842 protein-coding genes, 21 tRNA genes, 3 rRNA genes, 1 other RNA gene, 8 pseudogenes, 1 riboswitch and 3 other annotated features (2 of these 879 cut by a window edge) are annotated in these 922,746 nt (G+C 37.4%); of the genes and pseudogenes, 370 read left to right on the top strand and 505 right to left on the bottom strand.

The annotated features are described in order from the left end of the window. From arnT (GTH25_RS07555) to thrS, 15 genes are all read right to left on the bottom strand, one after another. A protein-coding gene (gene arnT / locus GTH25_RS07555; protein ID WP_075673203.1) for a lipid IV(A) 4-amino-4-deoxy-L-arabinosyltransferase crosses the window boundary here: on the bottom strand, positions 1-1,279 show its 5' portion. Its footprint begins 386 nt before the window's first position; the window shows 1,279 of its 1,665 coding nt (coding positions 1-1,279); its start codon is at positions 1,277-1,279; its stop codon lies beyond the left edge, outside the window. A gap of 7 nt (positions 1,280-1,286) precedes the next feature. Beyond that, on the bottom strand, positions 1,287-2,180 hold the full coding sequence (arnD, locus tag GTH25_RS07550; protein WP_109418938.1) for a 4-deoxy-4-formamido-L-arabinose-phosphoundecaprenol deformylase: 894 nt from the start codon (positions 2,178-2,180) through the stop codon (positions 1,287-1,289). A 9-nt stretch (positions 2,181-2,189) separates the two neighbouring features. Next, the gene (arnA, locus tag GTH25_RS07545; RefSeq protein ID WP_075673351.1) at positions 2,190-4,172 is read right to left on the bottom strand and encodes a bifunctional UDP-4-amino-4-deoxy-L-arabinose formyltransferase/UDP-glucuronic acid oxidase ArnA; all 1,983 of its coding nucleotides are present in this window, start codon (positions 4,170-4,172) and stop codon (positions 2,190-2,192) included. Beyond that, positions 4,172-5,152 (bottom strand): undecaprenyl-phosphate 4-deoxy-4-formamido-L-arabinose transferase, encoded by a 981-nt coding sequence (arnC, locus tag GTH25_RS07540; protein ID WP_075673352.1) that lies wholly within the window; start codon positions 5,150-5,152, stop codon positions 4,172-4,174. The genes arnA and arnC overlap by 1 nt, the downstream gene beginning before the upstream one ends. Next, positions 5,153-6,298, bottom strand: a complete 1,146-nt coding sequence (gene arnB, locus GTH25_RS07535; RefSeq protein ID WP_164530469.1) for a UDP-4-amino-4-deoxy-L-arabinose aminotransferase — start codon at positions 6,296-6,298, stop codon at positions 5,153-5,155. A gap of 133 nt (positions 6,299-6,431) precedes the next feature. Beyond that, entirely contained in the window at positions 6,432-7,181 is a 750-nt protein-coding gene (locus GTH25_RS07530; protein ID WP_164530468.1) for a vitamin B12 ABC transporter ATP-binding protein BtuD, read from the bottom strand. Between the two features lies 1 nt (position 7,182). After that, on the bottom strand, positions 7,183-8,193 hold the full coding sequence (gene btuC, locus GTH25_RS07525; protein WP_164530467.1) for a vitamin B12 ABC transporter permease BtuC: 1,011 nt from the start codon (positions 8,191-8,193) through the stop codon (positions 7,183-7,185). Between the two features lie 379 nt (positions 8,194-8,572). Further along, positions 8,573-8,869, bottom strand: a complete 297-nt coding sequence (gene ihfA / locus GTH25_RS07520) for an integration host factor subunit alpha (protein WP_023582381.1) — start codon at positions 8,867-8,869, stop codon at positions 8,573-8,575. A gap of 4 nt (positions 8,870-8,873) precedes the next feature. Beyond that, on the bottom strand, positions 8,874-11,261 hold the full coding sequence (pheT, locus tag GTH25_RS07515; protein WP_075673356.1) for a phenylalanine--tRNA ligase subunit beta: 2,388 nt from the start codon (positions 11,259-11,261) through the stop codon (positions 8,874-8,876). Positions 11,262-11,275: 14 nt separating this feature from the next. Beyond that, positions 11,276-12,259 carry a phenylalanine--tRNA ligase subunit alpha gene (gene pheS, locus GTH25_RS07510; protein WP_023582383.1) on the bottom strand — a complete coding sequence of 328 codons (984 nt, stop codon included), beginning with the start codon at positions 12,257-12,259 and terminating at the stop codon, positions 11,276-11,278. Positions 12,260-12,359: 100 nt separating this feature from the next. Then, positions 12,360-12,483, bottom strand: a sequence feature (Phe leader region). Further along, positions 12,435-12,482: a pheST operon leader peptide PheM gene (gene pheM, locus GTH25_RS19355; protein ID WP_120655563.1), complete on the bottom strand. Its 48-nt coding sequence runs from the start codon at positions 12,480-12,482 to the stop codon at positions 12,435-12,437. It overlaps the preceding feature by 48 nt. Before the next feature lie 107 nt (positions 12,484-12,590). Beyond that, positions 12,591-12,947 (bottom strand): 50S ribosomal protein L20, encoded by a 357-nt coding sequence (gene rplT / locus GTH25_RS07500; RefSeq protein ID WP_006537111.1) that lies wholly within the window; start codon positions 12,945-12,947, stop codon positions 12,591-12,593. 42 nt (positions 12,948-12,989) lie between these two features. Beyond that, positions 12,990-13,187, bottom strand: coding sequence for a 50S ribosomal protein L35 (rpmI, locus tag GTH25_RS07495; RefSeq protein WP_004263702.1), 198 nt, complete (start codon positions 13,185-13,187; stop codon positions 12,990-12,992). A gap of 94 nt (positions 13,188-13,281) precedes the next feature. Continuing rightward, complete coding sequence (gene infC, locus GTH25_RS07490; RefSeq protein WP_036937410.1) at positions 13,282-13,821, bottom strand: translation initiation factor IF-3; 540 nt, start codon at positions 13,819-13,821, stop codon at positions 13,282-13,284. Between the two features lie 3 nt (positions 13,822-13,824). Continuing rightward, positions 13,825-15,753 (bottom strand): threonine--tRNA ligase, encoded by a 1,929-nt coding sequence (gene thrS / locus GTH25_RS07485; RefSeq protein WP_075673357.1) that lies wholly within the window; start codon positions 15,751-15,753, stop codon positions 13,825-13,827. 628 nt (positions 15,754-16,381) lie between these two features. On the opposite strand from thrS, the gene GTH25_RS07480 reads away from it, so the two are divergent. Then, on the top strand, positions 16,382-16,822 hold the full coding sequence (locus GTH25_RS07480; RefSeq protein WP_075673358.1) for a PACE efflux transporter: 441 nt from the start codon (positions 16,382-16,384) through the stop codon (positions 16,820-16,822). Between the two features lie 4 nt (positions 16,823-16,826). Here the strand turns inward: GTH25_RS07480 and GTH25_RS07475 are convergent, their stop codons facing one another. Then, a complete protein-coding gene (locus GTH25_RS07475) occupies positions 16,827-17,516 on the bottom strand; it encodes an AraC family transcriptional regulator (RefSeq protein ID WP_075673359.1) in 690 nt (229 codons plus the stop codon). A 96-nt stretch (positions 17,517-17,612) separates the two neighbouring features. Then, complete coding sequence (locus tag GTH25_RS07470) at positions 17,613-17,951, bottom strand: tRNA-binding protein (RefSeq protein ID WP_075673360.1); 339 nt, start codon at positions 17,949-17,951, stop codon at positions 17,613-17,615. Between the two features lie 264 nt (positions 17,952-18,215). Here GTH25_RS07470 and GTH25_RS07465 point away from each other — a divergent pair, with 264 nt between their 5' ends. Beyond that, positions 18,216-18,809: a GNAT family N-acetyltransferase gene (locus GTH25_RS07465; RefSeq protein ID WP_075673361.1), complete on the top strand. Its 594-nt coding sequence runs from the start codon at positions 18,216-18,218 to the stop codon at positions 18,807-18,809. Positions 18,810-18,908: 99 nt separating this feature from the next. Next, on the top strand, positions 18,909-19,622 hold the full coding sequence (locus tag GTH25_RS07460; RefSeq protein ID WP_075673362.1) for a MarC family NAAT transporter: 714 nt from the start codon (positions 18,909-18,911) through the stop codon (positions 19,620-19,622). Here GTH25_RS07460 and GTH25_RS07455 read toward each other — a convergent pair. Further along, complete coding sequence (locus GTH25_RS07455; RefSeq protein WP_075673363.1) at positions 19,619-20,290, bottom strand: transglycosylase SLT domain-containing protein; 672 nt, start codon at positions 20,288-20,290, stop codon at positions 19,619-19,621. The two genes, GTH25_RS07460 and GTH25_RS07455, sit on opposite strands and share 4 nt — an antisense overlap. A gap of 518 nt (positions 20,291-20,808) precedes the next feature. Between GTH25_RS07455 and GTH25_RS07450 the strand changes: the two genes are divergently transcribed. The 5 genes from GTH25_RS07450 (at position 20,809) to GTH25_RS07430 (ending at position 25,345) form a co-directional block, all read left to right on the top strand. Then, the gene (locus GTH25_RS07450) at positions 20,809-21,666 is read left to right on the top strand and encodes a metal ABC transporter substrate-binding protein (protein ID WP_223672508.1); all 858 of its coding nucleotides are present in this window, start codon (positions 20,809-20,811) and stop codon (positions 21,664-21,666) included. Continuing rightward, the gene (locus GTH25_RS07445; RefSeq protein WP_075673365.1) at positions 21,663-22,550 is read left to right on the top strand and encodes a manganese/iron ABC transporter ATP-binding protein; all 888 of its coding nucleotides are present in this window, start codon (positions 21,663-21,665) and stop codon (positions 22,548-22,550) included. Before GTH25_RS07450 ends, GTH25_RS07445 begins: the two co-directional genes overlap by 4 nt. A 2-nt stretch (positions 22,551-22,552) precedes the next feature. Continuing rightward, complete coding sequence (locus GTH25_RS07440) at positions 22,553-23,464, top strand: metal ABC transporter permease (protein ID WP_075673366.1); 912 nt, start codon at positions 22,553-22,555, stop codon at positions 23,462-23,464. Beyond that, positions 23,461-24,318: a metal ABC transporter permease gene (locus GTH25_RS07435; protein ID WP_075673367.1), complete on the top strand. Its 858-nt coding sequence runs from the start codon at positions 23,461-23,463 to the stop codon at positions 24,316-24,318. The genes GTH25_RS07440 and GTH25_RS07435 overlap by 4 nt, the downstream gene beginning before the upstream one ends. Positions 24,319-24,472: 154 nt before the next feature. Beyond that, positions 24,473-25,345: a fructosamine kinase family protein gene (locus GTH25_RS07430; protein WP_075673368.1), complete on the top strand. Its 873-nt coding sequence runs from the start codon at positions 24,473-24,475 to the stop codon at positions 25,343-25,345. Positions 25,346-25,479: 134 nt separating this feature from the next. On the opposite strand, the gene GTH25_RS07425 is transcribed toward GTH25_RS07430, so the two are convergent. After that, positions 25,480-26,019: a YniB family protein gene (locus GTH25_RS07425; protein WP_075673369.1), complete on the bottom strand. Its 540-nt coding sequence runs from the start codon at positions 26,017-26,019 to the stop codon at positions 25,480-25,482. A 200-nt stretch (positions 26,020-26,219) separates the two neighbouring features. On the opposite strand from GTH25_RS07425, the gene hxpB reads away from it, so the two are divergent. The 4 genes from hxpB (at position 26,220) to GTH25_RS07405 (ending at position 30,391) form a co-directional block, all read left to right on the top strand. Further along, positions 26,220-26,888, top strand: coding sequence for a hexitol phosphatase HxpB (gene hxpB / locus GTH25_RS07420; RefSeq protein WP_075673370.1), 669 nt, complete (start codon positions 26,220-26,222; stop codon positions 26,886-26,888). A 309-nt stretch (positions 26,889-27,197) separates the two neighbouring features. Further along, a complete protein-coding gene (locus GTH25_RS07415; RefSeq protein WP_159242168.1) occupies positions 27,198-27,764 on the top strand; it encodes a metal-dependent hydrolase in 567 nt (188 codons plus the stop codon). A 243-nt stretch (positions 27,765-28,007) separates the two neighbouring features. After that, positions 28,008-29,399 (top strand): L-cystine transporter, encoded by a 1,392-nt coding sequence (locus tag GTH25_RS07410; protein WP_164530466.1) that lies wholly within the window; start codon positions 28,008-28,010, stop codon positions 29,397-29,399. A gap of 128 nt (positions 29,400-29,527) precedes the next feature. Continuing rightward, positions 29,528-30,391 carry a hypothetical protein gene (locus GTH25_RS07405; RefSeq protein WP_238795310.1) on the top strand — a complete coding sequence of 288 codons (864 nt, stop codon included), beginning with the start codon at positions 29,528-29,530 and terminating at the stop codon, positions 30,389-30,391. An 85-nt stretch (positions 30,392-30,476) separates the two neighbouring features. On the opposite strand, the gene htpX (GTH25_RS07400) is transcribed toward GTH25_RS07405, so the two are convergent. The 5 genes from htpX (GTH25_RS07400) to GTH25_RS07380 all read right to left on the bottom strand — a co-directional run bounded on the left by htpX (GTH25_RS07400) (position 30,477) and on the right by GTH25_RS07380 (position 37,400). Next, entirely contained in the window at positions 30,477-31,355 is an 879-nt protein-coding gene (gene htpX / locus GTH25_RS07400) for a protease HtpX (RefSeq protein WP_075673372.1), read from the bottom strand. Positions 31,356-31,768: 413 nt separating this feature from the next. Then, positions 31,769-33,121 (bottom strand): OprD family outer membrane porin, encoded by a 1,353-nt coding sequence (locus GTH25_RS07395; protein ID WP_075673373.1) that lies wholly within the window; start codon positions 33,119-33,121, stop codon positions 31,769-31,771. Positions 33,122-34,031: 910 nt separating this feature from the next. Then, the gene (gene prc / locus GTH25_RS07390; RefSeq protein WP_075673374.1) at positions 34,032-36,092 is read right to left on the bottom strand and encodes a carboxy terminal-processing peptidase; all 2,061 of its coding nucleotides are present in this window, start codon (positions 36,090-36,092) and stop codon (positions 34,032-34,034) included. A gap of 19 nt (positions 36,093-36,111) precedes the next feature. After that, on the bottom strand, positions 36,112-36,807 hold the full coding sequence (proQ, locus tag GTH25_RS07385) for an RNA chaperone ProQ (protein WP_075673375.1): 696 nt from the start codon (positions 36,805-36,807) through the stop codon (positions 36,112-36,114). A gap of 95 nt (positions 36,808-36,902) precedes the next feature. Continuing rightward, positions 36,903-37,400 (bottom strand): GAF domain-containing protein, encoded by a 498-nt coding sequence (locus tag GTH25_RS07380; RefSeq protein ID WP_075673376.1) that lies wholly within the window; start codon positions 37,398-37,400, stop codon positions 36,903-36,905. Positions 37,401-37,678: 278 nt separating this feature from the next. Between GTH25_RS07380 and yebS the strand changes: the two genes are divergently transcribed. The 3 genes from yebS (at position 37,679) to GTH25_RS07365 (ending at position 41,648) form a co-directional block, all read left to right on the top strand. Continuing rightward, positions 37,679-38,935 (top strand): membrane integrity lipid transport subunit YebS, encoded by a 1,257-nt coding sequence (gene yebS, locus GTH25_RS07375; protein WP_164530465.1) that lies wholly within the window; start codon positions 37,679-37,681, stop codon positions 38,933-38,935. Further along, a complete protein-coding gene (locus GTH25_RS07370) occupies positions 38,877-41,195 on the top strand; it encodes a PqiB family protein (protein WP_075673378.1) in 2,319 nt (772 codons plus the stop codon). The genes yebS and GTH25_RS07370 overlap by 59 nt, the downstream gene beginning before the upstream one ends. Positions 41,196-41,405: 210 nt before the next feature. Continuing rightward, positions 41,406-41,648: a DUF1480 family protein gene (locus GTH25_RS07365; RefSeq protein ID WP_075673379.1), complete on the top strand. Its 243-nt coding sequence runs from the start codon at positions 41,406-41,408 to the stop codon at positions 41,646-41,648. 303 nt (positions 41,649-41,951) lie between these two features. On the opposite strand, the gene GTH25_RS07360 is transcribed toward GTH25_RS07365, so the two are convergent. From GTH25_RS07360 to ftnA, 4 genes are all read right to left on the bottom strand, one after another. Further along, entirely contained in the window at positions 41,952-42,296 is a 345-nt protein-coding gene (locus GTH25_RS07360; protein ID WP_075673380.1) for a YebY family protein, read from the bottom strand. 47 nt (positions 42,297-42,343) lie between these two features. Beyond that, positions 42,344-43,240, bottom strand: a complete 897-nt coding sequence (gene copD, locus GTH25_RS07355; RefSeq protein ID WP_159363949.1) for a copper homeostasis membrane protein CopD — start codon at positions 43,238-43,240, stop codon at positions 42,344-42,346. Beyond that, positions 43,240-43,632 carry a copper homeostasis periplasmic binding protein CopC gene (gene copC, locus GTH25_RS07350; protein ID WP_023582413.1) on the bottom strand — a complete coding sequence of 131 codons (393 nt, stop codon included), beginning with the start codon at positions 43,630-43,632 and terminating at the stop codon, positions 43,240-43,242. The genes copD and copC overlap by 1 nt, the downstream gene beginning before the upstream one ends. 434 nt (positions 43,633-44,066) lie before the next feature. Continuing rightward, positions 44,067-44,570, bottom strand: coding sequence for a non-heme ferritin (gene ftnA, locus GTH25_RS07345; protein WP_075673382.1), 504 nt, complete (start codon positions 44,568-44,570; stop codon positions 44,067-44,069). Positions 44,571-45,273: 703 nt separating this feature from the next. On the opposite strand from ftnA, the gene GTH25_RS07340 reads away from it, so the two are divergent. The 5 genes from GTH25_RS07340 (at position 45,274) to GTH25_RS07320 (ending at position 50,419) form a co-directional block, all read left to right on the top strand. Then, complete coding sequence (locus GTH25_RS07340) at positions 45,274-45,708, top strand: universal stress protein (protein WP_072062602.1); 435 nt, start codon at positions 45,274-45,276, stop codon at positions 45,706-45,708. A gap of 315 nt (positions 45,709-46,023) precedes the next feature. Continuing rightward, positions 46,024-46,404 (top strand): DUF2628 domain-containing protein, encoded by a 381-nt coding sequence (locus GTH25_RS07335; RefSeq protein ID WP_075673383.1) that lies wholly within the window; start codon positions 46,024-46,026, stop codon positions 46,402-46,404. A 241-nt stretch (positions 46,405-46,645) separates the two neighbouring features. Next, a complete protein-coding gene (locus GTH25_RS07330; RefSeq protein ID WP_075673384.1) occupies positions 46,646-47,197 on the top strand; it encodes a class IV adenylate cyclase in 552 nt (183 codons plus the stop codon). A 336-nt stretch (positions 47,198-47,533) separates the two neighbouring features. Next, positions 47,534-48,133: an NADH:ubiquinone reductase (Na(+)-transporting) subunit E gene (gene nqrE, locus GTH25_RS07325; RefSeq protein WP_099659653.1), complete on the top strand. Its 600-nt coding sequence runs from the start codon at positions 47,534-47,536 to the stop codon at positions 48,131-48,133. A gap of 687 nt (positions 48,134-48,820) precedes the next feature. Beyond that, complete coding sequence (locus GTH25_RS07320; protein ID WP_075672611.1) at positions 48,821-50,419, top strand: methyl-accepting chemotaxis protein; 1,599 nt, start codon at positions 48,821-48,823, stop codon at positions 50,417-50,419. A gap of 74 nt (positions 50,420-50,493) precedes the next feature. Here the strand turns inward: GTH25_RS07320 and GTH25_RS07315 are convergent, their stop codons facing one another. Beyond that, positions 50,494-51,231 (bottom strand): phosphatase, encoded by a 738-nt coding sequence (locus tag GTH25_RS07315; protein ID WP_075672612.1) that lies wholly within the window; start codon positions 51,229-51,231, stop codon positions 50,494-50,496. Between the two features lie 243 nt (positions 51,232-51,474). Between GTH25_RS07315 and GTH25_RS07310 the strand changes: the two genes are divergently transcribed. Next, entirely contained in the window at positions 51,475-51,912 is a 438-nt protein-coding gene (locus GTH25_RS07310; RefSeq protein ID WP_075672613.1) for a type II toxin-antitoxin system HicB family antitoxin, read from the top strand. 70 nt (positions 51,913-51,982) lie between these two features. Here GTH25_RS07310 and GTH25_RS07305 read toward each other — a convergent pair whose 3' ends face one another. From GTH25_RS07305 to GTH25_RS07290, 4 genes are all read right to left on the bottom strand, one after another. Continuing rightward, positions 51,983-52,846 carry a lipase family alpha/beta hydrolase gene (locus tag GTH25_RS07305; protein ID WP_099659650.1) on the bottom strand — a complete coding sequence of 288 codons (864 nt, stop codon included), beginning with the start codon at positions 52,844-52,846 and terminating at the stop codon, positions 51,983-51,985. A 230-nt stretch (positions 52,847-53,076) separates the two neighbouring features. Next, entirely contained in the window at positions 53,077-53,421 is a 345-nt protein-coding gene (locus GTH25_RS07300; protein ID WP_075672615.1) for an antiterminator Q family protein, read from the bottom strand. Between the two features lie 273 nt (positions 53,422-53,694). After that, on the bottom strand, positions 53,695-54,471 hold the full coding sequence (gene map, locus GTH25_RS07295; RefSeq protein ID WP_164530464.1) for a type I methionyl aminopeptidase: 777 nt from the start codon (positions 54,469-54,471) through the stop codon (positions 53,695-53,697). Between the two features lie 12 nt (positions 54,472-54,483). Then, the gene (locus GTH25_RS07290) at positions 54,484-54,681 is read right to left on the bottom strand and encodes a ParD-like family protein (RefSeq protein WP_036913277.1); all 198 of its coding nucleotides are present in this window, start codon (positions 54,679-54,681) and stop codon (positions 54,484-54,486) included. Positions 54,682-55,259: 578 nt separating this feature from the next. Here GTH25_RS07290 and GTH25_RS07285 point away from each other — a divergent pair. After that, on the top strand, positions 55,260-55,799 hold the full coding sequence (locus tag GTH25_RS07285) for an AAA family ATPase (RefSeq protein ID WP_099659649.1): 540 nt from the start codon (positions 55,260-55,262) through the stop codon (positions 55,797-55,799). A gap of 52 nt (positions 55,800-55,851) precedes the next feature. Here GTH25_RS07285 and GTH25_RS07280 read toward each other — a convergent pair whose 3' ends face one another. The 3 genes from GTH25_RS07280 to GTH25_RS07270 form a co-directional block, all read right to left on the bottom strand. Then, positions 55,852-56,097: a hypothetical protein gene (locus tag GTH25_RS07280; protein WP_075672619.1), complete on the bottom strand. Its 246-nt coding sequence runs from the start codon at positions 56,095-56,097 to the stop codon at positions 55,852-55,854. A 43-nt stretch (positions 56,098-56,140) separates the two neighbouring features. Next, positions 56,141-56,530: a hypothetical protein gene (locus GTH25_RS07275; RefSeq protein WP_164530463.1), complete on the bottom strand. Its 390-nt coding sequence runs from the start codon at positions 56,528-56,530 to the stop codon at positions 56,141-56,143. Positions 56,531-56,877: 347 nt separating this feature from the next. Then, positions 56,878-57,159, bottom strand: a complete 282-nt coding sequence (locus GTH25_RS07270; protein WP_075672621.1) for a DUF5339 domain-containing protein — start codon at positions 57,157-57,159, stop codon at positions 56,878-56,880. A gap of 335 nt (positions 57,160-57,494) precedes the next feature. Between GTH25_RS07270 and GTH25_RS19410 the strand changes: the two genes are divergently transcribed. The 4 genes from GTH25_RS19410 to GTH25_RS07255 all read left to right on the top strand — a co-directional run bounded on the left by GTH25_RS19410 (position 57,495) and on the right by GTH25_RS07255 (position 59,482). Continuing rightward, the gene (locus GTH25_RS19410; protein WP_438811288.1) at positions 57,495-57,593 is read left to right on the top strand and encodes a DUF7832 domain-containing protein; all 99 of its coding nucleotides are present in this window, start codon (positions 57,495-57,497) and stop codon (positions 57,591-57,593) included. A gap of 133 nt (positions 57,594-57,726) precedes the next feature. After that, complete coding sequence (locus tag GTH25_RS07265) at positions 57,727-57,924, top strand: hypothetical protein (protein ID WP_223672461.1); 198 nt, start codon at positions 57,727-57,729, stop codon at positions 57,922-57,924. A gap of 231 nt (positions 57,925-58,155) precedes the next feature. Continuing rightward, complete coding sequence (yedE, locus tag GTH25_RS07260) at positions 58,156-59,241, top strand: YedE family putative selenium transporter (protein WP_075672622.1); 1,086 nt, start codon at positions 58,156-58,158, stop codon at positions 59,239-59,241. Beyond that, a complete protein-coding gene (locus GTH25_RS07255; protein WP_164530462.1) occupies positions 59,216-59,482 on the top strand; it encodes a putative Se/S carrier-like protein in 267 nt (88 codons plus the stop codon). The genes yedE and GTH25_RS07255 overlap by 26 nt, the downstream gene beginning before the upstream one ends. Positions 59,483-59,693: 211 nt before the next feature. On the opposite strand, the gene GTH25_RS07250 is transcribed toward GTH25_RS07255, so the two are convergent. The 5 genes from GTH25_RS07250 to GTH25_RS07230 all read right to left on the bottom strand — a co-directional run bounded on the left by GTH25_RS07250 (position 59,694) and on the right by GTH25_RS07230 (position 62,341). Continuing rightward, complete coding sequence (locus tag GTH25_RS07250) at positions 59,694-59,915, bottom strand: DUF465 domain-containing protein (RefSeq protein WP_075672624.1); 222 nt, start codon at positions 59,913-59,915, stop codon at positions 59,694-59,696. A gap of 241 nt (positions 59,916-60,156) precedes the next feature. Beyond that, on the bottom strand, positions 60,157-60,507 hold the full coding sequence (locus GTH25_RS07245; protein WP_159242165.1) for an immunity protein Imm33 domain-containing protein: 351 nt from the start codon (positions 60,505-60,507) through the stop codon (positions 60,157-60,159). A gap of 533 nt (positions 60,508-61,040) precedes the next feature. Beyond that, a complete protein-coding gene (locus GTH25_RS07240) occupies positions 61,041-61,382 on the bottom strand; it encodes a hypothetical protein (protein ID WP_075672626.1) in 342 nt (113 codons plus the stop codon). 126 nt (positions 61,383-61,508) lie between these two features. Further along, positions 61,509-61,664 carry a hypothetical protein gene (locus GTH25_RS07235; protein ID WP_164530190.1) on the bottom strand — a complete coding sequence of 52 codons (156 nt, stop codon included), beginning with the start codon at positions 61,662-61,664 and terminating at the stop codon, positions 61,509-61,511. 536 nt (positions 61,665-62,200) lie between these two features. Further along, a complete protein-coding gene (locus GTH25_RS07230; RefSeq protein WP_157954970.1) occupies positions 62,201-62,341 on the bottom strand; it encodes a hypothetical protein in 141 nt (46 codons plus the stop codon). Positions 62,342-62,467: 126 nt separating this feature from the next. Between GTH25_RS07230 and GTH25_RS07225 the strand changes: the two genes are divergently transcribed. Beyond that, entirely contained in the window at positions 62,468-62,659 is a 192-nt protein-coding gene (locus tag GTH25_RS07225; protein WP_004242485.1) for a YqaE/Pmp3 family membrane protein, read from the top strand. A gap of 214 nt (positions 62,660-62,873) precedes the next feature. Here GTH25_RS07225 and GTH25_RS07220 read toward each other — a convergent pair. From GTH25_RS07220 to GTH25_RS07180, 8 genes and pseudogenes are all read right to left on the bottom strand, one after another. Then, positions 62,874-63,211: pseudogene (locus GTH25_RS07220) on the bottom strand (HNH endonuclease). Between the two features lie 843 nt (positions 63,212-64,054). Next, the gene (locus GTH25_RS07215) at positions 64,055-64,438 is read right to left on the bottom strand and encodes a YgiW/YdeI family stress tolerance OB fold protein (protein ID WP_164530461.1); all 384 of its coding nucleotides are present in this window, start codon (positions 64,436-64,438) and stop codon (positions 64,055-64,057) included. A 299-nt stretch (positions 64,439-64,737) separates the two neighbouring features. After that, positions 64,738-65,183: pseudogene (locus tag GTH25_RS07210) on the bottom strand (lysis protein). 75 nt (positions 65,184-65,258) lie between these two features. Beyond that, a pseudogene (locus GTH25_RS19350) lies at positions 65,259-65,561 on the bottom strand (glycoside hydrolase family protein); the annotation flags it as partial. Then, positions 65,552-65,749: a hypothetical protein gene (locus GTH25_RS07195; protein WP_156733360.1), complete on the bottom strand. Its 198-nt coding sequence runs from the start codon at positions 65,747-65,749 to the stop codon at positions 65,552-65,554. The pseudogene GTH25_RS19350 and the gene GTH25_RS07195, both read right to left, overlap by 10 nt. Before the next feature lie 80 nt (positions 65,750-65,829). After that, a complete protein-coding gene (locus tag GTH25_RS07190; protein WP_075672629.1) occupies positions 65,830-66,165 on the bottom strand; it encodes a c-type lysozyme inhibitor in 336 nt (111 codons plus the stop codon). A gap of 123 nt (positions 66,166-66,288) precedes the next feature. Further along, entirely contained in the window at positions 66,289-66,684 is a 396-nt protein-coding gene (locus tag GTH25_RS07185; RefSeq protein WP_159242163.1) for a subtilase family AB5 toxin binding subunit, read from the bottom strand. A 61-nt stretch (positions 66,685-66,745) separates the two neighbouring features. Beyond that, positions 66,746-67,405, bottom strand: a complete 660-nt coding sequence (locus GTH25_RS07180) for a class I SAM-dependent methyltransferase (protein WP_075672631.1) — start codon at positions 67,403-67,405, stop codon at positions 66,746-66,748. Between the two features lie 301 nt (positions 67,406-67,706). On the opposite strand from GTH25_RS07180, the gene GTH25_RS07175 reads away from it, so the two are divergent. Then, positions 67,707-68,933: a phosphoadenosine phosphosulfate reductase gene (locus GTH25_RS07175; protein ID WP_075672632.1), complete on the top strand. Its 1,227-nt coding sequence runs from the start codon at positions 67,707-67,709 to the stop codon at positions 68,931-68,933. 12 nt (positions 68,934-68,945) lie between these two features. Further along, entirely contained in the window at positions 68,946-69,587 is a 642-nt protein-coding gene (locus tag GTH25_RS07170; RefSeq protein WP_075672633.1) for an IbrB-like domain-containing protein, read from the top strand. Between the two features lie 130 nt (positions 69,588-69,717). Here the strand turns inward: GTH25_RS07170 and GTH25_RS07165 are convergent, their stop codons facing one another. The 6 genes from GTH25_RS07165 to GTH25_RS07145 all read right to left on the bottom strand — a co-directional run bounded on the left by GTH25_RS07165 (position 69,718) and on the right by GTH25_RS07145 (position 72,686). After that, on the bottom strand, positions 69,718-70,176 hold the full coding sequence (locus GTH25_RS07165; protein ID WP_156733358.1) for an Hsp20 family protein: 459 nt from the start codon (positions 70,174-70,176) through the stop codon (positions 69,718-69,720). Between the two features lie 189 nt (positions 70,177-70,365). Then, positions 70,366-70,755, bottom strand: coding sequence for a hypothetical protein (locus GTH25_RS07160; RefSeq protein WP_099659640.1), 390 nt, complete (start codon positions 70,753-70,755; stop codon positions 70,366-70,368). Then, positions 70,746-71,531 (bottom strand): hypothetical protein, encoded by a 786-nt coding sequence (locus GTH25_RS07155; protein WP_164530460.1) that lies wholly within the window; start codon positions 71,529-71,531, stop codon positions 70,746-70,748. Before GTH25_RS07155 ends, GTH25_RS07160 begins: the two co-directional genes overlap by 10 nt. A 157-nt stretch (positions 71,532-71,688) precedes the next feature. Further along, a complete protein-coding gene (ymcF, locus tag GTH25_RS19405; protein ID WP_418312483.1) occupies positions 71,689-71,829 on the bottom strand; it encodes a cold shock small protein YmcF in 141 nt (46 codons plus the stop codon). A gap of 7 nt (positions 71,830-71,836) precedes the next feature. Further along, positions 71,837-72,049: a transcription antiterminator/RNA stability regulator CspE gene (gene cspE / locus GTH25_RS07150; RefSeq protein WP_004244726.1), complete on the bottom strand. Its 213-nt coding sequence runs from the start codon at positions 72,047-72,049 to the stop codon at positions 71,837-71,839. 292 nt (positions 72,050-72,341) lie between these two features. Beyond that, on the bottom strand, positions 72,342-72,686 hold the full coding sequence (locus GTH25_RS07145; protein ID WP_238795316.1) for an antiterminator Q family protein: 345 nt from the start codon (positions 72,684-72,686) through the stop codon (positions 72,342-72,344). On the opposite strand from GTH25_RS07145, the pseudogene GTH25_RS19170 reads away from it, so the two are divergent. After that, positions 72,664-72,780 (top strand): annotated as a pseudogene (locus tag GTH25_RS19170) (integrase); the annotation flags it as partial. The gene GTH25_RS07145 and the pseudogene GTH25_RS19170 sit on opposite strands and share 23 nt — an antisense overlap. Positions 72,781-72,889: 109 nt before the next feature. On the opposite strand, the gene icd reads toward GTH25_RS19170, so the two are convergent. Next, positions 72,890-74,143 (bottom strand): NADP-dependent isocitrate dehydrogenase, encoded by a 1,254-nt coding sequence (gene icd / locus GTH25_RS07135; RefSeq protein WP_109850542.1) that lies wholly within the window; start codon positions 74,141-74,143, stop codon positions 72,890-72,892. A gap of 138 nt (positions 74,144-74,281) precedes the next feature. On the opposite strand from icd, the gene rluE reads away from it, so the two are divergent. The 8 genes from rluE (at position 74,282) to GTH25_RS07095 (ending at position 82,259) form a co-directional block, all read left to right on the top strand. Beyond that, on the top strand, positions 74,282-74,911 hold the full coding sequence (rluE, locus tag GTH25_RS07130; protein WP_075672651.1) for a 23S rRNA pseudouridine(2457) synthase RluE: 630 nt from the start codon (positions 74,282-74,284) through the stop codon (positions 74,909-74,911). Then, positions 74,904-75,353, top strand: coding sequence for an NUDIX hydrolase (locus GTH25_RS07125; protein ID WP_075672652.1), 450 nt, complete (start codon positions 74,904-74,906; stop codon positions 75,351-75,353). Before rluE ends, GTH25_RS07125 begins: the two co-directional genes overlap by 8 nt. 109 nt (positions 75,354-75,462) lie before the next feature. Continuing rightward, complete coding sequence (mnmA, locus tag GTH25_RS07120) at positions 75,463-76,566, top strand: tRNA 2-thiouridine(34) synthase MnmA (RefSeq protein ID WP_075672653.1); 1,104 nt, start codon at positions 75,463-75,465, stop codon at positions 76,564-76,566. Positions 76,567-76,568: 2 nt separating this feature from the next. Then, positions 76,569-77,198, top strand: a complete 630-nt coding sequence (gene hflD, locus GTH25_RS07115) for a high frequency lysogenization protein HflD (RefSeq protein WP_075672654.1) — start codon at positions 76,569-76,571, stop codon at positions 77,196-77,198. A 31-nt stretch (positions 77,199-77,229) separates the two neighbouring features. Beyond that, positions 77,230-78,600: an adenylosuccinate lyase gene (purB, locus tag GTH25_RS07110; RefSeq protein WP_164530459.1), complete on the top strand. Its 1,371-nt coding sequence runs from the start codon at positions 77,230-77,232 to the stop codon at positions 78,598-78,600. A gap of 214 nt (positions 78,601-78,814) precedes the next feature. After that, entirely contained in the window at positions 78,815-79,489 is a 675-nt protein-coding gene (phoP, locus tag GTH25_RS07105) for a two-component system response regulator PhoP (RefSeq protein ID WP_075672656.1), read from the top strand. A 1-nt stretch (position 79,490) separates the two neighbouring features. Further along, on the top strand, positions 79,491-80,954 hold the full coding sequence (gene phoQ / locus GTH25_RS07100) for a two-component system sensor histidine kinase PhoQ (RefSeq protein WP_156733329.1): 1,464 nt from the start codon (positions 79,491-79,493) through the stop codon (positions 80,952-80,954). 183 nt (positions 80,955-81,137) lie between these two features. Continuing rightward, complete coding sequence (locus GTH25_RS07095) at positions 81,138-82,259, top strand: ribosomal protein uL16 3-hydroxylase (protein WP_075672658.1); 1,122 nt, start codon at positions 81,138-81,140, stop codon at positions 82,257-82,259. A 95-nt stretch (positions 82,260-82,354) separates the two neighbouring features. On the opposite strand, the gene GTH25_RS07090 is transcribed toward GTH25_RS07095, so the two are convergent. The 6 genes from GTH25_RS07090 to lolC all read right to left on the bottom strand — a co-directional run bounded on the left by GTH25_RS07090 (position 82,355) and on the right by lolC (position 88,465). Continuing rightward, positions 82,355-82,663, bottom strand: a complete 309-nt coding sequence (locus tag GTH25_RS07090) for a hypothetical protein (RefSeq protein WP_075672659.1) — start codon at positions 82,661-82,663, stop codon at positions 82,355-82,357. A 361-nt stretch (positions 82,664-83,024) separates the two neighbouring features. Continuing rightward, positions 83,025-84,269 carry a peptidase T gene (gene pepT / locus GTH25_RS07085; RefSeq protein WP_075673199.1) on the bottom strand — a complete coding sequence of 415 codons (1,245 nt, stop codon included), beginning with the start codon at positions 84,267-84,269 and terminating at the stop codon, positions 83,025-83,027. Between the two features lie 52 nt (positions 84,270-84,321). Then, positions 84,322-85,179, bottom strand: coding sequence for a Sir2 family NAD+-dependent deacetylase (cobB, locus tag GTH25_RS07080; protein WP_075673198.1), 858 nt, complete (start codon positions 85,177-85,179; stop codon positions 84,322-84,324). Between the two features lie 85 nt (positions 85,180-85,264). Next, positions 85,265-86,512 (bottom strand): lipoprotein-releasing ABC transporter permease subunit LolE, encoded by a 1,248-nt coding sequence (gene lolE / locus GTH25_RS07075; RefSeq protein WP_156733328.1) that lies wholly within the window; start codon positions 86,510-86,512, stop codon positions 85,265-85,267. Next, entirely contained in the window at positions 86,512-87,222 is a 711-nt protein-coding gene (gene lolD, locus GTH25_RS07070) for a lipoprotein-releasing ABC transporter ATP-binding protein LolD (RefSeq protein WP_375546390.1), read from the bottom strand. The genes lolE and lolD overlap by 1 nt, the downstream gene beginning before the upstream one ends. Before the next feature lie 40 nt (positions 87,223-87,262). After that, positions 87,263-88,465 (bottom strand): lipoprotein-releasing ABC transporter permease subunit LolC, encoded by a 1,203-nt coding sequence (gene lolC, locus GTH25_RS07065; protein WP_075673196.1) that lies wholly within the window; start codon positions 88,463-88,465, stop codon positions 87,263-87,265. Positions 88,466-88,658: 193 nt separating this feature from the next. On the opposite strand from lolC, the gene mfd reads away from it, so the two are divergent. Further along, entirely contained in the window at positions 88,659-92,108 is a 3,450-nt protein-coding gene (gene mfd, locus GTH25_RS07060; RefSeq protein WP_164530458.1) for a transcription-repair coupling factor, read from the top strand. A gap of 70 nt (positions 92,109-92,178) precedes the next feature. On the opposite strand, the gene umoD is transcribed toward mfd, so the two are convergent. The 21 genes from umoD to yceD all read right to left on the bottom strand — a co-directional run bounded on the left by umoD (position 92,179) and on the right by yceD (position 109,829). Continuing rightward, a complete protein-coding gene (gene umoD, locus GTH25_RS07055) occupies positions 92,179-92,679 on the bottom strand; it encodes a flagellar biogenesis regulator UmoD (protein WP_075673194.1) in 501 nt (166 codons plus the stop codon). An 854-nt stretch (positions 92,680-93,533) separates the two neighbouring features. Beyond that, positions 93,534-94,841, bottom strand: a complete 1,308-nt coding sequence (locus GTH25_RS07050) for an NAD(P)/FAD-dependent oxidoreductase (protein ID WP_075673193.1) — start codon at positions 94,839-94,841, stop codon at positions 93,534-93,536. 456 nt (positions 94,842-95,297) lie between these two features. After that, positions 95,298-95,837: an alpha/beta hydrolase YcfP gene (gene ycfP, locus GTH25_RS07045; protein WP_075673192.1), complete on the bottom strand. Its 540-nt coding sequence runs from the start codon at positions 95,835-95,837 to the stop codon at positions 95,298-95,300. Then, positions 95,834-96,853 carry a beta-N-acetylhexosaminidase gene (gene nagZ, locus GTH25_RS07040; RefSeq protein ID WP_164530457.1) on the bottom strand — a complete coding sequence of 340 codons (1,020 nt, stop codon included), beginning with the start codon at positions 96,851-96,853 and terminating at the stop codon, positions 95,834-95,836. Before nagZ ends, ycfP begins: the two co-directional genes overlap by 4 nt. A 38-nt stretch (positions 96,854-96,891) precedes the next feature. Then, positions 96,892-97,791, bottom strand: coding sequence for a phosphotransferase (locus GTH25_RS07035; RefSeq protein WP_159242438.1), 900 nt, complete (start codon positions 97,789-97,791; stop codon positions 96,892-96,894). Then, the gene (locus tag GTH25_RS07030; RefSeq protein WP_075673189.1) at positions 97,769-98,350 is read right to left on the bottom strand and encodes a penicillin-binding protein activator LpoB; all 582 of its coding nucleotides are present in this window, start codon (positions 98,348-98,350) and stop codon (positions 97,769-97,771) included. Before GTH25_RS07030 ends, GTH25_RS07035 begins: the two co-directional genes overlap by 23 nt. 17 nt (positions 98,351-98,367) lie before the next feature. Further along, positions 98,368-98,769, bottom strand: coding sequence for a YcfL family putative periplasmic lipoprotein (locus GTH25_RS07025; protein ID WP_099659581.1), 402 nt, complete (start codon positions 98,767-98,769; stop codon positions 98,368-98,370). Between the two features lie 39 nt (positions 98,770-98,808). Next, positions 98,809-99,159 (bottom strand): purine nucleoside phosphoramidase, encoded by a 351-nt coding sequence (gene hinT / locus GTH25_RS07020; RefSeq protein WP_075673187.1) that lies wholly within the window; start codon positions 99,157-99,159, stop codon positions 98,809-98,811. A 42-nt stretch (positions 99,160-99,201) separates the two neighbouring features. Continuing rightward, positions 99,202-99,987 carry a metal-dependent hydrolase gene (locus GTH25_RS07015; protein ID WP_075673186.1) on the bottom strand — a complete coding sequence of 262 codons (786 nt, stop codon included), beginning with the start codon at positions 99,985-99,987 and terminating at the stop codon, positions 99,202-99,204. Positions 99,988-100,062: 75 nt separating this feature from the next. Continuing rightward, positions 100,063-101,046, bottom strand: a complete 984-nt coding sequence (holB, locus tag GTH25_RS07010; RefSeq protein WP_099659580.1) for a DNA polymerase III subunit delta' — start codon at positions 101,044-101,046, stop codon at positions 100,063-100,065. After that, on the bottom strand, positions 101,043-101,690 hold the full coding sequence (gene tmk / locus GTH25_RS07005) for a dTMP kinase (RefSeq protein ID WP_075673184.1): 648 nt from the start codon (positions 101,688-101,690) through the stop codon (positions 101,043-101,045). Before tmk ends, holB begins: the two co-directional genes overlap by 4 nt. A 2-nt stretch (positions 101,691-101,692) precedes the next feature. Further along, entirely contained in the window at positions 101,693-102,715 is a 1,023-nt protein-coding gene (gene mltG, locus GTH25_RS07000) for an endolytic transglycosylase MltG (RefSeq protein ID WP_075673183.1), read from the bottom strand. A gap of 17 nt (positions 102,716-102,732) precedes the next feature. Next, complete coding sequence (pabC, locus tag GTH25_RS06995; RefSeq protein WP_099659577.1) at positions 102,733-103,560, bottom strand: aminodeoxychorismate lyase; 828 nt, start codon at positions 103,558-103,560, stop codon at positions 102,733-102,735. Between the two features lie 134 nt (positions 103,561-103,694). Beyond that, complete coding sequence (fabF, locus tag GTH25_RS06990; RefSeq protein WP_075673182.1) at positions 103,695-104,936, bottom strand: beta-ketoacyl-ACP synthase II; 1,242 nt, start codon at positions 104,934-104,936, stop codon at positions 103,695-103,697. Positions 104,937-105,010: 74 nt separating this feature from the next. Next, positions 105,011-105,247, bottom strand: a complete 237-nt coding sequence (gene acpP, locus GTH25_RS06985) for an acyl carrier protein (protein WP_004247087.1) — start codon at positions 105,245-105,247, stop codon at positions 105,011-105,013. 157 nt (positions 105,248-105,404) lie between these two features. Continuing rightward, on the bottom strand, positions 105,405-106,139 hold the full coding sequence (gene fabG / locus GTH25_RS06980; RefSeq protein WP_075673181.1) for a 3-oxoacyl-ACP reductase FabG: 735 nt from the start codon (positions 106,137-106,139) through the stop codon (positions 105,405-105,407). A gap of 8 nt (positions 106,140-106,147) precedes the next feature. Beyond that, positions 106,148-107,080, bottom strand: a complete 933-nt coding sequence (fabD, locus tag GTH25_RS06975; RefSeq protein WP_099659576.1) for an ACP S-malonyltransferase — start codon at positions 107,078-107,080, stop codon at positions 106,148-106,150. A 19-nt stretch (positions 107,081-107,099) separates the two neighbouring features. Then, positions 107,100-108,053 carry a beta-ketoacyl-ACP synthase III gene (locus GTH25_RS06970; RefSeq protein ID WP_075673179.1) on the bottom strand — a complete coding sequence of 318 codons (954 nt, stop codon included), beginning with the start codon at positions 108,051-108,053 and terminating at the stop codon, positions 107,100-107,102. Positions 108,054-108,057: 4 nt separating this feature from the next. Continuing rightward, a complete protein-coding gene (gene plsX, locus GTH25_RS06965; RefSeq protein WP_164530456.1) occupies positions 108,058-109,095 on the bottom strand; it encodes a phosphate acyltransferase PlsX in 1,038 nt (345 codons plus the stop codon). Positions 109,096-109,119: 24 nt separating this feature from the next. Next, positions 109,120-109,290, bottom strand: coding sequence for a 50S ribosomal protein L32 (rpmF, locus tag GTH25_RS06960; RefSeq protein ID WP_006537252.1), 171 nt, complete (start codon positions 109,288-109,290; stop codon positions 109,120-109,122). Positions 109,291-109,295: 5 nt separating this feature from the next. Further along, a complete protein-coding gene (gene yceD, locus GTH25_RS06955) occupies positions 109,296-109,829 on the bottom strand; it encodes a 23S rRNA accumulation protein YceD (RefSeq protein ID WP_164530455.1) in 534 nt (177 codons plus the stop codon). 141 nt (positions 109,830-109,970) lie between these two features. On the opposite strand from yceD, the gene GTH25_RS06950 reads away from it, so the two are divergent. Together GTH25_RS06950 and GTH25_RS06945 are read left to right on the top strand one after the other, a co-directional pair. Continuing rightward, on the top strand, positions 109,971-110,570 hold the full coding sequence (locus tag GTH25_RS06950; RefSeq protein ID WP_075673177.1) for a Maf family protein: 600 nt from the start codon (positions 109,971-109,973) through the stop codon (positions 110,568-110,570). A 46-nt stretch (positions 110,571-110,616) separates the two neighbouring features. Beyond that, positions 110,617-111,018, top strand: coding sequence for a hypothetical protein (locus GTH25_RS06945; protein WP_164530454.1), 402 nt, complete (start codon positions 110,617-110,619; stop codon positions 111,016-111,018). A 105-nt stretch (positions 111,019-111,123) separates the two neighbouring features. Here the strand turns inward: GTH25_RS06945 and rluC are convergent, their stop codons facing one another. Continuing rightward, positions 111,124-112,077, bottom strand: coding sequence for a 23S rRNA pseudouridine(955/2504/2580) synthase RluC (gene rluC / locus GTH25_RS06940; RefSeq protein ID WP_075673175.1), 954 nt, complete (start codon positions 112,075-112,077; stop codon positions 111,124-111,126). 531 nt (positions 112,078-112,608) lie between these two features. Between rluC and rne the strand changes: the two genes are divergently transcribed. Then, positions 112,609-116,070 carry a ribonuclease E gene (rne, locus tag GTH25_RS06935; RefSeq protein WP_164530453.1) on the top strand — a complete coding sequence of 1,154 codons (3,462 nt, stop codon included), beginning with the start codon at positions 112,609-112,611 and terminating at the stop codon, positions 116,068-116,070. A gap of 172 nt (positions 116,071-116,242) precedes the next feature. Here rne and tmaR read toward each other — a convergent pair whose 3' ends face one another. Next, a complete protein-coding gene (tmaR, locus tag GTH25_RS06930) occupies positions 116,243-116,581 on the bottom strand; it encodes a PTS system regulator TmaR (protein ID WP_006537261.1) in 339 nt (112 codons plus the stop codon). Positions 116,582-116,838: 257 nt separating this feature from the next. Further along, positions 116,839-118,101 (bottom strand): MFS transporter, encoded by a 1,263-nt coding sequence (locus GTH25_RS06925; protein WP_075673172.1) that lies wholly within the window; start codon positions 118,099-118,101, stop codon positions 116,839-116,841. 253 nt (positions 118,102-118,354) lie between these two features. Between GTH25_RS06925 and GTH25_RS06920 the strand changes: the two genes are divergently transcribed. Both GTH25_RS06920 and sbcB read left to right on the top strand, forming a co-directional pair. Then, complete coding sequence (locus GTH25_RS06920; RefSeq protein ID WP_075673171.1) at positions 118,355-118,765, top strand: fosfomycin resistance glutathione transferase FosA12; 411 nt, start codon at positions 118,355-118,357, stop codon at positions 118,763-118,765. 266 nt (positions 118,766-119,031) lie between these two features. Then, positions 119,032-120,462 carry an exodeoxyribonuclease I gene (gene sbcB / locus GTH25_RS06915; protein WP_164530452.1) on the top strand — a complete coding sequence of 477 codons (1,431 nt, stop codon included), beginning with the start codon at positions 119,032-119,034 and terminating at the stop codon, positions 120,460-120,462. Between the two features lie 66 nt (positions 120,463-120,528). On the opposite strand, the gene dld is transcribed toward sbcB, so the two are convergent. Then, entirely contained in the window at positions 120,529-122,289 is a 1,761-nt protein-coding gene (dld, locus tag GTH25_RS06910; protein WP_099659569.1) for a D-lactate dehydrogenase, read from the bottom strand. A 230-nt stretch (positions 122,290-122,519) separates the two neighbouring features. After that, a complete protein-coding gene (locus GTH25_RS06905) occupies positions 122,520-123,407 on the bottom strand; it encodes a LysR family transcriptional regulator (protein WP_075673168.1) in 888 nt (295 codons plus the stop codon). A 148-nt stretch (positions 123,408-123,555) separates the two neighbouring features. Here GTH25_RS06905 and GTH25_RS06900 point away from each other — a divergent pair, with 148 nt between their 5' ends. From GTH25_RS06900 to GTH25_RS06890, 3 genes and pseudogenes are all read left to right on the top strand, one after another. Beyond that, positions 123,556-125,205, top strand: coding sequence for an alpha-keto acid decarboxylase family protein (locus GTH25_RS06900; RefSeq protein ID WP_164530451.1), 1,650 nt, complete (start codon positions 123,556-123,558; stop codon positions 125,203-125,205). Between the two features lie 353 nt (positions 125,206-125,558). Next, complete coding sequence (locus tag GTH25_RS06895) at positions 125,559-128,492, top strand: autotransporter domain-containing protein (protein WP_164530450.1); 2,934 nt, start codon at positions 125,559-125,561, stop codon at positions 128,490-128,492. A gap of 323 nt (positions 128,493-128,815) precedes the next feature. Continuing rightward, a pseudogene (locus tag GTH25_RS06890) lies at positions 128,816-130,037 on the top strand (IS3 family transposase). 36 nt (positions 130,038-130,073) lie between these two features. Here GTH25_RS06890 and GTH25_RS19165 read toward each other — a convergent pair. The 5 genes from GTH25_RS19165 to GTH25_RS06865 form a co-directional block, all read right to left on the bottom strand. Next, positions 130,074-130,355 carry a hypothetical protein gene (locus tag GTH25_RS19165; RefSeq protein WP_231039601.1) on the bottom strand — a complete coding sequence of 94 codons (282 nt, stop codon included), beginning with the start codon at positions 130,353-130,355 and terminating at the stop codon, positions 130,074-130,076. Positions 130,356-130,671: 316 nt separating this feature from the next. Further along, positions 130,672-130,914 carry a hypothetical protein gene (locus GTH25_RS06880; protein ID WP_099660464.1) on the bottom strand — a complete coding sequence of 81 codons (243 nt, stop codon included), beginning with the start codon at positions 130,912-130,914 and terminating at the stop codon, positions 130,672-130,674. Positions 130,915-130,997: 83 nt separating this feature from the next. Further along, complete coding sequence (locus tag GTH25_RS06875; RefSeq protein WP_156733264.1) at positions 130,998-131,270, bottom strand: hypothetical protein; 273 nt, start codon at positions 131,268-131,270, stop codon at positions 130,998-131,000. A 278-nt stretch (positions 131,271-131,548) separates the two neighbouring features. Beyond that, positions 131,549-131,800, bottom strand: coding sequence for a hypothetical protein (locus GTH25_RS06870; protein ID WP_156733263.1), 252 nt, complete (start codon positions 131,798-131,800; stop codon positions 131,549-131,551). Positions 131,801-131,822: 22 nt separating this feature from the next. Further along, positions 131,823-132,797 (bottom strand): VENN motif pre-toxin domain-containing protein, encoded by a 975-nt coding sequence (locus tag GTH25_RS06865; RefSeq protein WP_156733262.1) that lies wholly within the window; start codon positions 132,795-132,797, stop codon positions 131,823-131,825. A 211-nt stretch (positions 132,798-133,008) separates the two neighbouring features. On the opposite strand from GTH25_RS06865, the gene GTH25_RS06860 reads away from it, so the two are divergent. Then, entirely contained in the window at positions 133,009-133,134 is a 126-nt protein-coding gene (locus GTH25_RS06860) for a SymE family type I addiction module toxin (RefSeq protein WP_075674337.1), read from the top strand. 45 nt (positions 133,135-133,179) lie between these two features. On the opposite strand, the gene GTH25_RS06855 is transcribed toward GTH25_RS06860, so the two are convergent. The 8 genes from GTH25_RS06855 to GTH25_RS06825 all read right to left on the bottom strand — a co-directional run bounded on the left by GTH25_RS06855 (position 133,180) and on the right by GTH25_RS06825 (position 136,979). Next, positions 133,180-133,581 (bottom strand): hypothetical protein, encoded by a 402-nt coding sequence (locus tag GTH25_RS06855; protein WP_075674330.1) that lies wholly within the window; start codon positions 133,579-133,581, stop codon positions 133,180-133,182. Positions 133,582-133,595: 14 nt separating this feature from the next. Next, positions 133,596-133,718, bottom strand: coding sequence for a hypothetical protein (locus GTH25_RS19280; protein WP_257882580.1), 123 nt, complete (start codon positions 133,716-133,718; stop codon positions 133,596-133,598). A gap of 59 nt (positions 133,719-133,777) precedes the next feature. Beyond that, complete coding sequence (locus tag GTH25_RS06850) at positions 133,778-134,620, bottom strand: VENN motif pre-toxin domain-containing protein (protein ID WP_164530449.1); 843 nt, start codon at positions 134,618-134,620, stop codon at positions 133,778-133,780. Beyond that, positions 134,562-134,882: a hypothetical protein gene (locus tag GTH25_RS06845; RefSeq protein ID WP_164530448.1), complete on the bottom strand. Its 321-nt coding sequence runs from the start codon at positions 134,880-134,882 to the stop codon at positions 134,562-134,564. Before GTH25_RS06845 ends, GTH25_RS06850 begins: the two co-directional genes overlap by 59 nt. Next, a complete protein-coding gene (locus GTH25_RS06840; RefSeq protein WP_164530447.1) occupies positions 134,869-135,105 on the bottom strand; it encodes a hypothetical protein in 237 nt (78 codons plus the stop codon). Before GTH25_RS06840 ends, GTH25_RS06845 begins: the two co-directional genes overlap by 14 nt. Before the next feature lie 178 nt (positions 135,106-135,283). Further along, entirely contained in the window at positions 135,284-135,541 is a 258-nt protein-coding gene (locus GTH25_RS06835) for a MafI family immunity protein (protein WP_098943413.1), read from the bottom strand. 13 nt (positions 135,542-135,554) lie between these two features. Further along, positions 135,555-136,214: an EndoU domain-containing protein gene (locus tag GTH25_RS19275; RefSeq protein ID WP_164530446.1), complete on the bottom strand. Its 660-nt coding sequence runs from the start codon at positions 136,212-136,214 to the stop codon at positions 135,555-135,557. Between the two features lie 102 nt (positions 136,215-136,316). After that, positions 136,317-136,979 carry a VENN motif pre-toxin domain-containing protein gene (locus tag GTH25_RS06825; protein ID WP_164530445.1) on the bottom strand — a complete coding sequence of 221 codons (663 nt, stop codon included), beginning with the start codon at positions 136,977-136,979 and terminating at the stop codon, positions 136,317-136,319. Positions 136,980-137,191: 212 nt separating this feature from the next. On the opposite strand from GTH25_RS06825, the gene GTH25_RS06820 reads away from it, so the two are divergent. After that, entirely contained in the window at positions 137,192-137,320 is a 129-nt protein-coding gene (locus GTH25_RS06820) for a SymE family type I addiction module toxin (RefSeq protein WP_164530802.1), read from the top strand. Between the two features lie 43 nt (positions 137,321-137,363). Here GTH25_RS06820 and GTH25_RS06815 read toward each other — a convergent pair whose 3' ends face one another. The 5 genes from GTH25_RS06815 to GTH25_RS06795 all read right to left on the bottom strand — a co-directional run bounded on the left by GTH25_RS06815 (position 137,364) and on the right by GTH25_RS06795 (position 140,190). Continuing rightward, positions 137,364-137,885, bottom strand: coding sequence for a hypothetical protein (locus tag GTH25_RS06815; protein ID WP_164530444.1), 522 nt, complete (start codon positions 137,883-137,885; stop codon positions 137,364-137,366). Between the two features lie 65 nt (positions 137,886-137,950). Beyond that, positions 137,951-138,184 carry a hypothetical protein gene (locus tag GTH25_RS06810; RefSeq protein WP_223672478.1) on the bottom strand — a complete coding sequence of 78 codons (234 nt, stop codon included), beginning with the start codon at positions 138,182-138,184 and terminating at the stop codon, positions 137,951-137,953. Continuing rightward, the gene (locus tag GTH25_RS06805) at positions 138,181-138,507 is read right to left on the bottom strand and encodes an adhesin (protein ID WP_099660246.1); all 327 of its coding nucleotides are present in this window, start codon (positions 138,505-138,507) and stop codon (positions 138,181-138,183) included. The genes GTH25_RS06810 and GTH25_RS06805 overlap by 4 nt, the downstream gene beginning before the upstream one ends. A 100-nt stretch (positions 138,508-138,607) precedes the next feature. Beyond that, positions 138,608-138,925, bottom strand: coding sequence for a hypothetical protein (locus tag GTH25_RS06800; protein ID WP_099660247.1), 318 nt, complete (start codon positions 138,923-138,925; stop codon positions 138,608-138,610). After that, a complete protein-coding gene (locus GTH25_RS06795) occupies positions 138,922-140,190 on the bottom strand; it encodes a VENN motif pre-toxin domain-containing protein (RefSeq protein ID WP_202983528.1) in 1,269 nt (422 codons plus the stop codon). The genes GTH25_RS06800 and GTH25_RS06795 overlap by 4 nt, the downstream gene beginning before the upstream one ends. 212 nt (positions 140,191-140,402) lie before the next feature. On the opposite strand from GTH25_RS06795, the gene GTH25_RS06790 reads away from it, so the two are divergent. Beyond that, entirely contained in the window at positions 140,403-140,531 is a 129-nt protein-coding gene (locus GTH25_RS06790) for a SymE family type I addiction module toxin (RefSeq protein ID WP_075674338.1), read from the top strand. Positions 140,532-140,574: 43 nt separating this feature from the next. Here the strand turns inward: GTH25_RS06790 and GTH25_RS06785 are convergent, their stop codons facing one another. From GTH25_RS06785 to yieE, 25 genes and pseudogenes are all read right to left on the bottom strand, one after another. After that, positions 140,575-141,096, bottom strand: a complete 522-nt coding sequence (locus GTH25_RS06785; RefSeq protein ID WP_164530443.1) for a hypothetical protein — start codon at positions 141,094-141,096, stop codon at positions 140,575-140,577. A gap of 168 nt (positions 141,097-141,264) precedes the next feature. Next, on the bottom strand, positions 141,265-141,651 hold the full coding sequence (locus GTH25_RS06780; protein ID WP_164530442.1) for a hypothetical protein: 387 nt from the start codon (positions 141,649-141,651) through the stop codon (positions 141,265-141,267). A gap of 408 nt (positions 141,652-142,059) precedes the next feature. Next, on the bottom strand, positions 142,060-142,347 hold the full coding sequence (locus GTH25_RS06775; RefSeq protein ID WP_164530441.1) for a hypothetical protein: 288 nt from the start codon (positions 142,345-142,347) through the stop codon (positions 142,060-142,062). Between the two features lie 488 nt (positions 142,348-142,835). Beyond that, on the bottom strand, positions 142,836-144,068 hold the full coding sequence (locus GTH25_RS06770; RefSeq protein ID WP_164530440.1) for a VENN motif pre-toxin domain-containing protein: 1,233 nt from the start codon (positions 144,066-144,068) through the stop codon (positions 142,836-142,838). 45 nt (positions 144,069-144,113) lie between these two features. Continuing rightward, positions 144,114-144,446, bottom strand: coding sequence for an immunity protein YezG family protein (locus GTH25_RS06765; RefSeq protein ID WP_159242396.1), 333 nt, complete (start codon positions 144,444-144,446; stop codon positions 144,114-144,116). Then, positions 144,443-144,937: a DNA/RNA non-specific endonuclease gene (locus GTH25_RS06760; protein WP_159363940.1), complete on the bottom strand. Its 495-nt coding sequence runs from the start codon at positions 144,935-144,937 to the stop codon at positions 144,443-144,445. Before GTH25_RS06760 ends, GTH25_RS06765 begins: the two co-directional genes overlap by 4 nt. After that, a pseudogene (locus tag GTH25_RS06755) lies at positions 144,909-146,040 on the bottom strand (IS3 family transposase). The gene GTH25_RS06760 and the pseudogene GTH25_RS06755 overlap by 29 nt, the downstream one beginning before the upstream one ends. Positions 146,041-146,267: 227 nt before the next feature. Then, positions 146,268-146,762, bottom strand: coding sequence for a lytic transglycosylase (locus GTH25_RS06750; RefSeq protein ID WP_159242398.1), 495 nt, complete (start codon positions 146,760-146,762; stop codon positions 146,268-146,270). Further along, entirely contained in the window at positions 146,759-160,027 is a 13,269-nt protein-coding gene (locus GTH25_RS06745) for a hemagglutinin repeat-containing protein (protein WP_164530439.1), read from the bottom strand. Before GTH25_RS06745 ends, GTH25_RS06750 begins: the two co-directional genes overlap by 4 nt. 79 nt (positions 160,028-160,106) lie before the next feature. Next, entirely contained in the window at positions 160,107-161,819 is a 1,713-nt protein-coding gene (locus tag GTH25_RS06740) for a ShlB/FhaC/HecB family hemolysin secretion/activation protein (RefSeq protein WP_164530438.1), read from the bottom strand. 437 nt (positions 161,820-162,256) lie between these two features. Next, positions 162,257-163,423 carry a hypothetical protein gene (locus tag GTH25_RS06735; RefSeq protein ID WP_164530437.1) on the bottom strand — a complete coding sequence of 389 codons (1,167 nt, stop codon included), beginning with the start codon at positions 163,421-163,423 and terminating at the stop codon, positions 162,257-162,259. Positions 163,424-163,458: 35 nt separating this feature from the next. After that, the gene (locus GTH25_RS06730; protein ID WP_223673692.1) at positions 163,459-166,044 is read right to left on the bottom strand and encodes a fimbria/pilus outer membrane usher protein; all 2,586 of its coding nucleotides are present in this window, start codon (positions 166,042-166,044) and stop codon (positions 163,459-163,461) included. Between the two features lie 52 nt (positions 166,045-166,096). Further along, positions 166,097-166,843 carry a fimbrial biogenesis chaperone gene (locus tag GTH25_RS06725; RefSeq protein ID WP_075674301.1) on the bottom strand — a complete coding sequence of 249 codons (747 nt, stop codon included), beginning with the start codon at positions 166,841-166,843 and terminating at the stop codon, positions 166,097-166,099. A 4-nt stretch (positions 166,844-166,847) separates the two neighbouring features. After that, positions 166,848-167,540, bottom strand: coding sequence for a fimbrial biogenesis chaperone (locus GTH25_RS06720; RefSeq protein ID WP_164530436.1), 693 nt, complete (start codon positions 167,538-167,540; stop codon positions 166,848-166,850). Positions 167,541-167,548: 8 nt separating this feature from the next. Next, the gene (locus GTH25_RS06715) at positions 167,549-168,091 is read right to left on the bottom strand and encodes a fimbrial protein (RefSeq protein WP_088493210.1); all 543 of its coding nucleotides are present in this window, start codon (positions 168,089-168,091) and stop codon (positions 167,549-167,551) included. Positions 168,092-168,101: 10 nt separating this feature from the next. Next, positions 168,102-168,656 (bottom strand): fimbrial protein, encoded by a 555-nt coding sequence (locus GTH25_RS06710; RefSeq protein ID WP_075674304.1) that lies wholly within the window; start codon positions 168,654-168,656, stop codon positions 168,102-168,104. Next, positions 168,634-169,332: a fimbrial biogenesis chaperone gene (locus tag GTH25_RS06705; protein WP_099660740.1), complete on the bottom strand. Its 699-nt coding sequence runs from the start codon at positions 169,330-169,332 to the stop codon at positions 168,634-168,636. Before GTH25_RS06705 ends, GTH25_RS06710 begins: the two co-directional genes overlap by 23 nt. A 58-nt stretch (positions 169,333-169,390) precedes the next feature. Next, positions 169,391-169,942: a fimbrial protein gene (locus tag GTH25_RS06700; protein ID WP_075674306.1), complete on the bottom strand. Its 552-nt coding sequence runs from the start codon at positions 169,940-169,942 to the stop codon at positions 169,391-169,393. Between the two features lie 575 nt (positions 169,943-170,517). Next, positions 170,518-171,897, bottom strand: a complete 1,380-nt coding sequence (locus tag GTH25_RS06695; RefSeq protein ID WP_075673567.1) for an APC family permease — start codon at positions 171,895-171,897, stop codon at positions 170,518-170,520. After that, positions 171,887-172,096, bottom strand: a complete 210-nt coding sequence (locus tag GTH25_RS19345) for a hypothetical protein (RefSeq protein ID WP_075673568.1) — start codon at positions 172,094-172,096, stop codon at positions 171,887-171,889. Before GTH25_RS19345 ends, GTH25_RS06695 begins: the two co-directional genes overlap by 11 nt. Before the next feature lie 768 nt (positions 172,097-172,864). Next, the gene (locus GTH25_RS06685) at positions 172,865-174,883 is read right to left on the bottom strand and encodes a ligand-gated channel protein (RefSeq protein ID WP_075673569.1); all 2,019 of its coding nucleotides are present in this window, start codon (positions 174,881-174,883) and stop codon (positions 172,865-172,867) included. Positions 174,884-175,054: 171 nt separating this feature from the next. Beyond that, the gene (locus tag GTH25_RS06680; RefSeq protein ID WP_075673570.1) at positions 175,055-175,837 is read right to left on the bottom strand and encodes an ABC transporter ATP-binding protein; all 783 of its coding nucleotides are present in this window, start codon (positions 175,835-175,837) and stop codon (positions 175,055-175,057) included. Then, the gene (locus tag GTH25_RS06675) at positions 175,837-176,844 is read right to left on the bottom strand and encodes a FecCD family ABC transporter permease (protein WP_408004137.1); all 1,008 of its coding nucleotides are present in this window, start codon (positions 176,842-176,844) and stop codon (positions 175,837-175,839) included. Before GTH25_RS06675 ends, GTH25_RS06680 begins: the two co-directional genes overlap by 1 nt. Positions 176,845-177,413: 569 nt before the next feature. Continuing rightward, on the bottom strand, positions 177,414-178,901 hold the full coding sequence (locus GTH25_RS06670) for an amino acid permease (RefSeq protein ID WP_023581400.1): 1,488 nt from the start codon (positions 178,899-178,901) through the stop codon (positions 177,414-177,416). A gap of 118 nt (positions 178,902-179,019) precedes the next feature. Continuing rightward, a complete protein-coding gene (gene yieE, locus GTH25_RS06665) occupies positions 179,020-179,913 on the bottom strand; it encodes a DNA-binding transcriptional regulator YeiE (protein WP_075673572.1) in 894 nt (297 codons plus the stop codon). Positions 179,914-180,097: 184 nt separating this feature from the next. Between yieE and GTH25_RS06660 the strand changes: the two genes are divergently transcribed. Together GTH25_RS06660 and nfo are read left to right on the top strand one after the other, a co-directional pair. Continuing rightward, a complete protein-coding gene (locus GTH25_RS06660) occupies positions 180,098-181,192 on the top strand; it encodes a YeiH family protein (RefSeq protein ID WP_164530197.1) in 1,095 nt (364 codons plus the stop codon). Positions 181,193-181,359: 167 nt separating this feature from the next. Then, positions 181,360-182,202, top strand: coding sequence for a deoxyribonuclease IV (nfo, locus tag GTH25_RS06655; RefSeq protein WP_109419039.1), 843 nt, complete (start codon positions 181,360-181,362; stop codon positions 182,200-182,202). Between the two features lie 104 nt (positions 182,203-182,306). Here the strand turns inward: nfo and fruK are convergent, their stop codons facing one another. Further along, positions 182,307-183,245: a 1-phosphofructokinase gene (gene fruK / locus GTH25_RS06650; RefSeq protein WP_075673575.1), complete on the bottom strand. Its 939-nt coding sequence runs from the start codon at positions 183,243-183,245 to the stop codon at positions 182,307-182,309. 192 nt (positions 183,246-183,437) lie between these two features. Here fruK and GTH25_RS06645 point away from each other — a divergent pair, with 192 nt between their 5' ends. The 3 genes from GTH25_RS06645 (at position 183,438) to yeiP (ending at position 186,120) form a co-directional block, all read left to right on the top strand. Continuing rightward, on the top strand, positions 183,438-183,854 hold the full coding sequence (locus GTH25_RS06645; protein ID WP_075673576.1) for a nucleotide triphosphate diphosphatase NUDT15: 417 nt from the start codon (positions 183,438-183,440) through the stop codon (positions 183,852-183,854). 290 nt (positions 183,855-184,144) lie between these two features. Continuing rightward, a complete protein-coding gene (gene mtr, locus GTH25_RS06640) occupies positions 184,145-185,386 on the top strand; it encodes a tryptophan permease (protein WP_075673577.1) in 1,242 nt (413 codons plus the stop codon). Positions 185,387-185,547: 161 nt separating this feature from the next. After that, positions 185,548-186,120, top strand: coding sequence for an elongation factor P-like protein YeiP (gene yeiP, locus GTH25_RS06635; protein ID WP_075673578.1), 573 nt, complete (start codon positions 185,548-185,550; stop codon positions 186,118-186,120). A gap of 141 nt (positions 186,121-186,261) precedes the next feature. On the opposite strand, the gene GTH25_RS06630 is transcribed toward yeiP, so the two are convergent. Next, a complete protein-coding gene (locus GTH25_RS06630) occupies positions 186,262-186,516 on the bottom strand; it encodes a YmdA family protein (protein WP_231133572.1) in 255 nt (84 codons plus the stop codon). A gap of 339 nt (positions 186,517-186,855) precedes the next feature. Next, positions 186,856-187,167 carry a YmdA family protein gene (locus GTH25_RS06625; RefSeq protein WP_075673580.1) on the bottom strand — a complete coding sequence of 104 codons (312 nt, stop codon included), beginning with the start codon at positions 187,165-187,167 and terminating at the stop codon, positions 186,856-186,858. A 347-nt stretch (positions 187,168-187,514) separates the two neighbouring features. On the opposite strand from GTH25_RS06625, the gene GTH25_RS06620 reads away from it, so the two are divergent. Both GTH25_RS06620 and mepS read left to right on the top strand, forming a co-directional pair. Beyond that, positions 187,515-188,222 carry a phosphatase PAP2 family protein gene (locus GTH25_RS06620; protein ID WP_075673581.1) on the top strand — a complete coding sequence of 236 codons (708 nt, stop codon included), beginning with the start codon at positions 187,515-187,517 and terminating at the stop codon, positions 188,220-188,222. A gap of 361 nt (positions 188,223-188,583) precedes the next feature. Continuing rightward, positions 188,584-189,198 carry a bifunctional murein DD-endopeptidase/murein LD-carboxypeptidase gene (mepS, locus tag GTH25_RS06615; protein ID WP_075673582.1) on the top strand — a complete coding sequence of 205 codons (615 nt, stop codon included), beginning with the start codon at positions 188,584-188,586 and terminating at the stop codon, positions 189,196-189,198. 121 nt (positions 189,199-189,319) lie between these two features. Here the strand turns inward: mepS and GTH25_RS06610 are convergent, their stop codons facing one another. The 3 genes from GTH25_RS06610 to rsuA all read right to left on the bottom strand — a co-directional run bounded on the left by GTH25_RS06610 (position 189,320) and on the right by rsuA (position 192,114). Continuing rightward, positions 189,320-189,667 (bottom strand): YejG family protein, encoded by a 348-nt coding sequence (locus tag GTH25_RS06610; RefSeq protein ID WP_075673583.1) that lies wholly within the window; start codon positions 189,665-189,667, stop codon positions 189,320-189,322. Between the two features lie 520 nt (positions 189,668-190,187). Next, the gene (locus GTH25_RS06605; RefSeq protein WP_229581648.1) at positions 190,188-191,372 is read right to left on the bottom strand and encodes a Bcr/CflA family multidrug efflux MFS transporter; all 1,185 of its coding nucleotides are present in this window, start codon (positions 191,370-191,372) and stop codon (positions 190,188-190,190) included. 37 nt (positions 191,373-191,409) lie between these two features. Then, positions 191,410-192,114 (bottom strand): 16S rRNA pseudouridine(516) synthase RsuA, encoded by a 705-nt coding sequence (gene rsuA / locus GTH25_RS06600; RefSeq protein WP_075673585.1) that lies wholly within the window; start codon positions 192,112-192,114, stop codon positions 191,410-191,412. A 180-nt stretch (positions 192,115-192,294) separates the two neighbouring features. Here rsuA and GTH25_RS06595 point away from each other — a divergent pair, with 180 nt between their 5' ends. Beyond that, entirely contained in the window at positions 192,295-194,058 is a 1,764-nt protein-coding gene (locus GTH25_RS06595; RefSeq protein WP_164530434.1) for a DNA repair helicase RadD, read from the top strand. A gap of 144 nt (positions 194,059-194,202) precedes the next feature. Beyond that, a complete protein-coding gene (rplY, locus tag GTH25_RS06590; protein WP_023581385.1) occupies positions 194,203-194,487 on the top strand; it encodes a 50S ribosomal protein L25 in 285 nt (94 codons plus the stop codon). Positions 194,488-194,569: 82 nt separating this feature from the next. Here the strand turns inward: rplY and yejK are convergent, their stop codons facing one another. Further along, entirely contained in the window at positions 194,570-195,574 is a 1,005-nt protein-coding gene (gene yejK, locus GTH25_RS06585) for a nucleoid-associated protein YejK (RefSeq protein WP_109420255.1), read from the bottom strand. 155 nt (positions 195,575-195,729) lie between these two features. Between yejK and GTH25_RS06580 the strand changes: the two genes are divergently transcribed. From GTH25_RS06580 to GTH25_RS06565, 4 genes are all read left to right on the top strand, one after another. Beyond that, positions 195,730-195,957, top strand: a complete 228-nt coding sequence (locus tag GTH25_RS06580; RefSeq protein WP_004247042.1) for a YejL family protein — start codon at positions 195,730-195,732, stop codon at positions 195,955-195,957. 26 nt (positions 195,958-195,983) lie between these two features. Then, positions 195,984-197,720: an LPS biosynthesis-modulating metalloenzyme YejM gene (gene yejM, locus GTH25_RS06575; RefSeq protein ID WP_075673588.1), complete on the top strand. Its 1,737-nt coding sequence runs from the start codon at positions 195,984-195,986 to the stop codon at positions 197,718-197,720. 86 nt (positions 197,721-197,806) lie between these two features. After that, positions 197,807-197,883, top strand: a tRNA-Pro gene (locus GTH25_RS06570). A gap of 178 nt (positions 197,884-198,061) precedes the next feature. Continuing rightward, on the top strand, positions 198,062-198,295 hold the full coding sequence (locus GTH25_RS06565; protein WP_156733253.1) for a DNA polymerase III subunit theta: 234 nt from the start codon (positions 198,062-198,064) through the stop codon (positions 198,293-198,295). 160 nt (positions 198,296-198,455) lie between these two features. On the opposite strand, the gene GTH25_RS06560 is transcribed toward GTH25_RS06565, so the two are convergent. After that, positions 198,456-198,929: a hypothetical protein gene (locus tag GTH25_RS06560; RefSeq protein WP_075673590.1), complete on the bottom strand. Its 474-nt coding sequence runs from the start codon at positions 198,927-198,929 to the stop codon at positions 198,456-198,458. 691 nt (positions 198,930-199,620) lie between these two features. Here GTH25_RS06560 and GTH25_RS06555 point away from each other — a divergent pair. Beyond that, positions 199,621-200,139, top strand: a complete 519-nt coding sequence (locus GTH25_RS06555) for a ClbS/DfsB family four-helix bundle protein (RefSeq protein WP_075673592.1) — start codon at positions 199,621-199,623, stop codon at positions 200,137-200,139. A 923-nt stretch (positions 200,140-201,062) separates the two neighbouring features. Here GTH25_RS06555 and GTH25_RS06550 read toward each other — a convergent pair. The 4 genes from GTH25_RS06550 to GTH25_RS06530 all read right to left on the bottom strand — a co-directional run bounded on the left by GTH25_RS06550 (position 201,063) and on the right by GTH25_RS06530 (position 203,736). After that, positions 201,063-201,419 carry an MmcQ/YjbR family DNA-binding protein gene (locus GTH25_RS06550; protein WP_075673594.1) on the bottom strand — a complete coding sequence of 119 codons (357 nt, stop codon included), beginning with the start codon at positions 201,417-201,419 and terminating at the stop codon, positions 201,063-201,065. 283 nt (positions 201,420-201,702) lie between these two features. After that, positions 201,703-201,882 (bottom strand): hypothetical protein, encoded by a 180-nt coding sequence (locus GTH25_RS06545; RefSeq protein ID WP_075673595.1) that lies wholly within the window; start codon positions 201,880-201,882, stop codon positions 201,703-201,705. A 532-nt stretch (positions 201,883-202,414) separates the two neighbouring features. After that, entirely contained in the window at positions 202,415-202,591 is a 177-nt protein-coding gene (locus GTH25_RS06535; protein ID WP_164530198.1) for a hypothetical protein, read from the bottom strand. 221 nt (positions 202,592-202,812) lie between these two features. Beyond that, positions 202,813-203,736 carry a 5'-nucleotidase gene (locus tag GTH25_RS06530; RefSeq protein ID WP_202983527.1) on the bottom strand — a complete coding sequence of 308 codons (924 nt, stop codon included), beginning with the start codon at positions 203,734-203,736 and terminating at the stop codon, positions 202,813-202,815. A 237-nt stretch (positions 203,737-203,973) separates the two neighbouring features. On the opposite strand from GTH25_RS06530, the gene GTH25_RS06525 reads away from it, so the two are divergent. Then, on the top strand, positions 203,974-204,135 hold the full coding sequence (locus tag GTH25_RS06525) for a hypothetical protein (RefSeq protein ID WP_164530199.1): 162 nt from the start codon (positions 203,974-203,976) through the stop codon (positions 204,133-204,135). 385 nt (positions 204,136-204,520) lie between these two features. Beyond that, entirely contained in the window at positions 204,521-205,945 is a 1,425-nt protein-coding gene (locus GTH25_RS06520; RefSeq protein ID WP_164530433.1) for an SMI1/KNR4 family protein, read from the top strand. Between the two features lie 607 nt (positions 205,946-206,552). Here GTH25_RS06520 and GTH25_RS06515 read toward each other — a convergent pair. Beyond that, on the bottom strand, positions 206,553-207,305 hold the full coding sequence (locus GTH25_RS06515) for a class I SAM-dependent methyltransferase (protein WP_075673599.1): 753 nt from the start codon (positions 207,303-207,305) through the stop codon (positions 206,553-206,555). A 525-nt stretch (positions 207,306-207,830) separates the two neighbouring features. On the opposite strand from GTH25_RS06515, the gene GTH25_RS06510 reads away from it, so the two are divergent. Beyond that, complete coding sequence (locus GTH25_RS06510) at positions 207,831-208,142, top strand: YmdA family protein (RefSeq protein ID WP_075673598.1); 312 nt, start codon at positions 207,831-207,833, stop codon at positions 208,140-208,142. A 430-nt stretch (positions 208,143-208,572) separates the two neighbouring features. On the opposite strand, the gene lpxL is transcribed toward GTH25_RS06510, so the two are convergent. The 5 genes from lpxL to GTH25_RS06485 form a co-directional block, all read right to left on the bottom strand. Beyond that, positions 208,573-209,502, bottom strand: coding sequence for an LpxL/LpxP family Kdo(2)-lipid IV(A) lauroyl/palmitoleoyl acyltransferase (lpxL, locus tag GTH25_RS06505; protein WP_075674312.1), 930 nt, complete (start codon positions 209,500-209,502; stop codon positions 208,573-208,575). 462 nt (positions 209,503-209,964) lie between these two features. Further along, on the bottom strand, positions 209,965-210,177 hold the full coding sequence (cspE, locus tag GTH25_RS06500; RefSeq protein WP_006537332.1) for a transcription antiterminator/RNA stability regulator CspE: 213 nt from the start codon (positions 210,175-210,177) through the stop codon (positions 209,965-209,967). A 396-nt stretch (positions 210,178-210,573) separates the two neighbouring features. After that, entirely contained in the window at positions 210,574-211,431 is an 858-nt protein-coding gene (locus tag GTH25_RS06495) for an alpha/beta fold hydrolase (RefSeq protein ID WP_075674313.1), read from the bottom strand. Between the two features lie 261 nt (positions 211,432-211,692). Continuing rightward, positions 211,693-212,229 (bottom strand): GNAT family N-acetyltransferase, encoded by a 537-nt coding sequence (locus GTH25_RS06490; RefSeq protein WP_075674311.1) that lies wholly within the window; start codon positions 212,227-212,229, stop codon positions 211,693-211,695. Positions 212,230-212,432: 203 nt separating this feature from the next. Next, the gene (locus GTH25_RS06485; RefSeq protein ID WP_075674310.1) at positions 212,433-212,765 is read right to left on the bottom strand and encodes an MliC family protein; all 333 of its coding nucleotides are present in this window, start codon (positions 212,763-212,765) and stop codon (positions 212,433-212,435) included. A 378-nt stretch (positions 212,766-213,143) separates the two neighbouring features. On the opposite strand from GTH25_RS06485, the gene GTH25_RS06480 reads away from it, so the two are divergent. After that, positions 213,144-214,040: an AraC family transcriptional regulator gene (locus tag GTH25_RS06480; protein WP_075674309.1), complete on the top strand. Its 897-nt coding sequence runs from the start codon at positions 213,144-213,146 to the stop codon at positions 214,038-214,040. Between the two features lie 70 nt (positions 214,041-214,110). On the opposite strand, the gene GTH25_RS06475 is transcribed toward GTH25_RS06480, so the two are convergent. Next, on the bottom strand, positions 214,111-215,607 hold the full coding sequence (locus GTH25_RS06475; RefSeq protein ID WP_075674308.1) for a C69 family dipeptidase: 1,497 nt from the start codon (positions 215,605-215,607) through the stop codon (positions 214,111-214,113). A gap of 449 nt (positions 215,608-216,056) precedes the next feature. Between GTH25_RS06475 and GTH25_RS06470 the strand changes: the two genes are divergently transcribed. Then, the gene (locus tag GTH25_RS06470) at positions 216,057-216,989 is read left to right on the top strand and encodes a LysR family transcriptional regulator (RefSeq protein ID WP_075673159.1); all 933 of its coding nucleotides are present in this window, start codon (positions 216,057-216,059) and stop codon (positions 216,987-216,989) included. A gap of 51 nt (positions 216,990-217,040) precedes the next feature. On the opposite strand, the gene GTH25_RS06465 is transcribed toward GTH25_RS06470, so the two are convergent. The 3 genes from GTH25_RS06465 to cbpA all read right to left on the bottom strand — a co-directional run bounded on the left by GTH25_RS06465 (position 217,041) and on the right by cbpA (position 219,846). Beyond that, positions 217,041-218,315 (bottom strand): amidohydrolase, encoded by a 1,275-nt coding sequence (locus tag GTH25_RS06465; RefSeq protein ID WP_075673158.1) that lies wholly within the window; start codon positions 218,313-218,315, stop codon positions 217,041-217,043. 281 nt (positions 218,316-218,596) lie between these two features. Beyond that, positions 218,597-218,902 (bottom strand): chaperone modulator CbpM, encoded by a 306-nt coding sequence (gene cbpM, locus GTH25_RS06460; protein WP_075673157.1) that lies wholly within the window; start codon positions 218,900-218,902, stop codon positions 218,597-218,599. Then, the gene (gene cbpA, locus GTH25_RS06455) at positions 218,902-219,846 is read right to left on the bottom strand and encodes a curved DNA-binding protein (protein ID WP_075673156.1); all 945 of its coding nucleotides are present in this window, start codon (positions 219,844-219,846) and stop codon (positions 218,902-218,904) included. The genes cbpM and cbpA overlap by 1 nt, the downstream gene beginning before the upstream one ends. Positions 219,847-220,210: 364 nt before the next feature. Here cbpA and GTH25_RS06450 point away from each other — a divergent pair, with 364 nt between their 5' ends. Further along, a complete protein-coding gene (locus tag GTH25_RS06450; RefSeq protein WP_075673155.1) occupies positions 220,211-220,543 on the top strand; it encodes a TehB family protein in 333 nt (110 codons plus the stop codon). A gap of 7 nt (positions 220,544-220,550) precedes the next feature. Then, positions 220,551-220,889, top strand: a complete 339-nt coding sequence (locus GTH25_RS06445) for a DUF1869 domain-containing protein (protein WP_075673154.1) — start codon at positions 220,551-220,553, stop codon at positions 220,887-220,889. Between the two features lie 68 nt (positions 220,890-220,957). Here the strand turns inward: GTH25_RS06445 and GTH25_RS06440 are convergent, their stop codons facing one another. Beyond that, complete coding sequence (locus GTH25_RS06440; protein WP_075673153.1) at positions 220,958-221,830, bottom strand: LysR family transcriptional regulator; 873 nt, start codon at positions 221,828-221,830, stop codon at positions 220,958-220,960. Positions 221,831-221,930: 100 nt separating this feature from the next. Here GTH25_RS06440 and GTH25_RS06435 point away from each other — a divergent pair, with 100 nt between their 5' ends. Beyond that, positions 221,931-222,383: a multidrug/biocide efflux PACE transporter gene (locus GTH25_RS06435; RefSeq protein ID WP_075673152.1), complete on the top strand. Its 453-nt coding sequence runs from the start codon at positions 221,931-221,933 to the stop codon at positions 222,381-222,383. A 166-nt stretch (positions 222,384-222,549) separates the two neighbouring features. Further along, positions 222,550-223,077, top strand: coding sequence for a DUF4303 domain-containing protein (locus tag GTH25_RS06430; RefSeq protein ID WP_083629102.1), 528 nt, complete (start codon positions 222,550-222,552; stop codon positions 223,075-223,077). A gap of 349 nt (positions 223,078-223,426) precedes the next feature. On the opposite strand, the gene GTH25_RS06425 is transcribed toward GTH25_RS06430, so the two are convergent. Next, on the bottom strand, positions 223,427-224,554 hold the full coding sequence (locus tag GTH25_RS06425; protein WP_099659750.1) for an ABC transporter substrate-binding protein: 1,128 nt from the start codon (positions 224,552-224,554) through the stop codon (positions 223,427-223,429). A gap of 357 nt (positions 224,555-224,911) precedes the next feature. On the opposite strand from GTH25_RS06425, the gene GTH25_RS06420 reads away from it, so the two are divergent. From GTH25_RS06420 to GTH25_RS19335, 6 genes are all read left to right on the top strand, one after another. Then, positions 224,912-226,111, top strand: coding sequence for a ribokinase (locus GTH25_RS06420; protein ID WP_159363928.1), 1,200 nt, complete (start codon positions 224,912-224,914; stop codon positions 226,109-226,111). A gap of 53 nt (positions 226,112-226,164) precedes the next feature. Then, positions 226,165-227,352, top strand: a complete 1,188-nt coding sequence (locus GTH25_RS06415) for a NupC/NupG family nucleoside CNT transporter (RefSeq protein ID WP_075673149.1) — start codon at positions 226,165-226,167, stop codon at positions 227,350-227,352. Between the two features lie 75 nt (positions 227,353-227,427). Next, on the top strand, positions 227,428-228,360 hold the full coding sequence (locus tag GTH25_RS06410) for a nucleoside hydrolase (RefSeq protein ID WP_098943613.1): 933 nt from the start codon (positions 227,428-227,430) through the stop codon (positions 228,358-228,360). A gap of 834 nt (positions 228,361-229,194) precedes the next feature. After that, positions 229,195-229,386 carry a hypothetical protein gene (locus tag GTH25_RS19155; RefSeq protein WP_004247006.1) on the top strand — a complete coding sequence of 64 codons (192 nt, stop codon included), beginning with the start codon at positions 229,195-229,197 and terminating at the stop codon, positions 229,384-229,386. 162 nt (positions 229,387-229,548) lie between these two features. Next, the gene (locus GTH25_RS19340) at positions 229,549-229,710 is read left to right on the top strand and encodes a YnfU family zinc-binding protein (RefSeq protein WP_215534280.1); all 162 of its coding nucleotides are present in this window, start codon (positions 229,549-229,551) and stop codon (positions 229,708-229,710) included. 12 nt (positions 229,711-229,722) lie between these two features. Then, entirely contained in the window at positions 229,723-229,821 is a 99-nt protein-coding gene (locus tag GTH25_RS19335) for a DNA polymerase III subunit theta (RefSeq protein ID WP_226892316.1), read from the top strand. Between the two features lie 161 nt (positions 229,822-229,982). Here the strand turns inward: GTH25_RS19335 and GTH25_RS06395 are convergent, their stop codons facing one another. The 12 genes from GTH25_RS06395 to GTH25_RS06340 form a co-directional block, all read right to left on the bottom strand. Beyond that, positions 229,983-230,624, bottom strand: a complete 642-nt coding sequence (locus GTH25_RS06395; protein ID WP_098943619.1) for a hypothetical protein — start codon at positions 230,622-230,624, stop codon at positions 229,983-229,985. After that, positions 230,621-230,884, bottom strand: a complete 264-nt coding sequence (locus tag GTH25_RS06390) for a hypothetical protein (protein WP_088495928.1) — start codon at positions 230,882-230,884, stop codon at positions 230,621-230,623. Before GTH25_RS06390 ends, GTH25_RS06395 begins: the two co-directional genes overlap by 4 nt. Continuing rightward, positions 230,869-231,120 carry a hypothetical protein gene (locus GTH25_RS06385; RefSeq protein ID WP_089503239.1) on the bottom strand — a complete coding sequence of 84 codons (252 nt, stop codon included), beginning with the start codon at positions 231,118-231,120 and terminating at the stop codon, positions 230,869-230,871. The genes GTH25_RS06390 and GTH25_RS06385 overlap by 16 nt, the downstream gene beginning before the upstream one ends. A gap of 3 nt (positions 231,121-231,123) precedes the next feature. Next, positions 231,124-235,302, bottom strand: coding sequence for a TipJ family phage tail tip protein (gpJ, locus tag GTH25_RS06380; RefSeq protein WP_164530432.1), 4,179 nt, complete (start codon positions 235,300-235,302; stop codon positions 231,124-231,126). Beyond that, positions 235,302-235,868 (bottom strand): tail assembly protein, encoded by a 567-nt coding sequence (locus GTH25_RS06375; protein ID WP_089503237.1) that lies wholly within the window; start codon positions 235,866-235,868, stop codon positions 235,302-235,304. Before GTH25_RS06375 ends, gpJ begins: the two co-directional genes overlap by 1 nt. Continuing rightward, a complete protein-coding gene (locus GTH25_RS06370) occupies positions 235,805-236,524 on the bottom strand; it encodes a C40 family peptidase (protein WP_164530431.1) in 720 nt (239 codons plus the stop codon). The genes GTH25_RS06375 and GTH25_RS06370 overlap by 64 nt, the downstream gene beginning before the upstream one ends. 3 nt (positions 236,525-236,527) lie before the next feature. After that, entirely contained in the window at positions 236,528-237,226 is a 699-nt protein-coding gene (locus GTH25_RS06365; RefSeq protein ID WP_164530430.1) for a phage minor tail protein L, read from the bottom strand. Next, positions 237,223-237,552: a phage tail protein gene (locus GTH25_RS06360; RefSeq protein WP_109850493.1), complete on the bottom strand. Its 330-nt coding sequence runs from the start codon at positions 237,550-237,552 to the stop codon at positions 237,223-237,225. Before GTH25_RS06360 ends, GTH25_RS06365 begins: the two co-directional genes overlap by 4 nt. Before the next feature lie 39 nt (positions 237,553-237,591). Beyond that, entirely contained in the window at positions 237,592-240,948 is a 3,357-nt protein-coding gene (locus GTH25_RS06355; RefSeq protein WP_164530429.1) for a tape measure protein, read from the bottom strand. Between the two features lie 63 nt (positions 240,949-241,011). Beyond that, positions 241,012-241,392 carry an outer membrane protein assembly factor BamE domain-containing protein gene (gene bamE, locus GTH25_RS06350; protein ID WP_164530428.1) on the bottom strand — a complete coding sequence of 127 codons (381 nt, stop codon included), beginning with the start codon at positions 241,390-241,392 and terminating at the stop codon, positions 241,012-241,014. Positions 241,393-241,531: 139 nt separating this feature from the next. Next, complete coding sequence (locus tag GTH25_RS06345; protein ID WP_109850496.1) at positions 241,532-241,849, bottom strand: hypothetical protein; 318 nt, start codon at positions 241,847-241,849, stop codon at positions 241,532-241,534. An 18-nt stretch (positions 241,850-241,867) separates the two neighbouring features. Then, a complete protein-coding gene (locus GTH25_RS06340; protein ID WP_164530427.1) occupies positions 241,868-242,350 on the bottom strand; it encodes a type VI secretion system-associated protein TagO in 483 nt (160 codons plus the stop codon). Positions 242,351-242,665: 315 nt separating this feature from the next. On the opposite strand from GTH25_RS06340, the gene GTH25_RS06335 reads away from it, so the two are divergent. Then, complete coding sequence (locus tag GTH25_RS06335) at positions 242,666-243,016, top strand: Rap1a/Tai family immunity protein (protein WP_164530426.1); 351 nt, start codon at positions 242,666-242,668, stop codon at positions 243,014-243,016. A gap of 73 nt (positions 243,017-243,089) precedes the next feature. Here the strand turns inward: GTH25_RS06335 and GTH25_RS06330 are convergent, their stop codons facing one another. Together GTH25_RS06330 and GTH25_RS06325 are read right to left on the bottom strand one after the other, a co-directional pair. Next, positions 243,090-244,235, bottom strand: coding sequence for an anti-phage protein (locus GTH25_RS06330; RefSeq protein ID WP_164530425.1), 1,146 nt, complete (start codon positions 244,233-244,235; stop codon positions 243,090-243,092). Continuing rightward, positions 244,236-245,438 carry a nucleoid-associated anti-phage protein gene (locus GTH25_RS06325; RefSeq protein ID WP_164530424.1) on the bottom strand — a complete coding sequence of 401 codons (1,203 nt, stop codon included), beginning with the start codon at positions 245,436-245,438 and terminating at the stop codon, positions 244,236-244,238. A gap of 350 nt (positions 245,439-245,788) precedes the next feature. Here GTH25_RS06325 and GTH25_RS06320 point away from each other — a divergent pair, with 350 nt between their 5' ends. Next, a complete protein-coding gene (locus GTH25_RS06320) occupies positions 245,789-246,121 on the top strand; it encodes a hypothetical protein (protein WP_164530423.1) in 333 nt (110 codons plus the stop codon). A 76-nt stretch (positions 246,122-246,197) separates the two neighbouring features. Here GTH25_RS06320 and GTH25_RS06315 read toward each other — a convergent pair whose 3' ends face one another. From GTH25_RS06315 to GTH25_RS06245, 15 genes are all read right to left on the bottom strand, one after another. Further along, positions 246,198-247,127, bottom strand: a complete 930-nt coding sequence (locus tag GTH25_RS06315) for a phage exclusion protein Lit family protein (protein WP_164530422.1) — start codon at positions 247,125-247,127, stop codon at positions 246,198-246,200. Positions 247,128-247,203: 76 nt separating this feature from the next. Continuing rightward, complete coding sequence (locus GTH25_RS06310) at positions 247,204-247,644, bottom strand: hypothetical protein (RefSeq protein WP_164530421.1); 441 nt, start codon at positions 247,642-247,644, stop codon at positions 247,204-247,206. A 105-nt stretch (positions 247,645-247,749) separates the two neighbouring features. Beyond that, complete coding sequence (locus GTH25_RS06305) at positions 247,750-248,442, bottom strand: DUF6246 family protein (protein WP_164530420.1); 693 nt, start codon at positions 248,440-248,442, stop codon at positions 247,750-247,752. A gap of 49 nt (positions 248,443-248,491) precedes the next feature. Beyond that, positions 248,492-249,247, bottom strand: coding sequence for an Ig-like domain-containing protein (locus GTH25_RS06300; RefSeq protein WP_164530419.1), 756 nt, complete (start codon positions 249,245-249,247; stop codon positions 248,492-248,494). A gap of 64 nt (positions 249,248-249,311) precedes the next feature. Next, a complete protein-coding gene (locus GTH25_RS06295) occupies positions 249,312-249,683 on the bottom strand; it encodes a phage tail termination protein (protein WP_164530418.1) in 372 nt (123 codons plus the stop codon). Then, entirely contained in the window at positions 249,680-250,048 is a 369-nt protein-coding gene (locus GTH25_RS06290) for an HK97 gp10 family phage protein (RefSeq protein WP_164530417.1), read from the bottom strand. The genes GTH25_RS06295 and GTH25_RS06290 overlap by 4 nt, the downstream gene beginning before the upstream one ends. A 2-nt stretch (positions 250,049-250,050) precedes the next feature. Continuing rightward, on the bottom strand, positions 250,051-250,392 hold the full coding sequence (locus tag GTH25_RS06285) for a hypothetical protein (RefSeq protein WP_164530416.1): 342 nt from the start codon (positions 250,390-250,392) through the stop codon (positions 250,051-250,053). 1 nt (position 250,393) lies between these two features. After that, the gene (locus GTH25_RS06280) at positions 250,394-250,771 is read right to left on the bottom strand and encodes a DUF7370 family protein (RefSeq protein WP_098943655.1); all 378 of its coding nucleotides are present in this window, start codon (positions 250,769-250,771) and stop codon (positions 250,394-250,396) included. 42 nt (positions 250,772-250,813) lie between these two features. Then, positions 250,814-251,764 carry a major capsid protein gene (locus GTH25_RS06275; protein ID WP_164530415.1) on the bottom strand — a complete coding sequence of 317 codons (951 nt, stop codon included), beginning with the start codon at positions 251,762-251,764 and terminating at the stop codon, positions 250,814-250,816. Positions 251,765-251,769: 5 nt separating this feature from the next. Further along, on the bottom strand, positions 251,770-252,456 hold the full coding sequence (locus GTH25_RS06270) for a hypothetical protein (protein ID WP_089503223.1): 687 nt from the start codon (positions 252,454-252,456) through the stop codon (positions 251,770-251,772). A 66-nt stretch (positions 252,457-252,522) separates the two neighbouring features. Further along, positions 252,523-253,584, bottom strand: a complete 1,062-nt coding sequence (locus tag GTH25_RS06265) for a phage minor head protein (protein WP_109850503.1) — start codon at positions 253,582-253,584, stop codon at positions 252,523-252,525. Positions 253,585-253,586: 2 nt separating this feature from the next. Further along, positions 253,587-254,969: a DUF4055 domain-containing protein gene (locus tag GTH25_RS06260; protein WP_164530414.1), complete on the bottom strand. Its 1,383-nt coding sequence runs from the start codon at positions 254,967-254,969 to the stop codon at positions 253,587-253,589. 1 nt (position 254,970) lies between these two features. Continuing rightward, positions 254,971-256,455 carry a terminase large subunit gene (locus tag GTH25_RS06255; RefSeq protein ID WP_164530413.1) on the bottom strand — a complete coding sequence of 495 codons (1,485 nt, stop codon included), beginning with the start codon at positions 256,453-256,455 and terminating at the stop codon, positions 254,971-254,973. A gap of 2 nt (positions 256,456-256,457) precedes the next feature. Then, entirely contained in the window at positions 256,458-257,060 is a 603-nt protein-coding gene (locus GTH25_RS06250) for a hypothetical protein (RefSeq protein ID WP_202983526.1), read from the bottom strand. A gap of 85 nt (positions 257,061-257,145) precedes the next feature. After that, the gene (locus GTH25_RS06245; RefSeq protein ID WP_164530411.1) at positions 257,146-257,310 is read right to left on the bottom strand and encodes a hypothetical protein; all 165 of its coding nucleotides are present in this window, start codon (positions 257,308-257,310) and stop codon (positions 257,146-257,148) included. 284 nt (positions 257,311-257,594) lie between these two features. On the opposite strand from GTH25_RS06245, the gene GTH25_RS06240 reads away from it, so the two are divergent. Further along, on the top strand, positions 257,595-258,023 hold the full coding sequence (locus tag GTH25_RS06240; RefSeq protein WP_036976683.1) for a hypothetical protein: 429 nt from the start codon (positions 257,595-257,597) through the stop codon (positions 258,021-258,023). 505 nt (positions 258,024-258,528) lie between these two features. Here the strand turns inward: GTH25_RS06240 and GTH25_RS06235 are convergent. The 21 genes from GTH25_RS06235 to GTH25_RS06140 form a co-directional block, all read right to left on the bottom strand. Then, entirely contained in the window at positions 258,529-258,990 is a 462-nt protein-coding gene (locus tag GTH25_RS06235; protein ID WP_164530410.1) for a lysis protein, read from the bottom strand. 2 nt (positions 258,991-258,992) lie between these two features. Beyond that, a complete protein-coding gene (locus tag GTH25_RS06230; RefSeq protein WP_004244729.1) occupies positions 258,993-259,151 on the bottom strand; it encodes a hypothetical protein in 159 nt (52 codons plus the stop codon). Further along, positions 259,133-259,603 carry a lysozyme gene (locus GTH25_RS06225; protein WP_109850508.1) on the bottom strand — a complete coding sequence of 157 codons (471 nt, stop codon included), beginning with the start codon at positions 259,601-259,603 and terminating at the stop codon, positions 259,133-259,135. The genes GTH25_RS06230 and GTH25_RS06225 overlap by 19 nt, the downstream gene beginning before the upstream one ends. Further along, a complete protein-coding gene (locus tag GTH25_RS06220) occupies positions 259,603-259,872 on the bottom strand; it encodes a phage holin family protein (RefSeq protein ID WP_098943665.1) in 270 nt (89 codons plus the stop codon). Before GTH25_RS06220 ends, GTH25_RS06225 begins: the two co-directional genes overlap by 1 nt. A 486-nt stretch (positions 259,873-260,358) precedes the next feature. Further along, positions 260,359-260,868 (bottom strand): lipocalin family protein, encoded by a 510-nt coding sequence (locus tag GTH25_RS06215; RefSeq protein WP_109850509.1) that lies wholly within the window; start codon positions 260,866-260,868, stop codon positions 260,359-260,361. Positions 260,869-260,892: 24 nt separating this feature from the next. Next, positions 260,893-261,888 carry a YbgA family protein gene (locus GTH25_RS06210; protein ID WP_109372766.1) on the bottom strand — a complete coding sequence of 332 codons (996 nt, stop codon included), beginning with the start codon at positions 261,886-261,888 and terminating at the stop codon, positions 260,893-260,895. Between the two features lie 100 nt (positions 261,889-261,988). Next, a complete protein-coding gene (gene psiE, locus GTH25_RS06205; protein ID WP_164530409.1) occupies positions 261,989-262,396 on the bottom strand; it encodes a phosphate-starvation-inducible protein PsiE in 408 nt (135 codons plus the stop codon). Between the two features lie 86 nt (positions 262,397-262,482). Continuing rightward, positions 262,483-262,557: transfer RNA gene (locus GTH25_RS06200), tRNA-OTHER, on the bottom strand. Between the two features lie 339 nt (positions 262,558-262,896). Continuing rightward, positions 262,897-263,037 (bottom strand): cold shock small protein YmcF, encoded by a 141-nt coding sequence (gene ymcF / locus GTH25_RS19400; protein WP_419775829.1) that lies wholly within the window; start codon positions 263,035-263,037, stop codon positions 262,897-262,899. A 7-nt stretch (positions 263,038-263,044) separates the two neighbouring features. After that, the gene (gene cspE, locus GTH25_RS06195) at positions 263,045-263,257 is read right to left on the bottom strand and encodes a transcription antiterminator/RNA stability regulator CspE (protein ID WP_041701226.1); all 213 of its coding nucleotides are present in this window, start codon (positions 263,255-263,257) and stop codon (positions 263,045-263,047) included. A 580-nt stretch (positions 263,258-263,837) separates the two neighbouring features. Then, positions 263,838-264,296 (bottom strand): Hsp20 family protein, encoded by a 459-nt coding sequence (locus GTH25_RS06190; protein ID WP_072062620.1) that lies wholly within the window; start codon positions 264,294-264,296, stop codon positions 263,838-263,840. Between the two features lie 239 nt (positions 264,297-264,535). Beyond that, a complete protein-coding gene (locus GTH25_RS06185) occupies positions 264,536-265,168 on the bottom strand; it encodes a bacteriophage antitermination protein Q (RefSeq protein ID WP_164530800.1) in 633 nt (210 codons plus the stop codon). After that, positions 265,168-265,524: a RusA family crossover junction endodeoxyribonuclease gene (locus GTH25_RS06180; RefSeq protein ID WP_004245983.1), complete on the bottom strand. Its 357-nt coding sequence runs from the start codon at positions 265,522-265,524 to the stop codon at positions 265,168-265,170. Before GTH25_RS06180 ends, GTH25_RS06185 begins: the two co-directional genes overlap by 1 nt. Further along, entirely contained in the window at positions 265,521-265,811 is a 291-nt protein-coding gene (locus tag GTH25_RS06175; RefSeq protein ID WP_004245984.1) for a DUF1364 domain-containing protein, read from the bottom strand. Before GTH25_RS06175 ends, GTH25_RS06180 begins: the two co-directional genes overlap by 4 nt. Before the next feature lie 78 nt (positions 265,812-265,889). After that, positions 265,890-266,339 carry a YbcN family protein gene (locus GTH25_RS06170; protein ID WP_036919942.1) on the bottom strand — a complete coding sequence of 150 codons (450 nt, stop codon included), beginning with the start codon at positions 266,337-266,339 and terminating at the stop codon, positions 265,890-265,892. 67 nt (positions 266,340-266,406) lie between these two features. After that, positions 266,407-266,742, bottom strand: coding sequence for a nucleoside triphosphate pyrophosphohydrolase family protein (locus tag GTH25_RS06165; protein WP_017628812.1), 336 nt, complete (start codon positions 266,740-266,742; stop codon positions 266,407-266,409). A gap of 21 nt (positions 266,743-266,763) precedes the next feature. Continuing rightward, on the bottom strand, positions 266,764-268,149 hold the full coding sequence (locus tag GTH25_RS06160; RefSeq protein ID WP_164530799.1) for a replicative DNA helicase: 1,386 nt from the start codon (positions 268,147-268,149) through the stop codon (positions 266,764-266,766). Beyond that, positions 268,149-268,916: a helix-turn-helix domain-containing protein gene (locus tag GTH25_RS06155; RefSeq protein WP_164530408.1), complete on the bottom strand. Its 768-nt coding sequence runs from the start codon at positions 268,914-268,916 to the stop codon at positions 268,149-268,151. Before GTH25_RS06155 ends, GTH25_RS06160 begins: the two co-directional genes overlap by 1 nt. Further along, positions 268,913-269,086: a hypothetical protein gene (locus tag GTH25_RS06150; protein ID WP_004247479.1), complete on the bottom strand. Its 174-nt coding sequence runs from the start codon at positions 269,084-269,086 to the stop codon at positions 268,913-268,915. The genes GTH25_RS06155 and GTH25_RS06150 overlap by 4 nt, the downstream gene beginning before the upstream one ends. A gap of 94 nt (positions 269,087-269,180) precedes the next feature. Continuing rightward, entirely contained in the window at positions 269,181-269,528 is a 348-nt protein-coding gene (locus GTH25_RS06145) for a hypothetical protein (RefSeq protein WP_004247478.1), read from the bottom strand. A 142-nt stretch (positions 269,529-269,670) separates the two neighbouring features. Continuing rightward, complete coding sequence (locus GTH25_RS06140; protein ID WP_161769463.1) at positions 269,671-269,856, bottom strand: Cro/CI family transcriptional regulator; 186 nt, start codon at positions 269,854-269,856, stop codon at positions 269,671-269,673. Positions 269,857-269,959: 103 nt separating this feature from the next. Here GTH25_RS06140 and GTH25_RS06135 point away from each other — a divergent pair, with 103 nt between their 5' ends. The 4 genes from GTH25_RS06135 to GTH25_RS06120 all read left to right on the top strand — a co-directional run bounded on the left by GTH25_RS06135 (position 269,960) and on the right by GTH25_RS06120 (position 273,304). Next, complete coding sequence (locus GTH25_RS06135; protein ID WP_164530407.1) at positions 269,960-270,685, top strand: LexA family transcriptional regulator; 726 nt, start codon at positions 269,960-269,962, stop codon at positions 270,683-270,685. A 49-nt stretch (positions 270,686-270,734) separates the two neighbouring features. Further along, positions 270,735-272,360 carry an SIR2 family protein gene (locus GTH25_RS06130; RefSeq protein WP_164530406.1) on the top strand — a complete coding sequence of 542 codons (1,626 nt, stop codon included), beginning with the start codon at positions 270,735-270,737 and terminating at the stop codon, positions 272,358-272,360. A gap of 447 nt (positions 272,361-272,807) precedes the next feature. Beyond that, positions 272,808-273,128 (top strand): transcriptional antitermination N peptide, encoded by a 321-nt coding sequence (locus GTH25_RS06125; RefSeq protein ID WP_164530405.1) that lies wholly within the window; start codon positions 272,808-272,810, stop codon positions 273,126-273,128. A 14-nt stretch (positions 273,129-273,142) separates the two neighbouring features. Next, positions 273,143-273,304: a hypothetical protein gene (locus GTH25_RS06120; protein ID WP_164530404.1), complete on the top strand. Its 162-nt coding sequence runs from the start codon at positions 273,143-273,145 to the stop codon at positions 273,302-273,304. Here GTH25_RS06120 and GTH25_RS06115 read toward each other — a convergent pair. Continuing rightward, entirely contained in the window at positions 273,289-273,576 is a 288-nt protein-coding gene (locus GTH25_RS06115) for a DUF2622 domain-containing protein (protein ID WP_164530403.1), read from the bottom strand. The two genes, GTH25_RS06120 and GTH25_RS06115, sit on opposite strands and share 16 nt — an antisense overlap. 168 nt (positions 273,577-273,744) lie before the next feature. On the opposite strand from GTH25_RS06115, the gene GTH25_RS06110 reads away from it, so the two are divergent. The 18 genes and pseudogenes from GTH25_RS06110 (at position 273,745) to GTH25_RS06025 (ending at position 281,238) form a co-directional block, all read left to right on the top strand. Then, positions 273,745-274,365: an Nmad5 family putative nucleotide modification protein gene (locus GTH25_RS06110; RefSeq protein WP_164530402.1), complete on the top strand. Its 621-nt coding sequence runs from the start codon at positions 273,745-273,747 to the stop codon at positions 274,363-274,365. A 33-nt stretch (positions 274,366-274,398) separates the two neighbouring features. Further along, the gene (locus GTH25_RS06105; RefSeq protein ID WP_164530401.1) at positions 274,399-274,617 is read left to right on the top strand and encodes a hypothetical protein; all 219 of its coding nucleotides are present in this window, start codon (positions 274,399-274,401) and stop codon (positions 274,615-274,617) included. Positions 274,618-274,629: 12 nt separating this feature from the next. Further along, complete coding sequence (locus GTH25_RS06100; RefSeq protein WP_162556818.1) at positions 274,630-274,854, top strand: hypothetical protein; 225 nt, start codon at positions 274,630-274,632, stop codon at positions 274,852-274,854. An 88-nt stretch (positions 274,855-274,942) separates the two neighbouring features. Further along, the gene (locus GTH25_RS06095; protein ID WP_164530400.1) at positions 274,943-275,170 is read left to right on the top strand and encodes a hypothetical protein; all 228 of its coding nucleotides are present in this window, start codon (positions 274,943-274,945) and stop codon (positions 275,168-275,170) included. 255 nt (positions 275,171-275,425) lie between these two features. Next, entirely contained in the window at positions 275,426-275,701 is a 276-nt protein-coding gene (locus GTH25_RS06090) for a hypothetical protein (RefSeq protein ID WP_164530399.1), read from the top strand. Continuing rightward, a complete protein-coding gene (locus tag GTH25_RS06085) occupies positions 275,698-275,850 on the top strand; it encodes a hypothetical protein (RefSeq protein ID WP_164530398.1) in 153 nt (50 codons plus the stop codon). The genes GTH25_RS06090 and GTH25_RS06085 overlap by 4 nt, the downstream gene beginning before the upstream one ends. Continuing rightward, positions 275,847-276,167, top strand: coding sequence for a hypothetical protein (locus tag GTH25_RS06080; RefSeq protein ID WP_109373564.1), 321 nt, complete (start codon positions 275,847-275,849; stop codon positions 276,165-276,167). The genes GTH25_RS06085 and GTH25_RS06080 overlap by 4 nt, the downstream gene beginning before the upstream one ends. 1 nt (position 276,168) lies before the next feature. Continuing rightward, on the top strand, positions 276,169-276,780 hold the full coding sequence (locus GTH25_RS06075; RefSeq protein ID WP_109849932.1) for an ERF family protein: 612 nt from the start codon (positions 276,169-276,171) through the stop codon (positions 276,778-276,780). Then, entirely contained in the window at positions 276,780-277,307 is a 528-nt protein-coding gene (gene ssb, locus GTH25_RS06070) for a single-stranded DNA-binding protein (protein ID WP_164530397.1), read from the top strand. The genes GTH25_RS06075 and ssb overlap by 1 nt, the downstream gene beginning before the upstream one ends. A 15-nt stretch (positions 277,308-277,322) precedes the next feature. Beyond that, on the top strand, positions 277,323-277,601 hold the full coding sequence (locus GTH25_RS06065) for a hypothetical protein (RefSeq protein ID WP_164530396.1): 279 nt from the start codon (positions 277,323-277,325) through the stop codon (positions 277,599-277,601). A 45-nt stretch (positions 277,602-277,646) separates the two neighbouring features. Further along, entirely contained in the window at positions 277,647-277,871 is a 225-nt protein-coding gene (locus GTH25_RS06060; protein WP_036935802.1) for a hypothetical protein, read from the top strand. A 2-nt stretch (positions 277,872-277,873) separates the two neighbouring features. Further along, the gene (locus GTH25_RS06055) at positions 277,874-278,458 is read left to right on the top strand and encodes an ASCH domain-containing protein (RefSeq protein ID WP_164530395.1); all 585 of its coding nucleotides are present in this window, start codon (positions 277,874-277,876) and stop codon (positions 278,456-278,458) included. Between the two features lie 765 nt (positions 278,459-279,223). Beyond that, positions 279,224-279,589 (top strand): annotated as a pseudogene (locus GTH25_RS06050) (DUF2528 family protein). Between the two features lie 3 nt (positions 279,590-279,592). Further along, entirely contained in the window at positions 279,593-279,910 is a 318-nt protein-coding gene (locus GTH25_RS06045) for a phage protein NinX family protein (RefSeq protein WP_164530394.1), read from the top strand. Further along, positions 279,907-280,134 carry a hypothetical protein gene (locus GTH25_RS06040; RefSeq protein WP_161747978.1) on the top strand — a complete coding sequence of 76 codons (228 nt, stop codon included), beginning with the start codon at positions 279,907-279,909 and terminating at the stop codon, positions 280,132-280,134. Before GTH25_RS06045 ends, GTH25_RS06040 begins: the two co-directional genes overlap by 4 nt. After that, positions 280,121-280,723 carry an MT-A70 family methyltransferase gene (locus GTH25_RS06035; protein WP_164530393.1) on the top strand — a complete coding sequence of 201 codons (603 nt, stop codon included), beginning with the start codon at positions 280,121-280,123 and terminating at the stop codon, positions 280,721-280,723. The genes GTH25_RS06040 and GTH25_RS06035 overlap by 14 nt, the downstream gene beginning before the upstream one ends. A gap of 84 nt (positions 280,724-280,807) precedes the next feature. After that, a complete protein-coding gene (locus GTH25_RS06030; protein ID WP_161747976.1) occupies positions 280,808-281,002 on the top strand; it encodes a TraR/DksA C4-type zinc finger protein in 195 nt (64 codons plus the stop codon). A gap of 29 nt (positions 281,003-281,031) precedes the next feature. Continuing rightward, entirely contained in the window at positions 281,032-281,238 is a 207-nt protein-coding gene (locus GTH25_RS06025; protein WP_004244695.1) for a helix-turn-helix transcriptional regulator, read from the top strand. Positions 281,239-281,241: 3 nt separating this feature from the next. On the opposite strand, the gene GTH25_RS06020 is transcribed toward GTH25_RS06025, so the two are convergent. Continuing rightward, the gene (locus tag GTH25_RS06020) at positions 281,242-282,426 is read right to left on the bottom strand and encodes a tyrosine-type recombinase/integrase (RefSeq protein WP_161747994.1); all 1,185 of its coding nucleotides are present in this window, start codon (positions 282,424-282,426) and stop codon (positions 281,242-281,244) included. A 165-nt stretch (positions 282,427-282,591) separates the two neighbouring features. Then, positions 282,592-282,679: transfer RNA gene (locus tag GTH25_RS06015), tRNA-Ser, on the bottom strand. A 182-nt stretch (positions 282,680-282,861) separates the two neighbouring features. Here GTH25_RS06015 and tusE point away from each other — a divergent pair. Next, a complete protein-coding gene (tusE, locus tag GTH25_RS06010; protein WP_023581360.1) occupies positions 282,862-283,191 on the top strand; it encodes a sulfurtransferase TusE in 330 nt (109 codons plus the stop codon). Between the two features lie 43 nt (positions 283,192-283,234). Here tusE and GTH25_RS06005 read toward each other — a convergent pair whose 3' ends face one another. Beyond that, entirely contained in the window at positions 283,235-283,516 is a 282-nt protein-coding gene (locus GTH25_RS06005; RefSeq protein WP_075673147.1) for an acylphosphatase, read from the bottom strand. A gap of 197 nt (positions 283,517-283,713) precedes the next feature. Here GTH25_RS06005 and hspQ point away from each other — a divergent pair, with 197 nt between their 5' ends. Next, entirely contained in the window at positions 283,714-284,034 is a 321-nt protein-coding gene (gene hspQ / locus GTH25_RS06000; protein ID WP_006537351.1) for a heat shock protein HspQ, read from the top strand. A gap of 78 nt (positions 284,035-284,112) precedes the next feature. Here the strand turns inward: hspQ and GTH25_RS05995 are convergent, their stop codons facing one another. Then, positions 284,113-284,526: a CoA-binding protein gene (locus tag GTH25_RS05995; protein WP_075673146.1), complete on the bottom strand. Its 414-nt coding sequence runs from the start codon at positions 284,524-284,526 to the stop codon at positions 284,113-284,115. 137 nt (positions 284,527-284,663) lie between these two features. On the opposite strand from GTH25_RS05995, the gene GTH25_RS05990 reads away from it, so the two are divergent. Continuing rightward, positions 284,664-285,122: a methylglyoxal synthase gene (locus GTH25_RS05990; RefSeq protein WP_075673145.1), complete on the top strand. Its 459-nt coding sequence runs from the start codon at positions 284,664-284,666 to the stop codon at positions 285,120-285,122. 1 nt (position 285,123) lies between these two features. On the opposite strand, the gene helD is transcribed toward GTH25_RS05990, so the two are convergent. Continuing rightward, entirely contained in the window at positions 285,124-287,175 is a 2,052-nt protein-coding gene (gene helD, locus GTH25_RS05985) for a DNA helicase IV (protein ID WP_099659754.1), read from the bottom strand. A 114-nt stretch (positions 287,176-287,289) separates the two neighbouring features. Between helD and yccS the strand changes: the two genes are divergently transcribed. Then, on the top strand, positions 287,290-289,458 hold the full coding sequence (yccS, locus tag GTH25_RS05980; protein ID WP_075673143.1) for a YccS family putative transporter: 2,169 nt from the start codon (positions 287,290-287,292) through the stop codon (positions 289,456-289,458). A gap of 70 nt (positions 289,459-289,528) precedes the next feature. Here the strand turns inward: yccS and GTH25_RS05975 are convergent, their stop codons facing one another. Beyond that, complete coding sequence (locus GTH25_RS05975) at positions 289,529-290,137, bottom strand: TfoX/Sxy family DNA transformation protein (RefSeq protein WP_075673142.1); 609 nt, start codon at positions 290,135-290,137, stop codon at positions 289,529-289,531. A 229-nt stretch (positions 290,138-290,366) separates the two neighbouring features. Between GTH25_RS05975 and sulA the strand changes: the two genes are divergently transcribed. Together sulA and ompA are read left to right on the top strand one after the other, a co-directional pair. Next, a complete protein-coding gene (gene sulA / locus GTH25_RS05970; RefSeq protein WP_075673141.1) occupies positions 290,367-290,918 on the top strand; it encodes an SOS-induced cell division inhibitor SulA in 552 nt (183 codons plus the stop codon). Between the two features lie 347 nt (positions 290,919-291,265). Further along, complete coding sequence (gene ompA / locus GTH25_RS05965; RefSeq protein WP_075673140.1) at positions 291,266-292,357, top strand: porin OmpA; 1,092 nt, start codon at positions 291,266-291,268, stop codon at positions 292,355-292,357. Between the two features lie 200 nt (positions 292,358-292,557). On the opposite strand, the gene matP is transcribed toward ompA, so the two are convergent. Continuing rightward, positions 292,558-293,019 carry a macrodomain Ter protein MatP gene (matP, locus tag GTH25_RS05960; RefSeq protein ID WP_075673139.1) on the bottom strand — a complete coding sequence of 154 codons (462 nt, stop codon included), beginning with the start codon at positions 293,017-293,019 and terminating at the stop codon, positions 292,558-292,560. A 361-nt stretch (positions 293,020-293,380) separates the two neighbouring features. On the opposite strand from matP, the gene GTH25_RS05955 reads away from it, so the two are divergent. Further along, entirely contained in the window at positions 293,381-295,123 is a 1,743-nt protein-coding gene (locus tag GTH25_RS05955; protein WP_075673138.1) for an AAA family ATPase, read from the top strand. An 83-nt stretch (positions 295,124-295,206) separates the two neighbouring features. Then, positions 295,207-295,725, top strand: coding sequence for a bifunctional 3-hydroxydecanoyl-ACP dehydratase/trans-2-decenoyl-ACP isomerase (fabA, locus tag GTH25_RS05950; RefSeq protein WP_023581351.1), 519 nt, complete (start codon positions 295,207-295,209; stop codon positions 295,723-295,725). 397 nt (positions 295,726-296,122) lie between these two features. Here fabA and rmf read toward each other — a convergent pair whose 3' ends face one another. From rmf to rlmKL, 7 genes are all read right to left on the bottom strand, one after another. Beyond that, positions 296,123-296,293: a ribosome modulation factor gene (gene rmf, locus GTH25_RS05945; protein WP_023581348.1), complete on the bottom strand. Its 171-nt coding sequence runs from the start codon at positions 296,291-296,293 to the stop codon at positions 296,123-296,125. 474 nt (positions 296,294-296,767) lie between these two features. Continuing rightward, positions 296,768-297,181, bottom strand: coding sequence for an ASCH domain-containing protein (locus GTH25_RS05940; protein ID WP_075673137.1), 414 nt, complete (start codon positions 297,179-297,181; stop codon positions 296,768-296,770). A 112-nt stretch (positions 297,182-297,293) separates the two neighbouring features. Next, entirely contained in the window at positions 297,294-297,866 is a 573-nt protein-coding gene (gene pqiC, locus GTH25_RS05935; protein ID WP_075673160.1) for a membrane integrity-associated transporter subunit PqiC, read from the bottom strand. Beyond that, positions 297,866-299,518: an intermembrane transport protein PqiB gene (pqiB, locus tag GTH25_RS05930; RefSeq protein ID WP_075673136.1), complete on the bottom strand. Its 1,653-nt coding sequence runs from the start codon at positions 299,516-299,518 to the stop codon at positions 297,866-297,868. The genes pqiC and pqiB overlap by 1 nt, the downstream gene beginning before the upstream one ends. Further along, positions 299,511-300,800: a membrane integrity-associated transporter subunit PqiA gene (gene pqiA / locus GTH25_RS05925; RefSeq protein WP_075673135.1), complete on the bottom strand. Its 1,290-nt coding sequence runs from the start codon at positions 300,798-300,800 to the stop codon at positions 299,511-299,513. The genes pqiB and pqiA overlap by 8 nt, the downstream gene beginning before the upstream one ends. Before the next feature lie 85 nt (positions 300,801-300,885). Further along, the gene (locus GTH25_RS05920) at positions 300,886-302,814 is read right to left on the bottom strand and encodes an ABC transporter ATP-binding protein (RefSeq protein ID WP_075673134.1); all 1,929 of its coding nucleotides are present in this window, start codon (positions 302,812-302,814) and stop codon (positions 300,886-300,888) included. A gap of 6 nt (positions 302,815-302,820) precedes the next feature. Then, positions 302,821-304,935, bottom strand: a complete 2,115-nt coding sequence (rlmKL, locus tag GTH25_RS05915) for a bifunctional 23S rRNA (guanine(2069)-N(7))-methyltransferase RlmK/23S rRNA (guanine(2445)-N(2))-methyltransferase RlmL (protein ID WP_164530392.1) — start codon at positions 304,933-304,935, stop codon at positions 302,821-302,823. 107 nt (positions 304,936-305,042) lie between these two features. Between rlmKL and GTH25_RS05910 the strand changes: the two genes are divergently transcribed. After that, positions 305,043-306,167 carry a YcbX family protein gene (locus tag GTH25_RS05910; protein WP_075673132.1) on the top strand — a complete coding sequence of 375 codons (1,125 nt, stop codon included), beginning with the start codon at positions 305,043-305,045 and terminating at the stop codon, positions 306,165-306,167. Between the two features lie 269 nt (positions 306,168-306,436). Here GTH25_RS05910 and GTH25_RS05905 read toward each other — a convergent pair whose 3' ends face one another. From GTH25_RS05905 to pepN, 3 genes are all read right to left on the bottom strand, one after another. Continuing rightward, a complete protein-coding gene (locus GTH25_RS05905; RefSeq protein WP_164530391.1) occupies positions 306,437-306,988 on the bottom strand; it encodes a cell division protein ZapC in 552 nt (183 codons plus the stop codon). 218 nt (positions 306,989-307,206) lie between these two features. Further along, complete coding sequence (pyrD, locus tag GTH25_RS05900; RefSeq protein WP_164530390.1) at positions 307,207-308,217, bottom strand: quinone-dependent dihydroorotate dehydrogenase; 1,011 nt, start codon at positions 308,215-308,217, stop codon at positions 307,207-307,209. Positions 308,218-308,421: 204 nt separating this feature from the next. Next, positions 308,422-311,037, bottom strand: a complete 2,616-nt coding sequence (gene pepN, locus GTH25_RS05895; protein ID WP_164530389.1) for an aminopeptidase N — start codon at positions 311,035-311,037, stop codon at positions 308,422-308,424. Between the two features lie 340 nt (positions 311,038-311,377). On the opposite strand from pepN, the gene pncB reads away from it, so the two are divergent. The 4 genes from pncB to GTH25_RS05875 all read left to right on the top strand — a co-directional run bounded on the left by pncB (position 311,378) and on the right by GTH25_RS05875 (position 317,363). Continuing rightward, positions 311,378-312,592 carry a nicotinate phosphoribosyltransferase gene (gene pncB / locus GTH25_RS05890; RefSeq protein ID WP_075673129.1) on the top strand — a complete coding sequence of 405 codons (1,215 nt, stop codon included), beginning with the start codon at positions 311,378-311,380 and terminating at the stop codon, positions 312,590-312,592. Between the two features lie 268 nt (positions 312,593-312,860). After that, entirely contained in the window at positions 312,861-314,261 is a 1,401-nt protein-coding gene (gene asnS, locus GTH25_RS05885) for an asparagine--tRNA ligase (protein WP_109402632.1), read from the top strand. A 340-nt stretch (positions 314,262-314,601) separates the two neighbouring features. After that, positions 314,602-315,753: a porin gene (locus tag GTH25_RS05880; protein WP_075673127.1), complete on the top strand. Its 1,152-nt coding sequence runs from the start codon at positions 314,602-314,604 to the stop codon at positions 315,751-315,753. A gap of 419 nt (positions 315,754-316,172) precedes the next feature. Continuing rightward, positions 316,173-317,363 carry an amino acid aminotransferase gene (locus GTH25_RS05875; protein ID WP_075673126.1) on the top strand — a complete coding sequence of 397 codons (1,191 nt, stop codon included), beginning with the start codon at positions 316,173-316,175 and terminating at the stop codon, positions 317,361-317,363. A 154-nt stretch (positions 317,364-317,517) separates the two neighbouring features. Here the strand turns inward: GTH25_RS05875 and GTH25_RS05870 are convergent, their stop codons facing one another. The 8 genes from GTH25_RS05870 to cmoM form a co-directional block, all read right to left on the bottom strand. Then, positions 317,518-318,168: an MBL fold metallo-hydrolase gene (locus GTH25_RS05870; protein ID WP_156733155.1), complete on the bottom strand. Its 651-nt coding sequence runs from the start codon at positions 318,166-318,168 to the stop codon at positions 317,518-317,520. A 37-nt stretch (positions 318,169-318,205) separates the two neighbouring features. Beyond that, on the bottom strand, positions 318,206-318,754 hold the full coding sequence (locus tag GTH25_RS05865; protein ID WP_075673124.1) for a peptidoglycan L,D-endopeptidase MepK: 549 nt from the start codon (positions 318,752-318,754) through the stop codon (positions 318,206-318,208). Positions 318,755-319,083: 329 nt separating this feature from the next. Then, positions 319,084-320,811: a L,D-transpeptidase gene (ldtD, locus tag GTH25_RS05860; protein WP_164530388.1), complete on the bottom strand. Its 1,728-nt coding sequence runs from the start codon at positions 320,809-320,811 to the stop codon at positions 319,084-319,086. A gap of 352 nt (positions 320,812-321,163) precedes the next feature. After that, positions 321,164-321,877, bottom strand: coding sequence for an acid phosphatase AphA (gene aphA, locus GTH25_RS05855; protein ID WP_075673564.1), 714 nt, complete (start codon positions 321,875-321,877; stop codon positions 321,164-321,166). Positions 321,878-322,101: 224 nt separating this feature from the next. Then, positions 322,102-326,562 carry a chromosome partition protein MukB gene (mukB, locus tag GTH25_RS05850; RefSeq protein ID WP_099659764.1) on the bottom strand — a complete coding sequence of 1,487 codons (4,461 nt, stop codon included), beginning with the start codon at positions 326,560-326,562 and terminating at the stop codon, positions 322,102-322,104. Next, positions 326,559-327,290 (bottom strand): chromosome partition protein MukE, encoded by a 732-nt coding sequence (mukE, locus tag GTH25_RS05845; protein WP_109419886.1) that lies wholly within the window; start codon positions 327,288-327,290, stop codon positions 326,559-326,561. Before mukE ends, mukB begins: the two co-directional genes overlap by 4 nt. Next, entirely contained in the window at positions 327,271-328,593 is a 1,323-nt protein-coding gene (gene mukF, locus GTH25_RS05840; RefSeq protein ID WP_075673561.1) for a chromosome partition protein MukF, read from the bottom strand. Before mukF ends, mukE begins: the two co-directional genes overlap by 20 nt. Positions 328,594-328,602: 9 nt before the next feature. Further along, positions 328,603-329,376 (bottom strand): tRNA uridine 5-oxyacetic acid(34) methyltransferase CmoM, encoded by a 774-nt coding sequence (cmoM, locus tag GTH25_RS05835; protein WP_075673560.1) that lies wholly within the window; start codon positions 329,374-329,376, stop codon positions 328,603-328,605. Positions 329,377-329,751: 375 nt separating this feature from the next. On the opposite strand from cmoM, the gene elyC reads away from it, so the two are divergent. Continuing rightward, the gene (gene elyC / locus GTH25_RS05830; protein WP_164530387.1) at positions 329,752-330,582 is read left to right on the top strand and encodes an envelope biogenesis factor ElyC; all 831 of its coding nucleotides are present in this window, start codon (positions 329,752-329,754) and stop codon (positions 330,580-330,582) included. Between the two features lie 80 nt (positions 330,583-330,662). On the opposite strand, the gene kdsB is transcribed toward elyC, so the two are convergent. From kdsB to serC, 11 genes are all read right to left on the bottom strand, one after another. Next, on the bottom strand, positions 330,663-331,424 hold the full coding sequence (gene kdsB, locus GTH25_RS05825) for a 3-deoxy-manno-octulosonate cytidylyltransferase (protein WP_164530386.1): 762 nt from the start codon (positions 331,422-331,424) through the stop codon (positions 330,663-330,665). Positions 331,425-331,428: 4 nt separating this feature from the next. Next, positions 331,429-331,608, bottom strand: a complete 180-nt coding sequence (locus GTH25_RS05820; protein WP_004244593.1) for a Trm112 family protein — start codon at positions 331,606-331,608, stop codon at positions 331,429-331,431. A 415-nt stretch (positions 331,609-332,023) separates the two neighbouring features. Continuing rightward, a complete protein-coding gene (locus GTH25_RS05815) occupies positions 332,024-332,239 on the bottom strand; it encodes a cold-shock protein (protein ID WP_023581324.1) in 216 nt (71 codons plus the stop codon). Between the two features lie 515 nt (positions 332,240-332,754). Next, the gene (gene lpxK / locus GTH25_RS05810; RefSeq protein WP_075673556.1) at positions 332,755-333,744 is read right to left on the bottom strand and encodes a tetraacyldisaccharide 4'-kinase; all 990 of its coding nucleotides are present in this window, start codon (positions 333,742-333,744) and stop codon (positions 332,755-332,757) included. Continuing rightward, the gene (msbA, locus tag GTH25_RS05805) at positions 333,741-335,486 is read right to left on the bottom strand and encodes a lipid A ABC transporter ATP-binding protein/permease MsbA (RefSeq protein WP_075673555.1); all 1,746 of its coding nucleotides are present in this window, start codon (positions 335,484-335,486) and stop codon (positions 333,741-333,743) included. The genes lpxK and msbA overlap by 4 nt, the downstream gene beginning before the upstream one ends. A gap of 36 nt (positions 335,487-335,522) precedes the next feature. Next, entirely contained in the window at positions 335,523-337,760 is a 2,238-nt protein-coding gene (locus GTH25_RS05800; RefSeq protein ID WP_238795314.1) for a DNA internalization-related competence protein ComEC/Rec2, read from the bottom strand. A 545-nt stretch (positions 337,761-338,305) separates the two neighbouring features. Further along, positions 338,306-338,593: an integration host factor subunit beta gene (ihfB, locus tag GTH25_RS05795; protein ID WP_004244587.1), complete on the bottom strand. Its 288-nt coding sequence runs from the start codon at positions 338,591-338,593 to the stop codon at positions 338,306-338,308. Positions 338,594-338,657: 64 nt separating this feature from the next. Next, positions 338,658-340,331 (bottom strand): 30S ribosomal protein S1, encoded by a 1,674-nt coding sequence (gene rpsA, locus GTH25_RS05790; protein ID WP_006537421.1) that lies wholly within the window; start codon positions 340,329-340,331, stop codon positions 338,658-338,660. Between the two features lie 173 nt (positions 340,332-340,504). Continuing rightward, positions 340,505-341,191, bottom strand: coding sequence for a (d)CMP kinase (cmk, locus tag GTH25_RS05785; RefSeq protein ID WP_075673553.1), 687 nt, complete (start codon positions 341,189-341,191; stop codon positions 340,505-340,507). Positions 341,192-341,502: 311 nt separating this feature from the next. Continuing rightward, positions 341,503-342,789, bottom strand: a complete 1,287-nt coding sequence (gene aroA / locus GTH25_RS05780) for a 3-phosphoshikimate 1-carboxyvinyltransferase (protein WP_099659769.1) — start codon at positions 342,787-342,789, stop codon at positions 341,503-341,505. Positions 342,790-342,991: 202 nt separating this feature from the next. Then, a complete protein-coding gene (gene serC / locus GTH25_RS05775) occupies positions 342,992-344,080 on the bottom strand; it encodes a 3-phosphoserine/phosphohydroxythreonine transaminase (protein WP_023581318.1) in 1,089 nt (362 codons plus the stop codon). A 136-nt stretch (positions 344,081-344,216) separates the two neighbouring features. On the opposite strand from serC, the gene GTH25_RS05770 reads away from it, so the two are divergent. Next, positions 344,217-345,647 (top strand): MFS transporter, encoded by a 1,431-nt coding sequence (locus tag GTH25_RS05770; protein WP_159363917.1) that lies wholly within the window; start codon positions 344,217-344,219, stop codon positions 345,645-345,647. 68 nt (positions 345,648-345,715) lie between these two features. On the opposite strand, the gene ansB is transcribed toward GTH25_RS05770, so the two are convergent. After that, positions 345,716-346,753, bottom strand: coding sequence for an L-asparaginase 2 (ansB, locus tag GTH25_RS05765; protein ID WP_196563750.1), 1,038 nt, complete (start codon positions 346,751-346,753; stop codon positions 345,716-345,718). Positions 346,754-346,981: 228 nt separating this feature from the next. Between ansB and ycaO the strand changes: the two genes are divergently transcribed. From ycaO to GTH25_RS05740, 5 genes are all read left to right on the top strand, one after another. Beyond that, positions 346,982-348,739, top strand: a complete 1,758-nt coding sequence (gene ycaO, locus GTH25_RS05760; protein WP_164530384.1) for a 30S ribosomal protein S12 methylthiotransferase accessory factor YcaO — start codon at positions 346,982-346,984, stop codon at positions 348,737-348,739. A gap of 672 nt (positions 348,740-349,411) precedes the next feature. Further along, positions 349,412-350,266, top strand: coding sequence for a formate transporter FocA (gene focA / locus GTH25_RS05755; protein ID WP_075673549.1), 855 nt, complete (start codon positions 349,412-349,414; stop codon positions 350,264-350,266). 54 nt (positions 350,267-350,320) lie between these two features. Next, positions 350,321-352,603: a formate C-acetyltransferase gene (gene pflB, locus GTH25_RS05750; RefSeq protein ID WP_075673548.1), complete on the top strand. Its 2,283-nt coding sequence runs from the start codon at positions 350,321-350,323 to the stop codon at positions 352,601-352,603. Positions 352,604-352,711: 108 nt separating this feature from the next. Next, positions 352,712-353,452 (top strand): pyruvate formate lyase 1-activating protein, encoded by a 741-nt coding sequence (gene pflA, locus GTH25_RS05745; protein ID WP_036938126.1) that lies wholly within the window; start codon positions 352,712-352,714, stop codon positions 353,450-353,452. A gap of 355 nt (positions 353,453-353,807) precedes the next feature. Continuing rightward, positions 353,808-354,713 (top strand): BPSS1780 family membrane protein, encoded by a 906-nt coding sequence (locus GTH25_RS05740; protein WP_164530383.1) that lies wholly within the window; start codon positions 353,808-353,810, stop codon positions 354,711-354,713. A gap of 105 nt (positions 354,714-354,818) precedes the next feature. On the opposite strand, the gene GTH25_RS05735 is transcribed toward GTH25_RS05740, so the two are convergent. Then, entirely contained in the window at positions 354,819-356,939 is a 2,121-nt protein-coding gene (locus GTH25_RS05735; protein ID WP_164530382.1) for a pentapeptide repeat-containing protein, read from the bottom strand. A gap of 224 nt (positions 356,940-357,163) precedes the next feature. Continuing rightward, positions 357,164-358,213 (bottom strand): ureidoglycolate dehydrogenase, encoded by a 1,050-nt coding sequence (gene allD, locus GTH25_RS05730; RefSeq protein ID WP_164530381.1) that lies wholly within the window; start codon positions 358,211-358,213, stop codon positions 357,164-357,166. Positions 358,214-358,617: 404 nt separating this feature from the next. Between allD and GTH25_RS05725 the strand changes: the two genes are divergently transcribed. Further along, on the top strand, positions 358,618-358,950 hold the full coding sequence (locus tag GTH25_RS05725; RefSeq protein WP_083629081.1) for a hypothetical protein: 333 nt from the start codon (positions 358,618-358,620) through the stop codon (positions 358,948-358,950). 114 nt (positions 358,951-359,064) lie between these two features. Here the strand turns inward: GTH25_RS05725 and serS are convergent, their stop codons facing one another. The 5 genes from serS to lrp form a co-directional block, all read right to left on the bottom strand. Next, positions 359,065-360,354 (bottom strand): serine--tRNA ligase, encoded by a 1,290-nt coding sequence (gene serS, locus GTH25_RS05720; protein WP_069368177.1) that lies wholly within the window; start codon positions 360,352-360,354, stop codon positions 359,065-359,067. A 117-nt stretch (positions 360,355-360,471) separates the two neighbouring features. Continuing rightward, positions 360,472-361,821, bottom strand: coding sequence for a replication-associated recombination protein A (locus tag GTH25_RS05715; RefSeq protein ID WP_075672551.1), 1,350 nt, complete (start codon positions 361,819-361,821; stop codon positions 360,472-360,474). A 7-nt stretch (positions 361,822-361,828) separates the two neighbouring features. Next, positions 361,829-362,437: an outer membrane lipoprotein periplasmic chaperone LolA gene (gene lolA, locus GTH25_RS05710; RefSeq protein ID WP_075672453.1), complete on the bottom strand. Its 609-nt coding sequence runs from the start codon at positions 362,435-362,437 to the stop codon at positions 361,829-361,831. 113 nt (positions 362,438-362,550) lie between these two features. Then, on the bottom strand, positions 362,551-366,282 hold the full coding sequence (locus GTH25_RS05705; protein WP_164530380.1) for a DNA translocase FtsK 4TM domain-containing protein: 3,732 nt from the start codon (positions 366,280-366,282) through the stop codon (positions 362,551-362,553). 132 nt (positions 366,283-366,414) lie between these two features. Beyond that, the gene (gene lrp / locus GTH25_RS05700) at positions 366,415-366,909 is read right to left on the bottom strand and encodes a leucine-responsive transcriptional regulator Lrp (protein ID WP_004244566.1); all 495 of its coding nucleotides are present in this window, start codon (positions 366,907-366,909) and stop codon (positions 366,415-366,417) included. A gap of 536 nt (positions 366,910-367,445) precedes the next feature. On the opposite strand from lrp, the gene trxB reads away from it, so the two are divergent. From trxB to infA, 5 genes are all read left to right on the top strand, one after another. Beyond that, the gene (gene trxB, locus GTH25_RS05695) at positions 367,446-368,405 is read left to right on the top strand and encodes a thioredoxin-disulfide reductase (protein ID WP_075672457.1); all 960 of its coding nucleotides are present in this window, start codon (positions 367,446-367,448) and stop codon (positions 368,403-368,405) included. A gap of 141 nt (positions 368,406-368,546) precedes the next feature. After that, on the top strand, positions 368,547-370,316 hold the full coding sequence (gene cydD / locus GTH25_RS05690; RefSeq protein ID WP_159241899.1) for a heme ABC transporter permease/ATP-binding protein CydD: 1,770 nt from the start codon (positions 368,547-368,549) through the stop codon (positions 370,314-370,316). A gap of 2 nt (positions 370,317-370,318) precedes the next feature. Beyond that, complete coding sequence (gene cydC / locus GTH25_RS05685; RefSeq protein WP_156733142.1) at positions 370,319-372,070, top strand: heme ABC transporter ATP-binding protein/permease CydC; 1,752 nt, start codon at positions 370,319-370,321, stop codon at positions 372,068-372,070. Between the two features lies 1 nt (position 372,071). After that, positions 372,072-372,764 (top strand): leucyl/phenylalanyl-tRNA--protein transferase, encoded by a 693-nt coding sequence (gene aat / locus GTH25_RS05680; RefSeq protein ID WP_075672463.1) that lies wholly within the window; start codon positions 372,072-372,074, stop codon positions 372,762-372,764. 339 nt (positions 372,765-373,103) lie between these two features. After that, entirely contained in the window at positions 373,104-373,322 is a 219-nt protein-coding gene (gene infA, locus GTH25_RS05675; protein WP_004244560.1) for a translation initiation factor IF-1, read from the top strand. A gap of 122 nt (positions 373,323-373,444) precedes the next feature. Here infA and clpA read toward each other — a convergent pair whose 3' ends face one another. Both clpA and clpS read right to left on the bottom strand, forming a co-directional pair. Further along, a complete protein-coding gene (gene clpA / locus GTH25_RS05670; RefSeq protein WP_075672465.1) occupies positions 373,445-375,736 on the bottom strand; it encodes an ATP-dependent Clp protease ATP-binding subunit ClpA in 2,292 nt (763 codons plus the stop codon). 30 nt (positions 375,737-375,766) lie between these two features. Continuing rightward, on the bottom strand, positions 375,767-376,081 hold the full coding sequence (gene clpS / locus GTH25_RS05665; protein WP_075672467.1) for an ATP-dependent Clp protease adapter ClpS: 315 nt from the start codon (positions 376,079-376,081) through the stop codon (positions 375,767-375,769). 288 nt (positions 376,082-376,369) lie between these two features. On the opposite strand from clpS, the gene cspD reads away from it, so the two are divergent. After that, complete coding sequence (gene cspD, locus GTH25_RS05660) at positions 376,370-376,579, top strand: cold shock domain-containing protein CspD (protein ID WP_023581298.1); 210 nt, start codon at positions 376,370-376,372, stop codon at positions 376,577-376,579. Positions 376,580-376,718: 139 nt separating this feature from the next. Here the strand turns inward: cspD and macB are convergent, their stop codons facing one another. From macB to GTH25_RS05645, 3 genes are all read right to left on the bottom strand, one after another. Next, positions 376,719-378,665, bottom strand: a complete 1,947-nt coding sequence (gene macB / locus GTH25_RS05655) for a macrolide ABC transporter ATP-binding protein/permease MacB (protein WP_164530797.1) — start codon at positions 378,663-378,665, stop codon at positions 376,719-376,721. Then, complete coding sequence (macA, locus tag GTH25_RS05650) at positions 378,665-379,774, bottom strand: macrolide transporter subunit MacA (RefSeq protein WP_075672471.1); 1,110 nt, start codon at positions 379,772-379,774, stop codon at positions 378,665-378,667. The genes macB and macA overlap by 1 nt, the downstream gene beginning before the upstream one ends. A 128-nt stretch (positions 379,775-379,902) precedes the next feature. Next, the gene (locus GTH25_RS05645; RefSeq protein WP_109419905.1) at positions 379,903-381,579 is read right to left on the bottom strand and encodes an ATP-dependent nuclease; all 1,677 of its coding nucleotides are present in this window, start codon (positions 381,577-381,579) and stop codon (positions 379,903-379,905) included. A gap of 342 nt (positions 381,580-381,921) precedes the next feature. Between GTH25_RS05645 and GTH25_RS05640 the strand changes: the two genes are divergently transcribed. The 6 genes from GTH25_RS05640 to artM all read left to right on the top strand — a co-directional run bounded on the left by GTH25_RS05640 (position 381,922) and on the right by artM (position 387,314). Then, complete coding sequence (locus GTH25_RS05640; RefSeq protein WP_075672475.1) at positions 381,922-382,824, top strand: LysO family transporter; 903 nt, start codon at positions 381,922-381,924, stop codon at positions 382,822-382,824. Between the two features lie 52 nt (positions 382,825-382,876). Continuing rightward, positions 382,877-384,334 carry a DUF2867 domain-containing protein gene (locus GTH25_RS05635; protein WP_099659779.1) on the top strand — a complete coding sequence of 486 codons (1,458 nt, stop codon included), beginning with the start codon at positions 382,877-382,879 and terminating at the stop codon, positions 384,332-384,334. Between the two features lie 112 nt (positions 384,335-384,446). Next, positions 384,447-385,175: an arginine ABC transporter ATP-binding protein ArtP gene (gene artP, locus GTH25_RS05630; protein ID WP_075672552.1), complete on the top strand. Its 729-nt coding sequence runs from the start codon at positions 384,447-384,449 to the stop codon at positions 385,173-385,175. A gap of 14 nt (positions 385,176-385,189) precedes the next feature. Beyond that, entirely contained in the window at positions 385,190-385,924 is a 735-nt protein-coding gene (gene artJ, locus GTH25_RS05625; protein ID WP_023581291.1) for an arginine ABC transporter substrate-binding protein, read from the top strand. Between the two features lie 17 nt (positions 385,925-385,941). Then, positions 385,942-386,646 carry an arginine ABC transporter permease ArtQ gene (artQ, locus tag GTH25_RS05620; protein WP_075672479.1) on the top strand — a complete coding sequence of 235 codons (705 nt, stop codon included), beginning with the start codon at positions 385,942-385,944 and terminating at the stop codon, positions 386,644-386,646. Continuing rightward, positions 386,646-387,314, top strand: coding sequence for an arginine ABC transporter permease ArtM (gene artM / locus GTH25_RS05615; protein WP_075672481.1), 669 nt, complete (start codon positions 386,646-386,648; stop codon positions 387,312-387,314). Before artQ ends, artM begins: the two co-directional genes overlap by 1 nt. Positions 387,315-387,408: 94 nt before the next feature. Here artM and GTH25_RS05610 read toward each other — a convergent pair whose 3' ends face one another. The 4 genes from GTH25_RS05610 to GTH25_RS05595 all read right to left on the bottom strand — a co-directional run bounded on the left by GTH25_RS05610 (position 387,409) and on the right by GTH25_RS05595 (position 390,863). Further along, positions 387,409-388,608, bottom strand: a complete 1,200-nt coding sequence (locus tag GTH25_RS05610) for a multidrug effflux MFS transporter (RefSeq protein WP_075672483.1) — start codon at positions 388,606-388,608, stop codon at positions 387,409-387,411. Between the two features lie 105 nt (positions 388,609-388,713). Next, on the bottom strand, positions 388,714-389,847 hold the full coding sequence (rlmC, locus tag GTH25_RS05605; RefSeq protein ID WP_075672485.1) for a 23S rRNA (uracil(747)-C(5))-methyltransferase RlmC: 1,134 nt from the start codon (positions 389,845-389,847) through the stop codon (positions 388,714-388,716). 30 nt (positions 389,848-389,877) lie between these two features. Further along, on the bottom strand, positions 389,878-390,396 hold the full coding sequence (locus GTH25_RS05600; protein ID WP_075672487.1) for a type III secretion system chaperone family protein: 519 nt from the start codon (positions 390,394-390,396) through the stop codon (positions 389,878-389,880). A gap of 167 nt (positions 390,397-390,563) precedes the next feature. Further along, positions 390,564-390,863, bottom strand: coding sequence for a YbjC family protein (locus GTH25_RS05595; RefSeq protein ID WP_164530379.1), 300 nt, complete (start codon positions 390,861-390,863; stop codon positions 390,564-390,566). Positions 390,864-391,034: 171 nt separating this feature from the next. Between GTH25_RS05595 and GTH25_RS05590 the strand changes: the two genes are divergently transcribed. Beyond that, positions 391,035-391,298: a GrxA family glutaredoxin gene (locus GTH25_RS05590; RefSeq protein WP_075672491.1), complete on the top strand. Its 264-nt coding sequence runs from the start codon at positions 391,035-391,037 to the stop codon at positions 391,296-391,298. A gap of 252 nt (positions 391,299-391,550) precedes the next feature. On the opposite strand, the gene GTH25_RS05585 is transcribed toward GTH25_RS05590, so the two are convergent. Beyond that, positions 391,551-391,976, bottom strand: coding sequence for a secondary thiamine-phosphate synthase enzyme YjbQ (locus GTH25_RS05585; RefSeq protein WP_075672493.1), 426 nt, complete (start codon positions 391,974-391,976; stop codon positions 391,551-391,553). Between the two features lie 239 nt (positions 391,977-392,215). Between GTH25_RS05585 and ybjG the strand changes: the two genes are divergently transcribed. From ybjG to GTH25_RS05565, 4 genes are all read left to right on the top strand, one after another. Then, the gene (gene ybjG, locus GTH25_RS05580) at positions 392,216-392,827 is read left to right on the top strand and encodes an undecaprenyl-diphosphate phosphatase (protein WP_159363910.1); all 612 of its coding nucleotides are present in this window, start codon (positions 392,216-392,218) and stop codon (positions 392,825-392,827) included. Positions 392,828-393,739: 912 nt separating this feature from the next. Continuing rightward, on the top strand, positions 393,740-395,056 hold the full coding sequence (locus GTH25_RS05575) for an HAAAP family serine/threonine permease (RefSeq protein ID WP_075672497.1): 1,317 nt from the start codon (positions 393,740-393,742) through the stop codon (positions 395,054-395,056). Between the two features lie 124 nt (positions 395,057-395,180). Next, positions 395,181-396,545 carry an L-serine ammonia-lyase gene (locus tag GTH25_RS05570; RefSeq protein WP_075672499.1) on the top strand — a complete coding sequence of 455 codons (1,365 nt, stop codon included), beginning with the start codon at positions 395,181-395,183 and terminating at the stop codon, positions 396,543-396,545. A gap of 359 nt (positions 396,546-396,904) precedes the next feature. Further along, positions 396,905-398,575, top strand: a complete 1,671-nt coding sequence (locus tag GTH25_RS05565) for a formate--tetrahydrofolate ligase (RefSeq protein ID WP_099659783.1) — start codon at positions 396,905-396,907, stop codon at positions 398,573-398,575. 149 nt (positions 398,576-398,724) lie between these two features. On the opposite strand, the gene GTH25_RS05560 is transcribed toward GTH25_RS05565, so the two are convergent. Then, entirely contained in the window at positions 398,725-399,927 is a 1,203-nt protein-coding gene (locus tag GTH25_RS05560; protein ID WP_075672503.1) for a serine hydrolase, read from the bottom strand. Between the two features lie 157 nt (positions 399,928-400,084). Between GTH25_RS05560 and GTH25_RS05555 the strand changes: the two genes are divergently transcribed. Further along, positions 400,085-400,705: a glutathione S-transferase family protein gene (locus tag GTH25_RS05555; protein ID WP_164530378.1), complete on the top strand. Its 621-nt coding sequence runs from the start codon at positions 400,085-400,087 to the stop codon at positions 400,703-400,705. Between the two features lies 1 nt (position 400,706). Here the strand turns inward: GTH25_RS05555 and GTH25_RS05550 are convergent, their stop codons facing one another. Next, entirely contained in the window at positions 400,707-401,528 is an 822-nt protein-coding gene (locus GTH25_RS05550; protein WP_075672507.1) for an SDR family oxidoreductase, read from the bottom strand. Positions 401,529-401,885: 357 nt separating this feature from the next. Further along, positions 401,886-402,015 (top strand) — a sequence feature (His leader region). A 44-nt stretch (positions 402,016-402,059) separates the two neighbouring features. Between GTH25_RS05550 and hisG the strand changes: the two genes are divergently transcribed. From hisG to hisIE, 8 genes are read left to right on the top strand one after another with little or no spacing between them, the layout of a single operon-like run. Next, a complete protein-coding gene (hisG, locus tag GTH25_RS05545; protein ID WP_075672509.1) occupies positions 402,060-402,959 on the top strand; it encodes an ATP phosphoribosyltransferase in 900 nt (299 codons plus the stop codon). A gap of 6 nt (positions 402,960-402,965) precedes the next feature. Next, the gene (hisD, locus tag GTH25_RS05540) at positions 402,966-404,294 is read left to right on the top strand and encodes a histidinol dehydrogenase (protein ID WP_075672511.1); all 1,329 of its coding nucleotides are present in this window, start codon (positions 402,966-402,968) and stop codon (positions 404,292-404,294) included. Beyond that, entirely contained in the window at positions 404,284-405,366 is a 1,083-nt protein-coding gene (gene hisC / locus GTH25_RS05535; RefSeq protein WP_075672513.1) for a histidinol-phosphate transaminase, read from the top strand. Before hisD ends, hisC begins: the two co-directional genes overlap by 11 nt. Positions 405,367-405,412: 46 nt before the next feature. Then, the gene (gene hisB / locus GTH25_RS05530) at positions 405,413-406,480 is read left to right on the top strand and encodes a bifunctional histidinol-phosphatase/imidazoleglycerol-phosphate dehydratase HisB (RefSeq protein WP_164530377.1); all 1,068 of its coding nucleotides are present in this window, start codon (positions 405,413-405,415) and stop codon (positions 406,478-406,480) included. Then, on the top strand, positions 406,480-407,070 hold the full coding sequence (hisH, locus tag GTH25_RS05525; RefSeq protein ID WP_075672517.1) for an imidazole glycerol phosphate synthase subunit HisH: 591 nt from the start codon (positions 406,480-406,482) through the stop codon (positions 407,068-407,070). Before hisB ends, hisH begins: the two co-directional genes overlap by 1 nt. A gap of 6 nt (positions 407,071-407,076) precedes the next feature. Beyond that, the gene (gene hisA / locus GTH25_RS05520) at positions 407,077-407,814 is read left to right on the top strand and encodes a 1-(5-phosphoribosyl)-5-[(5-phosphoribosylamino)methylideneamino]imidazole-4-carboxamide isomerase (protein ID WP_075672519.1); all 738 of its coding nucleotides are present in this window, start codon (positions 407,077-407,079) and stop codon (positions 407,812-407,814) included. Further along, positions 407,796-408,569 carry an imidazole glycerol phosphate synthase subunit HisF gene (gene hisF / locus GTH25_RS05515; RefSeq protein ID WP_075672521.1) on the top strand — a complete coding sequence of 258 codons (774 nt, stop codon included), beginning with the start codon at positions 407,796-407,798 and terminating at the stop codon, positions 408,567-408,569. The genes hisA and hisF overlap by 19 nt, the downstream gene beginning before the upstream one ends. After that, entirely contained in the window at positions 408,569-409,186 is a 618-nt protein-coding gene (hisIE, locus tag GTH25_RS05510; RefSeq protein WP_075672523.1) for a bifunctional phosphoribosyl-AMP cyclohydrolase/phosphoribosyl-ATP diphosphatase HisIE, read from the top strand. The genes hisF and hisIE overlap by 1 nt, the downstream gene beginning before the upstream one ends. Before the next feature lie 147 nt (positions 409,187-409,333). On the opposite strand, the gene yiaY is transcribed toward hisIE, so the two are convergent. Beyond that, positions 409,334-410,485 carry an L-threonine dehydrogenase gene (gene yiaY, locus GTH25_RS05505; RefSeq protein ID WP_075672525.1) on the bottom strand — a complete coding sequence of 384 codons (1,152 nt, stop codon included), beginning with the start codon at positions 410,483-410,485 and terminating at the stop codon, positions 409,334-409,336. Positions 410,486-410,798: 313 nt separating this feature from the next. Here yiaY and GTH25_RS05500 point away from each other — a divergent pair, with 313 nt between their 5' ends. The 3 genes from GTH25_RS05500 (at position 410,799) to GTH25_RS05490 (ending at position 415,263) form a co-directional block, all read left to right on the top strand. Next, on the top strand, positions 410,799-411,296 hold the full coding sequence (locus tag GTH25_RS05500; protein WP_075672526.1) for a YbaK/prolyl-tRNA synthetase associated domain-containing protein: 498 nt from the start codon (positions 410,799-410,801) through the stop codon (positions 411,294-411,296). 431 nt (positions 411,297-411,727) lie between these two features. Continuing rightward, complete coding sequence (locus GTH25_RS05495) at positions 411,728-413,077, top strand: dicarboxylate/amino acid:cation symporter (RefSeq protein WP_075672527.1); 1,350 nt, start codon at positions 411,728-411,730, stop codon at positions 413,075-413,077. Between the two features lie 833 nt (positions 413,078-413,910). After that, positions 413,911-415,263, top strand: coding sequence for a dicarboxylate/amino acid:cation symporter (locus GTH25_RS05490; RefSeq protein WP_164530376.1), 1,353 nt, complete (start codon positions 413,911-413,913; stop codon positions 415,261-415,263). A gap of 147 nt (positions 415,264-415,410) precedes the next feature. On the opposite strand, the gene nfsB is transcribed toward GTH25_RS05490, so the two are convergent. Further along, positions 415,411-416,064 (bottom strand): oxygen-insensitive NAD(P)H nitroreductase, encoded by a 654-nt coding sequence (gene nfsB / locus GTH25_RS05485; protein WP_075672529.1) that lies wholly within the window; start codon positions 416,062-416,064, stop codon positions 415,411-415,413. A 99-nt stretch (positions 416,065-416,163) separates the two neighbouring features. On the opposite strand from nfsB, the gene GTH25_RS05480 reads away from it, so the two are divergent. After that, positions 416,164-416,532, top strand: coding sequence for a winged helix-turn-helix transcriptional regulator (locus tag GTH25_RS05480; RefSeq protein WP_075672530.1), 369 nt, complete (start codon positions 416,164-416,166; stop codon positions 416,530-416,532). 217 nt (positions 416,533-416,749) lie between these two features. Here GTH25_RS05480 and gndA read toward each other — a convergent pair whose 3' ends face one another. Beyond that, positions 416,750-418,156, bottom strand: a complete 1,407-nt coding sequence (gndA, locus tag GTH25_RS05475; RefSeq protein WP_023581264.1) for an NADP-dependent phosphogluconate dehydrogenase — start codon at positions 418,154-418,156, stop codon at positions 416,750-416,752. 244 nt (positions 418,157-418,400) lie between these two features. Here gndA and GTH25_RS05470 point away from each other — a divergent pair, with 244 nt between their 5' ends. Next, on the top strand, positions 418,401-419,981 hold the full coding sequence (locus GTH25_RS05470) for a TerC family protein (protein WP_075672531.1): 1,581 nt from the start codon (positions 418,401-418,403) through the stop codon (positions 419,979-419,981). Positions 419,982-420,469: 488 nt separating this feature from the next. Here GTH25_RS05470 and dcuC (GTH25_RS05465) read toward each other — a convergent pair whose 3' ends face one another. The 5 genes from dcuC (GTH25_RS05465) to apbC all read right to left on the bottom strand — a co-directional run bounded on the left by dcuC (GTH25_RS05465) (position 420,470) and on the right by apbC (position 426,712). Next, on the bottom strand, positions 420,470-421,831 hold the full coding sequence (gene dcuC / locus GTH25_RS05465) for an anaerobic C4-dicarboxylate transporter DcuC (protein WP_075672533.1): 1,362 nt from the start codon (positions 421,829-421,831) through the stop codon (positions 420,470-420,472). A 275-nt stretch (positions 421,832-422,106) separates the two neighbouring features. Then, positions 422,107-424,041 carry an outer membrane assembly protein AsmA gene (gene asmA, locus GTH25_RS05460; RefSeq protein ID WP_164530375.1) on the bottom strand — a complete coding sequence of 645 codons (1,935 nt, stop codon included), beginning with the start codon at positions 424,039-424,041 and terminating at the stop codon, positions 422,107-422,109. A 47-nt stretch (positions 424,042-424,088) separates the two neighbouring features. Then, a complete protein-coding gene (gene dcd, locus GTH25_RS05455; protein ID WP_075672535.1) occupies positions 424,089-424,670 on the bottom strand; it encodes a dCTP deaminase in 582 nt (193 codons plus the stop codon). 67 nt (positions 424,671-424,737) lie between these two features. Next, positions 424,738-425,379: a uridine kinase gene (udk, locus tag GTH25_RS05450; RefSeq protein WP_075672536.1), complete on the bottom strand. Its 642-nt coding sequence runs from the start codon at positions 425,377-425,379 to the stop codon at positions 424,738-424,740. 220 nt (positions 425,380-425,599) lie between these two features. Continuing rightward, positions 425,600-426,712 (bottom strand): iron-sulfur cluster carrier protein ApbC, encoded by a 1,113-nt coding sequence (gene apbC / locus GTH25_RS05445; protein ID WP_075672537.1) that lies wholly within the window; start codon positions 426,710-426,712, stop codon positions 425,600-425,602. Between the two features lie 204 nt (positions 426,713-426,916). Here apbC and metG point away from each other — a divergent pair, with 204 nt between their 5' ends. The 6 genes from metG to sanA all read left to right on the top strand — a co-directional run bounded on the left by metG (position 426,917) and on the right by sanA (position 434,115). Next, positions 426,917-428,944, top strand: a complete 2,028-nt coding sequence (metG, locus tag GTH25_RS05440) for a methionine--tRNA ligase (RefSeq protein ID WP_164530374.1) — start codon at positions 426,917-426,919, stop codon at positions 428,942-428,944. A 134-nt stretch (positions 428,945-429,078) separates the two neighbouring features. After that, a complete protein-coding gene (locus tag GTH25_RS05435; RefSeq protein WP_075672539.1) occupies positions 429,079-429,552 on the top strand; it encodes a CidA/LrgA family protein in 474 nt (157 codons plus the stop codon). Next, positions 429,546-430,247, top strand: coding sequence for a CidB/LrgB family autolysis modulator (locus GTH25_RS05430; RefSeq protein ID WP_171455281.1), 702 nt, complete (start codon positions 429,546-429,548; stop codon positions 430,245-430,247). Before GTH25_RS05435 ends, GTH25_RS05430 begins: the two co-directional genes overlap by 7 nt. Positions 430,248-430,446: 199 nt before the next feature. Beyond that, positions 430,447-431,331 carry a cytidine deaminase gene (gene cdd, locus GTH25_RS05425; protein ID WP_075672540.1) on the top strand — a complete coding sequence of 295 codons (885 nt, stop codon included), beginning with the start codon at positions 430,447-430,449 and terminating at the stop codon, positions 431,329-431,331. 213 nt (positions 431,332-431,544) lie between these two features. Continuing rightward, positions 431,545-433,242, top strand: a complete 1,698-nt coding sequence (locus GTH25_RS05420; protein ID WP_075672541.1) for an NAD-dependent malic enzyme — start codon at positions 431,545-431,547, stop codon at positions 433,240-433,242. Positions 433,243-433,383: 141 nt separating this feature from the next. Next, the gene (gene sanA, locus GTH25_RS05415) at positions 433,384-434,115 is read left to right on the top strand and encodes an outer membrane permeability protein SanA (RefSeq protein ID WP_075672542.1); all 732 of its coding nucleotides are present in this window, start codon (positions 433,384-433,386) and stop codon (positions 434,113-434,115) included. Here sanA and yeiB read toward each other — a convergent pair. The 3 genes from yeiB to GTH25_RS05400 form a co-directional block, all read right to left on the bottom strand. Continuing rightward, positions 434,112-435,263 (bottom strand): DUF418 domain-containing protein YeiB, encoded by a 1,152-nt coding sequence (gene yeiB / locus GTH25_RS05410; protein ID WP_156733130.1) that lies wholly within the window; start codon positions 435,261-435,263, stop codon positions 434,112-434,114. The genes sanA and yeiB overlap by 4 nt on opposite strands. Before the next feature lie 17 nt (positions 435,264-435,280). After that, complete coding sequence (gene folE / locus GTH25_RS05405; protein WP_023581251.1) at positions 435,281-435,940, bottom strand: GTP cyclohydrolase I FolE; 660 nt, start codon at positions 435,938-435,940, stop codon at positions 435,281-435,283. A gap of 148 nt (positions 435,941-436,088) precedes the next feature. Then, the gene (locus GTH25_RS05400) at positions 436,089-437,258 is read right to left on the bottom strand and encodes a YbfB/YjiJ family MFS transporter (protein WP_075672544.1); all 1,170 of its coding nucleotides are present in this window, start codon (positions 437,256-437,258) and stop codon (positions 436,089-436,091) included. Positions 437,259-437,467: 209 nt separating this feature from the next. Between GTH25_RS05400 and moeA the strand changes: the two genes are divergently transcribed. The 3 genes from moeA to GTH25_RS05385 all read left to right on the top strand — a co-directional run bounded on the left by moeA (position 437,468) and on the right by GTH25_RS05385 (position 441,451). After that, on the top strand, positions 437,468-438,709 hold the full coding sequence (gene moeA / locus GTH25_RS05395) for a molybdopterin molybdotransferase MoeA (RefSeq protein WP_164530373.1): 1,242 nt from the start codon (positions 437,468-437,470) through the stop codon (positions 438,707-438,709). 5 nt (positions 438,710-438,714) lie between these two features. Continuing rightward, entirely contained in the window at positions 438,715-439,482 is a 768-nt protein-coding gene (gene moeB / locus GTH25_RS05390; protein ID WP_109420149.1) for a molybdopterin-synthase adenylyltransferase MoeB, read from the top strand. A gap of 268 nt (positions 439,483-439,750) precedes the next feature. Then, complete coding sequence (locus GTH25_RS05385; RefSeq protein WP_164530372.1) at positions 439,751-441,451, top strand: amidohydrolase; 1,701 nt, start codon at positions 439,751-439,753, stop codon at positions 441,449-441,451. 89 nt (positions 441,452-441,540) lie between these two features. Here the strand turns inward: GTH25_RS05385 and GTH25_RS05380 are convergent, their stop codons facing one another. Together GTH25_RS05380 and GTH25_RS05375 are read right to left on the bottom strand one after the other, a co-directional pair. Further along, positions 441,541-442,005, bottom strand: a complete 465-nt coding sequence (locus tag GTH25_RS05380; RefSeq protein WP_075674377.1) for a GNAT family N-acetyltransferase — start codon at positions 442,003-442,005, stop codon at positions 441,541-441,543. Positions 442,006-442,014: 9 nt separating this feature from the next. Continuing rightward, on the bottom strand, positions 442,015-442,593 hold the full coding sequence (locus GTH25_RS05375; protein ID WP_075674376.1) for an LOG family protein: 579 nt from the start codon (positions 442,591-442,593) through the stop codon (positions 442,015-442,017). Between the two features lie 331 nt (positions 442,594-442,924). Here GTH25_RS05375 and rhtA point away from each other — a divergent pair, with 331 nt between their 5' ends. Further along, positions 442,925-443,815 carry a threonine/homoserine exporter RhtA gene (rhtA, locus tag GTH25_RS05370; protein ID WP_075672772.1) on the top strand — a complete coding sequence of 297 codons (891 nt, stop codon included), beginning with the start codon at positions 442,925-442,927 and terminating at the stop codon, positions 443,813-443,815. A 274-nt stretch (positions 443,816-444,089) separates the two neighbouring features. Continuing rightward, positions 444,090-444,596 (top strand): DNA starvation/stationary phase protection protein Dps, encoded by a 507-nt coding sequence (gene dps, locus GTH25_RS05365; RefSeq protein WP_075672771.1) that lies wholly within the window; start codon positions 444,090-444,092, stop codon positions 444,594-444,596. Positions 444,597-444,660: 64 nt separating this feature from the next. Here the strand turns inward: dps and dinG are convergent, their stop codons facing one another. Beyond that, positions 444,661-446,769, bottom strand: coding sequence for an ATP-dependent DNA helicase DinG (gene dinG, locus GTH25_RS05360; protein ID WP_164530371.1), 2,109 nt, complete (start codon positions 446,767-446,769; stop codon positions 444,661-444,663). A 252-nt stretch (positions 446,770-447,021) separates the two neighbouring features. Between dinG and GTH25_RS05355 the strand changes: the two genes are divergently transcribed. The 3 genes from GTH25_RS05355 to fabZ all read left to right on the top strand — a co-directional run bounded on the left by GTH25_RS05355 (position 447,022) and on the right by fabZ (position 449,498). Beyond that, positions 447,022-447,930 (top strand): LysR family transcriptional regulator, encoded by a 909-nt coding sequence (locus tag GTH25_RS05355; RefSeq protein ID WP_075672769.1) that lies wholly within the window; start codon positions 447,022-447,024, stop codon positions 447,928-447,930. Positions 447,931-448,004: 74 nt separating this feature from the next. Next, a complete protein-coding gene (locus GTH25_RS05350) occupies positions 448,005-448,886 on the top strand; it encodes a dihydrodipicolinate synthase family protein (RefSeq protein ID WP_075672768.1) in 882 nt (293 codons plus the stop codon). Positions 448,887-449,072: 186 nt separating this feature from the next. After that, entirely contained in the window at positions 449,073-449,498 is a 426-nt protein-coding gene (gene fabZ / locus GTH25_RS05345; protein ID WP_075672767.1) for a 3-hydroxyacyl-ACP dehydratase FabZ, read from the top strand. 56 nt (positions 449,499-449,554) lie between these two features. On the opposite strand, the gene GTH25_RS05340 is transcribed toward fabZ, so the two are convergent. Together GTH25_RS05340 and purB (GTH25_RS05335) are read right to left on the bottom strand one after the other, a co-directional pair. Continuing rightward, a complete protein-coding gene (locus tag GTH25_RS05340) occupies positions 449,555-450,943 on the bottom strand; it encodes an MmgE/PrpD family protein (RefSeq protein WP_075672766.1) in 1,389 nt (462 codons plus the stop codon). An 81-nt stretch (positions 450,944-451,024) separates the two neighbouring features. Continuing rightward, positions 451,025-452,392 carry an adenylosuccinate lyase gene (purB, locus tag GTH25_RS05335; RefSeq protein ID WP_075672765.1) on the bottom strand — a complete coding sequence of 456 codons (1,368 nt, stop codon included), beginning with the start codon at positions 452,390-452,392 and terminating at the stop codon, positions 451,025-451,027. Positions 452,393-452,796: 404 nt separating this feature from the next. On the opposite strand from purB (GTH25_RS05335), the gene metC reads away from it, so the two are divergent. The 4 genes from metC (at position 452,797) to sseA (ending at position 456,701) form a co-directional block, all read left to right on the top strand. Then, positions 452,797-453,972 carry a cystathionine beta-lyase gene (gene metC / locus GTH25_RS05330; RefSeq protein WP_075672764.1) on the top strand — a complete coding sequence of 392 codons (1,176 nt, stop codon included), beginning with the start codon at positions 452,797-452,799 and terminating at the stop codon, positions 453,970-453,972. A gap of 34 nt (positions 453,973-454,006) precedes the next feature. Then, complete coding sequence (dcuC, locus tag GTH25_RS05325) at positions 454,007-455,374, top strand: C4-dicarboxylate transporter DcuC (protein ID WP_075672763.1); 1,368 nt, start codon at positions 454,007-454,009, stop codon at positions 455,372-455,374. Positions 455,375-455,656: 282 nt separating this feature from the next. Further along, positions 455,657-455,845 carry a hypothetical protein gene (locus GTH25_RS05320; RefSeq protein ID WP_223672623.1) on the top strand — a complete coding sequence of 63 codons (189 nt, stop codon included), beginning with the start codon at positions 455,657-455,659 and terminating at the stop codon, positions 455,843-455,845. Between the two features lie 13 nt (positions 455,846-455,858). After that, positions 455,859-456,701 carry a 3-mercaptopyruvate sulfurtransferase gene (gene sseA / locus GTH25_RS05315; RefSeq protein WP_075672761.1) on the top strand — a complete coding sequence of 281 codons (843 nt, stop codon included), beginning with the start codon at positions 455,859-455,861 and terminating at the stop codon, positions 456,699-456,701. Positions 456,702-456,777: 76 nt separating this feature from the next. On the opposite strand, the gene GTH25_RS05310 is transcribed toward sseA, so the two are convergent. The 3 genes from GTH25_RS05310 to rhlE form a co-directional block, all read right to left on the bottom strand. Continuing rightward, positions 456,778-457,026, bottom strand: a complete 249-nt coding sequence (locus GTH25_RS05310; RefSeq protein ID WP_075672760.1) for a GlsB/YeaQ/YmgE family stress response membrane protein — start codon at positions 457,024-457,026, stop codon at positions 456,778-456,780. 193 nt (positions 457,027-457,219) lie between these two features. Further along, positions 457,220-458,152, bottom strand: coding sequence for a tRNA dihydrouridine(16) synthase DusC (gene dusC, locus GTH25_RS05305; protein ID WP_099659806.1), 933 nt, complete (start codon positions 458,150-458,152; stop codon positions 457,220-457,222). A gap of 11 nt (positions 458,153-458,163) precedes the next feature. Further along, entirely contained in the window at positions 458,164-459,588 is a 1,425-nt protein-coding gene (rhlE, locus tag GTH25_RS05300) for an ATP-dependent RNA helicase RhlE (RefSeq protein WP_075672758.1), read from the bottom strand. A gap of 372 nt (positions 459,589-459,960) precedes the next feature. On the opposite strand from rhlE, the gene cecR reads away from it, so the two are divergent. The 5 genes from cecR to GTH25_RS05275 are packed head-to-tail and all read left to right on the top strand — an operon-like array spanning position 459,961 to position 465,707. After that, a complete protein-coding gene (cecR, locus tag GTH25_RS05295) occupies positions 459,961-460,659 on the top strand; it encodes a CerR family C-terminal domain-containing protein (RefSeq protein WP_164530370.1) in 699 nt (232 codons plus the stop codon). An 11-nt stretch (positions 460,660-460,670) separates the two neighbouring features. Then, positions 460,671-461,657 carry a secretion protein HlyD gene (gene hlyD / locus GTH25_RS05290; protein ID WP_075672756.1) on the top strand — a complete coding sequence of 329 codons (987 nt, stop codon included), beginning with the start codon at positions 460,671-460,673 and terminating at the stop codon, positions 461,655-461,657. Between the two features lie 13 nt (positions 461,658-461,670). Further along, on the top strand, positions 461,671-463,440 hold the full coding sequence (locus GTH25_RS05285; RefSeq protein ID WP_099659808.1) for an ATP-binding cassette domain-containing protein: 1,770 nt from the start codon (positions 461,671-461,673) through the stop codon (positions 463,438-463,440). Beyond that, a complete protein-coding gene (locus GTH25_RS05280; RefSeq protein WP_075672754.1) occupies positions 463,433-464,584 on the top strand; it encodes an ABC transporter permease in 1,152 nt (383 codons plus the stop codon). Before GTH25_RS05285 ends, GTH25_RS05280 begins: the two co-directional genes overlap by 8 nt. Positions 464,585-464,597: 13 nt before the next feature. Continuing rightward, positions 464,598-465,707 carry an ABC transporter permease gene (locus tag GTH25_RS05275; RefSeq protein ID WP_075672753.1) on the top strand — a complete coding sequence of 370 codons (1,110 nt, stop codon included), beginning with the start codon at positions 464,598-464,600 and terminating at the stop codon, positions 465,705-465,707. A gap of 108 nt (positions 465,708-465,815) precedes the next feature. Here GTH25_RS05275 and GTH25_RS05270 read toward each other — a convergent pair whose 3' ends face one another. From GTH25_RS05270 to moaA, 5 genes are all read right to left on the bottom strand, one after another. Continuing rightward, positions 465,816-466,526 carry a Bax inhibitor-1/YccA family protein gene (locus GTH25_RS05270; RefSeq protein WP_036938325.1) on the bottom strand — a complete coding sequence of 237 codons (711 nt, stop codon included), beginning with the start codon at positions 466,524-466,526 and terminating at the stop codon, positions 465,816-465,818. 194 nt (positions 466,527-466,720) lie between these two features. Further along, positions 466,721-467,182, bottom strand: a complete 462-nt coding sequence (moaE, locus tag GTH25_RS05265) for a molybdopterin synthase catalytic subunit MoaE (RefSeq protein WP_164530369.1) — start codon at positions 467,180-467,182, stop codon at positions 466,721-466,723. 1 nt (position 467,183) lies between these two features. Continuing rightward, entirely contained in the window at positions 467,184-467,429 is a 246-nt protein-coding gene (gene moaD, locus GTH25_RS05260) for a molybdopterin synthase sulfur carrier subunit (RefSeq protein WP_075672751.1), read from the bottom strand. Next, entirely contained in the window at positions 467,426-467,905 is a 480-nt protein-coding gene (gene moaC / locus GTH25_RS05255) for a cyclic pyranopterin monophosphate synthase MoaC (protein WP_072062889.1), read from the bottom strand. The genes moaD and moaC overlap by 4 nt, the downstream gene beginning before the upstream one ends. A 39-nt stretch (positions 467,906-467,944) precedes the next feature. Continuing rightward, on the bottom strand, positions 467,945-468,925 hold the full coding sequence (gene moaA / locus GTH25_RS05250) for a GTP 3',8-cyclase MoaA (protein ID WP_099659810.1): 981 nt from the start codon (positions 468,923-468,925) through the stop codon (positions 467,945-467,947). Further along, a riboswitch (molybdenum cofactor riboswitch) is annotated at positions 468,915-469,057 on the bottom strand. It overlaps the preceding gene by 11 nt. A gap of 279 nt (positions 469,058-469,336) precedes the next feature. On the opposite strand from moaA, the gene yvcK reads away from it, so the two are divergent. Next, positions 469,337-470,275: a uridine diphosphate-N-acetylglucosamine-binding protein YvcK gene (gene yvcK, locus GTH25_RS05245; protein WP_075672749.1), complete on the top strand. Its 939-nt coding sequence runs from the start codon at positions 469,337-469,339 to the stop codon at positions 470,273-470,275. A 103-nt stretch (positions 470,276-470,378) separates the two neighbouring features. Here the strand turns inward: yvcK and GTH25_RS05240 are convergent, their stop codons facing one another. The 6 genes from GTH25_RS05240 to bioB all read right to left on the bottom strand — a co-directional run bounded on the left by GTH25_RS05240 (position 470,379) and on the right by bioB (position 477,613). Further along, positions 470,379-471,329 (bottom strand): DUF1266 domain-containing protein, encoded by a 951-nt coding sequence (locus GTH25_RS05240; protein ID WP_075672748.1) that lies wholly within the window; start codon positions 471,327-471,329, stop codon positions 470,379-470,381. Between the two features lie 188 nt (positions 471,330-471,517). After that, entirely contained in the window at positions 471,518-473,527 is a 2,010-nt protein-coding gene (gene uvrB / locus GTH25_RS05235; protein WP_075672747.1) for an excinuclease ABC subunit UvrB, read from the bottom strand. A gap of 470 nt (positions 473,528-473,997) precedes the next feature. Next, on the bottom strand, positions 473,998-474,681 hold the full coding sequence (bioD, locus tag GTH25_RS05230; protein WP_109402252.1) for a dethiobiotin synthase: 684 nt from the start codon (positions 474,679-474,681) through the stop codon (positions 473,998-474,000). Continuing rightward, entirely contained in the window at positions 474,674-475,438 is a 765-nt protein-coding gene (gene bioC / locus GTH25_RS05225) for a malonyl-ACP O-methyltransferase BioC (protein ID WP_075672745.1), read from the bottom strand. Before bioC ends, bioD begins: the two co-directional genes overlap by 8 nt. Further along, a complete protein-coding gene (gene bioF / locus GTH25_RS05220; protein WP_156733121.1) occupies positions 475,413-476,576 on the bottom strand; it encodes an 8-amino-7-oxononanoate synthase in 1,164 nt (387 codons plus the stop codon). Before bioF ends, bioC begins: the two co-directional genes overlap by 26 nt. After that, on the bottom strand, positions 476,576-477,613 hold the full coding sequence (gene bioB / locus GTH25_RS05215) for a biotin synthase BioB (RefSeq protein ID WP_164530368.1): 1,038 nt from the start codon (positions 477,611-477,613) through the stop codon (positions 476,576-476,578). The genes bioF and bioB overlap by 1 nt, the downstream gene beginning before the upstream one ends. Before the next feature lie 103 nt (positions 477,614-477,716). Between bioB and bioA the strand changes: the two genes are divergently transcribed. After that, positions 477,717-478,991: an adenosylmethionine--8-amino-7-oxononanoate transaminase gene (gene bioA, locus GTH25_RS05210; RefSeq protein WP_164530367.1), complete on the top strand. Its 1,275-nt coding sequence runs from the start codon at positions 477,717-477,719 to the stop codon at positions 478,989-478,991. Positions 478,992-479,067: 76 nt separating this feature from the next. On the opposite strand, the gene pgl is transcribed toward bioA, so the two are convergent. Beyond that, positions 479,068-480,057 (bottom strand): 6-phosphogluconolactonase, encoded by a 990-nt coding sequence (pgl, locus tag GTH25_RS05205; RefSeq protein WP_156733119.1) that lies wholly within the window; start codon positions 480,055-480,057, stop codon positions 479,068-479,070. Positions 480,058-480,206: 149 nt separating this feature from the next. Here pgl and GTH25_RS05200 point away from each other — a divergent pair, with 149 nt between their 5' ends. Next, positions 480,207-481,028 carry a pyridoxal phosphatase gene (locus GTH25_RS05200; protein ID WP_075672740.1) on the top strand — a complete coding sequence of 274 codons (822 nt, stop codon included), beginning with the start codon at positions 480,207-480,209 and terminating at the stop codon, positions 481,026-481,028. 82 nt (positions 481,029-481,110) lie between these two features. Here the strand turns inward: GTH25_RS05200 and modC are convergent, their stop codons facing one another. The 4 genes from modC to GTH25_RS05180 all read right to left on the bottom strand — a co-directional run bounded on the left by modC (position 481,111) and on the right by GTH25_RS05180 (position 484,133). Next, complete coding sequence (gene modC, locus GTH25_RS05195; RefSeq protein ID WP_075672739.1) at positions 481,111-482,175, bottom strand: molybdenum ABC transporter ATP-binding protein ModC; 1,065 nt, start codon at positions 482,173-482,175, stop codon at positions 481,111-481,113. After that, positions 482,169-482,861, bottom strand: a complete 693-nt coding sequence (modB, locus tag GTH25_RS05190; RefSeq protein WP_075672738.1) for a molybdate ABC transporter permease subunit — start codon at positions 482,859-482,861, stop codon at positions 482,169-482,171. Before modB ends, modC begins: the two co-directional genes overlap by 7 nt. 17 nt (positions 482,862-482,878) lie before the next feature. Further along, the gene (modA, locus tag GTH25_RS05185) at positions 482,879-483,649 is read right to left on the bottom strand and encodes a molybdate ABC transporter substrate-binding protein (RefSeq protein WP_075672737.1); all 771 of its coding nucleotides are present in this window, start codon (positions 483,647-483,649) and stop codon (positions 482,879-482,881) included. A gap of 340 nt (positions 483,650-483,989) precedes the next feature. After that, positions 483,990-484,133, bottom strand: coding sequence for an AcrZ family multidrug efflux pump-associated protein (locus GTH25_RS05180; RefSeq protein ID WP_071788544.1), 144 nt, complete (start codon positions 484,131-484,133; stop codon positions 483,990-483,992). 159 nt (positions 484,134-484,292) lie between these two features. On the opposite strand from GTH25_RS05180, the gene modE reads away from it, so the two are divergent. Next, positions 484,293-485,084, top strand: coding sequence for a molybdenum-dependent transcriptional regulator (gene modE, locus GTH25_RS05175; RefSeq protein ID WP_075672736.1), 792 nt, complete (start codon positions 484,293-484,295; stop codon positions 485,082-485,084). Between the two features lie 145 nt (positions 485,085-485,229). Here modE and GTH25_RS05170 read toward each other — a convergent pair whose 3' ends face one another. From GTH25_RS05170 to GTH25_RS05140, 8 genes are all read right to left on the bottom strand, one after another. Continuing rightward, a complete protein-coding gene (locus GTH25_RS05170; protein WP_164530366.1) occupies positions 485,230-485,736 on the bottom strand; it encodes a contact-dependent growth inhibition system immunity protein in 507 nt (168 codons plus the stop codon). Positions 485,737-486,327: 591 nt separating this feature from the next. Then, positions 486,328-486,837, bottom strand: coding sequence for a contact-dependent growth inhibition system immunity protein (locus GTH25_RS05165; protein ID WP_098943841.1), 510 nt, complete (start codon positions 486,835-486,837; stop codon positions 486,328-486,330). Then, positions 486,834-486,995, bottom strand: coding sequence for an endonuclease toxin domain-containing protein (locus GTH25_RS05160; protein ID WP_159241878.1), 162 nt, complete (start codon positions 486,993-486,995; stop codon positions 486,834-486,836). Before GTH25_RS05160 ends, GTH25_RS05165 begins: the two co-directional genes overlap by 4 nt. Beyond that, positions 486,979-487,137, bottom strand: a complete 159-nt coding sequence (locus GTH25_RS05155; RefSeq protein ID WP_159241877.1) for a hypothetical protein — start codon at positions 487,135-487,137, stop codon at positions 486,979-486,981. The genes GTH25_RS05160 and GTH25_RS05155 overlap by 17 nt, the downstream gene beginning before the upstream one ends. Before the next feature lie 3 nt (positions 487,138-487,140). Then, complete coding sequence (locus tag GTH25_RS19330) at positions 487,141-487,209, bottom strand: hypothetical protein (RefSeq protein ID WP_353653501.1); 69 nt, start codon at positions 487,207-487,209, stop codon at positions 487,141-487,143. Positions 487,210-487,602: 393 nt separating this feature from the next. Beyond that, positions 487,603-487,935: a hypothetical protein gene (locus tag GTH25_RS05150; RefSeq protein WP_069369151.1), complete on the bottom strand. Its 333-nt coding sequence runs from the start codon at positions 487,933-487,935 to the stop codon at positions 487,603-487,605. Beyond that, complete coding sequence (locus GTH25_RS05145) at positions 487,932-493,316, bottom strand: DUF637 domain-containing protein (protein ID WP_164530365.1); 5,385 nt, start codon at positions 493,314-493,316, stop codon at positions 487,932-487,934. The genes GTH25_RS05150 and GTH25_RS05145 overlap by 4 nt, the downstream gene beginning before the upstream one ends. A 15-nt stretch (positions 493,317-493,331) precedes the next feature. After that, positions 493,332-494,873: a ShlB/FhaC/HecB family hemolysin secretion/activation protein gene (locus GTH25_RS05140; protein WP_164530364.1), complete on the bottom strand. Its 1,542-nt coding sequence runs from the start codon at positions 494,871-494,873 to the stop codon at positions 493,332-493,334. A gap of 193 nt (positions 494,874-495,066) precedes the next feature. Here GTH25_RS05140 and modF point away from each other — a divergent pair, with 193 nt between their 5' ends. Beyond that, positions 495,067-496,533, top strand: a complete 1,467-nt coding sequence (gene modF / locus GTH25_RS05135; protein ID WP_164530363.1) for a molybdate ABC transporter ATP-binding protein ModF — start codon at positions 495,067-495,069, stop codon at positions 496,531-496,533. Between the two features lie 389 nt (positions 496,534-496,922). Continuing rightward, complete coding sequence (gene gpmA / locus GTH25_RS05130; RefSeq protein ID WP_036938379.1) at positions 496,923-497,675, top strand: 2,3-diphosphoglycerate-dependent phosphoglycerate mutase; 753 nt, start codon at positions 496,923-496,925, stop codon at positions 497,673-497,675. 74 nt (positions 497,676-497,749) lie between these two features. Here the strand turns inward: gpmA and aroG are convergent, their stop codons facing one another. After that, a complete protein-coding gene (gene aroG, locus GTH25_RS05125) occupies positions 497,750-498,808 on the bottom strand; it encodes a 3-deoxy-7-phosphoheptulonate synthase AroG (RefSeq protein ID WP_075672732.1) in 1,059 nt (352 codons plus the stop codon). 243 nt (positions 498,809-499,051) lie between these two features. Continuing rightward, complete coding sequence (pnuC, locus tag GTH25_RS05120; protein ID WP_083629089.1) at positions 499,052-499,780, bottom strand: nicotinamide riboside transporter PnuC; 729 nt, start codon at positions 499,778-499,780, stop codon at positions 499,052-499,054. Positions 499,781-500,032: 252 nt separating this feature from the next. Here pnuC and GTH25_RS05115 point away from each other — a divergent pair, with 252 nt between their 5' ends. Then, entirely contained in the window at positions 500,033-500,920 is an 888-nt protein-coding gene (locus GTH25_RS05115; RefSeq protein ID WP_075672731.1) for an aminoglycoside 6-adenylyltransferase, read from the top strand. Between the two features lie 177 nt (positions 500,921-501,097). Here GTH25_RS05115 and GTH25_RS05110 read toward each other — a convergent pair. The 11 genes from GTH25_RS05110 to GTH25_RS05060 all read right to left on the bottom strand — a co-directional run bounded on the left by GTH25_RS05110 (position 501,098) and on the right by GTH25_RS05060 (position 508,894). Continuing rightward, positions 501,098-501,173 (bottom strand) — tRNA-Lys (locus tag GTH25_RS05110). A 31-nt stretch (positions 501,174-501,204) separates the two neighbouring features. Then, positions 501,205-501,280 (bottom strand) — tRNA-Lys (locus tag GTH25_RS05105). 155 nt (positions 501,281-501,435) lie between these two features. After that, positions 501,436-502,203: a tol-pal system protein YbgF gene (gene ybgF, locus GTH25_RS05100; RefSeq protein ID WP_075672730.1), complete on the bottom strand. Its 768-nt coding sequence runs from the start codon at positions 502,201-502,203 to the stop codon at positions 501,436-501,438. Positions 502,204-502,212: 9 nt separating this feature from the next. Then, entirely contained in the window at positions 502,213-502,707 is a 495-nt protein-coding gene (pal, locus tag GTH25_RS05095) for a peptidoglycan-associated lipoprotein Pal (RefSeq protein ID WP_075672729.1), read from the bottom strand. 45 nt (positions 502,708-502,752) lie between these two features. Next, entirely contained in the window at positions 502,753-504,048 is a 1,296-nt protein-coding gene (gene tolB, locus GTH25_RS05090; protein WP_075672728.1) for a Tol-Pal system beta propeller repeat protein TolB, read from the bottom strand. A gap of 142 nt (positions 504,049-504,190) precedes the next feature. After that, positions 504,191-505,258: a cell envelope integrity protein TolA gene (gene tolA / locus GTH25_RS05085; RefSeq protein ID WP_075672727.1), complete on the bottom strand. Its 1,068-nt coding sequence runs from the start codon at positions 505,256-505,258 to the stop codon at positions 504,191-504,193. 28 nt (positions 505,259-505,286) lie between these two features. After that, positions 505,287-505,712 carry a colicin uptake protein TolR gene (gene tolR / locus GTH25_RS05080; protein ID WP_023581195.1) on the bottom strand — a complete coding sequence of 142 codons (426 nt, stop codon included), beginning with the start codon at positions 505,710-505,712 and terminating at the stop codon, positions 505,287-505,289. 22 nt (positions 505,713-505,734) lie between these two features. Then, entirely contained in the window at positions 505,735-506,421 is a 687-nt protein-coding gene (tolQ, locus tag GTH25_RS05075; RefSeq protein ID WP_075672726.1) for a Tol-Pal system protein TolQ, read from the bottom strand. Further along, on the bottom strand, positions 506,421-506,816 hold the full coding sequence (gene ybgC, locus GTH25_RS05070) for a tol-pal system-associated acyl-CoA thioesterase (protein WP_069370103.1): 396 nt from the start codon (positions 506,814-506,816) through the stop codon (positions 506,421-506,423). Before ybgC ends, tolQ begins: the two co-directional genes overlap by 1 nt. A 310-nt stretch (positions 506,817-507,126) precedes the next feature. Then, a complete protein-coding gene (locus GTH25_RS05065) occupies positions 507,127-507,534 on the bottom strand; it encodes a DUF4440 domain-containing protein (RefSeq protein ID WP_099659818.1) in 408 nt (135 codons plus the stop codon). Then, complete coding sequence (locus tag GTH25_RS05060; protein WP_164530362.1) at positions 507,524-508,894, bottom strand: MFS transporter; 1,371 nt, start codon at positions 508,892-508,894, stop codon at positions 507,524-507,526. The genes GTH25_RS05065 and GTH25_RS05060 overlap by 11 nt, the downstream gene beginning before the upstream one ends. 89 nt (positions 508,895-508,983) lie before the next feature. On the opposite strand from GTH25_RS05060, the gene GTH25_RS05055 reads away from it, so the two are divergent. Continuing rightward, complete coding sequence (locus tag GTH25_RS05055; RefSeq protein WP_156733110.1) at positions 508,984-509,871, top strand: LysR family transcriptional regulator; 888 nt, start codon at positions 508,984-508,986, stop codon at positions 509,869-509,871. A 91-nt stretch (positions 509,872-509,962) separates the two neighbouring features. Here GTH25_RS05055 and ybgE read toward each other — a convergent pair whose 3' ends face one another. The 12 genes from ybgE to sdhC form a co-directional block, all read right to left on the bottom strand. Further along, on the bottom strand, positions 509,963-510,247 hold the full coding sequence (ybgE, locus tag GTH25_RS05050; RefSeq protein ID WP_075672722.1) for a cyd operon protein YbgE: 285 nt from the start codon (positions 510,245-510,247) through the stop codon (positions 509,963-509,965). Beyond that, positions 510,247-510,360, bottom strand: a complete 114-nt coding sequence (gene cydX, locus GTH25_RS05045) for a cytochrome bd-I oxidase subunit CydX (RefSeq protein ID WP_066751769.1) — start codon at positions 510,358-510,360, stop codon at positions 510,247-510,249. The genes ybgE and cydX overlap by 1 nt, the downstream gene beginning before the upstream one ends. Positions 510,361-510,372: 12 nt before the next feature. Beyond that, positions 510,373-511,530, bottom strand: coding sequence for a cytochrome d ubiquinol oxidase subunit II (gene cydB / locus GTH25_RS05040; RefSeq protein WP_075672721.1), 1,158 nt, complete (start codon positions 511,528-511,530; stop codon positions 510,373-510,375). A 14-nt stretch (positions 511,531-511,544) separates the two neighbouring features. Further along, positions 511,545-513,110, bottom strand: coding sequence for a cytochrome ubiquinol oxidase subunit I (gene cydA, locus GTH25_RS05035; protein WP_075672720.1), 1,566 nt, complete (start codon positions 513,108-513,110; stop codon positions 511,545-511,547). Between the two features lie 1,485 nt (positions 513,111-514,595). Then, on the bottom strand, positions 514,596-515,465 hold the full coding sequence (gene sucD / locus GTH25_RS05030) for a succinate--CoA ligase subunit alpha (protein WP_006537657.1): 870 nt from the start codon (positions 515,463-515,465) through the stop codon (positions 514,596-514,598). After that, the gene (gene sucC, locus GTH25_RS05025) at positions 515,465-516,631 is read right to left on the bottom strand and encodes an ADP-forming succinate--CoA ligase subunit beta (protein ID WP_075671649.1); all 1,167 of its coding nucleotides are present in this window, start codon (positions 516,629-516,631) and stop codon (positions 515,465-515,467) included. Before sucC ends, sucD begins: the two co-directional genes overlap by 1 nt. Positions 516,632-516,792: 161 nt before the next feature. Continuing rightward, the gene (gene odhB / locus GTH25_RS05020) at positions 516,793-517,998 is read right to left on the bottom strand and encodes a 2-oxoglutarate dehydrogenase complex dihydrolipoyllysine-residue succinyltransferase (protein WP_075671647.1); all 1,206 of its coding nucleotides are present in this window, start codon (positions 517,996-517,998) and stop codon (positions 516,793-516,795) included. A gap of 13 nt (positions 517,999-518,011) precedes the next feature. Continuing rightward, on the bottom strand, positions 518,012-520,816 hold the full coding sequence (sucA, locus tag GTH25_RS05015) for a 2-oxoglutarate dehydrogenase E1 component (protein WP_075671645.1): 2,805 nt from the start codon (positions 520,814-520,816) through the stop codon (positions 518,012-518,014). Positions 520,817-521,061: 245 nt separating this feature from the next. After that, on the bottom strand, positions 521,062-521,778 hold the full coding sequence (locus GTH25_RS05010) for a succinate dehydrogenase iron-sulfur subunit (protein ID WP_006537662.1): 717 nt from the start codon (positions 521,776-521,778) through the stop codon (positions 521,062-521,064). Between the two features lie 34 nt (positions 521,779-521,812). Beyond that, the gene (sdhA, locus tag GTH25_RS05005; protein ID WP_023581183.1) at positions 521,813-523,579 is read right to left on the bottom strand and encodes a succinate dehydrogenase flavoprotein subunit; all 1,767 of its coding nucleotides are present in this window, start codon (positions 523,577-523,579) and stop codon (positions 521,813-521,815) included. Beyond that, positions 523,579-523,923 (bottom strand): succinate dehydrogenase membrane anchor subunit, encoded by a 345-nt coding sequence (gene sdhD, locus GTH25_RS05000; protein WP_156733107.1) that lies wholly within the window; start codon positions 523,921-523,923, stop codon positions 523,579-523,581. Before sdhD ends, sdhA begins: the two co-directional genes overlap by 1 nt. Continuing rightward, positions 523,917-524,297, bottom strand: a complete 381-nt coding sequence (sdhC, locus tag GTH25_RS04995; RefSeq protein ID WP_164530796.1) for a succinate dehydrogenase cytochrome b556 subunit — start codon at positions 524,295-524,297, stop codon at positions 523,917-523,919. The genes sdhD and sdhC overlap by 7 nt, the downstream gene beginning before the upstream one ends. Positions 524,298-524,920: 623 nt before the next feature. On the opposite strand from sdhC, the gene GTH25_RS04990 reads away from it, so the two are divergent. Further along, positions 524,921-526,204 carry a citrate synthase gene (locus GTH25_RS04990; RefSeq protein ID WP_075671643.1) on the top strand — a complete coding sequence of 428 codons (1,284 nt, stop codon included), beginning with the start codon at positions 524,921-524,923 and terminating at the stop codon, positions 526,202-526,204. Positions 526,205-526,284: 80 nt separating this feature from the next. Here the strand turns inward: GTH25_RS04990 and GTH25_RS04985 are convergent, their stop codons facing one another. Then, a complete protein-coding gene (locus tag GTH25_RS04985) occupies positions 526,285-527,046 on the bottom strand; it encodes an AraC family transcriptional regulator (RefSeq protein ID WP_075671641.1) in 762 nt (253 codons plus the stop codon). 101 nt (positions 527,047-527,147) lie between these two features. On the opposite strand from GTH25_RS04985, the gene GTH25_RS04980 reads away from it, so the two are divergent. The 6 genes from GTH25_RS04980 to GTH25_RS04955 all read left to right on the top strand — a co-directional run bounded on the left by GTH25_RS04980 (position 527,148) and on the right by GTH25_RS04955 (position 539,405). Continuing rightward, on the top strand, positions 527,148-528,278 hold the full coding sequence (locus GTH25_RS04980; RefSeq protein WP_075671639.1) for a multidrug effflux MFS transporter: 1,131 nt from the start codon (positions 527,148-527,150) through the stop codon (positions 528,276-528,278). Positions 528,279-528,649: 371 nt separating this feature from the next. Further along, positions 528,650-532,378 carry a DUF4132 domain-containing protein gene (locus GTH25_RS04975; RefSeq protein WP_156733105.1) on the top strand — a complete coding sequence of 1,243 codons (3,729 nt, stop codon included), beginning with the start codon at positions 528,650-528,652 and terminating at the stop codon, positions 532,376-532,378. A 25-nt stretch (positions 532,379-532,403) separates the two neighbouring features. Further along, positions 532,404-533,513, top strand: coding sequence for an ATP-binding protein (locus GTH25_RS04970; protein WP_164530361.1), 1,110 nt, complete (start codon positions 532,404-532,406; stop codon positions 533,511-533,513). 99 nt (positions 533,514-533,612) lie between these two features. Next, positions 533,613-536,195 (top strand): DUF5682 family protein, encoded by a 2,583-nt coding sequence (locus GTH25_RS04965; protein WP_159241866.1) that lies wholly within the window; start codon positions 533,613-533,615, stop codon positions 536,193-536,195. Beyond that, complete coding sequence (locus GTH25_RS04960; RefSeq protein ID WP_109420389.1) at positions 536,182-537,336, top strand: VWA domain-containing protein; 1,155 nt, start codon at positions 536,182-536,184, stop codon at positions 537,334-537,336. Before GTH25_RS04965 ends, GTH25_RS04960 begins: the two co-directional genes overlap by 14 nt. Then, positions 537,333-539,405 carry an SWIM zinc finger family protein gene (locus GTH25_RS04955; RefSeq protein WP_164530360.1) on the top strand — a complete coding sequence of 691 codons (2,073 nt, stop codon included), beginning with the start codon at positions 537,333-537,335 and terminating at the stop codon, positions 539,403-539,405. Before GTH25_RS04960 ends, GTH25_RS04955 begins: the two co-directional genes overlap by 4 nt. A gap of 96 nt (positions 539,406-539,501) precedes the next feature. On the opposite strand, the gene GTH25_RS04950 is transcribed toward GTH25_RS04955, so the two are convergent. The 7 genes from GTH25_RS04950 to seqA form a co-directional block, all read right to left on the bottom strand. Beyond that, positions 539,502-540,245 (bottom strand): type 2 GTP cyclohydrolase I, encoded by a 744-nt coding sequence (locus GTH25_RS04950; RefSeq protein ID WP_164530359.1) that lies wholly within the window; start codon positions 540,243-540,245, stop codon positions 539,502-539,504. A gap of 222 nt (positions 540,246-540,467) precedes the next feature. Further along, the gene (locus GTH25_RS04945; protein ID WP_036912074.1) at positions 540,468-540,674 is read right to left on the bottom strand and encodes a YbfA family protein; all 207 of its coding nucleotides are present in this window, start codon (positions 540,672-540,674) and stop codon (positions 540,468-540,470) included. Between the two features lie 368 nt (positions 540,675-541,042). Beyond that, complete coding sequence (locus GTH25_RS04940) at positions 541,043-541,336, bottom strand: type II toxin-antitoxin system RelE/ParE family toxin (protein WP_075671625.1); 294 nt, start codon at positions 541,334-541,336, stop codon at positions 541,043-541,045. Continuing rightward, positions 541,329-541,571 carry a type II toxin-antitoxin system ParD family antitoxin gene (locus GTH25_RS04935; RefSeq protein WP_075671623.1) on the bottom strand — a complete coding sequence of 81 codons (243 nt, stop codon included), beginning with the start codon at positions 541,569-541,571 and terminating at the stop codon, positions 541,329-541,331. Before GTH25_RS04935 ends, GTH25_RS04940 begins: the two co-directional genes overlap by 8 nt. Positions 541,572-541,726: 155 nt before the next feature. Beyond that, positions 541,727-542,209, bottom strand: a complete 483-nt coding sequence (locus GTH25_RS04930; protein ID WP_075671621.1) for a YehS family protein — start codon at positions 542,207-542,209, stop codon at positions 541,727-541,729. A 146-nt stretch (positions 542,210-542,355) separates the two neighbouring features. Beyond that, positions 542,356-543,996, bottom strand: coding sequence for a phosphoglucomutase (alpha-D-glucose-1,6-bisphosphate-dependent) (pgm, locus tag GTH25_RS04925; protein WP_075671619.1), 1,641 nt, complete (start codon positions 543,994-543,996; stop codon positions 542,356-542,358). Positions 543,997-544,070: 74 nt separating this feature from the next. After that, positions 544,071-544,622 (bottom strand): replication initiation negative regulator SeqA, encoded by a 552-nt coding sequence (gene seqA / locus GTH25_RS04920; protein ID WP_075671617.1) that lies wholly within the window; start codon positions 544,620-544,622, stop codon positions 544,071-544,073. Between the two features lie 459 nt (positions 544,623-545,081). On the opposite strand from seqA, the gene ybfF reads away from it, so the two are divergent. The 4 genes from ybfF to fur all read left to right on the top strand — a co-directional run bounded on the left by ybfF (position 545,082) and on the right by fur (position 547,821). Continuing rightward, complete coding sequence (gene ybfF / locus GTH25_RS04915; RefSeq protein WP_164530358.1) at positions 545,082-545,864, top strand: esterase; 783 nt, start codon at positions 545,082-545,084, stop codon at positions 545,862-545,864. A 211-nt stretch (positions 545,865-546,075) separates the two neighbouring features. Further along, positions 546,076-546,384, top strand: coding sequence for a LexA regulated protein (gene ybfE, locus GTH25_RS04910; protein WP_075671657.1), 309 nt, complete (start codon positions 546,076-546,078; stop codon positions 546,382-546,384). 273 nt (positions 546,385-546,657) lie between these two features. After that, positions 546,658-547,185: a flavodoxin FldA gene (fldA, locus tag GTH25_RS04905; protein WP_004244384.1), complete on the top strand. Its 528-nt coding sequence runs from the start codon at positions 546,658-546,660 to the stop codon at positions 547,183-547,185. A gap of 189 nt (positions 547,186-547,374) precedes the next feature. Next, the gene (gene fur, locus GTH25_RS04900) at positions 547,375-547,821 is read left to right on the top strand and encodes a ferric iron uptake transcriptional regulator (protein WP_023581171.1); all 447 of its coding nucleotides are present in this window, start codon (positions 547,375-547,377) and stop codon (positions 547,819-547,821) included. Positions 547,822-547,900: 79 nt separating this feature from the next. Here the strand turns inward: fur and GTH25_RS04895 are convergent, their stop codons facing one another. The 4 genes from GTH25_RS04895 to nagE form a co-directional block, all read right to left on the bottom strand. Continuing rightward, the gene (locus tag GTH25_RS04895) at positions 547,901-548,740 is read right to left on the bottom strand and encodes a DUF817 domain-containing protein (RefSeq protein ID WP_075671615.1); all 840 of its coding nucleotides are present in this window, start codon (positions 548,738-548,740) and stop codon (positions 547,901-547,903) included. Positions 548,741-549,289: 549 nt separating this feature from the next. Then, positions 549,290-550,684 carry a chitoporin ChiP gene (gene chiP, locus GTH25_RS04890; protein ID WP_098943876.1) on the bottom strand — a complete coding sequence of 465 codons (1,395 nt, stop codon included), beginning with the start codon at positions 550,682-550,684 and terminating at the stop codon, positions 549,290-549,292. Positions 550,685-551,322: 638 nt separating this feature from the next. Then, on the bottom strand, positions 551,323-552,990 hold the full coding sequence (glnS, locus tag GTH25_RS04885; protein ID WP_099659827.1) for a glutamine--tRNA ligase: 1,668 nt from the start codon (positions 552,988-552,990) through the stop codon (positions 551,323-551,325). Between the two features lie 197 nt (positions 552,991-553,187). Further along, positions 553,188-555,230 carry an N-acetylglucosamine-specific PTS transporter subunit IIBC gene (gene nagE, locus GTH25_RS04880; RefSeq protein ID WP_099660178.1) on the bottom strand — a complete coding sequence of 681 codons (2,043 nt, stop codon included), beginning with the start codon at positions 555,228-555,230 and terminating at the stop codon, positions 553,188-553,190. A gap of 354 nt (positions 555,231-555,584) precedes the next feature. Between nagE and nagB the strand changes: the two genes are divergently transcribed. From nagB to fghA, 13 genes are all read left to right on the top strand, one after another. Continuing rightward, complete coding sequence (gene nagB, locus GTH25_RS04875) at positions 555,585-556,391, top strand: glucosamine-6-phosphate deaminase (protein WP_075671607.1); 807 nt, start codon at positions 555,585-555,587, stop codon at positions 556,389-556,391. Positions 556,392-556,515: 124 nt separating this feature from the next. After that, a complete protein-coding gene (nagA, locus tag GTH25_RS04870; RefSeq protein ID WP_075671605.1) occupies positions 556,516-557,676 on the top strand; it encodes an N-acetylglucosamine-6-phosphate deacetylase in 1,161 nt (386 codons plus the stop codon). Positions 557,677-557,689: 13 nt separating this feature from the next. Next, positions 557,690-558,922 (top strand): DNA-binding transcriptional regulator NagC, encoded by a 1,233-nt coding sequence (gene nagC / locus GTH25_RS04865; protein WP_088493435.1) that lies wholly within the window; start codon positions 557,690-557,692, stop codon positions 558,920-558,922. 411 nt (positions 558,923-559,333) lie between these two features. Beyond that, a tRNA-Met gene (locus tag GTH25_RS04860) sits at positions 559,334-559,410 on the top strand. A gap of 7 nt (positions 559,411-559,417) precedes the next feature. After that, positions 559,418-559,502: transfer RNA gene (locus GTH25_RS04855), tRNA-Leu, on the top strand. 27 nt (positions 559,503-559,529) lie between these two features. Then, positions 559,530-559,604, top strand: a tRNA-Gln gene (locus tag GTH25_RS04850). A 41-nt stretch (positions 559,605-559,645) separates the two neighbouring features. Continuing rightward, positions 559,646-559,720 (top strand) — tRNA-Gln (locus tag GTH25_RS04845). 32 nt (positions 559,721-559,752) lie between these two features. Further along, a tRNA-Met gene (locus tag GTH25_RS04840) sits at positions 559,753-559,829 on the top strand. 5 nt (positions 559,830-559,834) lie between these two features. Then, positions 559,835-559,909: transfer RNA gene (locus tag GTH25_RS04835), tRNA-Gln, on the top strand. 50 nt (positions 559,910-559,959) lie between these two features. Beyond that, positions 559,960-560,044, top strand: a tRNA-Leu gene (locus tag GTH25_RS04830). Between the two features lie 254 nt (positions 560,045-560,298). Then, positions 560,299-560,574 carry a metal-sensing transcriptional repressor gene (locus tag GTH25_RS04825; protein WP_036938507.1) on the top strand — a complete coding sequence of 92 codons (276 nt, stop codon included), beginning with the start codon at positions 560,299-560,301 and terminating at the stop codon, positions 560,572-560,574. Between the two features lie 19 nt (positions 560,575-560,593). Continuing rightward, on the top strand, positions 560,594-561,706 hold the full coding sequence (locus GTH25_RS04820) for an S-(hydroxymethyl)glutathione dehydrogenase/class III alcohol dehydrogenase (protein ID WP_075671603.1): 1,113 nt from the start codon (positions 560,594-560,596) through the stop codon (positions 561,704-561,706). 53 nt (positions 561,707-561,759) lie between these two features. Beyond that, positions 561,760-562,590, top strand: coding sequence for an S-formylglutathione hydrolase (fghA, locus tag GTH25_RS04815; RefSeq protein WP_075671601.1), 831 nt, complete (start codon positions 561,760-561,762; stop codon positions 562,588-562,590). 54 nt (positions 562,591-562,644) lie between these two features. Here the strand turns inward: fghA and ubiF are convergent, their stop codons facing one another. Continuing rightward, a complete protein-coding gene (ubiF, locus tag GTH25_RS04810; protein WP_202983525.1) occupies positions 562,645-563,832 on the bottom strand; it encodes a 3-demethoxyubiquinol 3-hydroxylase in 1,188 nt (395 codons plus the stop codon). A 205-nt stretch (positions 563,833-564,037) separates the two neighbouring features. Between ubiF and miaB the strand changes: the two genes are divergently transcribed. The 6 genes from miaB to GTH25_RS04780 all read left to right on the top strand — a co-directional run bounded on the left by miaB (position 564,038) and on the right by GTH25_RS04780 (position 570,259). Further along, the gene (miaB, locus tag GTH25_RS04805) at positions 564,038-565,468 is read left to right on the top strand and encodes a tRNA (N6-isopentenyl adenosine(37)-C2)-methylthiotransferase MiaB (RefSeq protein WP_075671599.1); all 1,431 of its coding nucleotides are present in this window, start codon (positions 564,038-564,040) and stop codon (positions 565,466-565,468) included. A 28-nt stretch (positions 565,469-565,496) separates the two neighbouring features. After that, entirely contained in the window at positions 565,497-566,558 is a 1,062-nt protein-coding gene (locus GTH25_RS04800) for a PhoH family protein (protein ID WP_036912056.1), read from the top strand. Continuing rightward, positions 566,551-567,018, top strand: coding sequence for an rRNA maturation RNase YbeY (ybeY, locus tag GTH25_RS04795; RefSeq protein ID WP_075671597.1), 468 nt, complete (start codon positions 566,551-566,553; stop codon positions 567,016-567,018). Before GTH25_RS04800 ends, ybeY begins: the two co-directional genes overlap by 8 nt. A 71-nt stretch (positions 567,019-567,089) precedes the next feature. After that, complete coding sequence (gene corC, locus GTH25_RS04790) at positions 567,090-567,971, top strand: CNNM family magnesium/cobalt transport protein CorC (RefSeq protein ID WP_023581153.1); 882 nt, start codon at positions 567,090-567,092, stop codon at positions 567,969-567,971. A 7-nt stretch (positions 567,972-567,978) separates the two neighbouring features. Beyond that, complete coding sequence (gene lnt / locus GTH25_RS04785) at positions 567,979-569,502, top strand: apolipoprotein N-acyltransferase (RefSeq protein WP_156733099.1); 1,524 nt, start codon at positions 567,979-567,981, stop codon at positions 569,500-569,502. Between the two features lie 70 nt (positions 569,503-569,572). After that, the gene (locus GTH25_RS04780; protein ID WP_075671593.1) at positions 569,573-570,259 is read left to right on the top strand and encodes a hypothetical protein; all 687 of its coding nucleotides are present in this window, start codon (positions 569,573-569,575) and stop codon (positions 570,257-570,259) included. 8 nt (positions 570,260-570,267) lie between these two features. Here GTH25_RS04780 and GTH25_RS04775 read toward each other — a convergent pair whose 3' ends face one another. The 4 genes from GTH25_RS04775 to GTH25_RS04760 form a co-directional block, all read right to left on the bottom strand. Further along, positions 570,268-570,771 carry a protein disulfide oxidoreductase gene (locus tag GTH25_RS04775; RefSeq protein ID WP_075671591.1) on the bottom strand — a complete coding sequence of 168 codons (504 nt, stop codon included), beginning with the start codon at positions 570,769-570,771 and terminating at the stop codon, positions 570,268-570,270. Beyond that, positions 570,771-571,502: a DsbA family protein gene (locus GTH25_RS04770; RefSeq protein WP_075671589.1), complete on the bottom strand. Its 732-nt coding sequence runs from the start codon at positions 571,500-571,502 to the stop codon at positions 570,771-570,773. Before GTH25_RS04770 ends, GTH25_RS04775 begins: the two co-directional genes overlap by 1 nt. Then, on the bottom strand, positions 571,502-573,541 hold the full coding sequence (locus tag GTH25_RS04765; RefSeq protein WP_164530357.1) for a protein-disulfide reductase DsbD family protein: 2,040 nt from the start codon (positions 573,539-573,541) through the stop codon (positions 571,502-571,504). The genes GTH25_RS04770 and GTH25_RS04765 overlap by 1 nt, the downstream gene beginning before the upstream one ends. Positions 573,542-573,625: 84 nt before the next feature. Beyond that, on the bottom strand, positions 573,626-574,015 hold the full coding sequence (locus GTH25_RS04760) for a metal resistance protein (RefSeq protein ID WP_098943888.1): 390 nt from the start codon (positions 574,013-574,015) through the stop codon (positions 573,626-573,628). Between the two features lie 365 nt (positions 574,016-574,380). On the opposite strand from GTH25_RS04760, the gene GTH25_RS04755 reads away from it, so the two are divergent. The 8 genes from GTH25_RS04755 (at position 574,381) to nadD (ending at position 582,695) form a co-directional block, all read left to right on the top strand. Further along, entirely contained in the window at positions 574,381-575,274 is an 894-nt protein-coding gene (locus tag GTH25_RS04755) for a glutamate/aspartate ABC transporter substrate-binding protein (protein ID WP_164530356.1), read from the top strand. Between the two features lie 115 nt (positions 575,275-575,389). Continuing rightward, positions 575,390-576,130: an amino acid ABC transporter permease gene (locus GTH25_RS04750; protein ID WP_099660172.1), complete on the top strand. Its 741-nt coding sequence runs from the start codon at positions 575,390-575,392 to the stop codon at positions 576,128-576,130. After that, positions 576,130-576,804, top strand: a complete 675-nt coding sequence (gene gltK, locus GTH25_RS04745; protein ID WP_006537724.1) for a glutamate/aspartate ABC transporter permease GltK — start codon at positions 576,130-576,132, stop codon at positions 576,802-576,804. Before GTH25_RS04750 ends, gltK begins: the two co-directional genes overlap by 1 nt. Then, on the top strand, positions 576,805-577,530 hold the full coding sequence (locus GTH25_RS04740; protein ID WP_075671580.1) for an amino acid ABC transporter ATP-binding protein: 726 nt from the start codon (positions 576,805-576,807) through the stop codon (positions 577,528-577,530). It begins immediately after the preceding gene. Positions 577,531-577,856: 326 nt separating this feature from the next. Then, positions 577,857-580,439 (top strand): leucine--tRNA ligase, encoded by a 2,583-nt coding sequence (leuS, locus tag GTH25_RS04735; RefSeq protein ID WP_075671578.1) that lies wholly within the window; start codon positions 577,857-577,859, stop codon positions 580,437-580,439. A 12-nt stretch (positions 580,440-580,451) separates the two neighbouring features. Then, positions 580,452-581,000: an LPS assembly lipoprotein LptE gene (gene lptE / locus GTH25_RS04730; protein WP_075671576.1), complete on the top strand. Its 549-nt coding sequence runs from the start codon at positions 580,452-580,454 to the stop codon at positions 580,998-581,000. After that, positions 580,997-582,031, top strand: a complete 1,035-nt coding sequence (gene holA, locus GTH25_RS04725; protein WP_075671574.1) for a DNA polymerase III subunit delta — start codon at positions 580,997-580,999, stop codon at positions 582,029-582,031. The genes lptE and holA overlap by 4 nt, the downstream gene beginning before the upstream one ends. Next, positions 582,024-582,695, top strand: a complete 672-nt coding sequence (nadD, locus tag GTH25_RS04720) for a nicotinate-nucleotide adenylyltransferase (protein WP_075671572.1) — start codon at positions 582,024-582,026, stop codon at positions 582,693-582,695. The genes holA and nadD overlap by 8 nt, the downstream gene beginning before the upstream one ends. Positions 582,696-582,701: 6 nt before the next feature. On the opposite strand, the gene GTH25_RS04715 is transcribed toward nadD, so the two are convergent. Beyond that, positions 582,702-583,448 carry a YbgA family protein gene (locus GTH25_RS04715; RefSeq protein ID WP_159241859.1) on the bottom strand — a complete coding sequence of 249 codons (747 nt, stop codon included), beginning with the start codon at positions 583,446-583,448 and terminating at the stop codon, positions 582,702-582,704. 391 nt (positions 583,449-583,839) lie between these two features. Between GTH25_RS04715 and rsfS the strand changes: the two genes are divergently transcribed. The 10 genes from rsfS to crcB all read left to right on the top strand — a co-directional run bounded on the left by rsfS (position 583,840) and on the right by crcB (position 592,749). Then, complete coding sequence (rsfS, locus tag GTH25_RS04710) at positions 583,840-584,166, top strand: ribosome silencing factor (RefSeq protein WP_006537732.1); 327 nt, start codon at positions 583,840-583,842, stop codon at positions 584,164-584,166. Between the two features lie 2 nt (positions 584,167-584,168). Further along, positions 584,169-584,639, top strand: coding sequence for a 23S rRNA (pseudouridine(1915)-N(3))-methyltransferase RlmH (rlmH, locus tag GTH25_RS04705; RefSeq protein ID WP_004246050.1), 471 nt, complete (start codon positions 584,169-584,171; stop codon positions 584,637-584,639). A 38-nt stretch (positions 584,640-584,677) separates the two neighbouring features. Continuing rightward, positions 584,678-586,573: a peptidoglycan DD-transpeptidase MrdA gene (gene mrdA, locus GTH25_RS04700; protein ID WP_075671568.1), complete on the top strand. Its 1,896-nt coding sequence runs from the start codon at positions 584,678-584,680 to the stop codon at positions 586,571-586,573. A 5-nt stretch (positions 586,574-586,578) separates the two neighbouring features. Then, the gene (mrdB, locus tag GTH25_RS04695) at positions 586,579-587,691 is read left to right on the top strand and encodes a peptidoglycan glycosyltransferase MrdB (RefSeq protein ID WP_075671566.1); all 1,113 of its coding nucleotides are present in this window, start codon (positions 586,579-586,581) and stop codon (positions 587,689-587,691) included. 10 nt (positions 587,692-587,701) lie between these two features. Continuing rightward, positions 587,702-588,691, top strand: a complete 990-nt coding sequence (gene rlpA, locus GTH25_RS04690) for an endolytic peptidoglycan transglycosylase RlpA (protein ID WP_159241857.1) — start codon at positions 587,702-587,704, stop codon at positions 588,689-588,691. Positions 588,692-588,813: 122 nt separating this feature from the next. After that, positions 588,814-590,025, top strand: a complete 1,212-nt coding sequence (dacA, locus tag GTH25_RS04685) for a D-alanyl-D-alanine carboxypeptidase DacA (RefSeq protein WP_164530355.1) — start codon at positions 588,814-588,816, stop codon at positions 590,023-590,025. Positions 590,026-590,225: 200 nt separating this feature from the next. After that, positions 590,226-590,489, top strand: a complete 264-nt coding sequence (ybeD, locus tag GTH25_RS04680; RefSeq protein ID WP_036912266.1) for a DUF493 family protein YbeD — start codon at positions 590,226-590,228, stop codon at positions 590,487-590,489. Between the two features lie 160 nt (positions 590,490-590,649). After that, positions 590,650-591,294, top strand: coding sequence for a lipoyl(octanoyl) transferase LipB (gene lipB / locus GTH25_RS04675; protein ID WP_164530354.1), 645 nt, complete (start codon positions 590,650-590,652; stop codon positions 591,292-591,294). A 101-nt stretch (positions 591,295-591,395) separates the two neighbouring features. Continuing rightward, a complete protein-coding gene (lipA, locus tag GTH25_RS04670) occupies positions 591,396-592,361 on the top strand; it encodes a lipoyl synthase (protein WP_075671558.1) in 966 nt (321 codons plus the stop codon). Between the two features lie 13 nt (positions 592,362-592,374). Next, positions 592,375-592,749: a fluoride efflux transporter CrcB gene (gene crcB / locus GTH25_RS04665; RefSeq protein ID WP_023581134.1), complete on the top strand. Its 375-nt coding sequence runs from the start codon at positions 592,375-592,377 to the stop codon at positions 592,747-592,749. 137 nt (positions 592,750-592,886) lie between these two features. Here the strand turns inward: crcB and cspE (GTH25_RS04660) are convergent, their stop codons facing one another. Together cspE (GTH25_RS04660) and GTH25_RS04655 are read right to left on the bottom strand one after the other, a co-directional pair. Continuing rightward, the gene (gene cspE, locus GTH25_RS04660; RefSeq protein WP_023581133.1) at positions 592,887-593,096 is read right to left on the bottom strand and encodes a transcription antiterminator/RNA stability regulator CspE; all 210 of its coding nucleotides are present in this window, start codon (positions 593,094-593,096) and stop codon (positions 592,887-592,889) included. A gap of 197 nt (positions 593,097-593,293) precedes the next feature. Continuing rightward, positions 593,294-593,767: a methylated-DNA--[protein]-cysteine S-methyltransferase gene (locus tag GTH25_RS04655; protein ID WP_075671556.1), complete on the bottom strand. Its 474-nt coding sequence runs from the start codon at positions 593,765-593,767 to the stop codon at positions 593,294-593,296. 283 nt (positions 593,768-594,050) lie between these two features. On the opposite strand from GTH25_RS04655, the gene GTH25_RS04650 reads away from it, so the two are divergent. The 8 genes from GTH25_RS04650 to GTH25_RS04615 all read left to right on the top strand — a co-directional run bounded on the left by GTH25_RS04650 (position 594,051) and on the right by GTH25_RS04615 (position 602,599). Beyond that, positions 594,051-594,275, top strand: a complete 225-nt coding sequence (locus GTH25_RS04650) for a glutaredoxin family protein (RefSeq protein ID WP_075671554.1) — start codon at positions 594,051-594,053, stop codon at positions 594,273-594,275. A gap of 11 nt (positions 594,276-594,286) precedes the next feature. Further along, a complete protein-coding gene (gene nrdI / locus GTH25_RS04645) occupies positions 594,287-594,706 on the top strand; it encodes a class Ib ribonucleoside-diphosphate reductase assembly flavoprotein NrdI (protein WP_075671552.1) in 420 nt (139 codons plus the stop codon). 5 nt (positions 594,707-594,711) lie between these two features. Beyond that, positions 594,712-596,838, top strand: a complete 2,127-nt coding sequence (gene nrdE, locus GTH25_RS04640; RefSeq protein WP_164530353.1) for a class 1b ribonucleoside-diphosphate reductase subunit alpha — start codon at positions 594,712-594,714, stop codon at positions 596,836-596,838. Between the two features lie 24 nt (positions 596,839-596,862). After that, positions 596,863-597,831, top strand: a complete 969-nt coding sequence (gene nrdF, locus GTH25_RS04635) for a class 1b ribonucleoside-diphosphate reductase subunit beta (protein ID WP_075671548.1) — start codon at positions 596,863-596,865, stop codon at positions 597,829-597,831. Positions 597,832-598,454: 623 nt separating this feature from the next. After that, positions 598,455-599,654 (top strand): glycine betaine/L-proline ABC transporter ATP-binding protein ProV, encoded by a 1,200-nt coding sequence (gene proV, locus GTH25_RS04630; RefSeq protein WP_075671546.1) that lies wholly within the window; start codon positions 598,455-598,457, stop codon positions 599,652-599,654. Next, positions 599,647-600,846, top strand: a complete 1,200-nt coding sequence (gene proW / locus GTH25_RS04625) for a glycine betaine/L-proline ABC transporter permease ProW (RefSeq protein WP_075671544.1) — start codon at positions 599,647-599,649, stop codon at positions 600,844-600,846. The genes proV and proW overlap by 8 nt, the downstream gene beginning before the upstream one ends. Positions 600,847-600,967: 121 nt before the next feature. Continuing rightward, a complete protein-coding gene (gene proX / locus GTH25_RS04620) occupies positions 600,968-601,963 on the top strand; it encodes a glycine betaine/L-proline ABC transporter substrate-binding protein ProX (protein WP_075671542.1) in 996 nt (331 codons plus the stop codon). 285 nt (positions 601,964-602,248) lie between these two features. Then, the gene (locus tag GTH25_RS04615) at positions 602,249-602,599 is read left to right on the top strand and encodes a ribonuclease G (protein ID WP_075671540.1); all 351 of its coding nucleotides are present in this window, start codon (positions 602,249-602,251) and stop codon (positions 602,597-602,599) included. 83 nt (positions 602,600-602,682) lie between these two features. On the opposite strand, the gene GTH25_RS04610 is transcribed toward GTH25_RS04615, so the two are convergent. Further along, positions 602,683-605,016: a TonB-dependent hemoglobin/transferrin/lactoferrin family receptor gene (locus GTH25_RS04610; protein ID WP_223672883.1), complete on the bottom strand. Its 2,334-nt coding sequence runs from the start codon at positions 605,014-605,016 to the stop codon at positions 602,683-602,685. Positions 605,017-605,565: 549 nt separating this feature from the next. Between GTH25_RS04610 and GTH25_RS04605 the strand changes: the two genes are divergently transcribed. From GTH25_RS04605 to emrB, 8 genes are all read left to right on the top strand, one after another. Next, positions 605,566-606,201: a CDP-alcohol phosphatidyltransferase family protein gene (locus GTH25_RS04605; protein WP_164530352.1), complete on the top strand. Its 636-nt coding sequence runs from the start codon at positions 605,566-605,568 to the stop codon at positions 606,199-606,201. Then, positions 606,198-607,967 (top strand): bifunctional alpha/beta hydrolase/class I SAM-dependent methyltransferase, encoded by a 1,770-nt coding sequence (locus GTH25_RS04600; protein WP_156733091.1) that lies wholly within the window; start codon positions 606,198-606,200, stop codon positions 607,965-607,967. Before GTH25_RS04605 ends, GTH25_RS04600 begins: the two co-directional genes overlap by 4 nt. A 104-nt stretch (positions 607,968-608,071) precedes the next feature. Then, positions 608,072-609,403, top strand: coding sequence for a phosphatase PAP2/dual specificity phosphatase family protein (locus GTH25_RS04595; RefSeq protein WP_109420347.1), 1,332 nt, complete (start codon positions 608,072-608,074; stop codon positions 609,401-609,403). 10 nt (positions 609,404-609,413) lie between these two features. Continuing rightward, positions 609,414-609,821 (top strand): hypothetical protein, encoded by a 408-nt coding sequence (locus GTH25_RS04590; RefSeq protein ID WP_075671532.1) that lies wholly within the window; start codon positions 609,414-609,416, stop codon positions 609,819-609,821. A 166-nt stretch (positions 609,822-609,987) separates the two neighbouring features. After that, on the top strand, positions 609,988-611,196 hold the full coding sequence (locus GTH25_RS04585; RefSeq protein WP_075671651.1) for an MFS transporter: 1,209 nt from the start codon (positions 609,988-609,990) through the stop codon (positions 611,194-611,196). A 492-nt stretch (positions 611,197-611,688) separates the two neighbouring features. Next, complete coding sequence (gene mprA / locus GTH25_RS04580) at positions 611,689-612,216, top strand: transcriptional repressor MprA (RefSeq protein ID WP_075671530.1); 528 nt, start codon at positions 611,689-611,691, stop codon at positions 612,214-612,216. Between the two features lie 192 nt (positions 612,217-612,408). After that, positions 612,409-613,587 carry a multidrug efflux MFS transporter periplasmic adaptor subunit EmrA gene (gene emrA / locus GTH25_RS04575; RefSeq protein ID WP_075671528.1) on the top strand — a complete coding sequence of 393 codons (1,179 nt, stop codon included), beginning with the start codon at positions 612,409-612,411 and terminating at the stop codon, positions 613,585-613,587. 15 nt (positions 613,588-613,602) lie between these two features. Continuing rightward, positions 613,603-615,120 (top strand): multidrug efflux MFS transporter permease subunit EmrB, encoded by a 1,518-nt coding sequence (gene emrB / locus GTH25_RS04570; RefSeq protein ID WP_075671526.1) that lies wholly within the window; start codon positions 613,603-613,605, stop codon positions 615,118-615,120. A gap of 92 nt (positions 615,121-615,212) precedes the next feature. Here the strand turns inward: emrB and GTH25_RS04565 are convergent, their stop codons facing one another. Continuing rightward, positions 615,213-616,328, bottom strand: a complete 1,116-nt coding sequence (locus GTH25_RS04565) for a tRNA/rRNA methyltransferase (protein WP_075671524.1) — start codon at positions 616,326-616,328, stop codon at positions 615,213-615,215. 231 nt (positions 616,329-616,559) lie between these two features. Here GTH25_RS04565 and GTH25_RS04560 point away from each other — a divergent pair, with 231 nt between their 5' ends. From GTH25_RS04560 to GTH25_RS04545, 4 genes are all read left to right on the top strand, one after another. Next, positions 616,560-617,261, top strand: a complete 702-nt coding sequence (locus GTH25_RS04560; RefSeq protein ID WP_075671522.1) for a tRNA-uridine aminocarboxypropyltransferase — start codon at positions 616,560-616,562, stop codon at positions 617,259-617,261. A 28-nt stretch (positions 617,262-617,289) separates the two neighbouring features. Further along, positions 617,290-619,959 carry a bifunctional acetate--CoA ligase family protein/GNAT family N-acetyltransferase gene (locus GTH25_RS04555; RefSeq protein ID WP_075671520.1) on the top strand — a complete coding sequence of 890 codons (2,670 nt, stop codon included), beginning with the start codon at positions 617,290-617,292 and terminating at the stop codon, positions 619,957-619,959. A 178-nt stretch (positions 619,960-620,137) separates the two neighbouring features. Further along, positions 620,138-621,496 carry a CDP-diacylglycerol--serine O-phosphatidyltransferase gene (gene pssA, locus GTH25_RS04550; protein WP_075671518.1) on the top strand — a complete coding sequence of 453 codons (1,359 nt, stop codon included), beginning with the start codon at positions 620,138-620,140 and terminating at the stop codon, positions 621,494-621,496. Positions 621,497-621,636: 140 nt separating this feature from the next. After that, a complete protein-coding gene (locus GTH25_RS04545; protein WP_075671516.1) occupies positions 621,637-621,984 on the top strand; it encodes a YfiM family lipoprotein in 348 nt (115 codons plus the stop codon). Between the two features lie 77 nt (positions 621,985-622,061). On the opposite strand, the gene rrf is transcribed toward GTH25_RS04545, so the two are convergent. The 8 genes from rrf to rluD form a co-directional block, all read right to left on the bottom strand. Beyond that, a 5S ribosomal RNA gene (rrf, locus tag GTH25_RS04540) occupies positions 622,062-622,177 on the bottom strand. 117 nt (positions 622,178-622,294) lie between these two features. Then, positions 622,295-625,302 (bottom strand): 23S ribosomal RNA (locus GTH25_RS04535). Positions 625,303-625,617: 315 nt separating this feature from the next. Next, a tRNA-Ala gene (locus GTH25_RS04530) sits at positions 625,618-625,693 on the bottom strand. 158 nt (positions 625,694-625,851) lie between these two features. Beyond that, a tRNA-Ile gene (locus GTH25_RS04525) sits at positions 625,852-625,928 on the bottom strand. Positions 625,929-625,999: 71 nt separating this feature from the next. Then, positions 626,000-627,542 (bottom strand): 16S ribosomal RNA (locus tag GTH25_RS04520). Together the 16S, 23S and 5S rRNA genes with 2 tRNA genes alongside form the textbook arrangement of a ribosomal RNA operon. A gap of 579 nt (positions 627,543-628,121) precedes the next feature. Further along, positions 628,122-630,695 (bottom strand): ATP-dependent chaperone ClpB, encoded by a 2,574-nt coding sequence (clpB, locus tag GTH25_RS04515; protein ID WP_075672443.1) that lies wholly within the window; start codon positions 630,693-630,695, stop codon positions 628,122-628,124. Between the two features lie 146 nt (positions 630,696-630,841). Further along, entirely contained in the window at positions 630,842-631,573 is a 732-nt protein-coding gene (gene yfiH, locus GTH25_RS04510) for a purine nucleoside phosphorylase YfiH (RefSeq protein ID WP_075672441.1), read from the bottom strand. Beyond that, on the bottom strand, positions 631,574-632,551 hold the full coding sequence (rluD, locus tag GTH25_RS04505) for a 23S rRNA pseudouridine(1911/1915/1917) synthase RluD (protein WP_164530351.1): 978 nt from the start codon (positions 632,549-632,551) through the stop codon (positions 631,574-631,576). It abuts the gene before it with no gap. 135 nt (positions 632,552-632,686) lie between these two features. Here rluD and bamD point away from each other — a divergent pair, with 135 nt between their 5' ends. The 3 genes from bamD (at position 632,687) to pheA (ending at position 635,491) form a co-directional block, all read left to right on the top strand. Beyond that, positions 632,687-633,421, top strand: coding sequence for an outer membrane protein assembly factor BamD (gene bamD, locus GTH25_RS04500; protein WP_075672429.1), 735 nt, complete (start codon positions 632,687-632,689; stop codon positions 633,419-633,421). Positions 633,422-633,692: 271 nt separating this feature from the next. Further along, positions 633,693-634,028 carry a ribosome-associated translation inhibitor RaiA gene (raiA, locus tag GTH25_RS04495; RefSeq protein ID WP_075672427.1) on the top strand — a complete coding sequence of 112 codons (336 nt, stop codon included), beginning with the start codon at positions 633,693-633,695 and terminating at the stop codon, positions 634,026-634,028. Positions 634,029-634,183: 155 nt separating this feature from the next. Next, positions 634,184-634,298 (top strand) — a sequence feature (Phe leader region). Between the two features lie 35 nt (positions 634,299-634,333). Continuing rightward, positions 634,334-635,491, top strand: a complete 1,158-nt coding sequence (pheA, locus tag GTH25_RS04490; protein ID WP_075672425.1) for a bifunctional chorismate mutase/prephenate dehydratase — start codon at positions 634,334-634,336, stop codon at positions 635,489-635,491. A gap of 72 nt (positions 635,492-635,563) precedes the next feature. On the opposite strand, the gene GTH25_RS04485 is transcribed toward pheA, so the two are convergent. Continuing rightward, positions 635,564-636,904 (bottom strand): anaerobic C4-dicarboxylate transporter, encoded by a 1,341-nt coding sequence (locus GTH25_RS04485; RefSeq protein ID WP_075672423.1) that lies wholly within the window; start codon positions 636,902-636,904, stop codon positions 635,564-635,566. Between the two features lie 414 nt (positions 636,905-637,318). Here GTH25_RS04485 and GTH25_RS04480 point away from each other — a divergent pair, with 414 nt between their 5' ends. Together GTH25_RS04480 and GTH25_RS04475 are read left to right on the top strand one after the other, a co-directional pair. Further along, positions 637,319-637,474, top strand: coding sequence for a hypothetical protein (locus GTH25_RS04480; RefSeq protein ID WP_164530205.1), 156 nt, complete (start codon positions 637,319-637,321; stop codon positions 637,472-637,474). Between the two features lie 31 nt (positions 637,475-637,505). Next, positions 637,506-637,682, top strand: coding sequence for a hypothetical protein (locus tag GTH25_RS04475; RefSeq protein ID WP_156733089.1), 177 nt, complete (start codon positions 637,506-637,508; stop codon positions 637,680-637,682). Positions 637,683-637,763: 81 nt separating this feature from the next. On the opposite strand, the gene tyrA is transcribed toward GTH25_RS04475, so the two are convergent. The 7 genes from tyrA to ffh all read right to left on the bottom strand — a co-directional run bounded on the left by tyrA (position 637,764) and on the right by ffh (position 643,937). Then, positions 637,764-638,888 (bottom strand): bifunctional chorismate mutase/prephenate dehydrogenase, encoded by a 1,125-nt coding sequence (gene tyrA / locus GTH25_RS04470; protein WP_075672421.1) that lies wholly within the window; start codon positions 638,886-638,888, stop codon positions 637,764-637,766. Between the two features lie 36 nt (positions 638,889-638,924). Further along, positions 638,925-640,019: a 3-deoxy-7-phosphoheptulonate synthase gene (locus tag GTH25_RS04465; RefSeq protein ID WP_075672419.1), complete on the bottom strand. Its 1,095-nt coding sequence runs from the start codon at positions 640,017-640,019 to the stop codon at positions 638,925-638,927. A 409-nt stretch (positions 640,020-640,428) separates the two neighbouring features. Beyond that, a complete protein-coding gene (gene rplS / locus GTH25_RS04460) occupies positions 640,429-640,782 on the bottom strand; it encodes a 50S ribosomal protein L19 (protein WP_023580978.1) in 354 nt (117 codons plus the stop codon). Between the two features lie 52 nt (positions 640,783-640,834). After that, positions 640,835-641,587 carry a tRNA (guanosine(37)-N1)-methyltransferase TrmD gene (gene trmD, locus GTH25_RS04455; protein ID WP_006534750.1) on the bottom strand — a complete coding sequence of 251 codons (753 nt, stop codon included), beginning with the start codon at positions 641,585-641,587 and terminating at the stop codon, positions 640,835-640,837. Positions 641,588-641,625: 38 nt separating this feature from the next. Further along, positions 641,626-642,171, bottom strand: coding sequence for a ribosome maturation factor RimM (gene rimM, locus GTH25_RS04450; protein WP_006534751.1), 546 nt, complete (start codon positions 642,169-642,171; stop codon positions 641,626-641,628). 18 nt (positions 642,172-642,189) lie between these two features. After that, positions 642,190-642,438 (bottom strand): 30S ribosomal protein S16, encoded by a 249-nt coding sequence (gene rpsP / locus GTH25_RS04445; RefSeq protein WP_004244772.1) that lies wholly within the window; start codon positions 642,436-642,438, stop codon positions 642,190-642,192. 137 nt (positions 642,439-642,575) lie between these two features. Further along, positions 642,576-643,937, bottom strand: a complete 1,362-nt coding sequence (gene ffh / locus GTH25_RS04440) for a signal recognition particle protein (protein ID WP_023580979.1) — start codon at positions 643,935-643,937, stop codon at positions 642,576-642,578. Positions 643,938-644,110: 173 nt separating this feature from the next. Between ffh and GTH25_RS04435 the strand changes: the two genes are divergently transcribed. Next, positions 644,111-644,911, top strand: coding sequence for a cytochrome C assembly family protein (locus GTH25_RS04435; RefSeq protein WP_069367097.1), 801 nt, complete (start codon positions 644,111-644,113; stop codon positions 644,909-644,911). A gap of 35 nt (positions 644,912-644,946) precedes the next feature. Further along, positions 644,947-646,221, top strand: coding sequence for an HlyC/CorC family transporter (locus tag GTH25_RS04430; protein WP_075672417.1), 1,275 nt, complete (start codon positions 644,947-644,949; stop codon positions 646,219-646,221). 44 nt (positions 646,222-646,265) lie between these two features. Here GTH25_RS04430 and GTH25_RS04425 read toward each other — a convergent pair whose 3' ends face one another. The 20 genes from GTH25_RS04425 to gpt form a co-directional block, all read right to left on the bottom strand. Beyond that, complete coding sequence (locus tag GTH25_RS04425; RefSeq protein ID WP_075672415.1) at positions 646,266-647,015, bottom strand: hypothetical protein; 750 nt, start codon at positions 647,013-647,015, stop codon at positions 646,266-646,268. 193 nt (positions 647,016-647,208) lie between these two features. Further along, on the bottom strand, positions 647,209-647,724 hold the full coding sequence (gene luxS, locus GTH25_RS04420; RefSeq protein ID WP_006534759.1) for an S-ribosylhomocysteine lyase: 516 nt from the start codon (positions 647,722-647,724) through the stop codon (positions 647,209-647,211). 162 nt (positions 647,725-647,886) lie between these two features. Next, entirely contained in the window at positions 647,887-649,467 is a 1,581-nt protein-coding gene (gene gshA, locus GTH25_RS04415) for a glutamate--cysteine ligase (protein WP_075672413.1), read from the bottom strand. 185 nt (positions 649,468-649,652) lie between these two features. Then, a tRNA-Arg gene (locus GTH25_RS04410) sits at positions 649,653-649,729 on the bottom strand. A 51-nt stretch (positions 649,730-649,780) separates the two neighbouring features. Next, positions 649,781-649,857 (bottom strand) — tRNA-Arg (locus GTH25_RS04405). A 55-nt stretch (positions 649,858-649,912) separates the two neighbouring features. Further along, positions 649,913-649,989, bottom strand: a tRNA-Arg gene (locus tag GTH25_RS04400). 89 nt (positions 649,990-650,078) lie between these two features. Next, a tRNA-Arg gene (locus GTH25_RS04395) sits at positions 650,079-650,155 on the bottom strand. Between the two features lie 9 nt (positions 650,156-650,164). Next, positions 650,165-650,257 (bottom strand) — tRNA-Ser (locus tag GTH25_RS04390). 464 nt (positions 650,258-650,721) lie between these two features. Continuing rightward, the gene (csrA, locus tag GTH25_RS04385) at positions 650,722-650,910 is read right to left on the bottom strand and encodes a carbon storage regulator CsrA (protein WP_004244778.1); all 189 of its coding nucleotides are present in this window, start codon (positions 650,908-650,910) and stop codon (positions 650,722-650,724) included. Positions 650,911-651,131: 221 nt separating this feature from the next. Next, on the bottom strand, positions 651,132-653,759 hold the full coding sequence (gene alaS / locus GTH25_RS04380; protein WP_156733087.1) for an alanine--tRNA ligase: 2,628 nt from the start codon (positions 653,757-653,759) through the stop codon (positions 651,132-651,134). 904 nt (positions 653,760-654,663) lie between these two features. After that, the gene (recA, locus tag GTH25_RS04375) at positions 654,664-655,734 is read right to left on the bottom strand and encodes a recombinase RecA (protein ID WP_075672409.1); all 1,071 of its coding nucleotides are present in this window, start codon (positions 655,732-655,734) and stop codon (positions 654,664-654,666) included. A gap of 107 nt (positions 655,735-655,841) precedes the next feature. Next, a complete protein-coding gene (pncC, locus tag GTH25_RS04370; RefSeq protein WP_075672407.1) occupies positions 655,842-656,348 on the bottom strand; it encodes a nicotinamide-nucleotide amidase in 507 nt (168 codons plus the stop codon). A 36-nt stretch (positions 656,349-656,384) separates the two neighbouring features. Next, positions 656,385-657,584, bottom strand: a complete 1,200-nt coding sequence (gene lplT / locus GTH25_RS04365; protein WP_099659854.1) for a lysophospholipid transporter LplT — start codon at positions 657,582-657,584, stop codon at positions 656,385-656,387. After that, on the bottom strand, positions 657,584-659,743 hold the full coding sequence (gene aas, locus GTH25_RS04360) for a bifunctional acyl-ACP--phospholipid O-acyltransferase/long-chain-fatty-acid--ACP ligase (RefSeq protein ID WP_083629080.1): 2,160 nt from the start codon (positions 659,741-659,743) through the stop codon (positions 657,584-657,586). The genes lplT and aas overlap by 1 nt, the downstream gene beginning before the upstream one ends. 103 nt (positions 659,744-659,846) lie before the next feature. Then, complete coding sequence (aroL, locus tag GTH25_RS04355) at positions 659,847-660,359, bottom strand: shikimate kinase AroL (RefSeq protein ID WP_075672403.1); 513 nt, start codon at positions 660,357-660,359, stop codon at positions 659,847-659,849. Positions 660,360-660,505: 146 nt separating this feature from the next. Continuing rightward, positions 660,506-661,759 (bottom strand): glutamate-5-semialdehyde dehydrogenase, encoded by a 1,254-nt coding sequence (locus GTH25_RS04350; RefSeq protein WP_075672401.1) that lies wholly within the window; start codon positions 661,757-661,759, stop codon positions 660,506-660,508. 11 nt (positions 661,760-661,770) lie between these two features. Next, on the bottom strand, positions 661,771-662,874 hold the full coding sequence (gene proB, locus GTH25_RS04345; protein ID WP_036911879.1) for a glutamate 5-kinase: 1,104 nt from the start codon (positions 662,872-662,874) through the stop codon (positions 661,771-661,773). 115 nt (positions 662,875-662,989) lie between these two features. After that, entirely contained in the window at positions 662,990-663,391 is a 402-nt protein-coding gene (gene crl, locus GTH25_RS04340; protein ID WP_075672399.1) for a sigma factor-binding protein Crl, read from the bottom strand. 71 nt (positions 663,392-663,462) lie between these two features. Next, positions 663,463-664,713, bottom strand: a complete 1,251-nt coding sequence (gene frsA, locus GTH25_RS04335) for an esterase FrsA (RefSeq protein WP_156733086.1) — start codon at positions 664,711-664,713, stop codon at positions 663,463-663,465. A 201-nt stretch (positions 664,714-664,914) separates the two neighbouring features. After that, positions 664,915-665,376 carry a xanthine phosphoribosyltransferase gene (gene gpt / locus GTH25_RS04330; protein ID WP_006534780.1) on the bottom strand — a complete coding sequence of 154 codons (462 nt, stop codon included), beginning with the start codon at positions 665,374-665,376 and terminating at the stop codon, positions 664,915-664,917. A 351-nt stretch (positions 665,377-665,727) separates the two neighbouring features. Between gpt and pepD the strand changes: the two genes are divergently transcribed. Together pepD and GTH25_RS04320 are read left to right on the top strand one after the other, a co-directional pair. Next, positions 665,728-667,185: a beta-Ala-His dipeptidase gene (pepD, locus tag GTH25_RS04325; protein WP_075672395.1), complete on the top strand. Its 1,458-nt coding sequence runs from the start codon at positions 665,728-665,730 to the stop codon at positions 667,183-667,185. Positions 667,186-667,481: 296 nt separating this feature from the next. Beyond that, positions 667,482-669,644 carry a TonB-dependent siderophore receptor gene (locus GTH25_RS04320; RefSeq protein WP_156733085.1) on the top strand — a complete coding sequence of 721 codons (2,163 nt, stop codon included), beginning with the start codon at positions 667,482-667,484 and terminating at the stop codon, positions 669,642-669,644. Positions 669,645-669,721: 77 nt separating this feature from the next. Here GTH25_RS04320 and dinB read toward each other — a convergent pair whose 3' ends face one another. After that, positions 669,722-670,777, bottom strand: coding sequence for a DNA polymerase IV (dinB, locus tag GTH25_RS04315; RefSeq protein ID WP_098943944.1), 1,056 nt, complete (start codon positions 670,775-670,777; stop codon positions 669,722-669,724). Positions 670,778-671,011: 234 nt separating this feature from the next. On the opposite strand from dinB, the gene GTH25_RS04310 reads away from it, so the two are divergent. Together GTH25_RS04310 and GTH25_RS04305 are read left to right on the top strand one after the other, a co-directional pair. Next, on the top strand, positions 671,012-671,884 hold the full coding sequence (locus tag GTH25_RS04310; RefSeq protein ID WP_075672389.1) for a glycerophosphodiester phosphodiesterase family protein: 873 nt from the start codon (positions 671,012-671,014) through the stop codon (positions 671,882-671,884). 91 nt (positions 671,885-671,975) lie between these two features. After that, positions 671,976-672,188, top strand: a complete 213-nt coding sequence (locus GTH25_RS04305) for a CsbD family protein (RefSeq protein ID WP_072070896.1) — start codon at positions 671,976-671,978, stop codon at positions 672,186-672,188. A 149-nt stretch (positions 672,189-672,337) separates the two neighbouring features. On the opposite strand, the gene nqrM is transcribed toward GTH25_RS04305, so the two are convergent. From nqrM to GTH25_RS04265, 8 genes are all read right to left on the bottom strand, one after another. Further along, a complete protein-coding gene (nqrM, locus tag GTH25_RS04300) occupies positions 672,338-672,565 on the bottom strand; it encodes a (Na+)-NQR maturation NqrM (protein ID WP_036932601.1) in 228 nt (75 codons plus the stop codon). Positions 672,566-672,584: 19 nt separating this feature from the next. Continuing rightward, on the bottom strand, positions 672,585-673,607 hold the full coding sequence (locus tag GTH25_RS04295; protein ID WP_075672387.1) for an FAD:protein FMN transferase: 1,023 nt from the start codon (positions 673,605-673,607) through the stop codon (positions 672,585-672,587). Positions 673,608-673,687: 80 nt separating this feature from the next. Further along, entirely contained in the window at positions 673,688-674,914 is a 1,227-nt protein-coding gene (gene nqrF / locus GTH25_RS04290; protein WP_075672385.1) for an NADH:ubiquinone reductase (Na(+)-transporting) subunit F, read from the bottom strand. Between the two features lie 16 nt (positions 674,915-674,930). Continuing rightward, a complete protein-coding gene (nqrE, locus tag GTH25_RS04285) occupies positions 674,931-675,527 on the bottom strand; it encodes an NADH:ubiquinone reductase (Na(+)-transporting) subunit E (protein ID WP_075672383.1) in 597 nt (198 codons plus the stop codon). A gap of 5 nt (positions 675,528-675,532) precedes the next feature. Continuing rightward, positions 675,533-676,162 carry an NADH:ubiquinone reductase (Na(+)-transporting) subunit D gene (locus GTH25_RS04280; RefSeq protein ID WP_036932605.1) on the bottom strand — a complete coding sequence of 210 codons (630 nt, stop codon included), beginning with the start codon at positions 676,160-676,162 and terminating at the stop codon, positions 675,533-675,535. Further along, positions 676,155-676,940: a Na(+)-translocating NADH-quinone reductase subunit C gene (locus tag GTH25_RS04275; RefSeq protein ID WP_075672381.1), complete on the bottom strand. Its 786-nt coding sequence runs from the start codon at positions 676,938-676,940 to the stop codon at positions 676,155-676,157. The genes GTH25_RS04280 and GTH25_RS04275 overlap by 8 nt, the downstream gene beginning before the upstream one ends. Next, positions 676,933-678,171 carry an NADH:ubiquinone reductase (Na(+)-transporting) subunit B gene (locus GTH25_RS04270; RefSeq protein WP_075672379.1) on the bottom strand — a complete coding sequence of 413 codons (1,239 nt, stop codon included), beginning with the start codon at positions 678,169-678,171 and terminating at the stop codon, positions 676,933-676,935. Before GTH25_RS04270 ends, GTH25_RS04275 begins: the two co-directional genes overlap by 8 nt. A 3-nt stretch (positions 678,172-678,174) precedes the next feature. After that, positions 678,175-679,515: a Na(+)-translocating NADH-quinone reductase subunit A gene (locus GTH25_RS04265; protein ID WP_075672377.1), complete on the bottom strand. Its 1,341-nt coding sequence runs from the start codon at positions 679,513-679,515 to the stop codon at positions 678,175-678,177. Between the two features lie 415 nt (positions 679,516-679,930). Here GTH25_RS04265 and GTH25_RS04260 point away from each other — a divergent pair, with 415 nt between their 5' ends. Beyond that, positions 679,931-680,698 carry a L,D-transpeptidase family protein gene (locus GTH25_RS04260; protein WP_164530350.1) on the top strand — a complete coding sequence of 256 codons (768 nt, stop codon included), beginning with the start codon at positions 679,931-679,933 and terminating at the stop codon, positions 680,696-680,698. Here the strand turns inward: GTH25_RS04260 and GTH25_RS04255 are convergent. Continuing rightward, positions 680,669-681,436 carry a class II glutamine amidotransferase gene (locus GTH25_RS04255; protein WP_075672373.1) on the bottom strand — a complete coding sequence of 256 codons (768 nt, stop codon included), beginning with the start codon at positions 681,434-681,436 and terminating at the stop codon, positions 680,669-680,671. The genes GTH25_RS04260 and GTH25_RS04255 overlap by 30 nt on opposite strands. A 53-nt stretch (positions 681,437-681,489) precedes the next feature. After that, positions 681,490-682,068 carry a D-sedoheptulose 7-phosphate isomerase gene (gene lpcA, locus GTH25_RS04250; protein ID WP_075672371.1) on the bottom strand — a complete coding sequence of 193 codons (579 nt, stop codon included), beginning with the start codon at positions 682,066-682,068 and terminating at the stop codon, positions 681,490-681,492. Between the two features lie 238 nt (positions 682,069-682,306). On the opposite strand from lpcA, the gene fadE reads away from it, so the two are divergent. After that, the gene (fadE, locus tag GTH25_RS04245; protein WP_075672369.1) at positions 682,307-684,754 is read left to right on the top strand and encodes an acyl-CoA dehydrogenase FadE; all 2,448 of its coding nucleotides are present in this window, start codon (positions 682,307-682,309) and stop codon (positions 684,752-684,754) included. A 110-nt stretch (positions 684,755-684,864) separates the two neighbouring features. On the opposite strand, the gene lysA is transcribed toward fadE, so the two are convergent. After that, entirely contained in the window at positions 684,865-686,106 is a 1,242-nt protein-coding gene (gene lysA, locus GTH25_RS04240; RefSeq protein WP_075672367.1) for a diaminopimelate decarboxylase, read from the bottom strand. A gap of 112 nt (positions 686,107-686,218) precedes the next feature. Here lysA and GTH25_RS04235 point away from each other — a divergent pair, with 112 nt between their 5' ends. Then, the gene (locus GTH25_RS04235) at positions 686,219-687,145 is read left to right on the top strand and encodes a LysR family transcriptional regulator (RefSeq protein ID WP_164530349.1); all 927 of its coding nucleotides are present in this window, start codon (positions 686,219-686,221) and stop codon (positions 687,143-687,145) included. On the opposite strand, the gene GTH25_RS04230 is transcribed toward GTH25_RS04235, so the two are convergent. Beyond that, positions 687,122-688,042 carry a LysR family transcriptional regulator gene (locus GTH25_RS04230; protein WP_164530348.1) on the bottom strand — a complete coding sequence of 307 codons (921 nt, stop codon included), beginning with the start codon at positions 688,040-688,042 and terminating at the stop codon, positions 687,122-687,124. The two genes, GTH25_RS04235 and GTH25_RS04230, sit on opposite strands and share 24 nt — an antisense overlap. Before the next feature lie 105 nt (positions 688,043-688,147). Here GTH25_RS04230 and GTH25_RS04225 point away from each other — a divergent pair, with 105 nt between their 5' ends. Further along, positions 688,148-689,020, top strand: coding sequence for an MBL fold metallo-hydrolase (locus GTH25_RS04225; protein ID WP_099659861.1), 873 nt, complete (start codon positions 688,148-688,150; stop codon positions 689,018-689,020). Further along, positions 689,008-689,676 (top strand): DsbA family protein, encoded by a 669-nt coding sequence (locus GTH25_RS04220; RefSeq protein ID WP_075672359.1) that lies wholly within the window; start codon positions 689,008-689,010, stop codon positions 689,674-689,676. The genes GTH25_RS04225 and GTH25_RS04220 overlap by 13 nt, the downstream gene beginning before the upstream one ends. Before the next feature lie 110 nt (positions 689,677-689,786). Here the strand turns inward: GTH25_RS04220 and GTH25_RS04215 are convergent, their stop codons facing one another. Then, a complete protein-coding gene (locus GTH25_RS04215) occupies positions 689,787-690,440 on the bottom strand; it encodes a prepilin peptidase (RefSeq protein WP_075672357.1) in 654 nt (217 codons plus the stop codon). A gap of 251 nt (positions 690,441-690,691) precedes the next feature. Here GTH25_RS04215 and rsmE point away from each other — a divergent pair, with 251 nt between their 5' ends. From rsmE to ruvX, 4 genes are all read left to right on the top strand, one after another. Beyond that, complete coding sequence (rsmE, locus tag GTH25_RS04210) at positions 690,692-691,423, top strand: 16S rRNA (uracil(1498)-N(3))-methyltransferase (protein ID WP_109420365.1); 732 nt, start codon at positions 690,692-690,694, stop codon at positions 691,421-691,423. A gap of 10 nt (positions 691,424-691,433) precedes the next feature. Further along, on the top strand, positions 691,434-692,390 hold the full coding sequence (gshB, locus tag GTH25_RS04205) for a glutathione synthase (RefSeq protein ID WP_075672353.1): 957 nt from the start codon (positions 691,434-691,436) through the stop codon (positions 692,388-692,390). 142 nt (positions 692,391-692,532) lie between these two features. Next, entirely contained in the window at positions 692,533-693,096 is a 564-nt protein-coding gene (locus tag GTH25_RS04200) for a YqgE/AlgH family protein (protein ID WP_023581015.1), read from the top strand. Beyond that, positions 693,096-693,515 carry a Holliday junction resolvase RuvX gene (gene ruvX / locus GTH25_RS04195; RefSeq protein ID WP_075672351.1) on the top strand — a complete coding sequence of 140 codons (420 nt, stop codon included), beginning with the start codon at positions 693,096-693,098 and terminating at the stop codon, positions 693,513-693,515. The genes GTH25_RS04200 and ruvX overlap by 1 nt, the downstream gene beginning before the upstream one ends. A 48-nt stretch (positions 693,516-693,563) precedes the next feature. Here ruvX and GTH25_RS04190 read toward each other — a convergent pair whose 3' ends face one another. Next, positions 693,564-694,568 carry a type IV pilus twitching motility protein PilT gene (locus GTH25_RS04190; protein WP_075672349.1) on the bottom strand — a complete coding sequence of 335 codons (1,005 nt, stop codon included), beginning with the start codon at positions 694,566-694,568 and terminating at the stop codon, positions 693,564-693,566. Positions 694,569-694,589: 21 nt separating this feature from the next. Here GTH25_RS04190 and GTH25_RS04185 point away from each other — a divergent pair, with 21 nt between their 5' ends. From GTH25_RS04185 to hemW, 5 genes are read left to right on the top strand one after another with little or no spacing between them, the layout of a single operon-like run. Further along, positions 694,590-695,288: a YggS family pyridoxal phosphate-dependent enzyme gene (locus GTH25_RS04185; protein ID WP_075672347.1), complete on the top strand. Its 699-nt coding sequence runs from the start codon at positions 694,590-694,592 to the stop codon at positions 695,286-695,288. A gap of 14 nt (positions 695,289-695,302) precedes the next feature. Further along, positions 695,303-696,121 (top strand): pyrroline-5-carboxylate reductase, encoded by an 819-nt coding sequence (proC, locus tag GTH25_RS04180; protein ID WP_075672345.1) that lies wholly within the window; start codon positions 695,303-695,305, stop codon positions 696,119-696,121. An 18-nt stretch (positions 696,122-696,139) separates the two neighbouring features. Next, positions 696,140-696,697 carry a YggT family protein gene (locus tag GTH25_RS04175; RefSeq protein ID WP_164530347.1) on the top strand — a complete coding sequence of 186 codons (558 nt, stop codon included), beginning with the start codon at positions 696,140-696,142 and terminating at the stop codon, positions 696,695-696,697. Between the two features lie 11 nt (positions 696,698-696,708). Continuing rightward, a complete protein-coding gene (locus GTH25_RS04170) occupies positions 696,709-697,302 on the top strand; it encodes an XTP/dITP diphosphatase (protein WP_075672341.1) in 594 nt (197 codons plus the stop codon). Then, positions 697,295-698,425 (top strand): radical SAM family heme chaperone HemW, encoded by a 1,131-nt coding sequence (hemW, locus tag GTH25_RS04165; protein WP_075672339.1) that lies wholly within the window; start codon positions 697,295-697,297, stop codon positions 698,423-698,425. The genes GTH25_RS04170 and hemW overlap by 8 nt, the downstream gene beginning before the upstream one ends. 95 nt (positions 698,426-698,520) lie before the next feature. Here hemW and GTH25_RS04160 read toward each other — a convergent pair whose 3' ends face one another. The 5 genes from GTH25_RS04160 to trmB form a co-directional block, all read right to left on the bottom strand. Then, positions 698,521-699,471, bottom strand: coding sequence for a siderophore ABC transporter substrate-binding protein (locus GTH25_RS04160; protein WP_109420371.1), 951 nt, complete (start codon positions 699,469-699,471; stop codon positions 698,521-698,523). Positions 699,472-699,617: 146 nt separating this feature from the next. After that, complete coding sequence (locus GTH25_RS04155) at positions 699,618-700,361, bottom strand: DUF2884 family protein (protein WP_075672335.1); 744 nt, start codon at positions 700,359-700,361, stop codon at positions 699,618-699,620. A gap of 21 nt (positions 700,362-700,382) precedes the next feature. Continuing rightward, positions 700,383-701,309: a glutaminase B gene (glsB, locus tag GTH25_RS04150; protein ID WP_075672333.1), complete on the bottom strand. Its 927-nt coding sequence runs from the start codon at positions 701,307-701,309 to the stop codon at positions 700,383-700,385. 74 nt (positions 701,310-701,383) lie between these two features. Beyond that, complete coding sequence (locus tag GTH25_RS04145; protein ID WP_023581025.1) at positions 701,384-701,710, bottom strand: YggL family protein; 327 nt, start codon at positions 701,708-701,710, stop codon at positions 701,384-701,386. Further along, positions 701,710-702,429 (bottom strand): tRNA (guanosine(46)-N7)-methyltransferase TrmB, encoded by a 720-nt coding sequence (gene trmB / locus GTH25_RS04140; RefSeq protein WP_075672331.1) that lies wholly within the window; start codon positions 702,427-702,429, stop codon positions 701,710-701,712. The genes GTH25_RS04145 and trmB overlap by 1 nt, the downstream gene beginning before the upstream one ends. A 216-nt stretch (positions 702,430-702,645) precedes the next feature. Between trmB and mutY the strand changes: the two genes are divergently transcribed. The 6 genes from mutY to GTH25_RS04110 all read left to right on the top strand — a co-directional run bounded on the left by mutY (position 702,646) and on the right by GTH25_RS04110 (position 708,083). Continuing rightward, a complete protein-coding gene (mutY, locus tag GTH25_RS04135; protein WP_075672329.1) occupies positions 702,646-703,686 on the top strand; it encodes an A/G-specific adenine glycosylase in 1,041 nt (346 codons plus the stop codon). A gap of 29 nt (positions 703,687-703,715) precedes the next feature. Further along, positions 703,716-703,988 carry an oxidative damage protection protein gene (locus tag GTH25_RS04130; RefSeq protein WP_006534840.1) on the top strand — a complete coding sequence of 91 codons (273 nt, stop codon included), beginning with the start codon at positions 703,716-703,718 and terminating at the stop codon, positions 703,986-703,988. A gap of 63 nt (positions 703,989-704,051) precedes the next feature. Continuing rightward, positions 704,052-705,122 carry a membrane-bound lytic murein transglycosylase MltC gene (mltC, locus tag GTH25_RS04125; RefSeq protein ID WP_075672445.1) on the top strand — a complete coding sequence of 357 codons (1,071 nt, stop codon included), beginning with the start codon at positions 704,052-704,054 and terminating at the stop codon, positions 705,120-705,122. A gap of 249 nt (positions 705,123-705,371) precedes the next feature. Then, a tRNA-Phe gene (locus GTH25_RS04120) sits at positions 705,372-705,447 on the top strand. Between the two features lie 412 nt (positions 705,448-705,859). Continuing rightward, positions 705,860-706,072, top strand: a complete 213-nt coding sequence (locus GTH25_RS04115; protein ID WP_075672327.1) for a DUF6402 family protein — start codon at positions 705,860-705,862, stop codon at positions 706,070-706,072. A 754-nt stretch (positions 706,073-706,826) separates the two neighbouring features. Beyond that, positions 706,827-708,083, top strand: a complete 1,257-nt coding sequence (locus GTH25_RS04110) for a Zn-dependent hydrolase (protein ID WP_075672325.1) — start codon at positions 706,827-706,829, stop codon at positions 708,081-708,083. On the opposite strand, the gene GTH25_RS04105 is transcribed toward GTH25_RS04110, so the two are convergent. After that, positions 708,077-708,961 (bottom strand): helix-turn-helix domain-containing protein, encoded by an 885-nt coding sequence (locus GTH25_RS04105; RefSeq protein WP_075672323.1) that lies wholly within the window; start codon positions 708,959-708,961, stop codon positions 708,077-708,079. The genes GTH25_RS04110 and GTH25_RS04105 overlap by 7 nt on opposite strands. Positions 708,962-709,492: 531 nt before the next feature. Between GTH25_RS04105 and GTH25_RS04100 the strand changes: the two genes are divergently transcribed. The 6 genes from GTH25_RS04100 (at position 709,493) to GTH25_RS04075 (ending at position 719,389) form a co-directional block, all read left to right on the top strand. Beyond that, positions 709,493-711,292, top strand: coding sequence for a M10 family metallopeptidase C-terminal domain-containing protein (locus tag GTH25_RS04100; RefSeq protein ID WP_075672322.1), 1,800 nt, complete (start codon positions 709,493-709,495; stop codon positions 711,290-711,292). 109 nt (positions 711,293-711,401) lie between these two features. Beyond that, complete coding sequence (locus tag GTH25_RS04095; RefSeq protein WP_164530346.1) at positions 711,402-713,030, top strand: M10 family metallopeptidase C-terminal domain-containing protein; 1,629 nt, start codon at positions 711,402-711,404, stop codon at positions 713,028-713,030. 333 nt (positions 713,031-713,363) lie between these two features. Then, a complete protein-coding gene (locus GTH25_RS04090; protein WP_075674101.1) occupies positions 713,364-714,791 on the top strand; it encodes a ZapA family metalloprotease in 1,428 nt (475 codons plus the stop codon). Positions 714,792-714,955: 164 nt separating this feature from the next. Beyond that, positions 714,956-716,695, top strand: a complete 1,740-nt coding sequence (locus GTH25_RS04085; RefSeq protein ID WP_075674100.1) for a type I secretion system permease/ATPase — start codon at positions 714,956-714,958, stop codon at positions 716,693-716,695. Positions 716,696-716,711: 16 nt separating this feature from the next. After that, on the top strand, positions 716,712-718,037 hold the full coding sequence (locus GTH25_RS04080) for an HlyD family type I secretion periplasmic adaptor subunit (RefSeq protein ID WP_075674099.1): 1,326 nt from the start codon (positions 716,712-716,714) through the stop codon (positions 718,035-718,037). Between the two features lie 2 nt (positions 718,038-718,039). Continuing rightward, positions 718,040-719,389 (top strand): TolC family outer membrane protein, encoded by a 1,350-nt coding sequence (locus GTH25_RS04075; RefSeq protein WP_226891870.1) that lies wholly within the window; start codon positions 718,040-718,042, stop codon positions 719,387-719,389. A gap of 496 nt (positions 719,390-719,885) precedes the next feature. On the opposite strand, the gene arnT (GTH25_RS04070) is transcribed toward GTH25_RS04075, so the two are convergent. Next, positions 719,886-721,532 carry a lipid IV(A) 4-amino-4-deoxy-L-arabinosyltransferase gene (gene arnT, locus GTH25_RS04070; protein ID WP_099659915.1) on the bottom strand — a complete coding sequence of 549 codons (1,647 nt, stop codon included), beginning with the start codon at positions 721,530-721,532 and terminating at the stop codon, positions 719,886-719,888. A 393-nt stretch (positions 721,533-721,925) separates the two neighbouring features. Beyond that, positions 721,926-722,264: a carboxymuconolactone decarboxylase family protein gene (locus GTH25_RS04065; RefSeq protein ID WP_023581047.1), complete on the bottom strand. Its 339-nt coding sequence runs from the start codon at positions 722,262-722,264 to the stop codon at positions 721,926-721,928. Between the two features lie 130 nt (positions 722,265-722,394). Here GTH25_RS04065 and GTH25_RS04060 point away from each other — a divergent pair, with 130 nt between their 5' ends. After that, positions 722,395-722,784, top strand: a complete 390-nt coding sequence (locus GTH25_RS04060) for a DnaJ family domain-containing protein (RefSeq protein WP_075674096.1) — start codon at positions 722,395-722,397, stop codon at positions 722,782-722,784. Positions 722,785-722,845: 61 nt separating this feature from the next. On the opposite strand, the gene GTH25_RS04055 is transcribed toward GTH25_RS04060, so the two are convergent. The 19 genes from GTH25_RS04055 to GTH25_RS03965 form a co-directional block, all read right to left on the bottom strand. Next, complete coding sequence (locus GTH25_RS04055) at positions 722,846-724,420, bottom strand: AbgT family transporter (protein WP_164530345.1); 1,575 nt, start codon at positions 724,418-724,420, stop codon at positions 722,846-722,848. 610 nt (positions 724,421-725,030) lie between these two features. Then, on the bottom strand, positions 725,031-725,348 hold the full coding sequence (locus GTH25_RS04050) for a helix-turn-helix domain-containing protein (RefSeq protein WP_075674094.1): 318 nt from the start codon (positions 725,346-725,348) through the stop codon (positions 725,031-725,033). 20 nt (positions 725,349-725,368) lie between these two features. Continuing rightward, complete coding sequence (locus GTH25_RS04045) at positions 725,369-726,223, bottom strand: MrpH family fimbial adhesin (RefSeq protein ID WP_075674093.1); 855 nt, start codon at positions 726,221-726,223, stop codon at positions 725,369-725,371. A 20-nt stretch (positions 726,224-726,243) separates the two neighbouring features. Continuing rightward, positions 726,244-726,795 (bottom strand): fimbrial protein, encoded by a 552-nt coding sequence (locus GTH25_RS04040; RefSeq protein ID WP_164530344.1) that lies wholly within the window; start codon positions 726,793-726,795, stop codon positions 726,244-726,246. Between the two features lie 10 nt (positions 726,796-726,805). Beyond that, the gene (locus tag GTH25_RS04035) at positions 726,806-727,303 is read right to left on the bottom strand and encodes a fimbrial protein (RefSeq protein WP_238795305.1); all 498 of its coding nucleotides are present in this window, start codon (positions 727,301-727,303) and stop codon (positions 726,806-726,808) included. 12 nt (positions 727,304-727,315) lie between these two features. After that, on the bottom strand, positions 727,316-727,873 hold the full coding sequence (locus tag GTH25_RS04030; protein WP_075674091.1) for a fimbrial protein: 558 nt from the start codon (positions 727,871-727,873) through the stop codon (positions 727,316-727,318). 11 nt (positions 727,874-727,884) lie between these two features. Further along, a complete protein-coding gene (locus GTH25_RS04025) occupies positions 727,885-728,643 on the bottom strand; it encodes a fimbria/pilus periplasmic chaperone (RefSeq protein WP_075674090.1) in 759 nt (252 codons plus the stop codon). Positions 728,644-728,688: 45 nt separating this feature from the next. Further along, complete coding sequence (locus GTH25_RS04020; protein ID WP_164530343.1) at positions 728,689-731,310, bottom strand: outer membrane usher protein; 2,622 nt, start codon at positions 731,308-731,310, stop codon at positions 728,689-728,691. Between the two features lie 20 nt (positions 731,311-731,330). Next, entirely contained in the window at positions 731,331-731,891 is a 561-nt protein-coding gene (locus GTH25_RS04015; RefSeq protein WP_099659918.1) for a fimbrial protein, read from the bottom strand. An 88-nt stretch (positions 731,892-731,979) separates the two neighbouring features. Beyond that, positions 731,980-732,507: a fimbrial protein gene (locus GTH25_RS04010; RefSeq protein ID WP_075674087.1), complete on the bottom strand. Its 528-nt coding sequence runs from the start codon at positions 732,505-732,507 to the stop codon at positions 731,980-731,982. A gap of 1,942 nt (positions 732,508-734,449) precedes the next feature. Then, a complete protein-coding gene (locus tag GTH25_RS04005; protein ID WP_075673424.1) occupies positions 734,450-734,770 on the bottom strand; it encodes a helix-turn-helix domain-containing protein in 321 nt (106 codons plus the stop codon). Between the two features lie 21 nt (positions 734,771-734,791). Further along, positions 734,792-735,619, bottom strand: coding sequence for an MrpH family fimbial adhesin (locus GTH25_RS04000; RefSeq protein ID WP_075673423.1), 828 nt, complete (start codon positions 735,617-735,619; stop codon positions 734,792-734,794). 21 nt (positions 735,620-735,640) lie between these two features. Next, positions 735,641-736,189 (bottom strand): fimbrial protein, encoded by a 549-nt coding sequence (locus GTH25_RS03995; protein WP_075673422.1) that lies wholly within the window; start codon positions 736,187-736,189, stop codon positions 735,641-735,643. Positions 736,190-736,199: 10 nt separating this feature from the next. Then, a complete protein-coding gene (locus tag GTH25_RS03990) occupies positions 736,200-736,685 on the bottom strand; it encodes a fimbrial protein (RefSeq protein WP_075673421.1) in 486 nt (161 codons plus the stop codon). 11 nt (positions 736,686-736,696) lie between these two features. After that, positions 736,697-737,242 carry a fimbrial protein gene (locus GTH25_RS03985; RefSeq protein ID WP_075673420.1) on the bottom strand — a complete coding sequence of 182 codons (546 nt, stop codon included), beginning with the start codon at positions 737,240-737,242 and terminating at the stop codon, positions 736,697-736,699. 13 nt (positions 737,243-737,255) lie between these two features. After that, entirely contained in the window at positions 737,256-738,014 is a 759-nt protein-coding gene (locus GTH25_RS03980; RefSeq protein WP_075673419.1) for a fimbria/pilus periplasmic chaperone, read from the bottom strand. Positions 738,015-738,069: 55 nt separating this feature from the next. After that, a complete protein-coding gene (locus tag GTH25_RS03975; protein ID WP_075673418.1) occupies positions 738,070-740,685 on the bottom strand; it encodes an outer membrane usher protein in 2,616 nt (871 codons plus the stop codon). A 21-nt stretch (positions 740,686-740,706) separates the two neighbouring features. Beyond that, on the bottom strand, positions 740,707-741,255 hold the full coding sequence (locus GTH25_RS03970; RefSeq protein ID WP_143484144.1) for a fimbrial protein: 549 nt from the start codon (positions 741,253-741,255) through the stop codon (positions 740,707-740,709). 94 nt (positions 741,256-741,349) lie between these two features. Further along, on the bottom strand, positions 741,350-741,889 hold the full coding sequence (locus GTH25_RS03965) for a fimbrial protein (RefSeq protein WP_075673416.1): 540 nt from the start codon (positions 741,887-741,889) through the stop codon (positions 741,350-741,352). A gap of 676 nt (positions 741,890-742,565) precedes the next feature. Between GTH25_RS03965 and mrpI the strand changes: the two genes are divergently transcribed. Then, the gene (mrpI, locus tag GTH25_RS03960; protein WP_075673415.1) at positions 742,566-743,126 is read left to right on the top strand and encodes a phase variation DNA invertase MrpI; all 561 of its coding nucleotides are present in this window, start codon (positions 742,566-742,568) and stop codon (positions 743,124-743,126) included. Between the two features lie 435 nt (positions 743,127-743,561). Here mrpI and GTH25_RS03955 read toward each other — a convergent pair whose 3' ends face one another. Further along, complete coding sequence (locus GTH25_RS03955; protein ID WP_156733074.1) at positions 743,562-744,785, bottom strand: RtcB family protein; 1,224 nt, start codon at positions 744,783-744,785, stop codon at positions 743,562-743,564. Beyond that, positions 744,782-745,921 (bottom strand): slipin family protein, encoded by a 1,140-nt coding sequence (locus tag GTH25_RS03950; protein ID WP_164530217.1) that lies wholly within the window; start codon positions 745,919-745,921, stop codon positions 744,782-744,784. The genes GTH25_RS03955 and GTH25_RS03950 overlap by 4 nt, the downstream gene beginning before the upstream one ends. A 560-nt stretch (positions 745,922-746,481) precedes the next feature. Here GTH25_RS03950 and rtcR point away from each other — a divergent pair. Then, on the top strand, positions 746,482-748,074 hold the full coding sequence (gene rtcR / locus GTH25_RS03945; RefSeq protein ID WP_164530342.1) for an RNA repair transcriptional activator RtcR: 1,593 nt from the start codon (positions 746,482-746,484) through the stop codon (positions 748,072-748,074). A gap of 9 nt (positions 748,075-748,083) precedes the next feature. Next, a complete protein-coding gene (rnz, locus tag GTH25_RS03940; protein ID WP_159241693.1) occupies positions 748,084-749,001 on the top strand; it encodes a ribonuclease Z in 918 nt (305 codons plus the stop codon). An 89-nt stretch (positions 749,002-749,090) separates the two neighbouring features. Here rnz and GTH25_RS03935 read toward each other — a convergent pair whose 3' ends face one another. Next, the gene (locus tag GTH25_RS03935) at positions 749,091-749,753 is read right to left on the bottom strand and encodes a DUF421 domain-containing protein (RefSeq protein ID WP_099659922.1); all 663 of its coding nucleotides are present in this window, start codon (positions 749,751-749,753) and stop codon (positions 749,091-749,093) included. 267 nt (positions 749,754-750,020) lie between these two features. Between GTH25_RS03935 and GTH25_RS03930 the strand changes: the two genes are divergently transcribed. Continuing rightward, positions 750,021-750,656, top strand: a complete 636-nt coding sequence (locus GTH25_RS03930; protein ID WP_075673409.1) for a hypothetical protein — start codon at positions 750,021-750,023, stop codon at positions 750,654-750,656. Between the two features lie 365 nt (positions 750,657-751,021). After that, positions 751,022-753,025: a choline BCCT transporter BetT gene (gene betT / locus GTH25_RS03925; RefSeq protein ID WP_075673408.1), complete on the top strand. Its 2,004-nt coding sequence runs from the start codon at positions 751,022-751,024 to the stop codon at positions 753,023-753,025. A 65-nt stretch (positions 753,026-753,090) separates the two neighbouring features. Here betT and hpaR read toward each other — a convergent pair whose 3' ends face one another. Further along, positions 753,091-753,528: a homoprotocatechuate degradation operon regulator HpaR gene (hpaR, locus tag GTH25_RS03920; RefSeq protein ID WP_164530341.1), complete on the bottom strand. Its 438-nt coding sequence runs from the start codon at positions 753,526-753,528 to the stop codon at positions 753,091-753,093. Positions 753,529-754,118: 590 nt separating this feature from the next. Between hpaR and hpaC the strand changes: the two genes are divergently transcribed. Then, on the top strand, positions 754,119-754,637 hold the full coding sequence (hpaC, locus tag GTH25_RS03915; RefSeq protein WP_075673406.1) for a 4-hydroxyphenylacetate 3-monooxygenase, reductase component: 519 nt from the start codon (positions 754,119-754,121) through the stop codon (positions 754,635-754,637). A 597-nt stretch (positions 754,638-755,234) separates the two neighbouring features. After that, positions 755,235-756,722, top strand: a complete 1,488-nt coding sequence (dtpB, locus tag GTH25_RS03910; RefSeq protein WP_075673405.1) for a dipeptide/tripeptide permease DtpB — start codon at positions 755,235-755,237, stop codon at positions 756,720-756,722. 266 nt (positions 756,723-756,988) lie between these two features. On the opposite strand, the gene fbaA is transcribed toward dtpB, so the two are convergent. The 9 genes from fbaA to dnaQ form a co-directional block, all read right to left on the bottom strand. Next, positions 756,989-758,068: a class II fructose-bisphosphate aldolase gene (gene fbaA / locus GTH25_RS03905; protein WP_164530340.1), complete on the bottom strand. Its 1,080-nt coding sequence runs from the start codon at positions 758,066-758,068 to the stop codon at positions 756,989-756,991. Positions 758,069-758,131: 63 nt separating this feature from the next. Then, positions 758,132-759,295, bottom strand: a complete 1,164-nt coding sequence (gene pgk / locus GTH25_RS03900; RefSeq protein WP_075673403.1) for a phosphoglycerate kinase — start codon at positions 759,293-759,295, stop codon at positions 758,132-758,134. Between the two features lie 87 nt (positions 759,296-759,382). Next, positions 759,383-760,402, bottom strand: coding sequence for an erythrose-4-phosphate dehydrogenase (epd, locus tag GTH25_RS03895; protein ID WP_075673402.1), 1,020 nt, complete (start codon positions 760,400-760,402; stop codon positions 759,383-759,385). A 257-nt stretch (positions 760,403-760,659) separates the two neighbouring features. Next, entirely contained in the window at positions 760,660-762,654 is a 1,995-nt protein-coding gene (gene tkt / locus GTH25_RS03890) for a transketolase (protein WP_156733073.1), read from the bottom strand. Between the two features lie 558 nt (positions 762,655-763,212). Beyond that, positions 763,213-763,671 carry a hypothetical protein gene (locus GTH25_RS03885; RefSeq protein ID WP_164530339.1) on the bottom strand — a complete coding sequence of 153 codons (459 nt, stop codon included), beginning with the start codon at positions 763,669-763,671 and terminating at the stop codon, positions 763,213-763,215. Between the two features lie 106 nt (positions 763,672-763,777). Further along, the gene (locus tag GTH25_RS03880) at positions 763,778-764,131 is read right to left on the bottom strand and encodes a hypothetical protein (protein ID WP_075673399.1); all 354 of its coding nucleotides are present in this window, start codon (positions 764,129-764,131) and stop codon (positions 763,778-763,780) included. A 1-nt stretch (position 764,132) separates the two neighbouring features. Continuing rightward, positions 764,133-764,678: a nuclease gene (locus tag GTH25_RS03875; protein WP_075673398.1), complete on the bottom strand. Its 546-nt coding sequence runs from the start codon at positions 764,676-764,678 to the stop codon at positions 764,133-764,135. A 135-nt stretch (positions 764,679-764,813) separates the two neighbouring features. Next, a tRNA-Asp gene (locus GTH25_RS03870) sits at positions 764,814-764,890 on the bottom strand. 123 nt (positions 764,891-765,013) lie between these two features. Continuing rightward, positions 765,014-765,766 (bottom strand): DNA polymerase III subunit epsilon, encoded by a 753-nt coding sequence (dnaQ, locus tag GTH25_RS03865; RefSeq protein WP_075673397.1) that lies wholly within the window; start codon positions 765,764-765,766, stop codon positions 765,014-765,016. 65 nt (positions 765,767-765,831) lie between these two features. On the opposite strand from dnaQ, the gene rnhA reads away from it, so the two are divergent. Continuing rightward, positions 765,832-766,320: a ribonuclease HI gene (gene rnhA / locus GTH25_RS03860; protein ID WP_075673396.1), complete on the top strand. Its 489-nt coding sequence runs from the start codon at positions 765,832-765,834 to the stop codon at positions 766,318-766,320. 4 nt (positions 766,321-766,324) lie between these two features. Here rnhA and GTH25_RS03855 read toward each other — a convergent pair whose 3' ends face one another. Next, the gene (locus GTH25_RS03855) at positions 766,325-767,041 is read right to left on the bottom strand and encodes a methyltransferase domain-containing protein (RefSeq protein WP_164530338.1); all 717 of its coding nucleotides are present in this window, start codon (positions 767,039-767,041) and stop codon (positions 766,325-766,327) included. 38 nt (positions 767,042-767,079) lie between these two features. Between GTH25_RS03855 and gloB the strand changes: the two genes are divergently transcribed. Both gloB and mltD read left to right on the top strand, forming a co-directional pair. After that, entirely contained in the window at positions 767,080-767,835 is a 756-nt protein-coding gene (gene gloB, locus GTH25_RS03850) for a hydroxyacylglutathione hydrolase (protein WP_075673394.1), read from the top strand. A gap of 75 nt (positions 767,836-767,910) precedes the next feature. Then, entirely contained in the window at positions 767,911-769,245 is a 1,335-nt protein-coding gene (mltD, locus tag GTH25_RS03845) for a murein transglycosylase D (RefSeq protein WP_075673393.1), read from the top strand. Positions 769,246-769,492: 247 nt separating this feature from the next. Here the strand turns inward: mltD and GTH25_RS03840 are convergent, their stop codons facing one another. From GTH25_RS03840 to dgt, 7 genes are all read right to left on the bottom strand, one after another. Beyond that, complete coding sequence (locus tag GTH25_RS03840) at positions 769,493-770,875, bottom strand: SLC13 family permease (protein ID WP_004247295.1); 1,383 nt, start codon at positions 770,873-770,875, stop codon at positions 769,493-769,495. Positions 770,876-771,196: 321 nt separating this feature from the next. Continuing rightward, positions 771,197-772,498, bottom strand: coding sequence for a phosphopyruvate hydratase (gene eno / locus GTH25_RS03835; protein ID WP_075673392.1), 1,302 nt, complete (start codon positions 772,496-772,498; stop codon positions 771,197-771,199). A gap of 62 nt (positions 772,499-772,560) precedes the next feature. After that, on the bottom strand, positions 772,561-774,198 hold the full coding sequence (pyrG, locus tag GTH25_RS03830; RefSeq protein ID WP_075673391.1) for a glutamine hydrolyzing CTP synthase: 1,638 nt from the start codon (positions 774,196-774,198) through the stop codon (positions 772,561-772,563). A 511-nt stretch (positions 774,199-774,709) separates the two neighbouring features. Beyond that, positions 774,710-775,507: a nucleoside triphosphate pyrophosphohydrolase gene (gene mazG / locus GTH25_RS03820; RefSeq protein ID WP_075673389.1), complete on the bottom strand. Its 798-nt coding sequence runs from the start codon at positions 775,505-775,507 to the stop codon at positions 774,710-774,712. Positions 775,508-775,609: 102 nt separating this feature from the next. After that, the gene (gene relA / locus GTH25_RS03815; RefSeq protein ID WP_075673388.1) at positions 775,610-777,847 is read right to left on the bottom strand and encodes a GTP diphosphokinase; all 2,238 of its coding nucleotides are present in this window, start codon (positions 777,845-777,847) and stop codon (positions 775,610-775,612) included. Positions 777,848-777,918: 71 nt separating this feature from the next. After that, positions 777,919-779,244 (bottom strand): 23S rRNA (uracil(1939)-C(5))-methyltransferase RlmD, encoded by a 1,326-nt coding sequence (gene rlmD / locus GTH25_RS03810; protein WP_159241697.1) that lies wholly within the window; start codon positions 779,242-779,244, stop codon positions 777,919-777,921. Between the two features lie 389 nt (positions 779,245-779,633). Beyond that, a complete protein-coding gene (gene dgt, locus GTH25_RS03805; RefSeq protein ID WP_075673454.1) occupies positions 779,634-781,142 on the bottom strand; it encodes a dGTPase in 1,509 nt (502 codons plus the stop codon). A 127-nt stretch (positions 781,143-781,269) separates the two neighbouring features. Between dgt and mtnN the strand changes: the two genes are divergently transcribed. Further along, entirely contained in the window at positions 781,270-781,965 is a 696-nt protein-coding gene (gene mtnN, locus GTH25_RS03800) for a 5'-methylthioadenosine/S-adenosylhomocysteine nucleosidase (protein ID WP_164530337.1), read from the top strand. 105 nt (positions 781,966-782,070) lie between these two features. Beyond that, the gene (gene btuF, locus GTH25_RS03795) at positions 782,071-782,898 is read left to right on the top strand and encodes a vitamin B12 ABC transporter substrate-binding protein BtuF (RefSeq protein WP_075673456.1); all 828 of its coding nucleotides are present in this window, start codon (positions 782,071-782,073) and stop codon (positions 782,896-782,898) included. Between the two features lie 221 nt (positions 782,899-783,119). On the opposite strand, the gene erpA is transcribed toward btuF, so the two are convergent. Next, the gene (gene erpA, locus GTH25_RS03790) at positions 783,120-783,464 is read right to left on the bottom strand and encodes an iron-sulfur cluster insertion protein ErpA (RefSeq protein WP_006534944.1); all 345 of its coding nucleotides are present in this window, start codon (positions 783,462-783,464) and stop codon (positions 783,120-783,122) included. A gap of 275 nt (positions 783,465-783,739) precedes the next feature. Between erpA and hemL the strand changes: the two genes are divergently transcribed. Further along, positions 783,740-785,026 (top strand): glutamate-1-semialdehyde 2,1-aminomutase, encoded by a 1,287-nt coding sequence (gene hemL / locus GTH25_RS03785; protein WP_156733068.1) that lies wholly within the window; start codon positions 783,740-783,742, stop codon positions 785,024-785,026. A 91-nt stretch (positions 785,027-785,117) separates the two neighbouring features. On the opposite strand, the gene mrcB is transcribed toward hemL, so the two are convergent. Further along, positions 785,118-787,424, bottom strand: a complete 2,307-nt coding sequence (gene mrcB, locus GTH25_RS03780) for a bifunctional glycosyl transferase/transpeptidase (RefSeq protein WP_075673458.1) — start codon at positions 787,422-787,424, stop codon at positions 785,118-785,120. Positions 787,425-787,552: 128 nt separating this feature from the next. Then, positions 787,553-789,985: an ATP-dependent helicase HrpB gene (hrpB, locus tag GTH25_RS03775; RefSeq protein WP_083629107.1), complete on the bottom strand. Its 2,433-nt coding sequence runs from the start codon at positions 789,983-789,985 to the stop codon at positions 787,553-787,555. Between the two features lie 85 nt (positions 789,986-790,070). Between hrpB and sfsA the strand changes: the two genes are divergently transcribed. The 5 genes from sfsA (at position 790,071) to folK (ending at position 794,530) form a co-directional block, all read left to right on the top strand. Beyond that, positions 790,071-790,781, top strand: coding sequence for a DNA/RNA nuclease SfsA (gene sfsA / locus GTH25_RS03770; protein WP_109419528.1), 711 nt, complete (start codon positions 790,071-790,073; stop codon positions 790,779-790,781). Positions 790,782-790,977: 196 nt separating this feature from the next. Continuing rightward, positions 790,978-791,433 (top strand): RNA polymerase-binding protein DksA, encoded by a 456-nt coding sequence (gene dksA, locus GTH25_RS03765; RefSeq protein ID WP_023580786.1) that lies wholly within the window; start codon positions 790,978-790,980, stop codon positions 791,431-791,433. Positions 791,434-791,486: 53 nt separating this feature from the next. Beyond that, on the top strand, positions 791,487-792,398 hold the full coding sequence (gene gluQRS, locus GTH25_RS03760) for a tRNA glutamyl-Q(34) synthetase GluQRS (protein ID WP_099659934.1): 912 nt from the start codon (positions 791,487-791,489) through the stop codon (positions 792,396-792,398). 91 nt (positions 792,399-792,489) lie between these two features. Further along, on the top strand, positions 792,490-794,043 hold the full coding sequence (gene pcnB / locus GTH25_RS03755) for a polynucleotide adenylyltransferase PcnB (protein WP_371317037.1): 1,554 nt from the start codon (positions 792,490-792,492) through the stop codon (positions 794,041-794,043). Further along, the gene (gene folK, locus GTH25_RS03750) at positions 794,036-794,530 is read left to right on the top strand and encodes a 2-amino-4-hydroxy-6-hydroxymethyldihydropteridine diphosphokinase (protein ID WP_075673463.1); all 495 of its coding nucleotides are present in this window, start codon (positions 794,036-794,038) and stop codon (positions 794,528-794,530) included. The genes pcnB and folK overlap by 8 nt, the downstream gene beginning before the upstream one ends. An 82-nt stretch (positions 794,531-794,612) precedes the next feature. Here the strand turns inward: folK and GTH25_RS03745 are convergent. Beyond that, positions 794,613-795,734: pseudogene (locus GTH25_RS03745) on the bottom strand (RNA-guided endonuclease InsQ/TnpB family protein); the annotation flags it as partial. A gap of 422 nt (positions 795,735-796,156) precedes the next feature. Between GTH25_RS03745 and panB the strand changes: the two are divergent. The 9 genes from panB (at position 796,157) to fbpC (ending at position 806,334) form a co-directional block, all read left to right on the top strand. After that, entirely contained in the window at positions 796,157-796,948 is a 792-nt protein-coding gene (gene panB, locus GTH25_RS03740) for a 3-methyl-2-oxobutanoate hydroxymethyltransferase (protein ID WP_075673464.1), read from the top strand. A gap of 42 nt (positions 796,949-796,990) precedes the next feature. Then, on the top strand, positions 796,991-797,845 hold the full coding sequence (panC, locus tag GTH25_RS03735; RefSeq protein WP_164530336.1) for a pantoate--beta-alanine ligase: 855 nt from the start codon (positions 796,991-796,993) through the stop codon (positions 797,843-797,845). 25 nt (positions 797,846-797,870) lie between these two features. Beyond that, a complete protein-coding gene (gene panD, locus GTH25_RS03730) occupies positions 797,871-798,251 on the top strand; it encodes an aspartate 1-decarboxylase (protein WP_064719124.1) in 381 nt (126 codons plus the stop codon). A gap of 229 nt (positions 798,252-798,480) precedes the next feature. Next, the gene (locus tag GTH25_RS03725) at positions 798,481-799,113 is read left to right on the top strand and encodes a response regulator transcription factor (protein ID WP_075673466.1); all 633 of its coding nucleotides are present in this window, start codon (positions 798,481-798,483) and stop codon (positions 799,111-799,113) included. A 1-nt stretch (position 799,114) separates the two neighbouring features. Further along, positions 799,115-800,671 carry an MASE1 domain-containing sensor histidine kinase gene (locus GTH25_RS03720; protein WP_075673467.1) on the top strand — a complete coding sequence of 519 codons (1,557 nt, stop codon included), beginning with the start codon at positions 799,115-799,117 and terminating at the stop codon, positions 800,669-800,671. Between the two features lie 82 nt (positions 800,672-800,753). Continuing rightward, positions 800,754-802,091: an MFS transporter family glucose-6-phosphate receptor UhpC gene (gene uhpC / locus GTH25_RS03715; RefSeq protein ID WP_075673468.1), complete on the top strand. Its 1,338-nt coding sequence runs from the start codon at positions 800,754-800,756 to the stop codon at positions 802,089-802,091. Between the two features lie 2 nt (positions 802,092-802,093). Further along, complete coding sequence (locus GTH25_RS03710; RefSeq protein ID WP_164530335.1) at positions 802,094-803,125, top strand: ABC transporter substrate-binding protein; 1,032 nt, start codon at positions 802,094-802,096, stop codon at positions 803,123-803,125. Between the two features lie 74 nt (positions 803,126-803,199). Continuing rightward, positions 803,200-805,278, top strand: a complete 2,079-nt coding sequence (locus tag GTH25_RS03705) for an ABC transporter permease (RefSeq protein WP_099659937.1) — start codon at positions 803,200-803,202, stop codon at positions 805,276-805,278. 15 nt (positions 805,279-805,293) lie between these two features. Next, positions 805,294-806,334, top strand: a complete 1,041-nt coding sequence (gene fbpC, locus GTH25_RS03700; protein WP_075673470.1) for a ferric ABC transporter ATP-binding protein — start codon at positions 805,294-805,296, stop codon at positions 806,332-806,334. A gap of 237 nt (positions 806,335-806,571) precedes the next feature. On the opposite strand, the gene GTH25_RS03695 is transcribed toward fbpC, so the two are convergent. After that, on the bottom strand, positions 806,572-807,900 hold the full coding sequence (locus GTH25_RS03695; RefSeq protein ID WP_075673473.1) for a D-serine ammonia-lyase: 1,329 nt from the start codon (positions 807,898-807,900) through the stop codon (positions 806,572-806,574). 12 nt (positions 807,901-807,912) lie between these two features. Then, positions 807,913-809,250: a D-serine transporter DsdX gene (dsdX, locus tag GTH25_RS03690; RefSeq protein WP_075673474.1), complete on the bottom strand. Its 1,338-nt coding sequence runs from the start codon at positions 809,248-809,250 to the stop codon at positions 807,913-807,915. Positions 809,251-809,473: 223 nt separating this feature from the next. Between dsdX and dsdC the strand changes: the two genes are divergently transcribed. After that, on the top strand, positions 809,474-810,418 hold the full coding sequence (gene dsdC / locus GTH25_RS03685) for a DNA-binding transcriptional regulator DsdC (RefSeq protein ID WP_075673475.1): 945 nt from the start codon (positions 809,474-809,476) through the stop codon (positions 810,416-810,418). 266 nt (positions 810,419-810,684) lie between these two features. On the opposite strand, the gene gss is transcribed toward dsdC, so the two are convergent. After that, complete coding sequence (gene gss / locus GTH25_RS03680; RefSeq protein WP_099659940.1) at positions 810,685-812,562, bottom strand: bifunctional glutathionylspermidine amidase/synthase; 1,878 nt, start codon at positions 812,560-812,562, stop codon at positions 810,685-810,687. Positions 812,563-813,164: 602 nt separating this feature from the next. On the opposite strand from gss, the gene GTH25_RS03675 reads away from it, so the two are divergent. The 6 genes from GTH25_RS03675 (at position 813,165) to efeB (ending at position 817,735) form a co-directional block, all read left to right on the top strand. Next, positions 813,165-813,452, top strand: coding sequence for a helix-turn-helix domain-containing protein (locus tag GTH25_RS03675; RefSeq protein ID WP_072063612.1), 288 nt, complete (start codon positions 813,165-813,167; stop codon positions 813,450-813,452). Positions 813,453-813,755: 303 nt separating this feature from the next. Further along, entirely contained in the window at positions 813,756-814,313 is a 558-nt protein-coding gene (locus GTH25_RS03670; RefSeq protein WP_099659941.1) for an iron transporter, read from the top strand. A 67-nt stretch (positions 814,314-814,380) separates the two neighbouring features. After that, positions 814,381-814,728 (top strand): cupredoxin domain-containing protein, encoded by a 348-nt coding sequence (locus GTH25_RS03665; protein ID WP_075673478.1) that lies wholly within the window; start codon positions 814,381-814,383, stop codon positions 814,726-814,728. A gap of 2 nt (positions 814,729-814,730) precedes the next feature. Further along, positions 814,731-815,567: an FTR1 family iron permease gene (locus GTH25_RS03660; protein WP_164530334.1), complete on the top strand. Its 837-nt coding sequence runs from the start codon at positions 814,731-814,733 to the stop codon at positions 815,565-815,567. Next, positions 815,557-816,480, top strand: coding sequence for an EfeM/EfeO family lipoprotein (locus GTH25_RS03655; RefSeq protein WP_099659943.1), 924 nt, complete (start codon positions 815,557-815,559; stop codon positions 816,478-816,480). Before GTH25_RS03660 ends, GTH25_RS03655 begins: the two co-directional genes overlap by 11 nt. Next, entirely contained in the window at positions 816,470-817,735 is a 1,266-nt protein-coding gene (gene efeB, locus GTH25_RS03650) for an iron uptake transporter deferrochelatase/peroxidase subunit (protein WP_156733062.1), read from the top strand. The genes GTH25_RS03655 and efeB overlap by 11 nt, the downstream gene beginning before the upstream one ends. 61 nt (positions 817,736-817,796) lie before the next feature. Here the strand turns inward: efeB and GTH25_RS03645 are convergent, their stop codons facing one another. After that, complete coding sequence (locus GTH25_RS03645; RefSeq protein WP_075674131.1) at positions 817,797-818,486, bottom strand: helix-turn-helix domain-containing protein; 690 nt, start codon at positions 818,484-818,486, stop codon at positions 817,797-817,799. A 231-nt stretch (positions 818,487-818,717) separates the two neighbouring features. On the opposite strand from GTH25_RS03645, the gene GTH25_RS03640 reads away from it, so the two are divergent. From GTH25_RS03640 to htpX (GTH25_RS03620), 5 genes are all read left to right on the top strand, one after another. Continuing rightward, complete coding sequence (locus GTH25_RS03640; RefSeq protein WP_164530333.1) at positions 818,718-821,054, top strand: molybdopterin-containing oxidoreductase family protein; 2,337 nt, start codon at positions 818,718-818,720, stop codon at positions 821,052-821,054. A 2-nt stretch (positions 821,055-821,056) separates the two neighbouring features. Continuing rightward, positions 821,057-821,608 (top strand): 4Fe-4S dicluster domain-containing protein, encoded by a 552-nt coding sequence (locus GTH25_RS03635; protein ID WP_072070981.1) that lies wholly within the window; start codon positions 821,057-821,059, stop codon positions 821,606-821,608. Positions 821,609-821,610: 2 nt separating this feature from the next. After that, positions 821,611-822,429 (top strand): dimethyl sulfoxide reductase anchor subunit family protein, encoded by an 819-nt coding sequence (locus GTH25_RS03630; RefSeq protein WP_109419518.1) that lies wholly within the window; start codon positions 821,611-821,613, stop codon positions 822,427-822,429. Between the two features lie 286 nt (positions 822,430-822,715). Further along, positions 822,716-823,276 (top strand): LemA family protein, encoded by a 561-nt coding sequence (locus GTH25_RS03625; protein ID WP_109419517.1) that lies wholly within the window; start codon positions 822,716-822,718, stop codon positions 823,274-823,276. Positions 823,277-823,352: 76 nt separating this feature from the next. After that, complete coding sequence (gene htpX, locus GTH25_RS03620; protein ID WP_075674127.1) at positions 823,353-824,318, top strand: zinc metalloprotease HtpX; 966 nt, start codon at positions 823,353-823,355, stop codon at positions 824,316-824,318. 100 nt (positions 824,319-824,418) lie between these two features. Here htpX (GTH25_RS03620) and GTH25_RS03615 read toward each other — a convergent pair whose 3' ends face one another. From GTH25_RS03615 to GTH25_RS03600, 4 genes are all read right to left on the bottom strand, one after another. Then, a complete protein-coding gene (locus GTH25_RS03615) occupies positions 824,419-824,601 on the bottom strand; it encodes a DUF2526 family protein (protein WP_075674126.1) in 183 nt (60 codons plus the stop codon). Between the two features lie 87 nt (positions 824,602-824,688). Continuing rightward, the gene (locus GTH25_RS03610; RefSeq protein ID WP_164530332.1) at positions 824,689-825,921 is read right to left on the bottom strand and encodes an MFS transporter; all 1,233 of its coding nucleotides are present in this window, start codon (positions 825,919-825,921) and stop codon (positions 824,689-824,691) included. Positions 825,922-826,107: 186 nt separating this feature from the next. Then, complete coding sequence (locus tag GTH25_RS03605) at positions 826,108-826,878, bottom strand: ABC transporter permease (protein ID WP_075674124.1); 771 nt, start codon at positions 826,876-826,878, stop codon at positions 826,108-826,110. Then, complete coding sequence (locus tag GTH25_RS03600; protein ID WP_075674123.1) at positions 826,875-827,810, bottom strand: ABC transporter ATP-binding protein; 936 nt, start codon at positions 827,808-827,810, stop codon at positions 826,875-826,877. The genes GTH25_RS03605 and GTH25_RS03600 overlap by 4 nt, the downstream gene beginning before the upstream one ends. A 785-nt stretch (positions 827,811-828,595) precedes the next feature. Between GTH25_RS03600 and can the strand changes: the two genes are divergently transcribed. Next, positions 828,596-829,249: a carbonate dehydratase gene (gene can / locus GTH25_RS03595; RefSeq protein ID WP_075674122.1), complete on the top strand. Its 654-nt coding sequence runs from the start codon at positions 828,596-828,598 to the stop codon at positions 829,247-829,249. A gap of 72 nt (positions 829,250-829,321) precedes the next feature. On the opposite strand, the gene hpt is transcribed toward can, so the two are convergent. Next, positions 829,322-829,864 carry a hypoxanthine phosphoribosyltransferase gene (gene hpt / locus GTH25_RS03590; protein ID WP_036932823.1) on the bottom strand — a complete coding sequence of 181 codons (543 nt, stop codon included), beginning with the start codon at positions 829,862-829,864 and terminating at the stop codon, positions 829,322-829,324. A gap of 159 nt (positions 829,865-830,023) precedes the next feature. Continuing rightward, positions 830,024-831,604 carry a multicopper oxidase CueO gene (gene cueO / locus GTH25_RS03585; protein ID WP_156733061.1) on the bottom strand — a complete coding sequence of 527 codons (1,581 nt, stop codon included), beginning with the start codon at positions 831,602-831,604 and terminating at the stop codon, positions 830,024-830,026. A 213-nt stretch (positions 831,605-831,817) separates the two neighbouring features. On the opposite strand from cueO, the gene GTH25_RS03580 reads away from it, so the two are divergent. Then, positions 831,818-832,168 (top strand): YacC family pilotin-like protein, encoded by a 351-nt coding sequence (locus GTH25_RS03580; protein ID WP_075674120.1) that lies wholly within the window; start codon positions 831,818-831,820, stop codon positions 832,166-832,168. A gap of 123 nt (positions 832,169-832,291) precedes the next feature. On the opposite strand, the gene GTH25_RS03575 is transcribed toward GTH25_RS03580, so the two are convergent. After that, entirely contained in the window at positions 832,292-833,347 is a 1,056-nt protein-coding gene (locus GTH25_RS03575; protein ID WP_075674119.1) for an AbrB family transcriptional regulator, read from the bottom strand. Between the two features lie 111 nt (positions 833,348-833,458). On the opposite strand from GTH25_RS03575, the gene GTH25_RS03570 reads away from it, so the two are divergent. Beyond that, the gene (locus GTH25_RS03570) at positions 833,459-833,869 is read left to right on the top strand and encodes a GNAT family N-acetyltransferase (protein WP_075674118.1); all 411 of its coding nucleotides are present in this window, start codon (positions 833,459-833,461) and stop codon (positions 833,867-833,869) included. A gap of 22 nt (positions 833,870-833,891) precedes the next feature. Here the strand turns inward: GTH25_RS03570 and GTH25_RS03565 are convergent, their stop codons facing one another. From GTH25_RS03565 to GTH25_RS03550, 4 genes are all read right to left on the bottom strand, one after another. Next, positions 833,892-836,960 carry a hypothetical protein gene (locus tag GTH25_RS03565; RefSeq protein ID WP_164530331.1) on the bottom strand — a complete coding sequence of 1,023 codons (3,069 nt, stop codon included), beginning with the start codon at positions 836,958-836,960 and terminating at the stop codon, positions 833,892-833,894. A 51-nt stretch (positions 836,961-837,011) separates the two neighbouring features. After that, a complete protein-coding gene (locus GTH25_RS03560; protein WP_075674282.1) occupies positions 837,012-838,574 on the bottom strand; it encodes a hypothetical protein in 1,563 nt (520 codons plus the stop codon). 215 nt (positions 838,575-838,789) lie between these two features. Further along, complete coding sequence (locus GTH25_RS03555; RefSeq protein WP_075674283.1) at positions 838,790-839,422, bottom strand: helix-turn-helix transcriptional regulator; 633 nt, start codon at positions 839,420-839,422, stop codon at positions 838,790-838,792. Positions 839,423-839,486: 64 nt separating this feature from the next. Next, complete coding sequence (locus tag GTH25_RS03550) at positions 839,487-840,119, bottom strand: TetR/AcrR family transcriptional regulator (RefSeq protein WP_099659952.1); 633 nt, start codon at positions 840,117-840,119, stop codon at positions 839,487-839,489. Between the two features lie 232 nt (positions 840,120-840,351). Here GTH25_RS03550 and GTH25_RS03545 point away from each other — a divergent pair, with 232 nt between their 5' ends. Beyond that, positions 840,352-841,563, top strand: coding sequence for a Tm-1-like ATP-binding domain-containing protein (locus GTH25_RS03545; RefSeq protein ID WP_075674285.1), 1,212 nt, complete (start codon positions 840,352-840,354; stop codon positions 841,561-841,563). Positions 841,564-841,579: 16 nt separating this feature from the next. Continuing rightward, positions 841,580-842,407: a phosphoenolpyruvate hydrolase family protein gene (locus tag GTH25_RS03540; RefSeq protein WP_075674286.1), complete on the top strand. Its 828-nt coding sequence runs from the start codon at positions 841,580-841,582 to the stop codon at positions 842,405-842,407. An 86-nt stretch (positions 842,408-842,493) separates the two neighbouring features. Here the strand turns inward: GTH25_RS03540 and GTH25_RS03535 are convergent, their stop codons facing one another. Next, on the bottom strand, positions 842,494-843,393 hold the full coding sequence (locus tag GTH25_RS03535) for a diaminopimelate dehydrogenase (protein WP_156733058.1): 900 nt from the start codon (positions 843,391-843,393) through the stop codon (positions 842,494-842,496). Positions 843,394-843,592: 199 nt separating this feature from the next. On the opposite strand from GTH25_RS03535, the gene GTH25_RS03530 reads away from it, so the two are divergent. Beyond that, entirely contained in the window at positions 843,593-844,933 is a 1,341-nt protein-coding gene (locus GTH25_RS03530) for an MATE family efflux transporter (protein ID WP_099659954.1), read from the top strand. A gap of 39 nt (positions 844,934-844,972) precedes the next feature. Here the strand turns inward: GTH25_RS03530 and GTH25_RS03525 are convergent, their stop codons facing one another. Together GTH25_RS03525 and GTH25_RS03520 are read right to left on the bottom strand one after the other, a co-directional pair. Beyond that, entirely contained in the window at positions 844,973-845,773 is an 801-nt protein-coding gene (locus GTH25_RS03525) for a hypothetical protein (RefSeq protein WP_164530330.1), read from the bottom strand. Positions 845,774-845,934: 161 nt separating this feature from the next. Then, positions 845,935-847,212 (bottom strand): hypothetical protein, encoded by a 1,278-nt coding sequence (locus GTH25_RS03520; protein ID WP_075671931.1) that lies wholly within the window; start codon positions 847,210-847,212, stop codon positions 845,935-845,937. A 436-nt stretch (positions 847,213-847,648) separates the two neighbouring features. Here GTH25_RS03520 and pepT (GTH25_RS03515) point away from each other — a divergent pair, with 436 nt between their 5' ends. The 3 genes from pepT (GTH25_RS03515) to GTH25_RS03505 all read left to right on the top strand — a co-directional run bounded on the left by pepT (GTH25_RS03515) (position 847,649) and on the right by GTH25_RS03505 (position 852,267). After that, on the top strand, positions 847,649-848,902 hold the full coding sequence (pepT, locus tag GTH25_RS03515; RefSeq protein ID WP_075671933.1) for a peptidase T: 1,254 nt from the start codon (positions 847,649-847,651) through the stop codon (positions 848,900-848,902). Beyond that, the gene (dcuC, locus tag GTH25_RS03510) at positions 848,899-850,266 is read left to right on the top strand and encodes a C4-dicarboxylate transporter DcuC (RefSeq protein ID WP_109419507.1); all 1,368 of its coding nucleotides are present in this window, start codon (positions 848,899-848,901) and stop codon (positions 850,264-850,266) included. The genes pepT (GTH25_RS03515) and dcuC (GTH25_RS03510) overlap by 4 nt, the downstream gene beginning before the upstream one ends. Positions 850,267-850,944: 678 nt before the next feature. After that, positions 850,945-852,267 carry an L-cysteine desulfidase family protein gene (locus GTH25_RS03505; RefSeq protein WP_075671937.1) on the top strand — a complete coding sequence of 441 codons (1,323 nt, stop codon included), beginning with the start codon at positions 850,945-850,947 and terminating at the stop codon, positions 852,265-852,267. 193 nt (positions 852,268-852,460) lie between these two features. On the opposite strand, the gene yjiA is transcribed toward GTH25_RS03505, so the two are convergent. From yjiA to apt, 11 genes are all read right to left on the bottom strand, one after another. Beyond that, the gene (gene yjiA / locus GTH25_RS03500) at positions 852,461-853,441 is read right to left on the bottom strand and encodes a GTPase (protein WP_075671939.1); all 981 of its coding nucleotides are present in this window, start codon (positions 853,439-853,441) and stop codon (positions 852,461-852,463) included. 22 nt (positions 853,442-853,463) lie between these two features. After that, complete coding sequence (locus tag GTH25_RS03495) at positions 853,464-853,670, bottom strand: YbdD/YjiX family protein (protein WP_004245057.1); 207 nt, start codon at positions 853,668-853,670, stop codon at positions 853,464-853,466. Positions 853,671-853,731: 61 nt separating this feature from the next. After that, positions 853,732-855,882, bottom strand: a complete 2,151-nt coding sequence (locus GTH25_RS03490) for a carbon starvation CstA family protein (protein ID WP_075671941.1) — start codon at positions 855,880-855,882, stop codon at positions 853,732-853,734. A 336-nt stretch (positions 855,883-856,218) separates the two neighbouring features. Continuing rightward, positions 856,219-858,726: a TonB family protein gene (locus GTH25_RS03485; RefSeq protein ID WP_164530329.1), complete on the bottom strand. Its 2,508-nt coding sequence runs from the start codon at positions 858,724-858,726 to the stop codon at positions 856,219-856,221. A 15-nt stretch (positions 858,727-858,741) separates the two neighbouring features. Beyond that, entirely contained in the window at positions 858,742-860,217 is a 1,476-nt protein-coding gene (locus tag GTH25_RS03480; protein WP_075671945.1) for a hypothetical protein, read from the bottom strand. Beyond that, entirely contained in the window at positions 860,211-860,966 is a 756-nt protein-coding gene (locus GTH25_RS03475; protein WP_159241711.1) for a PP2C family serine/threonine-protein phosphatase, read from the bottom strand. Before GTH25_RS03475 ends, GTH25_RS03480 begins: the two co-directional genes overlap by 7 nt. Continuing rightward, on the bottom strand, positions 860,966-861,634 hold the full coding sequence (locus GTH25_RS03470) for a vWA domain-containing protein (protein WP_223672521.1): 669 nt from the start codon (positions 861,632-861,634) through the stop codon (positions 860,966-860,968). Before GTH25_RS03470 ends, GTH25_RS03475 begins: the two co-directional genes overlap by 1 nt. A gap of 234 nt (positions 861,635-861,868) precedes the next feature. Further along, on the bottom strand, positions 861,869-862,474 hold the full coding sequence (gene recR / locus GTH25_RS03465) for a recombination mediator RecR (RefSeq protein WP_075671949.1): 606 nt from the start codon (positions 862,472-862,474) through the stop codon (positions 861,869-861,871). After that, positions 862,474-862,803 (bottom strand): YbaB/EbfC family nucleoid-associated protein, encoded by a 330-nt coding sequence (locus GTH25_RS03460; protein ID WP_023580840.1) that lies wholly within the window; start codon positions 862,801-862,803, stop codon positions 862,474-862,476. Before GTH25_RS03460 ends, recR begins: the two co-directional genes overlap by 1 nt. Before the next feature lie 54 nt (positions 862,804-862,857). Continuing rightward, positions 862,858-864,831: a DNA polymerase III subunit gamma/tau gene (gene dnaX / locus GTH25_RS03455; RefSeq protein WP_075671951.1), complete on the bottom strand. Its 1,974-nt coding sequence runs from the start codon at positions 864,829-864,831 to the stop codon at positions 862,858-862,860. Positions 864,832-865,084: 253 nt separating this feature from the next. Next, positions 865,085-865,636, bottom strand: a complete 552-nt coding sequence (apt, locus tag GTH25_RS03450) for an adenine phosphoribosyltransferase (protein ID WP_036911661.1) — start codon at positions 865,634-865,636, stop codon at positions 865,085-865,087. 137 nt (positions 865,637-865,773) lie between these two features. On the opposite strand from apt, the gene priC reads away from it, so the two are divergent. Next, entirely contained in the window at positions 865,774-866,316 is a 543-nt protein-coding gene (gene priC / locus GTH25_RS03445) for a primosomal replication protein PriC (protein WP_075671953.1), read from the top strand. An 11-nt stretch (positions 866,317-866,327) separates the two neighbouring features. Beyond that, positions 866,328-866,492, top strand: a complete 165-nt coding sequence (gene rsmS / locus GTH25_RS03440) for a pleiotropic regulatory protein RsmS (RefSeq protein WP_075671955.1) — start codon at positions 866,328-866,330, stop codon at positions 866,490-866,492. Here rsmS and mscK read toward each other — a convergent pair whose 3' ends face one another. The 3 genes from mscK to acrR all read right to left on the bottom strand — a co-directional run bounded on the left by mscK (position 866,493) and on the right by acrR (position 871,068). After that, positions 866,493-869,873, bottom strand: coding sequence for a mechanosensitive channel MscK (gene mscK, locus GTH25_RS03435; RefSeq protein WP_238795303.1), 3,381 nt, complete (start codon positions 869,871-869,873; stop codon positions 866,493-866,495). A gap of 168 nt (positions 869,874-870,041) precedes the next feature. Continuing rightward, on the bottom strand, positions 870,042-870,395 hold the full coding sequence (locus GTH25_RS03430; protein WP_023580846.1) for a DsrE/DsrF/TusD sulfur relay family protein: 354 nt from the start codon (positions 870,393-870,395) through the stop codon (positions 870,042-870,044). A gap of 28 nt (positions 870,396-870,423) precedes the next feature. Beyond that, complete coding sequence (acrR, locus tag GTH25_RS03425; RefSeq protein ID WP_075671959.1) at positions 870,424-871,068, bottom strand: multidrug efflux transporter transcriptional repressor AcrR; 645 nt, start codon at positions 871,066-871,068, stop codon at positions 870,424-870,426. Between the two features lie 124 nt (positions 871,069-871,192). Between acrR and GTH25_RS03420 the strand changes: the two genes are divergently transcribed. The 4 genes from GTH25_RS03420 (at position 871,193) to GTH25_RS03405 (ending at position 876,803) form a co-directional block, all read left to right on the top strand. After that, positions 871,193-872,386 carry an efflux RND transporter periplasmic adaptor subunit gene (locus GTH25_RS03420; protein ID WP_075671961.1) on the top strand — a complete coding sequence of 398 codons (1,194 nt, stop codon included), beginning with the start codon at positions 871,193-871,195 and terminating at the stop codon, positions 872,384-872,386. 14 nt (positions 872,387-872,400) lie between these two features. Beyond that, entirely contained in the window at positions 872,401-875,550 is a 3,150-nt protein-coding gene (locus GTH25_RS03415; protein WP_075671963.1) for an efflux RND transporter permease subunit, read from the top strand. 641 nt (positions 875,551-876,191) lie between these two features. Continuing rightward, the gene (tomB, locus tag GTH25_RS03410) at positions 876,192-876,554 is read left to right on the top strand and encodes an Hha toxicity modulator TomB (protein ID WP_075671965.1); all 363 of its coding nucleotides are present in this window, start codon (positions 876,192-876,194) and stop codon (positions 876,552-876,554) included. A 45-nt stretch (positions 876,555-876,599) separates the two neighbouring features. After that, entirely contained in the window at positions 876,600-876,803 is a 204-nt protein-coding gene (locus GTH25_RS03405; RefSeq protein WP_006535062.1) for a hemolysin expression-modulating protein Hha, read from the top strand. 391 nt (positions 876,804-877,194) lie between these two features. On the opposite strand, the gene ffs is transcribed toward GTH25_RS03405, so the two are convergent. Continuing rightward, an RNA gene (ffs, locus tag GTH25_RS03400) (signal recognition particle sRNA small type) lies at positions 877,195-877,291 on the bottom strand. Between the two features lie 325 nt (positions 877,292-877,616). Between ffs and tesB the strand changes: the two genes are divergently transcribed. Further along, the gene (gene tesB, locus GTH25_RS03395; protein ID WP_075671967.1) at positions 877,617-878,492 is read left to right on the top strand and encodes an acyl-CoA thioesterase II; all 876 of its coding nucleotides are present in this window, start codon (positions 877,617-877,619) and stop codon (positions 878,490-878,492) included. 42 nt (positions 878,493-878,534) lie between these two features. On the opposite strand, the gene amtB is transcribed toward tesB, so the two are convergent. The 5 genes from amtB to GTH25_RS03370 all read right to left on the bottom strand — a co-directional run bounded on the left by amtB (position 878,535) and on the right by GTH25_RS03370 (position 884,459). After that, a complete protein-coding gene (gene amtB / locus GTH25_RS03390; protein WP_075671969.1) occupies positions 878,535-879,827 on the bottom strand; it encodes an ammonium transporter AmtB in 1,293 nt (430 codons plus the stop codon). Between the two features lie 12 nt (positions 879,828-879,839). Beyond that, entirely contained in the window at positions 879,840-880,178 is a 339-nt protein-coding gene (glnK, locus tag GTH25_RS03385) for a P-II family nitrogen regulator (protein ID WP_075671971.1), read from the bottom strand. A 242-nt stretch (positions 880,179-880,420) separates the two neighbouring features. Next, a complete protein-coding gene (locus GTH25_RS03380; protein ID WP_075671973.1) occupies positions 880,421-882,208 on the bottom strand; it encodes a SmdB family multidrug efflux ABC transporter permease/ATP-binding protein in 1,788 nt (595 codons plus the stop codon). Further along, positions 882,195-883,940, bottom strand: a complete 1,746-nt coding sequence (locus GTH25_RS03375) for a SmdA family multidrug ABC transporter permease/ATP-binding protein (RefSeq protein ID WP_164530327.1) — start codon at positions 883,938-883,940, stop codon at positions 882,195-882,197. Before GTH25_RS03375 ends, GTH25_RS03380 begins: the two co-directional genes overlap by 14 nt. Before the next feature lie 57 nt (positions 883,941-883,997). Beyond that, positions 883,998-884,459, bottom strand: coding sequence for an Lrp/AsnC family transcriptional regulator (locus tag GTH25_RS03370; protein WP_036911686.1), 462 nt, complete (start codon positions 884,457-884,459; stop codon positions 883,998-884,000). 158 nt (positions 884,460-884,617) lie between these two features. Between GTH25_RS03370 and queC the strand changes: the two genes are divergently transcribed. After that, a complete protein-coding gene (gene queC, locus GTH25_RS03365) occupies positions 884,618-885,316 on the top strand; it encodes a 7-cyano-7-deazaguanine synthase QueC (RefSeq protein WP_075671977.1) in 699 nt (232 codons plus the stop codon). Between the two features lie 149 nt (positions 885,317-885,465). Here queC and GTH25_RS03360 read toward each other — a convergent pair whose 3' ends face one another. The 9 genes from GTH25_RS03360 to bolA all read right to left on the bottom strand — a co-directional run bounded on the left by GTH25_RS03360 (position 885,466) and on the right by bolA (position 896,480). Next, entirely contained in the window at positions 885,466-885,870 is a 405-nt protein-coding gene (locus GTH25_RS03360; RefSeq protein WP_023580858.1) for an acyl-CoA thioesterase, read from the bottom strand. A 249-nt stretch (positions 885,871-886,119) separates the two neighbouring features. Beyond that, positions 886,120-886,491 (bottom strand): ComEA family DNA-binding protein, encoded by a 372-nt coding sequence (locus GTH25_RS03355; RefSeq protein ID WP_223672525.1) that lies wholly within the window; start codon positions 886,489-886,491, stop codon positions 886,120-886,122. Positions 886,492-886,780: 289 nt separating this feature from the next. After that, positions 886,781-888,658, bottom strand: a complete 1,878-nt coding sequence (ppiD, locus tag GTH25_RS03350; RefSeq protein ID WP_156733048.1) for a peptidylprolyl isomerase — start codon at positions 888,656-888,658, stop codon at positions 886,781-886,783. A 476-nt stretch (positions 888,659-889,134) separates the two neighbouring features. Next, a complete protein-coding gene (gene hupB, locus GTH25_RS03345) occupies positions 889,135-889,410 on the bottom strand; it encodes a nucleoid-associated protein HU-beta (RefSeq protein ID WP_036911695.1) in 276 nt (91 codons plus the stop codon). Positions 889,411-889,624: 214 nt separating this feature from the next. Next, positions 889,625-891,985 carry an endopeptidase La gene (lon, locus tag GTH25_RS03340; protein ID WP_075671981.1) on the bottom strand — a complete coding sequence of 787 codons (2,361 nt, stop codon included), beginning with the start codon at positions 891,983-891,985 and terminating at the stop codon, positions 889,625-889,627. A 259-nt stretch (positions 891,986-892,244) separates the two neighbouring features. Continuing rightward, the gene (clpX, locus tag GTH25_RS03335; protein ID WP_075671983.1) at positions 892,245-893,516 is read right to left on the bottom strand and encodes an ATP-dependent protease ATP-binding subunit ClpX; all 1,272 of its coding nucleotides are present in this window, start codon (positions 893,514-893,516) and stop codon (positions 892,245-892,247) included. A 142-nt stretch (positions 893,517-893,658) separates the two neighbouring features. Continuing rightward, positions 893,659-894,282: an ATP-dependent Clp endopeptidase proteolytic subunit ClpP gene (gene clpP, locus GTH25_RS03330; protein ID WP_004245088.1), complete on the bottom strand. Its 624-nt coding sequence runs from the start codon at positions 894,280-894,282 to the stop codon at positions 893,659-893,661. Positions 894,283-894,539: 257 nt separating this feature from the next. Beyond that, on the bottom strand, positions 894,540-895,844 hold the full coding sequence (gene tig / locus GTH25_RS03325) for a trigger factor (RefSeq protein ID WP_023580863.1): 1,305 nt from the start codon (positions 895,842-895,844) through the stop codon (positions 894,540-894,542). A gap of 321 nt (positions 895,845-896,165) precedes the next feature. Beyond that, complete coding sequence (bolA, locus tag GTH25_RS03320; protein WP_075671985.1) at positions 896,166-896,480, bottom strand: transcriptional regulator BolA; 315 nt, start codon at positions 896,478-896,480, stop codon at positions 896,166-896,168. A gap of 340 nt (positions 896,481-896,820) precedes the next feature. Between bolA and GTH25_RS03315 the strand changes: the two genes are divergently transcribed. Then, positions 896,821-897,399, top strand: coding sequence for a YajG family lipoprotein (locus tag GTH25_RS03315; protein ID WP_156733047.1), 579 nt, complete (start codon positions 896,821-896,823; stop codon positions 897,397-897,399). 56 nt (positions 897,400-897,455) lie between these two features. After that, positions 897,456-898,976, top strand: a complete 1,521-nt coding sequence (gene ampG / locus GTH25_RS03310; RefSeq protein WP_075671989.1) for a muropeptide MFS transporter AmpG — start codon at positions 897,456-897,458, stop codon at positions 898,974-898,976. Positions 898,977-899,052: 76 nt separating this feature from the next. On the opposite strand, the gene dbpA is transcribed toward ampG, so the two are convergent. After that, positions 899,053-900,438 (bottom strand): ATP-dependent RNA helicase DbpA, encoded by a 1,386-nt coding sequence (gene dbpA, locus GTH25_RS03305; RefSeq protein ID WP_164530326.1) that lies wholly within the window; start codon positions 900,436-900,438, stop codon positions 899,053-899,055. A gap of 367 nt (positions 900,439-900,805) precedes the next feature. Between dbpA and GTH25_RS03300 the strand changes: the two genes are divergently transcribed. From GTH25_RS03300 to GTH25_RS03270, 7 genes are all read left to right on the top strand, one after another. Continuing rightward, the gene (locus GTH25_RS03300) at positions 900,806-901,567 is read left to right on the top strand and encodes a nucleoside-specific channel-forming Tsx family protein (RefSeq protein WP_075671993.1); all 762 of its coding nucleotides are present in this window, start codon (positions 900,806-900,808) and stop codon (positions 901,565-901,567) included. 496 nt (positions 901,568-902,063) lie between these two features. Then, complete coding sequence (cyoA, locus tag GTH25_RS03295; RefSeq protein WP_075671995.1) at positions 902,064-903,014, top strand: cytochrome o ubiquinol oxidase subunit II; 951 nt, start codon at positions 902,064-902,066, stop codon at positions 903,012-903,014. 4 nt (positions 903,015-903,018) lie between these two features. Continuing rightward, positions 903,019-905,001, top strand: coding sequence for a cytochrome o ubiquinol oxidase subunit I (gene cyoB, locus GTH25_RS03290; protein ID WP_075671997.1), 1,983 nt, complete (start codon positions 903,019-903,021; stop codon positions 904,999-905,001). Next, positions 905,001-905,612, top strand: coding sequence for a cytochrome o ubiquinol oxidase subunit III (locus GTH25_RS03285; protein WP_036932890.1), 612 nt, complete (start codon positions 905,001-905,003; stop codon positions 905,610-905,612). Before cyoB ends, GTH25_RS03285 begins: the two co-directional genes overlap by 1 nt. Then, positions 905,612-905,944 carry a cytochrome o ubiquinol oxidase subunit IV gene (locus GTH25_RS03280; RefSeq protein ID WP_006535101.1) on the top strand — a complete coding sequence of 111 codons (333 nt, stop codon included), beginning with the start codon at positions 905,612-905,614 and terminating at the stop codon, positions 905,942-905,944. Before GTH25_RS03285 ends, GTH25_RS03280 begins: the two co-directional genes overlap by 1 nt. An 11-nt stretch (positions 905,945-905,955) precedes the next feature. Then, complete coding sequence (gene cyoE, locus GTH25_RS03275; RefSeq protein ID WP_069368580.1) at positions 905,956-906,840, top strand: heme o synthase; 885 nt, start codon at positions 905,956-905,958, stop codon at positions 906,838-906,840. A 173-nt stretch (positions 906,841-907,013) separates the two neighbouring features. Further along, complete coding sequence (locus tag GTH25_RS03270; RefSeq protein ID WP_075671999.1) at positions 907,014-908,384, top strand: MFS transporter; 1,371 nt, start codon at positions 907,014-907,016, stop codon at positions 908,382-908,384. A 78-nt stretch (positions 908,385-908,462) separates the two neighbouring features. Here the strand turns inward: GTH25_RS03270 and GTH25_RS03265 are convergent, their stop codons facing one another. Further along, positions 908,463-908,954, bottom strand: a complete 492-nt coding sequence (locus GTH25_RS03265) for a YajQ family cyclic di-GMP-binding protein (protein ID WP_072063676.1) — start codon at positions 908,952-908,954, stop codon at positions 908,463-908,465. A gap of 263 nt (positions 908,955-909,217) precedes the next feature. On the opposite strand from GTH25_RS03265, the gene panE reads away from it, so the two are divergent. From panE to GTH25_RS03250, 3 genes are all read left to right on the top strand, one after another. Next, positions 909,218-910,138, top strand: a complete 921-nt coding sequence (panE, locus tag GTH25_RS03260) for a 2-dehydropantoate 2-reductase (protein ID WP_075672001.1) — start codon at positions 909,218-909,220, stop codon at positions 910,136-910,138. After that, positions 910,107-910,724: a protein deglycase YajL gene (gene yajL / locus GTH25_RS03255; protein ID WP_099659971.1), complete on the top strand. Its 618-nt coding sequence runs from the start codon at positions 910,107-910,109 to the stop codon at positions 910,722-910,724. Before panE ends, yajL begins: the two co-directional genes overlap by 32 nt. A gap of 558 nt (positions 910,725-911,282) precedes the next feature. Next, positions 911,283-911,609 carry a phosphoribosyltransferase gene (locus tag GTH25_RS03250; protein ID WP_075672005.1) on the top strand — a complete coding sequence of 109 codons (327 nt, stop codon included), beginning with the start codon at positions 911,283-911,285 and terminating at the stop codon, positions 911,607-911,609. Between the two features lie 264 nt (positions 911,610-911,873). Here GTH25_RS03250 and thiI read toward each other — a convergent pair whose 3' ends face one another. Then, positions 911,874-913,325 (bottom strand): tRNA uracil 4-sulfurtransferase ThiI, encoded by a 1,452-nt coding sequence (thiI, locus tag GTH25_RS03245; protein ID WP_075672007.1) that lies wholly within the window; start codon positions 913,323-913,325, stop codon positions 911,874-911,876. 201 nt (positions 913,326-913,526) lie between these two features. On the opposite strand from thiI, the gene xseB reads away from it, so the two are divergent. The 9 genes from xseB to rbsR all read left to right on the top strand — a co-directional run. Continuing rightward, positions 913,527-913,790: an exodeoxyribonuclease VII small subunit gene (xseB, locus tag GTH25_RS03240; protein ID WP_023580876.1), complete on the top strand. Its 264-nt coding sequence runs from the start codon at positions 913,527-913,529 to the stop codon at positions 913,788-913,790. After that, positions 913,791-914,714, top strand: coding sequence for a (2E,6E)-farnesyl diphosphate synthase (ispA, locus tag GTH25_RS03235; protein WP_075672009.1), 924 nt, complete (start codon positions 913,791-913,793; stop codon positions 914,712-914,714). 66 nt (positions 914,715-914,780) lie between these two features. After that, positions 914,781-916,646: a 1-deoxy-D-xylulose-5-phosphate synthase gene (gene dxs, locus GTH25_RS03230; RefSeq protein WP_075672011.1), complete on the top strand. Its 1,866-nt coding sequence runs from the start codon at positions 914,781-914,783 to the stop codon at positions 916,644-916,646. 350 nt (positions 916,647-916,996) lie between these two features. Then, positions 916,997-917,416, top strand: a complete 420-nt coding sequence (rbsD, locus tag GTH25_RS03225; protein WP_075672013.1) for a D-ribose pyranase — start codon at positions 916,997-916,999, stop codon at positions 917,414-917,416. 7 nt (positions 917,417-917,423) lie between these two features. Beyond that, complete coding sequence (gene rbsA / locus GTH25_RS03220) at positions 917,424-918,932, top strand: ribose ABC transporter ATP-binding protein RbsA (RefSeq protein WP_075672015.1); 1,509 nt, start codon at positions 917,424-917,426, stop codon at positions 918,930-918,932. Position 918,933: 1 nt separating this feature from the next. Next, positions 918,934-919,899 carry a ribose ABC transporter permease gene (gene rbsC / locus GTH25_RS03215; RefSeq protein ID WP_075672017.1) on the top strand — a complete coding sequence of 322 codons (966 nt, stop codon included), beginning with the start codon at positions 918,934-918,936 and terminating at the stop codon, positions 919,897-919,899. Positions 919,900-919,941: 42 nt separating this feature from the next. Then, positions 919,942-920,832, top strand: a complete 891-nt coding sequence (gene rbsB, locus GTH25_RS03210) for a ribose ABC transporter substrate-binding protein RbsB (protein WP_075672019.1) — start codon at positions 919,942-919,944, stop codon at positions 920,830-920,832. Between the two features lie 78 nt (positions 920,833-920,910). Continuing rightward, positions 920,911-921,837, top strand: coding sequence for a ribokinase (gene rbsK / locus GTH25_RS03205; protein WP_075672021.1), 927 nt, complete (start codon positions 920,911-920,913; stop codon positions 921,835-921,837). Between the two features lie 4 nt (positions 921,838-921,841). Next, positions 921,842-922,746, top strand: the 5' portion of a protein-coding gene (gene rbsR, locus GTH25_RS03200; RefSeq protein WP_171455263.1) for a ribose operon transcriptional repressor RbsR. The gene runs 106 nt beyond the window's last position; 905 of the gene's 1,011 nt are visible here — the first part of the coding sequence; its start codon is at positions 921,842-921,844; its stop codon lies off the right edge, out of view.

Below are 922,746 nucleotides of genomic sequence, written 5' to 3'. Positions count from 1 at the left end.
GGCCAATACATAAGCTTACGCCTAGCGAACAAGACGCAGCCCATAACCAGTGTTTTCCATTAAGCGTAGAGCAAAGATAACCAATAATGCCCCATAATGAGAATGCCACTATAGCTAATACCCATTTAGACCATTCATATGGCATATAAATGGGTTTTGAGGAGACCAGCTGGATAACTAAAATAGCGATAACAACAGCAACACCAATAAAGATATTAATATAGCCGTTAATACGTAACGCTTTCATTCTAAATTTACGGGCACAATCTACGCCATATTTCGCCATTAGCATTGCTAGTGGAGCCATAAATGGCAGCATATAAGTCGGTAGCTTACCTTTCGCAACACTAAAAAATAAGAACGGAACGACAAACCAGCATAACAAGAAGAATAATTCAGGACGTTTACGTCTTTTCTTCCAAGCCCCCATTAATGCGCCCGGAAGTAATCCAAGCCAAGGGATCACACCTAATAAAACAACTGGGATATAGTACCAAAATGGAGCACTATGCTGAGCATCTTCACCCGAAAAACGCTGAATATGTTCAACCCAAAAGAAGTAATGCCAATAATCAGGCTCTGCTTTTGCAACAGCTAGTGCCCACGGCAAACTAATTAGTGCTGCACTAAATACAGCAAGTAAGCCATAGAGCAACATTTGCGTAAATTGTTTTTGATACAGTGTGATAGGTATCATGACAATAACTGGTATAGCTAACGCTAAAAATCCTTTGGTCATAAAGGCCATACCACAAGCAAGCCCTAATGTTATCCACGCTAATATCCTTGTTTTGACTGTGGTGGCTTTAAGCGCCCAAAAACAGCAAACCATACTCGCGGTAACCCAAAGTGCCAACATAGGATCTAATACACTATAAGTACCTACGCTAAACACTAAGAACATGGATAAATAGATTAAACTAGAAACAAAAGCGACTTGGCGGTTACGCCACATCATTCTTGCCAATAAATAGACAAGTAATGTGCTTAAGAGAATAGAAATAACAGAGCCAAAACGCACAGCAAAGTTGGTGTGACCAAAAATTAATTGGCTAACATTATTAATCCAATAACCTGCTACTGGCTTCTCAAAATAGCGAATATCGAGCATATGAGGAACAATCCAGTTCCCGCTCACCACCATTTCACGGCTAATTTCCGCATAACGGGTTTCATCTGGTTGCCATAATAACCGGCTGTTCAATGGAAATAAGTAGGTAAGAACAAAAAAAAGAGCCAAGAGGATGGCCCCGATTTTACTCGCCCGGTTATTCAACATAGTTTCGTTAGACCTCTTGTTGGCACCCTAACCAGCCTTCTCGACCTGGAAAGTCAGATCGAACAACTTTACCCATCGGAAGCGTTTCTTTATCTTGTGGTAATAAATCGCTTAACGGACAGAATTCGATGCCTTCATTTGCAATCATTGCCAGTAACTGCTCAAATTGAGCGGCTTTTGACATTCCTTCAACTTCGGTGTGGATAGTATAAACAGGTATTCCACTGTCTTTTTTGATTTCATCAATAATAAATTGATTAAAATCTTCATCCTTTACCTTTGTACCGACCACTTCATCATAAGTTGGTAATGTTACTGGAATTTGCACCGTACCGATAGAACCATTTTCTAAAATAGGCCTAAAAGGATGCGTTCCTCGACAATCGCTATTGTAATCGAATTGAAAAGTTTCTTTAACTGTTAATACGCGTTCATCTGCTCGCCATCCAGCAACTGCCGAACATTTTACAGGGTTTTCAAGTGCTTTTTCCAGTGCTTCAACACCTAAACGAACTTGTTGCATTAATTCTTCTGTTGACCAGCGTCCGACTTTTGCCTGCCAACCTTGATGATCCCATGAATGCAAGCCAACTTCATGCCCCGCATCTTGGGTTTCTTTCATCAAATAACCTAAATTCTTAGCAATTCTTTTGCCCGGCCATGCTGTCCCAGCTAATAAAATATCTAAACCATATAGTGACGCAGCATTTGATCGCAACATTTTCCATAAAAATTTGGGCTTTAAAAGGCGCCATAAATGGCGCCCCATATTATCTGGCCCGACACTAAAGAAGAAGCTGGCATGAATGTTATGTCTGGCAAATACATCCAGCAGTTGTGGAATACCTTGTTTCGTTCCTTGATAAGTATCCACATCAACTCTCAAACCAACTTTCTTCATTATTTTTTCCTATTTAGTGCCTAATTCTTCAACTGCACCACGTAAGAAGAAATCTAATGTTTCTTCTACTGTTTGGCGAGTTTCAATACTTGGTTTCCAATCCAATAAACGCTCTGCGTTTTTAATACTTGGCTTACGGTGTTCAACATCTTGGTAGCCTTTACCATAGTAACTGCTACTTTCAATCTTCTTAAAGCCTGCAAATGGAGGGAAATGTCCACGTAACTCATGTTTTTCGAAGCAATCTAACAGCATTTCTGCTAATTCGCGAATACTAGCTTCGTTAGTTGGGTTACCAATATTGATAATTTGACCATCACATTTATTATCACGATTTTCAATAATACGGAATAAAGCTTCAATACCGTCATTGATATCAGTGAAACAACGTTTTTGCTCACCACCATCAACCAATTTAATTGGTGAACCTTCAACTAAGTTCAGAATTAATTGTGTAATTGCACGAGAGCTACCGATACGCGCTGAATTTAAGTTATCTAAACGAGGCCCCATCCAGTTAAATGGACGGAACAACGTAAATTTCAGGCCTTCTTTGGCACCATAAGCCCAAATAACTCGGTCTAATAACTGTTTAGATACAGAGTAAATCCAACGTTGTTTATTGATTGGACCAACAATCAGACGTGAATTATCTTCGTCAAATTCTTTATCATCACACATACCATAAACTTCTGATGTGGATGGGAAAATAATACGTTTATTATATTTAACACAATAACGTACAATTTTTAAGTTTTCTTCAAAGTCTAATTCAAATACACGTAATGGATTACGGGTATATTCAATTGGTGTTGCAATAGCAACTAATGGCAGAATAACGTCACATTTTTTAATATGGTATTCAATCCATTCTGTATGAATACTCACGTCACCTTCAATAAAGTGGAAACGTGGATTTCCAATAAAGCGCTCAATTGCAGAAGAACCGATATCCATACCATAGATATCATAGTTATCATCTTTTAATAGACGCTCTGTTAGATGGTTACCAATAAAGCCATTCACACCTAAAATCAGAACACGTTTACGACGTTTAACTTGTGCAGTTGCTTTTGGTCCAACACGAACATCCGTCACAATACCCATTTCAGCCGCTAAACGACTTCCTTGAACATAAAGACCATTTTCACTTTGACCAGTAACAACTTCAATTGCACCTTCTGCGCATGCAATCACTAAAGGCTCTGTTGAAATAACAGTACCAGGGCGTTTGCCTTGATTATCGGCAATAGTGCGTGAACGCCAGATAATCATTTTACGTTCACCTAAGAAAGTAAAAGCACCTGGGTATGGTTCTGTAACAGCACGCACTAAGTTGTGAACTGTTTTTGCATTTGCATTCCAGTCAATTAAACCATCATCCGCACAACGACGGCCAAAATAAGTTGCTTGGCTTTCATCTTGTGCCGTTGTTGAATAATCACCCGATACAATATGAGGTAATGCGCTAGAGAGTAACTTATCAGCAGCTTCTCTTACTTTTTCATGTAAAATCAAAGAAGTATCATTATCTGCGATAGTGACTTTTTCTTGAGCGACGATATCACCCGCGTCAGCTTTCGCTGTCATTTTGTGTAAAGTAACACCCGTTTCTGTTTCACCATTCACGATCGCCCAGTTAATTGGTGCACGACCACGATATTTTGGTAATAAAGAACCGTGTAAATTAAATGCGCCTTTAGGTGCCAAATTCAGGATCTCATCACTTAACATGTGACGATAATAGAAAGAAAAAATGACATCAGGTTTCATTTCACGAATACGTTCAATCCACAATGGGTGATTGACATTTTCAGGTGCAAATACTGTCAACCCCATTTCTGCACTCACTCGAGCAACAGATGAGAAGAAATGATTTTCATTAGGATCGTCAGTGTGGGTAAATACAGCCTGAATATCATAACCTGCTTTTTCAAGTGCTTTTAATCCAACACAGCCAATATCGTGATAGGCAAATACTATTGCTTTCATTAGTCTTTTTCCTGATCTTCGTTGGGTTTATTAACGCCAACCACTTTTTGGATAAAATACCGAGGACGCGCTCTTACATCATTATAAATTCGGCCTATATACTCACCTAATAAGCCCATTGCAACGAACTGCGCTCCGATAAACATAAATAAGATTGCAAAGAGTGTGAATACACCCTCAGCGGCCCACATCGCACCAAAAATAATACGCAAAATAATCAGCAGTAAGGCTAAAAGAAAGCCAGATACAGCAATCACACTGCCGACAATGCTTAATAAACGTAATGGTGCCGTGGTAAGACAAGTTAATAGGTCGTACATTAAATTAATAAGCTTTAAAAAACTGTATTTTGAATCGCCATACTCACGCTCAGCGTGAGCAACATCGATTTCAATAGTACGACGAGCGAATGTGTTCGCAAGAATGGGAATAAACGTACTTCTTTCGTGACACTGTAACATCGCTTCAACAATGTGGCGACGATAAGCACGAAGCATACAACCGTAGTCTCCCATAGAACGACCGGTTGCTTTAGTGATCATTGAGTTGATCATTTTTGAAGCAGTTTTACGAAACCATGAATCTTGACGGTTACGACGGCGAGTTCCGACAACGTCATACCCTTCTTCAGCCGTCGCGACAAGTCTTGGGATCTCTTCAGGTGGATTTTGTAAATCCGCATCCAATGTGATCACTAAATCACCATCAGCCTGATTGAAACCGGCCATAATTGCAGAATGTTGACCATAATTACGGTTCAAAATAATTGCAATAACGTGATTTTCTTCAATTGCAGCCGCTTCTTCTAACATCTTAGCTGAATGGTCACTGCTACCATCATCAACAAGGATCAGTTCATACTCTTGCTTTAACTGTTTACAGCTCTTAATTGTACGTTCTAAAAGCTGAGGAAGGCTCTCTTCCTCGTTATAAACGGGGATTACAACCGATACTTTCTTGATTTCATCAAATGTTGACACTTAAATATGCTCCGAAAGAATTTCATTGATCGCATCTACAACGCGAATAACATCTTCATTACTCATATCAGGAAACAGCGGCAGCGAGCATAACGTTGCAGAGTTCCATTCTGATTGAGGAAGGGATAAAGCAGGATAGCGTTCACGATAATACTTTTGTGTGTGCGCCGCACGGAAATGAAGCCCTGTACCAATATCTTTTTGCTTTAATTTTTCCATAAAGGTATCGCGATCGATACCACACACATTTTTATCGACTCTCACCATAAACAAGTGATTAGCATGTAAATGTGAATATTCAGGGACACTCAACATCTCTAATGGTGAGTCTTTGAGTTTTTCACGATACAGTGCAACTAACTCAGCACGTTTAGCATTCATTTCCTCTAAACGCCCTAATTGCACCACAGCAATGGCTGCATGAATATCAGATAAGTTATATTTATAACCTGGCTCAACAACTTCTGCTTGAGGTTTACGTCCTTGAACTTGTCTATCAAAGGCGTCAACACCTAAACCATGGAATTTTAAGCAACGTACTCTATTCGCTAATTCGTCATTATCAGTAACAACCAATCCGCCCTCTGCACAAGTAACGTTCTTAATTGCATGGAAAGAGAAAATAGAGGTTCCTTTTTCACCAATCCATTCATTTTTATAGCGAGTACCAATAGCATGCGCAGCATCTTCAATCAGAGGAATTCCTGCATCTTGTGCAACTTTTCGTAAAGCATCAAGATCGCAAGGTGCACCAGCATAATGAACTGGAATAATTGCTTTCGTTCTAGGTGTAATGGCTTTTTTGACATCTTCTGCACTTACCATCAAGGTATCGCGGTCAACATCAATCATTACTGGCTCTGCACCGAGTAACGTAATGATGTTCATTGTTGAAACCCAAGTTTGTGATGGTGTGATAACTTCATCACCAGCGCCAATTCCCATCGCCATTAAAACAACATGCATACCCGCAGTGGCAGAGCAAATTGCGATAGCGTGTTTGCTACCAAATTTTTCACAAAAATCTTGCTCTAATTGATGATTTTGAGGGCCTGTTGTAATCCAACCTGAACGCAGTACATCCTCAACGGCTTTGATTTCTTCATCGCCAATCGCAGGGCGAGAGAAAGGAAGGAAGTGACTCATAAAAATGTAGCCTAATTAATGAATGAATAAAAAACAATTATATACAAACTATTGCTCACCGACATCCGTCTTATTAAGAAAACATTAAAAAAACCTTAATAATTACTTGGAGATAAGCTTAACAATAGCCATATTATTGCAAAACCTGCCAATCAATATGATCAACATCATTGATGCACTTGATATTTGTATTAAATGTAGTTGATAATAATTTTTCGTCCAATAAGAGTGCAGATGCGCCAGAATTAACCAAACATCCATTTTTTATGAGCCAAACTCTGTCTGCTTTTTGATAGGAATGATTCAAATTATGTGTACTCATAATAACGGCGCCACCTTGTTGGCAAAACTTATCAACCCACTTGTCCAAAATCGCCAACTGTACGACATCTAAATTATTAGTTGGTTCATCAAGTAACATTAATTTCCCTTTTAAATCATAATTTGACCATAATTGGATAAATGCACCAACAATTCTGACCTTCTGCCATTCGCCTCCCGATAAATGATGAATATTTTTTAACAATAATTTGTCAATTTTAAAATCATTTAACAGCATATTTAATTGCTGAACATCCATTTTCGACAATTTATGATATAGCGAGAGGTAATGAAAAACAGGCATAAATGACAAAGCTTCCAATTGTTGTATAACAATGCTCTGCATTCTAGAAAGATCATCATATTTATAATGTCTTATTGAAGTTTCGTTTAGAATAATTTTGCCACTAAAAGAAAACTCTCCTGCGATAGCCATTAAAAGCGTACTTTTTCCTGCGCCATTAGCACCAATTAAGTGGACTCGCTCGCCATAACTTACTTGCTCTGTAAATGCGTTAAGTCGATCATCAACACTTACATTATTAAGTTTAAGTAACGCCATATTACAAACGCCCCATCTCTTTGGTTGCCAATAACCAGATAAATAAAGGTGCACCAAGCGTTGCTGTAATCACGCCTATCGGAACTTCTGCACCATTTAAAACCAAGCGAGATAGCAAATCAGCAAGTAATAACAACCCACCACCAGCAAGCGCACACGCGGGTAATAATGTTTTATAATGGGTTAAGCCACATAATCTTAATAAATGCGGTACAACAAGCCCTATAAAGCTTATAGCGCCCGCTAAAGCAACACTCAGCCCTATCAATAATCCAACGGCTAAAATAAACCAATTTCGCCATTGATTAACGGATATGCCTAATTGTTTTGCTCTAAATGAACCTAGTGATAAATAATTAAGAACATCAGCTTGTAGAATAAGGAGCAAGAGAATAGGCGTAAGAGCCCAAAATAAGACTTGATGGCGCCAATCAATACCGCTAAAACTCCCCATCAGCCAATACATTAATTGCCTTAAATCCAAAGCTGAACTGAAGTAAACCAACCAAGTCATTATCGCACTTGCCATAACACCCAATGCCACACCAATTAATAATAACTGAGCATTAGATAGTTTTCTTATTCGAGTAAAAAACATTAATAAAAGAGTGATCCCTAATGCGCCAAATATCGCCGCACTACTTATTAGCCAAGGGCTTAAACCAATTTGTAGAACAATAAGTAATACAACACATACTCCCGCACCACTACTTACTCCTAATAATCCTGGCTCTGCGAGTGGATTTTGGAATAGAGCCTGCATAATAGCACCAGCAATTGCCAAACTTGCACCAACAGTCACAACGGCAAGCATTCTTGGTAAACGAATTTGCCAAACAAATAAATTGGCTTCATCTGTTAACCATTGATGTGGAAATAACACAATCTCACCAACAGAGAGGGAAAAAATAAATAAGAAACATAATGCTAGTGCCATTAGAAACAGCTTTTTTCTGTCGCCAATGCGTTGTCTTTTAGTAAATTTAATCAGAGGATTAACTTCTTTATTCATTTCGTTCCCTATTCATGCAACAACGGTTCTTGCTATTCTTATTTATAAAGTTATTTTTTAGCAACATAACATGTTCGCATTCAATGATGAAAAACTAAATTGAGAACATACAAGCCTGTCTCTAATAATAAAGAAAAACTAGGATTAACTATCACAGTATTGATGTAAATAAGAGATAAAAAGGAAGGGTCAAAATAAGAAGTGAAAATAAAAAAGAAAGATAATTAGAAAATAAAAACACGCTATCTAAATAAAAATATCCATTCAGACCATATTGATAAATATAAACCCCCAATACGGCTATCATCAAAATTAGATACAGCTAGAAATGATAAAAAAACGGCTTTCAAAGAAAGCCGTTTTGGATGTTTTTTAAATCTTATTCTTTTGGTGTTGCGCTTTCAACCCGGCTTTTTAACTTTTGTCCTGGGCGGAAAGTAACAACACGGCGAGCTGTAATAGGAATGTCTTCCCCAGTTTTCGGATTACGACCTGGGCGCTGATTTTTATCACGCAGGTCAAAGTTTCCGAATCCAGACAGCTTCACCTGTTCTCCATTTTCAAGAGAACGACGCACTTCCTCAAAAAAGGATTCTACAAGGTCTTTTGCATCGCGTTTGCTAACACCAAGTTTTTCAAACAGATTTTCTGCCATTTCAGCTTTTGTAAGCGCCATAGGTCTAGTCCCTCAAGGATGCTTGGAATCGCTGTTTCAATGCTGCTACACAGTTACTCACTGTTGCAGCAATCTCATCTTCTTCCAGTGTATGCTCGATATCCTGCAAGATTATGCTAATAGCGAGGCTTTTATAGCCCTCTGCTACTCCCTTACCACAATACACGTCAAATAAGTTTATGCCAACTATTTGATTTCCGCCAACTTTCTTACATTCGGCTAAAATATCTTCTGCAGCAACATCATTCGGAACAACTACAGCGATATCTCTACGATTCGAAGGGTAACGAGAAACTGCTTTTGCTTGTGGTAAACTGCGATTTGCAATTGCATTCCAACGTATTTCGAATACTACCGTACGACCGTTTAAGTCAAGTTTACGTTCAAGCTCTGGATGAACAACGCCAATACAGCCAATATATTCATTTCTCAGATAAATCCCAGCACTTTGTCCCGGATGAAGTGCTGAATGACTAGCTGGTTTAAATGTAATTTCATCTAGCTGGCCTGTCAATTCCAGAATTGATTCAATATTACCTTTCAAATCAAAGAAATCAACAGTTTGCTTATCTAAATTCCAATGTTCTTCATAACGGTTGCCCGCGATCACACCAGCTAACATAAGTTCCTGACGTATTCCATATTCTGCTTGATTATCAGGAACAAAACGCAGACCTGCTTCAAATAACCTAACTCTAGATTGTTGACGGTTCTGATTATATACAGTTGTAGTCAATAATCCGGTTAGTAGAGACAGTCTCATTGCTGACATATCCGCTGAAATTGGATTAGGCAGAATTAATGCTTCTTCATTTGGATGTAATAAAGATTGGATCTTAGGATCAACAAAGCTATAAGTAATTGCTTCTTGGAAGCCATTGTCTACTAGCATTGTTTTAACGCGTTTTAATGATAAGTTTGCTTCACGGTGATTGGTCATCACCAAGTCAGCGCGTAATGGCACATCTGGAATATTGTTGTAGCCATAAATACGAGCAACTTCTTCAATTAGATCTTCTTCAATTTGAACATCAAAACGCCATGAAGGAACTGTTGCTAACCAGCCGTCATTTTCAACAGAAACTTTGAAACCTAAGCGAGTTAATGAGTCCAGAACTTGTGCATCATCAATCACGTGACCTAATAAACGGTCTAATTTTTTACGTGTTAATTTGACTGGTGCAATATTTGGTAAATGTGCTTTATTGGTTACATCAATCACTTCACCGACTTCACCACCGCAAATTTCTAGCAGTAATTTCGTTGCACGCTCAATTGCGTTGTATTGTAGCTCAGAATCAACGCCACGCTCAAAACGATGAGAGGCATCAGTATGCAAGCCATAACGACGTGCACGGCCTGTGATAGATAATGGAGAGAAGAATGCACACTCTAAGAAGACATTTTTCGTTTCTTCATTAACACCTGATGATTCACCACCGAAAATACCTGCCATACCCAATGCTTGTTTTTCGTCAGCAATAACTAATACATCATCTTTTAATGTAATTTCATTACCATCAAGTAAAGTCAGTTTTTCACCATCTTTACCCATACGAACAACTACAGCACCTTCAACGCGATCAAGATCGAACGCATGCAACGGTTGACCCATTTCAAGTAAAATTAAGTTGGTAATATCAACAATTGGGTCAATAGAACGAATGCCACCACGACGTAACTTTTCTTGCATCCATAAAGGTGTTTTTGCTTTCACATTCATATTGGTGAAAACACGACCTAAATAACGTGGACACGCCTCTGGTGCTTCAACACGTACAGGGAATGTTGCTGATGATGTAGCCGCAACAGGCGACATATCAGGTACTTGGCATTCCATTTTGTTGATTACAGCGATATCACGAGCAACACCTAAAATACCTAAGCAATCAGCACGGTTTGGTGTAATGCTAATTTCAATCGCATTATCATTTAATTTTAAATATTCACGAATATCCATGCCAATAGGCGCATCAGCAGGTAATTCAATAATACCTTCATGATTTTCTGAAATTGCTAATTCAGAAAATGAGCACAGCATGCCTTCAGAAGGTTCGCCACGCAGTTTTGCTGCTTTAATTTTAAAATCGCCAGGTAATACAGCACCAACTGTTGCTACCGCAACTTTTAGCCCTTGGCGGCAGTTAGGTGCACCACAAACGATATCGAGTAATCTATCACCGCCTACGTTAACTTTCGTTACACGTAATTTATCGGCATTAGGATGTTGTCCACATTCAACAACTTCACCTACAAACACACCGTGAAAATCACCAGCAACAGCTTCAACGCCGTCAACTTCAAGGCCTGCCATTGTCAGTTGTTCAGAAAGCGCTTCGCTACTAATCGCTGGGTTTACCCACTCACGTAACCAAAGTTCACTGAATTTCATGAGATAATCCCACCTTATTTAAACTGTTTGAGGAAACGAAGATCGTTTTCGAAGAATGAACGCAAGTCAGTGACACCGTAACGTAACATGGTCAGACGTTCCATACCCATACCGAACGCAAAGCCTGAATAAACTTCAGGATCAATCCCTACATTACGTAATACATTTGGGTGAACCATACCGCAACCCAACACTTCTAACCATTTACCATTCTTACCCATTACATCGACTTCTGCAGAAGGCTCTGTGAATGGAAAATAAGAAGGACGGAAACGAATTTCCATATCTTCTTCAAAAAAGTTTTTCAGGAAATCGTGTAGTGTTCCTTTTAAATTGGTAAAGCTAATGTCTTTATCAACAATTAAACCTTCAATTTGATGGAACATTGGTGTGTGAGTCTGATCGTAGTCATTACGATATACGCGACCTGGTGCGATGATGCGAATAGGTGGCTGTTTATCTTGCATGGTACGAATTTGTACACCTGATGTTTGTGTACGTAGTAAACGTTTTGCATCAAACCAAAAAGTATCGTGGTCGGCTCTTGCTGGGTGATGAGCAGGAATATTCAACGCATCAAAGTTATGATAATCATCTTCAATTTCAGGGCCAGATTCTACAGAAAACCCTAATTCGCCAAAGAAAGTTTCAATACGTTCAATTGTACGAGTTACTGGGTGTAGACCACCGTTTTCAATACGGCGACCAGGCAAAGACACATCGATTTTCTCAGCAGATAAACGTTCGTTTAATAATGCTGATTCAAGATAATCTTTACGAGTATTCAGCGCTTGCTGAACCTCTTGTTTAGCCTGATTAATGACAGCCCCTGCAGCTGGACGATCTTCCGCGGGTAAGTCGCGCAGCGTGGACATCTGAAGCGTTAAATGACCTTTTTTCCCCAAGTATTCAACACGAACCGAATCCAGCGCAGCAACATCCTGTGCCTCTTCGATAGCTGCTTTAGCTTGAGCAACGAGTTCAGCGAGATGTGGCATCGTTTCCTCTTCCTTTGACCTGATGAGGTCTATTAGTTGTTATCAATGATGACGAATAAAATTGCCCTTTTTGGTTTCTAACCCAGTATTGGGATCTGAAAACAAAAAAGCCTCCATATTGGAGGCTCAGGCGCTACTTTTCGTTTCTTTTCTTACGCGCAAAAGCCCCCTTGAATTAGGCGCTAAAGTAAAAAAAGAAACGGAAAAAAGCGATATTTAACATTGATAATGTCTCTTAAAATATTAACTTATTGAATTTATATCATTAAGCCACAAATTTAGACAAAATAAAAGAGGGAGAAAACTCCCTCTTCCATTGCTTAATAAATAATTAAGCCAGAGCACCTTTCGCTTTTTCAACTAAAGCAGCGAATGCTACTTTGTCGAATACAGCGATGTCAGCCAGAATCTTACGGTCGATTTCAATGGATGCTTTTTTCAGACCATTGATGAAACGGCTATAAGACATACCGTTCTGACGAGCTGCTGCGTTGATACGCGCGATCCACAGCTGACGGAACTGACGTTTTTTCTGACGACGGTCACGGTACGCATATTGACCAGCTTTGATTACAGCCTGGAAAGCTACACGATATACACGTGAACGTGCACCGTAATAACCTTTAGCTTGCTTTAAAATTTTCTTGTGACGAGCACGGGCGATAACACCACGTTTAGCACGAGCCATATTAAACTCCTAGATGTCTATATTCTGTTAAAAAAGTGATACTTATGCGTATGGTAAGCAAGCTACGACCAGACCTAAATCTCCTTTAGAGACCATGCCTTTTGGACGTAAATGACGTTTACGCTTAGTTGATTTTTTAGTCAGAATGTGACGGAGGTTAGCATGCTTGCGCTTGAAGCCACCACCAGCTGTTTTTTTAAAGCGCTTAGCTGCGCCGCGTACTGTTTTAATCTTTGGCATTTCTATAATCCACTTCGCATTGTTAATAACATAAAATAATAAGGCGAATAGCAATCAGCCTCTAAAGGCTGACGCTATTACTTGAATTGCCCGACTATTTCTTCTTCGGCGCTAACACCATGATCATCTGACGCCCTTCAATCTTATTAGGGAAAGATTCAACAGCAGCCAGTTCATCCAAATCTTCACGGATACGGTTAAGCATTTCCATACCGATTTGTTGGTGTGCCATTTCACGACCACGGAAACGCAGTGTGACTTTGGCTTTATCGCCATCTTCAAGAAAACGAATCAGGTTGCGTAGTTTGACCTGATAGTCGCCTTCATCTGTACCAGGACGGAATTTAACTTCCTTAACCTGAATAACTTTTTGTTTCTTTTTCTGTTCTTTGAGAGTCTTACTTTTCTCATAGAGGAATTTGCCGTAGTCCATAATACGACAAACCGGCGGCTCGGCATTAGGACTAATTTCAACTAAATCAGCTCCTGCTTCCTCGGCTTTCTCAAGAGCCTCTTTCAGACTAACAACTCCAATCTGTTCGCCATCTAAACCTGTTAAACGAACTTCATGAGCGCGAATCTCACCATTGATGCGATTCTGACGCGTTGATTGAATTCTTTTTCCGCCTTTAATACCTTATTCCTCCAACTGATGAAGACTTCTGCTTCTAATTTCTTGCAGAAGCTTTTCTTTAAATTCGTTAACGTCGATACTGCCAAGGTCTTTTCCTCGACGAGTACGAACCGCCACTTTGCCTGATTCAACTTCTTTATCGCCACAGACAAGCATGTACGGAACACGACGTAAAGTATGTTCACGAATTTTAAAGCCAATCTTCTCATTTCTCAAGTCTGCTTTTGCACGAATTCCGGCATCTTGCAATTCTTTGACGAGTTTTTGTACATAATCAGCCTGTCCATCCGTGATATTCATCACGACAACCTGCTGTGGTGCTAACCAAGTTGGGAAGAATCCTGCGTATTCTTCTGTCAGAATACCAATAAAACGTTCTAAGGATCCTAGCACTGCTCGGTGTAACATAACAGGTACTTTACGCTCGTTGTTTTCGGCAACATAAGATGCGCCTAAACGACCTGGTAGTGAGAAGTCTAATTGTACTGTACCACACTGCCATGCACGATCTAAACAATCGTAAAGTGTAAATTCAATTTTAGGGCCGTAAAACGCCCCTTCACCTGGCTGATATTCAAATTCAATATTGTTATCAGTTAAGGCTTTTGCTAAGTCTGCTTCAGCAACATCCCATAATGCATCTTCACCAATACGTTTTTCTGGGCGAGTTGACAACTTAACAACGATTTTTTCAAATCCGAAAGTAGAATATACATCATAAATCAATTTGATGCAGTCATTTACTTCACTTAAAATTTGTTCTTCAGTACAGAAGATATGCGCATCGTCTTGTGTAAAGCCACGAACACGCATTAAACCATGCAATGCACCAGATGGTTCATTACGATGGCAACTACCGAATTCAGCCATACGTAATGGCAAATCACGGTAAGAACGTAAACCTTGTTTGAAGATTTGTACGTGACCAGGACAGTTCATTGGTTTAATACAATATTCACGGTTCTCTGAAGATGTTGTGAACATGTTTTCTTTGTAGTTTTCCCAGTGACCTGTTTTTTCCCAAAGAACACGATCCATCATAAATGGACCTTTTACTTCTTGGTAATCATATTCTTTTAATTTACAACGTACAAATGTTTCTAACTCTCGGAAAATAGTCCAGCCATCATTATGCCAGAAAGCCATACCTGGCGCTTCTTCTTGCATATGATATAAATCAAGCTGTTTACCAATTTTACGGTGGTCACGTTTAGCTGCTTCTTCTAAGCGATCTAGGTAAGCTTTTAACTGTTTCTTATCAGCCCAAGCTGTACCATAAATGCGTTGTAGCATTTTATTGTCGCTGTTACCACGCCAATACGCACCTGCGATTTTCTGCAATTTGAAGTTATGACAGAAACGCATGTTTGGAACGTGTGGTCCACGGCACATATCAACATATTCTTGGTGATGATAAAGACCTGGTTGAGAATCTTGGCTAATATTTTCGTCAAGAATAGCAACTTTATAGTCTTCACCACGAGAAACAAATGTTTCACGAGCTTCAGCCCAGCTTACGCGTTTTTTAATAACGTCATAATCTGTTTTAGCCAACTCTAGCATGCGTTTTTCTAGAGCGTCTAAATCTTCCTGTGTTAGAGAATGGTCTAAATCCACATCATAGTAGAATCCATTTTCAATAACAGGACCAATCGCCATTTTGGTGTGTGGCCATAATTGTTTGATTGCATGTCCCAATAAGTGGGCACAAGAGTGACGAATAATCTCAAGACCTTCATCATCTTTTGCGGTGATAATCGCCAGATTTGAATCCTGCTCGATTAATTCACAAGCATCCACCAGCTCACCATTAACACGGCCTGCAATACATGCTTTCGCAAGTCCAGGGCCGATATCTGCAGCGACATCCATGACAGAAACTGCATTTTCAAATTGACGTTGGCTTCCGTCAGGAAGAGTAATAATTGGCATTTAAAATCCTTATTTACAGTGGTGACCCATACGCAAGATCACTTGTAAGCTTTTTATTTCATATATATTCAGTACGTTACGACAAGTTCTCACTTTACCTCGCGAGGTTTGCACACAGTTATGTACACATATTTATTTTATAAATACCCATAGCATCACTGAGCCTTATCGCAACTCAGGGAGGGATATTATCACAGACAGTAAAGATTTATACATTTATCTGCCTATATTTCCCCAAGAAGACACGAAATAAAAATAACAAAAAATCTCACTCATCACATTGTATTAATTGACTCGATACTCTTTTCTCTATCTCTTTTTTATCATCTATATTTTTGATGACATGATTATATTCAAGGTGTCAAAGTAAATAGCTAAAGCAGTTTTTTTCTTTGCCACGTTCATCAGCCAAATAATGATACCCGCTGCATTTATAATTATTTGTATTTACTAGATTATTATCTAATCACCATCCGAATCCACTAAGCATATTCTTGTTATAGGCAAACTTTGCCTTTTTTATAGGATTTCATTACCATCAGTACCCATTAAGCGGAAACCGTGGCTTTAAAAATAACATTCTCTGGGGCGGGCCAGAACTTTCATTGTTAACATAAAGGTGTATAACGTGTTTTATCTAAAGCCCCGACCTCGTAAGTTGGTCTATGCTATTACCTTTGAGACTCTCGCGATTTTATTAAGCACTGTTTTACTGGCAATATTAAGCCAAAGCCAATCACATAATTCACTGCCCGTTGCAATTGCTGTTTCTGTTATTGCTCTGATTTGGAATTATATTTTTAATTCTTTCTTTGAATTAATTGAGTCGAAATTAAGGATCAAAAAACGCACAGTCATGGTACGACTTACCCATGCAATAAGTTTTGAATTAGGTCTGTTCTTCTTTACCATTCCACTTTATATGTGGTGGTATAATGTAGGCTTTATCAAAGCAATAAGTATGGAAGTCACTATATTAGTGTTCTTCTTTATCTATACCTATTTATTCACACTCGTTTTCGATAAATTATGTCCTCGTGTTTATTCGACAGAAAACAAAGTGGTGTAATCGCTTAATCCTGCCGATATTCAGTAGGACTTTTATTAAAGTATTGGCGAAATGCCTGACTAAATGCAGAGTGTGAATCATACCCTACTGCTAGGGCAATATTTTCAATATTTACTGATGTGTATTTTAATAATTCAGCGGCTTTGCTAAGTCGCTGTTGAGTGACATATTGCATCACAGACACTCCCACCTCTGCTTTCATTTTTCTCTGTAACGTACTCGCTGATGTATTAAAAGCAGAAGCAATATCATGTGTTGTTAATGGTGTATGTAATTTATTCGCTAGCCAAGCATCCAAACTATCGCGCCAACCTTTTTGTATTTCCATTTGAGCAAGTAATAAGCGCGTGATCGTTGAATATTGATCTGGGGGTTGAGGATATTGATGTAGCCATTCCAATAACCCAATTGCTGCCGGTGATAATGCAAATTGCCCACCTTTCTCACTTAATTGCCATTGCGAGGTTGCTGGAAGTTCAAGAATAAGATTTTTATTATCTATATTGCCTGAAAAGGCATGATGAATAGTTGGAGGGATAATCAAGCAGTTTTGATTAGAAATCAGAAAGTCTTCTCGATTGAAATTAACTTCCATCGAACCCGAAAGCCCAAAAATAATCTGCCATAAATTATCATGCTGATGAGATACAGTCTCTTGTGTATAACATCGCAAATGCAATTGAGGTAATAACAAAAGACACTCCTTTATATCCATCCTGCTATTGAATAATTACTATATCAAAACTCAGCAGAACATCACTATTTAAGAGTGTCTTATCAAGATACTTATTTAAGCCAAACGAGAGCCATTTGGTAAAGGTAAGTTAAACTCAGCCAATACTATTGCCCCTGTTTCGTCAGGTGCCCCTGTAATTAAAACTTCAGATTTTATACCTGCAATACGTTTAACTGGAAAATTACATACACATAAAATACGACGACCAACAAGCTCTTCGGGTGTATAGTTTACCGTAATTTGAGCACTTGAACGCTTTATGCCTAATTCGCCCAAATCGACTTCCATAACATAAGCCGGCTTATTAGCTTTCTTATTTATTTCTGCGCTAATAATCGTTCCTACTCGCATATCTACACGTAGAAAATCACCCCATTCAATTAAATCTGTCATCTTTTTACCAATCTATTGTGTTTACGGTTATATCTCTATTACTGGATTATAGATTAACACGCATTATGCTAGCTCACCTGTGGTGAGGCAGTCATTCTCTGTTGAGAAAGAATCACTCACACTCTTTTTCTCTATTTTCATCATTCTGAATTTTGCTTATTTTCTAATAGCCTTTTAAATAACCATATCAATTCATAAATTTGTTATGTATAAAAAGTATTCTTAAGAAATGCAGTATTATTAACAACCCCAGAGAATATTATTATGAAAAAGATAACAGAGTGGACAACACTGGAAGGAAAACTTGTACGTTTAGTGCCTCTTAGCATAGAACACTATTCAGAACTCCATGAGCTAATTGAAAAAGATAGACCCGATGAGCTTTGGTATACCACCGTTCCTTCAGTAACAGATTTACAACGCGATATTGAGCATAAACTTCAATTGCAACAAAAAGGGTTAATGTTACCTTTTACCATAATTTCGAAAGCGAATAACCGTGTAGTTGGCATAACAACCTTTATGAATATTGATAGTCAAACACCAAGATTAGAAATTGGTTCAACATGGTATGCCAAAGAAGTACAAAGAACAGGAATAAACACAGAAGCTAAATACCTCTTACTTAAATATGCCTTAGAAGATTTACAGTGTATTGCTGTTGAATTTCGTACTCATATATTAAATCAAACTAGCCGTAGAGCGATTGAACGACTTGGCGCAAAACTGGATGGTATTTTGCGTAATCATAGATTAACAACAGGTGGTCAAAAAAGAGATACTTGCGTTTATAGCATTACTGATTACGACTGGGGATCGGTAAAAGTGCATTTAGAATGGCTTATGAAAAAATACTAATACACATTAAGAATATTACGAGGAAAATAACTTTTATCTCATTTAATTTGTTATCATAATTACTCCTTAATTATCTGTTATGGGGAGCTTTTATATTCCATGCACTCTGTTTACCAGTTTTTTCAGGCTATCGGTCTTGGTCTTATTTTGCTTTTGCCTTTAACTAATCCATTAACGACTGTCGCTCTTTGGCTTGGCCTTTCAGGCAATATGACAAAGGAACAACGTAATCAACAATCGTTAATGGCGTGTGTATATATTTTCCTCATTATGACCATCGCGTTCTATGCGGGGCGGATCATAATGACAACTTTTGGTATTTCTATCCCCGGTCTTCGTATTGCAGGCGGAATGATAGTTGCCTTTATTGGCTTTAGTATGTTGTTTCCAAACACACCTAATGTCGATGATCCTATTTCAGACGATAATAACCCACATCGTAATCCTAAAGAGACTAATATTGCCTTTGTTCCTTTAGCAATGCCAAGTACAGCAGGCCCCGGAACGATTGCAATGATAATCAGTACAGCAGCTTCAATCCCATCACGTACTGATATTGCACAATGGGTATTATATATTGCTCCTGTGACAAGCTTCTTTTTAATTAGCGTTATCGTTTGGGTATCACTTCGTGGCTCTACCCGCATTATGAAATATTTAGGCCACAGTGGTATTGACGCTATTTCTCGCGTAATGGGATTTTTATTAATCTGTATGGGCGTTCAGTTTATGATCAATGGTGTCCTTGAAATTATTGCTGATTTGCCTGCTTTATTAAAACAAGCTCAAGCTGCCGCTAATTTGCCAGATTAATTATCCCCTGCATGGTACGCCGCTCTCACTTTAGCTAAATAACGTGGTGCTTGAGATGCTGGATGATTTTTTTCAACATAACGATAAAAATCATCCGCGCTCATTGAATTAATTTTAGCGATAGCATTATCCCTATTCTTATCAAATGTTCTTAACAACGCACCAGCGCCATTCACATAAGCAAGGATAGTCGCATAATAAAGCGTTTCAGGATCAGCAATTCCGGCAAGATGACGTTCTCTTAATAATTGAATATAAGCTGTACCTAAATCGATATTAATGGCTGGATCTTTTAATTGAGCTGTTGTTGGCTGCCCTGCCTTGCCTCTATTTTGGTAAACATCTCTTCCCGCAGTTGATGCTTTAATTTGCATTAATCCAACTGCATTTGATTTGCTAATCACTTCAGGTCTAAAGTTTGATTCAACTTGGATAATCGCCTTAATTAATGTTTCATCAACATCGTAACGGCTTGATGCTTGCTGTATATGGTTATCAAAAGGTGTTGATTTCCATTGAGCCGTTGAGATTGAAGCATTATTAACGCGGTTCTCTACTGTTTTTTGGCTTAAAAATCGTGATGTTTCTTTTTGAATAGGTTGACGAGCATGATCCGCACAACCAGCAAGAAGCAAAATTACCAAAGAAAAGATGATTTTTACTTTCACGTTTTATCCTTTTGCATAACGTGTTGTACAAGATATATTTATATATCAAAGGGTTGTTAATATATTATTCTATTTCTACATAAAAATGCATGCTAAAATATGGCAAAGCGCAAGAAATAAATCAATCTATTACTACTTCTAGTGTGTGCGTTTTATCTCAAATCTATCCTATTTCCTGTTTTCTTCACGAAATCTCTCAATCAGAATATCTGTAATAAAAACAATTCACTGAGGGATAGCTATAATCATAAAAATAATCTCTCGCACAAATAGTTACGAACCATTGTTAATTTTTGTGACAAAAATCGACAATCTACTTAACATTTATTGGAATACATGTTGTTATCTTATTTCCAGTCGTTATCAAATGAAGCTTTTTACACAGAGATAACTTGACTTTTTTGAAATGATATTGATAATCATTATCAATTAAGAAAATAACTCTGCAACTATAAGGCAATAATAATATGGATATATTTCGCTCTATAAACAAACTTTCACTTACGGCTTTATGCCTTATGGCATCCGTATTTTTAACAGCACCAACACAAGCAAAAGATAAACTAAAAGTCGTCACCACTTTTACTATTATTCAAGATATCGCTCAAAACGTGGCTGGAGATGCAGCGATTGTTGAATCAATCACAAAACCTGGCGCTGAAATTCACGATTATCAACCCACTCCTAAAGATATTGTAAAAGCGCAAAAAGCGGATCTTATTTTATGGAATGGCTTAAACCTTGAACGTTGGTTTGAACGCTTTTTTAATGAATTACGTAACGTACCCGCTGTTGTTGTCACTGAAGGCATTACACCAATGGCAATCAGTGAAGGTGCTTACAAAAATAATCCTAATCCACACGCATGGATGTCACCAAATAATGCATTAATCTATATTGAAAATATTCGCAAAGCGCTTGTTGAACATGATCCAGATAATGCAGCTATTTATAATCAAAATGCAGCAAATTACGCAGAAAAAATTAAACAACTTGATGCACCATTAAGAGAAAGATTATCTCGTATTCCACAAGAAGAACGTTGGTTAGTAACGAGTGAAGGTGCATTCAGCTATTTAACCAATGACTACGGTTTTAAAGAAGTTTATTTATGGCCAATCAATGCAGAAGAACAAGGCACACCACAACAAGTTAAATATGTGATTGATACTGTTAGAGAACACAAGATCCCTGTTGTCTTTAGCGAAAGTACAATTTCAGATAAACCTGCTAAACAAGTCAGCAAAGAAACTGGCGCAAAATATGGTGGTGTTCTTTATGTTGACTCACTTTCCGCTGAAGGTGGTGAAGTTCCTACTTATATTGATTTAATTACTATTACAGTAGATACAATTGCGAAAGGATTTGGGCAATGAGCAATATAAAAGCTAATCCTACTTTGACTGTTGATAATGCCACTGTTACTTACAACAACGGTCATACGGCCATTTTTGATGCAAGCTTCTCTATCACTGGCGGCACTATTTGTGCCCTAGTGGGCATCAATGGCAGTGGTAAATCCACACTATTTAAAACCATTATGGGGCTGGTAAAGCCCTCTAAAGGTAAAGTGACATTAAACGATAATCCAATCCAACAGGCATTAAAACAAAATATGATCGCCTATGTTCCGCAAACAGAAGAAGTTGACTGGAATTTCCCTGTCCTCGTTTCTGATGTTGTGATGATGGGGCGTTATGGAAAAATGGGCTTTTTTCGTATTCCTTCAAAGCGCGACCATGAGGTTGTTGAAGCATCATTAGAACGCGTTGGCTTGTCAGGTTTAGGACATCGCCAAATTGGTGAGCTTTCAGGTGGTCAGAAAAAACGTGTTTTCTTAGCACGAGCAATGGCTCAAGAAGGTACTGTTTTATTACTTGATGAACCATTTACTGGTGTCGATGTTAAAACAGAGAATGCCATTATTGAGCTATTACGCAATTTGCGTGAAGAAGGCCACTTAGTTTTAGTTTCAACACATAACTTGGGAAGTGTTCCTGAATTTTGTGACCACGTTATTTTGATCAATAGAACAGTGTTAGACAGTGGTCCAACTGAAACGACATTTACACAAAAAAACTTAGAACACGCATTTGGTGGTGTATTACGCCACATTAGCCTATCAGGTTCTGATCTTCATGATGATGACGATCCTCGCTCACTCACTGTCATTACCGATGATGAACGTGCTGCCGTATTCTATGGTCATCAAGAAGAACACACTCCAGCGCATCAAAGCCAGCGCAAACAAGGAGATTAGCCATGCTAGATTTACTCCTACAACCTTTTGAATATAACTATATGGTGAAAGCGATTTGGGTAAGCGCCTTAGTTGGTGCCGTCTGCGCTTTTCTTTCATCCTATCTTATTTTGAAAGGTTGGTCGTTAATGGGAGATGCCCTTTCCCACTCAGTTGTTCCCGGTGTTGCAGGGGCTTATATATTAGGTTTGCCTTACGCAGTCGGTGCTTTTTTTACGGGTTTACTCGCTGCATTATCAATGACATTTATTCGTCATATCACACGCCTTCGTGAAGATGCTGTTATCGGTTTTATCTTCTCCACTTTTTTTGCCTTTGGTCTGTTGCTGGTTTCTCTTAAACCGACAGCCGTCAACGTTCAGACCATTATTCTCGGAAATATTTTAGGTATTGCTGATGAAGATGTATGGCAAGTTGTGATTATTACAGGTATCTCTTTCTTAGTCTTATTTTGCATCTGGAAAGACTTGCTTGTAGTTTTCTTTGATGAAGTTCATGCAAAGTCAATCGGCTTATCACCACTAAAATTAAAAATTATCTTTTTTACTCTTTTGAGCGCGTGTACTGTTGCAGCGCTTCAAACTGTTGGCGCCATTCTTGTCATTGCTATGGTAGTGACGCCCGGTGCAACGGCTTATTTACTCACAGACCAATTTAAACGACTTGCAATTATTGCTATCTGTATCGGTACAATCACAAGTGCTGTAGGCGCTTATCTTAGCTACTTCTTTAATGGTGCAACAGGTGGCGTGATTGTTACAATGCAAACATCACTCTTTTTGTTGGCTTTCTTATTTGCGCCTAAACACGGTATGTTGGCAGCTCGTCGCCGTGCTCGTCAGAGTTCACAACAGTTGATCACACAATCTCATCAACATAAAGGATCAACAAAACAAGAAGAGGTGAAACTATGAATGAGTTGATGGAGTTTTTCATTGAGCCTTTTCAATATCCCTTTATGCAACGCGCTATTATTGCAGCCATTATTATAGGTATCGCCTGCGCTATTTTATCTTGTTATATGGTATTAAAAGGCTGGTCTTTAATGGGAGATGCTATCTCTCACGCCGTTTTGCCTGGAGTTGTTCTTGCTTATGTCACCGCCATTCCATTAACAGTAGGAGCCTTTCTTTCTGGGCTGTTTTGCTCGTTTGCAACCGGTTATTTAAAAGAGCACAGTCGTATTAAAGAAGATACTGTGATGGGAATTGTATTCTCGGGTATGTTTGCTGTCGGTTTAGTCATTTTCGCCAGTGTCGATACAGACCAACATTTAATGCATATTTTATTTGGTAATATTTTAGGCATTACGCCGGATGTATTAACTCAAATTAGTATTATCTGTGTAATCACCATCACTATTATGCTTATTAAGCAAAAAGATTTTATGCTTTATTGCTTCGATCCTAACCAAGCAAGAATTGTTGGTTTACCTGTCACGTTATTACACTATGGATTACTGTCTATTTTGGCATTAACCATCGTTGCCTCAATGCAAGCTGTTGGGATTATTTTGGTTGTCGCTATGCTTATTTCACCGGGGATCACCGCGTATTTATTAACACGTAGTTTTTCACGCATGATTATGTTAGCAATTGTATTTTCTGTCGCATCTAGCGTTATAGGAACATTTATTAGTTTCCATATTGATGGAGCAACAGGTCCATGTATTGTGCTAACGCAAGCTGTATTCTTTATTATTGCGCTACTCTGTAATCAGATTAAATTAGCAAAAATAAAGCGACAAACAAAACCCGCTAGCGCCTGATAATATTCTTTATCTTAGCAAAAACGGGATAATCATCCCGTTTTTTAGCTTTATACTTTATTGATTTAATTAAAGTGTTATTGTCATAGTATAAACATCGCTCGTTATTATTTTATTTGGGTCTACTAAGTAAACAACTTTGCGAGGTGTAAGTATGTGGCAGAATATAGGTCGTTTACTGGAATCAAACTTAGGATTTTCAGCAAAGATAAACGAAAAAATTCACCTTTCTAGTGGCGATATTCATCATACATGGAAAATTTATTATGGTGATACGCCTATTTTTGTGAAATCCAACTTGCGTGAATTTCTGCCTAATTTTAAAAATGAGGCAGAACAACTCGAAATGTTGGCAAAAAGCCAAACAATTCGAACTCCTCGGGTTCTTGGTATCGGTAATAGTAAAGATGCCAGCTTCCTACTTCTTGAGTTTTTGCCTGTTCAACCATTTACACCTCATAGTGCCTACTGCTTCGGACAACAACTAGCAAAGCTACATCAGTGGGAAGATCAACCTAGCTATGGCTTTGATTTCGATACTCAAATCGATACCACTCCTCAACTCAATAGCTGGGAAAAACGCTGGAATCACTTTTATTCGGAAAAACGTATTGGCTTTCAGCTACAACTGGCTTCCGAGAAAGGCATGATTTTTGGGGATATCGACGAGATCACTCAACTTATCAATCATCGCCTTGCTGACCATACCCCTCAACCCTCTCTGCTTCATGGTAACTTATGGCCTAAAAACTGTGCTGCAATTGGTCAATCAGAAGGTACGGTGTTTGATCCTGCTTGTTATTGGGGTGATCGAGAGTGTGATATCGCAATGTTACCGCTTTGCACAGCAGTACCTGCAAATATTTTCGATGGCTATCAAAGTGTTTGGCCGCTATCAGATAAGTTTTTATCACGTCAGCCTATTTACCAACTCTATTTCTTCCTTAACCGTTGTAACTTATTTGGAGGAGAAGAAAATTATTTAGAAGTTAGAAAAATAATTGACGACCTATTAGCAACACCTTAATAGGGAACGAGCGAAGTAGTGCTGAGATAAAATATATAAGCTAAAAATATAACCTCGCCAGATTCAGTTATGCGAGGTTTATTTTTCCCTTTAGTTAATATAAATGAACCGTCCTTGTTCACTTTAAAGCCGGGTTACCATCCTAAGAATTTCATCAAGAAATAGCCTATTGCAATGACAACTAGAGGTGAAAGATAAAGCACCATAATTTGCGTAAAGATAGTATGTCGAGGCAATTTGATATTCTGTTGTAATTCCTCAGCCGTCACACCACTTTTCATTGCACGTTCTATAATCAGCTGATCTTGTATATTTTCCTTCAGATATTTCACTTGGCGATAAATTCGTAATCCTGATGCACTAAATGCTAAACCAATAAACATAAAAAGAAAGATAACAAAAAAAGTAATATTTTCTTGGCTAAATCCCATTTGTGTATTGGGAATAGGTGAATTTCGCCAGAAAAAACCTAAGAAAGGTGTATTAAATTGCACCATTTCCGCTAATACACGAAAAAAATCATTAATTACGGCATTTACACCATCACCACTTGGGCGTTGTATTGCAGCCAATCCTATCAATGATACAGCTGTCGAAATAAAGGCAGGAATAAAAATAAGCCAACCAAGTACACGCTTTAAAATGGCATACAATCCTGCATATTGATAACTCATCACATCCTCACTAAATAGAATTCGTCAATATTTATCTGTTTATCGTAGTCTAATTAACGGCTAATACGACAATAAATTAATAGTAGCTATTCTCTCTATTTATTTTACACAATAAATAAGAAACTGATTAAAAAGATTTTCCTTGCAACTCTTGCTACAATCGCCACTCGACAACATAGACCTTATTTATGGAGAGTAACATGTCTTTTAAATTCCCTATTGAAGCTGCAATATTTGATATGGATGGTTTATTAATCGACTCTGAACCATTTTGGCAGCAAGCAGAACATGAGGTCTTTGCTGAATTAGGCGTCGATTTATCTCTTGCCTCATCAATGCCCGACACGGTTGGATTAAGAATAAACGAAGTTATTGATTTATGGTATAGAGTATCACCTTGGCAAGGCGTTTCAAAACAAGAAGCAAAACAAAAAATGGTTTCTCGTGTTGTCAAATCAGTTGAAGAAACAAAGCCATTATTACCAGGTGTTGAACATGCTTTAGAACTTTGCAAATCATCAGGGTTAAAAATTGCACTGGCATCAGCCTCTCCTGACTTTATGCTTGAGCGTGTACTTGAGTTGTTTAATATTCGCCATTACTTCTCTGCCGTAGTATCTGCCGATGAATTGCCACACAGCAAGCCTCACCCAGAAGTTTATCTAAACGCAGCTAAAGCTCTTAATCTTGATCCTATCCACTGTGTTTCATTAGAAGATTCTCGCAATGGTATGATTGCTTGTAAAGGCGCAAGAATGCGTTCTATCGTTGTACCTGCAACAGAACAATTTAATGATAAACAATGGGGATTGGCTGATGTGAAAATTGCGTCACTCAATGAACTAACGCAACTGCATTTATTAGGCTAATTTCCATAAATAAAAAGGATATCCTGCCTTGTAAGGTATCCTTTTTATTCTATTTTTAATGTTCACAACTCTCCTCACTCTTTTTGTCTTTAAAGCCTACAATTGTGTATTTCGTTTAATGCCCACTTACCTTTATCTGACTTTTTAGTTTTTTATCCTAAATTCGATCATTTTTAAATCAATCGAATAAAATTTTCCTGTTATTCCTTAATATTTAAGACAATTTTTGTCTTTTTTGACTGTTAGTTATCGTCAAAACCTTTTATACTTTATTACTGTATAAATGAACAGCAAACGAACAGACATGGAATGACAGCTGAAGGACATCTACTTTTTTCTGTCGCAACACTTGTGTTAGCGCAGAAGCTTGAAATAACGCCAGCAATTGCTCATGGTGATTGGTTTCACATGATCCCTGCTGTCTTATTGGGCTCACTTCTTCCTGACTTAGATCATCCAGGTTCTATTCTTGGGCGATTATTCCGTATTATATCTCTACCTCTATCGAAACTCTGTGGCCACCGAGGTTTTACACATAGCTTGCTTGCATTTTGTGGTTTGGCTATTTTGTGGGAAACTCAAGTTTCACCGTATTGGGATATTTCTGCTGATATCTTTCATTCTCTTTTATTGGGCTATCTTAGCCATCTCATTGCCGATATGTTAACTCCCGCTGGTGTTCCTTTCTTATGGCCTTTAAAAATGCGTTTTGCATTACCTATTTTAGGCAAAAAGAATAATAAAAAAGGAGAGAGATTTATCTCTGTTTTGATCCTTGTTGGCGCCCTTTTTTTACCACCTCACCTTACTATTACCCTGCCTTCGCAAGTCAACAACTGGTTACAGATGTACCACGATAAGCGCACTAACTTTTAACACCCCCTGACAAAACACTACGTTTCTCTATCTATTTATAAATTATTACATCTTTTTATGCCTAATTTCCTTGTTTTTATAACCAAACGATTATATAAAATAATAATTAATTATAAAAAGTTATTAACAATCCTGTTACCATATAACGAATTGGTGCTGTTATATCCTTTCTTATTACCTAAGAACTCATATCGCATACAATCGTCGAAATTATATAAATAAAGATCTCGTTGGAGAGTTAAGATGAATTTTCCGTTAATCATTAACGTACTCGTCTTTGTTGTGCTATTACTCATCTTGGCTAAATTAAGTCAACATCAGTGGAGCCTTTCAAAGAAAGTTCTTGTTGGTTTAGTTTTTGGTGTTGCTTTTGGACTAGCACTACACGCATTCTATGACTCACACGATCCTATTATTAAAGAATCTATTCTTTGGTTTAATATCGTGGGTAATGGCTATGTACAGCTGTTACAAATGATCATTATGCCATTAGTCTTTGCCTCTATTCTTAGTGCCGTAGCTCGTTTGCATCAAGCATCATCGCTAGGAAAAATTAGTGGCCTCACTATTGGTACACTATTATTTACCACTGCTATTTCTGCCTTAATCGGTATTGTTATTGCTAATTTATTTGGCTTAACAGCAGAAGGCTTAGTGCAAGGTGAACAAGAAGCACAGCGCCTGATTGCGCTTGAACAAAATTATATGGGCAAAGTTTCTGACTTAACGATGCCACAGCTTATTTTGTCATTTATTCCTAAAAACCCATTTGCTGATTTAACAGGTGCAAGCTCAACATCGATTATTAGCGTTGTTATCTTTGCTACTTTCTTAGGTATGGCTGCACTGAAATTACTCAAAGAAGATCAGCCTCGTGGTGAGAAAGTTTTAGTCGCGATTGATTGCTTACAATCATGGATCATGAAGCTAGTTCGTATCGTTATGATGCTGACACCTTACGGTGTAATGGCCCTGATGACTAAGGTTGTTGCAAGCTCAAATATGCACGACATCATTCAATTGGGAAGTTTTGTTGTTGCCTCTTACGTTGCTATTGGCTTAATGTTTGTTGTTCATGGTTTACTGGTGAGCTTTACAGGTTTAAACCCGATTAAATTCTTCAAAAAAGCGGGACCTTTATTAGCATTTGCATTCACAAGCCGTTCAAGTGCTGCAAGTATTCCGCTAAATATTGAAACACAAATTAAGCGTGTTGGTGTGCCAGAATCTATCGCAAGTTTCTCATCATCTTTTGGTACAACGATTGGTCAAAATGGTTGTGCAGGCATTTACCCTGCGATGTTAGCTGTGATGGTTGCACCTACTGTGGGTATTAACCCATTAGATCCAATGTGGATCGCAACTTTAGTTGCTATTGTGACTGTTAGCTCTGCAGGTGTTGCTGGTGTAGGTGGCGGTGCAACATTTGCGGCCCTTATCGTTTTACCTGCAATGGGCTTACCTGTAACATTAGTTGCTCTGCTAATCTCTGTAGAGCCGTTAATCGACATGGGACGTACAGCATTAAACGTTAGTGGCTCAATGACAGCGGGTACAATCACCAGCCAGATTATGGGACAAACGGACAAAACAGTCTTCAACCAAGATGAAGAAACTGAACTTACAGTAAAATAAACTTTATCTGCATCTATTGATAAAGCCAGTTCATTTGAGCTGGCTTTTTTTTATATCTATATTAAGTTATATATCTTCTATTTATGCCATTCATCAATATCAATAAAAAACGATAACAAGGAAAGATCGTGCAAAAAATTATGCGAGTTTTGCGTAAGCTCTATAAATATGAAAATAGTCAATATGATCCTGAACGCCAAGTCTCACTGTATCAGCTTGATATTCTTTCAGACAAAGAACGAACCTTGTTATCTGAGGCCAATTGGCAACCTAATATCATAGAAATATTTGTTGATCACTCTGATGTTATTTCAAAATTAAATAGCTTAAAAAACAATCCATTACTCACCCAGAAGCGTTGCTTAGATGCTTTTATTGCTGGTGTCGGAGGCAGTTATCTTAGAGGTCGCTCTGTTCTAGGTGCTTTTCATAAGTTACAAAATTTGCCATTACATGATTATGAAGAGAAACCTCAATATGCCTGCTGTTGGATTTGTAGTGATGGTGATCAACAAAAATATATTAATGACAGTTATTTTCAATATTGCCTCTATTACGGTAATTCTTATACAGGCAATCCCTCTTACGCTTACTTGAATTTAAAACATCTACTCACCGTCACGCCTGTTAGCCCAACACAAGCAGATAAAGAGACCTTCAAGCAATTACTCCAGTTATTACGCCATGCGCCTGAAGATGAAACACCGGGTAAATTTGAAAAGCGACTAAATGAGGCTAAATTAATTTCTGGTGATAGATATACCAAACGAGGTGTTCTGCACTCACTTGCCTTAATTGGTGTTATTCCTAATGCCTATATTCCATTATCTTTGGATCATTGGGCTAATTTCGGCGATATTACCATTGCAGAAAATCAACTTAATAACACCAAAGGTCGCTCTGATATGGAAATGCCGTGGGCGGGCTGGAAAGGCAATCTGAAAATTGACGAAGAAAAAGTGGCGATATACTTTGGCGAATATTTAGATTAAAGCTCCTGTTTTTTATAAATAGAAAGCGCCCAATACTTTCATATAGAGCGCTTTCATTTGAGAGTTCGCGATTAAACTTTCAACTTTATTTCAAATACTCACCGTTACGTAGTGCTTCAATACGCTTATCTAATGGTGGGTGAGATAAAAATAGCTCGCTGAATGACTTATTACGACCATTAATACAGAAGGCCATCATGCTGCTTTCTTCTTGTGGCTCGTAACTTGTTTTCAAGCGTTGTAATGCAGCTATCATTTTCTCACGACCAACAAGCTTTGCAGAGCCTGCATCTGCATGGAATTCACGATAACGTGAAAACCACATTGTAATAATACTGGCAAGAATACCGAACACAATTTCCAGAACCATTGAAACACCCATATATACCCACGGGTTTCCATTGCTACTTTCGCTCTCTTCATCATTAGAGATAAAGTTAGCAACGAATTGGGCAATGATACGAGAAATAAAGATAACGAAAGTATTCACAACACCTTGTAGTAAGGTCATGGTTATCATATCACCATTAGCAACGTGGCTAATTTCGTGAGCAATAACTGCTTCTGCTTCGTCACGGCTCATACTGGCTAACAAACCGGTACTCACAGCCACCAGCGATGCATCACGACGAGCACCTGTCGCAAACGCATTAATATCAGGCGCATCATAAATAGCCACTTGTGGCATTTTAATACCGACTTGTTCAGATTGGCGTCTTACTGTATCTAATAACCAGCGCTCAACTTCTGAAGTTGGGTTTTCGATGACTTGACCACCCACTGAACGTAATGCCATCCATTTTGACATTAATAGTGAAATAAAGGCACCACCAAAGCCAAATAAGCCCGCCATGATCATCAAGCCTTGAACACTACGACCTTGTATACCTGTTAAAGATAAGATGATCCCAAAAACAAACATAACGGCTAAGTTTGTTAACAGGAATAACGCAATTCTCATCATATTGATACTGTTCCTATTTTATCTAATTATCACATTGCAAAAACTGTCTTATAAATAAGGCTTTTTTAGATTTTATCAAGCCCTTTAACTTATTTAATATTAAAAACGATATAACTTTACATTTTGATAAAAAAAATAGCCAGTGAACACCTAATATTAGGCATTATTAAAAAGTTAAGTATAAAGAGAGATTGATAATAGATGACGTGACTTTTCTGTGTTGTCGAACGGAAAGATTAACTTAGAAACGGTTTGTATCGTTTAATATAGTACTAATGGGTTTACCATAAAAAACCATAACTCTCGTGACACAAACAAAGGTAAAACAACTGTCTCTGCATTTTTATGCACGACTTACAATGTATGCAAGTCGTGCATTTGATATAAGTAATAAGCTCAATTAACGCTATAAATTACATTTTGAAACGATATGTTGTTGTCATAGAGCCTGATAATGAGTGAGCTCGTTGTGAGTGACCATCATAAAGTTTTGGTGTGGTATAGTCGTTTTCTTGCTGGTGGTGCCAGCCAATACCACCGCTTAAGGAAACAGAAAGATTTTTGGTTGGCTTCCAATAACTAAATAAACCAAACTGTCCTTGTTTTAATCTTTCACCTGAATAACTAAACTCACTATAGTTAGTACGCGCACCAACAGACAATTCCTCGTTAACTTTATATGCTGCTTCTAATGCCCCCATTACTTCACCATCACGCACATAGTCAATATCTGCGTAAGCAGGTGAGTTAAAGCGTCCACGAGTATTACCAATTGGGTTACGAGCAAATTGACCAACTCCATTCGCTTTGCTCGCATCGGTATAAGTCACACCTGTACGAATTGTCCATGGAGACTCAGGAATACGCCACTCCATAGTTCCAGCGAAGTGCCATGCATCATTATCAAAATTACGCTTACCTTTATTGGGATCGCTTAATGTGCGTTTTCCATCACTACCGTAATCGTGATAATAAACAACCCCACCAATAGTCACATCTGAGGTTAATTTATATTTTGCTTCTAAACCGTGCTGACGGAATACATCATCTGCTTGACCATAGAAATAAAATACTTTTAATGGTTTAGAGTTGTAGTTAATACCACCAGTCAACACATGATCGATATTATGTCTAACGCCATTACCATCGCTGAAATACATTCTGTCGATATTTGGGCTATCACGACGCATTACTTTACCGTCAAGGAACAGTAAATCTAAGTTCCAGTCGCCCATTGCGGTGTTAGTTGCATAGCCATTATAGCTGTTTAATGATAAGCGTTGTGAGTTCGTAAATACACCCGTATTTTTCAGTGTAAACCAACCTGCTTTACCATTAATTAACACGGGATCTAAATCAAACTTAACTTTTGCGAAGCGTTGACCAATTTTGTTATAACCTTTTGCTTCACCGTCATCATTATATAAGATTGCACGAGAGGCGAAGTCTTTACTTGCGCCTAATTTGATACCACCATAATAAGAGACATCAAATCCGAGAATACCACCTAAATAACCTGATCTGAAATCAGCTTGGAAGTTTTGACCCCAAGCGTTAGCAACTTGCTTTCTATAACGTTGTTCTGTTTTATCAAAACGGTTTTCAGTTTTTAGGTATTTCCACATATTAATTGTAGAAAGTTCAAGTTCAGAATCTGAAATAAATGCGCTTTCTTTAATTGAGTTTTCCCAATTCGCAGCATTAGCAGCGCTCACCGCGAAAAAACAAGGAGACAGCATAAACAATACTAATTTTTTTACTTTCATCTTAATGCAACCTGGTTAATAAATATTTGAATTAAGTTATGCTGACTTATATTCAGCAAGTTTAATAAAGCACCATTTCTTTATTTAGCTAAAAAATAACCTTTGATTAAATTTATAGTTGCACTAATTTCAAGCAATAGAGTCATTTTTTGGCATAAAAAATCCAATATGGATATCTCACCATATTTATATTTACTTATTTTTTTGTAATAAAATTCCACAAGCAAATTGTAGATTATTTGCCTTTAGTCATTATCCCTTACGTAGAGAACCTTACTCTGAAAATATATATTTCAGTTATAACATTTTGCTCTAAAAATACATTTTGAACTCATAGAATAAAGATAACTCATCATTTAGGTAAGATTTTAGCTAATGCGTCAACATCCCAAAATGACGCAAATATTTCATAATCTGTATACTATAGTAATCTTATGTCAATTTAAGAGATCATTGTCACAACATGTTACATTTATTGCAATAGACACGCTATCAAATGAGATCTTAATCACAATAAATAACCACTTTATATTTTTATTCCACTTATAAGAAAAGAAACTCACTTCTTATCTAAAAATTAATCTAGTTTTCTCTCTTATAGCTTACAAAGTTATTCAAGATATATTTCGAATTAAAAATTAAGTTACATAAAGTTAAATTTAAATATCTATTTATTAATAATATTTCATATTACTGGTAACTTAATATACTAAATAACTAAAAATATGAATGATCCCTCCCCAAAAAGATATTACAGCTCTCTTAAAAAGGTTTTTGATGGAATACCTGATAAACATTGATTAGCAATGATAATTTCATATCTCGATTAATATAAATATAAAAACCCCCCAGCAATTGGTTATCCAACTATTGGGGGGTTGCTTTAAGTATCGTTGTTATAACTGATAACTTAATTTAATAATTTTTTAGGTTTAAGCACTTTTGAGAGATCAACTGCAATTTTAGCAGTTTCATCTAAATAAGGATCTGGCCCCTCATAATCTTTAGGCAAATCATCGAGTGATTTCAACGCAGGCTTACCTTCTAATTTAAAACGCTCATTTATGCGGTTTAATTTAATAGCTTCTAGCTCTTTGTTTTCTTTCTCTCTTTCAGCGAAGTTTAAAATAACAAATTTATCTTCACCTTTTGCTTTCGCATCGTTATAACGCTGAATATCAGCAAAGATGTATGAAAACTCTCGGTCATTTGCAATGCGCTTAGTATGTTGTTCAGTTAATGGTGTTAACGCTGCTTTCAGTTTATCTGAATACTCAGATAGCTGATAACTTGCTGGAGAGATACTATCCCAAGGCAATGCGTTATCTTCAAAACTTTCACCCATTTCAGCACTATCAAAGCTTGGCAACAATAAATCAGGTGTTACCCCTTTGAGTTGAGTACTACCACCATTAATTCGATAGAATTTTTGAATGGTGTATTGCACTGAACCTAAACCTGGCCAATCAGGGCTTAGCATTTGATCGTAAACACGGGTTAATGGACGATATTGCTGAACCGTTCCTTTACCGAACGTTTGCTCACCCACAATTAATGCTCGTCCGTAATCTTGCATTGCAGCAGCAAAAATTTCAGAGGCAGAAGCACTAAAGCGATTTACGATAACAACTAGTGGCCCTTTATAATAAACCACATCATCTTTATCGAAATCTTGTCGTACACGACCATTGTTATCTCTGACTTGTACAACAGGACCACTTGGAATAAATAATCCTGACAGTGAAATTGCCTCTGTTAATGCTCCACCGCCGTTACCACGCAAATCAATAACCAAAGATGAAACATTGTCTTTCGCCACTTTTTGTAACTGTGTTTTCACATCATTGGTTAAACCAACATAGAAGCTTGGAATATCCAAAATTGCAACTTTATCACCATTAATAACTTTTTCAGTTAACTTAACAGCTCTGTCTTCTAAACGGATTTGCTCTCTGACTAAAGTGATTGTTCTTGGTTTAGCGCCTTTCTCATCAGAGATAACCTCTAATTTTACTTGGCTACCTTTCGGCCCTTTAATCAAAGCAACAATATCATCAAGTCGCCAGCCAACAACATCGACCATTGACTTGTTTTGTTGCCCTACTGCAATAATTTTATCGCCAACTTTCAACTCTTTGCTTTTTGCAGCCGGACCACCCGTTACCATAGAGTTGATCATTGGGTAATCATCATCCATCTGCAATACAGCGCCAATACCTTCTAAAGAAAGACTCATTTCAGAGTCAAAGGCTTCTGTATTTCTTGGTGATAGATAACTTGTATGAGGGTCAATTTCGCGTGCGAATGCCGACATAATGACTTGGAAAACGTCTTCGCTTTGGCTTTGTGTTTGACGACGTAACGCAGCTTTATAACGCTTAGTTAGTGTCTCTTTAACCTCGCTATCTGTTTTTTCAGATAGTTTCAGCGTTAGCCAATCATATTTTACTTTTTCATCCCAAAGTTTATCTAGCTCAGCTTGAGTTTGTGGCCATGGTGCTTTTGTTCTATCTAACTCAAACTTATCTTGACCAGTCAAATCCATGGGTTTATCTAGGCGGTTTAAAGCATATTGAAAACGTTCAAAACGTCTTTTTTGCGCTAAATTAAAGAGATCATAAAGGGGCTGAAGCTCACCTTTCTTCAGATATTCACCTACTTTGGTTTTTTCTTTATCAAATTGGGCAATATCTGATGCTAGCAACACATTGTGGCTATAATCTAATAAATTAAGATAGCGATTAAAAATCTTTTCAGAAAAGCTCGCGTCTAGCGAGAACTGACGGTAATGAGAGCGTTCAAAACGAGAAGTTACTCGCTCGCTCACAGTAGAATGTTGTGGCTCTTGCTTTAATTCGGGTAACTGATCAATAGTTACCATTGCTGGAGTGGCTGGTTTCTCAGCCATCACAACAGAAGTACCTGTTAACGTTAATCCGATTGCAAAAGCCACATTTAAAAGTTTGTTCATGCTCTGGTTGGCCTCCGTATCAGAACTTTAAATGTTCCGTGCGTACATTCATTGCCAAACCGTTAGGCAACTGTACACGTACACCCTCTTTCGCTATCTCTAGCACCGTCGCGTCCATCACGCTGCTACCAACGTTAACTTTCAGCGATTGACCAACAGTAAGAACTGAGGTGTCTTTCACTGGAATTAACTTTTCGGTATTTTGGCGTGGTGATGTTTTACGAGGTGTTTGAGTCGCTTTTTGAGGACGAGGCTGTCGCTTTTCACCCTCTTTAGGTGGCTGACGACGTGTATTATTTGGCTTTTTCGCTGCCGGACGTTTGCTGGTCTCCTTATCACCTTCAGCTTCGCGCTTCTTAGCACGTTGTTCTGCTCTCTGAGCTTGAACACGCGCCTTAGCTTCTGCTAATTGTGTACGAGCATGTTCGATATGCTCAGCTTCCAGTTCGCCGCAGTCATTACCATTCAAATCGACACGTTTTGCCCCTTCTTTAACTCCATAAAGGTAGCGCCAACTTGAGGTATACAAGCGTAATGCCGAACGTAACTGTGTTTTACTCAGTTGAGTTTCATCTTTTAGATCTTCAACAAGATCTTGAAAAATGCCAACTTTCAAAGGGCGAGCTTCGCCCTCAGCGATAAAACACTTAGGGAAACGTTCAGCTAAAAAAGCGATGATTTCTTTACTACTATTCAACTTAGGTTGATTTTCCATGAAATTTCCTGATTACAACGGTTTTGCCAACCAGCGCAGGCATGAACAAGCGACATTATAATAGTGTTGCCAACAATTTCTATGGCAAACGCCTGTTAACTTACACAAAATTCACAATATTTTGCTGTATGACAAGTTTTCAAATGCTCGCAGAGCACGTCACACAACGCTTTAAGCCCATTTTCATCTTTTTTATCAAAACGATCAAAAATAGGACTATCAATATCGAGAACGCCGATAATTTGTCCATTTACTTCTAAAGGTAGAACAATTTCAGACTGACTTGCACTGTCACAAGCAATATGACCACTAAATTGGTGAACGTCACTTACTCTTAAAATTTTGTTTTCAGAGTATGCAGTTCCACAAACTCCTTTCCCAAAACCTATTCTGACACAAGCAATTTTGCCTTGAAATGGGCCAAGGACTAATGAATCACCATCATTAAGATAAAACCCAACCCAATTTATCGTATCTAACTTCTCGTAAAGAAGAGCGCTGGCATTAGCAAGTGATGCGATAAGATCATTTTCACCAGACAACAAGGCTGACAAATTATCAGTGAGTTCCTGATAAAAAAGCGATTTTGGCATCATTTAACCCTATTTGCGTAACTAAAATAGATAACATACTCGTAATTTAGCCTATTTTATCTTGAGGTTGAATACTCCATTTTCAAGAATTGGGTAAAAAAACGATCATATTCCCTTAACACCCACAAAAAAAATCAGACACTTAGTATTGTAAAATGAAAGGCATAAATATAATAAAAATGATAACTTGTGAACCATTGAGTATAGGTGCTTTTTTTTAACTTAATCAAACGATAACTCTTAAGAAAACCAACTTAGGCGAATTAACGAGCAATATAGTGAACAATATCGTAACAAAGGAAAAGAAATCAATACGCTGTCAGGAGTGTGATCACCTCGTGACACTCCCTCTCACATTAAAACGTGGAGAGGATGCTTATTGCCCTCGTTGCCAAGCAAAACTTGCATCTTATCGATATTGGTCATTAACTCGTCTACTTATTCTCTCTATTACAATGCTTATTTTGGCATCAATAGCATTTACTCAGCCACTGATTAAAATCCATCTATTAGGCACAATGATAACGGCGAATGTACTTGACGGTATTCGCATGATGTCAGAGCAAGGTTCTCCTCTTACGGCAACGATGGTAGCCTTTTGTGCTATTGCTGCACCGCTTAGCCTCCCCATCGCTATTTTATATCTCCATTTAGGATCTCGCTTGCGCCTTAATCTTCGCCCGATCTTATTGATGTTAGGGAAACTGAAAGAGTGGGTAATGTTAGATGTTTATTTAATTGGACTTGGTGTTGCAACAATAAAATTAGGCGATTATGCAACTGTCTATATTGGCAATGGCTTAATTGCTTTTGTTTCTTTAATGATACTCAGCTTATTAATGCTAATTAACATTAATATGGACCAACTTTGGCAACGCTTTTACCCACAAAAAGAGATAGAAAAAAGCCCTGCAACTTGCCATGCTTGTCACTATCATTTTAAAAAAACACCATCAACGCACTGCCCACGCTGCAAATCTTGTTATACCCCAAGACAGCCAATGAGTTTACAAAAAACATGGGCAGCATTAATTTCAGCAATAATTTTACTAATACCTGCAAATTTCTTGCCTATCTCTATCTTCTATTTAAATGGTCAACGTAGTGAAGACACTATTTTTTCAGGTGTACTTTCCTTAGTGAATTCAGGCAATACACCAATTGCGATTATTGTTTTTATTGCCAGTGTTTTTGTGCCTTTTTTCAAAATTATTATTATGTTGGGCTTATTATTAAGCATTCATTTTAATTCTCGTATTGACCCTCTACTACGAATGAAACTATACCGTTTTGTCTCTTGGATAGGACGATGGTCAATGCTTGATCTCTTTGTGATTGGACTGATGATGTCATTGATTAATCGAGATCAGCTGATGACTTTCACAATGGGGCCAGCGGCTTTTTATTTTGCTACTGCGGTTATTCTTACTATCCTTGCCGTTGAATGGTTGGATAGTCGTTTACTATGGGATACTTATGCAACAAGAAGAAAACGACGTTCAGGACTCACAAGCCCAAATACGCCGCAAGCGTAAAATTTCGACATTTTGGCTACTCCCTGTTATCGCCATTTTTATTGCTAGTTGGTTGCTTTTCCAACATTGGCAAGATAAGGGCGTACAAATCACGATTGATTTTCAATCAGCATCAGGAATTGTCTCTGGCAGAACACCTATTCGCTATCAAGGTGTTGATGTGGGTCTTGTTAAAGATGTCACTTTAAGCGATGACTTACGTCGAGTTATTGTTACGGCTGATATCCGCAAAGATCTCGCGACCGCATTGCGCAAAAACACTCAGTTTTGGTTAGTTACACCTAAAGCCAGCCTTTCTGGTGTATCTGGACTAGATGCTTTAGTTGGTGGTAATTATATCAGTATGTTACCGGGTGACGGTGAAAAACAATTTAAATTTATTGCTCAAGAAGTTCGCCCTCAAGCTAATATCGATAAAAACCAGCAATTAATCACTTTGACAGCAGATAAACTGGGATCGCTCAATGTTGACTCTCAAGTTTATTATCGCCAAGTTCCTGTTGGTAAAGTGTATAGCTATGCAATTCGCCCTGATAATCAGGGTATTTTTATTGAACTTAGTATCGATAAACAATATGCCCACTTAATACGCCAAGATAGCCATTTCTGGAACGTCTCTGGCTTTCAAGGTAATTTCAATTTAAAAAGCGGTGTGTCTGTAAAAATGGAAAGTGTTTCTGCTTTAATCAATGGCGCAATTGCTTTTGATTCACCGGAAAACAGCCCTCCAGCACAAGAAAACCAGCAATTCGTTTTACAATCAGCTACCTCTGTAGATGCAGGCAAAGCAATATATGGTGAAGATGGATTAATTATTTCTCTAACCAGTGAAGAAAGCTGGGGAGTCGATGCAGGGCAACCTATTCTTTTCAGAGGAATTTCTATTGGGCAAATCATTCAGCGTAATATGAGCGATGATGGAGTTATTTTTGATGCAATTATTGCCCCTGAATATAAGCATTATATTTATGAAAATAGTAAATTTGTTGCCAATAGCCGAATCAACGTCAATATGGGTTTAAATGGTATTGAAGTTCAAGGTGCAACACCTCAAGAATGGCTTGAAGGAGGTATTCACCTCATTCAAGGTACTAAAGGGGCACCTAAAGAACAGTATCGCCTTTATCGTAATGACTTCTTTGCGAAAGCCAGTGTTAATGGTAATGAATTACCCGTGACACTCACTTTAAAAGCATCAAGCCTTCCCGGGATCCAAAAAGGTTCAGTGGTTCTTTATCATCAATTCCAAGTCGGTGAAATTACCGATGTTCGGCCTTTAATGGATGAATTTGATATTGATGTTTATATTTCTAAACAATATCGCCATCTACTCACGGAAAAGAGTGTCTTCTGGACTGAAGGGGCTGCTAAAGTATCCGTTAATGGCTCCGGGTTAACTGTTGAAGCAACACCATTAAATCGTGCATTAAAAGGCGCGATCAGTTTTGATAACTTCGAAAATATCAATAATAACGTTTCACGTTACAAACTCTACCCATCAGAAACTAGTGCACGAGCTATCGGTGCACAAATTACGTTAAAAACGTACGATGCAAGTAAACTCTCTGAAGGGATGCCTATTCGTTATTTAGGAATTGATATTGGTCAGGTCGAATCATTAATCCTTTCGCCAGATAGAAAAGCGGTAACTGTATCAGCAGTTCTCTACCCTGATTATGTCAAAACCTTTGCGAGATCTGGCAGTCGTTTTGCTGTTGTTACTCCTGAATTAACAGCATCAGGATTAGATAACTTAGATTCACTTATTCAACCTTATATTAAAGCAGAGCCTGGTAATGGTGGCGTATATCGTCAATTTGAATTGCAAACATCCAACATTACAGACTCACGCTATCTCGATGGATTAAATCTTGTATTAAATGCCACAGAGGCAGGTTCAGTACAAATTGGTACGCCAATTTACTATCGCGGTCTTGAGGTCGGCGCCGTGACAGGTCTTGAACTAGGAAACATGTCTGACAGAGTATTAATTCACATCCGTATTAGTAAAAAATACCAATACCTTGTTCGAAATAATACAGAGTTTTGGCTTTCATCAGGATATAACTTCTCGTTTGGTTTAACTGGTGGTGTTATTCGTAGTGGTACATTCAAGCAATTTATACGTGGAGGGATCACTTTTGCAACACCACCTTCCACACCATTACAAGTGAAAGCAAAACAGGAACAGAATTTCATTTTAAATGATAAAGAACCAAAAGATTGGAATGAATGGGGAACGGCAATACCTAAACCTTAAAAATTAGATAATTCTGCCCTATTTCAGATAATTTATTTAAAGCGGATCACAAAAAATGATCCGCTTTTTTTATTTCGAAAAAACATTTTGGAAATAGGTTCCATTTATACTATGCTTAATTTTGTTTGGTCAAAAGCATTCTTTAAAATAAATGCCACCAATAAAACACAACGGAACACAACACGACATCGCTTAAACCGGAGCTTTATTATGAAAAAAACAACGTTGAAAATTGCTTGCTATGAAATTGAAGATATTACTTTGAAACACTCTTCCGATAACCAATTAACTTATATTCATATTCCATGCGATTATGATAAAGAGTTTTGTATGCAATTAGATGGATGGGATGAAAACACAAGTATTCCAGCCCAATTAAAAGATAAAAATATTCTGCTTTATCGCCATGCTTATGATAAAGATAGCCACCACTGGATCTTAAAAGTAGCGTAACAAGATGCTAAAGCGAAATAAAAAAAGCCAGATAAATCATTTATCTGGCTTAGGGAAATGGCTCATTGCGAGCCGTGCGCTAAAAAGTAATTGCTGATTACTGCATAAACAAAAATCGAGGACTAACTCAGACTTTTCTATCTCACAACCTACTGTTAAATATTAGCTAACAATATGTAAAGATCCAGTAAACAACCTACCAGCACACTATTTTCTATTCGAAAAAATTATCACTCTTAATTTTTGTCATTTAAATCATCGCGATAAAATAAAAAATTCTTAGCCATATTATTAATCACTTGATTAATTATTCTCGCAGAGCGACTTAATCGCATTTTGTATCACTTCTACTGATTTTTTCTTTTCAGGTGTATTCGGATCCGGCAGTAAAATAACATCAATTAATTGTGCTTTTACTTTTCCACTTTCCATTTGTTCCATTGCAATTTCATTAAGTGGATATTGCATCAGTGTTGCTGGGTTAATCACAAACCAAGCACCATCAGAACGACAATTAAGCATCACCTCTTCTCGTGTAAATGGCCAGTCGTCACCAAATTGAAGCTTACTGACCGTTGAAATAGGTGCTGCCGAGAATGCTTGAAAAGAAAACAGCATTAACATTCCCACTAATAAAAAACGTTTCATGTGGATATCTCACTTAAGAAATTAGGTTTTTTCGATTATATAACAATCTATACAGGTGAGTTAATCGCAAAGATGGCGACAGTAAAAATAACCATTGTTCCAAGTAACAGTTCAAGCCAACTATTCACTAGTAACCATTGAAAATTATTTTTCTTACGGATATGAGGAACTAAGACATAACGATTGATTACGGCTAGACCAAGCATTAACACCACTAAACTAATTTTAAGCCATAACATACTTTGATATTCAGATGATAATTGTACTGCCGGCCATCCTGGAATTAACATTACGGCACTGATAATACCAGTAATTGTAACCAATAAAACGGCAATATGACCCAAAAGTGAAAATCGCTTCATTGTACCAATAATCGGTTTGATCATCCCATCTGCAAGCTCATCTTTATTCCGCAAAAACTGTAAACAAGCAACAAATGGCCATAAACCACCAAACCAATACGCGGCACTAAGAAGATGAACACTTTGATTCAGCTTATAAAATATCGCTTCTGAACCTGTAAACATTGCACCATGACCTATAGATGCATGTAAGATCAACATAATCGAAGCAACAATTAAAATAGAGAAGTTACGAACATAACGTTGGTGTATAAATAAAACAGCTAATGCAATAGTTGCCAAAACTAATTGCCATTGCCAAACTTGACCAAATGAAGTACCTAATACCGCTTTCCATATTTCAAATGACCAAGCATCTTCCCATCCATCGCCCATAATACCGGATTGTACAGCCATCCATAGATAAGTCGTAATAAAGACCGTGACAGAACTAATGGCTAATGCAGGACGCAAGCGAACTTGAATAAGAGGAATGAACTTATCTTTTGCAAGAATGGCAGCAGAGAAGCTCAGTCCGAACATAAACATGACTGCCACTAAATGGAAAAAACGGCATAAAATATAAACGTCTTCAGGTGTCATTATTTTACACTAAATTGATAAGAACCTTTTGTCTTGTGCCCATCAACAGAAACAACGTTCCAATTAACTAAATAGTTACCTTCTGCTAAATCACTTTCTAAAGGCAATAATAATTTAGTATTATTAACAGGGTCTAAACTCAATTTTCCTACGGTAATTTCTTTACCATCGCTATTAGTGACTTTGATTTTGCTAAAGGCTAATTCAATACCCTCAGAGAAGTCTAGCGTAATAACTTTAGGTGCTTGTGCTTGTTCAATAGCAGCACCTTCAGCAGGTAACTGTGATTTTAAGTGTGCGTGTGCTAATGCTTGTTGGTATGACATACCAAGGAATAAAACAGCAATAGCCGATAATTTACCCCAAGATGTCTTAAGTGTATTTAATGACATAATAACCTCATAAATTACAGGTGATTTTTTTATTTATGAAAATATTTTATAGCAAATTTACGTCAAGATCTTCGCTTCTTGATATTAGAAATAAAAGGTTGTGAACTAGCACTCAAAATATATGTTATTTAGACCAGTTTCTGTTTCAAATATCACCCATTTTTACACTTCGAAAAAATATAATACCCATATTGACAGTCTAAACAGTTCAATACATAACCGAATACAACTAAAAGTAAAATAAACACCCTGTATAAATAATAATCAAAAAGAATTTTTAGGATAAAAATACGCAAACGAAAGTAAGGGAAAGATAAAAAATAGGAATAAGAATAGAGCTAATGCAGAAGAATAAAAAAACGCCCTGCTATTCATTCACAGCAGAGCGTAATAATTCATTTATTAACTTAAGCTATCTAAAGCTTTATTAATAATTAAACATGTGCAGATGTTGATAAAGTGTTCAGATCTTTATCTAACAAGAATAAAGCCTTACCACTGTCACCAACCATTGCTAATTTATCTAGGATTGATTTGAATAATTTCTCTTCTTCATGCTGTTCTGCAACATACCATTGTAAGAAATTAAATGTTGAATAATCCTGAGTCGTCATTGCAACATGAGCTAATTTATTAATCTCAGATGTAATATGTTTTTCATGTTCGTAAGTTTTATCGAACAATTCAGATAATGATGAGAACTCAGCTGGTGGAGCTTCGATAGCACCAAGTAAAGGCATTGCACCTGTATCACTTAAGTAATCAAATAAACGGTGCATATGTTCCATTTCTTCACGAGAATGAGCTTTTAAAAATTTAGCTGCACCATCAAATCCTTTGTCATCGCACCAAGCACTCATTTGCAAATAAAGATTTGCTGAATAAAACTCTAAATTTAGCTGTTCATTCAATTTATTGATCATATCTTGATGTAACATATTTTACGTCCCTTGCGATAAAAATTAACATTATGGATATTATGCACACTTAAAAATAAAAATATAGCTATTTAAATATAGTTTTTGTTTATTTTTTCAATCTATTAACTGTAATAAAAATAAAAACCAATCTCATTTGTAATATACCTTTTCTCTATTTTAATGTTAAATAGTACTTATTATCATTAAGAGTGAACCCATATTTAATTATTATCATTAAAACAATGTAACGCATTGAAATACAATGACATAATATTCACTCTTAAATTTTAGCCTTAACTTTCATATTTATTAATTTTTTCTTTAGGCTCCGAAGTTCCTGTATTAAAGCTAAATAAAAATTATATTTCATCCATTAAAGAAGATCCAAAAACAAGCTTTACCATATATCAGAAAATATATGCAAAGTGATATCTATAATAATTATTATTAGAAAAATAAAGTATCCGTTCTATTGCTTTTTATCACTTCCCTTTTGCTATAATTTCTATTTGATATTGCTACATATTTATTGGTTCAGACCGCAGTTTTTTTCACTTTTTTTCATATAAAAAAACACATAACTCTCAAAAAATAAAAATAATTTCAATTTTTGTGCAGTTTTTCATTTTGACTGATAAGATTAGTAGGTAACTCATATTTGTATGCACAAAAAATTAATATTAAAGCCCTAATCATAATAAAAGGTTAATTAGGAGCCACTATGACAAAAACAGTGTTAGTACCCGTTGATTTTACAGAGCTTGGTTTATTGGACAAGGTTGTGTCTCATCTAAAAGCATTGTCTGTCGCTGACAAATTGAATATTCATTTTTTATCAGTCATTCCAAGTTATGAGTCTTTTGTCGGATTTGCATTCGCAGGCCAAGATAGACTAGCTAGTGACAAACAACGTATTGAAATTGCATTATCCACGCTAAAAGAAAATTTATCGCATATTGATATTCCCAATAGTACAACTCAATTTTATGTGTCAATAGGTAATCCTCGCGATAAAATTTTAGAAACCGCAAAAAAAATTCAAGCAGAGCTGATTGTCATTGGTTCTCGTAATCCTGGAATGAAAACTTATCTTCTAGGTTCTACCGCATCTTCCGTGGTCAGTTACGCAGAATCATCTGTATTAGTCGTGCGTTAATCACCTACTCCCTGCTTTTATAAGAAATCTGGTATTCGTCATAAGCCAGATTTCTTATTCTTTTCACCATAAAATCCATTCAAAATAATATTTTATTTTATTACTCTTATTTTTAAGAGTAGCAATTAAAAATATATTCTGAAGCAATAAGATAATTATTAAAAATTGATTAAAAATACATTTGCTTTAATTCTTTTTATATAATTCTCTATATTAATCATCTCTTAATAAATTTATATTGTTCATAATGTTAAATTATGTAAAGATACTTTTCCATTAAGACTAAATTTAATCAACCGGGTAAAAGGAATTAAAATGAATAAAGAAATTTCCGAAAAATGGCAAGAGCGTTTTTCATTTTTTGATCAATATGGCTCACCTAAAACATCAGAATATAAAGCCGCTTATAAAGCACTTCCTTTTGGTAAGCGTATTCTTATCGGAATGAATATTTGGGCATTTTTCTTTGGTTTTATTTACTTTCTTATTTTAGGGTTATGGCGCAAGGCATTAACATTATTTGCTATTAACATTGCTATTTTTACTATTATTGGCTTTTTACCTGTAAATAACGGTGTTATCAATGCTGTAGGTATCGCAGTTAACGTTTTATGGGCTATAACAGCCAACTATGCGTATTACTTGAAAGAAACCAAAAATGATCAAAGCTGGAACCCGTTTGAAGGTGTTCTGTAATAATAAAGGGGCAATGGCCCCTTTTATTTTCTCTTATTCTTTTCTTTACTAATAACAAGCTCCCTCCTTCTCCTTATTTCATAGACATTCTATCCATTACTCTATTTAAATATTTCCATATAATTCTCCATAATAATTTTTTTAAATAGAAAATAATGAAATAACACCAAAATTTCGTTTTTACCTCAGAAGGATACTTTGCTAATGCTATAATGCATTAACACTAAATTAGGGAAAACGTATGTCTAATCACTTTCAAGGTAAATTTGAAGCCGAACTAAAATACCACCTTCAAAATCCAAAAGAATTTATTAACGAATTAAAAAAATCAGGGGCCACATTATTTACGCCTGAGAATCAAGAAACCGATTGGTACATGGAGCATGATAATACTGAATTTTCAGCTCCTACTATCAGTTTATGTGTAAGAAGAATGCTCCCTGCAGGAATAAACCTTCTTATCGTTAAAGGCCCTGATTTAGCACAATGTGAAGCTGTTCGTATTGAAGATGCAGAAAAAACAGTCTCTATGTTCACGACACTTGGTTACCATTGTATTCTCAATTATACAAAATCAAGAGAAATCTATTTTCTAGATGAGTTTCATATCACTATCGATAAACTAGATAAACTAGGCTCATTTGCTGAATTTGCTATCATGACGGACGACCAAAACAAACTCTCACTGTACGCTGACCAGCTAAAGCACTTAGCCATAAAATTTGGTTTTACAGAAAAAGATCTTGAGAAAAATAACTATAAAACACTAATGTTAAATAACCTCAAGTCATAAACAATTTTATTCAGTAGATATCTTCATAAAAACTATCAAAATTCTCTAATCGGAGCACCGATATTCTATCAATAGATATTGGTGCTTTATCATTTCTAACATTGTTTTATCTTATCCATTAAAAAGTAAAAAATGACGAGTCGAATAAAAAATTTATTTGAGTGCCATATTTATTATATTTATCTTAGAATTTTATTTTTCTTATCTCAAATAAAGCATATTCTTAGTCAAAAAATGTCATTTAGGTCTAATTTTAAAGATATTTTTGTAATACCCCTTATATTAATGCACTGTTTTTACTAGAATTAGTAAAAAAATATACTAATAGGAGGGTTTATGCTTGAAAATTACCTTAATATCTTTATTAAGGCGACTTTTGTTGAGAATATGGCATTAAGTTTCTTTTTAGGAATGTGTACTTTTCTTGCTGTTTCTAAAGAAGTAAAAACCTCATTAAAACTGGGTCTTACTGTTACTGCCTTACTTATTATTGCTACACCTATCAATAACTTAATCTATCATTTCATTCTAAAGAAAGACGCGGTAGTTGAAGGTATTGATCTTAGCTTTCTTAGATATATCACTTTTATTGGCGTTTTAGCAGCATTAGTCCAAATTTTAGAAATGTTTTTAGATAAATTTATCCCTTCGCTTTATCATTCATTAGGGATCTTTTTGCCTTTATTGACTATTCATTGTGCTATCTTTGGTGCCACCATTTTTATGGTTGAACGTGACTACACATTTACTGAATCAGTGATATATGGTGCTGGGTGTGGCATAGGTTGGCTACTTGCAATTATCGCGCTCTCTGGTTTACGTGAAAAAATGAAATATTCAGATATCCCCAAAGGATTGAGAGGGCTAGGGATCACATTTATCACGGTAGGATTAATGTCTCTTGGTTTTATGTCGTTCTCAGGGATTTCGCTTTAAACGCTTATTTTGCATCCAATTTTTATACATCATTAAGACCATCATTAATGTAAGCTTTATATATAAACGGGAGGGTAATATACTTTCCGTTTATAGTGATTTCATCTGTTTTCTTACTTTTTATATATTGTGATCTTTTTACCTCCCTCCCCTTTTTAACGTTAGACTCTCTTATTTATTCTTTTAAACCAACAAAAAATAATTTAATTTATTGCTGTTTTAATCATTATTACTTTTTTATTTTATAAATAAAAATACTTACACTATTTAAATCTAATTGTTTAAAAACAAACTAACCAGTCACATAAAATTAATAACAAATCAACAGGTTAAAACTTATTTATTGAGATAACTCTTTTATCTCATTTTTATCGTTTATCGTTAACTTTTAATATTTAAGATAAATTAATTAAAAATCAAAGTGTTGCAAGACCAATTGATATATTTAATAAATTTATTAATCAGAGCAATAAATAAGCATAAAGAATATTTATAAAATGCCGATACTATTTTTTAGTATTTGAAAAAATCAAAAGGATATATGGCATTAAATCAAAGAGTGACCTAGAAAAATATTTTTATTTTTTTCTTAATTCTTTGTCTATACCAGTTACAGGAAGTAAAAATAAAACTTAAAAATCAATAAACTACACAGTTATATTTTTATGAAAAAGGAAATAACATTACATGTTTAAGAACTTCAAACAACGTTATTTGCCAAACGTCTCTTTTACTCTATCGAGTTTAAAAACAACCACTTTAGTTTGGCTGATTACAGGCTCTTTAATCTTACTTCTTGGTCTAGCTTGTGTTTTATTCCTCTCTTCAGTCAATGATTACAAGAGAAACTTAAACACACTAAACAATATCTACCACGAACAATCACTATTAAATAACACTTGGGAAAACCTCTTACAAACGCGTAATACCCTAAATAGAGCCAGTTCCCGCCACTTATTAATTATTAATAAAATGGCTACTGCGAATACAGATATCTCTTCATTATTACAGCAAGCTAAAGAAAAACTTCAACTCGTTGAAAATGGGTGGGAAAGTTTCAAGAGTTTTCCTCATAATGTTGAAAATCAAACTTATATACAACAACTAGAGCAGAAATACACTGAGCTTAATGCCGCATTAATTGAATTTTTAGCCTTTCTAGAACAAGGCAAAACATACGAATACTTAAATCAACCAACACAAACCTATCAAGATAATTTTGAACAAGCTTATACTACCTATCATCAACAACTAGAAAATTATTACACGGCTTCATTGAGTGAAGGCGAGTTACTGTACGATAAAATTATTTATAGCTTAATTGTCATTTCAATATTAATTGTTATTTTTTCTTTCTTAGTTCAGGTTGTACTGCGAAAAAACTTTATTTCACCTTTAAATGCGATAATGAAAAATATCGAAGATATTAGTAATGGAGAATTAGCGACTGATGTCACCACAAAAGGTCTATTTGAAATAAATATTCTCACAACTAATATTCAAAAAATGCGAGACCAGATAAAGCGGATCGTCAATAACATCAATAACAGCTCCGGTCTTATTAATTCCGAACTAAGTGATATTGCTGTTATGAACAATAATCTTGCCATTCGAGTTGAACAACAATCAGCTGCTGTACTCGAAACCTCAGCAGGAATACGACAATTAAGTGTGACATCAAAACAACATGCAGAAAATACACAAACATCATGTGAGCTGGTAACAAAAGCAGATACGATGATCCATCAAAGTAATGAAATGCTCGCTAACGTTGTTGAAAATATGCATGAGGTTGTCACGTTCTCTGAACAAATTAACGATATTACCTCTACGATTGACAATATCGCCTTCCAAACAAACTTATTGGCTTTAAATGCTGCCGTAGAAGCGGCAAGAGTGGGTGAGCACGGAAAAGGTTTTGCTGTTGTTGCTAAAGAAGTAAGAGAACTATCCATTAGCTGTAACTTAGCATCAAAAGAGATAAAAATACTTGTCGCTAATTCAAGTAAAAAAATAAATCAGTGTTTTCAGTTAGCCGCTGACGCAAACGATAATATGATAGATATTTCTAAACATACTGAAAATATTAATGAAATGATCCACGATATTTCTATTTCTACAAATGAACAAAGTAATGGTATTGCCCAAATTGAAGATGCAATAAATCAATTAGATCAAACAACACAAGCTAACTCAACAATGACACGGGAATTAGTCAGTTCATTAGATTCTTTGCAAACACAATCAGATAGATTAAAACAAGAATTAACTGTTTTTCATCAGTAAGTATTAAATCTACCTACAGCATAAAAGCTATCTTAATCTTAGGATAGCTTTCTTATTACTGATTTAGATTAATATTAAAAATGGCTAAATTCAGGGATCTCTTTTTTACCATGTGATTTTAGAAAATCTAACACTCTTCTTGGAGTTACATTCAGTATACGCTCATGTGGAAAGTCTATTTGGGCTAATACTTCTAATACTCGATCAAAATTTCCTAGTGAAGAAGCTATATGTGAGTCAGAACCCAATGCAATTAATCCTCCTGCATCACGTACTGCTTTCGCTATTTCTATGCAGTTTTTCTCACTTCCTACTCTAGAATGAATAAATGATGAATTATTCATTTCTAAAGCAACGTTGTAAGTAGCAGCTGCCTTTGCGACTTCAGCAATATCTATTGGATATTTGGGATTGCCCGGATGCGTTACCATTTGAATACAGCCACTTGCTATTGTTGCAATTAGCGCTTTTGTATTATCAACAAGGCCTAATGAACTCATTACCGGATCATGAAAACCAGCAAGCACAATATCTAATTTCTTACTCATTTTCTCACTGCAATCTGTTTCACCTTTGATATTTTTAATATTCGCTTCTATACCATAAAGAATACCAACGCCATCAATAATACGAGGGATCACAGGTAAGTTAGAAAAATGCCATTCATGAGGTGCATCATCCATATCTGGGCCATGGTCAGTAATTGCAAATAATTGAATTCCCTGCTTTTTAGCTTGTTGGAAATATTCACTAACTGTACTATAAGCATGTGTACTAGCAATAGTATGAGCATGTAAATCAACGGGATACATAAACAACTCCTTCCTAAAAATACCTAACAACTAACAAGCGATATACTATCAACTTCACTTTTTCTCACATTAGCAAGAAATGAAGATAATTTTTGATAAATATGTTTTAATCTTTAACATACTATTTAATATCAAGTAGATAAATAAAGTTTCACTTTAGTACTATACACAAGAATTTTGAAAACACATTATATTGTGTAATTTCATTTTAAATATGACTTTCAACTTTATAAAAGGTTATTTATGTTCAGCTATCCAGCAGTCGCTCATTTTGATGAAGAAAGTGAAACTTACGAAATCACTTACCGTGATTTCGATAATATACACGCTGTTGCTTATACAGAAGATGATATTGAACTAGAAGCCTCTGATATTTTGCATGTAGGTCTTGAAGAGTTTGTAGCGAGTAAACTGCCTATTCCTACACCATCCAAAGCACAGACAGGCGATTTCATTGTCTACTTACCTCTTATTAGCTGTTTAAAAATTGCGTTACATAATGCAATGTTAGAAACAAAGACAAAAAAATCTGATCTTGCAAGAAAGATGAATTTAACGAGTGCTCAAATAGAGCGTCTACTTGAAATTAATCAAACCTCAAAAGTAGATAATCTAGAGCAGGCACTTTATTTATTAGGCTATGGCATTTCTGTCAGCGTTAATAAAGATATCAATCAATAATAATAAAAATGGCTCTAAATTAATTAGAGCCATTCGTATTAGATTATTTCACAACCAGTATACAAGATAATTAAAGCTTTTTACTTGCTAAGAAATTCGCATGGTTTGTATAAATAGCAATAATATCTTCACCACGTCCGACTAATCCAGCAACCTGATTTACCATATCCAGATGATCTTCAGCATAATCATCTTTAATCAGTTTACCTAATCGCATACTTGTACGACCTACCAAGCCATCATTTTCACGCTCAGAAAAGAATGCACTTAATACACGCATTGCTGCATGAGTAGGATCTAATAAATTGCCTTTTTCACCAGCGATCAAACCTTGGATATAACTACCAAATGAATAGTAATGAACGCCATTTACGACTTCTTTGCCTTCACCACCGCGAATGGCTGGCAGCCCTTGTGGATACTTTTTATTAAATTCCATCACATTTTCAGTTGTTAATGCTTCTAATGCAGCAATAGCATCTTGTGGATTACCTCGATTACCTGAAAATGTAGAAATAATAGTACCAATAGCTTTCATTACTGCATCAGCAATATATTCTGGCACACTATCCTTACGCATAATGCGTCGTACTAAATCTGCAATCTCTGAACCATGGTTTACACCATTAACAGAGGTAACAGAAGCAATACTTTTAGCATGCTTCGCAGCAACATAACGGCAAGCTAATGGACCTTGGCTATGACCGATTAAATTTACTTTTTTTGCTTTCGTTTCTTTGAGAATTTTTTGCACAAATTCCCAAAGTTGTTCGCCACGAACTTCGTTCGAGTTAAATGCAGAAAGAGATGCAGTGAAAACTTTATGGCCATCCTTTTCTAATGCATCAGCGATACCATAAAAATAAGGATAGCCGACGATATCATCAAAACCAGATAAACCATGAACTAAAACAATTGGATATGTAGTTGACATATTTTTCCACTCCTTGGGTTTAAATTAATTTATTTAATTTGCTAAACATCCTATTAGCAATACTTAAAATAATAGTTAGAATACAACATTTAAAATACAATCTTTGAAGTAAAAAATTATAGTAAACATCGTATTTTAATAACTTATTTTTTCTAAGTGTTATTAGATTAAACTCTATTTTACGATCGTAAAGCATTATTTTAATCAGTTTCGATTTTTTACTGATAGTCTCAATTAACTCTAGAGAAAATTAGCATACCCTCAATCATTCCTTCCACTTTTTTTAGCTTTTTACCAATATATGTATCAGAACATTGATCATATTTTGCAAGCTGTATAAACGTTTTACCAAAAACATAATAATTAATAATTAACTGATAATCTTCTTTGTTGTACGCCATCAGTCTTTTCATTAAATCATTGATAACATTTGCATTATGATGAGTGCATTTTTTTCTTAATTTTATACGGTCTGGAATAACTTCTTTTTTATCATTATTCAATATATTAACAGCATCTTGATCATTGGCTACCCATGATCCCCACTCTTCTAAAGTTTTCGAAATATTCTCCATATTAACTTCCTTATTTTTTTCATAGAGTAACAATCGCATCCTGCAATCATTTAATAATGTTCCATTAATACTTAATAAGTATTGATATTAATATAGTGGCCAAAGTGTAATTTACAACTCGGATTTATAAAAATATGAGTTATAAACTTAATTTATTGATAGAAATGAAAAGTTAAGGAGATGCAACTAGCCACTTTAATTAAAAACTAAATTATTTTGAAAATATAAAGAATATTTTTTCTTAAAATGGCTATAAATATAAGAGATTTGCAATTATGGTAATACTTCTTCTGGACGTAAAGTGAGTACTTCATACCCTGTTGCTGTTACTAAAATAGTATGTTCTGATTGAGCGGATAATTTTTTATCTCTTGTCACAACAGTCCAACCATCTTTTTTGGTTTTTATTTTAGCGCCGCCTTGATTTATCATTGGTTCAATCGTAAAAGTCATACCATCTTTTAATTCAATACCTTGCCCTTTAATACCATAATGTAATACTTGTGGCGCTTCATGCATTTCTCTTCCTATTCCATGCCCACAGTATTCTCTTACTACACTATATCCATGACTTTGTGCAAAGCTTTGAATAGCATGACCAATATCACCTAATGTCGCACCTGGTTTTACTTCCTTAATACCTTCCCACATTGCTTGATATGTTGTTTTTGCTAATTTCCGCGCAATAGGAGATGCCTCAGGCATAATATACATTTTACTAGAGTCAGCAATAAATCCATTTTTTTCTAGTGTGATATCAACATTAATAATATCTTTACTTTTTAAGCGCTCATCTGATTTTGGCACACCATGACAAACAACTTCATTTATAGATGTATTTAGCACATATTCATAGCCATATTGACCTTTACTTGCAGGTCTCGATTGAAGTTCATTGACAATAAAGTCATCAACCTTATCGTTAATTTCTAGTGTAGAAACACCTGGTACAATAAAATCATCAAGCATTGTAAAAACTTTCGCTAATAAGCGTCCTGATTCACGCATTAACTCAATTTCATCGGCCGTCTTAATCGTTATTTTATCCATTCTTCTTTCCTCTTATTCTACTTCTTGCTTGATGGCTTCTTTTTCCAACATTTCATTGATAATCATTGGAAACGTTTTATCTGGGTTTAACTCTGCCTGAATGCCAATTTTTATCCAAAACTCTGCCTGAGCATTAACAGAGCGAGACATCACATTGCTTGCTTTTCGCAAGTATTCATGTAATTCATCAGAAATTTTTACAATACCCACAACAATCCTTATATACAGATCATAATAAAACATATACGTTCTATAATAGAATCAAACTCTTCTTCTTTCAATTGCTATTAGATAGTTATCGTAGGCATAAAATGCCTAAATAAGAAAATAAGGGAAAATAGTACTCAAAATAAAGAGTTGCCGCTTTTCGCTTTGGTGCACCTGAGGAAGGATATGTAAACTACAATGCTCAAGGTGATAAAAGAAATACAGGTGTAATTGGTGTTGCTCTTTTTGAATCAAAAGAAGGGACACAAGAAATAATCAGAAAATGTAGTTATTTACCAAACGCTTTCCCAAATAATAACTATGCACCAGAGCCTTGTATACCTTAATATTTATCAATGAAGTTTTTTCTTCTAAAAATAGCGTAAATTATTACGCTATTTTTTTGAGCTTCCATAAAATAAAACAGCTTGAGATTTATATTAACATTTAATGCTAATGCACTTTTTCTAGTTCTATTTTTTAGGTATATTTAATGTCTAACAGCTCCCGTATTAACTCTCCCTACATACCATCCTTATTCTCTTTTTCTTTCTAAATTATATAAACTTATTGGAGTTATTATGCCTGAGAAATCACATCGCATTATACTAACTGGTGGCCCCGGCTCCGGAAAAACCACACTAATAAACGAACTTAAAAATAAAGGCTATCCCTGTTCTTTAGAAGCAGGAAGAGCCATTATTCAAGACCAAAGTGTTATTGAAGGAAATGCATTACCATGGACAGATCCTAACGCTTTTGCCCAAGCAATGCTAATTTGGGAATTACGCTCATGGCATGAAGCAAGCAATAATAAAATTCCCTATTTCTATGATAGAGGCATTCCTGATATTGCAGGATATCTACTCCTATGTGGTTTAGCTATTCCCAAACATCTTGATAAGGCAATTACCTTATTTCGTTATGCTACAAATGTGTTTATAGCACCACCATGGCCTGAAATATACACTCAAGATCAAGAACGAAAACAAACAGAGAAAGAAGCAGAAGAAACCTATTTAGCAATGATAGCTGTTTATAGAAAATATAATTATAATTTGATAGAGATACCTAAAATAGAAATAAATGATAGAGCTAATTTTATTATTAATAAAGTTTAGAGAATGATTATCAGCCAGTAGTAATTACTGGCATAGATAATAGTATTAAATTTTAATAAGAAGCCATGATCTGTAAATCAGGTTTTTCTCCTCGCATAATAGCTCGCTGTTGTTCATGAACAGCTTCATTAATTGCTTTTTGCTCTCCTGGTGTTCGAGTATTCTTACCACAAACTAATGCAGAACACACTGGACTACCTATTCTATGACTTCCTGAATTACCCGTACTGAAAGTAACGTTATCAGTAGCACAACCTAGTAATAGAAATGATAATAATAAAGTGATTGCTATGCGCATAATTTTCCCATATGAAATTAAATTTTAAATTTATATTAAAGTATTAATAGGCATCAAAAGTATAATGTGGTTTTTGTTTCCATTTGAATTCAACTGTTTGTTTTTCTTCATTCCAAATAGGTTCAGGAACTGGCATGGTAAAACTTATTTTTTGAATAGGCTTTAATGTTGAATTATTATTGTTTAAATACTGATTATTTATTGATGGTATTTTCTCATTTAAACCGACTTTAAAAACTTGTCCAAGTCTTTGTTTTTCTTCTTGTACTTCTATTTCAAAACGAGATTGCTTTCCCAACATAAAAACTAAGTTACTATTTACCTCGTGACTATTAGGAGTGCGATTATCAGTATGTATCCCAATTAATTTGGCTTGAGTTTCCTTATTAGTGGTACAACCAGAAGTTATAAATACAGAAAGTAATAAAAACAAAAAGTAATACATAGATTAAATATCAATAAGAAATAGGAATAAATAATTATTCCACAAAATCAATTCATCAACAAAATAAATTTCACCATTTATATAAAAATAGAAAAACTCGCTCATAAAATGATGATATATAATAATTTTAGCTATAATCTAGTTGAAAACATAGAACAAAGAAAACACTTAACCAAAATAACAAGAGTTATAAAAAATAAACATATTCATGAATAATATGAATAAACAAAAATAATGCCTAAAGAAAATATATAGTAACTGGCTATATTAAATTGCTGTCATATTGAAATAAAAAGGACACCAACAAGGTGTCCGCTTAATACAATAAATAAAATTTATTGAGCTGCTGACATTTTTTTCATTTGCTCTAAAGAATCTAAAGCTTGCTTACAAGTACTTTCTTGAACATCTTTAGGCAATGCTGCAAATTGTTCTTTAGCTTGAGCATATTGCGCTTTCATCGCTTCTGCTTGAGCCTTAGTTGCATCATTTTTTGCCATTAACTCAACATAAGAGTCAGTTTCTTTAAAATAGTCTTCACATGCTTTAGATAAATCAGCAGAAACAGCGATAGAAGAAATTGATAATAAACCCAATGCTAGAATAAGCTTTTTCATAAATATCCTTTAAGTATCATTTGCAGTTAGAAAGTAACTTCAATTATTTTTCTTAAGTCAGCATTATCTCAAAGAAGAATAAAATAGGGATAAGTATTATCTTAATTTAAAAAATATAATCATATCTAATAATGATTGAAATAAAAAAAGTCAAAATATGATAATTGAAATTAGCCCGTTATTCTCAGTTTTATTTTAACGTATTGATTTATTATTTTTAAACTAATATGTGATTGTTATCTACTAGTAATTTGATTTTTATAGCAATACTATTGTTTGTATATTGATAATACACACTATAATCAAATCATCTCCACTAACTAATAGGTAGAAAAGTGGAAATTGATAGAATCGGCTGGCACGCATATGGTGATTTTCCTGATGACCTACCACCTGAAAATGGAGGTATACATATAGGATTCTATTTGACTTAGATTATTAAAAATAGCTAGAAAGTGAAGACCAACAAGAAGATGCAATTGATGAGTTAGAAATGGTACGTAAAAGAGAAATGGATGGTCTGGCATTTCTTATCCAGTTTACGACAAAAAATTTATTAGTGATGACTTGAGTGATAAAGGATATGCTTTCACACAACATTATTACGGTTCAGAAAATAATAACTATTTCGAAGATTTCGAGCATGTTTTAGCCCAAGGACTCTCTTCTTCATGTTACGTTGAAAACTCATGGGATAATTATGACAAAATTGCACCTGTAATTACAGATGCATATACAAAATGGAAAAAAGAAATAAATAATTAAATTCACTGCGTTATAAAAGCCAATTTTCATTATTAGCAATAAGTTATTTAAATAATAATTAACTTATTGCGCATTTAATTAACATTTTTAAATTTTAAAACCTACCTTATTTAATTTATTAATTTTGACGTGATCTACATACAAGAATCGTGCGTTATTCTTATATATAGTTGCTCCGTACTTAATAGGTTCTATTAGTCAGGGGAACTCCCCCATCAACGGAGGCATTTAATGTCTATAAAATGGGTTTTAATTCTATCTGGATTGGTTATTGGTGCTATTGCGTTACTTCTTGGTATTAACGGAAATCCACCTAATATGGGTGTTTGTGTAGCTTGCTTTATTCGTGATAGCGCAGGAAGTATGGGCTTGCATCATACCGAAACAGTTCAATATCTTCGCCCTGAAATATTCGGTTTTATTCTTGGCTCTTTTGTTGCCGCACTTATCTTCAGAGAATTTCAATCAAAGGCAGGCTCTGCACCTATTATTCGTTTTACATTAGGCTTTCTAATGATGGTTGGCTGCTTAGTTTTTTTAGGGTGCCCATTAAGAATGGTGCTTCGTATCGGTGCCGGTGATTTAAACGCTGTAATAGGATTAGTTGGATTAATAATAGGAATTGGCATAGGTAGCTTATTTATTAAAAAAGGATTTTCTCTCCCAAGAAATTATCGTCAATCCCCTATAGAAGGTTTTATTTTACCTATTATATGTATATTCCTATTTGCTTTATTCTTATGGAACAGTGATATATTCAATGCCAGTGTAAAAGGCCCTGGAGCAAGTCATGCACCAGTGTGGATGTCTATTATCGCAGGACTTATTATTGGTTTTATTATTCAGCGCACAAGATTCTGCTTTATTGGAATGGCCAAGCATGTATTTTTATCGCGTAACTATAATATGGCGTTTGGTGTAATCGCATTAACACTTGTTGTTTTTTTAGGTAATCTTTATTTAGGCAAATTTAACCTTGGTTTTGAAAATCAACCCATAGCCCACAGCGATGGACTATGGAATTTTCTCTCTATGACGCTTGTCGGTCTATGTGGTGTATTAATTACAGGTTGTCCATTACGACAACTCGCTAATGCAGGTCAAGGTAACTCAGACGCAGCTGTAAGCGTCATGGGTATGTTGATGGGAGCTGCATTTGCTCATAACTTCTCTTATGCCTCAAGTCCTGCTGGTGTTACGGATAATGGTAAACTAGTTATTATTATTGGTTTATTGTTTGCTGTCATTGTTGCTGCTATTTATACCTATGCTGTAAATAAAGCAAAAGATAATGGAATTAGCAAAAATGACGCATAACCACTTATTTCTTTTTCATGAGCAATACGCTGTAAAAAAACTTCAGCAACAACTCCAACAAGATAATTTTTCCTCAAAAATTATTGATGCTCCACGAAAAATATCATCAGAATGTGAATTGGCCGTATCTATTTATTTTTCTAACGATGATATTTATAAACAGTATATTAATAATAATGTTAGGGCTGTTTATAAAATAAGTTCACATCATTTTGATGTACTTTGGAAAGACGAATTTTGACATAGTACATAATCAAATTATCATTATTATTTTTAGAACCTAGACAGTTAAAAGGCTACAAATGTAGCCTTTTCTTTATAAATAAAACCATCTGTTTTATATAACTTTTTATTCAAAAATAGATTGTCTTTCTAAAAACGAAAAACCATCCCTTTTTAGTTGGATGGTTTCTGCATCTTCATGTATTTATAGAGTAATTATTTTTTATTACTCACTCTTCTTCCGGCGGATTTTTGAGGATTTGATGAATTTCCTCTTTCAGTTTTAATTTTTGTTTTTTTAGCTCAACAACCTCTTCACCATATCCTCTTCTATCTTTATGCTCTAATCTAACAATTTTATGGTCAAGTTCGTTATGTTGTTCAAAAAGAGCACGAAAATGAGGATCAGTCTGACGAAGTTTTGAAATTAAATCACGATATTCTGGAAACATAAATAGCTACCTTCCTTATCAATTGTGAATTAAATACTCTTATAATATTTACCCAAACTGATTAACCTGTCATTGTCTTTATGTTAAAAATAAGACCAACATCAATTAATATTTTTAATTTTCAAAATAACTTAATATTTTTATATTATACACTCTCAGCATAGTTATGAATTTCAATACGAAAGAGCATATAAAACTGTAAATCTACTTAATCCCAAAATTATAAAATAATGATAAATACTTATTCACTTATCTCTTCAAACCAAACATCTTCATATCCGTCTCTATCGATAATGAAATTATACCCTTCTGGTAAATAAAGATAATTTATTACTTCAGGTAGCACTTCTTTCAAATGTTCTGTATGCAATGATTGATAAAAATCGTCCTTTGCACAATATTCCTCGCAATAAAAAAACCAGCTTACAGTGTTGCCTTCTGATCGCTTTATGCGTGTTCCGTAAATGGGATTACCATTTAGGGTATCTAAAGCAATTGCTACCATATCTTCTGGTTTTTGAGGCAAAACGCCATATCTTTCGCATATAATTTTCTGTTGTTCAGTAATAAATAATTTATTGTTTTTATTCATGTCACATCTTCAACTTTACAAGAAACACTCGAGAAAATAGTTTATTAGTTATTGATTATAATCAACTTATCGTTATCTACCAAGTATTGATAAAGGAGAACATGGCCCATCTATCACATAGCAAAAAGTAAAAAAATAGGTTGCTAAAGAGAATGAAAAAACGTCAATTTGTCTTAAAACTGGACGACATAAGGCACAAAAGCACTTTTTACTAAAAAAAAAGCATTTATTGTTAATTTATAAAATGAAAATTCACTACATTTATACCGATCTCTAATAGTTTTTTTATACCCATCTATTCGAGTCACTAAGCCCAATGCCGCCACATTGGGCTTTTTTATTAACAATAGTTATTGATATCATTTTTCATTACAACATAATCAAGTTTATTTAGCTCTATTCAACTGTTTTTTAAGACTAAAATTATTTAATTTCATGTCACTTAATCAGTTTCAACTGGTACATATATCAGACTGTTATTAACCAATAATTTTTTGTTCACATCTATCTCAGCTTATTTCATTAAGTTAATATCATTTAAATAATAATGGTGAAGCAAGTAGCCCTACAACTATAGAAACTAAGCCATGCAATATTAAGGCTATTTTAATTCTTACTATGTTAACGTACTCTTTTTTACGATTATCTAACCATTCATGTAATGCAATAAAAAAACAGATAAAACAATAAATTCCCGCACCAAAAAGAATAAAAGCCGCTGTTATAGCTCTGGATAAACTTGACCAACCACCTGAATTAGAATGTGAGCTTAATTCATTGTAAATAAGCAATCCTACAACAACTAACGCCCCCACCCAAAATGCCATTAATATCCCCTTCCCCATCACCTTATTTTCATTTTTATAAATATCCATTCTTATTATTACCTTAAAAATTAACATGCATAAACTATAATCTATTATTACTGTTGCTACTCTATTTTAGAGTATAAATAATAAAATAATGATGCCGACTAAATTCCTTCTTGTCGGCATTAGTAACTATTTATTAGGTGAAATATCTTGCTCTTTTAATTTAGAAAGTGCTAATTCTTTCATCCAATCTGCAAGTAGTGGTGCTGTTTTTATTGAATCTAATAATGCACGCTCTTTTTTCGTTAAACGAATAACAATAACTTCTGTTTTCATTGTAGACATAATAATTCCCCATTTGTAAAAGAGAAAATATTGTCATAAAACAGTAACAGAACGGTCTGACTTACATGCTTTTACAAAACCATCATTTAAAGATGAGTAGCAATACGCTCTTGATAGGATATTTGCGATAGAGTTCATTGCTTATTTTTAGGAAAAACATTAGTTTATCCACAATAAATAAAAAAAACAAATCATACGTATACTATCTTTCATTGGTGTAGCTTTGATAATGAAGATCTAAGTGATTGTTGGAATATTACACCAATGATGCGAGAAATAGTTTTATCAAGAAATGCACTTAAAAAAACATTATTAGTTTTAATTTTTAGCTATATGCTAACGATAAAATTTCATAATAAAAGATATTGACGTAGATATCACAATCAATATGTTAATCACAGTTAACTGATGGCTTATTTGTATTAGATCTATCAACATCACTCGTTAGATTTCATCTTCAGTGAAATGCCGAAGAAACTCATCGTGAACATAGGCCACAAAGCTAATACGCTACCCTAAATAACCTATTTTTGCCGCTATACGGTGATAGTTTGAAGACTGACGCGAATACTTTGTCTAAATTGTTCTGTTTGGCGCTGGCTACAGTTGATCGCATTTGTGAAATTCGCCGTATTCAGCGTCAAATCAATATTTAATCTACCTAATGCTCCCGCCATAAATTCAATCCTTGGTATGAACACTACAAAAACAAACTTTCACTCTAAATAAATGCAATACTCCTTGTTATTTGCTATTGATTTAATTATTGATAAACTTAAATTTCGAATAATAGAGGGGGTTTTATGAGACTTATTCTGGCGTTATTACTACCTTGGTTACAATTTTTCACGATTGGTCGCCCATTCGCTGGCATCTTTTGCCTTATCCTACAAATCACCTTAATTGGGTGGATCCCTGCGGCTATCTGGTCGGTTTATGCCCTTTCTCAATACAATACGGATAAAAAAATTGAGAAAATGTCTCGCGGTGGTTAACGATTAAGCCCCACAAATGTGGGGCTATCGATTAGCTAATACACTCTCAGTGACGCTATCCCACACTTATTCTTCCGTGATTTTCTTCTTCCACATCGACATAAAATCCATCAATTCAAACGGAGACGTTTTCGGAACACTGGTGACCACCTTCAAGTGGACCAGGGTGAAAGTATTTGAACTTTTACCCATCCCTACTCTGTATTTCATGGTGTTATTGATACCAATGATAATTGGGATTGAGTGGAATGCCATCCGCATTACAGCCAATGAATTTGCCACTCTTTTCAATACTTTTTTTGTTGAGTTATGATGTAGTTTGCAGAAGCTTTGGAAGTTCTTTGCGTCCCAGAATAAGGCTTGGGCTTTTACGATATGTTCTTTATCACCTGATTCAAGTGCTTCTTTAAGACGATGTGGAGTAATGTGGTCAACTACTGTGGCAGCAGTAATACGTCCTTGCTCTTGGCACATAACACAAAGTGGATGTTCATTAAGAAACGCTAATCGCGCTTTAGCCCATCGACCACCATAGACATTACGTTTTTTCATGGTTTATTTCTGACAACATCAGTTTCTATTGATGATTGCTTTCTAGTATAGCCACCGACAATAAATTACTTATTCTAGCAAGAATACCCATGCCTATGGCCTCAGCAATTAAATTTTTACAGAGTATCCTTCAAGTTATACAACTGCCATAAGTAATATTCCTAGAAAAAGAACTATCAAGAAAATCTCTGTTATTCAATTTTCCATATCATTCTCTTGAGGTTATGACTCTGTTTTCGCTCTCTATTCTAATATCATTTAATCCTTGTTTAATTATTTATTCCATTTATAAATAATTATCTAACACCTATCGATGCCATCTGGTAAATATACTTACATATAACATTAGCATCCACATTATAAAACTTTCATTTATATTAAGACAAGAAATTAAGCGCATGAAAGCATTAATGACATTTAACTTCACCAACAAGCCAATTGCGAACACATTGATAGTTTTAAATCTATTTTAAGTTATCAAAAGCCCTGTAATTATAAATCACAGAGATATTTTATTAATCAACAAAGATACCATTTTCATATATATACATTGTTTTTATTACAATGAATAAAAGAAAATTCGACACCTATATTTTCATTTACTGAAATAGCGTCATAACTTTATTAACACTATCTAAAATTTGAGAAATTGAATCTTGTTGAGATATAACATAATTATAGAGTAATAAAATTGAGTCACGATAAATAAAGGATATTGCAATTAAGATTATTATAAATAAATAACTAATCGGGCCTTTTAATAGTCTCATTATTACACTCCCTTTTATTTTTATAATTTCTTTTAAAATCAAGGCCATGTTTTGCACGACCTTGATTGAGTTGTTATTGCCCTACTAGAGATATTCTACCTATGTTTATTTCATCTTGAACTAGGTGGTTATCAATTCTTCCTTCTATCCGAATTTTTGTATCAGATGAAACATTAAGGCCATTCCACTTATCATTATCAATTTTTACACGGATACTTCCAGAATCATCTTTAAATTCATATACGTTATGGGTAATATTTCTAACAATAAATCCTTCGATAATTATTGTGCTATTATTTGGGAGATTATCTACATTTGATACACTAGTAACAGATGTTGATTGTGAAACAAACCCACCACTATTTACTTGATGATTACCATTATAATTAGCCATTGCGTTAAAGGATAAACTTAATACTGCCGCACTTAACATCCCAACCACTAATAACTTTTTCATAAATCCTCCTAGGGATTAATAACTATTTATTAAGGTTATTTGTTAGTCCTTATTTTTGTATCTGATTAGAGTATAAGTATGGAGTCAACTCCAGAGTCAATTAAAAAAAACACTATTTACAAAAAATAACAATTAAAAAATAAAATCTGACAATTAGATAAATTAATGAAGATTAAAATTTATAACCATATAATTAACAAGTATTAATACGGATTGAAAGCAATATTATTTTTAATAACCTAAAATTTAATTGTATTATTTATTTATCAAAACAATCACAAGCATTTAATTAATGATTTTTATTTCAAACACTCAGTTTTAATGTAATGTTGTAACCCTTTAATCATTTGCTCTGATTCTGTACTTCGCTCTCTGAGTAACCAATAATTTCTGATAGCGGTGTCAGTAGATCGGGCGGTGGTTGCGCGGGAGTGGTTTTGCTTTTTGGGCACTCGGCTTTGATATACACCCGCTCAGGATGGCGCTCACTAATATCACGCAAGTGGCTAATTTCATTCTTGGCATTCGCTAACTCCTGCGTATATTGAATATCCAACTGATTTAATCGCATTATGCGTGCTTGATAATCAGTATTAATAGACTTCTGTTCTTCGAGCGCCACAGTCAGTTTTTTGTTGGTATCTGTCAGTAAATTAATCCTGTTAGCTTGCCAGTTAATCACCCAATAGCTACCCACAATAATGCCTACCATCGCGATGATGGCATAGAGTTTCCCGTATCTCATGATTAATACCGATGATGTGAGAGTGCAATCTGACAGCGCTTTTCTAAACTAACGTGATCTTTAGTACATGAGTTATCAATCGAGAGATAAATGCCACCAGCGACTGTAATGAGTAATGCAAGGATAAAGCCGATAATGACGATTAAAGGTTTCCATAACATAGGCTGACTCCGCCTCTCGACAACTGACAAGCCCTCACCAAACCTTTCCACCCGCATATACCCAGCGTTTAATTTCTTCACAGGCACCCGTTCTATCACCTGCATTTAGTTTCTTGAGTAATGTTGAGCGAGCAAATGCGGTAGCACCCACATTAAAAGCAAAGGAATATAAAGCGGCTTTAGTGTAGTCATCGAGTGGTACTTTGATTAATGCATCGGCTTAGCTTTTTTTATTTCAATGAGATTATTAGAAATAACCATTAATGTGGCATTATTAATAGCCTCTAACTCACAGCTCGTTAATTGCATGTCAGCGGGCTGTTTTTGTAACTCTGCAATTTGTTGCTCTTGTTGTTTTACTCGTGCCGATAGTATACAAATTTTTATTTCTTGCTGAATGTCCATGCTTACCTCTTTTATACGAAAAAAGGTCACCGAAGTGACCTCTATAAGAACAATAAATAATTTTCAATAGAAGGCAACAATTAGCCAGCTTTGCAACCACTCAATACTGGTTTATCTTTTCCTTCAACTAAATCGGCATTGTCACCTTTAGTATAAAGTTTATAGGTGTAATTTTTATTCATTGCCTCATAGTTTGCACCAGAAGCCGTTTTCATAATCTTCATTGGTATCATTTCATCCATTTGATTAATGATTGCATAGCTATCTTTTGCTGTATTTATATAAATAACTTCCATTATTTGATTGTTTTCACACGTATAAGAAATTTTGGTTATCTCATCAGCATTATCTGCCATAACAAAACTAGAAGACAAAATACCTACTGCAAAAAAAACACTTTTAAATAAAAATTTCATATAGTCTCCTAAATATCATTAAGTTAGCGTTTATAGAGTATTCTTTTACTCTCACTAATTTAAAAAAGTCTATCTGATACTCTAATGGGATTTATCTAATTTATAAAATTCAATATTAATCAATTAGTTATCTTTTACTGGTCCCATGCAACGACTATTATGACAACTAGCGAACCCTGCTATCGCTTTATTTGAATATACTCGAGTAAATTTGGGATGAGTCCAAACATTAGGTTGAACATATAACCTAAAGCTTTTACCTGTTGTGTAGTAATAATGTGCTTGCTGAAAAAAGTGCTCATAAGAAGAAGCCCAATCTGACTTGTTAGATACTGCACAAGCGATAAATTCACCACCATGATTCATGGCCTTAACACAAAAATACCGACCATCTTCAATTTTTCCCGAATTAAAATCCGTTAACGTAACATTAGAATAATATTCAATATTATGACTTAATGTATCTGTAGCAAATGCCGTTGGTGTTAATAATAAAAAGGTAAAAAACAGGCTACGCATTAACATACCATTCCTTAAAAAATAAAGATAAAAGTCCTCTAACCCAGAATAATATTTCTTATTATTTTTTATTCTTCGCCGTGAACAAAGCTACAGTACCTTGTACATGTATAGAGATGTCATGAAATAAAGAGGAAAGCATTTCTTCCAAAGAGTCCACCGAATCAGAATAATTGCAAAAAATACCTTTTTTGTTGTAAATAGACATTAATTTTTTACCAAAAAAATTATGTTTGACTCCCTGCCCTAAAATCGTTGTACCATATAAAACCCCTTTTTCAGTCAGTAAATAACTTATATTTTCTATCGCTTTTTTCTTGTCACCCATCGTTCCTGGCAAACAATGTAGTAAATAAAACAATGAGATAGAATCATAAGATGCATTTAATTTATTAGAGAAAGGCTGAAAAACATCATGCTGGAGGCAATTTATTAATTTGTCATCAGGTATATACTTTTTAGTATGTTCCAGACTGTGCAAATTAAGATCAGTCAATGAGATTTCTTTTATATAACTTAATGATTTTTTTAAATAAAACCCCGTTCCAACGCCAATATCCATATGGCGATCACCGAGATGATTTTTAAAATGTGGAATTAAATATTTATTCGTATCACACTGCCATGCATAGCTATTAGAAATATTAAGCACCCACCAATCATATAGCTTCAATGACACTGGTGTATATACTTTAACTCCATCATGTGTACTTAATGTCATACAATACCTATCATAAAATGACTATTTTATTTTTTATTTATTGTATGAATAGTTGAAAATACCGAATAATAAATCAGGTAATATTTTTAAAATATTATCTACTCACTAAATCACTTTCTTTATTTATCTTAATTATAAAAAATCTTTCATTATTAGAGACTATCAATAATAACAATGACATATGATTTATTATTCTATTTTTCAAGTAAATCTCAGTGATAATCATCAACCATCACTTACCTTTATAATCTAAATATGATTAAGTATTAATACTATTAACTAACTTATTCTGGTGATAGTTATGTCTTGCAAACACAAAATTCCTCTTGGAATAAATGTGCTAGATGCTACTCAAACGCGAATTGAATGGTTGTTTGATACTTTTGAACAAATCTCTCTCTCCTTTTCTGGAGGTAAAGATTCTACTGTTTTGTTTCATCTTGTTGCTACAGAAGCAAGAAAGCGGCATCGAAAATTCAATGTCATGTTTCTTGACTGGGAAGTGCAATACTCCGCTACCATTAGCCATGTTGCAAAAATGAAATTTTTGTATGAAGACTGTACGGAGCGATTTTACTGGATAGCATTACCTATCACGACGGAAAGTGGGATCTCACAATATGAACCGACTTGGACAGCTTGGGAACCAGGAAAAAAATGGGTAAGGCAACCGCCAGAAGACGCAATCACTGATCCAGACTTTTTCCCTTTTTATCATCCGAATATGATTTTTGAAGACTTCACACCTGCATTTAATCAGTGGATCACAGGAAATCATCGTAGTTCAGTTATTTTATTAGGGATCAGAACCGATGAATCATTAAATCGCTTTATTGCTATCAATAACAACCAAAAACTACGTTATGCCGATGACATCCCATGGACAACGGCATCACCCGAAGGTTTTTATTATATGGCCTATCCTATTTATGACTGGCATGTAAAAGATATTTGGACATACATTTCACGTTTTAACCTACCCTATAATTCTATTTATGATCTAATGCACCAAGCTGGGGTTAGTTTAAGTCAAATGCGCATTTGTGAGCCATTTGGCCCTGAACAACGTAAAGGGCTATGGTTATACCATGTTTTAGAACCTGAGACGTGGAGTCTCGCTTGTGAACGAGTGAGTGGCGCTGATGCAGGTATGTTATACACCCATCCTCTTAATAAATCAGGCTTTTTTGGGCAACGTAAAATTAGTAAACCCGCCCATCATACATGGAAATCTTACGCCCACTTTTTACTAGCGAGCTTACCAGAACAAACAGCCGAACATTACCGAAATAAAATCGCAGTTTACCTTCATTGGTATGCTGAGCGAGATTACCCAAATGGAATACCAGATGAACAAGACGGTGATACTAGCAGTAAACAAATCCCGTCTTGGCGACGGATCTGTAAAACTATTTTACGTAATGATTTTTGGTGTAGAACATTAGCATTTAGTCCTACCAAATCACACTGTTATGACCGATATTGCAAACGGATACAGGAAAAACGTAAAAATTGGCAGTTGATTTAACAAGAGGTGAATATGACTATTGAAACAGTGTTTTCTTCGCTAAAAGATTATCTGCTAAAACTAAATGATGAGCAAAAAATTGAAGCTATCAACAAAATCAAATTATTTCTTCATCAAATTAGTCCATTCAAAAATGAACCTATAGATTGTGTTCTTTGGATAAAGCAAAATCAAGTCATAGCAAATGACTACAACCCTAATGTTATGTCTCCTACAGAAAAGAGATTACTCAAAACCTCATTGATAAAAGACGGTTATACTCAACCCATTGTAGTATTATCTGCACAACAAAATAAAACTAAACAATTGCAATGGCAAATCATTGATGGCTATCATCGTTATTTATTAAGTAAAGAAAATACATTAAAAAAACGAATTAATAATTATTTACCCGTCACTATCCTTGATGTTAAAAACCACACAATGTCAGATCAAATAGCCACAACTATTCGTCATAATCGAGCAAGAGGACAACATCAAGTCGCAGCTATGTCAGATATAGTTAGAGATCTATCCCGATTAGGATGGAGCGATAAACGGATTGGTGATGAACTAGGTATGTCACAAGATGAAGTATTACGCTTAAAACAAATCTGTGGATTAGCTGAATTATTTTCAAAGCGCCATTTTTCAGAAGCTTGGACAGTAAAATAAGAAATAATTATTTTCTATCGATAAAACTAATCAACCCAAGCTTGAATTAATCTAATTTAAAGCTCTTACAAAAACAATCAAGGCTACACATTATGCGTAGCCCTAATCTTATTCACGTTATCTAATCCAATTATTTTTTATCTTTATTTTCTATCGCTATTGTTTGCCGTTTTTCTTCTTCAGGCAACTCATACTCAATAGCAATAGTCAGAAGCCCACTTGATAAATCCGCTTTATCTATTTTAACATTTCTACCGAGGTCAAACTGCAATGTAAATTGCCCTTGAGATATGCCTCGGTGGAGCCATTTATCATTGTCTTCTTCTGATTTTTCTTCTTTTTTCCCTTCAATCAATAAACGGCTTCCTTTTAATGAAACCGATAAGTCATTTTCTTGATATCCAGGCACACTCACTGTCAGTTCATAATGGTTATCATCAATCTGTTTCAGGTTATAAGTCTGTATAGGTGATGCTATTGGCTTACTGCCTGTTAACTGACTAAACAGGCGATCTATCTGATCAAAACGATTTGAAAGTAAGTTGTCAGATAATGTTGGGAATAATGAAAAAGGTTTAATGTTAGGCATATAACTCCTCCTTCAGTATTTAGTGAATTATGGGCGGTATCTTATTTACCCAAAATATAAATATGAACGAGCAAGTATTTTTCAAGCCCTAAAATCTAAATTTTTTATCTTTGACCAACATGGGATTATAGATAGCAAAAAACCCCGCCGAAGCGAGGTTTGGGATCTGGTTAACTTAACTCATTTGCATTAAATTTGAGTTTTATTAGACTTCATTTCAAGCATTTTATTGATCGTTTTTTCACTTGTAGCTATATTTGCCTTTGCATTAATCTTGTTCATTCCGTCACAAGTTAAATGATAATCAGCTATTACTCTCATTCCTTTCATATTTTTCAAAGCATAATGTAGAGCAAGCAAGTCTTTTTTATTATACTTTTCTCTTTCAGCACTGTCTGACCGAGCTAAGTAATCTATCAATCCTTGATGGCTATCTTGTGGGCCATGCATCATCATTGGATAAATACAATGATATGCTGCATAGTAGGATCTAGATATTGCATTTCGATATCCAACTTCATTTTCTATTTCTATGCAACCTTTCGAAAATTCAAGTATGTCTAGACATGTTATAGCCACTTTAGTCGTTCCTTTAACTTAGATACATCATCAACACCACCAATAAATACACTAAAATTCTTACCTATAAATTCATCGTACTCAGTCAATCTATACGCTAACTCGATATTCATATCAGATAATACTTCTACATCATCACATTCAGCCGTCATCATAAATAAATTAGATTGTTCATCATAAGCTGATGTATTGGTATAATTTATAGCTACTATTTGGATATTCCACTCATCCAGAATGGCAATAATCAAGTTTGCCAAAGTCATTAAGTTTTTTTCTTCTAGACCTGACAACTTGAGATATTTCATTAATGCATGCCTAGCATTCTTAAATTCATTTAAATATCCATTTCTTTTATCTTCATCTGATAGTTTAATAACTTTAGCCATAAATTTTTCGGCTTTACTCAGTTCAGCAATATAAAGACATGATTGGTATGCTAAATAAGAGAATGTAGGTGACTCATACTCATCTGCAAAACGATGAAGTAAATGCATATATTTGATATTAGAAGCTCGTTGATTAATAACAGCCAAATAATTTCTAGCGTAATCTATATTGCTGACTTGTAAAGATAATTCGAAATAATGAGACGCTTTATCAATGTCGTTATTCAGACTATATGCCAACGCTTTTAAATGATTTTTTTCTAACCCACTACTATATTTCTCTATTTCCTTAAGAATTTGCATTAATTCAAAGTCATTAGATACCTCTTCATTTGAAATTCTCTCTTGAAGTGATTTCATTAATTCTTCTGATTTATGAATTGACTGCATATATTTATCTTTTAGCTAAAGTTCAAATTAGAAAATCTTTAGCCATATTATGATTTTTATGTTGAATTCTCAACTTAGAAATGAGCAATTTTGGCTTAGTAATAGATAGCAAAAAACCGCGCCGAAGCGAGGTTTTGTATATTCAACTATTTAATGCTCAACTCATTTGAGCTGTCATCACACTTTTGCAAAAGATACATTTTGCGCCGTGTGGATTGTTCACTGTGACATCAAATTGTGATGTTCTATATTGTGAACCACTACAACAAGGGCATTTAAAATAGAGGCGAATAGTAATAGCGCCTTTAGAGAGCCACCACGTTGCCTGCTGCTGGGCCTTTCATACCATTTTCCATGGTGAATGAAACTTGTTGGCCTTCCGCTAATGTTTTGAAGCTATCACTTTGGATTGCAGAGAAATGTACGAAGACATCTTTGCTGCCATCAGCTGGAGTAATAAAACCAAAACCTTTACCTTCATCGAACCATTTTACTGTACCAGTCATTGTATTAGACATAGAATTTCCTTTAATTTATTTAATTTGCCATAAGGCATAGGCGGTTTGTTTTGTATTTTTACTTATGGGAATTAATTAGAAGGAATTCACAATGAAGAGGTATCGAGGATAACGCTAAACGGGAACAACTTTAAACTTACTAACATAAATAGGTCTGTACTTCCAAACCAGTGACGCTATTAAGCCATAGAAAAATTCAGATAGCAAACTTTATTTTTTAACGATAAATCAGCTTAAGTAGACCTATAAAAAATACAACCCCGTTATACTCACGAGGTTTTCAATAGATAGGTCATGTAACATCAAAACCATCATTAACACAATATATTGTGTTTTGTAATTGAGCAAAACTATAAATGTGGTGTCTTCTAATTATTTTATCCATATCTAATTTTACGTTATCAACCGATAGACATCCCTCAATAAATCCTTCCGCTGTCTGCAATCGCTTAGCCACTTCATTATGAGAAATACCAAGTTTTGAAGCCATTGAACGCAAAGGATAATTCTTCACATAGTACATAATAACCAACTGAAACAAGTAACTATTATTTACCTTTAAATGTAATACCGCTTTATTTATTTTTAAGCCATCATCATCTGAACATTGCTCTCGGCTTCGTCTTGAGCTTCGAATTAATACACAAAAATTATTGGGTCATAAAACACAAAATATGACCGATAAGTACCACGACGATAGAGGCAAAGAATGGCAAATTATTGCTGTTTAATTGAACAGTTTTGGGGAAGAGTTTTGGGGATATTTTGGGGAAGAATTTTATAGTACAAAAAATAAACGGGAACTAATAAGCTCCCGTTAACTATTTATCAAATCAACAATTACATGTGTTTGATAATCGCGTCACCAAACTCGCTACATTTCAGCAGTTTAGCGCCTTCTAACTGACGTTCGAAATCATAAGTTACGGTCTTAGCGGCAATCGCGCCTTCCATACCTTTAATGATTAAGTCAGCGGCTTCTGTCCAACCCATGTGGCGTAACATCATTTCTGCCGAAAGAATGATAGAGCCTGGGTTAACTTTATCTTGGCCTGCATATTTTGGTGCCGTACCGTGTGTTGCTTCAAATAAAGCACACTCATCACCTATATTTGCGCCCGGAGCAATACCGATACCGCCTACTTGAGCCGCTAATGCATCGGAAATATAGTCACCATTAAGGTTCATACATGCGATTACATCATACTCTGCTGGACGTAGCAGGATTTGTTGTAAGAATGCATCGGCGATAACATCTTTAACGATGATCTCTTTACCTGATTTTGGATTCTTGATTTTAACCCAAGGACCACCATCTAATAATTCACCACCGAATTCTTCACGTGCTAACTCATAACCCCAGTCTTTAAAGGCACCTTCGGTAAATTTCATAATATTACCTTTGTGTACCAATGTAACTGAATCACGATCGTTATCGATAGCGTATTCAATCGCTGCACGAACTAAGCGCTTAGTTCCTTCTTCTGAGCAAGGTTTGATACCAATACCGCAATCTTGTGGGAAGCGAATTTTGGTTACACCCATTTCATTTTGTAGGAATTTAATAACTTTATCTGCTTCTGCTGAGCCCGCTTTCCACTCAATACCTGCATAGATATCTTCTGAGTTCTCACGGAAGATAACCATATCAGTTAGTTCAGGTTGTTTAACTGGGCTTGGAGTGCCTTTGTAATAACGTACTGGACGTAGGCAAATATAGAGGTCTAGTTGTTGACGTAATGCAACGTTTAATGAACGGATACCACCGCCAACAGGGGTAGTAAGAGGACCTTTAATAGAAACACGATATTCACGGATAAGATCTAAGGTTTCTTCTGGTAGCCAAACATCTTTACCATAAACCTGCGTTGATTTCTCGCCGGTGTAGACTTCCATCCACTCAATCTTACGTTCTTTGCCGTAAGCTTTCTCAACTGCTGCATCAACAACTTTTAACATTGCTGGCGTAACATCGATACCGATACCGTCCCCTTCGATATAAGGGATAATCGGGTTATTTGGAACAACAAGCTTACCTTTAGCATCTAGTGTAATTTTAGCGCCATTAGCCGGAACAACTACTTTGCTTTCCATTTACCTCTCCTTTCATGTAAGCGCACGCTTTGTTAATTTTTTGTAAGAGACCTGTCAATACTACTTGATTATTCAGCTAACGCCAATCGCTTCTCTTTTAAGGTATAATCAATCTCCCATTTTTTACAAAAATTAACTATGGCAAATCAACTTAAAAATAGCGCTAAATCGAGAAAACACTACACTCCATCAGCACAAAGAAAACCAGTACGCCCAAGAGGTGAGCGTAAAGTTGTTATCTTCAACAAGCCCTTCGATGTTCTTGTGCAATTTACGGATGAAAATGGCAGAAAAACACTAAAAGATTTTATTCCTATTCATGATATTTATGCAGCTGGACGTTTAGATAGAGATAGTGAAGGACTTTTAGTCTTAACAAATGATGGGAAGTTACAAGCAAAATTAACACAACCGGGTAAAAAAACAGGAAAAATCTACTATGCTCAGGTTGAAGGCATTCCAAGTACGGACTCATTACAACAATTTAGAGATGGGTTAGAACTTAAAGACGGCAAAACATTACCAGCACAAATCGAAATAGTTGAACAGCCCGAATGGCTATGGGAGAGAAATCCTCCAATTAGAAAACGTCAAACTATCCCGACGAGTTGGTTAAAAATAACGTTATTTGAAGGTAAAAACCGTCAAGTGAGACGAATGACGGCTCATATTGGTTATCCAACATTGCGTTTGATCCGATTTAGTATGGGAAATATTACATTGGATAACTTATTACCTGGTGAATGGAAGGAGATTGATTTTGTTTAAACCTCATGTGACTGTCGCTTGTATCGTTCATGCAAAAAATAAGTTTCTTGTTGTTGAAGAAACGGTCAATGGAAAAGCAACGTGGAATCAACCTGCTGGGCATCTTGAAGCCAATGAAACGCTTATTCAGGCTGTTCAGCGTGAATTATGGGAAGAAACAGGGTTAACACTTCCGGTTCAATATTTTCTTAAATTACATCAATGGATTGCGCCGGATAAAACCCCTTTTTTACGTTTTCTTTTTCTTATTGAGGCGCAAGAACAATTTGAAACGCAACCTCAAGATAGCGATATTAATTGTTGTCACTGGGTTAGTACTGATGAAATTATTCATAGCCAGCAACTACGTTCACCATTGGTGAGGGAAAGCCTGTTATGTTATCAACAAGGTGAACGTTATCCCCTCTCTATCTTGAGTAGCTTTGGAACTCCCTTTAACTAAATAATAGAAAAGGAAAAAACAAAGCATCAAAAACAGAGTAAGACTTGATGCACCTGTGTCAGTGATATGGTAAAGTATGGCGCTTATTTTTCCGCAGTGAGATCCAGTCATGTCAGATAACAGCCAAAAAAAAGTCATCGTAGGAATGTCCGGTGGCGTAGATTCATCCGTCTCAGCCTATCTTCTTAAGGAACAGGGATATCAGGTCGTTGGTCTGTTTATGAAGAACTGGGAAGAAGACGACGATACAGAATATTGCTCAGCGTCTACCGATCTTGCCGATGCGCAAGCCGTGTGTGATAAACTTGGCATTGAGCTTTATACCATCAATTTTGCTGCTGAATATTGGGATAATGTTTTTGAACATTTTTTATCTGAATATAAAGCTGGTCGTACCCCAAACCCAGATATTCTGTGCAATAAAGAAATAAAATTTAAAGCATTTTTAGAATATGCTGCTGAAGATTTGGGTGCTGATTACATAGCAACAGGTCACTACGTTCGTCGTCGCGATATTGATGGTAAAAGTCAATTACTTCGCGGTGTTGATAATAACAAAGACCAAAGCTATTTCTTATACACATTAAGTCATGAGCAAATTGCACAAAGCCTTTTCCCTGTTGGTGAAATGGAAAAACCTGAAGTCAGAAAAATTGCTGAAAAGCTTGATTTAGCAACAGCAAAGAAAAAAGATTCAACAGGTATTTGTTTTATCGGCGAACGTAAATTTACCGATTTCCTATCGCGCTATTTGCCTGCAAAACCCGGTGCTATCGTGACTGTTGATGGTGAAACTATTGGTGAACACCAAGGTTTGATGTATCACACATTAGGTCAGCGTAAAGGTTTAGGTATTGGTGGTACTAAAGATGGTGGAGAAGATCCTTGGTATGTGGTTGATAAAGATGTTGAGAAAAACATTCTTGTTGTCGCTCAAGGTCATGAACATCCAAGATTAATGTCTGTTGGTCTAATTGCTCAGCAGTTACATTGGGTATCAAGAGAACCTATAACTGAAGCTTTCCGCTGTACTGTTAAAACACGATATCGCCAACCTGATATTGAGTGTACAGTAACACCATTAGGTGAAGATAAAATTGAAGTCCGCTTTGATTATCCTGTTGCCGCTGTAACTCCAGGACAATCAGCCGTCTTTTATCAAGACGAAGTCTGTTTAGGTGGCGGGATCATTGAAACACGTATTCAGGAGTAGATGTGGCTAAAGATTTTCGTGATATAACACTTGCATTGGCAGGCATCTGCCAAGCAAGTCGTCTCGTTCAGCAAATTGCTTACCAAGGTAGTGCGAACGAGAACGATGTTGAAGTAATGGTTAACAGTGTTTTTAATCTCAACCCAACTTCAACACTAGATGTTTATGGCAATCAAATCAGCCACTTAAAATTAGGTTTTCAAACACTGAAAGCCATTCATCAGGCGGTAAGAAGAGAAAAGCTAACGCTTGAATTGATGACTTATCAGCAAGGTTTAATCAATCTAGAGCGTCTTATCAATAGAAATGATGATTACAGCTCACACTTATCGCAAAAAATTTCTCAACTAGAGCGCCAAAAAAGTTATTTTGAACCTATGTCTGAAGGTGTATTTAATGCACTTGCAGGCGTTTATGTTGATGCCGTTAGCCCTGTTGGCCCTCGCATTCAGGTTCATGGCTCTATTGATCTTTTAAAGAACCCTATTATTCAAGCTAAAGTTAGAGCGTTGTTATTAACTGGCATTCGTAGTGCTGTGCTCTGGCGTCAAGTCGGTGGTCGTCGTTTTGATTTTTTACTGCATCAAAAGACTATTCTGCGACAAGCTGATGATTTTCTCGCTCAATGTTAATACTTTAAATTCAACCTGGGAGTTGCCAACAATGGAATTATCTTCGCTGACAGCGATTTCACCGATTGACGGTCGTTACGGTAGTAAAACTTCGTCGTTACGTTCTATTTTTAGTGAATTCGGTCTTCTGAAATTCCGTGTACAGGTAGAAGTTCGCTGGCTACAAAAGCTGGCATCTTGCGCCGACATAAAAGAAGTTCCAGCCTTTGAAAAAAACGCAAACGATTACCTTGATGCAATTGTTGCTAACTTCAATGAAGAAGATGCAGCGCGTATTAAAACTATCGAACGCACCACTAACCATGATGTAAAAGCCGTAGAATATTTCTTAAAAGAAAAAGTGGCGACCATCCCTGCTTTACATCAGGTTTCTGAATTTATTCACTTTGCTTGTACTTCTGAAGATATTAATAATCTGTCTCATGCCATTATGTTAGAAACAGCACGCCAAGAGATCTTATTACCTGCATGGCGCGAAATTATTGATACCATTAGTAAAATGGCTCAAGAATACCGTGACTTACCATTACTTTCTCGTACTCATGGTCAACCTGCAACGCCGTCTACAATTGGTAAAGAATTTGCTAACGTTGCCTACCGTATGGAACGCCAATATCGTCAAGTAACACAAGTTGAGATCTTAGGCAAAATCAACGGTGCAGTGGGTAACTACAATGCTCACTTAGCTGCGTATCCGGAAGTAAACTGGCATCAATTTAGTGAAGAATTTGTCACTTCACTTGGTATTACATGGAACCCGTACACAACTCAAATTGAACCACACGATTATATTGCGGAGCTTTTTGATTGTATTGGTCGCTTCAACACTATCTTAATCGATTTCGACCGTGATATTTGGGGTTACGTAGCACTAAATCACTTTAAACAAAAAACGATTGCGGGGGAAATTGGCTCATCAACCATGCCTCACAAAGTAAACCCAATTGATTTTGAAAACTCTGAAGGAAACTTAGGGTTAGCAAATGCAGTTATGGGACATCTTTCTAGTAAATTACCTGTTTCTCGCTGGCAACGTGACTTAACAGACTCAACAGTACTACGTAATTTAGGTGTTGGTATTGGTTATGCGCTGATTGCTTATCAGTCAACCATGAAAGGTCTTAATAAACTCGAAGTGAATGAAAGCCATCTTCGTGAAGAATTAGACTGCAACTGGGAAGTGTTAGCAGAGCCAATCCAAACTGTAATGCGTCGTTATGGCATTGAAAAACCTTACGAAAAGCTGAAAGAGCTTACTCGTGGTAAACGCATTACAGAACAAGATATGGCCGTTTTCATTGATGGTTTAGAACTACCGGAAGATGAAAAAGTACGCTTAAAAGCAATGAAACCTGAAAGCTATATTGGTTTTGCAACTCAACTTGTTGATAAGTTAAACTAATTTTCCTCTCTAAAAAGGCAGATAATTTCTGCCTTTTTTTATAACCAAAACACAGAGAAAACTATCTATAACTTAAACACTTTGCTGGATACAGTGTTTTTTAAGCGCTAGATTGTCTATGATGAGCCCATATTTTTATATAATAGTTTAACTATCATTTCCTGTATTTATTTTACAACAGTGAATTTTTGCTGATTGTACTCAAGGTGGAATAATGCGGATCTTAATTATTGAAGATAATATCTTACTTCGCCATCACTTATCTGTGCAATTTCGTGATGCTGGACATCAAGTTGATGCAGCAGAAGATGCCAAAGAAGCAGATAGTTTTATAGCAGAAGGTACACCTGATGTTGCCATTGTAGATTTAGGATTGCCGGATGAAGATGGCATTAGCCTTATTCGTAGATGGCGAGAGAATAATATCACCCTACCAATAATGGTTTTAACGGCCCGTGAAAGTTGGCAAGAAAAAGTCTCAGCATTAAATGCAGGTGCTGATGACTATGTGACAAAGCCCTTTCATTTTGAGGAAATTGTTGCACGTATTCAGGCTTTAATGCGAAGAAACATGGGAATTGCATCGCAAACTCTCGCCATTGAACCGTTTGAATTGGATTTATCACGTAAAGAGTTCATGATTTCAGGAGAGCAAATTAAGTTAACCGCATTTGAATATACAATTTTAGAAACATTAATGCGCAATCAAAATAAAGTTGTTAGTAAAGATGCATTAATGCGTCAGTTATATCCAGATGCTGAATTAAAAGAGAGTCACACTATTGATGTACTGATGGGCCGACTACGTAAAAAAATCTTAGAAAAATACCCTGATGACGTGGTGGTTACAGTACGCGGGCAAGGCTACCGTTTTGATATGAAACCTTAATATGCAAAAAAAACAGCGCTCTCCGCTCTCATTACGAACTCGCTTTTTACTTGCAACTAGTGCCATTATTTTGGCACTTACACTCTCTTATGGGTTAGTTGCCATTGTCGGTTCGATTGTCAGTGTGGATAAAACCACTTTTATGTTGATGCGTAGTCAAAGTAATCTTTACTACAGCTTAGCGCAGTGGGATAGGAGCAAGCTGAATATTGAATTTCCAACAAATCTTAATAATAACAATACCTCGCTGGTGGTTATTTTTGATGATAAAGGTAATGTATTATGGATACCGCCCGATTTACCGAAAGCTATACCTGATAGCATTAAACATAAATGGCGCCATGAAGAAGGCCTATTTGAAATCTCTGTTGATGTCAAAACAACACGTTTAATGTTACAGCAGTTACCGCAATATCGTGTTTATCTCAAACGCCTTGACGAATATTCCAGTAATGAGTTTTTAACTCACTCTGTTGTGATTAATCATTATCCTGCGGCTGATAATATGCCTTATATGGCAATCGCGGTTATCGATCCTATTCCTCAACGTATGCAAAAAGTCAGTCAAGTTTGGGACTGGTTCTTATATATCATTCTTGCAAATCTATTTTTAGTTGTCCCCTTAATTTGGTTGGCTGCACATTGGAGTTTAAGACCCATAAAGCAAGTTATTGAACAAATCAGTGCATTAGAAAAAGGGACTCGCAATGATTTGGATGAAAACCCGCCAACCGAACTAAAAGGCTTAGTGCGAAATTTAAATGTGTTATTGCGTAATGAACGCAGTCGTTACAGTAAATATCGTACAAGTTTATCTGATCTCACCCACAGCTTAAAAACGCCACTAGCTGTGTTGCAATCAACATTACGCTCTTTGCGATCAGGCAAGCAAATGACGATAGAGCAAGCTGAACCTATTATGCTCGACCAAATTGAACGAATTTCACAACAAATGGGTTATTACCTACACCGCGCATCCATTCATGGTGATCATGATATCACCACGCGAAAACTCCATTCATTGTCAGGATTGCTCGATAATCTTTGTAGTGCATTAAGTAAAGTTTATCAGTCAAAAGGGGTTGATTTAACACTCAATGTTTCACCTGAAATTATGTGGTTAGGTGAGAAAAATGACTTTATGGAAGTGATGGGCAATATTCTGGATAACGCCTGTAAATATTGCTTAGAATTCGTTGAAATCAACGTTAGCAATAATGAAAACAGCGTAATAATTATTGTTGATGATGATGGTCCAGGAGTCGGCCCTGAAAAAAGAGAGGCTATTTTCCAGCGAGGAACTAGAGCAGACACACTGCGTCCGGGACAAGGTTTAGGCTTATCGATCGCAGTAGATATTATTGAACAATACAGTGGCGAAATTATTATTACTGATAGTCCTTTAGGTGGTGCTCGTATCACCGTAACTTTTGCTGAGCAGCGACTTACCACTGATCGCGAATAATCCTTATTGATAAGAAACTTCTTTCTTTTTTCTTTACCGCCAAATATACGGCGTTATGTATGATATCTGTTCAGCTATTATCGTGTTACTCGCTATTACTCACATTGCTCAAAGGAATGTTTAGCAGGAAGTTAGAATTCATTATACTATGGCTTCAGGCTTCCCGAATTCAGGATATACACAATGGACTATAAACTTAATTTAGATTGGCAATCATTCCTCGAAAGCCATTGGCAAAAACGCCCTTTATTAATTAAAAACGGCTTCTCTCGTTTTGTTGATCCTTTATCTCCTGACGAACTTGCTGGTCTTGCAATGGAAGATGAAGTGGATAGCCGTCTTGTAAGCTGTCAAGACGGACAATGGGGAGTCAAACACGGGCCTTTTGAGCACTTCGAAGGACTTGGTGATAAAGACTGGTCTTTACTTGTACAAGCCGTCGATCACTGGCATTTTCCTAGTGCGGCATTAATGAAGCCATTTCGCGTGTTACCCGATTGGCGTATTGATGATTTAATGATCTCTTACTCTGTTCCCGGTGGTGGTGTAGGCCCACACCTTGATCAATATGATGTCTTTATTATTCAGGGGCAAGGTCGTCGTCGCTGGCGTGTGGGTGAAAAAATCCCAATGAAACAACACTGCCCTCACCCTGATCTGCTGCAAGTTGATCCTTTTGAAGCAATTATTGATGAAGAATTAGAACCGGGTGATATTCTTTATATCCCACCTGGATTCCCACATGAAGGTTATGCGATTGAAGAATCGCTAAACTACTCTGTCGGATTCAGGGCACCTAATGCTCGTGAACTTTTCAGTGGTTTCGCTGACTATGTGCTAGCAAATGATTTAGGTAGCTATCGTTATAGTGACCCAGATCTAACACCGCGTGAAAATCCAGCATTAGTGCAACATCAAGAGTTAAATAAACTCCATGACATGATGGAGGATTTACTTGCTCAACCAGAAGTATTCCGTCATTGGTTTGGTGAATTTATTTCTCAATCTCGTCATGAACTTGATCTCGCAGTTCCAGAACCTTTATATGAAAATGCAGAAATTCACGATTTACTGCAACAAGGTGAGCAACTTCATCGTTTAAATGGTATTCGTGCATTACGTGTTGGCGATAACTGTTTTGTAAATGGTCAATTGATGGACACTGACCATATAGAAGCCGTGGATGCGCTTTGCCAATATGATTATATTGATAAACAACACTTGGGCGATGCATTAGCTGATCCAAAATTTGTGCGTTTATTAACTCAGTTAGTTAACCAAGGTTATTGGTATTTTGAAGATTAATTATTACTAATTTCCAATAATAAGCTATAAAGCCCTGTCATATTAATGGCAGGGCTTCTTTATTATTAGATATACTATATATCTTATCTTAAAACTTAACGAATTAAATAATTTATCGATTCTTTTAAAAGTACTCTTGTATTACAAAAGAAAAAAGGGATAACAACGAAAAATGTACTCTGTAAGAAAAAAAGCAATAACGTATGCTTACTATTTGTTGCATAAAGAGAAAATGAGATTAAATAAGTTATCAGAAAATAGCTAGAGATAATAATAAATGATTGTTTTTCATGTGTCTTTATTAATACTTTATTTTCATTATTAATATTGATTTCTTTTTTATTATTTAAATCAATTTGTTTTTCAATTACAGGATTAACTAATTTCCCTGATGCCGTATCCATTCTACCATCCTTATATTATCATTTTACAATAATTATAGATGACATTAACTTGTTCTAATTTATCAATCTATTGCGGTAAAATAGCGTATATTTTAAGTTTGAAAAACTCATAATTAACATTCGTATTATTATGAAGTGATTTTATTTTAACTTAAGAGACTCTATATAATTTATTTTATATTTCTTTTTAGTAATTTATTCTATTTTGTTTTATCAATATCACTTAAGATAAAACTGAAGGTAGCATGTTACATGAAGATTAAAAAGAACATAAATAAATAATCTTAGCTAACACTGCAAATAAAAAATGTAACCAAAAAAATAGCCGAAATATCGGCTATTTTTTTAGCTCAATAAGTAATTAATTAATCACTTTGGCTTTTTCTCTTTCCGCTGTAATTTCAGCGATACGCATAATCACACTCACCGCCGCTTCCATACCTTCTAAAGAGATAAATTCATGCTTACCATGGAAATTATAACCGCCGGTAAAAATATTAGGGCAAGGTAATCCACGGTAAGAAAGTTGAGCACCGTCTGTACCACCACGGATAGGCTTGATATTTGGTTCAATATCACAATCAATCATTGCTTGTTTGGCTATTTCAATGATGTGTGGGAATTGAACAACTTTATCATGCATATTGTAATAGCTATCATCAATAGTTAGCTCAATATAGCAATCAGGATGTAGACCTTTACCGACTCTCTCTGCAATCGCAATCATATTTTGTTTGCGTTTTTCAAATAAGTTACGGTTAAAATCACGGATAATATAATGCATTTCTGCTCTTTCTACCGAACCTTTGATACTTTGCAGATGGTAAAAACCTTCATAACCGTCGGTATTTTCTGGTGTTTCCTCGACAGGTAATTCTTGATGAATTCGCGTTGCTAATCCTAATGCGTTAACCATCACCCCTTTTGCACTGCCAGGGTGAACATTGTTACCTACAATTTTAATACTTACGGATGCGGCGTTGAAATTTTCATATTCCAGTTCGCCAACACCACCACCATCTACGGTATAAGCCCAGCTTGCGCCAAATGCTTTTAAATCTACATAATGCGCGCCACGCCCAATTTCTTCATCAGGAGTGAAAGCAATACGAATATCCCCATGAGGTCGATTCGTTTCTTTTAAGCGCACCATCGCAGTAATAATTTCAGCAATACCCGCTTTATCGTCTGCACCCAGTAATGTTTTACCATCCGTAGTAATTAATGTCTTACCAATCATTGAATGTAAGATTGGGAACATTACTGGTGATAACACTTCATCACCAATACCCAAAGCAATATCACCACCACGATAATCTTCAAGAACTTGTGGTTTCACATGTTTTCCTGAAAAGTCAGGAGATGTATCAAGATGCGAAATAAAGCCAATAACTGGCACTGGCCAAGATACATTGGATGGTAAACTTGCCATTACACATCCTTTGTCACTGAGCATCACATCAGAAAAACCCAGTTTTTTTAATTCTTGAGCCAATGCCTTGGCTAGCTTTAATTGTCCATCACTGCTTGGTGACATTTTTGAAGATGGTTTTGATTGTGTATCAAAATTAATATATTCAAAAAAACGTTCTAATAATTTATCCATTTTGCCCCCTAAGATCTCTCTAAGAACAATAATAGGGAACTCTATAAAATAATTATTGCGTCAAATCAGCTTTAGGATCATTAATTAATTCAAACAATTTATGAACATATTCATCAACTACCTGACTCGCAGGGCCATAATGTTTCTCTTCAAACTGGCTTTCAACCAAACTTGGCTCAAGATTTAACTCAACGGTATGAGCACCTGTTAAGCGAGCTTCATGGACAAAACCGGCTGCTGGATAAACATTTCCAGATGTACCGATAGAGATAAAAATATCAGCCTCAGCCAAAGCTCGATAAATCTCTTCCATGCCAATTGGCATTTCACCAAACCAGACAATATGAGGGCGTAATGGTGATGGAAATTGGCAACAATGGCAACGATCTGTTATTTCTAAGTCCCCTTTCCATTCAAATACTTGGCGAGATTGAGGACAACGCACTTTTAGCAATTCACCATGCATATGCAAAATATGTTTACTACCTGCTTTTTCATGCAGATTATCAATATTTTGAGTTACCAGTAAAAAATTCTCTTTACCTAAACGTTGCTCTAGTTTTGCTAATGCATAATGCGCTTCATTTGGTTGAATAGAGGGGTGTTGCAATTGGCGACGACGTTCATTGTAAAACTGCTGAACCAATTGGGGATTGCGTTGATAACCTTCAGGTGTTGCAACATCTTCAACGCGATGTTCTTCCCACAATCCATCTTCTGATCGGAATGTTTTAATTCCTGATTCAGCCGAAATGCCAGCCCCTGTTAATACGACAACTTTGGGTAAATTCATTTCATGTTCCGTTTTATGGGTTAGATGAAAATAGCGACAACGTGAATGTTGTCTACGTAAATTCTTAATTTTACGAAACTTCCTAAGCCGACGATGACGAAGTTTAAGTTTCATCATTACAATCCTTGGTTTTCAAATTTAAATATCGCGTTTCTTATCTTCACTAGTTTAAGCGTTTTTTCTTCTTTGTATGTCAATAAACTTATTGTCCACTTAAAATTCTTGCAGGATCTAGTTTAGTGGCTCGACGTGCAGGATACCAACTTGCAATCAGGCTTAAGATCACAGTGGTAATAAATACAGAGAAAACGTCAATTAAATGAACTTCTGAAGGTAGAAAATCAACGAAATAAACATCGCCAGACAACACACTATGTCCTGTTAATGATTCAATAACAGACACCAATGGCGTTAAATTATAAGCAACCAACACACCAAATATCACACCAGCGATACAGCCAATCATGCCTGATAATAAGCCATACCATAAAAAGATATTACGAATATGGCTATCTCGTGCGCCTAATGTTCGTAAAATAGCGATATCACTACTTTTATCTCTTACCGCCATAATCAGCGTTGAGACAATATTAAAACAAGCGACGCCAATCACTAAGATCATCGACAAATACATAATGCTACGGATCATCTGAATGTCGCTATACATATAACCATAATCACTTATCCAGCTTTTTGCATAAACATATTCTTTGCTATTTAAACCTGCATTATGAATAATTTCATTGGCGAAAAAAGGATCTACCGTTTTCACTTCAATCCCAGTAATGCCTTGCCCATAATCCATATATTTCTGGGCATCTGCTAAAGGAATTAACGCTAATTGATGATCGAGCATACCACTAAGTTTAAATATGCCACTGACTTGTAAGCGAATACGTTTAGGCTGTAAAAGTTTAGTTGGATCATCATTATTAGGAATTAATACGGTGAGCCAATCATCCTGTTTGATCTTTAGTGCATCAGCAACGCCTTGCCCGATAATAATTTGTTGCTTACCGGCTTTAAAATCTTGCCATGCATTGTTTTGAACATATCGAGGTAACAGGCTGATATCACCTTGCTTCTCAGGTGAAACGCCCATAACTTGTACTGCCTTTAACTCTGTTCCTTTCTCTAACAGCCCTGTGAGTAAAACATAAGGAGCAGCAGCGACAACACCTTGAGTATTCTCGATACGAGGTAATGCTGATTGCCATTGCATAAATGGCTGCTCTACTGAATAAATTTGCCCGTGAGGCACCACCGATAAAATGCGATTTTTTAATTCACGTTCAAATCCATTCATGGCACTTAAGCCAATAATTAAGACAGCAACACCAAGCATAATGCCCAGTGTTGAAATAACTGAAATTAAAGAAACCATTCCCGCACGTTTTCGTCCCCTTGAAAAACGTAATGCGGTCACTAATGCAAGTGGCAATTGCGCCATTATTTCACTCCTGAAATTGCGTTTTGTGACTGTAGTTGACCATCTTTCATTTCAAGTTGGCGCTGAAAACGAGCAGCCAATGACAAATCATGCGTGACGACCAGAAATGCAGTTTGTTTTTCTCTGTTTAACTTAATCAACAATTCGAAAATCCCTTCTGCATTTTTCTGGTCAAGATTACCCGTCGGTTCATCAGCAAGAACTAATGCAGGATCGTTTACTAATGCTCTTGCAATCGCAACACGTTGTCTCTCACCACCAGAAAGCTCTGAAGGACGATGATGAGCACGATCTTTTAATCCAACCGATTCAAGTAAAGACATCGCTTTTTCTTTCGCCATTGAAGCGCTCGTGCCACCAATCATTAGTGGCATAGCAACATTTTCAAGTGCTGTAAAATCAGGTAATAGATGATGAAATTGATAAATAAAACCTAATTGGCTATTACGCAGATCTGCTTTTTCAGAAGAGGATAATTTATTAAGTGACTGCCCTTTAAAAAAGACTTCACCTGATGTTGGAGAATCGAGCCCACCCAATAAATGTAATAGGGTGCTTTTTCCTGAGCCTGAGCTTCCCACTATGGCAAGAAAATCGCCCTTATCCATTTTAAAAGAGACTGATTTCAACACTTTTGTGGAAATAGAGCCATCTTGGTATTGTTTACATAGGGCGTGGCAATCCAATAAACCATCTTTGTTAATTTGCATTTGTTTTTCTGATGCCATTGGCTGTTTATTCAAAGAAGAATTACTCATAACGTAGCGCCTCTGCTGGCTGAATAGCCGCGGCCCGCCAAGACGGGTATAAAGTGGATAAAAGGGAAATGATAATAGCGGAGAAACCAATCATAAAGACTCGTCCCCACTCAAGTGTTGCGGGTAACTCCACACCTTGGGGAATAAGTCCTACTGCTGGCATAATAACATTTAGTTGGCTCGAGAGTAATGCGCCTAACAAGCCACCAGCTACCGCCCCTAAAATACCTGCTCCTGCACCTTGTAGCATAAAGATAGACATAATCTGAGAACGTTTTAAACCCATAGTTTGCAAAATAGCAACTTCACCTTGTTTTTCCATCACCAACAAAGAAAGTGAGGTAATAATATTAAAAGCCGCCACTGCGATAATTAAGCTTAATAATAATCCCATCATATTTTTTTCCATTTTAACAGCTTGGAAAAATTCACCTTTACGTTCGCGCCAATCTCTCCAACTTAGATTTTTATCTAAAGGTTGCGCACTGTATTTTTCAATATTAAGAGGATCAGAGAAGAAAAGACGCCATCCGGTAATATTCCCCGGCTGATAACGCATTAAACGTGCTGCATCTTGCTGATTCACTAAGATTTGTGAGGCATCTGCATCACCACTACTTTGGAAAATACCTTTAACAGTAAATAAGCGTTGGCTAGGTAATCTTCCCATTGGCGTTAATTGGCTTACACTTGGCACAATAAGGCGGATGTTATCCCCCTCTTTTGCTTTTAACTGTTTAGCGAGGCCACTACCTAAAATCACACCATAATCGCCCGCTTTCAGCATTGAAAAATCCCCAAACCGAATATGCTGCGTTAAAGGTTCATCTTGCTCTTTTTCTATACCCAGCATGACACCAACGCTGATATTGTCTTTACTTTGCAAAACAACATCACCTTCTACTAAAGGGGTCACGTTTATGATACCTTCACGCGTCAGTAATCTTTCAGCTATATTTGAATCTCGGGGTAATTGCCCGTTAGGTGATGTCACGATTGCTTGTGGAATATAAGCAAGAATACTTTCTTGCAATGAACGTTCAAAGCCATTCATGACAGAAGTCACTGTGATCAGTGCCGCTACACCTAACATAATCCCTAAAGCGGATAGCCATGAGACGAAGCGACCGAACTTATCGACCGCACGACCCCGCATATAACGGAGCCCTATATAAAATGAGACAGAATTGTACATGAAATCTGTGCTGTTCCTGTTGCTAATGCGAAGTGTTCAGGGATAATAAAGGGTAGTCTTACTGAATGGAACCACTCTATTCCCAAACTGTGGTTTTTCTTTTATCTTAACCTGCCCGCCAGTTTAAGCTTTAGCCATTAAGCTAAAGATGTGTTGGGAGTTAACTACAACAAAGAGTTCACATTACACGCTTATGTCCTCAGAATATCGTTATCAACTTCCTATAAAACAAGGGGATACTCGTCAGCTAGGTCAACTGACTGGCGCCGCTTGTGCTCTAGAATGTGCAGAGATCATCAAACGTCACTCTGGATTAGTCGTTCTTGTTACTCGTGATATGCAAAATGCATTACGTTTACAAGATGAAATCCGTCAGTTTTGTGATTATCCAGTAGAGACATTATCGGATTGGGAAACACTGCCATACGACAGTTTTTCACCTCACCAAGAAATAATCTCAAACCGCCTTTCTACGCTATACCGTATTCCATCACTTCTCAAGGGAATTTTAATCTTACCTGTCAATACGTTAATGCAGAAAGTCTGCCCTACTGATTATCTCGCAAGTCATGCGTTGGTAATGCAAAAAGGAGAGATACTTTCTCGTGATAATTTACGTAAAACATTAGATGAAGCGGGATATCGCCATGTCGAACAAGTATTAGAGCATGGGGAATACGCAACGCGTGGTGCATTATTAGACTTATTTCCGATGGGAAGTGAATTTCCTTATCGTATTGATTTTTTCGATGATGAAATAGATAGCCTGCGTACTTTTGATGTCGACACACAACGGACATTAACAGAAGTTGATCAAATTAATTTACTGCCTGCCCATGAATTCCCAACAGATACAAATGCGATAGAGATTTTCCGTAGCCAATGGCGCGCGCGGTTTGATGTAAGACGTGATCCTGAACATATTTATCAGCAAGTAAGTAAACACATATTGCCAACGGGAATTGAATATTGGCAATCCCTATTTTTTGAACAGCCTTTATCTAACTTATTTGCTTATTTCCCTAAAAATACATTGATAGTGACGCAAGATCTGCAAGATTTTGCAGAAAAATTTTGGCAGGACATCAATCAACGTTTTGAAAGTCGTCGTGTTGATCCTATGCGACCACTGTTACCACCGGATGATATTTGGCTAAATGTTGATAAGTTTAATAAAGAATTAAAACAGTGGCCTCGTATTCAACTTAAAACAGAAACGTTGCCAGAAAAAGCAGGACAGACCAATTTAGGCTATCAACCTCTTCCTGATTTATCGATTAACGCGCAAAGCAAATCACCTTTAGATAACTTACGCCGATTCCAAGAACAATTTTCAGGTAGTGTGATTTTCTCTGTTGAAAGTGAAGGTCGACGCGAAACTGTACAAGAGCTTTTATCACGGATAAAAATAGTACCCAAGCAGATCATTGAATTATCTGACGCCCAAGAGAAAGGCTTTTACTTTATCATTGGTGCTGCAGAGCATGGTTTTATTGATAACCATCGCCAGTTAGCCATGATCTGTGAAAGCGATATGTTAGGTGAACGCATTAATCGCCGCCGCCAAGACAATCGCCGCGCCATCAATACAGATACCTTAATTCGTAACCTTGCTGAATTAAGCATAGGGCAACCTGTTGTTCATCTTCAGCATGGTGTTGGTCGTTATCAAGGTATGACAACCCTAGAAGCGGGTGGCGTTAAAGCTGAATATTTGATGTTAAGCTACGCAGGTAATGACAAGCTTTATGTTCCTGTTTCATCACTGCATTTGATCAGCCGTTATTCTGGTGGTGCAGATGAAAATGCCCCATTACATAAATTGGGCGGCGATGCATGGGTAAGAGCTCGTCAAAAAGCCGCTGAAAAGGTACGTGATGTCGCAGCCGAGTTATTAGATGTGTATGCTCAACGTGAAGTAAAAACAGGCTTTGCCTTTAAAATGGACAAAGAGCAGTACCAATCTTTCCGTCAAAGTTTTCCTTTTGAAACAACGCCTGATCAAGAAATGGCTATCAATGCAGTACTTAGCGATATGTGCCAAGCTATTTCAATGGATAGACTCGTCTGTGGTGATGTCGGATTTGGTAAAACAGAAGTTGCGATGCGTGCCGCTTTTCTTGCAGTTAACAACAATAAGCAAGTCGCCATTTTAGTACCAACTACCCTATTAGCTCAGCAACATTTTGATAATTTCCGTGATCGTTTTGCTAATTGGCCCGTTAATATTGAGATGATCTCGCGTTTTCGTAGTGCAAAAGAGCAACAACAAACCACAGAAAAACTGGCTGAAGGAACAATTGATATTGTGATTGGTACACACAAACTCCTTCAACCGAATATTCAATGGAAAGATTTAGGGTTATTAATTGTCGATGAAGAGCACCGCTTTGGAGTTCGTCACAAAGAGCGTATCAAAGCTATGCGCGCAAATGTCGATATTTTAACGCTAACCGCAACACCTATTCCTCGTACACTGAATATGGCAATGAGTGGCATGCGTGATCTTTCTATTATTGCAACACCTCCAGCACGTCGCTTATCCGTGAAAACATTCGTTCGTGAGTATGATGATTTAGTGGTGCGTGAAGCTATCTTGCGTGAAACCTTGCGTGGCGGACAAGTTTATTATTTGTATAACGATGTTGAAAATATCGAAAAAGCCCGCGAGAGACTGGCTACACTCGTTCCTGAAGCGCGTATAGGTATTGGTCACGGGCAAATGCGGGAACGTGAACTTGAGCGTGTGATGAATGATTTCCATCATCAGCGTTTTAATGTATTACTTTGCACCACAATTATTGAAACAGGTATAGATATACCCACTGCAAATACCATTATTATTGAACGGGCAGACCATTTTGGCTTAGCACAATTACACCAATTACGTGGTCGTGTAGGTCGTTCTCATCATCAAGCTTATGCTTATTTGTTGACGCCACATCCGAAAGCAATGACAAAGGATGCTCATAAACGTTTAGAAGCAATTGCTTCGCTGGAAGATCTGGGTGCAGGTTTTGCATTAGCAACTCATGACTTAGAAATTCGAGGTGCAGGTGAATTACTAGGTGAAGAACAAAGCGGTCAAATGAATACCGTTGGTTTCTCACTTTATATGGAATTACTAGAAAGCGCCGTAGAAGCACTTAAAGAAGGTAGAGAGCCATCACTTGAAGATCTCACCAATCAACAAACTGAAATTGAATTAAGAATGCCAGCCTTGTTGCCTGATGATTATATTCCTGATGTAAATGTCAGACTTTCATTCTATAAGCGAATCGCTAGTGCTATCGACTTAACAGAGCTTAATGATCTAAGAGCAGAGTTAATTGATAGATTTGGTAAATTGCCTGATGCTGGACGTTATCTATTGCGTAATGCCGCTATTCGCTTAAATGCGATGAGCTTAGGTATCACCCGAATTGAAGCACATGATAAAGGCGGCTTTATTGAGTTTGGAGAGAAAAACAAAGTTGATCCAGGCTATTTAATCAGCTTACTTCAGGAGCAACCAGCCATTTTCCGCTTAGATGGTCCATCAAAACTGAAATTTATTACAGATTTAACTGAGCGTGAAAAACGACTTACTTTTATTGATAATATGTTAAGTGCATTTGATGAACATAAAATAACCACTCTCTAATGGTTATTAGATCAACAAAAAGGCGTAATGGAAGTAACTTCATTACGCCTTTCTTTTTATATCATTAGGTTTATTCTTTGCGACAAGGCACTTTTTCATTCATAGAGCAATAAGGTTCTTGTTCTAAAATCAGCCTACCATCAGAATCTAACGCGATAACTTCACCTGGTTTAAATGTAGTTCGTACTTTGCCTGGTGTTCCATCAATAGTATAAAGCACATCATAACCCACAATTCTGCGCTCTTGACGATAAATTGGAATGCACTCTTTAAATTGAGGATAAGGGAAATTAGCAATATTGCTGTTATTAAGTGCTTCAATCATATAAAACACTCGACACTCTTGCTCTGCAGGATGAAATCGTGACAATTTTTCTGGTGTAAAAGGTGTAGGTAAGCCAATTCGATGACAATACTCTTCTGTCACAAAAACGGTCGATTTAATAGGTGTTGCTGAAACGACATGAGCGTATTGAGGCTGAGGAAATACCCACCTCCATGCAATAAATGAAAGAATAGCTAATACAATGATTAGTCCTATTAGTGTGTACTTTCTGACATTAACACCCACTTTTACCCCTTTTTATTTGTCTTATCCTTAATTGCCACAGATACGTAATAAAAGCCACTATTTCACCCTAACTGGCTAATATATTTAGTATTCAATAAATGAATTCTCTTATCTGATAGCTTAATTCAACATCCATGCTGATTAACATAATAAGTAAACTACGTATTTATGACATGTTAAATACACCACTTATTTCTGTTTTAATTACTTAATTAAATAAATACTGACTACATTCTTAAGACTTACACATTATATTAAGATAGCTCTTAATTTATTAAGCTGAAAAAATAGAAATCGTTATACTATTTATAATATAGCATTATGATAACACCAAGTTAACAAATGTCGCCTAAAAATAGGAGATATTTCATATTTAACTCATATCATAAAATTTACTTTTAAGATTTGTAAAATTATTTTACTCACTTAAATACGAGTAAAAATAACAAGTTAAGCTTATCTCTAATAATTTTCACTTATTATCTTTCTAATACAAGTCTACGAAATACCATAACATTTTATTTGATGAATTAATGAATTAAACACCATTTTTTATTTAAGAAAAGTCTTAAATAATTTAGCGTAATAAATAAAAACAAATACTATCTTTAATATTACAAGTTTAACCTTAATAATAAAATTATATTTATCATTGTTCTATTGAGCTTTAGAGTTATTGGTTATTTTCGATATAAACAGATAAATCATCTAGTGCTTTATGCTAAGATTATTTACCTTATTTAGATATTCTCATTTAATTATTTAATTTAAAAGAAAAAATAGATAAAAAACCCTCATATTATATGAGGGTTTAAAAAGGTAACTTTTGTCTTATCTACAAAGCAAAAGATAAATTAATGAAGTTTCAACTTAGGTCTAATCACTCGATTGATTGATCCTACTAGCATCATAAGCCCTGTTTTGATGTAACCATGCAAAGCAATCTGATGCATTCGATATAAAGAGATATAAACAATCCGCGCAATGCGCCCTTCGATCATCATATCGCCCTTCATCAAATTTCCCATTAAACTCCCTACAGTACTGAACTTAGAAAGTGAAACAAGTGAACCATGATCGGTAAACACATAATCTTTTAGCGGTTTATCTTTTAACATTGCTAAAATATTGCTGTAACAACGACTTGCCATTTGATGAGCGGATTGTGCTCTTGGAGGAACAAACCCCCCTTCTTTTCGTGGACAAGATGCACAGTCACCAATCGCAAAGATAGAGTCATCTAAAGTTGTTTGTAAGGTGGGTTTAACAACTAACTGATTAATACGGTTGGTTTCTAGACCTGCAATCTCTTTCATAAAATCAGGTGCTTTAATACCTGCTGCCCACACCATTAAGTCAGCATCAATATGCTCACCTTCTTTGGTGTTTAATCCACCATCATCTGCGCTTGTGACCATAGTTTTGGTCATCACTCGTACGCCTAATTTTGTTAATTCTTGATGTGCAGCACTAGAAATACGCACAGGTAATGCAGGTAAAATACGTTCTCCTGCTTCAACTAACGTAATATTTAATGCTGAAGGCGCTAATTTTTTTAATCCATAGCTATTAAGTTGGCGTACTGCATTATGCAATTCAGCCGAAAGCTCAACACCCGTAGCACCACCACCCACAATCGCAATATTTACCTTACGATTTTCTTCTTGTGCATTGGTATCTGCTGAGTATTTTAAGAACAAATTCAACATTTCGTTATGGAAACGATGTGCTTGTTGCGGACTATCCAAGAAAATGCAGTTTTCTTTAATACCAGGTGTACCAAAATCGTTTGATTTACTGCCTAATGCCATCACTAAAATATCGTAGTCTAACGTGCGTTCAGGTACGAGTAGCTCTTGCTCTTCGTTATAAATAGCAGCCAGTGTGATGTTTTTCTGTTCACGATCAAGCCCCGTTAATGAGCCTAATTGGAAATTGAAATGATGGTTATAACCGTGTGCTAGGTAGCTTAAAGCATCAACACCATCATCTAAAGAGCCCGTTGCCACTTCATGTAGCAGGGGTTTCCATAAATGGCTATTGTTGCGATCCACTAAGGTAATTTCTGCTTTTTTGCTGCGTCCTAATTTATTGCCTAATTTGGTCGCCAGTTCTAAACCACCCGCGCCACCACCGACAATAACAATTTTTTTTAATGACATTTAACGTCACTCCATAAAGATATTTACTGTTGTTATTTAAATAGCCTTAGTGAAATCTACTTAAATAACGACAGTTAAATCGTTTCGGCTGTTATTTTTGTTCTTAAACAAGTTAATTGGAAAGATGGTCATACCAAAATTGATTTATATCAAAAATATTTGAATATTCATATCTATTTTTTGAAAAATAGAGTCGTTTTTTGCCTTTGAGTGATGAATAAATCACCATTAAAAACACAGGGGTATTCATTTTTATTAATAAATACAATGAATTAAAACAACAAGGATAAAGAGACCTGTTCAAATCAGTCGTGATAATTGAAATGATAAAAATAAAGGATCAAAACAAATGTTGAAAAAAGATAGATAGAAAGGAAAGTATGAGCATTTTTAGCTACATTAGACAAAAAAATGGATGGAACAAACACCATCCATTTTAAACATATGACTTTAGCCTTAGTTTTTGCTATTAAACGCTTTAATTTTAAATAGATGCTCAGAGAGGCTCTTAAATTTATGCGTTTGCACTTCATCCCAAATGACAGAGTAATAAGGCGATAATTCATCAGCGGAACGCTGATTATCTAAAATCTCATCATTACGAGATAAAATCACTAAAGCGTTATCTTTGTTTTTAGAACGAAAATCTTTAATACATTTCGTTGCAATATCTAAATATTCTTCAGGTCTGTCGATTTTGTCTGTCATGTTTTCGTAAGGAAAAAGATTAGGGTTAATCATTACCTGACGAATATTACATAAGAAACCAATACGCTCTGCCCAATATCCACCTAATCCTACGCCACAAATTAATACAGGCTCTTTCGTGGATTTAATCACTTTATCCGTTTCTTTCAGTAAGTGTTGCATGTCATGACGAGGATGCAACGTACTGTAGCTTAAAAAACGGACATCAGGATCAATAAACTGTAGCTGTAAAACTTTCTCATGATTTCCAGGACTTGTGGAATCAAAACCATGTAAATATATAATCATGCTCGCTCCTGCCATTGCTCCTGTAATTGGGTCAGCAACTGATTCGCTTTTTTCCAACGATCAGAGGTTTGTAGCTCACTCAATGTGTAACGACCTCGGTGATGGTACAATGTGGAAACGCGTTCTGCTTTGACTGAGGGCAGGTTATCTAACACACTCACCGCCCCTTTTCGGTTATTACACACTAAAAGCATATCACAACCAGCATCTAGTGAACGTTGTGCCCTTTCTGCGTAACTTCCCATAATAGCAGCACCTTCCATCGATAAATCATCAGAGAAGATAACGCCTTGGAAGCCCAATTGTTCACGTAAAATGGATTTCAGCCAGTACGATGAACCACTAGCTGGACGCTCATCAACCTGAGAATAAATAACGTGAGCTGGCATAATGGCATCTAATAACTGGCGTTGAATAAAATCTTTAAAAATAGACATATCACGCTGGCGAATATCATTTAAAGAGCGATCATCGCGAGGAGTTTCTTTATGAGAATCTGCTCTGACCGCACCATGACCAGGGAAATGTTTACCTGTTGATTTCATGCCAGCAGAGCGCATACCTTTAATAAAGCTCTCTGCCATTGTCATTGCAACTTCCGGTGAATCATGGAAAGAACGCTCACCAATGGCAATACAGCTATGACCTAAGTCGAGTACAGGCGCAAAACTGATATCAATATCCATAGCTATCATTTCTGATGCCATTAACCATCCAGCTTCTTGTGCTAAATGGCTCGCTTGATAACCTTCATTTAATGCCGCATAAGATTGAGCGGCCGGTATACGTGTAAAACCATCACGGAAACGCTGTACTCGTCCCCCTTCTTGGTCTACTGCAATCACAAGGCGCTCATGAGATGCATCACGAATTTGTCGAACTAATTCATTTAATTGTTCAGCATCGTGGAAGTTGCGGGTAAAAAGGATTAATCCACCGACAAGAGGATGCTTTAAAATTTCACGCTCTTCACTATCGAGTTCATATCCTTCAACATCAAGCATTACCGGACCCATAACATTCCTCTCTTTGTAATTGTGACAAGATAATGTCTTTAACTCGTCAGACTAAAATAGCGACGTAAAGGTTCAGACATTATTAAAAATGATCCATCTTTTGTTTGTTGCCAACGAACTTCATACCACATTAGCATCATATAAAAAATGAATGGCTCTCTTGAAAGAATACGCTCTCTCAACTCCTTCACAGATGAAACATTCGTCTCTTTGAGTTGAGCATAATGACAATGATACGAACAATAATAATCTAAAAACAGATTTTGCTGCGATTCATTGAGTTGATTTGTTGCGAAGAACGTCATCAACGAATCCGCTGTATCAATATCGGCAGCATATTCCCAATCAATAAATTTTATACCGGAATCACTAAGAAGAATATTCTCAACGTGCAAATCCATGTGAGCAGGCGCGTATTTTATGAGATTGCATCGCGGTTGGCGTAAAAAATGTTGTTGTAAATGTAGCCATTTAGCAGACAAACGTTTCCTATCAATATTCTGCCAATAAACTAATAGCTCATGATTTAAGTTGAGGGGGAAACCTAACGGCGAGTGTTGATGAAGTATGGCTATTTTTTCAGCCAGTGGTTTTAAATAAGTGCTAAAAAGTGATTGATGGGTTAAATGTTCGCCCTGTAACCAATAAAGAAAAAACCATTCTTTATAACGAGTGGCAACTTTAGGTGATATGTCAGATCCTGAAAGCTGTTTTAAAATGGCGTATTCTTTTCTTCCATGTACATAAAGTGCTTTTTTTTCATCACCATAATAGCGAGCAACCCAATCTATATCTGCACATTGCACGCGAAAAGCGCCACCTCCTGATCCTTCTAATGCCGTAATTTTCCATTTACTTAATGCCGTTGCAGGAAAAAGCGCTTGCAAGGCATTAAGCAAACTTGAGTAATGCGGATCACTCAACCTGATGGCGTCCATTCCAAAGAATTTCACCAGAAGAAACTGACATTAATTGCATACTGATCACACGGTTATCTTTTCTACCATCAACGGTTGAGAATAAAATATAATCAGCTTTCAAATAACGGGCTAAACCAATCGCTGCACTACGAAGACCTAAACTATCTTCACCGGATAAACCAAGTGCTTTTCGTGCTGACATCATTTGTGTATAAGGCACGGTTTGTAATGCGCTAATACTATTAACTGATTCAATAATGGTATTGGTTGCATTTACCGCTTGAATATTCCCGCCTGAATTATTTTTAACATTATCAACAACGATAAGCTTACCCACTTCTAAATCACCAGTAACAGCCATTTCTCTAATTAAAGGAGTGACAGCTGCATTCCAATTAATACTCGTGATTTTAGGTGGTGTTGGCACAACTTCAATCGGTGGCTCTATGGGTTTAGGTGGCTCTACTGGCTCTGTAGGCGTAACAGGCTCAACAGGTACTGGCGGTTGTTGTGGCAACATGGATGGACAACCTGCTAATAAAAACACAGAGATCGCCACAAATAGAACTCTTTTCATGCTCGCGTTACCTTATCCTAAGTAAAGAGATAAACTCTGACATAACTAATGGTCTTATCTGGTATATCACCACTAATTTCGGTATCACCATCACCAAGAATAGTCACATCATTTACATTCCCAGCAGGGGAAACTTCAAGCCCTTGTTCGTTATACCAATAAAAACGATAGCGAATAGAGACAGGGTAAGATTGTGTATTTGATAACATGACTGTCGCTTTTGTGCCATTAGCATGGTGTTCAATAGTTGGCTGACCGGCAACAATGCCTACAACTAATACCGAAGGCTCCATAATAATAGCCTGCTGACGATTGAAATAGAGTTTATTATCTGAATGAGATGATAAACATCCTGAGAGCAATGTCATCATAAACACAGCGATAAGTAATGAACAAATGGTCTTACCTTGTCTTATCATGTATTACTTCCTGTTATCCTGCTGTTAGCATTATATCCATTATTGGTTTAATAGTGGCCCTAATGGTTTTCCGCCAAGCAAATGCATATGAATATGGAAAACTTCTTGTCCACCATGTTTGTTACAGTTCATCACCAAGCGATAACCATCTTCAGCAATACCTTCTTGTTGTGCAATTTTTGCAGCAACAACAAAAAGGTGTCCTAATACTTGTTCATCTTCCGCAGTAACATCATTTACAGTAGGAATAAGTTTATTGGGAATAATTAAAATATGAGTCGGTGCTTGAGGTGAAATATCACGAAATGCCGTCACTGTATCATCTTGAAAAACGATATTAGCTGGGATTTCACCACGAATAATTTTACTGAAAATTGTTTCTTCTGCCATTTCCATCACCTTATTATTTATTTTAATTCCTGATTAATTCTATTAAGCAGGTAAGTTTTGAATATGAAAGAGCTTAGCAAAGTTACGCGTTGTTTGTTGCGCCAACTCTTCAACACTCACCCCTTTTAAGACTGCCATATACTCTGCAACATCACGGACATAAGCCGGTTGATTTTCTTTTCCTCGATGAGGAACTGGCGCTAAATAAGGAGAGTCTGTTTCGACTAAAATTCTATCAAGAGGAACAATACGAGCGGCCTCTCTGATTTGTTCAGCATTTCTAAATGTCACAATGCCGGAAAAAGAGATATACATTCCAAGATCAAGTAATGCGGTTGCAGTCTCTTTATCTTCTGTAAAGCAATGCAGAACACCGCCACAATCTTGAACTTTTTCTTCTTTTAAAATGGATAATGTATCTTCACGAGCACTGCGTGTATGCACAATAACGGGTTTATTAACTTGGCGCCCAATACGAATATGTTCACGGAAAATGTCACGTTGTAGTGCCGCATTTTCTTGTTGGTAATAGTAATCTAGCCCTGTTTCACCTAAAGCTACAACATCAGGTGCGGTTGCTAAACGAGCTAATTCTTCAACATCATGACCTTCGTCTAAATTTAAAGGATGGATCCCACAAGAAAAGGCAATATTGTCACGTTTGCCGATTAGCTCACGCATACTTTTAAAACCTGGTAATGTGGTTGCTACTGCTAACATATATTGAACATCACGCTGCTGTGCTTTTTCGACAACATCATCAATATTTTCATGTAATTTTTCATAATCTAAGCAGTCGAGATGGCAGTGTGAATCAACTAAAAACATAACTTACTCTCATTTATCTGGTACAACTTATAGGTGTTTTTTATTACAGCTAAATCATAATTAATATATAGCTAATTAATTTTTTGTGGCTAGCTGATTTTCCCAATCTAGCAGTTGTTCTACTAGTAACAATTCTCTATTTAATGCAGGAATGGTCATTAACTGATAACGACACTGTTTCCATCCATCAATAGTGGATAATAAAATATCCGAAGGCCATTGTGATAACGCCATAATCAATGCTTGCTGATCTTGGTTCATACAATAGGTTTGTGCATTGGTTTGATATTTTAATGCATCAAGCAGCAGTGATAACAACCAATACAGGCGATGCTCAGCATTATCTTGATTTAATTGTGGCAGAAATGCATATAAATTACGTTGTTGTATGCTGGTATATAACGCTTGGCAAAAAGTCTCTCTTTCTTTCCACTCATCTTTCAATAATGAAAGCGCCAAAATTGGAGCATTCTGCGATAAATTCAATGCTGTCACACTATTCGCATAAGGTATGTTTGGTAATTGTTGCTGTAACCAGTGCGTTGCGTGTTGAAGATCCGGCGTTGCTAAATGGTAATAAAAACAACGGCTACGCAATGTCGCTAATAAAACCTCTGGTTGCTGACAATTCAGTAAAAAATAGGTATTTTTAGGTGGCTCTTCTAACGTTTTGAGTAATGCATTTGCAGCAGCTTCTGTTAACGCTTCAACGTCTTTTATCCAAACTATTCTAGAACCACTTTGCTGAGCATGATGTTCCAGCTTTTCAGTGACTTTTCTTATTGCTTCAATACCAATCGAGGACTTACCCTTTTCACTTTGTAAAACATGCCAATCAGGGTGTGTTTCAGCAAGCATCAATCGACAGCTATGGCATTCATTACAACTTTTTAATCCCTGTTTATTCTGGCACATTAACCAACGACTTAACCCATAAGAGAGTGCTTCTCCTCCCATGCCTTCTATCGCATGTAAAAGCAAAGCATGATGACCTCGCCCTTCTTGATACATGCTAATAAGTTGTCGATATGCCTGATTTAGCCAAGGATACCAATTCATAGTGATTTATTTTCCTGCTGAACTAGCCACGCTGTTAATGTTTGACGAATATCTGCTTGTACTTTTTCAATCGCTTGAGAGGCATCTATCGTAATAATGGAATCATCATCATTAGCCAATGCTTGATAACGTTCGCGAGTACGATAAAAGAAATCCATTGACTCTTTTTCAATTCGGTCTAGCTCACCTCTAGCACGCGCTCTGGCAAGGCCAATAGCAGGATCTAAATCAAGATATAAGGTTAAGTCAGGACGAAAATCACCAAGGACAGTATTACGAAGTGACAACATAAGATCTTTATCTAAGCCACGTCCGCCACCTTGATAAGCTTGTGAAGAGAGATCATGTCTATCACCAATAACCCATTGGCCATCCGCAAGCGCAGGTTTTATCACATTTTCTATAAGCTGAACACGCGCTGCGTATAGCATCAATAATTCTGCTTTATCCGTGACTTTTTCACCCTCAATACCTTGTTTAATAAGTTCACGTAATTTTTCGGCAAGCGGTGTGCCACCCGGTTCACGAGTAAATGCTAAGTTAGTAATACCTTTATCTTTTAGGGTATCAACAACCGTTTGGATCGCACTGGTTTTTCCAGCGCCTTCAAGTCCTTCAATTACAATAAATTTACTGTTGTTCATAATTATCTTTGTTGTAAGCGTCGATATTGTGCGACGGCTTTATTATGTTCATTTAGTGTGGTTGAAAATTTATGACCACCCGTTCCATCTGCAACAAAATAGAGATAACGAGTATCCGCTGGATGTGCAGCAGCTCTAATTGAAGCGACACCTGGCATTGCTATTGGTGTTGGTGGTAAGCCATCAATTTGATACGTGTTATAAGGTGTATAACCATTTAAATCACTACGATAAATCGTGCCTCTATATTTATCACCTAAACCATAGATAACCGTTGGGTCGGTCTGTAATCGCATATTAGTTTTTAATCGATTAACAAAAACAGACGCGACTTTTGTTCTTTCTGCATCAATACCCGTCTCTTTTTCAATAATTGATGCCATGATAAGCATTTCATAAGCCGATTTATACGGTAAATCACTATCGCGTTTAATCCACTCTTCTTCTAATGTTTTTTCCATTTGCTGGTAGGCGCGTTTTAAAATTGCGACATCGGTCGTACCCGCAGTGTAATGGTATGTATCAGGTGCAAACCAACCTTCTAGATTAGAAATTTCTGGCTTTATTCCTATTTCTTCACGTAACTTATCACTATCCATTGTGTGTGCGACAGCAGCAAGCTGAGGCGCTTGCTCAAAAATAGATTGCCAATCCTTTAAGCGACTTCCTTCAATAAAACGGATTGAGAACTGGGCTTCTTTACCACTTTTGATAAGCAGTAAGACATCATGCAATGTCATTCCTTTTGTTAAACGATAAGTACCTGCTTTAAATTGGCTTAATTCAGGTTTCACTTTTAATAAAACCTGAAAATAATCTCCTTCATTAAGCAGATTGTTTTTTATTAATAGTTGCTCCATAGCAACACGCCCTGTTCCTGCTGGTACAGTCAGTAGCATTTCATCTTGTTTTACAACAATATTTTCTTCTAGACCCCGAATATGTTGCATCATATACAATGCAGCTGCACCAAGGCTAATCAATAAGGCAAAAAAAACTATCCATACTATTTTTTTTATCTTCATTTATAACTCATTAAATTCTATTTAAGTGACAAAGTGTGTTGTAAAACAACATGATAATAATCCCTACTAGGGTATTTATAGCACTTATCATCTGAAAAAGTGATTTGTGAAACGGGGATCACTGGCATCAACGCATTTGTTAACCATATTTCATCAGCCTGATAAAGCGTTTCAGGTTTTTCTCTCACAATATCAATTTTCCAATGATTTTTTTGAGCTAATTGAAAAATAGATTGGCGCATAATGCCATTTACCCCTGAATTAATCAGATTTGGTGTAAAAAGACTATCTCCTTTGCGCCAAAAAAGATTCGCCGCATTAGCTTCAACTAAATATCCTTCATTATCACACACTAAAACATCATCAAATTCTGTTTTTTCTAAATGATATTTGATAAGGACTTGTTCTAGACGATTAAGATGCTTGATCCCAGCCAGCAAAGGATTTTGCCCTAAAGTAACAGGGCTAATACCAAGCGATACACCTTCGTTTTGCTGGCGGAGATAATGGGTAGGATAAGAGGACAGTGAGATTATTACCGTCGGTGTTATAAATCCATTGGAGGAATATCCTCGTCCACCATAACCACGACTAATAATAATTTTAATAACACTTTTTGTTTGAGCCAGAGAAGCCACATCGATGATCTGTTTTTCAAGTTCAGACCAATTAGGATGAGGTAAAAAGAGAGCGTTACAGCCTTGTTTTAAGCGGTTTATGTGTGCAGATAATAAAACGGGATCACCCAGTTCAACAGCCAGTGTTGTAAAACAGCCATCACCAAACTGTACTGCTCGATCACTGGCATCTACATTTTGTTGCTGTTGTCCATTTACCCAATACATCTAACACACCTTACATCTATGTTATTGATATCAATCCGCACATAATAAAACAACTGGCAGTAAAAGGACAAAATAAAAGACCCAGAATAATCCTGGGCCTTTAGGTATTTTTTCAACTTTCTACAAAAAACGGCTTATACGCGTTTAAAGAGAATTGAACCATTAGTACCACCAAAGCCGAATGAGTTACACAGAGCATATTCCATGTTCTCAACTTTACGTGCTTTATGTGGAACAAAATCAAGATGACAATTTTCGTCTTGATTATCTAGGTTAATTGTTGGAGGTACGATTTGATCACGCAGTGAAAGGATAGTAAAGATAGACTCAATTGCACCCGCAGCACCTAATAAGTGACCTGTCATAGATTTTGTTGAGCTAACTAATACATCAGTGCCTTTACCAAATACGTTTTCTACCGCTTGTGCTTCAGCAACGTCACCTGCATTTGTTGATGTGCCGTGTGCGTTGATATAACCCACTTTTGATGAGGCAATACCTGCATCTTTCAGTGCATTTGTCATCGCCAGCGCACCGCCTTCGCCATTTTCTGCTGGTGAAGTCATGTGATAAGCATCGCTACTCATACCAAAACCAACTACTTCAGCATAAATTTTAGCGCCACGGTTTTTAGCGTGTTCGTATTCTTCAAGAACAAGAACACCTGCACCATCACCTAATACAAAACCATCACGATCTTTATCCCATGGACGGCTAGCCGCTTGAGGATTATCGTTACGTGTTGATAATGCACGAACAGCACCAAAGCCCCCCAAACCTAATGGTGTGGTTGCTTTTTCGGCACCGCCTGCCAGCATTGCATCTGCATCACCATAAGCGATAATACGTGCAGCATGTCCAATATTATGAACACCTGAAGTACACGCTGTTGCGATAGAGATTGTAGGGCCACGAAGACCATACATAATGCTTAAATGCCCTGCAACCATGTTAATGATGGTTGAAGGCACAAAGAATGGGCTAATTTTACGAGGGCCACCATTCATCATAGAAGTATGGTTTTCTTCGATAAGGCCTAAGCCACCAATACCAGAACCAATAGCAGCTCCGATACGACTTGCATTGGCTTCTGTTACTTCAAGACCTGAATCCGCAATGGCCTGCACACCTGCTGCAATACCATATTGAATGAAAAGATCCATCTTACGCGCGTCTTTACGCGAAAGATTATAATCTTCGTGATTGAAATCTTTTACCAATCCAGCGAATTTAGTCGCATGATGACTGGTGTCAAAATCTTCGATAAGGCCGATACCACTCTGTCCGGCACACACTGCTTCCCAAGAAGCTTCTGCGTTATTACCGACAGGAGATAACATGCCTAGTCCGGTCACAACTACACGACGCTTAGACACGCTTATCCTCCAAGGAGGGAAAATGTTTAGGATTAAAAATATAGGCGGTCGAGTGACCGCCTAGATTAGCAAGCTTATTTACCTGCGTTTTCAACGTAATCAATAGCAGCTTGAACTGTAGTAATTTTTTCTGCTTCTTCGTCTGGGATTTCGATATCGAATTCTTCTTCCAGAGCCATTACCAGCTCAACTGTGTCAAGAGAATCAGCGCCTAAGTCATCAACAAATGAAGCTGAATTTACAACTTCTTCCTCTTTAACACCCAGTTGTTCAACAATGATTTTCTTAACGCGTTCGTCGATAGTGCTCATACTATTAAATTTCCTATCAAAACTCGCTTGCGCGATGATTTTCTTAGTTTATAAATACAGGAAAAGATCTAACCAATCCCGACTGTGTGGACTACTTTATTCGCTATATTTTGCATTATATTGTACGCAAAAAGCAAATATAAAGACGTCCCCATAATTAGATCATGTACATGCCACCATTGACATGCAATGTTTCACCCGTGATATAGCTTGCTTCATCAGACGCTAAGAAAGCTACAGCACTGGCAATCTCTTTGGCATCACCTAAACGGTTAGCAGGGACTTGAGATAAAATACCTGCTCTTTGGTCATCTGTTAATGCTCTAGTCATATCAGTTTCGATAAAGCCCGGAGCAACAACATTCACCGTAATGCCACGGGAAGCAACTTCGCGTGCTAATGATTTACTAAAACCAATTACACCCGCTTTTGCCGCCGCGTAGTTTGCCTGTCCTGCGTTACCCATGGTTCCAACAACAGAACCAATGGTAATTATACGACCATGACGTTTTTTCATCATAGCACGCATAACTGCTTTAGACAGACGGAAGACTGATGAAAGATTAGTGTCAATGATATCTTGCCACTCATCATCTTTCATGCGCATCAACAGGTTATCACGAGTAATACCTGCATTATTGACCAAAATATCAATTTCGCCAAATTCAGCACGCACATCTGCTAAAAATTTTTCGATAGAGTCGTTTTCTGTGACATTTAACACAAAACCCTTACCTTTACCGTTTAAATATTCGCTGATAGCTTGCGCACCGTTTTCACTCGTTGCCGTACCAATTACTGTCGCACCGCGTGCAACTAAATCTTCTGCAATCGCACGGCCAATACCACGGCTTGCACCAGTAACTAGCGCTATTTTTCCGTCAAATCCCATGAGATCCCTCAGTCATTTCCTAATGCAACATCTAATGACGCAATATCATTAACTGCTGCAGCGTTCATCTCTTTAGAAATACGTTTTGTTAAGCCAGTTAATACTTTTCCTGGCCCGATTTCTAATAGTTGTGTGATACCTTTTTCGGCAATAAGTTCAACCGTTTCAGTCCAGCGAACCGGATTATAAAGCTGGCGAACTAACGCTTCACGGATTGCATTTGCATCAGTTTGCGCTATCACATCAACGTTATTAACGACCTGAATTTCAGGTTGTTTAAATTCAATTTCTTGTAATGCAACCGCAAGCTTATCAGCAGCCGGTTTCATTAAAGCACAATGAGAAGGCACGCTTACCGCTAATGGTAAAGCACGTTTAGCACCCGCTTCTTTACATAACACACCAGCACGTTCTACGGCTTCTTTGTTGCCCGCAATAACAACTTGGCCCGGTGAGTTAAAGTTTACAGGCGAGACAACTTGTCCTTGCGCTGCTTCTTCACAGGCTTTTGCAATAGCGTCATTATCTAAACCGATAATCGCATACATTGCACCAGTACCCGCAGGCACGGCTTCTTGCATCAGTTGACCGCGTAATTCTACTAGTTTAATTGCAGCTACGAAATCAATAACACCCGCACACACTAAAGCAGAATACTCGCCAAGACTGTGACCTGCCATCATTTGTGGCATTTTACCTTGTTTTTCTTGCCATACACGCCAAATAGCAACAGAAGCTGCTAATAATGCTGGCTGTGTTTTCCAGGTTTTGTTTAGCTCTTCTTCTGGGCCATTTTGAACTAAGTCCCAAAGAGAATAACCCAATACATCAGATGCTTGAGCAAATGTTTCAATCACGATTGGATATTGCTCTGCAAGTTCTGCAAGCATTCCAACAGATTGTGATCCCTGACCGGGAAAAACCATTGCAAAATCAGTCATGTTTATTTTCCTGATAATATTAAAAACGGATAAGTGCAGAACCCCAAGTAAAACCGCCACCAAATGCTTCCAGTAAAATTAACTGACCACGTTGAATGCGATTATCTCTTACAGCTTCATCTAATGCTGTTGGGACTGATGCTGCTGACGTATTGCCATGGCGATCTAATGTCACCACTACTTTATCCATTGTCATATCCAGCTTTTTCGCTGTCGCTGAAATAATTCTTAAATTTGCCTGATGAGGCACAAGCCAGTCCAGTTCAGATTTATCAATTTTGTTAGCTTCAAGTGTCTCATCCACAATGTGGGCAAGTTCACGAACTGCGACTTTAAATACTTCGTTTCCTGCCATAGTAACGTAAGCAGGTAAATCGTCACTTTCTCTACTCTGATAAGGTAATGCTAATAGTTCACCAAAACGTCCATCAGAATGTAAATGGGTAGAGATAATGCCTTCTTCTTCTGATGCCCCAACAACCACAGCACCGGCTGCATCACCAAATAGGATAATCGTGCCACGATCTTCTGGATCTAAAGCGTGAGATAATCTGTCAGCACCGATAACCAATGCTTTTTTAACAGAGCCTGCTTTAATAAATTGATCCGCAATACTTAATGCATAAACAAAACCTGAACATGCAGCCGCAACATCAAAAGCAATACAGTCATTAATCCCTAATGCATTTTGAATTTGGCAAGCCGCGCTTGGAAATGCGTGTGAGCCCGATGTAGTTGCAACAATAATCAATCCAATGTCTTGCTTATCAATACCTGACATCTCTAATGCTTTTTCGCCAGCACCCGCCCCCATTACAGCAACCGTTTCTTCTTCTGCTGCAATTCGACGTTCATGAATACCCGTTCTGGTAACAATCCACTCGTCAGATGTTTCAACCATTTTTTCTAAATCGGCATTAGTTCGCACTTGTACAGGCAAGTAACTACCAGTACCTAAGATTTTTGTATACATTCTATCAATCGCTCTTGGGTAATACTGTTGTCAGCCGTGAAGCAATTCGCTCTGGAATTTTTCGCTCAACGGCATGAACAGCCTGTTCTATTGCTGCTGTAAACGCGCTTTCATTTGCGCCACCATGGCTTTTAATGACGATACCGCGTAATCCTAACAGAGAAGCACCGTTATACTGGTCGGGGTTCATATGTCCAAAACGCTTAATTAGTCGCTTTTGTAACCATTTCTTCAATATTTTCATCCACCACGACGTTTTTTTATTTTCGGTAGTAGAAGATTTAATCAATGAAAGGAAAACTCTGATAACTCCTTCCATCGTTTTAAGGGAGACATTACCTGCGAAGCCGTCACACACCAAAACATCAGTTTTGCCTGTCAGTAATTCATTACCTTCAACATAACCAATATAATTGATATTCGGTGTCGATTTTAATACCGTAGCAGCTTCGCGGATATTATCTAATCCTTTACTCTCTTCTTCACCAATATTTAAAAGCGCCACTTTCGGTGAATCAATCTCTGCTATCTCTTCGGCCATAACTGCGCCCATTACCGCAAACTGTACCAGCATTTTGCTATCACAATTAACGTTAGCGCCTAAATCCAGAACAACTGTCTTACCTTTTTTCTGGTTAGGTAATACCGAAACCAGTGCAGGACGATCAATTCCATCAATAGCATTAAGTCGAAGTTTTGCTAATCCCATCAATACGCCAGTATTACCTGCACTTACACAAGCCTGTGCTTCCCCTGTTTTCACGAGATCAAGTGCCACTCGCATTGATGTGCCTTTACTTGCTCTAATAGCCTGTGAAGGTTTAGCATCATTGGCGACAACATGTTCTGCGGGTATAACTTGTAAACGGGAGATTAGCTCAGCATTTTGATTTGCAAGCAGAGGGGAGATAGAGTCTGGTTGACCTACCAGCAATATTTTTAAATGAGGATTAGATGCCAGCGCCCGCAAACAAGCAGGCACTGTGATGCGAGGACCGAAGTCCCCGCCCATCGCATCTAACGCTATGGTTAGATTTGTCAAGGTATCAACGAGCTATAAAGCTAATTACTTGTTGATAACCTTGCGGCCACGGTAGTAACCGTCAGCAGTTACATGGTGACGCAGGTGAGTTTCACCAGAAGTTTTGTCAACAGAAACCTGAGTTACTGTCAGCGCGTCATGAGAGCGACGCATACCACGTTTAGAACGAGTTGGTTTGTTTTGTTGTACGGCCATTGACCTTACTCCTTAGTACTTTTCTTTAAACTGGCTAATACGGCAAATGGATTTGGTTTCTCTGATAATTCTTCAGGGAGTTCACCAAACACCATATCCGCGTCGGACACTTCACAGTGTTCAAAATCATGTACCGGAACTACTGGCAAGTTGAGGATTATTTCATCTTCAATCATCGCCAGCAAATCTATTTCACCAAATTCGTTTACATCGACTGATTCATATTCTTCCGGTAATGCCTCGGCCCGTTCATCACTGACAACAGGGCTAAAACAATATGTTGCGTGAACATGATACGGAAAATGGCCACCACAACGCTGACATTCTAAAGTCACATCCACATCGGAATGTCCTTTAATCACGGCAAGACGTTGATGGTCAATATCAAATGATAAAGCCACATCAATATTACTGTCCACACTGACCACCGATTCAGCTAAGCGGCTTACTTGCTCTGGAGAATAATGACCGTCATAGTCTAAATTCTTTTGAGCTGCTCGCAGCGCATCAATGGTCAGGGGTAATTTTACCTTTTGCATAAGGCGCGCATATTATCTTTGTAATGGAATATAGTCAAAGAAAAAGGCGGGTTATCTACACCTTTCCACCAAAATTCGCTTTATCAGCGGCGCATAGTTTAGAATGTCAGGCATCATTTTGCTACGGATTTTAAAAAAAATATGTTGCCACTCGTTCTTGCATCTACTTCACCCTTTCGAGCTCAGTTGCTGAAAAAGCTTGGAATGCCCTTTATACAGGCATCTCCAGAGATTGACGAAACCCCGAAACCCACAGAGTGTGCTCAAGATCTTGTCAGCCGCTTATCCTATGAAAAAGCCAGCGCTTTACAAGCAAAATTTCCACATCACCTTATAATTGGTTCTGATCAAGTTTGTGTGCTGAATAAAAAGATCACGGGGAAACCCCATAATTTTGATAATGCCTTTGCACAATTAAAACAAGCTTCAGGGCAATGTGTTTCGTTTTACACCGGATTAACTGTATATAATAGCCTAACTTTAGAACATCAAACGCATTGTGAATTATTTCAAGTTTACTTTCGTCATTTAACTGATGAAGAAATTATCAGTTATTTAAATAAAGAAATGCCTTTCAATTGTGCAGGAAGTTTTAAATCTGAAGGGTTAGGCATTACTCTATTTGATAAACTTGTTGGCGATGATCCAAATTCTTTAATTGGTTTACCACTTATCCGATTGAATAAAATGTTACTCTCGCAAAGAATAAACCCATTATTTTTCTCTGATGACCAAAAATAAATCTGATCATCTTATTTTTTAATCTTATGTAGCGATAAAGCGTATTATGAATAAATTAGCATCAGTCTTAACAGCTTTAGTGATGGCAACAGCATTAGTGGGTTGTTCTGATGAAAAAGATACTGAAATTTCAACAACGAAAGCAACTACCACCGAAAATACTATCCAAGACAGCGTGATTTCAGACAAAAAAGAGGACAACACATCCTTATTTAAAAAGAACTTTGTCAGTAGTTGCATATTAGGTTCGGGTATTACTGATGATGCACTAATTCCTCAAATTGCCGAAGTGTGTGAATGCACTTATGACAATATTATTAAAAATTACGGAATAACAGAATTTATCCGAGTAGATATGGAAATGCGCAAAAATGGCTCAAAATCACTGCCTAAAGAGTGGGATATTGATAAAATTGTTGAGCAATGCATGACAAAAGTCGAAGGTTAGTCCTATTTTTTATTCACTTTCTTAGTGAATTAAGAAAAACAATACGCCCAGTTAACTGGGCGTATTGGGTATTCGGATTTTCTGCTGAAACAAAATATTTCAGGCTTAAGATTTTTGACTACGTAATACTTGTAAACAATGGCGTAACTGATTATCCATTGGCGCTTCAATTCGTATTTGTTCACCCGTTGAAGGATGAGTAAATGTCAAAGAACTTGCATGTAAGAATAAGCGCTTAAGCTTTGTTCCTACCAATTGTGAATCAAAATCACGATCACCATAGCGATCATCAAATGCGATAGGATGACCTGCATGTAATGTATGCACACGAATTTGGTGCGTTCTTCCGGTCACAGGGCTGGCTTTCACCAGTGTGGCAAATTCAAAACGCTCTTCAACCTTAAAACGAGTCTCTGAAGGTTTTCCTTCATTACTCACTTTAACCACTCGTTCACCACTTTGAAGAATATTTTTCAATAACGGTGCTTGAACAACTTTAGTATGAGATTGCCACTGCCCACGAACTAAGGCTAAATAATCTTTTTGCATCTGTTTTAAACGTAATTGCTCATGCAATGCACGCAACGCTGAACGTTTCTTTGCAATTAATAAAACACCCGATGTATCTCTATCAAGACGATGAACAAGCTCTAAAAAACGGGCTTCTGGACGTAATGCGCGTAGGCCTTCAATCACACCAAAACTTAACCCACTTCCTCCATGCACTGCGGTTCCTGAGGGTTTATTGATGAGCATTAAGTGGTCATCTTCATATAAAATACAATCTGCCAATGCCGAAACTTTATCAAGTTTTGGTGATACAGCGATCTCTTCTTTTTCTGATACCCGTACAGGAGGAATACGAATGCTGTCGCCTGCATTAATTTTGTATTCAGGTTTAATTCGCCCTTTGTTAACTCGAACTTCTCCTTTTCGGATAATTCGGTAAATCATACTTTTTGGTACACCTTTCAAGCGTGCCAGTAAAAAATTATCGATACGCTGGCCTGCTTCATCGCCATCAATGGTGACGAACTGAACTTGATTAAATGATTTCATAGTGGCGATTCTTTGGCTCTCTTAAAATAAAAATTACAAACAACTTTATGGTGCACAAAATAACATCAATTCTGTCGTCTATTTTAACCTGAATAATGGGAAAAAGACGAAACATTAGCTAATCTCTCATATTTATACAGAAAAAGTCACCAAAGCAGAAAAGTCATCTTGCTATAACCCTAACACCAATGGAATAATGCAGACTCTCCTGATTATGTTTATCAGGTATATTTATGAAAATTTTGTTTGTTTGATTTTCAAAATGCAGCAATGGCGTAAGACATAGTCGAAAATCAAACAATTTAGTATGCCATAAATACATCGCTTATTGAGTTGAAACATTGTGTTCAATTAAAGAGTGCTGAATTTTTGAACTAAAAATCAGACTCACCGACATATTGCACCTCTATACAATCGACAACCGTGAGGTTGACGCATTTGTAAAAGACACGAGGTCATCGGTTATCAATAGTGTAATTACGTATGTTAGTGGCACATTATAAAACGTGAAAATAACGAGTAAGTCACAATATGAAAAGAATGTTAATTAACGCGACTCAGCAGGAAGAGTTGCGTGTTGCCCTTGTCGATGGGCAACGTTTGTACGATCTGGATATCGAAAGCCCCGGTCATGAACAGAAAAAAGCGAATATCTATAAAGGTAAAATCACTCGAATTGAACCCAGCTTAGAAGCCGCTTTTGTTGATTATGGTGCGGAACGCCACGGTTTCCTTCCTATCAAAGAAATAGCCCGCGAATACTTTCCTAGTAATTATCACTCCCATGGTCGTCCTAACATCAAAGATGTCTTAAAAGAAGGCCAGGAAGTTATCGTTCAAGTTGATAAAGAAGAGCGTGGTAATAAAGGTGCAGCGTTAACCACTTTTATCAGCCTTGCAGGAAGTTATTTGGTATTAATGCCAAATAATCCTCGTGCAGGTGGTATTTCTCGCCGTATTGAAGGTGAAGATCGTACTGAACTTAAAGAAGCTTTATCTAGCCTTGAAATCCCAGATGGCATGGGTCTGATTGTACGTACAGCTGGTGTTGGTAAATCAGCTGAAGCACTACAACAAGACTTAAGCTATCGTCTAAGACACTGGGATGCTATTAAGAAAGCGGCTGAGAATCGCCCTGCACCATTTTTAATCCACCAGGAAAGTAATGTAATTGTTCGCGCATTCCGCGACTACTTACGTCCTGATATTGGTGAAATCTTAATTGATAACGCAAAAGTCGTTGAAATGGCGCGTAGTCATATTGAAGCGATTGGCCGTGGTGATTTTGCTAGCAAAATTCGCCATTACACTGGCGCCGTTCCTCTATTTAGTCATTACCAAATTGAATCACAGATTGAATCTGCGTTTCAGCGTGAAGTTCGCCTTCCTTCTGGTGGCGCTTTAGTTATTGATACAACTGAAGCATTAACAGCGATTGATATCAACTCCTCACGCTCAACCCGTGGTGGTGATATCGAAGAAACTGCATTTAATACTAACTTAGAAGCAGCTGACGAAATTGCACGTCAATTACGTTTACGCGACTTGGGTGGTTTAATTGTTATCGACTTTATTGATATGACGCCAGTGCGCCATCAGCGTGAAGTTGAAAACAGAATGCGTGAAGCTGTTCGTCAAGATCGTGCTCGCATTCAAATTGGACGCATCTCTCGCTTTGGTTTATTAGAGATGTCTCGCCAACGTTTAAGCCCTTCATTAGGTGAATCTAGCCATCACGTTTGCCCACGTTGCTTAGGTACTGGTACTATTCGTGATAATGAATCACTGTCACTTTCTGTGTTACGTCTTATTGAAGAAGAAGCACTTAAAGAAAATACCCATGAAGTGCATGCAATTGTACCTGTTCAAATCGCCTCTTATTTACTGAACGAAAAACGTAAAGCTGTTACCGACATCGAGTTACGTCAATCTAATGTCAAAGTGGTTATTGTTCCTAATGACCAAATGCAAACCCCTCATTTCTCTGTTATTCGTGTACGTAAAGGCGAAGAAATTACTTCCCTTAGCTACAACTTAGCGCAATTCCATGAAAGTCAGTTAAATGAAGCTGAAGACGATGTTGTTACAGAGCGTAAAGCACCTGAACAACCTGCTATTTCAGCCTTTGGATTACAAGAAGAACCTGTTGCTGAAACAGCAAAAAATAAAAAGGCGCCTCAACCGCAAGCTAAACCTGCTAAAACAGAAGAAGCTCAAAGTACTGGTTTCTTTGCTTCTATTGCAAAATTCTTCTCAAACTTATTTGGTAGCGAACCAGAGCCTGCGGTAACACAAGAAAAACCACAGGAAAACAAGAAAGAGAATAACGACAACCGTCGTGATCGTCGTAATAACAATAATCGACGTAACAATAATAATCGCCGTGACCGTGATAACGATCGTAATCGTGATAACGCGAATAACGAGGACAATCGCAAGAATCGCAATCAGAAACCACAAACAACTCCAACAACTGAAGTTAGTAGTGAACAAGAGATTGCAGAACGCGAAGCTCGTCGCCAGCAGCGTCGTGAACAACGTGCTGAACAGCGTCGTCGTCAAGAAGAGAAACGTCAACAGCAACAAGAAGCAGCTAAAGCTCAGGCAGCTCTTTCTGAAAATGATACGGTTGCAAAAAATAGTGCTGATGAGAAGAAAGAAGAACCTCGTCGCCCTGCTATGCAACGCCGTAATCGTCGTCAATTAACACAATCTGTACGTGTGACTGACAATGATAATACATTAGCCGTTGTACCTGTTGCGACCGAAAAAGCGGTTTCTGAACCACCAGTTGCAACTACACAAACTAAAGTTGCCCCAACTGAAAAACCAGCACCTAAAGCAGTTGCTGTTGTGAAAGTTGAAGCAAATGAAGCACAAGTTGTAAAAGCACTACCTGACGCAACTAAATCACAAGATGACAATAAAAACGAAGATAATAACGGGCAAGATAATGTTATGCCACGTCGTTCTCGCCGTTCACCTCGTCATCTACGTGTAAGTGGTCAACGTCGTCGTCGCTATCGTGATGAGCGCACCTTAACAGTATCACCAATGCCTCTGGCAATGGCAGTTGCTTCTCCTGAGCTGGCTTCAGGTAAAGTCTTCATTCGCTACCCCGTCACTCCTGTTAGTGATGCACCATTTATTGAGAATAATGTTGAAAACAACAATGACGTTTCTGTTGGAAACCACATTATTACTCATAAAGATCCACAAATGGTAGCTATCGCACCAGCGGCTTCAGAAGCCATTGTTGCTGATATCGCACAGACAGAAACCACGGAGTCAACTTACTCTGTTACAGTTAGCACAGAATCAACCGCTGATGCTGTCGCTGAAATTGTTGCAGTAGAACCACAAGCTGTGCCTGTTGAAACTAACGTGATCAATGATGCAATCAATGACGTGAATACAGAAGAGCATGTTACTCGTAAAGAGAATATTTCAGCAGTATTGAATACCACTGAAGCTTACATGCATGAAACTTCACAACAAACCGAAACAAATATCGTGCCGGAAGAAGTTGCACAAGATACGGTTGCACCAGTAAAAAATGAAACATCAATATCTGAACCTCAACCTGTTGAAACAGTGATAGCCACTGAAGAAACTGTTGAACAACACAAAGAAGTTGCTGTTGAAAGTGTTGCTACCCCTGTTGTTGAAGCTGTTGTTGAAGCTGTCGTTGAAACTGTCGTTGAAGGTCAGCCAGTAGAAAGTGCAACACCGGTTGTAGAAGTTGAAGCAGTAACAGAGCGCAAACCAGCTGAAGTTGTTATTCGTCAAGAGCCTGTTGTAGCTGCACGCCAATTACATGCAAGCTCACCAATGACAAAAGCACCAGCCGCTGATGAAGCGCCTGTGGCAATTCAAATCAAAGCATGGGAAGCTCGCCCTGCTTTTGATAAAAAAGGCCGCTCAGGTGCAGGTGGACATTGTTCTACTAACCACGCTTCTTCAGAAATGACGAAAGCTGAAAGCAAAAACTGATAATAAAGTGTTATTAAGAATATCTTGATAATACTTCTAAATTGAGAACCCACTTTTTAGTGGGTTCTTTTTTTGGCAAATATTCAGTTAATTTATTTATTGTTGCCAAAAATAAAAAAGCCCCTGAATATTCAATTCAGAGGCCTTCAATTTCTTATTTTGAGTAAAGCAATCAATCTTTTAGATCAGGAATATTTTTAATTTCACCCATTGCTTTTAACTGTTTAGACAATTCACGGCGCTCTTTAGACAGATCGGCATTTTTAATAATGTAATCATCAACACGATCGTCATAATCACTACGCATATTAGCAATGATCCCCAGTACATCTTCAATCGACATACCTGGCTTAATGTATTCACTTAAGTTGTCTAATAAAAGAACACGTTTTTGGTTATCACGGATCTTTTTCTCATTGTCAGTGATCTCACGACGGATTTTGTTCTTACGACGATACATACGCACAAACTCCAGTACGTTTTGGAAAGACGGCTTGTTTGCGTTATCCATTTCCTACACCTTTACAATTGATATTTAAGATAAATAGTTCTGTTTAAGATTATCGCTTAATCGTGTCAATAAACAAGCAAAGTTTACAAATTTAATTGATTTTACTTAATTAACAATTAATTAGGATTATATACATTAATAAATATAGTCAACATTCTTTAACCCGTAAATGTTCACTTAATTAATGATAAAAAAAATGGCTACACATTTTTACAGGTAGCCCAAATCGATACTACAAAGGATAAACTTATGAGCGATTAAATAGGTTGTGCTTTATTTTTATCTTCATATTGTAAGCCATCAAGTGGCAATAGTGCTTTCGCATCTGAACGTAAAAGCACAGCTGAGAGAAGTGTTGTTCCTATCACAATGCATCCCATCACCATGTAAGTTGGTGCAAAACCATAATGATCGTAACCATAACCCGCTAATGGTGATAATAATGTCGCTACAATAGAACTCACACATTGAAAACCGACTAAATAGAGTGTTGAAGATAAACGCTTATCAAAGTGTTGGCTGTTATATTTAAAAATTGAAATTAATAAAATCGGTAATTCAACCGCATGTAATAACTTCATACAAGAGATCAAGACAGGTCCTTCAACTAATCCAGAACCAATAATACGCGCTGCCATAACACTACTTGCTAGTAATAAGCCATTTTTAGCACCAATTCTATTTACAAGAAAAGGTGCGATAAACATACCACCAGCTTCTAAGAATACCTGCAATGAATTCAGATATCCGTACATCTCATTCCCCTGTTGTAAGGTCGCAAATTGCGATGAGAAAAAGACGGGAAATTGTTGGTCATAAACCCCATAAACACAAGTACCAATGACAAACAATATAAGTGCCCAAAAACGAGGTAATGAAAGTAAATTCAGAGCATCTTTGAGGGTAATCGCTGATGTTTTCCCATGCTCTAATTGATTAAATGCATCTGATTTATCGGTTTTTAATAGTGCTAAAAGAATTAAGAACACAATGCCAGAAATAGAAGCCATCACAAAATTGTAATTAGGATCGATATTTATATTGTGCCCGGCAATAAAAGTTGCTGATGCCCAACCTAACGATCCCCACATTCTCGCCCTGCCATATTCAAAACCACGAATACGACTAACACGCTCTGTATATGACTCTAATACGCCAATACCCGCATTAAATGTCATTCCAACATATAAGCCCCCTAAAATGGAGCCAACAAAAATATTCCAACGTAGTATTGATGCGAAACCTAGAAAAAAAGGCCCAGAAAGAATAAGCAATACTGCAATTACTAATAACAAATTCTTTCTTAACCCCAATTTATCCTGAATAAAGCCATATAAAGGTTGAGCACATAACGCAATCAGAGAAATTGCAGAAAATATTAATCCAGTATCAGTCGCTTTTAATCCTACATACTGATTTAACCAAATAGAAACTAATGAAAATGATGATGACCAGGTAAAAAAGAAGAAAAATAACAGTGCACTTAAGATCGCATAGTATTTTTTTGAGTCTTTATTCATTGTTTTAGTGCCTTATAAAGTCATTCCACCTCAGAATGTTAACGTTAACTTTTAAGTTAACAAACAATTATATCTCCTTAATGTGATATAAAGCACATAAGTTAACATTAACAAATTAAACTATGTGTTCTAGATCCACTTTATCTTTTATTACCGTTATTCACAGTAAAACGCACAAATAGGTATCATATAATCCATTTTCTTTAGTTTCCTTTGCTAAAATAGCTGTATCTTTCATAACACTCTTAAAGACATGCTAACTGACTTAAACCACTTAACCCTCGCCGTCAATAATGTGAATAAAAGCTTTGCCTTTTATACTGAAATATTAGGTTTTAAGCCCCTTGCTTTATGGGATAACGGCGCTTACCTACAACTGGGTTCTTTATGGCTATGTTTATCTCACGATAAACGCCATATTACTGAAGACAGTGATTACACCCATTATGCTTTCAGTTTATCTGCAAATAATTTTGAAACCTTTAAACAGCATCTTTTATCCCATGGCATTACTGCATGGAAAGAAAATAAAAGTGAAGGTGATTCATTCTATTTTTACGATCCTGACCATCATAAACTTGAAGTCCATGTGGGTGATTTAAAAAGTCGCTTAGAAGCTTGTCGCCAGCATCCTTATTCAGGTATGCAATTTTTCAACAAATAAAAAGACGATAAAGATGAATAGCTAAAATAATACGATAGATATGCATGTTGCAGTTTTATTCTATTGTCATCCAAAAGATCAATATTGGTGGTGGTACGCTCCTACTTATCCTTACTGTGACACCCTATATTAAACACTACATAAGTGTGATTTGATCCGACATTTCACGTTTACCGCATTATGGTTTACCATGGTCTTAATTAAGCCCAATACAACTCATTGAGTAATGATTTAAAAAATCATCAATAAATTTACGGTAGGAAACCTTGTCTAATTCAGCGAAAACGCCCACATTTTACATCCATGACTACGAAACCTTCGGCACTAATCCTGCCCTAGATCGCCCAGCTCAATTTGCAGGTATAAGAACTGATATGGATTTCAATATTATTGAAGATCCTCTCGTTATTTATTGCAAACCTAATGATGATTATCTACCTCATCCAGAAGCCGTGATGATCACGGGAATAACACCACAAGTTGCGGCAAAAAATGGGTTGGTTGAAGCAGAGTTTACTCGCCAGATCCATCAAGCGTTTAGCCAACCTAATAGTTGTATTATGGGTTATAACAACCTTCGTTTTGATGATGAAGTTACTCGTAATATTCTTTATCGCAATTTTTATGATCCTTATGCTTATAGCTGGCAAAAAGGAAATTCGCGTTGGGATTTACTTGATGTTTTACGTGCCTGTTATGCATTGCGCCCTGAAGGTATTATTTGGTCTGAAAATGAAGACGGTTTTCCAAGTTTTCGTTTAGAGTTATTAACTAAAGCCAATGGTATTTCTCATGAAAATGCCCATGATGCAATGTCTGATGTTTATGCCACCATTGCGATGGCAAAAAAATTAAAACAAGCGCAACCGCGTATGTTTGATTATTTTTTTAATTTACGTGATAAACGTAAAGTTCAGGCACTCATTGATATTCCAGCAATGACACCGATTGTGCATGTTTCAGGTATGTTTGGTGCCGCACGTTCTAATTTAAGTCTTGTTGCCCCATTAGCGTGGCATCCTGATAATCGTAATGCAGTTATTGTGTGTGACTTAGCCGCAGATATATCTCCTCTATTAACCCTCGACTCAGACCAATTACGTGAGCGCTTATATACACCACGTAGTGAATTATCAGCTGATGAGCCACCTGTTCCAATTAAATTGTTACATATTAATAAATGCCCAATTGTCGCACCGCAAAATACATTAAGACAGCAAGATGCAGATAGAATTGGTTTAGATATTGATGCCTGTTTAAAAAACCAAGCGATCTTGTTTTCTCATCCTGATATACGCAATAAAGTCGTGGAAATATTTGCACAACAAACACCTTTTGCTGTATCCGATAATGTTGACTCACAGATTTATAATGGTTTTTTCAGTGAAAATGATCGTAGTGCAATGGAGATTATTCGCTCAACACAACCACAGAATTTACCAGCTTTAGATTTAACGTTTGAAGATGCGAGAATGGAACCTCTATTTTTCCGTTATCGTGCAAGAAATTATCCTTCAACACTTGATTATGATGAACAACAACGTTGGTTGGCTCATAGAAAAGAGATGTTAACGCCAGAAAAACTAACCGAATATATTAATACTATTCAGTTATTAGCTGAAGAACACGCTGATAACGAGGAAAAATTAAAACAGCTACAAGAGCTTTATTTATATGCTCAAGAGATTGCGAGTTAATTGATAAAATAAAGGCAGGTTTTATCCTGCCTTTCTTGTTGCTTAAATAAGCTCAATATAAAACTATTATTCTTTATTCTCTGTATTAGCCTCACTATGAGCGTGTCCACAACCACACTCATCTCCCCAATATTTTAATTTTGAGGTTTTACCAATACCCGGGTTCATGCTATTGGTTGGGTCGTTATGTTTATAGAATGCTTTTAATTGAGGCTTAGCATAATACATATGACCCACGTTATGCTCTGCGGGATATTCTGCTCCACGTTGATCTAATAACGCCAACATTTCTGCTTTTAATGCCTTCGCATCAACACCTTTTTTAATAATGTAATCTTGGTGCATAACGTGACACATAAAATGCCCACAATAGAGTTTATAAAGTAATTTACTCTCTATTTCGGGTGGTAATTTTTCAAACCAATCTCTGTCATTACGACGCAATGCAATATCTAATGGCAACACATCTTCTACGTCATTAACATGAACGGCATGATAACGGACAGCAGCACCTGCGGCGGCAAAACGATGCAAGAAGGCTTTATTTCCCTCTTCTTCAGTACATTCAAAATAATCGCCTGATGCTGATTTAAAGTATTCTTTTAAATAAGTCGCAGCTTCATCAATCCCATCATCAGCCATTCTTAACATAAGATGATGTTCATATTTGTCACGAAAATCTGTCATACGCTCTGGTAAATGAGCAGGCCATAGTTTGCTCATAAATTGCATGGTTCTATCTACCAAGTTTTTAGGTAAGAAAGGCACTTTATTTAATACCGCATCTACTCGCCCTTTTACGGCAAATAATATTGGCATTTTATCTGTGCCTAATTTATCAATCACCAAAAACGTATCTTTTCCATACACTTCAGCCATTTTATAATAGCTTCTGTGCATATATTCCCCAGCAACAGGTAGCTTTTTAAAATGACTTAAAATATGACGACGAATATCTTCAAGCTCGTCCGGATTATTCGTACCAATATAAAAAACCTGAGTGCGATGATCTGCTGGGAAAGTATCTAATCTCACGGCAAATACAGATAATTTTCCTGCGCTCCCGGCGGCTTCAAATAAACGACGTTCGTCATTATTAAAACGAGATGGTGTATTAGCATCGATATCGCGTATACGCTCATGATATTCATGGTCAGAAGCTAATTTTTCTGTCGTTTGTATCTGTTTCTCATGATAATGACGATTATCTAAATTAGTTAATATTTCTTCTGGCGTTTCACCTAAATCAATACCTAAATGGTTAACTAATTCAGCTTCCCCTTTTTCATTGACACGAGCATAAAGTGATAATTCGGTATATGCAGGTCCGCGGCGAACTAAAGCACCACCCGAGTTATTACAAATTCCCCCTATTACCGACGCACCAATACAAGATGATCCAATAACAGAATGAGGCTCACGCCCTAATGGCTTTAACACCTTCTCTAAATGCCATAACGTACTGCCAGGAAAAGCGATAACTTGGTTATGCTCTGAGAGAACCTGTATTTTATCTTGACGTAATGTACTAATAATTACGATATCTCTATCATAATCATCACCATTAGGTGTCGAGCCTTCTGTTAATCCAGTATTCGCCGCTTGCATAATAATAATTTTATCGGCTTCAACACAGGTTTTAAAAACTCGCCATTGTTCTAATAAATTAGCGGGAAAGACAACAGCTAATGCCTTACCTTGTCCTGAACGAAAACCTTTACGATAACGTTCTGTTTTATGTGCTTGTGTTAATACCTGTTTTTTACCAACAATACCTTCAAGTTTGCGAATAAAATGTTGATTTACAGAACTATTATTCTCATTCATTTTCCCTATCCTATTCCTGTCTTGTCTGATTACTCTTTTATTTGCCCGTTTTATTATTACTCGTAGGACTACGTGCAAAATATAAACTTATCATTTATGTAACTGCTTTTATACATCTATCCGCGTTTCTTAAAAAATAACATTTATTTATTTTTAATCATTTTATTATTTAAAGATAATTTTGATATTTATTTCTTAAATAGAATATAAATAAGCTCCATTTTAATGTTTTATTCTATTATTAGCTTTTTTCTTGCTAACTGTTCCCATGCTTGGCAACTGCGGCTTTTATAGTTATTTTTATTATTCGCTAGTGCTATTTGATATGACAATATTGGCTCGACCACTGGAACAACAACCAAATCATCAATAGGGTTTTTATTACACATGCTGTTAGGTAAAAGCGTTATTCCCACACCCGCTTTTACCATTGCAATAATTAAATCTAAATGATTGCTACGCCCCGCAATAATAGGCATTGTATTGTAAATACCACAAGCACTATAAATTAAATCATTAATACGAAAATCTTCAGAAAAGAAAATAAAAGGCTCATTAATCAACTCTTTAAAATGAACTTCCTTTTTTATAGCCAAAGGATGGGATGGCGACATTAATAACATTAAGTGGTCTTCTGAAAAAGGTATTAATTCAAAAGTATCTTCATTAAAAGGCAATACGACCGCGGCTGTTTCAACTCTTCCTTCTCTCATGGCATCGGCCATTTGCTTGGTGCCTAGTTCAAATATTTTTAGTTCAACCTGAGGATGAAGAGAACTAAATGCCATAATAATATCAGCAAAATAAGTCGAGGCTATTACAGGAGGTAATCCAACATTTAATACCCCTGTTAATGGCCCAGACTTATCCTGTAATGCTTTATTCATATTATTAAATTGCGCAAGTATCTGTTTTGCATGTTCAAATAGTATTGCACCATCATCCGTTAGCCTGACACCATCAACTTCTCTCAGTAATAAAGTTACACCTAACTCATCTTCTAATTTTTTAATACTACGACTAATCGCAGGTTGAGTGATAAATAGTGCATCAGCGGCTCGGCTAAAACCATTTAATTGAACAACCTCAACAAAATAGCGCAATGTGCGAATATCCATTAGCAACGCTCACCTTATTACATTTAGTTATACCCTCAATGATAATAAACCATTTCATATCAAATGATATCCGCGATAAAACATTAAGCATAATGTAAAAGCATTCTTCTGTTTTTACAGACTATTATTCTGATTTTCTGGAGGTAATATGAATAAGACTGTCGTTGAATATATGTTAAACCGCTTATATGACTTAGGAATAAGTGATGTTTTTGGTGTTGCCGGCGATTATGCCTTTCCTATAGAAGACACTATTTGCAATAGCAGCCATATGCGTTGGATTGGTAACTGCAACGAATTAAATGCAGCTTACGCTGCTGATGGTTATGCCCGTATTAAAGGTATGGCTGCATTATCAACAACCTTTGGTGTTGGTGAATTAAGTGCGATTAATGCTATTGCTGGCTCTTATGCAGAAAACTTACCTATTTTTCATTTAGTTGGTATGCCAGCAAGTGGTGTACAAAAAAGTAAGCGTCTGGTTCATCACACATTAGGTAATGGTGATTTTGATATTTTTTATCAATTAGGCCAACGTCTTGCTTGTGCTCACACAATATTAACACCTAAAAATTGTATTACAGAAATGGAACGCTTAATTGCGACTGCATTAAAAGAGCGTCGTCCCGTTTATATTGGCTTACCTTCTGATTATGCCACTATGCAAGTGATAGAACATTCACCTGTTACCACACCGAAAAAACCAATAAGTGATCAAGAAATACTAGAAAAAGTGGTATCACTCATTACTGAAAAGCTTACACACAGCAATAATATCTGCGTATTACCAGGTATTTTATCCTCGCGTTTAGGGTTATCAGATAATGTTCAGTCTTTTATTAATAAAACCGGCTTACCTTATGCCACTATGTTTATGGATAAAAGTATTTTAAGTGAATCTCATCCCCAATATATTGGTATGTATGATGGCAAATTAATGACACCTGAAGTCAGAGAATTTGTAGAAAATAGTGATTACGTATTAGGAATTGGTGCAATGATGACTGATTTTAATACAGGAAGTTTTACTGCCAATATTAAATCAGAACAATTTATCAGCATCATGCCAGAATATGTTGAAATCGATTCCGTTATCTACTCATCGATTTATATGGAAGACGTACTCTCAGCACTGACTGAAAGGTTACCGAATAAAATCTATCATCAGATAAAAGCCAAAGGATTAGGTAAAGCGGTGTTATCTGATAATGGTAAAATTACTGCTCAGTATCTCTATCCTCATTTAGAAAAGTTCTTTAAGCCTAACGATATTATTATTGCTGAAACAGGTACATCATCAATGGGATTAGGTTTTGCCCTGTTACCAGATGGTGCACAGTTCCATAATCAAACATTATGGGGCTCTATTGGTTGGGCAACACCGGCATCATTTGGTGCTGCACTTGCAGCACCTAACAAACGAGTTATTTTAATTACAGGTGAAGGCTCACATCAATTAACCGTACAAGAGATTAGCCAATTTATTCGTTTTGGATTAAAACCAATCATCCTTGTTTTAAATAACGATGGTTACTTAATTGAACGATTATTATGTGATTACCCCGAAGCTTATTATAACGACCTTACTCAATGGAATTATCATCAGTTACCTAAAGCTTTTGGTGCAAGAGATTGGCATTGTGAAAAAGTCACAACAATAGATGAATTAAATAAAGCACTTGAATTCGCTGGAACCGCAGAGAATGCCTCTTATATCGAAATAGTAACAGAACGATATGAAGCTTCTGAATTAGCACAAAAATTAAAAGAGTCTAAAAGTTCGTTATATTCATTCTAAAATAAATGAATAAATGAATAAATGAATAAATGAATAAATGAATAAATGAATAAATGAAGTATTTTAAAAGATAACTGGATAAAAGACTAGCTAATCTTCTTTTATTGAGTTAGGTATAAATTAAATGATTGGCATGGTCTAATTTTTATTTTAAATATATAGAACATGCCAACATTTCATCCCTAAATTAATCTAATCATATTAAGATAGTCGTATGTTGCTAGTAGAAAACCATCAAGATATTCTTATTGAATAAATTAAAACCCACTTTAAATCCACCTCTTAATATAATAACTCCTGTCATAAAAACTAAACATAAATAATATAAATTAACTCCAAATTTTTTGGAGGATATGGCTTATTTTATGAAAAACATTGTAATACCTACCTCGTTAAGCTTCTTTTTTTTACTTTTTTCGAATTCATCATGGTCTGAAACAGATATTTTACAAACCAAACAACGTATTATAGACCAACGTAATAATTGGCTAGAAGAGATCAAAACTGGTGTTATCACAGCTCCCCCTGAAAAAGAGTCAAAAACAGCCGAACTAGATAGAATAATAAGCAATAATTATCAAGCTATCACTGGTGAACGGAGGGAACTCGCCGAAGCTGATAAGTCACAGGATCATTCTTATGTTTTTAATACCTATGCCAATATTTTATTTGGCAACAACGCCAAGTCGATCAATTTTAACGATATTCAAGCTTACCAAGATCTGAACATATTACATAACACAGGTACATATGCTTATGATCCAAACAAAAAAAGAGCACGCTCGATAGATTTTATCTTAAAAGAACTTTTTTCACGTGGTCGGCCTTATCAGGTTATTGATAAAGAAGGTAATTATCTTGATAACTACACCAGTATAACAGGCTCTTCTTATCCAAGTGGCCATACGTGGAACGGGTACAAACAAGCTGCAGTGCTATCCATTTTATTCCCTGAAAAAGGTAGCGAAATATTTGCCCGAGCAATCGAATATGGTGAAAGTAGAGTCATCGTAGGAGCACATTTTGCAACAGATACCATCGCATCGAGAATAGGAAATTATTATCTATTATCACAGATGCTTGCCAATGATGACACAACCCGTACCTTTGTTAAGCTTGCCAAAGAAGTCCGCCAAAATGTCGCTAACCAATGTAAAAATCAAAATTGCTTATCACCGTCAAAAGAAATTACTAACGATGAAGCGGGTTATTATGGAACAAAAGATCCTGAAACTTCATCCCTAATTTCTCCCAATAAAATTCCCGGATCAGCCAGCAATTTACTGCGTTTACGTTTTGCATATTTAACCAAAGAGCAGAGGCGATCTATTTTAGCGAGTACAGCCTACCCAAGTAATTCTTTGGCTGGCTGGGCTTCAAACGGAAATGATCCAGATTCTAGCTGGGGATTAATTAATCTTCCTAAAGCCTATAATGGACCTTCATATTTCTATAATCATTTTATTGTTAATCAAACAACTAATGAATTTGACTTCGCTGAGTTTGGTAAACTTGATGAATGGAAAAATGATATTAGTGGGCCTGGTAAATTAATCAAACAAGGCGATGGCACATTGATCTTATCTGGCAATAACCATTTTGCTGGCGTCGAGGTTAATCAAGGCAATTTACTACTCACCGGTGAAAATAATTATTCAAAAAATTCTGCCATTAATGGGGGAACATTGTTACTTGAAGGGAAATTAAATTCTTTGCTGGATGTTAACAAAGGTACGTTGCTATTAAATGATGGAAGTGTAAATTCTCAAGTTAGTATCAATGACAAGGGTATACTTTCTGGTAAAGGAAAAATTAATCAGTTGAAGGTTAATTCAGGAGGCATGGTATCACCAGGCCATTCAATTGGTACGATAAATATAAACGATACTGTAATTTTTAATTCTGGTAGTCACTATCATGTTGAAATAAACACACAAGGTGATAGCGACAAAATAACCAGTCTCGGTACCGCAGTACTTAACGGAGGAACGGTTAATGTATCTCTTGAAGATAACCAAAATCTCCTCACAAAAAATGATGTTCAAAGTTTATATAACACAAAATATACCATTTTAACGGCAAATAAAGGTATTAATGGTAAATTTACTGATGTAAACCCAAACTACCTTTTTATAGGAACAACGTTATCTTATGATCAAAATGCAGTAATATTAAATATTGGAAGAAATAATACTGCATTTTCAAGTTTGGCAAAAACAAACAATCAAACATCAATAGCCAATGCAATAGAGGTATTACCTTCAGGGCATCCAGTCTATGAAAGCATTGTAAGAATGGATATAAAGCATGATGTCCGCTCTGCCTATAATGAATTAACAGGTCAAATTCATGCCGATGTTTTATCTCATCAACTCAACAGTAGTCGGCAAATAAAAGAAACACTCCTCACTCAGGTTAAAAATGCAGAAGACCTTAAAGGTGAAAAAGAAAGTACAGACAATAAAGGCAATGTCTGGGCTAAAGTTCTATATAATTGGGAAGATAGTTCAAGTGATGGTAATGCGAATAGTTATGATACTTCAACCTATGGCATACTATTAGGAGCAGACCAACGTTTTAATAACGATAAAATGTTACTTGGCATCGCAACGGGGTTCACCAAAACCTCTCTCTCGGGTTATAACAGTCACGCCAATAGCGAAAATTATCATTTATCACTTTATGGTGGTTATGATTTGGCCCCCTTCACCTTGCGTACAGGCGCATCTAATACGTTTCATCGTGTCCATACGTCAAAAACGGTCAACTATGCCTCACAATCAGATAAAAATAACGCGCACTACGATGGAAATACCAGCCAGATCTTTATCGAAGCAGCTTATCCGATAACTCTCTCCGATGCACAATTAGAGCCTTTTGTTAATTTAGAATACGCCAAAACAAAAAACGCTACCATTAACGAGCAAGGAGGCCGTGCAGCCTTGCAAGCCCATTCACAAAGTCTAGATTCAACCACATCTACTACAGGATTACGTTTAAATAACCAGTGGAAACTTAACAGTAAATCTAATATTTCTCTGTATGGTGAACTAGGTTGGTTACACCAATACAACGATGTGGAACGAGGTATCAATTTACGCTTCACTAATACCCAACCAACATTTACTGCTAATAGCGTTGATACGGCACAGGATGCTCTTGTAGTTAAAGCAGGAACAACCATTAAAATCAATGAAATATCAAGAGTATCAATTGGATATAGTGGATTAACAGCAAAAAATCAGCAAAATAATAGCGTTGATATGAAAGTATCTATCTCTTTCTGATTAAGATTTTTTGACACTCTCCTCATAATAAAGTGAAGTATTCAACGCGGATAGATGATAGGAATGAGGATCTTATTGAGGAATTCTTAACTCTGACTATAGCTCATCCACAATGATAAGTTGCTCTACATATTATGAGAGTTTAAAATTATCCTCTTATTCGTTATGTGGAGAGCGAATAAAGCAATTTAGGTAGAAGATTAAAATTTGTTGGCATAATGGCTATTTAAATAGCCACTATGCCATTATTTTTATAGATCTTTATATCTGTGACTCGTCCTGAATAAGGTTGACACTTTTCCAATCTGAAATTGGAGAGTGTAATGAAACCAATCACTAAACGAACTCAACGCGATTATTCTCTTGCTTTTAAATTACAACGTGTACAGCTTGTTAACCAAGTTGAAAAAGGCGAAATAACCTATAAACAAGCCCAAGATCACTACAGTAATACAAGGATGCTCTACTGTTTTAGTTTAGCTTCGTAAGCATGGTAGGTTAGATTGGTCAAACGGTACCCCTGATACTTTTTATAGAGGTTCCGCTATGACCCAATCTTCTGAACAACAAACGCCGGAACAACGCATTAAGATCCTTGAAAAGGAACTTGAAGAAGCTCGGCTTAAATCCGATTTTTTCGAAGCAGTGGTTAAAGTCATGGATAGAGACTTTGGAGTTCGTTTGTCAAAAAAGCGCAAAACCGAGTTATTAAAGAAAAAACGGTTAAAAATCTCACCGTAACAATTTCTTGCCGTTTTATGCAGATCAGCCGACAGGCTTATTACAAGAGACTGGATAGAACTGAGGAACGAAAGAAAGTCGATTCGGCCATTATTGACGTTGTTAAATCTGAACGAGTCTTACAACCTCGACTAGGTGGACGTAAATTACATTTTATTTTTAAAGCAAAAACAGATGGTTATTGGTCGTGATCGGCTATTTTCTTTATTGAAAGAACATCAGTTACTGGTGCCTAATAAACGGGCTTATCATCGAACAACATTAAGCCATCATCGTTTTCATCGGCATCCAAATTTGATTAAGTCAGGGTTTATCCCCACACAACCAGAACCGCTTTGGGTGGCAGATATTACTTATTTATCGACACATGAAGGTGATACTTATTTGAACTTAATTACGGATGCGTATTCACGAAAAATCGTGGGATATCATTTAGATGACAATATGAAAACAAGTTCAGTGAAGAAATCGTTGGTTCAGGCGTTAAAAAAACGGACTTCGACAACTTCGTTAATCCATCATTCAGATCGAGGGATACAGTATTGTTCTTCGGAATATCAGGAAATACATAAAGAGCATAATATTCAATGTCCTATGACTGATGGGTATGATTGTTATCAAAATGACTTAGCAGAACGAATTAATGGAATATTAAAAATGGAGTATCTACTGATAAAACCCAGTAATATGGAACAAGCAAGAAAATTAGTAGAAGAATCAATTCAACTCTATAATGAAAAACGGCCACAATTATCATTAAACTATAAAACGTCCGATGAAGTACATCGAGCGTTTTATGCCTGAAAAGTTGTCAATCTATATCAGGACTAGTCATACTATTTAAATAATAATTAGTTCACCATGTTGATCGAAAGATGTCTTTACGTCGTAATTTCGAGTATAAACATTAACTATATATCTCAAATAATTTTTTAGATCCCAATCAGTAGCTTCCACTATTTCTTCATTCTCATCATATTGATAAATGATATTAGGTGTAACTGATGCTGTTAAAACAAAAAAGTATTGAGTATAACTTTCCACTGCAATAAAAAATGGTTTTTTATCTAATAAATCATATTGTTGAATAGCAGAGAGTTCCTCTCTCATTCCTGATTGCATCAATATACTTCCTCTTATTGTTTTTTGATTTCTATAAAAAAGAAGAGGATCATCGCCAAAAAGACCACCACTACAACGCCTATACTCGTTAAAAAATCATATAACTGATCTTTCACTTCGATATCATATAAACGTTCGATTTTTTTATTTCATCATCAGAATAACCTCGCATATAGCTAACATCAATAGGTAATTCTGGATAAACTGAGTGTAAAAATTCGATTAATTTTATATTCATAGTATTATTAATTTCGTCTAAAGCTAAACTCAAGGTGATATATTAAAAATAAAACTTTTACCAAATAGTGTAAAATCATTATATTTTATTTTCCTTTATATAGAGAATTCCAAAGCCAATCCCTGCGGGTATACCTCCGCCTATGCTAATTCTTAACGCTCGTTTAAATTCAATTAAACTAAATAAAATAGGTCTTTCTGCATAAAAATAAAAGAATAAATCTATGCTAATATAAGTAACTATTGCAACAATCAATAATGATAAAGTAAATAAAATCATTAATGCTATAATAAGTACAATAATATGAAATATTCTTTTCATTGTTATTCTCCAGTTTCATTAATTATGTCTTACATATAACTTGCACTAACTTCCGCAGCCCCGCTATCACCAATATTACCTACTCAAGAAGGAATTCTAATTTCGGATACTTCCTGCATAATATAAGACTTTCCCTTAACCTCTGACTCTGAATATTTTCTCAACACTTCATTAAATCCGGGATTATTGCCTTTTGTTATTATTTTACCAACCCAATTAGTTACAGGTTTTACTATAAAATTACCTAATCTGCCCACTTTCCCTGTTATATTGGTTTTTCCATAATATCCTTCAATTTTAATTTCAGGAGTTAAGGATTGATGTACTCTGTGGGGCTTAATAGTTATATCTATCAATACCCCCTGTAATTTAAGAATTAATTTTATTAGCCATTCTGTAAAATCACATTAGTGCCTTTTATATTCTAAATAGTTAACTAAACAAATTACGGCTCCTAAAAACAATCCCATTACTCCTCCTATTTTTAATGCATCAATAAAATCATTTAACTCCCAAACAAACGAGTTTTTTTCAAAATATAACATTAGTTTAACTAGAAGTTTAATTAATATTATTGTCAAAAAAACAGTTACACACATACTCAAAGACCAAAGTAAAAAGTATATAAATATTTTCATTTCTCATCCTTTGATTTTAACTCTTCTGTAATTATTTTATTCGCACCTTCGGAACCAATAGCTCCAATTGTACTTCCAACAATACTTGGTACTACTGATACTCTCGGCGGAGCTGTAATTGATGGCATTACAACTAATGGGCGATCTTTAAGCCCGCTAGACCAAGGATTAAATTTATTATCAAAATGATGAGTTAACCATTTTGTACTTCCATAGCCGAATGTTGAACCAACTAATGCGCCTCCCATTGAGACCCAAGGTGATTCTCCATCAATTAAACTTGAAATACCCGCACCCAGTAGTATTGGTTGTGAGCGTTCTCCAATACCCCATTCCTGATGTTATTCTTCCTGTTAACAAAGAAAAACCAAAGCTTGCATAACTAAAGCTCGCTTTTGGGTCTGTGTTAATATTATGCACCTGCATGGCTAAATTTGCTGTGCCCGTAGTTGTTACACCTACCACACGGCTAGCAACAGTAGTGCTACCTAACCAACTCGCTACATAAGGGCTAATAGCCTTACTCATTATAGGTAAACCTAATGCTGTCGTTGCAACAACGGCTCGTGGAATATTATTACCACGCTGTAATTCACTATAATTTTCAATGATAGGATCCAGTTTTCTGATACTATATTCAGCAATTGATTTGCAATGAACATTACAATCTGCTGATTGAATAAGTAAAATTAATTCATCTTGTTGTTGAACCAAATGCTCTTTAGTGATCCTAGTTTCTATCGCTTTTTGCTGTTGTTCTGCATCGACATTATTTCCTAATTCAACTAAATGTTTTTTTTCCTCATCTGTAGAAGCAAGATAATACTTTTCAAGCCATGAAGTTATTTGTTTGGCTGTTAAATAATTATTCTCAACCACCACTTTCCCAGCTTGGGCGGCATTGGCAACGCCTGTGCTATTATCACTGATTAAACCACCGACAATCCCAGAAGTTAACGTTGCCCATGCATTTATATTCTGCTTTTCAGTCTCGGTGAGTTCTTCGGGGGTTTTGCCATAAAGTGAGTGCGATAAAATACCCACTGTTTCCCCTGTCATTGCGCCAGAAGCTTGTACTACTGCATTCTCACCTTTTGCCAACGCAAGGCCTGCATTGAGTAATCCGTGCGCTATCGTGCGCTGAATATCACTTTCAACACTGTTACCTTGAATTTGGTTTTTCACTTCATTAGCAAGATAAGGGGCGGAACCATTAGCAATCGCGGTAACAATATTGTTGCCCATTACACCTTGCGTAAATGCGGTAATGGCTTGGATAGCACGGGTATATTTACCGCCCGTACCAAAGTCGGATTGGTTAGTATAATCCTGTAAGGCTTGCTGGAAGAGGTGATTCTGAATATCACGTTCAGTAACGTTATCGTTAGTTTCTGAAAGGGCTTGATAGAGATTGTCGTAATTTAGATTAGAAAAACTAGCACCAGAGAATTAGTCCATAATTGCGAGTCCAAAACTGACTATCAGAGGTAATTGGCTGAGTGAGTTAGGGTTTACGATGGGTAGCAACATCACTCTCACCCGCCAAGCCGGACAGTGGATTATCCGGCTAGCTGAGGAATAAGGTAGATAAGCCCCCCAGAACTTGCTAGATTCTAAATCGCAGACATTAATCTATAGTAGAAATATTAAATCTATATTGCTCCGGTATCTTGGTTGGGTAACTATCAAGACTAACTCCCCAAGGAGAAAATTCCAAATAAAATAAACTTTCATTCCATAAACATAATTTGCATAAAACTGCTATTTCTTTCAAATGGTTGAGTATCTCATGATCATTATTCTTGCATGCTTCTTGCACCAGAATTTCAAGATCTTCTAGAAGTGACACTAAATCATCAGAGTTCATAAAAACAGATGGTGATGCGTCATCAATATTCCAAATTATCTTAAATTTATCCGATTGATTTTCCCTTTCTAGGTAACGAGCATTGCGTTCATGAAAGGTTCGGTATAATACTTCATTCTCATTATCACCATTAGATGATTTTATTAAGCTAATTAATGGCATAAAAATCCTATCATTTATAATGAGCCAGGGAATACATTGATTAAGTTACCTTTTTTATCGGTAATAATGGTAATAACAGACGTACCTTTTCCACTTTGATCAACACCAATAGACTTACCTGTATCAACCTGCCTCACAAATTTATCAGTTTCAACTTTTCCGCCTATTTGAATTGGATTATAAACAGTTTTATTAACTATATCAGGTCGTTGTAATACTCTTTAACCTCATTATTTGTAACAGTAAAACGGCTTTTATTAGGCACACTAGCATCAATACCATGTTTACCCATCGCATAGTCAAACCCTCTTATTTTACCATTATCAAATGTTACATTTGCGACATTCACTCTCGATTGTGTAATTCCCGGATTTTCTGGAGAAATAAATTTATCTTTACTTACATTCAGTTGTTTTACAACAGGAATACTCGTTTGCTTATTAGTTGTTCCTTTACCACTTCCACTATTAATCATTCCGGGAAGTGCCATCGCTATCAAACCGGCTGTTTCTGGTTCAAGCCCCATTGCCTCTAATCGTTTAGCCCACTGATGTTCGACTGTAATCCCTGTCGCATCCATACTCAACATATACACTGCAGGCAAATAATCACGAAAATCATCAGGCAACGATTTATCTGCTGCAAGATGTTTTATTGCTGTATCGAAAGCATTCCATTGTTCAACTAAATATCCATACTGCTGTTTACACTGCTCTGGTGAGGTTGAACAGATTTGCTTTATCTCTTCCTGTTGCCGAATATTGGCATCAACCATATCACGAATAACTTGCTGACATTCTTCACCGACACAAGTTCTTGCTTTATGCGCAAAATTTTCTAGTTGATTGGTGCTCAACCAATTATTCTCAACCACCACTTTCCCAGCTTGGGCGGCATTGGCAACGCCTGTGCTATTATCGCTGATTAAACCGCCGACAATACCGGAAGTTAACGTTGCCCATGCACTTATATTCTGCTTTTCAGTTTCGGTGAGTTCTTCGGGGGTTTTGCCATAAAGTGAGTGCGATAAAATACCCACTGTTTCCCCTGTCATTGCGCCAGAAGCTTGCACTAAGGCATTCTCGCCTTTTGCCAATGCAAGGCCTGCATTCAGTAATGCCGTGCGCTATCATGCGCTGAATATCACTTTCAACACTGTTACCTTGAATTTGGTTTTTCACTTCGTTGGCAAGATAAGGCGCGGAACCATTAGCAATCGCGGTAACAATATTGTTGCCCATGACACCTTGCGTAAATGCGGTGATGGCTTGGATTGCGTGGGTGTATTTACCCCGTGCCAAAATCGGATTGGTTAGTATAATCCTGTAAGGCTTGCTGGAAGAGGTGATTTTGAATATCACGCTCAGTAACGTTATCGTTAGTTTCTGAAAGGGCTTGATAGAGATTGTCGTAAGCGGTATCAGAAAGATTATCGAGTTTTGAATCAGCTTTCGCTTGGTTCGTACCACGAATAGTGTCCACCGTGGTTGCTAAGTCGATAACCTGCGCCCCAATTTCGCCCACTAATTCAAATATCTCGTCAGCTTAAAGCGAATATAGATATTGAAATTAGCCCCAAGTTTGAAATGGGTGTTCATACCTTATTAGTCAAGTTGAATAGTTGATTATTCGGTTGGCTGAATGAAAGTAAAGTCACAAGATGGATCCCAACTGAACCTTGGGATCCACGATAGCGTTCAACTTAACTACTTTTTTCTGGTTTTATATATAAATATCTTTCATCTAATTCAAGATTGAGTTCATTCACTATCTCTATGACTTGGTTATACTCATCTTTTGTTATTTCTACACCATAATCTGCTATATGATCACATAATGTTTCAAATGCTAAAATATTTTCTGAATGATTTATGTACTCTAAATCAAAGTCAACTAATGATGCATCTAAACGCCCTTTTAATTTGTTACCAAAAGATTGTATTTTCTGATTAACACCCATACTTGTTACCTAATCATTTTATTGGTTTCAGAGAACCTGGTTGCGATGTTTTATCAGGAAAAGCAGTAACTACTTTACCATTTGCTGGCTCGTAAATTACCCTCATACGTACTCCATCACGAGTTTCCCATGCCACCCATCTAGCTGGTCTTCCCGCTTTTGTATATAAACCGCCAGTTCCTGATTGTGCATACCACTGAGTCGTTGGTGATGTCGCTATATCACCAATTTCATGTATTACTTTTTCTGCTGGCCAATTAGATGGAAAAGTTGTTTTCCCTGGATTACCAGGGAACAAGTGGCCACCTTGAGTTGGGCTTTCTCCATATAGTATATGCAGCTTCGCCTCTGGAGAGAGAATATCAATATAATTTGTATTAGGATCAACTTTTCCAACAATATCTTTATAAGGTAACAAATCCGCATTGTATTTAGTATCACCTTTCTCTACCTTTGTAATACTTTCAATTTCTTTGGGACTATATACCCCGTTTTTATCTACAGCCCATTTACTACCAGCGCCTAATTCAGCACTATTATTTGAGCCTTTTGGTGGTATCAGCTCTAGCTTAACTCTAGGTTTTGCAATATCTTTCCCAAATTGCTTAACCAATATGCCTGAATTTACAACCGCTGATACTCCGCCAAAGGCATAAATAGAACCAACATACATCCCGGCTCGAACACGCGCTTCGTTATCGGGATAACCAAAGTTTTTAAACGCTTCCGTATAAGACTCTAACAGATTAAACGCTTGCTGTGCTTCCGATGATGTCTAGTTCAACAAACGCTCGATTTCTTGATAACCTGCTTGCGCTGTTTTTGGGTTTTGATACGTTAGATTTACATAGGTGTCTATCGCCTTAAATGCATCTTTTCTGGCTGCGGTACATTCTGGTGAGGTACCGCCAACACAAGCATCAAGCACAGCTTGTGTTGTATTTATATCTTTAATCCGTAACTCAGCCAGTTTCAGTTGTTCAACTTCAGTTATATTTCCTTGACGCTCTTTAAGCTCCAACGATGTTTTTTGGCGATGGTCTGAGTTATTTAAATAATTATTCTCAACCACCACTTTCCCTGCTTGGGCAGCATTGGCAACGCCTGTGCTATTATCACTGATTAAACCGCCGACAATCCCAGAAGTTAACGTTGCCCATGCACTTATATCCTGCTTTTCAGTCTCAGTCAGCTCTTCGGGGGTTTTGCCATAAAGTGAGTGCGATAAAATACCCACCGTTTCGCCTGTCATTGCGCCAGAAGCTTGCACTACTGCATTCTCACCTTTTGCCAACGCAAGACCTGCATTGAGTAATCCGTGCGCTATCGTGCGCTGAATATCACTTTCAACACTGTTGCCTTGAATTTGGTTTTTCACTTCATTGGCAAGATAAGGCGCGGAACCATTAGCAATCGCAGTAACAATATTGTTGCCCATGACACCTTGCGTAAATGCGGTGATGGCTTGGATTGCGCGGGTGTATTTACCCCCCGTACCAAAGTCGGATTGGTTGGTATAATCCTGTAAGGCTTGCTGGAAGAGGTGATTTTGAATATCACGCTCAGTAACGTTATCGTTGGTTTCTAAAAAGGGCTTGATAAAGATTGTCGTAATTTAGATTAGAAAAACTAGCACCAGAAAATTAGTCCATAATTGCGAGTCCAAAACTGACTATCAGAGGTAATTGGCTGAGTGAGTTAGGGTTTACGATGGGTAGCAACATCACTCTCACTCGCCAAACCGGACGGTTGATTATCCGAATGGCTAAGAGGAAGTGATAACATTAACGAAGATCCCATTATAAGTTGGGATCTTTAGCAATTAAATAATGATAAGCTCACCATGTCGATCAAAAGGCACATTCAGATCATAGTGACGAGTATAAGCATTAACTATATGCCTTAAATAACTATTTAGCTCCCATTCTGTAGCTTCTATAATTTCTTCATTTTCATCATAGTGATAAATTCTATTAGGATCATCAGTTGCTGTAAGTAAAAAATAGTACTGAGTATAACTTTCCAATGAGATAAAAAATGATTTTTGTTTTATTAAATCATATCGTTGGTCTGTAGGTAGCTCATATCTCAGTGCATCTTGATATAACATAGCTCCTCTAACTGTTTGTCTACTTCTATAAAAAACTAAAGGATCATCACCAAACAGCCCCCCACTACAACGACCAATACTCGTTAAAAAATCATATAACTGATCTTTTACTTCAATATCATATAAACGCTCAATTTTCTGAATTTCATCTACTGAGTAACCTCGCATATAGCTAACATCAATAGGTAACTCTGGATAAACCGAGTGTAGAAATTCGATTAATCTTATATTCATAGCATTATTAATTTACGTTAAAATATCTAAAATAGTTCAAAGCTTGAAATTTCATTCTAAAAAAATCATTTTAGTTTATTTTCTTTTATGTATAACATTCCAATACCTAACCCCATAATTGCACCTCCACCAATACTTACTTTTAATGCTTTTTTTATTTCATTAACTTTAAATGAAATTGAGATATCTGAATAAAAATAAAAAAACACCTCCACTAAAAAATAAAAAATCATTACACTTATAAATGAAACAAATATAAACATAATCATTAACACTATAAGAAGAAAAATTATTTTCACTCTTTTTTCTCCTCTTCACCTTTTTTTTGTATATAAAAAACACCTAATTCAGATATACCACTACTACTTAAGTTACCTGCTCCAGAAGAAATTTTACTTTCGGATACTTCCTGCATAATATAAGACCTTCCCTTAACCTCTAACTCTGAATATTTTCTCAACACTTCATTAAATCCGGGATTATTGCCTTTTGTTATTATTTTACCAACCCAATTAGTTACAGGTTTTACTATAAAATTACCTAATCCATGCCCCATTAATGCTCCACCTCCTGTCGTGATTGCCCCCATTGTTGCACTTTCATCATTTATTGTATTCGTCAATGCTCCTGCTGCTGCATTAAAGAAAACCGGACAGTTGATTATCCGATTGGCAAAGAAGTGAGGGGGTAAGGGAGACTCCTGTGAATGCAGGGATCTATTATCAATAAAAATTATCGTCTAACTGACCTTCAGATTTTAATATCTCTAAAAATCTTTTATAGGCGGTGTCATCTAATTCAAGCAAGTCATCTAATAATGATTCTTCGATTAAAGCCCAATGATGGACGCTCTTTGCATCATCATTTGAAAAAAAGACTGTTTTAAAATCTAATTGATTATCAATGATTTTTACTTCATCAGCTTTATATGTTTGCAATCCGCCATAATTAATAGGCATTCCATAAAAATATGTTTCATCATCAAACCAATAAATAGCAAAAATATCAACAATAGAGCCATCTGATTCTTGTATCTTCATTTAACATTATCCTTTATTGTATCCACCACTTGTTTTGGATCTTGTTGCATCCTCTGAGGTGACGTGATTTTCATATCATAAGCCTTACCAGTCGTTGAATTAAACTGATAATGTATAGTTATTGTTTGTCCATCTGGGAGTTTATGTTTTGCTTCCATTTTTTGAAAACCGGCGCTAGTAGGGAAACGAGGATCTTTATTCATATTTAGTAATTTACTTCCCAGAATTGGATTAGCTTGAACCTCTTTCCAAAATGTTTGCTCATTAAGATCCCTTGGTACTGCTGTTTGTTGTCCAGGCTTCGCCGTTGATATTTTTTCTGCATTTATAATCAGCTGTTTATTATAAACTGAGTTAGCTTCTTTCTGACCAAAATTTTTAGTATTGTTTGAATTCTCGCCAATTCTATTTAGAGCATTTTTTTCTGATTCTAACTTGCTGTTATTGATTCGTTTATCTGTTGTTCCACGATTACCTTTACCACTTCCACCATTAATCATTCCGGGAAGTGCCATCGCTATCAAACCGGCTGTTTCTGGTTCAAGCCCTATTGCCTCAAATCGTTTAGCCCACTGATGTTCGACTGTAATCCCTGTCGCATCCATACTCAACATATACACTGCAGGCAAATAATCACGAAAATCATCAGGCAACGATTTATCTGCTGCAAGATGTTTTATTGCTGTATCGAAAGCATTCCATTGTTCAACTAAATATCCATACTGCTGTTTACACTGCTCTGGTGAGGTTGAACAAATTTGCTTTATCTCTTCCTGTTGCCGAATATTAGCATCAACCATATCACGAATAACTTGCTGACATTCTTCACCAACACAAGTTCTTGCTTTATGTGCAAAATTTTCTAGTTGACTGGTGCTCAACCAATTATTCTCAACCACCACTTTCCCAGCTTGGGCAGCATTGGCAACTCCGGTGCTATTATCACTGATTAAACCGCCGACAATCCCTGAAGTTAACGTTGCCCATGCACTTATATTCTGCTTTTCAGTTTCGGTGAGCTCTTCGGGGGTTTTGCCATAAAGTGAGTGCGATAAAATACCCACCGTTTCGCCTGTCATTGCGCCAGAAGCTTGCACTACTGCATTCTCACCTTTTGCCAACGCAAGACCTGCATTGAGTAATCCGTGCGCTATCGTGCGCTGAATATCACTTTCAACACTGTTACCTTGAATTTGGTTTTTCACTTCATTAGCAAGATAAGGCGCGGAACCATTAGCAATCGCGGTAACAATGTTGTTACCCATCACACCTTGCGTAAATGCGGTGATGGCTTGGATTGCGCGGGTGTATTTACCCCCCGTGCCAAAATCGGATTGGTTAGTATAACCCTGTAAGGCTTGCTGGAAGAGGTGATTTTGAATATCACGCTCAGTAACGTTATCGTTGGTTTCTAAAAAGGGCTTGATAAAGATTGTCGTAATTTAGATTAGAAAAACTAGCACCAGAAAATTAGTCCATAATTGCAAGTCCAAAACTGACTATCAGAGGTAAGTGGCTGAGTAAGTTAGGGTTTACGATGGGTAGCAACATCACTCTCACTCGCCAAACCGGACGGTTGATTATCCGAATGGCTAAGAGGAAGTGATAACATTAACGAAGATCCCATTATAAGTTGGGATCTTTAGCAATTAAATAATGATAAGCTCACCATGTCGATCAAAAGGCACATTCAGATCATAGTGACGAGTATAAGCATTAACTATATGCCTTAAATAACTATTTAGATCCCATTCAGTAGCTTCTATAATTTCTTCATTCTCATCATATTGATAAATGATATTAGGTGTAACTGATGCTGTTAAAACAAAAAAGTATTGAGTATAACTTTCCACTGCAATAAAAAATGGTTTTTTATCTAATAAATCATATTGTTGAATAGCAGAGAGTTCCTCTCTCATTCCTGATTGCATCAATATACTTCCTCTTATTGTTTTTTGATTTCTATAAAAAAGAAGAGGATCATCGCCAAAAAGACCACCACTACAACGCCCTATACTCGTTAAAAAATCATATAACTGATCTTTTACTTCAATATCATATAAACGCTCAATTTTCTGAATTTCATCTACTGAGTAACCTCGCATATAGCTAACATCAATAGGTAACTCTGGATAAACCGAGTGTAGAAATTCGATTAATCTTATATTCATAGCATTATTAATTTACGTTAAAATATCTAAAATAGTTCAAAGCTTGAAATTTCATTCTAAAAAAATCATTTTAGTTTATTTTCTTTTATGTATAACATTCCAATACCTAACCCCATACTTGCACCTCCACCAATACTTACTTTTAATGCTTTTTTTATTTCATTAACTTTAAATGAAATTGAGATATCTGAATAAAAATAAAAAAACACCTCCACTAAAAAATAAAAAATCATTACACTTATAAATGAAACAAATATAAACATAATCATTAACACTATAAGAAGAAAAATTATTTTCACTCTTTTTTCTCCTCTTCACCTTTTTTTGTATATAAAAAACACCTAATTCAGATATACCACTACTACTTAAGTTACCTGCTCCAGAAGAAATTTTACTTTCGGATACTTCCTGCATAATATAAGACCTTCCCTTAACCTCTGACTCTGAATATTTTCTCAACACTTCATTAAATCTGGGATTATTGCCTTTTGTTATTATTTTACCAGCCCAATTAGTTACAGGTTTTACTATAAAATTACCTAATCCATACCCCATTAATGCTCCACCTCCTGTCGTGATTGCCCCCATTGCTGGAAGAGGTGATTTTGAATATCACGCTCAGCAACGTTATCGTTGGTTTCTGAAAGAATTGATGAGTACCACAGGCTAACAAGCTAAGGTTATTGAGACGGAGTGATAGCCAAAAGAAAGATCCCAACATTTTGAGCTGGGATCTTAACATCATCTACGTAACTTATATTCTATAAACCACATCCCTATTCCAACTATTGGGCCTGTGATCAAACCTACTCTGAAAGCCTTTTCTACATACTCAAGTGAAAAAGTAAATTCTCCACTTACAAACCATCAAATTAGGCATTTACCAATAAAAAAGATATTATAATTATCAGAAACATGGCAAGCCCACATACAATGCTCATTATAACCACGAATATTAATTAATTATTTTTTATTCTCATCCATTTTTTCCTTAAATTCTTTAATTTCCTCTTGTATCAGAGTATTTGTTGTTTCAGTTATACCAGCAGCTCCCATATTTCCCAAAATACCAGGCAAAGGATAGGGTTTCATATCTTTCGAAAGTCCATATAATCCTTTTATAGCTCCACCTTGCAATTTAGAGTTATATTTAGGATCCCAACCTCCTGTTTTCCACAATTTATATTGATTCCATCCATAACTTATAGGCTTATTGTTATTTTCTGAAAGGGTTTGATAGAGATTGCTCATAATTTAAATTAGAAAAATATACTAATAAAATAATGCCAAAGAATTAGTACTAAATCATTAGTCCAAAACAAAATATTATAGATAATTAAATGAATTTACTAAAATTTATGCCACCTATACACCTACAACCTTCATCACCACAGGGCAATTGCCTTCGGCAATTCAACATAACACTCGATAATTATGTCTTGCGCCCTTTGGTGATAATAATTACAGACTGATGTTTGGCTGAACACAACAAAATTAATATCTATTTAATGATTGATTTAGCTGCTCAATGTTTATTTTCCCAATAATTCACAAATAGATGAATACCACTAAAACTCAAACCAAACACTCCCCCAAAAATAATCGGTTTTTTTAAAAAAAATATATCAATGTAAAAAATACCTAATTTCATATAATGAATAAATTCAACAATAAAACCAAGCAATAAGAATGTAATAAAAACCAGTACAAAATAACAAAAAAATAATATTAAAAAATAATTAATTACTTTCATTTTCGTTCTCTATTGTGATTTTCTTCAATACTTCGCTAGTCTCTTTATTTAAATATTCTGAACCCGCGGATCCAAGAAGGCTACCTATAATTCCAGGCATTGGCGATACACTCGGCGGAGCTGTAATTGATGGCATTACAACTAATGGGCGATCTTTAAGCCCGCTAGACCAAGGATTAAATTTATTATCAAAATGATGAGTTAACCATTTTGTGCCTCCATAGCCGAATGTTGAACCAACTAATGCGCCTCCCATTGAGACCCAAGGTGATTCTCCATCAATTAAACTTGAAACACCCGCACCAGTTGTATTGGTTGTGAGCGTTCCCCAATACCCCATTCCTGATGTTATTCCTCCTGTTAACAAAGAAGAACCAAAGCTTGCATAACTAAAGCTCGCTTTTGGGTCTGTGTTAATATTATGCACCTGCATGGCTAAATTTGCTGTGCCCGTAGTTGTTACACCTACTACACGGCTAGCAACAGTAGTGCTACCTAACCAACTCGCTACATAAGGGCTAATAGCCTTACTCATTATAGGTAAACCTAATGCTGTCGTTGCAACAACGGCTCGTGGAATATTATTACCACGCTGTAATTCACTATAATTTTCAATGATAGGATCCAGTTTTCTGATACTATATTCAGCAATTGATTTGCAATGAGCATTACAATCTGCTGATTGAATAAGTAAAATTAATTCATCTTGTTGTTGAACCAAATGTTCTTTAGTGATCCTAGTTTCTATCGCTTTTTGCTGTTGTTCTGCATCGACATTATTTCCTAATTCAACTAAATGTTTCTTTTCCTCATCTGTAGAAGCAAGATAATACTTTTCAAGCCATGAAGTTATTTGTTTGGCTGTTAAATAATTATTCTCAACCACCACTTTCCCAGCTTGGGCGGCATTGGCAACACCTGCACTATTATCGCTGATTAAACCGCCGACAATCCCTGAAGTTAACGTTGCCCATGCACTTATATTCTGCTTTTCAGTTTCGGTGAGCTCTTCGGGGGTTTTGCCATAAAATGAGTGCGATAAAATACCCACTGTTTCCCCTGTCATTGCGCCAGAAGCTTGCACTACTGCATTCTCACCTTTTGCCAACGCAAGGCCTGCATTGAGTAATCCGTGCGCTATCGTGCGCTGAATATCACTTTCAACTGTCCACTCCCAACTGACTATTCTTGGTAAGAAGCTGAAGGAGAGTAAAGTCACAAGGTGGATCCCTTTGGGATCCACAATAGCGTTCGAGATTGTAATTTAATTTTCGTACTTAAAATCTATATTAATTTTCATTGTTTCTAAATCTAAAGTTACTTCACAGCCTTTCCAAATAGGTAGATCATTAGTTAAATTATGTTCTATATAATAATTTCTCAGTTCAACCAAATTGTGGAGCATATGTGTATTTGCAACACCACCAGCTGTAAACCATTTCAATGAATTTTCATTGTCAAGATAATCATATTCATATTCACATGTATTACCTTCAACTGATAAATTAGCCCTCATATTTATCTTTTTAGCCTCATTAGGAGCTATGTTATACAATAACGTACCTATATTATTATATATTTCCTGATCTGTTTTCATTTTTCACCTTTAGAGTCATTAATAAACGTCCTTTCTATAGGGGGCTCATTTCCTATTTTGTATGTAACGTTAATACTACTTGGCCTATCACTATTCCTTATATATACAGGCTCTATCTTAACGCTTGTCTCTTTATTATCTTTTAACGATCTTGCCCATATATTCTCCATTTTTTTCCATTCACTACGATTTAAATTAGAATTCATTGGCACCATGTTTATTTTTTCACCTAGTCCTGAAAATCTTGTCGCGATTAAATGTCCACCATCATCCCCAGTTTCACCACATTTACCAACTTTACATTGCTGGTAACCATTTCTATCACTTTTATTTAATTCTTTATTCCAATTTCCTTTACTACCAGAGACTTGTTTTCCTGGTTCTATGTTATTCAGAGACTCTTTATTATCTCGTTCTGGTGTCTGCTTTTTATTATTCTCATTACTGTTCTGCACAATAAATTTAAGACACTTTTTTGAAGGAGTTTTCATACTCCACTGGCGATAATTTGCGATTCGCCGTGTGTAAGCGCATTACGTTATAATAATGCAGGTAATCCAACACATCCTGCTTCATTTCCTCTCGTGTTGAATACGTTTTTTTAAATAACCAATCATGCTTTAAACTCCCAAAAAAACGTTCAACAACCGCATTATCCCAACAGGCTCCGACATCTCCTTGGCTTGGGCGCATATCATAGCTTTTCAATAAAGCTTGATAATGGCTTCCCGTATATTGACTCCCTCTATCACTGTGAAAAGCACAGCCTTTTGAGGGATAACGTAGGTTATAAGCTTTCATTAAGCCCTTATTTATCAATGTATTATCAATACATGTCGACAGATGCCAGCCCACGATACACAAGAATATAAATCCATCACTATCGCCAGATACAACCAACCTTCTGGGGTTTTTAAGTAGGTGATATCCCCCGCCCAGACTTCGTTCGGTGCCAATGGATTAAAGTTCTGATTGAGCAAGTTATCCGCTGTGGCTATCACTTTATTTTTAGGGGGATTCCTATGCCGTTTTCGTTGCTTAACAACCAGTCCTAACAGGCACATCAACTTTCGCGTTCGATAATCACTGATGGCATACCCTTCTTTGCGTAATTGAGCGCCTAACATACGGTAACCTAAGCTGTTTCGGCTCGCGCTTTAGCCGTTTGATGCAACGCGTGAGTCTGCTCATCCAACGCCCTTCTTGGTCGTTTGAGCCAAGCATAAAACGTTGAACGCCCGAGCTTCATCACGCGACATAAATGCTTAACCGGATATTGCGTTAGGTGCTCTTGAACAAACCAGTACCTTAGAGCAGTTCCTTCGCAAAGAAGGCGCTCGCCTTTTTAGGATTTCTTCTCCATTTTCAATAACTTATTTTCTTTACGAAGAGCAAGTAACTCTTGACGCTCAGTAAGGGTGAGCGCTCCAGGCTGACCGTCCTTCTCGTATCGTTTACGCCATGAATAAAGGAGTTTAGTGGGAATATCGAGTGCTTTGGCGGCTTGAGGAACGGTGTGCCCTTGCTCGAGGATTAAATTAACGGCTTCTTTTCGAAAGCTTTCAGTGTACTGCTTTGAGGTTTTTCGTTTCATATCGACATCTTATTTTAAAGGTGAATATATTCCTTTATCAAAGTGTCCACATTTATTAAAGCACAACAGTTTTATATTTTTATTAAGAAAGGAATCAAAAGGTTATCATCACCGCAGGGTAAATAGCCTCCGGCAACTTAACATAATACAGAGGGATTATGCGCAGTTGATACTACCCAACCAGGCACAATCAGCATTATGTCTTGCGCCCTTTGGTGATGATAATATTACCTTTCTTTTCGTATCAGAAGATCGTATTTACCAAACTCAGGGAATTTATCGTAATTACCTGATATATCAACCATCGTCTGACTTTCTTCCAGTTTATAAGGGTTAAACTGTTCTTCTCTGACAATAGTATTGCCGTCTTCATTAAAAATATAAGTTGTGCCACTTGATACGTTCAATATTCCCGCTCCTTCACCTTCATTTTCAGCAAACTCACGGTGAACTGCCATAGACAAAAATAATCTACCATCATCAAGCAACCTGAAGTTATACAATAAATACTCTCTTAACTCCTGATCTAAAAAACTAACACCAACCCATCCTTTATTTTTCATTACCTCAACAAAACATGAGGGTTTTACATCAGAACCAATAAGTGCCGTGTATGACTCACCAGCTATATGTTTTTTTTGGGCTTTATTTTCAGACCATACATCAATAGGTTTATTCTTCGCTCTAAACCATGATTTACAATAAAATATTTTTTGCTTCATGGGTAAATTTTCCCGTTAGTATCCCTGATTATTACTCCTGCTTTATCTGCAGCATCTAAAACTGATTGAGGGATTGGTTTTATTTGGGGAGGTATTTCTAAAATATTAGATCCACGCAATGTATCACCAGCCAAGGACCCACTGGATGGAACCTTAGATATCGTTGCCCCTGCCGGATATTTATTCACCGCCTCGCGAATATAGTTTTTCGCGGTTGTTTCAGTGATCTCAGAAAACTGAGTGAACTTACGGGATACAATTTCACCTGTAGCTGGGTTATATGAATCAACACGGTAATAGCCACTTCCGTCCGGTTTATTCACATACAGTTCATTATACGGGTAGTTTTTAGACTGCTCAGCATTAAATTTATTACCCGCCTGAATATCCTGCAACCATTTAGGCTTACCACTGGCAACCGCTGAACCTTTCTCGGCCAAAACAGAGCCTTTTTCAACCGTTGTCAACGCTTTCGCCGGCGTTAAAATAGTTGTCAGCATTCCGGCCAGATTTTCCAGCGCTTTCTGATCACCCTCGGCGGCTTTATTAACCGTATCTTTTACCGCCTCCCAACTTTCTCCGCTGGTGAGTGCATTCACCGCATTTGAAACAGCCTGATCTTTTTTATTTAAGTCACTTATTGCCTGCTGACAATAACTGTCCCCCAGACCACAGGTAACAACCGCCGCAGTGGCATCAAAGGCTGAGTCCCCCGCAAATAAGGCGACATCACCGGTTTCAGCAACCGCATTCAGTATACCGTTAGTCACCTGTGATGCCAAATTTTCACCCAGAGTCTCCCTGACCTGCTGCTTCCACCACTCATTACTCTGTTTCAGGGATTCGCGGGTTTTATCTCCGGTCAGTGAGTTATTCTCAACCACCACTTTCCCAGCTTGGGCAGCATTGGCAACTCCGGTGCTATTATCGCTGATTAAACCGCCGACAATCCCTGAAGTTAACGTTGCCCATGCACTTATATTCTGCTTTTCAGTCTCAGTCAGCTCTTCGGGGGTTTTGCCATAAAGTGAGTGCGATAAAATACCCACTGTTTCCCCTGTCATTGCGCCAGAGGCTTGTACTACTGCATTCTCACCTTTTGCCAACGCAAGACCTGCATTGAGTAATCCGTGCGCTATCGTACGCTGAATATCACTTTCAACACTGTTGCCTTGAATTTGGTTTTTCACTTCATTGGCAAGATAAGGCGCGGAACCATTAGCAATCGCAGTAACAATATTGTTGCCCATTACACCTTGCGTAAATGCGGTAATGGCTTGGATAGCACGGGTATATTTACCCCCCGTACCAAAGTCGGATTGGTTAGTATAATCCTGTAAGGCTTGCTGGAAGAGGTGATTTTGAATATCACGCTCAGTAACGTTATCGTTAGTTTCTGAAAGGGCTTGATAGAGATTGTCGTAAGCCGTATCAGAAAGATTATCGAGTTTTGAATCAGCTTTCGCTTGGTTCGTACCACGAATAGTGTCCACCGTGGTTGCTAAGTCGATAACCTGCGCCCCAATTTCGCCCACCAACTGTTGTTTTTGTTGGCGATTTTGCTCTTTTTCTTTGTCAAAGATTTTATTTAACGTGCTGTGAGCATTATCGGTATCTTGGCTTAATTGCGCGATATCTTGCTGTTGATTGTCGCTATCACGCACTGTCCATGTCCCTTGTGATACCGCAGATTGAGTGGTGTTTTCAGCGCTATCACTATGGTTGCCTGCCATAGCTAATGCATGGCCCATATTCGCCAGCATATTCCCTTCAACGCCACCTGAAGTACTTACACCACCAGATTGATGCTCAACTTTATATTCTGCGTAATTATGGATATCACTAAAGCCTAATGTACCTGTATCTAACTGATTATTTTTTGCATCAGCTTTACTGCTGATCACCGCACCATCAAGCTGGGTATGTTTACCCACGGTAAGATCAAATCCTTGATTGCCTGCAAATAAGCCGGTTTGTTCTTCCACTGAACGGTATTTACTGTCCATTTTATCGCGACTAAACGAGATATTGGCTGAACCTCCCGGTGTGCCCATCACATTGACACTACCACCCACACTTTCGCTCGATTGCTTCGACTTGTAGTCATCTATGGATTGCTGGCTTTCAAGATGTAAATCCCCACCCACTTTCGCAATAACTTTATCACCTTGAGCTTGTGCGCCTTTTAGGGTTGTATCTTGACCACTTTGTAAGGTGAGAGTTTGCCCTGCATTTAGCGTCGTATTGGTGTAATAGGTGTGATCGCCCTCTTCAAATCCCTTACCTCGGCTACCATTGGCATTAATGTTAACGCCAACACCGCCAGAGCCCACTGTCACACCAACGCCAACAGAAGCGCTTTTACTTTCGTTTTTGCTGTCTGTTGTTTCTTGGTTTTGTGCTGACTGTAAAGTGATATCACGGGTAGCAATCAACGAGAGATCGTTGCCAGCTTGCAGTTCACTGCCCGTAACAGTGATATCGCCTGTTTCTTTACCTGTTGCGGTGATAGAGAGGTTTTCACCTGCACTTAAACTACTGCCTTGAGCAATATTTCGTTGGTGTATGGTTTCTGATTCAGACGAGCTTTTACCATAAGAAACATTAGCGCCAATTAATGTTGTGCTTTCATTATCTGTACCTGATTGGGCATTATCTAACGCTACAGCACCCACTGCTTGAGCCCCCGAAAGCCCAGCTTTGATACTTTGTAAGGTACTAATTTGGCTATCGTCAGTTTCTTTGGCGGCTTTGTATCCTGCAATAGCGCCATTAATGGCACTTCCTGCCGTACCGCTTAGGGCAACCGTCACACCACTTTGTTTACTTTTGGTTCGACTTAATTCGGTATAGCTATTTTCAGAAGAAGAAATATCAACAGAATCCCCAGTAAGAGATATCTCCTTTTTGGCAATCATTTCGCTGCCATCTATAGTGAGATTATCACCCGAATTTATGCGAATATTGCCCTCGGTACTGCCGATTACACTGCCTTTATAAGTAATCGCATCACTGTTATTCAGTTGTTCAAAAGTTGATTTTCCGACGGTAAAACCAATACCGCCAGTACCACCAATCCCTGATTTTTTGATCTTTTCTTCATAAGATTGGAACTCTAATTCTTGTGCCGTTGTTAGTGATAATTGATTACCTGCATCAAGATTAATATCTTGTGTTGCTATAATTTCACTGCCTTGTGCCGTTAAATTATTGCCTGCAGAAACCGAAATTTCATTCCCTTTTAATAGAGAGCCTGTTGCTTGTTTATTATGAATTTCAGCATGCGTAGTGCGTGTTTCCGATGAACCAAACGATTTGTCTTTTGTGACACTATGGGCAATTTGATCAATTGAGGAGTAACCACTATTTAGCGAAATATCATTACCTGCATGTAATCCTAACAGTCCTGTTGCTTGAATATCTGTTGCTGTAAGATGAATATCCTCACCTGATTGCAATGTAATATCACCCGCATAAAGGCGAGAGCCTATCTCTTCTTGCGTCGTTTTATGCAGATAGTTTTTACTATCCCAATCTATATTTTCTTGGCGAACCGTATTGATAGTTCCTAACTCAATATTTTCACCTGCATTTAATAAAACTCGACTATTACCACCGGCTAAAATATCTGTTGCCGTCAGTTCTAAGTTACGTGTTGCCTTTAATGCAATTTCGCCATCAGGCTCAGTTAAATAAATGGCAGCACCACGATTTATCCATTGATTAGTCTCGTCACCCTTTGTTGTTGCAGTACTAATAAGAGAATCACCGGCTTGCAAATTAACGCGACTCTGCCCTGCAATTTGGCCACCCTCATTTTTAATATCATGCAACGCTGTTAAATCAACCGTCTTTCCTTTTATAAGACCTTGGTTTATTAAATTATCTGTTGATGCTTGTAATCCATTTTTACTTAAAATAGTACCTTGGTTTTTCAGCTCTGGAATATTATTTAAAATAACTTCACTACCCGAAAGTAATGCGCCACTATTTTGCAAATCACCAGGTAATACTCTGGCATAAACTTGTGGCACCAACACTTTTTCAACGGAACCATTAGGTAAAGTGATTTCCCTGCTGGTTAATAGCACCATATCAGCCGTGATCATTGCCATTTGTTCTGGTGTTAGTGTTACACCCGGTTTAATACCAAACTCTTCACTAAAACGAATACCTGCATCCATCAATGCATGATATTGCTGCTCATTATCATTATGCCCATCTAAATATTGATTACCCGTTAATTGGATAATTTGATCGCGTACTATGCGTTGTTCATAGAAACCATCACCAATACGTTTATGTGTATTATTGTGATCAACAGATAATGCATTCTGCATATAATCTGAGCTTAACCACTCTCTTTTATTGGTAAAACGAGAGTCTGTTTCAACAATATATTGGCTATCTGTTCCTTTATTTAAGTTAAATAAACGATTCTCAGGTAATTTCAATATTGGTGCTACTGTTTGAATATTAACCTCAATAGTTTTATTTTCTGTTGGTTTATCTAATTGAGGTACTGTAATAATTTTACCAATAGGCTGTTGCACTAAAGGCTGTTTATCTACATGTTTTATTTCAGGTAGGATTAATTTTGGCTGATTAATTTCAGTTTGTTTAATTTCAGTAATAGAGACTTCATTACCTACTTTTAAAGCTTTATTTTCAGCTGTTTTTTGCTCAATAGTTCCATCAAGTTTTTTTGTCTCTATCTTCCCTGATAAGATAAAATCATTTTGTTCAGTCAATAAATTATCTTGATGTTGTGTTAACGACAATTCATTAGCTAATTTTTCGGTACTTTTATCTAAGGTAATAGAAGCAATATTTTCAGTATGAACATCAATATTCTTTTCTTTAATAGTTAGAAGACCAAATCTTGGCTTAGCCGATATAATAACTTCATCAGTTTTACTTGCTTCTGGACGTTTATCTGACGTTTGATTACTGTTTTCTTTATATTCTAATAAGCCCAATGGCAAATCAGTAACCACTTCAAACGGCCCATATTGAGAATGTGAAGTAGAGCTACTTTTTTTCTTACCTCCTCTACGCTTACCTGGGCGTTTATGCTTTATTGCTGTACCTTCATGGTATTCAATATGTTGCCCAGCAGTTTCCTGATTATTAATATGCATTTCATCAATAATCAGTTTTCCGCCAGCAATAATATGGCTATCTATATTATTTAAATTATCACCTTTTAGAGTGATATCTTTGCCCGCTAATATTAATGCGGGATCACGGTGTAATAATTTAGATTCTTCTGTAACGATATTATATTTAAATTCATAAAAATCTTTATATTGTCTACCATTAACATGTAATAAATGTTCACGCGTATTGATGTTGTACCAAATTTTTTCATCATCAGCGTCAAATTTATCACTACTGTAATCAACACCAAATTGATACATTGGAATTTCAGACACTTTTTCAGGATCACTTATTTTTAAATAGAGATCACGATTATTAATTTCTGAAATATGGGCAAACAAATTCCCATTTGCTTCAATTGATGCACTTTCATTATTAAGGACATCAGCAGCGATACTTTCTGGCAGATTTTCGGTATCAAAACCAGCAATTGCCATATCATCGCCACTATAAATCAGGGCATGATTACGATTATTTATCGTATTACTGAAAAGTTGTAAATTTTCACGAGATGCTAATACTGGCGCAATCTCATCAAGTTTCGCACTATTATCAAATTGCTGACTTTTTATATAAATATTATCGCCATATATACGACCACCAACTTGGTTATAGATTGTCGTTGCAATTAAGGAAAGTTTTCCCCCAAAGGCATCAATCAATCCTGTATTGTGCAGATTATCTGATACTGTAATCGCTAGATTTTTAGCACTCACTTCACCATTACGTTTTTCATACTCATCAGCACTTCTTGCAATACGTGCTGTAATGATCTCATTATTTTTTACAGGTTCATAATTAGTAAAGCTTGTTGCTTTCAGTGAAAGTTGCTCACCTGCATAAATAAATCCACGATTATCAATTCTTTGTTCTGAAGAAAATATTAATGAATCTTGAGCTTTAATTGTGGCATTTTCATCTAATACAAGAGCATTCTTGAGCTGAATTTCACTGTTACCTCCCGAGATAACGTCACCATCGCCGGTTAAATTTTCAGCCCATAAGCGAAGCTGTGACGTTGTAGCTAACAGCCCTTTTTTATTATCAATGGCTAAGTTATTTTTTGGTGATCCACCTATAGTTAATTCATTTGCAGAAATCAAACCACTTTGATTATTTAGTTTTTCTGCTGGTATTAATTTTAATAATTCACTCGCCTGAATAACACCTTGATGGTTAAGGAGTTCATTAGTTGAAATATGAATATTACTTGCCTTTAGTCCTAATTCATCATTTTGAGTTTGTTGGTTATCTAGTTTCTGAGCATTGAGGACTAACAAACCTTGAGATTGAACTTGCCCTAATTGGTTATTAAAACCTTGCTCCAACGTAATATTGGTATTATTTCCGCTAACAATACTTCCGTCTTTATTATTTACACTATTTCCTTGAATAAAAAGATCTTTTTTAGATAACAACGTTCCTTGTTGATTATCTAATACTTGTTTATTTAATTGAATATTAAGCTTTTCAATTGCTTGAATATGGCCTTTTTGATTATTTAAGCTACCAATATTTAATTGTGTTTCCGTACCACTAATTACGTTACCTTTAGTATTAATTAGTATTTTTTTATTTGTATTTACTGATAGCTGATCATCGGACTGTAATAATCCTTCTGTATTATCTAATTTTTGAGCACTAATTTTTAAAGTCGATTTTGCATATAATGTACCTTGATTATTCTGTAAATTAGCACTATTAATCGTTACCGCATTATTTGCAGTAATGCTACCGTATTGATTATCTAATATGCCGCTTTTTAGCCAAATATTATTAGAAGAAACTAAATTACCTTCACGATTATTGAATAGAGAATCACCATGATTTATTTTTAATAAACCCAAAGATGAGACTTTTCCTTGAAAATTATTTAGTTGGGAAGTTGTTAAATCTGTTTTTCCCCCAATAGTGACTAATCCCTGTTGGTTATTTATTTTTTCAAAGCTAGTTAGATCTAAATTTCCTACTACTGAAATTAATCCTTCCTGATTATTAAGTTGTTTAACTTTCAGGTTAAGATCATCTTTAGCAACAATACCTGAAGTTGCTTTATTATCAGTATTCTTTAATTCGCCATCAGCATAAATTGTTAATACTTTTTCCGCATAAATCAGACCTTGATTATTATTAACATCTTTTGTTTGTAATTTCAGCTTATCACTATTACTTGCAATAGTGCCTTTTGTGTTATCGAGTTGTTTTGCTGTAATATCAGCATATTGATCAGATGCAATCTTTCCAAAGTGATTAATCAAATCACCACTATTTATAACCAGTTTAGCTAAGGTACTTATTGTTCCATTTTGGTTATTAATTTTTTGTTGTTGTGCTTTAATGATTAAGTCATTTTTCGCAGTAATTACACCTTTCTTGTTTTCAATTTCTGCTGTGGTCAGATTTAACTTACCATATTGACTACCAAGCTGTGCTTGGTTATTAATCAATTTACCACTTGTGATATTAACGTTATCGTCCGAAACTAATCGTCCTTGAGTATTAATTATATCACCCGTTTTTAGTATCAACGGACCTTTACTAATAATACCTTTAGTCAAGGTTTGACTATTATCTAATTGATTACTTTGAGTATCTAACGAGAAATAGCCTGTCGAATAAAGTGTCCCTTTTTGATTATTTAGTGCTTGTGTTACTAATTTAAGGCCATTAGATTGACTGGCAATTTCGCCATTTTGATTATTTAATCCAAAACTATTAAGTAATAGTGATTTTGCAGAAAATAGATATCCAGACTGGTTATTTAATTTTCCCGTATATAAATTAAGTGTACCTTGGCTAATCACACCTGCATTAGATAAAGAGTTACTATTATCAAATTCATTATCATGAGTGGTAATAGTTAGATTATTATTAGCACTAATTAATCCATTTTGATTATTAATAGCCAGACTTTCAATAGAAACACTCTCTTGCAAGCTCCCTATTTTTCCTTTTTTATTATTAATATCTTGAGTAAAAAGGGATTGCTTTGCTGTCGATATTATTTTTCCATCTTCATTAATAAGATCACCTACATGGATCGTTAACTCTCCTTTGCTAACAATACCGCCATTCTCTTTTGTGTGACTATTATCAAAATGTTGATCATGGGTGTTAATTTCTACATTTTTTATTCCCGTGATTAAGCCTGAATTATTGATTATTTCACCACTATTGATAGTGATATTGTCAGACTGGCTAACTATTACACCCTGCTGATTATCTATTTTCTGTTTGTGGGTATTAATATCCAATAAGGAAAAAGCACTTATTAATCCTGAAGAATTAAATAATGATTGACTGTTTACTATTAATTTTTCAGCTTGGCTTGCTATTGTGCCTTGCTGATTATTAATTTCATTCAAAGATAGCTGATTATCTTTTTTGGCAATCAAACGACCCTGTTGATTATCAAAATTTTTCGCTGTAATTTCAATATTACCATGGCTAATAATACCTAGCTCATCAACTGTTTCATTATTACTGAGTGACTCTTTTAGTATTATTTTGAGTTCTTCTGATGCGTAAACTAATCCTTTGTTATTATTAAGCTGATTTCCTGTTAAGGTTAGATTATTTTGTAAACTAGCAAGTTTTCCTTGTTCACTATTTAATATATAAAAAGTTATCTTTGCTAAGCCTTCAGCACTTAAGTTACCTTGCACATTAAAAATATTACCTGCATTTAATAATAAATTTCCTTTGGTCAAGATCCCCTTATTATTCTTAGTATCGCTGTTATCAATATCATGATCTTGAGTATTAACAAGCATGTTTTTAAGAGAATAAATCAACCCAGATATATTATTTATAGCCGTTGAGTCTACCGTTAACATGCCATTATCAGCAGATATAATTCCATTATTATTAATTATTTTTTGCTGATGAGTATCAATATTCAGGTCAGTTTTAGCAATTAAATGACCTTTTTCATTATTTAATTCACCACTTTTTAAGATAATATTTTTTTGACTAACAATACCACCACTTTGGCTAGTATCAGTATTATTAATAGTATATTTATTGGAATCTAACTCTAAAGTACTTTGTGCTGATATAACACCATAACGGTTATCAATTTTATAGGTATTTAGTGTTACTGATGATTTTTCACTCCCTAAACGCCCTTTGTAGTTAATTAAATCACCCTGAGATAAAATACTGACACTATTTTTCCCAATAATTTCGCCTAATGTATTATTAAATTGGCCATTATTTTCAATCCTAATACTATCACGTCCTTCTATTTTTCCTTCTGTATTATCTATATTATTATCGGAGGTTACCGTGATAGCTTTATTTGAGGAAATCTGCCCCTGAGCATTATTTAAGCTGTTTGTCGTTATATCTAAAGAATGAGTGCTGGATATTTGACCTTGTTGGTTATTTAAATCTCCATCACTCGTAATATTAATTGTATTTTTACCAACTAATTTACCTTTAGTATTATCTATTGTACCGCTTTCAATCGTAAGGTTATGCTTACTAAAAATTTGGCTACTATTTTGTTGGCTTTGATTACTTAAATGTTCACCTTGTGTATTAATAGTAATATCATAAGCACTGATTGAGCCATCATCATTATTTATTGCTTTACTAGTAATAGATAAATTATTATTCAGACTACCTAAAATTCCTTGTTTATTAATAAGATCACTACTTTCTAATATTAATTTTTCACCAGAAACAATACGCCCTTTGGTGCTATCAATATTTCCACTAGTAATAGTTAATAACCCTTGTGCTTCAATACCTTGGTCGTTCTCTTTCGTAAAGTGATTGGCCAATTTATCACTTAACGTTAATAGCAAATTTTTAGAAGAAAAGAGATGGCCTTGAGTATTATCTAACGATAATCCTTTAAATGTTAAACTCGATAATTCACTAACAATTTTACCTGTATTGTTTTTTACAGTTTGGGTTGTTAAATTTATAGCTTGCTTAGCAAGTATTTGTCCTTGTTGATTATCAAGCTCTCCACTCTCTAGTGTTAATTTTCCTTGACTAACAATACCACCACTCTTTTTTGTCTCACGATTATTGATTATTTGCTGATGGCTATTAATTGTTAAATCTTTACCTGTAATAATTAACCCTTGTTGATTATTAATTTCACCCGTTTTTAAATCTACACCTTCAGTTAAACTTATTTTTCCTAATTGGTTAATCAAGGTAAATTTACCTGTGTTCAGATCTAACGTTTTTCCATCAATAATACCTTGCCCGTTATCTAGCCCTTCTGTTGTTAACAATACGGTTTTTCCGCCAATATCACCTTTATAGTTATCTAAAACACCCGTATTTAATTTTATTTTTTGACTGGCCTGAATACCTTGATTATCTTGTGTATCCCGATTAATAAGCTTTTGTTTATTAGTATTTATTGTAATATTTAATGCGTGTATTAATCCTGAAGTATTATTCCAGCCTTGAGTCTCAGCAGTAAAATTCGCCTCAGTTGCTATTTGACCTTTTAGGTTATTGACTGTTTTTCCTTGTAAGTCAATTGTTTTTCTGGCATTAATAACGCCTTGAATATTATTAATATTTCCTGTTAGTAAATTTAATGCAATACGGCTAATTATGCCGCCTGAATGCTGGGTATTTTGATTATTTAATGTATATCCTTTGGTATCAATCCACATGTTACTTTCAGATTGGATACTACCTTCACTATTATCGATACCTTTTGCTGTAAAATGGAGCGTATCTTGAGCAAGAATAATGCCTTTTTTATTATTCGCCTCGTTACTCAACATTATATTTAATGTATTCGCACCAATTTCACCTTGCTGATTGTTCAATCGACCTGCTTGGATTTGACTATCTTCAGACGTAATAATTTTACCTGAATGATTATTCAGCTCATTCATTAAGGTAAGTGAAATATTTTTTTCAGCCTGTACAAAACCTTTTGAATTATCTAATTGACCTGCATCGATTTTATTCTGAGCAGTTGCAATTAATTTACCTTCAGTATTGATCAAGTCTTGTTGCGTTGTTATAGCAAGATCATTATTTAATGTTCTGATTTCGCCTTGATTATTATTAATTATACTTGCTTTAAGCGTTAACTGATCTTGAGTCTGGATTTTACCTTGTTGATTACTGAGTGTTTGTTTAACTGTAATAAATGTTGTCTTATCTCCTGTTTGCTTTAAGGTCGCATTATCATGATTCAGATTAGTTGCAGTAATAGTTATATTATCAGCCTGCGTTGTTGCTTTTTCTAAATCAAGCAGTTGACCTTGTAAAGATAAGTCTCCTGCTGATAATAATGTTCCCTCTCTTCCAGAAAGATGCTGGGTTTCTATAGCTAATAACCCTTGTTTGGGTAAAGAAATAATACCTTGCTGGTTATTCAGTTCGGTTGTTTTTACTATTAATTGATTACCTAAACTTTGAATATTTCCTTTTTGGTTTTTTAATATTTGGTTGTTAAAAGTCAGCACACCTCGTGCGTTAATTTCACCTTGTTGATTATTTAACTCATTTGCATTGAAAGATAATTCACGAGAGCCTGTTTGTGTAACTTTCCCCTTGGTATTATCAATCAATTGAGGTGCCATAAGTGAAACCGTCTCACCTTTAATTTCACCGTGACGATTTGAGATATAAGTACCCGCATCAAGCACTATATTTTCAGCATTAACCTGAGCTGAGTCAGAAGTTACGTGGCCTTCTGCCGCTTTTACTTGCAGTGATTTACCCTGAGTATGACTATTTGAAAGATCAATACTCTTAGCATTAAAAGCAATATTACTACTACTTAAATGTTGGCCCGCAGAATTTAATTCGTCCTTTATATTTAATGTCAACGTTGCAGGTTTTGAGATATTACCTTTATTATCAACGCCAGCACCTAACTGGCTTTTTTTCTCTGCCAAATAGTTTTTAGCATCAATCTGAATATTTTCTTGTGCAAGAAATTTACCTGCTTCCGCTTGAGAAACAGTTCCTTTTGCATCAACTTGAATATTATTTTTAGCTTGTAACGTACCACTATTTGCTAAATGGTTTTCAACAGTAACATTTAGGTTTTGCTTACCAACGATAGATCCCTGATTGTTAAGGCTCGTTGTTTTTATATCTAATTCTGAATAAGATTGGATTTTACCACTATTAACTAACTGCCCATTTTCATTAAGAGTTAAACCACCAATATCAGCACCAATTTCTCCAGCATTATGTACACCTACACCATGCTCAGTACCAACAAGCTTTATTTTATTGGCATACATACCCCCAACCAGTGCAACATCAATTGCATAGTCAGTTTGTTTTTCAGCTTTATCATCTTGATTTACAATATTACCTTCGTTATCTAATATATTTTTCCCTGTCGTAATTTCTAATTTATTAGCTTGAAGACGTGAGTTTACTTCTACCGCTCGCGCTAAAATACGCGTGTAATCACTCGCTGTATCATTTAATCCATTTCCTGAAATAACAATTTTACCATTGTTAATTTCATATCCAGTGATTGCACCATCTTGCGTTAGTGCATTACCTGCAACTAATGTGGTATTTACTGCATTAATAAAGCCACAACCTTGGCAACTGATCCCTGCTGGGTTTGCAATAATAATTTCAGCACGTTGGCCTGCAACCTCAATAAAACCATTTAATTGGCTCGGATTTTGGCTATTAATTTCATTTAAAATAACTTTAGCTTCACCATTAACGAGCCAAGGATTGCCTGTTATCATTCCTGCTAACTGAGTTTGCGTATCTTGCAAACTGTTATTTAAAATTGCGCCCTTATTATCGACATCAAATTGTGTAAATTGGTTACGAGAAACACCATGTTGATTCGGTTGCTGAATGTTAACTTGAGCAAGCCCATTACTTGTTTGTAATACCGTTGCTTGTTGATTTTGGGGCGCATGTTGATCAGCAATAATTTGACTTGCTTGTGCTGAAAAACTCACTAATCCCTGCATTAACAGTAAAATAAAGGCCACACTATTAAGTGATGTACGAATAGGCGATGAAATAATATTATTTCGTTTATTATTTTCACCACTTGATTTAGTTAATTCAGAAACGACAACCATTAACTGTCGTGTACGATTATAAATAACGCGATAACATAATTTATTCATGTGTTAGACCCTTGCCATCAAGACAACAAAATTTTATTTGATTATTATTTTTTATTTAATATTTGAGTTAATTTTGTATTTAATAATTAAAATTAATACTAAATCCCAAATTAACATGATCCGTTTTAAAGCCATCAGGTTTAGATAATGGCGTGCCAATAAATGAATCATATTTTATTGTGGATGAAAATAACGAACCTTTTATACCCACAACACCACCAGCAAGATGTTTACCTAATAATCGAGGATTATCCGTATTTGTTTTTAACTCACCATAGTCCGCACCAAGGTAAATAAACTGTTCTGTTGCAGGATATCGCCAACTCAATGTATTTTGTAAAAACCAACCTTCATTTGCACTTAGCGTTCTTTCACCATCAAATCCACGAATAGACCAACGATTACCAATTGCAAATTGATCAATGGGGGTTAATGCATCGTGAGTCATTTGTTTGCGATAGCTTGCTTGGTATTTAAATTGCTGTTGGGCAATAGAGATTGGAATATCTAATTCAGCTCGCCACGTTAAAATATTCGCTTTATCTGTTGCATAGTAATTATCAAGATACTTTTCTTCGTAAGCCGCCATTGAACCAAACCAGCGAGTTCCTTTTTGGTAATTTATACTACCGTCCAAAGTCCCAAAGCTAAAATATTGACGATGAGAGAGATTCACTAGCCAATGGCTCACTCGTCGGCGTTGTATTTCAATTTCGGTATTATCAATATAATTTCGTAATACTTTGGCTTGAACACCATAACGTAATGTTGTTTTACTATTTTGATTACGAAAGAGAATGTATGACACACCTGCATTAACGCTATCACTTTCTCCTGAATAGAGGATATCTTTAATATGGCCTGCTACTGTCTGAGAGTAATCATATTTAGAGACGTTAATATCGAATAACCAATAGCCAAAAGGCACTGAATAATGCGCCATAATATTTTGATTATTCTTACTACCAACAAAGTCTAAATCACGTTCTGTTGATAAATAGAACAAATCACTCAGCGCTAAAGGATTATCTAGTGCGAACATTAAACCACCTTGATAACGCCCTGTTGCAGGTGATCCGGCATCATTTATCCACAATGAAGTATGCCAGAAACGAGATTGTGTTCGCTTTATCACAATGTCGCTTTCGCCTGCATTTTCACCTGGCTTAATTTCCATTTCTGCACTAACAACCGGTAATCGTTGCAGATTTTCTAACCCTTGTTCAATATCTCGTAAATCGAGTAGTTGTTTTTTATGTGCAGGCATACTGGTATACAGCAAGGCGTATTTATCAGAGTCATTTGTAAACTTAACATTGCGAATAATGCCGGGAACTATTGTTAGATATAAAGTTCCGCGGCTAATATCTTGTTCAGGTACAACAATACGCGTGGTGATCCACCCATGCATTAATAGCCGATTTTGCATACGAGTCACTAAAGCGTTTATTCCTTTTACCCCCAAACATTGTCCTATAAATTCAGTTTTTAAAAGGGATAAATTAACCCAATGGGGAATAACTTCGGCATTTGTTATTTCAATGTGCTCTATTTGGAAGCAAAGCTTTTCTTCTGTCTTATTCTCTGTTTCTTCATATTTGCCAATATCAAAATATATACTAGGTATTTCAGGTGTTAATTGTTGGTAAAGCGCTTCTTGTTGGCTTTGATTATGCTGTTGTTGCTGATTAAAGATTTCAGTCGCTTTTTCAGAAGCATCTGCTGAAGATATGGGAATATTAAATAGCGTAAAAAACACCCATAAATTTAAAAAGAGTATAATTTTTTTCATATTGTGCAATAAATAGAGTGTGTGATTTTAATTGTATTTAAGATACATCTAATCTTTAACATTATTAATATTAAAATATATAAAGTAAATATCAAAAAATGAATAACAAATAAAATACCGCAACTTTGACAATATAAAGATTAAAAAAAATCAACTTATGTTAAAAAATTAGCCTTATATAATCAAAAAAATTACTTAATAAATTAATTAATATTAATCTTAATTAATTATAAAAATTAAAATAAATTGCACTTTAAATTAAATTATAGCCTTTTATTTAGTTTAAATAACTTAAATTGAAATAATTTATTCATTATTGAAATTCTTATTCGAGTTAAAATAAATTCTTAGCTTAAATCAATAGAAATAAAAATATCTTCCATAAAAAAGTGGACCTTAAGGTCCACTTTTATTTTTCTTTTCTAACTTTGTGATTTTTATCCACGGACAAAAATATTCACATCTACTTTTCCGCGGTATTCACCTGCTTTTGTCCCATCTGGTTTGCAAAGAGCCCATTTGATACCAAATATATCAGGTTGATTATTCCCCATATTGGTTCCACTTAGCTCAATATCAGTATTATTGAACTTTAATAAGTTGTTATTATTTTCATCAGCACATTTTAAATTTGGTATTGAAGTTTGCTTATAAGGCAATCCTATAACCCAAGGCTTTTTGTTAGATACAGTACCATTAATAGGAGCTAAGACTAATTTATTTACATTACTTGGGTCTAAACTTCCCTCTTTAATCACCGCTGACATATTTACAGGGTTACCTGTCCCCCCACAGGATAATGTAAATACAGAGTCTTTAATGACTTCATTTGTAAATGTCATATTTTCATTAATTTGTTGATTAGATACACCTGTAACAGCACAAGAACGTTTTACTGTTACATCAGCAATTACGTTAACTTGTGAAAAAAAGTCACCACTAGCACTCCGACCAAAACTACCTACATAAAAAGGAGTGCCTTTATACGTTAACTTACCTGGCGTTAAATTAGCATCAATATAAACAGGAAATGAACTTGGTGTTGTGACACTAACAACTTTTGAGCCACCACCAGGAACTGTTGTCGTTGCATAATTATGTGGCACAAAACATACATTAATACTAGATGATTCTTTATCAACGAGACTACTATTCACCTGAAAAAATTGCCCCGAATAAGCACTTTGATAATTAGAACTAAAATTAGATAAACTGACATTGAAGTTAAATTGTGGTGTTACATAAACTGCCGTACTTGTATTATTGGAATGCGTTAATTTTAGACCGTATTTATTAGTTTGCCCTGGAATTTTAGAAACAAATGTAGAATCACATCTCGTTTTTGACTGACTTAAAGAAATAATCGCATACTTAGTATCCCAAGAAGAGTTACTGCTATTATCATAAACAGGACTCCCAGGAAAACTACTATTCCCAGTCAATGTACCATTTATATATTGAACTTGTGTAGGGCTAATATTCATATCAATCACCCCAGTTAAGCTTAATGTCATAGTCCCCCTATCTGTTCCAGCTAAAACATTAAATGACGAGGTCATTAATACTGAAGTTAGTGATGCCATCATTAAATTACGCATTTTCATTGTTATGCATCCACCTATAAAATAAGGATTATTTTTTATTGGCAAGAAAGAGATAAAATTCTTATTGGTTGCTTGCTATTGACTTCAATATTACTTAAGCCACTATATGAAACGTTGCAACTTTGCTGATTTTTATTACCCCATTTCACTAACAACTTGCCATTATCAGGAAGCCCACTCATATAAAGCTGGCCATTTTCACCAACAATACCTGTATTCAAATCATTAGGATTATCAGCATCAATTAACGTAGCAATAGCGCCAAATGGGATAACACTTTTATTCTGAGAAAGATTTAAAATAGCCTGGAAACCAATCTTTGTTTTAAAGGTAACCTTAACAATAGCGCCTTTTGTCGGAACTACATTTTGAGATGTGGATTGTAGAGTCGTATTATCAGGCAATGTATTTACATTTAATGCAATTGTGTTTTGGCGATATTCTGTAAGATACGGTGATAACGCATATCCCTGTCCATTAATCGCACCATTTCCTGAACTTAATTCAGTACCTTTTGCTCCAGGCGCTTCAACAATGGCCATACTATTGCCCATACTTCTACCTAGCAATAAACCACCTGAATGTAAAAGCAAACCACCATTCATGCTACCATTAACATTATAGTAGTCACTTGAATAATTATAATTTAGAGAGGATGTACCGTAGTTACCTGAATAATTAGCATATACTGAGCCATTATTAGATTGGCCTTGGTTAGCCCAAGATTGAGAAATACCATAAGATAAGGAGTTATCAAATGCACTACCAGATAATCCGACTTGCTGGTTAGTTCTTCCATTATTATCATGGTTTATCATGTAAGTACTATTAAAATTGCTGAGCGCAGGCGAATTACTAAACACACTAAATGGAACGCTCACATTAAAACTAATTTGCCTATTTTCAGGCCAGCTATCATCTGATTTTATTCTATCAATACTGTAATTAACGCCAAAGTTAATACCACGAATATTGCCATTATATCCTGTCGTAAGTTGAGTAACATTCTTATCTTGTTCCCAATAATTATAACGGCTACCAGATAAATAAATACTACCGTACTGACCTAATGATTGTGATAATGACGTTGTAAAACGACTTTTTTCTCGTTCACCTAACCACGGTGAAGTACCATCTTTTAACCGATAATCTTCAGTATTAAATTGATTAAAATCGTAATAATCTTTAGTTGAAAAACGTAATGCAGTTAAGTCAACAGAGGTTCCTGTCGTGGTCATATTCTTAGAATAGCGGAATCGATAAGATTGCCCATTTTGGGAGCCTATTGTATTAAAGTCAGCATGAGCATGTGTGATATCTGTAGACAGAGCCCCCCAATTACCTAATGAAATTCCTATCCCAGAAGAAATAGCATAATAATCTTTCGCACCTAATAACCCACCATAAAGAGTGACATCATGAGGTAAACCATAAATACCACTAGCAAGCAGAAAATCTGCTTTTTTAGAACCAACCGTTGTGCCACCATCAAATCGCCCAGTACTAATTTCATATTTCCAACCACCCGGTCTTAACATGACGGGTAATGATGAAAAAGCAACTGTAAATGTCCTTTCTGAACCATCTTCTTCTTTCACTGTGACATCCAAGTTCCCTCCTGAACCACTCGCGTAAAGATCGGTTATTTTAAATGCGCCGGGTGCAACATAAGTTTGATAAATGACATTCCCATTTTGTCGGATAGTAATTTGCGCATTAGATTGAGCAATCCCACTCACATCTGGAGCAAAACCTTGTTGACTCGCTGGCAACATCTGTTCGTTAGAAACTAAACGCATACCTTTCATTGGTATACTATCAAAGACATCATTTCCGGTTGTAGTTTCACCAATAATAAATTCCGATCGTAAAGAATAAAGATTACGAGAAAGATATGTATTAGAAAATTTATTACTATTATTACTTTGAGTCTCTACATTATTTGAATTTCGGGTATACGTCTGTGTCATTGTCGAACGTAAACGCCAATCATAAAGATTAAAACCAGCTCTTAGTTGAGCAAAGAAATTATCATTTTTTTGTTTCCCATTATTATTAACTTTATCAAAATGGCTATCGTTAGAAGAATGCCCTCCACTAAACATATAATTGATAAACATGGCAGAAACACCACTATCAAAAGAGGCGGGATCAATATAGCCAACAGCATCATTGGACATAACAATTTGAGGAAAACTAGTGATTAGTTTTAATTCTGCTAAATTTACTTTTATTAATGCATCAGGAATATATTCATTAATATCATAAATAACCTGATCACTCTTTAACATATTTAACTTAGGTATCACTTTAGTATTAACACCTAATTCATCTAATAACTCTCGGGTTATTTCAGGCACCACTTTATTATTAGGCCCTTTTACCAAATTAATAATGAACTCACCATTATTATTACTATTGACATAAACTAATAAAGATATTTTACCTTCAGGTAACGCATCTTTTTGTGAAAATTGGCTTAAATCAATTTCATTTGCAGATGCACCTAATTGCCCATCAAGTAATGCGGGATCAAAATAATCCTCTGCAAAAGAATTAAATGAGAACAAAATAAGTGATGTAAAAAAACTGTATCTAAACATTGCCATTGATTTATTCATTTTTACACTCTTAACCTTTAGCTTTATAAAAACATATATTTTTATAAATTTATTAATTTACTGTTTTCATTTTTTCATCTAATGGGAACATAAACTCATCTAATACTTGCCAATGAATAGATGTAACATTTTTTTTATTAAAAAATAAGTATTCTTGTGTACCAAATGGAGGTACATTTTTCGATAACTCTTGCAGCTCTATCTCTTTTCCATTTATTTTTATTGTGTTAAAAGCCAAATAAATAGGTGAATCATTTTTAGCAATTATCTTATTACCATCAATTGATAATGATAATTTTTTTTCTGCATCTTTTATTTTTATACCTTCAAGAGATTTTGGCCGGTAATATACTTTAAAGTTTAATGCTCTAATAAAATTCATCTGCACATTTGGAGTTTCTTCAGATGTAGATGGTATTAATCGAAATTGAGAAATATAAACACTCTCTCTATCTGTTGGTAATGCACTTTCTGAGCCAGTAAACTTAATTACCCACTCATAGTATTCTTCAGGCTCTATTTTTTGTAATAATGGAGTTAAAATAAAAGGAGGGTTCTCTTTTTTATCAATTAATTGTAACCCCGTAGATTCATCTAACCATCTCATACTCGCTTGAACGAGATACGCTTTTTTTTCATTATTTCTTAAACCGATAGAAATGCTTTTACTACCTTCATTATATGTCATTCTTTGTAATGAAAATTCAAATGCATTATTAGCAGACCATGCTAATTGGCAATAAAAAAAACCTAATATCAAAGCAGCAATAGAAAAAATACGACTATTTAAAACGTTCATTTCATTAGTCCTTATATTTTAATTCTTTTGATAATTCACCATAGTCGTTAATTACATGCCAACTAGCTTCTTTTATTGATACTTCTACCAACTCAGCTTTGCTATAAGGTGCTAACAAGAGAGTTTTATTATATTTTTCATTATTAACTTTAATTGATGTTAATGTCATATAATACGGTGTTGGGTTATCTAAAAACCACTTTCCTTCGTTTTTTTTAATAAAGATTTTTTTGTAATCTTGTTCTGAAGGTCTTGCTATATTTTCAGGTCGATAAATTACTTTAATCACAAAATTAGTTATTAATACTAGTTTTGATTCCTGTGATTCACTTTCATCAGGTCGTTTAGTAGAGGGGATAATTTTTGTATTCAAATAAAAGAGTGACTCTTTGTCATTGGGTAAATCTTGAGTATCTTTTAATAAAATACGTAAAGATGATACGCTCCTATTCTCTAAACGAAACACAGGAGGAGTAACAATAAAATTAGATGACAAATTTCCATCAATTTTTTCAGTAACGCCAGCTTGTATTAAATAAGGTTGATTATCATCATTAGAAATATATACACTTTCACTTGAACTACCTTCAGAAAAAATAACACGTGTTTTTCCTAAACTAACCCCTTGAGCGTTAGCATTAAAATAACTAAAAGCTAATATTAAAAACATGGAAATTTTTATAATAAAATTATTCATATAATATCTTAATCAACGATATACGAAAAAGTTAACGTTGCCGAAAACTCTCCAGTTTCAGGATCACAAACTGTAGGGTCTTTGCATTTGACATAGGTATAAAGTGTTTTTTCTAATTTATCTATACTTATGTTATTCCAAACCGTATCTTCAGATTTAAAAAAATCCGTATTAGTATTAGATTGAGCAACATTATTTTTGCTTGATACTCTGATACCAAAACTTTTATTGAGATCATCATTAAAAGTAATCGTATTTAAAGTGCTTTTTGCCTTCATCGTCACATAGGTATCAAAAAAGTCATTCGTTTTACAGTCACTCAGTAATACCTTTATCGGGATAGGTTCTATAAGATTATTTTTAATTTTATTCGATTGAATACTACCAAAATTAACTTCATTGTTACTTGTTCCTGAAACTGAGAGCTTGCAGGTCTGTTTATCAATGGTTACTTTAAAGTCAAATTCAATACTTTGAGCACTAAAACTAATAAAGAGTGCTGGTGTAATAAATAAACTTAACAAACTCCTTTTCAATAGAAATATGTTCATATTTACTTTCTCAAGGTTGTATAAGTGTTAATGCTAATATTGCTTTTAGCGTACCGGGATTAACCGCTGAACTATCTTTCTTAACGAGCTCCACTTCAAAATCTTTATTTTTATTACCATTTCCCGTTGTAATATAAACAGAACTTGTTCCAGAATTAAAATTAACTAAAGAACAATGATCACCTTGACAGTCATATAGAGCAAAACTCGCATTAGTTGGATTATTCACCGGTGATATTTTGTTATTTGCAATTTGTGTTCCTGAACCCGCTTTTATAACAACTTCCATATCAGGTGTTTCATCAACATAATCTTGACAAAGATAGTTAACAGAAAAAGGTATTTTGTTTTCTTCTTTTACACCTATTTCATCAACATTTTGCATTAATGTTGATTGAGAAAATTTCACCGTTTGGTCTGATAAAGTAAAAGCACATGTACCTTTTGTTACTGAACCTTTTACGATGACAACCGCAGAGTCATCAACAGCGCTATACCCATAAAATGAGATACAACTTAATAATGCTCCCAATACAATTAGTTTAAAATGTGGCTTTATGTTCATTAAATCCACCTAAATCATCTATTGTACGCCATTGAACACTTCCTTTATTTACACCTGTAGGTAAGGCATATTTTATCGAACTATAAGGTGCGATCATGGCATTGTTATTAGCCAAACTAACATCTAGCTTTATATTATTGACAGAGAACCCAGCAAAATTGATGTAATAAGGGGAATTATTGACTACCTTTAATTGTTTCCCTTCCACACTGAATTTTAATTTCTTTTGCGCATCCTCTGATGTCATCGGTAAGTTTTTAGGTCGGTAGAAAAGCTTTATGACATTATCAAATCCTACACTTAGACCCGCTGTGTCAGAATTATTGTTTTGTCCAGGGATCATCTTTGCATGAAAGTAAAAAATACTTTCTCTATCTTTCGGTAAAGAATTGCTCATGGCATAAATTTTTACTTCATGCCTTGATAAACTATTAATTCTGAAAAGAGGTGGAGTGACTTGAAATACAACTGGATTTTCATCAGAGGAAATATAGGCTTGTACCAAATAATTTACTTTTGGTTCTTCATTACGAACGATAACACCTACACTATTCTCACCTTCAGGATAAATAATACGTGTAGCGTTTAAACCCACACCTTTGGAATAAGCGAGTGGAGATATAATCATTAGTAAAATAACAAAAATTTTTCTTATTCTGTTTGTAATTTTAATCATTATATTTCTTCTTTAATGAGAGGCTATATTTAATAGAGCCTCTAAAAATTAAGTAATATTAGTTATAAGCAACAGTAAAAGTAACTGGTACTTTTAATTCATCACTAGTTACTGCACCATTTGTTAAATACAAACCAGCTGTCATCGGAATACGACCAGTGCCGTCTTTAATGATCTCTTGTCCTAATGTCAGACCTGTTTCAACATTTGGTTTAACTAAAGTATTACTTGCTGTTGCTAGCAATTTTACAGCTAAAGAAGCTGCTGTTGCGTTAGCAAACATTTCAGAATCAAAGTTTGATTTATTACCACGAGCATAAAGATTGATTGTTCCATCAGCTGCTAATGCTGCTGTACAATTAGAAAGCTCTAAATTAAACGTCTTGTTATCTCCTAATTGATCACCGACGTTTTTGCCAGTCACTTCATCACTTGTGAAGGTTCCCCAATCAATTCTAGAACCTTCTGTTGTTGAAGAAACATCACAACTTGCGGCACGAATTAATGCTTCGAATGACACCGTTGTACCCTGTGTCGCAGCAAAAGCATTACCTGCAACCATAAATCCAGACAACACGATAAACGGAGCAACTTTCTTAATTAAAGACATATTGTTACCTTTCGTTTTTAAATAAATCGCCTATTGGAATTAGTATTATTCCCTTAATCATCTTAATTAGATGTGAATTAAGAAAATATATTTTCTAATCCTAATTAAAGAGTAGCACAACAATCAAAATTTACTCATAGAGTAAGTTTAAATTGCATAATGATAATTATTTAAAACACTTTATTTATAAAGTATTTTCTTTATTTTTAGGATATTTGACTAATCTTTAATTGAGCATCAATATAATACTTAAAAAGTAAAAAAATATATTTTGAATATATAAAGTTTGTTTTTCATATATATAGATATATTCAAACTAATATAAAAAATTATTTAATTTAACTTAAACAAGTAAATTAACCTAATTATAAATACTTAAGAAAAACCCCAGGCCCCATATAAAATTATTTTTAACTTTTTTATTTGAATGAGTAAATACCCTTAATTTTATTGTATATAAATCAATCAGCTGGTTATTTATTATCCTGTTTGATTCTAATACTGTTTATTCAATACAAAAAAATGGCCTCATTGCTGAGGCCATTTTATTTATCATAATGACAATTCTTAGAATATTACTTTTCTGGCATCTGTGGCATTGGTCGACGGAACCGACGCGTGATCCACACCATATAAAGTATACCAATTGCACCCCAGATAAGACCTAATTCCATAGAACCTGGTTCAAGGTTTATCCACAAGACACCCATTGTAGCGGCACCAATGATAGGTAATATCAGGTAATTAATATGATCCATTAATCCTTTATTACGACGCTCGCGAATATAGAACTGTGAAATAACAGACAGATTCACGAAAGTAAACGCAACTAACGCACCAAAGTTAATTAATGCCGTAGCAGTCACTAAGTCAAAGAACACAGCACCTAAGGCTAAGAAACCCACTAATAGCACGTTAAATGCAGGAGTGCGCCATTTAGGATGTACGTAACCAAATGTCTTCTCCGGGAATACACCATCGCGACCCATAACATAAAGTAAACGCGCAACACCTGCGTGAGCCGCCATACCTGATGCTAATACAGTCACACATGAGAACACTAAAATAATAGACTGGAATAAAGCACCAGCAACATACAGCATTATTTCAGGTTGTGACTCTTCTGGATTCTTGAATCGTGAAATATCTGGGAAATACAATTGTAAAAAGTAAGAAACAGCAATAAAGATAATCCCACCAATCAGCGCAGTTAAGAAAATCGCTTTAGGGATAACTTTACCTGCATTTGGTGTCTCTTCTGATAATGTACTGATACCGTCAAAACCTAAGAATGAGAAACAGAGTATTGTCGCTCCGGTTATCATAGGTATAACTTCAGCATCAACAGACGCAAACGGTCTAAAGGTCCATAACTCCCCTGCACCTTCTCCGTTATATACACCGTGAATAAGTAATCCAACAAACACAACCATTACTGCAACTTGTACAATAACAATTGCTGTATTTAAGTTAGCAACAACGTTAATACCACGTAGGTTAAAGAACGTCATTAAAGCCACTAAACCAAATACAAAAATCCACGGTTCAACGCCCGGGAATATTGCTTGCAAATAGATTTTCGCCAATAAGATATTGATCATTGGCATAAATAAATAGTCGAGTAAAGATGACCAACCCACCATAAAGCCAACATAAGGACTCATGGATTTTTGAGCATAAGTATACGCAGAGCCAGCTGAAGGAAAACGCTTAACTAATTTTCCATAGCTTACAGCTGTAAATAAAATTGCAATCAATGCAATCGCATACGATGTTGCTACGTGACCATTGGTAATGCCAGAAACGATACCAAATGTATCGAAAATAGTCATAGGCTGTAAAAAAGCAAGCCCCATCATGACTACCTGCATTAGCGTCAAGGTTTTACGTAGTTGAACTCGATTGTTAGCACCAGTTTGGTTAGTGCCGATAGAGGAGATGACGTTATCTGACATTAGCGAACCCTCCCATAACCTCGGTTTGAGTATTAGATAAACTCAACCGACAGTTACTGGGAAGACTTCGCATCTGCCTATAAACAGAATAGAATGAAGTTTTTAAGGATGTGTATGTGTTTAGGAGACGCCGTGCTCCGTAGTCATCATTGCCCGCAGTGCCGTTAGGCCCAACTGCGAAAGAGAATAAATGTACCATATTAGCATTCCTCTATCATGACAACCCTTTCTCTAAGGGGCTGGCTGCTAATCAAATTATGTTATCTATTCAGACTCAAATGAATCTGACCTCTTGGTGTAGTAATAAGTAAAAATGCAAAAAAAAACCGATGCACTTTAAACGCATCAGTCATATTTTTAGTGGGCGCATTTTGCACGTCTCAGACTTAAATAGCAATACATTTTCATCAAAAAGCCCTCTTTTTTTACGATCTTTTCAATTCGCAAACTAAGTCAACATATGACGCCACATTTAATTAACAATAATTGTGCTTTTATCACAATCATTAAGCTTTAAATATTTCGAAAGTCTTTACTACTTCGAAGGGGATAAAAACGTAATACATTGATAAATAAGAATTAAACCTTACAACAAAATTTACATCATCAATAGATCATCAAAATAAAGCATTTAAAATGCATTAATAAGATTAATGCTAAAGAATTGTTAACTCACACTTCTTTTTACCCTCAAAAGTAGACTTTTAATAAAAAATGTCTATTTTTTAACAGCCTATTTTATATAAATAAAAAGTAAGAGAATAAATTAAGAAAAAAACGGTAGATACTAAGTAGAAATAACAATCTAATACTCAGAATAAAACGATGAATAAGATGAATTATTGAGCTAAATATAAACCTCAATATTTAAATTTTCCAGTACTAATTTTGAACAAATAAAAAGAAATGAATGATAAAAAAAGACTCCACAAGTGGAGTCTTAGTGACACAAACTGAGGGTGAAAAATTAGAAGTTATAGTTCAAACCAATATTGTAACGACGACCTTCTAAAGTAGTATTAAAATGTTCTTGGTCAATACGGCGATCTAACACGTTATAAACACCACCAATAACATTTAGTTGCTTGGTTAAACTGTAGCTGGTACCAATATCAACAAACGCATAAGAAGGCGTGCCATGTGACATAGAAGTACGTGATAAGTAATCAGAGGTTTTACCACGGAAGTTAATACGTGCCCACGTTTCCATTTCTGGCGTTGTTTCCCAGTTTAAGGTTGCATTAGCCATATGACGAGGCTGTTTATTCAGTGGTTTACCTTTGAAATCACCGCTTTTTTGTTCAGTATCCGTAAAGGTATAGTTAGCCGCTAAATTCCACTCTGGTGATATTGTCCAGTTAAAGGTCGCCTCAATACCACGCATATTCGCTTTATCTACGTTAGTTCTATCACTAACAAAGTCATAAGGTTTCCCATTATTGCCAACACCGTCTGCTAATGTACAGTCACGAAGATCCGTCATTTTAGAACCGTCTTTATTTGTACGGCTGTCACAACGGCGTTCTTCCATAATCTTATCTTTAAAGTCGGTATTAAAAAGACCTAAACTTGCCGTCAGATTTTCACGGTTATCCCAGATAATTGAAATTTCTTCAGTGACTGATTTTTCAGGTTTCAAACTTGGGTTACCGTAAATAACAGCATCATAATTACCGCCACCCGTACCTTGACCCCATGATGCCGTTGCTTGGCGTAGATCCGGTGAACGATAACCAGTAGATACGCCACCTTTTAATGTCCACTCATCAGCAAGATGCCATACACCGTATACTCTAGGAGTCCAGTGAGTACCAAAGTTCTCATCTTTATCCATACGTAAGCCACCCGTTAAGGCGAAATCGTTAGTCATTGCCCACTCATCTTCAGCAAATAACGCCCAACTATAACGATCTAGCTTGTTACCACCTTTAATTTTATTACCTTCGTCTTTTAGCTCTTCATAACGATATTGTGCTCCCACACTTAATGTATGGTCACCTAACATAAAGACGGTTTGATTACGCACTGTTGTGTCGTCATAATCCATCTTACGAGATGGGTTACGGCTCTCATCACGCTGAACATACGTATTCATCGTACCAAAATCATAAACACCATCATGAGTTAACGCATAATGGGTTAGCTCATAATCAGTAAAGCTGCTTTCCGGTGCTTTTCCTCGACTAGGTAACCCTGATTTTGAATGCCAAACGCGAGAATCACGATGTTGGTTATCTTTTTTAAATTCAAAATCAATCGTGTTTTGTTCATCTGGTGTCCAACTTAAAGTACCACCACCCGTTGCTGTGATTTGACGGTTATAGCCATTCACAATTTTGTCTTCACTACGATGAGAATATTGCCCTTGAATTTTTAAACCAAGTACATTATCAATTAATGGACCACCAGCATAAAAACTCCCTTGATTAGTATTACCTGAATCTTTACGCTCTGTAATAGTACTGTCTGCACGTAGACTAAAGTTCCACTCTTTTTGCGCTTTACGGGTAATAATATTGATAACCCCACCCATTGCATCTGAACCATATAAAGAAGACATTGGGCCACGTACAACTTCAATACGCTCAATCGCAGGTAAAGGTGGTAACCAACCTTGTTCAATACCAGAGTTATCACTATTAGGGCGCGTTTCACGCGAGGCAATACGCTTACCATCAACAAGGATCATGGTATATTTTGCATCCATACCACGAATACTGATATCAGAGCTACTACCTCCCCCCGTCACTAATACACCTGGTACATCTTTTAGTGCATCGGTGACATCACGGTAAGATTTAGTTTCTAGTTGTTCACGTGTAACAACAGAAACCGATGCTGGGGCATCTTCAACCGTTTGTTTAAACCCAGCCGCTGTTGTAACAAGCAGTTTTTCTACATTTTCTGCGGATGCAGTCATAACAAAACTTGATGCAATAGCTGCAATAACGCCAAGCGCGATTTTATTTTTATTTAACACTACCATTCCCGATTCTCCAAGAATATATATTCTCTCAGTTTTATATAGATGGACAGATCGACAATTGCTCAGAAATTAGGGTAATAAATAAATTTAATTACCCTTGGTTATTTTAATATTATTTTTATATCCCTATTTACTGCATCCCTATATTTACTTCTTTTCTCTTTTACTTCTCTATATTTTATCCACTAAACCATCAATAATAATTTGAGGTATTCCTTGTGAACAATATTCCAATCTACCTTGAACACCATAAACATCAGCAAGGCTTTGTGCTGTGATAACCTTATCTGGCGCGCCTTGTGCAATTAATTGCCCTTGTTTTAACATTAATATATGTTCGCCATGTCGTAAGGCGATATTAATATCGTGAACAACAACAACAGTAATAATATTTCTACGATGCGTTTCTTTAGCGACTAAATCCATTACATGGTATTGGTAATTAAGATCTAATGCGCTTAATGGCTCATCCAATAATAATAAAGAAGGTTGTCTAATTAATGATTGAGCAAGCCCAACTAATTGTTTTTGACCACCCGATAATTCATCTAAATAACGTAATGCTAAATGCTCGATACCTAATTGACGTAATAAGTGCATTACCTGAGCTTCACTATGTTCATTATGTAATCCACCTGAAGCTCGCTGCGCCACTATAATGGATTCTAAAACATGTAAATGAACACCCGCCGGCAATGTTTGTGGCAAATAGACTACATTTTGCGCACGTTGTGCAAAATTCATCGACGCAAGATCGTTGCCATCTAAACTGACAATACCTGATGATTTATTTAATCCCGCCAACGCCCTTAGTAAGGTTGATTTTCCGCTACCATTTGGCCCCAATAATACAGTGACCTTTCCTTTTGGTAATGGCTCTACATCCAGCGTCTTAATGATAAGATGTTTAGCATATCCAGTACTAAAATCTTGGATCTTTAATCCTTCCATCATTAGATATTCCCCCTATGACGTAAAATCATACTGAGGAAAAATGGCACGCCCACCAGCGATGTCACGATACCCACAGGAATAATGACACCCGGTATTAAATTTTTAGAAGCAATTGATGCCAATGATAAAACTAAAGCACCTATTAATGCACTTGCTGGTAAATAGAATCGATGATCTTCACCAAACATCATGCGAGCAATATGAGGTGCAACCAAACCAATAAAGGCAATGGGCCCAACAAAGGCAACTGCAAGCGCGGTTAAAATACTAATACGCAATAATGAACCTAATCTTAAACGCTTTACATCAATACCAAAGCTAATCGCTCTATCTTCACCTAATCGCAATGCAGTCAATTTCCATGAGCTCATCCATGAAATCACCATAATGACCGCAAATGCGCCAGCCATAATACCGAGTTTTACCCATGTTGCCCGCGCTAAACTTCCCATAGTCCAGAATACTAGACCTTGGAGAGTATCTTCTGTTGCAATAAATTGCATCATGGAGACTAATGCATTGAAGGTAAACACCATAGCTATACCAAACAGCACAACACCCGATGTTGGAACACGTGTCCAGCGAGTTATTCCGTCTAATAATAAGGCTGATAATAATGCAAAGAAAAACGCATTCGCCGAAATAAACCATTGGTCAGGAATACCGGAAATACCAATACCTAAAACAATCGCCAATGCAGCACCAAATGAAGCTGCATTTGATAAACCCAATGTAAATGGGCTTGCTAACGGATTATTTAGGATCGTTTGCATTTCTGCACCCGCTAATCCTAGCGACATCCCTACCACAACCGCCATTAAGGCATAAGGTAAGCGGATATCCCATACAATCACTCGAGAACCCGCATCAACAAGCTCAGGTTGAAAAAGGGTTGTTAATAATTTATCAAGTGATAAACCAGAAGGCCCCATAGTGAAATCTAACACCACTGAACCACAAATAATTAAAATGATAACTCCCAACCATAGCATGCGTTTATTCATCATTTTTCGATAATGGGCTTTCACATTATCTGATGTATTTTTTTCATGCTCTTGTGTGGTGAGTCTCTCTGACATAATGCTCATATCAATTGTTGTACCTAGTTTTTTTTCTACGTTGTTCTGTTCTTACCAACCCATTAAGTAAGCAAAAACATACCGTACAACCCATCAACTGTTTTTTATGTACAAAAAGCCAATTATTAATTTGAGACAATTTATTCAACAAAGAAGTGAGTCGCCAAATTATTATACGGTGAATTATATTCGCTATGTAATTTATTATATGGCGATGAGCTGTTGGTTGGCTGTATTGAGCACTAGAAGGACTAATTATTATCAGACTCATTACATTAAGCATATTATTTACAACTAATAGCGCCATTATTTTATTTTTCAGCAAATAAATTGTACGCCAACAATAAAGCAAATAATAATAATTATCAATGCGATTGCCGATATAATTAAAGTTTTTGTATGTTTTTTTATAATTGACAGGTCAAAAAATAGAAAAACGCCCGTTTTATAGTGATCACAATCACAAAAACGGACGTTTTAATAGCTTGATTTATAGGTTATTTTTTATTCGCAATATGTGTTGGAAATTCCATTTCGTTATAACGAATAAAGCGGGTTTTCTTCACAATCTTATAAGTAAACCAAATTAATAAGAATAATGGGATACCAATATAGGTTGCAATTGCACCATACCAATCAATCGTATCTTCTAAGAAAGCTTGGTAATTTTGACCTAATGTAATAATTAAACACAATATAAAGGCAAAAATAGGACCAATTGGGAAGAAGCCGGAGCGATAAGGTAAGTCATTTAAATCACGACCTTGTGCAACATAACCTTTACGGAAACGATAGTGGCTAATCGCAATACCTAACCATGCAATAAAACCAGTCATTCCTGAGGTATTCAATAACCACAAGTAAACAGTTTGGTTTCCGTACATTGAACTTAGGAAACATAGGCCAGCAACAACCGTTGTCGCATAAAGCGCATTGCGTGGCACACCATTTTTAGACAATTTACCAAAGCATTTTGGTGCTTTGCCTTCTCTTGCTAATGTAAACAGCATACGCGTTGATGCATACATGCCTGAGTTACCAGCAGAAAGTACTGCCGTTAAGATAACTGCATTCATGATAGCTGCTGCAGATAATAATCCCGCATTTTTAAAGACTAGTGTAAATGGACTAACGCTAATATCACCTACATCATTACGCAGTAAATTAGGATCAGTGTAAGGGATAATTAAGCTAATAATTAAAATCGCGAAGATATAAAACAGTAAGATGCGCCAGAACACTTTACGTACAGCTTTGGGAATATTTTTAGCCGGATCTTTAGATTCACCCGCCGCAATACCAATCAATTCTGTACCTTGGAATGAGAAACCAACAATCATGGCAACACCAATCATGGCTGCAAATCCACCTGCAAAAGGTGCATCACCAATTTCCCAATTGTGCCAACCTGCGTTTTCGGCACCTTTCATAATGCCAGTGATCATCGCAATACCCACAATAATAAAGATAATTACTGTGGAAACTTTGATCAAAGAGAACCAATATTCTGCCTCACCAAACCCTTTTACAGAGATATAGTTGAGTAAGAAAATAACACCAAGGAATAGAGCACTCCAGATCCAACCATCAACATCAGGGAACCAATAGAGCATCACTAATTGTGCAGCAACAAGGTCAACAGCAATTGTAACTGCCCAGTTATACCAATAGTTCCAGCCTAATGCGAAACCAAAACCTTCTTCTACATACTTAGAGCCGTATGTTGAGAATGAGCCGGAAACAGGCATAAATGCGGCTAATTCCCCAAGGCTTGTCATTAGAAAATAGACCATTAGTCCAATTAATGCATAAGAGAGTAATGCCCCACCCGGCCCTGCTTGAGCAACAGTTGCGCCAGATGCGACAAAAAGTCCTGTACCAATTGAACCACCAATAGCAATCATCGCTAAATGTCGCGCTTTTAACTCTCGGCGCAAAGTGCGTACTGCGCCCGAACCAGCAGTACTATTTTGTTGTTCTGACATAACATTCCACTTTTATATTCACTTTTCTAACGAGGATTGTAGCAAATCTGTCGTTCGTGAATAGCAAGGATCTAGGATTATAAGATACCTTCATGATCGGGCGTCAATTATTAGCAATTTATGAAAAATTGCCGATTAAGTGTTCAGCATTACAATATGTCAGAAGTTTTTTCAGTGCATCAGAGACATGTTTTTGGCGATGATAAACCAGATATAGGGTACGTTGTAATGCCAACCCTTCTACTTTTATCTCTTTTAATGAACCATTATTAATCTGCTCTTCAATCACTCGGCGAGATAAACAGCTGATCCCCATTTCATACATAACGGCATGTTTTATTGCTTCTGAGTTACCTAATTCCATTTCAATGCGATAACCTGGTAAAGAAGCAAATAGAAGATGGTTAAGCACATCTCGAGTTCCTGAACCATTTTCTCGTAAAATCCAAGGAGCTGACTGTAAATCAGTTAAAGTCACTTTTGATGCTTTAGCTAACGGATGATCGGGAGAGCAAAAAATAACCATTTCATCTAAAAGCCATTTCTGGCTAATCAGTTCAGAACTTTGACAAGCGCCTTCAATTAGCCCTAAATCAACACGGAATTCGCTCACTAACTTAACGACTTCTTCGGTATTTCCAATACTCATTTCTAACGGAATATCAGGATAATTACGATGAAAATTCCCCAGCATTTGAGGAAGAATATAATTACCTATTGTTGTACTTGCAGCGATGCGCAAAGCACCATTCCCAGCTTGGAATAATTGCTCAACTTCCGTTGCTCGTTCGAGTAAAGATAGTGCTCTAGGATAAAGTAATCGTCCATGTTCGTTTGTGACAAGCCGTTTTCCCACTCTATCAAAAAGCTGCACACCGAGTTGGCTTTCGAGATCAGTTAAAGAAGCACTGACAGCAGATTGAGATAAAGCAAGCTGTTGTGATGCTTGCGTTGTAGAACCACTCTTGAGAACTTCAGTAAAGACTTCCAGTTGCCGCAACGTAATTCGCATATCCATTCCACCTTTGAGCTGTCATTGTAATAACATACTATCCACAAACCAGTAACATACCAAGTACATTTAAGAAAATACACCTATATTAATTTTACTGGTTATTATTATAAAAATAATGAGTTTAATAAATAAGATTGATTGTTATATGCTTATGCAAAATTCATATAAGCAAGGTTTTTCTATGTCAGAGCAAAGTCAACCTATTACATTGGCGAAAAAATGTTTCACTCCAGTCTATCGCTGGCTTCCTGGTTTATTACTAACAGGCGTATTAACTGCGCTTGCTATTTATATTGGTGATATTCCTTGGTTTTCGAGTATGGGTTTAGGCGCATTAACGCTGGCGATCCTATTCGGTATTATTGTAGGTAATACCTTTTATCCTGTCGCAAAACCGTATAGTGACGAAGGTGTCAAATTCGCTAAACACTATTTATTACGTACAGGTATTATTTTGTATGGTTTTAGATTGACTTTTCAGCAAATTGCAGATGTAGGTGCAACAGGCTTAATTATAGATGCCATTATGCTGACATCGACTTTTCTTATCGCTATGTGGATTGGCCGCAAATATTTCGGCTTAGATGAACAAACTGTCATCTTGATTGGTGCGGGTAGTAGTATTTGTGGTGCGGCGGCTGTTATGGCGACAGAGCCTGTTGTTAAAGCACAAGCAAGCCAAGTTGCCGTTGCGGTTTCTACTGTTGTAATTTTCGGAACTATCGGTATTTTCCTTTACCCTTGGTTCTATCATTTAAATGCATTTGCAGGCTGGTTACCCTTTACAGAAGAAACCTTTGGTATTTTCTCCGGCTCAACTATTCACGAAGTCGCTCAAGTCGTCGCTGTGGGACACTCAATTAGCCCTGATGCTGAAAATGCTGCGGTTATTAGTAAAATGATCCGCGTAATGATGTTAGCACCGTTCTTAATTATTCTTTCAACTTATTTAAGTAAGAAAAAAAGTAAGGCAAACAATGGCGTACAAGCGACGGAGAAAAGCCCAATTACTATTCCTTGGTTTGCCGTATTCTTTATTTTAATGGCAGGTTTTAACTCTTTAAATTTAATTCCAGCGTCTATTGTTAGTTACATTGTGATTATTGATACCATTCTCTTAGCAATGGCGATGGTAGCATTAGGTTTAACAACGCATATTAGCGCTATCCGACAAGCTGGCGTCAAACCATTATTATTAGCCTTATTCTTATTTTTCTGGTTAACCCTTGGTGGTGCGATAATTAATATCTTTATTCAAACAGTGTTGATGTCTTAATAAGAATATCGATATAAATAATCCCCCTTAAAATTTCGCCTTGAGAAGTACTTTTCATTATTGCGCAACTATTTTTAGTTGCGCTTTTTTGCTTTTATCACCTCAATATGATGTTATACGCTGTATGTTTGTTATCATGGTGTGAAATAAATCTAAGGAGAGAAATGATGAAATTTGTTGGCGCACATGTCAGTGCTGCTGGTGGCGTCGATCAGGCGGTATTACGCGCACATGAAATAAAAGCTACTGCGTTTGCCCTTTTTACTAAGAATCAGCGCCAGTGGAAAGCGGCACCATTATCCGCAGAAGTCATTGATAAATTTAAAAAGAACTGTGAACTTTATGGTTATACCCCTTCTCAAATTTTACCCCATGACAGTTATCTCATTAATTTAGGTCACCCTGAAGAAGATGCTCTTGAAAAATCAAGAGACGCATTTCTGGATGAAATGCAGCGTTGTGAACAACTGGGTATTGAGTTACTTAATTTCCATCCAGGAAGCCATTTAAATAAGATTGATGTTGATAAGTGCCTACAAAAAATAGCCCAATCAATTAACATCACTTTAGAAAAAACTAAAAATGTCACTGCCGTGATTGAAAATACAGCAGGGCAAGGTACAAATTTAGGTTATCGTTTCGAACATCTAGCCGCCATTATTGATGGTGTAGAAGACAAATCTCGTGTAGGCGTTTGTATTGATACTTGCCACACTTTTGCCGCTGGTTATGATCTAAGAACAATTGAAGATTGCGAAAAAACATTTGCTGAATTTGAAAAGATAGTTGGTTTTCAATACCTAAAAGCAATGCATCTTAATGATGCAAAAAGCGAATTAGCCAGTCGAGTAGACCGTCACCACAGTTTAGGTGAAGGGAATATTGGTAAAGTCCCTTTTAGCTATATTATGCAAGATAAGCGTTTTGATGGTATTCCGCTGATTTTAGAAACCATTAATCCAGATATTTGGCCTGACGAAATTGCTTGGCTAAAGTCACAACAGCACTAGAAACAGTAGCAGCATTAATAAAATTTGCGGTTTATACAATTTTCGTTTTTTATAGTTTTCGTTTTATACTGTTTTTGTATTATAGTAATAAACCGCAAATTATCTTATTTAATCGGTGTTAGCTCTATCTTAGCCATCATTTCAGCGAGTTGACTTCTGTCTTTTATTCCAACATCAGGCTGACTGACTGATAACGCAGAAATCGCAGTTGCAAGACGCAAAGTATGCTCACTCGTTTGACTCATTAATAAACCATACACTAATCCAGCAACCATCGAATCCCCTGCACCAACGGTACTTATCACATCACAATGTGGTGGATTTGCCAGCCATGCACCAGATGCATTTACCCATAAAGCCCCTCTTTCACCCAGTGAAATAACGACATGTGCTATGCCTTTATCGCGTAGTTGATGAGCGGCTTTAATAATATCTGCCATTTCAGTTAGTGAATGCCCTACCCACGCTTCTAATTCACGATGATTAGGTTTTATTAGCCAAGGTGCTGCTTTTAGCCCTGCAACTAAAGCATCACGACTACTGTCGAAAATGATGCACGGACATAATCTTCTTAGTTTAATCATCCATTGAGTAAAGGCTTCAGGATCAACGCCATTCGGTAAACTTCCACTGACAACAACCATATCGAAATGCCCAAGCCAATTAAGTGAATCCGTTGCAAAACGCTGCCAATCTTGCTCTGATACGGTGAATCCTGAAAAATTAAAGTCAGTGACCTGCCCTTTTCCTTCGGTTAACTTCACATTAATGCGTGTTCGTCCTGACACAAGATAAAAACGGTTAGCCATCCCATTTTCACTAAAGAAGTGCTGAAATTCTTCTTGATTTTCACGTCCCATAAACCCGCTAACAGTAATATCAATGCCCAAATCACGTAAGACTTTTGCGACATTATTGCCTTTACCCGCAGGATTAAGCCCAGCAGTTTGGACTAAATTAACACCACCTACATCAATAGCTGGACAAGCACCAACAAGATCATAAGCAGGGTTTAAGGTGATCGTAGCGACACGGCGACTCATGCCTTCACTCCCCAATCATTTTTATTATGAATATTAAGGGTGCTATATATAGCATCAATTAACCTTTTATTCAGTGAATTTGGTTTTTTATCCTTGCACTCGCTCCCTCCACAAAGGAGAATATTTCCCGTAAAAAACGACTTATTTCATACATTAACTATAACTATATAAAAAAGAAAAAAGGAGTCTTAAATGTCAGTCGTAGTCGGTGTTGGCGTAATTATCACTAATAAAAATGGTGACGTGTTATTAGGAAAACGTTGTGGAAAACATGCCCCTTATTGGTCAATTTTTGGTGGACATGTTGATGAAGGGGAAACTTTTGAGCAATGTGCTATTCGCGAAATAGAAGAAGAAATTGGGATTGTGATCACTGCGCCACAAGTGATTGGTATCAGCAATAATCTAGAAACTTACCAGTTAGAAGGTAAACACACAGTCTCTATTTGTATGATCGCACAACACCAAGGTGATGAGCCTAAATTGATGGAACCAGATAAATGCTCTGAAATCCGCTGGTGTTCTCCAGATGATTTACCTGAACCACACTTCGAAGCTAGTCGCAATTCTATTGCATTATGGAAAAGTAAGCAGTTTTATCAAGGTTAATTAAAAACACCCTATCACGTTCATTATTCTGGATCTTTTTTGTTCAGAATAATGTTCGAATTATCTATTTCTGCGTAAATTTTCACTTATTTATCGCTGTGTTTCTTTATTATTTCTGATAATCCTCATAATAATCTATTGATTTATATAACCACCTTTTCCTACTGTATTATTTTTACTCACTTTTTTCTTTTATAAAGCACAATAACCTCTATTTACACCTTTATAGCAAACGTGTATTCTTTACACCATCAAGCTAGTACATTGAGTCAATTTTATAAGGACATCTTATGTCAGAAGTCACATCAATAACAAAGCGCCCATCTGTACTTGGTGGCGCAATGATCATTGCAGGTACCGCTGTGGGTGCAGGCATGTTTTCCATTCCTATTGTGACTTCCGGTGTCTGGTTTACCGGTTCTATTTTTCTTCTGATCTATACCTGGTTTTGTTTATTTATGTCTGGGTTAATGATCTTAGAAGTAAACCTTCATTATCCTTTAGGATCAAGCTTTCATACCATTACCAAAGACTTATTAGGAAAAGGCTGGAGTACAATTAATGGACTATCGATTGCTTTTGTTCTTTATATTTTAACTTACGCTTATATTTCTGCTGGCAGTTCCATTATCGTGCAAAACTTTGCAGGTATGATCAGCGTACCACAAGCTATTGCCGGCTTAGTCTTTGCCTTAATTGTTGCTTTTTTTGTTTGGTTATCAACACGTGCTGTGGATAGGCTTAGCACTATTTTAATTGGCGGTATGGTAATTGCCTTTGTGTTAGCCATTGGTGGCTTATTTACGGAAGTAAAAATGCCTGTGTTATTTAATACCAATGAAAGCAATGCGAGTTACTTACCTTATGCTTTAGCAGCATTACCTTATTTACTAACCTCGTTTGGTTATCACGGTAATATTCCGGGCTTAGTAACGTATTACCGTAAAGATGGCAAAGCCGTCATGAAAAGCTTGCTTATTGGCACATTGATTTCACTGGCGATTTATATTTTATGGCAGTTTGTTGTACAAGGTAATATTCCTCGCGAAGGTTTCAAGCAGGTAATTGCTGATGGTGGGAATATTGGTAACTTATTAGCACAGATGCGCTCAACAACCGCCAATGCCACTGTATCAATGTTATTAGACTTGTTTTCTTATATGGCATTAGCAAGTTCATTCTTAGGCGTGTCATTAGGATTATTCGATTATTTAGCGGACTTCTTTAAGTTTTCAAATACAGGAAGTGGTCGATTTAAATCTGCATTAGTCACATTTATACCACCGACTATTTTAGCAATTATTTTTCCTGATGGTTTCTTATATGCCATTGGTTTTGCAGGACTTGCAGCAACGATTTGGGCTGCGATTATCCCTGCATTAATGGCAAAAGCAAGCCGCGAGCGTAATCAAAGTCAAAGCTTTAAAGCTCCCGGTGGTATGTTTATGATTGGTTTCGTTATTTTATTTGGTGTTATCAATGCCAGTGCACATATTTTAGCGAACTTTAATCTTCTTCCTATCTACCGTTAATTTCTTTTCTAAAAGTTAATATCTAAAGCCAGCCCATACTTGAGCTGGCTTTATTTTTTTATCAAATCTTATAAAAAAATGTGCGAATAACTTGCCAAGTTTCTGCACTGCGAGTAATTTTGTCGCCATTATCGTCAATGTTATTTAATGGAAGGTTTTATATGGCAAAAGCCAATGAAATTAAACGTGGTATGGCTGTTAGTTATAACAACAAATTATTACTGGTAAAAGATATCGACATTCAAGCACCAAGTGCTCGTGGCGCAAGTACGCTGTACAAAATGCGTTTTACGGATATCCGTACAGGCCAGAAAGTAGAAGAGCGTTTTAAAGGCGATGATATGATTGATACCATCAGCTTAACACGTCGCGCTGTTAGCTTTTCTTACATTGATGGTGATGAGTATATCTTTATGGATAATGAAGATTACACACCGTATACCTTCAAAAAAGATCAAATTGAAGATGAATTACTGTTTATTCCTGAAGAAGGCTTAGCAGGAATGCAAGTATTAACAATGGAAGGTCAAGTTTTAGCATTAGAACTGCCACAAACTGTTGATATGGAAATTGTTGAAACTGTTCCAGGTATTAAAGGCGCATCTGCAAGTGCTCGTACTAAACCTGCGACATTACCAACAGGGTTAGTTATTCAGGTTCCTGAATATCTTTCTACTGGCGATAAAATTCGCATTCATATTGCTGAACGTCGCTATATGGGCCGTGCTGACTAATCAACAGTCAAAAGCCCTACTCATTAGCGCATAGCTAATGTTGCTTTAAATAGGTCAGATAATCGTAAAGAAACCCAATGTGACAAACGATTATTTGACTTGTTTATCTTTACTACCTACTTCTATTTCCCCACAGATGCCTTAAAAATACTGAACGTCAATAACACCATTCTTTTGGGTATTATCCATCCAACGGATCTCAGCCTTGCCCATATCTTGAGGCAAAATAATAGTTTGTTGGGATTTATCAAAAGACGCTGGAATGATGGGTTGAGTAGATGTAAACACTTTGTTGTGTTTGTAACATTGATATTCAGCTTTATCAAATGTGTAATTCATTTCACATGCAGGATCCACAATCGCACCCCGCAGATAAATCTGCCCTGTTGTTTGCATGGGATCAGACGCCCAAGCCAATGATATCGAACTGGAAACGAGAAGACTGCATACTACGGTCAGATATTTTCTCATAACGACCTCACTTCTTGTTTGCGCTAGCAGGTATGGGGATCACACCTACCCGACATATTTTCATCATAGCAATAAAATATGACATTCATATAGACATAAGAAGAATATTTGATGTCTATCAAATATAAACGCTCGATATTTATAAATAAGAAATCAACGTTGATAAAACTTAAGCCAAATATTTAAAATAATAAATAACACTATAGAGAAGCATTAAAAAAAATTTAATTAACTCTATAATTTTTATTATTTAACAATGAAAATTTAGTTATAAACAACATTCATTATAGCTAAATGATCATTTATCCATCTAATATTCATAGAACCTTTATTGTTAATCAGTTTAGAGCTAAAGTGCTTATTCTTTTCTAACTGATATTGAGATTCTTGCATTTCACTACCATTCCAACAGCTTGTTTTAAAAGTATTTTTATCCGCATCCATTAAACAATTGCCTTCAACAATTGCACCAACAAAAGTGATAGTTCCAGAGCCGATGACTTTATTTTCTTTACTAAAAGATGGAATGCTAAATAATAAAGATAAGCATATAGCTGTAATATATATCTTTTTCATTTTGAATCTCCTTTGTTATTGGAGTGTAAGGAGTCACAAGCCAATATGTTATTAAAGACATAACTAATATCGGCCTGTAACTTTTTTTATTTAACTTTTATCTTTAATTAAAGAATAGAAAACAATTATAAATTACTCAAATTACGACTATCGAAAAAAAATACCTAAAATTTAGGTTAAGTAGAGATTAACGAGGAGCAACAAAAAAGAAACAAAAAAATAACATCCACTTAAGCGATAAATTGCAAAGATATATTTTTTTATTTTGACTATAGTCCTATCATTAAATTTTGAACCTTTGTGACAAGTGTCACAAAAAAACACTTAAAGCTTGCCATTTGATTACTATGAAACTTTCTAATTTTCGCCAAAAAGCACTTGTTATTTTTTTACTTAATCTCACAGGATTAATTATTTTTCTCTCTTGGTATCTTCCAGCACAACATGGATTCTGGCTATCAATAGATACTCGTATTTTTTATTTTTTTAATCAGCACATTTTACCAGATACTTTTTTCGCCTCTTTTGTGGCTTATATTAATAATAGAAAGTTTGACTTGGTTATTTTGTTGGCAATGGGCGCGTTGTATTACAATACATTCCGTAAAAAAGATTATATGGGCAAACGCCATCTTATAATTGTGGGATTAGTGATGGTAATAAGTGCAGTGCTCATCAATCAAATTGGACAAAATATTCCAATTGAAAGACCAAGCCCGACACTTCATTTTCAAGATGTACATAGAGTGGGTGTTGTGACAGGTATTCCAACAAAAGATGCCTCTGGCGATAGCTTCCCAGGTGATCATGGTTTAATGCTACTTATCTTCTGTAGCTTTATATTACGTTATCTCTCGTTTCGTTCTTTCTTATGTGCTCTTCTTATTACAGTCGTATTTTCATTACCACGAGTTATGGCTGGCGCACACTGGGCATCAGATATCTTAGTGGGTTCTATTTCTTTAACTTTAATTACGACGAGTTGGTTATTAATCACACCATTATCGGATATAATTATCAGACAATTAGAAAAATATCTTCCTTTTAAAAAATAAAAGAGAAAACACATCTAATTAATAAAAAAAGAATGAGTGTAATATTGCACTTATTCTTTTGGTCATTTTTTGACAGTTAAATGATATTATTATGACAAAATGAGATCTATTTTAAGTATTAGCACTTTATTATCTAATGTTTTGTAAATTAAGCTTCTTTTCTCTCGCCATTTAGTCCCTATTTCTGTACACTTTTCTGGTTTCCTCATTATTTATTGTTTAATGTGGATATTTACGTGCTTTAGAGCACGTTTTTCGCGAAATAAGGTTGCCAGAGTTAAATTACACTATATTCTCTGGTTATTTGGTGAATAATTCATGTGCACTTCTGCACGTAAGGATGTAAGGGAAATCTGTCACAATGAGAACAAAACCGTATATGAGAATGCTTAAGCTCATACCGGCGTTCATTGTTGTAGCTACGCTATCGGCATGTAGCTCACAGAACGCAAATCCACGCTTAGCGAATTCAAGCACCACCCCACTTAATACATCATCAAGCACATCTATTTCCCAAGCATCACAAGATGAATTTGAATCATTGGTGAAGAATCTCGATATAAAATCTAAGATACTTGACCAATATGCAGACTGGAAAGGCGTCGCTTATCGTTTAGGCGGAAACACTAAAAAAGGTATCGATTGTTCTGCCTTTGTTCAAAGAACCTTTATTGACCAATTCGGTGTAGAACTCCCTCGCTCAACTTCAGACCAACAGTTCTCTGGTACTCAGGTTAATAAATCAAAATTACAAGCAGGCGATCTCGTTCTATTCAAAACAGGCCGAACTATGCGCCATGTTGGGATTTACATCGGTAATGATAAATTTGTACATGCATCCACCAGCAATGGTGTAACAGTGTCAGAAATGTCTAATACCTACTGGAATAAACGTTTTTATGCAGCAAGACGTGTTATAGAAAACAATGATGCCACACTTGTTGAAAACAACCTTTCGCAAAATGTATTAAGATAATTAATTCCCTTATATCTTATTGCAATAAAAAAGCCTCATTAATTAATGAGGCTTTTTTTATATTCTTTATCATGCTTAAACCACACTGTGGCTTTATTGGTTTTATAACATTAAGTAAGTGTTATAAATAAGAATATGCCGTTGGGAATGGCTCAGCAATAGCGACACCAGCATTTTTTAAGCAACATAAAGCAGCACATTCATCGTCACTATGAAGGAAAAGGCAAGGAGCTCCATCCCATTCAATCACAACGCTATCAATATGAAGATTACTCAGATACTGACGCAAATTCTGTATTGCTTCATCCAGTGTCATACCATCATGACTTAACAATTTTAAGCCAATCAGCGTAGTTTGCTTTCCAGCATCATTTTCAGGCAGTATTTCTACTCTTGTGCCTGCAAAGCCTGCTAGCCACCGATAACTCAGCGGCAGCTTATGAACTACCGAAAGTTGTACATTATCCACAAATCAATCCTGTTTCATCAACACGTTAATTTAATACATCATCAATACGAGTTTGAACTGACTTGCTCACACGCATATTAGAACTTTGTTAATTATAGAATACGATTGTTACAATTGTTTTACAAAAAAAGCGAAGAGACGTATCAAACCATTCATTTAGTTTAGTATTTACAGGCATTCATACCTGTGATGCTTAATCCCTTCAATTATTCTTTCATTTATTTAACATTTTATCAACCATATAAAATAATTGTATAAAATATTACGTATTCAAGTAAAACAATCCATCAATTTTTATCACGATACTTCATATCAACAAAACAATAATAGATGATTATTAAAATAAATTTTACTTAATTTAACAAAATAACAACATGGAGTATTGATTCAAATCAAAAAATTACACTAATTTGAAACGATTCATGAAATATCGCAGAGGAAAATGTGGTGTTTTTAGAGGAAACAGAGGCAGAAAAAGAGGAGCACGCTATAAATTTCTGTTATTTATAGCGTGATATTCTTATTTATAACGACGTGCAAGTAAGATGAAACCCATTGCAAACAGTACACAAAATGCCATAGAGCTTACCATTGGCCATTCTGATTTTGCTGGTAACATAGCAATAGCTGTTCCCACTAAAGCACCAACACCAAAACGCACTGTTCCTGCAAGAGAAGAAACCGTCCCCGCCATATGAGGATAGTCGTCAAGAATAACAGCCATCGCATTCGATGTGATCATCGCAATCCCACCCACATACATTGCTACACCCACAACAAGGAAATAGAAATGTAAATGAAGAGCGACCACCAGTAATAAAAAGATCCCCATAACACATTGAATCGTTAAGCCTAGGCGCAACATCTTCAATGCACCAAATCGGCGAACATATCGCCCATTGATACTTGTCATTACAATTAAGAAGATGATATTAAAACCAAAATATAATCCAAACTGATCAAATGGAATGCCATGTAATTCGATATAGACAAAAGGCCCAGCACTAAGGAATGAAAACATGCCAGCAAAAGAAAAACCTGAAGCCAAAATATAACAAAGGACACGACGTGTTCTAAACAGACTAATAAATTGGCTAAATGTTACTCTTAAGCTAAAGCGTTGGCGGCGCTCTTTTGGTAATGTTTCTGGAATATAAAAAGCAATTAATGCAGATGCAATTACAGCAGCTATCGCAATACTCCAAAAAATAGCATGCCATGAAAACCAATTCATCACCCAAGCACCTAATAGTGGTGCTAATAAAGGTGCGATGGTCATAACAAGTGCAACAAAAGACATACTTCTAGAGAAATCATCTCTAGAGAACATATCTCTCATCAATGCATTAATCACAACACTTGCCGCGGCTGCCGCAAAGCCATGTAAAAAACGCATACCAATTAGCATATCGATTGATTCAGATAATGCACATGCACTAGAGGCAAAAGCAAAAACAATTACGCCACCCAAAATGACAGGCTTACGCCCCAAGCTATCAGCCATAGGTCCATAGACTAATTGCCCAATAGCAAAGCCAAAAATATAGATACTTAATGTCATTTGCACTTTGCCACTAGGCACACCAAAATCTTGCGCGATAGTGGGTAAACTTGGCAAATACATATCTATAGCCAATGGCATAAGCATGGAAATAAGTCCCAGTATTAAAATGAGACTAAGGTACGACGAACGTTGCTGTTGCACGCAGATAAACTCCCAAAAACGACAGGATAAATAATAATTATTGAGGTAGGTGAATACTGTTGATCTCTTCTTCTGTTAATGGACGATATTCGCCCTCAGCTAAAGTCTCATCTAATGTGATATCCCCAATACGCTCACGATGTAAAGCACTTACATGATTACCCACTGCTGCAAACATACGTTTTACTTGGTGGTATTTGCCTTCACTAATAGTGAGTTTGACTTCTGTTGGTGTAATAATTTCTAACGTGGCTGGTTTTGTTAGATCTTTTTCACCGTTAAGTTGAACACCTTTTTGGAATCGTTCAGCGACACCTTCTGCAATTGGCTCTTCTAGCGTAACCAGATAGGTTTTCTCACAGTGATGTTTTGGTGCCGTAATACGGTGTGACCATTGACCATTATCTGTTAATAAAACAAGCCCGGTTGTATCAATATCTAAACGCCCAGCAGCATGTAATTTATGGGCCAAAGGTTCATCAATAAAATAAAGGATAGTTGGATTAACAGGATCGTCTGTTGAACACACATAGCCGATTGGCTTATTCAACATAAAGTAACGAGGCCCTAAAATTTGAGTTAAGACATTACCGTCGTAAGCTACTTCTTGCTCTGGCGCAATTTTGGTTGAACCGCTTTTCACCATTTCGCCATCAATTGTTACAAGCCCTGCTCTTAATTCACGAAGGATCAAGCTACGGCTAATACCCAATTGCTGGGACAAAAATTTATCTAATCGCATGAATTTCTCTGAAAAATGGAAGAATACCATCTGATATGAGGTATCTATTAAAAATGAATATTAACAATAAAACAACTAATTAATTTATAAATAAACTATCACGTCCTTTACTCCCCCTTATTCGCGCTACTTATAAAAAAATGTTACGCTGACGCCCTGTTTGATTTCTTATGTAGAGTTATGGCTTTTACACTCAGACCTTATCAACTTGACGCTGTTAACGCGACAATCTCTTATTTTCGTCAACACAATACACCTGCGGTAATTGTATTACCTACTGGCGCAGGAAAAAGTTTAGTGATTGCAGAACTGGCTAAAAGAGCGCGCGGGCGTGTCTTGGTTTTAGCACACGTAAAAGAATTAGTAGAACAGAACCATAGCAAATATGAGGCTTATGGTCTATCTGCGGATATTTTTGCTGCGGGTTTACAACAAAAAGAGAGTAGCGGAAAAGTGGTTTTCGGCAGTATTCAATCTGTTGCCCGTAATTTATCGCAATTTAGTGATACTTTTTCCCTTCTTATTATTGATGAATGTCATCGCATTAGTTTGTCTGAAGATAGCCAATATCAGCAAGTCATTAAACAATTACAATCCATTAATCCACAATTACGGATCTTAGGATTAACTGCAACACCTTATCGCTTACCTACAGGCTGGATTTATCAATATCATTATCACGGTATGATCAGAGGCAATGAAGATTGCTTTTTCCGTGATTGCATTTATGAATTGCCTTTGCGCTATATGATAAGCAATCATTTTTTAGTTCCGCCAACTCGCCTAGATATGCCTATTTTGCAATACGATTTTAGCCAAGTAAGAACAAGTCAAAATGGGATATTTAATGAAGAAGATCTAAACCGTGAAATAAAGAGACAAAAACGCATCACACCTCATATTGTTGCTCAAATTATTGAATATGCACAAAATTGCCGAGGTGTAATGATATTTGCGGCAACGGTTGAACATGCAAAAGAGATCCTTTCTTTTTTACCACAGGATGAAGCAGCGCTAGTCAGTGCTGATACCCCCTCTTCTGAACGTGACCATCTTATTTCTCGTTTTAAACAGCAACAATTACGCTATATGGTTAATGTTGCCGTATTAACAACAGGTTTTGATGCTCCACATGTTGATTTAATCGCTATCTTACGTCCCACTGAGTCTGTGAGTTTATACCAACAAATTGTAGGGCGAGGATTAAGATTATTTGCAGGAAAAACCGAATGCCTAATTTTAGATTATGCAGGTAATCCTCATGATCTCTATCTACCCGAAGTCGGTACTAAAAAACCCAATCCGAATAGTAAGCCGGTACAAGTTTTCTGTCCTATTTGCCAATTTGCCAACACCTTTTGGGGCATTGTAGATGCTGATGGCGATATCATTGAACATTATGGTCGACGTTGCCAAGGCTGGGAGCTCAATGAACAAGGGCAAAAACAGCAGTGTGAATTTCGTTTCCGCTTTAAATTGTGCCCACATTGCAATGAGGAAAATGATATTGCAGCACGTCGCTGCATTCATTGCGACGAAATCTTGGTTGATCCTGATGATATGCTTAAAGCAGCATTAAAACTCAAAGGAGCATTAGTCTTACGCTGTGGTGGAATGCAATTTAAATCGGGAAATGATGTTAAAGGTGAATGGTTAGAAATTAATTATTACGATGAAGAAGGCACCTCCGTCTCTGAACGTTTTCGACTAACAACTCCTGCTCAACGAAAAGTATTTGAATTAAAATTTTTACGTGAACATCAACGCGCACCAGGCGTTCCTTTTATTTGGCATAATGCCAACGACATTATTAAGCAATTTGATTTGTTGCGTCACCCTGACTTTATTGTCGCTCATAAAGGTAAAAAAGAGAGCTTCTGGAAGATAAGAAATAAGATTTTTGACTATGCTGGTCGCTACCGAAAAGCAGATACCTTGTATTAATCTGGATTTATATTTGCTGTTAGGGGACTTTTTCGTTAAAATGCGCCCCGCTTTATCTATTTTTAGATAAACCAAATCTCGAGCTTGTTGCTGGGTCGCCTGTAACAAGTATGTATTTTCTTTCTTTTTTATAAGAGAAAAAAGATGTTAACTATCAAAGCAACTGTACGTAAAGAGCAGGGTAAGGGTGCGAGCCGCCGCCTGCGTGTGGCTAACCGTTTTCCTGCTATCGTTTATGGCGGAAATGAAGAGCCAATCGCTATCGATTTAGATCACAACGAAGTTATCAACCAAGAACACAAATCAGAATTCTATTCAGATTTCGTTAACCTGGTAATCGATGGTAAAGAAACTAAAGTTAAAGTTAAAGCAGTGCAACGTCACGAGTATAAGCCAAAAATTACTCATATCGACTTCCTGCGCGCTTAATAAGCCACCCTTCGAGCTTTATTTTTCGGGACGCCGAGCATATAACGCCACTTATGTGGCGTTATTTGTTTCTACTACTTAATTATTTTTCTGATGCTCTACGTTGTAGCTGATCACGTAAATTAGGTGGTGTGCCTTTAATGGTGAGTGTATCTGTTGCTGGATCCCAAAATATTCTCTCCCCTAATAATTTCGCATCAAAATTCACAGTTAATCCACCACCGCTTCCTGAATACTTCATCAGTTGACGTAACGTACTGCGATCTGCTGGAAATGTTTCAGCTAATTCATAGCCTTTCTCTTCAGTAAATTGAGCGAAGTTTTGGTCGCCTAGAGACGGTAATTCTTCAGCAAGCTCCGTTAAGGCAATTTCTTCGCCAGATTGTAATTGCTCATTACAGTAACTATATACTTGCTCACGACAAGTTTGACGCTCTTGTTTGCCCATTTCTGAAGCTTCGCAGAAATCATCAACTGCTTGTAATAAGCCTTTATTTTGAACTTTGGCGTTTAAACCTTCTTGCGCACCTAAAAAGTCCATAAAGAAATCAGAGACTTTACGTCCAACTCGACCTTTTAAAAACGTTAAATAACGTAAAGAGTCGGGTGCGGTTTCCCACTCAGTTAAATCGATACGAGCAATAATATCTGCATGAGGAATATCTAAATAACGTGTTGATGACACATCTAGGCTGTCGTTTACCCACATACTGTTACAACTGCTCAGTACAGCGATTAAAAGGTAATCTACCGCTAAATAGCGATAATGACAAAATAGAACGGTACCACCTTCTGCAAAAGGATATTTTGCTAATTCGTCTTTCAGTCTCACCGTTGCTGCTCGTGAAAAACCTAAAAAATTCTCTTCACCTTTACGTTGTAAACGCAACGCTTCTGCTAATTCACTTTCTTCATTAAACAGACCATAAGCTTTATTTTTTGCACTGTATACACGATGTAACTCTTCAATCATTTCCTGAACAACAGGTTCAATTTCTAAGAGTGAATCACGTAGCACAACTTCTAATGTCTGCTCATCTCGCTTAATAAGTTGATGCAAAACTAATTGGTTAATATCTAGACTCATGGTCGTCCTCTTTTATTGCGTCTCTTTCTCGTGCGCGTATTCAAACACTCCCTACTTTCAGTATCAAGGGAAAATTAATTAATTTAATAGCGGAAAAAGCCCTAGTAATACGGTAATATATAGCGTTTTATCCATTTAGTAGGAATTCAGATTTTATGCCACAAAAATCCCGTTATAGTGATGAACAAGTTGAGCAATTACTTGCAGAACTTGTCAGCGTTCTTGAAAAACATCATACTCCTACAGATCTTTCTTTGATGGTGTTGGGGAACATGGTGACAAACTTAATTAATACAAGTATTGCCCCTGCTCAACGAATGCTGATTGCTGACTCCTTTGTTCACGCATTGCGTGCTTCAATTGATGAAGGCAATATTCACTAATAAACACAGAAAAATTATTTATAGACATGGTAACGAGACCTCAGTCCTATCGTGAAAAAGTATCCCAAATGATCAGTTGGGGTCACTGGTTTGCGCTATTTAATATTATTCTAAGCTTACTGCTTGGAAGCCGTTACCTGTTTATTTCTGATTGGCCTGCAACCTTTGCTGGTCGTTTTTACGCTATTGTGAGTTGGATGGGACATTTTAGTTTTATTGTCTTTGCTATCTATATACTCATCCTTTTCCCCCTCACCTTTGTCGCTGTTTCTCAACGGCTACTTAGAGTTATTTCCTGTGCCCTTGCCAGCGCAGGATTAACTATCCTTATTTTTGATATCGCCGTTTACCAGCAATTTCAACTCCATTTGACTCAACTTGTTTGGGATCTCGTGATTAACCCAGATGAAGGTGAAATGGCGCGAGAATGGCAACTTATTTTCATTGGCATTCCCATCATCTTTCTGATTGAAATGCTTTTTGCAACATGGAGTTGGCAAAAATTACGCAGTTTAAATCGCCAACGCTGGGGTAAACCATTAGCGGGTGTCTTTATTACTTGCTTTATAGTATCTCATTCTATGTCAATTTGGGCTGACGCTAACTTTTATCGCCCAATCACCATGCAACGTGCTAATTTGCCGTTATCCTACCCAATGACAGCGCGTAAATTCCTTGAGCGCCACGGTTTTATTAATCAATCAGAATATGAGCAACGTGTTATCAGTGAAGGTAATCCAGCTGCACAAGGTATCACCTACCCTCTTGCTCCATTAATCTATGCCAAGGATACCTATTCTTATAACTTGCTGGTGGTGGTGGTTGATGGCTTAGGGACTGAAGAGGTGCCTGAATTGCCAAGCTTGCAACAATTTGCACAAAATAACCTTTATTTTTCGCGTCATTATTCATCAGGTATAAATAATGACACTGCATTATTTGGACTATTTTATGGTATTTCACCTTCTTATTTAGACAGTGTATTAAGTAGCAGAAAGAACTCTGCGCTTTTCGATGCGTTAAGTTATCGAAACTATCAATTAGCCATGTTTTCAACGAATGGTTTCCAAACGCCACTGTTTAAACAAGCTGTGCTATCAGATTTCTCCCTCCCAACATCACGTAGTGGTAATAATAATGCCACTATTGATAGTTGGAGTAATTGGTTAGTCAAAAACAACCAAACAATTCCTTGGTTCTCTTTCTTACAAATTAATGGTCATACCAATAATGCGTCTCAACGAGCCACATTAAATGATCAACTAGAGACAATATTTAAGACATTACAAGAAACCAAAGTACTAGATAATACTGTTGTGGTTGTCACTTCTAGCTATCATCAAGACAACGATAAGAAGCAAACTAATCAATGGCTGTCAGATAAAACCACCTTTAATTTAAGCCAGTCACAGGTGCCATTAATGATACATTGGCCAAATATGACGCCACAGGTTATTGATCGAATGACAAGCCATCAAGATGTAATGACGACCTTGATGCAGCATGTGTTACATGTCATTAGTCCAGCAGACAACTATTCACAAGGTGAAGATTTATTTGCAAGCACTCGTAATCATCCATGGATTTTCACAGGCGATGAAGAGGCATTTGTGGTCTTTTTACAAGATAATACCTTGTTGATAGATAAGCATGGTCGATACGCTTTATTTGATAAATCAGGACAAGAGATCAGTTCTGCAAAACCTGATTTAAAATTGTTACTGCAAGTTCTGGCTGAACAGAAGCGTTTTATTGAACGCTAACGCTATTAAGTGACGCACAAAATTACGTCACTTAATTAGCAAAGGGTTGCTTTAGCACTCAAAAACAGTAATATACAGGGCACAAACGGCATGTAGCGCAGCCTGGTAGCGCACCGTCATGGGGTGTCGGGGGTCGTAGGTTCAAATCCTATCATGCCGACCAACAATATTTAAGAAAACCAACCACTTACGGTTGGTTTTTTTATACCTGAAATTTGAGAGGGGTAAAATAGGGGTAAAACTGGGGTAAAACCCCCATCAGATTTACCCGAGTTACAGCTCAATTCTCGCCCTGTTTCTATGCTATAATTCACCTCAAACTCATTAACAGAGCTTATCAAATGAAAAATCTAGCTGAGCTAACTCAGGAAGAAAAAGACAAAATTAACGTCGATCTATCTGCGAGTGGTATTGCATATAAAGAACGTTTAAATATGCCAGTTGTAGCCTCGGAAATAGAACGACAGCAACCAGCACATTTGCGTGAGTATTTTAATGAACGGCTAGCTTTTTATCGTGAGAGAAGTAAGAAATTGCCGGACGGGAATTCAGTACAGTATTTGAAAGCGAAGTAGTATTAATAAGATTATAAAACTTATTCTTGCTCATCAATAAATAATTCAATCTTGGTAACGCCAGACTCCCTTTACCACTTACGTTGTTTCACTTTACGTTCTACTACTGTTTTTGCCATTGGTCTTGCCTCTCTTAGCAGTACAACTGCTCACAAATAATTTAATCACTAAAGTTAAATTCAAATAAAAGAGAACCATGCTTGGAATGAATCACAAAATTATCCCAGCGTATTGCGTACCAAATTGGCGGGATCATATTCACCCTATATATTGAAGAACCTATAGTGTATGGCTGAATTAAATCTCTAAAACCAACGACTAAATTCTTTAGTAACTCCGAATGCCTTGCAGCAATACCAAGCTGAAAAAACCATTCTTCCACTATTTTAATCATATCGTTTTCACTGAGTTGCTCTAACGAAACGTTCCAATGCTCAATGGAATGTTTATCGCTATGAGGAATAATCACTGACTGAACCGAACTAAGTAACGTCGTTTTTTCTTCCACATAAGTGCATTCATAGTCAGGAGCAACATTTGGCTCTCTGTTCAGTGACTCAACAGCACATAAGTAGCCATTGATTTTCTCAACATCCAACAAAACAAGTTCTTTCGGCATCGGTTTATATTTCATTTTTCATCACTTTCATTTGGTTTAGATATCAATTATATACAATGAATTCAGCTAATTTAGGAACTGTATTCAACTACATAAAATGTATTATTTAAATTTATAATCAAAGTGTTAGATACCTTAAAGTCAGTTTTATGGGGTATCAAGAGTTGTAGGTTCAAATCCTATCATGCCGACCAAAATTCTTTAGAAAAACCAACCTCTTAAGGTTGGTTTTTCTATGCCTGAAATTTGGAACCAACGGTGAATGGACAGATAATTAAATTTAAAAGCACAAATGAACATATTGAAGCTGATATTTTACTCTGTTTTGATCCCATTTTTTATATATAAAATCAGACGGTATTCCTCCTTCAACAAGGTGGAACTCATAGCTGATAGATACCTTATATAAAATATTAAAAAATAGCATAAAGTCTAAATTTCAAGATATTCCTATCTCTTTTATATTAAACAAGTGAGTTAATTAACAAAAACAGCTCCACAATCGCGGAGCTCTGATAAAATTAAGTGTGGTAAAGAATAAATCGCTCACTATTTAAAAATAGAGATCCAATTATATTCAAAAATTAACGGTTACACTGTTTATAAAAGAGTCTTTCCCATATTGTGGTGGATAGTACATAATTAATTTGTTTTCAAACACTACACCCCCTTATAATTTCTCTATTTTAATGAGATGGAATTCCTTATGAGCGTACCACAAACAAAAGTTGAATTACTCTTAGCTATTGATAAAAATTTCAATAAATTAATTAGTTATCTTAATGTGATACCGGCAGAAATCACCTCAGAATATTCAATGGATGGGCACGCCAAAGGAACAGAGATGAGTGTTCGTGATCTTGTTTCATATTTACTCGGATGGAATTCTCTTGTTGTAAAATGGATCACATCTGATGCTAAAGGTCTACCTGTCGATTTTCCAGACACGGGTTATAAGTGGAACCAACTTGGTCTTCTTGCTCAAAAATTTTACTCAGATTACAGTGAATTAAATTATGACTCATTGGTAGCTGAACTTCAGACTACAAAAAATGAAATTGTGAAGCTTATTAATGAGAGAACTGATGATATTTTATATGGCAAACCATGGTACACAAAATGGACGATGGGTAGGATGATATCATTTAACACATCTTCACCGTATGCTAACGCTAATGGGAGATTAAGGAAGTGGGCAAAAAATAATAATATCAAATTAAAATAAGTATCAGCGTCAAAATTATACGTGGTATTTAAAAACAGAATAGTGCCGATGATCGATAGGACTGACCGACTTATATAATCACTCTGTTATCAATTTCTAATATCTAATTGGTATCTTGTTGTTTTTATAATGGATAGTAATATGAACGACAAACAAAAAAAGAAAAAGTTGCTAACATTTATATCCCCAGTATTATCTTTAGTGATATCGCTCTATCTCAGTATATCTACATTTGGTTATGATAATATTATTTAGTTAGCTACTTCTTCTGCCATTTTCTTTATCAGTATTATCGTGTTGGTGTCTTCTTTAGAAATTTCAATAAAAGTTATTTATTTTAAGCAACTATCATTTTTATATACTAATAAATTTGTCACTTTAATCTTTACTTTAATGAGTTTTATAGCAACCGCCATCGTGCTGATAATGATATTCCACGAAGAAGAAATACCTGCTAATTTTTTTAACAGCCTAGAGTTTGTTGCTTTACTTATCGCCTATTTTACTTTCCTTTTAGTGTCTATTTTTGTTTCTTACGTGTATTGCATGATCAATAGTGATAAGAAATTCTTTTTATTTTTTCTATTTATTTTATTAGTAATGATGATCTTTAAAGAGAGTGATGCTAATTTTATAATATTTTATTTGCTTATTTCCTTCATTATATTTTTTGGAGGAATAACTATTATTACGATAAGAAAGGCTTTTTCTCATTATGATTAAGTCGTTTTTTAACAAGCTATCATTTATATACTCACCGATTTTTACATTCTCATAGGCTTACTCAAAAAGAAGATGTAAGCACATTTAAAATGACTAATATTAGATAAAATTCAATAAAGGCGTATATGAAAATGCTATATAATAAATTAACTTATATAATTAGAAAGTGTTTAAAAATTGAGTAAGCTATATTAATAAAATTATTGTGTCAAATTATAGCTTTCAGAAATTAAAGATTTTAATTCGTTATCATCAAATTCAGATGAGAGGCTAATAGAAATCCAATGCTCTTTATTCATATGGTAAGCTGGGTATACTCCTTTTTTCAATCGTAATGATCCCGTTAAATTTGGCATAACTTTTAAATTTATAACATCGACCATATTCCTACTACCATTATCAGATAATTTACTTTCTAGAACATCCATTATAGCTGCGAACCACTTCGAATTACTATTATGCCTAAAAACTATATAATTTGGATATTTAATCCATAAACACTCAGGCTCTGCATTATAGTTTTCTTTAATATAATTAATTAATTCTTTTCTATTCATCACAGCCTCATCTCATAAATTATCTGAATATAAATATAGCTCCGTATACCTTAAGATTCCATTACTTTTTTTCTCTTTTTTATTTGTTATCTACCCGATGCACCCTTTTATTCTTACTATTTTTTATGAAGTTATTATTTAATACCCTCAATTACAATAATAATGCGTACCTTATTCTTATACTGGAAATTTAAAAAATTTCTATTAATATGCCATGTTTTATATTTCTGCATATAAAAAGGCCACTTAGGTGGCCCCAAAAGCAATCATTTATTTTAACAACTTAAAAATTTCCTTTACTACGTTGCTGCTCAATATAAATATTCTGATTAGTCTTAATACTATTTAATGTGCTATCAGAATATGGATCCTCTTTATGGCTTTTACTTTCTTGAGATTCTATTGCTCCAGTTGATGAGCAAGCAGAAATCAAAAAAACACTCAAAAGCATAAGTAATCTCATATCTACTCCAAATAATATTTAAAATTAATAACTAATATTTAGATTAAAAATAAATAATTTAGTTCATAAAAAATTAATCATCTTAATTTTTACACTTGCTCTCAATATGGTTATTTAATTAATAACACATTGATAAAAAAAGAAAAAATACAGATGCTTGGCCTGCGTTAAAAGAAGCATGGTTTGGAGATAAAGAGAGAGCTATTGCAACACTTTTAGTAGATAGTCAGCAACAACATAAAGACAATCTGAAAGATGTTGATGATTGCGTTTTATTGAGCAAAATCGGTGATTTTCACATTCATCTAATGCCAAATAATTCAGGTGAACATTTCAAACCGTTATGCTAAGGTTATCAACCTATTGGTATTGAAAAGATTTAATAATAAATTTTGCTACGCTGTTATTTTTCAGTATAGTAAATTGTATTAGTTACGCAATCATCAATTTATTTTAAATATATATCAGTTTAAATCACATGGATATCTCTATTAAGAATAGACTCTATCATATTTGCTTGTTATTTTTATTATTAAAAATTCATTAATTTTTTAAAATAAAAACCTTTCTTAGTTTTTGGGAATTTATTCCCATAATATATTTTCCGTTCGTAATCTCGGCCAGCATAGTGATTATCACCATAAAATTGACCATATAATGCAGTTTTAGGGCACACATCGTCAGAAAAAAATTTATGATTATTATCCACTTCAATTTTCCTTATTTAAATTAAATTTTCAGCCTCTTTAAATTAATTATAAACATTTTAAATTTATAATTTTCAGTAATTATTTAATACCATACCACTCTTATAAAATAGATCCAGTATTGAGCGATTTTATTATTTAAACTGAATTAAAAACATAATTAGACAAAAGAAAAATTGAGTGTATGCTATATATACCAGACACTCAATTCATTAAAAGTATCTTATTTATTATCAACACTCTTATTAGCTATTCCAAAAGGAATATGCACCGAAGGTAATTCAGATGATGATTTTAAATGCAGTTTTTGGTCATCAAAGAATATATGTGGTTTTAAAATTCTCAGAACATTAGCTTTCTCTACCCCACCCATAAAAAAAGCTTCATTGACAGAAATTCCCCATGCTCTCATCGTGTTAATAACTCGTTTATGAGATGGTGCATTGCGCGCAGTAACAATAGAGATCTTAAGTAATGGAATATAAGTAGGATCTTGTTTTACTTTCTCTAATTCCAATTTTTGAATATCAGAAATACGCAGTAAGAATTTTTTTAATGGTCCTGGGTTATGAGGTACATCAACCATTTTGGCTTCATGATTATGAAATTGAGACAATTCGCCTGAAGTTTTATAAATAACCTCTGCTTCATCATCAGCAATCACACCATCAAAGTCAAAAGCAATTCTTAATTCATCAGCATCATCATCATTAACATGACCGGCTAATATCTGCCCTGCTGGATAATTTGCATTAATCGCTTGTAAAACATCATCATGATCAGCAGATAAAAATAACTCTATATCAAATGCTGGAATATAAATATGAGGCGATTTTCCTTGAAGAAATACAGCTCGAGTGATCCCTAAGTTATAATGTTCAATAGAATTCATCACTCTTAATCCAGTGTCGGGATCATTTCTGGATAATAAAATAACTTCAACTAGAGGATCGTCAGGTCTAATGTTATTTAATTTCAAAAGGCGACTAATAAAAGGAAATGCAACACCTTTATCCAAAGGCATATCCTGCATTTTATGTTGATACTTTCGATAAGCTTCCTCCCCTTGTGTACGAAAAATATTATCTGATTCTTGCAAATCAAATAATGCACTAGAAGAAAGCCCTATGACTAATCTCTTCGTCAAATCATACGCCATCGCAAAAATTCCCTATTAGTTCCTTTTATTCTTCATAATATCACTCTTTCAAAAGACTGAAGATAAGAAAACTTGTACACAAAAGTGCAGACAAAATAATACTGTTTACCTACTTATGAGCATCTATCATCAAATTATATACCACACCAAATGGTAGTGATTATCATTTGCATTTAGTGGGTATCCTTATTATTGTTATGACTATCATCAATAAGGAGAAAACTCATGGTTAAGAAAACGATACATTTACGCTCGAAACACTTTAAAGATTTAGTCAATAAAATGAAAAAAATGCATGCTGTTAAAAATACAATAAGCCCTCAATCAGAAAATAGTGATCTTATTGTTATTAATAATAAAATTCCCACTTTGGTTTCTATAAAGTAAGAGAATTTATTGACTTTTAGTGTGAATAAATAGTGACCATAATCTTCATAGGGTTGACATATCAAATGATAATGATTATCTTTTACCTTGTGAATGGTTGAGTATTTTACTTGGTTTTTCACAACGACATTGCTCACATTGCTTCTAGTATTTATTGACCAACTCTCCTAGCGTTGGTCTTTTTTTATCTGCATAAAACCATACGCCACTTAACACTAAATGATGGATAAGCTTTCATACAAAATGCTATTATCTTATTGAAGCTAAAATAGTTTATAGTAAAAATTAAGTAAAATAATAATATTGTATTTGGTTATCACTGTCTAAAAGGATTATGAAATAACCACTTTATAATTAAACCATACATCGATAGGGATTTTAAATTATGGGTTTTATTTCCTCGATCATTAGAAAAAACAAAGAGCTAACACCAGAGCAGCAATGGGAGCAACTTAATAAAAAATATGCAGATAATCCTATTGAACGTATCCGTGAGAAATTAGCACTAGTTACTAGTATTGATCATGAATATAAAGAGTTTGGTGCTGATAATCATAAATATCAGCTAAATTCTCCGCTATCAAAAGAGAAAGTTAATCAGCTACAAGCAAAAATAGGATGTGAATTTCCTGAAGATTATATCGCTTTTATAACTCAAATTGGCAACGGCGGCACCGGCTCTTATGGTGGCGCTGGCCCTTACTATGGCCTATATGCTTTTGATGATGCAATCGATAGGAATGGCATACAAAATTGTGCCCTACCTTGCTTACTTAGCCCTAAAATGGATATCGATGAATGGAAAGCATTATGTCATGTACCCGAAGACTGTAGTGATGAAGACTTTGATACTATTTGCGATAGAGTTCATCAAGGTACGCTTTATTTAGGTACTTGTGGTTGCGAATACGATCTATTATTAGTAGTTAATGGAGATTATAAAGGGCATATTTTATATACCTCCGATTGGGTTAATTCAGATACTCCTTACACATTTTCCTATGAAACTTCATTTTCACAATGGTATGAACGTTGGTTAGATGAAGTAATTTTAGGCTATGACACAAGCTGGTTTGGTCATCGAATGGGAGGTAATGAAGAAATGTTACTTCAATTTGCACAAAATAATGAAGATATTACGAAAAAAATTAGTGCAATTAACTCACTAACTAAACTACCTGAATTATCCAACAATAGTTTGGATTTTTTAGGGCAACAACTACAAACTGAAGATATTGAATTATATAAAGTTTCATTAAATGTTTTAGCCACCTATTTTAAAGAACAAGCACTGCCTTATATTCAGCAAGCTTTAGTTGCTCCATTTGATGAAAAAACAGATATCGTTATTCCTATTATTTACTTTAAATATAAAGATCAATATGCTCTTTTCAAAGAGAGTCTTCTCCCTATACTTAAAGTAACTAATAACGAAGATACACTGCGTTTTATCGGTTATTCTTTGACCGAATTAAACGCTATTTTAGTTGAAGATTTTCAACCATTCTTTACTCACCCAAATGTAGAAATAATAAGAAGTGCAATTTATGCGGCTTCACATGATATTAATTTAAAAGATAAAATATCAGCGTTTTATGAACTTGCAATCTCTGAGAATGAAGAGATCAGCTTAGGTGCAATTCAGGCATTATCGAGATCAAATTATATCAATAATGAGCTATTGGATTATTTAAAAAAAGCTTGGAAAATGTATCCTGAAGAAAAAAATCCTTATATTCGTAATAATATCTCTTCTTATATCGCAAAAGTATCCCCATCAAACAATATGATTGATGTAAAACAATGGTAGTTGATGGATAGACACCCTATCATCTTCTTGCATCTATTCTAATCAGGCAATAACCAATCATTATCATTGCCTGCCTTTCACCTAAAATAGTTATAAATACGTATTTTTGTTGTTTTAAAAACTAAGGTATTTATCAATACTCTCAGCTAAATGTATATAAATTTTATTGTTAAATTAACATGATTATTAATTACATACTCCAACCCAACATCCCCAACAAATTAAAAATCAATTAAAAACAATTAATTACATTATAAAAAAATCAAGTAACTATGATTTTTTTCAAAAAATACTTTTAACTTCACACTTATTTTTTTTTAAAGTTTGTTACAGATTGATATCTTTTTTTCCCTTACTATTGGTTTTAGTATTTCATCACTGATAGATATTTAATTTTCCCCCGCCTTGTGCGGGGATTTTTTTATCTTAAGAACTCACTTTAATACTAGCAAATAAAATCACTATTTCTTTAAAACTAAACGTTCTCTTGTTTTCTTTTTTCATAGCAAAGACAACATTTGATCTTTTCAAAAAAGTAGAAAAAATACTAATGACATTAAAAATGGCCATTATTTTATGGCCTTATTGTCAATATCCTGTTTGATTTCTATTTATAAGCTTCAAAAGTAATAATTTCTGTTTCGTTATTTGGTTCGCGTAAATATTGATAATCTCCAGAAATTGTTATTTTCTCAAAGCCAATAGATTCAAGGAGTCGTTTAAATTCATACACACCAAACCATTTCAATTTAAACACTTCCCATTCACTTTCAATTATTTTCCCATTTCTCCATTTATCATAACGGTGATGAGATACTGTTAATTGATTAATATAATCTATTTCAGCATTTACTATCTGTAAGGTAATTAAATCTCCTTCCGACGTTTCGAATTGTCGACTAGAACACTGGCCTTTAGTAAAGGTATGCGCCAAACTAATGTCAATTAATAAACGTCCATCTGGATTTAATGCGTTATAACATTGTTGAAGTGACTGTAATGCTTTTGTTTCGCTATCTAACAATAAAAAAGTCCCAGTCGGAATAATTATTGCATCAACAAGAGTCTCAACTTGGAATGTCAACAAATTATCTTTAGTCACTTTATCTTGAGAACATCCATTTCTTCTTAGATTTTCCATACAGAAATAAAGCATCTCATCTGAAAGATCAAATCCTTCTACATTAAATCCAGACTTTAATAAAGGGATCAAAATACGCCCTGTTCCCACGGCGGGTTCTAAGATTTTGCCATTAACATCCTTAAGACGTTCTTGATAATATTCTACGTCACCAAAACTACACCCTATAGGTTTATCTATTTGGTAAACTTGGGCTGATAGCGAATGATAACTCTGCATAAATAGTCTATTCTCTTTTTGTTGTTTATTTTTAATGATAATAAAGTGATAAATTAATATATCAATACTCAACCAGATAAAAACCATCAAATAAAGATATAATTTTTACTTTTATAGTCACTTCGTAGAAATATTTTGACAAATTTTTTTGAACTCTGAAATTACTCATTTTATAAGTTTTCTATTTTAACGACAAAATGTATCACTAAAAAATTAAGCAATTTAACTAATATCAAAAAAAGTTAACTTATTAATAAAAATAATAAAAAACAAGTTTATTTACTGTATTTCAAATAGTTAGACAACCTTAAATTAATTTATGCTAATAATAAAGTACTGAAAAAATCACAAAATCATTCATAAATCTTTATCTAGCTGTCATTAACCATCAAGATTTTTTACAGATTGATATATTTTTTTCCTCTAATATTCCTTCCATCAACTCGGTACGAATAGATATTTATTTATCGAACACAATAAATAAATCAAAAGCTAACCAAATAAAGAATATTTGAGGAATATAGAATGAAAAAGAATTTTATTATCGGAACTTGTTTAGCACTTTTATTATCAGCTCCAACTATGGCAAATAATAATAAAGTCATCGGCTCAGGAACAATCACATTTATAGGCTCTATTGTAGAGGGAAATTGTATAACTGAATCAGTAGGAAATACTTTTAAAGCAAATTGCTGGAATGGAATTGAAATGGAAGAAACTTTACATAAAATCGAACCTAATAAAATATTTAATGCTCAATTAGGTGAAAATAAAGGTTCAATGAGTATGAATTGGGTCAAAGAAAATGTAGGGATAATGGATATCGTATATAATTAATATAGCACCTTTAAAATCCTATATTTTTAATAAAAATTAATCTCTATTAAATAGAAATAATATTTATTATTAAATAACGAGTATATATTTTCCAAGAATTAGAATTCATTACTATATAAATGGTATTTTCTATTATGGTTATAATATATTAGGCAGATATAGTTTATTTCTATATCTGCTAACTCTGTTTTAACTTATTTATAAAAATTCTTATCTTCTTATCTTCTTATCTTTACTTTATCACCCTTATTCTTATCTTCTAAATCCATACAAATCCTAGGGTTGACAAGCCGGATGATAATGATTATCTTTTACCTTGTGAATAGTTGAGTATTTTACTTGGTTTTTCACAACGACATTGCTCACATTGCTTCCAGTATTTACTGTGACCAACACATAATGTGTTGGTCTTTTTTTTATATATTAATCATTAATTATAAAAACTGGCTTCACCTGCCGGCCGAGTTTTAAAACGACGGTGAGCCCATAAATATTGTTCTGGCGCCCGCATAATTTCAGTTTCTATCAGCTTATTCATTCTATCCGTGTCATTTTGAATATCCTCAGAAGGATAATTAACTAATTCTTTACCAATGATTAAGCTGTACTTTTTACCTTTCTGATTTTCATTTCTAACTAAAGTGACAGTTAAAGAAGGTGCTCCTGATAGTTTCGCTAGTATTGCAACCCCTTTTGAGGTTGATGTTTTTTCAACAGAAAAGAAAGGAGAGAATGTTGTTCCTTTTAAACCAAAGTCTTGGTCTGGAGCAAACCAAATTGCTTTTCCTTTTTTTAACTCCATAACCATAAACTTTAGATTACGTCTATCTATCATGCCTTTATCTGAACGGCATCTTGCTTTAGTTTGGATAAACTCCATCGCTTTATTATTATGTGGCCTATACATCGCATTTACAGGGAAACAAAGCCCCATAATACGCCCACCTAATTCTAGTGACATAGAATGTATACCAATGAGTAAAATTCCAGCTTTTTTATCACTTGCATCAGTAAAATTGGAGATCCCCTGTACTTCAAAGAGGTTTTTTAATCGACGATCACTCCAGAACCACGCCATTCCTGTTTCAAATAATGCGACACCTAGTGACGATAAATTATCCATAACAAGCTTGTTAATTTCATTTTCATCTTTATTAGGGAAACATAATTCTAAATTTTTCTTTATGATAGAAACTCTTCTTTTGACAAAGAAACGAGATAACAATCCGAGATGTTTACCTAAAAAAAGCAACCACGAATAAGGTAGCTGTACTAATAAAAAAAGGATAAAAACACCAAACCAAGTTAAGAAATATTTGGGATGTAATAAATGCAATGAAAAAATATTTTTAGCGTACACAAGTTTGTCCTTTAGGAACTAAAAAGCATTTAAGCCACATTGAATTAGACAATAATTATTTAAGATAAGTCATTAAATATTACTTTTATTTTTTATCTTAAATTATTTTTTTATGATTTATCTGATATCTTTTATTCTAATAAAAAATTTTTCTTTCTTTTGATTGAGAAGGTAATAACTTAATGCCTTTATTTCACCATTATAAGGATTTCTTTATTAATTAATGTATTTATCTGTAAATTTTAGTGGTAATTAAGGTAAATACACTTCTAATAATTAAATTAACTCACATCAAATATTTACATAACTTTAATAAAATTATTTTTTACACTTTACTAAATAAACTTTAAAGTTAAATAGACTGGAAATTGATATAAAAAAACCCCACCGAAGTGAGGTTCTTTAAGTCTTACTTGTATTGATATTGCATCAGCAATATACACAGTAATAAAACTCAATATATTACAGAGCGATTACGTTCGCTGCTGCTGGACCTTTAGCGCCATTTTCGATAGAAAATGAAACTTCTTGGCCTTCTTTCAGAGATTTAAAGCTGTCGCTTTGGATCGCTGAAAAGTGTACGAATACGTCTTTGCTACCATCTTTAGGAGTGATAAAGCCAAAACCTTTATCATCGTTAAACCATTTTACTGTACCAGTCATTGTATTAGACATAAGATTTCCTTTAATTAATTAGTTTGCCATAAGGCACTGTTTTCGGTTTGATTTCGGATTTTTACTTATGGTCACTATTTGAAGGAATTCGCAACGAAGAGGTATCAGGGATAACGCTAAACGGTGAACTACTTAAAACTGCACTAACATAAATAGGTCTGTACTTCCAAACCAGTGGCGCTATTAAGTCATATAATTCATTTTATAGCAAATTATTTTCATCTTTATTTTAAAAATAACTTTTTACACATTAAATTAGAAAATAATTATAAGATAAAAACAATTATCTATTTCAGCTATCTCTTTATTTTAATTTAAAAATATGAATAAAAAAGTAGATACTGTTATTTTTTAAGATAACTTGTATCTACTTTATCATTAACGTACTACATCATCTTAATCAGCAAGTTCTAATAAAATTTCTTCTGTTTTTGTCCATAGAAGTGCTCCTCCTTCTTCTGGCCATAAATGACGCTCTGCATTAGGAAAACGTTCAAATAATAATTCGCCAAAATCAGGAGAATGAACTGTGCTGGTATCCTTCATTCCATACCATAAAGTTGTTGGTGTCTTTATTTCTTCAGGTGAGAATCCCCAAGGTTGCATCACAATCAGCAAATCCTGAGTGTATCCATCATTACCTTGTTTAAAGGCTTCCGCCATACATTCTTGATAAACAGAGAGAAAATCAGCTGAGTTATAAATAGCCAAATCGACATCAGCACTGTAATTTAGAATAAAATCCATTAACCATTTAGCTGTTATATTTTGCTTAATCCAACTGGTTAACAGATCTGGTGTTCCAACAGCTTGACGTTGCATATTGATAACATCTTCTGTTAGCTTTTTTTGTGTATCAGGATAATCAAATTGATCTTGTCCTGCGACAATCAGTAATTTATCAACATGACAATAAACACAAAGCGCCATCGCAAAAACAGCACCTTGTGAAAACCCCATAACATTAATATTTTTGATACTAAGATGATCTAATAAAAATAAAATATCTTCAGAAAAAGATTTTAACGATTTTTTAGGATCAAAAGTAGAATCACCTAATCCAGGACGAGTTGGCGCAATCAGTCGAATATTAAGTCTATTTAAGAGGTCAATGTCTACACCTAATAAACCGCTCATACCTGCACCAGTGCAAAATAATACTGGCTTACCTTGCTCTGGACCAGATTCATACCACGTTAAAATTCTATTATCTGGTAATGACACATTACATTTTCTTGAGTTTTTAATTTTCATTAGATTTTGTCTTTTATTAATTTTTGATAACACATTACCTGCCATATTGGATAGCAATGCCTATTTTAAATTTCTACTTTTAAAAATTAATGTTGAGACTAGCTAAGGGTAAGACTTCATATAAACTCGCAATAAATTTTGTTTCGTTGCAGATAAATGGATAAACCGAAATTTATTTTTTGTTTTTTGAAAAACAAAAAATAGTAGATTTTATACTACTCTCTATGAGTATAATCAAATTAGCTGTAATAAGTAAGGGCTCTACCATTGATCGCCACTACGATAATCACAATATAACGATGAAGTTAAATCAATTTCATTTATGGTACTCAATGCCATAATTCCTTCATCATCACCCTCTGTTTGTTTGTAAACACCCTGGTTTAATTCAAAGAGCTTACCTTCCCATTTATGCCATCCTAACAGAGAATATAACTGCACACCTTTCTCAGAAGCAGAGAGTAGTCCAAGTTGATAACAAGACTTGATAATATCATTTGTTTGAGTCATTAATTCTTTACCTATTCCCTGTCGGCGATAGTCCTTTAAAACAGCCATTGCCTCAACATATCCTACCGATATGGGGTTATTATCAATCGCCATATTTCTTTGAACAATAGCAACATGTCCTACCATTTTTTCTTGATAATAAGCAAAAACATGCATACCACCTAATGCATGTTGAAAGTCATCTAATGAAAAACCATCACCAAAACTTTCTATTAACAAGGAATATAGTATTTCTTTCTCTATTTTGGATAAGTGACAAGTATGTTTGGATGCATATTCAATAATCATAAAAAAACCATTTAGCAATCACAATAAGACTATCTTTATAACTGATTTGTTTTTTTATAACCAACTTATTTGTGTGATAAAAAATGCGTTATCATTTTTCTATACTTATTGTTTTTTATTTTTAACTATTATATTTACTTAATCTTTTTCTTAATAAAAAAGGACAATAAATTGTCCTTTTTTATTTATAACTGGTTTCTACGTTATTTTACTAATTTGCAGGTACGACCTTTATCTTCAGCAACTCGCCCATTAACTGCATCATCTTCTGAAATGGTTGCTAAATTAAATTCATTTTTTCCTTTACCCCAAATTTGGAAGTTTTCACCAACATAACGAGCACCACTGGCCGCAACAGCTTCTTTTAAAACAATAATTTCATCGCTGTAATACATAACAGCTAGCTGTTCATTGGGGAAAGAAACTCTGATTTTTTGGCCTTCACAGTTATAAGTATCCGTTTTAGCTGCCAAAGCAGGAGCTGTTATTAATGAAGAAACTAAAGCAATAGCAGAAATAGAAAGTAACTTATTCATTTACATCTCCTAAAATAACCAAGTAAGGTTTTACTAATAAATTTAGACTAGACTTTATCTTTTAAAGATAAAATAGGATATCTCCGCATTTATTAAAATTAAAAAATATATGAATATTTTAATTTAAGATTAATTTTAATAAAAAATAATCAATCATTGATGATTGAGTTAAAATACAATTTTTGAATTAATGTTAATTTTAATTCAAATAAATTAAAATACATAACTTTACATTACTTCCCGCCTATTTTACTTTATTCAATGCAACTATCGCTATACGATATGCTATTATCCTAACACCTATAAATTTATTGTAGTTCAATAAATTAAGTCGATCTTGTTGAAAAATATCGATAGAAAAAAATAATAGGAATATTCATGCTTCAAGAGAATGTCGTCAAAGATATCATTGTATGGATCGAGCAAAATCTTGATTCACGTTTATCATTAGATATCGTTGCTGAAAAATCTGGCTATACAAAATGGCATTTTCAGCGCTTATTTAAAGCATATACAGGAATATCTTTAGGAAAATACATACTCGCCCGCCGTTTATCTTGTGGTGCTTATGCCTTACGTATAACACGCTGCAGTCTGCTAGATATTTCATTGAAATACCGATTTGACTCTCAACAAACATTTTGTCGCGCATTCAAAAAACAATTTAATATCACCCCTTCCGAGTATAGAAAAAAACCTGGTTGGGATATTAGCGAACTTATTTTCCCAGCACTAGAAACTGTTGAGCTAAAAGCTAAATATGAAGTCGTTACCTTTCCGCCTCTAAAATTAGTTGGCATGTCACACCATTATAACAAACCTATTTCAACGTGGAATTCAGACAAAAAAAGGTTCAGAAGAGAATTTTGGCTTAAATTCCTGAAAGATGTAAATACTATACCGACCGAGTTATATGCAATGCACAGAGCATCTGCAAGTACATTAGATGACACAATGTATATTTATAGCACTGCTGTTGATAAGAAAAAGCTATCAACAATATCTAATACCTCAGCAATGTCACAATTAGAATTACCTAGTGGTAATTACTTGAAAATTACTTTTTTCATTGATGAAATTTTAGACTCAATAACAGGTTATGATGACATTATTTATACTGTGTATACCAAAGTTTTACCAAAAATGAATTTATTACGTAGGCCTGGCCCTGATATTGAACGATATACACTAAAAGAGTCAGTGAGTTACGATAAACTACTTGATAAAAGTGGACCTTATTTGAAAGAAATTAGCTATTACATTCCTGTCATTTAATCGTTTATTATTGAAAAGATCCCAAATCGGGATCTTTTATTTAATCTGTATTTAGAACGATATTTCTCTATCAGTCTTTTTTAGACTTGTTAGCAAAGAAAATATCGTCTTGGATATCTTTTGTTCTTATTGTAAACAATTCATTCATTAAACTTTCAGTTAATCTTTCAGCATCAGCCATGACTCGTAGATTAAATTCATTAAGCATTTTATCTGCGCCAGTTTTATCTGTTTCCACCATAGTGAGATATTTAGCTTCCATTTCTTTTTGCTCTAATGCAGTTTTTGCTTCCCACTCTTGATAAGCTTTTTTCACTATTGGTGCGAGTTTTGGATAATCTGTCATTACTAATGTTTGTAACTTACGATATTTCCAGTAAATAGAATCACTATCCGCTTGATTGTTTCCTATTCCATAATGTTGCGGATAAGCTTTCAACCCACTGTAATACGGAACAAATGCAGTTAAATCCGCCATGCCTAAACCAACATAGGTCACTTCACCTATTTCCTGAGGAAGCTCAGGGCGAACTTGCATAACATGCGCTTCATAAGTTCTGAATACACTGATTGGACGCCAAGATTCTTCACCATTTAATCCATTAGTATATGGGTCGTGCTCTGTTCCTTCAAAGTGATTACGTAACATCGCTTTAGCTTCTTCAACAGATACTTTTTTTTCTGGTGTTAATAAAGGCGCGAAATTACGACCATCATCCACAGCTTGTTTTAATGATGGATTAAATTGTTGCTGAATAACCCACACACGCGGATCATTATAAGTACGATCTCGTTCATCATCTCGTGTGTAAGCTTTTGAGAAATTAAACGCCCCTTCTTTTTCAGGATTATATAGCCCTTTCTCAACAGCAAATTCCACTAGATTTTTAGAGCCTAAAACATCATCACTGTTAATATCGTAGTGTTGTAATCGGCCTTGGTTTCCTGTCGCAAAGTACTTATCTTTAGGTAATTTTTGTGCAATCCAATGATGCCCTGTTCCTGTTTCTAAATACCAAAGCTCATTTTTATCAACAACAGCAACACCAAATCCCTCACCTGCACCTTGTTTTTCAATAATACTTCCTAATAATTCCACCGCTTCACGAGCTGTTTTTGCTCTTGAAAGTAAGACATCTGGAATATCATCTTCAGTTATTCCAGTCTCTTCAACATAGGGATCAAAAGAGAGCGCTTTAGGTGAAGCAAAAATAGATTCTGTACCACTAACCCCCACACCCAGTTCATTAAATCCTGTTGCACCATGGAGTTGTGTTTTCCAATTCGGTACAGTGGTATAACGTAATGAATTCTTAGGTAATGGATAAGTGAAATTATTAGCACCATTATGCTCTTTGGTGCTGTAAATACCCATTTGATTCGTTTTAGCCGGATGAATAACAAAATGTTGTGCTTTTAATGCATCGCTATCTGCGCTACGAGCAATAATCAACGAACCATCATTTGTCGCTTCGCTTCCCGCTAACAACGTTGTACAGGCTAAAGCAGAAGAAACTAATGCAATATTAACGGATAAAGCAATAATACCTTTTTTGAATAAAAACATAAAACTCCCCCATTTGCTTGTTATTTATAATTTATATATCAATTAAGTATCTTTTTAGAATCAAAATAAAAAACTAGATAGCTAATTTTATGCGAAATATTAACAATGAAAATGTGTAGGTTTCCGTGATTTACATCTCAATGATTATTATATTTTGAAATAAAAAATTAATTAAACACATCATATTAATATCAATAAGATTTATAAAAAGATCTATTAAAATAAAAATAAAAACAAAATATTTGTTATTATTTTTTTAGAGATGTAATTTAACTAACGCTTATTTATAACAAAGCTCTTTATTATTAAATTTAATGACAACACATTAACTCTGATGATAATTTGTGTTAATAAAGAAATTAACTTTTCTTTCATAACTATTGTTTAACAATCAATTCATTAACGGTATAATCGTACATAAGATAAACTGACTAAAACAAAAAAATACAATGGCAATTAATATAAAAAGAACTTCTTGGTCAGGAGGATGGGCAACTTTACGTGACCTTGAAATTATACAAACCGTTATCGATCAGGGAAGTGTTACTAATGCAGCAGAACAGCTGGGTATTTCTCAACCAGCAGTAAGCCAGACATTAAACCAGATCGAAAAACGTTGTGGTAAAAAGTTATTCACTCGTGAAAATAATAAACTAATCCCAAACTCTGATGCCTTATTGCTTTATGAAGAAATCGCCAATATCGCTGAATCTTTCAGTCGATTGAGCCATTTTCACCATCAAGAAAAAAAACGAAGTCTGCGAATTCTAGTTCCACCGACATTAGCCTATGGTTTTATCAATCAAGCCACTGCTCTGTTTATCAAAAAATATCAAATTAATGTCCATTTAGAAATATCTAGAAGTGAGCAGCTACTTTCTTTAATAGCAAAAGAGCAAGCGGATATTGTCATTACTGATAATATGACCATTAATAGCAATTATAATTTGACTCAAACTCCGATAAGAGAAACTCGAATTATTTGTGCAATCCCTAAAACACATGAATTATCTACAAAAAATACCATCACACCCGATGACTTACATGAACAGTCTTTTATTGCTTTAGTTAAAAGTAATATTGGGCGCACAGTTATTGATCGAGCACTCAATAAATCAAAATCTAAGCCTAACATTATTGCTGAAGTTTCTGATCAAGATACAGCTATGACATTTGTAAAAAATGGCTTAGGGATCAGTTTAATTAATTCATTTCCTACTATTGAAACAGAAGATATTGTTTATAGAGAATTTACACCGACGATTATGAGTAATATTTGTTTTTTTACATCGAAAAAAACAGAACATGAAGCACAACTTTATATTGAATTTATTAAAGAACATCAACCTGATGCATCTTTATTTTCGATCCCAATTAAATAATTATTAAGGTCTCATTCTATACAATATCGACAAATAGAAGAGACCTTTCTCTTATTTATGCATCTCAAGAAGAGAGAGAATACCTTCAGTAAAAAGTGTTAACCCGATGGAAAGCGCCTCTTCATCGATATCAAATTTTTCTTTATGATGTCCATCACTCTGATCTGCGCCTACTAAGAAGAATATCGCTTTTCCTTTTTTCTCTTGTACCCTTCTTACCATTAATGAGACATCCTCACTTCCTCCTAAAGGTAATACGATATTTAATAAATTTGGATGCGTATCAACAACGCCTTGCATGATATCTATCATTTCTCGATCATTTCTGAAATTTGTCGCTTCGCCCGTAATATCTATTTTTGTTTCTAATTGGTAAGTAGTTGCAATACCATCAACAGATTTTTTTATACTATTAAATAAGTATTGTGTTATTTCAGCATTTTGCCCACGAACTTCTAGTTGCATTTTCGCAGAGCTAGGAATAAGGCTACGATTTTCACCTGCAATTAAGGTTCCAATATTTACTCTCGTCATACCTTTGCCATGCCTTGGTATTGCTAATATCTCATTAGCTAAGAAGCATGCTCCTGCTAATGCATTATTTCCTTTTTCTGGTTCATCAATAGCATTGGTAGATCTTCCTTTTAAAAAAATATCTAATTTAGTGGTACAAAGAAAATCAAAAGGATCGAGTGCGATTTCACCTTTTTTCAAATTACATCCAATATGCATCCCCATAAAATAATCAGTATCATCTAATACTCCACTGTCGCTTATTGCTCTTGCACCTCTCACTCCTTCTTCTGCGGGTTGGAATATCAATTTATATTTCCCACGTAAAGCGCGAATGTTTTGTTTTAACCAATGAGCAAGACCAAGCCCTATTGCAGTGTGCCCATCATGACCACAAGCATGCATTAATCCAGAACGGCACGAAGCAAATCCTTGTTTATTAGGCAGATGAGTATCGTCATTTGACTCTTGAACATAAACACAATCAATATCGAAACGAAACGTAAATGTCGGGCCAGGAATTTCTGTATCAATAATAGCCATACACCCTGTTAAACCATCCATTTCAGCCAATAACTCAGTACTGATCCCTTTTTCTTCGGCTATTTTTATGGCCTCTCTAACTAATTTTTCATCTCGACCTAAAATACTTTCTCGGCAAATAATATGAGGTCCCGCTTTGACATCAATATTCATCTCTCGCAATACGCTGATTATCGTGCCTGTCGTCACAAATTCAGTCCAGCCAATTTCTGGAAACTGGTGAAACATTCTACGCCATTCTATTAATTTATTGATTTGGATAGATTTCATTATTTTTCCCTTACAAAAATAAACCTATTATAAAAAATAAAGACAATAAGATAAGTATTTTGTTATGAGAATCATAATTCATGGGTTATTTTATGGATATGATCTAGGTACCATTTTTCTTAGTTTTAAAGAAAATTGTCTAATCGTAGAAATCAAAAGGAATAATAAGAAATAACGTTTATAATCAATCAATAAGGAATTAAAAAATAAGTAAAAATAAAATTTAAACAAAAAAATAGCCACTAAAGTGTTTACTCTTTTAGTAGCTATTTGATTAATGATTATTCATTTATAAATCGCATTAACTGCTGACGTAATTGCTTATTCTCTTGTTTTAGCTGTTCATTTTCATCTAATAAAGTCAGTGCTATAGCGATGCCGTGCCAATCTAATGCGAGCTCTTTATGAAGTTTTAATGCACGATGTGTCACCACGATAGCATTATCATCGAAAAACCACTCTTGAGTTTCAATTTCTAACGGCTCAATAACGCCAAGAGCGACAAATTCTTTGAGTTCATCATTTGATATTCCAGTATGATGACAAAACTCAGTAACAGTAAATACGGTTGTTGTTAAGTGACCCATTATTTATTCTCCCAGTCTTTACGTGGATTATAATCGGTCTGACTATCTGCAATTTGTTGCCATAATTCGCGTGTCTTTTCATCGGATTTAGGTGGCATAACAATTTTTAAAATTGCATATAAATCACCGCTAGCCTGTTTACTAACTAACCCTTTTCCTTTAATACGTAGTTTTTGTCCTGCCTGACTTCCCGCCGGAATAGTTAACAAGATTTTTTCTTTTATTGTAGGTATAGGAATTTTTGCACCTAATGCAGCTTCCCAAGGTGCAACTGGAACAACTATTTCTAAATCATGACCCTTAATATCAAATAGAGGATGAGGCGCAATACGAATTGTTAGCCATAAATCACCATTCTCTCCACCATTTTCACCTAGTGTTCCTTGACCTTTTAAACGAATACGTTGCCCATCAATAACTCCGGCTGGAATTTTAACATTCAAAGTTTTAGGGATCTCTTTTTCCAAAATTCCAAAAACATTATAAACAGGTAAGTGATAACTAATCGTACGCTTATGTTCTTCCTGCGATTCTTCTAGAAAAACGGCTAATTCTATCTCTAAATCATGTCCACGCTGTTTAGGTGCTTGTTGAGTTCGACGACCTTCAAATGGAGAGTGTTGACCAAAAAATGAAGCATAAAAATCATCAAAATCTTCTTGGCTAAAGCTTTGTTGATTTTTTGTATTCGAATGTTGTTGTGTAAATTGCTTAAACTTAGGATCGTTACGATGAGCCCAAAGCTCATCATACTCAGCTCTTCGTTGTTCATCGCCTAATATTTCCCAGGCTTGAGCAATTTCTTTAAAACGCTCTTCAGCATTTGGCTCTTTACTTACATCGGGATGATATTTTTTCGCTAAACGGCGATAAGCTGTTTTAATCGTTTTAGTATCATCAGTGGGTTTGACACCCATTATGGTGTAGTAATCCTTTAATTCCATAGTGACATCTCAATTATGTTAAATAATGAATTAAATATTAATACCCTAGACTTGGTTAATTATAGAACAAACAAATTATGTTGATGAGTAAAAACTCTATAGTAACACCAACCAAACGCCTAAAAAACGACCGCAATTAAAAAATAATTTAATTTTTAAAAAATAATTTAATCAAAGAAAACATGATATTAGTTAATCTAGCACTATATTATTATTTTTTTCTTTAAAATTGCATTTGAAATACCTTATTGAAAGAGGTAGATTTTATTCAACAGCACAATAGTTTATTGCATTATTAACGATAAATTTTCTTCTTAAATAATAAGAAAATAAAAAATGAGACACTCATTTTTAGAGAGGTAAAATGGAACGAATTATAATTCCCACTCACTATATTCATGTGCGATCAACGCCACTTTGGACTAAAGACACTGCGCCTAAATCTATTTGGGAAAGACATTTAGATAAAGGAACTCGCCAAGGGGTTTACCCAAAGCTATCTGTGATGCAAGGAGTAATTGTTTATTACGCATATACAGATGAATTTAGCCCAGAGCCTACAGAAACGTTAGTGATCCATGCCGGTGAGTTTGGTGTATTTCCACCAGAGACATGGCACAAGATAGAAGCTCGAACTGAAGATACTGTTTTTAATGTCGATTTTTATGTCGATCCTAAAATACTTGCCGAAGGTTAATAATAATATGGAAAATGAAAATAAAGGCTATTTATTAGAATTAATTAATGCCAATGGCCAAGAAAAATCTCAAAAAATATTTCTAAATCCTAAAATTTTATATATTCCAGAAATTGCTAATAAAGAAGTTTTACTTCTAGTTAATGAGCTAAAAAATAAGGTAAATATTGACTCACAAGAACTTACCTTAGTATTAACAAACAAAAATAACGGTGTTTCTGTTGATAAAAATAGCTTTTTAGCTGATTTATTAGATGCTGATATGTCCAGTTTAATGGTGAAAGATCTTATCAATATTGTACGTGGTTATGATATGGATGAAGAAACCAATGTTTGTGGTTGGTGATCTGGCGTAGTGAAAGGAATATATCACCTTTACTATATCTATTGATAATGAAGGTGATTGATTAATACTTAGAGAGTAAATTGAAGATCATTTTTTAATAGCCTATCTATCATCCAATACCCTGCTTTTCCTGGTGGCTTGCTTCTTGACCACACTAAATCAATGTCTATTTTCTTGGGAAATTGGTCATAATCGAGGCTGACTAACAAATCATGTCCAAATTGCTCAACTAACCATGTGGGTAATATTGCCCATCCCATTTCTTGCTCTGCCATTTCAAGTAATAATAAATAGTTAGGTGCTAGCCAGTTTTTCTCACTATTAATGGTAAATTGGGCACTACTGCTTAGTTTTAATTGACGATGCATTGTTAAATGTTGATAGTTGATTTTCTTTTCTCTTACAAGTGGGTGCGTTTTATGTGCATATAGTCCCAACTTACCACTTACAGGCAAACGAGCGAAAGCAATATCAGCAGGATATTCTACTCGTGATTCCATCATACCAATATGCGCCTGATTATTTTGTAGCATATTAATCACATCATCATTCTCTGCAACAAGAAACTCAAATTCAAGATGTGGGAATTCTTTATCTAGAATTTTCAAAAGTTGCTCTGAATAAGGTGGTTGATACATATCAGAGAATACACAACTTAAACGAGGCTCCATTTCAGGCGATAGTTCTATTCTTAATGCCTGTAATCGTTCATCAGCCGATAATATATCTTCAACCAAGCTTAACACTTTTTGTCCTGCAAAAGTCAGTGTTGACTCTCGCCCTTTACGCTCAAATAGTTCAAATCCCATGTCATCTTCGAATCCGGCGATCGTACTACTGACCGTAGATTGGCTTTTATTTAATTTTCGTGCTGCTGCAGAAAATGATTTTAACGAAGCTGCTTCAATGAATGTACGCAAAGTTTCTATAGAGTAGTTCATTATGGTATCGGTTTTTTCGATGGCTCTTATTTTGTATATATACAAAATATCACCAATAATTGCACTCGTTTTTTGCTAAATAATTAATTTGAGGTGGGATATGAGCCAATATCAAAAAACATTTACTGAGCGCGTTTTTCACGCTGTTTCATTTGAAGTGATAGCCATCGCAATAACAGCGCCACTTAGTGCATGGGTTTTGGGTCGCTCAATTTTTCAAATGGGAACTGTTGCTATTGTTTTATCAACATTAGCTATGTTATTGAACTTATTTTATAACATGATTTTTGACCGCTATTGGCCTTTAATCAAAGGCCTAAGGCCAACGAAAATACGAGTCATGCACGCCATTGGCTTTGAATTAAGTTTTGTGATCATTGGGTTACCAATATTGGCATTTTTATTAAATATGTCACTGTGGAATGCATTCTTATTAGAAGTTGGCTTCTTTGCCTTTTTCCTTTTCTATACCTATGCATTTAATCTTAGTTACGATAAATTACGTGAAAATTGGTTTAATCGTAAAGAAAAACGGGTAATTGCACGTCAATAATTACACAAAAACACCTTTTGAACTATCATTAGGTGTTTTATCACTAATCAAAAGTAGGAACTCATTATTTTATATCATTAAGTTATAATATTAATATACTATTCTAATTATCTTCATGCAGAGCAATTATTATGATTGTCGCTGTATCTAACTGGATTATGATTCAATGATGATATTAAATGATGAAATAATTAAAAATATAAAAAATGATATTGTCTCTTTTGCAATAACAGAAACAGAGAAATTTTTAACAGAAAAAAGTGGCGAAGTCTTTTACGCCTTTGCGTTCGATTTAAATGCCGCATATGGAGAAGTAAATCTTTGCTTTAACACTGAAGAATATTTTCAAAAAACATTAAAACACTATCAAAATCAATCAGATAGTTACATTTATCATTCAAATGAAGAGATAAAAAGCTTAAAATACAATACAGGTGATTGGGAATACCAATGCTTTAGTACTATTTATCCTATCGATGAAACATACTTAGAACAACTTTATCATACGTCTTATGAAGACGGCTCTTACTCTCACGTTTTAACAAAAATTATTTACATATTTTCAGAATGTCTAACCCTGTTTAAGCAAACAGAGACTTACAAAAAAATCCCAAAAACTGAGGATTTTATTGCTTTTACAATTGATCATGATGAAGATGTTGAAGATGCTTTAATGCGTATTGGAAAATATTAATAAAACTGTATAGAACGATAAATATCGTAGATGTTCAAAAATAAAGCGATAACCGAACGGTTATTTATTATTGACACAAGAAGAGTATCAATAAATGATCTTTTTTATTAGTTCTATACTTTTTGCAATTTTTTTGACCACTATATTAGCCTATTGGTGTTTCTCTGCACTTTTTCCTAAAGCGCCACCCACAACACTTTCTTGCCTTTTAATAAGAACGATTCTAGGTGTATTGCTCATTATTATAGTGATCAGCCTTATTTTAACTTTATTAAGTCAGATACTCTGATTAGCCAAAGTGTAAATGAATATAGAAAGCCCTTAAAAACAAGGGCTATAATTAAAATTTTTATTTATCTGCTTTTGCTGCCCAAAGAAATTGAGCATTAGGTAATGTGGTATATTTTTCTATTATCTCTTTATAGGTGTTTTCTGGCTTTAATTCTGCAAATTGTTCAGGGTAAATGAAGGTTGCTAAATATTCTAAACCAACGATGTTATATGGATGATTATAGAAATTGTGGTATATACCATATAATCGCTCATTTTCAACTGCTGCGATCTGATTAAATCCAACTCTGCTCTTCAATCGTTTGAAACCTTCCTGAGTCTCTTTATTAGATACCCCATAGCCAAATGGTGCAGCAATATTATTCTTATTGATCCAGCGAGATCCCGTTACAATATATACATCAGGTTTAGTGCTAATAACCTGCTCTAAAGAAATAACACCCGAAGCGCCTGGTAAGAAATGACTGCCTATATTGTCCCCACCAACAGCTTGGATCAACCCCCCCCACCCTGCATTATTATGTGTAAAACAGCACCCATCACCGTTAGCTCCAGCCTTTGCTTCTACAAATACACTTGGTTTATTTTTAATTTCTTGAGTTTTATTTTTAATACTATCTAAGTGCTGTTGATAAAAGTCTGTATATTCTTTAGCTTCACTTTCTTTATTTAAAATAATACCAAGAAGCTCAACACTTTCTTTCGTGTTTTTGACTGGATCTAAAAAAGTATCAACATAAATAATAGGAATATTGGCCTCTTTTAAAATGCTGACAACGCCCGATCCTTCTAATGCGGGTTTGGCTCTTAATTGAGCGATCAGAACATCAGGTTGTTGTGCAATAACTCGCTCTGCATTAACTTCACCTTTGTCATTAAATCCCATATCAGGGATCGCATTTATATTAGATTTCCATTTCTGTTCTAATAAAGAAACTGTCTGTGGATCCGATTTTTTTAGATTATTATTCCATGCTACAACTCTTTCAAACGGGTTATTTCTATCAAGCAAAGCCAGCGTTAAAATATCTCTACCATCTTGTAATACAATACGTTTAGGTTCATGTTTTAACGTTATTTTTTGCCCATCTGTATCGGTAATTGTAACTGGATATGTTGTAGCCAATGCGGTAAAAGGAAGTAATGCAGAAAGGGATATTGCTAACAGGTGATATTTATTTTTCATAGTATACTCTCCATAATAGAGAGTTAATGCTAACAATTATCATTAGCATCATCAATAAAAATCATCTTTATCTGACTACCAAATAAATTCGTTTTAATAGAACGGCATCCAACAATAAATATTCGGGTCTGATATGGTTTCGCTAACCACTTTGACGTTAAATGGACGATTTTAACTAACCCGTCCATTTAACATAAGCAAACTGCGTTATCCAAATATTCTCCTTAAAATTTATCTAAACGGACAGATAATTGTCCAATTACGAGCAAAAAACGTGACTACTCATGCAGAATAAACTTAATTAATCTCTATCATCTTAACAAATGGTAAAACATTTTTTAACAAATGAGGGGTGATATGAAAAAAAAGAGTAGTATTGCATTTATCAGAAAAAAATTAGTGAAAGATAATTCTATCTACGTAAAAGAACTCAGTGCTCTACTTCATGTATCGGAAAGAACCGTAAGAAGATACATAGATGAATTACAGTTATTAGGTATAGCAACTAAATTTCATGGTGGAGTGAGATTACAAAAAATTGAATTAGAACCAATAATAAATAGAACTATTGATGAAACCAGAATGCTTCAAATTGATTGCGAAGAACAAAGTAGAGATAAAAAAACTGCAAATAAATGCTCATTATATATTTTAGGATCTTTCAATTTAGATGTTGTCACAGAAGTTGAAAGATTTCCTTTTGTTGGAGAGACAATCAAAGCAATTTCGACAAACTTTTTCCCTGGAGGGAAAGGTGCAAATCAAGCGGTTGCGGCTGCTGAATTAAATGATCATGTACATTTTTTTGTTAAAGTAGGCGACGATTCATTTGGTGCTACTGCAGAGAAATATTTCGGTACTACAAAAATAAGTTCATATACATTAATTAAGGATGCCAATGCAAAAACAGGAAATGCATTAGTTATGGTTGAGAACGCTACTGGTAACAATAGCATTGTTATTGATCTAGGGGCTAATGCAACAATCACTAAAGCTGAAATTCTTTCAGATATTAATAATCTACAATCGGCAAGTGTTTTTCTTACTCAATTAGAAAATAATATAGAAGCGACCAAGTTTGCGATTGAAATAGCAAAAAAATCGGGATGTTATGTCATTCTTAACCCAGCGCCCTATTCAGATCAAATTGTCTCACATTTGCCATCTATTGATTTATTAATACCAAATGGAACAGAAGCAGAACTAATATCAAACATTAAAATTGATAGCGTTATTTCAGCACAGGAAGCCATAAAAGCAATACACAACTTAGGTGTTAAAGAAATAGTAATGACACTTGGTGACAGTGGTGCTCTTTATTTCAATGGTAGCACGATGAAATATTACAAAGCGATGAATGCATCTGTCGTTGATACAAGTGGTGCTGGTGATGCATTTACAGGTGCTTTAGCTGCAAAATTAATAGAAGGTAAAAATATGGATGAAGCAATTAAGTTTTCTATTGCTTATGCATCATTGGCCGTTGAAAAAAAAGGTGCATCATCAATGCCATCTAGAACAAGTGTTGATGCCAGATTAAAAAAAGAGCGTATGTAAGGGAAGTGCACAAATAACCCACCCCGTTAATAAATTATATAATCGAGGTCGTTATGAAATATTTAATTTTCATTATTAGCCTTCTCTTAATTTTTATAGTGGCATCTTCTATTAGTTTTAATGCTAATAAAATAAAAAGAAAATTTATTCCTATTATTATTCTTTTATTAATAGAGGCCTTCGTTGCTTTTATTCTTCTACATACATCTATTGGGATCTCAATACTTAATACGACGAATATAGGTATAGAGTATTTAGTACATCATGCAAATAAAGGAATTGATTTTGTATTTGGAGATATAAGCACAAAAACACCTATTGTGTTCGTTATTGTTGCTCTAATGCCTTTAGTATTTATTTGTTCAATTATTGGGATATTAAAATATTTTGGTATTCTACGTTTGATTATTCTTACTATCGGATACCTTATTAATAAAATAGCCAAAGTAGGTAAACTTGAATCGTTTTCAGCAGTTAGTGCTGTCATTGTAGGTATGATGGCCGTATATGTTTCGATTAAAGAATACATACCCAATTTAACAAAACCACAGATGTATACAATAGCTGCATGTTCGTTGTCTACTGTCGATATCGCAATATTGGGCGCTTATACTCAAATGTTATCACCTCAGTTTGTATTTATTGGTGTTTGCCTAAACTTTTTTAGTACTTTCGTTATTGTTTCCATTATTAACCCTAATGATCCTATTGAGATATCGAACCATTTTTCTGGCCCTAAAAATGAACATCATAGTTTTTTTGAAGTACTAACAGAGCATATGCTCGATGGTTTTAAATTAATTCTAGCGATAGTTCCAATGCTTCTTGGCTTTATTGCTCTAATTAGCATGTTGAATGATATTTTTTTACGCCTCATAGGAATAAGTTTCCAAGGCCTTCTTGGTTATATTTTCTCTCCTATTGCATTTTTGCTTGGTGTCCCTTGGCAGGACAGTATTGAGTTCGGGCAAATTATTGCCACAAAAATTTTAACGAATGAATTTGTTGCAATGGTTGACTATATCAAATTGGATGATCTGAGCCCAAGAGCAGATGCCATTATCTCTGTATTCCTAATTTCGTTCGCAAATTTTGGTTCAGTCGGAATGATTATTGCTTGTGTCGCCAGTATCAGTAAAGAACATGGAAAAATGGTAGCGGCGAATAGTTTTAGACTGATTGTAGGTTCAACGTTAGTGAGTTGCTTATCTGCAACTATGGTCGGTATTTTTATTAATTAATATTTAGTTTATGAGTCATATTTTTAATTCTAGTTGTTATTCAATATGTTACGTAAGTTATCAAAGGAGAAGTATATGACTAAAATTATTATAGATTGTGATCCAGGTGTAGATGACGCTATTGCTATTTTACTGGCGTTGGCATCACCAGAAATAAAAGTATTGGGGATCACAACAGTCGCTGGAAATGTTGAGTTAGATAAAGTTCATGAGAATGCTCGTAATATTCTTTCATTTGTGTCTCGACCTGATATTCCTTTAGCCAGAGGGTGTGAACGACCTTTGATAGCACGTCGGGGAAGTAAGACACAAGTACACGGTAATAACGGCCTTGCTGGTGTGATGTTACCAAAATCTAATTACACTTATCCCGATATACATGCCGTCGATTTTATTATTGATACTGTGATGTCTAATCCTAAAGAAGTCACTCTTTGCCCGACAGCACCACTTACTAATATCGCCATGGCAATGCTAAAAGAACCAAGACTTAAGGATAATGTGAAAGATATTGTTCTAATGGGAGGGGCTGCGTTTTGTAATGGGAATATAACACCAGCAGCCGAATTCAATTTTTATGTCGATCCACACGCGGCACATATTGTCTTTGATACAGCAGAACACATTACTATGTTGGGATTAGATGTCACACATAAAGCTGATATTCGAGCAGGTTTATGTCAGTCGTTAGAGCAAGGTAATGTCATTGCTAGAACAGCAGCAAAAATGTCTCGTGGATATGCTGCATTTGATCCCTTCTTACATGATCCTTGTGTAATAGGTTATCTAATCCGCCCGGATATTTTCACTGGTATAAATGGACATATTGATATTGAATATGAATCACGCAAACTTTTTGGTTTAAGTTTTGCAACAGTCCATGATGATCTAAGACCACCTAAAAATAATAGTAATTTAAATGAATGTCGTATGAATACGATGATAATCACCGATGTTCAATCGGAGAAATTAATGTCACTAATATCTGAACGAATTTTATCTTTGTAATCTGAATCAAATAGAAAAATACAGAGAAGTGTAGCTTCTCTGTATCAATTTTTATTATATTATTTAAAAGTTAAGGTTACTTTCTCTCAATAATAATTGATTAATATTTTATTGAAAATTAAACAAGAAATATCCTAAAATACCAACAGGCCTAATTAAACTAAAGGCAAAGACTATCAACGCTATCTCAGCTATACCAGCAGTAATTGAAGTGGCTTTAACAAAAAATTCGTATCCATACTTTCAATTGTTAAATATACCTTGAGTATATTAGAGTTTCTAAAATAACTTAACAACCACTCTAGCTATACAAAAAACTATACAAAAAATGGTAGAGCTTTCAAGAGACATCAGAAAACAATGATTTTGTTGTAATGCTTGATTTTACTGGGATTAGGAGACTTCAGGAGACACTAGGAGATGATGAGATGGCGGAGGAGGAGAGAACAAAATAAATAGGTTAACACACTGATTTATATAAAAATAAACATACAAATAAATTTTCATACCCCCATAAATACCCCTTTTGGATTTTTAGAGGTTATTTTTAGATAAGACATGAATGCAAAAAAAAGAAAGGTGATACTTTTATACCACCTCCTCATTTTTAATTCCACCTATCCAAAAACTAGCTGGAGCTGTTATGAACCTCATGAAGCTAATCCAGAAAGAAAAAAAGATAATGGAATTATTTAAGCCTGATAATTTTGCATGAGTAGCTGGCGAAATAGGCGCCCCTCCTTTTGAGGTTTCTGGTGTAGCTTAATGCTTAAAGGATAGGATTCTTTTAACAAGAAAAGTATTCTCGAATCTACTCGCAGAACATTAGATAGCATGGTTAAAGATGGCTTGTTAGAAAAAATATCTAGCTATGAGAGACGACAAAACAAACACCAAGGCTCAAGTAGCTCTCCTGGTGTTCGTTGTGTCGTTAGTCGATATGGCTTATGTGGAAAGTGTCGTCTTGTGAAATGCGAAGATGACGGAGAGGATTTTATTGAAGGTGAGTGTGTGGTAGTTGGCTAACCAACAGGCAGTTTCTGGCACCTTAAATACTCAAACGTACTTGCTGTGCTTTATCATGTGGTGTAATAAAAATTGTCACCACAAATAAAAGAACAAAAATTGAGCAATTAAATACAAAGTAGCGTACACTGAATCACGATATCCCTATAATGGGTGAAAGATATGAAAGCTTTTAATGTGATAAGAATGTTTCAAGACGCACTAGTAGAAGTTACCTGCCCAAGCTGTTCTTACGTAGCTAAACAAAACAAACACAAACTTAAGAAAAACCTAATCTTATTATGCCCTAATTGTGGCTACATGTTTTATTTCAATAAAATATAAACACCACGCAATATGCCCGTTGTTGCCGTGGAAGTTGAACGACAACAACCAGCACATCTGCGCGAGTATTTTAACGAACGATTGGCATTTTATCGTGAGAGAGGCAAGTAGTTGCCTGATGGGAGTTCGGTGCAGTATTTGAAAACAGAGTAGAGCCGATGCTCGATAGAACCGACTGATTTATATAATCAATTAGTTATAAATTTCTGGGGTCTTATTGGTGTCCTGATTTTTTCTCTTACACTTATTGATAAAACATCATACAGACAATTTCACCCACCATACTCACTTACATCAATATAAAAATACTGCTTTCCTAGTGAGGTTGTTGACATCTGTCCGGCTACTATCATGGAATGAGGAATAATACGATTACCTCGTCCACAAAGAGTTACCCTAATTGTTTTTCCTCCCATCGAATCCATCATCCCAATATGCCCAATTGTTGTAATTAATACTGCACAGGGAAAACCGACATCCACGCCACTCCAATTATTTCCTGTGAGTACAAAATTATTTCCCTCTAATAAATTAAGCGGTCTTTGGCTTGAAGCGTGTGTAATAGCACCTTTATGATAGATTTGAATCCCCCATTTTTGAGGATGAAGTGAAATATGATAAGAAGACTTCACAAATACATAGAGCTCATATTCTGCTGAATTGCCTTGAATAGTATCGATTAAATTCACACACCACGCATTATTCTCATAAATTACTTCAGATAATCCACCTAATGATGGATTAGAGGAATTAAGAACTCGAATAAAAATAAGTGGCACTGCGTTATTATTACCCTCGATAATTTTAATTAGTCCCGGCTTAGTTTTTATCTTCTTTAAAAATACGGCTGATTCATAGGGTGTTAATTCTTCGGTAATGCCCTGATTAAAAAATAATGCACCATATTTACTCATTTAATTAGTACCATAATAATTCCATTAATCGATTGACTACCGCGTAGAGAATTCCACGAAATTTTATTATTCTCGACTCTAACAGTGAAATAAGATCCTCGATTTCTAGCTACAATATAGGCGGCCAATGACCGCCCTTTAGGAATATTATTATAAGTTTTACTGCCATTCTGATTGACCGCTATTTGGTCAAAAATAAACGAACGCCCAGTAATTTTTATTGGCTTTCCTTTTTCATATATTTCTATTCCCCACGACATGAGAAATCCTCTACGGCATCAGGAGATACCCATCCTCCTAAGAATTTAAATCCTAATTGAGGTACAGCATGATAAAGAGGCCCATTAATAGTTTCTCTCTTTTTATCAAACTTTACTAATACAGGTTGTTGATAGTGAAAAGTTTTTATTTGGTAAACACCTTGGCAATCGACTTTCTTATATCCAGAGGTACACCCTGACAATAATAATGCTGTAATTAAAACAATAAACTTCATACGCTACCCTAAATAACCTATTTTTGCCGCTAACTGATTGTTTTCATCGTAAACATAAATAGTATTATTCGTGATCACTAACCGCCCTTTTGTTCCTCCTGAGTTAATATCTAATCGTCCACGAAATACCGCATCATTTAATTCCACATTCCCTGTTGTGGCATCAATATTAAATCCTTTCTTGCCGGCTAAATAATTGGTGGATTTGATTTTTTTACCTACTGATAATTTATCAATGGTTGCCTTGCTAAATAACGCATCATTGAAAAAAGCTTGTCCATTTTGGATCACAAACGGTGTCACCACTTTGCCATTTAATGACGATATCACTGCAAAGTTTTGGGCATTAACCAGAAATTGACTATTTCCTTGCGCATTGAATCCTAAGCCAATGCCAGTAATGACTTTATTCCCTTTGCTATCTTGTTGGACTTTCATTGTCCATGATGCCGAAATTTTGCCATTTATGTCTGTGACCACTTTCGAAGTTTGTTCGATTTTGGCTGAACTTGTACCCACTTGGCTTTCTAAACGAGTGACTTGCTGAGCGGTAGAGGTCACTTTACCTGAAACCTCAGTCACTTTGGTTTCAAGTTGATTTACCGCATTCGCCATTGCATTGGCTTTCTGTTCGCTGGACTTAGGTACTTCATTCGCCACAAACCCTTTCGGTGCCACAGATTGTTTGTTATTGGTATAAGTGCTGGTGATAATTTGATGGTTAACACTTTTGTGTTTAGTTAACTGATATTTTGCCCCTCCCCGCAAATAAATATATTCCACAGAACCATTTATTAATTGAGCGGGTCCCATCACAGGAGATTGATTTGTCCATCGCCAATCAAAATTATCAATGATGCGGTTTTCAGACTGTGTTCCCCATCCAGAACCACTGACTTGCCATTCCACAATCATGGCAAAGCCTTTGGTGCTGTGAGTCGCATAGCTAGGTTTATTATCTGAATATTGCCCTAAGGTTCTAAAAACCTTAAACGCGTAACGTCGAGAGGTCACTAAAGGAAAAATAACCGGATAATAGGTGTTTTCATTGAGTTTCGATAAATCTAAATCCACCACCACAGACTCCGTTAAATCGGCTTTCACTTTATCTAATTTGCTGGATAACGTTTGTACCTGAGAGGTTGCGGACGTCACTTTGCCATCAATATTCGATACTCGCGTATTTAACGCATTAACCGCACTGCTATCGGCTTTCCCTTTCAAATTTGAATTGAGCGTTGAAATCTCTTGCGTTTGTGCTTGCTGTTTCGAGGTGAGGGTTTCTAGTGATTTATTAATCGCGGAAACATTCCCATTCATCCGTGTTTCCAATGATTGTCTTGCTTTGGCTTCCACTTGGTCACCTGCAACTCGCGCTTGCTTCTCGGCGGAAATAAGTCCTGCGGTGACTTTCGATAAATCATTGCCGGTATAATCACCACGAAGTTGTGTCGCTAAAGATTGGCGTTGTTGCGCTTCGGTTTGATCAGATTCAATACGCGCTTGTTGCTCTTGTTTAATCGCTGCTGCCTGTGCTTCTGTTGCCGTTGAAACTTTATTCATCCGCTCAGCCAGTAATTTTTCTGCCTCCTCCCGTTTTTTTTCACTTTCTTCAATCGTCGCGCCTTGCCTCATTGACTCTTCTAAAAGCTTATCGTGATTTATCCTCATTAACTCATGTAATTCAGTAATATCGATTTGGTTAGCTTTACTGTTAATTTCACCCAATAGGTCTTGCGCGAGTTGATCTCGACTAATTTGCCCCGCTAATTCATCAAGGATAGCTTCGGTATTGTCATCAGCCTGACCTTTCACCTCCACAAAATGAGACTTTCCATATTCATTGATACTTCTCACATAAAACCAGTAATCATGACCTGCCTTTAGCTGTCCTTTAGTCCAGAATTTAGCTCTACCTAAAAAATCAGCCTTTGACTCTATTTCATTGATATTATCTATTCTGTTTTCACCAGAAAACCAGAACTCAAACTCAGTATTTAGAGTGTGTGGTACAGAGATATGTGGGATCAGCTTTATTTCAAAAAAGCCAGACTCAACCGTGATTGAACTCGGTGCGCTTGGTGCGCCAATGAGCATTTGAACTTTTGTTTCGTTACCAAGCATTCCATTAGCGTCTTTACCTCTCACCCCAACAAGATAATCCCCCGCGTCAAGACCGTTGAAGTAGTATTCTAGATCAGTGGTATTTCCAGTAGATACAACCTTGCTGTTTTTATAAAGAGTGACATTAAATGAAATATTTCTATTAATGGTTGTTGTTACCCACATAGCCCTAGCCTGAACTTGAGGGCTATCATTAACATAAGCGATAGAAAGGCGCTCTATGTTAGGAATGCGAACAACATTCTGTGTTGGAGGATTTCCAGTAAAATCAACGCCGCTATCAACAATGCGTTCCTTTTGTGGCGCATGCTGAACACAGTTGTATAAGTAATTTCCATCATTATCTTCCGAAATAGAAATTACCCTAAATAATCTGGTCGTTAACGTGCTCTTTGAAATGGAAAATACACCATACTGCTTCAATCCATGTGGTTTTTCACGCAAAGTAACAATATCACCATCAATAGATTGAATTTCTATTTTTACGAATTTACCTGCTACTCCTAAAAATGAGAAAGTGCCTTTATCATCATATTTCCACTCAATAGGCGCATCGATAATAATAGTACGAGCATTGACTGATAGAACTCGTCCTCCTACCTTCACCCCTGCAAAACTGTCATCTGCAACTTCAATAATATCGCCAGAGATACAGTTGATCCCCTCACGTCCGGTTGTAAAGGTAACGCTATCTTTCTCCAGCTTTTCTGTTTGTAATATCCATTTACCCACTCTGTGAGCCTGCCCGCGACTAGTACAGCCAAAAGCAGTGACTTTCTTGACATTTACACCGCCAAATCGCTGAATAAGGTCATCATCTTGGATAAATTCTCTTTCTTCACTCCATCCATTACTCGGATTTACCCATGACACTTCAATAGCATTGTGTCGTGCTGATTTCGCTGTTGATGTATATTTAAATTTGCCATCAATAACGTTTGAATTTGTATACGTCCATACTGGATCGGATGGTCTGTCTTGAAAACACGTTAATTGTTGTCCATCCCATAAAGGCATACCGCGAAATACAGACGCCAAGTCATCAAGCACTTCTTTGGCTTTTCGTTGAGAGATTATATAGGCATTGAAAGTAAAACGCGGCTCTTTGTTGCCAAATCCATCATCAACCAATTCATCACAGTAACGAGCAATGGCATATAGCGCGAATTTATCAACGTCAAACGAACCGATCATCTCTCCTATACCGTATCGTTCATTGGTGACTAAATCGTAAAAAATCCATGCGGGATTATTAGTCCATGCAGGCTTGAAGCGGCCCGTCCAAATCCCTGTGTAAGTGCGCGTTTCTGGATCATAGTTATCAGGAACTTGGATAATCATTCCTTTTATATGATAGGTGCGATTGGGCGTATCACCGTATTGGGATTTATCAATTTTCATCCCGACAACAGCAGAATTAGGATAAGAAAATTTAGCGTCAGTTATTTCTGTGTAACTCGCCCATACTGTGCCATTCTTCAGCAAATCACTCTTACTGTCTTCAGTTGTACGAGAAACCCTGATTTGAAATGGTTTTTTCTTAGGCGCATCGATGATATATGATTCTAAATATTGACCGCTAATTTTACCGGTTATTCTTGCTGTTTCTGCATGTACCCAACCAGATCCCTCATTAACTTCAATAAGCATTTCCACCGTAGCATCGTACTGATTTCCCTTATCATCTTGACCAACAAGGGCAGAGACACCCAAAGTAAATCTAACGCGGTCAGTTTCCTGATCGGAAATAGTGCGCAAGATTGGCGTATTTTTTTTCACCTCAACATTAACGGGTATTTCTTTCTCTACAAAAGGAAAACCATCTAAAGGCGCTTGTGTCGGTGTTCCCGCACGCCATTGAACCTCAACCCCATGAATATTCGGATTGCCATCTTCATCTACAACAGGCGTACCATTCAATAAAAAGCCTGACATACCACCAACAGGGCCTTCTATTGGCCCTTCGGAAACCAAATCAATGACATTAAGAAATTGTTTATTTTTTAAGTTGTCATCAAGCAATCTCGGAGTACTTCCTCCGCCACCACCTTTCCCCATTAAACAGTCTCCAAACCTTGTGATATTACATTTGAACCCACGACCATCTCGCCATAACAGATAGGAACGGGATAGCCTTGTCCGACTCTATTTGATAATGAGCTGAAATACTGGTTACTTTCAGAGTTTCGCCCCTCTATGCTCGGTGCCGGAGGTGTTTTGGTTAACATCGTTGCCAATCCCGCTGCGGCCACTCCCACACCAGCAGCAAATAATGCCGTCGATGTCATTGTTGCCAGAAATCCGCCCGGTATTAAAAACGATGCACCAATTAAAGCTGCTCCACCAATAATGCCTAGCCATCCACCGGATTTAGCGCCACCAATGACAGGAACAATCGTAATAACATCACCTTCACTTAATGGTGTATTTAATCCCGCAGAAATGCTCTCCTTGGTCATATCATTACCTGCGATACGAACACGAAACTGCCCTTGATTAATCTCTTTTTTCAATCCATCAATTTGATAGCAAAGACAGCGTAAGGCCTCACCAGCATTGCTTACCTCAAGCTCGAACCTGCGTCCAAATCGGCGTAAATAGCCTGCAAACTGTAATTTGACCATTGCTTATGCCTCCAAATGCTGTGAGTGTATTTGAACCAGTAGCCACCGTAAGTATCTCGCTTACTCAATCTGTCTGGTCTGTGATGCAATATCTCTTGATTTCCTAAGTACAAAGCGGCATGGCAAGGTTTTGAAGTGCCTAAGCAAATCAATATCATGTCGCCTTCTTGAGCTTCATCAACTTGATAGAAACCCTGTTTAACTGTGTTATCTAAATAGAGATTTTGCTCTGTGTACCACCATTCATCAGGGCGAATAAAATCATCTAACTGAATGCCTGAAAGGTGATAGGCGTCGCGTATAATGGAGTAACAATCCTGCTCACCATGCTTAAACTCTCTACCTAATAGTGGTGCTATTGGTCTGAACTTGTGGATCACACCATCACATACCAACCACCACGGTAGATTTGTTTTCCTTTGCATTGCTCTATCGCCAGAACTCAAGAAAGGTTTTCCGTCAGGATGACTATGAACAATAACTTTGACGTCTGAATAACACTCTGCCGTCATCCAATCGTTTGGGTTTATTTCAAAATAGTTTAGTGGATCGGGGTGTATATTCCCGCAAGGAAAATACTTGTCGCCAGAAATTAAACCACACGACTCCCTCACTCCTTCCGCTTTCGCGTGAGCGATAATGTCTTTCTCAATCATGGATTAACCTAATTTGTTTGAGCCTAAATACCCGCCAAATGGCATGACTGATTTAAATCTGAGTTTGCACCCACTGTATTTATGAGAGCACTTATCTTTAAGGGGATCTGTTGTTAGTTGGTCTTTTTCATCTGCAACAGGAGGGCCATCATAACCACAGTCGCCACCTCGGTATCGCCATGAGCAAATGTCAGCTTGAATAACTCGCCTAGGTATCAGCGCGTTATCCGTTTCTGTTGGAAGCGCTAATATGTACGTCACAAAGTCTGAATCTGAGCTTTCCCGTTGCTCGATAACATACTTCTGAACAACTTCTCTTGTTGGATCTGCTTGTGGGTTTCCGTTGGGAAAATTAACAGCATCAAGATATTGCTCTAAAACCTGCCGGCGAGTAACGATAGCACCTAGGGCGTCATCATAGTCGTTGTTAATGGCTGTCAACATTCCGTCAAAGTTAGCAAATGTCATTTTAGGTCTATCTGACGCCCCCTGCGCAGTTACACTAAATCCTGTAACTTGAACAGGATAAGGCTCATAGCGTAAACCTTGCCAGATGATAGGTTTTAATAACCCATTCATGCCATCATGAAACCGGTAAACATCCCCCCCAAAACGGCTTAAATCGACCTCATATAGATCTAACATTGCATTTTGCTGTAAGTCTGCAACGTCTATGCGCATCGCTTGAGGTATCTCTCTCATGCGATAACCTCCTCAAATGTACAGTCTATCTGCCATGATGATTTACGTGGTGTTACCTGCCAGCCTCGGCAAACAAACTTACGCTTAGAATTATCATCACTGGTTAGCCACAAGAATGACTCAACCGCACCACGAGCCTTAAGAAATTCATCAATCTGCTTACCTATGTCAGCATGTTTAATAAATGAAAGTTGATAGGTCTTTAATTGGTTGTTGATCCCGTCTTTAACTCGTTGTTCGTAACCGTTACCAAACTTGGCTACTTTCACTTTAGGCTCATTACCTACCTGATAAGCCGTTTCTGGCCGCCATTTAAACTCTTCCATTGGTTACTCCAATAAAAAAGCCACCTATTTGGGTGGCCGTTACCAACTTCTTGATTTTTCCAAAGCACCACCGCTACGCATTTCGGTGCCAAGTACATCATAAACCGTACCTCTCACCATTTGCTGTATCTGCTGCGCTTCCTTTTGAGTGATACCATTCGGTGCCTGAACTTGGAATGTAAAGTACATATCCCCCATGCTGACACCGTTACCACCTTTACCCATTTGTCGATTGCTGATAACCCGCCCACTATCGCCTGGTATCATGTATTGATTACCATTCGATGCCTTGAATATCTCTGGCTTGCCACCTTCTCCAACCCGATACATTTTACCTGCACCGACCTGTCCTCCATTTTTACGAGCGCCAGCAAGCGCAATCATGGCCGGTATTGCTGCCGCCATTGCAGCCATTCCCCAAGTTGCAGCAGAACCCATTGTGGCAATACTGGTTGTTGCTGCGGCTGGAGCCATTGCAGTTGCGATTGCACCTCCAGTCGCCGTTGCGTCTGCAACCGCTTGAGCATTTGACGCTTTACGCATAGCATTTTCAGTAATCATATTCTTAACTTGCTGCATACCCATTTGAACCAGAGCACCAACGGCTTGGTCTACAATGGTTAATGCGACATTGCGGAAAGCATCGTTAAGGGATTGAGTGCCTGTTAATAGCCCTGTAATTACGTTAGCGGAACGTTGCCCTAATGCGTCCAACCCATCAGCTAAGAATTGATTAGCTTGACTCTGATTACGCCATATCTCCCATTGAGCATTCATGCGGTCTTGCTCATATTGAGTATTAGCGGCATTCATTAACTCCAAGCTTTGCTGCTCAGTTAAAACCTTTTGGTTTTCATACTCTTTTATGAGTGCAAGTTTACGATCGTGCTCATTCTTTAGTTGCTGAACAGGGTCTACTTGTGCTTTTAAATTATCTTGAGGAGATACAGCGTTATTAGCCCGTATTTCGGCTATTTTGTGCTGATATTCTGCTTCAATTTCAGCTTTACGCCTTGCCGCTTGCTCAGTAAGAGATACATCATCTTTTGTTATCCGCTCTAAATCTGCCAACTGTTTATCGTGAGATTCTTTAGCCTTAGCGACTAAATCAAGCTCAAGTGCGGCTTTCTTATCAGCTAGATTGCGCTCAATGTTGTATTTATCTTCTGCAAGTTTCTCAGCTAGTTTAATCTGTTCAGGAGATGCCTTGTCACCCAACGCCTTAACCGCATCATACTTAGCCATTTCAAGAGAGCCGCCTTTGTAACCTTTGTTTAAAAGCTCAATTTCTTCTCTCTGGCGTTTTAATGCTTCGTATGCTGCATCTGTGGCTTTGGTTGATTCCTTGGTTGTTTTGTTACGCTCAGCGGCTGCATCTTGAGCTTTTTGAGTTGCTATTGCTATTTGCTTTAGTTGATATATTTCCCTTTCGTCTGTTATCCCTTTATCTTCAATGTAAAAATCAACTTGCAATAATCTCTTATCAACTTCACTTTTGGCGTTAGCTAGCTTCATTTCACGCTCTAGTGATTTTCTTAAATCCATCCCCTCCTTAGACCATTCGAAAGATATTTTTTCACCATTAAACTCTTTCTTTTTTTGCAGCGCCCTATCAATAGAAAAACCATAAGAATCCCATCCCTTTGCGCCACTTGGTAGAACAGATATTTCCCTTTTTAGTAAATCAATTCCCTCTTTTAACTCACCATTAAGATCAGCTTGAATAAAAGATATGGTATTTTTTGTGCGACTGTAGTTATTTGACGCCTTTGTTGCGTTGTCAGTTGCAATTGCTAACTTATCTTGAGCATCGGCTAGCTGTTTTGTTATGGATTCATATTTACTTGTTCCAACTTTAGCTAAAGCCAAATCAGCCTCTAATTCTCTTACTTTTTCCGCAGCTTGCTTCATAGCGACAGTGGTGTTTAGAACTTCATTTTTTAACTCAGGGAGCGCTTCTTTTAACTTGGCAGATTCAGCCCTCTTTTGTTCCCTTGTCATGTTTTTCATTTCAGCAGTTAATTGATTTACTCCCTCTGCAAGTTTTACTGCTTCTTCTCTTGCTTCTTTTGCCTGCTGGTAGAAATACATGATCGCAGCACCCGCGGCCATTGCTATACCTGCTGGGCCACCAACAAAACCTAGAGCTTTATTAGCTAAACCGATAGATACAGAAGCGGCTCTTGCTGCTGCGGCTGAGTTAGCCATTGCTGCTGTCTGCGCTTGCGTTGCTTGCTTATGATTTATCGCCGCGGTTGTTGCGGCAGATCTAACGGCAATTAAATTTGCCAGCGCGGTTGCTTCTGCGTTTGTTCCTCTTGCGGCCGCAAATTCGGTTTTCGCTTTCTCAACTAACGCTCTGGCTGCTGCTAAATCTAAAGCGCTCTTTCTTGCCGTCATTATTGCATTGTGTTCAGCTACTCTAGCAGCTTGAAGGTTTGCTATCGCTTCTTGCCTTGCTGCAACTGCTGATTGCATTTTAGCTTTGATAGCCAACCCCATTGCGGCAATGTATCTACCGCCAACAACGGAGGCAACTAGACTAACCGCTAAAACCATTTCATCGAGACTCTTACTTGCAGTAATTACAGCATCGCTGAATACGTTAATAGATGCCTTTATTGTTGTATTCTCACCAAGGAACTTAGTTAAGTTATTCCCTGCTTCTTGAAATGCCTGCGACATTGTTCGAGTGGTTTTAGCGAACTCTTTACCAATAGCATCCCCCTGAGACAATAGCCCTTTTACAACAACATCAGTGGTCAACTTGCCTTCTGCTGCCATTTTACGAAGCTGACCTATACTTACTCCTAGTGAATCAGCCAATGCAACCATTAAGCGACTACCCTGTTCTGCTACTGAATTAAATTCTTCACCACGGAGAACACCAGAAGCGATACCCTGTGATAACTGAATAATGGCGTTTTCTGCTTCCTGCGCAGTAGCACCAGAGACAATAAATCCCTGATTAATAATCGTTGTTAATTTTGCCAAATCCGCCGCTGATGTATTGTATTCTCTCGTTCCTCGCTCTAATCGTGCATAGAGTGTTGCTGTGGCATCAAGACTAGATCGTGTTGCTTGAGAGATATCAAATACTCGTTGAGTTACATCAATAAGCGACTCGCTAGCACGAACTGAGTTAGATAGCTTATTGTTTAATTCAGTCCATGCCTCAGAATAACTAGCAACCATTGAAGCCGATAAATAACCAGTCAGAGCCGCTGCAACTTTAGATAGAGATTGCATTGAACGTTCAGTATTATTTACTGATTGAGACGTTCGGTTAAAACTACTATCCATACGATTAAGGCGTTGCTCTAGCTGACGTTGAGATGTTAGTAATTGTTGAACATCCATTTGAACTTGATAAACAATTTCGCCTACATTTGCCATTTACCGGCTCCTTAAAATGAAAAACCCCGCCGATTGGCAGGGTTGTGTAATCTTTAAAGTATTTTATTGTGATGATTTTATTGCGTTAGTGGTAGCTTCAATTGTTTTTTGTGATATCTCCAATGCATCATCAGAAAATGTTTGTTGCCCCCATTTAGTTACTTTACCTTCCTGAAAGGTCACAACTAGTCTATCCTGAGATAGCTGTTCGTTATCTACTGGAGTAAATCCATAATAAACTTTCCCCCAATACACCCATCTTTCTCTTTCGGTATTAACTTCTGTTCTTCTAGGATCACCAAGAACCGTTCTTACTTGCTCTTTATCCATCCCCAATGAAAGCATAGATGACTTCTGGTTATAGTCGATTTGCTTTTCTTGAGCACAACCAGAAATAACCAAGGCAGATAAAACCAAAAAAGAAGATAATAATAACCTTTTCACAACACCATCCTCGTTAGTTAATTTGTTATTAGTTTAGCTGCTTATAGTGCAAATTAAAGCAAACAAAAAAGCCTCATTGAGAGGCTTCGGAATATTTTACTTACTAGAAATAAAACCCAAAATAACGAACGCCCATTCATTACCTATCAAAAGTTTTTCCGTTGGTTGATTTTAAGTATGCGTATTCGCTATACGGTAATCTAATAATGATGTCGTCTTTATCAATTGAGTTTCCTAACATTCTCATTCTGCACAACAGACTTACTCCCCCAGTTTTCTGTATGCATAAACTATCTGGACTCTCAAAAAACCTCATATCACCCTTTTTCCAAATAACAACTGTTACACCATCTGGTATCGCACCTATTGGCTGTACTGTAAATATGGTTAATTTATTATAAGCAAAAATAGACAAGGAAATAGCTAGAATGGCAAGTATTACTAGTAGCTTTTTCATTACAAATTTTCTTCCTTTTTATTGTAACTTCCAGTTACAAGCGGATGATATTTCTTTTGCTATCGTATCTATATTTTCCAGATTAAATTCAGCTATTACTTGAGTTTTACCATACGGGCTATATCCAGAAACTAAACTCTTTTTACCTACTAAACTTTTAATTAATGATACAGGTTTTGGTGCAAATAATGATGTACCACCCTCTCCAACTCCCCATGACTGAGTTAAGGGTTTTTCTTTATCTATTCGCAGAGTCACCTTGGAATTATAACCACTACCAATATAGTCTCTCATTGATAAATAAGCCTCAGTCCTATCATTTTGGCAACGTAACACAAGTGATACATCTTGATCTGTTGCAGAAAGAATTGCGTAATAATCTATCTTATCTGTTAATTTATTTTCTTCCTTACTGACCAACCAATCGCCAACCTTTTGATGGTCAGCAGCAAAAACAGAACTAGAAAGTGATATTACAGAAATAAGTAAGATTTTTTTCATTATAAATATTCCTTGCGAGTAATAAATTAATCTTATGTTATGTATTATCTTTACCTTACTAAAGGTAAATTTACTTTTTATACCTATTTCCGTGATCCGTATCCCTAGTTATCACTAGTAGCGTCAATATCATCCTAGAAAATATACAAACAAAAAACCTCAATTAAGAAGCATAGTGAAACTATGGCAATAAAAAACATTTATGAGAGCTTATTGAGATAAATTAACTCTGCCTAATTGGTGTCGAAAAATAAAATAATATATTTTGTTTTTCTGTTAAAATATTAAAATATTACTTACTTTCCGAGATATTTAATGAAAAAATTTTTATTTCTTTTACTGTTTCCTATGCCACTTACTGCTCAAGTTTATCTTTGGGATGGAAATTCTGTGCACGAATATAACCAAGCAAGAGAGCGACTAATTAATGATACTATGCTAGATGCTAACGATATTGTTAAGTCAGGCATGTACTCAGGCTATATAGCAGGAACGCTTGACTTGGGTTCGGGTATTCTTTTCTGCCCTCCACGCAATGTTACGCTAAACCAAGCTATGGACGTTGCGGCTAAACACCTAAAGAATTCACCTGAGGCTCGTGACAAGCAAGCAAGTCATCTGGTAGTAGATTCTTTTATTAACGCATGGCCCTGCCAAAAAAAATAAGTTAATCGGATGAAAATCAGCCATGCTTGAGCAATAAAAACCCACCGGAGTGGGTTTAAAAGGAATAGGTATATTAAGGTGTAAACAACTTTATAATTAAGTAAACAGCACCTACACACAACATAATTACACCCATATCATTAATCTTTTCGATTCTTTTTTTAGCATTACCTATTTTTATTTTTATGTCTGAATCTATTCTAGATGCGGCATCTCGCACCTCAATACCTTCATCGAACTTAGAATACCTTTTAATTAGGTCATTTAAGCTATTTTTCAATGACTCATAAGAATCAAGCAGTATCTCATTTGAGATATAAGTGACCCTATATATCAAATATAGACCAATGAATATGAGAACTGAGTCGAAAAAACCACCTGATTTCGCCAACCCGCCGACTGCAATCAAAGCACCTGGAATAGCAAATGCTTTATTTTGACTAGATGAAACAAAATCATTAATTTTAGTTGTGTACTCAAGTTGTTTTTGCTCTAACTCTGACAGTATTTTGTTTACTGAAAATCTTTTTGTATATAATTCAAGTAGATTTTGATAACGAACATATATCTTATCCCCTGCTTCTATAACTGAAATTAAATTTTTGTTTTCATTATCTTTTATTAGTTCAAATATCGCAGTTCTCATTATTGACTCACGCTCAGTAGATTGAGCGTCATTTATATCTAAAACTTTAAGAATGTTATCAGCAGAAAGATTTGAGTCAATTTTATAGTTTATTTTTTTTACAAAATCTAAGCTCTCATTTATGGTTACAACCAGCTCTTTTCCGCCATCATCATTTGGCATATATAGAATACACTTATCATTAATAGTATGGTTTGAAACCTTTGTTACTATCGATTTCCATTTTAAAAACAAAGATATTGACAATGTTTCTTTTGACTCTTCTAATGATGATTGATTCCCTTTTAGAACATAAAAAAACTCCGGCACGCTACCTATTGAGCAAGATTTATAAAATAGCTTATCCATAGAAAGGAACAGGATAGATTCATCTGAAAACTCAGTACTAATGACAAATTCATTCTGGCTTTTTTCTGAAATTGAAGTGACACCATACTTATTTAACAAGAGCTCAAAATACTCAACGTTATCAAGAGGAGATTCAAAATTAATTATACAATGCCCCTTAACAACTGATGTAGATGAGCCTTTCATTATTTTTACAAAACTTTCAAACTCATCAACACTGAGCATTTATGCCCCCTTAATAATTTTCTCTATTTCTGTTATACCCGAATCTGTTAAACGAATAATCAAGCGAGAATTGGCTTTATCGTAAATTATTTTTTTATCTGATTTATTGCTGGAGCCGATAGTATTCACACTACAAGTCACTTCATACTCATCATCGTCATCTGAAATTTTTATTTCTCCAAATGGCTTTGATGATGTGTAGTGAGGTTCAAAATACTGATCAATGGTGTACTCGTTTATATCAACATACTGTTCAAATCTACCTGTTACATTCTGCATTTCAGGTATGCACTTCTCTATGATTCTCCCTACATCACTAACGGTCATTTTCTTGTCAAGGCTCTTAGCCTTAACATCAATAAAAGATTTTACTGATTCCCTTACCTTGATCCTTTGCTCTGTTGTGAGTAATAAATTGTTTGAGAATCCATCTACAGCTTTCAATAACTGATCTATACTTCGCTTGTTATCAATTTTAGGGTTACAACCAAGTGCTCTTTTAAAAAATTCACTTTTTGACATGCCCGTAATAAAGTGTAAATAAGGATCGCCATCATTATCTGGGTAACTTGACTTAAACAAAGTTAAATCAATTAATACAGCCTGTCTTAAAGCATCTAAATTTACAGATGGTATTTTTTTAGGCACAAGGTTCTCATTAAAATCAAAAACACCTTTCTTGTTTACCATTATAATCAATAGTCTACCATCACTACTATCATCTAAATCAACTTGATAATGGATAAAAACTAAAGCCCCTCCTGAAAGGGTAGATCTATCTTCATAAGCCTCCCTTTTCATCAACTTCATAATCCCTGTAACGAAATCAACAAATGAAAGGTCTTTATCTAAATATCGTGAAAATGTTTTTGGAGTGTTATGAGGCATCGCATCTTCTTTCATAACCCCATGGCTCTTTCTTTTAGCCATGAATCTTTTATCTGCACTGGATATAAACTGAACTACATCATCAGAATCCAAGCCCCATTCCTTACCTACCTCTACATTAATATCCCGCCCCTTATCCCCGGCAACAAAATCAAGAGTAGCTGTAACGGCATGAATAGCTTGATAATTGGACTTATTTTTTTCTTTTAATTTGGGGTCATAACCACAAGCGCAAAGTTCATTAGCATCATGCTGGTTTCCACATAATGGACACTCGATTAAATCATTTCCTTCACCATCAGCAACAACCGTCATTTTTCATTTTCCTAAAAATAAAAATTGCACTGATTTTATGACATAAATAAAATTTATACATCTGTGAATAAAAACACTGGTTTTATAAACACAAGCTATAAAAGTAACCACACAAGAATAACTGTATACAAATACAGTATATCTTGTTTTTTTAGTGGTTCAAGATAAGTCTTGTAAAGATTTTTTAGTTATTCGGATAACTTCGGACAAGGCTGGGATTGGCGCTTTCAGAAAACGAACAAAGAGAACCACATGAGTTTGTTATAACTATAAATATGCTCTGTATCTAAATATAAAAAATAAGTCTTGTTATCATAAGAAAACAATTAAATATCTATCAAGGTGGTAATATGTTGCAACTTATAACGTTTTCAGAAATGAATGGTACATATGCGTACAGAGTTGAGTTAGAAAAGGTTAGTAATGGTTTTGAATGGACGCTTTCTTATGTTCAGCATGGCCAAGGTACAATAATTGGTCAACCTTACTCAGCTTCATCTTTAAACGTTGCATTTGATGATGCAGTTAAGGCTCTTTTTTCTTATGTTCAAAGTAATAATCAGTCTTCAGCTATTCCTAATAAAATTCAGTATATGGTATCCAAAGGAATGATGAATGAAAACGACATAACATCCGTTCTGTTCGCCAACAACTTCAATCCTAAGGTTATTAGCTGTTACTAACATCACTTCACTCCGCTGACTATGAAATAATACTTGTCAGTTAAAATAAAAGGGCACGGATGCCCTTGTTTTATAACTATTTAGCATTTATAGCAAATTCATCAAGTTTATCTAATAAGTTAAACGATAGTGATTTGAGTGTTATTACATTTAATTCATTTACTTTAATGTTGAATACAAACAACACCATCAATAAAGATGTAGACAGATAGCAAGACGCATAATCATTATCAGCAATATCAAAAGAATTAAATAACGCCTTAACCCTTCTCGAAATTGATGGATGAGTTTCAGAACCAAGCCAATGACTTGGCGGAGTAATCATATATAATAATGAACATGATAACGCGATCGCCATCAGCCGTTTATTCTTAACTAAACTGTAATCATCACCTGATGAATTTGAATAATCCTTAATATTATCTATTATAAAATGCTTTGCAAAATCATCACACGCTAATTCCTCATCGTGATCAGTTAAATTTTCATTATCCTTTTTTATAGATAAATGCTTTAGCTCGTGCAAAATATTAAATGCCATACTCATACATGAAATATCAAAAAACATTTCTCCATTTACATCATTAGGTTTCTGCATATCTGGATGAGGTATATCAGAAACCCATTTCACATTATCAAATTTCTCAGCATCTAAAAGCTGTTTAACCAAATTGGCTCCATTAATAATTTTTTGTTTTATTGAATCACTATATAAATTAACTATATTCAATGGATGCCCCGTATTTTTGCAAGAAAATATCTTTTCATGCAAAACACTGAAAGATGTTTGCGCACAAAAACCAACAACCCAACACACTGTCATTGTTTTATGGTTGTACACTATTGAATCGAAAACTCCTGACTTAAGATCAAATCCATAATAATCATCAGACAGGATGACATTGACATTATTTTCTGACCATAGTAATTCAAACTCATCCTTTCTTTCTGGTACCGTTCCAATTACTGCATTCTTGAAAGCATCATTTGCGGTTATTTTATTCATAAAATCAATCCATTGTAAGTTAAGACATTCAGACAACAAAAAACCCGCCAGAGCGGGTATTCTATATTTTCTGCAATTAATAAATTAATATCAACTTCCTACCGTATGCAACAGCCATTGAAACAGATGACGCGACAACAGCAACCACATACCACGTGGTTGAATAACCGATAAAACCAACAATGAAAAAAAGTGGAGTAAGCATATCTAAGATGTATTGAATGAACAAAAGACCGATTTTCATATTTTTATGCTTTAATTCCACAAATGAAATAAACACATCAATACATTTTGATAAAATAAAAGATAAAATACTTACAATTAGAGATATAGCGGTATATTCACCAGCTCCATTGCCAATAACTTGAGTAATTATAAATGAACCCAATGGTACCGCCAACGTAATAATAAAAAACGCAATAAATATCAATTTTTTACTTGTGATTCCCTTACCTTCCGCAGTTGCCTTTCTTTTGCCGCTAGTCGGTCTCATTGCATCACTATTTAAATTACACATACCACACCAAAAATAGTTTAATTTTATTTATTAAACCACCATCTATCACATATTCAAATATTCAATTTAACTATAAAAGCTATATTTTGATGCTTATCACAATAGTTATACTTTCTTTCTACTCACCAATCGACGTTTACCGCTAATCAGCTCATTATTACGCTTATCATCTTGCTTCATGATGTTGTCATATTCTTCTTTGGTGAAGCCTTTCTCATCGGGATATTTAGCTTTGAGCATCATCTGAAATTCAGTCATGGTTAACTGCTCTGCTTCATCACGATTCATTCCAAAATGAGCACGAGCAGAACTAATGTAGTCAATTGCCATGAACTCATCTGAGAATTCATTTTTGCCTTCATTGCGTTGAAGTTTGCGTATCTTCGCTTTGCCGATAATTCCATGAGTGAATAACTCTCTGGCAATAACAATAATGTCAGCGATTGGCATCTTGCCGTTTTTATAGACGATACCGCGCTTACCTGATTTCCATTCGCCAATTATTTCAGAACAATCATCATCACAGCACGCCTGCATAACCATCATTGCAGACTGTAGAATATTTCGGCCATATGTTGGCTTGCCAATGGTCTTTATTAACCACTCAGGAATAACCCTGTAATTCATTACGGCACGAGTAATTAAATCTTGTACCTCTGTGCCATTTAATTGACCGTATGCGATCACAATCTGTTTAGGCTCACCAACTCTTGTCATATTGATGAACGATGGTCTAAATAAGTAATCCTTTTTATCAGTAGAGATAACCATCTCACCGATTTCTAAAATAGGCGTCATAATCCCTCCTGAATATTATCAAGGGCACTCGAAAGCACCCTTTGTAATATTAAGCAACGGTAACAGTGACCACGCATTTGGCTGTTTTACTACCATCTTCGGATGTGACAGTAACGTTTGCAGTACCTTCGGCAACGCCACGCGCAGTGACCACATTCACAAGCTGAGTAACTGTTGCAAAGTTCGGCTTATCGCTTACGGCAGTGTAGTTTTTGTTCGTCGCATCGGTTGGTGTAAATTTGACAGTAAATGTTTTGGTTTCACCCACTTTTACGGACAGGGAGGATGGCTCAACAGCAATGCTTTCAACAACGATTTCTTCTTGTAACCATTCAACCGTTTCTGCATCAGCAACTTTCAACTCACCAGAGTAAGTGGAGATTTCTTTTGTTGGAAACTCCATTGACCAAGATGTGAAAGCCATATAGCCCTGAATAACATCAGAACCATCGCCTTTCATATCAAGTTGAACCCAATATGTTGGCTGGCGACTTGCTTTGATTTCATCAAGGATTTCTTTAGCAATATCAAATGCGGAAGTAGAACCGGTTACACCAGCTTTCTTTAACTCACCATCAAAACTAATGGTAAAGTCAGCGCCAGTAACAATTGATTCAGTTAAGCCTTTAGTGTCATCAGCATTAGATGTCACTGTCTCCATACCGAAATCGAATGACTTGCTTGTTAGTGCGCCTAAGCGCAGGAATTGATCTTGTGCTGGTACCTGGTCAGGACAGCCTTTTGCAATGCGCAGAATACCTGCGTTACCCATCACTAGACCTTTATCATCAGGGCATTGTGCCATGTTATAACCTCTTTATTTGCAAATAAAAAAGGCCGCATGAGCGACCTGTTGAGATGTGTTTAATTTAAGATGTACAACGGAAAGAAAGCGGAATGATAAACCTACCTTCTGTCGTTTGAATTGGATTAACAAAACCAGATGTATTGATAATAAAGCCAATGTTATGGCTTCTAGAGTGACACCTTACATACTCTAGTATTTCGTTAGCTCTCTGAACAATAAACTCAATCCACGCCTTGCCAGATATGAGTGAAACGGTAAAGAAATCATTACCACTTAGATCATCAATACGTCCAGTTCCATTGGGTTGCTGAAATACGATGTATGAATCTGAATCATTACCTTCTTTTTCATTCCAAATATAATCCTGCTGAATGAAGCCATCTGATAATCCTGATTCAGAAAAATAGTTTTTCAGTCTCTCAAAGGTCGTCATATTTTAAACTCCTCAGCGACAGCCTTATCAATCATTTGTTTCGTTTCCTCAAATCCTTTCAGGAGGAATTCTTTCTTAGCGGTAGGTCTACGGAAACTTTGATTAACATTAGGATCATGAACGAAAACAGCATATGAAGCAGAATAACCAACGCGACCAGTAAATAGTGTGCCTTTTACTTTTACATCTCTAAATTGTGAGTTAATGAGCATTTTAGTGTCAATGGGTGTGTATATAGCAGCTTGCCTACCACCAATATCTAGCGCTCTATGCATGGCTCGAGCTATCTTTTTTGATGCTATACTTCCAACCAGAGAGTTTAAGTTAGATATCGCATTACCTATTCCTTTTACTTTTGCCCCCATAGTTACACCGCCGTTGTTAGTGTGTAATCATCTAGGCCGCCATTAATATCTCGGTCTCTATCGATAGACTTAATCCTACTAGCACCATGCAAAAATGGATCTCTATCTTCATATTTGCCAATGGCGATATAGTCTTCTTGAGTTGCTTCGCTATACTCAGTCCAAATAACATTCTTAATAATTATTTCAGTGCCAATGGTTTTTCTACCATCTTTAAAACTACTTCCGTAATCACATCGGATGTGAATTGGCTCTGAAAATATGGGTTTACCGTAACCATCTTTACCTGTAATTTTCCAAATGGTTGCCCACCCCTTGCAAAATCGTCGCAGGATTTTCCCCATATCACCCTCGAACCACATCAAACTGAACAATGCCAACAGGTCGTTCAATAGGTAAGCTATCGGTACATCCAGAGGGGTCCAGAGAAGACAGCGTTTTTAACAATGTTTTTCTACCATCAGCAAAATACTGATATGAAACAGAAGCGCCAGAAGGTGCGTGTTCTGAGGATATTTTTCTAACATCAGCAGATGATAATATGAGGATAACCGAATACAGCTTAATTAAAGTAACAACTGCATCTGAATATCCTGCGTTATCAAGGCAAGTATCAATAGTATCCACAATAGATATGGCAGAGCTTATAACAAGGCTTGTTGCCTCAAACCCCATCACCTCTAATTGCTCATTAACTTGCTCAACCGTAATCACAATAGACATGATCACTCCTCATGGATAAATAAGGGGCTACTGCCCCTCGCATTACCCACCAATACTAGTATTCTTGCCAAATGAAACCATAACGCCAGCGGTATCTTTAATATCAGTAGCAATCTGCTTCCAATTAGCTACCGTTTCAATCTGTGTGTTAGTGGGTGATTTGATACTATCTTTACCCCACTGATAACCACGCAGACCAATAGTAAAGTCATACTCACCTTGCATTAGTGCCTTAATATTTTCTTGGCCTAACACATCCTGAGCCTTCATGATCAATGGCGATGTTTGAATCGCTGCGGCGCCAGTAACCAAACCTAACGAATGCTGTTTGTCTGCATCTGACAAAGCGGGAATATCAGAGATAACAAAACGACGACCAAGGTTATCTTGTTTAATGGCGACGTTACCAATTTGGAACAGGTTATTCGCGTTGGTTAGTGTCTCATCCATAAAGTCGTTGAACGTTGCACCATCCATTAACCAAGCGACAATGCGTGAATAAGCATCGCCGAATGGACGTGTGGCCTTATTCAAACCTCTTAATGATGGCGTTTCTCCGCCAACAGTAACTGCCGTTGTATTACCAGAAATAGCTGCTTTCAATGCTGCACCAGCAGTATTAAGATAATCTTGCAACATGGCTTCTGCTGATTGAGCAGCAACTACCGCGGCCGCTTCTGACACATCTTTACCTAGTCGCTTCATCATCGTTGGGGTAACAGATACAGGACCAATACGACCATCAACCTTAATCATACGGTCAAGGATTTGACCCAATTCTTGCGGCGTTAGATTGCCTGAACCATAAGCGTTACGTCGCTGAGCCAGCCCGCCAAGTAACTGCCATGATGTTTGCTCAATGTAGTCACCGATATGATCACCATCACCGATAACTAAAGCGCCGCCAGATGCTTCGTTAAACTGACGGACAGCTTGAGCAACTAATTCTGTTGCTGCTAGCGATACTTGTTTTTGAAAAATATGTAAAGACATATAAATTAATCCTCTGGGATATTAGCAATGATTTCACGTGCGCTATCAACTAATGGATTTGCGCTTTTGGGTTTATCACTGCCTCCGGCTGGTGATTTCCCTTTGCCGCCTTCCCCTCCGGTTCCGGTGGCTTTGCTACCGATAATTACCGGAGCAAATAACTGGTTATTACGAAATTCTTTTTCTAAATCATCAATAGTGAATGCTGAAGGATGCCCATTAGCGTCAACTACTCGCGTTTTACCGTCCTCTACTGATAATCGAGATTTAATGTGCGGGATAATTAACGGCGCAGCATCACCCGCAAGCTTTGTAGCCAACGTTTGTGCGACGTTATCAACCAATAGTGTGTGTAGGCTCGCGTCTTTTTCCTGTAGCTGTGCTAATAGCTCACTTTCACGCGCCTTTAACTTTTCAGCCCAACTTTTTTCTAGTGATTCAATATCACCATTTTTACGAGCCTGCTCTTCAGCCGCTTTCTTCGCTGCATCTTCGGCTTGTCGGCGCTTTTCTTGCTCTGCTTTTTTCTCAGAAAGTAATTCATCAACCTTCTTTTGAAGCCCTGACACATCTGGAATTTCTGGCATACCTTCGATTTGAAGTTGGTAATTTCCACCGACTTCTTTATACAAAACCTTTTTATCATCAGTTAATGCATCAAATTCTTCTTTTGTTAATAGGTATTTAAACATCGTAAAACCTCTGGTTTAGATGGTGCAGTCTCAAACTGCGAATAATAAAAAACCCACCGAAGTGGGTCATTTGAGGTCGATACCTGCTTTATTAAAAGCTTCAGGTATGATCCGTTGAAGTTCCTTAAGCGTTATTGGCTTAAAGTATTTATCGAGCTGTAACTTTGCGAATTTATCAGGCGGTAATCCACCATCACGAAACAACTGAGCCCTAGTCTTACCTAATACAATGTCCTGCCTGTTCGCTGGCTGGCGATAAAGCCACTCGTAATAAGACTCTTCACCCCATTCAGAATTACCAACATAATCTGTTGTAATTAAGTTTATGTATTTCTCATCTAAAACTGGAAGTAATCGACTACGGCAATTAGGATGAAGAGGAGGTTTGGGGCCTTCTCCTAGTGGATAGCGATTACCGGATAATGATCTACATACTGATGATGTTTTATTGTCCAGTATTGCGCTGAACTCTTCATACTTAATCAGATCAGGATTCTCTTTGTAGAAATCCATTGCCCCTATACTGTGTGCATGCTGTAAAGAGGTTCTGGATATCATCTGAAAGCCCCTAGCAATCCTACCGACTACCGACGATGCGATGATTAGAGGTTCAACTGACGTCCCGTTAATCGTTGATTGCAGATCAGACACATCACCACCAGATGATAGTGATATCAGTGCCTGATTTTCTACCTGTTGAATGGATGTATCAGCCCAAGATTCAATAAACTTTTCTAGGAATAACGAACCACTCCATCCCGTCAGGTTCATGGGGATGTTTTGTACATCTTTACGCACTTTCTCATAATTGGCAGGTTTAATACCTTCTAGAAGTGAGTTAAAACCTCGATATTCGGCATCTGCCATAACAATGGCAACACTGATGGCTTCATCAAGCAATTTTCCAGAATGACTAGAGAGAACTGGCTTTAGTGATTTTTTTAATGCAAGCGCGATTGATTTTGCTTTACTTATAGAGGAAATATCACCTGAGAAGGTAGACAGCGCAGATGCCACAGTGGCACGAATATCCAACACTAAATCACGAGTATCTGCTGTTGATGACTTCAACCTTTCCAGCATGACCTGTATCATTAATGCGTTGTCAAGGATGATGCTCGGTTGCATAGTCACACTCCCAACATATTTGCCCCTCTCGTTAATTCCAATTCATCAACAACATCCTCAGCCCTCTCGTCTTGAGAAATGATATTGATACTTTGCAAGTACTTAACAAAATCAATCAATCGCATAGTTCCTGATTGCAACGCAGCCAATAACGCTGTAATCGTTGGTGAATCTAACTTAGCGATATCATAAACTTTATTCAGTTGTATTGACGCTTCGCCACCACCCGCAAACTGGATACAAAAATCAAGTGCTCGGTTAAATGCTTGCTCAACATTACCCGCACACAATGACAGCACTGAATTATCTGTTTGTGCCTCATCCTGTGCCTGTGTAGCTGTTCTTGCTGACGTTCCTCGTTCAACTAACTTAGCGCCTAGCATTGCCATTTGCTTCTCTCTACGTTCAGCTAAGGTGATTTGAATATTTCTATCTTCAGGCTGTGCAAACTTCATATCACCACCTTGTGGTAGCAATACCCCTTTACGGGAGCCAACAGTAAATCCATCAGACATATGTTTCTCAACCCAGTCATCTGTAAGACCTGTTAATGCAACCATTGGTTGACCGACAGTATGTGCCGATTCTGCTATATCAGCCTCAGCCTGATAATGTTTGATATTCACGTATGCTATATCAGCAAGAGGTGGAGAATCAGGAGTGTGATCATTATTCATTGAGCCAATCCATGACCATGGCAACTCATTTAATGGACTGCCAATCGCATCACTCAATACAACCCAATCTGTAACCTTTATGTCTCCATCTTCATACCAACGACGAGAATGAGCTACATCATTAATAAGCCTTAATTCAATCCAGCTATTCTGCATTTGCAGTTCAAAATCATCTGTATCTACTGGCTCTTGATATTTGAGGACAACGAGGGATGTTTTCCCATTCGTTACACGCCAGTTGATGATTTCTTTTGCTGTGAACAATCGAACATAAGGGCGTCCCTTATTAGCTTCTGACTGAATCCCTGCTCCGCTAAAATCACTTAATAGACCAGCTCGACCACGCTGTAAGTTTTGCGATAACGCATCCCTTATCATTTGGGTTAGTGGCTGGCCTTGACCGTCTATGTCAGTTTCTAAATACTCGACACCACAGCTAACACTAATCTTTACTGGCTTACTGAAAGCAATACCAAGTAAACCACTAAGTGTCCTACCCGTGGCATTCAGAAAGGATGCTCTAGCTAAATAGCGCTTATAACGCTCATTACCCTTATCATCTTCATCTTTGTTATCTGCCGGATGAGGGAGGTATTTCTCTTTCTTGCTTTTAACAACTCGTTCGCCATCAACACAATCGCCAATCATGTCCCATTCAGGCAAAAACTCATTGTAAGCTGGATGCTTATAATCAACGTTTGTATTCATGTTAGTTCCAGTTAAATTCTATTTTCTTAGTCAACCGTTTAGTATTTCTTCGGCTCACTGCAAAATATCTAAATCCATCAGCATCATGAGATGTGTAATCATGAAGCAGTTTATCTTTCCAACATCCGCGTTTGTCATCCCACTCTTTGCGATATCCCTCAAGATGCGTGATGCCTTCACTACATTTGTGCTCATCGAACATGCAAAGTGGTAGGATTTCACGCACAGCCTCAATGCCTTCATCAATGGAAAGCTTCGGCACTACGTCAAATCGAATTGAGTAAATTTGTCCATCGATTTCGTACCCTTCACGCGCTAATTCACGCCGAGATTTCGCATCAGAACCAAACTCACGGTTATCGATATCATGAGGGCCATTGTGACTTGCATATGTGTAGCCTTTGTCTTTCAGCACTTTCATGTAGTGTCGCAGGCCTTCACCACTATTTGAGTAATGGTCTATGATGTGGAACTCTTCGCCCACTTCACGGATAAACCAGATTGATGTTGAGTCACCCACACCGATATCCCAGTACGTATGAACCGGTAGATGCGAGTTATCAGGAAGTGTACCAATGCGTTTATTTTCGTACAGAAAGCGGAATTGCTTGGCGTAGTAAGCACCTTCAACAGATTGCTGAAATGCTTCAGACGGTATTGACGGATATTCCCGCTTCATATCGTCGCCAAGTGTTTTCTCTTTGGCGTAATACCATGCTTTCTGGCGCTCGTTTAATTGAACGCCGTGCTTACTTGATATCTCATCGAAGTAATCAACTAACCGCTGTGGTAATTGATCAACAGGGTCAATCGCATACTCTGGATTCTTCCACCATGAGAAGAAAAAGAATTTCCAGTCTAGGTTAGAAAGAGTCTTGCCCTGAATTTGTGCTTTCTCAGCAGACTGGCAGTAATCATAAAAATAACCTGCTCTACCTTCCGCTGTGCTTTCAATCGTCGTAAAACAATTGCTTGATACCGCTTCAAATGCACCAGTGACAATTTCACGAGCCTTCTCTGGATACTTAGCGCATATCTTGCCGAACTCAGAAACGTGCAAATATCGGAGTGTGCCGCCACGAAATGATGTACTGATATAAAGTGACCCGCCTTTGCTAAACACCAATTCACCAGACGCATCATTACTCGCGGGATTTGCAGCCTTAATTTCATCAGGTAGTTTTTCGTAAGCGTATTTTATCTTTTCCCTGAATAGTCGCTTAGCATCGTTTAGCGTGTGGGCTATCAATGCACATTTGGCTGCCTCAAATAGAGCCGCGTCTAGTTGGATAATGCAGACCTCAGTCGTGAAGCCAAGCTGACGTGCTTTAAGGATAATGTTTCGCGTGTGCATTCCTTCGAAGTATTCAAGCTGCTCAGGCGTCATTTTAAATCGAACTGGTTTACCTTCTTTATTGGTTATCCAGTAGAGATGGTTCAATCGCCAGAGCTTATCTCTTAATAATGCAAGATGTTCTGGCTTCATGATTATTCCTTAGATAGGTCGTCCATTAAATCTGATAGTTGGCTAGCCGTCTTATTCGGCTGAACGTCATCAAGGCCATATGCCTGACGCTCAAGTCCAATTAAGTTCTTAAGTGTTTCACTAAGTGCTTTTGCTGATTTAACACGCTCAGGCAGGGAGATAATTGAGTGATAAATTTCATTGAGTTTGTCGCGACCGTTATCGTCAGGATTAAACATCAGGTCGCCCAACTTACTCAAGGCAGGCACATCTGCGCACTCTGTACTCAGCTCATCAAACAAGACGTTAGCCAGTTCTCGCGCTCGCCGTATATCGCCCCTGTGTTCCATACGAACATTAGCAATAACCTCAGCCGTAGCCTCAATAAGTACGCGCTCAGATAATGTTGTTTCTGTGCGTACCTGCTTGCGTACTTCTTCTTTGCGTACCAAATCATCAGCACGAGATTTTATCTTTGCGTTAAGATCTCTCGACCAATCATCTTTCTTAGCTCTCTTGCGTATAGCCCCTTCAGATATGCCATGCTGTGAAGCTATTTCTCGGAGTGACATCACGCCAGCTCGGTAAACCGACTCGATGGCCTCCCAATCTGGTCTTTTAGCCATATTCATATCCTCAATAACAAATTAAAAAACTCACCGTAGTGAGCTTTGTGATTTGCAATAAAAAACCCGCCGGAGCGGGCTATTGTTAGATAGCAACTCCTCGTCGCCTTAACTCATCAATGATTGCATCAATAGCATCATGGATTACGTCAGTATTGTAGTAAATTGACAAGCCTGATTGATAAATGGTTTCCAGTAACTTGAAGTTATGCTTAAGATTGTTGATCAGCTGATCGGTTGTTTTAGACATTAGAATTCTCCTGTGTCTTTTATAGAGCTTAATTGCTCACCTTTATTTATCCTCACAGGCCTGAAGAATGCCCAAAACACGCTATTTTTGGTCTAATTTATTTTGTATTCTATTTTTGCGCTACCGATTATCCTATTGGTCACATGAGGCTCTTTAGTGGTCATTATGCCTTTGTATGTTGAGCCATCTTTCTTAGTTGCTATTACGTGATATTTTTCAGTCATAGTTAGCTCTTCTTGTGATAGTCTTGTCGTAAGACGATATTGCATTGACATAGAGGGATCATGAGACAGTATCTTTTTGCTTTACTTATACCGTTCACTGTGTGCGCTAATGCAACAGATGAAACCCTGATATTTGAAATGGAGTGCTCTTGGATTAATTACTCCCAAGACGGCACCACCAAAAAAAGTGAGGATAGCCAGATATTTTCTGTTTATAAATCAAATGCAACACAAATCCTCAAGATAGCGCCAGCTAAAAAGAGTAGTCATATGCCATCTCCGACCTATGCTATGAAGGTAAAAGGAGCATACTCATCTCAATTCGGAGTACCTTATTACAAAGAATTCTATTGGATGAGCCACGATACAAGGCTTACATTACTTCGTGGAAATGACACAAAAGTAATAATTGAATCCATATCATCCCCAGGGATGCCTGTGATGGAAGCCACCTGCACCAAGCCTATATATACAGACGACAAAAAGTAACCATTCGCAACCATCATCACGTGTCACTACGTTACTTTGGTCACTTCTAGTCTATTCCTAGCAGTCAAGATAGGGATCGACCTCCTTAATGGATAAACGATTTATCTAACCTTGTCGGGGTTATTCTTTTGGAATGCTTTTATCCAATTCTTCACGGAATTTAACTGGATTCTCTGAACCTTCTACTGCCATGATATTTCTCCATTAAAAAGCCCCGCTATTGCGAGGCGATTGTTTTCTAAAAACTTACGTTGATTATTAACAGATTGGCTTACTGAATATTGGTAATCTATTGTTTTCACACATACTAGTGAAAGCCCTGTGGGAGCCCAAACTCACAGGGTTATTTTTATCTTGCGTTTTTATTTGGGTAAGAAATAAGTTAATCAGAATTATCAATCTGGTATATATACTTACTTAAGCTATACTAACTAAAATCAACCTCGCTATACTCTTACTGATTGGTGTTTAGTTAGTTTGCCCATGCACCCATGCTGGGCTTTTTTTAGTTCACACACTCCACTCTAATGTAATCCTGCAACCCTTTAATCATCTGTTCTGACTCTGCAATTCGCTCTCTGAGTAACCAATAATTTCTGATAGCGGTGTCAGTAGGTCGGGCGGTGGTTGCATAAGCCAAGCGGGTGGCGGGAGTGGTTTTGTTTTTTGGGCACTCGGCTTTGATATACACCCGCTCAGGATGATGCTCACTAATATCACGCAAGCGACTAATTTCATTCTTGGCATTCGCTAACTCCTGTATATATTGAATATCCAACTGATTTAATCGCATTATGCGTGCTTGATAATCAGTATTAATAGACCTCTGTTCTTCGAGAGCAATCTTTAGTTCTTTGTTTGTTTCTACTAATAGATTAATTCTGTTAGCTTGCCAGTTAATCACCCAATAACTACCCACAATGATGCCTAGCATCGCAATGACGGCATAGAGTTTCCCGTATTTCATGATTAGTACCGATGATGTGAGAGAGCTATCTGACAGCGCTTTTCTAAACTAACTTGGTCTTTAGTACATGAGTTATCAATCAAGAGATAAATGCCACCAGCGACTGTAATGAGTAATGCAAGGATAAAGCTGATAATGATGATTAAAGGTTTCCATGACATAGTGCTGACTCCGCTTCTCGACGACTGACAAGCCCTCGCCAAACCTTTCCACCCGCATATACCCAACGTTTTATTTCTTCACAGGCACCCGCTCTATCATCCGCATTTAATTTCTTGAGTAATGTTGAGCGAGCAAATGCTGTCATTCCTACATTAAAAGCAAAGGAATATAAAGCGGCTTTGGTGTAGTCATCGAGTGGTACTTTGATTAATGCATCGACTTTCTGTTGTGTCTTAATAAAATCGTTTTGTAATAACGCATCACATTCTTGTTGTGTATATGTCTTACCTTGAATAATGTCTTTGCCTGTATGCCCATAACAAACCGTCAAAACGCCTGCCACATCACGATAAGGTTCATAACGCACACCTTCAAAATGGGCTATCACTACTAATGCGATTGCTGTGGCTCCTGCTGTTGTTAGCGCCGCTATTTTCTGTTTGAGAGACATTAAATATCCTTTGGTGCTTTCACCATTAATTCAGCAAGTCTTTTTAACGTTTCGGTCGGGTTTTGTGGGTCAACATGACGAACAAGCTCTTCAAATAATTGAGTACGTTTTCGCTGTTCTCTTCGAGTCATAAAATAAGTGGCTAAACCTAGAACCATGCTGAACGCCATCCCGATAACAAATCCCCATTCATATAAAGAGAGACTGGCAAAAAAGGCCGTTAGGCCTGCTGTTCCATAGGTTACATTGGTTAATTTATCCATACACATATACACCCCTACGGAGTGCCCATTAATGATTAATATAAAGAGAAATTATTAAGAGATTTTCGAGATGATTTATAAAAATATAGTAATTCTTATTTATTACTGTACATATTTATAAATTTATTCATAAAATAATAAATAATATTTATGAAACGGAGTAATCAAGTGCGATATATTATTTTATTTCTTATTTCTTTATTTTTTATAATTACTTTCATTTTAATAACTAATAATGATAAAAATCAGTCAGTTAAACAAACAACTCAAATCGAGAACGATATAAATAAAAAATCAGAAAAGTGCACATTTTATTCACCAATAAAAACAAAACGACTAGCCTGGATAACACTAACTCATAAATCCCCATGCTCTTAGGTGTAAATAATCATTACCAGTGTTATTATAATGGATAATATGAATAGGCATTTTCAAATTATAATTAAATACCATCAAATTAGATAGTATTTAAATTCAGCTATATACCTTTTGTTAAAATATTATGATCCTGTTACTATCAAATCCATATGATGTTGCAAAATGAATATATTCATTCAACAAATTTGATGGCATGGTCGGTGTACGTGATAATATCCATAAATAATCTTTATCTGGTCCTACAACCAAAGAATATTGATAATTCTTATCCAATTTGATGATATTATATCCACCATAGAATGGACCAAAAAATGATACTTTTAATGCACCTTTATTAGATAAATCAACAAAATAAGCCTTACCGATACTTTCTTTCCAGCGATGTTTATTTTGACTCCAACCTCGATTAATAACCTTAACACCACCATCATCTCGTAATGAATAATTTGCGGTAACTTTCGTTAAGCCTTTTTCAAAACGATTATCTATTCTAGCGACCTCATACCACTGCCCAAGATAACGTGATAGATCAAAATTATTAACAGGCTTAATGTCACTCGGAGGAATAACATTGCATCCAGTAAGAATAAATGAACTTAAAAAAGTGACAAAAGAACGTATCATATTTTCCTCCTATCAATAAGTTTATTATAATCCATAACGTAATCTTAAGGATTGAGGATAAGGATGAAAATATCTCTGTTTACTCAAATAATTATCAGGATGCTCTGATAGATAATGATTAATTAATGTTAAAGGTGCTAATAAAGGCTGTATTCCTTGACGGTATTCTAAAATCAATTGACTTAATGCTTGTCGCTGATTTGATGTTAAATAGCGCTTAAAATACCCCTGCACATGCATAAGAACATTGGTATGATTACGTCGTGTTGCTTGGTGCTGTAATAATGTCATAAATCTATTTCGATATTCATCAAAAAAAGCTTCCAATGAATGCCATTCTTTATTATTAGCAACAAAGCGACCTAACTCTCTATAAAGAGGTTGTGAATGAGCCAATAAGAGCAGTTTATATCTTGTATGGAAATCGATTAAAGACTGACGAGTAAATGCGTTCATTCTCAATTCATTCAACTCATCCAGTGCAAATACACGTATAACAAAATTTTCTCTTATATGAGGATCATTCAATCGTCCATCTTCCTCTATTGGTAACCAAGGCATCATTTTTTTCAGATTTTCTGTAAAAATACCCGTCCCAGCCTTCCTATTACCATTACCAATAGGATCATATACACGAACACGCTCTAATCCACAACTTGGTGATTTTGCACAAACAATATACCCACTAAACTGATTAAATTTCTCTAAATACTCAACAGAATACCGATTCATCTTTTCAGTTAAATCACCTTCACTCCCGTTACTAAATTTTAATGCAATTTCTCCTGAATTTGATTTAACTAATCTTAGTGCGGGCCTTGGTGTAGGTAAACCAATAGCCATCTCAGGACAAGCCGATTGATATTCAAAATAATCAGATAGTTCATCTACGGCAAGATGAAAGCGCTTATGACCACCATCAAACCTAACATTATTCCCTAATAAACAAGTGCTAATCCCTACAATAATTTTTTTACCAACAAAATTATTTTTGTGAATATCTGTAACAGAGTTAAACATTCTTACTACCTCATATGAAACATTCATATAATCTGATTATAGTAGATCATAACTGTATTCATATTAGTAAGATTATGCTTTTTTTACTACTTTTATAATTTTAATTAGGTTTCAATCTTTCAGCACTAGAAATATATAATGCAATAACAAGTAGCAGTATCGTTCCTGAGTAAACAATAAGTAACTGAGGATTTTTATGTTCAACAACAATTAACCTAATTACCGCAGTTATTGCAATATAAATAAAATATTGCAATGGGAAGTGATAATTCGACTGAAAATATTTAATAATTAATGCAATAAATTCAAAACAAAGAAAGTAAATGATAAGTCCATCAACTAATAAATAAATTGAAACTGGATCACTAACTGTAAACAATAAATTAGCAAGGATAATAGTTTCTTTAACTAAAAAAATTATTAAAATAATTGCAAGCAATATCAGGCCAACACTACTAATCCATTGTAAAACTCGACTAATTACTTTTGTTTGATTTAGTCCTGTCATAATAACTCCTAAGAGTTTATGCTCCTAATATCAAGTTTTCTATAGATTAAAATAAAAAATAGATGAGAAGCTTTATATTTAATTAGGCCGCCATCAAGGTATCGAACCTCGACTTTTAGTTTAAATAAAACTAAATACTCTCCCAGTTAAGCTAATGGCGGAATGAATTTACCTGAACCAACGAACTATCACAAATGCAACTAAGAGCAATAAAGCAATGATAATTACATTCCGTAAAAAAGCGGGGATTCGGTGTAATAGCGCAGACCAATTCATAGGCATCTCCTTAGGAAATTATTCCTTTAGATACCGCATCTATTTTCGATAAAAACTTGCAAATGCAAGGTTTGCTGTTGATAGCAATGAGGTATGTTTACTTTCCTAAGTTTACCACACACTAATGAATATGTACGTTTTAAAATATAAAGGGATCATCTTTAAATTTAAGCAACAAAAAAACCCCGCCAAAGCGAGGTTCTATATATTCAACTATTTAACGCTTAACTCATTTGAGCAGCCATTACAGTCTTACAAAAAATACATTTTGCGCCGTGTGGATTGTTCACTGTAACATCAAATTGTGATGTTCTATATTGTGAACCGCTACAACAAGGGCATTTAAAATAGAGGCGAATAGTAATAGCGCCTTTAGAGAGCCACCACGTTGCCTGCTGCTGGGCCTTTCATACCATTTTCAATGGTAAATGAAACTTCTTGGCCTTCCATCAGAGATTTGAAGTCATCACTCTGAATTGCAGAGTAATGTACAAATACATCTTTACTTCCATCTTTAGGAGTGATGAAACCAAAACCTTTATCATCGTTAAACCATTTTACTGAACCAGTCATTGTATTAGACATAGAATTTCCTTTAATTTATTTAATTTGCCATAAGGCATATGAGGGTTTGTTTTTTATTTTTACTTATGGGAATTAATTAGAAGGAATTCGCAATGAAGTGGTATCGAGGATAACGCTAAACGGTGAACAACTTTAAACTGACTAACATAAATAGGCCTGTACTTCCAAACCAGTGACGTTATTAAGCCATATAAAAATTCAGATAGCAAACTTTATTTTTGCAATAAAAGCACTTGTGTGTGCTATCAAGAATGAAACCCTATTAAAAGGTGCCGACTCACAGCTCTTGTGTGAACGGTATAAGTGGGTATTGATTCTGTGGTCGGCATAGACGGAAAGGCTACAAAGTAACCTTATTTAATTTAGGGTTGAATATCTTAGTGAGAATAATTATCATTACATTCGTATCAAATTGACAGGTTTGATACGAATTAGTACGACATGACTTACATTGCTTCTTGCGTTTATTTTATATGCCGATATGACTCCTAGCGTATCGGCATTTTTTTATTGTGTATTGAAAACAATTAAGGCTACACATCATGCGTAGCCTTAATCTTATTCACGTTATCTAACTCAATTAACTTTTATCTTTATTTTCTATCGCTATTGTTTGTCGTTTTTCTTCTTCAGGTAATTCATACTCAATAGCAATGGTCAGAAGTCCACTTGATAAATCGGCTTTTTCTATTTTAACATTTTTACCGAGGTCAAATTGCAACGTAAATTGCCCTTGAGATATGCCTCGGTGGATCCATTTATCATTGTCTTCTTCTGATTTTTCTTCTTTTTTCCCCTCAATCAATAAACGACTTCCTTTCAATGAAACCGATAAGTCATTTTCTTGATATCCAGGCACACTCACTGTCAGTTCATAGTGGTTATCATCAATCTGTTTCAGGTTATAGGTCTGAATTGGTGATGCAATGGGCTTACTGCCTGTTAACTGACTAAACAGGCGATCTATCTGATCAAAACGATTTGAAAGTAGGTTGTCAGATAATGTTGGGAATAATGAAAAAGGTTTAATGTTAGGCATATAACTCCTCCTTCAGTATTTAGTGAATTATGGGCGGTATCTTATTTGCCCAAAATATAAATATGAACGAGCAAGCATTTTTCAAGCCCTAAATCCTAAATTTTTTATCTTTGACCTACATGGGATTGTAGATAACAAAAAACCCCGCCGAAGCGGGGTTTGAAATACTTACATTTATACTATTATATAAATATTGCATTTAATTTATAGAAAAAAACGGAGTTTTGCAACTTTTTTAATCAGCTTAAAGCGCTAATTTTGAATAGCGAATCTCTATCTAATTGATAGCAACAATCTAATAAACAAATCCAATACAGTTTATAGCTCTTTCGCCAAGCATCAGCACTGACGCCCAACAATTCAGCGAGCTTAACATCCGTATATTTTTTTGCTGTTTGATTAATTTCTGCTTTTACCGCCTGAATGGCTAGTAAGGTAAGAGATTGAAGTCGTTGCTTAACTTTTTTCGTTATCCTTTTTTTACTATTTAATCGCTGAAACTCATGCCAAATATAGGGAATAATGAGTATTTGCTCACGATAATATTGATAATCACCATAGCAATAGAGTAACCATAAGCGCATTTCGTTAGGCAATTGATGAATACCTCTGCGCCATGATGAAGTGCGATAAGTAACTTCATTAATTAATGGTTTTGATTTTCCTTTGGCATGTTTTTGCTTAATTTTGAGTGGATGTGAGGGGAGTCTGTATCGAGGCTTTCTTTCACCCGCATAGCGTATTGGGTTTCTTTTAAACCTATCGGTTACAAGTATTGCTTGTTCCTCCATGGCACTTAACGGCCCATTTTCTATAATACAAACATTCATCAACGCTGTACTTACTCGCTCGCGTATCCACTCAATATTCACTATCGCACCTCTTGGATAATTATCTGCCCCCTTTTTCCCCACACTTTTGTTACCCGCCCATCCCATACACGTGAATCATCGTCAAAAATAGCATCAAGTAATGCTTTTTCGAGATTATCTTTATCCGGTTTTTGTTGATGGGGTTTACCGTTCATTTCGGAGCGTTTAGTTTTACTCCAACTCTTCGGCATGGGTAGAATGAATGTAATGTGGTAATGTGATTCAGGTAGGGTGATTTTGTTTAACTTTACTTCGTCCTTAAACGCAAAATACTTTAAAACTGGGGGACGTTTTTTCCATTTATCAGCCTGAGTCATCCTTGGTTTAGGTACTGGTTCGATATTAAAGACCTTCACACGTTCAACTTCCCTTCTTGGATCAATATGGCTTGCGTTCTCAAAACACCTTCTAGGTGACATTGTTTTGCATACTCCATATCCGTAAATCGTGTTCGTCTATCAACTTCATCGTGACATGCACTACAAGCCCAAGCGCCAAATAAGTCATGCGATTTTATTCCGACGCCACAAAGACCTGACATTCTGTAATGGGCTAAAACAACCGTTTCAGAGTTACCATTACAAACTGAAGGTATTCTAATCTGACATTCACGCCCTTTTGCCTCATTGCGTAAATTCATCATGAGCCTCCTGATTACTATTTTTTATCACTCTAAAATAAAAACGATCATGTTATTAACTGAAATAATCATCACTATTTCCTATTCTTCTTGCTTTCTTTTCAAACTCATATATTCAGAGTTACGAGGAATGATGATCGGAATTCCCTTCTCAATGCACCATTGTTCATGTTTCTCCATCATGTAAAGCATCCTTGCTTTATCCATCTTGCTGGTTTTTTCACGCTCACCGTTTTCATTGCGTCCTAGCCAATGTCCAACGAAATATTCATGAGTTTCCTCATTAGTGATGGGCTTTGATAAAACAACTTCACCGACACCATTTTTAATATCGATAACAACGCCACGTGCACGTAACCACTCGCCTGTGGTTTCCATCCACATACGCCATGTTTTATTCATGGGTATGGTTCTTAAATCACGCCACTCGGTGATTTTGATGCGATAGCGTTTACCTGTTGTCACGATTTCGGAGAGCACTTTGAAAATACTGTTGAGATTGGATTTATGGAGACAGATATCATCTGTCACTAAACAACCTCTCCATCATTATTTTTTAAATATACAAACACCTAGTTTCATCTCGGAAATTGCTAAATTAAAATCGTTTACCTCCTTTTTTAACTCTATTTTCTCGCTGATGATCTACTCGATGTTTGTTGTATTCGAGTTTCTCTGTAATAGCGCTTTCGATGTCGTAACCGAACTCTTCCGCATAATCCAAAATACGAATAACAGCATCAGCAAGTTCAACTTCTGCCATTTTTCTATGTGGTAAATGGTAATCCATTAGATCTTTACGCTCTCCCTCCATTGCTTCACTAATTTCAGAATGGATCAAGCAAAGTAAGGTTCCTTTTTCCCTTGGGATATCCCACCATCCAGCCTCAATGTTTTGTTGATGAATTTTTTTCTGTAGTTGTTTTATTGTCATATCTAAAATCCCTCTATCGAATTAAAACGATTTTTCACAATATTTTTTGGGTTCTCGTTTCGGTTGAGCGCGATAAGCAGCCATATATTGATCAACCGGTGTAATACTCAATCCTTGTTGATCAACATACACGGTGCCTGTTTTACCGTGTCGATTGAGCCTTAAAATCATCTCGGTCAGCGTTTCATCCGCATTATCGTGGTACACCGCATCACGATAAATGCCTAACCAATAATCACAATCTTGCTCGATTTGTCCTGTGTCTCTTGAATCACTTGGTACGGGACGTTTGTCAGCCCTGTTTTCTAATCCCCGATTCAGTTGTACAAGCAACACAACCACCGTATTGAGCTCTTTTGCCAATATTTTTAGCCCCTTAGTGATTTCACCATAGGCAATATCATTACGGTCAGCTTTTCCCGCTTGCATCAGAGTGAGGTAATCGACACCAATAAACCCAATATCACCGACTTTGCGTTTGATTTTCCGACTTTCAGAACGAATGTGTTGTAAGGACATGCCAGGTGTATCATCCACCCAAATATTGGGCTCATCTTTAAGGCGACCGATGGCACTGCAAAGCCTATCCCATTCATGCTCCTCTAACTTTTGGTAAAATTTATCTGAATTAATCTGGGTTTGTTGGGCTAGTGTCCGCTCAACAAGCTGTTTATCCGTCATTTCCATGCTGAACAGCAATACAGGCTTACCTTGTTGTGAGACATTTTTTGCCATTTCAGTGAGAACGGTTGTTTTCCCCATCTTAGGGCGAGCACCAATCACGAACAGTGAACCGATAACAATCTGTTTCGGGCTTAATAGGCGGTCAAAATCTTTAAATCCCGTTTTTAATCCTCGATGTTTCTCTGGGTTATCTTGTCGGTCACAAATGTCGGTAAAAACATCATCCAACACATCATCAATTCGGCGCAACCCTGTTTTTTTTCCCATTTTTCCAAACGAAGTGGCTTCATCAAGCAAGCGTTGTGCTTGTTCAATTTTATCCGTAAAACTTAACTCACTTGGCACCATCATGAGTTTTTGAATTTCAACCGTCTTTTCGATAACAAAACGCTGTGCGGAACACTCTCGGATTTTTTTCGCATAAGCCATAATGTTAGCAACACTCGGTGTTTCTCTTGCCATCTCAGCAAGATAGGCAAAACCACCTGATTGATTAATTCGCCCTTTTGACTCCAGATAATCCGTCACCGTCATGATGTCTATTGGCATACGTTGGGTATACATTTCTCGCAGAGTGAGATAGATAATTTGATGGTGTCGGGTATAAAAATCTTCAGGTTTTAGCAGTGAAAAAATTGATTGCGCATTATCACTTTGCGGGTCGAGCAGGAGTCCTCCAATAACATTTTGTTCCGCCATTAAATTATTCGGAACTTGGTTCATCACAGTGCTCCCTCCCTTGTTTTGAGTACCGTTTCTGGTCTGAGTAAATAATCAAAATTCGCTCGCCAACCCCGATTATTTTCTCCAAAGTACCAAGCACTCGCTGTTTCCATAAAATAATCAAAATAATTTTTAGCTGATTCGACTGTGGGCTCTTTGAGCTCTTTCAGGAATTTGGATATTGCTCGTTTGCGTTTGTCATTCAGTGATTCGGCATTGGGTAATCTATCCCCTGCCGATTCGTTGAAGGCTTGCATAATTTCCTGATAAGGAATGTTAGTTTGTCGATTAACCGAAATCTGCTTTGCAGGTTTCGAGTCGTCAGACGATAGTTTTTTAAGATTAATTGACTGGTTAAAAGACTGACTGGTTCTGGGTAAAAATTTTTGACTACCCCCTAGTCCAACCGTTTGACTACCGTGGTCAAATTCTTTGACTACCTCTGGTACAGAATTTTGACTAGGTGGTACTGTATTTTGACTACCGTCATCAAGAGATTTAGCCTCCAAATCCAGAATATATAAATTGGAAGTATGCCCCTTATCTGTTTTTCGCGTAACTTTACGAACAAACCCTTTTTTACATAAACTTTTAATGTGGTTTATCGCACTTTGACGGCTAATTTCGCAATGACGTGCAATAGTTTCATAAGAAGGAAAACACTCGCCTTTATCATTGGCATTATCAGCAAGTTTCAGTAGCACCATTTTTTGTGCTGTACTCCCTACCTGTAATTGCATGGCTTTTGCCATTAGAAGCATACTCATTTTCGCTCTCCTAATAACTTATCCCGATGTGCTTTCCTTAATTTTGCGTCTTTCAATGCTTCCTTTAAACGCTGACAACCCAGTGGGGTTATTTCTTGTAATAACCTATTTTCCATGATGTTTTTATGCTCATCACAGCCATTAAATTCATGATTTATTCTTTGTCTCATGGTATAATTTCTCCATTCCAAAGCTGTATCAAAAAAGGGAAACCGAAATTTCCCTTGTGATAAAAACTGGATATTGATACAGTATATTTGTACGTTAAATGGTGAATTCCATTGAACAACACGCCTCGTTTGTTGCCGCAATCGAGGCGTTTTCTTTTATTTTCATTTGAGAAAGTTCACCCATTTGTTTCCACAAAAATCGGTACTCTTCTTCTGAGATTTTTCGTTCTCCTTCCATCACAAAATCAATAATTCCCGATGCGACAAGTGTTTCGCATATTTCAGGATATTTTTCAGTTCGACGTAGGATTGTTGAATCATGAACACCTAACGTTCTAGCCACGGCAGACTGAGTTTTATTTCTCAATGCTTGCAATGCTGAAGCTATTAGGTGATTAGAGATAAATTGATTGAATTGTTTGCGTGTATTTGCGCATTCCATTGTTTAAAGTCCTTATGAGTTAACTAAGGGACAATAATGATCCGTGACTCATTCCGTATGAGTTGATATTGGGGAAGAGTTGTCGCTTTATCAGCGACTCCGTAGCAGTCAAAAACTGCGATTGTTAAAGAGCGGGTAGTGTTTACTTTTTAGTTCTTGGGAATGGTTTTATTTCGATTGCTTTAATACCATTCTCTGTGTGCGATAAAATAATGTTTCTTCCATCTCTTAACGCTTTACTTATCGCGCCTTGAGTAACCCCTATCGCTTTGGCCGTCTTATCTTGACCATACTCTTTTACATAATCTCTTAGAGCTAATTCGTTCATATTCTTCTCCTTTGAATGAATCAATCAATTATTATGTTCGGTAATAAAAAAGTCAATACTTGCGGTATTTTCAAAATATAACTATTGGTAATAAAATATCGACATGAGCAAAAAAAAACCATTATCAGAAGAGCAGTTAGCTGACGCTAGCAGGCTAAAATCAATTTATTCCGCTAAGCGTAAAGAGCTAGGAATAAACCAAGAGGACATAGCTGAAAAGCTAGGTGTCAATCAAAGTGCTGTAAGCCATTATCTAAATGGGATAAATCCACTAAATCCTAAAGCAGTGGCTACATTTGCAAAAATACTACAAGTATCAGTAAATGAAATAAGCCCATCCATATCAAAACAAATAATGTCATTAGCCAAATCAATGGATGATGATATTGAATATATTGGTGAAATGCCTTCAGGATTGGTACAAGTACGCGGTGAGGCTTTTTTAGGCGTCGATGGTGCTGTTGATATGATTGAAGCCCATAGTGGATGGTTAAAAATATACAGCGATGATGTGGATGCATACGGGCTTAAAGTTAAAGGCGATAGTATGTGGCCTCGCATTCAGTCAGGTGAATATGTTGTTGTTGAACCTAACACCACCGTAAAAACAGGTGATGAAGTGTTTGTGCGCACTATTGATGGACATAACATGATCAAAATATTTAATAAAACTAGAGATGGTGACTATCAATTCACCAGCATCAACAACTCACATAAACCAATAACGCTATCACCAACTCAAGTGGATACAATTCATTATGTCGCAGCTATAGTTAAACCTATCAAGTTTATCGATATCTGTGAAAAAACAGGCAGAGCATTGTTTTAATGATCTGACGAAACATCTTAGGGCGGATAAATAAATTAAGGAGTATTTTATGCCAGAACCTATATTTAACTTTAAAAACTATCCTATTGTTTTCATTGGCTCTGGCATATCAAAACGGTACCTTGATAATTTTCCTAAATGGGATGGGTTATTAGAGGAATATTGGAATAAGGTAACTGATAATTCAGATAATTTTTATAATTATTTAAATAAATTAAAAAAAGAGTATCAGGATAAATTCCCCAACGAGACTGATTTAAATCACAAAATATACACTGAAGCGGCATCTTTTATTGAAGAAAAGTTTAATGATTTATTTAATGATGGAGTAATAACGCTTGAGGGTTTGACAGCAAAAAGAGTATTTAGCGAAAAGATATCGCCTTTTAAATATTCTTTATGTCAAAGATTTTCATCCTTAAATTTAAGAGATGATATAGATAAAGAAGAATTCGAATCATTTAAAAAATTCCTAAAAAAAGCAAAAATGATTATTACAACAAACTATGACCCTTTCATTGAATTTTTACTTGAAGAACAGTCTGTTATACCCAAAATATACATTGGTAATGAAGGTTTTTTTGATGACACGGTAGGATGGAGTGAATTATATAAAATACATGGTGATGTAAATAACCCTCATTCAATCATTATAACAAAACAAGACTACGACCTTTATGATAGTAAATCTATATTGATAAGCGCTAAGATTTTATCCAATATGATTAAAAATCCTATAATGTTTATGGGTTACTCCCTTTCAGATAGAAATGTACGGAAACTATTATCCGATTTCTCATCACAATTACCAAGCGAAGACGGCAGGGTATCAGCTGAAAGGATAATTTTGATTGAATTTAAAAAGGATGAACAGGAAGTTATAAAAAAATACACCACAGATCAGCAATTAAAAATCAGTTATACATCAGTAGAAACTGACAATTATAAAAAAATATATGATGATATTTTGTTAGTTGATGAAGGACTTTCACCTTATGAGGTACTAAGATACCAAAGAGCAATAAAAAATCTTATTTTAAATGAAGGTGAAAAAGGAAATCTAGATACCATTTTAGTTACACCAGCAGATCTGGATCAACTAGAAGAAGCTGTAAAACAAGGGAAAAACCTAGTTGTTGCGCTTGGAGATAAAAAATACGTATCTACATACATAGACGAAAATCATTACGTGAACGACTACATTTTAGAGAAAAACGAAATATCGAATAAAACGGCAATCAAATATCTTCTTGATGTAAATTCTACCACTAGAGTCCCATTTTCAAGATTAATAAAATCATGCAATTTCAATAAGATTGAACTAAAATCCAAAGAAATAAGAAAATTAAATAATCGCATTATAAGACATGGCAAGCTTGATAGTGTCATAAATGCAATAAATTTAGATAAGGTAAACTCACAAAAAAAATTCTCATCAATTACCGAGATAAATTCCGAGAAATTCAATAAATTCAAAGAACTAACAGTAATAATTAAAAATATAAAAAATATCGGAAGAGATGAATTAACTCAATATATCAAAAATAAAGCAATACCTTTATTTAATGATGTCAATACAGATGACAATATAAAAACAGAGCTAAGAAAACTATTTTTATGTTTTGACCTATTACTTAATGGAGATGTATCGCAAATCATTCATAATAAAAAATGATAAAGCCCAGAAAATTCTGAGCTTTATCATTGACCCCATATGGTGGTGGGGTACTTCCCTACCAGAGCGAAGCGTGAATAAATACTACTTTTAGCCTCCAAATTTGTCAAGAGCCCTCTCTACTAGGGCTTTTGGGTGCCCTTTGCCCTTTCCAAAAGTGACTTACATCACAATCTAAAATTTTTTAGAAAAAATTTGATTTTAAAATCAATAATATTACCGCAAACATCATTTTTATTACCGCAGGTATTGACTTTAAAAATTACCGTTTGTAATATAAATACATCAACGAAACACAGCACGTTGATGTTCTTTAACAACGATGGTAGCAAGCTGTGTATTAGCTATCAGAACGGAGACGCTGATAAAGCGTCAACCTTCTCAGAAGGTTTTCGGATTGGTGTTTCAATTTTCACCAATCACTAAAGCCAACTGTTTGGAGGATTTATGGCAACTATAAAAGTGAAGAAATCACGCAAACCAGACTTTTTACGTGGTAACTCTGCAAATAGACGTCATGCCAGACGGAAAGTCGAAGCCATTGCAATTAAAGATATTGAGATGCAACTAGACTCAATATTTCAACTAGAAACTAAAAAACTAAACCGCGTTGAAAAGACACTATCACTAAGCCACATTCCTGTGACTAGAAGTATTGAACCTAAATTCAAACCATCAGTAGATAACTGTTGCTTACCTAATGTAGCAATATTTTCAGGAGTTAAAACAAAACAGCCGAGCAGTGAGTTCGGCGTGACGGCGAGATAAAGAGGAGATGCACAATGGAAGAGTTAGAAAAATTAATAAAAGAAATAGCAAAAGAAGAAGGCATCCAAATCAAAGATGCCATTAAATTAACCATTAATTTACTACGTATCAATCAAGCTAACCAACCAGACAAACATTCAGCACCCATTAATGGAAGTGGTTACTTAGAAGGATAAAGACTTGAAGCCCAATCACCAAATGCACCAATAAATATTGATGGACCTTTAAGTTTTGAGAGTGGTTTGGATATCCTTGTTATTGATTCCAGTAATTGAGATGCTGTCTGTGAGCTTACCCCAAAATAAGTACCATTTGGTAAATCATACTCTTTGCCATTTGGGTATTTGATTTTTCGGTAAAAACGTATCCCCTCCATTTTTTGGTGTAGAGATTCATAATCATCATAATCCGCATTATATAGCTCAATACGAACAATAAAATTTGCCATTTAAATCATTCCTTATATTGACTGTAGAATAACCAATATATCAATTTTCCTTGACTGTGGAAAGTTAGGAACCACCTCGCCTGAAGTGGTTAAAAGCAGGCACAGTTAACTAATTACAGTCCATTCTGTGGGCTGTGGTGAGTTGATTAATAGATAGGAGATAGAGATATGCCTCGTTTAACAAATAGCTTGAAAGAAATTATCACTCAAAATGCGTTAGAGAAATCTGGCGTTATTCAGCAACAAAAAGAATTAGACCTAGAATATAACAAGCTGGCTTTAGAGGTTCGCATTGAAGCGCTTGGTGGTGAAAGTAAAGCCAAAGACATGGATGACTTATACCGTAACGCTAAGGAAATAACAGAAAAATTACGCGAGCAAGTAGATGAGTCTATTGGTATTTGGTATGCATCGGATTATCAAATTCTCGCCTCATTTGGGGGAATGCGTCTCTGGTTAGAATATGGCAGAAAAGAAAATAATGATAGAGTTCGTCTACTCACCCCATGTAATTCTAAATGCCTATTTGCAGCCGATCATCCTCTAAGCGTTAAATTCTCAGAACTTGAAGATAAAAAACACAATATCACTAACAAGGTTATTAACGTTAAAGTTAACGTAGCTGCGGCTTTAAACACAGTAACCACCGTAAAACGCTTATTAACTATCTGGCCAGAAGCTAAAGAGCTATTACCGAAAGATCTTGAAAAAGCATCAGTTCAATTGCCCGCACTTAAAGTTGAAAAGCTAAATGAAATTATCGGGTTGCCTGCTGAAGAAGCAGCTTAAGCAGTATCGTGTTTAGTTAATAACGGAGGGAGTATGACAGATAAAAACTACGACCCACATTACGCGAGTGATGGGTCTAATACCTCGGCATCATTACGCGACAAGTTCGCAATGGCTGCTATGCAGGGTGATTTAGCTTCACAGAGCGAAGATCTTGGTTATTTTCCAAATGATTTTCCAGATGAAGGCTTAGTTAATAGAGCTAATTTCTACTACCGCATGGCAGATGCAATGTTAAAGGTTAGGAGGTGATACGTGGGAGAGATGACATTCGTAATTGAGTATGAAGATGGTAAGGAGCCGTCTGTTAATTCAGGAACGGAGATATTAGGCGGTAAATTGTTATCAGTTGGATTTAATGACTACCGAGATGAACAACTAACTCAGGATGAAGTTAGCGCCTTAAATCACGCAATTAACTTTAACGACTTGAAAGAAACCTGCGAAGACTTTGAAGTCAATTATGACGAAGTTGTAGCAAAACTCTAAAGCTCTCGCTCAACAATAACCCACCATATATTTAGATATATAAACAAAACATTTAGTAGTTAATTATATTCATTAAAAGGAAATAAAAATGATGAAACAAGAAACCAGTGTCGTTATTAATGTAAAATTAACTTTAGATCATAAAATTAAATCACCACATGTTGAAGTAAAAACACAAGTATACGCTCATGAAGAAGCACCTGAATTAGCTATATTACTAAGTAACTTCTCAGATAATTTAGTTGGAGAAAATTCAATTAAATCATCATTTAAAAAAGCTGTAATAAACACATTACTCAATAAAATAACACACTAATAAAATTCAAATCATTAAAAATAAATTAATACACCTTCACTTCGCCAACACCAGATAACCTCCTTATTGCTCATCTAGCGAGTTCACCATGAAAACTAACTATTACAGCGCTATGCGTGACGGCATGGCGGTGAGTATCTCTACACCTTTTTTACAACTTGCTCGTCAAGCTGCAAGGATAGCCGTCTCGACAAATAACAAAAATATTTGGCGATTAGCCAGTCAATTACAAATGAAAGCTTATGGGAGGAAAGTATGTCACTGACCATACGTTACACCTATGCCGATATGACGAGCAGAAACCGAAATAATGGCACGGAAATAACCTTTCAGAATCTCAACGATGTCCACATTGAAACCGAATCATTCGGAGAGCTTACCCAATATTACCAACCTGAACCCTCAGAAATCGTTGATTACATAATCAGTCAATATGATGAAAAGTCACTTGCTACGGCTATTCATCTCTCAGGACGAGGGGAAGTGGTCGCAAAGATACTCAATGAGTTGTATTTCAGGAGGGTTGCGTGACAGACCATCAACAATGGTTAGAAGAATTGCGCAGGAGGTGCAAAGAATCGCAGGAACGCGAGCTCGATGAATTTATGTATCAAACGGAAGTGTTAGGACGGCAAGGATTGTCATTGCCAATGAAGGACTTTCAGGGAGATTTTCAATGAACAATATCTCTCATTTCTGCCCAACAAAAAAATACCCTCGATTAACATCACAGTTAGAAAAAAATAGAGAAGAGGCTCTCGCTAAGGCAATTGCAATGATTGACGGTCAATTGCCGAATACAAGTGTGCCAGATAGGGAAAAACGATTAGCAATGGAATTGCTACACATGAACTTGAACACATCGAAAAATCACCCTCCTCTTCCTGAGCATATTCAAGCCCAACGAGATTCAAAAAGGACATATACGCCTAGTAATAAATTTGAAGTCGATTACTACGGAAGTGATCGCCGTCAAGGTCAATATTTAGGGGATTAATATGACAGCTGTATACAAAGCTATTAGTAATGTTGCTAGAGAAATGGCTGAAACGGGCATTAAAAAAGGAAGTGTAAATCAACAACAAGGATTTATGTTCAGAGGAATTGACGCGGTATATAACGCTCTCGCTCCTGCTCTAGTTAAGCATGGGTTGCTTATTCTTCCACGGATCATTGAACGTACCGTCACGGAAAGACAAACACAAAGAGGTGGCTTGTTATTTTATGTCGTAGTGAAAGCTGAGTTTGAATTTGTTTCTGTTGAAGATGGAAGCAAACACACGGTTGTGACTTATGGTGAAGCAATGGATAGCGGAGACAAAGCCACAAATAAAGCCATGTCTATTGCATATAAATACGCAGCTTTCCAAACATTTTGTATACCAACTGAAGAAACGGCAATCGATGCGGATGCAGAAGTCCACAATGTAGCACCGAGAACACCAGATCAAATATTGAAAGATTTTACTAATTCAGCAATGGCTATTACAGATCTCAATATTTTGAAAAAAGAATTTGGTGAAACATGGAAGTTACTCAGAAAAACGCCTGAACAATCAAAAGCAAAGGAAGTATATAACATCAGAAAATCAGAATTGGAGAAGATGTAATGGCAAGTAAAGGTGTAAACAAAGTCTTATTGATAGGACATCTAGGTCAAGATCCTGAAATGCGTTACCTCCCAAATGGCGATGCGGTCACTAATATTACATTAGCCACCAGCGATTCATGGAAAGATAAACAATCAGGTGAAACCAAGGAACGTGTTGAATGGCATAGAATTGTGATATTTGGAAAGCTCGCCGAAATTGCTGGCGAATATCTGCGTAAAGGATCACAAGTCTATATCGAAGGTCAATTACAAACACGTAAATGGCAAGATCAAAATGGACAAGATAGATACAGCACGGAAGTTGTAGTGAATATTAATGGTTCAATGCAAATGTTAGGTAACAACAATCAGGCAGGTAGGCAGAGTCCACAACAAAATCAAGGATGGGGTCAACCACAGCAACCACAGAAGCCAGCACAACATCAAGCACCACAGAGTCAACCACCAATGGATTTTCAAGAAGACGACATTCCATTCGCGCCAATTGGACTCCCCTACCCACGCCACGCTATTTATGTAATTTAACCAAAGGATATAACCATGAGTATTGACTATGTACCAAAGGTAATTATCGGAACAGATATAGATAACGTAACAATCGATGATGAAGAAATAGATGATTTGCTAGATGATGAATATACGCAACACGGCTCATATTTAAGCGGTGAATTTAGTTTTATTGGGAAGGAACTTTTTATTCATGAGCTACTTCAACCCGACTTCCAATTAAGATTTCGCACCCTGAAAGATGAAATTTCAGAAGAGCTAGGTGTAAGCCCTGATGATATACACATAAGAAATGGCTTATTAATTATGTAATTTAATTACATGGAATATTTGCAAGGATGCAAACAGGAGATAGATATGAAAACTTTTAAAAATGTACCTTGGATTAACTGTTGTACTAAATGCGATGCCGAACGAGCAACAGTACAGACAGAAAAAGGTAATGAAGACTGGTTCTACGATGGTGACAAAGTCACTTGCGAAAACTGCGGTCACACTGGCGTTATTGAGGCGGACGGCGAATGCGCTTGGTGTGTTTGGGATGAAGTTGACGACTCGCAGGGATGCAATGAAGAGGAATGAATATGAAAGAGCGTGGAATTATTTTTAATGCAGAAATGGTGCGCGCTATTTTAGATGGGCGTAAAACTCAAACTCGTCGCATCGTTAAAAATGTAATGCCTGATAATGGAATATGGCTAAAGAAACCGACCAAAACAAGAAGTGGCACAACTACACATATATTGGATGCTACAAAACATAATTTGTGCCCCCTAGGTAAAATTGGTGATCGCCTTTATGTTCGTGAGGCATTTAAAGCTGGAGTATGCACTGAATCAACAATTGCATATAAAGCTACACATAAACCATCTGATTTAGAAGAAGGATGGTATGAAGAAATTAAGTGGACGCCATCTATACACATGCCTCGTAGATATTCGCGCATTACGTTAGAAATCACCAACATTCGTGTTGAGCGACTGAATGATATCAGTAACGATGATGCTAAATCTGAAGGTTATTGGTATGGGCGTGGAGGTGGAGTTCCCGATAAGGCTATTACACCTAGCGATCAATTTCCTACTTTATGGGAAGAAATATATGGAGATGGAAGTTGGTCATCTAACCCGTGGGTATGGGTGATTGAGTTTAAATACATAAAGAAGTAAAGTCTTGAACACGGCAAATAAAAATATCAATTGGATTATGAAAAACAGACAAAAAAGAGCTTATCGTAAACTATTCTCACACACATCATATGGTAAGTATGACATACATATGCTATCAGATGAATTACATAGAAGGAATAAGTATAATTTTTACTTCATATCATCAGCATCTCTCTCGCTAATTTCTGCTACTTTTTTTATAGGATTACTTAGTGTTAATACAGCTTCTGTTAGTTTGGTATCACATGTAGAAATAATTATATCTATGTTTTTTTTTGCAATTTCTCTTTCAGTAAACTCATTTTCACTATTCCAGTTATTTATATCGGCTAGCGATGAGATCGATAAGACTGAAATTCTAATAATATTTCAATACAGATTTTTTGCTATTATTAAATTAATATCATTTCTATCTCCTTTTTTCGGAATGATTTTTCTTATAGCGTATTTCAATGAGTACATATCTATAGTTTCTTTTATAATTTTCATTTTGTTATTTCATTACAATGGAAAAGTATCAAAAAGGGCAAAAAGAAAATCAAATAATATATTAAATAAATAATTCCCTGCACTAGCCAGGGTTTTTTATACCTAAAATTCAAAGTAACAATTAATACAAATAATCGGATATGTATTACTCATGCTAATACAGGGTTCTGCTGTGCCTGTAACGGAAGATATATACACGCAATCGGAATGCAATAAACGTGCTGAATATTTAATGTCAGTGAGGAATATTGAGGTTGCTTGTGGAGAAATATACAGATGAGGCAAATTAAAATAAATTCTGGTTTGTGGCAAAAAGATTTAGAAATGGTAATCACTGTTATCGATGAAGATAAATTTAAAAAATCATGTGAACAAATTAATAAATTCTATTCTGGTGATGAATATAGAGCTGGTATACATGGTAGCCATGAGAAAGCAGGTTTTGCAATGTTCTGTGCTGAGTGCTTCCAGCAAATAGCATTCAATAACTTCAAGGATGAAGAATGACTTACCGAGCAATTCGATTGGTCTAAAGATAAAGGAATTGATGGCTATCCTTCGCTAGATGATATGGGGATTCGGATTGACGAAATAGAACCTTGGTTTATTGACTCTGACGATATAGAAATTACAAGATGGTAATCAATGAGTAGCTATAATAAATACACCGACCTTCAAATTAATGAATTGGTTGCGACAAGGTTAAAGAAGAAATGCTTATTAACAGAAGAATCTGTATTAGCTTATATGGATAGCGGCTATCGGACTTTCGATCCATGCAATAACCCTACTGACGCAATGCCGATTATTATTGAGAATAAAATAGGGTTATCACCAATGTACCATTCTAATAAATGGACAGCTGATTGCCTTGATTATGACTTCATCTCAGTAAATAAAAACCCATATCGTGGCGCTATGGAAGTATTCTTAATGATGAAAGAGGCGGAGGACAACAAATGAAACAAGTTCAGGCAATGACGACGTTAGTATTAATTGATGGCGTTACATATCAAATAGCTCTACCTAAGCAATATGTCTCTCTTCAGGCAAAACAGGCGTTAATGTTTGCTCAGGAGTTCGGTGGAATAATTCTTCCTTGCGCGTTTGCTGATATAAAGCCAATGGAAGCAGATGGACTGCCGTTTAATATAGGTGATAGTGGAGCGGAGAATGAAAAAATATGACTTGATATTGTGCGATCCACCTTGGTCTTACAATAACAAAGTTTCAAATGGCGCAGCAGATAATCATTACAACACCACAGATTTATATTCCCTCTCCCGATTACCAATAGAAAAACACTCCTCTAAAAATGCCGTACTATTTATATGGTACACAGGCAACTTTGCACTCGAAGCTATTAAACTAGCCGAAGCATGGGATTTTAAAGTTAAAAACATGTTCGGGTTCGCATGGGTGAAATTAAATAAAAATGCAGAAAATAGAATAAATAAAAAACCACCAGAAGATTTCTTTGACTTTATGGAAATATTAAACAATGAGACGAAGATTAATTGCGGTAATTACACCCGTCAAAATATTGAAATGTGTTTAATAGCCACAAGAGGTAATGGATTACCTCGTAAGTCTGCAAGTGTTAGGCAAGTTATTTATTCATGTCTTGGTGAGCATAGCGAAAAGCCAAAAGAAATACATTATAGGTTAGAAGAATTATACGGAGATGTTCCTCGACTCGAATTATTTGCACGAGAGAAATATGGTGATTGGGATGTATATGGCAACCAAGTAGAAGGAAGCATTAAATTAATATAGATGAATTATGACATTTACTGAACTTGCAGAGCTAATAGCATTATGTGTACTTATTTATTTAATTGAAACAGGACAAGCGTAATTATGGATATTATTGACTCAGCAAATGAAATAAACGAATTACATATTCAAACATCATTATCAAATCGTAAACCAGCAATTAAATCTCATAACGGAATGTGTATTTGGTGTCACGAAGAAACGGTTGCACCTAATAGTGCATATTGCAGTAAAGATTGTGGTGATGATCATGAGCAATATAAACGGAAGAATGGATAGTATTACGAAATTACAAAAGGAATAGAAAGATGGAATATAAACTATTACGCTTGGATGAAGTTTTAGATAGAACAGGATATAGCAAGTCATGGACTTACAAATTAATAGATAAAGGAGAGTTTCCAAAGCAGGTAAAAATAGGATCTCGCTCAGTTCGTTTTATTGAAAGTGAAGTAGATGAATGGATAGAGCAACGAATCAATAATGCTCGTTGCCCTGATAATACCATCAATTGAGTTTTATTTCTTTTTACTTCTCAGCTCGTCTATATAATCAGCATACCACTGCATCATTTCCCTTCTCCCCTCAAAATACAGTGCATGGTTATAAGTACCACGGATAGAGTTTTTATCAACATGAGCAAGTTGTAACTCTATCCACGCTGTATTAAATCCTTTCTCATGCAATATTGTACTCATGGTGTGTCTAAAGCCGTGACCAGTAGCCCTTCCTCTATAACCCATTCTGCCAATCATTGTATTTATCGCCATTTCAGACAGATGTTTCTTATGATTCGTTCGGCTAGGGAAAATATACTGATAATCGCCACTTATTGGCTGTATTTGACGCAGTAAAGAAATCACCTGATCTGACATTGGCACCACATGCACTCTCCCCATCTTCATGATTCTTTCTGGCAGTTTCCATGTTCTGCTTTCAAAGTCGATAAATGACCATTCTGATTTTCTTAGCTCCCCTGGTCTTAAACCGGTGAGCATTAAGATGTTTAATGCAGTTCTTACGATCTGACTTCCTTGATACTTGTCTACCGAAGATAAAAACTCAGGCAATTCATCAGCTAATAAGTACGGATAGTTTTCTCGTTGATGTGGAATAAACGCACTAGCTAAATCTGGGGCGGGATTATATTCAGCTCGTCCAGTTATGATGGCATATTTCCAAACCTCACCACAGCGCTGACGAACTTTTTTTAATTTCTCTGTAACGCCACGCTTTTCCATTATCGAAAGCACCTCAAGCAATTCGAGAGGTTTAATCTCTGCTATTGGGCGATCTCCAATATATGGGAAAACATCATTTTCAAATGCTTCCATCATGTCATTGCGGTAACCTTCAGACCATCGGTCTTTTCTTCCCTCATACCACTCTAGAGCAATGCTTTTAAACGTATTGCTTCCATCAAACTTTGAATCCCTTTTCTTATCCTTCTTTATCTTGTTAGGATCAACACCATCAGATAACTGCCGTTTTGCGTCATCCCTTTTCTTTCTGGCTTCCGCGAGAGTTATCGTTGGGTAGACACCGATAGCTAAAACTTTTTCTTTGCCATCTATACGGTATTTTAATCTCCAATATTTACTTCCTGATTTTGTAACTAATAGATATAAACCTCCTCCATCGAATAGTTTGTAGTCCTTTTCTTTTGGCTTACTGCTATCAACTTGCTTAACTGTTAGTTTCATATTGGGGGTATTAAATATTAAGGAGGTATAATGTCCCCCCATTTGTACCCCAAAAAAATGGAGCTTTCAAGAGACATAAAGAGACTTCAAGAGACAATAATTTGATTGGATTGCTTGATTTTACTGGGATAAGGAGACTTCAAGAGACGCTAGGAGATGTTGAGATGGCGGAGGAGGAGAGATTCGAACTCTCGGATGGTTTCCCATCGGCGGTTTTCAAGACCGCTGCCTTCAGCCGCTCGGCCACCCCTCCGCAATGGGGAGCAATATAAACACCTAAGCTTATGTTGTAAAGCCCTTATTGTACTGTTTGCCGTAAAATTAAACGCATTACAAGTCAATGGCTTAATTTATCAACGATTTATGGGTTCTACTTGGGTATTTTCCTTCTTTTTGCTAAATTAGCGGTATTATTTTTGATTGGTTGCTACTCACATGTTTGTATTTAACGGAAAAGAAATCGAGACAGATAGTCACGGTTATTTAAAAAATAGCAATGAGTGGAATGAAGATATGGTTCCAACATTAGCTGAACTAGAAGAAATTGAGCTTACAGAACAACATTGGGAGATTATCCGTTTTGTTCGCCAATTTTATTTAGAATTTAATACCTCTCCTGCTATTCGTATGCTAGTAAAAGCACTTGCACAAAAATATGGCGATGAAAAAGGGAATAGCCGTTATCTTTATCGTTTATTTCCTAAAGGCCCTGCAAAACAAGCTACAAAACTTGCCGGTTTACCAAAACCCGTTAAATGTATTTAAGATTATCTTTCGATAAAGATAATTAGAAATCATTAAAACAATATTACTCATAATGGTGGATTGAAAAGTCTGCCATTTTTTCATATTCACAAGATGTTGCTGACCAAAATGTAATTTTTGCACTTCTTGGGCCACCAGCTTCTAACCAATCCTCAAATTCTTTTAACGCATTTTCTTCCGCGAAAGCCTTTACTCCCACGCTACCATCATCACGATTCCAAACATATCCTGTTATTGGTTGTTTTTTCATCCATTGATAAGTAAAAAAACGAAAACCAACACCTTGAACTCGCCCTTGAATAATATATTCTCTACCGATTTTCATATGCCCTTCTAATAGTATTTTTCAAATAAAAATTCTGTCTAGGTTATTGTCTTTTCTTTATACAATAGATAATCTGATTTTGTGAGGTTCTTTATTCATAATGAAAGCAAAGGATTATATTTTTTTCAAATCCTTGAAATTTCACTTTGTGCCCTCATATATATAACCAATAAGCAAGGCTATATGGAGGTGATACTATGATGACCGCCAGCAAATTTGGGATAGGACAGCAAGTTAGACATAAATTACTCGGCTACTTAGGCGTTGTTGTCGATGTGGATGCTGAATATTCCCTTGATCAACCTAATGAGGATGATATTGCATCTAATGTGACCTTGCGAGCAGCACCTTGGTACCATGTTGTGATGGAAGATGATGAAGGACAACCCGTTCATACTTATCTTGCTGAAGCGCAGATAACTTATGAAGTTTCAGATGAACACTTAGATAATGACTCATTGGATGAGTTATCACAGTCAATTCGTAGCCAATTACAGGCACCACGATTAAGAAATTAACTCAATTAATCTACATAAGTAGTGATCTGAATGAAATGACAATCGCCGATTTGTTTTCGGCGATTTTATTTTGGTGTATTACCAAGGAAGGCCATGCGCTTCAATTTCTTTTTTAGGGCAGCGATCCATTACCACACGTAAACCTGCATCTTCAGCTAAATCTTTAGCCTCTTCATTAATAACACCAATTTGCAACCATAATACTTTGGCTTTAATTTCAATTGCTTCTTTTGCAATTTCTAATGCAACATCAGATTGACGAAAAACATCAACCATATCAACAGCAACAGGGATATCTTTTAATGAAGCATAACATTGTTGCCCCAATAAGGTTTGCCCTGACATACCTGGATTAACAGGAATAACATCATAGCCTTGTTCTAATAGGAATTTCATGACTTTATAGCTTGGGCGATCTTCTTTATTACTCGCACCAACAAGCGCAATGGTCTTAACGCTTCTTAAAATGTCATAAATGTCTGAATCCACCATTTATCTACTCCGTTCATCATGAAGATTGAAAATATTATGATACATCATAGTATCTTGATCTGTTCATAGCTTATAAGATAAAAAAAAGGTATTTTGAAAACTGGAACAATAACTATATTTATTTTTAAAGGTATCAAATGGAACAAATTGACCGCACGCTCTTAAAAGAAAAGAATATCGCGCTTGTTGCCCATGACCACTGTAAAAGCTCATTACTGGAATGGGTTGAAAATAATCGTGAACAACTGTCTCTACACAAGTTATTTGCAACAGGAACTACTGGTAATTTAATTAATCACCACACTGGCCTTACTGTTACTCAAATGCTAAGTGGCCCAATGGGCGGCGACCAACAAATAGGTGCAATGATCGCCGAAAAGAAAATTGATATTATGATTTTCTTTTGGGATCCATTAAATGCCGTTCCACACGATCCAGATGTTAAAGCTCTTCTACGCTTAGCTACAGTCTGGAACATCCCAGTCGCAACAAATCGTGCAACTGCGAACTTTTTAATTTCATCACCTCTCTTTTCACAAGAATCTACAATTAAAATTCCAGATTACGAAGGTTATTTAAAAGAGAGATTAAAATAATCTAAGGTTTTCGCTGTATAGGAACACCTTGAGATTTTAGCTCTGAAACAAAACAAGATGGCTGTTGTTTATTAAATAATAGCCATACTTGTTTTTTTGCTCTTGTTAAAGCGACATACATTAAACGTCGTTCTTCTGCATTAGGATAATCTTCAACACTAGGCAGTAATGCCAATTCAATAATCGATTCTCTTGCCGGTGCTGGAAAACCATCTTTACCTTCTTGTAAACCTAAAATAATAACGTAATCCGCTTGTTGCCCTTTTGAAGCATGAAAAGTCATAAATTGTAGGTCTAATTTAGGCCAACGTGTTTTTGCTTTTTTTAATAATTCTGGTTTTAAATAGTGATAACGAGCGAGTAAAAGAATAGTTTCATTTTCTTCTACATAACCACTCATTTTATTTAGTAAATTTTCAAGTTGATCGTCAGATAACAGTGCAACTGACTTTTTATTACCTTTCACTAAGCTATTTAAAGGCTTAGATAATTGAGTTGGGTTTTGTTGAATAAACGTATTGGCAATATTTCCTATCGTGTCATTAAAACGATAAGTCGTATCTAGTGCGCATTCAGCACCTTCGCCAAAAGAGCGATGAAAAGAAGTCGTTAATAATAATTCTGCGCCACTAAAACGATAAATGGCTTGCCAATCATCGCCCACGGCAAATAGAGATGTTTGTTTATTTTGCTGTTTTAATGCCGTTAATAATGAAGCTCTTAAGGGTGAAATATCTTGGAATTCATCAACAAGAATATGTTTCCATGGGCTAATAAAACGCCCTTTTTCAATCAGATTAATAGCTTGATGTAATAAGCCCGAAAAGTCGATCGCTTCTTCTTCTTTTAATGCCGTTTTCCAAGCTTTTAATAATGGTGATAATAATTTTAAATATTTTTTAAAGGCTTCTGTATATTCAGGCTGTACACTTTCGATCAGAGATTTTTGGCTACCACCGTGCATTCTTAATAAACCAACCCAACGCTCTAATCTTACAACAACTTGGTTTTCTAATTTTTTATCATGCCAAAACTCACCGTCGGGGATATCCCATTCAAATTCTTGAGATAACCACTCTCGCCACCCTTTTGCTTGTGCTTTTTTCTGTTGGCACTGCTCTCGCCATTCACCTAATAATAGAGATCTTCTTTTTTCACTATTTGTTTCAAGCTCACTAATTTTAGGTTGCTTTTTTGTCGCTTGTTGAATAATGGATAATGCTAGTGCATGAAATGTTTTTGCCATAATATCGGCATTTAAACGACTAGAAAGTCTTTCATTCATTTCTTGTGCAGCTTTACGCCCAAAAGCAAGCAATAAAATTTGAGCAGGTTGCGCTAACTGACGACGTAATAACCAACCTGCTCTCGCGACTAATACTGATGTTTTACCACTTCCCGCACCCGCTAGAACAAGGATATTTTCTTCACCATTAATTACGGCTCGACATTGTGATTCATTTAATGGTGATGATTCAATCGTATTAAAAAATTCCGCATGTTCACTTAATATTTGAGTTACCCATGCAGAGTTTTCTTTATTAATAAGTGTTTCACCTTGCTTTAGCCATTCCAAACATTGCTGGTAAAGTGTTTGGCAATTATCAAATTGAGTAAGGCGTTCAAGAGGAAGAGGAATAGCAGAAAAGCTTTCTTTGATAGATTGTTGAATTTCACTCAATTTAGACTGTTTTATCCATCTATTTGATTGAGTGATTTCATTAATATTATGGAGCTGTTTCTCAAGAACCTGAGCACTTATTTCGCTCATTTCTTTGCTCCAATTTTGCCATGTTTGATAAAGATAACGATAAAACTGCTGAGTTTCTTCCCAGTCTGTTCCATGTAATCGAACAACTTTATCTTCAGGCAATAAGAATTCTAATTCCCCCCACACAATCCCTTTTTTACAAAAAATATTAATCAATTCGTTAAAAGGAATTAAATACTGATGTTTTTCACCACTGACTTCAATACCTGCATTTAACAATTTGACTCTATTATAAGGATGTTGTGCTAAACGTTGTCCCATCGGGGTGGATTTCAGTTCCATACGTAATTCCTGCAATAAATAACAAATAGTCTGTTGTTAAGCTCTTTTTAATCGGTGATAAACCCTATATTCTAAGAGGTAATTATCTTCATCTTGTTTATTTAAGGGCTTTTTGTGTTCACTTTGCTAAATGGCGCCCGCCGATTTATCTATAATAGCCACTTTTTATATTATATTCGCATAATAATCGCGCTTACAGGAACGACTTTGTTTCCTTGGATTTTAGGGCAAGAGCCTAAATATACAATTCCTCTAACTTTAGGCGTGGTAGCGGCTGCATTAACTGACTTAGATGATAGGCTCGTTGGCCGTTTAAAAAACCTCGTTATCACCTTATGCTGTTTTCTTCTTGCTTCAGCATCAATAGGGCTGCTTTACCCATATCCTATTTTATTCTTTTGTGGTTTAGCCATTTCTACTTGGGGATTCATTTTATTAGGTGCTTTAGGGCAACGTTACGCGACTATTGCTTTTGGTGCTTTATTAATCGCAATTTATACTATGTTGGGTATGCCTATTTTCCCTGAATGGTATGAACAACCCGTTTTATTACTGTTAGGGGCTATCTGGTATAACTCTTTAACATTAGTTGGTCACTTATTATTCCCAATTCGTCCAGTTCAGGACAATTTAACACGCTGCTACCAACAACTTGCAACTTACCTCGAAGCTAAAGCAACATTATTTGATCCTGATATTGAAGATGACTATCAACATTCGCTTTATAATTTAGCAATGGCAAATAGCCAACTAATTGACACTATGAACCAAACTAAAGTTACATTATTAAGTCGATTAAAAGGTGACAGGGGCCAACGTAGTAGTCGTTTCACACTTCATTACTATTTTGTTGCTCAAGATATTCATGAACGAGCAAGTTCGTCACATGTTCAATACCAACTATTAAGTAATGAATTGCGACATAGCGATGTGTTATTTCGTTTTCAACGTCTACTTTCTATGCAGGCACGAGCTTGTGAACAAGTTGCACAATCTATTCTTTGGCATAAAAAATATCAGCATAATCCTTCATTAGAACGCGCTATAAATTATTTAGAAAATGCATTAAATCATTTAAAAAACACGACTTCAGAGCCTCAATTAATAACACCTTTAAATAACTTACTGCAAAATCTTCAAGGTATTGATGCGCTTTTACGAAGTATTAGTACAGAGCAATACCAAATATCTCATGACCAAAAGGAAGAGACGCAACTATCTGATGATGGTTTAACTGGGTGGCGCGATATTGCACTAAGAATAAAAGAGCACCTCACGCCTAAATCGGCACTTTTTAGACATGCCGTTAGGATGTCACTCGTGTTATGTATTGGTTATGCCATTATTCAATTTTTCCAATTGGATAGAGGCTATTGGATATTATTGACCAGCCTGTTTGTTTGCCAACCCAACTACAATGCTACTCGTCGACGTCTTACCTTACGTGTGAGTGGTACTATTATTGGTATTTTAATCGGTTTCCCTATTTTATATTTTGTTCCTTCAATCGAAGGTCAGTTAGTTTTAATTGTGATAACTGGTACGCTCTTTTTCGCATTTAGAACCATACAATATGCACATGCAACACTATTTATTACTTTATTGGTTTTATTAAGCTTCAATTTACTGGGTGAAGGCTATGACGTTGCCCTCCCTCGTATTATCGATACCTTGATAGGCTGTGCTATAGCATGGTTTGCCGTCAGCTTTATTTGGCCTGATTGGAAATTCCGCCAATTGCCTGTTGTTATTCAAAAAACAATGACAAATAACTGCTATTATCTTGATGCCATCCTTATTCAGTATTACCAAGGAAAAGATAATAGCTTGAGTTATCGAATTGCTCGTCGAAATGCCCATAGCAGTGATGGTGAGTTAGCATCACTGATCTCCAATATGTCATCAGAGCCAAAAAGTTATCAAGCTTTCCAAGAAGTCGCTTTCCAGTTGCTTTGCTTAAATCATACTTTACTCAGTTATATTTCTGCACTTGGCGTTCATCGTTCAAAAATAGAAGATGAGAATGTACTCACTTTGCTTAATGATACTGTTTGTTATATCGATTCGGCTTTACGTCGAAAAAAACTTCAAAATGAAGAGGTTAAGCAATCTCATGTAGAATTAATTGAAAGGATCAATCTATTACCTAATTCAGATAATCCTCGTATTCAATTAGTACTCACTCAAATCCGATTACTATTAGATTTACTGCCACAAATTATTAGTTGTATCCAAATTATTGAGCAAAGCGAATCAAATAGCCTACATCAACCTCAAGTCTAATCTCTAATTGACGTTATTTTCTCTAATTCCCATAAGCACATTAGAGAAAATAACGGTCATTACTTTTATCTTATTGAAAAGACAATTCGTTATACCAATTTAATAACTCCATTTTAAGTTGACTAGGCAATACTGAACGATGGCACCCAACAATTGCTCCTGCCAATGAAAGTAAAAGTTCACTATTTCTCAAATTTTGGCTATGCATTAGTTTTAGATAACACGCTTTAGCACCGATTAAGCGCAGTTCTTCAACTTGATTAATACCAATTTGATTCAATCTTTTTTCTAATATCACACCTAGATTAGGTAAGTCTTTTATTCTGCAAGGCTTCTTTCGTTGCCCTAAATATTCTTGAATACTGTAGTGATATGACATATCAATATATTGATCTAATTTTTGCTGATTTTCCCATAACGAATCCGTTATGTGGTAATAACGCAATATGATAGGAATTCCTTTTTTCAAATAGGTATAGGAACTCATTTTTGTTGCCTTATAGAGAGTTTCTAAAAAACCACTTCCTTTTAAATAAAACTCATTACCAGACGTGATAGCAAACATAACCTCATCAATCATTAAGCTAACACCACCAAATTGAGACTTTGTCGTTAACTCTCCATATTGCGCAATACGCGATAACAAATGAGCCTTCCTTTGCTCAGGTAAAAATAACATTGAAACTCCAACACAAATTTTAAGATTAAATTTTATCTTTGAATTCAAAAACATGCATAAGACATAGCAAGAAAGACAATAAAGAATTTCCTTTTTATTGCCAATAGTTAACGACTTAAAAATAGAGATTTACATGAAATTTGAGAGGAACTTTCAAAAAAATGAGCTTGATTTAAGCGAAATATAGAGATACTGTATATTCATACAGTGCATATGGAACGAGGTAAATATGAAACTCTCAACATCATCTCCGACAAGACAGAACGCCATTCTCCAAGAGATCTCAAATGAGGTATTACCTCTATCTATCCCTTCAACAGTGGCGACTTACGATAGTAATAATAAACAAGGCATGGTGAGTGAACTCCTCTACCAAAATCCGCTCGTCATTAATCACATACTTTTACCACTATTGAAACAGTATAGTCATGAATCACGCTGGTTATTGTGGTTAAACCCACAACAAAAGCTAAATCGTACTTGGTTAAAAAATGCAGGATTACCACTTAACAAAATAATCCAATTAAATCATATAAATATGATAACCACTGTTGATTTAATGGAAAAAGCACTGATGAGTGGTAATTACAGTGTAGTACTCGGTTGGTTACCAGAAATATCGTCAGAAGAGATGAAACGGTTAGAATCTGCTGCCAGTAAAGGAAAAACCCTCGGGTTTATTATGCGACAGCAAATTAATACGAATATCCATTTAGAAAGTAGTAATGCATCTAAACGACATTTGAATTCCGTAAAAATTCATTCAATTCACTACCATTAGTGAAATTTAAGAGTTTTCCTAATACTCAAGATGCCCTGATATCATTTAAGATAAGTCAAATGTATTTATAACCTAAATCATATAGTTACAATAAATTTAACAAAAATACAGAATCTTTCCCATTGTGGAATAAGGCGGATCTTTTTAAAATTTTAAGTCGAATTTTAAAGGATTACTTGTAACTTTTTAAGTTCATTGTAGACTTTATGTCGTTAAGGTTATGCTTTAAATCCCATTTTTGGGATCATCATTTGATGAAAGCATTGGATTCCTAACAATAATTTAACCAAGGGCAAATAATAAGGCTTAAAGCCAAATGCCTAACTTGGATGATAACGAGGCGTAAAATGAAAAAGACAGCTATCGCATTAGCAGTGGCAGTGGCAGCTTTCGCAACTGCAGCGCAAGCAGCTCCAAAAGACAATACCTGGTATACTGGTGGTAAATTAGGTTGGTCTCAATACCAAGGTACTAGTAACCATTTCGGTGAAACTTCTATCGGTAACGGTAACACTCACCGTGATCAGTTAGGTGCAGGTGCATTTGCTGGTTATCAGTACAACCAATACTTAGGTTTTGAACTGGGTTATGACTGGTTAGGTCGTATGACTTATAAAGGTTCATATGACAACGGTGCATTCCGTGCTCAAGGTATCCAATTAACCACTAAATTAAGCTATCCAGTAATGGATGACTTAGACGTTTATACACGTTTAGGTGGTATGGTATGGCGTGCAGATTCTTCTGCAACTAAAAACGCTACTTCTTTATCTCCAAAACAAGAACGTTTCTCTAATAACGACACTGGTGTTTCTCCAGTATTCGCATTAGGTACTGAATACGCGATCACTCCAAACATCGCAACCCGTGTTGAATATCAGTGGATCAACAACATCGGTGATAAAGGTACTCTGAATGCACGTCCAGATAATGGCATGCTGAGTGTTGGTGTTGCTTACCGCTTCAACCAAGAAACTCCAGCTCCGGTTGTAGCTCCAGCTCCAGTTGTAGCTCCAGCTCCAGTTGTTGAGAACAAAACCTTTACTCTGCGTTCAGACGTTCTGTTTAACTTCAACAAATCTACTCTGAAAGCTGAAGGTCAAGAAGCTCTGAATGGTCTGTACAATGAACTGGCTAACATCGACCCAACTCAAGGTCGTGTAGTAGTTATTGGTTACACTGACCGTATCGGTTCACAAAACTACAACCTGCCTCTGTCAGAAAAACGTGCTCAATCTGTAGTTGATTACCTGGTATCTAAAGGTATCCCTGCAAACAGCATCTCTGCAGAAGGTCGTGGTAAAGAAAATCCAGTTACTGGCAACACATGTGACAACGTTAAAGCTCGTTCAGCTCTGATCGATTGCTTAGCGCCAGACCGTCGTGTTGAAATTGAAATCCAAGGTACAACTGAAGTTGTTGTTCAACCTGGTCAATAATTCATATAGTAGAATAATCTACTGTTGATGAATTCAAAACCCTGCCAATGGCAGGGTTTTTCTTTATAGAGATAAAATTAAGGTAGGAACATAAAGACAAAAATGTTTTCGAACAGGTATGAAATATCACAATAAAAACAGAGAACAAAAACAACTATAAAAATAAATTATCAAAGTCGGTTAACCAAAATTAATGCAACTCATTTTTCTTTATCGCGTTCTAATAACTCAATAAGCCCATCTTTTAAACTATGCACTTTCAATGCATATTGTTCTTTTCGCTCTGCATCTTCAATTAATTGCACTATCGTTTCTGATAATGTGATCCCTCTTCGTTGTGACAATGCAGATAAACGTTGCCAAACTTTAAACGTTAAGTCGATTGATTTTTTGCGTGTATGTTGATGCTCAGCATTAAAATAACGCTTTCTACGAGCACGAATAGTTTGCTTCATCCGATTAGATAAATCAGGATTCATATGCAGATCAATCCACTCTAAAACTTTTAATGGTTGCGATTCAAGAAGCAACAGTTGCTCAATAACTTCATCAGCGGCACTTTTTTCTATATAACGGGTAATTAATTCACCTTCACGGTGTTTTTTTACTAGATAAGCCCACTTCCAGCCACATTCTAGATTCTCTAATTGTTGATATTTCATACAAAATCCCGTGACAACGTAACTATATAGTAGCATATCAGCAATTTTACAAAAATACTGCCACTGAACCGAAATTTTTTGACTATTTTATAAGCGAAGTTATTTTAGATAATCTTGCTTATCAATTAATAACAAGCCTTGATAAGGGATAGTTTTCTGAGCACGTTATGATAGAATCGAGCGTCGCTATCATAAAACCTTAATGACCACTTATTAGCTCGTGTTTATAAGGTCGTAGCGATACATATTCCCTGCCTATGCAGTTGATGACAGTTAAAGAACCGTCTTATTGCAGGATAGATATCAACTTATACGATATCTAATTATCTCTTTTCACTAATCAATAATAAAAACGGTAACCTTGAAAAACAACGAATTAGAATGGCAGGCGTTACGTCCTGATTACGCCTCCTACCAAACTTTCTTTCAAACAGCATCTCAATTACCTGCATCTCTACTTCGTGAGGTTCAACCTCGCTTGTATGAAAGCCTGCAATGGTTAAACAATGCAGATTCAGGGCAGTTTATGCTGTTAAAAGTGGATGATTCTGCTGCTTACTTTGATATGTTGACAGACACATTAACGCAATCAGGGATCAAAGCTGATCCTATCATTGGCAGTTATCAAGCAGAAACCAATAAAATCAATTGGCAAGAAAATGTACTCGGCGCATTTTCATCATCAGAATCTATTACTTGTTGCCAATGGATAGAACCAGAACAACTCTTTGGTTCATTCTATTGCCATAAAGACGAAGTTACTCTTAGCCCAGGCTTATTGCATAAAGTAAATGGAGGCATTTTAGTCCTCTCTATAAAGTCTTTACTCGCACAACCACTAATGTGGTTTCGCCTTAAAAAAATGGTTGAAGAGCAGCGTTTTGAATGGCTTGTCTGGAATGACAATCAGTCTCTACCTTTACCTATTGAAAGTATGCCACTCAATCTTCGTGTGATTTTAGTTGGTGATAGGCTAAGCCTTGAAGAGCTTGAATTTATGGAGCCTGAGCTAAGTAGCACTGCTTTATATGGTGAATATGAATACGACATGTATTTAGAAGACGAAACAGCACTTGCCCAATGGTGTGGCTTTGTAAATTCACTGTGCCAAAAATATCGACTCCCTTCTCTATCTGCGGATGCTTGGGAAGTCTTGCTAACACAAGCCGCAAGACAACATGAAGATCAGCTAATACTGAGCTTAGATTTAGAGTGGCTTTTACGCCAGCTCCGTTATGCAATACGTTTTAATCATGAGGCTTATCTAACTGCTGATGCATTAAAAAAAGCAGAAGAAAATCGCCTATGGCGACACAGTTATTTGTTAGAGCGTAGTCGTGATGAGATTTTACAAGACCAAGTCATGATACAAACAGAAGGTGAAGCTGTAGGCCAAATCAATGGACTTTCTGTCTTAGATTACCCGGGATATCCTGATTTAATCGGAGAACCAACTCGCATTACCTGCGTTGCACATATAGGTGATGGTGAATTTACGGATGTTGAGCGAAAAGCTGAGCTTGGTGGCAATCTTCATGCTAAAGGAATGATGATTATGCAAGCTTACTTGAACTCAGAATTACGTTTAGACCAACCACAACCATTTAGTACCTCGATTGTTTTTGAACAATCATATGGCGAAGTTGATGGTGATAGCGCCTCTTTGGCTGAATTATGTGCATTTATTAGCACGCTGGCACAACAACCTATCGATCAGCAAATTGCCGTTACAGGTGCAGTCGATCAATTTGGTCAAGTTCAACCGATTGGTGGCGTAAACCAGAAAATCGAAGGCTTCTTTGATATCTGCCAACAAAGAGGGTTAACCGGTGCGCAAGGCGTGATTATTCCTCTTGCTAATATTCGTCATCTTGTACTTAGCGAAAATGTGCAGCAAGCAGTAAAAGAAGAGAAATTTCATATTTGGCCTGTCACTCATGTAGCAGAAGCAATAACGCTACTGACTCGTCAGCCATATTATGAAGAGCAATGTGAACCAGAACAATCAGACTCACACTTGTTAGCTGTTATTCATGATCGTATAACACTCGCAAATAATCAGGATAGACCTAAATTACCTTGGTTCTTACGTCTATTCAGATAATTCTGTTTCAAGTGATCGGAGTTGTTCAGCGTACAAGTGTAAGCTATTCTGTTGTCTTACACTTGATAAAGGCTATATAGACAATGGTTGATAAACGCGAATCTTATTCTAAAGAAGACCTCATTGCTTCAGGCCGTGGTGAATTATTTGGCCAAGATGGCCCACCACTGCCATCTGGTAATATGCTAATGATGGATCGCATCATTAAAATGACAGAAGATGGCGGCACCCATAATAAAGGCTTTATCGAAGCAGAATTCGATATCAAGCCAGATTTATGGTTCTTTGATTGCCACTTCGTCAATGATCCTGTTATGCCAGGTTGCTTAGGCCTAGATGCCATGTGGCAACTTGTTGGCTTCTATCTTGGCTGGCTTGGTGGTGAAGGTAAAGGCCGTGCGCTTGGTGTTGGTGAAGTTAAATTCACCGGACAAATATTACCAACAGCAAAAAAAGTTACCTATAAAATTGATTTCAAACGTGTTATCAATCGTAAACTGATTATGGGTATCGCCGATGGTGAAGTGTATGTTGATGGTAAGCTAATTTATGAAGCAAAAGATTTGAAAGTTGGCTTATTTAAAGATACTACAGCATTCTAAGATCGATAATTTCAAAAGTTCATTATAAAAATACCGTGTAATATAAAGTACACGGTATTTTTTATCTATTCCAATAGTCTATTTTCCCTTTATAACAAATCAATTGGTTATAAAACATAAGTATAGAATTCTTACTATTTATGGTTTTCGCTTACGCAAAAGTTTTCATGAAACAAAATTCAAAAAGTAATAATATAACGTAAAAAGGCTTACAAAATATGTAAGCCTTTTTATATCCAAATTGATTGTTTGTTATTTATACTCAAATTGTCCTATGCTCAATGTGTACATAGGAATGTATATAAATAACCCTCGTTTTGATTGTCGGTAAAATCTTAGTGATAATATTTAATAGAACTAAAAATAAGCTATTATCTATTTCACTACGACGGGTTATTTATTTTACCAGACTCGGGCGATCTTCCATGGCCTGTCGCCAGCCTCCAAGCCAATGTGAACGCGCATCAATGGCGAAATAAGGGCAAAGTTCTTTTGAACGACCTTGCATACCAGCTTGATAACCTTTCGATAATGCTCTTGCTAAACGATCTCGTTTCTGTCTTTTCATATCTAGACAACCCTCACGTTCTAAGTTTAAGCGGAAAGATAATGATTGTTTTTTCAACAATCACTATAAATTGATACGCTTTATTGAGCATTTAAGCAAGTAAAGAAGTTAATACAAATGTCATATTTGTGATGTTGAGCCAACAGTAAGTTTGATAACTATTGTTATCATTTATTTTGTTTAATGTTTCAATTGAAGTATTAGCTAGTTCTTTTAATGAGCTATATTATGTGTGAACATAGCTAATTGATATTTAACAAAAAAAATCAAATGAAAAATAACCTTTTTAGGTTTATCTTACGAAACCAATAAATTAAATAAGAAAAAATGATATTTTTATTTAAATTTATGTCAATATGAGACTTATTTTATAAATATAACTTTTTGCTCTATTTTTATTTTCTTGTAGAAAACTCTTTTTAATTACCTTTGTTTTATTAAGGAATTAGCTATTGTTGAAAATAAAAGAGGCTATTAACACCTCTTACATACTTCTATTAATTCAAACTCTTCAAATACCAACTCCATATCTTCAGAAAAAGTCCCCTCCCGACTAAAAAATTCTTTGTGCCCTTCCTGCCAATGCGCCAAACTTAAATCCCCTTCACCTTCTCTCTTAGCCAATTCTTCGGTGACTTCGTCAAAACGGATTAACTGTAAAGAACGTGTGCGAATAACGCAAACAGGTTCATTTTGACTGTTTAGAATAATGTTAAAGCCCCCAATAACAGGAATAACGCTGTCACTAAAAAAGCCATTTAATGAACTACACGTTGCCGTTTTTTTTCCTTCTACCACCAGCATAGCCAGCTCATCCGCTAACTGCGCATTATCACCAAATGACCAACTGATCGCCGTAGGATATTTCTTTTTGAGGATTTTTAACATGTTCTTCCCTTTGTTTTTTTAATAAACAAAACCCAATATTCAATTTAAATACTATTTAAGAGAATATTGGGTTTCAATAAACGAAAACTTAAACCAATAGATACTAAGCTGATTAATATTGAGCTTGAATTGCTTTCGCTATATCAGAAACAACTTGCTCCCATCCCTGTCCTAATGTACGCACTAAAGCTGGATAACCATCTTCTGTTTGCGTTAAAACTAAAGAGAATGGCTGATTAATCACTTTATTGTTCTCAGTATAAATCCAGTCACCAGAAATAATTACCTGTCCATCATAACGGCCTTGGAAATAATTAACGGTAACCGTTAGCTTCGCCAAATTATCTTCAACAGGTTGGTTAGCAACAACGGTATCTGGCAATGCTTTTGTTAAACCTGAAATAAGGTTCTGTTGTAATTGCTGATCAAGTGGATTGATCCATAGGTGCTGATTAGCCACGGTATAGTTAATATCCGTCGTTTGATAAACAATTCCAGCATTGACTAGCATATTAGATAAACGGATCGGCTGAACCCAAATTTGAGGCTTCTTAGCTGACTGTGTTACCGAGACATGTTCTGATACGCCACCTTGATAAACATCTGGCAACTGATAATACGTTTTATTAGTCTGACTTGAACATGCCGTTAACATCAACACAAATATACCAATGATGTATTTCATCATTTTTCAGCCCTCTTTGGTTCTGGATCTTTACCTTCCTTCGCTTCGAAAATCAATGCGTTGCTCTTATTGTTCAATGTTTTCAATAAAGGCTGCATCTCTCTTAACACTTGATCAAGCTGTTGCATATTATCAATCATTTTTCCATAAGCAGGAGAACCCGGCTGGAAGCCTTGCATACTACGATTAATCTCTTTCAATGACTGCTGAATATCATTAGGAAGATTTCTAAATTCATCACTACCAATCATGGCATTCAATGACTTCAGTGTTTCCTTAGCTTCACTGACGGCTTTTTGGCTTTCAGATAATGTTGCTGTCATCTCTTTAAGCATTGGTTCAACAGGAAGATTGTTGATCTTGTCCAGTGATGTCATCACTTTTTGCTGAATTTGCGCTAAACCAGAACTGACAGTCGGAATTTGTTGGTAGCCAGCAACGTCTTGAGGGCCTTTCCATTGCATTTCATCAGGGTAGAAATCAAGGTCAATATAGAGTGCCCCTGTTAAAAGGTTACCTGATTTTAATGATGCTCTTAATCCATTGTTAGAAGCATTGGCTATTTCTTTGACAAAATCAAAACTTTCACCGACATCATTAGCAAAACGCTCTGGTTCAACATGAATAAGTACGGGAATGCGGAAATCTTTATCAAGCGATTGTTGCATACCTTTAGTGTAATAAGGCACTTGAACAACCGTTCCCATACGAATTCCTCGGAATTCTACTGGAGCTCCAGCTTGTAATCCTCTTACAGAATCAGAGAAGAACATAATGTAACTACGATAATCTGTATATAACGAATTTTGAATACTCTTTTCATTATCGTAAAGCTTAAATTCTGTTTTAGGTGCGATAGGATCACCTGGTCCCCATCCTGCGGGAACATCAAAACTCACGCCACCACTAAAAAGTGTAGAAAGAGATGCCATCTCAACACGAACACCCGATGAAGACATATCAAAAGCGATGCCAGAGTCTTTCCAGAACCGAACATTTGATGTCACCATTTTGTCATAAGGTGCTTTGATAAAGAGTTGATAATGCATGTCTCGTTTATCAATATTGAATTCGCTCGTTTCAACAGAGCCAACTTGATAACCTCTAAATAAAACCGGATCACCCGCATTTAATTGGCCGGCTCTTTCACTAACTAAATTAATGCGAATACCTTTTGCATCTGGAGAAGCTAACGGTGGCGAGTCGAGAAGATTAAATTCATTTTCTTCTTTACCTTTTAACCCTGGTTGTAACTCTATATATGCACCGGAAAGTAAAGTGCCTAATCCCGTTACTCCCTCTTTACCGACTTGAGGTTTTACAACCCAAAATGCTGTATCTGCGCGTAATAATTCTTTCATCTCATTATCAAGACGAGCCTTAATAATAACGCGACTAAAATTACTATCGAGCGTGACACTTTCAACTAGACCAATATCTACACTGCGACTTTTAATTTTGGTTTTACCCGCTTCAATGCCATCTGCATTATAGGTAATTAATGTAACTTCTGGACCTTGATGGCTGAAATGATAATAAAGTATCCACGCACCAATCAGTAAGGTGACAAGTGGTATGATCCAAACTGGAGACCAGCTTTTTAGCTTGTTAATTTTTGCTTCAGTTAAAGCAGTTTTATTCTTTTCAGTCACCCTTAGGCTCCTTAATCGTGGGTTTATCATCATCGGTTGTACACTTATCCCACGTCAACCGAGGATCAAACATCATTGCAGAGAACATAGTTAACACTACTACCAATGCAAATAGCACCACTCCAAAATCAGGATAGATGCTCATCAGACGTCCCATTCTGACTAATGAAGCTAAAACAGCAATTACGAAGACGTCAATCATCGACCAACGCCCTACATATTCAACAACTTCATAGAGAAAATGCATTCTAGCAGGATCTCTTTTCCCATTAGATTTATGTGCATCCCAACATAACCAAGCAATAGCGACCATTTTTAAACTGGGTACCATAATACTGGCAATAAATATCACCATTGCGACAGGATAAGAGCCATCTTCCCATAACAAAATAACCCCAGCCATAATGGTTGAATAAATGTTATTACCTAAAGATTCAGTGACCATAATGGGTAATAAATTAGCGGGGATATAAAGAATTAATGACGTAATCAACAAAGAGACCGTCCATTGTAAACTTTTAGGTCTTCTTGCATGTCCTTTCACTTCACAACGGCTACATTCGTATTGATCTGCAGGTAAAATTGCCGTACATGAACGGCATAATCTAACCCCTTGTTTTAACCCAGATTTACCTGATTCAATATCAGGATAACTTGGACGAGGTTCTAATTTTTCCCATAAAGTATGTCTATCAAGACACTGGAATGCTCGAATTTGAAATAAGCAATAAAGCACATAAGGCAGGAAACTAAGTCCTAGCCCAATATCACCATAAGCCATTAATTTCACAAAGCTAACTAAAATTCCTGCAAGAAAAATCTCTGCCATACACCACGATTTTAATTGGAATAAAATACGTGATAACCAAATTTGTAGCTTTCTAGGTAATTGAATAGGTGTACAAAGAAGTAAGATTGCTACCATACAAAAAGCAGGCACAATTTGGACAAATAGTAGGAAAAATGCACCTAATTCGACGTAATTTTCACTGAACATAACTGTTGGGATTTGCATCAATGTAACATTGTTAGCGATACCAGCAACTTCCATGCTCACGAAGGTAAACTGACTTGCCATTAACAGCATAAATAATGCACTGATAGCTAATGCAACAGGTTGATAAAAAGGCTGACGCCAACGTGCAGTTAATACGGTATGGCAACGAGGGCATGTTGCTTTTGTTCCTTGCACCAATTGAGGAACACTGACCACCAGATCGCACTGAGGACATAATATTTGCTCATGTTTATGTTCATGACGATGTTGTTGACCAGAGCACACTGCGACACCTCTTATTTAGAATAATCAATAAAAGAATATTTGTTCCACAAAATAAAACGGGGCGTGATGCCCCGTTTTCGGTTGGCTATTCGCCGTTTTGCATCAATTCTAGCTCTTGCCATCTATCAAAAGCAGTTTCAAGCTCTTGTTCTTTATCTGCAAGCGCCTTTAAAACTTTTTCTGTCTCTTCATGAGGACGCGTAAAGAAATCCGCCCCACTCACTTCTTCTTGTAACGCACTTAACTCCGTTTCCAAGCTTTCTAATTTTGCAGGAAGTTGCTCCAGTTCTCGCGTCAAATGATAACTTAACTTGTTAGTGCGAGTGTTCTTTTTAGAGCTATCTTTCGCTTTTGCTTCTTTTTCAGCTTTTTCTGGTGCGTTACGTGATTTTTTTGCCTCACTCTTTAGTGAAACCGACTGTGCTCTTTGTTGCTGAGCATCAAAATATCCACCAACATAGCTGTTAATAACACCATCACCTTCAAAGATCCAACACTCAGTAACACTATTATCAACAAATTCACGGTCATGGCTAACCAGTAAAACAGTGCCTTGGTAAGCATCAACGAGTTCTTCTAGCAATTCCAATGTTTCAACATCGAGATCATTAGTTGGCTCATCGAGAATAAGTAAGTTACTTGGTTTTAAGAATAAACGCGCTAGCAATAGACGGTTTCTTTCACCTCCTGAAAGTGCGCGAACAGGTGTCATTGCACGTTTAGGTGGGAATAAAAAGTCTTGCAAATAACCAAGTACATGACGAGGACGACCATTTACCATTACTTCTTGCTTACCTTCAGCAAGATTGTCCATCACAGTTTTATCTGGATCAAGTGCTGCACGGTGCTGATCAAAGTAAGCGACTTCAAGCTTAGTACCACAATGAACTCGCCCGCTGTCTGCTTTTAAATCACCTAGCATAAGTTTCAATAAAGTGGTTTTACCGCAACCATTCGGCCCCACCAGCGCAATTTTATCGCCACGTTGTACTTTGGCAGAAAAATCACGAACTAACTTGCGGGTTCCAATACTATAATTAACATCTTCTAACTCGAATACGATTTTACCAGAACGCGTAGCTTCTTCGACTTGCATACGTGCACTGCCTAACACTTCACGGCGTTCACTACGTTCAACACGTAATGCTTTTAGAGCACGTACACGGCCTTCGTTACGAGTACGCCGTGCTTTGATACCTTGGCGTATCCACGCTTCTTCTTGCGCTAATTTACGATCAAACTCTGCATTTTGTTGCTCTTCAACACGCAATGCTTCTTCTTTGCTTTCAAGATACTTATCGTAATTTCCTGGCCATGAAGAAAGTTTTCCTCGATCAAGATCGATAATACGCGTTGCCATATTACGGATAAATGAACGGTCATGGGAAATAAATACGATACTTCCTTGGAAATCTTTTAAAAATTTCTCAAGCCAAAGGATCGTTTCAATATCAAGGTGGTTTGTTGGTTCATCTAAAAACAGCACTCTTGGTGCGCTGACTAACGCACGCCCTAAGGCTGCTTTTCTTAGCCAACCACCTGATAAAGAAGAAAGCTCAGCTTCACCATCTAAACCAAGTTTTTCTAGCACTTCTGCAATTCGGCTATCAAGCAACCACAAATTACGGCTATCAAGTACTTCTTGTAGCTCCGCCATTTTATTGAGGTTTTTATCAGAAGGATCTGTCTCAATCAGCTTAGAAATATGGTGATAAGCCGTTAGATATTTAGCATCTTCTTCAACACCTTCTGCAACAAAATCAAAGATTGTACCTTCAATATCTCTTGGGGGATCTTGCTGTAAGCGAGCGGTCACAAGATCTTGCTCGTAAACAACTTGACCATCATCTAAAGGTTGCTCTTTAGATAACACCCTTAATAACGTTGATTTACCTGCACCATTACGCCCAACTAAACAAACGCGCTCATTTTCTTCAATAAATAAATCAGTGTTATCTAATAGAGGGGCATCACTGAAAGATAAATACGCCCCAGTCAAACTAATTAACGGCATTGTAAATTATTCCTCACCAGCATGAGTTAACAGCCAGCAATTGTGAATTTGGCGGTTACGCGCAAAATCTTGTGATAATGTTTTCTGTGTTATCTCTTTTGCACATAACCCAATTTTTGCTAACTCGTCATGTTCCATTTTGAATCCACGTTTGTTATTTGAGAACATAATTGTTCCGCCTTTTCTCAACAAACGTTTTAGATGTTTCATCAATTCAATATGATCACGTTGAACATCAAAGGTATTTTCCATACGCTTTGAGTTAGAAAATGTAGGCGGATCAATAAAGATCACATCAAATTGTTCATTGCTTTGCATTAACCATTGTAAACAATCAGCCTGCATTAAACGATGTTGTCTACCAGATAAGCCATTTGCTTGGAAGTTTTTCTCAGCCCATTCAAGGTAGGTACGTGACATATCAACTGTCGTCGTACTTTTTGCACCACCAATCCCAGCGTGTACAGATGCAGTACCGGTATAAGCAAAGAGGTTTAAGAAATCTTTTCCATTGCTCATTTCACCTAGCATTTTTCGTGCAATACGGTGATCTAAGAACAACCCTGTATCAAGATAATCTGTTAAGTTCACCCAGAATTTTGCACCAAATTCGTCAACTAAGAAGAAATCCCCCTTTTCGGCCATTTTTTCATACTGCTGTTTGCCTTTTTGACGTTGACGGGTTTTTAAAATCAGTTGATCAGAACGTAATGCCAGTGCTTCCATTGTTGCGCTAATTACATCGAATAAACGCTGACGAGCTTTGTGTTCATTAACTGTTTTAGGTGGCGCATACTCTTGGATAACTACTTTATCTCCATAGCGATCCACAGCAACATTATATTCAGGCAAATCAGCATCGTATAAACGATAACATTCAATTTGCTGTTGTTTTGCCCATTTCGCGAATTTTTTCTCGTTTTTACGTAAACGGTTTGCAAAATCTTCCGCAAGTCCAGTGTTAATCGTTGATGGTGTATCAGAAAGTAAATAGTTCTTTTGTACACAATCAAGAGGACCATTTTTTGCTTTGAACTCTCGTTCAGCACGTAATTGAATGCAGCTTAGCAACTCTGGTGATGCACTAAATAGTGACAATCTCCAACCTGGGAAGTGTGCTTTTACTGCTCTTCCTAATTGGCTATGTAATGCAATTAATGCTGGTTCACTTTCTAAGCGCTCACCATAAGGTGGGTTACTGATAATTGTCCCTTTGATTTCTGCTGAAACAGGGTTTGTCAGTTTAGCTGCATCACCGTGAGCAAATGTGATCAGTTCGGCAACATCGGCTCTGCGTGCGTTGGCTCTTGCCATATCCAATACGCGCTTATCAACATCAAAACCATAGAAACGCGCTGTGGTATTCTTTTTACCTTCACGGAAACGGGCAAAAGCTTCATGGGTCACTTCTTTCCATAACGCTTCATCATGACCCAACCAATGACGGAATCCCCAATGCACACGATTTAATGCTGGAGCACAATCAGTCGCCATCATTGCGGCTTCAATTAATAATGTGCCGGAGCCACACATTGGATCGATCAGTGGTGTGTCCAGTTTCCAGCCTGAACGCATAATAATTGCGGCAGCTAAATTCTCTTTTAAAGGTGCTTGCCCTGTTAAGTCACGGTAGCCGCGCTGATGTAAACCATCACCACTTAAATCTAAAGATAGCGAGGCTTTTTCTTTATGAAGATGAATGGTTAAACGGATATCAGGAGATTGTTTAGCGACATCCGGACGTTGCCCTATTTTACGTTGGAATGAGTCAACAATGGCATCTTTCGCTTTTAATGCACCATATTGGCTATTACGAATAATGTCATTCGTACCATTAAAATGGATAGCAAAAGTCTGATCAACAGTAAAAATCTCACTCCAATCAATTGCCTGCACACCAAGGTATAAGTCTAGATCACTATAAACATTGAACTCATTTAACGGCAACATAATGCGCGATGCTAAACGACTCCAGAGTAAAGACTGATACATGGTTTTATCATCAGCACGAAAATAAACACCGCCTTGAGTTATCTGGCAAGCCTGAGCACCAAGGTGTTCAAGTTCAGATTTTAATAGTTCTTCCAGACCTCGGCCTGTGCTGGCAAACAGAGAGCGCATAATATTGTTACCACCTAAAATAAAATTGTTGGGCATTATAGCTAATTGTATTACGTTGTCATAAAGTTACTGGCTATAAAAAATAATAATGTCTTTTGGGAGCACCGATGATCAACGTTTCACGCCTTTATATACACCCAGTTAAATCAATGAAGGGAATTCGACTTTCTCATGCATTTGCTCGTGAGAGCGGATTCACGTTTGATCGCGATTTTATGATAACCACCCCAGAAGGGACGTTTATCACGGCACGAAAATTTCCCGTTTTGCTGTGTTTTATTCCCACTGTCATGGCAAATGGTATTTATATTCAAGCACCTGATGGTGAAGGTATTGCTATCACCTATCAAGATTTTGAGACCACATTGCAACCGACAGAAGTTTGGGGCAACCATTTTACCGCGTATGTGGCACCAGATGAAATAAATCAGTGGTTCAGTCGCTATTTAAAAATGGATGTTCAACTTCGTTGGACTGGCGAAAAATCGACACGCCGAGTGAAAAAAAATCCAGAAACCGCTGTTTCTTTCGCTGATGGCTACCCTTACTTATTAATTAATGAAGCCTCATTTCAATACTTACAACAGCGCTGTCCTGCTTCAATTAATATTGAGCAATTTCGAGGCAATATCCTCGTAACTGGTGCAAAGCCTTTTGAAGAAGATACTTGGCAGACTATTCGTGTTGGCTCTGTTGTGATGGATCTGATGAAACCTTGTAGCCGTTGCATCATGACTACAATTAGTATTGATAAAGGCATTAAGCATCCTAACACAGAACCACTCGCAACACTGCAAACATTCCGTAGTGATGAAACTGGTGATGTCGATTTTGGTCAAAATATCATTATTCGTCAAACGGGTATTATTCGTGTAGGAGATACTGTTGAGGTATTAGCTTATAAAGAAGCGAAACAATATCTTGTAACAGCACCTGTGGAAACACAATCAGCGCCTGTCATTGAAAACACACAAGAACAGACTGTCAGCATTGAATTTAACGGCGAGGTTTTTGAAGGTAATAACCAAGAAGTTCTGTTAGAACAGCTTGAAAATAATGGTTATGCCATTCCTTATAGTTGCCGAGCTGGCCTTTGTGGCTCTTGTGTTATCCAATTAGATGAAGGTGATGTTAATGCATTAAAAGCTGGCGCAATTAAACGCTCAGGTAAAATCTTAGCCTGTAGCTGTGTTCCTAACGGTAATGTCAAACTTTCGCTTAATAAAAAATAACACTTATCTTTATCGCAAATTAAAAGAAGGTAATTTGCCTTTACCTTCTTTTTTATTTTAAATAAAACAGTTTGTTTAATAAGAATTATCTTATTAAAAACTCAATAATGAATTATCAATAAACTTATTTATTTGTTTCTAGAAAATAGATACAGAAAGAGAATAATGAGGATTTGATTTTGGGGAGTTTTGTTTGAGATGAATTTGTTTTTAGAATGTTATAAATAATGAGTAACGATAAAAAGAGTAAGTCCTTTTTACTCTTTTTGTTAAATAACTTTCTCGTACAAAAATGATCCTGACTCTGACTCTTTATGGTAATTGCTTAACCTATCATTCATAATTTTTATTGGGTCACAAAAATTAAGTGTTCTATCAAATAATGTTAACTGCGGTTGAGCTAATAAACATAAACAAGCTTGAGCCCCCACTTCAATCACTAAAAAAAGAGCTATTTCGTCTTTTTCCTTTAATGAAGCTTCTACCACTTGAGATAAATAAGGGTTGATTTGATTATTGTTAACTTCAAAATACCAACTCTTAGGCATCAGTGGCTTTAAAAAGCGATGGGCTATTAATGCATTTAAAGCTAATTCAGCTCTTGATTCTGATGGCATATCTATTTGTCGAATTTGCTCATCGTATCCATAATAAAGAGCTGCATCATCGACGGTAAAAGATGCTGATTGCCGAGCACTTTCACTCAACATTTTGCTTGGAAAGCGGGAACGAAAAACCATACCATTTGCTAAATCAAGCATTAATTTTTGTTGCTCAACATCAAAATACCAACGCCAGCGATCATCGGGTTTTATTATCACTAATTAATCCCCCTTCGATTCATTCCCTGTTTTATACTCTGATAAACAATCAAAATTAAATGACCTAAATAAAATATTTAATATCACCTAACAAAAACAGGATTCATTTTACTATTAATTAAGCACAATCAGTGCAATTTAATAAAAAATAACCAACTAGGGGCAATATAAACGAGTTAGAGGCAGAAGAAAAGCCCCTAACTCATTATAAAATGTATTTAGATATGATTAATTATAGATTTGATAAGTGCAGGACCTTGATAAATGAATCCTGAATAGACTTGAATAAGAGAAGCACCTGCATCCATTTTTTCTCTGGCTGCTGTTAATGAATCAATTCCACCAACGCCAATAATAGGTAATGCACCTTTTAATTCTTCATTTAATTGGCGAATTATTTGTGTACTTTTTGATTGTACCGGGCGACCACTTAATCCCCCTGCTTCATTACAGTGATCTAATCCACTGACTAATGATTTATCTAATGTGGTATTTGTCGCAATAACACCATCAATATGGTGACGGACTAAGCTATCTGCAATTTGAATTAATTCTTCATGTGTTAAATCAGGTGCAATTTTAACAGCAACAGGAACATATTTTTGGTATTTTCCCTGCAACTCTAATTGTTTATTTTTAATTGCTGATAGCAGATCGTCTAATGCTTCACCGTATTGTAGAGTACGCAAACCGGGGGTATTTGGTGATGAGATATTGATTGCGATATAACCGGCATGAGCATAGACTTTTTCCATACAAATCAGATAATCATCTTTACCTTGCTCTACTGGGGTATCTTTATTTTTACCGATATTAATCCCCAGTACGCCACCATAACGAGATTGTTTTACATTTTCAATTAAGTTATCGACGCCAAGGTTATTAAAGCCCATTCGGTTAATTAAGCCTTCAGCTTCCACTAAGCGAAATAAACGAGGTTTGTCATTTCCTACTTGAGGACGAGGTGTCACCGTACCAACTTCAATAAAACCAAATCCCATTGCACCCAATGCATCTATACAATCACCGTTTTTATCAAGACCGGCAGCAAGACCAAGTGGATTTTTAAATGAGAGTCCCATACAGGAAACGGGTTTTGAAGGAAGTGACTGCTGAATAAGAAATTGAAATGGGGAATGAGATAAACGTTTTAACTGACGGAAGGTAAAATCATGGGCTCGTTCAGGATCTAGCCGGAACAATGCCTTCCTTACTAAGGAATAATACATACGATCTCCATTGAGAATATCGGGTATTAGGAATGATATGTCTACGACAATTTAAGCGTCGTGCATCATATAGATAAAAGCACGAAAAGTAAACGTTTCAATTTCACAATTCGCCATAAAAAATCCCCAGACTATGCTGGGGATCTAATTATCATGCTGATTTTATACTATTCACTCACTCATAAAGTGATATAAAACGTAATATTAATCAGCTAAAGCTTTGGTGATTTTCTCATATAAATCACCTGATAAATTCTCAAGTTCTTTCAGTTTTAATAACTCTGTACGCATTTTTTCTTGGCGTGTTGCATCATAACGTTTGAGACGGATAAACGGCTCAATAAGACGTGATGCAACTTGTGGATTACGGCTATTTAAGTCAGTCAGAATTTCTGTCAATAATAAGTAACCAGAACCATCTTCAGCGTGGAAAGCGACTGGGTTATTATTTACAAATGCGCCAATTAACGCACGAGTACGGTTAGGGTTTGCAAGTGTAAATGAGCGATGAGATAACAGACTACGTACTGTCTGTAACACATCTGTTGCTGGACTCATGGCTTGTAAACTAAACCATTTATCCATCACTAAACCGTCTTGATGCCATTTATCATCGAATTCTTGTAATAACGCATCTTTGCAAGGTAACTGAGCCATTACAGCAGCGCTAAGTGCGGCTAGCGCGTCGGTCATGTTATCGCTGTTGTGATATTGCGCATCAACAAGTTTGTTGCCTGTTTGCTCATTTTCAACTGCTAAATAACCTAAGCAAACATTACGTAAATCACGTTTTGCAATATCATCATGATCAACACGATAAGCACCAATATGCATTGAATGATAAACAGCAGAAAATTCATCGGCCATTTCAGTTGCCAGTGTTTTACGGATAAAACCAAGCGCTTTATGGATAGCGACAGGATCAATAATACTAAATGATTCGCCCGCTTCAACATCTGTTGGTAATGTCAGAATAAGTGCAGCTAATGCCGGATCAATATCTTTATCAAGTAATACTGCACGGAAAGCATCAACCACCATTTCAGGCAAAATGCAGGTTTCACCCTTTTGAACTCGAGCAACATTTTCTTTTATATAGCGGCCTAATAATGCTTGGGCTGCATCCCAACGTGAAAATGCATTACGTGCATATTTCATTAAGAATGAGAGTTGCTCATCCGTAAATGGATAGTCTAGTTTTACAGGCGCAGAGAATTCACGTAATAAAGATGGGATCGGTTGTTCTGGCACATCGTCAAAGATAAAGTGTTGCTCTTCACGTACCACATTTAATACATTAGAAATAGTTTGACCTTGTGAACGCAGTGGGATCACATTGCCTTTGCTATCATACAATTCAATATCTAATGGAATATGTAACGGCTGTTTTTCAGTTTGATCTGCTGTCGATGGCGTCATTTGACTAACAGTTAAAGTGTATTGCTTTTTATTAGCATCATAACTATCACGAACTGTCAGTTGTGGCGTACCTGATTGGCTATACCAACGACGGAATAAAGTCAGATCAACATTAGAGGCATCTTCCATTGCTTGAATAAAATCGTCACAAGTTGCAGCACTACCATCATGACGATGAATATACATTTGAATGCCAGCTTGGAATTGCTCTTCGCCTAATAAGGTGTGGATCATTCGGATCACTTCCGAACCTTTTTCATATACCGTTAAAGTATAGAAGTTGTTCATTTCGATCACACTGTCAGGACGAATTGGATGCGCCATAGGGCTTGCATCTTCGGCGAACTGAGCAGTACGCATCACCCGTACATTATTGATACGATTAACAGAACGAGAGCCTAAATCAGAGCTAAATTCTTGATCACGGAAAACCGTTAAACCTTCTTTTAGGCTTAACTGGAACCAATCACGACAAGTGATACGGTTACCTGTCCAGTTATGGAAATATTCATGACCAATAACAGACTCAATTCCTAAATAATCTTTGTCCGTTGCCGTTTCACTTTTGGCTAGTACATATTTAGAGTTAAAGACATTCAGTCCTTTATTCTCCATCGCACCCATATTAAAGAAGTCAACAGCGACTATCATATAGATATCGAGATCGTATTCTAAATTAAAGCGAGATTGATCCCATGCCATCGCATTTTTCAATGATGTCATTGCCCAATCGGCACGATCTAAATTACCTTTATCAACAAAAAGCTCTAAAGCGACTTCACGACCGCTTTTGGTGATAAAAGTATCTCGTAATACATCAAAGTCACCCGCCACTACCGCAAATAAATAACTTGGTTTTGGATGTGGATCTTCCCATGTTACCCAATGACGGCCATCATCAAGTTCACCTTGTGCAATACGGTTACCATTTGACAATAAATAAGGATACTGTTTTTTGTCTGCGGTAATTGTTGTGGTGTAACGAGCTAACACATCCGGTCTATCTAAATAGTAGGTAATATGGCGGAAGCCTTCAGCTTCGCACTGTGTACATAATGCATCACCAGAAACATACAGCCCTTCTAATGCTGTATTAGCCGATGGATTAATCTCGTTAACAATTTTTAATGTAAATTGCTCTGGCAATTGTTCAATGATGAGTTTGCCGTTTTCTTCTTTATAGTGTGTCCAAGCAACATCATTTACTGCAATTGACTTTAATGTTAAGTCTTCACCATCTAATACCAATGCTGTTGCATTTGAGTTTAGACGTTTACATTGACTGATCGCTGTAACCTGAGTGTTTTCTTTATCTAAGATAAAATCAAGATGTAAATCGGTGATTGTGTAGTCAGGGGCACGATAATCTTTGCGAAATTTCGCGATTCTTTGTTGTGTCATAGAAAAAACCTTTTAGTTAACACGACTATTTAACGGTTATATTACCAAAGCTTACTCGTCAAAAATCTGTTTAGCCAGTCGAATATTCAATTGAAAACATCAAAAGTCAACAGAATGTTAACAGTTTATTAATACATGTAATCAATTTATTTGGTAAATGATGCTAATATACTCCCAAATTATGTTTAACGTGGTAAACTCATCTAAGTTTTACAGCTTGTTTTTATGTCGCAGAGAAATATTGTTGAATAGTGACGCTTTGTCGTCATATTCGGGTATACTCTCCAACCTTAACGATTTAGCAGACATAAAAACGCTCCGTGAGGATGCTTGACGCGCTATGATTTTAGACGCTACACCGATTATTACATCACTGTTGGATACCGATGCATATAAGCTCCACATGCAACAAGCGGTTTACCACCATTATAGTGATATTCCTGTCGTTGCTGAGTTCCGTTGCCGGAGTGATGAACGTCTAGGTGAATATGCAACAACCTTACGCCATCAAGTTAATATGATGGCAGACCTGTCATTAACGAATGAAGAATTTGACTATCTTCAGAGTCTCCCCTTTTTCAAAGATGACTATCTGCAATGGTTTAAGCATTTCCGTTTTAAACCAGAACAAGTCGAAATTTCAACAACACCTGAAAACCAACTAACGATCAGAATAACAGGCCCTTGGCGTGAAGTTATTCTATGGGAAGTTCCTTTGTTGGCTTTAGTGAGTGAAATTGTACATCGTGCTCGCTCGCCTCAAGTCACTCCTGACGATGCAGTTAATCAACTACGTAAATTAATTGATATCTTCTACCGTGATGCTGCTGAGCAACAGATTGACTTAGCTGATTTCAAATTGATGGATTTTGGCACTCGTCGCCGTTTTTCTTATGATGTTCAGTGTGCCATTGTGGATGAGCTGAAAAATCATTTTCCCTATCTTATTGGTACAAGTAACTATCATTTAGCTGAACGGATGCAATTAGCCCCAGTGGGTACACAGGCTCACGAGTGGTTTCAAGCTCATCAACAGATTAGCCCTGAACTAGCAAACAGCCAGCGCGCCGCCTTGCAGTCTTGGTTAGATGAATATCCAGATCAATTAGGTATTGCATTAACAGATTGCATTACAATGGATGCGTTTTTGCGTGATTTTGATAAAACCTTTGCAGAGAGCTACCAAGGTTTACGTCACGACTCAGGAGATCCAATTGAATGGGGTGAAAAAGCGATCGCGCATTACGAAAAATTGGGCATTGACCCAATGAGTAAAGTATTAGTCTTTTCTGATAGTCTCGATTTTCAAAAAGCACTGGTACTTTATAAACATTTCCATAAGCGTATTCGTTTGATCTTTGGTATTGGTACTCGACTTACTTGCAACATTCCTGAAATCACACCGCTTAATATTGTGATTAAGCTGGTGGAGTGTAATGGTAAGCCAGTTGCTAAATTATCAGATAGTCCAGGCAAAACCATTTGTGAAGACAATGACTTTGTTGACAAGCTACGCAAAGCCTTTGATGTTCCTTTGGTTAAACAAGCCTGTTAATTAACGAAAATTCTTTATAAATAAAAGAAAGGGTAATAATTGCCCTTTCTTTTATTATACCTCTGCCATAACCACTACTTTCATCAATATTTCATCTATTTTTATCAATTTATTTTATACAAAAGCTTTTCTCTTCTTTATTGACTCTTTAAACTAAAATTTCCTACTTGTTTCCTGCGCTATTGCAAGTAACATAGAAAAACTGTCCGACAGGGGCAGAATGAATTAACCAAACAATTATTTTAATTAAACGAAGAGAGATTTATTTATGATCGTTGCGCCTGTAGTCGACGTACTGCAAGGCCGTATCGCGGTTGGCGAAGACGTCACCGTTCGCGGTTGGGTACGTACAAGAAGAGATTCAAAAGCTGGTATCTCATTTCTTACCGTCTATGACGGTTCCTGCTTTAATCCAGTACAGGCCATCATTAATAATAATTTACCGAATTATCAAGATGAAGTGCTGCACTTAACCACAGGCTGTTCTGTGGAAGTCACCGGTAAAATTGTTGAATCTCCGGGCCAGGGACAGAACTTTGAAATTCATGCCACCAATGTTGTTGTGGTAGGAATGGTCGATGATCCGGAAACTTATCCGATGGCCGCCAAACGTCATAGTATTGAGTACCTACGTGAAGTTGCTCACCTACGTCCTCGTACTAACTTAATTGGTGCAGTTGCTCGTGTTCGTCACACATTAGCACAAGCACTACATCGTTTCTTCGATGAACAAGGCTTCTTCTGGGTTTCTACGCCACTGATCACAGCAGCTGATACAGAAGGTGCAGGTGAGATGTTCCGTGTCTCTACATTAGATATGAACAATCTGCCACGCACAGATAAAGGCGAAGTCGATTTCAGTGAAGACTTTTTTGGCCGTGAAGCGTTTTTAACTGTTTCTGGTCAGCTAAATGGTGAAACTTACGCTTCTGCATTAAGCAAAGTGTATACTTTCGGTCCAACATTCCGTGCTGAAAACTCAAATACCAGTCGCCACCTTGCTGAATTCTGGATGGTTGAGCCTGAAGTGGCATTTGCTGATCTTAACGATATCGCAGCACTTGCCGAAAAAATGCTGAAATACACCTTTGCGGCAGTGTTAGCAGAGCGTAAAGATGATATGGAATTCTTTGCACAACGTGTCGATAAAGACGCTATCACACGCTTAGAGAACTTTATCACTTCTGATTTTGCTCAAATCGATTATACCGATGCGGTCACTGTGCTTGAAAACTGTGGTGAGAAATTTGAAAACCCAGTTTATTGGGGTGTTGACCTCTCTTCTGAGCATGAGCGTTATCTTGCAGAGAAACACTTTAAAGCACCTGTTGTTGTGAAAAACTACCCGAAAGATATCAAAGCATTCTATATGCGTATGAATGAAGACGGTAAAACAGTTGCAGCAATGGACGTATTAGCGCCGGGAATTGGTGAAATCATCGGTGGTTCTCAACGTGAAGAGCGTTTAGATATGTTTGATAAACGTTTAGACGAAATGGGAATGAGCAAAGAAGACTACTGGTGGTATCGCGACCTGCGTCGTTATGGCACTGTACCTCATTCAGGATTTGGTTTAGGTTTTGAACGTTTAGTTGCTTATGTGACCGGTGTCGCAAACGTTCGTGAAGTTATTCCATTCCCACGCACACCAAGAAATGCAGATTTTTAATTTAGTGATTAATTAGTATTCAACTGGAAATTTGCATTGCTGTTTTATTGTACTAGTTTTACTTAAGCGAAGAAGCCAACCTCAAGGTTGGCTTTTTTTATGCATGGCTGTTATTTGATTCAAAAGTTCCCCAAAATACACACTTTGAAATACATAGTTACAATTTGTTACACTTTTTTCGTTTTTGTAGCAAATTGGGGGTAGATAAAATTTTTTACCAATGGAACACTGTCACCCGACACAGACGACACTTAACTCTCATAAATAGTTCCATAAAAATTAAGAAACTATTTCTGGCAGTGGCAAAGGTGTCTGAATAACACCAATGAGGGTAATAATAATGATGAAGCGCAATCTTCTTGCAGTGGTAATCCCAGCTTTAATGTTTGCTGGTGCAGCAAATGCAGCTGAAATGTATAACAAAGACGGCAACAAAGTAGACATCTACGGTAAAGTTGACGTTCGTCATTACTTCGCTAATAAAGACTCAGGTGAAGACGGTGATGCATCTCGTGCACGTATCGGCTTCAAAGGCGAAACTCAAATCAATAAAGATTTAGTTGGTTTCGGTCGTTTTGAATACGAAGTTAAAACTAACACAACTGAAAGCGAAAACTCTTCAAAAACTCGTTTCGCTTATGCTGGTTTTAAATTTGCTGACTTCGGTTCATTAGACTACGGTCGTAACTACGGTGTAATTTACGACACCAACGCATGGACAGACGTTCTGCCTTTATGGGGTGGCGACTCAATGGCACAAACTGATGTGTTCATGACTAGCCGTACTACTGGCGTTCTGACTTACCGTAACAACAACATGTTTGGTTATGTTGATGGCCTGAGCTTTGCTCTGCAATACCAAGGCAAAAACAACGAAAATACCAACAATACTCGTGGTTCTTATAACCCACAAAATCCAGATTCAAGCACCGCTGATGTAAAAGCCAATGGCGACGGTTTCGGTTTCTCTACAGCTTATAACTTAGGCTGGGGCGTAACACTGGGTGGTGGTTACTCTAGCTCTGCTCGTACAGCTCCACAACAACACGCTAGCTTAGCTGGTGGAGAGCGTGCTGAAGCATGGAACTTCGGTGGTAAATTCGAAGCTAACAATGTTTATTTAGCAGCAATGTACGGTGAAACCCGTAACATGACTTACTTTGGTAAAGCTAAAGATGGTTTAGTTGCTAATAAAACTCAAAATATCGAGTTAACAGCACAGTATGACTTTAAAGATTTAGGTATCAAACCTTCTTTAGCATATGTCCAATCTAAAGGTAAAGATTTAGGTCGTGATATTGGTGCTACTGGATATGATAACAATCAAGATTTAGTTAAATATATCTCTGTAGGTTCTTTCTACAAATTTAACAAAAACATGACTGCTGTGATTGATTATAAAATCAACCTGTTAGACAAAAATGATTTCACTAAAGATGCTAACATTGCAACTGACAACGTAGTTGGTTTAGGTCTGACTTATCAGTTCTAATTACCGCTTAGGTAATTAAACAGTCAAGTTAATTGATTTGAAAAGCAACACTTCGGTGTTGCTTTTTTATTTGCATAATTTGGCACACCTGCTCTCTCCTTTCCCTTATCTTTTTATTTTATCCCTATATTAATCACGCTTGATTAGCGTCTCTCTTGTGATAGCACTCTATGTAGTTTCCATTTTTGAAATATTCAAAAGTTTATCATACTAAACAATCCTGCCTTTTTAGTGATTATTTTTACATGTTAATGTAATCACAGGATATTCACTTATTTACATCTTGATTTGCTATTTATTCTCACTTAGTTCACAACTTCTTGTTAATTTATCTACAAACAGTTGGCAAAAAGGCCTCATAGCGTTACTCTTGATACTCATATTTCGGCTTCGTTTTGAGCTTAGGGAACAATTACACTATGTTTGAGAAAATCATTGCTGCACCAGCCGATCCTATTCTGGGTTTAGCTGATAGTTTCCGTTCTGATCCTCGTGAAAACAAAATTAACTTAGGGATTGGTGTTTACAAGGATGAAACAGGCAAAACCCCTGTTTTGACCACAGTTAAGAAAGCAGAAAAATACCTGTTAGAAAACGAAACCACTAAAAACTACCTTCCTATTAGCGGTATCCCTGAATTTGGCAATGTGACCCAAGCACTTTTGTTTGGTGAACAACATCCTATTATCTCTGAAAAACGCGCACGCACAGCTCAAGCCCCAGGTGGTACAGGTGCATTACGTATTGCTGCTGATTTTATTGCTCAACAAACCACTGCAAAACGTGTTTGGATAAGTAATCCAACTTGGCCTAACCATAATAATATTTTCCAAACTGCGGGTCTTGAGATCTGCAATTATGATTATTACGATGCAGAAAATCATGGGTTAGATTTTGAAGGCATGTTAGCAAGCCTTGCTAAAGCTCAAGCAGGTGATGTTGTTCTGTTCCACGGTTGCTGTCATAACCCAAGCGGTATTGATCCAACTGAAGAACAATGGCGCCAATTAGCTGAACTATCAGCAGAAAAAGGCTGGTTACCTGTTTTTGACTTTGCATATCAAGGTTTTGCTCGTGGTCTAGAAGAAGATGCACAAGGCTTACGCCTCTTTGCAGAAAAAAATCCTGAGCTTATTGTTGCAAGTTCATATTCTAAAAACTTCGGTCTTTACAATGAGCGTGTAGGTGCATGTACCATTGTCACCAAAGACAGTGATACTGCTGAAAAAGCCTTTAGCCAAGCAAAAGCAATTATTCGTGCAAACTACTCAAATCCACCAGCACACGGTGCTTCTGTAGTAACAACTATTCTTTCCAACCCAGAGTTAAAAGAAGAATGGGTTGAAGAGCTAACAACCATGCGTGAACGTATTCAGCGTATGCGTCAACTGTTAGTAACCACGCTACAAGAAAAAGGTGCTAAGCAAGACTTTAGCTTTATTATCGACCAAAATGGTATGTTCTCATTTAGTGGTTTAAATAAAGAGCAAGTTGAGCGTTTACGTGCTGAATACGGTATTTATATCGTGGGATCTGGTCGTATTAACGTTGCTGGTTTAACTCTTGAGAATATGGTTCCACTATGTGAAGCCATTGTTGCAGTACTCTAATTACCTTCTACAGTGTAATTAAGATAAATGCCACGTTATTAACAACGTGGCATTTTTATTTAAAGTAATAGAAATACAAATTATATTTTTTACTGATAAAAAAGCTCTTTATAATAAAGAGCTTTCATATTTATTCGCTTATATCAGCGTACTATTACCAGATTGGCATTTCATCTTGTAAGAAAGGGTTAAATTGACGCTCATGCCCTAAATTAGACATAGAGCCATGTCCCGGAATAAACAGATAATCATCGCCTAAAGGTAAGACTTTATTTTTGATTGAAGCAATAAGATCAGCATGGTTTCCACGTGGGAAATCGGTACGACCAATACTTTCTTTGAATAATACATCTCCCATAGAGATAATCTTATTCTGATGATTTACAAAAATAATATGCCCCGGTGTATGCCCAGGACAATGTAAAACAGCTAACGAAATTGTTTTACCGATTGTTACGGTATCACCCTCATTTAACCAACTATCTGGTGTAAATGATTTTCCACAAGGAAAATTAAACATACGACACTGCTGTTCTAATTCCTCTAATAAGAAATTATCATCTTTATGAGGACCATAAACAGGAACATTGAAGTGCTCGACAATTTGAGAGGTGCCTGCAATATGATCAAAGTGTCCGTGTGTTAATAATACTTTGGTTAATGTTAATTGGCGTGCCTCGATTTCCGCAATTAGCGTTTCGACATCTCCACCGGGATCAACAATTGCCGCTTCCTTCGTTTCATCGCACCAAATAAGGGTGCAATTTTGCATATAATTTGTCACAGGTACAATGTGATACATCATGAATCACTCCACTCTCTATTAACTAATTCTCAATAGATTACCATGAGCGAACAGGTCCTGTATCAATATGCACAAAATTACTTCTTGGATAATAGCCTACACCACCCGCTTTCATTCTTAATGCGACTTGACGAACTTTAGAAAGATCTGTGCCCACTAAACGAAAATCCATTGCTTGTCCGCGTGTATGATAACTTTTCTTTGCTACACCACTACTACTTTGGCGCAAATTATTATTAGTGACTAATGAACGATAACCTGAAATAAGCTCAACCGGCTTATTGTTATTAAGCATGACTTGCAGTAAATAGATTTGGTCAAACAATGCGGGATCGATGGTTTTGATTTTGTTTTGACGATAATCTCTAAAAAGGTGGTTTAATTTAGCAAGCTCATGTTTATTATAGCGTTTTCCATCAAAAAACTCGGCTTTAATAGTTTCACCGGTATTTAAATTATTAAAGCGAAGAATTTTTGGACGAGGTGTTGCTAATGAAGCAAATGCATGAGAAGGCAATAACCCTAACCCCACTGCGGCCATACCAAGCCCCAGCCACTTACGGCGATGCGAATCAATAATATCCATAGTATATGCACTCAACAAATTATTTCAGGAGGAAGAACCTTTATTATGACAATATTTTTCTCGAATTGTTTCTTATCGTTTGTATAGTATTGTAAATAACACTTCATTTCAATTTAACGCCATTAGTAATTTTATAAATTTAGTTATTTATACTAATCTCTATTTTTATCATTCTATTTTTAATGGAAATTTTAAAAATATTTTATAATTTATTATATTTCTAGTTATCTTATTGAAGACCATAAAAAAACATTTTTATCTTATTGATTTATATAAAAATAAAGGACAGCTGAATTAGCTATCCTTTATTCAATTTATATTTATTTATATTAAAAGTATTTCTTAATATTCTCTAAATAAGGTTGTGCATTAGTAATGACTTTGTCATAACCATAAATATCTGCACGATATTGAGGTGCATTTTCCTGAGCCACCCATGCTGTTTGATAATATAAATAAACCGGAATACGTTCAGGAATTGGCGCATATTGTGTTGAACCACGTTTTAATGCTGCATCAATTCTATCTTGTTTCCATCCTGCATCACCCAATAAAATTGAAGCAAGTTCAGACGCTTTATTAACACGAATACAGCCTGAACTTATTGCTCTCATATTTTTTGAGAACAGTGAATGGTTTGGTGTGTCATGCAGATATATCGCATCTGAATTTGGCATATTAAATTTATAACGCCCTAATGAGTTTGTTGGCCCCGGAGCCTGCCAAATTCGGTAAGGGAAGTTATTTGCGCTCATATTTAGCCAATCAATGTCATAAGGGTTAATAGGATAAGCATCATTCCCCCACCCTGAATAAATGGTATATCCCTTACGACTAAAGTAACTAGGATCTGCTTTACCTCTAGGTACAATATCTTTACGAGTCATACTTGTTGGCACATTCCAAGGTGGATTAACCACAACGTTATTTAATGCGCTACTCATAATCGGTGTTTTTCTATCAGGACGACCGACAATAACTTTTGAATCAAGAATAAGCTCGTTATTGGCATAAAAATAGAGTGAAAAATCAGGAATGTTAACCCAAATTCCTGTATCTCCAATGGCAGGTGTCAGGCGAAGACGTTGAATATTTAATGCCATAATACTCGCACGTTGTGCCGGTGTCATATTTAACCACACTCGAGTTTGTCGCCCAATAATCCCATCAGGCTCTAACCCATGCGCAGTTTGAAATAATTTAACAGCCGCAACTAAAGGTGCATCATAAAGAGTTGTTGCTATTTCCTGCTCATTCGCATCTAGTTCAGGAATTAATTTTAAATTACGTAAAATCTGTCTTAGAGGGATAACTTCTTGTGATGATTGATTTGGCTTTAATGATGTTGTTCCTTGCATTTCTGGCCAAACAACTGAGCTATGTAACTGCTTACGCACTTCTTCTTTCATTAAGTTGTAATAAGGATGAGATGGTGCATAAGAAATAACAAAACTACCTAAGGTGTTATTTTGGATATTTTGCTGTAATTCTACGACTGATTTATCAGTGGGTGATGGTAATGTTTGCATCACATTACGATACAGTAAAGATATGCCTGATTTATTCACTTGCTCAACAAAACTGATATAGCCTAAAAAAGCATCTGATAAAATAAGATCACGCGCTTCTTTTGTTAATTCAGGCGTTCCTAATTGTGTTAACCATTGCCCAAATTGGGGCTGAATACCTGAAATAGCGACTTCAGCAATTTGTTGCTGTAATTGCTGTACTATTTTTTCATCTTGCCAGATTAATGCTAAGTTATTCGCTTGGTAAACTTTCACTAGCTGGGCTAAATATAACGGTTCATATCCTGTTGGGATCCACGATTGCAATTTTGTTCTTGCTTCTAACTCGGTCACTTGTGGAATATTCATTGCTACAATTGCAGGTTCTGGCATAGCTTCATTAGCTACAGGAACTAATGTCGTGTTTTCTGTTTCGGGTGCAGATAAAGTCACTGACTCTGTTTCTGTGGCCATTGCATAATGCCCAGAAAGGAGTGTACCTATAACAACTGAATATGCGATTGCTCTTTTAATTGGTTGATACGCCATAAATCCTCTACCCTCATTCCTTATTATTATTTTGGTATCCTAGAATATTAGATGAGCTTGGAGAAGAGTTTTATAGGAATAAACTAATATTTTTAAAGTTTTGTAAGCCCCTGATAGAAATTTGATTTTATCTCATCAAAAAAAGACTATTTAGTCTTTTTTATATTCAAAATATATAATTTAATTAAAGACACAATAAAAGAACAAAAAACAGACAAATTAAAAATAGACTATTAATGAATAATAAAGAATTGTGAATGGATAATAAGATTATTTAAATGGAAGGTATTTTAAAATAGAAAAAGGCGCAGTTTCCTACGCCTTACAAATAAAGGTAAACAAAGGGTAAAGATTAGTACTCTGAATTGATAACTACTTCTTCACCAAATTGACCTGCTTTTGGCAGTGGTTGGTAAGAAGAGTTAGCTGCACGCAGAATACGGATACCACGGATGTTCAGCTCATCTGCTGCTGCGATATCTGCATCAGCATCACCGTAGTAAATTTTCAGTTTATGATCACGCATCCAGCTTACTTTATTATTTGCGCCAGGTTGGTCACCAGCAAAAATAACAGGCTGCATTTTATCAGCAGGAATGTTTAAGCCTTCTTGTACATACTTGGTCACAGTCTCAGTTTTAGTCTGAGTACGACCAGTAATGAAATAAACAGTATCACCACGTTTTAAGTGCATTTGAACAAGATCGATACCGACTTGTTTAGGCATACTGAATTTATCCCACTCGTTATTCATTTTTTCCCAGAATTCTGGGTTTTTCAGGTAGCTGAAATCGTTTGGAGAATATTCCAGTTTACCGCGGTAAAAACCTGGACTTGAGAACAGAACGGTGTCATCAATATCAAAACCCACAGCCATTGGTGCTTGGCCTGCTAAGCTTTTCTCGATATCTGCAACAGAAACCCAGTTAATTGGTTGCTGTTGTGCAAGTTGTGCAACCGTAACACCAGGGCTTACCACTTCTGGCATATGAACTTTTGCCATTGCTGCGCCATTTAAGCTTAACGCCAAAGCAATTGCACTAAAAGCTAACGTGACTTTACGCATTCTCTTTCCTTTAAATTTTTATATTAATCACATACGGGAACAATCATAAACATCATGATTACATTTAAATGAGATATAGCGCACGTTATGCTATTTATAATTTCATTTTTTTGTTAATTTACTTTCATTTTTTGATCTATGTAACACTTTAAAAAAGAAGGCGCTATAAGCATAAGCCCGTAGCGCCCTTGTTCTTGCCCTTTGAGGCGAATAATGAAATAAAATTATTCTGTTATTTCAGCAACATTTGATGATGCAATTTTATCTTTTTCAGCCTGTTGACCAAAACCTTTTAATCCAACAACGTGTACATGCTCAGTACCATTGAACACTTTACGTACTAATTTATAGGTTGTTCCTTTTTCTGGGCTGATATTTTCTGGTGCTGCAATAATTAATTGCATATCAAGACGATCACAAAGCTCAAATAACGTTGCGATAGACTTCGCATCTAGACGTGCTGCTTCGTCGAGGAAGAGCAAACGACAAGGAGAAATATCTTTTCCTCTTAAACGTCGTGATTCTTCTTCCCAGCTCTGTACAACCATCACCAGAATTGACATCCCTGTACCAATTGCTTCACCAGTTGATAAAGCACCACTTTCTGCTTTTAACCAACCTTCTGGTCCACGATTAACCTCAACATCCATTTCAAGGTAATTACGGTAATCTAACAGCTCTTCACCCACAGTTTGTGGCATACGTTGACCAATATCCACTTGAGGGTTTAAACGCTGATAAAGTTTCGCCATTGCTTCGGAGAAAGTCAGGTTTTGGTTTTTAAATAGATCTTGATACTGGTTATCTTCTTCAGATAACACATCCAATAACACTTGGTGACTTTCACGGATATTGACATTGAGTCGGACACCACGCACCTGACCAAATGAAACCGCTTGCAAACCTTGGTTTAGCATACGAATACGGTTTTGCTCACGCTGAATAGTTTTACGAATAATATTCGCGACGCTTCGTGAACTAATCGCTAACTTTTGCTCACGGCTAGTTAACTCTTCAGTTAAGCGAGCAAGCTCGATTTCCATCTGTTCAATTGCATCAACCGGATCATCCGTTTTAATGATGTCTTGGCGAATACGTTCTCTTAAATGCTGGTATACCGCAATAAAGAACTGAACTTTACGATCGGGATATTTCGCATCTTCTGAGCGACGTAGCGCATCACGTAAATATTCATTATCAGCAACCGCTTGGCGTAATGCACCTAACGCTTTATCCGACATTGAACGTAATTCATCAGCAGAAAGATAAGCAAAGTCTCGACGATGTAAACGACGCTCCATTCCATTTTCTTTTACTAATCGCATAACCGCGCACCAACCCGCTTTTGCACTCACAACATGCTCACGAATTTGAACGTAGTCACGTTCCAGTTTACGAATTTTCTTGGTGAGATTATCTCGCTCAGCTTCACTTAGTGCGATATCTCGCTCAAGTTGGCTAATACGTGTACGGTTTGCACTTACTGCAGAATAGCGTTGATCGCGCAGTTCTTTGGCTCTGGCTTCTGCACCTATATCAATATGGATCCCTGTATCACGCATCTCTTGCTCAAGCTCTCTGAGTAATTCAGATTTAGTATCAAAGGAGCTTTTTAATGATGCGAGTACTTGATTAAATTGAGCACATTGCGCTTGTTGCTGACGATAAAGTTCTCTTGCTGTAGCGCGTTCTGTTTCAGCCATTTCTAAGCGGTGACGTAGCTTCTCGTTAAGATCACTATTTTCACTGACAATTTCAACGGCATCGCTATAACTAAAGTGAGGACGGCGCTGTACCACTTCCACCAGCAAGAAAGCTTGTTGCTGATAACGTTGCTGTTCTGCTTTTGCTTGTTCGTAATCTTGGGCTAATTGTTCATGCGCTTGTGGATCACTTTGCAAGATTGAAGCGATAGGCTCTAACGTTGCTAATGCTTTTTCATGACGTTGCAAGTGACGCATTGACTCTTCAGCGGCATACAGCTCTTCACGTAACTCTTCAACACGATCAATCAGTGTTTCATCCATCAAGATATTAACTTGAGGAATAAGTTTATTAAGAAGATTTAGAGATTCTTTAGCGCGCGCATAATGTTGACGCTGTTGCTGAGTACTCTCTTCGTATTGTGTTAATGCTCTTTCTAGCTCGTTACGTCTTTGGTTGAGTTGACGAATATCCTCTTCAGGATCCGCCTCAAATGCTACAGAAATATGTTGTCCCACAAACTGACTAAAGGCATGGTGAGCACGTTGGATCTTCTGTACATCAAAAGCTTGTGTCGCGTAAAGTTCAGAAAGCTCATCGCGCTGGCGAGATAAAATTTCTAACTGATTTTCACGCGCAGCTCGACCAAACAGTGGAATTTCAGGGTAGCGAGAATAACGCCATTGTCTATCAGAACTTTTAATAAGAACAGCTTTATCCATCTCTTGCGCATTAAATACACTGTCATCGAAAGATTGTGGATCACCTTCGATAAAATAGAGATCTTCAGGGCAATCATCTAGCGTTTCTAATTGCGCCTGAACTTGTGATAGATCTTGTACAACAATCGCATGACGTGCTGGACCATATAATGCAGAGAAATAAGGCGCATCATCTAACGTAATATCATCATAAATTTCTGATAATAAAACACCATTAAAGCGTTCAGCTAACGTAATTAATCGCCCATCTTCAGCACCACTTGGCTGACTTAAACGTTCAATTTGCGCTTCAGTCTGTTGTTTACGAGTTGCAGTTTCATCACGTAATACAGTGGCTTCACGCTCTTTTTCAAGTAACTGTTGCATATATTCTGTTACTTGATGACCGGTTTCAAAAGATTGACGAGTTTGCTCACATAATTGTGTTAACGCATCTTGTGCCGCAAGCCATGCAGGTGCTTGTTTTTTCAGTTTTTCAATTTGTTGTTTAAGTTGATCTAACTCTTGGCGCATTTGCATGCGCTGCTCGCCAGATTCATTAACGTAATCGCTAAGCTCTTCAATTTTTGCTTCTAATTCATCTTGAAGAATTAACAGATCATCAGGCTCCATCGATTTACCATGATGTTTGTTAAATTCTTCAAGTTGACGTTCTGCATTGTTTCGCTGATGTAAACGCTGTTCTAATTCAGCTAATTGCATACGAATAGGATGAACCCTATCCGCTTGATGTCGATGAGAAGACCACTCACGTAATGCCGTTTTTGCAGCATCCCATGCATTTTGACGTTCAACTTCACCAACAATTGAACTCACCAGTTTATAGGCTTGATCGAATTGTGTTTTCGCTGCTTCAGAAACATTAAGTTTCTGCTCCATAGAAAGTAATGAATGCGTAATGGTTTGAATTTTTGCTTGGATCCGTTCAGCCCATTGCTCTGCATTAGTTTCATCTAAATCCGTAATATCACATTGTGCTTTAGCACGTTCTAAAGCCTGCACAGCTTGGCGATATTGAATAGCTCGTGTTTGTTGTACGTCTAATGCTTGCTGATAGTCTGCTAACTGATTTTTCAGTTCATCGACTTCTTCTTCTGCCGCTTCTACACGTGCTTCAAGCTCTTCTTTCTTAGATGCGGCTTCTTCAACCACTTCGCTTTGTTCTTCTAAGCGAAAAGTTATCTCTTCAACATCAGCAACATAGCGGTCAATTTTCTCTTGTTGGCGAACTGCATTTTGTACTAAATTTAATCGGTCACTTGCCGCTTGATAATCCGCTTCAAGATCAGAAGATAATGCTTGTTGCTCTTCTAATTCTTTACCCATTTCAACAAAACGATACGCTTCACTATTAATGGATTTACGCTGGCTCCATAACTCACGGCGCACGGTTAAAGCTTCATCTAAATGAATTCGTCGTTCATTGGCATGACGCATATAGTCAGCAGCAACATAAGATGTCGCTTCTGTAATTAAGTGCTTAAATAAGTCACGATCAGATTGAGTGACACGAATGGCTTCAAGCGTCATTCGATTTTCACGCAATGCACCTTCCATATCTTGGAAAGCTTTTCTTACACCGCTATTCTCAGGCAGTAAATAATCACGTAAAGAGCGTGTAATCGCACTTGAAATACCGCCATACAATGAGGCTTCAATTAAACGATAGAATTTGGCGCGATCACTCGCTGAACGTAAACGTTTAGGAATAACCCCTAAATCAAACATCACCGCATGGAAATCAGTGATAGAGTTAAATTGTCTGAAAACAACCCCATCAATAGCTTCAACTTTTTCTTTTAATTCATTCAGCGGTAAAACACGAGCTTGGCGATCCGCAACAGCTTGAGTCAAAATTTCTGTTGGATTTTCTGCCATTGGCAGCCCTTGGATCATAAAGGGTTTGATATCAACTTTCTTATCACGCCCTGCAATTTGCTGTAAACGGACACCAACCACAGCACGTAAGTGACGCGAGTTAATCACATCCAATACGGCATAACACACACCAGGACGCAGTTTCCCGTATAGCCCTTTATCACGTGACCCGCTTGTCGATCCTGCTTCTGTGGTATTACGGAAATGAAGCAAAGTAAGATCAGGGATCATGGCTGTGATAAATGCAGCCATCGTGGTTGATTTACCCGCACCATTACCACCTGATAACGTAGTCACCAACTCATCTAAATCAAAAGTACGAGCAAAAAACCCATTCCAGTTGATAAGTGTTAATGAGCGAAATTTTCCCCGTTCAATCATTTATTTTCTCCCTCCGCATCATTTTCACTGGATTGTAATTGCTCATCTTCATTTTCTTCATCATCGTTGAGAGTTTCTGAGCTATCTTCAAGCGCCATTGCTTCACCATCACGGATCATTCGCATTTGAGCCTCAAGTGGAGAATCGCCACTACGCACATCGGCACCAAAGCGGAAAACAGATTCGGTAATAGAAAAACGTTGCATATCATTTAATAAGAATGAAATCATGCCTAAACGACGTAAACGATTTAGCGAAGTTCTCATCTTTTCTTGTAATTTTTGCAAATCAAGATCAGAACCTGTTGAGCGCTGATTCACTAAACGTAAAAGCTTGGTTTCATCTGCTAATGTTCTTAATTCATCGAACAGCTCTTGAACGGTGAATATTCCCTGATTCGCTAATCGTTCAGGACTAAGATAGAGATAGCAAAGAATTTTCCCCACCAACATATCCATTTCAGAGAGAACAGAGCGTGGAATAAGTGTGGTTGAGCGAGGCCGCAAATAGAAGAAACCTTCTGGTGCACGAATTAATTCGACGTTATAACGCGCATAAAAGTCTGATAACTCATCTTGGAAATCCATCAAGAAAGCATGATTATCCAGAGAGTCTATACCGATATGTCGACCTGCACGTAACTGGCTATCCAGTTCAGGAAAAAGTGAGTTCGCTAATGCCTGCGCCAGTTTTGCTGGCATAAATTGTTCAGTATGTATCGATGACATGCGCTTGTACCTTAGCTCCATATTCGTTAATTTCTGACCATTTTGCAGGTAATCCTGCGAGCTCAGCTTTCGCCACACCTAATCGTACTGCTTGATCAATAACAATACGTGCAACATCGAAATGTTTCTGTTGCGGATAACGATTAAGGTATTCAACTAACACTGAACTGAGATCTAATGCTCGTTGTTCCAATTTGTAAGAAGCAAGCTCTTGCTCTACCCATTGCGCTATTTGTTCATTCACTTCACTGAACATTTGATATTCAAGCTCTTCAGGTAACTCACCCGTGACTTCTTCATCACGTAGAACCAGTTCTTCATCACGCATATCAAACAACCGATCAGCATTAGCGTAAGTTAATGCCCATGGGCTGTCGAAATAGTTTTGTACGGATTGACGTAAACGACGAGAGAAAATACGGTTTTTATCCATATCAATCGCTGTACGAATAAATTTATGGACATGTCTATCGTATCCAATCCATAAATCAATAGATTGCTGACCCCAACTAATAATGCGGTCTAACTTACTTTGAAGTTCAAATACTAATGTATCAATTTGCTCAACATGACCAGAATTCATGTTTGCTTCTTGAATACGTAAGAGATTCGCTTGAAGTTTATCACCAGCAGCTTCAAGGGTATCTTGTAGTTCTCTTAATGTACCCGAGGTTTCAGATAACAATTGTTCACAACTTGAAATGGCGGCTTGCCAGTCTTGGTTTAATAGCGCAGCAATATCTTCTTTTACTGTATTTTGTTGCTCATCCATGATCCGCTGAGACAAATCAATGCTATCGAAAATTTCTGCCACTGAATATTTTAAAGGCGCAAAAACGTTACGATGCCAATGATATTCATCACCACCATCTTCAGCGGAACTGGCTGCTGAATCCAACTCACCCGCCACAATGGAAAGTTGCATAGATAAGCGCAATGATGAAAATTCACGTTGGCGAATATAGTAATCACTAATTCCAATACCCAACGGGGTTAAACGGTATATTGCATTACCTTCTACCAATTCACTGGTAAAACGGTTAAAAAGTCGCTGCTTTACCATGTCATTAATGGCATTATTTGCACGAACTTGGATTGATTCTGCGGGTTGTTCGAAGCCTTTACATACTTCTCGAAAGGCATCAATTAACTCCCCTTCACTGATTTCGCCATCAAGGCGCTCGCTGTTTAATACAGCGACAGCCATCAAAAAAGCTAATCTTTCTGGTGGCAGTGAGATTGAGAAATCATTTTTTCTCGCCCAAGACACTAACTCAGGAACTGTCTGGGTAAAATCACTCATAGTACATCCTTAATTTACACGCTTTTGTGCCATGACATGAATGTAACGCCCCAGACTGATATAGGGCTCTTGCCGACAATATCGTTGCTCTAATGCAAGCAACGATGGAAAATCTTTATTTTGTAACTGACGACTTTGCAAATAATCATGGAAAACACGGACACCCGTTTTTCCTAATATTGTCATTGAAAACTCATCTAGCCATTGATAAACATCTTCGGGTTGCAATGGATTTTGAGGTGATAGCGATTTTTTTCTTCTACGCGGGATCTCAGGATTTGCCAGATGAAAATTCCCTAAAATCGCATTTCTCATGACAATGCCATTCGCATTGTAAAACATCAGCGATAAGATACCATTAGGTAACAACATATCGGTAAGAACATTTACGGCGTTTTTCTGATCCGTGATCCATTCCAATACTGCATGAAATAGAATTAAATCAACCCCTTCATCTATATGCTCTTTAATCTCTTGAGCAGCACAACAAATAAACGCCATGTTCTCGACAACACCCTCTTCAATCGCAGCCTCTTGTGCACGATTAAGCATCTCTTGTGATAAATCACATAAGATAATTTGGTGTCCTAATTTAGCAAGCTGACGAGAGAAATAACCTTCACCTCCACCTGCATCTAAAATACGCAAACTTCGACTAGGTAAGAGGGCCAATAATTGTTGTAAATCTTCCCAAATCACCGCTTGACGTATTTTACCCTTTGTTGTGCCATAGATATTGCGGGAGAATTTATCTGCAATATCGTCAAAATTACGATCTGACATTAAAACGCCTCATGATAACAACTTACTACTTGCGCTCTTTGCGTTCTGATAAATTCAAAAATATGAGACACTGTACATAAATAAAGACGGCAATTTTACCAGTGTTCTATGATACTGACTGTTTTCTCTCAAGAAATAAGTCATGAATCAGATTATTCGCAAAGCGCAGTATAAATATAACGCTTATTAATGAAAAAATTAACGTTCAAACGTTTATCGTTTTATAAATAATTAAACGGTTCTTTATTTCTATTGATGAAAACTTAGTGAAACGTTGTTGTGTTAGCTATTTTGACACAACGTCTTGGAATTCCCCTAGTTTTCACTAAGCTTTCACTATCAATTGCATGTATTTCACTCAATCTAGGATGATTTATGCTGTTTTTGCTCAAAAAATATGTTGCAGGCTTTCTGATGCCCTTGCCTTTGCTCTTATTAATCGCCTTTTTTGCATTAGCACTACTTTGGTTTACTCGTTGGCAAAAAACTGGAAAAAGCCTACTCACTGTTGTGCTTGTTCTGTTAACTATTTTAGGCATACAACCTGTTGCCGATACACTATTAATGCCTAGTGAAAAAGAGTATCAAGCTCGTTATGAATTACGAGAAAATTCGCAACAAGATGTGAACTACATTGTTGTTTTAGGTGGTGGATTTACTTATAACCCAGATTGGGCCCCCAGTTCTAATCTTCTTAATAATAGTTTATTTCGTGTTGCTGAAGGTGTAAGACTTTATTATCACAATCCTAATGCGATAATGATTTTTACAGGTGGTGCTGGTGTTAATCAAATAAGTAGTGCAGAAGTAGCAGCTCAGGTAGCACAATCTTTAGGTGTACCTGCTGAGAGAACTATCGCATTATCAACACCGAAAGATACTGAAGAAGAAGCCTATGAAGTTGATAAATTAATTGGTAAGAAACCATTTTTACTTGTGACGTCTGCCAATCATTTAGCACGCGCGGAACGTTTCTTTTTAGCCCGAGGCATGAAACCTATTGTTGCACCAGCTAACCAACTGGCTATCTCTTCACCATTACATCCTTGGGAAAAATATTTTCCTTCTGCGACTTATTTTCAACACAGTGAACGTGCATGGTATGAGTTTCTAGGGTCGGTGTGGCAATCAGTAAAACCAGCTGGCCAACCCGCAATTATTCCTGAAAATGAAAGTCATCAATCTGATAAAGAAGAAAACCAATAATTAGAAATATTTTTGCTAACTGATGCAAAAACGGCACTTAATTTAAGTGCCGTTGAAATTTATTTGTTACTGTTAAAAAATCAGAACTCTTGGTTAAGTGCTCGATATGCAGCTCTGGCGGCAACAAGATCATCTTGAGTATCTACACCCACACCCGGAACTTCTAATGCTTTTGCAACATGGATTTTTTCGCCATACCACAGCACTCGCAGTTGCTCTAACATTTCAATAGATTCTAATGGGCTTGGCTCCCAAGTAATATATCGACGAATAAAGCCTGCACGATAAGCATAAATCCCAATATGACGAAGATAATGCTCACCAATTTCATCATGTGATAAATTAAAACGGTCTCTTTCCCAAGGAATGGTTGCACGAGAAAAATAAAGTGCGAAACCTTTTGCATCCATCACGACTTTCACCGCATTAGGGTTAAAAGCTTCTTTTGAGTCAACAATAGGCACTGCTAATGTTGCCATTCCTGCACCACAACTCGCCAAATTTTCGGCTACTTGAGTAATAATCACAGGGGGAATAAGAGGCTCATCACCTTGTACGTTAACGATTATCTCATCATCCACAAATTTATATTTTTCAATGACTTCCGCTAAACGTTCTGTGCCCGAATGGTGATCTTCGCGAGTCATGCAGGCTTCTCCACCCGCATTTTCAACTGCTGCAACAACATCTAAATTATCGGTTGCAACAATGACACGGTTTGCACCAGAGCGCATAGCCTGTTCCATTACACGAACAATCATAGGTTTGCCATGAATATCCGCGAGGGGTTTACCCGGTAAACGGGTCGATGCATATCGACCAGGGATAATGACCGTGAACATGAAGTTACTTTTCCTCTTCTAGTGATAATTCTCTTGCTTCATTCTCTAGAAGAACGGGGATATTGTCACGAACAGGATAAGCTAAATGATCAATTTTGCAGATAAGCTCTGAATTTTCTTTATCAAAGATAAGTTTGCCGTGGCAAACTGGGCAAGCAATAATTTCGAGTAAGCGGTGATCCATTTTGTCCCTCTCAAGGGTTAATCATTTTATATGGCAAAAGGATATCATAAGGAATGATCAGCGTTAATACTCAAAACCTCTCGTTTAGTGATAATTCGAAAATTATTTTAGTTATTAATAAATTTATTATTTTCTCTTTTACTATAAGCAACAAAAAAGCCACATTAATGTGGCTTTTTATCGTTGAGTCTGCAACATCATTAATAAAGAATTACATTCAGCTTTTATTGATAATAATTTAACCTTTTCATTATCTTTATTGCATTCTAATTAACGAAACGACTCTTTTATATTACTTATCCGGCTTGGTGATAAACTATTGTCGCTTATCTACCTCAAATTAGGTATAAACGATAATTTAATCTTAATGCTAAACTATCGTTTTATCTACATATTTAACAAGGCTAAACCTTATTTAAAACCCGATAACATCAGCGGCTTCTAAACCTGCTGCTGTTCTGATAACAGAAAACTCAACATCTTGACCTTCTGTTAGTGCTTTATTTTTTGTATTGGCAATCGCTTTTTTATTGACATAAACTTCTTGTTCAATATCTCTTGCAACAATAAGACCATAACCTTTGTTATTGTCGAACCATTTTACGCGACCCATTCTTAATTGTAATGTCATGATAGATAAACTCCTTTTGTTCTTTGTATAGTTTTATTTTCCTATACAAATGCATCCTACTTTTTATTAAGTCTTCTTATATAAAAACCCCAATTAAATTCTGAACACATTAATTTAAGTAGTGCATTTTATTATTCGATATAAATGTTCAAAACCGTGATAGCTAAGCTTAATAAATATTATAAAGCTCAATAAATACTTACAGTATCAATATGACAAAAAGATGACATAATGATATTGGTTGCACACTGATAAAAAAGATAACCAAATATAGAGATAATTAGTCACCATCAGAAATTATTTTTATCATCCGTTGTGCACAAAAGCTGATGCTATTCACTGCACAAAATATTAACCCTACATTCAAGATCCACAAACTCTCCACACAAGGCTTTTGAGTAGATAGGGTAGTGGCGAATTAAATTGAACTACGACAAAAGCGATATGCGACTGTAGGTAGGTAATCTTCTATGTAACGCTATCCTGATTTCCACTATAAATATCATTGTTTCAGATCAGATACAAGTTTTTTTCGAGCCGTAAATTAAATTGCTAACTTGTTTTAGCACAGATTGACTATTTAATTCAGCGCTAACGGGTAAATACCACCAATTATCTTGAGCAAAATGCTGACATTTAACAGCATCCTTTTCTGTCATAATAAGAGGTTCTAAGTCAGGTGTTAAATCCTGTAATTCTTGAACACTGTAATCACTATGATCACTAAATGCTTTTGTTGTAATTAACTCTATCCCTTTTTCATGTAACGAGTTAAAAAACCTAGGAGGATGACCAATTCCAGCGATAGCAACAGCCTTTTTAATTTGCTGAACTGGTTTTTTTTCTCCTGTTTTAAGATTAACTGCAGTATCACCTTCCAGCACCATGCCAATCTCATTATTCTGGCTTATTCCACCATTCACGATAATTGCATCCACAGAATCTAATCGCCCTGCACGCTCTCGCATAGGACCTGCAGGTAGCCACCAACCATTGCCGAATCGACGTTGCCCATCAATGACAACAATTTCATAATCACGTTGTAATGCGTAATGCTGCAAACCATCATCAGTGATGATCACATCAAGCTCATGTTGAGCTAATAACGCTTTTACTGCATCTCGTCGATTAGGTGCAACTGCAACGGGAGCACCTGTTCGATGATAAATCAATACAGGCTCATCACCTGCCATGGCAGGTGTCGTATCTGATGACAAAAGTAATGGATAATGGTCTGATTTTCCGCCGTAACCACGAGAGACAACTCCTGGTTTAAACCCTTGTTGTATTAATTGCTCAACAAGCCATATCACAACAGGTGTTTTGCCATTCCCGCCTGCAGTTAAATTGCCAACAATCACAACTGGAATTGGGGCTTTCCATGATGCTAGCCATCCTTTCTGATATGCAAAACGCCTTAATAATGTAAGCGCGCCATACAACCATGAAAATGGAAGCAGTAGGATATAAAACCAAGATTTACCAGACCAAATCCGTTCAATCATTTGCCAAATTGCATCCTGTGAAGTTGTGCATAAATACCTTGTTTCTCAATCAAATCAAGGTGTGCGCCACGTTCAACAATTTCACCATCTTCAATAACTAATATTTCATCCGCTTTTTCAATAGTTGATAAACGGTGAGCAATCACTAAAGAGGTTCTGTTTTTCTGTAATTCATCAAGTGCTGACTGGATAGCACGCTCTGATTCTGTATCTAGCGCTGATGTAGCCTCATCAAGAATGAGGATTGGCGAATCTCGTAATAACGCTCTTGCAATTGCAATACGCTGACGTTGTCCACCTGAAAGTAATACACCATTTTCACCAATTTCAGTATCTAAGCCTTTATCCATTTTTTGGATAAAATCCATTGCATGTGCCATCTTCGCCGCTTTTTCAATATCTTCACGGGTATACTGATCTTCACATGCGTAGACAATATTATTTGCTACGGTTTCATTAAAAAGATGCACATTTTGAGAGACCAACGCGACTTGATTACGCAAAGATTTCAATGTGTATTCACGAATATCATGACCATTAATTAATATTTCACCTTCATTAATGTCATAAAAACGCGTGATCAGATTTGCAATCGTAGACTTACCAGAGCCTGAGCGTCCAACTAATGCAACAGTTTTACCTGCTGGAATGGTAAATGACATATTTTTCAGTGCTGGCGTATCTTTCGTGACATATTGGAAAGTCACATTACGGAATTCAATATCACCAGTTGGTTTTTTTAGTTCAAGCTTACCTGTGTCTTTTTCTTGCTCCATATCGAGGATAGTAAATAGCGTCTGACAAGCAGCCATACCACGCTGGAATTGAGCATTCACATTAGTCAGTGATTTCAATGGACGCATTAATGCAACCATTGAGGAGAATACAACAGTAATTGTACCTGCTGTTAATGTATCCATTATCTCAGGGAAACTCGCTGCATACAGAACAAATGCTAATGCAAGAGAAGCGATTATCTGAATAATAGGATCTGAAATTGATGATGCGACAACCATACGCATACCTTGACGGCGAATATGATTGCTTACATGGTTAAAGCGTTTATTTTCAACTTCTTGACCATTAAAAATCAGAACTTCTTTATGCCCTTTTAGCATTTGTTCTGCGCTAGTTGTCACTTGTCCCATGCTATTTTGGATACGCTTACTGATCGTTCTAAAACGAGTCGATACTATACGAATAACAACAGCAACAATAGGTGCGATAACGATAAGGATCAGGGATAATTGCCAGCTATAATAAAACATCAAACAAAATAGTCCGATGATATAGGCACCTTCACGTACAACGGTAATTAATGCGCCTGATGATGAAGAGGCAACTTGTTCTGAATCATATGTGATACGAGAGAGTAAAGTCCCTGTTGATTGCTGATCAAAAAAGCTCACCGGCATTCCCATAATATGAGAAAACAGTCGGCGACGCATATTCATTACAACTTTTCCAGAAACCCAAGAAAGACAGTAACTTGAAATAAAGTTAGATATACCACGCAGAGCTATCAGACCAATAACGGCAAAAGGCATCCATTTTAATACGTCATTACTGGCTTTACCAAAACCTTCATCAAGAAGTGGTTTTAATAAAGAAATCATAAATGCATCCACACCCGCATTGATGATTAATGCAATTGCAGCAGTGATTAAACCCGCTTTGAAAAGCCGGATCATTGGCCATAAGCGGCGGAATGTTTGCCACGTTGATAGATCTATATCATTCATATATATTACCAAACTTTTAATAATTAGCCGGTCATTCTACTCGGGAAACGTCAAAACACCAAACCACTGATGATACCAACGAGGCAAAATATCTCGCCTATAGGTAAATACATCAATATTATCTTGATTAAACTCGATAGAAACTTGCCCACTAATAGAGGTTGTTAGCCAATTAATAGCTTCTTTTTTATAACGATGATGTACTTTATCAGAAGGCAAACGCCAAGGGCTATAACGAGCGGCAGAAACAACTGAAAATTTTGGTGATACTGCTTGAATAAACATCAATGTGGATGATGTTTGACTACCATGATGAGGAACTTGTAAGACATCTGCTTTTAGTTGATCTTTTTTTACTCTTACCAATTGAGCTTCAGCTTCTTTTTCTATATCTCCAGTTAGTAGAATATTGTATTTCCCATCACTAACATTGATCACACAGGATTGATTATTTTTCGGGGAGAGTAATTTATCCAGTGGCCACAATGCATCAAATTGAAGCCCTTTCCACTGCCATGATTTATCACTTAAGCAAGGTAAATGCGAAGGTTCGTCAAAACTACTACGAATGCTTAAATTAGGATAAGTTTTTATTAAATCTTCCATTCCTCCTGTATGATCAAGATGATCATGACTAATGATCAATGCAACTGGCGTAAGTCGATGATGTCTTAAATAAGGAATGATGACACTCTTCGCAATCGAACCTCCATTTTTCCAACGCATTCCCGTGTCATAAATAACCGCTTCCCCTTCTTTTTCAAGAATAACTGCTAAGCCATGTCCAACATCTAACATAGATATTCGCCATTGGTAACGTGAAGAGGCAATGAATTCACCGTATAAAATAGTACCAATAGCCACAATGCAAATAAAATGATAACGCCACCATGACATTTTTATGATTAAAATAGTACCAATCCCAAAAAATCCTAATAATAAAGGAATGGCACCACTATTTTGCCAATATGGTAAAAATAAAGGAGCACGCCAAAAAGCAAGGTTAATAGAAAGATCAACCCAGTGCCAGATTATTGGTTGTAAAAATGAGAGAAAGAATGTCAATAATCCGAGCATTATTAATGGCACAGTAATAAAAGAAACAATAGGAACAGCCCATAAGTTAACGATAAAACTAAAAAAATTAGCGCCATTAAATAAATATAATTGGAATGGTAATAAAATAATTAATAAACCAAATTGTAAATGTACCAACCTTAAAATAAACCACCGTTTTTGATGGTTATATTTAGCTTTTAATGGGTACATCCAATACCAAAAGATAATGGCAAATACAGCAGAAAATGAAAGCCAAAAACTAGCTGAAAGTATAGAAAGAGGCTCAATAATAAGAATAAGTGCCGCACTCCAAAGTGCCCATTGCCAAGGTAAAAATAATCGACTCCCCCAATGTAAAATCACCCAAACAGTTAATCCAATAACAGCTCTTGTTGCTGGTATTCCCCAACCTGATAACGCAGTATAAAAAACACCACATAGCCAAGCTATAACTAATGGAAACCTTGGATTAATCCATCTGATAGGGAAAAAAAATTGAATACCTCTTGCAATAATCCAACCAAAAAAGGCTGCTAACCCTATATGTAAACCCGATATCACAATTAAATGGGCAATCCCTGTTTTCATATAGAGATCTTTTTTCTCAGGTTCAATATATCGCTTATCACCTAAGACTAAAGCAATAATTTCACCTTTATTTTTTGCTGTTTGCCAATGAGCGGTGATTTTCTGAATAAGTTGAGTACGTAGTGATATATCATCCCGGATAAACTTGGCTGTCATCACTTTACCCGTTAATGTTTCCTTCACAGAAACGGCATATTTTTGGCTATCAAACCCACCTTCATTTAAATAACTATGTACAGCTCTAAATTGAATCTTAAACTTCCAATATTGTCCTACAGCTATGTTTTTAGGCGGGCTTCGCCAATATACGTTTGCATACACAGATGATGAAAAGAGCGTCGTCTTCGTAATGGGTATTTTGATAATAATATTGCCATCTGTTAATTGACGATACTCCATAACCTTGGTTTCAAATGTTGCCATATTATCAGCAAACTGTTCTGTTCTCGTCATTAACGATGACGCAACCATATTTGAATAAACCCAGAAAAATAGAAATATCGCTGAAAAGCGACATAAGCAAAAAGGAATAAATAATAAAAATAGTGCAACAAGAATAATAATAGAATAAATAGTCTGACTAAAAAGCGTATATTGAACTAATAAAGGTAAGCAACCTAATATCATTGCCAAAGCTATATTGTCTAAAGTTAACTTCGTGAAATAGAGTCTTCGAAAATAGGCTGAATGAAAGCACCTCCGTTTTATTGATACCATCTTTAATTCAAAAAACTTTATCATTCGATTCAATAAAATCATTTCTAGCATCCTTGCCTACAATCATTCTTTAAATATCATGATGTTATTATTTAATTAAAGATAGGCTTTTAGGTCGTTTTTTAGTGATGCTTTATAAAAAGAAAAAGATCTCTTGTTACATACAATAATTTTTGAGAAGAAACTCGTAAAAAGCAAAACAACTAAGTGATATAGGTAATTAGATAGAGAAATTAAAATGAAAGCAGAATAAAGTAATAAAAAAGAAAGGTGCTAGTGAGACAAAATCAATAAAACGAATCGTTCAATCTAAGGTTGGGATTGAAGATGGAAGATGAAAAAAATTAGGGAGCAGAAAAATAAACTAAAAGTGATAATAATGGGTAATAAAAAACGGCACCTAAGTACCGTTTTTGAGAAAGTTAACTAACATCGTGCCATTTCGACAGGAGTTATTATTCCGTATAAATATTTACACGGTCACGTAACTCTTTACCTGGCTTAAAGTGTGGAACGTATTTACCTTCCAGCTCTACTTTATCACCAGTTTTCGGGTTACGACCCGTACGCGGCGCACGGTAGTGTAGAGAAAAACTGCCGAATCCGCGGACTTCGATACGCTCACCATCAGCTAAAGTATCAGCCATATGATCAAGCATTTCTTTTACAGCTTCTTCAACCGTCTTAGCCGAAAGATGAGATTGTAGGCCTGCAAGTCTCTCGATTAACTCAGACTTGGTCATATTACCTCCCTAAACTACCGATAAATAGGCAACGATTAACGTTGCCTTCCGTTAATAACTTAAATTATTCGCCTTTAGCTGCTTTGAAAGCTTCAGCCATAGCGTTATTTGAAAAACCAACTTCTTCTTTGTTGTTTACAGAAGCGATAGCGTCTTTCTCGTCTGCTTCGTCCTTAGCACGAACAGATAAGTTGATAACGCGGTTTTTACGGTCAACGCCAGTGTATTTAGCTTCTACAGCTTCGCCAACATTCAGAACCAGAGTTGCATCTTCAACGCGGTCACGTGAAGCTTCTGAAGCACGCAGGTAACCTTCAACACCGTCAGCTAATTCTACAGTTGCGCCTTTAGCGTCAACAGCAGTTACTTTACCAGAAACAATAGCACCTTTTTTGTGAGCAGACAGGTAATTATTGAATGGATCTTCTGATAATTGTTTAACGCCCAGTGAGATACGTTCACGTTCAGCATCAACTTGCAGAACTACAGCAGCGATTTCGTCGCCTTTTTTGTATTCACGAACTGCTTCTTCACCTGCAACATTCCAAGAAATGTCAGATAAATGAACCAGACCGTCGATACCGCCGTCTAAACCGATGAAGATACCGAAGTCAGTGATAGACTTGATTTTACCTTCAACACGGTCGTTCTTGTTGTGAGTTTCTGCAAACTGCTGCCATGGGTTAGATTTGCACTGTTTCAGACCCAGTGAAATACGACGACGTTCTTCATCGATGTCAAGAACCATAACTTCAACAACATCACCAACGTTAACAACTTTAGATGGGTGAATGTTTTTGTTAGTCCAATCCATTTCAGAAACGTGTACCAGACCTTCAACACCTTCTTCGATTTCTACGAAGCAACCGTAATCAGTCAGGTTAGTTACACGACCAGTCAGTTTAGTACCTTCTGGATAACGTTTAGCGATAGCTACCCATGGATCTTCGCCCAGTTGTTTCAGACCTAGTGATACGCGAGTACGTTCACGGTCGAATTTCAGGACTTTAACAGTGATTTCGTCGCCAACATTGACAATTTCGCTTGGGTGTTTAACACGTTTCCAAGCCATATCAGTGATGTGCAGTAAGCCGTCAACACCGCCCAGATCAACGAATGCACCGTAGTCAGTAAGGTTCTTAACGATACCTTTAACTTCCATGCCTTCTTGCAGGTTTTCTAATAACTGATCGCGTTCTGCGCTGTTTTCAGATTCGATAACCGCACGACGAGACACAACAACGTTGTTACGTTTTTGGTCTAATTTGATGACTTTGAACTCAAGCTCTTTGTTTTCCAGATGAGTTGTATCGCGAACTGGGCGAACGTCTACCAGTGAACCTGGTAAGAACGCACGAATGCCGTTCAGTTCAACAGTGAAACCACCTTTAACTTTACCGTTGATGATACCAACAACAGTTTCGTTTTCTTCGTAAGCTTTTTCCAGCATCAGCCACGCTTCGTGACGTTTAGCTTTCTCACGAGACAGAACGGTTTCACCGAAGCCATCTTCAACCGCGTCCAGAGCAACATCAATTTCGTCGCCCACTTGGATTTCTAATTCGCCTTGAGCGTTTTTGAATTGTTCTACAGGAATAGCAGATTCTGATTTCAGACCTGCATCAACCAGAACAACGTCTTTATCGATAGCAACTACAACGCCGCGAACGATAGCGCCAGGACGAGTTTCGATTGTTTTTAGGGATTCTTCAAAGAGTTGAGCAAAAGATTCTGTCATGTTAATGATCTTCAAGTAAATTTAATTAACGTCCATTTAGCATCCGGCCGAATGGGGTTGTTTCACATACCTCGTTACATCCTTTGTGACAAGGTCATCGGGCATTGTTGTGTTTTCATTAACACGTCAACCCGATTTTGATAATTACCTAGTATAAACGAAATAAAAATTAATTACGCTGATAATTGCAGATTTTTTTTAGCATAAGTCAACGATTTTTCAATGACTTCGTCGATAGACAAGCTTGTAGAATCGAGAATTAATGCATCTTTCGCCGCAACAAGTGGCGCAACAGCACGATTCCGGTCACGGTAATCGCGTTCTTTTATCTCGGATAAAAGGCGCTCAAAGTTAACATTAAAGCCCTTTTCCTGCAACTGTAACATGCGACGACGCGCGCGCTCTTCTGCACTCGCTTCTAAAAATATTTTCACTTGAGCATCAGGAAAAACGATTGTGCCCATATCTCGACCATCGGCAATTAAGCCCGGCGCTGTACGAAATGCACGCTGGCGACGCAATAATGCTTCTCTTACTCGAGGAAAAGTTGCAGCTTGTGATGCCGTATTCCCAACTGTTTCTGTTCGAATTTCTGTTGAAACATCTTCACCTTCTAGAATGACACTTAAGCCATTCTCATTAGGAATAAAACGCACATCCAAATTTGCCGCCAAAGGTACTAATGCATCTTCGGAAGTAATATCAACGTGATGATGTAAAGCTGCTAATGCCAATACACGATAAATAGCGCCAGAATCGAGTAAATGCCAGCCAAATGCTTGCGCTAATGCTTGGCATAATGTTCCTTTACCTGCTCCGCTAGGCCCATCAACAGTTATAACAGGGACGATAACCGCCATGAGTTTCTCCTTTTCGTGGGTACTGCATTTCTGTGTTTGTTGCTCTTATTACATTGATATAATAGGCATAGTATTCAAACAGAGAAAAACAGTATTAATATATGCGCGACATTATACGCATACAATGTATAGGAAGAAACAAGCAGATAAGCACTAAAGAGTCTTATTTAATATTATTTTTTGAGGTGGCGTATTTTTTAGAAAAATTAATCTAATTATAATAAAAAATCGGCAGTATTGTTCTCCCAAAGATTCAATACTGCCGATTTAACTGATTTAATTTTGACTCATTTTAATTAATGATTTTTACATTAATTATTACGTTGAGAAAGTGTTTCTAATTTCTCAAAATAATCAGGGAAGGTTTTTGCGGTACATCCCGGATCAAGAATAGTAATTGGTGTATCAGAAAGCGCTACCAGCGAAAAACACATCGCAATACGATGGTCGTTATAAGTTTCAATATCCGCAGTGGTTAACTGTTTTGGTGGTGTTACTTTTAAGTAGTCGTGCCCTTCTTCAACAATCGCCCCCACTTTTTGTAACTCTGCCGCCATTGCTGCTAATCGGTCAGTTTCTTTTACACGCCAGTTATAAATATTGCGGATAACCGTTTCGCCTTCAGCAAAAAGTGCCGTAGTAGCAATGGTCATTGCTGCATCAGGGATAGTATTCATATCCATATCAATGCCTTTTAACGTTCCACGCTCACACTCAATATAGTCCTCACCCCAGCGTACTTTTGCACCCATTTTTTCAAGTACAGAAGCAAAGTGAATATCTCCTTGTAAGCTATTTTTACCAATACCTGTAACACGTACCGTACCGCCTTTAATAGCAGCAGCAGCTAAAAAGTAAGATGCCGATGAAGCATCACCTTCTACAAGGTACTTTCCTGGTGATTGATATTGTTGGCCACCTTTTATAATAAAGCGCTGGTAGTCTTGGTTTTCAATTTTTCCACCAAAGGTATTAATTAATGCTAAGGTAATATCAATGTAAGGTTTTGATACTAATTCGCCTTTAATGGCGATAGTCGTATCTTGCTCTGCCAAAGGTGCCATCATTAATAAAGCAGTCAAAAACTGGCTAGAAACACTACCATCAACCTCAACATTGCCACCTAAAAAACCACCACTTAAGCGAATTGGTGGATAATCAGTCTGTTCAAGGTAGTCAATTTTTGCACCACCTTGGCGTAAAGCGTCAACTAAATGCCCAATTGGACGCTCTTTCATACGAGGTTCACCAGTAAGAACAATATCATGCTGACCGAGATTTAATGCAGCCGCTAATGGGCGCATTGCTGTACCAGCGTTACCTAAGAAGAGTTCTAATGGCGAATTTGTTTTAAATTCACTGCCTAGTCCTTCAATATCACATACCGTATTGTTATTTGATAATTGATATTGCACACCTAATGCTTTTAGTGCATTAAGCATATGACGAATATCATCACTATCTAATAAGTTAGTTAAACGAGTTTTACCTTTAGCTAAAGCCGCTAATAACAACGCACGGTTAGAGACACTTTTTGATCCTGGTAAATTAATAACACCTTCGATATGAGCGATAGGTTGTAATGTTAACGATTCCATAAACAGGTAAAAACTCCAATAAACAAGTAAATTAAGCGGGGGATGCTGTTTAATTAAATATAAAATTATTTAGGCACTTATATTTTTATTTATTATTCTGTACTTGGTAACTCAATTTTAATTATTAACATCTTAAAGATTGAATAATAAGAAAACCTGTATTTTAAGCAGGCTTTCTTATTCTAGTTCTAGATTTTATTTATTACGCATGGCGTCGTTCAAAATCAGCCATAAAGTCGACTAATGCTTGAACACCTTCCAATGGCATTGCGTTATAAATTGAAGCGCGCATACCACCTGATACACGGTGACCTTTTAATGCGACTAAACCTTGAGCTTCTGCCTCTTTTAAAAATACGGAATCCAGTTCAGGAGAAGACATTTGGAAAGGCACATTCATTAGTGAACGATTTTCTGTGGCAATACGGTTGATATAAAAATCACTATTATCAATTGCACTATAAAGAAGCGCTGCTTTTTCATAGTTACGTTTTGCCATCTCTTGTAAACCACCTTGCTCTTTCAGCCATTTAAAGACCATACCTGATAAATACCAAGCAAAGGTAGGTGGTGTATTAAACATGGAGTCATTTTCAGCAAGCACTGTGTAATCAAACACAGAAGGTGTTTCTTTGCGCGCTTTACCTAATAGATCTTCACGAATAATGACAATAGTTAACCCCGCAGGACCAATATTCTTTTGTGCACCCGCATAGATAACACCAAAACGGCTAACATCTATCGGTTGAGATAAAATCGAAGATGAGTAGTCAGCAATAACAATTTTGCTATCATCAAAATCTGGCTCTTCATGAATGGCAATACCATCAATGGTTTCATTTGGGCAATAATGCACATAAGCTGCATCAGCGCTTAATTGCCACTCTTTCATTGGTTTAACACCAATTTTGCCATCAACTTCTGTTTTAATTTTAATTATATTTGGCGAACAATATTTTTCAGCTTCTTCGGCTGCACTTTTTGCCCAATAACCACCATCAATATAATCAGCGCTTACTTTATCGCCTAATAAATTGAGAGGTAAAGCAGCAAAATGACCTCGAGCACCACCGTGACAAAAAAGAATTTTGTAGTTTTCTGGCACATTGAGAAGATCACGAAGATCTTGTTCTGCCTGATGAGCAACTTCAAGAAACTCTTTACTGCGGTGGCTAATTTCCATAACCGAACGCCCTAGTTCATGCCAGTTGCATAATTCTAATTCTGCACGACGAAGGACTTCTGCCGGTAACATAGCCGGACCTGCACTAAAGTTATATACCTGACTCATTCAAATTCACCCTATCTGAATATGTTTTTACAAAATGACCTTTATCGGTTGTATCATTCCCGTTAAATTGGCGCAATGATTATTGTGAACTAACGCATAATATGCAGAGCATAAAAATAATGGCTAGGAGTGTTTTATGTCGGGGAGTGTAAATAAAAAAGAAGAAGCAAGCTGGGGAATGCTTCTTCATGGAAAAAATAGTCTAAAATCGCTCGCTTTAGCAGGAGGTGTCGCATTACACGCAATTAATGTCTATATTACGATCACAACGCTACCTTCAATTGTACGTGATATCGGTGGGCTTAATTTATATGCATGGAACACCACTGTTTTTATTCTGGCGTCAATTCTCTCTTCTGCATTAACTTCACGATTACTGAGTGCATTCGCACCTCGCAATAGTTATCTTTTTGCCACTATTTGCTTTTTAGCAGGCTCTGTTATTTGTGCAACAGCACCTTCAATGCAGATATTACTTTTAGGGCGATTTATTCAAGGGGCTGGCGGAGGAATGTTGCTGGCACTTGCTTACTCTTTAGTCAGAGTCATGTTCCCTCAACCACTTTGGTCCAGAGCTATGGCGTTAATGTCTAGTATGTGGGGAATATCGACACTATTAGGCCCCGCATTAGGTGGAATATTTGCTGAATATGATGTTTGGCGTGGTGCATTTTGGTCTATTTTATTTGTAGGCATTCCTTACGCTATTTTATTATTTACTATTCTTCCTACCGAGAATAATACTGATAATATTGTCGCCAAAACGCCATTACCTTATCAACAGCTTATTTTATTAATGCTCGCTGTGTTATCTATTTCTATTGGTAGTCTTTATAACGTTATTTTATATAACACCTTATCCATTATATTTGCTGTGATCTTTATTTTACTGTTAGTCAATATTGATAAAAAATCAAATGATGGCTTATTTCCTAAAGGGACATTTTCTTTTTCTGCACCATTAGCACCAATATATCTCACTATGGCTTTATTAGGGATAAGTGTACAAACAGAAGTCTTTGTGCCCTACTTCTTGCAAATTATCCATAATATTACCCCTCTGCTTTCGGGTTATTTAGCTGCATTGGTGGGTGCGGGTTGGTCTTTCTCTGCCATTGTGTCTTCATCAAGAAAACAACATACTGCTCAAAAATTAATGCGTTTGGGTCCAATGATTAACTTTTCAGCCATTGTGATCCTTGGCTTATTTATCTCTAATGTTCTAACCATACCTTATGGGCAAATTATCATTATTTGTATAGCCTTATTTTTTACAGGTGCCGGTATTGGTATGGCGTGGCCTCATTATTTAACTCGTGTATTGCATGTTTCTCAAGGGCAAGAAGCTCAAAAAGCAGCAACATCTATTACCACAATCCAATTGTTTTCAACGGCTGTTGGTGCCTCTATTTCAGGAACGGTGGTTAATATGGCTGGGTTAACAGATCCGGGTGGCATGATAGGCGCTCAAAATGCGGCACATTGGCTCTTTATTGTTTTTGCAATAACGCCATTAATTGCTTTTTTTACCGCAAGAGTTGTTGTCTCTCGAGCCCAAACCAATTAGCCATTTCACTCTTTAAAAATAACAAAGCCTCATAAATGAGGCCTTGTTATTATTCAAACTCTTTTAAATTAATACTTTTCGAAATTCTCTTGGATCTTCGCAGGCTCTTGCGTTTGTGTTAAAGATAATTGTAACAACACTCTCGCTTTTTGTGGGTTTAAGCGCTCTGATGCAACAAAGCCATATTTTGCATCATCAACTTCACCATTTTGTGTAGTAAAGCCTACTGGTACACGGCTTGCACGCACAACAACCACACCTTTTTTAGCGCCATCAGCTAAAGTATCAAAAATATCAGTATATAAGTTACCATTACCAACACCTGCGCTGACAATACCTTTATAGCCATTATCAATAAAGGCTTTTGCTGGTAAATTAGAGGCATTGGAGTAATTATAAACAATACCAACTTTTGGTAATTCAGTCAGTTTACTGACATCAAATACGGGTTTATCTGCTCGAGGTAATGCTGCAGTGTAGTAATGAACCTTACCATTATGCACATAACCTTGAGCACCAGCGTTAACGGGTTGGAATGCTTGAACTTCAGTCGTGTTCATTTTCACAACATCTTTACCACTGATAACCGCATTATTCATGGTTACTAATACACCACGATCTTCAGAGGCTTTATCACTCGCAATCACAACAGCATTAAATAAATTTAAAGGGCCTTCAGCACCTAATGCTGTTGCAGGACGCATTGCACCCACCATAACGACAGGTTTTTTACACGCAGTGGTTAAATCAAGAAAATAGGCTGTTTCTTCCATGGTATCTGTACCATGAGTAATCACAAAGCCGTCTGTTTTATCGCAGTCTGCATTAATTTTATTAGCCAGCTTAAGCCATACTTGGTCATTCATATCTTGAGAGCCGATATTCACGACTTGCTCGCCTTTTAAATTGGCAACTTTTTTAGCCTCAGGTACTGCATTAATCAATGTATCAATGCCTAATTTACCTGCTGTATAGCTTGATGTTGTTGCGGAATCGCCACCACCAGCAATTGTGCCACCTGTTGCTAAAATAGTGATATTAGGTAAGGCAAAAGCAGAACCACTGATTACAGCTAACAGGCTGGCGAGCAATGTTTTTTTCATCATCGAACTTATCCCTTATGAGTTTATAAATAAATCTAATTATGATGATTTAAAATTATTAATTCCGTGATAAATCGAACGAATTTATTAAAAAAACTCATATATAAAACAAATTATGAGTTATAAATATAGTTAGCCTTGGGTAAATGAGAGAAATTATTAGTGCATCACAGGGGATTTCAGTATCATGTGCCCCTAACTATCACCAGCAAAATATTGATGAAACCTGCCATGTCACAAACATTTATTCCTGGCAAAGATGCCGCACTGGAAGATTCTATCGCTAGCTTTCAGCAAAAATTAACCGACTTAGGATTTAACATTGAAGAAGCTTCATGGTTAAACCCTGTTCCTAACGTTTGGTCTGTTCATATTCGCGATAAAGATTGCCCTTTATGTTTTACCAACGGTAAAGGTGCCAGTAAAAAAGCAGCATTAGCTTCTGCATTAGGCGAATACTTTGAACGTCTCTCAACCAATTATTTCTTCTCTGATTTCTGGCTAGGTGCTGATATTGCAGAAGGTGAATTTGTTCATTATCCAAGTGAAAAGTGGTTCCCTCTAACAGAAGATGATTCTGTTCCTGCGGGCTTATTAGATGCACGTTTACGTGAATTTTATGATCCTGAAAGTGAGTTATGCGGTAGTGAGTTAGTTGATTTACAATCAAGTAATCATAATCGCGGAATTTGCGCACTACCATTTATACGTCAATCTGATGAAAAACCTGTTTATATTCCTGTAAACATTATTGCTAACTTATATGCATCTAATGGTATGTCAGCAGGAAATACAAAGAATGAAGCGCGTGTTCAAGGATTGTCTGAAGTTTTTGAACGCTATGTAAAAAATCGCATTATCACCGAAAGAATTAGCTTACCTGAAATTCCTAAAGAAGTTTTAGCTCGCTACCCTGCTGTTATTGAAGCGATTGATACATTAGAGCAAGAAGGTTTCCCAATCTTTAGCTTTGACGCATCTTTAGGGGGACAATTCCCTGTTATTTGTGTTGTGTTATTCAATCCACAAAATGGCACATGCTTTGCCTCTTTTGGTGCTCACCCTGATTTTGGTGTAGCTTTAGAGCGTACTGTCACAGAACTATTACAAGGCCGTAGTCTTAAAGATCTCGATGTCTTTAATCCGCCAAGTTTTGATGATGAAGAAGTCGGTGATCACACTAATCTTGAAACGCACTTTATTGATTCAAGTGGTTTAATTAGTTGGGATCTCTTTAAGAAAGATGCCGATTACACATTTGTTGATTGGAACTTTAGTGGTACGACAGAAGAAGAATTCCACACCTTAATGTCACTTTGCCAACAATGTGATGCAGAAGTCTACATCATGGACTACTCACACTTGAGTGTTTACGCTTGTCGTATTTTAGTACCTGGCTTATCAGATATTTATCCCGCTGAAGATCTACAGTTAGCCAATAACATTATGGGTGTACATTGGCGTGATACTATTCTTTCGTTACCAACAAGCGAAGGCACTAAAGAAGAGTACCTTTCTCTTATTGGTCAGTTTGATGAAGATGGCTTAGACGACTTTACACGTATCAGAGAGATGATTGGTATTGCTCCGGGTAAAGATAATGGTTGGAGCCATTTACGAGTAGGCGAATTAAAATCAATGTTAGCGCTTGCAGGTGGCGATCTTGATCAAGCGCTTGTTTGGGTTGAATGGACTCAAGATTTTAATGCTTCTTTATTTACACCTGAGCGTCAGAACTATTATCGCTGTTTACACAATCTCTTATTATTACAACAAGAGACTGAACGTGAACCAGCACAATATATGCACGCATTTTCTCGTATGTATGGCGAAAAAACATTACAAGCAGCCTTAAACGCAATGCAAGGTAAACAAGCATTTTACGGATTACAAACTATTGATCCTGATTTAGCTAATTTACCTATTCATCAGTCGCTACTTGCAGCCTATGAGAAATTACAGAAAGCAAAACGTCAATCGGCTAAATAAGCCTATTTTGTTTAAGGTTATTTATTAAATAATAACTAAATTTAACTGAATAATAAGCACGTATTTAAATTGAAACACTCTATTGAAAAGTAGAGTGTTTTATTTTGTTGAAAATAAATTTTTGACAATTTTGTCAACTTGACAAATATGCCATCCGACAAAATTGTCAAAATATGGCAAAATTGACGATTTTAGATATTTAATGCGACACTATAAATATATATTGAACTTTTGCACTAAGAATATAGCTTAAATACAGTTTAAATTGCTATTTGTTTAACCAGATCTCAAAAATTTAAAAACCTTATTTTTATAATGGATATATGTCTGGAGTAATCAATAAAGATTAACCACAAATAAAGTAATGTTTATATTTATGACAAAAGTAAATAAGGCGTTAAATTTGATTTTTAATTCTTAACATACGGGGTTTAAATAATACTTTATATTTACTTTTTACTTTATTTATCCAGCTAGTCTAAAATTTTTTGATAATTTTTAAAAAATTTTTTTATTTTATTAATCAAATAGTTATAGCTAAAATAGCGGGTTTTTACGCACTAAAAACAGGATTCTAATGAGCGACCATGATCCATATCAATTTTAGAAGTAAGCCCCTTTGCTACTATTATTGCGTGCTATAATTATTCCAACATATAAGAGAGTGTTAGTATGAAAGCTGACAGCCCTTTTAATTTATTATCACCTGCTGATATGGCAAAAGTTGCCGATGACGCATGTTGTTATAAAGCAAATAAACAGATCCCAATGACTTACTTATCTGCATTTACTGCGGGAATGTTTATATCAATTGCTTTTGTTTTTTATATTACTGCTACTACAGGTACCGCATCTGTTCCTTTTGGGCTGGCTAAATTAGTCGGTGGGATCTGCTTCTCTCTGGGGTTAATGCTCGTTGTCGTTTGTGGCGCGGACTTATTCACCTCAACTGTTCTTACTATTATACCTAAAGCAACCGGACGTATATCTTGGGGCAAAATGTTTGCTAACTGGATAAATGTCTATCTTGGCAACTTTGTTGGCGCACTCTTTTTTGTCGCCTTAATGTGGTTTGCTGGTCAACATATGGCAGCAAATGGGCTTTGGGGGTTGAATGTTTTACAAACTGCGCAACATAAACTAGAGCACACGTTTATTGAAGCAGTTTGTTTAGGTATTCTAGCTAACTTAATGGTTTGTCTTGCAGTATGGATGAGCTATGCAGGCCGTACGCTGATTGATAAGCTTTTTGCACTGATTTTACCTATCGGTATGTTCGTTGCTAGTGGTTTTGAGCACAGTATCGCTAACATGTTTCTTATTCCTTTAGGTATTGTTATTAAGAATTTTGCACCAGCAGAATTCTGGACTAAAGTAGGTGCATCATCCGAACAATTTTCAAATTTAACTGTATCAAATTTTCTCTCTAATAATTTATTACCTGTCACTATCGGTAACATTATTGGCGGAGCAGTCCTAGTCGGTCTGGTATACTGGTTAATGCATCTGCGCGGTGACAAACATTAATCCGTGCAGGTATGACTGATTTCTTAAGTTCCATTGTAAAAAGGTAGAAGTATCATGTCTGATTTAAATGAAAAATTTGCTGAAGCATGGAAAGGTTTTTCTGAAGGTGAATGGCAGAACGGTGTTAACGTTCGTGACTTTATTCAAAAAAACTACACTCCATATGAAGGCGACGAATCTTTCCTAGCAGGTTCCACTAAAGCAACTGATACACTTTGGGAACAAGTTATGGAAGGCATCAAAATCGAAAACCGCACGCATGCGCCGGTTGATTTTGATACTTCTGTTGCTTCAACTATCACATCTCACGATGCGGGTTACATCACTAAAGATTTAGAACAAATCGTAGGTTTACAGACTGATGCACCTCTGAAACGTGCGATCATCCCATTCGGTGGTATCCGTATGGTTGAAAGTTCTTGCCATGCTTACAACCGTGAGCTGGATCCAGAACTGAAAAAAATCTTTACTGATTACCGTAAAACTCACAACCAAGGCGTTTTCGATGTTTATACTCCAGACATCTTAAAATGCCGTAAATCTGGTATTTTAACAGGTTTACCAGATGCATATGGTCGTGGCCGTATCATCGGTGATTACCGTCGTGTAGCACTGTACGGTATTGAGTTCCTGCGTAAAGATAAATTTGCCCAATTCACCTCTTTACAAGAAAGAATGGAAAAAGGCGAAGATCTGGAAATGACTATCCAACTGCGTGAAGAAATCGCAGAGCAGCACGCTGCTTTAGGTCAAATCCAAGAAATGGCTGCGAAATACGGTTACGATATTTCTCGTCCAGCTCAAAACGCTAAAGAAGCAGTACAATGGACTTACTTCGGTTACTTAGCCGCCGTTAAATCTCAAAACGGTGCTGCAATGTCATTTGGTCGTGTATCTACTTTCTTAGATATCTACATCCAACGTGATATTGATGCAGGTTTACTGACAGAAGAACAAGCTCAGGAATTAATTGACCACTTAGTCATGAAATTACGTATGGTTCGTTTCTTACGTACTCCTGAATATGATGAGCTGTTCTCTGGTGACCCAATCTGGGCAACAGAATCTTTAGCAGGTATGGGTTTAGATGGCCGTACTCTGGTAACTAAGAATACTTTCCGTTTCTTAAATACCCTGTACACAATGGGTCCATCACCAGAACCAAACATGACCATCCTGTGGTCAGAACAACTGCCTATCAACTTTAAAAAATACGCAGCGAAAGTCTCAATCGATACTTCTTCAATCCAGTACGAAAATGATGACTTAATGCGTCCTGACTTCGACAGCGATGACTATGCAATCGCATGTTGTGTTAGCCCAATGGTTGTTGGTAAACAAATGCAGTTCTTCGGTGCTCGTGCAAACTTAGCGAAAACCTTACTGTATACCATCAATGGTGGTGTTGACGAAAAACTGAAAATCCAAGTAGGTCCAAAACATGCGCCAATCATGGATGAAGTATTAAACTTCGATACCGTGATGAACCAAATGGATCACTTTATGGATTGGTTAGCAACTCAGTACGTCACTGCGCTGAACGTTATCCACTATATGCACGATAAATACAGCTATGAAGCAGCTCTGATGGCACTTCATGACCGTGATGTATATCGTACAATGGCATGTGGTATCGCAGGTCTGTCTGTTGCTGCTGACTCACTGTCTGCAATCAAATATGCAAAAGTTTCTCCAATCCGTGATGAAAACGGCTTAGCGATTGACTTCAAAATTGACGGCGAATACCCACAATTCGGTAACAACGATTCTCGTGTAGATGACATCGCTTGTGACTTAGTTGAACGTTTCATGAAGAAAATTCAGAAACTGCGTACATACCGTAATGCGGTACCTACACAGTCAATCCTGACTATTACTTCAAACGTTGTTTACGGTAAGAAAACAGGTAACACTCCAGACGGTCGTCGTGCAGGCGCACCATTCGGACCAGGTGCTAACCCAATGCACGGTCGTGACCAAAAAGGTGCAGTAGCTTCTCTGACTTCTGTTGCGAAACTGCCATTTGCTTATGCAAAAGATGGTATTTCTTACACCTTCTCAATCGTACCTAATGCATTAGGTAAAGATGATGATGTTCGTAAAGCGAATCTTGCTGGTCTGATGGATGGTTACTTCCACCATGAAGCAGGCATCGAAGGTGGTCAACACCTGAACGTCAACGTGATGAACCGTGAAATGCTGTTAGAAGCAATGGAAGATCCTGAGAAATATCCTCAGTTAACTATCCGTGTTTCTGGTTATGCAGTTCGCTTTAACTCACTGACTAAAGAGCAACAGCAAGACGTTATCACCCGTACATTTACACAAACAATGTAATTAAGATAACTATATGCATTTATTTACTGAGAAAGTAGATAAAATCGCTTAGAATAAAGGCCCCTACTTCGGGGCCTTTTTATTAGACAGTTTTGGAGTAACCCTGTTATGTCCGTACTTGGTCGTATCCACTCATTTGAATCCTGCGGTACTGTTGACGGTCCCGGAATACGTTTCATTGTTTTCTTTCAAGGATGCCTAATGAGATGCCTCTATTGTCACAACCGTGACACATGGGATACTCATGGTGGGCAAATCGTCACAGTTGATGAACTAATGAAAGAGGCGGTTACCTATCGTCATTTTATGAATGCTTCTGGCGGCGGTGTTACTGCTTCAGGCGGCGAAGCAATTTTGCAAGCAGAGTTTGTACGTGATTGGTTCCGTGCTTGCCAGAAAGAAAATATCCATACCTGTTTAGATACTAACGGCTTTGTTCGTCGTTATGACCCTGTTATTGATGAATTAATGGATGCCACCGACTTAGTGATGCTCGACCTAAAACAAGTCAATGATGAGATCCATCAGAAACTGGTTGGTGTATCAAACCAGCGTACACTTGAATTCGCACGTTATTTAGCAAAACGAGGCCAAAAAACATGGGTTCGTTATGTGGTTGTGCCTGGTTGGTCTGATGATGATGATTCTGCTCATCGTTTAGGCGAGTTTATTAAAGATATGAAAAATATCGAGAAAGTAGAACTTCTTCCTTACCACGAACTCGGCAAACATAAATGGGTAGCTTTAGGAGAAGAATACAAACTCGATGGTATTCATCCACCGTCAAAAGAGACGATGGAAAATGTAAAATCAATTCTTGAGTCTTACGGCCATAAAGTCATGTATTAAGTTTTTCTATTTGAAATTAATTTAAGAAGCAGTGTTTTTAAGCACTGCTTTTTTATTTATAGAGTAAAACTATATTGATACAAGAAAGTTCTATTTTCATTTCACTTTGTTCTTTTCATTTTATGTATCTTATTCTTAAAAAGAATTTCTAAAAATAATGTACCTTTCATGAGATTAATGATTTTTGCGCTATTTTTTATTGTTAAAGATGAAATATATCAACAAACCTAAATCGCCTTTATAAGATTATCCTTAACCTATATTAGCTTTAATACAGTTGATTAATAACAAAACAAAAAGATATTATAGAGGGCTTATATTTATAAACAAAGATATCGGGATTAAGGTACAGGAAATGGAACAAGACAACAATTCATCGCTAACAGAGCCACAAGAGGTATTCACGCCTATTCCTCAAGCTCGAGGTGCCTCAGGTGGTGTTCGCTGGCTAGGACTGGGATGGGATTTAATAAAAGAACGTTTTTGGATGTGGATAGGCGTTATTATTATCTACTTTATTGTTAGCCTTATTATATCGACCATTCTTGGATTTATTCCGCTAATTGGTCCAATTATCTCACCTTTTGTTACTACTGTATTAGCTGCTGGTGTCGTCGCAATTGCTCACCAACAGTATGAAACTCAACGTATTGATGTTGATTCCTTATTTGTTGGTTTCTATAACAAACGTTATCTTAGTTTGATGGGGGCTTACGGTATTAGTTTTCTCATTTTACTTGTAGGCTTTATTCTTGCATTTATCGTCAGCAGTGCCGCCATGATGGATGTTTTTTATGCTATCAATAGCGATTATCCTGAAGAGATTATTGTTGAAATGTTGATGGATAACTCATCTGGATTTATATTATTTTTTGTTATTATTGCTATTTTTGGCACATTGAGTACAGCCGCCTATTGGTTTGTCCCGGCTCTTGTATTAGTCAACGGCTATAAAGCATTCCCTGCGGTTAAAGCAAGCCTTTCAGCCGTAAAAATAAATTTAGCGGGTGGGTTCTTCTTCTTTATTTTACTGTTCTTTATTATCGCTATTAGTGTTATTCCATTTGGTTTAGGGCTATTAATCACTGTTCCTCTTTCTTACACTGCAATGTATGGTTCTTATCGTGATATTTTTTATCACCATAATGTAAGTAGCCAAGGAAATAATGGTGGAATTGGTGGAAATGGTGGAAATGGTGGAAATGGAACAATTTCTCTTAATAAAACCGCTGAATCAAATATTGGTAAATTAGTAAGTTAATCTTCGATTTAATTCATTAAAACGAAGATTAACGTTTTTTAGCCTGCACTCCAACAGTTGATAAATAACTTTGGAGTGCATTATTTCCTTTATTTTAAAGAATCATTATCTCCAATGTAACGGTAAGATTTTATAAAATATATTTTTGAAGTGTTCTTTTCCATAATCACTCATCACTGAAAAAAGCATATCAGTACATTGAAACGCTTTATTTATTCCTAATAGTTTATTACCCCATTTATCAAAATTCCCTCCCATTAACTTTGGGTTTAACTCGTTGGCCTTATTCATTAAAGCATAAGCATACCTTCTTAATATTTCAGGTGAATTTAATTCCATGCCAAATACAGATTCTGATGAGTACTTAATAATTAAAATAGAAAGGCTTAATAAATACTGAGACTTCAGTTTATTATCTGCCGAAGTAATATTAAAAACTTCACAAAGCTTTTGATAATGTTCAATATTTAGAGAGTTTTTTTTAATCTCATTATCTGAAATGCTTAAAAATGGCATAAATATTTCAGCTAGATCTTTTTGTCTTTCGAAATCAATGAGCTTTGCATTAGATGAAGGGGGTATACCTATTAATGCGTAATGAAATTGATAATAAAATTTACTTGATTTAATTAATGATAACCATTTGTTAGATTCGATTTGATTGATTATTTTTTTATAACTATCTTCAAAAATAAGAAAATTAGGTACACTTTGGATCCCATATCTAGGGAACAACTCTAGATAGCTAAACAGCTCTTTATAATTAATTTTACTATATATCTGTAATTTATCTTCTATATAAAGATAAAACTTATTCCAACTCGAATTATTCTCCAGATTATTATTGAATAACATATTAACTATATTCTCGTGATCAATAATGATCTTTTTATTACTACCTATTAAGATATAATTGTAATTACTTTTATCACCCCAATCAACCGCTTTATCACCACAACCAAAAAAAATTGTTTTTGTAAAAGGTTGGATCTCTTCAAGATTAAGATATTTTATATACAATTCTCTTGCTCTATCTTTAATACTTGTATTTTCATGATAAAGTGATAATACCATTAACTTAATGAAGTGATGATTTTTATTTAACATAAAGCTTATTAGTTCATTATTATCAATTATATCTAAATAAAAAGATAAGAAATCTGGGGATAGTTTATCAATATAATTGCTATACTCATTGTTAAAATAAGAGGTATATAAAATTTCAGTAATAAATTTTTTAATAACATCATCTTTGCAAAAGTATTTATTAGAAAAAATATTATCTAATATTAAGCTTAGTGAGATCCCTACATTATTATAATTATTTGAAATAATATGATTAATTTTTAAAAGTAAATCTTTCATTAATGATGTTTTTATTTCAGTATATTTTTCATCTATAGAGCTAATAGTTTTAAATAGAGAACTAATGGTTTCAAATAGAGAATTTTTATTTTTTATTGAATTTAAAAAACTCATATCAAATTCTATGCTTGCATTATCAAGTTTTGCATTTTCAAAGTTAGCAGTTTTCACCTTAATTTTAGCACCACTTAAATTACTATCTATAAAACTCACATTCTCTATATTTTCACATTCTAAATTAGCGTTAGTTAAATCACAATGATTAAACGTTGAATTATTTATTGTTGAAGAATAAAAATCAGATTTAATTAAATTACAATCTTTGAATGTAAATTTACTTATATTACAGTTATAAAATTTTGAATTATATACATCTAGACCACTAATAATACCATCATTAATATCACACTTATGAAAATAACCATTATGAACCTTGTTATTTACAAATAAAAAATCCACTAAATTTTCATTTATAAAATTATTGATATCTTTATTCATAAAATTATAACTTACTCCTCTATTTTTATAATCCTCTATGATCTTTTCTTTTTGTTTTTTTTCTATTTGATTCATTACCAATGATTTCTTTAATTCAATTATACATTTATCTTTATAGGCATATCTTCTCTTAACTTCATTTAATTTTAAAAATAATGACTCATAGTTTTCAATTTTTTCTTGAATAAAAGAGATATCTTTAGAATTCTTCTGTAATTTTAATTCCTCATTTGTTAATTTTATGGTTAATATTTTATCAGCAAGACTAAAATTACGGATAGATGGACTCTTTTCTGCGAGTTCAACAGATAAAACGGCATTTTGTGTGATTTTAACTTTGAGATACGTAAATAAATCATTCATAATTACCACCAATTTAAACCATGAATCAATAAAGATATATACTTCTTTTAATTACTATATAATTAAAAAACTATAATTCATTATTTTTATAATTAACTAAATTTAATTTACTTACTATAATAAAATAACCAACTAAAATAATGGCTGATGAATTATAAATTTAAAAAAAGAACAGTTGATATCACCCTCTCCTGTTCTTTTTTATCGTGAATAGAGGCGTTATATTAACCCGCAAATGGGTCTTTATTGTTATAGGATTTGTTATAAAGCATATCAGATATTAAATAATTATAAATTTCATCAACAATTTCAATGCCTTCTTTCTCGCTTCTTTGCTCTTCTATTTGACTATTCTCACCAGGATAGAGAACTTTATCTACATTCGGTGCAGGTTTAATTGCATTTAATTCGCCCATAACCTGTGAGATATGTTCTCTAAATAGAGTAGCATCAGTAAAGAAAGCGGGATTAATCACAATATGCAATTGACCCAATTCTCGCCCTTGTGTTAAATCGTGATACATCGAACTGACATGTTTACCAAAAGGAAGCCCAAGTAAAACACCAGACAACACATCAACCATCATCATTAAGCCATAGCCTTTAGGGCCTGCAATAGGCAATAACCCTTTTACTGCAAAGGGATCGGTTGTAGATTTACCACTTTCATCAACAGCCCAAGTATCGGGAATATCGATATGGCGTGAACGCGCATCTAACACTTTACCCCATGCCTGCACGGTTGTTGCCATATCAAATGTAATATGTTTATCGCCTACTCCAGGAGCCGAAAAAGCGATAGGATTAGTGCCGTAATAAACTTCTGAGCCACCAAAAGGAACAACCATTGGATCAGATTGGCACAACGAAATACCTACCATACCCGCTTTTGATGCTTGTTCAACAAAGTAAGACAGTGCTCCACTATGACCAATTCGTCTTACACCAACAACAGCAACGCCCTTGTCTTGTGCCATTTTGATAGCACGTTCCATTGCATCTTTCGCTGCAACATGCCCTGCACCATTATCACCATCAAATACAGCGCTACAAGGTCCCGTTTCAGTATAAGTAAAATCAGGACGCTTATTCGTACCCCCCTTACTTATCCGCTCTGCATAATACTCTACACGTACTGCACCATGAGAATGAATACCTTTGGCATCAGCATGGACTAAGACATCAGCCACCGTATCCGCATGAGACTCACTTAATCCTGCATGATGTAATTTATTTTTTATTAATTGATGTAACTGCTGTTTAGAAACTATCATAGAATATGCTCTTTTGTAGGGTTCTAATGAAATAGAAACGTCATAACGTAACTGAGGTAAATTCGAGCGATAGGTATAATTTAGCAACATAAATTAGATATGCCGTGATCAGTTTAACCAACGTAGGATTGCGTTATATTTTTATTTAATCCTACTTTATTTAGTAAGAATTTTTTTATAATCATCTTTTTCTACATTTTATAACTATATTTAGATGACATTAAGAAGGCTAGAAAATCTTTTATTAAGAATAAATGGTGAAAACCTAGCTATCACTTTTTATTTAATTACAATATTATGCTCCCTTTTTATGTTAAAACATCCAAGTTCTTGTACATTCTTTTTGAAAAGTTAAATCTATTTCAGTAGTCTGTAGAAGAATTAAAGTTTTTGGAATAAATAAAATGATAAATAAAGAAATATTAAAAAACTTAAAGTACTTTGAAAAAACACCATTAATTCATTATATTAATTATTCTCTAACTGAAGAGGCAGAAAAGAATATATTAAATGGTTGGTTACCTTCATGTATGGAAGATAAATGGCTCTCTTATAGTATAGAAAATTGTATCTATGTTCACCGTAGTTGGAGTGGACATTTAATGTATAAATTTACTATTCATAATAAAACCATTGATTATATAGAAATTGCAATGGACGATTTTGTTAATATGGAAAACGAAAGAAAAATAGAGATATTTTTTTCTCTATTACCTTATTTATCTAAACCTCATTGAGATATTGTGCATTAAATAAAGATATACCTTTTAATTTCTTTCTATATCATTAAACAAAAACCCCCTGCCTAAGCAGAGGGTTAAATTATTAATACTCAATTAATTAGAGAATTATTAACCGATATATTCTAAACCGTTCATGTATGGACGTAACACTTCTGGAATTTCAATACGGCCATCAGCCATTTGATAGTTTTCCATAATTGCAACTAAAGTACGACCTACAGCTAAGCCAGAACCGTTTAATGTGTGAACTAATTGCGTTTTCTTGTCACCTTTAGCACGGAAACGCGCTTGCATACGACGAGCTTGGAAATCCCAGCAGTTAGAGCATGAAGAAATTTCACGGTAAGTATTTTGAGCCGGAACCCATACTTCTAAGTCATATGTTTTACGAGCGCCAAAACCGATATCACCAGTGCAAAGCACAACTTTACGATATGGCAGATTCAGTAGTTGCAGCACTTTCTCAGCATGGCCCGTTAGCTCTTCTAATGCTTCCATTGATTTTTCAGGATGAACGATTTGAACCAGCTCAACTTTATCAAATTGGTGCATACGAATAAGGCCACGAGTATCACGACCATAAGAGCCTGCTTCTGAACGGAAGCAAGGCGTATGCGCAGTCATTCGCAATGGTAGATCGTCTTCTTCAAGAATAACGTCTCTTACCATATTTGTCACAGGTACTTCCGCTGTTGGAATAAGCGCGTATTGGCTTTCTGCTTCTTCTTCTAACGGTTTAGTGTGAAATAAGTCTTCACTAAATTTAGGTAACTGACCTGTACCGTACAGCGTTGCGTGGTTAACCAAGTAAGGAACATACATTTCTTGGTAGCCGTGCTCTTCTGTATGCAGATTCAGCATAAATTGTGTGATAGCACGATGTAGACGTGCAATTTGACCTTTCATCACAACAAAACGTGAGCCGGTGATTTTCACCGCTGAAGCAAAATCTAAACCATCTGTTAGTTCACCTAAAGTCACATGATCTTTTAATTCAAAATCATAAGTCTTTGGTGTGCCCCAACGAGAAACTTCAACGTTTTCGCTGTCATCTTTGCCATTTGGAACAGCATCGTCTGGCATGTTTGGAATAGTTAAAACGTAATCACGAATTTCCGCTTGAAGCACTTCAAGTTCGGCTTTTGCAGCTTCAAGTTTTTCACCTAACAGGTTAACTTCTTGACGAAGTGGCTCAATATCTTCACCACGCGCTTTTGCCGCACCAATGGACTTCGATCGAGAATTACGTTCTGCTTGCAGGGATTCAGTTTCAACCTGTAACACCTTACGGCGTTCTTCTTGTTGACGGATTTTTTCCACATCGAGGGTGAACCCCCTGCGAGCCAGTTTTTCGGCGACCGCGTCTAGCTCATTACGCAGTAGATTTGGATCGAGCATGCTTATCCTGTGCTTATTGATAGATTAATAAAAACCTTCTCTCCTATCTTATAAAAAGATACCTGAGACAAGGCATAGTTAAGAAATTAATGATAATTTAATAACCTTACCGCATCTTTACATTTTGCGATAGCGTTTTGTAACACTATTTTGATCTTGTTGAGATAGCCAGTCTAATTTCTCTGCAACCTTGATCTCTAACCCTCTTTTTACTGGGTAATAGTACTGCGTATTTGCCATTTCTTTAGGGAAATAGACCTCTCCAGCAGCATAACCATTAGGCTCATCATGAGCATAACGATATTCAGCACCAAGCCCCATTTCTTTCATTAATTTTGTTGGTGCATTACGTAAATGCTCAGGTACATCATAATCTGGCTTACTTTTTGCATCGACAATAGCTGCTTTAAATGCGGTATAAACGGCATTACTTTTTGGTGCGCAAGCCAGATATACAATTGCTTGAGCAATAGCGCGCTCACCTTCTGCGGGACCCACTCGAGTAAAGCAATCCCATGCAGCAATTGCCACTTGCATAGCGCGAGGATCAGCATTTCCCACATCTTCTGACGCAATCGCCAATAACCGACGAGCCACATAAAGCGGATCGCCACCCGCTGTTATGATCCTTGCATACCAATAAAGAGCAGCATCAGGTGCAGATCCCCTGACTGACTTATGTAATGCAGAAATAAGATCGTAAAAGCGATCACCTTTATTATCAAAACGAGCACTACGTTCACCACTGATTTCTGTCAGTAATGCCGGCGTTAATACTCGTATTCCTTGATTATCAACCTCAGCAATATCCGCCATCATTTCAAGTAAATTTAATGAACGACGTGCATCACCATTAACCAGTTGTGCAATCATTTTGCGCGTATCATCTGGCAAGATAATATTACGCCCGCCTAAACCTCGTTCTGGATCGTCTAGCGCTTGTTGTAGCACTTGCTCAATATCAGCTTCGGTTAATGAACGTAATAGATAAACTCTTGCTCTGGATAGCAACGCGGAATTTAATTCAAAAGAGGGATTTTCTGTTGTTGCACCAATAAAAGTGATCGTACCGTCTTCAATATGAGGCAAAAAAGCATCTTGTTGACTCTTATTGAAACGGTGAACCTCATCAACAAACAAGATCGTTCTGCGCCCTGCATTGCGGTTTTGACGTGCAATTTCAATAGATTCTCTGATTTCTTTAATACCCGATGTCACCGCAGATAATCGTTCTATATCAGCTTGCGCGTACCGACCAATGATCTCAGCAAGGGTTGTTTTACCCGTGCCAGGAGGCCCCCATAAGATCATGGAATGCAATTGACCCGCTTTAATTGCTCGAGGTAATGGCTTACCTTCGGCAAGTAAATGAGTTTGTCCGATATATTGTTCCAACGTTTCAGGTCGCATTCTTGCGGCTAAAGGTTGAAACTCATTGCGTGAAAAATCGAGTGATAAATTACTCAAAATATCCTCACTGACGTTGGTCATCCACAGTCACACCCGCAGGAGGTGTAAAGCGAAACGCGGAAGCATCGATTGGCGCAGCAGTCTGTGCAGTCAATTGGTAATTACTGACTTGACCGTCTTGTTCTGTGGCAGCGAATTGCTGAATTTGTCCATTAGGTAATACAGTTATCGTAAAGTGTTTTAAGTTATTTTCTACTTTAGGAGTTAACTCAAAACGATCACCAGACTGTTTTACATCATAGTTTTGCCACTCTTTACTGTCATTACGGGCGATCAGCATAAAAGGCGTATTGGTTGTAGCACTTTCAAGCCAAGTTGCTGTGACTTGCTCGACAAAAGGGTTATAAAACCACAATGTTTTACCATCGGAGATTAGCGTACTCTCATCCGGAGCAGTCATTTGCCAATTAAACAAATCAGGGCGTTGTACTTTTAAACTTCCTTCCCCCTTTTGGATAAGTGAGCCTTCATTGCTGGTCACAGTTTGACTAAAGTTTGCTTGAAAACTATTTACTTTATTTAATCGTTGTTGCAAATCCTGGCGTGCATCAGCCCAAGCGGCTTGGCTACTTATTAATGTCATCGCACACACTGCAAATAATACTTTTTTCATTCTACAAGCCTCGGCATGAGATAACGCCGACATAATGTCGGCGTATAAATTATTGATGATGTTGTGCAGATTACCATGCTATCTCATTAGCTGATAACTGTGTTTTCAAGATATTACATATCTGAAGGTGGTGGTGAAAGTACATCACGAGTATTGTTGTGGTTTGGCGCACTCACAATACCTTGCATTTCCATCTGTTCCACAATTCTTGCCGCGCGGTTATAACCAATTCTAAATTGGCGTTGTACACCAGAAATAGAAACACGTTGTTTTTCAACTACAAATTCTACGGCTTGGTCAAACAAAGGATCAAGCTCTTCACCATCATCATATCCACCGCCACTATTGCCTTCACCTTCTTCGCTACATTTTGTAATGGCTTCAATATATTGAGGACGACCTCGAGCTTTCCAATCAGTTGCTACGGCATGGACTTCATCATCACTAACAAAAGCACCATGAACACGTTCAGGCACAAAGCCATTAGGTGCATAAAGCATATCACCCATGCCTAGTAATGACTCTGCACCACCTTGGTCTAAAATAGTTCGAGAGTCGATTTTACTCGATACAGTAAATGCGATACGGCTCGGAATATTAGCTTTAATTAAGCCTGTAATAATATCAACAGAAGGCCTTTGTGTCGCAAGCACAAGGTGAATACCCGCAGCACGTGCTTTTTGCGCTAAGCGAGCAATCAACTCTTCAACTTTTTTACCTGCTGTCATCATCAAATCAGCAAATTCATCAACGACAACAACAATATAAGGTTCTTTTTCTAACGTTGGTATTTCTGTTGCCATACTGTCGCTTGGTTTCCAGAATGGATCAGGAATAGGACGTGCCATTGCTTCAGCTTCTTTAATTTTTTCGTTATAACCTGCAAGATTACGCACACCTAATGCTGACATTAGTTTATAACGACGTTCCATTTCAGCCACACTCCAACGCAGAGCACTTGCGGCATCTTTCATATCAGTAACAACTTCAGTTAAAAGATGTGGAATACCTTCATAAACTGAAAGCTCAAGCATTTTAGGATCAATCATAATAAAGCGAACATCCTCTGGTTTCGCTTTATAGAGAATGCTGATGATCATCGCATTCACACCGACAGATTTACCTGACCCCGTTGTACCAGCAACAAGTAAGTGAGGCATTTTAGCTAGATTGGCAACAACTGGCTGACCGCCAATATCTTTACCTAAAACAACGGTTAATGGAGAACGGCTATCTCTGAATGCCTCGCTATCTAACAATTCACGCATATATACGGTTTGACGTTTTTTGTTAGGTAATTCCAGTCCTACATAAGGTTTCCCCGGAATAACTTCAACAATACGTACCGCAATAGCAGACAATGAACGCGCTAAGTCGCGCGATAAATTTGATATACGTGCGGCTTTTACACCCGGAGCAAGTTCAAGTTCAAAACGAGTGATAACAGGCCCCGGTGAAATACCAACAACCTTGGCTTTAACTCGGTAATCATTAAGACGTGCTTCAATAAGTTTACCAATACGCTCAAGCTCAAACATATCAACAGGTTCATCTTCTACTGGCGGTGTTGTTAGTAAATCCAGAGAAGGCATTGGTGTTGTTGGCTTTTGCAACGGCCTATCATTACGCATCAACAATGGATGAATTAAAGATTGTTGCTGTTGCTGTTGCTGTTGCTGTTGCTGTTGCTGTTGCTGTTGCTGTTGCTGTTGCTGTTGCTGTTGCTGTTGCTGTGCAAAATGCTGCGCCATATTAGACTGTGGCTCAATACGTGATTGAGGTGCAGCTTGTGGTGTAACAGGTTCAGAAACAATTGGTGTAAATACTGGCTCTATCGGATCTTCATCCAATAGATCATCAATTGGTGAGAATGCCTCTAATGCAGTGAGCTCTCTTTCTAGCTCAATTTTAGGGCTGTACTCTTCCTCTTCTTCATCTCGAGGTGAAATTTGTAAAAATGCATTGCTGGCTGGGTATTCAACTTTTTTCTCAATAGTTTGTGTCGGTTGCGCTGATTGTGAGGCAAACGAATGTTGAATATGAGGCTGATAACCCGTTGTTGCTTGCAATGAAGGCGCTGATGTTAATATTTGAGGTAAAACCTCATCTTCGTCATCATCTAACGAAACATCATCGCCATAACGATCCTGCAATTGTTGCTTAAATTGTGCTGCCAACTGTTGCTGATATTGCTCATCTTCATCAATATCGTTGTTATTTTCTTCTGTGGAAGAGAATGTATTCGCGGTAACTGTTGGCTCATCACGATATTCATCTTGTTGATGACCAAATGAAGATATTGGTGTTGTGATACTTGGCTGATGAGGCTCAATAATATCTTCAGGATCAGTACTATCGTTTTCACCATAACGTTCACGTTGCTGTTCGAGGAATTGCTGGCGCAACTCTTGTTCGAAATTTGCTTGTTCTTGAATATCAGCTAACTCATCTTCAGGTTCAGACTGAATAGCCTCTTCACGACGACGTAATTCAGCTTCGCGTTGTGAAGGAATATGAATGCCATAAAGCTCACGACGTGTAGGCAACCGCACTGGATTTGGGCGAGGTAATTCAGGGCCTAATCCTTGTTTAACTTGAGAACCATGGCTAACAAGAGCACTAGTCGTCACACCAGCTACCACCGTAGCTGCTTGTGTTAAAGAGTCTGTATCAGGTGCTAGCGAGAATGTAGGTTCAACTTCTTTGCCTGCTGGCATAAAACTATCTGTTGATACAGATGATGGCTGTGCCATAGGTTCATTTTCAACATATGGCATTACAGAAGGTGTACTTTCTTCTGGTATCGAGGAGAAAGCAGAACCCTGAGGAGCATTCACTTCTGATTGAGCTTCTTTTTTTAAAAATGCTTCTGGAATATCAAAACGATAATGTTCTGGTTCTTCTGTATGAGTTGGTTGCGAAACGGGTGCTGACACAAGAGGAGCTGGTTGCGGTTGCGTCAATGTTTGTACATGTTCATCTGCTATATCATTAGTTGCAGAGAAAGATGGCAAATCATCTTCTTGTTCTGCTTTAGGTTGTAATGCGTCTGTCTCTTGCTGACGAGCTAGTTCAAGTGCTGAAGGTGCAGAAAATAAAATATCATCACTCTCTTCTGTTCCTAATTCAGATTGCTGATTTTCTTTTTGATTTGAATTTTCAGCTATTTCTGTAGCAACATCTTGAGTGCCATCTTCCTCTTCTTCATCTGCGTAATCAGCTTCATTTTGGCCTCTATTGGTAATAAAACCAACACTTCCCAAAATAACGGCACCAATTTTTTCTGTGATTGTTAACCAAGACCAACCAGTAAACAGAGTAAAACCAATAGCCCAAACAGATAACAGGGCAAGAGTAGCGCCTAAAACATTAAACCACGGCAATAGAGCTTTGCTAAACAAGCTTCCAATTACACCACCAGAGCTGAAATTATAGATATCATCAAAATTAAGATCAGCTAATGCACAAGAGGTAAAGATCAGAGCCAAGGCACCAATCGTGCGAAGTGCAAGGGAAAAGAAGTCGGTGTATTCACGGTTTTGTTGGTAGCGTAGAGAATTCCAGCACCCAAAAACCACGACGACAGGAATTGCATAGGCAAGTAAACCAAATGCAGAAAATAGAATATCAGCTAACCATGCTCCGATACTGCCGCCTAAATTCTGGATAGGCTCATTCCAAGTGGTTTGTGACCAGCTAGGATCAGAGGGATGAAAGCTAAGTAATGAAACCATTAAAAAGACAGCGCCAATGCCGATAAGGATGAGAATAGCCTCCCAAATACGGCGACGGTTGCTTATCTTTGTTAAACGAATATTTTTATCTTCTGTATATTCCTGGCTCAAAGAGGGCTCTCCAGGTTTAACTTAGGGTGAATTAAAACGGAACAACGCTGAGATGTCCCAGCGTTGAAACTGTATGCATAAACAGGAGTGTACCTAAATTTTTCCTGTTTTGCACCAACCTATTAAGTTGGCTTAGCGAGTTTTAATTACAAGGCGGTTACTTTGTTTAACTTCTTCCATAACCACGTATGTACGTGTGTCATTAACACCCGGAAGACGTAACAGTGTTTCACCTAGTAATTTACGGTAAGCGGACATATCAGGTACACGAGTTTTCAACAGATAGTCAAAATCACCAGAAACTAAATGACATTCTTGGATTTCTTCAAGTTTCTGAACAGCCATATTGAATTGTTCAAAAACATCTGGTGCACCACGGTTTAGTGTGATTTCCACAAATACTAATAATGATGCATCTAAGTAATGTGGGTTTAACAGTGCTGTATAACCAGAAATAAATCCTTGGCGCTCTAAACGACGTACACGCTCTAAACAAGGCGTTGGTGATAAGCCTACACGTTTAGATAGCTCAACGTTTGAAATACGACCATCTTTTTGAAGCTCATTTAGAATATTCCGGTCTATTCTATCAAGATCTTTACCCGGACGTTTTTTATTATCAATCATCTCTATACTCTCTTTCTCTTACTTTATTTTCCTATACCCATACCTGTACACCATCAGCATCACTGTCGAAACTTCGGTATCAAACGGTCAGAGCAAACTACCAATCTATTTTCTTTTAATGCCAGATAAAAGTTCTATTTTATCTAAATACTCATTAGCAAATATCGTAAAGTAACTATCCTATACCCTGTCTGTCTAAAAAATATTACGTATAACATCCGAGGATAATTATCTTTAACAATCATGTTTTCGCAAATGTACAGCGGATTGTCAAAGCAAATGAGTAAAAATCAGAACAAGGCGCTATGTTATTCTCTATATACGCAAGATAAACATCAATTGTAAAGCAAAATGTTTCAGGTTAATTCGATGATGTTAGCCCAATATAACTCTATAATTATTAAACTATATTAGTATTAACTATTGCTAAAATAGCTAAAATATTATGTCTATTTCTCGTCATTGGCTTTTTTTAACGTCTTATTTCTCCTACAATCCCTCAATTCGCATCACGCCTAATCAGAGATGAGGTACACATGAGCACCATCAAACATAGCAAACTTATTATTTTAGGTTCAGGCCCTGCGGGTTATACCGCCGCCGTTTATGCTGCAAGAGCAAACTTAGAACCAGTACTGATTACGGGTGTTGAAAAAGGCGGTCAGCTGACAACAACAACAGAAGTCGAAAACTGGCCCGGAGACCCTGAGGGGCTAACAGGTCCTGGCTTAATGGACCGCATGTTTCAGCACGCTGAGAAATTTAATACAGAGATTATCTCTGACCATATTAATAAAGTCGATCTGAAAAACCGCCCATTCCGCCTATTTGGTGATGAACAAGAATACACTTGTGACGCATTAATTATCGCAACGGGTGCTTCTGCACGCTATATCGGTTTACCTTCAGAAGAATCTTTTAAAGGCCGAGGCGTTTCTGCTTGTGCAACCTGTGATGGTTTTTTCTATCGTAACCAAAAAGTTGCCGTTGTCGGTGGCGGAAATACGGCTGTAGAAGAAGCTCTTTATTTATCTAATATTGCATCAGAAGTTCATCTGATCCACCGTCGTGATTCTTTCCGTTCTGAAAAGATCTTAATTAACCGTTTAATGGATAAAGTAAACAGTGGCAATATTATTTTGCATACTGATCGTACCTTAGACGAAGTTCTTGGCGATGATATGGGTGTAACGAAAGTTCGCTTAAAAGACACTAAGAGTGATAAAACCGAAGAATTAGATGTTATGGGCGTCTTTATTGCGATTGGACATAGCCCTAACACCGCTATTTTTGACGGTCAATTAGAATTAGACAACGGTTACATCAAAGTACAATCAGGTACTCAAGGTAATGCAACACAAACCTCTATCGAGGGTGTTTTTGCAGCTGGTGACGTAATGGATCACATTTATCGTCAAGCAATTACCTCTGCTGGCACAGGCTGTATGGCTGCTTTAGATGCAGAACGTTACTTAGACGCACTAAAATCCAACTAAAATCATCACTTCCTTTCAAGGCGCTATTTCAGTAGCGCCTTTTACCATGTAACATACTAGCCTGGTTGCCAAAGCGTATAACTACTTACCCTTGGCCTTTCTGATACTTTGTATCTCACCTGCAGATTTGAATCTTTTCTTATGGATAAAACTAAACAAAGTGAATTGGTTCGATGGCTGAAACAGCAAAGTGCTCCAGCCCGTAGATGGCTACGGCTATCAATGATCCTAGGTGTTGTAAGCGGTTTATTAATTATTGCGCAAGCATGGTTATTAGCTGTTTTACTTCAAGCATTTATCATGGACAGTCTAAGTCGTGATACGCATATACCTACCTTTCTCACCCTTATTGGTATTTTTATCTTACGAGCTGTGGTGATGGCAATACGAGAGCGTGTAGGTTATCGCTGTGGTATGGCGGTCAGGCAACAAATTCGTAAAATTGTTCTTGATAGACTTGAAGAGCTAGGACCTGTTTGGGTTAAAGGTAAACCTGCGGGGAATTGGGCAACAATTATTCTAGAACAAATAGAAGATATGCAAGATTACTATGCGCGTTATATTCCGCAAATGTATCTTGCCACTATTGTGCCTATTCTTATCCTTATCACCATCTTCCCTGTTAACTGGGCTGCTGGCTTGATCCTATTTTTCACCGCCCCACTGATCCCGTTATTTATGGCATTAGTTGGATTAGGTGCAGCAGATGCTAACCGTAGAAATTTTCTCGCATTAGGTCGTTTAAGTGGTAATTTCCTCGATAGATTAAGAGGATTAGATACATTACGGTTATTTAACCGTGGTAATGCAGAAGTTAAACAGATTACTGAAGCAACAGAAGATTTCCGTAAACGAACAATGGAAGTGCTAAGAATGGCCTTCCTTTCATCAGGTGTATTGGAATTCTTTACCGCTGTTTCCATCGCAGTTGTGGCGGTTTACTTTGGTTTTTCTTACTTAGGTGAGCTTAATTTCGGTAGTTATGGTTTAGGTGTTACCCTTTTCTCAGGCTTTTTGGCGTTGATCTTAGCCCCTGAATTTTTCCAACCGTTGCGTGATTTAGGAACGTACTATCATGCAAAAGCACAAGCGATTGGTGCGGCTGAATCTTTGGTTGAATTTTTAGAAGCCGAAGGTGAAAAGCCACAATTCATAGGCAATGAGCGTATCAATGCAACAGACAGTATCGAGATAACAGCCCATGAGCTAGAAATTCTATCTCATCAAGGTGTCAAACTGGCGGGCCCATTAAACTTTACCATTAATCCTAATCAGCGAATTGCGATTGTGGGTCTTAGTGGTGCAGGTAAAAGCTCGTTGTTAAATGCACTACTCGGTTTTTTACCTTATCGTGGCTCATTAAAAGTTAATGGTATTGAATTAACACAGCTCTCCCCTGAAGCTTGGCGTCAATGTTTAAGCTGGGTTGGTCAAAATCCTAATTTACCAGAACAAACCTTGCTGGATAATATTCGCTTAAGCAATCCTAATGCCAGCGATGAACAAATCAATCTTGCCATTGAAAAAGCCTATGTCAGCGATTTTATTAATGAATTACCTGACGGCTTAAATACGATTATTGGCGATAGTGCTGCACGCCTTTCTGTTGGTCAGGCTCAGCGTATTGCTGTTGCTCGTGCTTTATTGTCACCTTGTCAATTTTTGTTATTAGATGAGCCTGCAGCAAGCCTTGATTCTCATAGCGAACAACGTGTGATGCATGCGCTTAATAATGCCTCATTAAATCAAACGACCTTGCTTATTACTCATCTACTTGAAGAGACTTTAGGTTATGACCAAATTTGGGTGATGGAAAAAGGCCAAATTATTGAAACTGGTACTTATGCATCGTTAAGCCAACAGAATGGCGCTTTTGCTCGCCTTCTTGCTCATCGTAAAGAGGAACTTTAATCATGAGAGTATTGCTTCCTTTTCTCGCACTCTATCGCCGTCACTGGTTTATGTTATTGCTAGGGATTATTCTTGCTATTCTGACTTTACTGGCGAGTATTGGTCTTTTAACACTATCAGGCTGGTTTTTAGCGGGTACATCTCTTGCTGGTTTTGCCGGCATTTATAGCTTTAACTATATGCTACCTGCGGCAGGTGTTCGAGGTGCGGCAATTTTTCGTACTGCGGGTCGTTATTTTGAAAGGCTTGTCAGTCATGACGCCACGTTTCGCGTATTATCACACTTGCGCGTATTCACCTTTAAAAAGATCCTCCCTCTTTCACCGGGTGGAATAGCTCGTTTTCGTCAAGGTGAGTTGCTTAACCGCTTAGTTGCTGATGTTGAAACGCTAGATCACCTTTATATTCGCGTTATCTCCCCTATCATTGCCGCTTTTGTTGTCATTATGACAATTATGTTTGGCCTTGGTTTAATTGATGCTCGTTTGGCCAATACGCTAGGTGGCATTATGCTTACCTTGCTGATTGTTTTACCTTTCGTATTCTATTATGCAGGTAAACCTATTGGACGAGATCTTACTGATTTACGAGGCCAATACCGCACAGTGTTAACCAGCATGTTGCAAGGACAAGCTGAGCTAACTGTTTTTGGCGCATTACCTCGTTTTAGACAAAATTTAGCGCAACTTGAAGCTAAATGGCTACGCAGACAAGCACAACAGGCAAACTTAACAGGTTTATCACAATCATTGATGATCCTCGCATCAGGACTAACAGCGACATTAATTTTATGGCTAGCAGCTGACGGTATCGACAATAGCTTTATGCCTGAAGCGTTAATTGCCTTATTTACATTTTGTGCATTGGCAGCATTTGAGTCATTAGCCCCTGTTACTGTTGCTTTCCAGCATTTAGGACAAGTAATGACATCAGCAACACGTATTTCTCATTTAATTGAGCAAAAACTTGATGTCACTTTTCCTGAAAAAGGGGGAGAAACAAACAATAGCGCTACACTGATAATGCACAATATTTGCTTTACTTATCCAAACCAGCCAATGCAAGTCATCAATCACGTTGATTTAACGATTGAAGCAGGACAACACATTGCCCTATTAGGGAAAACAGGTTGTGGTAAATCGACACTATTGCAGTTGATCAATCGCGCTTTTGATCCAACTCACGGCACAATCAGCTTAAATAATTTACCTATTGCTGATTATGATGAAGAGACATTACGCTCAATGATGTCCGTTGTTCCTCAACGCGTTCATGTCTTTAGCCATACATTAAGAGAAAATTTATTGATGGCAAAAGAACAGGCAACAGATGAAGAGCTTAAACATGTTCTTCAGCAAGTCGGTCTTGGGCAACTACTTGAAAATGATGAAGGCTTAAATGCATGGATGGGTGATGGTGGTAGACAGCTCTCTGGTGGCGAGCAGCGACGTTTAGGACTTGCAAGAGCCCTACTCCACAATGCACCTCTTGTATTGCTTGATGAGCCAACAGAAGGCCTTGATGCCGATACAGAACAGCAGATCCTCGCACTCTTGCATCAGCATTGCCAAGGTAAAGCTGTATTAATGATCACTCACAGACTTCACGGTTTAGATAAAATGGATAAAATCTGCGTTATGGATGGCGGAAAAATCGTTGAAACAGGCACTCATGCTTCGTTGTTACAACAACAGGGGCATTATGCTAAATTTCATCAAAGACAGGCTCTATTAACACCAGCTCACGAGGCATAATATGCCGTTGTTTCAATTAGATGATTGTGATTTGGATTTTCCAGAGCCTCATTTAGCTTTAAAAGAGCCCAACGGCTTATTAGCGATAGGGGGAGAAATCTCCCTTTCGCGATTACGTGTTGCGTATCAATCGGGTATTTTTCCTTGGTACTTCCCTAATGAAGAACCATTATGGTGGTCACCCGATCCAAGAGCCATTTTACCCGCTGGTGATTTGCATATTGGGCGTAGTTTACGTAAATTTATTCGTCACCAGCCTTATAAAATTACACTTAATCATGCCTTTGCTTCAGTGATTGAGGCGTGTTCTGTACGTGAAGAAGGAACATGGATAGGCCCTGATATAAAAGCAGGTTATGAAGCTCTCCATCAACAAGGTGAAGCCCACTCTGTTGAGGTTTGGGAAGATGATGAGCTCGTTGGAGGGTTATATGGAGTAAATATGGGTGCTGTTTTTTGTGGCGAGTCTATGTTTAGCCGTAGGGATAACGCCTCTAAATGTGCCTTTATTGCTTTTTATAACCATTTTCTTCGTTATGGGGGTCAACTATTTGATTGTCAGGTGCTAAACTCTCATACTGCCTCGTTAGGTGCCTCTGAGATTTCACGTGAACATTATTTAATTGCGTTATCTCGTTGGAAAAAAGTGATTATTGATAAAAAGTGTTGGTATCAGCAATCGTTGGAATTATAATCACTGCTTGTTTTTGTAAAGCCCTTCTTATTTAAGACAGAATTAAGAATGTCATTCTGTTATTTATGCAAAAAGGTTTATACAAAAATTTTATCTTACACACCCATTATGTGGTTAGGGTGCTGTTATTTTATTGCTACAAATACCACAAAATAAAGAATTACAACTTCTGTTATTACTTTTACTTTAGCAAAGTAAAACGCAAGTTGCGGTAAGGATGTTAAATACAATAGCAAGGTGTACACCATTGCTATCCAATAACATTCCTTTACATAGGACAATATTTTCGGCATTATCTTGCCGTTTAAAAAATATGGTTATTAAAACTTAGAGGATTAGATGGCCAAAGAAGACAACATTGAAATGCAAGGCACAGTACTGGATACTCTGCCAAACACGATGTTCCGCGTAGAATTAGAAAACGGACACGTCGTTACCGCTCATATCTCAGGAAAAATGCGTAAAAACTATATTCGTATCCTGACAGGCGACAAGGTTACCGTTGAGCTGACCCCATATGACCTGAGCAAAGGCCGTATCATCTTCCGTAGCCGTTGATCCCAATCTGTTCTCTCCCGTTATTGTCATATAACGGGTGAAAAAAACACCACAGGCAAGGCATTTATTGATGCTCACCTGTGGTGTATGCTTTTATAGCTTAGTGAAATTAACCGCTATCCTTAGATAACGGCATCTTCATTCTTGGCCAATTTTTCTTGGCTAACAAACTCATAATTCAATTTGCCTGCCAGTTTATCTAGTGTCACAGAAACCGATCCACCATTAACAAGAGAACCGAATAAAATCTCATTAGCTAATGGTTTTTTCAAGTTTTCTTGAATAACACGCGCCATTGGTCTTGCACCCATCGCTCTATCATAGCCTTTATCACACAACCATTGGCGTGCTTCTTGGCTCACTTCTAGCGATACCCCTTTATCATCTAACTGCACTTGTAGTTCGACAATAAATTTATCCACCACCATAGAGATAATTTCTGGCGATAATGCATTAAACCAAATAATACTATCTAAACGATTACGGAATTCAGGTGAGAAGGCTTTTTTGATTTCAACCATCGCATCAGTGCTGTTATCTTGCTCTGTAAACCCTATTGATTTACGTTGTGTTTCACGCACACCTGCATTGGTTGTCATCACTAAAATGACATTACGGAAATCTGCTTTACGACCATTGTTATCCGTTAATGTACCGTTATCCATTACCTGTAACAGGATATTGAACACATCCGGATGTGCTTTCTCAATTTCATCAAGTAACACTACGGAATATGGATTTTTAATGACAGCGTCTGTTAATAATCCCCCTTGATCAAAACCAACATAACCAGGAGGAGCACCAATTAAACGGCTGACCGTATGTCTTTCCATATATTCAGACATATCAAAGCGTAGCAACTTCACATTTAATGCTTTAGCTAGCTGTACAGTGACTTCCGTTTTACCTACCCCAGTAGGGCCTGCAAATAAGAATGAACCCACCGGTTTATTATCTTGGCTTAATCCTGCTCGACTCATCTTTATCGATTCAGACAAGGCATGGATCGCTTGATCCTGACCGAATACCAACATTTTTAATTGGTTGTCGAGATTTTTTAGCATTGATTTATCACTGCTAGAAACTGTTTTTTCAGGAATACGTGCAATTTTAGCTACGACTGATTCAATATCTGAGACATTAATAGTTTTTTTACGTTTGCTTGGTGCAACTAAACGTGTTTTTGCGCCTGCTTCATCAATAACATCGATAGCTTTATCAGGTAGATGTCTATCTGTGATGTATTTAACCGATAGGTCCACCGCTGCCTGAATGGCTTTATTGGTATAACGTACATCATGGTGTGCTTCGTATTTTTGGCGCAATCCTTTAATGATCAAGACGGTCTCATCTGGGGATGGTTCAGTCACATCAATTTTTTGGAAGCGACGCGCAAGCGCTCTGTCTTTTTCAAAGATATTACTAAATTCTTGATAAGTCGTAGAGCCTATAACACGAATTCGACCACCAGATAACAATGGTTTAATTAAGTTTGCCGCATCAACTTGCCCACCCGATGCAGCTCCCGCACCGATAATGGTGTGGATCTCATCAATAAATAAGATGCTTTTTTCATCTTTTTCGAGGGTTTTCAGTAATGCTTTAAAACGTTTTTCGAAATCGCCACGGTATTTAGTTCCCGCTAAAAGCGAACCAATATCGAGTGAATAAATAGTGTAACCTTTCATCACATCAGGAACATCATTTTGCTCAATACGCCATGCAAGCCCTTCTGCAATAGCTGTTTTACCGACACCTGATTCGCCCACTAATAATGGATTATTTTTGCGACGACGACATAACACTTGGATTGTTCTTTCTAATTCAGCTTGACGCCCAATTAGGGGATCAATTTTACCTTGGCGCGCTAACTGATTAAGGTTAGTGGTAAAATTATCCATATGATCGTCGCCTTGCGGCATCTCTTGTTGAGATTGCGCATTCATATCATTCATGTCAGAAAGATCTTCGTTTTGTTGATCTTCTTTCGAAATGCCATGAGAAATAAAGTTAACGACATCAAGGCGACTAACGTCGTGTTTACGTAATAAGTAAGCTGCGTGAGATTCTTGTTCACTAAAAATAGCCACCAGCACGTTAGCACCAGAGACTTCGTTTTTGCCTGATGATTGAACGTGAAAAACAGCGCGCTGTAATACACGCTGAAAACTCAGCGTTGGCTGTGTTTCTCTGTCCACATTTTCAGGCAAAATTGGGGTTGTTTTACGAATAAAAACTTCAAGTTCTTCGCGTAAGACTGCCAGATCGACTTTACAAGCTTCCAATGCTTCGCGTGCCGATTTATTACTTAATAGCGCCAACAACAGGTGCTCTACAGTCATAAATTCGTGTCTGTTATCACGGGCTTTCGCGAATGCAACATTAAGACTCAGCTCTAATTCGTGATTAAGCATAAGCACCTCCTCCTTAAAAGACTAACCGGATCATGCCTGTTCAAGAGTACACAAAAGTGGGTATTCATTTTCTCTCGCATACAGATTAACTTGAGCCACTTTTGTTTCGGCAATATCCGCACTATAAACCCCACAAACTCCTTTTCCTTTATGATGAACGTCCAACATAATTTGTGTTGCTTTTTCCTCGCTAAGGAAAAAATACATCGTAAGCACTTCTACAACAAAATCCATGGGGGTGTAATCATCATTATTCAAGATCACCTTATACATTGCTGGTGGCTCATTTTTCTGATGAACATCTTCCCTTAACGTGGTTTCTGTTAAAAAATCAAACTGACCCATTGTTTTGCATTACTCATAGTTTTATTAAACGTCACTTTCAATTATGACATTTAGTTTACCATCTCACAGGAAAGTCTGCCTATCAACGCTTTTTTATTCCTACTTTTTACATTCAAAAAATTACAAAGCGTTAGCTACATCAAAATTTCACCTACTCGAAACACTTTCTATCCCCCTCACCTCTTGACGATTGAAACAATAAAATAGAGTATGTTTTATGAACAGCTCAGTAAATATACTGAAAGTGATGTTAAACAAATAAATACAAGTATATGAGAGAAGCTAAGTATGGAGACAGGTACAGTAAAGTGGTTCAATAATGCTAAGGGCTTTGGTTTTATTACCCCTGCAAAAGGTGGCGATGATATTTTTGCCCACTATTCAACAATCAGAATGGAAGGTTACCGCACACTTAAAGCGGGGCAGAAAGTTAATTATAGCACGATAAAAGGGCCTAAAGGTGATCACGCTGACCTTATCATTCCTATTATTGAATAGAAGATAATTTACAGTATAAATACACCCGATAAAAATACCTTTTACTCTCAATAGTTGGGTATTTTTAGCTAAATAGAATACCTAATTCATTCAAATAAAAGCCCTTTATATTTTAAGGGCTTTTATCTTATAGTTTGGATTATTCTCTCGCTAGGGCATCTATTGGGTTCATTTTTGCTGCACTTCTTGCTGGTAAAAATCCAAAAATAACCCCAATGGCCGTTGAACAGACAAAAGCACTCACTAATGCAATAGGCTGGAATACAAAATGCCAATCAGGCAACATAATACTTGCCACCATAGCGATACCAAATGAAAGGCCAATTCCTAGTGATCCTCCGACTAAACAAACTAATACAGACTCGATAAGGAATTGTTGCATCACATCACTCGCTCTAGCACCAACAGCCATTCTAATACCAATTTCTCGCGTTCTTTCTGTTACTGAAACCAGCATAATATTCATTACACCAATTCCACCTACCACTAATGAAATAACGGCTACTAAAGTGAGAAATAGTTGCATTGTTTGAGTAGTACTTTCGGCAGCCTTAATAAAGCTATCAAGGTTATAAGTAAAAATATCTTTTTTACCGTGCCTAATCGTTAATAAACGAATAATTTGTTGTTCTGCAACACTGGCGTCATAACCTTCAGTTGCTCTTACTGTAATACTATCAAGATAGCTTCGATTTAAAATACGACTATTTAATGTGCTGTAAGGCACCCATACTTTGAGGGATTGACCATTACCAAATGCCGATTTTTTCTCAGCAATGACGCCAACAATTGTAGAGGGAATATTGCGAATAATGATTTGTTCACCAATAACCTCTTTTTTGGTAGGAAAGAATCGTTGACGCGTATTTTCATCAATAACAACAACTTGAGCTTGTCGTTGGATCATATCAGGTGTAAACGAGCGGCCTTGCGAAAACTTCATGGCATATACAGTGAAATAGTCGTCACTCACTCCCGCAACAGATGCCGGTGAATCTTGGTTTCCACGGCGTAATCGAGTACTAAATTGAACTTGTGGTGTAACAGCTTGTACATAAGATTGTTGCTTTAAAGCGAAAACATCTTGCAGTGTTAATGATTGTCTATCTTCCGGTGAATCACTCCCAAAATCTTTTCCGGGATAGATATCAATAGTATTAGAGCCAATCGCTTTTATATCTGCCAGCACCATGCTTTTAGCTGCATCACCAATCACAATAATCGTAACGACAGAGGCAATACCAATAATAATACCAAGCATCGTTAGCAGAGTGCGTACTTTGTTCACCACCATTGCACGCCAAGCCATATCTAATGCTTGTGTAAAACGCCCAAATATTTGCCCCAAATAAGAAGACGTTAAAACAGGTGTTGTCTCTTTTTTAACTTTACTTGCCGTTGTTTGATGGAAATTATCATTAATAATTTTACCGTCTTTTATCTCTATAATGCGCTCAGCCTGTGCCGCAATCACAGGATCATGGGTTACGATAATCACCGTATGCCCTTGCTCATTGAGTTGCTTAAGAATAGACATAACTTCTTTACCAGAATGGCTATCCAATGCACCTGTTGGCTCATCAGCAAGAATGACCTCGCCACCATTCATCAACGCTCTCGCAATACTTACACGCTGTTGCTGACCACCAGAAAGTTGATTAGGGCGATAATCAACGCGATCACCTAATCCTAAGCGCGTTAATAATTCGCGAGCTCTTTCTTTTCTTTGGGTAGCATTTTTATCTGCGTAAATCGCAGGAATTTCGACATTTTGCTCTGCAGTTAAATGGGACATCAAATGGTAGCGCTGGAAGATAAAACCAAAATGCTCACGGCGTAATGCAGCAAGTTGGTCACCTTCCATTTTCGCAACACTTTGACCTGCAACTTTATATTCACCGCTACTTGGTTTATCTAAGCAGCCTAAAATATTCATCAACGTCGATTTACCAGAGCCAGAAGCGCCAATAATCGCTACCATTTCCCCTGCATTAATCGTTAATGAGACTTTATTGAGAACAATGGTTTTCTCTTCACCATTGGTATATAAACGACTAACCTCATTGAGCTCTAATAATGCAGGCATCATGCTTCTCCTGAAGTTTCACCCAGAATAACCTCATCGTTTTCTTTTAATCCGCTGAGAACTTCTGCATAAACATCAGTACGCATGCCTATTTTTACTGTGCGTTTTTCTGGCTGACCATTAACTAATACATCAACATAATATTCATTAATTCCTGCATCATCACCTAATACAGAAAGCGGAACAAGAAGCACATCTTTCTTATTTTCGATAAGAATTTTAACTTGCGCTGTCATTTGTAAACGTAATAAATGCTGTTCATTAGGTACTTCAAAACGGGCATAGTAAAAAATAGCGTCATTAATTTTTTCGGGTGTAGGTAGGATATCTTTCAACTTACCGCTGAACGCTTTATCGGGCGCACCTAAAACCGTAAAAGAAGCACTAAGCTCAGGCTTTAAATAAATGACATCAGCTTCTGATACTTCTGCTTTTACCAGCATCGTGTCTAAATCAGCTAGTGTTAAAATAGTCGGTGCTTCTTGCGCAGCAATCACCGTCTGGCCTTCAAGGGTTTTAATAAAAGTGACAACTCCATCCATAGGCGCGGTTATCCGTGTATATTGCAGGTTAGTTCTCGCCGTATCTAGTGTAGCTTGGTTCTTTTTAATTTGTGCTTGATAAGTGATGATGCGTGCTTTTTTAACTTCAACATCCGTTTTAGTACGATCAAGTTCATCTTGTGCAATTGCATGAGTGCCAATGAGCTTTAATTGGCGTTGATAAGTTAATTGAGCTAAACGCAATTCTGCCTGTGCTTGTTGAAGGTTTGCTCTAAGCTCATTGTTGGTTTCCTGCGATTCAGTGACTTCGTTTTGCGCTTTCTTAGGATCAATAATCGCTAACAAATCACCCTTTTTAACCACATCGCCCTCTTTCACAAACAAAGTTTGTAACTGGCCACTGACCTGCGCACCCACATCAACTTTACGCACTGCATCAAGCTTACCCGTTGCAGTGACTTCTTTAGACAGATCACCTCTTGTGATCTGTTGTGTTTGATATATTGGTGCCTTCTCTTTTGGCCAAACAAAATACGTAGCGATTGCGGCAACAACTAAAATAAGGGTAAACATTCCCCCTCGCTTTTTTAAAGATAAAAAAGCCATAAAATTTCCTTCTAAACATAAAGATGCGATAAATCATACAAAGCATTAGCTATGAGACTTTATTCTCATAGCTAAATAAAATAAGTGTAGATCTCGTGAATTTATCTTGCTTATACAAGTGTTGCGAATTAATTCGCCTTACCTCTTGCAAGCCATGCCACACGAGAAAACATACTTTTCAGTATGGATGGGATGGAATCTACTCCACGTTGAGCTGCATTGTTAGCCACCGTTAGTGCTAGATCAGGCTTGGATGAACGTTGAATAGCTTTAATGATCACGCGTCGAGTTGGCCATTTTTCATTATCTGGCACACCTGCAACATCATGATATACATTACGAAAACCTTCTTTGTATAAAAAATGTTCCATATCTAATGCAGGAAGCTTCGTTAATCTATCACGCTCTGCGTCATTGCTTTTTAACGCAAAATCCTTAACGGTAGCGGCATATTTCTTACCTGCTTCATCACCATCCACTAAGGTATGCCATTCTATACCCATATAGGTTGCGTACTTTAATAATGGCTTAAGTCCACATTGAGCAAACTCAATGACTTTTATTCCTTCCGCTTCAAAGAAATAATTACATTGTCTTGCCAATTCGTTCATTAACCAAATCTCTGTTTCACCTTCGACCAATAACCAACAACGTGCAAATAACGCAGAAGGTCGGTTATAACGAATATGAAAAGAGATACGTCGCTCTTCATCAGAATGAAGTTGCTGATCCCCTACGCGGTAAGCAGCGACTTTATCGGTATCACGTACTAAACGGCAAACGCTCTCTAATGGAGCAAGTGACAGCAACTCACCTGAGTTTGTGGTTGTGATCCGTTGTAATGAAAAAAGATTGAGTAATCCCCAAGCCACCGAAAGCATAATAGGATGCAAACGTGTTTCTGGGTTTTCAACAATCACGATAGGTCTTGCATAAGGATCGAGCGCGACACTACCACGAGACTGCAAGATAGAAGAAAACATCCCCAAGATTATTAATCGAATACTTCTCTGATTAGGTTTTGCCAACACTTTATTAATATTTTCTAAAGCATGCCAGCCACGAACATGAGGCTCATTGACTTTTCGATGCCGAGTTCGTGATTTAAACAATAACGAGCCATGATCTGCAAAGTAGTGCCCTAATAACTGTTGCATTGCATCCAGCCCTTCACGTAAATCCTCATCTGATAATTCATCAGGATTTTTGACTAAGGCTTTGGTTAACTCGCTCATTTTATTATTAAACGCTTCTCGATGAGGATTATTATGAGAATCGATAACATCGGAAGCAAGATCACGAACAAAACGCGCATCTTGTAAGCGAAGTACAGGATAAAGTCTAACAATCTCTGCAATAATCTCTTGAGTTTGTCCATTAGGCAAACGAATTTGCTTTCCTTCTTTATCAAGAAAATAGCGGAATGTTTTTACATTCTTCTGCTCATCTAATTCAGCACTGATCCGGTAATAGATATGTTTAAGATCATCACCATTTTCGACCCACACAGGCGCTATTTTATGGAAACGGTAAGATCGATGACGTCCAGGGCGAGATTCGGTAAATGTTAAAATAATTTGTAGGCTTTTTTTGCCATTTTCTTCCGGCTCATTCGGCAAACGATGGAAATCATCAGGGGTAAATGCATATTGATAGGTTTCAATACCCAAACTGAGTGTTAACGCATCAAGTAATGAACTTTTACCCCACGCATTTTCACCCACTAAGACTGTATTCATATCAAGAGGTAATGAAAGACGATTAAGTCCACGGAATCCAACTATTTCCACTCTTTCTAAATACATAAATTCCCTCGTTAGTTACGACTAAGCTATGGTTTTATTTTATTCTTCCTATCTGCATTTTATGCTTAATCAGCTAATAATTTCACTTAATGGATATTTTCATTAAATCACAGTTCAAGATAGCCGTAATAAAATTTACTCAACTATTCGATATATACCCATTTTGTTCGCTTTTCAATCAATTAAAGTCACTTACACCTAAACGTGGTAGGCTCGTTACCTTTAATAAATATTTTAGGCTTATCTTAATTTCTGTATCCACAACATCATAAGTAAATGTTATAATACTAATCACGTTATTAGTTTATTTTATAATTTGAGCACACTCAGTAAGGAATAGAAATGCTATCAGGGTTATTGATTATCCTACTTCCGCTTTTTGTAGGGTATTTGATTAAGTTAAACAATCGCCCATTACTTCATTTGGCAAACCGCCTACTTAGCGCGATGGTTTACGTTATCCTATTTCTAATGGGCGTAAGTTTAGCCATGCTAGATAATATTGGCGAAAACTTAGTCTCAATTCTTTCTTATGCCAGTGTTTTCTTTTTATGTACCTTTGGCGCCAATTTACTATTTTTATGGCTACTGGATAAAAAAGATCCTTGGCATGTCCCTGCCCATAAACAGTCCAAACCTCCTTCTCGCATAAAAATGGTACTTGAATCACTGCAGTTATGCGGTGTCGTTGTTGTAGGTTTCTTTGTCGGTTTAACAGGCTGGTCAATTTTTCATTATGCCTCTCATGCCAGCCAAGGCGCACTTATCTTCTTACTTTGGTTGGTCGGTTTACAATTACGCAATAGTGGAATGAGCCCAAAGCAAATTCTTATCAACCGTCGTGGAACAACTGTTGCCGTCGTTATGGGGGTTAGCGCACTTGCTGGGGGAGCTTTAGCGGCTTACTTACTAGGATTACCGATGAAAATGGGATTAGCCATTGCATCCGGTTATGGGTGGTATTCATTATCAGGTATTGTGCTTACCGATGCATTTGGCCCCGTTATTGGTAGTACTGCATTTTTCAATGACTTAATGCGTGAGTTAGCGGCAATCATGCTTATTCCTATTATTGTTAATCGTTATAGAAATACAGCATTAGGGATTTGTGGTTCAACATCTATGGACTTTACCTTGCCTGTTTTACAAAGAAGTGGTGGTGTATCCATCGTTCCTGCGGCTATTGTGCATGGATTCGTTTTAAGTTTAATCACACCAATCTTGATGGCGTTCTTTACTTCATAGAAAAATCAGTAACAATAGAACGATAACGTTCTCTTTTTACAATGGATTAACAATGAATCAACAGCGTGTATTAGTACTTGGTGCAAGTGGACATATTGGTCAAAATCTTATTCCAGCTCTGATAAAACAAGGTCATCAGGTCACCGCTGGTGCCCGTAGAGTTGACTGGATGATGTCTCAAGGTTGGGAAAATACGCGCTGTATCTTTGTTGATTTACATGATCCAGAAACCTTAAACAAAGTAATGCATGATACTGATATCGTTTATTACCTTGTTCATAGTATGGGTGATGCACATAATTTAGTTGAACAAGAGCGTAAAGCAGCAATTAACGTTGTAGAAGCGTTAGAAGGCACCGATGTTAAACAAATTATCTTTTTAAGTGCCTTACAACATGAAGATCAACAATATTCCCCTCATCTTATTGCCCGAAAACTTACAGGTGAAGTGTTAAGAACCAGCACCATTCCTGTGACTGAAATTCGTACCTCAATGATTGTTGGTCCCGGCTCGGCTGCCTTTGAGATTATGCGTGATATGGTTTATAACCTTCCCATTCTTACACCACCACGTTGGGTTCGTTCTAAATCCTCCCCTATTGCTCTCAAAAACTTAATTCACTATTTAACTGAAATTATTCATCATCCCACTCATCAACATCGTATTTTTGATGCAGGTGGTCCTGAATACATTAGTTATCAAACCCTTTTTGAGCGCTTTATTAAGATCTCAGGTAAAAAGCGAGTGCTGATCCCGCTACCTATGCCGGGTAGTCTTATTTCTGCGGGTTTTATCAGTATGATAACCTCTGTACCAACCTCTATTGCTAAAGAGCTTATTCAAGGGCTTAAATACGATCTCCCAGCCAACGATGAGCCATTACGTAAACTTATTCCTCAAACTCTCATTAAATTTGATGAAGCAGTACAAGAAACACTCGCAGATGAAGAAGCCGCTTTAGACAACCAAGACTGGGGTTACTCTCCGGCTGTTCGTAGTCGCTGGAAACCCGGTTATGGTTATTACCCCAAAAATGCAGGTTGTACAGTATCTACACCAGCAAGCGCAGCATCTCTTTGGCGTACAGTACAACAAATCGGCGGAGAACAGGGCTATTTTTATGGTAATGCGCTATGGAAAACTCGCGCCATTATGGACGATATTGTTGGAAATAAAGTCACATACGGACGCCCTTCTAGAGAAACGTTAGAGCTTGGCGACATGATTGATGGTTGGCGAGTAATCAAACTAGAGCCAGAAAAACAGCTCACACTATTATTTGGAATGAAAGCTCCCGGTTTAGGCAGACTTTCTTTCACGATCCACGACAGTGGTAATCTTCGCTCAATAGATGTTCGCGCTTGGTGGCACCCAGCAGGTTTTAGTGGATTGCTTTATTGGTTTGCCATGATGCCTGCGCACTTATTTATTTTCAAAGGTATGGCTAAAACAATAAGTACTAACGCTTACAAATTGGATAAAAATTCACCTAGCAGTGAAAAAAAATAGCCGAATTACCCATTTTTACGTAAAAAAACCACTTTATTATGCAGTTTTAGTTGCATAATTATTCTTACCGTTTTATTATTTGAACCAGTTAATGACTATTCAGAAAAAACGCATGAGTATTCAATTAAAAAACATAAATTGTTTCTACGGTTCGCACCAAGCACTCTATGATATTAATCTAGAATGCTCAGCTGGTGAAACGATGGTTCTATTAGGACCAAGTGGTGCAGGTAAGAGCTCATTAATGAGAGTTCTTAATTTATTAGAAATGCCACGTTCAGGCGAATTAGAAATTGCGGGTCTGCATTTTGACTTTAGCCAACAGCCTAACGCAAAGGCAATTCGTTCATTACGCCAAAATGTGGGTATGGTATTTCAACAATACAATTTATGGCCACATTTAACGGTTCTTGATAATTTAATTGAAGCACCTTGTCGTGTATTAGGTTTATCAAAACCGCAAGCCAAAGAAAAAGCGATGAAATTGCTTGAGCGTTTACGTTTGAGTGATTACGCAGGACGTTTTCCTCTGCATTTATCTGGAGGACAACAACAACGTGTTGCTATTGCAAGAGCATTAATGATGGAGCCTCAAGTTCTCTTATTTGATGAACCTACGGCAGCATTAGATCCTGAAATTACAGCTCAAGTTGTTGATATTATTAAAGAGCTATCTGAAACGGGTATTACACAAGTCATTGTGACCCATGAAGTTGAAATTGCACGCAAAGCCGCGAGCAAAGTTGTATATATGGAAAACGGCCGTATTATAGAGCAAGGTGATAACCATCATTTCACTGCTCCACAAACGGAAGCTTTTGCTAATTACTTGTCACACTAAATCAGGATCAGACAATGAAAAAAATATTATTTGCAGCACTTCTGACCAGTATTACACTTTCTGCAACTGCGGCTGAGAAAGAGACAATTCGTTTTGCAACTGAAGCAACATATCCTCCATTTGAAATGATTGATGCGAATAATCAAATTGTGGGATTTGATGTTGATTTAGCAAATGCAATGTGTGCAAAAATTAATGCTGATTGTACCTTTACCAATCAGTCATTTGATAGTTTAATTCCTAGTCTGAAATTCCGTCGTTTTGAAGCGTTAATGGCGGGTATTGATATTACGCCAGAGCGTCAAAAACAAGTTGATTTCACCGATTCTTACTATGATAACTCAGCAGTATTTATCACTGTAACCGGTAAGATTTCTGATGTAGCTAGCCTAAAAGGCAAACAAATTGGTGTGCAAAATGGGACAACCCATCAGAAATTCATCAATGAACAACACAAAGAGATGAAAACTGTTCCTTATGACAGTTATCAAAATGCGGTATTAGACCTTAAAAATGGTCGTATCGAAGCTATCTTTGGTGACACTGCGGTTGTTAATGAATGGCTGAAAAAGAATCCTGAATTAGGTATTGTAGGCGACAAAGTTGCAGATCCTAACTACTTTGGTACAGGCCTTGCGATCGCAGTAAGAAAAGGTAATGCTGATTTACAAGATAAATTAAACAAAGCATTAGCTGAAGTAAAAGCTGATGGCACCTATGATGTCATTTATAAAAAATGGTTTGAATAACAATAATAGCTTAATAGATGAATGAAATAACAACTCTAGCAGGTGCGGCCGTCACAACGGTCTCACTTGCTATTTCTGCTCTTATCCTCGGATTAATTCTAGCCATGCTGTTTACAGCTTGGGAATCCGCGAGATGGAAAGCCTTTGCTTTCTTAGGAACATGCTGGGTAACACTAATTAGAGGACTACCAGAAATGCTGGTGGTTCTTTTTGTCTATTATGGCACCCTACAAGGTGTCATGATGCTAATGGATGGAATTGATCTCGGAGCTTTCACCTTACAAGTTGATTTTGGTGATACTGAATCATTACCTTTCTATTGCGGTGTTATCGCCCTTTCACTTCTTTATGCTTCTTATGCTTCGCAAACTTTACGTGGTGCATTAAAAGCAGTACCAACAGGACAATGGGAAGCCGGCCAAGCATTAGGTATGGGCCGTATTACTATTTTCTTCCGCTTCATCATGCCTCAAATGTGGCGTCATGCTTTACCGGGTTTAGGTAATCAGTGGTTAGTTTTATTAAAAGATACCGCTTTAGTCTCATTAATCAGTGTTAATGATTTAATGTTACAAACACAAAGTATTGCTAACCGAACTCAAGAGCCTTTTACTTGGTATAGCATTGTTGCATTGATTTATTTGGCAATTACTTTGGTCAGTCAATATATCCTGAAATGGTTAGAAATGAGAACGACTCGATTTGAACGGAGTGCCTCATAATGTGGGATTATATTGTTGATATTTTACCGGGATTACCAACAAGCCTGTCTTTAACAGTCGTGGCTCTATTGGTTGCATTTACACTTTCAGTTTTAATGACTTTTGTTTTGGCACTCAAAACACCTGTCATTAGCCAAATAGTCAAAGCCTACATTACCTTATTTACGGGTACGCCTTTATTGGTGCAGTTCTTCTTAATCTATTATGGTCCAGGGCAATTTCCTGTGTTGAAAAACTTCCCAACAATGTGGGAGTTATTATCAACGCCGTGGTTCTGTGCGATGGTTACATTAGCATTAAATAGTGCAGCTTATTCAACCTTGCTTTTTTATGGTGCTGTAAGAGCTATTCCTTCTGGACAATGGCAATCTTGCCAAGCATTAGGAATGTCACCAGTACAAACAGCAAGAGTGATATTACCTTACGCATTTAAACGTGCGCTTTCATCATATTCAAACGAAGTAGTTTTGATATTCAAAAGTACCTCACTTGCCAGTACTATCACCTTACTTGAATTAACAGGTTATAGCCGACAAGTCTTTGGTCAAAGCTATGATGTGATGGTTTTTGTAGCAGCAGGTATTATTTATCTGTGTATCAACGGAATACTGACACTCTTAATGCGATTAATTGAGAAGAAAGCGTTAGAGTTTGAGCATCGTAATTAAAAACGAGTGAGCCAAACTGTCAATGTAAAAACACCCCAGTATTTTTCACTCTGGGGTGTTTTTTTTATGTTTGAATAAACAATAAATATATGTTCTATTCTTGCGTAGCCTGTTTTTCTATTAGCGCTTCTTTGTGGCTTACTCGATAAGCATTCAATGCTAATAAACTGCCCAATAACATCACAATTGCTAACGCTAATTTAGGTTGCACTGGTGAAGCCAGTGCTGTTAAACCAAAGGCTGCACCACCCGCCATTTGAATAAAACCCACTAATGCAGAGGCAATACCTGCCGTTTGTGAATAAGGCTCAAGAGCATAACTTGTCGCAGGCCCCATAATAAAAGCAAGACCAGCGCAAGCACTTGCGACAGGCAGCATATAAATCAACCAATGATTTTGTAATTCAGCAGGGAAAAATATCAAGCTACCTAACAAACTCACACAGCCTAATGCCATTAACCCGCTCCCTAAAATCAAACAAATAGGTCTACCAACACGGTGAATAACGCGGTTTGCATAAAAACTGACAAACATTATCCAAAAGCCATTTACACCAAAAACAATAGAAAAAATCAGTGCTGATAGTTTCGCATCATTCATTAATACAATTGGAGCAAATGATACATAAGTTAATGCCATTCCCATTGTGCCCGCATTCACTAAAGCAAAAGTCAAAAAGCGTTTACTGCATAAAATCTCAAAGTATGTTTTACCTAATTTTTGCTTTGATTGAGTTGTATTTTCAGGCTTTGTTTCTGGTAAAAAACGGGTGATCAAGATTAATACAAACACTGAATAGAAAATTAAGAACCCGAAAGGTGCTCTCCATCCCCAATACTCTGCCAATAATCCACCTAATAGTGGCGCCAATGCAGGAATGATATTGAGTGTACCATTTAGAAAACCGAAAACACGAGCAGCTTCATTACCATTAAAACAGTCACGAACGCAGGTAAACGCCACAACGGAAGTACAACACACCGCTGAAGCTTGTAATAATCGTGAAATAATAAAAAGCGCTGAGTCTGTCGAAATCGTTGCTATGATAGAACCCACAATATAGATAAAGATCCCAGCGATAGCGATAGGTTTACGACCAAACTTATCCACCAAAGGCCCCGATATAAGTTGCCCTACACCTAAGACTAAAATAAATAAAGCAATAGTAGATTGAATAAGGGATATACTGCTCCCTAAATCTTGGGCAATCGCAGGTATCGTCGGTAAATAGAGATCGATCCCCAAAGGCCCCAATAACACCATCACTAATAACAACGCTTTTAAATTCTGCATAAAATAGAATGCCCATCTAATAAAAAAGAAAACGCCCGATGTTATCCATCGAGCGTTAAATGCTGATTTATACTAACACTCAATCACTATTTTGTAATAAATATCTTAGCTGTCTTGTAATACCAATAACGTAAGGACTTCATAATGAGAAGTATGAGGAAACATATCAAACAACTGCACTCTATCTATTCGATAGTGAGAAAGTTGCTGAATATCTTTTGCCATCGTTTGAGCATTACAACTTGAGTAAAGGATAAAGCGAGGTTTCATTTTATTGAGATAATCGCACAATGCCTCACCAATACCTCGCCTTGGTGGATTAACAAGCACTAACTCAGGAACAGACTCTTTAGCTAAGGCATAACCTGTTGAATCTAATGCTTGAAACTCGACATGCTCTAACCCTAATTCCTGAGCTGATAAACGTGCACATTCAATAGCTTCAGGACTAATTTCAATACCTGTTAATTGGGTTGATTTATCCGCGCAATGCAACCCAAAGCCCCCTGAGCCACAAAACATATCCCACAAATGCGTGATATTTAATTCTCTTACCCAACGACCGGCTGTAGCATAAAGTGATGAAGCTACCGCTGGATTGGTTTGAAAAAAACCTCTAGGCCGAATATGCAATGGAATTTGGTTAAATGATTCATCCAAGAACGTTTTTTCTGTCAGAATAATTTCTTGTTCACCTTCCAAAATAGCCATATGCACAGGTTGAATATTAACAGAGATAACCGCTAATTGAGGCAATTGCTCTTGTAACCAAGGAAGTGCTTTACGAAGTTGTTCTAGTTTTTTTTCTGAACGCAAAACAAAGCGCAACATCATGGTGTTATTACTTCGGCTTTCAGTTAATAAAATAAACTTGAGTTCACCACGGCGGCGTTCAATGTCGTAAGGTACTAGCCCTGCTTTTGCAATAAATATTTTCAAAATAGAAAACACGGGTACAAAAGAAACTGGATATAGTGGACATTCGCATAAATCAACAGCGATACCGTCTTTAGTTTTTAAGCCCAAGACGGGTCTTTCAACACTCCCACTGACTACCATCTTTGCTTTATTACGAAACTGCGCTTGTTGGCTTGCAACAGGCGCTAATTTATCAAAAGCATAATCTTCTGGAAGTAATGCTAATAGACTGTGCTGTTTTTTCTTGATTTGTTCAGGATAAGCAAGAGAAAGCCATTCGCAAGAATGACATTCACCCGCACTAAATCGTGCGCATTGCATAAGATTTTATGACCGTTATGGAGATTAGTATTAATGTACAGTATAGGAGGAGTCGGTTGATGTGCTATTTATCTCAACATCTTCGTCTTCATCATCTTCTTCGTTTTCACTTTCTTGTTTTTCACCATACAAGAAACCGTTATTAAAAATTTCGCTAACGACTTCAGCAGATTGCTCTTCTGCTTTTTGTAAGAACAGGTCGAATTGATTCAGTGAAATACCTGCGGCAACCGGAAATGATTGGCAGAAAACTAATTTTGGTAAGTTCTCATCACTAATTTCTAGAAATGTTTTAATAAATAAAGAGCTTGCATTAATTTGGCTAAGATTAGCCATTAAAGGCACTATTGCTGAGGGTTTTAATTCAGCGATAGCGGTAAATACAAGTACATCCTCAAGAATATCAATTTTGGCATCAAAAATACCACTGATATATTGAAGATGTGGTAAATGTAACGCCTGACAAGAGTCACATTCATAGTAAGCAATCTGTAGTTCATCAAGCCAAGACTTTAGCTGATCCAGATCGGTAGTCACAACAGCGTTCATTCAAATAACCTTTACGCGCAAAAAAAAGAGTGCCTGTTGGCATTGATGCTATTTTGCCACTTTTTCTATCTTGAAGGCACTAATAAATAGAAAAACTAAGAAAATTAAGCCAATTTACATATTGGATTTTCTTAGTTTCTAATGCATTTTTGAGAAAAAACAGTTAACTATTCTTCGTTATTCTCTTTTTTCTTACTCTTTGTGGATTTATGATCAATCCCTAAAAAAGTTAATCGATAAATAGCACGCCATACAATATGGATAGCAGGCGGGATCATGCAGATAATGCCCAAAACAACTAGCGTTAATTGTCCTGTATACGTTCCTAACCACTGCGGAGAAGTCATATATTGGTTGATATAAAGATAAGCAACCACTAATAAAATAATACCGATTATCTCAATGATGATAATGGGTTTTGGCATATCTGACAGTGATTTCATATCTCGATTTGAAGGCTTTTCCATTTTTTCTCCGCTAAATGCTGTATCGCAGTCCTATCTCATTATTCGGCAAATTGGTATAATTTATCACACTAAAAGGCAATAACTGTTTTTGTTTAGCCTAATAAAAGGGCATAGTAACAACCAATAGAAACTATTATGCCTGAATTTTATTTCTTCAATAAGGAGTGTCGTATGTTTGTTGTTATTTTTGGTCGTCCGGGTTGCCCATATTGTGTACGTGCTAAACAACTGGCTGAAAAACTATCTAAACAACTTGATGATTTCGATTTCCGCTATGTAGATATTCATGCTGAAGGAATTACAAAAGCTGATTTATCTAAAACTGTCGGAAAAGAAGTTGAAACTGTGCCACAAATTTTTATTGATGAAAAACATATTGGTGGTTGCACAGATTTTGAAGCTTATTCAAAAGAAAACTTTGGTATTTCAATTTAGTTCAAAAGCGCTAAAACAACTTATTTATCAATATGTTTTAGCGCTTTCTCTTTTTTTAACTCCCTATTTTTTCTTTATTTTTCCTCTTTTCTAAAAAAAATTCTATTTTTTTTCATTAGTCTGCGAACTTTCTTTCTAACTCGGAGTCTGAATTAGTGCCACTGCTTTTCTTTGATGTCCCCAAATATTGAGGAGCCCGATAGTTTCAACCCTTTTGGTGAAATAGCTGTCGGGTTTTTTATTGCCTGAAATTTAGTAACACTCACCTTGCAAGGTTACGATAATACGACGACTACCGCCATGATTTCGATGTTCACCAAGATAAATCCCCTGCCAAGTTCCTAAATTCAACTCACCTTGACTAATAGGAACCGTAACACTTTGTCCAAGTAAACTACTTTTAATATGCGCTGGCATATCATCACTGCCTTCATAGCTGTGAAGATAGTAATCTTCATCCTCTTTTACGCTTTGATTAAAGAAGCTTTCAAAGTCACTTCGCACTGTTGGATCCGCATTTTCATTAATCGTTAATGAAGCCGATGTATGTTGAATAAAAAAATGAGCAATTCCGATTTTATATTGTCTTAGCTCTGGTAATTCTTGAATCAATGCTTGTGTAATTAAGTGAAATCCTCTTGGCCTTGAATTAAGGACAATATTTTTCTGGAACCACATAAAGTTATACCTCGTTGAAGATAAGAAAAAGAATGATGTGAGAGCAATAATATAAGCGCAATACTCTTTTTAAGAGTGCTTTAGCTCGGTTTGATATAAAACTGACAAATCTTTTAAAAAAAGCACAATTAAATAAGAAAAAAACACTTTACCCCTATTACTCCCTCATTTACCCTTAAAAACTTGCGTATTATGTATCATAAACATCGCTTATCAGTACGACATGTATGGAGCCTACTTTGCTGGAACAATTCAATTTAGCCGTATTTTCAATGATGAATGCAACACCTGCGGCATCTCCTTTAGAAATCGGTACGGCGATAGTTATTGCTAAGTACCTTGTCTATCTTTTTCCGTTATCTTTAGTGTTCTATTGGTTATGGGGTAGTGAAAGCCATCTTAGTCAACAAAGAACATTAGCATGCAAAGCAGCTGTCTCTTTAGGGATCGCACTTTCTATCTCTTGGATGATTGGTGCTATTGCTCCTCATGAACGTCCTTTTGCCGCCAACATTGGTTACAATTTTCTTGCCCACGATGCGACACCATCATTCCCAAGTAACCATGGTACATTTGTTTTCACCATTGCTTTAGCTTATCTCTTTTGGCATAACAGCAAACGTATTGGATATATTATGCTCGGTTTAGGTATTGCTATTGCTTGGGCGCGTATCTATCTTGGCGTGCATTGGCCAATCGATATGATTGGTGCTTTTATCGTTGCTCTACTTTCTTGTGGCCTTTGCCAGATCTTCTGGTCTAAAGGTGGCGATATACTCCAAAAATGGGTACAAAGGCTCTATCAGCTCTGTTTTGCCTATCCTATTCGTAAAGGTTGGACAAAGGCCTAACCTTTCTAATACTGAAAAAGACCACATTTATTGTGGTCTTTTTTATATTCAGCTTAAGTAATACCGCCTTTCAATATATTAATATATAAATAAAAATATTCTCTATTATTATATTATTTGTCTAAAAAACAAATTTGTTGTTATTTTAATCAAAATAAAACTTTTATATTCGTTATATAACAACCTACCAAACTCATTTATTAACAAATTCGCTGTCGTATTTATAAACAATATTCTACTTATAAACGAAATATAGTTATATTCATTTCATAAAATAAAAGAAATTCATTAATAAATAATCATATCACATCGTTTCTATATTCTTTTGTCTACTTTTAAACATTAATTAAAGAAAATTATTTATTGTTATATTTCAATAAGATAAATGGTTAACGTAATGTTTTAATTGTAAATAAAAATAACCTAATTGATTTTAATCATTTATTTCCCAAATAATAAAAACACCTAAAAATAATCATTAACATATGAATATTTAAGTATTTAGCTTTATTTTATACTTACTTTAAAATTGGAAAATTATTTCAAAATGTTTTAAAAACCCCCCTCTAAAACACAAAATATAAAAAATGTTACATTTTCAGGTTTTTCAGTTATATTTAGCATTTGAGATGGTGATCACGGTAGTTTATCCTGAAAAACACTATATTCTGCACCTCTTAAGTCTGGATATAAACTTATTGAATATTTTTTCAAATTTTGAAAGAGCTTAATTCTTTTGAAATTTAAAGATTTTTATCTGTGATAATTGAAGATATTGAGATAACACCAGGTACTCAATGCACTCATTTATTCATAATTAAATTTATGCCGTGATTTTTTCTAAAAAGAAATACAATCGCGCTCTTATTTTTTATTCATTATTTTTTTTACCGCGTTATTTCGGAGAGTATTATGGATACAACCAAAGTTGGTTCTATCGCGTCGGGTAACACCCAAGGTGATTACAAAGCATGGCGTAAGTCAGATACAGTATGGATGTTAGGTTTATACGGTACGGCTATCGGTGCTGGTGTTCTATTTTTACCTATCAACGCAGGGATTGGTGGTTTAATTCCTCTGTTGATCATGTTAGTACTTGCATTCCCAATGACCTTCTTTGCACACCGTGGTATGTGCCGCTTTGTGTTATCAGGTAAAAATCCAGGTGAAGATATCACTGAAGTTGTTGAAGAACACTTTGGTAAAACAGCAGGTAAATTAATCACTCTGCTCTATTTCTTCGCAATTTATCCTATTCTATTGGTTTATAGTGTTGCTATCACCAATACAGTAGAAAGCTTTATTGTGAACCAAATGCACATGGCTGCACCACCTCGCGCAATTTTATCACTGGTACTTATTGTTGGTATCATGTCGATTATTCGCTTTGGTGAACAAGCTATCGTTAAAGCAATGAGCGTATTAGTATTCCCATTTGTTGCAGTTCTAATGATCTTAGCACTGTATCTGATCCCTGAGTGGAATGGTGCGGTTCTTGAGACTCTCTCTTTTGATCACGCAACAACATCAGGTATGGGTCAAGGACTATTAGTAACCTTATGGTTAGCTATCCCTGTAATGGTGTTCTCTTTTAACCACTCTCCAATCATCTCTGCGTTTGCTGTGGCGAAACGTGAAGAATACGGCGAAAATGCTGAGAAAAAATGTTCACGCATTTTAGCTTATGCGCACATCATGATGGTTATCACTGTAATGTTCTTCGTGTTTAGCTGTGTATTTAGCTTAACACCAGAAAACTTAGCAGAAGCTAAAGCACAAAACATCAGTATCCTGTCTTACCTTGCTAACCATTTTGAAGCACCAGTTATCGCTTATATTGCTCCATTTATTGCTTTCGTTGCGATTACTAAATCTTTCTTAGGCCACTACTTAGGTGCTCGTGAAGGTTTCAACGGTTTAATCATCAAATCACTGCGTGAAAAAGGTAAAACAATCGAGAAAGATCGTTTAAACAAAATCACTGCACTGTTTATGCTGGTTACAACTTGGATTGTTGCAACATTAAATCCAAGCATTTTAGGTATGATTGAAACTTTAGGTGGCCCAATCATTGCAATGTTACTGTTCCTGATGCCTATGTATGCAATCCGTAAAGTACCAGCGATGAAAAAATATGCAGGCCATATTAGCAACGTATTCGTTGTAATCATGGGGCTTATCGCAATCTCAGCAGTTTTCTATAGCTTAATTAACTCTTTCATGGGCTAATAAGGCATCTGATGGCTACTTTCCGAAAGGAAGTAGCCATCACAGCTTTAGATTTCAAAACTGACACTTAACACTCTAATAATCACACAGTTGCGCCTTTAAATTAATTAGGGAGGCGAATATTATGGTTAGCGTCTTTGATATTTTTAAAATTGGTATCGGTCCTTCAAGCTCACACACTGTAGGCCCAATGAAAGCAGGTAAGGAATTCGTTGATTTACTTGCTGAAAAAAATCTCCTCTCTTCTGTTTCCCGCGTTATCGTTGATGTTTATGGCTCTTTATCTTTAACAGGTAAAGGTCACGCAACTGATATTGCTATTATTATGGGACTCGCAGGAAATTTACCTGATACTGTCGATATTGATTCTATCGCCCCATTTATTAAACAAGTAGAAACAACTGGTCGTTTAATGCTGGCAAATGGCATTAAAGAAGTCGATTTTCCGGTTGAGGGCGGTATGAACTTCCATACAACCAACCTACCCCTCCATGAAAATGGCATGACCATCACCGCGTATAACGGTGAACAGGTTTTATTGAAGAAAACCTACTATTCAATTGGTGGCGGTTTTATTGTTGATGAAGAGCATTTTGGTCAACCTGAAGAAAATTCGGTTCAAGTTCCTTATCCTTATCAATATGCGGCTGATTTACGTCGTCATTGCAAAGAAACTGGGCTTTCTTTATCTGCATTAGTGATGCAAAACGAATTAGCATTACGCAGTAAAGAAGAGATTTCGGCTCATTTCGCAGCTGTTTGGGAAGTGATGAAATCTGGAATTGAGCGCGGTGTAAATACCGAAGGCTTATTACCAGGGCCTTTACGCGTACCTCGCCGTGCTTCTGCATTACGCCGTATGTTAGTAACCGAAGATAAAACCACAACCGATCCAATGACAGTTGTTGATTGGATTAACATGTTTGCCCTTGCCGTGAATGAAGAAAATGCGGCGGGAGGACGTGTTGTAACAGCACCAACAAACGGTGCTTGTGGCATTATTCCAGCAGTCTTATCTTACTATGATAAATTTATTCGCCCTGTGAATGAAAACTCTTACACCCGCTTTTTCTTAGTTGCTGGTGTTATTGGTTCACTTTACAAAATGAATGCATCTATCTCAGGTGCGGAAGTGGGTTGCCAAGGCGAAGTTGGTGTTGCTTGCTCAATGGCAGCAGGCGCATTAACTGAACTTTTAGGCGGTAGTCCAGAACAAGTTTGTATCGCAGCAGAAATTGCGATGGAGCATAACTTAGGACTTACCTGCGACCCAGTGGCAGGACAAGTACAAGTTCCTTGCATTGAACGTAATGCTATCGCGGCCGTACAAGCCGTAAACTCATCTCGTATGGCTTTACGTCGTGTCAGTGATCCTCGTATTTGTTTAGATAAAGTTATCGAAACAATGTACGAAACAGGCAAAGACATTAACGCTAAATATCGTGAAACGTCTCAAGGTGGATTAGCCATTAAAATTTCTTGTGACTAAACCTGAGAGTCTCAATACAGATATTTATAATATATAAGGCGCTGATATCAGTGCCTTTTTTGTTTATTAATATCAATCTCAATACTTTTTTTTATATCATCTTTTTTGTATGAGATTAAATTGTCATCCTTAGTTAAAATACGTTTTTTCAAAAACGCAAAGCACCACTCAATAGTGATAATTTAAAGTAAAAGTAGGAGCTAACAATAAATATTATTTAAATGGCGTGACAATGAACGCGTTATCTAAAGTAAATAACTACAAATTAATCAATCTATTGGTGATATTTAGATTATTGTCTAAAGTTGATAAGTAAAGATCACTAGAGACATCAATAAGCGGGATAAACGAGAACTAAAATGAAATCAGATATTCAAATCTCCCAAGAAGCACACCTCTTACCTATTCAGGACATTGCTAAAAATTTAAATATTAATCAAGACGATATCGAGTTTTATGGCAAATACAAAGCTAAATTTAGCCACAGTATTTGGTCAAAAGTTGCGACAAAAAAAACCGGAAAGTTAGTTTTAGTTACAGCCATTAACCCAACGCCTGCTGGTGAAGGTAAAACAACGGTCACTGTGGGACTAGGACAAGCACTTAACCATCTTGGAAAGAATGCCATTATTGCGCTACGTGAGCCCTCTTTAGGTCCTTGCTTTGGCATTAAAGGCGGGGCAACGGGAGGTGGTTATTCGCAAGTCGTTCCAATGGAAGATCTCAATCTTCACTTTACTGGCGATTTTCATGCTATAACCTCTGCCAATAACTTACTTGCAGCCATGCTTGATAATTCAATTTATCAGGGAAATCCTTTAAATATCGATCCTAAAAAAATCGTGTTTAAACGTTGTATGGATATGAACGATCGCGCTTTACGTAATATTGTTGTGGGATTAGGTGGCGAAAAAGACGGTATCACAAGAGAAGATAATTTTGTTATTACTGTTGCTTCTGAAATTATGTCTATCCTCTGTTTAGCAGAAGATATTGGCGATTTAAAACAGAGGCTTTCTCGTATTATTGTTGCCTATTCTTATAATGGTGATCCTATTACAGCAAACGATTTGCAAGCTGTCGGAGCAATGGCAAGTTTATTAAAAGATGCAATTAATCCTAATTTAGTACAAACACTCGAAAATACGCCAGCCATTATTCATGGAGGCCCCTTCGCTAATATTGCACATGGATGCAATAGCGTAAGAGCAACAAAATTGGCACTTCAACTTGCAGATATTACCGTAACAGAAGCCGGTTTTGGTGCCGACTTAGGTGCTGAAAAATTCTTTGATATAAAATGTCGGATCAGTGGATTACGCCCTGATTGTGCCGTCATTGTTGTAACCACTAAAGCGCTAAAATATAACGGTGGTTTAAGTAAAGGTGAATGGAATAATGAAGATTTAGTTGCCCTTGAAAAAGGGATTGTGAATCTTGAAAAGCACATTGAAAACCTTAAAAAATATGGCTTACCGGTGATTGTCTCTCTTAATGCTTATGTCACTGATAGTATTGCAGAGCATCAGTTTATCGAACAATTTTGCCAAGATAGAGGTTGTCGATTCGCAATTACCAAAGTGTGGGAAAAGGGAGGCGAAGGTGGCATTGAATTAGCTAACCAAGTTATTGATACTCTTGAAAATGAGCATAGCCAATTTCAATTAATCTACCCTAATAACGTACCTCTGAGTAAAAAAATCAATACCGTTGCAAAAGAAATTTATGGTGCAAATGGTGTGACTTATAGCCAACATGCTCGCAAAATGTTGGATAAAATAGAAAGTATGGGCTTTTCTCATTTTCCTGTTTGTATGGCAAAAACTCAATATTCACTTTCAGATAACCCCGCCTTATTGGGTCGCCCGACTGATTTTACAATCAACGTTCGTGAAGTATATGTTTCTGCTGGTGCTGGTTTTGTTGTCGCTTTAACAGGTTCTATCACAACAATGCCTGGATTACCGAAAACCCCTGCTGCTATCACTGTGAATGTTGATAATCAAGGTAAAATCGATGGGCTTATTTAAGTTCTAGACTAGAGATATTCCCTTATTTTATTGAATATAAAAAATCCGTAATCATTAAATAATTACGGATTTTTCTATAAAAATAACAACTAGTCTTTCTTTTTGGGTGAGAAACTCAGTAACGCTTTGTTAAAGCTATTATTGGGGAATTAACCAAAAATAGCATTAAACCAACCAGATACTGTTTTAACAACAAAATCCCAAATACGACTAAAGAAACCACCTTCTTTAACAGTTTCTTTTACCACTAATGGGCGCTGTTCAATGATCTCGTCATTTAATAAAAAGTTAACCGTACCTACAACCTGATTTTGCGTTAATGGTGCTTCTAGTACTGGATCCGTTAGAGTAAAAGAGGCTTTTAGATTTTTCAATTCACCTTTAGGAATAGTGATTGAAGCATCATTAGCAACACCTAACGAAACTTCGCCTTTATCGCCGTACCATACTTTTTGTGTAGTCAGTGGTGTATCTGCTTTTACTGGTGTTACCGTTTCAAAAAAGCGGAAACCCCAACCTAATAATTTTTCACTTTCAGCAAAACGCACTTTATCTGATGGTGTTCCTAAAACAACAGCAATTAAGCGCATATTACCTTCCGTTGCCGAAGAGACAAGATTGTACCCTGCCCCATTAGTGTGACCTGTTTTCACACCATCGACATTCATATTCTTATTCCACAATAAACGGTTACGATTTGGCTGACGAATATTGTTGAATGTAAATTCTTTTTCTTTATGAATTTCATACTCTGAAGGTACATCGCGGATCATAGCTACTGTAAGTAATGCCATATCTTGTGCAGTGGTATATTGTCCTTCAGAATCTAACCCATGAACGGTTTTAAAGTGTGTATTTTTTAAACCAAGATTGTTAGCGTAGGAATTCATTAAATCAACAAAGGTTTCCTGACTACCTGCAACATGTTCTGCTAAAGCAATGCTGGCATCATTACCTGATTGAATAACCATGCCCCGGTTTAAATCAATTACTTTGACCTGATCACCCGGTTTTAAGAACATCAATGATGATCCCTTTAATACCGGATTTCCTGTTGCCCATGCATTACGCCCTACAATCACCGTATCGTCAGGTGACATACGGCCTTCTTTAATAGCTTGTCCAACAACATAGCTACTCATAATTTTTGTAAGACTGGCAGGATCTAAACGCTCATCAGGTTTTTCTGATGCCAGAATTTTTCCGCTGTTGTAATCCATTAATACATAAGATTTTGCCTCTATTTGAGGAGGCACCGGATTATTTACCGCAAATGAAGGACTAGAAATAATTAGCAGTAAACCCATTCCCGCGGTAACCTTACCCAGAACAGATGGAATATTTTTTTTCATTACCGATCACCCTTTTATATCAATTTGTTAAAGCTTTCCTACTATATGGCTTTCTGGAATAAGACGCCAACATTGATATATAGAGATTTATCTTATATTCATATTTAGCGCCCTATAGAGGGAAATTTTATTACTTATCGTGGTTTAGGAGACCTTTATGTTAAAAGTCTGGGGTAGAAAAAACTCATCTAACGTTAAAAAAGTTCTTTGGTGCTTAAAGGAACTAAATGTTCCTTATGAACAAATCGATGTTGGAGGCCCTTTTGGTGGACTCAATGAAGCCAATTATTTAGCTATGAATCCCAACGCTTCAATTCCAACCTTACAAGATGATGACTTTGCTTTATGGGAGTCTAACACCATTATTCGTTATTTATGTGCAAAATATGAAAATAACACACTCTATCCCATTGATCCTAAACAACGAGCAAATGTAGAAAAATGGATGGATTGGTCAAATGGCAGCTTATTTGCTCCCATTCAACAAATGATGATCACGATTGTTCGTACACCTAAAGAGCAACAAAACCCTGAGATTGTTAACACATTGAAAGAGAAGCTTAATAAATTAATTAAAATTGCTGATGACCAACTTGCAAAAACAGATTACTTTGCAGGAGATGCATTCTCCCTTGCTGATATGGCGATCGCACCATTGGTCTATCCATGGTTAGAAGTTTGCAAAGATAGACCTCACTTCCCTCACATTGAGCGTTGGTTTGCACAATTAAGTGAAAGACCTATTTTCCGTGATATCGTGTTACTACCTGTCAATTAAGTTAATTCATCGGCATTTTGTCGGGATCTGGATAATGGTAATGGAATCCAAGATCTCGACAGATCTCCTGACCATCAATTTCTCGTATTAAAGGCTTCTCTTCGTCAGCAAATTCTGGCGGAATAAGGTCGAGTTGATTTGACACTCTTGAATAGAAATCTTTCTTTTTAGGGTGAATGGGGGCACATAAATTATATAAATGACCACCTTCATTCTGTGCAAGAAGTTGTTCAACAGCAAAAATCACATCATCCAAGTGGACTAAATTAACGCATTGATGAGCGCCTTTGACCTGTTTTTTACCTGATAAAAAACGTCCTGCATGACGCCCCGGCCCGACTAATCCAGCTAATCGAAGAATATCAACTGTGGTCAACGGTAAACGATGTAGCCAATTCTCAACTTCCGCTAACATTTTTGCTGATTGTGTTTCTGGTCGAATATCCATTTCTTCCGTGATGTTACCTGTTTGATTGCCATATACAGAAGTAGAGCTAATGTAAATGACTCTCGTAACATGTCGAGACATTGCGCTATCTACCAGCGTTTGAATGGCTTCAACATAATCATAACCACCACCAGCTGCACTTGGCGGTAACGTGATAATCAGGACGTCCGTTTCCATTAAGTAATCAAAATCATCTCTATCACATTCAATTGCGGGTGTTAAATTCACTAAACAGCAGTCAACGCCACTCATTCTTGCTGCTTCTACGCCATCTTCGGTGGTTTTAGTCCCTTTAACTTGATAGCCTGCATCACGCAACGCAACGGCAAGTGGTAAACCTAACCAACCTAATCCTACGATGGTTATTCGTTTCATTTTGCTCCCCTACTTAAATGGCTTAGTCAAAGTATGCTATAAAATTTTCGTTTCGCCATTACTTATAAATACTACTTATATTTCGTGAACGTTTAGTATCTCCCTATATACTCGCCTACTTGTTCTATTAAGTAAATAAGAGAAATATTAAAATTACATTAAAAACAAAAGGTTACAAAATAATTAAATTATTATTAAAAAATAGGTTGCTTTCTGCTTTGCAAATCATGTAGGTTGAAAGGCAGACAAATTCTAAATGCAGGTTACTAAATACAGATTAACAGTAACGGGCATTATTAAATAACAAATAGTGTTATTAGCTAGGAAAATAATTATGTATAGCATTCAACTAAACCACCATCATCACCATCACCCTGACTAGTCTTTCAGGCGATGAGTGCTGGAAGACGTTTAAGAAACGCTTCCGGTGGTCTGAATGCAGATAACAACTAAAACCCCGGAAGGCAACTTCCGGGGTTTTTTTATAGCTAATTTTCACCACAAAAATACGGATAATGATAGGGTAATATTATGTTAGATAAAGCAAGATTAAGAATCGCAATGCAAAAATCAGGACGTTTAAGCGATGATTCCCGTGCTCTTTTAGCGCGTTGTGGCATCAAAATTAACTTAAATCAACAACGTCTGATTGCTTACGCTGAAAATATGCCAATCGATATTTTACGTGTTAGAGATGATGATATCCCAGGGTTGGTAATGGATGGCGTTGTTGATTTAGGGATCATCGGTGAAAACGTTTTAGAAGAAGAATTATTAAAACGTCGCTCTCAAGGTGAAAACCCAAGTTACCTGACGCTACGCCGTCTCGATTTCGGTGGCTGTCGTTTATCTCTGGCAACTCCTGTCGATTTCGATTATCAAGGTGCGGAATGCTTAAATAATACTCGTATCGCAACCTCCTATCCAAATCTGCTCAAACGTTATTTAGATCAAAAAGGCATCAAGTTTAAATCGTGTTTATTAAATGGCTCTGTTGAAGTCGCGCCTCGTGCGGGCCTTGCTGACTCTATCTGCGACTTAGTTTCTACTGGTGCAACATTAGAAGCGAATGGATTAAAAGAAGTTGAAGTGATTTATCGCTCAAAAGCATGCTTGATCCAACGCGATGGTGAAATGGAAGCTGATAAGCAAGCACTTATCGACCGCTTACTGACACGTATCCAAGGTGTTATTCAAGCAAGAGAATCAAAATATATAATGTTACACGCACCAAGTGATTGCCTTGAAGAGGTGATTGCATTACTTCCGGGAGCTGAAAGGCCGACTATTTTACCTCTGGCGGGTGACCAAAATCGTGTTGCAATGCACATGGTAAGTAGCGAAACCCTATTCTGGGAAACAATGGAAAAGCTTAAAGCATTAGGTGCAAGTTCAATTCTTGTTTTACCAATTGAAAAAATGATGGAATAAGGTGAAATGATGAAAACGGGTTTTAATACATTAACTTACTGGAATAAATGCACTAAAGAACAGCAACAAGTGCTATTAACTCGCCCTGCTATTTCTGCATCAGGTTCAATTACAGAACAAGTTGCTAGCATCATTTCACAGGTACGCAATGATGGGGATAAAGCGCTTAAAGCACTTAGCCAAAAATTCGATAAGGCAGCGCCGGAAAGTGTTTTGGTGTCAAAATCGCAAATCGATGAAGCTTCATCAAAACTTGATAGCAAAATAAAACAGGCGATAGCACAAGCGATGAATAATATTCGTCGCTTTCATGAGGCGCAAATTCCTAACACTATCAACGTGGAAACGCAGCCTGGCGTATTTTGTCAGCAAGTCAGCAGACCCATTGATGCAGTAGGACTTTATATTCCCGGAGGTTCGGCGCCATTACTGTCAACGGTAATGATGTTAGGTATTCCAGCCCGTATTGCTGGTTGTCGCAAAGTGATTCTTTGCTCACCGCCCCCTATTGCTGATGAAATTTTATATATTGCTCAACAAATTGGTATTGATGAAATCTTCCAAGTCGGTGGCGCGCAGGCGATTGCAGCCATGGCGTTTGGTACTGAATCTATTCCTAAAGTTGATAAAATTTTTGGCCCCGGTAATGCTTATGTAACTGAAGCAAAGCGTCAAGCAAGTCAATCGCTACAAGGTGCTGCAATCGATATGCCAGCAGGGCCTTCTGAAGTGCTAGTGATTGCTGATGCGAACGCAAATCCTGCATTTATTGCTGCTGACTTACTTTCGCAAGCTGAACATGGCCCTGATTCACAGGTTGTATTATTAACACCTGATGAAACACTCGCCAAAGCCGTTATAGCTGAAACTGAAACACAACTGGCACTATTAAGCCGTGCCGAAATCGCGAAACAAGCACTTGCAGAAAGCCGGGTCATTATTACTCGTGATCTTGACCAGTGTATTGAAATCAGTAACAGCTATGGCCCAGAACACTTAATTATTCAAACCAATGATGCTGATGCTCGTGTTGATAGCATTACCAGTGCTGGCTCTGTTTTCCTTGGTGCTTGGTCACCTGAATCAGCAGGAGATTATGCTTCTGGTACTAATCACGTTCTGCCGACTTATGGCTATACAGCAACCTACTCAAGCTTAGGCTTAGCTGATTTTATGAAACGCATGACAGTACAGAAACTCACCGCCCAGGGTTTATCTGATTTAGCACAAACCATTGAAATATTAGCGCAAGCGGAACAACTCACTGCACACAAAAATGCTGTCACACTTCGTGTTAACGCTTTAGCTCAGGGGAAAAAGAGTGATGAAAACTAAATTTGATATCAATACACTTGCAAGAAAAAATGTACGTGAATTAACACCTTATCAATCTGCTCGACGCTTAGGGGGAAATGGTTCTGTTTGGTTAAATGCAAATGAATACCCTATCGCGCCTGACTTTACTTTTAATGAAAAAAACTTAAACCGTTACCCTGAATGTCAGCCTGTTAACGTCATTAATCGCTACGCAAAATATGCAGGTGTAGAGACTAACCAAGTCTTAGTTAGCCGTGGTGCAGATGAAGCTATTGAGCTTCTTATTCGTGCTTTTTGCGAGCCGGGTAAAGATGCCGTACTTTATTGCCCACCAACATATGGAATGTATAGCGTTAGTGCTGAAACTTTCGGTATAGAACAGCGTGTTGTCCCTACACTTGCTAATTGGAGTCCAGATGTCAAAGCCATCGCATCACAGCTTGATAATGTAAAACTTATCTATCTGTGCAGCCCTAACAACCCGACAGGAAATATTGTTGAACCTTCACTGATCCGCGATGTATTGGAGCTTGCTAAAGGTAAAGCTATCGTTGCAGTTGATGAAGCTTATATTGAGTTTTGTCCACAAGCATCAATTGTTTCGTGGCTAGAGGATTATCCAAATTTAGTTATTTTACGAACCTTATCGAAAGCATTTGCATTAGCAGGGCTTCGTTGTGGATTTACACTGGCCAACCCACCTGTCATTGAATTATTACTGAAAGTGATCGCACCGTACCCACTTTCAACACCTGTTGCAGATATTGCTGCACAAGCATTAACAGCAGCAGGCATTGAGATAATGAAAAAGCGAGTGGCAGAAATTTCACGCAACAGAGCCATTTTATCTGATTCGTTAAAAAAATTGCCTAATGTTGAACAGGTTTATAACAGCGAAACCAACTATATTTTAGTGAAATTCACTGATGCGACTCTGGTTTTCCGTACTTTATGGGAACAAGGGATTATTTTACGCGATCAACAGCGTCAATATGGGCTTAATGGCTGTTTGCGTATTTCTATCGGTACAGCTGAAGAATGTGATAGCGTGATTAATGCTATAAAAAATATTCAAACTACAAACGCATAAAACATTAAAAACGATAACAACAAATCGCAACTGAGGGATCTCAACCATGAGCCAAAAAATTCTTTTTATTGACCGTGATGGCACTTTAATCACTGAGCCACCAACAGATTACCAAGTTGATAGACTTGATAAACTTGCCTTTGAAAATGGCGTGATCCCCGCACTGACTGCGCTGCAAAAAGAGGGTTATAAACTCATTATGATCACCAATCAGGATGGATTAGGCACTGAAAGCTTTCCTCAAGCAGATTTCGATCCGCCTCATAATTTAATGATGCAAGTTTTTTCATCTCAAGGGATCACTTTTGATGATGTGTTAATTTGTCCTCATAAACCTGAAGACAACTGCCCTTGTCGCAAGCCAGAAACAGGGCTTGTCACCCAGTATTTAGTTGATGGCGCACTCGATAAAGATAACAGCTATGTCATTGGCGATAGACAAACTGATATTCAGTTAGCTGAAAAAATGGGTATCAAAGGCCTGCTTTATAATGCCAATGAACTCAACTGGGCTGTTCTCACAGAGCAACTAACGAAAAAAGATCGCTATGCCCACGTTGAGAGAAAAACTAAAGAAACACAAATTGCGATCGATGTTTGGCTTGATCGTGAAGGCAATAGCCAGATCAGCACCGGTGTCGGTTTCTTTGATCATATGCTTGATCAAATTGCCACACACGGCGGCTTTCGTATGAACATCAATGTTAAAGGTGACTTAGTTATTGATGATCACCATACGGTGGAAGATACCGGTCTTGCTTTGGGTGAAGCATTACGTGAAGCATTAGGTGATAAACGAGGTATTGCTCGTTTCGGCTTTACATTACCAATGGATGAATGCCTTGCAAGTTGTGCGTTAGATATCTCTGGTCGTCCACACCTTGAATACAAAGCCGAATTTAAATATCAGCGTGTCGGTGATTTAAGTACAGAGATGATTGAACACTTTTTCCGTTCACTCTCTTACACCATGGGATGCACATTACACCTGAAATCGAAAGGCAAAAACGATCACCACAAAGCTGAAAGCTTATTTAAAGTCTTTGGCCGTACATTACGCCAAGCCATTCGTGTCGAAGGCAATACTTTACCAAGTTCAAAAGGTGTTCTGTGATGAAAGTGGTTATTCTTGATACGGGTTGTGCCAATTTAGCCTCTGTCGCTTACGCCGTGAAGCGACTTGGTTATGATCCAATTATTTCCTATGAAAAAAATGTTGTGTTATCTGCGGATAAACTCTTTTTACCCGGTGTTGGAACTGCTAGGGCCGCGATGGAACAACTCAAAGTACGCGAGCTAATTCCGCTAATTAAAGCGTTAACACAACCTGTTTTAGGTATTTGTTTAGGAATGCAAATATTGGCTTCACTAAGCGAAGAAGGTAAAGATATTCCTTTATTAGGTTTAGTTGATGGCACCATTGATAAGCTTGATACGGCAGGATTACCACTACCTCATATGGGTTGGAACCAAGTATTAGCAAAACCAGGACATCCTCTTTTTCGTGATCTTGGTGATGATGCTTGGTTCTATTTTGTTCATAGCTACGCTTTAGCGCTCAATGAATCGACGATTGCTGAAACTGAATATGGTTCGCGTTTTAGTAGTGCAATTCAAAAAGATAATTTTTATGGAGTGCAATTTCACCCAGAGCGTTCAGGAAAAGCCGGTGCTCAACTTATCAAGAACTTTTTGGAGATGTAATCCGTTATGATTATTCCAGCATTAGATTTAATTGATGGAAAAGTAGTTCGTTTACATCAGGGTGATTATGCAAAACAGCGTGATTATGATGATAATCCACTGACTCGCTACCAACAATATGAGAAAGATGGTGCAAAATTACTTCACTTAGTGGATTTAACAGGTGCAAAAGATCCTTCAGCTCGCCAAATTCCGCTGTTAAAAGAACTTGTTGCTTGTGTCACTGTACCTGTACAAGTAGGTGGTGGCATTCGCACAGAAGATGATGTGAAATCGCTACTTGATGCAGGGGCAAGTCGAGTTGTTATTGGCTCAACTGCAGTCAGCCAACCTGAAATGGTAAAAACATGGTTTGAACGCTATGGTGCAGAAGCCATTGTGTTAGCCCTCGATGTTCGTATTGATAAACAAGGTAAAAAATGGGTAGCTGTCAGCGGTTGGCAAGAAAACTCATCCTATACACTTGAAGATATCATCGAGCTTTATCAAAGTGTGGGTTTAAAGCATGTATTGTGTACTGATATTTCTCGTGACGGCACATTAGCGGGTTCTAACGTCGAACTGTATAAAGAAATTAGCCAGCGTTTTCCCGATATTTTATTCCAAGCGTCGGGCGGTATTGGTGATTTACAAGATATCGCAGATCTTCCAGCATCAGGTGTTGCCGGTATTATTGTTGGTAGAGCATTATTAGAAGGCAAGTTTACATTAAAAGAGGCGATATCATGTTGGCAAAACGCATAATTCCTTGTCTTGATGTCCGAGATGGACAAGTTGTTAAAGGTGTTCAATTTCGTAATCATGAAATCATTGGTGATATTGTTCCTCTCGCTGAACGCTATGCCAAAGAAGGTGCGGATGAACTGGTATTTTATGATATTACAGCATCTTCTGATGGCCGTGTTGTTGATAAAAGCTGGGTATCGCGTGTCGCTGAAGTGATTGATATTCCTTTTTGTGTTGCTGGTGGTATTCGCTCTGTTGAAGATGCAGGGAAAATTCTCTCATTTGGAGCAGATAAAATTTCGATTAACTCCCCTGCACTTTCTGATCCTTCACTAATATCTCGTTTAGCGGATCGCTACGGTGTGCAGTGTGTTGTTGTGGGTATTGACACTTGGTTTGATGAAAAAACCGGTGAATATTTAGTTTATCAATTCACAGGCGATGAAAAACGAACACAACAAACGCACTGGAAAACCCTCGATTGGGTACGTGAAGTTCAGAAGCTAGGCGCGGGTGAAATTGTTTTAAATATGATGAACCAAGACGGCGTGAGACAAGGCTATGACCTAAAACAACTTGCTCTAGTACGCCAAGTTGCAGATGTTCCTATTATTGCATCAGGGGGAGCTGGCGAAATGTCACACTTTCTTGATGCATTTAAATTAGCCAATGTTGATGGCGCTCTTGCAGCCTCTGTTTTTCATAAACAAATAATTAATATCAACGAACTAAAACAGTATCTTGCAAAGAATGACGTTAAGGTAAGAATATAATGAATAATGAAACATTAGCGCAATTAAATTGGGAAAAAGTCGATAATCTCATGCCTGCGGTTATCCAAAATGCCATTTCAGGCGATGTATTAATGCTAGGTTATATGAACAAAGAAGCATTAAATGTCACTCTAAAAAGTGGAAATGTTACCTTCTATTCACGCACTAAACAGCGTTTATGGACAAAAGGTGAAACCTCAGGCAACTTCCTAAAATTAGTCAATATTTATCCTGACTGTGATAACGATACTTTACTTATTTTAGCTAATCCTATCGGTCCTACTTGCCATAACGGCACTGAAAGTTGTTTTGCCCCAGCACAAAGCCAATGGGGATTTCTCTATGAACTTGAGAATTTATTACGTGACCGCAAAAATGCCTCACCAGATAGCTCTTATACTGCCCGCCTTTATGCCAGCGGTACAAAACGTATAGCCCAAAAAGTGGGAGAAGAAGGCGTAGAAACCGCGTTAGCTGCCACTGTTAATGACCGAGAAGAGCTAAAGAATGAAGCCTCAGACTTGCTCTATCACTTAATGGTGCTATTACAAGATCAATCATTATCACTCTCTGATGTAATAGGTTGCCTTCAAGAGCGCCATAAAAAAGCTGAATAATTTCCAGTTAATCAACATCCTCTAGAGCTAGCAGACTAGAAAGCGATACATAAACAAAAAAGCACCTCATGAAAAATTCTGAGGTGCTTTTATTACGCGGTTAAGAGATAAAATAACAAACATTAGTTGTTATTTATTTCTTACACATTACATTGCTTTGCGGAATAACTCGATAACATCACTTTCAGAACCCTGCACTGGGTTAGTGATTGCACAAGCATCTTTCAACGCATTTTCAGCTAATGTCTTGAAGTCTTCTTCTTTCACGCCTAATTCTTTCAGGCCTGCTGGAATACCAACATCTTTAGCCATTTTACGAATTTCTTCGATACATGCTTTAGCGCCTTGCTCATCGCTCATAGCAGAAACATCAACGCCCATTGCTTGCGCAATATCTTTTAAACGACCTGCGGCTGCTTGAATGTTATAAGCTTGAACATGAGGTAATAAAACCGCATTACATACACCATGAGGCAAGTTATAGAAACCACCTAATTGGTGAGCCATAGCATGCACATAACCTAAAGAAGCATTATTAAATGCCATACCTGCTAAGAACTGAGCGTAAGCCATGTTTTCACGAGCTTGTGCATCACCACCATTATCAACCACTTTACGTAAAGATTCGCTGATCATAGTGACTGCTTTTAATGCACATGCATCAGTAATTGGGTTTGCAGCAATTGAAACATACGCTTCAACAGCATGAGTTAATGCATCCATACCTGTTGCAGCGGTTAAACCTTTTGGCATACCAATCATTAATTCTGAATCATTTACAGATAAGAGTGGTGTAACGTTTTTATCAACGATAGCCATTTTAATATGACGCGCAGTATCTGTGATGATACAAAAACGTGTCATTTCTGAAGCTGTACCTGCTGTGGTATTAATAGCAATAAGTGGTAATTGAGGTTTTTCAGAGCGGTCAACACCTTCATAATCTGCAATTTTTCCACCATTAGAAGCGACTAACGCAATACCTTTCGCGCAGTCATGTGGAGAACCACCACCTAAAGAAATGACACAGTCACATTGATTTTCTTTCAGCAGAGCTAAACCCGCTTCTACGTTTTCAACAGTAGGGTTTGGTGCAGTTCCGTCATAAGTTACGCTAGAAATACCAGCTTCTGTCAGTAACTTACTGACTTTATCAACAACACCCAGTTGATTTAAAATGCTATCAGTGACGATCAACGCTTTATGAAAACCGAAGTCTTTCATTGAACTCACAGCTTCAGCAAGACAGCCAGCACCAATTTTATTTACAGAAGGGATATAGAATGTTGAAACTGCCATTATTGACTTCCTTTTTAGTAATTAAATCTACGTTTTAATATGTTCTATTCTTTTTGTTCTTAAATTGATCATCATCAAAATAATGAATAAATATCAATTTATTTATAATATTAGTACACGAATATAATATTGGTAATCTAATTACCCTATTAATTCAATAGGATAATACTATTAACATGTTATTATTTGTAATAAAATAATTTGAAAAGCTTATCAAAATAATCAAAACCAGCCGTGAACATCACAGCAGAAAATTTTTTTTAAAGTCGTATAATGCCTCTAAAGAAATAACTTATTAAATCAGGAGTCATTGATGTCTTTGACTATTTTTGAGCAACTTACTGCTTTATTAGATAAAAACCACGCTACTTATCGTGTTATGGAACACCCTACCGCAGGTCGTTCTGAAGAAGTTGCAAAAATCAGAGGAACACAATTAGGACAGGGAGCAAAAGGACTAGTTTGCCATATAAAAGGTAACGGTATTAAACAACATGTTCTTGCGATATTGCCTGCTGATAAACAAGCCGATCTATCAAAACTCGCTCACCAAATTGGTGGAACAAGGGCATCTCTAGCCAGCCCTAAAGAAGTGGACGATCTTACCCAATGTGTATTTGGTGCTATCCCTCCTTTTAGTTTCCACCCTTCATTAAAACTTGTAGCGGACCCTCTGCTCTTTGAACGGTTTGATGAATTAGCTTTTAATGCAGGTACATTAGAGCGTTCAATTATTCTTAATACGCAAGATTACAAACGTATTGCACAACCTGAATTAATCTCTTTTATTCGAGATGAAGAAAGTGAGTAATAAAAATAACTGATTTATTTTTAACAATTACCCTAATCATAATTCAGTTAAGGGTAATTGTTATCATGATATCTATTCTTATTGTATATATAGATTTACACACCAGAAAGTAATATTAGATAATCTAACCTAAAAAAACGCCAACATTTAACACCAAAAATAATCAATAAATCAGAATAAATTCCATTAATTTCATATTACCTTGGCTATAACGCTACAGAATGTACAAAACAGAAATTTTTAACTATTTTTTTCGATTCAGCACTCAATAATTAACTAAATAGATTTTATGTTATTGACCTGATTTACTCGTACATTTAAGTTAGCTCCAATAAAAATACAATAATGTAAAATCTTATTTACATGTCGGTTATTTTCTAACATACAAATAAATATATAAACAATGTACCAATAGGTGCAGGGAAATCTTCATGCAAACTTCAACTAAAAAACAACCACTTTATAAAGTGCTATACGTGCAAGTTATCGTCGCCATCTTACTCGGTATCTTGCTTGGGCATTTTTACCCTGACGTGGGTGAATCCTTTAAACCGCTTGGTGATGGATTTATCAAAATTGTAAAAATGATCATCGCACCTGTTATCTTCTTAACTGTGGTAACAGGTATTGCAGGTATGAATAATATGAAAGCGGTAGGTACTGTCGCGGGTAAATCCATGGCTTACTTCCTGACTTTCTCTACCATTGCATTAATTATTGGTTTGATTGTCGCGAATATTATTCGTCCTGGTGATGGATTGAATATTTCCCCTGCCTCATTAGATGCAAGCAAAGTAGAAAGTTATGTAGCAAAAGCACATGACTCTTCGATTGTTGGTTTCTTGATGAATATCATCCCTGATACTGTTGTCAGCCCATTAGTTAACGGTAATATCTTACAAGTTCTGTTTGTTTCTGTGGTCTTTGGTATTGCCTTAGCGTCTATTGGTACTCGAGGAGAGCCGGTTCTTAAGTTTTTACAAAACTTTTCTGAACCTGTATTCAAAATGGTCGGTATGCTAATGAAATTAGCCCCTATCGGTGCTTTTGGTGCAATGGCCTTTACTATTGGTAAGTATGGTATTTCATCAATCAGTAACTTGGTATTACTTGTTCTAACTTTCTATATAACTTCATTATTATTCGTTCTTGTCGTGTTAGGTGCTGTTGCAAAATATAACGGCTTCTCTATTCTCTCGTTAATTAAATATATTAAAGATGAACTTTGGTTAGTATTAGGTACCTCTTCTTCAGAAGCAGCATTACCTAGCTTAATGCGTAAAATGGAAAATGTAGGTTGTAAAAAATCAGTTGTCGGTTTAGTTATTCCAACAGGTTATTCCTTTAACTTAGACGGTACTAACATCTACATGACCATGGCGGCTCTATTTATTGCACAAGCGACAGGTATTGATCTTTCATTGACAGAGCAGATCACACTACTCTTAGTTGCCATGATAAGTTCAAAAGGTGCAGCGGGTGTGACTGGTGCTGGTTTTATTACTTTAGCTGCCACCTTATCTGTTGTACCTAGTGTTCCTGTCGCGGGTATGGCATTAATTCTAGGAATTGACCGCTTTATGTCAGAGTGTCGTGCATTAACTAATCTTGTGGGTAATGCTTGCGCCTGCATAGTTGTTGCTCGTTGGGAAAATGCTTTAGATAAAGAAAGAATGAATGATGTCTTTAGTGGCAGAGCATCAAGTGAATTTATTGAAGATGCTCCATTAGCGCCTATTGAAATTGAATCTGACAATGCAATTAAAATCCCAGTAAAATAAAGACCATTTTCTATGATCTATAAAAGAGCGCTGATGTGCTCTTTTATTTTTTATATTCCTTACCACTACGAACAAACACTTGTCTTTTTTATAATTTATTTATTATTGTCTCTTTTTCTCATAGATTATTCTTTGCTTATTTTTATGATTTTTTAAATATTGGTTGGGTGGTTCTGCCATAATAATTGTTAGTAGTATTGTTCTTTTTTATATCGTTGTTGTGTCACCGTATTTTTTCTCTATATATCGCTATTTATTTTGTTGCATTTGCTTTAGCAATAAAAACTCTGTTTTCTGCAATCATGCTACTTCGTTTTTTTATCTTGGTAAGAGATACTTCAGAGTTTCCTTCAATACTCGCCTTTATTATTATTCTTTCTGAATGCTTATTTGTTTGTTGCTAGAGTTTGTTTATATTGAAGGGTTTATCAGTGATTTATTTTCACGTGGAAAAAATATAATAAAAACAAATAATTGTAACTAAAACCTCTCCCTACTTCGCCTTATCCATATTTTTACATTTAAATTATTTTATTTACCAAAAAATAAAACAAAATATACATAATTTTAAAGAAATACGACAAGTTAAAACAAAATAGAATTTCATTAACCTATTGATTTAAGAAAAATAAATTCTACAAATAGCAATAAATTGAAATTAAATCTAATTTTTTAGATGAAGAGCACAATATTTGATAAAATCAACTTTATTTTATTGACCTGATTTACGCATACCTTTAAGTTACCTGTCACAACAAAATAAATGTAAATAATAATTTACATCATAATTTCTTTTTTATTTAGTCAATATCTTTCAGTTACAGGGAATTTTTATGCAGACTTCATCCCGCAAGCTCCCCTTTTATCGTGTGTTATATATCCAAGTTATTATTGCTATCATTTTCGGTATTCTATTAGGACATTTTTACCCTGATATTGGTGAGTCATTCAAACCTTTGGGTGATGGATTTATCAAAATAGTAAAAATGATCATCGCACCTGTTATCTTTCTAACCGTAGTGACAGGCATTGCTGGTATGAATAATATGAAAGCCGTCGGAAAAGTAGCAGGTAAGTCAATGATTTACTTTCTTACATTTTCTACGATTGCACTCATCATTGGATTAATCACTGCCAATGTTATTCGTCCTGGTGATGGTTTAAATATCTCTCCTGAGTCATTAGATAGTAGCCGAGTAGAAATGTATGTCACACAGGCACATAACTCTTCTCTTGTTGATTTTTTCATGAATATCATCCCTGATACTATCGTTAGCCCACTAGTAAACGGTAATATCTTACAAGTACTGTTTGTTTCTGTGATTTTTGGTTTGGCGTTGGCGTCAATAGGCTCACGAGGCGAACCTGTATTAAAATTCTTACAACACCTTTGTGAGCCTGTCTTTAAGATGGTTGGTATGCTAATGAAGTTAGCGCCGATTGGTGCTTTTGGCGCAATGGCTTTTACAATAGGTAAATATGGTATTTCTTCCATTGGCAATTTAATGTTGTTGGTAATTACTTTTTATTTAACAGCATTACTTTTTGTGTTAGTGGTTTTGGGTGCGGTTGCTAAATATAATGGCTTTTCTATCCTCTCTTTAATTAAGTACATAAAAGATGAGCTCTGGCTTGTATTAGGTACTTCTTCATCTGAAGCCGCACTACCTACATTAATGAATAAAATGGAAAAACTGGGTTGTAAAAAATCAGTCGTCGGCTTAGTTATTCCTACGGGTTATTCCTTTAATTTAGACGGTACTAATATTTATATGACTATGGCAGCCCTGTTTATTGCGCAAGCAACAGGCGTAGACTTGTCATTAACCGAACAAATTACATTACTCTTTGTTGCCATGATTAGCTCAAAAGGCGCGGCTGGTGTGACTGGAGCTGGTTTTATTACTTTAGCTGCAACATTATCAGTAGTGCCTAGTGTTCCTGTCGCTGGTATGGCATTAATTCTAGGTATCGACCGTTTTATGTCAGAGTGCCGAGCATTGACCAATCTTGTGGGTAATGCTTGCGCCTGTATTGTTGTTGCTCGCTGGGAAAAAGCCTTAGATAAAGAGAGAATGAATGATGTTTTTAGTGGGAAAATATCCAAAGAGACCCTTTTAGATACTGCTCTTACATCAGATAAAATAAATGAAAAAACACATTATATAAAAGCATCTGAACAATAATTTTTATATTTCTTAATAAAGAACAAATAAAAAGAGAGTATTTAAGTACTCTCTTCTTAAGCAAGAACGATAATCATTAACTAAAATAAAAGCTATAATGAAAAAACCTCTCTTAATAAAGTGAGGTTTAAATCAAAAACTTAAAATCTAAATATCTGTGATAATTTCACTTTGTGGCAATCTTGATTTTGGCAAATTGTAGTTGAAATCATCTTCTTCCCTATAACCTAATGCAACAATTGCCACAGCATGAAGACCTTTATCATTTAAAGAAAATGTTGAATCTATTTTTGATAAATCAAAGCCTTCCATTGGAAGAGCATCTATTCCTAACGTTGCAGCACCTAGTAATAGTGATCCCATATTTAAATAAACCTGTTTCTCTATCCAATGAGATAAATCACCAAGTTGTTTTTCATGTAGATTAACAAAAAATGATCTTGCGAGATTATTTTGCTCTTTAAATTCAGCTTCTGGATATCGTCCTGCTTGATCTTCTAATTCAAGCAAATGAGAGAGATATTCTTCAGATAACGTATTTCTTGCACACATAACCACAACATGTGAAGCACTTAATATTTTCTCTTTATTGAACTCATACCCCCCTTCTGTTGAGCCAGCAATTTTCTGCTTAGCATCATCAGTTTTCGCGATGATAAAATGCCATGGTTGAGTGTTCACACTTGATGGGCTTAGTTGTAATAATGCTTTAATTTGTTCTAATTCTTGCTCAGGGATCACTTTGTTTTTATCAAAATGTTTTGTCGCATAACGTGTTTTCAATATCTTTAATAAATTCATTTATTACACCTATTCCAAAGTAAGACACTTGTATCGGGCACATTTTAATTATAATTTACTATCTGGCAAGTACGTACAATTTATGTATATAGGATACAAATGGATACTGTCAAAAAGAATAGATATAACGACTACACCTATGATGGATGCCCTGTTGAAGCGTCTTTAGAGCTAATGGGAGGTAAAGGAAAAGGTATGATCCTTTACCATTTACAGGGAAAAATACTGCGATTTAATGAGCTAAAAAGAAAACTTATTTCAATAACGCCTCGAATGCTGACTAAACAGTTACGTGAACTTGAATCTGATGGACTTATTGAGCGCAAAGTGTACGCTGAGATTCCGCCCAAAGTTGAATATAAACTCAGTGAAGATGGAGAATCACTCTCTCACGTTTTAGCGGCACTACAAAGCTGGGGAGAAGAAAGAGCAATACCTCTATTAGAAAGATCTGCCAATAGAAAATGATATGTGAAGATTGAGGTCGACACTTTTTAGTCACCTTACCTTATACCATTCAATATTATGCACAAGCACAACAACTGCTGGTAAAGTTAATAGTAGTGTTGTTTATACCCTGCAATATAAATAATTGGATATTTATTTTCATTAAATAAAAAAGGTACTCAATTTGAGCACCTTTTCTTTGTTATATTTTAATTATATAACCTAATATTAAATCTATTTATTCCATCCACTCTGTGTGGAATACGCCATCTTTATCAGTACGTTTATAAGTATGCGCACCAAAGTAGTCACGTTGAGCTTGGATTAAGTTTGCTGGCAACACTTCTGCGCGATAGCTATCGTAGTAAGAAATAGCCGCAGAGAATGTTGGAGTAGGAATACCTGCTTGTACACCATAACAAACAACATCACGTAGAGCTTGTTGGTAATCATCAGCGATTTGTTTAAAGTATGGTGCTAACAGCAGATTTGCAATACTTGCATCTTCGTTATAAGCATCTGTAATTTTTTGCAGGAATTGAGCACGAATGATACAACCCGCACGGAAAATCTTCGCGATTTCACCGTAGTTTAAATCCCAGTTATATTCGTCTGATGCAGCTTTCAGTTGTTGGAAACCTTGGGCATAAGAGACAATTTTACCTAAATACAGTGCGCGACGTACATTTTCAATAAAGGCTTTTTTATCGCCAGAGAATGCTTTAGGTGTTGGGCCTGATAATACTTTAGATGCAGCAACACGTTGATCTTTTAATGAAGAGATATAACGAGCAAATACAGACTCAGTGATAAGAGTAACTGGTACACCTAAGTCTAAAGAGCTTTGGCTAGTCCATTTACCTGTACCTTTATTTGCCGCTTCATCAAGAATAACGTCAACAAGATATTTACCTTCGTCATCTTTTTTACGGAAAATATCAGCAGTAATTTCGATCAGGTAGCTACTTAATTCACCTTTATTCCACTCGGTAAAGGTTTCTGCTAATTCTTCATTAGTTAGACCTAAAGAGTGTTTTAATACTGAATACGCTTCTGCAATCAGTTGCATATCGCCATATTCGATACCGTTGTGAACCATTTTCACATAGTGACCCGCACCATCAGCACCGATATAAGTCACACAAGGTTCACCTTCAGCAACAGCCGCAATTTTTTCAAGGATTGGCGCAACTAATTCGTAAGCTTCTTTTTGTCCACCCGGCATGATTGAAGGACCTTTTAATGCGCCTTCTTCACCACCAGAAACACCAGTACCAATGAAGTTAAAACCTTGTGCTGATAATTCACGGTTACGACGAATGGTATCTTTAAAGAAAGTATTTCCGCCATCGATAAGGATATCGCCTTTATCTAAATGCGGCGTCAAAGCAGCAATTGTTTTATCCGTTGCTTCACCCGCTTTTACCATTAATAAAATACGACGCGGTTTTTCTAACGAATCAACAAACTCTTCAATAGAATAATTCGGAACCAGTTTTTTACCTGGATTTTCAGCGATAACTTCGTTGGTTTTATCGCTTGAGCGGTTGTAAATGGATACAGAATAACCACGGCTTTCAATATTTAGCGCAAGGTTACGTCCCATTACTGCCATACCAACCACGCCGATTTGCTGTTTTGACATGAAAATAACTCCCGTCTGAAAATAAACCTGCCAGTATCACTGTACTGACAATGTGTTAACCTGATCACATAGTAACGCACTCTCATCATTGGTGGTAGTTATTGATGCAATCGATATCGCACTCTTTCACGCAAAATGAAATTATTACCTTTATATTAATAATAAATTATTGAAAAATTCCTGCAAATTGCTCATTATTCCCTTGTCGGCATATGCCGTCTTTATAGAAGGTAAAACAAACTGTATGGAATGGATCTTGGATCCGACGATCTGGGTAGGACTCTCCACCCTAATTGTTCTCGAAATCGTACTTGGTATTGATAACCTTGTTTTTATTGCTATTCTGGCAGATAAACTCCCAGCAAAACTAAGAGATAAAGCACGTATAACAGGCTTATTGTGTGCCCTTGTTATGCGGGTTGTGTTGTTATTTAGCCTTTCTTGGCTTATCACTCTGACAAAACCTCTTGTTACACTGTTTGATCATCCTTTCAGTGCAAGAGACTTAATTATGCTTCTCGGAGGGATATTCTTGCTGTTCAAGGCCACCATGGAGCTTAATGAACGGCTAGAAGGTAAAGATCACAACGAGGGAAAACAACGTAAAACAACTAGCTTTTGGTCTGTTGTTGCCCAAATTATCGTGCTGGATGCAGTATTCTCGCTTGACTCAGTAATAACTGCTGTGGGTATGGTTGATCATTTAGGCGTTATGATTGCAGCTGTTACTATCGCAATGCTCTTGATGATCCTGGCAAGTAAACCTTTAACAAACTTCGTCAATAACCACCCAACCATTGTTATCTTGTGTTTAAGCTTCTTGCTGATGATTGGTTTTGCATTAGTTGCCGAAGGCTTTGGTTACGCCATTCCAAAAGGTTACCTGTATGCAGCGATTGGCTTCTCTATCATGATAGAAGTCTTTAATCAGTTAGCACAATTTAACCGTCGCCGTTTCTTATCAGCTTCTCGTTCTTTACGTGAACGAACAGCAGAAGCGGTGTTACGTATTATTAATGGTAAGCCTGAATCATCCGAATTAGATCATCACACATCTGATTTAGTCTCTGATGCTGAAGAGGTGTTTGATCCTCAAGAACGTCAAATGATTGTACGTGTGCTTGGTTTAAGTCAACGTAATGTGAACAGTATCATGACTTCTCGCCATGATGTTGAATATGTAGACTTGAACGCAACACAAGATGATATCCGCCAATTATTGGAAAAGGATCCTCACTCTCGCCTAGTGATTACTGATGAACAACACAGTGATGAACCTGTTGGGGTTGTTAATGTGATCCAACTGTTAAACCAACAGTTACGTAATGAACCACTAGACTTACGTTTACTGGTCACACAACCGCTGATTTTCCCTGAAGGTTTATCCTTGCTGCAAGCGTTAGAGCAATTCCGAAGTGCGCATACTCACTTTGCCTTTGTCGTAGATGAATTTGGTTCAGTAGAAGGGATCGTGACGCTAACTGACGTTATGGAGACCATCGCGGGTAACTTACCAGTCAGTTCTGAAGAAAACGATTCACGTCACGACTTGGTTCAAAATGAAGATGGTTCATGGACAGTTAACGGCTTTACACCACTTGAAGACTTAGTGCTTTATATTCCAATCAAATTGGATGAAAAACGTGAGTATGAAACCTTAGCCGGCTTATTAATGGAACATTTACAACGTGTTCCAACTGTTGGTGAAAAGATCCTTATTGATGGCATTGAATTTGAGCCGTTAGAAGTGAACAACCATCGGATTAATAAAGTTCGGATCGTTGAGCCCACACCAGAAGATGAAGAAAACGTTGACGAAGCGTAATTCTTATCAAATAGCAAAATATCCGCCTTTAAGGCGGATATTTTTTATCTGAAGATAGTACCTACTGGAAAATAATATACGTACCAATGTCTGCGTTAAAATAGTCTGGTTAACCTCTATTGAAGGAGGAAGGCTATTACCACCTCCTTCAGCTGGTTTTTATTATCCAACGACTCAACTGCCCTATGAGCCAAATAGCTGGAGTCTTGCGATTGAAATCACTCATACACAACAAGAGTCTGAACATTGGATAAGTGAGGGCAATATGCAGTTTTTAGTTGAATATGCCCCTCATCACTTATTAGAAAAATTAGAAAAACTTGAAATTTATGAAGGTGCTAAAAAAGTCGCAGATGCCTTTATTCAGTTTAAATAATTATTTTTTATACGACTTTTCTTAAGCCAATAAAAAACGGGCTTTGTTCAATTACAAAGCCCGCCAATAAAATTTAAAACAATAAATTTAGATTAATTTAATCAGTTAATAATCAACCTAATGTACTTGGTACAAGAATTTCAGTCGCAACAATAACAATCACCAGCCCTACTAATACTGGGACAGAAACTCGTTTCATCACTTCAAACGGTGAAATTTTTGCCATACCTGATACCGCAACCACAACACCAGAAACCGGTGATAATGTACGGCCTAAGTTTGAGGCTTGTAACATTGGAATAGTTAAATAAGCTGGGTTAACACCCATATTGCTTGCTAGACGAGGAATTAATTCAACGAATGCATAGAATGGTGCGTTACCAGAGCCTGTGGTCATTGCCGCTAACATGGTAATTAATACCAATGCAATCATCATCACAATCGCACCTGAACCTAATGACTGAGCACCTTCAATTAATGCATTAATAAAGCCAACCGTCGTTAAACCTTGAGCAAATACCCCAGCAGCGACTAATAACATAACAACTTGAGCAAATGCATCTGCCATACCGCGGTAAGCAACTTCTAAACCTTCGAAAACTTGTTTTGCGCTAAAGCTACGAATAAATTCGATAACAGCCGCTAAAATCATACAGATAATAATAATGGCAACAATATGAAGTTCTGGTAACCATTTACCATCAAAAACGAGAACACCGATAATTGGTGTGAAAGGTAAAATCGCATAGAAACTTGGTGCGTGAGTTTTGATTTCATTCACGTCTAACATTTCAGTTTCGATATGCTCTTTACGGTCAAGATAACGTTGCCAGAAGAAATGAGCGATACACATACCAATAATTGCAGCAATAGAGATAGGTAATGTGGTTTTAAATGCGAAATCAATCAGCGGCATTTTAGACGCTTCAGCGGCTAAAATAACATCTCCTGATGTTGGCGCTAAAATAATAGAAGCTGGAGACGCACAAATTGCAGCAGCAGCTCCGCGACTAATTCCCATATTCACCATAACAGGGAATAGAGTTGCCATTAACAACACCCCTAAACCTGTTGCTGATGAAACAGCCAGTGACATCAAACATGCAACAATGTAAGCAGCAACCATCAGAAGATATGGTGAGTTAATCATTTTTAGTGGGCGTGATGCTAATTTAACAACAACATCATTAGCACCAATGTGTGTCATATAAGAAGCAAAACCACAAAGTATCATGATCATCATACCTAAATCGCCACCACGGCTCATTAGTAGATTTTTCACATACTCAACAATATCGATTAAACCGTAGCCTGTTGCAGTTGCACTTGCAGGTAAAACAGCCCTTCCCATAATAACGCTGATGATCAGTAATAACAGACCACCCGTCATTAAAACACCGGTTGGTGAATAGCCTTTTACAATATAACGTCCAACACCTACAGCAACGAAGGCGCCGATAAGAATTTCAATCATTTATTTATCCTGTCTAAAGTAGTCATTTATAAAATGAAGTTTTTTATTTTTATCATCATTTTTGCGTTTAGTGCGATTGACACACTCTGCCCAAAGGCAACGTTGCAGTGTATGACATATATCAAAAAAAACGACTATTTTTTTACATATACATAGCACGAATGCTTACTTTTCATTCAAAATATAAATTAAATGATAGATATAAAGCAAAAAGCACACAATTATCAAAATAGTGTGCTTTTATTAAGAGTGTGATGAAGTTAAAATTCGTGAAATTAGATTTTCTTCAATAACTGATTAAGTGCTTTTACTTCTGGGCTTTCAGCATCTTGCTTATTGAGCCAATTATCGATGGCTTGTTTTGCTTTTTGCTGTAATTGATCGCGCAGTAATTTTTCAACATTGAGCTCATATTGCACCGCATTCCAATCCCCATAAAGCCTTAAAGGAATATCAATTTTAGCCAGTTGGCGAATAAATTCATTTTCTTTACCCCACCCTTTTTTAATATTAACCAATAGTGTTACATCAAGATCATGGCGTTGAAGGTTAACTTTACCCTGCCCATTAATTTGATAAGTATCAGCTTGAGCATCAAGGGAATTAATCGTCAATTGTCCTTTTGGGGTTAATTTAAATTGGGCAATCACATTATCTGCTTGGGTGTAACTCTCGATATCTTCAGGATAAATTACTTTATCTGTCGCTTGAGCGACTGATTGCTGAATAACCTGCGGAACATTTAATCCTTGCATTTTAAATTGGCTAACAGATGTATTGAGCGTACCTTGCCAATAATTATAAAAGGCTTTCCGGTTATATCCCGCACCTTCTAAATTCCCTTTTGCCGAAATTAATCCACTGAAATTTTCAGGTTGATTAAACACACGCAATAGCGGTTGTAATGGAATATTGTTCATTGTGACATCCATGCTGATATGTGCTGGCACAATGCTTGTAGAGATAACTGTTGGAAGTGAGAAGTCACCTTGAAGGACATGTCCTGTTAAGGTTTGAATATTCAGCGACTTAGGATTATTTAAAGCATCAATTTTAAAATTATTAATCTCTAAATCTTTATAAAGAAGCTTATTCAGTGCTAATTTCAGCGTAAACTCAATATCGCCCCAATGCGTTAAATCATATTCTTTATTTTCAATAGTAACTGAAGTAATAACCGGCTTTGCCATAATTGTGGCATTTGGTGCTGGCGCTGCATGTGCAGTATTAAATAATGAAAATGATGATGGTGTCTTATTATCTTTAGGGGACAATAATGCGGTTTCCGTTGTTTTAGCCACTGCTAACTCTGGTAACAACGTATTTAAATTTAATTGTTGACCTTTTAAATCAACCTGATAACGAGTTTTACCTGAAAACTCCGCACTGATATTACCTTGCAGTTGGCTATCATTAGCAGTGAGATTTAAGTTATCAAGTGAAACCTTTCTCACCCCCTCATTTTGGATCGTAAAATCTGAAGTTAAACTTCCTGTTATGCCATTTTCAGGGATCCCTATTCCTGATAAAGCATAATCTAACTGTGTGATATTACCTGCAATTTGGTAAGGATAACTGTTCATATCCGCATTAGCGGCAACATTTAGGGTGATCTCACGACGGTCACGATTCACTTTCGTGCTCATCTCAAGACTAATTTGTTTTTTCTCGTCTGTTTTCAACGATAAATTAATATCGCGTAAATTAAGCTGCTCACCGTCTTTCATTTGCCAAATAATTAAGCTGTCTGAAATTTTTACTTTGGCGATATTCAATTGCCAATTATTGGCTCTAGGTTCGATTACTGGGTGAGAAATATCTCGAGGAGTAGAAGGCGGTGATATTTTAGGAATAGCTTTGCTTTCCGGTGTTTGGCGAACAACGGCACCTTTAAGCATGACTTCTTTTACTTCAAGTTGATGAGAAAGTAGCGGTAATAACTCAACATCAAGACGCATATTATCGGCTGTAACTAAAGGCATTTCAGCACCAGGTGCTGTCAATGACATTTTACCACTAATAATGCTTAACTTTGGCCATACATGCCAACGCATATCATCTTGTAATGTGAGTTTATAACCGCTTTGTTTTTCGACCCTTTCAACAAGGTATCCGCGGAAATCATTGGGGTTAATGAGTAAAACTAACGCTGTTAAGCCTGCCAAAATAACCACAAGCAAAATAGCCAGTGTTGTCAGAAACCTTTTCATACAATTACCCGCTTAGTGAAATATGATAATAATGATTATAAAGATAGTTAATCTTCACTAATCCGACTACCAACTGCACCTTGTTGATTTTTATATTTTGCATCTTGACGACGATTATAAGGTCTATCAGCAGAACCAGACATAGGCTCAAAGCTTAATGCACCAATAACCATACCCGGTCTTAATGCGAGAGGGAGTTTACCTGAATTGAAAAACTCTAATACGATTTGTCCATGCCAGCCAGGATCAATACGATGAGCGGTAACATGCACCATTAAACCTAAACGAGCTAATGATGAGCGTCCATCTAACCACCCCACCACATTATCAGGTAATGTGACTGATTCAAGTGTCACAGCTAACGCTAATTCACCAGGATGTAAGAAGAATGCCTCACCTTCAGGTAAAACAATTTCATCACTCATTACACGCTCTAGCGCTGCATTTACTTCTGCCTTAGGACCACTTAAATCAATATAAGCTGCAGTATGACCTTGGAAAACACGAAATTGATTTCCTAAGCAAACATCTGCTGTTGCGCCGTTAATTCGCTCGATGGGCGGGCGGGGTTCAATGACTAATTTACCTTCATCCAGCCACTGAATAATATCACGGTCGCATAATCGCATTTTATTTCCTTCTTCAAATTAAACAGGCAGTTTCATCATGCATGAAAGCTGCCCACAAATGAATCTATTATTCGCAGAACTGACCAATTTTTGCTTTCAGAATATCAATCGCAACACGGTTTTTACCCCCTCTAGGGACAATAATATCGGCATATTGTTTAGAAGGTTCAATAAACTGGAAGAACATAGGACGAACGGTTTTATTATATTGTTCAATGACTGAGTCTAAGCTACGTCCACGTTCATTCACATCACGTTTAATTCTACGCATTAAGCAAATATCTAATGGCGTATCAACAAAGATAGAGAAATCCATCTCTTCACGTAGGCGTTTATCTGTTAATAACAAGATGCCTTCAATAATAATAACTTTTTTGGGTTGAAAAGAAATGGATTCTGCTTTGCGAGTGTGAGCAACGTAGTCATATTGAGGGAGTTCGATGGTTTTTCCTGCTTTGAGTTCACACAAATGCTGATATAAAAGTGCGTGATCCATCGAATTTGGGTGGTCATAATTGACCTTATATCGTTCTTCCATCGTTAAATCACTTTGGTCACGATAATAACAATCTTCTGGTATCACACCGATATTATGATCACCTACTTGTGCTCTTAATTCGCGGTAAAGTGTACTTGCAATAAGACTTTTACCCGAAGCAGAAGCTCCAGCGATACCTACAATTGTGCACTGATGTGCTGTGTCAGCCATAATCAAAAACCTGGTTTGAAATAAAAAGAGGGATAACGTAATAATATGTAAATATTACGCTAGCGCAGATTATAGTTTTGAAATCACTCTGGTTCCAGCGTAAAACCAGAAATCTATTTGTTTTTTATCAAAAACAGTCGGAAATCACATGTAAAAAATGGAAAGCCTAATGACTCTCCATTTTAATCAGTAAATAATTCAATGTATTATTTTACTGTAATTACACTGCGCGGAAAGAAATTTCCGTTGGAATAGCATCACCATCCCAATACATTTGAGCAGAAACAGTCGATGCGATTTCGCGATAAATATCAGCAAACTCGCCTTCAGGATCACGCATCACTGTTGGTTGTCCGCGGTCTAAGTCTTCACGTAAAGAGATATGAAGAGGAACTTGACCTAATAATTCACAATGATACTTCTCAGCCAATTTCGCCGCACCACCAGTACCAAAGATAGGTTCAAGGTGACCACAGTTGCTACAAATATGTGCACTCATGTTTTCAATAATACCTAATACAGGTACATTGACTTTCTTAAACATGACGATCCCTTTCATCGCATCCACCAGCGCAATATCTTGTGGTGTTGTTACTACAACAGCAGCGGTTACTGGGATATTTTGAGATAAGGTTAATTGAATATCACCTGTTCCCGGTGGCATATCGATAACCAGATAATCCAAGTCAGGCCACAGCGTATCTTGGAGCATTTGCATTAATGCTTTACTCGCCATAGGACCACGCCATACCATCGCATTATCATCAGTGACTAAATAACCGATAGAGTTAGACGCTAAACCATAAGCCATAATCGGCGCCATATGTTGTCCATCAGGAGACGTTGGACGCTCCATTGTGGTACCCAACATATTAGGAATAGACGGGCCGTAAATATCAGCATCAAGAATACCTACTTTAGCGCCTTCTTGTGCAAGTGCTAATGCAAGGTTCACTGCTGTACTTGATTTACCTACGCCACCTTTACCAGAGCTCACTGCAAGAATATTACGAACACCATTAACACCAGGCAGATCATTTGCGCGACGTAAGGTTGAAATATTGTGCTTGAGTTTCCATTCAATGGCTTTTGCGCCAGTGATGTTGCGAAGTTCAGCTGTTTTTTCTTCGATTAGGACTTGGAAAGGTTTTTTCCAAACAAACGGCATCACTAATTCGATATGAAGAACATCGTCAATCATCGCACATTGATGTAGTGCTTTTAGAGAAAGCAGATTACGTTTCAATGTCGGGTGTTCAAAAGTAGACAAGACACCTGAAACTTTTTCATTCAGAATCTCAGGGGTGGTCTGCTCGGGGGATTTATCACTCATCCCGGCTCCTCTCGTTTTCATTATTTATTAAATATATGAGTGTATCTATCATATCAGATAGTAGATGACTACGATAATGCCTTACCTCAATTTGCCAACTGAAATTTCTCTTGCAAAAACTCGATTATTGCCCTAGCGACATCATGATGGATCGGTTACCATCAAAGTCCCTTTTATTAATTTTATGGAAGTAAGATCCTTACTATGTCTCACGTCGCGAATAAATTATTGGTAACCTGCGCGTTACCTTATGCTAACGGTTCAATTCATCTCGGTCATATCCTTGAGCACATTCAGGCAGATATCTGGGTCCGTTATCAACGAATGCGCGGCAAAGAAGTTCATTTCATCTGCGCTGACGATGCCCACGGCACCCCAATTATGCTGAAAGCTCAACAATTGGGCATAACTCCAGAAACCATGATTGAAGAAATGAGCAAAGAGCATCAGCAGGATTTTGCAGGCTTCAATATCAGTTATGACAATTATCACTCTACACACAGTGAAGAGAGTCGCCAATTATCGACTAAAATTTATCTTGCACTGAAAAAGAATGGTCACATCAAAAGCAAAACAATTTCTCAGCTTTATGATGAAGAAAAAGGCATGTTCTTGCCTGACCGTTTTGTAAAAGGCACTTGCCCTAAATGTAAAGCGCAAGACCAATATGGTGATAACTGTGAAGTTTGTGGCTCAACTTACAGCCCAACAGAATTAATTAATCCACGCTCTGTCGTATCAGGTTCAACGCCTGTAATGCGCGAAACAGAACACTATTTCTTCGACTTACCTGCATTTAGCAACATGTTACAAGCGTGGATACGCTCTGGTGCACTGCAAGAACAAGTTGCGAATAAGATGCAAGAATGGTTCGACAGTGGTTTACAACAGTGGGATATCACTCGTGACGCGCCTTATTTCGGTTTCGAAATTCCAGATGCACCGGGTAAATATTTCTATGTATGGCTAGATGCACCGATTGGCTACATGAGTTCATTCTTAAACTTATGTGAAAAACGTGGTGATTTAAGTTTTGATGAATTTTGGAATAAAGACAGCAAAGCTGACCTTTATCACTTTATTGGTAAAGATATCGTCTATTTCCACAGCTTATTCTGGCCTGCAATGTTAGAAGGTAGCGAATATCGCAAACCAACAAACTTGTTTGTTCATGGTTATGTCACAGTAAATGGTGCGAAGATGTCAAAATCTCGTGGCACCTTTATTACTGCTCGCGCTTATCTTGATCATTTTGATGCGGATTGCCTACGTTATTACTATGCTGCAAAACTTTCATCACGCATTGACGATATTGACCTAAACTTAGAAGACTTTGTTCAACGTGTAAACAGCGACATTGTTAATAAAGTGGTGAACCTTGCATCGCGTACAGCAGGTTTTATCAGCAAGCGTTTTGATGGCAAATTAGCTGATTCTTTAGATGATGCTAAACTTTATCAACACTTTGTTGATATGAAAGAAACTATCGCACAATCATTTGAAAATCGTGAGTTTGGTAAAGCCATTCGTGAAATTATGGCATTAGCTGATGAAGCTAACCGTTATATCGATGAAAAAGCCCCTTGGGTAGTGGCAAAACAAGAAGGTCAAGATACTCAGTTACAAGCAATCTGTACTATGGGAATTAACTTATTCCGTGTATTGATGACGTATCTGAAACCTGTATTACCTTCACTGACAGAACGTTCAGAAGCCTTTTTACAAACCCAATTAACATGGGATGCACTTGATCAACCACTGTTAGGCCAAGAAATCACTAAATTCAAAGCGTTGTTTAACCGTATTGAAATGGATAAAGCTAACGCAATGGTTGAAGCATCAAAAAGTACCATTGCTCCAGTAAAAGAAGTAACGGGGCCATTGGCTGATGCACCTATTCAAGAAACCATCAAATTTGATGATTTTGCGAAAATCGATATGCGTATCGCTGAAATTAAACAAGCAGACTTTGTTGAAGGCTCAGACAAACTACTGAAATTAATTTTGGACTTAGGTGGCGAAACTCGCCAAGTATTCTCAGGTATTCGTACTGCATACCCAGATCCTAAAGTGTTAGAAGGTCGCTTAACGGTAATGGTAGCAAACTTAGCACCTCGTAAAATGCGTTTTGGTATTTCAGAAGGCATGGTAATGGCAGCAGGCCCTGGCGATAAAGATATTTTCTTACTCAGCCCAGATTCTGGTGCAAAACCGGGTCAACAAGTGAAATAACAACCAAGATTCATTTGCCAAATAAATATATGGCGGGGTTCTATTAGAGCCCCGCTCTTTTTTTATTGTGATCCATAGCACACTTTCAAAATCGGTGTATGATAATTCTGTTAGTTGATTTGGGACACTTACTTATGAAATCTAAACGGGCACGATTGCAGATTACACTTTGGCATTATCTACGATCTTTTTTGGTACTTTATCTTTGTCTTTTTGCTGGTAATCTTATTTCAGCTCTTCTACCCTTCGCGGTTCCAGGTAGTATTATTGGGTTACTGATCCTTTTTGGTTTACTTGCTTTCCAGCTTATTCCTTTGCGTTGGGTTAAACCTGGCGCCAATATCCTGCTGAAAAATATGTCATTGCTCTTTATCCCTATCGGGGTAGCCGTAATGAATTATTATGATTTACTTAGTCAGCAACTTTTCCCTATCGTTTTAGCCTGTATAGTCAGTACGTTTGGGGTTATGGCACTGGTTGCTTACTGTTCACATTATGTTCATCGTGAGCGTATTATCGTAGGTTCAAAACCAGATCTAGTTGAAGATATTATTGAAACAAAAGAAAAAGATGATGATAAAGCATTAAGTGAGAAGAAAAAATGTTAGTGTTAACGAATATATGGTGGTCACTTCCTTTAACCATAATTATCTTTTATTTATCACGTAAACTTGCTGCTCGTTATAAATTACCTATATTGAACCCTTTACTTATTGGTATTGCGGTTATTATTCCTATCTTATTAATTACACATACTCCTTACGAACACTATTTTGCAGGTAGTCGTATTTTAAATGATTTATTACAACCTGCCGTTGTTGCTTTAGCTATTCCGCTTTATCAGCAATTACACCAAATTCGCGCACAATGGAAATCACTGATAAGTATTTGCTTTATTGGTAGTGTTGCAGCCATGGTCAGTGGTACTGCGATTGCCTTATGGGCAGGAGCAACTCCCGAAATTGCCGCATCAGTCTTACCTAAATCAGTCACAACACCTATCGCAATGGCAGTTGCAGACTCCATAGGTGGTATTCCTGCAATCAGTGCTGCATGTGTTATTGCAGTAGGTATTTTAGGTGCCATTTTTGGTCACACTCTATTCAAGATATTGCGAATTCCAACTCACGCCTCTCGGGGATTAGCGATGGGAACCGTTTCGCATGCAGTAGGAACAGCAAGAGCGGCAGAAGTGGATTATATCGAAGGTGCTTATAGTTCATTGGCATTAATGACATGTGGGATTATTACCTCTTTACTTGCTCCGTTTATCTTCCCTATTATTTTGCATCTTTATAGTTAATATTTTTTATACTCTACCTTTCAAATCCCCGATTTAATTAATTTTACTTCGGGGATTTTTGCTATAAATTTGAGATACATCTCTCAATTAATGAATTTGTTGCAATTGTTTCATTGAAAATATGATTTTCATCACATATAAGAATGAGTAAAGATGCCTAGAATCTTATAATACAGAAAGATTAATGGGAGACTCATGTATGCATACTCGTTTTCAGGCAGTTTGGTCAGATTTATCCCCTCAGTTACAACAAGCACTTGCTCCTTATCTTGAGCAGGATGAATTCCCTGCAATGTTTACAGCAGAGCAGGTCAATGCCATAAAAACACAGTTACAATGTAATGATGATGCCTTAGCCCTCGCACTTTTACCAGTCGCGGCTGCTTGTGCAGTGACACCGATATCTCATTTTAATGTTGGTGCTATTGCTCGTGGTGAAAGTGGTAATCTCTACTTTGGTGCCAACATGGAATTTGCAGGTGCCCCACTACAACAAACTGTTCACGCAGAACAAAGTGCTGTGACTCATGCGTGGTTACAAGGTGAATCTCGCTTGATCTCCGTTACCGTTAACTATACACCTTGTGGTCACTGTCGCCAGTTTATGAACGAATTGAACAGTGGCACCCATATTCAAATTCAGTTACCGGGAAGAAAAATGGCAACATTAGGTGATTATTTACCTGATAGCTTTGGCCCGAAAGATCTCAATATCACCTCTTTATTAATGGACAAAGTTAATCACGGTTACAAAATTGATAACCCTAGTGAATTAGCACAACAAGCGCTACAAGCCACGAATCGTAGCCATGCTCCTTATAGTGAGTCGCACAGTGGTATTGCTGTTCAAATGAAAAATGGCAAAATATTCCAAGGTAGTTACGCAGAAAATGCCGCATTCAACCCAAGTTTACCGCCACTACAAGCCGCATTAATTTTGTTAAATATGGCGGGTGAGAGTGTTATGGATATTGAATCTGCTGTCTTAATCGAAAAAACAGAGACAGTTTTAACGCAATGGGATGCAACACAAGCAACATTAACTGCTTTAGGTTGTCGCCAAATGCAACGTATCACTTTGTAAAAAGTTTTAACTTATTCCTCTAAAAATCTCTCCTAAAAAAGCATCAGCATGTAAATTTTGCTGATGCTTACCAGAAAAAGTTGTAACAACCGTATCTATCTCTCATTTCTAAGCATAAAAATCATAAAAAAATAACATAAGCTGTACATATTTTTATTATTTTGTAGGATCTACAATTGTCATGTGACTAACTGCCTTACAAGAGTATTTTTCATGGAACTGGAACACGAAAGTAAACGCCCTCTCTACATCCCGTATGCAGGTCCAATCCTGCTTGAATTTCCCCTGTTAAATAAAGGTAGTGCTTTCAGCGAAGAAGAACGCAGCACCTTTAACTTACATGGTTTACTGCCTGAAGCAGTTGAAACCATCGAAGAACAGGTTGAACGCGCTTATCGCCAATATCTTGATTTCAAAAACGATAACGATAAACATATTTACCTACGAAATATCCAAGATACCAATGAAACCCTATTTTATCGTCTATTGGAATCTCACCTAACTGAAATGATGCCTATCATTTACACACCAACAGTAGGTGAAGCTTGTGAACATTTCTCTGATATTTATCGTCGTGCTCGTGGTTTATTTATCTCTTACCCTAACCGTGCCAATATCGACGATATGCTACAAAACGCCACGAAACAGAACGTAAAAGTCATTGTTGTAACAGATGGCGAACGCATTCTTGGTCTAGGTGACCAAGGTATCGGTGGTATGGGTATTCCTATCGGTAAACTCTCTTTATATACCGCGTGTGGTGGTATTAGCCCGGCGTACACACTGCCTGTTGTACTTGATGTGGGTACTAACAACCCACAACGTTTAAACGATCCTCTGTATATGGGATGGCGTCATCCTCGCATTACAGGTGATGAATATAACGAGTTTGTTGATGAGTTTATTCAAGCTGTTAAACGTCGCTGGCCAAATGTTTTACTGCAATTCGAAGATTTCGCACAAAAAAATGCGATGCCTTTATTAAACCGTTATCGTGATGAGCTATGTTGCTTTAACGATGATATTCAAGGTACAGCGTCTGTTACTTTAGGTAGCTTAATTGCAGCAAGTCGTGCTGCTGGCCGCCAATTAAAAGACCAAACTGTCACTTTCTTAGGTGCAGGCTCAGCAGGTTGCGGTATTGCTGAGCAAATCATTGCCCAAATGAAGTCCGAAGGTTTAAGTGATGAACAAGCGCGTCAACGTATCTTTATGGTCGACCGTTTTGGCTTATTAACAGATAAACTGCCAAATCTACTTGATTTCCAAAGCAAACTTATCCAAAAAAGTGAAACTATTGCTGATTGGGAAACCGGAAGCGATGCGATTTCACTGTTAGAAGTGGTTAAGAATGCAAAACCGACTATTTTGATTGGTGTTTCAGGACAAGCAGGTTTATTCACTGAAGAAATTATTCGTGAAATGCACAAACACTGTGAACGCCCTATCGTAATGCCATTATCTAACCCGACTTCTCGTGTAGAAGCGCGTCCTGAAGATATTATCAATTGGACTAATGGACAAGCTTTAGTCGCAACGGGTAGCCCATTTGCACCGGTTAAATACAAAGATAAAGAGTATCCAATTGCACAATGCAACAACTCTTATATCTTCCCAGGTATTGGGCTAGGTGTTATCGCATGTGGTGCAAAACGTGTTACTGATGCCATGTTAATGGTTGCAAGCCGTGCATTAGCTGATTGCTCACCAATGGCAAAAGATGGTGATGGTTCTCTGTTACCTTTACTGGCTGATATTCAGCAAGTTTCGCGTTATATCGCAAAACAAGTTGCAAAAGAAGCTCAAGTACAAGGTGTTGCTACCGTAACTTCTGATTCAGCATTAGAAGAAGCTATTGAACGTAACTATTGGTCACCAGAGTACCGTATTTACAAAAGAACCTCGTTCTAAGTAGCTTGAAACACTAAGTACCATTCTGAAAAGCGCATCATTACTTAATATGAAGCGCTTTTTTCTTGCTTCCCTATCTCCGCTCAAGTAGCCTTAAGCATTATGAAAGTCATTCATTATTTGCGTCATTAAGGCAAGGAAATGCTAAAACGCCTCATTTATCTCTTTCTCACACTTTTTATTCTGCTTGCTGTCATCTTGATTGCCTGCGATCGCTGGATCGGTTGGAAAACCAATCCTTATATCTTTGAAGATGTGGATACGCTACCTGCTAAAAAGGTAGGCATGGTATTAGGCACATCGAAGTACTACACCAGCGGTTATATAAATCAGTTTTATCAATATCGCATCCAAGGCGCTGTTAATGCTTATAATAGTGGCAAAATTCAGTATTTATTGCTCAGTGGTGATAATGCCAAGCACAGCTATAATGAACCGAATACGATGCGTAAAGATCTCATTAAAGCAGGCATTCCGGCCTCTCGTATTGTGATGGATTTTGCGGGCTTCAGAACACTTGATTCAGTAGTACGAACAAAAGAGGTATTTGGTACAGATGGATTTACCATTATCACTCAGCGTTTTCACTGTGAACGTGCCGTTTTTATCGCATTAGAAAAAGGAATTGACGCACAATGCTTTGCTGTTGCATCCCCTAAAAGCATGTTTAAAGTACGTGTACGCGAAGTATTTGCCAGAGCTGGTGCAATGATTGATGTGTATATTCTAAACCGTGAACCACGCTTTTTAGGGCCACCAGAAACTATTCCTGCAATACAATCTATTCCAGAAGGCATTAAAGGTTATCCTGCGGTTTCACCAGAGGAAGTCGAATCACTTCCTCTAAACAAAAATAATCATGAAAAAACCTAAAAGAATTGCGCTAATTTTGAGGCTGATTTACGCCAGATCCACTCTATTGGCCCTTGTGGGAAAAAACGTAACCAAATCACAGCAAAAGTGATATTGATTGCCCAAATGGCAACAACAAAAGGCATCAATTCCGGCAGAGTAAATTGATTAAATAGCCCCATACGCTGAAATAAATAAATCCCGATAAGGCTTTGCATTAGATAGGTTGTTAACGCCATTTTGCCAACACAACGTAAAGCATAGGCAAGATAAGAGTGTTGAATAATATCCCAACTCCAATAAAACAGCGCAATATACCCCAAACTTTGCATCACTTGGATCAGCATGGTTAAAGGTTGTGCCAAAATAGCAGCCCAGCGGTAATCCCAATCAAGGTAATAATCCACCAGCACAATAGTTGTTTGTAAGCTTAAACTGATTGTGAGGAAATAAAGTGCCACATGACCATAATGAGCACGACTAAATTTCTGCTGTAACCAACCAGACGCCATTAGTGCAGAGCCCATCAACATCGCACCAAACAAAAACCAACTGTATTGACGTACTAGATTAAAAATAAAAAGACTTAGCTCATTCAAACGATAATAAACACTATTTAAATAAGGCCCTGTTTTCCAATCTGATTCAGCCAATTGAGAATATGGCGTGCTGTACCAAACGGTATCAATAAAGTCGCGATAATAGTAAAACAACGCACCTAAAATAAGTGCGCCACAAAAATAGAGTATTACTCCCAATATAAACTGGTGTTTTGTCGCTATTGATTTAATAAACACAAAAACAAATAAACCACATATACTATATGGAAATAAAATATCACCTTCCCAAATAAATAGTGTGTGAATAAGGCCAATCAATGCCAACACAACTAACCGCGATATATTAAAACGCGCTCCTTTATGCAAAAGGAGATAAAGCGTACCACCAAATAGCAACGCAAAAGTAAAGAGGAATTTTCCTTGAGCAAACAGATTTAATGCCATCCATGTTATGCGATCACCAAAAGAGGCCTCACCCGAATGTAATGGGTTAAATGAAGCCACTCTTAATAATGCAAAACCTGAAATATTGAGCAATAAAATGCCAAGGATCGCCATTCCTCTCAACGCATCGAGAGCTTCAATACGTTGATGAGACGATTCATTCATTTTTTTATTTAAAAATCTCAAAGATGACGAACAGCGCGCAAAAACTCCTGACGCGTATTTTGACTAGATTTAAATAATCCACCCAACGAGGTAGTTGTTGTTGCACTCGTTGCATCACGAATACCACGAGCCTTAACACAGTAGTGAACCGCATCAATAGAAACAGCCACATTTTTTGTGCCTAGTAGCGTTTGTAATGCGATAAGGATTTGCTGTGTTAAACGTTCTTGAACTTGAGGACGTTGAGCAAAGAATTGCACAATACGATTGATTTTAGATAACCCAATCACTTTATCTTTCGGGATATAAGCCACAATCGCTTTACCATCAATGGTAACAAAGTGATGTTCGCAAGTACTTGTTAATGTGATATCTCGTACTGTCACCATTTCATCAACTTGCATTTTATTTTCAATTAGCGTGATTTTTGGGAAGTTGTGGTAATCCAGCCCTGAGAAAATTTCATCAACATACATTTTAGCGATACGACGAGGTGTTTCAGCTAAACTATCGTCGCTTAAATCCAGATTTAACAGCTTCATCACTTCTGTCATATGATGTTCAATTTGCTGTTTACTCTCACTTGGAGAGAGTTTTGGTTCACGAAGAGGCGTTTCCAAACCGCGTTCAACTAACGCAGCATGCACCCATTGCGCCTCTTTACTTAATGATGACATTGGACTCTCCGATAAACACATTAATTAAGTAGCAGTTATCACACTTAGCAACAACAGCCTACACTTTAGATGACCTCAATCACATTATCCAGCGATACCGCATTTTTCGTTATGAAATTATTGCATTTTTGTATGAGCTATTTTTAGTTTACTGATGCTCTTTTTCTTTTACACACACCAGAAAACCACCGATTATCAACACAATAAAAGCAACATAAAGTGCAGGTTCTAATTTTCCTGTTAATGCGGTTGAAAGTGAAGAAATTACGGGGCCAACTAATTGTCCGATAGCATAAAAAGTGGTGAGTAATCCCGCCATATAACGCCCATGATCAGGTGCTAATTCTCTGCCTCGTAAAAAAGCAAGTTGTACAGCGCACATAAGACCGCCACCAATTAAGAAAGCGCCAATCGCAAGCCCTGTTATCGTCGGCATCCACTCTGCAATCAAAATGCCTAATGCTTGTAACCAAAGCGTAATAGCTAAGCGTAACTGCGTATTTAGTATGTTACGCGTTAAAATGGCGATCCCAATACACAATGCAGCTGAAGCACCAAAAACAGGCCAAACAAATTGTGCGATCAAGCTACCCGGAAAACGTTCTGCCGCCATTTGAGAAAGAAATGTGGCAGGTAAAATATAGCCAAATCCGGCAAAGGTATAACCCCAAATCAGCTTTTTCATCGCTGGAGTGAGCGTTAAAGGGGCAACTTTTACTTCTTCTCTGCTCATTTTCCAAGGTTTGGGAAGATGATAGCTCACATATATGGCACAAATAAAAGCAAGAGAACCATAAATTAACCACCCCGCCATAGCACTCATTTGCCATTTCATAATTAGCACGGCGAGAATACCGCTAATAAATATACCTGCACCCGTTCCTGCATAAACTGCCACACTTAATGCAGGCCGATTAAGACGAGCCAGTAACTCATTAGCCCATGAAGCCACCAACACTAACGTCCAACCACTTGCCCAGCCAATAAAAAAGCGCGCAATACTATGTGTAAAAGCATCATTTAAAAAAGCAGACAACAGAGTGATTATCACCGCGCCCCAAAGACCTGCCCACAAACGATATCCCACACCTTTAACGGCTTTCATCGCATCATAAGAGCCCGCGAGATAGCCAAGATAATTAAATGCGGCGACAATACCCGCACTTGTTAGCGTCAATTGATATTCTGCAATCATCAATGGCACTTGAGGTGTAAATGTAAAGCGCCCTATCCCCATTGCAACCACTAAAGCAAGAAACCCACTAAAAGCGATATGAAAAGCTTGTGCTGAATGACTTTGGTGATTTGAAGTATTCATGGATATCCATTATTTTGTTTTATCATTTTAATGTGCCGCCCATTAATAACAGAACAAGTAACACATTAACCCCAAACAGTTAACATTTTTACAATAAGACGTTTCATTTCTTTCTATTCACAAGATGATCTCTGACATGATGATGTTCATCGTGATAGATTAGTATCATGAAATAAAACAGAACATTTCGATAGACCTTGGAGTATATGATGAGTCAATGTCACGTTAGCGGTTTATTATCTCTTGATGAAGCGCTAGAAAAACTACTTGAAAAACCGCTGGCAATTACCAATACCCTTAACATTCCATTAAATAACACCGCAGATTATATTCTAAGTGAAGATATTACATCCCCACTGAATGTTCCGCCTTTTGATAATTCGGCAATGGATGGTTATGGACTTCGTTACGCTGACTTAGAAGCTCAAACTCCACTTCCTGTTGCAGGTAAATCGTTCGCAGGTATTCCTTTTGAGGGAGAACTCCCTGCTGGGCAATGTGTACGCATTATGACAGGGGCAATGGTTCCTGCGGGTGTTGATACTGTCATAATGCAAGAAGAAGCTGAAGTGACTGAAAATGGTGTCCGTTTTCCACATCCTGCTAAAAAAGGCCAAAATATTCGCCGTATTGGTGAAGATATTAAAGAAAACGACATTGTATTACCGGCTGGCACTAAGCTTTCAACAGCGCAATTACCTTTAATCGCCTCTTTAGGTGTAGCAACAGTACAAGTTTATCGTCGTTTAAAAGTGGCTGTTTTCTCAACGGGCGATGAATTACAAACCATTGGCCAGCCATTAAAAGCAGGTCAAATTTATGATACAAACCGCTTTGCGGTACGTTTAATGCTTGAAAAATTAGGATGTGAAGTCTTAGATTTAGGGGTTATTCCTGATTCACCAGAAAAACTGCGTGAAACCTTTAAAAAAGCTGATCAAGAAGCAGATTTAGTGATCAGCAGTGGGGGGGTTTCTGTAGGTGAAGCCGATTACACCAAACAAATTCTTGATGAAATTGGTGAAATTGGTTTTTGGAAACTTGCCATTAAACCGGGAAAACCTTTTGCCTTTGGTCGATTACATAATGCATGGTTCTGCGGTTTACCAGGTAATCCAGTATCAGCGACCGTAACATTCTATCAATTGGTTCAGCCTCTGATCGCGCGGTTGTCAGGCTTTAGCCATTGGAAAGCACCGCAACGTTTCCAAGCCATTGCTCAATCATCATTGAAAAAATCAGCAGGTCGCCTTGATTTTCAACGTGGTATTGCAAGTATTAATGCCGAAGGTGTATGGCAAGTCGATACCTCTGGTCATCAAGGCTCACACGTTTATAGCTCCTTTAGTGTCGCTAATTGCTTTATCGTTTTAGAGCGTGAACGCGGTAAAGTTGCAGCTGGCGAAACGGTTACTATTGAGCTATTTAATTCTCTATTAAAAAGTGAATAGCCTTTATGAGTATTGAATTAACCGATAAAGAAACGCTGCGCTACAATCGCCAGATTGTATTAAGAGGTTTTGATTTTGACGGGCAAGAGGCGCTGAAAAGTGCCTCTGTATTGGTTGTTGGTGCGGGTGGCTTAGGGTGTAGTGCCTCGCAATATCTTACCGCCGCAGGTGTAGGAAAACTCACATTATTAGATTTTGATACGGTTTCCCTTTCTAATCTTCAGCGCCAAATTCTTCATCGCGACGCCACGATTGGTCAACCAAAAGTGCTATCTGCAAAAGCGACATTAGAAGCAATTAATCCTCATGTCACGATAGAAACCGTCGATGCATTACTTGAAGACGAGGCTTTAGCAGAGCTTATTAGCCAACATAATATTGTTATGGATTGTACTGATAATGTGACAGTACGTGAGCAACTTAATCGTCTCTGCTTTCATCAGAAAAAGCCTCTCGTTTCTGGTGCCGCTATTCGGATGGAAGGTCAAATCAGTGTATTCACCTACCAAGATGATGAGCCTTGCTATCGCTGTTTAAGCCATCTTTTTGGTGATAATGCGTTAAGTTGTGTTGAAGCGGGTATAATGGCACCTGTAGTCGGTACAATTGGCACATTACAAGCAGTTGAAGCCATTAAATTACTCACCGGCTATGGTGAAAATTTACATGGTAAGGTATTAATGTTTGATGCAATGCGTATGCAATTTCGCGAATTCAAATTACCTAAAAATCCACATTGTGAAGTGTGTTCTGCCAATTTACCCGATAACTAACCCCTTTCTATCCTAGATAAGGTAAGTCTAACTTCTTTAAACTTACCTTATCACCTTTCAAAGAGAGAGGTATTAATCTGTTTTTTAAGCATTTTAATTGTCCTCTAAGTCATATTTTTCGTTAAGTCGATGTAACAAGCTTGTAGTATTCACTCTAATTTAATTCTACTATAACCGCCCGCGTCAAAACGCAACAGGATGCCCTATAAGCAGAATAATCATTTAAGCACGCGTTTTATGTACTTAAAAAGCAATACAAGGTAGAAGAATGACATTTCAAATTGCAGACACTCTCTATTACAACGGGCTTATTTATACCGCTGATCATAATAACAATATTGTTGATGCTATCGCGATCAGCCAAGGTGTAATTATTGCTTCTGGTAAAAAAGAGGGGTTACTTTCTTACTGTAATGAAAATACTGAACAGATTGATTTACAGGGAAGAATGGTCATGCCGGGCATTATTGATGCACATATGCACCCATTCTGGGGAGGTGCAACGTTAGCGGGTTGCCATCTTGATTATCAATCGCTCTCTATCGATGACATTTTATTGCGTATTCAGAAATACCTTGATGAAAACTTTATTGATGGTGATACCGAATGGTTAAAAGTCTCCGCATGGTATCGTGAAGGTATGCAACCTGAAGGCGTGCAAATGACACGTTATCACCTTGATACCTTAAATACGAATCGCCCTATTTTGCTCTTTTCTAGCGATTGTCATAGTGTTCTTGCTAATTCTCGTGCTTTAGAGTTGTTAAATATCACCGCTGAAACGCCCGATCCACCCGATGGAAATATTGAACGTGATGGTGACAGAACACCTATTGGTATTCTTGAAGATGCGCCAGCAATGCAAGCCATTGACAAGTTACCGCCACTGACTGAAGCACAAAATCTGCAAATAGCCCGTCATGTTCAAAAATTATTAAATGAACAAGGCGTGACCACTATAATGGATGCACGTGTAGGCGAGCCTCAATTACGCGCCTTTAATACATTAAGAAAAGCAGGTGAACTGACTCTTCGCGTAGAGAATGCCGTTGAAATCACGCCGGATGATGTACCTTGTATTGAAGATATTCCAAACGCTGTACACCATGCTACCACTCGTTTTTCACAATGGCATCAAATCAGCGAAAATGCTCAACCTAGTGTTGCAATCCGCCATATCAAGCTTTTCCTTGATGGTGTATTACAAGCGCCGATTATGACAGCCCGTTTACACTCACCTTATCGTATCAATGTTGGCACTGATGAAACGCCACACTGGCAAGATTCTGAACATATTGGCGATCTCTATTTTCCACCTGAAATCTTAACGCCGCTAGTCACCGAAATTGCCCGTGCTGGTTATCACCCTCATATTCATACTGTTGCTGAAGGTGCAATTAGTACGGCTCTTGATGCCATTAGTGCAATGCGTGAAGCCTTACCTGAGAAAGACATTAGACCGGGGCTTGCGCATAATGAATTGATGTGTGAAAAAGATTACGCTCGTTTTACACAATTAAAAACCTACCCTTTTATCTCCTTCCAATGGGCGGCGGCAGAACAGAGCAATATCGAAAAAGATATTGAAATGCTGGGTAAATCTCGCTGTGACTATCTAGAGACTGCTGGCAAGTTTATTGATGCTGGCGTTACTGTTGCTTTTGGTAGCGATTGGCCAATTGATCCACTTAATGAATGGTACGATTTTAAAGTCGCAATGACTCGTCAAAAAGAGGCAACAAGTCCTCGTCTTGATAATGATCGTAACCTAACATTAATTGAAGTCCTACGCGCAGCCACTATTAATGCGGCAAAAGCTTTGGATATGGATACTCAAATTGGCTCATTAGAAGTCGGAAAATTTGCCGATTTTATTGTATTAGATAGAAACCTGTTTGAAATATCGGCAGAAGATGTTGAAAATGTCAGGGTATTGTGTACGATCATTGCGGGGAAACCCACAATTTAGCTGAATAATATAAGTAATAAACCCGCGTAAAGCGGGTTTATTTTTATCTATGCGCTTAATCCTATGAAAATTAACGTAAATTGGATCTGCTATAAAGCAATCCCCATCACTGTGCTCACTTCTTTTAATCCTTCACGTTCGTAAAAACGTTTTGCTGCACCATTTTCAGCTAATACCGATAACTCGAGATGCGTCATTTTTTCTGATTTAGCCCACTCTTTCATCGCTGTTAATAATAAACTGCCTGCGCCTTGGCTACGTAAAGAAGGGTCGACAACAATATCATAAATATAAGCATATTTACGCTGAACCAAGCAGTTAAACATTGGTGTTTCTTGAATTTGCGCCATGCTAAATCCAACGACTTTACCGTCTAAATCTGCCACTAAAAGATGAAACTTATCATTTTTTACTCCATTAATAATAAAAGCTTCATCTTGCTTACCCGGTTTTAATCGATCAGGTTGTAAATTCGCCATTTCATTAAATAAATAAGTGTAAAGCGTATTAATTTCTTCTACATCAGACAAAATTGCTTTTCTTATTATTATCATTTTTTACCTTTATTTGTTGTAGGTTTTTACAGGGGGTGCAATATATGTTTCAAATTTATCTAATAATTGAATAGGACATTGTTCTACAATCGCCATATTCCGATATTTTTCATGTAAGAATTGTTCGTCCGCCATTTTATCAATCATCATTAATAATGGAGAATAGAACTGATTGATATTAAGTAAGCCTAATGGTTTCTGATGCAATCCAATTTGGCTCCATGTAAAGACTTCACTAAACTCCTCTAATGTACCAAAGCCACCAGGTAAAGCGACAAAACCGTCAGCTAGTTCAATCATTTTACTTTTACGCTGATGCATTGTTTCAACAACATGTAATTCGGTCAGATTTTTATGTGAAATTTCACGCCCTTCTAGCAACGTAGGAATAACACCAATTACCTTTCCGCCTTCGACTAATACTGTATCGGCGAGTGTGCCCATAATTCCTACACTTGCACCACCATAAATTAAGGTAATATTACGTTTAACCAGCTCTTTGGCAAAAATAATTGCTTGTTCTTTATAAATAGGTGAAGCCCCTAAACTAGAACCACAATACACTGCGATAGATTTTATTTTACTCATTTTTTTATTCTCTTTTAGCTAGTTAAAACGAGTTTGGAATTATACTGAAGGTACTTTTAATAAAAAAGGTTAAAAAAAGTGTTTTTACACTTTTTATCGCACATATATATTTAATGATTATCAACCCTTATATTTATAAGAGGCTGTTTTTTATTTTATTAAAAATAAATTAATTTATATTTAAGATAATTTAACTAAACTGAATTAAAACAAAAAATATTTATTAAGGAATAACTGTATTAAAGCTGGTGATTTTATTTTATATTATGCGATCCTTTGTTATCAGCTAACAGAGAACACATACGATTGATTATTGACGAGGTTTTATAGGATGTTGTCAGCCAGACACTCAGCTAAATTACAGGTATTTTACCCTGTGCTTCTTTTGCTTCTCTCCATGCTTTCAATTCAAAGCGGCGCATCCCTTGCTAAAAGCCTATTTCCTGTTATTGGTGCCCCCGCTGTAACGGCGTTACGCCTGTTATTGGGCACTTTGATCCTCTTTTTTATTTTTAAACCGTGGCGACTTAAGTTTACTCGAGAATCGATTATACCACTGTTTTTATATGGTTTATCTTTAGGGATGATGAATTACCTTTTCTACCTCGCCCTTGAAACCATTCCTTTAGGTATTGCGGTCGCCCTTGAATTTACAGGCCCTCTAGCTGTTGCTATGTTTTCATCGCGCAGAGCCATCGACTTTTTATGGATAATTTTAGTCATTGCTGGTTTAGGATTATTGTTGCCTATTGGCGATAATATTCATGGATTAGATCCTCTAGGTATCCTTTATGCACTGGGTGCTGGTGTAGGTTGGGCGTTATATATTGTATTCGGACAACGTGCAGGCAAAGGTTACGGCGCAGCAACGGTTTCTATTGGCTCGTTAGTTGCGGCCTTTATTTTCGTTCCTATTGGTATGTTACAAAGTAGCCCAGATATTATGTTTAGCTGGTCAATTTTACCTGTTGCATTAGCTATTGCGATTCTATCAACTGCTTTCCCCTATACTTTAGAAATGATTGCGCTTACACGCTTACCCGCTAAAACATTCGGGACTTTAATGAGCTTAGAACCTTGTATGGGTGCCTTTATTGGTATTATTTTCTTACACGAACATTTGACGTTAATACAATGGGTTGCCCTCGCCTTTATTGTGTTAGCTTCAATTGGTTCAACGGCAACCATAAAAAGTAAAACCAAAATTGAAGAGGTTAAATAATTATTTAACCGTATTTTTTTCTTATAAATAAATATTTATTTAAAAAGGATCTTATGATCCTTTTTACTTATTAAATAATAACTTTACTGACCTATCATTGCTATTTTTCACACATTGTCTTACCCTAAATAGACTATTTCGATAGATTAGATTTTTTTAATAGATGACCTATCAATTTAATAGTATCAATCGATAAGACTAACCATTAATAATTTACTATCATAATTAACAGAAATTAAGATATTGAGTTATTAATTATTTAGGGAGAACGATTATGAGTACTGCTAAATTAGTCAAATCCACACCTTCAACCCTGCTTTATACCCGTAATAATCTCGATGACAGTGTAAAATTACATGCTATCGAATTACTGCAACAGATGGTGACGCAGTTTATCGACCTATCTCTCATCACAAAACAAGCTCATTGGAATATGCGCGGTAGAAACTTTATTTCCGTTCATGAAATGGTCGATGGTTTCCGTGACACGATTAATGAACACACCGATGAGTTTGCAGAGCGTATTGTTCAATTAGGTGGCACTGTTTTAGGCACTCCACAAGTGGTGAGTAAAAAAACACCATTAAAAGCATACCCATTGGATATTCATGATGTGCAGGATCACTTAAAAGCACTGGCTGATCGTTACGCTATCGTTGCAAATGATATTCGTAAAGCCATTGACGAAGTTGAAGACGAAGATACCGCTGATATGTTTACTGCAGCATCGCGTGATCTTGATAAATTCTTATGGTTTATTGAAGCCAATATTGAGAATTAATTCGTAATAACAAATTGAAATTATGACGTTAAAAGGCTACCTCTCTTTCTCTAGGTAGTCTTTTTTATTTATCTTTAGGCATCTCTGGTTGATAAATAGGGAAAATAGGTAACGCGGTTAATAAACGCGAACCATAGTTTTTTGTTAGCAAGCGTCTGTCATAAATCACTATTTCACCGTGACAATGATGACTACGAATAAGGCGTCCAACTTGCTGAATTAAATTAAACGATGCACTCGGTAAACTCTGCACTTCAAAAGGATAACGTTTTAGCGATTTAAGCCACTCCCCTTCTGTCACAATTACGGGATCTGTCACAGGCGGAAAAGCAATTTTATGAATATGCACCTGCGTTAAATAATCCCCTTTTAAATCGAGCCCTTCTGCAAAAGATTGCAAACCTATCAACACGCTATTATCACCAGCATCGATACGCTTACAATGTGTTTCGACTAATCGATAGCGTGGCTGATCACCTTGCACTAATAAGCACAAACGTAAATCTTTCACTTCTTCTAAAAAGCCTTCCATTGCCCGCTGGCTACTAAATAAAACCAATTGGCCTCTGTGGTTATTCTCTTCCATGCAGTGTCGAAAATAACTCGCCATCTCTTTTAAATGTTCACGTTCATGGATCATGGTCGGTTCATAACGCATTTTAGGAATAACTAATCTACCTTGCTCTTTATGTTCAAAAGGCGAAGACAACGTAATAAAGCGATCATCAAAATGCTCACTTAAGCCTGTTAATTCTTGAATACGAGAATAGCTATTTAATGAGCGTAATGTCGCAGAAGTAATAACCACATGTGGGATATTTTTCCACAACAATTGCGTCAGTTGTTCGCTAACACGAATGCCAGCACAATGAAAATAGAGATGAGACTGCTTTTTATCGTAACGGCGCGTTAGCCATTTGGATACTGGCGCTTTTGAGGTTTGCTCTAATGTAGCTAAGCGCCATAGCTTTGCCATGTTTTCTAAATATCCCACCATCCTACTGGTAGTTAAAATAGCACGATGTAAACGTACAACATCTTCTTTCGCTGTGCGCTCTGTTAAATCATTTAAAATAGCTTCGCCCAACATTTTTAAACCATCTGTTAGCTTAAATAATGTCTGGCAACTTAACAGAAGTTGTTCAGGCAATTCACCTAACGGGAAAAGGTATTCATCTTGCTCACTACGTTCTGGCAATAATGCGCGTGTAAATGTATCAACCTCTTGATAAGCTTCACGCAACTTAGCGATATGGGCATCGAAACGAATAGGATCAGCCAATTTAGGCGGTCTTACCGGAATAAATTGCGCTAAATACTGGCTAACATGGCGAGTGATATTATCAAGCTGATTATTAAGAGCAACTAAGGTTATTTCCCCTTCGACTTCAAGGGCATCTCGCGCAACATCAGGAATATGGTGCCCTTCATCAAGTACCAAAAGTAGATTTTTAGCATCAGGCAACACAGATTCACTTTCCATTGCCGCCATCACTAAAGCGTGATTGGTAATAACCACATCCACTTCATCAATTTCACGGCGAGCAATAAAGAAAGGACAACGATGATAATATTGGCAATTACGCCCTAAACAGTTCATCTTATCCGTGCTGATTTTGCGCCATAAACTATCTGTTAATGCGCGTTTATGGTGATCACGCAAACCATCCCAACCAAAACTAGTAAAATCATTTTTCAGTTCTAGGCAAATTTCTCTTTCTGCACTTGTCGCCACATCAACTTTATCTTCAAGCAAAAACATAAGGTCAATTTGCTCACCTTCTGTTGCACAAATCGCATCTAAATTGCGAGGGCATAGGTAACGCCCACGACCAAAAGCGCCAGTAAACGTAAGATCAGGAATGATTTTTTTAAGTAATGGTAGATCTTTGCTATAAATTTGATCTTGCAGTGCCACATTGGCTGTACTGATTATAAGTGGTTTTTTCTCATCACGGCTAATAGCAATACCTGGAATAAGGTAAGAGAGTGTTTTACCCACGCCAGTTGGGGCTTCTATCACTAAATGACGTCCCATTTCATCAGAAAAAGTCTTAGCCACCTCAGCTATCATTTCACGCTGTGGCGCACGCGGAATAAACCCTTCGATATGCTCAGGTAGGGCTTTATACCACTGACTTATTTGATTTTTAACTGATTGAGAAAGGGACATAACCACTCTGTAACTGATTTTAATAAAGGCGCCATTGTCTCATAACACTGTATAAAAATCAGTAGTTACCTTCATTTGCTCTCCTTTTTCATCAAAGAATGGATAACATCTCGAAATTATTGAGCTTTGTTATAGATTATTAATTCAACTCTTCATAGTATGAGTATTCATTACGTAACATCTAAAATAGTCTTATAAAAAATGTGATTTCTTGGTTTTATTAAACACAACACCAGTTAAGAGATATCTATAATGACCTCTGCAAAGCGCCCTATTTTTAACTTAGAACTTGATTTGCTCCGAACCTTTGTTGCTGTTGTCGATGGAAATACCTTTGCAGCGGCTGCTGAGTCTGTTTGTCGTACACAATCTGCTGTAAGCCAGCAAATGCAACGACTTGAATCGCTGATAGGCAAAGAGCTGTTTGCTCGCCAAGGGCGAAACAAAACACTGACAGAAGCAGGTACGCAACTGCTTAATTATGCTCGCCGTATTTTGCGTTTGAATGATGAAGCCTGTCTTTCATTGATGCATGAAGAAATTGATGGGATCTTAAAAATTGGCTCTCCAGATGATACGGCAAACACGATTTTACCTGATCTTCTCGCGCGTTTTTCTGGAGCCTATCCTCGCCTCATCATGGAAATTATTGTTAAACGTAGCCCATTTTTAATGTCTATGTTAGAAAACAACGAGCTGGATTTAGCCATTTCCACTGAAGAACATGTGGGTTATCCCAAAATTGTATTACGTGTTTCCCCCTCTTTATGGTATTGCGGAAAGCACTTCAGATTTGATCTTGATGAACCCTTACCGTTAGTTGTATTAGATGAACCCAGTACATACCGCGATATGATGATAAATCACCTTGATCAACAAGGTATTCGTTGGCGAATCGCTTATATTGCTACCACGCTTTCGGGTGCTAGAGCCGCCGTACGTGCAGGCTTAGGCATTATGGCACGTTCAATTGAGCTTTCAGGTGATGACTTACGTATTTTAGGTGAAAAAGAAGGCCTACCTCCTTTACCCGCAATTAGCTATAACCTGTATCTGAATGCCAATAGCCCAGGAAAAGCAGCTCAAATACTGTTTGATTCATTAAAAAATGAACAAAATGAAGTGATTAATCATGCCGACATAACACTTCAAAAAGAGTAGAGATCCTAGAGCCCTTAAGTCGTGTTGATAACCAAAGTAATAAAAGATTAAAACCATAAAACAGGACACCGATTATGACCCAATTTCATGGCATTTTTCCTTACCTTGTTTCACCTGTTGATCAAACAAAAGGCACCATTCTCGAAGCTTCATTACGCCGATTAGTCGAACATCTGATTTCGTGTGGCGTTCATGGTTTAAGTCCATTAGGTAGCACTGGTGAATACGCTTATCTCTCTCAAACACAACGCAATGAAATTGTGCGTATTACAGTTGATCAAACCGCAGGTCGAATTCCCGTTATTGCGGGTGTTGCAGGTTTTTCAACTGCTGATGCTTGTCATCAAGCTGAACAATACGCTCAATTAGGCGTTGATGGCATGGTTTTAATTTCACAAAAAATGTACCCGTTAAGCGAAACTGCACAAGCTAGTTATTTCCGAACTATCGCTGAAGCTTTTCCTGAAAAATCCATGACAATTTATACCAACCCGGGACTTTTGGGCGATGTTCTTCCTATCTCTTTATTCAATGAGCTTAGCTATATCCCGAATATTGAATATATTAAAGATGCATCCAGCAATACCGGTCGCCTGCTCACCATGATCAATACGTTTGGTGAGCGCGTTAAAATCTTTAGTGCTTCAGCTCATATTCCATTGTTAGTGTTAAAACTTGGTGGTGTAGGTTGGATGGCAGGCCCTGCTTGTGTATTGCCAAAGCAATGTGTTGAACTGTATGAGCTAGCAACAAAAGGCGATTTTGATGTCGCTTTAGCAAAACAAAAAGAGATGTGGCAAATCAATGAAGCGTTTACAAAGTACTCGCTCGCATCATGTATTAAAGCATCCCTAAATATTCAAGGTTTTGAAGTGGGCTCTCCTATTTTACCGCAAGAGCCTTTAAATGAAGCCGCAATGAACGACCTACGCCAAATCATTGCTCGCCTTGATTGATAAATTATTCTTATTCAGAAATAACAAAGGCTAGATTTTTCCTATTCTGGTCTTTGTTATCTGTTTAACTCAATTTTCTCATCAAAAATACAGCTCAATACTGTACCATATTGAATAAGAATGAAATAATAACCGCCGTTGTTGTAAAACTGAGTTTACCCTATCACCATAACGAGGAGAAAATATATGCCCATTTCCGTCAGTGAAATAATGGAAATATTGCCTCATCGTTATCCATTCTTATTAATTGATCGCGTTATTTCTGAGCCAGCTGAACTTGCCAGTGGCAAATTAACCGCCATTAAAAATATCACAACCAATGATACGGTTGTTTTTGGTGAGTTTTATCCACCTTTATTACTACTTGAAAGTATGGCTCAAGCTTCTGGCGTTCTTGCCCATTACTACCTTTCACCAATGGGTAAAGATCAACAATGTTATTTTGCCAGTATAAAAAATGCGCGTTTTTATGACGTGGTAAAAGCAGGTGATCAACTTTATATCGAGATCCAATTTCGCCGACAACGACGCACAATTGTTAGCTTTTCAGGTACGGTGAAAATTGGTGAGAAGATAGTTTGTACATCTGAATTTATGTGTGCAAGACAATAAAAAAGGATTGGTAGATAGAACCAATCCCTCACTTCATCATCTTATTTACTTTATTTTTAATCAATCACTTCTTTAATACGTAATAACTGTGTTATTTCTGCAATAGTAATATTTTCGAAATGCAGTACTTTTTCAACTAACTGTGCTGATTGTTCTGCTTCTATCGCCAAAGATGCATTATCGTAAAACTTACTAATCACATCTTTATCTGTCATTGGATTTTTCGGATTACCGTATTGAATGTCTAATCTCTCCGTGATCTTCTCACCATTTTTTAATGTCACGAAAATTAATCCAGGGAAATAGGTAGGAAATGGGATTTCCCCTTTTTCGGGATAACGATAACTTACACGCTTCGCTAGTGACTGAATATCTTCCCGTTGTAGGTTTTCAGGTAATAATGAAGAGAGCGTCAAAGCATTATCTAGAAAAACCGCAGCAAATAACCATGGCAAACTAAATTTAGCACCATACGCGGTTTGAGGTGCCCATTTTGTTTCAGGTGGCTCACAAATCAAAGCAGCCGCTACTGGATCGACAACACACTCAACACTATCAATATCATCAGCCGCGATCCCTTTTTTCAGCAAATTACGCCCACAGTCCACAGTCGCATGAGCGAAATGGCATACCGGATAAGGCTTAATAGAAACATTTAAAAATTCCCACACATCACCTAATCCTAATGCCACTTGTTCTGGTTGTGCTTGCTCTTTAATACCATGTGTTTGATAAAGGCTATAACGACCTTCAAATATTGTGTCTGGGCCTGTCATTCCTCCTTTTGCTAATGATGCTGCGATAATACCTGATTGTGCAGCCCATCCCGCATGAAAGCATTTAGAAGATGAACTGTTAGTTAGATACTCTGCTACTCCTCCTGCTTGGCTTCCTGTTAACCCTAATGCATTCACAGTTTGTTCTGGCGTTAACTTTAATAGTGAAGCGGCACAAGCTGTTGCACCAAAAATACCCGCAATTGCTGTAGCGTGAAAACCTCGCTGATGAAATCCACTATGGCTTGCTAAGCCAACTCTTGCAGCCACTTCCCAGCCAATCACCCATGCCGTTAAAATATCTTTTGATGACGCACCAATAGACTCACCCAATGCAAAAGCAATCGGTGTTAATACCGCGCTACCATGTGCAATTGAATCTGTGTGTGTATCATCAAAATCTAAGGCATGTGATGCAATACCATTTGTCAGTGCCGCCACCGTAGTGCTTGCTGTTAGCGAACTTCCCCAAATCGGAATGTTACCTTGGCTATCAGGTAAAAAAGCCACACCTTGACGACTTTGAATAGCACTTTGTTGCACACTTCCTGCAAGTGCGACACCTAATGTATCTAATAAATGAATTTTGGCTCGGCTAACAACTTGATCAGGTAAATCAGAGAAAGTGGTTGTAGTAATAAATTGGGCTAACTGCTGACTCAATGTCATAAACACCTCGGGATAGATAAGAAAAAGCCAGCAATATCACCGGCTTTTAGATAATAAGAAGGTTGGATGTAATTAAGTCACTTAGTCATTTAACCAGCCAGAGGCTTTGGTTTGTGCGACTACTCGATCAACTTGGGCTGGTGCATTACCGACATATGTCGTTGGATCTAAAAGTGCATCAAGCTCTTCTTGAGTAATGTGATCACGAATACGAGTATCGCGATTAATCGCTTCAACGAAAGTTATGCCTTCTTCTTGCCCAGACATTGATGCTTCATACACAATTTCATGTGCGGTTTGTTTACCTGCTTTATCAGATAATGCAAACATCACACGCTCTGCCAGCATAAAACCCCCCAGAATATCCATATTTTCGCGCATTTTCTCAACATGCACATTCAGTCCACCAATTACTGTTTTCATATTATCGAAAATAACAGACAGCATCAGGCACATTTCTGGCATGATCTTCCATTCCATTTTCCAGATAGCACCATCACGCTCATGTTGGTGTTTCATCATATCCGTTAAAACAGAAAGATTCGCTTTTAGGGTATTACTCACACAGGCCGCATTTTCAACAATAGCTGGGTTACGCTTATGTGGCATGGTCGAAGAGCCCACTTGTCCTTTACTGAAAGGCTCGGATAACTCATCAATTTCGTTATGCGCTAATAGTAGGATTTCATTAGCAATTTTACCTAGAGTTCCGCTAATTAAACCCATTAACATGCCATATTCGCTGAATCTATCACGCGCAGGTTGCCATGAAATTTCAGGTACACCTAAACCTAATCGTTTTAATACACGAGCTTCTAATTCATCAGCTTTATCGCTTAAAGAGGCCTTTGTACCCACCGCGCCAACAACACTACCGACAAATAAGCGAGGTTCGATCTCTTTAAGACGTTGATAATGACGCGCTAACTCAGTTAGCCAAATTGCGGTTTTATGGCCAAATGTAATTGGCAGAGCTTGTAAGGCTAATGTACGCCCAACCATTGGTGTGTTGCGATGTTGTTCACTTAATGAAAGTAAGGCACGACCTAATACTTTGATATCACGTAAGAAAGTATGATGAGCATCTTTTAGTTGTAGAACAAGGCCAGTATCAATAACGTCTTGTGTTGTTGGACCAAAGTGAACGTATTCTCCATAGTGTTCTGGGCAAGCATGTTCTAAACCACGAATTGTTGGCACTAATGGATGGCGAGTAAGACGCACTTGTTCTAATACATAGTCCATATCGAGCTTTTCAAGTTTCGCGGTGTCTGCAATCACTTTTGCAGCCTCTTTTGGGATCAAACCTAATTCAGCTTGTTCAATCGCTAATGCGGCTTCGTAATCAAGCCAGTTTTGCATTCTAGTTTTATCCGAAAAAATAGTTCTCATCTCTTCTGTTGACCATAAATTCTTTAATAAAACCGAATCGAAAACGCTGGTTCCCATAATTATTTCCCCTATTAAAAGAATAATAAAAAAGATCGTTTTTTTAATCAAACGACTTGTTAGATTGTTATTTTATTTATGCAATATAATCTCAATAAAAACACTTTGATAATTTTAATCTAATTTTAAATATTTCTAATCAATTAAAAAATAACATTAATTCAACTAGTTACAAATAACTCTTTATTTATTACTTATAACTTTTGAATCTTAAATAACATTTAAGATTTAATTAGAATAATTAATGCTAAAAAGTTAGAGGAAGATCATCATTTTTAGAAAATAGCTATTTTAAAAATAAATAAGTTTGTTATAAATAATAGAAACAAAATAAGCGCAAACAGTAATTAATCCTTTTATTTAATTACCGGGGAACTCTATTTCTATATTTGGAGATATTAATAATGAAACAAAATAAACAAACAAAACTGATACACAGTGGACGCCAAGAAATAAAAACTTCAGGCCCCATCAATCCACCCGTAATGAGAGCCAGCACCATCGTTTTTGACTCGATTAAGAGTTGGCGTGATGTTCGTGATCGTCGTGCAACAGAGCGTGTTTTAAGTTACGGCGCGCGTGGTACAGAAACCGCATTTGCCCTTGAAGCTTTAGTAACCGAATTAGAAGGCGGCTATCGTGCTCAGTTATTCCCTACCGGATTAGCTGCTATTGCCGTCACAATTATGGGATATGCCCGCAGTGGTGGACATGTTTTATTTGCTGATTCTGTTTATGAGCCTGTTCGTAAAATTGCATCGGCTTTTCTTGAGCCTAATAATATCGCTTATAGTTTCTTTAAAACCGATGGCTCTGATTTTGAACAAAAAATTCAACAAAATACACAGCTTATTTTTGTCGAATCACCGGGCTCACTCCTTTATGAAATGCTCGACCTGCCTGAAATTTGCCGTATTGCTCATGAGAGAGATATTCCTGTCGGTGTTGATAATACTTGGGGCTCTGCATGGCTCTATAACCCGCTGGAATTAGGCGCAGATGTCTCTGTTATCGCGGCAACCAAATATTTATGCGGTCACTCTGATGTGATGATGGGCATTATGGTTGCGAATGAAAAAGCATGGAAAAAAATTGGTGCATTACCTGAAGCATTAGGTCAAGCCAGTAGCCCAGATGATGCAGCATTAGTTCTTCGTGGTATGAGGACATTAGGTCAACGCATCGCGGCGCATGGTAAATCAGCACTAGCCATTGCACAGTGGTTAGAGACTCGCCCTGAAGTTGAAAAAGTCTGGTTCCCTGAATTACCTAATCACCCTCGTCATGATTTATGGAAACGTGATTGCAAAGGTAGTAACGGTCTATTAACCATTGAATTTAAACAAGAATATACCACTAAACAATCAGAACAATTTATTGATGCGCTTGAGCTTTTTGGTATTGGTGCTTCTTGGGGTGGATTTGAAAGCCTCGCTTTACCTGCCAATGTTGTCGGTGCGAGAACAGCGTCTGATTGGCGAGAAGGTCATGGCCCTTTTGTCCGTTTACATATTGGCCTTGAAGCAACAGATGATCTTATTGCAGATATTACACAAGCTTTTTTAGCATTAAACCAATAACAAAAAATATTGCATCATTACCGGGGAATTCACTATGACAGGTTTAATCATTGCCGCGCTGGTAACAGCGTTGGTGGTTTATTTACTGGCGCGAGGTTATAAACCTCAGCCAGTATTATTACTCGGCGGATTATTGCTATTACTCTTAACTGCATCTCTCGACCTTAATCCGTTATTGCCAGAAAATAAATCCACCCAATTTAAATACTTTGATATTTTCCAAATCTTTACGAATATAATGAGTTCTCGCCTAGCGGGTCTTGGTTTAACATTAATGGCAATTGCGGGTTTCTCTCGTTATATGGAACACGTTGGCGCAAGCCGTGCTTTATTCGCTATTTTTGAAAGACCATTAAAAGCGATAAAATCGCCTTACTTATTATTAGTGATTTCATTTTTAGTCACCCAAATCTTGGTTATCTTTATTCCTAGCCATGCAGGTTTAGGTATGCTGTTAATGGTCACCATGTATCCGATATTAATTCGTTCTGGTATTAGTCCACTTTCCGCTTTAGCCGTAATTGGATGCTGCCAATTTATCGACCATGGCCCTGGCTCTGGTAACGTGATTATGGCGGCGAAAACAGCGGATATTGAACCTGCCGTCTACTTTGTTCAACACCAGTTACCGATCACAATTCCTATTATTATTGCTGTTGCGATCACTCATTTCTTTATTCAACGCTGGTGGGATAAACGTGAAGGATTTGTTTTTGACCCAACAACTATTGATGCAGTAAAAGAAGAAGGCAATAAAATTCCACTGTCTTATGCCTTATTACCTGTGATCCCTTTAGTTCTGATTATCGGCTTCAGTCCATTGCTACACCCTTATATTAAATTAGAAGTCACCACCGCGATGATTATTAGTACTGTGATTGCACTTCTTTTTGAATATGTTCGCTTACGCGATGCAAAAGCAGTAATGAATAGCTTTATGTTATTCTTTGAAGGAATGGGTAAGCAGTTTGTTTTAGTGGTATCGTTAATTGTATCTGGTGAGTTCTTTGCCAATGGTTTACTAAAAAGTGGTGCCGTCGATACGTTAATTAGCTCAGCTCAAGATGCAGGTTTTGGTATTGCAGCCATGATCATTGTAATGAGTGCCATTCTTGCATTAGCAGCCTTTTTAATGGGTTCAGGTAATGCAGCATTCTTCTCATTTGCCGCCTTAACACCCAAAATTGCCGCCTTCTTAAAAGTCGATGTCATTACCTTAATTTTACCAATGCAAATAATGACCAGTTTTGGCCGTACCGTTTCACCAATTACCGCAGCTATTGTCGCCATTGCAGGTATTGCGAATGTCTCGCCTTTCCAAATAGTTAAACGTACCGCCATTCCTATGGCTGTCGCGGCTATCGTGAACTTAGCAATGACATTCTGGTTTTTATATTCCTAATTAAGTTGCGTTACCCTTCCCCTTAAACTCATTTACTCCTGAGTTTAAGGGATTTTTTCTTATCATTGACTGTAACCTTTGATTGAAATAATTAACGTCAACATTAACTCTACTCAGGCTATTTATAAAAAATAAATAGCCTGTTTATTTATCTATTTAATCCTTTTTTTGCCTAAAAATAAGACGTTTTAACCATTATCATTTGCTGATTAAACCGACTTAGTACTTGTTTCAACTTCATATCTCGATATACTTTTGCGCAACATTCATCTGCAAATGAACATTATGAAAAAAATAATTATTGTGATTATCGCGCTACTTGCTTTTGGTTCTATCGGTGGTGTTTTCCTTGCCGGCTTAAATATCTATACGCGCTCCACAACACCAATAGAAACAGAGCAGGCTCAACCTGAAACATCACCTACACAGCAATTTCCAGCTATCCCAGACAGCTCACCTTCTGCTAAATAAATGAGGTCGCACCGTGGAATACGATTACTTTGTTACTCCCCAATGGTTATTTGAACATCAAAATGATGCTGATCTTGTGATCCTTGATGTAAGCGCACCAATGCCAACTCAACAGATTGACTATCAAGCACTTTACCTTGAGCGTCATATTCCACATGCCCATTTTTTTGATCTTGATGAAGTCGCAGATAAAACCACATCACTGCCACATATGTTGCCTTCTGATACCCTATTTTCAGAAACATTGACACAATTAGGTATCTCTAATACCACTACCGTGATTATTTACGATCAAGGTAACTTATTTTCTGCACCTAGAGGTTGGTGGACATTAACAACACTAGGTTGTCGTAATGTACGTATTCTTGCTGGTGGTTTACAAGCATGGATTGAGGCTGAATTTGCAACAGAACAAGGTGAGGCAATAAAAGTACCAGCACAGTCTCCTTTTATGGTTGAACGTCATGCACAGCGTTATGCCAATAAACAACAACTTCTTGATAATTTAGAGACCAAGCAAAAACAGATGATCGATGCTCGCTCTGCTGATCGTTTTTATGGTAAAGCACCAGAGCCTCGCCCGGGCTTGCGCAGTGGACATATTCCCGGCAGTAAAAACGTTCCGTGGAATGAGTTAGTTATTAATGGGCAATTAAAACAGAAAGCTGAGTTAAAGCAGATATTTGAACAAGCAGGTGTTGATTTATCACAGCCTATTATTGTTACCTGTGGCTCAGGTATGACTGCGGCAATTTTATTTTTAGCATTAACCGTATTGGGTTGCCAATCTATTGCGCTCTATGACGGCTCTTGGGCGCAATGGGGTGCTGAAAGTACCCTTCCTTGTGAATGTTAATTAATCCGTTGATGCTTTAAAAAAGTAAACCCGCATTATGCGGGTTTATTATCAATATCTATTGGGTGTGAAGGTATTAACTTGCGAAGATTTTTGCAAGATAGAGCACAACAATGGCACCGATGACAGCAACGACGAAACTACCAAAGTTAAACCCATCAACTTTACCTTTACCAAAGAAGCTACTAATTGCACCACCAACAACAGCCCCCACAATACCCAGAATACAAGTCCATATCAGACCAATATCATAAGAGCCAGGCATTAAGAATTTCGCCAAAATACCTGCGATCAGACCAAAGATGATCCAAGCAATAATTCCCATATTTCCCCCTAAAAATAGTCATGATATAAACAATACATCCCAAAATGTCACTTATTGAGTGTAAGTCTAAAGAGTGATTTTTTCCAATAATGAGTGATAAATGGTGTGATATTTAAGATAGGAGTTAGTTTATTTATAAAAAATAGCGCTGATTGATTAGCACTATTTTTTATTGGATAAGATGATTTTTAAACTATAACGCCTCTATTGCCACTGCAATTTCTGGTGACGTTTTTAATGTTCTAATTTGCCTAAATAACTCATCAGCTTCTGGATACTCTTTACGTAAATAGCTAAACCACTGCTTAATACGTGATGCATGATAAATTGTCGTATCACCACGCTTTTCTAATCGAACATAACGCTTTAATAATTCAATCACCTCTTGCCAAGGCATTCTAGCTTCGATGCCTTTTACAACACGGCTTAAGTTAGGGGTATTCATTGCACCGCGGCCAATCATTATCGCATCGCAACCAGTTGTGGCTAAGCAAGCTAATGCATCTTCACGGTTCCAAATTTCGCCATTAGCAATCACAGGTATTGAAAGTCTTTGGCGAATATCTCCAATGGCCTGCCAGTTAATTTTTTCGGCATTATAACCATCTTCCTTTGTTCTGCCATGTATGGTGATTTCCGTAGCACCACCTTGCACCACAGCATCTGCAATTTCATGGCTATACACAGAAGAATCCCAGCCAAGTCTCACTTTAACAGATACAGGTAACTCTAAAGGCACTGCATCACGCATTGCTTTCGTTGCTTGATAAATCGTTTCTGGCTGTTTTAGAAGTGAAGCACCACCACCGCTACCATTGACTGTTTTTGAAGGGCAACCGCAGTTTAAATCAACTCCCCAAGAGCCTAAAGAAACGGCTCTAAAGGCATTTTCAGCTAACCATTGTGGATGTTGTCCTAATAATTGCACCCGTACTAGCGTGCCACTTTTTGTGCGACTTTCGGTATGTAATTCAGGACATAAGCGGTAAAATGCTTTCGTTGGCAATAATGAATCTACAACTCGTACAAACTCTGTAATACAGAGATCGTAATCGTTAATCGAGGTGAGTAACTCTCTCACAAGGGGGTCTAAAACCCCCTCCATTGGCGCTAATAGAACTCGCACTTTTTATAACCTCAAAACTCTTTTCTAGCTTTTGACCAAGGGCTTTGATTATCACTACCTTCATCACTTTTACGTGAACGACGGGGCCCTAATTTTCCAGTACGAGAGCCATCTTTATTTCGGTAGTTTTCTTTGCTTTTATTACGTCCAGACTCTTTGCCTTCACTATCGCCATCTTTACGACTATTGTTGCGATTGTCTTTACCACGAATATCTGCACGCCCATGACCACCGCCACTTCTACGTGGTGCATTATTCTTTGGTTTTTTATGCAAAGGCGCTGCTTTAATTGAAGGGTCAGGATCGTAACCTTCTAACGCTAAACGTGGAATTTCACGTTTTAATAAACGCTCAATATCAGCTAATAAACCATGTTCATCAACACAGACAAGTGAAATAGCCTTACCCGTTGCAGCAGCGCGGCCTGTTCTACCAATACGGTGAACATAATCTTCTGCGACTTGTGGTAATTCAAAATTGACAACATACGGCAGTTGGTCGATATCAAGACCACGAGCGGCAATATCTGTTGCAACTAATGCTTTTAATTTACCCTCTTTAAAATCAGCTAATGCGCGAGTTCTCGCACCTTGGCTTTTATTGCCATGAATAGCAGCTGATTTAATACCATCTGCATTTAAATGTTCAGCAAGTTTATTCGCACCATGTTTAGTTCGGGTGAAAATCAGCACTTGAGACCAATTTTCTAAACCAATTAAATGTGATAACAGCTCGGTTTTACGCTTTTTATCAACTAAATGCACATGTTGATCAACAGATTCCGCTGCTGAGTTTCTTGGTGCAACGGAAATACTCACCGGATCATTTAATAGAGAATTGGCAAGACCAGTGATCTCTTTAGAGAATGTCGCTGAAAATAGTAAATTTTGACGTTTTTTCGGTAATTTATTAATTACACGGCGAATATCGTGGATAAAACCCATATCTAACATACGGTCAGCTTCATCAAGCACTAAAACTTCAACGCGAGAAAGATCAACTGCATTTTGATGTTCAAGATCGAGTAAACGTCCCGGTGTTGCAATCAGTACATCAACACCACCACGTAATTTCATCATTTGTGGATTAATGCTTACTCCACCAAAAACGACTAACGAACGAATTGGAATATAACGGCTATACGCTTTTACATTTTCAGCAATTTGAGCTGCCAGCTCACGCGTTGGTGTCAAAATCAGCGCTTTAACGGGTTGACGACCTTTTGTTTTGGTTGCTGATTGAGACAGCTTTTCCAATATTGGTAATGTAAAAGCTGCTGTTTTACCTGTGCCCGTTTGCGCACTCGCTAATACGTCTTTACCCGCCAAAATCGGCTCAATCGCCTGCTGTTGAATAGGGGTTGGGGTTTTATACCCTTGTTCATCAATAGCGCGGAGAAGCGCCTCACTTAAACCAAGCGATGTAAAATCGGTCAAAACAGTAGTCTCCTACAACCAGAACGTATAACACGGTGATTGAAATTAAAATGACGGGCTTTCATACTGTCAATCTATAGGTAATATTACTCTATAGGAGCTATCATTTTTCAATATAGACAGTGATGAAAGAGAATGAACCTTGTTAGGTTAACCTAATAACCCCTATTCTAACAGTTTTTGCTGTATTCAGAATACAAAAATAATTTTCAATAATAGATTGCACTTTTTTTATTACACATCACCTTTATTTGATTATTTATCACAAATTTTCCCTATTGTTCAATATCATCTAATATAATACGCCTTGTTATCGCTGTTTTTAATATCATTGGTTTTGTTACATTTTACTTAAGTAAGGTATCTTCTATTATGTCAGACACCCAACAGAAGACGACGCGCGGTGAACTAGCAAAACGACAATTATTGGAAGCGGCATGTGAGATCTTTGGTAAAAATGGGCCAGATGCCGCCACAACACGCCAAATTGCACAAGCTGCTCAACAAAATATTGCCGCTATCGCTTATTATTTTGGTTCCAAAGAAGGGTTATATCTCGCCGTTGCACAGCATATTGCTGATCTTATTCGCCTTGATTTTGAACCTACCGTTGCCATTCTTGACGAATTTCTTGAGCGACCCAATCCCACAGAGCATCTACCATTGCTACAAACGCTTATTACAGATAGCTTTTTACAATATGCTCAACTGGTACTTGATAAAGCCAATATTCATCTTAGCCGCATTATGGCAAGAGAACAGCTCGTTCCAACCGAAGCCTATTCTTTGATCCACCAGCAAGCGTTATCGCCTCTTTTAACGCGCGTAAACAAACTATTAGCTATCTATATTGGTTTAGATCCTGCACTACCTACAACGATGTTACACACTCACGCTATTTTAGGAGAAGTGCTATCATTTCGTTTAGTAAGGGAAACCATTCTAAGACAAACAGGATGGGATAGAATTGGTAAGAATGAGTATCAAGTTATCTCCAATACTTTAAAAACACATATTACGTTATTACTCAATGGATTAAGAGAGATTTACACTCACTCACATCATGCATAAATAGAGTTATTATGAAAACTAAAAAAATCAGCTTCTTTATCATCTTAATGATTATTATCGGTATTGTTGCAGGTATCTATTATTACGAAGAAAACAAAGAGTCTGAATTAGTGCTCTATGGCAATGTCGATATACGTACAGTCAACCTTAGTTTTCGTGTTACTGGAAGATTAGACACATTACAAGTTGATGAAGGTGCTCCTGTCCAAAAAGGGCAATTATTAGGCAAGCTTGATGATGCGCCCTATCGCAATGCACTTAATAAAGCTTATGGTGAGCGTGATAGTGCAATTGCTTCGCTCGCTTTAATGGAAGCGGGATATCGCACTGAGGAAATCGCGCAAGCTCAATCTGATGTATCATTAAAGCAAGCAGCTTGGCAATACGCTGATAACTTTTATAAACGCCAACAAGATCTTGCTAACCGAAAGGTCATTTCAGCCAATGATTTAGATAGCGCAAGAAATAATCGAAATCAAGCAGCAGCTGCATTGAAGGCGGCACAAGATAAACTAAATCAGTATCAAAATGGTTATCGAAAAGAAGACATTGATGCGGCGAAAGGACAAGTTATGCAAGCTAAAGCCGCCGTTGCTCAAGCTGAATTAAACCTCCAAGACACGCAATTAATCTCTCCATCACAAGGTACGGTGCTAACTCGTGCTGTAGAGCCTGGCACTATGTTATCTGCTGGAAGCCCTGTATTTACGGTGTCATTAACCAATCCAGTTTGGGTCAGAGCTTATATCAGTGAAACCCACTTAAGCGAAGCCGTTCCTAATCGAGAGGTTTATCTATACACCGATGGGCGTAAAGATAAGCCTTATCACGGTACAATTGGATTTGTTTCGCCAACCGCCGAATTTACCCCAAAAAGTGTGGAAACACCGGAGTTAAGAACCGATTTAGTTTATCGTCTCAGAGTGGTTGTAACGGATGCTGATGACGCATTGCGCCAAGGTATGCCTGTCACCTTAAAATTTGCCTCCTCTCATTAAGTGTGGGGGAAAAATGGAACACACTGATTACACAATCCAACTTCAAGGTGTTGAGAAATGCTTTACAGGGCTAGAAAGCCCTGCTGTTTCGTCATTAACAGCCACCATTACAGGTGGCTCTGTGACAGGTTTAGTTGGCCCTGATGGTGCGGGCAAAACAACCTTAATCCGTATGCTTGCAGGTTTATTAAAACCTGATGCGGGTGATATTCATATTTTAGGAATGGATCCGCAAAAGCAGAGTGTTGATGTCAGAGCTATTCTTGGCTATATGCCACAAAAATTTGGTCTTTATGAAGATTTAACGGTATTAGAAAACCTCAATCTTTATGCTGACTTAAAAAATGTTGTCGGTGATGAGCGCAAAAAAGTTTATCACCAACTGCTCACTTTTACCGATCTCACTCGCTTTACATCTCGCCTAGCAGGCAATCTTTCAGGAGGGATGAAACAAAAGCTGGGTCTTGCTTGTACTTTGTTAGGTAGCCCTAAAGTTCTGCTTCTTGACGAACCAGGCGTGGGAGTCGATCCCATTGCACGCCGTGAACTTTGGCAAATGGTACATGCTTTGGCCAGCGATGGTATGTTGATACTATGGAGTACCTCTTATCTTGATGAAGCTGAGCAATGTAAAAACATTCTCTTACTTAACAAAGGAGAGCTACTTTACAGTGGCATTCCTCAAGATCTAACAGCAAAAATGGCAGGTCGCTCTTTTCTGCTCAATGTTGAAGGCCATCAGCGTAGAAAAGTATTGCAACAAGCAATTATTCAACCTCAAGTCACTGATGGCGTTATTCAAGGACAATCCGTTCGTTTGATCTTGAAAAAACAGAGTGATCAAACTGAATTACTGAACGCTTTGGGTAAGTCTGATACGAAGCTTATTCCCGCGACACCACGTTTTGAGGATGCTTTTATAGATTTATTAGGAGGTGGCCCTTCTCATAAATCTGAATTAGCTGAAATTATGCCGCAGATCCCTCCAGCACCTAATGAAACGGTAATTGAAGCACAGCAGTTAACCAAAATGTTTGGTCAATTTGCAGCGACCGATCATGTTGATTTCCAAGTTAAACGAGGTGAAATTTTCGGTTTGTTGGGCCCTAATGGTGCTGGTAAGTCGACAACTTTCAAAATGATGTGTGGTTTATTAGTCCCCACTAGCGGCAAAGCGCTTGTGTTAGGTATGGACTTAAAAGAGAGCTCAGGTAAAGCACGTCAGCATTTAGGTTATATGGCACAAAAATTCTCACTTTATGGCAATTTAAAAGTGGGACAAAACTTGAAATTCTTCTCTGGTGTCTATGGCTTACATGGCAAACAACAGCGCAATAAAATCAACGATATGATAACCGCCTTTGGCTTAGGGCCTATGGTAAATCAAATCACTGAAACCTTGCCTTTAGGTTATAAACAGCGCCTTGCTCTTGCGTGCTCATTAATGCACGAACCTGATATTCTCTTTTTAGATGAGCCCACATCAGGCGTTGATCCACTAACACGACGGGAATTTTGGCTACATATTAATGGCATGGTTGATAAAGGAGTGACCGTGATGGTTACCACTCACTTTATGGATGAAGCAGAATATTGTGATCGTATTGGTTTGGTTTATCGCGGAAAAATCATTGCCGCTGGCGAGCCTGATTCTCTCAAAAAAATGGTTGCTAGTGACGATAATCCAACCCCTTCAATGGAAGATGCTTTTATTGGATTAGTGCTGGATTACGATAAAAAACTTCAAAGTGAAAATGATAAAGGGAGCGAAAAACATGCGTAATTTAGCTCAATCCTCTCATGCCCGCTTTTCTTGGCGACGTCTATACGCTCTGTGTTTAAAAGAAACCAAGCAAATTACTCGTGATCCCAGTAGTGCTTTAATTGCTATTGTTATCCCACTTACTTTGCTGTTTATCTTTGGTTATGGCATCAATTTAGACTCAAGCAAATTAAATATTGGTATTTTAACTAATCAACAAAGCCAACCAGCGCAAGAGTTAGTTTATACCTTCACAAATTCGCCATATATCAATGCAACTATTAGCGATAATCGACAATTATTAATTGATAAAATGCAGGCGGGACAAATTCGAGGTATTGTGGTTATTCCCGTTAATTTTGCCGAATTACTCGCTCGACAAGATACTAAAGCCCCTATTCAAGTGATCACCGATGGCAGTGAGCCCAATACCGCAAACTTTGTTCAAGCTTATACCAAAGGGGTTTGGCAAATTTGGTTGCAGCAACAAGCCATCAGTAAGGGAATAGACACTACACCATTAATTGAAATAGAGCCTCGTTATTGGTTTAACCCTGCCGCAATTAGTCAACATTATATTATTCCGGGCGCTGTCACTATTATTATTACCGTAGTTGGCGCTATTCTTACCTCGTTAGTGATTGCCCGTGAATGGGAAAGAGGTACGATGGAAGCCCTACTTTCCACCCAAATAACACGCACAGAACTCTTACTTTCAAAGCTTATTCCTTACCAAGTGTTAGGCAGTTTTGTCATGGTGTTATGTATGGTAGTCACCGTGTTTGTGCTTGGCGTACCTTATCGAGGATCGTTGTGGATTTTAGGTGGGATCACCTCACTATTTTTAGCTACCGCTTTAGGCATGGGATTGCTTATTTCCACGTTAACGCGTAATCAATTTAATGCCGCGATGATTTCGCTAAATGCCGCATTTTTACCCGCAATTATGTTATCAGGCTTTGTTTTTGAAATTGATAGTATGCCCATCTTTATTCAAGTGGTGACCTATTTTATTCCTGCACGTTATTTTGTGAGTAGTTTGCAAACGCTATTTTTAGCTGGCGATATTCCGTTGATATTGATGCTAGATATGTGGCTATTAATTGTATCGGCGATATTTTTTATTGGATTAACGGCGTTAGCAACACGTCGTCGATTAGATTAAAGGGAGAGCTTTTATGTTTTATCGCCTTCTCACCCTGATAATGAAAGAGTTACAGTCATTATTACAAGAGCCTCAAACACGTATTATTTTAATAATGCCGGTTATCTTTCAGATGATCTTATTTCCTTTTGCCGCGACGTTAGATGTTACCAATGCCTCTATTGCCATTTTTGATGAGGATAATGGTAAACAATCTATCGAGTTAACCCAACGTATCGCCAAAGCGAGTGCATTCTCTCAAACTCTTTTGCTTAAAAATGAACATGAAATAAAAGAAACTATTGATAATCGCAAAGCGCTTTTATTAGTTCGTTTTCCGCAGAATTTCAGTGCTGATCTAGAAAGCCATGTTCCTGTTAAATTGCAAATAATCCTAGATGGTCGAAATTCTAATAGTGCGCAAATTGCCGCTAATTATGTGCAACAAATCGTACAAAACTATCAAACTGAATTAGCAGGCAATACACCTTCTTTACTGAATAAAACAGAGCTTGTTGTTCGCAATTGGTATAACCCGAATTTAAATTATAAATGGTTTATTGTGCCTTCTTTAGTAGCGTTGATTATCACTATTGGCGTGATGATAGTTACTTCACTTTCTGTTGCTAGAGAGCGTGAACAAGGCACATTAGATCAACTATTAGTTTCGCCACTATCAACATGGCAAATCTTTGTTGGCAAAGCGGTTCCAGCAATGGTTGTAGCGGCTGTTCAAGGCACAATCGTATTAATTATTGGGATATTCGGTTATCAAATTCCATTTTCAGGTTCATTAATCCTATTTTATTTTACCATGCTTATTTATGGCTTATCGCTGGTGGGTTTTGGCTTATTAATATCCGCATTAAGTTCGACCCAACAGCAGGCTTTTATTGGTGTATTTGTGTTTATGATGCCTGCGGTTTTATTATCTGGATATATTTCACCGGTAGAAAATATGCCTGTTTGGCTACAACATGCCACTTGGATAAACCCAATTCGCCATTTCACTGATATCACAAAACAGATTTACCTTAAAAATGCCGATATTACTGTTATATGGCACAGCTTATGGCCTTTATTAGTAATTGCAGCAGGCACAGGTACTTTTGCGTATTATCTTTTTCAAAGAAAAATAGCTTAAAACGATAGCCATTAATTTATTAAATAAAAAAATCCCACAACTTATTAAGTTATGGGATTTATTTTTTATGCTGTTTTTAAACTACGTTATCCGCAGATATCGTTAAAATTAACGACGGTCGCCTAAAATACGCAGTAACATTAAGAACAGGTTGATGAAATCTAAATAAAGCGTTAATGCACCCATAATGGAGTAACGGCGCATATTTTCTTTATCTTCTTGATTAATCTCATTACCCATATCTTTTAATTTTTGTGTGTCGTAAGCAGTTAAGCCAGCGAAAATTAACACACCCGCGTAAGAGATAACCATGCTCATCATTGAGCTTTGCATAAAGATATTAACGATAGAAGCAATAATGATACCGATAAGCCCCATAAACAGGAAGCTACCCATACCCGTTAAGCTACGCTTAGTGGTGTAACCATAAACACTTAATGCACCGAACATTGCCGCACAAATAAAGAATGTACTCGCAACTGATGATGCAGTGTAAATAATTAATACACTAGAGATAGTTACCCCTGTTAATGCGGAATATAGCATAAATAATGAGGTTGCAACTGCACCACTCATTTTATGAACCATACCTGATAACACGAAAACTAACCCTAACTGAGCAATGATCAGACCAAAGAAGACGACCTTGCTAGAAAAAATCATTGATAATAATGCTTCGCTTGATGCAACGTAGAGTGCTACAAACGCAGTTAATAACAGACCAACAGTCATCCAACCATAAACCTGAGCCATAAAGGTTTGTAGGCCAGAACCTGTGCGCTGTACGATTGAATCATTAGAACGTGAAAATCGATCCATGATGATTACCCTTTAATCATAGTGATAACGTTAGGTTTAACGATAACGTTTATTTCAGTAAAGAGCCCATTATGGGCTCATTAGAATTTAATTTTATCACACTGATTTTACATTTCCATGAAATAAACTGTATGAAATGTCACCATAAAATAAATTTAGGTAAAGTAATGTAGTGTTTAATTGAGTGTAATGATTTATTCCCAGCGCTCAGCTGAGTCAGAATCACTTTGGCGTGCATCAACCCATCTATCATTATTTTCAGAAAGCCCTTCTTTTTTCCAAAATGGCGCACGTGTTTTTAAGAAATCCATAATAAATTCAGCAGATTCAAAGGCGCTATTACGATGAGAACTAGTGACACCCACAAACACTATTTCTTCGCCAATATTTAATGTGCCCACTCGATGAATAACACTGACACGTTGCAAAGGCCAACGACCTCTCGCTTCATTCACAATATCTGTCAGTGCTTTTTCAGTCATTCCCGGATAGTGTTCAAGCGTGAGCGTACTCACTTCATCACCGAGATTATGATTGCGAACCTTACCAGTAAATGTCACAACAGCACCATCGCTGTCACACTCTGAAAGCCATTGGTATTCATCACCAACACTAAAATTTTCAGTTTGTACTGAAATACGAGTTGATGCGCTCATCTTATCCTCCTGTAACAGGTGGGAAAAAAGCGATTTCATCACCATTACTAATAACGTGAGAGCCTTGGACAAAGGATTGGTTTACCGCAGAGAGTAACTTGCCATCTTCTAACGCGAGTGACCAACGTTCACCTTTAGAGATTAATGCCTTACGTAAATCATCTACCGTGTGATACTCACAATCTAATTCAAGAGAATCAACACCGACTAATTCACGGACTTGAGCAAAAAAGAGAACTTTAATCATGCTTCCACCTTAAAGTGACCAGATTTTCCACCTGTTTTTTCTAATAAACGTACAGGCCCAATCACCATATCTTTTTGAACCGCTTTACACATATCATAAATAGTCAATGCTGCTACTGATGCCGCAGTTAATGCTTCCATTTCAACCCCTGTTTTACCGGTTAAACGGCAAACAGATTCAATGCGTACACGGTTAGATTCAGTGAGTGCTTCTAAACGTACTTCAACTTTAGTTAATAACAGCGGATGGCATAACGGGATTAATTCCCATGTTCTTTTCGCTGCTTGAATACCTGCAATTCTTGCAGTCGCAAATACATCGCCTTTATGATGTTTACCTTCGGTGATCATACTTAATGTTTCTGCTGACATTTCAACAAAGGCTTCAGCACGTGCTTCTCGCACTGTTTCAGCTTTAGCGCTAACATCCACCATATGAGCTTCACCGGCAGCATTAATATGAGTTAGTTGAGACATGCACAACTCCTGAAATTAACGAAATAACAGAGCGAAAAACTACCCACCAATAACAGATAAGTTCGGTGTAATACCGCTATCACCTTGATGAAGAAAATGGGTTTCTCGTTTATGAAGAAGGCCACCCTGAATACGCTGTTGTAATGCTTCTTGTTGACTATCATCAGCAAGTAAGTCGCGTAGAGGAATACCATTTTCACCAAATAGGCAAAGATGGAGATTACCAATAGCGGAAACACGTAAACGGTTACACGTTAAACAAAAGTCTTTCTCATAAGGCATGATAAGACCAATTTCACCTTGATAATCAGGATGGGTAAATACTTGAGCAGGCCCGTCACTACGCGCGCGAGGAATTTGTAACCAACCTTCATTGAGTAAGCGTTGGCGAATAACTTCACCAGATAAATGAAAACGGTTGAAAATATCACTACCGTCACCAGTTTCCATTAATTCGATAAAGCGCAGTTGGATAGGTCTGTCTTTGATCCAATTAAGAAAATCAGGGAGGTTTTTATCATTCACATTGCGCATTAGCACAACGTTAACTTTTACTTTTTCGAAACCTGCAGTGAATGCGGCATCGATGCCTTCCATCACTTGGTTGAATTTATCTTGCCCAGTAATAGCATGGAATTGACGAGGATCGAGGCTATCAACACTCACATTAATTGCACTTAAACCCGCATCACGCCATTGGGCAACATCTCTGGATAAACGATAGCCATTGGTTGTTACTGCGATTTTTTTAATTGCGGCATTATCTTTGATTGTCGCGATAATATCAGTAAAATCGCGGCGCATTGTCGGTTCACCACCAGTTAAGCGGATTTTTTCTGTTCCTAATGCGGCAAAAGATTGTGTCAGTCTGCTGATTTCATCTAACGAAAGAAATGATTTATGACCGTTAGGCTTATAGCCATTAGGTAGGCAATAAGTACAACGGAAATTACAAACGTCTGTAATTGAAAGACGTAAATAGAAAAACTTGCGGGAAAACGCATCAACGAGTTGTTGCATAATAACACCTTTCCAAATCGGGAGATGCAGACATTTCTACCTTGCACCCTGGTGACTTGCTTCGTCACGGCCAGAACATCATATCTTGTCAATACACGACTTAGACGTTAAGGCTAGGAGTTTATCTTTACCTGTTTTTCACAGGTTTCTAATACCTATATATTTATTGTGGATTCTACCTGCTAATTATGTAAAAAGCGAATAATGTTTTCGCTATATAATTTATAATACAACGACTTACAACACTTTAGTTCCCCTAATAACATAAGTAAAAACACTTTCATTGATTAAATATCAAGCTATCAAAAATAAAATTCAACTAGGAATGTGATGAAATCACGTCGTGATCATAGGCTTAAAATTTAATTGTGATAAATTAGCGGCAAATTTTTAAAGATGAGTAGAACAAATATGCGAAATCGCACGCTAAGTGATTTAGATCGTGTTGTTGCCCTTGGTGGTGGTCATGGCCTTGGACGTGTGCTTTCAGCACTCTCCTACTTAGGCTCTCGTCTTACTGGTATTGTTACAACAACAGATAATGGCGGTTCTACTGGCCGTATTCGCCAAGAGGAAGGCGGTATTGCGTGGGGAGATATGCGCAACTGTATTAATCAGTTAATTACAGAACCTTCCGTTGCTTCTGCAATGTTTGAATACCGTTTTTCTGGTACTGGTGAACTGGCTGGGCATAATTTAGGTAATCTAATGCTTAAAGCACTCGATAACTTAAGCGTTCGCCCTTTAGAAGCCATTAATCTAATTCGTGGATTATTAAGAGTGAATGCTCACCTTATCCCTATGTCTGAACAAGCCGTTGATCTTATGGCGATAGACGACCAAGGAAATGAGATTTATGGTGAAGTCAATGTTGATATTTTACCTAAGATCCCCCAAAAGCTTGATCTCTACCCTAAAGTCCCAACAACACGAGAAGCCATTGAAGCGATTGAACAAGCAGATTTGATCTTAATTGGTCCGGGTAGCTTTTTTACCAGTTTAATGCCTTTATTATTATTACCAGAGCTTGCTCAAGCATTACGCCGTAGCAGTGCAACAACGATTTATATTGGTAATTTAGGCAAAGAACTAAGCCCTGCGGCTGCCAGTATGACGATGTCTGATAAAATCGCCATGATGGAGAATTATATTGGTTTACAAACAATAGATGCGGTGATTATTAGCCCTGAAACTCAATATGAATCGATGAAAGGTCGATTAATTGTACAAGCGCAATTAGAAGCCAAAGACATTCCTTATCGTCACGACCGCCATCTATTAGGCAAAGCTATTGAGTTAACGTTGCAGCAATTAGGACAACGTAATGCATCACCTCAAACTATTAAATAGGATTTAATTACCTACTTTTATAAAAAAACCGCATCTGCAAGAAACAGCAAGTGCGGTTTTTTGTTGGTAAAAAACAATATCATTATTGGTTTTCAGCGCGTTATTAGCTATTAAGTTGTTTTAATGTAATACGCTGGCTGATGGTTTCTTCAATTTCAGATAATGTCATTGGGATATCATTTTTCATTAAACCCAGACCTGCCACTGTACGAGAGAAAGAGGTTAAATCTAATGGTGGTAAATCCATGATCCAATTTTCTTCTGTTGCTAGTGTATCTTCAGCATTTAGAATATTTTGTATAACATCCGTAAAAGCTTGATGAGAAGATACCCAATCTTGATCACCACTTGCCCAAAACCAACGAGCAGCAATAAAGTTTCTCCACATATCTTCCCAACCATCATAAATGCGACGCAACATTGATGCGCTCATTAATGACCATGTTTGGGCTTCTTGTTGAGTAATATAACCTTGTTGACAACCTTCTAAGCAGAGCTTGTTAAAACGGCAGAGATCCCAAATAAGATATTTCACATTTTGGATATTCATGCGATTTGTGCTCATCATATCGATTTGCCATAAACGCTCATTTTTATCGTGTTCAGTTAACTCAGAAAGTAAAATATCATTTTTTAATGACTGAACATCGTCTTCTTTGCCATCCAAAATTTGGTCGCGTAGCTGATAAAAATCATTAGTGTGACCTTGAGTAAGCAACCAAAATAGTTGATAGACTAAATCCCAACGGTCGTTTATTCCCCAACCTGCTGATAATCCACCGTCATCTTTACCTTGCCCATATTCGTTATATGCCCACTCATTCATTGCGGCATAAGGCGCTGCAACATATAATCCCCATTCATTGGGTAACAATTGATCTGACGTATTTTCTGCTTCAGATAAAATAGGCTCCTGCTCTGCTGTTGATGGTTTTTGCAACTCACTATCTTGTACAGCAAATCTGCGTAGCCATTTAAAAAGCATAATAAGAAGAATAACACCAAGAATTACCCCTGCAGAGCTGGGAAACCCTGCATAAACATAACCACTCATTCACTGTCCTTAATGTCTTTTTTATCTTTGTAAATAATTGACGCTTTGTTTGTTGTGGTATTTAAACAGTTGAACGCCATTAAGGGAATATCAAACAAGGTAAAAATGGGAAGATAGAAGATAAAAAGGGATAATCCCCGTAAAAATACGGATATCCCTTTATCAATTTGTGAGCTTAATTTCTCTGATCAAGAGTTAGCAATAAATTGAGCCCGTAATGCTTGCAATTTATCACGAGTACTCGCCGCTTTCTCAAACTCAAGATCTTTTGCATATTGATACATTTCGGCTTCTAAGCGTTGGATCTCTTTCTCCAATTCAGCCGTTGATAACAACGGATAATTTTCCTGAATATCCGCTGCCTTATGTCCTTTCTTATTACGTCCTTGAGAAGGCTGACCAATCTTAAGGATATCGCCCACTTTCTTGTTTAACCCTTTAGGCACAATGCCATGCTCAAGGTTAAACTGTTGTTGTTTCTCACGACGGCGTTCGGTTTCACTTATGGCTCTCGCCATTGAATCAGTAATTTTATCGCCATATAAAATCGCTTTACCTTCAAGGTTACGAGCGGCACGACCAATGGTCTGAATTAATGAGCGCTCTGAACGTAAGAAGCCCTCTTTATCAGCGTCCAAAATCGCCACCAAAGAGACTTCTGGCATATCCAAACCTTCCCGAAGTAAGTTGATACCCACTAAGACATCAAACTCGCCTAGGCGCAAATCACGAATAATTTCGACACGTTCAACAGTATCAATATCAGAGTGTAAATAACGAACACGTTCGCCATGCTCTTCAAGATATTCCGTTAAATCTTCAGCCATTCGTTTTGTCAGTGTTGTCACCAGCACACGTTCATTTTTTGCCGCACGAACACGAATTTCAGAAAGTAAGTCATCAACTTGCGTGCTAACTGGTCGCACTTCGACAATGGGATCAAGTAAGCCTGTTGGCCTTACAACTTGCTCAACAATTTCATCACCCGATTTTTCAAGCTCATATTTACCCGGCGTTGCTGAAACATAAATTGTTTGTGGTGCTAATGCCTCAAACTCTTCAAAACGTAATGGGCGATTATCAAGTGCAGAAGGTAAACGGAAGCCATATTCAACGAGGGTTTCTTTACGAGAGCGGTCGCCTTTATACATTCCACCAATTTGAGGAATAGTAACGTGTGATTCATCAATCACTAATAAACCGTTAGCAGGAAGGTAATCAAACAAAGTTGGTGGTGGCTCGCCAGGGCCTCTACCAGATAGATACCGTGAATAGTTTTCGATGCCTGAGCAATATCCCAACTCATTCATCATTTCGAGATCAAACTGGGTACGCTGTGTCACGCGTTGCTCTTCTACCAGTTTATCGTTAGCTAAAAGCACTTTGCGTCTCTCTGCAAGTTCTTTTTTGATTTCTTCCATCGCTTCAAGAATACGTTCACGCGGGGTGACATAGTGCGTTTTAGGATAAACAGTAAAACGAGGCACATTGTAGTGAATTTGCCCCGTTAAAGGATCAAACAGTGAAAGACGTTCGACTTCTTCATCAAAAAGCTCAACACGTAATGCATAATCATCAGATTCAGCAGGAAAGATATCTATCACTTCACCACGGACACGAAATGTACCGCGCTGAAAAGCTTGATCATTGCGAGTATATTGTAAATCAGCAAGACGACGTAAAATGGCACGTTGGTCGATTATCATGCCGTTAGTCAGATGAAGCATCATTTTTAAATAGCTATCAGGATCACCCAAACCGTAGATAGCAGAAACCGATGACACAACAATAACGTCTTTACGTTCTAGCAAGGCTTTAGTGGCTGATAGACGCATTTGTTCGATATGTTCGTTAACAGAAGCATCTTTTTCAATAAAAGTATCAGAGCTTGGAACATACGCTTCAGGCTGATAATAATCATAATAAGAAACAAAGTATTCCACTGCATTTTCAGGGAAGAATTCTTTCATTTCACTATAAAGCTGTGCTGCCAATGTTTTATTTGGCGCCAACACCATAGTCGGACGATTTAGATTGGCAATCACATTGGCAATCGTAAAAGTTTTACCAGAACCTGTTACCCCCAAAAGAGTTTGATGAGCAAGACCATCATCTAATCCTTCACAAAGTGAGGCAATAGCGGCAGGTTGATCACCACCCGGTTTAAATTCAGAATGCAGTTTAAAATCTTTGCTCATATTTTCTTCTCCTCGCTGACACTCCTTATGATACTGGATAAAAATCCAGCTTCAATCTCTATCTAATAAAATTTGTCTGAATAATTAGCATAAGTTATCCCCAGTTTTGGAACTGGAATTTTTTCAAAAAGCAACCCCCTTTTTTGTGAATTATTCAAAGAGACACACTGACACCATTCGCTCTATTGATTTTATTTAATTAATTGATATATAAGAATTAAAAATAAAAGTTGAGAATAACACCAATCTTTAGCAATGCCTTGTATTCTCTCTATTCAGAGTATTTTTATAATGGTAATACACAAGGTTATCCACAGGAATAGTGGATAACTACACAAAGTTGTTATCTCTCGGTAGGTTACGTCTTTTTTTCTACCTTAAAATATCCCTCAAAATTGGCGAAATTTATTTTTTTTATTTTTTTATTGGTATAAAAAATGGACTTTTATAACTTACTTAATAATGGCCTATCAACTTAGTTTTAAACAGGAAAGATCAAGATAAGGAGTGAAATTATGCTCTTTTACTTCGTTTAAATAGGGTATTTTGCCTAAAAAAGGAGCCTTTATATGCTGTTTTAATGTTGCTAGATACTCTTTCTGATATCGCCCTGCTGGCTCAACTTCGTTCGCAATCCAACCCGCCAATGTTAAACCAGATTGAATAATTGCTTGTTGCGTTAATAACGCATGATTAATACAACCCAATTTAACACCCACAGTCAAAATAACAGGTAGCTTTTCATTGATAACCCAATCAGAGAAAAATTGTTTTTCTGATAGTGGTGTAAACCACCCCCCTGCTCCTTCAACTAAAACCCAATCAACTCGTTGTTTTAAGTAAGACAACCCTTCTGACATCACATCAAAATCAATAGGCTGGTTCATTTCTTGACTAACAATATGTGGCGATGTAGGCGTTTCAAAACAGTAAGGGTTAACACGCTGATAATCTAATTTTACCGTACTGAATTTTTGCAGTATAAGTGCATCTGAATTACGTAAACCTTCATTTAGCCACTCACTTCCTGATGCAACAGGTTTATAGCCCGCAGTTTGATATCCTTGATACGCTGCACATTGTAACAGAGCACTGCTTACCACAGTTTTACCTACTTCTGTATCTGTACCTGTTAAAAACCATGTCTTAGCCATGTGATATTTTTCCTATAACAATTTGATAGGTAAGTAAATATTTACCTGATTCTGTTTTCCACACATTTTCTAGTGCACGGAATTTTTGTCGTGTCATTAACCCCTTTTGTCGATCACCCTGCACAAAATTGGCGCCAACCCCCTTCAAAGAAGCAAAGAGCGCATGTAATGAGTCGTATTGTTCAGTGACAGTTTCAGTAGAAAATTGGCAATGAAAACCACGACACGCTTTCTCAATATCTTGAAGCGATAAAAAGGGATTTACATGAGGGTGTTTATCAAGAGATTGCCAAGCATCTCTAACTTCTTGCAGTGTCAACGTAGTGAGTGTTGAGAAATAAAGTGCACCTTTTACATTGACTGTATTCATTAATGTTTTAATAGCACCAGATAAATCCTCACACCATTGCATCGCTAAATTACTAAACACAATGTCCACACTTTGTGGTGCAATCGCGCAGTGTTCGATATCACTTTGTAAGTAACCATCAGCTCGCTGTTGTTGTTTTGCTACTTGTAGCATGCTGTGTGACAGGTCAAGTGCGATGACAAACTTGCCTTGTTGCTTCCATTTTTGGCTGAAATATCCTGTTCCACATCCTGCATCTAACACAATATTGCCACTATCATGATGCGCTAAATCCATTAATTTATTGCCACTATAGCGCTGAATATTAGCGTGATTATCGTAATGAATAGCTGCTTTACCAAAAGTTTGAGCTATACGTTGTTTATCTGTTTTGACTGAAGAAAGCATGAAGCGTCTCGATTAACAGCTTAATATCTGAAAGGTGATGGCGAGTAGTTAACGTTATTCGTAAACGTGCACTTTGAGGGGGTACGGTGGGGGGGAAAATTGCTTTTACCCAAAGTCCTTTAGATTGCAGATAATCTGAAAGTGTTTGGCATAATTGTTCATCACCAATAATTAATGGCTGAATAGCCGTTTTTGAAGGTAATAATTTAATCGGAAGTGAAATTACACCTTGGCGAAAGGTATCAATTAATTGTTGAAGATATTCCCGTTCATTATCCGCTTGCTTAATAACATTCAAAGCAGAGTTTAAGGCTATAGCTTGTGCCGGTGGCATTGATGTACTGTAAATAAGATGCCGAGCATATTGTTCAAAAAACTCTGCGGTTGGCTTATTACAAAGCACTGCCGCCCCGCTGACACCAAACGCTTTACCAAAAGTGACTACCAATATTTCAGGTTTAATCCCTGCATCATCGCAACTGCCTCGACCTTCTTTACCTAAAACGCCAATACCATGCGCATCATCGACCATTAACCATGCATGATATTTTTGGCTTATTGTTGCTATTTCTCTTAATGGTGCTTTATCTCCATCCATACTAAATACCCCTTCTGTTACCACTAAGGTTTTATTAGCTGACGTTTTATTAAGACGTTGAGATAAAGACTCAGGAGAATTGTGTAAAAATCGCCATAATGTAGCAGGTGATAATACTGCAGCTTCCATTAAAGAAGCATGACAAAGTTTATCTGCAATAATTGCATCGTCTTTTTCAAGTAATGCCGAAATGACACCTTGATTAGCACTGTAACCGGATGAAAATAATAGCGCATTATCGTAACCTAACCAATCTGCAAGATGTTGTTCTAACTGCGCATGAGCTTGTGTAAATCCTGTAATATGCCCTGATCCACCGCTACCTACACCGTATTCATCAGCACCTTGTTGCCATGCTTTAATGACGTCCGTATGCTGACTAATGCCTAAATAATCATTGCCTGAAAAATTAAGGTATTTTTCACCGGATGTGGTGATCAAGAAACGCCCATCCGCTTGTTTGATCACTTTGCGTTTTCGCCATAATGGCGTATTTCTACGCACATTAAGTTGTTCATTTAAATAGGTTTGCCAGCTCATTACAGTGCCGCGTTATAAAATTGTTCAGTGTCTTTATTGGCAACAGCTTGTATCAAAGCTTCTTCTTGCTGATTGTCACCCATAGATACTGCTAATCGTTCAGGATTTAAGCCTAATTTGCGGAATAATTGGTGATCTTTATCTTCGGTTGGATTGGTTGTCGTTAATAATTTGCAACCATAGAAAATAGAGTTAGCGCCAGCCATAAAACAGAATGCTTGTGTTTGTTCACTCATTTGCTCACGCCCAGCAGAAAGACGCACATAAGAGCGAGGCATCATGATACGAGCAACGGCAATAGTACGAATAAAATCAAAAGGATCGACATCTTCATTATCTGCAAGTGGTGTCCCTTTTATTTTGGCAAGCATATTGATAGGCACACTTTCAGGAGGCTGTGGCAAATTAGCTAACTGCACCAACATTGCTGCCCTGTCTTTAACTTCCTCGCCTAACCCTAAAATCCCGCCAGAACAGACTTTGATGCCAGCATTGCGTACTTTATCAAGCGTATCTAAGCGATCTTGATAGGTACGCGTTGTCACTATACTGCCGTAAAATTCGGGTGAGGTATCAAGGTTGTGGTTATAAAAATCCAGCCCGGCATCTGCTAAGCGGTTAGCTTGTGAATCATCTAATTTGCCGAGTGTCATGCAGGTTTCCATACCCAACGCTTTAACTTCTTTCACCATTTGCTCAAGGTAAGGCATATCGCGCTCATGCGGATTTTTCCATGCAGCTCCCATACAAAAACGCGTTGAACCAGCTGCTTTAGCTTTTTTAGCTGATTCAATTACTTGTTGCACTTCCATTAAGCGCTCTTTTTCTAATCCTGTTTTATACCGCGCGCTTTGGGCACAATATTTACAATCTTCAGGACAAGCCCCTGTTTTAATGGAAAGCAAAGTACTCACTTGGATTTGTGAAGAGTCAAAATGTTGACGGTGAACTTGTTGTGCCTGAAAAACCAAATCTAAAAATGGCATATCAAACAGTGCTCTGGCTTCTTTTAGTGTCCAACGTTTTAGTACGCTCACAATGCAATCTCCTTTTTAAAAGTGATTGCCAGTTTAAATAATAGGGTTATCATGTCAACCAAAATTGATCACCACTGGTTTACATGATTAAGTGAAAAATAGAATGACACCTGAAGATATCGCTTTCGATTTACGCCACATTTGGCATCCATACACCTCGATGAGTAATCCTTTACCTGCTTACCCTATCGTCAATGCAAAAGGCGTTGAATTAGTCTTGGCTGATGGTAGAAAACTGATTGATGGAATGTCTTCATGGTGGGCAGCAATTCATGGATATAATCATCCTGAGCTTAATAATGCAGTTACCACACAACTAAACAATATGTCTCATGTGATGTTTGGTGGTATTACTCATCCACCAGCAGTCTCGCTTTGTCGTAAATTATTGGCGATAACACCAGATCCTCTTGAGTGTATATTTCTAGCAGATTCGGGTTCAGTTGCTGTTGAAGTCGCACTGAAAATGGCCTTGCAATATTGGCAGGCAAAAGGTGAAAAACGTCAACGTATTGTGGCGTTAAAACAGGGTTATCATGGCGATACCTTTGGTGCCATGTCAGTGTGTGATCCCGATAATTCGATGCACAGTCTCTACAAAGGTTACTTACCTAATCATCTCTTTGTGGATGCACCAAAAACCGGTTTTTATGAAGAGTGGAACCCTACTGATATCCACTCATTACGCTCAACGTTAGAACAACATCATCAAGAAATTGCTGCGGTTATGCTTGAACCCATTGTTCAAGGTGCAGGTGGAATGCGAATTTATCATCCTGAATATTTAAAGCACGCAAGAGCTTTGTGTGACGAGTTTGATGTACTACTCATTGCCGATGAAATAGCCACTGGTTTTGGTCGAACAGGTAAGCTATTTGCCTGTGAACATGCTGAAATATCGCCAGATATCATGTGTGTAGGTAAAGCATTAACAGGTGGGTATATGACTTTATCTGCCACCTTAACTACGCGTCATATTGCAGAAACCATCAGTCAAGGTGATGCAGGGTGCTTTATGCATGGCCCTACTTATATGGGAAATCCTTTGGCTTGTGCTGTTGCTGATGCCAGTTTATCTCTATTAGCAAAAGGCGATTGGATAAACCAAGTTGCAGAAATTGAAAAACAACTAAAACGCGAGTTATTACCGTTAAAACAGGCTAAAAGTGTCAAAGATGTGCGCGTTTTAGGTGCGATTGGTGTGGTCGAAATGAACGAGCCAGTCAATATGGCAAAATTACAAAAAATCTTTGTTGATGAAGGGGTTTGGATCAGACCTTTTGGCAAGCTTATTTATATTATGCCACCGTTTATTATGCCACCAGTAAGCCTCACTAAACTCACTCAAGCTATTGAAAAAGTGGTTAGTCTCTCATAAATCTTTCATAAAAAAATAAACCTCTAGCAAGGCAATATTCTGCTAGAGGTTCACAGTGATTTTTATACTGTGACAGTTATTTCGTCACGACGGTAACCCACATTGCACCTTTACCTACTGGGTAACAGGCTAATTCAGTTAATGCGCCAGTGTGTTTATCAATACGAGAGACAGAGGCAAAATCTGATTTTTGACCACAAGAAATCAGGTAATTTCCTGTATTATCAAGATTAAAACCACGAGGCTGTGTTTGAGTTGGGTAATAACCCACAGGTTGCAGATAATCGCCCGACTCTGAAATTGCCATCGCACAAATAAAGCTTTCTGAGCGCTCGCTGGCATAAAGAAAACGGCCATCTGGTGTAATATGAATATCTGACGCCCAACGGGTACTGTTAAAGGTTTCAGGAACGATATCGACCGTTTGCATTAAACGATATAAATCCCCCATACGACGGTATACATTAATTGTCGCATCTAATTCATTCAGGCAATAAAACACATCCCCATTAGGATGGAACGCCATATGACGAGGACCTGCATTTTGTGCTGTTGTCAGCTCTTCAGTGCCCGCCTCTGTTAAATAACCCTTTTCTGATAAATTAAATAAACGAATATGATCTTCACCTAAGCAAGGAACAATCAGTTGTTTATTATTCCAATCGATATTGGATGAATGAGGTTTATTTAATCCTTCAATAATTTGAATAGCTGATTGAGGGATCCCCTTCTCATTAATAGGCAAAACTGCCAAATTGCCTTGGTGATAAGAAGGAACAAATAAGAAACGCTCTGTTTTATCTAAACATAAATGGACAGGCGTACTTGGAATGGAAGTGATAGCCTTTTGCTCTAACTGGCCGTCGTCCGCAATCGCAAATGTCACCACACTAAAATGAGGACGAATACCCACATAAAGGTATTTCCCATCTGCACTTGCAATCATTGGTTGTACTTGCCCTGCAACCTCAACAACCTGCAATAAATCCATTTCACCTTCAGTGTTTAATGCATAAACATGGATTTGTTGACTCTCTGGACTTGCTACGTAAACTACCTGTTTCATCCCTTCTCCTCAAAGCCGATTACCCATTGATTTATAAAGAATAATAGAACAACTAACGATAACCTGTCACGATTAAGCTAGTTTATCTTTTATTGGTTAACGTGTACCATCAACGACATTGCATCTCAATACTATCAAGGGGCTTATTTATGTCATATCGCGTTATTGCTTTGGATCTTGATGGCACTCTGCTTGATGACCAAAAACGTATCCTGCCAGAATCTTTAGAAGCACTCAATCTTGCAAGAAAAGCAGGTGTTAAAGTTTTAATTGTAACAGGTCGTCATCACGTTGCTATTCATCCATTCTATCAAGCACTCGATCTTGATACCCCTGCAATCTGCTGTAATGGAACTTACCTTTATGATTATATTGGTAAAAAAGTATTAGAGTCGGACCCTCTAACTACACAAGAAACCAGAGCAGTATTAGATCTCGTTAAACAAACTGATGTACACCATTTAGTGTATGCTGACGATGCAATGATGTATGACCAACTTACCTCAGCAGTACAACGCACACTTAATTGGTCTGATACTCTTCCTCTGACACAGCGCCCTAATCTCGTTAAAGTCGACGATTTTTATAAAGCAATGCATGATGTTAATGCTATTTGGAAAATTGCGACAACAACGCCTGATCACGATGAGTTACGCACTTTAGTTGAAAAAATTGAGCAACAAGTCGGTTTAGAGTGCGAATGGTCTTGGGTTGATCAAGTTGATATAGCTAAAAAAGGCAACAGTAAAGGTCGTCGTTTACAACGTTGGGTTGAAGCAAATGGCATGAATATGAGTGATGTTATTGCTTTTGGTGATAATTTTAATGACCTTAGCATGTTAGAACATGTGGGATTAGGTGTTGCAATGGGTAATGCTTCAGATGAAGTAAAAGCTCGCGCTAAAATGGTCACCAAAGTAAACTCACAACCGGGTATTGCAGAGACTATTCATAAATATATTTTGTCTTAGTCTTATTTTTACCATTCCCCCAAAAGTAAAAGACCTCATTTAATATGAGGTCTTTTGTTTATCGACAAATACAATTGATAAATCAAAGATGACGGCTTAGTGAAATACTCTTTATTTGCGCATAAAGCCATTGTCCTTCTTGAATATTCAATTCATCTTTTGCCCAAGGCGTGATCCTCGCCCATAAATAATTACCATCATTGACTAGTTTCACATCAACTTGGCCATCATTTTTAATGGTTTCAACCACTTTCATATGCAATATATTACGAATACTGCTATTTGATGGACGAGTGGTAGTCAGTGATACGTCAGAAGCATCGATACGAACACGCACATCACGACCAATTTTAGCCTCAATTTGAGGCAACCACAGCACTTGGTTACCGAAAGCCGTTGCTGTCATATCGTAATGGCTATGGTGTTCTACTACCATCACATTCGCGATACTGCTGAGTGTCTCTTTTTGTAACCACGGACGTAATGCACTACTTGCCCATACATCTTCCAGCTTGCCTGTCGCCTTAATTTTTCCTGCATCCATCACAATGACGTTATCTGCAAGTCGGATAATTTCATCAAGGCTATGACTCACATACAAAATAGGAATTTGTACATCTTGTGAGAGTTTCTCTAAATACGGCAGTAACTCACGTTTACGCGGCAAATCAAGCGATGCTAAAGGCTCATCCATTAGCATAATATCGGGTGCTGTTAACAACGCTCGCCCTATGGCAACACGCTGCTTTTCGCCACCTGATAATGTTATCGGAAAACGCGGAAGTAAATGTTCGATACCTAACAAATGAATAATGCGATCAAACTGCACTTTCATTGTTGGAGACATACCGTAAAGCAGATTTCCTTTTACTGTGTAATGAGGAAACAGTCGTGCATCTTGGAATACATAACCCACTTTGCGTTTTTCAGGTGGCAGATAAATTTTCTTTTCTGTATCCACCAGTGTGTGATTATTTAATACAATCCGTCCTGAATCTGGCTTGGTTAAACCGCCAATCACATTAATCAATGAGGTTTTACCGGCTCCGGATAAACCAAAGACTGCGGTAATACTTTCTGTTGGTAGTTCAGTATTGACTTCCAGACGCAGTGATCCTAGCGTCTGTTTAAAATTCATCTCTAGCATACGCCCCCCAATCTTTTACGACCCCAACGAGTTAGCCACTCTGAAGCCATTAAAGAGACGAGCGCCAAAATAATTGCAATAACACATAAACGGGCGGCATCCATTTCCGCACCCGGTGTTTCAATTAAGGTATACATTGCCAGAGGGATCGTTCTTGTTTCCCCCGGAATATTGGAGACGAAAGTGATTGTTGCGCCAAACTCTCCCAACGAGCGCGCAAATGCCAACACAATCCCTGCGATGATCCCTGGCATAGACAAAGGTAACGTTATGGTAAAAAAGACGCGTATCGGTGATGCCCCTAAGGTTCTTGCCGCTTGTTCCATACGTTGATCGACAGCTTCTAATGCTAATCTGATCGCTCTAACCATCAGTGGAAATGCAACAACTGCGGATGCAAGTGCTGCGCCTCGCCAACTAAAGGTAAAGCTAAAACCAAACCAGTCATACAACCATTCACCAATAAATCCACGTCTCCCCATACTGATCAGTAAAAGATAACCGACCACAACAGGAGGTAGAACTAAAGGTAAATGAATAATGCTATCAAGCAATGATTTACCAGGAAAACGTACCCTAACTAAAAGCCAAGCCATAAAAATACCAAAAGGTAGACTAATAATAACTGCAATAGTCGATACCTTAAGGCTTAGTATGATGGCTTGCCATTCGTATTCACTTAACATCTCCAAAAGTATAATTCCTACAGTGGGCTAAAGCCGTATTTCTTAAAGATTTCTGCGGCTTGAGGTGTTTTCAGATAGTCATAAAAATCACGAACTGCTTTATTGTCCTGACCTTTTACAACTGCCATTGGATACTCAACAGGTTTGTGGCTATCAGCTGGGAATACGCCGACCACTTTCACTTTATCACTCGCAACCGCGTCAGAACCGTATACGATACCTAATGGTGCTTCATCACGTTCAACCAGCGCCATACCGCTACGCACGTTATTAGTACGCGCCATATCTGGGCTTACTGTATCCCATGCGCCTAAATATTCTAATGATTCTTTTGCATAGATACCAACAGGCACATGGTCCGGATCGCCAACAGCTAGTTTTCCGCCATTAAGTAAGGATTTCCATTTGGTTTCCTTATTAATAACAACGTCATTTAATTTACTATCTTTAGGGGCAATGAGTACTAAATCATTACCTAATAGTGTATGACGTGAATCTGCAACCATTAAATTTTTATCGATTGCGTAATCCATCCACTGCTGATCTGCTGAAATAAACAGATTTGCAGGTGCACCTTGTTCAATTTGGCGAGCCAGCGTTGAAGAAGATGCATAAGATGCAACAACTTCAGTTTGCTTTTCTTGCTTATATTGTGCCGAAATTTCATTAAGAGCATTGGTAAGAGAAGCGGCAGCAAATACCGTTACTTTTTCCGATGCAAAACTTTGGCTTACTAAAGCAAAAGAGATAACTGCGCCAGCAAGTAACTTGCCTGATAATTTTTTCATGTTCTAATTCCACTTAAATTAAAGGATGACACGCTGTATATATCAAGATACAGCGTAAAATGAAAGAATTAGATGTTAGAAACTGGTTATATATCAATAAATATAGCCATTAAAAAGAAACAGAAAATGAAGATGAAGATAGATAAACTTATATACTCTAAATAATTCAAGTCACAGCTAGGCGACAAGTGAATGAGTCGCTAGGAGCATACACAAGTATGTGACTAGTGCGAATGAACACAGTCAACAACGCTGTGGCTTGAAGTATGACGAGTATCATGAGTATAAAAAAACAGCCCTTTACAAAATAAAGGGCTGTTCTAAATCAGGGAGGGAGAAATTATGATTTTTTGTCTGCTTTTGGCTGACTTGGTGAAATCAAGTTAAACACTTCACCTAAACCATAAATGATGCCCATAATCAGTACCATTACAACAGGTACCATCAAGAGAGCAAACCCTAAACTTTTCAACAATTCAAGCATGATAACCTCTTTATCATGGTATATTCGGAAAGCCAGAGTTGGCATTTCTTCACGAATGACGAATAATAACGCTATAGATGTATATATTCTAGAGAATTATCGCTTTGTGTCGGCACAAAAAATGCGATAAACACACAAAAAAAGAAGAAGCCTATCATTATGCAAGCAGAAATATTATTAACTCTTAAACTTCAAGATAAGCTCTTTGCCGATCCTCGTCGCGTTGCATTGTTAAAACAGATCAAGGCGACGGGTTCAATTAGCCAAGGGGCAAAAATGGCGGGCATTAGTTATAAAAGTGCTTGGGATGCCATTAATGAAATGAATCAACTCGCAGACGAACTTCTTGTTGATAGAGCAACAGGCGGTAAAGGTGGCGGTGGTGCAACTCTCACACATTATTGTGAGCGCTTACTTCAACTTTACGATCTGCTCGGTCAAATTCAGCAAAAAGCCTTTGATGTATTGAAAGATGATTCACTCCCTCTGGATAGTCTTTTAGCGGCTATTTCTCGTTTTTCACTACAAACCAGCGCTAGAAACCAATTTTTTGGTACGATTATTGAGCGTGATAACCTACAAGTTCAACAACATGTTAATGTGCAACTTGCAGATAGAAAAACAACTATTCGTGCTGCTTTGACAGAGAAAAGCGCTGATCGCCTAGGGCTTAAAAAAGGTAAAGAAGTACTGATTTTAATTAAGGCACCTTGGGTCAATATTGAAAAAGGAACTTCTTTAACACAGCAATATGATAATGCGCTTTCAGGCACACTCACTCAAATTGAGACCGGAAGTGAAAACAGCGAATTAGTGGTGACATTAGAAGGTGGACAAGAAGTTTGTGCCACATGTTCTAATCAGCACGTTAAAGAGCAAAAACTGCATATTAATGATAGCGTAACCGCTTTATTTAATGCTGATCAGGTGATTGTCGCAACACTGTGTTAATCATTAATATGATTACTTTTAAATAAAAGATAAAACCATCACTTAGTTATTATTTTAACAATAATATTAAGTGATGGTTTTTAATTGATAAAATTATAAAAAGTTACCTTACACTTGGTTGATATAAGATGATTTTAATATCCATTTAAACTTTCCGACTAATACAACGCGTAAACGCCTCTTTTATTGAGGCACCTAAAACCTCATCACTACAATTGCTTTTTAACGTAATAATTGCACTATCAGGTATTCCCTCGCCGACCCAATGATCCATACGTAAATGGTTTTGAGGACTAATAGTAATTTCATCATCTGTAAGCTCTAAGCTACATCGATTCATATTATTAAAAAGTGCTGTTTTATTTTTATAATCATACTCTTTAATTATTTTTTTTATCCAGTCTTGATAAGGTTTTTTATCATTATACATCTCATTAAATTCTTGTGAGTTACTTTCTATTTTTCTACTATTACTTAAAGAAATTTTTGAATAATGACCTAACTTATCATCAGTGATATTCTTAGATAAAACGTTATATCCATTTTTTAAATCCATAAAATGGATATAGCATCCCGAGATAGTTACTATAATATAGTAATCATAATTAAAGTAAATATCTGTATATAAATTATAGCCCTTCGATATAATCATTAACTACTCCTCAATTACAGTAATATTAAACCTAATATTCTTTGAAGATGCATTTTTAATTGAATAGCTAATTATTTTCCATTGATTAATTCCTGTCATTCAGTAGTTTATAATCATCTTTACTTCCCTTTTTATAAACAACTTAGATAATTATCGTTAAATAAAAAACCATCACCTAATTGTCATATTAAGCAATAGTTTTTGGATTAAATAATTTTCTAATTAAAATTTAGTAACTAAAATTATTTTGAGTACATACGAGTAAAATAATCATTAATCTTATTATTATCGAGTAATCTATCTTTAGTAAAATCAATATTATCAGAGACTACAACATATTTTCTTAAATCTTCAGGAATATCTTCAATCGAAGCATAAATACTAGGGACAATAAAACGAAAATAATCACCAATTTTATTTTCTCCTTCATACCCTACTGGGCGGTACTCATATAATTCATTAAAAACTCAAAAAAGAAAAATCCCTATCAATTCAATTAAAAATCAAATTAAAAACATTTAATTATTTATTGCCTAATAATTCACATATATATTATATTTCAATTATACAAAAATACTCACTTTCATTAAGTTAAAATCTCTTCGTAGTACACCGACTAAATGCAAGCCGAATACCCAAACCTATCTCATCAGATGAGCTATCTAGCGATAAAATAACCTTATGGGATGCCCCTATTCCTTCCCATCCTTCAAGACTTGAATGGTGAGAAGGTGAAATTAATATTTTGTTATTAGAAAGATAAACAGAACAATTTAGCATATTAGCTAAAAGTTGACGTTTTGAGCGATAGTTATATTTATACTGTAATAATTCTAGCCATGAATCCCAGTTTTTTTTTATATTTTCCTTTTTAAAGAGTTTGTCATATTCCTCATCTTTGAGCTGAGTTCGACTATTCTCTAAAACTTTAATTAAACTTTCGCCAAGCTCCTTATTTGAACATGTTAAAGAAAGTATAATTGATGAAAATTTAGGATCGAGTGTCATTAGCCCATAGCCAGATTCCGTATTTAAGCAAAAAAATTTATCTGTCATTACTATCAAAGCACAATACTCATTATCGTTAATAAACGTCATCATTTTACCTGCGTTATTTTTACTTCAATATTCATACTTTCTCCATAAGCTACTGCACGATTAATTTCAATCCATTGGGCCTTTGTTGTCGATTGTGGTACAGCAAGCCAAATTTCTCGTTTTGCTATCATTTCTGAATGTAAATTAACCCAAATCAGCATCAAGTGGATCTTTGGATAAAACCTTATAACCTTTTTTAAAATCCATCAAATAAATACCACTTTTTGAAAGGGTTATTATAATATAATAATCATTGTTAAAATAGACATTTGCTCTTGAATTATTTTTTTTTGATATAGACACTATTTACTCCTCAACTATTGTAATATTAATCTTAATATTTTTTGAAGATGCATTTTTGATAGAATTATTTATTGCATCCCATTGTTCTTTGGTTGTTCTTGCAGGAACACCTAGTTATAGAGTTTTTGATTTAACATAACTTGGTAAAATCTCAGCACTTTCCTTTCTTTCTCCAGAATATTTATCAATTTAAGTATTTTTAAATAAAAACCACCACCTAATTATTATTTTTAAAATAATATTAAGTAATGGTTTTGGATTGATTAATATTTCTATTAAAGATTATTATCTAATTTATTTATTTTGAATACATGCGAGTAAAATAATCACTAATTTTATTGTTATCGAGCAATCTATCTTTGGTAAAATCAATACTATCAGAGACTACAATATATTTTCTTAACTCTTCAGGAATATCTTCTATCGTTGCATAAATAGTTGGAACAATAAAACGAAAACAGTTACCTATTTTGGTAAATTTACCGCAACAAGTAGTTTTAACCTTAATTTTTTATCCTTTATTTTTTTTGAATATAAATCTAATGATGATATATTGATATCTTTAAATTCACCATTAAATCTAGATAATTCAAACTCAACAATAGAATCTTTATTAACTAATAATGTATACAGATCATAATCTTCTTCTAAAACATGCTCCAAACAATATACACTTATTATATTAGAGAACCTATTTTTTAAAAGACAATTAATTTTTTCATTTTTTAGAATAGAACCTTCATTTTTAATTAACCTATCCTTAATAATCATTTCTTTTCTAGAACCAATTAATTTCATTTTAGTCTTCCTGGCGTTACCGTTACTAAATTACCTAAATTATCCGTTAAAATTGTTATGATATTCGTTGAGTTTTTAGTAAATTTATCAATACCAATATATTTATCTAATATAATAACTCTTTCATACAATTTTTCATCTTTACTATTGATGATTCTACTAATTTTTATTTTTGAAATATCATTACTTTGAAGTATTAGCTTTAAATCTACTTGACTTATAGTGAATTGGCTAGCATTTTTATCTGAAAAATGCCGATGAATCACATGTACCCAACCACGCTTTAAGTTACCATTATCAATATTAATCCTAGATTGAACAATAGGATATTCTAATTCATTTTTAGAAACTACTGTTTTGGCTCCATTAGATACTTTATATCCATTCGTAGTTACTCCTGAATATGTTATAAGTTCCCCGTTGTTGATTATTTCAATAACTTTTTTATTTGCTGCTATTAATAATTTTTCTTGTTCTACTATCGGTTTTATAGCAGTAATATTTAATTTGCCTGACGTTATTAAAGACTTTGAGCTATTAGCTAACATGCTCGAAAAAGCTTTAGCACTTTCTTCTGAACTTGCTAACACCTTATAACCACTGCCAAAAGTGACGCCTGCTATTGCTGCTTCTGGAGCCGATATCCCTGCAATATTAATACCTAGCTGATTAGTACAATAAACCCAGTTAGCTTTACAGGTATTAAATGCAACTTGAGCAATAGTGATAAGTTCAGGTGTTGCTGCAATGACAGTATGACCAGCAATAAAACTTGCACTTCCTCCTAAGCCAAAAGCGATTGCAACCATTCCTGCATTTTGTCGATTTACAACTCTTTCTGCCGCTGCAACATCTCCCTTCGAAGCTGCGATCATATCTTTATTATTTTCTAAGGCTAAATTAGAAAACATATGCTCACTGTAATTATGCCGATAAACCAACTCAGCAGAATTAGCCGCAGAAAATACGCCCTCAGGCTTACGAGTCACAATAGCGCCTGTCAGTGCACCAATTAATTTAGTGAGCTGTGTTTTTCCTTCATTGCCCTGTAGTGCCTCTTGAATTAATGCAACTTGTCTGTCAGTTTCATTTAAATAACTAGGCTCAAATAATTTACTTTGTAGTGATATCGCCGCTATTTCTGCCGCTAAGGCACCCGCGACAGCTCCTGTAACACTATCTCCTGCAATTTCTGCACTAATACCTGCCACGATGGAATGACTTAACACCTTTCCCGCATGTCCTAATACAGCACCGTTATCACCAATTAGGTTGGCACCTTCGGCATGGAGTTGACTACCGATATTGCTTAATAGCGCGGTTTTAAAATTATCAATAAAACTGCCACCTTGAATGGCAGTGCCCAATGTTGAACTGACGACTGAATGAGAGGCTACGCGTTGTGCAACTTGATTCCATGTTGCGCTATCGGTCGCAAGTAACTTGCCTGTTGAAGGTAATGTTCCACCTTGGATTGCCTGATCCCAACCCATAAATTGGTCAAGACCCTGAAGTGCTCCCGCAACCACCATACTCGTCACCACAGACTTGACCGTGTCGCTACGCCCCAGTGATTCAAGTGTTTTAGAGATGTTGCCTTGGTTTTCAGCTAAAGAGACCGTCGCTTGCGAAACTAAAGAGGCAAAACCTGCTTGTGCTGCAACCGATGCCGTTGAAGCCACGCTTGCTGAAGCACCCGCCGCAATGGTTGCTTTACTTGCCATTCCACCAATAGTTGCCGCGGTTGCTGTACCGTAAGTGGCAACTCCCACTGCAATAGCGATAACCGCACCAACAACAGGATTTAATTGTTTTGTTTTATCATCCCAATCAGAATAGGTATCTTTAACTAAATTCCAATTAACGTTTTGATGATGTTGAAGCTCTTTAAGCCATGCATATTCTGGAGTGTTACTTAAAACTGTTAATGCTTGTTCTAGTGATTGTCCTTTTTGAGCTTTAATATCAGCAGATATACCTTTAGGCGCATCAATAGTCAGTTTTCCACCAATATAAAGTGTCGGTAATGCCCAACTCTCTTTGATATATCCCTGATTGCGCTGAGTAATATAAATATCTTTTGAATTAGTAATAACTTGCTTAAATGCTGTATTTTTAACTGCTTTAAAATTAACTTTTCCTATTTTACTGGTTAATTTTGCATTCTTCGCTGTTTCTAGTTTGCTCGCTTCTAAGGTAATATCATCTTTAGCAAATAAATTAATATCGCCATTAGCGATAAACTCGGTAACTTTATTATTTGTATTATGACGTTTTTTCGTATATTTCTTTTTGGTAGTACATAAAGTCCATCGATTACATTTTTTCTTCTCTTCTTCGTAATAACTCGATTCTTCCATCGCTTGTGCGTAAAGAAATCCATCTTTAGCAGCAATATCTATCTCTTTATTGGCAGTAAATTTTGATGCTTGAAATAAAATACTGCCTTCAGATAATAGAGTTAAATTATTGCCACTATTAATTTCAGTACTAACTTGTTTGTGAATTTCTTCTAACTTAGAGCCCGACTCTTTACGAAAATGTGTTTTTACCGATCCCAATTGAATATTTCCACCACAGGATATCGTAATGTCACCATCTGATTTGAATGAGCTTCCTTCTGTTATTAACGCACCTGATGACGCAATAGAAATACCTTTATTTCCTATAATAGCCGCTGTGCTATACTGAATGTCTTGAGCATCTTCGTGGGGGTCTTTGATGGCAGAATAAGCATTTGCACCCAGTTTTATATTCCTACCAGCTAATACAATGACTTTATCTTTTGAATTTAATACTGTTGAACTTAAATCAACATCACGCGCTGCATTTAAGATAAGGTTATCATCTGAAAATAACTTAGATTGTAATTGAAGATAATAAATATCACTAAAGAAAGGATCGGCTTCTTTTATTGATTTTGAGGCAAGGAAAATATCCTGCCCTGCATTAAAGGTTATTTCTTTATCACTATGATATTTTATTCCTTGACTAATAATATCTTTACCTGAAGTAAAAGTTATATTATTACTTTCCAAAACCCCCATGTTAATTAAAAATGCTGGAATATACCCACTATCTCTAATAAAAGGTACTAAATTAAAAAGAAAAGATTCATCACGATTTATTTTAATATCTTCTAGCGCAGATAAATTTAATTCATTGGATTTATTAATTATTACATTTGAAATATCAATATTTTTCCCAGAATTAAAATATATTTTTTCAGGAATATCAACATATGGTGATTTAATACCTTTTAGAGTATAAAATGTGGTAGGATTAAATAAATGACTAATATTTCCCTTTTTAGTTATAGCAGAAAAATATTTTGCTGTTACATCTATATTCTCAAATTTTATAGTATCTATCGCTGTCAAACTTATATTTTCATCAGCTAGCAATTTTGAATTATTTATGTTTATACTTTTATCAGCAATAATAGATAAAGAATCGTTTGCTGTTAAATTTAAAGAAATATTCACATTATTAGCATTTAATAATATATTTTTAGCTAATATAGTATTTTCAAAATCTGATAACCCTCTGAATTTTTTTATTTCTTTTTCTGTAAATGGAAGTTTACGATCTAAATCTATACTATTTTTAAAATCTAATACTAAATTATTACCTGCTTTTATTATATAATCAGAGACATCATTTACAGAAAATTCATAATGACTACCCGTTTTCACAAAAGGAACAAAATGACTTACCTTATTAAATTTAGCTTCATCAAGCTTATATTTTATTATATCATCCCGATAATAAAGATGAGCATTATCATTAGAATAATGTTCCCATTTATTAAGATATGCAGAACGATAATAATATAATCTTGCACTGCTTCCTGTTGCAATTAAATTATTATCTGCAATAATTCTAGATTGGTTATTAATAAAATCATTAGATTGTATATATAAATTATTTCCTGAAGAAATAATACTAGGAACATATTTATTACTTTTTTCAAAATATGAACGTTCTACATTAACTCCTCCATTATTTTTTAAATCTAAAATATCAAACCATTTTTTATAAGAGAAATTTTTTAACTCAGGAAATGCAATAACTAAAAGAAAATCATCAGTAGGGCTTCTAGATGGAAGGAGAAGGTGATTACCGATATTTATAGAGAGTTTAGAATCAGGCTCTTGTTTTATCTCTTTAAATAAAGGTGTTATAGATTCATTAACCAATTTCTTAGTTCGAATAATCAAATCACCCTTTTCTGTTTTTATCGTAGCTGATTGATTCTCAATTAAAGTGTTTGGATCACCCTGCGCATTTCTCTGTATCCATAAATTATCTTTCGCTTGAATAAGTGCCTTTTCATTTTTATTAGTGAGTTTATCTGCAAATAAACGCATATCTTTCTCTGTGATAACTTCACTATGATTAATCAGCGTATTAGTTGCTAAAGTAATATCTCTTTTTGCTTTTAACTTTGTATTACTATTAATTTGTAGTTCTTTACTACTAACATTAATATCTTGATCAGATTGAATATTGCCATTAAAGGTAATTTTTCCATCAACGGTTAAATTCACACTGTTTTGATTTGTCTGAATATTACTTAAATTAACACCAACACCTTTTTCTGTACTGACTAGACGTATTTGATTGGCATACATTCCACCTAGCATTTTCGTATCAATAGATAGCGTAGGTTTAACGCCTTCACCATTAATGCTATTTACTGTACCTTTATCAAAATCGATACGGTTATTTCCTTGCATTAAAGAAAGGGTTTTAGCGTTAATTTTTCCATTTAATTCAATACTACGGCTGATAATGTCGGCATAATCCTGAGTTTGGAGATCTATACCTTGCGTACCAATAACAACACCACCTTTTTTCACTTCTATTGCCGAATAAGCACCTTGAGGGTTAAAAAGAGGTTTTCCTGTTGTGAGCGTAATTGCTGGGGTATTTATAAACGAACAGCCATCACACGTAATGCCATTTGGATTAGCAATAACAACTTTCGCTTGTTCTCCTGCAACTTCCAGTTTTCCTTGTAATTGTGAGCGTCCATTTCCCACTACTTCATTAATAATTAAATGAGCAGCACTACCTTTTAAATGGGTATTTGCATTCACTTGTTTGGCTAATTGTGTGTTAACAGAAGTTGTCGCATTATTAAGTACAACACCTTGCTTGCTAACATTGAACGAATGAAACTTATTATGAGAAATACCAAGATTATTAGGTGTTGAAATATTAATAATAGGAACAGTATTTTGTTGATTAACTTTAATCGTTTTATCGGATGGCGTAATTGCTAAACTCCAAGCTGGATGTAATGGATAAATAGCAATGACATAAGCGATGATATAACTTATTAAACGTTGTTTCCAAGAAATATCCTTTTCACACATAAAAACTCCTAACATTTAAATAGCAAGAGAAATGGACCAATAAAAAGACCAGCAATCTGGCTTTAATGATCTGGGATAAAACATAGGTTTATTAATTAATATCTGAGAAGAAAAAGTGGAATGATAGAAAGAAGCACCTATTGCACTTCCAATTATTTTATTCTTTTCTGTTTCATATTGATCTGAATGGGCGACACCATAATCAAGTGCAAAAATAAAATTCCACTTACTTAAAAATGAAGTTATTGGTGATATATTTATTTCATTGCGCCAATAAAACCCACTATTAGCATTAAAATTTATTTCTTTATATCCACGAACAGCTTTTATTCCATCTATTACTATTTTTTCCGAACCATAAAGATTATCAGGCGTATATTGACTATGAAATGAAGTGAGATAGGAAAACTGATCAGTCAATAAATATTGATAGCTTAAATTTAAACTTAATTTTCGATATTGACTACGAGGTGAATTATCAGCAATATAATCAGGTGTCGCACCAAAAAGAGAGATCCCAAACTCAGCAGTTGGATTAATGATTAAATATCCATTATGTAAACTTAAAGTATATTCAGGGCTGAATGATAAAGAAGTCAATGTGGGACTATTTATTAATAATTTTTGTTGTGCTAACTGTGTTTTTGCTTTCTTATGCTTTAACGTTCCCTTTAGTGTTATTCGTTGTTTATTATCTCGATAAACTAGACGACTAATATCAAATTGCTGATCTCTATTTTTGTTTTTATAAATATATTTGTGATTATTTTGGAAGGAATAAGATGAACTACTATCAGATAACTGGTATTGATAAAACCAATAGCCATAAGGGATATTCACACTTGCAGTATAAGCACGAGAATAGTGAGCATGAGGGAAATCTGTATTTGTTTTTAGTGAAAAAATCCACTGTTCACCCAAGCCAAATAAAGAATCTATTGTTGTCGTGTTAGTAAGTAAGATCTTTCCTGTTATTTCTGTTCCTGAATTATCAATTGTTAATCGATTCTTTAAAGGGAGTTTTTTAGCTTTTCGATTAATAGTTACAGATGAATATCCCACACTATCGCTTGGTTGAATATCCAAGGCATATTGCGCTGTTGTTAACCGATTAAGCTGTTCTAATCCATGTTCTAAATCTCGTAGATTTAAAACTTTCCCCTTTGAGGAAGGAAAAATAATATCAATTAATCTAGATGAAATACCATTGATAGAAATATTTTTTATTCTGCCTTCAATAATCCTTATTACTAACTTATTATTAGAGAGATCTTGCTCTGGAATAATAGCTTGTGAAGTAACATAACCTTTTTCAATATAATTATTAGTAATTGATTTAGCGACCTCTTGCATATCATTTAATGTTAGACATTGTTGTAGATACGGTGAAATCACTTTAGATATATTTCTATAATCTAATGGAGTACTTCCTGTAAGATCAACTTTATCAATAAGAAAGCAATTACTGTTTACATTTTCATTATTCAAAGAAAAACTATTCTTACTAATGAGTAAAAATATAAAACAAAATAAGTTTATGTTTTTAAATTTATGCATATATAAATCATCCTTAAAGAGATATTTATATATTTACATAAGAAACGCATTTTAAAGGTTATCATTAAATAGTAGGTGTATAAGGCTTTTAGAAAAAGTTCTTTCAGCAAATATTGACAAGTTTCTATTAACCCTATATTGCTAGATACTTAACTTGCACTTAGCTTACATTAAAAAAATAAGGCTAATAATAATGAAATACTTACAACTCAACAAAACACAATTCCGCTTAAGCGATAAACTCTGTTTACAAATTGGCAATTTAGCCATAAATGAAGGTGAAAGTTGGGCATTTGTAGGCAGTAATGGAAGTGGCAAAACCGCCTTAGCAAATGCATTATGCCAAGAAGGTATTTTGCTCTCTGGTGAGTTTATCAATACATTTTCTCGCCCGATTAGTCTCTCTTTTGAAAAACTACAAAAAATGATTGAAGAAGAGTGGCGTCGTAATAACACAGATTTATTAAGTGAAGGTGAAGAAGACACTGGCTTAACCGTAGCTCAAGTTATCCAAATGCAGGTAAAAGATGATGACAGATGCTTTTTATTAGCCAAACAATTTGGTGTTGAATACTTGCTATCAAGACGATTTAAATATCTTTCTACTGGTGAATCTCGAAAAATATTGCTTATTCAACTCTTAATGAATAAACCTGATTTAATTATTTTAGATGAGCCTTTTGATGGGTTAGATGTGGATTCTCGCCATGCTTTAAATGAATTGTTAACACTATTACATCAACAAAATCTAACTATCGTACTAATTCTAAATCGTTTTAACGATATTCCTGATTTTATTCAGTATGCAGGTCTACTGATTAATTGTGAATTGGTAGCCAACGGCAAGAAAGAACAAGTTTTATCTGACTCAGTAATAGGCCAATTATCTCACAGTGAAACGCTAGAAAATCTCACATTACCTGAACAAGATTCGCCTGATGCCATTCCTCAACTATCGCCGACTCTTTCTCCTATTGTGCTAAACGATGGTGTAGTGAGCTATAACGACAAACCTGTTCTTCACCATTTAAACTGGGAGGTAAAACCTCAGCAACATTGGCAGATTTTAGGCCCTAATGGTGCAGGGAAATCGACATTATTAAGTTTAATTACGGGTGATCACCCTCAAGGCTATAGCAATGACTTAACGCTATTTGGTCGTAAAAGAGGAAGTGGTGAAACAATATGGGAAATTAAACGCCATATTGGTTATGTCAGTAATGCCTTACATCAGAGTTACCGTGTTTCTTCAACGGTAAAAAATGTCATTATTTCAGGTTTTCATGACTCTATAGGCATTTATCAAGCAATTACAGATAAACAGTTTAAACTCGCTGATGAATGGTTAGCGTTAATTGGTTTAACCGCACATGCTAATCATCCATTCCATTCCTTGTCGTGGGGTCAACAACGCTTAGTTTTAATTGTTAGAGCATTAGTTAAGCACCCTACTTTGCTCATTCTCGATGAACCACTGCAAGGATTAGACACAACAAACCGACTCTTAGTACAGCGTTTTATTGATATCATGATAAGCCACAGTAATACGCAACTTTTGTTTGTAAGCCACCATCAAGAAGATGCGCCATTATGTATTACTCATCGATTGACTTTTATTAAAGAAGGCGAAGTTTATCGTTACCAGCAAGAAATTTGTTAAATGTTGATTTTTACTGCCATAATCAGGGCAATGATTTTATAAATTAACGCTAAACTTAGGTCTGAATTTTTATTTAAATCGACATTTTCTTGCTTGTTATTTAAACAATAATAAATAAAGGAACTGTCGTTTTTATGGACGTCATTTTCGTCTATTTTTTATACAAAACGGATATTTTGTTTTTTTACACCGATCCAGCTAGATTAATAGCTTGAACGATTAAGCAAAAGGTGTGACAACTGCGCAATAATTCATCGAACAAACGACATTTTTGACTTAATCCCCCTTGTTTTGTCACTTATGTTTGGCGTTCTTGTCGATGATCCATATAATGATTGAAGTGCTAATTTTAAACTTATATTAAGAAAGTAATTATAGGAGTCTAAACTATGGCAGTAACTAAGCTTGTGCTAGTTCGACACGGTGAAAGTGTATGGAACAAAGAAAACCGTTTTACAGGCTGGACTGACGTTGAGCTGTCCGAAAAAGGCCGTAATGAAGCGCAAGAAGCAGGTAAACTGCTGAAAGCTGAAGGTTTCGTTTTTGACTATGCATATACTTCTGTTCTGAAACGCGCAATTCACACCCTGTGGAACATTCTTGATCAAGTTGATCAACAATGGCTGCCAGTTGAAAAATGCTGGAAATTAAACGAACGTCATTACGGTGCTCTGCAAGGCTTAAACAAAGCTGAAACTGCTGAAAAATACGGTGATGAGCAAGTTAAACAATGGCGTCGTGGTTTTGCTATCACTCCACCAGAATTAACTAAAGACGATGAACGTTTCCCAGGTAAAGATCCTCGTTATGCATCTTTAACCGCGGCAGAACTGCCATTAACAGAAAGCCTAGCATTAACTATCGACCGTGTAACACCATACTGGGAAGAAGTTATCAAACCACGTGTTGCTTCTGGTGAGAAAGTAATTATTGCAGCTCACGGTAACTCACTGCGTGCTCTGGTTAAATACCTAGACAACATGAGCGAAGATGAAATTCTTGAGCTGAATATCCCAACAGCTGTACCTTTAGTTTACGAATTTGATGAAAACATGAAACCAATCAAACGTTACTACTTAGGTAATGCTGACGAAATCGCAGCAAAAGCAGCCGCTGTTGCTAACCAAGGTAAAGCGAAGTAATTTTACTGTTATTTTGAGTTACATAAAAAAATGCCACTTTTTAAAGTGGCATTTTTATACTTTTAATTTAATTATTACGCTTTATTACGACGAGCGACAACTGCGTCTGCTAATTGGCGTAACAGAGTTTCTGTATCATCCCAGCCAATACAAGCATCAGTGATGCTTTTGCCGTAAACCAGAGGTTCACCACTTTCTAATGATTGATTACCTTCTTCTAAATGACTTTCAACCATAACACCAATTAATGCTTTTTCGCCTGCGCTAATTTGTTGGCAAATATCGGCACCAACTTCCATTTGTTTCTCAAATTTCTTGCAACTATTGGCGTGGCTGAAGTCAACCATCACATTTTGTGGTAAACCTGCTTTTTTAAGCCCTTCTTTTACCGCTGCAACATGTTCAGCGCTGTAATTTGGCTCTTTACCACCACGTAAAATAATATGGCAATCGCCATTACCCGCTGTGCGCACAATGGCTGAATGACCCCATTTGGTTACAGAAAGAAAACAGTGTGGCGATCCTGCGGCATTAATTGCATCAATAGCAACTTTAATAGTTCCATCTGTACCATTTTTAAAACCAACAGGACAAGATAAACCTGAAGATAACTCACGGTGTACCTGAGATTCAGTAGTACGAGCTCCAATAGCACCCCAACTCATTAAATCAGCAACGTATTGAGGTGTTATCATATCTAAAAACTCGCCAGCAGTTGGCAAGCCACTATCGTTGATAGTTAATAAAAGATTACGAGCGATACGCAAGCCTTCATTAATATCAAAGGTATGATCCATATGAGGATCATTAATTAAGCCTTTCCAGCCTACTGTTGTGCGTGGTTTTTCAAAATAAACACGCATAACAATTTCAAGTTTATCTTTAAGCTCTTCTCTAATGAGGCTTAAACGTTGCGCATACTCCAATGCAGCTTTCGGATCATGAATAGAACAAGGTCCAATTACCACTAATAGACGATCATCTTTTCCTGCTAGGATTTGATGAATAGCTTCACGGGCATGACGAACTGTAAAAGCCGCGTTATCAGTTGCTGGAAACTTTTCCAATAAAGCAACTGGCGGTAAGAGTTCATTAATTTGTGTTATTTTAAGGTCATCATTTTGATAATTCATTCCCGTGTATCCACTCTATGTTATCTAGTCAATGTTATTATTGCTTTTCCAATCTAACCATTCATTTTCTATCTGTAAACACCCTTTCAACCTAAAGCATCTATAGTCACCTTTCTAAAAATTTCAATATAAAGGGAAATAGCGCATTTAAGCGAAATAATGATTCAAAATTGCGGTAAAGATAAGAATAAAAACAACGAATAGTAAGGCTGGAGAGAAAGATAACTCTACCAGCCTTTTTTATTAGGAGAGATAATTATTTTTGCTAGAGCGTTTTGCTGTTTTGATCCACAAACGAGAACCATTGATAGCGATAGCCAGTAAAATGATATATTCAACAGACATTGCATAAACGCCCTGTTTGTAGAATATAACAATACTAATCACGTTAATAACTGACCAAACTAGCCAGTTTTCAACTAATTTCCGCGTCATTAAGATCATCGCCACAATGGAAAGAACCGTCATTGTAGAGTCCCAGAATGGGTAAGCATCAGGTTCAAGAACTGGTGTAGCTAAACTCGCACCAAAGACGTTTAATATATCAACAGCAACAACAGCTAAATAACCAAATACGGTATCAATATTAAAAGTAAGCGCAACGATAGCCACTATCGAAACAACGATTAAGAAGAGACGATGACTCGATTTTAACCAACGTATTCTCAGCGTAGCTTGCTCAAAGTCATTCACTCTGCTCCATGCATACCATCCATAAATATTAGCGGCAAAGAAAAATATTTGAAGGAGTAAGCTTGCATATAGCTGAATTTGGAAAAAAATAATGGCAAACAAGGTGACATTAATAAGTCCAAATAAATAGTTGATAATTTTTTCCTGGCTTGCAAGCCAAATACACAATAGACCAGCGATGGTGCCAACAGCTTCAATCCATGAGAGTGGATATCCACCATCTCCGAGTGGGATATTGACTAAAATATTATTGATACTAAACCAACTCATCACATCCATTTTACAACCCCGACTTAATCATAGAAAAAACAAAGAAAATATGGGTTATTGCGACATCTTTGCAAAGTAGTAAAGATATATTATAAATTCATATTTATAATGGTACTTAGTTTCTAATATTAAACATTGTGCTTCTTATTTAGAAAAACAACAAACAAATGTTTTATATACTAAACAAAATATTCTAATTTTACTTTTTAAACAATAAAAACGACAAATAACTTTATTACATTTTACTTATTAGAGAGAAATATGGAGCCAACAACACGTTTAATCGATCGCATGCTATCTTTTGCACTCCTTGATCCTAGAATTGAAGCGGTAGTACTAACAGGATCGTTAGGACGCAATAGAAAGATAGACAGTTATTCTGATATTGATATAGAGCTTATCGGTTATGGTGCGACAGAGCTCGCAAAAAACCAACATTGGTTATCACAATTCGGTGATGCTCTTGTCAGCTTACAGTTGGAGTGTGAAGATCCCAAAAGTAAGTTTTGGCCTATTTATTTACATGTTTTAGCTCAAGGTCGCAAAATAGACATTATGATGGCAGAGCCTGAGCGTATTTTTAACATGAAAACTGAAGGACTTAGCCCAGTTTACCAGCGTGGATATCAAATCTTACTTGATAAAACGAGTTTATGTGACGGGCTTCCTGAAATTGGCACTATAACGCCCCCTACGCTTTCAAAAGAGCAAGCATGTAATAATGCTCAAGAATTCTGGTTTGAGGCGACACAAGTCGCTATAGCCATTCTACGCCATGAATTTTGGTCTGCAAATTATCGTATACATGATATGCGTGAATGGCTGATGGAGTTACTTGAACAAGTTGCGTTACACAATGCGCCAACACAAGATGTGTGGTATCAAGGGAAAAACTTAAAAGAATGGCTACCTAAATTTTATTCATTACGATCATTGGAAAGCACTCTTGCAATGAGTACCCCCTATGAATCAGCAGCAACACTTTCGATTATGATGGCATTTTTTCTTGATGCATCGAAACGCCTCAATCACCCTATTGATACAGCAATAAAAACGCAAGAATTGGTCAGTGATTGGTTAATCGATAATGAATTTTTGACTGAAAATGAATACACCCAAATCACGTCATCAATTATTTGTCATTACTGATTTGAATGTCATTTTAGATTAAGGCTAGGTAGTTTTTTCCATTTTGAGAAAACTATCTTCACTACTTAATAAAGCGATAAATTGCACTATCAAGAAACGAAAAGGTAACTAAGTGTTTGTTTAGTATTTATGAAATAATAGTCTAGGGAATGATAGATATACAGGAGAGGTTTGAAATGGTGGGTCGTGGGCGATTCGAACGCCCGACCAATTGATTAAAAGTCAACTGCTCTACCGACTGAGCTAACGACCCATTTCAATAAAAACGGATTGGTATTCGAAAATGGTGGGTCGTGGGCGATTCGAACGCCCGACCAATTGATTAAAAGTCAACTGCTCTACCGACTGAGCTAACGACCCTTTTTCGAACTCGGCCACATTCTCTGTGGCAACGGCGGGTAATAATACTGATTTAATGTTTTTGTGCAACGTTTTTTTTCAAAAAAAAGTTCAACCGTTGAAAAAACAATCATTTAACCCCGAAAATGCAACATTTTACATTACGGGGTCAATAATTAGAGTGTTCCTAGCTGCTTTTGCGCTAACTTAGCGCCAGCGCTATTTGGATATTGCTTAATCACTTGTTGGTAAACAGCTTTAGCATTATCCTTTTGCCCTTTCTCTTGCATGATCAAACCTATTTTATAAAAAGCTTCACTTGCTTTTTGAGATTTTGGATAGTTTTTAACAACGATAGCAAACGTGCTTGCCGCCTGATCCTTATTACCTTTTAGATAATACATCTGACCCAACCAAAATTGTGCATTTGATTGATAGCTAGACTTTGGATAGTTATTGATAAAGTTGTTTAATTCAACAATTGCCTTATCGTAATCTTTAGAATTCAATACGATATCAATTGCTGCATTATAATCGGCCTTCTCATCACCTTTTCCTGAGTTAGTTGCAGCAGGAGATGTTGAAGAAGCAGTATTATCAGGTTGAGTGGCTTCTGTTGATGTTGAAGCTCCGCCACCAAGGCTATCTAATTGTTGATAGATATTGCGTTGGCGTTCAACAACTTGATTTAACTGGTATTGATTTTCCTGAATTTGACCACGTAACATATCAATATCACGCTGAGAATCAGCGAGTTGTTGCTGTAATTGAGTCAAAAGCTGGCTGTGAGCATTTGAAAAACGCTCAAGTTGGGCGAGTCGTTCATCGGTCGAACCCGAACCGATATTACTGATTGGCGCTTGGGCAATAGCGGCTACAGGAGCCGCTACGCCAACCAGTAACAACAGACTCATCAAGAAAGGTCTGAAGTTACTGTTGTTCATGCCGTTCTCTTAGTAATCCAGTACTGCACGACGGTTTTTCGCGTAAGCGGCTTCGTCATGACCCAGTACAGCTGGTTTTTCTTTACCGTAAGAAACGATTGACAGTTGATCAGCTGATACGCCTTTACCTTGCAGGTACATTTTCACAGCGTTAGCACGACGTTCGCCCAGAGCGATGTTGTATTCTGGAGTACCGCGTTCGTCAGCATGACCTTCTACAGTGATACGTACTGATGGATTTGCACGCAGGAATGCAGCGTGTGCGTCTAACAGGTTAGCGTAGTCTGAGCTAATGTCATATTTGTCGAAACCGAAGTAAACGATGTTTTGTTGTTTCAGTTGTTCTAATTGCTGACGTGCTAATTCTTCAGCAGTAGGACCTTGTTCAACAACTGGTACATTGTTTGTATCAGCTTGATCGTCGTTTTTGTTTGAGCTACATGCTGCAACAGCAACGAGTGGTAATGCTAACATCAACCCTTTAAACACTTTGTTTAATTGCATCTCTATTTGTTCCTTTATTTGTTTGCCATACATAATTTTTATGCATCACATAAACGGTGACCAGGCAGGTGCTTTAACCTGACCATCAGTCGCCGGAAGACGCGCTTTGAAACGTCCATCAGTCGATACTAGCTGCAAAATGGTGCCTAAGCCTTGTGTAGAGCTATAAATAACCATTGTGCCGTTAGGCGCGATGCTTGGCGTTTCATCCAGAAACGTATCTGTTAGATATTGTACGGAATTCGTTTCCAGATCCTGCTTAGCGATATGTTGCCTACCGCTTTCAGAACTCACCATAACTAAGAAACTACCATCTGGGCTTACTGCTGGGTTCTGGTTTTGTTTACCTTCCCAAGTAATACGCTCTGGTGTTCCACCGTTAATATTAACCTTATAAATCTGAGGATTTCCACCTTGATCTGAAGTATAGACCAAAGTTTGTCCATCTGGCATCCAAGTTGGCTCGGTATTATTACTTCTGCCATTGGTTACCTGAGTCATATTCCCACTCGCTAAATCCATAACATACAGATTTAAGCTACCGCTCTTAGAAAGAGCAAATGCAAGTTTAGAACCATCAGGTGAAAACGAAGGTGCACCATTATGTCTTGGGAATGATGCAATTTGGCGAATTTCACCTGTTGCTAATGTTTGTACTACTAAAGCAGATTGACCGCTTTCAAAGGTCACATATGCAAGTTTAGCACCATCTGGCGACCATGCTGGTGACATTAATGGCTGTGATGAACGATAAACACGATCTTGGTTAAATCCATCATAATCTGAAACGCGCAATTCATAAGGATATGCGCCACCATTTGTCACAACAACATAAGCAATACGTGTACGGAATGCACCACGAATACCAGTCAGTTTTTCAAACACTTCATCACTAGCAGTATGTGCAGAGTAACGTAACCATTTAGATGGCACTTTAAACTCACTTTGAGATAAAACTGCACCCGGTGAGCCAGCAACATCCACTAACTGATAGCTAACTAAATATTGACCATCCGCTGATGGTTGCACACGTCCCACAACAACAGAATCAATGCCTAATGCCGTCCAAAGTGCAGGCTGGACTTCAGAAGCAGTAACCGGTTGTTGAGGTATACGAGATACATCAATCGGATTGAATTTTCCGCTATTTCGTAAATCAGCTGCAATGATACCAGCAACATCTTCTGGCATTTGACCAGTACCTTCCCATTTAAAAGGAACGACACCGATAGGGCGAGCAGTATTCACCCCTTGTGTAATTTCAATTCGAACCTCAGCGTTGGCCAGAGTGGTTACGCATAAAATTAAAAGTCCGAAAATAACATTTAATGCCTGCTTCATCATGTCTCCCTTTTATTATTGCGGTTATTACGCAATAACGCACAGAATAGTAACAAACGCTTTTCAACAACACCATACAACGCATCAATAACATTCTAAAATAGCTATAAATTAGTGTATGTTTTCCTACTATCAGACAGTTTTATGGCTTAAACTCAATTGTCGGTGATTTTACTTTCTCGTAAATATCCTTTGGTGGCTTAGGTAATGTTGCCATTTTAGCCGCTTGTAATGCGACTTGGCATAAAGCCGGATCTCCACCTACCGCTTTCGCGCTTACCAACATTCCGTCTGGTGCAATACTTATTTTAAGATCACACTTACGACCTTTGTATAAATCAGAATCAAAAAACTTCTGCTCAATAGCAATTTTCACTTGCCCTGTATAGCGATCAATACCAGCATCATTTGCACCAGTGCGATTTCCACCACCTTGCCCTGCAGCTGATGCTCCGCTTTGTTTATTGCCATCAGCCATTAAACCATCAAGCAAACTATCGACGGCTTTACTCTGTTGCTGGGCTGCTGCTTTGGCTTTAGCTTCCGCAGCAGCTTTAGCTTTTGCCTCTGCTGCGGCTTTTGCTTTAGCATCCGCTTCAGCTTTCGCTTTTGCATCGGCCTCTGCTTTAGCTTTAGCATCTGCCTCGGCTTTAGCTTTCGCCTCTTCCGCTTTTTGTTTTGCTGCTAACTCAGCTTGTTTTTTTGCTTCGGCTTCAGCTTGTTGTTTAGCATCCGCTTGTTCTTTTAAGATGCGATCACGCTCTGCTTTCGCTTGCGCAGCCGCTTCTTCTGCAACTTTTTGTTCTTCTTTTGCTTTTGCAGCGGCTAATGCAGCTTCACGTTTTTGAGCTTCTGCCGCCTCTTTAGCTTGTAAACGTTCAACTTCTAACGTTTTCAAACGCTCTTGTTCTTTTATTTGCTGCTGGCGCAACTCTTCTTCTTGTTGCTCTGCACGCTCTTTACGCTCTTGCTCGGCTTTTTGGACGTTAGCTTGTTGTGCTTTCTGCTGATTATACTGTTGTACCACAGCATTAGGATCGACCATAATAGCATCAATAACTTGCCCGTCTTCTCCACCGCCACCACCTAAATCCCATTTCTGAGTTAATGACCCCCAGATAAGCAATGCGATAACGAGTAAATGCAAGGCGGTAGACAAGATAACTGAACCGCTCAATTTACTTCGGATTGGTTTCGTCTTCTTTCCCACGCTATCATCCAAACTTATTTCAACCTAATTACATAGGCTGAGTCATTAAACCTACAGATTTAACACCTGCTTGACGTAACATGTTGAGTGCTTTAATTATCTCATCATAAGGAACATCTTTAGCACCGCCAATAAGAAATACAACTTTCGGATTTTTTTCCAATTGTCGTTTGGCTTCAGCCATAATCTGTTCTTGTGGTAATAATTCTAATACTTCCTGATCAACACGAATGTTGTATTGCCCAACACCTGCAACTTCGACAATTACAGGAGGGTTATCGCTACTTGAAACAGTTTGTGTCTCTGTTGCTTCAGGAAGATCAACTTCAACACTTTGCGAGATAATAGGTGCTGTTGCCATAAAAATAAGTAACAGCACTAATAATACGTCTAGCAAAGGAACAATGTTAATCTCTGATTTTACGCCTCGGCGGCTACTGCGACCCCGTGCCATCAGCTCTCTCCTTCTGCGTTAACTATTTCTTTTCTGCGGAGGCAAAAGCTTGGCGATGTAAAATCGTCAGGAACTCTTCCATAAAGTTATCGTAACTTTGTTCCAGTTTATTTACACGCTGCGTAAACCGGTTATAAGCCATAACTGCGGGGATTGCCGCAAATAAACCGATAGCTGTTGCAATTAGAGCTTCAGCAATGCCGGGGGCGACCATTTGTAATGTTGCTTGTTTAACGCTACCTAATGCAATAAATGCGTGCATGATCCCCCAAACTGTACCGAACAGACCAATATATGGACTGATAGAACCAACAGTACCAAGGAAAGGAATATGATTTTCTAAAGATTCTAATTCACGATTGAAAGAGACACGCATTGCCCTTGATGCACCATTAACAACCGCATCAGGTGCATGAACGCTTGCTTGATGCAAACGCGCAAACTCTTTAAAGCCAGAATGAAAAATTTGCTCTGAGCCAGATAACTCATCACGACGAGCTTGGCTATCTTTATATAAACGAGCCAAATCAGTACCTGACCAGAATTTATCTTCAAAATCTGCAGCTTCACGATCGGCGGCATTCAGAACTTTAGTTCGCTGAATAATAATCGCCCAAGATGCAATAGAAAATCCGATTAAAAGCAACATGATCAACTTGACTAAAAGCCCTGCTTTTAGAAAGAGATCGATAACATTCATGTCAGCCACTACTTAAACTCCGCGATAATGGACTTAGGAAGCGCTACTGGCTTCATTTTTGATGAATCTACGCAGACAACAAGCACTTCTGCGCTACACAATACACAACCATCTTCATTAATAATCTTTTGAGAAAATGTCATTGAAGCACCACGCAATGTGGTAATTTCACTTTCTATTTGCAAAAGATTATCAAGTCGAGCTGGCGCAATATATTCTATTGATAATTTACGTACAACAAATACAACATGATCATACTCCCGTAAATCATGCTGATGAAAACCTTTTTCTCTGAGTAGTTCAGTTCTAGCACGTTCAAAATACTTCAGATAACTGGCGTGATAAACAACACCACCGGCATCAGTATCTTCATAATAAACACGAACAGGCCAAAGAAACTGCATATTACCTCCTTTACATTTCCCGAGTTAAGTCCATAAATAATGTAGTTATAAGTTACCTAACTATACTTAAGAGGTCGCTCTAAGGGAATCATAGTAACGTAAAGAATAGAAAACACAGTTTTCAGGCGCCAATCATAAACTCTTCTTTGCAACACGCAATATGCTTTGTGCTCTGAATAGAAAAAATATTTTTATTAAGACAGCATAAAAATGCTTGCTAATTAGAAATTCATAGATTGTCTTATTTAGTAGTATTATTTTTAATGGCAGAAAAAAACCAGTTAAAAAACTGGTTTTTCATATAAATCAATCAATTATTTGAGATTGGTGTTTCATGAAGATAGTGCCACTGCCAACACTCATCATGAGAATTGCGTCTCAATAATGCCACAGATTCGCGTATAAGAATTTTCTTATTTTCACTGTGTGTTTCTTGATATCTGACAAGCGCCAAACAATCGGACTGGTAAATTATTTTATAATTGTCTGTTTTTATTTTCAGGCCACTTCTTTTTCCTGCATTTTGTCTGAACATTGCGATAACATCATCATAACTCACTACTTTTCCACTGATCCCTACCATTGAAAACTCTTGAGATAAAAGATTTTCTATTTTTGTAATAGCATCGACTGATAGGGGATATTGCGTAAAAACCATTTCAATCTCGTCATGCAAAGATTTAATGCTTTCTATAATTGAGTCAATATTAATATTCATCTTGTATTTCCTGCGTAATAACTTTTTTCTTTAATGTAAATAATAAAATAAGAGGTAATATGCCTATTAATGCGCATATTAAAAAAGTCATGCTATAAGCTGTTTGTGGTAAATAAAAAAGAGAAAGAATATTAAATAACATAGCAACCATAGTTGCCCCGACACTAAAAACAACCTGTCTATTAATATTCCAAATAACACTTGCTTGAACTAATTTTTGTGCACCAAAATCATACAACGCCGTGGTTTGTGCGGTGTTAGCGCCAATCCCGCCCCCCATACCAATAATTAGATAAGCAATAATAAGTAATAGTATATCGCTACTACTATTTATAAATATTAATAAAGAAATACCAATGCTATGTAATAGCAATGCAATAATAAATAAGCGTTTCATTCCTAATTTATTATAAAGCGCACCACTTATTGTCATTGAAATAAAAGCACCCAGTGCATACAACAACATAAAAACACCCGTACCTTGACCTGTAAATTTTAAATATTGTTGTAAATAAAAAATAGCGAGAATATTTACTCCAGTAAAAACACCGGGAATACAGTAATAAATAAAAATAGAGAGTGATAGATTTCTATTTTTTAATAATGCTAAATTAATAACCGGTGATGAATGGTGTCGATAATGGTAATAATAAAGTACAGCAAAAATTATTGAGAATACGGCAATCACTAAAGCAAATAATGTTGAGTGGTATTCACCATAAGCAGATAACGCGAACAATCCAGATACAATGATCAGACTAATAAGAATGATACCTTTAATATCAGGCATAGAATTTTCTTTAGGTAAAGGCTCTTTTACCCAGATAAAAGCTAGAAATGCGGTTAACAATGAGAATGGAATATTGCTATAAAAAACCCAACGCCACGAAACAACATCAACAATAAATCCGCCTAATGTTGGCGATATTGCAGGTGCAATTAAAGCTATTGCCATAATTAGCGTAGAGATTTTACTTCTCTCATATCCTTGAAAATATTGAAAGGTTAATGCTTGCCCTATTGGGATTAACAATCCACCACTCACGCCTTGAATAAAACGCCAAAAAATAAGTTCACTAAAAGAGTGGGAGTATCCCACTAATGCAACGGATAGACTAAACATCAACATTGACGTTACCATCAATGCTTTAATTCCAAAACGTTGGGATAACCAGTGGCTCAATGGAATAATTAACGTTAATCCCAAAATATAACTATTTGAAACCCATGTAACAGAAACGATAGAGATCTGCATATCATCGGCAATTGCAGGTAATGCAATGGCTGACATAAAAATATTAATACAATCTATAAAGAAGCCCAGCAGAAATATAGATGCAATTCGATAGCGGTAAGTCATAAAAATCCTCCGCGCATAGAGTACGGAAGATTGACGAATTTCGTCTATCTGACAAAATAGAATTTATTGTTTAATCAGAGTAAACAATCATGCAAAACCAAATTGATCGAATTCGCTCTTTTATTGCGGTTGTTGACACCGGATCATTTACTCAAGCAGCAAAATATTTACGCCTAAGTAAATCGATGGTAAGTATTCATATCAAAGCATTAGAAACAGAATTGGATTCGTCATTACTCAATCGTAATACGCGACGATTCTCACTCACTGAAACAGGTGAAATGCTTTATCAAGATTTCCGCCTCGTGTTAAGTCAGTTAGAACAAACATTGGATAAGGCACGATTAGGACATCAAGAATTACAGGGATCGTTGCGGCTAAGTTCGACTGCGGAATTTGGTGAACACTATATTTTGCCGTTACTTAATCAATTTATGCAATTACATCCAAAGCTAAAAGTGCAGTATGCGTTTAATTCTTCCATTGAGGACTTAATAAATCATAAACTTGATCTCGTGATCCGCCTTGGCACATTAAAAGACAGCAATTACCGATCTACAAAACTGGCTGATTATGAGATAAATTTGGTTATCTCTCCTGATTTATTGCAGAAGTTCTCAATAAAAACTATCGACGACTTGAGCGCTATTCCTTATTTAGCAAATAGTAATTTACGTCAAAGTAAGCTTTCATCATCTTCCGAATTTAATACCCTACTCTCTCAGTTAGCTCAAGATGCTTATTTTGAGACCAATACCATTGTGGCATTAAAAAAAATGGTACTCGCACACTCTGGGATGACTATTTTGCCACATTGGTACATTCAACAAGAGTTATTAGAAAAAAAATTAGTTGTACTATTTCCTGATGTTTCCCTGTTAACACAATCCGTTAATATTATTTTCCCTTATAGCGAATATATTCCAAGAAAAACACGTCTCTTTATTGATTACTTAAAAGAAAATATCCAGCTATAACGCTAGATGTGAGAGAGAATTTAGAAGAAATAGTTAGGAGATAAAATACCTTATTTCTTTCTCATACACTGAGCAGAAATAAGGTATTTTCTTAGAAGAAAAAGTAACTTAGCCCAACAACTAAAATAATAATTGCAGGGATTGGATGTAATAAACATTTTGCGACAACATGTTTAGGGCGAAATGCTAAACCAAAAGTTGCACCAGCACACACAGACCAAATAAGAAGGATCCCTTGCCAAATTGCTAGTGAACTGGTGTTCGCTGCAAATCGGCTAGGATCCCACATGACACAAAATGCCATTACCAACGCCATGATTAAAACAAGAGCCCTAATAGGGCCCTTGTCTAGTAGTTGGTAGCTTTTATCCAACATTATTCTTCACTTTCTGAAGTTTTTTTCGCTTCAGCGTGCTCGAAAGCCAGTCCTGCGATCACCGCAATACTACAAGCGAAGAGCGTTCCGAGAAGCCATGCAAAATACCACATTCTCTATGCTCCTTAGTACAGAGTATGATTATTGCCTTCGATAAATTTCTTATCGAGGCGACCATGCATTTTCCAGTAACACCAGATGGTGTAAAGGAGAACGATAGGTACGAAGATAATCGCAACAACTGTCATTACCTGAAGAGTAAACAGGCTAGAAGTTGCATCCCACATTGTTAAGCTCACATCTGGGAAAGTGCTTGAAGGCATCACAAATGGGAACATAGTCACACCACAAGTCAGGATAACACAAGCAATTGTCAGTGAAGTGAACAGGAATGCCCAACCACCTTTATTTGCTTTAGTTGCAACAATCGCCAGTAAAGGACATAACAGACCTAATGCAGGCAGAGCCCATAATACTGGATAGTTGTTGTAGTTATTCATCCAAGCACCAGCTTCGTGAGAAACTGTTTTCAGCAGTGGAGATGAAGGACCTGCGGTATCAATAGCACTTGTAATAACGAAACCATCAATACCATAAATTAACCACACGCCTGCTAATGCAAAAGCAACGAAAGTGATTAAAGAGGTAATGTAAGTTGCTTTACGAGTACGCTCATGTAACTCACCAGTAGTACGCATTTGAAGATAGCTTGCACCATGTGCAACGATCATCATTAAACTAATAACACCTGCGAGTAAGCCGTATGGGTTTAATAGACTTAACAGATTAATCAGCGCATTAGTCGTACCGTTATAAGATACACGTTGCATACTATCGACTTCTAATGGAACACCTTGTAACAGGTTACCAAAAGCAACACCGATAACTAATGGTGGAACGAAGCTACCAATAAAGATACCCCAATCCCACATGCCACGCCATTTTGGTGATTCTAATTTAGAACGGTAGTCAAAGCCTACTGGACGGAAGAATAATGCCGCCAGTACGAAGATCATACCGAAATAGAAACCTGAGAATGCCGCAGCATAAACCATTGGCCATGCAGCGAATAATGCACCACCTGCTGTGATTAACCATACTTGGTTACCATCCCAGTGAGGTGCAACAGAGTTAATTAAAATACGGCGTTCAGTGTCATCTTTCGCGATAACGCGTAGTAACACACCGACACCCATATCAAAACCATCGGTGACCGCAAATCCGATCAGTAAGATACCAACCAGTAGCCACCAAACAAACCGCAATACTTCATAATCAAACATAGTGGACTCCTGTGTTACTTACTTTGAGAAGAAGCTGTCTTCTGTTCAAAGTGATAGCGACCCGTCTTCAGGCTACTCGGCCCAAGGCGACCAAATTTGAACATCAGGAACATTTCAGCAACTAGGAACAGTGTGTACAGACCACAGATAAGACCCATAGATACTAGGATATCAGCCTGTGTCAGTGAAGAAGTTGCTACAGCCGTAGGCAGGATTTCACCAATCGCCCATGGTTGACGTCCATATTCTGCAACAAACCAACCTGCTTCAACTGCAATCCACGGTAATGGAATACTAAACAGAGCAGCACGTAGTAACCATTTATAGTTACCAATACGGTTAGACAGAACTGTCCAGAAGGAAATCGCAACAACCAGTAACATCAGGAAGCCTGCGGCAACCATGATACGGAATGACCAGAATAGTGGTGCGACATTAGGAATAGTGTCTTTTGCAGCAGATTTGATTTGTTCTTCTGTTGCATCGACAACATTTTCAGTATAACGCTTCAGTAGTAAGCCGTAGCCTAAATCTTGTTTAGCGTCATTAAATGCAGCACGAATAGCAGGATCAGTATTACCTGCGCGTAATTCGCTTAATAATTCGTAAGCTTTCATACCGTTACGAATACGAACTTCATGCTGACCCATCAGATCATTAAGACCTAATACAGGCGTATCGAAAGAACGTGTTGCAATAATACCCATGACATAAGGGATTTGTAATGCAAACGAGTTTTCCATTTTTTCTTGGTTAGGGAATGCAATCAGATTAAATGCAGCTGGAGCTGCTTCTGTATGCCATTCACCTTCAATTGCAGCCAGTTTGGTTTTCTGTACGTCACCCATTTCGTAACCAGATTCATCACCCAGTACGATAACAGATAATACAGCAGCGATACCAAAAGTAGCAGCAACTGCGAAAGAACGTTTTGCAAAACCGATATCACGACCTTTGAGCAGGTAGTAAGAGCTGATACCCAGAACAAAGAATGCACCAGTACAGTAACCAGCAGCAACGGTGTGAACAAATTTAACTTGAGCGACAGGGTTTAAAACCAGATCAGCAAAACTCAACATTTCCATTCGCATGGTTTCAAAGTTAAAGTCTGCAGCGACAGGGTTTTGCATCCAACCATTCGCAACAAGGATCCACAGAGCAGAGAAGTTAGAACCGAAAGCAACTAACCAAGTTACCATCAAGTGCTGCTTCTTACCTAAGCGATCCCAGCCAAAGAAGAACAATCCAACGAAAGTTGATTCTAAGAAGAACGCCATCAGACCTTCGATTGCTAAAGGCGCACCGAAGATATCACCGACGTAATGAGAGAAATATGACCAGTTAGTACCAAATTGGAACTCCATGGTCAACCCAGTTGCGACACCCAGAGCAAAGTTAATACCAAATAACTTACCCCAGAACTTTGTCATATCTTTGTAAACTTGTTTACCCGACAGAACATATATCGTTTCCATGATTGCCAGCATAAACGCCATACCCAGCGTTAATGGGACAAACAGGAAGTGATACATTGCTGTTAAGGCAAACTGTAACCGTGACAGTTCGACAATATCAAACATCTTGACTCCTTGCTCCTAGCAGGAAGACACCGACTTGCGGCAACCCGACTTTATTAAATTATAAAGCCTCATAACTACCAGCAATAAATGCCTCTAAAAACAACAACGAATATTAAAGACCAAAAACACAATACCTTACAAATAGTACGCTTATATTTACATATAATAAATATATTTTGCGTGACCCAGATTTGAATTCTGAGCTTAGGTCAACAATACGACTTTTAGGTTTGTAACAGCATATTTGATCGTGTGCCAATTTAAGCATATTCAGAAATTTTTGCCACAATTAATAACTTGACCCACATCAAAAAAACACTTTAATGTTAACTAGTTGCGAATAAATTACCCAATAGTTACCATTGTGTTAATGCGATGTTGTTTTTATTTTTAAGTGTAATTTACCTCCTTATATTTTCCATAATAAAATTAACTTTTTATTTTCATAAAAGACTTAAAAATAAACACTTTTAATTGTGTTTTATTAATTTTAATATCAATTCCATTTTTTTGCAGGTAAATAATAAATATTTTAAAAAAATAATCTATTAATTAATAAGTTGAAATTTACAAAAATGTAAATATAAAAAAAATCACTCTATTATTTTATCTAATAAATATATATAAAAAGTCCAATCTTGATTGTCAATTTTTAATATTATTTATTTTTTAGTTTCTCTTTTATTCTAGATAAATGAAATGCAATAAATCTGTACTTAACAAATAGAACGTAAAATTGCTATTAATGTGAAAAATAAAATATCATTATAATCAATAAGATAATAAAAAAAGCAAGTCATTCATTGAAAGATAGCAAGAAAAAATAAAAAAATCTTTCATTGTGTTTTCGTATTCAAACAAAGTGATTTTCAAGGTACTAACCAACTTCTTATTATCGATTCTTATAGTAATAAGGAGATCATAATTCCCCTTTAATCGTCATTTTGATGTTCTAACATAATAAAAAGATATTTTTTGCCATTAAAGACCCTATCTCCCCTATTCCTCATACATTCATTAACATGTTTAAAAGTCTATTTTCTTAGTAAAAATCAGTGTTACAGCGTGATCCTAGTACAGGTTTAAAGCTAATTATTACGATATTTATAGAAGTACCTATATTGCGAACAGCATAAAATAAGTGATCATTTTTTCTGTTAATGCTCTTTTTTACTAAAAACATGCATTTAAAATATTATTTTTAACAATTTAGGGTATCTATTCATAGCTTATATCATTACTTTTAGGCGTCACAAGAACGTTAATAAATAGAGAAATAATATTTCGCATACAGATCAATTTTCAAAAAAAACAATATAAAACAGTTTATTAGAATAAATTCAGGTAGGATATTGATGTGTTAATTACAATATTAACTATTGATATAGCTTTTTAAATGAAACTAAAAATAAAAAATGCCAGCTCCTTTTTTAGAAACTGACATTCGAGATAGTATCAATCTGAAATTATTAACAGAATTGTTACTTATTTGATCAGTGATTTAATCGCTTCACCGATATCGGCTAAGCTACGAACTGTTTTAACACCTGCAGCTTCAAGGGCAGCGAATTTCTCATCTGCAGTACCTTTACCACCAGCAATAATTGCACCCGCATGTCCCATACGTTTGCCTTTAGGCGCTGTTACACCAGCAATATAACCGACTACAGGCTTAGTGACATGATCTTTGATATAAGCAGCCGCTTCTTCTTCCGCTGTACCACCGATTTCACCAATCATCACAATCGCTTCTGTTTGTGGATCTTCTTGGAATAGCTTCAGAATATCAATAAAGTTAGAACCCGGAATTGGGTCTCCACCAATACCAACACAGGTTGATTGACCTAAACCAACATCCGTTGTTTGCTTAACAGCTTCATAAGTTAATGTACCTGAACGAGATACAATACCTACTTTACCTGGTAAGTGAATATGACCTGGCATAATGCCAATCTTACATTCACCCGGAGTGATAACACCCGGACAGTTAGGGCCAATCATACGTACGCCAGCTTCATCTAACTTAACTTTAACAGTCAGCATATCCAGTGTAGGAATACCTTCTGTAATAGTAATAATTAGTTTAATGCCTGCATCAATCGCTTCTAAGATTGAATCTTTACAAAATGGTGCAGGTACATAGATAACTGTCGCCGTTGCACCTGTTGCTTCAACGGCTTCACGTACTGTATTGAATACAGGTAAACCTAAGTGCGTAGTACCGCCTTTACCCGGCGTAACACCACCGACCATTTGCGTACCATAAGCAATAGCTTGCTCAGAGTGGAATGTTCCTTGGCTACCAGTGAAGCCTTGGCAAATTACTTTGGTATTCTTATCAATTAAAATAGACATTATTTTGCCTCCGCTGCTGCAACAACTTGTTTCGCGGCATCCGTTAAGCTTTTAGCAGCGATAATATTTAATCCACTATCTGCTAATTTTTTTGTGCCTAACTCTGCATTGTTTCCTTCAAGACGAACAACCACAGGAACATTAACGCCAACTTCTTCAACTGCGCCAATAATACCGTCTGCGATTAAGTCACAACGAACAATACCGCCGAAAATGTTGACTAATACAGCGCTGACATTTTCATCTGATAAAATAATCTTAAATGCTTCAGTTACGCGCTCTTTTGTTGCACCACCACCTACATCGAGGAAGTTTGCAGGCTCGCCACCGTGAAGTTTAACGATATCCATTGTACCCATCGCTAAACCCGCACCATTAACCATACAGCCAATGTTGCCATCTAATGCAACGTAGTTCAGTTCCCATTGTGCCGCTTGTGCTTCACGAGGATCTTCTTGTGAAGGATCGTGCATTTCACGCATTTCTGGCTGACGATATAACGCGTTGCTATCTACGCCTAATTTGCCATCAAGACAAATCAGATCGTCTTCTTTAGTAATAACCAGTGGGTTAATTTCGATTAAAGCGAGATCACGCTCTAAGAAAATAGAGGCTAATCCCATAAAGATTTTAGCAAATTGGCTAACTTGCTTGCCTTTTAAACCCAGTTTAAATGCTAATTCTCTTCCCTGATAAGGCATTGGGCCAGTCAGTGGATCAATAATTGCGCGATGAATAAGTTCTGGCGTTTCTTCAGCAACTTTCTCAATTTCAACGCCACCTTCTGTTGATGCCATAAAGACAACACGACGGGTACCACGGTCAACAACCGCACCAAGATAAAGCTCTTTAGCGATATCGGTTGCTGCTTCAACCAAAATCTGTGTAACAGGCTGACCGTTAGCGTCTGTTTGATAAGTGACTAAACGTTTGCCTAACCATTGTTCAGCAAATGCGCGGATCTCTTCTTTAGATTTAACGACTTTTACGCCGCCCGCTTTACCACGTCCACCCGCGTGAACCTGACATTTCACGACCCAAGGGCCTTGACCGATTTTTGATGCAGCTTCTTCTGCCTCGCGCGGCGTGGAGCAGGCGAAACCAGCAGGTGCTGGTAATCCATACCGTGTGAAAAGCTGTTTTGCCTGATACTCGTGTAAATTCATGATGTTCTATCCATAATCTTGTTGAAAGTCGGGCTTTCTTATTTTTTTGACTATAAGCCAGAGAAATCTGGCTTCACGAACACACTGTACTTCTTTGATGCTTGTGTCTGTTGCTAAGTAGGCAGGAGGAGCATCTCCTGCCTAAAAGCGATATTTATTACCTATACATCCAGTAATAAACGAGCTGGATCTTCTAGCATCTCTTTAACGGTTACTAAGAAACCGACAGACTCACGACCATCAATTAAACGGTGGTCATAAGACAGAGCCAGATACATCATTGGTAGAATAACAACCTGACCGTCTACTGCCATTGGGCGATCTTTAATTGCATGCATCCCTAAAATGGCACTTTGTGGTGGGTTGATAATCGGAGTTGACATTAATGAACCGAAAACACCGCCATTTGTGATAGTGAAGTTACCGCCTGTTAAATCTTCAACAGTTAACTTACCGTCACGACCTTTTACAGCTAATGCTTTGATGTTTTTCTCAATATCCGCCATGCTCATAGCATCTGCATCACGTAATACTGGCGTTACCAGACCACGAGGTGTTGATACTGCAATACTAATATCGAAGTAGTTATGATAAACCACATCAGTGCCATCAATAGAAGCATTCACTTCTGGATAGCGTTTCAGCGCTTCAACAACTGCTTTAATATAGAAAGACATAAAGCCTAAACGTACACCGTGGCGTTTTTCGAATGCTTCACCATACTGAGCACGTAAATCTTTGATTGGCTGCATGTTGATTTCATTAAACGTTGTCAACATTGCAGTGGTGTTTTTCGCTTCTAGTAAACGCTCTGCTACACGTTTACGTAAACGTGTCATTGGTACACGTTTTTCGCTACGGTGAGATAACAGTGCCTGAGGAGCTTCTGCTACTGGTTGTGTAGTTGATTTATTCGCAACATGACCTTCGATATCTTGACGAGTTAAACGTCCGCCTACACCACTGCCTTTCACATCCGCAGGGTTAATATCGTGTTCAGCCACTAAACGACGCGCAGTTGGACTTAATGCATCGTTATTGCCTTTTTCAGCAATATCAGCACTTTGACGCTGTGCTGGAGTGCTATCTTGAGCAGGTTTCACATCAGCAGGAATGCCTGTGCTATCACCTAAACGAATGCGACCTAGTAATTGGCGTGAACCAACAGTAGCGCCTTCTTCTTCAAGAATACTTTCTAAAACACCTGCTTCACTTGCAGGTACTTCTAAAACAACTTTATCTGTTTCGATTTCAACCAGCACTTCATCGCGTTGAATGCTATCACCAGGTTTTTTATGCCAAGTTGCGACCGATGCGTCAGCAACTGATTCAGGGAGATCCGGTACTAGAATATCTACACTACTCATTTTCTATCCTTATTTATTCAACTTTCAGTGCGTCTTCAACCAGAGCTTTTTGTTGCTCCTGATGAACAGAGGTATAACCAACTGCTGGAGAGGCTGATGCAGGACGTCCTGCATAACGTAATGTTGCGCCTGCTGGAATAGCATCACGGAAGTTATGCTGACTACAGTACCAAGCACCTTGATTCAGGGGCTCTTCTTGACACCAAATAAACTCTTTTACATGAGCATAAGGTGCGAGAATTTGCGCAATATCTTCGTGTGGGAATGGATACAGTTGTTCAATACGAATAATGGCAACGTTGTTTTGCTCATTAGCACGACGCTGTTCTAATAAATCGTAGTAAACCTTACCGGAACACATCACAACACGTTTCACATCAGCAGGTTTTAAATCATCTATTTCACCAATGACAGGTAAGAATTTACCATTTGCTAATTCATCCAATTCAGAAACCGCTAATGGATGACGTAACAGTGATTTTGGTGACATTACGATAAGTGGACGACGCATACCACGTAACGCTTGACGGCGTAACATATGGTAAACCTGAGCCGGAGTTGATGGCACACAAACCTGCATATTTTGTTCTGCACACAGTTGCAGATAACGTTCTAAACGTGCAGAGGAGTGCTCTGGGCCTTGGCCTTCATAACCGTGCGGTAACAGCATGACTAAACCACACATACGACCCCATTTTTGCTCACCAGAGCTAATAAATTGGTCGATAACGACTTGAGCAACGTTTGCAAAATCACCAAATTGTGCTTCCCAAATTGTTAAACCGCGAGGTTCTGTTGTGGCATAACCATATTCAAACGCAAGTACAGCTTCTTCTGTTAATACAGAGTCCCAGACATTAAATTGTCCTTGAGCATTATGAACATTGGCTAATGGTACATAAACAGAACCATTTGTTTGGTTATGAATGACCGCATGACGATGGAAGAATGTACCACGTCCCGCATCTTCGCCAGAAAGACGAATGGTGATACCTTGGTCAACTAAAGTGGCATACGCTAATGTTTCTGCTGCACCCCAATCGAGTAGTTTTTCACCTTCTGCCATAACAGCGCGGTCGGCATAAATTTTCTCAACACGAGATTGCATCACAATTTCTGATGGAACAGTGCTTACTTTGCGTGCAAGATCTTGTAAGCGTGCTTTTTCTACTTTGTGAGGATACTCTTCATTCCATTCATGGTTTAGATACGGTTCCCATGTGTAAGAATGCAGACCCATTGGGCGGTATTCTTCAACAACACAGTCACCACGATCCAACGCATCACGATAAAGATTAACCAATTCAGTCACATCATTGGCATCAAGAAGTGATTGGGCAACCAGTTTATCCGCATAAATTTTACGTGGTGTTGGATGCTTTTTGATTTTTTGATACATCAGAGGCTGAGTCGCATTTGGCTCATCCGCTTCGTTGTGACCATGGCGACGGTAACAAACGAGATCAATCATAACATCGCGTTTAAAGGTATTGCGGAAATCCAATGCTAAGCGAGTCACAAAAGCTACTGCTTCAGGATCATCTGCATTAACGTGGAAAATTGGCGCCTGAACCATTTTCACAATATCAGTACAATATTGTGTTGAACGGGCATCTTTTGGATTTGAAGTCGTAAAACCAACTTGGTTATTGATAACAATACGAACCGTACCGCCTACTTCATAACCGCGTGCTTGAGACATGTTCAGGGTTTCTTGAACAACACCTTGACCAGTCACGGCCGCATCACCATGAATAGTAATAGGAAGAACCATATTGCTACGAGCTTCATCTAAGCGATCACGACGAGCACGAACAGAACCAATTACAACTGGGCTAACAATCTCTAGGTGAGATGGGTTAAAAGCTAATGCTAGGTGGACTTGAGCCCCTTCAGTCGCAAAGTCAGATGAGAAACCTTGGTGATATTTAACGTCACCCGTTCCCAAATGTTCTTTATGAATACCCGCAAATTCATCAAACAAATCAGCTGGTTTTTTACCTAGGATATTTACCAGAACGTTTAAACGTCCGCGGTGCGCCATACCAAGAACCACTTCACGAGTGTCTTGTTTACCTGCATGGCGAATTAAATCTTTTAACATCGGAACTAATGCATCACCACCTTCTAAAGAGAAGCGTTTTGCACCCGGGAATTTCGCGCCTAAATAGCGCTCTAAACCTTCAGCTGCCGTTAGCTCTGTCAGGAAGCGTAACTTTTCTTCTTTAGTGAATTGGTCTGCAACATTTACTGATTCTAAACGTTGTTGTAGCCAGCGTTTTTCTTCAGTATTAGTGATATGCATATATTCAGCACCAATTGAACCGCAGTAAATGCGCTTCAGTGCTTCATATAAATCACCTAATTTCATCGTTTCTTTGCCGATAGCAAAAGAACCGACGTTGAAGGTTTCTTCAAAGTCTTCTTTAGTTAGATTATGGAAAGCAGGATCTAAATCTGGAACAGATTCTTGTTTCCATAAACCAAGCGGGTCGAGATTAGCGTTTTGATGACCACGAAAACGGAAGGCATTGATGAGCTGCAAAACTTTAACTTGTTTTGAGTCCATTGCCGGATCGCTTACCGAGGTATGATATCGAGTGGATTCTTTTGCGAGGCGTCTGAAGTAGTCGCGGGTTTGAGAATGCGACTGTTCTATGCCTTGACTTGCGGGCAGTTGTTGAAAAATCTCTCTCCAACTTTCGTCAACAGAGTTTGGGTCAGTTAGGTAATCTTCATAGATATCTTCTATGTAAGACTGATTCTCTCCTGCTAGAAAAGTTGATTCTAGCCAGTCCTTCATTGCGCCGTTCTGCATTATGATCCCTTAAGCTATACAGCTTTAGTTCGCCGTGGATAACTAATACCGTGATTAAACGGTGTCGATTGCAAGGTTCTCTTATGACCCGCTATCTCGCAGGTTCTTTAAATATGGAGCTTTAGCTCTCAAGGAACCTTTAAGCACTGTCTTACAGTGTTTAAAGGTGCCTTACTATTTTTACCGCAAACGTCTAACTTAGTTTTTCCATTAACCGCCCTAACTATTTTAGGGCGGTTATTATTTTATGCACTACGTTTTAACAACATTGACTTAATATGACCAATCGCTTTTGTTGGATTGAGTCCTTTAGGACATACGCTGACACAGTTCATGATGCCATGACAACGGAACACACTGAACGCATCGTTAAGATCATCAAGACGAGATTCAGTTTCTGTATCGCGACTATCAATCAAGAAACGATAAGCCGCTAGCAATCCAGCAGGCCCGATAAACTTATCTGGATTCCACCAGAATGACGGGCAAGAGGTTGAACAACAAGCACAAAGGATACAATCGTAAAGTCCATCAAGCTTTTCACGCTGTTCTGGTGACTGTAAGTTCTCACGAGCAGGAGGATTTTTGCCATTATTAATTAAATACGGACGAATTTTCTCATACTGTGTATAGAACTGGGTCATATCCACTATTAAATCACGAATTACTGGTAAACCGGGTAACGGTCTGATCACAATTTTCTTACTTCCTTTCTGTAAAGATGAAATAGGTGTGATACAAGCCAAACCATTTTTACCATTCATGTTCACACCATCAGAGCCGCAAACACCTTCACGACAAGAACGACGGAACGATAAGGTAGGATCTTTTTCCTTTAGCTGAATTAATGCATCCAACAGCATCATGTCACGCCCTTCAGGAACTTCGAGGGTGTAATCTTGCATATGCGGCGCATTATCAACGTCGGGATTGTAACGATAAATCGAAAATTCAAGTTTCATATTTAAGTCTCCGCAACTTCAATAACACCGCTAATTAATATGTACGCACTTTAGGTGGGAAGGCTTCACGCAGTTTTGGCTGCATATTGACTTCACGTCGTGTCATTGTTTCGGTTTGCGGTTGATATAATGTATGGCATAACCAGTTCGCATCATCACGCTCTGGGAAATCGAAACGGCTATGAGCTCCACGACTTTCTGTACGGAAGTTTGCAGACACCGCAGTGGCGTAAGCAGTTTCCATCAGGTTGTCTAATTCTAAGCACTCAATACGCTGTGTATTAAACTCACTTGAATTATCATCCAGTCGTGCATTTTGTAAGCGCTCACGAATAACTTTCAGTTCTTCTAAGCCTTTAGCCATTGCATCACCTTCACGGAATACCGAGAAGTTATGTTGCATACAAGATTGCAGTGCTTTACGGATCTCAACTGGGTCTTCACCAGAGCGGTTGTTTTCCCAACGATTTAAGCGCGTTAATGCCGCTTCAACATCAGAATCGCTCGCATCACGCATAGTACCTTGTTCCATTAGTGACTCTTTTAAGTGAACCCCTGCTGAACGACCAAATACCACGAGGTCTAACAGTGAGTTACCCCCTAAGCGGTTTGCACCATGAACAGATACACAAGCAATTTCACCGACTGCGAACAATCCAGGAATAACAACGTCCTCGCCCTTTTCGTTCACACGAATAGCTTGACCCGTTACTTTTGTTGGAATACCCCCCATCATATAGTGACAAGTAGGTATAACAGGGATTGGCTCTTTAACTGGGTCAACGTGTGCGAAAGTACGAGAAAGATCAAGAATACCCGGTAAACGAGACTCAAGAACTTCTTTACCCAAATGGTCGAGTTTCAATTTCGCATGAGGCCCCCAAGGGCCATCACAACCACGACCTTCACGAATTTCAATCATGATTGAACGTGCAACCACATCACGACCAGCAAGGTCTTTGGCGTTTGGTGCATAACGTTCCATAAAGCGTTCACCGTCTTTATTCAACAGATATCCGCCTTCACCACGACAACCTTCAGTCACTAACACACCAGCACCCGCAATACCGGTTGGGTGGAATTGCCACATTTCCATATCTTGCAGAGGAACACCTGCGCGAACTGCCATGCCAACACCATCACCTGTGTTGATATGCGCATTTGTAGTTGACTGGTAAATACGACCCGCACCGCCAGTAGCTAAAATCGTGGCGTTTGCTTTGAAATAAACGACTTCGCCCGTTTCGATGCAAATTGCAGTACAACCGACAATATCGCCATCTTGGTTTTTCACTAGATCTAGTGAATACCACTCTGAAAAGATGGTTGTGTGATTTTTTAAATTTTGCTGATAAAGGGTATGCAACAATGCGTGCCCAGTACGGTCAGCGGCAGCGGCTGTACGAGCAGCTTGTTCACCACCAAAGTTTTTTGACTGACCACCAAATGGACGTTGATAAATACGGCCATCATCTAGGCGAGAAAATGGGAGTCCCATATGTTCCAACTCTAAAATTGCTTCAGGGCCGGTTTTACACATATATTCGATAGCGTCTTGGTCACCAATATAGTCGGAACCTTTTACCGTATCGTACATGTGCCATTCCCAGTTATCCTCATGGGTATTACCGAGTGCAACAGTGATACCACCTTGAGCGGAAACAGTATGAGAACGAGTAGGAAAAACTTTAGAAATCAGTGCACAAGACAGACCCATTTGAGAAATCTGTAAAGCGGCACGCATACCTGCGCCACCCGCACCAATAACAACAGCATCAAACTCTCTTACTGGCAGATTCATTACACACCCCACACCACAATTGTTCCATAAATAAGATAAACCAACAGCGCAACAACAATAATCAGTTGTAAACTCAGGCGTAATGCCAGCGGTTTAATATAGTCCGTTAACACTTGCCACATTCCGATCCACGCGTGAATAAGAATAGAAAGCAGAGTCAAGATGGTGAACACTTTGGTTAAGGATGAGCTAAAGAATCCGCGCCATACCTCATAGGTTATTTCTGTTGTAGCAATAAATCCCACAAGATAAAGAACATATAAAACGATAATAATGGCTGAGGCACGAAGGAATAACCAATCCTGTATGCCAGTACGGCCTAAAGTAGAAGAATTACTTACCATACTAATACCCCCGCCAATATTGATAAAATCACTGTAATAACCATTGATGCTGCCGCTGAATTACGGCCTACAATCAAGGTTTCATCAATAAAGCCGAAGTCCATTAACATATGACGAATACCACCACAAATGTGATATGCCAATGCCGTTAGGATGCCCCACAAAATAAATTTCGTGAAGAAGCCAGTCATAATTTCAGCTGCTTGCTGAAATCCTTCAGGAGAGGAGAGAGAGGTGCCAAGTAACCACAGCAAGATGCCAACTGCGACTAACATGATAACCCCAGAGACACGATGCAAGATCGATGCGATAGCAGGGAGTGGAAACTGTATCGTCTGTAAATCCAGATTGACAGGTCTTTGTTTTTTCACAATTTATGCCCACACAGCTTTTATAATTTTTCCTTCCTCCGGACCTGGATGGAAATCAAACAGCGAATGGGGTACAAAGGCACATTTTAAGTAAAATGTTAAATCCGTCTATTTTACAGAAAGTGTGGATTCGTTACGCTGGTTCTCCATACAACAACGGTTCCGGAGACCTGCGCGCAGTATAAGTGCTTCACAAACTTATTACAATTACCACACAACTTGTGTGCCCGACATTTGCCTCGAACAGTGAGAAGGATCACTATTTAATACATCCGATGCAAAACTGATTATCATTTTTGACACATACACAACATTTTTCTTACATTTACTGCATTATTTTAATGTTTATGTTTTTTTTGTGCGCAAACACGCTTCCAGAAACCTCAAACTTATGTAAAAGTGATAGCAGTACTAATTCTAAGTGCATTGCATAAAAAAGCACCTAAAAAAACATAACATCAAAAGCTCCTTAACATAAGTGACACACTATAGACCTAGACATTACGGGCATTAAATAAAACTCGGCTGGGTACCTTACATCAACTATAGTTTCACTATCGAAGTGCATCTTTATGAAGATACCCTCGACTTTGTTAGGAGACATATAAGCGCTAAGGAGATTATAAATGGCTGATAACAAAGCTAAGCTAACGATTGCTGAAACATCTGTAGACTTGGACGTTCTATCCCCTACACTCGGTTCCAAAGTTATTGATATTCGTACTCTCGGCTCCAAAGGTTATTACACCTATGATCCCGGCTTTACCTCAACCGCCTCTTGTGAGTCAAAAATCACCTTTATTGATGGTGAGAACGGTATCTTACTTCACCGTGGTTTCCCTATCGGGCAATTAGCGACGGAATCAACATACTTGGAAGTCTGTTATATCCTTCTGTATGGTGAAGCACCAACACAGGAGCAATATGATACATTTAAAACCACAGTAACGCGTCACACCATGATCCATGAGCAAATTACCCGACTGTTCAATGGTTTCCGTCGTGACTCACACCCAATGGCTGTATTATGTGGTGTTACAGGTGCTTTAGCTGCGTTCTATCACGATGCATTAGATGTCAGTAATCCAGTTCACCGCGATATCACGGCTTATCGCCTACTATCAAAAATGCCAACAGTGGCAGCAATGTGTTACAAATACTCGATTGGTCAACCTTTCGTTTATCCAAGAAATGACCTCTCCTACGCAGGTAACTTCTTGCATATGATGTTTGCAACACCATGCGAAGAGTATGTCGTTAACCCAGTACTTGAACGCGCAATGGATAGAATTTTCATCCTTCATGCCGATCATGAGCAAAATGCGTCAACCTCAACTGTACGTACTGCGGGCTCTTCCGGTGCAAACCCATTTGCCTGTATCGCAGCGGGTATCGCGTCACTTTGGGGACCAGCTCACGGGGGTGCTAACGAAGCTTGTCTACGTATGCTGGAAGAGATCAAAACGGTTGAACACATTCCTGAATTTATTAAACGTGCAAAAGATAAAAATGATTCCTTCCGTTTAATGGGCTTTGGTCACCGTGTTTACAAAAACTACGACCCTCGTGCAACGGTAATGCGTGAAACCTGTCATGAAGTGTTAAAAGAATTAAACCTCAATGACAGCTTGCTTGAAGTGGCAATGGAATTAGAACGTATTGCTCTAAACGACCCGTACTTTATTGAGAAAAAACTGTACCCTAACGTTGACTTCTACTCTGGTATTATTCTGAAAGCGTTAGGTATTCCATCCAATATGTTTACTGTTATTTTTGCGATTGCACGTACAATTGGCTGGATTGCTCACTGGAATGAAATGCACGAAGATGGTCTGAAAATTGCGCGTCCTCGTCAGCTTTATACTGGCTATGATGAGCGTGATTTCAAAAGTGAAATTAAAAAGAAATAATTGAATTTTATTAATTATTTATCTTACTAAGCCCCGTTTAAATCGGGGCTTTATGTTTTAAAGTTATCGATAAAATTCAATCAGCTTTTCAAATATTCTTGTGGTGTTTGCCCTGTCATTTTTTTGAAAAAGGTAATAAAGGCACTGTCACTGGCAAATCCTAATATCTGGCTAATATCAATATAGCGATGATGAGTAGCTAATAATTCAATGGCTTTCATTAACCGCCATTGTTGGCGCCATTGTTGATAGCTCAGCCCCGTCTCTTTGTAAAACAACCGTGTGATCGTTTTTTCACTCGCCCCTACATACTTTGCCATTTCTTGTAATGCTGGCGGTAAATCATCAAAGGATAAACGACTTAGGCGTCTATCTTTAGGCATAAATAAATGATTGGGTTGCCGCGGTGCTTGAGTGATTTCATCAAAAAAAACGGCCAATAAATTTGCGTAGCGCCCTTCTTCCCATTGAGTATCAAAATCAGCAATAGAAATTCGTTCTAATATTTCTCGTAAAAGAGGTGAAATCGTTAAGATCTCGCTCTCGCTTGGAAAAATATTATGGAATTCATCACTAATATAAACAGAACGATATCCAACAGAGGCATACATTTCGACTCGATGTTCAAGTCTTGGAGGGATCCACGCAATCCTCATGGGAGGTAATACAGAAACACGAGAAGCTAAAGTAATCCGCATACACCCTGACTGCGTAAATAATAACTGCCCTCTATCATGAGAATGAAACCCTGAGTCGTGTTTTCCCATTTCTGCCGCAATACCAACGACTGATGCAAGATGCTCTTCTGGCACAAAGTGGTCGTATTGATTAAGCCAAGCCATCACTTGTCCTATTTGAAAAATAATATGTCTTTATATTTATAACAAGACATTCATTATCTCTGTATTCTGCTCATCAAGATTTAAGGATGTAGGATAAAAAGATGAACAAAAAACTCTCTTTATGGTTAGCAATTGCGTTAATGATGTTTCCACAAATTGCAGAAACCATTTATAGCCCAGCACTTACTGATATTGCAAACGGCTTTCATGTCAGTGCAAACAAAGCTGGGCAAACACTTTCGCTCTATTTCTTTGCGTTTGCATTGGGCGTCATTATATGGGGTCGATTATGTGATGTCATTGGTCGTCGTCCGACAATGTTAGCTGGATTGCTTATTTATGCTGTTGCTTGTCTTGGCGTTTTTATGACACAAGATTTTTCAGTATTACTTGGATTGCGAATGCTTTCCGCTTTTGGTGCTGCGGTAGGCTCAGTAGGCACACAAACCATTATGCGTGACGTATATAGTGGCGATGAGCTGGCTAAAGTTTTCTCAGTGATGGGAGCAGTCATCGCCCTAAGCCCAGCAATAGGTATGTTAAGTGGTTCATTGTTAGTCAGCTATGCTGGTTACCAAGGTGTGTTTAGTGGTCTTGCCCTCCTTGCTGTTATTTTACTGTTATGGAGTACTTTTGCTTTACCTGAAAGTCGCCCTGAAACAATAAAAACAGCACCATTAGGAGAAACTGCAATAAAAATGCTCAAGGATAAGCAGATTGCTAAAACAGTATTATTAATTGCCTTTTTTAATATTAGCCTTTTTGCCTATTATCAGTTAGCACCTTTTATGTTTGATAAACAAGGTTATAGTGCAAATACCTTTGGTTATAGCGGCATTGTATTAGCAATAGGTGTCGGTGTTGGCTCTTATATTAATAAAGCTCTATTAAACCATCATTGGCAATGTGGAAAACTAGTTTTACTTGCGAGTTTTATTGCATTAGTTAGTGCCGTGAGTGTTTATTTATTACGTAACCACATTAGCTTTATTATTCCAATGATGACGAGTGTTGTTGCTTATGGCATTGCTATTCCAAATATCTTAGCCACAGCATTAGCACAATATAAAGATCGTTTAGGTACTGCGGGTGCATTATTAGGCTTGTTCTACTATTTGTTAATTGGTGGTGGGCTTGCACTTGCAGGATGGGGACAAAGCTTAGCAATCACTTTACTGATTTGTAGTCTAGGATCATTGCTACTCTCTTTTTCTCGTCAAACGACAAAATAATAAATATAAAAGAGCTCATTATATTTAATGTGAGCTCTTTTTATTTTGCCCTTTTTTCTGCTAATTTTTAATCTATTTACCTAGGTGTTAATACTTGTTTCATTCAACAGACAATTCTTAATCTTTTTAAAATCCACAAAAAATGCCTTTATTATCATTTCTTCATTTTCAGCACTTTTTCCTGATATAGCGTTTTATATATTGCAGAATTGAATATTAATAAAGCGAGGTTAGCTTTTTTAGCTTTTACATCTATAAATTTAACAAATGGTACATATTGATTTTATTTTACCTAGTGATAATCAAATTGTTCGTTTCGCTATTTCATGGTAAAAAAAACTGTTTATCCATACATAGCTTAAGGAACTGGCGTGATAAAAAAAATCTTAGATATTTTCCCTATTTTTGGGAAAAAAGACGTCGATATTACTGAGAAATATCTTCAAGAATCACTGGTATTACTTGCAATATTTGATGAGAGTTTGCCTAAACGTGCATTAGATTATGTACTTACAGGCAAAAATCCTGAAATTCTTTTTGAATTAAATAAACTGGATGCTGCAAAAGCAGCTGTTTATTTTCATCGTGCAGGAACATTAGAATGGTGGTATGCCAGTAATATTGATACAGGAAAGTATAGTAAAGTTATCACCCAAGGCCTTAATGCCCGTCATAAGCTCTACTCAAAGGTTGGCGAAAGCTTTTCTTTAGAACAAGTAGCCCGTTATGCAAAAGTCATTGCAGCTGCATGTCAGGATATCAATATCAAAGTGACAACAACTGAAGTGCCAACTTGGGTTATTTACCTATTAGTTGATGCGTTTTACACCACTTATGATAATGCACGTAATCTTAATTTAGAACATCGTAAACATTGGAGTATGGAATTTATCGCTAATATGGTCGAAGCAGAGGCCAATATTCCAGGCGAAAATGCATTATTCGCAGTATTCGATAGAAAAGATATCTCTGAATATTATGCTTCTAATCTTAAGCGTATTTATGAACTTCATGATTTAAAAGATTATCTACTTTCACATCAAGAATTTATTAGAACGGAATTGATTGACAAACTGTCAGCAAATGGTTTAGTTGAGCTAATTAACCATCTAAATAAAAATACGATATTACGCGATACTTTTGCAGATATTATTGTTTTACTTGCCACCAGCAGTTTAAAAACAGTGAAAAAAGCCGCAGAACCTATTTTGAATACCTTACCGGCTGAAATTGTAAAAGAAAATTTAACCCATGTTTTAATGAATGGTACACCAAAACAACGTACACAAGCGGCTGATTTATTTGCTCGCCAAGGTGAAAACCGTGATGTACTTGAAGAAGCGTTAAAACATGAAACCTCAAAAGCGGTCATCAAGAGCATTGAAAGTGCTCTACAACGTTTTAGCGTTGCTGATAACGCAAACACCGTTGATGCCATCGAAGCACCTGATTTTACACCATTAGAAGATACACCATTACCCGATAGTACCCGCGATATTATGGTCAATAACTTCAATGAGATGTTAGCTAAAGCGAAAGAAAATGCTGAACGCGAAATTGAAGAAAATAAAACTTCGAAACACTCTTATAATTGGGCACAGCGTCATTATAAAGATTTATCTAAGATTGATGAAAAACAATGTCGTGCATTAGTTGATAAGCTCAACAGTGGGCAAGGTACTATTCAGTCGAATGAAATCCAAATTATTAAACACAAAAATCGTATTCCTAATTTGCCAGAATACACATTCTTCCATGCTGTGCGTGTGATAACCAACAACCGCCAACATGCTGATCACTTTTCCTCTCACTACTTTAATGGTGATATTCCAGAGCGTTTATTTAGTGATATTGAATTACGACAAGTTGAAAATGTATTAGAAAGATGTAGCTTCAAACGCGCAGCCCGTGTCACAGCGGCACTATGCTTAGAATCTTATCAAGATGGCTTACGCCGTTTTCGTAAACCAGAACAAGTTTGGCCTTTCTTCTCTCAACATACTGATTATATCGCAGAAGCGCTAAACTTAATGCCAAACCAAAGCGAACATCGCTATCGCCAATTTGAGATTTCACAAGGTATTGAAGTATTAGGACGTTTCCCAACAATTCCTGCACAATTTGTTCCTCGCATCATGGAATTGGCATTAGGTGAAAATAAAACACACCGAGTTTCTGCACAAAAATTATTAGAAACACTGCCTAATATTCATTTAAGTGCACAAGAAGGATTAACCTCTAGTAAACAAGAGATCCGTGTTACAGCCATTGAATGGTTAGCTCGCTTAAATAATCCGGACTCCTTACCTGCGCTTAATGCCTTATTGAAAAAAGAGAAACGTGAAGTAGTACGAGCTTCTTTACTCACTGCATTAGAGCAATTAGGTGAAGATATTTCGAGCTACTTATCGCCAAAAACGTTATTAGCAGAAGCTGAAAAAGGCCTTAAAGCCAAAGCACCTGCAAGCCTTGCTTGGTTTAATTTTGAGGCAATTCCTGCATTAACATGGGAAAACAAGAAAGCAGTTGATCCGGCGATTATTCGTTGGTGGATTATTCTGGCAGTGAAATTAAAAATGCCAGGAGGAAACGCGTTATTACAACGTTATATCGGTCTGCTCTCTACTGATAGCCAACATAAACTTTCAAGCTTTATTCTGCATACCTTTGTTGCTCAGGATATTAAAGGTCCGTCACTTGAAGAAGCGATGGTCGAAGCACAACGTGAAGCGCCAGGGCGTTTAAGCAATTATCAAAACTGGGCTAAACGTTATCCTGAATATTACGCTAAATATGAAAACTACACGTTAGAACAAGTGATTGAAGAGATTAAAAACGAGGTGTTACGTCGTTATTTAGGCTCTGCAATCAGCGATAAAGGTATGTTAGCGCTTATCTGCGGTATTGAAGGTCATGTTGCAGTATCTGTATTACGTAACTATATGCGTGATCACTATCAGCGCCGAGCTCAAATTGAAGCCATGATTGACGCTGTAGCATCAAGCAATGATCCAATTATTATTCAGCTTCTTCTTTCATTATCACGCCGTTATCGCACGGCATCTGTTCAGGAAAAAGCCCGGAATTTAGTCACGCAAATCGCGGAGCGTAATGGCTGGAGTGCAGATGAATTAGCAGACAGAACCATTCCGACTGCTGGCTTTGATGATACGGGGACATTAGTGCTGGAATATGGTGAGCGTATCTTTACGGCGAAGATGGATGCAAAACAAAAGCTGGTATTGTTTAATCCGGAAGGTAAAGAAGTTAAAGCCTTACCTGCAGCGCGCAAAAATGATGATGCAGAGCTGATTAAAGAAGCTAAAAAACTTTTCACTTCAAGTAAAAAAGAACTCAAACAAGTTATTGAATTACAAAGTGTGCGTTTATATGAAGCCATGTGTGCTCAACGTCAGTGGTTAAGCGCCGATTGGCAAGAATATATCTTAGCTCACCCAATCATGCATAAACTGATTGAACAACTGGTTTGGCAAGAAGTGAAAGATGGCAAGGTTATCAATACATTCCGCCCTTCTGATGACGGTGCATTGCTTGATCTTGAAGATGATGAAGTGACTTTACAAAACGATTCGTTGATCCAACTTGCTCACGCAGCATTGGTCAATGAAGATGAGCGTAAGGCATGGATCGCTCACTTTAAAGATTACAAAATAAAATTCTTATTCTCTCAAATGGAACATAAGATCCCAGAATTAGATCTGAAACAAACTGAAGTGGAAGATAGAAAAGGTTGGATCACAGACACCTTCACTTTACGCGGTATTTTAACCAAAATGGGTTATCAACGAGGCCCAGCAGAAGATGGGGGCTCCTTCTCTCACTATTACAAATTCTTCTCTAGTTTAAACTATTACGTCAATATCGGTTTCAGTGGTAGTTATGTTCCAGAAGAAAATATTCCAGCTGTCTTATTTGATTTAAGTTTTGAGAAAAATCAGCAAGATTACTGGGGTCGCAATAATGTTGAGCTAAAAAATGTACCACCGATTCTATTAGCAGAAAGCTATGCGGATTATCTAAAAGTCGCTGAAGCTTGCGCAGGATTTGATCCTGAATGGGAAAAGAAAACACCTTGGTAAAAGATAGGGATAATTAGGAAAGAATATGGCTAAAAAAGCACCCGCAGATCAACAAGCAATTAGGAAAAGTGCTGAAGTTCGATTTGCTCAAGAGTTAGAGCGTTTAACAAAAGCTGATGCTAATAATCCTAAACCACAAGGATGGCTTCGCTCTCCCCGTGCTGTACGCCAATTTATTTTAGGTGATGATGCATTAAGCATCACACCTAAGTTTTTCGGCGATGATGCGTTGGTTGATCGTGCAATTGTCACATTATTGGGTAAACAAGGTTTAATGCTGGTTGGTGAACCGGGTACAGCAAAATCGATGCTCTCAGAGCTTTTTGCTGCTGCTATCAGTGGTGATTCAGGATTAACTATCCAAGGAACTGCCGGCACAACAGAAGATCACATTAAATATTCTTGGAACTATGCATTGCTATTAGCAGAAGGCCCAACAGAACGCGCTTTAGTGGGATCACCGCTTTATCAAGGTATGTTACAAGGCAAAATTGTTCGCTTTGAAGAGATAACTCGTTGTCCTCCTGAAATCCAGGATGTGTTAGTTTCCTTGATGTCAGAGAAACAATTGATGATCCCTGAAATGGGGGATGGTGCACGTATTAGTGCAAAACCGGGATTTAACCTCATCGGTACAGCAAACTTACGTGATCGCGGTGTTCATGAAATGTCGGCCGCATTAAAGCGTCGTTTTAACTTTGAAACGGTGAAACCTATACGTGATCCTGCATTTGAAATCAGCCTGATCCAATCACAGCTTGAGAATGAATTAGGCTCTTTAGCCAATGAAATCACTGTACCAGTAGATGTTGTGGAATTACTGGTCACAACATTCCAAGAGTTGCGCTCAGGTAACACGAAAGATGGCGGTAATATCAAAACACCAGATGCAGTTATGTCAACCGCAGAAGCTGTGAATATTGCTTACGCTTGTGCCTTAGAAGCGCATTATTTAGGTGATGGTGTGATGAATGCAGGCGCAATTGCCCGCCAGTTAATCGGTGTTGTATTAAAAGATAATGCTGATGATATCAAACGTATTCGTTATTACATGGACAACGTAGCTAGAGAGAGAGCAAGAAACAGTAAAGAGTGGAAAGCTTTCTTTGAAGCATCAAAAGAGTTCTGGCAATAAAACGCTAAGACTCATGGCTACACATTAAAATACGTTATTTATCTATTAAAGGCAGGGTTAATTCACTCTGCCTTTTCACCCAGAAAAGGGATCGACACGGTGACGCTACCTTCAATACCTTTGCCAGAAAGAATTGACCAAGCACGACTGAAATGGACGTCGTTACAGCAACAATATCTCTATTTTGCCCCTGTACGCCACCATAGCCCTGCTTGTGCTTATGCGGTTTTATCATTAATTGATTCTGTAAAACCTGACTATATTTTAATTGAAGGCCCAGATACCTTTAATTCACTTATTCCTAGCCTAACCGATAAAGATACCCTGCCTCCCGTTGCGATTATGGGTCAAGCTGAGTATTTGCATAATGATGGAAACCAAGAAGAGCGAGAAAAATCACTGCACTCTGCCTATTTTCCATTTTGTGAATATTCGCCTGAATGGCAAGCTTTGCGAGGTGGTTTGCGCATCAATGCTAAAACACGTTTTATTGATTTACCTTGGGCTGCACAAGTTAATAACGAAGAGTATAGCGACTCGCAAAGTCGAAGCTTACAAAAAGAACGTTATTTAGCACATAGCCAGTTTATCGCGCAATTAGCTAAAAAATGCCACTGTCGTGATCATGATGATGTTTGGGAGCATCTTTTTGAATTACGTAGTATTGAAGCCTTAGCTGATTGGCAAACACTTTTTAATGACACCTTTATTTGGTGTGCACTTGCACGTCTTGACTATGAGCCTGAAGTGCTTGAATCTGAAGGCTCTTCACAACGTGAAGCGCATATGCTCGCCCATATTCAAACCATCAAACAGCAAGAACCCAATGCCAAAATTGTAATCGTCACTGGGGGATTCCATACCCTTGCACTAATTGAAGGCCTAGCTAACTCACAATCTCAATCTTTCGCCATTTCTAGCACAAAACAAAAGCAATTCACTAAAATGCAAAAAATGGGTGAAAATGAGCAAGCTTGGCTTATTCGCTACAGTTTTGACAGACTAGATGCACTTAATGGTTATGCTTCTGGTATGCCTTCTCCTGCATTTTATCAACAAGCTTGGCAAAGTTTGATGCAACAACATCATGATAAGTTAGAAAATAATAATGTCGCCAAACAGCCAACCCAAGTTTATCGCAATAAAATGGGGATTGCTTTTCTGAGCTCAGTGGCTCAGGCAATTAGAGAAAAACAATTTGATAATCCACCGAGTTATTTAGCTGTAAAACTCGCAGCCGAACAGAGTTTACGTCTCGCTTTATTAAGAGATCACGCTGGTACAGGTCGCTATGACTTGCTCGATGGTTTACAAAGTGCCTTTATTAAAGGCAGCTTAGATGATAGCCAAAGTGAATTATGGGCTGAAATCAAAACCTGTTTCTCAGGTTATCTCTTAGGTAAAATCCCATTAGGTACGGCAACGCCTCCTTTAGTTAATGAAACCTATGAACGAGCTAGAGCTTTTCGTTTCAAACTTGATGATACTTTAGCAAAAACAACTAAATGCGATGTTTATCGTAACCCGCAGCATCGCTTAAGAAGTCGTTTTTTACATTTATTGGCTTTCTTGGAGATCCATTTTGCACACCGTGTAAATGGTCCTGATTTTCTTTCTGGCCATCAATTAGATCTGTTATTTGAAGAGTGGCAATACGCTTGGACACCTAATGTAGAAGGTGAACTGATTTCATTATCAGAGAAAGGCTCTCAACTTGAAGCTATCGCTCTAAATAAGCTGTTATCAATGGAGAAACAGCTTGAAGAACAAGGGCAAAGTCGTTCGAGCCAGAGTGCAGTTACGTTATTAATCCAAGCAGCACTAATTGGACTCCACCAGCGCATTCCATCACTCTTTAAACTGTTAGATAGCTATATTCAGCAAGATTTTCGTCTTGAGTCACTGACTCAGTGTGGACATAAACTGATCCATTTATGGCGAGGTCGCCAATATCTTGATATTACGGATGAACTTTCACTTGAAAATCGCCTACATCAAGTTATTCCACAAGCTTTCTTTTGTTTAGAACAACTGGCTCAAGGGGATGAGCAACAACAAGAAAACAATTTACAAGCTCTGCTCTCTTTACGTGAATTGATTGAATTTATGCCATCGCTCAATAATCAGCATGATTATAAAAGTGATTTCTATCAGCAACTCAATCGCCTTGATGGTCAATTAGATACAGTGCCTTTATTAAAAGGTGCAGTAGATGCCTTACGTTATTTAGGTTCATATATTGATGAAAATACGTTAGTTACCACGCTAAATACGACCTTTAGCACCGGCAGCTCTCCTGAACATGCCATTGGTTATTTCGTTGGTATGATGCGAACAGCGCCAGAACTAGTTATTCGCCTTCCGTTATTGGTCGATCACTTAAATACTTTGCTACAGCAATGGGATGAAGAACGATTTATTCAGATCTTGCCTGATCTGCGTTTTGCCTTTAGTCAACTTAATCCCAAACAAAATGCAGAGCTTGCACAATATATTGCCAACGATATTGGTTTAGATACGCAAGCGCTATCTTTATGGCAGTCAGAATTTAGTGCTAAACAGATGCTTGAAGCCACTAAACTCAACCAAAAATTACAACAGCGAATAATGGAACAAGGCATGATTTCTTGGTTTGATGCTAAGAAAATAGAGAAAGGAGATACAAATCATGAGTCAGCATAATGACGATGTGCCTGAAGATAAAATAAAGCAAGCAAAACGCTGGCGCCTGATTTTAGGTCAATATGCTGATGATGCTCTTGGGCAAGCGACTTTTAATGCTGATGATTTAAAAGTTGAGCGCACACTCGACTTTCTCTATCGTCGTGAATATCAGCGCCGAGGTCTTCGCCAAGAACGGGGGCGTCATGGATCACTCGATGCATCGCAACTTACTGCGGTAAACTGGCTAAATCAAGCGCGTAAGCTATTCCCTAATAGCACCTTTGAACGTATGCAATCACAAGCTATTGAACGTTATCAAATCAGTAGTTTTCTTAAAGATCCCAATACGTTAAAAGCAATGGAGCCAACAAAAGCGTTAGCGAAAACATTATTAAGTTTACGTGGACGCATGAGTGAAGAAACGCGAGATGCGGTTAAAACGATTATTCGCAAAGTAGTCGATGATATTTTGCGTCAAATTCGCAATAACTTTCGCCAATCATTAACAGGTCGCCGTAATCGTTTTAGACGCTCTTTAGTGCCTAATAGTCGCAACTTTGATTGGCGTGCAACCATCGCTGCAAACTTAAAACATTACGATACTCAAAATCGCCGTTTAGTGATTGAAACTCCTTACTTCAACTCACGAATGCAACAACATTTTCCGTGGGATGTCATACTTTGTGTTGACCAAAGTGCGTCAATGTCTAGCTCAATTATGTATGCGGCTGTTTGTGCCAGCATTTTAGCCTCTTTACCCGCTGTTAATGTCTCTTTAGTGGTTTTTGACACCCAAGTTGTTGATTTATCGCATTTAGCAGACGATCCCGTTGAAGTTTTAATGACCGTACAATTGGGCGGCGGTACTGATATTGCAGGTGCAATGCAATACTGTGAAAGTTTAGTCAAAAACCCTAAACGCACGGTTATTTCACTTATTAGTGACTTTGAAGAAGGTGGCTCATTAAATCGCTTATTAGATTGCACGCAACGCCTTAATAGCCAACAAGTTAAATTATTGGGTCTTGCAGCACTTGATGATGAGGCTCAACCTGTTTATGACTCTGCAATTGCACAAAAGCTTGCAGATAGAGGCATGCAAGTTGCAGCGTTAACACCTGAACATTTCGCACAATGGTTGGCAGAGGTAATGCAATGAGTTGGCAAACTGTTTACTTTCATTACGATGAAGATGCGCTCACTGTATTTGCTAATGCAGGATTATTAAGACGCGCCAAAAAAGATGTTGATAACGAAAAAGTTTCTCTCACTGACGCCAATACAGGGCAGTTTAGTAGCGATGGGCAAAATGTTATTTTACACGAAGCAGGGATCCAACAAGCCAGTTGCGATTGCTCTGCATCAGGTTGTTGCAAACATATTTTAGCTGCTGTTTTATGGCTACAAATAAATAATAGTGCTGATAATTCAAACGACGATAATAGTAATGAAACATCACCAGAAACTGTTGCGGAGCCCATTGAAATAACACCTCTGTTACCTACGCTATTTACGCTTGAGCCGGAAGCTCTAATCAAAAAAGCAGGAAAACCAGCCTGTCGTGTGGCGATTAAATTAGTTGAGCAGTGGGAAACAATAACATTGAATTTAGAAGACACAGGGACACAATTAAAAATTCAACTCCCTGATGTTGATGAGCCTGTTATTTTCTTACAAGGTAGTGGCTACGACGGCATGTTATCACCTTTTTCTGACTCACAGAAAAAAGCATTCCACCTTGCTATTGTGGCTAAAATATTTGAACAACATGCTCAACTATGGAGTTGGCCTGAAGATTTAATCATTTCGCAATCTTCAACGCGCCCTCTCAATAAAGAAGAAACGGCGTTAATCACGACGGTTGAACAATTTATTTATGATTTATTACGCCAAGGGCTATCACATATCAGCTTAAGCAGCGCCACTCAATTGCACTTATTGAATATGTCCGCTCGAGCAGAAGGCTTACCTCGTTTAGCGTCTTATTTACGATCATTAAGCTCTCAAGTCAAACTGTTGGCAGAAAGACATTTCACTATGGATGAAAGTAATGTCTTGCGCTTGCTGGCTCATATTTCAGCCTATCTATTTCAATTATCCAATGCGACGCCAGAACAGTTAAAAACGTTACGAGGGCAACTTCGTCGTCAATATGACGATAAAAAAACCAGCCTCTCTCTTATCCCTGTTGGTGCAAATTGGTGGACAGCACAAAGTGGTGCGTTAGGAGCAACCTTTACCTTTTGGGATAAAGAAGAGAAACAACTCTTACAAGCGACTCAAGCACGCCCAAATCAACTTGATACTCTGTTTAATTGTTATAGTGTTTGGAATAGTTTGTCGTTATGGAAACAAACATCCGATAAATTAATGCGCCGCCCTTTTTTATTACAAGAGCCGCGTATTTCTGATGAAGGAAAACTGGCAACTATTGGCGAAAGCTTTGCACAAAACCAAACGGATTTTCTTGATATTACCGATTATCACAATCTACAAACTGAATTAGGGATCAACAATTGGCAAGAGCTACCAGACTATTTTGCTAATCAACCTGAAGGATTTCTTTCCCCTCTCGTCTTACATATCAAAAGCTATAAGCCATTAATTTGGTATGAAATAGAGCAATGCGTTATTTGGGATGTTTCAGACAATCATGATAATTCAGCCTTCTTACGTCTTTATTGGGAAGGAACAATGCAAAATAATCTAGAAGAATTACGTTATCTCACTAAACGAGAACTAGAGATAGTAGCTGTCACTGTTCAGCCTGTTCGACGTGATTTAAATATGGATTTATTACCAACGACTCTTTGGCTCAAAACGGAAAAAGGCATTGAAATGTTTTATCTCGATTTTGACCAATTTCCACGAAAGAAAAAACAATCAGGATTTATTAGTCGTATTCAAGAATATATGGCTAAGCGTAAGCAACAAACGGCAATGCATCACAGTGAACCAACATTAGCACAAAAGTTCTGTCGCCCTATTTTGTCTGTATTAGAAGCCCAAGCATGTACTGGACGGGAATTACTTTCTGAAATGCAAAAAGAGCAGTTAGAAATAAGCAAGCATACTGCTGACGATTTAGGAATGACATTAATTGCCAACCAATTAGCTCGTTATCTGACATTAACCACACGTGACTCTCAGGCTTTATTACAGTTAATTTGGCTATGCGATAATCTGCAACAATTACAAAGTCCATTACCTATTCAGCTTAATGAGTAATAAATATCCCCCTGCATAGCAGAGGGATTTATATATACAAAAAAAGCTATCTCTCTTTAATTAGAGAGATAGCTTATAAAATAAGAATGAATAGGCTTATGCTGGATTATCAATATCAACAAATGTCACATCGAAGTGATGTGTTTGAGCAAGCCATTCACCTAATGCTTTAATACCATAACGCTCTGTCGCATGGTGTCCAGCTGCAAAAAAATGAACACCCATTTCTCTTGCGATATGAATAGTCTGTTCCGATATTTCACCTGTTACAAAAGCATCTACACCCTGCTCAGCTGCATCTTGAATAAAGCCCTGTCCGCCCCCCGTACACCAAGCAATATTACGAATAGTTTCAGGAGCATTATCACCACAATGCAATACATTGCGTTGTAACGCTTTTTCTAAACGTTCTTTTAATTCAGTAGGCGTTAAAGGTAAATCAAACACACCTTTAGGTACTAACGGTAATATTTCACCTTCAACTTTAACGCCCATTTTTAACGCTAATTGAGCATTGTTGCCTAAAATTGGGTGAGCATCTAACGGCAGGTGATAACCAAAAAGATTAATGTCATTACAAAGTAATGTCTTTAAGCGGTTGCGCTTCATTGAACGAATAACAACGGGCTCATTTTTCCAAAAGTAACCGTGGTGTACTAAAATTGCATCAGCGTTTAATCGCACAGCTTCATCAAGTAATGCTTGGCTTGCAGTCACACCCGTTACTATTTTTTGAATATGAGGGCGTCCTTCGACTTGAAGTCCATTAGGCGCATAATCTTGAAAGTTCTCAATACTTAACTTCTCATTAATCACTAATTCCAGATCAGTATTCTTCATTTCATTTATTTCCCTGTTATCACGAATGCCACTATTTATATAACAATAAAATAAATAGCAATAGATTAATGGCATTCGTTTATATGACTCATTATTGTTTATTGTAACGTAAAAATTGAAGATTATTTGAGGATAAGAAAAAACAAGAAGGTCGCATCAGAAAAGTGCTTAAAAAGGGATAAAAATAACGCCTACTTTTGCAGGCGTTATCTTAATATTCTGTTATTTGTGACTATTTAGCGCCACTTCCGATTTTGCCAGCCAAACTGGTTTATCACTTGTTTTAGACCATACACGGTGTATATAGCTATAAAATTGTGCGCGTTTAGGATGGAAAATCATAACAGGAAATGCCACAACACCTAGCGCAACAGCACCAGTACGACGGGCTAAAACATGTTTTTTTGTATATTCGTTATAAGCTGGCATAGTGCTCTCCTGTATAGAGATTAATTTGATAACTGAAATTTTACCTCATTTGATGAAATTTTACTACTGATCAGACCACTCAATTCGTGCGAAAAATCACCTTTATTTTGCTTGATATGTAATTAAATTTCAGAATAGAAACAAAAGCGAAACACAAATAACACAATCGTTAACAAAATTAGATCAGTATTTTTACCTAATGAAAGTTGTAGTAAATAATTTCGAAGATAAATTATCAAAAAAGAAAAAAATCAAATAAGTGAAGAGAGGTAGGATATTCAAGATGCGGGTTTTAGTATTAATAACATACATCTACTGCGAAATAATATACAACCGAATAATACATTTAGCAGTGAGTAATGAAAGACTTATTCAGGGAAATCAAGAAAATCAACGTCCATTGAATGATGGATAAGGCGAGCGATAAATAAGGTATCATTTTTTGGTAGATAATAAATTGAGTGTTTTTTAAACTCAAATCGTCTCATACCATCACACACCCAATTGCACTCTCGCCCAATCCAAAGTGCTCGAGCAAGTAGCTCAAATGCCTGTTTTAACTCATTATGATATTTTTTTGCCTGAGTTACACCAAATTGCTGAATGGTATAACGTGCAATTTGATAAATATCTTCTTCTGCTAATTTAGAGAGTTTATACATTTAAGTCCTTTTCAGCTTTTGCAAAAATATCATCCATGTTGTTTTCACTTTCTGGTGAATTCACACCATCTAGTACCATTTTTCGAACTATTTGGATCCGTTCTTCTCTGATTTCCATCATACGTAAAGCATCTCTGATTACCTCGGAGGTATTTCCATAACGTCCTGAATTAATCATTTCACCAACAAAACCATTAAAATGTTCACCCAAAGTTACGCTAGTTACTCGTGCCATAAATCCTTCCTATATTGTATTACTTAGTAATACAACGGTAGCAATAAATTTATTAATTTGCCAGCTAATACCATAAAAAAACACCCCAATATTGAAAACCAATTTTGGGGTGTCATCGGCAAATAGAGAATTTTATAGCTTAAAATACTCTGAACTTATTTCTTAACTGCTTTACCTTTACCACGTAGGGTTTCGGTTAATCCTTTCAGGAAGTATCTTACAAGCTGATCGCCACAGTTACGGTAGTTTTTATGTCCTGGTTTACGAAATACAGCGCTTAATTCAGGCTTAGAAACACGGAAATCCGCCAGCTCATAAATCTTTAGAATATCCACATCTTTTAATTCAAAAGCGACACGCAGTTTTTTTAGAATAATGTTATTTGTAATACGCTTTTCAACTTCAGGTGCTGGGAAGTTTTCATCTTTTCCACGACGATAAAAAATTAGACCATTTAAAAAATGTCCCATTGCATTGTCGTCACATTCGACAAACTCAGGTTCATCATCTTTTTTCAGCCAGCTATTTACTAACTCTTTTGTAACTGTGAAATCAGCCAATTTCATGATTTCAACAACATGTGCATCACTTAGGTCCAGCATGTAACGTACACTTCGTAAAACAAAATTATTTTGCATTGTATTGATTATCCACTCTATTTTTAATTCTAAATCAACCTCAATGATGGATATCAATGCTGTGATCTAAAAATATTCAATAATTAAAAAAATACACTCTACCTTTGGGGAGAGTGTATTCTATATAAATAGTTTATAGCACTAACTTATTTGTTAGCAAAAACATTATTTACTATTTCAATCGCTTCTTTTTCAATTAACTCACGATGCTCAGGGCCTCGGAAGCTTTCACAGTAAATCTTATATGCTTCTTCAGTACCAGAAGGACGAGCAGCAAACCAACCGTAATCAGTCATCACTTTTAAGCCACCAATAGATGCGCCATTACCTGATGCATGTGTTAAACGTGCAGTAATCGGATCGCCTGCTAATGTGCTTGCAGTCACCATTTCAGGTGATAAGCGTGACAACAGCGCTTTTTGTTCATGAGTTGCTGATGCTTGAATACGGTTATAGCTAGGTGAACCAAAGCGTTGTGCTAATTCATTATAATGCTCTTGCGGATCTTTACCTGTTACCGCTTTCATTTCAGCAGCTAACAGACATAAAATGATGCCGTCTTTATCGGTTGACCATGGTTTGCCATTAAAGCGTAAGAAAGATGCACCTGCACTTTCCTCACCACCAAAGCCAAACTCACCACTAAATAAACCTTGAACAAACCATTTAAAGCCAACTGGTACTTCTACTAGTTCACGACCTAAATCAGCCACAACACGGTCAATCATTGCACTTGAAACCAGTGTTTTACCCACTTTTACATCTTTAGCCCATTGTGGACGATGACGGAAAAGATAGTTAATTGCAGCCGCTAAGTAGTGATTAGGATTCATTAAACCAGAAGGAGTCACAATACCATGACGATCGTAATCAGGATCGTTAGCAAAAGCTAAATCGAATTTATCACGCAATTGTAATAGACCTTCCATTGCCCAAGGTGATGAACAGTCCATACGAATAACGCCATCATGATCCAAGGTCATAAAACGGAAGGTCTGATCAACTTGATCATTAACTAATTCAAGATCAAGGCCATAATACTCACCGATGCATTTCCAGTATTCGATACCAGAGCCACCTAATGGATCAACACCCAATTTTAAACCTGCTTTCTTAATTGCTTCCATATCAACAACGTCACCTAACGCTTTGACATAAGGCATAATTAAGTCTTGAGCTTGAATATAACCACTTGCTAATGCTTCATCATAAGAAAGATGTTTGATGCCCGCTAAATTATTCTCAAGTAGTTCATTGGCACGTTTCTCAATAACTGAAGTTAAATCTGTATCAGCAGGTCCACCATTTGATGGATTATATTTAATACCACCATCTTCAGGTGGATTATGAGATGGAGTGATCACGATACCATCAGCAATATCTTGATGTGCTTCGTTATATGTCAAAATAGAAAAAGAGACCGCAGGTGTTGGTGTATAGCCATTATTTTCTTGAATAATCACTTTAACTTTATTGGCAGCAAGCACTTCTAAAACAGAAATAAATGCAGGCTCTGACAGTCCATGGGTATCTTTACCCACGTAACATGGCCCTGTTACTCCATTTTTAGCACGTACTTCAGCAATAGCTTGTGCAATCGCCAAAATATGTGCTTCATTGAAGCTATGGCGATTTGCACTTCCGCGATGACCAGATGTACCAAATTTCACACGATGAGCGTTATTGCTAGCTTGTGGTTTAAGTGAATAATATTGAGACGTTAATTGCGCCACATTAATCAGATCACTTTGACGAGTATGCTGCCCTGCTCTTGGATGAATTGCCACAAATCTTCTCCTATTTGACATCACAATCACGCTTTAAACAAAAGCCTTTGCAATGCATCAATTAACAATAGTGGTTAGATAGTTCCACACACCTTATCAATCTCATTTGCAGGAAATTGCATATCCTGCATGATGCTTTGTACCATCGTTCTTTTACGCTCTGTGTTCGAGTTAGTGATAACCCAAAACGGCGTGCCTGAAATATGGCGCGGTTTTGTATGACGTCCACTATCGAGTAGTGTTTGTTCATCACCAGCAAAATAGATACGTGTTCGTCCATGTACTGTTTCAGCAGATTGAGTAAAAGTAGCGCTATCTAGGCTATATAACGTAGAAAGGATCTGTAAAAAGCGATCAACTGATTTTGTTTTTTCTGCATAACTGTCAGATAACAGCAGTTCTCGCATTTCACGGATCGGATTTTTTGCTGGTGTAATCGATTTAGGTTCAGCTTCCTGTTTAATCACAGGAGTTTGTACTGACTCAGTGACAACGACTGGTTGTGCGGGCTGTTTGGCATCGAGCTTCAGTAGACGCCTTAAAATATCTGAAGCGCTTTCACCGATATGTCTAGTTTCGCTAGCAATATAGCGGTAAAGTTCGTCATCAATTTCTATCTTTTTCATTGCTACCCAGTACTGTTTTCAAAAAAAAGTAATTAGGATTATAAGATATAATCTTTAAAAACAAAATAGGTAAAATTTCAATAACTTAAAGAGGATTTATTCAAGATCCTACCGTTTTAAAGGCTAAGCTCGGTATTTATCCTATTGTTTATCTCGGTATCATCTTCTATTCTTTGAACTTATTCGCACAAAGTCAGCTTTAAATTCCGCTATATCACACCACCCAGCCCCCAAATAATATAAAATTCTAATTATTTATTTTTGAGCAATGTCAAGATTTCAACTTTTTAAACAAATTTGGAATATATATCTAGATAATGGTGTTTTTATGGTTTTTTATAAATTTCCCTTATCAATTATTTCTGAACTTCATCACTCTTTCATATTATTACGATAAGTTGGCTTAGCACCTTGTGCATGTCATCATATAAGAAAATCGCAATTATTTTGGTCATTAATATGAAACTCAATACATTATTAAATTATCAATTACACCAACCTGAAACGACACCTGCATCCAATTTACCTATCGTCTTGATCCACGGCCTTTTTGGTGATCTGAATAATTTAGGCGTTTTAGGTCGCGCACTTCGCCAAGATAATACCGTGATACAAATCGATGTGCGTAATCATGGGCATTCTCCTCACTGTGAAAGTATGAATTATCAAGATATGGCGCAAGATGTGCTCACATTACTTGATAGTTTAAATGTCTCAAAAGCCATTATTATTGGTCACTCAATGGGAGGCAAAATTGCGATGGCGATGACAGCATTAGCCCCAGAGCGAATCGCCAATATTGTTGTGATTGATATGTCACCTATTGCTTATAACGTTCGTCGCCATGATAAAATTTTTGCTGCACTTGAAGCCGTAACAAAAGCTCAAGTTACACGCCGTCAAGATGCGGTGGAAATCATGCGTCCTTTTATTGAAGAAGAAGGTGTGATCCAATTTTTACTAAAATCATTCAAAAATGGTGAGTGGTTATTTAATTTACCTGCAATAAAAAATGCCTATTCAGACATTATTGGCTGGCAAGAAGTGCCTGCTTGGCATCATCCTGTATTATTTATTCGAGGCGGTTTATCACCTTATATCTTAGATGAATATCGTGAAAATATAGCTCGCCAATTTCCTCTCGCGACCGCTTTTGTTGTTGCAAACACTGGGCATTGGGTTCATTCAGAAAAACCAGATACCGTTATTAAGGCAATTCGTCGTTTTTTAGAGAAAGCTTAGTTAAGAAACTTAACGACTTAAAATAATGCCACTGAAAAAATGATAATTTAGTAGAATGTATAATTATTGTACTTAAAAACAGTGTCTGTTGATAAAAAGACCAAATCACAATAGGTTAAAGTCAGGAAGCAGTGGCGAGACATCACTATGTGGGGTATTATTGGGCGTTTCGCAATTAGTCATTGGTATACGCCCTTTCACAGCAAAATTTATGGCAAAAGAACAAACTGATCGCACCACACTGGATTTGTTCGCAAATGAACGCAGACCTGGGCGACCTAAAACAAACCCGCTTTCTCGGGATGAACAGCTTAGAATTAATAAACGCAATCAATTAAGACGTGACAGAGTTAATGGTTTACGTCGAGTTGAGTTAAAATTAAATGAAGATGCTGTAAATGCTCTCAATGAGTTGGCGACAGAAAGAAACGTCAGTCGTAGTGAGCTTATTGAAGAAATATTACTAGAGCAATTGGCGCAAAATCACGCCTTAAAAATGCATCAAAACAAGAATAGCTAGCAGATAAACCACACAAATTCGACAGAATTAGCCTGCTATTTTCGTCAAAATACATTTTTAGTTTTCTATTATGAAAACACAATGCTTATCTTTCACTAGTAATTGTTCAAACACAGACAAATATACTCTAAATATTTTGAAGTGTAGCTAGGTGGCAAGTGAATGAGTCATTAGAAACATACAAGCAGTATGTGACTTGTGAAAATATACGTAGTCAATAACGCTACAATTTGAAATATAACGAATTTAGAATAAAAGAGGTTATCTCACTTTATGGCAATCATAGGAATATTCTTCGGCAGTGATACTGGCAACACTGAAAATATTGCCAAAATGCTTCAAGAAAGACTGGGCGCTGATAATGCTGAAGTTCATGATATTGCAAAATCCAGTCAAGAAGACATCGAAGCGTTCGATATTCTGTTACTAGGTATTCCTACTTGGTATTATGGTGAAGCACAATGTGATTGGGATGATTTTTTCCCAACACTAGAAGATATTGATTTCAATGGTAAGCTTGTTGCACTCTTTGGTTGTGGTGACCAAGAAGATTACGCAGAATATTTCTGTGATGCAATGGGTACTATCCGCGATATTATTGAGCCTCGTGGTGCTGTTATCGTAGGTCATTGGCCAACAGAAGGTTATCATTTCGAAGCCTCTAAAGGGCTCGCAGATGATAATCACTTTATCGGTCTTGCGATTGATGAAGATCGTCAACCAGAATTAACCGAAGAGCGTGTTGATGCTTGGGTTGCTCAAATCAAAGAAGAAATGAGCCTAGACGAAATTCTGGGATAAAAGAAATACTCAATATTGAGAATGATAATTATTCAATGGTGTGCTAAGATAGTGTGATAGGTGGGGTGTTTATTTTTAAATATCATGCCTATAATCAATGAGGTTATTTATTCACCCGAGTATTAACGAATAAAACCTATTTGTGAGCACAAAAATTAAATTCACCATTAGCAACAGGATTAAATCCGCATGACCGACAATAATAAAGCGTTAAAAAATGCTGGGTTAAAAGTTACACTTCCTCGCTTAAAGATCTTGGAAGTGCTCCAGGATCCTGAGTGCCATCATGTCAGTGCTGAAGATCTCTACAAAAAACTCATCGATATCGGTGAAGAGATTGGTCTGGCAACAGTGTATCGCGTCTTAAACCAATTTGATGATGCTGGTATTGTTACCCGACATAATTTTGAAGGTGGTAAATCAGTATTTGAATTAACTCAGCAACACCATCATGACCATTTAATTTGTCTTGATTGTGGCAAAGTTATCGAGTTTACAGACGATGCTATTGAATTACGCCAAAGAAACATCGCTGAACGTCATGGTATCAAGCTTTCCAATCATAGCCTTTATTTATATGGCCACTGCGCTGAAGGCAATTGTAAAGAAGATAGCCACGCACATGATGAGAAATAATTCATTCTGGATAATCTCTCAGTAAAAAAAAGGAACTGTCTACAGTTCCTTTTTTATTGCCTAAAATCCGAGGATAACTCTACTTAGTCACACTGATACTGTGTTTAATATGTTTTAAATGAACCACAATAGTAAATGTAACAATAACTAATAGTGACCAAGAGCCCCATTTGCCTGCATGTACAGCAGACCAAGCACCAATTTGGTTAGGATATTGCCAAACACCAAAAAATGTTCCGAAATTCTCAGCAAGCCAAATAAAGAAACCTATCAGAACAAAAGCAAGTAATAAGGGCATTTTTCGCTCTGTATCATAAGGTGTAAAATAAACCACACTACGAGCATAAAGACCTAAAATAAAGGCGGTTAAGTACCAACGATAATCACCAATAAAATGGTGAGAAAAGAAATTGATATAAATTGCAAGAGCAACTAATGTTGCCAGCCAATAAGGCGGATAATGTTCAATTCGCACTTTTAAAAAACGCCATGCTTGAATTAAATAGCTTCCTACCGCGGAATACATAAATCCAGTAAATAAAGGAACTTCCCACAATTTCGTGTAAGCAAAATCAGGGTATTTCCATGAACCAATCGCTGCTGATGTTTTAAATAATTCCATCACAAAACCAACAATATGGAAAAAACAGATCGCTTTTAATTCATCCCATGTCTCTAACTTTCCCCACACCATCCATAATTGAAAAGCGATAGCAAGAATAAGAAGCACATCATAACGGGGTATACCAAAGACACCTTTACTTGGTGTAGCAAATAAAATAAAAAAGAAAAAACCGGCAAATAAACAAGAACGCGCCTCTTTGACACCAAAAAAAAGAAATTCAACAATAAATCGTTTTATACCTTTAAAGGGCTTCAATGGTGGTTCTAATAAAAAATCGTCCAATCGCTTTAACATGCTTCTTCCTGAAAATTTGCATTATTAAACAGCATGCAATGCAGAATAATAAATAAGGTGAGGTAAGATAAAATGAATGGCAAGAAATTTGCCATAGAATAAAAAAACCTACAAGGATGAAAAGGACGAAAAAGAAAGGAATGAAAAAATAAAGGTATTTACCCCCCACTACGATACCCACTCTGACTGCCTTTACTTAGGGTAAATACCTTACGCAACTTCTGCGAAATAACTAAAACACAGGAGATAAACATAACCCACTCACATTTATCTCAGACGACATGACATGACGACTTTACTTCATTACTTTTACTACATACTGCGATTTTAAAACGACTCTTTACTGCTTTTACTCTTTTACTTCTACTTTTCTACTTCTTACTGCTGCTGATAATTTCACTTTATTAACAAGGCTTATTTATAAAGCTCTTTTTAATTACTACATCCCTACCTTTCTACTACTTATTTTTACTTATCGTAATCGTATTTAGCTTTTTTAGTTTTATTCAGGATAAAGTGCAATTAATACACTTTATCCTTATGATGATATTAGAAAATAGTGAATGGCATAATCACGTTAAACTTAACGTCTTTTTCATCTTGGAAAATATTACCAAAACCACCTTCATAACTTGGAATATCAGAGTGGTTATCATAACGGGTATAGTGAAGTTTAAAGAGAGTGCCTTTAGCGCGCCCTTCTTGAACTGTATACATAATATCCGCATTCCATGCACTTTCTCTGATACGCTGACCTTGGTCATAAATGGCTTTACCACTTGGCTTAGCATCCCATGCGTAAACATAAGAAGTACCTACCGCCCAGCCTGACAGATCCCAGTTTTTCAGATCATACATAACGCCAGCATAAAGTGCTTTTTCACCATTGGCGTTAAAGTCAGAACGGCCATCCCACCAGACATCAAGACGACCATTAGAGGTTGCCCAGCCCGGGGTCATGCGTTGTAAGAAATAACCTTGATTACCTTCAGCTTTAACCCATGTTCCTTCTACTTTGAAGTCAAATACATTGTAGGTATAACCAAAAGTCAGTGCTTGTAACCATGCCAGCCCATCATAAACGTCATTAACACCTCCACCGGTAACTTTATCTTTAGCACCGTAGAATTGGTAAGACGTTCTTAATGCATTGTCAGCAATTGGAAAATCATAAGAAACTTTACCAAAATACTGATCGATATAACCATCGGCCTGACCAAATGCAGCTTCTAATACTAGGCTGTTTTTAAAATCATATTTGGCGCCGAAAGAGTGAAGATAGCTGATATTCGTTTCTAGATCAGCTTTACGGAAATTGTACATATTCCGATACCATGGTGCTTTGTATTCATCGGTCCACATATAGGAGAAAGACAATTCACCACTTTTATCGAAATCAAAGACAGCACCCGCTTCAGCTCCACGGTAAGTTCCCGGTAAGAAGCTCCAATGTGGACGCAATAAGCTTTGGCCTTTAGGTTGAATATATCCACCTTGAGCCCAGAAGTTGCCTAATTTGAATTTCGCAGCCGCTTTATAAACGCTCATGCCGCTGCGATCGCCAGTCCATTTTTCATCCCAGCGACTTTTTGCATCACTAAAACCGATTTCGTTAGGTGCCGCTGGGCCACTGTTATTCAATTCAGCCGCACCAAAGGCAGCTAAATCAATACCAATAAAATTACCGAGGTAACCTGATGAGAAATCTAGATTAGCGTTGAAAGTAGAATGGTGTAAGTTAGCTTTGTATTTGCCGTAATCAGGGCTATTTGGTGTTAACTCTTTTCTATCACGGTCACGTTGCCAATAAAAAAGACCGCCTGTTAAGGTTGAGTCATCAATAAACCCTTCAGCATGAGACATTTTTGCAGGTAGTGCAGTTACAAGCAATGCGCCCATAACGGCAAGTGCCACCCTGCCTGGTTTAGCATGTTGCATAACCATAGCATTGTTTCCTCTTTGACTTTGACTAAAAAAGAAATAAGCACAATGCCTATTTCCAAATATAAAACCCCAAATGGGGAAAAAACCTAAATTAGGTTAAAAACAGCATATTTTTCGCGACGCGAATTATCAACCTAAAAAAAAGAATTTTTATCAAAATATGACAAAGGACACATAACTAAATGATCGTTTCATTTTCTTGCTTTTATAAGGATTAATTAAAAATAAATATAATACTTTGATTTTATTGCATTTTACAAACCAATCTTTAAACGATATAAGATTTCGTTTTTATAAAAAGGAATAATAAGTAGTATTTATAAATAATCTTTTTTAACGATGTAAAATATGAGGTGTGAATCACACTTTTCTTATTACAGCTTTATTTAGCGTGATGATCTGAAAAAACAAAAGAATAAAGCGATAGTGAATAAACTATTTCAAACGAAACAAATAGAAATTTATCACCTAAAAAAAGAAAAAATAAGAGATTAATTAAATTATGAATAGTAAATATTTAATATCAATAGATGAAAAATGAAGAGAAATAAGCTGTAAAACTGATAAAAAAATGCTCGATAAGCAATTACCGAGCATTTTATTCATTAAGATACTAATGTGACTTAAAGTACGTCAGATTAACCTTGTTGAGAAATCTTCGCCCAAGTGTCACGTAAGCCCACAGTACGGTTAAACACAAGTTTATCCGCTGTTGAAAGCTTATCAGCACAGAAGTAGCCTTCACGCTCAAATTGATACGCTTTCTCGATAGCTGCATCTTTTAAGCTACGTTCAACAAAACCTTCACGAATAACTAATGATTCAGGGTTAATTGTTGATAAGAAATCATCTTCTGCCGCTGGGTTTGGTACGCTAAACAGGCGGTCATAAAGACGGATTTCAGCAGGAATAGCATGTGGAATACTTACCCAGTGAATAACGCCTTTTACTTTACGTCCATCAGCAGGATCTTTATTTAGAGTCTCTGCATCATAGGTACAATAAATGGTCGTAATTTCGCCTTTTTCGTCTTTTTCAACACGTTCCGCTTTAATAACATAAGCATTACGTAAACGTACTTCTTTACCTAGCACCAGGCGTTTATATTGACGGTTTGCTTCTTCTTTGAAGTCAGCGCGATCAATATAGATCTCACGGCTAAATGGCACTTCACGCGTTCCCATTTCTGGTTTATTCGGGTGATTTGGCGCAATAAGAATTTCTTCACCTTCTGGCATATTTTCAATCACTAAACGAACAGGATCGATAACTGCCATTGCGCGTGGTGCATTTTCGTTTAAGTCATCACGAATACAAGATTCCAGGGCTGCCATTTCGACGTTATTTTCTTGTTTCGTCACACCAATACGTAGACAAAATTCACGGATAGATTCTGCGGTATAACCACGGCGACGTAAGCCTGAAATTGTTGGCATACGAGGATCATCCCAACCATTCACAATATTTTCTGTCACAAGCTGATTCAGCTTACGTTTTGACATCACAGTGTATTCAAGATTAAGACGTGAGAATTCATATTGACGAGGATGACAAGGGATAGTGATATTATCCAGAACCCAATCATATAAACGGCGGTTATCTTGGAATTCTAAAGTACATAAAGAATGTGTGATATTTTCCAGTGCATCAGAGATACAGTGGGTAAAATCATACATTGGATAAATGCACCATTTATTTCCAGTTTGGTGGTGTTCAGCAAATTTAATACGATAAAGCACAGGATCACGCATAACAATAAATGGTGATGCCATATCAATTTTCGCACGTAAACACGCTTTACCTTCTTCAAAGCCACCAGCACGCATTTTTTCAAACAGTGCTAAGTTCTCTTCTACGCTACGTGAGCGATAAGGGCTGTTTTTACCTGGCTCCTTTAATGTACCGCGGTATTCACGAATTTCTTCAGCACTTAACTCATCAACGTAAGCTAAGCCTTTATTAATCAGCTCAATCGCATATTGATAAAGTTGATCAAAATAATCTGAGGAGTAATGAATGCTACCTTCCCATTGGAAACCTAACCACTGAACATCTTTTTGAATTGAGTTGATGTACTCAATATCTTCTTTTACTGGATTGGTATCATCAAAACGTAGATTACATTTTCCCTGATAATCTTTAGCAATACCAAAATTCAGGCAAATTGATTTCGCATGGCCGATATGAAGATAGCCATTAGGTTCAGGTGGGAAACGCGTGTGAACGCTATTATGTTTTCCAGTAGCCAGATCTTCGTCAATAATTTGACGAATAAAGTTCGTTGGGCGGGCATCTGCCTCATTCATGGTCATTTTTTCCTCAAAGCAAAACGCATAATTAACCCACTATAATCCAATAAGCAGGTTTCATAAATACCTTAGCTAAATACACCCCTGAGATATTTATCAAAATAGAGATAAAAAAACGGGAAGTTCGAAAGACTCCCCGTTTTATCGTCTTATTTAACCATCTCTTTATAGAGGATTAAATATCTAGATAGAATTTATTTTAACACGTTGTAGATAACCGTTTTATTTCCAACGACAACACCGGCAACTTGTTCAGCAATCTTATCAAAATCATCGATATTGCTAACAATGACAGGGCTTATCATCGATTTGGCATTAGCGTTCAAATATTCAAGATCTAATTCTAAAATAGGTTGACCGACTTTAACGTCTGCACCTTCTTCAACTAAACGCTTAAAGCCTTTGCCACCTAATGCAACGGTATCAATTCCCATATGCACAATGATTTCGACACCATTGTCAGTCTCGATACAAAATGCATGGTTTGTATCAAAAATCTTAACAACAGTACCTGTCGCAGGCGCCATCACGATATTAGAGGTTGGTTTGATTGCTATACCATCCCCAACAACACCACTAGAGAACGCTTCATCTGGTACATCTTTCAATGCCACAACTTCACCATCAAAAGGCGCAATCATTTCAAGTAACACTTTTGCATTAGCATTAGCTTGTTTTACCGGTGTTTTTTCAGTAGACACAGTTGAAGCAGATGTACCTTCATAAGCGGCAACTGGGCCTTGTGTTAATACATCACGCATAGCGTTAGCGACTAATTCAGCTCGTGTACCCACAATCACTTGAACACTTTGTTTGTTTAAGCGAATAACACCTGATGCGCCTAAACGTTTTGCATAGGCATCATTAACAACTGTGGCATCTTTTACATTTAAGCGTAAACGGGTAATACAAGCATCAATGCCCGTTAAGTTATCTGAGCCACCGATAGCCGCAATATATTGACGAGCTTCTTGTTGAATACCTTCTTTACTATTTGCTGGCGCTGTTTTGATATCTTCATCATAACCATCAGCAGTTTCATCACCAACCACGTCATCCTCACGACCCGGAGTTTTCAAGTTGAATTTGGTGATAGTGAAACGGAAAATACCGTAATAGATAAAGAAGAAAACAATACCTTGAACAATCAGCATATACCAATGAACAGCCAGTGGGTTACGTGAAGATAAGAACATATCCACTAAGCCTGCACTAAAGCCGAACCCTGAAATCCACTCCATACTTGCAGCGATATAAACAGAAATCGCCATTAAGAATGCGTGAATAACATAGAGCACAGGTGCTACGAACATAAAGGAGAATTCAAGCGGTTCAGTAATACCTGTGAAGAAGGCAGCAAATGCACCTGCAATCATGATACCAGCAACTTTTGCTTTGTTCTCTTTACGTGCACAGTGATAGATCGCAAGAGCCGCACCCGGTAAACCAAACATCATTACTGGGAAGAAACCAGCTTGATAACGACCGGTTACACCCACAGTTGCTAAGCCAGAATCGATAGCTTGCTGACCTGCTAGGAAGTTAGGAATATCGTTAATACCTGCAACGTCAAACCAGAATACAGAGTTCAACGCATGATGTAGACCGACCGGAATTAATAAACGGTTAAAGAATGCGTAGATACCCGCACCTAATGCTCCCATATCTTTAATGCTTTCACCGAAGCTGACTAATCCGCCATAAATCACAGGCCAGATATACATCAGAATAAAGGCGACGATGATCATTAAAAATGAGGTTAGAATAGGAACTAAACGACGGCCACTAAAGAATGACAGTGCGCGAGGCAGTTCAACGCTACTAAAGCGATTATAAAGCTCGGCAGAAAGTACACCAACCAAGATCCCAACAAACTGGTTATTTATTTTACCAAAAGCAACTGGAACCTCTTCTAAAGGCAGGCCTTTGATCATTGACACTGCTGCTGGAGAGCAAAGCGTTGTCACGACTAAAAACCCTACAAATCCTGTTAAAGCGGCAGCACCGTCTTTGTCTTTCGACATACCATAAGCAACACCAATAGCAAACAAGACTGACATATTGTCGATGATAGCAGCACCAGATTTGATAAGTAAGGCAGCAAGCGCGTTATCGCCACCCCAGCCTACTGGGTCAATCCAGTAGCCAATCCCCATCAGAATTGCTGCTGCAGGTAATGTAGCAACAGGCACCATCAGTGCCCGTCCTATCTTCTGCAGATAACTTAAAATATTCACAAACTCCCCCTTGGATAGCCCCTATGCGGGATCTTATTCATACTCATTCATATTTTATAATAAAATTGATGAGCTAATTATTTAATTCCATTTTTAGTCTAAAAAAATTATTTCGTATCGCAAATTAATTAGTCATAATTTGTGATTAAAGTCACTAATGTCGTATAATTTTTAGCTGAAATGCTGGCTAAGTCAGAAAGCTTATTTTATGATTAAAAATATCTTTTGGCGGGACATTTCGATCATCAGCTAAAAATGAAAAGAAATTCGTGTTATAGATGAGCCACTGATAATCACACGATGAAATAACACGTTACTGAGTTATCAGATTTGTCTTTTTTCTATGAGGTTACTATGAGGTTAATCCCCCTATCCACGGCAAAACAAGTTGGTAAGTGGTCTGCAAATTATATCGTTGAGAAAATCAACGCGTTTAATCCAACAGCAGAGCGCCCTTTCGTACTTGGTTTACCGACTGGTGGCACGCCATTGGCGACATATAAAGAGTTAATTGAATTACATCGTGCAGGAAAAGTCAGCTTCCAACACGTTGTGACATTCAATATGGATGAATATGTTGGTATTCCATCAGATCATTCACAAAGTTATCGTACATTTATGTATGAAAACTTCTTTAATCATATTGATATTAAAGATGAAAATATCAATTTATTAAATGGTAATGCTGAAGATCCACAAGCAGAATGCGAACGCTATGAAGCTAAAATCAAGTCTTATGGCAAAATCAATCTGTTTATGGGCGGTGTAGGTAACGACGGTCACATTGCGTTTAATGAACCTGCGTCATCACTCTCTTCACGCACTCGAATGAAAACGCTAACTGAAGATACACGCTTAGCAAATTCACGTTTCTTCGACAATAATGTTAATCATGTTCCTAAATATGCACTGACAGTTGGTGTAGGCACATTATTAGACGCTGAAGAATTAATGATTTTGGCAACTGGTTTTAATAAAGCGCAAGCAGTACATGCTGCAACAGAAGGCGCTGTTAACCATTTATGGACGATTTCCTGTGTTCAACTTCACCCTAAAGCAATTTTAGTGTGTGATGATCCTGCAACAATGGAATTACGTGTAAAAACATTGCGTTACTTCCAACAGATTGAAGCGCAAGAGTGTCAGAAATACCAAGACTAAGTTTAGTAAAATAAGTACCTACTGATTAAGTAGCGGAAAAGGCTAAGCTCTCTTACTTATCAGCCAGAATTTGCTGGCTGATATCGGCTTTTTAGATTGACTTCCCTTATCAGGAGACAAAGGTATGTTTGCCTTAACAAATGCTGTTATTTATACAGGTTACGACCGTTTAGAAAACCACGCCATTATTATTAACGGCTCCCGTATTGAGCAGGTTTGCCCACAGGATCAACTGCCAAAAGATATCGCTGTTCGTGATATGAAAGGTGCAATTGTCTCTCCTGGTTTTATTGATTTACAGGTAAATGGTTGTGGTGGTGTGCAATTTAATGATACGCCTGAAAATGTCACCGTTGAAACATTAGAAATTATGCAAAAAGCGAATGAACGCTTAGGTTGCACTAGCTATTTACCAACGTTAATTACCTGTTCTGATGAATTGATGAAAATAGGCATTGAAGCAACGCGTGCTTATATGAAGAAACATGAAAATAAAGTGTTGGGATTACATTTAGAAGGCCCATATATCAATGTGATTAAAAAAGGGACTCATGATCCACAATTTATTCGTCAACCGAGTGCTCAGATGATTAGCTATTTGTGCGATAACGCTGATGTCATCGCCAAAATCACCCTTGCACCAGAAATGGTTGATGAAAAGTATGTTCGTCAATTAATCAAAGCAGGTATCATTGTTTCTGCCGGTCACTCTAATTCAACTTATGAAGAAGCACGTAAAGGATTTCGTAATGGTATCTCATTATCGACTCACCTTTACAACGCAATGCCTTATATTACAGGCAGAGGCCCAGGACTTGTAGGTGCCATTTATGATACACCTGAAGTTTATGCTGGTATCATTGCTGATGGTTTACATGTTTCATGGGCAAATATTCGTAACAGTAAGCGTTTGAAAGGCGAAAAACTACTTTTAGTCACAGACGCAACTGCGCCTGCAGGGCTTGATCCTAGCAAAAATGAGATGGATAGCTTCGTTTTTGCTGGTAAAACCATATATTATCGTAATGGCCTTTGTGTCGATGCAGATGGCACATTAAGCGGATCATCACTAACCATGATTGGTGCAATTAAAAATAGCGTGATCCATGTAGGCATTCCATTAGATGAAACATTGCGGATGGCAACACTGTATCCTGCTCGTGCAATTGGAATGGAAAAAGAATTGGGAACAATTGAAGCTGGAAAAATTGCTAACCTTGCTTCTTTTGATAAGGACTTCAACCTTTGTACAACGTTTGTCAATGGTATCGAAATAACTGAATAACTAATGGATGTATATGCTGATGAGTCATAACAACACTGAAACGCAAATTGGCAATATCGATCTTGTTAAACAACTTAACAGTGCGATTGTGTATCGACTGATTGATCAACACGGGCCAATTTCCCGTATCCAAATAGCCGAACAAAGCCAACTAGCGCCAGCCAGTGTGACTAAAATTACTCGTCAGTTGCTTGAACGAGGCTTAATTAAAGAAGTTGATCAACAAGCATCAACTGGTGGACGTCGCGCAATTTCTATTATTGTTGAACACCGTAATTTTAATACCGTCAGTGTGCGATTAGGGCGTAATGATGCCACTGTTGCTCTTTATGATTTAAGTGGAAAAGTCATCATTGAGCAACACTACCCTTTAGAGCAAAGTACTCAAAATGAAGTTGAGGCTCTGCTTATCAATGCAATTGATGATTTTATTAAACAAAATCAGCGTCGTATTCGTGAGCTTATTTCAATTTCTGTGATCTTACCCGGTCTTGTTGATCCAAATAAAGGCATTGTTCGTTATATGCCTCATATGAAAGTGGATAATTGGGCTCTTGTAAATAGCTTAGAAAAACGTTTTAGCCTGCCTTGCTATGCTGGGCATGATATTCGCAGTCTTGCACTAGCTGAAAACTATTTTGGTGCTACAAGAGATTGTGAAGACTCATTACTAGTCCGGATCCATCGTGGTGCAGGTGCTGGTGTTATTATTAATAATAAAATTCTGCTCAATCAACGTGGTAACTTAGGCGAGATTGGTCATATTCAAATCGATCCTCTAGGTGAGCGTTGCCATTGTGGTAACTTTGGTTGTTTAGAAACGATCGCATCCAATACAGCTATCGAAGCCAAAGTGCGCTATCAATTAGAGCAAGGCTATCCAAGCCAGTATTTATCGCCAACACAGTGCCAAATCCAAGATATTTGTCGAGCCGCGGTTAAAAATGACCCACTAGCAGTCGAAACCATCAAACAAGTGGGTTTACACTTAGGTAAAGCTATTGCAATTGCCATTAACCTATTTAACCCACAAAAAGTAGTTTTAGCGGGTGAATTGACTGAAGCAGCTGAAGTTTTACTTCCCTCAATTCAAAGTTGCATTAATACACAAGTATTAAAAGAATTCAGAGAAGAGCTTCCTGTCGTCACATCAGAGCTTGATCATCGTTCTGCCATAGGGGCTTTTGCCTTGACTAAACGCGCGATGCTTAACGGAGAATTACTTCAACAGCTGTTAGAAAAGTAATTTATCGTTGATAAATTATACTTTTTGCGTTGAATCTGTACTTTTCTGATTTTTATTGTGAAATAAGTCTAAAATTCAATCAGTAATATTCAAAGAAAAAGAAATGTAGCGTGAGTTTTTCACCTCATTTCTTTTTTTATACCCATTGTTCTCCATCTTTCCCCTCTTTGACTTAATATCATTTCTCTTACTGCTTTGTTTTTTCTTTTTATTCACACACTATTGCGCCTTATTCTTTGAGATATTTTTCATCAACAAGGTTGTTTTTTGGATCTTTTTTCGACAAAATGATTAACCATCGAGCAAACGGACACGTTTCTCGAAAATTAATGCAAAAAGCAGTTGACGGATTTGTCTGTAATACGCATAATGCGCCCCGCAACGCCGACGAAGGTTATGCAAAAAAAAGATGGCTATGTAGCTCAGCTGGTTAGAGCACAACACTCATAATGTTGGGGTCACAGGTTCGAATCCCGTCATAGCCACCATCTTTTTGCGGGAGTGGCGAAATTGGTAGACGCACCAGATTTAGGTTCTGGCGCCGCAAGGTGTGCGAGTTCAAGTCTCGCCTCCCGCACCATTTTAACCTCGTCAAGAATTTATCAGTTGGGATATCGCCAAGCGGTAAGGCACCAGGTTTTGATCCTGGCATTCCCAGGTTCGAATCCTGGTATCCCAGCCATATTTCTGATAAATAAGTGTGTTGACAATTGAATTAGCGGATGGGGTATCGCCAAGCGGTAAGGCACCAGGTTTTGATCCTGGCATTCCCAGGTTCGAATCCTGGTACCCCAGCCATCTTTCAACAGAAAGACAGCTAGATTCAATACGGCTATGTAGCTCAGCTGGTTAGAGCACAACACTCATAATGTTGGGGTCACAGGTTCGAATCCCGTCATAGCCACCATTTTTTGGGATATCGCCAAGCGGTAAGGCACCAGGTTTTGATCCTGGCATTCCCAGGTTCGAATCCTGGTATCCCAGCCATATTTTGAAAGAGAGACTCGCTGAGCGAGTCTTTTTTTCTCCAAGTTGTTGCGGGAGTGGCGAAATTGGTAGACGCACCAGATTTAGGTTCTGGCGCCGCAAGGTGTGCGAGTTCAAGTCTCGCCTCCCGCACCATTGATTACTAACGTGTTTATCACGAATCAACAGATAAGACTCGCATAGCGGGTCTTTTTTGTTTTTGTCTCTTACGTTTTTCCTATCTGTTATCTAAATATCATTTCTTCTCCATTTTTTTATTCCCCTTCTCTCAAAGAGCAATAAGCTCCACACCAGCATTTTTATTCTCATCATTCCACATATTATTGCTCTCTCTGTACATACCCCCCTCTAAATACTATACTCCCCTATAGTATATTTAAGGATTATGTATGCCACACTCACCAGCAGAAAAAAAAGCCGCGTTAACTCGTGTAAGAAAAATTAAAGGGCAACTTCTTGCATTAGAAACTGCCCTTGAAAATGAAAACGAATGCGGTCAGGTATTACAACAAATTGCCGCCATCAGAGGTGCTATCAACGGCCTGATGGCCGGTGTGCTCGAAAGTCATTTACGTGAAGGTCTTATGGATGCCGTCGCTTCTCCTGAAGATCAAAAAAATTCCGTTGATGATGCTATTTCACTTATCCGCACTTACCTGCGTTAATAACAAAAAAGGATACACCATGAAATCTCGTGCTGCGGTCGCATTTGGACCAGGAGAACCTTTAAAAATCGTTGAAGTTGATGTGATGCCACCAAAAGCAGGTGAAGTACTCATAAAAATCAGCCACACGGGCGTTTGCCATACAGACGCTTTTACGCTTTCTGGTGATGATCCTGAAGGTGTATTCCCTGCTATTCTTGGTCATGAAGGCGCAGGTGTGGTTGTCGAAGTCGGTGAAGGTGTCACCAGTGTTAAACCGGGCGATCACGTTATTCCGCTGTACACCGCTGAATGTGGCGAATGCTTATTTTGTAAATCAGGAAAAACAAACTTATGTGTTGCAGTCAGAGCAACGCAAGGTAAAGGTTTAATGCCAGATGGGACAACACGTTTTTCTTACAACGGACAGCCTATTTATCACTATATGGGATGCTCTACTTTTAGCGAATACACTGTGGTGGCCGAAGTTTCTCTGGCAAAAATCAATCCAGAAGCCAATCACGAAGAAGTTTGCTTATTAGGTTGTGGCGTAACCACAGGTATTGGCGCGGTTCACAATACAGCAAAAGTGCAAGAAGGTGACTCTGTAGCTGTGTTTGGTTTAGGCGGTATTGGTCTTGCCGTTCTTCAAGGTGCAAGACAAGCCAAAGCTGGTCGTATTTTTGCTATCGATACAAATCCTGAAAAATTTGCATTAGCGCGCCAATTTGGTGCAACTGACTGCTTAAATCCTAACGACTACGACAAGCCTATTCAACAAGTACTCGTTGAAATGACACAATGGGGTGTTGACCATACTTTTGAATGTATTGGTAACGTTAATGTCATGAGAGCCGCGTTAGAAAGTGCACACCGCGGTTGGGGTCAATCCATTATTATTGGTGTAGCCGGTGCAGGACAAGAGATCTCAACCCGTCCATTCCAATTAGTTACAGGGCGCTCATGGAAAGGTACTGCTTTTGGCGGTGTTAAAGGACGTAGTCAATTACCCGGAATGGTTGAGGATGCAATGAAAGGTAATATCGAACTTAAACCTTTTGTTACTCATAAACTGTCATTAGAAAAAATTAATGAAGCTTTTGATTTAATGCACGAAGGTAAATCAATCCGAACTGTTATTCATTTCGATTAATCATTCTCAAACCTATGTCTCATAGGTTTGTCTTTGTTTTTAAAGGAGTCAAAATGGAAAGGATTGAACGTCACGCCTGTTTTGAGGGTTGGCAAGAAGTTTATCAACATACTTCAAAGACGTTAAATTGTGAGATGAAATTTGCCATCTATCTTCCTCCTATGGAAGAAGCGCAAAAATACCCTGTTTTATATTGGTTATCAGGCTTAACCTGCAACGAGCAAAATTTTATTACTAAATCAGGTGCTCAACAATTTGCGGCACAACACGGCATTGTTTTAGTGGTACCTGATACTAGCCCTCGCGGTGAAAATGTCGCTGATGATAGTGCTTATGATTTAGGACAAGGTGCTGGTTTTTACCTTAATGCCACACAATCGCCGTGGAATGCTCATTACAATATGTATAACTACATTGTTGATGAACTTCCTGCGCTAATAGAAACGCATTTTCCAGTGACTCATCAACGAGCTATTAGTGGACATTCAATGGGTGGACATGGTGCATTAACGATTGCATTGCGAAATTCGGCACGCTACAGCAGTGTGTCAGCGTTTTCTCCAATTGTGGCACCATCAGTTGTTCCTTGGGGTAAAAAAGCGTTTAGCGCTTATTTAGGCGATGATATGACACAGTGGCAACAATATGATGCGGTTGAATTAATTAACCAAGCAGAAAGTGTGTTACCTATGCGTGTTGATGTCGGACTTGATGATCCTTTCTATCAAGAACAACTGAAGCCTGAATTATTTGCACAAGCTTGCGATACAAAACAGTTCCCTTATCAATTGAATTTACATCAAGGGTACGATCACAGTTACTATTTTGTGGCGAGTTTTATTGGCGAGCATATTGCTTTTCATGCCAAGCATTTAAAAGCGTAACAATTATGCGATGATCTTATTGTTGATATCCAACTCAGATCATCGCATTTCTAATTATTTAATACCTAACGCATAACGCAATGCCGCTTCTTTCGCTTTTCCTGCATGTTGAGCGGCTAAAAGGCCGATATTTCTAACGACTTTTAAACCCGGTAGTTGGTGACTAAAGGCGTGATAAAATACGTCCATACCCGCTTGCATAACTAAATTATCAGGCATACGACGACGCTGGTATTTTTTCAATAACGCCATTGAATCCCAAGGCTCAAAATGTTTTTTAGCCTCAGCCACTAAGTCCAAGAAACAGTCCACATCACGATAACCTAAGTTAACGCCCTGTCCTGCTAATGGATTAATGGTGTGAGCAGCATCTCCCAACAAAACAATTCCTTTATCAACATAACGACTTGCATGCTGACGTGTTAATGGGAATGAACCTGCCGCAATAGGTGTCGCTTTACCTAATCGCGCAGGGAAAGCGTGTTGAATTTCTTTTTCTAACTGCACCATCGACATGTTTTGCAGTTTTCTAATTCTGTCAGGCGAATCATACCAAACCAAACAAGCCCAATTATCAAAAAGCGGTAAATAAGCACGAGGTCCTGAAGGGTAAAAGCGTTGCCATGTGCCCTTTTCAGGGGGTAATTCTGTTTTCACCGTGATCAGCATACAAGATTGGCGATATTGCCAGCCATTGCTACCAATACCCGCAAATTGGCGCACTTGAGAATTTGCACCATCCGCACCTACCACTAAATTTGTAGTGACTTCACTGCCATCAGAAAGCGTCACTTTCCATTTATCATCTAAATAAGTCATTTTACTTAGACTATTTGGACATAATAAGGTGATATTGCTATAACGTTCAGCCTCTTGCCAAAGAGCTAATTGCAAAATTCGGTTTTCAACCATATATCCTAATTCAGGTAAACCTAAGCTTTTAGCATCAAAGATTACATGGGCATTTTCTTCTTCCCATGTTTCTAAGGTAAGATAAGGCGCAGAACGCATAGCTAAAACATGTTGCCATGCACCTAATTGTTTTAATAGACTAACGGACGCGCAACTAATCGCAGAAATACGGATATCAGGATGAGATGACGCATCAAAAGGTGCTGGAGACTGTCGTTCAATCATTGCAACACGCAATCCTTCTTGCGCCAGCCCAATTGCAACAGCAGCGCCAATCATCCCGCCACCAGCGATGATTGCATCAAAATCGTTTTTTACATTACTCATCATTGTTATGCCATAACTCATTACTTTAAATAATAGGTAAGCGCTGTTTCAGTTTATTTCTATTAAACTAAACGCCATAGAGAATTAGCGCCGACTTGCTCTAGTCACTGACCACACAAATGACTACAATAACCGCCTTATTGGCTTATTACACGCAACGTTTTCCAATGATTAGCTATTGTCTCACTGAAAATACCGGATTTACACAATGTCGACGATAAAAAAACTGTACATTAAAACTTGGGGCTGTCAGATGAATGAGTACGATTCATCCAAAATGGCAGACCTACTCGAAAGCACCCACGGTTATCAGTTAACCGATGTCGCCGAAGATGCGGACATTCTACTGCTAAATACCTGTTCTATCCGTGAGAAAGCACAAGAAAAAGTCTTTCATCAGTTAGGACGTTGGAAATATTTTAAAGATAATAAACCCGATATTATCATTGGCGTCGGCGGTTGTGTTGCTTCTCAAGAAGGTGAATACATCCGTCAACGTGCGCAGTGTGTCGATATTATCTTCGGACCACAGACTTTACACCGTTTGCCTGAAATGATTAATCAGGTTAAAGGGACTAAAAGCCCAGTTGTCGATATCAGCTTCCCTGAAATCGAAAAATTTGACCGTTTACCAGAACCTCGCGCTGAAGGCCCTTCTGCTTTCGTTTCCATTATGGAAGGCTGTAACAAATACTGCTCTTTCTGCGTAGTTCCTTACACTCGCGGTGAAGAAGTTAGCCGTCCTTGTGATGATGTGCTATTTGAAATTGCTCAATTAGCGGCACAAGGTGTGCGCGAAGTAAACTTGCTAGGTCAAAACGTTAACGCCTATCGTGGTGCAACTTTTGATGGTCAAATTTGTAGTTTTGCTGAATTAATACGCTTAGTCGCCGCAATTGACGGTATTGACCGCGTTCGCTTTACTACCAGCCACCCTATCGAATTTACTGACGATATTGTTGCCGTTTATGAAGATACACCAGAATTAGTCAGCTATTTACACTTACCAGTACAAAGTGGTTCTGACCGTATTCTAACATTAATGAAGCGTAACCATACTGCGCTTGAATATAAGAGCATCATTCGCAAACTACGCAAAGCACGTCCTGGTATTCTGATAAGTTCAGACTTTATCATTGGTTTCCCGGGTGAAACTCAAGACGACTTTGAAAAAACCATGCAATTAATTGCGGATGTTAATTTCGATATGAGCTTTAGTTTCATCTATTCAGCACGTCCAGGCACACCAGCTGCAGATTTACCTGATGATGTCAGTGAAGATGAGAAGAAACAGCGTTTATATCTGCTACAACAACGCATCAATCAGCAAGCGATGAACTTTAGCCGTGCAATGTTAAATACTGTACAGCGTATTCTGGTCGAAGGACCTTCACGTAAAAATGTGATGGAGCTTTCTGGTCGTACTGAGAATAACCGTGTGGTTAACTTTGAAGGTACACCGGATATGATTGGTAAATTCGTTGATGTTGAGATTGTTGACGTTTATGCCAACTCACTACGTGGTAAAGTCGTTAGAACGGAAGATCAAATGGATTTACGTATTCACGAATCTCCAGAATCCGTTATTGCACGTACACGTAAAGAAGATGAATTAGGGGTAGGTGTTTACCAACCTTAATTGATCAGATTTAACAAAAGGATAATCAGTGACAGTAATAGCACATGCACAGGTAGCGACCCAAGAAATCTTCTTAGAGCCAGCTGACAATGCCCGTTTAATGAGCCTATGTGGCCCATTTGACGATAATATTAAGCAACTTGAGCGCCGTTTAGGTATCGAGATTAATCATCGTGATAACCGTTTTAAACTCACGGGAAAATCATTGTGTGTCAATGCAGCCGCAGGTATTTTACGTCGCCTGTATGTGGAAACTTCGCCAATTAAAGGCGTGATCCCCGATATCGACCCTGAACAAATTCACCTAGCAATCAAAGAAAGCCGTGTGCTTGAGCAAAGTGATGAGCATGTTCCTGAATTTGGGAAGTCGACCAATATTCGAACTAAGCGAGGGGTGATAAAACCTCGCACACCAAATCAGGCACAATATATTGCCAACATCCAGACCCATGATATTACTTTTGGTATTGGGCCTGCGGGTACAGGGAAAACTTATCTGGCTGTTGCTGCTGCTGTTGATGCTCTAGAACGTCAAGAAGTGCGTCGTATTTTATTAACGCGTCCTGCGGTTGAGGCTGGTGAAAAACTGGGCTTTTTACCGGGCGATTTAAGTCAAAAAGTCGATCCCTATTTACGACCACTTTATGATGCGTTATTTGAGATGTTAGGTTTTGAAAAAGTTGAGAAACTAATAGAGCGTAATGTCATTGAAGTCGCGCCCCTCGCCTATATGCGTGGACGCACATTAAATGACGCCTTTATCATTCTTGATGAAAGCCAAAACACCACTATCGAACAGATGAAAATGTTCTTAACGCGTATTGGCTTTAACTCTAAAGCGGTTGTCACTGGGGATATTACCCAAATTGACCTGCCAAGAGGCAATAAATCAGGCTTACGTCATGCCATTGAAGTTTTATCTGATGTCAATGACTTAAGTTTTAACTTTTTCCACAGTGAAGACGTTGTTCGCCATCCTGTGGTTGCCAAAATCGTTATCGCCTATGAAGCTTGGGAAACGGAAGATCAAAAACGCCGCCAAGCTATCAAAGCAGAAAAAGAGAAGCTTCAGAGAGAAAATCATGAGTGAAGTTATCCTTGATTTACAAGTAGCTAGTGAAAATACGCAAGGGCTTCCTACTGAAGCCCAATTTATGACATGGTTGGAAGCGGTGTTACCGCAATTTCAACCTGTAAGTGAAGTGACTATTCGCATTGTTGATGAAGCAGAAAGTCACGAACTGAACCTCACTTATCGCGGAAAAGACAGACCGACTAACGTACTTTCTTTTCCTTTTGAGGCTCCGCCTGAAATTGAATTGCCTCTATTAGGTGATTTGATTATTTGCCGTCAAGTAGTAGAAAAAGAGGCGGTTGAACAGAGTAAGACTGTTGAAGAACATTGGGCACACATGGTTATTCATGGATGTCTACATCTTTTGGGCTATGATCATATTGAAGATGATGAAGCCGAAGAAATGGAAGGTTTAGAGACAGAAATCTTACAAAATTTAGGTTATGCAGATCCCTATTTAATTGAAAAAGAGTAACAGTTCTCTTATTTTTATGATAAATACTATATCTAATTAACCATTCAATGAGGAAAAATAGTTAAAACGCCATGAGCGACGACCAATCTTCGAGTAACGATAACCCTGGTCCTAAGAAAGGGTTTCTCACACTGCTTAATCAGTGGTTCCACGGTGAACCTAAAAACCGTGATGATCTGATGGAGCTTATCCGCGATTCTGAACAGAAAGAATTAATTGATCCTGACACCCGCGACATGCTTGAAGGGGTAATGGATATTGCTGAACAACGCGTTCGGGACATAATGATCCCTCGCTCTCAAATCGTCACACTAAAACGCAATCAAACCCTTGATGAATGTTTAGATGTGATTATTGATTCAGCACATTCCCGTTTCCCTGTCATTAGCGAAGACAAAGATCATATTGAAGGCTTATTAATGGCAAAAGATTTATTGCCATTTATGCGTACTGACGCAGAGCCATTTAGTATGGATAAAGTCTTACGCTCTGCTGTTGTTGTGCCTGAAAGTAAACGGGTTGATCGCCTATTAAAAGAGTTCCGCTCCCAACGCTATCATATGGCGATTGTGATCGATGAATTCGGAGGCGTATCTGGGCTCGTCACAATTGAAGATATTCTTGAACTTATCGTAGGCGAAATTGAAGATGAGTATGATGATGAGGATGATATTGATATTCGTCCATTGAGTCGTCACGCTTACTCAGTTCGAGCTTTAACCCAGATAGAAGATTTCAATGAAGCGTTCGGTACACATTTCAGCGATGAAGAAGTTGATACAATTGGCGGTTTAGTTATGCAAGCCTTTGGTCACCTTCCTGCTCGTGGTGAAACTATTACCATTGATAATTACCAATTTAAAGTTGTTATGGCAGATAGCCGTAAGATCATTCAGGTTTATGTGCATATCCCCGATGATGCACCAATCCCTGAACTAGGTAATGATGCATAGGATATCAATGAATAAGATCTCTTTATTAAACCGCCAGTGGGTTCGCGCCCTTCTGGCGGTTTTTTTCGGTGCCATTGGCACATTAGCATTTTCGCCATTTGATTTTTGGCCTGCAGCGTTAATTTCACTACTTGGCTTATTACTGATAATCACTCACCGCACAGCTCGTCAAGGTGCATTCCTTGGTTTTGCTTGGGGATTTGGATTATTTGGTAGCGGTGTAAATTGGGTTTACGTCAGTATCGCTGATTTTGGTGGTATGCCGTTTGCAATAAATATCTTTTTAGTGATTTTATTAGCTCTCTATTTATCACTCTACACGCTATTATTTGCAGGAGCACTGAATAAGTTTTTCCCCAAACCAACACTCTGGCGGTTTGTATTTGCCGCTCCTGCGCTATGGCAAATCACAGAATTTTTAAGAGGTTGGGTATTATCAGGCTTTCCTTGGTTGCAGTTTGGTTATAGCCAGATTGATGGCCCCTTAAAAGGTATTGCACCTATTTTTGGTGTCACCATGATAACGCTACTTTTAACCGTTATTAGTGGATTAATTGCATTTACAATCTATCGTAAATCAATTTACGGCCTTGTGGTTGCACTGCTTTTATTAGTATTACCTATCAGCTTTAAATCCTATCAGTGGTATCAACCTTTGCCTGATGAAACACAAGAAATTGCATTAGTCCAAGGTAATATCGCACAATCTTTAAAATGGGAACCAGGTACATTAGAGAGCACATTAAAGACCTATCTCACCTTAAGCCACCCTTTTATTGGTAATGCAAATCTCATTATTTGGCCCGAATCTGCGATCCCTGATGTTGAAATTCAACAACAAAACTTTTTAGCAGAATTAGATAAGCAATTAAGAGAGCAAGATACCCATTTAATGACGGGAATTATTGATGCTCGGCCGACATTAGAAGGCTATCGTTTTTACAATAGTGTCATCACATTAGGTGAACACTATGCTTATCAATACCCGGCAACAGATCGCTATAACAAACATCACCTTGTTCCTTTTGGTGAATATGTACCATTAGAATCACTATTACGCCCACTTGCGCCTTTCTTTAATTTACCGATGTCATCATTAAGCCAAGGTGAATATGTACAACCTCAGCTTACTGTTAATGATGCTAAAATAACTGCAGCTATTTGCTACGAAATTATCTTAGGTGAGCAAGTTCGCGCTAATTTCAAACCTGATACACGGTTCTTATTAACGATTTCTAATGATGCATGGTTTGGTAATTCAATTGGTCCTTGGCAACATTTTCAAATGGCGAGAATGCGTTCTCTTGAGTTAGGAAGACCATTATTACGCTCGACAAATAACGGCATTACCGCCTTCATCGCTGCCAATGGTGATGTAATCTCTCAACTTCCTCAATTTGAAGAAGGAGCTTTAGCGGAAAAAGTCACACCAACAACAGGTTTAACCCCTTATTACAAATGGGGTAATACACCTTTGTGGATACTAGTTGGATTATTCTTTATCATCGCTTTTATTAAACGCCGTAATTAAGATGAATAAAGCTCAACTTAACTAGATTAATATTAGTTAAGTTGAGCTTTTTCTAATAAAGGGGCTTTATATGGGGCATTATCCTGAACATATTCTCGATATTATTTGGCAAAGAGCCAAAAAAATATCAACAGATAATGAAACAAAGGGCTTTCGTACGGATAAAGAAAATAAATGGCTCCAACGCCAGATGTTCAATCAACAAGAACATGAATTTGGCTGGGTATTATCAAAACAACCAGAGTCAATTAACCAACTTATTGAAGACAAAACCATTGTACCTGTACATTGGAAAACAGCGATTGCCGATCAACAAAAACAAGAAACTGAGTCTAAACGCGTTAATGTCACCTTACTTGAGCCACCAGCATTATCTCAATTAATTCATTCATCAGCAGATATTCAATCTTATTGGCAATATGCTCATAAGATTTCCAGCGATAACGAAGAAAAAGGTTTTCGTAAAGATTATTATGGTTATGTTATTCAGCAAAATGCGTTTGGAGATAAACAGCATCAATATGGTTGGACATTAGCTCAATTAACTCCTGCTAATAAAAATAATCAAACCGTTATTCCTATTAATATTGTGCCAATACATATTAATACAGCAAAATGCATTACCAATGAAAAAGCATTAATTGCCCAAAATACCGAAGATGCAAAAATTGAACGCAGACGTAAAAATATTATTTATGAAATAATCTATTTTATTGTCAGCTTACCCGGTACCATTTTTTCTTTACTAAAATTCTGATAACTGATTTAGATAGAAGCCCACCATAAACGTAGTTTTAATCCCCACGAAGATGACCAACCACTCGTAAAGCCTACCATTTCACCTTTATAAACAATAACAAATGAAGGTGTTGCACTAATTTCCCACTGTTGAGAAATATCCCCTCGACTATCATTTATTACAGGAAAAACTAGCCCTTTAGATTGAATACCACGCGCTAACTTTGCGTTATCACCAGAACGGATCGCAACAGATGTCACGTTATAACCATCTTGTGCTAACGAATTTACTGCAGGTGTTGTTAGTTTACAAACTCCACACCACGTTGCCCAAAAATAGATTAACAAGGGCTTTTCAGCACTCAATTCAGCCAACGAAACAACTTTATTATCAACAGTATAAAGTTCAGGTAAATTCGTTAAGGATGGTGGCGTCGGTTGTCGCCACCAATCCATTGCAAAAGAAGCTATAACGAAAATGACAACCAGAACAATCAGTTCTTTACTCCACTTTCGTAAACGACTACGCATTATTTTTTCACTTTAGCCAGTTGCTCTTTTACAATCACTTCTAGCTGAGCATAATCAACGGCACCTGGAATAACCATATCGCCAACGACAGTTGCAGGTGTACCTTGAATACCTAATTTACGAGAAAGATCCAAGTTGTTTTGTAACGCTTTTAAGCTTTCATCCGTCAATTTCACTTTGCTTGTATTGGTTGTTTTCATTGCATCATCAATACTTGCATTATCTAGCATTGTTTTCTTCTGCATTAAACGTTGGTGTAATGCTAAGAATGCTTTTGGATCTTCTTTCCAAACTGAAAGTACAGCTTGAGAAGCTTTTGCAGAACTTTCACCTTTAAACGGCAATGGCTTAATCACCACGGCAACTTCAGGATAATCTTTTGTGATTTGTTCTAATAATGGATCGAAGCGTTTGCAGTAAGGGCAGTTATAATCAGTAAAAGAAACCAACACTAACTTAGCGTCTTTTGCACCAATACGAGGACTTGCAGCATCATTATATAACGCGTCGTGCTCTGCCTTTAAAGCAGTACGGAACTGAGCTTGTTGCTCATCTGCTTTCTGTGCTTGTAATGCAGTGATAGCTTCTTCCAGAATTTCTGGGTTTTTGATCAACGTATCACGAACCAGCGCGCGAACTTCTTTTTCCTGATCAGCACTTAATGCCGCAGCTTGCACATTTGCACCAAAAAGTAACGAAGAGATAACCAGTGCAGAAAGTGTTTTTTTCATTATTGGGCTCCTTTAGCCTCTGAAAGAACTGTCAATGTTGAATCTTTATTTAAAATAGGAGGTAAAACCACGCCATCTTTATGGCAAGGTCCATAAACTTGGTTAAAGGGTACTGCAACTTGACCACGTTGTTTTAAAAACTGAGTAATTTTATCAGAGGGTTTAGTCCAATCCCCTCTTAATGCGACAACATCTGGCGCTGAAAGTGCGGCCTGAACCTCTTCTCGCAATAACACATTGTATTTATTGGCTTTGCAGGTTACACACCAATCTGCTGTTACATCAATAAACACTCGTTTATTATCAGCCAATGCTTGATGTATCGCTTCTTCAGATAAAGGTTGCCAATCTACCATATCTTTACCTGTCAGTGTCTGACTTTCAGGTTGAGCGACAAATAGATAAGTACTCCCACCTAAAAAAAGCGCAATAACGGTGGAAATAAGAACCACTTTTTTACCGTAGTGCCGTGCAATTGCGAGTAACAAAAACAAAGCAATTGCAATAAAAATCCCTACAACAATAGGCATACCAAAGTGAGGGATTAAGAGCGTAATTAACCAAATACTGGACAATAACATCATAAAGCCTAATACCATTCTTAGGCGATTCATCCATTTACCCGGTTTTGGTAGCGCTTTGGCGATAGATGGGAATATAGCCACTAAGATCCAAGGCAAACTCATTCCAATCCCTAGAGCGGTAAAAATAAGCCATAGTTCATTTAGAGGCGCAATAAGTGCATAAGCGACAGCGGTTCCTAAAAATGGTGCCGAACAAGGCGTTGCAAGTAAAGTTGCAAATGCACCTTCCCAAAAGTGTCGGCTATATCCTTGTCCACCAGCTGTTGCCATTTTAGTATTTATATTGCTACTTAAACGCAGTTCAAATAATCCAAATAGATTTGCAGTAAAAATAGCAGTAACTAATACCATAAAACCAATAAACCAAGGACTTTGGAATTGGATCCCCCAGCCTAAGGCTTCTTGGCTATAACGTAAACCTGTCATAAACAGAGCTAGCGCCCAAAATGATACTAAGATGCCTAGAACAGAAACAGAAAATTGCTTGCGAATAACCCCTTTATCACGATTTTCAAGATGCAGAATTGATCCCATTTTCATCGCAAGTACAGGTAATACACAAGGCATCAAATTCAAAATTAAGCCGCCCAATAGCGCAAAAGCAAGAATACTCCAAAACCCAACACCTGAATTGGCAACGGGAGCAATCTCCGACCCTCCATGTCCTATGGTGTCATTAACTTGGCGAGAAAAACCTTGGTCAGTAATAACAAAAGAAAGCGCCTTACCAGAAATATCACCGGCAGCATCGCCCCAATCATCAGTCACATCAACGGTGACTAATAGGTTTTTATCTTGATGATCTAATTTGGGAATGCCATAAAGCATACCTTCAGGGGGATCGAGATAAATATTAGGCTTAACCCAAGCACCTTGCTCTTTTTGTAAAGAGATAGTGAGTTGGCTATTGTTATAATCAGAAGAAACTGATGATACTAATCCTGTTCCAACAGGAATTTTTGCCATTGCCTGATTATATTGCCATTCAAAATCAGCTGGCACCGGTTCTGTAAAATCCAAGTCTAAAGTGTAATCAGTCAAAATACAGACATTACTGCATGTTGATAAAGTTAAAACTCCCATTAAACGATCAATCTGAACAGAGGATAGCTCAATAGGAAAAACGACTTGTTTGTCATAGCCTTGAGTATAAATACCCGCCACATCAAAAGCTGAAGGTGAAGGCCAATGCCAAGTTATTGCGCTTACATCTTGCGACCAATTAATTTCAGGGGCAACGCCACCTTCTCCTGGAGAACGCCAATACGTTTTCCATCCAGACTCAAGCTGTACCTCAAGTAAAAGTTTCACGTCACCTGCTGGGGACTTTTGTGCTGTCGCCCTAACTTGTGCATGAGAATTATCAGGCATGGTTAGCCAGCCTGTATCTGCTGCTTGAGAGGTAGATAAAGTAAATAGCGTTAGTATCAACGCCATAACAAAAGAACGAAACATAACAACTCCCTAAAAATTCCTACAACGCTACACATAGAGCCACGCCCAAATTAGACGCGCAATCTTTTAGCTAAAAGGGAATTTCTAATCCCTCAAAATACAATAATGAAGGTGAAGTCTGATTGGAGGAGGTGGATGATGGTGTTTTTTCTGATTACGCTGACGCGATACATAGATGGCAGACATGCTTAATAATAGCAATACAGCCCATGAATGGAAGAATGGCTCAATTGTTAATGGAGGAACAGATAACAACGATTTGGCGCTTAATTCACAGGTAGACAATGAATAACTGTGCCCTGTAACGCTATTCTCATCAGCAATCGGTGTTGATAGTGGGTATTGTGTTTGAGAGACAGCCGTTGCTAAGCGCTCACTAATGATGTGGGCACCTAATGAACGCTGAACAATACAACACAAGATCAGCAAAACTGTTATCACCACTAGCCAGCGACCTGACCGCCAATTACTCATAGATGTTCCTCATCAATATGACCCGCTATCTTAACGGTAATCCACAGACAAACAACTCCTTAAGACAAACTTTACAAATCCCTACTTAGTTTATTTTTCTTATTACCTAAATTTTTCATCTTTAACCTTTATTTCTATAAGGTTTCTACTACAATAATTTTAAATATTGAAAACAACTTCCAAAAAAATAATCAACTACATTTGATTTCATTCTTTTATTGGGAGATACCTCTCGTATTTCACAAATTACACTTCCCAACAGTATGTTATTTGTTCTATCTATTAACATTATCAAAACAAATTAAAACAAAAAAGAAACAAGAAGCAAAACACAAATATCACTTATCACCACGACAGGAGTTATTATGCGCATGCGTAAACTAGCATTATCATTAATGATTTTAGGGGCTGCAGTAACTGTGCAAGCAGAAGAACTCACTGGAACCTTAAAGAAAATCAATGACAACGATATTATCATCGTTGGACACAGAGAATCCTCTGTTCCTTTCTCTTACTATGATAATCAACAAAAAGTAGTTGGTTATTCTCAAAACTATTCCAACCTCATTGTACAGGCAGTGAAAGACAAAATAGGAAAACCAAACTTACAAGTTCGCCTCATTCCTATTACTTCTCAGAATCGTATTCCATTATTACAAAATGGCACATTTGATTTTGAGTGTGGTTCAACAACTAACAATGAAGCTCGTCAACAACAAGCTAGCTTCTCTAATACTATTTTCATCGTAGGCACACGTTTACTGGCAAAAAAAGACAGTGGAATTAAAGATTTTGCTGATCTATCAGGTAAAAACGTTGTTGTAACATCAGGAACAACGTCTGAAATGTTACTCAACAAATTAAATGATGAGAAAAAAATGAATATGCGCATTATCAGCGCAAAAGATCATGGAGACTCATTCCGTACACTTGAATCAGGTCGTGCAGTTGCCTTTATGATGGATGACGCATTACTGGCTGGTGAACGAGCTAAAGCGAAAAAACCGGGTGAGTGGGAAATTGTAGGAACCCCACAATCAGAAGAAGCCTATGGCTGTATGTTGCGTAAAGATGACGCTCAATTCAAAGCGTTAATTGATGAAACTATCGCTAAAGCACAAAAATCAGGTGAAGCAGAAAAATCATTTAATCGCTGGTTTAATGCACCTATCCCACCTAAAAATCTTAACTTAGAATTCACCATCTCGGATGAAATGAAAGCCTTATTTGCATCACCAAATGATAAAGCATTGAACTAAAAACACATAATTAGTTGATGCAAAATAAATAATTATAAAGTATCTGTTGGACAGACAGATCAGTGAAGTTTGGGGCAGCCGTTCCCTGCCCCTCTTTTTCACCGGAGGTGAAATCATGTCGATTGATTGGGATTGGGGGATATTCTTCCAAGAAGCCCCATTCGGAAACACCACATACTTAGGATGGCTGATTTCTGGCTTCCAAGTCACTATTGCCTTATCTCTATGCGCTTGGGTTATCGCCTTTCTTGTCGGTTCTTTATTTGGAATTTTACGCACCGTACCTAATCGTTGGCTTTCAAGCTTAGGCACTGTTTATGTTGAGTTATTCCGTAACGTACCACTTATTGTTCAATTCTTTACGTGGTATCTCGTCATTCCTGAATTATTGCCTCAATCTATTGGCGACTGGTTTAAAATGGACTTAGCGCCCAATGTGCAATTTTTTGTCTCATCAGCACTCTGCTTAGGTTTATTTACCGCAGCACGTATGTGTGAACAAGTTAGAGCCGCAATAAACTCATTACCTCGAGGTCAAAAAGCTGCAGGCTTAGCATTGGGCTTAACTTTACCCCAAACCTATCGTTATGTTTTATTACCCAATGCATACCGCGTCATTATTCCACCAATGACATCCGAAATGCTCAATCTCGTAAAAAACTCAGCGATTGCTTCTACTATCGGACTTATTGATATGGCGGCACAAGCGAATAAACTTCTCGACTATTCAGCAAAAGCGTATGAGTCATTCACTGCTATCACACTCGCCTATGTATTTATCAATGTCATCATTATGCTAATCATGAGTTGGCTTGAAAAACGTGTACGTTTACCCGGCACAGCAGGAGGTCAATAATGTACGAATTTGACTGGAGTTCTGTTGTTCCGAGCCTACCATTTTTAGTCGATGGAATGGCTATCACACTAAAAATCACTATCACCGCTATTGTGGTCGGTATTTTATGGGGAACGGTGCTTGCGGTTATGCGCCTATCAACCTTTAAACCTATTAGCTGGTTTGCCGCCGCTTATGTTAATACCTTTCGTTCTATCCCATTAGTCATGGTATTGCTGTGGTTTTATTTAATTGTGCCTAACATATTACAAAATGTTCTAGGCCTTTCTCCGAAAAGTGATATCCGTTTAATTTCAGCAATGATAGCGTTCTCTTTATTTGAAGCGGCTTATTACTCTGAAATTATAAGAGCAGGTATCCAAAGTGTTAGCAAAGGACAATTTTCAGCCTCACTCGCGTTAGGTATGACCAAATCACAAACAATGCGTTTAGTGATCTTACCTCAAGCCTTTCGAGCCATGATCCCGCTATTACTGACTCAAGGAATTGTATTATTCCAAGATACATCCTTAGTTTACGTTTTAAGTCTTACTGACTTTTTCAGAACAGCGGCAAATATTGGAGAACGAGATGGAACACAAGTTGAGATGATCCTCTTTGCTGGTTTTGTTTATTTTGTCATTAGTTTCGCCGCTTCGATGTTAGTGAACTTTCTTAAAAAAAGGACTACCTAGATGATTTCCCTAAAAGACGTATCCAAATGGTATGGTCAGTTTCAAGTACTGACTGAATGTTCCACTGAAGTTAAAAAGGGGGAAGTTGTTGTTGTCTGTGGGCCTTCTGGATCAGGTAAATCAACACTGATCAAAACAGTGAATGGCTTAGAGCCTATACAACAAGGCGAGATCCTTGTTAATGAAATAAAAGTAAATGATAAACATACAGACCTTGCTAAATTACGAGCAAAAGTGGGTATGGTATTCCAACATTTTGAACTCTTCCCTCACCTCTCTATTATTGAAAATCTTACACTGGCACAAGTTAAAGTGCTTAATAGAGAGAAAACTGCCGCAAAAGAGAAAGGGTTAAAACTATTAGAACGTGTAGGATTATCAAACCATGCTAATAAATACCCAGCCCAGCTTTCAGGTGGTCAGCAACAACGCGTCGCCATTGCTCGCGCATTATGCATGGATCCGATTGCAATGTTGTTTGATGAACCCACATCAGCACTTGATCCTGAAATGATTAATGAAGTGCTTGATGTAATGGTAGAACTGGCAAATGAAGGTATGACGATGATGGTAGTAACCCATGAAATGGGGTTCGCTAAAAAAGTTGCCGACCGTATTATTTTTATGGATGAAGGTAGAATTGTGGAAGATAGACCTAAAAATGACTTTTTTGATAATCCAAAATCAGATAGAGCAAAAGATTTCCTCGCTAAAATTCTGCACTAATCTCCACATCCCCTCTGCTGGCGTGCTTTTTTAGCACGTCAGCCCCAAATAATAATTTAGATTAACCTCGCAATTAAATATCAAGTAATCTTCTTTTCTCGCAACATCACTATTATTTTTTCACAAAATACGCATTTATTGTCTTTTGGCTTTAACTATTTCCAAGATATCTCGCAATTGTCTTGAAAAAGTTATGCAAACAGTGGCTTTCATTGAGATCAATAGTTGTGGCTATTAGACAAAATCAGCTATGCTATGCAAGTCTTAATTTCATAATAGCGGTTACCCTCCGGTAGCCATTAATTCACCATAGGATTATCGGTGCCATGCAAGAACAATATCGTCCCGAAGATATAGAGCAAACTATCCAGGAACACTGGGAAAAGAACAATACATTTAAAGTGACAGAAGATAATAACAAAGAAAAATATTACTGCCTGTCAATGCTACCTTATCCTTCTGGCCGACTTCACATGGGACACGTCCGCAACTATACCATTGGTGACGTGATTTCCCGTTATCAACGTATGCTAGGTAAAAACGTCTTACAACCTATCGGTTGGGATGCGTTCGGTTTACCTGCAGAAGGTGCCGCAGTAAAAAATAACACCGCTCCAGCGCCATGGACTTACGAAAATATCAATTATATGAAAAACCAGTTAAAAAAACTGGGTTTTGGTTATGATTGGGATCGTGAAGTCACTACTTGTACTCCAGAATATTATCGCTGGGAACAGTGGTTCTTTACTAAGTTATATGAAAAAGGCTTAGTTTATAAAAAGACCTCTGCTGTTAACTGGTGCCCACACGACTTAACCGTTTTAGCCAACGAACAAGTTATTGATGGCTGTTGCTGGCGTTGTGATACCCCTGTTGAACGTAAAGAAATTCCACAGTGGTTTATCAAAATTACCGAGTATGCTGAAGAGCTGTTAAACGATTTAGATACGTTAGATGAATGGCCTGAACAAGTTAAAACCATGCAACGTAACTGGATTGGTCGCTCTGAAGGTGTCGAAATTAAATTTGATGTTGCTGATAGCGACGACACAATGACCGTTTATACAACGCGTCCAGACACATTTATGGGTGTCACTTATGTTGCAGTTGCAGCAGGTCACCCATTAGCGCAAAAAGCCGCTCAAAATAACCCTGAAGTTCAACACTTCATTGATGAATGCCGTAACATGAAAATGGCAGAAGCCGATATGGCAACAATGGAGAAAAAAGGAATTGCAACAGGCCTTTATGCTATTCATCCATTAACTAAAGAGAAAGTCGCCATTTGGGTTGCTAACTTTGTATTAATGGAATACGGCACAGGTGCTGTAATGGCGGTTCCAGGTCATGATGAACGTGACTGGGAATTTGCAACTAAATACAATTTACCAATTAAAGCTGTTATTGCAGATGCTGAAGGTAATCAACCTGACTTATCTGAAGGTGCATTAACCGAGAAAAATAGCCTAATTAACTCTGGTGAGTTCTCTGGATTAGACAACCAATCTGGCTTTAACGCAATTGCAGATAAACTGGCACAAATGGGTGTTGGTGAGCGTAAAGTTAACTACCGTTTACGTGACTGGGGTGTTTCTCGTCAACGTTACTGGGGTGCGCCAATTCCAATGGCTACTTTAGAAGATGGCACTGTTGTTCCTGTCCCTGAAGATCAACTGCCTGTGATCCTGCCAGAAGATGTAAAAATGGACGGGATCACCAGTCCAATCAAAGCAGATCCTGAGTGGGCAAAAACCACAATCAATGGTCAACCAGCACTACGTGAAACTGATACTTTCGACACCTTTATGGAATCTTCTTGGTATTATGCTCGTTATACCTGCCCAGATTACGATAAAGGTATGTTAGATCCAAAAGCAGCTAATTATTGGTTACCTGTTGACTGGTATATTGGCGGTATTGAACACGCCATCATGCACTTAATGTATTTCCGCTTCTTCCATAAACTGATGCGTGATGCAGGTTTAGTGAACTCTGATGAACCAGCAAAACGCTTACTGTGTCAAGGCATGGTATTAGCTGATGCCTTCTACCACACTGGTGAAGATGGTGCTCGTCATTGGGTATCTCCAGCTGAAGCTATCGTTGAACGCGATGAGAAAAACCGCATCATTAAAGCAACTGACAGTGAAGGTCATGAACTGACTTATGCTGGCATGAGCAAAATGTCTAAATCTAAAAATAACGGTATCGACCCACAAACGATGGTTGAACGTTATGGTGCAGATACCGTTCGTTTATTTATGATGTTTGCTGCTCCACCAGAATTAACTCTGGAATGGCAGGAATCTAGCGTTGAAGGTGCAAACCGTTTCTTACGTCGTTTATGGCGTTTAGTTCACGAGCACACTCAAAAAGGAGCGACACAGTCTCTTGATCTTTCTGCACTAACAGAAGAACAAAAAGATTTGCGTCGTGACTTACATAAAACGATTGCGAAAGTATCTGATGACGTAGGTCGTCGTTTAGCCTTTAATACCGCAATTGCCGCCATTATGGAGTTAATGAATAAATTAACTCGTGCAACACAAGAAACAGAACAAGATCGTGCTTTAATGCAAGAAGCATTAGAAGCCATTGTTCGTATGCTTTCTCCAATCATCCCTCATGCTTGTTTTGTTATGTGGCAGGCATTAGGTGGAAAAGAGGACGTTGATGTTGCACCATGGCCTGTTGCTGATGAAGAAGCAATGATTGATGACACCAAGCTGATCATCGTTCAAGTGAATGGTAAAGTACGCGGTCGAGTCACTGTTCCGGCTAATTCAGAAAAAGAATATGTTCAGGAAATGGCGACAAAAGAGTACAGTGTTGCTAAATACTTGGAAGATGTGACTATTCGTAAAGTCATCTATGTTCCAGGAAAATTACTGAACATCGTTATTGGCTGATAAGGAGGCCTAGTGCGATATCTACTTTCGCTATTTTTCGGTTTAGCGGTGTTAATCACCGCTGGCTGTGGTTTTCACCTTCAAGGTAAAACTCAGGTTCCAGCAGAATTAAAAACGCTTTATCTTAGCTCTGGTGACCCTTATGGCCCATTATCTCGTGTAATGCGTCAACAACTTAGACTGAGTGGTGTTCAGCTTGTTGAAAATCCAACGGCAAATATCCCTATTTTAAAAATTGTCGGTTCATCAGAAAGTAAAGAGACCGTTTCTGTGTATCAAGACGGTAAATCAGCAGAACGTCAATTAACATTTGTGCTTGATGCACAAGTGATTATGCCTGATGGTACGATTTACCCAATTTCATCACAGGTTTCACGTCCATTCTTTGATAACCCATTAGAAGCATTAGCGAAAGATGCTGAAAATGACATTATCAAGCAAGAGATGCGTGAACAAGCGACAGCAATATTAGTGCGTAAATTATTAGTTGTTCACAATGCTGAACGGCAAAAGAGTGCACAAGCTGAGCAGGCAAAACAGATAATCTCACCCGCCAAATGATCCGCTTATATCCAGAACAACTGAATGCGCAGCTCCAAGAGGGGCTGCGCCAAAGTTACCTACTCTGGGGTAATGAACCTCTGTTACTCCAAGAGTCTCAAGATGCTATTCAATCCGTTGCTAAATCCCAAGGATTTGTCGAACATTATCAATTTACCCTTGATAATAATACGGACTGGAATGAAATTTACTCGCTTTGTCAATCGCTAAGCCTTTTTTCTCAAAGACAATCTCTTCTACTGCATTTGCCTGAAAATGGCCCCAATGCAGCGATGTCAGAGAAACTTACTCGCCTATCTCAAGAATTACATCAAGACTTATTGTTGATTTTACGTGGCAATAAACTCACAAAAGCACAAGAAAACAGTGAATGGTTTAAAACATTAAGCCAACATGGAACCTATGTTTCTTGTCTGACACCTGAGCTTGATAAATTACCTAATTGGGTTGCGCGGCGAGCAAAACAAAAAGGGTTAGCGCTGGATGAACAAGGTAATCAATTACTTTGCTATTGTTATGAAGGAAATTTATTGGCACTAGCACAAGCCATTGAGCGTCTTTCTCTGTTATATCCTGACGGTAAGCTAACGCTCCCAAGAGTAGAAGCTGCAGTCAATGACGCGTCACATTTTACCCCTTATCACTGGGTTGATGCTTTACTGGCCGGGAAAACACAACGTGCATGGCATATTTTGCAACAACTCAAAAGAGAAGACTCTGAACCTGTTATTTTACTCAGAACTTTACAACGTGAGTTAATGCAGTTGATTACGCTACATCGAGAATCTAAAACGGCTTCGTTAAAAACGATTTTTGATAAACATCGAATTTGGCAAAACCGACGCCCAATATTCACAGCAGCACTACAACGTTTATCTGAACATCAATTGCTGACAGCAATACGATTACTTGCAACAATTGAAATTACTATTAAACAAGATTATGGACAGACAGTTTGGCCTTCTCTTAGTGCTCTGGGTTTATTACTTTGTGGAAAAGCATTGCCGGAAGGATTTGTAAGTCATGCCTAAAATCAATCCCTCAACACCTTTAATTAACCAAGCCATTGCTTTATATGGTGGTACATTTGATCCTATTCATTATGGGCATTTGCGTCCTGTTGAAGCTCTTTCCGGATTAATTGGTTTAAAAGAAGTGATTTGGTTACCTAACAATATTCCTCCTCATCGTCCTCAACCAGAGGCCTCTTCTCAACAACGTCTTGAGATGGTACGTCTGGCTCTTGAGCCATATTCTTCATTTACAGTCGATACTCGTGAACTTGAGAAGCCAACACCTTCTTATACTATTGAGACATTAAGAGACTTCAGAAAAGAAATCGGCGATAAACAACCCTTGGCTTTTATTATTGGTCAAGATTCATTACTTTCGATTAACACATGGCACCAATGGGAAGATCTGCTCGAAGTATGCCATTTACTAGTTTGCGCCCGCCCTGGTTATCAAACACATTTCGACTCAGCGCAAATGCAAAAATGGCTGACCAAACATCAAACTCATCAGCAAGAAGATATTCACTGTTTACCTGCGGGTAAAATATTTCTGGCTGATACGCCTCTTTATAATATATCAGCAACAGATATTCGTGCTCGTCACAAAGCAGGTTTAGATTGTCACGATTTACTACCTAACTCTGTTGAAGACTATATTCGCCAGCAACAACTCTATAAATAATTAAGACTAAAGTTGCTCTCTTAAATAATTAAAAGCGAAGGGATAAGGTGAAAAATAGCGTTGATGGTTCAAATACTCATCAGGATAAACAGTTAACCAATATTTGAGTAAATCATAAGGTTTAGATAAAGGCACGATACCTTGACGATATTGTAAAATTGTCTGTGTCATTTCTTGTTTTTGTTGTGAGTTTAGATCCCGCTTAAAATACCCAGCCATATGCATTAACGCATTAGTTTGCCCTTCTCTATTTGCTGCAACACTCAATGCCTTCATTAGCTTTCCCTGATATTTCGATGCAACTTCTTCAAGGGGAATGGAATCAGAAAAATTAGCAATATCATGCCCCAACTCTCGATAAGCCACTTGTGAATAAGCCATAATTAAATATTTATATCGGCTATGAAATTTAACCAAAGCCCCTTTAGTTAATGATTGATTAACCTGTTGTTGGTAATCAAATAGTGTGAAAAATTGGGTAAGAAAATGGTCTAGAACAATAGGTTGTAAAAATTGATCAATATTTAATTGAGGTAAAGTAAAATTTGGGGGTGAGGAAAGGCTGTCTCCTTTTTTTCCGATATAACCATAAAGTGGCAATAGATTATCTCTATTTTGAGCCTCTATCTGCATAATACCTATCTTTTCCGCCTGAACAGTATCGCAAAGCAATGCTAACTTTTCTTGTAATTGGTGATTAGTGTTACTCATAATTTCTGAAGATATCCCGAGATAATTCACTTTTCTTTCCATTCTTTTTCTCTCCAATTAAAAAGTCTGAGCATTACACAGTATAATCTGACGCTAACAAAGTAAAAACACACCTAATTAGGTGTTTCATGAGCATTGACAGACGAGGTTTAGCTGTTATTCTCACCCTCTGTTCCCTCAAGGGAACTGTAAGGTAAAACTGTCGTCTAAACGGAAAAGTTCTTATCTGCCTTCTTTTTGTTATCTATTATGGCGCAGTTAATGGGCATATATGAATTTTTCTAAATCAAACGTCGAAAAACAAGAAAATAAGGTTTATGTTCTTGTTATTGCTAACTAGAATTAATCATCCAGTAAAATAGATTTATTGGTATAAATTCCTTTAAAATAGCGTTTATTATTTTTTCGACTAAATCAACCCATTAGATTAAAGGTGATCCTTTTGCAAGGTTCTGAATTACAGCAATTTATTATTGATAAACTTGAAGATTCTAAAGCTCAAGACATTATTGCATTAGATGTCCGCGGAAAATCAAGTGTAACTGATTACATGATTATTTGTACAGGTACCTCAAGCAGACACCTCATGTCAGTTGCAGATAATCTCGTTGATGATTGCCGCGAAGCGGGATTACAACCTTTAGGTGTTGAAGGACAAGGCGTTTCTGACTGGATTGTCGTTGACCTTGGTGAAGCCATGGTACACGTTATGCAAGAAGATAGTCGCCGTATGTACGAACTTGAAAAACTCTGGAGCTGAGTTTGAAATTACAGCTCATTGCCGTTGGTACAAAAATGCCGGACTGGATACAGACCGGCTTTATGGATTATCTTAATCGATTCCCCAAAGATATGCCTTTAGAACTTATCGAGATCCCTGCAGGCAAGCGAGGAAAGAATGCGGATATTAAACGTATTCTCGAAAAAGAAGGTGAACAGATGTTAGCTGCAGTAGGTAAAGGAAATCGTATCGTCACTCTCGATATTCCTGGCGCTCGCTGGGATACGCCAAAACTTGCAGAACAACTTGATCGATGGAAGCTTGATGGTAGAAATGTCAGTTTACTCATTGGTGGCCCGGAAGGATTAGCACCCGCTTGTAAAGCAGCAGCTGAACAAAGCTGGTCTTTATCTCCTTTAACAATGCCACATCCCCTTGTTCGTGTTGTGGTTGCAGAAAGCCTTTATCGAGCATGGAGCATTACCACAAACCATCCTTATCATCGTGAATAATCAATAAATTGGCGGGTCAGTAAGTGAAGTCAAATGGGATGAAAAGAAAAAAACGTACCCCGTTTCGAGATTATACTGCGGAATCAAAGCTATTTATCCGACGTGTAATTGTCGCATTTTCAGTAATTATTATATTGAGTGGTGTTTTGGTTTTTAACCTCAATCACTTACAGATCGCTCGCCATGATGATTATCAGACACGTTCAAATGATAACAGAATTAAATTAGTACCGATCGCTCCCAGCAGAGGCATTATTTACGATCGCAAAGGTATCCCTCTTGCGCTCAATCGTACTATCTACCAATTAGAAATTGTGCCTGAAAAGGTAGTAAACTTACAAGAAACTCTGGAAAGCTTAAGGGATGTTGTTGACTTAACTGACGAAGATATTGCTGCATTTGAGAAAGAGCGCAAGCGCTCACGTCGATTTAGCTCTATCGCCTTAAAAACAACATTAAGCCAAGTACAAGTTGCTCGTTTCGCTATCAACCAATATCGCTATCCCGGTTTAGAAATCAAAGGCTATCAACGTCGTTATTATCCTTATGGTTCAGCATTGACGCATGTAATTGGTTACGTCGCAAAAATTAATGATAAAGATGTTGAACGTCTTGATAAAGAAGGTTTATCACCTAACTATGCTGCAACTCATGATATTGGTAAGTTAGGCATCGAACGTTATTATGAGTCTACTTTGCACGGCACAACAGGCTATGAAGAGGTTGAAGTTAATAGCCGTGGTCGAGTTATTCGCCAATTGCACGAACAACCGCCACAAGCAGGTAAAGATATTTATCTTACCATCGACCTTGAACTGCAAACCTATATTGAAACATTACTCACTACAAGCCGAGCTGCGGTTGTAGTAACCGATCCTCGCAATGGTGAAATTTTAGCACTGGTATCAAACCCAAGTTACGATCCAAACTTATTTGTTGGTGGGATTTCAAATACTGAGTATCAAGGATTACTAAACAACCCGGATAGACCACTGATCAACCGAACAACTCAGGGGCTTTATCCACCTGCATCAACCGTGAAACCCTTTATGTCTGTTGCAGCATTGAGTGAAGGTGTAATTACAGCCAATACAACAATTCATGATCCCGGCTGGTGGCAACTCCCTGGCTCCGAAAAACGTTATCGAGATTGGAAACGTTGGGGACATGGAAAACTTAATGTCACAAAATCTATCGTAGAATCTGCGGATACCTTCTTCTACCAAGTTGCTTATGATATGGGAATTGATCGTATATCAACTTGGATGGGCCGCTTTGGCTATGGCGAATATACAGGTATTGATCTCTCTGAAGAGCGTAATGGCATCATGCCAACACGAGAGTGGAAACAGCAACGTTATAAAAAGCCTTGGTATCAAGGTGACACGATCCCAGTAGGTATTGGGCAAGGTTATTGGACAGCAACGCCAATTCAAATGGCGAAAGCTTTAATGACATTGATTAATGACGGTCAAGTTAAAACCCCTCACCTACTTTACGGTACCAAACTAGGCAATGAAATGTTGCCTTATGTTGATACTGAAACCCGCCAAATTGGCGATATCAACTCAGGTTATTGGGAACTAGCAAAACACGGTATGTATGGTGTGGCTAACTTCCCGAATGGCACAGGTCGCCGAAGTTTTGCTGATGCACCTTATAAAATAGCAGCAAAATCGGGAACTGCGCAGGTGTTTAGTTACGAAACCTACAATGCTAGCCAATTGGCAGAACATCTTCGTGACCACAAATTGATGATTGCCTTTGCGCCTTATGATAAGCCAACTGTAGCCATCTCTATTATCCTAGAAAATGGTGGTGCAGGCCCTTCTGTCGGTGATATTACAAGACAAATTCTTGACCACATTCTCCTTGGTGATAACAACACTGTATTGCCAGTATCTCCACCAGCACCACGTGGTTCAGAGGAATAATACTCATGACTGAAAATAATAAGAAAAAATCCTTCTGGACACGGATCCATATCGACCCGTTATTCTTACTTTGTATTCTTGCGTTATTAGGATACAGCGCGTTTATTATGTGGAGTGCCAGCGGGCAAGATCCAGAAATGATGCAACGTAAGTTAGGACAGATTGCTATGGGGTTCATGATCATGATAGTCATGGCACAAATCCCACCAAGAGTCTATGAAAGCTGGGCTCCTCATCTCTATTTCTTTTGTGTTATTTTACTTATTCTTGTTGATGTCTTTGGGCAAATCAGTAAAGGAGCACAACGTTGGCTAGATTTAGGTATTGTTCGTTTTCAGCCTTCAGAAATCGCTAAAATAGCGGTGCCTTTAATGGTCGCTCGATTTATGAATCGCGATGTGTGCCCTCCTACATTACGTAATACGGCTATTGCTCTGGTACTTATTTTTGTACCAACTTTATTAGTCGCCGCACAGCCCGATTTAGGAACATCCATTCTTGTTGCCGCATCGGGTTTATTTGTTCTTTTTCTTGCGGGAATGAGTTGGCGCCTTATCACCGTGGCTATTATTCTTGTTGCCGCTTTTATCCCCATACTCTGGTTTTTCCTCATGCATGATTACCAGCAAGCACGGGTAATGATGCTTCTCGACCCTGAATCAGACCCGCTTGGGGCAGGATATCATATCATCCAATCTAAAATTGCCATTGGTTCTGGTGGATTACATGGAAAAGGATGGTTACAAGGCACTCAATCTCAATTAGAATTCTTACCTGAGCGCCATACAGACTTTATTTTTGCTGTATTGGCGGAAGAACTCGGATTAATTGGTGTTTTGATACTACTGACTCTTTATATACTCTTAATCGCGCGAGGCCTTTACCTTGCAACGAAAGCACAAAATACATTTGGTAGAGTAATGATTGGCGGGTTAATGCTAATTTTCTTTGTCTATGTCTTTGTCAATATAGGGATGGTGAGTGGCATTCTTCCTGTTGTAGGTGTTCCGTTGCCGCTAATGAGTTATGGAGGCTCGGCCCTTATTGTATTAATGGCCGGGTTTGGTATCGTGATGTCGATTCATACACACCGAAAACTACTATCGAAAAGTTTATAATGAGGTCTTTATGCGTCTGCAATGGGTTTTGATTAGTATCAGTGCATTGCTACTGTCAGGGTGTGTTATTGATAAACCGAATACCAATAAACAGCCAGCACCATTACCCAATGTGCCAGCTCAACGTGTTCTCGGTGCAGAGCCACGTTACGAGCCTTATCACCCTACGGCGAATCAAGATTACCGAAAAAATGGGGTGGTTTACCGTATTGTGTCTGATCCTGCAAACTTTAGTGAGCGAGGAGAAGCTGTTGTCTATGATAGTTTAGCGATGAGTCGTTTAACTACCATTGGTGAACGCATTAATCCCTATGAGTTTGCAGTCGCTCATCCTACATTACCGATCCCAAGCTATGCGAAAATTACAAACTTGCTTAATGGGCGCACAATGGTTGTACGTATTAACGACCGTGGCCCTTACGTCAATGGAAAACAGATCCAAGTCACTCCAGCGGTTTCTGATAGTTTACGTTTAATGCCGACAACACCATTGCTTATTGAAGGAATTGTTGTTGACCAAAATGGTCATATGAGCGGTATTGGTACACATGGTGCGCAGATAGAGAAGAAAACAACCGCATTGCCTGAGCGCCCTAACTTTAATGCTCAGCCAGCAACAGTAACATCGGCGCCATTAGCAACATCAACGCCAGTCAACAACACTACACCTGTTGAGCCATCGGCTCCAGTGCAAGTAAAAGCGCCTACTCCACTTCCAACGCCAGCTCCTGCAAAGGCGGAAGCACCAAAACCAGTATTACCTTCAAATTCCATAGCACAAGGCTTTTATGTCCAAGTTGGTGCTCTCAGTAACGAAAATAATGCACAGTTTTGGCTCAATGATTTATCGTCACTATTTAATACCCAAGGTGTGATCAACAAAATAGATGGATTATATAAAGTGCAACTAGGCCCTTATTCATCTAAAGATCAAGCTGAAATGATAAAAAACAAGCTAAAACAAGTTAAAGATATCACTGGGTTTATTATTACCCAATAAAGGATAATTTTACGTAAAATCCTTTTTATATCAGCAAATTCAAGCGTAAAATCGTCTGGGTTTGCTGATATTTTATTTATCAGTCCCTATTTTTCCCTGAATTTTTGGATTAAACAAACAGAATGAAACAGATACTCCCAGCAAAATTACTAAGAAAAAGCCTATTAAGTGCCACTTTTGCTTTACTCACAGTAAGCCATCAAGGTATTGCGGAAGATTCCCTAAAAACAATGATACCAGCTGTTCCTAGTATCGAAGCCGAATCTTATATTCTTATTGATTATAATTCTGGGAAAGTATTGGCTGAAATGAACGCTGACGTTCGCCGTGATCCTGCAAGTTTAACCAAAATGATGACCAGTTATGTTATCGGTCAATCCATTCGTGCTGGTAAAATCTCTAATAGCGATATCGTACCCATTGGTGAAGAAGCATGGGCAACAGGTAATCCTGTTTTTCGTGGCTCTTCTTTAATGTTCTTAAAACCTGGCGACCAAGTTACTGTCGCACAATTAACCCGTGGCATTAATTTACAATCAGGTAATGATGCTTGTGTCGCAATGGCCTCTTATATTGCCGGAAGCCAAGATACATTTGTAACCATGATGAACGATTACGTTAAACGCCTCGGTTTACAAAATACACAATTCCAAACCGTTCATGGTCTTGATGCTCCGGGGCAATATAGCTCGGCTCGCGATATGGCACTAATTGGTGCTGCATTAATTCGCGATGTACCTGATGAATATGCCATCTATAAAGAAAAAGAATACACCTACAACAATATCCGCCAAACTAACCGAAATGGTTTGTTGTGGGATACCAGTTTAAATGTTGACGGTATTAAAACAGGTCATACAGCATCAGCAGGTTATAACCTCGTCGCTTCTGCAACTGAAGGTGATATGCGTTTAATTTCTGCAGTTATGGGTGGTCATTCATCTAAAGGCCGTGATGCTGAAAGTAAAAAATTACTTACTTGGGGTTTTCGTTTCTTTGAAACTGTAAAACCATTGCAAGTGGGTAAAGAATTCGCAGCTGAACCTATCTGGTATGGTGAAACAGATAAAGTACAATTAGGGGTAGATAAAGATGTTTATTTAACTATTCCTCGTGGTCGTTTAAAAGATTTAAAAGCAAGCTATATTCTTGATAATGTAGAATTACATGCGCCAGTAGCTAAAAATCAAGTTGTGGGAACCATTAATTTCCAACTTGATGGTCAAGTTATCGAACAGCGCCCGCTAGTTGTGATGAATGAAGTAAAAGAAGGTGGTTTCTTTAGCCGTATTATCGACTATATCAAATTATTATTCTCACACTGGTTTGGCTAAGGCTTGAAAAAGATAAATGTGACCACATATAACTTTTATACAGATATTGGCAGAAACACATTTACCATTCCCATATTTACCCTAATTACCAGTATCGCATTCCTTATTATGTAAGGAATGCGCTTTTTATTTGCTAAGATTAGGTGTAGAAATAAATTATTAAAACAACAACGCCTGTTGTCTTAAGGAATTACATTATGATGAAAACAAAATTAAATGAACTATTAGAGTTCCCATGTTCTTTCACTTATAAAGTGATGGGTCATGCAAAACCAGAACTAGTAGATCAAGTCGTTGAAGTCATTCAACGCCATGCGCCTGGTGATTACACTCCTTCAGTAAAGCCAAGTAGTAAAGGTAATTACCACTCTGTTTCTATTACCATCAACGCAACTCATATTGATCAAGTAGAAACATTATATAAAGAATTAGGTGAACTTGAACTGGTGCGTATGGTTCTGTAACCTCTTCTTTTAGCAAATGACTTTTTAAAAGCGCCTTTCATTAAGGCGCTTTTTCTTATTCGGCATTTCCTCATTTTTCACTCTATCTCGGAAAAAAAACATCTCAATCTGGTAGTTCATTTACTGGAGCGTTATACTGCTCTTCACAATTACGCTACAAATGAAGATTTTCACGGTGCAAGACAAGACAATCATTATTCGCCAATTAGGTGTGAAACCCTATTTACCGGTTTCTGATTCTATGCATCAGTTTACGGAAAAACGGGAAAGTCACACACCTGATGAAATATGGCTAGTTCAACATGAACAGGTTTTTACCCAAGGCCAAGCAGGTAAAGCTGAACACTTATTAAATACGGGAGCTATCCCTGTTATTCAATCTGATCGTGGTGGCCAAGTAACTTATCATGGCCCTGGTCAACAAGTGATGTATGTTTTAATTGATTTAAAACGCAATCATATAGGTGTTCGTCAATTAGTCACCGCTCTTGAAAACACCGTTATAGATACGCTAGCAGAGTTTAATGTAGAAGCTTATGCTCGCGCTGATGCACCTGGCGTTTATGTGAAGGGTGATAAAATTTGCTCTTTAGGATTGCGTATCCGTAAAGGTTGTTCCTTTCATGGACTTGCGCTCAATATCGATATGGATTTATCTCCTTTTGCTCGAATAAATCCTTGTGGTTATTCTGATCTAAAAATGACGCAATTAATTGATTTTGCACCGAATACGACAACGACACAGGTAGCACCGTTATTAGTTAAGCATTTTTGTACACAACTAGGATTTCAACCACAGCAATAAAAATGCTATAATTTTTTTAACATTTGTCATATTTTTTTAAAACCCTGATTACCTCAGTCACATCGTGTTAATCACTCTAGATAACTGGAACTGGCACAATTATGAGTAAACCTATTCAGATGGAACGCGGAGTTAAATATCGCGACGCCGATAAAATGGCACTTATTCCTGTTAAAACAGTCGCTACAGAACGTGAACAACTGCTACGCAAACCTGATTGGATGAAAATAAAGCTACCCGCTGACTCAAGTAAAATTCAGGGTATCAAAGCAGCAATGCGTAAAAATGGCCTTCATTCCGTCTGTGAAGAAGCTTCTTGTCCTAACCTTGCTGAGTGTTTTAACCACGGAACGGCAACCTTTATGATCTTGGGCGCAATTTGTACACGCCGTTGCCCATTCTGCGATGTCGCTCATGGCCGCCCTAATGCTCCTGATCCTCAAGAGCCAGAAAAACTTGCTCAAACCATTAAAGATATGGGGTTACGCTACGTCGTAATTACGTCCGTAGACCGTGATGATTTACGTGATGGCGGAGCTCAACATTTTGCTGATTGTATTGCTGCAATTCGTGCAAAAAACCCAACAATCCGTATTGAAACATTAGTTCCTGATTTCCGTGGTCGTATGGATAAAGCACTTGAGATCCTCACTGACACTCCACCAGATGTCTTTAACCATAACTTAGAGAATGTTCCTCGCGTTTATCGCCAAGTACGTCCAGGTGCTAACTATCAATGGTCGCTGACATTGTTAGAGCGTTTTAAGCAAGCTCACCCAGATATTCCAACAAAATCAGGTTTGATGGTCGGTCTTGGGGAAACCAACGAAGAAATTATTGACGTTATGCGTGATCTGCGTAAACATGGGGTAACGATGCTGACATTAGGGCAATATTTACAGCCAAGCCGTCACCATCTTCCTGTTCAACGCTACGTCAGTCCTGACGAGTTTGAATATATGAAAGAGCAAGCACTTGCGATGGGCTTTACCCATGCAGCTTGTGGGCCGTTTGTTCGCTCGTCTTATCATGCTGATCTTCAAGCTCAGGGGATTGAGGTTAAATAACAATTTATCTCTCATGCTTAATATTGCAATTGCTGTATTTATAGGTGGTGGTTTAGGTAGTGTATTACGCTGGCTGATTAGCTACCGCCTAAATTCTATTTTTCCTCATTTTGCCACAGGTACCTTTATTGCTAACTGCATTGGTGCTTTTATTATTGCCTTTGGTATCGCTTGGTTTAGCAAAGCACCACATATTGATCCTATTTGGAAAATTATGCTAACTACTGGCTTTTGTGGTGGCCTGACAACATTTTCAACCTTTTCTGTCGAAGTTGTCGCACTCTTAACTGAAGGGAAGATAGGATGGGCATTAAGTACGATGGGCGCTAATTTGGCAGGCTCATTTTTAATGACCGCATTTGCATTTTGGTTACTACGCGAGATGTAATGTTTGGAATATAAAAACCTGTTATAAAATGGGCTTTGCTCTAGATACTTAAAAACCCGTTAAATAACGGGCTTTGCTCTAGATACATAAAAACCCGTTAAATAACGGGTTTTTACTTGTCTCAAAGAAGTCGTTAATTAGATAGCGACAACGTTTGCAGCAGATGGCCCTTTCGCGCCGTCAGTAACTTCAAACTCTACTTTTTGACCTTCAGCAAGGGTTTTAAAGCCTTCTGATGTAATAGCGGAAAAGTGTACAAATACATCTTTGCTGCCATCTTCTGGAGTGATAAAACCAAAACCTTTAGTTTCGTTAAACCACTTAACGTTACCTTTTAATTTAGACATCAAGTTTACCTTTAAAATAGAAAATAAACGCAAGCGTTTTGCGTTAGCTATAGTAAAACAAAAATGATGATTCCCTGTCCACAGTCTAGATCACGAAACTCACATTTTTTTTCTGCCAAATGATTAATATTCAGACAAATCCCATGCCTTAACGCATAGTTCACTTAAGAAACAATACTTAATACTTACAATCTGAACTATTCATCGACTTCTACTTTTTCATATTGAAGTAGCCAACGCTTAATATCTAATCCACCAGTATAGCCGACTAGCTTACCGTTATGACCAATAACTCGATGACAAGGAATAATTAAAGAAATTGGGTTGCGTGAGTTTGCCATTCCTACCGCTCGGCAATAATTGACCGAACCTAATGTAAGCGCCAATTTTTTATAACTCCAAATTTCACCATAAGGGATGGTTTGTAATGTCTTCCAAACACGGTTTTGAAATTCCGTTCCTTCTGGCGCTAATGGCACCGAAAATGTCGTGCGTTTACCTGCAAAATACTCTTTTAATTGTTTTATACATTGGTTAATAACAGGACTTGAATTTACAGCAACCTCTTTGTCATTCACAAAATAGAGACTCGTGATCCCTTTTTCATTTGCAGTAATAGAGATATAGGGTTTTGGAAAGCCTTTAGGTGCATCGAGATAGTCTTGGTACATAATGTTTTCTCTGCTGATTTGTCTTTAGCAACCAGATTAAATCATGCTTGATTGATAAAGCAATCATCTAATTACTCGTATATCTAATAAAAATTGATCAATCTAGCGATCTAAAAATAAAATTAGTGCACTAACTGTTTAATTTTAATGATAATCATTATCAAAAATGAAAAACACCATATATTGTATGGTTGAAAATAAATAACTCTATATATAGTATTTAAGTACTTCTCATTATGGATGTGAAAACAGACGCATCCATATTTTTATAAGGGTTATTTTTATGTCTGTTATCCTCTATACCAAACCGAATTGTGTTCAATGCAGTGCCACAGAACGTGCTTTAAAACAGAAAAACATTCCGTTTGTTGCAGTTGATCTTACCAAAGATACACAAGCTCTCGCCCGTATCGTTTCTATGGGATATCGCCAAGTACCTGTTGTAGTTCACGGTGAACAACATTGGTCGGGTTTCTGCCCTGATAAAATCAGACAGATCACGCTCTAAAGGAGCTCCTCATGCAAACTGCACCTTTGATCTATTTTTCAAGTCGTTCTGAAAACTGCCATCGCTTTGTACAAAAACTCAATTTAAATGCGACCAGAATTATTGAAGCTGAAACATTGCTTGCAACGCAACCCTTTGTGTTGCTTTGCCCAACTTATGGTGGCGGTGGTACTAAAGGTGCAGTTCCTAAGGCGGTTATTCAATTTTTAAATATTCCTGGAAACCGTCAATTAATACGTGGAGTCATTGCTTCTGGAAATACTAATTTCGGTGCAGCTTACGGATTAGCTGGCGATATTATTGCACAAAAATGCCAAGTCCCTTTTTTGTATCGATTTGAATTATTAGGCACACCAGAAGATGTATATCGCGTAAAAATAGGTTTAAGTACATTTTGGTCAAGTCTTACTGACCAATGCATTACGAGATAATTAACATGACACAATCAACAGAACAACTGGATTACCATGCATTGAATGCCATGCTAAATCTCTATGATGAGCAAGGTAATATTCAGTTTGATAAAGATAAATTAGCGACACACCATTTTTTTCGTCAACATGTAAATCAAAACACTGTATTTTTTCATGATCTAAAAGAAAAACTCGAGTTCTTAGTACAACAACACTATTACGAAGAACAAGTGTTAGAACAGTATGAGTTTACCTTTATTAAACAGCTATTTAAACATGCTTATAGTAAAAAATTTCGCTTTCAATCATTCCTTGGTGCTTTTAAGTACTACACCAGTTACACCTTAAAAACGTTTGATGGAGAGCGCTATCTAGAGCGCTATGAAGATCGAGTTTGTATGGTGGCTCTCACGCTAGCACAAGGCAATACTGACCTTGCTATTCATCTTGTAGATGAAATTATTAGTGGTCGTTTTCAACCCGCTACGCCGACTTTTTTAAATTGTGGAAAACAACAACGTGGTGAATTGGTTTCCTGCTTTCTATTGCGTATAGAAGATAATATGGAGTCTATCGGTCGCTCGGTAAATTCCGCGTTACAGCTTTCTAAACGAGGCGGTGGCGTTGCATTTTTGCTCACCAATTTACGTGAAGCAGGCGCTCCGATTAAACGTATAGAAAATCAATCTTCTGGTGTGGTTCCTGTCATGAAAATGCTTGAAGATGCTTTTTCTTATGCAAACCAATTAGGTGCAAGACAAGGTGCCGGTGCTGTTTATCTTCATGCTCACCATCCTGATATTTATCATTTTCTTGATACTAAAAGAGAGAATGCAGATGAAAAAGTTCGAATAAAAACCCTCTCTTTAGGCGTTGTTATCCCTGATATCACGTTTGAATTAGCAAAACGCAATGAAGATATGTATCTCTTCTCACCTTATGATGTAGAACGAGTTTATGGCGTACCTATGTCCGAAATAAGTGTTAGCGAAAAATACAGTGAAATGGTGAATAACGCGCAAATTCGTAAGAAGAAAATTAAAGCGAGGGAGTTTTTTCAAACACTTGCCGAAATTCAATTTGAGTCTGGCTACCCTTATATCATGTTTGAAGATGCTGTAAATCGAGCTAATCCTATCGCGGGTAGAATTAATATGAGCAATCTTTGCTCTGAAATTTTACAAGTCAACAGTGCCAGTGAGTATCACCCAGACTTAAGCTATCGCCATATCGGTCATGATATCAGTTGTAATTTAGGCTCTATGAATATTGCTATGGCAATGGATTCACCTAATTTTGCACATACCGTCAGCACGGCAATTAGAGCATTAAGCAATGTTTCTGAAATGACAAAAATTGAGTCCGTTCCTTCTATTGAAAAAGGCAATCTCGCGTCTCATGCCATTGGTTTAGGACAAATGAATTTACATGGCTACTTAGCGCGTGAAGGGATTTATTACGGCTCTGAGGAAGCGTTAGATTTCACTAATATCTATTTTTATACCGTCACTTACTATGCGTTGTTAGCTTCAAACCAATTAGCGATTGAGAAAAAACAGCACTTTAAAGGCTTTGAAAATTCGAAATATGCAACGGGTGAATATTTTAATAAATATGTATCACAACAATGGTTGCCTAAAACACAAAAAATCCACCAGCTATTTAGCCAATCTAATGTTCATATTCCAACACAAGAAGATTGGCAGACTCTCAAGCAATCTATTATGACGCATGGGATCTATAACCAAAACTTACAAGCGATACCACCAACGGGATCTATTTCCTATATTAACCACTCTACATCGAGTATTCATCCTATTGCCGCACCAATAGAAATTAGAAAAGAAGGTAAAATTGGGCGAGTTTATTACCCAGCCCCCTTTATGACCAATGAAAACCGTCAGTATTATCAAGATGCATATGAAATTGGGGCTGAAAAAATTATTGATACTTATGCTGAGGCTTCTCAACATATCGACCAAGGTTTATCGCTCACATTATTCTTTTCTGATGAAGCAACAACCCGAGATATTAACAAAGCGCAAATATATGCATGGCGTAAAGGTATTAAAACCTTGTATTACATTCGTATCCGACAATCTGCATTAGCAGGTACTGAAATCAAAGGCTGTGTTTCGTGCGCACTTTAATAATAACAATAAGGAGAACATAGCATGTCATTACCTTTATTAAGCCATGTTAATGCAATTAATTGGAATCGCATTGAAGATGAAAAAGATTTAGAAGTTTGGAATCGTTTAACCATGAATTTTTGGTTACCTGAAAAAATTCCACTCTCTAATGATATTCCTTCATGGAACACCCTAACTCAAGCTGAAAAACAACTTACAATCCGTGTTTTTACAGGGCTAACTTTACTTGATACGATCCAGAATACCATAGGTGCACCGACTTTGATGCCTGATGCACTCACGCCTCATGAAGAAGCCGTATTATCTAATATCTGTTTTATGGAAGCGGTGCATGCTCGTTCTTACAGTTCGATATTTTCCACACTCTGCTTAACATCCGATGTCGATGAAGCATACCGTTGGAGTGAGGAAAATCCTTACTTACAAAAGAAAGCAGAAATTATTTTGCGTTATTATCAAGATGAAGATCCTTTAAAGAAAAAAATTGCCAGCGTCTTTTTAGAATCTTTTTTGTTTTATTCAGGATTCTATTTACCAATGTATTGGTCAAGCCGAGGAAAATTAACTAATACAGCCGATTTAATTCGCCTTATTATTAGAGATGAAGCCGTTCATGGTTATTATATTGGCTATAAATTTCAAAATCAGTTATTAAATAAATCTGAATTAGAGAAACAAGATATTAAAGATTTTGCTTTCTCATTATTATTAGATTTATATGACAATGAAGTGAAATATACTGAAGATCTTTACGACACTGTAGGCTGGACAGAAGATGTCAAAAAATTTCTTCATTATAATGCAAATAAAGCATTAATGAATTTAGGGTATGAAGCTTTATTTCCTGATGAAATAACCAATGTAAGTCCTGCTATTCTTTCTTCATTATCACCAGATGCAAATGAAAACCACGATTTCTTCTCTGGCTCAGGATCATCCTATGTTATTGGTAAAACCATTAACACTGAAGATGATGATTGGGATTTTTAAGATTTATTGGATTAATTGAAGGTAAAAGAAACAATACAATACATTCAATTTAATTATGTATCACACATAAAACATAATACACTGAAAAATATAGACTATTTTTTTGTGTATTTTAATTTGTTCACTAAACAATCTAATTGATGGATTTTTGCCGTTCAATATTGTCAAAAAATCAATTTTTTTCGAATTATCCCAGCCTATTTCTAGTATATAAACCTTATCACAAGGCATTAAATATTAATTTATCTAATATGTATTGATTTTTTTTCATTTAATTTTCATCTCTATTTCTCTTCTATTTTGATATTAAGTTTTCGTTTTTATTGAGATCCTAATTAAATTTGCAATACCTCTAAAAATAAAGTTATTTCAGTCAGTTAGAGGTAAATACATCTTTTAATAAATTTTATTTATTTCACTTTATTTAATTATTAATTATATTAAAAACAACGAAAATACAGCCAAATTATTTAATTAATTATAATGAACATAGGGTTGTCAGACTCAATCATTGTGGTAGGGTAATTCCCTTATTAAAAATCTTATTTAGGAAAAATAACAACACTTATTAATTAATATTTAATTTATTCCTTTCAATATTTAAATAGGAAACTATATATTGCATGGCAATTAAACTCGAAGTAAAAAATCTCTACAAAGTATTTGGCGAACACCCTAAACGCGCGTTTGAATTATTAAAATCTGGTATGAATAAAGATCAGATTTTTGATAAAACAGGGCTTACGGTGGGCGTTCAAAATGCAAATCTGGCAATTGAAGAAGGCGAAATATTTGTCATCATGGGATTATCTGGTTCAGGTAAATCCACACTAGTCCGCCTTCTCAATCGTCTGATCTCTCCAACAAAGGGAGAGGTGCTTATTGATGGTGAAAATATTGCCACCATGTCGGATAAGGAGTTACGACAAGTACGCCGTAAAAAAATCAGTATGGTGTTTCAGTCATTTGCATTAATGCCCCATATGAACGTACTTGATAACACTGCATTTGGAATGGATCTCGCGGGATTAAGCAAAGATGAGCGTTATAAAAAAGCGATGGATGCTTTAGAGCAAGTCAACTTGGGCAGTTACGCAAACTCTTGGCCTGATGAGCTTTCTGGTGGGATGCGTCAACGTATCGGCCTTGCGCGTGCACTTGCTAACGATCCTGATATTTTATTGATGGATGAAGCCTTTTCAGCACTCGATCCATTAATTCGTACAGAAATGCAAGATGAGTTATTAAGCTTACAAGGAGATAAACAACGCACGATTGTGTTTATCTCCCATGACCTGGATGAAGCTATGCGTATTGGCGACCGAATTGCCATTATGCAAGGTGGTGTTGTTGTTCAAACGGGCACACCAGATGAAATACTCAATAATCCAGCAAATGATTATGTGCGTACGTTTTTCCGTGGTGTTGATATTAGCCACGTATTTAGTGCAAAAGATATAGCTAAACGTCGTCCTGAAACCTTACTGCATGTTGCGCCCGGTTTTGGTCCTCGCTCCGCCTTGAAAGTACTCGAAGATGAAGATAGAAATTTTGGCTATCTCATTGAGCGAGGAAGAAAATTTGTTGGCGTTGTTTCCGTCACATCTCTTGAAGAGGCACTGAAAAATAAACAACCTATTGAGTCAGCTATTTTATCTGAGCCTTGTGCTATTAATGGTGATACACCGTTAAACGAGCTGATTTCAACTGTTGCACAATCTCCCTGTGCAATTCCTGTTATTGATGAAAAAAACCGTTATATCGGCTTAATTTCTAAAGGAATGTTACTACAAGCACTGGATAAGGAGACGCCAAATGAGTAATACAACAGATAAAGATGTGGCTTTGGATACAAATATCCAAGAAACCGCGACAAGCGATACTACGCCAGAGACAACCAATAACGTAAATGATGATCCTTGGGCAACAACTGATACCACTACAACAGAAAGTGATCCTTGGAGTAGTACTGACAGTTCATCAACAGATGCCGATCCATGGGGTGCTGGCAGTGGTACTGAAAATATTGATACCTCATCCGCTGGCAGTGATTGGTTAGATGCAACACCAACGGATGTAGCACCTGATTCATTCAATCTAATGGATCCGTTTCATAATACGCTGATCCCCTTAGATTCATGGGTTACTGATGCGATTGACTGGATTGTATTGCATTTTCGCCCTGTTTTCCAAGGTATCCGTGTACCGGTCGATTTGGTCTTAAGTGGTTTTGAAAATTTCTTAACCTCAATGCCAGCACCTATCGCCATTATTCTGTTTTCTCTGATTGCATGGCAGCTTTCAGGCAAAGTTATGGGTATCGCTTCTTTTATCTCATTAATATTAATTGGTGCAATTGGTGCTTGGTCTGAAGCTATGGTTACCCTTGCACTGGTACTCACCTCGTTACTGTTTTGTCTTATTATTGGGCTTCCATTAGGAATATGGCTGGCTAACAGTGATAGAGCATCCAAAATTGTTCGGCCTTTACTCGATGCGATGCAGACAACGCCTGCATTTGTCTACTTAGTTCCTATCGTCATGTTATTTGGTATAGGTAACGTACCCGGCGTTGTGGTCACTATTATTTTTGCCTTACCTCCAATTGTGAGATTGACCATTTTAGGGATCAAACAAGTTCCTGAAGATTTAATAGAAGCAGCACAATCATTTGGTGCAAATCCTCGTCAAATGCTGTTTAAAGTGCAATTACCACTCGCCATGCCAACAATTATGGCAGGTGTAAACCAAACACTAATGTTAGCACTTTCAATGGTTGTTATTGCATCAATGATTGCCGTTGGTGGGTTAGGTCAAATGGTATTACGCGGTATAGGTCGTCTTGATATGGGACTAGCTGCCGTAGGGGGTGCCGGTATTGTTATCCTCGCCATTATCCTTGACCGATTAACACAATCTTTAGGTCAAAACAGCCGTCATAAAGGCAATAGATGCTGGTATATGACAGGGCCTATCGGCTTAATTTGTCGACTCTTTGGCAAAAAAGCATCGTAATAAATATTTTTACTATTAATTAAAAATCAATAAAGAACACCACGTTCAATCAATATAAGAAATAGAGGCGACAGTTCGCTGTCGCTATTTATCTCTTACCATAACAACAGAAGGAAAAACTATGCGTAATCCAGTTATCTGGGCAACAGTATTGTCCGCCACACTGATAAGCACCCAGTTATCCGCTGCTGATTTACCTGGAAAAGGAATTTCGGTTCAACCCGTGCAAAGTACGATTTCTGAAGAAACCTTTCAAACTTTAATCGTTAATAAAGCACTAGAACAATTAGGTTACACCGTTCAGCCAATTAAAGAAGTTGACTATAACGTTGCTTATTCCTCTATCGCTAATGGTGATGCCACCTTTATGGCTGTTAGTTGGGTTCCCCTTCATAATTCACAATATGCAGCAGCAGGAGGTGATAATACCTTTTATCGTAAAGGGGATTATGTCGTTAATGCCGCTCAAGGTTACTTGATTGATAAGAAAACGGCAGAGAAATATAACATTACGAATATTGAGCAACTTAAAGATCCTAAAATTGCTAAATTGTTTGATGCCAATGGTGATGGTAAAGCCGATTTAACCGGTTGTAATCCGGGATGGGGTTGTGAAGAAGCGATCAATAATCACTTAAAAGCCTATGGATTAGAAAAATCTGTTACACATAACCAAGGTAACTACGCAGCCATGATGGCAGATACCATTACTCGTTATAAAGAAGGCAAGCCCATTTTTTATTACACATGGACGCCTTACTGGATAAGTGATGTATTAAAACCGGGTAAAGATGTTGTTTGGTTACAAGTGCCTTTCTCTTCATTACCGGGTGATGATAAAACCGATACCACATTAGCAAATGGTAAAAACTATGGCTTTCCGCCAAGTACCATGCATATTGCAGCAAATAAAAAATGGGCTGAAGAAAATCCCGCTGCGGCAAAACTCTTTGAAGTTATGAAAGTGTCTGTTGCCGATATTAATGCGCAAAACTTACGTATGCATAATGGTCAAAAATCACAGGCAGATATTGAACGTCATGCTAATGCGTGGATCAAAGCACATCAAAAAACCTTTGATGGTTGGATTGAACAAGCTCAAGCAGCTGCAAAATAATCAATAAACAATCTTCATTTAAGATTGTCACAAAACAGGTCGCATTATTGTGGCCTGTTTTTATTCATAAAAAACTAAATTTACATGCAGTTAGATAAAATAAGTTTATATAAAAATTAAAAATAATCTTAATACTACTTTATTATTAAGATTATTCTTTTTATTCAAAGCCATGTTCTCCCTTTCTTTCATTCTCTCATTTCTTCAATTATGATTATCCTTTTCTCCAGTAGCCATTTTGGCATTCTCATTTTTATATTTATTATTTTAGATAAGGAATAAACTGTGTCTTACACTAATAAACCAGTACCTGAAGAAATTAAACGTTGGAACTGGGGTGCTTTCATGTTTAATATTATTTGGGGTTTTGGTAATAAATCCTATCTTCCATTATTAGCGCTTGTTCCTTTACTTAATCTTGTTTGGATTTTTGTCTGTGGTATTAAAGGGAATGAATGGGCTTGGAAAAGTGGTGATTACGATTCTGTTGAAACCTTTATGAAAGTACAAGAAACATGGAACAGAGCGGGCTTTGTTTACTTTATTATTAGTATTGTTATGGCTGTTCTTTTCTTTATTTTCTTCTTCACAACCATGATGGCAATGATTGCAACTTCTACATCACATGGTTATTAATTTAATATATCGAATATTGAATTCTTAATGTCAATAAACCCCATAATATTTATGGGGTTTATCTGTTTTTATTTTCAGTAATATTAGAAACGTTTTACCACAGTAAATCGATAATCACGTCCTACCCCTGAAACTGATTCACCTAAATAAGGGTAATAATCTCGGTTAAATAAATTCGCGACCGTAAAACGAACTTCCGTATTATCTATAAAAGAAGGTTCCCAATTCGCAAATAGACCATGTATTGCATAACCTTTACTTTTTGGTAGTGACCAATAGCCAGCATCAGGATCGGCATCCATTGGAGAACGACGCTGAGCACCAATAAAATCCCCCGTCCATCCCATATTAACGTTAATACTTGGTACTTTTACGCCAAGGGTGGCATGTAAAGCATCAGGTTGTATTTCAGCAATCCATGTTTTTTGACCAAACCACGGGTCGCGCGGTGATTGGTCACGTTTTCCTTTCATTGTTGAATATGCTAAACGGCCAAATACATTAGGGCTATTATAAAAGGCTTCGATTTCCAACCCTTGGATGTGGTAGCCCGGTAAATTACGGTAATTACCAATCGAAGGTGGGCAATTTCCATTATGTCCATCCACCTTTTGACTTTCACAATAGACACCGCGACGTCGGAAAATTTCGTCTTTACCACGAGTATCAAATAGTGTCGTTCTTAACTGCAGTTGATCTTCTTGCTGAATAACACTTTCAAAATCCGCAATTACACCAATTCGTGCAGCTCTTACTGTTTCTTTGTCTAGATGACGACTCGTTCCTGTTAAGCTAGAAACTCTTCCTTGAACTTCATACTGCTCATCAATCAATGGAGCTCGCCATGTATAGGTTAAATCACCAAAGAATCTGAAATTCTGATTCATTTTCCATAATAAACCTAAATGAGGTGTTGCCCCGCTATAAGTCACATCAGAGTAATCATGCCCATAATAGGGATCAGGATCTTGATAGGTAATCGCTCGGCTTCCTTTACCTTGATTTTTAACGATATCGTAGCGAACACCAGGAGTTATCGTCAGATTTCTATAGCTCATCGAATCTTGAATATAGAAACTGGTTGTCGTTTGCGTACCTTCTGGCATATAAGGTGGCGCATAATATCCATAGTTATAATTTGGATTTTTAGCTTTATCGCGAGTAAACATTAAAACATCACGATCATTACGATGCCAACGTGTTCCTACTAATACCTTATGCTCTAAAGCACCTTGCATAACTGTGCTTTCATTTTTAATTTCAATTTGATGATTTCGATAATCTACCCAACTTTGATTGCCCATACTGCCACTAAAATAGGAGCTCGCGGTCTCTGGGCGACTATCATTTTGTTTGGTTTTTGAGTAACCGTAGGTAAGTGTTAAATTAATTAAATCGGAATCAATCGGCTGAATATTCCATTTCACACTAAAGGTGTCATCTTTTTGATCACGATAAACTAATTTACGTTTCATCGCCGCATCAAAACCATATTTATCCACTTCAGCTTGGCTAGGTTTAGCTAGTTCATCACGTTTAGCCGCCCAAGGCGTCCAACCATCACTTTCTGATCGTGATGCTGATAACGTTAATGTTTGTGCTTCCGTTAAATAGATATTGGTCTTAATTAAAAAAGAATCCTGATCTGACTGTGAATAGCCAAATTTAGTCCCATCAGGACGTCGCAGATCGTCACTTTCACGACGGTTAAAATAGAATAATCCATCTGCTTGCCCATCCAGTAATTTACCGTATACCGCACCACTATAACGATTTTGTCTATCATTAGTATGGTGGCCATATTTTAAAAACATCCCAATATTCTGATCGGGTAGTAATAAGTCATCGGGATCTTTGGTTTCAATTCTCACCGAACCCCCAAAACCGCCATTTCCTTGAGTAATATTATGAGGCCCTTTATCAACATCTATACGACGGATTAATTCAGGATCAATAAAAATTGAACCTTGGCGATATTTCTCAAAGGTTTTAGGCGTACCATCAAGGGTAATTTTAATATCTTCAGGATTACCCATCCCCCAGATATTTAATGTTTGACCGCCCGGCCTTGGTGAACCCGATGATGAAATTCCGGGTAATTTATCCACCAGCTCTGCAATATTATTAGGCTGAATTCTATCGATATCTTTTAATGTTAGAACGGTACTTCCCGCATCAACACTTGAGTTGAGTTCACCTGATACATAGATAGGTTCAATAATAATCTTTTCACGCGATTTTGGTTGTGCAGGACTTTCCAACTTTGTGGATGTCGTTATTTCTGGTTTTACACTTTCAGTTGCATAGCTATTTAACGAAGTGAGTGAAGTCAATAATAATGCTATCGCTGATGACGAAAATGAAAATATCCCAATTCCCTGACGATAAGCATCATTTTTTGCTAAGAAATGGATCATAATAGTAGTATCTTTTTGTATGGTTATTAGTTTGATAGATGATTATAGATGTAACTAACAGCGCTAATTATGATAATGATAATAATTATCATTATCTAGTTTTTTTGCACTTATCACTCAATACAGATAACTACACTATCGATACACTCTTATTAGATTTAAATTTCATCTAAAATAATATTTATAATAAATTGAACTAATTTCATTAGTTATTATAAGGTATTTAATATCTCTTTTTTCATTTTCCTCACTTAATTCCCTAATTATAATTACGTACATATCACTAAAGAAAAATTAATCATTTTTAAAATAAAGAGAATAAAACAGACACGGAACAGTCTGATAATTACAATTTTGCGGATCTTATTTTCTCTTTATTTTGAGAGCTAAATAATTATTAACTCAAGTGAATTTTAAGCCTTAGTTTTATGTTTAAATCGTAAATAAATTAAAGTATTGAAATAAAGATATTCAATGAGATAAAAATCAGCTAATAATAAAATTATAATTATGAGGTAATATACGCACTTTTGAACACAAGGATGCGTCATGACAATTTATGACCTAAAGCCCAAATTTCAAGCTCTACTACGCCCTTATGTAGAACAGCTATTCACAAAAGGGATCACAGCAAATCAGGTCACACTTTTTGCCTTACTGTTATCCATTGCTATTGGTGGATTACTTTTGCTTTATCCTTATCCCCATTTATTTTTATTGCTCCCTTTCGTCCTCTTTTTTCGTATGGCGCTTAATGCCATAGATGGCATGCTTGCACGAGAACATAATCAAAAAAGTGCACTTGGGGCGATATTAAATGAAACCAGCGATGTTATTTCAGACATTGCACTCTATCTACCTTTTGCTTTTATTTTTCCACAAGCCTATTGGTGGATCATGCTGGCACTCTTTTTAATGATAATGACTGAGTTTTTAGGCGTGCTTGCCCAAACTATTCATGCTTCTCGTCGTTATGATGGCCCGATGGGAAAAAGTGATAGAGCCTTTATTTTCGGTGCTATCGCTTTTTTTATCGGATTATTCCCCTCCCTGACATTATCAGAAAACACGCATTATCTTTTTATTATTATTAATTTATTACTTTTGTTGACTTGTTATCACCGAATTCATCGCGCACTAAAAGAAGCAATGATGACAGATAAAGATAAGGATACATCGTTATGAATCAACAACCGCAATATCAAACTCAAAGGAATATGATTGAGTCTGAATTTACCACCAGCGATAAAACACCTCTGTATTATCGCCATTGGCCTGCTCAAATTACCACTGAATCAAAAGCAATCATTTTATTTCACCGAGGTCATGAACACTCAGGTCGTGTTTCTCATCTAGTGGATGAGTTAGATCTTCCTGATTTTTCAATGTTTGCTTGGGATGCTCGAGGTCATGGTAAAAATCAAGGCGCTCGCGGTTATAGCCCATCAATGGGAACTTCAATAAAAGATATAGACGAATTCGTTCATTACATTTCATCCAACTATAATATTCCAATGGAGAATATTCTGGTTGTTGGCCAAAGTGTAGGCGCCGTTTTAGTTACTGGTTGGGTACACGATTATGCCCCTAAGATCCGCGGTATGGTGTTAGCTTCCCCTGCATTTAAAGTGAAATTATATGTTCCTTTTGCACGCACAGGTCTTGCCTTGATGCAAAAAGTTCGCGGGCTTTTTTATGTTAATTCATACGTGAAAGCTAAATACTTAACCCATGATCAAAATCGCATCGACTCTTTTAACCAAGACTCGCTGATCACTCGCCCTATTGCCGTCAATATTTTATTAGAGCTTTATAAAACGGCTGATCGTGTTGTTGAAGATGCAAGTGCAATTACTTTACCAACACAGTTGTTTATTTCAGGCAATGACCATGTGGTCCACGCCAAGCCTCAACATCTTTTCTATGAACGTTTAAACACATCTATCAAAGAAAAGCATGTCTTACCTGGCTTTTACCACGATACTTTAGGTGAGAAAGACAGAATTATTCCTATCAATAAAATGCGTAGCTTTATTGAAACCTTATTTGCACAACCACTTTATCAACATGATTACCAACATGAAGATACTTGGAGTCATAGTGCAGATGTTTATCGTGCATTACAGACGCCACTCCCTAAATATTGCCCAAAAAGACTTTATTACAAAGTACTTAGCCGTTCTATGAGTACTTTAGGTAAAGCATCAGAAGGTGTTGCTCTGGGTTACGATAAAGGTTTTGATTCCGGATCGACGCTGGATTATGTCTACCGTAATCAACCTCAAGGGAAAGGCTTATTTGGTCGGGTTGTTGATAGACAATATTTAAATAGTATTGGTTGGCAAGGAATTCGCCAACGTAAAATCAATATTGAAAATACAATCCGCTACGCAATTCGCCAATTAATACAAAATAATATGCCGGTGCACATTATGGATATCGCAGCAGGACAAGGGCGCTATCTTTTTGATGCAGTTAATGATTATGGTAAGGTCGATTCGATTTTAATGCGTGATTATAGCGCCATTAACGTTGAACAAGGCAATATTGCGATTAAAGAACGCCACTTAGAAGACAAAGTGCGTTTTGAAGAAGGTAACGCCTTTGATGCAGAAAGCTTGAGTGCGGTTTCTCCGTCACCAACTTTAGGTATTGTCAGTGGTCTCTATGAATTATTCCCTGAAAATCATCTGCTAAAAGAGTCTTTAAAAGGATTATCGCAGGCGATCCCTAGTGGCGGCTTATTAATTTATACCTGCCAACCTTGGCACCCTCAGCTTGAAATGATTGCGCGTGTATTACCTAGTCACCAAAACGGACAACCTTGGATCATGCGTTGCCGTAGTCAGGGTGAAATGGATGCTTTAGTTAATGAAGCTGGTTTTGAAAAGTTAGATCAACAAATTGATCATTGGGGTATTTTCAGTGTATCGATAGCAAAACGTCGCTAACAGAATGCACCATCAATAACCGAGCTATCGCTATATGGCAACATATAGCGATAATTTTAATTCATGGTAAAAATAGAAACATAAGCAAAGAAAGGAATTTTAATATGGGTGGAACCCAACACACTCAAATAACATCATCTAGAAAAAGTATCTGGCTTGCTGGTATTGTATGGCTATTGTTTCTTGCTCCATTTTTCTATTTAACTTATATGCAAGTTAACACTTATACTTCCACTTTATCTGATGTTCCTTCTTTTGTTTATTCATGGGAAAAAGCGATCCCCTTTTTACCTTGGACAATCATTCCTTATTGGAGTGTGAATATTGCCTATGGTATTTCACTGATTATTTGTACAACATTAAGAGAACAATTTATACATGGGTTACGTTTAATTGTTGCCTCTCTTATTGCTTGTGCTGGTTTTTTATTATTCCCTTTAAAATTTAGTTTTATTCGCCCAACAACGGAAGGGATTTCTGGTTGGTTATTTACCCAATTAGAAGGTTTCGATTTACCTTATAACCAAGCTCCTTCTTTGCACATAATCTTGTTGTGGATACTTTGGTTACGTTTTCGCGCACATACTCCAAAATCATGGCAATGGTTTTTAAATTTATGGTCATTGCTTATTGCTGTTTCTGTACTGACAACCTGGCAACATCACTTTATCGATATTATTACGGGCTTTGGTGTCGGCGTGTTTATCTGTTATTTATTACCAATAAACTCTCGTTGGAAATGGCATTTTACAGGCAGTAAACGCAGTTTACGTATTGGTAAAAACTATGCGTTATCAGCAATGGTGTTTTATCTGTTATCTTTTGGCTTACAAGGTTTCTTTTGGATTTTTCTCTGGCCTGCAATCGCATTAACGTTTGTGACTTTAGGTTATTTAGGGGCAGGCGCTTCTATTTTTCAAAAAAACTCCCAAGGTGAAATTCCCCTTTCTGCACAGATAATCCTATTGCCTTATCGCTTTTTTGCTTGGTGTACTTATCGCTATTATTTAACTCGTTGCCAAACACCTAGTTTAGTGACTGAAGGTATTTTATTAGGTGGACGCCCCCTTTATAAATTAGAAGCGAACGCCGTCTTTGATTTAACCTGTGAGTGGCCAAGAAACAAGTTTAGCCAAAACCAGCTTTATTTAGCGCAACCTCAAATCGATTTATTACCATTATCTCCTGATGATATCAGCAAAGCCATGTTGTCTCTGGAACAGCTTAGCCAAGTAGGAACAGTTTATATTCATTGCAAATTAGGCTATTCGCGCAGTGCAACTATTGTCGTTGCATGGTTAGTTAACAGTGGCACAGTAGATACTTTGGAAGAAGCGATAAAACAGGTTTATCAAATACGCCCTCAGGTGATTTTAAATCCAGAAACACAAGAGGCATTACAAATTTGGTATTCGCGTTTCCAACAAAATAAATAACGAGATAACGATGCTGACAACAAAAACCAGCGGTAAAGTGATTGTGTCTTTAACACAAAGTTGGCGCTATTTACTGCTTTTATCACTATTACCTTATATAAGCACATGGCCTGTATTTAGCCTTCATTTTCATAATAAACTGACTTTCTTTGTTGCTTCTCTTTTATTTTTATTTACGCAATATCACCTTTTTCGTTTATGGCTTGATAGTCATTTTTTTCAAGTACTTTATCGCTATCAAGATGATGTTAGTTTTGATGAAAGCCTCTCTACGTTATTTCCTAAACGACCCAAAAAACAGACAATGGAAGATCGCTGGCTAGGTACTAAACGTCTATTTTCTTTTGCCTTGCTTGGCGTTTCAGTTCAATGGATATGGTGTTTGGTTATGCTCTTTTTTACGCTTTTTAGTTATTAATAAGCTAAAATTAATGTTTATTTATTATATAAAACAATATGCTATAAGAATAAAGTCTAAGGTTTTGTATCAAATTAATTGAACATCTCTATCACAGTAATTCTTTTCTCAAAAAAATAACTCATGTTACTATCATTTACCTTATAAATGATTTGTTATGAGTATTATGGAAAACACCGCACCACAAACATCGCTAAGCAAAGGTCTTATTTTACTTATGGCGGTTGCTACAGGTATGGTTGTTGCCAGTAACTACTACGCACAACCGCTACTGGATTCAATCGCAAACTATTTCCACATATCTGCAACTTTGGCTGGATTTATTGTTACCACCGCGCAATTAAGTTATGCCATAGGATTAATGTTATTAGTGCCTCTTGGCGATATTTTTGAACGTCGCTCACTGATTATTACCATGACATTAATTTCAGCAAGTGGCCTATTAATTACTGCTATGGCATCTAATATTTGGGTGATGTTAATAGGAACTGCGCTCTCAGGTATGTTCTCAGTGGTAGCTCAAATTCTTGTTCCTTTTGCTGCAACCCTTGCAGCACCTCATCAACGAGGAAAAGCTGTCGGCACGATTATGAGTGGTCTCTTACTCGGGATCTTACTGGCGAGAACTGCATCTGGGTTAATGGCGTCATTTACTAATTGGCAAGGTATTTTCTGGGTAGCAAGTATTTTTCTGGCGATTTTAGCTATCACTTTATGGCGTTGCTTGCCGACTTATAAAAGTGAAACAAACTTAAATTATTTTCAGTTGCTAGGCTCTATTTTCAAATTATTTGCAACAACGCCTGTATTAAGAACTCGTTCATTAGTTGGCGCACTTATTTTTGCTCACTTTGGTTTATTGTGGACCTCAATGGCCTTTTTATTGGCATCTGAACCTTTTAATTACTCAGATGCCGTGATTGGTTTATTTGGTCTTGTGGGTGCTGCAGGTGCATTAATGGCAGGAAAAGCAGGCGTATTAGTGGATAAAGGAAAAGGCAAGAAAACCACCACTGTAGGGCTGGTTCTCCTATTTCTTTCTTGGGGCTTTATCATTATTGCACCTTATTATCACTGGATTGGGCTCATCAGCTTTATTATTGGCGTTGTCCTGCTAGACTTAGCTGTTCAAGGTGTTCATGTCACAAATCAGAGCACCATATACCGTATTTTACCTGATGCTAGAAACCGCCTAACTGCCGCTTATATGACAAGCTATTTTATTGGTGGTGCATTAGGATCTTTACTATCAGGCTATGCTTATCATCAATATGGATGGACAGGTGTATCCATCGCCGGATTAATCATCGGCGTTATCGGTCTTATTGTTTGGTTTTTAGGTTATAAAAATGATCCAATAATCCACGTCGAATAATTTTCAGACCCAAGGATGGGTTATATTATTTCTTCAATCCCACTCTAATCAGAATAAAATGTGAATGTTTTAACCGCGTGATTACTATTAATGTATATCATCATCCCATTCTTTATTAAGAAAATTATATCAATCCTACCAATAAAGCACTATATAAATAATCTCACATCAATATTATCCACATAGCAACCATTGGTAGTGATAATAAATTTATTACGTGTTTTATCGTAAAAAATGATCCCTTTTTTCGCAAATAGACTACTATTCATTGTCAGATAAGTGATAAATTGATTTTATTAACTTATTGTAAAGAGATAAGTACCTATTCTTTTTTTTGTGTTATCATTCAGAAAATTTATGAATCAGGTAACATAATCAAAAAAACATAGTGACTATAAATAATAAAAATTGCTAAATTGTGTGTTTAATATACCATTTAACATGTTGATAACAGCGTTATCCTAATTTTCGAAACTAACAAGGTGTCTAAAAATGGAAAGCTCATTTACGCCAACAGAAGAATTACTAAACACTCGCGCTACACAACAGAAATCGCTTAACAAAGATATTCCTTATCAAGAAATTTTGTTAACTCGCCTTTCTATGCATGTTCAAAGCAAACTTCTTGAAAGTCGTAATAATATGTTGAAGTCTCAGGGTATTAACGAGACATTATTTATGGCACTAATGATTTTAGATACGACAGAAAATCGTAGTATTCAACCATCAGAATTAAGTGCAGCTTTAGGCTCTTCAAGAACAAATGCAACACGCATTGCTGATGAGCTTGAAAAGCAAGGTTGGATTGAACGTCGTGAAAGCCATAATGACCGCCGTTGTTTACATCTCCATTTGACTGATGCTGGTGAAGAGTTTTTAAATAGCTTATTGCCACCGCAACATCAGTGCTTAAAACAAATCTGGTCTGTATTAGATCAATCTGAACAAAGACAGCTTGAAACGCTAATGCGTAAGTTATTATTACAATTAGATACTTTGGCTGAAAAAGATTGTGAATAAGCAGCATAATAAATAGTTTTATTGATCTAATCCTATTTAAGCCATAAATCGGCAAACATACTTACCCATTAGCATTTATAATTTACCTTCACGCTAATAATTATTCTAAGATTGACTTTATAATTATGTTTCCAGTTTTAATACTGGAAACATATCTAATGATGTTTTTCTGGTTTTATGGAGATCTTCTAAATGAGTGTTAATGAGGAAACTACCCCCCCTCAGGCTCCCATTCGCAATAAAAAACGAACTCGCCGAAATGTTCTACTATTGCTAACCATCCTATTTATTGTTGCTGGTGCGGCTTACTCCGCTTATTGGTTTATGGTGTTAAGGCATCATGAAACGACAGATAATGCTTATGTGACTGGCAATCAAATCATGGTGATGCCACAGATTTCTGGTTCTGTTACCACTGTTTATGTGGATAACACCGATTTTGTAAAAGCCGGTGAACCCTTAGTTTTATTAGATTCAAGTGATGAAAAACTGGCATTAGAAAAAGCAAAAACAGCATTAGCTAATAGTGTTCGCCAAATGCATCAGCAAATCATCAATGGTCGTCAATTAAAAGCAAATATCGTTTTACGTGAAACAGAGCTCACTAAATTACAAAACGATCTTCGTCGCCGTGAAGTTTTAGGTGAACGCAACGTCATTGGTAAAGAAGAACTTCAACATGCTAGAGAAGCTGTTTCTACCGCAAGAGCGGCTTTAGAAGTTGCAAGAGAGCAATATAATGCTAATCAAGCAATTATCTTAAATACACCAATTGCAAAACAACCTTCTGTTTTACAAGCATCAACTGATGTTCGTAATGCATGGCTGGCTTTAGAACGTACTAAAATTTTAAGCCCAACAGATGGCTATGTTTCACGTCGTAGCGTTCAAGTTGGTGCACAAGTCTCACCGGGTAAACCTTTAATGGCCGTTGTTCCTGTAACGGGTATGTGGATTGATGCCAACTTTAAAGAAACTCAACTCGCGAATATGCGAATTGGTCAACCTGCAAAGATAACAACTGACTTTTACGGTAAAAAAGTCATTTATCACGGCACTGTATTAGGTTTAGATATGGGAACAGGTAGTGCTTTCTCATTATTACCTGCGCAAAATGCCAGTGGTAACTGGATAAAAGTCGTTCAACGCTTACCTGTTCGCATTTCACTCGATGAAAAAGAATTAGCGGAAAAGCCTCTGCGTATTGGCCTTTCTTCTGAAGTGACAGTCGATACGATTAACCTTGATGGAAAAGTATTATCACACAGTGAACGCCAAGCACCTGCTTATCATACTGATGCTTTAAACATTGATATGTCAGAGATTAATAAACTGATCAATGAAATCATTGAACAAAATGCAGGACAATAAAGGCGAGGTGTAAAGGTGATCAAAGAGCCATTACAAGGAGGAAAACTTGCTTTAATGACCATCGCCCTTGCGTTGGCCACCTTTATGCAAGTTCTCGATTCTACAATCGCTAACGTAGCCATTCCAACTATTGCAGGAAACTTAGGTGCCTCTAACTCTCAGGGGACTTGGGTTATTACCTCTTTTGGGGTGGCAAACGCTATTTCTATCCCTATCACAGGTTGGTTAGCAAAACGTATTGGTGAAGTTCGACTTTTTATGTGGTCAACGGCACTTTTTGCGTTAACATCTTGGCTTTGTGGTATTTCACAAAGTCTTGAAATGCTTATTTTCTTTCGTGTGCTTCAAGGTTTAGTTGCTGGGCCACTAATTCCTTTATCGCAAAGTTTGTTATTGAATAACTATCCACCAGCCAAACGAAACATGGCGCTTGCACTATGGTCAGTGACCATTGTTGTGGCACCTATTTTAGGACCAATTTTAGGTGGCTACATCAGTGATAACTACCATTGGGGATGGATATTTTTTATTAACGTTCCATTTGGTGTGTTGATTATTATGTGTATATCAAACACCTTAGCTGGACGAGAAACAAAAACTGAAATTAAACCAATAGATACCATTGGCCTTGTTTTACTTATCGTAGGTATTGGTGCGTTACAAATCATGCTCGATCAGGGTAAAGAGCTCGATTGGTTTAATTCGACAGAAATTATAGTCCTCACTATTGTGGCTGTTGTTGCACTTAGCTTCTTAATTGTTTGGGAGTTAACAGACGATCATCCAGTGATAGATCTTTCTCTCTTTAAGAGTCGAAACTTTACCATTGGCTGTGTCACGCTCAGCCTCGCCTATATGATCTATTTTGGCACCATTGTTTTACTACCACTGCTTTTACAAGAGGTCTTTGGTTATACAGCAACATGGGCAGGATTAGCATCAGCATCGGTAGGTTTATTACCTTTAATTATCACACCGATTATAGGTAAATTTGGTGGTAAAGTAGATTTACGCTATATCATCAGCTTTAGCTTTATTATGTTTTCTGTGTGTTTTTATTGGCGAGCTTATACCTTCGAGCCAGGAATGGATTTTGCCACTGTGGCATGGCCTCAATTCTGGCAAGGTTTAGCGGTTGCGTGTTTCTTTATGCCATTAACGACAATGACATTATCTGGACTACCTCCAGAAAAAATGGCATCAGCATCAAGTCTTTCGAACTTCTTAAGAACATTGGCTGGGGCTATTGGCGCATCGTTAACTACAACGATTTGGACACAAAGAGAATCACTTCACCATGAAACCTTTGTAGAAAAAATTAATCCACTCGATCCTGATTCGCAAATGGCATACCAACAAATGAATGATCTTGGTCTTTCAAATGAACAAGCATCTGCATATTTAGCCAAGACGATTACAGAACAGGGATTAATTATTTCAGCCAATGAGATTTTTTGGTTAGCTGCTGGTATTTTCCTTATTATGATGATCGTGGTTTGGTTTGCTAAACCCCCATTCTCACCGGGAAAATAACGCAATTCACGTAGATCTTATGCATAAAAAACCGCTTAAATCACAATGACTAAGCGGTTTTTTATCATTCTTTATTTAAAACTATAAAGCAATTAGCCTTGGTGCTGACGCCACCATTCTGCTAATAACACACCAGAAGCCACAGAGACATTTAAGCTTTCAACGTGACCAGTACCACCGATGTAAATGCTCATATCACCTTGATTTAAAGTGCTTTCACTTAAGCCATCTTTCTCTTGACCTAAGATCAGAACCATTTTCGCTGGTAATTGTGCTTTTGATAATGGCACACTGCCTTTATGGCTTGATGTTGCCACCAGCGTATAACCCGCTTTTTTAAATTTATCTAACGTTTGAGCAAAGTTATCAGCATCAATACCTTGGATATATTCTGCACCACCTTCTGCGGTACGAACAGCAGCACCAGATTCTAATACAGCAGAATCAGGAGAGATAACCCCTTTCACACCAAAGTGCGCACAGCTACGCATAATTGCACCTACGTTATGTGGATTACCCACATCTTCAAGTGCTAATACGCAATCATGTTCAGGTGCATCTTTCAGATAGGTTTCTGCATCATGACCAACACGTTTTTTAATTAAGAAGCACACGCCACCGTGGTGATCAGTACGAGCGGCTTTTACCATCTCTTCTTCTTCAACAACGTGATAGGCTTTACGGTTTGCAGCCATCCATTTTAGCGCATCACGAAAACGTGGTGTCACATCTTGTAAAAACCAAGCACGAACAATCGCATCAGGACGATTTTTAAACATTGCTTGGCAAGCATTTTCACCATAAATACGCGTCTCTTCTAAACGCTGACGACGCAACTGTTCAGGATCGATCTGGCTCTTACCAGTAATGCCATCGTGCTCTTTGATTGCTTCTTCACCAGCAGGGCGAGAAACCGTTTTCCATGGAGAAAAACTTCCGCCTTCACTATCACGAGAAGGTTTTGATTCATTACGTGATGTACCACGCCCTGAAGGCTTACCTGCACCGCGGTCATCACGACGAGAAAATTTGTTATCACCGCGTTTATTGTCACGACTTCTATCGTCACGTTTATCACCACGGTTTTTATCACCACGACCATTTTCAGGACGGCGGGATGGTTTTTTAGGTTTATTATCGGCATTGTCCTCACTACGGACATACATTACTTTTACTTTGCCGTTTTTACCTTCATAAGAATCGTTCATTTGTCTCTCCAACTGCAATAGGGGCGCAGATTACATGATAGTTTAGCAACTGTCACCGAGAGAATCACGCACAGGAATCGATAAACTAATCAGGATCAATTGATAATTAACTTCATCTCATAGATAACTAATATATCAGTATGATTTTTATGATAAAAATACACTGAATAGTTTGTTTGTTTTGAACATGATAATATTCGATTCTTTTTTATAAGTATTGGTCAATCTGTTATGCATGACAATGCAGTCTCTCGACTTCGTCAATATCGACTTTCGATTTCAACCCGCCCTTTTAAAGCGCGAGGTTTTCGTACAAAACGTTGTACTTTTTGCTTATTACCTGAAAAACAGTGTCTTTGTGACACGATCATCAATCAACCAGCAAAAAGCCAATTTTGTTTATTGATGTATGATACTGAAGTGATGAAGCCAAGTAATACGGGGAAATTAATTGCCGATGTATTACCAGACACACAGGCATTTTTATGGTCCCGAACTGAGCCAGAACAGGCCTTGCTTGATCTAATCAATACACCTGACAGACAAGCTTATGTTGTATTCCCTGAAAGCTATGCATCAAGTGAACGTGTTGTATACAACCAACTCCCAGCCAATAGCAAACCGCCTTTATTTATCCTCCTTGATGGCACTTGGAGTGAAGCCCGCAAAATGTTTCGCAAAAGCCCTTATCTCGATTCATTGCCTCTTTTTTCTTTAAATGAGGCAATTAAATGTGAGTACGTACTTCGCCAAGCAGCAAAAGAAGATCAACATTGTACAGCAGAAGTTGCTGCTTCTATTTTAGAGAATGTCGGCGATATTCAAGCCTCACAACAGCTTTTTTCTCATTTTAGTTACTTTCGTCAACAATATTTACTTGGAAAACCAGACCGGAGTCAGGCAAAAGAAGATCAAATCAGCTACATTGAATAGCAGTTGATAATGAAACTCTGGAGTGGATATGAGCCAACGAGGTCTTGAAGCACTATTACGTCCTAAATCTATTGCAGTGATTGGCGCCTCTGAAAAATTAGGTCGAGCAGGAACCACCATGATGAAAAATTTGCTCAGTGGTGGATTTAATGGCCCAGTGTTTCCAATTAATCCTGCTCGCGGCTCTGTCTCTGGTGTTTTCACTTATCCTTCTATTGATAAATTACCTCAAGTACCTGATCTCGCGATTATTTGTACACATCATCGTCGCAACCTTGAATTACTGAAACAATTAGGTGAGTCTGGTTGCAAAGCTGTAATTGTACTTTCTGCACAACCTGAACAATTTCAGCCAATAAAATTACTTTGCCAGCAATATCACATCCGTTTACTTGGCCCAAATAGTTTGGGGCTTTTAGCTCCATGGCAAGGTTTAAATGCCAGCTTTTCGCCTCTTCCAGTTAAAAAAGGAAAACTCGCTTTTATTTCGCAATCAGCTGCTGTCGCCAACACAATTTTAGATTGGGCTTATTATCGCAATATTGGCTTTTCTTATTTTATTGCATTAGGTGACAACCAAGATATCCAAGTTGATGATTTACTGGATTTTCTGGCAAGAGACAGTAAAACTAGTGCAATTTTATTGCATCTCGAACATATAAAAGATGCACGGCGTTTTATGTCAGCATCGCGTAGTGCTTCGCGCAACAAGCCTATTCTGGTGATAAAAAGTGGTCGAACCCAAAAAGCTCAACTGCTATTAGGTGATACACCAAGTTATGACGTGGCTTATGATGCGGCTTTTCAACGTGCTGGATTATTGCGAGTACAAGATACTCATGAGATGTTTTCTGCCGTTGAAACACTTAGCTATATGACGCCTTTAAAAGGCGAAAGATTGATGATTATGAGTAATGGCTCTGCACCTGCTGCAATGGCCGTTGATGAGCTATTTTTACATTCAGGAAAGCTTGCACAACTTACAGATGATACAAAACAAAAGCTACAAAGTGTTATTCAAGAAGAAAATGCTATTCGTAACCCACTAAACTTAGGTGATGATACAACCGTTGATCGTTATATTTTGGCATTGAATTGTTTGTTAGATAGCCATGATCATGATGCATTACTCCTTATTCACACACCTAGTGCCATAGCCCCTAGCATTGAAACAGCACAACGAGTCATAGAAGCCATCAATAAACACCCTAGACGTAAATGGCTTACCGTTTTCACTAACTGGGGCGGAGAATATTCATCTCAACAATCACGTAAATTATTTAGTGAAGCTGGAATTCCAACCTATCGAACACCTGAAGGTGCCGTCACCGCATTTATGCATATGGTGGAATATCGTCGAAATCAAAAACAGCTAAAAGAAACACCAGCACTGCCTCTAGATATCAAAATGAATACACAGCAAGCACATCGTTGCATTGAAGAGGCATTAAAAAATAAGCAATATCGATTAGATACACACCAAGTTCAGCCAATTATGGAAGCTTATGGTTTTAATACACTTCCTACTTGGATTGCTCATAATGCACAAGAAGCTGTCAATATCGCTGAAAAAATTGGTTATCCTGTTGCTCTGAAATTACGTTCTCCTGATATCCCGCATAAGTCCGAAGTACAAGGTGTTATGCTTTATCTCCGAGACAGTACAGAAGTATCATCAGCAGCACATGCCATTATAGGGCGTGTTACAGAACTTTACCCCCAAGCACAAATTCAGGGTTTATTGGTGCAAAGTATGGCAAATCGCGCTGGCTCTCAGGAACTGCGCGTCGCAATAGAGCAAGATCCTATTTTTGGCCCATTAATTGTCTTAGGTGAAGGGGGGGTTGAGTGGCAAATAGAAACTAAAGCTGCTGTTGCTTTACCACCTCTTAATATGGCACTTGCCCGTTATCTGGTTATTAATGCAATAAAAAGCGGAAAGATACAACCTAGAAGTGCTTTACAGCCTCTAAATATATTAAGTCTAAGTCATTTTTTGGTACAGGTTTCTCACTTACTTTTAGATTGTCCACAAATTATCAGATTAGATATTCACCCTCTACTGGCTTCAGGTAATGATTTTACATTGCTCGATGTTGCGATGGAGTTATCACCACTACAAGGTGATCCTCATCAAAGACTCTCTATTCGCCCTTATCCCAATGAATTAGAAGAAACATTCTTCCTAAGAGATAACAATCCTTGCTTTATCCGCCCTATTTTGCCGGAAGATGAACCGTTACTGAAAACGTTTATAAACCAAGTGACAAAAGAAGATCTTTATTATCGCTATTTTAGTGAGATCAGTGAGTTTACACATGACGATCTCGCAAATATGACTCAAATTGACTACGATCGAGAAATGGCTTTTGTTGCGATCCGAAATCCAAAAGATCATCCTGAAATCATTGGGGTTGCTCGTGCAATGGCAGATCCAGATAATCAGCATGCAGAATTTGCTATTCTTGTGCGTTCTGATTTAAAAGGAAATACTTTAGGTCATCAACTTATGACTAAACTTATCAACTATACTAGAGAACATGGTATTAAACGTTTAACCGCGATAACAATGCCTGAAAATCGCAACATGATAAGTTTAGCGAAAAAATTGGGATTTTCTGTTGAAGTACAATTTGATGAAGGAATAGTCAATCTTGATTTACAGCTTGGATCTTCAAACGATAGCCCAATGCTATAATCATTAGAGAAAGTATCTTTATGTGATTGTTCGCGCATCCTTTGATAAATTAGCTATATATGATGATTTTATGCGTACATCCCATATAACTAATGTTATGATCAGAAGATCGGTTAAAGAAAATCTACATGGACGATGGCTCCATCTGCCATCATAAACAAGAGAATTAAGCACTGTGATGTTGTCTAAACTAAAACTTGCTAAGCATCAACAACACCTTGCACAACTGCCTAAATTAGCTCAGTCAGTTGCTGATGTTGAAACGCTTTATCAGACGTCCGCGTTTCGCAGCACCTTATTGAAATACATTGCTCAAGCAAAGAAAGAGATCTTTATTACAGCTCTTTACCTAGAGCACGATGAGGCTGGTGAAGAGATCCTTGATGCGCTTTACACCGCAAAACAACAACGTCCTGAATTATCCATTACCGTTATTGTTGACTGGCACCGTGCTCAACGTGGGCGTATTGGTGTCTCTGCTGATGCTACAAATGCAGATTGGTACTATCATACTGCACAGCAACACCCTGATATTGAGATCCCTATTTACGGCATTCCCGTAAACACTCGTGAAGCATTAGGTGTATTACATCTTAAAGGTTTTATCTTTGATGATACAATTATCTATAGTGGCGCAAGTATTAATAATGTTTACTTGCATAAACTAGATAAATATCGTTATGACAGATACCACATTATCCAAAATAGCGAATTAGCTTCCACAATGAAACAATTTATTGTGTCTGATCTTTTGCAATCAGAAGCGATTCAACGACTGGATATCAAAGATAGAGTTCGTTGTGCCGAAATTAAAAATTGTATTCGTCAATTTCGTTTCAATTTACGTACTCGTGATGGCTATGATATTAAAGCCAATGCTTCTAACAACGAGCTGGCAGTAACACCTTTAATGGGTTTAGGTAAGAAAAATATCTTAAATAAGACAATTTCTCACCTTATGGCTTCTACTGAAGAAAAACTTGTTATTTGTACACCTTATTTTAATTTACCTGCGATCCTTGTACGCCAAATCAGCCATTTATTAAGAAATGGCAAGCAAGTCGAAATTATTATTGGTGATAAAACAGCAAATGACTTCTATATTCCGCCAGAAGAACCATTTAAAATTATTGGCGCATTGCCTTATCTCTATGAAATGAACTTGCGTAAATTTACCCAACGTTTCCAGCGGTTTATTGATAGCGACCAATTAACAGTAAGACTTTGGAAAGATAGCGATAATACATATCACTTAAAAGGTATGTGGGTAGATGATAACTGGCAATTAATTACTGGTAATAATCTTAATCCGCGTGCATGGGGATTAGATTTAGAGAATGCCATATTAATTCATGATCCTAAACATGAATTACATGAGCAACGACACAAAGAGTTAGAATGTATTCGCCAACATACTATTGTCGTGAAACATTACCAAGATCTAGAAAGTATTAAGCTTTATCCTCTAAAAGTGAAAAAATTAATTAAACGCTTACGACGTATTCGTGTTGATAGATTAATCAGCCGCATACTTTAATTGATGCTTCATTTGATAAGCCTTGCTAAATTACAGCAAGGCTTTTTTGTTTAATAAAATTCTTTTCTCAAATCATCCCTTATCTTTAATAATCTTCTATATTAAAAACATTGTTATCAGTGAAAAGGCTTTTATTTTTTATGAAACTAAAGCTCAAATGCTGTTCTCTGATTATTTTATTATCAATAATGACTTTAAATGGTTGCCAATCATTTCATTTTGCCAATGATAATTGGAAAGGCAAAGATAAAGCTCAGCATTTCTTATTTTCAATGGCAGCATCCGCGGGTGCGAATGCGTATGCAGATCATCAAAATTATGGTCATAGAGAGGGATTATTAATAGGGCTCTCATTTTCGATTAGTTTAGGTGTAGCGAAAGAGCTTTATGATAGCCGTCCAGGAGGTACTGGCTGGAGTTGGCATGATTTTGCTTACGATGTTGCAGGAGCAGTTGCAGGTTCATTACTTTATCAGCAATTAAAATAATTTTTTTATTCAGAGTAGCTAAACCTTCAAACGCAAAAAAGCCAACCCATTGGGTTGGCTTTCTCGTCTTATTTAATGCCTGGCAGTTCCCTACTCTCACATGGGGAGGCCCCACACTACCATCGGCGCTACAACGTTTCACTTCTGAGTTCGGCATGGATTCAGGTGGGTCCGCTGCGCTATGGCCGCCAAGCAAATTCTGTTTAATTACCCGTTATTTTGTATCTCTACGCTATAACCAGCAATTTCAATCTTAAACAAGCCTACTTCATCTACTGTCGTCTCTCAGACAAAACACCTTCGGTGTTGTCAGGTTAAGCCTCACGGTTCATTAGTACTGGTTAGCTCAACGTATCGCTACGCTTACACACCCAGCCTATCAACGTCTTAGTCTTAAACGTTCCTTTAGGTCACTCTAGGTGACAGGGAAGACTCATCTCGAGGCAAGTTTCCCGCTTAGATGCTTTCAGCGGTTATCTCTTCCGCACTTAGCTACCGGGCAATGCCATTGGCATGACAACCCGAACACCAGTGGTGCGTTCACTCCGGTCCTCTCGTACTAGGAGCAACCCCTCTCAATCTTCCAACGCCCACGGCAGATAGGGACCGAACTGTCTCACGACGTTCTAAACCCAGCTCGCGTACCACTTTAAATGGCGAACAGCCATACCCTTGGGACCTACTTCAGCCCCAGGATGTGATGAGCCGACATCGAGGTGCCAAACACCGCCGTCGATATGAACTCTTGGGCGGTATCAGCCTGTTATCCCCGGAGTACCTTTTATCCGTTGAGCGATGGCCCTTCCATTCAGAACCACCGGATCACTAAGACCTACTTTCGTACCTGCTCGAGCCGTCACTCTCACAGTCAAGCTGGCTTATGCCTTTGCACTAACCGCATGATGTCCGACCATGCTTAGCCAACCTTCGTGCTCCTCCGTTACTCTTTAGGAGGAGACCGCCCCAGTCAAACTACCCACCAGACACGGTCCCCGATCCAGATTATGGACCTAGGTTAGAACATCAAACGTTAAAGGGTGGTATTTCAAGGTTGACTCCATGCAGACTGGCGTCCACACTTCATAGTCTCCCACCTATCCTACACATCAAGGCTCAATGTTCAGTGTCAAGCTATAGTAAAGGTTCACGGGGTCTTTCCGTCTTGCCGCGGGTACACTGCATCTTCACAGCGAGTTCAATTTCACTGAGTCTCGGGTGGAGACAGCCTGGCCATCATTACGCCATTCGTGCAGGTCGGAACTTACCCGACAAGGAATTTCGCTACCTTAGGACCGTTATAGTTACGGCCGCCGTTTACTGGGGCTTCGATCAAGAGCTTCTCCCTAAGGATAACCCCATCAATTAACCTTCCAGCACCGGGCAGGCGTCACACCGTATACGTCCACTTTCGTGTTTGCACAGTGCTGTGTTTTTAATAAACAGTTGCAGCCAGCTGGTATCTTCGACTGGCTTCGGCTCCGTCCGCAAGGGACTTCACTTACCGCCAGCGTGCCTTCTCCCGAAGTTACGGCACCATTTTGCCTAGTTCCTTCACCCGAGTTCTCTCAAGCGCCTGAGTATTCTCTACCTGACCACCTGTGTCGGTTTGGGGTACGATTGTTGGTAACCTGAAGCTTAGAGGCTTTTCCTGGAAGCAGGGCATCAATTGCTTCACCACCTTAGTGGTTCGTCATCACACCTCAGCATTAAGTGACCGGATTTGCCTAATCACTCTGCCTACATGCTTGAACCGGGACGACCGTCGCCCGGACAACCTAGCCTTCTCCGTTCCCCCATCGCAGTTACCACCAGTACGGGAATATTAACCCGTTTCCCATCGACTACGCTTTTCAGCCTCGCCTTAGGGGTCGACTCACCCTGCCCCGATTAACGTTGGACAGGAACCCTTGGTCTTCCGGCGTGCGGGTTTTTCACCCGCATTATCGTTACTTATGTCAGCATTCGCACTTCTGATACCTCCAGCATACCTCACAGTACACCTTCGCAGGCTTACAGAACGCTCCCCTACCCAACAACACTTAGTGTTGCTGCCGCAGCTTCGGTGCATGGTTTAGCCCCGTTACATCTTCCGCGCGGGCCGACTCGACCAGTGAGCTATTACGCTTTCTTTAAATGATGGCTGCTTCTAAGCCAACATCCTGGCTGTCTGAGCCTTCCCACTTCGTTTCCCACTTAACCATGACTTTGGGACCTTAGCTGGCGGTCTGGGTTGTTTCCCTCTTCACGACGGACGTTAGCACCCGCCGTGTGTCTCCCGTGATAACATTCTTCGGTATTCGCAGTTTGCATCGAGTTGGTAAGTCGGGATGACCCCCTAGTCGAAACAGTGCTCTACCCCCGAAGATGAATTCACGAGGCGCTACCTAAATAGCTTTCGGGGAGAACCAGCTATCTCCCGGTTTGATTGGCCTTTCACCCCCATCCACAAGTCATCCGCTAATTTTTCAACATTAGTCGGTTCGGTCCTCCAGTTAGTGTTACCCAACCTTCAACCTGCCCATGGATAGATCACCGGGTTTCGGGTCTATACCCTGCAACTCATTCGCCCAGTTAAGACTCGGTTTCCCTACGGCTCCCCTATACGGTTAACCTTGCTACAGAATATAAGTCGCTGACCCATTATACAAAAGGTACGCAGTCACCCCACCACTAAGCCTCCTCTGCTTGATTTTGTTGGTTGGACGTCGCATTCGCTCCGTCTACCGCACATTATCATGCAAAAGAATCGCTGTGAGTTCACCACTAGCTTAGTGGTGGGGCTCCTACTGCTTGTACGTACACGGTTTCAGGTTCTTTTTCACTCCCCTCGCCGGGGTTCTTTTCGCCTTTCCCTCACGGTACTGGTTCACTATCGGTCAATCAGGAGTATTTAGCCTTGGAGGATGGTCCCCCCATATTCAGACAGGATAACACGTGTCCCGCCCTACTCGTCGAGTTCACAATAACAGCATCTTCGGATACGGGGCTATCACCCTTTACTGCCGGACTTTCCAGACCGTTCTCCTGATGCTGCTATTGATTAAGACTCTGGGCTGTTCCCCGTTCGCTCGCCGCTACTAGGGGAATCTCGGTTGATTTCTTTTCCTCGGGGTACTGAGATGTTTCAGTTCTCCCGGTTCGCTTCATTAACCTATGTATTCAGTTAATGATAATATCCATTGGATATTGGGTTTCCCCATTCGGAAATCGTCGGGTATAACGGTTCATATCACCTTACCGACGCTTATCGCAGATTAGCACGTCCTTCATCGCCTCTGATTGCCTAGGCATCCACCGTGTACGCTTATTCGCTTAACCTCACAACCCGAAGATGTCTTCTAAAACGGATTGCTACGCTTCATGATTTCGACGTTGGGCAGTGCTCGCAATGCTCACATACTTTAAGTATGCTCCGCTTGCTGTGCGCTGTCCGCCTTGAAATCATTTTGCTCGCATATCCTTTCTGAAGAGTATTTTCAGATTTGAGATTTTGAGAGACTCATCAATATACCTCGGTGATATATTGATTTGTTTTCAATTTTTCAGCTTGTTCCAGATTGTTAAAGAGCAAAATAATTCGCAGTATACTATTGCTAATATACTCTGAATTATTGTTTTATATTCAAGAGATTATGGTGGAGCTAAGCGGGATCGAACCGCTGACCTCCTGCGTGCAAGGCAGGCGCTCTCCCAGCTGAGCTATAGCCCCATAATGCATTCTTTAATACCGTTTTGTTTCTCAGGTTTCTTTCTTATTGGAAGTGTTCCTTTAAGTAAGAATTGAGCCAATCGCAGTGAGACAAGGCGTGAAGTCACGAAGTTTACATCAGTAAACGAGTGATTTCACAACGCAGTATCAATACGATTTGGTAGGCCTGAGTGGACTTGAACCACCGACCTCACCCTTATCAGGGGTGCGCTCTAACCACCTGAGCTACAAGCCTATACCGGTATTTCTGCTCGTTCTTCATCAGACAATCTGTGTGAGCACTGCACATAACACGTATCTCTTAGGTAAGGAGGTGATCCAACCGCAGGTTCCCCTACGGTTACCTTGTTACGACTTCACCCCAGTCATGAATCACAAAGTGGTAAGCGCCCTCCCGAAGGTTAAGCTACCTACTTCTTTTGCAACCCACTCCCATGGTGTGACGGGCGGTGTGTACAAGGCCCGGGAACGTATTCACCGTAGCATTCTGATCTACGATTACTAGCGATTCCGACTTCATGGAGTCGAGTTGCAGACTCCAATCCGGACTACGACAGACTTTATGAGTTCCGCTTGCTCTCGCGAGGTCGCTTCTCTTTGTATCTGCCATTGTAGCACGTGTGTAGCCCTACTCGTAAGGGCCATGATGACTTGACGTCATCCCCACCTTCCTCCGGTTTATCACCGGCAGTCTCCTTTGAGTTCCCGCCATCACGCGCTGGCAACAAAGGATAAGGGTTGCGCTCGTTGCGGGACTTAACCCAACATTTCACAACACGAGCTGACGACAGCCATGCAGCACCTGTCTCAGCGTTCCCGAAGGCACTCCTCTATCTCTAAAGGATTCGCTGGATGTCAAGAGTAGGTAAGGTTCTTCGCGTTGCATCGAATTAAACCACATGCTCCACCGCTTGTGCGGGCCCCCGTCAATTCATTTGAGTTTTAACCTTGCGGCCGTACTCCCCAGGCGGTCGATTTAACGCGTTAGCTCCAGAAGCCACGGTTCAAGACCACAACCTCTAAATCGACATCGTTTACAGCGTGGACTACCAGGGTATCTAATCCTGTTTGCTCCCCACGCTTTCGCACCTGAGCGTCAGTCTTTGTCCAGGGGGCCGCCTTCGCCACCGGTATTCCTCCACATCTCTACGCATTTCACCGCTACACGTGGAATTCTACCCCCCTCTACAAGACTCTAGCCAACCAGTTTCAGATGCAATTCCCAAGTTAAGCTCGGGGCTTTCACATCTGACTTAATTGACCGCCTGCGTGCGCTTTACGCCCAGTAATTCCGATTAACGCTTGCACCCTCCGTATTACCGCGGCTGCTGGCACGGAGTTAGCCGGTGCTTCTTCTGCGGGTAACGTCAATTGCTAAGAGTATTAATCTTAACACCTTCCTCCCCGCTGAAAGTACTTTACAACCCTAAGGCCTTCTTCATACACGCGGCATGGCTGCATCAGGCTTGCGCCCATTGTGCAATATTCCCCACTGCTGCCTCCCGTAGGAGTCTGGGCCGTGTCTCAGTCCCAGTGTGGCTGATCATCCTCTCAGACCAGCTAGAGATCGTCGCCTAGGTGAGCCTTTACCCCACCTACTAGCTAATCCCATATGGGTTCATCCGATAGCGCAAGGTCCGAAGAGCCCCTGCTTTGGTCCGTAGACGTCATGCGGTATTAGCCACCGTTTCCAGTAGTTATCCCCCTCTATCGGGCAGATCCCCATACATTACTCACCCGTCCGCCGCTCGTCAGCAAGAAAGCAAGCTTTCTCCTGTTACCGCTCGACTTGCATGTGTTAGGCCTGCCGCCAGCGTTCAATCTGAGCCATGATCAAACTCTTCAATTAAAAGTGTTTGATGCTCAAAGAAATCGAAAACTTAGCTATTCATAAATGAATTTACTTTTGTTGTTCACTCTTCAAGACTTGATACATCTAATATTTTAGAAGATATCGTCTCTGCGAGTGCCCACACAGATTGTCTGATAATTTGTTAAAGAGCAGTGCAACATTCGCTGCCGTTTCCGGTCTTCTGCGTTGTTGCGAGGAGGTGCATTCTACATCTTCCTCATTCAGTGTCAAGCGTTTATTTACAAGGCTTTCCACTTTTTTCTTCGTTCTCTCGGCTAACTCACTTAGCGTGGTTTGCCGTGACAACGAGGGCGCATTATAGGGAGTTTTCTGAATGTGACAAGTATTATTTTGAAAAAACCTTTCAATAGCACATTTTGTAATCAAACCGGTCTTGTTGGTGCAAATAATAGACAGTATTTGCCTAAAAAAGTTTCAAATATAAAAACACTATTTGTAGATTATCTTTATTCTCTCTAATTAAGACATAAAACATAAAAAAAGAGGCTTATATAAGCCTCTTTTTCAATTTAATAGTGTCTCTTCTTTATCAGAAGCAATAGAGAATAGCCTCTATTACTGTTTTGCAATTATCTTATTGTCATCTAAATCTAAGATAATCTCTTTACCCGGTAATAATTTGCCAGACAAGATATCTTGAGCTAATGGGTTTTCAACCTCTTGCTGGATAGCCCGTTTCAATGGACGCGCACCATAAATTGGATCGAATCCAACTTCGCTCAATTTCTCTAATGCAGCGCCTGTAATTGTAACGTGATAACCACGTTCTTCTAAACGCTGGTATAAACGACGCAACTGAATTTGTGCAATCGCAGCAATGTTTTCTTTACCTAATGGGTGGAATACCACAACTTCATCAATACGGTTAATAAACTCTGGTCTGAAATGATGGCCAACAACATCCATCACAATAGTTTTCATTTCAGGGTAATCAATTGTCCCGAAACGTTCTTGAATTAAATCAGACCCTAAGTTCGATGTCATAATCACAACTGTATTACGAAAATCGACAGTTCTACCTTGTCCATCCGTTAAACGACCATCATCCAATACTTGTAATAAGATATTGAATACATCTGGATGCGCTTTTTCAACTTCATCTAATAAGATGACTGAATAAGGGCGACGGCGAACGGCTTCTGTTAAATATCCACCTTCTTCGTAACCAACATATCCTGGAGGCGCACCCACTAAACGAGAAACGGAGTGTTTTTCCATAAACTCAGACATATCGATACGAACCATTGCATCATCACTATCAAACAAGAAGTTCGCTAATGCTTTACACAACTCAGTCTTACCAACCCCTGTTGGTCCTAAGAATAAGAACGAACCTATTGGACGATTAGGATCTGATAATCCAGCACGACTACGACGGATAGCATTAGATACTGCACTTACAGCCTCAGCCTGGCCAATAACACGTCTATGTAATTCTTGTTCCATTCTTAGCAGTTTTTCACGTTCCCCTTCTAGCATTCTAGATACAGGAATACCTGTCCAACGCGCTAAGATCTCAGCAATTTCAGCATCAGTGACTTTATTACGTAACAGCTTCATATGCTTATCTTCAGCTTTATTAGCTTCAGCAAGCTGTTTTTCTAATGTCGGAATTTGCCCATATTGGATCTCTGACATTTTAGCTAAATCACCACTACGACGAGCTTGCTCTAATGCAATACGTGCTTGCTCTAATTCAGACTTAATATGCTGAGTACCCGTAAGCTCTGCTTTTTCTGCTTTCCACTCTTCTTCTAAAACAGAATATTCTTTCTCTTTTTCAGCAAGTTCTTCATTTAGCATTTCTAAACGTTTTTTACTTGCGTCATCAGACTCTTTTTGCAGTGCTTGTTGCTCAAGTTTAAGCTGAATAATACGTCTATCAAGTCTATCTAATGCTTCTGGTTTTGAATCCATTTGCATACGTAGGCTCGCACCCGCTTCATCAATCAAGTCAATCGCTTTATCTGGCAACATACGGTCAGAAATATAGCGATGAGATAAAGTCGCTGCGGCAACAATCGCAGGATCAGTAATTTGAACATGATGATGAAGTTCATAACGTTCTTTCAGACCACGCAAAATAGCAATTGTGTCTTCTACTGTTGGCTCTGCCACATACACTTTTTGGAAACGACGTTCTAATGCCGCATCTTTTTCAATGTATTGACGATATTCATCTAGTGTTGTTGCCCCCACACAATGCAACTCACCACGAGCTAATGCAGGCTTTAACATATTTCCCGCATCCATAGCGCCGTCGGCTTTACCTGCGCCAACCATTGTGTGTAATTCATCAATAAACAGAATAACGCTACCTTCCTGTTTAGATAAATCATTTAAAACGGCTTTTAAACGCTCTTCAAATTCACCACGATATTTAGCACCCGCTAATAACGACCCCATATCTAAAGAAAGTACACGTTTATTTTTTAAACCTTCAGGGACTTCGCCATTAACAATACGTTGCGCTAAACCTTCAACTATTGCCGTTTTACCTACCCCCGGTTCACCAATAAGTACAGGGTTATTTTTAGTACGGCGTTGTAGAACTTGAATAGTTCTTCTTATTTCTTCATCACGACCAATGACAGGATCGAGTTTGCCTTGTTCTGCTCTTTCCGTTAAATCCACAGTATATTTTTTCAATGCCTGACGTTGGTCTTCTGCATTTTGATCGTTCACTGTTTCTCCACCACGTATTTTTTCAATCGCTATCTCAAGACTTGCTTTATTCGCTCCGGCTGCTTTTAGCATGTCAGCAACTTGACCACCGGTTTCCATAGCAGCTAAAAGAAAGAGCTCTGATGAAATAAATTCATCACCTTTTTTCTGTGCCAATTTATCGCACAAATTAAGATGCTTAATTAAATCATTTGAGGGATGAACCTCTCCACCAGCACCTTCGACTTTAGGTAATCGAGACAAAGCATCATTAATTCGCTCGTTAAATTGCGATGCATTAACACCTACAGATGTTAATAGAGGGCGAATTGAGCCACCTTGTTGATTAAATAACGCACTCAGTAAATGTATGGGTTCTATAAATTGATTATCGTTCCCAAGTGCCAATGACTGGGCGTCTGCGAGAGCTTGCTGGAATTTATTGGTTAATTTATCCAGACGCATAACACCTCCAAGTAAAATTTAAAGTAAAATTCGTAACTGGAGAATAGATGAGGTCATTTTGACAATATTCAAGCTCAAAATAAAAATTTTGAGCAAAAATATTTATCAATATTTGAGATAAGTGAGAAAAATCGTTGAGAAGAAGTTTATTTAATCCAGATTAATGATGCCATTCGTCCTGTTATATGCTCTCGTCTATAAGAGAAAAAGCGCGATGGATCAGTGACAGTACAAAAATCACCACCATAAATCTGAGTTACCCCACTTTCCTGTAAGATTATTCTCGCTAACATATAAATATTAGCTAAGTATTTACCGTTGTGGGGAATAAAAGCAGGCTCAAAGGCAATATTTTTTTCGATAAATGCCAACCGAACTTCTGCACCGACCTCAAAAGCGGTTGGCCCAATTGCAGGACCTAACCATGCCATAATTTGATCTTTAGGTGCTTTAAAATGCGCAAGTGTATTTTGTAATACACCGTGGCAAAGCCCTCGCCACCCACCATGAGCTGCGCCAACTTCTGTTCCATCAACAGTTGTAAAAAGGACAGGCAAACAATCTGCCGTCATAATTGCACAAACTTTTTTTTCAGTAGAGGTGTAAAGGGCATCACCTTGTACTTCATTATTTTTCTCAGTATTTAGTGTAACAACATGAGTACCATGAACTTGTTCAAGCCATAGTGGCATTTCAGGTAATTGAGCTTGTTGACAAATTCTGCGTCTATTTTCTTCGACATCAGATAATTTATCACCAACATGAGTACCTAAGTTGAGGCTATTATAAGGTGGCAGACTAATCCCCCCTTCTCTCAAGGTACTACAAGATCCAATATTTTCAGGTTGTGGCCAATCTGGAAAAATCAATGAAGTCATTTACCAATCCATTTCATCTTTAAACTGTTCAACGTCAGCTTTTAGCACATCGATAAGCTTAACCATATCATCAGGTAATGGTGCATGCCATTCCATTTCAATACCCGTTATTGGATGATAAAGACGTAGCATCGTTGCGTGTAGAGCTTGTCTATCAAATAAACGTAACGTTTCACGTAACTCATCTGAAGCCCCTTTTAAAGGACGAGGTCTTCCTGCATAAAGCTGATCACCAATTAACGCATGGTGAATATGAGCCATATGAACACGAATTTGGTGAGTACGGCCAGTTTCTAAACGTAAACGCAAACGTGTATGAGCACGGAAATGCTCCATGACACGATAATGTGTTACTGCTGGTTTACCCATTGGATGCACAGCCATATGAGTACGTTTAGTTGGATGTCGAGAAATAGGTTCATTCACTAATCCACCTGCCGTCATTCTTCCTGTTGCAACCGCCTCATACTCACGGGTGATTTCACGACGTTGTAAAGCTTCTACTAAATGCGTTTGAGCAGGAACTGTTTTTGCTACAACCATTAAACCTGTTGTATCTTTATCCAATCGGTGGACAATACCTGCACGAGGTACATTAGCAATCTCTGGATAGCGATAAAGTAATGCGTTTAATACAGTGCCATCTGGGTTACCAGCACCAGGATGTACAACGAGATCTCTTGGCTTATTGATAACAAAAATATCATCATCTTCATAGACGATATTTAACGGAATATTCTGAGGCTCCCAGCGAACTTCCTCTTCAATTAAGGCATCGACTTCAATTTTTTCACCGCCAAGCATTTTTTCTTTTGGCTTATTGATGATTTTATCGTTAACCTGCACTCTATTGTCTAAGATCCACTCTTTTATACGGGATCTTGAATAATCAGGGAACATTTCGGCCAAAGCTTGATCTAAGCGTTGACCCAGCTGTGAATCTGCGACTGTAGCATTAAGTCGTATTTGTTGAGACATAAATAATTTTCTATTAATTAAGTTAGTGTTTTGACGGCACAGCCGTTTCATTTAAAATGAGTTATAGTGTAACCGATTTCAGGGGAGCTTCACGGAGAGACTCCCCAAACCTATTCAGAGGATAATCAATACGTGATGAGACGCATTAAATACCTGGTGGCAGCGGCCACTGTAAGCCTGTTACTTGCTGGCTGTTCGAGTTCAGACAAAGACGCTACTGCCGATATGTCGCCTTCTGAGCTTTACTCAACCAGTCAGGAAAAATTGCTAGATGGCAATTATGGAGCGGCTATCAAACAATTAGAGTCTCTCGATAATCGCTATCCTTTTGGCCCTTACTCGCAACAAGTTCAACTCGATCTGATTTATGCTTATTATAAATCAGCGGAACTACCAATGGCGATTTCTGCAATCGACCGTTTTATGCGATTAAACCCAACCCATCCTAATATCGACTATGTTCTTTATATGCGTGGCTTAACAGCTCAAGCATTAGATGATAGTGCATTACAAGGATTCTTTGGTATTGATCGTTCAGACCGTGATCCTCAACATGCAATCGTAGCATTTAAAGATTTTAGTCAATTAGTTCGTTACTATCCAGACAGCCTTTATGTCGCCGATGCAACCAAACGCCTAGTCTTTCTTAAAAACCGTTTAGCGAAGTATGAGCTTTCTGTTGCGAAATTCTATACTAAACGAGGGGCTTATGTCGCGGTTATTAATAGAGTAGAGCAAATGATGCGTGATTATCCTGATACACAAGCCACTCGTGATGCGCTTGTCTACATGGAAAACGCTTATAAAGAATTAGGTCTGACACAAGAAGCTGAAAAAGTAGCTTCATTGATTGCAGCAAATCCAGCCTAACTAAAACATCACCATCAAAAACAGCAGCTTATCGCTGCTGTTTTTTTATTCTTTTCTAACTAAATTGTCTTTACTTTTCATCAGCCCAACCTTCCTAATATGACTGAATAAATGCAACTTAACAAGCGGTCTTTTTCAGCTATTTATCATTTGTCACGTTTCTATTACTAGTTACACATACATCTAACAAAAAGTGATTTTGATCATGTTTTAAATTGTGTATCACGATATTCTGAAGTTATCGAAGACGGAGTAATAAAGAGGTAACTATATGATTATAAATATTACTAGCAAACAAATGGAAATTACCCCAGCACTACGTGAACACATTGAAAGCCGTCTAACTAAACTCAATAAATGGCAGGTGAATTTAATCAATCCTCATATTATTCTTACGAAAGATCCTAAAGGTTTTAGTGTTGATGCCAGCATTCATACACCAAATGGGCAACTGGTCGCTAATGCACAACACGCCGATATGTATGTTGCAATTAATGACTTACTCGCAAAACTTGAACGTCAATTAAACAAAGTTCAGCATAAAAACGAATCTCGTCGGGCTGATAACAGCCTAAAAGAAGAGAATTTACTTGTCGATGAAATGTAAATAGTAAAGCAAGATTAAAAATTAGAATAAATCACTGACTCAAAACGCCTCTGCGCATCCTCGTGATGCGCTTTTTATTGTATTTATCTTGACTCCTTTCACATCATCATGTTTGATAGCTATATGTTAAATAATTTACCAATCAATATAATGAACAGACATTCACATTTGCCTTTCTTCTTTTTCTTTTTACTCTTTCATTAAGAGGCTTTGTCATTTCAGAAAGAAAAGTAAGAACGACAATAGCCTCCAACTGGAGGCTTTTTTATTTATGATGGTATGACATAACGGTATAGGGCTTAAACATGGAAAAACTCGATTTATTAGCAATCAGAGATAAAATCACGACGTTAGATTCAGAATTACTAACGTTGTTAGCAAACAGACGCCAATTATCTGCTGATGTCGCTCAATTTAAATTGAATACACATCGCCCTATTAGAGATAAAAATCGTGAGCGTGAATTACTTGATTTATTAATTGAGAAAGGAAAAAACGTTGGGCTAGATGGTTTTTATATTAGTCGTATTTTTCAAATGATCATTGAAGACTCTGTCTTAACGCAACAAGCCATCCTACAACAACATCTTAATGCAACACCTAATGAGTCAGCTAGAATTGCTTATTTAGGGCCTAAAGGCTCTTATTCACATATTGCCACTCGTCAATATGCAGCTCGCCATTTTGATACCTTCGTTGATTGTACTTGTCAGAAATTTGACGACATTTTTACACTTGTCGATACCGGTCAAGCTGATTACGGTTTACTGCCAATTGAAAATACCAGCTCTGGTGCAATTAATGATGTTTACGATTTACTGCAAACAACATCAATCTCTATTGTTGGGGAAATTCGCATCCCTATTAATCATGCACTTTTAACGAGTGTTGATAGTAATCCAGAAGAATTGCAAACTATTTATAGTCACCCTCAACCATTCCAACAATGTAGTCATTATTTAAATCAGTATCCAAACTGGAAGATTGAATATTGCGAAAGCACAGCAGCTGCAATGGAAAAAGTGGCTCTTGCGCAATCTCCACACGTTGCTGCTATTGGTAGTGAAGCCGGTGGCTCTCTTTATGGTTTAAAACCTTTAGCTAATAATTTAGCAAACCAGCAAATAAACGTAACTCGCTTTATTGTTATTGCTCGAAAAGCAATTGATGTTTCAGACCAAGTTCCTGCTAAAACAACCTTCTTAATGGCAACAGGGCAACAAGCGGGTGCATTAGTTGATGCATTAATGATTTTAAAAAAATACGACATTATTATGACAAAACTCGAGTCGCGTCCTATTAATGGTACTCCTTGGGAAGAAATGTTTTATATTGATGTTCAAGCAAATTTACGTGATATCAATATGCAAAAAGCCTTACACGATTTATCACAAACAACACGCTCATTAAAAATATTAGGCTGTTACCCTTCAGAAAATGTTGTTCCTGTTGAAGTGAAATAACCTCATACAAAGATAAAAGCCAGATAGGATATAACTATCTGGCTTTTCTTTTACGTTCTTATTTAACGTTAATTATAAGAAACCATACATCGCAGCAAATACCCAACCAAAGACACAGGAAACTGTTACACCAATTAATCCTGGTAAAATAAAGCTGTGGTTAATAACAAAACGCCCTATTCGAGTTGTACCAGAACGGTCAAATTGAATTGCCGCTAAGTCACTAGGATAAGTTGGTAGAATATAATAACCATAACAAGCTGGTGCCGATGCAATGATATATGCAGGATCAACACCAATACCCAATGCTAAAGGAACAATCGCAGCCAAAGCCGCCGCTTGAGAGTTAACAAACTTAGATACTAATAATAAGACAACTGCATAAGCCCAAGGGTATTCTCGTACTAATTGCCCCAATGCTGCTTCTATTTCTTTCATATGCGCAGAGAACATTGTCTCTGCCATCCAAGCAATACCATACACAGCAACAATTGCTATCATCCCTGAACGGAATACTTCATTTTTAGAAATAAGAGAAGGGTTGGTTTTACAAATAATAATAATTGATGCACCAGCTAATAACATAAACATCTGAATAACGAGTACCATAGATAATGGTTTACCATTAAATACAGGACGTATTTCAGAGAAGGCACCTAATATTGCAACAACAGCAATTGCACCTAAAAATATCCACATTGCTACCCAGTTTTTCATTGGGAGTTTTTTATCTAGAAGTGTTGCTGTATCACCATAAACATAATCATGGTTTTCAGGCACTGAAACAAATTCTTGGAAACGTTGGTCTTTATCTAAGTCTTTTCCTCTAAACCAACTAAAGATACCAATAGCTAAAATACCAATAAAAGTTGAAGGAATAGTAATTGCTAATAAATCTAAAAACTCAAGATGTTTACCATTAAAAGTTACATCACCAAGCATTGCGACTAATGTAACAACAGCAACGGAAACTGGGCTGGCAATAATCCCCATTTGAGAGCCAATTGTACTTGCCGCCATTGGCCTTTCAGGGCGAATATTATTTTTAATCGACACGTCATAAATAATTGGCAATATGGTATAAACAACGTGTCCAGTACCACATAATATTGTAAGAGTACAAGTTACGAGTGGTGCAACAATAGAAATATATTTTGGATTTTTACGTAATAACTTTTCTGCTATTTGCAACATAACATCTAACCCACCAGATGCTTGTAATGTTGCTGATGCAGAGACAACGGCAATAATAACTAGCATTACATCAACAGGTGGTTTTCCCGGAGGGAGTTTAAAAATGAAAACTAAAATAACCAGACCTACACCACCTAATAGACCTAATGCAATTCCCCCTTTCCTGGCCCCATAAAATAGACACACTAATATAATGGCTAGTTGTATTAAAAAATCCATAAATTACCCCTTAAAAAACACGTCGGAATATAAATAAAAAATAATACAATTAAATTTTTAGCACTTATTGCAACAAAAAGAGTTTATAAAATATAATTTACGATAATTGTTATAGTCATTTTTTTGATCATTGTTATAGTTTTTATAATACCTTTTAATTTCATTCAGTTTTAAGATCTCATCAACAAATAACTTTTAATAAAAAGACAATATCGAACATTAATTATTCTTTAATTAAACTCGCTAATAACAATTAAATAACAATAAATATAATATAGATTAGTTTCTTGATAAATTTAGATATTTATCCCATTGTTTTTAAATGTATATTTATATTTATCTACTTTTATTTTCTGAATAAAAATAGATGGTTTTTATCTATTATTAATTTTTTTGAAATGACAGGGAGATAATATGAATACTTTTATCATACTGATTTTAAGTCTATTTTTTACTAATAACGTAGATGAAGTTCAATCAAAAAAGAGCTATTACGCTTATTCATTAACGTCTCAATCAGATTTGAGTCGTTGCACAGTAAGCCCTTGTCCTGATCCCAAAGACTATTGACTTATAGCATATTGTTTAAAAAGGAATTTTTATGAATAAAAAATATATATTAATACTCTCATTTTTATTCACTAATTATGCAAGTGCTCATTTTTATGAAGAAGCAAAAGAAAATAGAGCATCAATAAATGAATATTCTCAAAGTAATAGCAATGCTTCTGATCCTAGTGGTTGCGTTTGGCCGCTTTGTGATGATGAGTGGCGATAAGCTAAACACGAAATAATTAATAAAATAAAAAGGCCGAACAATTTATTTATTGCTCGGCCTTTTATATAACAAATAATTTAACTAGATTCGGCTATCATTCGCTTTTTGTAATAATACACCACTCTCTTTCATAAACTGAGAAGCATAATCACCAAACCAATCACTCACGTTATTAAATGAATGGATAAACTCACTCTTTGCATTTATATCTAATAGATCGATAGCTTGACCTAATGAGTGATGATATCTACGAATTAATTCAATATTCTCTTTCGATGACAAAATAATATCAGCATAAAGTTGTGGATCTTGAGCAAATAAGCGCCCTATCATTGCCAATTCTAAGCGATAAATAGGTGATGAGAGTCTCAGTAAACTAGCTAAATCAACTTTTTCTTTTGCTAAATGCTGGCCATAAGCAAAAGTAGTAAAATGTCGAAGAGCTTGAATAAAACTCATATTTTTATCATGCTCTTCTGGGGCAATAGCCTCAATTCTTGCTCCCCATACCATTAACTGCTCTAACAACCATTCAAATGAAGTATGGTTTCGTCCTTCACAGTACGCCACAACCTGTTTTGCTAAGCTAGGTACATCAGGCCCAAACATTGGATGAAGACCTAAAACAGGCCCACTATGTGCTTTTAACATCGCCTCTAGAGGGGCTTTTTTAATAGAAGCGAGATCTACAAGTAAACAGTTTTCAGGTAATACAGGAAGTTTTTCAATAACCTCAACAGTTAAATGAATAGGTACACTGATAATCACCATTCCTGCATCATCAAAAATAGCAGGTGACTTAGTTTGCCATTCATCCGCTTCTAAGCTTTCAATTTGATAACCAGAAAGTGTAAACAAACGAGAAAATAGTTTACCCATTTTCCCATTTCCTCCCACAATAACGATTTTACCAAGTTGAGGATTGAGAGTTTTAAATCCTTTATCATTCTCTTTAGTATAGGATTCTCGCATCACTCGACGTAATACATCTTCAATTAAATCTGGGGAAATTCCCATCTTTTGTGCATCATTACGACGAGAAGCAAGCATGGAGGCTTCTCTATCAGGTGCATAAATCGGTAAGCCGTGGCGGTTTTTAACTTCACCCACTTCAGCTACCAGTTGCATTCTTTTTGCGAGTAAAGAAAGCAGTGATTTATCTACCTGATCAATTTGCTCACGCAAACCTTGTAATTCTTCAGCCATCTATGCTTGCCTCTTTTTTCTTTATGATTATCTAACTTAACTAACTTTTTTTAACTGTGCTTCACGCTGAGCCAAAATCGGAGAAAGTTGAGCATGTAAATTTCTTAACACTGACTCTGTTGTTTCCCAACTAATACATGCATCTGTCACTGAAACACCATATTTCATTTCACTACGCGATTGCTCTGATGATTGATTGCCTTCATTAATATGGCTTTCTAACATAATACCAGTGATAGATTCATTACCTTTAGTAATTTGCTCAATCACTGAATCAACCACTGCCGTTTGACGGCGGAAATCTTTGTTAGAGTTACCGTGGCTACAATCAATCATTAATGATGGTTTTAATCCTGCTTTTACCATTTGAGCTTCGCATTGAGCAACATCTTCTTCATGGTAGTTTGGTGTTTTACCACCACGTAAAATCACATGACCATCAGGATTACCTTGTGTTTGTAATAAACAAACTTGTCCTGATTGATTAATTCCCATAAAACGGTGTGGCATAGAAGCCGCTTTCATCGCGTTAATTGCGGTATCTAAATTACCATCTGTTCCGTTTTTAAATCCAACTGGCATTGAAAGCCCTGATGCCATTTCACGGTGAGTTTGAGATTCAGTAGTTCTAGCACCAATTGCAGACCAACTAAATAAATCACCTAAGTATTGTGGATTGTTTGGATCTAACGCTTCAGTTGCCAGAGGCAGGCCTAATTGTACTAGTTCGGTCAGCAGCTTACGGGCAATATGTAGCCCTTTTTCCATTTCAAAACTACCATCCATAAATGGATCGCTAATTAAGCCTTTCCAGCCAACAGTTGTACGAGGTTTTTCAAAGTAGACACGCATCACAATATACAGACTATCACTTAATTCAGACGCTAAGACTTTCAGGCGTTTTGCGTAATCTAACGCAACATCGACATCATGAATGGAACAAGGCCCACATACCACGAGTAAGCGAGGATCACGACGTTGAACAATTTCAGAAATTGTTTGACGTGACTGAGCAATGGCATGCAGATCATTGCGACTCAATGGGTATTTTTGTTTTAACTCTTCTGGAGTAATTAAAACCAGCTCTTCGCTGATATTCACATTATTGAGTGCGTCTTTTTGCATGATCATAATCTTTACCTTTTTTATATCTGTCATTGTGATTTTTTGTGTGTCTGAAGGATAAGATAACATGCAATGTAAAGAAATCAATCCATATTTTTAATAAATTTGACATTATTGTAATCCAATCTTTACACTAATGGCTTTTGTTATAAATAAACAATAAATAACAACCAGTTAAAAACATTAAACGAGATAAAAACAACGTGACGAAGATTAAATTAAAACGCAGAAACGTAAATAAATATTTACATATTATCTTTTAATGAGTCTCAACATAAGAAGAATAAATAAGATGGGGATATAAAAAGCAAAAGGGAGAAAAAACTAACAAACAATATTTTCAATATAAGGGATATAAAAAAAGGTCAGCAAATGCTGACCTTTTAACAATAACTTTCGGATGTGCGAAAGCGTATTATTTAGCGTTAAGACGCTCTTTGATACGAGCAGCCTTACCTGAACGCTCACGCAGGTAGTACAGTTTAGCTTGACGAACCGCACCACGACGTTTAACAGTGATGCTATCTACGACTGGAGAGTGAGTTTGGAATACACGCTCAACACCTTCGCCATTAGAAATTTTACGAACAGTGAATGCAGAGTGCAGACCGCGGTTACGAATAGCGATAACCACGCCCTCGAATGCCTGCAGACGTTTTTTAGAACCTTCAACAACCCATACTTTAACTTCTAAAGTGTCACCAGGACGGAATGAAGGAACATCTTGCTTCATCTGTTCTTGTTCGATTTGTTTAATAATATTGCTCATAATAACTCTCTTACCCTAGGTAAACTGATATTAATGACATCTTGTGTCAGACTTACTCTGCTGTTCCTGACAGATGTTCCCGTTGGAACTCTGTTAACAGCACTCTTTGCTCGTCAGTCAGAGCTAGGCTTTCCAGAAGCTCAGGTCTTCTTAGCCAGGTTCGACCCAGTGATTGTTTCATACGCCAGCGATTAATATGAGCATGGTTGCCTGACAGTAAAACTGCCGGAACTTCCATACCATCTAAAACCTCTGGGCGAGTATAGTGAGGATGATCCAGTAAACCTTCAGCAAAAGAATCTTCTTTCGCAGAGGCTGCGTGTCCGAGAACACCCGGTACAAAGCGCGCTACTGCATCTATCATTATCATGGCTGGTAATTCCCCACCACTTAATACGTAATCACCTACAGACCACTCTTCATCGATTTCAGTCTGAATGACACGCTCATCTATACCTTCATACCGACCACAAACTAGAATTAGTTTCTCATTTGTTGCCAGTTCACAAACTCCTTGTTGATCGAGTTTGCGTCCCTGAGGTGATAAATAAATCACCTTTGCTCCATCACCTGCCGCAGCTTTCGCTTGATGAATGGCTTCCCTTAAAGGTTGAACCATCATCAACATACCGGGACCACCGCCATAAGGACGATCATCAACGGTATTGTGTCTGTCGTATGTAAAATCTCGGGGATTCCAACATTCTACATTGAGCAGACCATGCTTCACTGCCCGACCAGTCACCCCGTACTCGGTTATAGAGCGGAACATTTCTGGAAATAGGCTAATTACCCCAATCCACATTTTTGTGTCCCACTATTGAGAACCGTTAACCGGATAATCTAAAAACCAGGATCCCAATCAACGATAATTTTTTTCGCTGAGAGATCGACTTTCTTGATAACCTGCCCATCAAGAAACGGAACTAACCGTTCCCCGATACCGAACGCATCTTTCAGATTCGCTTTAATTACCATGACATCATTTGAGCCCGTTTCCATCATGTCTGTAACGACACCCAGATCATAGCCTTTATCAGTTTCTACATGACAACCCATCAGATCTTTCCAGTAATATTCACCTTCAAGTTCTGGAAGTTGCGAAGCATTCACGACAATTTCAAAATTAGTCAGGAAATTGGCCGCATCTCTGTCATCAATACCTTTTAGCTTGACGATAATATCTTGGTTGTGATGTTTCCAGCTTTCAATTTCAATGGTTTCCCACTGTCCATGACGCTGAATAAACCACGGTTGATATTCAAAAATGTTTTCGGCGTGTTCGGTGGAGGAAAAAACTCTGAGCCAACCACGGATCCCGTAAGGTGAGCCCAACTTACCCATAACAATAGGTTCTACAGGCTCTTTTAAGGTTTTTTGTTCGCTCATTGTTACCACCGCGACAGATTAAGCGCTTTTCTTCGCTGATTTGATCAGGCCAGCAACACGTTCTGAAACTGTTGCGCCTTGAGCAACCCAGTGTTCAACACGGTCTACGTCTAAACGTAATTCTTCTGCATTACCGGTTGCCAGTGGGTTATAAAAGCCTACACGCTCAATGAAACGACCATCACGCGCATTACGGCTATCGGTTACTACTACTTGATAAAACGGACGCTTTTTTGCGCCGCCACGAGCTAAACGAATTGTTACCATAACATCCTCATTAGTTAATAAAACAACCAGACGCCATCGAGGAACGGAGTCCGGTTGTCATATAAAAAGCCCGAAAAGTTTACTCACTTTGGCGAAAAAAGCAATCCAAAGCACGTTTTTTTTCAGGCTTTTTGATTTTATCGGCCTGGGAATCCAGGTGGCATCATACCTTTCATGCTACGCATCATCTTAGCCATGCCACCTTTTTTCATTTTTTTCATCATACGTTGCATATCATCAAACTGTTTTAACAAACGGTTGACGTCTTGCACTTGTGTTCCTGAACCCGCTGCAATACGGCGTTTTCTGGAACCTTTGATGATTTCCGGTTTTTGACGTTCTTTTTTAGTCATGGAATTAATAATCGCTTCCATTTTCACTAAAATTGAATCATCCATTTGTGATTTTACTGCATCTGGCACCTGAGACATACCCGGCATTTTGCTTAACATACTCGCCATGCCACCCATGTTCTTCATTTGCTTTAATTGATCTAAGAAATCATTTAGATCAAAGCCATCACCTTTTTTAAGTTTTGTCGCTAACTTTTCAGCTTGGGCTCTATCAACTTTGCTTTCAATGTCTTCAATCAAAGACAGAACATCACCCATACCTAAAATACGAGAGGCGATACGATCTGGGTGGAAAGGTTCTAAGGCTTCTGTTTTTTCTCCAACACCGAGGAATTTAATTGGCTTACCGGTGATATGGCGAATTGATAATGCCGCACCACCGCGCGCATCGCCATCAACTTTGGTTAACACAACCCCTGTCAGTGGCAATGCTTCATTAAATGCTTTTGCTGTATTTGCCGCATCCTGCCCCGTCATGGCATCAACAACAAACAGGGTTTCAACTGGATTAATGGCTTTATGGAGAAGTTGGATCTCTTCCATCATGCCTTCATCTACGTGTAAACGACCGGCTGTATCCACCAGCAATACATCATAGAATTGAAGTTGTGCATGTTTTAATGCATTACTTGCAATTGTGACTGGATTTTCTTGAACAGTCGAAGGGAAGAAATCAATGCCAACCGTTTCGGCTAACGTTTCAAGCTGTTTAATCGCTGCTGGGCGATAAACGTCAGCAGAAACAACAAGAACTTTTTTCTTCTTTTTCTCTTTTAAGAACTTACCTAATTTTGCGACACTGGTCGTTTTACCGGCACCTTGTAAACCTGCCATTAACACTACAGCTGGCGGTTGTGCTGATAGATCAAGGTCAGTATTCACTTCCCCCATCGCATTGACGAGTTCATTTTGAACAATCTTCACAAACTCCTGACCTGGTGTCAGGCTTTTGTTAACTTCATGCCCTACTGCGCTCTCTTTAACGCGCGCAATAAAATCACGAACCACAGGCAAGGCGACGTCGGCTTCTAATAAAGCCATACGCACTTCACGCAGTGTCTCTTTAATGTTTTCTTCGGTCAGTCTTCCTCGACCACTTATATTGCGCAATGTGCGCGATAGTCTGTCACTTAAATTCTCAAACATTATCTTAGCTCAGTGTTAAAGTTGGGCTTATCGGTCATGTATGCCACCGATTATATCACGATGACTCGCGGATCTCTGCATAGAGATTTAAGCTTAATGACTTCAATAGTTGGAGCCGTATGCTCCTAGCGCTATACTAGGAAGTTATTCAAACAATATATGTAAGCGAAACTATGCCCGTTATATCAATCTCTATCGTCGCTGTCTGCGCTTATTTACTCAGTCTGGTGCTGTTTTTGCCCGGTCTGTTACGAAAAGAGCAGAATGGATACCGCGGATTAGCTCTACTATTTGCGGTAATTGCACTTATTGCACATGCCATTTCATTAAAATTTTTAATTTTCCGCCCTCACAGCGGACAGAATCTTTCACTCACCAATCTAGGTGCAATTGTTAGCCTAATGGTCTGCGTTATTATGACGATTGTGGCTTCTCGTGGCCGAGCATGGTTCTTACTGCCTATTGTTTATTGTTTCGCAATAGTCAATCTTGTTATTGCAGCATTAATGCCAGGTGAATTTGTTACACATCTTGAAAGTAGCACCTCACTCTTTATTCATATTGGGCTGGCTTTATTAAGCTATGCCACACTGTTAATTGCCGCTTTATATGCCTTACAACTTAGTTGGCTTGACTATCAACTAAAAAATAAGAAACTAAAATTCTCACCTCAAATGCCACCATTAATGTCAATTGAGCGTAAAATGTTTCATATCACACAAGTGGGTGTGGTATTACTGACACTGACCTTATGTACTGGTTTGGTGTATATGGATAATATTTTTGGTAAAGAAAATATCCATAAATCTATTTTCTCTATCATTGCTTGGTTTGTTTACATCATTTTATTATGGGGGCATTTCCGAGAAGGATGGAGAGGAAAGAAAGTCATTATCTTTAATTTGATTGGCGCTATTATTTTAACATTAGCTTTTTTTGGTAATCGTTTATTACAAGAGCTAGTGCTTAATTAATTTTCTATTTTTAGGGTAGCAAAAGGATCTCAATTTTGGAGCATGTGTCGACAACTACGCTCATTATCATACTTGTATGTATGATTATTGCCTCAGCTTATTTTTCCGGGACTGAAACCAGTATGATGACGATTAATCGCTATCGTCTTCGTCATGCTGCAAAACAAGGAAACCGCTCTGCAAAACGTGTGGAAAAATTATTACAACGTCCTGACAGATTGATTAGTTTAGTATTGATTGGCAATAATCTGATTAATATTGTTGCATCTGCACTAGCTACCATTGTTGGTATGCGTTTATACGGTGATGCAGGTGTAGCAATAGCCACCGGTGTGCTGACCTTTGTTATTCTTATTTTTGCTGAGGTGCTTCCAAAATCAATTGCGGCACTTTATCCAGAGCGCGTTGCTTATCCAAGTAGCGTAATTCTCTCTCCTTTGCAAAAACTGATGCTGCCTATTGTTTGGTTTTTTAATAAAATCACATTAATACTGATGCGTATTTTTGGTATAAAATCCCCAGTAATACAGGGAAATGCGGTATCAAAAGAAGAGTTAAGAACTATCGTTAATGAATCTAAATCAAAGCTTTCGCAAAGAAATCAGAATATGTTGCTATCGATTTTAGATTTAGAAAAAGTGACGATTGGCGATATTATGGTGCCAAGAAATGAAATTTTTGGTATCGATGTCAATGACGAGTGGAAATCTATCGTAAGACAGTTAACTCATTCTCCTCACGGTCGAATTGTGCTTTATCGTGATACTCTTGACGATGCGATTGGTATGTTGCGAGTACGAGAAGCTTATCGCTTAATGACTGAGAAAAAAGAGTTTACCAAACAAATTCTGATGAAAGCTGCCGATAAAATCTATTTTATTCCAGAAAGTACACCGTTAAACCTGCAACTCGTCAACTTCCAACGTAATAATGAAAAAGCGGGTGTAGTGGTTGATGAATATGGTGAAATTCAAGGTTTAGTAACCGTTGAAGATATTCTTGAAGAGATCGTAGGTGACTTTACTACCTCGATGTCCCCTTCTTTAGCAGAAGAAGTTATCCCTCAAAAAGATGGTTCATTATTAGTTGATGGTACAACAAATATTCGAGATATCAATAAAGCTTTTGGTTGGCATTTACCTGAAGATGAAGCTCGAACAATCAATGGTGTCATTATTGAAGAGCTAGGTGACTTACCTATTGTCGGTAATAAAATAAAAGTTAGTGACTACGAATTTGAGATACTTGAAGTTCAGGATAACGTCATCAAAAAGGCGTTAATTCGCCACCTTTCAATCCCACATCATTAGTGAATACAAAATAAGCGCCTTCTAAGGCGCTTATTTTTTACTGTTTATCCTAGTTCAAATCGTAACTTGCTATTACGAAAATCAAACTCTCTGGCGGGTTTCATATAGAAAGGCTCTATTGCTTGCTCTTGCATTAGTTTTGTTGGCTTTAATTGTTGATAATCAGAATAGAAACCATGATTCTTAATCCACATAACTAAGTTTAATGCAGGCTGATAAGAATAATCAGCGCCATACTCTTCACGCCTACAAATAAAACATGCTGTCTCTCCTTTATTCAAAGTAAGAGAAAGGGACTTGCGCGGAAAATTAGTAATAAGTGCCCCCTCATCGTTTATCGCTTCAATATTAAAATGATGAGGGGCTAAGCTACGAATATTTTCATATTTTAACTGTGAGTTCTCACCGCTATAACTGTTTGTTTTAATTTCATCTTGTTGAAAATACCAACGATATTGCTCTTCATCTTTTTCTTTATAAAGATAATCACCACTTATTTTCATTATGGTGTTTGTTTGTGGTTTAGTGATCTTAGCAAATAATTCAGCATTGAATTCGGACGAGAATAGTAACGAATCAGGCTTAATAATAAGCTCTGGTTCGCACTGAGTGCGTTTAACATACTTTTTGTGAGCTCGTTCTAAGTAACGATATTCAAGTGCTTTAGAACGCCCCTGATAGAAAAAGGCATCTTTAGGAAATTGAGTACGTAATGTGCCTTTACCTACAAAATAAAATTCTCGAACAAAAAACTCTAACACTAATTTAGGTGATGAGAATTTGTGATTTTCCATAACAGAAGTGTACTCCGTGTATTAAGCATAAATTTAATCCATTACTGTGCTAACAATATAAGAAGATAAGAAAATAAAACAATGGAGTAGAGAAAAGAAAAATAATAAAGGAGGTAGAAATAAAAAAGAGACAATAAATCAGAATGCGAATTTTCTGATCTATTATCCCCTAACGTCATAAATTGACTATCGCTTAGATATGCAGCTCTTTTAAAGTCTCTTCAGGCAGTGCTAATTCATCATTATGATTAATGCCAATGCTATGAGATAAAATATCGCGTGCAATATCTTGAGCTTCTGTCAGTGAATGCATTTCATAAGTACCACATTGGTACACGTTCAGCTCTGGGATATGGTTTTGATCTTTTACTTTCAGAACATCTTCCATTGCTGCTTTCCATGCATTAGCTACACGTTGCTCTTCAGGTTGTCCAATTAAGCTCATGTAGAAGCCTGTACGGCATCCCATTGGAGAAATATCAATTATCTCAACACCATTACCATTAAGATGGTTACGCATAAATCCAGCGAACAGATGCTCTAATGTATGAATTCCTTTCTCAGGCATGGCTTTTTTATTAGGCACAGTAAAACGTAAATCAAATACCGTGATGGTATCACCTGATGGCGTTTTCATTGTTTTAGCAACGCGTACAGCAGGTGCTGACATACGAGTATGGTCAACAGTAAAGCTATCCAATAAAGGCATAAAAAACCTCCTAAGAAAAATTTAAATATTTTTAAGAAAAAATGAAACTTTCTGCAAGTAGCCCGGTCATAGTAATGAATACGCGCAAATTGTTATCATCCCTATTTCTCTATAGAATTTTTTAGCCACACAAATCTTAGTGTGGCTTTTTTCTATCTAAGTTTAGGAAGCCACGTTATCGGTGTTTGTCCCCGCATGGATCTTCAAATACTCATCAAAAGAAATGGTATCACTCTTTTCTAACTCTTCTTGACGTTTTATGGATGAAATTCTCTCATGATCAAAAGCTTCATCAGTTAACGTTTCATAAGGTGTTTTAATTAATTCTTGGTAATATTCTTCAGCTAAAGACAAGCCAAAACCACCAATGCCTTGTGTTTTAATTTTGTCTAAAAGTCTGCCAGAGAAAGTTAATTCAGGATTATCAAACATTTCTTCTAACTTAACGCAAACTTCCATATATTTAGTGCCTGAACAGCAATCAAGAACATTAGCAACACGTTCTAAATCTGCAAATAAGGCTTTACCAACTTGCGCTAGTGGCTCTTTTCTTTCGCCACAACCCATTCCAATAACTTGACCCGGCTTACGCCCTTCTAGAATAACGTTATTCCAATTTGAACGGCAACACGCTAATTCAGAGGCGCTCATCTCTGGAGCATCAGCTAATACACACCAGATAAGGAATAAATCAAGAAAGCGAATTTGAGTTTCATCAACACCAATTGGTGTAAATGGATTGATATCAAGTGAGCGAACCTCGATATACTCAATACCACCACGTAATAATGCATCAGAAGGTGATTCATCACCTTTAACTACACGCTTAGGACGAATAGGTGCATAGAGTTCATTTTCAATTTGTAACACATTGGTGTTTAACTGAATATACTCACCGTCTTTCTTAACACCTAATTTAGCAAACTCTTCAGAAGGCTTATGAATCGCTTTTTTCAGCCCTTTAACGTAAGTTTCAAGATGATTAAAGGTAATATCTAAATCGCTTTGAGATTTATTGGTATACCCTAAATCACTTAAACGTAATGAAGTTGCATAAGGTAAATACTTCGCCCCTTTAGGCGTGTCTTCAAATGGTAGATTTGTTTCTCTTCCTTTCAAGAAAGATCCACAAATTGCCGGTGATGCACCAAAGAAGAATGGAATGATCCAGCCAAAGCGATAGTAGTTACGAATTAGACGCAAGTAACCGTCTGAAATCGCCTCTTTCCCACTCTCTTCATCTTTTACATTTGCCCAGGCTTGCCAAAACTCGATAGGCAGTGAGAAGTTGTAATGCACACCTGAAATAGTTTGCATTAACGCGCCATAACGATTTTTAAGCCCTTCACGGTAGAGTGTTTTAAAACGCCCAACATTAGATGTGCCAAATTGAGCCAGCGTAATCTTATCTTCCGCTTCAATAAAGCAAGGCATACTCATAGGCCACATACGTTCATTATCTAAGTGACGTGCTGTATAGCGATGTAAATCACCTAAAAAATGCAAGGTATGTGCAATGTTGTCATCAACAGGTGTAATAAACTCTAATAGAGACTCAGCAAAATCAGTTGTGATCCATTTATGAGTTAATGATTTACCTAATGAAATAGGATGCTCTGTTGATGCTAAATTACCTTCTGGCGTAACTCTTAAGGTTTCACGCTCTATACCACGGTGGATTCCACATAAAACTTTAGGGTGTGCTTCCAACCAAGAAAGCGCTTTTGATACGTCCGGGATCAAAGGTGACCTCCCGCGTTGATTGATGTTAGTAAATAGATAGGAGTTACTTTATCGCAAAGTCACTAAATTGTCGCTGATTAGATGATGTTAGCATTGTTAGTTGGTGCTACACAAAGACGTAATATGATGAAAAATAAGAGAACGCTAGAAAGCAAAAAGCCCCGCAATTAGCGAGGCTTTTAAGATGGTGCATCCTGGAGGATTCGAACCTCCGACCGCTCGGTTCGTAGCCGAGTACTCTATCCAGCTGAGCTAAGGATGCAGGTCTGACGTTTTTGCTAGAAATAATTAAACTAAGATATCTAATAAAAGATGGTGCATCCTGGAGGATTCGAACCTCCGACCGCTCGGTTCGTAGCCGAGTACTCTATCCAGCTGAGCTAAGGATGCGTCGTAGTTATCTTTCTAGCTGCTCATATTGCAACTGGCAATCTGAGTAATGAGATGGTGCATCCTGGAGGATTCGAACCTCCGACCGCTCGGTTCGTAGCCGAGTACTCTATCCAGCTGAGCTAAGGATGCGCCGTTGTAATACTTTACGCTTTTAATGCAAATTATTCACCATTTGCACCAAAATAAAAACCCCATACATTAATCATGGGGTTGGAATATGGTGCATCCTGGAGGATTCGAACCTCCGACCGCTCGGTTCGTAGCCGAGTACTCTATCCAGCTGAGCTAAGGATGCAAATCTAAATGGCGGTGAGAGAGGGATTCGAACCCTCGATGCAGCTTTTGACCGCATACTCCCTTAGCAGGGGAGCGCCTTCAGCCTCTCGGCCATCTCACCATATTTAGAACCACTCGAAGAAGTTCTTACTGAACATCTCGTCTCTGTGTGGCGCACATATTACTTTCTCAGCCTAAGAAGTCAAACAATTTTTCTCAACTTTTTACGAATATACGTTTGTTTGAACACTTCACAAACAAACTGATGCGTTTATCATCAAGATTGGCTAAAAAAGTCCTAAACACAATGATATCGCTGATGAAAAATCATTCAAGTATTTTATTCTCTTAGTAAATAAATTTATTCACAGAGCAAATAATTGTGAAGCGAATGATTAGAGGTAAAAAGACTTTCAATTCTGTCAATCAGAATAAACGGATAGTGCAATAATAAATACAGCTCAAGGAGAGCAAAGATAGGAACAAAGAAGGGAATCAAAAGTCTTATAAAGAGAAAAGCGCCCAAACCCGGCAAAAGTGTGGACGCTTACGAATGAATGTAACTAACTAAAAATAGGAATTGGTTTAGTAGTTATCAGTAGGCTGAGTTTTCTCGGCCTGAATTCGTTGATAGATCTCTTCACGATGGACAGATACTTCTTTGGGTGCATTTACGCCAATCCGTACCTGATTACCTTTAACCCCTAAAACGGTTACGGTCACATCATCGCCTATCATAAGCGTTTCACCAACTCGACGAGTTAGAATAAGCATTCTTTGCTCCTTGAAAATTTACAAGAGTCGGGTCTCTAGAATTTCCCGGCCATTATCCATCATACATTGTCAATTCGTATAATCATTATTTATCACAAGTAACTCATACTTCATAACAAAATATAAATTTAGTGATTGATTATTTAACGAATTACCAATATCTCTATAAGGCGTTATCCCTACACAAACAGGGATAGCGCCTTTTTTCAGGTTGCTACCGCTTACAGATGCGATTCAACCCACTCGTCAACACTTGCCAAAGCTGCTGGTAAAGCTTCAACGTCAGTACCACCAGCTTGAGCCATATCAGGGCGACCGCCACCTTTACCGCCAATTTGCTGTGCAACAAAACTAATTAGCTCACCAGCTTTAACTTTAGCAGTTAAATCTTTAGTGACCCCAACAATTAAGCTCACTTTACCATCAGAAATAGTAGAAAGCACAATAATTGCAGAACCTAATTGATTTTTTAAATCATCAACCATTGTTCTTAACATTTTTGGCTCAACACCATTAAGCTCACGAACTAAAAGTTTGATACCTTTCACGTTTTTAGCTTGGCTACCTAAAGAGGAACTCTCCTGAGCAGCTTGCTGATCTTTTAGTTGTTGAAGTTCTTTTTCTAATAAACGATGTTTTTCTTGAACTGTTTTGATTCTTTCGACCAAATTTGTTCCATCGCTTTTTAGAACTTGTGCAACAAGAGAGATAAGATCTGATTGTTCATGAATACTCTCAATTGCTGCAATACCAGTAATCGCCTCAATACGACGAATACCAGCTGCCGTACCTGACTCACTGACAATGCGGAATAAACCAATATCACCCGTTCTAGAAGCGTGAGTACCGCCGCAAAGCTCAGTAGAGAAGTCACCCATTGTTAAAACACGAACTCGTTCGTCGTATTTTTCACCAAAGAGTGCCATTGCACCTTTTTCTTTTGCATCTTCGAGATCCATTAACTCAGTGACAACTGGTGAGTTAAGACGGATTTGCGCATTTACAATATCTTCAATTTGTCGTAATTGTTCTGGTTTAACCGCTTCAAAATGAGAAAAGTCAAAACGCAGATATTTATCGTTAACTAAAGAACCTTTCTGAGTAACATGCGTACCCAGAACTTGGCGCAATGCTGCGTGCAATAAGTGCGTCGCAGAGTGATTTAAACGAATAGCGTCACGACGAGCAATATCGATAGTGGCATTGATTTTATGGTTAACAATAAATGACCCTACGTTAACTTTACCAATATGACCAATAGCTTTACCGTATTTTTGCGTATCTGTGACTTCAAACAAGCTATCTTTGCCTGTTAGAACACCTTTATCACCAACCTGGCCACCAGACTCTGCATAAAATGCGGTTTTATTTAAGAAGATAATGCCTTCTTCACCTGCTTTTAATTCAGTGACTGATTGTCCGTTATGGAAAATAGCGGTAATTGTGCCCTGTTGTTCATCATGATCATAACCAGAGAACTCACTGCGACTATCCACTTTAATTAAACTATTATAGTCAGTACCGAAACCGCTAGATTCACGAGCACGTTTACGTTGCTCTTCCATCGCGACTTCAAAGCCTTTTTCATCAACTTTGATATTTCTTTCGCGACAAACATCGGCAGTTAAATCAAGAGGGAAACCATAGGTATCATAAAGACGGAAAGCCGTTTCACCTGGAAGAACGTCATCTGCTAATTGAGCAAGCTCTTCATCTAATAATTGCAGACCACGTTCTAGCGTACGAGCAAACTGCTCTTCTTCTGTTTTTAATACTTTTTCAACGATAGCTTGTTGGCGTTTTAATTCTTCACCAGCTTCTGCCATAACTTCAATTAATGGAGCCACTAGCTTATAGAAGAAGGTATCTTTTGCGCCAAGCATATAACCATGACGTACTGCACGACGAATAATACGACGCAGAACATAGCCACGGCCTTCATTAGAAGGGATAACGCCATCGCAAATAAGGAATGAGCAAGAACGAATATGATCGGCAATAACGCGTAATGATTTATTTTCTAAATCCGTTGCATTAGTCACTTGAGCAACAGATTTAATTAAAGAACGGAATAAATCAATGTCATAGTTAGAGTTTACATGCTGTAAAACAGCGGTAATACGCTCTAATCCCATACCAGTATCAACAGAAGGTTTTGGTAATGGGTCCATTGTACCGTCTGACTTACGGTTAAATTGCATGAAGACGATGTTCCAGATCTCAATATAGCGATCACCATCTTCTTCTGCTGATCCTGGAGGCCCACCCCAAATGTGGTCACCATGATCATAAAATATTTCAGTACAAGGTCCACAAGGGCCTGTATCCCCCATTTGCCAGAAGTTATCTGATGCAAATGGTGCACCTTTGTTATCACCAATACGGATTATTCTTTCTGCCGGAATACCAATTTCTTTATTCCAAATATCATAAGCTTCATCATCGGTGGCATATACCGTTACCCAAAGTCTTTCTTTAGGTAAGTTGAACCACTCTTTGCTTGTTAATAATTCCCAAGCAAAATTGATCGCATCATGTTTGAAGTAGTCACCAAAACTGAAATTACCTAGCATTTCAAAGAAGGTATGGTGACGAGCGGTATAACCCACATTTTCTAAATCGTTATGTTTACCACCTGCGCGCACACAGCGTTGCGCGGTTGTCGCTCGGGAATAAGGTCTATTATCCAATCCAAGAAACACATCTTTGAATTGGTTCATCCCTGCGTTTGTAAACAGCAATGTTGGATCGTTATTTGGAACCAAAGAACTGCTAGGTACTATTTGATGTCCTTTAGTATGAAAAAAGTCGAGAAACGCCTGACGGATCTCAGCGGTGCTTTTGCTCATAATTATCCCGAAATCAAGCTGGAAAAACAGAAATTAGAAATCTAGTTAGAGGAGGTTTATTGTTACCTCTACTTAGCCAACGAATACATAAGTAGGGATAAGATAGAATTTCTTCTGTCAGAAGTAAAACCCCCGATAAACTTATTCGTGTTGACATTGTAAATCGTCTAGTTTTTTTCTGAAAGTGGGATTGTTATCTGAGAATGGGAGTTTTCTCTATTTAAGAGCAATTATTTTGAGAAATGTTAACAATTGAAAGTATTTTCATTTTGTAATTATTAAAAAGTATTTGTTATTACTGATTTTTTATGGGGCTACTCTCTATACGTTTCCTTTCTCCAAATAATCTCTTTTTCTCATGGTAATTAGTCACAAACACATAAACACTATTACTTAAATAAGATATTAAGAGTACGATAACTTACTAAAATAAAAGCACTTGTCAGTATAAAATTCACCTTACATCTCAACAAACCGTTGAATACAATTTAAATTAGATCCAAATATCTTGAAGATATTTATCTTTATATGTCAATTATTTACTATCTGGTGCAACCAGATTATCGTAATAATTCTTATTTAGATTAATTATCTATAAGGATATATCACCAAAATTTCACTATATAAAATTTCATACAACTACAAAAATCAGGTTAGTAAAAAATATCGTTATATTAAATAAAGTAGTGTTAAAGGCTATTTTTCATAGGGAGAAAACAAAGTAAGACTAATTTGAGCCCTATTTTGAATAAAAAATACGATATATAGCAAAAAGGAAGCCTTTTTAGAGCTTCCTTTTTTAAGTGAGTTAAATCACATTAATTGACTAGTGTTTTACAACTACAATAATCGTAATATGTTTTAATACGTATTCAATTTAGCAATTTGAGTATTGGCAAAAGAATTATTCTTCTTTTTCTTCAATATCTGCTGCATCATCGCTATTGTTAGTAAAATCAGCTGCACTAGTAAATTCGCCAGCATGATTTAATAACATTTCACGTAATTTGGTGTTTAACTCATCGTACATTTCTGGGTGTTCTTTTAGGTAAGTTGTTGCATTGGCTTTACCTTGACCAATTTTCTCACCATTGTAGCTGTACCATGCACCCGCTTTCTCTACCAATTTATGTTTAACACCTAAATCAATCAGTTCACCAAAGGTGTTGATACCTTCGCCATACATAATTTGGAATTCAGCTTGTTTAAATGGTGCTGCAATTTTATTTTTCACCACTTTAACACGAGTTTCACTACCAACAACTTCATCACCGTTTTTAACAGAACCGATACGACGAATATCTAAACGAACAGAAGCGTAGAATTTAAGTGCATTACCGCCTGTTGTGGTTTCAGGGTTACCAAACATAACACCGATTTTCATACGAATTTGGTTGATGAAAATAAGCAATGTGTTGGAATTTTTCAGGTTACCCGCTAATTTACGCATAGCTTGGCTCATCATACGAGCCGCTAGACCAACGTGTGAATCACCAATTTCACCTTCAATTTCTGCTTTTGGTGTTAAAGCGGCAACGGAGTCAACAACGATAACATCAACAGCACCAGAACGAGATAATGCATCACAAATTTCTAAGGCTTGCTCACCAGTATCAGGCTGAGAACATAGAAGGTTATCAATATCTACGCCCAGTTTTTTAGCATAGATAGGGTCTAAAGCGTGCTCAGCATCGATAAATGCACAAATTTTACCTTCGCGTTGAGCTGCTGCAATAACTTGTAGTGTTAGCGTAGTTTTACCAGAAGATTCAGGGCCATAGATTTCAACAATACGACCGCGTGGTAAACCACCAGCACCCAAAGCAACGTCTAATGATAAAGAACCCGTAGAGATGGTTTCAACATTCATGGAACGATCTTCACCCAGACGCATGATAGACCCTTTACCAAATTGCTTTTCAATTTGACCAAGTGCTGCGGCCAATGCTTTTTGTTTGTTTTCATCAATAGCCATGTTATCTCCCTCTGGGCAGTGAAACATAAATATGGGTCACTACCATTAAAACGTATATGATTTTGCTTGTTGAAATTTATTATACTGTATAATCATACAGTATCAAGTTAATTATTAATAATTTCTTTAATTATTGATTTTAAAGAAAAAATAACAGAATCAGCTCTTACTTGCTCTCGTGAACCACTGAATATACAGTGTTTTGCCGTAGCTTGAATACCTTTTGGTGTTTTCATTGCAAAGCCGAACCAAACTAAACCAACAGGTTTTTCTTCACTCCCGCCACCAGGGCCTGCAATACCACTAACTGATACTGCAAAATCTGCATTAGCTGTTATCAGAGCCCCTTTAGCCATTTGAAGAACTACTTCTTCACTCACCGCGCCGTATTTAAGCAAAGTTTGCTCATCAACGCCTATCATTTCATGCTTTGCTTCATTGCTATATGTTACAAAGCCACGATGATAATATTCAGAACTTCCTGCAATATCCGTGATAACTTTCGCAATCCATCCGCCAGTGCAAGATTCAGCAGTTGTTATCGTACTCTTCTTTTCAATTAACACTTTACCCACCTCAATACTTAAGCGGGTCATTTCATCGTAATTTATCATTAAGGTTCATCTAACCTCTATTCTAAATCTCATTATTTAAGATTTCTTTCTGGTGCAATCCCATAACCATAAACCACCAATTGCTAAGGCAAAAATAGCACCAAAGCCAATCCCAATAGCAACGACAGATACGCCAATGCTCGTAACCAGTGAGAATAATCCAAGCATTAATAGCATTGCTGTATTTTCACCAAGATTCTGTACAGCGATGGCATTACCAGCACCCACACTGTGCTTTCCTTTGTCTTGTAATAGCGCATTCAGAGGAACGACAAAGAAACCACCAAAAATACCGATGATGATAAGGATTAGATAGGATGGAATAATTGAAGTTTGCAATGAGAAGTAAACAACACCAAGACCAATTAAAATACCAGCAGGCATGCAACGACGCACTGTTTTCAGTGTCACAAATTTAGCAGCTAATCCAGCACCGACCACAATCCCGATAGCAACCATCGCATTTAATACAGTAGGGGTCGTATTGTCAGTCATACCTAAAGCAATAGGTACCCATTGAACAAGTAAAAAGCGCAATGTAACTCCTGCGCCCCAAAACATACTAGTTCCCACTAAAGAAAAACGACTTTCTTTGTCAGCCCATAAAGTACGTGTAGCCTCAAGAAACTGAATGAACATTTTTTTAATGTTCCAACCACGGCCAATTTGAGCTGCTGATAATTTAGGTATACCAAAGTTAACAAATACAGCTAAGCCATACATTGCTGCACAAACACCTAATGCAAAAACAATACTCCAGTCTGAGAGTAAACCACCAATAACTGATCCCAGTAAAATAGCGGCAATGGTAGATGCTTCCATTAAGCCATTTGCTTTAACTAAACGCTCGCCATCTGTTAATTCACCCAAAATGCCATATTTAGCAGGAGAATAAACAGCGGCACCAATTCCAACTAAGGCATAACCAAGGAAAGGATCTGAGCCTACACAGATAAGAAATGCGCCTACGAATTTTAGAAGGTTGCCACTGAGCATAACCCTACCTTTAGGATTACGATCAGCAAACTGTCCTACAAAAGGTGCTAAGAGAATAAAAGCCAGCACAAAGACCATTTGTAAAACAGGCTGGCTCCAGTCTGGGTAAAGTGCCGATTTAAACTGAGCGAGGATCGCAAACAATAATGCATTGTCAGCAAAAGCAGAAAGAAATTGCGATACCAATACCGCTTTCATTCCCCTACTCATTAAAGGAGGCTGGCTAATATTCTCTGACATTAGTTATTTTCCTGTTCAGCAAGTTTTTTCAATGAGACAAAATCCGTTTTCCCACTTCCTAAAACAGGAATTTCTTTGATAAAACGAATATCCTTTGGTACAGCAATTTCAGCAACACCTTCCGATTTTGCCAATGTTGACAGCGTACTACGATCTAATTGCTTATCAGTTGTGAACAGTACTAATGATTCACCTCTGCGTTTATCACTTATTGTCACAACGGCGTGCTCACCTTTAGATGCTTTACGAGCAAGCTGCTCAACACCCTCAAGAGAAACCATTTCACCCGCAATTTTTGCAAAGCGTTTTACACGCCCTTTAATAGTACAAAAACCTTCACTATCAATAGAAACGATATCACCGGTGTCGTACCAACCTTCTTCGTCAATACCTTCAGCATTGGTTGCTACAGGGACTTCCAATTTTTCAGGTGATTCTACACGTAAGTATCCCATCATTACGTTAGGGCCACGTAGTTGTAGCCTACCGCCTTCAGTAATACCATTCATAGGAATTAAGCGCCCTTCCATACCAGGTAATAAACGCCCCACTGTATGAGCTTTGGCACTCATAGGTACGTTGATTGAAACAACAGGTGCGCATTCTGTTACGCCATAACCTTCTAAAATACGAATACCGAATTTCTCTTGCCATAAAACACGGGTTGATTCAGAGAGCTTTTCAGCCCCAGCAACCACATATCTGACTCTGGCAAAATCATAAGGATGAGCAAATTTTCCGTAGTTTCCTAAAAAGGTTGATGTGCCGAATAATACCGTACAGTTTTGGTCATAGACCAATTCAGGCACGACTCGATAGTGTAGCGGACTTGGATAAAGAAAAACGCGTGCACCCAAGCAAATTGGAGTCAGCAAGCAAGCAGTTAAACCAAATGCATGGAATAACGGCAATGCTGACATAAATTTGTCTTTCGGTGAAAAGTCAGCAATTGCACGAATTTGATCAACGTTAGCCAATAAACTTGAATGACTGTGAACAACACCTTTAGGTGTTCCCTCTGAGCCTGATGTAAATAAAATAACGGCAGCATCATTTGCGTCTTGCGGTAACATCGCTTTTTTAGGCGTAATGAGATGTTTAAAGATCCAGCGTTTATCTTCACTGGTAACCGTGTCTTTTAGATCCTCAAGATAAATCCAATTTGCTTCAGGGGTTTGCTCAGGAATATGTAACAAATTCCCTTTTTCTAAAAATTGGCGTGATGTAAAGATAGTTTTGATTGATGCGGCTTTCATCGCATTTTGTACACCTAAACTACCCGCCGTGTAGTTAAGCATTGCCACAACACGTTGACGCATTGTTGCACCTAATAGTGCAGCCGCTGTGACGGTTGTATTTGGAAGCAGTAAACCGATACGCTCTTTGGGCTCTGTGTAACGCTCAATCAATCGGCTGATCCCTAGCGTTTTTTTCAATAACCCTTGATAAGAATCTTCTTTTAGGCTGATATCAGAAATTAGTGGACTGAATCGACCATATTGAGACATTGCCTGTAAAAACGCTTCATACAGCGTGATATTAGGTCGTGTTTGCATGATGGCTTCCATCATGATGTCACGCATGGCTTCACCTGCTAATCGGCGACGTTCAGAAGATTTTTCAGCTTTTGGCATCGGTAAATCAACAGCAGGGAGTACCTTGATGGTAATTCTAGGAAAGAATTGAGACTTTACTCGTAAGCTTTTACGTACTCGTGAAAAATAGCTGAATTCAGCACCTTCAATTCTGACAGGAACAACTTTAGCGCCTGATTTTGCGGCAATAAAAGCAGCACCCTCATAAATTTTCATCAAACCATTTGTTACTGTGATCCTTCCTTCAGGGAAAATCACAACAGGACGACCTTTATCCACTTCTTTAACTAACTGACGAACAGCCATTGGGTTGGCGGGATCTAAAGGTACGATATCAGCATAACGACCTAACCATCTTGTCGTTTTTGCAGAAGCAACAGAGGTATAAACAGCAAACACAGGATTAATAGGCAGGAATAAACGTAATAATATACCGTCAATAAAAGAAGTATGATTGGGTGTAATTATACATTTTTCATATTGTGAAAACTGATTAACAAGTCCTTCAATTCTTACTCTAAATAAGAATTTAAATAGTGTTTTAAAAAACGCTATCAACATCATATCCATATCTCATTTTGCTATAATTAGCCTTACTATAAATAGGATGTGATGAAAATAAAATAGATGTTCCCTGTTTTACCCTTTATATCAGACGACTTCTTAATTATTTCGTGAGTTTTGCGAGAATTACCTCAATAATCTCATTAATAGGTAATCCAGCATCGACAATAATATCAGCACATTGCAAATATAAAGGTTCACGTTTAGCCAAAACGTCATTCATTTCTGAAACTAACGTTTTACCCGTTAAACTTGGTCTTTGTGCTTCATTCGGATCTTGAGATAAACGCTCAACTAAAGTTTCAAGAGATGCCTGTAAATAAATAATAACACCTAAAGATTTCATATAAGCACGATTTTGATCTGCCAAAATCATACCGCCACCTGTTGAGATAACTTGATTAGGTTGGCTAACTTGGATGAGCGCTTCTGATTCAGTTTGTCGAAAAAACTCCCAACCTTTATCTTGAACCATAGAAGATATAGTTTGTTGATATTTTTGAGTTATCCAATCATCCGTATCAATGAATCTATAATTTAACGAGAGGGAAAGTGCTTTACCTACTGTTGTTTTTCCTGCACCTCTAGGTCCGATAAGGTAAATTGTACTATCCATAAAATGCACTATCTCCATAGTGTGTTCCCTTTTAAGGGTGTAATTAAAAATTTACATACTGTAAAGTATAAAATATCATACCTGATGTAACAAAAAAATAAAGCCACACTTTAGAAAAAGTATGGCTTATTTATTCATATTAACAATTAGCTACGAATTGTATTATCGCCGTAACCAATCCATTTGTAGGTTGTTAGGGCATCTAATCCCATCGGGCCTCTAGCATGTAATTTCTGTGTACTAACAGCAACTTCGGCACCTAAACCGAATTGCCCGCCATCAGTAAAACGCGTACTTGCATTAACATACACAGCGGCCGAATCAACTTGACGAACAAAGCGATCAGCATTAGCGATAGATTGCGTTAAAATAGCATCAGAGTGTGCAGTTCCATAACGGCGAATATGGCTAATTGCCTCAGTTAAACTACTCACCACTTCCACGTTTAAATCAAGTGATAACCATTCATCGCAATAATCCGCATCTTTCACATCAACAACAGTAGCTCCGCCTTTTTTCAGCCCTGCCAATGCTTTTTCACTTGAATGCAAAGTCACTTTTTGAGCTGCCATAGCATCACTTAACTGCGGTAAAAATAACGCTGCGATATTCTCATGTACTAAAAGCGTTTCTAAAGAGTTACACGCACTTGGACGTTGTACTTTTGCATTTACGATAACCGTTAATGCTTTTTCTAAATCTGCGCTTTCATCCACAAAAGTATGGCAAACACCGATGCCACCAGTAATAACTGGAATGGTTGATTGCTCACGGCAAAGTTTATGCAATCCTGCCCCACCTCGTGGAATAAGCATATCAATATACTCATCCATTTTTAGCATTTTAGCGACTAACTCACGATCAGGCTTATCAATTGCCTGAATAGCGCCAGCTGGAATACCACATTTTTCTAATGCTTGTTGAATTACCCCAACAACCGCTTGGTTAGTATGATGGGTTTCTTTTCCACCACGAAGAATAGCCGCGTTACCTGTTTTCAAACATAAAGAAGCGACATCAATGGTGACATTAGGGCGGGCTTCATAAATAACACCCACAACACCCAACGGTACACGGCGACGCTCTAAACGTAAACCGCTATCTAGCATACGACCATCGATAACTTGCCCCACTGGATCTTCTAAGCGACACACTTGTCGTACATCATCAGCAATTGCTTTTAAACGTGCAGAATTAAGCAATAAACGATCAAGCATAGCGGTATTGATATTGGCTTCACGAGCCGCTTGCATATCTTTTTCATTTGCTGCAAGAATTGAAGCTTCTTGTTGTTCTAATAAATCAGCCATAACTAATAATGCCTGATTTTTTTGCTCCGTTGATAGTTGAGCTAAATGCCAAGATGCCTCTCTTGCAGATTTACCCATTTGTTCTAACATCAGAAGGCTCCTTAGCTAACAATCATATCATCACGATGCACAGCAACACTGCCATACTCGTAGCCTAAAATTTGACTAATTTCTTGTGAATGGTGTCCTGCTATTAAACGCAATGCATCACTATTATAGTGTGCAACACCATGAGCGAGATCTTTACCTTGTAAACTTTGAATGCGGATAACACATCCACGAGAGAAATCGCCTTTAATTTCTTTGATACCTTTTGGTAAAAGGGAACTACCTTTTTCTTTAATTGCGTTTTCAGCCCCTTCATCAACCACTATCACACCAGCAATTGGCGCACCAAAGATCCACCGCTTACGCGCTTCTAATGGGCTTTGTAAGCCATGAAATAATGTTCCAACAGGCTCATCATTAATGACTTTGGCAATAACTTCCGGTTGTACGCCTGCGGCGATAACAACATCAATACCTGCTCGCCCTGCAACAGTTGCGGCTTGCAATTTTGTTGCCATGCCGCCCGTACCTAACCCTGATACGCTATCACCCGCCATTTGACGTAACTCATCATTGATATCAAAAACTTCAGGGATCAGTTTAGCATCTGGATTACTACGGGGATCAGCCGTGTAAAGCCCTTCAATATCCGTTAGTAATAACAGTTTATCAGCACCACCTAAAATAGCGGCTAATGCTGACAAATTATCGTTATCGCCCACTTTAATTTCCGCGGTGGCAACAGCATCATTTTCATTGATAACGGGAATAATATGGTTATCTAACAGCGCATGTAATGTATCACGCGCATTCAGGAAACGTTCTCTATCTTCAATATCGGCACGCGTTAATAGCATTTGACCAATATGAATACCATAGATAGCAAATAACTGTTTCCATACTTGAATTAAGGCACTTTGCCCCACAGCGGCAAGCAACTGTTTTGACGCAATAGTTGCGGGCAAATCAGGATAATTTAAATATTCACGTCCTGCTGCAATTGCACCAGAAGTGACAATAATAATCCGGTGCCCTTTTTCGTGTTGTTTAGCACATTGGCGAACCAGCTCAACAATATGAGACTGATCCAGACGTCGTGAACCACCAGTAAGTACACTTGTCCCTAATTTAACAACCAGCGTTTGGCTGCTACTCATAACATTTACCATTCTTGTTGATTATTTAAAAAGATAATACACAGTTTTATCAGGAGAGAAGCGTTATGCCAACTGACATAACGCAAAATCTATGAAAAGTTGCCCTAACACAAAATTAGGGCTGAATGGGAAGAGGAAATTTGTTCATTTTTTCATCTGGGATGAGTGTCATTTCTAATTCACTCACCGCGAGTTGAAGAAATTCATGAAAACGAATAAGTGTTTCATTGATTGACTCAACAACATCATTCTTACTTATGTTCTGATGGAGCCAATCACCATTTTTATCGAATAGCCCAATTTGATAATGATAAATAAGCTGTTCATTATTACGTTCTAATTCCATCCACCAGCCCCAAAACTCTCGTTTTTCCGGCGCGACTTTTTTATTTACACACACAGCTAAACAGTCAAAAAAGAACTGGCTCTCTTGGCATTGTTGCTCTCGGATATATGGGCCGATTTGAGCAAAACGCTTTAATAACTTACCTCGGGTAGGGTTCAAAGATGAAGTCATAAATTCAGTCTCCTTAGAAACTCTACTGTTATATAATCTAATATAATTAGCAAGTTATTGTTCAAAATTAATTATATTAATTTATCATAGATCCAATCTGCGCTTTTTTGTAACGCAAGCTCTAAACCTTCATAAAGCGGTTTATCGTTAATAGCAAGAATGTCACCATCCATCGAGGAGCGTGCAATTAATTGCGAATCCTCTTTAGGGCTCATTTCATCACCTTTCCAATAAACCCCCATCATAGGAACAGGCATGCGTCGTCCAATCAAACCTTGGTTTTTCAGGGAATAACTGCTCAACGATAATCGAAGATTATTCTCGTCAATATTCCATAACCCTAAGCGGCTTGCTAATACATCAAGATACATCACAGGAATTTTTTTCTGTAATTCAGCTTGGGTAAAGAAAGTGTGGATCAACGGACCTAAAGCAACAACACCTTTAATTAATTTGGGGTAGATATAAGCTAAACGCACAGCAATATTACCGCCAAAGCGAAAGCCCATCACACCAATACGAGTATGATCAATCCAAGGTACTTCAGAAAGTTGCTTTAGAACTTCACCTTGTAAATGGCATGTATCTTCCGTTAGTTTTTGCTTTACTGAATAACCAATTGCGGGCATATCCAGTGTTAACATTGCAATACCTTTAGGGGAAAGATAATCACGGAAGAATCTAACATAATCGCTCTGTAAGCCGTCTAATCCACCGCAAAATAACACAGTAGGATAAGGGCCTCTGCAATCTTTTGGTAAATGCAGAAAACCTGTTGTCGTCCCTTTTCCTTCTAATTTAAATGTCAATTTTTTGACTTCAAAAGAAGAAAATTTCGTCGCATTCTCAAAGGCTTTCATCGACAAAATAACGGCTTGCTCCGCTAAAAAATCACCATTAATAAAGGGATATGCGGCAATACTATAAAGATGTGCGGCTTGTAACCAACAATCTGCAGCTGCATCACCGGACTCTTCACGTAATGCTTTTTGTTGCCAGATCATCGCTTGGTGCGACCACTCAAATGACCAACCACCTTTACGATACCCGACAACGGTATCAATAAATTTATCATCACTACGAGGGGCATCCTGTACCGCAATTCGGCTTAACACCTCTTCTATCTCAATAGGAGAAATTCCACGCCAGATCCAAAGTAAACGTTGAATAGTTCGATACCAATTTTGCTGGCTCGTACCATTAAGCACGGTATAAGTATTAATATTCGATTTTGGATGGGTGTACTGAATTAGCGTTGAGGTTTCAGCGTGTTTTGCTCTTGGCTTAAATAAAGTTTCAGAAAGATTCGTATTGTTTGCCATATCACTCTTCAAATCAGTGGATATCGTATAAAAGGGGCTAAAAAGTCTGGCTTTATCATAGCATGAAATCGACTGGAACAATGTGTATCACAACAAGCAACCGCACGAAGACACCATTAAGAGGAAGAGAAAAAGCTTAAAAACAAAAATCCCCGCCTAAGCGAGGATCTCAATCAAAACAGCAAAACGAATGCTATCAACTTATTTTTGATCGCAAACTGGTGGAATAAAGGCAACACCCATATCCCAAGGCTGTTCAATCCATGTATTTTGCGGAATATCAACCACAAAATCATCCACTAAAGGACGCCCTTCTGGTTTTGCAAAGATAGTGACGAAATGGGCTTTTGGATACATTTCACGAATAACTTTAGCAGTACCACCAGTATCAACTAAATCGTCAACAACGATAAAGCCTTCACCATCACCTTCTGCTTTTTTTAAGATTTTGAGGTCACGCTGATGGTCGTGGTCATAGCTAGAAATGCAGACTGTATCCACATGACGGATACCTAATTCACGAGCAAGTAATGCAGCAGGGACTAATCCCCCACGGCTGACAGCAATAATGCCTGTCCACTGTTCGACTGGTAATAAACGTTGCGCCAATTGACGGGCATGTATTTGCAACATATCCCACGTTACAACATATTTTTCGCTCATAATATTGTGATCCTAGCTACTTGAATTTCGAGAGAAGCTTTTTTGCGGAAAAAAAGGTTGCGCGAGATTATAGTGATTTGAGCGCCTAAAAACCAGAGAAAACGTGAAAACAGGTGAGATTAACCTCATTTTTTTCTGTAATGTCTTTTTGTGATTAAAAAACGAACTATATAAAAAATGAATACAAAATAGAGATCTAATTTCTTAGATAGAGATGTGAATACAATGACGCATTCATCAGAAGAAAGTGATATTCTCAACTATATTGGCGTATAACGCTCAGAATAATAAAGCTAGCCCTTAAAAGCGGTAGGCTATCAATAACACAGATGCTGTTAGAGGAGATCCATCGTGTCTGAACTATCTACTCTATCCCCACAACCACTATGGGATATTTTTGCAAAAATTTGTTCGATTCCACATCCATCACATCATGAAGAAGCCTTAGCTTCCCATATTCTTTCTTGGGCAAGTGAAAAAGGTCTTTTTGCACAGCGCGATGCAGTTGGCAATATTTTAATTCGTAAACCAGCAACTAAAGGCATGGAAGATCGTAAAGCCGTTGTTTTACAAGCACACTTAGATATGGTGCCACAAAAAAACAACGACACCGTTCACGACTTCACTAAAGATCCGATTCAACCTTATATTGACGGTGAGTGGATCAAAGCTAAAGGCACTACATTAGGTGCTGATAATGGTGTAGGCATGGCATCTGCATTAGCTGTTTTAGCTGACGATACTGTTAAACACGGCCCATTAGAAGTTCTGTTAACCATGACTGAAGAAACAGGCATGGACGGAGCATTTGGTTTACAACCAGGTTGGTTACAAGCTGATATTCTTATCAACACAGACTCTGAAGAAGAAGGTGAAATCTACATGGGTTGTGCGGGTGGTATTGATGTTAAAACCACAGTAAGCCTTTCTTACGATGCAATTCCAGCAGGCCACGTTGTTAAACAACTGGTTCTGAAAGGATTAAATGGTGGTCACTCAGGTGGCGATATCCATTTAGGTTTAGGTAACGCAAATAAATTATTAGCGCGTTTCTTAGCAGGTCATGCAGAAGAATTATCACTGAAATTAATTGATTTTCATGGTGGTACACTGCGTAATGCTATTCCTCGTGAAGCAAACATTGTTTTTGCAATTCCAGCGGATAAAGCAAGCCAACTAGACGCAGTAAAAGCGAAATTTGAAGCTCTGTTAAAAACAGAATTAGCTATTGCAGAAAAAAATCTAAAAGTTGAATTAATTGATACAACAACAGATAAAAAAGTTTTCACAGCAGATTGCCAAGAACGCTTAATTAACCTACTTAATGCTATGCCAAATGGCGTTATTCGTATGAGTGACGACGTTGAAGGTGTTGTTGAAACTTCATTAAACGTAGGTGTTGTTAGCATTGTTGACGATAAAGTAGAAATCTTATGCTTAATTCGTTCTCTGATTGATAGCGGTAAAACCTATGTTGTTAGTATGCTGACAGCATTAGCAAAACTGGCTAAAGCGGATATCGAAACCAAAGGCGGTTACCCAGGTTGGAAACCAGATGCAGACTCTCCTGTTATGCATTTAGTTCGTGACACTTACCAACAACTGTTTGATAAAGTGCCAAACATCATGGTTATCCACGCAGGTCTTGAGTGTGGTCTGTTCAAAAAACCTTACCCAGATATGGATATGGTTTCTATTGGGCCAACAATCCGTGGTGCTCACTCACCAGACGAACGTGTTCACGTTAAAAGCGTCGGTCAATACTGGCAATTATTAACTGCGATTTTAAAAGCGATCCCTGCTAAATAATTTCGCTTTAATATTAATAATGGAACCCGCTTAATTGGCGGGTTTTTTGTGCCTAAAACTATCACCAAGAAATAAATTATCCCCTCAAATTACACGCTATTTCCCTTAAAGATCATAATTTATTCCTTATATAGCCAATTACATAATCACTTATTCCATTATCGAATAAAAAATAAATCTTAATGAATTAAATATATAGAATGCTAATCATTATCATTAGCATTAATATTTTCGGAGTGATATTTTCATGGCTTCCATATTTAAAGTTAAAAAATAAAAAACTAAAGGGTTCTATTGTGTCTAATAAAAATTACGTTGCTAGCGTCTTTCTCGCCTTACCTCTAAGTTTACTCTCTGTTCAAATTCATGCAGCCATCAATCAAAACATACCTGAAAAGATAATTGTTACGGCATCTCCATCGCAAGATCCTCAAGCGCCTGTTTCCGGTTTTGTGGCAACAAAAACGTTATCAACAAATAAAACACCGAGTGAAATTGAAAAAACACCACAATCCATTAGTGTGATCACGCGTGATCAAATGGATGCTCAAGATGTCAGTTCAGTTTCTCAAGCATTACGTTATACGCCCGGAGTTTTCACAGAATATCGTGGAAGTTCTAATCGTAATGATGAGGTTTTTATTCGTGGATACAGTTATGCCCCCCGTTTTCTTGACGGCCTAAGTTATGGAATGGGCGCTTCATCATCAACGGGTGCAATTGATCCCTGGTTATTAGAGCGCGTTGAAGTGGTCAGAGGGCCTGCATCCGTTCTTTATGGCCAAGTCAATCCGGGTGGCCTTGTGGCAATGACAAGCAAAAGACCAACTGCATCCCCTATTCGCCATATTCAAGTACGAGCAGGCAATGATAAATTAGCAGAAACCGCTTTTGATTTTTCAGGTGCATTAAGTGATGACAATCGAGTGCTTTATCGCCTAAACGGTGTTGCAAAAACACAACACACCCAAATAAAAAACTATAAAGAAGAACGTTTTGCACTTGCTCCAGCTATTACTTTCTTACCTAATGAACAAACTCGCTTAACGCTACTAAGCTTTATTCAGCAAGAGCCTGAAGCTGGATATCGTAATTTTTTACCTGCTTATGGTACGGTTAAAAGCACTCCGGCAGGTACTATTCCCTTTGATTTTGATGTTAACAATCCCGATTACCATAAATCATGGCGTCAACAATATGGTATAGGCTATGAATTTGAACACGAATTTAGTGATTCACTAAAAATTGTACAAAATGCTCGATATAGCCATATTAATCAGAAATATAAATATCTTGTATTTGGCTCTTTAAGAAAAGATAACCCTTATGTTCTTGAACGCCGAGCACAACAAGAGCAACGTGAAACAGATACTTTAGGAATAGATACTCGTTTACAAGCCGACTTTACCACTGCAAAACTTAATCATACTGTGATTGCTGGTATTGATTATCAATGGAGCAAAGATCAAGATAATTTGCTTCGAGCAATAGGGCCAGAATACGATCTTGACTGGCGTAATCCTAACTATCATTATCCTATCGATATGAGTTTACAAAAACCTGCGACCGATCAGCTACAAAAACGTGATCAAATTGGGTTATATCTACAAGATCAGATCCAATGGAAAAATTGGATCTTACTTGCAGGATTACGCCAAGATTGGGCTCAAGTTCGTACTCATGATTTCTTAGCGAAAAGCTATGATCAGCAAGATGATCATAAACTAACGGGTCGTGCTGGGCTTTTATATGCTTTTGATAATGGTATTTCACCATATATAAGCTATAGCACTTCGTTCGAACCTAATTTACAAACTCGCCGAGCACCAGGAAGTGCCCCTTTTGAGCCTAGCGAAGGTCGTCAATTAGAGGCCGGAATAAAATACCTCACACCAAATGAGCAAACATTGGCAACACTCTCTGTTTATCAATTACAACAACGTAATGTTACCAACTACAATGCTGAAAAAGCGTATTTTGAACCAGTGGGTGAAATTAGAAGCCGTGGTGTTGAAGCACAAATTAATAGCCAATTAACTGAAAACATTTCATTTATCAGCAGTTATTCTTATACCGATACTGAAGTAAGAAAAACCATTATTGCGGGAACACAAGGAAAAGAACTCCCTAGAGTTCCTAAACATATAGCATCACTCTGGGGTCAATATGATGAAACCTCTGGGCTATTTAATGGCGCTAAAGCGGGTGTTGGTGTCAGATATGTGGGTGTATCTCAAGGCGATACCAAAAATACAGTTAGTGTACCTGCAGTGACTCTTTACGATGCGATGATTGGTTATTCATTAGGTGAATTATCACCTTCTTTAAAAGGTGCTGAAATTCAGCTTAATATGAATAATATTGCGAATAAACATTATGTTGCATCTTGTGCTGGTGATACGGCTTGTTTTTATGGCATTGGAAGAACGATGACAGCAACAATGAATTATCGTTGGTAATGCTACATAGATTAACTACATAAATTAACTGTGTTAACCATAGTCTATCTATTGATTGACTATGGTTTTTTTAATTTTTATAACGCTAAAAGAAGTTGTCGCTCTATTTGTGGATCTTGCAAGGTGACATGAAATCCGATTAACCGGACGCCTCTACCATTTCGACGCTCATGCCATGCTTGATAGGCAATATTGATTAAATCGGCTTTTTCTAAAATAGGATGAGCATGCTCTTGTGTTGTTAATTGAAAATCATCAAATTTTAATTTAACGCCTTGCCTTGCTATTCTTAGATCCGGTTTAACTTTTGTTAATCGCCTTTCTAATTCGCTATACAATCCATCAAGTAATGCCAAGCAATCATCCCAAGAATTAATATCTGAGGCAAAAGTACGTTCAACTCCGACTGATTTCCTGAGTCTATCTGGATTAATTTCACGTTCATCAATACCATGACTGCGTTCCCATAAATTTTGACCAAATTTTCCAAACGCTTTTACTAAAGAAATGACATCGGTGCGACGAATATCAGCACAAGTTTCTAACCCCATTTCTTGCAAACGAGCAAATGTCACCTTCCCTACACCCGGTATTTTATTAAGTGGTAATTTTAAAATAAAATCATCGACTTGTTCTGGTGTAATAACAAATTGCCCATTTGGTTTATTCATATCAGAGGCAATTTTTGCAAGAAATTTAATCGGTGCAATACCTGCGGATGCCGTGAGATTTAACTCATCAAAAATTTGCTGGCGAATTTCTTGAGCCATCAGCGTTGCTGAGCCATGACAATGCTTACTGTCAGAAACATCAAGGTAAGCTTCATCGAGTGAAAGAGGTTCAATAAGATGAGTATAACGAGAAAAGATTTGGCGTATTTTTGCTGATGTTTCTTTATAGAGAGCCATCCTACCGGATAGCACTTTTAAGTGAGGACATAACTTCAACGCTGTTGCCGTTGACATAGCACTACGGACACCAAAACGACGGGCGGGATAATTCGCCGTACAGATCACACCTCGACTAGAAGCATTGCCTCCAACCGCAATAGGGATCTCTTTTAGTGCTGGATTATCTCGCATTTCAATCGCAGCATAAAAACAATCCATATCAACATGAATAATTTTACGCATACAATCACCTCACCTTATCTACTGTTTAAATATACAGTAAATAAATGTTAACTACAATTTTTATTCGCTATCATCTCACCCTATTGAGGTGTATTTCTCATAAAAATCTGAATTAGTCTGTTTATTTATAGAATTGTCACAAAGTGATGATAGATTGTTTTTGCTCTTTGATTAATTACATTAATTTTAAATATTGTTTTGTAACCATATATAAAACAAGGAAATAATTTTTTCATGATCAAATTATTCATCGCTATTTCTCTCTTTTTTTATTCTGTAATCCTTATGGCATCTCCTAAAATTATCGCACATCGTGGTGGCACAGCTGATGCCCCTGAAAATACTGAAATTGCTATAAAAACAGCGCTCTCGAATCAAGCTGATGCAATTTGGATCACTATTCAATTATCAAAAGATAATATTCCAGTCCTTTATCGCCCTAGCGATTTAAAAAGCTTAACGAATGGACAAGGTAGTATTTCTGAATTTACTGCACAGCAGCTGAAGCAATGGGATGCTGGCTATAAATTTGGTGAAGCCCAGCAATTTCCTTATCGAAATAAAGGTGTCACTATTCCGACATTGGATGAGATCTTAACTCAATTCCCCACAACACAGTTTTATCTTGATTTAAAATCACCAGATGCTGATCCTGCAATCCAAAGTGAAGCGTTAACCACCGTACTTCGTAATCATAACGCACTGGATAGAACTCGCGTTTATTCTACAAATTCTGCATTTCTTGATGCTTTACCGACTAATGTACAACGTTTTGAAAGCCGTGATATCACTCGTGATATTCTAGCCAATATCACTATGAGCCATGTTTGCCTGTTACCTGAAAATTTAGATATTACTCGTTGGTATGGACTTGAACTGCACCGCAAAGTCGAAGTTGTTGAGAAGTACACATTAGGTGAAGCGCGTTCCGCTTCCGTTCTGAGTTGGGATAAAGACGCGATGTCTTGTTTTCGTGCTGGTGGCAATGCTCATATTGTTCTTTTTGGGGTCAACACAGAGAAAGACTATATTCAAGCCACTGAATTAGGTGCAGACGCAGTTATGGTTGACTCTCCAACTAAAATGAAAACATTCAAGAAAGAGTAAATAAATCTATTTCAGCTTTCATTTTTATATTCATTTTATTCTCTTCTACACTTAATAATGCATCTGATAGAAATAAGTAAGGAGGAATAAAGTGTTAAACAATAAAATTTCTGGTGATTGGAATTTATTCAAAGGAAAAGTAAAAGAAAAATGGGGAAAGATCACCCATGATGAACTAGATATTATCGAAGGTACGCGAGAGCAACTAATTGGTAAGCTTCAAGAACATTATGACTATTCCTACGAAGAAGCCAAAAAAGAAGTTTTAGAGTGGGAGGGACAAAACCCTTATCCATGGAAGTGAATCTTTAACACAAAGGTTCACTTTTTATTATCCTACTTTTATTCTATTAAAAAACTTTTTTAGAATATGTATATTTTAGAGTGAAATAAAAAAGAGTGATGGTCATTAAAATCCATCACTCTTTTTTTATCTAAATATATTTTTATTATTTAAAGAATTCGATTCTTTTTCAGTAACTCTTCTCGTGCAGACTCTTTTGCCATACGTTTTTTACGTGCATCACAAGGTTCGGGGCAATCACATTCCTTCTCTATCCCCATAGCACCTAAACCGCCACAGCTACCTTGAAGGCTTTTACGTTTTACTATATATCCTAACGCCATTCCAAAGAAGGCAATCAAGAATAAGATGAAGGCAAAAAGAAATATTTTTAACATAACCTTCTCTCCTTAAATTCTACTTTTTCAAGAATGGGGCGAACGCTTTACTATAACGCTCTTCAAACCCATTTTCTGTTTTCACTATCATAAAGACAGGAATATTTAGCTCATTTGCTACTGCTAACCCTTTTTCAGGCCCTAAAACATTCAATCCTGTCGAAAGACCATCAGCACTCATGCAAGTTGGCACAATCACAGTGATAGAAACGAGGTTATGTTTAATAGGATGGCCTGTGGTTGGGTCAATAGTATGAGAAAAACGGACACCATTTTCTTCAAAATAGTTACGATAATCACCAGAAGTGGCTATTGAATTATCACCGGGTTCAATAATCAACTGTACACTCTGTTTTGTGCCGTCATTTGCCGGTTTTTCAATCGCTATACGCCAAAGCTTGTCATTACCATTCACACCTTGGGTTCTTACTTCACCGCCAATATCAACCATATAGTTAGTGATATTCTGTGAAATTAAATATTCAGCCACAGCATCAACACCATAGCCTTTAGCAATTGAAGATAAATCAACATAAAGTTCAGGGATCTTCTTAATTAACGTATTACCTTCAACAGCAAGGTAATCAATACCAATCCACTGTTTGCGTTTTGCTAATTCATCTTCAGAAGGTTGGTGCGTAAATCGGCCTTCTGGGCCAAATCCCCATAAATTAACTAACGGTCCCACAGTCACATCCAAAGCACCATCAGTTATTTTATTAATGCGAATAGCCTCACTGACGACTTTAGCTGTCGCAGGTGAAACAAGAAATGGGGTATTAATTTCACGGCTTTGATTGAAACGACTGAGTTCAGAATGAGGACGATATGTTGACATTTGATCGTTAACTTCTTCAAGAATACGATCAATCTCTGTTTGTAAGACGTTTTGTGGAGGTGAATTACTATCAGGAACATATTTAATTGAGTAATAAGTTCCCATGGTTTCGCCTTCTAACACCTGCTGCTTTTCACCACATGCAGATAATAGAACTAATGCAGACAGCATCACTATCCAATTTATCATCTTTCTTTTTAACATAACTCTCTCTTCTGATCATGAGCGCCCACATAAGTGGGCGCTTGTCATTTCATTCATTTATGCTTTATCGGAAGTTAGGATCAACCTCCAAAGTCATCCAGCATAATGTTTTCATCTTCAACGCCTAAATCTTTGAGCATTTTAATAACTGCTGCATTCATCACTGGTGGTCCACACATATAGAATTCACAATCTTCTGGTGCAGGATGATTTTTGAGGTAATTCTCAAACAACACGTTGTGAATAAATCCAGTATAGCCAGTCCAATTATCTTCAGGCAATGCATCTGAAAGTGCGACATTCCATGTGAAGTTTTCGTTTTCTTTTGCAAGCATATCGAAATCTTCAGTGTAGAACATTTCTCGAACAGAACGTGCACCATACCAGAAGCTGATTTTACGTTTAGAATGTAAGCGTTTTAATTGGTCAAAGATATGTGAACGCATTGGCGCCATACCTGCACCACCACCAATAAAGATCATTTCAGCATCGGTTTCCTTAGCAAAGAATTCACCAAATGGTCCTGAAATTGTCACTTTATCGCCCGGTTTTAATGACCAAATATACGATGACATAATTCCTGGTGGCACATCAGGATTACGTGGCGGAGGTGTTGCAATACGCACGTTTAACATGATGATGCCATGCTCTTCAGGATAGTTCGCCATTGAATAAGCACGTACAGTGGTTTCTTTAACCTCAGAAACATAACGGAACAAATTAAATTTATCCCAATCTTCACGATACTCCTCAGGTACATCAAAATCTTCATAGCGTACCGTATGAGGAGGACATTCAATTTGAATAAATCCACCAGCACGGAAAGGCACAACTTCACCTTCAGGAATTTTTAACACTAATTCTTTAATGAAAGTTGCTTTGTTATCGTTTGAGATAACTTCACATTCCCACTTTTTAACACCGAAAATTTCTTCAGGTAATTCTAATTTCAGGTTATTTTTTACGTTTACCTGACAGGCTAAACGACAACCTTCTTTAGCTTCACGCTTGTTAATATGTGAAAGTTCGGTTGGTAAAATATCACCACCACCTTCAAGCACTTTAACGCGACACTGGCCACAAGAGCCACCGCCACCGCAAGCTGATGAAATAAAAATACCTTCATTTGATAATACGTTAAGTAATTTATCACCTGCTGGTGCATCAAAACTTTTTTCTGGGTCTCCATTGACCTCAACTGAAATATCCCCTGTATTGACCAGTTTTGATTTTGCGAACAAAATCAATGCTGTTAACACCAATACAATCAGGGTAAACATCACGACACCTAGAATAATTATATCCATGAGTTCTTCTCACCCTTTATAGCTGAACACCAGAGAAGGACATGAAACCTAATGCCATCAACCCTGTGGTGACAAAAGTAACGCCTAATCCTTTCATACCTGCCGGTACATCCGCGTACTTCATTTTCTCACGGATAGAAGCCAGTAACACGATGGCTAACATCCAACCAATCCCAGAGCCGAAACCATAAACAATAGATTCACTAAAGTTATAGTCACGTTGTGCCATAAATGACACACCACCGAAAATGGCGCAGTTAACGGTAATAAGTGGCAAGAAGATCCCTAGTGCGTTATACAGCGCAGGGAAATAACGGTCTAAAATCATCTCTAGGATTTGTACCAGTGCCGCGATCACACCAATGAAAGTGATAAAGTTTAAGAAACTTAAATCAACCCCTTCTATCAATGCATTATCACGCAACACATAGTTGTAAACCAAGTTATTCAAAGGTACAGAAAGACCCAGAACAACGGTAACAGCGATACCTAATCCAAAAGCTGTTTTTACATTTTTAGAAACGGCGAGGAATGTACACATCCCTAAGAAGAATGCGAGCGCCATATTCTCAATAAAAACAGCACGAACAAACAGGCTTATATAATGTTCCATGGCGATTAGTCCTCTTCAACCTGAGCAGGTTTTAATGTACGTAATCCCCAAATTAGCAAGCCAATAATAAAGAATGCGCTTGGTGCTAACAGGAATAAACCATTTGGCTGATACCAGCCACCATTTTGGATAGATTCCATGACGGTAATACCAAATAATTTACCAGATCCGAAAAGCTCACGTAAAAATCCGACAAGGATCAAGATAACGCCATACCCTAAACCATTACCAATACCATCCATAAAGCTTTCAATAGGCGGTGATTTCATCGCATACGCTTCAGCACGTCCCATTACAATACAGTTAGTAATGATAAGACCGACGAAAACAGAAAGTTGTTTAGAGATTTCATATGCATAAGCTTGCAGTATTTGGTCAACAACGATAACTAATGAAGCAATAATCGCCATTTGAACAATAATACGAACACTACTTGGTATGTAATTGCGAATGAGTGAAATAAAAAAGTTTGAGAACGCAGTAACCAGCGTTACAGCAATTGTCATCACTAATGCAGTTTCAAGTTTTGTTGTCACCGCCAATGCAGAACACACACCTAATACCTGTAAGGCAATTGGGTTGTTATCTAACAATGGTCCAAGTAAAACTCGTTTAATTTCTTTTGTATCAGCCATTGATTTCTCCTTCACGAACTTTTTTCAGGAATGGGCCGAAACCTTTTTCACCTAACCAGAAATCGAACATATGCTGGATACCATTCGAAGTCAGTGTCGCACCTGAAAGTCCATCAATACCATAAGGGCTGCCAGATGCACCACCACGTACTATTTTTATGGCTGGCACACCTTGTTCATTGATTAAGTGCTTACCTTTCCATTGTGCTTTCCATTGTGGATTATCGACTTCACCACCAAGTCCCGGCGTTTCACCATGAGAATAATAGGTAATGCCTTTTGAAGTGACTCCATCAATATCTACGGCGACAAAAGCATACATTACAGACCATAAACCAGAGCCATAAACAGGTAATACAACTTCCGTCGTTTTACCTTGTTCATCGAGTACAAAATAAACCTCTGCTGTGTTAGCACGACGGCGAATTTTAGCAATATCTTCCTCTGGGGATAAAGCGATTGACGTCTCATCACTGCGTAGCTCTGTGTTTAAATCAAAATTGCCTTTACTATCAGTCAGTTCACCTGTCTGAAAATTAACAATTTTTGCTTTAATACGCGTGTCATACACTTTCAGTACATCTGTCGCACTCATTTTAGGTACGAGTAGCCCCGCAACATCAAGAATATTACGTTGTTTATCAAGAAGTTTTTGTTCTTCTTGTTTAGACTTCAGTCCAACAGCTGCTCCTGCTACTACCACAGAACACACAAGACATAGAATAAATACAACAAGGAACGTTCTTGCGACGCTATCTTTGTTTTTCTCTTTAGCCACGAGCTTTTCTCCGCTTAATATTCGCCTGAACAACCACGTAATCGAACAGTGGTGCAAATAGGTTTGCGAATAAGATTGCCAGCATCATACCTTCTGGGTAAGCCGGATTGACGACACGAATAAGCACAGCCATTACGCCAATCAAAATACCGTAAGCCCATTTACCTTTATCAGTAAACGATGCGGATACTGGATCTGTTGCCATAAACATCATACCGAAAGCAAAACCACCTAATACTAAGTGCCAGTGCCAAGGCATTGAGAAGAGAGGATTGGTATCTGAGCCGATGAAATTAAACAGGTATGACATTGCAATCATGCCTACCATTACCCCAGCAACAATACGCCATGAAGCAATACGAGCAAAAAGAATGACTGCACCACCGATTAAAATCATCAGTGTTGATACTTCACCGATCGACCCTGGAATATATCCAAGGAAAGCATCCATCCAAGAGATAGGCTGTTGAGTAACTGTATTTACTAATGCACTTTCACCCGATACAGACCATTGTGATAATGGTGTCGCACCAGAGAAGCCGTCAGCTGCAGTCCAAACCAAATCACCTGAAATTTGAGCAGGATAAGCAAAGAACAGAAATGCACGACCAGCTAATGCTGGGTTTAAGAAGTTACGCCCTGTCCCACCAAAGATTTCTTTCGCGATAACAACACCAAACGTAATACCTAATGCAGCCTGCCAAAGTGGTAATGTAGGCGGTACTATTAAGGCAAATAAGATTGATGTAACAAAGAAGCCTTCGTTAATTTCATGGCCACGAATAAAGGCAAAAAGAACTTCCCAAAATCCGCCAACCGCAAAAACAACTAGATAAATAGGTAGGAAGTAAGTTGCACCAAGTAGCATCTTACTTGCCCAACCCGCATCTGTTGTTAATGATGCGCCGAGGTATTCAGCAAGGCGATAGTGCCAATCTGAAGCAATGATTTGCTGTAATTCAGCACCACTATATAACTGATTAAGTGCAGGGATCGCTTGATGACCAACGTTATACATTCCCCAAAACATTGCTGGGAAAACGGATAACCAAACTAAAATCATCATGCGTTTTAGGTCAATGGTGTCACGAACATGACCACCATTACGTGTAACAGTACCTGGCGTATAAAATACCGTGGTCACTGCCTCATAAAGTACGTACCATTTTGCTAATTTGCCACCGGGCTCAAAATGGTGCTCTACTTTTTCAAATAAATTTTTCAAACCCATGAGTTACCCTTCCTGCTCAATTTTGGTCAATACTTGGCGCAGTGCTGGGCCATACTCATATTTGCTTGGGCAAACATAAGTACATAATCCCAAATCTTCTTCATCCAATTCCAAACAACCTAACGCTTGAGAACTGTCAGTATCACCTACAACTAAATCACGTAATAAATGCGTTGCCATAATGTCTAAAGGCATCACACGCTCATAGTTACCAATTGGTACCATTGAACGTTCGCCACCATTCATTGTGGTTGTAAATGCAAAGCGTTTATTTTTTAAGAAGTGACCGATGGTTGTACGAGTGATAGAAAATTTATCGCTACCCGGCATACCCCAACCAAATAACTCTTTATCACGGCCTTCGCGTAATACAGAAACTTGGTTATGGAAACGACCTAAATAGTGATGAGCCTCATCAGATTTCCATCCCCATAATACAGAGCCAGAAATAATGCGGTTTTCACCATCAACTAATTGATCTTTAGTCAACTCATAGAGATCAGCCCCTAAACGAGTACGCACTAAACGAGGTGCTTTTACTTGGGGGCCTGCTAATGCAACAACACGCTCTGTATATAAAGAACCTGTTGTAAACAAATAACCAATAGCAATGACATCTTGATAATTTAAATGCCAAACCATTTTCTTAGCACTAACAGGTTCTAAGAAATGGATATGCGTACCCACTAATCCTGCTGGATGTGGACCTGCAAATTGGTTATAGCTAATCTGTCCGTCATTTAATTTTGTCGGTGATTTTTCACCATGACAAACATAGACTTTGCCTTCGGTTAAACGAGTTAAAATAACAAGACCATCATTAAATGCCTTCTCATTTTGCTCAATAATAACCATAGGATCTGCTGCAAGTGGATTTGTATCCATTGCAGAGACAAAAATGGCAACAGGTGTTGTGCCTAAATGTGGAGTACGGCTATAAGGACGAGTCCTTAGCGCAGTCCACATTCCCGAATTAACAAGGTTAGTTTCAACTTGTTCGCGGGTCAGGTCTGAGAGCGTTGAGCTATCATAACGGTTAAAGGTAATTTCTTCGTCACCATCAATTTCGATAACGATAGATTGGAACACACGACGTTCGCCGCGGTTAATTGCAACGACTTTACCACAAGCTGGGCTGGTGAAAACAACACCGGCATTCTTTTTATCTTCAAAAAGAATTTGCCCTTTCTTTACATGCTCACCTTCCGAAACCATCATAGAAGGACGCATACCGACATATTCTTCACCTAGCAAAGCTATGCGTCGAATAGCGGGTCCGTCTTCTATCACTTGGGCAGGCGCTCCTGCAATTGGGAGGTCGAGTCCTTTTTTAATTTTAATCATAAGATTTGCACAAGTTTATCAGTTAAACCCTAAGCTACAAATTCACCCCGAAAATGTAGCGACTCTGTAATAAAAACATCTTAAGGTGTTTTTGAACCCTAAGTTATTTATCTCCGATAATTGTTACTATTTTCTCTTATTCTGCCGAACTGAATTTTATCATCTCAGCCTAAACCTGTCTGACTATTCGAGTGATTTAGCTCAAGCAAATGGGAATATTATTTTGACTGAAACGTTAACAACTCGTATAAACCGAATTAAAATATCATTTTTTTCGACGGGCGATTAAATTTCATACAGAATATTTTGTAAAAGAAAAGAAACTATATCAGATTTTAATTTACAAATTTATTGCTTCATAGCAATCTACGATCTACTTTATCAACAAATTTTAAGCTAATTTCCTGATAAAACCATGACCAGTCACGCAAAACAACTAATCAGTTTTTTAACATTAATGTTAATTTCTTTATTAGTTAACTCCGAGAATAGTTCAAATTTTCTAATGAAACCTGTTAAAAAAAGTACAGGGCAACCTATCTATATTCAAATTTTCAAAGAAGAAAGCTTACTTGAACTTTATACGGAAAAATTAGATGGGCAATTAGAAAAAGTACGTACTTACCCTATTTGTAGCTATTCTGGAGGTCTTGGACCTAAAAAATTTCAAGGTGATTTAAAAAGCCCTGAAGGTTTTTATCAGGTCAATTTCTCGCAATTAAATCCGAACAGTCGATTTTACCGAGCTATTAACCTAGGATTTCCTAATCAATATGATAAATCAAAAGGATACACAGGTGACTTTTTAATGATCCACGGGGCATGTAAATCAGTTGGTTGTTATGCAATGACAGATTCCGTCATGGATGAAATTTATCAGTATGCTGAATTAGCACTAAAAGGAGGTCAATCTACGATTAATATTCATATTTTTCCATTTAAGATGACCGCTGAAAATATGAAAAAACACCAGTATTCAAAAGATATAGATTTCTGGCAACAGCTTATGCCTGCCTACCAATATGTTGAAGAACGCAAAAAAATCCCATCTGTTACTGTTCAGGATGGACGTTATTACGTTAATAGCACTTTAACTTCATCTAATAGTGTAAATTCTGTCCTTAACTTATCGCAAAATAGTGAAAGCAAATGGTTACAGAATACGCACACCACGATCAAATAAGACAAACTCGCCAGCAGGAATACGCTGCCAAGATTCATTTCCTGTCAATGGTAATGTTGAAATAACAGAAACCACATCATCTGATTGGGTATGTTGCTGAAAATCAATTTCTACATCTTGATCAAGCAATTTTGCTTTGCCGAAAGGCGCCTTACGCGTGATCCAGTGTAAGTTAGTTGAACAATATGCCATGACAAATCGACCATCTGACAACAGCATATTAAAGACCCCTTTTTGCTTTAATTGAGAGGCTAAAATAGCGATAAAACGAAATACAGCAGGCCAATTCACAGGGGTTCGTTTATAACGGTTTTCAAGTTGATTTAAGATCCAGCAAAACGCTTTCTCACTATCCGTCTGCCCTATCGCCCGAAAACGTCCTGTTTCAAGAGATTGATAGCCTTTTAGTTGACCATTATGCGCATAAGTCCAGTTTTTTCCCCATAACTCACGGGTAAAAGGATGGGTGTTTTCTAAAGAGACATTACCTCGATTCGCTTGACGAATATGAGCAATTACAGCCTCTGATTTAATTGGGTACTCTTGAACAAAGCGAGCGACTGGCGATATTGCGCTGGCTTGAGGATCTTTAAATGTACGACATCCCAATCCTTCGTAGAAAGTAATTCCCCAACCATCTTTATGAGGCCCTGTCTTACCACCTCTTGGAATTAGTCCACTTAGACTGAAATTAATATCTGTCGGTACATTTGCACTCATGCCTAACAACTCACACATCGCTCACTCCTTCTTGCCGATGTTTATTGCTAACTTATAGCAATATCAACAAATTATTTTTCCATTTCTTTTTCAATTAATTGGATCAGAATATGGATAACTTTGATATGAATTTCTTGAATACGATCAGCGTAACCGAAATGAGGTACACGAATTTCAATATCTGCTGTACCATCCATTTTTCCGCCATCTTTGCCCGTTAATGTAATGACTTTCATGCCTTTCTCACGCGCAGCACTAATTGCTTTGATGATATTGCCTGAATTGCCTGAGGTTGAAATACCCAGCAGAACGTCACCTTCTTTACCCACAGCTTCTACATAACGAGAGAAGATATATTCATAGCCAAAATCATTACTCACACATGAGATATGGCTTACATCTGAAATAGCAATGGCAGGATAACCAGGGCGATTCTCACGATAGCGCCCAGTGAGTTCTTCTGCAAAATGCATTGCATCACAATGAGAGCCACCATTACCGCAAGATAATACTTTACCGCCTGCTTTAAAAGAATCTGCTAATAACACAGCAGCTTTTTGGATAGCTTCAATATTTACATCATCTTGAAGAAAGCGAGAGAGTGTATCTGCCGCTTCTGTTAATTCACCACGGATAAGATCTTGGTACATAGGATTTTTACTCCAGAAAGGGTAATCGAAATTTTCTGTTTCTCAGTGTAACGGATTAAATGTCATGAAAGAAGATACCTATTATCGACAAATGCTAACTTCTCTCATTTACGAATAATTTGTGAGCTATATTGTAATTAGAATGTAAATATATTGATAAAAGTTAGTGACTGGATTAGATCTAAATAACAAACAACAGGTCTGACCTCTGATCTCTTGCTAAATACAGGAGTTTATTATGACACTACTCAGTATCGTGCTTTTTATTATTCTTATTGGCGTGCTTAGCTATCGCAAATTCGGTATTGCGGTAAGTAGCCTCGCACTTATTGCTTATACATTAGTAATGGGTATCGCCAATATTTGGAGTTACTGGTTACTTCTCCCCGTTGCGTTGGTTTTATTACCCGTTACTATTCCTTCTATTCGTAGAGCCTATATCTCAGTACCTGCACTTAAAGCATTTCAAAAAGTCATGCCCTCTATGTCTAAAACAGAACAAGAAGCCATTGATGCAGGTACAACATGGTGGGAAGGCGAGCTTTTCCGTGGTGCTCCTGATTGGAAACAACTTCATAATTACCCTAAACCACAGTTAACAGCTGAGGAGCAAGCTTTCCTTGATGGGCCTGTCGAAGAAGTTTGCCGTATGACAAATGACTTTGAGGTCACTCATGAATTAGCTGATCTACCTCCTGAAATCTGGCAATACCTTAAAGATAATCGCTTCTTTGCGATGATCATTAAAAAAGAGTACGGCGGGTTAGAGTTTTCAGCCTACGCTCAATCACGCGTATTGCAAAAACTGTCGGGAGTGTCTGGTATTTTAGCCATCACCGTGGGTGTACCTAACTCTTTAGGCCCCGGCGAACTACTGCAACACTATGGTACTGATGAACAGAAAAAGCGCTATTTACCCGGTTTAGCCAAAGGAGATGAAATTCCTTGTTTCGCATTAACAAGCCCAGAAGCGGGCTCCGATGCAGGTGCTATTCCTGACAGTGGCGTAGTCTGTATGGGTGAATGGCAAGGCGAGCAAGTACTTGGTCTTCGTTTAACATGGAATAAACGCTATATCACTCTTGCCCCTATCGCAACCGTATTAGGATTAGCATTTAAATTACGCGATCCTGACCATCTATTAAGTGATGACGAAAATCCGGGTATTACCTGTGCGTTAATTCCAACTGATGTCAAAGGTGTTGAAATCGGTCATCGTCATTTCCCACTGAACGTGCCATTTATGAATGGACCGACTCGTGGTAAAGATGTTTTTGTTCCTATCGATTACATCATTGGCGGACCAAAAATGGCAGGTCAGGGTTGGAGAATGCTGGTGGAATGTCTCTCAGTTGGTCGAGGGATCACTCTACCTTCAAACTCTACCGGCGGTTTAAAAAGTGTGGCTATGGCAACAGGCGCTTATTCTCGTGTCCGTCGTCAGTTCAAAATTCCAATTGGTAAAATGGAAGGTATTGAAGAGCCATTAGCTCGTCTGGCTGGTAACGCCTATCTTTTAGATTCTGCGGCAACCTTAATTACTACGGGTATTATGCTAGGTGAAAAACCTGCCGTATTATCCGCTATCGTAAAATACCATTGTACTCACCGAGCACAGCGTGGCGTTATTGATGCAATGGATATCGTTGGTGGTAAAGGGATCAGCCTTGGGCCATCGAACTTTGTCGCACGTTCTTATCAAGGCTCTCCAATTGCCATCACGGTTGAAGGTGCCAATATTTTAACTCGTAGCATGATCATTTATGGTCAGGGTGCTATCCGCTGCCATCCTTATGTATTAGATGAAATTGCAGCCGCTCGAGATAACAACCTACATGATTTTGACCGTGCTTTATTTGGTCATATTGGTCACGTAGCGAGTAATACCTTACGCAGTCTGTGGTTAGGTATCACAAATGGTCGATTAAGTAATTCGCCAACTAATGATGAAACACGTCGTTATTATCAACAAATTAACCGTTTGAGTGCCAATATGGCGCTGTTGTCTGATGTTTCAATGGGAGTTTTAGGCGGAAGCTTAAAACGTCGTGAGCGTATTTCAGCACGTTTAGGTGATATATTAAGTCATATCTTCCTAGCTTCTGCTGCACTTAAGCGTTATGAAGATGAAGGCCGTCATACTGCAGATTTACCTCTCGTACATTGGAGCGTAAAAGAGTGTTTATACCAAGCAGAAAATGCAATTGATGAACTGCTACGCAATTTCCCAAGCCGTGTTGTTGCAGGCACTATGCGAGCAATTATTTTCCCACTGGGTAAAGCTCAAAAATTACCATCAGATAAATTAGATAGCAAAGTGGCGCAACTTATCCAACAACCTTCTGAAACCCGTGATCGCATTGGTAGAGGTCAATACTTAACACCGAGCGAGCATAATCCACATGGTTTAATGGAAGAAGCGTTGCTTGATATTTTGGCTGCAGAACCTATTTTCGACCGTATTTGTCGCCTCTATGAGAAGAAATTTAACTTTACACAATTAGATAAATTAGCGGACAAAGCACTGGCTGATAAACGAGTAACTCAAGAAGAAGCCGATATCTTACGTAAAGCAGAACAGAGTCGCTTACGGAGTATCAATGTTGATGAGTTTGACTTTGATGCATTGGCGGTGCCTGCAAAAAAGCCGAAAGCTGACAAAGTCAAAACAGACAAAGCAGCCTAACAATCGAGATCAAGGGAAATATTTCCCTTGATAAAACAAAAACACCTCATCACTTTTAGTGATGAGGTGTTTTTTTATTAAGAGCCAATTATTAAGCTCCCAAAAATTAATTAGAGAGCTAACTCCAATGCCAATAACTCTTCTATTGTTTGGCGACGACGAATTAATTGAGGAACACCCTCTGTTATCAACACTTCAGGAATAAGTGGTCGGCTATTATAATTTGATGACATTGACGCACCATATGCCCCTGTATCATGGATCACTAAATAATCGCCTACCTGTGCTTGAGGCAATAAACGAGGAACAACTGTGCCTCCCTCTTGCTGAGTAAAAACATCACCCGATTCACACAGCGGGCCTGCCACGATCGTCTCTTGTAATTCTGTCATTGGTTTTATTTGACCATCACTATCTAAAACTGAAATATGATGATAACTGCCATACATTGCAGGACGCATTAAATCACTAAATCCAGCATCCACCAGCACATAGTGACGACTTCCCATTGATTTAACAGCTCTCACTTGTGAAATCAATACACCGGATTCAGCCACTAAAAAGCGTCCCGGTTCAATCTCTAACTCAACAGAATGCCCTAAGTGTTGTGCAATACGCTGACGTGCTTTATCCCATAAAGAAAAATAGTGATCCAAATCGACGGTTGCATCCCCTTCTTGATAAGGCGTTGATAATCCGCCTCCTGCCGAAATAGCTTGAATATCAACTTGAGAGGTAAGCACTTGCTCTACCATTGCATCGCAGACACAAGCAAGATGTTGATAGTCAACACCTGAGCCAATATGCATATGAAAACCAACTAGAGTTAGATTGTATTGCTGGATCACGGCTAACGCTTCTGGCACATCTTCGTACCAAATACCATGCTTACTGTTTTCACCACCTGTATTGGTTTTTTGGCTATGTCCATGACCAAATCCGGGGTTAACTCTTATCCAAACAGCATGACCTTGATTGCGCTCACCCAATTGACGAAGCATATCAATAGAGCCTGCATTAACAGGTATATCTAATTCAACAACACGTTCAATAGTTCTTTCATCAAGTAAATCAGCCGTAAAGACAATCTCACTTTTTTCTCTACCACCTTGATAACCAGCAACTAAAGCGCGCTCAATTTCCCCCAACGAAACAGAGTCAACTTTAACACCCTGTGCTTTCATTAAACGTAAAATATGAATATTGGAGCACGCTTTTTGAGCAAATCGAACGACATCAAAAGATTTAAGCTGGGCAATACGCTGAGAAATAGTATCGCCTTGATAAATCCATAATGGCGTTCCATAGGTTTGTGCTAATTGGTATTGAGCCATAGTTATTGATGTTGTCATGTTATCTACTCATAAAAATCACAGGTGAATAGAATCATTATTTATGAACTTAAAAGGGAATAAAAATATCAAATAAGCTACACTCTATTCATCTGTGATATAGGAATATAAGATGAAAACTCCTTTTAATTGGCGACATATTGAAATTTTTCATGCGGTGATGACGACACAAAATCTTACTGAAGCCGCAGAGCTACTGAAAACGTCACAACCCACAGTCAGTAGAGAATTATCTCGTCTTGAGCATCTATTAGCATTTAAATTATTTGATAGAATAAAAGGCCGTTTACAGCCCACAACCGAAGGGTTGCGCTTTTTTGAGGAAGTACAACGTTCTTATTATGGTTTAGATAGAATAATTAACGCTGCTGAAAATATTCGCCATTTTAACCAAGCAGAATTGAACATCACCTGCTTGCCCGCATTTGCTCAGTCATTATTACCTTCAATTTGCCGACAATTTCTAGATAAATATCCTGATGTCAATTTAACCATTGTTCCTCAAGAATCCCCTTTATTAGAAGAGTGGTTATCCGCGCAACATTACGATTTAGGATTGGTAGAACACACACAAACACCAGCAGGAACTCAACAAGAAACCGTGCTTACACTCAATGAAGTCGCAGTTTTACCCAAGTCACATCCATTGTGTAAAAAAACATTATTACATCCTATGGATTTTCAAAATGAACGTTTTATTAGCCTGTCAGCCAATGATAGCTACCGGCAATTAATTGATACTGTATTTATTAAAAATGGAACTGCACGACAATTAGTGATGGAAACGCAAAGTGCCGCCTCTATTTGTGCAATGGTGAGTGAGAATATCGGCATTTCAATTGTTAACCCTATTACCGCACTTGATTACTTAGATAAGTCTATTTGCCTTCGTCCTTTAAGCTTTACTATCCCTTTTACTATCAGCTTAATTACTCCATCACATCGCCCTTCATCACAACTTGTTGCCTATTTTATTGGTGTGATGAAAGAGACATTATCAGATTACCCTAAACGGCTAACCCAAGCTTTTACCCGATAAAGCAAGCCAATAAGGTGATGATGAAAACCACTCCACTAAGAAATCCAGCAATACTCTAACGGCAGCAGGCATATTTTGTCGGCTCGCTAGAACCGCATAAATTCCCATCGGCTGAGCTTGATAGTCAGACAAAATTTGTTCTAACTCACCACTTTCGATATAAGGTTTGGCTGAATAATAAGGTTGTAGCGATATACCAGCTCCTTTTAACGTAGCTTGTAATAAAACAACCGATTCATTTGCGCTTAAATTCCCCCCAACAGGTACTGAATAACGTTCATCACCTAAATTAAACTCCCACAAACTACGACCAAAAAACCGGTAAGTTAAACATTGATGCTGAGTAAGTTCATCTGGGTTTTGAGGTATACCTTTTTTTGCTAAGTAATCTTTATGGGCACACACCACAGAAAGACATGTCGCAAGCGAGCGTGCGATTAAGTTAGGCTCGAGGTGATTCGTAATACGCAATGCAATATCAATACGTTCTTCCACCAAATTCACGGTTTGATTAGTGATTTGTAAATCAACCGCAATTAAAGGATAACGCAGCATAAACTCACATATTGCCATTGACAAAATACTATTTGCTAATGATTGTGAACTGGTAATACGAACAAGCCCACTGATTTGATGACGTTCTTTCGGAACATTAGCTGGTATACGTTCAGCCATTTCTAATAACTGTAAACTCTGTTCGTATACCATTTCACCTACTGATGTTAGGCTTTGTTTGCGTGTCGTTCTATGCAATAAACGCACTCCTGCCCACTCTTCCATCTCATTTAAATAGCGCGTCACCATGGCTCTAGACATACCTAGATAATCAGCAGCTTTTATCATACTTCCCTGCTTCACAATGGTTATAAACACTTCTGATGCTTTTATTTTATCCATTTTATTTACTCGATTTACGCAACAATTAATTGCCTAAAATAGGGTTTTTCTCTTGTTTTATGCAACATATTATAGTCAGCAACAACATTATGGAGAAAACAAAAGATGAAAAAATTACTTCCTTTAACACTTGCAACTACCGCATTCTTTGCAACATCAGCGTTAGCAACTGATTTAACATTAGATATTTATAACCCAGGAGAGGCGAGTGTTTTCCCTGTTTCTTCCGAAATTATTTATGGCGATAAAGATGCCGTTTTAATTGATGCACAATTTCAAAAAAATGATGCACAAGCGCTAGTTGATAAAATAAAAGCCTCTGGAAAAAACCTGACTTATATCTATATCAGCCATTCTGATCCTGACTTTTATTTTGGGTTAGATGTCATTACTGATGCATTTCCAAATGCTAAAGTGATTGCAACAGCACCCACAATTAAAGCCATTAATGAAACTCAAGCAGGAAAGCTTGCCTACTGGGGGCCTGTACTTAAAGAGAATGCCCCTCAGAAAATCATCATTCCTGAAGTACTAAAAGGTGATAGCTTTTCTCTAGAAGGTGAAACCATTTCAGTCAAAGGCTTAGATGGGCAATCTCCAGAGAGAACATATCTTTATGTTCCAAAACTTAATGCAGTAATGGGTGGTGTTTTGGTCTCTGAAAATATTCATGTTTGGTTGGCCGACACTCAAACCGTAGAAGAGCGCCAACATTGGGTTAGTGCATTACAGCAAATAAAATCACTATCCCCAAAAACCGTTATTCCTGGTCACTATTTACCAAAAGCAACGTACGATCTACAAGCCGTTGACTTCACAATGAATTACCTAATTGAAGCTGAGAAAAATCTTGAAAAAACGAAAAATTCAGATGAATTTATTGCAGCAATGGAAAAAAATCATCAGAATTTAGCAGATAAATCAAGCCTAGAACTTAGTGCAAAAGTACTAAAAGGAGAGATGCAGTGGCCTCAGTAGTAAGCAATACAGGTAATACCCAAAGTACTAAAATATTGCACTATGTTTATGATCCTCTTTGTGGTTGGTGCTACGGCATTGCGCCCTTGATTGAAGAAGTAAGCAATACGTTTCCAAATTCCATTAAGTTACATGGTGGTGGATTGTTTACACCAGCAAGAGCCGTCACAGGTGGTCAATCATGGAAAGAGCATGTTACACCCATTGATGAACGTATTAGTCAATTATCGGGCCAAGTTTTTAGTCATGCATATCATGATGCTCTTGGTAACACTGAAATGGTATTAAACTCATTGCTACCTATTTCAGCCGTTCTTGTTGCTGAAGTAATGGGAAAGCGAGATGCTTATTTACTAAAAGCATTACAAGAGGCCTATTACCTTGATGGCTTAAATATCAGTGATAAAGACACTCTGCTATTTATTGTGAAAAAACTTGGTTTTGATGTTGAGCAGTTTGCATCTTTACTGGCTGAAATTAACGAAACACAAATTCAGCAACATTTAAGCCAGACGCAACAATTAATGTCTCAAATTAATGGTCGCGGTTTTCCTACTTTATTTATTGAAGATAACCAAGGTTACCACCTGATACCAGTTGAAAAATATTTAGGTGATACAAAACGTTGGCAGCAATTTATAAAAGAAAATCTATAATCTTCTTTTCAGTGTGCTGATTAATTTCCGCACACTGCCTTCTTTATTTCGATTATTATTATTTTCTTTTTATACATATCTAAAAAATGATTTAGTTTCTTTAAAATCAATTAATTGAAATAATTGTAAGATGAAAAATTGAAACCTAATACCATTAATGTTGAAAATGAAAGGCAAGAGCCAAATGCTACTTTTTTGATATGATCTTTTGTTGTGATTAATACTGCACAATACACACTTAATCCTAGAAAAGAACCAAGCAAAAGAATATACGGCAATTTCTCAAACCCACACCATGCCCCAATAGCACCAAATAATTTTACATCACCAAAACCTAAAACACATTTTTTACAGATAAAATATCCCCATAAATAGATGCCATAAAAAAGCCCAACACCACCTAAAAAGCCATAAAAAGCATGATTGAAAGGTACTAATCCATATACTGAGTAATTACATAATAACCCTAAAAATATTAGCCAATAAGTCAACGTATTAGGCAGAAGAAAATAATCAGCATCAAAGAAAGAGAGCATCAACAAATAAAAACTTAATACCGAAAGTATTATCAATAAAGAAAATGAATTAATTGAAAAAAGCCAATATAAACAAACGATAATGTAACTCAGTGTAAGTTGTTTACATCGAGTTTTAGATAACAAAAATAATAATGAAAAAGGCAGACAAAACTTAATAAAAACAAGAAAATCATTCAAAAAAGAAAACAAAGGTGTTTTTATAAAACAACAGCGGCTTAATGGCATAAATATCTACTCCCTAGATACATCGTTATCCTTACTAAACGACTGTATAAGAGGATCCATTTGATACCGAGAAGTTTCTTTATAATGACAATGAAAACATGAAATTTTGCGACAAAACACGCAATAAGATCCACGCTATAATAGCGACAAAAGTAAAGTGATAACTTGCATGCCATAATGTCATGCGTATGATGCATATCACATATTTTATTTATCACAGTTAACTATCTTTTACGTAAGGGTTTCACGTTATGCGTATTCCTCGCATTTATCATTCAGAACCACTATCAGCAGGCACAAAAACTGCTTTAGATGAAGAAGCATCTAATCATGTTGGACGTGTATTAAGAATGTCTACTGGGCAAAAATTGGCACTGTTTGATGGTTCAAATCAGGTATTTGATGCTGAAATCATAGAAAGCACAAAAAAGTCAGTCACTGTGCAAATAAATGAAGGCATTGTTGATGATAAAGAATCCCCTCTCGATCTCCATTTAGGGCAAGTCCTTTCAAGAGGAGAAAAAATGGAGTTTACTATTCAAAAATCAGTTGAGTTAGGGGTTAATACGATCACTCCACTGATCTCAGAACGCTGTGGTGTTAAACTTGACCCTAGTCGTTTAGAGAAAAAACATCAGCAATGGCAAAAAATTATTATCTCGGCATGTGAGCAATGTGGCAGAAATAGCATTCCACAATTAATGCCAGTAATGTCATTAGAAGAATGGTGTGCTCAAGATGATGGTAGTTTAAAACTCAATTTACATCCTAGGGCTAACCAAAGTATTAATACCTTACCCTTACCTGTTAAAAAAGTGCGCTTATTGATTGGCCCTGAAGGTGGACTTTCTCCTGAAGAAATCGCCATGACAGCAGAGCACCATTTTACTGATATTTTATTAGGTCCTCGTGTATTAAGAACTGAAACAACAGCGCTCACCGCAATCACCGCTTTGCAGGTTCGGTTCGGCGATCTGGGATAAAGGAGAAGTAATGATTAAATTAGGTATTGTGATGGACCCTATTTCATCCATCAAAATCAAAAAAGACACCAGCTTTGCCATGTTATTAGAAGCACAACGTCGTGGCTGGGAAATTCATTATATGGAGATGAACGACCTTTACCTACATCAAGGTGAAGCACGCGCTCACACTCGTTTACTCAGCGTAGAAGAAAACCCAGAAAAATGGTTTGAGTTTGGCAAAGAGCAGGATATTGCTTTAGGTGAACTCGATACCATCTTAATGCGTAAAGATCCGCCTTTTGATACCGAATTTATCTACGCAACCTATATTTTAGAACGCGCTGAAGATATGGGAACACTGATAGTTAATAAGCCACAAAGTTTACGTGACTGTAATGAAAAACTCTTTACTGCCTGGTTTCCAACATTAACACCAGACACCTTAGTGACTCGTGAAGCTAAACATTTACGAGCTTTTCATGAAAAACACGGTGATGTCATTTTCAAGCCACTAGATGGTATGGGTGGCGCATCAATCTTCCGCTTGAAAAAAGACGATCCAAACGTAGGTGTTATTATTGAAACATTGACAGAACATGGTCATCGTTTCTGTATGGCACAAAACTTCCTACCAGAAATTGTTGATGGTGATAAGCGTATTCTGGTTGTCGATGGCGAACCGGTGCCTTATTGCTTAGCGCGTATTCCAGCAAAAGGTGAAACACGAGGCAACTTAGCTGCTGGTGGCCGTGGCGAAGCTCGTCCATTAACAGAAAGTGATTGGGCTATTGCGCGTCAAGTTGCACCTATCCTTAAACAAAAAGGCCTTATTTTTGTTGGATTAGATGTTATTGGCGATCGCTTGACTGAAATTAATGTCACAAGTCCAACATGTGCGCGTGAAATAGAAGCAGCTTATCCTGATGTTTCTATTACAGGTATGTTAATGGATGCAATTGAAGTACGCTTAAACAAGAAAAACTAACTTTTAGACACTGAGATTAACGGGTTTAAAAGTATGAACCTAGCCCCCACATATTAATCAATAAGCGGTATACATTAAGAAATACAATGTATAAAAGGGCTAGGTTTTTTAATAAAAATGATCAGGGAACAGTACGACTATTATGAATTTACTTAACCATTTTCTTATTGCTATGCCTTCATTAAGCGATCCGTTATTTGAACGCTCGGTCGTCTATGTTTGCGAACATAATGAAAACGGTGCGATGGGTTTAATTATTAATAAACCTATCGAAGATATCTCTGTGGAAGGTGTATTAGATCAACTGGAAATTTTTTCGACTGATAGAGATGAAGCGATTAGCTTACAAAAACCCGTGATGTCAGGAGGCCCTGTTGCAGAAGAGCATGGTTTTATCTTGCACACTCCGGTTTCAGGTTTTAGTTCTAGTATCAAAATTAGTGATAGCACGATGATCACAACTTCCAAAGATGTGTTAGAAACCTTAGGTACAGCAAGACAACCAGAAAAAACATTAGTCTCTTTAGGTTATTCTAGTTGGGAACAAGGCCAATTAGAGAAAGAAATTTTAGAAAATAGCTGGCTAACAGTTGAAGCTTCACCTCAAATTATTTTTGATACCCCTATTGCTGAACGTTGGCATAAAGCCGCTGAATTAATTGGGATTAATATCCACACCATTTCACCGATAGCGGGTCACGCATAATGTCAAACAGAACGGTAATGGGTTTTGATTTCGGCACAAAAAGCATTGGTGCAGCTATCGGTCAAGAAGTTACAGGAACAGCAAGACCTTTAGCTTCATTTAAAGCAAAAGATGGTATTCCTGATTGGACTCAAATCGAAAAAATCATAAAAGAGTGGCAGCCTGATCTCGTGGTTGTCGGTTTACCTCTTAATATGGATGGCACCGAACAGTTAGTCACAACTCAAGCTAAAAAATTTGCTAATCGCCTTCATGGTCGATTTGGTGTACAAATTGCGTTGCATGATGAACGCCTTAGCACCGTAGAAGCTCGCGCTCATCTTTTTGAACGTGGTGGTTATCGTTCCTTAGATAAAGGCAGTGTAGATGCAGCGTCTGCCGTTATTATTCTTGAAAGCTGGTTTGAACAACAATTCTAAAAAATAGGTTCCAACTAGTAATAATTACCTATTCTTACTTATAGGTTATCACTCAGCTTGAATTAAACCTTCATGTTGGCGTTGTTGCCGACTTAACATGAAGGTTTGCATACCGTATTCACTACCTGTTTGCATTAATGTTGTCACTTGGTGGTATTTTCCTTCTCGAATAAGATGTGAAATACCCTGTGTGACCTGCATTATTTCAAATAACGCCACTCGTCCACCTTCAGTTGAAGAGACTAACTCTTGTGAAATTATCGCCCTTAAACTGCACGCTAGCTGTGATGAAATCCATTGTCGCTCATTGCCTGTAAATACATTAGTCACGCGCTCAAGCGTTTGTACCGCCCCTTGAGTATGCAATGTTGCCAGCACCAAATGTCCCGTTTCTGCTGCAGTTAATGCCAACTGAATACTTTGTGCATCTCTTAATTCACCTAACATAATGACATCTGGATCTTGGCGTAGAGCACTCTTTATCGCATTTGCAGTATGCTGAACATCTCGCCCTATTTCCCTTTGCTGCACAATACTTTGCTTATTGCTATGTATAAACTCAATGGGATCTTCTAATGTCAAAATATGCTGACGTTGATATTGGTTTAAATGATTGATCATTGCCGCTAATGTCGATGATTTCCCACTACCTGTTGCTCCCGTCACTAAAATAAGCCCATGAGAATAGTTGTCTAAAAGTGTTGAAACCGACTTAGGTACTCGAAGTTTATCTAAAGAAGGAATTTGTGTTTCAATTATTCTTAATACAGCTGAAACCCCCTTTTGTTGGCGAAATAAATTGACACGAAGTCGTTGCCCACATGATAGCGTGAGTGCTGTATCAACCTGCCCCTCATTCTCAAAAGTTTGCTTTTGGGTGTTGCTCAAAAAAGGCAAAAACCACGCTAATAGACTATCAGAAGTGATAGGTTTACATTGATTTTGTTGATAAAGTATTCCATTGATCCGCAATCGTGGTACATCACCACAACAAAGGTGCAGATCCGAGGCGTTATGCTTTACACTATATGCAATTAAATTTTCCATTTTCATCTTATTATCTCCTGAGTTGCCATGAATACTATTAAACAGAATCTCGTCAATGTCAGGTCTCACATTGACACAGCAGCGCAGAAATGCGGCCGTTCTTCAGAAGAAATAACATTACTTGCAGTAAGTAAAACAAAACCTGCGAGTGATATCGAAAAAGCAATAGCGTGTGGACAAACTGAGTTTGGTGAAAACTATGTCCAAGAAGGCGTTGATAAAATCCATTATTTTGCTGATAACCACACCCTAGTTTGGCACTTTATCGGTCCTTTACAGTCAAATAAAACACGCCTTGTTGCTGAGAATTTCGATTGGTGCCATACCATTGATAGATTGAAAATCGCTCAAAGATTAAGTGACCAACGTCCTGACTCATTGCCACCATTAAATGTCCTTATTCAAATCAATATTAGCGATGAAAACAGTAAATCAGGTATTAATCTGACTGAACTTGATGGACTAGCGGCACAAATTTCTATTCTTTCAGGCATTAAATTACGCGGATTAATGGCAATCCCTGCACCTGAAAGCAATTATGACAAACAAGTTGAAGTGTTAGAAAAAATGCATCTCGCATTTAAACAATTACAATCTCAATATCCCCATATAGATACGTTATCTATGGGAATGACGAGTGATATGGAAGCTGCTATTGCTTGTGGTTCAACACTCGTTCGTATTGGAACGGCAATTTTTGGCGCAAGAGATTACGCGACTAAATAAAAATAGAGGTTTATATGGAACATCGTAACATCGCATTTATTGGCGCTGGAAATATGGCTCAAGCCATTATTGCAGGATTGGTTCAAGGTGGATATCCAGCAAATAAAATTACAGTCAGCTCACCTTCTGCCATTCGCCGTGAACCATTAGAAAAAGAGTTCGGTATTCATAGTACTAATGACAATATTGATGCGGTTGAGAAAGCGGATGTTATTGTGCTGGCAGTAAAGCCACAAATGATGGAAGAAGTTTGTAAGCCCTTACAAAATATCGATATGAGTAAAAAGTTAGTCCTCACTATCGCTGCTGGTATTCCTGCTACACGTTATAACGACTATTTTGCGACTCAATTACAGCTCGTACGCATTATGCCAAATACCCCAGCCCTTGTAGGTAAAGGTTTAAGTGGTATGTTCGCGCACAATTCACTTTCATCTCAAGATAAACAGTTTGCCGATGAATTAATGAAAAGTGTTGGAACAACCGTTTGGGTAGAGCAAGAATCTGCCATCAATGATATTATCGCCGTTGCTGGTAGTGCACCCGCTTATTTCTTCTTGTTTATGGAATCAATGCAACAAGAAGCAGAACGTTTAGGTTTTTCACCTGAAGTAGCAAGAGCTATTGTGCAACAAGCAGCAAGTGGTTCTACCGCTTTAGCAGAGAAACAACACATGTTGCCTTTCTCAACTTTACGTGAACAAGTAACATCAAAAGGTGGAACGACTGCAGCTGCACTTATGCAGTTTTATGAAGGTAAATTACCTGAAAACGTCTCTTCTGCCATGCAAGCTGCGATTAAACGTGCGCAAGAAATGGAAAAACAATTTTAATTTCATCAGGGCCAACTAATGAATTTTTTAAATTTCGTCATTCTGACTCTTCTTCAACTCTACACATCCGTACTGTTATTACGTGTTTGGATGCAATGTGTCAGAGCTGATTTTTATAATCCTTTTTCACAATTTATCGTCAAGATCACACAGCCAATTGTTCGCCCATTAAGAAGTATTATTCCTTCTATTGGCCCTATTGATACAGCCTCCATATTACTAGCATATGTATTAATCCTACTAGGTATTATTATTCCATCTTACTTATCAGGAACATCAATTCCTTTCTCTTTGATGTTCCCATTTGCTTTTATTGAACTGCTTACAGCAGCAGGTAAGATGATTTTCTGGTTAATCATTATTCGTGCAATTCTTAGCTGGGTAAGCCAAGGTCGTAATCCAATTGATCATCTTTTATTTCAATTAACAGAACCTTTAATGGCACCGATTCGTCGTGTCATTCCTGCGATGGGTGGCTTAGATTTCTCAGCAATGATTGTTATTCTTGTGCTTTACGCCCTGAATTATCTGCGTGTAGACGTTTTACAATGGCTACTTAGTGTAACGCTTTACTAAGGATAACACTCATGCAAAAAGTAGTCCTTGCAACAGGAAATCCGGGAAAAGTCAAAGAGCTAGCCTCTTTGCTTTCTGATTTCGGTTTAGATATTGTTGCTCAAACAGAGCTTAGTGTTGATTCTGTTGAAGAAACGGGCCTAACCTTTGTTGAAAATGCGCTGATTAAAGCGCGTCATGCAGCAAAAGTAACTGGTCTACCCGCAATTGCCGATGACTCAGGTATTTCGGTTGATGCTTTAGGTGGTGCTCCAGGAATTTACTCAGCACGCTATGCGGGTGTTGATGCGAGTGATCAGCAAAATCTGGATAAATTGCTTGATGCAATGAAAGATGTGCCTGCTGAAAAACGCCAAGCACAATTTAACTGTGTATTAGTTTATATGCGCCATGAGAACGATCCAACTCCATTAATTTTCCACGGTATTTGGCACGGTGTATTGAGCACAGAAATGCATGGTGAAGGTGGATTTGGCTACGATCCTATTTTCTTTGTTCCTGAATTAAATTGTACTGCGGCACAATTAACTAAAGAGCAAAAAAATCAGCATTCGCATCGTGGTAAAGCACTTAAATTAATGTTGGATACTCTTAAGAATGCTTAAGTTGCCTCCATTAAGTTTGTATATTCATATTCCTTGGTGTGTACAAAAATGTCCTTATTGTGATTTCAATTCACACACACTAAAAGGCGAAGTCCCACATCAGGAATATGTGCAACATTTACTCAATGACTTAGATGCCGATCTTATTCACGTGGGTTCCCGTGAAATCCAAACCATATTTATTGGTGGCGGTACTCCTAGCTTATTAAGCGCTGAGTCAATGGCTGATTTACTCTATGGCGTTAAAGAGCGCATTGCTGTTAGCCCTAATGCAGAAATTACTATGGAAGCTAACCCGGGAACCGTAGAAGCTGAACGCTTTGCTGGATTCCAACGTGCGGGTGTAAATCGTATTTCTATTGGTGTGCAAAGTTTTGGCAACGATAAACTTATTCGCTTAGGGCGCATACATGACGCTGATGAAGCTAAAAATGCCGCTCGTTTAGCCAAAGAATTAGGCCTACGTAGCTTTAATTTAGATTTAATGCATGGATTACCAGACCAATCATTATCTCAAGCACTTTCTGATTTACAGCAAGCAATAGAGTTATCGCCACCACATTTGTCTTGGTATCAATTAACCATTGAACCTAATACACAATTTGGCTCTCGTCCACCGAAATTGCCTGATGACGATATGCTGTGGGATATTTTCTCAGAAGGTGACAAATTACTGACAGCAGCAGGTTATCAACAATATGAAACATCAGCATATTGTAAGCCGGGCTTTCAATGTGAGCATAACTTAAATTATTGGCGTTTCGGGGATTATTTAGGTATCGGTTGTGGTGCTCATGGAAAAATAAGCTTTGAAGATGGTCGCATAATGCGAACAGTAAAAACCAAGCATCCTAAAGGTTTTATGGAAGGTCGTTATCTCCACCAGCAAAATTTTGTTGATAATGATGACCGTCCATTTGAATTTTTTATGAACCGTTTTCGTCTATTAGAAGCATTCCCAAGACAAGATTTCAGTGATTACACAGGGCTTTCTGAAGAAGTTATTCGCCATCAAATAGATGAAGCTTTGTCTTTAGGTTATATCAGTGAATCAGACACTCACTGGCAAATTACACCTCATGGCAAGCTGTTCCTCAATTCATTGCTTGAGTTATTTCTTTAATATTACTGATTTCAAATAGCTAACTTAAAAATGCCCATACTGAATATTCACAGTTGGGCATTTTTCTTTAATAACAAACCTTAAAGATTAATCAATTAAAGCGCACTCTCTACCGCTTCAATTTGTTTAGTTAAACTATCTAAGCCACCGCCAGAAAGATACCAAAGATCAGCTTGTAGATAAACAATACCGCCATTTTTATAGGCTGAAGTTGTTTTTATTATCTCATTCTCAAATGTTGCTTTGTCTAATTTATCAGCACCAATAGCTTCGCTACGATCCACAATTAAAATAACATCAGGGTTGGCTTTTGCGATCATTTCAGGCGTTACAACACGACGCTTGCCTTTCTCTTCTTCAGCAACAGGCGGTAATTCAGCTCTTTTTGCTTTAACAACATCATAAACAACACTTTGATTGTTAGGCATTAAATTGCCAGCGTTATGTAATAATACTAAAACTTTTTTATCCGACCCTGCTGCTTTTTTCTGGGCTTGCTCAATAACAGTATTTAATTTGGCAATTTGCTCTTGAGTCGCTTGCTGTTTATCAAATAATTCACCTAATAATTTGATATTTGACTCAACTGAATTGAGATAATTTGCACTGTTAGTGCCTAAATTAACGGTTGGTGCAATTTTCGCTAAAGCCTCATATGAGGCACCTTGGCGACCCGTAATAATAATTAAATCAGGTTTAATTTCGGCTAATTTTTCTAAGTCAGGCGCTTTCATGCCACCAACATTAGCAACGTTACTTGCAATACTTCCTTTAATATAGGCAGGTGCATTACCTAACGGTAACCCAACCACTTTATCGGCTAAACCTAACTCAACTAAAGAATCATAGAGACCAAAATCAAATAGAACCACTTTTGAAGGGTTCTTAGTAACCGATGTTTCACCCAACTGGTGTTTTATCACCATCTTGTCATTATTTTGGCTAATAACTTGGTTAGGTTGGTATTCGATTGGCGTTTTGCTTAACGCAGAGAAACTGGTTACAGAAAGGATAGATGCGATAACTAAAGGAAGGATCTTCTTCATTAATTTTGCCCTGTTTAAGTGGAATACTCAAACAGGGCATTCTAAACAGCTCCCCTCACAAGTCAATTGAATAAGAATGATTTTCATTGTTATTTTCAATTATTGTGAGCCAACTATTTATATATTAGATGTAATGTAGGGAGAGGCTAATGCGACTCCTTTAAAGAATTGACAAGCTCAACTCGTTGACTCTCCATCTGGGTTATTTTGCTGCAAGCTTGCTGACCAAATTGAGTAAATGCAGCTTCTTGCTGTTTCCACTCCTGATCTATAATTTTTTGAAAACCATCTAAGTTTCCTAACAATCCACCTAAGGCTTTTTTACTATCCCCCCCCGCGGCGGCTAATAACTGTTTTTTCCCCAACTCATTAATGCTGTCTTGCAACATACCACCAAGGCTACTTTCTACGATTTCCCTGCCTTTGGCTTCAACGTCTTTAATGGCTTGAGAATGGAATGTAATGTTATTCGGTTCTATACTGACCACTCTATCCATTTGCTGATTAAGATCTTTCTCTAATCGACTTAATCTATTGAGGATATTGCTATCTTTACCAAAAGCTTCAATCACCACTTTATCAAGCACTTTGCGCGAATCTTGCAGTTTTACCCCAGTTTCCGTTCTTAACCAAGGTACATCTCGTCTGACAGTGGCTTGATATTTTTTTGCCAGTTCTTGTTGTTGTGGTGTCAATGTGGCACTTTTTTCGTTTTGAATTAATGTACCGTCAGGATAAATCACCATTAGACCATGTGAACCCGCAACTTCAACAAATTCAGAGGTGATGCGTAAATCATCTTTTGGCATTACAGCGCAATCAAAACTTGGTGATGCATTTGCTGTACCAGCAACAAAAAACAGGGTGACAGCAATATTTTTTAAACTCATAACAACCTCCTGAAAACACACCTAAAAAATGGAACGCCCTACTTTGTTTGCTAATAATTCAAGTGCTGCACAACCTGCTAATGAGTTACCTGATTTATCCAACTCGGGTGACCAAACTGCAACCGTAAAAGCATCGGGAACAACGGCAATAATGCCACCACCGACGCCTGATTTTCCGGGAATACCGATACGAAATGCAAATTCACCGGCACCATCATACATGCCACAAGTTAACATTAACGCATTTATTTGGCGGGTTTGTCTTGGCGTAATAATCTGATTTTTATTACCCACACATGTACCTTGATTAGCCAAATAGCTAAAACATCGCACTAACTCGGTGCAACTCATCTCTATTGAACAGTAGTGAAAATAGGTTTCCAGTACCGTAATAACATCGTTCTCAAAATTACCGAAAGATTTCATTAGATAAGCGATAGAGGCATTTCGACTAAGATGCTCCATCTCTGATTTTGCAACCACTGAGTTATAACAAATATCAGGAGTATCAGTGAGAAAACGGATCACTTCTAACATTCTTTGCTTAGGCGCACTTAAGCGAGACTGCAACATATCAGTGATAACAATGGCACCCGCATTAATAAAAGGATTACGTGGTATTCCTTTTTCCATTTCTAGCTGTATCAAGGAATTAAAAGGTAGCCCTGATGGCTCTTTTCCTACACGTTGCCAAATTTCATTTTCTTCATAACGAGTTAAAGCAAGCGTTAAGCTGAGTACTTTAGAAATAGATTGGATTGAAAAACGCTTATCTGCCATGCCTGATTGATAGAGTTCACCATCAACCGTATAAACAGCCATAGCAAGCTGTTCTGGAGGTACTTGAGCCAATGCGGGAATATAATCCGCGACTTTTCCTTGCCCGATTAATGGGCGAATTTGTTGCAAAATATCTGACAGTAATGCGTTAGATAACGTTGTAGTCACAGTCCCTTCCCCAGACAGACAAGGGCATCCTTTTGGATGCCCTTGTTATTATTTGCTAAATGTATAACTTTCTATCAATCCCACCAAACATCAAATAGTTCAGAGGTTTGTACATCTTGCATTTTGCTTTCTTTTAGGAAGTTTTCGACTAATTGGCGATGTTCTTCTGTACATTTACCAATTTGTTGTAAGCAGATTAAGCCTTCCCAACTCAGGTAACCACTTGCATCAAATGCCAGCCCGTTTGGCTCAATAACTTTGAGGATCAGTTCATCAACAAAGCGATCTACTTCCTCAATTGGGGTATTTTCTGGGAAAGTCCATTTAACTGAGAAACCTAATTCCTGAAATTCATCGATACGCATTTTTTTGCGTAAGCGGCGACTACGTTGTTTAGCCATTATTTTACCCTCTTAAACATAAGATCCCAGACACCATGCCCTAAACGATGACCACGTTTTTCAAACTTAGTCACAGGTCGTGTTTCTGGTCGTGGTACATAATCCTGAGTTTCTGACAAATTTTGATAACCTTCAACACTTGTCATTACTTCAAGCATATGTTCTGCATATGGCTCCCAATCTGTCGCCATATGAAAAACACCATCTAACGTTAATTTATTTAAAATTAATTCTGCAAAAGGCACTTGAACAATTCGGCGTTTATTATGACGCGCTTTGTGCCATGGATCAGGAAAGAATAGCTGAACCATTTTTAAGCTATTATCTGGGATCATATGATTGAGCACTTCAATCGCATCGTGACACATGACTCTCAGATTGCTTAATTGTTCTTCTTCAGCACTTGCAAGACAAGCACCAACACCCGGCGCATGTACTTCAATACCGAAATAATTATTTTCTGGTGTATTTTTTGCCATAGTCACGAGCGATGCACCCATGCCGAAGCCAATTTCTAAAATTACAGGCGCTTCGCGTCCAAAAACCTGACTGAAGTCGATGGGTTCCGGTTGATATTCAATGCCAAAGGCGGGCCACTGTGTTTCTAATGCTTGCTCTTGACGAGGCGTTAAACGGCCTTGTCTACGAACAAAACTACGAACGCGTCGTAACGCACGCCCCTCTTCATTGAATTCCGGAGAAATTACATTCTTGATCATGTCTAATACTGTCAGTCGTTAGGCCAATTATTTACTTAAAATCGTTATAATGTCGCAAGAGTGCAACTTAACCGACATTATCCAAAGATCACTAAGTTTAGCAAGAGTCACACATAGAAGCATCACTCTATAAGATAAATATTAAGAGTGTTTACAGTTTATTCTCTCTGTGGTGCAATCTTACCTTAATCAGAACATGAGTTAATAAAATAAAACATGATGGAAGCTCTGCAATTTTCGCAAGTCGTACTCAATTGGTATCACAAATATGGGCGTAAAACGCTCCCTTGGCAGCAAGAAAAAACGCCTTATCACGTATGGTTATCAGAGGTAATGTTGCAACAAACTCAAGTTGCAACGGTTATTCCTTATTTTGAGCGTTTTATTGCACGTTTTCCTGATGTCAACGCATTAGCTAAAGCCCCTCTAGATGAAGTACTTCATCTCTGGACTGGCCTTGGTTATTACGCAAGAGCAAGAAACTTACATAAAGCGGCACAACACATTGTAGATAAACATCAAGGGCAGTTTCCTGATACCTTTGAGGACGTTTGTGCCTTACCCGGTGTTGGACGTTCAACCGCTGGTGCTATTTTATCGTTATCACTGAAAAAACCTTATCCAATTCTTGATGGTAATGTGAAACGTGTTTTAGCACGTTGTTATGCAGTTGAAGGATGGCCGGGTAAAAAAGAAGTTGAAAATAAATTGTGGGAGATCAGCGAAAACGTCACCCCAACCGAAGGTATAGAGTATTTTAATCAGGCAATGATGGATTTAGGTGCCATGGTTTGTACAAGAAGTAAGCCTAAATGTGAATTATGCCCATTAAATACTGGCTGTATCGCTTATGCTCAAAATAATTGGGCGGATTATCCTGGGAAAAAACCGAAAAAAGTCATCCCAGAAAAAACAACTTATTTTCTTATTTTACAATATGATAATCTTGTTTGGTTGGATAAAAGACCACCAGCAGGAATATGGGGTGGGTTATTTGCCTTTCCTCAATTTGAAACACAAGCGCTTTTAGAACAATGGTTAACTGAGCATGGACTTGATAATAATGAATCCGAGCAACTGATTTCATTTAGACATACTTTTAGCCACTTTCATTTAGATATTGTGCCAATTTGCGTAAAACTCTCAGCGTTTACCTCTATGATGGAGGAGCAAAAAGGACTTTGGTATAACTTACAGACACCTGCAACCGTAGGGCTAGCAGCACCTGTAGAGAATTTACTTAGACAATTAGCCTAAGCTAATACCTGCGATATTGAGGATTTATTATGAGCAGAACTATTTTTTGTACTTTCCTTAACAAAGAAGCTGATGGACTTGATTTTCAGTTGTACCCAGGAGAAATTGGAAAGCGCATTTTCAATGAAATCTCAAAAGAAGCATGGGCTCAATGGATGGCAAAACAAACCATGCTTATCAATGAGAAAAAACTTAACACCATGAATCCTGACGATCGCAAACTATTAGAACAAGAAATGGTGAGATTTTTATTTGAAGGCCATGATGTTCATATTGACGGCTATACACCACCTGAAAAATAATATTCACTTTTCCAGAGCCTTTAAGGCTCTGGTATTTTATTCACCATAGCGATGCAATTGACCATGAAAAAAATCCTTCTCTTGCTGATTATCGCCCCTCTACTCATTTCATGTAGTAGTCAACCACCAAAAACATTTGAACCCGATTATGCAAAGGATACCAATGCGTTCGATATTCTTATGGGGCAATTCGCCAATAATATCGAAATGATTTGGGGTATGAAGGAAGTATTAATCGCAGGCCCTAAAGACTACGTAAAATACACTGACGCTTATAAAACCCGTAGCCATATTAACTTTGAAGCAGGTACGATCACGATCGAAACATTAGGTAATGATGCACCTCAATTCCAATTACATAAAGCGATTGTCACTACATTATTAATGGGTGAAGATCCGGGCTCTATCGACCTTTATTCTGATATCAATAATATCCCTCACAGTACAGAACCCTTTTTATTAGGACAAGTACTCGATAACACAGGGCAACCTATACGTTGGGAATGGCGCGCCAATAAATTTGCAGATTATCTGATTGCCAATAAATTACAAAAACGTCAATCCGGTATGAACACAATTTGGTATGTCACTCTTAATCTTGTTCCTAATCACCTTGATCAACGTGCTCATAAATATTTACCACTAGTACAACAAGCAGCAGCTAAATATGGTGTTGAGCCATCATTGATCTTGGCAATTATGCAGATTGAATCCAGTTTCAATCCATATGCGGTGAGCAGTTCTGATGCACTCGGCTTAATGCAGATTATGCCAGCAACCGCAGGTCGAGATGTATTCCGGATGCAAGGAAAATCAGGACAACCAAGTCGTAGTTACTTATTTGATCCTGCTAATAATATCGATGCAGGTGCGGCTTATATTTCGATATTGCAAAATAGTTACCTTGGAGATATCAAAGATCCTGTTTCACGTCGCTACGCCGTTATACAGGCTTACAACGGTGGTGCAGGTAGCGTGTTGCGGATATTCCATAACGATAAGAAACAAGCGGCGGCTATGATTAACAACTTAGCGCCAACACAGGTGTATACCACATTACGTAATAAACACCCTGCCGATCAATCTCGTCGTTATCTTGAGAAGGTCAGTACGGCTCAACGTAACTATCGTTAGTTGATGATTAGTCTAAAAATAAAGCTTCCTCAATAAGTTTGGGGAAGCTTTTTTGTTACTGAGGCTCAATAAATGGCTTATCGTCATGTGTTTTTTAAGTATCACAAAACACTTTCAGCTTTATTTTTATTCATTTCCCACGTCAAATAGCGTTTTATTAATCAATAAGTTTAAAAAAACAGCAATCAAACGGTTTTGTGATAAATAACGTTGACGAGCAAGGCGATATCGGGTTTAATACGCCCCGTTGCCCGAATAGCTCAGTCGGTAGAGCAGGGGATTGAAAATCCCCGTGTCCTTGGTTCGATTCCGAGTTCGGGCACCATCTTTAGAAAAACCAGCCTTAGGGCTGGTTTTTTGCTTTCTGCACTTTATAAATTTTTGAGGTCTTCTTTCTTAGTTCTAGATAGTGTACCATTCGACGGTAATATCATCCCATTGTGATTTAGTCAGAGCCTTTTTCTTTTTGCCTCCTGCTCATTTTGCTTATTAAATGTCAACCATCTATTTGAATTAACCCCTTTTTCAATCGCTCTCATTCATAACAGCATGACATTAATATCGTTATAATATCGCCCGTTGCTGCATTAACAGATAGCCCTTCATTTTCAGTACCCCAAGGTTCTGTTCCTTTTTTCATAGGCAATTCCTGTTAAAAAAGGGAATTACCATCAAATGGGGGGCAATTCCCATTTGGATTGAAATAAAAAATGGGATAGAATGCAGCAACTAACTTAATGGATCATTGGTTTTCTACCACTCCTGCCTTTGAAATGGGTGATGAATTAAGGGCTGCCATCGGTGCAGGAAATTTAGAGCTTTGTATTCGTGGATATTACGATTTATCAGAAATTCGAAAAGCGATTATTATTGATAATATAAGTTTTTATATTAAAGACGCTTATAATTTTTCAGGTAATTTTGAACCATTAGGTATTTGGAGATTATGATAATTTTTATCTAAGTGGTGGTTCTTTTAGCGATGATTATCTAATTTCAACAAAACATAAAAAATGGTGGAGCTCTATTTTGCAATATTTTCACTAAAACATGTACTTACATAATGGTATTATTTAATTACATTCATCTTCAATGAATAATTCTCATTTTTTAAAACTATTTTTACACCAATATTTTTAACCATATTCAACATTTCAGAGCTACCTTGAGCACCAGCTGTTACTTCCTTTTCCTATTCACCTGAAGATAAAAGCTTATATTACTAAAATAAAGAATTGATTTTAACTTCAACTATATAAATAGGATGCTTATCATTTTAACAATATTACTTTAATATCATTAAAGTTTATTTATTCTATTTTATAAAAAGATTGAAATTTATCATAAATAATATTTCACTCTAATAAAAACCACTACCAATACTAATTCTTATTTTCATTTAAAACTTTAAATATATACTCTTTTATATATTTAAAATAAAAGCGATCTATTTTATAACATTTATCATACAAATTAAGTTCATTTAAGAAATACTCTAGATATATATCTCCTTTTAATTAATACCTACCTCACAGAATATGAAATTCACCTTAATTATCATTGACGAAATATAACTACAGCAGTAAATATAATAGGCAATGATCATAAAAACAGTGACCATCTTTTAAGATGGCTTTTTTAATCCTTAAATTGTCTCATTTTTTAGACAAAGGGATATTACAAAAACCACGGGAGAATTCTCTTATGACTCAACAAGATACAGCAATTCACTATTCAATTGACGATATGAAAGCGTTAATTGAAACAATGCAAATCTATAAAAAAGATAACAGTGGCAAAGGGATCACTCGTATTGCCTATGGCGAAGAAGATGAAGCCGCACATCTGTATCTTGCTGGTTTAATGAAAGAAGCTGGGCTTGAAGTTTATCGTGATGGTATTGGTACACTTTACGCTCGTTTGCCAGGCAAGGATCGCTCACTACCCGCAATAGGTACTGGTTCTCACCTTGATACCGTACCTCAAGGTGGTGCTTATGACGGAGCTTTGGGTGTTATCGCTGGGTTTTATGCCTTAATGCAATACAAACCACAACAACTTAAACGAGACCTTGAGCTTGTTGTTTTCCGTGCAGAAGAATCTAGCCGTTTTGGCTTTTCATGCATTGGCAGTAAAGTTTTAACAGGCAAAATAGATAGAGCTCGCTGGGAGCAGAATAGAGATGACGACGGCAATAACTTTTTTGAAGTTCTAAAATCTTTAGGCTATCAACATGATAATTTTGATGATTGTTTAATCACAAAAGATCGTTTTAGTGCCTTTGTTGAGCTTCATATAGAGCAAGGTAAACGCCTTGAGAATGACAAAAAAACTATCGGTATTGTCAACGGAATAGCTGCGCCAACTCGTTTCTCGGTTACGGTTAATGGCCATGCGGATCACTCTGGAGCTACACCAATGTACCAGCGCCAAGATGCTCTAGTGGCGAGTGCGGGTATTATTACAGATATCAATCGTGCGGCATGTACTGAAGCTGTTTATGGCACTGTTGGTACAGTTGGTAAGCTCAATGTTGTACCAAACTCCATGAATGTTATTCCTGGGCAAGTAAAATTTTCAGTGGATATTCGTGGTATTGATACTGAAAGTATTCAACGTGTTGTACAGCGCTTGAATAATAGTGTTGAAAAAGCAGAAAAAGATTTTGGTGTCGCTATTGATGTTCAACCGATTTCTGCTGAATCGCCAGTAAAACTAGATGATTCAATTTGCCAAGTTATTGAAAGTTTATGCCAAAAACATGATATCAACTACATGACCATGCTAAGTGGTGCAGGTCATGACTCTATGAATATGGCGCCACTTTGTCCAACTGCAATGATCTTTACACCATCTGTTGCTGGTATTAGTCATCATCCTGATGAATTTACCGAATTTAGTGATATTGCTGTTGCAGCGGATTTATTAGCTGAAACATTAGGTACATTAGCCAATCAATAATCGCTAACTATTCGTTTTAAAAGATTAATTGCATCAACATCTTTAGTGGCTTTTAACCATAACTTATCAAAGAGGGACTGATACTGAAATATTGCCTCAGTTGAAGAAGTCACAGTCGCTATGCCCGTACTGACATTAGGAAACTCACCTAAACGGAACGGGCTAACGGCTAAAGAAAGAGGTACTTTATCTTGATAAAATAATTGGAAAGTCAAAGACGGCATAGTATCTGAAATGATTGCAATATTAAGATAACTATTTTTTTGTTCTAACTTTTCAATTAAATGAAGAATCTCATTTTTTGCTCGTTGTTTTCTTTCTTGTTGCACTGTTTTAGTTAAATTGACCGAACCTAGCATGCCAACGTAAAGAAATTTTTCAATTTGCTGTTGGCTAATAAGGTTATAAATATGGGGTGAATGCAAGGACTGATGTTTCTTACGCTCTTTTAAGATAGACAAAACTTCTTGTTGTTTTTCAGACAAAAGATTTAAGGGGGAAGCCTCTGTTAGCATTTCCACCAATGTTTTGTCATAACAATCTGAAGTTAATAAGTAAGAGAAAGGTTCGAAGTGGGTGTAAATATGTGAGGATTGAGTTTCAAGCTGGCGCATTCGTTCAAAAAAGCCATTTGCACTTGAATAATATTCAGTATTAATGCCCAACAAACTGGTTAACGAGGTATTTAATAATCTAGCAAGATTATCAAGTGTCTCAATTTTAACAATTTCACCTTTTTCTAACCGATATACAGCAGCTCGAGAAATACCCAAGTTTTCTGCTACATCTTCAGCTTTTAATGAAGAGGCTATGCGATAAGCACGTAAGCGATAACCAATGGATTGGTAATCTATTTTTTCTCTAGGTATATAAGGCATATTTATAATTGGCTCCCAAATGCACAAAGTACTAGGGTAAAGTAACAGCACAACAATAAGACATTAGTGCAGATAGTTTAAATTAAACCCAAAATAAAAAGAATCACCTTCCTCACAATGAGGTAAATAAAAGAAGTTTGCAGTAAAAATTTAGTCTATTGCGATCAACCTGTCTCCTAGCAGGTAACCTCACCAGGGTTAAAGCAGTAAAATTAACAATAAAAAAACAAAAAGTGCTGTTAATGGATATAACAGCACTTTTTTATTCACTATATCTAGCGATTAACAATCATTAACTCAACAAAATACAAATAAAAAATATATAAATTACGCATCCCCTATCCCCCTCTTCAATTACAAGTCTAAATACATAAACAAAAAATATTATACAACAATAAATTTTATCACCTTTTATTCAAATATTAATTCATAAGATTAATTAGCCTTAAAATTATTTAAAATATCTCTTTTTTGAAAGGCATTTAGCGGGTTATCGATAAACTACTCGCTTCTTAAAGATGAGGATTAATCATGAATAGATATTTAAAACATATTTCACCCAATTTTCATTATATTTACAACATAATGAAAATAAATGAATCAAATAACAAATGGGAAAATTATAATATTGAAAAAGGTTATACTGAAATAACCTATAGTTTTCCTAATTGGTCAATATTAAGAGGTGATAAATATAAAACACTCACAACATTCAATGATAAAGGAAAAGATTTAATTAGAGCAAAACTTCAGCAATGGGAAGATGTTGCAAATATTAAATTTATTGAAGTAAAAAGCGAAAAAGACACAGATATTAAGTTTGGTATTTATAATAATATCAATGAGATTACCGGTTATACAAACTATTCAATAAAAGGATTTGCCTATAGACCCAATAATATAGAAAAAAAGAATAAGATAGAAAAAGATAAAATAGAGAAAGTAGGAGATTATAGTTTAAGCGGGCAAGTTTGGATAAACATCTCTGATATGAATATTATTGAACACATTAGGAAATCAACAATAACGCCAGAGCAACAAAAAAGAGTAAACGATTTTAAATCTAAAGCAAATATTATTAATTATGCTATTGAAGAAAATAATGACTATTATTTACTACTAAAAAACAACAATGCTCAAGCTCATATTGATAATACAGAAAATGTATTCAAAAACAGCTCCGACATACAACGAGTTATTAGTCATGAAATAGGCCATGCTCTTGGCCTAAATCATACATTTACTAGACAAAAAACAACTGATTGTGAAGAAAATACCACTAAATACTCAATAATGGCATATAACACGCCTGAATTTAAACATGCTGATTTTCAAGGTATGTCTCCTTTAACACCACAATTAATGGATACTTACGCTATTCAATCAGCATATGGACAAAATAAATTCACACATATTGGTAATACCACTTATGGTTTTAATTCTAATACAAAAAAAGAACATTATTCATTAAATACCGCTGAAGATAAAATTATTACATGTATTTGGGATGCTGAGGGAATAGATACATTAGATTTTTCAGAATATTCAGTTGACCAAAAAATAGATCTTAGTGAAGGGAGTTTTTCTGATGTAGGAGGATTACGAGCTAATATTTCTATTGCCTATAATACTGTTATTGAAAACGCAATAGGAGGCAGCAACGCAGATATTATATCTGGAAATGATGCTAATAACAGCCTATTTGGTAATCTTGGTGACGACACTTTATACGCTAAAGGAGGTAATGATTTCTTATATGGTGGAGAAGGAAATGATTCTCTTTATGGAGAACAAGGAAATGATTACTTATATGGAGAACAAGGAAATGATTCTCTCATGGGTTCTGATGGTGACGATTATCTATCTGGTGGACAAGGAAATGATTATCTTTGGGACTCTGAAGGAAATAACACTCTTGATGGCGGGTTAGGTGATGATATTTTATTTAGTGATAAAGGTGATGATGTACTTAATGGAGGTGAAGGTAATGATTATTTAGATGCAGGAATGGGGAATAACCAATTAACGGGTGGTACAGGTTATGATACCTTTAGTTTTAATAGTAAAGATAATGATTCTTCAAATTTAATTACTGATTTTGAATCTGGTATTGATAAAGTATTTTTTTATAAGAAAACAGACCTTGGCAATATTATAAATAATATTAATATTGTAAATTCAAATCATCTAAATAATAATGAAGGTAACCTTTATTATGATAACATTAACAATATTACAAAATTAAAAATAAACACAGCAGAAATATCATCACCTAAATATTTGAATATTAACATCATCGGTGAATACGAATATGAAGATTTATTCTGTTAATTAACATACAAGCATTTTTTCATATATTACTTGATGAGAAATCATCAAGTAATATCTCAAGCGAATTTAGTTTAAAGGAATATCTCATAAAAAAGGAAATTAATACATTATGAGTACGACTCGTCAAGATATCTCTTTAGAAAATTTAGAAAATAATGATATTATCAAGCTAATAAAGAGCTTTAAGCCACTACGTAGATGGAAAAAACAAGATCTTAATAGTGATTTTACTGAAGTAACATATAGCTTTCCCGATTGGAGTAATTTAAGAGAAAACGAATATAAAACAATTACAACATTAAATGAATATCAACAAGAATTTGCCGAAAAAATATTACAACTATGGTCTGATGTTGCAAACATTAAGTTTATTAAGAAAGGTAATAAATATGACACCAATATTAAATTTGGTATTTATAATAATGTAAATGAGATAACGAAAGACACATCTCACTTAGTAAAAGGTGTTGCAACATTCCCATTAAATAATATAGATCCCAGTAAAAAAATAGAAAAAATCACTGATTACAGTAATGGAGGACATGTTTGGATTAATATATCCACAACTATACGTATAAAAAAACTCAATAAAAATAAAATAACACCAGAGCAAAAACTTGAAATAGACTCATTTAAAGAAAAATCAGATAATATAAAATACTATTATACAGAAACAGATTCACATATTACTCTATATAAAAACAACAATAAAGATGGTCATATAAATAATCAACCCATAATATTACAAAAAGGAAATAAAGACACTCAAACTTATATACATGAGATTGGACATGCTATTGGTTTACCTCATACCTTTAGAGGAAATGATTGTAATAATCCTGATATTGAAGAAAACAGTTTCAAATATTCAGTGATGACATATCGTTATCCAAAAATAGAAGAAGCAGATTTGGGGGGGCTTTTCCCTATGTCTCCATTGTTAATAGATATATATGTAATTCAAAAATTCTATGGAATAAATTTAATGACTCGAACAGGTGATACTGTTTATGGTTTTAATTCTAATACACAAAGAGACTGTTATAGCTTAACTACACCAGACGATGTCATTATTAGTTGTATTTGGGATGCCGGAGGTATTGATACTCTTAACTTTTATAAATATAACGCACAACAAAAAATAGATCTCAATGAAGGTGCTTTTTCTGACATTGGAGGATTACGAAGTAATCTCTCTATCGCATATGGTGCTGTCATTGAGAATGCTATTGGTGGCATTAATGATGATATTATTATTGGTAATCGCACTAATAATCATCTTTATGGTAATAACGGTAACGATACTATTTATGGAAATAAAGGTAATGATGTCCTTTATGGTGGGAAAGGCGATGATTGGCTTTATGGTGGCGAAGATGATGACATCCTATATGGCTCTGATGGAAATGATATTCTTTGGGATGATAAAGGGTGTAATCAATTCAGTGGTGGAAAAGGGAAAGATATCTTTATATTAGGCCTTAATAATCACAATAACCATAATAAAATTATGGATTTCAATATAAATGATGATCGCTTGTTATTTTCTGATAGGAATAAAGATACATTCAGCATTAAAGATTTAGTTGAAGATAAAAAAATTATTATTTCAATAAATTATCATAATATAGAAAACACTACTCGGCTCTCTATTTCAAAAGAAATACAATCTATAAAGTATATTCATACAATCGATCTTGTGGGAAATTTTAGTTTTGATGATATATTTAACATTTAAAAATAAATTTAATAAAATTAAAAACAACCTAAAAATATAACTTAGATTAATAAAGTATAAGATTTAAGTTATATTCATCTAAATAAAATAACAAAATAAAACAATAACAATAAAAAAAATACCTCTAGGGAAGATGACGATAATTTTATTTACTTAATTAAATTATTCCGACTTAAAACACACCCCACTTCACAATTATTTAAAAACATATTTTCCCCCTCTGGATTAATATCAATAATTAGCTATCTTTATTATCTCTGGCGCTCGCCAGATAATTAAACTATTTTCAACATGAAAATAAACTTAACCTAAACTTGATATCCGGAGGATATTATGGGTTCTTCTTTATTAAAAAAAGCAGTAGGACTATCTAATGTTTCTGATTTATTAGATAAGAGTGGAATTTTTTATAATTTCTCAGCTAAAACTCTACCTTCTTTTGATTATGATACCGCAGGAAAACATATCGCACGTGAAAATTCCACATGGAATGGGAAATATGTTATCGGTCAGGCCGCAGAAGTAACATATTCATTCCCAACTTGGGCTGGTAAAAAGTTTAATGACTTTGGTGATAAAAATCCCTATGGATTTAATTCAACACAGAAAGAACATGCAAGACAATCTTTAGATGCATGGTCTGATATCGCAAATATTAAATTTACAGAAGTAGGACCAAATGTAAAATCAGATATTACCTTTGGGAATATTACTGATCCATATGGTAAATTCCAAGCTTATGCAACATTACCAAACACCCATGATTATTACGGGCGTGATGTTTCAGGCCAAGCTTGGTTTAGTGATTATTATTATGCAGGTAATACAACACCTGAATTAGGTAATTATGGTCGCTTAACTATTATCCATGAAATTGGTCATGCGCTCGGTTTAATGCATCCCGGAGATTATAACGCAGGAGAAAATGTACCAGGTTATTTAAAATCTGACTACGCTGAAGACAGTCGCCAATATACTGTTATGAGTTATTGGGATGAATATGAAACAGGCGCACACTTCCAAGGTGCTTATGCAGGCGCACCATTACTTCATGATATTTCAGCAATGCAATACCTCTATGGTGCAAATACAACAACCAGAACAGGTGATGATGTTTATGGTTTCAATTCAAACACAGGTATTGATTATTACACAGCAACAAGCAGTAACGATAAATTAATATTCTCCGTTTGGGATAGCGGTGGTAACGATACTTTTGACTTCTCAGGATATTATCAAGATCAAGTTATTGATTTACGTGAGGGGCATTTCTCTGATGTTGGCGGACTACAGAAAAACGTTTCTATTGCACAAGGCGTTACAATAGAAAATGCAATCGGTGGATCAGGTAATGATATTATCTATGGAAATGATGCTGATAATATTCTCATCGGTGGTGGCGGTAACGACATACTATATGGTGGCGGTGGTCAAGATACATTATGGGGTGGTACAGGTAGCAATACCTTTGTTTATAAAGAGATCTCTGACTCTTTAGTCTCTGCTGCTGACAAGATAATGGACTTCAAATCAGGCATTGATAAGATTGATTTATCAGAATTAATCGAAAATACCTTTAGCCAAAAATTCCTTAACTTTGTTGATAATTTTACAGGTCGCTCAGGTGAAGCAACCATTAAATATGATCAAGCAACAAACTCAAGTGAACTTGCTATTAATGCTTATGGTTATGGATATAACCCTGATTTCAAAATTGACATTGTAGGATTTGTTAATTACGAAACTGACTTTATTGTTTAATTTGGCATTGAGTAGGAGAGATACATTTCTCCTACTTTTTTTATCAATACGGAGCTATTTTTATATTCTTTTATTAAAAAAAAGATAGATTTATTACTCCGTATTGATAGAAAAAATGCAGTAAATAGCAATAGACAGATAGGAATAAAATCAGGAATAACATTATGCCAGCAAACAAATACAATAATGAAATAAAAAACATTATAAAAGAGCGAAAGAAAGTATTTCTTTCCATTGGAATATTTACAGCCTTAATAAATATTTTAATGTTAGTTCCTTCCATTTATATGTTGCAAGTTTATGATCGAGTCTTACCTTCAGGTAATGAAATGACTTTATTAATGCTAACACTCATTATGTTAGCATTATTTATTTTTATGGGAGGATTAGAGTATTTAAGAAGCATTATTGTCATTAGAATGAGTAATAAACTTGATTTATCTTTAAATTCAAGAATTTACACCGCAGCATATCAAGCAAAATTGAACAAAACTCCCGGTATTAATTCCTCTTTAGCATTTAATGATTTAGTGACTATTAGGCAATTTATTACAAGTCATGCTATTTTTGCTTTTTTTGATTTACCTTGGTTCCCTATTTATCTTCTTGTTATCGCATTATTTAATCCATGGTTAGGATTATTTGCATTATGTGGTGCACTCATTTTATTTTCATTGGCAATTCTTAATGAATATTTATCTCGATCATCATTAAAAAAGGCCAATGAGTTTGCTAATCAAGCACAAGTAATACAAGGCCATCATTTTGAACATCCACAACCTATTGAAGCAATGGGAATGTTAGGTTATTTACGAAACCAATGGCAAATTGCTCATTTTAAATATCTACAAGCACAAACTCATGCAAGTGATAATGCAGCCAGTGTCAATGCAATAACAAAGGTCACCCGAATGGCACTGCAGTCTTTAATGTTAGGATTAGGCGGATGGCTAGCAATAGATAATTCGATTAGCCCAGGAATGATGATCGCAGGATCAATACTATTAGGTCGTGCTTTAGCTCCAATTGAACAAGTTATTGGTGTATGGAAAAACTGGGATAGTAGTAAAGAAGCTTATAAAAGATTAACCACATTACTAAATGCGTATCCTGAAGAAAATAAAAAAATGGCGCTACCTGCTCCTAAAGGTGAATTAACAGTCAATATTAATCAAGCTCAATATCCTCAAACGGAACGTACTCTATTAAATAATATTCATTTTTCACTAAGCCCGGGTGATGTACTTGGTATTATTGGCCCTAGTGCTTCAGGGAAATCCTCTTTAGCTAAATTTATTGTTGGCATATGGGAAGTTAAAACCGGTGCCATACGCCTTGATAATGCAGATATATATCAATGGAATAAAAGTGAAGTTGGTCAATATATTGGATACCTTCCACAAGAAATCGCCCTTTTCCCCGGTACAATTGCTGAAAATATTGCACGTTTTTCTGAGATAGATCCTCAAAAGGTCACTCAAGCTGCAATGATGGCAAATGTTCATGAGATGATTTTACGTTTTCCTGATGGGTATGAAACCGTTATTGGTGCTCATGGGGAAGGGTTATCAGGAGGACAACGACAACGTATAGCGTTAGCTCGCGCATTGTATGGAAATCCTGCTTTAGTTGTTTTAGATGAGCCGAATTCTAATTTAGATGATTTGGGTATTAAAGCTTTAATACAAGCAATTCAAACGCTTAAAAAAAATAAGAAAACCGTTATATTAATTACGCATCAAAAACAATTACTCTCAGTGACCAATAAACTCTTAGTTCTTTTCGATGGTCACACTAAATTATTTGGCTCTACAACTGCAGTTATTGCTGAGTTAAATAACTCATCAGCAATAAAGAGTACGCCAACGCCAGCAACCACACCTATTACTCAAAGTAATATTTAATATTAAGAAGATTATTATGATCACAAAAAAAAATGAAATCGATATTGTTCATGGAATTTCAGATGATCCTAGGAAATTCTTAATAATAGGATGGTCAGTTATTCTTTTAGGTCTTGCTATTTTTATTTTTTGGGCAGCTTTTGCTCCTTTAGATAAAGGCGTATCTGCTAAAGGAAATGTTTCAATTTCAGGTAATAAAAAAAGTGTTCAAGCATCTGTAGAAGGCATTATTACTGATATTCTAGTAAAGAATGGAGATAGAGTAACCGAAGGCCAAACACTTATTCAATTAAGTCCTATTCAATCAAAAGCCTTAGTAAAATCCTTATCAGAACAATATGATAATTTACTTATTACTCAACAGCGTTTATATGCTCAATTGAATGAAAAAACAGAATTCACCTTAGATCTTAATGAAGAATATTACTCTCCTTCAGAAAATTTAAATAATTTAGTACTACTTCAAAACAAATTACTTAATGAAAAGTATATTGAATTGCATAGTGAAATAAATGGCTATAAGGCTATTATTGATGGAGTTTCTAATCGTTTAATTCATTTAAAAAGATCTACACAAAATAAGCAGCATCAAATTAATAGCTTACAAAATCAAATCAAAGATTTATACACACTTGCTAATGAGGGCTATATTCCTCGTCATCGTTATCAAGAAATTGAGCGTGAACTCGCTGAAAATAATAACCATCTCAATGATACATTTGGGCAAATAAGTACATTAGAAAAACAGAAGTTGGAATATGAGCAAAAAATATTGCAACGCAATGCCAATTTTTACCAATCAGCACGTACTGAACTTAATCAAGTTCAATTACAAATAAGTGAAACAGAAAAACAACTTATCATTGAAATAGATAAACTGAAAAAAATGCAAATTACTGCCCCAATTTCAGGAATAGTAATGGATTTATCTGTTTTTACCCAAGGTGGGGTTGTAAGAACCGGTCAAACATTAATGGAAGTTGTTCCTCTAGATCACCAATTAATTATTGAGGCTCGTTTAGCCCCTCATCTTATTGATAAAGTTACCCTTGGTCTTCCTGTTGATTTAATGTTTAGTGCATTCAATCAAAATACAACACCTAAAATCCCCGGAGAGGTGACGTTAATTTCAGCGGATAGACTTCTCGATGAAAGAACGACAGAACCTTATTACCAAGTATTTATTAATGTTAAAGATTATACGCTTCTTGAAGACAAGAAAAATAAATTAAAGGCAGGAATGCCAGTTGATGTGTTTATTAATACGGGTGACCGCTCATTACTAAATTATTTATTCAAACCTGTTTTAGATAGGCTCCATACTTCATTGACGGAAGAATAATAATGCAAATAAAAAAACTCTCTGCCATTTTATTTATATGGATGCTAAGTTTTCACGCTTTTGCCATCAGTTTATCTGATCTCTATTTCTTAGCAATAAAAAATGATCCTACGTTTAATGCTGCGATTAAAGAACAGGTTGCGGGGAAAGAGTATGAAAACATTGGATTATCTCAATTACTTCCAAGTGTACATGTAAACTATCAAAACAACCCACGAAATTGGCAACGAAAAGTTTATCCTATTAACACGAATCAAGGTGAAATGGAACGAACCGAATATCAGAATTATCAAAGTCATTCTGTCAGTGCCATTATTAGCCAACCTCTCTTTGATTACACGGCATTTAGCGATTACAAATCATCAGTAATTAAAACATTATTATCTGACAGTCGTTATCAAGTTAAATTTTCTGAGCTTGTGATAAGGTTAGTAGATAATTATATAGAATTAGCTTATGCGCAGGATAAATTATTATTAAATCTTTCACAGCAAGAGATTTATAAAAAACAGCTAATATCAAGTCAGCGTTTATTCGAATTAGGTGAAGGAACAAAAACAGATATTTCAGAGATCCAAACACGATTATATTTAACTCAATCTCAATATACAGATATCCAGCTTGAGTTAGATAATGCTAAAAATAAACTAAGTTCAATGATTGGTACATCACTTCCTTATGCAGAGCATATAGCAAAATTAAGTAATAATAGTTTTACATTACAACCTATCACACCTAATAATTACGAGTCATGGGAAAAAGAGGCTATGCAAAGCAACCTCAATATTCAAACAGCTCGTTATGAAATGGCAATAGCAAAACAAGAAGTAGAAAAAAATAGAGGTGAATTTTTCCCAACAGTGCAACTCTATGCTTCTTATTCTAATAGCGATTCCGATAGTAATAATACCGTAAATCAGAAATATCAATCAGCGAACGTTGGTTTTTATGTCAGTTTACCTTTATTTAATGGTGGAAAAACAACAGCTTCAATGCGTCAATCTACTGCACTATATCAAATGAGTGCTTTTGAAAGAGATGCCATTATCCAGCAAATTAAACAAGAATTACGTCATCAATACCAAATATGCACAACGAGTAATATTAAATTGGATGCCTATGAGCAATCAGTTTCTTCTGCTAAATTGCAACTAGATGCAACTCAGAAAAGTTATATTGGTGGGCAAAGAACAATGGTCGATGTTCTTAATGCTGAAGAATTATTATATCGCGCTCAACAGGATTTAATTAAAGCTAAATATGATTATATTCAGGCTTGGACATTATTACATCAATATACTAATACATTGGATACTGAAAAAATAAAATTGATTGAAGGTTATTTTCAATAGAATTATTAAATTTTTTAATAAGAGATATTAATATAATTATAAAAGTCCTAGATCGCGATAGATATAGGACTTTTAATTATAAGCAACTGTTGATTACTTATTTTAGCTAGCGGGTATCATCACTTCTTTTTAGTACCGTACAACGTTAATACACGGTGAGTAAGAGCAATTGATGCTAGACCGATAAAACATTCAGCTAGGAAAATCAGCATAAATTACCCCCATTCATAAGTACATTTTGTTTGGGCGGGGGTTCTGATAAAGTAAAGTGACTTGTCATATAGTGCTTAGCTAACTCCGATTTAATGGACACATTTTAAACCTACCATTAAAACTAAAAAGAGCAAAATATATTTCTCAACAAAATCCATTTTTTGGCTTTGATCACATAAAAACAACACAAAAAATCAAATTGATGTCATTTTAAAGCTGAAACTAAATTTATTTTCTCTTTTATAACCGTCTTTTGAAAAATAGAAATAGAGTGTCAAATCAATTAATTAAAGAAAACGAATGTTAAATCACCCTGTTTTTCTACAATAGGTTTTACCTTTAACTGACTTATAACAGATAATATTTCTTTTCGCTCTGGTCGGACTAAAACAATCGCAAGCCCTTGATAGTTATTCTCTTCAATTAAGTTAACTAACTGCTTAAGATCATAATATTTATTTTGCACATCAGGATATGCCAGACCATAGGCAAGCTCTCCTTTCGTCTCTGTTAAACGAATATCAGTGCGTTTTAAACTCCATGCTAAGGACGTTCCAATCCCCACTTCATCAGTTAAAATATAAGGCTTATCTGCTAGCTCACTGTAATAGTGATTAATTGCTTTTTCAGGGGTGCTTTTGCTTTCAACTTTATGAGGAATGGCATACCCAATTACTAGACTTAATCCTATCGAGCAGAATAAAGTCAGTAAACGTGTGGGTTTAAAGAGTGAAGCAATTCCCATCACACTCCAAAATAAAAAGCCCACAATACCCAGCAGCGCTTTATATTGCTCATGTGTTTCATATAACGTAAATCGTGTAGAGAACAGCGAATAAGCAATAATAGAAACGCCTATAAGCCCAAAAATAGTATTTATGATCGCATTGATATTATGAATTTTTTCATTTTGTTTATCTTTTAGCTCTTCCATATAATGTGCAATCAATATAGAGAGTGGCACAAAACAAGGTAACATATAGGTTAATAACTTACCGCTGGAGGCAGAAAAGAATGCAAAAAACAGGAATAACCAAAACGAAAAATAAAGCGTTCCCTTTTTCAAAAAAATAGCAGATTTAAGAGCGCCAAATAAGAACCCTAACCACGGCAAAATACCCAAAACAATAATAGGTAAATAAAACCACATAGGTTGCGATCTTGCTGAATCCTTTTCAACAAAACGTTGAACGTGTTCAATCCAAAAGAAGTAGTGCCAATAATCAGGGGCTTGAAGTGCAACAGAAATCACCCAAGGGCCTGCAATAACAAGCATTGAGATAAGCGCTATTGGCGCATAACAAAGGACTTCTTTAAAACGAGATGAGCTAATTGCGGTTACAACAAAAACTAACGCAGGTAATACAACAGCAATAAAACCTTTAGTTAAAAAACCTAATCCACAGAAAATACCGACTAAAATATAAGCATTGATTTTTGACTTTCTATTTTGTGCAGATAATCCACTTAAAAAGTAATACATCGCAATAGTGACAAACATTGTCACGATAGGATCAAGAATATTGTAGGTACCAATTGCTAACACAAGAAACGAGGATAAAAAGACCACTAGTGCATTAAACGCCAAAGTACGGTTATGCCAAACTAGCATAGTGGCACGATAAACAAATAAGCCGGTTAATAAGGTTGAAGTTACAACAACAATGCGAACAGAAAAATTACCTCCGCCAAATAACCATTGTGCAATACTGTTTAGCCAATACCCCAATACTGGCTTTTCAAAATAGCGAATATCCAGCATGTAAGGTACTGACCAATTACCTGATACCAGCATTTCTCGGCTAATTTCAGCATAGCGGATCTCATCTGGTTGCCAGAGTAGTCGCGTTTCGAGAGGAATTAAATAAGTTAGAAATACAAAAATAAAAAGTAGAAACCATTTATATTTTTCTACAAAGTCAACACGCATATATTCCCCGTTAAAATAAAACAATATCACGTTATACAAACTATTCACTTAGAATAGCTATCCTATAAAAGATTCAATATTATTTATTAAATTATAATTAATTATTGTTTTTATTTATTCCCAACCAACCCAAATAACGTTTAATGGAAATTTTACCAATAAAAATCAATACGATAAACCATCTCGTTAGAAATCAAAATAATAAAAGATTAATTTTTTATTAAATAATGAACGTCTTTTTATTAAAAGATTATCTAGATAGTATTAAAACAAAACATAGAGGATAACTGTTAAATATAAACAGAAGGTAAACAAAGTATATAAATAAAAAAAACCAGAAGGAACTTATTCTGGTTTCTGATTACTTTATTTAATCATATGATGATAAAAATCTTATTTACTAAACTCTTTAAAAGCGCCCATGGTGTTGGATGCATACATAACTGAAGGACCACCGCCCATATAAATAGCAACACCTAATGCTTCTGCAAGTTCTTGTTCTGTTGTGCCAAGCTCTACAAGTGTTTTTGTATGAAATCCAATACAGCCATCACAACGATTCGCAACAGCAATTGCAATAGCGATCAATTCTTTTGTTTTTGCATCTAAAGCACCTTCTTTACCACCCGCTTTTGTCGTGCTCATAAAAGCTTTCATCACTTCTGGAATATTTTGAGACAATGCCCCCATGTTACCTGCAATGTCTGTTACTATTTCTTTGTACTTGCTCATTTTTGATCCCCTATCGATATACTTATTTATATAATATAAAAATATAATATCAAATTATATAATCTAAGCAAGTCAATTTAATTTGTGGTGATCTTTTCTATTGCGATAGTTACTAAAAAAGAGGTTTAAAGTGTCTATTTTAGATGAGTGGGCTGAACGCCATATCGAAAAAGCGTTACAAAAAGGAGAACTTTCATCACTAAAAGGTGAAGGAAAACCACTGATACTTGATGATAATAGCCATGTTCCTGAGTCACTCAGAGCAAGCTATCACTTATTAAAGAATGCTGGTTTTTTACCACCTGAAATGCAAGACAGAAAAGAAGCCTTATCTCTAGCGGAAATCCTAAGTACGTTAAATGAAACGGGAATAGAAGATGAAACACTGCAAAAGCGTTTGGCATTACTTGAGCTAAAATTGCAACAAGCAGGTTTAGATACCCAATTTTTACATGCAGACTATGCCACACAATTAACAGAAAAATTGGTAAATCATAAAAAAGAAACCGAACAAAAATAATGAAATATCAAAATAGAAAAAGCCTATACATCCCTGTATAAGCTTCAATCATCGCAGAGAATTAACCTGCTGTTGGAGAGTAGTATGTTGGTGAGCCAGGCCCTACTGGTAAATTGAATACAAACACCCATAAGTAGAACAATAATGACCAACCAATTAAGAAAATAACGGAATATGGCAACATCATAGAGATCATCGTACCAATACCTGTGTCTTTCTTATATTTTGTTGCGACTGCTAATATCAAACCAAAGTAACTCATCATAGGTGTAATGATATTAGTGACAGAATCTCCTATTCGATATGCTGCTTGGATTGTCTCTGGCGCATAACCTGCAAGCATTAACATTGGTACAAAGATAGGTGCTGTCACAGCCCATTGTGCCGATGCTGAACCAATCATTAAGTTAATAAAAGCACAGATTAAAATAAAGCCTAAGAACAGTAATCCACTTGGCATATCAATACTATTAAGTAGCGCAGCACCCTTAACAGCAATGACCTGACCGATGTTTGTCCAACCAAAGAACGCAACAAACTGAGCCGCAAAGAAAATAATCACTAAATAGAGGCCAAGCGTACTCATCGAATTCGCCATAGCATCAACGATGTCTTTATCTGTACGCATTGTCTTAGCAATCCATCCGTAAACAATACCCGGTATTGCAAAGAATAAGAAAATAAAGACAACAATAGATTTTAAGAAAGGAGAATTACCAATTAACCCTGTTTCTTGGTTTCTCAATATGCCATTTTCAGGAACAACCGTTAGCGCCAAAATCACGGCCATCACAATAAATGTCCCTGTTGAAGCCCATAGTGCTTTCTTTTCTAGTGGCGTAACTTCAGCAGCATTCCTTAAATCATTTTCTTCATCATCAAGTTCGTTACCGTTATAAGGCCCTAGTTGAGGCTCAACGATTTTTTCCGTAATGAAGTAACCTAAGAAAGTAATAAGGAATGTACTGACAAACATAAAGTACCAGTTTGCTTCAGCACCAACGATATAGGTTGGATCTATAATACGCGCTGCTTGCTGTGTAATACCCGATAATAACGGATCTATCGTTCCTAAGAGCAAGTTAGCAGAATAACCGCCAGAAACACCCGCAAATGCAGCAGCAAGACCCGCTAGAGGATGCCGCCCTAATGAATGGAAGATAATTGCTGATAACGGTATCAGTACCACATAACCTAATTCAGCCGCGGTATTAGACATAATACCGGCAAATACAATTGCCAATGTAGTCATCTTGCGAGGTGCTTTCATTACCACTAAACGCATCACCGCAGATAATAAACCTGCGCGTTCAGCAATACCGACACCTAATAACGCCACCAGCACCGTACCTAAAGGCGCAAATCCAGTAAAGTTTGTGACGATATTTGCCAATATACGACGAATGCCATCCGCATCTAACAAACTAATAATATGGATATAGCCATCATCTGCGCGTCCTTTGGCGCCTTCTGGTCGGGGATCTTGTACCGTAACACCGAAATATTCACCAACCGCCGAAGAGACAAGTAAAATAGCAATTAAAATAATAAATAAAATAACGGGATGGGGTAGCGCATTTCCTAGCCATTCCACTGTGCGTAGAAAGCGACTGCCTCCCTGTTTTTTTGTTTGCATCATTTATCCTTTTTATAAAAAAACAGAAAATGCACAGTACACAACCCTTTTTATTATGACTATCCGTTAATCCTATTTATAAATGCCTTATTTAAGATAAAACCCTGAATAAAATTGCTAAATAAAATATTTTTTACTTTAATAAACAATAAATTAAAAATAAATCATACAATTACAAATAACTTACATTAAAATTAATTTATAATATCTAAAATTAAAAAATGTGCATAAGGTAACATTTTTTAACATTATCATGATTATTTATTAACCTTTTCTGATTAAAAATGCCTTCAATTAATAGTCAGAAACGATTAAACACTCAGATAAACCTGATAGTAACGGTTGTAATTACTATAAAAGAGAAAGTAATGACGAATAAATGGTCAGAATAGGTTAAAACTTTAGATTATTTGTAACGTGAGCAACTAATTTTATAGTAGATATTGAACGTTCGAGTATACGCAGAATGAAGAGTTGATGGTCTGAGAGAAGAAAGAGAAAAATGACAAAAAAATCTTTAAAAGGACAATATCGTTGATATTTTAAAGATAAAAAGGGCAATTTATTATTGCCCTTTTTATCTATCACTTAATGAGAAAATATTTACTGATTAGAAGATAATATCTGGCGTAGTTTCCGCCATAAAATATATACACTTACTTGCATGTCTATCTTCAATTTCTTCTTCAACATGAAAACAATCTTCAAAAAACCAGTGAATGGGGGTTTTTAAATAGACCGCCAATGTCACAAGGTAACTCAAGTCTATTTTATTTAACCCGCGTTCATAACGTGAGAATTGTTGTTGGCTAATTCCCAATTTATCAGCAATGTGGCCGCCAGTATAACCAAGCTCTTTACGTTTTCTTTGTATTCTCTTGCCAACTAGCTCATTCACATTGATGTCTATAAGATCATAATCCATCATGCTTTAACCTATTCTCTCTATTATGGCAATGTTAAGATAAGTGCACCAGAACCTGAGAAGAATCCCGCCTCGACACGACCATTTGTACGCAATACAGAACTGACTGATACTGATGTTGCTCTACCTTTGGGAACAAAAATAATTGCGCCGTCTTCCCCAGGATATTCGCCCCCATTAAGGGTTCCTAAATATAAGTTTGCATATAAGCTATTATCTGAACGTAAAGGAATACGATCACTTACCATACCTGTCGCAATCACTTTTACACTCATATCCTTATTGCATGTGATATTGATATTTTTTGAACGGCGTGCATTATTTAATTCGTTCTCATTAATTTCACCATAGTCTAAATTCACAGAGCCATCAATAATTTGACAAGCTCCCACAGGAGGAGGTGCTATACCACAAGAAGAACCGGGTAATAAACGACCACTTTTAGCAATACCACTTGACTCTTCTTGGTAAAATAGCCCCACACATTCTTGAAGAAGAGAAGGATCAACACCTCTGTGTACGGCTTTGTTAGGCCCATAAGGTAACGCTAATTTAGCCAAAACGGCTTGGCGCAATTCTTCCATCGTGCGATAATTTTGTGCATTGCTTAATATCCTTTTTGTTGCTGTCCCCCCAGAACCATCAGCTTCATGCCGGTGGTTAATTGTGATATAACATCTTTTCCATCCATAACATGGATTTAATGTACCAGGAGGCTCAGGATCCCAACGTTGAATAATAAAGGTATAGTCAGCACCTTTTGAGCCTACAAGCTTAGATTCTGTGATATAAGAAAAAATTGCCGCCATTGATGATGTTGAAAATAACATCATCACACTAAATATAAATAATGCTGATAATCGTTTTGGGGTAGACATATTAACCTCAATCTTAAGGATTAATCATAATTCAGGTGAAATGTGGCTATTGCACTAAAACGACCTCGTTTTATTGATTCATTGGCAATAGCATTAGGTTCTGCTTGTATAAAGGCTCGAAACCTTAAAATCGAATCCCCTGAATTTAAGGCAATATTACTGGTTTCTTGATTAATCCGTAGTGGTGTACCATCTGAATTTTCTAATCCAATAGCAATACCTTCTGCTTGGCTTCCTGCACTTAAAGCAAGAAAACCTTGCCCGACCATTGCCTGATTTTCAGTACCACTAAATGTCACTCTCACTTTTTTATTAATCGAAAGATCACACTCTGATAAATGAATTTGAAATGCTTGGCTATTTGTTCTTCCAGAACCAATATAAAATGTTTTATCAGGCACATTACCGAATTCCAGAGAAATAGTTTCATCACCCGGCTTAATCACACAAGGCTCATCCACTAACGTACCATAAAGCCGCATATTATTCGGTGCTGCATTGGCTGTTGCCATACTTCCTATCAATACCGTTAGCCCGTAAATAACAGGAAGCGATAATGTCTTGATTTTCATTTTCACTCTCCTATTGATATTCAGCGAGCAATGTTGCAGTGACTTCAAATGGGCCTTTTGCCAACGTGCTTCCTGGTTTTTTGACAGGTACAGCTTGAATAATCGGTAGTTTACTTGGCGATATAATGACACGTTCATTTAAAATAAAAGGTTGACCATCACGTATCATATGAATAGCTAGATTTGCCATATTGGTTTGTAGTCCCGCATCATCAAATTGGCTTTTAGGGCCAATTATTGACAAGGTAAGATCCCAACCTTTTATATTTTGATCGCACTTTAATGTGTAATTCACCGGTTTTGTGTAATTAATTCCATCAATCCGATTAATCCCCACATTGTCGCCAAAAAAAACTTCGATTAAGTTATTATTTTCGATCACACAAGGTGGCGGAATTAATAATGTTCCAAATAATTTTAGATTAGGTTGTTCGTCTGCTGCATTGATTGATAATGGAGCCATTACAAGTAGAGTCATCAAACAAACATGTTTCAATTTGCTATACACAGTCTCGGCTCCTTACTGATATTCAATGCGAAGTGTCGCGATTGCCGAAAAATCACCACCGCTTAATGTTGCTGAATAATCGCGAACGGGGATTGCCTCAAGAACCGGTATATTCGGATAAGTAAAGTTTACAGTTTGTCCTAATCGCAACAATTTATTTTGATAGAGTATACGGACGCCCAACCCAGTAATATTTGTTTTTAGCGCATTACTATCAAATCCAGCACCACCACCAACAACCGAGATTTTCATCGCATTAGTCGGCATTTTTTTACATTCAACTTTATAATTAATGGGACGTTTATAGTTAGCACCATCAATACGCGTGCTCATTACTTCGCCAAAATCGACCTCAACCATCTGCCCATTATTAATAACACAAGGTGGAGGAGCGATAACATAACCGGTAATATTAACAGGAACCATACCCGGTGAAACTGTCGTCGCTTTAGGTGCGAACATACTTGATGATGTATTTGCAACAGCAGCTGAACTCAGGACACCAGTAAATGCTGTCATTAATAAAATCAACACTGCTTTGCTTGTGTTTAACCGCTGTTCCATATCCATAAATAAACCTATTAATTTCCTACTGCAGTTTCTACAACCTTACAGTCGTTACCACTACAGCTAAATTTTAAACGAGGGCGTCCACCGTAATCGTTGATGTAACTTAATACTGGTGAGGCACCAAATGCAGAAGCTTTTAAATTAAGATCCGCACTACTTTTTGGATCTATCATTAATGGCGTAAATCCGGCTAAGCTCTCACCTTTCAATCCTGTTAATCCATCAACAATGGTCACAAAATAAGGTGTTGGATTATTTACCTGATAGGTATCACCTTTTTTTGTTAAGGTAATTTTTTCCTGCCAAGGATTTGTTAAATCTGTCTGCGTTGCATAAATAGCTGCTGGACGATAAAAGAGTTTAATACGCGTTTGTAAAGCAATTTGTAAAACATTCGGTTTATCGCTACGTGGTGGAATTTCACGTAAGTTAAAATAGAACACACTTTCTCTATCTTGAGGTAATTTAGCGACATCAGGTAATCCCTGTATTTTTATTTGGCTTTTATCACCTGGTTCAATTCGCTGAATAGGTGGCAGAACGATTAATGGACTTTCCACTTTTTGCCCATTGATATCTTCCATCCAACCTTGTGCTAAATAAGGGAGATCTTTATTTTGATTACTAACATTCAGGCTGACAGATTTATCAGCTCCATTAAAAATGACACGAGTTCTATCCAATGCAATCGCAGCAATGGCTTGTTGAGTGAATACCATGCCAGTTAATAATGTGGTTGCTACAATGAATGAGCGCTTTAATAACATCATCTTTAATTACTCTTTTGTTTATAAAATCGTTTAATTTTTCCCTTCTCAACCTTCTGTTTTAACAAGCTGTGGTTGAGATGGTGATTCGGTTCTCTCTTCTGCTGGAGAAGATGTTGATGGAGTGGCTCCACAAGTTAATAATAGTGAAGAAATAAAATAACCTTCATCTAATTTAGGGACTTGTACTGTGCACTGTTTTTTACCACTCCAACGTACGTCTAAAATATCACCTGAATTTATTCCACTAAGATAAACATTACCGCTATCATTCACGATCCCCAATTCACGCCCTTTTGTAGTGGTAATGCTTGCTCCAAATGGTGGATAAGTACCGTCTTTCAAACGTACAATTGCCATCGCTTTTTGCCCTGCAATAACGTCAAATTCACGGTAACCAATAGCCCCTTCAGTTAGGGTTAATTGTTGTATTGAACGTACCGCATCGACATCATCAGGTAATTTATCTAAATCGATTGTTGCACTGTTACGATAATAGTTATTAATATCTGGAAGCACCGCTTTACCAAAGGCATTGGTGTAGCTTACCGCTCCTAAACTTCTCACTGGTACTCCAGAAACACCATTAGTATCAACTAATAGGCGCGCCGCGCCTGGCATTGCCGTACGGTGGAATGCGCCACCTTTTGGTGTCAACGTTGCGCCACCTTGGAATGAAAGTGATGCTGATGTATTTTCACCTTGAATATGGCTTGCACTTGCAGTGACTAATGCAGTATCACCATAACGGGTATAATAGGCGTCAGCTGAAGGACGACCACGGCTACTTAAACCGGCACCTAAACGATAGTTATTATTGTCATCAAGGCGGTCGAAATAACTTACGTTATGTGAATTACCGTGTTTATTAATCACAGTGTTATAGCTAATTGTCGCTTTATCACTCCACGGCATACTGGCATTCAGATAAACACCATCATCATTAGTGCCGTTAAATTTGTTGCGATACGCTGATAAGTTAAAGTTAATATTTTTGAACCTACCAATATCCATAAATTTAGATAATGATAAGTTGTAATAATCGTTATTAGGCTTATTCCAATAAGTTTGGTGGTTATAGTTAAGATAGGCACTCATTCCCCAATCAGGGAATTGCTTACTTAATGTGACGGTATAAAGCTCTTTATTATTATCACGATTGTTATCGCGATAACGACGATCTAAATACTGCTCCATACTCATAAAGTCACGTTCAGAGAAGCGATAACCGGCGAAAGTTACCTGACCATTAATTGCTTCAAAACGTTTAGAGTAGCTGACCCGATAAGAACCACCATGATAGTTCTTACCATCATTAGGAATTTTTGCCCATGAATGGGTGGCATCAAAAGAAATTGCACCTAATGCCATCAAATCTCGACCAATACCTAAAGAAACAGAATTATAGTCGCCTGCAACTAATGAACCACCATAGAGAGACCAACCATTTGTTATCCCCCATGAAAACTCACCCATTGCAAAAACAGGTCCTTCCGTTTTATGGTCCATATCAGAAGGTTTACCCGCTGATAATTTATATTGCACTCGACCAGGTCGTGTTAAGTAAGGAATACTTGCGGTATCCATTTGATATTCTTGTACTGAGCCATCTTGCTCTTCTACTCGAATATCAAGCTTACCACTCACTGCATCATTAAGATTTTGAATACGGAATGGACCTGGCGCGACCTGAGTTTCATAGATCACTCTGCCTTGCTGACTAATTGTTACTTTTGCATTAGATTTCGCCACCCCCGTTACTTCAGGAGCATAACCGCGTAAGTTGGGTGGTAACATCTGGTCATCAGTCAGTAAACTGATACCTGTAAAACGGAAATTATCAAAAACATCAGAGCGTGAGTAAGTTTCACCCATAACAAGGCGAGCGCCCAATTGAGTGATTGCTCTATAAAGATAATATTGGCTCCAATCCCAATCATTTTCTGAACTACTGTTAACGCCTGTTGTATGTTGATAGCTTGCTTGCCAATCAGCACGAAAACGCCAAACACCTAAGTTTGCACCCGCAGTACCGCTCCCCGTTACTTGTTGTGTTTGCTTACCGTTTGCAGGATCATTGACGTTAGCATTGACGTTATAGTCAAAAATAAGACCTGAAATACCCTCATCCCAACGAGAAGGTGGATCCCAGTCTTCAGTTGAATACTCAACATAAGCTTGAGGAATGGTGACAATAAAGCTACCCGCACCTAAGTTAGTGCTTGTTGTCATACCTGGTAATGAAGACTCATCAAGACACGCGTCGCCATCCTTCCAAGTCACCGCTTTAATCCACTCAGGTTTCAGCGTAAATTGATTGACCAAATCACGAGGAATACAAGGAATACTCGCTTTAGGATCATTTTCGGGAACAATATAATTAATAGTATAGAGATCAGGTAATTCATTATTATTAACTTTAACAATGAACTCATATCTTCCTGGCATAATATAGCCAGCACGAGAGAAGTCAGATAAATCAATATTTTGTTTATCTTTAAGATCAAGAATATCAGAGTTAAACTCGATATCACTAGTAGCAAACACCACATTAGAAGCACTTGCCATACCAGCAATAATTAAATAGATCAGTGCCGCAACAGGTCGAATAGTATGCTGATTACTCTTTTTTTCTGCTTTTCGTGAAGCAGTTTTGAATGATTTAGCCATAAATAATCCAACCAATCCATTTAATAATATTCGAGTTTAAAACGCAGGGTTGCTTGGTAATTACCTGCTCGTGGAATTTCGTTATTTTTGACGAGCCTTGCTTGATATAGCAAAGACAACGATTTTGTATCAATATCCACAGGAGGTAGAGGTTTCCCTGGTATTGCCAATCTTCCATAACGGTCAGCAATAGCTAACGAAACACCTTTCGCGTCACCAAAAAGTTGGAATAATCCGTTCTGTGCGGGGCCTTCAAAAGTAGCAATAAAACGAGGACGCTCAGCTTGCATACCTTTTTGGTCAACAAGAGAACATTCTGTTAATCGAATAGAGAAATATTCAATAGGTCCTTGGCCTTCGACAGCTAAGGTTGGAATAGACACGGTACTTAAAGAAATAACTTGCTCTCGGCTTCCTGCTGAGATAGTACATGTTGGTTCTAAAATAGAACCTTGTAAACTAACCACGCCGAATCGCTGATGTGATTTTACATCTTGTTTTATGTCGGTCACTGCCATTACAGGTTTAACTAATAATCCTGTCGCAACAAGTAATAATAGTGGCACCATTTTGCGATTCATTGCGCTCTACTCCATAAAATAAACCATAAAAAAATAATGCTGGAATGAAGCCCTATACATCCTTATACAGGGCTTAAAAGAACATCTATTATTGGTAAGTTAATGCGAAAGTAGCGATCGCAGTAAAGTCACCTGGTACAGCTGCATCTGTTGCAGAACCTTTTAAGTAAGCAGCAAAGTTCAGATCATTTGAACCATCACGAATAGTTTGAGCTTTTGTTGGTTCACCTAATTTAATTTGTGTACCACCTGCATCAGTAATAACAACTGCTGCATTTTTCGCTAAACCTTCAATACCTAAAGAGCCAGGCAGGATAGCTGCTGCTTCAGCACCAGTGAAAGTAGTTTGAACTGTTTTATAAGTTTCAGTAGAGCATTGCAGTAATTTGATTTTGAAAGTGTTAGAAACGCTACGACCACCATCTTTCAGAGCATTTGCTGAAACTTGTCCTAATGGAACACGTTGGTCACCAGAGTTAGGATCAATTGAACATGGAGCATCAATGATTGAACCCCAAAATTCTACAGTACCATGACCTTGATCAGCCGCGAATGCAGAACCAGCAGCAACAGTTAAGCCTAAACCTAAAACTAAACCTAATTTATTTAATTTCATCTTTATGTTTCCTGAAAATATAAGAACGAAGATATTTAAAATAATAAAATTCAATATAAGCAAACTGCTTAAATGAATGTCATACTAAATAGAGTTTCTATATTTTGATAAATTTCGCCTAATCAATTTCATATTTAATAATGAAATTAGATAAAGGAAACATATCAAGTTGGATATATTATTCTCTTCGATTTTTATTAAGTCAAACCACCCCAACTTTATTAAATTCATTTTTATTAATTTACTGATATTAAGTGTATTTTTTACATTTTCATACAAAATATTACTTTTCGAAAACGCCCCGAATGGAATTTAAAACCAATAAATTACTCTTAAAAAGAGATATATGAGATTTAAATACTGACATTTCAAAATTTAAAGTTAAAAGATCTGATTATCTTTTTATGAATAAGAGTATTTGTCAATTAAATAACATTTTATTATTTACTTACTTTAACCTTACATAACCTAAATTTTACATATTGAAACAAATCAAGCCTAATGCATTGATTTACCAGAAGATCAAAATAATGAATTTGTTAATTGATTTATTATCATTATTTACTCTCGGGCAGAAATCACACTAATAATAATCTTATAATGATAATCTTAAATTGAATTAAATATTGAACTATCAGTCTCAATAATAGATAAGACATTGTATTTTATATATAAATTAATAATTACATCCTTTTATAATTACGGATATTTATAATAAACAATACAAAAAGAGTAAAAACATTATAAAGCATTGATTTATAATTAATTATACAAATAATATAATCGAGAATAGAGTGTTTTGATAATAATTTAACACTTGGATGTGAGTATTTACACTTAGGAAATTAAGGTCAGAAAGTGAGTTTTTTGTACAATTTGCATTTTTTGATTAAGAACACTTCCATATGTTAACTAACTGATAATTCAAAAAAGAAATTCGTGTAATGCCTATTTTTTCTTCAAAAAAAACCAGAAATTTAATCATTTGATTGAGAATGGTTACTCCTTTTTTGGGTAAAAATTTTAATGTATTTATTAAGAGCTAGCTCAAACATTTAAATTATTTATTTATTAGATTATTGACTATTTTACGTATTGCTACTAATTTCATTATTAGCTTATTCATATTATTGCCTTCCCATAGAATCCACATGTTTTTATCCAAAAAGAAACACCATTAAATACATTTTATTTACATTTAATATATATATATTTAACACTACTCATTTAGTGCGTATATATATTAGTCGTTATTACTTGTTTTTTAATCATCAAATCTTTTTCAATAAGAATATTGGAGTTTTTTATCTTTACGATAAATCAGGAATAGTTTTATATTATCTGAATAAATTTAACTCATTTTTGAATGAGTTAATTAATCAAAATAAGTAAGTTTTAAGGTATATATTAGAAATAATCTTTTATCGATTAAATAATAACAAGTTAAGAATTTAAATAAAAATAGAGAATTTCATTAATATTATTTAATTATTCGACCAACCACCTCTTAATAAGAATATCATTATTAGAAGGTCTTTATTTAATAAATTAAGTTAGCTTTATTTATCTTTTTCATGATGTAATAAAAAAAGACATGTTTAACCTAATAGAAATGCACTTTTTTTAAAACACTCTCTTTAAGAGTATTCTTAACATACATTTTTAGCAAAATGCGTGTCTTAGATAATTATTATCGTCATAAAATGACAGTTTTACTTTTATGGCTAATTTTCATCTCTTATAAAAGAGTAAAAATTGATTATCAATACCTTCCTTTTTTTACAGATAGCACGATCAATAACTCAAATTTGACTAACCGTATTTAGTACTTTTTAGCATAAAAAAAGGGCAGGGTTTCCCCTGCCTTACCAATTTGGTAATCAATCAAAGAAAAAGCATACGCTCTAAAACACCAAGTTAAAGTATCCTTTCGCGATATGCATTAATACAAAAAAACGTCAGGCATGGTTTCAGCCATGATGTTACTTCGTTTATCGATACGCAGACTTTCAGATGAAGATTTCGTGGTAAAGCAGTCTTCAAAAAACCAATAAATAGGCGTATTTAAAAAATTAGCCAACAAAACGAGATAACTGAGATCTATTTTATTCATTCCTCGCTCATAACGAGAAAATTGCTGTTGGCTAACACCAATTTTTTCAGCAATTTGCATACCGGTGTAACCTAATTCTTTACGTTTTTTCTGAATTCTTTTGCCAACTAACGCATTAACATCAATATCTGTAAAATCGTAATTCATCATAATATTCACCCATTATCATGATTAAGGCATCGTTAAAATAATTGAACCTGAACCAGAGAAATAGCCCGGTGCAACGCGACCATTGGTATGTAAAACTGATTTAACCTCTACAGGTATGGTTCCATTTGCAGGAACATCAATTACAGTACCTTTTTCACCAGGATAATTATCAAGAAACAAATCGGCATAAAGACTATTATCAGGTCGCAGTGGTACTCGGCCACTGTCTGAGCCTGATGCGATAACTAGAACTTTCATTGCCAAGTTACAAGTGACATTAATATTTTGAGCACGTGTTGCATTTTCTAAACTCACTTCATCAATATCGCCATAATTTAGGTTTACAGCACCTTCTGTTATTTTGCAGGCACCTACTGGTGGTGGCGCAATACCACATAGTGATCCTGGTAATAAACGCCCATTTGGAGACCAACCTCCTTCCTTAGATTCATAAAATAACCCGACACATTCTTGGTTTGAGGTAAGTGGATCACCAACATGTCGAGCAGTGCCTTGTATTGGAAAACTTTCCATTCGCATTACCGCATCACGAACGCCAGCTAAATAACGCTCTTTTTCAACACGGACAATACTTCTTACCGCAGATCCTGGAGAACCATTAGCATCATGTTTATGGTTAATGGTTATCCAGCATTTACTCCAACCATAACAAGGATTTGGGGTGTAAGGATCTTCAGGATCCCAGCGTTGAATAACATAGGTATAGGTTGCATTTGCTGGTGTTCCAGTTGATTCGGTTATATAAGAAAAGATGGATGCCATCGCAGGTGCCGAAAACAGCAAACCGATTGCAATACATAAAGCCGGAAATCGCTTTAATATGGACATAAAAAACCTCAACCCTAATAATTAGTCATAATTCAAATGAAATGTGGCTATTGCACTAAATGGGCCGCGTTTAATGGACTGGTTAGCAATCGCATCCGGCTCCCCTTGAATAAAGGCATAAAAATTTAAAATTGTGTCATCCGCACTTAATGACATTTTGTCTGTTTCTTTATTAACAGGTAGCGCATTTCCATTTTCAGATTCCAGTCCAACAGCAATACCCGCGGCTTGACTGCTTGGGCTTATTGCTAAAAAACCTTGTCCTGCCATGGCTTGATTTTCATCACCTTTAAAGGTGATTTTGACGCTTTTACCAATCGTTAAGTCACATTCAGACAAGCGTATTTGAAACAACTTGCTTGGTGTTCTTTGATACGCATAAAGGTTTTTGTCCGGAATATTGCCAAAATCTAACTCAACAGTTTCGTCTCCGGGCTTTATGGTGCAAGGCTCGTCAACTAATATGCCGTGAAAACGCATATTGTCTGGTGCAGAGAGAGCGGTTGATGTTAATCCCATAAATGTGGCCAGACTCAATACGAACGGGATCGATAATCTTGCTATATTCATCAATACGCTCCTATTGGTATTCAGCAAGCAATGTTGCTGAAACTTCAAATGCACCTTCAGGCAAAGTGCTACCCGGTCTTTTAACAGGTACTGCTTGGATCACAGGTGGATTATCGGGTGATATCGCAATACGCTCGTTCAATTTAAAAGGCTTACCATCTTGCGTGAGATGAATACCTAAATCTGGAATATTGGTTTGTAGCGCAGCTTCATCAAACTGAGTTTTAGGACCAATAATAGAAAGCCCTAAATCCCAACCTTTTAAATTTGGATCACAGACCAATCGATAATTCACGGATTCGGTGTAGTTAATGCCATCTACTTTATGAATACCTACGTTGTGCCCAAAATAGACATCAATCAGTTCGTTGTTACTGATGACACAAGGTGGTGGCACTAATAAAGTGCCAAACAATTTCATATTAGGTGCGTCTGCACTTATGGCAGAATAAGAATTCAGTAATGCAATCAGACATATGTACTTTAATTTATTCATCTTCTGACCCCTTACTGATAATCCACATGCAGTGTGCCACTTGCGACAAAATCACCACCCACTAAGGCTTCATTCTGATCACGAACAGGAATGGCTTCTAATTCAGGTAAGTTGGGATAGGTAAAATTTACCGCCTTACCTAAATCTAATAAGCTCCCCTTATACAGAATACGTACCCCTAATCCTGTAATATTTGTTTGTAACGCATTTGAATCGAATCCTGTTGCGCTACCCGTAACATAGACTTTCATGGCATTAGTTGGCATTTTTTGGCAAGTCGCGGTGTAGTGGATAGGCTCTTTATAGCGAACGCCATCAATACGCGTACTCATCACCTCACCAAAATTAACTTCGATCATTTTGCCGTCATTAATGAGGCAAGGTGGTGGTGCAATAACATTTCCTGAAATATTGATATAAACAATTCCAGGAATAACGGCTTTCACCGCTCTCGCGGATGAATTCGCAACAGCAGTAAAACTTAGGCCTCCAGTAAACGTTGCCAAAATAAGAATCAACACTGCTTTGCTTGGGCTAAACCGCTGTTCCATTTTCATAAAATAGACCTATTTATTTTCCTGCTGATGTTTCTGCGACTTTGCATTCATTGCCATTACAGGTGAACTTCATCTGAGGACGTCCGCCGTAATCATTGATATAGCTAAGTACAGGTGATGCGCCAAACGCCGAAGTAGGCAGATTTATCGTTCCTGTACTTTTAGGCGCTATCATCAGTGGCTCAAAGCCATCAAGACTTTTTCCTTGTAACCCTGTTAGGCCATCCACTAATGTCACGTAATAAGGTGTTGGATTATTCACTTCATAACGATCACCTTTCTTTATTAAGGTAATTTTTTCCTGCCAAGGATGAGTGAGATCCGTTTGTGTGGCATAGATTGATGCTGGGCGATAAAACAACTTAATTCGTGTTTGTAATGCAATTTGCAACACGTTAGGTTTATCACTACGAGGTGGAATTTCACGCAAGTTAAAATAGAAAACACTTTCTCTATCTTGTGGTAACTTGGCAATATCTGGTAATGACTGTACTTTTACTTGGCTTTTATCACCCGGCTCAATACGCTGAATTGGAGGTAAAACTAATAATGGGCTGTCAATACGTTCTCCATTTTCATTTTCCATCCAGCCCTGAGCCAAGTAAGGGAGCTCTTTGTTTTGATTGCTGACATTTAAGCTAATAGATTTATCTGCACCATTAAAAATGACACGCGTTCTATCTAAAGCAATCGCAGCAAGGGCTTGACTAGTAAAGACCATTCCAGTCAATAAAGTGGTTGTTACAATGAATAAGCGCTTTGATAACATCATTTTGAATTACTCTTTTTGTCTGAAATTATTTTTATCTTTCCCTTCTTTCCTAACCTTATTGTGTAATCAGTTGAGGTTTAGGTAAGGGCTCTGTTCTTTGATTGATTGTCGAAGGTGTTGCGTCTCCATCACTACAAGTCAGTAATAAAGAAGACATAAATAATCCTTCAACTAATGTTGGAATACGAACTTTACACTGCTCTTGACCATTCCAACGCACACTCAATACATCATCACTATTAATCCCCGTCAGATAGACATTCCCACCATCATTGACAATACCGAGTTCACGCCCTTTCTCAGTTGTGACACTGGCACCAAATGGGGGATAAGTTCCGTCTTGTAAGCGAATGACAGCCATGGCTTTTTGTCCCGAAACCACATCAAAGTGACGGTAGCCAATTGCACCTTCTGTTAGTGTTAATTGTTGAATTGAGCGTAATGCTTCAGCATTATCTGGCATCTTATCAAGGTCGATACTGGCACTACTGCGATAATAATCGTTGATATCAGGTAGTACTGCTTTACCAAAAGCATTGGTGTGCGTAATCGCGCCAATGCTTTTTACTGGTATATTAGAAACACCATCTGTATCAATTAGTAAACGAGTACTACCAGTACGACTTGTGCGGTGTAATGCACCACCTTTTGGTGTTAATGTAGCCCCACCTTGTAGAGATAATGTAGCTGATGTGTATTCGTCATTAATATGACTCGCACTGGCAGTGATCAATGCTGCATCAGCATAATGCATGAGGTAAGCATCTGCAGATGGCTTACCGTTACTACTTAAACCTGCCCCAACACGATAACTACTATTGTTATCAATACGATCGTAATAACTGACATTATGTGAATTACCGTGTTTATTAATCACAGTGTTGTAGCTAATGGTCGCGCGATCGCTCCAAGGCATACTGACATTCATATAAATGCCATTATCATTGTTACCATTAAATTTATTGCGAAACGCCGACAGACTGAGATTGATATTTTTAAAGCTACCAATATCCATCGTTTTAGCTAACGACAGGTTGTAGTTATCGTTATTAGGTTTATTCCAATAGGTTTGATGACTGTAGTTTAAGTAAGCGCTTAATCCCCATTCAGGGAACTGCTTACTAAACATAATGGTATAAAGCTCTTTATTGTTATCTTCTTCACCACCATGATAACGACGATCTAAATATTGATTCATACTCATAAAGTCACGTTCGGAGAATCGATAACCTGCGAATGTCACTTGGCTATTGATTTGTTCAAATCGTTTTGAGTAACTTAGGCGATAGGAACCACCGTGATAACGCTTATTATCACTTGGAATTTTGGCCCAAGAATGCGTCGCATCGAAAGAGATAGCACCTAGCACCATCAGATCACGACCAATACCAGCAGAAACAGAGTTATAATCTCCCGATATTAATGAACCACCATAAAGTGACCAACCGTTACTGATCCCCCATGAGAATTCACCCATACCAAAAATAGGGCCTTCCGTATTACGGTTCATATCTGACGGTTTACCCGCAGATAATTTATATTGCACTCGACCCGGACGTGTTAAATAAGGAATACTTGCCGTATCCATTTGGAATTCTTGAACAGATCCATCTTGCTCTTCAACACGTACATCTAATTTACCACTCACTGCATCATTGATGTCTTGAATACGAAACGGCCCGGGAGCAACCTGAGTTTCATAGATCACACGACCTTGCTGGCTAATCGTTACTTTCGCATTCGTTTTTGCTACTCCCGTTACTTCAGGGGCATATCCTCTTAAGTTAGGTGGTAGCATATTGTCATCCGTAGACAAATTAACCCCGGTAAAACGGAAGTTATCGAAAATGTCAGAGCGTGAGTAAGTCTCCCCCATTACAAGGCGAGCCCCTAATTGCGTGATCGCTCTATAAAGATAAAGCTGGTTCCATTTCCAACTATTTTCAGTGCTATCAGGAATACCCGTTGTATGCTGATAACTTGCTTGCCAATCGGCACGGAAACGCCAAACACCAAGGTTTGCTCCCACAGTTCCTAAGCCCGTAACTTGTTGCCGCTGTTTTCCTTTAGCGGGATCTGTTACGTTAGCATTGACGTTATAGTCGAAAAGTACTCCTGAAATACCATGATCCCAACGAGAGGGTGGATCCCAGTTTGGTGCTGAGTATTCAAGATAGGCTTGAGGAATAGTAAGAATAAGATTGCCATTTCCCAGGCTTGCACTTACCGTCATACCTGGAATAGAAGAGATATCAAGACAACTTCCATTATCTTGATATTTAACTTTTTCAACCCATTCAGGTTTGAGCCCTATTTGATTGACCAATTCTTGCGGTAAACAAGCCTCACTACCTTTAGGATCATTTGCTGGCACAACATAGTTAATGTTGTAGAGTTCTGGGAGTTCATTATTATTCACACGAACAACAAATTCATATCGGCCAGGCATAATATACCCAGCGCGAGAAAAATCTGATAAGTCGATATTTTGCTTATCTTTTAAATCTAAAATATCGGCATTAAATTCAATATCACTATTTGCTAAAGCTGAACTTGAAATACTAGAAGCGCCAGTAAGAATTAAATAGATCAGTACAGCAACAGGCCGAATAGTATGTTGTTTTTTCTTTTTTTCCGTCCCTAAACAAACGGTTTTGAATGTTCTAACCATAAGTTATCCAACCCGATCCATTTAATAGTATTCCAGCTTAAATCGCAGCGTTGTTCGGTAATTTCCAGCTTTTGGTATATCGTTATTTTTGACTATTCGCGCTTGGTAAAGTAACGCCATCGATTTGGAGTCAATACCAACCGGGGGTAATGGCTTCCCAGGGATTGCTCGTCTGCCATAACGATCGGCAATGGCTAATGACGCACCTCTCGCCTCACCAGAAAGTGCAAAATTCCCATTCCCGTTAGAGGGACCTTCAAACGTCGCAATAAAACGAGGGTTGTCCGCTTCCTGACCTTTTTGTTCAATTAGCGTACATTCCGTTAATCTGATAGAAAAATACTCAATAGGTCCTTGCCCTTCAGTCACCAGCATCGGAATAGAAACCATTGTCAGTGGAATAACTTGTTCACCACTCCCAGCTGCAATCGTGCATGATGGTTCTAAAATCGAGCCTGAAAGATTAAGTGCCCCAAATCGCTGATGCATGTTTTTATCTTGTTTTACATCACTTGCTACTGCTGTTGTTGTCAGTAAGCTGGCAATAAGGCATAGCCATAGTGGTGTCATCTTGCGATTCATATTTTTCTCCGTAAGAAAAAAATCGTTAAAAATAGACACAAGAAAAAAGCCCTGTACATCCCTGTACAGAACTTATTTTTTCTTACTGATAAGTCAGTGCGAAAGTTGCGATTGCAGTGAAGTCACCAGGAACAGCAGCTTCTGCAGAAGAACCTTGTAAGTAAGCAGCAAAGTTCAGATCGTTATTACCATCACGTAATGTTTGAGCAGCGCTTGGTGTACCTAATTTGATTTGTTTACCACCCGCATCAGTGATAACAACAGCAGCATTTTTAGCGATACCTTCAATACCTAAAGAACCAGCTAAGATGTCTGCATCTTCTGAACCAGTGAAGGTTGTTTGAACAGTTTTATAAGTTTCTGTTGTGCAATTCTCTAAAGAAATTTTAAAATCGCGAGAATTACTACGGCCACCATCTTTTAATGCAGCAGTAGAAATTTGACCTAATGGAACAGTTTGATTTTCTGTATCTGGAGTAATTGAACAAGGAGCATCAATAATTGAACCAACAAATTTAACTGTACCATGACCTTGATCTTTTACTGGATCAGCAGCAAATGTAGAACCCGCAGCAACAGATAAACCTAAGCCAAGAACTAACGCTAATTTATTTAATTTCATCTTTTTGTTTCCTAAAATATAAAGGACGAAGACATTAAAAATAATAAATTCATTAGGATTAAATTATTCCTAATTGAATGACTCATTATTGAGTTTTTGAATTTTGGTATACTGATGCCTGTCCAAAACGAAATTAAATCTCGTTAGAAACAAAACAAAATACACCAAATTGTTTTGTTAAAAATTTTCATCTCGAAATCAAACACATTTAGATAATCTAACTTTAAATATCAGAAAAAGAGTTTATAATTCTAAGTGCAATTACTATAATTTGTGAAAAAAGTAAAAAAATTTATTTCTAGATTTTAAACAAAGTAACTAATCATATTTGATTTTTGAAATAATGATAAATATCAATATGTTAAATAAATGATGATATGTGATGAACATTAAATTTGACTTAAGTGAGAAGCCAGAGAATAATAGTAAACAATTTGGTGTATTCTGTTTATTTCTCTAAAGATGGCCGAATTCCTATCTATATTCATTTTTCGCTTTGTCAATCAATCACTTTCATTTTCTAAAAATAAATAAACTTTCAATAAACTTGTTTAAAATTAACAAGTAAAAGTGCAAGCATAAAAAAAACACAACTCTTTATTGATATATATTACTTGTTATAGTTATGTATCAATTGACTTTTGTTCCTTGTTATCTCATTGAAAAGGTTATGAAAATGAAGCAACGTAAGTTTCTTACACGTTTTGAGATCAACTCTATTTTGAAGCAAGCAAAAGAAGGACGGTACCCAGAAAGAGATTACTGTATGTTTTTAATGTGTTTTTTACATGGATTTCGTGTTAGTGAGCTATGCAGACTAACCTTAAGCGATATTGATTTGGAAAGTAGGATACTCTATGTCAGGCGCTTAAAAGGAGGTTTATCAACAACACAACCTATTATAGAAGAGGAATATGATGCGTTAGTTAACTGGTTGAAAAAACGGGAAACATGGAGAGAATCGGATTCTGAATGGGTCTTTTTATCTCAAAAAACAGGCCCAATTTCACGTCAACAAGTTTATGGATTACTTCGTCGTTTAGGTAAGGAAGCTAATGTATCCATTGCCCCTCATCCGCATATGCTTCGCCATGCCTGCGGCTATGCTTTGGCCGATTTAGGTAGAGATACGCGCTTAATTCAGGATTACTTGGGACATCGTAATATTTCACATACTGTTATCTATACTGCAAGTAATTCAAAACGCTTTGTTCACATTTGGGATATAAGAAATTAACATCTGGTTTTTAATTAATATACTTACTGAGAATTAATACACTAAATAGAGTAGGCTATACTTTTTCAATAAGAATAAAGTTAATTTCAATCTAATTAAGAAAATTAGGAAATGTTTTATATTAAATAAATAATCGCTATTACTGGTATTAATAATTTATTAATAATCGTTTTCTAATTAAAGAATAATTTAATAAAGATATTCTTTTTTTGATTATCTTTATTGGAAAACTGTAAGTTTAATATCAATCTTTATTTATAAAAAATATTAAACATTCTTTGTTTGATTTTTAATCAGAAAATAAGGACCTTATTCAAAGAAAATTTCTATTCTTAAAAATTTTATTCATTTGCATTCCATGCACACGCTGTAATATCTCACTATCCCCTACGTTACTGTTAGGGGATAGTTATGAATTATCTTAAAAAAACACCATTATCCTTTTACACAAACAACCTGTCGTAGTGTATGAACAACCTCAACAAGCGATAACTGAGCCTTCATAACAGCATCAATATCCTTATAAGCCATTGGAATTTCATCAATCACATCTTCATCTTTTCGACATTCCACATGCGCTGTAGCTCGAATTTGGTCTTCAACACTAAAGGCTTTTTTCGCTGCGGTTCGGCTCATTACGCGTCCTGCACCATGGCTACATGAACAGAAACTTTCGGCATTTCCCTTACCTCTAACAATAAAGCTCTTCGCTCCCATTGAACCCGGAATGATCCCCATTTCACCTTTTTGAGCAGAAACAGCCCCTTTTCGAGTCACCAGAACCTCTTCACCAAAGTGCATTTCTTTTTGCACATAGTTATGGTGGCAGTTCACTGCCTGTTGTTGAGTCGTAAAAGGTTTAGTTATTTCTGTTGATAATGCCGCCAACACACGTTCCATCATAATTTCACGGTTATGTCGAGCAAAATCCTGTGCCCATTCTACGGCTTCTATATAGTCATCATAGAAAAGCGTTCCTTCTTTTAAGTACGCTAAATTTTTGTCTGGCAAGTTAGCGATATGTTCTCTCATGTCTTCTTGTGCCATTTGTATAAATAATGTACCGATAGCATTACCCACACCACGAGATCCACTATGTAGCATTACCCAAACATTATCTGCTTCATCAAGGCACAACTCGATAAAGTGGTTTCCTGTTCCTAATGTACCTAGGTGACGATAGTTATTCGTATTTCGTAAACGCGGATACTTATCAGTTAAAACCTTAAAACGCCCTTCAAGTTGTTGCCAATGTTGATCAACAAGTTTAGGTGGGTTCTTCCATGAACCCCGATCGTTCCCTGACTGATAACTTGTTCGTCCATGAGGTACTGCTCTTTCTATTGCCGTTCTTATGGCAAATAAGTTATCTGGCAGATCATTTGCGTGTAATGATGTTTTTACCGCAATCATTCCACATCCAATATCCACACCAACAGCAGCCGGAATAATCGCACCTTTTGTTGGGATAACACTTCCTATTGTTGAACCTTTCCCTAAGTGAACATCGGGCATTACTGCCATATGTTTAAAAATAAAAGGCATCTTGGCGGTATTGATAAGTTGCTTTAGAGCATCTGCTTCAACAGGTACACCATTTGTCCACATTTTGATTTCAGCAGTCCCTGCTTCTTTTACTATTTGATGATCCAATATCATGCCTGTGCTCCTTTAATTTGTACTAGCCCGTTTAATACTTGGTCTAAACCACCATAAACGGAAATCTTATCAATACGTTCTGCAATACGTTCTACGGTTTCTAGCTCTTTTAATCGTAGAGCTACTGGATTGTTTTCCATCACTTTTGCCGTATTTAATAAAGAACGTGTCGCGGATGTCTCTTCTCTTCGACGTATAACATTAGCCTGAGCTGATTTTTCAGCCTCAACCACCTGCGCTAAAATCGTTTTCATTTCACCCGGTAAAACAATGTCTTTTACCCCTAATGAAGCTACTTCAATGCCATATCCTTTAGTCACTTCCCTGATTTTTTCACTCACTAAACTGTCAATCAGTGTTTTATTTTCTAATAATTCATCCAATGTTCTTGTTCCTACGGCTTCACGTAACGCAAACTGCAACTCTTTATATAAGAACTCAAGAGGTGAACTCAGTAGTTGGTACGCTGAAAGCACGTCGCGATAACGCCAACTCGCTGACAGATTAATGCGTAAGGTCACTTTATCTTTTGTTAAGATCTCTTGACCACTTACATCGAGTGTTTGCAAGCGCATATCAACGACTTCAACATCAACTTTGTGCTGATAACGCCAATAGCCTTTTAATCCAGGTGGTAATAGTGATTGAGTTTCACCATTAACACGGATAATGCCAGCATGCCATGTCGGAATATCCACACTTAATACACCTTCACTGCCTTTTATCGTCTGGTTACGTAATTTTGGATACTGTAATTTTTTAACCAAAGCTGGCGAAACTTCCAATTCATTTGCTGACAACACTTCCATTGAGCGCTGTGCATAATTCCAATAGAGGCGGCGAGTACTCGGCGATAAGATCTCTTTGAGAGAGCCATTTTCATAAAGTAAGCCAATCTCTTCATCAGATAGCACAATATCAAAACAATATTCACTCACCCATTCTGGATGATATTGGCGTAAAAATTCAGCTTTTTCCCTTTCAATTGCAGGGCCGTTTAATTCCACCAGCTCAACACTTAATTGACGGCGAAGATCGAAAAATTTATGTTCACCCACAGCAAGGACATCAATATATTCATCGTCCTTCTTTAATAAACCCAGTTGTCCCTGTTTCACTTTTATTGTTGTTCTTATCATCATTGCTTCCTTTTTCTCTTCTTTATTATTGGCTTTCTTTTATTACCATTTTTATCGTGACTTGCTTCCCACGAACAAACTTGGCGAAATCGAAGGGAAAACAAGAGAGGAACGATACTTTGTTTGTCTCTTCTTCTGCCTTCAATCCAGCGTAGTTGCTGGTGGATAAGCAAGGTGACGATACTGCTGTCACAACGATTTTTTATATTTAATTTTACATTTGGATTTGTAATGGTTTTGGTGTCAGGAATCGAACCTGAAAATAACCCTCTTCACCTACAGAGTCCCGATGTGGAGGAACACATTTAGATAACACCACAGAGTGTTCTTTATGTGCCTACCAGATTTAAAATCTGCTCAAGACATTAATAATATTGCGAGTATCGTGCCAAGTTTTTAAATATCACCAAAAATATTTATAACTATATGTTTTAATTAATAAAAGGATTTTCAGTGTAATTTTTAAATATTTAGCTATTGAATTAAAATCGATAAAAACTTATCTTTTTATCTATACATTTATAAATATAGATAAAAAGATAAGTAGGGATAACTTAATGAAACGCAAAGTGGTGATTGGTGTTTTAGGCACAACATTAGATAAACGGGGAAAAAGCCATAAAAGATGGAACTCATGGCGTCCAACAATTTCTATTTGCCATCAAAAAGATTTCCCCGTTAGTCGATTGGTCATGATCCATCAACCCAATGATTCAATATTAGCATCAAAAATCATTGAAGATATTCATACTGTCTCTCCTGATACAGAAGTATTACCTTACGAAATTGATATTTGTGATCCTTGGGATCTGGAAGAGGTTTACAGTCACTTTCTTGATTTTGCAGTGAATTATCCATTTGATACTGAAAATGAAGAATATTATATCCATATCACAACGGGTACTCACATCGCTCAGATTTGCTGGTTTTTACTGACTGAAGCGCACTACTTACCTGCAAAACTATTACAAACTTCCCCTTCTTCTAAAATCGAAAATGAAGATGGTATCAAAACAGTACAATCAGCCACGGGGAGTTATTCTGTTATTGATCTTGATTTAAGCCGTTATACAAAACTAACCAGCCGATTCGAGCACTACCATAATGAGTCACTCTCTTTCTTAAAATCAGGAATAGCCACACGCAACGAACGTTTTAATACTTTAATTGCTCAGATTGAGCGAGTGGCATTACGCTCTGTTGCACCCATTTTATTAACAGGCCCTACAGGAGCCGGGAAATCATTTCTTGCTCAGCGTATTTATGAATTACGGCAGTCTCGTCATTTTGTAAAAGGACGTTTTATTGCTGTTAACTGCGCCACTTTGCGCGGTGATAACGCCATGTCTACTTTATTTGGCCACGTAAAAGGGGCATTTACAGGCGCATTACAAGCCAGACAAGGTTTATTAAGGGAGGCCGATAAAGGAATTTTATTTCTTGATGAAATTGCGGAACTAGGACTTGATGAACAAGCAATGTTGCTGAAAGCAATAGAAGAGAAATCTTTTTATCCTTATGGCTCCGATACTGAAGTTCAAAGCGATTTTCAGCTAATTGCGGGAACGCATCGAGATATGGACAAACAAATCGCAAAAGGGCTTTTTCGTGAAGATCTCTATGCGAGGATCAATTTATGGTCTTTTTCACTGCCGGGTTTAGCCGATCGTAAAGAGGATATTGAGCCTAACGTCGATTATGAATTGCATCACTTTGCAAAGCTTTATCAAAAGGCAATTCGCTTTAATTCTGATGCGAAATCACACTATATTCGATTTGCAACATCTGAACAGGCATTATGGCGTGGTAATTTCCGTGAACTTAGTGCTAGTATAACGCGAATGGCAACACTTGCCGAAAATGGTCGTATTACCCTTCCTCTTGTTGATGAAGAAATTAATCGTTTAAAACAAAATTGGGGAGTTACTTCCTCTTCTTTATTTAATAGTACTGATATTGATCTTTTCGATCTTAGCCAACTCAATACAGTTATCAAAACGTGCCAGCAATCATCAACGCTCTCAGAAGCCGGTAGAAAACTTTTCGCAGTATCAAGACAAAATAAAAAACAACCCAACGATGCCGATCGCCTACGTAAATATCTTGCGAAATTCGATTTAAGTTGGGAACAAATTCGACATGGAGAATAATATTTCATTATGGAGCTCACTTTTTTAGGCACTAACGCAGGCGTCCCTTCTAAAGATCGCAATGTCACCAGCATGGTGCTTGATTTACAAAATAAACAAAAAAGTATGTGGATGTTTGATTGTGGTGAAGCGACACAACATCAAATATTGCATACCCGCGTAAAACTACCGCGTTTAAATAAAATTTTTATTACCCACTTACATGGCGATCATATTTTTGGTTTACCGGGATTACTTTGTAGTCGCTCAATGGGAGGAACCGAAACACTTTTAACCGTGTATGGCCCTACGGGTATAAAAACCTTTATAGAAACGGCGTTGACATTAAGCCAATCCTATTTAACGTACCCTATTAATATTGTTGAAATTGACGAAGCGGGCTTTCTGTTTGAAGAGGAAGGCATGAAAGTCAGCTGTGAAGCTCTTTCTCATCCTGTACCTTGTTTTGGTTATCGCTTAGAAGAAGAAAACAGACCGGGTAAATTAGATGCCATAAAATTGAAAGCTGACAATATTCCTGCTGGCCCTTGGCTACAAGAGTTAAAACAAGGTAAAACCATTACATTGCCAGATGGAAGGGTCGTTGACGGCAAAGAGTATATTGGCCCTGAAACAGAAGGCCGTCGTATTGCTATTTTTGGTGATACACAACCCACACCAAATGCATTAAAACTGGCTAATAATGCAGATGTTATTGTTCATGAAGCGACGTTTAAACATGAAATGGCAGAGCAAGCGAATAGCCGTGGACACTCAACAACGGTACAAGCGGCACAATTAGCCAAAGACGCTAATGCCAAAAAGCTGATTATCACACATATTAGTAGTCGCTATTCCCCCGAAGACTGTGTTGGATTACTCAAAGAAAGTCAGCAGATCTTTAGTCATACTGAAATGGCTTCTGATTTTGAGGTATTTAAATTGTAATCGCATTTTCACTAAATAACAGTGGCGATATTATGCCGCCACCGTTATCAATCATATTCCACTCATCAACGTATATTTTAGTGAGTTATCTATACCGTAGTTCGCTTTATCTTCCCATCTAGCAAAATAAAATTAACTTTTCCATCCCAAAATTCAGCTAAGAAAATAGTTTCTGGTTTATCAATATGCTGATTTTTCATCTCTTCTTGAAGCCATGCTTCATCTTTTTCTATTTGCGCTAATTCTGATGTTCGAATAACACCGTCTTTCATAACAATAATCGAAGGCATTTTTGCACCATCACATACCACGGTGATTTGTCCATCAGGTTCAATTTGCGCGTAATTGACCTCTTGAAATGAGTGAATGCCTTGAGCATGAAGACGAGATGTTATATTTAAAATGTCTATTTTGTTCTTTTTCTCCATAATGTTTTCCATTATAAACTCGCCCTTTTTTATAATGGGAATAGGATCACCAATAGTTACTGCACGAAAAAAATTGAATCGCTTACTGATATAATTAAGCAAAGAGATAAAACAAACACCAATTAGGAAGACGATAATATATTGATAAAGAGGGATCGCATCAGTATAAATTACCCCTCCCATAATGCCACCGAGTACAAAATTACCAATAAAATCAATAGGAGTTAATTGAGAGAGTTGTGTTTTACCCGATAAATTCATATGGGCTAATATGATAGTAAAACCAATAATAAATTTGATAATAACCAAAAAGTAATATTCCATTTCCGTCTCACATTTCCAATAATCTCTACGCTTATTATTATAAAGCAGAAAATCTCATCCAGATAAAAATCTAAATTATTTTTGATGATATTTGACTAAGAAAAAACACTTAATATACTTAGATTTGTTGATTTTAAGACTCACACTATACTTATTACGATAGTTTATCCGTAAACTCTTACTATCAACTCAATAGCTTCTCGCCTTTTCTAGTTCTTACGCGGGATATCACTGAATTGTTTTTGAACACACATTTTGGAGAAAAAAATGAATAAAAAACTACTTACTTCATTGGTTCTAGCGGGTCTTGTTACAATTACAGCAGGTTGTGATGATTCATCTAAAAAAGTTGATGAAGGTATTGATAAGGCAAAAGAAACAGCGACTCAAGTAACTGAAACAGCACAAGAGAAAGCAGATGAATTAACACAACAAGCAAAAGACAAAGCGGCCGACTTGAAAGAAGATGCATCGGCAAAAGCAGATGAATTAACACAACAGGCTCAAGAGCTAAAAGATAAAGCTGAACAAAAAGCCGCTGAGTTAAAAACACAAGCTGATGAAAAAACAGATGCTCTAAAAGAGAGCATTTCACAGAAAACTGATGAGCTAAAAGATGCAAGTGTTGCAAAATCTGAAGAAATTAAACAAAGCCTAGAAGCCGAAAGCAATAAGTTATCTGAAAAAGCTGCAGAGCTAAAACAAGATGCGAGCAAAACAGCAGATAACCTGATGCAAGAAGCAGACAACAAGGTTGATCAGTTAAAAGATGATGCATCAAAAACCAGTAATGATGTAAAACAACAAGCTCAAGAGACTGAAAATAAAGCACTTGATAAAGCTGATCAATTAACGGATCAAGCCAAACAAAAAATTGATGATTTAAAAACTGAGAACAAATAATCTGATTTCAGTTTTTTTGATGAATCAAAAGCCAGTAAATTTTCACTGGCTTTTTTTGTACAAAAAAAAGACAAGGGTTGATCGATTAAGCAAAAAATGTAACCATGTTCTCCTTTTTTCAACAGGAGAAACCTATTAAAGAGCGAAATCATTTAATATATAAAGTTATTAATAAATTGATTTAATTGTATTTTTCTTCATATTGCGGAAAAAATAATTTATTTCCGTTCTTTTATAAAACATCTTTCCAGCTTGGTGTTTTATTCAAATTTTCTTATGAACTTTTCTTTTCTGATAACATAAATAATCAGAAAGTAGGTAGCGAAAAGTCTCTTTCTAGGAAAATAACAAAAAATAGGTTAGCTATGAGTCAACAAAATGATATAACCCCTCAAAAAGTTAGGATGAAAATTAATCCTCCCGTTTTTTATACATCAGCGTTGTTAATTTTATTGGTCGTTGGCTTCTCTGCATTATTTCCAGAGCTGGCTAATGATAAATTAGGTCATCTTCAGGAAAACCTCTTCACAAATGCGAGTTGGTTCTACATTCTAGCCGTAGCATTGGTTTTGCTGAGTGTGACTTATTTAGGTCTTTCCCGTTTTGGTCAAATAAAACTGGGACCCGACCATGCACGCCCTCATTTTAGCTATTTTGCCTGGTTTGCCATGCTCTTTTCTGCGGGAATGGGAATTGGGTTAATGTTCTTTGGCGTTGCTGAACCTGTCATGCATTATTTAATGCCCCCGACCGGTGATGCTCAAACCATAGAAGCAGCCAAAGAAGCTATGCGATTAACTTTTTTCCACTGGGGATTACATGCGTGGGCTATTTATGCCATTGTCGCTTTAATCTTGGCTTTTTTCTCTTATCGCCATGGTTTGCCATTAACATTACGTTCTGCACTTTATCCTATTATTGGTGATCGCATACATGGACCTATTGGTCATGCCGTCGATATTTTTGCTGTTATGGGAACAGTTTTTGGTGTCGCAACTTCTCTTGGTTTCGGTGTTCTGCAAGTTAACGCTGGTTTAAATCACCTTTTTGATGTACCCATTAATCCAACCGTGCAAGTTGTATTGATTGTTGTAATAACAGGACTTGCGACTATTTCAGTTGTTTCTGGATTAGAAAAAGGGATCCGCTTTTTATCTGAACTTAACTTAGGATTAGCGGTAATTCTTCTTTTATTAGTCATTATCCTCGGCCCAACCGTATTGATATTAAAATCATTTGTTGAGAATACGGGGGGATATCTATCCGAAATTGTGAGTAAAACCTTTAATCTTTACGCATACGAACCAAAATCGAGTGACTGGTTAGGGGGATGGACTCTGCTTTATTGGGGCTGGTGGCTTTCATGGTCTCCATTTGTAGGGATGTTTATTGCCCGCATTTCTCGTGGTCGTACTATCCGCGAATTTGTTGTCGGTGTTCTGTTTGTTCCTGCTGGCTTTACTTTACTTTGGATGACAGTGTTTGGTAACACTGCAATCCATTTAATCAAAGATAAAGGTGCCGAGGCACTCGCCAATATTGTGCAACAAGATGTTTCCTTAGCTTTATTTGAGTTCTTAAACTATTTTCCATTCTCAACCGTATTATCCTTTGTTGCGATGCTAATGGTCATTGTGTTTTTTGTCACATCTGCGGACTCTGGAGCTATGGTAGTGGACACCTTAGCATCAGGGGGAGATAGTGAAACACCTGTATGGCAACGTATTTTCTGGGCCGCCTTAATGGGTATTTCAGCCATCACTTTATTATTAGCGGGTGGATTAACCGCGCTACAAACAGTCACCATTGCGAGCGCACTTCCCTTCTCAATGGTATTGCTTGCTTCTATATATGGACTAATAAAGGCATTGCGAGTAGATGTATATAAACGTGATAGCCAACAGCTAACGACAATTGCACCACCAGCAAGCCGTAATCCGATCCCTTGGCAACGCCGTTTAAGAAATATTGCCTATTTCCCTAAGCGTTCTCATGTAAAACGTTTTATGGATGAAGTCATTCAGCCATCAATGGAAATGGTTTCTGCGGAACTAAGTAAGCAAGCGATACAATGCTATATTCATAATGAAGAAGAAGATCGTATTGGTTTTGAGGTCGATTTAGGTGATGACTTAAATTTCTTCTATGAAGTTCGTTTGCGTTTTTATACTCAACCGGCCTTTGCTTTAGCGGGATTAAGCGATGAAGAAAAAGACGAAGAACATAAATATTATCGCGCTGAAATTCACTTAAAAGAAGGCGGACAAGATTACGATGTAATGGGTTGGACGAAAGAACAAATCATTCACGATATTCTTGATCAGTATGAAAAACACATTCACTTCTTACATGTGTTAGGTAAGCAATAATTTTACCTGAGTGAAAACAACAAAAAGGAGATGCCATAGCATCTCCTTTTTTCTTATCAAATAACTTATTTCTCTGATTGTTCAACATCATCTGGATTAAGCGCAATCAGCTCTTTTAATAATCCAGCTAGTCGTTGTAGTTTTTCAGTGGAAAATTTTTGCTCAAGTAATTGATAGCCTTCTTCAATTTTAGGATGAATTTTATCGTATAAACTTTGCCCATTGGCAGACAGTGAAACGAAAAGTTTACGTTGGTCACTCACAGGTTTTAAACGACAAATTAGCTCGTCTCTTTCCATTCTAATAAGAATACCCGTTAGACTTGGTCGAAGAATACACGATTTTTGTGCTAATTCGTGGAAATCAATAGAGCGTTTATCCGCAAGTACGCGAATGATCCGCCACTGCTGTTCTGTCAGATTATGCTCTTTGAGAACAGGTCGAAAAAAACCCATCGCAGATTCCCGTGCTTGTAATAGCGCGATAGTTAATGATTCATGCATAATCAAGAAGCTCTTTATATGGTGTTATAGGTGAAATGACAAAATATCACTCAATAGAGATAGTGAAAAAGTACCGCTACTTATGGTTTATAAAATGACTATATTCTAAGAATAGACTAATTGTTACAATTATTCATATTAACAAATAAATAAAGTTGACTCAATTTTTGCAATTTTATTCCCTTTGTGCAATTTATCACCCATGCTTCTTTTCGTGTTTATTTCATATTCTGCAACATCTTGACCTATACGCAATTTTCATCAATTGGCAATTTGTGTTATCCCTCAGCCAATCCCCCAAAGTAGCCTGATTTGCCTATTATCCTACCTTTAAATTAGGAATAATGGCGCTTAGCGATAAGGTTGTCTCACTATTTTTTGAGATAAAGTTAACAGGTTGTAACAAAGAAAGATTGCTATCTTTGTTTATGCGCGGTAGCGTTACGGCTTTAAAACAACGCAACAAAGAAACCGGCAATAACATTACAACTTTGTTAGCGGAGTAGTTAGGTGATTCTTTAGTTATCTAACTAATAATTATTTTAAGTGAAGACGCCCACAGACGAGAAGTCTGGCAGTAGGAGTAAATAATGTCTGAGGAAAAACAGGCTAACCCACTTTTTCGGGATGCAATGGCAAGCTTAGGCGCTGCGGTCAATATTGTGGCAACAAATGGCGATGCGGGATGTTGTGGCTTAACGGCAACAGCAGTATGTTCCGTTACTGATAACCCACCTACCGTGATGGTTTGCATCAACAGTAAAAGTCAGATGAACTCAATTTTTCAAGAGAATGGAAAATTGAGTATCAATATATTGAATCATGAGCAAGAAGAAATGGCATGCCATTTCGCCGGCATGACAGGGCTCGCGATGGCAGATCGCTTTACCCAACCAGGATGGCAAAACGGACAATTACAACAACCCGTATTAACTAATGCGCTTGCCTGCCTTGAAGGTGATATTTATGATGTGCGCCAAGTCGGTACACATTTTGTTTATATGACCGAAATTAGGAATATTTCAGTACGTGAAGATGGTGATGGACTTATTTATTTCAAACGTCGTTTCCATTCTGTTAAAAATGAACAAGTACCAATCTCCGTTTAACTTTCACTTATTTTACCTCAAAATAAAAACGCACTTTTAATAAGGGCGTTTTTTATTGATTATAATCACAAAGTAAAATTAAATATTTATTTATATTAAGTGAATATTTATTTAATTAAATAACATTGGCTGACTTTTAGGTATTTATTAAATATTTATTAACATCTGTTTGTTATAAAAGAATAATTTTTAATTATAGTGAAAAAATTCTTTCTAGAATCAATCAGTCACATAATCAAGAATATTTCCCCTCCACTTTTTCCCTTTATCTTTATTTAATTTAATCAGATTAAAATATAAACAAACAATAATCTTACTGGTTATATTTCATACCAAACATCAATTAAATGACTTTATTTGAAAATAAACTAATGAATATTTTTTTCAATCTGGTATTAATCTTACCTACAGTGTGATCAACCTTTGAGAAGTCATTCTATCAATATATTAGTCTACTCGACTTGCTGATTACCTTCTTAAATTTGCAAACATCACTCTAAATGCGACAGATAATGTTACCGTTGTGTAACATTCCTCGTGAATGTGAGTAAATAACATCGTTGTTGAAAATAAATAATAATTAGGGGCATTACAGATATGGATAAACCCGCTCAAGTCGGTTTATTACAACAGCCTAAACCATTCTTTATGATTTTCTTTGTAGAATTATGGGAACGTTTTGGTTACTACGGCGTACAAGGTATTCTTGCCGTTTATTTTGTTAGTAAACTCGGTTTCTCTCAAGAACAGGCTTTCATTACTTTTGGTGCATTCTCTGCACTCGTTTATGGGCTTATTTCTATTGGTGGTTATGTTGGTGACCACTTATTAGGAACAAAACGAACAATTGTTTTAGGTGCTATTGTCTTGGCTATCGGTTATTTCATGACTGGTATGTCAATTATGTATCCTAATTTAATTTTCTATGCATTAGGAACTATCGCAGTTGGTAATGGTTTATTTAAAGCCAACCCTGCCAGCCTATTAGCAAAATGTTATCCACCTAAAGATCCACGTCTTGATGGCGCATTTACGCTATTTTATATGTCGATTAATATCGGCTCATTAATTTCTTTATCTATCGCCCCTGTACTTGCTGAACGCTACGGATATGCACTGACTTATAATATCTGTGGTATTGGCTTGATCATGGCGTTATTAGTCTATTTCTTCTGTCGTAAAATGGTTGCCAATATTGGTTCTGAACCTGACCATTTACCAATGAGCTTTAGCAAACTACTATTAGTTATTGCGGGTTCTGTTGCGATGGTATTTATTTGTGCATGGCTACTGCACAACGTGATGATTGCAAATATCGTTTTAGTCAGCCTGTCTATTATTGTTGTCTTCATTTATTTCCGTGAAGCTTTTAAACAAAAAGATAGAGTTGCACGTAATAAAATGTATGTTGCATTTGTTCTGATGTTAGAAGCTGTTGTTTTCTACATTCTGTATGCACAGATGCCAACTTCACTGAACTTCTTTGCTATTCATAACGTTCACCACACACTTTTAGGCTTTGATATTAACCCTGTAAGTTTCCAAGCACTAAATCCATTCTGGATCATTATTGCTAGCCCAATCCTTGCAATCGCTTATAGCCATTTTGGCGCGAAAGGTAAAGACTTATCAATGCCAGCGAAGTTTACCGCAGGTATGCTTCTGTGCTCGTTAGGATTCCTTACAGCGGCAGCATCAGGCATGTGGTTTGCCGATGCTCAAGGCTTGACTTCACCTTGGTTTATCGTTCTGGTTTATTTATTCCAGAGCTTAGGTGAATTGATGATCAGTGCGTTAGGTTTAGCAATGGTTGCAGCGTTCGTACCGCAATACATGATGGGCTTTATTTTAGGTATGTGGTTCTTAACGCAAGCTACGGCTTATTTGCTAGGCGGTTATGTAGCAACCTTCACCGCAGCACCAGAAGGTATTACTGATCCACTACAAACATTACCTATTTACACTGATGTGTTTGGTAAAATTGGTATTGTGACCTTAATTGTAGGTATCGTTATGTGGGCGACAGTACCTTTATTAAATCGTATGATGAAAGAAGAAAGCAAAGGCGCTAAAATCACTGGCTGATCTTCCAAATAATATATTGCTCGATTTAAGCGTCTATTTATTAATAGGCGCTTTTTTATATCTGCTTTATCTCAACGTTAGATTTTATTTCGTATTGGCTAGATATTGCTAATAGATATTGCTAATAGAGACTAACCTACATCCCCCCTTCGCGCCCAACCTTAATAATAAATATCATCATAACCAAACTCCCTAATCGCTTTTTATCAGGTATAAAAAAACCCGCCAAATAAGCGGGTTTAGTTTAATCATTAAGAGTAACTCAATTACAGAACGTCAACTGAATTCAGTTCTTTAAATGCTTGTTCTAAACGAACAACCATAGATTCTTGTGCTTGACGTAACCAGTTACGTGGATCGTAGTATTTCTTGTTAGGTTTATCAGCACCTTCTGGGTTACCTAATTGGCCTTGCAGATAGCCTTCGTTCTTTTTATAGAACTGTAAGATACCATCCCAAGTTGCCCACTGAGTATCGGTATCGATATTCATTTTGATAACACCATAGTCAACGGCTTCTTTGATTTCTTCTGCAGAAGAACCAGAACCGCCATGGAAAACAAAATCTAAACTATTATGTGGCAGATTAAATTTCTCTGATACGTAGTCTTGTGAGTTACGTAGAATTTTTGGCGTTAACTGAACGTTACCTGGTTTATAAACACCATGAACGTTACCGAAAGATGCCGCGATAGTGAAACGAGGGCTTACCGCACTCAGTTTTTCGTATGCGTAAGCAACATCTTCTGGTTGAGTATAAAGCGCAGAGCTGTCCATACCAGTGTTATCAACACCGTCTTCTTCACCACCAGTACAGCCTAATTCGATTTCTAAAGTCATATCGATTTTAGCCATACGCGCTAAATATTTAGCACAGATTTCGATGTTTTCTTCTAATGACTCTTCAGATAAGTCAATCATGTGAGAAGAGAACAGTGGTTTACCTGTTTTAGCATAGTGTTTTTCACCTGCATCTAACAGACCATCAATCCATGGTAATAATTTTTTCGCACAGTGGTCTGTATGCAGAATAACAGGAACACCGTAGTATTCGGCCATTTGATGCACATGATGAGCACCAGAAATTGCGCCTAAAATAGCAGCTTGCTGTGGTACATCAGATTTAAGACCTTTACCTGCGATAAATGTAGCACCACCGTTAGAGAACTGTACAATAACAGGAGAACGAACTTTCGCAGCAGCTTCTAACACAGCATTGATTGAGTCAGTACCTACACAGTTAACCGCAGGCAGAGCAAATTTATTTTCTTTTGCTACTGCAAATACTTTTTGTACATCATCACCAGTGATGACACCCGGTTTCACGAAATCAAAAACTTTAGACATGTAATAAGATCCTATATTTGGAACAGGTAGAAAATAACTTTCTACCTGTATGAGCTGACTTAATTACTGTTTAGCGCGTTCTTCTAACATTGCAACAGCAGGAAGTTTTTTGCCTTCAACGAATTCTAAGAAAGCACCACCACCGGTTGAAATGTAAGAGATTTTGTCTGCGATATCAAATAAATCAATAGCAGCCAGCGTATCACCACCACCTGCGATAGAGAACGCTTCGCTTTCTGCGATTGCATTAGCGATGATTTCTGTACCTTTACGGAAGTTAGGGAATTCAAACACACCTACTGGGCCATTCCACAGGATAGTTTTCGCATTTTTCAGGATTTCAGCTAAACGCTCCGCAGTCACATCACCGATATCCAGTACTTGTTCATCATCTTTGATGTCGTTTGCTGATTTTAAAACAGCTTCTGCTGTTTCAGAGAATTCAGTCGCAACGCGAACATCACTTGGTACTGGAATATCACATTTTTCCATCAGCTTTTTAGCATCATCAACAAGGTCTGCTTCATATAAAGAGCGACCTACTGGATGACCTTCTGCTGCGATAAAGGTATTTGCGATACCACCACCAACGATTAATTGGTCAGCAATTTTTGATAAAGAATCTAATACAGTCAGTTTAGTTGAAACTTTAGAACCACCAACAATCGCAACCATTGGGCGAGCTGGTTTATCTAATGCTTTACCTAATGCTTCAAGTTCTGCTGATAACAGTGGACCTGCACAAGCAACTTGTGCAAATTTAGCAACGCCATGAGTTGACGCTTGAGCTCGGTGAGCAGTACCGAATGCATCCATTACGAATACATCACATAATGCAGCATATTGTTTAGACAGAGTTTCGTCGTCTTTCTTTTCGCCTTTGTTAAAACGAACGTTTTCAAGAACAACTAATTCGCCTGCATTGACTTCAACACCATTTAAATAGTCTTTAGCAAGACTAACTGGTGCAGTTAATTTGTCTTTCAGATAGTCAACAACTGGTTTTAAAGAGAACTCTTCGTTGTACTCACCTTCGGTAGGACGACCTAAGTGAGAAGTTACCATCACTTTAGCGCCTTGTTTTAACGCGGCTTCAATTGTTGGTAAAGAAGCACGGATACGCGCATCTGAAGTCACTTTACCATCTTTAACTGGAACGTTCAGGTCAGCACGGATAAGAACTCGTTTACCCGCTAGGTCTAAATCGGTCATCTTAATTACAGACATGATGAATCCTCTCATTGATTCTCTAAAATTTAGTAATCTTCTGTTCAGTGCGTCGTATTATTACGCGACACCGTCATTAAAACATGATTATTTAAAACCAGTTGCAGCCATTGCTAACGTTGTATCAAGCATTCTGTTAGCAAAGCCCCATTCATTATCACACCAGACTAAAGTCTTGATCAGGTGTTGCCCACTGACTCTTGTTTGTGTGCCATCAACGATTGCACTATGAGGGTCGTGGTTAAAATCAGTTGAGACTAATGGCAATTCTGTGTAATCCACTATACCACGAAATGCGCCAGTTGCTGATTTTTGAATTAACCGATTGACATCTAACACATTTACAGCAGTTTTTACAGTGACACTTAAATCAATTGCCGTCACATTAATTGTAGGAACTCGTACAGAAATTGCCTCAAAATGATCCTTAAATTTCGGGAAAATTCGAGTAATTCCCGCAGCCAACTTCGTATCAACTGGAATAATAGATTGTCCAGCTGCACGAGTACGACGTAAATCTTTATGGTATGCATCAATCACGGGTTGATCGTTCATGGCTGCATGGATTGTTGTTACAGTTCCTGATTCTATATTAAATGCGTCATCCATCATTTTAATAATGGGAATAATGCAATTTGTTGTACAAGATGCGTTTGAAACAATTCGGTGCTCTTTTTTTAGTTCGTGTTGATTGACACCAAAAACGACTGTTGCATCTAAATCGGTTGTACCGGGATGAGAAAAAAGCACTTTCTTCGCACCTTGTGCAATATGCGCTTCGCCATCAGCACGGGAGCCATAAGCACCACTACAATCAAGTACAACATCGATACCAAGTTCACCCCAAGGTAAATCAGTGATATCAGCGTGGTGAAAAAGTCGAATAGTATCATCACCTACTTGCAATAAATCGTTATTAATTCGTACATCCCAAGCAAAACGTCCGTGACTAGAGTCATACTTGAGAAGATGCCCAATACCTTGCGCATCAGCCAATTCATTTATTGCAACAACCGTTATTTCAGCTCGTTTACCTGATTCATAAAGCGCTCTTAACACATTACGCCCTATACGGCCAAAACCGTTAATAGCGACTCTGATTGTCATGTGACTCCCTTGATAACTTGTGATTTGCAACCGCTTAGAATAATAGAGCAAGATACTAATCAACAACGATAAATCAAGTAAATCTAGAAATTGTGCAGTCACCGACATTTTAGGATTAACTGAAACGGTTCAGCTTACTGATAATCAGATTACGAGAAATGAGAGAAGATCGCAATAGTAAACAAAGATGGAAGGATAAAAAAAGAGCACATCTGAGAAATTCTTCCCAAAAATGTGCTCTTGTTAACACTTATTGATTATTTAAGTAAAGATTTTGCCTGTGTAACCACATTTTCAACAGTAAAACCAAACTCTTCAAATAGTTCGTTTGCAGGCGCAGATTCACCGAAGCTACGCATACCTACAATCGCACCATCTAAACCAACATACTTGAACCAGTAGTCAGCAATACCTGCTTCGATAGCAACACGAGCTTTCACTGATTCTGGTAATACTGCTTCACGGTAATCTGCATCTTGTTTATCAAATGCATCAGTTGCTGGCATAGAAACAACACGTACTTTACGGCCTTCAGCTGTCAGTTGTTCATAAGCGCTAACCGCTAATTCAACTTCAGAGCCTGTTGCGATAAAGATTAATTCTGGAGTACCTGCGCAATCTTTCAGGATGTAACCACCCTTCTCGATATTTGCCAGTTGCTCTGGAGTACGAGGTTGTTGTGCAAGATTTTGACGAGAGAATATCAGAGCTGTTGGGCCATCTTTACGATCTATTGCATATTTCCATGCAACAGCTGATTCAACTTGGTCACATGGACGCCATGTGCTCACGTTTGGTGTTACACGCAGGCTAGCCATTTGCTCAACAGGTTGGTGAGTTGGGCCATCTTCACCCAGACCGATAGAGTCATGAGTATAAACAAAGATACTACGGATCTTCATCAGTGCAGCCATACGTACAGCATTACGTGCATATTCCATAAACATCAGGAAGGTAGCGCCATAAGGAACAAAACCGCCGTGTAATGCAATACCGTTCATGATTGCAGACATACCGAATTCACGTACACCGTAATGGATGTAGTTACCCGCTTTGTCTTCATTCAGCGCTTTAGAACCAGACCACATAGTCAGGTTACTTGGTGCTAAGTCCGCAGAACCACCCATAAATTCTGGTAATACTTTACCGAATGCTTCTAATGCATTTTGAGATGCTTTACGGCTTGCAATGCTTGAAGGGTTTTGTTGCAGATTTTCAATAAATGCTTTGGAATCTTTTTCCCAGTTTGCTGGTAATTCACCAGAAATACGACGTTTAAATTCAGCCGCTAATTCAGGGAACTGTGCTGCGTATGCGGCAAATTTAGCATCCCATGCAGCTTCTTTTGCTTTACCCGCTTCTTTTGCATCCCACTCTTTATAGATTTCTTGTGGAATTTCGAATGCACCGTATTCCCAACCTAACGCTTTACGTGTTTCAGCAATTTCTGCATCACCTAATGGAGAACCGTGGGAATCAGCAGTACCTGCTTTATGAGGAGAACCAAAACCGATAGTGGTTTTACAAATCAACAGTGAAGGTTTGTCAGTGATTTGTTTTGCTGCTTCAACAGCGGCTTTAATGCTTGCTGCATCGTGACCATCAATGCCACTAATTACATGCCAGCCATAAGCGTCGAAACGTTCTGCTGTGTTATCAGTAAACCAACCATGCACTTGACCATCAATAGAGATACCATTGTCATCGTAAAATGCAATCAGTTTACCTAACTGTAATGTTCCCGCTAAAGAACATGCTTCATGAGAGATACCTTCCATCATACAACCATCACCCATAAAGGCGTAGGTGTAGTGGTCAACGATATCATGACCAGGACGGTTAAATTGAGCCGCTAATGTACGTTCTGCAATTGCAAAACCCACTGCGTTTGCAATACCTTGACCTAAAGGACCTGTTGTTGTTTCAACACCCGCGGTGTAACCATATTCTGGGTGACCTGGTGTTTTAGAATGCAATTGACGGAAATTTTTCAGATCATCTAAAGAAAGATCATAACCAGACAGGTGCAGTAAGCTGTAAATCAGCATTGAAGCATGACCATTAGATAAAACGAAACGGTCACGATCAGCCCAGTTAGGGTTAGTTGGATTATGATTTAAAAAATCACGCCATAATACTTCTGCAATATCAGCCATACCCATAGGGGCGCCAGGGTGTCCTGATTTAGCTTTTTGCACAGCATCCATACTTAAAAAACGGATCGCATTAGCAAGGGTTTTACGAGTGGTCATTTTCTACTCCAAGTCGGATAAAAAGCATCTAGATAGCTGATTCTCTCAATGCGGGCAAAAAACCGCAATATAAAAAATCCACAAAGGTGGCTATCGTAATTAGCATAAAGCAATAATTCTTTGATTTGCACAGCATTTTTTACGATTAAAGCGGAAAATAACATTACACCACCGCATTGTTGCGCAACAAAAAGCAAAAAAGACAATAATTTGCGCAATTGAGAAGCGTGCTATTAAACCTTAGCTTGATATGACTAATCAAGATAAAATTTTATTGCTGAATTATCCATCAAATCAAACAAATACTGTATTTGTTTTAATTATAACCTAATAACTAACTAAACTTGTTGCAAGGACGTAGAATTATAAGAGCTTAAAAAAGATAAAAAGCAGATAATTCACTGATTCAGTAATAAAAATCTTATTTACATCATATATAGCTAAAAGGAAAAATCAGCGTAACGTAAATGTTACTTTTTAATATTAATAAAAAAGGATAAAAACAAATTTAATTCTAGTTGTCACTCTAACTGAAAACTCTTTTTAAATAACTAGCAGTTAAATCACCACTAATTTCTTTTTATAAAAACCTATCGGAAAATGACCTTGGTAGTAAATCTGAATGATCCTTTCCCAGTTGTCACCATAATTGAAGTATTTTTCAGTAAGATACTGCCTAAATGCGTAACATATCGCATTTCTTGCTGCAATTTTAAAGTTATGTACATCGTATTGAAATTGACTATCTGGTACAGAAAACGCTTTTAGACTCTCTATCACGGCTTTACTGACAACTAATCGCATCTCGGCCAAATCTTTGGGGTATTCTTGTTTTATATAGAAAGGATCATCTTGCGTAGGAGAAGTTGGCAACCATTCAACATTTAAAGACGATTCAAAACAAGCTTGGATACTTTGAAAATAGATAATTTTCTTATCATCAATGCTTCCCTTTCCCATATTAGAAAAGAAAGGTGTAATGCTGACTTTTTGTTGGATTTCGTTAAAAAAGTTCATGGCTAATAGACTCAATTATTTCTACGTTAATTCTGTCTGATTTCAACATAACATAATGATTATGTTTTTTTAGATAGCATACTTAAACGTAAATAAAATTCCGTGTTCATAAATTAATCCTAAATATCCCTAAGACTATTATTTGATACCGCGCAGGCTGTCTTTCACCAATAGCAAATAAACCAAGCAACTGCATATTTTCTTTTTTTGATTTTTGAATATCACACATTACCGATAAACCATCATAGCTATAGCGCGTTCCTAGATTTAAAGTAAGTCCTTTAATCTTATTTATTACCTGCTGTGTTACCTCTTCATCTAAGCTGTCTAAGTCTCTTAATTGCGTTACGCTAACTGACATATCTTCATCATAATAAGGACATTGAATAAGGTGATTTAACTGATAAAAATCATCTTCAAAACCATCATAAACTAGCTCTTTTTTCTTTATATTTTTCATCTTATTCAGGTCTTAATTGATACCAAAATGAAGTTGTTTGAGATGAGGTTAGCTCAATAATTCTCTCTGGCGAAATATCTGTTAAAAACAGTGTGGCAACTGCGCGAAAAAAAACACAAAAATTCACTGCAATATGTTCGAAACTATCCATAGATGATTCACTCGTCATTGCAAAAACATTCCCTGTTTGAGTATTTAATAAGATGGTATAAGGATCTGACAATGCAATAACAATGATGTTTTCAGGTCGTTTATCACCAATCCACCATTGAGCAAACTCATTAGGACTATTTAGCATGAAAAGTCTTTCAAGATAATCTTCACCACAGCCAAAACTGATATTAAATAATGAGAAATTATCTAAATTATAGAGAGAAATAAAAGAAGTAAAATCATCAGGAAGGGAGAGTGTTAGCGTCTGTTCTAGCAAACCTAAACCAGTAAGAGGTGTTGTTCTTTTAAAAAGAATTAAATCATTAAAATCCTCACCTAAAGGAGAAAATTTATCTTCTAACTCTTTTGTGATTTGGTCGAGAGTTAATAACATAAGAACTGCCTCAAGAATAGTGTTAACTATTAAGATAAGATAGCGTATTAACTGAGGATTGGAATAATTAAAATTTGAAGTTTTTTAGGCTAATAAAGCAAAAAACCCCAGCATAAATGCTGGGGTTTGGAATGTTGGCGGAACGGACGGGACTCGAACCCGCGACCCCCTGCGTGACAGGCAGGTATTCTAACCAACTGAACTACCGCTCCGCGTATCCTTTCGGACGAGGTGAATATTACGAATCTCTTGCCTTGTCGTCAACTGTTTTTCTAACAAAAAGATGCATTTGGATAGTTTTTAATCTCAACTAAACAATTCTGCTTTTTTTATATTCAAACCGCCTCATCATTTGATGCAGGACGCCATAAACAATGCCCACCTTTCTTCTCAACTAAGTCTAATCGAGACTCATGCTCAGCAAGTTCTTCTGCGGTGGCTCTTATTACTCTTAAACCTGAAACTGGGCGCTCGATACGCTGAATATCATTTTGCTCTTGTTCGTTACTTGATTCACCATCCATTGAAAATGCTAGTGCTGTTTGTCCACCAGTCATCGCCAAGTAAACATCAGAAAGTATTTCAGCATCCAATAACGCGCCGTGAAGAGTACGTTTAGAATTATCTATAAAGTATCTATCACATAAGGCATCAAGGTTATTTCGTTTGCCGGGGAATAATGCCCTTGCCATTGCAAGGCTATCAGTAATTTGGCAGAACGTTTCAGTAGGCGGAATATCACGATTAAGCTTTCTAAACTCATAGTCCATAAAGCCGATATCGAACGATGCGTTATGAATGATCAGCTCTGCGCCACGAATATATTCTAAAAATTCGTCAGCAATATCGGCAAAAGAAGGACAATCCTCTAAAAACTCATCACTAATACCGTGAACTTCAAATGCTTCAGGATCAACTAATCTTTCAGGCTTAATATAAACATGGAAATTTCGCCCTGTTAATCGACGATTGATAACCTCTACGGCACCAATTTCAATGATATTATGACCTTCATAATGAACGCCCAGCTTATTCATACCGGTGGTTTCGGTATCAAGTACAATTTGTCGTGTGATTGGAGTGCTCATAATCCGTTTTTATGTCAGACTTAGGGTTAGTTTTTCGTATTAATCAAAAAGGATAAGTCGCCTTTATGCACAAGCAGGTAGAAATATTCACCGATGGTTCATGCTTAGGCAACCCAGGCCCCGGTGGTTATGGCGCTATTTTACGCTATCAACAACATGAAAAAACCCTAAGTGAAGGATTTTTTATGACCACCAATAACCGAATGGAACTTCTTGCCGCTATCGTAGCATTAGAAACATTAAAATTCCCTTGTAAAATTACACTGACAACAGATAGCCAATATGTCAGACAGGGTATTACACAGTGGATCCATAGCTGGAAAAAGCGTCAATGGCGTAAAGCAGACAAAAGCCCTGTACTTAATGTTGATTTATGGAAACGCTTAGATAGTGCTATTACTCGTCATGAAATTGAATGGCATTGGGTAAAAGGCCATGCAGGTCATGATGAAAATGAACGTTGTGATGAATTAGCAAAAACGGCGGCTCAATCACCTACACAAGAAGACACGGGCTATATTGAAAGCCAGAAAGATAAGACAGCCAACGAGTAATGTTTTATGGCTCTGAGTGATTGCGTGTAACCCCTAAAACTCGACCTTTTACACTCATGCGTGGCAATGCAAATTTCAACGCGGTGGGTGTTAAAGGGAGCGTTCTTTTGCGAGCGATAATTAAATTTAAACAGCCTCCGGTGTGATAGCTGCTACCATCACGTTTTATTGGTCTTGAAAATGGCATAATCTGAAAATTCTGTTGTGTCATCACTTCGTAATTTAGCACACTAAGCCAATCAATTTGCCGACGAAGTGAAAACATACGACTTGAATAAGGCTGTTTTTGTCGCAAAAGAGGCGTGCATTTACCCAGTCCTAATAAACTAATAGGGTTGAAGCTCGTTAATACTATCCAGCCATCATCAATTAAAACACGATCAGCTTCTCTTAATAGCCAATGGGGATCTGCACTATAATCAAGCACATGAGCCATAAGGCAAACATCAACCGATTTATTTTCAAAGGGTAGATAATCCAAAGACGCTATAACATCCGCATTTATTGCATTTGATGTCACATTGACTTGATGTGAAACGATACTTAATTTGGTATCCAGTTCGGCACTGAGTTGACCGAGTTTCAGCAAATGAAAGCCATACATTTTCGGCCACCAGTTTTGTAAACGCAATTCAATCGCCATGCGATAATATTCTCCCCAAGGAATATCACGCCAAGAGTCCGGCATTGTAATTGGTTTTACTGAACGCGCTGCTTTCATCGTTTAACCCTTTATATTTTATAAGTAAGGTAACTTATATGGAGCTTATCAGAATTCCTGCTTTATCCGATAACTACATTTGGCTATTAAGTAATGAAAATAGTGAATGTGTGATTGTTGATCCGTCACAGGCCAAACCTGTTATTGAAATGCTCTCACAACGTTCACTAACGCCTATCGCGATTTTATTAACCCATCATCATGATGATCATGTTGGTGGTGTTGCTGAACTTGCCAAAAAATATCCTAACATCGACATTTTTGGCCCACAAGAAACACAAAGTAAAGGGGCTGAAAATATTATTCATAATCAAGAGCGTATTATTGTTGGCTCTTTTACTTTTAATGTGATTGGTACGCCGGGCCATACATTGGGTCATGTTGCTTATTATTGCGAGCCCTATTTATTTTGTGGCGATACACTTTTTTCTGGTGGTTGTGGCCGTTTATTCGAAGGAACCGCACAACAAATGTTCAGTTCATTACAAAGATTGAGTGCTTTACCTGATGACACATTAATTTGTTGTGCTCATGAATACACCCTATCAAATATGACCTTTGCACATCATATCATGCCAGAAAATGCACTTATTACCGATTATTTAGCCCAAGTTAGTGAAATGCGTAAAAATTTGCAACCTACTGTGCCAATGACACTGAAAAACGAAAAGAATATTAATCTTTTTTTGAAATCTGACGATATTGATTTGCAAAGGATTTTAGGTATAACCACTAATACTTATGCTCCAATTAAGACATTTACAAAATTAAGAGAATTAAAAGACAACTTTTAATTCCTATTGGTTGTTTTATTTTGGCACACTAAGTATCATTTGGTTCAAAAAACACACAGGATGAATTTTTCTATTATGAAGACAAAAGCGATTTTGTTCTCCATATTGCTACTGGCGGGTTGCCAGCAATCTGAGAACATTAAACCTAATTTGTCTGCGAATGCACCAATATCAACGAAAGGGACTTCAACTTCTCACCAACCTCAATATGATGTAAAAACCAATTTATGGGGTTATGTAGTAAGTGAATTAAAAATGGACCTCCCCGAAAATGAAAGGATCTCGCAGCAAGAATTATATTTTTTAAATAATCCCAAACATATACAGAGCGTTGCTACTCGCGCTGAGCCTTATATGTATTCGATTATTGATGAAATTGAAAAACGTGAATTACCGATGGAACTTGCTCTTGTTCCTGTCGTTGAAAGTGCGTTTAATCCTCATGTTACCTCTTCTGCAAATGCAGCGGGTTTATGGCAATTTGTACCAATAACGGGTAATTACTATGGTTTGGCACAAAATCAATGGTATGACGGTCGTCGTGATGTTATGGCATCAACTAAAGCGGCTCTTGATTTACTAGAGCGTTTGTATGTGATGTTTGATAGTGATTGGGCACTTGCCCTTGCTGCTTATAACGCTGGTGAAGGCCGTGTTATGCAAGCAATAAAGGCAAATGAAAGTAAAAACCTACCAACAGACTATTGGTCGCTTTCTTTACCTAAAGAAACGATGAATTACGTGCCGAAAATTCTCGCTTTAAGTAAGGTTATTCGTGAAAACGAACAAGATATTACTTTCCCAAAAAGTAACTATCGCGATAAAGCATTAGCCTCATTTGATGTCGGTGAGCAAATCACGTTAAGTAAAGTCGCTGAATTAAGTCAGTTACCTATTAATACCGTGAAAGACTATAACCCCGGCTATAAACGTGGAATAACTGCACCTAATGGCCCTCATGTCATTATGTTGCCTCGCAATAAGCTTGACCAATTCCGTAACGCTTTTGAAGATGAAGCTATATTAGAAACTATTCGCTTGGCCGTCGCCAAAACGAATCAATCTATTAAGCAAGAAGGCGTTTATAAGGTTCGTTCAGGGGATTCCTTTTACGCTATTGCTCGTCGCTATAATATGAGTATCAAAGACTTACAGCGTATTAATGGGTTAAATGCAAAGAGCACATTGCTGGTTGGTCAGACATTAAAAATTCATAATGCAGGTAGTGTCAGTAGCACCACGACAACGAAACCAACAAAACCTTCACCAAGCTACTATAAAGTACGCCAAGGTGATTCTTATTACAGTATTGCCCGTCGCCACGGCATTAACCTTAAATTATTAATGAGTTGGAACTCAGATATTAAAATGTTAAAGCCCGGTACACAACTTACGCTTTATACAAAATAGTTAGCTCATTTTCTATTCTGATTAAAAGCCATCAATGTTATGACATCTTTAGTCTTAATCTTGATGGCTTTTTTACAAGTGATAAAAAAGCCATTTATCCAATTCATGCCACATACTGTGTTTGCTCTATTTCTTTTCTAATCTTATCTCAATGATATCAATTCAAATAATAGACAAACGATAGCAATAAAAAAGCGCCTGATATAACTATCAAGCGCTCTATTTAGGTTAATTTAGTGTATTAACTTTATAGCCAGAAGAACCAAGCAAACAGAGAGATAACTAAGATACACACTAAGTTCAGTACACCACCGACACGTACCATCTCTGTCTGTTTGATATAACCAGAACCAAAGACAATCGCATTTGGTGGGGTTGCAACAGGTAGCATGAACGCACAAGATGCACCGATACCGATAATCATAGTTAACGCCATTACTGGCATGCCTAATGCTTGTGCAACCGTTGCAAAGATTGGTACTAATAACGCCGCACTCGCTGTATTACTGGTAAATTCAGTTAATACGATGATGAAGGTTGTTACTGCAAGGATAATCACGAACCAGTGGCTATTACCAAAGGTATCTTTCATAAAGTCAGCCATAACTAAACTTGCACCAGATGATTGTAAAATTGCGCTTAGTGTTAAACCACCACCAAACAGCATTAATACTCCCCACTCTGTGTTCTCTTGGATTTGGCTCCAACTAGCGACCCCAGTCACCCCGATAACAATTGCAGCACTGACCGCAATAACGGTATCCAGATCTTTTACACCACCAAAAGCGCTGCTAATAAAAGAGCTGAAGATCCAGCAAAATACAGTAACCAAGAAGATGATCATGGTAATAACACGTTTGTTATTCCACTCTAACACTTCTAATTTCAGATCAAACTTATGTTTTAAGTTAGGACGTAGCATCAGATACATGACAATAAACATGATAGGTAATAATACCAGCATGATTGGGACACCATACTTCATCCACGTAATAAAATCTAAGTTCAGCTGAGCTGCTGCAATCGCATTTGGCGGGCTTCCCACTAACGTACCTAAGCCACCAATACTCGCACTATAAGCAACACCTAATAATACGAATACAAAGGTATTACGCTCTGAACGAATATCTAGGTTGGAGAGGATACCTAACACTAAAGGTAACATCATCGCGGCTGTTGCTGTGTTACTGATCCACATTGAGAGTAATGCAGTAACACCAAATAACAGCAATACAGCAATTGAAAGTTTACCTTTTGCAATCATCAGCAAGCGGTTAGCAATTAAGCGATCTAGCCCTTGAATATGAAGCGCTGTCGCTAATGCAAAGCCACCGAAGAATAAGAAAATGATAGGATTCGCAAATGATTTTAATGACTCATTGGTATTCATTAGCCCAAGCACAACGGCTAAAATAGGTATAAATAATGCTGTTATCGTAACGTGAATGGCTTCTGTCAGCCATAACACTCCCACAAACACCATTAATGCTAAACCTGCATTGGCCTTTGGATCATAAGGTAAAAATTCTAGCAGAAGTAGTAATAACACCACATCAATAGCCAGAATGATTAACCCTCGTTTGTTTATCGGGCTCGACTTCGCCGATGGGGCTAAATTGGACGCGTCCATGATAATACTCCACATTAGCTGATATGAATATTGGATTCACTAAGCTTAAATTGTTAACGAAATAGGTTATATGTGAAATATAAAAACATTTCGCACCATTGAAAATGTGCAAAACGTATAATTGGGATCTCATCCACGAGAATTAACCAATTTATTAATAAAAGAGTAATAATTGAACACTATTTTCTCTTACACATCACACTTTTTTCAATGATGTTAAGAATAAATATTCTGTTTTTTCTGAAAAAAAATTAAAAAAAGGGGAGAACTTAAGGCTCTCCCCTTTTCAATCAATAAGATTTTTTAATCAAAGGTGCAAGATTATGCTTGGCCTTTAACTTCTTTCAAACCGTTGAAAGGTGCTTTGTTACCTAATGCTTCTTCGATACGGATCAGTTGGTTATATTTAGCAACACGGTCAGAACGGCTCATAGAACCTGTTTTGATTTGGCCAGCTGCTGTACCAACTGCTAAGTCAGCGATAGTTGCATCTTCTGTTTCACCAGAACGGTGAGAGATAACAGCTGTGTAGCCTGCATCTTTCGCCATTTTGATTGCTGCTAAAGTTTCTGTCAGTGAACCGATTTGGTTAAATTTGATCAGAATTGAGTTAGCGATGCCTTTGTCGATACCTTCTTTCAGGATCTTAGTGTTAGTTACAAACAGGTCGTCACCAACCAGTTGGATTTTGTCACCAAGAACTTTAGTTTGGTATGCAAAACCATCCCAGTCAGATTCGTTTAAACCATCTTCGATAGAAACGATTGGGTATTGTTTAGTCAGTTCTTCTAAGTAATGAGTGAACTCTTGTGAAGTGAAGGTTTTGCCTTCGCCTTTCAGTTCGTAGTTACCAGTTTCGTTGTTGTAGAACTCAGAAGCTGCACAGTCCATAGCCAGAGTAACGTCTTTACCTAAAACGTAACCAGCTTTCTCAACGGCTTCTTTGATAGCAGCTAATGCAGCAGCGTTAGATTCTAAGTTTGGCGCATAACCACCTTCGTCACCAACAGCTGTGTTCATACCTTTTGCTTTCAGCACTTTTGCTAAGTGATGGAAGATTTCTGAACCCATACGCACTGCTTCTTTCAGAGTAGGTGCGCCAACTGGTTGGATCATAAATTCTTGGATATCAACGTTGTTATCTGCGTGCTCACCACCATTGATGATGTTCATCATTGGCAGAGGCATAGAATATTGACCGTGAGTACCGTTCAGATCAGAAATGTGCTCATACAAAGGCATACCTTTCGCAGCAGCTGCTGCTTTTGCGTTTGCTAAAGAAACCGCTAGGATTGCGTTTGCACCAAAGTTTGATTTGTTTTCAGTACCGTCTAAATCGATCATGATTTTATCGATGTTAGCTTGGTCTTTTGCATCCTGGCCAAGGATCGCTTTAGCGATTGGACCATTAACAGCTGAAACCGCTTTCAGAACACCTTTACCTAAGAAACGTGATTTATCACCATCACGTAATTCTAAAGCTTCGCGAGAACCTGTTGATGCACCTGATGGAGCAGCTGCCATACCAACAAAACCACCTTCTAAGTGAACTTCTGCTTCAACTGTTGGGTTGCCACGAGAATCAATAATTTCACGACCAAGTACTTTAACGATTTTGGACATTCGGTTTTCCTCTGTACAAGTTAAATTTCCGAGAAGAGATACCCTATCTCTTCTCATATATCCTATTTCAGCAGGCCTTTTTGGTTATCAAAGGCTGCTTTCACAAAGCCTGCAAATAACGGATGGCCGTCACGCGGCGTTGAGGTAAACTCTGGGTGGAACTGACAAGCAACAAACCAAGGATGGTTTGGATTTTCAATAATTTCCACCAGTTTGTTATCTACTGAACGACCTGCAATACGTAAACCCGCATCTTCGATACGTTTTAATAGCAGATTATTTACTTCATAACGGTGACGATGGCGCTCTGTAATGGTGTTTTTGCCATACAGTGTACGAACTAAGCTATCACCACTTAAATGGCAAGGCTGAGCACCAAGGCGCATCGTGCCACCTAAATCACTTTCATCTGAACGCACTTCAATGTTGCCATTTTCATCGCGCCATTCAGTAATTAATGCGATAACTGGATATTTGCAATCTGGTGCAAATTCAGTAGAGTTTGCGCCTTCCATACCAACAACATTACGTGCAAACTCAATCATAGCAACCTGCATACCTAAGCAAATGCCTAAGTAAGGGATTTTATTTTCACGCGCATATTGAGCAGCCATAATCTTGCCCTCAACACCACGTTCACCAAAACCACCAGGTACTAAGATTGCATCTAACCCTTTAAGCATTTCTACGCCACGGGTTTCAACGTCTTGTGAATCAATTAATTTGATATTTACAGTAACACGGCTTTTGAAACCACCATGTTTTAATGCTTCAATCACTGATTTATAGGCATCTGGTAATTCAACATATTTACCAACCATACCAATGGTTACTTCGCCTTCAGGATTAGCTTCTTCGTAAATAACTTGTTCCCACTCTGCAAGATTTGCAACTGGGCAATCTAAGCTGAATCGTTTACAGATATAATCATCTAATCCCTGTGATTTCAATAGTGCAGGGATTTTATAAATGGAATCGACGTCTTTTAATGAAATAACCGCTTTCTCTGGCACATTACAGAACAGTGCAATTTTGGCACGTTCGTTTGCAGGAATAACGCGGTCTGAACGGCAAATCAACGCATCTGGCTGAATACCGATCGACAGTAATTCTTTTACAGAATGCTGAGTTGGTTTGGTTTTCACTTCACCAGAAGCGGCTAAATAAGGCACTAATGTTAAATGTAGGTAGAATGTGTGCTCACGGCCCACTTCTGCTGCCATTTGGCGAATCGCTTCTAAGAATGGTAAAGATTCGATATCACCAACAGTCCCGCCGACTTCAACTAAAACGACATCATGGCCTTCACCGCCACGGATGATGCGTTCTTTGATTTCATTAGTGATATGAGGAATAACTTGAATTGTAGCCCCAAGATAGTCACCACGGCGCTCTTTACGTAATACTTCAGAGTATACGCGACCTGTCGTGAAGTTATTACGACGAGTCATTTTCGTGCGAATAAAGCGCTCATAGTGTCCTAAGTCGAGATCAGTCTCAGCACCATCGTCAGTGACGAAGACTTCCCCGTGCTGAATTGGGCTCATAGTACCTGGATCGACGTTGATATACGGATCCAACTTCATCATGGTGACATTGAGTCCACGGGCTTCGAGTATAGCCGCCAGAGAGGCTGCGGCAATGCCTTTACCCAGAGAGGATACGACCCCGCCGGTCACAAAAATATAATTCGTTTTCATGCTGAACCTGAAAGTTTAGGTGTATTAGGATGATGGATATAACTGGACGGGAACACAGTATACCCGAACCTTATTTTCGCTACAAATATTCTTAGTAGTATAAAGTTCTTTTTCATCACGCCACTTATCCGTTTAAACACGAAAAAACAGTAAAAATTCAATAAACTAAACCCGTGAAAATATTTCTCAAGCATTTTAGCTTAATCCTTTCAGCTAAGATACCACTTTTAGAAAAGAGATGCTTTATTTTTTTCACGATATTAAGTGTAGCAGGTTTATAGCGAGATCTTTTGCTTATGATCATGCTTTTAATTTTTTTGAGGTTAATCACATTTTTAATGCAATTAAATGTAACTGCAATATTTAAAATCATCTAAAAACAAAAAAACGAAATTACCTTTTATAATTTCGATTTTTAACAAGTTTTATAAAAACAGCTGAAAAAACGAGATGTTACAAGCTATTTTTATCGCATTTTATGTCACACTGGCGTTAATTTGCGTGTCACAATTCACTCAATCTGTTGTTTCTTTGCTTTCTGCCAACAGATCTCCATCTCTTCCAATGAAGCATTTTCTATGTCTATGCCATCTTCCGAGAGCGTTTTTTCAACAAAGCGAAAGCGTTGTTCAAATTTACGACATGCTCGATTTAATGCTTGTTCTGGTTTTTGTTTTAAATGCCGAGATAAATTTACAACTGAAAATAGTAAATCACCCAATTCATCTTCAATTTTAGACGCATCTTGAGGTGTTTTTTTCACTTCAGCCATCACTTCATTAATTTCCTCAAACACTTTACCTAAAACAGGTTCAAGTTCATTCCAATCAAATCCGACAGAAGCACATCGTTTCTGAATTTTTTCTGCTTTCATCAAAGCGGGTAATGTAGCGGGAATATCATCTAATAATGAAAATTGTGCTTTTGCTTCACGCTCTTGTGCTTTCAGCTTTTCCCAGCGATGTTTTTCCGTTGATAAATTGTTTTCGCTTTCAGAGGCAAAGATATGAGGATGACGACGTTCTAGCTTATTACTAATCGCTTCACAAACATCATTAAAATCAAATAATTTTTGCTCTTGCGCCATTCGTGAATAAAAAACAACTTGATAAAGCAAATCGCCTAACTCTTCTTTTAAATCAGCAAAATCTTTACGAGTAATAGCATCTAACACCTCATACGTTTCTTCTAATGTATAAGGCGCGATAGTGTCAAAAGTCTGCACTTTATCCCATTCGCATCCAGTATCTGGATCACGTAACTGCGCCATAATTTCTAATAAACGAAAGATTTCACGATTTTCTGACATCATATTGCCTTTTAAATAAGAGTGAGCTTTATCCTGTTTAATACATTTTTAGATAAAAAAATGCCGAGAACAGTTGTCTCGGCATCTTATCATTTTAATGTTTTAGTGAGAAAAGCGTTTCGCCTCTATCACATCAGGCAACTGATTAAGTTTTGCCAAAATACGACCTAATACTTGGAGATTATAAATCTCAATATTCATATCGATTGTCGCAATTTGTTGCTTCACATCACTACGGCTACTGACACCTAGCACATTGACTTTTTCATTCGCTAAAATAGTGGTGATATCACGCAATAATCCACTACGATCATTAGCAACAACACGAACAACTAATGAATAACCACTAGAGTAATTCTCTCCCCATACCGCATCAACGATACGTTCTGGTGCATGAGAAAGCAGTTCAGCAAGTTGCTCACAGTCAGCGCGGTGAATCGAAATACCACGACCTTTAGTGATAAAGCCGACAATATTGTCACCCGGAATAGGTTGGCAACAACGTGCGATATGATGCATTAAGTTACCCACACCTTCGACAACAATGCTTCCACCTGATCCTGTGGCTCTAGGTGCTGGCGTTTTGTTTTCAAGTGTCCGCAGAGCTTCTTTATCTTCATCTTCCGCAGTGGCTTTATTTAATTTACTTTGAATAAAGTTCACTAACTGGTTAATTCTGATATCACCGACACCAATACCAGCTAATACTTCATCAACACTATGCACGTTATAACGCGCAATCAGCAGTTTTTCTGCTTCTTTCATGTTGATATCCATATGCGCCAATTCGTTATCTAAAATCTGGCGTCCAGCAAGAATATTTTTATCGCGATCTTGCTTACGGAACCAATTATGAATTTTCGCACGCCCACGACTTGTGGTGACATAACCTAAGTTAGGATTTAACCAATCACGACTTGGATTAGGATGTTTTTGCGTGATAATTTCAATTTGGTCACCCATCTGTAATTGATAGCTAAACGGCACAATACGCCCGCCAATTTTCGCTCCAATACAGCGATGTCCCACATCACTATGAATATGATAAGCAAAATCAAGTGGTGTTGATCCCGCTGGTAAATCAACTACATCACCTTTTGGTGTAAAGACGTAAACTCTATCATCAAAGACTTGGCTCCGGACTTCATCCAACATTTCGCCAGAATCCGCCATCTCTTCTTGCCATGCAATCAGTTTACGTAACCATGCAATGCGGTTTTCATAACTGCCTGTACCGCCTTTCGTTGCAGCGCCAGTTGCACCTTCTTTATATTTCCAGTGCGCAGCCACACCCAATTCAGCATCTTCATGCATTTGGCGAGTACGAATTTGGATCTCAACCGTTTTGCCTTCAGGCCCTAACACAACCGTATGAATAGATTGATAGCCATTCGGTTTTGGATTTGCAACATAATCATCGAATTCATCAGGCAAATGACGGAAATGCGTATGTACAATCCCTAATGCTGCATAGCAGTCTTGAAGACGTTCAACAACAATACGTACCGCTCTCACATCAAATAACTCATCGAATGCGAGGTTCTTTTTCTTCATTTTGCGCCAAATACTATAGATGTGTTTGGGACGTCCATAGATATCTACATCGACATTTTCTTCTTTCATATAACCACGTACTGTACTGACAAAATTATCAATGTACTGTTCGCGATCGATACGGCGCTCATGAAGCAAGCTTGCTATTTTTTTATATTCATCAGGATGAAGATAGCGGAAACAAAAATCTTCTAACTCCCATTTTAATTGACCAATACCCAATCGGTTGGCTAATGGTGCATAAATATTAAAACACTCTTTAGCAGCCAGTACGCGCTCATCTTCTGTGGCATCTTTCACTTCACGTAAATGGGCAATACGTTCTGAAAGTTTAATGACCACACAACGGAAATCTTCCACCATAGATAACAGCATGCGACGCACGTTATCTACCTGAACTGAACTTGTTTCATTAGTGTGTGTCGCTTTTAATTGGCGTATGGCATCCATCTCCATAACACCACGCACTAAGCTCCAAATGGCATCACCAAAGTGTTCAGTAACAATTTCCTGATCAATAAGATTTTCTTCAGCAAGAGGGAAAAGAAGCGCTGCCCTCATGCTGTCTTTATCCATGCTTAGTGTCGAAAGAAGCTCAACCATTTCAACACCACGCCACAATAACAGTTCGGCATCTTCACGCCCTTGAACAGTACGATGGCAGTATTCCCAGGTTTGCATGATTTCACTACCCGCATTGACATGGGTTAAGTTCAAGCTATTGACCCATTTATCAACAGCAAACTCTCCTGCAGGTGTTAAGTGAGCACTTCTTACTGCAACCATATTCTCTCCCTACACGGTATAAATCTTATTTGCGACTTATTTACTGGCTAACTGTTTATTTTCAAATAAATTTACTTTCGACTAAACAGTGCCATTGATTCCAGATGACCCGTTTGTGGAAACATATCCAACATTTTTAAACCGGCTAGCTGATATCCAGAATCTAATAATATCTTACTATCTCTGGCTAACGTGGTCGGATTACAGGAGACATACACAATTTTTTCTGCGGATAACTTCACAATATGTGACATTACCTCCAAAGCGCCTGCTCTTGCGGGATCTAACAACACTTTGTTAAAACCTTCTTTCGACCACGACATCGCAGAGAAATCAGCTGATAAATCTGCATGCCAAAAATGCGCATTACCTAGTTGGTTTAGTTCTGCATTCTTTTTCGCCATTTCAACCAGCGCAGGTACACCTTCGATGCCCACCACTTCACTGACACGTTTTGCGATAGGTAAAGTAAAGTTTCCCATACCACAAAACAGATCTAACACGCGATCTTCTGGCGATAAATCAAGCCATTCAATAGCTTGTGCAACCATCTTAGGATTTATTTCATCGTTTACTTGAATAAAATCAGTAGGTGCAAAACGTAAATTTAGACCTTCTATTTGATAGAAGGGTTCCTTCTCAATTGAAGTTAATCGTGCTATCTCGCTATTATCACCTGCAAGATACATCGTAACTTGATGAGTTTGAGAGAAATCACGCAAACTCTGTTTATCACTCTCAGGTAATGGTGATAGATGACGTAAAATCACCAACGGCCCATTATCAGCGAGCACCATTTCAACATGCCCTAAATCACGTACTGATGTTAATTGTTTAAGACATTCCCAAAGAGGAGACAATAAATCATTTAACTGTGATTTTAATACTGGGCATTTTTTTATCATGACCAAATCATTAGAGCGCTCTTGGCGAAAGCCCATCACCAACCCTTTTTCAGGTTGATAACGCAATCCCAATCTTGCTCTACGACGATAACCATATTCAGCGCCGGAAATAACAGGTTCCGCCGAAATCACCACACCCGTTTCACGTTTAATAAGATGTGATAACACACCCGCTTTTGTTGTACGTTGTAACGCAATCGGCACATGTTGCTGCTGACAACCACCACAACGCTCATAATATTCACAATGAGGCGTTATACGCTGCTCACTAGTAGTTAAACGCTTAATAACCTCGCCTTTAGCAAACTGGCGCTTTTCTTCTGTTAAACGAATACGAGCAGTTTCTTGTGGGAGTAATCCTTTTACAAAAATCGTTTTGCCCTCAGCATGAGCAATACCTTGACCATTTGCATCCAATGCACTGGCGGTCACTTCCAGAGTTGTCGCCTGTTTTTTCACAGGGCGTTTTTTAGGAGAATAAAACTGCACCATAGTATTAAATTAAGTATCAATGACGGATTAACAGTGAAATGGCATCGTTTTAGAATACGCTGTATGTTTTTCAGCGTTACATGAATGACTATGCATTTCAGAAGAAAACATGGGAAGAGTATAACATCGAACAAGTTATTTACTTAACTGATATAAGCAATATTTTTGTTAAATTGAGAAAACTTTTAATGATAACAACCTAAGGCACTCGCTTTATGAATTTTATATTGTTCTATAACTAACAAATATTATATATAACTTTTATATTGAATATATTTACAATTAATAACATCTATTTTCTGTTATTTTAATAAACATTTATTATCACTAAGAAAAGTCTAAAAATTATCACCAATCAATTAGATAGCATTTCTCTTAATGATTACAAATTAATCACAAACCATTAATTTTCTATATTCTTCATAAGCATAATGATCAGTCATTCCACTGATATAATCTTGAATTAATCTGGTACGATAATAAAACTCTAAAATTTTTCCTTTTTCAGTATTTATATCATTTAGCTTTTCTAACATTTCGTTATAAGCCAGTTTATGTTTAACAGAAAGCTTATGATATAAACGCGTCTCAATTACATATTTAGGATGTTCGTTATATTTATGCAATCTTAAAAAATCTTCAGTTGATAATAAAAGCAAGGGCTTATAAATATCAAGTAATCCACTGATCACGCGATATCCTTTCATTTCAAGCTCTTCAACTTCAGGATGGCTAAACACCCATTTTTTAGCGACACTTTTTAATGTTGTTAATAAACGATGCTCTGCACTATCTCCCTCCAATAAGGCGTGATTAAAACTCCCGTCATAAACTTGAGGGAGATTTTTTATAAAACGGTACGCCGTATAAGGGACTAATTTTCCTGTAATATAAACTCGTAAATACATAAAAAACTGATCTTGCATGCTACGTTTAGCTTCATTTTGATCGACTTTTTTATAGGCACGATTTACTGTAATATCGAATAAATCACCTTCGGTCACATCACCATTTTCACGCCATGCATCTCGTAAAAGTTGAACAAGACGGTTGATATCAAAAATCCCCTTTTCTACCGCATCATCTAAATCCGCAATGCAATACGAGATATCGTCGGCAGCTTCCATAATATATGTGAGAGGAAAGCGACAAAATTCGCCCATATCTAATTTTTCTTGTACTTCTTTTACGAATGCTAATTCAGACCAGTAATACCCCGGTTTCTTCATTAAATAGCTATATTCTTTGGGGATTTCACCTTGCCAATAAGCAGGACGAGTATATTTTAATACACAACCTATTTGAGCATAGGTTAAATTCAATTTAAGAAGATGATGCGCCATTCGAATAGCTTGAGCATTGCCTTCAAATTGGCATAAATCTTGGCGTAAAGTTTGTCGCAATTCATTTAATTGCACTTTAGCTGAATACTGCATAGGGATAAACGGGCAATTATCGAATTCGGCTGTCGCCTCTGGTGATAATACTTTTTGAAACCAATGCTTAATCGCGGCCTCACCAAAATGACCAAAAGGTGGATTACCAATATCGTGCATTAAGCACGCCATCTCAATTAAACTTTCAAGACTATCGATGCGATCAATTAAGCCATACACTTCAAGCTTATTTTGTTTTTTTAATTCGCCGATAATTTGTTTAGCGATATAACGACCAATTTGCTGAACTTCAAGAGAATGAGTAAGACGGCTACGTACTGCGGAATTTTGCTCTAAAGGAAAGACTTGCGTTTTTTGTTGTAAACGCCGAATAGCGGCTGAGTTAATAATACGGCCACGATCACTTTCAAATTGACGAGAAACCTGCATTTCATCGTTAATATCGATATCACTGCTGTTATATTTGCGTTGATAATTTAACTTCAGCTTAAAATCGATCATTTCTGTCCTCTTTCTGGTTTCGATGAAACGAATTCTCTATTCTTTGTGTTATATCGTGTTTTTCCGATAGATGTTAAACTCTATTTAAATTTCTATTTATTATTAACCTACAAGTGAGTATGACACAATGAGAGTTGGCGTAATAGGTGCAATGGAGCAAGAAGTCACACTTCTACGTGAGAAAATTGAAGATTGCCAAATCTTATCTCGTGGCGGTTGTGAAATCTATACAGGCACAATCAACGGTGTTGATATTGCATTATTAAAATCAGGTATTGGTAAAGTTGCGGCTTCGATTGGCACAACCTTATTGCTTGAGCATTTTCGCCCTGATGTTGTTATCAATACTGGTTCTGCGGGTGGCTTAGACTCAAGATTAAATGTCGGTGATATCGTTGTTTCAACAGAAGTTCGCTATCACGATGCAGATGTTACTGCGTTTGGTTATGAACCTGGTCAAATGGCACAATGCCCTCCTGCTTTTATTGCAGATCCTAAACTTGTTAGCATCGCAGAAGAGTGTATTGAATCGCTAAAATTAAATGCTGTTCGTGGTTTAATTTGTAGCGGTGATGCCTTTATTAATGGTTCAGAGCCTTTAGCGCGCATTCGTCGTACATTCCCAGATGTTGCTGCCGTAGAAATGGAATCCACCGCGATTGGTCATGTTTGTCATCAATTCAACACACCATTTGTTGTAGTTCGCGCTATTTCTGATGTGGCTGATAAAGAATCACATTTAAGCTTTGATGAATTTTTATCTGTAGCAGCAGAACAATCAAGCTTAATGGTGACAGCGATGTTGGATAAATTAAAAGACTAATTAAGTCGAGATAATCCTAATATCGCTTTATCAATACCCCCACCTTTATTTTTTACTTATTCTAAGATAAAAGTTAGGTGGGTATTTTTTATTATTGGAATAGCAATGCGTTTATTTATCAATTTTGGATTATTACTCTGTTCATTATTTTGGCTAAACTTTGCCATTGCTATCACGCCTGCTGATCGTGTTATTACGCTATCGCCATCAGCCACCGAAATGGCTTATGCCGCAGGGATGAGTGATAATATTGTCGGAGTTAGTGCTTACTCTGATTATCCAGAGAGAGCCAAAAGTATTGAACAAGTTGCCAATTGGCAGGGTATTAATATCGAACGCATTCTATTATTAAAGCCAGATTTAGTGATTGCATGGCAAGGCGGTAATCCACAACGTTCGTTAGATCAGTTAAAAGCTTTGGGTATCCCTATCATCTATTCTGATCCACAAAGTATTGAAGAAATTGCAGACGATCTCGTTACTCTTTCCAATTATAGCCATCATCCTGATATTGCATTAAAAAATGCCCAACAATTACGCCAGCAATATCAAGTATTGCAGCAACAATACTCATCAACTATATCTAATCATCCCAAGAAAAAGGTGTTTATCCAATTTGGGATGCAGCCGTTATTTACCACATCAAATAACACATTACAAAGCTATATTATTGAACTTTGTGGCGGTGAAAATATCTTTGCTAATAGCTCTGTGGCATGGCCTCAAGTAAGTCGTGAGCAAGTACTTACAAAACAACCTGATTTAATTATATTCAGTGGTAAAGCAGATCAAATACCTACAGTACAAGCATTTTGGCAACCTCAGCTCACTGTACCCGTTATTGCTATTGATGAAGACAGTTTTAGTCGACCTGCACCGCGTATTATTAACGCAGCACAGCAAGTTTGTAAGGCAATAGCAACGAACCATTAGCAAAATAATTATTCTATCGCTACTAATACACAACCCTTTAAACAATCAAAAATAAAGAAGAGAAGAAAAAAAGAGAAGAGTAACCACAGACAAAAGTCGTGAGCAAGCAGTGCAACAAGACAGACAGCGCACAGTAAGCGGAGCATATATTAGTATGTGAGCATTACGAGCACTGCTCTAACGCCGTGGCACTACTGCACAGCCACGACGCCAAAGAAGGATCAAATACTAAAGGAGGAACCGCAACCACACGTACTCTTAGCATTAGGATTCGTCACAATAAAACGCGACCCTTCCAATCCCTCGGTATAATCCACACAGCCACCCACTAAATACTGTAAACTCATCGGATCAACCACTAAGGCAACGCCTTGTTTTTCTATGGTCATATCACCTTCATTCATTGCATCATCAAAGGTAAAACCATACTGGAATCCGCTACAACCGCCACCCGTGATATAAACACGTAAACGCAGATTTGGATTTTCTTCATCCGCAATCAAATCTTTTACTTTATTTGCAGCCGCGTCAGTAAATTGTAACGGCAGAGCCATATCATCACTCATTGTTCACTCCAGACTGGGTATTCCAGCAAAAAAACAGCCAGCAAAAATTTATATTTCTTGCTGATATAATGTGATGATTATCTAATACCTGCTCATAACCTTCAAGTTTGTTGTGGACAAAATACACTTTTTGCTACCTATCACTTTTTACGATAAACCACGTACCCACAATAACAGTGATAAATCAAAATGTTGTTGTCGTATATTTGGCTTCATCTGCGCGGTGCTTTAGAATACGCCTTAATCTTACGCTCACCCATCATTAGGAGTCTGACATGAGCAAGTCTGAAACGCTTTATAATCTCGCACAACAAGTGATCCCCGGCGGTGTCAACTCACCTGTTAGAGCATTTAACGGTGTAGGTGGAACCCCTCTTTTTATTGAACGTGCTAATGGTGCGTATATTTATGATGTTGATGGACGAGCTTACCTTGACTATGTCGGCTCATGGGGACCGATGGTTTTAGGCCACAACCACCCTTCTATTCGCCATGCAGTTACTGACGCTGTACAAAAAGGTCTAAGCTTTGGTGCACCAACAGCAGCTGAAGTTGAAATGGCAAACCTAGTTACTGAACTTGTACCTTCCATGGATATGGTTCGCATGGTGAACTCAGGAACAGAAGCGACAATGAGCGCTATTCGCCTTGCTCGAGGTTACACTGGTCGTGACAAAATCATTAAGTTTGAAGGTTGCTACCACGGTCATGCTGATTGTCTATTAGTAAAAGCGGGCTCTGGCGCATTAACGATGGGGCAGCCAAATTCACCGGGTGTACCGGCTGATTTTGTAAAACACACCTTAACCTGTACTTACAATGATTTGAATTCTGTACGCCAAGCATTTGAAAACTACCCTGAAGAAGTCGCTTGTATCATTGTTGAACCTGTTGCAGGCAATATGAACTGTGTACCACCAAAAGCAGACTTCTTACCGGGCTTGCGTGCATTATGTGATGAGTTTGGTGCATTGCTGATTATAGATGAAGTTATGACAGGCTTTCGCGTCGCATTAGGTGGCGCACAAGCTTACTACGATGTTGATCCTGACTTAACATGCTTAGGTAAAATCATTGGTGGCGGTATGCCAGTGGGTGCATTTGGTGGACATATGGAAGTGATGTCTAAACTCGCACCAATTGGGCCTGTTTACCAAGCGGGGACGTTATCAGGTAACCCCATTGCAATGGCAGCAGGTCTCGCGTGTTTACACGAAGTATCACAACCGGGTGTTCATCAAACATTAAATGAGCTAACAACAATGCTAGCTGATGGTTTACTTGAAAAAGCACAACAAGCGGGCATCCCGATGGTTATCAACCATGTTGGCGGTATGTTTGGTCTATTCTTTACGGATGCAAAAGAAGTGACTTGCTATCAAGATGTGATGAACTGCGATGTCGAGCGCTTTAAGCAATTTTTCCACTTAATGTTAGAAAAACGCATCTACCTTGCGCCTTCAGCATTTGAAGCTGGCTTTATGTCGATTGCTCATACCAAAGAAGATATTCAACGCACTATTGATGCAGCGGAATATGCTTTTGCTCAGATGAAGGGCTAAGATCCGATTAGTTTTTTGATAAAATAAGATGTAAATAAACAAAAAACGGCACTTATGTGCCGTTTTTATTTTAGCTAATCTACGTGATTACCTACTCAGAAAATAGATCTTGTAACCATTTTGGTGCGCCACTTTCATCAGTATCTTGCTGAATAGGTGTACACAATCCATCTGGATTTGCTGTCCATACAGGTAGAATACGAACACCTCCACCATAACAAGCAAAGTTACCTTGAGCATCAACAGACATTTCAGCGATATCTTCTGGTACTGGTGGATTTAATTTCAGCGGTGCTTGATTTTCTAAATAGTTACGATACAGCAACAGCGCCCCTGTTGAACCCGTTAAGTTCGTTGGACCATTATTATCGCGTCCCATCCATGAAATCGTCACCTCCTTGCCATCTATTCCGGCAAACCAACTATCACGAAGATCGTTAGTGGTACCGGTTTTGCCTGCAAGGTTATAATTGCCAAATTTTGGTTTTAATACACGCCATGCTGTTCCCGAGTTCACCACTTGTTGCATACCAAATAACGTCATATAAGCCGCTTGAGGTGAGACAGTCGTTTCAGCTTGAGGATAACTTTGGTAAAGCACTGTGCCATCTTGGGCAATAACAGAACGTAATGATGATAATTTTGCACGATTACCTAAACTACCAATTGTTTGGAAGGTTTGAGCCACTTCCATCGGTGTTAAGTTTAATGCACCTAATAACATCGCTGGTACTTTTTCCAGATTTTCCGCTGGTGCGCCTAAGTTGATCCATGTTTTGATAACTTGGTCTAATCCCACTTCTAAACCAAGATTTACTGTAGGTATATTACGTGATGTTGCTAATGCATCCACCAGCATTAATTTACCTTTATAACCACGATCGTAGTTACGAGGTTGCCAAGGTTTCCCCCCCGGAATAGGTACAGAAATCGGTTCATCAGCAAGCCATGTATTTAAACGAAAACGCTCTGGTTCACTTAATGCGGTTAAATAGGTCGCGGGTTTTGCTAAAGAGCCAATAGAGCGACGAGCCGATAATGCGCGGTTAAAGCCCGCATATTGTGGTTGAGATCCCCCCACTAAGGCTCTCACTTCACCACTTAAGCGATCCACAACAACCATCGCCCCTTCAAGATCGTCTATTTTACGAACTTTACGGATATCTGCGACACCCACTTCAACTGCTTTTTCAGCTGCATCTTGTGAGACAGGATCTAATGTGGTGAAAATTTTCGTACCCGATAAATCTTTCACTTTATCGCCCAAGGTTGTTTGTAACTCTTGGCGAACCAGTTGCATAAACGCAGGTTGAGGCGTTAACGCTTCGCTACGTGGCTTCACACCTAAAGGACGCGCACTAAGTACATTGTAAAGCTCTTGGTCGATTATCTCTTGGGTTTGTAGTAGTTTTAATACCACATTACGACGTTCTAACGCTGCTTTAGGGTTACGCCAAGGATTATAAGCTGAAGCACCTTTAACCATCCCCACTAAAAGTGCTTGCTGATCAAGACTTAACTCATCAACAGGACGACCAAAATAGTAAAGGCTAGCTAAAGGGAAGCCTCGAATTTGTTCATCGCCACTTTGCCCTAAAAAAACCTCATTAAGATACAACTCTAGGATGCGATCTTTGCTATAACTCGCATCCATAATAATTGCCATATAGGCTTCATTTAGCTTTCTTTTTAACGTTCTTTCGTTAGTCAAAAATAGGTTTTTCACTAACTGTTGCGTTAAAGTACTCCCACCTTGAACTGCTCTGCCCGCAGTAAAGTTTGCTAATACAGCACGACCAATAGAATAAAAACTGATACCGTCGTGCTCATAGAAGCGGCGATCTTCTGTTGCAATTAATGTATCCACTAATAATTGTGGGAATTTATCTCTTGCTAAGAATAAGCGTTGTTCACCATTTGCAGATTGCATCATGGTAATTAATTTAGGATCAAGACGGAAAAAGCCAAACTGCCGCTGATTATCCATGTTAGTAATACTAACCAAGGAATTTTGCTCAAAGGCTAATTTAGCTAAAATTTGTTCTTCACGACCATCAGGAAAATCAAAAGGTCGACGCAACATTTCAATCGTGTTGCCTCTTACAACAAATTCGCCAGGACGAGTGATTTTGTTAACATTGCGGTATTGCATACCCTCTAGTAAGCTCACCATCTCTTTTTGGCTATAATTCATGCCCGGTTCTAAGTTAACGGTACGTCCGTAAACCGCGGCGGGTAATTCCCAAACATTGCCATCAAGGCGCTCTTTAATTTGAGAATGTAAATAAACACCATAAATGCCCATTAAAACCGCAATCACAATGGCGATTTTGACAAATAACCAAAACCAAGAACGACCTCTCTTGGTTTGTTTCACTGGTCTTTTCTTTCTACTCATGAACTGTATCTCTCATTAAAACCCCTTTATCTCGGGATAAAGAAGCCTAACATTGTCGCTATTTTTCTGTGTGATCCCACAAGAAAGCTCTCAAATACGAATAAAACTAGGGTAAAACTAATATTCATTTATTGGCTATATTTTTTTACTCGTCGTGTGGGTGCGGTATCTGCGGGTGAATCAGGCCATAAATGCTTGGGATAACGCCCTTTCATCTCTTTTTGCACCTCTTTATAACTTCCTGCCCAAAATGTCGCTAAATCTTGTGTTTTCTGAATAGGTCGATGAGCAGGTGATAATAATTCCATCACTACGGGTAATTGACCATTCGCTACAATAGGGCTTTGCTGTTCGCCATAAACCTCTTGAATGCGGATCGCGATCACAGGAGGTAACTCCAAATCATAGTTGATAATCACTTTTGTGCCTGTTGGCGCCAAATAATGCGTCGGAAATAAACTTTGAAGCAACTGATTTTCATGCCATGTTAATTGATTTTTAATAATCGTATTGATATCAATTTGTTGTAATGCCTTTAATGTCTGAACATCTCCCAGCTCAGGCAACAGCCATGTTTCTAACGTTTCAAGTAACACAGTTTCTTCTAAATCAGGTAATAAAGCTTCTGGACACCATTTTTTCGCCAAAGAAAGGCGTATAAAAAGCTGTTGAGTCTCTTCACTCAGTGCTAAAGCATTTAAACCGTTATCTCTCAACCAATTCAATAATGCTTGTTGTATTTGCTGTTTATTGGGTTTATCTAATTGGCGCCGGCTTAAGGTTAATCGTCCTAACTGACGTTGTTGCCATGCAACCAACGTACCGCGTTTTTCATCCCATTCAACAGTTGTATTATTTTCAATAAGCGTTGGAAAAGTAGCTGATATTTCATCAATATCAATCGGTAGCGCTAATAAAATTCGGACATCGGCATAATGTGCATTTTGTAGTAATAATGGTGCTAAGATCCACGCTGTATCACTTATTGAGTGCGAGTGCTCCATCATAGCACCTTGCCCATTTGCTAAGCGAAAACGACCTTGATTATCACGATTTTTAGCAATCCTATCAGGAAACCCAACCGCTAATAATAAACCTAACAATTCAGGACAAAACATCCCTTTCCGATGTTGAGAAAGCTGTTTTTCACGTCGTGCCCAAAAGGTGTTTTTTTGTTGAGCAATCCACTCTAAATTAATTTCTTGTCCTCGGGGTGGCTCTTCTAAGATTGCACATAAGCGTGCTGCTGTCGCAAGATGATTGTCACTTTGCTCATTCGCATAATCTAAGATTGCTGCTAATCGAGGCTCTATGCCCCATTGAGCCATGCGTGAACCTCGTGCGGTTAATCCACCTTGTTTATCTATTGCACCTAAACGGTACAATAAATCTTTAGCGGCATGTAATGCTTGAGGTGTTGGCGTATCTAACCAATTCAACTGATTAATGTCGCGACAACCCCACTGCAAGACAGAAAGCCATAACGACGATAAGTCACTACTTAAAATTTCAGGTATTTGGTGAGAAGCAACACGCTCTGCCTGTTCTTGGCTTATTAAATGCCAGCAAATACCCGCTTCAAGACGTCCTGCTCGCCCTGCTCTTTGTGTCTGTGATGATTGACTAATTCTTTGACGCTGTAAGCTAGTAACACCGCTTTTCAAATCAAATTGAGCACGTTTTTCAATAGTGCTATCAAGAACCAAGCGAATACCTTCAATTGTCAGACTGGTTTCTGCAATATTGGTGGCAAGTACCACTTTTCGATAACCTTTTTCAGTTGGTTCAATCGCTTTTTGTTGTTCCGCTAATGAAAGCGCGCCATAAAGTGGAAATAGTAAAATATTGCCATCCACTTTATCTTTTAGAATATCTACAACACGCACTATCTCTGCACTACCCGGCAAGAATATCAGCATAGAACCGGTTTCTTGTGCCAATAATCTCAACGCCATTGTGGCAATTTCTTGTTCAAAGGGTTGATGCGTATTGATAGGAGAATACACTCTTTCGACGGGGTAACTACGCCCTTGTGCGCTGATCATGGGGGCATCTGGTAATAGTAAGGTGAGTTTTTGATTATCTAAGGTTGCAGACATAATCAAAACACGTAAATCATCACGTAACCCCATCTGCACATCAAGCAATAGAGCCAGTGCTAAATCTGCCTGTAAACTGCGTTCATGAAATTCATCTAAAATCACTAGGCTCACGCCAGTCAACTCTGGATCTTGCTGTAACATCCGGTTTAATACCCCTTCAGTTACCACTTCAAGTCGAGTCTGTAAGCTGACTTTGCTTTCCGCCTTCATACGGTAACCTACCGTATTTCCAACATCTTCATTTAGCTGACTGGCTAAACGGTAAGCAATGCTTTTAGCCGCTATTCGTCTTGGCTCTAATAAAATGATTTTGCCATCAAAGCAATTTTGCTCCAGCAAATAGAGCGGAAGCGCCGTGGATTTACCAGCACCAGTAGGTGCATGAAGCAAAACTTGTGGGGATTGTTTTAACGCAGTAACGATTTTTTCTGTTACATCAAAGATTGGCAATAAATGCACACAGGCTCCATGACTCATTAACTTTCTTGGCTAGGCATTGTAGCATTAGCGCTTTATTAAAGGTCGTATTTTCATCGGAGTTGTCATGAAATTTGAGCAACCGCTACAATCTGCCACTTTACTAAAACGATATAAGCGTTTTTTAGCAGACGTTGTTACCCCTAATGGGGAAGAATTCACGCTCCATTGCGCCAACACCGGTGCAATGACGGGATGTGCGACACCCGGTGATACCGTTTGGTACTCCACCTCTTCAAATGCAAAAAGAAAATATCCGCATAGCTGGGAACTGACTCAAACTCAAACCGATGATTGGATTTGTGTAAATACCTTAAGAGCGAATGGAATTATTGCTGATGCTATTGAGGCAGGCGACATTCCAGAATTATCTGAGTATGACGAGATAAAACGAGAAGTGAAATACGGTAGTGAGAACAGCCGTATTGACATTTTACTTAAATCAAATCATAAAGTTGACTGTTATATTGAAGTGAAGTCAGTCACCTTGCTAGACAACGGTATGGGCTATTTCCCTGATGCAAAGACAGAACGCGGTCAGAAACATCTTCGAGAGTTGACGGCTATCGCAAAATTGGGCTTAAGGGCTGTCTTATTCTACGCAGTTCCCCATACTGGGATTACGGAAGTGACTGTTGCTAAAGAGATTGACCCTGCCTATGCTTCACTGCTAAAAGAAGCCTGTGATGCAGGGGTTGAAATCTTGTGTTATCGCATCAATATTAGTGAATACGATTTAACAATTGGACAGCAATTACCTTTTATTTCAAATGGTTAATTGATTCACATGGTGTTAGTTAAGCATTTTTTAACTAAAAAGGGACATTTACTTGCGTGCCTTCACACCATGAGAAAACTTATTGAAGGAATAATTGCTATCCTCGCGGGCATCTGCTATTTATAGCGCCCTATTTTTTCCCCTTCCTGTTTTGAAGGTGGGGATTATTCAGAAATGCGTATGTAGGAGAAGCATTATGCAAGAAGGGCAAAAGCGTAAAACATCGTCCATGAGCATTCTCGCTATTGCTGGCGTTGAGCCATATCAGGAAAAAGCGGGCGAAGAGTACATGAACGAAGCCCAATTAGCGCATTTTAAGCTAATACTTGAATCTTGGCGCAATCAGCTCAGGGATGAAGTCAACCGCACCGTTACTCATATGCAAGATGAGGCGGCAAACTTCCCCGATCCCGTTGACCGTGCTGCACAAGAAGAAGAATTCAGTCTTGAGCTGCGTAACCGTGATCGTGAACGTAAACTCATTAAAAAAATCGAGAAAACACTGAAAAAAGTTGAAGATGATGACTTTGGTTTCTGTGAATCTTGTGGAGTAGAAATCGGTATTCGCCGTTTAGAAGCTCGCCCTACAGCCGATTTATGTATCGACTGTAAGACATTAGCTGAAATCCGCGAAAAGCAGATGGCTGGCTAATAATAAGTAAACGCCTCAGCCTAATACGTTGAGGCGTTAATCTGAATCTTTCGATGCACGAGATTACAGACTATATTGGGCGCTTTGCGCCATCGCCAACGGGTCAACTTCATTTTGGCTCATTGGTTACTGCACTTGGCAGTTATCTTCAAGCTCGCGCACACCATGGGCTTTGGCTTCTGCGCATCGATGATATCGACCCTCTTAGAGAACCTCCCGGCACTGCATCCCAAATTATTCGCACATTAGAACATTATGGTTTGTTTTGGGATGAAGAGATCCTCTATCAATCGCAACGCCATGATGCTTACCGTGAAATTTTACACACGCTTTGGAAAGAGGGTGTTTGCTACCACTGCCACTGTAGCCGTCATCGTTTACATGACTTAGGGGGCGTGTATGATAACCACTGTCGCCACCGAGAGCCACTTACAGATAATGTGATACCTTTTGATAAAGAGAGTGCATGGAGGTTGATCCAACAGCATCCCGTTTATCATTTTGAAGATGTCATTCAAGGTACATATTATTCAAAGAGTACGTCTATCGTGTTAGAAGATATGATTATTCACAGAAAAGATAACTTATTTGCGTATAATCTAGTGACGGTGATTGATGATAATTATCAGGGTGTAACCGAAGTTGTTAGAGGTGCCGATCTACTTGATCCCACGTTGCGACAAATCAGTTTACATAAACAACTGAATTTACCTATTCCGCGTTATGCTCATTTACCTTTAGCAATAAATCATGACGGTAATAAATTATCAAAACAAAATCACGCACATGCGTTGCCAGATACTGATCCAAGACCCGTCATTATCGATGCTTTGCGATTTCTTAATCAGCCTATTATTGCGGGTTGGCAAGATTATTCGTTAGCATCATTGTTAGAGATTGCGACTGCGCAGTGGTCACCTTCTGAGATTTTAAAACAAAATCATCAGCAACAAGGGTATGAATAAACCACACAAAGCATTCTCAAAAAATGTTCAGTAGGCTATGATTAGCCGCTTAATTTTTTTAATTATTAGAATTTATTATTCGAGGTGTCATATTTTTAATCGAGTAGCACATTTCTGCCGTAATCTGCTAGGACGACAAACAACGTCATCAGACACACAACCGGTAGCAAGTGAAAGGCCAGTCACTGCATCTGACCGACCAATACAAGAAACACAGAAACCTGTGCGTCGGCGTCCTGCTATATCCGCAGACCGTCCCCGTAAAAAAAAGAGTAATAAAGAAAAGGCGAACGGGAGTGATTTGCCAATGACTGTGATCCCAAGAGATCAACACCCAATTTCACGTAAAGATATCAGTGATAATGCATTAAAAGTGCTTTATCGCCTCAACAACTCAGGCTTTCAGGCTTATTTAGTTGGTGGTGGTGTTCGTGACTTATTACTGGGAAAAAAACCAAAAGATTTTGATATTGCCACTAATGCAACACCTGAAGATGTACGTCGATTATTCCGCAATAGTCGTTTAGTCGGTCGTCGTTTCCGTCTTGCTCATATTATGTTTGGCCCTGAAGTGATTGAGGTGGCGACTTTCCGCGGCTCTCATGAAGATCATGAAGTTTCAGACAATAACCAATCTCAGCAAGCACAAAGCGGTATGTTACTGCGCGACAATATTTTTGGCTCAATTGAAGAAGATGCCATTCGTCGTGACTTTACATTAAATAGCCTCTACTACGGTGTTGATGATTTTGCTGTACGTGATTACGTTGGCGGTTTAGCGGATCTAAAAGCAGGTATTATTCGCTTAATTGGCGATCCTGAAACGCGTTATCGCGAAGATCCCGTCAGAATGCTTAGAGCCATTCGCTTTGCCAGCAAATTGGATATGCAAATTGCGCCTGAAACCGCAGAGCCAATTAGCAGACTCGCCCCTTTATTACGTAATATTCCATCGGCTCGTCTTTTTGAAGAGTCATTAAAATTATTACAAACAGGGCAAGGCTACAAAACTTACAAATTAATGTGTCGCCATCAATTACTTGAGCCACTGTTTCCGCTGATTGCTTCTAAAATGACGGAGCAACATGATACGCCGATGGAGAGAATGTTAGATCAAGTTCTCAAAAATACGGACTATCGCATTAATAAAGAGATGCGAGTCAATCCGGCGTTCTTATTTGCGGCAATGTTGTGGTATCCATTAATTGAACATGCTGAAAAGTTAGTCCAAGAAAGTGGTCTTTCTTACTATGACTCTTTCTCTATGGCGATGAACGATATTTTAGATGAGCAATGCCGTACTATTGCGATACCCAAACGTATTACCACAACAATGCGTGATATCTGGCAATTACAGCAACGTTTACCTAAACGCCAAGGTCGTCGTGCGAATAAATTACTTGAGCACCCTAAATTCCGTGCAGCGTTCGATTTACTGGAATTACGTGCCAATGTACAACACAATCCAGAGCTTGAAGCGTTAGCAAGTTGGTGGGCTGATTTCCAAGCGTCTAATAATACGCAACAGCGCTCAATGGTATCTGAATTAGGTCAAGCACCGGTTCGCAGACGTCCGCGTCCACGTAAACGCCCTCGTCATCCAAGTGCAAAGCCTGCATCTAGACAAGAGAGTACCAATGAGTAAACAGAAAAAACGTGTTTATATCATTCTGGGAAGTAATTTGAATTCACCTGACGATCAGGTGAATTCAGCGATTAAGGCAATCAGTGAGATCCCACAAACAACATTGGTTGCACAGTCATCTTGGTATCGTACACGTCCAATGGGGCCTCAAGATCAGCCTGATTACCTAAATGTCGCTGTTGCGGTTGATACAACATTAGCACCAGAAGAGTTACTTGATAACACTCAAGCTATTGAATTGGCGCAAGGTCGTGTTAGAAAAGAAGGTAATCGTTGGGGACCAAGAACGCTTGACCTTGATATTATGTTATTTGGTGATGATGTGATCCAAACTGAGCGATTAACCGTACCTCATTACGGGCTTAAAGTACGTGAATTTATGCTTTACCCATTAGCTGAATTAGCACCTGATCTTCGCTTTCCTGATGGCGAGTTATTAGCAGATAGATTGGCGTTAGTGCCTGAAAATGGCATGGAAAAGTGGTAATTTCACACTAATACACCCTTAATGCTAAAGGTTGATACTTTGACATCCTCCTCGCCCTGAAGAACGGGGATCCCTACTGCGTTCAGACCGTAGCCTGACTCACCTCGGTGGGTTCCTGCTTCAATGGGCGGTCTGACTGCACCATCCCTCCACAGGCTAGAACGGCATGTCCTGCCGCTAAAATGTTACGAGCACCGTTGATATCCGCGTTCTCTGTATATCCGCACTCAAGGCACTCAAATTTACTTTGTGACAGACGGTTTTCTTTCGCGGTGTGACCACAGCACGCGCACCGCTGGCTGGTATATGCAGGAGGTACAGCAAGTACCTGACCACCACGCCAGAGTTGCTTGTACTCAAGCTGACGACGCATTTCATGCCAACCCTGATCTAATATCGCTCGGTTCAAACCTGATTTGGCTTTGACGTTTCGTCCGTGTTGCTCTGCTGTTCCTTTTGCCGATTTTGACATGTTACTGACCTTCAGATCCTCAATGGCAATCATTGCGTGGTTTTTGTTGATTTTCGTTGTGGCTTTGTGAAGGTAGTCTTTGCGGATATTGGCAATATGGGAATGCAGACGCTGGATTTTGCGCTTTTGTTTCTGCCAGTTAGCACTGAATTTCACTTTACGACTTAACTGGCGCTGGAATGTTGCCAGCTTTTTCTGGCTGGTTTTGAAACTGTTAACAGGCTCGAATACTGTGCCGTCTGACAACGTAGCGAGTTTGGTTATACCTGCATCCAGACCAACCATCGTTGTTGAATCATGCTGAGGCTCGGATATTTCATACTCTGTCTGGATACTGACGTACCAGTTTCCGCATGACTGGCTGACCGTGACGTTTTTCACTTCTCCAATGACTTCACAGCTATTGCGATAGCGTATCCATCCCAACTTTGGCAAGGATATTCGACTATTGCTCTGATCGAGCTTCCCCCCCCCCTGCGGATAGCGGAACGCATCGTTTTGCTCGCGTTTTTTGAAGCGGGGAAAAGAAGCCCGTTTTTGGAAGAAATTCTTGTAGCCGCGCTCCAAATCTTTCAAGGATTGTTGAAGCGGTTGTGATGGCGCTTTTTTTAGCCACTGTGTCTCAGGATCGGTTTTCCATTCAGTGAGCCATGAAGTCATTTTCGTGTAGGGAATAAATTTGTTTCCTGCCTCATGATTTTCATTTTGAAGTGCCAGCGCACGATTGAAAACAATATATTGAACAGCAGGAGACACCTGACTGATCTTTAAAGCCTCTCGGGCTTTTCCGCATTATATCCCCGCCCTGAACGACGGAGCTTTACGGCGTGTTTGGTAAAAAACATAAACAGTATCAGCCTATCTCCTCTCCTTTGCTTTCCCTCTATTTTTCAAACGCCCCTCACTGCCTCAATCTCTAAACTCTTTTATATTTATTTTTCATATATAACCAATTGATGAATATAAATAAAAATTATCATTTGTTATTTTTTATTACTCATTTAGTTACTTTTTCTTCGTTTTTAGTCCTTAAATGCTACAATCGAAAGCGGCTTTATTTTGACAATCAAATATTTTCTTTAATAAACAATCAATTATGTGAAGTAATTAATTTTATCTACACACAAAAAACGACAATGATGGAGTTTGTTACAATGAAACCCACTACGCTTTCAACGCTAAATCGCTATAAGCAAGAAAAGAAAAAATTCGCCACAATCACCGCTTATGATTCAAGTTTTGCCCGCCTTTTTGCACAAGAAGGTATTCAAGCCATGCTGATTGGTGATTCGCTAGGAATGACATTACAAGGCCATAACAGCACGCTCCCCGTTACTGTTGAGCAAATTGCCTATCACACCCGCTGTGTAAGAGCAGGCGCTCCTAATGCCTTCTTAATTGCTGATATGCCCTTTATGTCTTATTCAACACCTGAACAAGCTTGCCTTAACGCCGGCATTTTGATGCAAGCAGGTGCCAACATGGTGAAGATTGAAGGTGGAAGCTGGTTAATTCCTACCGTTAAAATGCTGGCTGAGCGTGCAGTTCCTGTCTGTATCCATTTAGGATTAACACCACAGTCAGTCAATGTTTTCGGGGGTTACAAAATCCAAGGTAGAGAGCACGATGAAGCCGAGCAATTAAAGCAAGATGCTATTGCCCTTGAAGATGCAGGTGCTCAATTAGCGGTATTGGAATGTGTTCCTGTTACTCTGGCTAAAGCAATTACAGACGCATTAACGATGCCTGTTATTGGTATTGGCGCAGGTAATGTCACTGATGGGCAAATTCTTGTGATGCATGACTTATTAGGCTTAACCCCTCAAGCACCTAAGTTCTCAAAAGATTTTTTACAAGAAGCAGGATCATTAAAAGGTGCTGTCAGCCTTTATGTTCAACAAGTTGAACAAGGTCTGTTTCCCGAAGAAAAACATTCATTTAACTGATTTATTATCTTAATTATCAATATCGTTTAAAGGAGTCACGCCATGCTAATTATTGAAACTACGCTTATCTTACGCAGAGAAATCAAGCGATTAAAGCAAGAAGGTAAACGCATTGCATTGGTTCCAACAATGGGTAATCTTCATGAAGGTCACCTAAAATTAATTGAAGAAGCCCGTATTCACGCGGATGTCGTGATAGCTTCTATATTTGTGAATCCACTTCAATTTGATAGAGAAGCAGATTTAGCAAACTACCCTCGAACTTTACAAGAAGATTGCGAGTTACTGCGTGATAAGCATGTCGATATTATCTTTGCCCCTTCAGCGAAAGAGATGTATCCACACGGCATGGAAAATCAAACCACCGTTGATGTGCCTATATTGTCTACTGTATTAGAGGGTGCAAGCCGTCCTGGTCATTTCCGTGGTGTCACAACGGTTGTCAGTAAGCTTTTTAATCTTGTGCAACCTGATGTTGCAATGTTTGGAGAAAAAGACTTTCAACAACTACAAATTATCAAAAAGATGGTAAGTGATTTATGTATGGATATCAGCATCGTTCCTGTTGCTATCGTACGTGACAAAAATGGTTTAGCGCTCAGTTCGCGCAATCGCCTATTATCTGATAGCGAAAAACAACAAGCCCCTGCACTTTATCAAGCGACGCAAGTAATCGCAGAACAATTAAAGTCGGGTGATCATGATGTTAATCAGTTACTACAAAATGCAAAAAACACCTTAGAGCAGCAAGGTTTTCGTGCAGACGAGTGCTTTATTTGTGATGCAGATACACTCACACCATTAAATGAAGAGAGCCGTCGAGCGGTTATTTTAATGGCTGCATGGCTGGGTAATACGCGTCTTATCGATAACCAGCAAGTTAATCTTGTGTCTTAATTATTAGAATATAGGAAACACAACAATGCTACGCACTATGTTACAAGGCAAACTTCATCGCGTAAAAGTGACACAAGCCGATCTGCATTATGAAGGCTCTTGTGCAATTGATCAGGATTTTATGGATGCTGCTGGCATTCTTGAAAATGAAGCGATCGATATTTATAACGTTGATAATGGCGAACGTTTTTCAACTTACGCCATTTGTGCAGAAAGAGGTTCACGAATTATATCTGTCAATGGTGCAGCCGCTCGTCGTGCAGCTGTTGGCGATCGCTTAATTATTTGCTCTTATGTACAAATTCCTGATAGCGATGCGCGTAGCCATAAGCCAAACATTGCATATTTTGAAGACAACAATGAAATGAAGCGCATTGCCAAAGCCGTGCCCGTTCAAGTTGCTTAATCAATAAAATATTGCCCACTTCCCATAGGCAGAGGTTCCCTGCTTATGGGAAATAATAAGAACAATAAATAACCCATTATTATTATTTGCTTGTCACGATTCACCTTGATAAAAACGAAATATAAAGCTCAAAACCGGATTTCTTCTCCATTTTTCCTCGCTTATCTTTCTGTAGCTTGTTATAAATCATATAAGTATTGTCTGACTACTCTCTGACTAATAAAAAATTATGATAAAAGTTGCTTTAGTAGATGATCACATTGTTGTGCGTTCTGGTTTTGCACAACTCCTAATGCTAGAACCCGATATTCACATCGTGGGTGAATATTCCAATGGGCAAGAAGCATGGCCTTATTTAGCACATGACGATATTGATGTTGCCGTTATGGATCTCTCTATGCCTGGCGAAAGTGGTCTACAACTCCAAAGCCGTTTAAAACAAAAGCGCCCCGATTTTCGGACTATTATTTTAAGTATCTATGACACCCCGGCCTTTGTTCAAAGTGCATTAGACTCTGGCGCTCGCGGTTATTTAACAAAACGTTGTGGTCCTGAAGAGTTAGTACAAGCAGTACGTGCTGTACATCAAGGTGGTTGTTATCTCTGTTCTGATGCGATGAAGGCATTGCGACAAACACCTGAAAAAGAAGATGCACTCCATACTTTAACTCCTCGAGAAAAAGAGATTTTTAATCTGTTAGTTCAAGGTGTTAATGTCAAAACCATTGCTGTACAACTTAATCTTAGCCATAAGACCGTACACGTTCATCGAGCCAATATACTGGGTAAATTAGGCTGTGAAACCACCATCGATTTAGTTCATTTCGCCTTAAAAAATCAGTTGATCACAGGCTCGCTGTAATATGAAAAGGGGACTGCGTTTTCTTCTTCAATCCCTTTTTTTATTGCTCACCTACTCTTTACTTTGGCTATCACTTTGGGTGATTGGCTTCTATTTAAGTAAAAATGGGCAACAAGCTGCCCTTTTCTTACCTCAAGGTCTACGATTAGCCCTGATAATTTTACTCTGGCGCCGCTTTTGGCTACCGATGCTATTTGCCGAATGGGGGCTTTATTACTGGTTAGCACAAGAGCAATTAATTACCCACGCCATTATTTATCTTTCTCCAATACTCAGCCTCGTTGTCGCACTAGAAGTTCAGCGTATTTGGTGGCGATATCCACTTTATTGGCAACGCTTAACCCTATTAATTGGCGCTGTGGGTTTTAATAGCCTGCTACAAGCCTTTATTCTCGGGTTTATTATTAATACCACCAGCGATATTTTCCTCACATCAGTAACCGGGGGCATATTGCTCGCGCCTTTTGTCTTTTTACTTTATGAATATCTTCGTGAATTACAAAGTCGCACCTTGATCTCTGATGGTACTCCCGATCCTCCGCTAAGAACTTCCTTGCTAATGTGGGGATTTCTATTTTGTCTTATCGGGTTAAGTGCTCAGTTTTTTTTAACACCCGAGATAGAGCGTTTATTAGTTATCCTTGTGTTTATTCCTAATGTCTTTATGGCTTACCGTTATGGCTGGCAAGGTGGCGTTTTATCCGCACTGTTAGGTAGTTTGATTATTACTTTTGCTCGCCAAGTCAATGGTGCTTTTAATGATTTGCGTGAGTTAGAAATGTTCTTAACCACACAAGCCATTATCGGTATCGGCTTAGGGATTGCAATTAGTCGCCAACAGCAACTTGCTCATAATTTACGTCATTACCGTTTACGCCTAGAACAAGAGTTACAAGCTCGTCGTGATCTCATGGAAAAACTGGTTCATACCGAAGAAGATGTTAAAAAAGCCATTGCTCGCGAATTACATGATGAAATTGGGCAGAATATTACGGCTATCCAAATTCAATCAATGCTCATCAAAAGAACGGCCGATAACGACAAAACACGCCAAACCGGAGAGCAAATTGAGCGGCTCGCCCTACAAATTCATCAATCTACACGTCAACTACTCCGACAATTACGCCCTCCTGTTTTAGAGGAGATGTCGCTTGAAAAAGCCCTTCATCATTTAATCAATGAGTTTGCTTTTGATGACAACGGCATTACCTGTAATTTTAATTACTCATTAGATAAAGAGCCTGAAAACGAAACCATTATTTTTACTCTCTACCGTTTGGTGCAAGAGCTGTTAAACAACATTAGTAAACATGCTAATGCAACCTATATCCAAATCTCACTGACTCAAAATAAAAACCGTTTACGGCTAATTATTAGTGATAATGGCATTGGTATGTTACCGACATCATTATCAGCACAACAAAGTAGTGGCTTTGGATTACGAGGAATAGAAGAACGCATTCGCGCTTTAGGCGGAGAATGGGAAGTGATTAACCATCACGGCACGAAAATAATTGTTAACTTACCCACAAATTCAAAAGAAAACAGTGAAAACTAAGAATAAGTCTTAGTCATCTACAACCTTATCTCATTCTTTTTAGCGACATTTTTTTTACATTTGCAACATCAAAGAGGATGTTATGTCAGGTAAAAATTCGGCATCAATTAATAAGACCTATAACTTTTGGCGCAAAAATTTAATGCTGTCGATGATTATCGGTTATGCCACTTTCTATCTCACACGTAAAAGCGTCAACTTTGTAATGCCCGTTATGCAGGTTGAATTGAATTTAGATAAAGGGGATATCGGTTGGATAGCCAGCCTTTTTTATCTTACTTACGGTTTATCTAAATTTGTTTCCGGTATTTTCCATGATAAATGGGGATATCGCTGGTTTATGGGTGTGGGATTAGTCATGACAGGCATTATGAATATTATTTTTGCCTATTGCCTTTCATTTCCCGCGCTACTTTTGGTCTGGGCACTAAATGGTTTCTTTCAAGGCTTTGGATGGCCTCCTTGTGCAAGGTTGTTAACACACTGGTATTCACGCAATGAACGCGGTTTCTGGTGGGGATTATGGAATATCTCAATCAACCTTGGCGGGATGAGTCTTCCCATTTTAACTGCGTGGCTAGCGACGCATTATAGTTGGCAAGTCGCACTGCTTGTTCCCGGTATTATCGGTATCATCATCGGGTTGTGGTTGTGTGTACGATTAAAAGGTACTCCTGCAGAGGAAGGGCTTCCTACTGTGGGCGTGTGGCGACGCGATGTTTTTGAATTACGTCAAGAGCAGGCATCACCTCCTAAACCTATGCTAACTATTTTGAAAGAGAGCATTTTATTTAACCGAATGATTTGGTTACTGGGTTTTTCCTATATTTTGGTTTATCTCATACGTATGGCGATTAACGATTGGGGAAATATCTGGTTATCAGAAACACATGGCGCCAACTTATTGAGTGCTAATGCCATTCTCTCTTTATTTGAAGTGGGTGGCTTACTCGGTGCGTTATGTTCAGGCTGGGGCTCGGATTTATTATTCCGTGGCCAACGAGCACCAATGATATTGCTGTTTTCACTTGGACTTTTTACCGCAGTAACAGCACTTTGGTTAATTCCAATTCATCATTATGCTTTGCTCGCAGCCTGTTTTTTTAGTATCGGTTTTTTTGTGTTCGGACCACAGATGTTAATCGGGCTTGCTGCAACAGAATATTGCCATAAAAACGCAGCAGGCACGGTAACTGGCTACTTGGGATTGTTTGCCTATTTAGGGGCAGCAATGGCAGGTTGGCCATTAAGTCAGGTCATGGCGCATTATGGTTGGACTGGGATGTTTGCATTATTAACCAGTGCTGCGGCCTTAATGGGACTCTTACTAATGCCGTTGTTGATTGCTGATGTTAGCAAACAAGAGCATTTAGTTGGCCCACTTTCATTTTCCGATGACGACACATTTAAAAGGTTCTGAACATGAAATTGAAAACCCTCTCTACTCTCGTTGCGGCTGGTCTGGCTCTTTCTGCGGTTAGCTTATCAACAAATGCGGCTGGTCGCTTAGTGGTTTACTGTAGTGCGACAAATGCCATGTGTGAAGCTGAAACAAAAGCCTTTGCCGAAAAGTATGATGTTAAAACAACCTTCGTTCGTAATGGTTCAGGAAGTACTTTAGCTAAAATTGAAGCTGAAAAACGCAATCCACAAGCTGACGTTTGGTATGGTGGAACGATGGACCCTCACTCACAAGCTGGTGAAATGGATCTGCTAGAGCCTTATGTTTCTCCTAATCTCGATCAAATCATGCCACAATTCCGTGATCCGGCTAAACGCAAAGGTAACTACTCTTCTGCGGTTTATGTCGGCATTTTAGGCTTTGGCGTTAATAAAGATCGCCTAAAAGAAAAAGGCATCGCGATCCCAACTTGCTGGAAAGATTTAATTAAACCTGAATATAAAGGTGAAATTCAAATCGCTGATCCACAAAGCTCAGGTACAGCTTACACTGCACTAGCAACCTTTGACCAATTGTGGGGAACCGAACAAGCCTTTGATTACCTGAAGAAAATCAATACAAATATTTCTCAATATACCAAATCAGGTATTGCTCCGGCACGAAATGCAGCGCGTGGTGAAGCCACCATTGGTATTGGTTTCTTACATGACTACTCATTAGAAGTTGAAAATGGCGCTCCACTTGAATTGATTTCACCTTGTGAAGGTACAGGCTATGAAATCGGTGGTGTGAGTATCATTAAAAATGCCCGCAATATGGATAACGCAAAATTATTCGTAGATTGGACACTCTCAAAAGAAGCGCAGGAAATTAGCTGGAAAGAAGGTAAATCTTACCAAATTCTCACTAATACCTCGGCTGAATCTTCACCAATGGCACTGAAATTATCAGACTTAAAACTCATTAACTACGACATGGATAAATATGGCGATAGTGAAGTGCGTAAAGAGCTGATTAATAAGTGGGTTACCGAAGTAAAAATGGGTAAATAGCTCATTAATAGAGCGAGATAACCTCTCGCTCTCTTTTTCTCATAATAATAAATACATTTACTCTCGGGGGATTTATGTCTCACACACTCGCTTTACCTGAAAAAAAGAGGCGGGATCCCATATTTTTATGGATCCTAATTGCATGGATGGCTTTTGCGTTACTGCCGTCATGGAGCCTTGATTACGGTCTTTTAGATTCTACAGCAGATGAATTACTCACCTCTTACGGCTGGAGTAGCGTCAATATCAGTTGGCTCTGGTTTTTATTACCTAGTTTACTGTTATTTCGCCCATTAACTGCTCCTAAGCGTGAAAATCGTTCTCGCCACTATTTTGATGCTGGTTTTGCGCTATTTTGTGCATTCATTGCAATCGTTAGTGCAACTCTTGAAGGGCGTGGCTTAGGTTATTCTGCGATCATCCTCTTTATTTCTTTGGGAATGATCATGAAAACCGCCTTAACACGCCTTGAATGGCTGGGCGGTGACAGCTTTGTTATTGGCTCTTTAATCGCCGTTGTTGCGCTGATTGGTGCCTTTATCATCTTTCCAAGTATCGCTATTTTTATTCCGATGTTTAAAGATAGCGCGGGCAATTTTGCGCCTTTTGAATTTATCGCTATTTTAAGCCAAGCGCATATTGTGCAAGTGATGCTCAACTCTATTGCGCTTTCTATTGCAGTGGGTATCGGTTGTACCTTCTTTGGTTTAATTCTGGCAATTTATACGTCTCGTATTGCGGTACGCTCTGCCATTATTGGCCGTGTATTTTCTATCTTACCTATTGTTACGCCACCTTTTGTCGTCGGTTTAGGGGTAACATTAATGATGGGTCGCTCTGGCTATGTAACAGAGTTTCTCGCCACGTATGCAGGACTGGAAAATACCAACTGGTTATATGGTTTTACAGGAATTTGGTTAGCTCAAGTGCTCGCCTTTACTCCAATGTCATTTATGATTTTAGATGGTGCGATAAAAACCATTCATCCTTCATTGGAAGAAGCGTCTTACACCTTAAGAGCTAATCGCTATCAAACCTTCTTTAATGTTTTTATGCCGTTACTTAAGCCCGCGTTAGCCAATGCGTTTTTAATTGTGATTGTGCAATCTCTGGCCGACTTTAGTAACCCTCTGGTTTTAGGGGGCAACTTTGACGTTATCGCTACACAAATTTACTTCTATATCACAGGCTCTCAGCTAGATTATCAATCAGCCAGTACATTAGGTGCGTCACTGCTAGTTTTCTCACTATTAGTGTTCTGTGTGCAGTATATGTGGATTGGTAAACGCTCTTACGTCACGGTATCAGGTAAATCCTATCGCGGTGATGTTCAACCTCTTCCATCTTCACTAATTGCATTTGTGACTACCGTTCTAGGTATTTGGGTTGTGTTTAATATCTTGCTCTATGGCAGTATTTTCTATGGCAGTTTCACTGTTAACTGGGGGGTTGATTACACCTTAACACTCGACAACTTTATCAAACTATTTGGTCAAGGAATGAGTGACGGTGCATGGCCTTCGCTGTTAGATACCTTGTTATATGCAGGTATTGCAGCACCGATTACAGCCATTCTCGGACTATTAATTGCCTATATTGTGGTGCGCCAAGACTTTAAAGGTAAGAAAAGTATCGAGTTCACGACAATGCTTTGTTTCGCTGTACCAGGAACCGTTGCAGGTGTCTCTTATATTCTTGCATTTAACGACTCGCCTTTCTATTTAACGGGAACAGCCGCCATTGTCATTATCTCTATGACAATGCGTAACGTACCAGTAGGGATACGTGCAGGTATTGCGGGATTAGGACAAATTGATAAATCGCTGGATGAAGCCTCTCTCAGTTTAAGAGCGAATTCAATGAGAACTATTTTCTATGTGCTATTACCGTTATTACGCCCTGCTATTTTATCTGCGCTGATTTATAGCTTTGTGCGTGCCATTACTACTGTCAGTGCCATCGTTTTCCTTGTTACACCAGATACACGCGTTGCCACCGCTTATATTTTAAACCGCGTTGAAGATGGTGAATACGGCGTCGCAATTGCCTACGGCTCGATTTTAATCGTTGTGATGTTGGCAATTATTTTCTTATTTGACTATTTGATTGGCGAAGCCCGTGTTTCACGCTCTAAAGCCAAAAATGCACAGTAATACGGAGTATAAATCATGACACAACAACATTTCGTTGAACTGAAAAATGTAATTAAGCGTTTTGGCTCTAACACGGTAATTGAAGATCTCAGTTTGTCTATTCCACAAGGCAAAATGGTTTCATTATTGGGGCCTTCAGGTTGTGGTAAAACAACGGTGTTACGTTTAGTTGCAGGGTTAGAAAAACCGACAGAAGGTAAGATTTTTATTGATGGTGAGGATGTTACTGACCGCTCAATCCAGCAACGTGATATTTGTATGGTGTTTCAGTCTTACGCCCTTTTCCCGCATATGTCTTTGGGGGAAAACATTGGCTATGGCTTAAAAATGCTAGGACGTCCTAAAGCTGAAATTAAACAACGTGTTTCTGAAGCCTTAGAGCTGGTGGATTTAGCTGGTTTTGAAGACCGCTTTGTTGACCAAATATCGGGTGGACAACAACAACGTGTCGCCTTAGCGCGTGCGTTAATTTTAAAGCCTAAAGTACTGCTTTTTGATGAACCACTGAGTAACCTTGATGCGAACTTACGTCGTAGCATGAGAGAGAAAATTCGTGAATTACAACAACAGTTTAATATCACCTCTCTTTACGTAACCCATGACCAAAGTGAAGCATTTGCGGTTTCTGATATGGTATTGGTGATGAATAAAGGCAAGATAATGCAACTAGGCTCACCACAAACTCTTTATCGCCAACCGGCTTCTGAATTTATGGCAAGCTTTATGGGAGATGCCAACTTATTCCCAGCAACATTGGGCGCTGATTATGTTGATATTTTCCAATATCGTTTACCAAAACCAGATACGTTTAATACGACTAAAACAGAAGTGAGAGTGGGCGTTAGACCAGAAGCTATCACCTTATCTCAGCAAGGCGATGCTTGTCAGCAATGCAAAATTGTCCATGTCGCTTATATGGGGCCTCAATATGAAGTGACAGTGGAATGGCAAAATCAAACCTTGCTATTACAAGTCAATGCCACACAGCTTCAACCTAATGTAGGCGATAGCTACTATCTACAAATCCATCCTTATGGCATGTTTATTTTAGAATAAACATAATGTTGAATAGGATAAAAGTAAGCGAGGCACCCAATGGGTGCCTCTTTTTTATAATAATACTACGACATTTTCCCCTGGTGTGACATCCTGGTGTGAATGTTTGATGTAACACTTGGTGTAACACATTGCTACGCTATTATTGTTTTAGATAATGATTGGAGATACTTGTACTACTCCCTTTATTTTTTAAGATGCTATCAGAACAAAAACTGATAGCACCCGTTCTACACTCTATTTTCCTTGAGCGAGATATTTTTGCATTTCATCCACAGGAACCATACCCCCCCCCGTCGCCCACACTAAATGCGTCGCATTTTGCATTTTTTGACTGTCCAGTGATAAGCCTTGCAGATAATCTTTAGCTTGAGTGACATGTATAGCACCAGCCATTCCCGCTAAAGCCGAAGGTTCTAACTTAATCCCTTCTTCTTTATTTAATAAACTGAGTAAGTCATAAAGCTCTTGGTCATCAATAGTGTAATAACCATCAATTAAGCGCTCCATTGCGCGACCTACGAAGCCTGATGCACGACCAACAGCAAGACCATCAGCGGCAGTGACGTTATCGATACCAATCTCTTGTACTGAGATGCCTTCATGTAATTGGGTATAAACGCCCAATAACATACAAGGTGAGTGCGTTGGCTCTGCAAATAAACAGTGTACTGCATCACCAAATGCCAATTTCAGCCCAAAAGCAACGCCACCAGGACCACCACCAACACCACAAGGCAGATAAACAAACAGAGGATGTTCACTATCAACACGAACACCTTGTTCTTCAAATTGGCGTTTTAAACGTAATCCCGCTACCGCATAACCCAAGAATAATGTTTTTGAGTTTTCGTCATCGATGAAGAAACAGTTAGGATCTTTCTCTGCCTCTTTACGACCTTCTTCTACCGCGATGCTGTAATCTTGTTCATATTCAACAACATTCACGCCATGGGAGCGTAATTTATCTTTCTTCCACTGACGTGCATCAGCAGACATATGAACACTCACACTAAAACCTAATTTCGCACTCATGATCCCAATAGACATACCTAAGTTGCCTGTTGAACCTACCGCGATACTATATTGGCTAAAGAACTCACGGAATTTATCAGAAAATAATTTTTCATAATTATCATCTGTACTTAATAATCCCGCATTGATTGCCAATTTCTCAGCATGAGTCAGTACTTCATAAATTCCACCACGAGCTTTAATTGAACCTGAAATAGGCAGATGACTGTCCTTTTTCAAACGCAATTGACCGCTAATGGAGGTGTTATAACGCTTTTCAAGAGCAACTTTCATCTTAGGAATATCAACCACTTCTGATTCGATGATCCCTTTAGTAACCGCTGTTTCTGGAAATGCTTTAGCTAAATAAGGTGCAAAACGTTGTAACCGTGCTTGTGCGTCAATTACGTCATCTTGCGTTAAACCAACATATGGAAGTCCCTGGTCAGTGGTGGTCACTTTTGGGTTAAACCAAACCACTTCTTTTAAGTCCACTAAGTCATTAACTAGTGGAAAATTACTTTTTAATTTATTTATATCTATATGGTTCATAGTCGTTCTCTTTTATATGACAAAAGAAAGCATAAATGTACCGCCTAATGCGACAAAGGAGGCAATAAAGGTCGCGACACTGTAAAAACGAAAAGTTTCACTTAAAGTTGCATTACAATACTGCTTCACTAACCAAAACAGTGAGTCTGTGACGATGGTACAACCAATAGCACCTGAACCAATTGCTAATGTAATAATTTCAGGGCTAATGTCTGGGTATAAAGGCATTAATGGTGCAACAATTGCAGTAGCTCCCATCATTGCAACAGTTGCAGAACCAACAGCTGCATGAAGGATAATGGCGACTAACCAAGCCAATAAAATTGGATGCATATCCAAGTTAGAAAGAATTAACGCTAAAGATTCACTTAAACCACTACCTTTTAAAATGCCGTTAAAAGCACCACCCGCACCAATAATTAATAAGATGTTGGCAATAGAGCTAAAGCTATCTTCTGTTTTCTTTAATAAAGTATTCATTCCCATATTACGGCGAATACCTAACACATAATAAGCAACAAAGGCAGCAATAAACATCGCAGTAATTGGGTTACCAATAAACTGTAACGCGGTATAAACCGATGTACCTTTAGTCATATTTAATTCTGCTGCTGTTTTTATCAGCATCAAAACAATAGGTAATAAGACAGTAAACAGAGTCGCACCTAATGAAGGTAAATCTTTTTCTTCACGAATTTCCATATCAGAAAATTCTTCAGGTACGGTTTTAAATGGTAAGCGCTCGCCTAACATTTTTAAGAATAGAGGACCACCGACTAAAGATGCAACTAAGCCTACCGCAAGACCTGCAACAATAACGGTTCCCATATCTGCCCCTAATTCATTTGTTACGAATAGAGCAGCTGGATGAGGAGGAACAATACAGTGAACAGCCATTAATGCTGTACATAATGGGATAGCTAATTTTAATAATGATGTATTTGTTTTTTTCGCAATTGAGAAAGCAAGAGGAATAAGTAATACCACACCCACTTCAACAAAGAGTGTAATACCACAAATAAGACCAACCAATACCATAATAACGTCTGGAGATAACCAACGGCACTTTTGTAATGTAATACCAATCCGTTCTGCAGCACCTGATATTTCCATCATCTTACCAAGAATAGTGCCTAAACCGATAATTGCCGCTAAAAATCCTAACGTACCACCAATACCATTTTCAATCGCATTTACCATTTCTAAAGGATTCATCTTCATTGCAGTACCCACAAAGAAGCTTGCCAATAGTAAGGCTAAAAACGGATGAAACTTAAGTTTTATTATAGTAAAAACAATGAGCAAGATACTCATTATAAGAGTACCTAGCACCCATAACGTTGAATCCATATATCCATCCCAAATATTTTATTTATTGTTAATCATATTGAATATTAATCATTCGGTACTTACAAATGATGAAAACTTACACTAAGATGAACTCAATTAACTCAAATAAGTGATCAAAAGCACAAATAATCACATTATGACGAGTGGTGGCATGGTATTTCATCTTAACATTAGCTTGATTGTTAACTTACGTTACTATTAACAACGAAACGAGAATAAAAGAATGTTTGAATCTTCTAACGTGATTTTAAGAAATAAACGATTATCCAGTTATCAATTAGCAAGACTTCACACTTTTGAAGCAACAGGTCGTCATCTTTCATTCGCTTTAGCGGCAGAAGAGCTATCATTAACCCCCAGCGCCATTAGCCACCGTATTAATACATTGGAAGAAGAGCTAGGCATTAAGCTATTTAATCGCTTTCATCGCCGAATTGAGTTAACAGAAGAAGGAGAGCGTATTTATTGGGCACTTAAAAAAACACTAGAAGATATTAACCAAGAGATTTTGGATATTCATAATCAAGAAGTCTCTGGTGTTCTCACTGTTTATTCTCGCCCTTCTATTGCTCAATGTTGGTTAGTCCCTCGTATTTCAGATTTTACTGAACGGTATCCATCCATTGAATTAAATCTACTTACAGGAAATGATGATATTAACTTTCGAGGTTATGGTATTGATCTCGCAATCTATTTCGATGATAAGCAACTACAAAACCTTTATTGCGAAGATTTAATTTCAGAATCTATTATTCCTGTATGCAGTCCCGAATACGCAAAAAGGCATGAGCTTGTCGGAAATATTCATCATCTTTCTAATTGCACTTTGCTACATGATAGACAAGCGTGGAGTAATAACTCTGATTTTGACGAATGGCGAGCTTGGAGTGAATATATGGGGCTTTCACTTTTTCCTAATCGCAGCAATATCTGTTTTGACCGTTCTGATCTTGCTGTTATCGCTGCTGTTAACCATTCAGGGGTGGCAATGGGAAGAAAACGTCTAGTGCAAAAACAACTGGCTAATAAAGAATTAATTATTCCTTTTGATAATAGTGAACTTTTTTGTGCTCAGCGTTATTACCTTGTCACTCGAAATGAAAAAAATAATGCTAAAGTACAACTTTTCATTCAATGGCTGAAAAAACAAATCAAGGAAAGTATGTAATTTTTTAAGGAAAATCCGATGAAAGAGATGACTTTTTCAACACAACAAATTATTGCTATTGCAGAATATGCAGGGCTCACGATCCCAAGTTGCAATTTCCGTATAAATCCACTCATTAGATTCAAGTGTTGAAAGCAATGCTAATAACTCACTAAGCGTTTCAAATTTTTGTATCATTCTATTTTTCACTAAGGATCTCGTTATTTTTACAATAAACCCGCCAATTAGGCGGGTCTATTATTTCTTGATTCTTAACGTCTATGATCTTATTTAGCTAAAAAGTGTTTATCTTCAACCACTATTAAAGGCTCAATATCACTCTCTTTTTTAATCACCAGAGTTGGGTCTGAACGTAAACAACAACCACCATAATGCCCTCCAACAGTAAAGGTGCAAACTTGGATATAACGATTTGCCACTTTTGGTAAGCACCATAGTTCTTGGTAAATATTTTCTTGGTGTTCAAATTGGCCTTGAGTTTCGTCCAACACATTCTCTTTATGATCAACCAAGCCAATGTTACTACCACAACGCCCAGCAATAGGTTTAATGGCATAACCACTTTTTGCAAGACGAGGCGTCACCGTAAAATCAGTATCTAATAAATAAGGGTTATCAGGGAACAATTGCCATAAAACCGGTAAAATGGCTTTATTACTAGGAATTAATGTCCAAAGAGGCTCAAAAACTGTAATTTCAGGACGTAAAAGTACATCAACTAAACGTACTTCATCTTCAGGATGCCCTGTACGAATAGGGATCAGTGCTTGTTGTTCACTCTCTTCTCTTAATTGGTCTAACGCCGTTTCCCAAGCCCATGTTTTCCAGACACATTCAACGACACGTTTGTCTGCATCAATTAATTGACCACGACTATTCCAATGAAGCTCATCTAATCCACGCAGAATTTTACTGTTATAACCCGCTTGAGTCAGCGATTGTTGCATAAACAGAGCATGATAATCTTCTTCACTATCATCATCTTGAAGAATATGTACAAAAGGTTTCGCATCACTGTGTTTCCACGCATCGGCTAATGCATCAAGCAAGCGTTCACCAGGGTTAAAACCCTCTTTAACTCCACCTTTCTGTGCCCATTTTTCGATAATTAAACCTGCTTCTGTATGGCAAGAGGCAGAGTCAGCATTATATTCATAAACTTTGACACCGCGCTCATCCATGCAAAAATCTAATCGTCCCGTGATCATTTGATGACGTCTGTTTTGCCATGATAAACGGATACGAGGCCACAACACTTCAGGGATATCGAATAAACGCAGTAATTTATCGTCTTTTAACACTTTTTCGGTTGCATGTAGATACATCAAATGCATTTCATTACTTGCGCGAATAAGCTCCTGCTCTGCACTTTCTGAGATGGTGAAATATTCATAGCTATCTTGATTAATAATATGGCCGTGTTGTGCAAGGACATAGGCTTTTTCTAGAGGCGAGTTTTCATCTAACCACTTGCCATCTAATTGACCTTTATTATCAAGCTGTTCGGCATGGATATTTAACAGTTCTGGCACAATTTTAGGTTGAGGAAGACTATAAACATTAGGCTCTGTTTGGATCATCCAACCTAATAGCGTTGTATTATCAAAAGTATCTTGAATAAAGTAGCCGTTATCCGTCACTTTAAGAGGCAATTCCCTTGTCCATTGTTGCCCTGCTGGCAATCGAGTGTGGATAACATTTTGTTCTGCAATACGGATCTTATCTTCAAGTACTTCAGTAATAACAGCGACATGCCCAGTTACTTTGAACTCACCACCTTCTTGCCAAATCAGTAAAGCACCCACAGCAGGGGGTTGTTTGCTACCATTTGCAAAGGCTTGTAATGGCAATATATCGTCATCTATGGTTTTACGTAAAAAACGCAGTGAAAAGATCTCATAAGCCATTCCCACATCAGTAAATACAGCCCCATAATGCAAATAGAGAAAACGGCGAGCGAACTCAACACACTGCCACTTGTGCCCCATATATTCATTACCAATATAACTGCGGAATGAATCATTAGCGGCATAGTCTTCTTTATCAATACTGCTGTAATCTGAAGAGTAAATTGCGACACCACCAGGCGCATAGCCTAACAATGTTCCAAATGGTTCATGACGAATGATATCTTTTACATTCATAATCTCGACCTTGACGATAAATAGATAATTACCCTGCAACACTTATAATCTTGCCTAAGTATTATAGTTAACAATCTTAACGCCGTAGCCTATTAGATGTGAATGTAATTTTATAAATTTCAATAAAGTGAGGATAGTTGTTTGAATTTAACACGGGTTTAAGAAAGGAAATCTCGACGATATAAAAAAAAACTCAAAAATAACCCATTATAAAAAGGCATAAAAGGTATTTTCGAGTATAAACACAGTCAAAGAGGGCTTTATCTTTCTTGTTATAGCCTCATTATTTACTCTTTATTAATCACAAATGCGAGCACAAATAACAGATAAAATGGTGTTTAGGCAATATATAGCACTGTTTATCAAAAAATTCTCGACAATCCTGCTGGAAATAAGAAGGATATCAAAATAGTTTAATGAAAATTAATATCATCTTATAACATGATGGGTATAAATAATTCACCCAATTAACCGATAACACATTAGTATGGATTTTACTCATTCAAGCCGGAGTGCTTGTATATTTTGAAGATCCATCACGGAAACTTGATATTCAATTTATTGGATATTATTGGTGGTTGATAGGAAGAATGAGGTCACTAATGTCAAAGATTTATCCCATTTCTCAAATTATTGGGCATAAAATTCGTAAACAACGCCAGCAACTTCGCTTGTCAGCGAAGGTTGTCGCTGAACGAGTCGGTATTAGCCAGCAACAATTTTCACGTTATGAGAATGGGCTATGTAAGATTGATGTTGATATGCTCTTTCATATTGCACAAGAGCTAAAAGTCACCCCTGCATTTTTCCTACCGCCAAATGAAGAACAAGTTTCTGCTGTAGCATTGACACAATCCAAACAGTTTTGGAGTGCTCAAAGTCAAATTTAATATTCTTGGTATGGAAATCTTCTGTTTTATCTTCTCATTAAGATAAATAAGATTTCCATATATCACTCTTAATTATATGATTTTATTAGATATTATTACCTAGAGTTATTAATTCTCTTCATATATTTCTTTTAGAACAACAAATTTTTTTCTTTTATAAAATAAAGTATTAGCACCATTTTCTCTGATTTCCCCATCAACTTAAGCGATATTTTTCGTACAGATTATCTCCTATTTCTAATACAAATTATGTTAACCTTATTAAGAATAATAACAATTATCATTCAATAATAAGGGTTAAACATGAAATATCGCTATACTCTCTCTCTCACTGCACTCTCATTTCTTTCTGCATCTGCATTAGCCATTGAGTATCCAGTAGGTCACCCTATTCTTAAAAATGGTATGGAAATTCAAGGGGTTTATCTCCAACCTATTACCATGGATACTGAAGAAGGTCATCATGCGATGAATCACTTAGCTGCTGATAAAGCAGATATCCATTTAGAAGCAGATATTCATGCCACAGAAGATAATCCGAATGGATTTGCTGAAGGCGATTGGATCCCCTACCTCACCATTGAGTACACCGTAACAAAATCTGATGCACCTGCGAAAAAACAGCAAGGCACATTTATGGCAATGGTTGCCAATGATGGCCCTCACTATGGTGAAAACCTGAAGCTGGATGGAAATGGTCAATATAACGTGACCTATAAGATTTATCCGCCTTCATACAACAAAGATATCGCTTTTGGTCGCCATATCGATAAAGAAACTGGCGTTGCACCTTGGTTTGAACCCTTTGAAGTGTCGTGGGATTTCACCTATAGCGGTACAGGCCGTAAAGGTAGCTACTAATTAGCTTGATAACGGATAAATCCAATCATTTGGATTTATCCTTTTTCTCTTTTTAAGTGAAACGCTGATGATCAAAACTCTCTCTAAATACACATTATTACTACTGCTAATGGTGACATCCTCTGCTTTTGCAGCAGAGAAATACACTGTTGAGTTAGAAATGAAAGATGGCGAACTTATTCCACAAACACTTGAAGTTCCTGCAAAAACACCCATTAGAATAAAAATTCGTAATACAGGCACTAGCCCTGTTGAATTTGAAAGTACACAACTACGTAAAGAAAAGGTATTAGCACCAGGCGCAAATTCTGTCGTTGTAATCGCACCACTAAAACCGGGTCGTTACAGCTTCTTTGATGATTTCCACCTTTCTCACCCTCAAGGTGAAATTGTTGCAACTGAAAAGGCAGAGTAAATATGGGACAAGTTCTGTTTGTTGTTTGGCGAGAAAGTTTTGAAGCGCTATTAGTAGTAGGCATTATTTATGCGTGGATAAAACGTTCACCAACACCACAACAAGGTATGAAATACTTGTGGGGTGGCGTGATATTTGGGCTCTTTCTTGCCGTTATTCTAGCGCTAAGTATTTATGGTGTATTTAGCTCCCTAGAAGATATGTGGCAATCTCTATTTATGATCACAATGGAGATCCTCGCCTGTGTGCTTATTGTGCAGATGGTCTATTGGATGAATGGGCAAGGAAAATCATTAAAAGCAAATATAGAAAATGAACTCACTCAAAAAACACAGCAACAAAGTGCGTGGGGTATTTTATTGATTATAGCCATTGCGATTGCCAGAGAAGGCAGTGAAGTGGTGGTATTCCTTTCTAGCCATATAATGGCCCTCAATACACAAACAGTACTGCCTTTCTTTATTGAAGTCTTTATTGGCTTAGTTGTCGCAGCATTCACACTGTGGCTATTTCTGCTGACTTCGAAAGTGGTTTCATGGCGCTATTTCTTTACCGTAACCGGTTTTTTATTACTATTCCTGGCCGTTTCTCTGTTATTAAAAGCCGTAGAAGAAATTGCAAATCTACTGATTGAAATGGATTTTGAATTACCTGATTTCTTTATTTATCCACTTTGGGATATTAGCCATATTCTTGATGATTCGAGTGTTTTTGGTAATTTTTTAGTTTCGTTTTTTGCTTACCGCTCTCAACCTATTGGCTTAAGCGTGGTGACATTTATTCTCTATTGGGTGGTTGTCGCGCTATTATTTAAGCGAGGTTCTCGCCATGCTAAATAATGCAAAATCGAAAAGTAAAAAGCTCACCGCTTTTCTATTTATCTTGTTATTTTCTTTTCCTGTTTATGCCGAAAAAATTATTCAGGGTATTATTCAAGATAGTGAAAACATCGTTATTGCCAAAGGGGATATCCCGACCCCTAAAAAGTTCGAAACTGATATTTTAAGTTATCGAGAAAAAGCTGTTGAGCAATTAACGCTAGTTGAAAAATCGCTCGATAAATTAATCGAGAATAGTGAAAAAAATCAGCTTATTAATGCACAAAATGCTTATCAACAAGCGCATTATCATTATGAAGTTATTCGCCCTATTATCGCCCTTTTTGGATCGAGCGAACGTTTATTGAATAATCGAGCTGATTTCTTTCTTGAAAGAGAAAACTCACCTCGTTTTTCAGGATTTCATTTAGTTGAATATCAACTGTTTAAATTAAGAGATCCTCAAAACGCGACAGAATCGGCAAAAGCCCTTTTAAGAGGCATTAGTGACTTAAAAAAACGTGTCGCAATTGAAGATATTCCTATCCCTAAATTAGTTCAATCTGCGGGTGATAACCTAGAGTTTATTTTGACTGACAAACTCGCTGGTATTGAAAATCAATATTCAAACAGCGATCTGGGAGATAGCTATGCCAATTTATCGGGATCGCGCCTAATCGTGGAGATCTTATCGAATCACATTCCAACGGCTGAATATCAATCTCTTATCAAACAATATGACGATATTGGTGCTCTACTTTTAAAATATCAGCGTGATGAAGGTCTATTCCAGCCTTTAACGGCGCTTCCTGAAACAGAAAAAAGTTGGCTTTTTTCTCAAGTGACACAATTAGCAGAGCAAGTCGCGAACTTACGCAGCACGCTCAATATTGATGTTTACTATCACTATAAAGAAGCAAGTGATGAAAAATAAAACTCTCTTTAAATCACTATCAAAAAATCCTGTTAACCTCAATAAACGTACAACGTTAAAGTGGCTAGGAGGAAGCTTATTACTCGCTAGTATGGGAGCTAAAGCAGTAGAAAGACAAGAAGCTTCATCAACTTCGCGTTATCAACGCGCTATTGCTTATTTAGGTCAACATCAAGCGGGCGTTATTACACCAGAACAAAAACATGCCTCATTTATTGCACTTAATCTGACAATAACAAGCGCCGATGAGGTGAAAAAAATATTCACAATACTGACACAACGAATTGCGTTTTTAACGCAACCTAGAGAACTACAACAAAGGGCTAATCCACACCTTCCTCCTGCTGAGTCTGGTATTTTAGGCACACAACTACACCCTGATGAATTAACCGTCACCGTCGCTTTAGGCGATAGTTTTTTTGATAGTCGTTTTGGTTTTCAAGCTAAAAAACCTAAACGCTTAGAGCCAATGAAACCCTTTCCTAATGACCGACTCGATCCTAAATGGTGCGGTGGCGATCTATTACTGCAATTGTGTGCAAATAGCCAAGAAAGCGTGATTTATGCGTTAAGAGATATTTTAAAACACCTGTCCGGGAAGGTTTATGCTGTATGGAAAATCGATGGTTTTCTTCCTGCTCGTGATATCGATAATCGACAAACGCCGATTAATCTTTTTGGCTTTAAAGATGGTTCTGGTAACGCGCCTTCTTCAGATAATAGTTTGATGGACTCTCTTGTATGGATCACTGAAAAGCAAAAAGAACCACAGTGGTGTTTAGGTGGAAGTTATCAAGCGGTTCGCCTTATTCGTTTTGCTTTGGAATTTTGGGATAGAACACCTCTTGAAGATCAAGAAAATAACTTTGGACGCCATCGCTCAACCGGAGCGCCAATAGGTATGAAGCAAGAGATGGACGATCCTCAATTTGAAAAAGATCCTCACGGTGACAGGGTGCTATTTGATTCTCATATGCGACGAGCTGAACCAAGAAATCCAGAACGTTATAGTGCCAAGTTACGCCGACGTAGTTATAGCTACTCATTAGGATTAACGCCTTCAGGTCAACTAGATATGGGGCTAATTTTTATCTCGTTCCAAAATAACCTTAAAAAAGGCTTTATTGATACACAAAAACGTTTAGACGGTGAACCCTTAGAGCGTTATATCAAACCTTTCGGTGGTGGATATTACTTCGTGTTATCCGGTATATCTCAAGAGGGTGATATTCTGGCAAAAGGACTATTTGATTAATCAACACAATTTAGGCACTTTGTTTTTTCTGCAAAAGTGCCTAAATAACGCCTCTAGCAAATTAACGAGAAAAATGCGCCATTTTTGCTTTTAATGCATTGCCCAGTTCCATTTGCCTTTCTGGTTCAATAAATCCCATCGTCAATACTGCAGCTACCATTTCCCCTTTTTTATTAAGTACAGGGCATGAAATAGATTGTGCACCTGGAATGCCTTCTGCCGGCTCATGACGAATTGCAAAACCTTGTTGGCGAATAATATTTTGCTGCTTTGTTGATAAATCAGCTTCAATTTTTAAATCACTAAAAGTGGCAAAAACAGCACCTGCAGCACTAACTTTATGAGGAACAGGAGTATCAGGTAAAAAATCGATATCAACATGTTTAAAGCTACGATTATAACGGGTTAAAAACAGTTGATTACCTTGAGAAATTACCAGTCCGGTAGACATATTCTGTTCATCTCTAAATTCACATAATAACTGATTAATCTCATCCACGAAGGATTGTGGCTTTGGCGTCGCCTGTGCTAAAAAAAGAATTTTACTGCCCAAACAATACTGGCTTCCTTCACTCTCTTGATACAACATTTCAGAGCGACAAAGTGAAACTAAATATTTATGTAAGCGACTTTTTGAAAGTGAACAGGCTTTTGCAATATCTGACGATCGGGCAATACCTCCATTCGAAGCAATAAATTCAAGAATGGTAATAGCGATATCAACCGAGTTAACTCCTTGAGAATTCTGCATTTATTTTTCCCATACCTATTCGTTGTTTACTTTGTTTTATGACGATATCCCATTATTCTTTTTTTGTCATTTTTACTAGTTTATTTCACTGAAACCTTATTTTAAATAGGGCTTTTTAATCATTTTCTGTCGATTATTTTCTTTGTCTATTTTTAGATGATCTAACTCAAGGTTAACTATATATGAATTGGGTTTATATATAGTTAACTTTTCTTGTGCGTGAGAATGTCTATGTCTAAAAATCAAAAATGGGAATTAAATAGAAGAACGTTGTTAAAAGGAATGGGCGCCATTGGCGTGGCTGCTCTTTCTCCTAACGCGTTCAGTCTAGTTAATGAAAATAAACCCATATTTAACCAGAAACCACGGATCAAATTATCCGAGTATAAAACCTTTCGTTCAACCTGTGCGATGGAATGTTTGCACTGTAACCTAACAGCTTTTACACATAAGGGGAAACTGATCAAAATTGAAGCCTCTGAAGGCTTTAATGTGAAATGCTGTTTGCGTGGAATGAGCCGAACTAAGTGGGTATACCATAAAGATCGTCTCACCACACCTTTATTGCGTGTTGGCGAAAAAGGAAAAGCAGAATTTAAGCCGATCAGTTGGGATGAAGCGCTAGATCTTATTGAAAAAAATATCAGAGAAACCATTGATAAGTTTGGCAATGAGGGACTATTTATCTCTACTCATGCGGGCAATATGGACTCGATTAAAAATGATATGGGTAAAGCATTTTTCGATTACTTGGGAGGCTCAACAAAACAAGCAGGCTCTTTATGCTGCTCTGCGGTAACCGCAGCAATGATCCCCATGGTAGGTCTACGCTATGCCGATACTCGTGATACTGTAAAAGATAGTCGTTATATTCTTTGCTGGGGCAATAACCCTGCTGTCACCATGCAAGCATATTTTAAAAACTACAATCAAGCTCGTCGAAACGGCGCCAGAATGGTAGTTATTGATCCTCGCTTTAATGAAACTGCAGCTAAAGCCGATGAATGGATCCCAATTGTACCGGGTACAGATACTGCTCTTGCATTAGGTATGATCAAAATTATCATTGAAGAAAATCTCACTGATAAACCTTTTTTACGTGCACATACAGGGGCTGTTTATCTTGTTAACGCACAGCAAAAACTATTACGCCAATCTGATGATGACCAAGATAGCTATCTGGTTTTTGATACCCTGAGCCAGCAACTTGTTCACCATGAAACACCCAATATTGTTCCTGCGTTAACTCATGATGAACTACCAGCTAATGCTGATTACGTGACTGTCTTTGAGCAAATTTATCAACAAGCCCAGCCTTGGACTATCGAAAAAACGAGCCAAGAAACAGATATTCCAAAAGAAACGATTATTCGTTTAGCACGCGATTATGCCACCACCAAACCGGCAATGATTGTGCAAAATATGTCAGGTGCTCAACGAACAGAGTTCGGTGCTTATGTTGCTGCAAGCCAGTTTTATCTCGCTTTATTAACCGGCAATATCGGTAAAAAAGGTGCTGGAATTTGTGATGCGGGCGGTGCTCGTCAAATGGCGAAATTTAGCCCAATTATTCCACCAGCACCGAATGCAAAACCCATCAAACCTATCCCCGTTGCAAAAGTCGGTGATTGGATTGTCAATGAAAGACCACACCCAATTAACTTTTGGTGGATCATGACAATGGGTGTAATGACGCAACTTCCTAACACCAATATGGTACGTAATGCACTGAAAAAAGTTCCTTTTGTTGTTGTCGCTGATAACTTGATGTCATCCACGGCTCTTTATGCTGATCTAGTACTTCCTGTTACCACTATTTTTGAAGATACCAGCTTAATGGCAGGAGTTCGTAGCCAATATGTGCAATTAATGGAAAAAGCCGTTGAGCCACCGGGAGAAGCAAAACCTGATTACTGGATCTTTGCTCGTCTTGCTGAGCGCTTTGGCTTTGGTGAAGTCTTTAATCAACCTATTGAGCATTACATTGATGCTTGCCTTAAAGGTTCTGGCATTACTCGTGAAATGCTGGAAAAAGGTCCAGTGCGCCCAGTTGAGGGTGATTGGATCCCATTTAAAGATGGTGTTTTCCGTACCTCAACGAAAAAAGCACACTTCTTTATTGAAGAATGGCAGGGCAAGAACTTCTCCCCTATTGTCACCTATTACCCAGTAAAAGAATCAACAAAAGGTTCACCTGAACTTGCCAAGAAGTATCCTCTGATGGCAGTACAACGCAAACTCGCCCGTAGTGTTCACTCTAGTCATGGTATGAATGAGTGGATCTTAGAAGTACAGCGCAATCAGCCTAATATTCTTATCCATCCTAATGACGCCTTAGCTCGCGGTATTAAAGATGGCGAATGGGCTATCGCGTTTAATGATCGAGGTGAGCACCGCGCTATTGCCGTTGTGACCACTCATATTAAGCAAGGCGTTGTCTCATTGGATAATGGATGGTGGGAGCAACAAGGCGGAAGTAGTAGCCATGTCACCAATGATCACGTAGAGCCTTTGGGTAATGGTCATTGCTGTAATAGCACCTTAGTTAACGTAAGAAGGGAGGCATGATCATGGCGAAGAAACAGTATGGTTTTCTGATAAATACCAAAGATTGCTACGGTTGCCGTACCTGCTCTATGGCCTGTAAATCTGAAAACGTGACACCTCCCGGTGTGCTATGGCGTCGTGTTCGTGAATTCAACGAAGACCAACCTAATGCACAAGCCTTTATTACGATGTCTTGTAACCATTGTGATGATCCACAGTGCCTAAAAGTCTGCCCTGCTGATACTTATACCAAACGAGAGGATGGTATTGTCGTGCAAGATCATGACAAATGTATTGGTTGCCAGATGTGTATCATGGCCTGTCCTTACAATGCGCCTGTTTATGATCCAGTTGAAGGCAAAACCAGTAAATGCAATATGTGTGCAGATAGACTGGATGAAGGTTTGAAACCACGTTGCGTTGAATCTTGCCCTACGGGTGCCATTGAATTTGGCGAAATTGAAGATTTACGTAAAAAACATACGACAAATTGGGCTTTATTAGAAAAACGCTATGGCGTTCCTGATCACACCATCAGTAACCCTAATATTGTCATTATTGGTATGGAGGATTGATCATGCATGATTATCAACTGCCGTTAGTCCTGTTTACGGTAATGAGTCAATGGGGCATTGGTGCAGTATTAGCACTTTCACTGTATCAATGGCAAAACCAATCTCAAAACGCTGCAATGCTAAGTACCAAAGCATTACGAACAACCATTGCACTGATTTGGCTAATTGAAGTTGTGGGCTCATCAATGTCAATGGGACACTTAGGTGATCCACTTGGTGCTTATCGTTCTGTTTTAGGTATTGCTCACTCTTGGTTAAGCCGTGAAGCAATTGCTTTCGTTATGCTTAATGGATTGATTTCATTATGGGCATTAGCAAGTTGGGTACAGCCTAATGCTATTCGTCGTAATAGTTTGATTGGATTGTTTTGTGGTGTGATTGGTTTACCTATTATCTTGGTTACAGCACAAATCTATTACCAAATGCAAGCACATCCGTTATGGCATACACCAGCAACACAAATTAGCTTTATTGGTACAGCGTTGCTACTTGGTTTTGGCTCAATGATCCCTTGGTTACGTTTACAAGGTAAAGCCATTAGCAATTCATTAAAAATAGGAACATTTATCGGCGCCTTATTAGTGTTTGTGGGATTAGTTATGCGAGCGCAAGTACCTGGTGCAGATGTGACAAGCCTATTATTGTGGTGGCAAGTCATTGCTAGTTTGATTGTGGGTATTTGTATTATTACGTTGTCTCACAGTGCTTCATTTAGCAAAGCATCGCTCTCTGTTATCGCTATTTTGATGCTTTTTAGCGGTGAAATCACCGGAAGAATGCTGTTTTATGGCAATGTAATGTCTCAAGCGCCTTGGTTCTAAGTGTTTTATCTCTGAGTTAAATAGTCACTTAACACGCTTATTTAACTCAGAACCTTCCCCAATATTTCACTTGATATTTTTATTTACCTTAACATTACCTTTAATTTTTCCCCGAATTTATTCGGGGCTTTTTTTATCTTATCTAATATTATTGATTTTGCTTTATCGGTACTCTTTTTATCTTTGATGAAATAATCATCTAGCTATCTTTATCAATAATAGGCAAAATTAACCTTAATGATGTAATACAATTACCTGTTTACTATTGGAAAAGAGAGCGCTTCGCATGACTGGATTAATTATTACCATCGCGTTATTGGGTCTTATTTTTTATTATTACAACCGTATTATCTCTATGCGTGAAGCGGTTATCTCAAGTGAAACTGAAATTTCAGTACAATTAGATCGTCGTGGCAAAGTCTTTGACAGCTTATTAGCTACCGTAAAAAAATACCTCAGCCATGAATCTGAAGTCTTTACTAAAATTACTGAATTAAGAACAAAAACTCAAAGCGCAAATACCAAAGAAGCCAAAGCAGCTGAAGATGAATTATCAAAAATTGTCTCAAGTGGTGCCATTAATGTTGCGGTTGAAAATTACCCTGAATTAAAATCCGACACCATCATGGCAAATTTACAAGAAGAGATTGTTTCAACAGAAAATAAACTCTCTTTTGCAAAGCGCGGCTATAACCGCACTTTAGAACAATATCGCGCTTTCATTGCTTCTATCCCTGCAGTCTTTATCGTGAAGATTTTCCCAAGCCTTGTTATTGATAAAGAGTACTGGCGTCTTGATGAAGGAACCATTAAAACGGAAGAAGCGCGTCGCATTAATTTCGATTAATTTTATAGTAATAAGAGATAGTTATTACTTCTAGATTGATAAAAACAGCACTTAACGGTGCTGTTTGGAGTCACTAATGGATTTCAGAAATGTTCTACGAAAAAATGCTATTCGAACTCGTTTTGTTATAGCAACATATTTGCTCTTAATGCTTATGATCGGTTTGCTGGTGGATACGGCTATCGGCGCAAATCCCTATTTAGATCTGATCGATAATATGTGGGCATTTCTGACGTTTCAATCTCTTCCCATTGCCACATTAATTATTCTCGCTATTTCGATTTTATTGCTTATCTTTATTCATTTTAAAGGGCATAAAATCATGCTTACAGGGATGAACGCGCGATTAATTAGCCCTGATGACACCTTAAATGCACAAGAGCGCCAATTACTCAATATTGTTGAAGAGCTTAGTTTAAGTGCAACTCTGGGCTACATTCCTAAACTCTATCTTCTTGATACACCTGAAGCCAATGCTTTTGCAGCCGGTTGGTCTGAGAAAAATGCCTTTATTGGTGTAACAACGGGTTTATTAAGTCGTCTTAATCGCCAAGAAGTACAGGCTGTATTAGCTCATGAAACAGGACATATTATTCATGGTGATTCACGACTGACATTATATGTTGGCATATTAGCCAACGTTATTTTGACGGTAACAAATATCTTTGGCAGTCGTTTATATATTGCCTCAGGTAATCGAGGTGGTAAAAGTAATGACGCAGCAAGTAAAGCTCGACTGATTTTAATTATTCTAAACTTTATTTTGCCGATCATTACACAGGTACTCTATTTCTATTTATCCCGAACTCGCGAATATATGGCAGACGCTGCGGCGGTTGATTTAACCCAAGATAATCAAGCGATGATTAATGCACTAAAGAAAATTTCAGCACAGCATGACACTGAAAACTTTGAAGATGGTTCGACGGGACGAGCTTACCGTAAAGCTGCTTTTATTTTTAATAAAGGGGACTCATTTTTTTCAACACACCCTTCCATTGAAAATAGGATCGCAGTGCTAGAAGGTCGAAAGACGTTTTAATTCGTATCATACAAAGCAGTCAAAAGAAAAAAGCGTTTTCCCCTGTTTATCAATATGGTTCAAACGCTTTTTTAATTCTTATTTCTTAGCAACAATCCGATTAACGCTGTTTTTCACCGTGATGAAAAATAGCGGTACGTAAACGCTCTTGTTGCTCATAACGCAGTGGAAATTCAATCGTTTTATCTTTACCTAATTCCACTAAAAGTTCATTCATGGTTTGAATACTGGTTGTAGCAATAGCGTCATCAACCTGTTTCACCATTTCACTATAATGAGACATCGTGATCTCCTTTTTCTCATAAAAATCTTAACCGCTATCATATTACAAGAAAGAGAAATTCTATATTTTTAGTCGCACAAAGCAGGATTAAATTGAGTTAAGTGGCTTATTTTTTGTCTCTTGTCCCAATAACATCACCGCTAATATTCCAATCACTATTGAAAAACTGAAAATCAGAAATATTGAGCTTATTGCAAATTGATATTGAACCAAATATCCCACCATTAAAGGCCCTAATATTCCGCCAATACGTCCTATTGCTGTTGCTGTTCCAGCTCCTGTTGTCCGAATTCCATCGGGGTATTGTTCTGGCGTATAAGCGTATAAAGCCCCCCAAGCGCCCAAATTAAAGAACGATAACAACATACCGAAAATAAGTAATGTTGCCGTTGAATCAGCCACGCTGAAATAATAAGCACTGATGGCCGTTCCGGCTAAATAAGTCACTAAAACAAACTTTCGCCCATAGCGTTCAATTAACCACGCCGCCGTAAAATAACCAGGCAACTGCGCTAAAGTCATAATAAGCACATATTGAAAGCTCTTAATTAAGCTAAAGCCTTTTAACATGGCAACACTGGGTAACCACAAGAAAATACCGTAATAAGAGAAAACGACACAAAACCATAAGATCCATAACATTAGCGTTGAACGACGATATTGTGGTGACCAAATTAATGCCATTGATTGTCGAATCGATAGACGTGTTTTTTTCTGTGAAATATGCGATGAAGTAGGCTCAGGTAATTTTGAACGTAAATAGAGAGCATATACCGCAGGTAATGCACTTAATAGCATCGCCATACGCCAGCCATAATCAGGAATAATAAAGTAAGCAATCAACGCTGCAATTAACCAACCGACAGCCCAAAAACTCTCTAATAAAACAACAATTCTGCCTCGTTCATGGGTTTCAACACTTTCACTAACAAGCGTTGAGGCAACGGGTAATTCGCCACCTAATCCCATTCCAATAAAGAAACGTAAAACAAGTACCACCATCAAAGAGCTTGCTAATGCCGTTAACCCACAACCTAAGCTAAACAGTAACAAAGTAAAGATAAATACGGGTTTGCGCCCTTTTCTATCAGCCATAATGCCAAACACAAAAGCACCAACAGCCATTCCGATTGAATTTACACTACCAATCCAACCCAATTGTGATGCCGTTAATCCCCAATCTTCTTTTAATGCCGTGAGTAAGAATGCGAGTAATCCGACATCCATAGCATCAAAAGTCCACCCCATACCTGCAATACATAAAAGCTTATTACGAGAGATTGCCTCAGGTGCTTTACCTGTTTGGCTTGCCGTTGTCATTACATTTCCTTTTTATCCCCTGCCAAAGTGTTTAGTATACTAAACAAGAAAAATCTCTTTGTTAATAGCAAAATCATAATTTAAATAAAAATTAACATTTATGCTGAAAAAATAGCTAAAAAAAATCGGTATCTCTAAATAAGATACCGATTTCAACTTTTATAACTTTCTATTTTGCTTTTTTGATTAGCTTCTTAAACCTCGGCCTTTTTCAATTAAATACCATGCAATAACGTAAAACACGGCAATGAAAAGACACAAAACACTAATCGTTACGGTTAAAGAGACATCCGTAATGCCCAGAAAACCGTAGCGGAAACCACTAATCATATAAACAATTGGGTTAAGCTTGGATACACCTTGCCAAAATTCAGGTAATAGTGAAAGTGAGTAGAATACGCCACCTAAATAGGTTAATGGTGTTAAAACAAAGGTTGGAATAATACTAATATCATCAAAGGTCTTCGCAAAAATCGCATTTAATAATCCAGCGAGAGAAAACACAATTGAGGTCATCAGTAATGTCACTACGACCATTGTCCAAGAATGTATTTCTAAAGGCACAAAAAATAGTGAAATTAAGGTCACTAATATACCAACACAAATACCACGAGCCACACCACCACCAACAAAACCGGCAATAACAACATGCGTTGGTACTGGTGAAACTAATAATTCTTCAATGCTACGTTGAAATTTCGCACCAAAGAAAGAAGAAGAAACGTTCGCATAAGAGTTTGTTATCACTGCCATCATAATCAGGCCAGGAACAATAAACTGCATATAATCGACACCGCCCATATCGCCAATTCGTTTACCAATCAGGTTGCCGAAAATAACGAAATAGAGAGACATGGTTATTACGGGTGGAATTAATGTCTGTACCCAAATACGACCGAAACGAGTAACTTCTTTAATCCAAATGGTTTTGAGGGCTACCCAATACAGCTGAATCATTCCCTCTCTCCTTCTACTGTATGCTCTTCATTAACTAAGTGAACAAATAATTCTTCAAGACGGTTGGCTTTATTTCTCATACTTAACACTTGAATACCTTGTGCATTAAGCTGAGCAAAAACACTATTTAGTCCTTGCTCTCTTTTAACATCAACTTCTAATGTTGATGTATCAACCAAGCGATATTGATAATTTTGTAATTCAGGTAATGGGCTTTTTGGCGCAAGATCTAAAATAAAGGTTTCAGACTCTAATTTACTTAATAGCCCTTTCATACTGGTATTCTCAACCAGCTCGCCCCGTTGAATAATACCAATATTCCGACACAGCATTTCAGCTTCTTCCAAGTAGTGTGTGGTTAGGATAATGGTAGTGCCTTCAGCATTTAATTGTTTTAAAAACGTCCACATTGAGCGACGCAATTCAATATCAACGCCAGCGGTAGGCTCATCAAGAATAAGTAATTTAGGTTGGTGCATTAATGCACGCGCAATCATTAAACGGCGCTTCATTCCCCCAGATAAAAAACGTGCTCTATCTTCACGCTTTTCCCATAAATCTAACTGGGTTAAATAAATTTCGGCACGTTCTAATGCCAATTTACGAGGTACCCCATAATAACCGGCTTGATTGAGTACAATTTGTAATACGGTTTCAAAAGGGTTGAAATTGAATTCTTGTGGCACTAATCCTAATTGACGTTTTGCATTGACCATATCGGTATCGGTGTCATAACCAAATACTTTGACTTTACCGCTACTCTTATTAACTAAAGAGCTAATAATACCAATCGTGGTCGATTTGCCTGCGCCATTAGGGCCCAATAAAGCATAAAAATCGCCAGCCTCAACGGTGAGATCAATTCCTTTTAGCGCTTTTACGCCATTGTGATAAGTTTTCGTTAACTCCGTTAACTCCAATGCATACGTCATATGTGGGAATTACCTTTTATCAACTGCATTATTCAGCATTAACTGAGCTGAAATCAGAAAATAAGCTTAGTTTAAAGAATAAAATGGAATAAGTTATTCTAGAGAATATTCGGTGCCAAATAAACCGTTTTAGAGCTTATGACACAAACGAATAAATAAATATTTTTTAACTATTACAATAATAAAGAATAAGAGATGGAGAGAAAGAAAATTAACTATCAAGGCCCTGGTTCTTTTATTTCTTACGAATATTCTGATGTTTTAATAAATTTATCCCTCGGTGCAATCATTTAGCCTAATTGATACCAATAAAATAATTGCCTTTGTTTCTCAAGTTTACTGATGGATATTATCTCGTCATTTACTATATCAATCAATGATACTCATTCTTTTTTATCAAATTTATTTTCAGTGTAATAATAAAGTGAGTAACCATAAATATAAGATTTATTTATAAATTTTTTATGGGGTTCTATTTTTGAATAACACAATGGCTGGCTTAACAAACGGTTATCTTTTTACACATTTGATTTACATCAAAGAATGTATTGATAAATTAATTAAACAAATGCTATAAAAAGATCTATCTTATTTGAAAGCGAAAAATTACAAGCAATTATCTGTCACTTGGCTTTAAAAAAGCCCTCTGATTAATTCAAAAGTAATGGTATAAAAATACCCTTTCTTAATGGATCTATCGCATCCAACAATAACACAAGAGCTATTTCGTGTTGGCGTACTGTCAGCGCAAATGGTGGGAAACCGAATTTACAGGCAGTCACGTCATGATGAGAAAAATTGAAGAGCTGTTAGCCAATAACAAGCAATGGTCAGAATCTGTTACTGAAGAAAATCCTCAGTTTTTTAAAGATCTCTGTAAAGGCCAAAAACCTCACTTTTTATGGATTGGTTGCTCTGACAGCCGCGTTCCAGCAGAAAAATTAATCAACGCAGCACCGGGTGACTTATTTGTTCACCGTAATGTGGCAAACTTAGTCATTCACACTGACTTAAACTGCCTTTCTGTGATCCAGTATGCGGTTGATGTATTACAAGTTGAACATATTATTGTCTGTGGTCACTATGGTTGTGGTGGTATTGAAGCCGCTATTGAAGGCACTGAATTGGGACTTATCAATAACTGGTTACTGCATATCCGTGATATCTGGTACAAACACAGTTCTATGTTAGGTGAACTAGCTCCACAAGAACGATTAAACTTACTTTGTGAACTAAACGTTATTGAACAAGTGTATAACTTAGGCCATTCAACGATTATGCAAGCCGCATGGAAACGTGGGCAAAAAGTGATGATCCACGGTTGGGTTTACGGCTTAAATAACGGTGAACTACACGATCTTGATGTCACCTCTGATAGCCGTGAGAAACTTGAACTTTCTTATCGTCAAGCAATGGCAAAATTGAGTCATCCACGTTAATAAGATACGTTCGATTAAATAACAAAAAACCCGCCTAGAGCGGGTTTTTAACTGCTATTTTAAGTAAATAAATTACTCATCTAATAATGTTACATGCCCAATATAAGGTAGGTGACGATAACGCTGTGCGTAATCAATGCCGTAACCAATAACAAATTTATCTTCGATGGAATAACCAATCCACTCAACAGGAACATCCACTTCACGGCGAGAGGGTTTATCCAATAAAGTACAGATAGAAATAGAAGCGGGCTCACGTAAGCTTAGAATCTCTTTAACACGATTTAAGGTGTTACCTGAATCGATAATATCTTCAACAATCAGAACATCTTTACCACGAATATCTTCATCGAGATCTTTAATAATTTTAACGTCACGTGTTGACGTCATACCATTACCGTAACTTGATACAGTCATAAAATCGACTTCATGGTTCACGTCAATTTCACGGCATAAATCTGCCATAAAAATAAAAGAACCTTTTAACAAGCCGATTAAGACAAGATCATGTTGGCCTTGACGTGGGCGGTAATGTTCTGTGATTTCACGACCTAGCTCAGCAATACGCTGTTTGATCTCTTCTTCAGAGATCATGACATCAACAATATGTTTCATGATTAATTTCGATTGGGTTAACGGGGAAAGCAATCGATTGTACCAGAACTTCCTTCATCATGCGACGATCTGATTTAATGAAAATAAAGGCACAAAATATCAATTTCATGCCCTTTATTAATTTATCTTACTGATATTAATAATTTTTACAGTGATTGATTATTTGCTAACAGTAAAACCCGCCATCATTCCAGTATCTTCATGTTCTAATAAATGACAGTGCGCCATAAATGGATGTGCTTTTGTGGCCAAATGGTCGAACTTCACTAAAATTTCGCTAAATTGCCCTTCAACTTTTACGATATCTTTCCAACCTTGGCGATGCTTCTCTGGTGCTCTACCATTTTCAGATAAAATACGGAACTGTGTACCATGAACATGGAATGGATGTAACATCATGTCACCACGACCAGAAACAACCCAACGCTCATAAACGCCTTGTTTCACATCAAATGCAGGTTCAGTCATTGAGAATGGAATACCATTGATACTATTGGCATTATAGATATCTAAATCACCATTGTCATGACCGCAATTCATTCCACCGCCCATCATGCCACTACCGTTACCTTGACGCATATGACTCATTCCATGATGAATACCTGCTAGTGCTTTATCGCCGTAACGCTCTGTTAATAGCATCATACCTTGCATATCTAAACGCATATCCATACGCAGATGTAATGTACGCGTTGAAAGATTGCTTAATACGGGTAATGCAGGAATAAGCGCCAATTGCTCAGGTAACAAACCTTGCCCTTTTTCTGCAGAAGGTAATAAACGTAACACTGGTAATACATTATCAAATGGTGCTAAAACCATCCCCATTTGACGAACAGGTAAAGTGACAATATCAAAATCGCGTCCATCAGAGGTATCCACTAAAACTTCAAAGCGCTCTCCCATTAAGATCGGTAATTCAGTCACTTTTATAGGCTCTGCGAGTAATCCACCATCACTTGCAATCACATACATTGGTCTGCCATCACTTGTCGCAAGATTTAAACTGCGTGCATTACAGCCATTTAAGAAACGCAATCTAACCCAACCTTTTGGGACAATATGCTGTGGTTGAATAGCGCCATTGGTTAACATCATATCGCCAAACCAACCAATTGCAGCGCTCATTACGTCGAGTTGATAATCGATTTGCCCATCACTATCTAAACGCTTGTCTTGTAAAATAACGGGTAAATCATCAACCCCCCAACGATTAGGCAATTTCCGGTTTGCGGTTTCATCATCTTCTATAATCACTAATCCCCCTAACCCCATGGCAACTTGCTGTCCAGTAACACCATGAGTATGAGGATGGAACCAACATGTTGATTCAGCTTGATTGGGTGTGAAAGTGACCGTACGAGATTTTCCTGGCTCAATCATTGCTTGTGGGCCACCGTCTTCTTCACCACTGATTTCAAGTCCATGCCAGTGAACCGTTGTCGTTTCTGGTAATTGGTTATTGATATTAATTGTGACGGGTTGACCACGTTTAAGTTTCAATGCTGGGCCTAATAAACTACCGTTATAGCCCCATGTAGTGGTATTCGCGGTAGGTATAAATTTAGAAATACCTTGTTGAATATTCAGAACAATCTTTTGTTGGGCATCGGGGGTAATTTGAGGTGGAATAGCCAATGAAGGCGTGTTACTTTGGGCAAACGCAAAGCGACTCCAACTTGGTAATAATGTTACAGCACTTAATGTGGCGCCTAATTTTAAAAATTCGCGACGTTGCATAATATATTCCTTTGAATAAAAACAAATTATTTTGTATTTATCGAAATAAGATGAATCAAGAAGTTTTGTAAACTATTACCAATGCTAAAGTTTCCCCTTACTGGAAGGTCAATTTAAAACCCAACAAAACAGCGGGTCTTTGCAAAACTTTTAACTACATTAAGCCAAATAACAAAACTTGCTAAATCATCACACAAAGGAACAGCACACCTAATGAAAAAAATGTTCGCCTTGTTCTGCACACTAACGCTTTCTTTTACTCTGTTTTTTTCTTCGAGTGCAAAGGCGTTAACTTATACACAAGCAGAAGACTTGGCTGATTTAACCGCCATCTACCTTTTTTTAAATAAAGATTGTGGTTATGAGCAAATATCAAAATCTAAAATTGAAAGAGCCTTAATGGTCTTTTCTCGCTCACAACAATGGGATGTGAGTAATTACTCAACGTTACCGATGAGCAAATTAAATGAAGATAGCTACAATGATCTAAAAGGTATTGAAGTATCACACAATAAAAAATGCCAATTATTAGCTAATAAATCTCTCAGTTTATTAAACTATTAATGCCCCTATTAAGCCACAATTGGATTGATAGAATAAGATAACCTCTTGAAATAGCATGCTTGTTTTTCAATATCGGCAACTAAATAGAGGTTATCAAAAAAACAAAATTATCCCTTTTATATTTTATTCTTCTTTTTTGTTCTGATTATTTTTCTTCTGTTTATATTCATTCCAATACAGAGCCACTGATGGAATACTTTGAATAATCAGCATTCTAAAAATATGATTTGACATAACAAAAGCCGCATCTACGTTCATCGTTATCGCAGCAAATGTCATAGCTTCCATACTTCCTGGCGCCCAAGCCAATACTAAAGTCGCCCAAGGAACCCCTGTTAAATAAGCTGCCCCCCACGCAACAATCACCGTGAGGATCACATTAATAATAACCACTTGAACAGAAGAAAAGGCATTCTTAATTAATGATGAAAGTGGAAAAACAACAAAATGTGCCCCGATATTCATCCCAATTAAAACCATACTCAATTCATTAAGTAACATGGGAAAAGCAATGGATTCGCTAACAAACGATTGGATCAGTATCGCACTACCTAATGACGTTAACATAAAGGGTGCAGGGAATCGGATTTTCTGCAATAAAAGCCCTGAACCTAACCCTAAAGCCACAATCAATAATAACCACAATAATGAAACTAGCGTTATTTCAGGTATAGTGAACTCTGGCATATTGGCTTTATCTGATCCCACAATAAAACCCGCCATAATAATCAACACCATTAAACGAATAGTATGAGAAATAACTATTTTTTGAGGGGGCGTTTTTGTATGATCTGTTAATGCTAAAATAGCAGCCATCGCACCGGGCACAGCCCCAAGCATTGATTCTTCTTTCGTCCAACCAATATGACGGTGGAACCAAAAGTAGCTCACAAAAAACTGAATGGCTAAACAAACAACAAGAGTGAGTAATAGAATAATTAAATTATCAGCACTACCTAAATGAACTTGGTTAAACATTAAACCAACTGAAGTTCCTAACGTGAGTTGAATAAAGGTTAATGTATGTTTAGGAACCGCAAGCTCCCATTTAAAGCGATAAGCGATAATAACGACGAGAATAGGCCCAAACATCAGTGCCATGGGTAAGCCTGAAAGAGTAAGAACACCACCTATTAATGCACAAAACAAAATACCGGGTAGAGTTTTTAAAAACAACATGTTGTGTGATCCGTTTTTTTAATTATGGTTTTATCCTAGCATTAATATAAATATTTAATAAACAAATAGTGATAATGTTATTATTATTTTTCTTAATACTAAGAGCCGATTATGTCGTTAAAAATTACTACAAATCCAACACCAAATGAGATCAATGAAATTTATGAAGGATTGTTAACCCACAACCTTCGTTATATTCAGATGGAACAATACTCACCATTGGCTGTTTTTAAGGAAGATAACGGTAAAAAAATAGGTGGGATCACAGGAGATATTTTAGGAAATTGGTTACGTATTCGCTATTTATGGGTAGATAAAGCCTATCGTGGACAAAACATAGGTACAGAATTACTGCAAACCATGGAACTTGCGGCAAAAGAAAAAGGCGCCAAATATGCAGAAGTGGATACTTTTAGCTTTCAAGCCCTGCCTTTTTATCAAAAACAGGGATTTGTAATATTTGGCACCCTAGAAAACTATCCAATAAGTGATAAGAAGTACTACTTGAGAAAAAAACTTTAACGCAAGTTTTATCCTTTAATACTTATTTTTTGTATACCTCATTTATTTTATTAATAATATTTATTATATCACCTTTAACTTTTTCCTTTATGATCCTCTCTTCTTCTATTTTTTCTTTCTTTCCTTTTATTTCTTTTATTTCTTTCATTTTTTCTTTTATTGTTTCATCGCTAATAGTATATTTAAAATTATTAACCACTTTCTTATCATCATAATCCACTCTTAAATAGGTCACTCTATCTTCATTTACATTAAAGCTTACATTTTCAATATTTTTATTTTCATTTTTATAATCTTTAATCAAAATGATATTTTCATCTTTTATTTCAATATTATTAACCGTATTGATACTAATTGAATGCATTGTTCTTAATTCACCATGAAAATCATCATCATTTATATTTTTTTTATTATTTAAATCATATAGTTTTGATGCTATTTTTTGTTTTAATTGTGATTTTGGTTTTTGTTTTGATTTATCTAATATAATTTTCTCTTTAATAAAATTTACAACATTTTTACTACTACTACTACTACTACTACTACTACTACTACTACTACTACTACTACTACTACTACTATCCTTTACTTTTTCTCTATATTCTTCAGCTTCTCTGGTTTTATTTAAATCATTCATATAATTTTTATTTTCTCTACTACGACGTTCTTTTGACTCTATCAATTTTCCTTTCAGTACACTTATTTCTTCCTGTAACGCTTTTGATTTTTTAGCACTTTCCTGATATTTATCATAAAGATCATCTTCATGCGAAACTTTAACATCATGACCAACAAACATTTGTTTTTTATTAGTATACTTATTTTTTAACTCTTGCACTTTATTTAAAGCAGAGTTCGTTATCATGTTATTTTCAGTATTACGTGATAAATTTTTAAACTTATCAATAATATCAGAAACACCAACTCCCATTTTATTTATACGACTATCTAAAGATGACAATAATTCATCAACATCTACCTCATCAGTATTATTTTGATATAACAATGATGTATTACCAACATCTATATCTTTAACCAATGGTGTGATTTCATTATTAACCGATAAAGGCTTAACTACAATATTATGATCTCTTGTTTTTTGTTTAACAATATCATTCAGCCTATTAATTTCATTATCTAAGTAATCATTTTTTGAATTTAATATTATTTTATCAAAGTCTTTAATCAAACCATTAAAGATAGTTTTCTTATCTTCAATATTAGAAACTAGTATATCACTCAAAACATCATTTAAACTACTTTTTAATTTTTCAAAATCATAACTTAAAGTATCTTTCATACTATTTGAGTTATTTTTATTTTCATTATCTAATATTTTATCAATCTCCTTAAAAATTTGTTTTATTTCATTTATGTATAAATCAATATTATAATAGAAATTACCACTTGATTTTATATCGTTTAAAATACCACCTTCTTCCAGAGATATTTTATTTAACTCTTCAGAAATACTACCAAGCTTATCTTTTATATTATTCATGTTATTTAAATAAGATTTAAATTTAGAATACAACTCATCATATATACTTTTAATTTCCTCTTTATTTAAATACTGATCAATTTCATGTAATTCATTTTTTAACAATAATAGTATATTATCAAATTTATCAGTCACATTCTGAGATAACAAAAGTTTAATATCATCCATGATTTTTTTATATTCTGTATCATCAAAGTCAATATTAATATTTTCTTTTTCAATATTTTCTTCTGGAAATAACTCTTTTTCCCCAAGAATCTCTGTTAGCTCATCATCATAATAATTAAACCAATGATCTATATTAATTATCACATTACATTCATCAACCTCTGGATTTTCCTCTTTATTAATCTCTTCGCCAACTTCTTCGTTAACCTCTTCCTTAACCTCGTTATTAATCTCTTCACCAACTTCTTCGTTAACCTCTTCCTTAACCTCGTTAGTAATCTCTTCACCAACTTCTTCGTTAACCTCTTCCTTAACCTCGTTATTAATCTCTTCACCAACTTCTTCGTTAACCTCTTCCTTAACCTCTTCCTTAACCTCTTCCTTAACCTCTTCCTTAACCTCTTCCTTAACCTCTCCTTTAACCTCTCCTTTAACCTCTCCTTTAACCTCTCCTTTAACCTCTCCTTTAACCTCTCCTTTAACCTCTCCGTTAACCTCTCCGTTAACCTCTTCCTTAACCTCTCCTTTAACCTCTGCCAATTGATTTTCAATTACATCAATCTTCCCTTTATCTATCTCTATACATTCTCCTGGTTTATATCTATAAACATGCGTATTCATCCAAGCCATCGATAATTCTTCAAAAGTCATATATTCTTGATATTCACTTCCTAAGCATTCCTTCATTATTATTGATAAATCATTCTTTATTTTATCACGAATCTTTCTATCAAATTTACTTAATATATCTATTTCATTTACAGCAATAATCAGTAAATTAATAAAACTTATAAACTCATCTCTTTTTTTAACACTTGAAAAATTACTTATAAAACTATTTTTTTTATTTAAATGTATTTTTTCATAGTTATATCTCTTAATAATAAGATTATAGATATTTTTAAAATCATCATCATTTAACCTTTTAAGTCTAGTATGAATTATATCATTAAAGATAATACTTAGATCCTGATCATTAGGGTTGATACAATCATGATGATTAGATAATGAAAAATAATTTTTAGCCATCTTAACTTCTGTTAAATAATTGCAAAAACTATAAAAATCAAATTTAGAATTAACATTATTAATAAGTTGTTGTATCATATTTGATTTTTTTACATTATCATTATAATTCTTACTATTCTTATGATTTTCATAACTAACCTCTATATTTTCAAAGTATCCAAAAGAACCCAATCCTTTATTATTATTAATGCTTCTAATAAGAAAAATCATATTAATCTTATGAAAAACATAGGAAGTGGCATGAAATATTTTCTTTAAAAATGAAGGTGATACTGGTGTGTTCTCTATTACTTTTATTTTTTTTGAAATAACATACTCTTCTTTTTTAGGGTATCGATGAGTAACTTTACAAAAAGAAAACTTAGGATTAATATTTATATTATTTTCACTCATAATAAATGCCTAGTTAATATATTGAATAAACCATTAAAAATTATTACACCATCAAATTGGCTTAGAATAATTAGCGATAAGTTTTCTAATAATCTCTTCTATTGATTCATCTAAATTATTAAAATTTAATCCTAGTCGATTAGAAATTTTTCTTAGCTCATTTTCTATTTTTGTATTTTTTTCATAAGAAGAGCCTTCACCGCCTTCGATCGCCTTACCTCCACTAATGTAATTAGAATATTCATAATTTTTATTTTCAAAATAACCATAAAAAGCCAATAAAGCAATAGAATCCCCCGCCCATTTGTAATTAATATTATTACTTGAATTTCTAAATAATCTAATAATTAAATTATCTCTATGATCATTTTGTTTTATATTTTCATAGAAACCTTTACAAAGTGAGTTTATTAATTCATCCGTTACCCCTCCCATTCTTTGATAAACATCTTTATTTACCATTTTTATTAAATTATCTATCTTAGAAATAGATTCTTTTTCACCAATAAATTCATCATCTTTTGATAAGCATTTAAATAATTCCTTTGTCAAATTTAAAGACAGCTCTTCTTTAGCCCCATTTAAATCATCCTTAAAATTTTCAACCATTACTAACTTGTTTTTCTCATCAAAAACATTATCAATAAAAGTTCCAATTTTTACATTCTTATCCTGATTATTTACTTTTTCTTTTATTAAATTTTTCAAATCATCTATTGTTTTAGAAGAAAATAGATCATCTATATTTAAATTAATATTAGTATTTAATTTATTTACTATCTCATTAGGTAAGTCAAAATAACCCTCTTGAAATTTATTTTTAGCTAAGTCAGCTTTTAATTCATCTTGTAGCTGTTTAATCTCATGAACAAACTTACATACTAGCATTCTTTCTAATGTATGATACTTGATCGCAATATCTATTTTTTTTCTGTTTTTTATTTTTTTAGATATTACCTCATTAATATTTTCAGTAAAGGTTTCATTTAGTTGATGTAATTTATTTGAAAATTTAATAAAAGCATCCTTATTACTTGATATATTATCAAATTTAAATGTATCCACACCTTCGTTTATATTTAAATTTTCATAATTTATTCTTATAGGTAATAATGATCTGTTTATAAACTTAAATGGCGAAATTATGGGTTTTAATAGATTTTTAAAACTTCTTTTCTTTTCTGTTGAAAAATAAAGTTTTTGATTTGTATTTAACTCTTTTTTTCCTGAGCTAGTGATCCAGTCAGGAAGTTTTTCTATATTTTCTTTTTTTTCAAGACGTTGATTCTTTATAACTTTATTAGAATCTTCACTTGAAACAATAATATTGTTAGATATATCGTTCAGATAATCGATTAACTTATTCAAATCACCAAGTTTCAAGTTTGGATTAAAGGGTTTGTTTGAAATTTCATTAGCGGTTTCATTGAATACAGCCTTAACCTTTTCATCTGCACTCTGAACACTGTTATTACTCATTCTTTCTATATTAAATGTTGAATTTGTATTTACAGTAGATTTAATTCTTTCTAAAAAAACATATTTTTTATTGACTTTATCATTTATATTGCTGCTAAATTCATTAGGTTTACTTGATATTTCAGTAACATTCATTTTTTAACACCTTCTTTAAAAATAATAATAAATAGTCTATTCCTCTTATTTTTTAAAGTTTATAAAAATCACACAATAATAATCAATTAATCATTTTCAATAAAAATACGACATATTATAAAACTCAATAAATAGAAGTAAAAAAAAGATATCAACAAGTGATATCTTTTTTTAAGTTTATTTATTCTTTAGCAATAGATAATAATGAAAGATTACTACTCTTTTAAATCGTTATATACCGTCGCTCTTGAAACACCGAGGTATTGTGCGGTAATTTCCATTGCCTTACGCAGTGAAAGATAGCCTTCATCTTGTAAACAAAGCAACAATTCGCGTCGTTGATGGGGTTTTAATGCTCTTGGTGTCACTGAATAAGTCGCAGAAAATTCATCGATACGTTTTTTCAGCGAATCTTCAGTCACTGAACTAAAGGTTTCAATAATGTCATTACCTTCTTCAAGGGTTGCAAATTGGTTAAGTACCATTTGTAACCCTTTGATCATTGAAATATCAATATTTAAACATAACGCAGCAACGTAATTGCCTTGCTTATCTTTAATACCGATAGAGGTGCTTTTTGCTGTTCGACCATCAGGGAACTGATTTGGGTAATTCGCCACTATTTGAGGGAAATTTGACGATTCAATACGCGCCATTCCCAACTCAGTTGCTCTGTCCCCAACTTTTCTACCTGATAGGTTATTTTCAATGACCATAATGGTATTCTCACTATCGGTTAGATCATGAAGTACAACTTCACAAAAAGGCGATAATGTTTTACCAATGCCTTGTGCAATAAATTGTAGTTGTTCTACCAGCCACTCTTGGTCTTCTGTTTTGTGTGACATAACGATCCCTGCAATAGCTAAAACGTAAATGATTTATACAATTTTAACTGATTTATTCAAATAATTAATCGTTATCTGCAGGATAATCAGACTTTGCCTGATTTAAGATAGCTTTTGCCATCCATTGGGTCATATCAATGACCTGTTGATCATCCATTTTCCAGATATCTTTCATTACTAAAAAGACTTCAGACCCGTAAATTAAAGAGAACGATTTAATCACCTTATCCCACATTTCTTCGGGGTAGCGTGATTTTAATGGCTCAATAACTTTGAGTAAAATATCTTTACGGTGACCACGAATAAATCGTTTTTCTGCATATTCACTTGATTGTCTCTCTTTTGCCCATTGCTGTAATGAAACTTGCAAAGCACCACGCAGTGCACCTTCATGTTTAAACATTTGTGGATAGGCAAGATTGAGCAACTCGGTAATGCGTTGTTGCGTATTATCTTCAGGAGTGGGCCGCCATGCAATGATTGGCGCTAAACTTGCATCAACTGTGGCACTAATTAAATCACTTTGTGTGGGAAAATAACGATATGCGGTTGCTCTCGAAACACCTGCATGTGCTGCTAATTCTGACACCGTCGGTAACATCCCTTGCTCAAAAAGCCCCAATGCTGTTGTCACTAATAATTGATGGGTTCTTTTTCGTGTACCGGACATTGCATCCGTTTCATCACTGTAACTCATAGAAGATCCTTCGTTATTTCTACACTTTTATGTGTCTGGCTTATCTTAAGCTAAATACTTACAACACTTAACGTTTACTTTAGGTGATTAATCACACCTTATCGACCTTTTATGTACAAAAAATAAAAATAATGAGACTCCAGTCTCAAAACAATGCTATGATAAATGAAACTCAAGTCTCATTATGATTATAATCTATTCGTCGATAATTATAAAAGGTATGGGAAGGCTTATGAAACAGTATGCTGGTTCTATTTATATTGCCACAACGCTTGATACTAAAAGTGCTGAGATTTTTTATGTCAGTGATTTAATTAAAAAAGCAGGCCTTCCTGTTAAAACCGTTGACTTGACAACCAAACCCACGGCATTGGCACGAGAAGCTGATGTCACCGCAACAGAAGTTGCACGCTTTCATCCAAATGGCTCAGAAGCTGTTTTTTGTGGCGACAGAGGGAAAGCAATAGAAGCGATGTCAATCGCATTTGAACGCTATTTAACTCACTGTGATGATGTCTTAGCCATTCTTGGACTAGGCGGTTCAGGGGGAACGGCACTGATTACACCAGCAATGCAATCTTTGCCAATTGGTGTACCTAAATTGATGGTATCTACGATGGCGTCTGGTGATATTTCAGGCTATATCGGTGCAAGTGATATCTCAATGATGTACTCCGTTACAGATGTATCCGGCTTAAATCGTATTTCTCGTAAAGTTTTAAGAAATGCGGCAAATCAAATAGCTGGCGCTGTTTATTTTTATGAAGAAGAACACGTTGTTGATAAACCGGCTGTCGCATTAACGATGTTTGGCGTGACTACGCCTTGTGTACAACAACTCACACAAAAACTTGAAAATAATTATGACTGCCTTGTTTTTCATGCCACAGGAAGTGGCGGTAAAGCCATGGAAAAACTGGCAGACAGTCACTTACTTCATAGTGTGCTCGATCTTACAACAACAGAAGTGTGTGATTACTTGTTTGACGGTGTGCTTGCTTGTGATGAAGACCGTTTTGGTGCAATCGCCCGTACCAAAACTCCTTATATAGGTTCTTGCGGTGCATTAGATATGGTGAACTTCGGTCGCCCATCAAGTGTTCCTGAGAAATATAAAGGACGTCAATTTTATCATCATAATTCACAAGTCACCTTGATGCGCACAACACCAGAGGAAAACCGTCAATTAGGTATCTGGATCGCTGAGAAACTCAATCAGTGTGAAGGTCCATTGCGGTTTGTATTACCACAGGGCGGTTTTTCAGCTCTAGACATAAAAGAAGGCCCTTTTTGGGACCCTCAAGCAAACCAAGCGTTTTTTGATGCATTTATAACAACATTTAAAGAGACAGAGACTCGTCAGTTAGTCATCAGTCCTTATCACATAAACTCCGCTGAGTTTACTCAGCAAATTTATAATTTACACCAGGAACTTATTTGTTAACCACGGAGAAAGAAGAATGACTCATTCACGTGAAACGTTACTAAAAAAATTCAATGAAATGATTGCACGCCATGAACCCATTATTGGTGGTGGCGCAGGTACAGGACTTTCAGCTAAGTGTGAAGAAGCCGGTGGTATTGACCTTATTGTTATTTATAACTCTGGTCGTTATCGTATGGCTGGCCGCGGCTCTTTAGCGGGTTTATTAGCTTATGGTAACGCTAATGAAATCGTTATGGATATGGCAAAAGAAGTATTACCCGTTGTTAAACATACACCCGTGCTTGCTGGTGTTAACGGTACAGACCCTTTCTGCAACTTTGATAAATTCTTAGATGAAGTGAAAGCAACAGGGTTTGCTGGCGTACAAAATTTCCCAACAGTAGGTCTAATTGATGGTAATTTCCGCGCTAATTTAGAAGAAACAGGTATGGGTTATGGACTTGAAGTGGATATGATCCGCAAAGCCCATGAGAAAGATTTATTAACCACACCTTATGTCTTTAGCCGTGAAGATGCGATTGCAATGACTGAGGCGGGCGCAGATATTATTGTGCCTCATATGGGATTAACAACTGGTGGTAATATTGGTGCTGAAACGGCATTAACATTAGCCGACTGTATTCCTTTAATTAATGATTGGGCAAAAGCCGCTAAAGCTGTACGTTCTGATGTTATTGTACTGTGTCATGGTGGCCCAATTGCAACGCCAGAAGATGCACAATATATCTTAGATAATTGCCCTGATTGTCACGGTTTCTACGGCGCAAGCTCAATGGAACGCTTACCAACAGAAGTGGCATTAACCGCAACAACTAAAGAATTTAAAAGTATTAAACGCTAATTCAAAATCATCAAGTTTGCCTAAGCGTTAATTCATATTGCCCACTTTATGTGGGCAATATTTTATGCAGAGCGTCTTAATTAAAATTAAACCAATTTGGCAATTAATGTATTTAAATCGCCAGCTAAGAAATCAACGGGTGGAATTTCAATAACAGTATAAGCACCTGCACGTTGTTTCATGCTGGCTCTTGCAGCAGACACCATAAATTGAGAAGTCAATGCTGGGTTGTTAATACGCATTGAATATTCAAATAATTGATTATGTGTTTTACCTGATACCCCTTTATGAGTCATATGAACACCATGCCCCACATCTTTTAAGCTATCGACACTATCAACTTGCTTAACATGCGTTTCATCAGAAGAGAAATAGCTATCAGCTTTAATAGCTTGCTCTACTTGATTAAAATTCGCTCCTGCTTCCAATTCCACATAAACCATACGACGATGAACACCCGTCCCTAATGGGATAGTCATTGAAAGTGCATCTTTGACACCCTCAATCGCTTTAGCTGCAACACTATGCCCCATGCTCATGCCTGGCCCAAAGTTAGTATAAGTGATCCCTTTTGGCGCCATAGCTAACATTAAAGCACGAACTATAGAATCAGAGCCTGGATCCCAACCTGCTGAAATAACAGCAACACGGTCATGTTTTTTTGCGACGTCATCTAATTCTGTTTTTAATGACACAATTTCACTGTGAACATCAAAACTATCTACTGTATTAATACCTAAGCTTAAAATAGATTTAGCTAACTCATTAATTGCACGAGTTGGTGAGCATAAAAGAGCAACATCAACATCACCTAATGTTTTAATATCGTTAGTCACGGTAATATTTTGCAGTTCTTCTGGAACATTGTTGATATCACGACGAACAACACCCACTAATTCAAAATCTTGAGCCGCTTGAACCGCTTCTAATGCAAATCGACCAATATTGCCATAACCGACAATAGCTACTTTTATTTTAGTATTCATTAATTCCCCTGACTTTAACGTTAATCATCTCTTAATGATAATAGTGATTAGTTATCAATGAATAAACCATATAAATATCTTTTTTGCCAGATAAACATTATTTGTGCTATTCCCTTATAAATAAACCTTGTAGAATCCCCTATCTTCCTACACGTTATATTAATAAATCGATTTCACTCTGTTTTTAAGAAGGTTTTCAATGCATCAGTCTGATGTAGCGGATCGCTCGCTTTTTTCTCTTAGTTGGCCAATATTTATAGATATTTTCCTACATCTAGCCACACTATTAATTAATACTTACATGGTAAGCCACGTTTCGACCGCTTACTTAGCAGCAATGGGTGTCGGTAACCAAGTTTTTGATCTTTTTATTACTATTTTTAGCTTTATTAGTGTGGGGTGTAGCGTTGTTATTGCCCAATATTTAGGTGCGGGTAAAAAAGAAAAAGCCAGCCAAGCCATTCATATTTCTATCGCTTTTAACTCTTTGCTAGGTATTAGTAGCGCTTTGATCATTCTTTTCTTTGGCTACAATATTCTACATATCATGAATACGCCTGAGCATTTAGTGCAAGATGGCTATAACTATTTACATATTATAGGTATTTGCCTTATTCCTGAGGCAATTTCGATTATTCTTGCAGCTTGTCTGAGAGTTTATGGCAAATCAAAAGCCGCCATGTATGTCACATTAATCGCCAACATCGTTACCGTTATTGGTAATATGATTGTGCTTTACGGCTTCTTCGGTTTACCACAATACGGATTAGTCGGTGTTGCTTGGTCTACTGTTGTAGGCCGTATTATTGCGGTTATTTTATTGTGTGGATTATTGTTCTACGGTTTACGCATTAAGTTTCAAGCAAGGCAACTCTTTATCTGGTCCAAAAATATGCTTGGAAAAATTCTACACATTGGTTTACCAGCTGCTGGTGAAAATCTAGTTTGGATCTTACATTACATGACTGCATCTGCCTTTATTGGTTTAATGGGCGAAGTCCCTCTTGCAGCACAAACTCTCTATTTCCAATTGTCACTATTTTTAATGCTCTTTGGTATTGCAATTAGCATTGGTAATGAAATTCTTGTGGGACATTTGGTTGGCGCTAAACGCTTTGATGATGCCTTTAATCGTGGTTGGAAAAGTTTAAAAACAGGCGTGATATTTACGATTGGTGTTGTTATTGTTTATTGGTTTATGCGTGATCCTATTTTGTATTCCATTACAGAAGATCAACGCATTATTGACCAATTGATCCCGCTATTTATTTTATCGGTCTTTTTAGAACCGGGTCGTACTTTTAATATCGTAATGGTAAATGCCTTGCGTGCCGCTGGCGATGCTAAATTCCCTCTGATGACAGCAATTTGCTTTATGTGGGGTGTCGCAATTCCGGTGGGTTATTTCCTCGGTATTAAGATGGAAATGGGCTTAATTGGTATTTGGATCGGCTTCCTTTGTGATGAATGGCTACGAGGCTTAACTAACGCATGGCGTTGGCGTTCTCGAAAATGGCAAGCAAAGCGCTTAGATATATAACTATCAAATTCCCCCGATATTTTGATCGGGGGAAATTTGTTAAATAATATTATTGTCTTTTAATTTTAGGCTTTTTAAAAGAATAATAGAATTTAAGCCTCTTTTTAAATCTTCATTTAATTTTATTTTATTTTTATTTTTATTTAATTTATTAAAATCATCTATAAGTTGAAAAATAAATTTACTAATTAAGAAAGATCCTTCTATTTCATATTGCTCTTCATACTTATCACATAAAGAAAATAACTCATTTAATGAGACATCACTTAATCTTCGGATTAGATTATCTTTAAAACTTCCTTTTATTTTTTTATTTTCAGAAACAATTTCAGATAAAGCATCAATTAAATCTAATTTTTCACTTAAAGAACAATCATTATTCATTGTTTCATAAATACTTTCTTCAACAACATCTTTCATTAAATCATCAATAGAATAAATCAATGAATTTATATTTTTCAATTTATTAACATCATAGTTTTTATTTTTTAAGTAACTAAATATTAGCTCTATTTCTTTCTTACTTAAATCAACAAAAAAGTTAAATTTTTTATTATTAATGGATAAACTTTTATCAAAAAGATAAGTATCGGAATTATTATCATAATTAACGTCATAAGAATTGGTAACATTATCTAAACTCTTACCCATTTCCATATAAATGGGTTCATCTTCCGTTAGATCGTTCTCATTTAAAGAGTTAACATCAAAAAATTCATTTACTGAGTTTTCTACTAATAATACTGAGTTAAGTTTAATGTTAAAATCAGCACTTGATGATTGATTTAATACATTTAATGAACTTTTTTGTTCTAGCCCACCTATACTTTCGATAATCATTATTATCATCCCATTAGTTTATTATAGGCACTATTTTATATTTTGTTTTCTCTTCTTCTTTCATTTATCCTCCATCTATAAAAAACTTTTTATTTTTAAATTATATATAATTTATATATTTAAAATTAATTAAAATAGATACAGAGGTTAAAATGACACTGCTATTTTTTCACCTTTGCCAATAACTCTTTTAGTGTAAGGTTTTTATTTTCATTCGCTATATTAAGTTGATTGTCTATATCAGATAAAAACTCATCAAATAAATTATCATTATTAATCAAAGTAAGTTGATCTTTATGCTGTTTTTCTATTATTGACATATTATTTTCATCTGATTTATCATGAACAACAAAAATTTTTTTCTGTTTTTCTGCCTCTTGTAATTTTTCACCTTCATTTAAAGTATTGTTATCTGTGACGATGATTTTTTCTACAACACTATTTTCATAAGTGCTTTGTTCTTTCTTTAAATATTGCAAATAAATAATATCATTAACTCTTTTATTTAATTTAAAAAAATAATCTGAACTAGACAGTTTTTTTAAATAAGTATCTTTATTAAAACAGTCAGTTTTTTCTTGTCCTTTATTTTTATTATAATCTTCTAAATAGTTAGCGACTTTAGCAAGAAATACATATCCATAACTGTTATTATCATCTGATAATCTATCTAATAATGAAATATCTTTTGTTATTTGAAGCAAGAAAGATTTAAAATATTTTTTTTCAAAAGAATTTTTACTTTCATTTATACGATTATAGTGTGAATTAGTAATGGCTATTTGTTCATTAATACTATCATAGTGTGGATTAGTAATGGTTATTTGTTCATTTTTATGAGCATCTAAGTTTATATATTCATATTGACCTTTAAATATGTCTTTTGAATCAGATATATTTAAATTATCATCTAATTTATTTGATAACTCTATTTTGGTTTTTATGGATGATTTAAAATTCATATCAGTAATATAATCAATTAATGATAACTTACTCTTTAATAGACTATCTTGTTGACATAAATGAAGAGCATCAATAGCCTCATCAATTGGAACTAAATCCCCATTTGGAAGTTCAATATCACTCAAAACTTGTAATCTTTCATTTAAAATTTGCAAGCTCTCTTTTGAAAAATTTATTCTATTGTCTACAGGATCAGACGCTATCGTTTTATCGCCTATAGGAGTAGACTCTACTCTTTTATTGCCTATATAATTTTTTTCTTCATTACTAATTATTAAATATTCAGGTTTTAAAAACGTATTCTTTGTATTAAAGACTATTTTATTTTCATAGCGATTTGGATGAATGAATTCACTTATTGTATTCTTCACCTTGATAGGTAAGTTAGAAATAGATAATTTTATCTTTTCACCTATAGAGACTATTTTATTAGAAGTAAACAGTATTTTTTTACCAACTTCATTGATATCAATCATTATAAAAATACTCATATTATTTATATATAAATAATATTTTAATCTCACTACCACCTTTATATATCAATTCTCTCTTCTTTTTTTTAATAAACAGTGTGTATTTTCAGAAAAAAAACTTAATCGTTAAAAAAAACACATTAATTATAATAAAGTGATAAGTATAAATTAAAAAAATTTAACAATTAAACTCATAAAACCAAAGGTAGTGTAGTAAATAAAAATAACCTCATCTACAAAAAACACTATTTTTTCTAATAAAAAGAAAACCAAAAATTAAATAATAATTAACATTAAAAATTTATTGTAAAAATAATAATTTTTCTATAATTCCCTATTGTTTTTTTTATGATACAAGTAAGTGTTAGTCTTTTCTAATAAATGAAATAAGTAAGTATTAATACAGAGAATACAATTAAAAACACAATGGAGTATTGTCATGAATCTCGTTGAACGGTTTATTTCTTATACAAAAGTTAACACCACCACAAATAGGGAAAATGGCGCAGCTGGTATTATGCCTTCTTCGGAAGGTCAGCGAGTCCTAGCTCTACAATTAGTCGAAGAGTTAAAAACTTTAGGTGTTGAAGATATCAAAATTCGTGATACTGCGATTGTTACCGCAACACTGCCTTCTAATCTTGACTATGAAGTTCCAACCGTTGCTTTTTTTGGCCATTTAGATACCAGTGCTGAACAAACTAATGATACCAAAGCGCAAATTCTACCTTATAAAGGTGGCGATCTTTGCTTAAATGAAGAACTTGAGATCTTTTTACGTCAAAGCGAGTTTCCTGAATTAGAAAACTATATTGGTGACGATATTATCGTAACCGATGGTACTAGCTTATTAGGCGCTGACGATAAAGCCGCTATCGCCTCAATTATGGATATGTTGCAGTACTTTAAACAGCATCCTGAAGTGAAACATGGTACGGTTAAAATTGGTTTTGTACCCGATGAAGAACAAGGTTTACGTGGTGCAAAAGTCTTTGATACTAAAGAATTCGGTGCTGATTTTGCCTATACCTTAGATTGCTGTGGTATTGGTGAATTAGTGTATGAAAACTGGAATGCAGGAGATGTCGAAATTACCTTTACAGGTGCATCGGCTCACCCAATGTCAGCCAAAGGTAAATTAAAAAACTCACTGTTAATGGCACATAAATTTGTTGCCATGTTACCTGGCGGTGAAGCACCTGAATATACCGAAGGCCGTGAAGGTTATTATTGGGTCAAACAATTAGCAGGTAATAGTGCCCGTACTGTATTAAAAATGGATGTGCGTGATTTCACCGAAAAAGGTTATGCACAACGTATGGCATTTTTAAAGCAACTTTCTGATTATTGTGAAGGTTTATGGGGTGAAGGTTCTGTAGCTTGTAAACTTGCTGACCGTTATGCCAACGTATTTAATAGCCTACAAGGCGATAATCGCTATCCTATCGATATTGCTGTGGCTGCTTATGAAGCAAATGGTATTACCCCTCGCCCAATTCCAATGCGTGGTGGTTATGATGGCGCAGCACTCTCTCAAAATGGTCTGCCTTGTCCTAATATCTTTACTGGTGCTCATAACTTCCACTCTATTTATGAATATCTACCCGTTAAATCGCTTTACGCTGCCAGTGATGTCTTAAAATCTGTCGTTAAGATCACGGCTGAGCGCTTTGCACCTGGAGCTAAAGCATGATCCAAATTCTTGCGGTCTTAATTGTCGTTGTTATTGTCGCTAGAATGATCTTGAAAGGATATAAAGCAGAGCCTGTTTTGTTAGTTGCTGGTTTAGCCTTAATGGCGCTAACAATGATGTTTGGTTGGGGAGATATTCTTCCTAAAAATGTCAAAACAACAGGTATCGGTTGGTTAGATCCTTTTGAAGTAATGCGTGATCTCTTTAGTAGTCGTGCGGCTGATCTTGGTTTAATGATCATGGCACTGATGGGGTTTGCACATTATATGGATCATATTGGCGCCAATGAGGCCGTTGTTCGTGTTGCAACTCGTCCATTGAAAAATATGCGCTCACCTTATGTGCTGCTATTTTTCTCGTTTTTACTCGCTAGTATTTTGCAACTTGCTATTCCTTCAGCAACTGGATTGGCCGTTCTATTAATGGGTACGATGTTCCCGATTATGATAGGACTTGGCTTATCTCCAGCATCGGCTGCGGGTGTGATTGCAACTTCATTAGGTGTTGCTTACACCCCAACTGCCATTGATGCCATTCGTGGTGCAAAAGCCGTTGACTTAGGGGTTGTCGAATATGTGCTTTATTACCAAGGCCCTGCGGCGATTGCAACCGTATTCGCTGTTGGTATTACACATATCTTCTGGCAACGCCATTGTGACCGCAAAGCCGGATTTGTGCCTCAATTAGGCAAAATGTCTGAAGAAGCAAAGAGTGATAAAAATGTACCCGGCTTTTATGCCTTACTGCCAATGTTACCTATTATTATGGCAGTAAGTTCATCAAGCCTATTTGTTAAAGGCATTCACCTTGATGTAGTCACAATCGTATTGATTTCAATGGCAATTTGTATGCTAATTGAAACATTACGCTTACGTGATTTTAAATCAGTGTGTGCAGGTTTCCAGCATTTCTTAAAGGGTATGGGTTCTGCATTTAGTAACGTTGTGGGCTTATTAGTCGCAGCAGGTGTTTTTGCTCATGGTATTAAAGTCAGTGGTGCAATTGACAGCCTGATCGTGATGGCGGAATCTGTTGGCTTACCACCATTTGCAATGGCATTGGTCTTCGCTATCGTGACATTAGCTGCCGCGATTATTATGGGTTCAGGTAATGCGCCTTTCCTTGCATTCGTTGAACTTATTCCACAAATTGCCCATAGCATGGGTGTAAACCCAATTGCGATGATTTTACCAATGCAACAAGCATCACATATGGGACGAGGTATGTCTCCAGTGGCAGGGGTTATTATTGCAGTATCTAGTGGCGCGAAATTGCAACCATTTGATGTTGTAAAACGGACAGCAATACCGCTTATGGTTGGTTTTATATTCCACAGTACTATTATTGCTATCTTCTATTATTGATAAATATACCTGAAGCAATATTTGTTGCTTCAGGTTATTTTCAAATAATAAACATATTAAAAATAAATAAAGGTATTTTATTGTGATTTTTATAACTAAAAATCAATTATCTGTTTTTCTAAAAATATATTTAACTCTTCATTTTTAAATAAAACATTAAAAAATATCATTATGAAAATATTAACAAAAATATAAAGCATTATTCTTATACACTAAAAAACAATAAGCCTATTATTTGTTTTGTTAAAATAAAAATGCAATATTGAAAATACTCACTCATTATTTTTATTTTAACAATCCTGAGTTAGCCCACATTAAGTATGATCATTATACTAGCAATAGAATTGTGTATTCGTTCTATTGCCTTTTTATTTAATCTCACTGTTAATTTCTTAAATTATTTTATTTATCTTCATTTTTTATCTTCCTTAATTTATACATTAGATACAAAACCGCCCTTCTTTAGCACTCATAAATTACATTAAAGAGCCAAAACGTTTGTTTTTATTTTGTGTGGAAAAAATTACCAACATAGAAGCTACAAAGGGGAATATTTTCTCAAAATTTGTACAATGTTAGTAAATTCAGAAAAAACTTTCTCCAATAAATTAAGTATGATGGGAGTATTAAAAATAGAATAACCCTTTGAATTCTCATACTGTTTATTGGATGTATGCAATGAAAGAACAATTATCTTCTCGTTGGAAAATATTGATAGCGGCAGTTAAGCAACAAGTTAAACCCGCTTTAGGTTGTACAGAACCTATCTCGCTTGCATTGGCGGCTGCAACTGCAGCAAGTTACTTACAACACGCGATTACCCGCATTAGTGCTGAAGTCTCCCCTAATTTAATGAAAAACGGTATGGGTGTTACAGTGCCGGGTACAGGTATGGTGGGATTATCCATCGCCGCAAGCTTAGGTGCCGTTGGTGGCGATTGTAAAGCTGGCCTTGAAGTATTAAAGAATGCGACTCCTGATCATGTTGAGCAAAGTAAAGCGCTATTAGCTGCTGGCATTGTAAACGTTTCAATTAAAAAAGCATGCCAAGAAGTTCTTTATAGCGAAGTGACTGTGGAAGATGGTGAAAATAGCGCAACAGTAATTATTGCCGGTAATCATACTAATATCGTCAAAATTATTCATAACGGTCATGTTGTTCTTGATAACACTTGCAATGGTACAGAACAGTCTGCATCACCTTGTGAAATAAAAGAAACGTTAACCCAAACTAATACCCAAGAAATTTACCAGTTTGTGACTCAAACTCCAGTAGAAGAAATTTCTTTTATCCTTGAGTCAGCACACTTAAATGATGCGTTATCAAAAGAAGGTTTGAACAATACTTATGGTTTACATATTGGACAAACGTTACAACGCCAACAACAGCGTGGCTTATTAGCAAAAGATTTATTATCAGAAATCATGATCCGTACTTCTGCAGCCTCTGATGCACGTATGGGTGGTGCCGTTTTACCCGCAATGAGTAACTCCGGCTCAGGCAACCAAGGTATTGCCGCAACGATGCCTGTTGTGGTCGTTGCTGAATATTTACAAGTTGGCGAAGAAAAAATGGCAAGAGCATTAATGCTTTCCCATTTACTGGCAATATATATTCACCATAAGTTTCCGGCACTATCTGCGTTATGCGCAGCAACAACAGCATCAATGGGCGCTGCTGGCGCAATTGCATGGCTAATGGATGAACGTTACGAATCTATGGCGATGGCAATTAGTAGCATGATTGGTGATATCAGCGGTGTGATTTGTGATGGTGCATCTAATAGCTGTGCGATGAAAGTCTCAACAGGAGCAAGTGCGGCTTATAAAGCTGTATTAATGGCTCTAGATAACACTTATGTGACAGGTAATGACGGTATTGTCGCTCATGACGTTGATTCTACTATTGAAAATTTGTGTGCATTAGCAAGCCGTGCAATGCAACATACCGATGTTCAAATTATTGAGATCATGGAATATAAAGCTGTTGCCAATGGCTAATTTGAGCGTTTAAAAAAAGCACCCCATAATTTTGGTTATTATGGGGTGAAACATAAGATCCTAGGAACAGGATCCTCCTCAAGTCAGGAGCTTATCAATATTCGTTACTGCTATTTACGGCAACTACGGTTCAATTACTACGGTTACTGCTCTACTTCTTACTACTTTCTAACACTCACTACAGGGTATTCGGTTAATAAGCCTTTTCTTCTGTGCTAGGCATCAAAGCATCAAAACTGGCTCTTATCTCTTGTTCGGGTAATTGAATACCAATAAAAACCAATGTACTTTGACGAGTTTCATCTTCATGCCACGGCCTATCCCAATCAGCACTATAAAGACGTTGTACACCTTGGAATAACAAACGATTAGGCTGGTCTTTAATATTTAATATCCCTTTATAACGCAAAAGATTATCAGCGAAGCTTAATAGTAATTTTTCCATTACGTCTGAAACTTCTTGCAACTCAACGGGATAATCAAATTTTAGTACAATCGAATTGATATCATCTTGCTTATCAGCCTGATAACGGAATAGAGGCTGTTTTACATCGAGATTATCGTTCAACATAAAACCTTTTACGTTAAACAATAATCCTAAATCAATTTGTCCATGAATAACGGTATGCACAGGTGCTCTGGCATTAATACGTCTTAGTCTTGCCATTAGTTCAGGAGAGGCTGGCGCAACATCTGTTTTCGTTAATAAGATGCGATCTGCATAACCAATTTGTGATTGTGCAATCGTAAATTGATCCAGTTGTTGCTGAGCATGAACATTATCAACAAGCGTGATGATGCCATCTAATAAATAACGCTGGCAGATAATTTCATGAGAAAAGAACGTTTGACTAATAGGACCAGGATCAGCCATACCTGTACATTCAATCACTAATCTATCAAACTCAATTTCACCACGATCTAAGCTATCACATAAGTCTAATAACGTATCTTCTAATTCATTAGAACGACTACAGCAGATACAACCATTGGTTAATGTTTTAATTTGAGTTGCTCTATCGCCAATGATTTCATCATCAATCGGTACTTCCCCAAATTCATTTTCAATAACAGCAATTTTATAGCCATGCTCTTCATTAAGCATATGACGTAAAAGTGTTGTTTTTCCCGATCCTAAAAAACCGGTTAATATTGTTACTGCAATAGGTTCCATCATCTATCTCCTTTACGGATCATTAGCAACAGCGAAAACCGCCTTTACCATCACCACCGCCATAACGGGCTTCCTGACGCTCACGGAAAAACTCGTTATAGGTCATAACAGGCTTATCTGGATGGTTATCTTTCATGTGTTGCACATAATTATCGTAATCAGGAATACCTATTAGCATACGTGCTGCTTGTCCTAGATATTTTCCAGCTTGCCCTAAATTACCAAACATTAGTTTCTCCTAAGCCCCGTACTGGCAAGCCAGCACGGGGATTTAACCTATCAACCTGAAGTTAGTGACCTGAGGACACTTTTACATCTTTTGGCATAGGCACATAAGGTGTTTCTTGTGCCGTTGCTTCTGGGTTTTTACGTGCTTTCATTGCGGTACGGAAACCGTAGAAAATGATGCTGTAAACAACCACTAAGAATAGAATACTTAAGCCTGCATTAGTGTAGTTATTAATTACAATATGATTCATATTGGTAATTTCCGCTGCTGTTAAGTCAGCACCACCCGCTAAAATCTTCGCTTTGTATTCATTTGCTAGATAGAAGAAGCCTTCCATTTGTGGGTCATCACTCAGTAATTTCAGACCTAATGCCCATGTTGTACAAATTAATAACCATACTGCTGGAATAACCGTTACCCAGATATATTTAGTACGTTTCATCTTAATTAAGATAACAGTACCTAATACCAGAGCAACCGCCGCTAACATTTGGTTCGAGATCCCAAACAGTGGCCATAAGCTCTTAACACCGCCTAATGGGTCAACAACACCTTGATATAACAGATATCCCCATAAACCAACGCAACCCGCTGTACCAATAACACCTGGAATGAACGAGTCTGTTTTCTTCAAATAAGGGATAAAGTTACCTAACAAGTCTTGGAACATAAAACGACCAGAACGTGTACCCGCATCTAACGCTGTTAAAATAAAGAGCGCTTCGAACAAGATACCAAAGTGATACCAGAAGCCCATATCCGCAGCAGGAATGATTTTATGGAATACCATCGCAATACCAACTGCTAAGGTAGGCGCACCACCAGCACGGTTTAATACTGAAGGCTCACCAATATCTTTTGCTGTTTGTAAGATTTCATCAGGCGAAATAACAAAGCCCCATGAACTAACCGTTGCAGCAGCATGTACGGTAACATCTTTTAGCTGTTCCATTATAACTGCTGTATTTTCACCACCTAACTCATGAAGGTTTGGCATAGTAATACCTAAACCTGCAGGTGGAGTATTCATTGCAAAATAGAGGCCAGGTTCAATAATAGAAGCCGCAACTAACGCCATGATTGCAACGAATGATTCCATTAACATTGCACCATAACCGATGAAACGTGCGTCCATCTCATTGGCGATAAGTTTAGGTGTTGTACCCGATGCTATCAGCGCGTGGAAACCAGATACAGCACCACAAGCAATAGTAATAAATAAGAATGGGAATAAAGCCCCTTTCCATAATGGACCTGTACCATCGATATATTGAGTCATCGCTGGCATTTTTAGTTCAGGGTTCAGAATAACAATACCAACCGCTAAACCGACAATAACCCCAATTTTTAAGAAAGTGGCTAAATAGTCACGAGGTGCAAGGATCAACCAAACAGGCAGTAATGCGGAAATGAAAGCATAACCAATAAGACCAAATGTAATTGTTGTATCTTTAAAGGTTAACGCAGGTCCCCAGTACGGATCGCTAGCAATAACACCACCAAACCAAATCGCGGCAATCAGTAATACAATACCGATAACAGACACTTCGCCAACACGGCCTGGACGAATATAACGCATGTAAATACCCATAAACAGGGCAATAGGTACTGTTGAACAAACAGTGAACACACCCCATGGGCTTTCTGCTAATGCTTTAACAACGATAAGTGCAAGCACTGCAAGAATGATGATCATGATAAGAAAACAGCCGAATAAAGCGATAGTACCAGGTACAGGCCCCATCTCTTTCTTTATCATCTCACCAAGTGAATTACCGTTACGGCGTGTCGAAATAAACAGCACCATAAAGTCTTGTACAGCCCCCGCAAGCACAACCCCAGCTAATAGCCAAAGTGTACCTGGCAAGTACCCCATTTGTGCAGCAAGAACGGGGCCAACTAAAGGACCTGCACCTGCAATCGCAGCAAAGTGGTGACCAAATAGAACATAACGGTTAGTAGGAACATAATTCAAACCGTCATTGTTAACAACAGAAGGTGTTGCTCTAGTTGGATCAAGTTTCATCACTTTTTGAGCGATGTAAAGACTGTAATAACGATAAGCAACTAAATAAACGGCAACAGAAGCAACAACTATCCATAATGCACTGACGTGTTCACCACGGCGAAGTGCAACCACTGAAAGACAAAAAGCACCGATAATCCCGAGAATAACCCAAGGTATGTGCTTTAAAAATGCATTTTTGTTCATGAGACACCTTTTTTTCAGGCAAGACCGAACAGCTAAAGAGTAATGCGGGACAGCAGAGAATGATTTGAACGAATCTGAGAAATAACTGCCCGCAGCTACATAATAAGAATTCTTACACGGGAATGGTGGGACTAAATCTCTTAGCGGTTGTATAACGAATTAAGCGGTCTGTTTTCTCAGTTAAGTGGTTCTGTTATTTTTAAATGGTGGTTTTTTTGTGATCTAGATAACAATTTTATGACTTTCAATAAGTTAGAAAATTTCCAAATATAAAAAAACCTCCTTTTCTCTAACAAAAAAAGAGGTTTTTTATAACATTATTTAATTGAATGGTAATTATTGGCTAAATTGAACTGATATCAAAAGTACATTACCTTTTCGAGTAGGTGAACCATTAAAACGCCATTGATATGCAGCATCAATAACAGCATCGTCTATGCTCATATCTCCACTACTAGATTTCAATAACACCACAGTAGGAACACCTTGAGGATCAACATCAAGTTGTAAGATCATATCTCCTGTTTTAGGTGCGGAGTCAGGCGCATTCACTTTTGGTAGTGGCTGATTACTGCCTTTGATATTCGCTGATGAGAAATCAACACTAAATGTCCGATTTGATTGCTCAATTTTATCGGTATTCAAAGATGAACGAATAACTTTACTATTCGGATCTGATGCTGGTATTGCACGCTGAGCTAACTGAATTTGTGTTAAGTCATCACTGAGATAATCATCAGAAGGCTTAACTTCAATGCCTTCAGGTAAATAACGCATATCCATTCTTGCTCGTAAGGTTTGATAGCGCTCTAAACGAGCGCCTTCAAGTGTATTTATCACCATTCTCATTTCTAGCATTTGCATTAAAGAACTAATACTCTCTTTCGATTTTTGCTGTGCAGCTTTCGCGAATGCACCCGCGGCAATTTCTGGATCTTCATCGAGCCATGTTATTCCCCAGCCTAACCAGACATCTTCACGCTCAGGATCTAATGCAATAGCTTGTTCAAAATGAGTACGCGCTTTCAATAATAAAGTTTGCCAATATTCTTTATCTTGTGGATAAATATTAGGTGACCTCGCTAAGTTATTAGTTCCCACGTTGTAATACTGCAACTCAAAACGCGCAACCATTCTAACAATATCATCATTATCTTGATTCATAACGAGTTTTTCATTTAAAAAGCGAATGCTGTTATCCCAATTTTCATGATTATTCTCGCCATTAGGCAATGTCTGCAACTCTTTTAAGATTGCTTGTAACGTTGCACGCTTTTCTTGCTGTTTTTGCGATAGTCTAGGGTAATAAGAAGCATAAGGATCATAGCTAGAGCGAGTTACTTCTCTTTCATCGTTTAATTCTGGCGCTTGTTTTTTCAATTCTGAATAAACATTTTCGGTAAGTGTTATCCCTTTGGCTTCTTGTCTTGCGTAAGCTTTAACCAGTTTTATCAATGTTGATTGCAGCTTAACAGCATACTCTTTCCAACCAAGGCGAGTGCTTTCAAAATGCACTGTTACACGTTGGCGATATCCGTCTTTATTTGGCATAAAACGCCAATGACGAGCAGCACTCACAGCTTGATCATCAAAAGTATCAACACCACTACTGTTTTGTACCCAAAGCCCTGAAATACGCCCTTGAGGATCAACATCAACGGATAAAATAACCTCTGCACGAGGGATATATTTTCTGATTGTTGGGTAACGGATCTCAGTTAAATTTTTCACTTCATTTGGTGATTCAACAATCACTTCTCCGGGATACTCTTTTCCCATCATTGATTGCATTTCAAGATAAGTGGTTAAATCATTATTAATTGCATTACTCACTGGTAATCGCTGATTAGCAAGCTTAGTGACTTCATCTGGTGGTGTACTGTTTTGTCGATAAAAACGATCTTCAATAACACGCGCCTGTAATATCTGATAAATCTGGCGCTGATTTTCAGTAAGCTCTGAAATTGCTTTTTTCAATAATGGTTGTGCTGAACTATCACTATGACCTTGCTTAGTCTGTTTCAACGTATCAGACACCATTAAAGCTAACATCGCTTTTTCAACTTGAGCATCGGGAGAACGATGAGCAATATAAGTCAATGCTAAAACTTGCCATGCCTCGGGTGATAAGGGGGCAACAGCAATGACATTAATACCGGATTGCGTTAATTGAGCATCATGACTATTTGAAAGGGAAGCTAATGCCTGAGCGACCATAATCTCAGGTTGATTTAATAGCCAGTCGCCATAAAAATTGAGTGTTTTTAAAGCGTCCGCACGTTCTGGTGTTCCTTTTGTATGAATTAAATAAGCTTCTTTCGCTTTTGTCGCAGTAGCCACATCATCACTAAAATAATCTAATCCCGGTAAAGCTATTCGTGCTTTTTCAATAGCGTTAATAGATGCCAATGCTTTAGCTTGATTAGACCGAATAACTTTACGAATATCATCTTCACTATTAACAACAAAATAATGATAATTTTGCCATTCAGATTGTTCGATATTTTGTAAAACAAAACGGCGACGATCTTCTAATTCATTCTTTGGGATCACCGAAAATGACACACCCAGCGCTATTAAAAGCACTAGCCCCCCGCCAAATAAATAGTAAATATTTTTAGCTCTCCACGATTGCAATAACATTACAATCGTCATAATGAGAGAGCCTAGCCATAATCCCAGTAAGAAATTACGCTCATCAAAGCGAACAGATGCGGGGAGAATTCTACTATTAAAACCATCAATCAAGCTAAAGGTTGAAACCAAGAAAGCTGGCAACCAAAAAGGGAACAATAACGTTATAACGCCAATAATAATGAGGATCAGCTTTGTTCTTTTTTTCATGTTATTTTCCCTAAACTATGGCTTTCTTTTCAAAATATGCATTGAAGGGAAAACAAAAATAACTAACAAGATAATGACTGAAACCATTAAAAACATCACACTCAACATCGTTATTAGTATTTGTTCAATATAATCTGCTTTGATTAAATCCGAGACCCAATTGGAACCTAACCCACTACTTATACCCTGCGGAATAAAATTCATCAGCAATAATCCAAATATCACAGGAACCAACATGGCAATTGCGGTATGTAAAAGAACCTTAGGAACTTTGCTTATTGCTTGTTTTATAGCAATAAAAATTGCAGGAGGCTGCCGCGGTTTAGGCGGAGCTGTGCGTCTTGTCGCTTGTCTAACAGTAGCATTTTGTGCTCTGGTTTGACCTTCCTGCTCCCGTTGCGTTTCATTTTGTTTTTGAGTCGTTGCAACTTGTTGTAATTGAGCTTGCCTTGCACATGTAGCACAGGCTTTACCCGAAAAATACTGGTGGTTTTTATCTTTCTGACAAACCAGCATTTGCTGTTTTTCAGGTTGTGCATATTCATAAAGCGCCGTAGCCCATGTTTTGGCACTTGGTCTTAATGAAGGTGCTCCTGAAAATGCTTTATCAAAGAGTGCTCTTAATGTATCGGGTAATTGTTTATGTCCACTTGCCACACTAGGTGTAATTAAATTATGTGCTTTTACACCATAACCGTAAAAACGCCCAGCAATACGCCTTGGAATATCCGTAGGTACAGTGTCGTTTTTAGGGCGACCACTAAAAGGATGAATACCAAAATTAAGCAACTGGAAAATAATTACCGCTAAGGCAAATCGGTCTTGCCACTCTTCCTGTGCTTCAGGAATAGTTTGCTTAGCTTGAAATTCTGGCGCTAAATATTCGACGGTAAATTGCCCTGCGGGATAGCGTGTATTCTCACCTTGAATACTAAACCCATCACAATCGAGAAGAGACATATACAAACTTGATTTATAAAACCGCAAATTCAGCGGTTTCATATCAATAATGCGATGCCCTTGTTGGTGTAAAGCATCAATCAATGAGCAAAGGTTATATGCGAGACTAACCTTCGCCCCCATTCCCGTAGGTAAGCCATGAGCCTTGGCTTGGCGTTCTTGAAGAACGTATTCCAACTCAATAGTATTTTTGACATCAAGTTCGGGCATTACAAAGCCAACAAATTGCTTTTGGCTATTATATAAACGCGCTTGGGGCCATGCGAGTTGGATAATGGGAGTATCGTTAACAGAGACAGGCTTTAATGCAGGTTCTAATTTCTGCATCGCCGAGATCTTTTTCAGATAATAGGCTTTATCAATTTTATCATGATAAACTTTTGAAACTTGGAAAGGTGCGTTTTTAATATGGCTAACGCTACCTGCACCACCGCTTTTTATCAAATCACCTATTTGATAAATCTTGCCGTTTTCATCTTGTAGTTGCGTAGATACTGGCTGAGCTATCCCTTTCTTTCTCGCTTTTACCACAACTCTTCATCCCTGATGCAAATAACTAAGGTTTTATCATCACCTGTGATTGAGTGTGTTCGAGGATCAGCTAAAGTCCCTGCTAATGCCTCACTTCCGCTATCTTCTGAAACCGTTTTTAAATAACGGATCACCGGGGTAATAAACGGTTCATAAAGGGCATCACACGCTTTATTCATAGCAAATGGCTGTACACCATCAGACATCAGAATAACTTGTTTTACTGGTTTATTTAGGGGAATAACGCGCAAATGCTCTTCCCAATTTTCTGATGTCACAAACCAAGTTTGGTTCGCATATTCTCCGTTTTCTGGCTGTGATACATAACTTGTACCATCGCAGTATTCCACCACTGCAATACCATCACCCAAATGGAACAAATAACCACTATCATCGCCAACCCAGCATGCAACCAGTGTTGATGCATATTCATTAAGCGCACACTGTTTTATTTCTGCATATTCGGCGAGCTGGAGGCGAATATCTTCAATAAGTTGCTTAGCCCCTTGTGTTATCTGTTTTTCGGTTAACAGATCAATATTTGGCCACTCTGTAATTCGTAGCGTAAATAACCGAGCAACAAGCTGAGCACCTTGTTCACTATAACTAGAAGAGCCCGCGCCATCACAAACTGCAGCAATAAGATATTCACCTTTGCGACGAATAAAATAAGCATCCTGACAGGGTATTTGACGTTCTTGATGGGCTATGCCTGTCGCAGATGCCCCATAAGCTAACCAATCATTCATCAAACAGGTACACTCGCCCAAGAATCAGTTGAAGGTAATTGTGCTGTGCCACCCGGTGTAGATTGAGAGACCACCTGCATACTAGCACTTAGCCATAAGAACAATTCTTTAAATTGCAGTCCTTTAAGCATTTTCACACCATTAACACCATTACGGCTAAAGCATCCCATTACTTCTGCGGATGCACCATCAACCATAATAGGAAATACCGCTGTTTTTTGACTTTCTTCGGCTTGGCGACAAAGTTGTGCAGCCTGTTCCCATTGATCTGTCGGAACGCCATCAGACATTAAAAACAGCCAAGGACGAGTATAAGCAACACCCGCTTGTTTAAAGCGCTGTTTTTCAGCTTCAATCTCTTCAAGCGCTAGCGTAATGGCTTGCCCCATAGGCGTTGTACCATTAGCTTCTAAAACAGGTGCCGTAAAGTCCATTGCATCTTTCCAATCACCATGAACTGTACATTGGTCATATCCACCATATTCAATTACTAAAATACGCACACGTTTTGCTGCAATAACGTCATTTTTTAGTTCTTGTTCTAGTAGCTTAAGGCCTTCATTTAGTTGTTGAATAGGCTGCCCATACATACTACCAGAGCTATCTAATACTAAGATCAGTGGGGTTCTTTGTTCACTATTATCAACCAAGGCTACGTCAGGGATCATAAGATGCTCCATCATTCAGTTATTATTTTTCATGATAATGATTAATGTAACATAAAGATGAGAAATTCATCAGAAAGAAAAAAGCGATAAATTGAATATAAGGATTGGGAAAGCTCGTATTAATATCAAAAATCTAATTAATAGCTAATACTGTGAAGTTTTTCATAACGTCATATAAAAAAACACCTCATTACATTAAGTAAAAAGGTGTTTTTTAATAAACAATTTATGATGTTAATAGTGGATTTTTTGGCGTCCAGCGATAGAGTGCGAAAGCGTAGTACCATCGACCATTTCAAGCTCACCACCCACTGGAACTCCATGGGCAATTCGGCTAGCCGCAATATCATACTGAGCGCAAATTTCAGCAATGTAATTAGCGGTTGCTTCACCTTCAACGGTCGGGTTTGTAGCCAAGATCACTTCTGAAATAGCTTCTTGACTTAAGCGTTCTTCAAGTCTATCTAAACCAATATCCATAGGCCCAATACCATCTAAAGGGGATAAATGCCCCATTAAAACAAAGTATCGACCCGCAAACTGCCCTGTCTGCTCGATAGCATGAATATCCGCAGGACTTTCGACAACACAAATTTGCCCATTTTGCTGACGGCGAACATTGGCACAAATGGTGCAACGCTCTTCTTCAGTAAAGGTTCGGCAATCACAACAATGACCAATTTCAGACATTGCACGCGTGAGTGCTTGTGCAAGTCGCATACCACCGCTTCTATCACGCTGAAGCAGTTGGAAAGCCATTCGTTGCGCTGATTTAGGCCCGACTCCGGGTAAACAACGCAACGCTTCCATTAATGATTCAAGAAGTGGGCTAGTTTGCATTAGAATGGCATCTTAAAGCCTGGTGGTAATTGCATACCGTTAGAAACAGAGGCCATTCTCTCTTTTTGCGTTTCATCAATACGACGCGCAGCATCATTAAAGGCAGCAGCAATCAGATCTTCCAGCATCTCTTTGTCATCTTCTAGCAGGCTAGGATCGATTTCAACACGACGGCAATTATGAGCACCATTGATAGTGATCTTAACTAAGCCAGCGCCAGATTCACCGGTCACTTCTAAGTTTGCGATCTCTTCTTGCATTTGTTGCATTTTTTCTTGCATTTGTTGGGCTTGCTTCATCAGATTACCCAAACCACCTTTTCCGAACATAATTGTCTCTCTTTGTAAAAGCCACACAGTATGAAGTCATACAACATGTTGCGATTAAACAGGTCGGATACTCTCTTCATCCAGTTCAGCATCAAAATATTGCTGTAATGTTTGAATCGTTTTATCCGTAATAATCGATTGACGCGATAACGCCAATTTTTCATCATAAATGGCTTGTCGCCACTCCAACGGAGTTTTTACCGCTGGATCATCATCTTCTATAATTGTGAGTGAAATTGCTTTTCCATGCAATTCACTTAACGCATTAGTGAGCGTGCGTAATGCATTTGCTGAATTTAAATGTTTCTGTTTAGTTCGTAAATGCAAAATAACGTTTTCTTCACTTACTGTCTCTTTATACGCATTTAATGCCAGTTGTTGTACTAATTTAGGTAGTGGCATTTTGTCAATTTCAGCGGCCCAAGCATCTCTTTCTTGTGATTCTTTAGCAATTTTTGCTGCTAATTCAGGTGTTTTTTCATATTCGAGAACTTCTTTGATCTCTTTTGGTGAAGAAACAACCTCTTGAGTTGACATTAATTCAGGGTTTTGTGGACGCCACTGGTACTCTTCTTTTTTCTTCTTTTCAAGCGCATTAGTCTGACGCTTAGCAACTTGCTGGCGTTTTTCACTCACGGCTGCTAGCCGCTCTAATGCACTAGCAGCCGGCTTAGCCCGATTAGGCGTCGCCGGTTCAGACTTTTTTGGCGGGGTTTGTTGTTCCGTCCCCTTTATTGCCTGCCTTGCTCTTAAAAGTTGTGCTGCAGGACTATTGCCTAATGAAGCACTATTTTCTGTTGGTGAAGAAGGTTGGTGGGCCATTTGAGACGAATGCGTTTGCGCCACTTGCGGAGCATAATGTTCAGATATTCTATTCGCTGGCAATGATGCTGACGGTAAAGTTTGTGCTAATGGCGCAGAAGGTATTTCGTCAATCACTGTTTTAGGATGAAAAGCAAGCGCACGTAGCAGTGTCATTTCAACGCCCATGCGTCTATCTGGTGCATAAGCCAGCTCTTTTCGCCCTACTAATAAGGTTTGATAATAGAGTTGTAAATCTTGTGGAGAAACAGATTTAGCCAATAAACGTAAGCGTTCTTGAGTAAATTGCTCTTGAGGATTTTCTTCACTAGGCAATAATTGCAACATTGCAATTTGATGCAGTAATGAGAGTGTTTCAACCAAGAAATTTTCCCAGTCAGTACCTCTTGAAGCAACTTCATTAACCAGCGACATAACCTGTTGGCCATCAGCTTTTACCAGCGCTTCAATCAATGCTAAAGGCTGAGCATCATCAATAGTGCCGAGCATTTGGCTAACCACTTCCGCACTGACAACACCTTCACCACTTGCAATAGCTTGGTCTGTTAAGCTTAATGCATCTCGCATACTGCCATCAGCGGCACGTGCAATAAGTTGACGTGCTCTTACATCATTTTCAATATGTTCGGCTGCAAGCACTTTTTCGAGTTGTGTCGCAATCTGGTCAATATCTAATGCACGCAGATGAAATTGCAAGCAACGCGATAAAATCGTGACAGGTAATTTTTGTGGATCGGTCGTCGCTAATAAGAATTTAACGTGCTCTGGCGGTTCTTCTAATGTTTTTAATAGCGCATTAAAACTGTGACGAGAAAGCATATGAACTTCGTCGATTAGATAGACCTTAAAACGTCCACGAGCTGGCGCATATTGCACATTGTCAAGCAATTCACGGGTATCTTCTACCTTAGTACGAGATGCGGCATCGATTTCAATTAAATCGACAAAACGCCCTTGTTCTATTTCGAGGCAATTTGCACATTGACCACAAGGTTTACTCGTAATACCTGTTTCACAATTGAGCCCTTTGGCAAACAGTCGGGCAATAGTGGTTTTTCCGACACCTCTTGTACCAGAAAAAAGATAGGCGTGATGAAGTCGCTGATGATCAAGACCATTAGCTAAAGCGGTCAACACATGACGTTGACCAACAACATCGTTAAAAGTTTGTGGGCGCCACTTACGGGCAAGTACCTGATAGCTCATTGATTCCGCTAAATTTGAACAAGATTTATCTCTATGCTAACACAGGGACGACCTATTGAGCGAGATTTGTAAGAAACAAATGAGATATTGATGAAAGAACCAGCAGAAATTGAAGATAAAGTAAAAAGTAACAATTGTGCGGGCAATATACATTTATAAAAATAGAAAAACTTATAAACGATATATAAACACCCGCACTTTTACTTGTGTTTACGATAAGAGCTCATTAACCCTTCTCTAAACAGTGAAGATATTAATGTCCAGGAAAATCAACCAGTGTAAAGCTGTGAACACCTTGTTTTTCTAAGCGTTCGATACCGCCTAAATCAGGTAAGCAAATAATGAAAGCGGCTTCTGTCACAGTACCACCTAAACGGCGGATAAGACGAGCTGTCGCTTCAATAGTGCCACCCGTTGCCAGTAAATCATCAACCATTAATACTTTGTCTTGATCCGTAATACTATCTTTGTGGATCTCTAAAGTATCTGTGCCGTATTCCAGATCATAAGTTTCACTGAGCGTTTCGCGAGGCAATTTACCTTTTTTACGAACAGGAACAAAACCAACACCTAGGCGTAATGCAACAGGAGCACCAAATAAGAAGCCACGCGCTTCGGTACCCACAACTTTAGTGATACCCTGACCTTGATAGTGTTCTACCAATAAATCAATGGTTGCCTGATATGCAGCAGGATTATCCAATAACGTAGTGATATCACGGAATAATATCCCTTCTTTTGGATAATCAGGAATGGTTTCAATACTGTCTTTAATAAATTGCAGTTGTTGCGCGTTAGCAGTCATAATCAGTGCCATAATAAAAAACGAAACGATAGAATCTATGCAATATGCCGTTAAAATGCAACAGAAAGCCAATTAACAACTCTTTTTTGTTGCTTTAAGTCAATTCATGTTTTTATCAAAACAGGGACAAGAACCAGATGAATAAACCCGATCCTTTAAGCTTGTTTAAAAAACAGATAGACAATCTTGCCGAAACAGTGGCGCCTATTGCAAACAAAAAAATTGCAGCACCTTGCTTCGACACAGCACTGTTCCACCGCCGAAGTGATTCCCTTGGTGGCTATATGCAACAGATCCGCGATAATTTTACCCAGTTAATCGCTTGTGTTGAGGCACAACGAAGCCAGCAGGTTAAATTTCTGGCCACACAAATCCTACAACAAATTGAAGCATTAACTCGTGAATTATCGACACAAACACTAAGAAAGCAAGAGAACCAGCTTACTCAACGAAAAAAAAGTGTCGATTTATACCAAAAGCTTGCCCAACATCAGGATTATGAACGTCGATTACAAGCCATGATCCAAGATAGAGAGCTTTCATTAACGCAAGCACAAAGCTTTATAAAGCAACAAGAGTTACAAAAAGAGATTGCTGCGCTTGAAAATCGCCTTGCGCGCTGCAAAAACGCCCTGTTTTCTATCGAAAAGGGCATTGAGAAACAAGAAAATAAATTTTAAAAGGAGTGACAATGAGTTTAAAAGAAGCACCTGAGTCTGTTCAATTGGCAGTCGATCTTATCTATTTACTTGAAAGCCACCATATTGATCCTAAAACAGCCCTCGAAGCGCTTGAGATTGTGCGCCAAGATTATGAAAAAAAATTGGCGACACAATCTACCCATTTATCTATTTAATTAAGCGAAAGGCGTATTGGCTTCAGGTGTTAAGCCATCCAGAGGACGTTTTATCTCTTGTACTTCATCACCTTGTTTATTATGCAAATAGACATCAAGTTGGTTAAACGCAATATTGATATTATTTTCATTACATAGCTTATCAATAGCACGGTTAACCTCATCTATTGCAATATTTCTATCACCTAATGTTCTGACATAAAAACGCAAATCATGATTTAGGGTACTTGCCCCAAATTCAGTAAATAGCACCACAGGTTCTGGTTCAGTCATTACTCTGACATTATCTTTAGCGGCTTTCATTAAGATCTCTTTGACCTTATCAAGATCAGACCCATAAGCAACGCCCACTTGAATAATAATACGTGTCACCGTATCAGATAATGTCCAGTTAATAAGCCGTTCGGTTACAAACGCTTTATTTGGAATAATCACTTCTTTGCGATCAAAGTCAGTCACTGTCGTTGCCCTAATACGAATTCGGCTAACTGTACCGGAATAAGTACCAATAGTAACGGTATCACCAATTCTGACAGGTCTTTCGAACAAGATAATTAAGCCAGACACAAAGTTTGCAAATATCTCTTGTAAACCGAACCCCAAACCAACCGTTAAAGCCGCTGCTAACCATTGCAATTTTTCCCATGCTACACCTAATATTCCCAGTGATACGATGGTTCCGATAGCAATAATAATGTAGGTCAAAATAGTTGTGATTGCGTAAGAAGCACCTTGTTGCAGTTTTATACGAGATAAAATTAATACTTCTAATAACCCCGGTAAGTTTCTCGTCATAAACCAAGAAATTGCCATAATAGAAACAGACAATAATAGATCAGCAACAGTGACAGCTTTAATAACGTTACCCAGTTCTGTTGGTAAATTGTAACTCCAGAGCGTTATTCCATCTAAATAGGTAAAGACCGTAATAAAATCAGACCAAATTCCATAGAAACTAGAAGCAAAGATGATAAATAAGATCATCGTTGTTAGTCTTAATGATTGCTGATTAATTTGGTCCATATCCATAGGGGGTTCTTGAATAGGTTCAAGGCTATTATCTTCACCTTCTTTCTTCTCTTTTAACATCGCTTGTCTGCGTTCAAGCGCTCGGCGATAAGCAAGCCTTCTAGCGGCAACAGTTAATCCACGTAAACTGGCGTGGTAAGCAATAAACCACAACATAAGTAGATATAGACTATCAATCCAACGATTTGCCAAACGTAATGCCGTATAGTAATAACCAAAAATAACCAGACCCATTAGAATTAAAGGTGAAAATGTTAATAAGGTAATTACTACGGTTCTAACAACATGATTACCTTTTTCCTGCCACATTTCACGGCAAAATGGCAGTGCGCATAAGCTAATACCAAATAGTGAAATAATTGCAATCAACTGCCCAATAACATCGCCTACCAGCAATAATGGATTATTAATCCCATAAGCAGAAAGCAAAATAATAGGCAACATAGGAAGAGAGAGTCGCAATAAACGCTTACGGTTTTGTTGGACTCGTTCCATAGGAATTTTGAAATGTTTTACAGCAACACCATCGTCAGACATTAAGCGATAAGACCATTCAAACATCAGCCAAAATACCGCAAATTGCCAAGCGAAAGACCAGATAAATTCTTGTTGCACATTAAAGCTATTGATTAGCCAATATCCTATTGCTAAAACGAAACAAGATAACGGTAATGTTTTTAGAAAGACAATTCCCAGCGCAAGTGGGGTATGTAACTGGGAATCTTTATTGAGTTTATTAATATCCCCATTGAGTTTTTCAAACTGGATATCGAGTTTCTTACGTTGCCAAATCAGTATTGAACCGAACAAAATTAGTGCGATAAGAACAGGAAGTGATTTCTTAGCCCCGATCAGCAGATTTTCATTTGACCAATTAAGTTTAAAACCTTGAAACTCAGCAACCGCCTGAGCAGGAAATGTTGAGAACCAATTGAGATTAATTGGCTTATTACTGCTTACCCAGAAAATTTGCTGAGCCAATGTATTTTCAAGAGAACTCACCACACTGCGTAATTGCTGTTGATCCATTTGTAGGTTAATCGAACCCGAGATTTGATTACCCAATTGATTATTGAGCTTATCAAGCAATTCACGTCGAGCATCAACAAGTAATTCTAATGCACTACGCAACTCTTTTTGTGCATTGGGATCTGCCACTTCAGGATAAGCAACTTGGTATTCATGCATCAACTGATCAATATAAATACTTGGCTGTATTATCTGATCACGTTGTTTGTTTATTTCAAACTGCTCTAAACGTAAGTCTGCAATTTTATCCGGCAGATTATTAATGAAAATACCATCAGGTAAATCGACCTGCTCTTCAAATAAAATACGAGAAAGCAATAAGCTTCCTTTAAGCACATCAATTTGTTCTTTTAAATTTCGTTCAGATTGAATAGCTCTATCTAAACGATTTTTGACCATAAGGCTATGGCGGTTTAACTCATTATTATTTTGCGTTGTAACAATCAACTTATCACTAAGATGTTTATTGATTTCTGTTTGCGCCAAATAGAAAGGATTATCATTAATGACCTGATTTTCAAGCCCTGCACTTTGCGCTTCTTTCGCTGTTTCTTCTGAACTATCTAAACGTTTATCACTAATCTCTTCTTGAATGAGTTGAGCATGTTCTTGGGAAAGATCGATGTAAGCCGAGCTATAATCACGCTGAAGTTGTAATAAGCTTTGCAACTGCACATTAGATTGTAAGGTACGTTTTTGATAATTATTCTGTTGTTGAAGGTAATATTGCTCTAATTGTAATAATTGTACTGCTGAAGGTCGCATTTGCGCTTTATCTGCACTGCTTTTATTCAATAATGTTCTTATTTGTTGCAGTCTTTCTGAGTTATTAAATAAAACAGATTGCGCCCTTTCTGGTTGTGTTTGTAACACAATAAGTTCATTACTGTAATTTGCTAAATCGTCTTGCGCTTTTTGTAATGATTGTAAGACAGTCTCTAATTGTGACTCTAACGTTGCTAACGGTAATGCTTCTAGTGATTTTTGATAGTCTTCCGCCTCTTTATTAGCGACTTTCTGTTTTAACTGATTAAGTTGATATTGTGCATTACGCAGTTTTTCAGGTAATTGCTCTACTGTTTTATCATAATTTACTAATTTTTTTTCTAACTGTTGAATGTTATCAAGTAATAAGAGCGATTGTTCAAAGTCAGCAATCGTTAATTTATCTTCTGCACTTAACTCACTACGTTTATTTAATAAATTAAGCTGGTTTTGAATACTTTCTTGGGTAGGTAAATTACTAGGTACTACGGCTAAAGCAGAGGTGATGGAGAAACTCAAAAAAATAAACATAATAATCGTGGCGAAGATAGTCGTCATTATTCGATTATTGAACTGAGAAAAAAAAGTTTGAGTACACATGGTTAAGCAACTTGTTCAATTAATATTGAAAAACTGTTTATTATTATAATCCAATTGCTTCAAATTGGCAGTGTAAACAGCACAAGTTGCTTGATTTGTTTCTCGCCTGAGAAAACGAAATGGTGATCAGAAAGTCAGTATTTTATCAGCGTCTAATGTCCACTGAGCTAAATCTACTAATGTGCCTAGTTCTGCACCATCAACAAGTGGTAAATCACTGATACCACGAGTATCTGTACATGTTTTACAGAGTTTAACTGGAACGTTCTGTGCAGTTAGAATTTCCAACATTTGCTGTAAGTTATAACCTTCTTTAGGTTGTTGACGAGCTAAAGCCCCAGTCACAGCGTCTGACATTAAAAAAATATTTAATTCAGTTTCTGGATGCTGTTCTTTTAATGTTATTGATAAACGCAGTGCATTAAATAATGATTCATTACCATAAGCTGCACCGTTAGCAATAACTAATACTTTACTCATAAACATCTTCCTCAAATTTAATAATAAATTAAGATGGCGCTGATATTCTCATATTTGCGCTGTGCTTTATCATATCAATAAAGCTATCAACCAAATATTGACATTCATCTTTGATAGAAAAACTTTCTGGTGAAAATAACCAGTTTTCGGCAAGGCCAGTCATCATTGCTCTTAACATGATGGCCGACCTTCTTAAATTAAGGTCGGCAGGAAGTTGTTTTTTTTCAATACAACGAGATAAAGACTGTTCTATTCTGGAGTGATCGGCTGCACACAATTCTCTGCGAATTTCAACAATTGGTGTCATTTCACCGACAAATTCGCATTTATGGAAATATATTTCTAAAAGTGCATTATGTTTGGGATCTTCGACAATTGATGTCAATATGTAAATAAGCAATTCTCTTAATACAAATAGTGGATCATCTGGGTATTTTGTTTGATACTCTATTTCTAAAGATTCTATTTTTAAGTCGGTGAGTTCGCACGCTTCAGTAAATAAATCCACTTTATTTTTAAAGTGCCAATATATTGCGCCACGGGTAACACCTGCCGCGGATGCAATATCTGAAAGTGATGTGGCAGAAACGCCTTGCACAGTAAACAACCTAAGTGCAGCATCAATAATCTGCTGTTTTGTTTCTTGTGCCTGCCGTTTAGTTTTTCGTGCCATTAATCCTCGATTTTGACTGAAGTTAATTTACATACATTCATGTATGTTTGTACTATACATCGCAACCAATCATCAACTTAATTATTTTTATCCCGGGAAACAACGTTTGAATAGAGGTTTTCTTATGCGAAAAAACAGAGGGGTTTTGCCTCTGGCTCTGTTAGTGCTATCAGGCAGCTTGGTTCTTGCTGGATGTGACGACAAAGCTAAACAGTCTGCTGGGGGTCCACCTCCTGCACCGGCTGTCGGTGTTGTGACTTTAGGGGCGCAAGCTCTGACAATCACAACTGATTTACCAGGTCGTACATCAGCCTTCCGTATTGCTGAAGTTCGTCCTCAAGTTGGCGGCATTATTTTAAAACGCAATTACACCGAAGGTAGCTATGTAGAAGCAGGTACATCTTTGTACCAAATCGACCCAGCTATGTTTGAAGCAACTTTAAATAGTGCGCAAGCTGAACTAGCGAAAGCTAAAGCTAATGCTGAAATAGCTCGTCTCACTGTGGAGCGTTATAAGCCTCTGCTGGGTACAAACTATGTCAGTAAACAAGATTTTGATACTGCAACGTCTCAGTATGCACAAGCTGTCGCTGCTGTTAGAGCGGGCGAAGCCGCTGTCACAACGGCAAAGATTAATCTTGAATATACGAAAGTAACGGCTCCAATTTCAGGTCGTTCGGGTAAATCAACAGTGACTGAAGGCGCCCTTGTCGCTCCAGGTCAACAAGTCGCACTGACAACTGTTCAGCAAATCGATCCGATTTACGTCAATGTGACGCAGTCGAGTGAAGATTACCTGAAACTCAAAAATGAAATTGAAAGTGGCATTATTCGTCAAGAGCAAGGCAAACCTGTTGTTCATTTAACACTGACTAATGGGCAAGCTTACGCACAGAAAGGCCATTTAGAATTTTCTGATGTGACTGTTGATGAGACAACAGGCTCAATTACTATGCGTGCTATCGTACCTAACCCTAATGGGGAATTATTACCAGGTATGTTTGTTCGCACTAAGTTAGAAAATGGTATTCGCCAAAATGCAGTTTTGATCCCACAACAAGCTGTGATTCGTACAGCGCGTGGTGATGCAACAGCAATGGTTGTTAATAAAGACAACGTTGTTGAAGTTCGTACCATCGAAGTGTCACAAGCTGTTGGTAATAAATGGCTCGTTAATAGTGGTGTTCAGGCTGGTGATCGCGTTATCGTTTCTGGATTGCAAAAAGCAAAACCAAAAATGACAGTAACGCCTCAAGAAGAGAATTTAGATGCGAAGCCATCACCTGAACAAACTGAGCCAGCTAAGAATCCTCAATAAGGAGTCGGTGATCCATGCCTAAGTTTTTTATAGATAGACCGATATTTGCGTGGGTAATTGCGATAATTACCATGCTCGCAGGTCTTCTGGCACTCATCAAACTGCCTGTTGCCCAGTATCCAACGATTGCGCCGCCAGCGATTTCTATCTCTGCGGTTTATCCTGGTGCTGACGCCACCACTGTGCAGAACACCGTTACCCAAGTTATCGAACAGAATATGAATGGTATCGATAACATGGTGTATATGTCTGCGACCAGTGACTCGGCTGGTATGATGAATATCACTCTGACCTTTGAAGCAGGTACTGACCCTGATATCGCGCAAGTACAGGTGCAGAATAAACTGCAACTTGCCATGCCGTTATTACCTCAGGAAGTGCAACAACAAGGGATTAGTGTTGATAAATCCTCAAGTTCATTCTTGATGGTTGCAGGGTTCATCTCAAGTGACGGTTCAATGTCACAAGATGATATTGCAGACTATGTGGGTGCAACGATTAAAGACCCGTTAAGCCGTGTAACCGGTGTGGGTGAAACCCAGTTATTTGGTACCCAATACGCAATGCGTATTTGGTTAGATCCAGATAAATTGGTGAAATATAACATGACAACACTTGACGTTATTGGTGCAATTAGAGCGCAAAATAACCAAGTGGCAGCAGGTCAATTAGGAGGCACACCTCCTGTTCCTGGTCAGCGTTTAAACGTATCTATTATTGCCCAAACTCGACTTAATACCGCAGAGCAATTTGGCGACATCCTGATGAAAGTCAATACTGACGGTTCGCAGGTTAAGCTAAAAGATCTGGGTATTGTTGAAATGGGGGCGGAAAACTATAGCACTATTGCTCGCTTTAATGGCCTACCTGCTTCTGGTATTGGTATTAAGTTAGCAACAGGAGCTAACGCATTAGATACCGCAACAGCTGTACGTGCTGCATTAGCTGAAATGGAACCGTTCTTCCCTGCGGGATTAGAGGTCGTTTATCCATATGATACAACGCCATTCGTTAAGATCTCTATTTTCGAAGTGGTAAAAACGCTTATTGAAGCCATCATGCTGGTATTCGTAGTTATGTATCTGTTCTTACAGAACTTCCGAGCTACGTTAATCCCAACAATTGCAGTACCTGTTGTATTGTTAGGTACCTTCGCCATACTCTCGGCGTTTGGTTATTCGATAAATACTTTGACGATGTTTGCGATGGTACTTGCCATCGGGCTTCTGGTGGATGACGCCATCGTTGTAGTAGAAAACGTCGAACGTGTTATGCAAGAAGAAGGTTTATCACCTAAAGAAGCAACACGTAAATCTATGGGACAAATCCAAAGTGCTCTGGTCGGTATCGCCCTAGTGCTTTCAGCGGTATTTATTCCAATGGCATTCTTTGGTGGTTCAACTGGTGCGATTTATCGCCAGTTCTCTATCACCATCGTATCAGCAATGGTGCTGTCTGTTTTCGTTGCCTTGATTTTAACACCTGCACTTTGTGCAACGATGTTAAAACCTGTACCGAAAGGTAGTCATGGTGTGCAAACTGGTTTCTTTGGTTGGTTTAACCGTACCTTTGAAAAGAGTAGTCATCACTATACTGACAGTGTATCCCGTACACTTCGTGGTACTGGTCGTTACTTATTAATTTACGTTTTATTAGTTGCTGGTATGGCGTTAATGTTTATTCGCTTACCTGCATCGTTCTTACCTGAAGAAGACCAAGGGGTATTACTGACAATGGTTCAGTTACCTGCGGGTTCAACGCAAGAACAAACACAAGACGTACTGGAAAGAGTAAACGACTACTTCAATACCGATGAAAAAGAGCTCGTTAAATCTGTCTTTACCGTAAGTGGCTTCGGCTTCGGTGGTCAAGGGCAAAATATGGGCCTAGTCTTCGTTGTATTGAATGATTGGAGTGAGCGTAAAGCAGATGAAGACAAAGTTCCGGCAATTGTAGGGCGTGCCAATATGGCATTATCCCAAATTAAGGAAGCCTTTGTTTACTCATTTAATATTCCAGCAATTGTTGAGTTAGGTTCTGCGGGTGGTTTCGAATTCGAGTTAGTGGATAAAGCCAACCTCGGTCACGATAAACTCATGGAAGCTCGAAATCAATTACTTGGAATGGCAGCGCAACAGCCTGAAATGCTAATGGGTGTACGTCCTAATGGTCAGGAAGATACATCACAATATCGTCTATATATTGACCTAGAGAAAGCACAAGCTCAAGGTGTTGCAATTAGCGATATTTATTCAACATTAGGTACCATGTTTGGTGGTAGTTACGTTAACGACTTTATCGACCGTGGTCGTGTTAAGAAAGTTTACGTTCAAGCTGAATCACAATTCCGCATGCTGCCACAAGATATTGGTAATCTTTATGTTCGTAACAATGTCGGTCAGATGGTTCCATTCTCATCATTCATTGATACAAGTAAAGATCCTTGGTTATACGGCTCTCCTCGTTTAGAGCGTTATAACGGTTTACCAGCAGTTCAAATTCAAGGTAGTGCAACACCAGGTCAAAGTAGTGGTGACGCAATGCTGATGATGGAAGATCTCGCCAGTAAATTACCAAGCGGTATCGGTTATGAATGGACAGGAATGTCATATCAAGAACGTTTATCGGGTAACCAGGCGCCTGCTCTGTATACCATTTCCTTGATAGTCGTATTCCTCTGTCTTGCTGCTCTTTATGAAAGCTGGTCAGTACCATTCTCCGTTATGTTAGTCGTTCCACTGGGTGTTATCGGTGCGCTTGCATTAACATCACTGAGAGGTCTTGAAAATGACGTTTACTTTAAGGTTGGGCTCTTAACAACCATTGGGTTATCGGCGAAAAACGCAATATTAATTGTTGAATTCGCCAAAGATCTGATGGAAAAAGAAGGCAAAGGACTCATAGAAGCAACCTTAGACTCAGTCAGAATGCGTCTACGTCCAATTCTAATGACTTCACTGGCCTTTATGTTAGGGGTTATTCCTCTGGTATTAAGTAACGGCGCAGGTTCTGGTGCTCAGAACTCAGTAGGTACAGGTGTATTTGGTGGTATGATTGCCGCAACCTCCCTTGCTATTTACTTTGTTCCTATTTTCTTCGTTGTGATCCGTAGACGATTCGCGAAGAAAAATGAAGATTTAGAGCATCCAAATCATTCACACTAATTTGAATGGATTTGAGTGAGAATGCCAAAAAGGTCGCGAAAGCGACCTTTTTCTTTATCTATTGATGTATTGTTTTAAATGAAAACTTATCTCATTATATTATTTTTAGGAAATATCTCTTTAATCAATAAACTCATTTTATTTTTTTTCTTATATATGACTTTTTGTCAAAATTAAACAGCTCTGTTATTTATAAATAACAGCGATAATTATGCCTCAATTGCACGCTTAAACATTCAAATTACAATAAAAACAAAGATAATCATTATGTTAAGAAAAATACTCTTTAATTGAGATTTGTTGATTTTTACGAAAATAGACAAAATTCTGTTGTTCAGATAGTGACTTATGCAATAATAGTGCTATATTAAGCAAAGAAATACTTATTGTATAAATTTTAAACTCATTCGAGTGCAATTGAGTGCTCAGTATTATCTTTTGATATGCTATTACTTTGTTAGAAATAATAAATATAATTATTAAACTCTTTTAGCATACGAGTAAATATAAACACCCATTTTCAAGTTTATATTTTTTATTAATCCATTAATGAATTATGTGATGTTTCTCGTTAATAAGTTCAATTTTAAGCATTTATCATTATTAATGAATATTTTCTATTAATTCAATTACGATATGTTATGGACGAATATTCACCAGAAAAAGTAGATTTAGCTGAATTGTCATTTTTATGTGAAGAGCTATTGCAGCAAGCTTTAGGCTCATTAGATAAAGGTAGTACAGTTTGGCACAACGATCTGAGTAGCACAAAAAGCGTTGACCTTAATGTCCTAATTGAACACATTATGGACTTTAGTTGGAAATTTAAGATTAAATACCCAGATAAACATGTCATTAATACTCTTATAGAAGAGTACCTTGAAGAGACTTATCGTTTATTTGGTAATACATCAATTTCTTACTCAGATATCAATAATTGGAAAGAGTTAAACTTGTCACTTTTAACTCTCATTGCCAAAAACCCAAAAAGTTATATTAAGTAAATTTAATTATCTTTAGTTTTATTTTAATAATAGAGAAAAGACAACATGACTAAGACAGACTATCTAATGCGTTTAAGAAAATGTACTTCAATCGAAACATTAGAACGTGTGATTGAAAAAAACAAATATGAACTCTCTGATGATGAACTGGAGCTGTTTTATTCAGCCGCAGACCACCGTTTAGCAGAACTCACAATGAATAAGCTATATGATAAAATTCCAGCGTCTGTTTGGAAATTTGTTAGATAATCTAGTTCTATTTAATTGCCTTAGTTTTATTTTTGCTATTTTTATTTTTTATAGTAGTAGGGTTATTATTTCTTAATTTAGATATCGTTTTATTCGCGTTTGCTTGTCAGTAGAATGATTACACACCATCATGCCGTTGCCTTATTACGGCATGACCGCACTGCTTTACCCAAATATTCCTTCCATTTATAAACACTACCGTAAATCTTCCAATAATAAATTGATACATTAAGCATACTATTTTCCATTCAATAATATTGACTCTCAAACCGAAAGAAAACAGCGTTCAAAAACACGTATAGAGAGTTAAAATATAAAGAGAAACGAATAATCTTAGGAAATAGTAATTATGAGGGATTAGAAATTATGAAGGACTAGAAATTGGGTGGGGCCTTGCCAGCGACATCCCGGCACACGCGACACCTGCCATGGCTGCTTCCTTCCGGACCTGACCGAGTTAACAAGTTAGCGTTGCGGGAGAACCAACAAGGCCCCATAGATTGTCTTATTGCTAAGACGATACGCATTATGTTTTAAACTGACTTAAATAGCAAGGAAAGCAAACCTAAGTGATGATTAATTACCCAAATATGCACTCACTGATTATTCAATTGCCTTTAACGCTCTTTTTGCCTCTCATAAACTCATCAGAGAGTATTCAATAAGCTGATAAATAATAATCTCCATCAACTCTGTGCATTTATCATTAGGTTGCGATCTAAGAGAAAAAAGGGAGATTATTTTTTTATCTTCTTAGGATTGTATATAATCAACTTTATAAAAAATAACCAGATCTAATGATACAGGTACACTATGAGTCAAGCATTGAAAGATCTCATCAATTTGATGGCACTTGAAAAAATAGAAGAGGGTCTATTTAGAGGTCAAAGCGAAGATTTAGGATTACCTCAAGTTTTTGGTGGGCAAGTAGTAGGACAAGCACTATACGCTGCAAAACAGACAATTGCTGATAACCGTTATATCAACTCATTTCATAGCTACTTTTTACGTCCTGGTGATAGCCATAAGCCTATCGTTTATGATGTGGAGTTTATCCGTGATGGTGGTTCATTTAGCACTCGTAGAGTCAGTGCGATCCAGCATGGTAAGCCTATTTTCTATATGACGGTTTCTTTTCAAGAATTTGAAGAAGGTTTTGAACATCAAGATGCAATGCCTAATGTTCCTTTTCCAAATGAACTTATTTCACAACATGAGATTTTAAAGAAATTAGCACCTAAATTACCTGAGCCGATTAAATCTTTAGCACTACGAGAAACACCTTTTGAGGCGCGTCCAGTGCAATATTTTAGCCCTTTTGGCTACTCTAAAGCGCCTGCTGAACGTTATGTTTGGTATCGTAGTCGTGGTGAAATGCCATCTGATCCTTTCTTGCATCAATACTTACTTGGCTATGTCTCTGATTTTGACTTTTTACCAACCGCTCTCCAACCTTATGGTTTAGGCTTTATGGATACAAACCTGCAAGTTGCTACCATTGACCATTCGATGTGGTTTCATCGTCCATTCCGTGTAGATGATTGGTTGCTTTATGTGATTGAAAGCCCTTCAGCATCAGGCGGTAGAGGATTTGTGAGAGGTAAATTCTTTAATACAAACGGTCAGCTAGTGGCGTCTTCTGTTCAAGAAGGGGTGATTCGCCAAAAACGTACTAAACATTCAAAATAATATCTTGGCATATTCCCCCCTCAAAAGAGGGGGAATAGACAATTACTGCTGATAAGCTCTTTCACCATGAGTTGTTAAATCTAATCCATCATGCTCTTCCTCTTCAGAAACGCGTAACCCCACCAGCTTATCTGCGATTTTAAAACTAATATAAGCAACAGCACCAGACCAAATTACCGTGATCACAACACTGATTAATTGAATTAAAACCTGTTTATTCAGTGTCATACCATCGCTATACCCTACACCACCTAAAAATGAAGCTGTAAATATCCCAGTTAATAGGCAACCTGCAATACCGCAAGTACCATGAATACCAAAAACATCACAAACATCATCGGCTTTTAACCAGCGTTTTAAAACAACAACCCCCCAAAGCCCAATAATTCCTCCCATTACACCAATAAATAAAGCGCCCATCACGCCAACAGTGCCAGCAGCTGGCGTAATCGCCACTAACCCTGCAATACAACCTGAACAACCACCTAACATAGAGGGCTTACCTCTGGTTATCCATTCTGATGCAGTCCAAGAAAGTACGGCTCCCGCAGTTGCAACTATCGTATTTAAAAACGCTAAAGCCGCAATCGCATTTGCACTGCCAGCAGAGCCTGCATTAAAACCGAACCAACCGATATAAAGTACAGCCGTACCTGTAAAAACCATGGGTAAATTATGAGGTTTAAGCGCTATATGCTGACTATCACGTCGTTTACCAAGTAAGTAAGCACCAACAAGAGCTGCAATAGCAGCATTAATATGTACGACGGTTCCCCCAGCAAAATCTAATGCACCATCATCGATTAACCAACCACCTTCTCCCCATACCATATGAGCAATAGGGATATAAGAAAAAGAGAACCAAATAATCGTAAAAATAAGCAATGCAGAAAAACGAATGCGCTCTCCTAATGCTCCAACAATTAATGCAACAGTGATAACCGCAAACGATCCTTGAAAAGCAACATGCACGTACTGATTAATTGAACCAGAGAGTGAATCCAGTGATACGTTATTCAAAAAAGTAAGTGACCACCCACCCCAGACTTTATTGCCCACAGTAAAAGCCAAACTGTAGCCAAAAGTTATCCAAAGAATGACCACAACACTAAAGATCATCATCACTTGTGTGATCAAAGAAAGTACGTTTTTACTTCTTAGTAATCCTCCATAAAATAAGGCGATACCAGGTATAGTCATAAAGAAAACCAAAACAGTACATATCAACATAAAACCATTATCGGCTTTATCAACAGTCACTGTTTCAGTTGCAAATACAGATGAAGAAAAGTGTGTAAGCACTAACATTAATAGCAAAGAAAGTAAGCGTTTCATCGAATATCTCCTTTAAAGAGCTTCATCACCAGATTCACCGGTACGAATACGGATTGCCTGCAATAATTCCAAAACAAAAATTTTTCCATCTCCTACTTTTCCTGTATCCGTCGCTTGCATAATCACTTGCATAACAGGCTCAAGTTGTTCATCACAAATAGCGAGTTCTATTTTTACTTTGGGAAGAAAATTAATTTCGTATTCTGCTCCTCTATATAACTCTGCATGTCCTTTCTGTCGCCCATATCCCTTTACTTCGCTAATTGTCATTCCCTTTATGCCTAACTCAGAGAGTGACTCTCGTACTTCTTCTAATTTAAATGGCTTAATAATGGCGATGATATATTTCATATAAACCTCGTCGATATTTGAAAGAGCAAAGCCTATATAGCAAAGCAAAAGATATGCCACTATTTAATTGATTGATATTTATAAGAAAATAAATATTTAAAACTATTAAAGTGAAAAGGTTCACCGAATTGGTGCAAAAATATGACGGCTATTTTGCTCAAAGCAAGATAATCGGGAAATAAAAAAGGGCACATACATAAAAATGATGTGCCCTTTAAAATTATATTTTTTATTTAAGGTTATTATTCTACTTCAATAGGATCTTGTTCTTGTAAAGACTCTCTGACTTGCTGTAATTGATACATATTATAGTATCGGCCTTTTTGTGAGAGTAACTTAGTATGACCGCCCTGCTCGACAATTGCACCACGATGAAGCACCACAATTTCATTGGCTTCAATAATAGTGGAAAGTCGGTGAGCAATAACAATCAGTGTCGTTTTTTCTCTAACCACTTTTAACGCTTTTTGTATGGCTTGTTCTGTTCCTGAATCAATATTTGCTGTTGCCTCATCCAGAATAAGAATACGAGGAGGTATTAATAGTACACGAGCCAATGCAAGTAACTGCTTTTGTCCAGCAGATAAGCGACTACCTTGCTCACCAAGTTCTGTTTGTAGCCCTTCAGGTAAGGCTTTAGCCCACTGATCAAGTTGTACTGTCTCTAGTACCTGCCATAAATGTAACTCATCACATTCACGCCCTAATGTAATATTGTCATGCAGTGAGCCAGATAATAAAACAGGATCTTGCTGCACCATCGCAATACCACTGCGTAATGCGGCGTGAGAGTACGCTTCTAACGGTTGATTATCTAAAAAGATACTCCCTTTTTGCCAAGGGTAATTTCCCATTAATAAACTAGCTAAAGTACTCTTGCCACTTCCTGTGTGCCCAACGAATGCGACAAAATGACGAGCAGGAATAGTTAAATTGATATCTTTTAATACCCATTGCTCATCACGATACGCAAACCAAAGAGAGTTAACGTCAATATTACCTTGGGTGATGGTGTGTGATGATGAACCGTAGCGCTGCAAAGGAGCATCCATTAGTTCAAAAACACGCTCACCAGAGACAACCGCCTGTTGTAAAATCGACTGCTGAGATGTCAGGGTGATCAAAGGTTCATTTAATCGACCTAAATAACTAATAAATGCATAAATAACCCCAACACCAATAACAGCACTGCCTTGATACCCAAACAGCATTAATAAACCACACAGAACCAACGCAGAGAGCATACTTAGTAAAGGACGTAATAACAGGCCATCAAGTTTTAACGCTTTCATACGTGCTTGGTAATGTTGCCAGCTGTCATCTGACATTCTTTCACCAAATCGAGCTTGTTGCCTAAATTGCTGAATAACTGACATGCCATTGATGACTTCATGGAAACCATCATTTATATTGGCAAGAAAATGACGTACATTACGAACTATCGGCGTACTCAGTCGCTGATAAAGCATCATTACACCAATAACTGCTGGGAAGATTGTCATCGCGATTAATGCCATTTGCCATTCTAATAAGAACATGGCGATCAGCATTACAACCACTAAAGCAATTGCTCGGAATAATGTTGGTAACACGTTCACAAACAAATCTTTAATCGTCTCAGTGTCATTTGTTACACGAGAAATTAATTGCCCTACAGGCTGATTATCAAAAGCACTTAATGGCTGTTTTAGTGCCGCACTCATTACATCAGTGCGTAATTGTTGTACAACCCCAACTGCCGCATGATTAAACACAATAGCTTGATAATAGTGAAGTGTGGCAGCGATCACCTGTAAAAGGATGAAAGCTAACGCCAGGCCTAATGATGACATTAACTCCACATTATTTGTGGCAACTTTTGCATCAATAAAATAACCAACAATTAATGGGCCCCCCACTTCTGCAATGGCAGCTACCCACAACATAATGACACCCCATGCCATAGGCTTGCGATAGTTTTTACCATAAGTCAAAAGACGCTTTAATGCAGGTAATAGCGCTTTAACGGATTTATTTTTATTCATCGTCATCTAGCGCGGCCTCTAATTGCTGATAATGGTACATATCTTGATACCAACCCGGTATTGAAATTAATTGCTGATGTGTACCTTGCTCTATAATCTCACCCTGTTTTAGAACTAAAATATTAGTAGCACCAACTAATGCAGATAAGCGATGAGCGCTAATAATTAACGTTCTGTCTTTTCGCCATTGCGACAAGTTTTGCAAAATTTGATATTCAGTCTGTCCATCAACAGCGGATAGAGCGTCATCTAATAATAAAATTTCAGCATCCAATAATAGTGCTCGAGCAATAGAAATACGCTGTTTTTGTCCACCAGATAACATCACGCCCTTTTCACCGACTTGTGTTTGATATCCTTCCGGTAAGCGTAAAATATCCTCATGAATATTTGCCAGTTTCGCAACAGACTCTATTTCTTCTTTTGTCGCATCAGGATGCCCTAAGGCAATATTTCCCGCGATGGTATCTGAAAATAGGAAAGGTGTTTGATTAACAACGGCCAATCGTGCTCGCCATTCATCAAGTTTCAATTGATAAATAGGTATAGATTGAAAACAAATCTCACCTTCAGTCACATCATAAAGTCGTTGAATAACAGCAAGTAATGTACTTTTTCCACTTCCAGTCATTCCACAAACACCCAACATTTCACCGGGTGATAATGTGAAATGAACATTTTTCAGTGTTTCTGTTGTTTGTTCGGGATATTGGAAACGTTTGATATCAACAGATAACACACCTCGACCTTGCTTTGGTGATAATTCACCATCAACCATATCGAGTTTTTCATCCAATAAACTATTAATCCGGCTATAAGCAGCACTACCACGCTCAACAATATTGAACATCCATGCTAATGCCAGCATTGGCCAGATCATTTGACCTAAATACATTACAAAGCTGGTTAGTTCACCCAATGTCATTTTGCCATTAATAACAAAATAGCTACCTCCGGCCACAGCGAGTAAATTAGCAAAACCAATAGCCATGAAAATAGTAGGATCAAATAGCGCATCAATTCGTGCAACACGCATATTTTGACGTCCAGTTTCTTTTGCAACATCATCAAAACGAGAGGCATGCTGTTGCTCTAGCCCGAATGATTTGATCATGCGAATACTACTCAGGCTTTCTTGTGCTTGATTATTGAGTGAAGAGAAAAATGCCTGTGCGGTTTTAAAGCGGCTGTGTAGTTTATCGCCATATCGCTTAATTAAAATTGCCATGATTGGCATAGGTAATAATGAAATTAGTGTTAGTTCCCAACTTAACTGAATACTCATCATGACAAGCACAGCAAGCCCCATAACCATAGAATCCACTAAGGTCAATACACCTTCGCCCGCTGCAAAAACGACTTTATCAACATCATTGGTGGTACGTGCGATTAAATCACCTGTACGATAGCGGTGATAAAATGAAGAGGATTGCTGGTTAAGTTGTTGGTAAATTTGCATCCGCAGTTTCACTGCGAGTTGATAAGATGCACCAAATAACCAAAGACGCCAAAAATAACGTAAAAGGTAAACTGCGAGGGCAATTAATACCATCACACCAATCCAATTCATCACTTGGCTAAATGTCAGACTATGGTTATCGACACCATCCACAATGATCCCTACAATCTTCGGGGGGATCACCTGTAATACTGCGATAACCATCAATAAGAAAATGGCACCTACATAACGACGCCATTCACTGAGGAAATACCAACTGAGCTGTGAAAATAGAGCCACGCCTTAAATCCTAAGGTTATACAAAAAAATAAAAGTGCCAGTTGGTAAAGATGAATCTTATTCAGGTATCGGCATTGCCGTTGTGTATTTAATTTTTTCCATTGCGAAGTTAGAAGTCACATCAATAAGACCCGGTACGCCATTAACCATACGCTTATAAAATAGGTCGTAACTTTTCATGTCTACTACTTCAACATGCATTAGATAATCACACTCACCCGCCATTCGATAGAATGTCAGTACTTCTGGCATTTGCTTAACAAATGAAACAAACTGTTCGTACCATTCGCTATTATGTTGCTGTGTTCTAATCATAACAATAACTGTTAAACCTAGCCCGATTTTTTCACTATCAAGCAGGGCAACACGCTTACGAATATACCCTTCATCCTCTAGTCTTTTCAATCGTTTCCAGCAAGGTGTTGAGGTTAGGTTAACAGCCTCAGCCAAAGTATTCAGTGAGAGGCTTGAATCTTCCTGTAACAGCGCTAATAGTTTACGGTCAATCTTATCTAACATAGATACTCCTTCAAAATATGCCCCTACAAAAAATAATGATAACCTGCCCCTTACTATAAGAGTAATCATCTAATGATAAATCGGTAATAAATTGCCATAATATATGTACTTTTATGCGTACTAATCCTTATAGAAATTCAATATTCAGGAGTATTCTGATGAAAAAAACGGTCGTTGTCTTTAGTGGTGGACAAGATTCGACAACCTGCCTTATTCAAGCATTAGAAAAGTACGATGAAGTACATTGCATTACGTTTAATTATGGTCAACGCCATAAAGAAGAAATTGAGGTAGCACAAAAAGTTAGTCAATTACTGGGAGCAACTGCGCATAAAGTTTTAGATGTAAGTTTACTCAATGAACTCGCTATCAGTAGCCTAACTCGCGACAATATTCCTGTTCCTGATTTCAAAGAAAGTGAAGAAAGTGATATTCCAAGTACCTTCGTACCGGGTAGAAATATCCTTTTCCTTACTTTAGCTGCAATTTACGCTTATCAAATTGGTGCAGAGAGTGTCATCACCGGTGTTTGTGAGACTGATTTCTCTGGTTACCCTGATTGTCGTGATGAATTTGTAAAAGCACTGAATCATGCTGTCAGCTTAGGTATTGCACGTGATATTAAATTTATCACACCATTAATGTGGTTAGATAAAGCTGAAACTTGGGCCCTTGCTGATTACTATAAGAAGTTAGATTTCGTTCGTCATGAAACTTTAACTTGCTATAACGGTATTCAAGGTGATGGCTGTGGTGAATGTGCAGCCTGCCATTTAAGACAACGCGGATTAAGCACTTACTTAGCCGATAAAACATCAATTATGCAGGCAATGAAACAGAAAGTGGGCCTTAAATAATCATCATAATTACTTTGCTTATTATCATGACTCCCCGCCGTTCTATTTGCTTATGCAGTGATAATTCATCAAACATTATCACTGCATTAAATCATATTTGATTAGGCTAATAACATTGACTGAGAGATCTCTAATACTCTCTTTGTGTATTAGGATGATTGACGTACATACTCAAGCTTCTCTCTTAACTGATCTGTTAATGTCAGGGCTTTTTTAGTGTTAATATCTACAAGAACAAATGTGATTAATGCATCAGAGATAAGTGCGCCGTCTTTTTTTCTCACGATCTTCTGAGAAAGTACGCCACTTTTAATCCCCACTTCAGCAACATCACAATCAATCAGTAACTCATCACCTAAACTTGCAGGTAAGCGATAATTAATATTGATATTAGCAACCACTAACGCCAAGCCATTGCGCTTAAACCAATCAAAATCTAAATGTTGCTCAATCCAATCCCACCGGGCTTGCTCTAAAAACTCAAGATAACGTGCATTATTCACATGTTCAAAAACATCTAAATGGAAGCCATAAACTTTAATTAATGTACTCATATCAATTTATTACCTCTTGATTATTCTAATAAACTTTTTATAAAGTTTTTTTGCGATACCATAAATATAGCCAAGAAAATAAGTTTAGTAATTTCTGATATAGATTTATTTCGTTCTCTTTCAGAACAAAAAAACGCTAAGAAAATGTGTTTCTCTTATCAAAAAAATCAAAGAGAAACACGGGGATTTTCAATTAATATTCACGTTTCTGTTGTCACTTATACTCAACATCGTATAAGAATGAACACCTTAATTAATAACGATAAAATCACGATTTTGATCAACCAACTTCATACCAATTCCAAAAACTTTTTCAAGTTCATCAACAGTGGTAAAACGCCCTAGCTGCTCGCGATAATCAATAATGGCTTGCGCTTTCGCTTTTCCTATTCCTTTTAATCCCATTAGCTCATCTACTGTTGCCGTATTTAAATTAACTTTACCTTCTGTGTTGGCTTTATTTTCTTTAGCATCACGATCAACTGAGGTGTGAGTTTCGATTGAAACCGTTGGTGTTGAAGCCGGGGCTTCCTCTGCATAAGAGAGAGGAGAAAGACCTAATCCCAAAGCAAGGCAAATAGAGGCCATAAAACCTGACAACATTTTTTTATCCATCTTCATAATCATAATTTCCTTTTACTCAATAATTTCAAATTCGATGACATACAGAGATTTCTGAATGCAGAAGAAGAATGCCAATATATTGATCAATCAGCAATTACATAAAAATAAAACCACGAGAAATCACGAAAAATAAAAATGAATAAAAAAAGTATTACAAAAAATTATCGGGCTTGCTCTCAAACATGAGTTTTTTGAGAGGCGGAGTTATTATTTAAATTCTCAAGGATAGCTACCATAAAAAAACCCAGCTTTATGCTGGGTTTTCAATGTAATAATTCAAAATTGATTATTGATAATCTTTATCAAAAATTTCAATTTTAGCGTTATCTTTTAGATCACGTAACATGAGTTGTAACGCTTCTTCGCCCATCTGAGCACGATAGAGATTAGTCATAAACTCTAGTTGTTCAGATGTTGGTTTGCCATCTGTTACGCTGTCTAATTGAATGAGGACGACTTTGGTACCAGGCACATTAGTCATACCATACTCTTTTTTACCTTCAGCAGGTTTTGGCATAGAGAAAATAGCAGTTTGTACTACATCTGTTGCAGATGAGTGAACAATGCTTTCTTCACTACCAAACGAAATATTAGCAGCTTTCAGTGCTTCTTCGCCTTTGCCTTCTTTCAATGCAGCTAAAAGTTTTTGAGCCTGTGCATTCATTGCTTGTGATGCTTTTTGCTGTTTAACCAGCATAACAACTTGATCACGTACTTTATCTAATGGTTGGCTTGCTGAAGGCTTATAACCTTCTACACGCACGATAAATGCGCTGTCATTACCTAACGTCACCATATCTGAATTCATGCCTGTTGGGCCATTTTCATCCACTAATGAACCACCAAAAATTAACTGGGTGAGTTTTTCATTATTTAATGGTGCAGGAACTGTGTTTTCATCAAACCAATCAGTATTAACAACAGTTACATTGCCCGCTTTAGCGGCAGGCGCTAATGTGTCGTTATCGTTAGACGCAGCTTGGCTCACTTTTTGTTGTAATGCGAAGAAATCATCAATTGCTTTATTTTCACGCATTTTTGCCAGTAAATCTGTTTTCACTTCATCAAATGGTTTTACAACAGATTGTTTAACATCATCAAGGCGGAAAATTGCGTAACCATTGCTGATTTTAACAGGCTCAGAAATTTGGCCCTTTTCTGTCAAACTTGCATTAGCCAGCTCGGGTAATTCTTGTCCGATAGTTATCCAACCTAAAGAACCATTTTGTTTTTTAGAGAAACTATCAATAGATTTTTCTTTCACTAACGAAACAAAATCAGCGCCTTTTTTCAGCTCTTCTTCTGCCGCTTTAGCTGCCGCTTCGTCTGCTAATACTAAGATGCTGTATTGTTTTTGTCCTGTAGCTGTGAATTCATCAATATTACTATCATAGTAAGCCTTCGCTTCTTCATCAGTAATGTTGATGTTATTAAAATCTTTTTGAGCATTTAATTGGATATAACTAATTTTAAATTGCTCTGGCGCGATGAACATTTGGTTATTTTGCTCATAGAACGCTTTCACTTCTTCATCAGATGCCGTTTCTTTTTCAAGGAATGGCTGAATATCTAATGATGCTAAACGTACATTACGGCTTTGTAGCATTAAGCCTGCAAATTCTTTAACTTCGCTATCTAAGGCAAAATCTGTACCTTGAATAGAAAATTTTAATTGCTGATTGATAAGGTTTTGACGAATACCTTCTGCAAAGGCGTCAGCATCAATATTATTGCCTCTCAATAAATCGACATATTTTTTATTGTCAAATTTGCCGTCAGTTTGAAAGTAAGGAAGTGCAAAAATAGCATCTCTAATTTGCTGATCACCGGCTGAAATACCCAGATTTTGTGCAAATTGATCAAGTAATGCTTGGTTGATCAGCATATCAAGCGCTTGTTGGCGAATAAGTTTCTGACCGTCTTCCGATGAAGCAAGAGCAGCAAAATTTTCACCCATATCTTGTTGTAATTGAGCACGACGTTGCTGATAAGTTTGCTCTAATTGAGAACGGCTAATTTTATATCCGTTAACTTCAGCAGCATCATTAACGCCTGAACTAAAGAGATATCCGCCCACACCAGTTAGGACGAAGGAAAGGATGATCACAGCTAATAATATCTTTATAAATGGATTATTAGCAGTGGAACGAATGTTGTCCATCATAACGAGACGAGGCTCCGTTTGGTGAAATAAAAATTATTTTTATGGGTGTTACACGACTATTTTGAGCACAGCGAAAAGATAATATGCCCATGCTGGCTTAATATCAAAATGTCGCGACACGCGACAATCATTAAAAACAGCCATTCCCGTATTAATGCGCAGTCTTAACACGCACTTTCTATAACTAAGAAAAAACTAAACAGCATTATTTGATTCATTGATTACGATAACCATTTAACTCATCACTGAATCATTCATTGTTGTCTATTTCAGTTATAGAACGACGGATCATTCTATCAAATGACTACTTCAGTTTCACGTCTTATCGCCAGAGAATACAAGGTTTAATCGTGATTTATAACCTAAAAAAAGAAAAGCGCATCTCAAAAAGATGCGCTTCATTTTTTAATTGAGTCGTTTTCTGTTTATCCATAACGTTAAACTAATAACAAATTGGCAGAAAATAAGTTCAACTATTATTGATTAACTGCGTCTTTTAAGCCTTTACCTGCACGGAATGCAGGAACTTTTGCAGCTTCAATTTGGATTTCTTTACCTGTTTGTGGGTTACGGCCTGTACGAGCTGCACGATCACGTACAGTGAAAGTACCGAAACCTACTAATGCTACATCATCACCTTTTTGTAAAGATTCAGTGATAGAAGCAACCAGAGCATCTACAACACGACCTGCTGCCGCTTTTGAGATATCTGCATTTGCAGCAATTTTGTCGATCAGTTGAGTTTTATTCACGCTTTCATCCCCATAATTTTATGCGTTATTCTTCACCATTAATGGCAAATTTTGCAAACGTCGTTATATCAAGCCTTTTTAGATATAGCAAGACCGATAAAACAGCATTTTTAATTAAAATCCCAATTAAATTAGCGACACAAAAAAAGGCTGGCAAGCTTTTATTACTTATCCAGCCTTTTTTTTAGCTATAATTTATGACTAACATCACTCTTTAGTGTGATTTATCAGTCACAACTTCCATGCCAAACGGTGAGTTTTGCAGGGCTAGCGATAAAACTTCCTCAATTGTTTTCACCGGGTGAATATCCAGATCAGCAACAATATTTTCAGGAATTTCTTCTAAATCACGTTTATTTTCATCTGGGATAAGAACTGTCTTAATTCCACCACGATGTGCGGCAAGTAACTTTTCTTTCAGTCCGCCAATTGGCAGTACTTGCCCACGTAACGTAATTTCACCCGTCATTGCAACATCCGAACGTACAGGGTTACCTGTTAGGCTTGATACCAGCGCAGTACACATTGCGATACCTGCACTTGGACCATCTTTTGGTGTTGCACCTTCAGGAACGTGTACGTGCATATCACGTTTTTCATAGAAATCGCCATTAATACCAAGTTTATCAGCACGAGCGCGAACCACTGTCATTGCCGCTTGAATAGACTCTTGCATCACTTCACCTAAAGAGCCAGTGAATGTTAGCTTGCCTTTACCCGGTACACTTGCTGTTTCAATGGTCAGTAGATCACCACCAACTTCTGTCCATGCAAGTCCTGTTACCATACCCACTCGGTTTTCAGTATCAGCACGACCATAGTCAACTTTACGAACACCTAAGTAGTCTTTGAGATTATCTTCGTTAATCTCAATATGTTTGATTGTGCTATCCATTAACAGTTGTTTTACTGCTTTACGGCATAATTTAGAAATTTCACGTTCTAAACTACGTACACCAGCTTCACGTGTGTAATAACGAATAATGCCCATAATTGCGCTGTCATGGATTGTCAGCTCACTTGGTTTTAACGCATTACGTTCAATCTGTTTTGGTAACAAATGTTGCTTAGCAATATTCAGTTTTTCATCTTCGGTATAACCAGATAAACGAATAACTTCCATACGATCTAACAACGGTGCGGGTATATTCATGGAGTTAGATGTTGCCACGAACATAACATCGGACAGATCGTAATCAACTTCCAGATAGTGGTCGTTAAATGCGATATTTTGTTCTGGATCTAACACCTCTAACAGTGCAGAAGCCGGATCACCTCGCATATCTGATGACATCTTATCAATTTCATCTAACAGGAAAAGTGGGTTTTTGACGCCAACTTTCGCCATTTTCTGAATTAATTTGCCCGGCATAGAACCGATATAAGTACGACGGTGACCGCGGATTTCAGCTTCATCACGTACACCACCTAACGCCATACGAACATATTTACGTCCTGTTGCTTTAGCAATAGATTGCCCCAGTGAGGTTTTACCTACACCTGGAGGTCCTACCAAGCACAGGATTGGCCCTTTAATTTTGCTAACACGAGATTGTACCGCGAGATATTCAAGGATACGCTCTTTAACGCGCTCTAAGCCATAATGGTCAGTATCAAGAACTTCTTGTGCTTTCACTAAGTCTTTTTTAACTTTGCTACGGCTATTCCAAGGAACTTGAACCATCCAATCAATATAACTACGTACAACCGTGGCTTCTGCTGACATTGGCGACATCATTTTTAATTTCTGAAGTTCCGCTTCTGTCTTCTCTTTTGCCTCTTTTGGCATTTTTGCAGCGTCGATTTTACGTTTCAGCGATTCCATTTCATCAGGTGCATCATCCATCTCACCTAATTCTTTTTGAATCGCTTTCATTTGTTCGTTGAGATAATACTCACGCTGACTCTTTTCCATCTGCTTTTTAACGCGGTTACGAATGCGTTTTTCAACTTGTAGCAGATCGATTTCTGATTCCATCATCGCCATTAAATACTCAAGGCGTTCTGTAACGTCAGACATTTCAAGTACAGCTTGCTTATCTTTTAATTTCAGCGGCATATGAGAAGCAATGGTGTCTGCTAATTTCGCTGATTCTTCGATAGCATGTAATGAGGTTAATACCTCTGGCGGAATTTTTTTATTCAGTTTGATATAACCTTCAAACTGATTAATCGTTGTACGATTTAAGACTTCCTGTTCGCGCTCATCAACTGCTGGCGTTTCAAGGTATTCTGCTTTCGCCTGAAAGTATTCACCATTATCAGATAACGTCGTAATTTTGGCACGACGAATACCTTCAACAAGTACTTTCACTGTTCCATCAGGCAGTTTTAGCATCTGTAAAACAGAAGCAACTGTACCAACAGAAAAAAGATCATTAACACCTGGTTCGTCAGTAGATGCATCTTTCTGCGCAACCAGCATAATTTGTTTGTTGTCGTTCATCGCAGCTTCTAAGCAATGAATGGATTTTTCACGACCAACGAACAACGGGATCACCATATGCGGATATACAACGACATCACGTAATGGCAATACAGGTATTTCAATACGTTCTGGACGCTCAGGATTCATAGAGCTCTCTCTTCGTTTTTAGCTTAACGCTTTTACAGGTAATTTTATTCGCATGTTACCAAATAAAATTAATTCCACGGATTGTCAAAATATATAAGGGCACTTTTCTGACATTCAATAGCATTACCCATTAAAAAAACAAAATGAGGGAAAATTCCCTCATTTTTATTGCGTTGGCGCGCTTTATCTTAAATTTCTCTCTTATTTTGAGAGAAAACTAGATAATGTCAGACAAGAGACATTGCCAAATTACGATGCATTATTCACCTGAGGCCTGATTTTCTGGCTGGCTATAAATAACCAGTGGCTCAGATTTTCCATTAATAACGCCTTCATCAATGACCACTTTTTCTGCATTTTCAAATGAAGGAAGGTCATACATCGTATCAAGTAATGCTGCTTCAACAATTGAACGTAAACCACGAGCACCTGTTTTACGTACCATAGCTTTTTTCGCAATTGCAGTCAGCGCTTCCTTACGGAATTCTAAATCCACACCTTCTAATTTAAATAATGCCTGATATTGCTTAGTCAGTGCATTTTTAGGTTCTTGTAAGATTTGGATTAATGCTTCTTCGTTTAACTCGCCTAGCGTTGCAACAACAGGTAAACGACCAATAAATTCAGGGATAAGACCAAATTTAATCAGATCTTCTGGCTCAACTTGGGCTAATAATTCACCTTCGCTAGCTTTCTCATTTTGGCTTTTAACTTCTGCGCCAAAACCAATACCTGAATGTGTATTTAAACGCTGTGCAACAACTTTATCGAGCCCTGCAAATGCACCACCACAGATAAAGAGGATCTTAGAAGTATCTACTTGTAAAAACTCTTGTTGTGGGTGCTTACGTCCACCTTGAGGAGGAACAGAAGCCACTGTGCCTTCAACTAATTTCAATAATGCTTGCTGTACACCTTCACCAGACACATCACGAGTGATTGATGGGTTTTCAGATTTACGAGTGATCTTGTCAATTTCATCAATATAAACAATACCACGTTGTGCTTTTTGCACATCGTAATCGCATTTTTGTAGCAGTTTTTGAATGATGTTTTCAACATCTTCACCCACATAACCCGCTTCTGTCAGCGTTGTGGCATCTGCCATAGTAAAAGGAACATCAAGGTAGCGTGCTAATGTCTCTGCTAATAACGTTTTACCGCTACCAGTAGGGCCAATCAGCAAAATATTACTTTTCCCTAGCTCAACACCATTGGCCTTATCGCCATTACGCAGACGCTTATAGTGGTTATAAACGGCAACAGCCAAAACTTTTTTAGCCAATTCCTGACCGATAACATAGTCATCAAGGTGCTTACGGATTTCATGTGGCGTTGGCAATTCACTGCGTTCATGATGAGGTGCCAGTTCTTTTATTTCCTCACGAATGATATCAACACAAAGATCAACACATTCATCACAGATATAAACCGACGGACCAGCGATCAATTTTTTTACTTCATGCTGGCTTTTACCGCAGAAAGAGCAATACAGAAGCTTCCCGGAGCTATCTTTGCGCTTATCTGTCATCAGTCAACCTCACTTAGTTATTCCTCTTATCGTTTATAAGAAGAAGAAAGTCTTTTTACATAAATATTGATGGCCGCTTCCTTTGCATTATTGATCAACAAAGGAAACGTATTAATTCAGTTGCTATTACAACGTACAATGATTAGCTACGTTGAGTATAGACTTTATCCACTAATCCGTATTCTAACGCTTCGTTAGCGGATAAGAAACGATCACGCTCAGTGTCTCTTTCTATTTCTTCAATAGATTTACCTGTATGTTGAGCCATTAGCTCATTCATACGGGATTTTACTTTCAAAATTTCTTGAGCATGAATTTGAATATCTGTTGCTTGACCTTGGTAACCACCTAACGGTTGGTGGATCATCACACGAGAGTTAGGTAAGCAAATACGTTTACCTTTCGCACCAGCAGATAGTAAGAAAGCGCCCATTGAACACGCTTGACCCATACAAATTGTACTAACATCTGCTTTGATATACTGCATGGTGTCATAGATAGACATACCCGCAGTAATTACACCACCTGGTGAGTTGATATACAGGTTGATGTCTTTCTCTGGGTTTTCTGCTTCTAAAAATAGCATTTGAGCAACGATAAGATTAGCCATGTGATCTTCAACTTGGCCAGTCAGGAAAATAATACGTTCTTTTAATAAACGTGAGTAAATGTCGTAAGAACGCTCTCCTCGCGAAGTTTGCTCTATAACCATCGGCACCAGAGCCATATTAGGTGCGAATTGTTCCTGTGTGTCGTTAAATGACATGTCTGTCTCCTATTGCATTCTTATTGGTGCCAATGACAACAATTTTACTTGAGATAATTGATCATGACCATTTCTAATGATCTAATCTCTCACAAGACATTCAAGGCGCCTCGCGAGGAGTGATAAAGAGAATATAGAATTATCTGGAGATAATCGCTCAAATTTCAAGGCAAAATTTGATAAATATATACAAACTGAAAAAAACCCGTGGTAAAAACCACGGGTTTTTGCTTAAAACCGATATTCGCGGTTAAGAATTAACCCATTTGAACTTCGTTCATCAGTTCAGTGAAGTTAGTTTCTTTTTCAGTTACTTTAGCATTTGCTAAGATTTTTTCTACCGCTTGCTCTTCTAACGCAAGATTACGGATGTTGTTCATCAGTTGTTCATTCTTGTTGTAGAACTCAACAACTTCTGATGGATCTTCGTAAGCTGAAGCCATTTCGTCGATCAGTGCATTAACACGATCGTCTTCTGCTTTCAGTTCATTACTATTGATCACTTCACCTAACAGTAATCCAACGATTACACGACGTTTAGCTTGTTCTTCGAACAATTCACGTGGTAATTGCAGAGCTTGTTTCTCGTCGCCACCAAAACGTTGAGCAGCTTGACGTTGCAGAACTTCGATTTCGCTGTCAACAGCGGCTGCTGGTACGTCAACTTCGTTTGCTTTAACTAAGCCATCAATAACTTGTGATTTAACACGAGTACGGATTGCATTTTTCAGTTCACGTTCCATGTTTTTACGTACTTCAGCACGTAAACCATCAACAGAACCATCAGCAATACCAAAACGCTTGATGAACTCTTCAGTTAATTCTGGCAGTTCACGCTCTTCAACTTTTTTCAGGTTGATAGCGAATTGTGCTTTTTTACCTTTCAGGTTCTCAGCGTGGTAATCTTCTGGGAAAGTCACATCAATTGTGAATTCTTCTCCAGCTTTATGACCAATAACGCCTTCTTCGAAACCTGGGATCATACGACCTTGACCCATTGCCAGTACGAAATCTTCAGCTTTTCCGCCTTCAAATTCTTCACCGTCAATAGAACCGTTGAAATCAACAGTTACGCGATCTTCTGCTGCAACTTCGCCGTCTTTGTCTTTCCACTCTGCTTGTTGCTTACGCAGTGTTTCTAACATGTTATCAACGTCTTCGTCTTTAACAGTAACAACAGGTTTTACAACTTCAATGCTTTCCAGATCTTTCAGTTCGATTTCTGGGAAAACTTCGAATTCTACAGAGTAAACAAAGTCTTCACCTTCTTTGTATTGCTCTGGTTTGTAGTCAGGTGCGCCAACTGGGTTTACTTTGTTTTCGATAATAGCGTTAATGAAATTACGCTGCATCAGGTCACCCAGAACATCATTCAGTACTGACATACCATAACGCTGTTTAACCATTGACATTGGAACGTGACCTTTACGGAAACCATCAATGCGAACAGTTTTAGCAGCTTTTTTCAGTTCACTGTCTACAGCAGTTTGGATATCAGCGGCTGGTACGGTGATTGTGACACGACGCCCTAGGCCTTGAGTCGTTTCAACAGAAACTTGCATCTTGTTACCTCAAAATAAGTTTTAGTGCTCGGTCTACTTTAAAGGAAACTAACATGATATTGACATGTTTAGGTTTATTTTCCTTTCAGAACCGGGGCCGCCACATTTAAAAAAACGAGGATCCCTGATATCAGAAGCATCCCGAAACCTTACTGAAAATTAGACGCGACATTATAACGATCTAGAGGGGTTGAGTCGAGAAAGAGCCGTTTTATTCCTCAATTTTTTCATAAAATCGAGCAACTCGCCCCTTTTTTCCTCTATAAAGAACAAAAAATACGCATCTTAGGATCTATTTACTCACGATTAACGATAAGGTTGTTAATCTTCTTGGCTTCCGCCACGACACCCAGGAGAGCGTAATGCTTTATCCTGTTGTTCATTCCATTCGCTCAAAGTAAATGTGTGTAATGCTAATGCATGAACACCATTTTCCATTTCATGAGCTAATGTTTGGTACACATCACGATGGCGCGAAACACTACGTTTTTCATTAAAATCATCACTAACGATAATGACTTTAAAGTGGCTTTCAGAGCCTTCGGGCACATTATGGCGATGGCTTTCGTTTATTACTTGTAAAAAATGCGGTGAAAAGCGTGAAATCAGCTTATTCTCAATATCATCACGGATCATCTCTGCCCCTAATACTCTAGCCTTTATACCATGGCGAATAAAAAATAAGTCAACCAGACTATATTGATTTAGTCTTTATCAATACGAAATGATGAGCTTATTCTTTTTAATTTTGCTGATGATAATCGCTTATTTTTCATCTTGAGTAAAACTATTGACCGAATATTGTCAAATACATGAGTAAAAACGAGAGTAATTTGAAATAAAATCAATTGATAAAATCAGATAATTTCGTTCGCTAAGGGGATATTAGCAACCTATCAGCAGTGGTATGATAGGCTAAAGTTTGAAGCCTATTCTACTTGTTAACACAACAGACATATTTAACCGAGATTACCTCATGATTAAAAATTTACTCTGTGCTGTTTTTGCATTAACTCTGCTTTCAGGTTGTGCAACTCCTAGTAACAAATTATCTATTGAGCCTGTGATGTCAGTTCCTGCCGCGGATCCAACAATGCGCCCTATTTCACTGAACATTTCAAGCCAAGACAAACGTGCATCAAAAAACTTAGCGGAAATCAACCGTAACGGTAAATTAGAAGCCCTTGTTCCAACTCGTGATATTGCATTTTTAATGCAAGAAGTTTTACAAAAACAAATGACAGCCCGTGGTTTTATGATAGGTTCCCCGGCTTCTGCTGATGTGATTATTGTTATCAATAAACTCAATGCAGATGTAGGTGAAGGAAGTGTTCGTCATAATATCAGTGCAAAAGCGGATATTTCAATTATCGTCACCTTACCGAATGGCAGTTCTAATACCAAAACATTCCGTACTAGCTACAATGTTCAAGGTCCATTTGGTGCAACTAATGAGAAAATTGCCGCTGCGATTAACAATGTCTTAAGTGAACTCGTTAACGATATGGCAAAAGACGCTTCAGTCAGTCAATTTATCAAATCTAACGCCCGTTAATTTTATTAGAATAAACGACCTGTTGTTTCAAACAGGTCGTTGAAAGGAATTTTTGCATGGTTCAGCCCGCCTTCAAACAAACCACTTGGTATAAATCATTTATTCTTCTATTACTTGGCTTTACTTCTGGATTACCTCTGGCGTTAACCGCGGGTACATTACAAGCATGGATGACAGTAGAAGATATCGATTTAAAAACCATTGGTTTTTTCTCATTGGTGGGACAAGCCTATGTTTTTAAATTCCTTTGGTCACCTTTTATGGATCGCTATACCCCTTCTTTTCTTGGCCGTCGCCGAGGATGGATGTTGCTCACTCAAATAGGGTTAGTGATTGGTATTGCAGGGATGGGATTTCTAAATCCTAATGAGCATTTATGGTGGCTTGCTTCTCTAGCAGTCATCGTTGCCTTTTGTTCTGCTTCACAAGACATTGTTTTTGATGCCTATAAAACAGATATATTAAAAGCAGATGAGCGTGGTACTGGTGCTGCCGTTTCTGTATTAGGCTATCGCATAGCAATGCTTGTTTCAGGAGGAATGGCGCTTTGGTTAGCTGATAAATATATTGGCTGGCAAAACATGTACTGGTTAATGGCTGCCTTAATGGGGATTGGTATTATCGCCACATTACTTGCTCAAGAGCCAGAAACCGCCGTAAAGCCACCACGTACACTCTATGAAGCTGTTATTGAGCCTTTATATGAATTCTTCTCTCGCAATAATGCTTGGCTAATTTTACTGCTTATTGTGCTGTATAAAATGGGTGATGCCTTTGCCCTAAGTTTAAGTACCACCTTTCTTATTCGCGGTGCTGGATTTGATGCCGGTGAAGTAGGATTAGTGAATAAAACACTTGGACTTGCAGCCACTATTGTTGGGGCATTACTAGGTGGCTTATTAATGCGCCGTTGGAGTTTATTTAAAGCGCTGATGATTTTTGGTATTTTGCAAGGTGGTTCAAATATTGGTTATTGGTATTTAGCTGTTTCTGAGCAAAGTATTTATAGCATGGGTGCGGTAGTTGCATTTGAAAATATTTGTGGGGGAATGGGAACAGCTGCGTTTGTTGCCCTCTTAATGACTCTTTGTCATCTTTCCTTTTCAGCAACACAATTTGCGTTACTCTCAGCTCTCTCTGCCATTGGTCGTGTTTATGTAGGCCCCGTTGCAGGCTGGTATGTTGAAAGCCACGGTTGGGAAGCATTTTATCTTTTTTCTATTATTGCTGCTGTACCTGGTCTTATCTTGTTGTTAATTTCGAAAAATACACTTATTTATACACAAAAAACAGGTGAATTCCTTAGAAGAACTTTATTTATTAAACAGTACCGTTTTGCTATTTATGGTTTGATGCTGACTGTTTTCTTCTTTATTTGTAGTTTAATTCTTGTTATTACAAATTCACTACCGACTTTAGAAATATTCCAATCTGTTGATTTTATTCAGTCAATAGATACTAATAGATTAAGTTCTTGGGCTTCAACACTCTTTTTATACGGTGTTATTATTGGTGCGATAAGCCTTGTCTTTGGCACAATCTTAGATTATTTAGCCCTTAAGAAAACAACATATTAATTTTATTACCCTCTTAAAATATGCACCATAAAAAAGGACAGCTTAAGCTGTCCTTTTGCATTCTTGTAAAGAGAATTTATCTAAACAATCTTACTTTTACCGCTTTACCTTTGATTTTACCTTTGATTTTACCTTGTTGTAGCTGTTTCCAAACTTGTTTGGCGATAGATTGTTTTACGGCAACGTAAGCATGTGTTGGGTTAATCATAATTTTACCAATGTCGGCACCATTGAAACCCATATCGCCCGTTAATGCGCCTAAAATATCACCCGGACGCATTTTGGCTTTTTTACCACCATCAATACATAATGTTGCCATTGTTGCTTCAAGAGGCGTAATTTGTAGCCCAGTTGGTACTGGTAACCAATTTATCTTCATATGAAGCATCTCTTCTAGCGCATTAGCTCGCTGAATTTCTTCTGGTGCGCAAAAGCTAATAGCCAATCCACTTTCGCCCGCTCTAGCTGTACGACCGATCCGGTGAACATGCACTTCAGGATCCCACGATAATTCGTAGTTAATCACCATTTCTAACGCTTTAATATCTAGTCCTCGAGCAGCAACATCTGTTGCTACTAATACACGACAACTCCCATTAGCAAAGCGAATAAGCGTTTGGTCACGCTCTCTTTGTTCCATATCGCCGTGTAAAGCAAGTACACTTTGGTTGCTTTCTGTCAGTGTTTCATACACATCTTGACAATCTCGTTTCGTGTTACAAAACACCACACAAGAAGCTGGTTGCTCACGACTTAAAAGTTTTTGCAGTAATCCTATTTTTCCATGACGAGATATTTCATAAAACTGCTGTTCAACCGCCGGAAGTTCATCAACAGAGTTTATCTCAATAGTGACTGGATTTTTCTGGATTTTACGGCTAATTGCTGCGATCTCATTTGGCCAAGTTGCAGAAAAGAGCAATGTTTGACGTGCGGTTGGTATACGAGAAATAATGTCGTTGATATCATCAAAAAATCCCATATCCAACATTCTGTCTGCTTCATCCAATACCAATGTTTTCACATCATCTAAAGTAACAGTCTCTTTTCTTATGTGATCAAGTAATCTACCCGGCGTTGCAACAATAATATGTGCAGCATGAATTAATGAATCACGCTGGATGCTAAATGGAACACCACCACACAGTGTCAGTACTTTGATATTGGGAAGATAACGAGCAAGGCGACGTAATTCATTTGCAACTTGATCAGCAAGTTCTCGCGTTGGGCATAAAATAAGTGATTGGGTATTAAATTGTTTTGCATCAATATGTTGCAAAACACCCAAACCAAAAGCAGCTGTTTTACCACTACCTGTTTTTGCTTGAGCTCGAACGTCTTTTCCTTCAAGAATGGCGGGCAAAGCAGCTTCTTGAACTGGAGTCATAGTGAGATAACCCAATTCATTAAGGTTAGCGAGTTGTTCAGTAGGAAGTGCGTTAAGTTCAGCAAATGAGGTCACAATGAAAATTCCAAGTAAGATAAAAACGAATATGGGTTAATGATACTATCCCTTTATTCCCGTGTCGTGAGGTATTTTTACGCTGTTCATATTACTTTTTCATCTAAGAGCCATTTTCTATCATTATCTCCTTAAATTTCCTCTTCTTATCAAAAACTCCTTTTTTATTTTTGCTATTAATTCAAAAAATAAAATAAAAAAATACAAAATTTCTCATTTTTTAAACTAATATCAAAATTCTAGAAATAGATCTTATTTTAAACTCAAATTTCTATAAAAAGGATTTTTATAGTTTATTATTCTAATAAAAAAGAAAAACTGAACATTCACCGCAACCATAATTGGCCATAAGCCATCGGGATAATTTATGATCAAAAAATCATTTTTATTTGTCATCGCAACAACATTCTCTTTACCTTCTCAGGCAAGCTATTTAGGAGGATTTGCAAGCGCTAGTATTAACTACTTGGATTGGACAACACATACAACACACAAAACAGGGCAATCTTCTCATAAAGATGATTTTGCCTATTTAGAACTTGAAGGTGGCGCTAACTTTTCATGGGGTGAGTTTTACGGCTTTTTTGATCTTGAAAATCCATTTAATCCTCGAAAAGCGCAACCGGGTGATAATCAACGTTATACCGTTAAAGCAACAAGCCGCATTTATTTAGGTGAAAGTCATTTCAATCTATACGGACATGTTTACGGTACATGGTCACTCCCTGGTAAAAAATATGGTGGTAACTTCCATGAAGTAAATACACTTTACGGCTTTGGCTATAACACACAAATTGCTAATTTATGGTTTAAACCTTTTATTGCCCTTCATTATGTCGATCAATCTAAATATTCAGGTAACAACGGTTATGTGGCTGGTTGGGTTGCTGGATATGATTTTAATATAAAAAATCAAAAATTTAGCCTAACAAACTGGCATGAAATGGAATTCCAACGACACAAACGTTATGGCAATGGAGGTAAAAATGGCATTAATGGCGCTTTAGCCATTTGGTGGCATCCGACAACATCTATCACTACTGGAATTCAGTATCGTTATGCTTATAAAAAGCTAGGAGAGAGTTTTCTGCAAGATGGCATTGTATATAGCTTGAAATATAACTTCTGATAGGAAATTGTTAATTTTTATTACAGCGGATCGATTTTTATCCGCTGTAACCTCTTTTTATCACTTAATGAAAATATTTCTCATTGGATATAAACATTCATCAAATCACTAATTATCCATATTAAAAATCATACAAGCATCAAATATGGATATTAAACATCAATATAAAAAGGATTTTACCCATCAACTCTCCTCCGACCTCTAGTTTGTTACTTTTTTAATCAGAATACGTTTTCTTACACTTTTTATTGCATTTTTATTTGTAAAAATATGTATTTATTTTAAAAACATGATACTTTATGAAATTATAGTTAATGCGCAATAATTAAATTAACATTTATTTAATATTTTAATTACTTGTGATCACATTAACACAAAAGACTAACCAACCACTTACTTACCATTACAATTGTTTACACTGTCGCAACCTTACCGTAAAATGTCCTTACTGATACTGATGAAACAACAATAGAACCTTTGTCATTTGGGTCGTTGGATGAGACTTATGAAATACATAAAAAGTATTGGGACACTCTCGCTATTAGCAGCAGCTCTTCTATTGAGTGGCTGTGATATGGCGTTAATGAATCCCAAAGGCGCTATCGGCGCTGAGCAAAAAACATTAATCCTCATTGCGCTTGGTTTAATGTTAATTGTTGTGATACCGGTAATACTGATGGTGATTGTTTTCGCTTTTCGCTACCGTGAATCCAATACTAAAGCCACCTATCGCCCAAACTGGGCTCACTCAAATAAAATTGAACTCGTCGTTTGGACTGTGCCAATTATCATTATTGTGATTTTGGCAAGCATCACATGGAAAACAACCCATGAACTTGATCCTTACAAACCATTAGAGTCCACAGAAAAACCTGTCACCATTGAAGTTGTTTCAATGGATTGGAAATGGTTATTTATCTATCCTGAACAAGGTATTGCAACAGTAAATGAACTGGCTTTCCCTACTAATGTTCCTGTTAATTTCAAAATCACTTCTGACTCAGTCATGAACTCATTCTTTATCCCTCGCTTAGGTGGACAAATCTATGCGATGGCAGGAATGCAAACTAAACTGCACTTAATTGCTAATGAGCCTGGTGAATATCCAGGAATGTCAGCAAGTTATAGTGGACACGGTTTCTCTGATATGAAATTTACAGCGATTGCGACACCTGATCGTGCCGGTTTCGATGCGTGGGTTGAAAAAGTCAAACAATCGTCAGATACGTTAAATACGACCGCTGCATTTAATGAACTTGCTAAACCAAGCCAGAAAAATCCAGTGACCTACTATTCAAGCGTGAAGCCAATGTTATTCCAAGAGACCATTTCTAAATTTGGTCACACAGGTCATGGCGCTCACACCAGTGGCAATCAGACAGCACATGCTGATGCAACAATGAATATGAACATGAGCCATGTGGCGCATGCAGGAGCAGAGGAATAAAGGCATGTTCGGAAAATTAACTCTTGATGCAATCCCGCTACATGAACCAATTATCGTAGTCACTTTACTCGGTATTGTTCTTGGTGGGCTTGCTGTTGTTGGTGCACTAACTTATTTTCGTAAATGGAAATGGTTATGGAGTGAATGGTTAACCAGCGTTGACCATAAAAAAATTGGTATTATGTATATCATCGTTGCAATGGTCATGATGTTCCGTGGCTTTGCCGATGCGATTATGATGAGAAGCCAACAAGCGCTCGCCTCTGCTGGTGAAGCCGGTTTCTTACCACCTCATCACTATGATCAGATTTTTACCGCACACGGCGTTATCATGATTTTCTTCATGGCAACCCCTTTTGTTGTGGGTTTGATGAACCTCGTTGTACCTTTACAAATTGGTGCTCGTGATGTTGCCTTTCCTTTCCTTAACTCACTGAGCTTCTGGTTCTTTGTTGTTGGTGTGTTATTAATCAACATCTCTTTGGGTATCGGTGAATTTGCTCAAACAGGTTGGTTAGCTTATCCACCACTTTCTGGTCTGGAATATAACCCAGGAGTCGGGGTCGATTATTGGATATGGAGTTTACAGATATCTGGTATTGGTACGCTTCTAACTGGGGTTAACTTCTTCGCCACTATCCTGCGTATGCGTGCGCCGGGTATGAGCATGATGAAAATGCCAGTATTCTCTTGGGCTGCTTTATGTACTAACGTCCTGATTATCGCTGCATTCCCAATTTTAACAGTCACTATTACGTTACTAACTTTAGACCGCTATCTTGGTACGCACTTCTTTACCAATGATATGGGCGGTAACATGATGATGTACATCAACCTTGTATGGGCTTGGGGTCATCCAGAAGTTTATATCCTTGTTCTGCCTGTATTTGGTGTGTTCTCTGAAGTTACAGCAACATTCTCTAAAAAACGGTTATTCGGTTATACCTCATTAGTTGGTGCAACTGTCGTTATTACCGTGTTGTCATTTATCGTTTGGTTACACCACTTCTTTACTATGGGCTCTGGCGCCAATGTCAATGCCTTCTTCGGTATCGCCACGATGATCATCGCTATACCAACAGGGGTTAAAATCTTTAACTGGCTGTTTACGATGTATCAAGGCCGTATCGAATATAAAAGCCCAATGTTGTGGACTATCGGTTTCCTTATCACCTTCTCTGTTGGGGGGATGACTGGGGTTCTGTTAGCCGTTCCGGGTGCAAACTTCGTTCTACATAACAGCTTATTCTTAATTGCTCACTTCCATAACGTTATTATCGGTGGTGTGGTATTCGGCTGTTTCGCTGGTATGACTTACTGGTTCCCTAAAGCATTTGGTTTCACACTGAATGAAAAATGGGGTATCCGTGCATTCTGGTTCTGGTTTATCGGCTTCTTTATGGCCTTTATGCCACTGTACATTCTTGGCTTTATGGGTATGACTCGTCGTATCAGCCAAAACATCAACCCAGAGTTCCATCCAATGCTGATGGTTGCTGCGGGTGGTGCTGCACTAATTGCTATCGGTATCGCTTGCCAAGTTGTCCAGATTTACGTCAGTATCCGTGACCGTGATCAAAACCGTGATTTAACGGGAGATCCGTGGGGAGGACGTACTCTGGAATGGTCAATTTCTTCACCTGCTCCTTTCTATAACTTTGCCGTTGAACCTAATGTTCAAACGCGTGATGAATGGTGGGATCAAAAAGAAAAAGGCACCGCTTATCAGCGTCCAACTAAATACGAACCAATCCATATGCCTAAAAATACAGGCGCTGGTGTGATTATTTCAGCATTCAGCTTAGTACTTGGTTTTGCCATGATCTGGCATATCTGGTGGTTAGCTATCGTTGGTTTCGCTGGCATGATTGTCACTTGGATCGTGAAAAGCTTTGATACAGATGTGGATTACTATGTCCAAGTACCTGAAATTGAAGCTCTCGAGAATAAGCATTATGAAGAACTGAAAAAAGCAGGTGTGAAATAATGTCTACTCAAACTGTAAATAACACAAACGCCCATGAGCATCATGGGCACCACGATGCAGGAGCGACGAAAGTTTTCGGCTTCTGGATCTACCTAATGAGCGACCTTATCCTGTTTGCCAGCTTATTCGCCACTTATGCGGTGCTTGTTAACGGGATTGCGGATGGCCCTTCAGGTAAAGAAATTTTTAGCTTACCGTTTGTTTTAGTTGAAACCTTCTTACTGCTATTTAGTAGTATCACTTTTGGTTTCGCTATGCTGAGCATGAACAAAGGTAGCGTTAGCCAAGTTAATCTGTGGTTATTTGTTACTTTCTTATTCGGCCTAGGCTTCGTCATCATGGAAGTTTACGAATTCCATGAGCTAATCGCAGAGGGTTATGGCCCAGATCGCAGTGCATTCTTATCTGCATTCTTTGCATTAGTTTCAACACACGGTCTTCACGTAACGGCTGGCTTAATTTGGATTGTGATTATGATGATCCAAGTATCTCGCCGTGGTTTAACTGAAGTTAACCGTACTCGTTTAAGCTGTTTAAGTCTGTTCTGGCACTTCCTTGACGTTGTCTGGATCTGTGTGTTCACCGTAGTTTATCTGATGGGAGCGATGTAATGAGTCATCCAAATACTTCTCCTTCAGGCGCAAGCCACGGCAGCATGAAGTCTTATCTGATTGGCTTTATTCTGTCTGTTATCCTCACCGTTATTCCATTTTGGATGGTGATGGAAGGAACAGCGACACCAGCAACAATTCTATGGACTGTTGTCGGTATGGCAGTTGTGCAAATTGTGGTTCACTTAGTCTGCTTCTTGCATATGAACACGTCATCAGAAGAGCGCTGGAACGTCGTCGCATTCCTGTTCACACTGCTTATTATCGGCATTGTTGTCGTAGGCTCGTTGTGGATTATGTACAACCTGAACATCAATATGATGATGGATTAAGAGTTGTCGCTATGATTAAGCAATACCTACAAGTCACCAAACCAGGAATTATTTTCGGAAATTTAATTTCTGTAATAGGTGGTTTTCTGCTCGCTTCTAAAGGTGAGATTGATTACTCCCTATTTTTCGCGACTCTACTTGGGGTGTCTCTGGTCGTTGCTTCTGGTTGTGTTTTTAACAACTATATTGACCGTGATATTGACCGTATCATGGAAAGAACGAAGAATCGTCCATTAGTTAAAGGATTAATTGACCCTCGAATTAGCCTGATTTATGCCTCAGTATTAGGTATTGCAGGTGTTGTGCTGCTCTATGTAGCAGCCAACCCACTTGCAATGTTTATCGCTGTATTCGGTTTTATTATTTATGTTGGGGTTTATAGCCTCTACATGAAGCGTAAATCTGTTTATGGCACACTGATTGGAAGTTTATCTGGCTCTGCACCTCCTGTTATCGGTTATTGTGCCGTTAGCGGTGAATTTGATGCAGGCGCGGCAATCCTATTACTTATCTTTAGTTTGTGGCAAATGCCTCACTCTTATGCCATTGCTATTTTCCGTTTTAAAGACTACCAAGCTGCAAATATCCCTGTATTACCTGTAATTAAAGGGATCTCAGTCGCTAAACGTCATATCATTCTCTATATTCTGGCGTTTATGATCGCAACCTTAATGCTGACATTAGTCGGTTATGCAGGCTATAAATACCTGATTGTGGCTTCAGCTGTCAGTATTTGGTGGTTAGGCATGGCATTATCTGGTTACAAAGCAACCAATGATATTGTGTGGGCAAGAAAATTATTTATTTTCTCAATTGTCGCAATCACGTCGTTAAGCGTAATGATGTCTGTTGATCCAACAAGCTCAACAGAAGCGGTTCTTGCGTATCTAAGATAATGTATTTATTAAAGTAACCTAAATACCAGTCAGTCTTCTGACTGGTATTTTTTTATCTCTTTTACGACTTCGCATGATATCAGTACAGTTTTGTCTTTTTTGTATCCCATTTATTGATTAACCTCACTAGAAAATGTCATTACAATGAGGGGATCAGTAATACGAGGTAATCCATGAATGATAATAAAATGACCCCATTAGAGCGCAAAGCAACATGGGGACTAGGTACTGTTTTTTCTCTTCGCATGCTTGGCATGTTTATGGTACTCCCAGTTTTAACCACCTACGGGCTTCAACTACAACACGCAACAGAATCTCTGATTGGATTAGCCATCGGTATTTATGGATTAACACAAGCTATATTCCAAATTCCTTTTGGTATTTTCTCTGATAAATTTGGTCGAAAACCTATGATTGTTTTTGGCTTAATTATTTTTATTATTGGTAGTCTGATTGCGGCTCTCAGTGACAATATCTACGGCATTATTATTGGTCGAGCATTACAAGGTGCTGGCGCTATCTCAGCTGCAGTAATGGCTTTATTATCAGATTTAACACGAGAACAAAATAGAACAAAAGCAATGGCTTTTATTGGGATTAGCTTCGGGATAACGTTCGCTTTAGCCTTAGTTTTAGGGCCGATTTTAACGCATATTTTTGGTTTACATGGCCTATTTTGGGGAATAGCCCTACTCGCCTTTGGTGGCATTATTATTACGCTTTTTACTGTGCCGAATAGCGAACACCATATACTTAATCGAGAGTCAGGCTTTGTTCGTGGTAGCGTAAAAAAGGTTTTATTCGATGCACAACTTCTTAAATTGAATACAGGTATTTTTTCACTACATACTTTATTAATGGCCGCATTTGTTGCACTTCCTCTGGTTATGAGTAGCGCAGGTTTAGCGAAAGAGAAACATTGGATTGTTTATCTAGTTACCATGCTTATCGCCTTTATTACTGTACTTCCTTTTATTATCTATGCAGAAAAGAAACGAAAAATGAAACAAGTTTTCTTATTCTGCATTTTCTTACTTATTCTTGCTCAAGTTATTTTGATTATTTCAGGCTCTAGCTTGTGGTTAATTATTGCAGGTATTCAAGTTTTCTTTATTGGATTTAATATTATGGAAGCACTTCTTCCTTCATTAATCAGTAAAGAAGCACCAGCAGGTTATAAAGGCACAGCAATGGGAATTTATTCCACTAGCCAATTTTTAGGTGTGGCATTAGGTGGAATTTTAGGAGGATGGCTTTACCAGCATTATAGTGCGCAGACTGTATTTTTAGGCTGTTTAGTAATTGGTCTTATTTGGTTTTTTATTAGCCTAACATTACGCCAACCTTCTTATGTCAGTAGCTTACGTGTTGAATTACCTGAAAGTTTATCTTCAAGCCAACAACAGCAACTACAACAATTATTTAAGCAACAACCCGGTGTTAATGAAGTTGTGATTATGGCGGATGAACAAAGTGCCTATATCAAGGTTGATACTAAAAAGACGCCAAGAGCAACATTAGAGGCTCTGATCCCTTTAGTTTGAAGAGCAGTAAGCTTATTAGATGAAATAAAAATGCGCTGATTCAACAGCGCATTTTTGTATGACTAAATAGATGAACAATTAGTCACGGAAATTGTTAAATTGGAAGGGTTGCCCTAACTCGCCTTCTCTTACTAATTTCATCACGGCTTGTAAGTCATCGCGCGATTTACCTGTAACACGCACTTGTTCACCTTGAATTTGGGCCTGAACTTTCAACTTACTGTCTTTGATCAGCTTAACAATTTTTTTCGCTAAAGCTGTATCAATACCTTGTTTTAAAGTGGCTTCTACGCTGTACATTTTTCCGCTGTGAGTCATCTCTTCAGGGATATTTAATACTGCACCATCAATCCCTCTTTTTGCCATTTTCTCACGCAGAATATCTAGTAATTGTTGAACCTGAAATTCAGATACACTGGTCGTTTTCACTGACTCTGCTTTTTCGTTTAATTCAAAACTTGCTTCAACGTTACGAAAATCCCAGCGAGTAGTCAGTTCACGTTGTGCGTTTTCTACAGCATTACGCACTTCATGTAAGTCAACTTCAGATACGATATCAAAAGATGGCATTCTTTCTTCCTCAATAAATAAATACAACCCGAATAATAGCTTCTTTTAGGGTTGCAAAAAAGCATTGCACATTCAATAACAAATTTATGGAGTCACTTCACATTGGGCGAGAATTTACGGAGAAACTGTTAATTTCCTCTTACAGTAAAGCGCAAACATACTTTAAACAGAGGAGTACAATCAATGTTATAATTTCAGAAAGTTAGTCTAGTGATAGAAAATCACCGCCTTACTCTATTATGATTTTCGAAAGAAGAGGCACAATGAAAATTACCGTTTTAGGATGCGGTTCAATAGGTAAACTTTGGATCGCCGCATTAACACTTCAATCTCATGAAGTACAAGGCTGGCTAAGAGTGCCCCAACCTTTTTTGGATGTGTGTGTCGATAATATTAATGGTAACCCCTTTTATCAGCGTATTACTGCCAATCAACTTGACTGGTTAAAACAAAGCGAATTATTAATTGTTTGCTTAAAATCTTGGCAGGTGTCAGATGCTGTTAATGCACTATTACCTTACCTTTCTGCACAGTGTCCTATTTTACTAATTCATAATGGTATGGGTACTGCTGATGAATTAACCGCAACAAAAAACTCCGTTATTAGGCCTATTTTACAAGGCATTATTACTCATGGTGCTTACCAACAAGGCCAAGATGTTATTCATACAGCAACTGGAATAACACATATCGGTCCATTAAATCATGCAGCTCAACAATACAGTTATTTAGCAGAAATCTTGCATCATGCTTTGCCTGATGTCGCTTGGCATAATGATATCCATACGATTAGTTGGCTAAAACTTGCAGTTAATTGTGTTATCAACCCTCTTACCGTTTATTATCAATGTCGTAATGGAGATTTATTGCGTTATCCTGAACATATTCAAAAGATATGCGATGAAGTTTATTTAGTAATGGAGCGCGAAGGTGTTGTACCAACGTCTCAAGCCCATCTTCATGGTTATATTATTGATACGATAGAACAAACAGCAAATAATTATTCGTCTATGTATCAAGATGTGAAATATCAACGCCATACAGAGATTGACTATATTACTGGTTATTTATTACGTCGAGCTTCAGAACAAGGGCTTGTATTACCCGAAAATAACCGCCTTTTTCAATTTATTAAACAACAGGAAGGCAATTATGACCATATCAGCGCTCATCTGCCTAGCTAATGGAAGTGAAGAAACCGAAGTCGTTACTACCGCAGATTTACTGGTAAGAGCGGGTATTAATGTTGTACTTGCAAGTGCAGAAGATGATGTTGATGATCTTGTTATCACTTGTTCTCGTGGTATTAAAATTATAGCTGATGCACCTTTAGTTCGTGTCGTTGATCATCACTACGATGTTATTATTCTACCTGGTGGGTTACAAGGTACTGAAACCATGAGAGATAGTCCTTTAGTGGTTGAGAAAGTGCGCCGTATGCACAGTGAGAATAAACTTGTCGCAGCTATCTGTGCAGCACCGGCAATTATTCTTGAGTCTCACAATATTTTCCCCATTGGCAACATGACGGGTTTTCCTACATTAAAAGATAAAATATCACCAAAAAAATGGGTAGATTATCGAGTCTATTTTGATGAAAGAGTAAACTTAATTACTAGCCAAGCACCTGCAACATCTATTGATTTTGCGCTAAAAATTATCGAACGCTTAAAAGGCAAAGAAGTCGCTGCTGATGTTGCCAAACAACTTGTATTACCACCTGGTATTTATAATTACCAAGATGAATTTACAGGTTTTGGGGATAGGTAAGTAGATAGTTAGAACCGCAAATATATAATATTATTAAAGCGGTTCTATTTTTATTTCAGATATTCTTTATATTTAAGCTATTTTCAACATGTTAGTATTGTGAGAAATGAATTTAGTTACTCGACTAATACATAAGGATACAATCTTCTGGGTATAGATATTTCTGAAAATAAAATAATTACTTTAAATACTCAGCATGAGCGTCGAGTAATAACAAGCACTAATAAAAACCCTAAAATTAGCATAATAGGTAAGAAAAACAAGTTAACTATATTCAGTATTTATCAACGAACTAAATTTGGTGATAGTGATAGAGATGGTAACCCTTTAATATATTCCTTAAAAGGTATCTATAACTATAAAATAACAAAAGATGAGCTATATAAATTCAAACCTTCCTTCTTAGCTATTTTGAATAAAATAAGATCTAAAATAATAGATCAAAATATTATATTTATCGTCATGCCGTCATCTACAGCAGTACCATACTTCTTAGCAAGAAGGATCTCTCGCCATTTCAGATCGACTTTTTACAATGATGTATTTATTAAATGTACTGTGGAAGAAGTAATTAATAATTATTTTAATGAAGAAGTAAATAAAAAAGAACTTCATATAAAACCAATAAAAAGAACATTATCTGAATTACAAAAATTACCACCTAATACTATTTTTACAATGAAGAAAATTCCCAATAAAATTAGACACTACTTTTCCCCTTGGAAAATAAACCCAAATTTCGATATTAATAGATTAAATCATTATAATATTATTTTAATTGATGACTTACTCTCAACAGGAACAACATTAAATACAGCAACTATAGAATTAAATAGATCAGGATTAACATGTTCTACTGCAATCTGCCTTTTAAGTAATCTTTGAATTTGATCTCTTCTTAAGATTAATATATATTTCTTAGTTCTAGATAATATTTCTAGCTTAAGAGCCAACATACGCCCTTGGCTCTATAAATATGAAGCATTTTGTAAAAAATGTGGGCTCGCGCAAGCACCATGATGATGGTCAAGCAATAAGAGCAAAGTAATCATCTGGAGAATGGCAGCGACATTCCCCAACATAAAAGTTGTATAATTAAAAAAAGCCACTTTATAGTGGCTTTTTTATCAATAATATAAACGTTATATATTATTTTTTACGATAGACTTTAACGTTCTCAAAACCTTGCTCACGTAAATAAAGCGCCTGTAAACGGCTCATCATTCCACGATCACAATAGAGTAAATAGGTTTTTGCTTTATCTAAATCACCAAACTGAGTACTTAGTTTATAGAAAGGTAGCTCTTTAACATCTACACCTTCTACCTTTAATGGTGAAGTCTCTTGCTCTTCTGGTGAGCGAATATCCAGAATAACGTCGTTAGCACCAAATTCAGAGACCATTTCAACCTCAGTAACTTGCTGTACGGTTTCTTCTGCAATACGACGAATATCCATATTCTTAGCATTTTCAACAACGCTATCAAGAATAGAAAAATCAAACTTCTCTTCTTCCGCTTCGATCTTCGCTTTGACTGCTTTCACTGTTGGGCTTTTTGAAATGACGCCACAGAATTCAGGCATTGTACGAGCAAAATCTTCTGTGCCAATTTGACGTGCAATATTGATAATGTTCTCTTTATCATGAGTGATAAGAGGACGTAAAATTAACGTATCTGTCGCATTATCAATTAAACGCAAGTTAGTTAATGTTTGGCTAGAAACCTGACCTAATGCTTCGCCTGTAACAATAGCTTGAACGCCATAACGCTCCGCTACTTTTGATGCTGCACGTACCATCATACGTTTTAATACAACACCCATTTGACCATCATCGACTTTTTCTAAGATTTCTGCGACAACAGGCTCAAAATCAACAGCAACGAAATGCACTTTATGTGAACGACCAAAACGGTTCCATAAATAATGCGCAACTTGTTTAACGCCAATTTCGTGAGCAGAACCACCTAAATTAAAGAAACAATAGTGAACTCGGCTACCACGACGCATTAACATATAGCTCGATACACCTGAGTCATAACCACCAGAGATCAGTGATAAAACATCTTCTTGTGTACCAATTGGGAAACCACCAATGCCTTCATAACGCGCATTCACCAGAATAAGTTTGTCATCTTCAATTTCCAAATTAATGGTGACATCTGGACGTGTTAATTTTACTTTAGCGCTTTCAACGTGTTGGTTAAAACCACCACCAACATAGCGCTCAACTTCATTTGAAGTAAAACTGTGTTTACCGCGACGTTTGGCACGAACACAAAATGTTTTGTTTTCAACTAAATGCTTAAATGCTGCAAAAGTTTGCTCAAAGATATTATGTAAATCGGTATAAGGATGTTCTTCTACTTGTAGAAAGTGATGAATACCAGGAATGCGCGTTAATGCATCACATACCGCTTCACTTTTGCTTTCATCCTTGCTGACAACAACAATGTTATCCCAATTGCGGACAACCGTGATTTCATCACCTAATGTATTAAGTACATTACGAATATTGCTAGTGAGGATCTTGATAAAACGTATACGAACTGATTGGCTTTTGATCGTAATTTCGGGGAATAATTTAATAATAAACTTCATAGTCAATGGTCATAGGTTATTAAGTAGAAACATAAACTACAGTGATGTAAATTGACTGGAGTTTATAAAAGTCACAAAGTATATCACCAATATTTAGGGCTCACCCGCAAAAATCATCGACTGAATAAGAAATTTTCTTCTTAATTGTAGTAAGATGATCGCTATTATTCAGCGCTAACATGCTTTATTATCAAAAATATTATGGCTAAGAAAACGACACCAATTAACGAAGACATCGCACAAGCACCAAGTTTCGAAGCATCTATGCAAGAACTTGAGCAAATCGTAAACCGTTTAGAATCCGGTGAACTCCCTTTAGAAGAAGCGCTTAATGAGTTTGAACATGGCGTTCGTCTAGCCCGTGTTGGACAAAAAACATTACAAGACGCTGAACAGCGTGTTCGTATTCTTCTTAAAGAGGATGATAACGCAACTCCTGATGATTTTATCCAAGAGGCAGAATAATTGAGTAACGCAACTTCAAGTACGGATGCGTTCCGTCATAAATTAGATTCCGCCCACCAGCGTGTTGACGATGCATTAAACCAAGCGCTATCCGCTTTACCATTCACTGACATGCCTCTAGGTAAAGCCATGCATTATGGTGCTCTTTTAGGTGGAAAGCGTTTACGTCCTTTCCTTGTTTATGCAGTGGGTGAAATGTTTAAAATCCCTGCTCTTAACCTTGATGCACCCGCCGCCGCAATAGAATGTATCCACGCCTATTCTCTTATTCATGATGATCTGCCTGCGATGGATGATGATGATTTACGTCGTGGTAAACCTACATGTCATATTGAGTTTGGTGAAGCCAACGCAATTTTAGCAGGCGATGCATTACAAACACTTGCCTTTGAGATCTTAGCGAAAAATCCAATGCCTGATGTTGCAATGAGTGATCGTGTTGCAATGATTGCTGAATTAGCAACGGCCAGCGGACTTGCCGGTATGTGTGGCGGTCAAGCTCTTGATCTTGAAGCCGAAGATAAATCAATTGATCTCGCATCTCTTGAAAAAATCCATTTACACAAGACAGGTGCATTAATTCGTGCAGCTGTTCGCTTAGGCGCATTTAGTGCTGGCTCAAAAGGCCATGATGTATTACCCGCACTAGATAAATATGCCCACTCTATTGGCCTTGCATTTCAGGTACAAGATGACATTTTAGATGTTATTGGCAGCACTGAAGAAACAGGAAAACGCCAAGGTAGTGACCAAGAATCAGGAAAAAGCACATATCCTGCACTTCTTGGGTTAGAGCAAGCTCAAAAGAAAGCACAGGAACTGTATAACGAAGCACTGGATGCCTTAGCGTTTCTTGAGCAATACGAGTACGATACGACCACGCTTAAACAATTAGCGAGTTTTATCGTCGAACGGAAAAACTAATAAAAAATAAAGAGAGCAGCTTACCTGTTCTTTCCCTATTACAAGTGATTAATTAATAGGCATCACATGAGCATTGATATCGAAAAATATCCCACATTGGCGTTGGTTGAAACACCAGAAGATTTGCGCCTGTTACCAAAAGAGAGTTTACCTAAACTCTGTGATGAGCTAAGGCTATTTCTTCTTAACAGTGTCAGCCGCTCAAGTGGTCACTTCGCCTCAGGTTTAGGTGCTATTGAGTTAACGGTTGCTCTTCATTACGTCTATAAAACCCCTTTTGATAATCTTATTTGGGATGTTGGTCATCAAGCCTATCCCCATAAGATCTTAACAGGTCGCCGTGACCGCATTGATACTATCCGTCAAAAAAATGGGTTACATCCCTTCCCTTGGCGAGAAGAGAGTGAATACGACAAACTTTGTGTCGGTCACTCTTCAACCTCTATCAGTGCAGGTTTAGGTATGGCTGTTGCAGCTGAACAAGAAAAGCTGAACAGAAAAACAGTTTGTGTAATTGGTGATGGTGCAATTACTGCGGGTATGGCTTTTGAAGCAATGAACCACGCAGGTGACATTGAGCCAGATATGCTCGTTGTACTTAATGACAACGAGATGTCAATCTCCGAAAACGTTGGTGCATTGAATAATCATCTTGCTCAATTGCTATCAGGCAAACTGTATACCACCTTACGTGAAGGTGGAAAAAAGGTCTTTTCTGGTATTCCACCAATTAAAGAATTACTGAAAAAGACAGAAGAACATATCAAAGGCATGGTTGTTCCCGGCACCATGTTTGAAGAGTTAGGCTTTAATTATATCGGTCCAGTTGATGGTCATGATGTTATTGCGTTAGTGCAAACTCTCGCCAATATGCGTGATCTAAAAGGTCCTCAACTTCTGCATATTATGACTAAGAAAGGTCGTGGATATGCACCTGCTGAACGTGACCCTATTAGCTGGCACGCTGTACCTAAGTTTGATCCACAAGCAGGTACATTACCTAAAAGCCCTAATGCACGACCTACATTTTCTAAAATTTTTGGTGACTGGTTATGTGAAGAAGCCTCAACCGATCCAAAACTCATGGCAATTACCCCTGCTATGCGTGAAGGCTCTGGTATGGTACGTTTCTCAAAAGAATACCCATCACAATACTTTGATGTTGCGATCGCAGAACAACACGCTGTTACCTTTGCTGCGGGTTTAGCAATTGGTGGTTATAAGCCTATCGTTGCTATCTACTCAACATTCTTACAACGTGCTTATGACCAAGTGATCCACGATATTGCCATTCAAAAATTGCCTGTTTTATTTGCTATTGATCGTGGTGGTATTGTGGGAGCAGATGGTCAAACTCACCAAGGTGCTTTTGATCTCTCATTCTTACGCTGTATTCCTAATATGGTCATTATGGCACCAAGTGATGAAAATGAGTGTCGCCAAATGCTTCACACCGGTTATCACTATCAAGATGGCCCTGTTGCAGTACGTTACCCAAGGGGCTCGAGTATTGGTGCGCAATTACAGCCACTCAGCCCACTGCCTATAGGTAAAGGTATTATTCGTCGCCAAGGTAAAGGCATTGCTATTCTAAACTTTGGTACATTACTACCTGAAGCGTTAGAAGTAGCTGAAAAACTTGATGCAACTGTGGCTGATATGCGTTTTATCAAACCTCTTGATAAATCCCTTATCCTTTCTCTGGCAGAACAGCATAATATGTTGGTAACACTAGAAGAGAATGCCATTATGGGTGGCGCAGGCAGCGGTGTTAATGAGTTATTGATGCAAGAGCGTTGCTTAGTACCTGTCTTAAACTTAGGTATACCTGATCTATTTGTACCACAAGGTGGACAAGAAGAAATCAGAACTGACTTAGGATTAGATGCTGAAGGTATTGAAAAATCAATTAAAGCCTATCAAGCTAACTGATTGAATTTAAATAATTAAAAAACCTCTCCTAATTAACTATAGGAGAGGTTAATGTATTTTTCAGACCGAAGTTTACCTACTTTTATATACTGGTTTACACTTTCACACCTCATATTTTCCCATCCATTATAATCTTGTCTGTTATCACATTTTTATGAAACTCATTGAAAACAACCACTTTCCTCATTGAATCCATTCAGCGTTAATTTATTCAATCAGTTAGATTTTTCTTTCTTTTTGTTTACCAACGAAACGTTTCGATCATGCTCACAATATGAATAAATCAAACTTGTTTTCCCACCTTTCTTTTCTACTATGTAGACAGCGAAACGTTTCGCTGAGGAGGAAATATGAAAAAAGGTGTATTACTTAATAGTCCTATTTCGAGTGTAATTTCACGTTTAGGACACACTGACAAAATCACTATTGCAGATGCCGGATTACCTATTCCCTCCTCTGTTGAACGTATTGATCTTGCGCTCACTCAGGGTATTCCGGACTTTATGTCCGTGTTGCAAACAATCACTCATGAGATGCAAGTTGAAGCCGTGATGCTGGCGGAAGAAATTAAAACCATCAATCCCTCTCTTTTTAATGAAATCCTTTCTTATCTCTATTTATTAGAGCAAGAGCAGAAGAAGTCTATTCAAATAATGTATGTTTCACATGAAGGATTCAAAAAGCAACTTACTGAAAATAAAGCTGTTATTAGAACCGGTGAATGTACGCCTTATGCCAATATTGTGTTGTTTTCTGGCGTGACTTTTTGAGGACAATATGGAACCTTTACTTGAACTTAAAGATATTGATAAGTCATTCCCCGGTGTAAAAGCACTATCAGGCGCGACGTTACGAATTTATCCAGGTCGAGTGATGGCTTTAGTCGGTGAAAATGGTGCAGGAAAATCAACACTGATGAAAGTACTCACAGGGATCTATAAAAAAGATGCCGGCGAAGTGATTTATCAAGGTGAAAGTTGTACTTTTAATGGCCCTAAATCTTCTCAAGAAGCAGGGATAGGTATTATTCACCAAGAGCTTAACCTTATTCCTGAATTAACCATCGCAGAGAATATTTTCTTAGGTCGTGAGTTTACCCGTGCTTTTGGCGCTATCGACTGGAAGAAAATGTATGCAGAGGCTGATAAGTTATTAGCTCGATTAAATCTCGCTTACAGCAGTCACCGTTTAGTGTCTGAATTATCGATTGGTGATCAGCAAATGGTAGAAATTGCCAAGGTGCTTAGTTTTGGTTCCAAAGTCATTATTATGGATGAACCAACAGACGCATTAACTGACACTGAAACTGAATCGCTATTTAGTGTTATTCGTGAACTAAGAGATCAAGGTTGCGGTATTGTTTATATCTCACATCGTTTAAAAGAGATCTTTGAAGTTTGCGATGACGTGACTGTACTGCGAGACGGACAGTTTATTGGTGAAAAAACTGTCGCCTCATTAAAAGAAGACACTCTGATTGAAATGATGGTTGGTCGTAAGTTAGAAGACCAATACCCTCGTATTAATATCCCTCAAGGTAAAACCAAACTCAACGTCATAAACCTCAGTGGCGAAGATGTTCATGATGTCAGTTTCTCATTACATGAAAGCGAAATTCTTGGTATTTCAGGCTTAATGGGTGCTGGTCGTACTGAATTAATGAAAATTATCTACGGCGCATTACCCAAGACCAATGGTACCGTTGAGTTAGATGGTAAACCCTGCCAAATCAAAAAACCTGCTGAAGGTTTAGAACAAGGCATTGTTTACATCTCTGAAGATAGAAAGCGTGATGGTTTAGTGCTCGGTATGTCAGTGAAAGAAAATATGTCGCTAACTGCGCTACGCTATTTTAGCCGCGGTATGGGTGTGCTTAATCATAAAGAAGAACAACTCACTGTTGGCGATTTTATTAAATTATTCAATATAAAAACCCCTTCAATGGATCAAACCATTGGTTTCTTATCAGGGGGAAATCAACAAAAAGTGGCTATCGCAAGAGGCCTAATGACTCGCCCTAAAGTACTTATTCTTGATGAACCCACTCGAGGCGTTGATGTGGGCGCTAAAAAAGAAATTTATCAGCTAATTAATAAATTTAAACAAGAAGGATTAAGCATCATCTTAATTTCTTCTGAAATGCCTGAGGTAATGGGAATGAGTGACCGTATTTTGGTTATGCATGAAGGTCGTATTAGTGGTGAGTTCTCCGCTCACAATGTCACACAAGAAATGCTAATGGCGGCGGCTGTTGGTAAACAATATGACGCTAAAGTAGGAGTTTGATATGAGCACGAATTCAATTCCAGCGTCAAAACGTTGGTTCTCAAAAGCATGGCTATTAGAGCAAAAATCACTGATTGCTCTGCTTATCCTGATTGTCGTCGTTTCCACACTCAGTCCTAATTTTTTTACCTTAAATAATATTTTCAACATTCTCCAACAAACATCGGTTAACGCCATTATGGCAGTTGGGATGACTCTAGTTATTTTGACATCCGGCATCGACCTCTCTGTAGGTTCATTGCTTGCATTAACCGGTGCTGTTGCTGCTTCTATGGTAGGTGCTGATGTTAATGCACTTGTTGCTGTTGTTGGAGCATTGGCCTTAGGTGCAGCTATTGGTGGTGTAACAGGAATTATCGTTGCTAAAGGTAAAGTTCAAGCCTTTATTGCTACGCTAGTCATGATGTTATTACTGCGTGGCGTTACCCGCGTCTATACCGACGGTAGCCCAATTAATACAGGCTTTAGCGATAATGCCGATCTGTTTAGCTGGTTTGGTATTGGTCGCCCATTTGGTATTCCAACCCCAATCTGGCTCATGATGATCGTCTTTTTGAGCGCATGGTATTTATTACATCATACCCGTTTAGGCCGTTATATTTATGCGCTTGGGGGTAATGAATCAGCAACACGTTTATCGGGTATTAGTGTCGATAAAATCAAAATCATTGTTTATGCACTGTGCGGTTTATTAGCAGCACTTGCCAGTATCATTGAAGTTGCTCGTCTTTCATCAGCACAACCCATGGCAGGTAATGGTTATGAGCTAGATGCTATTGCCGCAGTTGTTTTGGGTGGGACCAGTCTTGCTGGTGGTAAAGGTCGTATTATCGGTACATTAATTGGTGCGCTTATTCTAGGTTTCTTAAATAATGCACTGAATTTATTAGGAATATCATCAAACTATCAAATGATAGTAAAAGCGGTGGTCATCTTACTTGCTGTTTTGGTAGATAACAAAAAATAACTCTCTATTCTCTTAATCCGAATCCCGACAGGAACTTATATTATGAAACTCAAAAAAATGGCGACACTTCTTTCTGTTGTTGCATTAAGCGCCACAATCAGCGCCAACGCATTTGCAAAAGAGTCGATCGCACTAGTTATCTCAACACTTAACAACCCTTTCTTTGTCACCATGAAAGACAGTGCGCAGAAAGAAGCTAATCGATTAGGTTACGATTTAGTTGTGCTTGACTCGATGGACAATCCAGCTAAAGAGCTTGCTAACGTGCAAGATCTGACAGTAAAAGGCACACGCTTAATGCTCATTAACCCGACAGATTCTGATGCAGTAGGTAACGCTGTTATTTTAGCCAATAAAGCCAAAATCCCCGTTATCACTTTAGACCGCGTTGCAAACAAAGGTGAAGTCGTCAGTCACGTCGCTTCAGATAACCGTCTTGGCGGTAAAATGGCGGGTGATTATATTGCAGATAAAGTGGCTAGTGATGCCAAAGTTATCCAACTAGAAGGGATCACAGGAACTTCTGCATCTCGTGAACGTGGAGAAGGCTTTAAACAAGCGGTTGATGCTCATAAACTAAATGTACTTGCCAGCCAACCTGCTGATTTTGACCGTACAAAAGGTCTTAACGTGATGCAAAATCTATTAACTGCTTATCCTGCGGTTCAAGCTGTTTTTGCACAGAATGATGAAATGGCACTAGGTGCATTACGTGCATTACAAACTGCCGGTCGTACCGATGTATTAGTGATTGGTTTCGATGGTACAGATGATGGGATCAAAGCGGTAAACCGTGGCATGTTAGGTGCAACCATTGCTCAACGCCCAGACCAAATTGGTATTATCGGCATTCAAACCGCAGATAAAATTCTCAAAGGCGAAAAAGTGGATGCAACAATCCCTGTCGAACTTGAGTTAGTTATTAAAAAATAACAACAATAAATACCACGGGGTAATATTGCTCCGTGGTAGCTTTAATCATTAAAACACGTTTTCACAAGGATAAAGGCTATGACAACACCTCGCCTTGCTGTTCTAGGTAGCATTAACGTTGACCACATCATGAATATTTCACAATTTCCAAAGCCGGGTGAAACCATTATTGGTCATCAATACAAAATAGCCTTTGGTGGTAAAGGTGCAAATCAGGCTGTTGCTTGTGGTCGCAGTGGCGCCGATATTACCTTTATTGCTTGTGTCGGGGATGATGCGATTGGTAGTGAGATAATTTCACAGCTTAAAACAGATAATATTCATATCGATGCAATTAGTATTATTCCGCAAACACCAACAGGTGTTGCGATGATCCTTGTTAATGAACAAGGTGAAAACGTAATTAGTATTGTTGCAGGTGCTAATGGCGCACTAAAACCTACACATTTTCAGCAATATCATCATGTTGTTGAGCATGCTGATGCCTTGCTGATGCAATTAGAATCACCGTTAGAGACTGTTTTTGAAGCTGCAAAACTGGCAAAATCACACCAAACTAAAGTCATTTTAAACCCAGCACCAGCACAACCTTTATCTGATGAATTTCTGAGTTTTATTGATGTTATTACTCCAAATGAGACGGAAGCCGAAATATTAACAGGCGTTTCTGTGCATGATGAAGCGGGTGCGGCAAAAGCTGCCGAAATTTTACATCAAAAAGGTATCAAACAAGTGCTTATCACTTTGGGTAGCCGTGGTGTATGGTTTAGTGAACAAGGGAAAGGCATGATAATTCCTGGATTTCGCGTCGATGCTGTTGATACCATTGCCGCAGGTGATACATTTAACGGTGCATTTGTCACTGCAATATTAGAAGGGAAACCTTCCGTTGAGGCTATCCGTTTTGCTCACGCAGCAGCTGCCATTGCAGTTACACGTCATGGTGCACAATCATCTGTTCCTTGGCGTCATGAAATCGAATCATTTTTAGCAGAGCGAGCATAGTACTTTGGCAACAATGAAAGATGTCGCCCGTTTGGCGGGCGTTTCGACATCAACAGTTTCTCACGTTATCAATAACAATCGTTATGTGAGCGAAGGTATTCGTAAAAAGGTTAACGATGCTATCGAAACCTTAAATTACGCGCCTTCAGCTTTAGCACGCAGTTTAAAAATGAACTGTACTCACACTATTGGTATGTTAGTGACAGCTAGTAGCAACCCTTTCTATGCAGAAGTTGTACGTGGTGTTGAACGCAGTTGCTACGAAAAAGGCTATAGCCTAATTTTATGTAATACCGAAGGGGATTACGAGCGTATGGATAGTAGCCTTGAAACGCTGCTACAAAAACGTGTCGATGGCTTATTATTGATGTCAACAGAAGCCCGAGCGCCCTCTCATGAAGTGCTAAATCGTTATCCTCGTTTACCTATGGTCATGATGGATTGGTCTCCGTTTGAATACGGCGGAGATATTATTCAAGATAACTCCCTGTTGGGGGGAGAAATCGCCACCAATTATCTGATTGAAAAAGGCTTTACTGAAATTGCCTGTATTGCCGGTCCACAAGATAAACTCCCAGCAAAACATCGTTTGCAAGGCTATTACAATGCGATGCAAAAAGCAGGGCTCACTATTCGAGAAGAGTTTGTGTTAACCAGTGATTTTGAATTTGCAGGCGGGTTTAGCGCAATGCAAAAGTTACTCTCACATTCTGTCTTACCACAAGCAGTTTTCACCTGTAATGACGCAATGGCTGTTGGTGCTTATCAAGCTATTTATCAAAAAGGTTTGCGTGTACCTGATGATATTTCAGTCATGGGTTATGACGATATCGACCTAGCTTCTTATATGATCCCTCCTCTTTCTACCATTCACCAACCCAAAGATGAATTGGGTAAACTTGCTGTCAG

Source organism: Proteus terrae subsp. cibarius, assembly GCF_011045835.1.
Classification (GTDB): domain Bacteria; phylum Pseudomonadota; class Gammaproteobacteria; order Enterobacterales; family Enterobacteriaceae; genus Proteus; species Proteus cibarius.
This window is presented reverse-complemented; position numbering and strand designations above follow the sequence as displayed.

What these genes read in the sequence shown, in the direction of transcription:
- GTH25_RS06055 (WP_164530395.1), top strand. Translation starts at nt 277,874, where the DNA reads ATGAAAGAGCGTGGAATTATTTTTAATGCAGAAATGGTGCGCGCTATT.
- asmA (WP_164530375.1), bottom strand. Translation starts at nt 424,041, where the DNA reads ATGAAAAGGTTTCTGACAACACTGGCTATTTTGCTTGTGGTTATTTTG.
- cydC (WP_156733142.1), top strand. Translation starts at nt 370,319, where the DNA reads ATGAGAGTATTGCTTCCTTTTCTCGCACTCTATCGCCGTCACTGGTTT.
- nfo (WP_109419039.1), top strand. Translation starts at nt 181,360, where the DNA reads ATGAAATTTGTTGGCGCACATGTCAGTGCTGCTGGTGGCGTCGATCAG.
- GTH25_RS06905 (WP_075673168.1), bottom strand. Translation starts at nt 123,407, where the DNA reads ATGGATATTCGCACATTGCGCTATTTTGTTGAGGTTGTTCAATTAAAT.
- GTH25_RS03655 (WP_099659943.1), top strand. Translation starts at nt 815,557, where the DNA reads ATGCTAAATAATGCAAAATCGAAAAGTAAAAAGCTCACCGCTTTTCTA.
- udk (WP_075672536.1), bottom strand. Translation starts at nt 425,379, where the DNA reads ATGGCTGACACAGCACATCAGTGCACAATTGTAGGTATCGCTGGAGCT.
- GTH25_RS06325 (WP_164530424.1), bottom strand. Translation starts at nt 245,438, where the DNA reads ATGACGGTTGTTGCTGATGGTGAAGGAAATGATTTAATCGAGTGTCCA.
- yceD (WP_164530455.1), bottom strand. Translation starts at nt 109,829, where the DNA reads ATGCAAAAGGTAAAATTACCCCTGACCATTGATGCGCTGCGAGCAGCT.
- GTH25_RS04030 (WP_075674091.1), bottom strand. Translation starts at nt 727,873, where the DNA reads ATGGATATGGAACAGCGGTTAAACACAAGCAAAGCAGTGTTGATTTTA.
- GTH25_RS06370 (WP_164530431.1), bottom strand. Translation starts at nt 236,524, where the DNA reads ATGATTGAGAAAGACATTATCGCTCACGCGAAAGCGGAAGGAGTGAGG.
- amtB (WP_075671969.1), bottom strand. Translation starts at nt 879,827, where the DNA reads ATGAAACGCTTACTTTCTTTGCTATTAATGTTAGTGCTTACACACTTT.
- rlmD (WP_159241697.1), bottom strand. Translation starts at nt 779,244, where the DNA reads ATGGTGCAGTTTTATTCTCCTAAAAAACGCCCTGTGAAAAAACAGGCG.
- copC (WP_023582413.1), bottom strand. Translation starts at nt 43,632, where the DNA reads ATGTCATTAAATACACTTAAGACATCTTGGGGTAAATTATCGGCTATT.
- GTH25_RS03635 (WP_072070981.1), top strand. Translation starts at nt 821,057, where the DNA reads ATGGCGAAGAAACAGTATGGTTTTCTGATAAATACCAAAGATTGCTAC.
- GTH25_RS04960 (WP_109420389.1), top strand. Translation starts at nt 536,182, where the DNA reads ATGAGTCAGCATAATGACGATGTGCCTGAAGATAAAATAAAGCAAGCA.
- GTH25_RS04260 (WP_164530350.1), top strand. Translation starts at nt 679,931, where the DNA reads ATGACCAGTCACGCAAAACAACTAATCAGTTTTTTAACATTAATGTTA.
- dtpB (WP_075673405.1), top strand. Translation starts at nt 755,235, where the DNA reads ATGGATAAACCCGCTCAAGTCGGTTTATTACAACAGCCTAAACCATTC.
- tomB (WP_075671965.1), top strand. Translation starts at nt 876,192, where the DNA reads ATGGACGAATATTCACCAGAAAAAGTAGATTTAGCTGAATTGTCATTT.
- GTH25_RS03995 (WP_075673422.1), bottom strand. Translation starts at nt 736,189, where the DNA reads ATGAATATAGCAAGATTATCGATCCCGTTCGTATTGAGTCTGGCCACA.
- ycfP (WP_075673192.1), bottom strand. Translation starts at nt 95,837, where the DNA reads ATGATTATATATTTACATGGTTTTGATTCCACAAGTCCTGGAAATCAT.
- GTH25_RS04435 (WP_069367097.1), top strand. Translation starts at nt 644,111, where the DNA reads ATGCCCGTTATATCAATCTCTATCGTCGCTGTCTGCGCTTATTTACTC.
- mltD (WP_075673393.1), top strand. Translation starts at nt 767,911, where the DNA reads ATGAAGACAAAAGCGATTTTGTTCTCCATATTGCTACTGGCGGGTTGC.
- GTH25_RS06480 (WP_075674309.1), top strand. Translation starts at nt 213,144, where the DNA reads ATGCTTCAAGAGAATGTCGTCAAAGATATCATTGTATGGATCGAGCAA.
- mtnN (WP_164530337.1), top strand. Translation starts at nt 781,270, where the DNA reads ATGAGAGTTGGCGTAATAGGTGCAATGGAGCAAGAAGTCACACTTCTA.
- cdd (WP_075672540.1), top strand. Translation starts at nt 430,447, where the DNA reads ATGCATACTCGTTTTCAGGCAGTTTGGTCAGATTTATCCCCTCAGTTA.
- arnB (WP_164530469.1), bottom strand. Translation starts at nt 6,298, where the DNA reads ATGAGTCACTTCCTTCCTTTCTCTCGCCCTGCGATTGGCGATGAAGAA.
- GTH25_RS05180 (WP_071788544.1), bottom strand. Translation starts at nt 484,133, where the DNA reads ATGCTTGAATTGTTGAAAAGTTTAGGGTTTGCTCTCTTGATGGTACCT.
- fghA (WP_075671601.1), top strand. Translation starts at nt 561,760, where the DNA reads ATGGAAAGGATTGAACGTCACGCCTGTTTTGAGGGTTGGCAAGAAGTT.
- GTH25_RS06680 (WP_075673570.1), bottom strand. Translation starts at nt 175,837, where the DNA reads ATGATGGAAGGATTAAAGATCCAAGATTTTAGTACTGGATATGCTAAA.
- sfsA (WP_109419528.1), top strand. Translation starts at nt 790,071, where the DNA reads ATGAAATTTGAGCAACCGCTACAATCTGCCACTTTACTAAAACGATAT.
- yejM (WP_075673588.1), top strand. Translation starts at nt 195,984, where the DNA reads ATGGTAACGAGACCTCAGTCCTATCGTGAAAAAGTATCCCAAATGATC.
- GTH25_RS03520 (WP_075671931.1), bottom strand. Translation starts at nt 847,212, where the DNA reads ATGATTGATATCAATGAAGTTGGTAAAAAAATACTGTTTACTTCTAAT.
- GTH25_RS05600 (WP_075672487.1), bottom strand. Translation starts at nt 390,396, where the DNA reads ATGAACGCTGTTGTGACTACCGATCTGGATCAGCTAAAGTCTTGGCTT.
- GTH25_RS07365 (WP_075673379.1), top strand. Translation starts at nt 41,406, where the DNA reads ATGAAAAAAACAACGTTGAAAATTGCTTGCTATGAAATTGAAGATATT.
- GTH25_RS03280 (WP_006535101.1), top strand. Translation starts at nt 905,612, where the DNA reads ATGAGTCATCCAAATACTTCTCCTTCAGGCGCAAGCCACGGCAGCATG.
- GTH25_RS06645 (WP_075673576.1), top strand. Translation starts at nt 183,438, where the DNA reads ATGTCAGTCGTAGTCGGTGTTGGCGTAATTATCACTAATAAAAATGGT.
- GTH25_RS06515 (WP_075673599.1), bottom strand. Translation starts at nt 207,305, where the DNA reads ATGCAGAGTTATCATTCGCTATCAGCCCAAGTTTACCAAATAGATAAA.
- sdhA (WP_023581183.1), bottom strand. Translation starts at nt 523,579, where the DNA reads ATGAATCTGCCAGTAAGAGAGTTTGATGCTGTTGTTATTGGTGCGGGT.
- nrdF (WP_075671548.1), top strand. Translation starts at nt 596,863, where the DNA reads ATGTCATTACCTTTATTAAGCCATGTTAATGCAATTAATTGGAATCGC.
- GTH25_RS04760 (WP_098943888.1), bottom strand. Translation starts at nt 574,015, where the DNA reads ATGAGTAATTGGCGGTCAGGTCGCTGGCTAGTGGTGATAACAGTTTTG.
- GTH25_RS07215 (WP_164530461.1), bottom strand. Translation starts at nt 64,438, where the DNA reads ATGAAAAAGTTATTAGTGGTTGGGATGTTAAGTGCGGCAGTATTAAGT.
- GTH25_RS04605 (WP_164530352.1), top strand. Translation starts at nt 605,566, where the DNA reads ATGACAATTTATGACCTAAAGCCCAAATTTCAAGCTCTACTACGCCCT.
- modE (WP_075672736.1), top strand. Translation starts at nt 484,293, where the DNA reads ATGCAAGCAGAAATATTATTAACTCTTAAACTTCAAGATAAGCTCTTT.
- GTH25_RS04100 (WP_075672322.1), top strand. Translation starts at nt 709,493, where the DNA reads ATGAATAGATATTTAAAACATATTTCACCCAATTTTCATTATATTTAC.
- GTH25_RS04940 (WP_075671625.1), bottom strand. Translation starts at nt 541,336, where the DNA reads ATGTATAAACTCTCTAAATTAGCAGAAGAAGATATTTATCAAATTGCA.
- GTH25_RS06490 (WP_075674311.1), bottom strand. Translation starts at nt 212,229, where the DNA reads ATGATTATTGAATATGCATCCAAACATACTTGTCACTTATCCAAAATA.
- GTH25_RS03955 (WP_156733074.1), bottom strand. Translation starts at nt 744,785, where the DNA reads ATGATATTGGATCATCAAATAGTAAAAGAAGCAGGGACTGCTGAAATC.
- pepN (WP_164530389.1), bottom strand. Translation starts at nt 311,037, where the DNA reads ATGACACAACAAAGAATCGCGAAATTTCGCAAAGATTATCGTGCCCCT.
- GTH25_RS06675 (WP_408004137.1), bottom strand. Translation starts at nt 176,844, where the DNA reads ATGATGAATAAACGCATGCTATGGTTGGGAGTTATCATTTTAATTATT.
- gpJ (WP_164530432.1), bottom strand. Translation starts at nt 235,302, where the DNA reads ATGGGGAAAGGTGGTGGCGGAGGAAGTACTCCGAGATTGCTTGATGAC.
- dksA (WP_023580786.1), top strand. Translation starts at nt 790,978, where the DNA reads ATGCAAGAAGGGCAAAAGCGTAAAACATCGTCCATGAGCATTCTCGCT.
- GTH25_RS04825 (WP_036938507.1), top strand. Translation starts at nt 560,299, where the DNA reads ATGCCACACTCACCAGCAGAAAAAAAAGCCGCGTTAACTCGTGTAAGA.
- pgk (WP_075673403.1), bottom strand. Translation starts at nt 759,295, where the DNA reads ATGTCTGTAATTAAGATGACCGATTTAGACCTAGCGGGTAAACGAGTT.
- GTH25_RS03420 (WP_075671961.1), top strand. Translation starts at nt 871,193, where the DNA reads ATGCGAAAAAACAGAGGGGTTTTGCCTCTGGCTCTGTTAGTGCTATCA.
- hisB (WP_164530377.1), top strand. Translation starts at nt 405,413, where the DNA reads ATGAGCCAAAAAATTCTTTTTATTGACCGTGATGGCACTTTAATCACT.
- tesB (WP_075671967.1), top strand. Translation starts at nt 877,617, where the DNA reads ATGAGTCAAGCATTGAAAGATCTCATCAATTTGATGGCACTTGAAAAA.
- artJ (WP_023581291.1), top strand. Translation starts at nt 385,190, where the DNA reads ATGAAAAAAATATTATTTGCAGCACTTCTGACCAGTATTACACTTTCT.
- GTH25_RS05875 (WP_075673126.1), top strand. Translation starts at nt 316,173, where the DNA reads ATGTTTGAGAAAATCATTGCTGCACCAGCCGATCCTATTCTGGGTTTA.
- mukB (WP_099659764.1), bottom strand. Translation starts at nt 326,562, where the DNA reads ATGATTGAACGGGGAAAATTTCGCTCATTAACACTTATCAACTGGAAT.
- GTH25_RS06385 (WP_089503239.1), bottom strand. Translation starts at nt 231,120, where the DNA reads ATGAAGTTTATTGTTTTAATTACAGCATTATTATTGTCAGGGTGTACC.
- GTH25_RS05770 (WP_159363917.1), top strand. Translation starts at nt 344,217, where the DNA reads ATGTCGGGGAGTGTAAATAAAAAAGAAGAAGCAAGCTGGGGAATGCTT.
- ansB (WP_196563750.1), bottom strand. Translation starts at nt 346,753, where the DNA reads ATGATGAAAAAAACATTGCTCGCCAGCCTGTTAGCTGTAATCAGTGGT.
- mltC (WP_075672445.1), top strand. Translation starts at nt 704,052, where the DNA reads ATGAAAAAAATCCTTCTCTTGCTGATTATCGCCCCTCTACTCATTTCA.
- GTH25_RS07300 (WP_075672615.1), bottom strand. Translation starts at nt 53,421, where the DNA reads ATGGAGAATATTTCGAAAACTTTAGAAGAGTGGGGATCATGGGTAGCC.
- GTH25_RS06365 (WP_164530430.1), bottom strand. Translation starts at nt 237,226, where the DNA reads ATGAGAGAGATACCTCAAGCGATGCGCATAGACGTTGCAGACTTACAG.
- GTH25_RS05870 (WP_156733155.1), bottom strand. Translation starts at nt 318,168, where the DNA reads ATGATGTATCACATTGTACCTGTGACAAATTATATGCAAAATTGCACC.
- GTH25_RS07170 (WP_075672633.1), top strand. Translation starts at nt 68,946, where the DNA reads ATGACTATTGAAACAGTGTTTTCTTCGCTAAAAGATTATCTGCTAAAA.
- GTH25_RS06165 (WP_017628812.1), bottom strand. Translation starts at nt 266,742, where the DNA reads ATGACAATAAAACAACTACAGAAAAAAATTCATCAACAAAACATTGAG.
- cyoB (WP_075671997.1), top strand. Translation starts at nt 903,019, where the DNA reads ATGTTCGGAAAATTAACTCTTGATGCAATCCCGCTACATGAACCAATT.
- GTH25_RS05815 (WP_023581324.1), bottom strand. Translation starts at nt 332,239, where the DNA reads ATGACATTACAATTAAGAATGGGTCGCGTAAAATGGTTCGACAATAAC.
- GTH25_RS05800 (WP_238795314.1), bottom strand. Translation starts at nt 337,760, where the DNA reads ATGATATTAGGTTGCTTACCTTTATTAGTTCAATATACGCTTTTTAGT.
- clpS (WP_075672467.1), bottom strand. Translation starts at nt 376,081, where the DNA reads ATGGGTCAGTTTGATTTTTTAACAGAAACCACGTTAAGGGAAGATGTT.
- yeiB (WP_156733130.1), bottom strand. Translation starts at nt 435,263, where the DNA reads ATGAATGAATCGTCTCATCAACGTATTGAAGCTCTCGATGCGTTGAGA.
- ybeD (WP_036912266.1), top strand. Translation starts at nt 590,226, where the DNA reads ATGAAAACAAAATTAAATGAACTATTAGAGTTCCCATGTTCTTTCACT.
- GTH25_RS03360 (WP_023580858.1), bottom strand. Translation starts at nt 885,870, where the DNA reads ATGAGTACATTAATTAAAGTTTATGGCTTCCATTTAGATGTTTTTGAA.
- proQ (WP_075673375.1), bottom strand. Translation starts at nt 36,807, where the DNA reads ATGGAAAATCAACCTAAGTTGAATAGTAGTAAAGAAATCATCGCTTTT.
- tolR (WP_023581195.1), bottom strand. Translation starts at nt 505,712, where the DNA reads ATGGCACGGGGTCGCAGTAGCCGCCGAGGCGTAAAATCAGAGATTAAC.
- lolE (WP_156733328.1), bottom strand. Translation starts at nt 86,512, where the DNA reads ATGGCGCAATTGCCACTTGCATTAGTGACCGCATTACGTTTTTCAAGG.
- panE (WP_075672001.1), top strand. Translation starts at nt 909,218, where the DNA reads ATGAAAATTACCGTTTTAGGATGCGGTTCAATAGGTAAACTTTGGATC.
- GTH25_RS04820 (WP_075671603.1), top strand. Translation starts at nt 560,594, where the DNA reads ATGAAATCTCGTGCTGCGGTCGCATTTGGACCAGGAGAACCTTTAAAA.
- GTH25_RS06090 (WP_164530399.1), top strand. Translation starts at nt 275,426, where the DNA reads ATGTCACTGACCATACGTTACACCTATGCCGATATGACGAGCAGAAAC.
- epd (WP_075673402.1), bottom strand. Translation starts at nt 760,402, where the DNA reads ATGACAATCAGAGTCGCTATTAACGGTTTTGGCCGTATAGGGCGTAAT.
- GTH25_RS07340 (WP_072062602.1), top strand. Translation starts at nt 45,274, where the DNA reads ATGACAAAAACAGTGTTAGTACCCGTTGATTTTACAGAGCTTGGTTTA.
- lipA (WP_075671558.1), top strand. Translation starts at nt 591,396, where the DNA reads ATGAGTAAACCTATTCAGATGGAACGCGGAGTTAAATATCGCGACGCC.
- GTH25_RS07450 (WP_223672508.1), top strand. Translation starts at nt 20,809, where the DNA reads ATGGCATCCGTATTTTTAACAGCACCAACACAAGCAAAAGATAAACTA.
- GTH25_RS07445 (WP_075673365.1), top strand. Translation starts at nt 21,663, where the DNA reads ATGAGCAATATAAAAGCTAATCCTACTTTGACTGTTGATAATGCCACT.
- GTH25_RS06330 (WP_164530425.1), bottom strand. Translation starts at nt 244,235, where the DNA reads ATGCTCAGTGTTGATGAGTTTGAAAGTTTTGTAAAAATAATGAAAGGC.
- pyrD (WP_164530390.1), bottom strand. Translation starts at nt 308,217, where the DNA reads ATGTATTATTCCTTAGTAAGGAAGGCATTGTTCCGGCTAGATCCTGAA.
- miaB (WP_075671599.1), top strand. Translation starts at nt 564,038, where the DNA reads ATGTCGACGATAAAAAAACTGTACATTAAAACTTGGGGCTGTCAGATG.
- lolC (WP_075673196.1), bottom strand. Translation starts at nt 88,465, where the DNA reads ATGTACAATTCTGTCTCATTTTATATAGGGCTCCGTTATATGCGGGGT.
- rplT (WP_006537111.1), bottom strand. Translation starts at nt 12,947, where the DNA reads ATGGCTCGTGCTAAACGTGGTGTTATCGCCCGTGCTCGTCACAAGAAA.
- GTH25_RS05995 (WP_075673146.1), bottom strand. Translation starts at nt 284,526, where the DNA reads ATGGTGGATTCAGACATTTATGACATTTTAAGAAGCGTTAAGACCATT.
- hxpB (WP_075673370.1), top strand. Translation starts at nt 26,220, where the DNA reads ATGTCTTTTAAATTCCCTATTGAAGCTGCAATATTTGATATGGATGGT.
- GTH25_RS04200 (WP_023581015.1), top strand. Translation starts at nt 692,533, where the DNA reads ATGAATTTACTTAACCATTTTCTTATTGCTATGCCTTCATTAAGCGAT.
- GTH25_RS07335 (WP_075673383.1), top strand. Translation starts at nt 46,024, where the DNA reads ATGAATAAAGAAATTTCCGAAAAATGGCAAGAGCGTTTTTCATTTTTT.
- rpsA (WP_006537421.1), bottom strand. Translation starts at nt 340,331, where the DNA reads ATGACAGAATCTTTTGCTCAACTCTTTGAAGAATCCCTAAAAACAATC.
- gndA (WP_023581264.1), bottom strand. Translation starts at nt 418,156, where the DNA reads ATGTCAAAACAGCAAATCGGCGTGGTTGGTATGGCAGTAATGGGACGT.
- mprA (WP_075671530.1), top strand. Translation starts at nt 611,689, where the DNA reads ATGGAAAGCTCATTTACGCCAACAGAAGAATTACTAAACACTCGCGCT.
- GTH25_RS04350 (WP_075672401.1), bottom strand. Translation starts at nt 661,759, where the DNA reads ATGTTAGAACAAATGGGTAAATCTGCAAGAGAGGCATCTTGGCATTTA.
- GTH25_RS06555 (WP_075673592.1), top strand. Translation starts at nt 199,621, where the DNA reads ATGAGCGTACCACAAACAAAAGTTGAATTACTCTTAGCTATTGATAAA.
- GTH25_RS06715 (WP_088493210.1), bottom strand. Translation starts at nt 168,091, where the DNA reads ATGAACATATTTCTATTGAAAAGGAGTTTGTTAAGTTTATTTATTACA.
- GTH25_RS04980 (WP_075671639.1), top strand. Translation starts at nt 527,148, where the DNA reads ATGAACAAAAAACTCTCTTTATGGTTAGCAATTGCGTTAATGATGTTT.
- GTH25_RS05940 (WP_075673137.1), bottom strand. Translation starts at nt 297,181, where the DNA reads ATGTTAAAAATCCTCAAAAAGAAATATCCTACGGCGATCAGTTGGTCA.
- GTH25_RS06140 (WP_161769463.1), bottom strand. Translation starts at nt 269,856, where the DNA reads ATGAACGAATTAGCTCTAAGAGATTATGTAAAAGAGTATGGTCAAGAT.
- alaS (WP_156733087.1), bottom strand. Translation starts at nt 653,759, where the DNA reads ATGAGCAAAAGCACCGCTGAGATCCGTCAGGCGTTTCTCGACTTTTTT.
- btuF (WP_075673456.1), top strand. Translation starts at nt 782,071, where the DNA reads ATGCGTTTATTTATCAATTTTGGATTATTACTCTGTTCATTATTTTGG.
- lolA (WP_075672453.1), bottom strand. Translation starts at nt 362,437, where the DNA reads ATGAAAAAAGTATTATTTGCAGTGTGTGCGATGACATTAATAAGTAGC.
- corC (WP_023581153.1), top strand. Translation starts at nt 567,090, where the DNA reads ATGAGCGACGACCAATCTTCGAGTAACGATAACCCTGGTCCTAAGAAA.
- ppiD (WP_156733048.1), bottom strand. Translation starts at nt 888,658, where the DNA reads ATGATGGACAACATTCGTTCCACTGCTAATAATCCATTTATAAAGATA.
- GTH25_RS07180 (WP_075672631.1), bottom strand. Translation starts at nt 67,405, where the DNA reads ATGACATTAAGTACACATGATGGAGTTAAAGTATATACACCAGTGTCA.
- GTH25_RS06230 (WP_004244729.1), bottom strand. Translation starts at nt 259,151, where the DNA reads ATGTCATGGAAACCTTTAATCATCATTATCAGCTTTATCCTTGCATTA.
- GTH25_RS03985 (WP_075673420.1), bottom strand. Translation starts at nt 737,242, where the DNA reads ATGAAAATGGAACAGCGGTTTAGCCCAAGCAAAGCAGTGTTGATTCTT.
- GTH25_RS06870 (WP_156733263.1), bottom strand. Translation starts at nt 131,800, where the DNA reads ATGGGAGGCGCATTAGTTGGTTCAACATTCGGCTATGGAAGTACAAAA.
- GTH25_RS06435 (WP_075673152.1), top strand. Translation starts at nt 221,931, where the DNA reads ATGAGCCAATATCAAAAAACATTTACTGAGCGCGTTTTTCACGCTGTT.
- trmB (WP_075672331.1), bottom strand. Translation starts at nt 702,429, where the DNA reads ATGATCAAGAATGTAATTTCTCCGGAATTCAATGAAGAGGGGCGTGCG.
- GTH25_RS05560 (WP_075672503.1), bottom strand. Translation starts at nt 399,927, where the DNA reads ATGAAAAAAAATATTCCATCTGTTCTGGGTAAGGTTACCGCGGGAATG.
- GTH25_RS07250 (WP_075672624.1), bottom strand. Translation starts at nt 59,915, where the DNA reads ATGTTTCCAGAATATCGTGATTTAATTTCAAAACTTCGTCAGACTGAT.
- GTH25_RS05285 (WP_099659808.1), top strand. Translation starts at nt 461,671, where the DNA reads ATGGAACACACTGATTACACAATCCAACTTCAAGGTGTTGAGAAATGC.
- GTH25_RS04475 (WP_156733089.1), top strand. Translation starts at nt 637,506, where the DNA reads ATGAATAAAAAATATATATTAATACTCTCATTTTTATTCACTAATTAT.
- rbsC (WP_075672017.1), top strand. Translation starts at nt 918,934, where the DNA reads ATGAGCACGAATTCAATTCCAGCGTCAAAACGTTGGTTCTCAAAAGCA.
- GTH25_RS03525 (WP_164530330.1), bottom strand. Translation starts at nt 845,773, where the DNA reads ATGATTATCGAAAGTATAGGTGGGCTAGAACAAAAAAGTTCATTAAAT.
- GTH25_RS04990 (WP_075671643.1), top strand. Translation starts at nt 524,921, where the DNA reads ATGGCTGATAACAAAGCTAAGCTAACGATTGCTGAAACATCTGTAGAC.
- GTH25_RS04005 (WP_075673424.1), bottom strand. Translation starts at nt 734,770, where the DNA reads ATGATGAATTACGATTTTACAGATATTGATGTTAATGCGTTAGTTGGC.
- GTH25_RS06275 (WP_164530415.1), bottom strand. Translation starts at nt 251,764, where the DNA reads ATGTCTTTACATATTTTTCAAAAACAAGTATCGCTAGCAGCAACAGAA.
- nadD (WP_075671572.1), top strand. Translation starts at nt 582,024, where the DNA reads ATGCCTAAAATCAATCCCTCAACACCTTTAATTAACCAAGCCATTGCT.
- GTH25_RS04650 (WP_075671554.1), top strand. Translation starts at nt 594,051, where the DNA reads ATGTCTGTTATCCTCTATACCAAACCGAATTGTGTTCAATGCAGTGCC.
- rlmKL (WP_164530392.1), bottom strand. Translation starts at nt 304,935, where the DNA reads ATGCGCTCTCTGTTTGCCAGCACAGGCCGAGGTCTGGAAGAACTATTA.
- GTH25_RS03555 (WP_075674283.1), bottom strand. Translation starts at nt 839,422, where the DNA reads ATGTCACACAAAACAGAAGACCAAGAGTGGCTGGTAGAACAACTACAA.
- tkt (WP_156733073.1), bottom strand. Translation starts at nt 762,654, where the DNA reads ATGACCACTCGTAAAACCCTTGCTAATGCGATCCGTTTTTTAAGTATG.
- mscK (WP_238795303.1), bottom strand. Translation starts at nt 869,873, where the DNA reads ATGACGACTATCTTCGCCACGATTATTATGTTTATTTTTTTGAGTTTC.
- panD (WP_064719124.1), top strand. Translation starts at nt 797,871, where the DNA reads ATGCTACGCACTATGTTACAAGGCAAACTTCATCGCGTAAAAGTGACA.
- gltK (WP_006537724.1), top strand. Translation starts at nt 576,130, where the DNA reads ATGTACGAATTTGACTGGAGTTCTGTTGTTCCGAGCCTACCATTTTTA.
- GTH25_RS05375 (WP_075674376.1), bottom strand. Translation starts at nt 442,593, where the DNA reads ATGAGTAAAATAAAATCTATCGCAGTGTATTGTGGTTCTAGTTTAGGG.
- fbaA (WP_164530340.1), bottom strand. Translation starts at nt 758,068, where the DNA reads ATGTCTAAAGTTTTTGATTTCGTGAAACCGGGTGTCATCACTGGTGAT.
- fldA (WP_004244384.1), top strand. Translation starts at nt 546,658, where the DNA reads ATGGCAATCATAGGAATATTCTTCGGCAGTGATACTGGCAACACTGAA.
- GTH25_RS06345 (WP_109850496.1), bottom strand. Translation starts at nt 241,849, where the DNA reads ATGAAAAAGCTACTAGTAATACTTGCCATTCTAGCTATTTCCTTGTCT.
- csrA (WP_004244778.1), bottom strand. Translation starts at nt 650,910, where the DNA reads ATGCTTATTCTAACTCGTCGAGTTGGTGAAACGCTTATGATAGGCGAT.
- GTH25_RS04020 (WP_164530343.1), bottom strand. Translation starts at nt 731,310, where the DNA reads ATGGCTAAATCATTCAAAACTGCTTCACGAAAAGCAGAAAAAAAGAGT.
- btuC (WP_164530467.1), bottom strand. Translation starts at nt 8,193, where the DNA reads ATGAATAAAGAAGTTAATCCTCTGATTAAATTTACTAAAAGACAACGC.
- GTH25_RS03575 (WP_075674119.1), bottom strand. Translation starts at nt 833,347, where the DNA reads ATGTTGTTTTTAAAAACTCTACCCGGTATTTTGTTTTGTGCATTAATA.
- GTH25_RS06075 (WP_109849932.1), top strand. Translation starts at nt 276,169, where the DNA reads ATGACAGCTGTATACAAAGCTATTAGTAATGTTGCTAGAGAAATGGCT.
- GTH25_RS05350 (WP_075672768.1), top strand. Translation starts at nt 448,005, where the DNA reads ATGACCCAATTTCATGGCATTTTTCCTTACCTTGTTTCACCTGTTGAT.
- GTH25_RS06800 (WP_099660247.1), bottom strand. Translation starts at nt 138,925, where the DNA reads ATGAAGATACAAGAATCAGATGGCTCTATTGTTGATATTTTTGCTATT.
- ihfB (WP_004244587.1), bottom strand. Translation starts at nt 338,593, where the DNA reads ATGACCAAGTCTGAGTTAATCGAGAGACTTGCAGGCCTACAATCTCAT.
- gpt (WP_006534780.1), bottom strand. Translation starts at nt 665,376, where the DNA reads ATGAGCGAAAAATATGTTGTAACGTGGGATATGTTGCAAATACATGCC.
- GTH25_RS04010 (WP_075674087.1), bottom strand. Translation starts at nt 732,507, where the DNA reads ATGAAATTAAATAAATTAGGTTTAGTTTTAGGTTTAGGCTTAACTGTT.
- sucD (WP_006537657.1), bottom strand. Translation starts at nt 515,465, where the DNA reads ATGTCTATTTTAATTGATAAGAATACCAAAGTAATTTGCCAAGGCTTC.
- GTH25_RS05500 (WP_075672526.1), top strand. Translation starts at nt 410,799, where the DNA reads ATGTCTTTGACTATTTTTGAGCAACTTACTGCTTTATTAGATAAAAAC.
- holA (WP_075671574.1), top strand. Translation starts at nt 580,997, where the DNA reads ATGATCCGCTTATATCCAGAACAACTGAATGCGCAGCTCCAAGAGGGG.
- GTH25_RS04765 (WP_164530357.1), bottom strand. Translation starts at nt 573,541, where the DNA reads ATGTTTCGTTCTTTTGTTATGGCGTTGATACTAACGCTATTTACTTTA.
- GTH25_RS04040 (WP_164530344.1), bottom strand. Translation starts at nt 726,795, where the DNA reads ATGAAAATCAAGACATTATCGCTTCCTGTTATTTACGGGCTAACGGTA.
- GTH25_RS05880 (WP_075673127.1), top strand. Translation starts at nt 314,602, where the DNA reads ATGATGAAGCGCAATCTTCTTGCAGTGGTAATCCCAGCTTTAATGTTT.
- GTH25_RS07430 (WP_075673368.1), top strand. Translation starts at nt 24,473, where the DNA reads ATGTGGCAGAATATAGGTCGTTTACTGGAATCAAACTTAGGATTTTCA.
- nagC (WP_088493435.1), top strand. Translation starts at nt 557,690, where the DNA reads ATGCTGATGAGTCATAACAACACTGAAACGCAAATTGGCAATATCGAT.
- GTH25_RS07035 (WP_159242438.1), bottom strand. Translation starts at nt 97,791, where the DNA reads ATGGACGCCATCAGGTTGAGTGATCCGCATTACTCAAGTTTGCTTAAT.
- GTH25_RS06925 (WP_075673172.1), bottom strand. Translation starts at nt 118,101, where the DNA reads ATGAATAAAGACTCAAAAAAATACTATGCGATCTTAAGTGCACTGTTA.
- purB (WP_164530459.1), top strand. Translation starts at nt 77,230, where the DNA reads ATGGAATTATCTTCGCTGACAGCGATTTCACCGATTGACGGTCGTTAC.
- GTH25_RS06160 (WP_164530799.1), bottom strand. Translation starts at nt 268,149, where the DNA reads ATGAACCAAGTTCCGAATAATTTAATGGCGGAACAAAATGTTATTGGA.
- fur (WP_023581171.1), top strand. Translation starts at nt 547,375, where the DNA reads ATGACCGACAATAATAAAGCGTTAAAAAATGCTGGGTTAAAAGTTACA.
- GTH25_RS06270 (WP_089503223.1), bottom strand. Translation starts at nt 252,456, where the DNA reads ATGTTTAAATACCTATTAACAAAAGAAGAATTTGATGCATTAACTGAT.
- GTH25_RS05160 (WP_159241878.1), bottom strand. Translation starts at nt 486,995, where the DNA reads ATGCTGATTTGGGTTAATTTACATTCAGAAATGATAGCAAAACGAGAA.
- proW (WP_075671544.1), top strand. Translation starts at nt 599,647, where the DNA reads ATGAGTAATACAACAGATAAAGATGTGGCTTTGGATACAAATATCCAA.
- clpA (WP_075672465.1), bottom strand. Translation starts at nt 375,736, where the DNA reads ATGCTTAATCACGAATTAGAGCTGAGTCTTAATGTTGCATTCGCGAAA.
- GTH25_RS06415 (WP_075673149.1), top strand. Translation starts at nt 226,165, where the DNA reads ATGAAATATTTAATTTTCATTATTAGCCTTCTCTTAATTTTTATAGTG.
- ompA (WP_075673140.1), top strand. Translation starts at nt 291,266, where the DNA reads ATGAAAAAGACAGCTATCGCATTAGCAGTGGCAGTGGCAGCTTTCGCA.
- GTH25_RS03415 (WP_075671963.1), top strand. Translation starts at nt 872,401, where the DNA reads ATGCCTAAGTTTTTTATAGATAGACCGATATTTGCGTGGGTAATTGCG.
- GTH25_RS07470 (WP_075673360.1), bottom strand. Translation starts at nt 17,951, where the DNA reads ATGACAGATTTAATTGAATGGGGTGATTTTCTACGTGTAGATATGCGA.
- GTH25_RS05555 (WP_164530378.1), top strand. Translation starts at nt 400,085, where the DNA reads ATGTTAAAAGTCTGGGGTAGAAAAAACTCATCTAACGTTAAAAAAGTT.
- artM (WP_075672481.1), top strand. Translation starts at nt 386,646, where the DNA reads ATGTGGGATTATATTGTTGATATTTTACCGGGATTACCAACAAGCCTG.
- cyoE (WP_069368580.1), top strand. Translation starts at nt 905,956, where the DNA reads ATGATTAAGCAATACCTACAAGTCACCAAACCAGGAATTATTTTCGGA.
- GTH25_RS06950 (WP_075673177.1), top strand. Translation starts at nt 109,971, where the DNA reads ATGTTGCCACTCGTTCTTGCATCTACTTCACCCTTTCGAGCTCAGTTG.
- GTH25_RS06470 (WP_075673159.1), top strand. Translation starts at nt 216,057, where the DNA reads ATGGCAATTAATATAAAAAGAACTTCTTGGTCAGGAGGATGGGCAACT.
- clpX (WP_075671983.1), bottom strand. Translation starts at nt 893,516, where the DNA reads ATGACAGATAAGCGCAAAGATAGCTCCGGGAAGCTTCTGTATTGCTCT.
- cspE (WP_041701226.1), bottom strand. Translation starts at nt 263,257, where the DNA reads ATGTCTAATACAATGACTGGTTCAGTAAAATGGTTTAACGATGATAAA.
- GTH25_RS07330 (WP_075673384.1), top strand. Translation starts at nt 46,646, where the DNA reads ATGTCTAATCACTTTCAAGGTAAATTTGAAGCCGAACTAAAATACCAC.
- GTH25_RS06630 (WP_231133572.1), bottom strand. Translation starts at nt 186,516, where the DNA reads ATGCAAACAACAGGGCAGATTTATCTGCGGGGTGCGATTGTGGATCCT.
- GTH25_RS05355 (WP_075672769.1), top strand. Translation starts at nt 447,022, where the DNA reads ATGACCTCTGCAAAGCGCCCTATTTTTAACTTAGAACTTGATTTGCTC.
- GTH25_RS04950 (WP_164530359.1), bottom strand. Translation starts at nt 540,245, where the DNA reads ATGAAGAATACTGATCTGGAATTAGTGATTAATGAGAAGTTAAGTATT.
- pqiC (WP_075673160.1), bottom strand. Translation starts at nt 297,866, where the DNA reads ATGAAATACATCATTGGTATATTTGTGTTGATGTTAACGGCATGTTCA.
- tig (WP_023580863.1), bottom strand. Translation starts at nt 895,844, where the DNA reads ATGCAAGTTTCTGTTGAAACGACTCAAGGCCTAGGGCGTCGTGTCACA.
- GTH25_RS06005 (WP_075673147.1), bottom strand. Translation starts at nt 283,516, where the DNA reads ATGAAAATCGGTAGAGAATATATTATTCAAGGGCGAGTTCAAGGTGTT.
- trxB (WP_075672457.1), top strand. Translation starts at nt 367,446, where the DNA reads ATGAGCACCATCAAACATAGCAAACTTATTATTTTAGGTTCAGGCCCT.
- dinB (WP_098943944.1), bottom strand. Translation starts at nt 670,777, where the DNA reads ATGCGTAAAATTATTCATGTTGATATGGATTGTTTTTATGCTGCGATT.
- GTH25_RS06775 (WP_164530441.1), bottom strand. Translation starts at nt 142,347, where the DNA reads ATGAGCAATCTCTATCAAACCCTTTCAGAAAATAACAATAAGCCTATA.
- chiP (WP_098943876.1), bottom strand. Translation starts at nt 550,684, where the DNA reads ATGGTTATGCAACATGCTAAACCAGGCAGGGTGGCACTTGCCGTTATG.
- GTH25_RS06720 (WP_164530436.1), bottom strand. Translation starts at nt 167,540, where the DNA reads ATGAATAATTTTATTATAAAAATTTCCATGTTTTTAATATTAGCTTTT.
- GTH25_RS05480 (WP_075672530.1), top strand. Translation starts at nt 416,164, where the DNA reads ATGGATACTGTCAAAAAGAATAGATATAACGACTACACCTATGATGGA.
- hisH (WP_075672517.1), top strand. Translation starts at nt 406,480, where the DNA reads ATGAAAGTGGTTATTCTTGATACGGGTTGTGCCAATTTAGCCTCTGTC.
- queC (WP_075671977.1), top strand. Translation starts at nt 884,618, where the DNA reads ATGAAAAAAACGGTCGTTGTCTTTAGTGGTGGACAAGATTCGACAACC.
- rbsA (WP_075672015.1), top strand. Translation starts at nt 917,424, where the DNA reads ATGGAACCTTTACTTGAACTTAAAGATATTGATAAGTCATTCCCCGGT.
- elyC (WP_164530387.1), top strand. Translation starts at nt 329,752, where the DNA reads ATGCTGTTTTTGCTCAAAAAATATGTTGCAGGCTTTCTGATGCCCTTG.
- luxS (WP_006534759.1), bottom strand. Translation starts at nt 647,724, where the DNA reads ATGCCTTTATTGGATAGCTTTACTGTTGACCATACTCGTATGTCAGCA.
- GTH25_RS06685 (WP_075673569.1), bottom strand. Translation starts at nt 174,883, where the DNA reads ATGGTAGTGTTAAATAAAAATAAAATCGCGCTTGGCGTTATTGCAGCT.
- GTH25_RS06225 (WP_109850508.1), bottom strand. Translation starts at nt 259,603, where the DNA reads ATGTCTCTCAAACAGAAAATAGCGGCGCTAACAACAGCAGGAGCCACA.
- GTH25_RS07240 (WP_075672626.1), bottom strand. Translation starts at nt 61,382, where the DNA reads ATGGATATTTATAAAAATGAAAATAAGGTGATGGGGAAGGGGATATTA.
- GTH25_RS06620 (WP_075673581.1), top strand. Translation starts at nt 187,515, where the DNA reads ATGAAACTTTCTAATTTTCGCCAAAAAGCACTTGTTATTTTTTTACTT.
- GTH25_RS04600 (WP_156733091.1), top strand. Translation starts at nt 606,198, where the DNA reads ATGAATCAACAACCGCAATATCAAACTCAAAGGAATATGATTGAGTCT.
- panC (WP_164530336.1), top strand. Translation starts at nt 796,991, where the DNA reads ATGCTAATTATTGAAACTACGCTTATCTTACGCAGAGAAATCAAGCGA.
- GTH25_RS03965 (WP_075673416.1), bottom strand. Translation starts at nt 741,889, where the DNA reads ATGAAATTAAATAAATTAGCGTTAGTTCTTGGCTTAGGTTTATCTGTT.
- eno (WP_075673392.1), bottom strand. Translation starts at nt 772,498, where the DNA reads ATGTCCAAAATCGTTAAAGTACTTGGTCGTGAAATTATTGATTCTCGT.
- dxs (WP_075672011.1), top strand. Translation starts at nt 914,781, where the DNA reads ATGAGCATTGATATCGAAAAATATCCCACATTGGCGTTGGTTGAAACA.
- bamD (WP_075672429.1), top strand. Translation starts at nt 632,687, where the DNA reads ATGAGACGCATTAAATACCTGGTGGCAGCGGCCACTGTAAGCCTGTTA.
- rsuA (WP_075673585.1), bottom strand. Translation starts at nt 192,114, where the DNA reads ATGCGATTAGATAAATTTTTGTCCCAGCAATTGGGTATTAGCCGTAGC.
- focA (WP_075673549.1), top strand. Translation starts at nt 349,412, where the DNA reads ATGAAAGCTGACAGCCCTTTTAATTTATTATCACCTGCTGATATGGCA.
- GTH25_RS05590 (WP_075672491.1), top strand. Translation starts at nt 391,035, where the DNA reads ATGTTTGTTGTTATTTTTGGTCGTCCGGGTTGCCCATATTGTGTACGT.
- nqrE (WP_099659653.1), top strand. Translation starts at nt 47,534, where the DNA reads ATGCTTGAAAATTACCTTAATATCTTTATTAAGGCGACTTTTGTTGAG.
- yieE (WP_075673572.1), bottom strand. Translation starts at nt 179,913, where the DNA reads ATGCGAATTACGTTGCGGCAACTGGAAGTCTTTACTGAAGTTCTCAAG.
- GTH25_RS05595 (WP_164530379.1), bottom strand. Translation starts at nt 390,863, where the DNA reads ATGGAAAAGCCTTCAAATCGAGATATGAAATCACTGTCAGATATGCCA.
- GTH25_RS06220 (WP_098943665.1), bottom strand. Translation starts at nt 259,872, where the DNA reads ATGTGTATGGATAAATTAACCAATGTAACCTATGGAACAGCAGGCCTA.
- GTH25_RS06465 (WP_075673158.1), bottom strand. Translation starts at nt 218,315, where the DNA reads ATGAAATCTATCCAAATCAATAAATTAATAGAATGGCGTAGAATGTTT.
- rlmC (WP_075672485.1), bottom strand. Translation starts at nt 389,847, where the DNA reads ATGCAATGCGCACGATTTAGTGCGGGTGAATGTCATTCTTGCGAATGG.
- lon (WP_075671981.1), bottom strand. Translation starts at nt 891,985, where the DNA reads ATGAATCCTGAGCGTCCAGAACGTATTGAAATACCTGTATTGCCATTA.
- GTH25_RS06445 (WP_075673154.1), top strand. Translation starts at nt 220,551, where the DNA reads ATGGAAAATGAAAATAAAGGCTATTTATTAGAATTAATTAATGCCAAT.
- pepT (WP_075673199.1), bottom strand. Translation starts at nt 84,269, where the DNA reads ATGGATAAATTATTAGAACGTTTTTTTGAATATATTAATTTTGATACA.
- GTH25_RS04425 (WP_075672415.1), bottom strand. Translation starts at nt 647,015, where the DNA reads ATGGAAAATCACAAATTCTCATCACCTAAATTAGTGTTAGAGTTTTTT.
- GTH25_RS03535 (WP_156733058.1), bottom strand. Translation starts at nt 843,393, where the DNA reads ATGAATACTAAAATAAAAGTAGCTATTGTCGGTTATGGCAATATTGGT.
- GTH25_RS04465 (WP_075672419.1), bottom strand. Translation starts at nt 640,019, where the DNA reads ATGATCATGCAAAAAGACGCACTCAATAATGTGAATATCAGCGAAGAG.
- panB (WP_075673464.1), top strand. Translation starts at nt 796,157, where the DNA reads ATGAAACCCACTACGCTTTCAACGCTAAATCGCTATAAGCAAGAAAAG.
- ihfA (WP_023582381.1), bottom strand. Translation starts at nt 8,869, where the DNA reads ATGGCGCTTACAAAAGCTGAAATGGCAGAAAATCTGTTTGAAAAACTT.
- GTH25_RS05975 (WP_075673142.1), bottom strand. Translation starts at nt 290,137, where the DNA reads ATGTTATTTTTACCTGAGCAAAGGAAGGCTCATTTGTTATCGCGTATT.
- thrS (WP_075673357.1), bottom strand. Translation starts at nt 15,753, where the DNA reads ATGCCAATTATTACTCTTCCTGACGGAAGCCAACGTCAATTTGAAAAT.
- GTH25_RS05635 (WP_099659779.1), top strand. Translation starts at nt 382,877, where the DNA reads ATGAATCAACAGCGTGTATTAGTACTTGGTGCAAGTGGACATATTGGT.
- GTH25_RS07190 (WP_075672629.1), bottom strand. Translation starts at nt 66,165, where the DNA reads ATGAAATTTTTATTTAAAAGTGTTTTTTTTGCAGTAGGTATTTTGTCT.
- hpaC (WP_075673406.1), top strand. Translation starts at nt 754,119, where the DNA reads ATGTCTGAGGAAAAACAGGCTAACCCACTTTTTCGGGATGCAATGGCA.
- rnz (WP_159241693.1), top strand. Translation starts at nt 748,084, where the DNA reads ATGGAGCTCACTTTTTTAGGCACTAACGCAGGCGTCCCTTCTAAAGAT.
- GTH25_RS06320 (WP_164530423.1), top strand. Translation starts at nt 245,789, where the DNA reads ATGTTGCAACTTATAACGTTTTCAGAAATGAATGGTACATATGCGTAC.
- GTH25_RS06520 (WP_164530433.1), top strand. Translation starts at nt 204,521, where the DNA reads ATGGGTTTTATTTCCTCGATCATTAGAAAAAACAAAGAGCTAACACCA.
- rbsD (WP_075672013.1), top strand. Translation starts at nt 916,997, where the DNA reads ATGAAAAAAGGTGTATTACTTAATAGTCCTATTTCGAGTGTAATTTCA.
- GTH25_RS07280 (WP_075672619.1), bottom strand. Translation starts at nt 56,097, where the DNA reads ATGCGCATAGCAATCACTTTATTATTATCATTTCTATTACTAGGTTGT.
- GTH25_RS04780 (WP_075671593.1), top strand. Translation starts at nt 569,573, where the DNA reads ATGGGGCATTATCCTGAACATATTCTCGATATTATTTGGCAAAGAGCC.
- GTH25_RS06080 (WP_109373564.1), top strand. Translation starts at nt 275,847, where the DNA reads ATGAACAATATCTCTCATTTCTGCCCAACAAAAAAATACCCTCGATTA.
- nfsB (WP_075672529.1), bottom strand. Translation starts at nt 416,064, where the DNA reads ATGAATTTATTAAAGATATTGAAAACACGTTATGCGACAAAACATTTT.
- GTH25_RS03530 (WP_099659954.1), top strand. Translation starts at nt 843,593, where the DNA reads ATGCATCAGTCTGATGTAGCGGATCGCTCGCTTTTTTCTCTTAGTTGG.
- fabZ (WP_075672767.1), top strand. Translation starts at nt 449,073, where the DNA reads ATGCCCATTTCCGTCAGTGAAATAATGGAAATATTGCCTCATCGTTAT.
- GTH25_RS19335 (WP_226892316.1), top strand. Translation starts at nt 229,723, where the DNA reads ATGCCCGTTGTTGCCGTGGAAGTTGAACGACAACAACCAGCACATCTG.
- GTH25_RS07435 (WP_075673367.1), top strand. Translation starts at nt 23,461, where the DNA reads ATGAATGAGTTGATGGAGTTTTTCATTGAGCCTTTTCAATATCCCTTT.
- mnmA (WP_075672653.1), top strand. Translation starts at nt 75,463, where the DNA reads ATGTCAGATAACAGCCAAAAAAAAGTCATCGTAGGAATGTCCGGTGGC.
- GTH25_RS07320 (WP_075672611.1), top strand. Translation starts at nt 48,821, where the DNA reads ATGTTTAAGAACTTCAAACAACGTTATTTGCCAAACGTCTCTTTTACT.
- GTH25_RS07165 (WP_156733358.1), bottom strand. Translation starts at nt 70,176, where the DNA reads ATGCCTAACATTAAACCTTTTTCATTATTCCCAACATTATCTGACAAC.
- modF (WP_164530363.1), top strand. Translation starts at nt 495,067, where the DNA reads ATGAAATACTTACAACTCAACAAAACACAATTCCGCTTAAGCGATAAA.
- odhB (WP_075671647.1), bottom strand. Translation starts at nt 517,998, where the DNA reads ATGAGTAGTGTAGATATTCTAGTACCGGATCTCCCTGAATCAGTTGCT.
- GTH25_RS04770 (WP_075671589.1), bottom strand. Translation starts at nt 571,502, where the DNA reads ATGAAAAAAACACTTTCTGCACTGGTTATCTCTTCGTTACTTTTTGGT.
- GTH25_RS04175 (WP_164530347.1), top strand. Translation starts at nt 696,140, where the DNA reads ATGAATTTTTTAAATTTCGTCATTCTGACTCTTCTTCAACTCTACACA.
- ldtD (WP_164530388.1), bottom strand. Translation starts at nt 320,811, where the DNA reads ATGGCGTATCAACCAATTAAAAGAGCAATCGCATATTCAGTTGTTATA.
- GTH25_RS06430 (WP_083629102.1), top strand. Translation starts at nt 222,550, where the DNA reads ATGATGATATTAAATGATGAAATAATTAAAAATATAAAAAATGATATT.
- hinT (WP_075673187.1), bottom strand. Translation starts at nt 99,159, where the DNA reads ATGGCAGAAGAAACAATTTTCAGTAAAATTATTCGTGGTGAAATCCCA.
- GTH25_RS07465 (WP_075673361.1), top strand. Translation starts at nt 18,216, where the DNA reads ATGAAAAAGATAACAGAGTGGACAACACTGGAAGGAAAACTTGTACGT.
- rimM (WP_006534751.1), bottom strand. Translation starts at nt 642,171, where the DNA reads ATGAGCGAACAAAAAACCTTAAAAGAGCCTGTAGAACCTATTGTTATG.
- htpX (WP_075674127.1), top strand. Translation starts at nt 823,353, where the DNA reads ATGGATTTCAGAAATGTTCTACGAAAAAATGCTATTCGAACTCGTTTT.
- msbA (WP_075673555.1), bottom strand. Translation starts at nt 335,486, where the DNA reads ATGAATGATATAGATCTATCAACGTGGCAAACATTCCGCCGCTTATGG.
- GTH25_RS07225 (WP_004242485.1), top strand. Translation starts at nt 62,468, where the DNA reads ATGAGACTTATTCTGGCGTTATTACTACCTTGGTTACAATTTTTCACG.
- glnK (WP_075671971.1), bottom strand. Translation starts at nt 880,178, where the DNA reads ATGAAATATATCATCGCCATTATTAAGCCATTTAAATTAGAAGAAGTA.
- clpP (WP_004245088.1), bottom strand. Translation starts at nt 894,282, where the DNA reads ATGTCATTTAACGACACACAGGAACAATTCGCACCTAATATGGCTCTG.
- dps (WP_075672771.1), top strand. Translation starts at nt 444,090, where the DNA reads ATGAGTACTGCTAAATTAGTCAAATCCACACCTTCAACCCTGCTTTAT.
- dnaX (WP_075671951.1), bottom strand. Translation starts at nt 864,831, where the DNA reads ATGAGCTATCAGGTACTTGCCCGTAAGTGGCGCCCACAAACTTTTAAC.
- lipB (WP_164530354.1), top strand. Translation starts at nt 590,650, where the DNA reads ATGAAGATTTTCACGGTGCAAGACAAGACAATCATTATTCGCCAATTA.
- rsmS (WP_075671955.1), top strand. Translation starts at nt 866,328, where the DNA reads ATGAGTTTAAAAGAAGCACCTGAGTCTGTTCAATTGGCAGTCGATCTT.
- GTH25_RS04215 (WP_075672357.1), bottom strand. Translation starts at nt 690,440, where the DNA reads ATGCCATTAAGCCGCTGTTGTTTTATAAAAACACCTTTGTTTTCTTTT.
- GTH25_RS04235 (WP_164530349.1), top strand. Translation starts at nt 686,219, where the DNA reads ATGAAAACTCCTTTTAATTGGCGACATATTGAAATTTTTCATGCGGTG.
- GTH25_RS05240 (WP_075672748.1), bottom strand. Translation starts at nt 471,329, where the DNA reads ATGAGTGGTTATGTTTATGCAGGGTTTCCCAGCTCTGCAGGGGTAATT.
- GTH25_RS19155 (WP_004247006.1), top strand. Translation starts at nt 229,195, where the DNA reads ATGGTTAAAGATGGCTTGTTAGAAAAAATATCTAGCTATGAGAGACGA.
- GTH25_RS04295 (WP_075672387.1), bottom strand. Translation starts at nt 673,607, where the DNA reads ATGTTAAAAAGAAAGATGATAAATTGGATAGTGATGCTGTCTGCATTA.
- GTH25_RS06110 (WP_164530402.1), top strand. Translation starts at nt 273,745, where the DNA reads ATGCCTCGTTTAACAAATAGCTTGAAAGAAATTATCACTCAAAATGCG.
- GTH25_RS03665 (WP_075673478.1), top strand. Translation starts at nt 814,381, where the DNA reads ATGATCAAAACTCTCTCTAAATACACATTATTACTACTGCTAATGGTG.
- GTH25_RS05150 (WP_069369151.1), bottom strand. Translation starts at nt 487,935, where the DNA reads ATGAAATTAATTGGTTCTAGAAAAGAAATGATTATTAAGGATAGGTTA.
- GTH25_RS06375 (WP_089503237.1), bottom strand. Translation starts at nt 235,868, where the DNA reads ATGGTCAAATTACAGTTTGCAGGCTATTTACGCCGATTTGGACGCAGG.
- GTH25_RS05495 (WP_075672527.1), top strand. Translation starts at nt 411,728, where the DNA reads ATGCAAACTTCAACTAAAAAACAACCACTTTATAAAGTGCTATACGTG.
- GTH25_RS03505 (WP_075671937.1), top strand. Translation starts at nt 850,945, where the DNA reads ATGAAAGAACAATTATCTTCTCGTTGGAAAATATTGATAGCGGCAGTT.
- nqrM (WP_036932601.1), bottom strand. Translation starts at nt 672,565, where the DNA reads ATGTTAAAAATATTTCTTTTTGCCTTCATCTTATTCTTGATTGCCTTC.
- yejK (WP_109420255.1), bottom strand. Translation starts at nt 195,574, where the DNA reads ATGAGTCTAGATATTAACCAATTAGTTTTGCATCAACTTATTAAGCGA.
- copD (WP_159363949.1), bottom strand. Translation starts at nt 43,240, where the DNA reads ATGACACCTGAAGACGTTTATATTTTATGCCGTTTTTTCCATTTAGTG.
- GTH25_RS03405 (WP_006535062.1), top strand. Translation starts at nt 876,600, where the DNA reads ATGACTAAGACAGACTATCTAATGCGTTTAAGAAAATGTACTTCAATC.
- GTH25_RS06450 (WP_075673155.1), top strand. Translation starts at nt 220,211, where the DNA reads ATGGAACGAATTATAATTCCCACTCACTATATTCATGTGCGATCAACG.
- efeB (WP_156733062.1), top strand. Translation starts at nt 816,470, where the DNA reads ATGAAAAATAAAACTCTCTTTAAATCACTATCAAAAAATCCTGTTAAC.
- frsA (WP_156733086.1), bottom strand. Translation starts at nt 664,713, where the DNA reads ATGGCAAACAATACGAATCTTTCTGAAACTTTATTTAAGCCAAGAGCA.
- GTH25_RS06765 (WP_159242396.1), bottom strand. Translation starts at nt 144,446, where the DNA reads ATGAAAACAGATCAGGAAATATATAATAATATAGGTACGTTATTGTAT.
- GTH25_RS07155 (WP_164530460.1), bottom strand. Translation starts at nt 71,531, where the DNA reads ATGCAGTCAATTCATAAATCAGAAGAATTAATGAAATCACTTCAAGAG.
- cecR (WP_164530370.1), top strand. Translation starts at nt 459,961, where the DNA reads ATGTCAGACACCCAACAGAAGACGACGCGCGGTGAACTAGCAAAACGA.
- GTH25_RS05430 (WP_171455281.1), top strand. Translation starts at nt 429,546, where the DNA reads ATGTTAGTGTTAACGAATATATGGTGGTCACTTCCTTTAACCATAATT.
- GTH25_RS05435 (WP_075672539.1), top strand. Translation starts at nt 429,079, where the DNA reads ATGAAATCTAAACGGGCACGATTGCAGATTACACTTTGGCATTATCTA.
- sucC (WP_075671649.1), bottom strand. Translation starts at nt 516,631, where the DNA reads ATGAATTTACACGAGTATCAGGCAAAACAGCTTTTCACACGGTATGGA.
- GTH25_RS04610 (WP_223672883.1), bottom strand. Translation starts at nt 605,016, where the DNA reads ATGATCCATTTCTTAGCAAAAAATGATGCTTATCGTCAGGGAATTGGG.
- recA (WP_075672409.1), bottom strand. Translation starts at nt 655,734, where the DNA reads ATGGCTATTGATGAAAACAAACAAAAAGCATTGGCCGCAGCACTTGGT.
- GTH25_RS04560 (WP_075671522.1), top strand. Translation starts at nt 616,560, where the DNA reads ATGCATGACAATGCAGTCTCTCGACTTCGTCAATATCGACTTTCGATT.
- GTH25_RS04740 (WP_075671580.1), top strand. Translation starts at nt 576,805, where the DNA reads ATGATTTCCCTAAAAGACGTATCCAAATGGTATGGTCAGTTTCAAGTA.
- htpX (WP_075673372.1), bottom strand. Translation starts at nt 31,355, where the DNA reads ATGATGAGAATTGCGTTATTCCTGTTAACAAACTTAGCCGTTATGTTT.
- GTH25_RS04775 (WP_075671591.1), bottom strand. Translation starts at nt 570,771, where the DNA reads ATGCGTAGTCGTTTACGAAAGTGGAGTAAAGAACTGATTGTTCTGGTT.
- GTH25_RS07440 (WP_075673366.1), top strand. Translation starts at nt 22,553, where the DNA reads ATGCTAGATTTACTCCTACAACCTTTTGAATATAACTATATGGTGAAA.
- ubiF (WP_202983525.1), bottom strand. Translation starts at nt 563,832, where the DNA reads ATGATGAGTAATGTAAAAAACGATTTTGATGCAATCATCGCTGGTGGC.
- ybfE (WP_075671657.1), top strand. Translation starts at nt 546,076, where the DNA reads ATGGCAAAAGAACAAACTGATCGCACCACACTGGATTTGTTCGCAAAT.
- GTH25_RS06740 (WP_164530438.1), bottom strand. Translation starts at nt 161,819, where the DNA reads ATGAAAAAAATTATACTCTTTTTAAATTTATGGGTGTTTTTTACGCTA.
- GTH25_RS06795 (WP_202983528.1), bottom strand. Translation starts at nt 140,190, where the DNA reads ATGGGTAACAACATTGTTACCGCGATTGCTAATGGTTCCGCGCCTTAT.
- cydD (WP_159241899.1), top strand. Translation starts at nt 368,547, where the DNA reads ATGGATAAAACTAAACAAAGTGAATTGGTTCGATGGCTGAAACAGCAA.
- tmaR (WP_006537261.1), bottom strand. Translation starts at nt 116,581, where the DNA reads ATGGATAACGCAAACAAGCCGTCTTTCCAAAACGTACTGGAGTTTGTG.
- GTH25_RS04755 (WP_164530356.1), top strand. Translation starts at nt 574,381, where the DNA reads ATGCGCATGCGTAAACTAGCATTATCATTAATGATTTTAGGGGCTGCA.
- GTH25_RS03490 (WP_075671941.1), bottom strand. Translation starts at nt 855,882, where the DNA reads ATGAACAAAAATGCATTTTTAAAGCACATACCTTGGGTTATTCTCGGG.
- GTH25_RS03270 (WP_075671999.1), top strand. Translation starts at nt 907,014, where the DNA reads ATGAATGATAATAAAATGACCCCATTAGAGCGCAAAGCAACATGGGGA.
- trmD (WP_006534750.1), bottom strand. Translation starts at nt 641,587, where the DNA reads ATGTGGATTGGGGTAATTAGCCTATTTCCAGAAATGTTCCGCTCTATA.
- yajL (WP_099659971.1), top strand. Translation starts at nt 910,107, where the DNA reads ATGACCATATCAGCGCTCATCTGCCTAGCTAATGGAAGTGAAGAAACC.
- rpmF (WP_006537252.1), bottom strand. Translation starts at nt 109,290, where the DNA reads ATGGCCGTACAACAAAACAAACCAACTCGTTCTAAACGTGGTATGCGT.
- dld (WP_099659569.1), bottom strand. Translation starts at nt 122,289, where the DNA reads ATGAATGAGAATAATAGTTCTGTAAATCAACATTTTATTCGCAAACTT.
- rpsP (WP_004244772.1), bottom strand. Translation starts at nt 642,438, where the DNA reads ATGGTAACAATTCGTTTAGCTCGTGGCGGCGCAAAAAAGCGTCCGTTT.
- fabD (WP_099659576.1), bottom strand. Translation starts at nt 107,080, where the DNA reads ATGACTGATTTTGCAATGGTTTTTCCCGGTCAGGGATCACAATCTGTT.
- GTH25_RS06095 (WP_164530400.1), top strand. Translation starts at nt 274,943, where the DNA reads ATGATGAAACAAGAAACCAGTGTCGTTATTAATGTAAAATTAACTTTA.
- GTH25_RS06865 (WP_156733262.1), bottom strand. Translation starts at nt 132,797, where the DNA reads ATGGGCAACAATATTGTTACCGCGATTGCTAATGGTTCCGCCCCTTAT.
- serC (WP_023581318.1), bottom strand. Translation starts at nt 344,080, where the DNA reads ATGAGTCAGGTATATAACTTTAGTGCAGGTCCGGCTATGTTACCGGCA.
- asnS (WP_109402632.1), top strand. Translation starts at nt 312,861, where the DNA reads ATGATCGTTGCGCCTGTAGTCGACGTACTGCAAGGCCGTATCGCGGTT.
- GTH25_RS06410 (WP_098943613.1), top strand. Translation starts at nt 227,428, where the DNA reads ATGACTAAAATTATTATAGATTGTGATCCAGGTGTAGATGACGCTATT.
- nrdI (WP_075671552.1), top strand. Translation starts at nt 594,287, where the DNA reads ATGCAAACTGCACCTTTGATCTATTTTTCAAGTCGTTCTGAAAACTGC.
- GTH25_RS03265 (WP_072063676.1), bottom strand. Translation starts at nt 908,954, where the DNA reads ATGCCATCTTTTGATATCGTATCTGAAGTTGACTTACATGAAGTGCGT.
- pflA (WP_036938126.1), top strand. Translation starts at nt 352,712, where the DNA reads ATGTCCGTACTTGGTCGTATCCACTCATTTGAATCCTGCGGTACTGTT.
- GTH25_RS06115 (WP_164530403.1), bottom strand. Translation starts at nt 273,576, where the DNA reads ATGGCAAATTTTATTGTTCGTATTGAGCTATATAATGCGGATTATGAT.
- GTH25_RS06750 (WP_159242398.1), bottom strand. Translation starts at nt 146,762, where the DNA reads ATGAAGCAAAAAATATTTTATTGTAAATCATGGTTTAGAGCGAAGAAT.
- moaC (WP_072062889.1), bottom strand. Translation starts at nt 467,905, where the DNA reads ATGTCTCAACTAACTCATATTAATGCTGCCGGTGAAGCTCATATGGTG.
- aat (WP_075672463.1), top strand. Translation starts at nt 372,072, where the DNA reads ATGCCGTTGTTTCAATTAGATGATTGTGATTTGGATTTTCCAGAGCCT.
- GTH25_RS06210 (WP_109372766.1), bottom strand. Translation starts at nt 261,888, where the DNA reads ATGTTTAACTCTGTTACAGATATTCACAAAAATAATTTTGTTGGTAAA.
- GTH25_RS05060 (WP_164530362.1), bottom strand. Translation starts at nt 508,894, where the DNA reads ATGACTTACCGCTATCGAATTGCATCTATATTTCTGCTGGGCTTCTTT.
- GTH25_RS06510 (WP_075673598.1), top strand. Translation starts at nt 207,831, where the DNA reads ATGAAAAAGAATTTTATTATCGGAACTTGTTTAGCACTTTTATTATCA.
- nagB (WP_075671607.1), top strand. Translation starts at nt 555,585, where the DNA reads ATGAGGTTAATCCCCCTATCCACGGCAAAACAAGTTGGTAAGTGGTCT.
- GTH25_RS03355 (WP_223672525.1), bottom strand. Translation starts at nt 886,491, where the DNA reads ATGAAGATGGATAAAAAAATGTTGTCAGGTTTTATGGCCTCTATTTGC.
- GTH25_RS07310 (WP_075672613.1), top strand. Translation starts at nt 51,475, where the DNA reads ATGTTCAGCTATCCAGCAGTCGCTCATTTTGATGAAGAAAGTGAAACT.
- GTH25_RS05565 (WP_099659783.1), top strand. Translation starts at nt 396,905, where the DNA reads ATGAAATCAGATATTCAAATCTCCCAAGAAGCACACCTCTTACCTATT.
- GTH25_RS06240 (WP_036976683.1), top strand. Translation starts at nt 257,595, where the DNA reads ATGAGACAGTATCTTTTTGCTTTACTTATACCGTTCACTGTGTGCGCT.
- rplY (WP_023581385.1), top strand. Translation starts at nt 194,203, where the DNA reads ATGTTAACTATCAAAGCAACTGTACGTAAAGAGCAGGGTAAGGGTGCG.
- GTH25_RS03670 (WP_099659941.1), top strand. Translation starts at nt 813,756, where the DNA reads ATGAAATATCGCTATACTCTCTCTCTCACTGCACTCTCATTTCTTTCT.
- GTH25_RS06155 (WP_164530408.1), bottom strand. Translation starts at nt 268,916, where the DNA reads ATGAGTATGCTTCTAATGGCAAAAGCCATGCAATTACAGGTAGGGAGT.
- GTH25_RS05490 (WP_164530376.1), top strand. Translation starts at nt 413,911, where the DNA reads ATGCAGACTTCATCCCGCAAGCTCCCCTTTTATCGTGTGTTATATATC.
- GTH25_RS04045 (WP_075674093.1), bottom strand. Translation starts at nt 726,223, where the DNA reads ATGTCTACCCCAAAACGATTATCAGCATTATTTATATTTAGTGTGATG.
- GTH25_RS07255 (WP_164530462.1), top strand. Translation starts at nt 59,216, where the DNA reads ATGGAATTAGCAAAAATGACGCATAACCACTTATTTCTTTTTCATGAG.
- GTH25_RS05145 (WP_164530365.1), bottom strand. Translation starts at nt 493,316, where the DNA reads ATGTGTGAAAAGGATATTTCTTGGAAACAACGTTTAATAAGTTATATC.
- mrdB (WP_075671566.1), top strand. Translation starts at nt 586,579, where the DNA reads ATGACTGAAAATAATAAGAAAAAATCCTTCTGGACACGGATCCATATC.
- GTH25_RS05735 (WP_164530382.1), bottom strand. Translation starts at nt 356,939, where the DNA reads ATGAATGATTTATTTACGTATCTCAAAGTTAAAATCACACAAAATGCC.
- mazG (WP_075673389.1), bottom strand. Translation starts at nt 775,507, where the DNA reads ATGTCAGAAAATCGTGAAATCTTTCGTTTATTAGAAATTATGGCGCAG.
- GTH25_RS05010 (WP_006537662.1), bottom strand. Translation starts at nt 521,778, where the DNA reads ATGAAACTTGAATTTTCGATTTATCGTTACAATCCCGACGTTGATAAT.
- GTH25_RS06560 (WP_075673590.1), bottom strand. Translation starts at nt 198,929, where the DNA reads ATGAAATATAAACCGATGCCGAAAGAACTTGTTTTGTTGGATGTTGAG.
- GTH25_RS06285 (WP_164530416.1), bottom strand. Translation starts at nt 250,392, where the DNA reads ATGGGGAAAATCCTGCGACGATTTTGCAAGGGGTGGGCAACCATTTGG.
- gss (WP_099659940.1), bottom strand. Translation starts at nt 812,562, where the DNA reads ATGAATGTAAAAGATATCATTCGTCATGAACCATTTGGAACATTGTTA.
- GTH25_RS06295 (WP_164530418.1), bottom strand. Translation starts at nt 249,683, where the DNA reads ATGACGACCTTTGAGAGACTGAAAAACTATTTTTCTGAATCAGGATTA.
- dinG (WP_164530371.1), bottom strand. Translation starts at nt 446,769, where the DNA reads ATGTCCCTTTCTCAATCAGTTAAAAATCAAATAAGTCAGTGGTATAAA.
- hisD (WP_075672511.1), top strand. Translation starts at nt 402,966, where the DNA reads ATGATGAAAACGGGTTTTAATACATTAACTTACTGGAATAAATGCACT.
- GTH25_RS04105 (WP_075672323.1), bottom strand. Translation starts at nt 708,961, where the DNA reads ATGCCTTATATACCTAGAGAAAAAATAGATTACCAATCCATTGGTTAT.
- GTH25_RS03540 (WP_075674286.1), top strand. Translation starts at nt 841,580, where the DNA reads ATGACTCATTCACGTGAAACGTTACTAAAAAAATTCAATGAAATGATT.
- nagZ (WP_164530457.1), bottom strand. Translation starts at nt 96,853, where the DNA reads ATGGGTCCGGTAATGCTTGATGTTGAAGGATATGAACTCGATAGTGAA.
- GTH25_RS07235 (WP_164530190.1), bottom strand. Translation starts at nt 61,664, where the DNA reads ATGTCTACAATGAAAACAGAAGTTATTGTTATTCGTTTAACGAAAAAA.
- cydX (WP_066751769.1), bottom strand. Translation starts at nt 510,360, where the DNA reads ATGTGGTATTTTGCATGGCTTCTCGGAACGCTCTTCGCTTGTAGTATT.
- tolB (WP_075672728.1), bottom strand. Translation starts at nt 504,048, where the DNA reads ATGAAGCAGGCATTAAATGTTATTTTCGGACTTTTAATTTTATGCGTA.
- rluE (WP_075672651.1), top strand. Translation starts at nt 74,282, where the DNA reads ATGGCAAATCAACTTAAAAATAGCGCTAAATCGAGAAAACACTACACT.
- rluD (WP_164530351.1), bottom strand. Translation starts at nt 632,551, where the DNA reads ATGTCTCAACAAATACGACTTAATGCTACAGTCGCAGATTCACAGCTG.
- GTH25_RS06945 (WP_164530454.1), top strand. Translation starts at nt 110,617, where the DNA reads ATGAATAAATTAGCATCAGTCTTAACAGCTTTAGTGATGGCAACAGCA.
- GTH25_RS05610 (WP_075672483.1), bottom strand. Translation starts at nt 388,608, where the DNA reads ATGCAGAATTTAAAAGCGTTGTTATTAGTGATGGTGTTATTGGGGCCT.
- GTH25_RS03975 (WP_075673418.1), bottom strand. Translation starts at nt 740,685, where the DNA reads ATGGTTAGAACATTCAAAACCGTTTGTTTAGGGACGGAAAAAAAGAAA.
- GTH25_RS03285 (WP_036932890.1), top strand. Translation starts at nt 905,001, where the DNA reads ATGTCTACTCAAACTGTAAATAACACAAACGCCCATGAGCATCATGGG.
- GTH25_RS04480 (WP_164530205.1), top strand. Translation starts at nt 637,319, where the DNA reads ATGAATACTTTTATCATACTGATTTTAAGTCTATTTTTTACTAATAAC.
- sucA (WP_075671645.1), bottom strand. Translation starts at nt 520,816, where the DNA reads ATGCAGAACGGCGCAATGAAGGACTGGCTAGAATCAACTTTTCTAGCA.
- proC (WP_075672345.1), top strand. Translation starts at nt 695,303, where the DNA reads ATGGAACATCGTAACATCGCATTTATTGGCGCTGGAAATATGGCTCAA.
- yfiH (WP_075672441.1), bottom strand. Translation starts at nt 631,573, where the DNA reads ATGACTTCATTGATTTTTCCAGATTGGCCACAACCTGAAAATATTGGA.
- sanA (WP_075672542.1), top strand. Translation starts at nt 433,384, where the DNA reads ATGCTAAAACGCCTCATTTATCTCTTTCTCACACTTTTTATTCTGCTT.
- lplT (WP_099659854.1), bottom strand. Translation starts at nt 657,584, where the DNA reads ATGTCAGAGAATATTAGCCAGCCTCCTTTAATGAGTAGGGGAATGAAA.
- GTH25_RS06725 (WP_075674301.1), bottom strand. Translation starts at nt 166,843, where the DNA reads ATGAACGTTTTAAATAGTCGTATTTTTTCTATTGCTGCTTTGATATTA.
- GTH25_RS04565 (WP_075671524.1), bottom strand. Translation starts at nt 616,328, where the DNA reads ATGAACGATTCTTATGAAGGTAAAAACGGCAAAGTAAAAGTAATGTAT.
- GTH25_RS06735 (WP_164530437.1), bottom strand. Translation starts at nt 163,423, where the DNA reads ATGAAAATGCGTAATTTAATGATGGCATCACTAACTTCAGTATTAATG.
- GTH25_RS05585 (WP_075672493.1), bottom strand. Translation starts at nt 391,976, where the DNA reads ATGTGGTTCCAGAAAAATATTGTCCTTAATTCAAGGCCAAGAGGATTT.
- GTH25_RS06135 (WP_164530407.1), top strand. Translation starts at nt 269,960, where the DNA reads ATGAGCAAAAAAAAACCATTATCAGAAGAGCAGTTAGCTGACGCTAGC.
- folK (WP_075673463.1), top strand. Translation starts at nt 794,036, where the DNA reads ATGAGTAAACAGAAAAAACGTGTTTATATCATTCTGGGAAGTAATTTG.
- moeB (WP_109420149.1), top strand. Translation starts at nt 438,715, where the DNA reads ATGAGTATTGAATTAACCGATAAAGAAACGCTGCGCTACAATCGCCAG.
- GTH25_RS07230 (WP_157954970.1), bottom strand. Translation starts at nt 62,341, where the DNA reads ATGGCGGGAGCATTAGGTAGATTAAATATTGATTTGACGCTGAATACG.
- GTH25_RS03625 (WP_109419517.1), top strand. Translation starts at nt 822,716, where the DNA reads ATGACTGGATTAATTATTACCATCGCGTTATTGGGTCTTATTTTTTAT.
- GTH25_RS06260 (WP_164530414.1), bottom strand. Translation starts at nt 254,969, where the DNA reads ATGAATACAAACGTTGATTATAAGCATCCAGCTTACAATGAGTTTTTG.
- GTH25_RS07030 (WP_075673189.1), bottom strand. Translation starts at nt 98,350, where the DNA reads ATGAAAAGAGTTCTATTTGTGGCGATCTCTGTGTTTTTATTAGCAGGT.
- cueO (WP_156733061.1), bottom strand. Translation starts at nt 831,604, where the DNA reads ATGCAACGTCGCGAATTTTTAAAATTAGGCGCCACATTAAGTGCTGTA.
- recR (WP_075671949.1), bottom strand. Translation starts at nt 862,474, where the DNA reads ATGCAAACTAGCCCACTTCTTGAATCATTAATGGAAGCGTTGCGTTGT.
- betT (WP_075673408.1), top strand. Translation starts at nt 751,022, where the DNA reads ATGAGTCAACAAAATGATATAACCCCTCAAAAAGTTAGGATGAAAATT.
- GTH25_RS05400 (WP_075672544.1), bottom strand. Translation starts at nt 437,258, where the DNA reads ATGAATACTTCAAATCACCAAAGTCATTCAGCACAAGCTTTTCATATC.
- pssA (WP_075671518.1), top strand. Translation starts at nt 620,138, where the DNA reads ATGTTGTCTAAACTAAAACTTGCTAAGCATCAACAACACCTTGCACAA.
- cmk (WP_075673553.1), bottom strand. Translation starts at nt 341,191, where the DNA reads ATGGCGGTTATCGTCCCTGTTATAACTGTTGATGGGCCTAGCGGAGCA.
- GTH25_RS03430 (WP_023580846.1), bottom strand. Translation starts at nt 870,395, where the DNA reads ATGAGTAAAGTATTAGTTATTGCTAACGGTGCAGCTTATGGTAATGAA.
- aas (WP_083629080.1), bottom strand. Translation starts at nt 659,743, where the DNA reads ATGATGTTGATAGCGTTTTTTAAAACACTATTTAAATTCTTATTTAGA.
- cbpA (WP_075673156.1), bottom strand. Translation starts at nt 219,846, where the DNA reads ATGGAATTAAAGGATTACTACACCATAATGGGTGTCAAACCCACTGAT.
- GTH25_RS06390 (WP_088495928.1), bottom strand. Translation starts at nt 230,884, where the DNA reads ATGTCGTGGGGAATAGAAATATATGAAAAAGGAAAGCCAATAAAAATT.
- GTH25_RS04955 (WP_164530360.1), top strand. Translation starts at nt 537,333, where the DNA reads ATGAGTTGGCAAACTGTTTACTTTCATTACGATGAAGATGCGCTCACT.
- matP (WP_075673139.1), bottom strand. Translation starts at nt 293,019, where the DNA reads ATGAAATATCAACAATTAGAGAATCTAGAATGTGGCTGGAAGTGGGCT.
- dgt (WP_075673454.1), bottom strand. Translation starts at nt 781,142, where the DNA reads ATGATCGATTTTAAGCTGAAGTTAAATTATCAACGCAAATATAACAGC.
- GTH25_RS04585 (WP_075671651.1), top strand. Translation starts at nt 609,988, where the DNA reads ATGGAAAACACCGCACCACAAACATCGCTAAGCAAAGGTCTTATTTTA.
- bolA (WP_075671985.1), bottom strand. Translation starts at nt 896,480, where the DNA reads ATGATCCGTGATGATATTGAGAATAAGCTGATTTCACGCTTTTCACCG.
- can (WP_075674122.1), top strand. Translation starts at nt 828,596, where the DNA reads ATGATGAGAAAAATTGAAGAGCTGTTAGCCAATAACAAGCAATGGTCA.
- GTH25_RS05165 (WP_098943841.1), bottom strand. Translation starts at nt 486,837, where the DNA reads ATGATGACGTTTATTAACGATAATGAGTATTGTGCTTTGATAGTAATG.
- GTH25_RS07270 (WP_075672621.1), bottom strand. Translation starts at nt 57,159, where the DNA reads ATGAAAAAGCTTATTCTAGCATTGGGTTTATTATCAATTTCTTCTATC.
- hisA (WP_075672519.1), top strand. Translation starts at nt 407,077, where the DNA reads ATGATTATTCCAGCATTAGATTTAATTGATGGAAAAGTAGTTCGTTTA.
- macB (WP_164530797.1), bottom strand. Translation starts at nt 378,665, where the DNA reads ATGCCTGCATTATTAGAGCTCAATGAGGTTAGTCGTTTATATACCAAT.
- GTH25_RS03570 (WP_075674118.1), top strand. Translation starts at nt 833,459, where the DNA reads ATGTCGTTAAAAATTACTACAAATCCAACACCAAATGAGATCAATGAA.
- GTH25_RS03725 (WP_075673466.1), top strand. Translation starts at nt 798,481, where the DNA reads ATGATAAAAGTTGCTTTAGTAGATGATCACATTGTTGTGCGTTCTGGT.
- dcd (WP_075672535.1), bottom strand. Translation starts at nt 424,670, where the DNA reads ATGCGATTATGCGACCGTGATATTATTCAGTGGCTGGATGAAGGTAAA.
- nqrF (WP_075672385.1), bottom strand. Translation starts at nt 674,914, where the DNA reads ATGGATATAATTATTCTAGGTGTCGTGATGTTTACCCTGATTGTATTG.
- ampG (WP_075671989.1), top strand. Translation starts at nt 897,456, where the DNA reads ATGGTTCAGCCCGCCTTCAAACAAACCACTTGGTATAAATCATTTATT.
- GTH25_RS04270 (WP_075672379.1), bottom strand. Translation starts at nt 678,171, where the DNA reads ATGGGTTTGAAAAATTTATTTGAAAAAGTAGAGCACCATTTTGAGCCC.
- GTH25_RS05340 (WP_075672766.1), bottom strand. Translation starts at nt 450,943, where the DNA reads ATGACATTGAGTCAGCAGTTAGCCCAATTTATTACTACAACCACTTTC.
- GTH25_RS05640 (WP_075672475.1), top strand. Translation starts at nt 381,922, where the DNA reads ATGCTATCAGGGTTATTGATTATCCTACTTCCGCTTTTTGTAGGGTAT.
- GTH25_RS03695 (WP_075673473.1), bottom strand. Translation starts at nt 807,900, where the DNA reads ATGAACCATATAGATATAAATAAATTAAAAAGTAATTTTCCACTAGTT.
- phoQ (WP_156733329.1), top strand. Translation starts at nt 79,491, where the DNA reads ATGCAAAAAAAACAGCGCTCTCCGCTCTCATTACGAACTCGCTTTTTA.
- GTH25_RS07095 (WP_075672658.1), top strand. Translation starts at nt 81,138, where the DNA reads ATGGACTATAAACTTAATTTAGATTGGCAATCATTCCTCGAAAGCCAT.
- aroA (WP_099659769.1), bottom strand. Translation starts at nt 342,789, where the DNA reads ATGGAATCGTTAACATTACAACCTATCGCTCATATCGAAGGTGTTATT.
- GTH25_RS05910 (WP_075673132.1), top strand. Translation starts at nt 305,043, where the DNA reads ATGATCAACGTTTCACGCCTTTATATACACCCAGTTAAATCAATGAAG.
- GTH25_RS06175 (WP_004245984.1), bottom strand. Translation starts at nt 265,811, where the DNA reads ATGATGAATTTACGCAATGAGGCAAAAGGGCGTGAATGTCAGATTAGA.
- infA (WP_004244560.1), top strand. Translation starts at nt 373,104, where the DNA reads ATGGCCAAAGAAGACAACATTGAAATGCAAGGCACAGTACTGGATACT.
- proV (WP_075671546.1), top strand. Translation starts at nt 598,455, where the DNA reads ATGGCAATTAAACTCGAAGTAAAAAATCTCTACAAAGTATTTGGCGAA.
- GTH25_RS06660 (WP_164530197.1), top strand. Translation starts at nt 180,098, where the DNA reads ATGTCAGAGCAAAGTCAACCTATTACATTGGCGAAAAAATGTTTCACT.
- GTH25_RS05380 (WP_075674377.1), bottom strand. Translation starts at nt 442,005, where the DNA reads ATGATAATAATAAGAAAAGCAATTTTGTCTGATGTAGAAGAAATTAAT.
- arnT (WP_099659915.1), bottom strand. Translation starts at nt 721,532, where the DNA reads ATGCGTGTTGACTTTGTAGAAAAATATAAATGGTTTCTACTTTTTATT.
- GTH25_RS05115 (WP_075672731.1), top strand. Translation starts at nt 500,033, where the DNA reads ATGGAGCCAACAACACGTTTAATCGATCGCATGCTATCTTTTGCACTC.
- GTH25_RS06695 (WP_075673567.1), bottom strand. Translation starts at nt 171,897, where the DNA reads ATGTCAGATAACGTCATCTCCTCTATCGGCACTAACCAAACTGGTGCT.
- GTH25_RS03640 (WP_164530333.1), top strand. Translation starts at nt 818,718, where the DNA reads ATGTCTAAAAATCAAAAATGGGAATTAAATAGAAGAACGTTGTTAAAA.
- GTH25_RS05740 (WP_164530383.1), top strand. Translation starts at nt 353,808, where the DNA reads ATGGAACAAGACAACAATTCATCGCTAACAGAGCCACAAGAGGTATTC.
- GTH25_RS19275 (WP_164530446.1), bottom strand. Translation starts at nt 136,214, where the DNA reads ATGTATGTTGGTTCTATTTATGCCTTTGGCGGAGTATCAGCGGTTGTA.
- GTH25_RS04225 (WP_099659861.1), top strand. Translation starts at nt 688,148, where the DNA reads ATGAAAAAATTACTTCCTTTAACACTTGCAACTACCGCATTCTTTGCA.
- gshB (WP_075672353.1), top strand. Translation starts at nt 691,434, where the DNA reads ATGATTAAATTAGGTATTGTGATGGACCCTATTTCATCCATCAAAATC.
- GTH25_RS06130 (WP_164530406.1), top strand. Translation starts at nt 270,735, where the DNA reads ATGCCAGAACCTATATTTAACTTTAAAAACTATCCTATTGTTTTCATT.
- GTH25_RS04190 (WP_075672349.1), bottom strand. Translation starts at nt 694,568, where the DNA reads ATGAAAATGGAAAATTTAATTGCATATAGTGTAAAGCATAACGCCTCG.
- GTH25_RS05310 (WP_075672760.1), bottom strand. Translation starts at nt 457,026, where the DNA reads ATGGGAATTATTGCTTGGATCATCTTTGGTCTGATCGCAGGTATTTTG.
- GTH25_RS04545 (WP_075671516.1), top strand. Translation starts at nt 621,637, where the DNA reads ATGAAACTAAAGCTCAAATGCTGTTCTCTGATTATTTTATTATCAATA.
- GTH25_RS06475 (WP_075674308.1), bottom strand. Translation starts at nt 215,607, where the DNA reads ATGTTTTTATTCAAAAAAGGTATTATTGCTTTATCCGTTAATATTGCA.
- leuS (WP_075671578.1), top strand. Translation starts at nt 577,857, where the DNA reads ATGCAAGAACAATATCGTCCCGAAGATATAGAGCAAACTATCCAGGAA.
- GTH25_RS03475 (WP_159241711.1), bottom strand. Translation starts at nt 860,966, where the DNA reads ATGAATGATTGGTTAGCTTATGGGGCATCTGCGACAGGCATAGCCCAT.
- GTH25_RS06705 (WP_099660740.1), bottom strand. Translation starts at nt 169,332, where the DNA reads ATGATTAAAATTACAAACAGAATAAGAAAAATTTTTGTTATTTTACTA.
- GTH25_RS05385 (WP_164530372.1), top strand. Translation starts at nt 439,751, where the DNA reads ATGACATTTCAAATTGCAGACACTCTCTATTACAACGGGCTTATTTAT.
- dsdX (WP_075673474.1), bottom strand. Translation starts at nt 809,250, where the DNA reads ATGGATTCAACGTTATGGGTGCTAGGTACTCTTATAATGAGTATCTTG.
- pheS (WP_023582383.1), bottom strand. Translation starts at nt 12,259, where the DNA reads ATGCCACATCTCGCTGAACTCGTTGCTCAAGCTAAAGCAGCTATCGAA.
- GTH25_RS06025 (WP_004244695.1), top strand. Translation starts at nt 281,032, where the DNA reads ATGGAATATAAACTATTACGCTTGGATGAAGTTTTAGATAGAACAGGA.
- glnS (WP_099659827.1), bottom strand. Translation starts at nt 552,990, where the DNA reads ATGAATGAGGCAGATGCCCGCCCAACGAACTTTATTCGTCAAATTATT.
- raiA (WP_075672427.1), top strand. Translation starts at nt 633,693, where the DNA reads ATGATTATAAATATTACTAGCAAACAAATGGAAATTACCCCAGCACTA.
- crl (WP_075672399.1), bottom strand. Translation starts at nt 663,391, where the DNA reads ATGACTTCATCTTTGAACCCTACCCGAGGTAAGTTATTAAAGCGTTTT.
- dacA (WP_164530355.1), top strand. Translation starts at nt 588,814, where the DNA reads ATGAAACAGATACTCCCAGCAAAATTACTAAGAAAAAGCCTATTAAGT.
- rhtA (WP_075672772.1), top strand. Translation starts at nt 442,925, where the DNA reads ATGTTGTCAGCCAGACACTCAGCTAAATTACAGGTATTTTACCCTGTG.
- metC (WP_075672764.1), top strand. Translation starts at nt 452,797, where the DNA reads ATGAAACAAAATAAACAAACAAAACTGATACACAGTGGACGCCAAGAA.
- GTH25_RS06855 (WP_075674330.1), bottom strand. Translation starts at nt 133,581, where the DNA reads ATGCCATTAATTAGCTTAATAAAATCATCTAATGGTGATAATGAGAAT.
- bioA (WP_164530367.1), top strand. Translation starts at nt 477,717, where the DNA reads ATGACACCTGAAGATATCGCTTTCGATTTACGCCACATTTGGCATCCA.
- GTH25_RS04970 (WP_164530361.1), top strand. Translation starts at nt 532,404, where the DNA reads ATGGCTAAAAAAGCACCCGCAGATCAACAAGCAATTAGGAAAAGTGCT.
- GTH25_RS06125 (WP_164530405.1), top strand. Translation starts at nt 272,808, where the DNA reads ATGGCAACTATAAAAGTGAAGAAATCACGCAAACCAGACTTTTTACGT.
- GTH25_RS04170 (WP_075672341.1), top strand. Translation starts at nt 696,709, where the DNA reads ATGCAAAAAGTAGTCCTTGCAACAGGAAATCCGGGAAAAGTCAAAGAG.
- GTH25_RS06250 (WP_202983526.1), bottom strand. Translation starts at nt 257,060, where the DNA reads ATGGCTAAAAGACCAGATTGGGAGGCCATCGAGTCGGTTTACCGAGCT.
- GTH25_RS06280 (WP_098943655.1), bottom strand. Translation starts at nt 250,771, where the DNA reads ATGTCTATTGTGATTACGGTTGAGCAAGTTAATGAGCAATTAGAGGTG.
- ruvX (WP_075672351.1), top strand. Translation starts at nt 693,096, where the DNA reads ATGTCAAACAGAACGGTAATGGGTTTTGATTTCGGCACAAAAAGCATT.
- priC (WP_075671953.1), top strand. Translation starts at nt 865,774, where the DNA reads ATGAATAAACCCGATCCTTTAAGCTTGTTTAAAAAACAGATAGACAAT.
- GTH25_RS03495 (WP_004245057.1), bottom strand. Translation starts at nt 853,670, where the DNA reads ATGTTTGGTAATTTAGGGCAAGCTGGAAAATATCTAGGACAAGCAGCA.
- GTH25_RS03880 (WP_075673399.1), bottom strand. Translation starts at nt 764,131, where the DNA reads ATGAAAAATATAAAGAAAAAAGAGCTAGTTTATGATGGTTTTGAAGAT.
- GTH25_RS07025 (WP_099659581.1), bottom strand. Translation starts at nt 98,769, where the DNA reads ATGATAAGACAAGGTAAGACCATTTGTTCATTACTTATCGCTGTGTTT.
- GTH25_RS03970 (WP_143484144.1), bottom strand. Translation starts at nt 741,255, where the DNA reads ATGACACCACTATGGCTATGCCTTATTGCCAGCTTACTGACAACAACA.
- rbsK (WP_075672021.1), top strand. Translation starts at nt 920,911, where the DNA reads ATGACAACACCTCGCCTTGCTGTTCTAGGTAGCATTAACGTTGACCAC.
- clpB (WP_075672443.1), bottom strand. Translation starts at nt 630,695, where the DNA reads ATGCGTCTGGATAAATTAACCAATAAATTCCAGCAAGCTCTCGCAGAC.
- sdhD (WP_156733107.1), bottom strand. Translation starts at nt 523,923, where the DNA reads ATGGTAAGTAATTCTTCTACTTTAGGCCGTACTGGCATACAGGATTGG.
- tusE (WP_023581360.1), top strand. Translation starts at nt 282,862, where the DNA reads ATGTTTGTATTTAACGGAAAAGAAATCGAGACAGATAGTCACGGTTAT.
- GTH25_RS03990 (WP_075673421.1), bottom strand. Translation starts at nt 736,685, where the DNA reads ATGAATAAATTAAAGTACATATGTCTGATTGCATTACTGAATTCTTAT.
- GTH25_RS05725 (WP_083629081.1), top strand. Translation starts at nt 358,618, where the DNA reads ATGATAAATAAAGAAATATTAAAAAACTTAAAGTACTTTGAAAAAACA.
- GTH25_RS07090 (WP_075672659.1), bottom strand. Translation starts at nt 82,663, where the DNA reads ATGGATACGGCATCAGGGAAATTAGTTAATCCTGTAATTGAAAAACAA.
- cspE (WP_006537332.1), bottom strand. Translation starts at nt 210,177, where the DNA reads ATGTCTAATACAATGACTGGTACAGTAAAATGGTTTAACGATGATAAA.
- GTH25_RS06150 (WP_004247479.1), bottom strand. Translation starts at nt 269,086, where the DNA reads ATGAGACAAAGAATAAATCATGAATTTAATGGCTGTGATGAGCATAAA.
- GTH25_RS03930 (WP_075673409.1), top strand. Translation starts at nt 750,021, where the DNA reads ATGAATAAAAAACTACTTACTTCATTGGTTCTAGCGGGTCTTGTTACA.
- xseB (WP_023580876.1), top strand. Translation starts at nt 913,527, where the DNA reads ATGGCTAAGAAAACGACACCAATTAACGAAGACATCGCACAAGCACCA.
- lpxK (WP_075673556.1), bottom strand. Translation starts at nt 333,744, where the DNA reads ATGATTGAACGGATTTGGTCTGGTAAATCTTGGTTTTATATCCTACTG.
- pepT (WP_075671933.1), top strand. Translation starts at nt 847,649, where the DNA reads ATGAATCTCGTTGAACGGTTTATTTCTTATACAAAAGTTAACACCACC.
- GTH25_RS06580 (WP_004247042.1), top strand. Translation starts at nt 195,730, where the DNA reads ATGCCACAAAAATCCCGTTATAGTGATGAACAAGTTGAGCAATTACTT.
- GTH25_RS04050 (WP_075674094.1), bottom strand. Translation starts at nt 725,348, where the DNA reads ATGATGGATTATGATCTTATAGACATCAATGTGAATGAGCTAGTTGGC.
- moaD (WP_075672751.1), bottom strand. Translation starts at nt 467,429, where the DNA reads ATGATTAAAGTTCTCTTTTTTGCTCAAGTCCGTGAATTAGTCGGTGTT.
- ffh (WP_023580979.1), bottom strand. Translation starts at nt 643,937, where the DNA reads ATGTTTGAGAATTTAAGTGACAGACTATCGCGCACATTGCGCAATATA.
- GTH25_RS05055 (WP_156733110.1), top strand. Translation starts at nt 508,984, where the DNA reads ATGCAAAACCAAATTGATCGAATTCGCTCTTTTATTGCGGTTGTTGAC.
- thiI (WP_075672007.1), bottom strand. Translation starts at nt 913,325, where the DNA reads ATGAAGTTTATTATTAAATTATTCCCCGAAATTACGATCAAAAGCCAA.
- pncB (WP_075673129.1), top strand. Translation starts at nt 311,378, where the DNA reads ATGATTTTAGACGCTACACCGATTATTACATCACTGTTGGATACCGAT.
- GTH25_RS04485 (WP_075672423.1), bottom strand. Translation starts at nt 636,904, where the DNA reads ATGGATTTTTTAATACAACTAGCCATTATATTAGTGTGTCTATTTTAT.
- ybgC (WP_069370103.1), bottom strand. Translation starts at nt 506,816, where the DNA reads ATGCAGTTTCTTTGGCCTGTTCGTGTTTATTATGAAGATACTGATGCC.
- rplS (WP_023580978.1), bottom strand. Translation starts at nt 640,782, where the DNA reads ATGAGCAATATTATTAAACAAATCGAACAAGAACAGATGAAGCAAGAT.
- GTH25_RS04000 (WP_075673423.1), bottom strand. Translation starts at nt 735,619, where the DNA reads ATGTCCATATTAAAGCGATTTCCGGCTTTATGTATTGCAATCGGTTTG.
- GTH25_RS06550 (WP_075673594.1), bottom strand. Translation starts at nt 201,419, where the DNA reads ATGAATAGAAAAGAATTAATTAATTATATTAAAGAAAACTATAATGCA.
- GTH25_RS04025 (WP_075674090.1), bottom strand. Translation starts at nt 728,643, where the DNA reads ATGATGTTATTAAAGCGCTCATTCATTGTAGCAACCACATTATTAACT.
- GTH25_RS06425 (WP_099659750.1), bottom strand. Translation starts at nt 224,554, where the DNA reads ATGAAAAATAAATATCACCTGTTAGCAATATCCCTTTCTGCATTACTT.
- GTH25_RS06290 (WP_164530417.1), bottom strand. Translation starts at nt 250,048, where the DNA reads ATGGGGGCAAAAGTAAAAGGAATAGGTAATGCGATATCTAACTTAAAC.
- pheA (WP_075672425.1), top strand. Translation starts at nt 634,334, where the DNA reads ATGGAAAAACTCGATTTATTAGCAATCAGAGATAAAATCACGACGTTA.
- pabC (WP_099659577.1), bottom strand. Translation starts at nt 103,560, where the DNA reads ATGTATTGGGTAAATGGACAACAGCAACAAAATGTAGATGCCAGTGAT.
- acpP (WP_004247087.1), bottom strand. Translation starts at nt 105,247, where the DNA reads ATGAGCACTATCGACGAACGCGTTAAGAAAATCATTGTTGAACAACTG.
- GTH25_RS04655 (WP_075671556.1), bottom strand. Translation starts at nt 593,767, where the DNA reads ATGTACCAAGACTATCTCGATGCACCTAAAGGCTTTCCAAAACCCTAT.
- GTH25_RS06760 (WP_159363940.1), bottom strand. Translation starts at nt 144,937, where the DNA reads ATGAAAACTCCTTCAAAAAAGTGTCTTAAATTTATTGTGCAGAACAGT.
- ssb (WP_164530397.1), top strand. Translation starts at nt 276,780, where the DNA reads ATGGCAAGTAAAGGTGTAAACAAAGTCTTATTGATAGGACATCTAGGT.
- GTH25_RS06395 (WP_098943619.1), bottom strand. Translation starts at nt 230,624, where the DNA reads ATGAGTAAATATGGTGCATTATTTTTTAATCAGGGCATTACCGAAGAA.
- GTH25_RS06545 (WP_075673595.1), bottom strand. Translation starts at nt 201,882, where the DNA reads ATGAGATTACTTATGCTTTTGAGTGTTTTTTTGATTTCTGCTTGCTCA.
- fadE (WP_075672369.1), top strand. Translation starts at nt 682,307, where the DNA reads ATGACACTACTCAGTATCGTGCTTTTTATTATTCTTATTGGCGTGCTT.
- moeA (WP_164530373.1), top strand. Translation starts at nt 437,468, where the DNA reads ATGAGTCAATGTCACGTTAGCGGTTTATTATCTCTTGATGAAGCGCTA.
- aroG (WP_075672732.1), bottom strand. Translation starts at nt 498,808, where the DNA reads ATGAATTATCAAAATGATGACCTTAAAATAACACAAATTAATGAACTC.
- GTH25_RS19165 (WP_231039601.1), bottom strand. Translation starts at nt 130,355, where the DNA reads ATGCAATCAGGAATGAGAGAGGAACTCTCTGCTATTCAACAATATGAT.
- GTH25_RS04935 (WP_075671623.1), bottom strand. Translation starts at nt 541,571, where the DNA reads ATGGCACGAGTAACTAGCGTAACTTTGGGTGAACATTTTAATGGTTTT.
- cyoA (WP_075671995.1), top strand. Translation starts at nt 902,064, where the DNA reads ATGAGACTTATGAAATACATAAAAAGTATTGGGACACTCTCGCTATTA.
- rlpA (WP_159241857.1), top strand. Translation starts at nt 587,702, where the DNA reads ATGCGTCTGCAATGGGTTTTGATTAGTATCAGTGCATTGCTACTGTCA.
- GTH25_RS06895 (WP_164530450.1), top strand. Translation starts at nt 125,559, where the DNA reads ATGGCTTATTTTATGAAAAACATTGTAATACCTACCTCGTTAAGCTTC.
- GTH25_RS06235 (WP_164530410.1), bottom strand. Translation starts at nt 258,990, where the DNA reads ATGAAATACGGGAAACTCTATGCCGTCATTGCGATGCTAGGCATCATT.
- cobB (WP_075673198.1), bottom strand. Translation starts at nt 85,179, where the DNA reads ATGATGAAACTTAAACTTCGTCATCGTCGGCTTAGGAAGTTTCGTAAA.
- rpmI (WP_004263702.1), bottom strand. Translation starts at nt 13,187, where the DNA reads ATGCCAAAGATTAAAACAGTACGCGGCGCAGCTAAGCGCTTTAAAAAA.
- hisG (WP_075672509.1), top strand. Translation starts at nt 402,060, where the DNA reads ATGTTAGATAAAGCAAGATTAAGAATCGCAATGCAAAAATCAGGACGT.
- GTH25_RS03315 (WP_156733047.1), top strand. Translation starts at nt 896,821, where the DNA reads ATGATTAAAAATTTACTCTGTGCTGTTTTTGCATTAACTCTGCTTTCA.
- GTH25_RS06565 (WP_156733253.1), top strand. Translation starts at nt 198,062, where the DNA reads ATGAAAAATCTAGCTGAGCTAACTCAGGAAGAAAAAGACAAAATTAAC.
- yjiA (WP_075671939.1), bottom strand. Translation starts at nt 853,441, where the DNA reads ATGGAACCTATTGCAGTAACAATATTAACCGGTTTTTTAGGATCGGGA.
- GTH25_RS03370 (WP_036911686.1), bottom strand. Translation starts at nt 884,459, where the DNA reads ATGTTAGATAAGATTGACCGTAAACTATTAGCGCTGTTACAGGAAGAT.
- mutY (WP_075672329.1), top strand. Translation starts at nt 702,646, where the DNA reads ATGATGGAAGCTCTGCAATTTTCGCAAGTCGTACTCAATTGGTATCAC.
- GTH25_RS03660 (WP_164530334.1), top strand. Translation starts at nt 814,731, where the DNA reads ATGGGACAAGTTCTGTTTGTTGTTTGGCGAGAAAGTTTTGAAGCGCTA.
- dnaQ (WP_075673397.1), bottom strand. Translation starts at nt 765,766, where the DNA reads ATGAGCACTCCAATCACACGACAAATTGTACTTGATACCGAAACCACC.
- GTH25_RS05550 (WP_075672507.1), bottom strand. Translation starts at nt 401,528, where the DNA reads ATGAAACGAATAACCATCGTAGGATTAGGTTGGTTAGGTTTACCACTT.
- GTH25_RS03470 (WP_223672521.1), bottom strand. Translation starts at nt 861,634, where the DNA reads ATGATCCCTGACGTAGCCTTGGTTGATAATAGTGAACAAAGAACCCCA.
- GTH25_RS06495 (WP_075674313.1), bottom strand. Translation starts at nt 211,431, where the DNA reads ATGAAAATTAAAAACTCAAGAAAATGTAATGTGTCATTACCAGATAAT.
- GTH25_RS03840 (WP_004247295.1), bottom strand. Translation starts at nt 770,875, where the DNA reads ATGGACGCGTCCAATTTAGCCCCATCGGCGAAGTCGAGCCCGATAAAC.
- GTH25_RS06065 (WP_164530396.1), top strand. Translation starts at nt 277,323, where the DNA reads ATGAGTATTGACTATGTACCAAAGGTAATTATCGGAACAGATATAGAT.
- GTH25_RS03605 (WP_075674124.1), bottom strand. Translation starts at nt 826,878, where the DNA reads ATGATTCAGCTGTATTGGGTAGCCCTCAAAACCATTTGGATTAAAGAA.
- apbC (WP_075672537.1), bottom strand. Translation starts at nt 426,712, where the DNA reads ATGAGTGATAAATCCCCCGAGCAGACCACCCCTGAGATTCTGAATGAA.
- GTH25_RS04750 (WP_099660172.1), top strand. Translation starts at nt 575,390, where the DNA reads ATGTCGATTGATTGGGATTGGGGGATATTCTTCCAAGAAGCCCCATTC.
- GTH25_RS06265 (WP_109850503.1), bottom strand. Translation starts at nt 253,584, where the DNA reads ATGCAACCGAGCATCATCCTTGACAACGCATTAATGATACAGGTCATG.
- uhpC (WP_075673468.1), top strand. Translation starts at nt 800,754, where the DNA reads ATGTCAGGTAAAAATTCGGCATCAATTAATAAGACCTATAACTTTTGG.
- GTH25_RS07460 (WP_075673362.1), top strand. Translation starts at nt 18,909, where the DNA reads ATGCACTCTGTTTACCAGTTTTTTCAGGCTATCGGTCTTGGTCTTATT.
- GTH25_RS07175 (WP_075672632.1), top strand. Translation starts at nt 67,707, where the DNA reads ATGTCTTGCAAACACAAAATTCCTCTTGGAATAAATGTGCTAGATGCT.
- GTH25_RS06485 (WP_075674310.1), bottom strand. Translation starts at nt 212,765, where the DNA reads ATGAATAAGTTACTTTCTATTTCTGCTATTGCTTTAGTTTCTTCATTA.
- ycaO (WP_164530384.1), top strand. Translation starts at nt 346,982, where the DNA reads ATGTCACAAACATTTATTCCTGGCAAAGATGCCGCACTGGAAGATTCT.
- GTH25_RS04115 (WP_075672327.1), top strand. Translation starts at nt 705,860, where the DNA reads ATGGATCATTGGTTTTCTACCACTCCTGCCTTTGAAATGGGTGATGAA.
- hpaR (WP_164530341.1), bottom strand. Translation starts at nt 753,528, where the DNA reads ATGCATGAATCATTAACTATCGCGCTATTACAAGCACGGGAATCTGCG.
- GTH25_RS04145 (WP_023581025.1), bottom strand. Translation starts at nt 701,710, where the DNA reads ATGGCTAAACAACGTAGTCGCCGCTTACGCAAAAAAATGCGTATCGAT.
- crcB (WP_023581134.1), top strand. Translation starts at nt 592,375, where the DNA reads ATGCTTAATATTGCAATTGCTGTATTTATAGGTGGTGGTTTAGGTAGT.
- GTH25_RS03565 (WP_164530331.1), bottom strand. Translation starts at nt 836,960, where the DNA reads ATGAGTGAAAATAATATAAATATTAATCCTAAGTTTTCTTTTTGTAAA.
- GTH25_RS06780 (WP_164530442.1), bottom strand. Translation starts at nt 141,651, where the DNA reads ATGGGGTATGGATTAGGTAATTTTATAGTAAAACCTGTAACTAATTGG.
- dsdC (WP_075673475.1), top strand. Translation starts at nt 809,474, where the DNA reads ATGTTTGAATCTTCTAACGTGATTTTAAGAAATAAACGATTATCCAGT.
- map (WP_164530464.1), bottom strand. Translation starts at nt 54,471, where the DNA reads ATGGATAAAATAACGATTAAGACGGCCGATGAAATTGAGTTAATGCGT.
- emrA (WP_075671528.1), top strand. Translation starts at nt 612,409, where the DNA reads ATGAGTGTTAATGAGGAAACTACCCCCCCTCAGGCTCCCATTCGCAAT.
- cspE (WP_004244726.1), bottom strand. Translation starts at nt 72,049, where the DNA reads ATGTCTAATACAATGACTGGTACAGTAAAATGGTTCGATGAAGGTAAA.
- seqA (WP_075671617.1), bottom strand. Translation starts at nt 544,622, where the DNA reads ATGAAAAAGATAGAAATTGATGACGAACTTTACCGCTATATTGCTAGC.
- pnuC (WP_083629089.1), bottom strand. Translation starts at nt 499,780, where the DNA reads ATGGATGTGATGAGTTGGTTTAGTATCAATAATATTTTAGTCAATATC.
- hemL (WP_156733068.1), top strand. Translation starts at nt 783,740, where the DNA reads ATGAGCAAGTCTGAAACGCTTTATAATCTCGCACAACAAGTGATCCCC.
- GTH25_RS06525 (WP_164530199.1), top strand. Translation starts at nt 203,974, where the DNA reads ATGGTTAAGAAAACGATACATTTACGCTCGAAACACTTTAAAGATTTA.
- GTH25_RS05645 (WP_109419905.1), bottom strand. Translation starts at nt 381,579, where the DNA reads ATGTATTTAGAAAGAGTGGAAATAGTTGGATTCCGTGGACTTAATCGT.
- GTH25_RS04310 (WP_075672389.1), top strand. Translation starts at nt 671,012, where the DNA reads ATGATCAAATTATTCATCGCTATTTCTCTCTTTTTTTATTCTGTAATC.
- hspQ (WP_006537351.1), top strand. Translation starts at nt 283,714, where the DNA reads ATGATGACCGCCAGCAAATTTGGGATAGGACAGCAAGTTAGACATAAA.
- GTH25_RS03705 (WP_099659937.1), top strand. Translation starts at nt 803,200, where the DNA reads ATGTCTCACACACTCGCTTTACCTGAAAAAAAGAGGCGGGATCCCATA.
- mukF (WP_075673561.1), bottom strand. Translation starts at nt 328,593, where the DNA reads ATGAGTGATTTTACCCAGACAGTTCCTGAGTTAGTGTCTTGGGCGAGA.
- nrdE (WP_164530353.1), top strand. Translation starts at nt 594,712, where the DNA reads ATGACACAATCAACAGAACAACTGGATTACCATGCATTGAATGCCATG.
- fbpC (WP_075673470.1), top strand. Translation starts at nt 805,294, where the DNA reads ATGACACAACAACATTTCGTTGAACTGAAAAATGTAATTAAGCGTTTT.
- allD (WP_164530381.1), bottom strand. Translation starts at nt 358,213, where the DNA reads ATGATAGTTTCTAAACAGCAGTTACATCAATTAATAAAAAATAAATTA.
- GTH25_RS03380 (WP_075671973.1), bottom strand. Translation starts at nt 882,208, where the DNA reads ATGACGATGAATAAAAATAAATCCGTTAAAGCGCTATTACCTGCATTA.
- cspE (WP_023581133.1), bottom strand. Translation starts at nt 593,096, where the DNA reads ATGTCTAAATTAAAAGGTAACGTTAAGTGGTTTAACGAAACTAAAGGT.
- GTH25_RS05820 (WP_004244593.1), bottom strand. Translation starts at nt 331,608, where the DNA reads ATGGATCACCGCTTACTCGAAATTATTGCTTGCCCAGTTTGCCACGGC.
- GTH25_RS07530 (WP_164530468.1), bottom strand. Translation starts at nt 7,181, where the DNA reads ATGGCGTTACTTAAACTTAATAATGTAAGTGTTGATGATCGACTTAAC.
- mepS (WP_075673582.1), top strand. Translation starts at nt 188,584, where the DNA reads ATGAGAACAAAACCGTATATGAGAATGCTTAAGCTCATACCGGCGTTC.
- ybeY (WP_075671597.1), top strand. Translation starts at nt 566,551, where the DNA reads ATGAGTGAAGTTATCCTTGATTTACAAGTAGCTAGTGAAAATACGCAA.
- psiE (WP_164530409.1), bottom strand. Translation starts at nt 262,396, where the DNA reads ATGACAGGACTAAATCAAACAAAAGTAATTAGTCGAGTTTTACAATGG.
- GTH25_RS03545 (WP_075674285.1), top strand. Translation starts at nt 840,352, where the DNA reads ATGAAACAGTATGCTGGTTCTATTTATATTGCCACAACGCTTGATACT.
- ftnA (WP_075673382.1), bottom strand. Translation starts at nt 44,570, where the DNA reads ATGTTACATCAAGATATGATCAATAAATTGAATGAACAGCTAAATTTA.
- GTH25_RS06420 (WP_159363928.1), top strand. Translation starts at nt 224,912, where the DNA reads ATGAAAAAAAAGAGTAGTATTGCATTTATCAGAAAAAAATTAGTGAAA.
- GTH25_RS04110 (WP_075672325.1), top strand. Translation starts at nt 706,827, where the DNA reads ATGACTCAACAAGATACAGCAATTCACTATTCAATTGACGATATGAAA.
- GTH25_RS04075 (WP_226891870.1), top strand. Translation starts at nt 718,040, where the DNA reads ATGCAAATAAAAAAACTCTCTGCCATTTTATTTATATGGATGCTAAGT.
- hisF (WP_075672521.1), top strand. Translation starts at nt 407,796, where the DNA reads ATGTTGGCAAAACGCATAATTCCTTGTCTTGATGTCCGAGATGGACAA.
- macA (WP_075672471.1), bottom strand. Translation starts at nt 379,774, where the DNA reads ATGGCTTTTTTATCTTTAAAAAAGCGAGGGGGAATGTTTACCCTTATT.
- GTH25_RS19340 (WP_215534280.1), top strand. Translation starts at nt 229,549, where the DNA reads ATGAAAGCTTTTAATGTGATAAGAATGTTTCAAGACGCACTAGTAGAA.
- mrdA (WP_075671568.1), top strand. Translation starts at nt 584,678, where the DNA reads ATGAAAAGAAAAAAACGTACCCCGTTTCGAGATTATACTGCGGAATCA.
- GTH25_RS05920 (WP_075673134.1), bottom strand. Translation starts at nt 302,814, where the DNA reads ATGCCGTTAATTAGTTTGACTGGGGCGTATTTATCTTTCAGTGATGCC.
- GTH25_RS19345 (WP_075673568.1), bottom strand. Translation starts at nt 172,096, where the DNA reads ATGGTACATTTATTCTCTTTCGCAGTTGGGCCTAACGGCACTGCGGGC.
- aroL (WP_075672403.1), bottom strand. Translation starts at nt 660,359, where the DNA reads ATGGATAGTACAATTTACCTTATCGGACCTAGAGGTGCAGGAAAAACA.
- bioD (WP_109402252.1), bottom strand. Translation starts at nt 474,681, where the DNA reads ATGGCTAAGACATGGTTTTTAACAGGTACAGATACAGAAGTAGGTAAA.
- GTH25_RS06700 (WP_075674306.1), bottom strand. Translation starts at nt 169,942, where the DNA reads ATGTCTTTAATTAAGAAAGTTGCTCCGTTTATCGTGTTGTCTGGATTT.
- GTH25_RS06710 (WP_075674304.1), bottom strand. Translation starts at nt 168,656, where the DNA reads ATGAACATAAAGCCACATTTTAAACTAATTGTATTGGGAGCATTATTA.
- GTH25_RS04080 (WP_075674099.1), top strand. Translation starts at nt 716,712, where the DNA reads ATGATCACAAAAAAAAATGAAATCGATATTGTTCATGGAATTTCAGAT.
- pgl (WP_156733119.1), bottom strand. Translation starts at nt 480,057, where the DNA reads ATGAAACAGGTAGTTTACGTAGCAAGTCCAGAGAGTCAACAAATCCAT.
- arnD (WP_109418938.1), bottom strand. Translation starts at nt 2,180, where the DNA reads ATGAAGAAAGTTGGTTTGAGAGTTGATGTGGATACTTATCAAGGAACG.
- GTH25_RS06900 (WP_164530451.1), top strand. Translation starts at nt 123,556, where the DNA reads ATGAATAAGACTGTCGTTGAATATATGTTAAACCGCTTATATGACTTA.
- erpA (WP_006534944.1), bottom strand. Translation starts at nt 783,464, where the DNA reads ATGAGTGATGATATGGCTCTGCCGTTACAATTTACTGACGCGGCTGCA.
- GTH25_RS07185 (WP_159242163.1), bottom strand. Translation starts at nt 66,684, where the DNA reads ATGCGTAGCCTGTTTTTTACCTTTTTATTATTAACACCAACGGCATTT.
- GTH25_RS06595 (WP_164530434.1), top strand. Translation starts at nt 192,295, where the DNA reads ATGGCTTTTACACTCAGACCTTATCAACTTGACGCTGTTAACGCGACA.
- tyrA (WP_075672421.1), bottom strand. Translation starts at nt 638,888, where the DNA reads ATGGCTGAAGAATTACAAGGTTTGCGTGAGCAAATTGATCAGGTAGAT.
- GTH25_RS06355 (WP_164530429.1), bottom strand. Translation starts at nt 240,948, where the DNA reads ATGGCAAATGTAGGCGAAATTGTTTATCAAGTTCAAATGGATGTTCAA.
- lysA (WP_075672367.1), bottom strand. Translation starts at nt 686,106, where the DNA reads ATGACAACATCAATAACTATGGCTCAATACCAATTAGCACAAACCTAT.
- GTH25_RS03615 (WP_075674126.1), bottom strand. Translation starts at nt 824,601, where the DNA reads ATGTCTCATTATAGTGAAATGGTGAAACAGGTTGATGACGCTATTGCT.
- mtr (WP_075673577.1), top strand. Translation starts at nt 184,145, where the DNA reads ATGTCAGAAGTCACATCAATAACAAAGCGCCCATCTGTACTTGGTGGC.
- GTH25_RS07015 (WP_075673186.1), bottom strand. Translation starts at nt 99,987, where the DNA reads ATGTTTTTAGTTGATTCACACTGCCATCTCGACTGCTTAGATTATGAA.
- GTH25_RS04715 (WP_159241859.1), bottom strand. Translation starts at nt 583,448, where the DNA reads ATGGAAAGAAAAGTGAATTATCTCGGGATATCTTCAGAAATTATGAGT.
- GTH25_RS06040 (WP_161747978.1), top strand. Translation starts at nt 279,907, where the DNA reads ATGAAACAAGTTCAGGCAATGACGACGTTAGTATTAATTGATGGCGTT.
- artQ (WP_075672479.1), top strand. Translation starts at nt 385,942, where the DNA reads ATGAATGAAATAACAACTCTAGCAGGTGCGGCCGTCACAACGGTCTCA.
- GTH25_RS04265 (WP_075672377.1), bottom strand. Translation starts at nt 679,515, where the DNA reads ATGATTAAAATTAAAAAAGGACTCGACCTCCCAATTGCAGGAGCGCCT.
- GTH25_RS06105 (WP_164530401.1), top strand. Translation starts at nt 274,399, where the DNA reads ATGACAGATAAAAACTACGACCCACATTACGCGAGTGATGGGTCTAAT.
- GTH25_RS07380 (WP_075673376.1), bottom strand. Translation starts at nt 37,400, where the DNA reads ATGCCAAAATCGCTTTTTTATCAGGAACTCACTGATAATTTGTCAGCC.
- GTH25_RS03580 (WP_075674120.1), top strand. Translation starts at nt 831,818, where the DNA reads ATGAAAAAAATGTTCGCCTTGTTCTGCACACTAACGCTTTCTTTTACT.
- rluC (WP_075673175.1), bottom strand. Translation starts at nt 112,077, where the DNA reads ATGAAATCATTTAATCAAGTTCAGTTCGTCACCATTGATGGCGATGAA.
- GTH25_RS04590 (WP_075671532.1), top strand. Translation starts at nt 609,414, where the DNA reads ATGCTGACAACAAAAACCAGCGGTAAAGTGATTGTGTCTTTAACACAA.
- GTH25_RS04185 (WP_075672347.1), top strand. Translation starts at nt 694,590, where the DNA reads ATGAATACTATTAAACAGAATCTCGTCAATGTCAGGTCTCACATTGAC.
- rne (WP_164530453.1), top strand. Translation starts at nt 112,609, where the DNA reads ATGAAAAGAATGTTAATTAACGCGACTCAGCAGGAAGAGTTGCGTGTT.
- uvrB (WP_075672747.1), bottom strand. Translation starts at nt 473,527, where the DNA reads ATGAGCAAAGATTTTAAACTGCATTCTGAATTTAAACCGGGTGGTGAT.
- GTH25_RS06745 (WP_164530439.1), bottom strand. Translation starts at nt 160,027, where the DNA reads ATGAATAAATTATGTTATCGCGTTATTTATAATCGTACACGACAGTTA.
- prc (WP_075673374.1), bottom strand. Translation starts at nt 36,092, where the DNA reads ATGAACAAACTTTTAAATGTGGCTTTTGCAATCGGATTAACGTTAACA.
- rsmE (WP_109420365.1), top strand. Translation starts at nt 690,692, where the DNA reads ATGCGTATTCCTCGCATTTATCATTCAGAACCACTATCAGCAGGCACA.
- GTH25_RS06335 (WP_164530426.1), top strand. Translation starts at nt 242,666, where the DNA reads ATGAAAAAATTTTTATTTCTTTTACTGTTTCCTATGCCACTTACTGCT.
- GTH25_RS06670 (WP_023581400.1), bottom strand. Translation starts at nt 178,901, where the DNA reads ATGTCAGAACAACAAAATAGTACTGCTGGTTCGGGCGCAGTACGCACT.
- GTH25_RS07245 (WP_159242165.1), bottom strand. Translation starts at nt 60,507, where the DNA reads ATGAATAAAAACAATAAATTATTTATTACTGAACAACAGAAAATTATA.
- moaE (WP_164530369.1), bottom strand. Translation starts at nt 467,182, where the DNA reads ATGAGCGCATCAACTCGTATTTCAGTACAAACTGAAAATTTTAGTGTT.
- GTH25_RS03935 (WP_099659922.1), bottom strand. Translation starts at nt 749,753, where the DNA reads ATGGAATATTACTTTTTGGTTATTATCAAATTTATTATTGGTTTTACT.
- nqrE (WP_075672383.1), bottom strand. Translation starts at nt 675,527, where the DNA reads ATGGAACATTATATAAGCCTGTTTGTTCGTGCTGTTTTTATTGAGAAT.
- GTH25_RS05170 (WP_164530366.1), bottom strand. Translation starts at nt 485,736, where the DNA reads ATGATTATATCGAAGGGCTATAATTTATATACAGATATTTACTTTAAT.
- lolD (WP_375546390.1), bottom strand. Translation starts at nt 87,222, where the DNA reads ATGCAAATTAACAAAGATGGTTTATTGGATTGCCACGCCCTATGTAAA.
- GTH25_RS06920 (WP_075673171.1), top strand. Translation starts at nt 118,355, where the DNA reads ATGCTAACTGACTTAAACCACTTAACCCTCGCCGTCAATAATGTGAAT.
- GTH25_RS04985 (WP_075671641.1), bottom strand. Translation starts at nt 527,046, where the DNA reads ATGGCTTGGCTTAATCAATACGACCACTTTGTGCCAGAAGAGCATCTT.
- GTH25_RS04595 (WP_109420347.1), top strand. Translation starts at nt 608,072, where the DNA reads ATGGGTGGAACCCAACACACTCAAATAACATCATCTAGAAAAAGTATC.
- aphA (WP_075673564.1), bottom strand. Translation starts at nt 321,877, where the DNA reads ATGCGTAAAGTCACGTTAGCTTTTAGTGCAATTGCTTTGGCGTTAAGC.
- modB (WP_075672738.1), bottom strand. Translation starts at nt 482,861, where the DNA reads ATGTTAAGTGAATACGAATGGCAAGCCATCATACTAAGCCTTAAGGTA.
- GTH25_RS06340 (WP_164530427.1), bottom strand. Translation starts at nt 242,350, where the DNA reads ATGAAAAAAATCTTACTTATTTCTGTAATATCACTTTCTAGTTCTGTT.
- moaA (WP_099659810.1), bottom strand. Translation starts at nt 468,925, where the DNA reads ATGCAACAACTCGTTGATGCGTTTTCCCGCAAGTTTTTCTATTTACGT.
- GTH25_RS04895 (WP_075671615.1), bottom strand. Translation starts at nt 548,740, where the DNA reads ATGTTAAAGCGATTGGACGATTTTTTATTAGAACCACCATTGAAGCCC.
- yeiP (WP_075673578.1), top strand. Translation starts at nt 185,548, where the DNA reads ATGGCAAAAGCCAATGAAATTAAACGTGGTATGGCTGTTAGTTATAAC.
- GTH25_RS03560 (WP_075674282.1), bottom strand. Translation starts at nt 838,574, where the DNA reads ATGAATGTTACTGAAATATCAAGTAAACCTAATGAATTTAGCAGCAAT.
- GTH25_RS07315 (WP_075672612.1), bottom strand. Translation starts at nt 51,231, where the DNA reads ATGTATCCCGTTGATTTACATGCTCATACTATTGCTAGTACACATGCT.
- GTH25_RS06730 (WP_223673692.1), bottom strand. Translation starts at nt 166,044, where the DNA reads ATGAATAAATCAATGGCAATGTTTAGATACAGTTTTTTTACATCACTT.
- GTH25_RS06215 (WP_109850509.1), bottom strand. Translation starts at nt 260,868, where the DNA reads ATGATACGTTCTTTTGTCACTTTTTTAAGTTCATTTATTCTTACTGGA.
- mrcB (WP_075673458.1), bottom strand. Translation starts at nt 787,424, where the DNA reads ATGAGTAGAAAGAAAAGACCAGTGAAACAAACCAAGAGAGGTCGTTCT.
- GTH25_RS03875 (WP_075673398.1), bottom strand. Translation starts at nt 764,678, where the DNA reads ATGTTATTAACTCTCGACCAAATCACAAAAGAGTTAGAAGATAAATTT.
- GTH25_RS06060 (WP_036935802.1), top strand. Translation starts at nt 277,647, where the DNA reads ATGAAAACTTTTAAAAATGTACCTTGGATTAACTGTTGTACTAAATGC.
- GTH25_RS04085 (WP_075674100.1), top strand. Translation starts at nt 714,956, where the DNA reads ATGCCAGCAAACAAATACAATAATGAAATAAAAAACATTATAAAAGAG.
- cspD (WP_023581298.1), top strand. Translation starts at nt 376,370, where the DNA reads ATGGAGACAGGTACAGTAAAGTGGTTCAATAATGCTAAGGGCTTTGGT.
- GTH25_RS07410 (WP_164530466.1), top strand. Translation starts at nt 28,008, where the DNA reads ATGAATTTTCCGTTAATCATTAACGTACTCGTCTTTGTTGTGCTATTA.
- GTH25_RS06785 (WP_164530443.1), bottom strand. Translation starts at nt 141,096, where the DNA reads ATGAATATAAGATTAATCGAATTTCTACACTCGGTTTATCCAGAGTTA.
- purB (WP_075672765.1), bottom strand. Translation starts at nt 452,392, where the DNA reads ATGGGAACCAGCGTTTTCGATTCGGTTTTATTAAAGAATTTATGGTCA.
- GTH25_RS04945 (WP_036912074.1), bottom strand. Translation starts at nt 540,674, where the DNA reads ATGCCAGCTTATAACGAATATACAAAAAAACATGTTTTAGCCCGTCGT.
- GTH25_RS06020 (WP_161747994.1), bottom strand. Translation starts at nt 282,426, where the DNA reads ATGAAACTAACAGTTAAGCAAGTTGATAGCAGTAAGCCAAAAGAAAAG.
- proX (WP_075671542.1), top strand. Translation starts at nt 600,968, where the DNA reads ATGCGTAATCCAGTTATCTGGGCAACAGTATTGTCCGCCACACTGATA.
- GTH25_RS06045 (WP_164530394.1), top strand. Translation starts at nt 279,593, where the DNA reads ATGAGTAGCTATAATAAATACACCGACCTTCAAATTAATGAATTGGTT.
- GTH25_RS03855 (WP_164530338.1), bottom strand. Translation starts at nt 767,041, where the DNA reads ATGAAAGCAGCGCGTTCAGTAAAACCAATTACAATGCCGGACTCTTGG.
- metG (WP_164530374.1), top strand. Translation starts at nt 426,917, where the DNA reads ATGTCTCACGTCGCGAATAAATTATTGGTAACCTGCGCGTTACCTTAT.
- yiaY (WP_075672525.1), bottom strand. Translation starts at nt 410,485, where the DNA reads ATGGCAGTTTCAACATTCTATATCCCTTCTGTAAATAAAATTGGTGCT.
- dcuC (WP_075672533.1), bottom strand. Translation starts at nt 421,831, where the DNA reads ATGATTGAAATTCTTATCGGCGCCTTCGTTGCTGTAGGTGTTGGACGT.
- hlyD (WP_075672756.1), top strand. Translation starts at nt 460,671, where the DNA reads ATGAAAACTAAAAAAATCAGCTTCTTTATCATCTTAATGATTATTATC.
- GTH25_RS06245 (WP_164530411.1), bottom strand. Translation starts at nt 257,310, where the DNA reads ATGTCTAAAACAACCGATCAGCTGATCAACAATCTTAAGCATAACTTC.
- GTH25_RS04160 (WP_109420371.1), bottom strand. Translation starts at nt 699,471, where the DNA reads ATGAAGAAGATCCTTCCTTTAGTTATCGCATCTATCCTTTCTGTAACC.
- folE (WP_023581251.1), bottom strand. Translation starts at nt 435,940, where the DNA reads ATGTCATCATTAAGTAAAGAGGCGCAATGGGTGCATGCTGCGTTAGTT.
- GTH25_RS07360 (WP_075673380.1), bottom strand. Translation starts at nt 42,296, where the DNA reads ATGAAACGTTTTTTATTAGTGGGAATGTTAATGCTGTTTTCTTTTCAA.
- rtcR (WP_164530342.1), top strand. Translation starts at nt 746,482, where the DNA reads ATGAAACGCAAAGTGGTGATTGGTGTTTTAGGCACAACATTAGATAAA.
- GTH25_RS04930 (WP_075671621.1), bottom strand. Translation starts at nt 542,209, where the DNA reads ATGCAAAATAATTTTGTTTTACGAAGTGTACGTTACATGCTGGACCTA.
- hisC (WP_075672513.1), top strand. Translation starts at nt 404,284, where the DNA reads ATGAAAACTAAATTTGATATCAATACACTTGCAAGAAAAAATGTACGT.
- GTH25_RS06310 (WP_164530421.1), bottom strand. Translation starts at nt 247,644, where the DNA reads ATGTGTAATTTAAATAGTGATGCAATGAGACCGACTAGCGGCAAAAGA.
- GTH25_RS03550 (WP_099659952.1), bottom strand. Translation starts at nt 840,119, where the DNA reads ATGAGTTACAGTGATGAAACGGATGCAATGTCCGGTACACGAAAAAGA.
- GTH25_RS05065 (WP_099659818.1), bottom strand. Translation starts at nt 507,534, where the DNA reads ATGAATATTAATATTGACTCAATTATAGAAAGCATTAAATCTTTGCAT.
- pal (WP_075672729.1), bottom strand. Translation starts at nt 502,707, where the DNA reads ATGCAATTAAACAAAGTGTTTAAAGGGTTGATGTTAGCATTACCACTC.
- hisIE (WP_075672523.1), top strand. Translation starts at nt 408,569, where the DNA reads ATGAATAATGAAACATTAGCGCAATTAAATTGGGAAAAAGTCGATAAT.
- GTH25_RS03610 (WP_164530332.1), bottom strand. Translation starts at nt 825,921, where the DNA reads ATGACAACGGCAAGCCAAACAGGTAAAGCACCTGAGGCAATCTCTCGT.
- pyrG (WP_075673391.1), bottom strand. Translation starts at nt 774,198, where the DNA reads ATGAAAACGAATTATATTTTTGTGACCGGCGGGGTCGTATCCTCTCTG.
- fabA (WP_023581351.1), top strand. Translation starts at nt 295,207, where the DNA reads ATGGTTGATAAACGCGAATCTTATTCTAAAGAAGACCTCATTGCTTCA.
- GTH25_RS06035 (WP_164530393.1), top strand. Translation starts at nt 280,121, where the DNA reads ATGAAAAAATATGACTTGATATTGTGCGATCCACCTTGGTCTTACAAT.
- gpmA (WP_036938379.1), top strand. Translation starts at nt 496,923, where the DNA reads ATGGCAGTAACTAAGCTTGTGCTAGTTCGACACGGTGAAAGTGTATGG.
- GTH25_RS05200 (WP_075672740.1), top strand. Translation starts at nt 480,207, where the DNA reads ATGTCATATCGCGTTATTGCTTTGGATCTTGATGGCACTCTGCTTGAT.
- GTH25_RS07285 (WP_099659649.1), top strand. Translation starts at nt 55,260, where the DNA reads ATGCCTGAGAAATCACATCGCATTATACTAACTGGTGGCCCCGGCTCC.
- hpt (WP_036932823.1), bottom strand. Translation starts at nt 829,864, where the DNA reads ATGAAACATATTGTTGATGTCATGATCTCTGAAGAAGAGATCAAACAG.
- GTH25_RS06880 (WP_099660464.1), bottom strand. Translation starts at nt 130,914, where the DNA reads ATGAAAAGAATATTTCATATTATTGTACTTATTATAGCATTAATGATT.
- GTH25_RS06440 (WP_075673153.1), bottom strand. Translation starts at nt 221,830, where the DNA reads ATGAACTACTCTATAGAAACTTTGCGTACATTCATTGAAGCAGCTTCG.
- hemW (WP_075672339.1), top strand. Translation starts at nt 697,295, where the DNA reads ATGCTTAAGTTGCCTCCATTAAGTTTGTATATTCATATTCCTTGGTGT.
- GTH25_RS06190 (WP_072062620.1), bottom strand. Translation starts at nt 264,296, where the DNA reads ATGCCTAACATTAAACCTTTTTCATTATTCCCAACATTATCTGACAAC.
- relA (WP_075673388.1), bottom strand. Translation starts at nt 777,847, where the DNA reads ATGGTTGCAGTAAGAAGTGCTCACTTAACACCTGCAGGAGAGTTTGCT.
- cmoM (WP_075673560.1), bottom strand. Translation starts at nt 329,376, where the DNA reads ATGTCAGATCGTAATTTTGACGATATTGCAGATAAATTCTCCCGCAAT.
- GTH25_RS04090 (WP_075674101.1), top strand. Translation starts at nt 713,364, where the DNA reads ATGGGTTCTTCTTTATTAAAAAAAGCAGTAGGACTATCTAATGTTTCT.
- proB (WP_036911879.1), bottom strand. Translation starts at nt 662,874, where the DNA reads ATGAGTAGCAGCCAAACGCTGGTTGTTAAATTAGGGACAAGTGTACTT.
- GTH25_RS05470 (WP_075672531.1), top strand. Translation starts at nt 418,401, where the DNA reads ATGGAATGGATCTTGGATCCGACGATCTGGGTAGGACTCTCCACCCTA.
- GTH25_RS04130 (WP_006534840.1), top strand. Translation starts at nt 703,716, where the DNA reads ATGAGCAGAACTATTTTTTGTACTTTCCTTAACAAAGAAGCTGATGGA.
- GTH25_RS04155 (WP_075672335.1), bottom strand. Translation starts at nt 700,361, where the DNA reads ATGAGTTTAAAAAATATTGCTGTCACCCTGTTTTTTGTTGCTGGTACA.
- GTH25_RS07195 (WP_156733360.1), bottom strand. Translation starts at nt 65,749, where the DNA reads ATGGACATTCAGCAAGAAATAAAAATTTGTATACTATCGGCACGAGTA.
- GTH25_RS07395 (WP_075673373.1), bottom strand. Translation starts at nt 33,121, where the DNA reads ATGAAAGTAAAAAAATTAGTATTGTTTATGCTGTCTCCTTGTTTTTTC.
- GTH25_RS05270 (WP_036938325.1), bottom strand. Translation starts at nt 466,526, where the DNA reads ATGGATCGATTTTCACGTTCTAATGATTCAATCGTACAGCGCACAGGT.
- GTH25_RS03720 (WP_075673467.1), top strand. Translation starts at nt 799,115, where the DNA reads ATGAAAAGGGGACTGCGTTTTCTTCTTCAATCCCTTTTTTTATTGCTC.
- GTH25_RS03710 (WP_164530335.1), top strand. Translation starts at nt 802,094, where the DNA reads ATGAAATTGAAAACCCTCTCTACTCTCGTTGCGGCTGGTCTGGCTCTT.
- mltG (WP_075673183.1), bottom strand. Translation starts at nt 102,715, where the DNA reads ATGAAGATAAAAAAAATAGTATGGATAGTTTTTTTTGCCTTATTGATT.
- kdsB (WP_164530386.1), bottom strand. Translation starts at nt 331,424, where the DNA reads ATGTTCACGGTCATTATCCCTGGTCGATATGCATCGACCCGTTTACCG.
- lrp (WP_004244566.1), bottom strand. Translation starts at nt 366,909, where the DNA reads ATGATTGATAATAAAAAACGTCCGGGTAAAGATCTTGATAGAATAGAC.
- GTH25_RS06100 (WP_162556818.1), top strand. Translation starts at nt 274,630, where the DNA reads ATGACATTCGTAATTGAGTATGAAGATGGTAAGGAGCCGTCTGTTAAT.
- GTH25_RS03645 (WP_075674131.1), bottom strand. Translation starts at nt 818,486, where the DNA reads ATGCAGAATTCTCAAGGAGTTAACTCGGTTGATATCGCTATTACCATT.
- GTH25_RS07305 (WP_099659650.1), bottom strand. Translation starts at nt 52,846, where the DNA reads ATGTCAACTACATATCCAATTGTTTTAGTTCATGGTTTATCTGGTTTT.
- GTH25_RS05420 (WP_075672541.1), top strand. Translation starts at nt 431,545, where the DNA reads ATGGAACTGGAACACGAAAGTAAACGCCCTCTCTACATCCCGTATGCA.
- mfd (WP_164530458.1), top strand. Translation starts at nt 88,659, where the DNA reads ATGTCCTCAGAATATCGTTATCAACTTCCTATAAAACAAGGGGATACT.
- GTH25_RS07050 (WP_075673193.1), bottom strand. Translation starts at nt 94,841, where the DNA reads ATGTCATTAAAAAAAATTGTTATTGTCGGTGGTGGCGCGGGTGGTTTA.
- GTH25_RS06255 (WP_164530413.1), bottom strand. Translation starts at nt 256,455, where the DNA reads ATGAAGCCAGAACATCTTGCATTATTAAGAGATAAGCTCTGGCGATTG.
- GTH25_RS03980 (WP_075673419.1), bottom strand. Translation starts at nt 738,014, where the DNA reads ATGATGTTATCAAAGCGCTTATTCATTGTAACAACCACTTTATTGACT.
- GTH25_RS05990 (WP_075673145.1), top strand. Translation starts at nt 284,664, where the DNA reads ATGGAACAAATTGACCGCACGCTCTTAAAAGAAAAGAATATCGCGCTT.
- ybgF (WP_075672730.1), bottom strand. Translation starts at nt 502,203, where the DNA reads ATGAACAACAGTAACTTCAGACCTTTCTTGATGAGTCTGTTGTTACTG.
- fabG (WP_075673181.1), bottom strand. Translation starts at nt 106,139, where the DNA reads ATGGGATTTGACGGAAAAATAGCGCTAGTTACTGGTGCAAGCCGTGGT.
- lpcA (WP_075672371.1), bottom strand. Translation starts at nt 682,068, where the DNA reads ATGTACCAAGATCTTATCCGTGGTGAATTAACAGAAGCGGCAGATACA.
- GTH25_RS04055 (WP_164530345.1), bottom strand. Translation starts at nt 724,420, where the DNA reads ATGCAAACAAAAAAACAGGGAGGCAGTCGCTTTCTACGCACAGTGGAA.
- GTH25_RS03485 (WP_164530329.1), bottom strand. Translation starts at nt 858,726, where the DNA reads ATGAAAAAAAGAACAAAGCTGATCCTCATTATTATTGGCGTTATAACG.
- bioC (WP_075672745.1), bottom strand. Translation starts at nt 475,438, where the DNA reads ATGCTTTCTTCAGTCAAAACAGATAAACAACGTATAGCTCAAACTTTT.
- arnA (WP_075673351.1), bottom strand. Translation starts at nt 4,172, where the DNA reads ATGAAAGCAATAGTATTTGCCTATCACGATATTGGCTGTGTTGGATTA.
- ybgE (WP_075672722.1), bottom strand. Translation starts at nt 510,247, where the DNA reads ATGTTGGATAAAAGCTACCAACTACTAGACAAGGGCCCTATTAGGGCT.
- GTH25_RS07415 (WP_159242168.1), top strand. Translation starts at nt 27,198, where the DNA reads ATGACAGCTGAAGGACATCTACTTTTTTCTGTCGCAACACTTGTGTTA.
- artP (WP_075672552.1), top strand. Translation starts at nt 384,447, where the DNA reads ATGAGTATTCAATTAAAAAACATAAATTGTTTCTACGGTTCGCACCAA.
- mrpI (WP_075673415.1), top strand. Translation starts at nt 742,566, where the DNA reads ATGAAGCAACGTAAGTTTCTTACACGTTTTGAGATCAACTCTATTTTG.
- yedE (WP_075672622.1), top strand. Translation starts at nt 58,156, where the DNA reads ATGTCTATAAAATGGGTTTTAATTCTATCTGGATTGGTTATTGGTGCT.
- cydB (WP_075672721.1), bottom strand. Translation starts at nt 511,530, where the DNA reads ATGTTTGATTATGAAGTATTGCGGTTTGTTTGGTGGCTACTGGTTGGT.
- modA (WP_075672737.1), bottom strand. Translation starts at nt 483,649, where the DNA reads ATGAAAAAATTATCAGGCAAGTTACTTGCTGGCGCAGTTATCTCTTTT.
- tmk (WP_075673184.1), bottom strand. Translation starts at nt 101,690, where the DNA reads ATGAACAACAGTAAATTTATTGTAATTGAAGGACTTGAAGGCGCTGGA.
- GTH25_RS04280 (WP_036932605.1), bottom strand. Translation starts at nt 676,162, where the DNA reads ATGGCTGATACAAAAGAAATTAAACGAGTTTTACTTGGACCATTGTTA.
- lnt (WP_156733099.1), top strand. Translation starts at nt 567,979, where the DNA reads ATGAATAAGATCTCTTTATTAAACCGCCAGTGGGTTCGCGCCCTTCTG.
- GTH25_RS06120 (WP_164530404.1), top strand. Translation starts at nt 273,143, where the DNA reads ATGGAAGAGTTAGAAAAATTAATAAAAGAAATAGCAAAAGAAGAAGGC.
- GTH25_RS04230 (WP_164530348.1), bottom strand. Translation starts at nt 688,042, where the DNA reads ATGGATAAAATAAAAGCATCAGAAGTGTTTATAACCATTGTGAAGCAG.
- nagA (WP_075671605.1), top strand. Translation starts at nt 556,516, where the DNA reads ATGTTTGCCTTAACAAATGCTGTTATTTATACAGGTTACGACCGTTTA.
- yvcK (WP_075672749.1), top strand. Translation starts at nt 469,337, where the DNA reads ATGCGAAATCGCACGCTAAGTGATTTAGATCGTGTTGTTGCCCTTGGT.
- GTH25_RS06315 (WP_164530422.1), bottom strand. Translation starts at nt 247,127, where the DNA reads ATGAATAAAATAACCGCAAATGATGCTTTCAAGAATGCAGTAATTGGA.
- holB (WP_099659580.1), bottom strand. Translation starts at nt 101,046, where the DNA reads ATGAATTGGTATCCTTGGCTAAATCAGGCATATCGACAACTTATTAGC.
- GTH25_RS05575 (WP_075672497.1), top strand. Translation starts at nt 393,740, where the DNA reads ATGGATACAACCAAAGTTGGTTCTATCGCGTCGGGTAACACCCAAGGT.
- GTH25_RS03630 (WP_109419518.1), top strand. Translation starts at nt 821,611, where the DNA reads ATGCATGATTATCAACTGCCGTTAGTCCTGTTTACGGTAATGAGTCAA.
- GTH25_RS03885 (WP_164530339.1), bottom strand. Translation starts at nt 763,671, where the DNA reads ATGAACTTTTTTAACGAAATCCAACAAAAAGTCAGCATTACACCTTTC.
- icd (WP_109850542.1), bottom strand. Translation starts at nt 74,143, where the DNA reads ATGGAAAGCAAAGTAGTTGTTCCGGCTAATGGCGCTAAAATTACACTA.
- pflB (WP_075673548.1), top strand. Translation starts at nt 350,321, where the DNA reads ATGTCTGATTTAAATGAAAAATTTGCTGAAGCATGGAAAGGTTTTTCT.
- dcuC (WP_075672763.1), top strand. Translation starts at nt 454,007, where the DNA reads ATGACAGGTTTAATCATTGCCGCGCTGGTAACAGCGTTGGTGGTTTAT.
- pheT (WP_075673356.1), bottom strand. Translation starts at nt 11,261, where the DNA reads ATGAAATTCAGTGAACTTTGGTTACGTGAGTGGGTAAACCCAGCGATT.
- mukE (WP_109419886.1), bottom strand. Translation starts at nt 327,290, where the DNA reads ATGTCATCGATACATACTGAACAATTTATGCCAGCAAAACTGGCGCAG.
- GTH25_RS03675 (WP_072063612.1), top strand. Translation starts at nt 813,165, where the DNA reads ATGTCAAAGATTTATCCCATTTCTCAAATTATTGGGCATAAAATTCGT.
- GTH25_RS06835 (WP_098943413.1), bottom strand. Translation starts at nt 135,541, where the DNA reads ATGGGTGTTAATCAGAAAATACAATCTTTTGGTAACAAATTAAAAGGG.
- gluQRS (WP_099659934.1), top strand. Translation starts at nt 791,487, where the DNA reads ATGCACGAGATTACAGACTATATTGGGCGCTTTGCGCCATCGCCAACG.
- modC (WP_075672739.1), bottom strand. Translation starts at nt 482,175, where the DNA reads ATGCTAGAGATGAATTTTAAACAGACGCTAGGATCACTGCGTCTGGAA.
- GTH25_RS06360 (WP_109850493.1), bottom strand. Translation starts at nt 237,552, where the DNA reads ATGGAAGAGTTTAAATGGCGGCCAGAAACGGCTTATCAGGTAGGTAAT.
- GTH25_RS06825 (WP_164530445.1), bottom strand. Translation starts at nt 136,979, where the DNA reads ATGGGCAACAATATTGTTACTGCGATTGCTAATGGTTCCGCGCCTTAT.
- GTH25_RS05865 (WP_075673124.1), bottom strand. Translation starts at nt 318,754, where the DNA reads ATGGATATTATTGATTCGCATCGCCGTAAGTGGCTGGGGCTTGGTATG.
- GTH25_RS06305 (WP_164530420.1), bottom strand. Translation starts at nt 248,442, where the DNA reads ATGACGCCTATTTTAGAAATCGGTGAGATGGTTATCTCTACTGATAAA.
- GTH25_RS04095 (WP_164530346.1), top strand. Translation starts at nt 711,402, where the DNA reads ATGAGTACGACTCGTCAAGATATCTCTTTAGAAAATTTAGAAAATAAT.
- GTH25_RS05570 (WP_075672499.1), top strand. Translation starts at nt 395,181, where the DNA reads ATGGTTAGCGTCTTTGATATTTTTAAAATTGGTATCGGTCCTTCAAGC.
- GTH25_RS04065 (WP_023581047.1), bottom strand. Translation starts at nt 722,264, where the DNA reads ATGAGCAAGTACAAAGAAATAGTAACAGACATTGCAGGTAACATGGGG.
- rmf (WP_023581348.1), bottom strand. Translation starts at nt 296,293, where the DNA reads ATGAAAAGACAGAAACGAGATCGTTTAGCAAGAGCATTATCGAAAGGT.
- GTH25_RS04015 (WP_099659918.1), bottom strand. Translation starts at nt 731,891, where the DNA reads ATGAATCGCAAAATGGTGCCACTATTATTACTTGTTGCGACAGGATTA.
- phoP (WP_075672656.1), top strand. Translation starts at nt 78,815, where the DNA reads ATGCGGATCTTAATTATTGAAGATAATATCTTACTTCGCCATCACTTA.
- GTH25_RS07425 (WP_075673369.1), bottom strand. Translation starts at nt 26,019, where the DNA reads ATGAGTTATCAATATGCAGGATTGTATGCCATTTTAAAGCGTGTACTT.
- pncC (WP_075672407.1), bottom strand. Translation starts at nt 656,348, where the DNA reads ATGATAAATTACGATGAAATGACCCGCTTAAGTATTGAGGTGGGTAAA.
- serS (WP_069368177.1), bottom strand. Translation starts at nt 360,354, where the DNA reads ATGCTCGATCCAAATCTACTGCGTAATGAGCTAGACGCGGTCGCCGAA.
- cbpM (WP_075673157.1), bottom strand. Translation starts at nt 218,902, where the DNA reads ATGGGTCACTTAACAACAACCGTATTTACTGTTACTGAGTTTTGTCAT.
- fruK (WP_075673575.1), bottom strand. Translation starts at nt 183,245, where the DNA reads ATGAGTCGCCGTGTCGCTACGATCACCTTAAACCCTGCTTATGATCTT.
- dcuC (WP_109419507.1), top strand. Translation starts at nt 848,899, where the DNA reads ATGATCCAAATTCTTGCGGTCTTAATTGTCGTTGTTATTGTCGCTAGA.
- GTH25_RS03460 (WP_023580840.1), bottom strand. Translation starts at nt 862,803, where the DNA reads ATGTTCGGAAAAGGTGGTTTGGGTAATCTGATGAAGCAAGCCCAACAA.
- bioF (WP_156733121.1), bottom strand. Translation starts at nt 476,576, where the DNA reads ATGAGCTGGCAAACCTATTTAAATGAACAACTTAATGTGCGTAGAAAT.
- apt (WP_036911661.1), bottom strand. Translation starts at nt 865,636, where the DNA reads ATGACTGCTAACGCGCAACAACTGCAATTTATTAAAGACAGTATTGAA.
- rbsB (WP_075672019.1), top strand. Translation starts at nt 919,942, where the DNA reads ATGAAACTCAAAAAAATGGCGACACTTCTTTCTGTTGTTGCATTAAGC.
- GTH25_RS05275 (WP_075672753.1), top strand. Translation starts at nt 464,598, where the DNA reads ATGTTTTATCGCCTTCTCACCCTGATAATGAAAGAGTTACAGTCATTA.
- rnhA (WP_075673396.1), top strand. Translation starts at nt 765,832, where the DNA reads ATGCACAAGCAGGTAGAAATATTCACCGATGGTTCATGCTTAGGCAAC.
- cydA (WP_075672720.1), bottom strand. Translation starts at nt 513,110, where the DNA reads ATGTTTGATATTGTCGAACTGTCACGGTTACAGTTTGCCTTAACAGCA.
- GTH25_RS07370 (WP_075673378.1), top strand. Translation starts at nt 38,877, where the DNA reads ATGCAACAAGAAGAAAACGACGTTCAGGACTCACAAGCCCAAATACGC.
- GTH25_RS04255 (WP_075672373.1), bottom strand. Translation starts at nt 681,436, where the DNA reads ATGTGTGAGTTGTTAGGCATGAGTGCAAATGTACCGACAGATATTAAT.
- GTH25_RS05280 (WP_075672754.1), top strand. Translation starts at nt 463,433, where the DNA reads ATGCGTAATTTAGCTCAATCCTCTCATGCCCGCTTTTCTTGGCGACGT.
- GTH25_RS06625 (WP_075673580.1), bottom strand. Translation starts at nt 187,167, where the DNA reads ATGAAAAAGATATATATTACAGCTATATGCTTATCTTTATTATTTAGC.
- gloB (WP_075673394.1), top strand. Translation starts at nt 767,080, where the DNA reads ATGGAGCTTATCAGAATTCCTGCTTTATCCGATAACTACATTTGGCTA.
- GTH25_RS06030 (WP_161747976.1), top strand. Translation starts at nt 280,808, where the DNA reads ATGGATATTATTGACTCAGCAAATGAAATAAACGAATTACATATTCAA.
- helD (WP_099659754.1), bottom strand. Translation starts at nt 287,175, where the DNA reads ATGGAACTGAAATCCACCCCGATGGGACAACGTTTAGCACAACATCCT.
- GTH25_RS03300 (WP_075671993.1), top strand. Translation starts at nt 900,806, where the DNA reads ATGATCAAAAAATCATTTTTATTTGTCATCGCAACAACATTCTCTTTA.
- GTH25_RS05140 (WP_164530364.1), bottom strand. Translation starts at nt 494,873, where the DNA reads ATGCATAAATTTAAAAACATAAACTTATTTTGTTTTATATTTTTACTC.
- GTH25_RS06970 (WP_075673179.1), bottom strand. Translation starts at nt 108,053, where the DNA reads ATGTATACAAAAATCTTAGGTACTGGTAGTTACTTGCCTGTACAAGTG.
- acrR (WP_075671959.1), bottom strand. Translation starts at nt 871,068, where the DNA reads ATGGCACGAAAAACTAAACGGCAGGCACAAGAAACAAAACAGCAGATT.
- GTH25_RS06815 (WP_164530444.1), bottom strand. Translation starts at nt 137,885, where the DNA reads ATGAATATAAGATTAATCGAATTTCTACACTCGGTTTATCCAGAGTTA.
- GTH25_RS06300 (WP_164530419.1), bottom strand. Translation starts at nt 249,247, where the DNA reads ATGGCACAATGCCCTGATGATAAAGGTCTAGTGATGGGTAACGCAGGT.
- GTH25_RS03600 (WP_075674123.1), bottom strand. Translation starts at nt 827,810, where the DNA reads ATGACGTATGCATTGGAGTTAACGGAGTTAACGAAAACTTATCACAAT.
- ybfF (WP_164530358.1), top strand. Translation starts at nt 545,082, where the DNA reads ATGAAACTCAATACATTATTAAATTATCAATTACACCAACCTGAAACG.
- GTH25_RS04555 (WP_075671520.1), top strand. Translation starts at nt 617,290, where the DNA reads ATGAGCCAACGAGGTCTTGAAGCACTATTACGTCCTAAATCTATTGCA.
- GTH25_RS06145 (WP_004247478.1), bottom strand. Translation starts at nt 269,528, where the DNA reads ATGGAATGCGCAAATACACGCAAACAATTCAATCAATTTATCTCTAAT.
- sulA (WP_075673141.1), top strand. Translation starts at nt 290,367, where the DNA reads ATGAAACTCTCAACATCATCTCCGACAAGACAGAACGCCATTCTCCAA.